The organism is Bradyrhizobium zhanjiangense (assembly GCF_004114935.1).
Taxonomy (GTDB): domain Bacteria; phylum Pseudomonadota; class Alphaproteobacteria; order Rhizobiales; family Xanthobacteraceae; genus Bradyrhizobium; species Bradyrhizobium zhanjiangense.
Genome location: NZ_CP022221.1, coordinates 7639601 through 8555788 on the forward strand (window position 1 = coordinate 7639601; position 916188 = coordinate 8555788).

Consider the following 916188-nt stretch of genomic DNA (forward strand, 5'->3'; position numbering starts at 1 on the left):
CAGCCGCCTTTTTCAACAGAATCGGCCCCTCTGAGACTTTGTGGTTCGGCCAAATGTCCGGTTTGCACCAAGACGGGCTGCACTGACGGTCGCTCGGACTTCGTCGATGTCGGACGACGGCATCGCGCCACATCGCGCACCGCCCTTTGTGTACCGGTTCGCAGGAAATTAAACCCGAAATGCGCGATGGCAAATATCCTCAAGGGGCGCGGTCGCGCGGTCCCCCCGGTTCCTCACGCCCTCAGAAGGACCCCGTAATGTCGGCAGCAAGTACGGTCACTGACCCTGAATTTTGGGGATAACGGCGCATCCATCAGTTGCCAACGCTGCGGTGGCAGGCCCCTATGCGCCTTTTAAAATCGTGCGCGGCAGCACGGCGCAAGAGGGCTGACTTGTGTCTGGGGCTTGGTATTACGCAGACTACAAAGGGCAAATTGGACCGATAACCCTTCAAGAATTGAAAGACACGCTTGCGCGCATGTCCGAACCTGAAAACGTGCTCGTTTGGCGCGATGGCTTTACCGATTGGGTTAGGGCCGGTGATGTACCGGAATTTAGGTCGGAAACGTCAAGGCCTCCACAACTGCCAACGGACCAAATGCCGACTTGGCGCGTGAAGTGGTGGTGGTATCCGATCCCTTTTATCTCGCTCGGTATTGGGAGCCAAGTTGGACGAAAAGTAATGATTTGGAATTCTGCGCAGCGCAGGAAGCTGAATCAAAAAAGAAAGGCGATGCAGGCCTAGAGCTTGGGTAAGGGGGCATTTGTGGGCACCTACCACGACGACTTTAAACAGCGCGGCATCGAAAATGTGAAGTTGCAAATCAAGCACGCCAACTTTGCACCTGAGAAGGACGAGGCTGCGCGCAAGTGGGTGGCAGCGGAAGAACAGAAATGGCCTCGGCGCGGATTTTATCTCGCAATCGTAACAGCGATCATTGCGATTGCCGGGCTCTATCTGAAAAAATGAAGCCGCCAAATGCGCGACACGGAATTCGGAAAGAACCATGAAACTGGCAGACATCGATGTTGATGAGCTTGTGCGCGAGTTGGGGTTGGAGCGCAGTGCTTGGATCAAGGTCGCACGGGAAGAAAAACGCCAATTGACAGACACTGAGCGGACGACGGTGTGCCTGTTAGCTGCGCTGGAGCATGTGTTCACCAAGTTCGCAGGCAGGTAGCGCCGCCTTGCAGCGCGCCTCGCCCATGCGTTATTTCCGCGTCGGCGGCCAAGGCCGAACCATCATCATCACGACGGGCAGGCGGCAGGAGGCCGCAGAAAGGCCGTCCAGCGCGCCGGGGGGCGGCAGGGCCACGGGACACCGGGCGGGCCGCGCAAGAGGCTTCCGGGCATTCCAGAAGCGCTTCGGGACACAACGGTGGACACCGAAAACCTATCCCATTGATTGCGTTAGGTTTTTTTGGCTGATCAGGCTCCCACAAGGGGAGAAGGGAAGACGTCCGCGCTAGACGCGCTCCTGCCTAAAACGGCAGCCCCACATAATTTTCCGCGAGCAGGCGCTGCGCGGTCTCCGACGAGAGCAGATAGTCGAGCTCCGTCTGCTGAAGCCGGTCCTCATATTCGAGCCGGTCGGGGAAGCGGTGCAGCAGCATCGTCATCCACCAGGAGAAGCGTTGCGCCTTCCAGATTCGCGCCAGCGCCTTGGCGGAATAGCCTTTGAGGCCGGAATCGTCGCCGTGGTGATAGTGCGCGAGCATGGCGTGGTAGAGATAGTAGATGTCCGACGCAGCACTGTTCAGTCCGCGCGCGCCGGTCGGCGGCACGATGTGAGCGGCGTCGCCGGCGAGGAACAGGCGTCCATAGCTCATCGGTTCGGCGACGAAGCTGCGCAAGGGCGCGATGCTCTTCTCGATCGACGGACCGGTGATCAGGCGGCCGGCGACCTCGACCGGCAGGCGGCGCTTCAACTCGGCCCAGAACGCATCGTCGCTCCAGTCCTCCACCTTGTTGGTCAAGGGCACCTGGATGTAGTAGCGGCTCAGCACCTGCGAGCGCAGCGAACAGAGCGCGAAGCCGCGCTCGTGCTTCACATAGATCAGCTCCGGCGACACCGGTTTCGTGCGCGACAGCACTCCTAACCAGCCGAACGGATAGACCTTCTCGTATTCGCGCAGCACGTCTTTCGGGATCGACTTGCGGCTGACGCCGTGAAAGCCGTCGGCGCCGACGATGTAGTCGCAATCGATACGAACGGTCTCGCCGTTCGAACGACAGGTCACGTAGGGCCGGTCCGACGTCAGGTCATGTGGCGTCACGTCCTCGGCATTGTGCACGACCTTGCCGCCCAGCTGGTCGCGCGCTTCGTAGAGGTCGCGCGTCAGCTCGGTCTGGCCGTAGACCAGCACAGAATTGCCGCCGGAATGCTTGTGCAGGTCGATCTGGGAGAGCATGCCGTCATGGGCGATCTCGAACCCCCGATGGATCTCGCCCTCGCGGTCCATCCGCTCGCCGCATTGCGCCTCGCGCATCAGTTTTGCAAAACCGTGCTCGAGCACGCCGGCGCGGATGCGGGCCAGCACGTGGTCGCGGCTGTATTTCTCCAGCACGACGGTATCGATGCCCTTCAGATGCAGCAGCTGGGACAACAGCAGCCCGGACGGCCCGCCGCCGATGATACAGACCTGAACTTTCATTTTTGCGTCCTCCCGTCGGCGCTATTTTGCAGATTCAAAGCCGCAAACCGATGGAGGGTTTCGTCTTTGTCTTGTACTATTCGAACATGAGAAGCACAGCCCCTGCCCCGGCGATCCGGGTCTACAATCTCTTTGGCGAGTCCGGTGACCTGCCCGACGTCGTGCATTGCGAGACCATCGCGTCCCGCTCGGTGCTGCACGACTGGACACTGGCCGTGCACCGCCACGCCCGGTTGCACCAGGTGCTCCTGATCGAGCGCGGTGGCGGCGAGGCAACGCTGGACGGGCGCGTGGTATCCTTGAGACCGATGCAGATCGTCAACGTTCCGGTCGGACACGTCCACGGCTTCCGCTTCGTGCCCGATACCCAGGGCTGGGTGCTGACCATCGCGGCGGAGATTCTGGACGAGGCGCTGCTTGCGGCCGAAGGTCTGCGCGGAGCCCTGTCGCAATCGGGCGTGGTGCGCGGCACGCCGCAGATTCGCGCCACCATGAAGCAGATCTTCGCCGAACACGCCGCCCGCGATTTCGGCCGCGCGCATGTGCTGCGCGCATTGTCGTCGGCCATGATCGGGCTCGTGGCGCGCGCGCTCACGAGCGAGAGCGGCGGCAACGGTTCAGCGGAAAGCGGATTGTTCCGCCGCTTCGAGGCGCTGCTGGAGCAGCATCATCTGGAGCGCTGGAGCGTCGCCGACTATGCCAATGCGCTGTCGGTGACGCCGACGCATCTCAACCGGATCACGCGGGCGGCGACCGGCGACACCGCCTCGCATCTGATCCTCAACCGGCTGATCCGCGAGGCGCGGCGCAACCTCGTCTACACCAACCTGCCGGTCTCGACGATTGCGTACGCGCTCGGCTTCGAGGATCCCGCCTATTTCAGCCGCGTCTACGCCGCGGCCACCGGACTATCGCCGCGCGCCTTCCGCGCGCAGCTCCATGGCAGCGAAAGCTGAGGCCCCGGATGCCAAACTTCCAAGCGTCGCATTCTACTCGCGCGCGCTTTCCTGCCTGCCATGGATCGGCTCTTCCTCGGGATGCCTCTTGTCGTAATGGAGGAAGAGATCGAGCGGCGCCAGAAGCACAATGACGATACCGAAGCCGATGCTGAGGTGCATCGCGCGCGTGTGCGGGAAGCCAAGCAACCAGGGCGACACGATGAGCCAAATGCCCATCAGAACGTTGAGCCACTCCTCCCAATCCCGATAGGCGATGATGGCAGCCAGCGACAGGATGCCGATGATCGCGCTCGTTACCCAGAGGTCGATCTTGCCCTGGCTGATCGTCAGTTTGAACAGCCACGGGGATATGAAGAGTACAGCGGCGAGAAACAGATTGTAGACGTCAGGGACCGTTTCGCGCTCTTGCAACCTGCTCATGACACACCTCTCAACGAGGATAGTTGGAGGAAGCATTCGCCAGCGCTTTGGTTCCCGATCAACGCGCTTGGCATAATAGACTTTGGTCGCAGGCCGTGGTTTGAGCCGACCTGCTCAATCCGGCGTCTTCGCAGCCACTTACCTTCGTATATAGGCCCTTTACCTCAGTACAATTGAGTGGGGCATGCGCAGGCTTTAGCGTGGCTGCATTCGGCGCCCTGGCGCTGGTGGCATGGAACCTCCCTGACCTTGGCGCAAGACGGCTACCCCTGTCTGGTCGTCTGCGCCGCCTTTTTCAGCAAGCCATCGGCGCCTTCAGTGTTTTCCGGCTGGCAAAGCGTGACCTGTCGGCTGGACCGGCTTTTTTGCGGAACTGGAGATTTGTGCACAATGTCTTCTCTCGAGAAGATCGCACTCTTTATCGATGGCTCCAATCTCTATGCCACCTCCAAGGCGCTCGGCTTCGACATCGATTTCAGGCGGTTGCTCGGCGAATTTCAAAGCCGAGGCTCACTGTTGCGCGCCTTTTACTACACGACCGTCATCGAGGATCAGGAGTTTTCGTCAATCCGCCCGTTGATCGATTGGCTCGACTATAACGGATACACCGTCGTCACCAAGCTCACCAAGGAGTACGTCGACGCCACCACCGGCCGCCGCAAGGTGAAGGGCAGCATGGATGTCGACCTCGCCGTAAGAGCGATGGAGCTCGCCGAGCACGTTGATCAGATCGTGTTGTTCTCGGGCGACGGGGATTTTCGTTCGCTGGTGGAAGCCCTGCAGCGCCGCGGTGTCCGCGTGACGGTCGTCTCCACGCTCTCCACTCAACCGCCCATGATCGCGGACGACCTGCGCCGACAGACGGACGTATTCATTGATTTGGCAGAGCTGAAGCCAAAAGTGGGGCGTGATCCCGCCGACCGGCCGCGCGAGCTGCGGCAGCCACCGCAATTCCTCACGCGCGGATCGATCAATCGGGGCGACCGGGTGGAATGATCTCGGGACGGCCGCCGCACCTCACACGTCGAAGAACACCGTCTCCTCCGGCCCCTGCAAATTGATCGTGAAGGCATACACGACCTTGCCGGCGCGTTCGCTGCGCGTGGCAACCAGCGTCTTGCGGCGCACCGGCGGCTCGACCAGGTTGAGCACGGGGTCGGCGGCATTGGCGGCCTCTTCATCCGAGAAATAGAGCCGCGTGTTCAAGCCGATGTTGATGCCGCGCGCGACGATCCAGACATTGACATGCGGCGCGCATTTGCGGCCCGCCTTGTCGATGATGGCGCCGGGCTTGATCGTTTCGAAGCTGACGAGGCCGCTGTCGAAGTCGGAGCCGGCGCGGCCCCAACCACGAAACTCCTGCTCCAGCGCACCCGCCGAGCGGTCGGCCGGATGGTTGTAGCGGCCGGCCGCATTGGCCTGCCAGATCTCCAGCAGCACGTCGCGCAGCGGCGTACCGGTACCGTCGAGGACCCTGCCTTCCAGCGTGATGCGTTCGCCCTTGGTGTTCGGCGTCACCAGGACATTCGAAAAGTTCTTCTCGAAGATGTCGAAGCCGGCCATTGCCGGGATCAGACCGATATGAACGTAGGGACCGGCGGTTTGCGAGGCGGTTTCCTTGAGGTAGTTGAGCGGCTGCGGCATTGCTCAGTTTCCTTCGGAGCGATTTTCGAAATAGGTGGAGCGCTGGCCGCGCAGCACGATGTCGAAGCGGTAGGCGAGCGAGTCGAAGGGTGTCGAGGCGTTGAGATCGAGCGGCGCGACGAGGCGGTCGAGCGCGTCCTTGTCCGGGATCGTCGTCAGGATCGGGCAGACCGGGATCAAGGGATCACCCTCGAAATACATCTGCGTGATCAGCCGCTGCGCAAAGCCGGAGCCGAACACCGAGAAGTGGATGTGGGCGGGGCGCCAGCTATTGACGTAGTTGCGCCAGGGATAGGGCCCGGGCTTCACGGTGCGGAAGTAGTAGTAGCCGGTGTCGTCGGTCAGCGCGCGGCCGCAGCCGCCGAAATTGGGATCGATCGGCGCCAGATAGGTGTCCTTCTTGTGCCGGTAGCGGCCTCCGGCATTGGCCTGCCAGAACTCGACCAGCGTGTTCGGCACGCCGCGGCCGGTCTCATCCAACACACGGCCGTGGACGATGATGCGCTCGCCGACGGGATCGCCGTCCTTGGCGTAGTTGCGGATCAAATCATTGTCGAGCGGCCCGAGATCGTTTTGGCCAAACACCGGCCCCGTGATTTCCGAGATCGAGTTCTCCAGCGACAGCAGCGCCTGGCGCGGCGAACGCAGCACCGAGGACTTGTAGCCCGGCGCATGCGCCGGCGGATGGATCGAACGGTCGCGCTGGAAGAAGCCGCCGTCGCGGGGCGTGAACGGCTCGGGGCGGTTGAGGCGGGGATCCTGCAAGGCTGCGAATGGAGCCTGGGCATTCATCGGCGTTGTCTCTCCCTTGGCGCCCCGGGGTCCGGGGGCGCGGCTTATCGGGAGATCAATGAGCCGGTCTATTCCACAGATAAATAGATCGATTATAATATATTGCATGAAAGAAATCGATCATTTGGCCCTCGATGGCCACGCCCTCGAGCTGTTCCTCGCCGTGCTGGAGGAAGGCTCGGTGACGGCGGCCGCCACGCGGCTCGGCCTGACGCAATCCGCCGTCAGCCACGCCCTGAACAAGCTGCGGCGGATCGCGGGCGATCCGCTGTTCGCCAAATCCGGCCGCGGCATCGTCGCCACGGCGCACGCCCAGGCCCTCGCGGCGAAGGCGCGCGCGCTGATCGACGAGATGCGCAGCTTCGCCGGCGGCGTCGCTTTCGCGCCGGCGCAGGCCCAGCTCTCGCTAACGGTCGCCGCCAATGACTTCCAACGCGACCTGCTGCTGCCACGGTTCTTCGATCATGTCGCCGCGCAGGTGAAGAGCCTGAATTTGCGCGTGATCCCCTCGCAGTCGCCTTCGCCTGCGATGCTGCGCGAAAACCGCTGCGATCTGCTGATCACGCCGTTGCCGCCCGCCGGCGTTGACATCGTGCAGAAGCGGCTGCTGAGGGACCATTACGTCTGCTATTACGACGCCAAAGCGCGTGCGGCGCCAAGCGGCCGTAGCGCCTATCTTGCCGCGCGCCACATCACGGTCGTCTACACCGACAACGAGCGGCTCGACTTCGACCGTCGCCTGGCAGCCAATGGTTTCCACCGTGACATCGCCATCTCCGTGCCGAGCTTTTCGGGCGTGCCATCGTTCCTGCGCGGCTCGCAGATGCTCGCGAGCATGCCGAGCCTGCTGGCGCCTGGCGTCATGCTGGGCTTCGCCCACGTGCGAATTCCGCTGGCCTCGCGCACACAGACACTGGCCGAGCTGCCGATGTTCATGGTCTGGCACCAGCGCTACCAGAAGGATCCGGCCCATCGCTGGATCAGGAATCAACTCGAGACTGTCGCGGCGACGGCCACCGCCTGAGCGACGGGCCGCGGCCTGCGAAAACCTGATTCCCGCCAAAGCCACTGGTTGCGCAAAGGGAGCCACGCTAAAATCCCCTCATGACCGTGACCGACATTGCGAGCCGAACCTACAATCACAGCTGGCGGCTGGATCCCATCATCCGCAGCCTGCTTGATACCGATTTCTACAAGCTGTTGATGTTGCAGATGATTCGGGAGGATTACCCGGATCAGCAAGTGACCTTCTCGGTCATCAACCGCTCGCGCCATGTGCGTCTCGCCGAGATCATCGACGAGGGCGAGCTGCGCGCCCAGCTCGACCATGCCCGCACCATCCGTTTCTCCAAGAAGGAGCTGATCTGGCTTGCCGGTAACACCTTCTACGGCAAGACCCACATGTTCTCGGCGGACTTCATCCGCTGGCTGGCCGAATTCCGCTTGCCCGAATACGAGCTGCGCAAGGTCGAAGGCCAGTACGAGCTGCATTTCCACGGCCCCTGGACCCACACCACCATGTGGGAGATTCCGGCACTTGCCATCCTCAACGAGCTGCGCTCGCGCGCAGCAATGAAGGACCGCGGCCGCTTCGAGCTCGACGTGCTCTACGCCCGCGCCAAGGCCAAGCTGTGGACCAAGGTGGAGCGGCTGCGCAAGCTGGAGAATTTGCGGCTGTCCGACTTCGGCACCCGCCGCCGCCACGGCTTCCTCTGGCAGCGCTGGTGCGTGGAGGCGGTGAAGGAAGGCCTCGGCTCGTCCTTCATCGGCACATCCAACGTGCTGCTCGCGATGGACAACGATCTCGAAGCCATCGGCACCAATGCGCATGAACTGCCGATGGTCGCGGCCGCGCTCGCCAGGGACGACGAGGAATTGCGCTGGGCGCCGTATCGCATCCTCGACCAGTGGCGCCAGACCTATGGCGGCAATCTCCTGATCGCACTGCCCGACGCCTTCGGCACGAAAGCCTTTCTGCGCGATGCGCCGGAATGGGTCGCCGACTGGACCGGCTTCCGCCCCGACAGCGCACCGCCGATCCAGGCCGGCGAGGAGATCGTCGCCTGGTGGAAGAAGAAGGGCCGCAATCCCAAGGACAAGCTGCTCGTTTTCTCCGACGCGATGGACGTCGGCTCGATCGAGGAGACCTATCACCACTTCGCCGGCCGTGTGCGGCTCTCGTTCGGCTGGGGCACCAACCTCACCAACGACTTCGTCGGCTGCGCGCCGGACGGCTCGTTCAATCTCGATCCCATCTCGCTGGTCTGCAAGGTGTCGTCGGTCGACGGCCAGCCGGCCGTGAAGCTCTCCGACAATCCGGAGAAGGCGACCGGCCTGCCCTCGGAGATCGAGCGCTACCTGCGCGTGTTCGGCGATGCCGGCCGCGTGCGCAAGCCGGTGCTGGTGTAAAGTGGAATCGCATTAGGTCGAATCCATTGCCTCGGGCTCGCTCACCTCTCCCGCTTGCGGGAGAGGCGTAGGCCGCCTTCGGCGGCCGTCATCTCAAGAGACAACGAGGCAAAGCCTCGGCTATGGCGAAGCGCCGGGTGAGGGCTCTCTCCATTAGGGGATTGTCCCATTGCGGAAGCACCCTCTCCCCAACCCTCTCCTGCTAGCGGGAGAGGGAGCCCACCTTCGCCTTTGCGGCTATCGAGCCTTATCTCATCATGCTCTAGCAGCGGACTGGACTCCTCTCGATCGGGTAAACGGCGCACGATGAATGCGAAGCATTGGTTCGCCGATGCCGCGCCAGTTCCGATTGACCGGTATTTGACGCGATCTGCGCGCATCCACTTCACAGCGCCTTCACCGTGCGGTGCAGTCGCTCGCGTTTTCAGGTCGAGTTAAGCAACATTCTGCTCTACTTCGCGTTGTAGGCCAACGCTCCGCTGGGATCGTTGATCGATTTGGGGAACGCAGGGTGTTTCGCAGAACAGCGACGTCGACGAAGGGACACAGTTTCCTTCACGTCATCAAGCTCGTCTCGCCTTTCGTGATGGTCGTCCTGCTCCAGGCGGCGATCGCGGGATTCAGCCTCGAGGTGATGTCATCGGTCCGCGCCTATGTTGCAGGCGAAGCGTTGTGGTCGCGCTCGCAGAAGAACGCCCTCTATTTCCTCCATCGCTACCTGCATTCGGGCGACGCCAGCCAGTTCGCACAATACCGCGCCGCGCTCGCCGTTCCCATTGGCGACGAGTTCGCGCGCTGGGCGCTCGAGCGCGATCCGGTCGACGTCGAGGTCGCCCGCATCGGCTTCCTGCAAGGCGGCAACCATCCCGATGACGTGCCGGGACTGATCTGGCTGTTTCGCTACTTCAATCGCGTCAGCTTCCTCCAGGAAGCGATTCGCGAATGGGCTGCCACCGATCCCATGCTGCTGGAGCTCAGCGTGTTCGGCGAGGTGATCCGGTCCGAGCTAGAGAACGGCCCCATTCAAGACGACGACCGACTGCAATTCCTGTCGTCGCGCCTCTCGGATCTCAACACCCAATTCACGGTGCACGCCAAGCGGTTCTCCACTGTCCTCGGTGAAGGCTCCCGTGCCATCAAGCTGACGCTGACTTGCATCAACATCGTCACCGCCGCGACGCTGATCCTGCTCCTGATCTGGCATACGCGGCGGTTGGTGCTGCAGCGACAGGCATTCGAGGATGCCTTGCACGCCGAGAAGGAGCGTCTGGCCTGGCAGGCGTCGCACGACTGGCTGACCGGCCTGTCCAACCGCCGCGCCTTCGAGGCGCGTCTGCAAAGCGAGCTGGACGATGCCGCGGCGGGTTCGCTGGGCCTGATCCTGCTCGATCTCGACCAGTTCAAGAGCGTCAACGACAGCTGCGGTCATCTCGCCGGCGACCGCCTGCTGTGCCAGGTGGCGCGCCTTCTGCAACAGGATCGGCATGCGCATGATCAGGTGGCCCGGCTCGGCGGCGACGAATTCGGCCTGATCCTGCCCTGGTGCCCGCCCGCGAAAGCTGTCGATATCGCCGAACGGCTGCGCCGATCGTTCGAACTGTTCAGTTTCGCCTGGGACGACCGTTGCTTTGCGGTGACCGCCAGCATCGGCGTTGCCTGCATCGCCGACCGCAACACCACGCTTGAGGACGCGATGCGGCGTGCGGATGCAGCCTGCTATCGCGCCAGGGAAAAGGGACGTAACCGGGTCCAGGTCGACGGCGGGAGACCGGACGTCGTCGTGACAGCCCGGCCACGCGAAGCTGCGCGCGCTTGACGCTGCCCGCCCCGTCACCGCCGAGGCAAAATGCCGAGGCCGGCGAGATGGGCGTCAACAAATTGTTCGATCTGCTGGCGCAGCATCTGCGGCGGCACGGCCACCATGCGCTCCTCGAGGCCGAGCGAGATGATTCCATGCACCGCGGAAAACAGCGTGCGCGACAACAGCGCGATCTTCACGTCATCCGCATCCGGCAATAGCCGCACCAGGGGTGGATGCATCAACGCGAAGGCATCCATGACCATCTGAAGGATGTCGTCGGGATAAGGACGGTCGTCCTCCATCCGATGCTCGAACAGCGAGCGCAACAGGTTGGCGTGCTCGGCAAAGAAGTCGAGATAGGTCGCGGCAAGTCCATAGAGCTGGCGAACGGGATCCTCGGCAGGAACTCCGCGTAGCCGCGCCGTGAGCGCCTGAACCGTCTCCCGGTTCACGGTCAAGATCACCCCATCGAAGTCGCCGAACTCGTTATAGACGCTGCCGACCGAGCAGCCGGCAGCCTCCGCGACATCCCGAACCTTCAATGATCTCAGCCCCTTAGCGGAAATGATGCCGCGGGCGATCTCCACGATCTGAAGCCGTCGCCGATTTTTTTTCTGCCCGCGCAACGAATCTTCTTGAACATTGTTCATTTTCAAGCTACTCATGTGAACATTGTTCAAATTAACCCGGAGACCTGCAAAATGCAAACCCTCGCTGTTGATATCGCCGCCACCTTCCTCGATGACGCCGCAGCTCTCGTGACCGGCTTTGGCCGGGCCCTGCTGCGGTTCGCCATGGCCCCGATCGATCGCATTGCAAATGCCTGCGACATCGCCGGCGTGCTCACCGAGCGGCGCGCGACCTTCCGGATGTGGCGGAAGAGCCGTGCCCGTGCGCGTCACGAGGGCCGCCGGTTCAGCCTGCTCGGCCGCCTCTCGCCCTTTCGCCACCTCGCCCATCTCACCTGAGACGGACGCAGCCGGCACGTTCCGATCGGTTCGAATGCAATATCCGGTTGCAACAAGGGACTCACCATGTCCCGACATTCGCAACCGACACCGCGGCGCTAGACAATGCGGTTCAGCTTTTCCTCACCGCTGGGCCGATATCCCGACAAGGCGTTTCCGGCCGAACCTGGCCGCGACCAGATATTTGCGAACCTAACAAGACCAGCTGGAGACCAACAGGATCGGAGGGATCGAGGGGACAAAGCAGGCCGGCAACCGTCACCCTGCAATCGTTCGTCCACACCCTTCCGGTCGTGACGCTTCACAGACAACGTAACGAATCTCAGGCTGCCTTTTTCAAAACAGGACTAGTCATGATCAGGGAATTGATGTCGTCACGCCGCTTCGCGCCGCTGTTCTGGGCGCAATTCTTCTCGGCGCTCAATGACAACGTGCTCAAGAACGCACTCGTCATCATCCTGCTTTACAGTGCCGCGACCGGTCACGGCGATGCGCTGGTGACGGTGGCAGGCGCCGTCTTCATCTTCCCCTATTTCATCCTGTCCGGGCTCGGCGGCCAGCTCGCCGACAAATACGTCAAGTCCGTCGTCGCGAGGCGGCTCAAATTCGCCGAGATCTTCGCCGCTTGTTTTGCCGCCGCCGGCTTCTTCCTGCATTCGGTGCCGCTGCTGTTCGCAGCGCTCGCGCTGTTCGGCATCATCGCCGCCCTGTTCGGCCCAGTGAAATATTCCATGCTGCCGGACCAGCTCGAGCTCGGCGAGCTCGCGACCGGCAACGCGCTGGTCGAAGGCGCGACCTTCATGGCCATCCTGCTCGGCACCGTCGCCGGCGGCCAGTTCGTGGCCGGCTCGGCGCATATGGGCTGGGTCGCATCGGCCGTGGTCGTGCTGGCCCTGTTGTCCTGGGCCTTCGCCTCCCGTATTCCCGCGACCACGCCGTCTGCGCCCGAACTGTCTGTCACCGCCAATCCCTGGACCTCGACGCTCAGCCTCCTCAAAACGTTGCATGCCGATCACCGGCTGTGGGACGGCACCGTGATCGTCTCCTGGTTCTGGCTGGTCGGCGCCATCGTGCTGTCGCTGCTGCCGGCGCTGGTGAAGGACGTAGTGGGTGGCACCGAGGGCGTGGTGACGCTGTGTCTTGCGATCTTCGCGATCGGCATCGCCATCGGCTCGCTGTTCGCCGCCAGCCTGAGCCACGTTCGCCCGAACCTCGCACTGGTGCCGATCGGCGCCATCATCATGGGATGTTCTGGCCTCGATCTCGCCTGGGCCATCGCCGTGACCACCAAGGGTCAGGACATCACCGCGGCCGGTTTCGCTACCTCGTTCGCGGGCCTGCGCATGATGATCGACTTCGTCGCCTTTGCATTCGGCGGAGGCTTATTTGTCGTCCCCTCCTTTGCTGCCGTCCAGGCCTGGTCAGCGCCGTTCGAGCGCGCCCGCATCATCGCCGCCGGCAATGTGCTGCAGGCCGCGTTCATGGTGGTCGGCTCGCTGTTCGTCGCGCTGTTGCAGGCGGGCGGCTTGCATGTCGGCTGGATCTTCTTCGGCCTCGGCGTCGCGAGCTTCGGCGCGGTGTGGTTTGTCCTGACGAAGTGGGGCAAGGAAGGTGTGCGCGACTTCGGCGGACTGCTGTTCCGTGCACTGTTCCGCACCGAGGTGCGCGGGCTCGAGAACCTGCCTCCACCAGGCACCCGCATGCTGATCGCGCCCAACCATGTCAGCCTGATCGACGGCCCGCTGCTGCACGCCGTGCTGCCGATCGACGCCAGCTTCGCTGTCGATACCGGCATCTCGAAGGCCTGGTGGGCCAAGCCGTTCCTGCGCGTGGTCAAGCACTACACCATGGATCCGACCAAGCCGCTGGCCGCGCGCGACCTGATCAAGCTCGTCGCCGCCGGCGAGCCGGTGGTCATTTTTCCGGAAGGACGCATCACCGTCTCCGGCTCGCTGATGAAGGTCTATGACGGCACCGCGATGATCGCGGACAAGGCCGACGCCGTGGTCGTGCCGGTCCGCATCGAAGGCGCGCAGCGCTCCCATCTCAGCTATCTCAACAGCAGCCAGATCAAGCGCTCCTGGTTCCCGCGGGTGACGGTCACCATCCTGCCGCCGGTCAAGCTGCCGGTCGACCCATTGCTGAAGGGCAAGGCGCGCCGCAACGCCGCCGGCAGCGCACTCCAGGACGTGATGATCGACGCCCTCGTCAAGAATGCCATGCTCGATCACACCCTGTTCGAAGCGCTCGGGCACGCCTACCGCGATCGCGACACCGGCAAGGTCATCATCGAGGACGCGCTCGGCACCAAGCTGACCTATCGCAAGCTGATCCTCGGCGCGCAGGTGCTTAGCCGCAAGCTCGAGAACGGCACCTCGGCCGGCGAGAATGTCGGCGTGCTGCTGCCGAACTCGGCGGGCGTCGCCGTCGTCTTCATGGCGCTGCAAAACATCGGTCGGGTGCCGGCGATGCTCAACTTCTCGGCGGGCCCGGTCAACGTGACCGCCGCCATGAAGGCCGCGCAGGTCAAGACCATTCTGACCTCGAAGGCCTTCATCGAGAAGGGCAAGCTGGACAAGCTGATGGCGGCGATCTCCGCGGAGGCTCGCGTCGTGTATCTCGAGGATGTGCGCGCCTCGATCAGTGCCGCCGACAAGATCAAGGGTCTGCTCGCCGGCACCGCGCCGCGCGTCACGCGCCAGGCGAACGATCCAGCCGTCGTGCTGTTCACGTCGGGCTCGGAAGGCACGCCCAAAGGCGTGGTGCTGTCTCATCGCAACATCCTCGCCAACGCGGCGCAGGCGCTGGCGCGGGTCGACGCCAATGCCAATGACAAGGTGTTCAACGTGCTGCCGGTGTTCCACTCCTTCGGGCTGACCGGCGGAATGATGATGCCGCTGCTGGCGGGCATTCCGATCTACATGTACCCCTCGCCGCTGCATTACCGGATCGTGCCCGAGCTGATCTATCAGACCGGCGCCACGATCCTGTTCGGCACCGACACGTTCCTCACCGGCTATGCACGCTCGGCACACGCCTACGACTTCCGCACGCTGCGCCTCGTGATCGCCGGTGCCGAAGCGGTCAAGGATCGGACGCGTCAAGTGTTCATGGAGCGCTACGGCATCCGCATCCTCGAAGGCTATGGCGTCACCGAGACGGCGCCGGTGCTGGCGATGAACACGCCGATGGCGAACCGCCCCGGCACCGTCGGCCGCCTGTCGCCGCTGATGGAAAGCCGGCTCGATCCGGTCCCCGGCATCGAGGACGGCGGTCGCCTCTCGGTGCGCGGACCGAACGTGATGCTCGGATATTTGCGGGCCGAAAATCCCGGCGTGCTCGAGCCGCTCGCCGAGGGCTGGCACGACACCGGCGACATCGTGTCGATCGACGCGGCCGGCTTCATCACCATCAAGGGCCGCGCCAAGCGCTTTGCCAAGATCGCGGGCGAAATGGTCTCGCTGTCGGCAGTCGAGAGCATCGCGACGACGCTGTGGCCGCAGGCCGCCTCGGTCGCCGTGTCGATCCCCGACCAGCGCAAAGGCGAGCGCATCGTGCTGCTGACGACGGAGAAGAACGCCGAGCGCAGCGCGATGCAGGCCCAGGCCAAGACGATCGGCGCGTCCGAGCTGACCGTTCCGGCGGCGATCATGGTGGTCGACAAGGTGCCGCTGCTCGGCACCGGCAAGACCGACTATGTCACGGCAACGACGATGGCCCGCGAGCAAGCGTCGGCACCGGAGCGCGAGGTGGCGTAACGAGAGATGCACGGGGCGCCCCAAACGGGCGAGGCGCGCTGCCCGGGAGTGGTTCTGCTTCATGGCATCGCGCGGACCTCTGCTTCTCACCGGATTGCCCCGCCACACTATTGCAATCGAACAAGCGATCGCCTTCCTGCGCGACGGCCGCTTTGAGCCGGGGTAACGGTCACGCCGCCGTCCGCCGCTCCTGCGCGTAACGTACCAGCGCCGCGAAGCGATAGATGCCGTGCACGAACTTGCCATAGGGCATGGTGATGAACAGCGCGAACACTGCGCCGAGATGCAGCGCCAGCAGCGGCCCCATCGCAGAGCTCTCGCGCAGAAGCAGAAGTGCCATTCCTGTGATGCCGGTCAGGAACAGCATGGCGATGAAGCCGACATCCATGCCGTAGCGGCTCTCGTCGAGCAGCGCCGGATCGCGCCGCATCCTGGCCCAGAACAGGCCGATCGGCCCGACGATCAAGCCGATGCCGCCGAGCGTACCGAGCACGACTGGCAGGTCCCACCACGGATACGGCGCCTCGCGGCCGAGCAGATAGTGATACAGCGTGGCGACCGAGGTCGCGGCAAAGCACAGTAGGAAGCCGTAGAAGGTCAGGTGGTGATAGAGCTTGCGCCGATCGGTCGGCTTGTCGTCTTCGTTATAGCAGCCGACGCCGCCGCCATGGAGATACCGCAGTTCGCCGGCATCGCGGATCGCCTGAAAGATCGAGCCGCCGTCGGCGCGGCCGCCAATCGGTGGACCGATGTCACGCCAGAAGGCGCGTACGCTCAGGACGAGAGCCAGGATCGCATAAAGCAAGGCGGCGCTGAACAGCGCGGCCATCGCATTGTGCGGCATCAGCCTGTAGAACGCGCCGGGGCCGGTGTGCACGCCGAACAGTACGCTGCGGTCGTTCAAGGCGGCGAAGCCGAGTATGAAGGCGGCCATGCTGAGCGCGGCGATGATGCTGATGACGAGGCCGTTCCGCGCAAATGTGCCGGATAGCGCCCGCGGCCAGGCATAGGCCGCGTAGGACTCGGCGCGCGCAATTGCCAGCGTCTTCGGAACGTTGACGTTGAATTCATGCGGCGGCGAGAACTGGCAGTCGACATAGCAGGCGCCACAGGCATGGCAGAGATTGGCGAGATAGTTGAGGTCGCCGTCGGAGAAGGCGCGGCGCATTTCCATGGCCGGAAACACCGCGCACAATCCCTCGCAGTAGCGGCAGGAATTGCAGACCGTCATCAGACGGTCAGCTTCGTCCAAAATTCTGGTTCCGTGCATGGCTTTACTTCGTCAGGCCCTTTGCTTCGAGCCACTTCTGGATCAGGCCTGCGACCTCGAGGTTGTTCTTGTCCATCATCACCATATGCGAATTGCCCTTGATGCCCGCCTGCGGGAGGTCGACGACGTCGACGCTGCCGCCGGCCGCCTTGATGGCGTCCGCAAAGGCGATGCCGTTGGCACGGATCTTGGGCCAGCGCGAATCGCGCTCGATATAGTCGCCATAGATGATGAGGGTCGGAATGTTCTTCAGCACATCCGCCTTGGCGGGATCGCCGATGCCGGCCGGCTCGATCGCAATCAGCGCCTTGACCTTGTCAGGCCGGGCTTGCGCGACTTTGAAGCCGAAGCTGCCGGCCTGGCTGTGGAATAGGATCACCGAGGGACCGACGCGATCGATCTCGGCGATATAGGCGGCGATGGCCGCATCATCAGTCGTGGTCCAGCGCGGGACGTTCTGCTTGACGAAATTGTCGTAGCCCTCGACCGGAAACTGGTTGCCCGGCAACAGCTTTCGCTTGGCGGGATCGGGATCGTAGGAGTTTGGCCCATCGCCGATGCGGAAACGCTCGAACGGATTGGCCGTGGTGAGGAAGACTGGCTCGCCCTTGAAGATATCGGGGTATTGCGCCCAGCCTGCGCGCCCGCGCTCCACCGCGTCGGAATTATAGACCGCCCACCCCTTGCGCAGAAAATAATTCAGCCAGCCTTCGCGTCCGTCAGGCGTGGTCTCGTAGGTGACGCCGGTCAGCCCACCGCCATGCCACATCAGCAGCGGATAGGCCCCCTTCTCGTTTGCCGGCAGGAAGTATTGCACATACATCTGCTCGACCTGATAGGTGCCGTTGGGATCGACCTTGGCCGGCACGCCGCCGGGTGTGAACACGACCTCCCTCACCGGCTTGCCGGAGATTTCGACGAGACGCCCACCGACATGGAACGAACCCATGTCGCGCAGGGTGATCGGCTCGGCGGCGCGAGCGTGGCCGACGATCAGCAAAGCCGTGATCAACGCAATGGCAAGGCGCGACATGGTGTCTCCTTAAGTCTTTTCTTCATTCTAGTTCTTCGCATGGCGTGCCGCTTCGCGCCCCGCGATCCGCCCGAACACGCTGCCGATGGTCATGCCCATCCCGGCGGCATAGCCCTTGCCGAGCACGTTGCCGGCCATGATCTCGCCGGCTGCGAACATGTTGGCCGACGGCCTGCCGTCAGCCATCAGCATGCGCGCCTCCTTGCTCACGCGCGTGCCGAGATAGGTGAAGGTAATGCCGGGCCGCACCGGATAGGCGAGATAAGGCGGCGTCTCGATCCGCCGCGCCCAATGGGTCTTCGGCGGCGTGATGCCCTCGGTGCGACAGTCGTCCAGGATCGTGTGATCGAAGGTGCCGGGCCGCACCGCGGCGTTGAACTCGGTGACGGTCCTTTCTAGCGCCGCCGGATCGAGCTCCAGCTTGCCGGCAAGCTCCGCCACCGTCTGGCCGGCGATCGGCGGAAACAGCGTCGGCATGAAACTCGTGACCACGGTCGAGTCGAAGATGATATAGGCGATCTGGTCGGACTGCGCCGCGACCAGCCGGCCCCAGATCGCGTAGCGCTTCGGCCAGATGTCCTCGCCTTCGTCATAGAAGCGCTGCGCATGCTTGTTGACGACGATGCCGAACACGACGGAGTCGTGGCGGGTGATGATGCCGCCGTCGAATTTCGGCGCGCGGGCGTCGATCGCAACCGCATGGCACTGGGTGGGATCGCCGACCTCCTGCACGCCTTTGTCGAGCAGCATCTTCAGGATCGAGCCGCGATTATAGGGCGTACCGCGGATCAGGAAATTGTCGGCGGCCTCGCCCCAATATTGCTTGAGCCATTCGATGTTGGCCTCGAAGCCGCCGGCCGCCGCGACCAGCGAGGTCGCGCGGATCTCGGTCTCGCCGTTAATCGGCCGCTTGAGGCGCGCGGCGAGGAACATGCAGTCCTCGATCACGAGGTCGATGACTTCGGCATCGTATTCGACCTCGACGCCCAGCTGCTCGGCCGTGAGATAAAGCGCATTCAGCATCGCGCGGCCGCCGCCGAGAAAGAACGAGTTGGTGCGGCCGAGGCTCAGCGTGCCGCCGAGCGAGGGCTGCCAGCGCACGCCCTGCTCCACGATCCAGTTCAAAATGTCCTTGGACTCCCGGATCATGTGACGGGCGAGCACCTCGTCAGTCTGCCCGCCGGTGACGCGCAGCAGGTCCTCCCAGAACTCCTCCTCGGTGTAGGGGCCGGTCAGGATTTCCGTGGCGGCGTCATGGGCGCAGCGCATGTTGCGGGTGTGGCGGGTGTTGCCGCCGCGATAGAATTTTGGCGCGCCCTCGAGCACCAGCACCGACGCTCCAGCGCGCCGCGCCGCGATCGCCGCGCACAGCGCGGCATTGCCACCGCCGATCACCAGCACATCGTACTTGCTGCCCATACCGTCTGCCCGCTGGCACGCGAGATTAGAGACATTCTGTCCGTCAGCGACCATGCCCAACCAGGGCGCCGTTGCGTACCTTTGTATACAAATATATACATAGACGACGCAAGCTGCATTTCCGCATAGGCGGATGCGCATCGAGGAACAATGGCCAGACGTCCAGCAAAGACAGGCGGAACGATCTCGCGCGGCGGCGGTGTCGCGCTGGGCGAAGCGGTGTTCCGCTCGCTCTGCGAGGCGCTTCAGGCCGGGAGCTACCGCGCCGGCGACCGCCTGCGCGAGGAAGAGGTCGCGCAGCGGCTGAAGGTCAGCCGCACCCCGGTTCGCGAAGCCTTGGGCCGGCTCGCGGCACGCGGCTTCGTCGAGCCGGCCGGCGGCCGCGGGCTGATCGTGCGCAGCCTCGACATATCCGAGGTGCTCGAGCTCTACGCCATGCGCGAGATCATGGAAGGCGCCGCCGCGCGCCTCGCCGCCGCACACGCCTCCGCCACGGAGATCGACGCACTCCGCGATATCGAGCAAGCCCTTGTCGAGGTATCGGAGAGCGACGCGGCCGAGATGGCGAGGCTCAATCGCGCCTTCCACGAAGCCATCTGCCGCGCCGCGCGCAACCGCTATCTCGACAACGCTTCGCGGGAATTGCAGGACTGGATCGCCCTGCTCGGCCCGACCACCTTTACGGTGACCGGCCGTCCTTCAACCAGCCACGGCGAACATCGGGCCATCATCGACGCCATCGCCGCGCGCGACGGCGACAGGGCCGAGCAGCTTGCGCGTGCACACATCCGTGAAGCGCTGCGCTGCCGGCTGAAACTGCTGCAGAAGCAGTAGCGCGGATCACGCCTCGAAGACGCGCGTCAGCAGCCAGTAGCCGCCGAGCAGGCTGATTGCCGCGGAGACCGCATAGACCAGCCTAGCAGCCCGCACTGGCTTCGTCCGGTCGGCTGCAAACAGCCGATCGACCAGGCCAAGCAGCGGCAGCACGATCGAAACGATCGCGACCTGCCCGATCTCGACGCCAATGTTGAAGGCGGCGAGCGCCGGCACCACCGCGTTCGGCGGCAGGCCGATCTCCTGAAGCGCACCGGCGAAACCAAAGCCGTGGATCAGCCCGAACAGAAAGGTCACGCGCCAGCGCTTGTCGATGTCGCGCGAAAAGAAATTCTCCACGGCAACGAACAGGATCGAGGCGGCGATCGCCGGCTCCACGATCCGGTTCGGAATGACAAGGACGTCCAGCGCGGCCAGGGACAGCGTGAGCGAATGGGCAATGGTGAAGGCGGTGACGATCTTGATGATGGGAATAAGCCGGCGTGCCCACAGCACGACGGCGATCAGGAAGGCGATGTGATCGTAGCCGAGAAAAATGTGCTCGATGCCGGTGAGGAGATAGCGTTGCATCGTCGACCACAGCGGCGGTGCGGGGGCGGACAGCGTGACCGTCGTGTTGCCAGAATCGAGCAGCGCCTGCGCCTCGGTCCCATTCTGCGCGACCAGCACCACCTGACGCGCGGTGGGATCCCTCTCGGTCAGCACGGTGGAGCGATAGACGATGTCACCGGCCACGGCGGCACAATCGAAACTGTTGCGATAGATGATGCCGTCGCCGTCCGCCAGGATCGCGGCAGTCCCGGCCGAGCACGCCGTGCCGTCGGCGCCGGTTACCGCGAGATGTGATCGCAGATAGGTCAGGATCGAGGCCGCGGCCATTTCGACCGCGGCCGGATCGACCGCATCTTGCTTCGCGTCATAGACCTTCGTGCCGACAAGCCGGTCGACGTCGCTACCCTTGAGTGCCGCCTCGATGGTCACGGCGCGAGCGGCGGTCAGTGCCACACGTGCGGTCGACAGATTGACCTGGTGTGCCCATGCCGGCATGCCGATGCCGAGCAGAATCATGCCGAGCAGCGCCAGGCACGGTCGCATCATGATCCGGCTCCAACCGCGCGCAGCAGCTCCGTCAAGCGGCGCATCTCGAACTCGGCCACCGTGACCACGGCTCCCTCGGGCGCGAGCCGTACGTAACGATCGAGACTGTCGGCGGAGGCGCCGAATTCGAGCCTTGCGAGCGGCACCGGCGCGTCGCGCGCGAAGACCAGAACGATCAGGCTCGGCAGATTGAGGCCGTAGCGCGCCAATTGCGACGGATCGGCAGCGCCAATCCGCGTCTCGACCGCAGCGGCATCGAACGCACGCAGCGCTGCATCGATAATGCGGGCCTGCTCGGAATCGGCGACATGGACGACATTACCGGCGGCATGGTTGTGCTGACCGAGATGGCGGAACCAATTGCCGCCGGCATCGCGCTCGAAACGGGTGAGCTTGCCGGCGAAGACGATCTCGAGCGCCCAGACCTGCGCCATCGATACCGGCAGCAACAGGCTCTTGCCGCGGCTCGCCGCATCGGCGCCGGCCGGACCGCGCAGCCGGCGCGTCATGTCGAAGGTGACGCGCCACTCCTCGCCGACATGGCGCGGCATCAGGTATACGGCGGGGCGACCGCTGACCCGGACATAGTGCGACGTGTTCGCCGGATTGAGCGCGCCCACATTCACCGACGTCGCCGTACCGTCGACGGCCTCGATGACCGCGACGGTTGCGGGTGGGTCCAGACCGAAGCCCGCGAAGCTTGCCGGGCTGAGCTCGCCGGCTTGGATTTCGCGCGCCGGCTCGCTCACCGTGGCGAGCCGCAGCGCCGTCTCGAGATGCGTCCTGAGCTCAGCCGGCATGGTGCCATCCAGCCCCTCGATCGCCCATGCGCCTTCCCTGCGAAGCAAGACGACGCTGTCACCATCCGAACGGATCTCCACTCTCCGAACGTCAGCCGGCGTGAGAGCCAGGAGGCCCTTGGGTGCGAATGCGACCTTGCTGCGCAGCGCCGGCCACTCTCCACTGAGGACCAGCAGCCCGAGGAGCGCCACCAGCACCACAGCCAGGAGCGGCATCAGCCATCGGGGCATCCCGCCTCCGGCCGCCCCGGCCCTCACCGCCGCCTCCACCACATCGCAACACCGAACAAGGCCGTGCTCAGCGGCAACAGGACTTCCAGCACAATGAAGGTGTCGCGCATCTGGCTGCTGGTCAACACGATCTCCGGTAGCTTGAAGGTCTGCGGTGCGACACTTGGCGAGTTATCATCCTCGGCGAGCCAGCGTAGCGTTGCGAGCGACAGCTCGCCGTTGGAGACATAGGGGAAATATTCGTTGCTCGCGAACTTGCTGGTCCCGGCTATGACCATGCGGAAGCGCTTGTCTAGCGCGCCGCCCGGCCAGGTCCCCTCGAGAGCAACCGCGAGCGGCTGGGCATTGCGGGGCCGTGTTGCCGCCCCATCGCTCGCAGCGGCGACATTCCTAGGCGAACGCAGGTAGCTGTCCTGGCTGCTGGCCGCGAGCACGATCGTGCTTACGCCGCTTGGCGGCTGCGTCACCGCGAGCGGCCGGACTTGCGGAAACACGGTCAACGCCAGGCGCCGGGTGATCGGATGCGGCGGATAATAGGGGACCGCGACCTTGTCCGCGTCGGTGCGGAAATGGTTGAGGGGGTCGATCACGATCGCCGCCTCGGTCGACAAGCCAACAGGCCTCAGCAGCAGACGCTCGAAATCGCCGTTGACCTCCGACAGCGGATCAATCAGCAGCAGAAGCCGGCCCCCTCCTCTGACATAGTCGCCAAGCAGCGCCGCCTCGTCAGCGGAAAAGGCGGTGCGTGGGCCGACATCGGCCACGACCGAGCAGTCCGACGGGATGCTGGAGGTAGTCGCCGTGACGAGCTCGCGCATCTCGAAACCGATCTGGTTCAACGCGAGCTGGAGACGGTCGAGCGCTTCCGGCGCCGCCTCCAGCACGTCGCCGGCGCCGGGCGTCTCGTGCCCCTTCAGCGTCTCGACATGGCTGAAATGGAAATGCGAAGGCAGCGGCCGAAACGTCTCGCCGTGACCGGTGACGAAGCACACAGTCTCCACCCGCTTGCGCAGCACCCGCAGCGCCGCATAGCCGATGCGAGCGGGATCAATGACGTTCTCGACCAGGACCTTGCGATCCTCGGCCTGGAGCACCGCCGTGTTGTAGGCGCGAACGCCGAGATCGCGGGCAAGGCCTGGCTCCTTGTCGAGATCGATGGCGCGGAACGCGAACAGCGCATGATTGCGCGCCGCGGTCTGAACCAGTTCCTTGACGTTGACTGCATTTGCATCGCCGGCATTGTAGAAATAGGTCAGGGACAGCGGCACGCGCAATTGCGCGATCACGTCGGTGAGCTGCTGCGGCGGCGTGTTGCGCCCTTCGCGGCTGACGTCGAAGTGCAAATCATGACGATAGAGCGCAACGTTGGCGCCGATCACGACGGCGATGGCGGCAAGGACGATCGACGTGTTCGCGAGCCAGGCCGAACCGCCGCTGCGCAACGGCAGCCTGATCGCGACGATGAACAGTGCGAGCAAGGTGAGACCGCAGGCCATGAACAGCAAGGTGTTCGTGGCCGACTCGCCAAGTCCGGCAAAGCCGAGTGCGCCGCAGATGATCGCTCCGGCCGCCAGGACGAGCAGCGCGACGTTCGATCTGGCGGGGCCGGTCATTCGGTTGCCTCTCACCGCCGCGCCAACGCGCGGACCGTCAACAGCAGCATCAGCAGCGTGACGCTGAGGAAGAAGCCCACGTCGGACAGGTAGATCGAGCCGACGGCAAAGGGACGGAAATGGACCGAGAGCGACAGGTTCACCACCAGCGTGTCGAACGGGCTCGGCAGCAGCCAGCCGAAATTGTCGATGATCCAGAGCAGGAGGAACACGCTGAGCGAGATCAGCGCCGCGATCACCTGGTTGGCCGTCAACGCCGAGGCCAACAGCCCCGCGCCGACCAGCGCCGAGCCGAACAGCAAGAGGCCGAAATAGCCGCTGTAGATCGGGCCGAAATCCGGATCGCCGAACCAGGCGAGCGCGGCCGCATAGGCCCCCGACAGCACAAGCATGACCACGATCAGGCTCATCGCGGCGAGAAATTTCGCAAGCACGATGGCGACCTCGGAGACAGGTGCGGTCAGCAGCACCTCCAGCGTCTTGAGCTTCCGCTCCTCCGCGAACAGGCGCATGGTGATCAGCGGCGCGGTCAGCATGAACAGCACGAACATCTGGAAAAAGACGTGCACCATGCTCGGCTGATGGCTGAGGAACAGCGTCAGCGTGAAGCTATAGCCCATGATCAGCAGGAACACGGTCATCAGCACGTAGGCGATCGGCGAAGAGAACAGCGCTGTCGCTTCCTTGCCCAGCAGCACGGCAAAGCTTCTCATGCGGCCGCCTCCGGCTGGCGGGTGAGGTCGAGAAACACCCGCTCGAGGTCGGGCCGCAGCTCGGTCAGCTCACGCACCGCAATTTGCGCGCCGACCAGCGCGGACAGGAGGTCGGCGGCAAGTGCGGGACGCCGATCCGCCGCAACGACAAAGCGCCCACCTTCATCGGCAGCGGCGACGATGTCGCGCACGCCGGCGACAGCATCAGCCGCAGCGCGAATGGATTCGAGCGACGCATCCGCCGACAAGCGAAACCGGAGATCGGGCGCAGCATCCTTCAATGCATCGGATGTCAGCAGCACGCCATCGAGCAGGATCATCACCCGCGAAGCAATCTTCTCGATCTCGGGCAGGATGTGCGAGGCCATGAGCACGGTGTGCCGTCCGGCCAGCGACTGGATCAGGTCGCGTACGGCGATCACCTGATGCGGATCGAGCCCGCTGGTCGGCTCGTCCAGCACCAGAACGTCTGGATTGCCCAAGAGTGCTTGCGCGATCGAGACACGCTGGCGGAAGCCGCGCGATAATTTGCCGGCTGTCAGCTTCATGACGCGCACAAGGTCGAGCCGCTCGGCCGCCTCGTCGACCGCGGCCCTTGCCTTCGCCCCGTGCAGGCCCTTGAGCCCCGCCATAAAATGCAGGAATTCGCCGACCCGCATGTGGTCGTAGAGCGGCGCATCTTCCGGCACGTAGCTGATGGCGCGGCGCACACCGATGGAATCCTCAACCACGTCGTGGCCGGCGACCGCAATGCGCCCGCTCGTCGGAACCAGATAGCCCGTAAGCATGCGGAAGATCGTGCTCTTGCCGGATCCGTTCGGCCCGAGCAGTCCGACGATCTCGCCCGGCGCGATGGAAAACGAGACGTCGGCGACAGCGCGCCGCGGCCCGTACCATTTTGTCACGCGCTCGGCGACAACGACCGGGGAGACAGCCGGAAGCATGAAGACTTTAGACACCCCTCTGGCAGGTACTCCCTCGGAGCACCGAACGGAATCCCGGGCACAGGGACCCGGGATAACGACTTGCGCGAGATGACCCGATGTCGCGACCGATCACTCGTAGAATTCGGGCGAGTGCTTGTGCGCCTTGAACACGTCGGGATCGTGGGCGTAGATGATGTCGGCGCCCTCGGTGTCGCGGACCCGCTTCACCCAGGCATAGGCATCGAGCATGCCGACCGGATCATAGACGCTGCCGATGCTCGGCAGGATGTTCTTATCCAGATTCTCCTGGAGATAGATGGCGTCGCTGGTCAGCACCACTGTTCCGGTCTTCGGCAACCGCACCACCAGGATCTGGCTTCCGGGCGTGTGCGACACGGTGCGATGGATGAAGACGCTGTTGTCCCCGAACAGATCGAGATCGCCGTCGAGCTCGATGGTCTTGTACTTGGCCGGCATGCCGCCGCCGACGCTGTTGCGCAGCATGGCGAAGTCGTCCGAGATGAAGAAGGTTGCATAGCCCGGCGCCGGCCAGAACGCGTTCCTGATCTCGTCACGCTGGAACACGAAGGTCGTGTCCAGGAATTTTCCAATGTTGCCGGCGTGATCGACGTGGAAATGGCCGAGCACGACATATTTGATATCGGAAGGCTTGACGTTGATCTTGGCAAGCTGTGCGTCGATGGCGATGTCGGGCGAACGGCCGGGGTCAAGCGCCTTCACGAACGGGCCCCAATAGTCGGGATCCTTGATGATGCGGTCGTTGTTGCCGCAGTCGAACAGCACGTCGCCCTTCGGATGCCGGATCAGAAAGAAGCCGACCGGGATCTGGACCTTGCCACTACTGCCATTCTGAATGATCGACTTGTCGAGATTGAGCGCCCCCGACGAGAAGACGTAGAGCTTCATCTCCTTCGGCGGCTCCGCGGCCATCACGGCACCGGACATAAAAAAAAGTCCTGCGGCCAGCGAGCCAAGGACCTTCGACGCAATCCCCCGCATGTCGTCCTCCCTGTTTTCGACGCACTTTTTTTCAGCGGATGTCGTACCCTACCATAGTCTAATGACGCTGTGCAGGATCAATGCACGCGAGCATGCAATAAATTCAACCTGCAAGAAGCTGCGTTTGTGCACCGCAACTGATGGCGCGTGCAACGCGCCGGCGTGGTCAGGCAATCACGTCGTCCACGGCTGCCTTGAGGACCTCGCGCGCATCGTCCGGCTTGAGCCGCACCTGTAAGCCGCGCTGGCCCCCGTTGAGATACACCTGTTCCTGCGTCATGGCCCGCCGGTCGATCACAGTGCGCACCGGCTTGCGCTGCCCGAACGGGCTGATGCCGCCGACCTTGTACCCGGTGACACGCTCGGCCTCGAGCGGTTTCATCATCTGCGCCGACTTGCCACCCGCGGCGACGGCGAGCTTCTTCATGGAGACTTCCTGGTCGGACGGCACAACCACGCAGACCGGCTTACCGTCCACCAAGGCCATCAGCGTCTTCAACACGCGCGCCGGGTCTTCACCCAGCGCGGAGGCGGCCTGAAGGCCGATGCTCGCGGCGTCGGGATCGTAGTCGTAAGTGTGGACGGTGAAGGCAACTCCGGCGGCTTCAAGCGCGCGCGTGGCGGGGGTGACCTTGGACATGAGTCACGTTTACCACCGTCATTGCGAGGAGCGAAGCGACGAAGCAATCCAGAATCCCGCCGGAGAGACAGTCTGGATTGCTTCGCTGCGCTCGCAATGACGATGCGGGCACTCTTGCGCGCCATACCCTCGGTGTCATCGCCCGGCTTGACCGGGCGATCCAGTATCCCAGACGCCGGCATTGGAGAACTCGCTCTTACCACATCCGCCGCGGCGTACTGGATGCCCCCGGTCAAGCGGGGGCATGACAGCGATTTCTGTGGCAAGCCTCGTGCGCGATGACGACAGCGGAGTTTGGCGGCGCTACGCCGCCAAACTCCACAGGGAGGAGGTCGCCCCTACTCCGCCGCGTCGCGCATCTCCACGCGCTCCGCCCTGGCCGCGCAGAACTTGAACTCCGGGATCTTGCCGAAGGGATCGAGCGCCGGATTGGTCAACAGGTTCGCCGCCGCCTCTGCGTAGCAGAACGGCATGAACACCATGTTCTCTGGCACGTCGCGGTCGGAGCGCACCTTGACCTCGACGGCGCCGCGGCGGGTCTCCAGGCGAATGAAGTCGCCTGGCGCGAGCCTCTTCTTGCGCATGTCCTTCGGTGACATGAACGCGACGGCCTCGGGCTCGATCTGGTCGAGCACTTGCGCGCGGCGCGTCATCGAGCCGGTGTGCCAGTGCTCGAGCACGCGGCCGGTCGACAGCACCATCGGATATTCGGCGTCGGGCAGCTCGTCCGGCGGAATCACCTTGGCCGGTACGATCTTGCCGCGGCCGCTCGCGGTCGGGAAGCCCGTGGTGAAGATAATCTCGTTGCCGGGCTTATCGGGAGCGTCGGCCGGATAGGTGACCGCGCCTTCGCGCACCAGCCGTTCCCAGCTGATGTTTTTCAGCGACGGCATCAGCTCCGCCATCTCGGTGTAGACGTCGCCGGGGCCGGAATAATTCCACGGCAGCCCCATGCGCTTGCCGATCTCCTGGATGATCCAGAGATCCTGCCGCGCGTCACCGGGCGGCTTGATCACCTGACGTGCGAGCTGCACGCGGCGATCGGTGTTGGTGAAGGAGCCCTCCTTCTCGGCAAAGGCCGAGGCTGGCAGGATCACGTCGGCGTGGAACGCGGTCTCGGTGACGAAGAGATCCTGCACCACGAGATGATCGAGCATGGCGAGCGCTTCGCGGGCATGCTGGAGATCGGGGTCGGACATCGCGGGGTTCTCGCCCTCGATGTACATGCCCTTGATCTCGCCGGCATGGATCGCGTTCATGATCTCGACCACGGTCAGGCCGCGCACCGGATCGAGATCCTGGCCCCACAGCTTCTCGAAAGCGCCGCGCATGTCGTCGCGGCCGACCGGCTGATAGTCCGGCAGGAACATCGGGATCAGGCCGGCATCGGAGGCGCCCTGCACGTTGTTCTGGCCGCGCAGCGGATGCAGGCCGGTGCCGGGACGGCCGACCTGGCCGGTGATCAGCGCCAGCGCAATCAGGCAGCGCGCATTGTCGGTGCCGTGGACGTGCTGGCTGATGCCCATGCCCCAGAAGATCATCGACGATTTCGCGCGCGCATAGGTTCGTGCGACCTCGCGCAGCGTCTGCGCCGGGATGCCGCAGATCGGCTCCATCCTCTCCGGCGTGAATTCCTTGATCTTCCCCTTGAGCTCCTCGAAGCCTTCGGTGTAGCCCGCGATGTACTGGTCGTCGGTCAGGCCTTCGGTGATGATCGTGTTGATCATCGCGTTCAACATCGCAACGTCGGAGCCCGGCTTGAACTGCAGATGCTTGGTCGCGTGACGCGACAGCGACTGCCGGCGCGGATCCATCACGAACAGCTTGGCGCCGTTCTTCGCTGCGTTCTTGATGTAGGTCGCCGCGACCGGGTGGTTCACGGTCGGATTGGCGCCGATCACCCAAATGACCTCGGCATCCATCGCTGCAGCAAACGGCGCCGACACCGCGCCCGAGCTCAGGCCTTCGAAAAGTGCGGCGACTGACGAAGCGTGGCAGAGCCGCGTGCAGTGATCGACGTTATTGGAGCCGAAGCCGGTGCGCACCAGCTTCTGGAACAGATAGGCCTCTTCGTTCGAGCCCTTGGCCGAGCCGAAGCCCGCCAGCGCCTTCGCGCCCTTCTCGTCGCGGATCTTGACCAGGCCCTTGGCCGCGATGTCGAGCGCTTCTTCCCAGCTCGCTTCACGGAAATGGGTGAAGGGATTGGCCGGATCAACCTGGTCGTTGGCGTCCTTCTTCGCATTCGGCAGCCGCACCAGCGGCTTGGTCAGACGATGCGGATGGTGGATGTAGTCGAAGCCGAAGCGGCCCTTGACGCAGAGACGGTTGTGATTGGCGGGGCCGTCGCGGCCCTCCGCATAGATCACCTTCTCGTCCTTGACCTCGTAGGTCACCTGGCAGCCGACGCCGCAGAACGGGCACAGCGAATCCACTTTCTTGTCGGCATAGGTGACGCGGGTCTGCTTGTCGTCGAGCATCACGGCCGGCATCAACGCGCCGGTCGGGCAGGCCTGCACGCATTCGCCGCAGGCGACGCAGGTCGACTCGCCCATGGGATCGTCGAAGTCGAACACGATCTTGGCGCCGGCATTGCGGTAGGCCATGCCGATGACATCGTTGACCTGGACTTCGCGGCAGGCGCGCACGCACAGGCCGCACTGGATGCAGGCATCGAGATTGACGCGCATCGCCGGATGGCTGGCATCCGTCGCCCAGCGCTCGGCGGCGGGGAAGCGGCTCTCGGTGACACCGGTGGTCTCGGCCCAGTGCCAGAACTTCGAATCCGGATCGTGCGAGGTCTCGCGCGCCGGCTGGTCGGCGACGAGCAGCTCCATCACCATTTTCTGCGCGGCGACGGCGCGCGCACTCTCGGTCTTCACCTTCATGCCGACCGATGGCGTGCGCTTGCAGGACGCCGCCAGCACGCGCTCGCCCTCGATCTCGACCATGCAGGCGCGGCAGTTGCCGTCGGGCCGATAATCGGGTGCGGGCGAATAGCAGAGGTGCGGGATCTCGCGGCCCTGGCGCTGGGCCACCTGCCAGATCGTCTCGCCGGGTTTGGCCTCGACCTGCTTGCCGTCAAGCTCGAACGTAATCTTGGTCATTCGGCCGCGTCCTTGAACTCGTCAGGGAAATATTTGATCACGGTGGTCAGCGGATTCGATGCCGCCTGTCCGAGCCCGCAGATCGAGGCATCGCGCATCGCTTGGCTCAATTCTTCCAGCAAGGCCCGGTTCCAGACCGGCTTCTGCATCAGCAGCGCCGCTTTCTGGGTTCCGACGCGGCACGGTGTGCACTGACCGCAGCTCTCGTCCTCGAAGAACTTCATCAGGTTCAACGCCGCTGCGCGCACGCTGTCCTTCTGCGACAGAATCACGATCGCGGCGGAGCCGATGAAGCAGCCGTATTTTTCCAGCGTGCCGAAATCGAGCGGGATGTCGTCCATCGACGCCGGCAGGATGCCGCCGGACGCACCGCCCGGCAGGTACGCGTAGAACTGATGGCCGTCGGCCATGCCGCCGCAATATTCCTCGATCAGCTCACGCACGGTGGTGCCGGCAGGCGCCAGCTTCATGCCGGGATTCTTGACGCGACCCGAGACCGAGAAGCTGCGCAGGCCGTGACGCTCGTGGCGGCCATGACCCTTCCACCAGTCGGCGCCCTTCTCGACGATGTCGCGCACCCACCACAGCGTCTCGATGTTGTTGATCAGCGTCGGCAGGCCGAACAGGCCGACCTGGAACGGGTAAGGCGGCTTGTGCCTGGGCAGGCCGCGCTTGCCCTCGATGCTCTCCAGCAGCGAGGATTCCTCGCCGCAGATATAGGCACCAGCGCCGCGGCGCATATGCAGCGTCGGACCGCCCTGCGGGAGCTTGGCGATCTCGCGTTCGAGGATCTCGCGTGAGGCCGGATATTCGTCGCGCAGATAGATGTAGACGTCGGAGGCCTGCACCACATGCGCGCCGATCAGCATGCCCTCGATGAAGCGATGCGGATCGCTTTCGAGATAGAATCGATCCTTGAACGTGCCGGGCTCGCCCTCGTCGCCGTTGATCGCCATCAGCCGCGGCCCGGGCTCGCCGAGCACCGCGCGCCATTTGCGCCCCGTCGGGAAGCCTGCGCCGCCGAGACCGCGGAGCGAAGCGTCGTCGAGCGCTTTCAAGAGATCGTCCTTCGGCAGCTCGCCGGAGCGGAGGCGGTTGAGTAGCTTGTAGCCGCCGCCGGCGAGGTAGGCCTCGTAATCGATATATTTCGGCAGATGCGCGTGGGTGTCGCCGGCCTTCGCGGCCGCCATGACATTGGCGACGGTGGCGTGGTCGACGAAGTTGTGGCCGACCTCAGCAGCAGGCGCGGTATCGCAACGGCCAACGCAGGGCGCGCGCACGACGCGGATGCCAGGGCCCGACGCGCTCTGCAAATCCTGCAGGAGCTTCTCGCCGCCGAGCATCGCGCAGGTCAGCGAATCACAGACGCGGATCGTCAGCGGCGCGATGTCGGGCTCACCTTCCTTCACCACGTCGAAATGCGCATAGAAAGTCGCCGTCTCGAACACCTCGGCGAAGGCGAGCTTCATCTCGTCGGCGAGCGCGGCCAGATGCGCAGCCGAAATCTGGTGGTACTTGTCCTGGATCAGGTGCAGATATTCGATCAGCAGATCGCGCCGCCGCGGCCTGTCGCCGAGCAACAGCTCGATCTCGTGCGCAGCGGTCGGATCAACCTGGCGCCCTTTGGGGGTGGCCTTGGCGCGTCGGCGTCCCTCGCCGGGATGCTCGAACGGGCGGACCTTGTGCACGTCGTGGCTCATCGATTCGTCTCGATCTCGTTCTTTAGAACGGCTCCAGTTCTAGCCGCTGGCATGCCAGATGCCAAGCAAATTATCATGCTCGCGGAAGCAGTTAAGCGCGGCTCAAAGGGCAACCCCTGGATCGCTGCCCGGACACGGCCTTGCGTTCGTCTAACGCGCCAACTGATAGAACGAAGCCTGAATTGGCCTGGAGATCAATAAAGGCTTCCCATGCTGCGATAGCGAAATCGTATCGCGCTCCCGCTCCGAGGCTACGGCGGGAGCGCGCAAGCTGCGCTCCCGCCCGCGATGAATGTGCGATCAGAAAATCTTGACCGCGCTCTCCAGCGTCTTCCACACACCCCAGGCCAAGGGAACGCCGACGAAGGCCCAGAACAGTGCCGCCTTGGCGTCCAGTCCGCCAAAGCCGATGCCGTACGAGCCGTGCGGCCCCGCGGCTGCGGCGCTGGCGCTCGCCGCCTGCAGCTTGGCGACATCGGCGTCCTTCATGTGCCACTTCGAATCGACCGGCTTGATCAGGTAGTTGCAGATCAGGCCCGCGATCAGCATCGCACACAGGATGTACATAGTGGTGTTGTAGAGCTGGTCACGCGGCACGCCGGCCGCAAGCTGGAACTCGCGGATGTAATTGACCACGACGGGGCCGATGATGCCTGCCGTCGACCATGCCGTCAGCAGCCGGCCGTGGATGGCGCCGACGAACTGGGTGCCGAACATGTCGGCGAGATAGGCCGGCACGGTCGCAAAGCCGCCGCCGTACATCGAGAGGATGATGCCGAAGCCGACCACGAACAGCAGCTTCGAGCCCATCGCCGCGAAGGTCGGCGCCAGCGCGTAGAGCGCGATGCCGAGGACGAAGAACGTATAGTACGTGTTCTTGCGGCCCATGAGATCCGACATCGAGGCCCAGAAGAAGCGGCCGCCGATGTTGAACAGTGACAACAGACCAGCGAAGCCCGCAGCGATCGCTGCGATCGCAGCTTTCTGTTCAACCGAGAGCTGGCTGAAGGTCAGCTCCGGATGCCCGATCAGCTTGCCTGCGAAGATCTCCTGCAGCATGGGCGAAGCCATGCCGATCACGCCGATACCCGCGGAGACGTTCAAGCAGAGCACCCACCAGATCAGCCAGAATTGCGGCGTCTTGTGCGCGTTGTTGAGGTGCACATGGTGCTCGGTGATCATCGACTTCTTTTCGCTCGGCGGCGTCCAGCCCTCGGGCTGCCAGCCGGCCGGCGTCACGCGATAGGCGAAGGCGCCGATCATCATGAAGACGAAATAGACCACCCCCATCGTGACGAAGGTCTCCCAGACACCGACGGAGGTCGGCGTCTTGAAGTAGTTGATCAAGAGATTGGCCAGAGGCGCTCCGATCATGGCGCCGCCGCCAAATCCCATGATGGCCATGCCGGTCGCCATGCCGCGACGATCCGGAAACCACTTGATCAAGGTCGACACCGGGGAGATATAGCCGAGGCCGAGACCGACGCCGCCGATCACGCCGCAACCAAGCCACATGATCCAGAGCTGGTGGACGTAGACGCCGAAGGCACCGATCAGAAGACCGCCGCCCCAACAGCAGGCGGCGACGACACCCGCCTTGCGCGGACCGGCGCGCTCGAGCCAGCCGCCCCAGATCGCGGCGGAGACGCCGAGCAAGACAAAGAACAGCGTGTACATCCACCCCAGGCTTGCGACCTTCCAGTCGCAGGTGGTGGTGAAGAGCTCTTGCCACAGCGACATATCCGGACAGGCTTTCGGCGCGGTCAACCCGATCGCGCGCGACAGCGGCAGCCAGAACACCGAGAAGCCATAGGCCATGCCGATGCACAAATGGATGCACAGCGCTGCCGGCGGCACCAGCCAGCGATTGAAGCCGGCGGTCGCGATCGTGCGTTCACGATCGAGAAGGCCGGAAGCACCTACCGGTGCAAGAACGGTATCGGCAGTCGTCATAAGCATTACCTCCCAAGCGCGGCCTTGCCGGCACATCGGTTTGAGACCGGTCGTGCGTGCTCGCAGCCGCGCATGACAGGTCGGACTTCATGCCGAAGCGGAATGGTCTGGTGCGCATCGCCTCATGCGCGCCGAGCAAACGGCTGATCGCGGGTGACGTCCCTTCGCCTCGCGAGCAGCGTTGCAGTGACGGCAATCGCGCCCTCATCCCCCTCAACACCCTGTCTTGAGATGAGCAACGCGCGTGCCAGAAATAGCATCGTGACAATTCAACGACTTCCCGCAGCGCAATGTGCTGCGTCGGACAGAATGTCCCGAGATCCTCGGACAAAATGTCCAATCAGCTCGCTTCCGGCAGCCACACCGTGAATGTACTCCCGGAACCGACGCGGCTTTCGGCCGTGATCTGTCCGCCCTGGCGCTTGATCAGCGTCTGGCTGATCGAGAGGCCGAGCCCGGTGCCTTGCCGCCGTTTCGTGGTGTAGAAGGGGTCGAATATCTTTTCGATCACCTCAGCGCTCATGCCGATGCCGGTGTCGGCGACCTCGATGGCGACGCCTTGATGGCCGTCGCGCTCCGCATCGAAGGAGCGGAGCGTCAGGGTTCCGCCTTCGGGCATGGCGTGGATCGCGTTGACGATGAGATTGACCAGGACCTGCTGCAGCTCGTTGCGGTTCATCAGCACGAGCCGGTTGGCGCGGTCGTCCCTGACCACGGCGATCTCGGTCTTGTTCAGAAGATGCTGCACCAGCGGCAGACAGTCGGAGATGACGCTCGCCGGCGCATGGCGCTCGACATAGCCGGCATATTCCTCCGGCCTTGCAAACTGCAACAGCTTGGTCACGATCTGGCTAATGCGGTGAATCTGCTCGTCGAGCAGACGAAACTCGACCTTCGCCTTGTCGGCATCGGCCCCGAACACGCTGCGGATTACGTCGAGATTGCCCTGCATCACCGCGATCGGATTGTTGATCTCGTGCGCAACGCCGGCGGTGATCTCGCCGATCGCAGCCAGCTTCTCCGACATGATGAGCTGCTTGGTGGTCGCCTCGAGCTTGAGATTGGCGTGCTCGAGGTCGCGCGTGCGCTCCCGCACGCGGACGTTCAGCTCCTCATTCCATTCCCGGAGCTGTCGGTCGCGTTCCTGGATCTGGTCGAGCAGGCTGTCGAGATGAACCGCGACGCGGCCGATCTCGTCACCCAACACCGGCATCTTGGTGCGGGCGGAGAGGTTCCCGCGCTCCACCTCGGTGATCGTCGCCGTGACGCGCTCCAGCGGCATGAAGATGGAGCTCGCCCAGTGCAGGAAGATTGGTACGGTCGCTGCGGTGATCGCGATGAACGCTGCGATGATGATCATCAATGTCTGGTATTTGGCTTCACTGAACGGCTTCTCCAGAAAGCCGACATAGAGCATGCCGACCCGCTTGCCGTAACTGTCGACCAGCGGCTCGTAGGCGGAGATGTACCAGTCATTGACCACGAAAGCGCTGTCGAGCCAGGTCCGCCCCTCGCCCAGCACGGCCGAGCGCACCGCCGCCGACACGCGCGTGCCGAGCGCGCGCCGTCCCTCGAACAGACGGACGTTGGTCGATATCCGCACGTCGTCCAGGAACAGCGTCGCAGTGCCCTGGCTGCCCTCCGGCAGGCTCGCCGCGCGATAGACGAGATCGTTGATCGTGTCGATGAATTCGAGATTCTGGTTGAGCAGCGTGCCGCCGACCAGCGCAGCGGCGCCACCGTCAGGTAGCATCGCCCGGCTCGCCGCATGCACGACCATGCCGCGCGTCTCGGTGCTGCGGTCGGTCGGCACCGCGTTCGGGGTCGGCACGAGGTCCAATCGCGCGCGCTCAGCCAGGGCCGGCGAAATTGCGGCGAGCTCGTCATTGCCGAAAATGTCGACGCCCGTCGCAGGGACCTGGCCCGACAGCGCCGACATGATGATCGGCCAGTCGCTTCTCGGTCGATGCTGCAGCGGCGGCGATGAGGCCAGGACGTCGCCGCGATCGTTGGTCAGATACAGGAAATCGAGACCAATTTCCTTGCGGGTCTCGTCGAGCAGATCCTGCAGGGAGCCGCGCGCATCCGGCGCCAGCACCTCATGGAAACGGGCCGACAGGCTGAGCGCCCGGAGCTGGACGCCGGTCTTTTCCAGGATGCGGGCGAGATATTGGTGGGCGATGGTGAGATCGCCGTTGACCTTGGAGATCAGGGTCGCGTCGAACTTCGCGTTCCAGCGATAGATCGCAACGCCGAGCAGGAGCGGCAGGATGACCAGCATCGGCAGCAGCGCGATGGCGAGCAGCCGGAAGCGGACGGAGCGTCCCCGCACGGGCTCGCCGCTGCGGCCGGCAGCATCAGACATCCCACAACGCGCATTTGCGGTCGATGGTCTTGCGCGAGATACCGAGGCGACGCGCCGCCTCCTCGCGATTGCCATTGACCTCCTTCAGCACGCCGAGAATGTGACGGCGCTCGAGCTCCGCGAGACTGTCGGCAGGCGCCGACTGACCATTGTTGCGGGGACCGGCGAAATCGTCGGGGAAGGCGCCGAGGATCAGCGTGCGCTCGATCAAATTGCGCAGCTCGCGCACATTGCCTGGCCAGTCATAGCTTGCGAGCGCCGCCCGCACCGCGGCGTCGATCGGCACCGGCGGCATGCCGAGCTGAGCCGACAGCTTGCTCATGAAGATGGCGGCAAGCTCCTGCACATCATCGCCGCGATCCTTCAGCAACGGCAGGCGGATTTGCATCACGTTGAGCCGGTAGAACAGATCAGCTCGGAAACGGCCCTTCTCGACCTCCTTCTGAAGCTCGGCATTGGTTGCGAAGATGAAGCGAAGGTCGACCGGAACTTCACGCTCGGAGCCAACCGGACGGACGCGGCGGTCTTCGAGCACGCGGAGCAGCTTGCTCTGCATTGGCAGCGGCAGCTCCCCGATCTCGTCGAGGAACAGCGTGCCGCCATGCGCATACAGGAATAAGCCCTCGCGTCCCGAATCGGCGCCGGTGAACGCGCCCTTGATGTGTCCGAACAGCTCGGCCTCGATCATCTCGGGCGGAATCGCCGCGCAATTCACGGGCACGAAGGGCTTGTCGGCGCGGTCGGACAGCGAGTGGATCGAGCGCGCTGCCACTTCCTTGCCGGTGCCAGATTCGCCGGTGAGGAGAACCGAGGTCGGCAGGCGCGCGACGCGCGCGATGGTCTCGCGTACGCGCAGCGTCGCCGCCGACTGTCCGATCAGATTGTCGCGCAGAAAGGTGCGGTCGGACGAGGCACGTAGAGCATAGCGCAGGACATAGTTCTCGCGCTGGAGGCGGACACGGTCGAGGCATCGTGCCACCGCGTTGAGGATCTGGTTGGAGCGGAACGGCTTGAGCACGAAATCGGCCGCACCGGCGCGCAGGGCCTGGATCGCAGTGTCGAGGTCGGCATAGGCGGTGATCAGGATGGCGTCGGCGAAAAAGCCGACGGCGCGCTGCTCGGCGAGCCAATCGACGCCATTCTTGCCTGGCATGATGTTATCGAGAATGACGACGTCGTAGCGGTTGGAATCGAGCTTGCGCGAGGCCTGGTCGGTATCGGCCGCCTCGTCCACCAGCTTGCAGCGCGGCGCAAGCGTGCGCACCAGGAAATTGCGCATGCCCGGCTCGTCGTCGACGATCAGGATGGAGGCCTGCGCCAGCGCGCCGAACTCCGGCCCTGCAGCCGTCTTGCCGAGCTTGACGGCAGGCTCGCGGCCCACCGCGGGACTCGCGGCTGCGCTTGCCCTCGAAGTTGAGAAAGTCATGCCCGATGTCTTAGGTTTGAGATCCATCCACCGGCCTTTTCGCATTGCAGCGAAGCTCTGGCCGTTTCCCCGCGGGCGCAGCATAGTCAAACGTCACCGCCGTGAACATTCGCCTTTCTACGGGGCGTCGCTCTTTTCGACCAGGAATACGATGCGCGCCTCGTTGCGCTCGGTGATCTCGACCTTGTCGCCGGTCTCGCGAATCAGATTCGGAATGTCAATCACCGACAAGGGATCGGTGCAGTGCACTTCGAGTTGATCGCCAGGCTGCAACGGCTTCAGCGCCTTGCGCGTCTTCAGAGCAGGTAACGGGCATTTCAGCCCGGTTAGATCGAGCGTCGTTCGGGTCATGGGCGCAACATGGCGGGATGAGGCGATGGCGTCAACGCAGCCGCATCAGAGCAGATCGGCGTAGGGTAGGAAACCTACGCTGTGCCCCGGCTCGACATTCGTGATGTCCTCGCCGAGTTCGACCAAGCCGTCGGTCTCGATCAGCGACGACAACAGCCCAGCGCCTTCCCGCGGGAACTTGATGACCTCCAGCGCGCCGTCCTCTCCGCGCCGCAAGGAGACGCGAACATATTCGCGCCGGCCCGCCTTCTTCTTGTAGGTGAACGCGGCGCGCACAGGGATCGGCGTCAGCGGCTCCGGCAGGCTGCCCGCGAGCGCCAGCACCGTCGGCCGCACCACATGGACGAAGGTGACGAAGCTCGCAACGGGATTGCCGGGCAATCCGATCAGCGGCGTGCCGTCGATGATGCCCATTGCGACCGGCCGTCCCGGCTTGATCGCCATCCGCCACAGCACCAGCGAGCCGATGCTCTCGACCGCCGCCTTGACGTGATCCTCCTCCCCGGTCGAGACGCCACCGGTGGTAAGGATAAGGTCGTGTTCGCCTGCGACCTGCTTCAGGCCGTTCGCAAGCGACGTCCGTTCGTCCCGCAAGATGCCGAGATCGCTGACCTCGCAGCCGAGCCGGCGCAGCATCGCCATCAGCATGAAGCGGTTGGAATCGAACAGTTGCGAGGCTGCGCGCGGCTCGCCGGGCGAGGCCAGCTCGTCACCGGTCGAGAACACCGCGACGCGGATGCGCCTGACGACGTCGAGGCTGGTCAGGCCGAAGGCGGCGGCGAGGGCAACGTGCTGCGGCCGCAAGCGCTGGCCGGCGCGCAGCGCGACGTACCCTTCGGGAATGTCCTCGCCCGCAGGGCGAACATTGGCACCCGGCTTCAGTCCCGGCGGCACCACGATCTTGCCGGAATCATCGATGCGGACATCTTCCTGCATGAAGACCGTCTCGGCATCCGGCGGCATCGGCGCACCCGTGAAGATGCGCGCGGTGTGGCCGGGCTTGATCGGCGTCTGTGCAAGGCCGCCGGCCTGGATGCGGCCGTCGAGCGGCAACGCCTGCTCCGTGCCTTGCGGAAGGTCCGCGCTGCGGACGGCGTAACCATCGACGGCGGAGTTGGTGAAGGGCGGCAGCGGCAAAGGCGCGGCGATATCGTGCGCCAGCACGCGCCCATCCGCTTCGACGAGCGCCACGGTTTCGAGATCGGCGATCGCATTGACGCGAGTGGTGATCAGGCCAACAGCCTCGTCCACCGACATCATCGGGCCGCCGAAGGCAAAGCAATCGTCCGATAGTTGCGCCATGGTGCCTCTTCAGCGCATCGCGGCGCTTTTTGCCACCGCTTCCTCGACCGGCATCGCCGCGCGGAGCAACATTGCCGCCGCGGCCGGAATATCGTCGAGATGGACAGTCGGCAGCCGGGTGTCAACCGCGACGTCGGCGACAATACCGGCAATGCCGGGATCGTCTGGAAACAGCAGTGGCTTGCCATTGGCGCCGCGAAACACCTCGATCTTGCGATGTGGCTCGCGCTTGAAGCCCTCGACCACGACCAGATCGACCGCGGACAGCTTGCCCAAGAGTTCCGGCAGCCGCGGCTCCGCCGCGCCGCGCAATTCGTGCATCAAGGCCCAGCGGTTGGACGAAGCAACCAACACCTCGGCCGCGCCGGCCTCGCGATGGCGCCAGGAATCCTTGCCGGGCACGTCGACGTCGAACTGGTGATGCGCGTGCTTGATCACGGAAACGCGCAGGCCCTGCGCGTTGAAATGCGGGATCAGCCGCGTCAACAGCGTGGTCTTGCCCGCCCCACTCCAGCCCGCAAGACCGATGACTTTCATAACCTTCCGATCTCCGCCAACGGCTCGCCAGCCGATGGAACTTCCGGCCTCTCCTCGCCATGCTTATATCGGCTTGACCCGAATGTCATGCTAACGTCGCAACCATGATGAAGATCGACAAGACCCCGGTGCCCCTGATCATCCCTGACACGGACGACCCGCGCCTGACCCAGAGCGTGACCGGGACCGACCAGACCGGCGCCAGGGTCGAGATCAAGGTGCCGATGGAGCGGCCGCTGACGCTCTACCTGAATTCGCAGGAGATCGTCACCATGATGACGATCGGCGACTATCCGGAATATCTGGCGCTCGGCTACCTGCTGAACCAGAACATGCTGAAATATAATGACGCGGTCACCGAGGTCGAATACGACGATGACCTCCAGGTGGTCGTGGTGCGCACCTCGCACCACACCAATTTCGAGGCCAAGCTGAAGAAGCGCACGCAGACCTCGGGCTGCGCGCAGGGCACCGCCTTCGGCGACCTGCTGGAAGCGGTCGAGAGTGTCGCACTGCCGAAGGCGGAGCTGCGCACCTCCTGGCTGTACCAGATGACGCAGACCATCAACACCATGCCTTCGCTTTATCTGGAGGCCGGCGCGATCCATGGCTGCGTGCTGTGCAAGGAGGGCGCCCCGCTCTGCTACACCGAGGACGTCGGCCGCCACAACGCCGTGGACAAGATCGCGGGCTGGATGTACCGCCACGGCGTGGAGCCTGGCGACAAGATCCTCTACACCACGGGACGCCTCACCTCGGAGATGGTGATCAAGACTGTGCGCATGGGCATTCCGATCCTGGTGTCGCGCTCCGGCTTCACCGCCTGGGGCGTCGATCTCGCAAGGCAGGTCGGGCTGACGCTGATCGGCCGCACCCGCGGCAAGCGCTTCATCGCACTCTCGGGCGAGGACCGCATCGTCTACGACCAGAACCTCGCTTACGTCGAGGAGGAATCGGCCAAGCACAAGCGCAAGGGTGAAGGTGGTGACGACTAGCTTTGCGGCCACGCGCATTCCGCCCACTCTTGGCGTGCTGCTCGCCGGCGGTCTTGCCCGCCGCATGGGCGGGGGCGACAAGCCCATGCGCAGCATCGGCGGGCGCACCATCCTGGAGCGTGTGATCGCGCGCCTTTCACCCCAATGCAGCGGGCTGATCCTCAACGCCAATGGCGATCCCGCACGTTTCGCCGCCTTCGGCTTGCAGGTGGTCGCCGACGACGTGCCCGGCTTTCCCGGCCCGCTCGCCGGCATCCTCGCGGCGCTCGACTGGACCGCGACAAACCGGCCGGAGATCGAGTGGGTGCTCAGCGCCGCCGGCGACTGCCCGTTCCTGCCGCGCGATCTGGTCGCCCGCCTACATGAGGCGCGATCGCGCGAGAACGCACAGCTCGCGGTCGCCGCATCAGGCGATCAGTCGCATCCGGTGATCGGGCTGTGGCGCGTGGACCTGCGTGAGGAGCTCCGCCACGCACTCGTCGTCGAGGACCTCCGCAAGATCGACCGCTGGACCGCGCGCTATCCGCTGGCGACGGTGACGTGGCCGACCGAGCCGCTCGACCCGTTCTTCAATGCCAATACCGTCGAGGACATTGCGGAAGCCGAGCGGCTGGCGGCGCTGGATGACGCATCGTAAGGCGGTGTGCTCCGGTTAGCTTGGGTCATTGAGAAGCGCCGCTTCGTCAATCTACGCGGGTCGGAACCCCGCCCGCTCCAGCGCGGCGCGCGCTTCATTCGAGCCGAGTGCATCGAGAAAGGCCTGCACTGCCGGCCGGTCTTTGCGCGCCGTCACCAGCGCGAAGTCATAATGCTCCTCCGCGAGCGGAATGAAACCGAGGCCGACCGCATGGGCGACCGGCGCAATGGTCATGCCCCAGTCGGCGCGGTGCTGCGCCACGGCCGCCGCCACCGCATTGTGCGAGCGCGGCTGGTTCCAATAACCTTCCGGACGCGCCCCGCCGAGCAGCCGGTCGATCAGGATGCGCGTGCCGGCGCCCTGGTTGCGGTTGACCATGATGCAGGCGGGGTCGGCGAGCGCCGCTGCAACGGCGTCCTTCGCATCGAGGTCTTCGAAACGCTTGTCGCCCTTGCGGAAGACGATGCCCTGCATCCGCCGCCAGCCCGGAACGAGCTCGAGCCCCTCGACGAGATAGGGCGTGTTGTAGGTCTCGCTCTTGTCGTCGAACAGATGGATCGGCGCGAGATCGCACTCGCCGCGCTTCGCCGCGGCGAGCCCGCCGAGGCTGCCGACCGCGATCGAGCGTACGGTCAGGCCGGCATGCGCGAGCTGTGCGGTAACGAGATCGAGACCGGTGCAATGGCTGCCGACGATGACGAGATCAGGCACGCGCACATGCGGCGTAAACAGCGTCACCTCGGCCTGCGTGCCGGCCGGCATCTGATCGGCGAGCGCGTCGATGCGCAGAAAGCCATCGGCCTGCGCGAATGACGTGATCGCACCGGATCCTTTGCCGGAGGGATAGGCGATCAGGCCGTCCCGGCCCTCGACCAGCGAGACCATGACGAATTCGGTGCGGCCGAGTTCGGAAGCGATGCGCACCGGCACGGTCGCGCTGACCTTGGCCTCAGAGCGCGGCGGCAGCCCGGCCATCCTGCGCAGCACCGGCACGATCATGTCGTGGAAGGTGAACATCGCCGAGGTCGGAAAGCCCGGCAGGATCAGCACCGGCTTGCCGTCGCAGACCGCAAGGCACAGCGGCTTGCCGGGCTTGAGCGCAACGCCATGCGCGATGATGCCGGGCTGGCCGAGCCGGTCGATGATGCGGTGGGACAGGTCGCCCGCGCCTTTCGACGTGCCGCCCGACAGCACCAGCATGTCGGCATCCGCCAGCGCGCGGCGCATGGCGGCTTCGAGCTTGGCTTCATCGTCGGGAATGGCGCCAAGGAAGACCGCCTTGCCGCCATTCTCGTCGATCGCAGCAGCGACGATCGCACCGTTGGTGTCGTAGATCTCGGCGGGCGCGAGCAGCTCTCCGGGCTGCACCAGTTCGTCGCCGGTGGAGACGACCGCCACAAGCGGCTTGCGCGCGATATTCACCTCGGCGATGCCGCAAGCGGCCAGCATGCCGATCTCGCGCGAGCCGATGATCGTCCCCGCACGCAGCAGCGCTTCGCCGCGCGCGATGTCGGATCCGGCATAGGAGACGAATTGCCCGGGAGACGTGGCGCGACGAACCTCGATCGCATCCGACCCGGCCGGCTGGGTGTGCTCGACCATGACGACAGCGTCGGCGCCGCGCGGCAGCGGACCGCCGGTGGCGATCGCCGTTGCGGATCCAGCCGCCACTTGCAGCGTCGGGGCTGTGCCGCAGTGGATGGTTTCAGCGTTCAGCGCGAGACGAACGGGTGCACCTTCCCCCGCCGCAACGACATCGGCTGAGCGGACCGCAAAGCCGTCGACATTGGAGCGGTCGAACGGCGGAACGTCGATCGGTGCCGTGACGTCTTCGGCGAGCGCCGCACCGAGTGCATCAGCGAGTTTGCACACTGCACTCGGAATCGACCGCGGGAACAGCGCCGCCTCGAAGCGGGCCAGCGCTTCCTCCCGCGACAGGACCTTCAGGAACTGCTCCTGTTCCAGCGCGCTGCGCTCTTGCGACCGCGGAATCATCGTCATGCCGGAACCCATATCATTCCCGCATCAGATAAGCACCGACCGGCGTGCCCGCCGCAAATCCCTCGTGGCTGGCGGGGACGAGCAGCCATGCATCGGCACGGGCGATGGCCTGGAGCGACCATTCGCCCACGGCAAGCGGCATCCACGCATGATGTTCCTCGGCCAAGAGGACGATTTCGGCGATGCCGACGCCGGATGCGATCTTGCGCGCGAGCGGCAAGCTCACCTGTCGGCGTGGCCGGCGCGCCGACAGGTGGTCAATGAGCGGCAGCACGAACGCGAGCCAGGCCGCGAGCGCATGATCGGGCGAGCCGGGCAAGGCGACAACAGGAATCCGCCCGAGCCGGCCGACCGCGGCGGTGCGTCCAGGCTGCAACGCAAGGCCATGGGCAAGCACCTCGCCGCGCCGGGCCAGCGCCGCGACAGCTGCATCCCGGCGACCGACGCCACTGCCGCCCACCGTCAGCAGCAGATCGCAGGAGGAAGCATCGAGCGCCTCGGCAATCGATGCTTCATCGCGCGCGCCGGCCTCAAACGTCTTCACATCCAGTCCCGCTGCGCGCGCGATCCCGGCGATCGTCTGCGCTGTCGTTGTTGCGCCCAGCACATTGACGATGCGCAGCCGCGGCCGCCGCACGAAAAGCTTTTCCAAGCCCGCAACGCGCGCGATCAGCAGATTGGCCGCAGCGATGGGATATCCCTCGGCGCCGGCGGGCGTGCACGCGGCGACGTCGCTTCCGGCGCGCCTGACGCCCTGCCCTGGCACGGCCTCTGCCAGCACCTGGGCCAGCAGACCTGACACCTCGACCGCGCCGGCATCGAGCACGCAGTCACATCCCTCCGGCATCGCGTCACCGGCATCGACCCACGCAGGAGCCATCGCCAGCGGCAGCGGCGCGTATGCCGACGCACCGACGAGATCATTGGCTGAGAGCGCCCAGCCGTCTGCGGCGGCCATGTCGCGCGGAGGATAGGCGGGAAGCAGCGGAGTGCCCACCGCGACGCAACCGATCGCTTCCGCCAGGGGCAACTCCACCGGCGCAACAGCATCGACGCCTCGCAGCAACGCGGCGAGCGCAGTGTCGAGCGGCGTGAGCGAGGACGGCAGGCGTTGGGTCATGCGCCATGATGGACCATGCATCGCCCGGTTTGGCAACCGCCAGCGCCGCGGACGTCAGCCGCCCGACCTGTCCGAATTGGGAAAGAACAGCTGCTGCCCGTCGACCTTGTAGCCGGCGATCACCGTCTGCCCCTCCGGCGAGGTCAGCCAGTCGATGAAGGTCTGCGCGAGATCCTTCTTCACGTTCGGAAACTTCTCGGGGTTCACCAGCATCACGCCGTACTGATTGAGCAGGCGCCTGTCGCCTTCGACGACGATGTCGAGATCGCCGCGATCCCTGAACGAGATCCAGCTGCCGCGGTCCGACAGCACATAGGCGTTCGCGGCGCGCGCGGCGTCGAGGGCTCTCGTCATGCCCGCCCCGGCCTCGCGATACCAGGCGCCCTTGGCGCTTGCGATGTCGATGCCGGCGACGATCCAGAGCGCGAGCTCCGCGGCATGGGTGCCCGAGCGGTCACCGCGCGTCACGAATGGCGCCCCCTTGGCCTCGATCGCCTTCAGCGCGGTCGCGATGTCCTTGCCCTTCACGCCCGCAGGATCGCTCTTCGGCCCGATCAGCACATAATCGTTGTACATCACGTCGAGGCGCTTCACGCCGAAACCATCGGCGACGAATTTCTCCTCCTGCGGTCGCGCATGCATCAGCACGACGTCGACCTCGCCCCTTCGCGCCCCGTCGAGCACTTCATCGGCGCGCCGCGCGATCACCGTCACGTCGATGCCGGTCTTCGCGCGGAAGATCGGCAGCAGATAATCGAGCAGGCCGGACTCCTGGGTCGCCGTCGTCGTGGCGAGGACGATGCCACGCTCCTCCGCGGCTGACGCCGCAACGCCCGCAGCAAGGCCGCAGAGAAGCGCGAATGCAACGGCGAGGCGGCGGACGGCCATGATCGGGTTCCCATTAGCTGTGACGGAATCATGATGATGATCGATTGCGCCGCACTCGTGACGTCATCTGCTCCTCGCGCTCCCCACTCGGGAAATTTCGGCAAAGCGCGAGCGCTTTGGGATCGTTCACCAAAGCAGAAATCGCGCGCGAGGATGTGTTGCAAAGCAGCGAGATGATCGGGCATGGTTCCCGCGGACACGAATTGAAATGCAGAATTCCACCTGCGTCGAACGTCAAAAAGAAGCAAGAATTTGCATAGGAATGCAGGATGGAATTCCTGACGACCAGCGAAGCCGCCGACTATCTTCGGCTCGGCGAACGCAAGCTTTACGAACTCGTCACCACCGGTGCGATCCCCTGCACCAAGGTGACCGGGAAGTGGCTCTTCCCGCGGCACGAGCTCGATCTCTGGGTGCTGTCGGGACTGGCGCGCCCGGCCGGCATGCTGATCGCGGAGCCGCCGCCGGTCGTCGGCGGCAGCCAGGACGAGCTCTTGGCTTGGAGCCTGCGCGAATCCGGCTCTGGGCTCGGATCGATGAGCGAGGGCAGCGCGCGCGGGCTCGAGCGCTTGCAGCGCAACGAGGTGATGGCCGCGGCGGTGCACTTCCATGCCTTGGACGCCGCCGACAATCTCGCCAGCGATGCCAGTGTCGAAGCGCTGCGGGCAGCTCCGGACCTGCACGATGCGGTGCTGGTCGCGTTCGTGCGCCGCGAGCAGGGTCTCGTGCTGCCGCACGGCAATCCCAAGCAGCTGCACGACCTGTCCGACGTGCTCGCACGCGGCGCCAGGATGGCGATGCGACCACAGGGCACGGGCGCCCAGATGCTGCTCGACGGGCTGCTCAAGCGCGCGGGCGCCTCGACGCGGGATTTGCGCCGCATCGAGACGCCGGCTCTGACCGGCCCGGACCTCGTCGATATCGTCCGCGCCGGCCAGGCCGATTGCGGGATCGCGACGCGCGCGGCGGCGCGCTCGGCCGGGCTGGATTTCGTGCCGCTGGTCTGGGAGAATTTTGACCTCGCGATGCGGCAGCGCAGCTATTTCCGCCCCGCCATGCAGGCCCTGCTCCGGCTGCTCGGCGAAAGGCGGCTGCGACAGCGCGCCGAGGAGCTGACCGGCTACGACCCCTCGCCCGCGGGACAGATCCGCTTTGCGGCCTGACATTGACGCCCGCCCCCGAATAGTTGCAAAAGAAACCAATTCAGCTGGGCATACCCGGGCAACACCGGCCAACGAGCCGGATCAGGGGAGGAGAAGCATGAATCCAAACAGATTTGGACTGCCGGTCGCGGCCGCCTTGGCGGCGCTGCTGCCGGGTGTGGCGTCGGCGCAGGTGTCGGACAACGTCGTCAAGATCGGCGTGCTCACCGACATGAACGGCCCGGCCTCGGCACCGACCGGCCAGGGCTCGGTGACGGCGGCGCAGATGGCGATCGACGATTTCGGCGGCACCGTGCTCGGCAAGCCGATCAGCGTCGTGATCGGCGACCACCAGCTCAAGGCCGATGTCGGCGGCGCGATCGCGCGGCGGTGGTACGACGTCGACCAGGTCGATCTGATCGTGGACGTGCCGGTCTCCGCGGTCGGGCTCGCGGTGCAGAACATCGCCAACGAGAAGAAGCGGCTGTTCATCACCCACTCCACCGGCACCGCGGATTTCCACGGCAAATTCTGCTCGCCCTACGCGATCCAATGGGTGTTCGACACCCGCGCGCTCGCGGTCGGCACGGCGGATGCGGTGGTCAAGCGCGGCGGCGACAGCTGGTTCTTCATCACCGACGACTACGCCTTCGGCCATTCACTGGAGCGCGACGCCTCCGCCGTCGTCACCGCCAATGGCGGCAAGGTGCTGGGCTCGGTGCGGCCGCCGCTGGCAACGCCCGACCTCTCCTCCTTCGTGCTGCAGGCGCAGGCCTCCAAGGCCAAGATCATCGGCATTGCAGCCGGTCCGCCCAACAACATGAACGAGATCAAGACCGGCTCGGAGTTCGGCGTGTTCAAGGGCGGCCAGCAGATGGCGGCGCTGCTGGCGCTGATCACCGACATCCACGGTCTCGGCTTGCAGGCGGCCCAAGGCCTGCTCCTGACCACGTCGTTCTATTGGGACATGGACGACAAGACCCGCGAATGGTCGAAGCGCTATTTCGCCAAGATGAACAAGATGCCGTCGATGTGGCAGGCCGGCGTCTATTCCAGCGTGATGCACTATCTCAACGCCATCAAGGAGACCGGCACCGACGATCCGCTTAAAGTGGCCGCCAAGATGCGCGAGAAGCCGATCGAGGATTTCTTCGCCCGCAACGGCAGACTGCGCGAGGACAATCTGATGGTGCACGACCTCTGGCTGGTTCAGGTGAAGACACCGGAGGAGAGCAAATATCCGTGGGACTATTACAAGATCCTCACGACGATCTCCGGCGACAAGGCGTTCGGGCCGCCGGACCCGGCATGTGCGCTGGTGAAGAAGTGACGGGCAACGCAATCTAGCCGCAAAACGTCGTGGCCGGGCTTGTCCCGGGCATGACGAGCGTGGGGTGTGGTTGCGACCGTCACTTCACAACTCCGATCTCGCGAAAATACTTCATCACGCCCGAATGGATCAGCTCCACCTTTGGCGCTGCCGCGACCGTGTTCGCGGCCGTGGTCTCGCAGGCCTGTGCCAGCTTCTTGCAGAACATCACTTCTGCGCCGTGCAGCGTCTTCGCCAACCGATAGGCGACATCGTCTGGCAAATCCTCGCGCGTCAGGACAAAACTCCACGATCCCAGCGAGGTGATCGGCTCCGTCTGCCTCGGATAGCTATTGGCCGGCACGGTGAGCGGCTTCAGGAACGCATGCCTGGCGCGGATGCGTGTGATCTGTTCTGCGCTGGGCGCGATGAAGCGTGCGCCTGACGCGCTCGATGCGACCGCGGCAAAGCCGGGCCAGCCGATGCCGGCGCCCCACAGCGCGGCAACGCGGCCGTCCTCGACCATCGCGGGGCCATCGCCGGCACGGTCGAGATAGATCGCCTTGAAATCCTCGTCCTGCTTGAGGCCGAGGCCATCGAGCACGTAGCGCGCCAGGATCGGCAGGCCCGAGCCCTTGGCGCCGAACGCGACGGGCTGACCGACCAAATCGCGAATGGCCTTGTAGGGACTGTCCGCCCGCACCACGAACATGCCAGGGTTGGAATAGATCGCGGTGAGGATCTTCAGCGCTACCTTCGCACGGCCGATGCCGGCAAAGGCTTCATAGGCCGGCTCGCCTGCGACAAGGGCGAGATCGAGCTCGCCTTTCTCCAGCAGCGGGATGTTCTCGTTGCTGCCCTTGGTGTTGCGCGGGACGATGCTGATTTGCGGCTCGGCCGCGTTCATCACCTCCGCGAAGGCATTGCCGTAGAGCGGAAAGCCGCCGCCGGGCGTCGCAGTGCCGAGGCTGAGTGTCGTGGTCGGAATGGCGTTGCCTCCGGTTTGAGCCGCGGCGGAGCTGGCGAGCAGCGCCGCGGCGAGCAGAATAGTCGCGAATCTCATGGTCATTTCCGCCGAGCCTGCGTCAACACCGACTTGCGACGATGTAGGCAGCAGCCCGATTTTGTGAAAGCATGCCCCCAACGACAATAGAACAATGGGAGGCGTCATGTTGCGAATTTTGCGTAAGGGTGTTTTCGGGCTCGCAGTTCTTTTAGGTCTTTTCAGCGCCACACCTCCCGCCTCCGCCGCCTATCCCGACCGCCCCGTGCACTGGCTGATCGGCTTTTCCGCCGGCGGCCCGGTCGACATCGTGGCGCGGATCATGGCGCAGTGGCTGTCGGACCGTCTCGGCCAGCAATTCATCGTCGAGAACCGCACCGGCTCCGGCGGCAACATCGCGGCCGCCGCCGCGATCAATTCGCCGCCGGACGGTTACACGCTGCTTTTCGTCGCGCCCAACAACGCGATCTCGACCTCGCTCTACAAGAAGCTGCCGTTCGACTTCCTGCGCGACACCGTGCCGGTCGCCAGCATCATGCAGCTCACCAACATGCTGGTCGTCTCCAACGCGTTCCCGGCGAAGACGGTTCAGGAGTTCATCGACTACTGCAAGGCCAATCCCGGAAAAGTCTCCTTTGCCTCGTCCGGCAACGGCACCTCGGTGCACATGTCGGCCGAGCTGTTCAAGGTGATGACCAAATGCGACATGGTGCACGTGCCCTATCGCGGCTCCGCCATCGCCTTCCCCGACATCATCTCCAACAAGGTGCAGCTGATCTTCGACAACCTGCCCTCCGCGATGGAGCAGGCGAAGGGCGGCAATGTCCGCGCGATTGGGGTGACCTCGCCGCAGCGCTGGTCCAGCGTGCCCGACGTGCCCGCGATCGCCGAGACCGTGCCGGGCTTCGAGTCCGTCGGCTTCTACGGCATCTCCGCGCCGAAGGGCACGCCGCCCGAGGTGATCGAGATCCTCAACAAGGCCGTCGGCGAAGCCCTGAAGGACCCGAAGCTGGTCGCCCGCCTCGCGGAGACCGGCGGCATCCCCAAGCCGATGACCCCGGCCGAGTTCGGCAAGCTGGTCGCCGACGAAACCGAGAAATGGCGCAAGGTGGTGGAGTTCGCTGGGGTTTCGGTGGACTAGGAAGCGGCCCTGCGCCGGGGTGCGTCGCTTGCGGGCAAGAGGGTTGGAGGGGCCGACAGGCCCCTTCAAACCAAAACGTGCGAAAACAACCCCATGCACAGTAGAAGACGTGAGCAATCACAGCGGGTTAGAGAAACGCAAGAGCAGGAACCGGCCGGATGACCGCATGGCCATTTGACTCGTCGGGCAAAACACTGGCAAAATGCGATTATTCCGAATCAAGCGATCATCCGACGAGCAGTGCTTGCCGCGCAGCCCCGGATTTCCGTTGACCAGAGCCGGCATTGCACCCCCGCCTCAGGCCCTGTAAACGAACCGCGCACCGTTGCCGGCCGCGCAAAGCGGCCGCCTCGCGGCGGGGCCTGTAGCTCAATGGTTAGAGCCGGCCGCTCATAACGGTCTGGTTGCAGGTTCGAGTCCTGCCGGGCCCACCAGCCATTCAATGGGGGGTTATCCAGCGCCGGTGGTCCGCAATGGTGTATACCGCGGACCAGGGCGCCGTGTCGGGGTGGCGTGTGCCGTCCAAGTCTTGCGGACCGCACGAAGCTTATGACGGCTCAAGGTAACGAACGCTCAGGATTTACCATGCTTCTGGCCGCCCTTGCGCTCCCCCTTGTGGGCGCCCTTATGGCCGCCACGACCAGGACCGCTTCCAGACTTGTCGCCCTTGGCGAGGATCACCTTGCCTTCCAAGGAGCCTCCTTGGCCGCTTCCGGCGACGTCGCCGGGAGCGATTTGGCGCTTTTGGATGGCAGTCGCAGCAGCTCCCGATTGAGGATCTCCGGCCTGCTCACGGCCGGCCGTCAACGCCATCACTGCCGTCGGCGCCAAAAAAATCACTGTCAATGCCAGAATCGTTCTACGCATGGCACTCCTCCAGTTGGGAAACTTACGGCAACTTCGATATCGGCTCTAAGTTCCCGAGAGCTTTCACCTTAATTCACTTGGTCGCCGCGCGCTCGAAGGCCTGCTTGAAGAGTTAGCGCCTTTAGACGGTGGTGGCATCTCAGGACGCGTCCTGGCGTACGATCGTTCCGACGTGTTCACCTCGCAGCGCCGGTTCAAGCAAATGCGGTTTCAATCCATTGATGATCTGAAAGCATTTCACCTGGCGAGTGCAGGCGAGCAGATCGATCAGCACCCGGTCGAAGGGCAGTGTGGAAATATTGCGCTCCTTCAGCTCGCTGACGGTGATCTCCTTGATGAAATTTGCGTTCGGGTTGGCATTCGGATCAGCATCGTAAAGCCCGTCGACATCCTTGATCAGCGTGTGCGTGGCACATCCGTAACATTCCGCCAGCAGGAATGTGCCCGCATCCGTGCGATGCGGCGGGATACGGCCCAACCGCGGCGGATGCTCCCAGATCGAGAACGGCGGATCGCCGTTGCAGATGACGCCCGGAGCTGACTTGATAAAAAACGGCAGCATGTGTCCGAGGATTTCCGGCGGAATTGCCACGACGCCATAGGGAGCGAGCAGCGTCCCAAGCAAGTGGGCATTGCCTAGCGCGTCGATGATCCGCAACTGCGCGAGCACTCCGGTCGGCAAGCCAAGATCCATTCCGATCGATGTGACGTGCCGGCTGCGAATACCGCCGCCAAGTCCGATCACCAGCTTGAATTTATCAAGCGCGGCAGCGAGCGCATCCACCAGCGGATAAGTCGCCTTGCGGCCGTTATCGATGATGGATCGTCCGCCGACCTTGATAACATGAGCGAATGGCAGCATGCGAACGACCGGCGTTTCGGTCGACGACATCACCTTCTTGTCGAGGAGACTCTCGCGCATCAGCATTGACTTGACGTGATGACGGCCATCGGCCGGAATTTCGGTAAACGACGTGTCTGATGATGACATGGCAAGATCCCCGATCACGCGCTGATAATGGTCCCAACGGGCTCGCCATTGAGCGCGCGGGTAAGATTGCCCTTTTTTAGTCCGTTGATGATCTGCACCGACCGGCGGTGTTTTGCGGTCTTCATCAATTCGAAAACGGATCGCTCCAGCACGACATCGGCGAGATCGAGCTGTTCGAGCTCCTCAACAGTGATCTTCGGGATAAAGCGCGCGTTGCGATCCTTCTTGGGATCGGCGGTGTAAAGGCCATCCTCGTCCTTTACGAATATCATGGAGCGCGCGCCGAGCACTTCGCTGATCAGATAGCAGCCGGTGTCGGTGCGATGAGGCGGGATGCGCCCGATCGCCGGATTGGGCTGCCAATACGCATAAGGAGGCATGCCGACGGAAACGCAGGCTTGGCGCTCTGCCAGGTATAGCGGCAATTGCGCGAATTGCGCCGGCTCGATTGACGGAATGCCGTGTTTGGCCAGAAGGTAATGAATCATCTTGGCGTTTTGAATGCTCACGAAGAAGCCGAGCACGCTCAACACGCCCGTTGGCATACCGAGGTCCAGGCCGACGCTGTAAGCGTGGCGCGCCCGTGTACCGGCGCCGGTACCAATGATCATCTTATGGCGGGGAAGATTCTCGACGATCTCCTCAATGAGCGGAAACACCGCGGCCCGCCCGCGGTCAATGAAGCTCTGACCGCCGACCTTGACGACGTTGGCATCGGGGAGGATTTGCACGACCGGCTGATTGTCGAGACTCGCCATCATTTCGTCGTCGGTGGGACTCGCGCCCATCAGCGCCATCGTCATTCGGTCCAAGATTTCCTTGTCCATCTCGTCCTCCATTCAACCGGAGCGCCCAGTCGCGCCGCCGAGACGATCGCTTCATTCAATGTCCTCGTCCCATTGAGGTTTGGCACCCCGCGGACAGCTGCTCCTTGTGTTTACGCAGACACTGCCCGACATGCTCTTCACCGAGGCACAATCTATCGATTTCCCCCTTGCAGGCGGAACGCATAGCTCCGCGGCTACCAGCTTCGTTCTGCGTCACTTCATCGTATTTGGATATTTGCTCAGAGACACGCGCGGTCGGCTCCTTAGGCACGCTCCAAAGCTTCGCGCTACGATCCATACCTGCGGTCGCGACCCACGTACCGGCATGCGAGAATGTTACAAAATGAATCCGTCGTTCGTGTCCGGTGAGCGCGGCAACCTGACTACGCGTGGCGACGTCCCAGAACCTCACGACGTTGTCTAGCCCGACAGAGACCAGCATTTTGCCGTCAGGCGAGAAAGCACAAGAGCGGACCCAGCGCGTATGGCCCTTGAAAGGCTCGAGCTCTTCGTGGGTCGCGACGTTCCAGAGCTGCACATCGTTGCTGGCGCCTGCCGACGCCAGAAGCTTGCCGTCGGGAGAGAATGCCACCGAGTGCACCGGCCCGGTATGCACGTCGATCGTTGCGATCTCGCTCCAGGTAGCAAGATCCCAGAGCTTGACGCTGCCATCGATGCTGCCCGATGCGAGAATGCGACTATCGGGAGAGTAAGCCAGCGCCTTAATACCACCAGTATGGCCGACGACTGTGGTGAGCTCCTTTGCGGCCGTGACGTCCCAAATCTTGATCTTTTGATCATATCCTCCGGATGCGATCGTCTTGCCGTCCGGTGCGTAGGCCACAGCGCGAATGATGTTGGTGTGGCCGCGCAAGGTCGCAAGTTCTTTGCCGCTCGCCATATCCCAGAGTTTGACCGTCCGGTCATAGGAGCCAGTGGCCAGAATCTTCCCATCAGGTGAGAGCACAAGCGTGACGATCGCGCCGGTGTGACCTTTGAGGATGGCGAGTTCCTTGCCGGTCCTGACATCCCACAGCCGAGCCGTGTGGTCGTGGCTGCCGGATATGAGGATCTTGTCGTCCGGCGTGAATGCCACAGCGGTCACGTAGCCGGTATGTCCCGCAAAGGATTCCTGCCCCTCATCCTTCACCATTCCCGCGGGCGCCTGAATTCGGCGCTTGAGGACCTCTTCGACGTCCCACAGCCTGGCCAGCGTATCCATTGTGGCGGTCGCCAGCGTCTTGCCGTCGGGAGAGAACGCGACTCCGCGCACACGGTCACCCGCATCCGGGATGCTCGCCAATTCCTGTCCACTCGCTGCGTCCCAAATCTTGAGGGTATCGTCCTGGCCGCCCGCGGCAACAAGTTTGCCGTCTGGCGAGTACGCCACGGAGAGCACCTCGTTCTCTGACCCCTCGAGGATCATGCGCTCGGCGCGAGTGGCGACATCCCAGAGCCGCACTGTTGTGTCCATACTGCCGGTGACCAGCGTCCTGTCGTCGGGCGAAAACGCGATGCCCCGCACGCCATGCCCGTGCCCCGTCAGGGTAGCTTCCTCGGCGCCAGTCGCGACATCCCAGATCTTGACGGTGTAGTCGTTACTGCCCGATGCCAAATGCTTGCTGTCGTGACTGAACGCCAGCGATCGAACTGCGCCTTTGTGATGGAGCTGCGCCAGCTCCGTGCCGGTCGCAACGTCCCACAGCTTGATCGTGTTGTCGTGGCTGCCTGAAGCGACGGTCTTGCCATCAGGTGAGAACGCCAGCGAGCGGATCATGTTTGTATGGCCGCGAAATGTAGCGAGCTCCTTTCCGGCAGCCCAATCCCAAAGTTTGACAGTCGAGTCATAGCTGCCTGTCGCCAGGATTCTGCCGTCCGACGAGAAGGCCACAGCTTCGACCGCGGCTTCGTGTCCAATGAGGGTGACCAGCTCTTTGCCGCTTGTCGCATCCCACACCTTCGCAGTGCGATCATAGCTGCCCGTGGCTATGTATTTTCCCTCGGGCGAGTAGGCCACGGAGGCGAGCGCGAGGGTGTGCCCTCCCAGCGTAGCACGCACCTGCGCTTGCCCCGGCGATGCTGTCACGAGCGCGAGCAGGAGTATCGCGACGGCAACCATCACGTATCGCTGCGCCGGCACAGATCGCACTCCAAAAGAACCAACTCGCGACATGGCTCCTCCTCGTTCAAGCTTCGATGCAAGCTCCGCCATTCACGAGCGGTCATTGTTTCCTGGCTCAATCCCGCGCAATCAGGCGAATGGCGGGCGCTTTGACCAAAGCAGTTACTTCCATCCCATCGCACAGTCCCATGTCCTCGTAAGCCTGGTGCGTGACCAACGCCTTGAGAAGAAAGCCGCATTCGATGCCAACGCGCACCATCGGACCTTCACGGTCCAGCGACCGGATGCGACCGACGAGGTGGTTGCGTGCGCTGCTCTGCGGGGCCACGGCGCCTCTTTCCAGCATGACGTCCTCCGCACGAATACAAACGCATACCTGGCTGCCGACGCAGGCTGCCGACAGCGCGAGCAACTCGCTTGAGCCGATTTGTATGGTCGCCAATCCATTCACCTTCCGAATGACTTTGCCACCTTCGATATTGTCGACACCGACGATCCGGGCCACGGCCGGATCGATCGGCGCGGAAAAGACATCCTGCGGCGGGCCGCATTGGCGAACGCAGCCGTGGTCCATCACGATGACATGGTCGCCCAATCCCAAGGCCTCGACACGGTCGTGAGTCACCATTACGGCTGGTACTGCCAACTTCGTCAGCCAACGGCGCAGGTCACGTCGAAGTTGCTCGCGGGTTGGCTGATCCAGCGCGCAGAGCGGCTCATCCAGCAATAACAGGCGCGGCCGGCACACCAATGCGCGGGCGAGCGCGACGCGTTGCTGCTGTCCCCCCGACAGCTGGTCAGGGTAGCGGCCCTCCAAGCCTGCGAAACCAAGCAGATCGCTCAGTTCAGCGATCCGCTTACGCCGCTCTGCATCACCGATGCGACGAATTCCGTAAGCGATGTTGCGCGCGACAGTGAGGTGCGGAAACAAAGCATATTCTTGAGACAGATAACCGATTTGGCGGCGCTGCGGCTGAACCAGGATGCCGCGACTTGCATCAAACCAAATCTCATCGCCGAAGCGAATGTAGCCGTGCTGCGGTCGATCGAGCCCGGCCAGGCATCGCAGAGCAGTTGTTTTTCCCGAGCCCGACGGACCGAACAAGACGGTGAGCGAAAAATGGCCGAGCGGGCGATGCAGCCGGACCTTTATCGGAGGACCGTCTGGGAACTTCTTCTCGAACTCCGCTACGAGCTCAGGCTCCATGTCCTCCCTTCCGATTGAGGAGATGCGTCACCGAGAGCGCAATGAAAGACGATGCCAACAAAACGAGGGAGGCCATCGCAGCTCCTCTATAGTTGACCGCTTGAACCTCGTCGTAGATCGCGATCGATATCGTGCGCGTGACACCAGGAATGTTGCCTCCCACCATGAGCACGACGCCGAATTCACCGAGCGTGTGCGCGAAGCTAAGGACGAGGCCTGTAACAATGCCCGCCCACGAGAGCGGACATGCGACTTGCAGGAAAGTACGAATTCGCGAGACGCCGAGACACCACGACGCCTCGATCAGTCGCCGGTCAACGCTGGCGAAAGCGGCGGCGAACGGCCGGACCGCAAAGGGCATGCTATAGAGGATCGACGCGAGCAACAGGCCTTGGAACGAGAACGCAAGGGCATGTCCCGTCATGTGTTCGTAGGCCCGGCCCAACGGGCTCATCGGCCCAATGGCAACCAGAACATAAAATCCAAGGACGGTCGGAGGTAGAATCATCGGCAGAACGACCAGCGACTCAAGCAGGAACTTCAGGCGCCAGCGCGTCACGGACAGCCAATAGGCGAAAGGCAGCCCCAGGAGGAACAGGATCAGGGTGGTGAACGCCGCGAGTTCGACGCTGACCCATATCGCCTCGATATCCATTTACTCCTCCGGACTCTCGAACCCGAAGCGTCTCAAGATCGTTCGGCCTTCCTCGCCCATTATGAAATCGCGCAAGGCCGCGGCCGCGGAACGGCTTTGCGCCCACGACAGGATCACGCCTCCCTGCACACGGCGAGGATAGGCGTCCAACGGCACTTCCCAAAACCTTCCTTTGTCCCGCAGCGAGGGGGCAAGCGCATGAGAGCGACTGATGATGCCAATGTCGGCGCTGCCGCTCTCGACGAATTGGCCCGCCTGCAGCACGGTGTCACCGAGCACCAGCCGGTCTTTCACTTGTTTGTAGACCCCCATGCTCTGCATCGCGGCTTCCGCCGCCCGGCCATACGGGGCGTGGCGCGGATTGGCGATCGCAATCTTGCGGACGTCGGGGCTCAGCAGAGACTGCATGCCGAGCTTTTCGACGTCGATAGACGAGGACCGCGGGACCCAAATTACGATCCGTCCCACACCGTAGACGAACTCGTCGCCCTCCGACGCAAGACCGTCCCGAACAAGGCGGTGTGGGTAGTCAACATCAGCAGAGAGGAAGACATCGAAGGGAGCATGGTTGGACAGTTGGGCGTAGAAATTTCCCGAGGAGCCATAGGTGATCTGGAGCTTGATGTTCGGATGCCGAGCGCGGAAGAGGTCCGCGGCCTCGTCCAAGGCAAATTTCAAGTCAGCGGCCGCAGCCACGCGCACGTCGCTCGGCTCGGCGGCTAACGCCGCATCCGGATACCACAGCCCGGCGAGTATCGCGGACATAGTGGCGAAGAACAGGAGCCGGCGCCGCACGGGACAACTCCTTCGCGACACGTCAGACGGGCTTCGCCGGGTTCCCGGGCGCAGCCGCGCTTATTAACTCTCGTTTGCACCTTCAGTTCATTTTGGGCGCATCCGCATGGCCCGCGAGGAGATTTTGGTGCGTGGGGGATCTCTCTCACGCGGAAGGCAGCGAGATAAGTCAAAAACTGGGCGAGTTCTGTGGTAAAGCGCGAAATCGAAATAATGCGTACTTTCTGACAGATAAGTCGGCTCTGGACACGCGCGCAATCAGTGTCGCGGATGATCCTGGACTGTTGGCTCGCGCGAGAAGACGCGCAACACGAACACTGTCACGAAACCGCTCAAAAATCCCGCCAGCAGGTTCGGCACCAGTTTAGCCGCGGGAAAAAGATATATTTCCGCCCGCGCGCCCAGAAGAAAAACCAGAGCCAGCTCCGTACTCGTCCTGGCGACAGCGGCGAGGAGTCCGAGCAGGCAGTAGCCGAGCGCCCACACGGGCAACCGGCGTACAAGCGGATCTGCAAGGTCGATCACGAGGCCCGGCGCGATATGCTTTAGGATCTCGAGCACGCCAAATCTCCCGTCTCCCTGCAGAAAGCCGATCACGCCCATGATCGCGCCGGCGGTTGTGCCACCCCAGCGCGAATAGGTGAGGCGGGCGGCAAGCACATACAGCGGGAACAGGAGAACAGCCTTATGCCCCGAGGCAAAGGGCAAACCGGGAAGGAATTTCAGCATCTTGAAGGATGCCATGCAGAGCGCGATGCCGCTCACGATGGCGACATCGTGAGCGAGTCTGGCTTCGAGCTTGGGCTTATCGCCTCCTTCGGATTGGCTGCCCGCAAGCTCCACATTCGCCTTTATCGACAGCACGAAGCCCCCAATATTGCCGCGCAGCAAGTGCTTGAGCGCCGTCAAGGCCCCGTGTTGCGCCCCCTCACCGACTTCACGGGCCTGGCGCCGGCTTCGCTCGTCGGAACCGCTGAGCAGCGAGAGCGTGCGGTCGAACGAGTGAACGAACAAGTCGGGCAACCCTAGCCGCAGCAGCCCATGGACCAAGTCGTCCTGGCTCCCCGTCAGTCGAACCACGGCTGAGGTGAGCAGCACGGTCAGAATCTGCAGGCACATCACCGCGGCGCGATCCAGGCCGGTTAGATTAAAAGGAAACACCCATCCGAGGCCGGGAACTCGCCAGTGCAGCAGGAGATCCGCTGCGGAATGCTCCGGCGGAAGCAGCGTGTAAGAGCCGATCAGGAACAGGAACAACCATTTGAGCCGCCAACCCGGACGCAGGACCTGACTAGTCGGAACGCGGCAGATGAGCAGCGCTAGCACCTGAACGGCGAGCAAGACCAAGACAAAAAACCAGCGGAGGGAATGGGTTGCAGACAGGGCCGGGAGCACAAATGTGGCCGCAGTTACGACCAGCAGGTAACTGACTTTCAGCACTGCTGCCCGACTGCCTTGATCGTACTGCGAAGAGGTCACGTCGCTGCTCAAAGCTCGCTTCGTTGTACCTACTAGCGGCCAGTTCCCGCGCACTTGGTCTCGACCACCCAGCCATACTCTTCCTTGCGTTGTCCTGCACCCCCTCACTGCCCGCCAGACGGAAGGAAGCACCGCGGTTCGGGTGCTGTAGCTACGCACCAGATTCGCACCAGAAACAACCTGATCAAAACGCAACGAGCGCGATCAAAATCAAACGAAAACGCAGCAAGATCAACGAACCCGACCATTATCCCGCCGCTCATAACGGTCTGGTTGCAGGTTCGAGTCCTGCCGGGCCCACCATTCCGCAGCATCATCGCCCTTGAAAAGTATTCCACTTTTCGTTCCGCTGTCACACCCGGCCCACTAGGGTGTGACAACGGTTCGCGCGGTGTTCGCTGGCGCGTTTTGGAAACGTTCGCATGTCTCGATTAAGCCGTAGCCGGTACAGGCGTCGCCCGTGTCGGCTCACTCCGGGTTGTCCAACTTATCAATCTCGGCCCTTGCCAGCGCCGTGGCTTTCTCGGTGGCCTGCTCTTTCGTGAGGGTGCTGCTGCTCAATCGGCGTGCGACAAGGTTATCCCAATAGAACCGGATCGACTTCCGTCCGTCCGCAAACCCCACCTCAAGGCTCTCGCAATCGTCGTCTACGCCACGGTGAGGGATGATGCGGATGGGTCGCCTTCGGCCATGGGGCTATTGCTAGCATTCCGGAAGGACGTGGACAACGACGGTCCCTGCGCACAGTCGTGGCGGACCGTGCATGCTATGATCAACGCATGATGCGTCGGCAGAGCCACCACGAAGTGCTAAATATACGGCGCGCAGGACGTTGCCGCAGCCCAACTATTTGACTTGGCTCCGCATCCGAGTGGGATTGATGCCCAAGGAAGACGACTACAAAAATTGGCTCCGAGGTTTTCAACCGAAGCCTACGAGATGGCAAAGGTTTTTAGCTTTCTTCAATTCCAAAGCCGAGACGAAGTAGTCGAACGACATGTGCAATCTCTACAGCATCACGACGAACCAAGCGGCCATCATCGTCCTGTTCCGCGTGACGCTACGTCGGCAACCTGCCGCCGATGCCCAGCGCATTCTCCGACTACCCTGCCCCAGTGGTCCGCAACACCGAGGCCGGCCGCGAGTTGGCAATGATCCGCTGGGGCAATGCCGCCACCGCCGCGCACGGGCAGCCCGCCCGGCGCCGTGGGGGCGTGGGACGAGCGTAGGACAGTCCTGCCTCGATATGAGATGTCGGCTCGAAGAGGAGGACCGTCGCGCGAGGGGCCGGGGGAAGTTCCGGCGTCGGTCCCTCGGATTTTTTCTGCATTTGTCGAAGTCCTCATTAAGCTGCAGATTGAGATTGAGTCCAACTAAGGGGGCAGCCTGATGTCGGAGATCGACCCGCATACGCTGGAGGGCCATCTCTCGAAGCTAGTAGAGGACTGCGAGTCCTTGACGATTGTGTTCGGCGTGCAGAATGCATGCACCATGTACCCGCCCTACATCGTGGGGAGGGATTTCATCGCTGGGAGCGATCATACGGATCACGCAAAAGCTAGGCCTCTCGTGGCGCCGTTCAACAGCATCCAACAGATCATCTGTCACCCGACGAAGAGCTAGGACGCCGTCGGCGATGTCCGCTTCGCTCCGATGCCGACCGCATTTGTGCAACCGCAGCAAATGTCGCGATGGGCCGACGCTCTTCCAACCGCGGCTCCACGCCCAAGGATGTTGATCAACTCGTTCTTGGCACTACGAACGCTCCATACCGCCGGACAATCAATTCGACGGATCTCGCGGCTCGCCTCACGTCGAGAGATTGGCAGAACTGGATCGCGCATGTCGTCACATTCTTCACTGAGGTGCGACCTGGCCGCCGACGCAAATGGACCCTGCGTCTCATCGGTCATGGAGATGCTTCTATTCTTGAGTCAAACTTGCGCTTCCTCGTCCGCCACAGCATTTATCGTGCAAGTGGTTTGGTCCCGAGGCTCCAACGAGAGATAGGGCCTTTATCGCACACAGCGACTTTGTCCGAGTTCAAATCCAGCCTTTCGGAGAGCCTATCTTCGTCGTACCATGACTTCCCCCGAAAAATCGGGTGAACGCGAGACGGCGCGAATTCCTCCGGGCGCAACGGCGGCCTGTTCGTCTCCACTGGTGCTGAGGCGAGGGATGGACCGCAAGTCGGCCAGATGTTCCTCCAGCGCACGCGTCGCCTCTTTAAATTAAAAGTCAGTCATAGTGAACGACCCAATTGCCTAGTCCAGGACGATGTCCGATCGACGATCATTAGTTTCCAACATGGATTCATACCGCAGCGTCAGCTACGTCGGCGGTCTGGTCGTGATTGGAGTGATCTATTTCGCCTCGGCAAAGGGTGGCCTTGCCCTCGCCTCCATTCATCCCAGCGCAACGCCAATTTGGCCGCCGACAGGCGTTGCGCTGGCGGCGGTGCTGTTGCGGGGATATCGAACTTGGCCCGCAATTTTTGCGGCGGCGCTGATCGCCAATGCGACGACGGCAGGCTCCGTTGCCACTGCAACTGCGATTGCAACCGGGAACTCTCTTGAAGCGATTGCCGGCGCGTATCTCATTAATCAGTGGTCAGGCGGGTGTGAAACGTTCTCAACGCCAAATTCCGTCGCAAAGTTCACCCTGATCTGCGTCGTGATCGCGACACCGATCAGCGCCAGCATTGGACTGACCAGCCTGGCACTCTTCGGGTACATCGAGCCGGAGAATTTCGCGGACGCGTGGATCACCTGGTGGCTGGGCGACGTGACCGGCGCACTAGGCATTGCCCCCGTGATCGTGCTGTGGGCATCAAACCACCATCATGCCTTCAACCGGCACGATTTTGTGGAGACGGCAGCGGTCCTCGCGACAGCGGCGGCTGTTGGCCTCATTGCTTTCAGCCCCCTGATCGAGCAGACGCCCGGCCGAGATCCACTCGGCTTTCTGGTGATCCTGCCCATGTTATGGGCGGCGCTGCGTCGCGGTCCACGCGATACCGCAACGGTTGCCCTCGTGCTTGCGGGCATCACGATTTGGGGAACGCACACGGGCGGCGGCCCCTTCGCGACGCCAGATCCCAATGCGTCATTCCTTCTCGTGTTGATGTTCTTGATCAGCATTACCGTTCCAAGCTTGCTGTTGAGCGCGGATGTCGAGGTCCGCAAGATTGCTGAAGGAAGCCTGCGCCGCGCGCACCTCGAACTCGAGCAGAAGGTCGCAGAGCGCACGCAGGAGCTGCAGCTCGCCAACGCAGCGAAATCGCGCTTTCTCGCCATGGCAAGCCATGATTTGCGGCAACCGTTACATGCGTTGGGGTTGTTCGTCGCCCAGCTGCGCACGCCGCTCAACCCGGATGAAAGGACAAAGACGATCGAACGGATCGACGCAACCCGCAAGGAAATGGATGAAATGTTCAATTCGCTCCTGGACATGTCCAGGCTGGATGCCGGGATACTCACGCCCAAAATGACCGAGTTCCCGATCGGGCGCCTGTTGCAGAAAATCGAGATGGCGTTTGACCAGGCGACGCAAAAAAAGGGTCTGCGGCTACGCGTCAGGCCAAGTGATGTCTGGGTGCGAAGCGACGCGATGCTGCTCGAACGCATCATGCTGAATCTTGTATCAAATGCGGTGCGCTATACGTTGCAGGGCGGTATCCTAGTCGGATGTCGTCGTCGCGGTGAAATGTTGCGCATCGAAGTATGCGATACCGGTCCTGGCATTCCCGACGATCAAAAGCACAATATCTTTGGCGAGTTTTTTCAAGTTCCCACCTCAGAACAGAACCGGTCGGGCGGACTGGGCCTCGGCCTCGCCATCGTCGACAAGCTTCGCCTGCTTCTCAACCATCAAATCGACCTGGCCTCGACTGTGGGCCGAGGTTCGCGATTTGCGATCCTGGTTCCGAAAGTCGATCAATGCGTCGGGTCCGCGGCGCCCGCCGATTTACCATACCCAGGCGCCTTCGCGGTCGACGGCAAGGCAATTCTCGTTATTGCCGATACTCCGATCGTGCAGGAGGGAACGGGCGAATTGCTCAGCAAATGGGGATACTCGGTTCTTGCCACCGGATCCGACGAAGCTGCACTCGTCCGACTTGCCGAGCGCGAACAGCGCCCAGATCTCATCATCTCGGACTATCATCTCGCAAGCGGGAAGACCGGAATCCGGGCAATTGAACAAATCAATGCGGCGTTTGGCTCGTCAATTCCCGCCATTCTCGTCAGCGGCGATACCGGAGCTGAACCTCTGCGGGACGCGAGGGACAGAGGATACATCTTGCTGCACAAGCCCGTCGACCCGATGCAGCTCCGCGCTGTCATGCATGAGCTCCTTAGGGATCATGATGGTGGAAGAGGCACCGGGGCAGTTTCATGATTCAGATTTCGGCGGCCATTCCCAGCCCATTTTTCCGACCTTTATGACGGCCTCAGTGCGCGTCGCTACGCCGAGCGCCTTGAGAACGACCGTGATGTGATTCTTCACCGTCGGCACTGCCATATTGAGCGTCCTGGCAATGACCTTGTTGCTTTTTCCCTTCATCAGCAGCGCAAGTACGTCGATCTGACGATCGGTCAATCCGCGCCCCTTGAGCGAGTCGCGAGCTGATGGTTTATCTGCAAGCCGCGGACCCGCCGTTTCCTCCAGAATCTCCGAGGGAATGTAAACTCCGCCGGAGAACACCAACTCAATAGCGTTGAGCATCACGTCACGTTCCGTGGTTTTCGGGATGAAACCCAGCGCGCCAAGTTTGAAAGCGCGCCTGACCGTGTCCTGATCATCGGAGGACGAGAGAATGATGATAGCAATCGTCGCATAGCGATGGCGCAGTTCGCAAAGGACAGAGAAGCCGTCGCGGTCAGGCAAATTGATATCGAGCAAAATGAGGCTGATATCGGGATGCTGCTCGACGATGTGCATGGCCTCTCGACTGCTCGAAGCTTCGAATATCACGGCCTCTCGCTTCAATTGCTTCAGGACGCCGTGCAACGCCTCGCGGATCAATGTGTGATCGTCAACAACAAGAACCTTCATAAAAATGCTCTCCGTTCTCTGAGCGCCCGGAGATCAATGAAATCATACACCCACCTTCGAAACCGTCCACCTTCTATCTCTGGTCCAGTGGTTCCGCCGTCAGGCACTCAAAGTAGGAGTCGAGCGCTGCTGTGTGCAATGGTTGCAATCGGCACACAATCGTAGTGAGCGCGGACGACGTGAAGCGCGGTACTCGCTGGCCTCTCCGTCCACGCGAGCGATGAATTACTCATCACGTGTCTAAAGGGTATCAAATAGATACCGCGGCCCGGACGATACCTTGGTCATAGGACCTAGGCACCTCTCTGGACCGACCTGCGGCCGATTTACAGACTGCGCCACTTGAACGATGATGTGGACAGTCCGCCTCTCCACCAGCGTTTTACTCGGCGCGGCCATATGATCATTGTCGCAATTGCTGTCGTGGCCAGGTCGATGTGAAGCAACCCTGAACTGCGGCGCTGTCACGACCCGCAGGGCCGCGCTTTTTTTCAAATTCGATCCGTCTCGATCGTTCCTCTTTAAGCGTGCGCGCACGCTGGACGAGGCAAGCCAATGCATGATCGAACCGCCACCCCGAAGCCATCAGCGGACGCGCTGCCGGAGCTGAAAGCCAACGGCCGCGACCTGCGCATTGACGCCTGCCGCGGCATCGCACTCTGGTGCATCTTTCTTGATCATGTCCCCAATAACATTGGAAGTTGGCTGACGCTGCGAAACTACGGCTTCAGCGATGCCGCGGAAGTGTTCATGTTCGTCTCGGGCGTCACCTGCGCACTGGCCTACGGAAAGGTATGGAGGTGCGAGGGATGGACCAGCGTGATCCGTCGGACGCTGCGGCGAAGCCGGGACATTTATGTCGCATTTCTGCTGCTCACGCTCGCCTGCGCCCTCCTGGTCCACATCGCTGGCGTGGAACGCCTTGCTGACGAGAGCAATACGCGCATTCTGCTGGACCAGCCGGGCGCGACGCTCGCGCATGCGGCGATTCTGCAGTACCGCCCGGTCAATACCGACGTGTTGCCGATCTTCGTGCTTCTCCACCTCTTGTTCGCGCCGTTGCTGTGGTTGCTGCTCCGACTGCCGAACGTGACGCTTGGCGCCTCGCTGGCGCTTTATACGCTCGTGCATATGTTCGGCTGGTCCTTGCCGGCGTGGCCGAACGGCCACTGGGCGTTCAATCCACTGGCCTGGCAGCTGCTAGTGGTGCTTGGCGCGTGGATGATAATCGAGGGCGAAAGAGTGCGCCCCTGGTTGACGTCACGCATGGCGCTTACGCCTGCCGTTCTGTATCTGGTCTTCAGCCTCGTCATCGCATTGAGCTGGAGAATCAAGCCGCTGGAAGCGTTGATCCCGCAGGGGCTGACGAAGTTGGCTTACTCGATGGACAAATCGAATCTCGATCCGTTGCGTCTATTGCATTTCCTGGCTCTTGCAGTTGTAGCGGTATGGTTCGTGCCACCCAATCGACAAGCATTGACGACTGCGGTGATGCGCGGCGCCATCCTCTGTGGCAGGCACTCGTTGCCAATCTTCTGCCTCGGCGTTCTGCTTACGCTCGTGAGCCTCCTGGCGCTGCTCGACATATCTGAGGGGCTTGCGATGCAGATCACGCTCAGCGTTGGTGGCGTCCTGACGATGATCGTGGCGGCGACGCTGCTGAACTTGATCAAGATCAGACGCAGGCCGCAGCCGATCATTGCACGGCCGATGGGTGTGCGCGCCCCGCAGGACGCCTGGGGCACCGTTGGCTGGCGCACCCTGGAGGCGTTTCGCCGAGGACTGCGCGAGGTCGGATGGGCCGGCGGCCAGAAGCGCCTCATCGATTGCCGGTTCGCGGAGCGGCAAGCCCACCAGGGTCCTCGCCTCGCAGGCGAATTGGCGCGGCTCAAGGCGGATGCCATCGCGGCCTCGTCATGCCCACCAAGTCAGTCCTCTTCCGTATCCGTCTGACCTGACTTCTATCACTCGAGCAGAAGGTCTGTTCCCTCCGCGACGGGCTCGGCGAAAAGGCCAGCAGGATCGTCGCGGAGTCGAGGCGGCCGCGCGGATCAGATCTTGGGGATCTTCGCCCGCTCAACCACGCCCGACCACTTCGCGATTTCGGACTGGATCAGCTTCTGCATCTCGTCGGGAGAGCTGCCACGGACTTCGCCTCCGACGGCCGTTTCCAGCCGCTGCCTGATCTCGGGATTCTTGAGGATGTCGAGTGTCGCTGAGTTGAGTGCGGCGACGACGGCAGGCGGGGTGCCCTTGGGAGCTAGAAGGCCGGCCCAGGTCCGCACGTCATATCCCTTGACGCCGGCTTCCTCGACCGTTGGAACATCCGGCAATAGCGCGGTCCGCGTCGGCGAAGTGACTGCCAAGCCCCGAATGGCCCCACTCTGGATTTGCGGTGCAAGCAGGACGGGCGTGCCGACGATCACGGGCACTTCTCCGCCGAGAAGCGCGGTGACCGATTGAGAGTCCCCGCGATAAGGCACATGCACCATGTCGATGCCGGCCATCGCGTCGAGCAACTCTCCCGCAAGATGATGCGTGCTGCCGAAACCGACCGAGCCGAAGCTGAGCGCGCCGGGCTTCTGCTTTGCCGCCGCGATCAATTCGCCAAGCGATTTGGCCGGGTAGTCGTTACGCACCGCAATGACCAGCGCGTAGTAGACCAGCGTCGAGATCATGTCGAAACTATCGGCCGGCTGGTAGCTCAGACTCTTGTACGTCGCGGCCGATATGGCGTGGGCGCCCGTGACGAGTCCGATCGTGTAGCCGTCAGGCTCAGCCTTGGCGATCGCGTCCGCCGCAATGTTACCGCCGGCGCCGGGCTTGGCCTCGACGACGATCGGTTGCCCGAGCTTCTTGGACAGCCCGTCGGCGATGATGCGCGACAGCGTATCGGCCGCACCGCCGGCGGCAAAGCCGTGAATCAAGCGTATCGGGCGCGACGGATAGTTGTCCGCCGACTGGGCCGGGCCGGCCGCCACAAAGCTGCCAAGCAGAAATCCGGTCGCAGCAAGTCGATTCATCCACCGCATGGATGCATCCTCCCTTTGACTGTTGTTTATGCTCTAACGGGCGAACTCGACGCATTCCGGTGATGGCGGCAGACCCCAGACGTCGCGCGGCAGTCCGACCCAGACCTTCGGGCGCTGCGGACGATCGCGATGCCAGGGACGCGGATCGAAATAGCCGAGCTCCTCATCGATCATGCGGTCGAGATCGTGGAACAGCTCGACCAGATGGCCATCGGGGTTGCGGTGATAGACCGCTGTGTTGTGGCCGGGGCCGTGACGGACCGGGCCCCAAAGGATGGGGAGCTTGTTGCGGGCAAGGTGATCGCAGGCCTGCTGCATATGGGAAGGGTCGCGCAATTCGAACGCAAGATGATGCAGGCTGCGCACGGGAGCACGGGCGAAGTTCAGCGTGTGATGTTCGTAGCCGCTGCGCATGAAGACGAAGCGGTCCTCGACCCAGTCGGAAACCCGCAAACCCATGACGTTCGCATAGAACTCCGAGGCCGCAAGCGGATCGGGCGTACGTAGCGCGACATGGCCGAGCTTGGTGACAGCGAGCGCGCCGATCCGCTCCTGCGCCGGCGTAGGCGTCCAACCCTGGATCAATTCGAACTGCGTTCCTTCGGGATCGATGAACGACAGCAGCCTGGAGACGCCGGGCAGAGGATCACTCCGCAGTTCAGGACGCAAATCCGCGCGTTTCAGGGCGGCGCTCAGCGCCTCGATCTCGACATTCGGAGAAATCTCGAAAGCGATGCTCTTCAACGCCGCCTCGCCGGGCTCGATCACCAGTGAAAGCTGCTCGGAATCGCTGGCGAGAAAAATGCGATGTCCATCGCGGCCGACCAGGCCGAGGCCAATCACTCCGCGGTAATAGTCGAGCAGTCGCTCGCAATCCGGCGAGGCGAAAGCGGCGTGTCTCAGCCGTGTGAATCGGGCAATGGGCGCTTGGGTCGTCATTGTGTTGGTTCACTCTCTCATGGCGTCATGATGATCTTGCCGAGCGCGGAGCCCTGCTCGAGCAGTGTGTGAGCTTGCCTGACCTGGTCGAGCTTCAGTGTCGCCGAGATGGCCGGCTTGATCGCGTTGCGGCTCAGGGCCTCGATCACGTTGCGCATCAGGGCGCGACGTCCTTCGCGGTCGTGGTCATAGATGTGGAAGGAGAAGCAACGCACCGCCGGACAGATGTCGAGATGATTGCGCATCGCCGCCATCAGATTCTCTTCCGGCAACCCGGCGAAGGCGTTGTACGACAGCAGCGTGCCCCATTTGCCGAGCGCGCCAAGATAGGAGGTGAACTCGGGTCCGCAGACGTGATCGAGCACGAGACCGACGCCCTCGCCATTTGTCGCTTCGCGGGTCCGCGCCACCACATCCTCGCTTCGATAGAAGATGGTGTGATCGGCGCCGTTGCTTCGCGCGAACGCGGCCTTCTCCTCGGTCGAGACCGTGCCGATGACGGTCATCTGCGCCAGCTTGGCCAGTTGCACCAGCGCGGTGCCGACACCACCGGCCGCGCCAATCACCAGCACGCTTTTCGGCGCGCGCGGATGGCGGCACTCGTGCAGCAGTGCGTAGGCGACCTGGTAGTTCGACAGGCACACCGCTGCTTGCAGATCGACATGGTCGGGAAGTGCATGAACGGCGTCTGCCGGTGCGACGACGTATTCGGCATAACAGCCGCCGCGCTGCGACAGATCACGCGCGCTCAGCAGGACCTTCTGGCCCACCTGCAAGCCTTCAACGCCTGACCCGAGCGCGGCAATACGGCCGGCAACATCATTGCCGGGATTGGCCGGCAGCGGCGGCATCCATTTGTAGACGCCGCGGCGGATCAGCACGTCGGGCTGCCCCACCCCGAACGCCTCAGCACGGATCTGAACTTGTCCGGCGGCGGGCGCTGGCACCGGCGCCTCGACCAGCTCGAGGGCATCCGGCCCGCCCGGCTGACGTACCAGAACCGCTCTCATGAGCTCATCTCCCCTCCCTTGAAGCCACATTTTCGAAAATAGTAGCGGTTACGAAAATTATTGCAAGATGGTCGTTGGCGCGGCATCTTGGGCCATCGATTCATCGGCAGGACCATGCCTGACAGCGCCATTCGCCCCCGCAAGGAATTCGGCAAGACGATCGCCGCCGACATCACCCACCGGCTGCGCGAGGAGATCGTGACCTGCGCTCTGGCCCCCGGCGAGCCGCTGCGCTTCGACGTGTTGCGCGAGCGCTTCGGCGCGAGCTTCACCACTTTGCGCGAGGCGCTGACCGCCCTTGCCGCCGAGGGCCTGGTCGACGCCCAGGAGCAGCGCGGATTTCGCGTGGCACCGGTCAGCCGCCAGGATCTTGTCGAAGTCACCGATGCCCGGGTTCTGATCGAAGTGGAGTTGATCCGCCGCTCGATTGAGCGGGGCGACGACGACTGGGAAATCGCCGTCATCTCGACGCTGCACAGGCTGAAGCGCATCGAGCAGCGCGATCCCGAGCATCCGCTGCGCGATCCCGAATGGAAGATCGCTCACCGGCAATTCCACCAGGCGCTGGTCTCCGCCTGCGGCTCTGCGACCCTGCTCGCGATCCGCGCCGAGCTGTTCGATCGTGCTGAGCGTTACCGGCATCTGTCGGCCAATTTCCGGCCGCGCCCTCGCGACAAGGCCGGCGAGCACCAGGCGATCATGCAGGCGGCCATATCGCGCAATGCCGATCTCGCCGTGCAACTGATCGAGACCCATATCCGCACCACCGCGGACAACGTCGCGAAATACGCCGGACACCTGCTCGACGCCGAATAGGCGCTGCGGCCTTTTTGGGTCCCGCGGGCTTGCGTCTCACGTAATTTTCGAAAATAATACATATCATCGAAAAATGCTAACGCGCGGGTCGTAATCATGAAGCTGCTGTCGTTCTTGGATGGAAATCGGGAAAGCTGGGGCGCCGTTGTCGAAAACGGGGTCGTGGATCTGGGCCGTGCCCTGCCCCGGTATCCGACGCTCGCGGACTTCGTCGGCAGCGACGACTACGCGCGGCGCGATGCCATCGTCGCCGAGCACAAGCCGGCCCTGGCGCTGAGTGCCATCAGATATCTGCCGGTGATCCCGCGCCCGGAGAAGATCGTCTGCGCCGTGCGTAATTATCTCGACCACCACAATGAAGCGGTCGCCTTCGGCATGAAGCGCGAGATCACCGAATTCCCGCCGATCTTCCTGCGGGTCTGGCGCTCCCAGGTCGGCCACAACGCACCCGTGGTCCGGCCGAAGGTCTCGGACAATTTCGACTGGGAGGGCGAGCTCGCCGTCGTCATCGGCAAGGGCGGCCGTCACATCAGCCAGGCCGATGCCTGGAATCACGTCGCCGGCTACTCGATCTACAACGACGTCAGTGTGCGCGACTGGCAGCGGCATGCGCAGCAGATCGCCTCCGGCAAGAACTTCGTCGGCACGGGTCCGTTCGGACCGTGGCTGGTCACGCCGGATGAGATCGGTGATCCCGCCAAGCTGAAGCTCGAGACGCGCGTCAACGGCGCGACGGTGCAGTCGTCCGACACCTCGATGCTGATCTTCTCGATCCCGCGGCTGATCGAATATTGCTCGACCATTTTCGACCTCGTCCCCGGCGATGTCATCGCCACCGGCACGCCGGCCGGTGTCGGCTTCACCCGCGAGCCGCCGATCTTCCTCAAGCCCGGCGACGTGGTCGAGGTCGAGATCGAGAACATCGGCGTGCTCAGTAATCCGGTCGTGGACGAGGCATAGCTTCGCATGTCGTCCTATGACATTCGCAAGACCGCGCTCAGTGTCGAGACGGTCTGGCACGAGCGCGGCCCCCGGCTGGAAAAGCCGCTCCTGGTCGGGACGGCCGTTGCCGTCGTCGCCAATCCCTTCGCGGGCCGCTACGAGCCGAACCTGATGCCGTTTCAAGCGTCGTTGCGTGAGCTCGGGCGCGCGCTCGCGAGCACGCTGATCGCGCAACTCGGCGGCACGTCGCATATCGAAGCCTACGGCAAGGGCATCATCGTCGGCGAGGACGGCGAGCTCGAGCACGGCGCCGTCTGGCATGAGGCTGGCGGCCAGGGCATGCGCGAAGTGCTTGGGCAACCCAAGGCGATCGTTCCGGCGGCGAAGACCATCGGCGGTCCCGGCACGCGCCTGATGGTCCCGCTTGGGCACATCCATGCGTGTTATGTGCGCAGTCATTTCGGGACGGCTGAGATGACGCTCTGGGATGCGCCCAGGCGTGACGAGATCGCCTTCGGCCTTGTGATGGCGACCGGTGGCAGGCCGCATGCGCGGATCGGCGGGCTCGCCGCATCGGATATCTCGGTGCACGATGGGCAGCGCTGAGAGTCTCGGCATCGCTGCTCAGCGCTCGCGGCGAAACCTGTACCTGGGCGTGGACCGGTTTACCAACTCAAGCCTTTCTGGATTGCTTGGATTGTGGATGAGCGTTGCCTCGGGATCCCGAATGGCCCGCAGGATGAGCCTTGCTCTTATCAGCAGGCATCAGATGCCCGAGCGGCAATTGGGAGGTTTGCTTCAACCGATTGAGAACGATGGACGAGCGCACGTGCGCAACGCTGTCGTGCGGCAGGAATACGTCGTTCAGCAGGCGTGACAGCGCCCTCAGGTCCGTGATCGTTGCCTTGATGAGGTAATCGGCTTCGCCCGTGAGCGCATACGCCTCCTGCACTTCCTCCAGGCTCTCGATGAGCTTGAGGAAGCGTCTCGAATTGTCCGGCGAGTGCGTTGCGAGCGTCACCTGTACGAAGACGACGATGCCCAGCCCGAGCGATTCGCGATCGAGATGAGCATGGTAGCTTGCGATCGTGCCGGCATTTTCGAGCGCCGCGCGACGGCGCGAACATTGAGATGCCGACAAGCCGACAACATCGGCCAGTTCAAAATTCGACAAGCGTCCATCGGACTGGAGCGCTTGCAGCAATTTCACGTCAAATTGGTCCATGCGTGATCCTTGCACGATAATGGCTATGTGCGCATGTTTCACGCATAATCTGATTTTGTCGAGCAGATTATGCGAAGATCGTGCAACGGAGCCGCGGTATTTTGATCTAAATCAAATACTATTCCAGGAGCGCGATATGGGCCCCTTCCCTCACGATGCCCCACCCGCCACGATTTCGGCAGCCAATCCGGCCGGCACCGACGGCTTCGAGTTCGTCGAGTTCGCCCATCCGGAGCCGCAGAAGCTCGCCAAGCTCTTCGAGCAAATGGGCTACACCGAGGTCGCCCGGCACAAGACCAAGGACATCTCCGTTTGGCGCCAGGGAAAGATCAATTACGTCCTGAACCGCGAGCCGAACTCCCATGCCGCCCGCTTTGTCGCACAACACGGACCTTGCGCGCCGGCGATGGCCTGGCGCGTCGTCGATGCCAAACACGCCCTGAAGCGCGTCCTCGAACTCGGCGGAACGGAATACACCGGCAACGATAAGTCGCTCGACGTGCCGGCCGTCATCGGCATCGGCGGATCCCTGCTGTATCTGGTCGAGACCTATGGCGCGAAGGGTTCGCCCTATGCAGCCGAATATGACTGGACCGGCGAAGTCGATCCGACACCGAAAGGCGTCGGGTTCTACTATCTCGATCACCTCACGCACAACGTCATGCGCGGCAACATGGACACCTGGTACAAGTTCTACAGCCAGACGTTCAATTTCCGCGAGATCCGCTACTTCGACATTTCCGGCAAACTGACCGGCCTGACCTCGCGCGCTCTGACATCCCCCTGCGGCAAGATTCGGATCCCGATCAACGAAAGCGCCGACGACAAGAGCCAGATCGAGGAATATCTGCGCCAGTACAAGGGCGAGGGCATCCAGCACATCGCAGTCGGCACCGACGACATCTATGCGGCGACCGACGCTATCGCCGGTCGCGGGCTCGAATTCATGCCGGGGCCGCCCTCGATCTACTACGACAAGTCGTTTGACCGCGTGAAGGGCCACACCGAGCCGCTCGATCGCATGCGCAAGCACGGAATCCTCATCGACGGCGAAGGTGTCGTCAATGGCGGACTGACCCGCATTTTGCTTCAGATCTTCTCAAAGACCGTGATCGGCCCGATCTTCTTCGAGTTCATCCAGAGGAAGGGAGATGACGGCTTCGGCGAGGGCAACTTCAAGGCCCTGTTCGAGAGTATCGAGGCCGATCAGATTGAGCGCGGCGTCCTCAAGGCATCCTGATGGAGGCAGCCACCATACCTGACGCATGGAAGAGCTATCGCGGCGCGCCGGCCGAAGGAACCATCCTGTGCGACGCCCATGACGTTGGCGAAACGAGCCTCAAGTCCATCAAGTTCGGTCCCGCAGATTTTCCGATCCTGATCGTCAGGTCGGCGGGCACTCTCGCAGCCTATGTCAATGCATGTCCGCATCAGTACCTGCCCCTCGATCATCGCGGCGAGAACGTGCTGAGCGCGGACGGCACGGTTCTTCGGTGCACCAACCACAGTGCCGGATTTCGCGTTCAAGATGGCACCGGCATCGAGGGACTGGGCCTGAATTGCGCCCTCGATGCCATTCCGATCGTCGTGGATGACGACGGTCGGATTCGCGTGCATGCCGCATCAGCAGCCTGAGCAATCCAAAGTCCTCTGCCCGACCTTGGCAGTCGACAAGGATCATGCCTCATCTGCGATCGTGTTGCGCAGGATACCGATGCCCTCTGCTTCCACCTCGACGACGTCGCCGGGCTTCAGCCAGATGGGCGGCTCGAAGCGCGCGCCGGCACCCGTCGGCGTACCGGTCACGATGACATCGCCAGGAACCAGCGTCGTGAAGGTCGAGATATAGTTGATGATCTTGCGGAAGGAAAAGATCATCCGGCTCGTGCGGTCCTGCTGGCGGACCTCGCCGTTGACCCGGGTTTCCAGCTTCACGTCGCCAAGCTGGCTCTCATCGGTATAGGGGATGAGCCAAGGCCCAATCGAACCGGTGCGATCGAAGTTTTTCCCCTGCGTCACATTGAATTTGGCGTGCCGCACCCAATCGCGGATCGTGCCTTCGTTGCACAGCGATATTGCGGCGATATGGTCGAGCGCTTCGCTCTGTGGAATCCGGCGACCGCCCTTGCCGATCACAATGACGATTTCGCCTTCATAGTCGAGCTGCGGGCTCTCCGGGGGACGCAGCAGAGCCTGTTCATGGCCCGTGAACGAGCGCGGAAAACGGATGAAGAGCGAGGGATTTGAGGGGGCTGCCTGCCCGTCCTTGTATTCCTCATTTCGGTCCGGAAAGTTCACGCCGACGCAGATGATTTTTTCCGGTGCCGGAATCGGAATCTCGTAGCGGATATCAGTGACCGGAAAATCCGCCGGCAACGCTGCGCTCTCGTCGGCCAGCGACACCAGCGCGCCGGCTTCGATCACCTCACGCAACGTACGCCAACGCTTGCCATGGCGGCCGGACAGGTCGACGACGCCCTGATCGCCCAGGAGACCGTAGCCGGGTGTGCCGTTGCGGGTGAAGCTGACGAACCTCGGACGAGACATGTGGCGTCTTTCCCTTGTTTCAGGCGATATGCGAATGCCGGTCACGGGGCGATGATCGGCTGGGCAGCCAGATCGGCGTCACGCGGTTCAGCTCCGGCAAAGAGGCTGCCATGCTCGAACCAGGATTTCGGCGCGGGCGCTCCCCAAAGCGTCTGACGTTGCGGATCCTTCAGGTCCCATTTGATCGGCTCGAGATCGGGATCGACCGTCTGGTAATCGGAGCAATAGATCTCGATCCGATGACCATCCGGATCAAGGATATAGAGGAAGAAGGCATTCGAGATGCCATGGCGGCCGGGACCGCGTTCGATGTTTGACACCCATCCGGTGGTGGCCATGAGGTCGAGCAGATCGATGATGTTGAGCGGGGTCGGCACCCAGAATGCGGTGTGGTGCAGGCGCGGGCCGCGGCCATTGGTGAAGGCCAGATCGTGAACGCCGCCCTTGCGGTGAGTCCAGGCAGCCCACAGCCGCCCGGTCCCCTCATCCGCCGTGTACTCCGTCACGCGAAAGCCGATCTCGTTGTAGAAGGCGACGGATTCATCGACGTTCGGCGAGAAGCAATTGAAGTGATCGATGCGGAGCGGCTTCACGCCCTTGTAGAGCGCGTATTTCTGATGAATCGGCGGCAGCCGGTCCATCTTGGAATAGAACTCGAGGGGAATGCCATGGGGATCGCGGGTGCGGAACGTGCGGGACTGATAGGGACGCTCGACCCATTCAACCGGCAGATCCATGCTCTTGAAGAACTGGGCCGCCTTGTCGAGGTCCTCCTCGCTGAACACCTTGAAGCCGAGGTCACGGGCTTCGATCTTCTCGGACTTCCTCAGCACGATGCAATGATGGCCGCGCTCTTCCATCGCCCGAAGATAGATCGCCTCCGAGCTCTCGTCCGTCACCTGCAAACCAAGCGGGTCGACATAGAAGGCCCGTGACCTCGCAAGATCGCTCACGCCGAGTTCGACATGACTGAGACGCACGATGTTGAATGGTGGATAAAGATTGGGCTTGGGCAATGCCATGATTTCCTCCGTTGGTCTGCTGCGGACCGCTTAGCCGCCCAATTTTTGGATGTTGTGCGCGGTGGTGGCGAACGCGACGTTCTTTGTCTCCATATAGAAATCGAACGACCAATCTCCGCCGTCGCGTCCGATGCCAGAGTTCTTCACACCGCCAAAGGGCGTCGGCAGGTGACGAACATTCTCCGAATTGACCCAGATCATGCCGGCTTGCAGCCGGTCGGTGAAGCGGAAGGCACGGGTGACGTCGGCAGTCCAGAGATATCCGGTGAGGCCATACTGAACGTCGTTGGCGAGTGCGAGGGCATCGGCCTCATCCTTGAAAGGAATCGCCGTCAGCACCGGCCCGAAGATCTCTTCCTGCGCGATGCGCATTTGGTTGTTGGCGCCGGTAAAGAGTGTCGGCGCAACGTAGCAACCGCCGCCGGGACCGTCGATCTTGCGGCCGCCGGTCGCAATCTTGGCGCCCTCCGTTCTACCAATCTCGACGTATTCGAGCACCTTCTTCTCGTGAACCGGATGGATCAACGGACCGATGACGGTCTCGGGATCGAGCGGATGCCCCACTTTGATCCGGCTGGCCTTCTCCGCAACCATCGCCGTGAATTTATCATAGATGCTCGCCTCGACGAGAAGACGCGAGGACGAGGTGCAGCGTTCGCCGTTGAGAGAGTAGATCATGAACACGGCCGCGTCCGCGGCGCGCTCGAGGTCGGCATCCGCGAATACGATCACCGGATTCTTGCCGCCCAGTTCGAAATGAACACGCTTCAGCGTATCGGCGCCCTGTTTCATGATCATCGATCCGGTGCGGCTTTCGCCAACGAAGCCGATCGCCTTGATGAGCGGGTGCTCGGTCAGCGCCTTGCCGGCGTCCTCGCCAAGACCGTTGACGAGATTCCAGACGCCCTTGGGCAGCCCGGCCTCCTCCGCAATCTCGATCAGCAGACGTGCAGTCAACGGCGAGAATTCGGCGGGCTTGTGGACGATGGTGCAGCCGGCCGCGAGCGCCGGCGCGATCTTCCACGTCGACAGCATGAAGGGCGTATTCCAGGGCGTGATGATGCCCACCGGACCGATCGGCACGCGGGTGGTCATGTTCACCTGACCGGCGGTGCGAAGCGACTTGCCGTCGCGCGCCTCGGGCGCGCGGTCGGCGAAGAAGCGGAAATTCTCCGCTCCCCGCAGCGCGGCCTTGGCCATGAACTTCAACGACTGTCCCGTATCCATGCATTCGACGAATGCAATCTCTTCAGCGCGGGCGACGATGGCGTCAGCGACCTTGTGCAACAGCTCCTTTCGCGCATCGCCGGATGTTTCGGCCCATTGCGGAAAGGCCGCCTGCGCCGCCCTCGCGGCGCGATCGATGTCCGCGGCCTTGCCATGCGATACCTTGGCGAGCGGCTTCAGGTCGACCGGAGAGATCGTTTCAAAAGTCGCATTGTCCGCAGCCGGGACATCTTCACCGCCGATGCGGTTGAGCACGCCCGTCTCTCTGAAGCGGGCAAGGTGGCGCTCGGCCTTGACGATATTTTCCTGCAGCTTGGACATGACGGTTCACTCCCTTTTTGCAGCGCCGCACGCGGGCAGCGACCCTCCACCTTTTTTCCGCGAATCCAGTGACGAATGGCATCGCTCTTCCGATGGCCTCAATCATCCCGGGTACTAGTGGATATACTTAACATGTTAAGTATTTCGTGGGCTGTCAAGCGTTTTCGCAGCCCACCTCACGGCGAAACGCCCCGACCGGTTTGACACAGGATACGAGACGCGAGCCCATGCCGGGAATATTCGCCTCGGCCAAGCCATGGTCGAATCCATGGTTCCATAGATCGCGTTGAAGAAATCGACGGCGCCGGCTTGCTTTCAGGATCAGCGCGTGCGCGTGCTCCGATGGCTGCCGTTGCAACCGGAGGCGCGACGTTCGGAACTAAAATACCAGCAACAGTCCCGAAACCAGCAAGATGCTGAGAATAATCCGCCGGAACAGCGCGTCATTGACGCAGCGAAAAACATAAATACCGAGCGCCGTTCCTGCGAGGAGCGCCGGGATGGTGATGGCGAAGTCAACCAGGACCTTTGTCGAGAGATCTCTTCGGATCAGCATAAGAACAAGGGCGAATATCTGCATGGCGGCGATGAAGGGTTGAACCATTCCGCGCTGCTCGGTTTTTGGCACCCCATGGATGTCACACCATATGGTCGGTATTGCACCCGGCATTGCCGTCAACCCGCCGATAAAGCCTCCGCCGAAACCGATTAATGCATTGCGTCCCGCATTCATCTGCAAGCGATGAGAAAGCACCGGCCGGAATAACGTGTAGGCCGCATAGCAGGCGACCGCGAGACCAAAGCTCTCCCTGAAGATCCGCGCGTCTGCAGCTTGCAGCAACCACACAGCGATCGGGACGCCAAGCAACCCGCCAACGACGAGAACTGAGCTCTGTTTCCAGCGGATGCTTTTTCTCAAGGCCCAAAGACCCGTGGCCTGCACGGTGATGCTGCAGGCCATCATCAGCGGGACCGCCTCCAGTGGCGGGAGAACGTGAAGGAGAATCGCGCCGGCCACCGCCGAAAAGGCAAAGCCCGCGAGGCCCGAGACGAACGCGCCGCAAAACACTGCGATACTGAGCAGGCAAAACGACGCAATGTCGCCCATGAGCTAACCTTTCATCCTGGAATGGCGACCTTGCGATTAGTCCTCCGACGACAGCCCGGGCAGCTCGGGCGCTGCTCCGGCATCGCTCTGGCCGGTCGACGTCAACATCGTGGCTGCAAGGATGTGCAAAATGACAAAGCAGATGGCGATCGTTGCAAGCAGCGCATTCTCGCTCAATGCCGAAATCAGAAGCTTGCGTTCGAACGGCTCGTCACTGGCCGACATTGTCACCTCCGCCAACATCTGACCGCGAGGCAAACTGGTGCCACGTACTGTCGATCAGACGACGGTACTGTCGAAGGGTTGACCCTGCCTGCAGCCGCCGCGAGTGGTGGAGCGTTTGAAGGAGGCGCCCAAACCGGTCTTCTTTTCGGGAAGAACTCGTGGAGGCGACAAACGAATTCGCCGAAAATGGCGCATCGCTTCTGGTTGAAGCTCTGCTGTTAAATAGTGCTACGGAGGGTGCCGCGATCGACTGAAACACCTTGTGAAGCAACGCCTCATAGAACACGCGAGTGAGACGCGGCGCTCTTTCTTCCAAGCGCATGACACGAACACCTTGTGTGAGTGGCTGGATACGGCTGGAAGTATCGAACGGGACGCCGCGCCGCGCTTTAAGGCGAGCTTAATTTGTTCTTATCGTTTCCTTGATTTTGCAGGGTGTGCTTGATTTCGACCCCGTGTACCGGTTGAATATCCGCCTCGCGCGCACCTCCGAAGGCATTGTTTTGCTGTATCTATTTGACGAATTTGTTCTCGACACCGACCAGCGGGAATTGCGCCGCGACGGACGTGCGATTCCGTTGCAGCCTCAGGTTTTCGACCTCCTCGAATATCTGATCCGCCACCGCGCCCGGGTGGTGACCAAGGACGATCTGATCAGTGCAATTTGGGGCGGCCGCATCATCTCGGAGTCAGCGCTCACCACCCGCATCAACGCAGCTCGTACGGGAATAGGCGATTCCGGCGAGGCGCAACGGCTGATCAAGACTTTACCGCGCAAAGGCGTCCGCTTTATCGGCACGGTGCGGGAAGCCCCTAGAGAGGTCGAGAGCGCAGTCGCCCCTCTGAAGCTCGAAACCTCCAACCTGGTGGTCGGCCGGGCAGGCCCCCTCGGGATGATCGACCAGATGACCCGGCACGTATCGTCCGGCAAACGGCAGATGGCTTTTGTCACGGGAGAAGCCGGAATTGGCAAGACGGCGTTCATCGCCAAAGCCATCGAGCGGCTGACGGAACAGGGCTTCGATCTGCTTTATGGGCGCTGTACCGAACGGTTCGGAACAGACGAGGTGTTTCTGCCGCTCATCGATGCCCTGGTGAACAGGTACCGAACGAACGGTCCCGAGCTGATTTCGGCCGTTCGCATCCACGCGCCCACGTGGCTTCTGCAATTGCCAGGCGCCATCGACGCATCGGAACGCGCGGCTTTCCAGAATGAAGTGTTCGGCGCGACGCGTGAGCGGATGCTGCGCGAGTTTTGCGATCTCCTCGAAGCGCTGAGCGCCGGCCGCCCCTGGGTGATTGTTCTCGAAGACCTGCATTGGAGCGACTTCGCGACACTCGACGTGCTGTCTCGTTTCGCGCGCGGGAACGGTGAGGCACGCGTGCTGGTCCTCTGCTCTTATCGGCCCGCCGACAGCGCCATCGGTGGGCATCCGATCCGCCGCCTGCACCAGGATCTCGAGATTCATGGGTGCTGCAGCGAATTGCACCTCGATCGATTGTCGCCCCAGGAGGTCGGGCACTATCTCGCATTGCGTTTCAATGACGCCGAATTGGCCTCGGCCCTATCAAAGCCGGTATTCGAGCGAACGTTGGGGCACCCGCTGTTCGTTGCGTCACTGCTCAAGCATCTGATCGACCAGGAATGGATCGTCGAGGTGGACGGCAGATGGCGCCTGTCGTCACAAAACGCATTTGCTCGAGACGGCATTCCGGACAGCCTCTTGAAGATGATCGGCCATGAACTCGAACGCCTTACCGATAACGAACGGCGCCTGCTCGATGTCGCCAGCGTTGCCGGCGAAGAATTTTCTGCAGCTCTCGTTGCAGCCGGCCTATCCGATGACGCCATCGACGTTGAACGCGACATCGAAGCGTTGATCCGGAAGGATCATATCCTTGTTCGTTCAGGTGTTTCCGAATGGCCCGATGGAACTTATTCGGGCGCTTACGCCTTCCGTCACATTCTCTATCAGAACGTCATTTATCAGAATCTGCCGCCTGGACATCGCGCGCAGACACACAAGCGCTTGGGCAAAAGACTGCAGGAGGCCTATGCGGGCCGCACCGGCGAAATAGCGCCAGAGCTTGCACTTCATTTCGAGCAGGGTCGCGACTTCCCGAGCGCGTTGCGCTATCTCGGAGAAGCGGCACAGAGCTCGATGAAGCGCCTCGGCCATGCCGAGGCCGCGAGCTATCTCACCCGCGCGCTTGGCATACTCGACCGCTTCGATGCTGCCGACAAACTCTCCACCCGCATCGCGCTTCTGCGGCAACGAAGCTTGGCTCTCCGTTCGGGAGGCGACCTCGTCGGCTCGATCCGCGATCTCCAGGATGTGATTGCGTGCGCCGAACAGGTCGGCGAAATCAAGCAGCAGCTCAACGGTCTCATGGCCGTGAGCTCTTTATGGCTGCGGGTCGATCGCCACGCCTGCCTCGAGGCAGCCGACGATGTATTGGCGCGAAGCCAGGCGCTTGCGGACGACACATTCAAGGCCCTGGCCCAGGGCAGCAGCGCCAGCATCAACCTGTTCCTCAACGGCTGGAGGGATCAGGACGCCACGCTCTGCGACAGGGCGATCGAGTTGAGTGCCAGCGCGACCAATTATGGCATCCTCATCCGGCGTCATGGAATATCGGGGATCGTTGACTGCTGGAGATCGCGGTACCAGCAGTGCCGCCGCGCCGGCACGGAGGGAAAGCGGCTGGCGCGCATGGTTGGCGACGTTTACACGTTCGTCCTGTTCAATGTCCTCGAGTCGATCGCGCTCATTCATCTCGGCGAGTGGCGCGAATTACAGCGCGAAATCACGGCCGGCCTCGAACTGGCGGTCAGGAACGCGAACGATCCCAGCAGCGCATTGTGCCGGCTGACGCTTGCGTGGTTGCATGTCGAAGCGATGGATTTCGAGGGAGCCCGGGAGCTCTGCGAAAGCGTCGACGACAGTCTACTGGTGGGCGATCAGTCCACATACTTCCACAAGCGGGCCGTCCTTGCGAAGGCGTTTGTCGGCCTGAATGATCCGTTGGGAGCTCGCAAGCAATTCGATGATATTGAGCGCCGCAGGCGTGAAGAAGGCATCGACATCGAATTTACTGCCGCAACGCAGGTGTATCATTGTCTCGGCGAATATTGCCTGCTGATCGGCGACTTTACCCAGGCTCGCAGATGGGCACGCCAGCTGCACGACTATGTCGCATCGGCGCCCGATCTCAATCATCTGGCCAAGGCCCACGAGCTGCTCGCGCGCATCGCATTTGGCCTGGGCGATTCGGGGGACGCTCTACCGCACCTCTCCCGCGCGCTGGAGATCGTTGACGACGCCGATTTCCCGATTGCTTCGTGGCGGGTGTACGGCACTGCCGCCGAGATTTTCGCGAAGCACGGAGACGTCGACAGGGCGGCGACTTATCGCTTGCGATTTGTCGAGACCGTCCGAAGGCTCGCGCGAAATTTCGAACCCGAGGATCGGCTGCACAAGAGCTTGCTCGCTGGGTTAGCAACGCGAACAGCGCAACTGGAAGCGATGACCTCGCTGCCTCTGCGGCCCTCTTAGCCGACGGGCTTGCCGAACGCGTTTGAGAACTCACCCCTCGACCCGCCACAGCCGCCACCGCTCCGGCACGCCCTTCAGCTGATGCACGCCGTGATCCCTGAAACGGATCTCGGGCTGCGAAACCAGCTCCTTGACCGCGCTCGACACCAAAACCTCCCCCGCCCGCGCCTTCGCGGCAACGCGGGTGCCGATGTGGAAGGCGAGACCGACCATTTCGCCGCCGCTGATCGTGTATTCGCCGGCGTGCAGGCCTACCCTGATCTCAAGCCCGAGCGTGCGCACGGCCTTCTGGATCGCGGTCGCGCAATTGATGCCGGCGGCGGGCTTCTTGAAGGTCGCCAGCACGCCGTCGCCGGTGGTCACGACTTCCTTGCCGCGCGAGCTCTTCAGCTCCTTGCGGACGGCTGCGTAATAATGGCCCATCACCTTGGTCCAGCGCGCATCGCCGAGCTTCGCAGCCTTCGCGGTGGAGCCGACAATATCGACGATCAGGATGGTGGCGAGCGCCTGCTTGAGCTCGGTGCTGTGCTCGGCGGATCGGCGCCGCAGCGCGATCGGTCCGGTCAGCGGCTCGTAGCGATGGTTGCGCCGCCGCGCGATCGCCGCCGTTGCGTAATCGATGGCACGTTGCGCCGTGCCGCAACGAACGGTCTTCTCCTGCGGCGATCGCGACCAATAGACTTTGCGCCCGTCGCCGGCGCCCTGCACTTCGACGGCCCCCCACTTCAGGAAGACCGCCGAGCCGACGCGCCTGACACACCACGCCTTCGACGTGTATCCGGAAACGTTAGACTGATGGACTCCGATGCGAAGGAATTTTGGCATGAACGGGCGGGCCAAAGACCGTTTGGGCGGACCTTCGGCAAAACGTAGCCCTACAATCCAACGTTGGCAACAGCACTTCCAACCCGCCCCTCCTCTCTCCTAGGCCCGCATCCTAGGCTCCGCTGCCGCCGCAGATCGCGGGGTCCGAATTTTCGTTCGATCTCGGAAACGCAACGACCAGGCAGGCGCGATCGCGGCCATGGCCGTTGCGGGGGCGCCATTCAAGCCAGCCCGCACCCGAAAGGACATGGACATCTATGACGACGACGTCGCCGGTCTTCCGCGCGCCGTTACCCCTGATACGCAAACAGTTCGATGGGGTCGCTGAAGCCGCGCACCTCGTGTTGGCCGACGTGCTCCAGCTCGAACTCCCGCTCCACCAGCTCGGCGAAGGCGCGCGACAGCAGCACCGTTCGTCCCAGCTGCTTGGTCAGAGCCTCGAGGCGGGAAGCCATGTTGACGGCGGGGCCGATGACGGTGAAATCGAGCCGGCTGGTCGAGCCGATATTGCCGTACATGACGTCGCCGACATGGACGCCGATGCCGTAATTCAGCGGCGCGCGGCCGGTCCCGTTGTTGCGCTCGTTCAGCGCGGCCATGGCCTTGCGGGCTTCGGTCACTGCATGCAGCAGGTTGGCGCAGGCATCGGGCTGGCTGAGCGGGAAGATGGCGAGCAGGCCGTCGCCGATGAATTTGAGGATCTCGCCGCCATGTCGCGCGATCGGCTCGGACATCGCATCGAAATAGTCGTTGAGCAGATCGATGACGTCGTCGCGCGGCCAGTTGTCGGAGATTTTCGTGAAATCCCTGAGATCGCATATCATGATCGCGGCGCGGACCGTCGTGCCGGTGCCACGCCTGGTGGCGCCGGCCAGGATCAGCTCGCCGGCATGGGAGCCGACATAGGTTTCGAGCAGCGTGCGCGCCAGCCGGTTCTTGACGCGGATCTCGCTGACCAGCGCCAGCACCGGCAGCAGCTTCTTCAGGCCGGCGATGTGCGCATCGTCGAATCCGCCGGGCCGGTCGGTCGCGAAGGTGACGATATGGCGCTTGCCGAGCGTGTGGTAAAGCGGCCAGGCCACATAGTCGGTCAGGCCTCGCGCCCGCATCTCGTCATAGAGGGCGTGCTTGCGGCCGAGCGAGGAATCCTGCTCGAGCCGCTCGCGCACCTCGGCGGCGCCGTCATGGATTTCGTTGGCGGCGCTGCCGATATATTCGGATCGCTCACGCACGTCATAGTCGACGCGCGCAATCTCCGCTTCGCGCATCCCATCTGACCACATCATGCGGGCCCCCAGCCATTGTGGGTGATGGATCAGGATGTGAAGCGTCGATCGCTTGAGCGGGATGCCCGCCTGCTGGAGGCGGATGCACATCTGCGCGAAGATAATGTCGAGGAAGCGCTCGTCGCGCGTGCCGTTGGTCAGCCAGTCGACGACGCTGTCGGCTTGCGTGGGGGCGTGGTTGTCTGGCGGCGCGTTCATATCCTGCCCCTTTGAGCGGCGGTCTGCATCGAGCAGATATCGTGCTCCGACGCGGCGGCGTCAACCTGGCCAATTGCCCGGTTTGTGCGCAGCGGCTTGGCGGGACAGTCGCCGTCTAGCCGACGATCCGAATCGATCCCAGCACCGCCAGACCCGATGCGAGCGCAAGGCGCGATGGCTCGGTGAGCTCGATCTTCAGCGTGCCGCCGCCAGGAATGGCAAAATGCGCGTCGCCAAGACGGATGCTGCAATCGTCCCGAACCGCGTAAACCAGATGCGTGCCGGCAAACAACGCTCGATCGCCGGGCTCCCTGAGCGCTTCGAGCTCGATCTCCGCCGCACCCCGCCGCGCCATCAGGTTCACGACCTCGACGGGACCCGCCTCGAGCTCGGTGACGATTGCGAGCTCGCCGGCAAAACGCACCGTGGTGAACGGCTCGCGCTCGTCGAATTCCTGCGTGGGCGACTTCAGCACCAGCCCGCGCCCGCCTACGATCATCTGGAGCCGGTCGATGCCGGGCATATGGGAGAACGGACCCGGCGCCACAATCGGCGTCGAGGCGAAGCGCCATAGCAGGCTGTCCCAATCCTTCACGGGCGCGCCAGCGCGATGGGCACCCGCGATATCGGTGAAAATGCCGCCGCCATTCTTCCAGGGCGAGCGGGTGTAGTGTTCGGATTTGAGCAGCGTTGTTTTCATGTTCGCATCATGCCCGTGATGGGCCGACTTTGCCAACTGGTTTGGCGAATGACGCGCGCCGATGCCGCGCGCCTGCCATCAGACCTTCGCGTCGGAGCCCGCCGGTCAGCTCGTTGAGCAACGCATTTGCTACTTCGTCGTCAACGCTGCGACCGGACGCCAGGAGTCATCGGGTGCAGCGGCGGACAATTTCCGACAGCGCTCGCGCATCAGCTCGGCTGGACCATCGCGGCCGCGCTCAGACAGCACGGCTTCGAAATCGGCGAGCGCGGCTGTAAACCGGCGTGCGCGGTAATGGGCAAGTCCCTGCGCGTAGCTACCGACCCAAGCGGGAGGTTCGTTGCCGATGCCATCCTCCCCGACGAGCCCGATCAGCTCGTAGACCGAAAATCCCTCCTCGCGTCCGTACACGGCAATGCTGTCGATCTCGCGCGTGATGATGGCGCCGCGGGCCAGACGTTCGGTTGCCTCGCCGATCAGGATTTGCGTGCCGTAGGATTTGTTGGCGCCCTCGAGACGGCTGGCAACGTTCACCGCATCGCCAATCACGGTATAGTTCAGGCGCAGCTCCGAACCGATATTGCCGACCAGCATACGGCCGGAATTGATGCCGATCCGGATCTGGAGCGGCTGGCCGAGATCGTCGGCAAGGCCAGAGGCGTCGATTGCTCTCCGGCAGCCGAGTGCCGCGCGGCAGCATCGCAGCGCGTGGTCGGACTGCGGCTGCGGCGCGCCCCAGAATGCCATCACGGCATCGCCGATGAACTTGTCGATGGTGCCGCCATTGGCGACGATGACCTCGGAGGCGAGGTCGAGATAGCGCGACAACAGCGGCACCACGCGGTCGCCGAGCCGCTCCGACAATCCGGTGAAACCGGCGATGTCGATGAACATCACACTGAGCACCTGAATGCTGCCGCCGGGTTTGGCCTCGACGCCCTGACGCAGCAGCGAACGGACGAGATCGGCCGGGATGAACTTGCGGAACGCGGAGAGGCCGGCTGCCATTTCGGCGATCGCGCCCGACAGGCTCGCGATCTCTTTGAGACGCGACGGATGGCGGCGGACCTGCTCAAGCGCGAAAGCCTCGACGTGGCGGAGCTCGCCCACGACACGCGACAGCGGCGCAGCAATGACGGAGCGCGCCAACATTGCCGATGCCAGCGCCGCCAGCACGGCGCCGATTGCGAGGCCGAGGATCAGGCGCCGCAGCGTCGCCTCGACCGGCCCGAGAAACTCGGCCTCCGGGATCACCGTGGCGAGCGACCAGCCGTGAAAAGGCAGCGGCGCGAGCGCGACTTCATAGGCCGCGCCAACGGACGTCAGCCGGCTGCGCGAGGCCCGCTTGCGGCCCTCGTCGCCTGCCGCCGCGAGCGCCAGCCGCGCCAATGGGAGCAGCTTGGTATCGCCCTTGGCGGGATGCAGCTCGTCGGCGTCCTTATCCGGTGCGGCGACCAGCTCACCGCTATCATCGATGATGAAGGCCGTTCCCGTCCGACCGACCTCGAGCTGCGACAGGAAGCGCGCGAGCCGCGTATATTCGATCATGATCGCGAGCACGCCCTGCCGCTCCTGATAGACGTCGATCGGTCCTGCGAAGGCAATCGACGGCCGCTCGCCGGTGGGATGGTCCATCACCCTGAACCATTGCGGCTCCTCGGCCGCGAGCCCAGCCTTGAACCAGGTGCGGTCGGCGACGCGAAACTCGGTCGGCTCGAAACGGCGATTGGCGAACTCGATATCGCCGGGCACCACGTCATACTCGTCAACGCGCCGCTGGCCCGCATGGTCGGTCAGCGATATCTCCATCATCTCCAGACGGCGATCGCCGAGCTTATGCGCGGAGAAGAAGGAGCCGTCCGGCCAGCCGAAGGCGACCCAGGAGATCGTCGCCTGCGACTGCAACTGCGAGAGGAACACGAATTCGCGCTTGTCGGCCTCGCGGGTGTCGAGCACGTTCTGGAGGAACAGGGTGCGGATTGCCGTGTGCGCGGCGCGCGCCTCGTCGACGATGGCCGAGACCTCCTTGCGGACCGCCGCGACGATCTGCTCGTTGATAGTCGAAGCAAGCTGCCGGCTGGTCGCCTCCGCCGTTCGCCACCACAACAGGCTCGACAGCGCCGCGGTCAGCAGGATCGCGGCCAGGACCAGGGCCGAGACGGCCAGGCGAATGCTGACCGTCAGCCTGGCGATCGCGCGAAGCTGCCGTCCGGGATCGACGTTCATGGTTGTTTCCGCCTTCGGCCGGGCACGGCTCCTATCATTGCTCTACGCAGGCTTCCGCCGTTCATTACCTCTGGCAGGCCCAATCGATCGCAGCCAATGCTCTCCCGCTAATGTCTCGATAGCGCCAAGGCATTGGATTTGAACGGCCGCATGCCCGCTAATCCTGACCCAAGCGCACCTGTGGTGCGCCAGATCCAAACGGTCTCACGGATTCGTGAGCAGCTTCGCGGTAACGCGGGCTGCGCGCGGAGCGAAGCAGACCATGCGCCTTCGCCTGCCCGGGCGATGCTATCTCGAACAGGAGAAACTCCGATGTCTGCCAAGCATGTCGTCACGTCGATCGTTCTCGCCGGCGCGGTATCAACCGCCCTCGCCACCCTTGCCGCCGCCGGCCCGCTGACCAAGGCGGAGGGCGATGCCGCCATCGCCGCCAAGAAGGAAAAATGCTTCGGCGTCGCGCTGAAGGGCCAGAACGATTGCGCGGCGGGGCCGGGCACGACTTGCCAGGGCACCTCGACCGTCGACTTCCAGGGCAACGCCTGGAAGTTCGTGCAGGGCGGCACCTGCTCCAGCATCGAGCTGCCGAACGGCAAGAAGGGTTCGCTCAAGCCGGTCTAACGCGCGGCGTCGCGCCCACGACAATATGGAAAAGCGGAGGAGACCATGACCACGGCAATCGTGCCCGACGTGTCGGCGGTGCCACTCCGCTACTCCGCTCCCATCGGCGGCGTTGCCGGGACGAGCTTCAAGCCCGAGCACCTCGAGGCCATCCTGAGCGCGGACCGGCAACGCGGATTCTTCGAGGTGCACGCCGAAAACTACATGGGCGCGGGCGGCGCGCCCCATCGCGCGCTGGAGGCGATCCGCCGCGACCATCCGCTGTCGCTGCACGGCGTGTGCATGTCGATCGGTTCACCCCAGCCGCTCGACAAGGCGCATCTGGCCCGCTTCCGAGGCTTGGTAGCTCGCTACCAGCCGGCGCTGGTCTCCGAGCATCTTGCCTGGTCGACGCATGACACCAGCTTCTTCAACGATCTTCTGCCACTGCCTTACACCGAAGCGACGCTGGCTTGCGTCTGCGACCACATCGACCAGGTGCAGAACGCGATCCGCCGTCCGCTGCTATTGGAAAACCCGTCGACCTATGTCGCCTTTCGCGAATCGTCGATGAGCGAGACCGATTTCATCCGCGCCATGGCCGAACGCACCGGCTGCGGGCTGCTGCTCGACATCAACAACGTCTTCGTATCCGCGACCAATCACGGATTTTCCGCGCTTGAGTATCTCGCGGAGTTTCCGCTGTCGCGCGTCGGAGAGATCCACCTCGCCGGCCATGCTGAGCAGGCCGACGACGAAGGCAACCTGCTGCTGATCGACAGCCATGACGGCCCGGTCGCGGATGCCGTATGGAAGCTCTACGAGATCGTCATCCGGCGCCGCGGCGGCGTGCCGACGCTGATCGAATGGGACAGCATGATTCCGGACTGGCCGGTCCTGCAGGCGGAAGCCACCGCAGCACAAGCGATTCTGGATCGTTACGGCCCAGCCGCGCTGGTGGGAGACCGTCATGCCGCCTGAGCAGGATCTATCCTTTGCCGCCGCCTTTGCGCTGGGCCTGCTGGACCCCGCGCGGTCGGCGCCTGCGATCGTGGCGGGTCCCAACGGCAAGGCCGCCGGCAAGCGCTACGCCGTCTACCGCAACAATGTCACGGTGAGCCTGATCAGCGCGCTCGCTGCGATTTATCCAGCGGTGCAGCGCATCACCGGTCCTGATTTCTTCCGTGCCATGGCGCGCTTCCACATCCGCAGCAGCCCGCCAACTTCGCCGCTGCTGTTCGAATATGGCCGCGAGTTTGCCGACTTCATCGCACGATATGAGTACGCCCAGACAATGCCCTGGCTTGCGGATGTCGCCCGCATCGAGCGGGCGTGGCTCGATGCCTACCATGCGCGAGACGCCGCACCGCTGTCGCCCGCCGGGCTCGCAGCCGTCGCCACGGAGCGACTGGCCGATCTCGTCTTCATCCCGCATCCGGCGCTGCGAATCGTACGCTCGTCATTCTCGGCGGTGACGGTCTTTGCCGCCAACCGCGACAGCGCGCCCGTCGCACGCATCGACGCGTCCACGCCGGAAGACGCACTGATCACCCGGCCCGAACTCGACGTCATGGTGCGGCGCCTTCCGCCCGGCGGCGCAGTGTTTGCCGAACGTCTGGCGTCGGGCGAGCCACTCGGCGGGGCCGCTGCGTCGGCGCTGGATGCATGCCCCGATTTCGATCTCACTTTCAACATCACCGGCCTGATCGAGGCTGGCGCGTTCACTTCGCTTGTTCTCGGAGACGCACGATGATCACCGACCAACGCATGACCGCAGGAAGCGGCCTGCCGTCACTCGGACTGCTGCTCGACAAGGCCAACGATCTGATACGGACGATTGCCGCGCCCTCGCTCGTTCAGCTCGTGCTGCGCGCGGCGCTTGCCGTTCCGTTCTGGCGCTCGGGCATCCTCAAGTGGGACGGCTTCCTCAGACTCAACGACACCGCGGTGGCGCTGTTCAGCGACGAGTTCATGCTGCATCTGCCCGGCGGGCCCTATCACTTTCCTGCGCCGGCGGTGCTGGCCTTTCTGTCGGGATGTGGCGAGATCATGTTTCCGATCCTGCTGGTGCTGGGTCTCGGCACACGGTTCGCCGCGCTCGGATTATTGTTCATGACCGTCATCGTCGAGCTCACCGTGCCCGACGGCTGGCCGCTTCACCTCACCTGGGCGGCCATGGCACTCGCTCTCATGGCTTACGGACCCGGGCATATCTCGCTCGACCATCTCATCTGTCGCGCGCGATCGCACGCGCGATAAGACGCTGCCGGCCTCACATCCCGCTCAGGCCGCTGTCGACCGCGAGCGTCTGCGCGGTGACGTAGACGCTTTCGTCCGACAGGAAGAACAGCACCGCATAGGCGATGCAGCAGCCGGCCCGGGTCACGTCTTTGCTGGCGCGGCGACGTGGCGATCCGTGCTAGCTTGAATCCCGTGTCCAGACCTTCAGCGAGGCAAGCATGTCCGACACTGACAAGGTTTTCGCCGGCTCGGTCCCAAAGCTCTACGACGAATATCTCGTCCCGATGATCTTCGCCGAGTATGCCGACGACATCGCAAGACGCGTCGCCGCGCTCTCTCCCTCCGTGTTGCTCGAAATCGCGGTGGGCACCGGCGCGGTGACGCGCGCCGTGGCAGCGGCGCTGCCACGCGGCGTCCGCTATGTTGCGACTGACCTCAACGAGCCGATGCTCGCGGTCGCAGCGCAGCGTCAGGCGGACGATGCTCGCATCACCTGGCGTCAGGCGGATGCAACCGCCCTGCCCTTCGGCGACGCCGAGTTCGACGTGGTCTGCTGCCAGTTCGGCGCCATGTTCTTTCCGGACCGCGTCAAGGGCTATTCAGAAGCAAGGCGCGTCTTGAAGCCGAGCGGCACGTTCCTCTTCAACGTCTGGGACCGCATCGAGGAGAACGTGTTCGCCCACGATGCAACGATGGCGCTCGGCAAGTTGTTTCCCGATGATCCGCCTCGTTTCATGGCCCGGACACCGCACGGCTATTTCGACCAGACGATCATCCGAGCCGATCTCGAACGCGCAGGTTTTGGCAACATCTCGATCGAAACGCGAGCCGCAATCAGCCGCGCGCCAACGGCGGAACACGTGGCGATCGCATACTGTCAGGGAACGCCGCTACGTGGCGAGATCGAAGCCCGGGATGCGAGCAGGCTTCAGGCTGCGACCGACGCCGTTGCCGAGGCGATCCGAATCCGCCACGGGTCAGGGCCGGTCGAAGCCAAGATCCAAGCGCTGGTGATCACGGCGCGCCGCATCTGATGACTTCGGCGTCCATCACGTACGGCCCCGGCGCGGTGGCGCGCCCGCTTACCACCAATTCCGCTGCATCGGCTGCGTCGACTGATAGTACTGGTACTGGCCACGCTGCCGACGCGGATTGACCGGTTGCACATACGGGTCGCGCTGCTGGAAGAAGAAGAAGCCGTTGCCGCCATTGTCCCAGCCGTCATCGCTCGCGATCATGGCCGGCGCGGTCGGCTTGCGCGTGATGAAGCCGCCCTGCGGCTGGTTGCTCAGCACCGCGACGAATTCGGTGCGGTAATTGGTCTCGCTGCTCAACGGTTCGTCCGAGATGATGATTGACGAGCGCGGCAACGCGGTCGGCGCGATGCGGTCGAGCACCTCCTGCGGGATGGTGATCCGGTCGAGCGCGTTCCTCGCCCCGTCGCCGTTTTCAATCGTGACCACGCTCCAGCGCAGACCCGTATCGGTCTTCGCCATCGCCGTGAAGATGTGCGTGCCGAGCGGCAGGTCGGGATTGCGGATCGTGACGGGGACCTCGATACTGGTGTCGAACACCTCGCCGCCGCCGTCGGGCGCCGGCTTGTGGGTATTTCGCCGCACATACAGCTTCTGCGTCGCGCGGCTGATGTAGACCGAGACCGGCTCGAGCGCGAGCTTTGCGTCGGTCGCAGCCTTCACGACGTCGGCCTTCCTGGTCGCCGCCGCCTTGGCGGCCTCCTTGGTGGCGGCGGCGGCGTCGCGCTTCGGCTGCGCGGCGGCCTTGGCGGCATCGAGCTGCGTCGCTGCATCCGCAGCCTTGGTGGCGGCCTTCTGCTTCAGCTCCTCGGCCTTGGCGCGGGCCTGATCGGTCTTTGCATTCGCGAGCGACTTGTCGGCGAAGGCGAGCTCGGCGTCAGCGCGGGCTTTCTGCTGGTCCAGCTTGCGCAGCGCCGCCGGGAGCGAGGCGGCTTCTTTCGCCGCTGCCGATGCGGCCTTCTTGGCCTCGTCGGCGGCCCTCGTGGCCTCCTCGGCCTCGACGGAGAGCTTGTCGGCACGGCTCGGCGCCGCCGCCATGGCCTCCCGCTTCGGCATGAATAGCGAGGGGTGAGAGAACTCGGTCGGGACCGCATCGTCCGGCGAGATGATCACCCGCATCCCGATATACGTCTTTTCGAACAAATTCTCGGCAAAGCCGAACGGCATCCGCACGCAGCCATGCGAGGCGGCATAGCCGGGCAGCGGCCCGCCATGCAGCGCGATGCCATTCCAGGTGATGCGCTGCATGTTCGGCATCCAGGCATCGTCATACATGGTCGAATGATGGTCCTTGTCCTTCTCGATGACGGCGAAGACGCCGGCCGGCGTCTCGCGTCCCGTGGTGCCGGTCGATACCGGCGCGCGCAGGATCCAGCCGTCGGCGTCGTAGAAGGTGACCTGCTGGCTCTTGATCGACACGATCGCCATGATTGGCTCGCCGGCCACGCGCGGCGCCACCGCCTCGGCCGCCTGGCGGGGCTGCTTGGCCGCGGTCGCCGGGGCCACCGCCGCAAACGTGGCCACTGCCGCAAGCGCGATGATCCCGGCAGGCCCCCGACGCCGCATCGCCCTGGTGGATTGCGCCGTCGTCGATCGGTTTTTCATGCCATCCTCGGTCGAACTGCCAGTCTGCCGGTGTCGCTCAAATGTCAAATTGCGCTCTTTGACTTAAGAATTCGCAGCCGCCTTACGTTCCCTCTGTGGCGAGATTCGGCACGTTCCGGCGACAATCTCTCATATATGACGGTTCGCACAGGCGGAAGGCGGCCTCCGGCCGAAGCTGGCCCGAAGCTGGCCTCGATCGCTGCGGCAGAATGTCCGGATCGGGCGCCCGGGGCCGGCGTCTGGCGCCGACCGCGCCCACTGCGCAACTAGACGCCCAGCGCCTTCCGGTTGAACGTTCGCAGGAGGCGCAGTGACAACGTTCGCACGTTCGCAACGTTCATCAGCCACGCCGCGGCAGCGTAAGCGAGGCCACCGGCGAGGCTCACGACGATGAGCGACCCGAGACCGGTGCCGCCCGTTTGCGATCGCGCCATCAGGATCGCGGCCGCCATCGCCGCAGCGGAAGCGGCAACAGTGGCGAGGCGGTTGAGGTCGAACGGGACCGGGTGGGCGCGATGCATCAGGACGACGGCAACGAGGAAGCCGATCGCCTCGGTCGCGAAGGTTGCCAGCGCCGCACCGTAGAGCCCGTAGCCAGCGACCAGCGCGAACATCAAGACGACGCTGACGACCAGCGTGAGGAAGGACTGTGCCGCCAGCATGAAGGGCCGTTCGGCGAGCTGGAAGCTGATCTGGACATAGAACTGATTGGCAATGCCGAAGAAGCGCGCGAGCACCAGGGTCGGCAGCAGCGCGGACACACCGGCGCGGAAGTCGACGCCGACCAGCGTGCCGGCGACCTGGTCTGCCGCCAGCGCGAGCCAGACCGCGACCGGCGCGACGACGACGAGCAGCAGCTCGAGGCTCTCGGTCAGCCGCTCCCGCGTCACCACATCGTTCTTCTCGGACAACGAGCGGAACACCAGCGGCACTGTGGCCGCAGCGACGCTGGAGGCGATCATGACCATGAACTGGCGCGGCAGGTCCGCGGCCACGCCAAAAATGCCGGCGGCATCCTTGCCTAGCAAATAGGCGACGATGAGGCGGTCGCAGGCTGAGTAGACCGCAACGGAAAGCCCGGCCAGCGTCAATGGCAGGCCATAGCGTGCGAGCTGCATGAACTGGCTGCGCTGGAAGCGCGCGATCTTGGTGCGGTCACCGACCAGATTCAGGATGATGCCGGTGAGCGAGCCCAGGCCGAATGCCGCGAGCAGCCCCAATCCGCCCCAGCCGAGCCAGATGCCGGCGAGGCCAAAGCCGACGCTCGACACGCTGCGCACGATCGAGATCGCCGCGAAGCGGTAGGGGCGCAGCTTGGCACGCTCGAATTCCTGGCCGACATCGACCGCATTGGCCATGATCGCGACGAACATGCTGGCGAGCAACAGCTCGACGCTGACGTCGCTGCGGAACAGGAAGACCAGCGGAGTGGTGGCGCACAGAACCGCGGCGGTCAGCGCAAAGGCGACCATGGCCGTACCGCGAAAATCCACCTCCGCAGACATCGCCTGATAGCGCGATACCGACAGCTTGATCCAGGCGAAGAAGATCGCGCCCAAGATTCCGGCAAGGCTGATGCCGACGACATAGACGCCGTACTCCGCCGGCGTCAGCAGCCGCGTGTAGGCCGTGACCGCGAAGAACCCCACCGCCGCCGGCAGGATGTAGGCGACGAGATAGATGGAGAAATGGCGATTCAGCATGCGGACTGGGACCGGTTGCGGCCGTGAGGATTAACGAAGCGTTAAAACACTTGGACTTTGCTGGAACAATCGGACTGCAGCGCTGGCATCGGCAAGATAGCCGCATAAGCCTGCAAATCGGACCGCGAATGAAGCGTTCGCGCGGTTATCGCGCGTTAGCGTTAAATTTGCCCTGTCCTTGAAGGGGCCGGCGGGATCACAGAAAAGAAGCAATGATAGCGAAACGTCGCCCGACTCCTCCGATGCGCTGATGTGACTGACATGGACGTTGCCGAACGAACACGGGCGAAGCCGACCTCTCGGCCGCATCGCGGCGCTGACGCGCCGCTGGTTCCGGCAACCCCAGGCATGACTGGCGGCGACAGGATGGTCCTCAACCTCTTCTTCGAGGAACGGGACGATCGCTGGTTTCCCGGTGACCGCCACCTCCGGCCGCTGCTGCGGCGCTTGCTGCTGGGCAAGTCCTACGTCAGCGGCCAGCGGCGCGTGCTCCTCAATCTGTGCGCGGGCCTCGATCGGCTCGGCATCCGCTATCGCGTCAACGACTATCGCTACATCCAGAAGCATCCCGAAGAACTGGCCTGCATCATCGGCCGGCCGTTCGTGCTCGACTGGTTCAAGTGGAAGAACCCGCTGCTGCTCGGCGTCGCCATGTACGACCACCCGATCGATGCGCCGGAGAGTCTGAAGGACCTCGACGTAAAGCGCGTGCTGGTGCCATGCACCTGGTACGCCGACATGTTCCGTCCGCACTGGCCCCATGTCGGCGCCTGGCCCGTCGGCATCGAGACCGATTTGTGGACACCAGCGCCAACCGAGCAGAAGAGCGTCGACGTGCTGCTCTATGACAAGGTCCGCTGGGATTACGAGCGGTACGAGGCGGAGCTGATCGAGCCGGTCCGCAGGTATCTCGAAGCGAGCGGCCGCTCCGTCGAGGTGATCCGCTACGGCCACTACAAGGAAGACGACTACAAAGCGGCGCTAGCGCGTTGCCGCAGCATGGTCTTCCTCTGCGAGCACGAGAGCCAGGGCATCGCCTGCCAGCAGGCGCTGTCGAGCGGTGTCCCTGTCTTTGCCTGGGATCGCGGCGGGCCGTGGCAGGATCCGAAATATTTCCCGAACAAAGTGAGGTTCGAGGGCGGCGTATCCTCGGTGCCTTATTTCGATGCGCGCTGTGGCATGACCTTCACCGATGCTGACGGCTTCAGATCCGGCTGGAACGGCTTCTGGTCGCAGGCTAGCGTCGGCGACTTCGCGCCGCGCGACTATGTGCTGGACAATCTGACGCTCGAGAAGGGCGCGCTTCAGTATTACGAGATCGCCGAAGCGGCAATGCAGAACCACGCGTGACGAGGCTCGACAGACGCGAATTCCTGCTCGGTTGCGCTGCAACGCTCGCAGCGGGCGCATCCGCGTCAGCAGTGCCGGCCTCGAAACGTGGCCAGCGCCGCCCGGGCTATGGCGCTGCGGCCACGCTCTGGGACCTGCAAGCCGATCCGCGGCTTGGGGACGCCATCAGCACCTATTGCACGCAGGTCGTGCCGGTGCTCGAGCTGAAATGGCCGATGCTGCGGCCGGACGCGCACACCTTCGCCTTCGAGCGCGCCGACGCGATCCTGGATTTCGCGCGAGACAACGATCTGACGATGCGCGGCCACACGCTCGCCTGGTATCACGACATTCCCGACTGGACCAAGCAGATCAAGGACGGCAAGGGCGTCGAGCGCGCCTTCGTCGATCACATCGGCACCGTCGTCTCCTATTACAAGGACAAGCTGACGTCTTGGGACGTCGTCAATGAGCCGATCCCGGACAATCCGAAGAAGATCACTGACCGGCGCGATACGTTCTGGACACAGCATCTCGGCGAGCGCTGGATTCCGCTGGCCTTCCGTACCGCCGCCGCGGCCGACCCCTTCGTCAAGCTCGCGATCAACGAATACGACATCGAATCGGCCAAGGACTCCTTCACCGCCAAGCGCGCAGCGTACCGTAACCTGATCATGGATTTGCTCGACCAGGGCGTTCCGCTCCACGCCGTGGGCTTGCAATCGCATCTGCATGCCGAGCTCGAGATCGACACGCACGGGCTCGCCGAATTCGTCACCGAGCTGCGTTCCTGGGGGCTCGAGGTGCTCGTCACCGAGCTCGACGTCGACGACCAGAAGCTGACGGGAAGCCCGGCGGAGCGCGACGCCATCGTCGCCAAGCGCGTCGACGATCTGCTGACGGCCATTTCAACCAGCGGACCGGTGCGCTCGATCCTGACTTGGGGCATCTCGGATCGCTACAGCTGGATCAACGGCACCTTCGCCCGCAAGGACAAGCAGCCGAACCGTCCCCTGCCGCTCGACGGCGAGTTCAAGCCGAAGCCGTTCATGGACGTGATCAGCAAGTTCACGAAGGATGCTTGAGCGCGTCGGCGTCTAGCGTGTCTTCGGCACCTCGAATGCGGCCACCTCTCCCATATGGTCGGGCGACAGGCTCGGCGCGCGCCGGTCGCGCGAATTCAACCGGAACACGTCGCGGATGTCGTCGATCGAGGTCGAGGAATAGGACTGGATGCAGAGCGCGACCTGTTCGGGCGAGGCGGCGCGCATCATCGCTTCGATGGCCGGACGGTCGAGGCGCGTGTCGTCCCAGTGCGAGACCGCGATGCTGTCTTCCGTGACCTGGTGAGTGGCCAGGTGCGCGGGCGAGCTCGCGACGAAATGGCCATAGAGCAGGTACTCGGAAAACTTCTTCTTGCGGCACAGCGCCAGGGCCCAGTTCAGCCCCGTCGCCGCCTTGATGGCGCCGGTCATCGCGCGCGCGGTGTCCCTGTCCCACACCAGCGCGTTGCCGACATAGTCGTCCGCGGGGAAGGACCGGTCCTTCACGCCGAGGAGCTGATCGACGGTGCGCAGCCACAGGGCGTGCAGCGGCGCATCGGCAGCGATAGCCTTCGGCGTGACGAAGAGCGGCGTCTTCTCACCGCCGGCGTATTGGCCGACGTCGAATTCGCGGAAGAACAGATTGTCTGAGTCCAGGATGCAGACGCGCTGCTCCGGCGCGTTGAGGACGCCGGCGATCTTCAGGATCTGCTGGATGTGCCAGCCGTGCACCGGTGACGAGAGCAGCGAAAGCCAGACGCGCCGGCTGCTGATGAACTGGAGGGCCGGCGGCAGCGCGAAGAGCCATTTCGGCAGGTAACGCGAGGCCGGGACGATGACGCGCTTGTCGGAACCGAACCGCTCGAACAGCGGCACGTCCTCATCGTTAACGAGAACATAATGCCGCGTGTACCCCGAGAGCCAGGTGTCGATGCTCTCGCTGAGCAGCGAAAAGCGCTCGATATCCTTGGCGTAGCTGGCGGTCAGCAGGGCAACGGAATGCATGGGCGCGCTCGAATGGCAGTCAGGCCGCAGTCATAGCCGCGTCAGGGCGCGTTGGATACGTCCATTCGCAATCAAGGTAAAATGAAACGAAGTATTAGCCATCCGCCGGCAGCCCCTGCTCGAGCCTGCGAAAGCGCAGCGGCGCCAATGCGGAGGCGCGCTGCCACCAATCGGCGACGCGGTCGTCGAGCGCGGACACACCTCGGCCCTGGCCGGGAAAGATCCGGATCTGCTGCACCGCCTCGGCCTCAAAACCCCTGCCCTTGCGCGTGATCTTGAGGGCGGCACCTTCGCGGTCGCGCTGCGTCAGCGGCACCAGGAGCCGCCCGCGCGGACGGAGCTGCTCGAGCCAGAGTGGGTGCGGGTGCGTGAAACCAGCGTGCACGATGATGACGTCGGCGGGTTCGCTGATCTTCTCGCATCCATCGCCATGGACCACCTCGACATTGCGATAAGCGCGGAGGTGACCCGCAGCGCGTTTCGCAAACCGCTCGTCGCATTCGATTGCAAGCACCCTGCCCTTTGGGCCGACGATCTTCGACAGCACCGCGGAAAAATAGCCGAGCCCACAGCCGATCTGGACCACCCGGTCCTTCTCCCCGACCTCGAGCACGTCGATGAAGTGCGCCCACAGGCTCGGCAGCCCGGTATCAAGCCTGCGGCGCGCGTCGATCGCGACCAGCACATTGTCGTAGAGATGTACGGGATCGGCGTCCGGCGTCAGCCGATAGCTGCGCGACGTCGCGCTCTTGATGCGCCAGGGTCCCCTTGGCAGAAAACCCTCGCGCGGGACGGTGGCGAGCGCTTCGAGCAGGCGCTTTGAGGCAATCCGCTCGCGCTTTGCGATTGTCTCGGCGTAACGCGCACGCGCTGCGGCAAGATCGCTCATGTCAAGGGTCGACCTGCTCGCGGACGAGCGCGTCCGCACCGAGCTCGTCGACCAGCTGCATCGCCTGCTTCAGGTCCGGCGTGTAGAAACCTTCGCTGAACTTGCCGACGATGGGCACGAGCAGGAGCCTTGCGTGCTCGCGCCTGCCGGCCTGGTGCGACAGCCGCGCGAGGCTGACCGCGGTACGAAGCTCCCAGGACAATGCACCCTGCTTGCGCGCGGTCTCCAGCGACAGGGCGAACATATCCTCGGCCTCCCGCACTGATGCCGGGTCGCCGTCCGACAGCGTGATCTCGCCTTGCAGGCGATAGACTTCGGCGAGGTAGGAGTGATCGCCGGTTCGTCTTGCGGTCGCGAGCGCACCATCCAACGCGCGCAAGGCGGCATCTCGCATCCCGACCTTGGCATAGGCCTCCGCGAGCAGGCAGCGGAACCAGCAGCCGGCGAGCCAGGAATCCATCGCCTCATACTCGTCGAGGCCGAAGCGCATCTGGCTGAGGCCTTCGTCGGCTTCGCCGAGCTGAGCCAGCGCCCAGCCGCGCAGGATCGCCGCCTGCTGCTTCCAGTGCAGGAAATTGTGCTCGGTGGCGATGATCATGGCGCGGTTGGCGTGATCACGCGTGCCCTCGACGTCGCGCAGATGCTGGCAGAGATAGGCGCCGAACATGAGCGCGAAGGCGAGGGTGAAGGGATGGCGGATCTTCTCGGCGTTCGCGATCGCCTGCTCGCTGTGCTGGCGCGCCGCGTCGGGACGGCCGAGGAACCAGAGGAGATAACCGAGATAGGAGAGCGAGACGACGCCGGGATCAATGCCGTGGCGCTCCATCAGATCGGAGTGCAGATCGGGGCGGTAGAGGTTGATGCAGCGGTGCAGGTGATGCTGGGCGGCAGCAAAGCGGCCGCGATAGAGCATGGTCATCGCGATCGCGCGGTGCGCCTCGATCAGATAACCGGTTTGCTGCGACGGCTGCGCCCGCTGGTTCAGCCGCTCGCGCTTGGCGAATCTCAACAATTCGACGCTGAGATCGTGCGCGCGCGTGAGATCGGCGCGGATGAAATGGCACACCCAGAGCCCGCGCGTGGCGGCGAAAGTCTTTTCGTCGTCGTCGAGCTGCTGGCCGAGCTCGAGCGCGCGGATGTAGTTCTCCTCGACCTCCTGCACGGCATAGCCCTTGGCGGCGATCAGCGCGTTGCCAAGTGCGATCCGCAGCTCGAGCTCCATATCGTCGGCGCCCTGCATGCGCGCATTGGCCTGCACGACGCTGAGGCCGCGCCGCAAATGACCGATCGCTTCCAGATTGGCGCCGCTCTTGGCCGCCTGCTTGCCGGCCTTGAGCCAGAAGCTCGCGGCGCCCTCGCTCTGGCCGGATTCGGTCAGGTGATGAGCGAGCAGCTCCGGTTCGCGCTCGGTCTTCTCCGGATACATCTCGGCGAGCACCTGGGCGATCCGGGAATGCAGCTTGCGGCGCTCGCTGTGCAGCAAGCTCGCATGCGCGGCGTTCTGGATCATCACGTGCTTGAAGGAGTAGAGCGCGTCCGGCGGATGGCCGCGGCGCATGATCAGGCCCGCCTGCTCCAGATGATTGAGCGCGGCTTCGATCTGCTCGGCGGGCGTGTTGGCGACTGTGTGCAGCGTCTCGTAGGAAAACTCGCGGCCGATCGTGGCGCCGATCTGTGCGATCCGCTTGAACGGTCCCATCCGGTCCAGACGCGCCATCAGCGAGTCCGTCAGGGTCGCCGGGATCGCGAGCTGCCGCCACGGGCCCGACAGCACGTAGCGCCCATGCCGCTCGGTCAGGAGGTTGGATTCCAGAACCGTCTTGGTCAGCTCTTCCAGGAACAGCGGCACGCCGTCGGTCTTGACGATGATCTCCTCGACGACTTCCTTAGGCAGCTCTCGTCCGGCGACGCGCTCGACCAGAGTCGTGCGCAGCTGCCGGCTCAGACGGTTCAGCACCAGGGTCGTGACATGCGAATGCGCGTTCCAGCTCGGCTGGAATTCGGATCGCGCGGTGATGATGACCAGCATCGGCCGGTTCTGCACCCGGTCGACCAGGAGATCGATCACCTCGCGCGAGGTCGGGTCGATCCAATGCAGGTCCTCGAACACAATCACCAGCGGCATCTCGCGGGCAAGGCCCAGGAAGTGATTGACCAGCGCCGCGACGGTCGCATCCTTCTGCTGCTGCGGCGAAAGGTCGAGCCGCGGATAGCGGTCGCCGGTCGGTATCGACAGCAGCGCGGCAAACAGCGGCGCGACCTGCTCGACGTCGCCATGCGCGGCGGCGATCGCGGTTTCCAGGCTCGCCAGCGACTGCGCGGACGCATCCTCGCGGTCGAGACCGAGAGAGAATTTGAGCTGCTCGACGAACGGATGGAACGCCGTGGAGGTGTAGTAAGGCGAGCACTGAAGCGAGACTTGTCCATGGCGATCGCCGGATATCCGTTCGAAGATTTCCTGGATGATGCGCGACTTGCCGATGCCGGGCTCGCCGAACTTGACGACGACCTGGCCGTCGCCGTCCTTGACCTGCTGCCAGCGCCCCATCAATAGCGCGATCTCCTCCTCGCGGTTGACGAGCGGCGTCAGCCGCGTGCCCATGGCGGCGGCAAACCGGGTCTCCACCCGCGAGGCGCGCATCACGTGCCAGGCTTGCGTCTTCTCGGAGATGCCCTTCAGGTCATGGACGCCGAGATTGCGGTAGTCGAACTTCCCCTTCAGCAGCGCTTGGGTCGAGGCGGAGATCACGACGCCGTTGGGCGGCGCCAGGCCTTGCAGGCGCGCGGCGAGATTGACGGTTTCTCCGACCGCGGAATCGCGCTCCTCGGTGCCCTGCCCAACCAGATCGCCGACCACGACGAGACCGGTCGCGATCCCGATGCGGACGGCGGGCGAGTGGCTGAGCGCACCGCGCGGCTCGGTCGCGCGCGCGCTCGACAGCACTCGCACGATCTCGAGCCCGGCGCGCACCGCGCGCTCGGCGTCGTCCTCATGAGCGGTCGGATAACCGAAATAGACCAGGATACCGTCGCCGACGAAACGGGCGGCAAAGCCCTCGTAATGCTTGACCACGCGGACACAGGTTTCGCGGAAGCCTGCGATCATGTCGCGCACGTCTTCCGGATCGAATTGAACCGAGAGCGAGGTGGAATCCACCATGTCGCAGAACATGGTGGTGAGCTGACGCCGTTCCGCGCCAACCTCCGCCCGCGCTTGCGCAGGCGCCACTGCCGCCGACGGCTCCGCCGTTTCAGCCTGGAATAGCGCCGACATGGCTCGCTGAAGCCGCTTGCGATCACCGAGCGGCAATCCGAGCTCGACTAGATCCGACTCGGTCAGGTCCGCCACGACGTCGAGATCGAGACGGTGCTGCGCGAACAGATCAGTGTAGTGGCCGAGACCGATACCCTCGAGCCAGCGCTTCAGCCCGCCCTCCGTTCCCGTACCCGGCTCGTTCTCCAGCATGGTGATTTCTGACCGACCATCACTCCGTCCTAGGGCTTTGGACCCCTCAACCACAGATTTTGGGGCCCGAACTTCACCTCAGACTGGACGCGTTCCCTAACTCCTGGAAAGAATAGCTCAATCAGATCAAAAGGGAATGGCGTTGTCGGACATTGCATCCGGAGCGAAACGGGAATCGGAAGGCATAGGCGCCGAAACCAGGTCCTTTGCCCATATCGGCGGCGTCCTCGACTTCCATGCGCGGAAGATGCCGGCGGCACCCGGCCTCCTCGCCCCGGGCCGGCCGGCCCTCAGCTACGGCGCACTGGGCGAATTGATCCAGCAACTTGTCCGTACCTTACGTGGGCTCGGCATCGGTCCCGCAGACCGCATCGCCGTCGCGCTGCCGCGCGGCGCCGACAGCGCACTGGCATTGATCGCGGTCGCCTCGAGCGGTGCCTGCGTCCCCATCAATCCCGATCTGACCGCGGACGAGCTGCAGCGCTATTTCAGCGAACTGAAGCTGACGGCTCTCGTGACTCGAGCCGACATGAACTCGGCGAGCCGCGACGTCGCCAAGGCGCTCGACATCGCGGTGATCGATTTCGTGCCAGGGCCGGTGAACGATCTCGCCGGCTGCAAGTTCATCGGGCCGACGATCGGGCCGGCAAATGCCAGCGGCACCTCGCGCGGCGACGACGATGCATTCATCCTGCTGACGTCAGGTACGGCGGCGCGGCCGAAAATGGTGCCGCTGACGCATCGCAATGTGTGCCTATCCGCCCACAATGCGGGCCGCGTGCTGTCGCTCACGTCGCACGATCGTCTGCTCAACGTCCTGCCGCTGTTTCACGCCCATGGTCTGATTTCCGGCCTGCTGACAGCGCTGACCGCAGGCTCCAGCGTGATCTGCACCGACGGTTTCGACGCCTCGTCCTTCTTCAGTTGGATGCGGGAGCTGCAGCCAACCTGGTACACGGCGGTGCCGACCATTCATCGCGCGCTGCTGACGGCGGCGGAAGCTGATCCGGACCGCGTCCGGCCGTCGTCCTTGCGCGTGATCCGTTCGGCCTCCGCCTCGCTGGCGCTGGCGATCCTCGAAGGGCTGGAGGCGACGTTCGGCGTTCCCGTGCTCGAGACCTACGGCATGACCGAGGCGGCCTCGCAGATCGCGGCCAACCCGTTCGAGCTACGCAAGGTCGGATCGGTCGGCCGCGCCGCGGGCCCGGAGATCGCGATTATGGACGAGACGGGCCGCGCTGTCGCGAGCGGCACGCATGGCGAGATCATGCTGCGCGGCCCCAACATGAGCCGCGGCTACTATAATGACGCGGCGGCGACAGAGGCCGCGTTCCGCAACGGCTGGTTCCGGACCGGAGATCTCGGCTATCTCGACGCCGACGGCTACCTCTTCATCGTTGGCCGCATCAAGGACGTCATCAACCGCGGCGGGCAGAAGATCTCGCCGCTGGAGGTGGAAGAGGTCCTGCTCAGCCATCCGGCGGTGCTGGAGGCGGGCGTGTTCGCCGTCCCGCACGAGAAGCTCGGTGAGAACGTTGCGGCCGTCGTGGTGCTGCGACCGAATTCCGAGGCGAGCTCGGAGCAGTTGCGCCAGTTCGCGCGAAAGCGGCTCGCGGCCTACAAGGTGCCGAGCCTGATCCGCAGCGTCACCGCGCTGCCGAAAGGCGCCAGCGGCAAGGTCAAGCGCAATGCGCTGGCCGATCTGATCGCAACAGTAGAGGGCGGCGACGAGGCCCGGCTGCCGCGCAACGCGCTGGAGACCCAGCTCGCCGCGATCTGGGCCGGTCTACTGGAGCTGCCGCAGGTCGGCGCCGATCAGGACGTCTTCGCGCTCGGCGCGGATTCGCTCGCGGTGACGCAGATGCGCTCGCGCCTGCGCGAACGCTTCAACGTCGATTTCTCCTTCGAGGACATTTTCGACTGCGCCACGGTCACAGCTCTTGCGGCCCGGCTCGAGACCGCCGCAAGCCACCGCGAGGCGGCGCCGCCGGCATGGCGCAAGGCCATAGACGCGAACGCGCCGCTGTCGTTCCAGCAGCAGCGGATGTATTTGCTCTCGCGGCTCGATCCGACCAACTACAATTACAATGTCGCCGAAGTCGCGCTTCTCAAGGGCCCGGTCGACGTCGCGGCGCTTTCTGCGGGCCTCGCGGCGATCTGCGTGCGCCACGAGGCGCTGCGCTCGGTTTTCATCGAACGGCAGGGCGAGCCGGCGCAGCTTGTGCTGCAATCGCCACTGCAGTTCGAGCGGATCAAGCTCAAGCCGTGCCCTGCGGACAAGCGGACCGCAGTGATCCGGCGCGAGGCGCTCAAGCTCGCGCAACATCCGTTCGATCTTTCGCACGAACCGCCGCTCAAGGTGACGCTGCTGTCATTCGACAAGACGAGCCACGCGCTGGTGGTCAACGTCCATCACCTCGTCACCGACGGCTGGTCGCAACGGCTGTTCTGGGAAGAGCTTGCCGCCCATTATGCGGCCGCGCACAAGAGGAGCGCCGCCGCGCTGCCGCCACCCGCCTTCCAATATCGCGACTTTGCGCTGTGGCAGCAGAGCTGGGCGCAGACGCCGGCGGCAAAGGAACAGCTCGACTATTGGCGAACGCAGCTCGACGGCGTCACCATGCTGCCACTGCGAACCGACCGGCCGAGGCCGGAGATCTGGAGCGGCCACGGCGCCCGTCACTACCTCGAATTCTCAAAGACTCTGTCGGCCGATCTGCGCACGCTGAGCCAGAACCAGGGCGTCACGCCGTTCATGACGCTGCTCGCCGCGTTCCAATGCCTGCTGTTCCGCCACACCTCGCATGAGGATGTCGCGACGGGATCGCTGATCGCCAATCGCAACCAGATCGAAAGCGAGCGCCTGATCGGGCTGTTCGCCAACACTCTGATCCTGCGTAACGATTTCAGCGGCGATCCGAGCTTCGGCGAGATGTTGCGGCGGGTGCGACAGGTCACGTTGGACGCCTACCGCAACCAGGATCTTCCGATCGAGGAGGTGTTGCGCGCGCTCCAGGTCGCGCGCCGCAGCGACGGCAATCCGCTGTTCCGGATCATGTTCATCCTCCAGAACGCCTCGATCGAGGCGGCGCGCTTCCCGGGCCTCTCGACGCGGCGGCTGGAAGTCGATCCCAAGGTGGCGCGCTTCGACATCACGCTCGAACTCGTCGAGGCCGACGGCCGTTTCACTGGCTTCTTCGAATACGCCACCGATCTGTTCGACGCGGCGACGATCGACGGCATGGCCGCCCAGTTCAAGACCCTGCTCAAGGCGGCCATCGCCAATCCGGAGCAGCGCATCTCGCGCCTGCCGCTGCTGACCGAAGCCGAACGCCGCCAATTGCTGGCGAAAAGCCGGGGCGTGCCGGCCAATTTCACCGTGCGCGGCAATTTGAGCGAACGCTTCGATCGTCAGGTCAGGACGACACCGAACGCTATTGCGGTGTCGGACGGCCGCACGTCCCTGAGCTATCGCGAGCTTGGGCGCCGCAGTCAGGCGGTCGCGCGCTGGCTGGCCCGCGAAGGCGTTGGTGCCGAGAGCGTGGTCGCCTTGCTGGCGGAGCGCGGGCCCGACCTGCTCGCCGCGATGATCGCGGTGCAGCGCGTGGGCGCGGCCTTCCTCAATCTCGATCCCGACCAGCCGACGGCACGGCTCGCGACCATCCTCGGATCGAGCTGCGCCCGCGTGCTGCTGACCGGGCGGGCCCAGTCCGCCATGGTCGAGACGCTGCTCGATCCGCTGGTCGAGCGCATCCATGTGGCCGAGGTCGAAGACGTGATCGCGTTAGAGGCGACCAAGCCGGCCCGCGCCGCACCGCGCGCCGCCGCGAGCCTCGCTTATCTCGTCTATACCTCCGGGTCCTCCGGCACGCCGAAGGGCGTCATGATCGAGCAGCGCGGCCTGTCGAACCATCTGGCCTCGCTCATCTCCGAGCTCGGGCTCACGGCCAGGGACGTGATCGCGCAGACCGCGCCACAGAGTTTCGTCATTTCAGTCTGGCAGTTCCTCGCCGGTCCCATGGTCGGCGCCCGCGTGCATATCTGCGGCAACGCGACCGTGCGGGACCCGATCCTGCTGGCGCAGGAGATCGAGCGCGAAGGCGTCACGGTGCTCGAGATCGTTCCCTCGCTGTTGCGGGTCGTCGTCGAACGGATGAACGAGGCGCAGGTCCAACGCGCCTTTTCCAAGTTGCGGCTGCTGATCTCGACCGGAGAGCCGCTGCCCGTCGATCTCTGCCACGCCTGGTTCGCCCGCTGCCCGAAAGTGCCGCTGATCAACGCCTATGGCGCGTCGGAATGTTCTGACGACGTCTCCCTGCATCGCCTGACCAAGGCGCCGGCAATCGCGACCGGCAACGTTCCGGTCGGCGCGCCGCTGCCGAACACCCAGCTCTACGTGCTCGATGCAAACCTCCAGCCGCAGCCGGTCGGCGTGACCGGCGAGCTCTGCATCGGCGGCGCCGGCGTCGGCCGTGGCTACATCAACGATCCCGCCCAGAGCCGGCAGCGTTTCATGCCCGATCCGTTCACGCGCCGGGCGGGCGCGCGGCTTTACCGGACCGGCGACCTCGCCCGCCGCCGCGCTGATGGCACGATCGAATGCCTCGGCCGCGCCGACCATCAGGTCAAGATCCGTGGCTACCGGATCGAGCTCAAGGAGATCGAGAACGTACTTGCCGAGCATCCGAGTGTGCACGCCGGCATCGTCGAGCCGCGTCGCGAGGCGAGCGGCGATATCAGGCTGGTCGCTCATATCGTCGCAAGGCCCGGCAGCACGAGCAGCGCCAGCGAGCTGCGCGAATTCCTGAAGGGCCGGCTGCCGGGCCATGCCATACCGTCCGCATTCCTGTTCCTCGATCAGGTGCCGCTCAATGCCCACGGCAAGCTCGACCGGTCTGCGCTGCTGGCGCCGGCGCAGCAGGACGTGTCCGGACCGGATGCGGCCGTACCGCCGCGGCGCTTCACCGAAAAGGCGCTCTCCGACATCTGGATCGACCTATTGAAGGTCGAGAGCATCAGTGTGACCGACAATTTCTTCGATCTCGGCGGCCATTCGCTGCTCGCGGGACAGGTGATGGCGCGCGTCGCACGTGCGCTCGGCGTGTCGCTGCCGATCAAGACCATCTTCGAGGCCCCGACGATCGAAGAGCTGGCCCGGCAGGTCGACGCGGCCGTAGCGGCGAAGCCGCGCAAGCCTGCCGCAAGCGGGATAAGGCAAACTGAAACGAGGCTGGCCGACCGCAGTCCTCCGACGCTCTCGATCGCGCAGGATCAGATGCTGCGGATCGAGCAGAACCTGCCGGGGCTGCCGCTGTTCAACCTGCCATTCGCCTTCCGCCTCAACGGCCCACTCGATCGGGACGCTCTGGCGCAGGCGATCGATGATATCGTCCGCCGGCACGAAGCGCTTCGAACCACGTTCAGCTGGAACGGCGAGGGGCCCGTCAGCCACATCGTCGCGCCCGGCACCCTCGGCCGCGTCCTGACCAATGAGGTCATCGGTGATGGTCTTCCCCACAACAACAAGCGACGCAGGGCCCTGGAGCTCAGGAAGATCGATCTCCTGATCGAGCAGGAAACCTATACTCCGATCGACACCACGCGCGCGCCGCTGTTGCGCGCCCGGTTGTTGCGACTCCACGACAACGATCACGTGCTGCTGCTGACGCTGCATCACGCCATCGTCGACGGCTGGTCGATCGGCGTGCTGTTCGAGGAATTGTCGAATCGCTATTCGGCGCTGGCCGGATATCCGTCGGTGCCGCTGCCGAAACGAGTGCCAGCCTTTTCGGACGTCGCGCGCTGGCAGCGCTGGTGGTGCGGCACCGACGCCGCCCGCCGCCAGGCCGCCGACTGGACGGAGAATTTGCGTGGCGCGGCCCCGCTCTTCGATGGCGAATCAAGACCGGGTGCATCCACCGGGCATCATCCGGTGAGCCTCGAGCGTGAGCTGATCGGCCGGCTCACGGCGTTCGCCGGCCGGCATAACGCTACGCTGTTCATGTGCCTTCTCACCGGCCTCAAGGCGCTGCTGCTGTCGCGGACGAGCCGCACCGACATCTCGGTCGCCACCGCCATGGCCAATCGCGCCCAGCCGGACACTGACCGAATCGTCGGCCCGTTCGAGAACACGGTGATCGTCCGCACCAAAATCACGCCGGAGCTGTCGTTCGTGCAAGCCTTGGCGCGGGTGCGCCAGAGCGTGCTGGACGCGCATGCCCGGCAGGAGCTGCCGTTCAACATCCTGGCCGACCATCTCGAGCAGGAAGGGGTAGATCCGGCCTCGCTGCTCCAGGTCTACTTCACCTTGCAAAATCCACTGCGCCAGCCGCTCGATCTGCCTGATCTCGCGACAGAATCGATCGGCAACATCGCTCGCGAGGGCCAGCCGGTGCTGCCGATCGACCAGACCTGGCTGTCACTGATGCTCAAGGAACGCCCGACCGGAATCACTGGTTCATGCAATTACAAGCGGGAGCTGTTAGACGGCCGCATGGTCGGCGCCTGGATGGAGGATCTCGTCGCGTTGCTGGCGGCGGCGATCGCGGAGCCCAGCGTGCCTCTCGGCAAATTGCTCGACCGCAGAGCAGCCTGATTTCAAGCCGGAGGAAAACGCCGGCTCGTCGAAGCTGTGAATGATCCAGTTGCATCTTGATTATTTGGCGCCACCGCGCAAGATTGTTCGCGGGCTTTGATTTGCACGATTATTTTCAACCGGGGAAATGTTATGGGTTTCATCAAATTTACGAAGAAGACCTCGCTCAGCGAGGAGGACCGCAAGGCACTGCGAGAGCTGCTCAACTTCGAGAAAGACAAGCTCAAGGTCGCGCTGAAGGATGTCGACGACAGCCTTAAGGCTCTGCGCGGGGCCAAGAAGAAATCCAGGAAGAAGAAAAAGTAAGCGTCGGCCGGGGACGCCGCGCGATTGTTTAAAAATCGACCGCTCGCCTGTCGAGTTGGGGTCTCGCACAAGCTTGCGTCTGTAAACCGGCCAGCAATCGACAAGGATTCGCCCGAGTGGACCGCTAGAAGCGGTCTGCTCAATTGATTCTTGCGTCCCGCGCCGGGGGATTCCCTCCCGCCTGACGCCAAAGGCCTCATTGATGGCAGACGACGGAATTGAACTGTTTGTCGGACTGATCGAGACCATCGACACGCCAGGTGCGATCGATGCGTGCCGACGCCTGCTTTCGGCCGACGAGCGGATCCGCGCCGACCGTTTCATGTTCGAGCGGCATCGCCGGCAATATATTTTCGCGCACGCCATGCTGCGCATGGCGCTGTCGCAGGTCGCCTCCAACGTTGCGCCCTCCGACTGGTCCTTTGCGGCCGGCCGCTATGGGCGGCCGTTTGTCGCAGCGCCCAAGACCTCGACCGCGCTGCATTTCAGCCTGTCACATGCCGACGGCTGCGTCGCCTGCGTCGTGTCGCGGCATGAGGCCGTCGGCGTCGACGTCGAAACCGTATCCCGGCGCGTCGCGCCGTTATCCACCGCGCTTCGCTTCTTTGCCCCGGAGGAAGTCGAAGTCTTGCGCGGACTGCCCGAGCCCGACGCGATCGAGCGCTTCTTCGACTATTGGACGCTCAAGGAAGCCTACCTGAAGGCCAGGGGTTTTGGGCTCAATCTGCCGCTCGATGCATTCGCAATGCAGGTGTCACGCGCGGGCATCGAGATCAGCTTCAAGCCCGATATCGCCGACGATCCGCATGGATGGCGCTTCTCGCTGTGCTCGCCATCGCCCTCACATCGCCTCGCGATCGCCGACGGCTCCCGTGCGGACGGCGGCCTTCCCATCAGCCGCAATGCCTGGCCGCTCCAGGAAGCGGCTGAATGACGACCTCGCGGCTGCGCGTCTGTCGATGCAATGACGCGTTTTCCGGCCTCTACCCGCATCCGCCTTCGCCAAGGCTTCTGGCAAGGGCGGCAAGAGGCGGAGATCACCGCGCCTCTTCGAACCCTGCCAGCACCGAGGTCAGGTTCGCGCCCAAAATATCCGAGAGGTAGCCGCCCTCCTGCACGAATACGGTTGGCAGGCCCATTTTCGCGATGGCCTGGCCGATGCGGCGGAAGCCCGGCGTGGTGACGGCCAGTCCCTTCAGCGGGTCGTGCTCGGAGGCATCGAGACCGAGCGCGATGACGAGGGCGCCAGGCGCAAAGGACTCGATCGCCTTGCGCGCGACGTCCAGCGCCTGGATGTAGCCGTCATCGCCGGTGCCGATGGCCAAGGGAATGTTGAGATTGGTGCCGAGGCCGGGGCCCTCGCCACGCTCATGAGCATAGCCCCACACGAACGGATAATACGCAATCGGATCGGCATGGATCGAGATCGTGTAGACGTCCGGTCGCGCATAGAAGATGCCCTGCGTGCCGTTGCCGTGATGGACGTCGACGTCGAGGATCACGACTCGCTCGTGCTTCTGCCGCAGATGAGCCGCCGCGATCGCGCTGTTGTTGAGGAAGCAGAAGCCGCCCGCCATGTCGCGATAGGCGTGATGGCCCGGCGGACGGCAGAGCGCATAGGTCGCATCCTCGCCGTCCATCACCATCTGCGCCGCCGTGACTGCGACGTCGGTCGCGGCACAGGTGGCCGCCCACGTGCCTGGCCCGATCGGCGCGGCGGTGTCGGCGGTGTGCCAGCCGAGCTTGCCGACGATGTGGGTGGGATAGGTCGCGGCGTGGCGCACCGGATGGATGTTGCCGATCATCTCCGGGCCGGAATCGCCGAGCGCCGTCCAGGCATCCCAGGCTTCGCTCAGGAACGACAGATATTCCGGGCTGTGGATGCGCGCGCGGGGGCCCTGCCCGAATTTCGTCGGCTCGACCAGTTGATGCTTGCCATCCTTCAATCCCTTGAGCAGACGGTCGGCGCGCTCGGGCTGTTCGGTGGTGCGCTTGACGACACCGCGAACCAGGAAGAATTGCGGATCATGGCTGCGATGAAGTTCGGTATGAACGGCTTTCACTCAAACACTCCGTGGGTCGCATGCTCTTTGATGTGCCGCAGAGTCTTGATCTCCGCGGCGGCCAGATGCAAGCAAGAAGAATGCCGCCCCTGTCGCGTTGCCCTGCGCTGAAGGCAGATCGCACGTGATGCTCAGCAACGCCCGCGCTGAAGACAGTGCTCGCGGCCCTGCTGGTCGGTCCGGAAGGCCTCGATGAAGCCGCCCTGGCGCTGCGTGACGAAGACGGTCTTGCCGTCGCCACCGCCGAAGGCGAGATTGGTCGGCTCCTTGGCCCTCAGCGCGATCTCGCGCTCGACCGCGCCGTTGGGCTTCATCAACGCGATCGTGCCCTTGAGAATGCGCGCCACATACAGCCGACCGGTGACATCGGTGCGCAGGCCGTCGATGGTGTCGGGCTGGAACGACTTGACGAGCTTGGCGTCGAGGAGGTCGTTGCCCCGGATGCCATAGGACCAGATCTGGCCGCTGCTGGATTCGCCGACATAGAGCGTCTTGCCGTCAGGACTGAGATCGATGCCGTTGGTAGTGCCCATCGCGCGCGGCGCCGCCATGACCTGGCCCTGCACCGATCCGTCCGCTGCCTTCGCGATGCGCCAGATGTGCCCCTCGCGGCCCTTCCAGTTCGGATCGCTCGCATAGATCGTGCCGTCGCGCGCGATCGTGATGTCGTTGGGCTGGTTCATCTCGTCGGAGTGAAACCAGAGGGACGGCTCTGTCGCTCCCTTCGGAATCGTGAAGACGTTGTGCTTCTTGTAGTCGGCAATGAACATGGTGCCGTTCCGATCGAAACGGATGGCATTGCCGACGCTGCCTTCGGGCAGCATCGTGAACGGCTCCGACGCTGCCCCGCCGGCTGGCAGCCTGCCGATGGTGCCTTGCTTGCCGAGATTGACCACGAAGAGGTTGCCGTCGAGGTCGGCGGCAGGCCCCTCGATGCCGAAGGTGTATTCGCCCGTCGGCGTCACCTGCGCGCTTTCAAACAGCTTGGTCTCGGCAGCGGCCGGCAGCGTCGCGACGAGCAAAATGCTACTGCACAGGCACCAGAAATTCCTGCCGGATGTAATAGCCATCGTCGTCGGTGCACTCGCCGTTCAGATAGGGATCGGCCGGCCGGAAGAATCGGCTGAAGCCGGGTTTGTCTACAGCGCTCCTTTGTGTCACGACCACGACCTTGGCGGCCGGTATTTCGCCGCATTCCTTGTTGGTCTTGCCAAAGAACTTGCGCTGCGGCGGACCGGGCTTGATCCGCATCCGCGTGCCCGGAACCATTTTCGCAACGAGCAGGTCCGCGATGTCGAGCAGCCGCGTGTAACCCGGCTCGCTCTTCGGCAGGCCCTCGCCGCCCGGCGGCATCAGCTTCTCCGCACCGAGACCGCGCAGCCGCGTGCGCAGCTTGCCGGCGTCGGGATCGCCCGGATAGATCCAGCCGTCCTGTGACAGCATGAAACGGAGCACGGCTCCGTCCTTGTCCGCATCCGATTGTCCCGGCTTCAGGCCGAAATCCGAGTGGCATCCGACGCAATGCTTCTCGACGAGGCCCTTGCGCAGCGTCGTGAGCCGGACGCTGTTCTGTGCGTCTCTCACCACGAATGCCGCGAGCTGGTCGATCATCGCCTGGCTGCGGATGTCGCAGGGTAGCGGCGCCGGCGCGTCGCCTGTGGCGCGATCGATGCGGATCACGGTCTTGTTCTTGTCCTCGACCAGCCAGATCGCGCCGTCTTCCGCCACCGTCATGCCGACCGGGGCGCCGTGCGGCCGCGCGCCGTTGACGCGGTGCCAGCCTGAAATCAGCTCCTCGAACGGCGCGGCGGCGACTTCGCCGGCATCGGTCAGGAAGCTGAGGGTCGGGTCCGCGGCGCAACTGACGTGATAGTGCACCGGCGCCGGGACAGGCTTTGGGAAGCCGTGGTCGTCGACGTCATAGATGAGGACGCGGCTGCCGGTCGGGCGATAGCCGTGCAGACTGACCAGCAGCTTGCCCTCCAGCTCCGGGAATTTTGTGCCGTGATAATAGAGCATCGCGAGCGGCGCACCGTGCGGCGGCATCAGCGAGAGCGGCGGCTTGTAAAGCGCATTCGCGGTGCAGAGCGATTTGTAGACCCCGGACTGCAGGACGCCCCTGAATTCCGGGCTCGGCGTCGACACATCGTAACAATAGGGCCAGCCATAATGCCTGCCTTGCTCGATCGCGTTGATCTCCTCGTTTGGCTTGAAGATGTCTGGCAGGTCGCGGCCGTTCTCGCCTTGCAGGAAGGCGTAGCCGGTATCGGGAAAGTTCGGATGCAGCGCCAGCGCCATCGAGTTGCGCAAGCCCCGCGCATAGACGGTGTGCGGCGGATCGGGATCGTTCGGCTGCAGCGCCGGGAAGACGCCACCCGCAGGCGGCGTGTACAGCCAGATCGATGCCATCGCGGACGCGCCCTCGGCGGCCGCGCAAGGCTTCGTGATCGGTGCCGGCGTGATGCAGTCGTCGCTATGTGAGCCGATATTGACGAACAGCCGCCCGCTCCTGTCAAAGACAAACTGCTTGAGCGGATGCGCGCTTTCGTCGAGCCTGGTGCCGTCGGGCAGACTGATCCGTCGGCCGGGCATGCGACGGATGATGGTCTCGACCGTGCCGCGCGGATTGTCCGCAAGCGGATCGAACCGGAAGATCGTCTCTGCGGTCGAGGCATAGAGCTTCCTGTCGGGGCCGATCACCAGGCCGAACGGATACTCGACGCCGGTCAGCAATTCCCTCAACCGCTGGCCTTGGGGCGCGCGCGGGTCGAGCAGCAGCAGCCGTCCGTCGGTATGGCCCCAGCCGCCCATGTCGGCCACCACGAACAGGTCACGGCCCGGCACTTGGATGATCGCGCGCGGGAATTTCAGGCGGTCGTCCTCGCTGGCGACGAGGCCGGCGCAAAAGCCTGCCTTCATGTCGATCTGGATCCTGGGAAAAGCGAGATCGCCGCTGCCGCAGTTGTCCGTGCCGATCGCATAGCCGCCTCTCCTGGCGAACTCGGACGATGCCCCGGGGGCAAGACCAAGCAGGAGCGCGACGAAGGCGGCTGCACACACGCGCAGGCTCCGGCGCTCCACGCAGATTGTCAGATGTTTCACTGCCGCCTCCCCCGACTTTCGTCGGAGGTTGTTCCATGCCGCCGAAGCGCGGTCCAGCTGATCATCACCCGCCTGTGATTAAACCTGTAACGACCTCGGAGGCGACCAATCTCCGTAAATTCCCTTACCGGGTTCGACCCGAATGTTTCGCGAATGCCTCGGGTGGTATCAGTTTGCCATCCCAATCGCTCCCTACAGGAGGCGTATATGGTCCAGGTCTATTTTCACTGCTCCAATACCGAGGGCACACTGATCGATCGCTACGGCGCCGCCGTCTCCAATCTCACCGAGGCCCGCGACCGCGCCGCCCAGATCATGCGGTCGATGATCTTGACGCCGAGCAACGAGGATTGGCGCGACTGGGTGATCCATGTCAGCGACGACGATGGCGAGGAGATTTTCGATCTCCCCTTCACGGCCATGCTCGGCAAGCCGCATTGAGGTGATGCCATGCTGCTCGCTCCCTTGACCCTGCTCCGCCACCCCCTGAGCTTCGTCGCCACCAAATGGCAGACCTTGATGAGGGTCGCAGGCGATCCTTACCGCCCCGAGCTTCATTACATGCGCGGCCCTGGCCCGAAATGGCGCGCCAAATATCAGGCGAGCCGGCTGACCCGCCCACTCTGAGCGCTCCGGCTCGTCGCTTTCCCATTGATCTGCGTCGTCATGGCCGGGCCTGTCCCGGCCATCCACGTTTTTGGAGCACCCGCGGAAGATATGGATGCCGGGGACTAGCCTGGTCGCGACGAACCAGTATCCTCCCATCCCGCGCCTGTTTCACACCAGCCATGTCGTGCCCGCTTTCGATGTTCTCGTTGGCGGCAATGTGCCATTGTCCGCGGGCTTCGCCAATTGCGGAGCCTCGACGTCAACGCAGCAAAGCCACGACAAACATCAAGACGACATCATGCCTCACCAGTTCAGCCGCGCTCAACAGATCCGCAAACCCGCAGTCAGAACCAAGAGCGGCATCGTCGCCGCGCAATCGCGCCGGGCCGCCGAGGTTGGCGCAGAGGTGCTGGCGGCGGGCGGTGACTGCGTCGACGCCATCGTCGCGACGACGTTTGCGCTGAACGTGCTGGAGCCCTGGATGAGCGGCATGGGCGGCGGCGGCGCGATGGTGCTCTACCGCGCCAAGGACAATCGCTACGAGGTGATCGACTACGGCATGTGCGCGCCGCAGAGCCTGCGCGTAACCGATTATCCGATCACGGGCGAAGGCGCGGCCTCCGACCTGTTCCCCTGGCCGCGGGTGAAGGATGATCGCAACATTCACGGGCCTGGCTCGATCGCGGTGCCCGGCGTCGTCGCCGGCATGGAGGAAGCGCATCGCCGCCACGCCAGGATGACTTGGAAAGATCTGGTCGTGCCCGCCGCGACAATCGCGGACGAAGGCCTGCTGGTCGATTGGTGGACGACGCTGATGATCGCGAGCACGGCCGCCGACCTCAGGCGCTATCCCGCCAGCGCGGAGATATTCCTGAAGGATGGCCTGCCGCCGAATGCGCCCTGGGGCATCAAGGCCGAGACGCGGCTGCCGCAGGACAAGCTGAAGGCGACGCTGGCCCATCTCGCCGCGGCCGGCCCCCGCGATTTCTATGAGGGCGATCTCGCCAAGAGCATCGCTTCCGACATCAAGGCCGATGGCGGTTCGCTGTCGGTGGAGGATCTCGCCGCGTTCCGCAGCCACCTGCGCGAGCCGCTCGCGATCCCCTATCGCGGCGGCAAGGTGTTTGCGACGCCGGAGCTGACGGCAGGGCCGACGATGGCGCATGCGCTACGCCTGTTGCAGCAGAACCTGAAGCCGGGCACCGCGCCGGATGCGGCCGCCTACGCTGAATACGCGCTCGCTTTGCAATCGGCCTACCGCCAGCGGCTGGGCGACATGGGCGATGCCGACGGCAAGCGCTCGCTCGGGGCGGAATATCTGGCGCCGGCCTGCACCACGCATTTCTCTGTGGTCGACCGTCACGGCAACATGGCCGCGGTGACCCAGACGCTGCTCTCCACCTTCGGCTCGAAATACGTGACGCCGCACTCCGGCATCCCCATGAACAACGGCATCATGTGGTTCGATCCGACGCCTGCTACCACCAACTCGCTCGCCCCTGGCAAGCGTTGTCTCACCAACTACACGCCCGTCATCGCCGAGACGAAGGACGGCAGGCGCCTCGCGGTCGGCGCCTCCGGCGGCCGCCGTATCCTGCCGGCGGTGATGCAGCTCGTGTCCTTTGCGATGGATTTCGGCATGGACCTCGATGCCGCCATCCACCAGCCGCGCATCGACGCCAGCGAAGGCGCGGTCGTGATCGGCGATGCCCGCCTGCCCGCGGACGCGCGCAAGACGCTGGCGGCGCGGTTCGACTATGAGGAGACGCAGGTGCAGGCACTGCCGATGAAGTTCGCCTGCCCGAGCGTGGTGATGCGCCAGGGCGACACGAATTCGGGCGCGGTCGAGATTTTCCAACCGTGGGCCGAAGCGGTGGTGGAAGGCTGAGCGCACGGATCGATGCGAGCTTGTGCCAGCGCTCGTTGAGCCGTCGCGCGATTGCGAATCTCCGCGAGCGTCATGACTCCCCCACATTCGCAGGGAACTTACCCACCCGCCGTTCGTTCAGTGAACGGACAAGTGCGCTCGCCCCAGTGGAGGACATGATGAAGAAACTTGCGCTCGCCGCGTCGCTGATGGTTGCGGCCGGCCTCACATTTGCCGGCCCTGCGCTGGCCAAGGGTGGGCATGGACATGGGCACGGCTACGGTCGTGGCCACGCGATGGGCTATCATTACCATGGCACGCCGCCGGGATGGTACCACGGGCGCAAGGTTGGCTGGCGCGGCATGGGCTGTCCGCCCGGCCTGTGGAAACAGGGCCGCTGCTGAACATTGGATCGAGCAAGGCGCTGCCTCGGCAGCGCCCTTTCTATATCCCTAACCGATCTCTCACCCGACCCGCGATCACCGCTGTAGTCACCCCGATCGGCCAGAACGCGTGCATCGGCATCGGCTTGATGCCCATGATCGGCATATCGATCTCCACCTTCGGCCCGCCGATCAGCCGGCGCGCCAGCTGCGCCCCCATCGCGGTGGAGAGCGCAACGCCGCGGCCGTTGCAGCCGAGCGAGATCAGCATGTTCTCCGCGGGCTCATGCACATGCGGATAATGATCCCCGGTGATCGCGAGCCGGCTGTTCCAGCCATGCGTCCAGGCGATGCCCTTGAGCTGCGGCCATAGCCGCTCGGCGTAACGCATGAGGTAGGCGACGTCGTTGGGCGACTTGATCCAGCGCATCGGGCCGCGGCCGCCCATCAACAGGCGGTTCTGCTGATCGATGCGGTAATAGACCGTGATGTGGCCGCTCTCGTAGAGCACGGGACGCGTCGGCATGATCGCGCGCGCGATAGCGTCCGAGAGCGGCGCGGTGGCGGCGATCGAGGAAAACACCGGAACGATGGTGCGGCGAAGTGCGGGCCAGAGATCGTCGGTGAAGCCATTGGTGGCGAGCAGGACTTTTTCGGCATGCACGATCGCGCGCGGCGTCTCGATGCGCCAACGTGTGCCCTCGCGGCGCAGCGACAGCGCCGGCGTCTCGCCAAAAACCTTCGCACCGGCGGAGATCGCGGCGCGCGCGAGGCCACGGGCGTAGCTGAGGGGATGCAGATCGCCACCACGCGTGTCCAGCATGGCGCCAATATAGCGGTCGGTGCCGGTCATCTCGCGCACCTGCTCGCGATTCAAGAATGACACCGGCATGCCGCGGCGGATGCATTGCTGCGCGGTGTTTTCGATCGCGGCGCCGCTAGCCTCGTTATAGGCCGCGCGCAGCGTGCCGTTCTGCCGCGCCTCGCAGGGAATCTGGTAACGGCGGATCAGTTCGTGGGTGAAGTTGGTGCTGCCGTAGGAGAACTCGATCATGCGGCGGCCGAGATCTGCGCCGAAATCGGCCTCGATCTGATCGGGATCGTGCTTCAGTCCGGGATTGGTGTGGCCACCATTGTTGCCGGACGCGCCCCAGCCGGGCTCCTGCGCCTCCAGCACCAGCGCCTCGACGCCCTGCTCGGCCAGGTGCAACGCCGTGGACAGGCCGGTGTAGCCGCCGCCGACGATCGCGACGGAGACGGTCTTGTCGACGTCGAGCGGCGGCGTGGCGACCGGCGCGACGGCGGTGTCGGCGTAGAGCGAGGGCGGCAGAGGCAGGCGCGTGGTCATGGCAAAGACCGATCAGAGCGGATGCAGCACACGGCGCAGAAAGTCCTGGGTGCGCGGATGCTGGGGTTGGTTGAGCAGCGCCTTGGCCGGCCCCTGCTCGACGATGACGCCGCCGTCGATGAACAGCACGCGATCGGCGACGTCGCGGGCAAAGCCCATCTCGTGGGTGACGACGACCATGGTCATACCATCATCGGCAAGCTTGCGCATGACGCCGAGGACGTCGCCGACGAGCTCGGGATCGAGCGCCGAGGTCGGCTCGTCGAACAGGATGGCCTTGGGCTGCATCGCGAGCGCACGCGCGATGGCGACGCGCTGCTGCTGGCCGCCCGAGAGTTGCGGCGGATGCGCGTCGGCTTTCTCGGCGAGCCCGACCTGGGCGAGCAGCGCGCGGCCGCGCTCCAGCGCCTGCGCACGCGGCTCCTTCTTCACATAGAGCGGTCCCTCGACCACGTTCTCGAGCGCCGTGCGATGCGGGAACAGGTTGAAGCGCTGGAACACCATCGAGACCTGGGTGCGGATCGCCACGATCGACGGTGCATCGCGATCGACCTTCAGACCTTCGACACTGATCTCGCCGCGGTCGTAGCTCTCCAGCCCGTTGATGCAGCGCAGGATTGTGGACTTGCCCGAGCCGGACGGGCCGATGATGCAAACCACCTCGCCTTTTTGCACCGACGCATTGATGCCCTTGAGCACCTCGACCTTGCCAAAGCTCTTGTGGACGTCGTTCAGCTCGATCATCGCTTGCCGGCCCGCTTCTCGAAGTGACGGACCAGCAGGATCAGCGGGATGCTCATGGTGAGGTACATCAGCGCAACAAGGGTGAACACGCTGGTGTTCTTGAAGGTCGAGGACGCGATCAATTTGCCTTGCAGCGCGAGCTCGGCGACCGTGATGGTGGAGGCCTGCGACGAATCCTTCAGCATCATGATCATGACGTTGCCGTAAGGAGGCAGCACGATGCGAACGGCCTGCGGCAGCACCACGCGGCGCATGGTGAGCCACCAGCCCATGCCGATCGTCTGCGCCGCCTCGATCTGGCCCTTGTCGATCGCCTCGATGCCGGCACGGAAATTTTCCGCCTGATAGGCCGAATAGGCGATGCCGAGACCGAGGATCGCGGCCTGCAACGCCGACAGCGTGACGCCGAGATCGGGCATCACGAAATAGAGATAGAACAACAACACGATGATCGGGATGCCCCGGATCACGTTGATCAGGCTGGCGCTGAGCATCGACAGCACCTTGATGCCGGAGACCCGCATCATCGCCCAGACGAGGCCGAGCACCGTCGAGAGCAGCAGCGAGCCGACCGTGACGATGATCGTCAGCGCGACGCCGTTCGACAGGATCGGGAAGAACTCGACGGCGTCGCGCCAGAAGCCTTTCATCGGGCAGCCTTCATCGATCAGCCTCCTCTAATGCTCAGCCTTGTGCCTTCAGGCCCCATTTATCGAGGATCTTGGCGATGGTGCCATTGGCCTTGAGCTTCGCCAGCGAGGCATTGATCTTGCCGAGCAGCGCGGTCTCGCCCTTGCGAACGCCGATGCCGACCGAGCCGACAGTGACGGGCTTGTAGCCGTCGACGAGGCGCACCTCGGGGAAGCCGCCCTGCTTCAGATTGTAGGCGAGGATCGGATAGTCGGCGTAGCCAGCCTTGAGGCGGCCGGTGTTCACGTCGCGCAATATGTCGGGGATGGTGTCGTAGGCCTTGACCTCGGCGAACAGGCCGGACTTCTTCAGCGCATCGACGAAGGCGGTGCCGACCTGGGCACCGACCGTCTCGCCCTTCAGGTCGTCCTGCGTGGCATAGGCCTTGGTGTCGCTCTTCGGCACGACGAGGCCTTCGCCGTAAGTGTAGATCGGGTCGGAGAAGTCGACGACTTCCTTCCGCGGCGGCGTGATGAACATCGCGGCGGCGATGATGTCGATCTTGCTCGAGGTCAGCGACGGGATCAGCGCCGAGAACTGCATCGGCTCGATCTGCACGTTGAAGCCGGCGTCCTTGCCGATCTCGGTGACGAGATCGACCATGATGCCCTGGATGGCGTTGGTCTTGGTGTCGAGGAAGGTGAAGGGAATGCCCGTCGGTGTCGAGCCGACTTTCAGCACCTGTTGCGCCGAAGCCGGCACCACGGCTGCAATTGCGAGTGCCGCGATCGCGGCCAGACCAAAACGCTTCATCGCATCCCCCTTTGGGTCTGGCCGATGGCGGCGCTGGCGCGTGTCATGGGATCAGACGTTGCGGGCCAGACCGTTTCGGCCTATTTTCACCAATATGAAAATTTGGTCACACTTTCGCCGATCGCGCAAGCGGTTTTCATGCACATGAAGGAAGCGATCTGACGTGAGCGGTGGCAAAAGAATGCGCAAACCGGCCGCGAGGCCGGCGAAGAAGCTGAAGGCCAAAGCCAGGACCAAGGCTGTCACCAAACCCGCAGAGCCCGCGATGGACGTCGCGGTCGGCCGCCGCATCAGGGATCTCCGGCGCGTCAGGCAGTTTTCGCTGGAAACGGTCGCGGCGCGTACCTCTCTGTCGATCGGGTTCCTCAGCCAGATCGAGCGCGGCCTGTCATCACCCTCGCTGCGTGTGCTGGCGACGCTGGCCGACGTGTTCGGCGTCGGCATCGCCGCGCTGTTCGGCGCGAGCCCGAGCGCTGACGGCGGATCCGACCAGGTCGTGACCCGTGGGCTTGAGCGCCCCGAGCTGAAGCTCTGGCGCACCGGCGTATCAAAGCAATTGCTGAGCCCGGCGAGCGCCGACAACAAGCTCAATCTGTTCCTGGTGCATCTGGAGCCCGGCGGCTCCACCGGCGACGAACTCTACACCCATGACGGCGAAGAGGCCGGCCTCGTGCTCGAAGGCGAGATGATGCTGACGGTGGACAGCGAAACATGGTCGCTGAAGAGCGGTGACAGTTTTAGGTTTGCGAGCCGGCGGCCGCACCGGTTTTCCAATCCGGCGCAGGATGCCAAGACGGTGGTGCTGTGGGTGAATTGCGTGACGGGGGCGTAAGCTTCCCTCCTTCCACGCGCACATTCTCAGCTCCGTCATCCTGAGGCGCGAGTGGCGCGATGCAATAGCATCGCGCCGGGAGCCTCGAAGGATGCACGGCCCAGATGCAGCCGGGCCGTCGCCCTTCGAGGCTCGCTCAGCGGCGCTGTTGCGCCGCCGCGCTCACGCCGCAGGGTGACGATGATAGATTAAGGACGCGCTGCCTCCACGCCGTCATTGCGATGAGCCCTTGCGACGAAGCAATCCAGACGGTTTCCGCGGACGGATACTGGATTGCTTCGCTGCGCTCGCAATGACGGGCCGATAGAGTCTTACCCGAACCGATGTTTGTACCGGTCCACCACCAGCGCGCTCACGTCGATGTCGGGCTTCTTGCCCGACAGCATGTCCGCGAGCACGCGCGCTGAACCGCAGGACATGGTCCAGCCGAGCGTGCCGTGGCCGGTGTTGAGGTGGAGATTGGCGTATTGCGTCGGGCCGATCACGGGCGGACCGTCCGGCGTCATCGGACGCAGGCCGCTCCAGAACGTCGCCTTGGCGAGATCGCCGCCGCGCGGGAACAGGTCGGTCAGCGAATGGTCCAGCGTGGCACGGCGCGCATCATAGAGCTTGTCCGAGTAGCCGGAGATTTCCGCCGTGCCGCCGACGCGGATGCGATTGCCGAGGCGGGTGATCGCGACCTTGTAGCTCTCGTCCATCACGGTCGATTCCGGCGCGCCGGAGGCATCCTTGATCGGCACCGTGATCGAATAGCCCTTCACCGGATAGACCGGCAGCGAGATGCCAAGCGGCGCAACGAGCCGTGACGACCAGCTTCCGAGCGCGAGGACGTAAGCGTCTGCCTGTAACAGGCCGGCACTGGTCGCGACGCCGCTGACACGCGCGCCGTCGGTGACGATGCGGTCGATGCCTGTGTTGAATATGAAGCGCACGCCGAGCGCCTGGGCATGCTTGGCCAGCGCCTGCGTGAACATGTGGCAGTCGCCGGTCTCATCCTGCGGCAGGCGAAGCCCGCCGACGAACTTCTCCTTCACGCCGCCGAGCGCCGGCTCGACAGCGATGCAGCCCTCGCGGCTCAGCACCTCGAAAGGCACGCCGTACTGCTTGAGCACGGCGATGTCCTCGGCCGTACCGTCGAGCTGCGCCTGGTAGCGGAACAGCTGCAGCGTTCCTTTCGAGCGCTCGTCATACTGAATGCCGATGTCGCGGCGCAGATCGCGCAAGGAATCGCGGCTGTATTCCGCGATCGGGATCATCCGGCTCTTGTTGACCGCGTAGCGCGCGCTGGTGCAGTTGCGCAGCATCTTCAGCAGCCAGACCCACATGACTGGATCGAGCTTCGGCCGGATCACCAGCGGGCCGTGCTTCATCAACAGCCATTTGATCGCCTTTACCGGCACGCCGGGGCCGGCCCAGGGCGAGGAATAGCCCGGCGACACTTCGCCGGCGTTGGCAAACGAGGTTTCCAGCGCAGGCTCGGGCTGGCGGTCGATGACCGTCACCTCATGGCCGGCACGCGCGAGGTAGTAGGCAGAGGTGACACCGATGACACCGCTGCCGAGGATCAAGACTTTCACGCTTCGTCAAACTCCCGCGGCATCACGCGCCGCTGCAAGAAGAAACTCCGTGAACCGCGGGAGCAATTATCAGGCCACCTTCTTGATGGCGTCGCCGAGGATCGAGACCATCTGGTCGATGTGGCTCTTCTCGACGATGAGCGGAGGCGACATCGCGAAGCTGTCGCCGCTCATGCGCAGGTAGAGGCCGGTGTTGAAGCAATCGACCATGACGTCGTAGCCGCGGGCACCGACCGCACCGCCGCGCGGCGCCAGTTCCACCGCACCCATCAGGCCGCAATTGCGGATGTCGACGACGTTCGGCAGGCCCTTCAGCGAATGCAGCGCATCGCGCCAATATTCGGCGATCGACGCACCGCGCGTGAGCAGGCCTTCATCCTTGTAGATGTCGAGCGTCGCGATGCCCGCGGCGCAGGCGGTCGGATGCGCCGAATAGGTGTAGCCGTGGAACAGCTCCATCTGGTTCTCGGGGCCGACCATCAGGCCGTCATGCACCTTGCGGCTCGCAAACACCGCGCCGCAGGGAATGGTGCCGTTGGTGATGCCCTTGGCCGTCGTCATCAGATCCGGCGTGACGCCGAAGAAGTTGGCGGCGAACGGCGTGCCGAGGCGGCCGAAACCGGTGATGACCTCGTCGAAGATGAGGAGGATGCCGTGCTTGTCGCAGATCTCGCGCAGGCGCTGCAGATAGCCCTTCGGCGGCGGCAGCACCGCGGTCGAGCCCGGCACCGGCTCGACGATGACGGCGGCGATGGTCTCGGCACCGTGCAGGCCGACCAGGCGCTCGAGATCATCGGCGAGCTCGGCGCCGTGCTCAGGCTGGTCCTTGGCGAAGGCGTTGCGGGTGAGATCGTGGGTGTGGCGGATGTGGTCGACGCCCGGCAGCAGGGTGGCGAAGGCGCGGCGATTGGCGACCATGCCGCCGACCGAGGTGCCGCCGAAGCCGACGCCGTGATAGCCGCGCTCACGGCCGATCAGGCGGGTGCGGCTGGCCTGGCCGTTGGCGCGGTGATAGGCGAGCGCGATCTTCAGCGCGGTATCGACCGATTCGGAGCCGGAATTGGTGAAGAAGACGCGATCGAGGCCCTTCGGCGCGATCTCGGCGAGCCGCTCGGCGAAGTCGAACGCCAGCGGATGGCCCATCTGGAACGACGGTGCGAAGTCCAGCGTCATGAGCTGCCGCTCGACCGCAGCAGCAATCTGCTTGCGGCCGTGACCGGCATTGACGCACCACAGGCCCGCGGAGCCGTCGATCACCTTGCGGCCGTCGACGGTGGTGTAGTGCATCCCCTCGGCGGAGGAGAACAGGCGCGGCGCCTTCTTGAACTGCCGGTTGGCCGTGAACGGCATCCAGAACGAGTCGGTCTTGATAGTGTTCGGAATCTGATGAAGGGTCACGGCCGCGCTCCTTTGCTGACCTGCTACCAGAGCCACGGCTCATAAGGCGCAACAAGTCCTTTTCTGATCAGCTGCAAACCATTGATTTCACTAGGGCTGTCGGTCCATATTTGCGCGATCCGCAACACCTGCAACACGAGACCAAGGCATGAGCGTCGACATCGGTGGACGGCTGCGATTCATCCGGGCGCGCCACAAGCTGTCGCAGCGTGAGCTGGCAAAGCGAGCCGGCGTCACCAATTCGACGATCTCGCTGATCGAATCCAACCAGATGAACCCGTCGGTCGGCGCGCTCAAGCGCATCCTCGACGGCATCCCGATGGGGCTCGCCGAGTTCTTCGCGCTGGAGCCGGAGAGCCGGCGCAAGATCTTCTACCGCGCGGAGGAGCTGACCGAGGTCGGCAAGAAGCCGATCTCCTACCAACAAGTCGGCGACAATCTGTTCGGCCGCAGCCTGCAGATCCTGAAGGAGCGTTACGAGCCCGGCAGCGATACCGGGCGCGTCCACCTCGTCCATGACGGCGAGGAAGGCGGCATCGTGATTTCGGGCAAGCTCGAAGTGACAGTCGAGGACGAGCGGCGGATCCTCAATCCGGGCGATGCCTATTATTTCGAGAGCCGCCGCCCGCATCGCTTCCGCTGCGTCGGCGGCAAGCCATGCGAAGTGATCTCGGCCTGCACGCCGCCGACGTTCTGAAGCGAGCCCGCGTCGGCCCGCCAGCCTTCTTGCGCTAACTCAAGGAATTCGGTCCCGCTCGAATTCTCAGCGCGCTTGAGCCACCTCAATGTCCGCTGGCCGAACCTGGGCTAACTGTCATCATGTAGCCGAGCAGCCTCGCGCAAAAGGTGCTGAGGTTATGGCCCCGGACTCCTAGGCACTCCGGGGCCGCTTTGTTCCGGGACGGCAGCTAGAGCTGCGCCAACAACTCCTCGATCCTGATCGGAAAGCGGCGGACACGCACGCCGGTCGCATGCCAGACCGCGTTGGCGACTGCGCCGGCGCTGCCGGTGATGCCGATCTCGCCGACGCCCTTGATGCCGAGCGCATTGACGTGCGGATCGTGCTCCTCGACCGTGATCACGTCGAGCGGCGGCACGTCGGCATTTACGGGGATGTGGTACTCGCCGAGATTGGCGTTCATGATCCGGCCGCTGCGGCGGTCGGTGATGGCCTCCTCGTGCAGCGCGAAGGACAGACCCCAGATCATGCCGCCGAACAGCTGGCTCTGCACCATCCGCGGATTGACGATGCGTCCCGCCGCGAAGGCGCCAACCATGCGGGTGACCCGAACCTGGCCGAGCTCGGGATCGACCTTCACCTCCGCGAACACCGCGCCGTGGGCGTGCATCGCGTATTCCTCCATCGCCGCAGGGTTCGGCGCGCCGGTGCCGCGCGCCTCGACTTCGGAGACGCCAGCGCGTGCCAGGATCTCGGCATAGCTCTCGCCGCGGCTCAGGTCGTCGCGCCGAAACAGCTTTCCGTCGCGCGCGACCACGCCGGCATTGCCGGCACCGAACAGCGGCGAGCGCTCGTCATTGGTTGCGAGATCGGCGAGCTTTGCGATCACGGCCGCGCCGGCGCTGTGGATCGCCGCGCCGGCGGTCGCGGTGTGCGCCGAGCCGCCGGCGATGCCGGCATCGGGCAGGTCGGACGTGCCGGCCTTGAACGTGATGCGGTCCATATCGAGACCAACGGCATCGGCGGCAATCTGCGCCAATGCCGTCCAGGCGCCCTGCCCCATATCATGCGCGCCGATCTCCATCACGCCCGAGCCATCGCGACGGATCACCGCGCGGGCCTCGGCCTGGAACATCAGCGCCGGGAAGGTCGCGGTGCCCATGCCCCAGCCGACCAGCAGGCCGGCATCGTCGCGCATCTGCCGTGGCTGGAGCGAGCGCATCGCCCAGCCGAAGCGCGCCGCGCCCTGCTCGTAGCAGGCGCGCAACGCTTTCGAGGAGAAGGGCTTGCCGGTGATCGGCTCCACCTCGGCGTAGTTCTTGAGGCGAAAGGCCAGCGGATCCATGCCGCAAGCCCAGGCCATCTCGTCGATCGCACTTTCGAGCGCGATCGATCCTGTCGCCTCGCCGGGCGCGCGCATGAACAACGGCGTGCCGGTGTTGACACGCACGGCGTCATGCGAGGTGCGGATTGCAGGGGCTGCATAGAGCGAGTGCGAGGCGCCGGCCGCGGGCTCGTAGAAATCATCGAACGTGCTCGATACGGTGCTGGCGTGATGATCGAGCGCCGTCAGACGCCCCTCACCGTCGGCGCCGATGCGCAGCCGCTGGCGCGTCGGCGCGCGATGGCCGACCGGGCCGTACATCTGCTCACGGCGCAACACGAGCTTGACCGGCCTGCCGACCAGCTTGGCCGCCATGATACCGAGCGTCGGCGGGCCGGCCATCAGCCCCTTGGAGCCGAAGCCGCCGCCGAGGAACGGGCTGCGGATGTGGATCTTGTCGTGCGCGATGCCGAACAATTCGGCGATACGCGCCAGCGACATTGTCAAACCCTGGGTCGGCATGTCGACCGACAGTTTGTCGCCGTTCCAGCTGGCGACGATCGCATGCGGCTCCATCGCGTTGTGATATTGCGGCGGCGTCTCGTAAACCGCGTCGATCTGCTTCTCGGCCGAGGCCAGGCCCGCCTCGACATCGCCGTGGTGATGCTCCGCGGGATTGCCGACGCCGACGACCGGCGGCACGAAGCTTTCGCCGGCATCGAGACCGATCAGCGCGGGCAGCGTCTCGTAACGCGGCGCCAGCAGCGCCGCGCCTTCCGTTGCGGCCTCCAGCGTCTCGGCGATCACGACGGCGATCGGCTGATTGGCGTAGCGGACCTCATTGCTCTGCAGCACTTCCATCCGGAACACGAATGGATTGGTCTTGATCTCCGGGTCGACCGCGAGCTGCGGCTTGTGGTCCGGCGTCATGACGTCGACGATGCCGGGATGGCGCTTGGCAGCGGCGACATCGAGCGAGGTCACACGGCCGCGCGAAATGCTGGCGACGGCCATCGCCGCAAACAGCATGCCGGGCGGATGATTGTCGGCGGCATAGATCGCCTGCCCCTTGACCTTGAGGATGCCGTCACGGCGGGTCAGCGGCTGGCCGATGTTCGAGCCGTGGCGCAGATGGGCGGGCGCACTGGTCAGGTTGAGCTCAGGCATGGATGGCTCCGGAGGTCGAGGCAAAGGGAGAGGCCGGCAGCGCCGGCAGGCGCGCGGGCGTACCGGCTGCGGCCAGCGTCAACGCGCGCACGAGAATGCGGCGCGCGAGCTCGATCTTGAAGGCGTTGTCACCGGACGGCTTTGCATCGGTGAGCGCGCGGCTGGCGGCTTCCCGGAAGGCGTCGGCCGTGGGCGCGACGTTCCTGAGAACATCCTCCGCGGCGCGCGCACGCCAGGGCTTTGCCGCGACGCCGCCAAGCGCGAGCCGCGCCTCCACGATCTTGCCGCTCTCGATCCGCAATGCGGCCGCAGCCGATACCACGGCAAAGGCATAGGACGTACGTTCGCGAACCTTGAGGTAGCGCGCATGCGCGGCAAAGCCGCGCGCCGCAGGCGGCAGGCGCACCGCCGTGATGAGGTCGCCGGGCTCGAGCGCCGACTCGCGCTCCGGGGTATTGCCGGGCAGGCGGTGCAGCTCGTCGAGCGCGATCTCGCGCCGGCCGTTCCTGCCCTCGATCTCGACGACGGCGTCGAGTGCGACCAGCGGCACGCAGAAATCGGACGGATGCGTGGCGATGCAGTTCTCGCTCCAGCCGAGCACGGCATGGCTGCGGTTCTCGCCCTCACGCGCATCGCAACCGCTGCCGGCCTCGCGCTTGTTGCAGCGGCTGGCGGTGTCGTAGAAATATGCGCAGCGCGTCCGTTGCAGGAGATTGCCGCCGACCGTCGCGGCGTTGCGCAGTTGCGCGGATGCACCCGAGAGCAGCGCCTCGGCGACCGCGGGATACGATCTGGCGAACTCGGTGTCATGAGCGAGATCGGCGTTGCTCACGAGCGCGCCGATCCGCAACGAACCGTCGGCGAGGCGCTCGATCCCGTCGAGCCCATCGAGATGCGTGACGTCGACGAGACGATCCGGACGGCTGACGCCCCCCTTCATCAGATCGAGCAGGTTGGTGCCGGCGGCGAGATAGACGGCGCCCGGCTGGGCCGCGGCGGCAACCGCCTCGGTGACCGTGGCGGGCCTGACATAATCGAACGGTTTCATGCGGAGCGCCTCTGATTGGATTCGTCCATGCGTCCTTGCGCGTCGAGCACGGCATCGACGATGCCGGCATAGGCGCCGCAGCGGCACAGATTGCCGCTCATGCATTCGCGGATGCGCTCGGGATCGTTGCCTGCCTGCGCCTCGCTCATCATGCCGATGGCGCTCATGATCTGGCCGGGGGTGCAGAAGCCGCACTGAAAGCCGTCATGGGCGATGAAGGCGGCCTGCACCGGATGAAGCTGGTCGCCGCGCGCAATGCCTTCGATGGTGAGGATGTCGGCACCGTCGTGGCTGATGGCCAGCGCAAGACAGGAGTTGATGCGCTTGCCGTCGACGAGAATGGTGCAGGCGCCGCACTGGCCGCGGTCGCATCCCTTCTTGGTTCCGGTCAGATGAAGGCGCTCACGCAGGAGATCGAGCAGCGTGACGCGCGGATCGTCGAGGACGAATTCGCGCCGCGCACCGTTCACGGTGAGGCTGATGGAGTGGTTCATACAAGGCTCCGATCAGATATGGACATGACTAGTCGTACAGCGCGCCACCGCCGTGGCCGCCGTCGAGACCGCGCCGCCCGGACATGATGCGGCCGACGCTCAAGCGAAGATACGGAGGCACCCTCCGTTTAACAAGAGCCGCTCGGAAATATTTGGAATTCGTCAAAAGCCCATGCGCGTACAACGCGATGCGGCTCGCCAAGGGTTCAAGAAGTGTTCAATCTAACCAATTCGTGATCTACATTGCCTGATATGGACGACCACACCGACCAGACCCGAAAGCCCCGCGCCGACGCCGTGCGCAATCGCGAGCGCGTGCTCGAAGCGGCGAAGCTGGTGTTCAGCGCGGGCGGCCCCGAAGCGAGCCTGGAAGCGGTCGCCAAACGCGCCGGCGTCGGCATCGGCACGCTCTACCGCCATTTTCCCACGCGCGAGGATCTGTTCGAGGCGGTGTACCGGCGCGAGGTTGAGCAGCTCAGCGAACTCGCCGAACAGCTGAAGAACGCCAAGGACCCCGTCGATGCGCTCAGGCGCTGGCTGCGCTCAGGTGTCGAATTCGTCGCCACCAAGAAGGGGATGATGGCAGCCCTGGCGCTCGCGGTGCAGAGCGGGTCCGAGTTGCACGCCTTCTCGTTCGATCGGCTGACGAAGGCGACCGGCTCGCTGCTCGACCGCGCAGTCGCGGCCGGCGAGATGCGCGCCGACATCAGTGCCGAGGACTTGCTGCGCGCGTTCTTCGGCATGTGCTACATCCACGACCAGCCCGGCTGGCAGGCAACGGCGCTGCGGCTCCTTGACGTGTTCATCGACGGCTTGCGCGTGCAACCAGAGAAGGCCAAGGCGCGCGCAGCCAGGCCAGCGAAATCGGCGCCGAGGCGGAAGCGGTAGGCGCGGAGATGTGCTAGCATCGCCACCGCCGGGATATCGACGCGGAGCCTGTCATGCGCATCGCAGCCTTGGTCGTCGCCCTCACGATTGCCCTTAGTCCCCTCGCCGCACGCGCCGGCGATGTCACGGCGGCGCAAAGCGTCATCCGCGCCCAGGAGCAGGCTTTCGTTCACGACGATGCGACGGCGGCCTATTCCTATGCGGCACCGGCGATCAAGGAGATCTTTCCCGCACCCGACATCTTCATGTCCATGGTGCAGAACGGCTACGCGCCGGTCTATCGTCACAAGAGTTTCGAATTTGGCGAGAGCAAAACCGACGGCGATTGGATCGCCCAGCGCGTCCATATCATCGATGCCAATGGCGAGGCCTGGGAGGCGCTCTACACGCTCGAGCAACAGCCGGATGGCAGCTACAAGATCACCGGCTGCTCGCTGCTGAAGGCGGGACAGTCCGTTTAGGTGGCAAAACCCGGGCCGGTGTTGACCGAGCCCATCCGCGAGCGGATCAGCAGCAATACGACGATGCCGATGTTCAGCGCGTTCCACGCCACGCCGTTGGCGAACGCCGCGGCATACGAGCCGGTGGCATCGAAGATGACGCCCGACACCCAACCGCCGAAGGACATGCCGAACACGGACGCAAAGATCACGGTGCCGACGCGCGTTGCGGCTTCGCTCGCCGGCATCGCCTCGCGCACGATGATGGCATAGCTCGGCACGATGCCGCCCTGGAACAGACCGAACATCGCCGAGATCAGATAAAGCGAGGTGAGGCTGTCGAAGAACAAATAGAACACCAGCGCAAAGCCCTGCGCCAGCGATCCCACCAGCAGCGTGCGGATGCCGCCGATCTTGTCGGCGAGATAGCCCGAGCCGATCCGGCTTACGATGCCGCAGCCCATCATCAAGGACAGCATCTCGGCGCCACGCGCCACGCCATAACCGAGATCGCCGCAATAGGCGACGATATGCACCTGCGGCATCGCCATGGCAACGCAGCAGGAGATGCTGGCGATCGAGAGCAGCACCGTCAGCGTGTTGGTCGACAGATTGAGATCGACCCGCGGCGGCGGCGCATTGGCATGATCGCGGATATGGTCGTTGCCCATCTGCGCGCGCAGGACGAGGACCAGAAGTGCCATCGTGCTCGCGCAGACGAGGCCGATGCCGATATGGGTGTAGCGCCAGCCGGCGGTCTGCATGCCCCAGCTCACGATCGGCGGCCACATCGTGCCGGCGACATAATTGCCGCTGGCGACGATGGTCACGGCAAGTCCGCGATAGCGCTCGAACCAATGCGAGGCCTCCGCCATCAGCGGCGCGAAAGTCGCGGAGGTGCCGAGCCCGATCAGGAAATACGCCGCCACGAACTGCCAGAGCTGCGTCGACAGCCCCGCGAGCACGTTGGCGATGCCGAGAAAGGCGATGCTGATCGCCATCGCCGGCACGATGCCGAACCGGTCGGTGATCTTGCCGGCGATCACGCCGCCCAGCCCAAAACCGAACATCATCAGCGTGAAAGCCAGCGACACCGCGCCGCGTGTGGCACCGAATTCGGTCTGCACCACGGGAATCACGACCACGACCGCCCACATGCCGACGGCGCCGATCGAGCCGATCAGGAGCGCAATGACCAGGCGCATCCAGGCCTGACGCGAATCAGGGGTGAATGAAGCCGGGGTTTGTCCTGGATGATTTGGCGCGTGCACGGAACGGACCATGTTCGTTGATTGCCACATGGTCAAGCATCGCGGCGCGATATTGGGCATGCGCGGTGCACAGCGGTAAGAAGGAGCTTGGCGAACGCGGGTTTTGCCACTAGTTTGCAATCAGCGTGTGCAACATTGCCGCGCGGGGAACATGTCGGCGGAATGCTGTTGCGATTGACACGATCGATGCGGATCAGGGTGGGGCGCCTCGTTGCCCTCGCCTATCTGTTCTGCGTGCTCGCGCCCGCAGCCGCGCTCGCCTGGGGCAGCGGTCCGGCACCGTGTCTTGCGGACGAGGCCCCGCTCGCCGATCTCGCGCCGGCGCACCACCAGATGCAGGCAAGCCATCAGCATGGCGCTCCCTCGCATGACCACGCGGGAGCGCATGCGCATCACCAGACCGCTGCGCAGGACGCGCCCGCTCCGCATCATCATGGCGGCAAGGGCACGACCGGACCGTGCTGCGGGATGATGTGCGTGAGTGCGCTGCCGACCGATCTGCCCAGCGTCGCCAAGCCGCTTCAGCCCATCTCCGCCTGCGCGCCCGAGATCGTGGCCAGCCTGCACAGCGCGACGCCGCCCCTGCACTACCGCCCTCCCATCGCCTGATCTGACGCGACGACGTCAGGCCGAGCGCGCGTCTGCGCGCGCGAACCTGTGGTCTTTACGGACAGATCAGGGATGAATCATGTTGACGCTTTCCGGGGCGAAGTCCGCCGCCGCATCCGCGGCGCGTGGACGACATTTTCTATTTAGTTGGTCGCTGCTGACCGTGATTGCGCTGGCGTTGGCCGGCTGCACGCCCACAACGACACACATCGCCGCCGCGGATCCTGCCGATCCCGCGGCCAAGGTGGCGCCCGCCCTCTATCGTTCCACGATCGCGCCCTACAGCAGCCTGCGGCCGGCGACGCCGGCACCATGGCGCGAGCGCAACGAGAATGTCGCGCCGCAGCCGAAGCAAGACCGGTAGGAGCGCGCCATGGCACATCATTTCGCGCGAAGCCTGCTCGTTCTCGCTGCGCTCAGTCTGTCCGGCTGCGCCGCGTTCTCGCCCGACAGCGGCATGACGACAGTCTCGGAGCTGACGAGCCAGAGCATCAGCAAGGACGTCGCCTTCGTGCGAACAAGCGAGGGAGAGCGCGCAGTTGACGGGCGCATGCGCCAGCTGCTGTCGCGGACATTGACCGCAGACACTGCCGTGCAGATCGCGCTGCTCAACAACAAGGGGCTGCAAGCGGCCTACAACGAGCTGGCGCTGGCCGAGACCGATCTGGTCGAGCAGAGCCTGCCGCCCAATCCGGTGTTCTCGATCTCGCGGATCTCAGGCAATAGCGCCAGCGAGATCGAGCGCCAGGTGGTGGGTGACATCCTCGCGCTCGCCACCCTGCCGTTCCGCTCCGACATCGCCCGCGACCGTTTTCGCCAGGCCCAATTGCGCGCGGCACTGGCAACATTGCGGCTCGCCGCCGACGTCCGGCGCGCTTATTGGCGCGCCGTTGCCGGCAACGAGATGGTGGTGCTGCTGACGGACGCGAAGGCGACGGCGGAATCGACCGCACAGCTCGCGGTCAAGCTCGGCGAAACCGGCTCGCTCAACAAGCTCGACCAGGCGCGCGAGCAGGTGTTTTACGCCGAGACCACCGCCGACCTCGCCACCGCACGGCAGACGGCAGCGAGCGCACGCGAAAGGCTCGCACGCCTGATGGGACTGTGGGACGGCGGCCTCGACTTCCGCCTGCCGAACGCGTTGCCGCCGCTGCCGCGCCGACCGCTGGCCTTACCCTCGATCGAAACCGACGCGGTGGCCCATCGCATTGACCTGCAGATCGCGCGGCTGGAGCTGACGGCGCTGGCGAAATCGCTGAATCTCACCGAGGCGACGCGATTCGTCACCCTGCTCGATCTCGCCGGCATCTCCCGCCGCACCCAGGATCCGGAAGGTGCGCCGTTCCGCGAGCGCGGCTTCGACGTTCAGTTCCAGATCCCGATCTTCGACGGCGGCGAGGTCCGCGTGCGCCAGGCGGCGGAAACCTACAATCTCGCCTTCAACCGCCTGACCGAGCGCGCCGTCAACGTCCGTTCGGAAGCACGCGACGCTTATCGCAGCTATCGCTCCAGCTACGACATCGCCAGCCACTACCAGCGCGAGATCATCCCCTTGCGAAAGATCATCACAGAGGAGATGCAGCTGCGCTTCTCCAGCATGCAGGTCGACATTTTTGCGCTGCTCACCGAGGCAAGGCAGCGCCTGGCGTCGCTGCGCGGCGCCATCGATGCAAAGCAAAGGTTCTTCCTCGCCCAATCCGACCTGCAGACCGTCGTCAACGGCGGCGGCTCGCCTGCGGCCGGCAGCGACAATCCAACCACCATCGCCGCGGCAGCGCCTGCCGATGGCGGCCACTGACATGGAGGCCGACATGTTTTCCCGCCGAGGATTTTTGGGCACAGCCGCGCTTGCCAGCGCCTCAGCCATCAGCGGCCGCGTCCAGGCCGCGTCGATTCCGGAGGCCCCGCACATGGACAAGGTTGTGATGCAGCCGCCGCTGCATCCGATCAGCGGTCCGGACTACCGCCCCGTGGTCACGCTGAACGGCTGGTCGCTGCCGTTCCGCATGAACGGCGACTGGAAGGAATTCCATCTCGTCGCCGAGCCCGTGGTGCGCGAGTTCGCGGAAGGCATGAAGGTGAATCTGTGGGGCTATAACGGCCAGTCACCGGGCCCGACCATCGAGGCGGTGGAGGGCGACAAGGTCCGCATCTTCGTCACGAACAGACTGCCGGAATACACCACCGTGCACTGGCACGGCATGATCATTCCGAGCGGCATGGACGGCGTCGGCGGGCTGACCCAGCCGCACATCCAGCCGGGAAAGACCTTCGTCTACGAGTTCGAGATGAAGAAGAGCGGGACCTTCATGTACCACCCGCATTCCGACGAGATGGTGCAGATGGCGATGGGCATGATGGGCATGGTCGTCGTGCATCCGCGCGATCCGAATTTCCGCCCCGTCGACCGCGACTTCGTCTTCGTGATGAGCACCTATCGCGTCGACCCCGGCACCTATCTGCCGCATGTCAACGAGATGACCGATTTCAACATGTGGACCTGGAATGCGCGGGTATTTCCCGGGATCGATCCACTGCCGGTCAGGCTCGGCGACAAGGTGCGCGTGCGCATGGGTAACCTCAGCATGACCAATCATCCGATCCATCTGCATGGCCACAGCTTTGCGGTCACCTGCACCGACGGCGGCTGGGCTCCGGAGAGCGCGCAATATCCGGAGACGACGACGGACGTTCCGGTCGGCGCGGTGCGCGTGTTCGACGTGCTCGCCGACAATCCCGGCGACTGGGCTTTCCACTGCCACAAGTCGCACCACACCATGAATGCGATGGGACACGATGTGCGCAACCTCATCGGCGTATCACGCAAGGATCTCGCCAAGGCCGTCGGCAAGCTCGCGCCTGACAGCATGGCGATGGGCTCGACCGGCATGGCGATGGGCAACATGGAGATGCCCGCGCCCGACAACACGCTGCCAATGATGACCGGCACCGGCCAGTTTGGGCCGATCGAGATGGGCGGCATGTTCACGGTGATGAAGATCCGCGAGGACCTCGCCCGCGACGACTATCGCGATCCCGGGCCCTACCAATTCCCGAAAGGCACCGTCGCCTACGAGGTCACGGCGCCAACCACAGAGCCGGCACGGCAAAAACCAGGCAGCCCCCGATGAAGCACATGAAGATGTGAGCGTTTCGATGAACCACCAACTGGAGACTACAATGAAGAAGACCGTCACATTCGTCCTCGCGCTGGCAGCGCTCTCGATCTCGTCCGCCGGTGCGCACGAAAATCACGGCCATACGTCCTTTTCAGCGGGCGAGCCCGGCGATCCCAAAAAGCCGGCGCGCACCATCGAGATCGCGCTGAGCGAGATGTCGTACGAGCCGTCGAACATCAACGTGAAGCGCGGCGAGCAGATCCGCTTCGTGCTGCGCAATGTCGGCAAGGAGGATCACGAGTTTCTGCTCGCCACACCTAAGGAGAATCTCGCGCATGCCGAGGTGATGAAGAAGCATCCGCACATGGAGCATGACGATCCGAACGGAGTGCGACTTGCCCCGAACAAGACAGCGGAGATTCTCTGGAAGTTCAGCAAGGCCGGCACGTTCGAATTTTCGTGCCTGATTCCCGACCACCGCGACTACGGCATGGTCGGCCACGTCACCGTGAAGTAAGCAATGGAGACCCCCATGAACCGCATCATCCGTATCACTGCAGCGCTGGCGCTGACGTTAGGCGTTGCCACTGGAGCCCTGGCAGCCGGGGCTGCCTCTATCAGTGGCGAGGTCAAGAAGATCGACGAGGGCGCCGGCAAGATCACGCTCAAGCACGGGCCGGCCAAGAGCCTCGGCATGGAAGAACCCATGACCATGGTCTACCGCGTCAAGGACACAGCGATGCTCAAGCAGGTGAAGGTCGGCGACAAGGTGACCTTCGAGGCCGAGGAGGCGGCATCGGGGTACACGGTGACGAAGATGGAGAAGGCGAAGTAAGGGCCCTCGGCATTCCGTTGTGGTCATTCCGGGGCGCGCCCTCTTGGCGCGAACCCGGAATCCATGTCTCCACGTCACTTACCGCAGGATGGATTCCGGGTTCGCGCTACGCGCGCTCCGGAATGACGGGGCAAAAACACCCGCCCCGCACTCCTGTCGCGCCCTCCGTTAACCCTTTGCTAACCATACACCGGGCAAAAATTGCCGGGTGAAGTCGAGTGTCGTCAGCCGGGTAGAACGGGAGATCCCCCGTGGACGCCAGTGCGGTGCCTCACTTTCGGAGCGGCGGCCCCTCGGCCGCCGCGCAGACGTTTGGGGCGCGCGGACGGCAGTCGCGCGGGGAGGCAGCTACCATGGTCGACGTCACCGCAGGACAGGGCGTAGGCGCAGCAAGGCCCTCGATTCCCTCCCTCAACGAGATCGTCACGATCCTCAAGCGCGGCGACATCGCGCTGGCGCTCGGCATCCTCACCATCCTGGTGGTGCTGATCCTCCCCCTGCCCGCGATCGTGCTGGATCTGTTCCTGGCGATCTCGATCACACTCTCGATCCTGATCCTGATGACGTCGCTGTTCATTCAGGCGCCGCTGGAATTCTCCGCCTTCCCGACCATTCTCCTGATCTCCACCATGCTGCGCCTGTCGCTCAACATGGCCTCGACCCGGCTGATCCTGTCGCACGGGCACGAGGGCACGGCTGCCGCCGGTCACGTTATCGAAGCGTTCGGTAGCTTCGTGATGGGCGGCAATTTCGTCATCGGTATCATCGTCTTCGCCATCCTGATCATCGTCAACTTTGTCGTCATCACCAAGGGTTCGGGCCGTATCGCTGAAGTTGCCGCCCGCTTCCACCTCGACGCCATGCCCGGCAAGCAGATGGCGATCGACGCCGATCTCTCTGCCGGTCTGATCGACGAGAAGGTCGCCAAGGAGCGGCGCAAGGAGCTCGAGGACGAGAGCGGCTTCTTCGGCGCCATGGACGGTGCCTCCAAGTTCGTCCGCGGCGATGCCATCGCCGGCCTGCTGATCGTCTTCATCAACGTCGTCGGCGGCATGATCATCGGCGTGGCGCAGCAGGGCATGTCCTTTGCCGACGCCGGCCGCAGCTACACGCTGCTGACCGTCGGTGACGGCCTCGTCACCCAGGTGCCGGCGCTGATCGTCTCGACCGCGGCCGGCCTGCTCGTCTCCAAGGCCGGCGTCTCCGGCGCCGCCGACAAGGCGCTGATGAAGCAGTTCTCCGGCTATCCGCAGGCCCTCGCCATGTCCTCGGCGGTTATGCTGGTGCTGGCGGCCCTGCCCGGCATTCCGACCATCCCCTTCCTCGTGCTCGGCGCCGGCGCCGGCGCGCTGGCCTGGCACGCCCGCAACCACAAGAAGACCGCCGTCAAGGAGGAAGCCGCCAAGGCCGCGCCTGCTCCGGGCATGCCGGGTGCGCCGGGCGCGGCTGCAGCCGAAGAGCCGATCTCGGCGGCGCTCAAGATCGACGACCTGAAGATCGAGCTCGGCTATGCCCTGCTGCCGCTGGTCAACGGCCCCGATGGCACCGACCGCCTCACCGAGCAGATCAAGGCGCTGCGCCGTTCGCTCGCAATCGAGATGGGATTCGTGATGCCGGCGGTGCGCATCCTCGACAACGTCCAGCTCGAGGCCAACACCTACATCATCAAGATCAAGGAGGTCGACGCCGGCTCCGGCAAGATCTGGCCGAACCAGTTCATGGTCATGGACCCCGGCGGCAGCCAGGTGCAGGTGCCCGGCATCCACACCACCGAGCCGACCTTCGGCCTGCCCGCGACCTGGGTCGACGCCAGCCTCAAGGAAGAGGCCTCGCTCAAAGGCTACACCGTGGTTGACGCCGCGACCGTGCTCTCGACCCACCTCACCGAGCTGCTCAAGGCCAACATGTCGGACCTGCTCTCCTATGGCGAGGTGCAGAAGCTGCTCAAGGAGCTGCCGAAGGAGCAGAGCGAGCTGGTCAAGGACATCGTGCCGGGACAGGTCACGGTCTCCGGCATCCAGCGCGTGCTGCAGCTCCTGCTCGCCGAGCGCATCTCGATCCGCGACCTCTCGACCATCCTCGAAGGCATCGCCGATTCGCTCGCCTTCTCGCGCAATCCCGCGACCATGGTCGAGCATGTCCGCGCCCGCCTAGCGCGCCAGATCTGCGCGCAGAACACCTCCTACAACGGCTATCTGCCGCTGATCGCGCTGTCGGCGCGCTGGGAACAGGCCTTTGCCGAATCCATCATCGGCCAGGGCGAGGAGCGCAGCCTCGCGATGCAACCCTCGAAACTGTCGGAGTTCATGACCGCCGTGCGCGAGGCCTTCGAGCGTGCCGCCCGTGAAGGCGAGGCGCCGGTGCTGGTCACCTCTGCCGCAATTCGTCCGTTCGTGCGTTCCCTGGTGGAACGGTTCCGGGCCCAGACCACCGTGCTGTCGCAGGCCGAAATCCACCCTAGGGCGAGGTTGAAAACGGTCGGAAGCATCTGATTTGCCTTAAGAAGCCGTGTGTTTTTCGGCCACAGGCAAATGGTTTTTCAGCTCCTGGCGCCTTGTGGACCAAGCATCGAAAAGGCAACCCGCGGGCACATTACATCTTTGAAATAATTATATAATCGAACGATCCAGGGGCGTTTTTGATCGCGACGTTTCACGTTCTTTCACGCCCTTGTGATGGCCTCTTGGGAACGAATCCTCCCAATACTAGGTTGTTGGGCACCGGAAGCATGAACCGGCCTGAAAGGGCTGGCGACTACTTCGGGTAGATGGCGGCAGGAGGCTTCCATGAACCACTCGATCTACAGCGCTGATCGCGCGACCCATTTGAAGATTGTGGTCGTCGCCCTCGTCGCAGGGATCGCGGTGGCGGGCCTCGGCATTACGGCACGCACGGGTTCGGATGAAGGTCTGACCCAGACCGCCCGCGTCATCAAGGCCGACAAGCCGGTCGTTATCACCAGTTCGAACGCGTCCCTCGTTCGCTAAGGAGATCTGACGAGTTTTGTGAATTCACGCGGCTCTTTACCAGCCCCCCAAAGTCGCCACGTGGATATGTAGACGACCCCAACCCCAAGTCGACTACAGAAAGCGCCCGCCCCCCACGGGCGCTTTCTCACGTCTGGGGTACCCGTCATTGCGAGCGCACGCTCGTCCAGCTCGTCATTGCGAGCGCAGCGAAGCAATCCAGACTCCCTCCACGAAGATAGTCTGGATTGCTTCGTCGCAAGAGCTCCTCGCAATGACGGAGTGTGGGACGACATGGCCGCTTCATCAAGCGCATCTTCATTGCAGACACACCTTCGCAGCCTCGCGGCGCATTTCGCCCGAGCTTTGCTTTATCTCTTCACCCTCAAATGAAAGAGGGCGCAGGGAAGACCGGGAGCCCGCTGGCACCCGCGGTCCACTGTGCGAAATTGCAGTGAGAAAATCTGCACAGCGGCATACAGGTGTAGCCAGGACATCCCGGCCTTCCCTGCGCAGTGGTTGGAACGGCGTATGTCGTGCTCTCCCCGGGGAGCGATGCACTATTGCCCCCGTCGCCTTGCAGATGGCTGATGCACGTGCCCGGTTGGGCCGCCACATCACCACAAGACTTGGCGCACAGACCCCGGGCGCCAGGACGACACGATTTGGCCGTACGCCGATCACACCGGTCGTATGCGCGAGGCCTTTGCTCACGGTTACCCGCCCTGCAAAACTCTTCGCGCCGATGTGACCCGCGTCCACCGCCGCCCGGCCCGCCTTCGTGACGATCGCGATACGACCCCTCTTCCTTGGGCCCGGGTTGCGGCGACACATACGCCGTTTCCGAATTTCGGTAAAGTGAAATATTTTTGGTGGTGCTGATTGCCCTTGGCCTGGGGTGTTTTGCCCGTCAGGCAACGCAACGGCTTGTAACTGGGCCCACTCGGGTTGGTCTCAATCAGTAGCCTCTGTGTCAAATTTCTGGAATTGGAATCCATAAGCAGAAGTGAACCCGATTACAGCGAGGCCAACGACCGGCGTGCCATCGAAAACAGGCCTATAGACCAGCAGACCGGGCATCCTCGAAAGGCCATTAATGATACTAGCCCCAGAATGACGGAACCTAGTACTGCAGGCCAACCTGCGTCTGTCCCGATCCACACCGCCGTTGAGAGAGCTCCAATTCCGACAAGACCTCGGATAAGGTGCTCGGTGAGTGAACTGCTGGCGAACATTTTGACTCCTCAGCGCATTATATATTCACGCACGAGCGCTCGACCGCGATGCAGTCGAGCCTTCACAGTTTCTCGGGTTAGCTCCAGCGATTGCGCTATTTCGCTGATCGTCATTTCGTCCACATCCCGCAAAATGAGCACCTGCCGGTAGTGGCTCGGCAGCGACTGGATCGCGGCAGCTATATCGATGCGAAGTTCTGATTCTGGCCTCTCCGAACGCTGCAGGTCATTTTCCAACGAAGAGACGTCATCGGGAAGGCCTATATGCTGCTTTGCCAATCTTAAGCAGGTTCGATGAACTATCTGAAAAAGTCAGAGGGAAAAGGCTCCGGCACGTTGGAGACGACCAATGCGACGGTACACGATCCATAACGTTTCCTGAACCGCGTCTTCCACATCGCTTGTCGTGCGGCAGGTTCTTCGCGCGTACCGGCGTATGTCGGGCTGCGACGTTTTGAGCAGCGTCAGGATGGCGTCAGCGTCCCCGCCTATTGCCGCTTCCAACGTGCTCGGCGATGAAAAAGGTGGGCTCATGGTTCGGCGCGCAGCTTCCGACCTCTTACTGCGCATGCCGGGCAGTATCCGAAAACGCCTGTAAGCGCGGTCAGGACCCCGACACCGGCGATCAGGTATCCAACGGGCATACCTTTAAGGCCTAGTAGCCCACAAGCGATCATAATTGCCCCAGCCAAGAGCCGGACCCAACTTTCCCAGCCAGCCACGTTCTTCTTGTACAGCATAGCAACCTCCTGCCTTTGTAGCGTCGTTTCTGACGCCCTAGAGACTTAGAGGCTTAAAAAATGAGAAACGGTTCGCGGCTCCGAAAAATAGTCTAAGTTCGGCTGGCGTCAAAAGCCGGCGGTCGGCGGGCTGCGTGAAAAGGTCTGCTCCGGGTCACGAGCGTCGCCATCTGCAACACTCGGCTGTACGTCGACTTCCGCTATGCCCCGTTCGCGACCGAGGTCTGGTGGCGGTGCAAATGTCGCGAAGGGCCAATAACCGACATCAGCCTGGGAGGGCATCCCGTCACGGCGCGCTTGGCATTGCCGCCTGGTCCGTCATACAGTGTGCTGTGGGTTGGATTGCGTGCCATGGCAGAAGAACGGCCGTTCCGGGTGGAGCGCAGGCTGTCGGCGATATTGGCCGCCGATGTGGCTGGCTATTCGCGGCTCATGCACCATGACGAAGAGGCTACGCATTCCAAACTGACAGCGCTGCTCGCGGACAGTGTCATGCCCGCGATCTCCGAACACGGCGGTCGCATCGTGAAGAATACGGGCGACGGGTTCTTGGCGGAGTTTCCAAGCGCGGTGGAAGCGGTCCGCGCTGCTGTGCAATTTCAGAACCGCATCAAGGAACTTACAGGCGCTGAGGTGGAGGATAGGCGTATTGCTTTCCGGGTCGGTGTCAACATTGGCGACGTAATCGTCGAGCCGAATGACATCTTTGGAGACGGCGTCAATATTGCAGCGAGGCTCGAGAGCATCGCAGAACCTGGCGGCATCTGCATCTCATCTTCTGCCTACGATCAGGTCCGAGGCAAGGTCGGGGTTGAGTTCGTCGATCTGGGCGAACAGAACCTCAAAAACATCGCTCGCCCGATCCGGACCTATGCCATGGTCCGGGATGAGCTTGGCCCGGCGATGAGGGGCGGCAGCATGCCGGCGGGCGCCCTTTCAGCACCGCGTCTGTCCATGGTGGTGCTACCGTTCGCGAACATCGGAGGCGATCCTGAGCAAGACTATTTCGTTGATGGCGTGACCGAGAGCCTGACCACGGATCTATCGCGCATCAGCAGTTCGTTCGTCATCGCCCGCAACACGGCCTTCACCTTCAAGGGCAAAGCCGTAGACGTCAAGAAAATCGGGCGCGAGTTGAACGTCCGCTACGTGCTCGAAGGCTCGGTGCAGCGTGGCGGCAACCGACTTCGAGTAAACGTGCAGCTGATCGACGCCGAAACAGGCAATCACCTTTGGGCCGAACGCTTCGACAAGCCTGTCGCCGACCTGTTCGATATGCAGGACGAAATCGTATCACGGCTCGCCAATACGCTGGATGCCCAGCTAGTCGCGGCCGAGGCGCGGCGCGCGGAACGTTCGCTGCATCCCGATGCGATGAACTTGTATTTCCAGGGCACCGCTTGCTTACATAAGGGGCTGTCCAACGAACACTTGGCGCGAGCGCGCGGCTTTTTCGAACGTGCCTTGGCGCTCGATCCAGGCAGTATCGAAGCACTGGTTGGCACGGCAATAGTTGACTTTAATCGGGGCGCTAACTTTTCTATTGACGACCGGGCCATGCCCCTCGCGGCGGCCGAGGTGACCTTGATCAAGGTTTTGTCTCTAGCTCCGCAATATGCGCCGGCCCACCTGTATCTGGGCGCGGTGTATATTTTTACGGGCCGCGCGGCCCAAGGTATTGCTGAATGCGAGCAGGCGCTGGCACTGGACAGAAATTTAGCTAACGCTCATGGTTGGATCGGTCTTGCCAAGCATATTCTTGATCGCCCCGGGGAGACCGAGGGCCACGTCCACGAAGCGCTGCGCCTCTCTCCCCGCGATGTCTTCGCCCACCGATGGATGATGTGGGCAGGCCTCGCGAGCGTTCATCTGAACGCCAACGCCGAGGCGGTCGCGTGGCTACGCCGGAGCATCGAGGCTAACCGCAATTTCCCACTCGCGCATTTCCATTTCGCTGCGGCGCTGGCACTGCTTGGGTCGCTGGACGAGGCACGGGCGGTTGCGCAGGCGGGGCTTGCACTCAATTCAGGGTTCACCATCCACCGGTTCCAACGCCAGACACCGAGCAACAATCCGACGTACCTCGTCAAACGCGAGCGCATCCTAGAGGGTATGCGCATGGCCGGGGTGCCAGAGGGGTGATGTCGGAGTTGGGTCACGAGCGGAGATTTGGGCCCGTGCCGATGACGTCGGGATCACCTCTGACAGCCGACATCGAGCAAGTTTCGTGGGCGGTCGAGAAGAGCCAGAAGCTGACATCGACCACCGCGTCTGCAGCGGTCAAAAGGATCGCTGATGCGAAGTCCGGACCGCCCTCAACGGCACGTTGCGTGATGTCCGTTGTTGCTCGAACGTAGCGCATCCCAACGCAGCTAGCGCCGGCCTCCTTTGCAACGCGGAACTTCCCAAACCCTTGGGATATTCCTGTTATGCACAGCACTCCTCACATATACCTTCGTTTGTGTTGACAATCTCAAAAAAAGTTTGGGCGAGAGTCGCAAACCGAACCGACAGTCCCGTTTTCTCTTAGCACAAAGTCGTATGGGTCGGGGCTAACTCAAGGCTCATCCAAAATCTGATCGAACACAGAGCGTGAGCTCTCGTGACGCAAGCGAGCGTTGCGAGGAATGCTTTCGCTTGAGAAAGGGAATGTTGCGTGAGTGAAAGCGAAATGAAATTGACGCCGAACGGAACGAATGTTTTCGGGATGCCATGGTTGGATTTCTCGAAGGCCGCCTTGCCGGGCGTGGGGCGCGAGCTTGCCGAGCAAGGCCTCGCCCGCGCACGGGAAGGCTGCGAGAAGATCAAGGCCGCCTCGGAAGAGATGGCGGAGGCGCTGCGCGAGACCTATTCGAGCAATGCGAGATGCACGACCGACTACGGGCTCAAGGTGCTCGAAATCTCAAACGCCAATGCCGCTTCTGCGCTCGATTTCTTCGTCCATCTGTTCGGCAGCAAGTCAGCGACCGATGTCTATACCTTGTCGGCGGCGCAAGCGCGCAAGGCGTTCGACACCGCCTCCGACCAGAACAAGGAATTGTGGGCGCTTGCCCAGAAGCTCGCGACGGAAACGGGTGAGCCGATCAGGAAGCACTTCACCAGGGTTCTCCACCAAGGCGCCGGCTAAAAAAGCGCGCTCAATTTCACATCCAGATTCGTTTGAGGAGGGATCCGGCCGGTTGGAGCACGCCGAGCTGAGCGAGCACGCCCCCCACTGCCCCATGCTCGATCAACAAGTTGCGCGATGCCCCCCTAGTACCGCGCACCGACAAGAGGCGCATTCCAACCGGCCGGCGCTTTTCTGCAAACTACAACAAAGACAAAGCGCAAGGGAAGGGCAACATGGGAATGGTCATGGTCAAATGTCCGCAAACCGGACACGCGATTCCCACCGGTATCCAGACTGATCGCGAGAACTTTGGGCGCCGCGCGGTGTTTTTCTCGCGCACCCGTTGTCCAATCTGCCGCACCGATCACGCGTGGTTTGCGCGGGAAGCCTGGGTCGACGAGCCGGGCATCCGGATCGCGCCGTCATAGCGGCGGCTCCCGAAAGTACCCCAACTGTTGACCTTGTCTCGGTCCCGGCGGTCTTCAGACGCAAGCTGCATGACCGGCTCATGGATTTCGGCCGGGACAAGGTGCGAGACATTCATGAACCCGCTATCGGCGAGCGACGTGTTCTTTACGGTCGCCATCATGAGCGTCACTTTCCTGGCCGAGGTTGGGCTCTTTATTTTGATTGGAATGCTTTGAAAGGAGCGCGCGATCTGGGCAGCGCGCCGCCGATGCGAGGCCTAGGACTCCGCAAGCTTCAACAGCGGGGGAAATGCAGACATCACCCGAGGTCGCAGAAGGGGCATCTTCGACCAGAATCAGCGGGTCTTATCTGCTAGTTAATGTCCGCTTAGTGCCCGAAAGCAGCCTAGCTAGGTGAAAGCGACAAGCGTAGGTGCGCTGAGTTAGCCAGAGCCGTTGGCTTAAGGATTGATCGCCTAGCGCGGGCGGCCATGCAGCCGGCTTTACCGCGGGCGCTACTCGCCGCGCTAGCAGTGATCTTGCGCCGGGCCGGCGGCGCCTAAGCTTTCAAAGGTACTTTGGGCCTGCCCTCGCGACGCGGGTACGCGGGACCGCGCGCCTTTTGCGTATTTCGGGACCCCGTTTTCGGGCTTTGGTTCCTCGAAAAATGCAAATCGATCGCCCGTTCGCTATGGCGCAGCCCTTCACCCAGCCACCGTTCGCGGCCGCAAGTGCTAGGATTGCGTGTGTCCTTCTTGCTCAGGCAGCGAAGATGAAGCGTGTACCCGTGTAGGAGCGCAGGAGCTTGCTCGGCATCTCGGCCTTTGCCATTTCGTAGAACGGCTCACCAGTGCAGTGCAGTGGAACGACGTAGTCGATGTCGATACCCTTCAGCGCTGTGATCGTGTCGCGCACATAGTCCTCTTTATAGGGCGCGAGGTGGAAGCCGCCGATCACCGCATGAACCTTGCTGATGCCCGACGCCGCTTGCGCTTGTTTGATCGCGTTGACTACCCCGCGATGGCTGCAAGAGGTTAACACGATCAACCCGCGGCCTTTTAGATTGAATGCGGTGGCGATCTCGTGCCGGAACTGGTCCGGGATGACAGCCTTCGTCCGTTCGTCCTCGGGAAGCTTGTCGGCATAGCATCCAATGCCGCCGTCCACGCCGATCTTCATGGCGCTGGGGGACAGCAGCTTCTCAAAGCTCGTCTGGCCGATGTGACCCGTGGTGAAGCCGTGATCGGCGACGAGTGCCGGTCCTGCTGCATAGGTCACCGCAACATCGGCGCCTTCCAGCGCCTTGCGATCCAGGGCCCCGAAATCGCCGCGCACCGGCGGAGCCGTCCATTCGCGGGAGCAGAATGCCTCCTCGCCACCGACGTAAATCGGTAGCTTGGCTTTGAGCTTGCCGTTGTTTTCCTTTAGGAAGCCGGCGAGACCGCCAAAATGATCGTAGTGACCATGGCTCAAGACAAGGGCGTCGAGCGCGGCCGGATCGATGCCGACGAGATTGGCGTTGTTGACCAGCGCGTCCGGTGTGAAGCCGAAGTCGACCAGGACATGTCGTGTTTCGGTGCCGCGCCGCGACTCAACGTGCATCGACAGGCCGAACTCACTGATCAGTGTCTTACCCGGCGGCTTGCCACCGCCGATGCCCCAGCCGAAGTGTTCAATCTCAATATCGGAAACCTTCCGGCTTGGCGCGACAGCGAATTGATAGCTGTCGATCACGACGCGCACTGCCACACGGTCGATCTCCGGAACCTTACCGGCGATAGTTTCTGCGCGTACCGGCTTCCCACTACCGATCAGCGTCGCCACAATGGCGCTGAACAGGGCCGCACCGCCGCCGCATACCACATCGCGTCGATGAATTGCGTTGCATTGGCAAGTCAACATGGTGAAATCCTCCCCTTGCGTGGCCTTTCCTGCCACAAGGCATCACGCGGAAACGCGCTCCAGGGCGGAGGCGCTGGGGTGCCAAGCACGCCAGCGTCTGGCAGCCCGCACATTGAGGATCAAAGGCATCCTATCCCGGGCTGGACCCAGTAGCGAGTGTCATTCGGCACGGGCGAGACGGAGCCAAGTGTCGACGGCAAGAGTGCGCTCGTCTCATCTGATCTACGATCGGAGTGCTCAATCTAGCTCCGGGCCATAAACCACCCTTCAGGCAGCAAATCATGGATGCACTGGCGAGCAAGCCGGCTGTGGAAACATGGCCGATTGAGCGTTTGCGGCCCTATGAGCGCAATTCGCGTCGGCATTCGGCCGAGCAGATCGAGCAAATCGCCGCGTCAATCCGGCAATGGGGCTGGACCATGCCAATCCTCGCGGCCGATGACGGCATGGTTCTCGCCGGCCATGGGCGCCTTGCCGCCGGCAAGCTGCTGGGATTTAGCGAGGTCCCGGTCATCGTGGCGCGCGGATGGACCGATCAGCAAAAGCGCGCTTATGTCATCGCCGATAATCGGCTGACCGATGCGAGCGATTGGGACGACGAGATGCTGCGGCTCGAATTGGCCGACCTCGTCGAGGGCGGTTTCGAGATCTCACTGACCGGCATTACCGAGGACGAGCTATCGCGGCTGTCCGTCGGCGTCGGCGAGCTTGAGCAAATGCCGGAATTGCCGGACGGTGATCGGTCGCCATTCCGCGACATGACGTTCATTCTGTACGGCGATCAATTCGGGATCGTCGAGCGCGCGATAGCCAAGGCGACCAAGCCGCGCGATCCGGACAATCCCAATCGATCGCCGCAAGGCAATGCGCTCGCCGCGATCTGCGCCGAATATCTAGGACGCGTCTCATAAGTCGAGATTGATTGGTGCGGCTCGATGTCCGCTATGCCCCGATACCGACCAAAGACCGCAGCGCAGCGAAATGACGCCAAGAGCCGACAACTCGTCGGTGGCGGGTGGCATTGATGGAGTCAATTCCAGTCAACAAAATCTGAGACTTGGTACCCGCCGATTGCGGCCCGTCTCGACCCAAAGCGGCCCTTTGCCGCAATCGGGCACGCGCCGGACAAGTTGCGTATCGGCTTTCGGGGGCGCAGACTTAACAGCGTATGGTCGAGTTTGGGGATGGCGACCAGTCCACCAACCGGGGGAGGAACTCAAGAGGAGGCGGACTATGAAAGCGATCCTCGTGAGATTGGGGCTTGGCCTAGCTCTGTCCGCCGCGCCGCTCACAACGTGGACGCAAGCTGATGATGCGCCGCCCGCTTGGGCGTTTCCGGTAAACCCGCCGGATTTCAAAGTGCAGCCCGACGATGGGGCGCCGCGGCATGTTCCCGACAGCACTGCCGCGTTCACGCTCACGCAGGCACGAGATCTATTCTTCGCCCTCGATTGGCATCCTTCGGACCACCCGCCGCTGCCGGATATCGTCGCTCATGGCCGCAAGCCGGACGTAATGGCGTGCGGCGTGTGTCACCGGGCGGATGGGCCGGGCGGGCCGGAAAATAGCGGCATTGCCGGCCTTTCCGCACAGTACATCGTTCAGCAGATGGCCGACTTCAAAAGCGGCGCGCGGACGACCTCCGTCCCGCAACGAATCCCGCCGCAGCTGATGATCAAGACTGCAAGGGGCATTACCGATACGGAAATCGAACAGGCAGCGGCCTATTTCTCCGGGTTGAAGCCGCGGGCAGTGATCAAGGTGGTGGAGACCGCCACCGTACCGAAGACCCGTGTCGCCGGGTGGTTTCTCGCGGCCTTACCGGGCGGCGAGATGGAGCCGATCGCCGGTCGCATCATCGAGGTTCCGGAGGATCTGGAGCACTTCGAGATGCGCGACGCGCGATCGCACTTCATCGCCTACGTGCCGCCTGGGAGCGTCGAACAGGGCCGACAACTCGCTACCACCGGCGGCAACGGAAAGAGCGCGCCATGCACGATCTGCCATGGGCCCGAACTGAGCGGAGTGGGACCGATCCCCGGCCTCGCTGGACGCTCGCCGAGCTACCTCGTGCGGCAACTCTACGATTTTCAGCACGGCACGCGGGCCGGTCCATGGAGCCCGCTGATGGCGGCCAATGTGAGCAAGCTGACGCTCGACGACATGGTGGCGCTAGCCGCCTACGCGGCGTCCCTTCAGCCCTGAGTCGACGGGCCGATGCCGGATTACCTGCGCGAAGTCGCCAAGGCGAAAGCCGAGCTGGCCGTGATCGACCTAAAGGGTGGCTCACCGCCCACGCGAGCCGACCTGTGAACCGGGTACCAAGTGCGAGATTGTGACCACTAGGGGCCATGCAGTTCGAGAAGAGAGCTGACCGCGCGGCAGTGCCGCACTCTCGCGTCGATCGCTGCGCCTCTGCGCGATGAGCGCGGATTGCAGAGCTTGTCGCCGGTAGGGGGGCGCTGCTCTCGACGAGAGCCGGCAGTGCCCAATGGGTGGCGCGATGAGTCATCAAATGGGGCTTCGGCGAGCGGTGGCACGAGCCCCATATCAGTTTCGCGGACAGCGCTCGTTACTCGTTCACGCACAACTCGCCGCGAGCGTGCGAATCAAATCCGCCGCCTTGGCGACCAATGCCTGTGAGTAAAATGAGCCGGCCGGTGGAGTTGCCGAAACGATCGGTTCCCTTGACGATCTTATCCAGTTGGCTGAAGGCCTGGGACTCGGTATCGTACATGCCGGCAGTGGTGGTCGTGAACGTTCCCCCTTTTGCCGTGACTACCACCGTTCCCGCGTAAGATTGCAGTGTCTTGGGCAACGAAGGCAGTCCTGCTGTCTCGGCCATTCCGTGCGCAGTGAAAAACCACATTGCGCCGCTTAGAGCGGGCTCGTTGCTCATGACTGTTCCGACGGTGCAAAGGTCGATCTGACTTAAGCAACCTTCTTTGGTCATCTGTAGCGCAATTGTCGCCTCAAAGCTTCGGCACTGCGCGGGCTGTTGTGCGAAGGTGGCGCTCGTCGAAAGTGCAAGGATCAGTGCTGAAAGAAAGGTGGTTTTCATCATGCCCTCCCTCTCTACTGGATGTGCACTCTACGCTCGATGGAAGGGGCAAACTAGAGTGTGCAAGCGCACCCGAATACCGAGTTAACGCTGGGAGGTCGAAAGTCCCTTATGGGGGTCAATTGCCGACCTCTCGGCAGCTAGCGGCAAGGTCGGCTTAGGGCCCCGGAGCGGACGAAGGCCGGCAGCCGCCGCGCTGGAGCTGTTCGCCCCAGGCGCTGCCGACTACAAGCTCCAACATGTCCGATGATGCTCTGGTTTGAACGCTTGCGCTCATCTACGCGAGGCTGTTGCAAAGCGGGTCTCTTCCGTGGTCGTGGCGATTTCGACCGTGCGAGTCCGTCGCCTACGTTTCGTTTCGACTGGCTGAAGGGCGCACGAGCAGCTCAACGACGCGGCGCCCCATAAGTCGGCGGCGGCGCCTGCACCGTCGGCGCGGCGGCAGCGAAGAGTTCGTCCTTGCTGCCTGTGAGCGGTGGATAGATTCGCCTGCGGTTGATCGTCTCCTTGGTTACCTTCGCAGCCGCGCCGGTGGCGCGCACCTCGCGATCCCAGCCTTCGGTATAGAGCGCGCCCCAGGCACCGAGATCGAGTACGGTCACGTACCAGTCGATCCGCAGCGGCAACATCGGCAGGCCGGCGAGATCGGCCACCACGTTGTGGCCGGCGAAGCGACCCATGGGCCGCGCGAACTGACAGGACATCACGGTCGGATGCAGCCCGTCGATCACGCTCGAGGCAACGTCGCCGGCCGCGAACACGCCGCCGACATCCGCAACCCGCATGAAGGGATCGACCAGAATGCGTCCGAAGCGATCGCGCGCGTCCGGAAGGCTCGCCGTCAAGGGGCTTGCACGCATTCCGGCGCACCAGATCACCGTCTGCGCCGCAATGAACTCGCCCGAACTCAGGTGCATGCCGCCGGCCTCGACCGAGACGACGCGCACACCGAGCCGCATCTCGACATCGAGCGAGGCCAAGGCCGTCTCGATCACGGGACGCGCCTGCGCGCCGATGGTGGCGCCGACCGCCGGATTGGGATCGACCAGGATGATGCGGCGGCTGCCGCTGATGCCCGCACGCGTCAGCCTGGCCGGCATCTCGGCCGCGACCTCGATGCCGGTGAAGCCGGCGCCGACCACCACGACCGTCGCACGCCCCGGCGACGGGGCGCTGCGTCCGAGCGAGACGAGATGATCCTCGAGGCGAAGTGCCGCAGCATAGGTGTCGACGTCGAAGGCGTGCTCGGCAAGGCCTGGAATGTCGGGACGCATCACCTCGCTGCCGAGCGCCAGCACGAGGCGGTCATAGTGCAACGTCTCCTCGCCGCCGCTGGTGACCAGCGAGATTTCGCGATGTGCCGGATCGATGGCTTCAACCTCGCCGAGACCATGGCTGACGCCGATCGGATCGAGCAGTTGGGGCAGCGGTAGCGCAACCTCGCCGAGGTCGACCTCGTAATTTCGCACGCGGATGTTGTGATAGGGATTGCGGTCAATGAGGCGGATCTCGATGTCCTGCCCGCTCGCGCCGATCTCGTCGCGCTTGCGCGCAGCACCGATGGCCGCCCACAGGCCTGCAAACCCGGCGCCGAGCACGACGATGCGCGCCATGTCCGCCTACACTACCTTCCAAAGCAATCCCGCGGTCTGCCCGCGCAGGTAGATATAGCTCAACAGCCCGCATCCACCAACTACGGCAGCGCCGCACCGCTGCACAAAATCGCGACTTACGCCTCGCGCAGCTCCGACGGCGTCGCGCCAAAACGCTTGCGGAAGGCGCGATTGAAATAGGACAGATCGGCGAAGCCCGAGGCGTGCGCGATGTCGCTGATCTTGCGCGCCCTGGCGCGGGGATCGCCGAGCAGCTTGCGGGCCTGTAGCAGGCGCTGCTCCAACACGAATTCGGTGAAGGTCGTGCCGGCCTGCTCGAACAGGCGCTGCGCCTGCCGCGGGCTGAGGCCCGAGCGCGTCGCGATCTCGGACAGGCAGAGATCGTTACGGCCGAGCGCGGCCATCACGTCGGCGCGCATGAGATCGAGACGAGCCGCGGCATGCCCGCGTCCGCGCGCAAGTCCGGCATGCTCGGCGTCGGTCCCGAGCAGGAGGCCGACGAGATCGACCATGTGCTGCGCGGTTAGGCGCTGGCCGACGGCATCGAGATGCGGCGCCTGATTGGCGGCGAGCGCATGGTAGCGGAAGATGGTCTCGGCGACCGCGCCGTCGGAGAGCACCTGTGACAGCTTGTCCTCCGCGCGCGGATTGATGTCGAGCAGCGCGCGGCGCGGCATGCGGATGGTGGTGAAGCGCTCCTCGTCGGTGTGGCCGACGGTGCCGGTGATGCTCATGTCGACGAGCACCATCTGCGCCGGCGCGAGCTCGACGGTGTGGCCGTTCTGCCCGACGCGGACGAGGCCCGCATGTGCTGCAATCAGCACAAGATCGTCGCTGCCGTCGGCAAGGTGGCTCTGCGTGCGTGAATATTGTGCGGAAGCGCCTTCGGGAATGGCGAGCGCAATGTTGTCGACGACGCTGACCTGGATCCGGCAGTCGATGCTCTCGCCCTGGCTCGGGCCGATATCGAGGCCGCAGGACCCGAAGGCCCGCTCGCGCCAATGCTCGAACGCCGCACCCTGCGGCAGGCCTGCATATTGGTGAACGAAGATGCCTGGCGTTCTCGCTGCATCCATCTGATTTCTAGCCCCTCTCCGGCACCATGATCGGCGGCGCCGACTGCAAATTCCGGGGATTTGACGCCGCCAAGTGCAGGCAGGTTCAAATCGCGGTCGGAATCGGCGGGACTTGTCGGAATGCGACGGCGGGGTGGACCGTGACGACAATTTTTGCTCGTAGCCCGCATGGAGCAGAGCGGAATGCGGGACGGTGGACCCGGATTGCGCTGCGCTCCATCCGGGCTACGACACCTACTTCTTCGCTGGCGCCGGCGGCTGCGTGGGCGGCACGGTCTCGATCAGCTTGCCGGAAAACACCGGCGCCGAAGTCGGCTGGCCATTGGGCGAACCGCCGGCCTGCTCGACGGTGACGGCGTAGGTCGCGCCGTTGACGACGTCGGAATCATAGGAAGCGAGCAGCGGGCGCGCGGTGAAATCGCTCGCACCGATTACGCCGAGCGAACGCGGCCGCGGCAGCTTGTCGGAGATCAGCCAGAGCTCGAAGCTCTTGCCGGGCTCCGGGGTCGCGCCGACCTTCCGTACCGTGAAATTGCGCGTCGCACCGTCGACGGTGAGGATGAAGGCGGGGCCGCCACCCTGGCCCTGCAGCAGAGCAACATATTGCGCCGAGGCGGTGAGCGGCGCGGCCGGTGTCTTCACTTCCACCGTCTGGATGCGTGGCGCAGGACGCAAGGCGCCCGGCAGCGCATCGGGCAGGAGGATCTGAAGCGACAGCGTCACGAGCAGCGCGGCCGCAAGCGCGCCGACGGCGGATGCGATGTTGCGCCAGCGCTTCGCGCGCCCTTCGAGACGGATCACGTTGTCATCGTCGACGACCGGCGCCTGCGGCGCACGGACGACGTTGAGATCGGGGGCATGGACCTGCGGGATGAACTGCGGCGCGATGTCCGGGATGGCGTCGGGCTCGGGACGCGACGGCTCCGGCTGCTCCGCTTCGGGTTGCTGCGGCTCAGGGGACTGCACGCCCTCCGTCGCGGATTCCGGTGGCGCAGTCTCCGGCGAGGGCAATTCCGGTATGGGCGGAGGTGGCAGCGGCGAAGCCTCAGCAAGCGCAGGTGGCTCCTGCGCAAGGGCCGTGCGCGCGATCTCGGACCTGATGTTCTCCCACACGATCGGACGCGGCTCGACCGAGCCGACCATCTGGTTGAGGACGCCGAGCCGATGGGCCCAGGCCTGCACGATTTCGGCGAACGCCTCGTCCACCGCCATCATGGTCTCGACCTGCGCGCGCTCGTCGGCGTCGAGCGTACCGAGCGCATATTCCGCGGCGAGCGCGATATGGTCCTCCGTGTAGGCCATCACTGTCCTTCACCCCTCCCCAACGGGGAGAGGTGGAATGTCGTCGTTGCCGCGCTTGTTCCTGCCACTCTCATCATCTTCTAAAGTCCGAGGCACTCGCGGATATCCAGCATGCTGCGCCTTAGCCACGTCTTCACCGTGTTGACGGGCGCGGCGAATTTCTCCGCCAATTGCTCGCGGCTCCAGCCGTTGTAATAGGCGAGAAGCACGAGCCGCTGGCGGTCCGGCTCGAGCCGGCCGATACATTCCAGGAGCCGCTTCAACTCCTCGGTCATCTCCCTCCGCGCCAGCGGATCAGGACTGTCGGCCGCCACCTCCATCGCTTGAGGCTCTTCCTCGATTGAGACTTCGGACTTCTTGCGCACGATGTCGATCGCGCGGTTGCGCGCGATCGACGCCATCCACGTGATCGGCGAGGACATGGCCGGATTGAACTGGCCGGCGTTGTTCCAGATCTTGACGTAGGTCTCTTGAATGACCTCCTCTGCGAGATCCTGCCGGCGCAAGATACGGAGCACGACGCCATAAAGTTTCGCGCGCGTGGCGACGTAGAGCCGCTCGAACGCGGCCTGATCGCCCTTCGCCACCGCCTCAATCAGCCCAACCAGCTCTGCTGGCGTCAGCATTCAGCCCCCCGACACGCGGCCCCGTTGCTCCTCTCCCTCTCCCCGCCTGCGGGGAGAGGGCCGGGGTCAGGGGGAGTCTCCACGAAGGAGGTAACAGACGGACTCGCGGAGAGTCCCCCTCACCCGGATCGCATCTGGCGATGCGATCCGACCTCTCCCCGCAAGCGGGGCGAGGTGAGCCGAGCCAGCGGACCGGCCCTATACCTAAAATCATCCTTACCATAGCGCGCGACAAAGCCGACCACCAAGGGGCGCAGCGCCACACTGTGGACAGCACATACGAAAACCCGGACCTTGCGGGTCCGGGTTTTGCAGATTTCTCGGCGATCTGGCGGCTGGCGCCGTTAGGCGACGGCGCCGATGCGGGCGCGCATCAGGCCGATGCTGTCGAGGTCGGCTTGCTCGCGGGCGTTCTCTTCGGCGCGTTCGCGGGCCTGGTCCCGCTCGTCCAGCAGCTCGACCTTCTTCAGCTCCTCGAAGGCCTCGGCTAGCGCAGCCTTGGCTTCGTCGAGCTGGCCCTTGAGCTCGTCGGCCGAGCGGGTCAGGTTCTCGCGGCGCTGGATCGCGGCCTTGGCATAGGTCGGGTAGGCGAAGTGCGAGGGATCGTTGATCCCGGCGCGCTCCTGCTCGGTCTGGATCTCGCGCTCGAGATCGACCGACATCCGCTGGAAGTCGGCGATCATGGTCTCGATCTGGGTGACCCGGCGGCGCTTCTCGTCGACCTGAAACTTCTTCAGGCGGATGAGGGTATCACGTGACTTCATCGACTCGTACTCCCCAGAAGTCCCCTCGCTGCACGTGGGACGGCACCGGTCTGCCCACAGGCCCGATTGCGGCCAAGACCGGCTCTGCTACTCTGTGGGATCGGATGATGAACCGACAAAGTTAGCGTTCCGTTTCCAAATCACCGAGGATTTGCGCCAACTGGCGATAGCCGTCCGCGAGTGGTGCATTTTCGTCCTTGCGCTGGCGCAGGAAGGCCTCGAGCGGCTCGTGCAGGCGGATCGCCTCGTCGACCTCGGGGCTGGAGCCGGCCCGGTAGGCGCCGAGCCGGATCAATTCCTCCATGTCGGCATAGGTCGCCATCACCTGCCGTGCCCGCTGGATGGTTGGCCAGAATTGCGGATCGGCCGATTTCGGCATGGTGCGGGAGACGGATTTGAGGATGTTGATGGCGGGGTAGCGGCCGCGCTCGGCGATCGAGCGCTGCATCACGATATGACCGTCGAGGATGCCACGGACGGCATCCGCAATCGGCTCGTTATGGTCATCGCCGTCGACCAGCACGGTGAAGATCGCGGTGATGGCGCCCTCCCCCAGGCCCGGTCCGGCGCGCTCCAAAAGCTTCGGCAGTTCGGTGAACACCGTCGGCGTGTAGCCCTTGGCGGTCGGCGGCTCGCCGGCGGACAGGCCGATCTCGCGCTGGGCCATGGCAAAGCGCGTCACCGAGTCCATCAGGCACAGCACGTCCTTGTCCTCGTCGCGAAAATACTCGGCGACCGCGAGCGTCAGATACGCGGCCTGACGGCGCATCAGCGCCGGCTCGTCCGAGGTCGCGACCACCACGACGGACCGCGCCAGGCCCTCCTCGCCGAGGTCGTCCTGCAAGAATTCCTGCACCTCGCGGCCGCGTTCGCCAATCAGCCCGATGACGCTGACCGCCGCATCGACGTTGCGCGCCAGCATCGACAGCAGCACCGACTTGCCGACACCGGAGCCCGCAAAGATACCCATGCGCTGGCCGCGGCAGCAGGTGAGAAAGGTGTTCATCGCGCGCACGCCGAGATCGAGCGGGGCGCCGACGCGCTTGCGCGAATGCGCGGGCGGCGGCGTATTGCGGAACGGCATCGGCGAGGCACCTTGCGGCAACGGCCCCTTGCCGTCGATCGGCTCGCCCAGCGCATTGACGACACGGCCGAGCCAGGCCGCTGACGGTCGCACTTGATTGGCAGCATTGGCGATGACCGCCTTGCAGCCGCGGCGCACGCCATCGAGACCGGCGAACGGCATCACGACGGCATTGTTGCCGGAGAAGCCGATCACCTCGCAGGGGATGGAGCGGTTGGCGCCGGTCTCGATCACCAGCCGCGCGCCGACCGACATGGCGTGAATGGGACCGGCCACCTCGACCATCAGGCCGCGCACGCCGATCACGCGGCCGTAAATATTAATGCCGTCGATGTCGCCGATCTGTTCGGCCAAAGCCTTCATCGGTGGGCCTTCATAAGGTGCGCACCTTCGTCATCCGGGACTTCACGGTGAAACTCTTAAGTTTCGCCATATTTCTGAACGGCGCTTAACTTCGTGTTTACCCGCATCATTAATCATTGCGTCACTGTCTTTGAGACTGAGCGTGACTTCCCTTCAGAAGAAGGCTGAGTCGCGGGAGTCGGTTAGGCCCGTCTCTTAAAGTGGAGCTTGAACGGAATCGGGTGACGAAAGCTGCTTCGTGCGCAAGACCTTAGGGCGATTCGACAAAAATTGCACCGGGGGGACTTGCGTTCCAGAATCAGAGTTTGTTAACCATCTGTTGTCAGGATCCGAATCAGTTGTTCAAAGGCGTTTTGTTGAGTGCCGCGAATGCGGCCGACCTGACGCCCAGGAGCGGCGACTATGGGGAACTGGCATGCGCGTTTTGCTGATTGAAGATGACAGCGCCGTCGCGCAGTCGATCGAGCTGATGTTGAAGTCGGAAAGCTTCAACGTCTACACGACCGATTTGGGGGAAGAAGGCGTCGATCTCGGTAAACTATACGATTACGACATTATTCTCCTCGACCTCAACCTGCCCGACATGTCCGGCTACGACGTGCTCAAGCAGCTCCGGGTCTCCAAGATCAAGACACCTATCCTGATCCTCTCCGGCCTCGCCGGCATCGAGGACAAGGTCAAGGGTCTCGGCGTCGGCGCCGACGACTACATGACCAAGCCCTTCCACAAGGACGAGCTGGTGGCCCGCATCCACGCGATCGTGCGCCGCTCCAAGGGCCATGCCCAGTCGGTCATCCAGACCGGCGACCTCGTCGTCAACCTCGACACCAAGACGGTGGAAGTCGGCGGCCAGCGCGTGCATCTGACCGGCAAGGAATATCAGATGCTGGAGCTCCTCAGCTTGCGCAAAGGCACGACCCTCACCAAGGAAATGTTCCTCAACCATCTCTATGGCGGCATGGACGAGCCGGAGCTGAAGATCATCGACGTCTTCATCTGCAAGCTCCGCAAGAAGCTCGCCAACGCTTCCGAGGGACGCAACTTCATCGAGACCGTGTGGGGCCGCGGCTACGTGCTGCGCGAGCCGCATGAGGCCGACGAGCGCATCCCCGCCTGATCCTGGGTTTACGTCGCGAGCCCCTCGGGGCTCGCTCCTCCCAGCCTGGACCCCGCCGCAAATGGCGGGGTTTTGTTTTTGGGGCCGCTTCGTACGAAGCTTAACGTTTGAACCGCTACCCTCCGCCAGCCGACGAATGGTCGCTGCACGATGGGGGAACGATGATCCTGCAATCACTCGCCGGCCTGCCCGCTTTCCTGGTCTATTTCTGCACCGGGCTGATCGCGATCGTGGCCTATCTGTTCGTCTACACCCGCATCACGGCGCATAACGAATTCCAGCTCATTCGCGACAACGAGCCGGCCGCGGTGATCGCGCTCGGCCTCAGCCTGCTCGGCTTCGTCGCACCGCTGGTCAGCGCCATCGCGCATTCGGCCAACGTGCTCGACTGCCTGATCTGGGCGACGATCGCACTGATCGTGCAGGTAATCGTGTTCTTCCTCGTGAAGGTCCCGGTGCCGAACCTGTCGGCGCGGATCTCTGCCGGCGAGCTTGCCCCGTCGATCTGGCTCGGCCTGTCCTCGCTCGCCGCGGGCCTGCTGAACGCCGCCTGCATGATCTACTGACATGGCCGACAAATCCTCCAAAAAGGAGTTCGGCAAGCGCCGGCCGGTGACCGAGCCACCGCCTCCGCGGCCGCCGGTGAAGCGCTCCGGCCATGTTGCGCTGCTGGTGATGGGCACGCTCGCGGTCGGCACCACCGCCTACACGATGATGCCGCGGCAGACCTGCGAGCCGCCTCTTGCCGGGGCGACAGTTTCCGGAACGGAGACGCCGGCACAGGTGAGCACTACGTGCAGCAGCAGAAGCAGCTCCTCCAGTGGGAGCAGCTCGCGCTGGTCGTCGCGATCGAGCTTCTTCAGCAGCGATTCCTCGAGCCATTCTTCGTCGGGAACGTCGTCTGACTCGGGCTCCCACAGCGTGAGCCGCGGCGGCTTCGGTTCGTTTGGCCATGGCTTCTCGGGCGGCGGCTAGCGCATGATCCGGAAAAGTGGCCACCGGTTTTCCGGCAAGATCATGCGCAGGAAATAACATGCAACGCATCGTTTGTCTCGAGCGCGACGACTGGCGAGAGACCGCAGCGCAATGCGGCTTCGTCTTCCACACCATCGACGGGGAACGCTATTGGGACGAGCGCGCCTATTACGGCTTCACCCTCGACGAGATCGAGCGCGGCATCGAGACGCCGACCGGCGAGATCGACGCCATGTGCCTGGAGCCGGCCGCGTCATCGGCGATGAGCGCTACTTGCGCCGTTTGAAGATTCCGGAAGCATTCTGGAGCTTGATCGCCGAGAGCTGGAAGCGCAACGACCGCAGCCTCTATGGCCGGCTCGACCTGAAATTCGACGGCAATGGCCCGGCAAAACTGCTCGAATACAATGCGGACACGCCGACCTCGATCTTCGAGGCTGCGGTGTTTCAATGGACCTGGCTCGAACAGGCGATCGAACGCCGCATGATCCCGGCGCGTGCCGATCAGTTCAACTCGATCCATGAGCGGCTAATCGCAGCGTGGAAGCAGATTGCAGCAGGTCGCCACGTCCATCTCACCGGCATCACCGGCAACGAGGAAGACGCCGGCACGCTCGCTTATCTCGAAGACACCGCACGCCAGGCGGGGCTTTCGACCAGGCTGCTCGACATCGAACAGGTCGGCTGGCGCGATGAAGATGGCGGGTTCGTCGATCTCGACGATTGTGACATCGCGCTCGCCTTCAAGCTCTATCCCTGGGAGTGGATGTTCCACGACACCTTCGGCGCAAAGCTCAAGGACGCACCGACGCGCTGGGTCGAGCCGCCGTGGAAAGCCGTGCTCTCGAACAAGGGCATCCTGCCGCTGCTGTGGGAGATGTTTCCAAACCATCCCAATCTGCTGCCGGCCTTCTTCGAGGACGACCTGCGCGCAGCCGAGTTCGGCACGTCCTATGTGCGCAAGCCGCTGCTGTCGCGCGAGGGCGCCAACGTCACGCTGGTGTCGGACGGCATGCCGCTCGACGAGCAGGCGGGTCCGTACGGTGCCGAAGGTTTCGTGCGACAGGCTCTAGCTCCGCTGCCGAATTTTTCGGGCTTCTATCCGGTGATCGGAAGCTGGCTGGTGAACCATGAGCCCTGCGGCCTGTCGATCCGCGAGGACGAGAGCCCGATCACGGGCAACCGCTCGCGCTTTCTGCCGCATGCGATTTTGTGAGAGATGCATCTCTTCCCCTCTCCCCTTGTGGGAGAGGGCTATCGCATATGCATTTCGCGGGGACCACCCGCGAGTTTGCTCCGCCTCTCCCGCTTGCGGGAGAGGCCGACGCGTCCCGGGCGATGCGAAGCATCGTCCCGAGCGCGGCGGGTGAGGGCTCTCACCGCACTGCGATCGCCTCCGCAATTCTCGACAATCCCGACGCGGAGGCACCCCCACCCCAGCCCTCCCCCGCAAGCGGGAGAGGGAGCCCACTGCCGATGCCGAAGCATTATTCACGCCATATGCGATAGCCCTACCTTGTGGGAGAAGGTGCGCGAAGCGCCGGATGAGGGGTTCTCTCCACTCGCAAGATCGTTCGTGAGGATAGAGATCCCTCACCTGGCTTCGCTGCCGCGAAGCCACCCTCTCCCGCAAGGGGAGAGGGTGAAGAGGCACCTCACCGCGCCGCGGCGATCTTCAGCGACGGCGGCATCAGCCCGCCCATCGGGCGGCCGGAGCGCGCGGGGTTGAGCTGGTAGAGACCGCGGCGCTCAGTGATGGGGCGGAACGCGTCGGTGATGCCGACGACGGATTCGGCGGCGCCAAGCAGCAGCGTGCCGTCGGCTTCCAGTCCTTTCGCCATCCGCTCGAAGATCACCGCCTTGGTGTCCTGGTCGAAATAGATGAGCACGTTGCGGCAGAAGATCACGTCGAACGTGCCGAGATGGGAGAAGTCCTGCAACAGATTGAGCTGGCGGAACTGCACCATCGCGCGAATGTCGGCATTGAGCTGCCAGACTTCGCCGACTTGCGTGAAGTACTTCATCAAGTGCTGGATCGGCAAGCCGCGCTGCACCTCGAACTGGCTGTAGACGCCGGCCTTGGATTTCTCCAGCACCTCCTGCGACAGGTCGGTGGCGACAATCTCGATGCGCCAGCCCGCGAACGCCGCGCCCATCTCCTTCACGCACATCGCGATCGAATAGGGCTCCTGGCCCGTCGACGACGCGGCCGACCAGATGCGCAGCGATTTGCGCGCCGCGCGTGCCTGGATCAGGCCGGGCAGGATGGTGTCGCGCAGATGATCGAACGGGATCTTGTCGCGGTAGAAGAAGGTCTCGTTGGTGGTCATCGCTTCGACCACGTCGGTCGCGAGCCGGCCGTCGCCGTTCCTGATCCTCAGCACGAGATCGGGAATGCCAGATAGGCTCGCCTTGCGAGCGAGCGGCAGCAGCCGGCTCTCGACCAGATATTGCTTGTCGGCGGACAGGTCGAGACCGGAGCGCTCTTTCAGGAACTTGCGCAAATAGTCGTAGTCGACCGGCGTCACGAGCGGTCTCCCGCGAACAGGCGATTGACCTTGGCGCCGATCTGGTTGAGCGGCAGGATCGCCGCGCAGATGCCGGCATTGGCGGCCGCGCCCGGCATGCCCCAGACCACGCTGGAAGCTTCGTCCTGCGCGATGACACTGCCACCGGCGGCGACGATGTCCTTGCCGCCGCGCATGCCGTCGGAGCCCATGCCCGTCAGGATCACGGAGAGGATGCCGCCGTGCCAGATGTCGATGGCGGAGGTGAAGAGCGGATCGACCGCGGGCTTGCAGAAATTGACGGCGGGACCGTCGTCGAGCGCGATCACGGTATCGGCGCCGCTGCGCACCACGCGCATGTGCTTGCCGCCGGGCGCCAGATAAATCCGTCCCGGCTTCACCGGCTCGCCATCGATCGCCTCGGCTGCCGGCTTGCGGCTCGAGCGCGCCAGATGCTCGGCAAGAATGGTGGTGAAGGTCGGCGGCATGTGCTGAGTGATCAGCACCGGGACGCGGTCGATCACCGGGCCGAGCTCGGTGACGAGTGCCATCAGCGCCTGGGGACCGCCGGTCGAGGAGCCGATCAGCAACACCTTCGGCGTCTGGGTCGAGAACGGGCGCATCGCCAGCGCTCCCAACGACGGCGCGGCCGGGACCGGCGCAGGCGCGGCGGACCGCGCGACGGCTGGTGCACGTACGGCCGGAGCGGGGCTCGCGGGCGCCAGCGGCGGGCTCGCAATCGCGGGCTTCCTGCGCAGACGCGCGCCGAGGTGACGGATCTTCTGGATCAAATCGTGGTGGAAGGTGTCCGCCGCGGAAGCCTCGCGCGTCGACTCCGGCTTCGGAATGTAGTCAGCGGCACCAAGCGACAGCGCCTTGAAGCTGATCTCCGCGTTACGGCGGGTCAGCGTCGAGGCCATGATGATGACGAGATCGCGCTTCTTCGCCAGCAGTTGCGGCAGCGCCGAGAGGCCGTCGAGTTCGGGCATTTCGATGTCGAGCACGGCGACATCGGGATTGATGCGTTCGATCTGGTTGACCGCCTCGAGCCCGGTGCGCAGCGAGGCCGCGACCTCCATGTCGTGCTCGGCGCCGATCCAGCGCGAGATCAGACCGCGGATGACGACGGAGTCGTCGACGATCATCACCCGCAGCGGCCCCGCTTCGCGCGACGAACCCGTGGTCGAACTACCTGCGAACGCAGTACTCATTACTCACCAACTCAGACTGAAACGGTTCAGTTGAAAACAAGCGCCGAAGGATCCGTTCAGCCTCCGGGCGATCGGTCAGATAAGGCCGACTTCCTGGAATTTCGCCGTCACGATGTCCTTGTCGAAGGGCTTCATGATGTACTCGTTGGCGCCGGCGTGCAGCGCGCGCGCGATGTGCGCGACGTCGTTCTCGGTGGTGCAGAACACCACCTTGGGCTGGTCGCCGCCGGGCATGCGCCTGAGATGGCCGAGGAACTCGTAGCCATCCATCACGGGCATGTTCCAGTCGAGCAGCACCGCGTCGGGCAAGCCGCGCTTGCAGGCCTCCAGCGCCTTCTCACCGTCTTCGGCTTCGAGGATCTGGAAGTCGAGGCCCTCCAGGATCCGGCGCGCAACCTTGCGGATGACGCTGGAATCATCAACGACGAGACAAGTTCGCATGTGAACCTCTGCTTCCTCCCCTTTGCCGGGGCACTTCCAGTTCGGGCCCGATGATGGCGATGCCGCCGTATCAGGCCGCCATCATCTCGGGCGCGAGCTCGAGGACGCGATCGACGTCGAGGACGACCATGAGCTGGCCGTCGAGGCGGTGGACGCCGCCGGCGAGCTTGGCCATGCGCGGATCGAGGTTGACGGGGTTTTCCTCCTTGCCGTCCTCGGGCAGGCGCAGCACCTCGCCGATCTGATCGATCAGGAGGCCATAGGATTCACCGCGCAGGTCGACGCCGACCGCCATCGGCACCTTGCCGTCTTCGGCCTTGGGCAGGCCGAGCCGGGCGCGCATGTCGACCACGGTGACGATGCGGCCACGCAGGTTCAGGACGCCGGCGATCTCGCGCGAGGACAGCGGCACGCGGGTGACGCGCTCGGGCATGAACACGTCCTGGACGCGGGAGATCGGCAGGCCGAACAGCTGGCCGCCGATCATCGCGGTGACGTATTCGACCATGGCGCCCTCGGTGGACTGGGTCTTGCGGCTCATCGATCTATCTCCTTGTCGCCCTTACGCCGCTGCCCGGCTCAGCTCGGAGGCGCCGGCGGCGCCCGCGGTCTGCTCCTTCAGCGCCGCGATCAGACCGGGACGGTCGAACTTGGCGACATAGTCGTGGAAGCCGGCCTGACGGCCGCGCTCGATCGCCGCCGGCGACACCAGCGCGGAGAGGCCGATGATCGGCATCGACCCCAGATTGTTGTCGGAGCGGATCAGTTCGGCGAACTCGAACCCGTTCATGTCGGGCATCTCGATGTCGGTCAGGACCACGTCAAAGCTCTGCGCGCGCAGCGCGGCGAGGCCCTCCTGCGCGGTCGGCGCGGTGCGGACGCGGTAGCCCGCCGCTTTCAGCACCGGCGCCAGCATGTTGCGGAAGAAGGCGCTGTCGTCGACCAGCAGCACCGACTGCGCGTGCAGCGACGGCTTCATCTCCTTGCGGGTGAACCAGTCGGCGAACGCCATCGGCAGGAAGTGGCCGACGTCGATCACCTCGGTGGCCTGGCCCTTGATCACGGCCGAGCCCAGAATGCCCGAACCGGAGCCGCCGACCTCGATGTTGAGCCGCTCCTCGACGATGTCGATGATCTCGTCGACGACGAGGCCCATGGAGCGGCCGTCATCGGCGAACACCAGGATCGGCTGGGCGCCCTGGCTGGCGATGGTGACGCCCTCCATCGCGACCAGCGGCATCAGCTGCTCGCGGTACTGCACCATGTAGCGGCCGTTACTGAACTCGATCTTGTCGGCCGGCAGCTCCTCCAGGCGGGTGACGAGCCCGAGCGGGACCGCCTTGGGCTGGGACGAGCCGGCGCGGAACACCAGCAGCGAGGTGGTCTGCTCGCCACTGCCGATGTGATGCGCCGCATTCTCGTCGGCCATGTCATGGGCCGAGGAGCCGGCGGCGCCGAGCGCCTTGGCAATGCCGTTGGGATCGATGATCATGATGACGGCGCCATCGCCCAAAATGGTGTTGCCGGAGAACATGTCGATGTGACGCAGCTTGGTCGACATCGGCTTGACCACGATCTCTTCGGTGTGAAACACGCCGTCGACGACGATGCCAAAGGTCTGACTGCCGACCTGGGTCACCACGATAAAGCCGTTCTCGGGATCGGACGCGGCGCCATCGTCGATCTTCAAGAGCTTCTTCAGATGGATCAGCGGCAGCAGCTTGTTGCGCAGGCGCAAGACCGCGGTGTCCTTGATGCGCTCGATGCGGTGCTCGCTGTTGGCGCGGGCGCGCACCAGCTCGACCACCGAGAGCTGCGGGATCGCAAAGCGGTCGCCGGCGGCTTCGACGATCAGGGCCGAGACGATCGCCAAGGTCAGCGGGATCTTGATGGTGACCGAGCTTCCCTCGCCGGCCACGCTCTTGATGTCGATGGTGCCGCCGATCTGGTCGATATTGGTGCGGACCACGTCCATGCCGACGCCGCGGCCCGAGACCGAGGTGATGGCGGCCGCGGTCGAGAAGCCCGGCGCGAAGATGAACTTGTGGATCTGGGCCTCGCTCATCTTCTCCAGCTCAGCCTCGGTGACCAACCCTGAGGAGAGCGCCTTGGCCTTGATCTTCTCGGTGTTGAGGCCGCGGCCGTTGTCGGCGATGCAGATGATGATGTGGCCGCCCTCGTGATAGGCGGACAGCCGAATGGTGCCCTGCTCGCCCTTGCCGGCCGCCAAGCGCTCGGCGGGGGTCTCCAGGCCATGATCGGCGGAGTTGCGCACCATGTGGGTGAGCGGGTCCTTGATCAGGTCGAGCACCTGGCGGTCGAGCTCGGTGTCGGCGCCGTGCATCTCCAGCTCGATCTGCTTGCCGAGTTCGCTCGAGAGATCGCGGACGATGCGGGGCAGCTTCTGCCAGGCGTTGCCGATCGGCTGCATGCGCGTCTTCATGACGCCCTCCTGCAGCTCGGCGGTGACGTTGGACAGCCGCTGCAGCGGCACCTTGAACTCGGTGTCCTCGTTGCGGCGGGAGATCTCCAACAGCTGGTTGCGGGTCAGCACCAGCTCGGAGACCATGGTCATCAGGTGCTCCAGCGTATCCACGTTGACGCGGATCGACTGGTTGGCGATGCGGTCGCCTTCGCCGGCACTTTCGTCGGCCATCGACTTCTTCGGCGCGGGCTTTTGCTTGGCGGCTTCCTTCGCAGCCGGGGCTTCAGCCGCCGGCGCGGGCTCGGCCTTGGCTTCAGCCTTGGCAACGGGCGCCGCAGGCACCGGCGCTTCGATCGCGGTCTCGCGGAAGGCGCGCTCGAGCTCGTCGAGCGAGACTTCGCCGGGACGCAACGGGCGCTCCAGCGTCTGTTCGATCAGCGTGCCCGTGGTCATCTCCTTGGTGGGCGCAGCGGCGGGGCTTCCGGCGCCAGCGGCGGCGCGTCGGCGACGGGAGCGGCATGATCTGCTGCCATCGCCGCCATGCCCTGCTCGACCATCGCCTCCAGCTTGTCGATGAGGTCGCGGTCGTTGCCTTCCGGCTCGGCTTCGGTCGCCTCCAGGCCAGCCAAAATCTCCTTGATGCGGTCGATCGAGGACAGGATCACCGTCACCGCCTGCCCGGTCACCGGCATGCCGTCGCGGAATTTGCCCATCAGCGTCTCGCCGGCATGCGCCAGCGCTTCCAGCCGCGGCAGGCCGAGGAAGCCGCAGGTGCCCTTGATGGTGTGGACCAGGCGGAAGATGTTATCCAGGATCTTGGCGTTGTTCGGCTCCTGCTCGAACTTCACCAGCTGATTGTCGACGGTGTCCAGGCTCTCGCTGGTCTCCGTCAAAAACTCCCGCAACAGATCATCCATGAAAACAGGCCTTCATACAGGAAGGGCGCGCACGAGGCGTGATGCGCCATTTCGGAATGGGGCCAGCTTCACCGCAAAGCGTTTAATATTGGTTGAGTAAGTGCAAAAGAACGGAACCAACAAAGAGATAAGGCGCTCCGGACAAACCGAAGCGCCTCGTGAAGATTGGATTAAGACTTCGAGAGCGAAGGGCGCGTTTACGAAGCGGTAACGGTGATGGCTTCGCCTTCCGGTGCGAGCCTCACGGTGAGCCCGCAGGCCTGCGCCAACAGCCGCGTATAATAAGGCTGGATCGCATGCGCATCTGCGGCAGGTCCGCGCTCGCCGCTCAGGAGTTCGGAGATGTTCTGCGGCAGGCGCGCATTGTGTCCGGTCGCGGTGATGCGGAAGCTCATCGTCTCGCCCTCGCCGATCGGATCGATCGTCAGCATGCCGCCGCGCGGGATCGTGTGCTGGGCAACCACCAGCATGTTGAGCAGCAGCTTGACGCGATTCTTCGGCAGCAGGAGCCGCGGCAGATTCCAGGTGATCGAGCACTTGCCGTCCTCGATGTGGCCGCGCGCCATGGTCTGGGCATCGCCGAGATCGATCTGGGCGCCCGAGGAGCCAGCGGCGCCGAAAGCAAGGCGGCAGAACTGGAGCCGGGCCGAGGCCGTCTTGGCACTCTTGCGAATGAGGTCGAGCGCGAACTCGCGGTCCTCGGGCTTGGGATCGTCGTCGAGCACTTCGAGCCCATTGACGATGGCGCCGACGGGGCTGATGAGATCGTGGCAGACCCGCGAGCACAAGAGCGCAGCGAGTTCGAGCATATCGGGAGCAGTAACGGTCGCGGGCGACGAGGCGTCAGACATATAATGGGGTCCTGGAGGGTTCCTGGAATTGCACGGCGCTGGACGCCGCGAATCACGCATGCTTGACGGATGCTGCGGGTTCTAACATTCGCAAGCCTGCGGCAGCTAGCTTGCGATCACTTCGAGGCGGCCATAAGCCCCCAATCGGATCAATCCTGGCGAATCAGTCGAGGAGGAACGAAATTGCCGATGAATGAGGCATCCAAGTGAAGCGGATCATCGACGGCGCGGCCGCATCCGGCCTGATGGAGCCGCTCACCGCGCTGGTGGTCAAGGCGGGCGAAGCGATCCTTGCCGTCAACCGCGCGGCGATGCGGGTGGACGGCAAGCAGGACGGCTCGCCGGTGACCGAGGCGGATCTTGCCGCCGACCGCATCATCGCGGAGGGTCTCGCGCAGCTTGCGGCCGACGTGCCGACGCTGTCGGAAGAGCGGAGCCAGCTCGCCTCGCCGCCGTTTCGCGAAAGCTTCTTCCTGATCGATCCGCTCGACGGCACCAAGGAATTCGTTGCCGGCCGCGACGAGTTCACCGTCAACCTCGCCCTGGTGACTGAAGGCGTGCCGCTGCTCGGCATCGTCTCCGCGCCCGCGCTCGGGCTGCTCTGGCGCGGCATTGTCGGCCGCGGCGCCGAGCGCGTGAGCTTTGACGGCGCAACCATCGGCGCGGCCGAGCCGATCCATACCCGCAAGCTTCCGGCGCCGGGCGAGCCCTGGATCGCGGCGGTGAGCCGCTCTCACGGCGATCCCAAAAGCGAGGCGTTCATCGATGGCAGGCCCAATGCGGTCAGGCGGACGGTCGGCTCGGCCGTGAAATTCGGCCGGATCGCGGAAGGCAGCGCCGACATCTATCCCCGCTTCGGACCGACCTCGGAATGGGACGTCGGGGCCGGCTCTGCGGTCGTGACCGCGGCCGGCGGCAGGGTGACCGACGGCCAGGGCGGCGAGCTCCGCTTCGGCCAGCGCAGCGGCAATGGTTTCATCATCCCGGAGTTCGTCGCCTGGGGCGACCCGCAGGCGGTCGACCGCTACTGACCGAGCTGGTCCTGGAGGGCCGGCCAGCGCTTGCCGACCTCATAGAGGAAACGCTCCGGGTCGGCAGCGAAGGCGTCGCGGTTGGCTTCCCGGCTGAACAGATAGAGCCGCTGCGCCACGAGCGCGAAGAAGCGAGGATTGCCGGCGATGACGACACCGCGGGCGATATCGGCCGGATCATAGCCGCCGAATTGCGGCCCGTAGATCTCGGGATGGGACAGGAAGGAGGCCCGGTTGCCCTCGTTGCGGAAGCGCCAGACTGCGCCCCAGAGGTTCGCCTCGAACTGCGCCTTCCCTCGCACGGCCGCGCCATCGACGAAATAGGCGACGGGATCGAAGCCCTCGATGGCGACGCCACTGAACCGGTTGACGACGATCCGCTCGGTGGTGGCAGCCCTTGCCGGCAACCCTGCGCAGATGATCCAAATGCCCGTCAGCAGGCAGACGAGGCAAACGCGGCGGCCGATCAAGGCAATTCCGGGGCGCAAAGGGCTATCTTCCTGCCGTTGTGCCGTCATAGTTGCTGCGGATAACATCCGAGTCGAGGGGACATCCGGTGCAACCTAGAACCGTGCCTGTTGGCATCAGGTTAAGGAAGCGATCGGTTTCGATATCAGGGGTTCTTTTATGACTTTCGCATCACGCCTTGCTGCGCTCGCGCTCGCCGCGATGGTCGGCTGGATCGTGCCGGCCTCCGCCCAGCAGGCGCCGCCGCCCAACCTGCCGCCGCCGCAGCGGACCCCGACGCCCAACACCTATGGGCCGGACGAGCTCGTGACCGCCGGTCATCGCTTCTTCGGCAACGTCTCGCGCGGGCTCGCCTCGATCATCGAGAAGGCGGTCAGCCAATGGGGTCTGCCCAACGGCTACATCCTAGGTGAGGAAGGTTCCGGCGCCTTCGTCGCCGGCCTGCGCTACGGTGAAGGCACGCTCTACACCAAGAACGCCGGCGACCTGCGCGTCTATTGGCAGGGCCCCTCGCTCGGCTTCGACTGGGGCGGCGACGGCGCCCGCACCATGACGCTGGTCTATAACCTGCCCGCGACCAACGCGATCTACCAGCGCTTCGCCGGCCTCGACGGCTCGGCCTATATCATCGGCGGCTTCGGCATGACGGCGCTGACCGCCAACAACATCGTGCTGGTGCCGATTCGCTCCGGCCTCGGCCTGCGGCTGGGCGCCAATATCGGCTATCTCAAATACACGCCGCGTGCGACCTGGAACCCGTTCTAGGTCTCGTCTCCCAGCTGGGTACGGATCAAGGTTAACGACAGAGCGGGGCTGGCTTTTTGCCGGCCCGCCATGGCATTGTCGTTGGTAAATTTTTCCTTAGCTCTGGGAGTTTTGGCCCATGGTCGAACCGATCATGTACCTGGCGATCGGTTTCCTGCTCTCGATGCTGTGCGGGCTTGCCCTCGTGCCGCTGGTGCATAACCGCGCGGTGCGCCTGACCACGCGCCGGCTCGAGGCGGCCACCCCGCTGTCGATGGCCGAGATCCAGGCCGACAAGGACCAGCTTCGCGCCGAATTCGCCATGTCGGCGCGGCGGCTGGAGATGAGCGTCGAGCAGCTCAAGAACAAGACCACGAGCCAGCTCGCCGAGCTCGGCAAGAAGAGCGACGCCATCAACCGCATGAAGATCGAACTGGGCGAGAAGAACGCCACGATCTTCGCACTCGAGGCGCGCGAGAAAGCGGTGAAGGAGCAGCTCCGCGCCACCGAGGAGGAGTTCAACGCCAAGACCGAGGCGCTGCACGCCGCCGAGCTGGCGCTGAGCGACAAGCAGGCCGAGCTCGCCAAGATCAACTCCGAACTGTCCGACCGTTCGATCATGGCGGAGAGCCGCCAGGTCGAGCTCGTCGTCGTCCGCGCGCAGATCGAGGAATTGAAGAACCGCGTCGGCGATGCCGAGAAGGAGTTTGCCGCGACGCAAGCGCGCCTTGCGCACGAGCGGACCGAATCTGAGACCGCCTCGCGCGAACTCGGCGAGGCGCGCGGCCGCGTCGAGAATTTGAGCCAGCGCGTCACCGAGCTGGATCGCCAGCTCATCGTGCAGGTGAAGGAGGCCGAGATGCTGTCGGGCCGCGTCGCCGACCTCGAGGGACGCCTCGCCACGCAGGGCAAGTTGCTCGCCGAGCGCGACTATGAGAACAACCAGCTCCGCCAGGCCAATGAAAGTGCCGAACGCACCGTCAAGGAGCTCCGCGTCGAGATCGCCGCCTTGAGCGGCGGCAAGTCGTCGGCCGCGTTCGAAGCGCTGCGCGCGGAGAAGACCGCGCTGGAAGAGCAGCTCCGTACCGCGCGCGACGAGCGCGCAAAGCTCCAGCGCGACATCAACGCGATCCAGCAGCAGGCGGAGAGCTCCTGGGCGACCGAGCGCATGGAGAACGCGCTGCTGCGCGAGCGCATCAACGACATCGCCGCCGAGGTCGCCAAGCTCGCGATGCAGCTCGAAGGCCCGAACTCGCCGATCGAGGCGCTGCTCGCGGCCGAGGCGGGCCAGCCGCCGAAGCCGGCGCCGCGCCCGGCCAACGATGCCGCGAGCAACGGCGCGGCCGGTAGCACCCTGCCCGAAGGCGGCGGAACGCTCGCCGAGCGCATCCGTGCGCTCCAGGCCCACGCCTCGCGTGCCCGCCAACAGGGCGCGTAATTGGGCCGAAACCGGGCTTCACCAGCGAATTGCCTGGCTTGCAGCAGGTTTTCCGCCCCCGCGGCGCATGGAAACTTGACACCTTGGGCCCGCACTTCTAAATCGCGGGCTCCGATGTGCCGGCCGGCCGAAAGTCCGGCCGCCTGCATGATGGTCCCGGGCGCATAGCTCAGCGGGAGAGCGTTCCCTTCACACGGGAGAGGTCCAAGGTTCGATCCCTTGTGCGCCCACCATTTAGCCTTTTAGAACCAGGTAGTTAGGGATCTTATTCCCTTGATGTGTGCCCCGAAAAAGCTGGGGCACAGCAGGGGCACGATGGGCTTTGACAAAAATTGCTCCACCCGGAGCTAACCCTCGCAGGCACCCATCGACAATGCCCGCGCCTGACCGGTTGCGAGATACTTTAGCGCAGACCGCTAAGCTTATGGTCAGGTACGAAGGTTACGCGCCCCCCTCGCACGCCCTCACCGTTGAGGCTCCTTTTGAGAGGGCGGCATCGCGCTATGAAGGCGCGCATGACGCTCATGCCCGGCGCGGCGTACAGGGACGTGCGCAGTTGTCCTATCCCTGAGCGCCGTAGCAGCACCACCATCCCCTCGATGGCTTCAAGGAAGGAAACTCCGCCACGCCGTCTCCAACCGCATGAGCGCCTCCGTCGTCGGAGGCAGCCGGGCGCGATCGAGTTCGGACAGCTTGAGTTTTGCCGCCGACTGAATTTGCGCAATCGAGCGGCTAATCGACGGGTGCGCGGTGTTGAGTTTGTTTGCGGCCGCGATCTCGTGCGGTGAGTATGAACGCGCGAAAAGCCTCGATCTGACGAAAATTCAGGCGCTGCGCCACACGCGAGCCCCGACTATGGCGATGCGTCAGGCATCAACGGCGCGGGACGATATGGCAACCAGGTACAGGGATGTCACAACGACCGCGGATATCCATCTGCGAAGCCCATTCATGCGGGTGCATTGGCCATGAGATAGGTGGCGAAGCTGACGTATTTGTTCAGTTTAGGACAGTCGAGAAGGCGGGCTACACCGCTCTTGCTGAGGGGGCCCGGGTCAGCTTCGAGCGCAAGACGGGCAGCTAGGGCAAAGTGTAGCACCACGATAAGCGTCCTCATTGCCTCCGGTTTCCTGCGACGCCCGAACCTCGTTTATCGAGTCAGACGGACTGCCGGCGAGCTCCGCGATTGCGGACGTCGAAGCCATGCGCAGTCAGATAGTGGCGTGCCCGCGCGTTTCCTTCGGGCAAACTTTCGATGAGGCGCTCCGCGGCGGTGGTGTAGACTTCCTCGACGGGGTCGGCGGCGACCGGCAGACCCTCGCGCGTGACGGGCGTCCATTTCCTCTCGGTCAGAACGGAAAGCCGTCCGGCGGACCCTTCTCTGACGCGGACGAAGCGCAGTTTCTTCCACAACGAGGGAGGCGCGGCGGCGACGTCCTCGAGATAGATGTCCGAAGAGATGTTCTCGTGGGAAAGCCAGGACCACAGCGACCGGGCGGAGGTGGAATCCACCAGCACCAGCGCGTTGGCATCTTCGGCCGCAAACTCGTCCACCACGCGCCGCACGAAGGACAGGAAGTTTTCGCGCCTCTCGGGCTGCTTCTCTCCGAGCGATGTGATTCCGGCCGACGCGACCGCGGTCAGCGTCTTCGAGAGAGCTTCGAACTTACCGGTATCCACCGCGCCGTTGCGCAGAAATCCGAGCCTCCCCGATATGCGGCCTGTGGCGACATCGGTCTTCATCGCCACCGCGATCGTCGCTCCTCGGGGCGGCCGGTGCGGGAGCCGGCCTGCGACACGATCGAGATGCCGACGATGGCGCGAGGCCCGGGGAGCATCGACGAACGCAGCTTCCACGATGGGCGCCGGTACCGGTCCGAGCCCCGCATGACCGAAAAGCAGGTCGTAGAGTGCCGCCTGGATGCGATGCATATTCGGCGGCATGGCCAGCCGTCGGCGGGAGGAGATACTGGACGTTGCTGCCGGCGACCGTAGCCAGCGTGTTCCGGCCTACGCTCTTGTTGACCTCGTCTTCGTCCTTGCCGTCGTATTTGAGCGCGGCTTGGACGATGACGGGCGCTCCGGAAAACCCGGTCCGGATCCGCTCGGCGAGCGGCAGCCAAGCTTCCCTCCGGGCGGCGGCCCTCTTGAGCCTGCTATTCATAACGTCGCCGTCCAATTGCTGGCGGGTGCCGTGCACGCCGTCGGGCATCGCGTGGCGGACTACGTTCACCCGATCTCCAAAGATCAATGAGACGACGGAAGCGAACAGACGCCCCTCCTCCTCGCGCCGGCAAACGAACATCAAATTGATAGGGATGCCCTCGCCGAAGGCCTTGTCGAGACGCTCCCGGTTGGCCTGTACCAATGGTTCGAGCGGTACGGCCTTGACGGAGCTTCGCGGCCTCGCCTCTTCTTCTCAGGCGCGCCGAACAACTCCTCGACCCGCGCCGGCACATCCTGCTCTTCCACCCGCCCGAAATGATGGTTGATCAGGTTGTGCAGGGTCGCCTGGTCATGGGATTCCTTGGGCCGCTTGATCATCGCGTCGACTTCCCTAAGCCGGGGCTCCTGAAAACCGAAGCCGCCGATCGGCCTTCTTCGTTTCGACGGCATTGCGCGCAATGCGCTTGAGAACATCCCTCGTGGTCGAGGTCCAACCGAAGCGCAATGGCGGCACCGGCGATGGAGTCGACGGAGGTAGTCCCCGCCAGACAAAACGCGCTCTCGAGGATGCTCTGATCCCCATACGATCGGACGAACAGCGTCTCTTCGTCAGTCATTCGGGATCCATTTCCGGGAAGATCACGTTGGCGCAGTTCCGCAGCGGATGCAGGAAAGGCTCGTAGAGGAGCCGGTAGACCTCGCGTTCGACCGCATCGGCGGAGGAGAGAAGCTCCTGCAGAACGTCGCGCATCGCCACGATCATGCTTGAGCGTTACAGAGAAGGATTGATACAGCCATAGTATAAGACCGCCTTAATGCGCTAAATATACACGGCACCGAAGACATACTTTGCCCGCATCGCGCCCTCCGCCGCTGGGCGTTGTAGATGCTTCTTGAACGAGCTCCTTGGCACGCGAGCTGCGAAGAGAGGTGGTCGCCCAACTGCGTCGACACCGGCGGCGATGGCGGGACTATTTTCTTCAATTGATGTAATTCTTGCTGCAAGCGTCGTATAGATGTTTGATTTGCTCCGGTGTAACTTTCGGGAGCGAGAATGATGGCCAACGCGCTCGATATCTATAAGGCTCATCCGGTACGATCGCAGCTCGGCATGAGAGCGGCACAATATGTCCGCATGTCGACACAACGGCAGCAATACTCGATTCAGAATCAGGCTGCTGTGATTGCAGCATACGCGCACCCCATAGCCTGACCATTGTACGAACCTATCGCGACGAGGGAGAGAGCGGCCTGCTCATCAAGAACAGGGCCGGTCTTATACAGCTCATCAAGGATGTCCAAACAGGAGAAGCCGATTTCGGTCATATTCTGGTCTATGACGTAAGCCGGTGGGGCCGCTTTCAGGACGTCGATGAGAGCGCATATTACGAATTCGTATGCAAACAGGCAGGCATCAACATCGTGTATTGTGCTGAGCAGTTTGACAATGACGGCAGCGTGCTCTCCAGCATCATCAAAAACATCAAGCGCGTAATGGCAGCCGAGTACAGTCGTGAGCTTTCGGCGAAGGTCCACGCTGCGCAGTGCCGGTTCGCCCGACTTGGCTTCAAGCTCGGAGGTCGCCCTGGTTATGCTCTCTTGCGAGAACTTGTCGACCAGAGTCAGCGGTCGCGAGGCGTGCTGAAGAACGGTGACCAAAAGTACCTCATGACTGATCACGTCCGAGTGCGACCCGGCATTCCCGAGGAAGTAGCCGTGGTGAAGTGGATCTTCGAGCGCTTTCTGCAGGTAAAGTCGGAAGCGACTATCGCCCGGGAGCTAAACCGGAGGGCCATACTCACAAGCACGGGAGTTCGGTGGACGCGCGCAGCGGTTAACACGGTGCTTAGAAACGAGAACTACATTGGAAACCTGACCTTCAACCGCCGATCACGCAAGCTGCGGCGGAACTGCACCTGCAATCCTCCCGAGCTTTGGATCACCAGCGAGAGATGTATCGAGCCGATCATCGAACGCGAAGTCTTCCTGAAAGTAAACAAGATCATTGAGGAACGGCGTGTCGATCTCACTGAAGAGGAGATGCTTGCCCGTCTACGCAAAACGCTGCTCAAGGAAGGGCGCCTGAGCTCTGCTATCATAGCCAGCACGGTCGGCCTTCCCTGCGCTTCCACCTATCAAACTCACTTCGGCAGCATGATGAACGTGTATCGGTTAATCGGCTACACTCCCAAGCGAAACTATGCATTTCTTGAGTCTCGTCCGCGCTGGGCGGAGCAAGAGGCCAAGCTGGGCTCTCACATCGCCATGGCCATCAGGAAAGCTGGTGGTCGCATCACCTCTAGCAACCGGACCGATTACTTGCGCGTGCGTGGATCGGTCAACATCTCAATTCGATCAGCCCTCTGCTGCGGAAGGCAAAATCGAGCGCCGTATTGGTCGATCAAGCGCAGGGCACGCCTGCCTCAGGGCTGGATCGCCGCCATCAGGCTGTCTGAGCATAACGAGTCAGTGCTCGATTACGTACTGCTGTCGGCCGACGGGAAAGTAAAACGAACCATAAACTTTTCTGAGAGGGCTCGCGTTCGTCGTGGAATCGCTCGCTTCGATACCCCTGACGCTTTGGCTCGAGCGATCGCCAAGCTAGTAACACTTAAAGACCGTTGTGCACCAGCACCACAGGACAAGCGATCGAGACCAAAGCAACTCCACACCAAGAACGCCCGCGCGCGGCGCTGATCAGACGCAGGCACGAAACTCCGCAAAGCAGTGCTTTATAATCTTTTGGAAGCTTGTCCAGATTTCGAGCGCCTTCACTCTTGCCGCGTGCCGCATCATGTTCCACAAGCCAAGTCCGTGATCATGCGCGCATACTGACCCATTTCCACGCCTGGCTGGCCGAACATACGACAGCCGATCCCACACTCTTTGTTCGGCCGCATTTTCGGGTTTGATCGAAATCCGGCGCCATTCAGAGCAGTGGAGCACAGGGTGGCGGAGCCGCGTGGCATCTCGAAAAAACAAGCTGCGGCTTACGCTGGCTGCGAGTCGCTTTCGGCGTTCAACGAATGGGTTCGACGCGGAATCATGCCTAAACCGATTCCCGGAACACGCAAATGGGATAGAAAAGCTATTGACGCGGCCCTTGACCGGCTATCTGGTTTACAGCCTAAGATTGAAGCTCAACTAACACCATACGACGCATGGAAGGCTTCCCAGAATGCGAGTGCGGCTGAAAGGGATCAACTGGTCCATAAAAAAGCTCGCTGACGGTACATCGAAGACCTACTGGTACGCTTGGAAAGGAGGTCCGCGCATTGACGCGGAACCCGGCACACCGGAGTTTATGCGCCTCTACAACGAAGCAGTGTCGCCGTACACAACGAAGACTGCCGAGACGTTTAGCTCGCTCATTGACTACTTCAAGGACTGTTGCGAGTACAAAGATCTCGGCGACAAGAGTAAGCGCGCTTACGATGGATATCTCAAGCTCGTCGATACCAAGTTTGGATCGATGCCAATCGGCGCTCTCGAAGACAAGCGCGCGAGGGGTGACTTCAAAGAGTTTCGTGATTCATTCTCCGATACGCCGCGCAAGGCGGACTACGTTTGGACAACGATTGCTCGTGTTCTGTCGGTTGCGAAGGATCGCGGCAAGATCACAGTGAACGTTTGCGAGCGCGGCGGGCGGCTTTATGACTCTGATCGATCGGAGATCGTGTGGAGCGCCGAGGACATCCGGGCCTTCTGCAGCGTTGCGTCCGTTGAGCTGCAGGCGGCTCTACTGCTTGCACTGTGGACGGGCCAGCGCCAAGGGGACCTGCTGCGCCTAACTTGGAAGGACTACGATGGCACGTACATCCGGATGCGTCAGTCTAAGGGACGCGGCAGCAAGGGCAGGCGCCGTGTAACCATACCGGTGGGGCCGCCGCTAAAGGCAGCGCTTGATGCTGCGCTCAAGGAAAAGCGCTCTGCAGTGACCATTTTGGTCAATTCGTTCGGACGGCCGTGGACGGAGGACGGCTTCAGGACGAGCTGGGACAAGGCCTTTAAGAAAACGTCCTTGAAGGACCTGCACTTCCATGATTTGCGCGGCACTGCTGTTACGCGTCTCGCGCTATCGAACTGCTCGGTGCCAGAGATCGCCTCGATCACCGGCCACTCGATGAAGACCGTGCAGGAGATCCTGGACACGCACTACCTGGGTGGCCGGCTCGAACTCGCGGAGTCAGCGATCAAAAAGCTGAGCGAAGTGTACGGGTAGGAACAACAGATTGGGATGTGGATCGATTCCAGGTGAAGGCGTCCTCGGTCGCCAAGGCTTCTGCGTGAGAGAGTGCTCCACGGCGCCGCGGAAACGAGCTAGTCTAGACGTTGCGGTAACGCGCAGCCATCCCGCCATCGGCGTACGGACAATGAACAGATTTCTCAAACCGGACGTCAAACCGAATGGTCCGTTCTGACGCGCACTGCTGTAAGTGCTTGATTTGCTTGGTGGGCGCACCAGGGCTCGAACCTGGGACCCGCTGATTAAGAGTCAGCTGCTCTACCAACTGAGCTATGCGCCCGAAAGGCGGTTAAGGCCTTGCGAGGCCGGTCGTTTAGCAAAGCGATCCGGGTATGGCAAGCGATGGGACGCAAGTTTTCCAAGGCTTCGTCCACACGTCCAAAAAAGCGAAAAGCCGCCGGATTCCAGCGGCTTCGCCAGGGTTAATCCGGGGACAATCCGGCCCCCCTTAGAGCCGGCCTTCGCCGTCCCGGTCCGGACCGCCGTCGCGGTCGAAACGGTCACGGTGGAAGTGCTCCATGCCGCGCTCCATCATGCGGTCCATGCCGCGTTCCATGAAGTGGCGGGGCGGGCTGTCCTCGCCGCCGCCGAATGGGCCGCGCTGGCGGGTCAGCACCGCGAGGCGCCGCTTCTGGCCCTCGTCCAGCGTCTTGTAGAGCGGATCGGCGGCATCGGCGATCTTCTTCAGGGCCGCGGAACTGGCGCCCATGTCCTCGGCGCGCTGGCGCAGGCGCGCAATCGGATCCTCCGGCTTGTCGGTATCGCCCGGGCCGGCATTCATCCGCGCATTGGCGCGGTCGATGCGCAGCTTGGCGAAATCGCGCACGGCGGCCTCGACCGGCGGCCACAGCTTCTCCTGATCGGCATTGAGCTTCAGGCCGGCATGGACGGCGGCGATCCGCGCGTCGACGAAGGCGGCGCGGTCCTCGGGGTTCATGCGGATGTGATGGAAGCGCTCCATCCACGGGCGATGATATTGAGCATAGACCACGCCCGAGCCGGCGATGCTGAGCACGGCGATGGCAGCGATGGTGAACTTCCTCATACGGACCTCCTCTGGAAGGATGCCCTGAGGATGAGCGCGGTGCGGCTGACGCGCAACTTACAACTTGGACAGGAAGCGGCGCTCTTACGACGACGTGACGCCTGATTTTACCGCCAGCCACAATTGGAAATCATTCGCAACAAAAGGCTTCCGTGCAGCTCGCACGGAAGCCCCCTTCATCGTCTTTCCAGATCAGTTGGTCGTGCTCTTGGCTTCCTTCAGGAATTCGTCGATCAGCGGCTGGCCGACGCGGCTTGCGGCGTCCTTGTAGACCGGCTCCATCGCCTTGCGCATCGCCTCGTCCTGCTCGCCCGTGAGCTTGATGATCTCGCTCTTGCCGCTCTTCTTGATCTCGGCGAGCGCGTCGTCGTTCTCCTTCTGCGACTGCGCGTTGCTGAAGGCGGTTGCCTCCTTCATCGCCTTCGAAAGCTGGTCGCGGATGTCGGCCGGCAAATCGTCCCAGAACTTCTTGTTCACGATCACGACGTAGCCGATGTAACCGTGATTGGTCTCGGTGATGTACTTCTGCACCTCGTGCATCTTCTGGGTATAGATGTTCGACCAGGTGTTCTCCTGTCCGTCGACGACGCCGGTCTGGAGTGCCTGGTAGACTTCCGAGAACGCCATCACCTGCGGCAGCGAGCCGAGCGCCTTGAACTGGGCCTGGAGCACGCGCGAGGACTGGATGCGGAATTTCACGCCCTGATAGTCGGCAGGCGCGATCAGCTTCTTGTTGGCGCTCATCTGCTTGAAGCCGTTGTCCCAATAGGCAAGTCCCGTGATGCCCTTGGCGTCCAGCAGCTTAAGCAGCTTTGCGCCGAGCGGGCCTTCCGTCACCTTCCGCAGCGTCTTCAGGTCGGGAAGGATGTAGGGCAGATCGAACACCTCGAACTCGCGGATGCCGAGCGGACCGAATTTCGAGTTGGACGGCGCCAGCATCTGCACGCTGCCGAGCTGGAGCGCCTCGAGTTCTTCCTTGTCCTTGTAGAGCGTCGAGTTCGGATAGACTTCGACCTTGACCTTGCCGCCGGTGTACTTCTCGGCGAGCTCCTTGAATTTCTCCGCCCCCTTGCCCTTCGGCGTGTCGGTGGCGACGACGTGGCTGAATTTGATGATGATCGGGTCAGCGCTGGCGGGGCCGACAAGGCCCAAGGCCAAAGCCGCGACGGAGGCCGCGATCGCAAAGGTGCGCATAATCTCTCCCTGGTGTTATTGGGCCGCTCGGCATGCCGAGCGGCCTATCCTCATGCCGACAGCATCAATACAGGCCGGCAGCCTGCACGGCTATTGGCCGTTAGCAGGGCAGGTATTCATGGTGAATGCCGCGAACATCGCTGCGCCCTCTCCCGCTTGCGGGAGAGGGTTGGGGAGAGCGCGGGGACATTCCCTGTGAGAACGGAGTCTTCACCCGCCGCGCTCCGTCGCGCAAGTGCGCTGCCGAGCGCGTCGGCCTCTCCCGCAAGCGGGAGAGGCGAAGTCAGCTGCGTCAGCTCGCCGCTGCCGCCGTCACCGTATCGCGCTGGCGCTTCATGACGATCTTGTTGAGCGCGCCGAGATAGGCCTTTGCGGAGGCCACCAGCGTATCCGGGTCCGCCGCACGCGCCGTCATCGAACGGCCGTCCTGCGACAGCCGCACCGAGACCTCGGCCTGTGCGTCGGTGCCTTCGGTCACCGCGTGAACCTGGTACAGCTCGAGCTTGGCCTCGTGCGGCACCAGGCGCTTGATGCAGTTGAACACCGCGTCGACCGGACCGTTGCCCTCGGCCTCCTCGATCTTGATCTGGCCGTCGACGTCGAGCTTCATGGTCGCGCGCTGCGGGCCGTGGGTGCCGGCGATCACGGTCAGCGAGGTCAGCTTGATGCGGTCGTGCGAGGCCGCCATCTCCTCGTCGACCAGCGCCTCGATGTCCTCGTCGTAGATGTCCTTCTTGCGGTCGGCCAGCGCCTTCATCCGCGTGAACGCATCTTCCAGCTGGTTCGGGCCGAGCTTGTAGCCCATTTCCTCCAGCTTGTGCACGAAGGCATGACGGCCGGAATGCTTGCCCAGCACCAGCGAGGACTGCTTCAGGCCGACCATCTCGGGGCGCATGATCTCGTAGGTGGAGGCGTCCTTCAGCACGCCGTCCTGGTGGATGCCGCTCTCATGCGCGAACGCGTTCCGGCCGACGATGGCTTTGTTGTACTGCACCGGGAACGAGGTCGCCGCCGATACCATCTTCGAGGCGCGGGTGAGCTGCGTGGTGTCGATCTTGTTCCAGTACGGGAATTTGTCGTTGCGCACGTTGATCGCCATCACGATCTCTTCGAGCGCCGCGTTACCGGCGCGCTCGCCGATGCCGTTGATGGTGCACTCGACCTGGCGCGCGCCGCCGACCACGCCGGCCAGCGAGTTCGCCACCGCCATGCCGAGGTCGTTATGGCAGTGCACGGAGAACACCGCCTTGTCCGAGTTCGGCACGCGCTCGATCAGCGTCTTCATGAAGTGGGTGTATTCCTCCGGCACCGTGTAGCCGACGGTGTCGGGGATGTTCACCGTGGTGGCGCCGGCTTTGATCACGGCCTCTACGATGCGGCACAGAAAGTCCATCTCGCTGCGGGTGCCGTCCTCGGCCGACCATTCGACGTCGTCGATCTGGTTGCGGGCGCGCGCGACCATGGCGACCGAGGTCTCGATCACCTGCTCCGGGGTCTTGTTCAGCTTCACCCGCATGTGCAGCGGCGAGGTCGCAATCACGGTGTGGACGCGACCGCGCTTGGCGAACTTCACCGCCTCGGCGCAGCGGTCGATGTCGGCCGGGTGCGCGCGCGACAGGCCGGCGATCACCGAATTCTTGGAGCGGCGGGCGATCTCGCTGACCGCCTGAAAGTCGCCTTCGGAGGTGATCGGGAAGCCGGCCTCGATGACGTCGACGCCCATGTCGTCCAGGAGCTCGGCGACCTCGAGCTTCTCCTCGAAGGTCATGGTAGCGCCGGGGCATTGCTCGCCGTCGCGCAGCGTGGTGTCGAAAATGATGACGCGGTCCTTGTCGGACTTGTTCACGGTGGCCATTCCAAATTTCCTTTTGAGCTTTTGCGCCGTTCAGTCTGCTGGGCGCTTGAGGTGTCTGGTGATCTCGACCAACCCCTGAGCGCCCAGGCGCGTGGCGCCCAGCCGGCCCTCAGGGGCAGCTAAGAAGAAGCCCGCCAAGGAGGAGGGTGGGCAGCAGCGCGGCCGGGATCGTGGCGGCGGCCACAGCCACCTCCCCCGAAATCCCATCGATTTGGCCGCGAATCAGCATTGCCAGACCCTTTTTGAGCCCACAATCCTCGGTCAAAACCGTTGACGGTTGGTTGCCGGGGGCTCGATGCGCCCGTTTCTAGACGAGAAACGGCCGCAACTGCAACGCCAAAAGATGGTCAGGAGAACTGACCTAGTAGGAGGATTGTCGGCTAGCGCGCAAACGCCGGCTATGCGGATCCGGTGCGACGAGCGCGGGCCCTGCTTTCCCAGCGGTTCAGCATCTGGCCAAGCTCGCCGGTGGTAACCACGGCGGCGCCGGCGTTCGTGATCTCGTTGGTGTTTGCCGGCGCGTGGGCGGAGAGCCAATCCGGCTCGATGTACTCGCGCCAGCGGCGTGCCTCCGCCCGCCTTTTGCGAGAGACGTAGTCGCGCGTGAAGTAGCCGGCCGCAAATGCGATCGCGAGCAGAATGACCAGGACGACAATTTGCACAATGAGCTCCGGCTTTATCCCCGTCAGCCTGCAATCCAAACGCAGTTGAAGGTGACGAAATTGCGACCCGCCTCGCGCAGCGGTTTCGATTCCACCCCTCGCAACCGGCTGCGGACCGCATTAACCTCCGCCCGTTCGGCCGGATCAACCGGCCAGCGAACATGATCGGGAGGACGCGATGACACGCCAAGAGGCTCGTGACGGAGAGCAGCGTGACCACGATGGTGCGCTTTCACGACGAACACTCGTCCAAGGAGTTGTACAAGGACTTGCACTCGGCGCCGCCGCCACAATGGCCGGAGCCGGCTCCGCGCTGGCGCAGACCGGCCCCGCCGCACCGCCAACGACGATCACCACCCCGCCGCGCGACTTCGGCCCCCGTGGCGCGCCGACCACTTATTTCTGGGACCCCGACATCATCGCCGTCGATCCGTCCTTCAACGATCTCGCGCAACCCAACACCGCGATCAAGCGGCTCTACACCGGTGTGCTCTGGGCCGAGGGCCCGGCCTGGAGCGCGCAAGGACGTTATCTGCTGTGGAGCGACATTCCCAACAACCGTCAGATGCGCTGGAGCGAGGACGACGGTCGCGTCAGCGTGTTTCGTGCGCCGTCCAACAATTCCAACGGCAACTCATTCGACTTCCAGGGCCGCCAGCTTTCCTGCGAACACCTGACGCGTCGGGTGACGCGCTATGAGCATGACGGCACCGCCACCGTGCTCGCGGACTCCTATCAGGGCAAGAAGCTGAACTCGCCGAACGACATCGCCGCGCATCCCGACGGCAGCTACTGGTTCACCGATCCGCCCTATGGCGGCCAGCTCTACGAAGGCGAGCCCGACGTCGCAGGCGACCCGAGCAATGCAGGCGGCAAGCTCAATCCGCGGATCGGACAACCCGCCGGCTTCGTGGCAGGCAAGCGCGAGTTGCCGACCAACTGCTATCGCATCGACCCTTCGGGCCGCATCGACCTCGTCGTCACCGAAGACCAGGTGCCAGATCCGAACGGCCTCTGCTTCTCACCCGATTACAAGAAGCTCTACATCGCCTCGACCGGCAAGGGACCGGGCGACACCGGAGCGGGCGGCAAGGGCGAGATCTTCGTGTTCGACGTCGGCAGCGACAACAAGCTCTCTAACCCCAGGAAGTTCAGCGATTGCGTGATCGACGGCGTGAAGTGCGGGCCGGATGGCCTGCGCTGTGACGTCAACGGCAATGTCTGGGCCTCCAGCAATGCCGGCCGCGCCGTCGGCTACAACGGCGTGACGGTGTGGTCACCGGACGGCAAGCTGCTCGGCCGCATCCGCCTGCCGGAAGTGTGCGGCAACGTCTGCTTCGGTGGCCCCAAGCGCAACCGCCTGTTCATGGCCGCGAGCCAGTCGCTCTACGCGGTCTACACGGCAACGCAAGGCGCCGGCCCGGGCTGAGCGATGCAAGCTCCATTGCGAAGCGGCGCCGGCGCTCCTCGCCGGCGCCGAATTGTTTTTGATAATCCTTCGGCGCGCGAGTGCACTTCAAGGAGAAAACCATGCGTGTAGTGATCTGCGGCGGCGGCGTGATCGGCGCATGCACTGCTTGGTTTCTGCGGCGCGGCGGCATCGACGTCATTGTGGTGGAGCGGACAGAGGTCGCGGCCGCAGCCTCCGGCAAGGCTGGTGGCTTCCTGGCGGGCGACTGGTGCGCCGGCACGCCGCTCGATGCGCTGGCGCGGCGTAGCTTTGCGCTTCACGGACAACTGCCGGAGCAGATCGCGGGCGATTGGGGCTATCGCGCGATGTCCGCATATAGCGGATTCGTTGCAGCCGATAGTGATCCTCGCCGGGACTCACCATCCGCGCTCGGCTGGCTGAGTGACGGCGTCATCATCGCACAGCGCATCGGCACGCCAAAAACCACTGCGATTGTCCATCCCGGAAAATTCACGTCGGCCACGATGAATGGGGCACTCGCGCTAGGTGCGGAGCTTCGCCTCGGCCGCGTCACCGGCATCGTGCGCGACGCAGATGAAATAGCCGCAAAGGGCGTCGAGGTCGAGGGCAGCGTGATCGAGGCGGACGCCGTCGTCATCGCCATGGGACCATGGTCGCTGCTGGCCGCACAATGGATGAGCCTGCCTGCGGTCTACGGCCAGCGCAGCCCGAGCATCGTGTACGACACCGGCGCGGACGTGCCGGCCGATGCGCTGTTCCTCGAGCATGAGGACGGCGGCAACGCCGTGTCGATCGAGGTTTTCCCGCGCGCCGATGGTAGCACGCATATCACGGCACTCTCCGACGTCGCGCCGCTGCCGCTCGATCCCGCAGCCGTGACGCCCGACCAGGACGCGATCGCGCGCCTGCAGGCGATGAGCGAGCGGCTGTCGCCGCTGTTCCGGCCCGAGAAGATCATCGCGCGGCAGGCCTGCTTCCGCCCGGTGACGCAGGACGGCTTGCCGTTGATCGGCAAGGTGCCGCAGAGCGAGGGTCTCTACGTTGCGACCGGACACAATGTCTGGGGCATTCTCAACGCACCCGCCACCGGTGAGGCGTTGGCGCAGCTGATCGCCGAGGGGACAACGCAGATCGACCTCTCACCATTCGATCCCGCTCGCCTCGGCCCGCTCGATCCGTCGCTGCTGCAAACGCACTGAACCGAGCGAAGGCATGCTGGCAGCGTACATGCATAGGCGTCGACGAAATCTGCATGCCTGCGCTGCTCTCTATTTGCGCGACGCTAGACTTTAGTCCGCCTCTCACAATCCTGAATGCAGTTTCACTTGCCGAGAATGCCCTCGCCGGTATAGTCGCGCCCCAATAGCTCACAAGAGGCTTGCTCAAGGGAGAAAAACAACATGAAGAAAAGACTCTCTGTTGCGTTGCGAATTCGCTCGACGCCGCCGTGACCGGCGCACCGGAGGACGTCGTCAGGACTGACGTCAGTCTCCAGAGCTCCATCAAGCCCACCGCAAATTGAACGGAACGGCATCCGGGCCTTGCCCGGAAAGCATTCCGCATGCGGTGCACGCAGCAGCTTTTCCTCCAAGCGGCAGCCAAGCTGCCCGGCCAATTCTCAATGCGAGCATTCCAGATTTTGATCGATGGCTTTGCCATCAGCGCTCTTTACGCTCTCGGTGCAACCGGCTTCACGCTGATCTTCGGCGTCTCGGGCGTGCTCAACCTCTCTCACGGTGCCATCATGGTGGCCGCAGCGGTGGCGGCCTGGGCCGCCGCCAGCATCCTCAATGTCGGCACCTATGCCGGCGCGCTGATCGGCGTCGGCGTCGCGCTTCTCACCGCCTTCACTACCTATTTCGCGGTGGTGAAGCCGATCCAGGATTCGCGGCGCATCCCGAACGAGGAAAAGGAGATCTTCGTCCTCACCGGCACCCTGCTGTGGGGCATCATGATCCAGGAGCTGATCGCCTATTTCTTCACCAACAACGCCAAGACCGTGCTGCCGATCGTCGACGGCGTGGTCGAGATCCTCGGCGTCCGCACGCCGCGCAACGAGATTTTCACGGCGATCGTCTGCTGCCTGGTCATCGCGCTGCTGTGGCTCCTGGTGAACCGCACCCGCACCGGCAAGGCCGTGCTGGCGGCGTCGATGAACCCGCGCGGTGTCACCCTGCTCGGGCTCGAGCTCACCAACATCTACATCGTGGTCTGGGCGATCTATGGCATTTTGGCCGGCATTGCCGGTGTGCTGCTCGGCATGTTCCTAGGAGTCAGCTCCTACAGCGTCGGTCCGCTGACCGCGAGCGCGTTCTCGATCGTCGTGCTCGGCGGGCTCGGCAGCGTCTCCGGCTCGCTGATCGCGGCCTTCGTGGTCGGCTATCTCGAAACCCTGACGGCTTACCTGCTCTCGCCGGCCTACCGCACCATCCCGGCGCTGCTGCTGCTCGTCTTCGTGATGTACATCCGGCCCCAGGGCCTTCTGGGGAGGCGCTGAGATGTCCAGCTTCTTCACCTCGCGCCTGTTCTTCATCTCGCTCGCGCTCGTCATCATCGCGGCAACGCTGCCGCTCTACGTCTCCGGCTACGTGCTCGGCCTGCTCACCGTCGCGTTCTATTTCGGCGTGTTCGCGATGGCCTGGGACCTCTTGTTCGGCTTTGCCGGCGAAGTCAATTTCGGGCCGACCTTCCTGATCGGCGTCGGCGCCTACGCCGCCGGCATCCTCAATGCCCAGTTCGGCTGGTCGGTTTATCTCTGCATCGTCCTCGGCGCCCTCGCCTCCGTCGTCGCCGGTCTTGTGCTGGCGCTGCCGGCCTTGCGGGTGCGCGGGCCCTATTTCGGCCTGACCACGCTGGTTGCGGTGCTGATGCTGCAGAATTTCATCGTGGTGTTCGCCGACCTCACCGGCGGCGAGATCGGGCTCACCATCCCCGATGTCATCTCCATCAATGCCGGCACGAACTACTGGATCGCGCTCGGCTTCATGACGATCTCGGCGGCGATCCTCTACGGCCTGTCGCAATCGCCTGTTGGACTCGTGCTGCAGGCCAGCGGCCAGGATCCGGTGCAGGCTGGCGCGCTCGGCTTCAACATCGTCAAGCACAAGCTCGCCGCCTTCATCGTCAGCGCGTTCTTCTCGGGGCTGTCGGGCGCGCTGCTGGTGTTCTACTTCGGCACCGCCTCGGTCGGCACCGTCGTCGACGTCGCGGTCGGCGTCAACGTCATCGTCTCCGCCGTGCTCGGCGGCCGCCGCACCGTGCTTGGCGCGGCGTTGGGCGCGATCTTCCTGATCGTCGCCGGCGAATTCTTGCGGCCGACCGGTGAGCTCGCGACCTTCATCGTCTCGGCGGTCGCGCTCCTCGTCGTGCTGTTCTTCCCCGGCGGCTTCCTCGGAGCGGCCCTCTCGCGCGAGGCGCGCTCGTGATGGATATGAGGCTTTCAAACCGGGCCGTGCTCGAAGTTCGCGGCCTGACCAAACGCTTCGGTGGCTTAACCGCGGTGAAGAACCTCGGCTTCGAGGTCAACGCCGGCGAGATCTTTGGCCTGATCGGGCCGAACGGCTCGGGCAAGTCGACCGCGATGAAGAGCGTGATGGGCATCGAGCGCCCGACATCAGGTGAAGTCGTCTTCGAGGGCGAGGACGTCGCCGGCCTGCCCGCGCACAAGATCGCGCGCAAAGGCTTTGGCATGGTGTTCCAGCACTCGCGGCCGCTGAACCGGCAAACAGTGCTGGAAAACATCATGGTGGCGCTGCTGCCGGACAGCCTGTTCATGCTGTTTCCGGACAAGGCGCTGGTCGAGCGCGCCAAATGGATCGCCGAGCGCGTCGGGCTCGGCGCAGTCATGAACCGCCGCCCGCCGACGCTGCCGTTTGCCGATCTGCGCCGGCTCGAGCTTGCCAAGGCGATCGCGCGTGACCCCAAGGTCGTATTGGTCGACGAGCCCTTCGCCGGCCTGACGCGGGCCGAGGTCGACATCTTCTCCGACCTGATCCGCAGCTTTCGCGACGAGGGCCGCGCGGTGATGCTGGTCGACCACAACGTCAAGAGCGTCGCCGCCCTCGTCGACCGCGTGCTCGCGATGTATCTCGGCGAGGAGATCGTCACCGGCAGGGCCGACGACGTGATGAGGAACGAGACCGTGCGTCGCGTCTATCTCGGCGGCGCCATCGAGACCCATGCGCGGCCCGAGACCAGCTTCAAGGACAAGGTGCCGCTGCTCCAGGTCGAGAATGTCAGCGTGTTCTACGGCAAGGCCCAGGCGCTGGAGAACGTCTCGATCCACGTCCATGAGGGCGAGTTCGTCTCGGTCGTTGGCCTCAACGGCGCCGGCAAGACCACGCTGTTCAACACCATCTCCGGCTTCCTGCCCTATAGTGGCGAGATCGTCCGTGGCGGCGAGAAGCTGCGCGGCATCAGCCCAGCCAGGATCGCGCGCAGCGGCCTCGTGCAGTGCCCGGAATCGCGCGAGCTGTTCGGCGAGATGAGCGTGCGGGAAAACCTCGATCTCGGTGGCCAGCACCTTTCCGATGACAAGCGCGCGGCACAGCTCGCCTGGCTGTTCGAGCTGTTCCCGATCCTGAAAGAGCGCCAGGGGCAATTGGCACAGACGCTCTCCGGCGGCGAGCAGCAGATGCTGGCGATCGGCCGCGCATTGATGATGCAGCCGCAGATCCTGATCCTGGACGAGCCGACGCTGGGCCTTGCCCCCGTCATCCTCGAGCAACTGTCCAAGGCGCTGACCAAGTTGCGGCAAACCACGTCGATCACGGTGTTGCTCGGCGAGCAGAACGTGACCTTCGCGCTGCCGCATGCCGACCGGGTCTATGTGCTGGAGCATGCAAGGATCGTCTGGGAAGGCGATCCCGGCCGCTTCGCGAGCGAGGCCGGCGCCGATTTTCTTTGAGTCCGTCAACATCAACAAAAAACGTGGAAAAGGAAACGACCATGCGACCATTAGTTCTCAACAGCAGCCTGCTCGCCTCCGCGCTGGCGCTGTGCCTCGCGGCACCCGCCTACGCGCAGTCGACCGATCCGATCAAGATCGGCGTCATCGCCGAGGTGCAGTCGATCGCCGGTGCGGCGACGCCGGGCGGCGCGCAGATCGCTGCCGACGAGATCAACGCCAAGGGCGGCGTGCTCGGCCGCAAGATCGAGATCGTCACCTACGACAACAAGAGCTCGTCCGCGGATTCCGTGCGCGCCTTCCAGCGCGCGGTCAGCGAGGACAAGGTCTCCGCGGTGATCGCGAGCTATATCAGCGAGGTCGTTCTGGCGCTGGAGCCCTGGGCGGCGCGCCTGAAGATGCCGCTGATCACGCCAGGGGCCGCCTCGAACGAGATCACCAAGGCGATCCACAACGACTACGAGAAGAACAAGTACACCTTTCATGGCTACTTGACTTCGGCAGCCCAAGCCCAGCTCGTCTGCGACGCCGCCAAGGATCTGCTCGTCGACAAGCTCAAGTTCAAGACCGTCGCGATCATGAGCGAGGACGCCGCCTGGACCAAGCCGCTCGACGTCGGCTACGAGGCATGCCTGCCGAAGGCCGGCCTCAAGGTGGTCGAGCACGTCCGCTTCTCGCCTGACACCACCGACTTCACGCCGATCTTCAACAACATCGAAGGCAAGAAGCCCGACGTGATCGTTACCGGCATCTCCCATGTCGGCGTGCAGCCGACGGTGCAGTGGAAGAACCAGCAGGTGCCGATCCCGATGTTCGGCATCAGCGCGCAGGCGCTGAGCCCGACCTTCTGGAAGGACACCAATGGCGCGGCCGACGGCATACCGTCGCTGGCGGTGGCCACGCCCGACGTCGCCGTCACTCCCAAGACGAAGCCGTTCGCGGCCGCCTTCAAGGCCAAGTTCGGCACGCCGCCGGCCTATACCGGCTACACCGCCTATGACGAGGTCTACTTCATCACGGAAGCCATCAAGCGCGCCGGTTCGACCGATCCCGACAAGATGGTCGCCGAGCTCGAGAAGACCGATTACGAGGGCACGATCGGCCGCATCCAGTTCTACGGCAAGAACGACGAGTTCACCCACGGCATCAAGTCAGGCCCCGGCGCTGTCACCGGCCTCGTCTTCCAGTGGCAGGACTCCAAGCAGGTCGTGGTCTGGCCCGAGAAGATCGCGGAAGGCAAGATGAAGTTTCCGACCTTCGTCAAGCTGTCGCAGTAACCAGTCGCATCGACAGGAAGCCCATCGCTCCGCGCGGAGTGATGGGCTTTTTGCTGCCTTTCGCAGATGCGTTCTACGCCGCCGCCTGCCCTATCGACCTTGGGCGATGTTGACTTTCGCCATCCCGCTCCCAATACTTCGCAAAAATAACAGCCAAATATCCAAATTAATTGAGGGAGGATAGGATGCCGACTTCACGCAGGCAACTGCTGAAGACCTCGGCGGCTGCCGCCGCCGTACTCAGCCTCGATTGGACACGGGCCCAGGCCCAAGCCGAGAATTTGCGAATTGGCGTCATCTACGATCTGACCGGCCCGTTCGCCGCAGGCGGTTCGGTCGCCTCTTCGATCGGTGCGCAGATTGCCATCGATCTCGTCAACGAGAAGGGCGGGATCGGAGGCAAGACCAAGATCGTGCCTGTTGCCGCCGACTCCCAGAGCAAGCCGGACGTCGCCATCAACGAGGCCGAACGCCTGATCAACCAGGAGAAGGTCGATATCCTCAACGGCGTCTATGCGAGCTCGCATGCCGTGCCGCTCGCCGCCAGGGTCGAGCAGCAGAAGAAGATCCTCTGGATCACGACCGCGGTCTCGACCGCCGTGTTCAAGGACAAGAATCTGCAATACGTCTTCCGCGCGCAGATTCATTCCGACCAGTATGGGCAGGCCTTTGCAAGCTTCATCAACGAGCATGCGAAAGCCAAGCTCGGCATCGACCCCAAGGAGGTCAAGGTCGCATTGATCCACGAGGACGGCCCCTATGGCGTCGGCGTTGCCTCCGCCGACGAGGCCTACGCCAAGCAGGCCGGCATCCAGGTGGTGCTGCGCGAGGGATATTCGGCCTCGGCGCCCGATCTCTCGGTGCTGGTCACCAAGATCAAGCGCGCCAAGGCCGACGTGATCTCGCACGCAGGCTACAACCCCGACATCACCCTGTTCCTGCGCCAGGCCCGCGAGAGCGGCTTGCGTTTCAAGATGCTGTTCGGGGCCGGCGCCGGCTACAGCCAGCTCGACAAGCTGCGCGCGACTTTCGGTGCCGACATCGACAATTTCTGCAACATCGATCCGGTGCCGGCGCAGCTGCTCGATCCCGCCAAGCTCGCGCCGGGCATGGGCGATCTGATCAAGACCATGGTCTCGCGCTACCAGGCCAAGACCGGCGCGACCGACGTGCCGCCACACTGCTCGATGGGTTTTAACCAGACCTGGGTGCTGCTCAACAATGTGCTGCCGATCGCCAAGGAGAAGTACGGTAGCTTCGAGCCCGAGGCCGTTCGCAAAGCAGCGCTCGACGTCGACATCCCCGCCGGTGGCACCATCCAGGGCTATGGCGTGAAATTCTTCCCGCCGGGCACGCCGCTCTCCGGCCAGAACGAGCGTTCGACCCCGGTCGTGATGCAGAATGCCGGCGAGCACATCTCGGTTGTGTGGCCGACGAATATCCGGACGCGGGAGCCGGTCTTCCCGCTGCCGAAGGGCTCGACCTACGGGGCGTGAGGCGCGGCGCGAGCGGTCCACCCTCCCCCTCCAGGGGAGGGTAAAGAGCAGCACTCCCTACAACACCACCCTTCTTCCCTCCTCCGCCGCCCAATACCCGGCGTAGTTCACCTTGATCGTCTCGTACGCCAGCGCGAGGTCCGAGAGCGGCGGCCGACCCGTCGCGGCGCATTCCATGAAGTCCTGGATCTCCTGCAAATATCCGCGCGTCCATTCCTCCTCGAGGCAGACATATTGCCAGCCGGTTTTGCGGTCGACCTTTTCCGTGATGTAGACGCTGGCGAGCTTCTCCTCGCTGGTCTGGTAGCTCATCAGATGCGTGTTCGGGGTGATGTTGGCGAACAGCGAGCCGCCGGACGTGTAGGTCTCGATCAGGTTGCGCACGCCGCCCATGATCATGTCGCCGGAGAACACCGTCGCCTTGGTGCCGTCGGAGAAGGTCACCGTCAGCGCGCCCCAATCCTCGACATCGACCGGATTGGCCTTGATGTAGGTGCGTTCTTCGCTCTTGAGGCCAGCGGTAACGTTGCCGACATCGCAAGTGACGCTGGCGACGCCGATGGTCTCGCCACGCGCCTTGGCCTCGACCTGCTTCAGATAAAGCACGGCCGAGAGCGGGTGACAGCCCATGCGGATCAGCGAGCCGCCGCCCGTCATCGCCCATTGCGCGGCATGCGCGGCGTGCGAGCCGGAATGGCTCTCCTCGCCTTTCATGAACAGGATCTTGTCTTTCGTCGCCTTGATGATCTCGGCGGTCTTGGTCACCGCGGGCGCGTAGATCCAGTCCTCGGCATACATGAACAATTTTCCGCTACGCTCGATCGCGGCCCGCGTCGCGTCCATCTCCTCCAGCACGCGCTCGTACATCAGCGCCTTCGGCACATGCTTGCCGATCGGCCGCGCATCGCCCTCGCGGCCGAAATAGCCCGCAAACGGCTTTTCGCAGATGACGTGCTTGCCCGCCTGTATGCCGGCGACGATCATCTCGGCATGAAGGTTGGGCGGGGTGCAGATGTCGATGACATCGAGCTCGCGGTCCGCGATCACTTCCGCGAAGCTGCGATAGACGCGCGGGATGTTGTGGCGGGTCGCGAACTCGACCACGTGATCGCCGCGCGCAGCCACTGCCGCAACCTCGACGTCCACGCCATAGACGCGCCGGAACGCATACATGTGCAGCTCCGACACGAAGCCGCAGCCGACGAGTCCCACTCTGATCCTGGCCATAGCGCCCTCACCCCTTGCTTTGGGTGGCACTATAGCCCGCTTGCCGGCCTAATCCACCGAGACCCGCACCACGCCGGCGCTCATCATGCCCAGTGCGCGGGCGGCGGGCACCGAGAGATCGACGATGCGGCCGCGGATGAACGGGCCACGATCGTTGACGCGGCACTGAATCGTTCGTCCGCTGAAGGATACCCTCAGCACGGTGCCGAAAGGACGCGTCCGGTGCGCGCATGTCAGCTCGCCACCTTTACCTGCCTTTCCATATCCGTAGTACGAAGCAAGCCCGCTTTCGGCGCGGGCAACGGAAAAGGCAAAAAGCAAAAAGCTGGCAAGAGATATCAATAGCGTCGTCTGCGCTTGCACGGCACCCTCCCGGTTACCCCTGCCCGGCGCTGCCAACGTCGCTTTGTTCCCCAAGGTTCCCAAAAGACTGCCGGGCGGTGCCCGGCAGTGCCATCACACTTTGTTACCGATTGTGAAACACCAACGTGCGCACCTCGATGCTCTCGCGCGGGGCGGCATCTCGCGGTGAGGTCGGATCGACGAAGGCCGTGTGCGGCCCGAACCGCGTGCGGCCGTCGGTTGCGGAGTCATAACACTTGAGCAGCAGCGCCTCGTCCGGCGTCATCTCGGGGAAATAGAACCAGCGGTGGTTCGGATTGTACTTCACCGAATAGGTCTCGCCGCGGCGATTGGGATAGATCAAATCGGAGGCCACGAGATCATCGGGCGCAACCGTCGTGCCGTCGGCCATCGCCAACGGTGAATCGCGCAAGGGGCCGCGGATCGGCCGCCACAGATTGATCACCTGCACGCGCCCCTTCAGCAACTCTTCGGCTTCGTCAGGCAAGTGCTCGCGCACGCGATTGGCGCCGGAGACGCCGGTCTGGTCGACATGCACGCGCGTCGCCGGCTGGCGCGGGCCGCCACCACGAATGTCGGCGGCGCCTTCGACGCGCTTGCGCACGGTATGATCGAAGATGACGACACGATCGGCCTTCAGCATCGCCCGCAGGAACGCCTCGACGGCGGGATAGTGGACGGCGCGAATTTCCTCGTCGTTGTAAAAATCCTTCACCTGCGTCGGATGGCGCACCAGCGCAAAGCCTTCGCGATCGAGCGAGAAGTTCTGCGCAATCAGCCGCGCGTCAAAGATCGGGACCTGATGCGGCTCGGCAAGCGCCGTGCTCTTGGGCTCGCCCGGGGGCGGATCGAAGGCGTAGGTACGCGGTTTGGCTGATGTCGGTGCGAGATAGTTGAGTTCGGCAGTGACGAAGGGAAGCGATTCGATTTTTGTTTCTTGCAGGCCCATGGCCGGTCTCCCGATGTGGTCGTCGGATTGATTTTTGCCGCGGAGCCGCGGGGTGCAAGGGAGCAGGTGCAAATAGCAATGACGATGTTGTCAGACGTGAAGAACGAAGAAGGAAAACGTCGAGGAATGCGAGTACCATGGAAGCAGTGTCTCGACTCACGGATGCTTGAGAACTTCGTGAGGTTTCGTGCCCCGGACGCAGCGCAGCGCTTCTTCAGCGATGCGCTGCTGAGCCGGGGCCTATCCAACCGAGAGAGCATTCTGTGCGGCATGGGTCCCGGCTCTGCGGAGCAGCGTTTCACGCTGCGCCGCGTCCGGGACACGAGAGGCTGCGCTACAATCCCGCCTTCGCGATTGCTTCGGCGAACGAACGGTCCACGATCTCCGCGGCATCCAGCTTCTGCTTGATCAGGCCCCAGCGGAAGTAGAGGTCGATCGTGCTCTGCTCGTCCGCGACCACGCCATCGTCGATCGGCGCGATGCGGATCTTTGCGCGCGAGAGCCAGTTCTGTGGCACGGCGGTTGGAATGCCTTCGGACTGCGCCGCGAGCTCGCTCAACCTCTCCCGCTTGCGGGAGAGGTCGGCGCAGCGCGCCGGGTGAGGGCTTTCTCCTCTGGGGGTTCTCGTCCGTGGAGACACCCCCACCCCGACCCCCCCCCGCAAGCGGGAGAGGGAGCGCACTGTGTTCGCGGCAATAGGCAAATCCAGCAAGGCAAAGGGCGGCGAGATGCGCGGCCTTCGCCTAAGCCAGGCCCGCTGCATCTCGCCGCGATCGTGCTCGCGCATCTGGCCTGCATGAGCCTGATCGTGTGGCTTTCGCTTTAGCCGCGTGAAATCACCAATAGGCACGGTAGTACGGACGCGGATACGGCCGATAGCCATAATAAGGCCGATAGTACCGGCGATAGCCATAGTACCGCGGATAGGCGTAGGCCGGCCCGTAGCCGTAATAGGCCGGCGCATAACCATAGCCGTATCCCGGATATCCATAGCCGCCGTAATATGGGCCGCCATAATAGCCATAGCCGTACGGCGCGCCGCTGGCGATGGCGCCGCCGATGATCGCGCCAGCCGCGAGGCCACCGAGGCCCCATCCCCAGCCGCCGCGCCAATGCACCTGCGCGACATCATCACCGGCCGCGGCCTTCATGGTCGCGACGTTGGTCGGCATCGGACCCGCCGCAGCCTGCTCGATTTGGCCGGCCATGACCACGCCGGCCAGCGAACAGGCAATTGCCGTTTTCCAGATCCTCATCGTCCTACTCCCTGTCTGACGTTTCGCTTGAAAAAGGATCGCAACACCATGATCGGACATCCTTGCGCCAAGTCAAAGCGCCAAGTCAAAGCCCGGACTTTGCGTGCGGCGCACAAGTCCCGTTCACACCCAGCTGCGAAATGGTCGCCGGCACGTGAGGCCCAACGATCTGCTCCGCCCGATGTGACAGCGGCGCGACGCTGTAGCACTTCGGCCACGGCAAAGACATCAAGGCAAAGCATTAAGCTTCCCGTTGCGCGCAACCAACAACCCACTTCCCGATTTACTATTCGTACCGTTACTATCGGTTCCAATGAGCGCGGGACCGCGGGGCTTCTCGCGACAAAAAGCCCGGCATGCCAGAGTGTGGGAGGATGACATGAGTGCCGTCGGTAATGAACCGCTTGCCCGCCAAGCGTTGGCGTTCGTCCTCGCCGGTGGACGCGGCAGCCGGCTTTTGGAGCTGACCGACCGGCGCGCCAAGCCGGCGGTCTATTTTGGCGGCAAGTCCCGCATCATCGACTTCGCGCTGTCGAACGCGGTGAACTCGGGCATCCGCCGTATCGCGGTCGCGACCCAATACAAAGCGCACAGCCTGATCCGGCACCTTCAGATGGGCTGGAACTTCTTCCGCCCGGAGCGAAACGAGAGTTTTGACATTCTCCCGGCCAGCCAGCGCGTCTCCGAGAACATGTGGTATGTCGGCACGGCGGACGCCGTCTACCAGAACATCGACATCATCGAATCCCACGCCTGCCGCTTCATCGTGGTGCTGGCCGGCGACCACATCTATAAGATGGACTACGAGGTGATGCTGCGCGAGCATGTCGAGAGCGGCGCCGACGTCACGGTGGGTTGCCTCGAGATGCCGCGCGCGGAATCTTCGGGCTTTGGCATCATGCATATCGACGAGAAAGGCTGGATCCATTCGTTCCTGGAGAAGCCGAAAGATCCGCCGCCGATGCCCGGCAAGCCGGACGTCTCGCTCGCCAGCATGGGCATCTACGTCTTCAACGCGAAATTCCTGTTCGACCAGCTCAAGCGCGACGCCGAGGACCCGAACTCGAACCACGATTTCGGCAGAGACATCATTCCATACCTCGTCAAGAACGGCCGCGCGTTCGCGCACCAGTTCTCGACTTCGTGCGTGCGCTCCAGCAGCCACAACGGCGCCTATTGGCGCGACGTCGGCACCGTCGACGCCTATTGGTCCGCCAATATCGATCTCACCGATGTCGTGCCGGAACTCGATCTGTTTGACCGCGCCTGGCCGATCTGGTCCTATGCGGAGATCACGCCGCCGGCCAAATTCGTCCACGACGAGGAGAGCCGGCGCGGTCAGGCCGTGAGCTCGCTGGTCTCGGGCGGCTGCATCATCTCCGGCGCCGCACTGCGCCGCGCGCTGCTGTTCACCGGCGTGCGGGTCAACTCCTACGCCAATGTCGAGAACGCCGTGATCATGCCCTATGTCAATGTCGGCCGCGGCGCTCGCCTGAAGAACGTCGTGATCGACCGCGGCGTCGACATCCCCGAGGGCCTCGTCGTCGGCGAAGATCCCGAGTTCGACGCCAAGCGCTTCCGCACCACCGAGCAGGGCATCTCGCTGATCACCCAGCCGATGATCGACAAGCTGAATACATGACACCTGTTCGCGTCCTCGCGGTCGCTTCTGAAGTCTATCCCATCGTCAAGACCGGCGGCCTCGCGGATGTCGCCGGCGCGCTGCCGGTTGCACTGAAGGCGCATGGCGTCGAGATGCGCACCCTGATGCCCGGTTATTCCGACGTGACACGGATGCTCGCCGGCGCGGAGGAAATCCGGCGCTGGCCGGATTATTTCGGCGGGCCGGGCCGGCTGCTCGCGGGCTCGCACGACGGCCTCGATCTGTTCGTGCTCGACGTGCCGCATCTCTACGCGCGGCCCGGTAACCCCTACGTCACCAGCGAGGGTGTCGACTGGCCGGACAATGGCGTGCGCTTCGCCGCGCTTTCGCGCGTCGCCGCCGATATCGGTCACGGCCTCGTGCCTGCCTTCGTGCCCGACATCGTGCACGCCCACGATTGGCAGGCGGGGCTCGCGCCGGCCTATCTGCACTATGATAACCGGCCGCGGCCCGGCACCGTGATGACCATTCACAACATGGCCTATCAGGGTAAGTTTGCCCCTGAGCTGATCGGTGCGATCGGCCTGCCCTGGCACTCCCTCAACGTCAACGAAATCGAATATTTCGGCGGCATCAGCTTTTTAAAGGCGGGCCTGCAATTCGCCGATCGCATTACCACGGTGTCGCCGACCTACGCGCGGGAGATCCAGAGCGACGAAGGCGGCATGGGGCTCGGCGGCTTGCTACGTGCACGCGCGGGCGTGCTCAGCGGCATCCTCAACGGCATCGACATTTCCGTGTGGAATCCGCAAACCGATCCGCACATCGCCTACCGCTTCGGCGCGGAAGACCTCACCTTTCGGGCCGCGAACAAGGCGGCGCTTCAACAGCAGTTCAATCTCGATTCCTCGGACGAGGCGCCATTGCTCGGCGTCATCAGCCGCCTGTCCTGGCAGAAGGGGCTCGATCTCCTGCTCGAAGCCATTCCGACCATTTTGGACCAAGGCATGCAGCTCGCGCTGCTCGGCAGCGGCGATCGCGATCTCCAGGACGGTTACCAGGCCGCCGCACGCGCCAATCGCGGCCGGATCGGAGTCGTGATCGGCTATGACGAGATCTTGGCGCATCTGATCCAGGCCGGCTCGGACGCGCTGATCGTGCCGTCGCGCTTCGAGCCATGCGGCCTGACCCAGCTCTGCGCGCTGCGCTATGGCGCTGTCCCAATCGTGTCACGTGTCGGCGGCCTCGAGGATACCATCGTCGACATCGGCGAGGCCGACGCGTCCGGCCACGATGCCACCGGCTTCAAGTTCGGCCCCGTGACGGCGGACGCCCTCGCCGGCACGCTGCGCAAGGCCAATACCACCTTCCACGACAAGCTGACCTGGCGCCGGCTGCAACGAAGCGGCCTTGCGACCGACGTCTCCTGGCGCAACCGCGCCGGCGACTACGCCGCGCTCTACCGCAACCTCATGGCGGCGCGCCGCACGTAGAGCGTTTTCGAGCGAAGTGGATGCCGGTTCGCGTGAAGAAAACGCGTCAAAACTAGAATCTAGAGTCCCGTTCCGATTTCATCGGAACGGGACTCTAGGCATGGCCATTGTCGAATCCATGCTATAGAGCCCGGCATGGACCCCTTCGTGATCAAGCTGCTCGGCTTTGCCGCCGCCACCTGCACCACCGTCGCCTACGCGCCGCAATTCATCAAGGTCTGGAAAACCCGCTCGGCGCGCGACATCTCACTCGGCATGTTCCTGGTCATGGTGCTGGGCTTGGCGCTCTGGCTGCTCTACGGCCTGCTCTCTGGCGACGCCCCGTTGGTCGCCGCCAACGCCATCACCATGCTGCTCGCCGGCGGCATCCTGTTCATGAAGCTGAAATACGGATGAGCTGCCCTTCACCTCTCCCAGCTTGCGGGGAGAGGTCGGAATTCGCGCGCAGCGCGGATTCCGGGTGAGAGGGACTCTCCACGAATCCAACTCTCACCTCGCTCGCGGAGACTCCCCCTCACCCCGACCCTCTCCCCGCAAGCGGGGTGGGGGAGAAAAGTCACGCACCAAACACATACGACGCCATCGCCACGCCCGCGACCTCGTCGACGAAGACGCGGCGGCCGAAATCGCTGCCGGCGGCACCGGCTGCGACCATCAGCGGCAGCAGATGGTCCTCGCGCGGATGCGCAAGGCGCGCGCTCGGTGCGTTCTCCCAGTCGACCAGCATGGCATTGCGGCACGCCGCATCCGGTGTGCTGATGGCCTCGTTCAGATAGGCCTCGAAATCGTACGAGACCGGCTTCGACTCCGGTCGATTGAAGCCGCGCATGTTGTGATAGGTCAGCCCGCTGCCGACGATCAGAATGCCTTGGTCGCGCAAGGGCGCGATCGCCTCCCCCACTTTGACGTGCTCGGCCGCGTCATAGCTCGACTTCAGCGACAACAGCACGATCGGCATGTCCGCGTTCGGATACATCAGGCCGATCGGCACGAAGGTGCCGTGGTCAAAACCCTGATTGGGATCCTCCCGACAATCGAGGCCGGCGCGCGCGAGCAGCGCCTTCACCTCTGCGGCAAGCGCGGGCTGGCCCGGCGCCGGATATTTGAGGTGATAGGTATGCTCGGGGGAACCGTAATAGTCGTACACCATCGGCGGATGCGCCGAGGTCGACACGGTGAAGGCGTCGGCCTCCCAATGTCCGGTGATGACGAGCACAGCCTTCGGCCTTTCGGGGAGCAGCTGCGGCAGCCGGCCGAACTCCGCGGCGGTCTTCGCATATTGCACCCGCCTGTCCTCCATGAACGGCCAGGGGCCGCCACCATGCGACAGGAACAAGGTCGGAAGTCGCGTCATAGGCTCGTGTCTCGTTGGCAACAGGCGCGTGCGAGCTGCCCGCGCGATCGGCGGCGAGCATAGGCAAACTGGCATGGTTAGCAAGCCGTTAACGATTTGGCTTCCAAAATCTCCGGCGTGGCCGAAGCAGTCGGCCAGAAGACGAGGACGGAAGATGAGGAAGTTTGCGCTGGGGGACGTCGTCAACAGTGACAAGGGCCGCCGCGGCGTCGTTCGCGCCGCCTTCAAGTCGCGGGAAGGCCAGCAGTTCTACGCCGTCGAAAAGGACGGCGCGATCGACTATCTGGAAGAAGACCGGCTGAGCCCGGCGCCGCGCGTCGAGCTCGCGGCATAATCCAACTCATTTCCTGCCCTCACCTGCCATCCGATCGAGACGCTCCGTGAAGGGGTCGTCTCCGCTCGCGATGCGGTCGTCGGTGATCAGCAGTAGGCGATCACGCTCTGCGGCCGCGTCCCAATGGGGCAAACCGGGACCATTGGGATCGCCGCTTCTTGCAAAGTTGATCCAGTAGCCGCGCATGCGGCTCGCGACCTCGCGATCGCCTCGCGAGAAGATTCCTGCACCGGGCACGCCTTCCGCACCGAAAATGAACTGCAACTCGCGTCCGTGCCCACGATCGGGATTTGCGCGCCGCGCCTCGGGCACATAGCCAAAGCGATAGCGAAAGGTCGGCGCGCCCGTGGCCGCGTGAAGACGGGCCAGCAGTCTGACCGGCTCGGAGAAGACCTTGTCGGTATAGAACCGAGCTTTCAGCTCCGAAGGTTTCAAAAGGTTGGGATAGAGCTCGCGCAGCCCATCGATCGTGCGGCCCGATGATGCAAGATCGTCTTGGTCGTCGAGTTCATCGCCGAAACCCGTCTCGTCGTCATTCGAGCCGATGATGAGGGGAATGCGGCTCTCGTGCCCCGCCGTGAATCCCGCAGCGATGTTCTCCGTCACCAGGCTCCCATCCATGACCGGCACAAAGGCGCGCGCGAACTTCGCCAGCAGGCGATCTTCGGCAGCCAGCAATCGTGCCGGCGGGACCGCCCGCAAATCCGGCTCGGAAGCGAGGCCAGCGGCGAAATACGCGCTCACGACCTCCGCCTCCTGCGGCGAGTGCAGAGCTGCGCGGCCGGGCACCGATTGCAAAATGGCTTTCTGGAATAAACCGCGCGCCTGCCGGCACAGCATCAGCAGTGCGATCGATGTCGCGCCTGCGCCGTTGCCGAACAGAGTGACGTTGTTTGGATCGCCGCCGAATGCCGCGATATTGTCCTGCACCCAATGCAGCGCCGCAATCTGGTCCATCAGGCCGTAATTGCCGGAGCCGCCCTCCGACAGCGCCGGGTGAGTGAGCCAGCCGAGCACACCGAGGCGATAATTCACGGTGACGACGATGAGGCCGGCCTGTGCCAGCCTGGCGCCGTCGAACACCGCATCGTTCGCGGTGCCCGTGACGAAGGCGCCGCCATGGATGAACATCATCACCGGCAACGGACCATCGACCCCGAAGGGACGAAACACGTTCAGCGTGAGGCAATCCTCGCGCGCGGCCGGCAGCGACGGTTGAAGGCACGGCGCGCCGTAGTCGTAGGCGGTGTGCATCTCCGAACTCTCGGCCGTCGGCTGCGGCGGGCGCCAGCGCAGCGCACCGACCGGCGGCGCCGCGTAAGCCAGCCCCTTGAAGGAGGCCACCTCGCCTTCGACGGCGCCAAGCATCTGTCCTTCACGCGTCAGCGCAAATGGAAACTGTCCGACCGGCTGTGCCACGGCCGAGCCGACGCCACACAGGACAATGGAAGCCGCAACAAGCGCGAGCACGGATCGCATCTTCGGAGTATCTCGATGCGCGGAACGGTTCCAGCAGGTTACGTCCGCGGCCGCCAGCGAGGCAAGCTAGGTCTTACCTCCCAGCGCGAGCGAAGCTCGTCGCGGCCCCGTAAGCGCGGGGCGAGGGAGCGCACCTTCGATGCGGCCAGACGCTTGGCTCAATCGCGCCTGCGACCTAACCACTCTTGGCGAGGAGCTCCGCCAGCGCGCGGCGCGCGATGATGCCGAGCTCACCGAGCGTGGAGTGCCCTGACTGTGCCGCCTCGATCAGGCGCTCGGCGATGAATCTGCGGCTGTCGTGATCGCCGCCATGTGGCAATTGGCGGCACGTCTCCTCCAGGACGACGTCCATGTTCGCTTTGGTTCGCTCGCTCAACTCTGTCATGACGCCCGGTCGGTACGCGTGGCTTGTAAGCGCAAGCATACACAGAAGGATGTGGTCTGATTAGCCCGGACAATCCCGGCGATTGTGCATCGCGGTGCGTGTATCGCCATAACCTTCCCGCGGCCACGATGCCGCCGCAAACGACTACCGAAGATTGCACTTGTCCTGATGACAAGCCGAACCTGCAGCGATAGCCTGCCGGCAAAACAAATACACGGGAGGAATGCCATGCCTGACGCAATGGTCGCCGCACGTGAATCCCAAGCGGCGGGCGGGACAGCCCAGCAGGTCGACGTCGCCGTGGTGGGCGCCGGATTTGCCGGGCTCTATCTCCTGCATCGCCTGCGCAAGGCCGGCTTCAAGGCGATCGCCCTCGATGAGGCCGGCGACGTCGGCGGCACCTGGTACTGGAACCGCTATCCCGGCGCGCGCTGCGACATCCAGACCATCGATTACAGCTACACCTTCGATCCGGATCTCGAGACCGCCTGGACCTGGTCGGAGAAATACGCGACCCAGCCCGAAATCCTTCGCTATCTCGGCTTCGTCGCCGATCGCTATGACCTCAGGCGCGACATCCGCTTCAAGACCAAGGTGACCGAAGCCAAATGGGACGAGGCGACGGAGCGCTGGCAGCTCACGACCGATAACGGCGCGCCGGTCTCCTGCCGCCACTACATCATGGCCACCGGCTGCCTCTCCGCGCCAAAGCCGCCGGAGATCGACGGCGTCAAGGACTTCAAGGGGGAGATCTATTTCACCGGACGCTGGCCGCATGACGGCGTCAATCTCGCGGGAAAACGCGTCGCTGTGATCGGCACGGGCTCGTCGGCCATCCAGTCGATCCCGCTGATCGCCGAGCAGGCCGCGCATCTGACTGTGTTCCAGCGCACGCCGAATTTCGCGCTGCCTGCACACAATGGTCCGGCGCCAGCAGACCGCATGAGCCTGCTGCAAGGCGATCGCGCGGCCTATCGCGAGCAGGCGCGCCAGTCGATGGCCGGCGTCCCCTACCCGCAGCAGACCGTCGTGAGCTGGCAATTGAGCGATGCCGAGCGTCGCGAGCGGTTCGAACGCGCCTGGGCAGCCGGCGACCTCGTCCACATCCTGACGCAGCTCTGGGCCGACCAGGCCGTCGATGTCGACGGCAACAAGATCGTCCAGGACCTGATCCGCGAGAAGATCCGCGCCGCCGTCAACGACCCCGAAACCGCTGCGGCGCTGACGCCGCACGATCATCCCTTCGGCGCCAAGCGTCCCTGCCTCGATACCAACTACTACGCCACCTACAACCGGCCGAACGTCACGCTGGTCAATCTGCGCGAGGAGCCGATCAAGGCGATCACCGCGAGCGGCATCTCCACGAACGGCCGCAGCTTCGATCTCGACATCATCGTGTTCGCGACCGGTTTCGACGCCATGACCGGCGCGATCCGTGCCGTGTATCCGATCACCGGGCGGGGCGGCAGGTCGCTCTCCGACGTCTGGGCGCAGGGACCGCAGACCTATCTCGGCCTCACGGTCGAAGGCTTCCCGAACTTCTTCATGATCACCGGCCCCGGCAGCCCGTCGGTGCTGTCGAACATGGCGGTGTCGATCGAGCAGCATGTCGACTGGGTCGTCGATCGCCTTGCCGCGCTGCGCGATGCCGGTTTCAACACGATCGAGCCGACCGAGACGGCGCAGGCCGCATGGGGCCGGCACATGGCCGACTGTTCGATGCTGACGCTGCACCGGCTCGCCAACACCTGGTACACGGGCGCCAACGTGCCCGGCAAGGTCCAGGGCTTGATGCCCTATACCGGCGGCGTCGGCCCCTATCGCAGCATCTGCGACGAGGTGGTCAGCCGCGGCATGCTCGGCTTCAGGCTCACCGGCCCCAACAGCGCCGCGCAATGCAATGACGGCGAAGTGGTGCGCCTGCAGCCGGACGTGCGGCTGGTGCTGAACCTGCTCGTGTCGCTGAACCTGCCGCCGATCGAGTCGATGGGCGCGCTCGGCGCACGTGCCTTCGTCAACGAGTTCAACAAGGGCCGGCCTGCGGGGCGGCCGATCGGCGACATCGTCGACGGCACTCTGCCAGTTACCGACGGCGACCTGCCTTACCGCGTCTACAAGCCCGCAACAGCAGGACCGCATCCGATCGTGGTCTATTTCCACGGCGGCGGCTGGGTGCTCGGTGACGAGCAGTCGGACGAGCCGTTCTGCCGCGACATGGTGCGGCGGACCGGCATGATCTTCGTCAGCGTCGGCTATCGCCATGCGCCGGAGCACCGCTTCCCCACCGCGGCCGAGGACGGTTATGCGGCGACGCGCTGGATCGCCGAGCACGCCGCCGAGCTCGGCGGCACGCCGGGCCCGGTGCTGGTCGCAGGCTGGAGCGCCGGCGGCAACATCGCCGCCGTCACCTGCCAGCTTGCGCGCGACCGCGGCGGGCCTGACATCGCCGGCCAGCTCCTGGTCTGCCCGGTCACCGACTGCACCTTCGATCGTCCGTCCTACAACGACAATGCGACCGGCTACTTCCTGACGCGCTCGCTGATGTATTGGTTCTGGGACCTGTACTGCTCGCCGGCCGACCGCACCGACCCGCGCGTCTCGCCACTCCGCGGCAAGGTCGCCGGCCTGCCGCCGGCCTTTGTCGTCACCTGCGAGTTCGATCCGTTACGCGACGAGGGCGCCGCCTATGCCGAGGCGATGGCCGCCGCCGGCGTCCCGGTCGAGCAGCTCCGTGCGCGCGGCCATTTCCACTCGTCCTTTGCGATGGTGGACGTGGTGATCACCGGCGTGCCAGGCCGGGCGCAGATGGCCGGGGCTTTGCGGCGCTTCGCGGGGCTGCCGGAGGTCAGCCGCGGCGACGAGGGCAGCAAGGGCCATGACAGCCCGGAGCACAGAATCGCGGCCGCCGCGAGCTGAAGCGGCACAACGCCGCCGGGAACCTTTTCCCGGCTGCCGCGTTGAGTTTTCGTGGCATTGAGATGCAGCGACAGGTGTGTAGACCCCGGCACGCGAACCCGTGTGCTGGGGTCGTTTTTTGTGTGAGGCAGGATGATGGGGGACGTGGCCGGAGATTCAAAAGTCGATTTCGGCGCGCTTGCGGTGCTGCATAAATGGCCATCGCTGGCAAACCAGCGAAGGCCGGACAGAGACTCCTATCAAGTGAGTGAAGGCACGCTCGACGAGTGTATCTCGGCCTTCATGCAGAAGCCTGCGGCAACCCGGCACCTCTACGAGATCCGCACCGTGGCGCAGCCACCGCTCGTCACCGAAATCCTCTCGCCCGAGCACGTCATCGAGCTATCACGCTTAAGAGAATTTCTCTGACGGCCTTCACAAGCACGCGAGCAGGAACCTTCTTCCGGCTTTTCCCGTTGTTAGGGATCGGAAGCAAAGACGTGAGCGCCTCAGATGTTTGACGCCGACGTATCATCACCGATCGTACCCTACGGCGCAGACGAGACCCTCTTCGTGGTGATCGATCGCCGCGACGAGGCGACCGAAATCCGCATTGAGCGTAGCGATCTCGAAGCCACCATCGGCGAGCTTGTCGCCGGATGCTTCAACGACCCGATCAAGGTGATTTCGTTCAATACGCTTGAGCATTGGATGAAGGACATCTCGACCGACGTCGCCGGCGAGATTCGTGCGCGCTGCGAGATTTACGGCATCGAGCTGCCCGATTATCTCAGCGACTTCGTCGAGACCCACCGCTGAGCGGGCGTTGTCTCAATTGCGCAGATAGGGAAGCAAGAGCGGATGCGCTTAGCGCGTGGTTCGCAGAGTTAGGCGCGCCGGTGCTTGCCGGCGATGACCTCGATCTCGCGGCGGCGCTCGCCGGCGAAGGTCAGCAGCTTTTCGATCGTCAGCGTATCCGTGATCCGTTTGGCCAGCCGCTCGGCGCGCGCGGCCTGATCTTCGAGATACTGGATCGTGTTCAAGCGCCGCCTCCCCCAAAGCCCCGAATTGTTGGACAGCCATGGTGCGACAGAGCAGCTAACAGCCGGTTAAGCGCTGCGATGGGCTTGAGGCTCATTGCACGACGTCGAGCCGGACATTGGTGATGCCCTTGTCGACCATGCCGAGCGCCTCGGCCGCGGAAGGGGAGATATCGACCACGCGCCCGCGAACATAGGGCCCGCGATCGTTGACCCTGACGGTGACGAAGCGGCCCGAGGAGGTATCGGTGACGCGCAGCTTGGTGCCGAACGGCAGGGTGGGATGGGCCGCGGTCAATTCGTTCTTGTCGAACTTCTCGCCGCTCGCGGTCTCCGTGTCCGAGTAGAAGCTGGCAACGCCACGCGAAGCTGCCTGTTTTGCGTCACCGCCAGAGGCGCGCGGCCGGCTGATCGGCCGTGGATGCAGCGCCGCCACCCGGTGCGGGCGTTCCACCGCGGCCTGCCGGCCGGTCGCGGCGAGATCGGCCTTCTGACGGCCGACCGGCGATTGCGCGCAGGCGGCGAGCGAGGCGGCGCCGGCAATGGTGAGCAGCAGCCGGCACGAGGTTGCGAGGGAAATCCGGGCAGTTTCGGCACGTGCAATGCGAGACATGGTACGCCCCTCCGAACGGCCGGATTTTCGGTGGGGAATGAGGGCAGAACCTTGTCGGAACAAAAGCGGACCTGGGGCCGCGGCCGTTTCACGCCAGCTGTGACGATTCCACCACAGTGCCTGTCCTGAATCGGGACAGAGACTGCCTCCCAGAGGCGGCGGCCCAGCTCAGGCCGGAGGCGGGATCGCGCGCAACACGTCCCGGAATACGCCGAATTGCAATCGAAACGCTTGCGGGCTGTAGTCCTGATAGTAACCCGCGGTCACCGCGACGACGAGATCGAGCTCCGGGACGATGCGGATCGACTGCCCGCCGCGACCAAGCGCGCCGATCCAGTTGACCTTCCCGTGATTGAGCCGCGCTTGGCCACGCCACCACAGATATCCGTAGGATTGATCGTCCGTCCCTTTGATCTTCTCTGCCGTCGAGGCGTCGATCCATGCCTTGGAAACGATCTGGCGGTCGTTCCAGCGACCGCCCGCAAGAACCAGCTGGCCGATCTTGGCCATATCGCGCGGTCGCAAGCGCAATCCCCCTCCGGCATCGGTATCTCCCCTGTACCGACCCCACGCTGTGCTGGTGATCCCCAGAGGCTCGAACAACGTCTCATGCGCAAACTCGTCGAGGGGACGTCCGGTCGCCTTGCGGATGATAGCCGACACCAGCGTGAGCGCGCCGGTGTTATAGAAGAACTCCTGCCCCGCCGCGGCGGTCACTGGAAGACCGAGAACGTAACGGCACGGATCCCATGCCATATGCATGCGCGCCTCGTCGTTGTCGTAGTCCCCCGCTGCCGGCGTCGCTTCGACCCACTTCAGACCCATCGACATGGTCAGCACGTGCGCCAGCCGGATGCGGTCCTTTTCAGGGGAGCGCAGGTCGGCCAGCTCGGGGAAGAAGCTCCAGATCGGTTCGTCGACGCTGCGTATCAACCCGCGATCGATCGCGATTCCGACTGCGAGGGACGCGACGCTCTTCGAAACTGACTTCATGTCATGCAGCGTGTCAGCATCAAAGGCGACGGTTTCCACCAGGCGGCCGTAAATATGGCCGGGTACCTCTTCGGCTCCCTTGAAGTACCGCTCGAACGCCAGCTTGCCGTTGCGGACGACCAGCACGGCATGAATATTGGCATCGCTTGATGCGAGCCGATCAGCCATCTCGCACAGCGCGTCCCGATTGACGAGCCCATCGTCATTGACGGGACCGACCGGCCAGCCATCGTCTCGCGCAAGCGGAACGCCGCGGGCGCCCGATGGGTCCGCATACACTGGCAGCGCGGAGAGAGGCGCCAATGCGGCTCCCCCGAGAAGTGAAATGAACCGGCGCCGTCTCATCCGAGCTGCTCGTTCACACTCTTTGCGAGACGGGCAAAAGCCGGCGCGGGCCTCGCTGGACTCCGCACCCTCCCTGAGAATACGCGCGAACTCACGCCAATAGGCCTTTGCAGAATTGCTCATGGCGCACGCCCAATTCTTTCGAGCCTGCCGAGGCAGGCCGGCTCGAAGCTACGAATTGTAATGCTACAAATAGTAGCATTCGAGGGTATGAGCGGGCAATCGGAGAATGAGACCCCGCACTCAAGAAATCGGAGCCGTCCCTAGAAATTCGGCCCCAACGCGATCTTGGTGATCGTGCCGTTCCTGACGCCGATGCGCCATTCCGCCGACCCATTGGCGAACTGCGCGACATAGATGTCGCTGTCGAGCGCTGTGACGCCGCGGAAGGAGACGGCACGCAGCGCGCCGAGCCGCGCCAGGATCGCCTGATCGAACGGAAGCTGCTGACGCGTGATGTCGGCCACCTCCGACGTCATGCGGTCGTAGTCTGGCTGTCCCTTGCCGACGCCCTCGATGTAGCGGCGCAGCATCTCCTCGCCATTGGCAATCGGAACGGCGCGGCGCGCGGCGCGCCCCGGACGCGCACCGAGGCTCATCGCTTCGACATTGTGGAAGCGCGTCTGCCGGCCCGGCACCAGGATCTCCAGGCATCGTCCGGACTTGTCGGCAATCACCCAGGGATTGTTCACGGAGGTCGTGGAAGCCCAGGACATATTGGGCCTGACCACGCTCTGCGTCCTGCGATTGCCGTCGGCGTCGAGATTGGAGATCTGGATGTCATCACCCATCTCGTTATAGACCATGATCCTGATCGGCGAAGTGCCGGCGCGTCCGCGCACGCTCGCCTCGTCCGCGCAGGAGACGATACCGCCGAGTTCGTCATTGCCGTCGGCCCGGAACAGCACGTCGCCGACCTTGCCGTCGGGCTCGAGCAGCAGGCGGAATTCCGCCGAGCCGTTCTCGAATTTCGCGCCATAGATGTCGTAGCCGCCGGGGCCGACGCCGCGAAAGAAGATCGACTCGAGGGCGCCGAGCGCCACGAAAGTCGCCTGCGTCTCGTTGAGCTGACGGTGGATCTTCGCAGCCAGCGGCGCGCTCATGCGATCATAGTTCGGCGTGCCCCGGCGCAGATCTTCGATCCCGCGCAGGATCATCTCCTTGCCGCCCGCAACGGGGACCTGCTCGCGGAAACGGTCCGGCACCTCCGCAACACGGCGTGCGAAGTCCGCCTCGATCGCCTGCGCCACGGCCGCATCGATCCGCGGCGCGAGACGGGCACCAAACACCGCATTCTGGACCAGCACGCGCGAGACCCTGGCTTGTTCGTCGCGCAGGAAGATCAGGAGGTTGTCGCCATGGATCGAGAAGACGTCGGCGCCTTCCGCGAGAAGTGCCGTCCGGCCCTGCACGGTTTCCTGCACCTGAAGCCGATCGCCGTCGCGGCGCACGGTGAGAACGCGGTTCGGTGCAACCCTGTACCAGCCGACATATTGATCGAGCGGCGCGGGTCCAGTTGCCGATGCCGGCATCTCGGCGACGCGAAGCGCGCGCACGTCGCGACCGTTCATGCGCAGCATCAGCTCGGAGGAACGACGCTCCGCGTCGATCGGGAAGCTGATCTCGCCGGATGAAGCCGGGTACGACGCCGTGCCATCACCGCCGATCGTCAGACGCAATCTGCGCTGCCCGGTGAGCTGGCCGTAGAGCTCGTCGCCCTCGCGGAAGATGGCGAAGACCGAGGCCGGGCCCATGGCATAGAAATTGACGAAGGGGCGGTAATGCTGGGCCGGGACATCGCCGAGATCGGCGGTGACGGGCGCGACGTCCGGCGTGCGATAGGCGATCATGCCGGCGGACACGACCACGGCGGGGACGATCGCGGCCGCGATCGACAACCGTTTGCGCCAGCCGACCGCCACCGGCATCGCGGCGGCCGCGATGATGCGCTCGACGCGAGCGCGCACCGTCGAGGCCCGCGCCATCGCGAGCTCGACCGAGCGCGGTCTTACGGTGCTGGCAAAATCGAGCAGGATCTCCGCATAGGACAGCCGGTCTTCGATCACCTCGATCGCCCGGGCGTCGCTGATGATCTCGGCGAGCTCGGCGAGGCGCGCAAGCTGCCACCACGAGAACGGGCTGAACCAGAACACCGCGCGATTGAGCGAGGCCAGCAGCAGGACGTAGAAATCGCGATTGGCGGCATGCGCGCCTTCATGCGCGAGCACGGCGAGGCGCTTCTTCGCATCCCAGCCGGCGAATTGCGGCGGCACTAGAATGGTCGAGCCGAAGGTGACGGGACCGCCGACGTCACGGCTGATGCGGACGTCGGCAGCGATCAGCTGCGTACCCTTCATCGGCGCCGCCGCCCGTGCCATGCGCCAGGTCAGGCAGAGGCCGATCATCAGCCGCAACAGCAGGCAAGCGGTGACGCCGGCATAGATGATGGTGGCCACCAGCCACCAATTGATCGAGAGCCCGCTTCCGGCCGGCGGAACGATCGCCCCGCCTGATGCGACCGGCAGCGACGGCTGCGGCAGCTCCAGCATCGAAAGGTCAGCCGGCAGAAAATCGTCCGGCGCCGGCATCGGCACAGGCGGCCGGGTGATCGTGAGCGTCGGCCAATGCATCACGAAGGGCATCGCCAGCGACGCCAGCAGCACGACGACCCACGCCGTCATGTGGACGTGCGGATTGCGCACGCGAAACAGGGTGAGACCGAACCAGACGATGCCTCCCAGCACGAAGGAGCGCAGCGCCGCCTCAGCCAGAGTTGCGATCATCTTTCTTCACTCCCCTCGCCTTCTTCGCCTTGGCCACCGTGTCGGCCAGCGTGCGCAGCTGCTGCTGGTCGAGCATCTTGTTGTCCACCATGCCGACGAGAACTTCTTCAATTGAACCGTTGCAGAACCAGTCGACGATGCGCTGCACTGCCTTGGCCGCCACACGCGCACGTGGTTCGGCGGCGTGGTAGACGTAAGTGCGGCCGTCCACGGTGTGGTTGGCATAGCCCTTTTCTTCCAGCCGGCGCAGCACCGTGCGGACCGTGGATTCCTTCAGACGCCGCGGCAGACGCTCACGCACGATTTCGGCCGTGACGGGACCATGGGCCCAAACCAATTGCATGACCTCGCGCTCGAGGTCCCCCAGTTCGGGCAAACGATCGTCCATGGCACTTACCTTGCGGATAGAGTTTTCTTGTAACGCTACAGATCGTCGCATATGCGGCCGCGCCGCGCAACGGCGATTCCACCTGAAATGGTATCGCGAGACCGTCATGCCCGGGCTTATCCCGGGCATCCACGTTCTTCGTTCTGCGGGGCAACACGTGGATGGCCGGGACAAGCCCGGCCATGACGATGTTGAGACGTCAGCGCAATAACCGCGCCGCTCTAGGCGCGCAGCGGCCTCAATAATGCGGCTCGTACATCTGCGACTGGACCAGGGTCTTCACGTCGTTGGGCGCGGGTCCGTCGGCGAGGCCGCGCTGAAAGGCGACGTCTGCGACGGCGGCGGCGATGCGGACCGAGACCTCGCGGATGCGCGGCAGCGCCGGATAGAGGCTGCCCTGCGCGAGGTCCTCCTTGCCGACGCAATCGGCGAGCGTGTGGGCAGCCGCCATGAACATTTCGTCCGTGACGAGGCGCGAGCGGCTGGCGATGACGCCCAGGCCGACGCCGGGGAAGATGTAGGAATTGTTGCCCTGGCGCGGCACGAAGGTGCGGCCGCTGAGCGTCACCGGATCATATGGACTGCCGCAGGCGAACAGCGCGCGGCCCTCGGTGTAGCGGTAGGCATCCTCCGCCGAGCACTCGGCCTTCGAGGTCGGATTGGAGAGCGCGAATACGATCGGCTGCTCGTTGAGCTCGGCCATCGCCTTGAGCACCTCGGGTGTGAAGGCGCCGCCGACCGCGGCAACGCCGATGATCGCCGTCGGCTTCAGCGTCTTGATCGCGGTGAGGAAATCAGCGATCGGCGCCTGGTCCGTGTGGGCATAGCGCAGCTTGTGGCCGGACAGGCCATCGCGGCCGCCGACGACGAGGCCACGGGAATCCACCAGCCAGTTGCGCCGGAGCGCTTCGTCCTCCGCCAGCCCCTCCGCCATCATGGCGGAGACCACGAGATCGGCGATGCCGGTCGCCGCCTCGCCCGCGCCGAGGAACAGGATGCGCTGATCCCTGAGCTTGCCGCCGGAGACGCGCAGAGCCGAGAACAGGCCGGCGAGCGCCACCGCCGCGGTGCCCTGGATGTCGTCGTTGAAGACGCAGGCTTCATCCCGGTATTTGTGCAGCAGCTTGAACGCCGAATGGTTGGCGAAATCCTCGAACTGGATCAGCACGCCCGGAAAGGTCTTGCGCGCGGCCTGCATGAATTCGTCGACGAAGCTGTCATAGGCCTCGCCCGTCAGCCGCCGCTCGCGCAGGCCGAGATAATAGGGATCGTTCAAGAGCTCTTCGTTGTTGGTGCCGACGTCGAGCACGATCGGCAAGCACAGCTCGGGATGCACGCCGGCGCAGGCCGAATAGAGCGAGAGCTTGCCGACCGGAATCCCCATGCCGTTGGCGCCGAGATCGCCAAGGCCGAGGATGCGCTCGCCGTCGGTCACGACGATCAGCTTGGCCGGATAAGGCCAGTTCTTCAGGATCTCGGCGATCTGGCCGCGATCGCGCGAGGAGATGAACATGCCGCGCGGCCGCTGGAAGATCAGGCCGTATTTCTGGCAGGCGAGCCCGACGGTCGGGGTGTAGATGATCGGCTGGATCTCGTCGATATTGTCGACGACGACGCGGAAGAACAGCGCTTCGTTGCGGTCATGCAGCGCGTTCAGCGCGACGTATTTTTCCAGATCCGTCGGCAGCGTGCGCAGATTGGTGAGCACGCGCTGGGCTTGCGTCTCCATCGTCAGCACGCAGGGCGGCAGCAGGCCGCGCAGGCCCAGCGCCTCGCGCTCGGATTCCGTGAAGGCGGTGCCCTTATTGAGCAGAGGATCGCGCAGCAGCGTCATGCCTTGCGATTGATCGGATGATGTCGCTTGGGCAGCGACACGGGCAGGTCTATTCACGAATTCCCCCAAGGAGTTTCTTATTGAACCGCGGTCATTGTCGGCCAGCGCTCCCCGGAGATCAAGGACGTTGGGACTGAGGCATCGATTGTGATCTCGCACCGCAGCGAGATTGTCGCCCGAGATCGCAGGTCGCGCGCGACGCAAAGGTTAACGCCGCAAAGCTCTTGAGAGCCTGCTCTCTCCTCTCGTCATTCCGGGGCGCGCGTCAGCGCGAGCCCGGAATCCATGGCGCGGCCGTCTCTGCGGCCCGATGGACTCCCAGGTGCGCAATTTCGCACCATAGCTCGCGACTTCGTCGCGCCCCGGAATGACGAGAAAACCCCACGATCTGTCAAGATGAGGAAGTGTTGTGAGGCGGCAGCACTACTCAACCTTGATGTCGGCGGCCTTCACGACCGGCCACCATTTCTCGGTCTCGGCCTTCTGGAAGGCCGCGAGCGCTGCGGGCGTTTGCTGCTCCCTCGGCGGAATCTCCTGCCCCAGCGCGATATCGAGCCGCTATCCGGCCGCCCGCCTTGGCGTCAGATTGGCGGCGCCGTCGGCCGGTGGCGCGATCTGCATCAAGATGGTCTGGGTGGCGGAGGCGACCTCGATGCCGCTCTGCTGGAAGCGCAGTTTCATGCGGCGGTTAAATTCGCGCTGGACCGGCCAGCGGCCGGCCTCGGTGCAGCGGATCTGGCCGACGATCGACACCATTGCGCCATCGACCTTATCGATACCCCAGAGCTCGAGGTCACCGCGGATCAATGCACGGAATTCCGGTTCGCGGCGCATCTCCTCCACGATGTCCTTGAGGATCTGCCCGGCGCGATCGGTGTCTTCCTTGTAGGCGACGTTGACGCTGACGGAGGCGTTGCCGGCGCCGCGGCTGGCATTGGTGATGGTCGTGACCGCGCTGAACGGCACGATGTGCACGGCGCCATCGCCGGCGCGCAGGCGGATGGTGCGGATCGAGACGTTCTCCACCACGCCTGACAACCCTGAGACGCTGACATTGTCGCCGACCTGCACCGTGTTCTCCAGGAGCAGGAACAGACCCGTGATGAGGTCCTGCACCAGCTTCTGCGAACCGAAGCCGATGGCAATGCCGACGATGCCGGCGCCCGCGAGCAGCGGGGCGACATTGACGCCGATCTCGCTCAGCGCGGTAAGGCCGACGACGGTGGCGATCAGGCAGAGCAGCGCCGTCCGCAGCATCGGTTGGAAGGTGCGTAAGCGAGCGGCGCGGGCATAATGGCCGTCCCGGGACAGCGCATTGATCTGGCGGTCCAGCAGCGCGTTGCTGGCTTCCCAGATCGCGGCCGCGATGAACACGGCGAGCCCGATCGTCACCAAGGCCGAGATCAGCCGGCTGCCAATCTGACCGCCATAGAACCAGACGATCGCGTCCACGCCCCAGACTTCTAGCACCGCCACGAAGCCGATGAAGGCGATCACGCCAGATACGATCTTGCGCAGCAGCGGCAGATAGCGGTTGGCGCGGATCTCGAGACCGGGAAAGCGCTGGAGGATCTCCGGCTTGATGCGGAAGCCGCGGTCGATCAGGCTCAGCGTCAGCATGATGGCGACGCGCGTGATCAGCACCACCACGACCGTCCCGACGAAATACTGCAAGAGCAGCGAATAGCCGTTGCGGATGTTGAGCGCCCACACGGCCCACAGCGCGAGATCGAGCGCGATGGCAAGATAGTGCCAGCCGCCGGCGATGCGGTTGCGCAGACGAGCCGCGATGCCCTGCCGATCGGCCGGCGCGCGGATGGCTTCGGCGACCTGGCGGCGGCATTGCAAGATGATGACGACGATGAAGAGGTGCACGATCAGCATCACCATGCGCAGCAGCGCAGCGTAACCGGCGCGATGCAGGCCGAGCAGCAGCGCCACATTGGCGAAGGCGATGCCGGATACACCGACGCCGACGATGCGGCGCGCCCAGATCTCGATATAGGCTGCGGTCTCGGCCCGAACCGGAAACAGGCCGAACGGTCCCGCCAGCGCCCGGATCACGCAGATGAGTCCGCGGGAGAACGCATAGGCGTTGATGACAGCGAGGATCACGAGGCGAACGGTCGTGGGCTCGCCGATCTCGGTCCCGAGCAGCGCCGTGGCGATCCCCACCAAGACGACCACCGGCAGCAGTTCGAGCACGAGGCGTCCCAGCACGAAGGGCAGCCGCAGCAGGACCTGCCAGACCCTTACCAGACTGTGGTGGCGCTTGTTCAGTTCGGGCGCGGAGGTGACATCGGCTACCGATGACGGCGGATCGGCGATCGGCAGGGCCTGTGCCGGCAAGCGCGCAGTCTGCGGCACGCGCCCTTCCAGGAAGGCGACCGGCCGCCGGATCAGGCGGAACATGACCCATTCGGCCGAAAGGGCGCAACCGAGCACCAGCGCCAGCTTCCAGGCGATCTCGATCAGAAGATTGTAGGCGACGGGATCGTTCGCGGTCCGCATGATCCAGTAATAGAACGTCGGAAAATGCGTGAGCGTCCGCGCCATGCTGGCGATCTCGCTCGAGATCGCACCGATCTCCTCCGACACCGTGAGCAGGAGCTGCGCACCGAGGCCGTCGGCCGAGAGCGGGATCGGCGATTTCTGCTCCGGCGCAGCGGGTGCAGGCTGCTGCTGACCGGACACATTCGCGATCACGCGCAGCGTATCGATCATCTGCGCACGCTTCTTGTCGTCCTGCAGCGTCTCCAGCGCACGCTTGGCCTCGTCAGGCGACAGCGCGGCCACACTGCTCGCGGCCGGCGTCTCGGCGCGGGCGCCGCAGAGAGATGAGATCGCGAGGAAGAGAGCGGCGAGGAGCGCCGGGGCAAGCTTATGCGACACGCGGATTCCCTGAAAAAAATGAATGCGCTGGCGGTGCCGGGACCGTCACCACCGAAGCACATGCGTCATGTCGGATGACCGTTATTCGCCTCGGACCTGTGTCGGAAGTTGGCCTTTGAGGCGACATTCTCTTGGCATTTGGCCATGCAGGATTGGAGACGGCATAGGCTCAGCGCAGCGAGACGGCTTAAGAACGCTGAGCGCGCTCCCGCCGTTCCGCAGAGCAGTTGCTTTTGAGGGCGGTTTCCCTGTGGCCATCCTTCGAGACGCCTGCTTTATGCGGCCACCTCAGGATGAGGACTGAATGCGCGGCAACAGTTTCAACGAGCACCGCTGCCGCTTAGCCTCATCCTGAGGAGCTTGCGGAGCAAGCGTCTCGAAGGACGAGGCGCGCGCAGGCCGCCTAAAGTGCCACGAGCGATAGCCCAGCGTCATTCCGGGCGTCGGCCCGGAATGACGGCAAGGAGGGAGGAGGGACAAGGCAGAACTTTAATGCGTTCGTCGTGGCGGCCTCGGCGCGGTCAGCCATTGATCGACGTGATGCAAATTACAGCGCCGGGAAGGTAGGGGCTTTGCCTCACTGATGTAGCCCGCTAAACCTTGACCCGGCGTGCCGTTCGCGGTTTTCGCCGCTATGCGATAGTCCGAACGAGCTCCATCGCACTTAGCGGCTGGATTTGCGGAGGTGGTGTCATAGACCTCCCCTTGCTCATGAGGTGAACGTTGCGCGTCGCTTGTTTGCGACCTCTGCGATGCTCCTCCCGAGACACAAAACTGTCAAGCAGGATCGATGACCTGAAGGATCACATTTGAACGCGCGAGTTCCCTGGACGGGGCATGGTGACATTATGCGCCTGTTTTGCCCGACGCGTCAAGCGAATTTCGTAAAATCCGCATAAGCACGACATGGCCGGCAAGCCATTGATTCCGCTATCCCCGGCTACTGTGCATGGGGTTGTTTTCGCAATTATTGTCCATGGCCGGCTCGCGCCGCCTAGAGAAACATGTCTGTCAGGTCGACCGTCGAGGACTTTCCGACCCGGTCGAAGTTTCGCGCCAGCCAGCTTCGCGCCGCCTCGCGGCCCTCGTCGCGCAGGCGACACAACAGGCTCCATTCGGGATGGAATTGCGTGGCCGTACCGAGCTGCGACATCAGCTGATCGTTGCCGATCCAGTGCATGTACATGCGGCTGTGCCTGTCGCTGTCGAGCTCGCCGTCGTCGATCAGCCGTGTGGCGAAGGCGATCGCGCGCATCTCGCGCATCAAGGACGAATTGAAGCTGATCTCGTTGATGCGGTGGAGGACATCGGCCGCGCTGGTCGGCAGCTCATCGCGCCGGATCGCCGTGACCTGCACGATGATGACGTCGTGACTGCCCTTGCGGTAGATCAGCGGAAAGATCGCGGGATTGCCGAGATAGCCGCCATCCCAATAATGCTCGCCGTCGATCTCGACGGCCTGAAAATAGGGCGGCAGGCAAGCCGAGGCGAGCACGGTTTCCGCGCTGAGAAACGGGCTCTGGAACACCTTGATCTTGCCGGTGCGGACGTTGGTGGCGTTGAGAAACAGCTCTGGCGCCTCGGGCGAGGAGTTGAGCCGGTCGAAATCGATCACGCGCTGCAGCAGCGCGCGGAGCGGATTGAAGTTGAAGGGATTGAGCAGGTTCGGCGGCAGCGTGTGCGTCAGCGTGTGGATGAAGGCATGGACCGGATGATATTCCGGCGGCAGCTTCAGGGCCTGGATCCACTGGTTTAGCGGCGAGAGCAAATCGTACGCCAAGTCCATGCGCGACACTTCGTACCAGAATGCGTGCAGGCTCTGCCGCGCCGCCTCCGCGCCTCCGTTCGCCATGCCGGAGGCCATCGCCACCGCATTCATCGCGCCGGCACTGGTGGCGCTGATCGCCTCGATCGCGAGCCGGCCATCCTCGAGCACCTGGTCGAGCACGCCCCAGACGAAGGCGCCGTGCGCGCCGCCGCCCTGCAGCGCGAAGTTGACGTTCTTGCGGTTCGCGGTCCCGTTGGCTGTCACTTTGCCCGCTTCCTGCCTCCTGTCCCTTCTTTCTCCAGCGCCATGCGCACTTGCTCGAATTCCTGCAGCGAGGCCCTGTCGGCACGCGGAAAGCGCAGGTCCAGCTTTTCGAGCGCTGCATTGATCACCGAGCCGATCACGACGCGGGCGAACCATTTATGGTCGGCAGGCACGACGTACCACGGCGCATGTGGTGTCGACGTGTGGCGGACGATGTCCTGATAGACCGCCTGGTAGCGCGGCCACAGCGCGCGCTCCTTGATGTCATCCATCGAGAACTTCCACTGCTTGGCCGGCTCTTCCAGCCGGTCGAGGAAGCGCTGGCGCTGCTCCTCCCTGGAGACGTTGAGGAAGAACTTCAGCACCACGGTGCCGTTGCGGCCGAGATAGCGCTCGAAGGCGGAGATGTCCTCGAACCGCTCCTTCCAGATGTTCTTGGTGACGAGCTTTGCCGGCAGCTTCTCCTTGGCGAGGATCTCCGGATGCACCCGCGTCACCAGGCATTCCTCGTAATGGGAGCGGTTGAAGATGCCGATATGGCCGCGCTCCGGCAGCGCGACCACGTGGCGCCAGAGGAAGTCGTGGTCGAGCTCCTTGCTGTTCGGCGCCTTGAAGGCACGGACCTCGCAGCCCTGCGGATTGATGCCCTCGAAGATCGCCTTGATCGCACTGTCCTTGCCGCCGGCGTCCATAGCCTGGAATACGATCAGGAGCGACCAGCGGTCCTGGGCGTAGAGCTTCTCCTGAAACGCGATCAGCCGCTTCTTGTTGGCATCGAGGATCTCCTGCGCCGTCTCCTTGTCGAGATCGCCCTTCTCGTCGGTCTTGTGGTCCTTGAGGTGAAACTTGCCGGATCCGTCGTAACGGAACGGCGTGATGTAACGGTCGAGCTGGTCGGCGATCGATTTGGACGGCTTCTTGCTCATGAGTTCGGGGACACCTTGCGTTGCGGCTTCAGTCGGTCGAGCACGCTACCAAGGATGCCCTTGGGAAGAAATATGATGAAAAGCACGAGCAGCACGCCATAGACGAGATTGTCCCAGCCGACCGCCTTGGTGCCGAAGCCGATACGCAAGCTCTCCGCGAGCAGGATGGTGATGATGGCGCCGACGGTCGGGCCGAGCGAGACGAACAGGCCGCCGACGATGGCCGCGAACACCATCTGCAGCGACACCGCGATGCCGCTGACGGTGTCGGGCGTGATGAACATCTGGTACTGGCAGTAGATCGCGCCGGCGAGCGCCGTCATCAGCGCGCTGAGCAGCGTGATCTTCAGCTTCTCCGCGGTGACGTCGACACCGGCCGCAGCCGCGGCGTCCTCGTCCTCCGAGATCGCCTCCAGCGCATGGCGAGCCATGCTGCGGTCGACCCAGTGCCAGACCACGATGCCGAACAGCCAAATCGCAAGTGCGATCAGATACCAGGTGGTCTTGTCGTCGAATTGCAGCGCCAGCAGCTTGTTGCCGGACGCACGGTTCGGCGTGTAGCCGAGCGAGCCGCCGGTATAGTCGCGCGTCGCGGTGATGACCTGGAGCACGATGCCTGATAGCGCCAGCGTCACCAGCACGAAATAGTGCCCGGTGATGCGGAAACGAAAGCAGGGATAGCCGACGATCAGCGCCAGTGCGCCGGCCGCGACCATGCTGACGGGAATGCCGATCCATGGCGAGAGGCCGAGGTGATTCCACAAAAGCGCGGTGACGTAGGCGCCGATCCCCATGAAGCCGCCGTGCCCGAGCGAGACCAGGCCGAACCGTCCCATCATCGACCAGGATGTATAGGCGAACGACCAGATCAGGATCAGCACCAGGATGTGCAGGTGATAAGGATCGCGATAGACGAAGGGCAGCGCGATCAGCGCCGCCAGCCCTATCCCCCAGGCTGCAAGCCGCCCCTGCCCCATCATCGGCGCCTCGCCAGGAGCCCTGCGGGCCGGATGAACATCATGACGATGAAGAAGGCGAAGGCGAGCACATAGCCCCATTCGAGATCAGAGAACAGGCCGCCGAGCGAGATGATCTCGGCGAACAGGAACGAGGCGATGAAGCCGCCGATGAAATTGCCTAAGCCCCCGAGCACGCAGATCAGGAAGGTGATCGGTCCGAAGGAGAGGCCGACGAAGGGATGCACGTCATACTGCAGCACCAGGAGGCAGGCCGCCAGCCCGGCCAGCGCACCGCCGAGCGCGGACGTGATGAGATAGATCCGCTTGGCGTCGACGCCCATCAGCGCCATGATCTGTCGGTCCTGCGAAATGGCGCGGATCGCGGTGCCGGTGAAGGTTCGCGTCATGAACAGATAGACCGCGACCATGCCGACCAGTGCCGCCACGAAGGACAGCAGCCGTGCGTAGCTGAAATTCATGTCGCCGAAGGCGAGCACCGGCAGGCGGATGCCGAGGTTGCGGAAGTCGATGCCGAAGGCGACGGTGGCAAAGCTCTGCAGCACGAACAGCACGCCGCCGGTCGCGAGCAACTGATTGATCGGCGGTGCCGTGAGCAGCGGCGCGATCACGAGGTAGTGCAGCGCCGCCCCGAGGAGCGCGACCAGCAGGACGGTAAAGGGAGCGGCGATGAAATAGCTGACCCCGTAATACTGCACCATAAAGTACATGGCGTACATGCCGATCATCACGAGCTCGGCATAGCAGATCCAGGTCACGTCAATGACGCCGAAGATCAGGTTGAGACCGAGCGCAAGCAACGCCAGCACGCCGCCGAGCAGGATGCCGTTGATCACGGCCTCCAGCAGATAAATGTCGAAGACGTCCAGAAATGCCTGCATGCCCCCTCACACCCCGAGATACGCTTCCTTGACCGTGTCGCTCGCCAGCATCTCGGCCGAGGTGCCGGAGGCGCGGATCGTGCCCGCCTCGATCAGATAGGCGCGATCGACCACTTTCAGCACCTGCTGCACGTTCTGCTCGACGATCAGCACGGTCAGGCCGCTGGCACGGATTCGCTTCACCAGCTCGAACACCTGCTGCACCACGACCGGCGCGAGGCCTGCCGACGGCTCGTCGAGCAGCAGGAGTTTCGGATTGGACATCATCGCGCGGCCGATCGCGCACATCTGCTGCTCGCCGCCCGACATGGTGCCGGCCATCTGGTGGCGTCGCTCCTTCAGGCGCGGAAACAGATCGAACACGACGTCGAGCCGCTCGGCATAGCGGGCGCGCGCCTCCTTCATGAAGGCGCCCATCTTGAGATTATCGTCGACCGAAAGCCGCGGAAACAGCCGGCGGTTCTCCGGCACATGCGCAATGCCGAGGCTGACGATCTTGTGCGACGGCGTCGCCACGACGTCGATGCCCTCCATTTTGATCGAGCCTCGCGACGGCCGGATCAGGCCGGAGATGATGCGCATCAAGGTGGTCTTGCCGGCGCCGTTGGGCCCGATGACGCCGACGGCCTCGCCGGCCTTGACGTCGAGATTGACATCGAACAGCGCCTGGAACGTGCCATAGCCGGCATTGACGCCGCGGAGTTCCAGCATCGGCTAACCTCCCGCGCGGCGGCGCGCCTCGGCGGCCGCGGCCTGCGTGGTCTCGGCATCGGTGCCGAGATAGACCTCGATCACCCGCGGGTCTCCGGCAACCGCGCTGGGCAGTCCCTCCGAGATCTTCTCGCCGTGATCGAGCACCATGACGCGATCGACGACGCGCATCAGCACGCCCATGATGTGCTCGACCCAGATGATGGTGATACCGAGCTCGTCGCGGATGTTGCGCAGCATGTCGGCGGCCTGATCCATCTCGGCCTCGTCGAGGCCGCCGAGGCTTTCGTCGGCGAGCAACAGCTTCGGCGCGGTGGCGAGCGCCTTCGCAAGCTCGAGCTTCTTCAAGCCGGCAGCGCCGAGGCCATCGACACTGGCATGGCGATCGGTCGGCAGGCCGACCATCGCCAGCGACCGCTCGGCCGCTTCCTCGGCCTTGACGCGACTGTGGCGTCCCTGGCCGTAGAAGCCGGCCAGCGCGACATTCTCGAAGATGGTCAGGCGGCGGAAGGGTCGCGGAATCTGGAAGGTGCGGCCGATGCCGCGGTTGATGATCCGGTGCGGTGCAAGGCCTGCGATCTCATGCCCGGCGAACAGGATCGATCCGGAGCTCGGCACCAGCGTGCCGGAGAGCATGTTGAAGATCGTGCTCTTGCCGGAACCGTTGGGTCCGATCAGGCCGAGGATCTCGCCCTGGTCGACCCTGAACGAGACGTTGTTGACGGCCGTGAAGCCGCCAAACCGCTTCACCAGCCCGCTGACTTCCAACACCGAAGCACTCCGCCGCTACTGGTTGCTGTAGGTGGTGCCTTTCGGCAGCGGCAGCACCGCCTCGCGCTGCGCCTGGCTCTTGGGCCACACCACAGAGGACTTGTCGTCGATGTACTGGATCACGACGGGAAAGGAGCGTTCGTTCTGCCCGGCCATCGGCGTGCCCTCACCGTAGAACTTCACGCCGAAGCCGAGCATGGTTCCGCCCTCGGGAATGTCGGTGTCGAGCGCCGCCTTGCGCAGCGCGTCGGGATCGACACCGCCATACTTCTTGATCGCGCGCGGCAGCACGTCGCTCATGAATAAATACGTGTTGGACGCGCCGATGCCGACATGGGCCGAGCGGATCGCGACTCCGGGCTTGATCCTGTCGAACTCCTCGCCGACCATCTTGATCACGGGCGGCAGCTTCGGATCCATGGTCTTCTGGTTGGCGAGCCAGATCGAGATCGGGTCGGCGTTGAAGATGTAGGCGGCGTCTGCGCCCATGCCTTCCTTCAGCTTCTCGTAGACGCCGTAGCCGGCGCCATGTCCCATCAGCGCGCCGAACTTCAATCCCTGCTCGCGGGCCTGGCGCAGCAACAGCGTGATGTCGGGGTTGTAGCCGGTGTGGAAGATGACGTCGGGCTTGGCGCGCTTCAGCTTGGTCACCAGCGCGGAGAGATCAGGCGCGGTTGCCGAGTAACCTTCCTTCAGCACGACATTGAAGCCGGCCTTCTTCGCACCGGCCTCATTGCCCTTGGAGACGTCGACGCCATAGGCGCCGTCCTCGTGGATGATGGCGACGCGCAGGTCCTTCGGCTCCTTGCCGAACTTCTCCTTGGCGTTCTGCGCGATGAAATCCATCGTCATCATGCCGAACTGGTCACCGCTCGCTTGCGGGCGGAACACGTATTTGTAGCCCTTCTCGTTGAACACGGCCGACGAGATGCAGGTCGTGATCCACATGAATTTCTTGAGCTGCTCGACACGGGCCGCGACCGGCACGCATTGCGCCGAGGAGAAGAAGCCGAGCACCATGTCGACCTTCTCCTGCTCGAGCAGGCGGACGGATTCGTTGATGGCGATGTCAGGCTTGCTTTGCGCGTCGGCGTAGACGGCCTCGATCTTGTAACCCTCGACACCGGTCTTGGCGAAATGATCGAGGATGATCTTTGCGCCGACGTAGTTCAGCTCGGACCCGCCGCCGGCGAGGGGTCCGGTCAAATCAAAGACGACGCCGATCTTGATCTTTTTCTCTAAGGCTTGATCTTGGGCCTGGGCGGACACCGCCAAGCCGGTCGCTGCAATCGCGACCAACAGCCCACGTATCAAACGGGCAGCCATGCGCAGGCGCATCAAAACCTCCCTGGACGATTGTGCATCGCATTCTTGTTGATCTTGCTTTTTCGCCCATCACATGGGGTGAGCGAAGCGATGTCAAGCCTCGCGCGTCAGCGAGAGGCGAACTGCTGCGCAATAAAGGCCGTGACAAATCGCGGCATGGTCGGCGTGAGATCATCCATCCCGCGCACGAGATGAATGGCCGACAGTTCGGGCTCGACCTCGCGCGCCAGATTGGCTTCGATCCGGGAGCGGGCCACCTCGCCCGGCATATCCAGGTTGAGGACCTGAATCATCGCAATCGCACGGCCCGAGACCACGCAGTGCCAGTCTGCCTCCGCGGCATAGTCGGCCACGGTGAGGCCGGTCTCCTCCGCGATCTCGCGGACGACGCTGCCGGGGATGTCGAGGGTACCAGCCCTGATGTCGTCGAGGTCGGGCGTTCCCGACGGGAAATAGACCCGGCCGGCATTGGCGGTGTGCTGCGCCATTTCGCCCATCACGAAGGCGCCGTCGGAGGTACGCAGCGCGCCCATGCCAAAGCCGTTGAACACGGCCGGATCAGGAAAGCCCCAGTCGCGCCAGGCGAGGAAGCTGGCGAAATCGGTCTCGAAATAAGTCGCGGCGAGATGGCCGTCCGTGAACACGGCATCGCGCCCGAGCAGGACGCGGCCGTTCCAGATCTTCGGCCGCTCGCGCTGCATCTCGGCGAAATGCGCCGCAATCTCGGCGCGGCGCTCCTCCGCGAACGGCCACACGATCGGCCGCACCGCAAGATCAAGCGTCGCAACGCGATGAATGACCGGTGACGTCATGACGCCTGACTACTTCGCCTTCGCGTCAGCTATTTGGCATTCCCCGTCGTCTTCTTGGCCTGATCGACGAATTTGTTGGTGAAGGTCTTGCTGACGTCGATCTTGGCGTTCGCTACCTCGGGCGAACCGACGCTGAACACCGCAAGCACGGCGTCGGCGCCCTTCGGGTCCATCTTGCCGGTTTCGGAGAACATCGGGATCGTGTTCTTCAGCGCGGCGAGATAGAGGTCCCTATTCTTGCCGACCGCTTCATCCGGCATCTTCGCCATGATCTCCTCGGGCGAGTGCGAGTGGATCCAGGTCAGCGTCGCCAGGATCGCATTGGTGAGCGCCTGCGTTTCCTTCTCGTGACCGTTGACCCAGGCCGCCGTCGAGTACAGCGCGCCGCCCGGATATTCGCCGCCGAACGTCTCGAGCGTGTCCTTCTGGGTGCGGGTGTCCGAAAGGATGCGCAGATCCTTGTGGCTGCCCTGGAGCACGGTGACGGAAGGATCGAGCATCACGGCCGCGTCGATCTGGCCCTGCTCCATGGCGGCGACCGCGGTGGCGCCGAGGCCGACGCCGATCACGGCGGCACTGGTGGGATCGAGCCCGTTCTTCTTGAGCATATATTTGAGGAAGAAGTCGGTGGAGGAGCCGGGGGCACTCACGCCGACCTTCTTGCCGGCAAGGTCCTTCACCGACTTGATGTCGTTGGTCCGAGAAGGCGCGACCACCAGCACGAGGCCGGGATAGCGGTCATAGACCACGAAGGCCTGAAGCTCCTGCTTCTTGGCAGCGAGATTGACGCAATGATCGAAATAGCCGGAAACGACGTCGGCACTGCCGCCGAGCACGGCCTTCAGCGCGTCAGAGCCGCCCTTGAGGTCGACCAGCTCGACATTGACGCCGGCCTTCTCGTACTCGCCGAGCTGCTTGGCCAGCACGGTGGGGAGATAGCACAGGCAAGAGCCGCCGCCGACCGCGATGGTGACCTTGCTTTGCGCCGCGGCAAGCGAGGTGGTGAGCGTCAGCGCGAGCAGCGCGCCGGCGAGCCTGGCAATCGTGTTCTTCATTGGTTTCCTCCGTTCGGCCGGCGGCACCATAGAGCAGCGGGGCTGGCTTGAGAAGCACCGCCTATGTGGGCTGGCCATCGGCCTTTCGGCGCAATAGCATGCCCAAACAAGAACAATTCCTGATGGGGAGGATCATCCATGAATCGCCTTGCTGCCGGGCTGTCGATCGCCGCCGCCTTTGCCGCCGGATGCGGCGCCACCCATCTGCTCCGGCCGGCGCTCGCCGCTGAAAACATCACCGCGCAGATCATCCATACCGGCGAGATGGAAGGCGACGCGCTCGGGTCCGCCAACGCCGTCGGCTACCGTTCCAAGATGTTCGCGAGCGCGGACGGTGCCACCATCTCGATCCAGGTCGGCAACGTCCCCAAGCATCTGCATCCCAACACCAATGAGATCCAGTACATCCTGGACGGCACGGGGACGATCTGGCTCGGCGACAAGGAGGTGACGGTGAAGCCCGGAGACCTCGTGATCATCCCGAAGGGGACGCCGCATGGCGGCACCAAGCCGATCAGTGGCCAGGTCAAGGCGATCGCGATCAAGACGCCGCCGCAGGCGCCCGACGACACCAAGCTGCTGGATTGATGACGGTGGGCTCCCTCTCCCGCTTGCGGGAGAGGGCTGGGGAGAGGGTGTCTCCACACGCGAGAACCCCCGAGAGGAAAGAGCCCTCACCCGCCGCTACGCGCCGACCTCTCCCGCAAGCGGGAGAGGTGAACTCCTGCAGCGGCGCGCACCAAACCAAATGAATTTGCGCCCTAGCCCCGCCCATCCGACGCAGTTGGCCGCCACACCAACAGACGGCGCTCCACCAGCGTCACGCCGAAGTCGATCAGGATGACGAAGGCCGACAGCACGAACATGCCGGCGAACACGCCGGCGACGTCGAAGATGCCTTCGGCCTGCTGAATGAGATAACCGAGCCCAGCCGCCGATCCCAGATATTCGCCGACGACCGCACCGACCACGGCGAAGCCGACCGAGGTGTGCAGCGAGGAGAACATCCAGGACAGCGCCGAGGGCCAATAGACGTGCTGCATCAGCTGCCGCTCACTCATGCCGAGCATGCGGCCGTTGTCGAGCACGGTGCGGCTGACTTCCTTCACGCCCTGATAGACGTTGAAGAACACGATGAAGAACACCAGCGTCACGCCGAGCGCGACCTTGGACCAGATGCCAAGGCCGAGCCACAGCGCGAAGATCGGCGCCAGCACAACGCGCGGCAGCGCGTTAACCATCTTGACGTAAGGGTCGAACACGGCTGCGACCAGGGGCTGGCGCGCAAACCAGAAGCCGACCAGCACGCCGCCGAGCGATCCGATCACGAACGCCAGGATCGATTCCGCGAGCGTGATGGCGAGATGCTTCCAGATCACGCCGGATGCGAACCACTTCACGATCTGGCTGAACACGTCGAATGGGTTGGAGAAGAAGAACGGCGGCAGCAGGATCTTGCCGAATACGGGGACGGTCGACAGCACTTGCCACAGCACAATGCAGACGACCGCGACCAGGACTTGCAGCGCAAGCAGCGTCGGGCGCGACATCAGACCGTCTCCTTCGCGTGAGTGGACTGCTCGTAACCCTTCATCACCTCGTCCTTCAGCACGCTCCAGATCTCGCGATGCAGTGAGTGAAACTCTTTGTCGAGCCGCACCTCAAAAATATCGCGCGGGCGCGGCAAGCCGACGCGCCAGTCGCCGATGATGCGCGAGGATGGCCCTGCCGACATGATCACGACGCGGTCGGCGAGCGCGATCGCCTCTTCGAGGTCGTGGGTGACGAACAGCACCGCCTTGCGGTCGGCATTCCAGAGGTCGAGCAGCAGATTGCCCATGACCTGCCGCGTCTGCGCATCGAGCGGCCCGAACGGCTCGTCCATCAGCAGGATCTTTGGGTCGCGGATCAGCACCTGTGCCAGCGCCACGCGCTTGCGCTGGCCGCCGGAGAGCATGTGCGGATAGCGGTTCGCGAAGGCGCCGAGGCCGACGGAGGTCAGCCATTGCTGCGCCCGCGGCAACGCTTCGGAACGCGGCGTGCCCTTGATCTCGAGCCCGATGGCGACATTGTCGAGCGCGGTCTTCCACGGGAACAGCGCGTCGGCCTGGAACAGGTAGCCGGCATCCCGGTTCAGCCCCGCGAGCGGCTGGTCGAATATCCTGACGCTGCCGGCCGCGGGCTTGAGCAGCCCGGCGGCAACGTTGAGCAGCGTGGATTTCCCGCAGCCGGTCGGGCCGACAATGGCGACGAACTCGCCCTGCGCCACCGCGAGATGGGCTTTCTCAACCGCCGTATAGACCCGGCCGTCCCCGAGGCGGAACGCGACCTTGGCATCTTCCAGCGCCACCGCCGTGGGCGTCGTCATGTGCTTCCTCCAAACCTGGACCGATGCCTTAGCCGCTCGCGCAGCCAAGTTCAATCAAGGCGCCAAGCGTGCTACGCATGGGGTGCCGGGGCGCTCTTACCCTCCCCTGGAGGGGGAGGGTCGCTGGGCATGTAGCGAAGCGAAATGCACAGCGGGGTGGGGTGACGGTCTTTCCACGTCCAACACTACCTGTGTTGAGAGATCACCCCACCCCGCCCGCGCTTCGCGCGAGCGACCCTCCCCCTCCAGGGGAGGGTAAGGAAGAATGAGCCGCGTCGGATGTCTCCCAAGCCAGCAATCAGCTATGCGCATGTCACCAAGAGCTTCGGCCCGCTCAAGGCCGTCGACGATGTATCGCTCGACATCGCCGAAGGCGAATTTGTGGCCGTCGTCGGCGGCTCGGGCTCCGGCAAGACCACCCTGCTGCGGCTCGCCAACCGGCTGATCGAGGCGGATGGCGGCACGATCACGGTCGAGGGCGAGGACGTGCAAAACGTCGATCCGGTCGCGCTGCGGCGGCGGATCGGCTACGTGTTCCAGGCCGGCGGGCTGTTTCCGCATTTGAGCGTTGCGGACAATATCGGGATCACGCCAAGACTGCAGGGCGTGTCGGCTACGGATATCGCCGCACGTGTCGACGAACTGCTGGAGCTCGTGCAGCTCGATCGTGCCGCGCATCGCGACCGGCTGCCGGAAGCGCTCTCGGGCGGCCAACGCCAGCGCGTCGGCGTGGCGCGGGCGCTCGCGGCAAAGCCCCGCATCATGCTGATGGACGAGCCGTTCGGCGCGCTCGATCCCCTCACCCGCGATGCGCTCGGCGAGGATTTTCGCGACCTGCACCGCAAGCTCGGCCTGACCACCGTGATGATCACGCATGACATGACGGAGGCGATTTTGCTGGCCGACCGCATCGCCGTGATGCGCGCTGGAACGCTGCTGGCCCAGGGCACGCCGGCAGAGCTGTCGAAGAGCGGCGACGCCTATGTGCTGGAGCTGTTGCGCACGCCCCGGCGCCAAGTCGAGCGATTGAACGCGCTGTTGCCGCAGGGCGGTGGGGCATGAGCTTCTTCACCGACCCGCGCTGGGGCGAGGCGCTGTCGCATTTGCCCGACTATCTCGGCAACCATGTGCGGGTGAGCCTTGCCGCGCTCGCGCTCGGTCTCGCCGTCAGCCTGCCACTGGCCATCCTGACGCGCAATCGCCCGGCGCCGCGCGGCATGCTGCTCGCGTTCGCCAGCATCGTGCAGACCGTGCCTGGGCTGGCGCTGCTTGCGCTGTTCTATCCGTTGCTGCTGCTGGCGGCTTCCGTCACGCTCGCCTGGTTCGGCGTTTCCTTCTCCGCTTTCGGCTTCCTCCCGGCGATGCTGGCGCTCGCGCTCTATTCGATGTTGCCGGTGCTGCGCAATGACATCACCGGTCTCAACGGCATCGATCCGGCGCTGCTCGAAGCGGCCAAGGGTGTCGGAATGACCGCACGACAGTCGCTTCTCATGGTCGAACTCCCGCTGGCGCTGCCGGTGATGATGGCGGGCATCCGCACCGCCGCGGTGTGGGTGATCGGCACGGCGACGCTGTCGACGCCGATCGGGCAGACCAGCCTCGGCAATTACATTTTCGCCGGGCTTCAGACCCAGAACTGGGTGTTCGTGCTGTTCGGCTGCCTGGCCTCGGCCCTGCTCGCGCTTGCGGTCGATGAGTTGCTCGGCCTGATTGAGACAGGCCTGCGCCAACGCAGGCGCCTACGCGCCGGACTCGGCGCGATCGGGATCGCCGCACTTGTCGCTGCCACGCTGGTGCCGACGCTGGGACGCTCGTCGCAGAGCTATGTGGTCGGCGCCAAAACCTTCGCCGAGCAATATGTGCTCTCGGCGCTGCTCAGGGACCGCCTCCAGGCGGCCGGGCTTTCCGCCACCGCGCGATCCGGCCTCGGCTCCAGCGTGATCTTCGAGGCACTGAAGGCCGGGGACATCGATCTCTATGTCGACTATTCCGGTACGCTCTGGGCCAACCAGTTGCATCGCACCGACATCAAGCCGCGCGCGGAGCTGCTTGCAGAGCTGAAGACAGCCCTCGCGAAAGAGAACATCACCTTGCTCGGCGAGCTCGGATTCGAGAATGCCTATGCGTTGGTGATGCCGAGAAGGCGCGCCGAGGCGCTAGGCATCCGCAGCATCGCCGATCTCGCCGCGCACACATCGACGATGTCGATCGCCGGCGACTACGAGTTCTTCTCGCGCCCCGAATGGGCCGCGCTGCAAAAGGCCTACGGCCTTTCCTTCCGCGCCCAACGCCAGATGCAGCCGGACTTCATGTATGCCACGGTCGCCAGCGGCGAGGTCGACGTGATCGCCGGCTACACCAGCGACGGCCTGATCGCGAAATACGATCTCGTTGCGCTCAACGATCCCAGGCATGCGATCCCGCCCTACGACGCGATCCTGTTGCTCGCACCGAAGCGAGCCGGTGACGAGCGGCTACAGGCGGCATTCAAGCCGCTGCTCGGCAAGATCGACATCGCGACCATGCGCGAAGCCAATTTGCGCGCCAGCGGCAACGATGCGAATTCATCACCCGATGCGGTGGCGAAGTGGCTGTGGGGAAAAATTAATCCGTAGGCACGCAGACGACCCGTCATCCTGAGGCGCGAGCCGTGCGCTGCAAAGCAGCGCGCGGGGAGCCTCGAAGGATGAGCGGCCCCGATGCAGCCGGGCCGTCGCCCTTCGAGGCTCACCCAGCGGCGCCTTTGCGCCGCAGGGCTCGCACCTCAGGGTGACGGTCAATGAGTAGCGCTTGGGGGTACAGCAAGACAGCTACAGCCCCCGGATCATCCCCGCTTCGATCAGAAGCCGGTTCAGCCGCCGCGCCTCGGCGCCGTCCTTGCAGCCGTAGAAGATGCCCTTGCAGCGGAGCATGATCGCCTTCTGCTCGGCGAAGGATGGATCGAGCGGGATGCCGGCGGCCTCCTGGATCACCAGCGGCAGATACGGGCCGTCGATCGTGTCCATCACGGCGTCGCTCTTCACCGGTTCGAAATTGACGGCGTCGATCGCGTAATAGGTTGCGTAGAGACGCGGATCGTAAGCGTCGAGCTTCTTGCCGAGAGCGCCCTCGTCGAGTCCGGGCTCGAGCAGGTTCGGCGCAAATTCCGGCTGGTGATCTCCGTAGCGCACGATCAAGAAAGGCTCGCCGGGAAAATTCTTCTTCAGGCCGGCGACGAAAGTCCTGTACTGCTCGGCGCTCATCGCCTGGCGGCGCAGATATTCGTCGATCGACGGCACGTTGCCCGGCGCGCGCCAGTTCGGCAGCAGGTCAGGACGGAACCGCGTCTCCCAGGGGAAATGATTGGCACCGAGATAGATGAAGGTGAACAGCGGCTTGTTCGGCGGCTGTTGCCCCATCAGCTGAAGCGCCTTGTCGTAGAAGAAGGAGTCCGGTTCGACGTCCTTGGCGCCGAGATCCTTCGAGTCGAGGAAGCGTTCGATGCCGGTCGTCATCTGGAAGCTGCGCGCGCCCATGAAGCCGCCATGGGCAGGATAGAGCGACATTGTGTCGTAGCCGCAACGACGCAGCGCCAACGGCAGGCCGCGTTCGACGCGGTTCGAGGCGATGCGCGTCACGAAATAGGCGAAGCGGCCGAACGAACGCGAGGAGAGCCCCGCAAGCACGTTGTATTCGGTGAACCAGCTCGGCCCGCCATTGCTCTCGGCCAGGAACGCGCGCTGCTTGCCGTCCCAGGACTTGAAGTGGTCGCCATAGCGCGGCGGCACCTTGATGCCCTGCGCGGCGCGGATGTCGAAGCTCGATTCGTCGTGGATCATGATGATGTTGGGCCGGCGACCCGCAGGGTGGCACTCATCGACCAGCGGCACGTTGAGCCGCTCGTTGGTCGCGGCGGCGGATTCCATGAAACCGTACTGCACGAAATCGGCGACCGCGGTGACGCCGGAGCGGAAGAATTTCGAGAGATAGCCGTCGTCGTAATAGCCGCGCCAGGCTTCATCAGGATGATAGAGCGAATAGCCCACCAGCGCAGCAAGGCAGGCGAGCTTGCAGGCGAACGCCGGCAGACGGCGGATGCGGAACGGATCGAGCCACCACAGCGCGTACATCAGCGGCAGCGTGACGAGGCCGGCCAGGATCACCGACCAGCGCAGATTCGGGAAGATCGTGAACAGGAATGCGACGGTGTCGCGGTCGATCATCATCAGATCGATGAAGTTGACCGTCATCTGCACGACGTCGTGCTTGAGCCGGGACAGCAGCACCAGCACGACGACCATGGTCAGCGACAGCGCACCCGACAGCGCCGGCCGCCGCAGCAGCGTGATCCAGAAGAAGTTGAGGATGCCCCAGGCCAGCGCGAAGGAGAGGCGCGAGCCGAAATCGGTCTCGGTCTCGTACATCAGCGCGATCGCTGCGAAATGTGGCGCTGTGACCGCGAGCAGCCGCCAGATGCCGAGCGCGGCGACGCTCGCCAGGACGGCGGTGGTGGCAGAAGGACCTGGATTGGGCGCGGACGCCATCGACGACACGCAACTTCCGATCCGGCGCGGTGATGCCAAGCCGTCTGGCCGGCCTCGAGGCAGCTAGCGGCGTCCGGCGCAGCCGGAAGTCTGCACCGTGTCATAAAACTGTAACGGAACAGTCACGGTCAGGCAACGCGTCCGGCGATCCGACTTTCGCTTATTGTTAGCGGGAGACGTGGGCCGCAGGCCCGGCAGGCCGCTGCTCGCAACGTCAGGGCTTGGCGATAGGATGGACGGCCGAGGCGAACTGAACGTCGGTCACCCCCGCGGCAGCAGCCCGAGGCGCTTGGCGATGATGCGGTCCAGCGTCCGTTTCGGCAGCACGGCGCCGATCAGATGGCGGAGCGGATCCGGCGTGATCTGGTAGCGCACCTTTGGGCTTGCCGCCGTCAGCGCCTCGAACACCACTTCGGCGATACGCTCGGCAGGCAGGCCCTTGGCGCCGATGTCCATCATGAACGCCATCGCCTTGTTTAGTGCCGGCAGATAGGGCGAGTTCTGGTAGACGGAGAGGTCGATCTCTTCGGCCTTGCTCCAGATCGGGGTCTTCACCGCGCCGGGGGCGACGATGATGACGTCGATGCCGAACAGCATCAGCTCGCGGCGCAGGCTCTCCGACAGGCCCTCGATGGCGTGCTTGGAGGTGCTGTAAGGTGCCGACAGCGGATTGCCGTTCTTGCCGGCGACCGAGCTGATCATCACGATCCGGCCCTTCGGCCCCTTCAGCGCGGGGTCTGCGCCCAGCAGCGGCCCGAACGCCTGCGTCGCGATGACGGGACCGATGACGTTGACGTCCATCTGGCGGCGGAAATCGTCGACCGACAATTCGAGCACGGGGCCGGCGACCGCGATGCCTGCATTGTTGACGAGCCCCGCGAGCGTCTCGCCGCCCAGCGCATCGCGAACTTTTCGCGCAGCAGCGAGGACTGCTGCCTCGTCGGTGACGTCGAACAGCAATGGCGTGAAATTGGTGCCGAACTCACTCTTGAGCCGGTCGGCGTCGGCCTGCTTGCGGACACTGCCGAACACGCGATAGCCACGCCCGATCAGATATTTCGCAACGGCCCAGCGGATGCCGGTGGACGCACCGGTAACGACGACAGATCGCATGGTCCCCTCCCCTCGAGTTCCCGCGATCATGTAGGAGGAAGGTGCCCGTGCGCAATGCCGCCCAGCCCGCAAGTCCGCGCAGCAGGTGTCGGTTCTTGAGATGAAGCGGCGCGCGAGCGTTGCGACATGACGTCGAAAGGCGCGTTAAAAAGGCGGATGAAGAGCCGAATCCTTGGCTTTCACGACGCAGCACTTTTGACGATCAGGAAGTTCTAAGAAGCCTTGAAAAACGACGCGAGACCAAGAATGTGGTTTAAGCGTCAGTTCTTGGCGCTCAAGCAGCCCGTCAACTCGCGAAGAATTTGAATGAAGCAACTATGCTTCGCGCGAGAAGGAACGAGCGAGACCGCTGTCTGCGATCTTGCTCGAGCCTATTCGCGAAGGTTTAAGATTTGGTGTGACGAGCGAAGCTCGTGTTCGCTCGTATCCCGGACAAGCGCAGCGAAGCGGAGCCCAGCCGGGACCCAGAGGCCGCATTGGCCCCCGGATCAGCAGCGCATCACCAGAGTGCTGCGCTGCGTCCGGGGCAGAACGGCTTAGTTCTTGCTCTTATCGACCAGCGCGCCCTTCTTGATCCAGGGCATCATGTCGCGCAGCTTCGCGCCGACTTCCTCGATCGGGTGTGCCGCGAGCTTGGCGCGGGTCGCCTTGAACGAGGTCTGGTTGACCTTGTTCTCGAGCATCCAGTCGCGGGCGAACTTGCCGCCCTGGATGTCGGCGAGAACCTTCCGCATCTCCTTCTTGGTCTCGTCGGTGATGATGCGCGGACCGGTGACATACTCGCCGTACTCGGCGGTGTTGGAGATGGAGTAGTTCATGTTGGCGATGCCGCCTTCATAGATCAGGTCGACGATCAGCTTCACTTCGTGCAGGCACTCGAAATAGGCCATCTCCGGGGCGTAGCCGGCTTCGACCAGGGTCTCGTAGCCGCCCTTGATCAACTCGACCAGGCCGCCGCAGAGCACCACCTGCTCGCCGAACAGGTCGGTCTCGCATTCTTCCTTGAAGGTGGTCTCGATGATGCCGGCACGGCCGCCGCCGATGGCGGACGCATAGGACAGGCCGAGGTCGTGGGCATTGCCCGAGACGTCCTTGGCGATCGCGATCAGGCAGGGCACGCCGCCGCCGCGCTGATACTCCGAGCGCACGGTGTGGCCGGGGCCCTTCGGCGCGATCATCAGCACGTCGAGGTCGGCGCGCGGGTCGAGCAGGTTGAAGTGGACGTTGAGGCCGTGCGCGAACACGAGGGCGGCGCCCTTCTTCATGTTGTCGTGCAGGTGCTCGCGGTAGATGTCGCCCTGGAGCTCGTCCGGGGTCAGCATCATGACGACGTCGGCCCATTTGGCGGCTTCGGCGACTTCCATGACCTTGAAGCCGGCAGCTTCCGCCTTCTTGGCCGAGGCCGATCCCTTGCGCAGCGCAATGGCGACTTCCTTGACGCCGGAGTCCTTCAGGTTGAGCGCATGGGCGTGGCCCTGGCTGCCATAGCCGACGATGGCGACCTTCTTGCCCTTGATCAGGTTCAGGTCGGCGTCGCGATCGTAATAAACACGCATAGTTCGTTTCCTCGTTCGGGGCCGGAATCGGCCGATGGTCAGGTCTTTCGAAGGTGAATTGACGGATTTCGGGGGCTGTCTAGAGCATTTTAGGGCCCCTGGGAAACCCGTTTCTGCATGGAAATCTGCGGCATCATGCATCCATGAAGACGGGGTAGAGGGAAGCGAGCAGCAGCACCGCCATCAGGATATTGAAGGCGCGGACCAGCCGCTCCGAGGTCAGGACCGGCCGCAATGCGGAGCCGAACAGAGCCCAGACCACGGTCGAGACCGTGCCGACGAGCAGGCTGATCAGGGTCTGGATTGCGATGTTGAGCGGGAATCGGGCGATCGCCGCGTAGGCGGTGATGGTGCCGATCACGATCACCCAGCCTTTGGCGTTGATCCATTGGAACATCGCCGCGCCCCAGAAGGTCATCGGGCCGCGGCCGCCCCCCTCGCCCGGCTTGGTCGGGCCGGACATGGCGATCGCGGCGGCGAGATAGATCAGGTAGGCCGCACCGGCATATTTCAAGATGGTCTGGAGGATCGGATAGGCCAGGAACACGGTGCCGAGCCCGAGGCCGACCGCGGCCACCATGAAGGCAAAGCCGATGACGATCCCGACGATGTGGGGAATGGTGCGCCGGAAGCCGTAGGTCAGCCCGGAGGACAGCAGCATGATGTTGTTAGGCCCAGGCGTGAAGTACATCACGACCATGAAGATGAGAAAGGCATAGAACAGCGATTGGGACATGCTCACCTCACGCGACTTTGGGCAGCGGCTCTTCAGGCAGCGCCTTGGGTCGCTTCGCGAGCACCATCACCGCGATACCGCCGATCACGGTCAGCATGCCGGCGAGCCTTAGGGGTCCGAACCGCTCGCCGAACACGACGCTGGAGGCCGCCGATCCCACGAATGGCACCAGCAGCGCGAACGGCACCACCTGGGCGGCTGGATAGTCGCGCAGCAACCGACCCCACAGCCAATAGGCGATGCTTGTCGAGACGCCGCCAAGCGCCAGCATGCAGAGCGCCGACGTCAGCGAGATGTGGGTCAGCGATGTCCAGGTCGACACCGGGCCGTTAGCGATAAGCGCCAGCGCGAACAGCGGTATCGCCGAGGCGAGACACAACCACGCGAACAGGTCGAACATGGGCACGCCGCGGGCGCCACGCAGCAAGAGATTGCCGACGGCAAAGCTGACTGGCGAGATCATCAGCACCGCAAACGCAGCAACGCTGAAATCATAGCCGACAGTGCCGCAGATCATCAGAAGACCGATCGCAGCAATGCCGGTGCCGAGTGCCTGCATCGGCGTCGGCCGCTCGCCGAATGCGAGCGCGGCAAAGCCGATGGTGAACAGCGCCTGGCTCTGCACGACGACACTGGTCAGCCCCACCGGCACGCCATGGGCGATGCCATAGGCCTGGGACAGGAACTGGCCGAGAAACAGCGTGAAGCTGATCGCGATCAGGAGCGACCAGGCAATCTTCGGCTTGCGAATGAACAGGCATGGGACCGCAGCGATGGTGAAGCGTAGCGCCGTCATCAACTCCGGTGACAGTTCGTCGAGCGCGATCCGGCTCGCCACGAAGGCAAGCCCCCAGATGATCGCCACCAGGATGGCGATGAGGATGTCAGCCGGCTTCATTGTTGTTCCCGGTTCTGCACTATCGTGCAGCCCTGTTACTTTTTCTGTCTAGCCTTGCTCGCCGGCTTTCGGTTTCCGCAGCAGATAAGTGCCGTGCATGGGGGCGTGATAATCGGCCGAGATCAGCGTGAAGCCGACGTCGGTCAGCATCCGCTCCATCACCCAGCCGAAGGTGGAATATTCGTCACGCATGTGCGTGACGACGCCTTCGCGCGAAAAGTCGTGGTTCTTGATCTGGAAGTCCGCCCATTGCTCGACATCGCGCTCGATCGCATCCGGCATCGAAGCGTAGACGATGTCGCGCAGGTAGAAGCTCGCGCCCGGCTTCAGCGCGCGATAGATCCGCGATATCGCCACCGCCTTCCAGAAGTCCGGCAGATGATGCAGCGTGAACTCGCTGACGATCAAATCGTAGGATTCCGGCCGGTAGGAGAAGCTCAGCAGGCCCGCCGATTGGGTGCGGACAGGCGCCTTGCGGTCACGCGCATAGATTTCGGCGAGCGCCAGCATCGCGGGCGAGATGTCGATGGCATCGACCTCGGCGCCCATCAGCGCTGCTTCAGTCGCCAGCACACCGTTGCCGCAGCCGATGTCGGCGATGCGCCAGCCGCGCTGGACTCCGAGCATTTTCAGCGCGGCGCGCGCTCGCAGATCGGCATCGTCATGGCTGTCGTAGATCGAGGCCACCGCGGGCTCGATCCCCATCCGGTTCCGCTCGTTATAGTACCAGTCGCGCGCCAGCATGGTTCACATCCCTTCAGGCCCGCGACCAATCGCGGCAACGCCGGTGCGCGACACCTCGACGAGGCCGAGCGGACGCATCAGGTCGATAAACTGGTTGATTTTGTCCGTATTGCCTGTGATCTCGAACACAAAGCTCTCGGTGGTGGCGTCGATCACGCGGGCGCGGAACGCGTCCGCCAGCCTGAGCGCCTCGACCCGGTGCTCGCCCTGCCCGCGCACCTTCACCATGGCGAGTTCGCGCTCGATCGAGCGCTTGGTCTGGGTCATGTCGACGACGCGGTAGACCGGGATCATGCGATCGAGCTGATGCTTGATCTGCTCGATCACCATCGGCGTGCCGGTGGTGACGATGGTGATGCGCGACAGATGCTTCTGGGCCTCGGTCTCCGAGACCGTGAGACTCTCGATGTTGTAGCCGCGGCCCGAGAACAAGCCGATGACGCGTGCGAGCACGCCCGGCTCGTTCTGCACGAGCACCGCGAGCGTGTGCGTCTCGTTGGGATCGTGGCGGTCCTCGATGAAGTAGGCAGATGCCGGCTGGTTCATTGTCGTCCCCTCAAATGTCTCTCGTCATGACCTGCGAGATCTTCACACAGGCCGCGGCGTACTGGATCGCCCGATCAAGCCGGGCGATGACAGCGAGTTTGTGTATGTCGCGCTCACACCAGCGCCTTACCGGCAGCGAATGCCTTCGCGGTGGCCTCGTCGTTGGCCTGCTCAGGCAACAGCATCTCGTTATGCGCCTTGCCGGAGGGGATCATCGGGAAGCAGTTTTCCAGCGCGGCGACGCGGCAGTCGAACAGCACCGGGCGCTTGACCGCGATCATCTCCTTGATGGCGCCCTCGAGATCGGCGGGCTTGTGCACCTGGAGGCCGACGCCGCCATAGGCTTCGGCGAGCTTGACGAAATCCGGCAGCGCCTCCGAATAGGAATGCGACAGGCGGTTACCGTGCAGCAGCTGCTGCCACTGCCGCACCATGCCCATATACTGGTTGTTCAGGATGAAGATCTTGATCGGCAGCTCGTACTGCACTGCCGTCGACATCTCCTGCATCGTCATCTGCACCGAGGCATCACCCGCGATGTCGATGACGAGGCTATCCGGGTGGGCCACCTGCACACCGATCGCCGCCGGCAGGCCGTAGCCCATGGTGCCGAGGCCGCCCGACGTCATCCAGCGATGCGGCTCCTCGAAGCCGTAGAACTGCGCCGCCCACATCTGATGCTGGCCGACCTCGGTCGTGATGTAGGTATCCTTGCCACGCGTCAGTTCGAACAGGCTCTGGATCGCGTGTTGCGGCAGGATGACGTCGTTGCTCTTCTTGTAGTAGAGCGAGTTGCGGGCACGCCACTGCGCGATCTGCTGCCACCACGACTTGATGTCGGGCTTCTTCGCCTCTGCCTTGAACACCTGGAGGATGTCGCCGAGGATGTTGCCGCAATCGCCGATGATCGGCACGTCGACGCGGATGTTCTTGTTGATCGAGGACGGGTCGATATCGATGTGGATCTTCTTCGAGCTAGGGGAGAACGCATCGACGCGGCCGGTGATGCGGTCGTCGAAGCGCGCGCCGACGCACAGCATGACGTCGCAATCATGCATGGTCATGTTGGCTTCGTAAGTGCCGTGCATGCCGAGCATGCCGAGCCAGTTCTTGCCCGACGCCGGATAGGCTCCGAGGCCCATCAGCGTGGAGGTGATCGGGAAGCCGGTGACCTCGACCAGTTCGCGCAACAGCTTGGTCGCCTCGGGGCCGGAATTGATGACACCGCCGCCGCTGTAGATCACCGGGCGCTTGGCGTTGGCGAGCAGCGCAACGGCCTTGCGGATCTGCGTCGCATCGCCCTTCACGCGCGGCGCATAGGAGCGGTGCACGTCGGACTTGCGCGGCGGATGATAGGTGCCGGTCGCGAATTGCACGTCCTTGGGAACGTCGACCAGCACCGGACCCGGCCGGCCGGAGGTCGCAACGTAGAACGCCTCGTGCAGCACCTTGGCGAGATCGTTGACGTCACGGACCAGCCAGTTGTGCTTGGTGCAGGGGCGCGTGATGCCGACGGTGTCGCATTCCTGGAAGGCGTCGTTGCCGATCAGATGCGTCGGCACCTGGCCGGAGATGCAGACCAGCGGGATCGAGTCCATCAATGCGTCGGTCAGCGGCGTCACCATGTTGGTGGCGCCGGGGCCGGAAGTCACCAGGGCGACGCCCGGCTTGCCGGTCGAGCGCGCATAACCCTCGGCGGCGTGGCCCGCACCCTGCTCATGGCGGACCAGGATGTGCTGGACCTCGCTCTGCTGGAAGATCTCGTCATAGATCGGAAGCACCGCACCGCCGGGATAGCCGAAAATGTCGGTCACGCCGTGATCGATGAGCGCGCGGACGATCATCGCGGCGCCGGTCATCTGGTTCGGATCGTGGCTCTTGTCGCTCATAGGCTTGCTCCGGATGCGCTGTTGTCAGCGGCTTCGTTCGTGTCGGGTTCGGGAAATAAAAAAGGCCCCGAAGAGGGCCCACGCACACCGCCTGTCTTGTGGATGGCAGCTAGCCACCCCCGGCGGTGTGCCTGGGTACGACGGCGATAAGGAGGTTGGTAATAATGTTACGCATGGCAGGCGCCCGGCTTCCCAAAGGTTGCGCGAAACATAGCGGCCAAAGCCCGGATGTCAAGGCAATGCGGCCGTTCCCGCGCGATTTTGGCAGTGTAGCGGTGTTCCCGGGGTTCGGCGAGAGGTAAATTCGGGAACCGGGCACAAAAGCACGTCAGTCCGAGTCCGCAGTCGCCGCCGCGAGCCATCCCCTCGCCTCCTCCGGCTTGACCCATTCGAACTCCGGCAATTGGTGCCGGAACCAGGTGAACTGGCGCTTGGCGTAATGGCGGGTGTCGGCACGGCCGATTGTGGCTGCTTCGTCCAGGCTGAGCTCACCGCGCAGATGCCGGATCAGCGCCGGCACGCCATGGGCCTTCATGGCCGGCAGCAGTGGATCGAGATGTCGGGCGGCGAGCCGCTCGACCTCCCCCAGCGCGCCGGCGCCTAGCATGGCATCGAAGCGGGCATCGATGCGGGCATAGAGCTCGTCGCGCTCGGGGGCGAGAAACACCGCGCGAAAACTACCCTTCGACAGCAACGGCGGCTGGCCCTCGCCGTGCCAGTCGAGCAGCGAACGGCCGGTCGCCTCGACCACTTCGAGCGCGCGCGCGATCCGGGTGCGGTCGCGCAGATTCAATCGTTCGGCCGCGCGCGGATCGCGGTGTGCGAGTTCCGCGTGCAGCGCCTCGACGCCGTTCCGTTCCAGCCGCGCGCGCACGTCCCCGCGCACCTCGGCGGGAATTTGCGGCACCACGGAAAGGCCCGCCGTCAGTGCCTTGAAATAGAGCCCGGTGCCGCCGATGAAGATCGGCAGGCGGCCTTCGGCCGTCGCCGCTTCCAGCACCCTCGCCGCGTCGCGCACCCAGGCACCGGCCGAGAAATTCACGGCCGCATCGACGTGGCCATAGAGACGATGCGGCGCGAGCGCCTCATCCGCCCCTGTCGGCCGTGCCGTGATGGTGCGCAGGTCGCGGTAGACCTGCATGGAATCGGCGTTGATGACGACACCGCCGGTGGCGAGCGCAAGCTCGAGCGCCAGCGCCGACTTGCCGCTGGCGGTCGGGCCTGCGATAAGCACGGCCTTGCCAACATGCCCTCTGCTGACTTGCCCCTCGCTCACGAAAACCTCAAATGTCCCTCGTCGCCACGCTGATCTGCAATCCTGACAATCCTGCGCTCGACTCTACCATCGTCGACGGCGCCCGCGCCGTGCTGCCAAAGGCAGCTCCCGCGCATTGGCTGTTCGACGGGGTTGCGGTCGACATTCCCTTCGGCGCCGACAGTAACCTCGAAGGCGACCGCCACGCCATCGAGCAGCGGCTCCGCGAGCTTCGCGGCGACCTGCCCATCGACATCGTCGTGCAGCCAGTCGGCTTCCGGCGCAAGAAGCTTTTTCTCGCCGACATGGATTCCACCATGATCGGCCAGGAATGCGTCGACGAGCTCGCCGACTTCGTCGGGGTGAAGGCGCATGTGGCCGCCATCACCGAACGCGCGATGCGCGGCGAGATCGAGTTCGAGCCGGCGCTGCGCGAGCGCGTTGCGCTGCTCAAGGATCTGCCCGCCAGCGCGGTCGACGAGGTGCTGGCCAAGCGCATCACGATGACCCCCGGCGGCCGTGAGCTGGTCGCGACCATGCGCGCGCACGGCGCTTACACCTGTCTCGTCTCGGGCGGTTTCACGCTGTTCACGACCGCGGTCGCCGCCAAGCTCGGCTTTCAGGAAAACCGCGCCAACGAGCTCGTGGTACGCGACGGCAAGTTCACGGGCGAGGTGAAGCAACCGATCTTGGGCCGCGCCGCGAAACTCGCGACGTTGGTGGATCTGATGGAATCGTTCGATCTCGACGACCTCGAGTCGGTCGTGGTCGGCGACGGCGCCAATGACCTTGGGATGATCCAGGCGGCCGGGCTGGGCGTGGCGTATCATGCCAAGCCGGCGGTGGCTGCTGCGGCGGCGGCGCGGATCGATCACGGCGATCTCACCGCGCTGCTCTATGCGCAGGGATATCGGCGCGAGGAGTTCGTGGAGGCTTAGAGCCTCCTCTCCGCTGTCATCACCCGCGAAAGCGGGTGATCCAGTATTCCAGAGACCATGCGAGGAGGATACGGAGAGGCCGTGGCGTACTGGATGCCCCGCCTTCGCGGGGCATGACAGTGAGTGCTAAGCGTCTCCTACTGCACGCTCAGCGCCACGAAGCGCAGCTCGCCGTCGGCATTGGAGACGAGCAGCAGCACCGACTTCTTGCCGTCCTTCTTGAGCTGGTCGACCCGCTTCTGGATCTCGGCGCCGCTAGACACCGCCTCCTGCGCCACCTCGACGATGACGTCGCCGGCGGACAGCCGCTTCTCGGCAGCGTCGGAATTGGCGTCGACACTGGTGACGACCACGCCCTTGACGGTGTCCTTGATCTTGTAGCGCGTGCGCAGATCCTTGCTCAGCGTTGCCAGATCGAGACCGAGCGCCTTCTGCGTCACAGGCTTCTCGGGCGCGGGTTCGTCGGTCTTCACCGCGGCCTGAACCTTCTCGGGATCCTGGAGGCGGCCGAGCGTGACCTTCTTGGTCTGCTCCTGGCCCTTGCGGATGATGATCACGTCGACCTCCTTGCCGACCGCCGTGTCGGCGACGACGCGGGACAGGTCCTTCGGGTCCTTGACGTCCTTGCCGTCGAACTTGACGACGACGTCGCCGGGCTCGATGCCGGCGGGCTTGGCCGGGCCCTTGTCGTCGACGCCGGCGATCAGCGCGCCACGCGCGGGCTTGATGCTGAGGCTCTCGGCGATCTCGTCGGTGACGCTCTGGATGCGCACCCCTAACCAGCCGCGGCGCAGCTCGCCGAACTGCCGGAGCTGGTCGACGACGCCCACGACGGTCTTCGACGGCACGGCGAAGCCGATGCCGATGGAGCCGCCGGAGGGCGAGATGATCAGCGTGTTGACGCCGATGACGTCACCGTCGAGGTTGAACAGCGGGCCGCCGGAATTGCCGCGGTTGATGGAGGCGTCGGTCTGGATGTAGCTGTCATATGGCCCTGAGGAGATGTCGCGGTTCTTGGCCGAGACGATACCGGCCGTGACCGTGCCACCGAGACTGAAGGGGTTGCCGATCGCGACCACCCAGTCGCCGAGGCGCAGCTTGTCGGAGTCGCCGAACTTCACCGCGACCAACGGCTTCGGCGGCTTGATCTTGAGCACGGCGAGGTCGGTCTTCTTGTCGACGCCGACCAGTTCGGCCTTGATCTTGGTTCCATCGTTGAGAATGACGTGGATCTCGTCGGCATCAGCAATGACGTGGTTGTTGGTGACGACCACGCCTGATGTGTCGATGATGAAACCGGAGCCGAGCGAATTGGTCTTGCGCGGCGGATTGTTGTCACCGCCTTTGCTGCCACCGCCGGGACCCCTGCGGTTCTTGAAGAAGTCGTCGAAGAACTCCTCGAAGGGCGAGCCGGGCGGCAGTTGCGGCATGGTGTTGCTGCCGCCGCCCTTGGCATCGACGGTCTGCGACGTGGAGATGTTGACGACCGCGTCGATCACCTTCTCGGCGACGTCGGCGATGCCGTCCGGTCCACGCGCATGAGCCGGCGTGCCGAACGCGCCGAAAGCACCGATGGCGAGCGCGGCCAGCCCAGTTCGCACCCAATGGCGCAAGCGGGACGGGGCAATGGTGGCAGCGGTCATTGTGATCTCCAGAGAATAGGGGGTTCGGCGCCAGACTGCGCTCGAACGGGGGGACGGCGCAAGCGCAGAGCTTAACGGGTCTCAACACCCCGATAATACGGCGAAAACCAGTCGTTCGCCTTCACTTTGGCGTTGGCATGACGCCTAAACCGGGCGCCGCATCACCCAGATCAGGATCAGGCCGGCCACGGCCGAACCGATCCCGACCGCCCGCAGGATGTTGTCCGGCGTGGCGATGGCGCTCTTCATGGCCTTGCGCATCCAGTTGGGACTTGCCGCGAACATCAAGCCTTCGAGCACGAACAGGATGCCTAGGCCGATGAGGAAGTCGGCGAACGCAATGGACCTCATCGGAATGGAACCTCCCGTTATGCTGTTCTTGTCTGGACAAAGGGCGGCCAGACCGGCCGCCCTTGTCTAGCTTACGGCTTCGCCGGCGTCTCGGTCGCCGTCTTGCCGGACGGGCTACCGAAGTACCGGAAGAAATCCGAGTCCGGCCGCAACAGGAAGCGGGTGTCGTTCGAACGCAACCCGTTCTCATAGGCCGTCATCGACCGGTAGAAGGCGAAGAAGTCGGCGTCCTTGCTGTAGGCTTCCGCAAACAGGCGGTTGCGCTCGGCATCGCCCGCACCGCGGGTCTGCTCAGCCTGCGAATTGGCTTCTGCGACGATGACGGTCGCCTCGCGGTCGGCCTTGGACTTGATCTCCTGAGCCTTCTGGCCACCCTGTGCACGGAACTCGGCGGCCTCGCGCTCACGCTCGGTCTTCATGCGCTGGTAGACCGCCTGGCTGTTCTGCTCCGGCAGGTCGGCGCGGCGGATCCGGACGTCGACGACCTGAATGCCGTAGCCATCGGCCTCGCGGTCGAGCTGGTCGCGGATGCGCAGCATCAGCTTTTCGCGGTCGTCGCGCACCACGTTGATGAAGGTGACTTCGCCGAGCACGCGGCGCAGCGCCGCGTTCAAGAGCGTGGTCAGCTGAATGTTGGCAGCCTGGATCGAGCCGACACTCTGATAGAAGCGCAGCGCGTCCTTGATGCGGTAGCGCGCGAAGGCGTCGACCACCAGCCGCTTCTGGTCGGAGGCGATCGCTTCCTGCGACGGGTTCTCCAGGTCGAGGATCCGCTTGTCGATGTTGATCACCGAATTCCACGGCGCCTTGAAATGCAGGCCGGGCACGGTGACGACGTCGACAGGCTTGCCGAACTGGAGCACGATGGTCTGCTCAGTCTGCTGCACCGTGAACAGCGACATGTAGGCCACGATCAGGATCAGAAGCAGCCCGAGCAGCGAGACGAAACCTGTAACCGGAGACCTCATCGGCTGCCTCCGCTCGACTGCGGACCGGTCATAGGTGCCCGCTTGGGCGCCAGTTCGGGAAGCGGCAGATAGGGCACGACGCCTTGGCCCGAGGGGCCACCGTCATAGACGAGCTTGTCGGCACCGCCGAGCACGCGCTCCATCGTCTCCAGATAAATCCGTTCTCGCGTCACGTCGGGCGCCTTCTTGTATTCGTCGTACACTTTCAGGAAGCGCGCGCTCTGGCCCTTGGCCTCGGCGACCGCCTGCTCCTTGTAGCCTTCGGCGTCCTGGAGGATCTTGGCCGCCCGTCCGCGCGCCTGCGGGACCACCTGGTTGGCGTAGGTCTGCGCCTCGTTTTGCAGCTGCTCGAGATTGGCGCGTGCAGCCTGCACGTCGCGGAAGGCGTCGATCACCTGCGCCGGCGGATCGACCTTCTGCATCTGCACCTGGGTGATGAGAATGCCCGCGCCATAGCTGTCGAGGGTCTTCTGGATCAGCTCCTGCACGCCCTGTTCGGTGACATTGCGCGCCCCGGTCAGGATCGGCTGGATCTGCGAGCGACCAATCACCTCGCGCATCGCGCTCTCGGCGACTGCCTTCACGGTGCCTTCGGGATTCTGGATGTTGAAGAGGAAGTCGCCGACGCCATCCGGCTTGATGCGCCAGAGCACGGTGAAGTCGACGTCAACGATGTTTTCGTCGCCGGTCAGCATCAGGCTCTCTTCCGGGACGTCACGTATGGAGCGGCCGCGCCGCGCCGGATCGTCGATCAGCGTCATGCCGATGGAGATGGTGTTGACGCGTAGCGCCTTGGGCAGCAGTACTGTCTCGATCGGATAGGGCAGATGGTAATTCAGGCCCGGCTGCACCGTACGGACATGCTTGCCGAAGCGCAGCACGACGCCGAGCTCTTCGGACTGCACGCGGAAGAAGCCCGACAGCAGCCAGAACGCGACGATGAGCAGGATGATCAGCGTGATGCCCACGCCGGAGAAATAGCCGCCGGGCATGATCTGCTGGAGGCGGTCCTGGCCGCGTCGCAGAAGGTCTTCCAGATCCGGCGGCCTCGGCCCGACCGGTTGCGGGCCTGAGCCCCATGGTCCCTTTGGACCCGAGCCCCACGGGCCACCGCCCTGATTCTTCCACGGCATACGACGCTCTCCTCGGCAGGGTGGAAATGCCCCCCGCCCGCTTGTCCGGTCCGGCTTTATAGGGGACGGGCAGGTCCCTTACAACGCAGCCCTGACTGTCTTCCGAGCTATGCTCGGGCACGAAAAAGTCAATGTAAACATTGGCGAATGCGGTTAATGGGCCGCCCGCCGACGATATGTCACATAGGAGAAGTCGGCGCTGTCGTCGGGGCCGGCAGGATGCCGGATGCGTGCCACCTCATCCCACTCCGCCTTGTCGATGTCGAAATGCGTGTCGCCTTCGGGCCGCGCATGCACTTCAGTGATTTCGAGGCGATCGGCGCGATCGAGCAACTGCCGATAGATCTCGGCGCCGCCGATCACCGCGATCTCGGCGACCGAACGCCGCAGGGCGTCGCCCCGCGCAACCTCGTTTGCATCCGCCACCGATGTTGTGACGATGGCCCCGATGGCGCGATACCCCGCATCGCGCGTGATCACGATGTTGGTGCGGCCCGGCAGCGGCCGGCGCAGAGATTCGAAGGTCTTGCGCCCCATGATCACGGGCTTGCCGATCGTGAGCGCCTTGAAGCGCGCCATGTCGGATTTCAAGCGCCACGGGATCGCGTTGCCTGCGCCAATGACCCCGTTCTCGGCGATCGCGACGACGAAAACGATCTCCATCAGGTCGCGCTCCCGGCAAGTCGTGTCAGCGCTGGCCCGGTGACGCGACACAGCGTCCAGTCGTCCATCATGACGGCACCGAGCGATTTGTAGAACGCGATCGACGGCGCGTTCCAGTCGAGCACCGCCCATTGCAGGCGCGACCAGCCGTTATCGATGCATTCCTTCGCGAGATAGACCAGCAGCGCCTTGCCGAGGCCCCTGCCCCGATGCGACGGCCGCACATAGAGGTCTTCGAGATAGATGCCGTGCCGGCCGCTGAAGGTGGAGAAATTCGCAAACCACACCGCAAAACCGACCGCCTCGCCGTTCCATTCGGCGATCGCGCAATAGAGTTGCGGCCTGTCGCCGAACAGCGCGTCCGCGATGTCAGCCTCGGTCGCCTCGACCTCGTGTGAAAGCTTCTCGTATTCGGCGAGTTCACGGATGAAGGAAAGAACGAGCCCGGCTTCTCCGGGCTGTGCGCGACGGATGTTGAGCGACATAGGACGCTAGACCGCGACTTCCGCCTTGATGTGCGGATGCGGATCGTAGCCGACGAGCTCGAAATCCTCGAAGCGGAAGGAGAAGATGTCCTTCACCTCGGGGTTGATCCGCATCACCGGCAACGCGCGCGGCGCGCGGGTGAGCTGGAGCTTCGCCTGCTCCAGATGGTTGGAATAGAGATGCGTATCGCCGAACGAATGCACGAAATCGCCCGGCTTGAGGCCGGTGACCTGCGCGACCATCATCGTCAGCAGTGAATAGGAGGCGATGTTGAAGGGCACGCCGAGGAACACGTCGGCCGAGCGCTGATAAAGCTGGCACGACAGCCTGCCATTGGCGACGTAGAACTGGAACAGGCAGTGGCACGGCGGCAGCGCCATCTTGTCGACCTCGGCCGGATTCCAGGCCGAGACGATCAGGCGGCGCGAGTCCGGATTGCGCTTGATCATGTCGATAACGTTCGCGATCTGGTCGATGCTGCGGCCATCAGGCGCGGGCCAGGAGCGCCACTGATGGCCGTAGACCGGGCCAAGATCGCCATTGGCATCGGCCCATTCGTCCCAGATGGTGACGCCGTTGTCGCGCAGATATTTGATGTTGGTGTCGCCCTTCAGAAACCAGAGCAGCTCGTGCACGATCGCTTTCAGCGGCAGCCGCTTGGTGGTCAGCATCGGAAAGCCGGCGGACAGATCGAAGCGCATCTGGTGGCCGAACACCGACAGCGTGCCGGTGCCGGTCCGGTCCGTCTTCTCGGCGCCGTCTGAAAGAATCCGCTCGAGCAGGTCCTGATACTGGTGCATGTGTCGTGAGCCTTTGGGAGGCGGGAAACTTAACGGCCGCCTCTGCGCTGCGACAGCGGCGATTCGCTGCCCGCACCGATTATACCCGGAAAAGTGAGCGTTCCCGGCGCAAACGACAAGGGGCGGAACTCGGCATTCCGCCCCTCACCTATCAGCTTGATCCTGCTGGCTAAGTTGCCGGCTTGAGCACCGGGCTCCACTTCGCGATCTCGTTCTTGACGAGGGTCGCCAGCGCCTCCGGCGTACGGTCCTTAGGCCCCGGAATGACGCTGCCGAGCTCGAGCAGGCGCTTGCGCACGGTCTCGTCGTCGAGCGCCTTGATGGCGGCGGCGTTCAGGCTCGCCACGATCGCCGGCGAGGTTCCCTTCGGTGCGAACATCGCATTCCAGGCCTGGGCCTGGAATGCCGGCAGGCCGGCTTCCGCCGTCGTCGGCACGCTCGGCAGCGACGGATTGCGCTCCGCCGTTGCGATCGCATAGGCCTTGATGGTGCCGGCATTGATCTGCGGGACGGCGTTGACGATCTGGTCGCACATGTAGTCGACCTGTCCCGCCACCAGCGCGTTCATCGCGGGACCCGTGCCATTGAAGGGCACACCGACCGGTTTGATGTCGAGGATGGAGTGCAGAAGCTCGCATGAGGCGTGCGAGACCGAGCCGACGCCGGCATGCGCGGCATTCACCTTCTCGGCATTCGCCTTCACATAGGTGACGAACTCCTTGAGGTCCCTCGGCGGAAAATCCTTGCGCGCCAGGATCAGGATCGGCGTGCCCGCGAGCAGCGCGACCGGCTCGAAGTCCTTCTCGGGATGATAGGCGAGTTTCGGATAGAGCGGCACGGAGGCGGCATGCGTGCCCATATGTCCGGTGATGAGCGTATAGCCGTCATTGGCCGCACGCGCGGCGCGCGTTGTGGCGGTGGTGCCGCCGGCGCCGACCACGTTCTCGATGATGATGCTCTGCCCCAGCGTCTGCGCCATGTGTGCGGTGACGATGCGCGCGACGACGTCGGTCGGTCCGCCGGCCGCAAACGGCACGATCATGGTGATGCTGCGCGTCGGATAGGTCTGCGCCTCAGCCGGTGCGGCAAGGACGCACAACGATGCGAACGCCGCGGCACATGCGCCCGCAAGCGCGCGAATGACAGTCATCTCGATCTCCGGGAAACAAACAAAAATGCCGGCCACAAGGCCGGCATTTTCATTTCACGAAGCCGTCACACAAGTCGATTCGACTTCCGAATGCGGCGCGCCGACGCAGGGCGCGGCGCCGACGCAGGGCGGCGCCTCAGTTCTCGGACTCGGTGAACACCTCATCGCGCTTGGCGCGCAAGACCGGCAGCACCGTAAGGACAAGAAGAGTCGCCGCCACCGCGAGCAGCACTGCCGACAACGGACGCGTCAGGAACACGCTCCAGTCGCCGCGCGAGATCAGCAGCGCACGGCGCAGGTTCTCTTCCATCAGCGGTCCCAGCACCATGCCGAGCAGCAGGGGCGCCGGCTCGAAATCGTGCTTGATCAGCCAGTAACCGACGAGGCCGAACACACCCGCGAGGATGACGTCGACCGGCGCGTTGTTCACCGAATAGATGCCGATCGCGCAGAAGATCACGATCGAGGGAAACATCAGCCGGTACGGCACGCGCAGCAGCCGGACCCAGATTCCGACCAGCGGCAGATTGATGATGATCAGCATCAGATTGCCGATCCACATCGAGGCGATCATGCCCCAGACGAGATCCGGCTGCTTCTGCATCACCTGCGGACCCGGCACGATGCCGTGGATGGTCATCGCGCCCACCATCAGCGCCATCACCGCGTTCGGCGGGATGCCGAGGGTGAGCAGCGGGATGAAGGAGGTCTGCGCCGCGGCGTTGTTGGCACTCTCCGGCCCGGCCACGCCTTCAATCGCGCCGCGGCCGAACCGCGACGGGTTCTTGGCGAGCTTCTTCTCGAGCGTATAAGCCCCGAATGATGCGATGGTCGCACCGCCGCCGGGCAAGATGCCGAGGATCGAGCCGAGTACGGTGCCGCGCAGGATGGCGGGCGTCGAGTCGACCAGATCCTTCCTGGTCGGCATCAGACCTGTAATCTTCTGCTGCACGAGATCGCGGCTCATCTCGGCGCCAGCGTCGAGATTGCGGATGATCTCGGCAAAACCGAATACGCCCATCGCCACCGTCGCAAAGCCGAGGCCGTCGGCGAGTTCCGGAATGTTGAAGGCCATGCGCGAGGCGCCGGTCTCGATGTCCGAGCCGACCATCGAGAGCAACAGACCGAATACGATCATGGCGATCGCCTTCAGCACCGAGCCCTTGGCCAGCACCACCGCGAAGATCAGGCCGAGCACCATCAGCGAGAAATATTCGGCCGGGCCGAACGCCAGCGCGAGTTTCGTGAGCGGCGCGCCGAGGACGGCAATCAAGACGGTCGCGACGCAGCCGGCGAAGAACGAGCCGATCGCGGCGATCGCCAGCGCCGGGCCGGCGCGGCCTTGCCTCGCCATCTGGTGGCCGTCGATGGCGGTGACGACCGATGTCGCCTCACCGGGTATGTTGACCAGGATCGACGTGGTCGAGCCGCCGTACTGGGCGCCGTAATAGATGCCGGCGAGCATGATCAGCGCGCCGACTGGCGGCAATCCAAAGGTGATCGGCAGCAGCATCGCGACCGTTGCGATGGTGCCGATGCCCGGGAGCACGCCGACCAGCGTCCCGACCAGGGCGCCGATCAGGCACATCAGAAGGTTGATCGGGGAGAACGCGACGGCGAAGCCGTGAGCGAGGTTGGCAAAGATATCCATCACGCCCTCACTGGATCAGGAAACGCGGAAACATCGGCATCGGCAGCCCGAGCACGTATGGAAACAGGATCGCGCAACCAACCGTCAGGCAGGCGCCGACGATCGCCGCTTCAAGCCAGCGCGTCTCATTCGATCCGGTCGCCGCGATCATGAAGCTTAGGAAGGCCGTGACCACGAGGCCGAGGGGCCGGATCGCCAGCGCAAAGAAGAGGATCGCCGCCACCACAAACAGCGGTCCCCGCCAGGAGTAATGGGAAAGCGGGGCTCCCTCCGTCAGGAGGCCCGTCAAGGCGATGCCGGCGGACAAGGCGACCAGCAGGCCGCCGAACATGCGCGGCGCGGTCCCCGCGCCGAAGGAGAAGCCGCGCATGCCCTGCAAATCACTCGACGCCCATAGCGCGAACAGGGCGACCGCCATCAGGACGATGCCGCCGACATAGTCCTGCGCCGACCGGATCGTCATGAACAGCGTGAGGATCGCCACCACAAATAGCGGATAGGAATAGATCAGTGCCAGCAGCACCTCGGTCGACACCTTCTTGGCACCGCCACCGAGCGACCCGAAGATCGCGCTGGGCGCTCCGGCGAGCAGCGCCGTCGCGTGGCTGGTGACGACCGTTGCCGGGCCGCGGCCGGTGCCCCAGCCGAAGATCGTCCCGATCGACCAGATCAATTCGAAAATCTGCGGCGCAATCGCCAGCAGACAAAAACCGAGCGCCAGCTTTGTGTTTCGAGTGGCTGTCGCTGAGTGGCCCATCGTGTCGGCCATGCCTGTCTCCTCCGCGACCCGTAAGTCACGAGCACTGTTGTTCTAAATCGGCTGGAACTGGATCCCCCGCCCGGATCATTGCCTAGCGATTTTCATCACACAATGCCAGCAAAACCCAACAACCCCCAGCATGCAGGAACCAGAGTGGATTGATGCGCGAAACCGATGCGATCACCGCAACCATCGCGGTCAGGAGCAGTGCAGCAATTGTGCGATCGGTCGCAGGGCGCTCGCCGCCGTAGCCCATTAACGTCACGATAAGCACGTTCGCACCGGACGAGAGGTGCACGATCGCATAGGCGTCAGTGAACGGCTGTCGCTCATCCAGTGATGCACCTCGACCGCGATACGGTGCATCTCCGGCGCCGCCGCCGCGGTCTTGGACGGCCAGTGCTGAATCCGGGGACATGTCAGACGCTTAGGAACGAGGATCGCGCCACGGCCAAGACGGGCCCGAACTATCCAAAGGAACCGCAGCCAATTCGCTCGAAACCCCTGTTTTTCGAAAGCTTTGCGCCCTATATTGGGGATGCCGGTTCGCCGGCTATGGAAATAAACGGTCGTCGCAATAAACCATTCGGACCCGGGGGCGGTACCCGGCGCCTCCACCAAAGCCCACCCACGGGCAGGCCTAGAAGCGGGCTTTGGCGGGGGCGAAATAGGATCGACGAGGGCGTAAAGGGCGTACTTTTTCCCGGTATTGTTCCGCCGTTATCGGGCTACTGCAATAGTTGCCAACGACAACTTTGCTCCGGTTGCTCAGGCTGCGTAACGCAGTTTGAAAGACCACTCTAAAGTCCTAGCGGGTTAAGCTCCGCTAGGCGGGGTTCGGAGGCACCTGGCAACAGAAGCCTCCACTTTGCTTTTTGATTTCTTCCACGGCGGGGACTCCTGCTGACCCGTCAGGCGCGATACTATTGCGGCTTGGCGAGTCGGACCGGCAGGGTCCGGCTTCGGGGATGCAACAGGACCACCATGGCGACCGATCATATCCGATACGATGTGCTGGCCCGCGACGCGCTGCGCGGTGTGCTGCGCAAGGTGCTGACCGATGCCGCGGCCCATGGCCTGCCGGGTGAGCACCATTTCTTCATCACCTTCGTGTCGAAGGCCGAGGGCGTGAAGCTGTCGTCGCGGTTGCTCGCGCAATATCCGGAAGAGATGACGATCATCCTCCAGCACCAGTTCTGGGATCTGACCGTGCTCGAGGACCGGTTCGAGGTCGGCCTGTCCTTCGGCGGCATTCCAGAGCGACTGGTGGTGCCGTTCAGCGCCATCAAGAGCTTCCTCGATCCGTCCGTGAAATTCGGACTCCAGTTCGACACCTCCGACGTCGCCGAGGTGGCGCCCGAGAGTTTGCCGGCAGCACCCGCACCGTCGGCCGTCGCGGTCCCCGCGTCTGCCGCTGAGCCGGCGGAAAGCGCGGAGGAGCCGGCGGCCCCAAACCAGGGCGGCGCCGAAGTCGTGCGGCTCGATCGTTTCCGCAAGAAATGATCTAGGTTGGGCCCGCCCCCGTCGCACACGGCCAGACTCCCTATATAGAAGAGCATATCAAGAGGCCCGCGCGGCATTTCGCGCGGCGGAATGGATGTGCTCATGGCCAAAACTGCCCGCTCGAAGACTGCTCGCCCCGCCACCCGCACCGAGACCGACAGTTTTGGTCCGATCGAGGTCGCCGCCGACCGCTATTGGGGGGCGCAGACCGAGCGCTCGCGGCAGAATTTCCGCATCGGGACGGATCGCATGCCGATCTCGCTCGTGCATGCCCTCGGCATCGTCAAGCTCGCCGCAGCACAGTCCAACCGCGAGCTCGGCCTGCTCGACCAGCGCCGCGCCAATGCCATCATCCGTGCCGCGCGCGAGGTGATCGACGGCAGCCTCGACGATCATTTCCCGCTGGTGGTGTGGCAGACCGGCTCGGGCACCCAGACCAACATGAACCTCAACGAGGTCATCGCCAACCGTGCCAACGAGCTGCTCGGCGGCGAGCTCGGCACCAAGAAGCCGGTGCATCCCAACGATCACGTCAACATGAGCCAGTCGTCGAACGACTCTTTTCCCACGGCGATGCATATCGCGGCGGCGAGCCGCATCACTGCGGATCTCGTTCCTGCGCTCGGTGAGCTGCTCCGCGCGCTGCGCAAGAAAGAGAAGGAGTTCGCCAAAATCGTGAAGATCGGCCGGACCCACACCCAGGACGCGACGCCGCTGACGCTCGGCCAGGAGTTTTCCGGCTATGCCGCGCAGGTCGAGAGCGGCATCACCCGCCTCAAGGGCGCGGTGAAGGAGCTTTATCCGCTGGCGCAGGGCGGCACCGCCGTCGGCACCGGCCTCAACTCGAAGCCGCGCTTTGCAAAACTGTTCGCTAAGCACGTTGCCGGGATCACGAAGCTCCCCTTCACCAGCGCCGCCAACAAATTCGAGGCGCTGGCCTCGAACGATGCCTATGTGCTGGCGCACGGCGCCATCAATTCGCTGGCGACGGGCCTGTTCAAGATCGCCAACGACATCCGCCTGCTCGGATCCGGCCCGCGCTCAGGGCTAGGCGAACTGATCCTGCCGGAGAATGAGCCGGGCTCCTCGATCATGCCGGGCAAGGTCAATCCGACCCAGTGCGAGGCGATGACCATGGTCTGCTGCCAGGTGTTCGGCAATCACACCGCGATCACCGTCGCCGGCAGCCAGGGCCATTTCGAGCTCAACGTCTTCAAGCCCGTGCTGGCCTACAACATGCTGCACTCGATCCGCCTGATGGCGGACGCTGCGCGCTCCTTCACCGAACATTGCGTCAGCGGCATCCGCGCCGACGAGAAGCGCATCAAGGAGCTGATGCAGCGCTCGCTGATGCTGGTGACGGCGCTCGCGCCCAAAATCGGCTACGACAATGCGGCCAAGGTGGCCAAGACGGCGCATGCCAACGGAACCACGCTGAAGGAAGAGGCGCTGCGACTCGGCTTCGTCTCGGCGGATGAATTCGACCGCCTGGTACGCCCCGAGAAGATGACCAGCCCGGGATAAAATTCCGAATTCCGATAGCCATCCGTAGTGATACGGACGCCGGACCCGCAGAAATATAGGGCTTTGAGCGCGGGATTTGATTACCGTCAATGTTGCGGCGGGGCGGCGTGTTACGCAGCCCCTCTGCCCTTGACGGGGCTAATTCATCGTTTGATGGCCCGAGGGGCCGATTACGAGGACGAGCTAATGGCGATCAAGTCTTTTGGGGCGCAATGCGGCGCCCTGTTTCTGAATGTTTCATCCGGCGCAGAGAGGATCGGGTGATGGAGACACGGCATGGGGAACGTCATCAACCTGAATCGTTTCAGGAAGCGCGCCGAGCGGGAAGCCTCGGCGAAGCAGGCGGACGCCAACCGGGCGAAGTTCGGTCGCACGAAGGCGGAGCGGTCGGCGGCGGAGAAGCGGGCGGACCAGGCGAAGGAGCATCTGGACCAGCACCGGATCGATCGCGAGGAGCAGCCATGAAGTCGCCCGTCGTGAAACGATCGATCGTCGTCGCCGGCCACAAGACCAGCGTCAGCCTGGAAGAGGCGTTCTGGAACGGCATGAAGGAGATCTCGGGCCTGCGCAACATGACGCTGTCCGAGCTCGTCGGCGAGATCGACGGCGCCCGCCAGCAGGGCAATTTGTCCTCGGCGATCCGCCTGTTCGTTCTGGACTACTTCAAGAGCCGCGCCATGGCCGTCCAGCCGGAAAAGGTCCCGGCCCAGTAGCCGCCGGAGCGCTTTCCCGGAGCGCCCCGCGATCTGCACTTTAAAATCACTCTAAGGTGCAGCTTCGGCGGGCGAGCGCGCTTGACCTCAATGCCCTGCATTGAAAATACAGGGCATGACCGACACCAATGACATACGCCCGCACATGCCGCTGGGTCTGGCCCAGCGTGGCTATACCGGCGTCATCCAGCATCTGTCCGCCCGCGAGGCAGGCTCGGCGCTCTCGGACATCGAGCTCGAGAGCCGGCTGATCGAGCTCGGCTTCGTCGAGGGCGCCCAGGTCGAGGTCCTGCATGAGGGGCTGGTCGGACGCGACCCGATCGCCGTGCGGGTCGACAACATCACCATCGCGGTCCGTCGTCGCGAAGCCATGGCCATCATCGTCGCTTAGGTAGCGGCCGGATATTTTCTCCCATGGAATTACCCCTGCTGCATCTCGCCTTGGTGGGCACGCCAAACAGCGGCAAGACCTCGCTGTTCAATGCCCTGACCGGCAGCCGGCAGAAGGTCGCGAACTATCCGGGCGTCACGGTCGAGCGCAAGGAAGGCTTCTTCGTCACCCCGCTCGGCCGCCAGGTCTCCGTGGTCGACCTGCCCGGCACGTATTCGCTGCGCGGCCGCAGCCCGGACGAGGAGATCACCCGCGACTTCGTGCTCGGCAAGGCCTCCGGCGAGACAGTGCCCGATCTCGTGCTGTGCGTGGCCGACTCGACCAATCTGCGCCTGACCATCCGCCTGCTGCTCGAGCTCAAGCGCACGGGACGGCCGATGATCCTCGTGCTCAACATGTTCGACATCGCGACGCGTCGCGGCATCGATGTAGACGTGGAGCGGCTCGCCAAGGAGCTCGGCGTGCCCGTGGTCACCTCGATCGCGGTGCGCAAGGGCGGCACGGCCGATCTGCTGGCTCTGACCGACGAGATTGCGGCAAAACTCGCCGCCGAGCCCCAGGAGAACAGCTGGCGCGCGCTCAGCGTCAGCGAATTGCGCGCGACCCAGCGCGAGGCCGACCGCATCATCGCCGACTGCGTCAGCCTGCCTGCGAGCCCCGACACCTGGACCGCGCGGATCGACGCCGTCGTGCTGCATCCGGTCGCCGGCCTCATCGTGCTCGCGCTGATCCTGTTCGTGATGTTCCAGGCGGTGTTCGCCTGGGCGAAGCCGCTGATGGAGCTGCTGCAGTCCGGCTTCGATGTACTCGGCGGGTTCGTCCACGCCACCCTCCCCGACGGTCTGTTGCAGAGCTTCCTTCAGAACGGCGTGATCGCGGGCGTCGGCAGCGTCATCGTGTTCCTGCCGCAGATCATCATCATCTTCCTGTTCATCCTGCTCCTGGAAGATTTCGGCTACATGGCGCGCGCCGCGTTCCTGATGGACCGCATCATGGGCGGCGCCGGCCTGCACGGCCGTGCCTTCATTCCGCTGTTGTCGAGCTTTGCCTGCGCCATTCCCGGCATCATGGCAACGCGCGTCATCGACAACAAGCGCGACCGACTGACCACGATCCTGATCGCGCCGCTGATGACCTGCTCGGCGCGTATTCCGGTCTACACGCTGATCATCTCCGCCTTCATCCCGGCCAGGGACGTCTGGAGCTTCATCAACCTGCAAGGCCTCGTGATGTTCGGCCTCTATGCGGCCGGCATCACCAGCGCGCTTGTGGTCTCGTTCCTGATCAAATTCTTCATGCTGCGCGACTATGCGCCGGCGCCGTTCATGCTGGAGCTGCCGGACTACAAGATGCCGCGGCTGAAATCGATCGCGATCGGCATCTACACGCGCGCCAAGATGTTCTTGCAGCGTGCCGGCACCACGATCTTCTCGATGATGGTGCTGATCTGGTTCCTGGCCTCGTTTCCGCAGCCGCCGGTGGGCGCCACCGAGCCGGCGATCGACTTCAGCCTGGCTGCGATGATCGGCAAGGCGCTCGCGCCACTGCTCGCGCCCGTCGGCTTCAACTGGCAGATCGCGGTCGCCCTGATCCCCGGCATGGCGGCGCGCGAGGTCGCGGTCGCAGCGCTCGGCACCGTCTATGCGATCGAGGGCGGCAAGGAGGCGGCCGAGCAGATCGGCCAGGTGCTGGCGACGAAATGGTCGCTCGCGACCGCCCTGTCGATGCTGGCCTGGTACATCTTCGCCCCGCAATGCGCCTCCACCCTCGCCGTGATCCGGCGCGAGACCGGAAGCTGGGCCTGGATGGCCGTGACCTTCACCTACATGCTGGTGCTGGCCTATGCGGCGAGCCTCGTCACCTACAATGCCGCGGTCGCGCTAGGCGCGGGCTAAAGCCCGTTCCAAAACAAAAACTGCGAAAACAACCCCATGCACAGTAGACGGGGGTCGTGAAATCAATGGCTTACGCATGTGCGAACGTCATCCGACCGTCGATGGGGCAACTGGGCCAAAATTCGGAAAATCAGTTGACCCGTCGGGCAAAACACCGGCATGATGGCATCGTGGAAAGAAAGGCAAGATGCGCCCTCGGCGCGATGCTTGCGATCCCCTCGAACTACGACCGCATTGATTTCGGTCAATGGTCCACCTCACCGGCCTGTCACGCTTTCTCGTCGTCCTGCAAAGGGAGAGAGCACATGACTGGACATGCCAAGCTGATCGGACTGTTCGTCGCCGCCGCGCTGTTCACGGCAGCGCCTCTGTCGTTCCGCACCTCGCCGGTGGATGCGCTCGCCGTGTCCGTTGACACCGCCGAGGCCCGCGTCGGACGCCCGCTCACGCCCGGAAGCGTTGCTGGCGTCAATCGCAGGGTCCATCGGCGCGCCTACTATGGTGCAGCAGCGGCCGGAGCTGCAGCCTATGGTGCCTATGGCTATCGCCGGGCTTGTGGATATTACCCCTATCCGCCCTGCTATTGAGACGCGTGCGAGGCTCGTCGGATCGACGAACCTCGCGCCGGTTCGAGGGCCCGCAGGTCGTTGAGCCAGATCAATACCGGACCCATCTGCGGCGGCAGCGTCAGGCCTGACCGCGAAGGACGGACCATGCATTCGCTGCTCAAGGAAATCCGGCACAGCCCGCTTCTGTGGATGCTGGTCGTCGTGCCGGTGGTGATCGCGCTCGAGCACATCATGCCGGACGCGCATACGCTGCTGTTCGTGCTGGCCGTGATTGCCATCGTGCCGCTCGCGAGCCTGCTCAGCCACGCAACGGAGGCCGTGGCCGAGAAGACCGGTGATGCAGTCGGCGGGTTGTTGAATGCCACGCTTGGCAATCTCACGGAGCTCATCATCGCCGTCACGGCGTTGCAGGCCGGTCAATACATGCTGGTCAAAGCCTCGATCGCGGGTGCGATCGTGACCAACTCGCTCTTCATGCTGGGCGCATCGCTGTTTCTGGGCGGACTGAGGCATCGCGTGCAGGAGTACAACCGGGCGGGTGGCAGGCTCCATTCCGCGCTGCTGCTGATGGCCACGATCGCTCTGCTATCCCCTTCGGCCGTGGCCGACCTCAACTTTCCCGGACACGAGGCGACGGTGCAGCGCTTGAGCGTCGCCTTGGCGGTCCTGCTGATTGCGGCCTACGGTCTCAGCCTGCTGTTCTCGCTGAAGACGCACAAGGAGCTGTTTGCGAGCAGCGACCATGGCGAGAGCGGCGGACCGGCGCTACCGGTTGCGGTCGCCGTTCCGACACTGGGGATTGTCACGGTGCTGGTTGCGCTCGTGAGCGAGATTTTCGTCGAGTCGGTGCAGAAGGCTGCGGAAACGCTCGGCATGACCCCCGCATTCGTCGGATTCATCGTGGTTGCCCTGGTCGGCGCTGCGGCCGAAATGGCCGTGGCGTTTTCCGCGGCACGCCGGAACCGGCTCGACATGAGCGTGAGCATCGCGCTCGGAAGCGCATCCCAGATCGCCTTGTTCGTCGCACCCGTTCTCGTGTTGCTGAGCTATTTCGTCGGCCCGCAGCCCATGGACCTTCAATTCTGGCCGGGAGCCGTGACCATGGTCATGATCGCCGCCGTGGTGACTAGCTTCATCACCAACGGCGGACAATCTGCCTGGTTCGTCGGAGCGCTCCTGCTCTGCATCTACGCGATCTTCGCGATGACGCTCTACATGGTCCCACCCGGCTCGCACGGCCCGGTCTAGGCTATGGCCGCTTCCACCCATCATTGCGAGGAGTCCTTGCAACGAAGCAATGAAGACCATCTCCGCGGAAACAGCGTGGCAACGGAGTGTAGGACGCCGTCATCGCCCCCTGGCGAGCGGAATTGGAGCACACCGTAAATCCGGCGCGCCTACGTGTGTGTGAAGCACTTCACACGCTCCGGGAGTTTTCGTGCCCCGCTGGCGTGGTGACATCCGGTGCAAAATGCAGCTATCTGTCTGCAATGGATCACTTCAGCACCGACAGACTGACCGCCGAGAGGTTGAACGAAGATCACCTCGCCGACCTCGTCGCGCTGCATCTCGATGCCGAGGTGTCCCGCTATCTCGGCGGGGTGCGGGCGCCCGAGGTCACGAAGACCTATCTCGTCACCAACATGGCGCATTGGGACGAGCATGGCTTCGGGCTGTGGACGCTGCGATCGAAAGACGGGGCATTCGCCGGGCGGGCGGGAATCCGGCACATCCTCGTCGACGACGTCGACGAGATCGAGATTGCCTACGCGTTCAAGCGGGAATTCTGGGGCCAGGGATTTGCGAGCGAGATCGCGAGCGCGTTGACGGACATCGGGCTGTCACAGCTCGCACTGTCATCCCTCATCGGCGTCGTCTATGTCGGGAATGGCGCATCGCGCCGCGTGTTGGAGAAGTCGCACTATCTGCTGGAGCGGAACACGAACCGTCACGGCGAGGACGTCGTGATCTACCGCATCCGGCGGTGAGCAGGGACAACCACCGTCATTGCGAGCCAACGGGTCCGCGCGCAGCGCAGCCCGATGACGGGCTCCGCGAAGCAATCGAGACTGCCTGCTGCGGAAAGATTCTGGATTGCTTCGCTGCGCTCGCAATGACGGCGTGGAAGCAGCCGCTACCGACGCGACGGTCGAGCCTTACCTGAAATAGCCCAGCACGAGATCGACATCCGCGCTGCGTGCCACCGTGCCGTTCAGCTCAGCGTCGATGACGCGGCGGCAGGCTTCGATCGCGGCGTGGTCGCCGAGGTCGTTGGCGGCTTCCAGCACGAGCCAGGCGACGTCGACCGACGCCTTGTCCGGCGCACCGCCGCCGAGATCGGCGGCCGGCGACTTGTTGATCTTCTTGCGAACCGCGGTGCCGAATTGAGGCAACATTGCAGATACTCCCTTATCCTCAGTGTACCTGTCAGTGAACTTGGAGCTCGGGCTGACGGCCCGCATCGGCACCCGCGCTGTTCTTGCGCGACTGGTAGAACTTCAAGATGCTGCGCGAGGTCTCGATCTTGAGGCGGCCGTACTCACGCTCATTGTCCTGGAGCTCGCGCGCCGTGATCAGATGATCCTTGGCACCGAGGAACAGCAGCGACATGGTCGTGTCCCAGGAGAAATCGAGCGCCTTGCACAGCACCAGGATCATCTCGCGGTTGCGGTCCATCAGCGCGCGCTCGATCACGTCCACCGGCAGCGCCGACAGCAGCGACAGGCCGATCTGCACCTCGTCGAAGCGGTGCTGGCGCGCATAGTTCGAGATCGAATCCTGGTTGAGGTTGCCCTGGCGGTACTGCGTCGTCACCACGCGCTTGGCGACGAAATAGCTGCGTGAGGACGGACCGAACTTGGACTGAAGGTCGCCGGTGACCTCGGTCACCGAGCTCTGGATCTGCGCCATCATCTCGGGCCGCTCGGTCTCGAGGCGGCGGCGGACGTCTTCCGACGCCTTTGCGATCAGCTGCTGGAAGATGTGGCGCGGCACGTCCTTGCGCAGGCCGAGCTGCTCGGCGAGGATCGAGTCGCCCTCGGCGCGGCGCACCATGTGCAACAGGCCCGAGCCGGAGAAGCGCGCGCCCTCGTTTTTCGCAACCGACGTCACGACCTCCTGGTTGCCGCGCTTGACCAGCACGTCGGTCACGGCCTCGCCGATCGACTGGCGCTGGGCGATCGCGAGCAGATGCGCCTGGCCTTTGGTCATGGCGCTCTCGACCAGCATCTTCTCGTCGATACGCGTGGAGTCGCGCAGAACGGGGCCGGCGACCTCGATCTCGTCGTCGAGCGCGAGCTTTGCGATGACGTTGAACGGGGCGTGGTCGCACGCCGACATCACTTCCGAGAGCTGCACCCGCGCAGCAACCTCGATTTCGTCGGCGAGCCGCCCGATGACCTCGCCGAACGTGCTGATCTCGTCATCGCTGTAGCGGCCGGTGATCAGGATGTCGGTCGCATGCCACAACGCCTTCGCCCGGCTTTCGTCGGTGCCGCGCGCGATCGCGTCGTCCAGATCCTGTAGAAGCGTCTTCGCCCCGTTCATCTCGATAACCCCAGTTCTTGGTAGCGCTTCGGGAGCTGTCCCGCCGCTCGTGGCAGGACACCGAATTCCTCAGGAACCGACGCTAGAGATCAAACGCGAGAATTCAGTAAAATCGGCAAATCAGTTTTGCCGACCAAAATTCATTCAAATGCGAGGGAATGGGTTAACCGGCAGGCAACAAAGCAGATGCGCTCCCTATCCCGCTTGCGGGAGAGGCTGGGGAGAGGGTGCTTCCCCACCGGGATATTCCCCGTAGGAAAGAGCCCTCACCCGCCGCGCTCTTTGAGCGCGTCGACCTCTCCCGCAAGCGGGAGAGGTGGGCGAGTTCGCGGCCCAATCCGCGCAAACTGATCTGGCTACGGATTCTGCGGCGTCAGCACCAGCGGCGGTTTTGGCTTGGGCTTGGCGGGCGGCGGGCCCGGAGCCGGCTTCACGTCGATCGGCGGCGGCAGCGGCGCAAGCTGCTGGCTTGCGAGCGGTGGGCTCGGCGCGGCGGGGGCGGCGTGCGGGGCTTTCGGCGTCGGTGGTCCCTTTGACTTGGCCGGCGCGCGGCGCGGATCCGGCCCCGGCAGCGGCACATTGGCCGGCGCCGGCTCGGGCGCGGCATCGGGAGCGACCAGCGTCGGCAGCGCGGCGGTGGCGGGCGGCGGCTCGCCACGCTCGATCGCATCGAGCCGGCGGGTCTCGCGATCGATCGTGCGCACCGCGAGCCACGAGGACAGCGGCGCGAGATCGACGGTGCGGCTCAGCTTGTCGGGCGGGCCTGCCGCGAACAGCTGAATCTCCGGCGGAGCGCCGGAGAGCCCGGTCATGATCGGCGTCAGGCTGGCGCGGATGTCGGCCTGGTCGGCGGGAATGTCGTAGCCGCCGGAGACGATGGCGCGGGCGTTCTTCGCTTCCAGCGGCGTCGCGCCGACGCGCAGCCGCCCATCGCGGATCGTGAACGGGATCTGCGCCGAGGCCACCGCGATCGGGCCTGCCGACAGCGCAGGCTCGACCAGCTGCCGCAGCCTGTTGTCGTCGCTGACCTGGCCGCCGTCGCTGGCGCGGATGGCGATCTCGAACGCGCGGGGATTGAGGCCGGCAATCTCGGCGGAGTCGAGCGTCACCGTGCCGTTGCCGGCGAGCGCACCGGTCAGCGCCGCGACGCTGCGGCCTTGGCTCGTCAGCGCCATCTGCATCGAGGCGCGTCCCTTGGGCAGCGCGAGGTCGCGGTAGCGCAGCGTCGCTGCATCGACATTGCTGAGATCGATGCGCGCATTCAACGCCAGGCCATTGGCGCCGTTGCGCGCATCGAGACTTGCCGACATCTCGCCGCCGCCGATGCCGCCCTTGAGCGCATCGAGCGCGAGCGACTGGCCGTCGCCGCGGATCGTGCCCGCGAAGGGGCGCAGCTCGATGCCGCCGGGCAGCGTTCCGCGCAGCGCCTGGAAGGCGATGCGGCCGCGCCAGCCACCGATGAGCCCCGCATTCAGCGGCTCGCCGGCATCATGTCCGGCCGCGCCGATCGCCATCGCGAGCGTCGGCGCAACATCGAGCGAATCGAGGCCCACCTCGCCATCGACACTCCGTTCCTGATCCAGCGTCACCGCAAGATGACCGCGCAGATGCGAGCCTGAAACGGTGCTGTCGAGATCGTCGAAGATCAGCCGATTGCCGGACAGGCCAACGCGCGCGGACAGGTTGACGCTCTGCGCTGATTTGCCGGCGGAGCTGGTTCCGAACAGCGGCGCCAGATTGGCGTTGCGCACGCGCAGGTTCGCACTGCCCTTGGATGCCGACCAGTCAAAATTGCCTTGCGCATCCGCGTCCAGCCCGCCGCCGCTGAGTTTTGCACTCAATTGCAGCGGCTTCTGCCAGGTGCCAGTCAGCTTGCCTTCGAACTGCGAAGCGCCCTCACCTGCGGCCACGATGCGATCCAGACCGAGCAGCGCCACCAGTGCGCCGGCCTGCGGCGTCGATACTTTCGAATCGAGCGTGAAGTCGCTGTTGCGCAGGCGGTCGATGTCGATGCCGCTGACGGCGGCCACCGGCGTCTGCGCGGCCAGCGTCGCGGTCGCCTTGAGCTGCGGCGCGTCAAGATCGAACACAACGCGGGCGTTGCTGCGATCGGCATGCTCGGCGTTCTTGTCGAGGCTGAGGTCGAGCTTCAGGCGCGTCGCACCTGGCAATGCCGGCATGGCATCGAAGCGCGCATGCACCGCGGGCGCAAACGGCTCGATCAGCGCGGTCAGCTCGCGCAGCGAATTCGCTGACGACTTCAAGGCGAGCTTGCCGGTGGCATTCGTGCGATCAAAACTGCCGTTCGCCTCCGTGGTCACGCCGCTGGCCTGGCCGAACCGCAACTGTTCCAGCGACAGCGACGCCGGGCCGTAGCCGAGCTTTGCCATGAAGGGCCGCAGCTCCTGTCCTGCGGAGATGGCGCGGCCGATATTGAGCGAGAGCTTTGCCTCCTCCGGCCATTCGCCCTGCGGCCCGGCGAGCGCGCGCACAAAACTTGCAGCGGCGTCGAGGTCGAGACGGTCGGCCTTGAGTTCGGCATCGATCCGCGAGCCCTTGCTGGCGCCGGTCTGGACGAAGGCGATACGGCCTTCGACCGCGCCGCCCTCGATCTCGGCCTTCAGCCTGTCGATGGCGAGATGGTTGGCGGCAATCGTCACGTCGCCCGCAAGGCGCAGCGGCCGCGTGCTGCGGCGGTTGACCTCGCTGCGGCCCTGAAGCCAGGCCACCAGCGTGTCAGGATCGGACGACTCGACGTTGAGGCGGCCGCTAAAGCTGTCGGCGCCGGGAGCTGCGCCGTTGAGCGAGAGCTGCGTCATGCCCGGCGCACGCAGCTCGAGCCGCTGGAAGGTCCAGGACCGTCCGTCAGTCTGAAGCTCGGCGCTGATGTTCTGGAGCGGACGGCCACCGAGCATGATCTGGTCGGAGTTGAATTCGAACTGCGCCGGGATCGGCGCCTGCGGGATCGCGGCCAGCCCTGCGCGCAGCGCCGGTAGGACGCGCTGCGGATCGGCATCGTCCTTGGCAGCATCCTTGGCAGCATCCTTGGCCGTCAGCTTGTCGGCATCGACCTGCCGCGCCGAGAGCACCGCGCGCAGCAGCGGCGAGGCGCCGAATTTGAGGTCGCCGACACCGCCGAGCTTCAGCGCGGCGTCCTCGACGCCGTAGCTGGCCTCTATCTGGTCGAATTTGGCGCCGGCCGGATCGGCCTTGAGCTTGGTCGTGAGCTTCCAGGGCATCGGCCCAGCCTCGCCTGCTTTCTTTGTCGCGGGCACGGCGAGCGTCAGCGCGCCGTCGAATTTCGGCAAGCGGTTCTCGAAGGCGAGCACGCCTTCGAGATCGGCGAGGATGGCACGCTCGCCCGGATCGATGTTGAGATGGAGGCGGGTGGCGTTGCCGTCGGCGGTCGGGCCGGAGGAGATGCGGAAGGGATAGCGCACCCCATTGGCGGTGAAGCGGCCGTCCCCGCGCACCGAGCCCGCGAGCGAGCGCACGTCGCCGGAAAAGGCGATATCGCTCAGCTCCAGCGTCGAGCGGCTGGCGGCATCGTGCAGGGCGATGCGGCCGGTGAGATTGAGCCGCTCGATGGCGAGTGAGCCGAGATTGAAGGCGCCGCTCGCAGTGGACGGCAGATCGACCCGCCCGCGCGCGTCCAGGCCGAGATCGACCGCCATGCCGCCGACCGAAAGCTCCGTTGCACGCCATTCACCGCGCATGAGCGGGCCCAGGCTGAACTCGACGTCGAGCTTGTCGGCGCGCAGCCGGCCGAGATCGTTGTTGCCGCCGAAGGTGACCGAACGCAGCCGCAGCGTCGGCGCCGGCAACAGCCGTGCATCGAGCGCGCCCGCCACCCGCACCGGCACGCCGATGATCCGGCTGGCCTCCGCCTCGAACTGGGGCCTGAACTGGTTCCAGTCGATGAAGTAAGGCCCGATCAGCGCGGCCAAAAGCGCAATGATGAAGGCAATCGCCAATCCGAGCAGCGTCGTCTGCACGGGTCTCCCCTCGGCCAAAACGGCGCCCGGACCAGACCTTGCCCTGGGAAGGCTTCAGGCGGGCCGGAACAGCCCCTTATATAGGGGCAAGTGTGGCGAAGTCACAGCGACTGTTGCGCGCGGAGGTTAACGCTGAGCGCCCTCACCAGCTCGCCGGCAGCCGCGTCAGGCCGCGCAGCACGAAGGTCGGCCGCCACTGCGGGTTTACGACGTCGTCGATGCGCAAATCCGGCAGCCGGCGGAGCAGCGTCGCGATGGCGATCTCGGCCTCGATGCGCGCCAATTGGGCCCCCAGGCAGAAATGGATGCCGCCGCCGAACGACAGCGGCTTCACATTCTGGCGGGTGACGTCCAGCCGGTCGGGCCGGTCAGGATAGACCGCCGGATCGCGGTTGGCCGAGCCGAGCAGGCAGAGCACGGTCTCGCCCTTGGGGATCTTCACGCCGCCGAGATCGTCGATGTCCTCCAGCGCGACGCGCCCGGTCATCTGCACCGAGGAATCGTAGCGCAAAAATTCCTCGATCGCGCCCACCATCAACTCCGGTCGCGCCTTCAGGAGCGCGAGCTGGTCCGGATTGCGGTGGAGTGCCAAGAGGCCGTTGCCAATCAAATTGACGGTGGTCTCGTGGCCGGCACCGAACAAGAGGATGATGTTGGCGGTCAATTCCTCGTTGGTGAGCTTGTTGCCGTCCTCCTCGGCCTGCACGAGCTGGGTGATGAGATCGTCGCCGGGACTGCGGCGGCGCAGCTCGAACAGCTGCTGGAAATACATCTGCGCCATCAGGTTGCCGGCGTTGCCTTGGCTGATCTCCTCCGGCGAGAGCGGCACCGGGTCGAGCAGCCGCCCGCCGTCGCGCGAGCTCTTGTAGAAGGTTTCGCGGTGCTCCTCGGGGATGCCGAGCATGTCGCAGATGATGGTGACGGGCAGGCGGAAGGCGAAATCCTCGATCAGGTCCATGTGGCCGCGATCGATCACGGCGTCGATGGTCTGGTCGACGATTTCCTGGATGCGCGGGCGCATGTCCTCGACGCGGCGGGCGGTGAAGGCCTTCACGACCAGGCCCCGCAAGCGGGTGTGGTCAGGCGGATCGGCCTGCAGCATCCAGTGGCTCATGCTGCGGAACACGTCCATGATCTTTTCGCTATAGCGGCGCTTCGAGCGCTCGACGAAATCCTTGCCGAAACGCCTGTCGCGCAGCACGAGGCTGACCTCGGCGTGGCGGCTGGTGACGAACTGGCCGAACGGCGTCACATGGATCGGATCCATCGTGCGCAACCGGTCGTAATGCGGATAGGGATCGCGGATGAAGTCCGGCGACAGCGGGTTGAACAACGGATCGCCGTTCGCGCCTTGCACTTGCTCGTTCATGGTGACCTCAATCGGTTGCCGCATGATACGAATACGCAAGGCTGCCCCACAGCCCGGCGTAACCATCCCTTGGAATTATCAACTCGATACATTGTTGTATCGAGTTGCATTCTGCCCTAAGCTGCCGGGATGTCAAGGGTGAGAACCAGGCCGACCAGGGACGATACGCGCGACAGGCTGTTCGAGGCGGCCGCGCGCGTGTTCGAGGAAGACGGCATCGGCGGCGCCAGCATCGAGGCGATCGCGGCCGCGGCGGGCTTCACCCGCGGGGCGTTCTATTCCAACTTCAAGAGCAAGGACGAATTGATCATCGCCATGCTCGAGGACCATGTCGAGCAGTCGATCCGCCGCAACCTCGACATCCTCGCGCAGCACGACAATCTCGACGATTTCATCGCGGCACTGAAGACGATGGATCGCAGCAAGCAGGATCCGCTCGGCCGCTCGCCGCTGCTGCACATGGAGATGATCCTGTTCGTCGCGCGCGCCGAGAAGCGCCGCCCGGAGCTTGCCAAGCGCCTGCGCGCGCGGCGCAAGCTGATCGCCGACATCGTCGAGGCGACGTTGAAGAGCAACGGCCGCAATGACAGTCTGAACCCGCCCTGGATGGCCTCCGTCGTGCTCGCGCTCGAAGACGGTTTTCGCCTGCACCGGCTGATCGATCCCGAGACCACGCCGGCCGACAGCTTTCTGCGCGCGATCACGGATTTGCGGCGGAGGACGGGGTTGGCGTCGGGCTGAAAGCGGCTGGAGAGTTGTAGTGCCATTTTCGTCGCTGGCGTGCAGTCGAGCACTGCCAAGCGCGATTCCAGGCTCTGCTCTCTATTTTCCCGCCCGCGAAACGGCTCTGGATTCACCACTCGCTCCGTCGGAGGCGACGAAGGCGCTTTGCCGGAACGGCGGATGGGCAGGCTGCGGCACCGACAATTCCTGGCAATACATTCGATCGATGTTGTGCTGCATGAGCGCATAACAATCGCATGCGAGCTTCTCGAGCCGAGCGCGATCGATCTTGATGAGCCCGCGCCGGTCGTATGGGACGGCGCCGGCCTCGCGTAGCTTGTTCATCGTCAGAGTCACGGTCGTGCGCCGCACCCCGAGCAATTGCGCGAGCGCCTCCTGCGTCACCGGAAGAGGGTCGTCGGGAACGCGGTCGTGAAGCTGCAGCAGCCACCGTGCCAGGCGGCCATCCACCCGGTGCAGCGCGTTGCAAGCGGCGACGTGCTGGAGCTGCAATAACAGCGCGCGGGCGTGGACCTGCACGACATTCCTGATGGCCGCGCTTTGTGCATAGGCAGCCCTGAATTTGGCGGCGGAGATCAGCGACGCCGTGCCGGCCATGCGAGCAATCGCGGTCACGGATGAAAGCGACGGGCCGAGCACGGAAAACGATGCCAAAGCCCCTTCCCGTCCCATCAAGGTGGTTGCGACCGATTGCCCGTCCGGCATATCGAGCATGAAGGCGATTGCGCCGCTATGGGGAAAATAAACCGGGTCGAGCTCGTCGCCCGACCGCACCAGGACGGCATCGGCTTCGAACGAGACCTTCTGGAAGTAAGGCGTCAGCAGAGCGAGATCCGCAGGCGGCAACGCCGCCAGCAGCCGATTGCCGATGCCAGTGCGGTGGACGGTCGCGATGCTTTCCCGCGAACGAGCATCCATTGACCGACGGTATCCGTTGATTTCATCCACCATGATTATCCGAAATGCGATTGCCCCGACAAACTCATCCAAACAGAGCCATCAGGCGAGATCAAGCGCGGATAATTGCGGAGAGCTGACTGCATTCCTCGCCGCGAAATAGCGTCTTGCATACATCATACTATTTACGATCTTCGCCACCAGCGAGGTGCCCGCGAAGTAGGCTTCAGCTCGCGGCCGCCGCGTGCGCCGCCTTGCGCTAGCGGTCGCGCTTGCTCTTGTTCGTCGGCAACGGGCAATTGGTGCACACCCTGTCGTCGCACCTGCGGCAGATCGTGAAGCGGTCCATCTCGGAGGTGTCCTGCCTTGCCAGCAGGTCATGGATCAGCGTTCCCAGCCGTTTGGTTTCGGCCGGCGACAACACATCCAGGAGCGACGCAACGGCCGAAATCCGGGATGCCATCAGGTCATTCCGGGCCGCCGCGCCCGTGGCCGTCAGGTACAAGGCAATCTCGCGGCCGTCCTTTCCCGGCCTGCGTTCGACCAGCCGATCCGAAACCAGACGGTCGACCAGACGAACGGTTCCGGAATGCGACAGGCCAAGGATCCGCCGGAGCTTGTCGTTGGTCATGCCCTGGCCGTAGCCGATCACGACGAGTGCCGCGGGCGTCTCACCGCCGCGGCCTATGACCTCGCGCGCGCCCTGCTCGATACGATCCATGACGGCGAGCGAAAGCGCTCCCAGTAAATTCGCGATTCCGGTTTCCATGAATCGAACAATATGTGCGCTGCGCACAAAAAACAACTTGACCAAACATGTGCGCTACGCACATATTTGGTCAAGCGCAGACGATGACATGGAGAATGGCGATGAATGCCCGAGCCACCGCAGCTGCAAAGCCGAACACCGGCAGTGAACCCGTCCTGAAACACGTGCACGCCAATGGCCTGCGGTTCGCCTATCTCGAACAGGGGAGCGGACCGCTCGTCATGTTCTTGCATGGCTTTCCTGACAACGCCTGGTCCTATCGGAAGCAATTGCAGGTCTTCGCGGATGCTGGCTATCGGGCCGTCTCGCCGTTCTTGCGGGGCTATGCGCCGACCGAGATCCCGGCCGACGGAGTGTTCGATCCCATCGCACTCGGCCAGGATCTCGAAGCGCTCATCGCGGCGCTGAGCGACGACGGACAAGCACGGGTCGTCGGCATGGATTGGGGCGGCACTTCGACCTTTCAGGCCCTGGCCACGGCGCCGTCGGCGATCAAAGCCGCCGTGGTCATGAACACCGCACATCCGATCACATTTTCAAGCATCAGGAGGGATCCGGACCTCGTCCGATCCGTCTTTCATGTCTATTTTTTTCAGATGCCCGGCGCCGAGTCGGCGGTGAACATCGAGGGACTCCCCTTCGTCGACTACCTCTGGAAGCTGTGGTCACCGACATTCGACGATGTCGAGCATCTCCGTTCGATCAAGCAGACGCTCAGCTCTCCCGGCACCATGGCGGCGGCGCTCAAATACTACGGGGGCCTGACCGATGCAGGACATGCCGGCCGGCTGCCGATCAACGAGATGCATACGCCGACGCTGACGATCTATGGCAGCAACGATCCGACAGCGAGGTACTCGCTGAAGGAGGAGCCGCTCTTCAAGGGGCCGCACCAGCGGATTGTCCTGCCCGATGTCGGCCACTTCCCGCACCTTGAGCGGGAGGCCGAAGTCACCGGCCTGATCATGGACTGGTTCAGGACGCACGCACCCGACTGAATGCACATTTTCATTGGAGTGAGCACGAAGGACGCCAAGACACAGCAGCAATACGCCGAGACGTTTCGCGGGCTTCACAGGAAGGGGGATCCGCTCGTTCTGTTCAACGCCTGGGACGCCGCCACCGCCAAAACGATTGCAAAGACCTCTCCGGCCATAGCGACCAGCAGCGGGGCGGTCGCGTCTGCGCTCGGGTATGCGGACGGAGAAAATGTCCCGCTCGACATGGTCACAGGTCTGGTGTCGCGGATCACCGCGTCCGTGTCGGTTCCGGTCTCGATCGATCTGGAGGCAGGATATGGCGACACCCCGGAGGCCGCTGCGAAGTCGGCGAGCGAGGTGTTGAAAGCCGGCGCGGTCGGCATCAACATCGAAGACGGGCTATCGGGCGGAAAGCGGCAACTCGTCGGTCCCGAACGGCATGCAGCGAAGATCAAGGCGGTGCGGGATACTGCGCAAGAATTGGGAGTTCATCTCTTCATCAACGCGAGAACCGACCCGTTCCTGCAGAAAATTGGATCGCCGGATGAATGCCTGAATGAAGCGGCCAAGCGCGCGAAGGTCTATGCCGAGGCCGGCGCTGACGGGATTTTCGTGCCCGGCCTCAACGACCTCGCCTACATCGAGAAGCTCGTCCAACTCACGCCCTTGCCGGTCAACATCATGGTGACGCAAGGTGTTCCCGAAATCCGGGATCTTGCTCGCGTCGGCGTTCGGCGGGTGAGCCTTGGGCCGTGGCCCATGATGGCGGCGATGCGCATCATTGGACAGGCCGCGGCCTCGGTCGCCGCGAGCAGGCAATACGGCACGTTCCTGCAACCGAATGCCTGAGCCCGGACATTACCGGCCCAAAGCAACGCTCTATGCCGACCGCTTCGCCGCGCCGCGGTCCACTGACGCGATGTCGAATCGACCCAGCATCGCCCTCGCCTGCCCGGCGCAGTGCTCGATCACCCAGCGCTCGAAGGCGACGGGGGGAAGCGCGGAGGCGTAGAGGAAGCCTTGCACTACGTCGCAGCCGAGCTCGGCAAGCGTCCTGCGCTGGCCCTCGGTCTCGACGCCTTCGGCGACGACGGTCATGCCGAGGCCTTGGCCTACGCGCACCACCGCGGTGGCGATGGCGAGCGCGCCAGCGTCGTTCTCGATGTCGCGCATGAAACTGCGGTCGATCTTCAATTCGCGGATCGGCAGATGCACGAGCCGGCTGAGGCTGGAATGGCCGGTGCCGAAATCATCGACCGCGAGCCCGACGCCGAGCTCGCGGATCGCATTCATCGTCTCGAGCGCAGCAGCGCCGTCCTGCATGAACGCACCTTCGGTGATCTCGAGCATCAAGGCATTCGGCGGCAGCTCGTGTTCGGCGAGGATGTCCTTGAGCCGCGCAGCCAGCGTGACGTTGCGGAAATTGATCGGCGACAGGTTCACCGACACACTGGGAACGCTGAGTCCGGCGCGGCGCCAGTCCGCCAGCTGCCGACAGGCCTCGCGCACCGACCACAGGCCGATCTGCTCGATCAGGCCGCACTCCTCGGCAAGCGGAATGAACTTCGCCGGCGAGATGTCGCCGAGCACGGCATCGTGCCAGCGCGCCAGCGCCTCGACGCCGTGGATGGCGCCGTCGGAGCTGCGGATCTGCGGCTGGTAGCTGAGGCTCAGCGCGCCCTCGGCGATGGCGCGGCGCAGCGCTGCGATCAGCGCCAGCCGCTGCTCGGCAAGTAGGTTCATCTCGGCGCTGAACAGGCGATGGGTCGAGCGCCCGGCCTCCTTGGCCATGTACATGGCGGCATCAGCCTGCTGCATCAAAGTATCGATGTCGGTGGCAAGATCGGGATAGAGGCTGATGCCGATGCTGGCCGACATCGGCATCAGCTTCGATCCAAGCTTTAAGGGCGCGGCGAGCGCTTCGGTGATGCCGGCCGCGACGCGCTCGGCGCTCTCGGCATTGCGTTGCGGCAGCAGGATGACAAATTCGTCGCCGCCGAGCCGCCCCAACATATCTTCGGGCCCGATCTGCTCGCGCAGCCGCTGCGCGAGCTGGACCAGAAGCTCGTCGCCGGCGGCATGACCCAGCGTGTCGTTGACATCCTTGAAATGATCGACGTCGAGGAAGGCGAGCGCGACATGGCTGCCGGTCGGGCAGGCGTCGATCGCGGTGGTGATCAGGTGCCGCAGCTGCGCGCGGTTCGGCAGCCCGGTGAGGATGTCGTGATAGGCGAGCCGCGCGATCTCGGCGCGCGCCTCCTTGCGCTCGATCGCGAAGGCGCCGAGATTGACGCAGGCCTCGACGATGCGCCGGTGCCAGTTGCTCGGCGCGCGCGGCTCCCGATAGTAGAAGGCGAAGGTCGCAATGACGCGGCCGTCCTTGGCCTTGACCGGCGTCGACCAGCAGGCACGCAGCCCGATCGCGAGCGGCATCGCCTTGTAGCGCTGCCAGCGCGGATCGGTGTCGAGGTCGGTCGCCAGCACCGGCTCGCCGTGAAAGGCGGCGCTTCCGCAGGAGCCGACGTCGGGGCCGATGGCCACGCCGTCTAGCGCGCGGGAATAATCGTCGGGCAGGCTTGGGCCGCCGAGCGGATGGATCAGGCCGGCGGCATCGACGTGAAGCAGCGAACAGACGACGTCGGGCGCAATCTGCTCGACGCGGCGGCAGAGCCGGTCGGCGATCTCGCCGATCGGCACCTCGTCGGCGAGCGCGCCCATGATGAGTTGCTGGAGCGAGCGCAGCTGCTTGGTCTCGGTGATGTCCTCGAGCAGCGCGAAGATGTGCTTGACCCGGCCCTTCCTGTCGCGAAAGGCGTCAATCCGGGCGGCGACCCAGATCTCCTCGCCGTCCCTGGTGTAGATCAGGACCTCGGCTTCACCGCCCGGACCGCCCCTGATGAGGCGCCGTCCGATCCTCGTCAGCGCCTTGCGGTTGGTGTGACGGCCGGCCAGCAGGTCGGTTGCGCGCCGCCCCTCAGCTTCCGCGGCTGAATAGCCGAACAACGACGTGAACGCCGCATTGGTGTAGCGGATGTCGAGCTCGGTGTCGGTAATGAGCACGGCGCGGTTGGTCTGGTCCGAGACGGTGTCGAGCAGCGCGATGCGCGCGCGGCGTTCCGCTTCAGTGGTGACGTCGCGCGCGAACACGACGTGATGAGTCACGCCGCCGTTTGCAACGGACGAAAGCGAGATGGCGGTCCTGATCCGGCTGCCGTCATGCCGCGTGAGGCTGATCTCGTCGCGGAACTCCGCGATCGGGTCGGCGTGCAGGCATTTGAGAGTGAGGAGTTCGGCGTCGCGGCCGAGCACCTCAGCGCGCGCAAGCTTCCAGATCCGCTCCGCACCGGCGTTGAAATGCGTGATGCGACGCGCGCTGTCGACGATGATGATGGCATCGTCGGCGCGTTCGAGCGCAGCCAATAGTACGTCCGGCATTTCGGTCACTAGGCAATCGGAGGCAGACATCGTTGGAACCGGAGGGTATCGGAAGGAGCGGCAATCAACCGACGCTAACGCTCCGGTGGTGTGCAATATCTTTTTTGCATCCGGTCGCGTCCCACCAAGACGCGACGTGCTTAACGTTCCGCCAAGGAGACGACGGCAATGCGGTGCATGAGGAACCTGTCACGCACCTGTTTCGCTCTGAAGCTCGTGCAGCCGGCCGGCCACGGCCCGCACCTTGCGCGGCGCGGCCTGCCAGATCGAAAGCGCCGACAATCCGCTCACGATCATGGCGATTCCGAAGGCGAGCGTGTAGTCGCCGGCGCGATCGTAGAGAAAGCCGGTCACCCACGGACCGGCGGCACCGCCCGCCAGCGCGGCCAGCATGATCGTGCCAAAAATGCTGCCCTGGTGCCTTCCCTGAAAAATCTCGAACACCACGGCGCCCATGATCGAGGTGAGGCCGTAGCCGAGCGCGCCTTGCGTGAACACCATGATGTAGACCAGCCACAATGACGGCTGGAACTTCAGCGCCATCAGCGCCGCGAAGCAAATTGCAAAACCCGCACAGCTGATCGCCCACACCCATTCCCGCCCGATCCGGTCGGAGACATGGCCGAGCAGAATCTGGCCGGGAATGCCGAGCAGGCTGACGATGCCGAGCGCCCACACCGCGACGCCAGGGCTGAAACCGATGTCGAGCAGGAATTTGGTCTGGTGCACCTGCACCGCGTACCAGATGTACAGGCCGCAGAAATAGCCGAGCGCGATCCACCAGAATCGTGCAGTTGCGACGGCGCGCTTCAGCGTCCACTCGGTGTGGGCCCAGACGGGATCGACGACGTTGGAGACGGGCTTTGCCGCTCCCGCGGCCGGAGCAGCATCGCCGTCCGGCTGAAGGCCGACGTCCTCGGGGCGCTTGCGCAGCAGCAGATTGATCGGCGCCAGCACGATCACGACGAGCAGTCCCATCGCGGTGCAGGCGGTGCGCCAGCCGGTCTGCTCGATCATGTGCTGCACCCATGGCAGCAACGTCACCGAGCCAATGCCGACGCCGGCAAACGCGATGCCGATGGCGAAGCCGCGTTTGCGGATGAACCAGTTCGGCAAAAACAGCGACTGGCCGGAATAGCCGAGACACACCGAGCCGGCGCCGACCATGACGCCGATGGTGACATAGAGATGCCAGGGCGAGCTCGTGAGCGGTGCGAGCAGCAGGCCTCCACCCATCAGCACCACACCGAGCTCCATCACGGCGCGCGGGCCGGCGCGGTCCATCAACCGGCCGATCAGCGGGCTGACCACGCCCGACGCCACGAAGCCGAACGAGAAGGCGCCCGCGGTGATGCCGCGCTCCCAGCCGAATTCGGAGATGATGGGCGGAAAGAACAATGAAAAGGCGGTGCGTGCGTTGACGCCAATGGCCATGGTGACGAAGGTCACGGCGACCACGACCCAGCCGTAGAAGAATGGAAGCCGCATGTTATTTTGTTTCATCCCTGGACGGTCCTTGGGACCATCTCGGGAAATCCGGGTCAAGCGCTTTTCATGCATGCCCGCTGAGCGACAGCGCGGTCGCATTTGAGAGCGGCCCTGCGTCCATCCTTCGAGGCGCGCGCTCAGGCGGCGTCGCGCCGTGAGCGCTTGGCGGGCGCGTCCAACAGGATCCGCTCGATCGGCTGCGGACGGCCGAACAGATAGCCTTGCGCAAAATTGACGCCGAGCGCCTTCAGCCGCTCGAACTCCTCGCGGGTCTCGACGCCTTCCGCGGTGACCGACATGTCCAGCCCGCGCGCCAGCGTGACGATCGAGGAGATGATGGCGGAGCTGCGCGGCTGATGCGTGAGGTTGCGAATGAACGACTTGTCGATCTTGATCTTGTCGAACGGGAACGCAGTCAGATAGCTGAGCGAGGAATAGCCGGTGCCGAAATCGTCGAGCGCGAGCTCGATGCCGAGATGCTTCAGCCGCTCCATGAAGGCGTGGTTCTCGGTGCCGCGCTCCAGCAGCACGGATTCCGTGATCTCGATCTCCAGCCGCTGCGGCGGCAGACCGGAATCTGCGAGCGCCGCCGAGATCATCTCGAACAGCTCCGCCTCCTTGAACTGGATCGGCGACAGGTTCACGGCAACCATCAGATCGGGCGGCCAGTTGGCGGCGTCAGCGCAGGCGCGGCGCAGCACGAATTCGCCGAGCGGCACGATCAGTCCGGTCTCCTCGGCGAGCGAAATGAACTGGTCCGGCGGGATCAGTCCGCGCGTCGGATGCCGCCAGCGCACCAGCGCCTCGAAGCCGCGCCGCGCGCCGCTGAGAGCATCGACGAACGGCTGGTAGTGCACCTCGAGCTGACACTGCGCGATGGCGTCGCGCAAGTCGCCTTCCAGCGTGTTGCGCGCCTCGAGCTCGGCCGACATCGCCTCGTCATAGATGGTAAAGCAGTTGCGGCCCGCCGATTTCGAGCGATAGAGCGCGAGGTCCGCTTTCTTCAACAGCTGTTCCTGATCGCTACCGTGATCGGGCGCGATCGCGATGCCGATGCTGGTGCCGATCTCGACGCGATGCCCGGGCAGCAGGAAGGGTTCGGCCACCAGCTTGGCGATCCGTCCCGCCAATTCGGTCGAGCAGGCGCGCTGATCCTGACACCGCTCCTGGATGACGGCGAATTCGTCGCCGCCGAGCCGCGCCAGCACGTCGCTCGCCCGCACCGCGGATTTCAGCCGCTGCGCCACCTGGCGCAGCAGTGCATCGCCGGCACCGTGACCGAGGGAATCGTTGACGTTCTTGAAGCGGTCGAGGTCGAGCATCAGAATGGAGAAGGTCGGGCCATCGTCCTTCAATCGGCCATTGAGCTCGTCGAGCCGGGCGAGGAAGAAGGCGCGGTTCGGCAGGCCGGTCAGAATGTCGGTCTGGGCGAGCTCGAGCACCCGCCGGTTCGCAACCGACAGCCGGCGTGAATTGCGGCTGGCGAGCATGAGATAGGTCGACAGCGACAACGTCAGCAGCATGCCGACGATGAGGACTGCGGCGGCGCGATCGTAGGACGTCTCCAGTGAACCGCCCGCTGACGGCATGGCGCGCACCTGCCAATCGGTATCCCCGATCTTGAGAGTGCCCGACCAGTGCAGGGTGCGTGCGACATCGCGCATCGACTGCGGCGCCTTTGCAGCCGACGAATAATCTGGCTGCGTTTGCTCCAGGCTGACGATCTGCCCCGTGAAGGGCGGATAGACATTCACGCTGATGGCGGGGCTTGCTCCGGTCGTCACGCGAATGGTCTGGATCAGCAGCGGCAGATCGAAGATGCCGACGACGAAGCCGGCGAGATTGCGGCGGCGGTCCGCGACCGTCTCGCGCGAGGTTCCCTTGGCGTAGACGGGAATGGCGACGAGGACGTCGGGCAGCTGGCCGCCCTCCTTCGGCTCATAGAGGCGGGTGCGAATGGCAGCCAACCGATCGTTGTCGCGCGCGCGTTCCAGGACTGCGCGGCGCTCCGGCACCGTCGAATAATCCATGCCGTAGACCGAAGACGTCTTCGGCTGTGTCGAGTAGAACACCGGAAAATACTCGTCGCTCTGCGGTGCGGTCACAAAGCCTTTGTCCTGGAGCGCCTTGATGCGATAGCCGGACACGCCGTCGGTGATCGCCGCGGCCTCGTAGTCGGCGCGCTCCTTGCGGTTCACGCGCGGCAGCCAGGCGATGCGCAGCATGCCGGGATGGCGCTCGAACAGCCGGGCGCTGAAGGTCTCGAACTCGCTGCGGGTGATTTCCTCGTTGGTGGACTCGAACAGCGTGCGCAGCGCGACGAGCCTGGAGATGTACTCGTTCATGCCGTTCTGCATGACGATCGCTTCGGTTTCGGCCGCGTTCTCGAACTCGATCTTGTTGACGCGGTCCTCCCATCGCGCCACGGCGGCCGCGCCGACCAGCGAGAACAAGACACCGACGCCGACCGCGACGAGCGCAGGACGATACAGCCCGAGCTGCGCCGCGGCACGCCACCGTCCGGTCATGCGTTTCCGATCCTGATCGTTCTGATCGCGGTCGCCCATCCTGAAACCGCCCCCGTCCCCTCTTCGCGACGCACCGAACCTCTGGTTGAGGTGCCGGAACCACTATCGGAACAAGGACGCGGTTAAGAACTGCACAATTTCGGAACCGGGCCGTTGTGCATTGCGTGGCTTAGTTAATGAAGTGCGCCAATGGCGCGGCATTGTGGAAGTAACTTGCCGGTTTTACCCGGAGTACTACGGTCCGCCGGTGCATCGCCCAATTAGCGAGCTATTCAGGCTGCCGGGATATGCTTCGCGGAGCTTCTCCGTTCATCCGGCAAGACCTCCCCGATGTATCGATTTCGATCGGCGCCATGCGTCGTCCTGGCCATCGCGCTCTTGGCCGCAACCATGCTCGCGGCCAAAGCCGACGAGGCCGGCGTCAGCTCGGATGCGATCCTGTTCGGCCAGGCCGCGGCGCTCGAGGGTCCCTCTTCCGCGCTCGGACAGCGCATGCGGCAGGGCATCGTCGCGGCGTTCACCGAGATCAACGCCAAAGGCGGCGTGCACGGTCGCAAGCTGCAACTCATCAGCCGCGACGACGGCTACGACCCCGACCGCTCGGTGGCGCAGACACTGCGGCTGATCGAGGACGACAAGGTGTTCGCGCTGATCGGCGCGGTGGGCACGCCGACTGCGATGGCGACGATTCCCATCACCAGCGCCAGGAACGTGCCCTTCATCGGCCCGTTCACCGGCGCCGAATTCCTGCGCGATCTCGAACTTGCAAACGTCGTCAACATCCGCGCGAGCTACGGCGCGGAAGCCGAAGCCTGGATCAAGCACCTCACCGAGGATCGCAAGTTCACCCGCATTGGCATCTTCTATCAGGATGATTCCTTCGGCCGTGACGGTCTGACCGGCGTGAAGCGCGCGCTCGCCAGGCGCGGCCTCGAGCTCGCTGCCGAAGGCACCTTCGAGCGCAACACCCGCGCGGTTGCTCAGGCCTGGCGCATGATCAAGCGTGCCGACCCCGAAGCCATCGTCATGGTCGGGACCTATGGTCCCTGTGCCGAGTTCATCAAGCTCGCTCACCGCAGCGGCGCTCGTCCGACCTTCGTCAACATCTCCTTCGTCGGCGCCAATGCGCTCGCGAAGGAGCTCGGCCCCGAGGGCGAAGGCGTCATCGTCTCGCAGGTCGTGCCGTCTCCCTGGGATCGCTCCTTGCGGCTCGTCGCCGACTACCAGGCGGCCCAGACAGCATTCGACCCCGCGCTGACGCCCGATTTCGTGTCGCTCGAAGGCTATCTCTCCGGCCGCCTCGCGGCCGCCGCGCTGGAGAAGGCCGGACCGAACCCGACGCGCGCGAGCCTGTTGCGCGCCATCAACGACGTCGGCCGCTTCGATATCAGCGGCAGCATCGTCACCGTCGGCACGCGCATGATCGACGCGCCGCCAAAGGTGTATTTGACGGTGATCCAGAAGGACGGGTCGTTCAAGGCCGTGGATCGGCTTTAGCGCGGATCAAGGCCGCCGCGTCCAGCGGTCGGCGTTGACGGCGCCTTGCGGGACCTCGCCTTTGACGATCGCCTCGACCTGACGCACCGTTTCCAGCGACTGATATTCGATCGCCTGCGGGGTCAAGCCGCCGACATGCGGCGTGGCTATCACGTTCGGCAGCTTTGCGAGCTCCGGTGTCGGCATCTGGTCGGGCGCGCGGCCGACATCCATGGCCGCGCCGGCGATACGATGCTCGAGCAATGCCCGAGCGAGTGCCGCCTCGTCGACAAGATTGCCGCGCGAGAGATTGATGAAGACGGCGTGCTTCAGCATCCGGGCCAGTGCCGCTTCCCCAATCAGGTTCTCGGTCTGCTCGTTGGCGATGGCGAGGCAGACGACGTAGTCCGATGCGGCGAGGAGCTCGTCGAGAGAGAGATGCCGGATCGCGGCGTCGCTGACGGTCGCGTAGGGATCGGCGACCAGCACCTCCATGCGCAGCACCTTTGCCACCTCGGCGAGATAGCGCCCGATGCTGCCATAGCCGATGATGCCGATCCGGCTGCCGGCGAGCTGGCGGCCCATCCGCGCCTCCGGCTTGCGGCCGGCCTGGTAGTCGACTGTGGTCCGCGAGACGCCGCGGGAGAGATCGACCATGAAGCCGAGCGCGAGCTCGGCCACGGCTTGAACGAAGCCGGGGCCGGCACGAGTCACGAGCACGCCGGCCTCTGAGGCCGCATCGACATTGACGTTGCGAATGTCGACGGCGCAGCGAACGAAGGCACGCAGGCGCGGCAGCTGCGCAAAGATCCCGCCGCGTCCCTCCGTTATGCGGTCGGCGACGATGATGTCGGCATCCTTGGCCGCACGCACGAGGCCGGCTGCGTCCAGCGGCTCGTCGCCTTCGTGCAGGATCACCTCGGCGGCCGCGCGCAGGCCGTTCAGGCTGCGATCGCCATAATAGTTCCGCCGCATCTCCGGCGTGTGGGCCAGCAGGACTTTCAAGGGCAAGACTCCTTCAATAGCCAAACGCGCGCGGCAGCGCGGTCGAGAACCACGGCACGAAGGCGATGACGAGCAGGCATAGCATCAACCGGCCCAGATAACCCGCGCAACAAAAAGAGCCGCGGGATCGTGATCCCGCAGCTCCCGCGTTTCAACGATGGCCGATGTCAGCGCGAATGCGCGCCGCTCAGCTGTCCGCTCACCGCTTCGACGTCACGCGAGGGACGCAGCGCGTAGGCGCCGTCACCGAGCAGGGCCTGTGCCGCGAGCGCGATCGCCCAGAAGGCGGGGAATTCCCAGCCGCCCTTCGGATTGGTGAAGAAGAAGCCGGCCGCGCCGTGCACCGAGAAGATCGCGCCGAGCAGGATCGGGATTCCGGCCAGCGCCGCATAGCGGGTCCGGACGCCGAGGATCAACGCGACGCCGCTGAGGACTTCCACGGTCATGATGAGATAGGCGAGCTCGGGCGGGAAGCCGAGGCTGCCGAAGAACTTTGCGGTGCCAGCCGGGGTGAAGACAAAGAGCTTCAGGCTGGCATGGGCGAGGAACAGGGCGCCCAGGGTCACGCGCAGCACCAGCGCGGCATAAGGGGCGGTACGGGATTCGATCATGGCAGGTCTCCTTTGCGGCGCAACATGATCTATTCTCATATCGACGATAATCTGCTATTTTCGAAATATACCTCACACTGACAGAGTGAGATAGGTTTTGCTCGACCGCCTGACCAGTCTGGAGATCTTCGCCAAGGTCGCCGCAGTCGGCAGCCTCTCCGGCGCGGCCCGGGCCATGGGCCTGTCGCAGACCATGGTGACCAAGCATGTCGCCTCGCTGGAGGCGCGGCTCGGCGCAAAACTGTTCCACCGCACCACGCGGCGGCTCTCCATCACCGAGGCCGGACGGAGCTATCTTGAATCTGCCGAGCGCATTCTCGCCGACATGGAGGCCGCCGACGCCGCGATCGCACGCGAACGCGTCGAGCCGCGCGGGCTGCTGCGCGTCAACGTCCCCGTCGTGTTCGGCACAAGGCAGATTGCGCCGCTGATCGCGGAGTTTTCGGCAGCCCATACCGAGGTCACCGTCGAGCTCGGTCTCAACGACCGCCTCGTCGACCTCGCCGAGGAAGGTTGGGACCTCGCGATCCGCATCGGCAGCTTGCGCGACTCCAGCATGGTGGCCCGAAAGCTCGCGCCGAACCGCCTCGTGGTCTGTGCCGCACCTTCCTATCTTGCCAAGCACGGCACGCCGCGCACCGTCGCCGACCTCGCCGGACATAATTGCCTCGGCTACACGCTCTCGCAGCAGGCGAGCGCGGCGGAATGGCTGTTCGGCGTCGAGGGCGAGATCCGCGTCCAGGTCAGCGGCACCTTGCGTGCCAACAACGGCGATGCGCTGCGCGCGGCGACGCTGGCCGGCCTTGGCCTCGCGCGACAACCCACCTTCATCATCGCCGACGATCTTCGCAGCGGCGCGCTCGTCGCACTCGCGCTCGACCAGCCGGAGATCCAGACTTCCGCAGTGCATGCGGTCTACCTGCCCGACCGCCGCCCGCCGGCCAAGGTGCGCGCCTTCATCGACTTTCTCGCCGCGCGCTTTGCGCCTGTGACACCCTGGGATCGCGGACTGCCATGACGGCGCACGGCCGGACGCGCCAGCTCCGGCAGACCCACTGCCCGATTTGTCGCACGCCCAACGTGAGCCAGCGCACATACAGTGTCATGGCAGGGACTTAGAAAAGGTGCCATCATCGTGCGCATTGCCGATGGAGGTGACACCATGCGCCGTCCAGCCTTTTCCAATTTGCTGCTTGCATCCGGTTTTCTTGCGCTCGCACAGGTGATGACGCCGAGCGACGCCGCCGCCGAAGCGCGGCTCGCGCTCGTGATCGGCCAATCCGCCTATCGCACAGTACCGGAACTGCCCAACGCCGCCAACGACGCCAAGGGCATGACGGAGCTGCTCGGCAATGCCGGCTTCACCGTCACCACGGCGGCCAATCTGGCGCAGAACGAGATGCGCGCGGCGATCTCGGATTTCGCCGGCAAGGTCGGCGCCAGCGGTGCCGATACCGTCGCTTTGGTATTCTATGCCGGCCATGGCCTGCAGATCGACGGCGAGAACTATCTCGTGCCCGTCGATCTCGATCCCAAGCGCGAGGCCGACATTCCGCTCCAGGGCGTGCGGCTGAACGACCTGCTCAACACGCTCGGCGCCCTGCCGACGCGGGCGCGCATCTTCATGCTCGATGCCTGCCGCAACAATCCGTTCCCCGCGCTCAGCGGCGCCGGCCACGGGCTTGCGATCGTCGACACCAAGGCCGGCGCGCCCGGCTCCTTCATTTCCTATTCGACGTCGCCCGGTGCCGAAGCCGAGGACGGCAACGGCATCGACAGCCCCTACACCACGGCCGCGCTGACCATCGCCAAGCAGCCCAATCTGCCGATCGAGGAGGTGTTCAAGCGCATCCGCGTCGCGGTGGCGCAATCGACTGACGGGCGGCAGATCCCCTGGGAAAGCTCGTCGCTCACCACCGATTTCAAGTTCTTCGGCGAAAGCAGCCAGCCGTCGTCCCTTCCAGGCGCAGATTCGATGGCGCTCGCCAGTGCCACGCGCAGCGTCGAGGATTGGCGCAAGGATTTGCAGGGCAAGCCTGCCAAGGTCGCCTATGAGCTCGTGATCACCGAGGACACGGTGCCGGCCTATCAGGCCTATATCGAGCTCTACGCACAGGACGCCCGCACGCCGCGCCTGCGCACGGTGCTGGAGCGGCGGCGGCAGATGCTGGCCTGGGAACGCGCGGTCTCGATCAACACCCGCGCCTCGTTCGAAGCTTATCTTGCGAACTGGGACAACAGCGATCTCGCCGCGACCGCGCGCAGGCTGCTGCTCCGCGTCCAGAACCGCAACTATGGCCTGCCCGTTGCCGCCGCTGCGACGCCAGCCCCGGTCGCCGTCGCGATGGCGCCTACCTGCCCCTGCTCGACGCCATCGGCACCGGCAACGCCGGTCAATCCGAGCGTTGCGCCCATCATCAAGAAGCGCGTCGACGACACGCCGCCGAAACGCAAGGTGGTCGAGGCGCCGCCGAAGCGCCGGCCCGCCCCTCCGCCCGAGGAAGTGGTCTACGAGCGCGCGCCGCCCCCCGGGCCGCCGCCCGGCGCCGTGATGCAGGGCATCGGCATCGGAATCGGGATCGGCATGGGAATGGGCGGCCGCGGCGGAGATCACTATCGCGGCGACGACCGCAGATATTAAGCCGGTCCGGCACAAACAGAAATCCGGCTCGCCAATGGCGCGAGCCGGATCTACTGCGACAGCACCGGATAATCCTGCTGCACGGCCTCCCGGATCCAGCCAGCTTGGATCGCGCGCGAGAGTATCTGCGCAGTCTTGATGTCGTCGGCTTTCATGCAGAGATCGACAATGCGGCGGACAGCGTCGTCGCGCATCAGGTCGTCGGAGATCTTCATCGCGATTTCCATCGCGACGCGGGCCGCGCGTTCATAGCGCCCGCGCGTGCTGGTCGGCGCTGAACTTCCGGCGGCTTCGGCGATCGCCCGCGCAGCCTGGCAGATATTGCGAATGCGGTCGGCTGCTTCGATGTCGCCGATCGGTCCCTGGATCGGCTCGTCCCAGATGTCAGCCGGTGCCGGCCTTGCGAACCACTTCATTGCCCCGCCCCTGGTCTTCGATTGCTTGCGGCGTTCACGACATGCGGCGCGGGCCGATCGCCTCGAACTGCGCCTTCTGCTCGTCATTCAGCGTCGCGTAGAAATCATCGAGCGCCGCGCGCACCGACTTGATGCCATCCAGCATCACGTCGAGGCGCTTGCGGATTGCGGCCATGCGTGCCGGCGGTGTCATCACGTCATTGGGCTCGCAGGCCGCCTTGAGCGATGCACTGACTTTGGCGCTGGTATCCTGGAGCACCTGGAGCGCCGCACGCTGGGTATCGTTCGGATGAATCCTCTCCTCGATCGTGGCGCCGGGCCAATCGAACGCGGCGGACGCGCTGCAATTCTGTACCGGGGATCCGCTCGCATTGTTCGATGCGGTTGCACGACGCTGATCGTCAGCCAGCGCATTGAAACGTGCCTTCTGCTCGTCGTTAAGCGAACCATAGAACGTCTCGAGCGCGGGCTGGACCAGATCGACCCCCTTCTCCATCGCCTCGACACGCTGCTGCATCGCCGCGAGCCGGCCCGGCGCCGTCGCTGCGGCCTGGGTCGGACAGGACGCGCGGATCAGCGCTGCCGCGTCGATCGAGGCGTTGCCGAGCGCATCGAGAGCGGCGCCTTGCGCATCGCTCGGCTGCACCGCGGCCGCAATCTGATCGATCGGCAGACCGACGATTGCACGGCGGTCGCTGCCGCAGAGCTGATCGAGCGGCGCGCCGCGCGCCCGCCGTCGTCCCTGCGGTTGCTGCGGCAGATAGGCGGACAACCGATCATAACCGTAGGGTCCGAAAATGCCGGCATAGATGTCCGGATAGCCGTAGCCCCAGAAGCCGAGGCCGTCGCCCCAGATCGTGTAGTCGTAGAGATCATTGTAGGCGAACGGCCAGAACAGCGGTCCGACCCAGCCATAGCCGCCACCCGCATGTTGCCACCATCCGCTGCTTGCGCCGCTCCAGCCCGCGAGTGCGGCTGCGGCGGCGAGCTGCGCACGCGCCGCCGGATTGCTGATCAGCCGGCCGCTCCGGAATGCGCTGGAGTTCAGGGCATTGCGGAAGTTCGCCGGCCGTATCGCCGCATTGCGGATCTGACCGAAATTCGGGCCGCCATGCCGGGCGCCGGTGGTGAACCGCATCCCGCGATGATGCCCGCCGCCGTGCGCGTGCCCACCGCCATGGCCGCGGAAATGGCCGCCACCGTGATGACCACCGCCGTGCCCGCCTCCATGGCCACCGCCGTGACCGCCGCCATGTCCGCCCTTGGCCAGAGCCGCGCCTGCCAGCATGCAGGCAAACGCCACCGCGGCAATTCCGACGACCCGTCGCATCATCACACCCTCCCGCGCAAAGCCCTGCCATTGAGGCATCGGAACTTGGCGGGAATTGGAACCGGCAACGCTGCCGAAAGTTCCCGGTCCCCGGCTGCGCAGGCCCTAGGCCTCCGGCACGATCTTGCCGGGGTTGAAGATATTGAGCGGATCGAGCGCCTTTTTCAGCGCCCGCATCGCATCCAGCGCTTCGGGGCCGAGCTCGGCCTTGAGATATTTCTGCTTGCCCTGGCCGATGCCGTGCTCGCCGGTGCAGGTGCCGTCCATCGCCTGCGCGCGCTCGACCAGGCGATGCATGAACTCCTCGCCGCGCGCCATCTCGCCGGGATCATTGACGTCGCAGACCAGCGAGCAGTGGAAATTGCCGTCGCCGACATGGCCGACGATCGGCGACAACAGGTTGAGGCGCTTGAGATCCTCCTCGGTCTCGCTCACGCAGTCGGCGAGACGCGAGATCGGCACGCAGACGTCGGTTGCGACCACGCCGATGCTGTCGCCGGGGCGTAGCGCCTTCACCGACCAATAGGCGTCGTGCCGGGCCTGCCATAGTTTGGTGCGGTCCTCCGGCTTGGTGGTCCAGGAGAACTCGCCGCCGCCGCATTCTCTCGCGATCTCGCCGAAAGCCTTGGACTGCTCGCCAACCTCGATCTCGCTGCCGTGGAATTCCATCAGCAGCAGCGGCGTCTCCGGCAGCGTCAGCTTGGAATAGGCGTTGCAGGCCTTGACCTGCGCAGCATTGAGTAGCTCGATGCGCGCCACGGGAATGCCGGTCTGGATCGCCAGGATCACCGCCTGACAGGCGCCGTGCACGGTTTCGAATGACACCGCGCCGGCCGCTATGGTCTCGGGGATGCCGCGCAGGCGGATCGTCAGTTCCGAGATGATGCCGAGCGTGCCTTCGGAGCCGACGAACAGATGCGTCAGGTCGTAGCCGGCGGACGACTTTTTCGCGCGCGTGCCTGTGGTGATGATCTCGCCGTCGCCGCGCACGACCTTCAGCGCCAGCACACTCTCGCGCATGGTGCCGTAGCGCACCGCATTGGTGCCGGAAGCGCGGGTCGAAGCCATGCCGCCGAGCGAAGCGTCCGCGCCGGGATCGATCGGGAAGAACAGGCCCTGGTCGCGCAGATGCTCGTTGAGCGCCTTGCGGGTGACGCCGGGCTCGATCACGCAGTCGAGGTCCTCGGCATGCACCGCGAGCACCTTGTTCATGTCGCGCAGGTCGACCGAGATGCCGCCCGCGGGCGCGTTGACCTGGCCCTCGAGCGAGGTGCCGGTGCCGAAGGGAATGACGGGGACGCGATTGTTGGCACAGATCCGCACCACGTCCTGGATGTCGGCGGTCTCCTGCGCCATCACCACGCCGTCGGGCGGCTGGTTGACGATCCATGTCGTGGTATGGCCGTGCTGCTCGCGAACGGCCTGCGAGGTGATGAGGCGGTTGCCGAAGCGTGCGGCAAGCTGTTCCAGCGCACTTGCGAGGGCTTTCGGCTCCGGCCGCGGCGGATTATTGGTGATGGTCGTGCCCACGGACATTCCTCCCGAGAGAAGAACCGTGGCAAAGGACATAAAACCGGTCAAGTCAAGGGACCGGACGCATGGCTAGGGAAGGACATATGCCGGAGACTACCGCCTCAGCGCCCCAAGCGCAGCCATTCCGCGCCTCGATCATGCAGATCGAGCCGCAATGGATCGACTACAACGGCCATCTCAACATGGCCTATTACAACGTGATGTTCGACCGGGCGATCGACCAGCTCTGGCTCGAGTTCGGGATGGGGCCGGCCTACATGAAGGAGCGAGGCGGCTCGAGCTTCACCGCCGAATGCCATGTGCGCTATTTGCGCGAGATCCATCTCGGCGATCCCGTGCAGATCTTCGTCTGGCTGCTGGAGGCCGACGACAAGCGGCTGCACACCTTCGAGGAGATGCGTCACGCGACCGAGGGCTGGTTGTCGGCCACGTCCGAGAACATGTCGCTGCACATGGACATGAATGCGCGGCGCGTTGCGCCGTTTCCGCCTGATATCCGCGAGCGCATCGCTGTGGTCACAAAGGCCCACAGCGCGGTAGCCCGACCCGAGGGCATCGGCCGGAACGTGGCGATGCCCTCGAAGCGGTAGCCGCGCTATACCCTGTTGCGCCCGCGCGCCAAGCCGACCACGGCCGAGACCAGGAACAGGACGACCGCGATGAAGAAGATGATCTTGGCGATCTCGATCGAGGCGCCGGCGATGCCGCCGAAGCCCAGGATACCGGCGATCAGTGCGATAACCAAAAACGTCACAACCCAGCCAAGCATGGTCAAACCCTCGTCTTGATGTCTGTCTGCGTCCAGCGCGGCTGCCGCGCCACCTGCCCAGACAATCTCGACGCGAGAATGATGGTTCCGGCCCACGCAGGAGCGAAATTCGCAGCCTTTGCAGGAACAAATCGGCCTGCCGCGCACGTGGAAAACCCTGTCCCGGCGCCCCATATAAGGACCAATCCCTGTTAAGAAGGCTCCCTTCCGTCACCCCGCGGTGCCATCGTGGGGCCAATGATTCGCATGACCGAGCCGAGCAAGATCACAGGCGTTCCCGATCACCAGCCCGCAGCCGGCGGCATCGCCGCGCGTGCGCGCGCCTCAGTGGGCCCGAAATATCTCTCCGGGCTCAATCCGGAGCAGCGCGAGGCGGTGGAGACGCTGGACGGTCCGGTCCTGGTGCTGGCCGGTGCCGGCACCGGCAAGACGCGTGTCCTGACCACGCGCATCGCCCACATCCTGAGCCAGGGTCGCGCCCGCCCCGCCGAGATCCTGTCGGTGACCTTCACCAACAAGGCCGCGCGCGAGATGAAGCAGCGGCTCGGCCAGATGCTCGGCCATGCCGTCGAGGGCATGCCGTGGCTCGGCACCTTCCACTCCATCGGCGGCCGCATCCTGCGCGTCCATGCCGAACTGGCGCAGCTCAAGTCGAACTTCACCGTGCTCGATGTCGACGACCAGGTCCGGCTGCTCAAGCAGCTGCTGCAGGCCGAGAACATCGACGACAAGCGCTGGCCGGCACGCATGCTGGCCGGGCTGATCGACGGTTGGAAGAACCGCGGCCTGATGCCGTCGCAGGTGCCGTCGGGCGAGGCCGCGATGTTCGCCAACGGCAAGGGCGGCAAGCTCTATGCGAGCTACCAGGAGCGGCTGAAGATATTGAACGCCGCCGATTTCGGCGATCTGCTGCTGGAGAACATTCGCATCTTCCGCGAGCATCCGGACATCCTCAGGCAATACCAGCAGCGCTTCAAATTCATCCTGGTCGACGAGTACCAAGACACCAACGTCGCGCAATATCTGTGGCTGCGGCTGCTGTCGCAGGCGCCGTCGTCCACCTCTCCCCGCGTGCGGGGAGAGGTCGCATCGCGAAGCGATGCGGGTGAGGGGGATTCTCCGAGCACCGCGCTCTTGGAGACAGCCCCTCACCCCAGCCCTCTCCCCGTGAAGGACGAGGAAAGGGAGCAGAAGGGCCCCACCAAAAACATCTGCTGCGTCGGCGACGACGACCAGTCGATCTATGGCTGGCGCGGCGCCGAGGTCGACAACATCCTGCGCTTCGAGCACGATTTTCCGGGCGCCAAGGTGATCCGCCTCGAGCGCAATTACCGCTCGACCGGCCACATCCTCGCCGCCGCCTCGCATTTGATCGCACATAACGAAGGTCGGCTCGGCAAGACGCTGCGCACCGAGGACCAGGACGGCGAGAAGGTCACGGTGACGGGCTCGTGGGATTCCGAAGAGGAAGCGCGCGGCATTGGCGAGGAGATCGAGCAGCTCCAGCGCCAGGGCGAGAAGCTCGATGAGATCGCGATCCTGGTGCGCGCCTCCTACCAGATGCGCGAGTTCGAAGACCGCTTCGTCACGCTTGGCCTGCCCTATCGCGTCATCGGCGGCCCGCGCTTCTATGAGCGCGCCGAGATCCGCGACGCGCTCGCCTATCTGCGCGTCATCAACTCGCCGGCCGACGATCTCGCCTTCGAGCGCATCGTCAATACGCCCAAGCGCGGGCTTGGCGACGCCACCGTGCAGATGCTGCACGACCACGCGCGCAAGCGCCGCATCCCGCTGTTCGAAGCGGCACGCGCGGTGGTCGAGACCGACGAGCTGAAGCCGAAGGCGCGCGGCTCGCTTCGCGATCTCATCACGCAGTTCGACCGCTGGCGTGCCCAGCGCGAGGTCACCGCGCATACCGACCTCGCCCAGATCGTGCTCGACGAGAGCGGCTACACCGAGATGTGGCAGAAGGACCGTTCGGCCGACGCCGCGGGCCGGCTGGAGAACCTGAAAGAACTCGTGCGCTCGATGGAGGAGTTCGAGAACCTGCAGGGATTCCTCGAGCACATCTCGCTGGTGATGGACCGCGACGGCGGCGCTGAGGACGACGCGGTGTCGCTGATGACGCTGCATTCGGCCAAGGGACTCGAATTCGACAACGTGTTCTTGCCCGGCTGGGAGGAAGGCCTGTTCCCGAGCCAGCGCACGCTGGATGAGCAAGGCCGCGCCGGGCTGGAAGAAGAGCGCCGGCTCGGCCATGTCGGTCTCACGCGCGCCCGACGCCGCGCGAAAATCTATTTTGCGACCAACCGCCGGATCCATGGCACCTGGTCGACCACGATCCCGTCGCGCTTTCTCGACGAATTGCCGGCGGCCAATGTCGAGATCACGGAATCCAAGGGCGGCTCGGCCTGGGGCGGCACCGGCGGCTACGGCGCCTCCCGCTTCGACGACATGGAGGCGTTCGGCTCCAGCTATTCGACGCCGGGCTGGCAGCGCGCCCAGGCCAACCGCAACCGCGGCGGCCAAGGCGGCCGCGGCGGTTTCGAGGAAGAGGCCGCCTCGTTCTCCTCCGCATCGTCCTCACCCGATTTCGGCAGCTTCTCATCGCGCCGCCGCGGTCCCCTCACCATCGAGGGCGAGCTGGTCGCCAAATCGACCGGCACGACCTCGGAATTCTCGCTGGAAGACCGCGTCTTCCACCAGAAATTCGGCTACGGCCGCGTCACCAAGATCGACGGCAACAAGCTCACCATCGCCTTCGACAAGGCCGGCGAGAAGAAGGTCGTGGACAGCTTTGTGCAGCGGGCGTGAGGCCATGCCTCACTACATCGCCATCATCGAGGATGCCGGCCCGGACGATGCCGTCGGCGTCTGGTTTCCGGACCTGCCCGGCTGCATCTCCGGCGGCGACGACGTCGACGAGGCCCTTGAGAATGCGCCCGAGGCGCTCGCTCTCTATGCGCAGGACCTGATCGAGGACGGCCGGCAGCTTCCCCCGCCGCGGACGCTGGCCGAGCTCGAAGCCGATCCGGAATTTGCCGACGATCTCAGGAACCACATGGTCGCCCAGATCGAATGGCCACCCCGCGCCGACGCCACCGAGTGAGGACTGTTCGCCGCACTGGCCGGACTCTCGACAGTTCTGGTCCGAACAGCTCTTGACCATCGCGAACTTCCCCGTATCAGATGCAACCCATGGTCCGGGGCTCCATCACACTGATCGTGCTTGTATTGGGGATGCCGTCGCTCGCGGCGGCGGAGACCATGAGCTTTGGCGATTCGATCGGAAAGCTGGCGGCAAGCTGCGGTGCGGAAATCGTCGCCAATTGCCGCGGCGTCAATCCGGATTCGACCCGGCTGAAGGAGTGCTTGTCGCGCAACCGCGACGTGCTGTCCCCGCAATGCCAGAGCGACTATCTCGGCGTCTTCGACGCCATCCAGAAGCGCGTCGCTGCGCGCGTCACGGTGGCGAACGCCTGCCAGCGCGAAATCGTCAAGGTCTGCGGCGGCTCGACCAAGGAGACCAGCAAATCGATCCCCTGCCTGGTCTCGACGCCCAAAGGCATCAGCAACAACTGCCTGAAGGCCGTCGACGACGCGGGGTATCGCTGATGCGCGCGAAGGGGCTCTCCACCGCCGGACTAGGCATCGCGCTGGGCTTCGCCCTGCTCGCGGGCGCCGCCCGCGCGCAGACGGCGGCGCCGACCCGCGACGACATCGTCGGCAAGCTCAACCATTTCGAGGAAGCCGCCGAGGTCGACCTTCCCGCGCTGAAGCAGCAGGTGATGGAGCGCGCCAAGGCCAGGATCAAGAACGATCCCGGTCCGGTGAACCGGCCGCTGATCGCGCCTGACCTCGCCAAGCTGCCCGCCTTCAACGCACAGATCCAGTTCGACGCCGACACGCCGATCATCCAGCCGGCATCCTACCAGACCGTCGGCCGCATTGCGGATGCGCTGGTGCATTCCTCGCTGCTGCCCTACACCTTCCTGATCGTCGGCCATGTCGAGTCCAACTCGAAGACGCGCGAGGCCAATGCGATCCTGAGTCAGCGCCGGGCTGATGCGATCCGCGACGTGCTGGTGAACACCTTCAAGATCTCGACCAAGCGGCTGCATCCGATCGGCCTCGGCGAGGAGCAGTTTCTCGACCGGGCCAAGCCGACCTCGGCCGTCAACGGCCAGTTGCAGATCCTGACCTATGCCAAGCTGCCGGAGGAGCCTGCGCGTCCGGCTGCGGCACCTGCGCCTGCGGCGAAAAAGCCCGCCAAGAAACACTGAGCGAACGCGGCTTCGCGCTGACGGAACCCTTTGAAGTTCTGGCCATTTTGTGATCTGTCTCACAGCGCAACAGCGCGGTCTCGCGCGACAATAGCGCCGGTTTGTGCACCGCCCTATCAGGTGCTATAGCCTCTATTCGCCCCTTCCCCCGACCCCGTGCTGCATGAGACCGAAATGGGTGGCTTTTTTCAGCGCCAACTTGCCGTCTACGTCGAGTACCATCGCGATCCCCGGAACACGGCGATGCATGTGGTCGGCATCCTACTGCTGTTCACCGGCGCCGTCATGCCGTTGACACTGGTCAGGCTGCCGCTGTTCGGATTCGATGTCAGCCTCGCGGTAATCCTAGCGCTGCCGGTTCTGATTTACTGGCTGCTGCTCGATCTGGGGCTCGGGCTCGGCATTCTGGCCGTCTCCATTGTGCTGTTTTCGATTGCGACCGCCATCGCGGCGCAAGTCGGCACGGTGGCGATGTGGGCGATTTTCGCCACGCTGGTCGTGCTCGGCCTCGCCGCGCAGACCATCGGCCACAAGGTTTTTGAGGGGCGCGAGGCCTCGTTGTTCACTTTTCCCTCGCATCTTTTGCTTGGACCGATGTTCGTGATGGCAAAATTATTCATTGCACTGGGCTTCCGTCGCGACCTTGCCGCGATTCTGGGGCCTCTTCCGACCAATTCCCTTTCGACTCGATAACTTCCAGAAGCGAAACAGCAAACCGTCTTCATGGCTCTCGTACTGGTTACCGGTGGCAGCGGCTTCATCGGACATCATCTCGTAGAAGCGCTCCGCGCCCGTGGGCAGCGGGTGCGTGTTCTCGATGTCCGCGCTCCGGCCGCGGCGAACGCGGACGTTGAATATGCCCATGGCTCGGTGCTGGACCGCGATGTGGTCGATGCCGCGCTGGCCGGCGTCGATCAGGTCTATCACCTCGCCGGCCTGCCCGGCATGTGGGCCGCCAACAAACAGGACTTTCACGAGGTCAATTGCCGCGGCACCGAGATCGTGCTCGCGGCCGCGATGAAGCGCGGCGTGTCGCGCTTCCTGCATTGCTCGACCGAATCGATCCTGTTCCCCTATTCCGACCTCAACGGCGTTCCCGCCGAAGAGGCGCTGCAGCCGGCCAATGCGATGCCCGGTGCCTATACGCGCTCGAAGGCGCTCGCCGAGCATTGCGCCGCGAAGGCTGCCGCCGCTGGCTTTCCGCTCGTGATCGGCACGCCGACCATGCCGATCGGCGCAGCCGACCACAATCTGACGCCGCCGACCGCGATGCTGTGGTACTTCCTCCAGAAGAAGGTGCAGCCGCATCTCAACTTCCTCGTCAACCTCGTCGATGTCCGCGACGTCGCCATGGGCCTCGTGCTGACCATGGAGCGTGGCCGCCTCGGCCACCGCTACATTCTCGGCGGCGACTGCGTCCCGCTCGGCAACATCCTGCGTATGATGTCGGCGATGAGCGGCCGGCGGCAGTTTCCGGTCGTCGTGCCCGGCAGGATCGCCGAGCTCTCCGCGATCATGCTCGAATCCATCGCTGATCACATCACGCGCCGGCCGCCGAACGGCACCGCCGAGGGCGTGCGCATTGCACTCGCCGCGAGCGATCTCTCGATCGGCAAGGCCCGCACCGAGCTCGGCTATTCGCCGCGTCCGATCGAGCCCGTCCTGCGCGAAACCATCACCCACCTTCTCGCCCGCGGCGGCCTGCCCGCCTCCGGCGCCATCGAGCATCACGCGCTCTCCTCGCGCGCGAGCTGAGCGCTCCGCCCAACGCAAAGAACCTTCATGTCCTTCGATTTCAGCAAGCTTCTCTCTATCGCCTGGGGTGGTTGGACCACGACCTGGCCGACGCAACTGCTCGCCCTGATCTGGCTCGCCTGGCTCGCCAGCTGGGTCGGCGCCTCGTTCTGGCAGGGCCGCACCCAGAAGCAGGTGATGACGCTGGAGTCCGGCCGCTATCGGATCCCGATCCTGGTCGGCGGCATCCTGTTCACGCCGTGGACGGCCGAAGTGCTGAACGAGAAGCCGCTCTGGGTGTTCAGCAATACCGGCGTCTACATCACGGCCCTGATCGTGCTCGCCGGCATCTCCTTCACCTGGTGGGGACGGCTGCATCTCGGAAAATTCTGGTCCAACACCATCACTCACAAGGAAGACCATCGCGTCATCGACACGGGTCCCTATGGCATCGTGCGCCACCCGATCTACACCGGCCTGATCGCGGGCATGCTGGCGACCGGCATCGCGGTCGGCACGGTGACCGCGATGCTCGGTGCCATCCTGATCTCGCTCGGCATGTGGCAGAAGGGCCGGATGGAAGAAGTGTTCTTGTCCAAGGAACTCGGCGAGGACGCCTACGGCGCCTATTGCCGCCGCGTGCCGATGATCATCCCGTTCCTGTCGCCGCGGTGACGAAGGCCGCCACACTCTCCGACGTCGTCCTGGCGAAAGCCAGGACCCATTAGCCCAGGGAGGAGTTTGGGGAGAGTCGCCGTCCGGTACTCCCACCGCGCCACAACCGATAGATTCCGCGGTATGGGTTCTGGCTTTCGCCAGGACGACGCTGTGGAGGCAGTACGCCTCGCCGGGAACCGCCGCTCCCTGCCCCCGTTAGCCCTCGACGCATGCAACCACCCGCAGAGCATCGAGCCATGGCGGACGCCTACGATTATTTTCGCGAGCACGCGATTGCCGCCGTCCGCAAGGCGCGGGTGTTGCCGCCCGGGTGGCCGAAGCGGAAGCAGCGCACGGTGGCGCGGGTCTATCACCTCCTGTCCAAGGAGGCCGCGCTCAGACCGAACATCCGTCACCTCGATGATGTCCGCGCGACACGGCGGCTCGAGCGGCAAATCGGCCGCTGATCTCCGCGCACAGCCCGTCGGTGCTCGTCCCATGCAAATTCGATCGGCTGCCATTCCAAGGGAATAGACCCCGGCGGCATGCCGCACAGGTTGACGTCTGTCCCGTCAACCAGTTGGATGCGCGCGCACACAGGGGCTTCTCATGACGTTTTCAAGCATCTTTGCGCAGTTCGTTGCGCTCCTCGGCGGCATCGCGCTGCAATGGCGGAAGCTGTCGGGCACCGAGCCCGCACCCGCCTGGGGAGAGACGCCTGCGATCCCCGAGGCGAAGCCGCAAGGCGCGATCCCGACGCTGAAGATGCCGACCGCGCGTGGCTGGAGCGAGGGCCAAAAGCCGACCGTCGCGCCCGGGCTCAAGGTCAATGCGTTCGCGACCGGGCTCGATCATCCGCGCTGGATCGAGGTGCTGCCCAATGGCGACGTGCTGATCGCGGAAGCGACGCAGATCGCAGGCCCCCCGCGCACCGTGTTTCACTATGCGATGCAGGCGACGATGCGGCGCGCCGCCGCGCTCGGCGTTTCCGCCAACCGCATCACGCTGTTGCGCGACAAGGACGGTGACGGCGTTGCGGAGGTTCGCGGTGCCTTCATGGAAAACCTCAGCCAGCCATTCGGCATGGCGCTGGTCGGCGACACCTTCTATGTCGGCAACACCGACGGCGTGATGGCGTTTCCTTACGTCGCCAATGCCGACCGCATCACCGCGCCGGGCAAGCGGCTCACGACGTTCAAGCCGGGCGGCCACTGGACCCGCAGCCTGCTCGCGAGCCCCGACGGCAAGAAGCTCTATGCCGGCGTCGGCTCCCTCAGCAACATCGCCGAGATGGGCATGGAGGTCGAGGAGGGCCGCGCCGCGGTCTACGAGCTCGACCTCGTCGCCGGCACGCATCGCATTTTTGGTGCTGGCCTGCGCAATCCGGTGGGACTCGCTTGGGAGCCAACGACGGGCGTGCTCTGGACCGTCGTCAACGAGCGCGACGGCCTCGGCGACGAAACGCCGCCGGACTATCTCACCTCGGTGCGCGACGGCGGCTTCTACGGCTGGCCCTATTGCTACTGGGGCAAGACGGTGGACGACCGCGTGCCGCAGGATCCGGCGATGGTCACAAAGGCGCTTCAACCGGACTACGCACTCGGCGGCCACACCGCCTCGCTCGGCCTGTGCTGGATGCCCGCCGGCACGCTGCCCGGCTTCCCCGACGGCATGGTGATCGGCCAGCACGGCTCGTGGAATCGCAGCAAGCTGTCGGGCTACAAGCTGGTGTTCATTCCGTTCGAGAACGGCAAGCCGTCCGGCCTCAGTAGCGACATCCTGTCGGGCTTTCTGTCCCCCGACGAGAAGGAATCCTACGGCCGTCCGGTTGGCGTCGTGATTGGCCCCGACAAGAAGTCGCTGCTGATGGCCGACGACGTAGGCAACGTGATCTGGCGCGTGACGGGGGCCTAAGCGTTAGGTTCCGACGCAGAGTGTGGCGCGCTGCTTGCGCAGCAGCGCGATCACCGACAGTGCGGTGATCAGGCCCGTCTTGGGATTTTCGGACGGGACGTTCTCGATCGACATCGAGAACCGCGCCGAATCCGCCTCGACCTCGATGCGATGAACGTTGCGCGTCACGGTCGGGTCGGCCCAGATCTGGACCTGGGTGCGGTCGGGCCCGACGCCCGCAAGCGACAGCGCCACCGCGACGTTGAGATTGGCCGGAAACCCCTTTGCGGCCTCGCGCGCGGTGCCTTCGAACAGCTTGAGCGGCTCGCGCAGCTTGTCGATGTCGATGTTGTTCTCGACGATGAACGGCGCGCCCTTCAAGCCGTCGATCGGCTTGCGCGTCACCATCTTCACGGAATGAATGGTGCCGATCGCGGCAGCGTTGACGGCGTCGAGCCCGATCAGCGCGCCGGTCGGCACGATGATGCGGCCGCCATTGCCACGGGCAAGATCGACGAGATCGAAATTGTCGAGCAGCCCGCCGACGCTGACCACGACCGCGGTCTTGCCACGCCTGACCGCGGGCTCGACGATCTCGCGCAGATGCCGGCTTGGCGCGCATTCCACCACGATGTCAGCGACTTCGCCGAGCTGGTCGATCGGCAAGACCCGCGGCGGGCGGCGCAGGCCACCGAGAAACGCCTGATGCTTGGCGGGATCGCGCGCGGCCACCGCCGACAGCGTCAGGCCTTCGATGCCTTGATCCAACGCAGCTGCGATCTTGGTGCCGATCGAGCCCAGCCCCGCAATGGCAACCCGCAACTCGCTCGACACTCTCTGTTCAGACATCGCACTCACCTTTGATCCGAGCTTCCGTCATAGCGTCTCAGGCCTCCCGCGCATAGCTGCGCAGGCGCGCTTCCAGCACCGCCAGCATGGCGTCGCGGGCCGGATCGCGCGAGCCGCGCAGCCATGCGGCGGCGAGCGGCAGCCGACCGACCGGGCCGACCTGCTTCGGCCGGAGCGGCACGAAGCGTACGCCCGTCACCGCCATCCTCGCGGTCCAGCGCGGCACGATCGCAACGCCGAGCCGGGTTGCGACCAAGTTGATGATGGTCTGCTTCTCATCGGCGACCTGCACGATGCGTGGTGTCAGGCCGGCCTGCTCGAACAGCTTCATCGTGAGGTCGTGGCTGTGCGGCCGCGAGCGGCGGTCGGGCACCAGCATCGCCTCGTCGGCGATGTCAGCCAGCCTGATCGACGTCCTTTTGGCCAGCAGATGCCGCTGCGGGAACGCCACGATGCCGTCTCCTGGAGCAGATCGCGGAATTCGAGCCGTTTGTCGGCGCGGTCGGGAGGGCGAACGAAGGCGAGATCGAGCGCGCCGGTCAGGATCTTCGGCAGCAGCCGGATCGTCTTGTCTTCGAGGAGCTGCACCGCGATGTCAGGATGCTTGTCGCGGAAATCGCGCAGCAGCGGCGGCAGCAATCCCGCGGCCGCGCTGTCGATGGCGCCGACGCGGAGCCGCCGCGCGCCTGCGCGTGAGCGGTTGCGCAAATTGCTCTCGACCGCCTCGACTCGGGCCAGGATGGCGCGAGCATCGCGCAGCAGCGTCGCGCCGTCCTCGGTGAGCGACACCGCGCGCGTCGTCCGCGCGAACAGCCGCGTGCCCAGATCCTCCTCCAGTAGCCTGATCTGGCGGCCGAGCGCGGAGGGCAGCATCTGGAGCTGCTGCGCCGCGCGGCCGAAATGCAGCTGTTCAGCCGCCGCCACGAAGCAGCGAAGCTGATGCAATTCCATTCGCCGGTCCTCTGATCCTCCTCATGATTATATCATTTTTTTGTATAAACCAGCGCCAATTGAGTCTGCTGCGTGCCCCCGCCTAGGCTCGTCGCCGGCATGGGCCCTCCGGCCCGCCGACACAACGATAAACCGGGATTGCAGGAGGCCAGGGTGGCGAGCGAGATTCAGACGCGCGTGCTGCGCAAGATCACCTTGCGCATCGTTCCCTTCATCATGTTGCTGTACTTCGTGGCCTTCATCGACCGCGTCAATATCGGCTTCGCGTCGCTGACGATGAACAAGGACATCGGCCTGTCGCCCGCGGTCTATGGCTTCGGTGCCGGCATCTTCTTCTGGGGCTATTTCCTGTTCGAGGTGCCCTCCAACATCATCCTGCACAAGATCGGCGCGCGGATCTGGATCGCGCGGGTCATGATCACCTGGGGCATCGTCTCGGCCGCGATGGCGTTCGTGCAAGGGCCGACCAGCTTCTACGTGCTGCGCTTCCTGCTTGGCGTTGCCGAAGCCGGCTTCTTTCCCGGCATCATCCTTTATCTGTCCTACTGGTTCCCGGCGCGCCAGCGCGCCGCGGTGACGGCTCTGTTCATGGCGGCCGCGCCGCTCTCGACCGTGCTGGGCTCGCCGATCTCAGGTGCACTGCTGGAGATGGACGGAATGCTCGGCTTCAAGGGCTGGCAATGGCTGTTCGTGCTGGAGGCGCTGCCGGCCGTGCTGCTCGGCTTCGTCGTGCTGGGCTTTCTGACCGACCGCCCCGAGAAGGCGAAATGGCTTGCCGAAGACGAGCGGCGCTGGCTGGTCGAGACCATGAACGTCGAGACCACCAGCAAGGTCGCGACTGCGAGCCACAGCATCTGGCGCGGGCTCGCCGATCCCCGTGTGCTGGCGTTGTCGCTGATCTATTTCGGCACTTCGGCCGGCCTCTATACGCTCGGCGTCTGGGCGCCGCAGATCATCAAGCAGTTTGGCCTATCCTCGCTTCAGGTCGGCTTTCTCAATGCGCTGCCGGCAACGGCCGCCGTCATCGCCATGATCCTGTGGGCGCGGCATTCGGACCGCACCGGCGAGCGCACCTGGCACGTCGTGTGGGCCTGCCTGATCGCCGCTGTGGGACTTGCCTATGCCGGCCTTGCGGCCGGCGTTGTCGCCGTGCTGGTCGCGCTGACGCTGGTCAATATCGGCATCTCCTCGGCAAAACCGCCGCTCTGGAGCATGCCGACGCTGTTCCTGTCCGGACCCGCGGCCGCGGCCGGCATCGCCACCATCAACTCGATCGGTAATCTCGGCGGCTTCGTCGGTCCCGCCATGATCGGCTGGATCAAGAATCAGACCGGCAGTTTTGTCGGCGGGCTTTACTTCGTCGCCGGCCTGCTCGTTCTCTCTGCGGTCCTCACCCTGCTATTGTCGCGCGCGCAACCCGCGCCCGTCGAACCCGTCCCGCAATCCCACTGATCTCTCAACGGAGCATTCTCATGCGCACCCATTCGATCGCAGCCATTCCCGCCGACGGGATCGGTCCCGAGGTCATCTCGGCCGGAATCCGCGTGCTGGAGGCGCTGGCAAAACGCAGCGGCGATCTCGCCTTCAACGTCAAAACGTTCGACTGGGGCTCGGACTATTACAAAAAGCACGGCGTGATGATGCCGGCCGATGGGCTCACCGAGCTGAAGAAATTCGACGCGATCTATTTCGGCGCGGTCGGCGCGCCCGAAGTGCCCGACCACATCACGCTGTGGGGACTGCGCCTACCGATCTGCCAGGGCTTTGACCAATACGCCAACGTGCGGCCGACCAAAATTTTGCCGGGCGTCGCCTCGCCGCTGCGCAATGTCGGCGTCGGCGATCTCGACTGGGTGATCGTGCGCGAGAATTCGGAAGGCGAATATGCCGGCATGGGCGGCCGCGCCCACAAGGGCCTGCCGGAAGAAGTCGGCACGGAAGTCGCGGTCTTCACCCGCGTCGGCGTCGGCCGCATCATGCGCTATGCGTTCCAGCTCGCGCAGTCGCGTCCGCGCAAGCTGCTCACGGTCGTGACCAAGTCGAACGCGCAGCGCCACGGCATGGTGATGTGGGACGAGATCGCCGCCGAGGTCGCCGCTGATTTTCCCGACGTCAGCTGGGACAAGATGCTGGTCGACGCCATGACGGTGCGCATGACGCTGCATCCGAAGAGCCTCGACACCATCGTGGCGACCAATCTGCACGCCGACATCCTCTCCGATCTCGCCGGCGCGCTCGCCGGGAGTCTCGGCGTCGCGCCGACCGGCAACATCGATCCGCAGCGCCGCTTCCCCTCGATGTTCGAGCCGATCCACGGCTCGGCTTTCGACATCACCGGCAAAGGCATCGCCAACCCGGTCGCGACGTTCTGGACCGGCGCGCAGATGCTCGAGCATCTCGGCGAGAAGGACGCTGCCTCGCGGCTGATGGCGGCCGTCGAGCGCGTCTGCGCGGCCGGCGTTCTGACGCCTGATGTTGGTGGCAAGGCGACGACGAAGGAAGTGACCGACGCCGTGATCGACGCGATTCACGGGTCGAATGTGTGAGGTCGTTGCCGCTATTGAGACTAGTCTTGCCGCTGGCTCCCTGCACCTCTCCCGCTTGCGGGAGAGGTCGCGCCGAAGGCGCGGGTGAGGGCTCTCTCCTCTCGGGGTTCTCGCTTGCGGAGACACCCTCTCCCCACCCCTCCCCCGCAAGCGGCGGAGGGAGCGCACCGACTACGATTAGAATCCCTACCTCCGCCCGGCCGGCGGCGGCATCGCCATCGCTGCGGCCGGCTCCGGCGGTGTCAGATGACGCGGGACGATGATGGTCTGGCCGGGGGTGAGCTGCGCATCCTCTGCAAGCGAATTGCTCTGCGCGAGCGACCACAGCGGCACGCGGTTAGCGGCGGCGATGCTCTCCATGGTGTCGCCGCGACGAACCGGCAGCCGAACGCCGCTGTCCCACAATTCGACCAGCGTATCTGCGGGCACGAGATAGCGCAGCGGCACGGCATCGGCCTTGGTCTGCGGTGGGATGCGCGGCAACTGCGTCACCATCTCGACGATTTGGCGATGGATGTCGTCGGACTTCTCGATGTTGATGTGCGAGACGCGCGCATTTTCCTTCAGATCATAGCTGGCATAATGGCCGCGAAAACCGGGCACGGCGACGACGTCGCCGCCGCCGAGCACGCTGTCGGACAGGAAGATGTTGATGAAGCGCTCGACATTGAGCGGCACGTCGCCGGTCGCATGCGCGGGATCGATGGCGATAACGAGGCTGATCGGGATGTTCTCCTTGGCCGCCATCTCCGAGATGACGATCGAGCACAGCCCGCCCATGGAGTGCCCGATCAGCACGATCGGTGCCGCCTTCTCCTTGTAGCTGGCGATGACGCGGTTGCCGATCAGCCGGCACAGGGTGAATTCGTAGACGTCGGCGGAGAAGCCGGCCTGCGTCAGCTTCTCGCCGAGCCGATCCATGCCGGTCGAGAAGATCGGCCCCATGGCGCCGCGGAACAGATAAACCTTCGGCGGCGGCAATGGCTCGAACGGCGGAGGCGGCGGCGCGGCGGGGACGGCCGCAGTGGTCTTGGACTTGGCCGGTGAGGCCGCGGCCATGCCGCTGCTCAAGGCGAGCAGCGCAACCGCTGCCAGCACGACTAGTCGCCTCACATAAATCATCCGTCCAGCAGTCCCGCCACGGGGAGGCAGTGGCCTCCCCCGCGGGGCTTAGTGACCACCGATTGGGTGGATTTTGGGGCACGGAACCGGCTGCAGCCCCTCGGAAACCCGTCGAGCTGCCGCGCCTTGGCGGGAGATGACAGCTTTGCGACGATCGGCCTCAGATCGTCCCAGAAGGGCTAGAGCGGCAGAATCCGGTTCAAGAGGTCAAGCAGCATGCGCTGCTCGGCCTCGCTGAGCGGCGCCAACATTCTTTCATTGTAGGGCTGCGTCAGCCTTGCCCCCTCGGCAATGAGCTTTGCGCCCTTTGGCGTCAGCATCAGCTCGACGGCGCGGCGATCGGACTTCGAGCGGTTGCGCTTGATGAAGCCGGACGATTCGAGCTCGTTCAGAATCTTGATCAGGTTCGGCAGGCGCAGGCGGAGCACGCTGGCAAGGCTGCTGGGGGGAACCCCCGGATTGTCGCGAATGACGACGAAGATCGCATAGGTCGCGGGCGTCAAGCCCAATGCGGCAAACTCCTCGTAGAAGCCTTCGAAGAACTTCAGCTGGGCTAGGCGCAGCATGAAGCCGGGCGTCCGCTGAAGCGCGCGCAAATCGAGCGATGTCTCCGATTGCTGAGCGGACTTCGCTCCGGGTCGTAACGCTTTCGAGCTCATGATCCTCAATCCGCCGCGGCCGGCCATAAGCCAGCCGAATTGACACTCTCAAAAATAGCTATAAAATATAACTATTATTCAGCGGCACCAAGACCGCGCATGGGAGGGAGACAATGAACAGCAAATTCCTGCATAAATTATGCATGTTGGCCGCGATGCTGACGGCCGCACCGGCATTCGCCCAGGACGTCGTGAAGATCGGCATCCTGAACGACCAATCGGGTCCGTTCGCGAGCTATCAGGGCATCGGCTCGGTCATCGCCGCCAAGATGGCGGTCGAGGACTATGGCGGAAAGGCCGGCGGCAAGCCTATCGAGGTCGTCGCGGCCGACCATCAGAACAAGACCGACATCGGCATCGGCATCGCCAGGCGCTGGTACGAGAACGAAGGCGTCGATGCGATCTTCGACATTCCGAACTCGTCGATCGCTCTCGCTGTCGCCGGCATGAGCGCCGAAAAGAACAAGGTCTTCGTCGGATCAGGGGCCGGAACGGTGCTCCTGACCGGCGAGAAATGCACACCGAACACCGTGCACTGGACCTACGACACCTATGCCTATGGGCGCGGCCTCGGCAAGGCGATCGTGCAGCAGGGCGGCAAGAAGTGGTTCTTCATCACCGCCGACTATGCCTTCGGTCATGATCTGGAGAAGCAGGCGGCGGAGGCCGTGAAAGCGTCCGGCGGCGAGGTGCTCGGCAGCGTGCGGCATCCGCTCGGAACGGCCGACTACGCCTCCTTCCTGCTCCAGGCCCAGGCGTCGGGCGCGAACGTCATCGGCTTTGCCAATGCCGGGGACGACACCATCACGTCGATGAAGCAAGCTGCCGAATTCGGGCTGACCAAGGACCACAAGCTGGCCGGACTGATCCTCGGCATGAACGGCCTGCCCGCGCTCGGACTGAAATTTGCGCAGGGCGCGCAGATCATGAACCCGTTCTACTGGGATCTGAACGACGGCACGCGTGCTTTCGCGAAACGTTTCGCCGAACGCATTCCCTCGAAGGCCTATCCGAATGACATGCAGGCCGGCGTCTATGCCTCGGTCATTCACTATCTCAAAGCGGTCGACAAGGCCGGCGGCGCCAAGGACGGCAAGGCGGTGGTAGCGGCGATGAAGCAGATGCCGACCGACGATCCGCTGTTCGGCAAGGGCTACATCCGCAAGGACGGACGCAAGATCCATCCGCTCTACCTCTTGCAGGTCAAGGCTCCCGACGAGTCGACCTCCGCCTGGGATCTGTTGAAGGTGGTCGCCACGGTCAAGGGCGAGAACGCGTTCCGCTCCGAGAGCGAAGCCCAGTGCCCGCTGACGAAACAATAGCCGTTGGGAGCTGACCATGAGCGGCATTGCATCGAGTCCGGTTGACCCGTTTGCGCCTGACTTCCTGATCGACCCCTATCCTGCCTATGAGGCGCTGCGCGCGCTCGGGCCTGCGTTCGCGCTGAAGCGCTACGGCGTGTGGGCCATGGCAGGCTATGCCGAGGTCGAGCCGGCCCTGAAGGACTGGAAGGCGTTCATCAGTGGCGAGGGCGTCGGGCTCCACGGCATGAACCCGGCACTGCCAAAGCCGCTGACGCTCCAGATCGATCCGCCCGACCACGACAAAGGCCGGCGGGTTCTCGGCCGCACCCTGTCTCCGGGCGTCGCAAGGAAGCTGCGCGAGACGTTTCAGCGGGAAGCGGAGAAGAAGGTGTCGGAGCTGATCGACAGAGGCTCATTCGATGCCGTCACCGATCTCGCCGAAGCCTATCCGATGAAGGTGTTTCCGGATGCGATCGGCATCCGGCCGGACGGCCGTGAGAAGCTGCTGGCCTGGAGCACGTTCGTGTTCGACAGCTTTGGCCCTGAGAACGAGATGCTAGCCGCATCGCGCAAGGCAGGTCTCGCGGCCCAGGGCTGGATCATGGAATGTTGCGCACGAGATGCGCTACGGCCCGACGGGCTCGGCATGATGATCTACCAGGCGGCCGACGAGGGTGAGATCACCGAGCATGAGGCGACGCATCTGGTGCGGCCGTTCCTCACCGCGGGGATCGACACCACCGTCAACGGCATCGGCAACACCCTGCTCGCGCTCGCCACACATCCGGATGAATACCGCAAGCTCCACCACAGGCCGGAGCTGGCGCGCAACGCCTTCGAGGAAGGCCTGCGCTACGATTCGCCGGTGCAGACGTTCTTTCGCACCACCTCGCGCGACGTCGAGATCGGCGGCGGCGTGATCCCGGCGCATCGCAAGGTGCTGCTGTTCATGGCCTCCGCCAACCGCGATCCCGCACGGTGGGACAAGCCGGACCGTTTCGAGGTGGAACGGGTTGCGACCGGACATGTCGGCTTCGGCGCCGGCATTCACGCCTGCGTCGGCCAGATGATCGCGCGTCTGGAAGGCGAATTGATCTTCAGCGAGCTCGCAAGGCGCGTGAAGACCATCGAGCTCACGGCGGAGCCGAAGCGCAGGCTCAACAATTCCCTGCGCGGCCTTGCGAGTATGCAGGTTCGCGTCGCGGCGGCCTGACTGCGTCGCATGTAGCGCCGCGATCGATCACTGCCGGCTCTTGAGCCGGCTGCGGTGTGCGGCCTGCTTGGCCCGGTTGCCGCAGATCGCCATTGTGCACCATCGCCGCGCGCGCCTCCGGGTATGGTCGGCGAACAGCATCGTGCAGTTATGACCCTCGCATGCCTTCACGTCGGAAAAATCCTCCTCACAGACGAATTTCGCCAAGGCTTCCCCGATCGGCAGCAGCAGGGATTCGGGTGATCGCCAGCGCCGCATCCTCAGCAGCGCAAGACCGTCACCCTGCTCACCGCTGCGCGGCACGATCTGCCTGAACGCCTCATCGCGCTCCAGGACGTCGTTCAGCGGGCCAAGCTCATGCAACGCCTTCGCAGTGAGCGGCCGGCCGGCATGTGCCTGAACGAAACCGCGAAACCACTCGCGCAAGGCACGGGCCTGACCGGCGACATTGTCGAGCTCGCCCGGCATCGCGCGCGCCTTCAGCGCACCCAGCTCATCCGCCGGCACCAGCTTCGCCTGTGCCAGCCAGTCGACCAGACCTTCGCCATCGTCGAGCCAATCGACCGGCGTATCGACCGGTGTCGCCACCGAGTTGAGGAAATCAAGGCCGAGCGAGTCGGCGATGAACATGGCGGGCGGTCTGTCCATGAGCGGTCCCTGTCCGGTCCGAAAGCTGCGATTTAGGTAACCTCTAAAAAGGCTATTGACAAGTTACGTCGCAGGTTAATAACCTCTAAAAATCGCTTTGATTGGTTACGAACAGCAATGGAGATCGGCCATGACCCCGACCACCTACCGCACCGCAGACGTCGACGGCTTCAAGGTGTTCTATCGCGAGGCCGGCACCGCCGGCGCGCCGAAGCTCCTCCTGCTGCACGGCTTCCCGAGCGCGGGACACATGTTCCGCGACCTCATCCCGCAGCTTGCAGACCGGTTTCACATCGTGGCGCCGGACCTTCCCGGTTTCGGCCAGTCCGACATGCCCGCACGCGACACCTTCCGCTACACCTTCGACAACGTCGCGCGCGTGATCGAGCGCTTCACCGAAGTGATCGGCTTCGATCGCTTCGCAATCTATGTGTTCGACTATGGCGCGCCGACGGGCTTTCGGCTGGCACTCAGCCATCCCGAGCGGATCGCGGCCATCATTTCGCAGAACGGCAATGCCTATGAGGAGGGCCTCAGCGAAGGCTGGACTCCGATCAAGGCCTATTGGCAAGACCCTTCACCGGCTAATCGCGAGGCGCTGCGTACCTTGCTCACGCCGGAGGCCACGCGCTGGCAGTACACACATGGCGTTCCCGATCCGGCCGTGGTGTCGCCGGACGGCCAGAACCTCGACAATTTCTATCTCGCGCGCCCCGGCGCCGACGACGTGCAGCTCGATCTATTCGGCGACTACAAGAGCAACGTCGCGCTCTATCCGTCATTCCAAAGCTATTTCCGTACCCACAAGCCGCCGTTCCTCGCGGCCTGGGGCAAGAACGATCCCTTCTTCATCCCGCCCGGCGCCGAGGCATTCAAGCGCGACAATCCCAATGCGGTGGTGCAATTCTTCAACACTGGTCACTTTGCGCTGGAAACCCATGCGAAGGAGATCGCGGAAAGCATTCGCGCGTTCTTGAAATAACGGAAGCTGTCGCCATGGCCCATGCGAGACGATCTCCGGAACGGCTCAGCGCATTTTCGGACGGCGTGTTCGCGGTCCTGATTACGGTGCTCGTGCTGGAGCTTCGTCCGCCGGAAATCCCGACCTTTGCGGCATTGCTGGCGTTATGGCCGACGTGGCTCTCTTATGCCGTGAGCTACGTGTTCATCGCGATCGTCTGGGCCAACCATCATCATCTGTTGCGCTATGCGAGCGAAGCGACGCCGCGACTGATCTGGTTCAACTTCGCGCATTTGTTCTCGGTGTCGCTGCTGCCGCTCTCCACCGCCTGGATGGCGGTGAGCGAGCTCGCACCGCAGCCGGTCGCGTTCTACGCCGCGGTGTTCTTCCTGGTGAACGCGACCTATGTCGCGCTGATCTGGGATCTCGTCGGACGAGCGCCGGACAGCGAGGTCGCGCCGCGGGAGCGCAAGATTATGCGCGTCCGCTCGATCGTGACCCTCGGCGTCTTCGCCCTCGCGGCCGCGGTCGCCCTGCGCTTCCCCGTCGCCGGGCTTGCGATGTGTTGCTGCTGCCTGATCGTCTATCTGAGGCCGGAGGCGCCGGGTGCCGAGGACGGCCGCCCGGTCGACTCTCGGTGAACCAGCACCGCGGCAGAAGTCGCTAGTTCCGCGCCGGAGCCGCTGCGGCCGCCGAGCGCGCCGGCCTGGCTGTGCCGGGTTGGGCGACTGGAGCTGTCGGGGCGCGCGAGCGCATGATCGCGGCGTCGATCTCGGCGATGACGCGACGCTGGATCGCCTCGTTCTTGTCGATCGAGATATGGCCGACGCCGGTACCGCGCACGTCGACATTGTCGAGCTTGCCGCGCAGGCCAGCGGCAGCCCGCACCGGCTCGCCGGGACCGTCGCCGATATAGATGTTGATGTAACGCTCGGCGCCGGTCGACAGCTTGGTCTTGAACACGGAGTCGAGGCCGATCGCGAGCTTTACGGGAACGCCGAGCTGGTTGAGCTTGGCGATCATGTCCGGCAGCGCTGTCGCGCCCGAGGAATGGCCGACCAAGATGATGGTCTTGAGGCGGCCGGCCTTGTAGGCGGTCGCGGCTTCATCGGCGAGCGAGGACCAGGAGACGAAATTGGCGACGGTCACCGGGATGCCCTGCGCCTGGAGCCGGGCGCCGATCGTGTCGAGCCCAAGCGAGAAGATGTTGAGCACGCCCCGGAGCAGGTAGACATGCGTGGTTGCTGTCGCGGCCTGGCTCGGCGCGGCCTTGGCGCCGGTCGGGCTGATGGCAACAACTGACAGCAGGAGCAGGGCCATCGCCCACACACGGAGGGCGGACAACTGGCTCGCGCCAGCGGTGTGACGGCCGTTCGGTCTCATCGGTGTTTTCCCTGGGGACAATACGCTTCGCGATTGGCCGGAATCGTAGCCACGGCCTGCTCGCAGACGCAACAAAGAGCCGCGTGAGCGACAATCTTAGCCGCACGCCGTGACCATCGCGCAACACTTGCCTGAAACCAGCCACCGAATGGCCGGTTTTGAGATCATTTTTCTCCGAGGAATTGCGGCCCGGTAAGGGCGTTCCTATCTCAGGGCTCCGCTGACCCGCCCTTCCCGGCAGGTTCCAGCCTCCCTCCCCCAGCCTTTGCTCTTAGCCTTGCGGCCATCATGTCCTTCATCATTTCCGTCGCCAATCTGTCGAAGACCTATGGGTCCGGCTTCAAGGCGCTCAAGAACGTCAATCTCGACATCAAGCGCGGCGAGATTTTTGCGCTGCTCGGGCCGAACGGCGCGGGCAAGACCACACTGATCTCCATCATCTGCGGCATCGCCAATCCGAGCGAGGGCCGCGTCCTCGTCGGCGGCGAAGACATCCAGACCTCCTACCGCAAGGCGCGCTCGCTGATCGGCCTCGTGCCACAGGAATTGCACACCGACGCCTTCGAGAGCGTGTGGGCGACGGTGAGCTTCTCCCGCGGCCTGTTCGGCAAGCCGAAGAATCCTGCGCACATCGAGAAGGTCCTGAAGGACCTCTCGCTCTGGGACAAGAAGGACAACAAGATCATCACGCTGTCCGGCGGCATGAAGCGCCGCGTGATGATCGCAAAAGCACTGTCGCACGAGCCGCAGATCCTGTTCCTGGACGAGCCCACCGCCGGCGTCGATGTCGAGCTGCGCAAGGGCATGTGGGAGGTGGTGCGCACCCTCCAGCAGTCCGGCGTCACCATCATCCTGACCACGCACTACATCGAGGAAGCCGAGGAGATGGCCGATCGCATCGGCGTCATCAACAAGGGCGAGATCGTGCTGGTCGAGGACAAGACGACCTTGATGCAGAAGCTCGGCAAGAAGCGGCTGACGCTGCATTTGCAAGGCAAGCTCGATGCGCTGCCGGACAGCCTGAAGCACTACAAGCTCGACCTCTGCGATAGCGGCGCGACGCTGGTCTACGATTACGACACCAAGGGCGAGCGCACCGGCATCACCAGCCTGCTCGGCGATCTCCGCACCGCCGGCATCCGCTTCAGCGATCTCGACACGACGCAATCGTCGCTCGAGGACATCTTCGTCGACCTCGTGAGGACGTCATGAATCACCGCGCCATCCGCGCCATCTATCTGTTCGAAATGGCACGCACCTGGCGCACGCTGCTGCAAAGCATCGTCTCGCCTGTGGTCTCGACCTCGCTCTATTTCGTGGTGTTCGGCGCCGCGATCGGCTCGCGCATCAGCCAGGTCGAGGGCGTCAGCTACGGCACCTTCATCGTGCCAGGCCTGATCATGCTTTCGGTGCTGACGCAGAGCATCGCGAACGCCTCGTTCGGCATCTACTTCCCGAAATTCACCGGCACGATCTACGAGATCCTGTCGGCGCCGATCTCCTATTTCGAGATCGTGCTCGGCTATGTCGGCGCGGCCGCGACCAAGTCGATCATCCTCGGCCTGATCATCCTCGCCACCGCCGGGCTGTTCGTGCCGTTGCACATCCATCATCCGGTCTGGATGCTGGCCTTCCTGGTGCTGACGGCGGTGACCTTCAGCCTGTTCGGCTTCATCATCGGTATCTGGGCCGACGGCTTCGAGAAGCTGCAGATGATCCCGATGCTGGTGGTGACGCCGCTGACCTTCCTCGGCGGCAGCTTCTATTCCATCGACATGCTGCCGGCCGGCTGGCGCACGGTGGCGCTGCTCAACCCGGTCGTCTATCTGATCTCCGGCTTCCGCTGGAGCTTCTATGAGATCGCCGACGTGAGCGTGTCCGTCAGCATCGGCATGACGCTGGCGTTCCTGGTGGCCTGCCTGGTCGTGATCTGGTGGATTTTCCGCACGGGGTATCGGCTGAAGAATTGACGGAGATACGTAGCCCGGATGGAGCGTCGGCGTAATCCGGGACCGTCGTAGCCTCATGCGACAGCAGCCCCGGATTGCGCTGCGCTCCATCCGGGCTACGACGACATCACCGATAGCAATGGAAGCGGTGATAGCCGTCATAGTAGCCGTGGCACCGGTGGCGGTAGTGACGGTGGGGAATGCCGAGCACGCCCTCGACCGCGCCAACGGCGCCGCCGACACCGGCACCAACGACACCGCCGACCGCGCCGCCGACGGGGCCGGCAATCCGGTTACCTTCATAAGAGCCTTCCTGGGCGCCGCGCACGATGCCCTGGGCGTGGCCGGCTTGCGGTAGCGACAACAGCGCGAGCAGGATGGCGGCGGCTGCGAACAGCAGGCGGACGGGCAAACCGGCCGGCAATTGCGCGGCGGCGATACGGGCTTTGTTCATCTTCGGTCCCAAAGGATGAATGGCAGCGAGCGCTGCCCTGTGAAGGGTGGCGATGAACAACGCACCGAGCGGCCAAATGGTTGCGCCTTTGTGACGAATTGTCGGCGTTGTGAACGCAAATCCGGCTCGCGAAAATGTCAGCGCCGCCGCGAGCCACGCGGCACAAAGCGGCCTTGCTTACGCCCTGCATCGCGTTAACGATGGACGGCTAGGCCGCTGGAACGAAAGCCGGATTGCAGGCATAGTGCACGACGGGGGACGGAGAGCCGCGGCGCCTAGCATGAACAGGCCGGAGGCCAGAAGTCCGATGCGTTCGTTTTTGATTGCTTTCAGCTCCCTGATGCTTTTGAGCGCGGGCGCCGCGCAGGCCAAGGTCGACATCACCATCGACAAGGACAATCAGCAGATGACCGTCGCGGTCGATGGCGTCGCGCGCTATCACTGGCCGGTGTCGACCGGCATCCCCTCCCGCGAGACGCCGAACGGCGCGTTTCGCGCCTTCCGCATGGAAGAGGATCACTACTCCAAGGAATTCGACGACGCGCCGATGCCGCACGCGATCTTCTTCACCAAGATCGGGCATGCCATCCACGGCACCGACTTCGTCGGCCGGCTCGGCTCGCCGGCCTCGCATGGCTGCGTGCGGCTGTCGCGCCAGAATGCCTCGACGCTCTATGCGCTGGTGCAGCAGCAGGGCGTGCTCAACACCACGGTGACGCTGACCGGCTCGGCGCAGGTGGCGCTGGCGCGCAATCCCCGCAGCCGCAACGCCAATGCGGTTGCCCGCGCGCCGCAGCCGGCCGAAGAACAGTACAGCACTGCCGGCGATCCCGTGAACCTGACGCCGCCGGCGCAGCCCGCCCGCCGCTACATGCCGCAGGACGACAATTACATCTATCCGGCTGACGGCAGCGACACCGGCGCGCGCTATCCGGCGCCGCGCTCGGCCGGCCGCCCGCTCTATGACGCGCAGGTCTATCAGCAGCAGCAGCCGCGCCCCTATTACGACCAGGGCTATGGCCAGCAGGGCTCCTACTATCAGCCACAGCCCCGGCCGGTTTATCAGCCGCGCGGCTATTACTACCAGAACTGAGGCAGCCGTCTTCGTCACCGCCTTCGGCGGTCGGCACGAACAATAGATTGCTATTCGAGGCACCATGCCAACACGTGCCACGACCGCACTAGCTGCGCTCTGGGTTTTGATGGCGGGAGAGGCCATGGGATTCGACCTCGAGGCACATCGCGGCGGGCGGGCGCTGCTGCCGGAAAACACCCTGCCGGCCTTCGCCAATGCGCTGTCGATGGGCGTGGACACGCTGGAGCTCGACGTCGGTGTGACCGCGGACGGCGAAGTCGTCGTCTCGCATGAACGCGGGCTCAATCCGGATCTCGCGCGCGGCCCCGACGGGGCCTACATCACTGCGCCCGGCACCCCGTTCGTGAAACTGCGGCTCGACGAGGTCAGGACCTATGACGTCGGCCAGATCCGACCGGACAGCGCCTACGCGAGACAATTTCCCGATCAGCGCGCTGTGCCGGGAACACGCATTCCCACCTTGAGCGAACTGTTCGCACTGGTACGCAAGTCCGGCAACACCCGCGTTGGCTTCAACATCGAGACCAAGATCGATCCGAACCATCCGGACCAATCTCTCGACCCGCAAGCTTTCGTCACCAGGCTCCTCCGCCTGATCGAGGCCGAAAAGTTTTCCGACCGTGTCATGATCCAGTCGTTCGATTGGAGAACGTTGCAGCTCGTGCAACAGCAAGCACCGAAGATACCGACGGTGTACCTCACGCTCGAGCGCGGCTCAGGCCAGACCGTGGCGCTCGACAAAGCCACCAACTGGACCGCGGGCTTCAATCCGGCCGATCACAGCGGCTCGCTGCCGCGGACGATCAAGGCCGCGGGCGGCGCGGTCTGGTCGCCTTATTTTGGCGATGTGACCGCGGCGCTCATCTCGGAGGCCCGCGGACTTGGATTGGGCGTCGTGGTGTGGACGGTCAACAAGCCCGACGACATGGCGCGCATGATCGAGCTTGGCGTCGACGGCATCATCTCCGATAGGCCGGACCTGTTGCGGCAGATCGCCGGCGAGAAAGGAATTGCGTTGCCGGCGGGCACGCCAGTGGAGCCTTAGAACCGACCCGCCTTGTAGCCCGGATGGAGCGAAGCGCAATCCGGGAGCAGTACCCGTCACGCCCAAGCGGCCCCGGATTGCGCTTCGCTCCATCCGGGCTACGAAAAGGTCCCTATTCCCCGTCCCTTAAGCGCCGATACAGCGCGCCCAGAATATTGGAATAGTCGTCGCTCCAGACCCGCACCCTGTCGTCAGCTTCGGTCTGCTCCCATGACTTCGAGGAGGCGAGCTTGCCGATGTCGGCCTCCTCCCGCGCGGAGATGACGACGTCGGTCGAGAAGATGTAATCGGAATCGCGCCCGGAATCCTCGTTGAAGACCCAGCTCGTGAGATCGTTGGCATCCGCAATGCCGACCACGACGGTCTCCAGATCGAGATGCCGATTGGAGACGTGCATCACCACAGCGCCGTGCGGGGCGAGCTTGTCCTTGTAGATCTTCATCGCCTCCTTGGTCGCAAGATGAATCGGGATCGCATCGGACGAATAGGCATCGACGATGATGAGGTCGTAGGCGCCGTCGGGCTCCTTGGCAAAGGTGAGCCGCGCATCACCGATCACCGGCTTCAGATCCGGCAGGCAGCTCGAGATGTAGCGGAAATTTTTGGGGTCACGCGCCGCGTCGACCATGGACTGGTCGATCTCGAAGAATTTCCAACTCTCCCCTCGCTCGGCAGCACAGGCAAGCGTGCCCGAGCCGACACCGATCGCGGCGACCTTCAGCGGCGCGCCCTTGCGCTCGCGGATCGCGCTGACGGCCTGACCGATGCCGCCGTCCTTGTGATAGTAAGTGATCGGCTCGGGCCGGCCGGTGACCGGCGTGCCGTCATTGTTGCGGAAGCGCTCCGCGCCGTGGATCGTGGTGCCGTGCATCAGTACGTGGAAATAGCCGCCGGGCGTCTCCACGATCTTGTGCACGCCGAAGAAGCTGCGCACCGTGGTGACGCGCCCCTCGTCCGCGGGATAAACCCGGATCAACGCCAGCGCGAGTACAACGGTCGCAAAAATCTTCCAGCGGTCGGCATTGAACGTCAACGCCAGCAGCGCGGCGAGCACGCCGACGGCGCCGGCCACCCAGACGCGGTGGTCCTCGAACCAGATCGAGAGCCCGCCTGTCGCATAGGACGGCACAACGAGCGCCGCCGCGAGCGCGGCGAGCGCCAGCCAATACCATCGAACGAGGCCGGCGAGGCGCTCGTTAGCAGGCGGTCGGCACAGCGCGGCGAGCGCAATCAGGATCGGATATTCGGCGATCCACGAGAAGGTGAACGGCGCGACGAGCCCTGCGAACAGGCCGCCAACCATGCCGCCGAACGACAGCGCGACATAGAAGCCGGTGAGATATTTGGCCGCCGGCCGCGTCCGCGCCAGCTCGCCGTGGCAGGCCATGGCGATGACGAAGAAGCACAATTGATGACCGCCGAGTGTGAGCAGCAGATTCTGCTCCCCGCCGAAAGCCAGCAGGACAACCACGCCTGCGATCGCAACCGGCTGGAGCATCAGCATCCATTTGTGCGGCAGCAGCGGACGCGACTGGAACACGACGACCCAGGTGAGCAGATACAGCGACAGCGGCAGCACCCACAAAAGCGGCGCCGCCGCGACGTCGGTGGAGATGTGCGCGGTCACCGCGATGAGCAGGCCCGACGGCACCGCGGCCAGGAAGATCCAGCGCAGCCGCGTCACCAGACCAGGCGCCGGCGCATTCACCTCCTCCGTTCGCGCATCCGCCACCGTCAGCTGCGGCGAGCGCAACAGCAGCGTGCCGCAGGCCGCGATCAGCAGGATCAAGAGGCCATAGCCGGCGGTCCAGAACCGGTTCTGCGCGTGCAGCGTGAACATCGGCTCCAGCAGGAACGGATAGGACAGCAGCGCGAGGAAGCTGCCGATGTTGGAGGAGGCATAAAGGAAATACGGATCGTGCCCGGCGGGATGGCCGGTGCGGACGAACCAGGCTTGCAACAGCGGATTGTTGGCGGCGAGCGCGAAGAACGGCAATCCGATCGAGACCACGAACAGGCCGAGCAGCCAGACCGCATAGCCCGAAGCGGGCGGCTCGCCGTAGGCGGAGGCGATTCCGAGCGGCAGCGTCGCGAAGGCCGCAATCAGCAGCACCAGATGCACTGCGACCGGAACGATGCGGTTTTTGACCTGCATCAACAGATGCGCATAGGCGTAACCCGCCAGCAGCAGCGACTGGAAGAAGACCATCGCCACCGACCACACCGCCGGCGAGCCGCCGAGCCGCGGCAGCACCATCTTGGTAAACAGCGGCTGCACCGAGAACAGCAAGAGCGCGCTGACGAAGATCGCGGCGGTGTAGACCGTCAGCAGCAGCCGGTTGCGCGAGGCAGACAATTGCTCCGTGGCGGCGGGTTGCACGATCGAATCCATGGGAGCTCCGGCAAAAGCGTTTTCCAGCGAAGTGGGCACCGGTTCGCGCGAGAAAACGCGTCGGACATTGCCCCCGGCGGACGACGGACGGGCGCAATGGAGCACAAGGCGCCTGAACGGGCAATAAAGAGGCGCGTGATGTTGCAGCGAGGAATGCTTAATATACAGATGTCATTTCTGGGGCCGGTCCTTCGGGCCTTCCCAAAACGACCGTGGAACATTTGAACCCTCATGAGCGAAACCGACGTCGTCATCATCGGCGCTGGCCATAACGGCCTCACCTGCGCTGCCTATCTCGCGATGGCGGGCCTGCGCGTGCGCGTGGTCGAGCGCCGCAAGGTGGTCGGCGGTGCGGCGGTCACAGAGGAGTTTCACCCCGGATTCCGGAATTCGGTCGCAGCCTACACCGTGAGCCTGCTCAATCCGCAGGTGATCCGCGACTTGAATCTTGCGGAACAAGGCCTGCGCATCGTCGAACGGCGCGCGCAGAATTTTCTGCCCGCGCCGGACGGCAGCTATCTCCTCACCGGCGAGGGGCGGACGAAAGATTCCGTCGCGCGGCTGAGCGCGCATGACGCCGATGCGCTCGACGGTTTCACGCGCGAGCTGGAAGAGATCGCCGACGTGCTCAGGCAATTCGTGCTGCGCGCGCCGCCGAACCTGGTTGACGGCTTTGGCACGCGCGCGATCCGTGAGGCCATGAATGCGTTAAAGACGGCCAACATCCTGCGCGGTCTCACGCTGGAGCAGAGCCGCAGCCTGCTCGACCTCTTCACCCGCTCCGCCGGCGAGATGCTGGACGAGCGTTTCGAGCACGATCTCGTAAAAGCGCTGTTCGGCTTCGATGCTATCGTCGGCAATTATGCCAGCCCCTACGCGGCAGGTTCGGCCTATGTGATGCTGCATCACGCCTTCGGCGAGGTGAATGGCAAGAAGGGTGTCTGGGGCCACGCCATCGGCGGCATGGGTGCGATCACGCAGGCGATGGCGCGCACCGCGCAGGGCCGCGGCGTCGTGATCGAGACGGATGCAGGCGTGCGCGAGATCATCGTCGAGCGCAACCGCGCGGTCGGCGTCGTGCTGGAGAACGGCACGGCCATCCGCGCCAAATATGTCGCAGCCAACGTCAATCCGAAGCTGCTCTATACGCGGCTGATCGCGGCCGACGCCCTGCCCCACGAGTTCCTCGCGCGCATCCGGCACTGGAAGAACGGTTCCGGCACCTTCCGCATGAACGTGGCGCTGGACCGCCTGCCCTCCTTCACGGCGCTGCCCGGTGACGGCGATCATCTCACCTCGGGCATCATCCTGGCACCGAGCCTCGGCTACATGGACCGCGCGTATCTCGATGCGCGCGCGCAGGGCTGGAGCCGAGAGCCCGTCGTCGAAATGCTGATCCCCTCGACGCTCGACGACACGCTGGCGCCCGAAGGCAAACACGTCGCGAGCTTGTTCTGCCAGCACGTCGCGCCGGAGCTTCCCAATGGAAAGTCGTGGGACGACCATCGCGAGGAGGTCGCCGATCTCATGATCGCGACGGTGGACAAATATGCCCCGGGCTTTGCGGCGAGCGTGCTCGGCCGCCAGATCCTCTCACCGCTCGATCTCGAACGGCAGTTCGGCCTTTTGGGTGGAGATATCTTCCACGGCGCGCTGACGCTGAACCAGCTGTTCTCCGCGCGGCCGATGCTGGGCCATGCCGACTATCGCGGCCCGCTGAAGGGTCTCTACCATTGCGGCTCCGGCGCCCATCCCGGCGGCGGCGTCACCGGTGCTCCGGGCCACAACGCCGCACAGGCGATTCTGAGGGATCACCGATCGCTGTTCGGAAGCCGTGGGTAGATCTGTGGATGAGCTGTGGACAGGCTATCGAGAGATATGTGGTCAGGAAGAGGATGCCCACGGACGGGCGAGCGGGACAAGCCTGGGGAAAGGCAGTGGAGAACCAAGGGGGCAATCGCGGGAAGAGTCCGTGGATAGCCGTCGTACAAGCTGCGGACAACCTGTGGAGACCGCTTGAGAACCACACATACCCAAAATGACCTCGCCCCGTCGCGGGCGATGGGTCAAAGCTTATGAAGAAAAGTAGCCCGCGGTGGGAGATGGGAGGCGGAAATTACTTCAAAGAGGTGCTAATCGAACCGAACTTCTCGTTCATCGTGCTGCCTAGGCTGTTCACCACGGTGATGATCGCGAGCGCGATACCGGCTGCGATCAGACCGTATTCGATCGCAGTTGCACCGGACTCGTCCGACCAGGATCTGCGAGCCGCGACTTATGCTGAAAATTGGGAACAAAAGTTCCAAAAATTGAACCCGACGGAACCCTAGGATGCAGCCCTCCCCTACCCATCGCGCCAGCTTCTCGATCGGCAGCGAGGCCGCCGCCAGGCGTGTCGTCGACGTGCTCACCGAGGTGTTTTTCGAGGGGGATGCGGCGGTCGCCGCCTTCGAGCGGCCGGACGGCCAATGGGACGTCACGCTGCATTTTGCCGCCGCGCCGGACCAGGCATGGCTGCGCGAACTCGTTGCAACTTCAGCAGGAAATGAGATCGCGGAGACGCTCGCCTTCGATATCGTCGAGGCCAAGGACTGGGTCAAAGCGAGCCTGGAAGACCTCGTGCCGGTCCCGGCCGGCCGTTTCGTGGTGCACGGCAGCCATGACCGCGACCGGGTGGCGGCGAACAAGCTCAAGATCGAGATCGAGGCGGCGCTTGCCTTCGGCACCGGCCACCACGGCACCACCCGCGGCTGTTTACTGCTGCTTGACCATGTCCTGAAAAGCGCGCGGCCGCGGCGCGTGCTCGACCTCGGCACCGGGACCGGCGTGCTGGCGATCGCCGCAGCCAAGGCGCTGCATCGCGCAGTGCTTGCCTCCGACATCGATCCGCCCTCGGTGCGGGTGGCGACCGAGAACGCCGCGCTGAATGACGTTGGTGACCATGTGCGGGTGATCCGTGCCACCGGCTTCGCCGCACCGGATTTTGGCAAATGCGGTCCGTTCGACCTGGTGTTGGCCAACATCCTTGCCAATCCATTGCGGCAATTGGCGAGCCCGATGGCGCGGCATCTCGCGCCCGGCGGGCGCCTCATCCTCTCCGGCCTGTTGACGCATCAGGCCCCCGCCGTGATCGCCGCCTACCGCGCGCGCGGCCTCGTGCCGCTGCGGCATCTGCGGATCGAGGGATGGAGCAGTTTGTTGCTGCGGAAGATGGGGTGAGTGCACCCGCGATGGCGCTGCGCTCCCTCGCCCCGCTTGCGGGGAGAGGGTTGGGGTGAGGGGGAGTCTCCGCGGGGGCGGTGAGAGTTGGACTCGCGGAGAGTCCCCCTCACCCGGATCGCATCTCTGATGCGATCCGACCTCTCCCCGCAAGCGGGGCGAGGTGAAGTCGAGCGTTCGCCGCGCTACTCCGCCGGCTTCTCGTCCTTGCGCATCGTGCGCTCATCCCGCAACGTCCGCCTCGCGCGGCGCTCGGCGAAACGATCGATCATCTGGCTGATGAGGCCGCGCGGCTTCTTCGGTGTCGCCACAGTCGGGGCGCGACGCACCGGCGGCGAAATCTTCTCAAATGTGAACGATGCCATCGTGTGTCCCCTCGCCGTTGAGATGAACCACTTGCTCGAATTTCCCTGTTGTCCGGACGAAGCGCAACTGCCGCACCCTTTACTCCACTCCATTCGAATGGAACTATCTCAAGCACAGTCCATGCCAGATGCGACGCAAATGCGTCTAGATTGCGGACTGATCCCCATGATCCTAAAGTGATCCACCATGTTCGAAGCGCACTTCCAGACATTCGAGGAGCCCGAGGCTGGCGTCGCATTGGCGGCGCGCCTTGCTGCACTCCGCGAAGAACTCGCCCGCCGCAAGCTGACCGGATTCGTGATCCCCCGCGCCGACCAGCAGCAGAATGAGTATGTGCCGCCGTCGGAAGAGCGGCTCGCCTGGCTGACCGGCTTCACTGGATCGGCTGGATTGGCGGTGGTCCTGACCCAGGAGGCCGCGATCTTCGTCGACGGCCGCTACACGCTGCAGGCTGCCAAGCAGGTCGATGTGAAGGCTTGGGCAGTGGAATCGCTGATCGATCCGCCGCCGGAGAGCTGGGTGTCGGCGCACTTGAAGCCCGGCGACCGCCTCGGATTTGATCCGTGGCTGCACACTTCTTCAGCAGCCGAGCGCTTGTCCGCCGCCTGCGCCAAGGCCGGCGCTGAACTGGTTGCGGTCGACAGCAATCCGGTCGACGCGATTTGGCACGATCGACCGCAGCCTCCCCTCGCGCCGGTGACCGTGCACGGAATGCAACATGCCGGCCTCACTGAAGCCGACAAGCTGACACAGATCAGAGGCGAAATCGCCAAGCTCGGCGTCGATGCGCTGGTGGTGTCGGACAGCCATGCCGTGGCCTGGACCTTCAACATCCGTGGCGCCGACGTCGCGCATACGCCGTTGCCGCTGTCCTATGCGCTGGTGCCGAAGGACGGACGGCCGACGATCTTCATCGACCACCGCAAGCTCTCCAACCTCACGCGCGACCATCTCGAACAGTCCGCCGATGTGCGCGAGCCAGATGCGATGGCGCCGACGCTGATGGCACTGGCCAAGAGCGGCGCCGCAATCGCGCTCGACAATGCCACGGCGGCCGACGCGCTCAGCCGGCTGATTGCAGGCGCTGGCGGCAAGCCGGTGCGCGGCAGCGACCCGATTGCGCTGCTCAAGGCGGTGAAGAACGCGACCGAGATCAAGGGCACGAAGACCGCACATGTGCGCGACGCCGTGGCGCTGGCGCGCTTCCTCGCATGGATCGATCGCGAGGCGGGAAGCGGCAAGCTCACCGAGATCGACGCGGTCGAGGCGCTGGAGACGTTCCGCCGCGACACCGGCGCGCTGAAGGACGTGTCGTTTCCGACCATCTCGGGCACAGGCCCGAACGGCGCCATCGTGCACTACCGCGTCACCCGCAAGAGCAACCGGCGGATCGCACCCGGCGACCTGCTGCTGATCGATTCCGGCGCGCAATATGAAGACGGCACCACCGACGTCACCCGCACCATGGCCGTGGGCGAGCCGACGGAGGAGATGCGCGACCGCTTCACCCGCGTGCTGCGCGGCCATATCGCGATTGCGCGCGCGGTCTTCCCCGACGGCACCACCGGCGCGCAGCTCGACACGCTGGCGCGGCAATATCTCTGGGCCGCCGGCGTCGATTTCGAGCACGGCACCGGCCACGGCGTCGGCAGCTATCTCTCGGTGCATGAGGGGCCGGCGCGGATCTCGAAGCTCGGCACCACGCCGCTCAAGCGCGGCATGATCCTGTCCAACGAGCCCGGCTACTACAAGACCGATGGCTTCGGCATCCGCATCGAGAACCTCGAGCTGGTGGTCGCCCTCGACATCAACGGTGCCGAGAAGCCGATGAATGCGTTCGAGACGCTGACGCTGGCACCGATCGACCGCCGGCTGATCGATGTGGCGATGCTGAGCCGCGATGAGCTCGACTGGCTCAATGCGTATCATGCGCGAGTCAGGGCCGAGGTGCGGCCGGCGCTTGATGAAGCGACGAAGGCCTGGCTCGATCAGGCAACGGCGGAGCTGAAGCCGTAAGTTCGGTGCGCATGGCGCTAGGCGATTTGCGCAACGCTGCCTGCTCCACTACAGCCGTTCCCCCGCGAAGGCGGGCATCCAGTACGCCGTAGCTTCTCCGCATACGACATCTGCCTCTGGAATACTGGATTCCCCGCCTTCGCGGGGAATGACAGCGGAGGCCGGGGCGGTCATCACGCCATCATCGTAACCATCCCGGAATCCGTATAGCCGCATTCCGAAACGCCGATATCCGTCTTGCACGAGCGCGCTACAGTCGATTCGAATTCGAAAGACGGATACGCATGCACGGCATGATCAGCAAGCCGCCGGGAGCGGCGACAAACCTCGCGACGTCGCGCTTGGTGCTCCTGCTCTTGGTGGTCATGACCGGGATCGCGCCGATCTCGCTTTACATGCTGGTTCCGGCGCTGCCGGTGCTGGCGACCAATTTCGGCAGCGACATCTCGATCGCGCAGATGACGGTGTCGCTCTACATGGTCGGCATCGCGCTGTCGCAGCTCATCATGGGGCCGCTATCGGACCGGTTCGGCCGGCGCCCGGTGCTGCTTGGAGGGCTGACGCTGATGATCGCGGCCAGCGTCGCCTGCATCTTCGCGCAAAACCTGCCGCAGCTGATCGCCGCGCGCTTTTTCCAGGCACTGGGGGGAGCCGCCGGCATGGTGGTGAGCCGCGCCATCATCCGCGACATCTACGAGCGCGATCGCGTCGCCTCGATGATCAGCCTCGTGGTCGCCGCCCTGATGATCGGACAGATGGTCTCCCCGCTCACCGGCGGTCTGATCGAGACCGCGTTCGGCTGGCGCGCGATCTTCTACGCCATCACAATCGCCGCGATCATCGTCGCCGTCGGCATCGCTGTGGCGCTGCCGGAGACACGCCGCAGCCGCGCCGCCGGCAGCGGCTTTCGCGGCGACGTCGGCATCCTGATCCGCAACCGCGCCTTCGTCGGTTACGTGATGTGCCAGGTGCTGGCCTCGCAGATCATCTTCACTTTCGCCGGTGGCGGTCCCTACATCGTGGTGACGCAGATGGGCCGCAGCAGCGCCGAATATGGCGCATGGTTCGCGACCTCGGGCTTTGCGTTCCTCGTCGGCAATCTGCTCTGCGTGCGCTTTGCGCCGCGGCACTCGCTGGAGAACCTGATCTGGTTCGGGCTTGCCCTCCAGCTCTGCGGCAGCCTGCTCAACCTGATATGGAGCTTCGCCGGCTGGAACGAGGCGCCCGGCTGGCTGTTCGGCACGCAGATGATCGTGATGGCTGGCAATGCCTTCGTGATGGCGAATTCAGCCGCCGGCGCCATCAGCATCCGTCCCGAAGCCGCCGGCACCGCGTCGGGCGCAATGGGCTTCCTGCAACAGGGCATCGGCGCACTGATGTCGCAATTCGGCGCCTATCTCGGCGGCCACTCCACCACCACGCTGCCGCTGACCTCCGCGGTCCTCGCGATCTCGCTGCTCTGCGCCTGCACGATGATGTTCGTTGTCCCGCGCCGCGAGGTCATGGTCAGCGAGGAGCTGATCGAGCAGGCGGAGGAGGAAGAGACGGGGATGATGTGAGGGGGCGGTGCGCTGCATCCCCGTCATTGCGAGCGAAGCGAAGCAATCCAGACCGCCACCGCGGAGGGACTCTGGATTGCTTCGCTTCGCTCGCAATGACGAAAAATCTCACTCCCCAATCAGCTTCAGCCACTCGTCCTCGGTCAGTACCTTCACGCCGTGCTTGTTGGCTTCGGCGAGTTTCGAGCCGGCGCCGGGGCCGGCCACGACGAGATCGGTCTTCTTCGACACCGATCCCGACACCTTTGCACCCAGCCGCTCCGCGGTTGCCTTGGCCTCGTCCCGCGTCATCTTCTCCAGCGAGCCGGTGAACACCACGGTCTTGCCGGCGACGGCCGAATTTCTCTTCGGCTTCTCGGCGTCGACGATCTCGACTTCCTTGGTCAACCGCTCGACGATGCCGCGATTGTGGCTCTCGCCGAAATAGTCGGCGATGCTCTTGATGACGGTGTCGCCAATTTGGTCGAGCGCGTCCATGTCCGCCATCGCCTCCTCGTCGCCCTTGGCAACCTTGAGGCAGGCATCGTGAAAGGCATCCCACGAGCCGTAGCCGCGTGCGAGGGCCAGCGCCGTGGTCTCGCCGACATGGCGCATGCCGAGCGCATAGACGAAGCGCTCCAGCGCGATTTTCCGCCGGCTCTCGATGGCGCCGAAGAGATTTCGCACCGACGTTGCGCCGTAGCCCTCGATCTGTTCGAGCTTGAGTTTTGAGTTGCGCTTCTCCAGCGTGAAGATGTCGGCAGGCTCCCTAACCCACCCCTCATCGAAGAAATACTGGAGCTGCTTCTCCCCCAATCCGTCGATGTCGAAGGCGCGGCGCGAGACGAACAGCTTGAGATGCTCGATCTTCTGATAGGGGCAGGCGAACTCGCCGGTGCAGCGGGCGCGCGAGCCCTCCTCGCCGGTCGCCGTCTCCTCACGCGTGACGTCGGTGTGCAGCGGACACGGGCACTTCTTCGGAAAGTGAAATTCCTTGGCGGTCTTCGGCCGCTTGTCGAGGACGACGTCGACCACCTGCGGGATGACGTCGCCGGCGCGCTGAATCACCACCGTGTCGCCGATGCGGATGTCGCGGCCCTCGCGCAGCACCTCGCCCTTGTTGCCGATGCCCTTGATGTAGTCCTCATTGTGCAGCGTGACGTTCTGCACGATCACGCCGCCGACGCCGACCGGTTCGAGCTTGCCGACCGGCGTGAACGAGCCGGTGCGGCCGACCTGGATTTCGATGTCGCGCAGCACCGTCATGGCGCGCTCGGCCGGGAATTTGTGCGCGATCCCCCAGCGCGGCGTGCGCGAGACGAAGCCGAGCCGCTCCTGCCAGTCGATCCGGTCGACCTTGTAGACGACGCCATCGATGTCGTAGTCGAGCCTTGCGCGCTGCTCTTCGATCGAGTGATGGAACGCGAGCAGCTCCTCGATCGAGTGACACAGCTTGGTCAGCGGATTGGTCTTGAAGCCGCAACGTTCGAACCAGCCGATCATGCCGCTCTGCGTGCCCTCGGGCATCGCGCTCATCTCGCCCCAGGCATAGGCGAAGAAACCGAGGGGACGCGAGGCGGTGATGGTCGGATCCTTCTGCCGCAAAGAGCCTGCAGCCGAGTTGCGCGGATTGGCGAAGATGGTGCCGCCTTCGGCTTTCTGTCGCTCGTTCAGCGCCAGGAACGCCTTCTTGGTCATGTAGACCTCGCCGCGCACCTCGCAGATATCGGGGACGTTGCGGCCCTTCAGCTTCTGCGGCACGTCTTCGAGCGTGCGGATGTTGGCGGTGACATCCTCGCCCACCGCGCCGTCGCCGCGCGTCGCGGCCGTGATGAGTTCACCGCCCTCATAGCGCAGCGACATCGACAGGCCGTCGATCTTGGGTTCGGCGGAGAAATTGACCTGATCGTCGCCGAGCTTCAGGAAGCGCGCGATGCGGCCGACGAAGTCGCGCACGTCCCCTTCGGCAAAGGCGTTGTCGAGCGACAGCATCGGGAGGGCGTGCCGGACCTTCCTGAAGCGGCCCGACGGCGCCGCGCCGACCTTCTGCGACGGCGACTCCGCGCTGACGAACTCCGGGAAACGCTTTTCGATGGCGTTGAGGCGCTGCCGCAACGCATCATATTCGGCGTCGGTGATGGTGGGCGCGTCCTCTTGATAGTAGCGCTCGTTGTGCCCCTCGATCTCGAGCGCCAGCCGCTTGTGCTCGACCTTAGCCTGCGCCTGAGTGAGATCGGCGACGTCGCGAGGCGGTGTTGCTTTGGATTTTGCTGCTCTGGCCATGGTGCTTGGATACGACGGAGCGGGCGGGAGGGTAAAGGTGGTTACGATTGCGTGCCCCGGACGCAGCGCAGCGCTTCTTCGGCGGTGCGCTACAGAGCCGGGGCCCATGCGCGGCATTCTGTTGGGTCCCAGCTCTTCGGCCGGGACAAGAGAGCGTCAAGCCGTCGCCGCCTTGAGCAGCCGTTCTGCGGCCGCTCTCGCTTCCGCCGTGATCTCGGCACCCGCCAGCATCCGCGCGATCTCCTCGCGGCGGTGGTCGGCGGCCAGTGCATTGACGCGGGTGGCGACACGCTTGCCCTTGTCAAGGGCGTCCTTGGAGATCAAGAGGTGCTGGTCGGCGCGGGCGGCGACCTGCGGGGCGTGGGTCACGGCCATCACCTGCACCTTGCCGGCGAGCCGCGCCAGGCGCCCGCCGATGGCATCGGCGACCGCACCGCCGACGCCGGTGTCGATCTCGTCGAACACCAGAGTCGGCGCCGAGCCGCGGTCGGACAGCACGACCTTGAGGGCCAGCAGGAAGCGTGAGAGCTCGCCGCCGGAGGCGACCTTCATCATGGGCCCCGGCTTGGTACCCGGGTTGGTCTGCACCCAGAACTCGACGCGATCGAAACCCTGCGGCCCCGGCGCGGCCTCGTCTGTCTCGACCTGGGTCATGAATTTTGCGCGTTCGAGCTTGAGCGGGGCGAGCTCGGCGTTGACGGCCTTGTTGAGCTTCTCCGCCGATTTCTGCCGCGCCAGCGACAATTTCTTGGCGGCGGCCGCATAGCGGCTATCTGCCTCGATCGCGGCCTGCTCCAGCTTCTTCAGCCGCGAGGCGCCGGCATCGATCAGCACGACGTCGGCGGCATATTTGGCGGCAAGCGCGGCGAGGCCATCCACCGGCGTCGAATATTTGCGAGACGCCGCACGCAAAGCAAAAAGCCGCTCCTCGATGCGTTCGAGCTCGGCGGGATCGAAATCGGTTGCGGCCAGGGCCGCCTGGAGATGCTGGTCGGCTTCCTCCAGCGCGTTGATCGCGGCGTCGATCGCCTTCACCGCCGGCTCGACCAGCGCCGGCGAGTTGACGCCGCGCCGTTCCAGCCGGCGCACTGCGGCCGACAGCGCCGCGACCGGCGAATGATTGCCGCCAACCGCCTCCTGCGCCTCGCGCAAATCGGAAGCGATCTTCTCGCCCTGCATCATGGTGGTGCGGCGCGAAGCCAGCGAGGTCTCTTCGCCGTCCTTGGGCGCGAGCTGCTTCAGCTCGTCGGAGGCATGACGCAGATAATCGGCCTCGCGCGCGGCGCGCTCCATGCCGGCGCGATGCTCCTCAAGCTCGGTATTGGCGGTGCGGCGGGCGTCCCAGAGCGCTTCCACGGCGGCGACGTCCTTTTCGAGGCCGGCAAAGGCGTCGAGCAGGCGGCGGTGGGTGGCGGCATCGACCAGCGCGCGCTCATCGTGCTGACCATGGATCTCGACCAGGGCGGCGCCGACCGCCTTCAGCGTCTGCACGCTGATCGACTGGTCGTTGATGAAGGCGCGGGTGCGGCCGTCGGCGAGCTGCACGCGGCGGAGAATCATCTCACCGGTGTCGTCCAGGCCGTTCTCGGCCAGGATCTTCGTCGCGGGGTGATTTTTGGGGACATCGAACATGGCGGTGACCTGCCCCTGCTCCGCGCCGTGGCGCACGAGGCCGGCATCGCCGCGGCCGCCGAGCGCCAGCGCAAAGGCATCGAGCAGGATGGATTTGCCCGCACCGGTCTCGCCGGTCAAAACCGCAAGGCCGGTGGCGAATTCGATATCGAGCCGTTCGATCAGGACGATGTCACGGATCGACAGACGCGCCAGCATGGAACCAAATTTCCTAGCCGAGACCCATCTTCTTGAAGGTCCGGCTGATCCAAGACCCCTGATTCTCGCTCGGTTCGAGACCGCCCGATTTTACAAGATTATAGGCGTCCTTGTACCAGCGGCTGTCAGGAAAATTGTGCCCGAGCACGGCCGCCGCGGTCTGCGCTTCGCCGACGATACCGATCGCCATATAGGCCTCGGTGAGCCGGAACAGCGCTTCCTCGACATGGCGGGTGGTCTGGTACTGCGTGACGACGGTCTTGTAGCGGTTGATCGCCGCCGTGTAGTCGCGCTTCTGCGCGTAGTAGCGGCCGACATTCATTTCCTTGCCGGCGAGCTGATCGCGCGCGCCCTCGATCTTGGCCTTGGCCGAGGTGGCATATTCCGAGTTCGGATATTTGCGCACCACCTCGTCCAGCGCGGCGATCGCCTTCTCGGTGCGGGCCTGGTCGCGGCTGGTGTCCGGTATCTGGTCGTAATGCGAGGCAGCGATCAGGTATTGCGCATAGGCCGCATCCGGGCTGCCGGGATGCAGCGTGACATAGCGAGTGGCGGCGCCGATGCAGCCGTCATAGTCGCCGCCCTGGTAGGACGCATAGGCAGACATCAGCAGCGATTTGCGGGCCCAGTCGGAATAAGGATGCTGGCGGTCGACCTCTTCGAACTTCTTGTTCGCCGCCTTCATGTCCTTCTTCTCGTTCATGAGGTACAGGCCCTCATTGTAGATCTTGTCGGCGGGCTCCTCGACGAAGGTGTCGTCCTTGGCGGTGAACTTGTCCCAGAGCGAGCCGGTGCCACAGCCGGCTAGCGGCAGCGCGAGCAGGATGAAGGTGACGGCGTGAAGCAGACCGCGGGCTCGAGACGAGATTGGGAGATATCCGCGCGTCATACGCTGTGCCGACATGAGTTTTGCCTTGACGCCCTGTGATGCGGTGCCCGCCAGCCCATGAACCCCGTCATGGGCGCGAAATGTGACCGTGGTGCCTGCCATGCGACCACGCCGGCCTATCCGAAAAACGATCTTTAACGAACCGGATAGGCAGGCATTTCGCCCGGATTAAGGCGAAACTGCCGCAATGCTAGTCGATCATGGTTACCAGGAATTTCCCGGGGTCAGTTGCAACCCGTACCTGCGACAACAGGTCCGTCAGGACACGTCCGGCCCGTAGGCCGCAGCGATCCGGCCACCGACGATGCCGCGACCAACGTCGCCCTGGGGACGCGTGGTGCGGCGGGCCGCTTCGCCCTCGACCACCCGCCAAGCGGTACGGTCGGCCAGCAGCGCGGTCAGGACGGCGTGGTTGAGCTTGTGGCCGCCACGCACCGAGCGGTAAGCGCCAAGCAGCGGCAGGCCGGCCAGCGCGAGGTCGCCGATCACGTCCAGCACCTTGTGGCGGGCACATTCGTCGGCGTAGCGCAGGCCCTCAGTGTTGAGCAGCCGCTCGTCGTCGAACACGACGGTGTTGTCGAAGGAGGCCCCGAGGGCATAACCCGCGCTCCAGAGCCGCGCGACATCGCCCATCAGGCCGAAAGTCCGGGCGCGGCCGACTTCGCGGCGGAAACGCTCGGCGCTGAGGTCGAAGGCGTAGCTCTGCTGGCCGATGACGGGGTTGGTGAAGTCGATTTCGACCTCAGCGCGGAACCCATTGGCGTAGGGCCTGATCTCGCCGAAGGAATCGCCGATCTTGACCGAGATCGGCTTCAAAACCTGAATGAAGCGGCGTTGGGCCGATTGGGTGACGATGCCGGCCTGGTCGATCGCCGCAATGAAGGCGGCGGCGCTGCCGTCCATGATCGGCACTTCGGGCCCGTCGATCTCGATCGTGGCGTTGTCGACACCCATGCCCCGCAGTGCAGCGAGCACGTGCTCGGCGGTGGAGACCAGCGGGCCGTCGCGATCGCCGAGGACGGTGGCGAAGTCGGTCGCAATCACCTGCTCGGCGGTAGCCTGAACTTCGCGGTCACTTCCCTCGAGCCCGGTGCGGACAAAAATAAAACCTGCGTCGACAGGCGCAGGCCCAAGCGTGAGAGTGACGGGAAGACCGGAATGAACGCCTACGCCTGCCACGGAGGCTTGCGCACGAAGCGTTGTTTGCCGGCTAAATTTCATCAGGAACCGCCCCACTACGACCACTGCGACTTATACGAGACCCGCCTGGCCGGTCAGTGCCGACGTCCCGCGAATCCGTATCCCCAAGTCACGGCAAACCATAGTGACTGCCCCAAACAGCGCCAACTCACGCTTTTTTACCGATTGTTACCCCAAACCTGCCGTATTCGCGCCAAGGCTTAACCAAATTGCGCCGAGGTTTGGGGTCGTCATCGGCAGTTTTACTGAACCACCGAATGCGTAATTAATGATTTAAAATCAGTTGCTTGGCTATGCAATCCGGATATGCACGGGACCAAAGGAAAGGTCCCGGCAAGCTTATTGCCGGGACCTTTTTTCGCCTGCCTTATTGTAACAATCCTCAGGTCGCCTGCCGCCGTAGGAAGGCCGGGATATCAAGATGGTCGTCTCCCTGTGGCGCCGGCGCAACAGGCGCGGGGCGGCCATGCATGTCCAGGCCCTGCGGCGCGGGCCGGCGGGCATACTCCGATACCGGCTCGCTGGGCGCGATCTGCTGCGCCACGGTCTTCTGCGGCCGGCGATCGGGCAGCGGCGGCATCGCGGGACCGGCGGTGCGGGCGGCGATCGGCGCTTCGCTCTCCTCGTCGCGACGGCCGAGGCCGACATTGGCGAGACGCTGGAGCAGCGACAGGCGGGTCTTCTGCGGGGTCTCTTCCTCGACCTCGCCGCGGGCCTGGCGAAGCTCGGCCTGGGCCGGCATCGGCAGTTCCTCGATGCGTGGCATCCGCGGCGCACGGACCGGTGCACGCTCGGCCTGCGGCGGGATGAAGGTTTCCGGCGTCATCGGCTCCTGCATGGCGAGCGGGGCCTGCTCGGGCTCCGGGAACAGGGTCGGCTTCTGCGCGATCGGGCGCACGGTGACGTCGCCGTAGGTCTGCATCGGCGCGGGCGCCTGCGGGACGTCCGCGACGGCGGCGGCGATGGCGGCGAGCGCAGCACGCTCGACATTCGGACGGGGCGCGGCAGCGGCCGGAGCCGGCGCGGCCGCCGGGACCTGCCCCTCCAGCTTCTGGGCGCGTTCGGCCAGACGCTGATTGTCGGCACGGAGCCGCGCGGTCAGGTCGGCGAGACGGCTCTCGGCAGCAGCGGCCGGAGCGGCAGCCTGCTGCGCCTGCGGTGCCGGGTTCGCGACGGGAGCGGAGGTCGCCTGGCTGTTGCGGGCGATCGCGGCCTGCTCGATGCCGGTGGCAACGACCGAGACGCGGATCAGGCCGTCGAGGGCTTCGTCGAAGGTCGCGCCGACGATGATGTTGGCGTCCTGGTCGACTTCCTCGCGGATGCGGGTCGCGGCTTCGTCGACCTCGAACAAAGTGAGGTCCTTGCCGCCGGTGATGGAAATGAGGAGGCCCTTGGCGCCCTTCATCGAGCTATCGTCGATCAGCGGATTGGCGATCGCGGCTTCCGCGGCGGTCAGCGCGCGCTTGTCGCCGGAGGCTTCGCCGGTGCCCATCATCGCCTTGCCCATCTCACGCATGACGGCGCGGACGTCGGCGAAGTCGAGATTGATCAGGCCTTCCTTGACCATCAGGTCGGTGATGCAGGCAACGCCCGAATAGAGCACCTGGTCGGCCATCGCGAAGGCGTCGGCGAAGGTGGTCTTCTCGTTGGCGACCCGGAACAGGTTCTGGTTCGGGATGATCAGGAGGGTGTCGACCACCTTGTGAAGCTCGTTGATGCCGGCTTCAGCGGTGCGCATGCGCCGGCCGCCCTCGAAGTGGAACGGCTTGGTGACGACGCCGACGGTGAGGATGCCCATGTCGCGCGCCGTCTTGGCGATGACGGGTGCAGCGCCGGTGCCGGTGCCGCCGCCCATGCCGGCGGTGACGAACACCATGTTGGCGCCGGAGAGATGGTCGCGCAGCTCGTCGATCACCTCTTCCGCCGCCGCGGCGCCGACATTCGGCTGCGAGCCGGCGCCGAGGCCTTGGGTGACCGCCGTGCCCATCTGCACGATGCGCTGCGCCTTCGACATCGTCAGCGCCTGCGCGTCGGTGTTGGCGACCACGAAGTCGACGCCCTGGAGGCCCGCCGTGATCATGTTGTTGACGGCGTTGCCGCCGGCGCCGCCGACGCCGAACACGGTGATGCGGGGCTTCAGTTCGTGAATATCAGGAACATTGATGCTGATGGTCATGGTTGCTGCCTCTCGATCACGCGCGCGTGGGTTCGCCCCGGCCGGCGGCCGCGGGAGTTGGTGAAAATCGACAATTGCGGAAAGCGGTCATCAGAAGCCCTCGCGTAGCCATCGTCCGACCCTTCCAAAATATCCGCCGGTCCCTGTCTTGACCTGCTGCCGCGTATGCCGCGGTTCGACATGTTCGAGGTGAACATATTGCGGGTAGACGAGAAGTCCGGCCGGCACCGCGAACGCGGCGTTCTTCGCCTCGTTGGGCAGCCGGCCGAAACCGAGCGGACGTCCGACCCGCACGGGCCGGCCGAGAATCTGGGTGCCGAGCTCGACGAGGCCGGTCAGCTGCGAGGCGCCACCCGAGAGCACGACGCGGCCGTTGGGCTCTGAGGCGAAGGGCGAATCCTTCAGCTTGTCCCGAACCATTTCGAAGACTTCCTCGGCACGGTGCTTGACGATGTTCGCGATAGTGGCGCGGGAGACGATCTGCGGCAGATCCTGCTCGTCACCGGCTGTCGGCACAGACATCAGCTCACGCGAGTCCGATCCGCCGGTGATGACGGTCCCATATAAAGTCTTGATTCGCTCGGCATCGGCAATGGTCGCGGAGAGTCCGCGCGCGAGATCCATCGTGATGTGTTGCCCGCCGACCGCAAAACCGGCCGCATGCACGAAACGGCCGCCGGAATAGACCGCGATCGTGGTGGTGCCGGCACCCATCTCGACGACGGCGGCGCCGAGATCGGCCTCGTCGTCGGTCAGCACCGACAGGCCGGCCACATAGGGGCTCGCGGCCATCGCTTCGACATTGATGTGGCAGCGTTCCACCGCCAGCATCAGGTTCCGTGCCACGGTGGCGTCGCAGGTGACGACGTTCATGTCGACGCCGAACTGGTGCGCAACCATGCCGCGGGGATCGCGGATGCCTTTGACGCCATCGAGCGTGTAGCCGACCGGCAGGGCGTGCAGCACAGTGCGGCCTTCGCCGGTGGCATGGCGCATGCCGGTGGAGGTGACGCGGCTGACGTCCGCCTGAGTCACGGCGCCGCCGCGGATGTCGGCGGCGGCCTCGACCAGCTGGCCGGCGGGCCGGCCACCGGACACGGACAGCAGCACGGACTCGACCCGCACCTTGGCCATCTTCTCCGCGAGCCCGACGGCCTGGCGCACCGCCTGCTCACATTCGGTAAGATCGATCACCGCGCCGGCTTTCATGCCGCGCGACTGGATCTGGCTGTATCCGATCAATTCCACCGCGTGGGTGCGGCCGCGCAGCGCATCGCTCGGCGGCGACGGCTTCAGCCGCGCGATCATGCAGGCGATCTTGCTGGTGCCGATATCGAGGCAGGCGACGATGCCGCCGCGCTTGTGCGGCATCGGGCGTGTCTTCGGCGTCTGGGTGCGATCGAGACCGGTCATGCGGAATCCCCGGCCTTCTTTTTCTTCTTATCCTTGAACTGCTCCTCGCGCGCCTTGGCGGCGTCGTCGGACAGCTGCACCACCAGACGATCGGGCAGGCGCATGTCGACGGCGACGATGTCGCGGGAGAACAGCCTATCGTCCTTGTCGAGCTTGGACAGCATCGCAAGGGCGTTGCCGACATCCTGCTCGGGCAGGCGGATGTCGAGGCCGTCCTTGAGCCTCAGGTTCCAGCGCCGCTCGCCGACGAAGATCGCGGCCTTCGTCACCGAATTGACCTGCGGGTAACGCGCCAGCAGGGCGAGGAAATCGCGGGCCTGGGTGTCGGCGCCCTTGCCGACCACGAGCGGCAACGACAGGAAGCGGCGGGAGACATAGGGTTCGAGCACGGCACCGTCATCGGCGATGACGGAGAGCCGGCCGGCCTCCTGCCACAGCGCGAATGCCTTGCGCTCGGTGAGCTCGATCATAAGCTGGCCCGGATAGAGCTTCAGCACGGTCGCGTCCGCAATCCAGGGATTGGCCTTGAGCTTGTCGCGCACCGCGTCGGCGTCGAGGAACAGCAGCGAGGAGCGGCCGCTGACGCCGCCGATCGCGAGGATCTCGTCCTGGGTGAGCTGCTTGCGGCCGTTGATCACGACGGAGGTGATGCGGAAGCCGGCGGAATTGGCCAGCGCATTGCGGGCGTCGTTGACCGCGGTGATGAAATCCTGGAGATGGCCGCCCTTGACGATGCCGAAGCCGCAGCTTCCGATCAGGAGCAGCACGGTCATGCTGATCCCGACCCGGCGCGGCAGATAGCGCTCGACCAGCGCGACCATGCGCGGCGGTGGTTCGCGCTCGACGACGGCCCTGGCCTTGGTCTTGGCCTTGTCCTTGGCGGCGGCGCGCGCCTCGGCGCGCTTGTCCTGCACCCACTCGCGCAGAAGCACGACCGCTCCGATAGCGGCCGCCTTCAGGTCAGCTTGGGGCCTCAGCGATCTCAGAAACGACCGGGTGAGGCTTCCTGCACCATCCATTGCACGAGCTCGTCAACAAGTTTGGCCGCGACATCGCGCGGGTCCTGGCGAACATGACGTCTCGGACTTGCCGGGCCGGGTGCTGGTCTTCAGCAGAAGAAAACCTCTCCCCTTCAAAGCGTTCGCTGGAGGTGACATCACCGCAAACAGCTCACGCGCCGGCAGCCAAAGCGCCATATGCGCCGCCAGCGTTAACCTTCGGACGTCCTGGTAAACAAAAGGTAAAATTCGTTAACGCGGGATGCTTTTTGCCCCGCGATATCTGGCACTTATGCCGCGATATCCGGCATTTTACCGGTTTTGGACCCGAAATCGGGCCGTTTCGGCCTTTCGGCCGTTAACCAGTCCTAATTATTTCCGGGCCCGCTGCTCGGCGAGCTCGATCAGGCCACGCAGGAAGTCGACGAACGCGATGCCCTCGGCCTTCAGCGCCTTGGGGTAGAGCGAAGAGTTCGTCAGCCCGGGGAGCGTGTTGGTTTCGAGATAAATGAGGCCCCTGTCCGAGACGATGAAGTCCGAGCGGGAATAGCCGACACAGGACATCGCCCGATGCGCCGCCATCGCCTGCTCCTTCAGCGCGGCGGTGATCTCGGGTGCGAAACGGCCGGGGCAGATCTCCTGGGTCGACTTCAAAAGATATTTTGCGGCGTAGTCGAAATTGCCCTCGCCCGGAATGATCTCGATCGGCGGCAGCGCGATGATCGAGCCATCGGTGCGCTCCAGCACGCCGCAGGTCGCCTCGACGCCGGCGACGTAGGGCTCGATGACGTACTCCTCGTGCTTCGCCGCGTTGCGGACGGCGACGAGATCCTGCTTGGCGTTGACGAAGATAAGGCCGTAGCTTGATCCGTCCCGCGCCGGCTTTGCGATCAGCCGACCATATTCGGCGAAAGCCTCGTCAATGTTGTCGAGCGCGACGTTTGCCGGCGGCGTCACGCCGCCGAGCGCAGCGAAGTGCTTGGCCGCGATCTTGTCAAAGGCGAGATGCGAGGAGGCCGAGCCCGATCCGGTGAAGGCCACGCCGCGCGCCTCGCACATCACCTGCAATTCGCCGTTCTCGGCGCGCCCGCCATGCAGGCCGAGCACCAGCACCCGGCCTTCCGCCTTGGCCTGGTCGAGCGCCTGCGCCAGCGGAATGCCACGCGTGCCGGGCTTGAACTCGTCCTCGAACGGACGGGCATGTTCGAGCAGTTGTTTCGACTGCACGACATGCACCTTGTCCTCGACGTCCCACCACCACAGATCGGCCTCGGGCAGCGCCTGATGCAGCGCCTGGGCTGAGGCGACCGAAACCAGACGTTCGCGGTTGGAGCCGCCGAAGAGGATGGTGATGCGCATGTTCATAGTTCGCAATCTCTCCAGTTCGTCATTCCGGGGCGCGACGAAGTCGCGAGCCCGGAATCCATTCATCCACGAACACCGCCGCCCGATGGATTCTCCGATGCGCAATTGCGCATCGTAGCTCTCGCTTCGCGAGCCCAGGAATGACGGTGTTCATGAAACCCCGATCCGCTTGATTTCCCAGTGTAGCTCAATTCCGGAATTGGCTTTCACGCGTTCGCGCACCGTCTCGCCCAGCGTCTCGATATCGTGCGCGGTGGCCTCGCCCGTGTTGATCAGGAAATTGCAGTGCATCTCCGAGACCTGCGCGCCGCCGACGCGCAGGCCGCGGCAGCCGGCAGCATCAATCAGCTTCCAGGCGGAATGGCCGGGCGGGTTCTTGAAGGTCGAGCCGCCGGTCTTCTCGCGGATCGGCTGCGCGGTCTCGCGATGGGTTTGCACCTCTGCCATGCGCGCGCGGATCGCATCACTATCCCTGATCTCGCCGCGAAAGCGCGCGGAGGTGAAGATGATGGAGGGATCGACGCCGCTGTTGCGGTAGACGAACTTCATGTCGGCGTTGGAGAACACGTGCTTGCCGCCGTCGCGCCCGACGCCCCTCGCCTCGATCAGGACGTCCTTGGTCTCCCCGCCATTGGCGCCCGCATTCATGCGCAGCGCGCCGCCGATCGTGCCGGGAATGCCGAAATAGAATTCGAGCCCGCCGATATTGGCGGACACCGCAACTTCCGCCGCGCGCTTGTCGAGCGCCGCCGCGCCCGCGGTGACGACATCGCCGCTCGCGCTCGTCTCGCCGAAGGCGCGCGGTGCGAGACGAATCACCACGCCCGCAATGCCGCCGTCGCGCACGATGAGGTTGGAGCCGACGCCGACGACATAGACGGGAATGTCGGGCGCGAGATGCGCGAGGAAGTAGGCGAGGTCGTCTTCGTCAGCCGGGGTGAACAGCACCTGTGCCGGACCGCCGACGCGAAACCAGGTGAGCTCGGCGAGCGACTGGTTGGCGAGCAGCCGACCGCGAAGATCAGGCATCGCGGCTTTGAGCGAAGGGATGATGTCGGGGAAGCTCACCGCCCTACCCCAGCGCCTTCAATTCGTCCGGCAACGCGTACGCCCATTGCGTGATGTTGCCGGCCCCCAGGCACACGACGAGATCACCTGGCTTCGCCAATCCCTTGACGATGCCCGCGAGCGCCGAAGCCGCCGGCAGCGGGATCACCTCGCGATGGCCGTGGGCGCGCAGGCCCGCGACGAAATGATCGCGATCGACGCCCGCGATCGGCACTTCGCCGGCGGCATAGACTTCGGCGACTACAACCGCGTCCGCATCGTTGAAGCAGGTGCAGAATTCCTCGAACAACGATTGCAGGCGCGTGTAGCGATGCGGCTGCACCACGGCGATCACCTTGCCGGTGTAGGAATCGCGCGCCGCTTTCAGCACGGCCGCGATCTCGACGGGGTGGTGGCCGTAATCGTCGATGATGGTCACGCCGTTCCACTCGCCGGTCTTGGTGAAGCGCCGCTTGACGCCGCCGAAGCCTGCGATGGCGCCGCGGATCTTGTCGTCGGAAACACCGAGCGTGTGCGCAACTGCGATCGCTGCCGTCGCATTCGAGGCGTTGTGCCGGCCCGGCATCGGCAGCGCGAGGTCGGCGATCTCGTGCACAGCCCCACTCTTGCGATCGCGGATGACGACCTTGAACTTCGAGCCACCGCCGCCCGCCGTGAGGTCGACCAGCCGCGCGTCCGCCTGCGGATTCTCGCCGTAAGTGATGATGCGACGATCCTCGATCTTGCCGACGAGGCTCTGCACCACGGGATGATCGATGCACATCACGGCGAAGCCGTAGAAGGGCAGATTCTCGACGAAATGGCGGAACGCATCCTGCACGGCATCGAAGGTCTTGAAATGATCGAGATGCTCGGGGTCGACATTGGTGACGATCGCGACATCGGTCGGCAGCTTCAGGAACGTACCGTCACTCTCGTCGGCTTCCACCACCATCCAGTCGCCGGCGCCGAGCCGCGCGTTGGAGCCGTAGGCGTTGATGATGCCGCCGTTGATCACGGTCGGATCGAGCCCGCCGGCATCGAGCAACGTTGCGACCATCGTGGTCGTCGTGGTCTTGCCGTGGGTGCCGGCAATCGCGACGCAGCTCTTCAGCCGCATCAGCTCGGCCAGCATCTCGGCGCGACGCACCACGGGAATGCGCCGTTCGCGCGCCGCCATCAATTCCGGATTGTCGCGCTTGATCGCGGTAGAGACCACAACGACCTCGGCGCCGTCGACGTTCTCCGCCTTGTGGCCGACCGAGACCTTCGCGCCCTTCTTGCGCAGCCGGTCGAGATTGTAATTGTCGGCGGCGTCGGAGCCCTGCACGGCATAGCCGAGATTGACCAGCACCTCAGCGATACCGCTCATGCCGATTCCGCCGATTCCGACGAAGTGGATGGGTCCGATCTCGCGCGGCAGTCTCATACTCTGTTCCCTGACCTCGCCGCCCCGAAGGCGGCATCTGGCGAAGGTCACGGCCAAATCAGCCGCGCGCCTTTCCTACTGGATGCCCCGCTTTAGAAGGCGATGACAAGGGCTTTTTCGCGTCAGATTCCCGCGACTTTGACCACGAGATCCGCCAGCCGCTCGGCCGCGTCGAGCCGGCCGGCGCCGCGGGCGGCTTCGGCCATGGCGGCAAGACGCGCCGGCTCGGCGGCGAAGGTGGAGATTTCGGCGGCAAGGCGGTCCGAGCTGAACTCGGTCTGCGGGATGCGGATGGCGCCATCGACCTTGACCAGCACGCCGGCATTGGCGAACTGATCCTGGTCGATCGAGCCCGGCAGCGGCACCAGGATCGAGGGCCGCCCGATCGCGGCAAGCTCGGCGACCGTGCCCGCGCCGGAACGCGACACCACCAGATGGTTGGAAGCAAGCCGCGCCGGCAAATCCGTGAAGAAGGGTGCGAGCTCGACCCTGATCTTGAGCTTGTCGTAGACCGCGCGCACGCGGCTCATGTCCTCTTCGCGCACCTGCTGGGTCAGGACGAGGCGGCTCCACAGCGCAGGCTCGAGCCGCTCGATCGCGCCCGGCACGATATCGGCCATGATGCGCGCGCCCTGACTGCCGCCGACGACGAGCAAGCGGAGCGGACCGTTCACTTCAGGCGTGATATATTTTACCGCAGCGGCCGCGAGGATCGCCGGCCGCATCGGCGTGCCGACGGTCGTGGTCTTAGCCGATAGCGCCGGATCGCGGTCGAGCACGCCGGGCAAGGACGTCGCGATGGCGCGGACACGACTCGACAGGAACCGGTTGGCGCGGCCGAGCACGGCGTTGGCATCGTGGATGATCCCTGGCACGCCGGCGAATTTCGCCGCGACCAGCGGCGGCAGCGTCGGATAGCCGCCGAAACCGACGACAGCGACAGGCTTCAATCGCTTGATCAGAGCGTAGGCAGAGAGCGTGCCGACGGCGAGCGTGAGGCCGGCATAGGCAAGCTGGAACGGATTGCGGCCGCGCGCAGTCTCGCTCGAGACGACGTCGATCATGTCCTTGCTGAACAGCCCGCTATAGCGCAGCGCGCGCTCGTCGGTGACGAGGCGGACGCGAAAGCCGCGCCGGATCAATTCGACGCCGAGCGCCTCGGCCGGGAACAGATGGCCGCCGGTGCCGCCCGCGGCGAGAAGAATCAGGGGGGACGTGTCCATGACGGAGGCTTTTACAAGGTCTTTCTCGTCATTGCGAGCGAAGCGAACCAATCCAGACTACCTCCGCGGAGACAGTCTGGATTGCTTCGTCGCAAGAGCTCCTCGCAATGACGACGAATTACGCGTAACTCCGCATCGCCTCGGCGCGGCCGCTCGCCTCGACCTCGGTGCGCGGACGCAGCCGCGTCAGCGCCAGCATCATGCCGACGCCATAGGCGAGCGACACGATCGAGGAGCCGCCATAGGAGATGAACGGCAGCGTCATGCCCTTGGCGGGGATGAGCTGGAGGTTGACCGACATGTTGATCGCCGCCTGCACGCCGAACAGGATCGCAAGGCCCGAGGCCGCAAAGCGCGAGAACATGTCCTCATTGGCATAGGCGCGCGACAGCGTGCGGATGACGACGAAGGCGAACAGCGCCAGCATCGCCAGGCACAGGATGATTCCGAACTCTTCGGCAGCAACAGCGAACACGAAATCGGTGTGGCTGTCCGGCAGGCTGCGCTTGGCGATGCCCTCGCCCGGTCCGAGGCCGAACCAGCCGCCATTGTAGAAGGCTTCCATGGCGGTATCGACCTGGAAGGTGTCGCCGGAGGCCGGGTTCATGAAGCGCCTGATGCGGCCCGCTACGTGGGGAACAAAAAGGTAGGCACTGAACAGGCCGGCCGCGGCGGCGCCCGCAAGGCCGAACACCCAGATCATGCGCATCCCTGCGATGAAGAACAGCGAGCCCCACACCATCAGGATCAGCATGGTCTGGCCGAAGTCCGGCTCCATCACCAGCAGCGCGACCAACATCAAGAGCAGCACCAGCGCCATCGAGGTCGCCGGCATCTCCGGCCGCTTGGTCGATTCCGCGAACAGCCAGGCCGCGATGACGACGAACGACGGCTTTGCGATCTCGGAGGCCTGGATGTTGACGCCGAGCAGCGTGATCCAGCGCCGCGAGCCCTTCACCTCAGGACCGATCGCGAGCGTCACCACGATCAGGATGATGCTGACCGTGAAGATGATCAGCGCGCTGCGGCGGATCGCGCGCGGCGAGAGGAACGAGACGCCAAGCAGCACCAGGCAGGACGGGAGGAGGAACATCACGTGCCGGCTGAAGAAATGGAAGGGATCGAGCCCGATACGGGTCGCAACCGGCGGGCTCGCCGCCAGCGACAGGATCACCCCGGTCAGCATCAGCGCCAGGATGGCGCCCATCAGCGGCTTGTCGACGGTCCACCACCACTCGGAAAAGGGGGTGCGTTCTTCACGGGAGAGCATGGGCGGCCGCTTTCAGACAGAGGTCCGTCCATTGGTCGCCGAGGTTGGTTACCGGGGGGTTAAGGAAGTGGGGGCGTTTGGAGATGATCTTCGCTGCCGCCACAAAACACATTGTCATGCCCCGCGAAGGCGGGGCATCCAGTACGCCGCGGCACCTCGGCTAAAGCACCGTCTCTGGGATACTGGGTCGCCCGGTCAAGCCGGGCGACGACAGCGGAGTGTGACGCACGCGTGTTCCCTACACCACCGGCTTCACACCCGGCAGCGCCTGCACCAGCTCGCGGAACTTGGTGCCGCGGATCTCGAAGTTGCGGTACTGATCGAAGGAGGCGCAGGCAGGCGACAGCAGCACGACGGCGTCGGTGAGGCCTGATGCTTCCGCATCGCGGGCCGCGTGCTCGACCGCGACGTCCAGCGTCTGGCTGATCTCGTGCGGCACGTGCGTGCCCAACGTCCCCGAAAACTCCTGCGCGGCCTCACCGATCAGATAGGCTTTGCGGATGCGCGGGAAGAAGCCCGTGAGGCCAGTGATGCCGCCCGCCTTCGCCTTGCCACCGGCGATCCAGAAGATGTCGGCAAAGGACGACAACGCATGCGCGGTCGCATCCGCGTTGGTGCCCTTGGAATCGTTGACGAACAGCACGTTGCCGCGGCGGCCGACCTGCTCCATGCGGTGCGCGAGGCCCGGAAAGCTGCGCAGGCCGTTCTGCAGCACGTCGCGGCCGATGCCCATCGCAAGCGCGGCAGCGGCGGCGCAGGCCGCGTTCTGCGCATTGTGCTGGCCGCGCAGCGAGCCGATGCCGCCGAGCGCGGCAATCTCGCTGCGCGCACCGCCCGAGGCGCGCACGATGTTGCCGTGCTCGACGTAAATCCCGGTGGCCAGCGGATTCTTGACGGAGATGCGCACCACGTTCTTGCCGGCGCGGTCGAGCCGGTCGGCGATGTCACGGCAAAAACCGTCGTCGACGCCAACGATCGAGGTGCCGCCGTCCTGCACGCCCGCAACGAGACGCTCCTTCACCGCGGCGTAATGCGCAACCGTGCCGTGGCGATCGATGTGGTCCTCGCTGACGTTGAGCAGAATGCCGACGGAGGGATCGAGCGAGGGCGTGAGGTCGATCTGGTAGGACGACATCTCGATGACGTGGACGCGACCCATGCGCGGCGGCTCCAGCGACAGGATCGCGGTGCCAATATTGCCGCCCATCTGGGTGTCGTAGCCGGCGACTTTCGTCAGATGCGCAATCAGTGCCGTCGTGGTCGACTTGCCGTTGGTGCCGGTGATGGCAACGAACGGCGCGTTCGGCGCATGCCGGCGCCGTTCGCGGCAGAACAGCTCGATATCGCCGATCACCTCGACCCCGGCTTCGCGGGCCTTCAGCACGCTCCAGTGCGGCACCGGATGGGTCAGCGGCACGCCGGGCGCCAGCACGAGCGCGGCAAAATTCGCCCAGGAGATGTTGCGCAAATCCGCGGTGACGAAACCGGCCTGCGCCGCCTTGGCGACGTTCTCGGCATTGTCGTCGGCGGCGATCACCTCGGCGCCACCGGCTTTCAACGCATGGCAGGAGGCGAGCCCCGAACCGCCGAGGCCGAACACAGCAACAGTCTTGCCGGAAAAGGACGTGACCGGGATCATCGATCGATCACCGCAGCTTCAGTGTCGACAGGCCGGCGAGCGCCAGCATCACCGAGATGATCCAGAAGCGGATCACGATCTGCGGCTCGGTCCAGCCGAGCTGCTCGAAATGATGATGGATCGGCGCCATGCGGAAGATGCGCTTTCCGGTGAGCTTGAACGACACCACCTGCACGATGACGGAGACCGCCTCCAGCACGAATAGGCCGCCGATCACCGCGAGCACGATCTCGTGCTTCACCGCGACCGCGATCGCGCCCAGCATGCCGCCGAGCGCGAGCGAGCCGGTGTCGCCCATGAAGATCGAGGCCGGCGGCGCGTTGAACCAGAGGAAGCCGAGGCCGGCGCCCAATAGCGCGCCGCAGAGCACGGCGAGTTCGCCGGTGCCCGCGACATATTTGATCTGGAGATATTCGGCGAACACGGCGTTGCCGGCGAGATAGGCGATCATCGCAAAGCTCGCGGTCGCAATCATCACCGGCACGATGGCGAGGCCGTCGAGACCGTCGGTGAGGTTCACCGCGTTGCCGGAGCCGACGATGACGAAGGCGCCGAAGATGACGAAGAACCAGCCGAAATGCAGCACCGTGTCCTTCAGGAACGGAATCGTCAGCGCCGTGGACGCGGGATCGCGGTTCAGCCGCACTAGCGCGTAGCAGGCGACCAGCGCGATCGCCGCCTCGATCAGCAGGCGAAGCTTGCTGCCGAATCCGGTCGTGGTCTGCTTGGTGACCTTGAGGTAATCGTCATAGAAGCCGACGAAGCCGAAGCCGAGCGTCACCGCCAGCACGATCCAGACATAGGGGTTGAGCGGGTTGGCCCACAGCACCGTACCGACGGTGAGACCGGACAGGATCATCAGCCCACCCATGGTGGGCGTGCCCTTCTTGGCGAGATGCGATTGCGGACCGTCGGTGCGGATCGGCTGGCCCTTGCCTTGACGGATGCGCAAATGATCGATGATCCAGGGTCCGAACAGGAACACGAACAGCGCGCCGGTGACGACGGCGCCGCCGGTGCGGAAGGTGATGTAGCGGAAGACGTTCAGGACCGTGCGGATTGCACCGAAGCCCGGAAATGTGTTGGAGAGCTCGATCAGCCAGTAAAACATTCAGACGGTCCTATGGCGCCTTTGCACGCGCAGCCTTGGCCTTGTTCTCGGCCTTTATCTTGGCCTCAACGTGCCTCACGCGCATTCGCTGGTCTTCATCATCGGGTCGGAGGCGACCTCAGGGGAAACGGACGGCTTCGTGCCGCAAAAGAGGGATTCGGGAACAGCGCCTTCCAAGCAGTTTACGCCTTTGCCTGCAAGGCGGCCACCAGGCCCGGCACAAACTTGTTGACCCAGAACATCTTCTTGCTGCCCTTGACAACCACGACGTCGCCTGCCTTCAGCAGGCGCGCAACCTCGCTCGGCTTCAGCGTGGCGGGATCGTCGTGCCAGCCGAGCCCCTTGCTTGACGGCAGCACATCGAAGAGGTGGCGCATCAGAGGCCCGACGCAATAGACGCCGTCGATACCTTCGAGATGCTTGGCAAGGCCGGTATGGTAGCTTGGTGCGTCAGCACCCAGCTCCAGCATGTCGCCGAGCACCGCAATGCGGCGCCCGCCAGACATGTTGCGCGCCTGAAGGCTTTGCAGCGCAGCAGCGACGCTGGCCGGATTGCCGTTGAAACTGTCGTCGATCACGGTGATGCCGCCGACCGCCTGCTCGACGCCGCGGCCGGTCATGATGCCGACCCGGTCGAGCTTGATCGCGAGCGTTGCCGCATCGAGGTTCGCCGCACGGATCGCGGCGAGCGCGGCCAGCGCATTCTGTACGCGGTGCGGCGCGCCCGGCGTGAGGCTGAAGGCGATCTCCTTCTTGCCGAGCTTGGCCACGACCTGCCAGCTCTCGCCATGCGGGGCGTGCGCGATCTCGTGCACCTCGGCATGCTCGCCGAAGCGCACCACCGTGCCTTTCCAATCCGGCGCCTTGATCCCGGCGGGCAGCACCAGCACGCCGTCCTCGGGCAGGCCGAGCGCGATCGATACTTTCTCGCGCCTGATAGCTTCGAGTGAGCCGAGCTTTTCCAGATGCACCGGCTGGACGTTGACGACGAGCGCGACGGTCGGCCGCGTCAACTCGCTGAGCCGCGCGATTTCGCCGGGCTGGTTCATGCCCATCTCGACGACCCAGAGGCTGGCGTCCGGCCTGGCGTTGCACAGCGTCAGCGGCACGCCCCAGAAATTGTTGAAGCTCGACGGGCTGGCATAGGCGTTGGGGTAAGCGGCCAGAAACTCCTTGGTGCTGGTCTTGCCGGCGCTGCCGGTGAGCCCGATCACCGGACCGCCAAAGCGCGCGCGCGCGGCGCGCGCGAGGCCCCACAGGCCGTCGATCAGTGTGTCCTTCACGACGATCTGGGGAATGCGGATGCCCGCGATCTCGTGCGGCACGATCATCGCGACCGCTCCGGAGGCCTCCGCCTTGTCCGCGAACTCCCAGCCGTCACGCGCGCTGGCGAAGGCGGAGACGAAGCCACCGCTTGGCGTGCCGCTCAGCGCGACGAACAGGCTGCCCGGTTTCACCAGGCGGCTGTCCTGGGTGACGAAATCGATCGGCGTATCCGGGAATGATCCGCCGACACCCAGCGCGCGCGCCACCTCGGCAACCGTCCATATCGGCGCGCTCATGCAACCCCCGATGCTAGTGCGGCGGCGACCGCCTCGTGATCACTGAAGGGCAAGATCTCGCCGCCGACGATCTGCCCGGTCTCGTGGCCCTTGCCAGCGATGAGCAGCGCATCGCCCTCCTGCAAGTCCTCGATCGCCGCGCGGATCGCAGCAGTGCGGTCGCCGATTTCGCGAGCGCCCTTCGCGGTGGCGAGGATCGCCGCGCGGATCGCTTCCGGCTTCTCGCTGCGCGGATTGTCGTCGGTGACGATGACGCCGTCGGCATTCTCGGCCGCGATCTCGCCCATGATCGGCCGCTTGCCGGCATCGCGATCGCCACCGGCGCCGAACACGACGACCAGCCTGCGCCTGGCGTAGGGACGGAGCGCCTGCAAAGCCTTCGCCAGCGCATCGGGTTTATGCGCGTAGTCGACGAAGATCGGCGCGCCGTTGCGCTCGCCGACGCGCTCGAGCCGGCCCTTGGCGCCTTCGAGATGTTCGAGGCTCGCGAACACGTTTGCCGCATCGCTGCCGGTGCCGATGGCAAGGCCGGCCGACACCAGCGCGTTCTCGATCTGAAACTCGCCGACCAGCGGGAGACGGACCGCGTAACGCTTGCCGCGATGCTCGAGCGCGAGCGCTTGCGAAAAGCCCTCGACCTCGGCATCGGCGAGACGAATGCCCTCGCCTGCGCCGTCGCCGTTGCGGCCGACCACCATCACGCGCAGACCGCGCGCCTTCGCCGCGTCGATGACGTCCACTGAACAATCATGATCGGCCGAGATCACCGCTGCTCCGTCAGGCGGGACCAGCTCGCGGAACAGACGGATCTTGGCCGCGAGATAGTGTGCGACGGTCGGATGATAGTCCATGTGGTCGCGCGAGAGATTGGTGAAGCCGCCGGCGCAGACGCGCACGCCGTCGAGGCGGTACTGGTCGAGCCCGTGCGAGGACGCCTCGAAGGCGAGATGCGTCACGCCGTCGCGCGCGATCTCGTCGATCTGCCGGTGCAGTGCGATCGGATCCGGCGTCGTCAACGAACCGTAGACCGTGCGCTTGGGCGAGACGAGGCCGATGGTGCCGATGCTGGCGGACGCATGCCCCAGCCGCTCCCAGATCTGGCGCGTGAAGGCTGCGACCGAGGTCTTGCCGCTGGTGCCGGTCACCGCGGCAATCGTCGCGGGCTGTGCAGGAAAGAATCTTGCCGCGGCCAGCGCCAGCGCACGGCGTGGATTGGCGACCGTGACGAACGGCACCTTGCTGCCGTCAGGCGCATGGTCGCCGACGACGGCCACCGCACCTGCGCCGACCGCAGCATCGATGAAGCGCGTGCCGTCGGTCTTGCTGCCCGCAAGTGCGAAGAAGAGATCGCCCGGCCCGACCTGCCGGCTGTCGAGCGCAAGACCGCTCACATCGAGCGCCGCGGCAGTGGGCTCGATTGCGGCATCATTGCCTAGCAGTTCGCGCAGCTTCATGGTGTTCCAGTCGACATGCCGTGCCGGAAAGCCGAATCTTCGGAAAAGTCCCGACTCAGCAGCGGCAACGGCCTACCCGGTTGATTACTGGGTTGTCCTGGATGCTGCAAGAATAAGGCGGTCGGACGGCGGCAGGTCGAACCGCGGCTCGACGCCCAGAAGCGGCGCGATTCGCTCGATCACCTTGCCGCCCGTCGGCACCGCGTTCCAGCCGGACGTGATGAAACCCTTGGTTTCAGGAATCGCCTGCGGCTCGTCCAGCATGATCAGGATGTGATATTTCGGATCGTCGCAGGGCATGACCGCGGTGAAGGAGTTGAGCACCCGCTTCTTGGCATAGCGGCCGTTGATGACCTTCTCGGACGTGCCGGTCTTGCCGCCGACGTAGTAGCCCTTGATGTCGGCGGTCTTGGCGGTACCGATCTCGGCATTGAGCCGCATCAGATACCGCATCTTGTCGCTGGTATCCTGCTTGATCACGCGCTTGGCCAGCGCCGCTGCTTCCGCTTCGCTGCGCTTCATGAAGGTCGGCGGAATCAAATAGCCGCCGTTCACCAGCGCGTTGATGCCCATCACCGCCTGGAGCGGCGCCACCGATAGGCCCTGGCCGAACGCTGCCGTGACCGTGTTTAGCTCGCTCCAGCGGCGCGGGATCAGCGGCGCCGCGCTCTCTGGCAGCTCGGTGCGCAGCCGCGTCAACTGGCCCATCTTGGCGAGGAACGCCTTGTGCGCCTCGACCCCCTGGCTGAGCGCGATCCGCGCCGCGCCGATGTTGGACGAGTAGGTGAACACTTCCTTGGTGTTGATGAAACGCCCGAGCGGGTGGCTGTCGTGGATGGTGAACTTGCCGTAGTGCAGATTTCCGCGCGCATCCCACGACGAATTCAGGTTGATCTTGCCGGAATCGAGCGCCATCGCCAGCGTGAACGCTTTGAAGGTCGAGCCCATCTCATAGACGCCCGTGGTCAGACGGTTGATGCGGTCGGGGTCGTGCGCTTCCTTCGGATTGTTGGGATCGAAGTCCGGCAGCGAGACCATCGCGACGATCTCGCCGGTCTTGACGTTGGAGACGATGCCGGAGGCGGCCTTGGCGTGGAACTTGTCCTTGGCCTTCAACAGCTCGTCGCGGAGCGCGTGCTCGACGCGCAGATCGACCGAGAGCTCGATCGGCTTTTGCAACCGATCGGTGGCAAAGCCGGCGCGGTGGAGATCGGCGAGCCCTTGATTATCGAGCCACTTCTCCAGGCCGGCGATGCCCTGGTTGTCGATATTGACGAGGCCGATGAGGTGGGCGACTTCGTTGCCGGTCGGATAGACGCGCTTGTTCTCGCGCAGGAAGCCGATGCCGGGAATGCCGAGCTTGTGGATGTCCTGCTGCTGCTTCGGCGTGACCTCGCGCTTGAGCCAGACAAAACCCTTGCGCGTCTTCAGGCGCTCGCGCACCTCGGCCTCGTCGAGGTCGGGCACGGTGGCGGTCAAAAGCTCGATCGCCTCGTCCTTGTCGATGATGCGGCGCGGCTCGCCGAACAGGCTCGCCGCCTTGACGTCGGTTGCCAGGATCGCACCGTTGCGGTCGACGATGTCAGGCCGCGCGGTCGCGACCACTTCCTGCGCCGCGGCGCGGCGGGCACCGTGGGCGTCGGCGCCGATCGCGAACATCACGAGGCGGCCGCCGATCAGGGCATAGACCGAGGCGAAGGCGAGCATTGCGAGGCCAACGCGCGCGCGCGCCTTTGCGGCACGATCGACATTGCGCCCATAGAGCAGGCTGCGGATCAGCCGCTGCCGCCAAGGCTCGGTCGGCTTTTCCATGGGTTTTGCCGGGATCGGAGCGCTCATTGATTGTCCTCCGGCTGAGGCACGGAGCCCGTCACGGTCTCGGGATCGCTCGCGGCTTCGATGGTGTTGAGCATCGCTCCGATCGGGTCGGGCTCGCCCGGCCTGAACATCCGCGGCGGGCGCTCCGGCAGGTTCTTCAGCGAGTCATATTGCGTGCCGTTGACCGGCTTCAGCGACAGATGCCGGTCGGACAGTCCTTGCAGGCGCAAGGGCGCATCGAGCTTGGCCCATTCGGCGCGCAGCGAGGCGATCGCATCGCGCTGCTCCCGGATTTCCGCATGCAGCCGCAGCACCTTCTCGGTGCGCGCGGTGGAGTCCATCTTGATCCGGTAGACATGGGCCGCCGCGAAGATCAGCGCGCCGATGACAAGGAGGTGGATGAAGCGCATGCGCTAGCCACCCCTCATGACGTCGGAGAGCCTTGGCCAGGACGATGGCTCGCCATCGTCATGCGCGGGCGCCGAGGTGCGCTCGGCGGCGCGCAGCTTTGCGGAGCGCGCACGCGGGTTATGCGCCACTTCGTCCTCACCGGCGACGACCGGCCGCCGCGTCAGCAGCTGGAAGCTCGGCGCGGCCTGCGCGACTTCCGGCAGATGCCGCGAGCCGCCGCCGCTCTTGGAACGTGAGGCGAGAAAATTCTTGACGATGCGGTCTTCCAGCGAATGGAACGAGACCACGACGAGGCGGCCGCCGGGCTTGAGCACGCGTTCGGCCGCAGCGAGCGCCGTCTGGAGTTCCTCGAGCTCTTCGTTGACGAAGATGCGCAGCGCCTGGAACGTCCGCGTCGCCGGGTGAATGTCGCCGGGCTTCGAGCGCACGACCCTGCCGACGAGATCGGCGAGTGCGCGCGTGGTCGTGAACGGCCTCTCCTGCCGATCTGCAACGATGGCACGGGCGATGCGCCGCGAATGCCGCTCCTCGCCGAAGAGATAGATGATGTCGGCGAGATCGCCTTCGGAGGCACGCGCGACGACGTCCGCCGCGGTCGGGCCCGCCTGCCCCATCCGCATGTCGAGCGGACCGTCGAGACGGAAGGAGAAGCCGCGGCCGGCCTGATCGAGCTGCATCGAGGACACGCCGACATCCATCACGATGCCATCGACGGTGTCGACGCCCTGCGCCGCGCAGACTTCCGCGAGGTTGGAGAAGCGGTCTTCGACCAGCGTGAGCCGACCGGCGGAGCGTTCGACGAGCTCGGCACCGCCAGCGATCGCAGTACGGTCGCGGTCAATCGCAATGAGCCGGGTTCCCGGCATGTCGAGAATGGCGCGGCTGTAGCCGCCGGCGCCGAAAGTGGCATCGACATAGATGCCACCTTCGCGCGGGGCGAGATGGTCGATGGCCTCGCGGCCGAGAACCGGAATGTGCGGAGCCGAGCTCATGCGCCACGCCTGCCGAACGCCCAGCCTGACGTCGATGCCAGATCGGGAACGAAACAGCCCATGACGCCTCGAATGATTTTGCGTCGCGGCGGTTCCACGACAAGGCCCTCGTCCTACATGATTACCGAGTCCGGTCGTCCTGGGCGGCAAACCCAGTGTTCCCAGCGAATTTTGTCGGGCAGCCATGGGATTTCGAGCCAAAATACGCTTTGGCCGCCTCCGGACGCGGGTCGGCACTTCATCTCTCAGTAACGGCCCTTAGCGTTAAGAAAGCGTTGATCGCCTCGCGACAAGTCGAAATGGTGACGCTGTGGTGATGCTTCATCCACACACATGCGCCAAAATGCATTCGTTAACCGCGCCGCGCGATTGCGCGCGGCCGAGGGTAAAGGAATAGTAAAGAGAAGGGCTTGGCCCACACTCTCCGTCCAACTCGAGCTGTCCATGCCGTCCGGTTCGTCCACGCCGTCTGGATCTGATTCGAAGCGTCAACGCGTTCTGCCGGTTCCCAAGGCCGCGGCGGGCATGCGGACGTTCGATCCGGATTCCTCGATCGTCTCCGATATCATCCCTTCGCCGAACCATGGCGAGCGCGCCAAGGGACGGCAGCCGGACATGATCGTGCTGCACTACACCGGCATGCCCGATGTCGAGGGCGCGCTGGCGCGGCTGTGCACGGCGGGGACTGACGTGTCGGCGCATTACGTCGTGCTGGAGGACGGCCGCATCGTGCAATGCGTGCCCGAGGCCAGGCGCGCCTGGCACGCCGGCGTCTCGTCCTGGGCCGGCGAGGACGACATCAACTCCTGCTCGATCGGCATCGAGATCATCAATCGCGGGCATGACTGGGGCTATCCGGAGTATCCGCTGCGCCAGATCGCCGCCGTGATCGCGCTGTGCCGCGGCATCATGCTTCGCCGCAAGGTGCCGCCGCACCGGGTGCTCGGCCATTCCGACGTCGCGCCCGCGCGCAAGAAGGATCCCGGCGAAAAATTTCCGTGGCATTCGCTTGCCAATTCCGGCGTCGGCCACTGGGTGACGCCCGCCCCGGTCGTGCGCGGCGAGACCTTGATGCTCGGCACCATCAGCGACGCCGTGCTGAGCATGCAGCAGGCGCTCGCCAGATACGGCTACGGCGTGCCGCTGACCGGCAAATACGATGCCGCGACCATGGAAGTCATCACCGCCTTCCAGCGCCACTTCCGCCCGGCGCGGCTGGATGGCGTCGCCGATCATTCGACGCTGTCGACATTGCAGGCGTTGCTGGCGAGCCTTCCGCAAGAGGGGACGCCTGTCGCGTCGAAGTGACGACGACGGCCACATACTTCGTCATTGCGAGGAGCTTTTGCGACGAAGCAATCCAGACTGTTCCGGCGGAGAGACGCTGGATTGCTTCGCGGAGCCTGTCATCGGGCCGCGCTTCGCGCGGACCCGTTGGCTCACAATGACGGAGCTCGTGGCGACTATCCCATCTCCCTCACCCGTCGCGCATACAGCCGCCGCAACGGCTCCAGCTGCGTCGCCTCCGTCGCCGCCCGATACGCCTCGCGCGCCTCGTCCTTGCGGCCGAGCCGCCGCAACAGATCCGCGCGCACCGCGGGCAACAGCTCGTAGCCATCAAGCCCGCCGCGCGCGGTGATCGCGTCGACAAGAGCGAGCGCACGTGAAGGTCCATCGACCATCGACACCGCCGCGGCATGATTCAGCTCGATCACCGGCGAGGGACTGATGCGCAGCAAAACCTCATAGAGCCCCGCAATCTGCCGCCAATCGGTCTCCTCAAAGCTGATCTCGCGCGCATGCAGCGCCGCGATCGCGGCTTGCACGGCATAGGGTTGCGGCCGGCCCGGCAGGCGCAGCGCGTCCTCCACCAGGAGCAGGCCCTCCTCGATCTGCGCGCGATCCCACAGCGAGCGATCCTGTTCCTCTAGCAGCACGATATCGCCGGCCGGTGTCTCGCGCCCGCCGCGGCGCGCATCGTGCAGCAGCATCAACGCCAGCAGGCCCTTGATGCCGGCACGATCGGGCATCAACCGGTCCAGCAGGCGGCCGAGCCGGATCGCCTCGACGGCGAAATCGGGCCGCATCAGGCCCGTCCCCGAGGTCGCCACGTAGCCTTCGGTGAAGACGAGATAGATCACGGCGAGCACGCCGTCGAGCCGCAGCGCCAGCGCGTCGCGCTCCGGCACTTCGTAAGGAATACCGGCGAGGCGGATCTTCTGCTTGGCGCGAACGAGGCGCTGCGCCATCGCCTCCTCGCTGACGAGAAAGGCGCGCGCGACCTGCGCGGTAGACAGCCCGCACACGGTGCGCAGCGTCAGCGCGACCTGGACTTCGGCTGCGAACGCGGGATGGCAGCAGGTGAAGATCAACCTGAGCATGTCGTCGTCGAGCATCGCCGGCGGCTCGTCAGGCGCTTGCGCGTTCAGCTCGAGCTCGTGCACCAGCGCTTGCTGCTTGCCGCGAAAGATGGCCCGGCGGCGAATGCGGTCGATCGCCTTGTTGCGCGCGACATTGACCAGCCAGGCGCGCGGATTGTCGGGGACCTCGCAGGCCGGCCAGCGTTCCAGCGCGACGGCGAAGGCGTCCTGAAGCGAATCCTCGGCGAGATCGAAATCACCGACGAGGCGGATCAGCGTGGCCAGCGCCCGCCCCGCCTCGTCACGGAAGATGGCTTCGATCTCGGAAGGGGTCATGTCACACGACCACTCTCCTCCCGTCATTCCCGGGCGCGGCAAGGCCACGAGCCCGGAATGACGAAGGTGAGAGTTGTCACTTCTCATACACCCAGATCGGCCGCACCTCGATCGACCCGATGCGCGCGCTGGGAATCCGCGCCGCAATCTCGATCGCGGCGTCGAGATCCTTGGCCTCGATCAGATAGTAGCCGCCGAGCTGCTCGCGCGTTTCCGCGAACGGGCCGTCGGTCGTCAGCGTCTTGCCGTCGCGCACGCGCACCGTGGTCGCGGTCGTGGTCGGCCGGAGCCGATCGCCGGCCTTGAAATTGCCGTTCCGGATGATGGATTGCGTGAAGGCCTCATATTCCGCCGACATCTTCTGAGTGGTTCCCGTGTCAATCTTCGCGTACTCGGCCTCGTTCTGGTAGATCATCAGCAGATACTGCATCGCTTCACTCCTGTTGTTCGGCTCTCTCGCCGGCATCCAGTCGAACGGGGCACGCTCCAAACGACATCTTCAGGATAAATTATTTCGGGCCAAGCGTGCGCGGCGATATCGGCTTGACGGAACCGTCACAAATGCTCCATGCGTAGACCGTCAGTCGGCCGGACGGCCGCTCCGGCAGGGGCCGAAAGGCCGCCGGGGAGGAAAGTCCGGGCTCCCTTGACATGCGGTGCCGGATAACGTCCGGCGGGGGTAACCCCAGGGAAAGTGCCACAGAAAACGAACCGCCCGCCTTCGCCCCTTCGGGGCTATGGCGTGACAAGCCCGCGAGGCTCGCCACGCCGAAGCAGCGCAAGCTGCATAGGCGGGTAAGGGTGAAAAGGTGCGGTAAGAGCGCACCGCGGATCCGGCAACGGAGCCGGCATGGTAAACCCCACCGGGAGCAAAACCGAATAGGGACGGCGCAGCGGGCTGTTCGCGCAAGCGATAACGCCGCGGGGCGATGTCAGGCCCGCCGTCCGGGTAGGTTGCCCGAGGCCATGTGCAAACATGACCCCAGAGGAATGGCCGTCACGTACCGTTCGCGCAAGCGGACGGTGCCCTACAGAACCCGGCTTACAGGCCGGCTGATATTCTAAAGCGTTTTCGAGCGAAGTGGGTTTCCGGTTCGCGTGAAGAAAACGCGTCTTGCTAAGCAAGCAACGAGGGGTTCGGCGTGAATGCGCCGGGCCCCTCACCATTTTAGGGGCAAGCGCAGCCATTTAAATGGTGTCATTCCGGGGCGCGAAGCGAGAGCCCGGAATCCATCGGACGGCACAGTTGGTGGAGGAATGGATTCCGGGTTCGTGCTGCGCACGCCCCGGAATGACGATGTAGCGGCCGGCCGCGCGATGTAGACTCTGTCGCCGCGTCAGGCCGCGCGCGTATTCGCCTTCACGAGGACGGGTGCAAGCTCGCCGGCCTCGCGCCGCAGCTTGCTCGCCTCGAAACCGTGCATGCCAAGCTGCCATTGCAGCCCGACGATGGCGCCCTTGGTCGGTTGCAGTAATGCGAGCGACGCGAACAGGGTCACCGGCAGCCACACCGCGAGTTGCAGCCACTCCGGCGGCGCGTAGGCCGTCTCGACCGCGAGGATGGCCGGCACCACGAGATGGCCGACGATGACCATCACGAGGTAAGCCGGAAAATCATCGGCGCGTTGGTGGAACAGCTCCTCGCCGCAGTGGTCGCAAGCGTGAGCCACTTTCAGGAAGCGGCCGAACAGGTGCCCTTCCCCGCAATTCGGACATTTGCCGCCGAAACCGCGCCACATCGCCTTTGCCAGAGAGACCGTCGCCATGACCACACCTCTTCCTTTTCAACGGTCCATACAATAATATATTGCATCCATACATTCAAAGGATGTGAGCCTATATTGCATGGATTGGACCCCTACAATCTCGGAGCTCTCGGGCCCGCGCTACCAGCGCATCGTCGAAGCCATGGAGGCCGACATTGCCGCAGGGAGGCTGGTGCGCGGCCAGCAATTGCCGACGCAGCGGGCACTCGCAAAAGCACTCGGCATCGATCTCACCACGGTGACGCGCGCCTACACCGAAGCCCGGCGCCGCGGCATCATGGAAGCCCGGGTCGGACAGGGCTCGTTCGTGTCGGAGACCAGCGCGCGCCGTGCGGTCGACATGCCGCATCCCGTCGCGATTGATCTCTCGATGAATGTGCCGCCGCATCCGCTGGAGGCGCAGCTCGACGAGCGCATCATCGCCGGAATGGAGTCCATCCGCGCGCAATCGGGCCTGACGGCGCATCTCAACTATCAACCGCCCGGCGGCAGCGCGCATGAGCGCGAGATCGCAGCGCGCTGGATGCGCGCACGCGTTCCGCATGCACATGCCGACAGGCTCGTGATCTTTCCGGGCGCGCAAACGATCCTGTTCAACGTGCTCGCCCATCTCGCGCGGCCCCGCGAAATCGTGCTGACGGAAGCGCTCACCTTTCCCGGCATCAAGGCCGCCGCCGCACGGCTCGGCGTCAAGCTCGTCGGTGTCGCCATGGATGACGGCGGCATCCTGCCCGACGCGCTGGCGAAGGCCTGCCGCGCGCACAGCCCGAAGGCCGTCTATCTCATTCCGACGCTGCACAATCCGACCACGGCGACATTGTCCGCCGAGCGGCGGAATGCGATCGCAAAGATCATCAGCGATGCCGGTACGACGCTGATCGAGGACGACGCCTACGGGCTGCTCGATCGCTCGGCATCGCCGATCGCGAACCTCATTCCGGAGCGGACTTATCTCGCGACCACGCTGTCAAAATGCATCGCGCCGGCGCTGCGCGTCGCCTATCTGTTGGCGCCCGACAACGACGCGCAGCAGACGATGCGCAGCCATCTGCAGGCCACCGTGCAGATGCCGGCGCCGCTGATGGTCGCGCTGGTGACGCATTGGATCGAGACCGGCATTGCCGACCGCATCATCACCGCCATCCGCAACGAGGCAGTCGGCCGCCAACAGCTCGCGCAGCGGGCGCTGAAGGGGTTTCAGTTCCTGGCCAAGCCGGCCGCTCATCATCTCTGGCTACGGCTGCCGGAGGCCCGGTCCGATGTCGTGGGGCATCTCTTGCGGAATGGACTCGCGGTGGTCGACGGCGAAACCTTCACCGTGGACGGAACACCGCCTCATGCGGCGCGCCTCTCGCTGGGCGCAGCGCGCAACCGGGCGGAATTGACCGAGGCGCTGCACATCCTGGTCAGCGCGCTGCAAAAGCGCACCGACACCAGGCAGATCGTCTAGACTCTTTATTGATGATGACGACGGTGGCGTGGGCGAACCACCGGCGCAACGGCTGCAGGATAAGCCGCATAGGCCTCGCTCGGGGCCACCGCCTCGCCGCGGGCTGCGCGCCCCGCGGGCGTGAGCTGGCCGCCATTGAGCACATCGCGGTCGGGATGCGCGGCCTGATAGGCTGCAGGCTCGGAAAACTGCGCCTGCGCCAATGTCGGCGTCAGGGCGGCGGCCGATAACAGCGCGGCCGCAACGGCAATGTTCATGCGGGTCATGATCATGCTCCATCACTCATCAGGGACGGTGCGGCGTGACGCCCGGCAGGCCCCAAGATTAAAGTACGAGCGTCATGTAGGCACGTCTTCCGCGAACGCCCGCCGCTGGGGATCACGCTTGCGTGCGGTTTTGAAATTGACCTTCGCGGCCGCATCTGTGCTATGCGCCAGATGACGATCAAAAGCGGGATCGCGTTCGGCATCGCCGCTAACGACAGGAAATGATTGGTGGAAACGTCCACTTACGCGCTGCTGCTGTTCGGCGCGCTGGCCGGCGGCTTCGTCTCGGGACTGGCCGGCTTCGGCACGGCACTGATGGCGCTCGGCATCTGGCTCTATGTGCTGCCGCCATCGCTCGCGGTGCCGCTGGTGCTGATCTGCTCGGTGATCGCGCAGACCTCGACGCTGCCGTCGATGTGGAAGAGTTTCGATCTCTCGCTGGTCTGGCCGTTCCTGATCGGCGGACTGATCGGCGTGCCACTGGGAACGATGATGGTCGCCTCGGCCGATCCAAAAGTGTTCAAGCTGAGCGTCGGCGTGCTGCTCCTGATCTTCTCGAGCGCGCTGTACCTGAATAAGAGGCCGCTCGCGATCAAGTTCGGCGGCCGGATCGCCGACGGCGCGATCGGCTTTGCCGGCGGCATTCTTGGCGGCCTCGCCGGACTGTCGGGGCCACTGCCGATCCTGTGGGCCAACATCCGCGGCTGGAACAAGCACGAGCGGCGCGGCATCTTCCAGCTCTTCAATTTCACGGTGCTCGCGACCGCGCTCGCGTTGCAGACCGCGTCGGGCCTTGTCGAACTCAAAGTGGTCTGGCTCGCGCTGGTCGCGTTTCCGGGCACACTGATCGGCGCATGGGCAGGCGCGCGGGTCTATCACGCCCTGAGCGACAAGCATTTTGGCGATGTCGTGCTCGGCCTCCTATTTCTGTCGGGCCTCGGCCTCGTCTGGAATAGTGTTGGCACGCACTAAAGCATGATCCGGAAAAGTGCGTAGCGGTTTTCCGAAAGGATCATGCTCAAACAACAACCTAAAGCGCGATGACGATTCATCCTAATCTCATCGCGCTTTAGGCGGGCACGCGTGCGGGAGGCGCGACTGGCTCGGCCCCCGCCTGCTCTATGGGTTGCTCCGGACGGGGCGATACCAGTCGCTTCATGAATTCGCGGCGCAACAACCACAAGCTCAGCGCAGCCTGGAGCGTCGTCGCAGCGATCGACAAGTACCACACGTGCTCCATGCGGAAGCCCGGTCGCGTCGACAGCCAGATCGCCGGCAGCGAATAAGTGAACACGCGCGTCGCCGAGCTCAACAGCACCGGCTTGGTGTTACCGAGGCCCTGGAACATGCTCGAGCAGGTGAAGATCAGGCCCTGCGCCACCATGTTGAGCGAGATGATCCGCAGGAACAGGAAGGCGATCTCCATCGTCTCCCTGTCGTTCGAGAATCCGGCGAGCAGCAGTTCCGGCTTCAGCTGCGCAAGAATCATGAAGCCGATCATCACGACGGTGGTGATCAGCGCCGCCTTGACGAAGGTTTCGCGCACGCGCGCGCCGTTTGCAGCGCCGACGTTCTGGCCGGCGATCGGCCCGGCCGCCAGCGCGACCGCGAGCGCCGGCATCTGGATCAGGCCGAGCACGCGCTGTCCGATGCCGAATCCCGCCTGCGCCGCCGCGCCGAAATCGCGCAGCACGTAGTAGACCACCGCCATGAGGATGAACATCATCGCGAATTCGCCGCCGGCGGGCAGCCCGACATTGAGGATGCGCTTCAAATGGCGCGGCTGCGGGCGCCACTGCGTCGCGTCGAACGCGACGTAGCGCTCGACCTTGCGGAAGTACGCCAGCAGCATCAGGACGCCGATCACCACCGCGATCGAGCTTGCCAGCCCCGCGCCGGCAACGCCGAGTGCGTAGCCCGTGCCCCAGCCCGCGATCAGCACCGGCGCCAACGCAATGTTGATGACGACCGCGAGCGCCTGCATCAGCATGGCGGGACGCACGATGCCGGTCGCGCGCAGCGCAGACGCCATCACCTGTGTGGCGAATTGCAACGCGAGCGCCGGCATGAACCACAACAGATAGATGGTCCCCGCCTCGATCGTCGCCTGGTCCGCGGCAATCGAACGCATGTAGAGGCGCGACAATGCTGCTCCCATGGCCAGAGTCAGCAAGCCGAACAGCACCGACAGCGCGATCGCCTGGTTGAAGATCAAATTGGCGTCCTGCCGATCCTTGCGTCCCACCGCATGTGCGATCAGCGCAACGGTGCCAACGCCGAGCACCTGCATCAGCGCGTTGACGAGAAATCCGGCGTTGCCGGCCGCGGCGACGCCCGCGACCGCCGCATCGCCCAGTCCCGAGACGAAGTAGAGATCGACCAGCTGGCAGACCATGATCGTGACCATGCCGACCATGATCGGCGGCGCCATGTGCAGGATGTGGCTCACGATGGAGCCGTTTGTCAGGTCTTTCATGTCAGTCCATCCTTGGCGCCGTAACATCGGGACGTTCGCCCCTGCCGCGCGCCTCATTCCGCTGCTGCGATATGTCCGAGCTCCACCACCTGGCGCTCGAACAGGCCGCGATAGATGCCGCCGGGCTTGGCCGCGAGCACCGCATGCGTGCCCTGCTCGACGATCTCGCCGCGGTCGAACACCAGGATGCGATCGAGGCTGCGCACCGTTGACAGGCGGTGCGCGATCACGATCGAGGTGCGGCCCTTCATCAGCCGCTCCATCGCCTGCTGGATCAGCGCCTCAGATTCCGAATCGAGGCTCGAGGTCGCCTCGTCCAGGATCAGCACCGGCGCATCCGCCAGGAAGGCGCGCGCCAGCGCGACGCGTTGCCGCTCGCCGCCCGACAGCTTCACACCGCGCTCGCCGACCAGCGTGCCGTAGCCCTTGGGCAGGCGCAGGATGAAGTCGTGCGCATTCGCAAGCCGCGCCGCCTGCTCGATCGCCTGCAGGCTGGCACCCGGACGGCCATAGGCGATGTTCTCGGCGAGCGAGCGGTGGAACAGGATCGGCTCCTGCTGCACGATCGCGATCTGGCTGCGCAGCGATTGCTGCGTGGCCAGCGCGATGTCTTGGCCGTCGATCAGCACGCGGCCGCCGGAGACGTCGTAAAGCCGCTGCACCAGCTTGACGAAGGTCGTCTTGCCGGAGCCGGAGCGGCCGACGAGACCGACCCGCTCGCCGGCGCGGATCCTGACCGACAGGCCGTCGTACAGCGGCGCGCGATGGCCGCCATAATGGAACGTGACGTCGTCGAACACGATCTCGCCGCCCTCGATCGCGATCGGCCGCGCGTCGGAAGCATCCGCAATGCCGATCGGCTCGTCGTGGATCGCCACCAGCTCGTCCATGTCGTTGACCGAGCGCTGAAGGTTGTTGATGTGCATGCCGACGTCGCGCAAGTAGGCGTGGATGACGTAGTAGCTCGTCAGCACATAGGTGACGTCGCCGGGCGAGGCGTGACCTGACATCCACAGCAGCACCGATCCGCCGATCACGGACGCGCGCAGGCACAGCAGCAAGGAAAGCTGCGACATGGCCGTGTAATTGTAGCGCAGCCAGGTCCGCCGCACGCGCACGCGCCAACGGCCAACGACGCGGGCGAGCCGCGCATCCTCGCGCGCTTCGGCACCGAACGACTTCACCACGGCGTTGCAGGTCAGCGCATCCGCCAGCGTGCCTCCGACCTTGGTGTCCCAGGCATTGGAGACGCGGGCCGCCGGCGCGATGTAGCGGGTCGAGAACACCACCGTGATCGTGACGTAGAAGATCGCCCCGAGCGCGATCACCAGGCCGAGCGAGGCCCAGTGCACGCCGATCAGGACCATCGAGCCGATCAGCACCAGCAGCGACGGCGCCAGCGCCAGCAGGATGGTGTCGTTGAGCAGGTCGAGCGCCCACATGCCGCGCGTGATCTTGCGCACCGTCGAGCCTGCAAAGGAGTTCGCGTGCCAATCGGTCGAGAAGCGCTGCACGCGCGTGAATGCATCCTGCGCGACATCGGACATGATCTTCAGCGTGAACGGCACGATCGCCTGGAGGCCGACGAGCCGCAGCACCATCGAGGCCGCGCCCAGCGCCACGATGGCGCCGAACGCCATGAGCGCCGCGTGGCGCGCGTCCGGATCGGACGGGCCGCGCGTCAGTGCATCGATCAGATGCCCGGAGAATACCGGCATGAACAGGTCGGCGATGGTTGCGCCCAAGAGGCCGCCGGCCACGATGAGGCCGCGCCCGGGCTGCTTCAGCCAGTGCCGGAACACGAAGGGCAGCACCACGCGAATCGCGGCGGGCTTTTTGGACAGAGCGGTCATGACATCATCCGGCCGCACGCGCGGGCCGGCTCCATCGATGGACGCAGGCCGGCCGCGAGGGCCGAAACGGCGTCACTCAAAACTGACTTTGACTTGGGAAGCGGAGCGATCGGGGCGCTTGGCCGAAACCTTGGCCCAATCGAAGCTGGCGGAAAGGGCCCCTACGAGGCCGAGCACATACCGAGCCAGAACATCGAGCGCGGGCGTGCGATCTGCGAATGCGACGAAATCATGCAAATCTCTCCCCGGTTCGATTGAATGAGGTGCGCTTTATAGATGTGTCGTTCGCGATTTGCAACGGGGCTCGCGCGAGATCACGGATGAGTGTTGCAATTTGGTGCGGCTTTGGTGCGCATCAACGCCGTCATGCCCCGCGGAGGCGGGGCATCCAGTATTCCAGAGGCGGTAGTGTTTCAATCGATAAGCCGCGGCGTACTGGATCGCCCGCCTTCGCGGGCGATAACATCGAGAGTGCCGCGTCAATGCGCGTCGCCGCCGCCGGTCATCGCGGCCGGCTTGTTCAGCAACCCGACCAGCAGGCTGAGGCCGAGATAGAACAGCGTCAGCATGAAGAAGGCATCGCCGAAGCTCATCACCACGGCCTGGCGGTGCACGAGCTGGGAGAGCTGTTTCATCGCCATCAGCGTGGAATCGCCGAGCCCCTGGAATTTCTGCATGAACATGGTCAGGGTTTCGGTCGCGGTCGCGTTGCCCCACATCACGCGCTCCTGCAGGCGCGTGATGTGCAGATCGGTGCGATCGTTGAGCACGGTGTTGATGATGGCGAGCCCGACCGCGCCGCCGAGATTGCGCATCAAATTGAACAGGCCGCTCGCGTTCTTCACCCGATCAGGCGCCAGCGTGCCGAGCGCGATGTTGTTGGTCGGCACCATCGCGAACATCATGCCGATGCCGCGCAGGATCTGCGGCACCAGCAGCTCGTAGAAATCATAGTCGCGGGTGATCCAGGTCATCTGGTAGGAGCCGATCGCGAACACGACGAGGCCGAACGCGATCATGTAGCGCATGTCGAACTTCACCATGAGACGGCCGACCAGCGGCGCGACCAGGAACATGGTGATGCCGGAGACGAACATGGTCTCGCCGATCATCAGCGCGCTGTAGCCGCGCACTTCGGCGAGATAGCGCGGATAGATATAGGTCAGGCCATAGAGGCCGATACCGATGCAGAACTGCAGGAGGCAGCCGATCGCGAAGTTGCGGTTGGAGAAGGTGCGCAAATTGACGATCGGCTCGGCTGCCGTGAAGACGCGCCAGAAGAAGGCGATCGCCGAGATCGCGCAGATCCAGGCGCAGATCGCCACGGAAGTGTCCTGCAGCCATTCATATTGCGGACCTTCCTCCAGCACATATTCGAGCGTGCCGAGAAAGCCGGCCATGAACAGCAGGCCCCACCAGTCGAAGCGGTCGAGCAGCTCGAAATGCGGCTCGTCGAAATCGACCAGCGCCAGCACGCCCAAGGTGATGCTGATGCCGGGCACGACGTTGATGAAGAACAGCCAGTTCCACGACATCAGGTCGGTGATGTAGCCGCCGACGGTCGGCCCGATGGTCGGGGCCAGCGTCGCGACGAGACCGATGATGGGACCGACGATGTGGAATTTCGTGCGCGGGAAGACGGTATAGGCCGAGGCGAACACCGTCGGAATCATGCCGGCGCCGAGGAAGCCTTGCAGCGCGCGCCAGAGGATCATCTCCTCGATCGTGGAGGCGAAGCCGCAGAGCAGGCTCGAGAAGGTGAAGCCGGCGGCCGAGATCGCGAACAGCAGCCGCGTGCCGAAAGCGCGCGACAGAAATCCCGACAGCGGGATCGCGATCACTTCAGCGATCAGATAGGCAGTCTGGACCCAGGAGACTTCGCTGGAGCTCGCCGACAGGCCGGCCTGGATCTCACTCAGGGAGGCCGAGACGATCTGGATGTCCAGGATCGACATGAACATCCCGAACACCATGATGATGAAGGCAAACAGCCGCTTCGGCGCGATGCGCTCCGAAGCGGGATCCGCCATCATGGCAGGTGAAGCGGTGGTGGCGTTAGCCATGGTGTCAGTTCGGGCTCGAGCAGGGTGCAAGGTCGGTGAACGTCTCCCGCTTGCGGGAGAGGTCGCGCCGAAGGCGCGGGTGAGGGTTTTCTCCTCTAGGAGATTGTCCCGTTGCGGAGGCACCCTCTCCCCTGCCCTCTCCCGCAAGCGGGAGAGGGAGCGCAGCTGCACTCGGAGCCAGAGTATCGCGACTCATGAGTGATCAATCCTACTGCGGGTGGATCGCGGTGGGATCGTCGAGATCGACCTCGCTGTCGGCGTCGGCCGCACCCTTGTTGGTGTCGACGGTGGCGTAGACCGACATGCCGGCGCGGAGCAGGTTCTGCTTCGCCACTGACTTCGGCACGCGGATGCGCACCGGCACGCGCTGCACGATCTTGGTGAAATTGCCGGTGGCATTGTCAGGCGGCAGCAGCGTGAACACCGAGCCTGCGCCCGCCGCGATGCTGTCGACGACGCCCGAGAACTTGCGCATGCCGTAGGCATCGACCTTGATCGTCACCGGCTGGCCGGGACGGATGCGCTTGAGCTGCGTTTCCTTGAAATTGGCGTCGATATAGACGGCATCGAGCGGCACGACGTTGCCGAGGCGCTGGCCGACCGCGACGAAATCGCCGGCGCTGACCAGGCGATTGGAGAACGTGCCGTCGACCGGTGCGCGCACGGCGGTGAAGCTGAGGTCGCGCTCGGCCTTGGCGAGCGTGGTCTTGAGCTCGGCGAGCTGCGCCTGCGCTTCGGCCTGCTGCGCCTTGGCGACGTCGACATTGCTGACCGCGACGTCGTAGGCGGCCTGCGCAGCCTTGACCGCGGCGGCGCCCTGATCGCGTCCGGCTTCCGAGCTCTCGAAGGTGGCGCGCGAGGCAAAGCCCTTGTTGCTCAGCGCCTGCTGACGCTCATAATCGAGATCGGCGCGCTTGAGGCCCGCCTCAGCCGAGACGAGCTGCGCCTTGGCCTGCGCGACCTGGCTGTCGAGCGCGGCAACCTGGCGGCCGATGCGATCGATCGTGGCCTGCTGGGTCGCGATCTTGGTCGCGGCGGCATCGACCGCAATCTTGTAGTCGCCGTCGTCGATGCGGAAGACGACGTCGCCGGCGCGAACCGGCGCGTTGTCGCCGGCGAGGATCGAGGAGATGTGACCGGCGACGCGCGCGCCGAGCATGGTGTTGTTGGCGCGGACATAGGCGTCGTCGGTGGAGATGTAGAAGCGGCCGACCAGCGTGTAGTAGCCGGCATAGCTCGCGACCGCGAGCGCCAGCAGCAAGCCGACGCCCATCAGGACGAATTTGCGCTTGCCGGATTTGGGCACGCCGGCAGCAGCGCTATCGGCAGGTACAGCCGGGGCCGCCCTGTCGGTGGCGGGCTTCTCGGCCACCTCGGTGGTGCGGCGCTTGGTTTCCTCGGCCACATGAGCGCGCAATTGCTCGGCCAGGACGGCGGGTTTCTCGGTCGCAGCGTCACCGCCGGTCTGCTCGTCCACCGCTTCCTGGCGAAGGACGCGCGCAGCCTGGTCTCTCGATACGGCCATAAAGGCCTCCCAAAAAAAGCGCGATCAAGGGCAGGCCGTCGTGCGGCCAGTTCCCTCTCGCTCATCTCAAATATCATTGACCGAACCGTTCGGTCAATCTACATAATGTTCCTGTCCCGGGACCTAAGGGCTCGAATCCTTTATTTGCGCTTCATGGCGTCAGACCCGATCCAGAAACCTTCCGAGACCCTAAACCAATGGTTGTAGCTGCCAGCGAACATCTGCACGTCGTCCATGAGGAGGACAGCTCCAAGCGCCGCCAGATCCTGGACGGTGCCCGCAAGGTGTTCATGGCGCTCGGTTTCGACGGGGCCAGCATGGGCGAGATCGCGCGCGCCGCGCAGGTCTCAAAGGGCACGCTCTATGTCTACTTCGCCGACAAATGCGCGCTGTTCGAAGCCATCCTCGAAGAGGAGGCGCTCCAGCACGGCCAGGTCGTGTTCAATTTCGATCCCGCGCGCGATGCCGAAACCACGCTGAAGGAGTTCGGCCGGGCCTACATCCATCTGCTCTGCCGCCCCGGCGGCGGATCGGCGATCCGCACCGTGATGGCGATCGCCGAGCGCATGCCCGATGTCGGCCGCCGCTACTATGGGCGGGTGTTGGACAAGACCATCAACCGCCTCTCCGAGTATCTCAGAGCCCATGTCGCCTCCGGTGATCTCGAGATCGACGATTGCGATCTTGCTGCCTCGCAATTCATGGAACTCTGCAAGGCCTCACTGTTCCTGCCCTTCGTCTTCCAGGCCGCACCTGCGCCATCGGAACAACGGATGACCGAGGTGGTCGACAGCGCGACGCGGATGTTCCTGGCGGCGTACCGGAAGTGACGGCAAGCAGGCGGCGCGTTGCGCAGGCCGGCGCCGCGGCCCTATATTGCGGCCATGTCTCGTGATCTTCGCCCGCCGGTCGATATCCTCCATTATGAGATCGTTCAGGAACAGGCCTCGGCGCTCGGACGGATGGGCCGCGCGCTCGAACAGACGCTGACGCGCCTGCGCGAGTTCGACGCCGCCCACGCGCTCTCGGACACACCGGCCTCGTTGCAACCGGCGAGGCGCAAGCTGGTCGCGGAAGCCGGCCAGGCGCTCTGGATGTTCGTGGTGCAACGGGAGGCGTCCGGCTTGCGCGACGGCCGCCACATCATGCGGACCTACAACGTCCCCGGCGAGGTGCAGCGGTGCATGGGGCTGGTCCCCGTGCTGTCGAAGCCGACTTCGAAATGATCTGCTAATTAGGTCGAACTACGCCCATCGTAGCCCGCATGGAGCGAAGCGGAATGCGGGGATACCTGTCCCGGATTGCGCGTCATCCGGCTACAGGGTTTTGCAAGCCTCAATCGTCGGCGTACTCGTCCTCTTCGCGCTTGTGCGCGGTGCTCTTGCGGCCGAGCGAACCGGTCACGGAAGGATCGCGCGCGTTCGCATACGGACTACGTGACTGCGCACGCGCGGCGACCTCTTCGCCGGAGACGGCGGCGGGCTGGCAGATCAGGCGACGGCTGGCGCGGCGCATCAGGTCGACGTGGATGTGATCGTAGTGATAGACGTTGGAGCCCGGTGCGAGCACCGTGGTGAAATGCGCGCAGGCGCCGGACTGCACGTCGCGCAAAAACCCCTGCTCTTCCGGCATGCCGCGCCAGCCGTCCTTCACCGTGACGCGGCGGCCGTCGGCGAGCACGAAGGCGGATATGTCGAGCGCATTGCCGAAGGCGTGCTCGGAGATGTGGGCGCGCGAGTTGCCGTTCATGCCGCGGCAGGAATAGGCGGAGATCTGCTTGATCTCGGCGACGCGGACGCCGAACCAGCGCATGGCCGAGGGCTGTACGGTGTCGGCGAGCCAGCGGTCGAGCTCGGACACGATCGGACAGGCCAGCGTCGCAGTCGGCTTGATCGCAACAGGACCGACGGCGGTGACGGGATTGCCCTGCGCCGGGCCAAGACGCGGCAACGGCTGCTGCGCGGGCGCCTGCGAGTAAGGTGCCGGACCGGCGGGCCGCGCCGGATAGCTCGGCGCATTCATGTAGCGCGCAGCACCCGCGGCATCAGTGCCCTCGGGCGGCAGGTCGATCTCGTCTTCCTGCGGCGCCACGCCGGGCGCGTTCAGCGACATCGGACCGGTTGAGCTGCCATAGCCGGAAGGCTGTTGCACCGCGCTCTCGGGGTAATTCGACCGCTGCGGATAGGAGGGTGCCGGATAATTCTGGCTCTGCGGATAGTTCGATCGCGGCTGCGTCACCGGCCAGCGCGGCTGGTTGCCGATATTCCCCGGCGGACGTAGTTCCTCGTCGGCAAAGCCGTAGCTGCTGGAGGCTTCGCCGATGGCGCCGACCTTGAGCGGAAATTCGGCGCCGCACTGGCCGGGGCCGGAGATCGGATCGATGCGGACGATGTCCGCACTCTCCTTGACCGCTCCCGATTTCAGGCACGCCGCTTCCGCCTCGGCCCGCCACGGTTCGCGTTCGGCCTGAAAGAAGCCGCGTCCGCAACCCGCTAGCGAAACAAGGACGATGGAGCCGACGAGATACAAACGAACTCCGCGCGTCATGAACGCACGTTCGGCGAATTTACTTAAAGACTCTTCAACGTGTCGATTTCAGCCTTCCTTAACCATGCCGGCCCACGCGCGCCGAAATGCTGCAAGGACTGAGCGACAGCAAGACTGCCTTTTTCGGCAAGAGACTTTCTGTTAACCATAAAGCACTCGCGCAAAGCGGCGCGACTGCGGGAGCGATCTCATGACGTTCGCCGGCAGATTGAGCGTTATCGCCGCGTACCTTGCCATAGCCTTCGTCGGCGCCATCGTGCTCGGCATGATTTAGAGACTCATCAACCGCACTCGCAGCCCCCTCTCCCGCAAGAGGGGAGGGATAACGGCATACCGCGAAGAGCTACGACCGCTCACTCCACTGCCGCGACGTCGTGATCAGTTGCTCCTGCCGCTCCTCAACACGCGTCCAGTCGTTGCCGGAGCAGAAGAAGCGGCCGAGCGCACAGGCTTCGATGTGCAGCTTGCCGGAGCTCTTCAGCGTCATCGTCGCGTAATAGGTGTTGCCGCTGGAGCGGCTATAGATGCTGCCGCTCCAGACGTCGTGCGATTTCGGCTTCATGTTGACGAGAACGCTCTCGCCTCGGTTTGAGGCCTCGGTCAGCGCGTAACCGCACAATGCCAGTCCGCAGCGCTCGATGCGGACGGTGCCGTTGGCGCCGGCGCTCTCCCATTCGCCGAGCGGCGTATAGCCCTCGTCGTCGCTGCGCTTTGCGAGTGTTGCGGTCTGCTTGATCTCGGGCCTCGGAACGATGACCGGCGGCTCGATGCGCGGCGGATCGAGCGCAACGATCTTCGGCAGATCTTCGCGCTGGAGATCGACCCGCGGCGTATGAGTGCTCGACGCCTCGAGTTTCGGCGCCGGCGGCAACACAACGGGCTGCGACGTCGTCGCGGCAAGGACGGGAGGCGCTGGTGGCGGCACGACCGCAGTCGCTTGTGGCGGCCGGACCGGCGCCGCCGGACAAACCGGTTGCGGTGCCTGGACCATCGGCGCGGACGCCGGCCGCGAGGCCGGTGTTGTGCTGAGGTCTTCTGTCGGCCGGAGGCTGCGACTGGACACCGAAACACAGGAAGCAGATCGGCAATTGCGCGGTGCCTCGACATGAAACCGGTGGCCGCCGATGGAGAACGAATAGGAACCGGCCTGGGCGGCGGGCGCAATCGCCATCAAGGCGATCAATGTGCCAAGCGAAGTCGCAAGCCGCTGCATCGACGCCTCCCTCTGTGTCGCGGCGAGGTTACCCGGATGAAGGATGGCCGAATGTGCGCCGGCTCACGCAGGCGGCCGCAAGCCGGCGTGACGTTTGTCACGGAAGAAGGGACGGCCCCGGCGTAGGGTCGAACCACGCTCAGTCACCAGCGACATCAGTCCATACCGGGACCAGGCCATTTTCGGAGGTTGTCATGAACAAGCTGGCCATCGCCGCCACCGCGCTCTTCCTTGCTTCGACCGCCGCCGCGCATGCCGGCAATTCGATCTCGTTCCAGTTCGAAGGCCAGCACATCCGCATCGAGACGCCGCGCAACTGCGCCTCGCTCAATTGCGTGACCATCGTCGCGCCGGGCCTGTCGGACAAGCCGATCAAGCTGAACAACATCAACCTCAAGGGCCTTGGCGGCTCCACCGACGATGAGGTCGACACCACGCCGGCTCCGGCGACCACGACTGCGCAGCCCACGCCGGCTCCGGTGCAGCAGCAGCCCGTGCCGCTGGCGCCGGCCCAGGCGGCTGCGCCCGCCGTTGCCGCCCCCACAGCCCCCGCCGCGAGCGTTGCCGCCGCTCCGTCCGTCGGCGTCGACAATACGCAGCCTGCGCCTGTTGCGGCGCCGGCTCCCGTTGCCGCGCCCGCTCCCGTCGCTGCTGCTCCCGCGCCGGCCCCGGCTCCGGCTGCCGCAGCGCCTGTGGCGGCACCGAACTCGCCGATCGGCGTGTGGGCGACCGAAGGGAACAAAGGCAATGTTCGTGTCGAGCAGTGCGGTCCCAATCTCTGTGGTTACGCCGAAAAGACCAACGCGCGCATCCTGATCAACATGAAGCCCGAAGGCTCGAAGTGGAGCGGCCGCATCCACGATCCCGATTCCGGCCGCAATTACGACTCGACCATCGCGATGAAGGGCCCGAATGCAATGCGCGTGCAGGGCTGCGCCTTCGGCGGCATGTTCTGCGGCGGGCAGACCTGGAAGCGCGTGAGCTGACACTGAAGGCGTCACATCGACAGGCAAGCACAAGTCATCGTCATGCCCGGGCTTGTCCCGGGCATCCACGTTCTTCGAACCGCGCGCCAACACGTGGATGGCCGGGACAAGCCCGGGCATGACGATGAGGAGATGCCGGAGCCCATAACACTGGCATGACTGGCGAATGGTCTCGTGGACGCGCCGTTTGCACATTCGCCCCCTCCCCTGCCACATGTTCATCCGCCATTCAGCTGTCCCCGGCTGAAATCCGCAGCTCTCGCCTCGCGTTCTCACCGGGATCTCCTCGTGACTTCATTGGCAGCCTGGCGCCGCTTCGTGTTTGCGCTCGCCCTGCTGGCCTTGCCGCTGGCCGGCGCGGGCGCGGCATTCGCATCCGATGCGATGGAGTTTGCGCAGGCGCAGCCGCAAGCACAGCCGATCCCCACACCCTCCCCGACACCGTCGGCCTCGCCTAGCCCCGCGACAGACGCGCAGCCCGCCGCCGTCGAGCCGATCGGCAACGTCGCGACGGTGACGGGCATCGCGACCGTGATCCGCGACAAGAACTCGTATCCGCTGCGCGTGCGCGACGACATCTATCTCAACGACGTCGTGCAGACTTCGTCGAACTCCTCGCTCGGCATCACCTTCAACGACGCCACCACGTTCAACCTCTCGGCCAGCGCCAGGATCACGATCGACAATTACGTCTATGAGGACGGCGGCAAGCAGAACGCCGCGATCTTCGACGTCGGCAAGGGCACGGTCGCTTTCGTTGCCGCAGCGGTGGCGAAGACCGGCGACATGAAGATCACGACGCCGACCGCGACGCTCGGCATCCGCGGCACCACTGGCGTCGTCGACGTGCCGGAAGGCGCGGCGGCGAACAGGGCGAGCAACGTCAACATCAAGCTCTATCCCGACGCCGACGGCCGGGTCGGGCACATCGACGTCGACGACCGCAGCAGCGGCGCGCGGCTCGGCGCGCTGACGCAAGCAGCAAGCGGTTTTGCGATCCGGCCGGGTGCAGGCGGCGCCGGCGGCGTCATGCGCTTTGCCGCGGTGCCGATCACGATTCCACCGCAGCAGATCGCGCGCGACCGCGGCTTCGTCAGCCAGGTGCATCTGGCGCAGACCACGGGCCGGCAGATCGTCACCGAGCAGCGCGACTTCCGCCGCGCCAATCCCGGCGCGCTCAGCCGCATTCCGCGACCGCTCCAGCCGCAACAGCAGCAATTGCGGCCGAATACAGCGCCGGTCCAGCAGCCGCAGCGGCCGAACGGCCAGCCCCGCCAGAACAATCGTCCGGATCAGCAGCAGCCGGGCACACCGGGCCGGCAAGGCGCGCAGCCGCCGCGGCGGCAGGGCCAGGGCGGCGCGGTACAGCCGGGCGGCCAGCGCGCGGGTCAGGGGCAACAGCAGCGACAAGGCGAGCAGCAACAGAGACCGCTACATCAAGACCAGCAAGGCGCGGGTCGGCGGCAAGAAGCGCCACGCACCGAGCAAGGCATGCAGCCCGGTGGCGTACAGCAGCCGCAGCAGCAAGCACCGCGCACGGGATTGCGGCCTGGCCAGCCAGCACAGCCACCTGCGGCCCAACAGCCGGGCGGCATCCAGCGTCAAGGCGGCTTCCAGCAGCGCCTCCCTGGTGCGCAACGCCCCGCAGTCCCGCGCAAACCGGAGCCGAAGCAGAAGGAGCGACGGTGACTCTTCCTTCTCCCCTTCGTGTGCGCGAAGCTGCATCGTCAGCGCGGCGGCGGTTCTGAGGAAATCGTGCGAAAGAAGCCCGCTCCGCCGCCTCCCCGTCATTGCGAGGAGCCCTTGCGACGAAGCAATCCAGAATCTTTCCGCGGAGAGATTCTGGATTGCTTCGCTGCGCTCGCAATGACGACTTGGAACGAGCTGGCGTTACCGCAACCACCCTAACTTGCAGATACCGTTTTGCCCAGCACGCGGCGCGCTCATGCGTCGCCGCGGAGCCACGCCTTCACTTTCTGCAACAAACCATGCCGCAATTCATCGACCGACGCGGCCTCGACAGGTGTCAGCTTCTGCAGGGCCGCATCGATACCGTCGGGCACAGGCGGCGTCGGCTCGGGAGCGGCCGCCAGCCCCGCAGTCGCGAGGGCGATCGGACCAACGTGTGTCAGGAACGCGCGCTCATACTCGCGCGAGAGGCGGGCGATCGCATCGTCCAGCGTCAGCCAGTCGACCGCCTTGATGTCATTCATCAGCTTGCGGACCGGGCCGCCGTCAGCCTCCATCCGCCAGAAATGCACGACCTTGGAGCGCACGCCGGACTGATAAACGAGCGTGCCCAGAAATTCGTGCACGGCGACATCGTGGCCGGTCTCCTCCAGCACCTCGCGATGCGCGGCCTCCTTGGGCGTCTCGCCGTCGTCGAGCTTGCCCTTGGGCAAGACCCATTCATTGCGCTTGCGCTGGCGCACGACTGCAATCAGCGGTGTCGAACCACGCCGCAGCACGATACCACCCGCCGCCATCACCGGCGCCCGCGCCATCGCTCGTATCCAGTATCGTTATCCCCGCGGACGATATAGGCGGCGGGCGCGGCGGATTGAAGGCTACTTTCTGTTCAGCAGCGCCTGGCCTGCGCGAATGCGCGTGCCCTCGGTGATACCGTCGCAGAACGTGAAATCGCCGGGCGCCAGGATGATGATGGTCGAGCCATGCTCGAACCAGCCGAGCTCTTCGCCCTTGCTCACCTTGACGTCGCAAGGGAAATTGACCGGACCGCGGGTCTGCGCGTTCAGCACCATGTCGAGGAAGTGCAGGCGGATGCTCGCGACCAGGATGGCGGCGACCGGCACCAGCGTCACGGCTTCGCCGGTCGACAAATGCGTGCGGATCACCGCGCGCTCGTTCTTGCAGAACAGACGCTCGACCCGCTTCAGCGCGATCGGGTTGACGTTCCAGACATCGCCATGGATCAGCGTGACGCGTTCGATATGCGCATCGTAAGGCGCGTGGAAGCGGTGATACATGCTCGAGGTCAGCCGCAGCGTGACGAAGGAGCCGTTGCGGTGCTGGTCGACCAGAGCGGAATCACCGACGAGGTCGAGCAGCGAATATGGTGCACCCTTGACCTGAAACAGTTCGGTGTCGGCGATCCGTCCATGGGCGCCGACAATGCCGTCCGAGGGGCTGGCAACGATCGCCGGGTCCGGATCGAACGGCCGCAGGCCCGGCTTGAGCTCCCGGGTGAAGCAGTCGTGCAAGCTTTGGAAATGCGTCTTGCGCGCCTCCGACAGATCGAGATCGGAGAACAGCTTCCACAGCGCGATCGAGACGTCCCGCACCAGCGGGTTCTCGACCTTAGAGAACCAGCCCATGAAGCGGGTCAGCGCTGCCCGGGGGATACGGTTGGTCAACAGGAAGTTGAGGTCTTCCTGCTGGGTGAAAGAGGCGATGAGGGCTTTGACTGTCATGAATCTGTCAGCTCGCAGTATTAGCGCTTGTTGTCATGGAAACGACACTCCCGATTCTCTCGATGTCCGTGGCCGCCGCAGCTTCTGCTGCCGCCGTCCTCCCGAAGATCAAGGCGCGGGTCGAACTCTCCCGCGCCAAGCACCGCTCGCTCGCGGGGCATTCCAAGATGTCGCGCCGCGTGGCGCGGCTGCTCCCGTTCTACGAGTTCGAGGGCGACAAGTACTTCGGCTGCGACGGCGCGCCCGCGAACATCGTGGCCCAGCGCCTGGACGCCTTCTTCCGCCTCGCCAGGCTTTACGCCGAGCGCTACCCCAAGGGCCGCGCGATGACGAAGGAAGCGGCGGAGACCATCTCCGACTTGAACTTCACCGAGAGCTATCGCGTGCCGTTCCAGTTCTCGCGCCTCGTCCGCGAGCACCTGGGTACCTCGACCTTCATGGAATCCTCGCGCGGCGTCACTGTCACCGATGTCGACGGCAACACGTCCTACGACCTCACGGGGTCCTACGGCGTCAACATTTTTGGCAATGACTTCTACAAGGAGTGCATCGAGGGCGCCGAGAAGCGGGCGCATGCGCTCGGACCGGTGCTCGGCCCCTACCATCCCGTCATCCTCGAGAACGTGACCCGGCTCCGCCAGATCTCCGGCCTCGACGAGGTCTCGTTCCACATGTCCGGCACCGAAGCCGTGATGCAGGCGGTGCGGCTCGCGCGCTATCACACCAGGCGCACGCATCTCGTTCGCTTCGCCGGCGCCTATCACGGCTGGTGGGGCGACGTGCAGCCCGGCGTCGGCAATCCGATTCCCGCGCACGAGACCTACACCCTCGCCGAGATGTCGGAGAAGACCTTGCACGTGCTGCGCACCCGCAAGGACATCGCCTGCGTGCTGGTCAATCCGCTCCAGGGCCTGCATCCGAACGCGAATGCGCCCGGCGATTCCTCGCTGGTCGATTCCTCCCGCGGCGGCAACTTTAGCCGCGCAGCGTATACGGAGTGGCTGAAGAAGTTGCGCGAGGTCTGCAGCGAGCGCGGCATCGTGCTGATCTTCGATGAGGTATTCGTCGGCTTCCGCCTCGCCGCCGGCGGCGCCCAGGAATATTTCGGCGTGCGCGCTGACATGGTGACCTATGGCAAGAGCCTCGCCGGCGGCCTGCCGGTCGGCGTCGTCTGCGGCAAACACGAGTTGATGCGCCGCTTCCGCGACGATCGTCCCGCCGATATCTGCTTTGCCCGTGGCACCTTCAACTCGCATCCCTACGTGATGACGGCGATGGACGAGTTCTTGAGCCGCCTCGCCAGCCCCAACTTCCGCGCCATCTATGACGGGCTGGAGGAAACCTGGAACGGCCGCGTTCAGAAGCTCAACCGGATGATGACCGATGCCGACCTGCCGGTGCGGTTCGCCAACTTCTCGTCGATCTGGACGGTGAAATACACCACGCCGTCCCGCTACAACTGGATGCTGCAATACTACCTGCGTGCGGAGGGCCTGGCGCTGAGCTGGGTCGGCACCGGCCGGCTGATCTTCAGCCTGAACTACACCGACGCCGATTTCACCGAAGTCGCCGAACGCTTCGTCCGCGCGGCCGAAAAGATGAAGGCCGACGGCTTCTGGTGGCACGACGGCGTGCTCACCAACAAGAACATCAAACGGCAGATCCTGAAAGAGATGCTGGCCAAGCGCTTCGGGCGCTGAGGCCAACACGCCAAGCACATTCTCCGTCATTCCAGGGCGAGCTCTCTCCTCCCCCTCTCCCCGCTTGCGGGGAGAGGGTCGGGGTGGGGGGGGCTCTCCGCGAGTGCGGTGAAAGTTGGCGGATAAACCTCTGGCAGCGTCCCCGCGGAGATTCACCCTCACCCGGATCACATCTGCGATGCGCTCCGGCCTCTCCCCGCGCGCGGGGAGAGGCGTAGAAGCCCCCAAGACATGGATGCCCGGGACGAGCCCGGGCATGACGCAACCAATCGACATCGCAGTATTGGATATGCGCAGCGCGCTCAGGCGTGCTGCTCTTCGAGCGTGGGCTCGCCGATGAGGCCCAGCGTGTGCTCGGGGTTGAGGTGCAGGCCGGGGTCCATCAGCTCGCCGCGCATCAGCGCCAGCGGGGCTTTGTGATAGAGCATCAGATCGTGGAAGGGGTCGGTCAGGATCTTGGTCATCCAGACGAGGCCGGTCTCGACGTCGCGGATGAAGAACAGGTGCACGGTGCGGAACAAGAGGCCGCCGCCGCCGACCACGAGCCAGATCTTGGCGACCTGCCGCATGAAATCGGTCGCGCTCGCCCAAGGTGTAAACAGGCCGAACAGCGTGGGATCGGCGACCAGCACCAGCGGCGAGAGCGCCCAGATCGCCATCAGCACCACCTTGCGCTGAAGGTTGTAGCCGACCTTGATCTCTTCCTTGTACTCGTGCGTCGCCTGGTTGATGTGGTCGTAATCATGCGGCTCGAAGAAGAAGTGACCAGCCTGGCGCGAGGTCATCGAGACCAGCCAGCCGACCAGCCCGGAGACCACGGGATCGATGAACAGCCAGACATAGGCAAAGAGAAAGCTCAGCGCGCTGACGAAGTGCAGGCTCTGATTGATGCGGCTGTGGTGATAGTAGCGATGGTCGTCCCAGCGCTGGATGCGCAGTTGCTCGAGATAATTCTTGATCATGCTCTTCCCCAAAATGCTTTCGGGTACGGGATTTAAAGGGATTCGATGTACGCCGTGTGACATCATCATTTTGTCATGTGACGATGTGCAGTGGCGCGATGACGCACGCGGTCGCGTAAGCTCACGCCGCCTTGGCGACCTCGACCTTGCGGAAGCGTACCAGCGAGAAGTGCCCGAGCGGCGGGATCAGACGGCGCTCGGCGAGCTCGATGCCGTGGGCGCCGGCCAGCCACTTCGCATAGCGCGACCAGGCGAACTCGGCGGTGCGGAAGCCGAGCGGACGCACCACCGGCTGGAGCTTCTGCTCGATGAAGCGACGCATGCCGGTGTCGGCGCTGACGCGGGTGAGGATGATCAGCTCGCCGCCCGGGCGCAGCACGCGGGCGAATTCGTCGAGCGCCTTCTCCGGGTTCGGCACGGCGGTGACGACATATTGCGCCATCACCACGTCGAAGGAATTGTCGGGGAATTCGAGCTTCTCGGCGTCCATCACCGCGAGGCCCTCGACGTTCTTCAGCTTCTGCTCTTTCACGCGGCGCCGCGCCTTGTCCAGCATCGCTTCGGAAATGTCGGTGCCGAAGATGCGCAGGTTCGGCGCGTAGAGCGGCAGCGAGATGCCGGTGCCGACGCCGACCTCGAGCACCTGGCCGCCGATCTTGTTGGTGGCCGCAATCGCGGCCTGCCGGCCCTTGGCGAACACGCCGCCGAACACGAGGTCGTAGACCGGCGCCCAACGGTCATAGGCCTGCTCGACCGTGCCGCGGGTGAGGTCGAGCTGCTGGGTGCCGTCAAGGTTCATGATCTTAGCCATCGGTGAGGTTCTCGCTGTGGTTCAAATGGACGATCAACCGCGCACCGGTCGCCGCGCCATGCGAGGCGAGGCGCGCAAGACGCGACTGGGCTGAAGTGAGGTGAGATTGCCGACGAACTGCCGCGCGCTGTTCTCCCAGGAGCGCTCCAGCGCGAAGTTGCGGCAGGTCTCGCGCGACATGGTGAGCGCGCGCAGGCACGCAGAGCGCAGATTGTGGTCGATCGCGCCGATCGGATGATCGGCGATGACGTCCTTCGGGCCCGTCACCGGAAAGGCCGCAACCGGCGTGCCGCAGGCGAGCGCCTCCAGTTGCACCACGCCGAAAGTGTCAGTCAGGCTCGGAAACACGAAGACGTCGGCCGCGGCGAGATGCGCGGTGAGATCCGCCCCCTTCTTCTCGCCGAGGAAGACGGCGCCGGGATATTTCTTTTCGAGCGCGGCCTTCTGCGGGCCGTCGCCGACAACGACCTTGGTGCCGGGCAGGTCGAGCGAAAGGAAGGCTTCGAGATTCTTCTCCACCGCCACGCGCCCCATCGTCATGAAGATCGGGCGCGGCAGGTCGAGAGCTGCCGGGCTGTCGGGATGGAACAGCTCGGTGTTGACGCCGCGCGTCCAGAAGCCCAGGCGCTTGAAGCCGCGTTCGGACAGCTCCTGCCGCAGCGAGGGCGTCGCCACCATGGTCATGGCGGCGGCATCGTGGAAGTGGCGCAGCACGGCATAACCGATGCTCGCGGGGATGCCGGTCCGCACCGAGACATATTCGGGAAAGCGCGTCGTATAGGAGGTGGTGAAGGCGAGCCGGTTGCGCCGGCAATAGGCCCGTGCGGCCCAGCCGATCGGGCCTTCGGTCGCAATGTGCAGCGCTTCCGGCGCGGCCTTCTCGATCCGCCGCGCGATCTCCTTACCCGTAGGCAGCGCGATGCGCAGGCCTGGATAGGTCGGCAGCGGCCATGACGGAAAGCCGTCCGGGGTCAGGAAGTCGATCTCGACATCGAGAGCCTTGGCCGCGTTCGCCAGCGAGGTCAGCGTCCGTACCACACCGTTGACCTGCGGATGCCAGGCGTCGGTCGCGATTAATACCCGCATGGGGAAATCCCGAGAGTTTGATGATTCTCGGTTTCCGACCATCAACGAAGGATATTTCAGGCGTATGACGTCACAGAAGTGTCGGCCCACTGTTTTGTTCGTTAACGGGTCCGCGCGGCCACGAAACTGTCATGAAACAATCCTTGTCGCCGTGAAACCGTTTTCGGTTTTCCGCGCAAATGTCCCGAAACGTTTTGTCGTTAAGTGATCTACCCAACGGAGCACCGAAACGGTGCCGCGGTGAGCAAAAACACCGAGCAAACAGGGGCGATCAAAATGTTCAATCTGGACAGGTTCAAGAATTATTCGCGCGCCGTTGCTTTTGGCGCAGTGGCGATCTCCGCATTCGCGTTCGCAGGTGCAGCCAACGCCGCGCCGGTGCAGCTCTTCCCCTTCTTCCAGCCGCTGCCGCCGATGACCGCGCCGCAGCCGCTTCAGCCCTATCAGCCCTACCAGGCGGCGCCCTCTCAGGCCGCGCCGTCGGAAGATCAGGACACCGTCGAGATGCCGGCCCGCTTCCGCCGCCAGACGGTCTCCTACTCAACGCGCGAGGCGCCGGGCACCATCATCATCGATACGCCCAACACCTATCTCTATTACGTGCTCGGCAACGGCCAGGCGCTGCGCTACGGCATCGGCGTCGGCCGCGACGGCTTCACCTGGTCCGGCATCCAGTCGGTGAGCAAGAAGGCCGAGTGGCCGGATTGGACCCCGCCGCCGGAGATGATCGCCCGCCAGCCCTATCTGCCGCGCCACATGGCCGGCGGCCCCGGCAACCCGCTCGGCGCCCGCGCGATGTATCTCGGCGGCACCATCTACCGCATCCACGGCACCAACGCGCCCGAGACCATCGGCAAGCACGTCTCCTCCGGCTGCATCCGCATGACCAACGACGACGTCACCGACCTCTACGCCCGCGTCAACGTCGGCACCAAGGTGATCGTGCTGCCGATGACGGAGCGGCGAGCGGAACTCGGAGCTGCGACGCGCTGAGCGACAGGACATTGTGACGCAAACGGCCCCGGAACCCACCGGGGCCGTTTTCGTTTGCCCTCGACATCCCGAAGCGCGCTTGCTGCGGCGCGATCCCCGATGGAGGCGCAGATGCGAGCACGCCTGCAACGTTCGTCAAGCGCCTGGCTGCGCGCGATCAGCACCGTGGCGCTGGCGCTGCTCTTGTCACCACTCCTCTCGTTCGCGCAGCAGCCGGCGAGCGACGAAGCCCAGCAGGCCTTCAACAATTCCTGCCGCACCTGCCACTCCGTGAAAGAAGGCGACAATCGCCTCGGTCCCAACCTCTACAAGATCGTCGGACGCAAGGCCGGCTCGCTGCCGAACTACAATTACTCGTCGTCAATGAAGGAAGCCGGCTTCGTCTGGGACCAGGACAAGCTCACCCGCTTCATGGTCAAGCCGGACGAGGTCGTGTCCGGCCACAAGATGCAGCCCTATGGCGGCATCTCGGCGGAGGAAGCGGCCAAGGTGGTTGCCTATCTGCAGGCGGCGGGCGGCTCGCAATAAGAGGCCGGACACACCGCGCCATTTTGGTGTGGCGCATCCTTCGAGACGCTCGCCGTTGGCCGGCGCCTTCAGGATGGCTCGCCCCCGCGCCTTCGCTCCGCAATCAACCGCAGCCACGCCGCGGAATGAAACGCGCTCATCAACAGATACATCGGCACCATGCCGGCGAGCACGGATCCATGTCCGGCGGAGCAGAGCATGTCCGCCGGACCGCCGCCGAACACGGCGGTCAGCAGGGCCATGATCGCGAAGGTCGGCGTGGCCGCCAGCCCCAGCCATCTGGCGAGGTGACGCGCGGCCGCGACGCGGTCGCGGTTGACGCTGGCGGCCGCGCTGACGGGAGAGGTCATTTCCTTTCTCCCGCGGCCTCCTCGCGAAATGCTTTCTCGCCGGCGTCCGAGATCTCGACCCATTTCTTGTCGGGCGCCGCGCCTTCGGTGTAGCTGTCATGCCAATTCCACCATTTGTAGGTCGGCGTCTGCGGATAGCCCTTCGGCGAATCCTCCCAGACCTCCTGCCGGCCGAGCGGCGTGATGTCGAGATAGTTCCAGGTACCGCCCATCTGCTCGTCGCCCCGGCTCTTGACGAAATAGGTGCGGAAGACACGGTCGCCGTCACGGTAGAACACGTTGGTCCCGTGCCATTCGTCGACGCCGAAATCGGCATCGAAGCTGTCGGTGATGGTGACCCAGGGCATGGTCCAGCCCATCCGCTTCTTGAGCCGCGCGATATCGGCCTGCGGCGCGCGCGATGCGAAGACGAGGGTGGTGTCGCGGGCATTGAGGTGCGCGACATGGGCGACCTGGTCGGCGACCATGGAGCAACCCCGGCAGGCATGATCGGGCCAGCCGAACACCCCCGGCTCGAAGAAGGCCCGGTAGACGATCAATTGCCGCCGGCCCTGGAATAGGTCGACCAGACTGACCTTGCCGCCGGGGCCCTCGAACGCATAGGTTTTGTCCACTGCCATCCACGGCATGCGCCGCCGCTCGGCGGCCAGGGCATCGCGGGCACGGGTATGCGCCTTTTCCTTCACGAGCAGTTGCAGACGAGCTGCCTCCCAGTCCTGCGGCGATACCACTGGCGGTGTTTGCATGGCGGAATGTCCGTTATTCCCTGCGTTTTCAACTGATGTCATCATGGCTCTCCAAACCTCTTGCCTGGGCGATCATTCCGCGTCGCGTTGTGACAGACGCGGAACAGTTCGCCCCTCACCGCACATCGTCGGTCGTAAACTGTTTCTGGCACCGGACGGTTGCGCGGTGGGAGTAACAAGTGTGGCGGGATTTGCATGGAGTCGCTGATCACGGCCGCGGCGCGCGCGCTCGAAGCGGGCGATCCGCTCGGTGCGCTGAACCGCGTTGCGCTGCGTAATGATGCACCGTCGCTGGCGCTGCGCGGCATCGCGATGGCGCAGCTCGGCGATCTCGCCAAGGCCAAGACGCTGCTGCGGAGCGCCGCACGTGCTTTCGGTCCGAGAGAGGCGGTGGCGCGCGCAAGGTGCATCGTGGCCGAGGCCGAGATCGCGCTCGTCTCGCGCGACCTGAATTGGCCGGTGAAAACGCTCGCGGCCGCGCGGGCGACACTCGCAAAGCATGGCGATCTCGGCAATGCCGCCCATGCCGGTCACATCGAGGCCCGTCGCCTTCTTCTGGTCGGGCGCCTCGACGAGGCCGAGCGCACGCTGGCGGAGCTCGGCGCATCACCACTCCCGCCTGCATCTCTGGTCATCCGCGAACTCGTGGTCGCCGGCATCGCAATCAGGCGGCTCAAGACCAAGGATGCGCGCGCGGCACTCGACCGCGCTGCCGACGCGGCGCGATTAGCCGGGATTCCAGCGCTCACGGCCGAAGTCGAAAGTGCGAAGCTCGTGCTCGATACGCCCGCGGCGCGCCTGATCGAGCGCGGCAAGGAGCATCCGCTGTTGCTTGGACAGATCGAAGCGCTGGCGGCATCCCAAGCGCTCGTCGTGGACACGTTCCATCACACCATTCGCAAGGGAGGGATCGTCGTGTCACTCGGGACCCGGCCGGTGCTGTTCGCGCTCGCCCGCCCCCTGGCACAGGCGTGGCCCGCGGACGTGTCCCGAGAGGCACTGATGACCGCGGCATTTCAGGCGAAGCACGTCGATGAATCGCATCGTGCCCGGCTGCGGGTCGAGATCGGGCGGCTCCGCGCGAAGCTCAAGCCTCTTGCCGATGTGAGCGCGACCAAGCACGGCTTTGCACTGACACCGCGCAAGACGCGACAGGTTCTTGTGCTGGCGCGGCCGGTCGAGGAGAAGCACGCCGCGGTGCTCGCCTTCCTTTCCGACGGCGAACCCTGGTCGAGCTCGGCGCTCGCGCTGGCGCTTGGAACGAGCGCGCGCACCGTGCAGCGCGCACTCGAAGAGCTCGCGCGATCGCACAAGGTGCAATCCTTCGGACACGGAAGGGCGCGGCGCTGGATGACCCCGCCCGTCCCGGGTTTCCCGACAGGCTTGTTACTCCCCACGCCGCTCCTGAAGACGTAAGGTGAGGTCACATCACAGGGATCGAGCACATGAAGCGTTCAGCCGCCGAGATCATCAAGGAGTATGGGCCTTTCGCGGGCGTCGAAGCCGTGCATGGCGTCACCTATGACGGCACGCATGTCTGGTTCGCATCCGGCGACAAGCTGAACGCGGTCGATCCGGCCGACGGCAAGATCGCGCGCTCCATCGATGTCGCTGCGCATGCGGGCACGGCGTTCGACGGCCGGCATCTGTTCCAGATCGCCGAGGATCGCATCCAGAAGATCGACGCCGCCACCGGCAAGGTGCTCAGCACGATCCCTTCACCGGGCGCTGGCGGCGATTCCGGATTGGCCTGGGCCGAAGGCTCGCTCTGGGTCGGGCAATATCGCGAGCGCAAGATCCATCAGGTCGATCCCGAAACAGGCAAGGTCCTCCGCACCATCGAGAGCAAGCGCTTCGTCACCGGCGTGACCTGGGTCGATGGCGAGCTCTGGCATGGCACCTGGGAGAACGAAGAGAGCGACGTGCGGCGGATCGACCCAGATACGGGCAAGGTGCTCGAGCAGCTCGACCTGCCCGCCGGGACGATGGTTTCGGGTTTGGAGTCCGATGGCGGCGAACGCTTCTTCTGCGGCGGCGGTGGTCGCGGCAATGTGAGAGCGGTCCGCCGTCCCCGGCGCAGCTAGCCTCGCGATCACGGTTTGAATGCGCGGCAACGACGGTTTCGCATCTGTTAACCTGTTCGCCCCAATTCCACCCCATCCTTGCGCTCTAGCGCCCTTCTCGCCTGCCCTATAGACTTCTGCTCGGGGCGGCCTGGGGGATTGATGGGACTGACGCTGAACTTGAAGACTATCCTGATCGCCGTCGTGGTGCTCGCGGCGTCGTTCTTCATCAGCCTGAAGGCGATGGATTTGCTGTCGCCGCAGCCGACCAATTCGGCGCCGCCGGTCGCGCAACTGCCGCCGCTGCCGCCGGTCTCGAAGAGCTCGATCGTGATCGCGCCGGTCGCGATCGCGCTGTCGGCGATCCGCGAGCAGGCGGAGAAGGCCTCGCCGCGCAATTTCGCAGGGAAGGCCGACAACCCGATCTCGCAGATCCTGGAGAACGCCGACATCGGCTGGTCCGCAGCCCGCGGTCCGATGGCGGCGAACGGCGACAAGGACGTGCTGACGCTGTCGACGCCGCTCACCGGCAAGCTCAACGTGACGGGCTCGCTGTCCTCGAAAGCCACAGGCGCCCTTGGCGACGCACTCGGCAGCGTGCTCGGCGGTGATGCGGCGAAACGGATCGGCGCCGTCAACATCAAGAACCTGAATGCCAGCGCCGAGATCAAGGGCAACGTCGTCGTCACCTCGCGGCCGAAGCTCGCGGCGAACTGGCATCTCGAGCCCAATCTCGGCGCTCAGGTCAATCTCGGCGATACCAACCTCAACGTCTCCGGCGCCAAGGTCAACGTGCCGGCGCAGGTGAAGCCGCTGATCGACAAGAATGTCGGCGAGCAGATCAACGCCGTCTCCGAACGCATCCGCAACGATCCTTCGCTGCGGGAGAACGCCAGGGTGCAATGGGCCAAGGCGTGCCGCTCGATCCCTCTGCAAGGCTCGAGTTCATCGGCCACACTGCCGCCGCTCTGGCTCGAGATGAAGCCGGTGCGTGCGATCGCGGCGCAACCGCGGGTCGATGCGCAAGCGGTGACGCTGCTCCTCGGCCTCGAGGCCGAGACACGCGTGACCTCGGCCCCGACCAAGCCGGAGTGTCCGTTTCCCGACAAGATCTCGATCGTGCCGCCGACCGGCACCGGCGTGAACATCGGCGTGCCGATTGACGTGCCCTTCACCGAGATCAACAAGCTGATCGCGGCGCAGATGGTCGGCCATACCTATCCCGAGGACGGCTCCGGTCCGGTCGACGTCACCGTCAAGACCGTCAACGTGATACCCTCGGGTGACCGCCTGCTGATCTCGCTGCTGGTGCGCGCCAAGGAGAAGAAAAGCTGGTTCGGCCTCGGCGCCGAGGCGACCGTGCACATCTGGGGCCGGCCGATGCTCGACCAGGCGCAGCAGACGCTGCGGCTCGCCGACATCCAGCTTGCTGTGGAATCCGAGGCCGCGTTCGGCCTGTTAGGCGCAGCGGCGCGCGCCGTGGTGCCGCACATGCAGCAGGCCCTGCTGCAGAAGGCAACGCTCGACCTGAAGCCGATCGCCGCCAATGCCCGCGAGAAGATTGCCGCCGCGATCGCCGACTACCAGAAGAGCGAGGACGGCCTCAAGGTCGAAGCCAAGATCGACAGCCTGACGCTTGCCGACATCGCCTTCGATTCCAAGACCCTGCGCGTGGTCGCCGAAGCCGGCGGCTCGCTGAACGTCTATGTGACGAAGCTGTCGGGGATGTAGCGCGCTTTCACTCACCGGCTTCGTGCGCGCCTTCGTCGCTTGCACCGCTGGCATTCTCGTCGGAGGATGCTAATCTCGGCACTGTAGGGGACAACGCGAGGACGACATGGAAGCCGGCATGGTCACACCTGCGCCGGCACTGGTGCGCTTTTCCGGCATTCAGAAGGCCTACGATGGTGAGCACCTCGTGGTGAAGAACCTCGACCTCGAAATCAGGAAGGGCGAGTTCATCACCCTGCTCGGCCCGTCGGGCTCGGGCAAGACGACCACGCTGATGATGCTGGCTGGCTTCGAGGTTCCGACCCATGGCGAGATCTACCTCGGTGGCCGGCCGATCAAGAACGTGCCGCCACATAGGCGCGACATTGGCATGGTGTTCCAGAACTATGCCTTGTTTCCGCATCTGACGATCGCCGAGAATATCGCCTTCCCGCTATCCGTTCGCAAAATCAACAAGGCGGAAGCGCAGGAGCGCGTGAGGGCGGCGTTGCGCATGATCAAGATGGAAGCCCTGGCGCACCGGCGGCCCGGGCAGCTGTCCGGCGGTCAGCAGCAGCGCGTCGCGCTGGCGCGCGCGCTGGTCTTCAACCCGCAACTCGTGCTGATGGACGAGCCCTTGGGCGCCCTGGACAAGCGCCTGCGGGAGCAGATGCAACTGGAGATCAAGCAACTGCACGAGACGATGGGCATCACCGTCGTCTACGTCACCCACGATCAGAGTGAAGCGCTCACCATGTCGGACCGCATCGCCGTGTTCAATGACGGCATCGTGCAGCAGATCGACAAACCCGACGCGCTGTATGAGCATCCGGTGAACAGCTTCGTCGCCCACTTCATCGGCGAGAACAATGTGCTGGCCGGCACCGTCGAAACGGTCGACAACGATTATTGCCGCGTCGCGCTGGCTGGTGGCGGTGCCGTGACCGCGCGGGCGGTCAACGTATCAGGCGGCGGCGCATCGACCTCCCTGTCGGTGCGGCCGGAGCGGATCGCCATTGTCCCGGATGGCACCTCCAGCGAGGGACCGAACCGCCTGCCGGCCAAGGTGCAGAACACCATCTATCTCGGCGACCACGCGCTTGCCGTGCTCGACGTCGCCGGCAACGGGGAGTTCATGGTCAAGCTTCAGCCGGGGGCATATGACAGCCTGAGACATGGCGACAGCGTGTTCATCACCTTCCGCCCCGAGGACTGCCTGGCGCTTGATCCCGTGTGATCCAATCCTGCAGCATGTCTTTGGCGCAAGCAGACCGGCATCGATCAACCTCAACGCAACGCACATGAAGAAGGAACAAGGACCATGCTGAAGCGCAACATTGGCAAGATTGCTCTGGGTTTCGCCGCGGCGTTCACCGCCAGCGCTGCGCTGGCCACGGTCGCGCAGGCGCGTGACCTCACCGTCGTGTCGTGGGGCGGGGCGTATCAGGATGCCCAGAAGAAGGTCTATTTCGAGCCGTTCAAGAAGGCGGCCGGAGTTCCGATGAACGACGAGTCCTGGGACGGCGGCGTCGGGGTGCTGCGCGCCAAGGTGCAGGGTGGCGCCGCAACCTGGGACGTCGTCCAGGTCGAGAGCGACGAACTCGCGGTCGGCTGCGAGGAGGGCCTGTTCGAGAAGATGGACTATTCCAAAATCGGCGGCGAGGCCGCCTATATCCCGCCGTCAGTCAATCCCTGCGGTGTCGGCGCCATCCTCTACGATTTCGTTCTCGGCTACGACAAGGACAAGCTGAAGCAGGCCCCGGGCGGCTGGGCCGACTTCTTCGACACCAAGAAGATTCCGGGCAAGCGCGGCCTGCGTCAGGGCCCGAAGACCACGCTGGAGATCGCTCTCATGGCTGACGGCGTCGCACCGAAGGACGTCTACAAAGTGCTAGCGACCGACGAGGGCATCGATCGCGCCTTCAAGAAGCTGGACACCATCAAGGGCGACATCGTCTGGTGGAAGGCCGGCGCCCAGCCGCCGCAATTGCTCGCTTCCGGCGAGGTGGCGATGACCTCGGTCTACAACGGCCGCATCGACACCGCGAACAAGAACGAGAAGAAGAACTTTGGCATGGTGTGGGATGGAGCGCTGTTCACCCTCGACAGTTGGGTCATCCTGAAGGGGAGCCCGAACAAGGACGCGGCCTACAAGTTCCTGGACTTCGTCGGCAAGGCGGAGAACCAGTCCAAGCTATCGGAGAACATCGCTTATGGCACCTCGAACAAGGACGCAGCCGCCCGGCTGCAGCCCGCCGTTCTGAAGGACCTGCCGACAGCACCTGATAACATCAAGAACGCGGTCGAGATCAACGTTGGCTTCTGGCTCGAGAACATCGACCGCTTGACCGAGCGCTTCAACAAATGGGCAGCAAAATAGCGTGCTGTCGAACCGGCGTGCGGCGCAGGTAGAGGGTGCGTCGCGGACAACGTGCCCGTGACGTATCCTTCGAGACGCCCGCCTACGGCGGGCCCTCAGGATGAGGACGGAGTGTGCAGCAGCAGTGTCACAGCAGGCGCCGATGTCGATGAGCCTCATCCCGAGGAGACCGCGAAGCGGTCGTCTCGAAGGACGAGGCGCTTCTCAGGCCGATCGACAAGGCCACATGCGATTGCCCGGCCTGAAGTGGCGAAGGATGTGCAGTCAAAGAGGCTCGCAGCATGACAGCAACACCCGCGATCGGCGCAGATGCCCAGACCGAGGTGCCCCTCAAGCGCCGATTGAGACGTGCAGAGCGGGCGCGCCAGGTCAAGGCATTGGCACTGGTTCTGCCGCTTCTTTTGTTTCTGCTCTTCACCTTCGCAGGCCCGATCGCCGGCATGCTGTGGCGCTCGGTCGACGATCGGGAGGTACGCCAGATCCTGCCCCAAACCGCAGCTGCTCTCGCCGACTGGGATGGCAAGGACCTGCCGGACGAAAAGGCCTTTGCTGCGCTGGCAAGCGATATCCTGGCGGCGCGCGCCTCCGGCACCATGGCCATTGCGGCCAAGCGGCTGAACTACGCACTGAACGGCTTCCGCACCATCCTGACCAGCACGGCACGCAATCTGAAGGCGGTGCCGGAGCGAGGGACGGCCAAGGAGACGCTGGGCAAGATCAATCCGGCCTGGCGCGAACGCGCCACCTGGACGACGATCAAGGACGCCAGTGGCCCATTGACCAGCTTCTACCTGCTGGCGGCGCTCGACCTCACCCGGAACATGGACGGCGCGATCGTCGCGGCCCCGCCGGATCAGGCCATTTACCGCAACGTATTCACCCGTACCTTCGTGATCAGTCTCAGCGTCACGGCACTCTGCCTGATCCTCGGCTTCCCGGTCGCCTACCTGCTGGCGACGCTGCCGCCCGGCCGGTCGAACCTGCTGATGATCTTCGTCCTGCTGCCGTTCTGGACGTCGCTTCTGGTCCGCACCTGCGCCTGGATCGTACTGTTGCAGAGCAAGGGCGTCGTGAATGACAGCCTGCACTGGCTTGGCATCATCGACGAGCCGTTGCGCCTGATCTACAACCGCTTCGGTGTCTGCGTGGCGATGACCCACGTTCTCCTGCCGTTCATGATCCTGCCGCTCTACAGCAGCATGAAGGCGATCTCGCCAGCTTACATGCGTGCCGCAGCCTCGCTCGGTGCGCCGCCGGTCACCGCCTTCCTGCGGATCTACCTGCCGCAAACGCTGCCCGGTATCGGTGCCGGAAGCCTGCTCGTCTTCATCCTGGCGCTCGGCTACTACATCACGCCGGCACTCGTCGGCGGCGCCGCCGATCAAATGATCAGCTACTTCATCGCGCTCTACACGACCGAGACGGCCAACTGGGGCCTTGCCTCGGCGTTGGGTGCGGTGCTGCTGCTCGCCACTCTACTGCTCGCTCTCCTCTACGGAAAACTGGTGCAGGGACAGCAGGTCACGGGAGGGATGAAGAATTGAGCGATGATCGTTCCCTCCGCACGCCCAGCCAGCGTGCCGCGTGGACTGCAACCATCGTCATCTCCACGCTGGTGTTCATCTTCCTGATCGCGCCAATCCTGGCGATCATGCCGCTGTCCTTCAGCTCCGGCTCGTACTTGACCTATCCGCTGCCCGGCCTCTCCTTGCGCTGGTACGATGATTTCATCAATTCGCCGCGCTGGATGAATTCGCTGAAGAACAGCATGATCATAGGCGTCGCCTCGACCCTGCTGTCCATGGTGCTCGGCACATTGGCCGCGCTGGGGCTGGCGCAGTGGAAGAGCCGGTTCAAACCGCTCGTGCTGGCCTTCGTGCTGTCGCCGGTCGTCGTGCCCGGCGTCATCACCGCGGTCGGTCTGTATTTCTTCTTCGCCCCGATCGGACTGACCGGCAGCTATCTCGGCTTGATCCTGGCCCACACCGCGCTGGCGACGCCCTTTGTGGTGATCACGGTCGGCGCGACGCTGCAAAGCTTCGACACCAATCTGGCGCGCGCCGCCGCCTCACTCGGCGCCTCGCCACTCTACGCGTTTCGCCGCGTGATCCTGCCGCTGATCCTGCCCGGCCTCGCGTCGGGTGCGCTGTTCGCCTTCGCGACCAGCTTCGATGAGGTGGTGATCGTGCTGTTCATGGCAGGTCCCGAGCAGCGCACCCTGCCGCGCGAGATGTTCGCCGGCATCCGCGAGAACATCAGCCCGACGATCACGGCCGCGGCGGTGATGCTGACGACGGTATCGATCATCCTGCTTGCAACCATGGAAGGCTTGCGCCGACGGAACGAACGGCTCAAGGGCAGCACCGCCTAGGCGACGTTCGTTTTCCCGCGAGCGTCGTTGCCCTCTCCCGCAAGGGGAGCAGCAATGCGCCATCGTGACGTTGCGATATTCCTCCTCCCGGGAACACCACCCGCCCTTTCTTTTTTGCATTCTGCTATGGCGCGGATCGCTTAGCTGCGCCTGCAGATAGCCGTTAAAACTCATCCCGCAACAAAACCCAAACAACAACACACAGGGAGAAACAACATGCAAAAACTCAGTGTCGCGATCGCAGCTGGCCTAGCTCTGGCCGCAACATCCGGCGCCGCGCAGGCGCAGATTTCCGACGACATCGTCAAAATCGGCGTGCTCACGGACATGTCGAGCCTCTATGCGGACGCGACCGGCAAGGGCTCGCTCGCCGCCGTCGAGATGGCGGTCGCCGACTACGGCGGCAAGGTCGCGGGCAAGCCGGTCGCGGTCGTCGCCGCCGATCACCAGAACAAGTCCGATGTCGGCGTCAACATCGCCCGCAACTGGTACGACAACGACAAAGTCGACGCGATCTTCGACGTTCCGACCTCCTCGGTGGCGCTGCCGGTCTCGGCGCTGACGCGCGAGAAGAACAGAATCAACATCAATTCCGGCGGAGGCTCGTCCGACATCACCGGCACCGCCTGCTCGCCCAACACGGTGCACTGGACCTACGACACCTATGCGCTGTCGAACGTCGCCGGCAGGGCGATGGTCAAGCGCGGCGAGGACAGCTGGTTCTTCGTCACCGCCGACTACGCTTTCGGCATGGCGCTCCAGCGCGACGCCGCCAACGTGGTCAAGGAGAGCGGCGGCAAGGTGCTCGGCGAGGTTCGCCATCCGCTCAACTCGTCGGACTTCTCCTCCTTCCTGCTCCAGGCCCAGGCCTCCAAGGCTAAGGTGGTCGCGCTGGCGAATGCCGGCGGCGACACCACCAATGCGTTGAAGCAGGCTTCCGAGTTCGGCCTGACCCAGGGCGGCCAGAAGATGATCGCGCTGCTGCAGGAGATCACCGACACGCATTCGCTCGGCATCAAGGCGACGCAAGGCCTGATCGTCACCGACGCCTTCTACTGGGACATGAACGAGGAGACGCGGGCCTTTTCGAAGCGCTTCAACGAGAAGGTCGGGCATATGCCGACCATGATCCAGGCCGGCCTCTATTCGGCGACCATGCACTATCTGAAGGCGATCGACGCCATCAAGACCGACGAGGCGCCGAAGGTGATGGAAGAGATGCGCAAGACACCTATCAACGACTTCTTCGCCAGGAACGGCAAGATCCGCATCGACGGCCGCATGGTCCACGACATGTATCTGTTCGAGGTCAAGAAGCCCGAGGAATCCAAGGGCGAGTGGGACCTTTACAAGCTGATCGCCACCGTGCCCGGCGACGAGGCGTTCCGTCCGCTCGACAAGGGCGGCTGCCCGATAGTGACGGGGCATTGAACTGCGCTCGTCGTCATTGCGAGCTACGCAATTTTGTCGCGAGCTCCTCGCAATGACGGGACGAAAAGACACGACAGCGCGCCCAGTGAAAACCGGGCGCGCTTCGTCTAGGCAGTTACGCGAGCCGCATTACTCCGAGTACTTGAACTCGGGCATGTTCTTCAGCTCGTCCTTGCTGGCGTTGAACACGGCATGATCCGGATACCATTTCGACGCGGACGAGGTCGTCGCGGTCTTGTCGGTTCCGGTCGCTGCGCCAGTCGTCGTGGTCGAGGCCGGCCGGCCGGGCGGGCTGGTGGCTGGGGCGCTGTAGGCGATGGCCTCGTTGGTGAACTTCAGCTTCTCGTAGGGCACCGCGACCAGATGCTCGCCCATGCCGAGGAAGCCGCCGACGCCGATCACGGCGATCTTGATGTTACCGTTCTTGTCCATCAAGAGGTCGTTGATCGAGCCGATGTTCTCGTTGGCCTCGTTATAGACCTTGACGCCCGACATTTTCGACACGCGCCACTGGTCGGACGCGCTCGTCGTCGTGGCGGTGGCCGCGGTCGGCGCCTTGTCGGTGGTGGCGGTCGGCGCTTGCGCGAACGCCACGGTCGCAAGCAGTGCTGTGCCGGCGAGGCCGGCAACAATCGTCTTCATCATGTTGTCCTCTCCTTCAGAAACCTCGTGCGGAGAAAACAGCGCTGATCACGCGCGGTTCCGTGCGGGCGGCAATTTCGTCGCGCAATGCGCGAGCCGAAAATGACGGCAAGGCACGTTCCTGCGTCACCCAGGAACATGTTGCGGCGCACGGTTCCCCGCCGACGATCTTGCGCCCTGGGTGAAGCATGATCGCGGCGGGGAACGCGCCGACCCAGCGTCGCCAGGTCAGCTCTTGTAGTCGATCAGCAGCGCGGAGAAGCTCGAGCCGCTCGACGCGCTGCCATTGGCACCGTAGGACGACGCCGACGATTGCGATTGCTGCAGCGCCTGGAGGAATTGCTGGAGGATTTCCGCGGTCGTTGCGTCAGCCGACGTGCTGTTGGTCGAATCCGCGGTCGTCGACGAATCCGAATTAGCATCATCCGGCGGCGGGCCGGGCGGCGGTCCGCCTGCCCCACCGGGGCCACCCGCCCCGCCCGGACCATTGGCGAAGGCGGACTGAAACACGCTCTTCAGCTCCTCGGCCTGATCCGAGGTCAGCGTCCCGCTCGACACCTCGTTCGAGATGAGGTCGTCGATCTTCGACTGCATCTCGTCCTTGGAAGGACGCGTGCCGCTCGATTGGTCGCTCGACCGGCTCTGCTGGAGCGCGGTGTCGATGTCGGTGAGCGCCGTCGACAGCGCGGACTGGTCCGACGACGAGATCGTGCCGGCGGAGACTTGCGATTGCAATTCCTGCTGCAGCCGCTGCAGCGGCGACTGATAGCTGCTGGCGGAGGCCGCCGAAATCGAGGTCATGATGGCTCCGTGGATCTTGCGGGGTTTCGTGGCGAACGGCACCACGGTATGGTTAACGGCCTTAACGAGATCTTGCCGCTCCACTGCCCGGTCATGTCCCGGCATTGCGACGGGGCTGATGGAAACACTCCGAAACAAAAATCTTCGCCATTTGGCCCGAATCTTGGACAAACAAAGCGCATGGCCATTCCCAATCCCAACATCCTGGTCGTCGAGGACGACCGCGAAAGCCGGACGTTGATTGCGAAGTACCTGCGCAACAACGCCTGCAACGTCACCGCCGTGAGCGACGGCCGCGAGATGTCGCGCGCCATGGCCGACCATCGCGTCGACCTGATCATTCTCGACGTCATGCTGCCGGGCGAGGACGGCCTCAGCCTGTGCCGCAAGGTGCGCGCGGAGGCGCAGACGCCGATCATCATGCTGACCGCGCGCGGCGAGGACGTCGACCGCATCGTCGGCCTCGAGATGGGCGCGGACGATTATCTGCCGAAACCGTTCAACCCGCGCGAGCTGCTCGCCCGCATCAACGCGGTGCTGCGCCGCCAGGCCGCAGCGCAGGCGGCGAGCTCGATCGAGGGCGCCTCCACGCTCGCATTCGAGGGCTGGCGTATCGACCTGCGCCTGCGCGAATTGCGCAATCCGGAAGGCGCGCGCGTCGCGGTGACCAGTGCCGAATTCGATCTGCTGAGGACGTTCTGCGAGCGGCCCGGCCGCGTGCTGTCGCGCGACAGCTTGCTCGACCTCACGCAGGGCCGCAACACCGGCTCGTTCGAACGCTCCATCGACGTGCTGGTCAGCCGCATCCGCCGCAAGATCGAACCCAATCCGGCCGATCCCACCATCATCAAGACGGTGCGCTCCGGCGGCTATCTGTTCACGCCGAGGACGGAAGCGGTGACCGCGCCCCTGAGCAGCTGAAGGGCGCGCCGACGATGAAGCCGTTCGGGTTCTTCCACCTCAAGGGGATCGGCGGGCAGATCGCCGCGCTGGTGCTGGCTTCGACCGTCGCGCTGCATCTCGTCGTCACCACCGCCTTCCTGATCAGCCGGCCGGACCGCCCGGACGCCCCGCCGGACGGCGCCCATCAATTGACCGATGCTGCGCTGCTGCTCGGCGCGGCCGATACCAGCGAGCGAGCGCGCCTCGTCGCCGACCTCGCACGCGCCTTCCCCAGGCTCGGCATCGAGATGCTCGCCTCCGGGTCGGTGATCGAGTCAGGCGACGGCGCCCACCTGTTCGGGATGCGCCGTCATCTCGGGCGCGGCTACAAGGTGATGCAGCTCGCCGAGGGTCGCGCACACCGCGTCGCCGTCGAATTGCCCGACGGCACCGTGATCGCCGGCCGCGTCGACGGCGGCCCGCGGCCGTGGTTCTGGGGCGCACCATGGCTGGTGACGCTGATGACCGCCTTCATCTGTATCACCGTGCTCGGCCTGTGGGCGGCGCGTGCGCTGGCCGCGCCGCTGTCGTCCTTCGCCAAGGCCGCGGAGAATTTCAGCCTGGACGGCACCGCCGAGCCGCTGCCCGAGCGCGGCCCGGAGGAGATCCGTTCGGTCGCGCGCGCGCTCAACCGCATGCACGAGCGGATCGCGCGGCTGATGTCGGATCGCACGCGGATGCTGGCCGCGATCAGCCACGATCTGCGCACGCCGATCACACGCTTGAGACTGCGCGCCGAATTCATCGAGGACGAAGGCAACCGCAAGCGCATGCTGATCGACCTCGACCAGATGCGCTCGATGCTGGAATCCGTGCTGTCGCTGCTGCGCAACGACCGCAAGATCGAGGCGGTGACGCTGGTCGACATCGCCAGCACGCTGCAGCTCGTCGCCGACCAGTTCGGCGACATGGGCCATGTCGTGCATTATGACGGGCCGGCGTCCGCGACCGCCGCCGCGCGGCCCGACGATCTGCATCGCGGCGTCACCAACCTCGTCGAGAACGCGGTGCGCTTCGGCGCCGAGGTGACGATCCGCCTCGGCGTCTCGGGCACGACACTCGTCATCGACGTCGAGGACGACGGCCCCGGCATCTCGGATGCGCGCAAGCAGGAGATGCTGGAGCCGTTCGTGCGCGGCGACGATGCGCGGACCATGGACGAGTCCACCGGCTTCGGGCTCGGCCTGTCGATCGCGCGCGCGATTGCGCTCGCCCATGGTGGCGAGCTGTCGCTGCACGACCGCGAGCCGCATGGCTTGATCGTGCGGATGCAATTGCCGATCTGGCAGGAGCCGCGGCTGGCGGCCTAGCTCAAGCCGCGAGCGGCGGGTGCTCGACAGCCTCACGCTCGAAGATCGCCACCGCCTCGAAGCGGTAGCCGCAGGCGTGGCAGGTCCAGAGATAGGAAACGCGGCCTTCGCCCGGCTCGATCCAGTCCGGGAACGGAATTGGCGTGCCGCACTGTGCACAGGGGTTCTGTGTGGGAATGTCGTCGATGTCTGCCGGGGTCATGGACGTCCTCCCGCATGCTGTTTTGACGAGCGATTTTTGGGCGGAGACACGAATGGCCAGACCAGCTGTCGCGTAAGGCGCCCCGCCAACTGCAAACCTAACCTAGGTTTGAGTCGTAAAAGCGACGGCCCGACGAAAATCGCCGGAGGCGGCGTTTCGCCACATCATCGCCGTGTTCCCACGGCCTAACCCGCACGGGTGCAGGTCCGTTCTGCCAAGGAATATTTCGATGAAGATTTTACGCGTTGCCGCGCTGCTCGCGGCCGGATTGACATTGCCGCAGGCCGCATTCGCCGGCGAAGCCGAATATGCCGAGATGGTCGCGGCCCATGCCCGCGCCAATGGCGTGCCGGAGGCGCTGGTGCACCGCGTGATCATGCGCGAGAGCCGTTATCAGCCCGGCCTCGTCGGCCGCGGCGGCACCATCGGGTTGATGCAGATCAAGCTCGCGACCGCCCGCGGGGTCGGCTACACCGGCGATGCCGCCGGCCTGCGCGATCCCAACACCAATCTCACTTATGCGGTCAAATATCTCGCCGGCGCCTATCGCGCCGCCAATGGCGACCACGCCCGAGCCGTGCGTTATTTCGCGGGCGGCTATTACTACGTTGCAAAGCGGCAGCGCCAGGAGGCCGTGCAGGTCGCCACTATGGGCGAGACCAATATGGGCGCGACCTGGCTCGAGCCGAACGGCAACCCGCAGCCGATGTTTGGCACCGCCCCGCACAGGAAGCTCGCCCAGCGTGTCCGCAACGCCCGGGCGCAGGCCTTGAAGTAACTCCGCGTGTCCCGGACGCGCTGCAGCGTGCCAAGAGCGCGTTCACGCGCGTCTTCGAAGCGCCACGAACGGCCCGGTTCCCGCCTGACGCGTTGACACCAGCTCCCACTGGCATACATTAGAGCCGTTCCGAGGGGTGCTCCGAGGAGGAGCTGAGATACCGCTAAATGGGCAATACCGCCCAGGACCGCGGTGACCCTTTGAACCTGATCCGGGTCATGCCGGCGAAGGGACAGGGATGTACCAGACCACCAAGCGACCGGACTCACCGGTATCCATCATCGGCGCAGGCATCGCAGGGGCTTGGCAGGCCTTGCTGTTCGCGCAGGCCGGCCATGCCGTGACGTTACACGAGCGTGGTGACGCCGCCATGACCGACGCCACCAGCCATTGGGCCGGCGGCATGCTCGCGCCCTATTGCGAGGCGGAGGTCGCCGAACCCATCATCAGCCGCCTCGGCCTGCGCTCCCTCGACATCTGGCGCCGCGAATTGCCGGAAACGCCGTTCAACGGCTCGCTCGTCGTCGCCCATCCCCGCGAGCGCAACGATTTCGAGCGCTTCGCCCGGATGACCGAGGGCCACGAGCGGCTCGATGCCGCCGGCCTCGCCGCGCTGGAGCCGTCGCTGGAGGGCCGCTTCCGCGAGGCCCTGTTCTTCCCGAGCGAGGGCCATGTCGAGCCGCGCCGCGTGCTGCCCAAGCTGCACGAGCGCATCCGCGCCGCCGGCGGCACCATCAAATTCTCCAGCGACGTTTCAGCCAAAGACCTCGACGGCATCGTGATCGACTGCCGCGGCCTTTCCGCGCGCGACGAGCAGCCTGACTTACGCGGCGTCAAGGGCGAGATGATCCTGATCGAGACAGACGAGGTGCAGCTTGCGCGTCCGGTGCGGCTGATCCATCCGCGCTGGCCGCTCTACGTGATCCCGCGCGAGGACAATCTGTTCATGTTGGGCGCGACCTCGATCGAGGCCGAGGACACCGGCGTCAGCGTGCGCTCGGCGCTGGAGCTGTTAGGGGCCGCCTATGCCGTGCATCCTGCCTTCGGCGAAGCCCGCATCGTCGAATTCGGCTCCGGCCTGCGCCCCGCTTTTCCCGACAATTTGCCACGCATCGGCATTCGCGACGGCAAGATCAGCGTCAACGGGCTCTACCGTCACGGCTTCCTGCTCGCGCCGGCGCTCGCCGAGCTGACACTTGCCTACGTCCAGCGCGGCCAGATCGACAACGAGGTGATGCAGTGCGGGTGATCGTCAACGGCGAGCAGCGCGAGGTGAGCTCAGCCAGCGTCGACGCGCTGCTCACCGAGCTCGACTACCAGGGCACCCATTTCGCCATCGCGCTCAATTACGACGTCGTGCCGAAAAGCCGCTGGGCTGAGACAGCGCTGAAAGCCGGCGACGAGATCGAGATCATCACGCCGCGGCAGGGAGGGTGAGGAGATGGTGAATGCGGTCGCCGCCTTCCTTCGCCTCTCCCCGCTTGCGGGGAGAGGCCGGAATTTGCAAAGCAAATTCCGGGTGAGGGGGGCTCTCCGCGAGTCCAGCTCTCACCGTCCCCGCGGAGGCTCCCCCTCACCCCGACCCTCTCCCCGCAAGCGGGGCGAGGGAGCGCACTGCATTTGAGGAGACACCTTCATGGTGACCTTCTACGGCAAGACCTTCGCTTCGCGCCTCCTGATCGGCAGTGCGCTCTATCCCTCGCCTGCGATCATGCAGGCGGCGATCCGCGCCTCCCGCTCCAACATCGTCACGGTGTCGCTGCGCCGCGAATCCGCCGGCGGCAAGACCGGGGACGCGTTCTGGAAGCTGATCCGCGAGCTCGACGTCACCGTGCTGCCGAACACCGCGGGCTGCCGCAGCGTGCGCGAGGCGGTGACGACCGCAAAACTCGCGCGCGAATTGTTCGGCACGAGCTGGATCAAGCTGGAAGTCATCGCCGACAACGACACGCTGCAGCCCGACGTCGTCGGCCTGGTCGAGGCCGCCAGCATCCTGATCAAGGACGGCTTTGAGGTCTTCCCCTATTGCACCGAGGATCTCTCGGTGGCCAACCGCCTGGTCGATGCCGGCTGTAAGGTGGTGATGCCGTGGGCGGCGCCAATCGGTAGCGCAAAGGGGATCATCAATCGCGATGCGCTCAAGCTGCTGCGCGAGCGACTGCCCGACATCACGCTAGTGGTCGACGCCGGCTTAGGGGCGCCGAGCCACGCCGCGCACGCGCTCGAGCTCGGCTACGACGCCGTGCTGCTCAACACCGCCATCGCCAAAGCCGCCGATCCCGTCGCCATGGCCAACGCCTTCCGCCTCGGTGTCGAGGCCGGCCGCACCGCCTACGAAGCCGGACTGATGAACGCCCGCGACTTCGCCTCCCCTTCCACCCCTGTCGTTGGGACCCCGTTCTGGCATGCCGTATCCTGATCGCCACGCGTATCCTGATCGTTTCTATCCCGTTGTCGACAGCCTTAAATGGGTCGAGCGCCTGACGAAACTCGGCGTCGGCACCATTCAGCTGCGCGCCAAAGAGCTGAACGACGCCGACGCGCTGCAGATCGTCACGGATGCGCTGGCGATCACCAAGGACACGCAGGCCAAGCTGGTCGTGAACGACTATTGGCGCGCGGCGGTCGTCGCCGGCGCAAAATATCTGCATCTCGGCCAGGAGGATCTCGCCGACGCCGACCTCAAGGCGATCCGCGAGGCCGGGCTGTCGCTCGGCATCTCCACCCATGACGACGCCGAGCTTGCGACGGCGCTCAAAGCCAAGCCCGATTACGTCGCGCTCGGCCCGATCTTCTTCACCACGCTGAAATCGATGCGCTTCGAGCCGCAGGGCATTCCAAAAATCACGGAATGGAAGCAGCGCATCGGCAACATTCCGCTGGTCGCGATCGGCGGCATCAAGTTCGAGCACGCCGCGGAGATCTTTGCGGCGGGCGCGGATTCCATCGCCGTCGTGTCCGACGTCACCCAAAACGCCGATCCCGATGCCCGCGTGCGGCAGTGGCTCGGCCTAACGGTGGAGGCTGCGTGATGCATGTCCCGCTCTCTCCACCCGTCATTGCGATGAGCCCTTGCGACGAAGCAATCCAGACTGCTTCCGCGGAAACATTTCTGGATTGCTTCGCTGCGCTCGCAATGACGGAGAACTTCGTCGCCAGCGTTGCCCAAACGCACGCACAACAGAATTAAACGGAGGCCCCCATGAACATCCGCTCCAACCCCGAAAAGACCATCCCCGCCGTCACCACCGGCCCGCTTCCCTCCTCGCGAAAAATCTTCGCATCCCCTGACGCCGCGCCCGACCTGCGCGTGCCCTTGCGCGAAATCATCCTCTCCGAAGGCGCAGGCGAGCCGAACCTGCCGGTCTATGACACTTCGGGCCCCTATACCGACCCGAGCGTGACCATCGACGTCAACGCCGGCCTTGCGCGCAACCGCAAGCAATGGGTGCTGGAGCGCGGCGGCGTCGAGGAATATGAGGGCCGGCAGATCAAGCCGGAGGACAATGGCAGCGTCTCCACCGACAAGGCCGCGCGCGCCTTCTCGGCCTATCACAAGCCCTTACGCGGCCTCGACGGCCACAAGGTGACGCAGCTCGAATTCGCCCGCGCCGGCATCATCACCAAGGAGATGATCTACGTCGCCGCCCGCGAGAACCTCGGCCGGAAGGCACAGCTCGAACGCGCCGAAGCGGCCCTCGCCGACGGCGAAAGCTTTGGCGCCTCCGTGCCCGCCTTCATCACGCCGGAATTCGTGCGCGACGAGATCGCGCGCGGCCGCGCCATCATCCCCTCCAACATCAACCACAGCGAACTCGAGCCGATGATCATCGGCCGCAACTTCCTGACCAAGATCAACGCCAATATCGGCAACTCGGCAGTGACGTCGTCGGTCGAGGAAGAGGTCGAGAAGATGGTGTGGGCGATCCGCTGGGGCGCCGACACCGTGATGGACCTCTCCACGGGGCGCAACATCCACACCACGCGCGAATGGATCTTGCGCAACTCGCCGGTGCCGATCGGCACCGTGCCGATCTACCAGGCGCTGGAGAAGTGCAACGGCGATCCGGTAGCGCTGACCTGGGAGCTCTACAAGGACACCCTGATCGAGCAGTGCGAGCAGGGCGTCGACTACTTCACCATCCACGCCGGCGTGCGCCTGCAATACATCCACCTCACGGCGAACCGCGTCACCGGCATCGTCAGCCGTGGCGGCTCGATCATGGCGAAGTGGTGCCTGGCGCATCACAAGGAAAGCTTCCTCTATACGCATTTCGACGAGATCTGCGACCTCATGCGCAAGTATGACGTCTCGTTCTCGCTCGGCGACGGCCTGCGTCCGGGCTCGATCGCCGACGCCAACGACCGCGCGCAGTTCGCCGAGTTGGAGACCCTCGGCGAATTGACAAAAATCGCGTGGGACAAGGGCTGCCAGGTCATGATCGAAGGCCCCGGCCACGTGCCGATGCACAAGATCAAGATCAACATGGACAAGCAGCTCAAGGAGTGCGGCGAAGCGCCGTTCTACACGCTTGGACCGCTGACCACCGACATCGCGCCGGGCTATGACCACATCACCTCAGGCATCGGTGCCGCCATGATCGGCTGGTTCGGCTGCGCCATGCTCTGCTACGTCACACCGAAGGAGCATCTCGGTCTGCCCGATCGCAACGACGTCAAGACCGGCGTCATCACCTACAAGATCGCGGCGCACGCCTCCGATCTCGCCAAGGGCCACCCTGCCGCGCAACTGCGCGACGACGCGCTCTCGCGCGCCCGCTTCGACTTCCGCTGGACCGACCAGTTCAACCTCGGCCTCGATCCGGATACCGCCAAGAACTTCCACGACGAGACCCTGCCGAAGGAAGCCCACAAGGTCGCCCATTTCTGCTCGATGTGCGGGCCAAAATTCTGCTCGATGAAGATCACGCAGGACGTGCGGGACTACGCCGCGACGCTGAACGATCCGAACTCGGTGGGGATGTCGATGGCCGGCACCGTCGAGGACGGAATGGCCAAGATGAGCGCGAAGTTCAAGGAGATGGGGAGCAACGTTTATCTGGATGCGGAGAAGGTGAAGGAGAGCAATCGGGTGTTGTGAGGGGCGTCGACGCAACGACCGATGCAATCGAGAACTGATGCGAGGGGAGGGCCCAACGGGCCCCCTCCCAACGGCAACCACAACCTGTTTGCCTTCCCTTTGTGAATCGCTATTCTAAGTCGCAGCTTGGGGGAGATTGCTATGGGGCTTTCGGACATCTACTATATAACCGTATCTATTTCCGCAGTTGCAGCGACCGCCGCCTTCATTATCTCTGTAATTGATCAAATCCGCGAGCGACGCGAGCTGGCAGTACAAAAGTGGCGCCGCGCTGTTATCCAGCAAATGTTTCAGGGATCGAGTCGGGTACTCCTTCGATGAGATTGCTCAGCGGTACCGGAATGAAGCTGTTGGTTATGCCAGCTACAATCTCAAAGCAGATGAACTATCACCTCAATCCTTGCGGCTAGTTCTCTTGGAGATGATCCATCAACTTATCCTCGAGCAGAGAAAGGAGGATAAATATAGCCTCAGATCATTCGACAGCGGCGTCGAGAGTTACAAGGAGGCTCAAGCCGAACTTATGAGTTCCCACAGTACGGCGATGGCTGCCCTTCAGGATTCGAATGCGGCAAGAATGATCTCGGAAATGGGCAACCAGCTGCAAACTCACATTGCCTTTGTCGGTCGAATATCGAATGAAGTATTCAACCTCATAGGGGATGAACCGTTTCGGTACACCATCTCAGATCTTTCGATAAAGGTATCTCAAAAATTGAACGCCCCAATTGAAGTGGTCCGCGGCCAAATTGTGCAATTGGTTGCTCGAAAGATGCTGCAGGCTGATGAGCGTGGAAGAGTCGGTTTGGGGGCCAATGTAGACAGATCAGCCATATCGGACTTTGAGCCGGACGATTAAGGGCTACCATTCCCGGCTAGCGTTGCCCGCATGAGCGGAGCGACATTCGCAGTCCTTACAGTCGCATATCACACCGCTCATGCGAGCTACAGCCGCGGATGATTCGCTTGCCCGTAGCCATCCTCCACCGCCTCCCCGACCAGCTCCGTCCCGACCTCCGCCTCGTCTTCGTCGGCACCGCCGCCTCGACGCGCTCGGCCGAGCTCGGGCACTACTACGCCCATCCCGGCAACCGCTTCTGGCGCGCGATCCATGAGGCCGGGATCACGCCGCGGCGCTATCAGCCGGGCGAGTTCGCTTCGCTGATCGCGCTCGGGATCGGCTTCACAGACCTCTGCAAAACGGGCGCCGGCATGGATCACCAGATCGCGTCGGAGACGATCGACGTACCTAGCTTCAGGGCCAAGATCGAAAAGTATCGGCCGCGGACGATTGCGTTCACGAGCAAGAAGGCGGCGAGCTTGTTTTACGGCAGGCCGTCGCGGGGGATTGTCCTGGGGCGGCAGGCGCGCGATGAGTGTCCAGGGGAGGTATTCGTGCTGCCGTCGCCATCGGGAGCAGCGTCCGGGCATTGGACGCTGGAGCCGTGGCGCGAGCTGGCGGCGTGGATCAAGTCGTAGCGCGGGCAAAGGCGCTTTTGCGCCGTGCCCACCATCTCTCCACGCAATCCGGTAGAACGTAGGGCTATCGCATATGCATTTCGCGGGGGCCACCCGCGAGTTTGCTCCGCCTCTCCCGCTTGCGGGAGAGGCCGACGCGTCCCGGGCGATGCGAAGCATCGTCCCGAGCGCGGCGGGTGAGGGCTCTCACCGCACTGGGATCGCCTCCGCAATTCTCGATAATCCCGACGCGGAGGCACCCCCACCCCAGCCCTCCCCCGCAAGCGGGAGAGGGAGCCCACTGCCGATGCCGAAGCATTATTCACGCCATATGCGATAGCCCTACGGTAGAACGGTGGGCACGGCGCGCGAGGAACGCGCCTTTGCTCACCCTACGAGACCGTTTGCGAGGCGGGCAGCTCACCCCGCACGCCCACTCGTCGTCCTGGCGAAAGCCAGGACCCATTACCCCAGGGAAAAGTTTGGCGAAGACTCGTGGTCCAGTACTGCAATCGTGCGCAATCGATAGATTCCGCGGTATGGGTCCTGGCTTTCGCCAGGACGACACCGGTGGATTGGCTGGCAACTCGTAGCCCGGATGAGCGAAGCGATATCCGGGGTCGGCGGTTGACCCGCATGTCGTTCGCTCATGCGGGCTACAGGTTCTATGAAGTACCCTGTCGGAATCCGCCCCACCCGTTCGTCCTCTGGATACATCACGCCCGGAGCGCCCCGATGCCCACCATTACCGCCTTCGAAAACTCGCCCGACCGCGGCCGCGGGCAGGCCCGAGACATGCGGGTCCGCTGGGCGCTGGAGGAAGTCGGCCAGCCCTACGACGTCCGCCTCCTCTCGTTCGAGCAAATGAAGCAGCCGGCGCACCGCGCACTGCATCCGTTCGGGCAGATTCCGACCTTTGAGGACGGCGATCTCGCCTTGTTCGAGTCCGGCGCGATCGTGCTCCATATCGCCGAACATCATGCCGGACTGCTGCCAGTCGAGCCGAATGCGAGGAGCCGCGCGATCGCGTGGATGTTCGCCGCGCTCAGCACGCTGGAGCCGCCGATCATCGAGCTCGCGATGGCGATGCTGTTCGAGCGCGACAAGAGCTGGTACGCCGAGCGCCTGCCCATGCTTCAAGATCGCGTCCGTATCAGGCTCGGCGAACTGTCCCGCCACCTCGGCGAGGCCGACTGGCTCGATGGCGCGTTCAGCGCCGGCGATCTCCTGATGGTGACGGTGCTGCGGAGGTTGAACACGTCGGGCCTGCTGGGTGAATATCCTGAAATCGCCGCCTATGTCGCCCGCGGTGAGGCGCGGCCGGCTTTCAAGCGGGCGTTCGATGCGCAATTGGCGGTGTTCACCGCGGCGTCGCGTTCGTAGGGGGCGCCGCTCCGCGTTCAGCCGTCGTCCTGGCGAAAGCCAGGACCCATTACCCCAGCGCAAAGTTTGGCGAAGACTGGTGGTCCGGTACTACGACTGTTCGCAACCGATAGATTCCGCGGTATGGGTCCTGGCTTTCGCCAGGACGACAGCGCGGGTTTGACAAATCCCGTCCACCCATTGCGTCTGCCACGGCGCCCCTGCATGCTGGCCTCCGCCAACACAGAGGAGCCGCCGCCCATGCTGACCCTCTACTCCTACCCAGAGCTGTTCGGCGTCGCCGACAACAACGGCTACGGCCTCAAGGTCTATGCCTTCCTTAAGCTCGCGGGCGTGCCGTTCGTGCACGAGCACGTCTTCGATGCCTCCGCCGCGCCGCGCGGGCAGCTGCCTTACATCGTCGACGACGGCGAGACCATCGGCGACAGCGAGACCATCATCGCGCATGCGATCGCGAAATATCTCCTCACCATCGATGCCTTGCTCGCACCGGAACAGCGGCGCACCAATCATCTCGTCACGCGCATGCTGGACGATCTCTACTGGGTGATGTCGTATTCGCGCTGGAAGGACGAGCGCTTCTATCCGGCGTTCCGCGATGCCTTCATCGCGCAGCATCCGCAGATCGACGCGGCCGGCTTCGAGAAGGCCAAGGCCTACAACGCGCAGCGCTATCATTTCCAGGGCATCGGCCGCTACACGCCCGAGCAGGCTTACGCGCGGGGGCTTGCCGATCTCAAGGTGCTGGCCGAGATCGTGCCGGCTGCCGGCTACATGCATGGCGCGGCGCCCACCAGCATCGATGCCGGCATCTACGGCTTCATCGCCAACATCCACTACTTTCCGATCCCGACGCCGCTGAAGGCCTTCGTCGATGCGCACGCAAACCTCGTCGCGCATTGCGAGCGGATTCATGCGGCAGTGAGCAGGACGTAGACTATTCCGTCATTGCGAGCGCAGCGAAGCAATCCAGAATCTCGCCGCGGGGACGGACTGGATTGCTTCGCATCGCTCGCAATGACGGCGTTGAAGCGGCGTGCCCTACCGCATCGTGATCGCAAGCCCGCTGAGATCCGCATTCGCCATCAACCCGACCTGCCGGCCGGTCAATTCCAGCACGGCGCCCTTCTGGTTGGTCAGCACGATGGCGCGGGCGCCGGCGCCGACGGCAAGGCCGGCACCGGCGGCGCCGTAGACGCCGGCGACATCCGAGGGGCGATTGATGTTGGAGACGCGGCCGCGCAGCACGGTTTTCGAGCCGCCGAACACGAGGCCGTAGTCGAGCCCGCCCGTGGAGAGCCCATAGGTGCGACCGCGGAAATTGAGCACGCCGCTCCCGCCCGAGCCGCCGATGATCCAGCCAGCCTTGTAGATCGTCAGCGTCACGAAACCGCTGTCGGCCCGTGCCGCCGTCGAGAGGCCAGCCAGGGCGGCGATGGCGACCAGCGCGGCGCGGAAGGTGGATGCGAGCTTCATGGGGATCTCCGGGGGCTACTTTTCAAGGCAGGAATCGAATCAGACGCGACAAATCTATCCGATCGATCGCGGCGGCAACATGATTGCGGCGCGTGAGGAGTGAGGCGTGAGGCACGAGGCGTGAGGCGTGAAATGCGGCAACGCATTCAACCGTCATCGCCCGCGCAGGCGGGCGATCCAGTATTCCGAGACGGTTGTGGCTGAACCGAGAGGCCGCGGCGTACTGGATGCCCCGCCTGCGCGGGGCATGACGACGGAGTTTGGAGCAGCAAGCCGGCACTGCGCCATGATGCAATTCATGCCAGTGTTTTGCCCGACGAGTCAACTTTTATTTCGGACTTTTCGAAAACGCTGATAAGCTTGGCCTTTTCTACTGTGCATGGGGTTGTTTTCGCATTTTTTGTTTTGAGCGCCCCTCGCCTGCCGGTACGCTCATGCGTCTATCGACCGTCCCCGAGGTGATCCCATGCCGATCCAGCATTTCGCGCCCCCGCCGCATGTCAAGGCGCCGCCGCTGTCTTTTGCCACCCGCGTTGGCAATCTCCTGTTCGTCTCCGGCATTCCCGGCTTCGACGCCAATGGCGCGCTGCCCGATGGGTTCGAGTCGCAGTTCGCCAACGTCGTCGTCAACATCAAGCGGGTGCTGGTCGATGCGGGCGCGAGCATGCACGACCTCGTCAAGGTCAACGTGCTCTTGACCCGCGCCTCGGACGTGGCCGCCATGAACGCGCTCTATGCCGGCGCCTTCGGCCCGCCGCCCTACCCCGCGCGCACGACTTGCGTGGTGCAGGCGCTGCCCGATCCGAAGATGCTGATCGAGATCGAGGCGGTGGCGTCGCTTTCGAAGTGAGCAACGCTTAAGCACGTGTGACTTGTCGGGCACGCGGCCAAACCAAATGCGCGGCAGCAACTGACATGTCCGTGAACGGCCGCTCCCCGGCTTGCAAAGACCCTGCTTTTCCCGCACGAATTTTCGGATCCCACTTCCCCCACAAGGAGATATTTCATGCGTCGCGCGCTCGCGCTCTGTGCCGTTGCCGGCATCGCTTCGTCCGTGTTCGCCGTGCCCGCCTCGGCGAAGGTCGGCTATTACGTGATCCGCTGGGACAACACCGGCATCTGCCAGGTCTGGAACGAGGATCTGCAGTACAAGCCGTTCCAGTGGGGGGTGTCGACCTATAAGATCATCAGCAAGCCGCTCCCGACTTTCCAGGAGGCGTCGGACCTCCAGATCAAGATGCGGTCGGAGCGACGCTGCACGCTCTGAGCTGACGCAACGGATCGAATTTGAAGGGCGGGTCGCGCGAGCGATCCGCCCTTTCCGTTTTGCACGCGCATTTTCCCGCGCGCCCGCTTTGAACCTGACCGGCTGGCGGAACTACTCACATCTTGTCCGGGGCGCAGGCCCAAAAGCGTCCCGCACCGGCCTTCCCATCATTGTCGGGAGGCGCATCCCACCTTTCATTTTGAGGAGCTGATCATGCGTCGTATTTCCGTGCTCTGCGCTGCCGTCGGTCTTGCCGTCACCGCGTTCGTCGCTGCGAGCCCTGCCGAAGCCAGCTATCACCTGATCCGTTGGCAGGACACCGGCTTCTGCCAGATCTGGGACGAGAGCATCCCGACCACGCCGTGGCCGTCCGACTACTCCCGCGTCAGTGCGACCGTGCCGACCTTCGGCGATGCGCTGATGTTGAAGGATCAGGCGCTCATGAACGGCCACTGCACCTGGTAACAATTCGATCGACGGACGAAGAGCCGGGCAAGGACCTCGCGTCCTTGCCCGCGCTTTTTTTCGAGCTGCGTGAACAGAGATCGTAGGGCGGGCAAAGCGGAAGCTTGCCCACCGATTCCATCCGTGAAGAAAATGGTGGGCACGGCGCTTTGCGCCTTTGCCCACCCCTACGAGATATCGCCAGGCGCTCTCACGCGTCCTTGTGCGCGCCGGGATGGATCAGGATGTCGCGCGCGGCGGCGAGGTCGATGAAGGCTTGCGCGCTGCCGCCATGGTCGGGATGCATGCCCTTGGCGGCGCGGCGATAGGCCTGATTGATATCCTCGCACGTGAGCTGCACAGCGAGCGGCAGGCCGAGCACCTTGCGGGCGCGATCCTCGCTCGACAGCTTCTTCGGCATGGCATTGCGGCGACCGAAGCGCGGCGCGGTCAGATCATGAATGACCTCGAGCACCACGCTGATGCGGCGCTGAGCTGCCAGTGCGACGCTGTGATCGTCATTGTCGACGGCCTGGCGCAGTACTGGTAGCGCCTGCTCCGCCGCCTGGCGCAGCGTGACGTCAGTGCTCATCCGCGCGATCTCGGCCACGAGCCGGCCGGCCTCGGCCCAATCGGCAGATTGCGCCGACCGCAGGCGTTCGAGTGCGAGTTTCCAGGATTCAAGCCGTTCCATCATGCGCGCAACGTTTAGCAATGAAGATCAGTATGCCAAGGCCGCCGTTTCCGACCCCTTAATTTCGAGTTAGCTTTTCGTGAAACTTCGAAACGAAAACGGGAGGAAACTGTCATGGCATTGCTCGCAAACCACATCGCCGTCGTCACCGGCGCCGGTTCCGGCATCGGCCGGGCGATCGCAGCCGGCTATGCGCGGGAAGGCGCGCAAGTGGTGCTGCTCGACGTCAATGCCGACACGGTGGCGGAGGCCGCCCAGGAGATCCGCAAGGCTGGCGGCAAGGCCGAGAGCTTTGCGCTGGACGTGACCAGGCGTGACGATTGCTTCGCACTGGCAAAGCAAGTCGCGGACAAGGTCGGGCAGGTCTCGATCCTCGTCAACAATGCCGGCATCACCCGCCGCAACGCCTTCACCGCCGAGACCGAGACGGTGGCGAAGGACTGGAGCGACATCATCTCGCTCAACCTCAACGGCGTCTTCAACATGACGCAGGCGTTCCTCGCGCCCCTGCGCGCAAGCAAGGGGCGCATCGTCAATATCGGCTCGATCCAGTCCTTCGTGCATCTGCGCACGCCGAGCTCGGCGGCCTATACGACCTCGAAGCACGGCGTGCTCGGCTTCACCAAGGCGCTCGCGGTCGAGCTCGGCAAGGAAGGCGTACGCGTCAATGCGATCGGGCCCGGCTTCATCGAGACCAACATCAACGCCAATGTGCGCGCGACCAATCCGGCGCTGGTGCAGGCCTTCGTCGATCACACTCCGCTGGCGCGCACCGGCAAGCCCGAGGACATCGTCGGCCCCGCGATCTTCCTGGCTTCGGATCTGTCGGCCTATGTCACCGGAACGATCGTGATGGTGGACGGCGGATATCGGACGGTGTGAGCGAGCGCGGAAGCTCTTACCACTGGCTCAGTGTCATCGTCCGCGCAGGCGGACGATCCACTATCCCAGAGACCGTTGTGGGATACGGAAGGGCCGCGGCGTACTGGATGCCCCGCCTCCGCGGGGCATGACAGCGGAGGATGTGGCAGCGCGGGGCATGACAGCTGCGTCGCGCAAGATAGGCCCGCATCACCATGCATCCCGCGCCAATCGCGGCGGCTTCGCGGCATTCCTGAGGTCAATTGGTGCGATCGCCCGCGGTTAACTTTTCATTAACCAAACCGGACCACCGTAGATTCACGGCTTGGGGGTCGTTTGTTCTCGATCCGCTTCCAACGGTGGAAGCGGGCGTTGATCGGGGAGTGTATTGATGACCACTGTTCACGTCGCTGCGTCCGAGCCGGGCGCGCAATTCCTTGCACCGAACCAGATCGTTCCGCTGCTGATCGGCGCCACCGTCGACGAGGTCGAGCGCGAGCTCGTGCTTCAGACGCTGGCGCGCTGCGACGGCAACCGCACGCGCGCCTCGCGCGTGCTCGGCCTGTCGGTGCGCACGCTGCGCAACAAGATCCGGCTCTATGCCGCCTCCGGAATCGAAGTGCCCGCCTATCAGGATTAGCGCGCGGTGCCGATCGATGTTGAGCGATCCCGTGCGATGGGCGGGCGGAATTGCTGCTGTCGTCAAACGCCGCTAAGTAGCTTGCTTCCGTGAAAGGGGAGCAGTGGCGTGGCGGACGATCAGGGACGACGGCAGGGACCTCAGGGACCGCGCGGGCGGCAGGGCGAACCGGGACGGCCGGGACCGCAGGGTCATCCGGGCCGGCGCGGCCCCGACGGCGCGCGCGGCAAGCCGGGTCCACAAGGCAAGCCGGGACCGATCGGAAAGGCCGGACCGCCAGGCAAGCCCGGTCCGCAAGGTAAGCAAGGCGAAGCCGGTCCGCGCGGACCGGCCGGCGCGCAGGGGCCTGTCGGACCGCAGGGGCCCGCAGGGCCGCAAGGCCCGCGTGGCGAGGCCGGGCCGCCCGGTCAATTGCCGTCGATCGAACAGGTGCTGCCATGGCTCGAGCAGCTGTTCGACGCCTGGGATGAACGCCGCCGCCAGCGCGAGCGTGAAGCCGCCGAGCGCGAGGCGCTGGAGGCCGCCGTGCAGGAGACTGACGAACCGATCGCCGATGATGGGAGCGACGAAGGCGAAGGCGACGATCTCAGGAAGAAGAAGAAGAAAAAGAAGAAGCGCGGCAACAAGGGCTAGCAGACGAGCCTATTCCTCGTGTTCGCGTCGCGGGAGCATGCCCATGCGCTCGAACTGCCAACGCATGGCCCGATACCAGAGATAGCCGACCGCGGCGCCGCACAGGGCGAGGATGATCGTGTTCACGCTCGAGAAGGAGCCGCTCCACCACATCATCCAAGCGGTCCACAGTACCGTGAGGGTGACGGCACCTGCTTTCAAGGGAAGAAGGGGGCGGCTCATGATCATGCTCCGGGTTATCAAAACCCCGGCGGACATCATCGCGCAGTAAGTGGGCCCTCTTCCGTGAGCCAGATCACGGAACGGGCTCTCTGGGATCGCTAACCGAACCGCAGCCGCGAGCGCTCCTTGGCCTTTTCCGCCTCGACCTCGCGGTCGCGCGCCGGCGCATGGGTGTGCAGCGAGCTCAACAGCCGCCGCGCGGCCTCCGACACCTCCGCCACTGCGCGCTCGAACACCTCCTCATTGGCCTGTGACGGCTTGTTGAAGCCGGACAGCTTTCGCACGAACTGGAGCGCGCTGGCGTGGATCTCGTCCTCCGTCGCCGGTGGTTCGAAGTTGAACAGCGTCTTGATGTTACGGCACATGCAGTCTCTCCGGATATGTCCAAGGACGATCGGCGGCGACGAAATCCTACATCCTTCCCCGCACTTCTGTTAAGTTCCGCGGCAACGCGGCCGCCGAATACGAGCCGCACGGGGAGAGGAACATGAGAACTTCTTGCGCGGCCTTGTCGGCCGTTCTGCTATCCATCTCGACGTCGATATGGGCAGCCGACTATCCGGCGCCAAAGCAGGGCGACTGGATCGCCAAGGATTTCAAGTTCCACACCGGCGAGACCATGCCCGAACTGCGGCTGCACTACACCACCGTCGGCGAGCCGAGCGGCCAGGCTGTGCTGGTGCTGCACGGAACAGGCGGCTCGGGCGCGAGCATGCTGTCGCCTGCTTTTGCCGGCGAGCTGTTCGGCGCCGGGCAACCACTCGACGCCTCCAAATATTACATCATCATTCCGGACAGCATTGGCCACGGCAAATCGTCAAAACCGTCCGACGGCATGAAGACGAGCTTCCCGAAATACGACTACGACGACATGGTCGAGGCGCAATATCGCCTGGTGACGGAAGGCATCGGCGTCAAGCATCTGCGGCTCGTCATCGGCAATTCGATGGGCGGCATGCACACTTGGCTGTGGGGCGAGAAATATCCGAAAGCAATGGACGCGCTGATCCCGATGGCCTCGCAGCCAACCGAGATGGCCTCGCGCAACTGGATGCTGCGGCGGATCATGCTCGACACCATCCGCAACGATCCCGACTACAATGGCGGCAATTACACCAGCCAGCCGCGCATGATGAAATACGCCATCACGGCCTATGGCATCGCCAGCATCGGCGGCACGCTGGCCTATCAATCGCAGGCGCCGACGGCAGCGAAGGCCGACAAGATCGTCGACGATCGGCTCGCGACGCCGATCACGGCGGATGCCAACGACTTCGTCTATCAGTGGGAGTCCTCGCACGACTACAATGCCGGCGAGAAGCTGGAGCAGATCGAAGCGTCGCTGTTGCTGATCAATTCCGCCGATGACGAGCGCAATCCGCCCGAGACCGGCATCACGGACGCTGCAATGAAGCGGGTCAAGAACGGCCGCCTCTTCCTGATCCCCGCAAGCGCCGAGACGCGCGGCCACGGCACCACCGGCAATGCGAAATTCTACAGCGAGCAGGTTCGGCAATTGCTGAAGACCGCGCCGCAGCGGACCATGTAGGAGCACCACGCGCGCCATCTCGCAACGCATCATATGCAGCGCTCGACGCCGCATATTATTTGAGCATGCATTGCGCTGACGGCTCGGGCTTAATCGCGCCAACGAAACGAATCGATGCGCGGGACAATCGCGCGCCATTGGTACACACGCGATGAGGAGGATCGCATGCACAGGCTCGCACTGTGCGTTTGGCTGGCCGCGCTGACGAGCGCCGCGCTCGCGTTCGACAACGGGCAATATGACCACGTCTCGCCCGACATCCGCGCCTGGTTCAAGAGCGTGATCGCGCCGAACGGCGTGCCCTGCTGCGACATTTCCGATGGCCATCGCACCGAATACGACGTACGCGGCGGCGCCTATTGGGTGCCGATCGAAGGACAATGGATGGAGGTGCCCGAGCGCGCCATCATCCGCGACCGAGGCAATCCGGTCGGTCAGGCCGTGGTGTGGTACGTCCACCACCGCGGCGCCATCATCATCAGCTGCTTCGTGCCGGCCGATGCGGTGTAGCGCGCTGGATTTCGTTGGCTGCAGGCGCCCGATCGGTTAGCTTGAGGCCAAGCCGAAAGCGGAGGCACGCCGTTGACCGATCTTAGCGCCGAAGACCTCGCCACCATCTATGCCAAACCGTCGCCGCGCGTCATTGCGAAAGCGCGCCCGGCGATCGATGCCCATGCGAAGAAATTCATCGAGATGTCGCCGTTCTGCGTGCTCGCGACATCGGGAGTGGACGGCAGCGTCGACGCATCGCCGCGCGGCGGCGGCATCGGCTTCGTCCACGTGGCCGGTCCCAACCAGCTGTTGATGCCCGACCGCTCCGGCAACAACCGGATCGACAGTTTTCGCAACGTCGTCGAAGGCTCGGGCTTCGTGCATCTACTGTTCTTCGTGCCAGGGATCGACGAGACACTGCGCGTCGGCGGACGCGGCACGCTGTCGGCCGATCCGGATCTGCTCGCCGCGATGGTGGAATTCGGCAAGCCGCCGCGCGCGGTGCTGAATGTCGCCGTCAGCGAGGTCTATTTCCATTGCGGCAAGGCGCTGATGCGCTCGAAGCTATGGTCGTCCGAGAAGGTGCAGCGCTCGGTGATGCCGAGCATCATCGAGGTCATTCACGACCAGACGGGCTTGGGTGAACCGCAGAGTCAGGAGAGCGTGGAAGAGCTCTACAAGACGCAGTTGTAGGCGGTGCGACAACCACAGTGTCGTCCCGGACAAGCGCAGCGCAGATCCGGGATCCATAGCCATAGGGAGTGGTTTGGCGAAGACTCGGAGTTACCAGTTGCGCGCTACGACCACTTCCTGTGGTTATGGGTCCCGGCGTTCGCCGGGACGACAAGGGAGTATGCGGCCAGTGCCAGGGCTCAGTGCCCCTCGCCTTCGAGACCGCCGACGTGCTTCTGGGTGTAGAGCTCGAGGCCGATACGGCCGATCAGGTCAAGCTGGGTTTCGAGGAAGTCGATGTGGTGCTCCTCGTCGCTCATCAGCTTCTCGAACAGGTCACGCGTGACGTAGTCCTTGGCGCCATGGCAGTAGGTCGCCGCTTCCTGGTAGAGCGCCCGCGCGCTCATCTCGGCGGCGAGGTCGCATTCGATGATCTCTTTGACGTTCTGGCCGATGCGCAGGGGATCGAGCACCTGCATGTTCGGGAAGCCATCGAGGAACAGGATGCGCGCGGTGAGCTTGTCGGCGTGCTCCATCTCCTCAATGGACTCCTTGCGCCAGACCTTGGCCATGTCCAGGAGGCCCCAGTTATCGAGGAAACGGTAGTGCAGCCAGTACTGGTTGATCGCAGTCAGCTCATGACGCAGCGCCTTGTTGAGATAGTCGATGACTTTTGGGTCGGCCTGCATGGTTCACTCCAGCTCTTGCAATCCAAATCGGCCCCAAACCGAATTTAGAATGCTTCTAAATGAATTTGCGGACGACGGCAACCGGCTGGGGGAACGCAGCCGGGGGAAAGCTCAGCCAGCGTTGAGGAAGTTTTCAGCAGGCCGCGAGCGCGAACTGGGCCGGTTCGGCCGTCTCGTCGTTGGCGGCCACGGCGAGGCTGTGCGGACAGCCGGCACAGCAGGATTGGGCGCAGGGGCCAAGCGCTTCGTCGATGATGGTCTTGATGGTCCGGGCACAGCGGCCGCATTCGGCGCTACAACCGAGACATCCATAAACCTGCTTGGCATGGCGCACGGCGTCGTCGGACTCGGCGACGGCGGCGCGGATGTCGTCATCGCTCAGCACGTTACAGGAACAAACGATCATGGAAGCGGCAGGCCCTTCGGTGATGCACCATCATCGATATTTAAGGGGCCGGCCGGATGCAAAAGGAAAAACCGGTATTTGAAGCTATTCCAAACTGGCCCGCAAACAACCTAGAACGACTCTAAAATAGAGCGTTGCGCTGGATCAAGATTGCGGCGGACCTAGTCGCCACCACCGCCTCCCCCGCCATCACCGCCGCCCCCGCAATCCCCGCCGCTGCTGCCGCTATCGCTGCTGGAACAGCTGCCGCCATCAGTCGAACGCCCCGAACTGTCACTGGAAAACCAGCTTCCCAGCGAGAAGCCATCGCTCGTCCCCGAATAGCTGTCGCCGCCGCTACTCCCTCCGTCATTGCCGGCCGCGGCGCGGGAGCGCCGACCGCGGTTCTGGAGGTGTGTGATCCAGCCGTAGCCAATCGCGAAAACGATCCCGGCAGCAATCAATGCATTAATCATCGCGTTGCCCATCATCGTCTCCTGGGTGGAGCTGCGGTCCATACCAATCTGTCGTAGCCGGCAAGGGTGCCGTTCATTGATCATTCAAGCGAAGTATGGAACTCTGCTGCCAAAGAGTTCCCGCGTGTTTGTGTGAAAGGTCAACAATGAAGAAGTCGCTCCTGGCAATTGCTGCCATCGTCACTCTGGCCCTGACGGCCGGAACACCGGCCAATGCGCAGCGCGGCGTCGCTGCAGGCGTGGCGGCCGGGATCATCGGCGGCGCCATTGTCGGTGGCGCGCTGGCTTCTCCGTACTATTACGGACCCGGCCCCGGCTATTACGAACCCGGCTACTATCCGCCCCGCTATTACGCCCCTGGCCCGGGCTATGTTGTCGACGACTATTACGGCGGCGGCTGCGTCTGGCAGAAGCAGCGCTTCTGGGACGGCTACGCCTGGCGCGTCCGCCGCGTCAGAGTCTGCGGCTGAGTCGCCCTTGAAACCGGTTCACTACGGATGCGGCGTTCATCTCTGGGCCTGAAAAAGACCGCTTTTTCTCGTCACAGCTCCGTGTGCGTTTACCGTGGATTGACCATTTGCGCGCTTGCTAGCCCAACGGCCAATTCCATCAGAGTGTGCGTGAACTTTTGAAACCCGGGCACCTCTAACAAGGGGAGCCCATCTCCCAGGAGAGCCCTGAGCATGAAGAAGACTTTAGTTGCCGCCCTCACGGTTGCGACGGTCGCCGGTTCGCTGGTGACCGCCACTCCGCCCGCCAAAGCCGGTGACGGCGTCGGCGCCGGCATCGCAGCCGGCCTGATCGGCGGCGCGATCGTCGGCGGCGCCATCGCGTCGAGCCGCCCCGCCTATGGCGGCCCCGTTTACGTGGCCGAGCCCCCGCCGCCGGCGCCCTGCTACTGGCGTCGTGAGCGGTATTGGGACGGCTACGGCTGGGTCAGCCGGCCGGTTCGCGTCTGCTACTGATCTGATCGTTACGCGCGCATGCGCGCCGCGATCGAAGCCCGGCCGAGCATCTCGGCCGGGCTTTTTCTTTTGGCCGAAGTCGAGAACAGTTATCGCGCAGCCTGGATCGAGCGCAGCACCTCTTCACTCGGCCAGCAATCGACCTTGAGGCCCGCCGACTTCTGATAGGCACCGAGCGCGGCGCGGGTCTGCATGCCCGCCTTACCGTCGATCTTGTCCTTGTAAAGTCCGGCGCGCGTGAGCCCGCGCTGCATGGTCTCGACGTCTTTCGTGCGCAACTGCTTCGAAGCCGACCAGGGCGTTGCGAACGGCAGCGGACTCATCATGCGGTCGCTGAGATGGCCGACGAACAGCACGTAAAGATCGGAGAAATTGTACTCCTTGATGACGAAGTAGTTCTTCGTGGTCAGGAACGACGGCCCGTAGATGCCCTCCGGCTGCAGCAGCGAAGCGGGCTGCGCCTGTTCGGCGGCGCTGAGCTTCTGCCCACGCACCGGCACAAAACCCTCGCGCAGCCACTGGCCGATCGGCTTCGTCACCTCGGGCACACCGGCGGTGCAATCGACCTTGGCCGGCGCCTGCACCTCGTAGGCCCAGCGCACGCCGCTTTGCCAGCCCTTGTTGACGAGCTGCTGCGCAGCGGACGCCAGCGCATCCGGCACCGAATGCCAGATGTCGATGCGACCGTCGCCGTCGAAGTCGACGCCGTGCTTGTAATATTCGGAAGGCAGGAATTGCGTGAGACCAGTCGCGCCGGCCCAGGACGAGCGCATGTCCTTGCGCGTGACCACACCCTCGCCGAGGATCTTGAGCGCGAGAATGAACTCGTTGCGGTACTGATCCTTGCGGCGTCCGACATAGGCCTGCGTCGCCAACACGCGGACGAGATCGTAAGGCAGCGTGTAGCGGCCATAGTCTGTCTCGCGGCCCCAGATTGCGAGCATGACGGTCGCAGGTACGCCTGAGCTCCTCTCGATCTCAGTGAGCGCGGTGCGATATTTTTGCAGCAGCCGCTGCCCCTCGCCTGCAAGCCGCGCGATCGAGCCTTCCTTGACGTAGTCGGCGGGCACCTGCACGAACTCGGCCTGCGACGGTGCGCCGGTCGCGGGCCGCCCCGGCAGGATCAGATCGGGCAGCTTGTAGTCCGGCTCGAGCCCGCGCGTCTGTTCGTCGAACGTCGCGCGCGACACGCCTTCGGCCTGCGCCTCCGGCCAGAGCGAGGCGATGAACTGCGTGAACGCGGCGTCAGCGGCGCGGGCGGGCGACAGGGCACAGGTGATCGCGATCACCGCGGCGATGAGCGCCCGCCACATCATGCCGAAATCACCGCGTCAGCTTCTTGTACTTCACGCGGTGCGGAATGATGCTGTCCTGGCCGAGACGGCGCATCTTGTCCTTCTCGTAATCCTGGAAGTTGCCCTCGAACCATTCGACGTGGCTGTCGCCTTCGAAGGCCAGAATGTGGGTCGCGATGCGGTCGAGGAACCAGCGATCGTGGCTGATGATGACGGCGCAGCCGGCAAAATCCTCCAGCGCCTCTTCCAGCGCACGCAGCGTGTCGACGTCGAGGTCGTTGGTCGGTTCGTCGAGCAGCAGCACATTGGCGCCGGACTTCAGCATCTTGGCGAGATGGACGCGGTTGCGTTCACCACCGGAGAGCGCACCGACCTTCTTCTGCTGGTCGGCGCCCTTGAAGTTGAACGAGGAGCAATAGCCGCGCGAATTGACTTCCTTCTTGCCGAGCAGGATCAGCTCGTTGCCGCCGGAGATCTCCTCCCAGACGGTCTTCTTGCCGTCGAGCGCGTCGCGCGATTGGTCGACATAGCCGAGATGCACGGTCTCGCCGACCGTGATCGTGCCCTTGTCCGGCGTTTCCTGCTCGGTGATCATCTTGAACAGCGTGGTCTTGCCGGCGCCGTTGGCACCGATCACGCCGACGATGCCGCCGGGCGGCAGCTTGAAGGTGAGATCGTCGATCAAGAGGCGATCGCCATAGCCTTTGCTGAGGCCTTCGAAATCGACCACGTTGGCGCCGAGGCGCTCGGCGACCGGGATGATGATCTGCGCGGTCTGGGTCTGCTTCTCGCTCGCCTGCTTGAGCAGCTCCTCATAGCGCTGGTAGCGCGCTTTTGATTTGGCCTGGCGTGCCTTTGGCGAGGACGCCACCCATTCCTGCTCGCGGGCCAGCGTTTTCTGGTGCGCGGCTTCTTCGCGGCCTTCCTGCTCCAGGCGCTTCTGCTTCTGCACCAGCCAGGACGAATAGTTGCCCTCGTAGGGAATGCCGCGGCCGCGATCGAGCTCGAGGATCCAGCCCGTGACATTGTCGAGGAAGTAGCGGTCGTGGGTGACGATCAGGATCGCACCGGGATAGTTGCGCAAATGGCCTTCGAGCCAGGATACCGATTCTGCGTCGAGATGGTTGGTCGGCTCGTCCAGCAGCAAGAGCTCGGGCTGGTCAAGCAGCAGGCGGCACAGCGCGACGCGGCGGCGCTCACCGCCCGAGAGTTTCGTCACGTCGGCATCGTCGGGCGGGCAGCGCAGTGCGTCCATGGCCTGGTCGACCTTGCTGTCGAGATCCCAGAGGCCCTGCGCCTCGATCTCGTCCTGCAGCTTGGTCATCTCGTCGGCAGTCTCGTCCGAGTAGTTGACGGCGAGCTCGTTGTAGCGGTCGAGGATCGCCTTCTGCTTGGCGACGCCCTGCATGACGTTCTCGCGCACGGAAAGCTTGGGATCGAGATGCGGCTCCTGCTCGAGATAACCGACGCGGGCGCCTTCGGCGACCCAGGCCTCTCCGGTGTATTCCTTGTCGAGGCCGGCCATGATCTTGAGCAGGGTCGACTTGCCCGAGCCATTGACGCCGAGCACGCCGATCTTGGCGTCCGGATAGAAGCTCAAATGGATGTTATCGAGCACCTTCCGGGTCGGGTAGCTCTTGGTCAGGCCCTGCATGAAATAGATGAACTGGCGCGCCATCGGTCCCGTGAAACCTTCGATTTGAGGAAATTTGCTTGCCGCCGATGTAGCGATCCCGCCCCCAAAGGGCAATGTTTTCCGTCCGTTCACCACGGATGAATACGGTTCGGACACCATCCGGACTCAGATCCGGACAATTGAAACCATCTTTTAATAAATCAGGCCAAAGCTCGGTTTCGCGCGGAAACAGCGCCACCCGCTCAGAACGAACGGGAGCACAGCGAGGCCGCATCATGGCTCTGATCGAGACCAACTCTTTTCATGTTCCGGCAGAAGCCGGCCGCGTCTCCGGATTCGTCTCCGAGATCCAGAGCTTCTGGAAACGCTTCTTCGCCACCGCCTTCAACCCGTACCGGCCCGAATTGCACTACATGCGCGGCCCCGGCCCGGCCTGGCGCGCCAAGCACGGCATGGACGCACCGTTCCGCCTGAAGCCCCGCGACCTCTGAGCCCGCCCCTATCGGATTTTTGAAGACGCAGGCTGCTTGCGCGCGAGGCTGATTGCGCGCAACCATGGCCCGGTTCCGACGAGGGCGCCCCCGCTCGCGCCGTCACCTCTCGCCATGGATGAACGCTGATGACGCGCCTGCGCTGTGCAATTCTCGACGACTATTTCAACCTCGCCCTCGACGTCGCCGACTGGCCAAAGCTCTCCGACCGCATCGACGTCACCGTGTTCAGCCACCCATTTGCTTCCGAGCAGGCCGCGGCGAGCGCGCTGGCCGATTTCGAGATCATCTGCGCGATGCGCGAGCGCACGGCATTCCCCAAGGGCCTGTTCGACAAGCTGCCGAAGCTGAAGCTGCTGCTCACGTCTGGCATGCGCAACGCCTCCATCGACATGGAGGCCGCGAAGGCGCGTGGCGTCGCCATCGGCGGCACGCAATATTCGCGCGATCCGACAGCGCCGCTCACCATGGGCCTGATCCTGGAGCTGACCCGCGGCATCGGCCGCGAGAATGCGCGCATGCATGCCGGCGAGCCCTGGCAGACCTTTGCCGGCGTCGAGATCGAAGGACTGACGCTCGGCATCGTCGGGCTCGGCAAGCTCGGCAGCAAGATGGCGGGGATTGCCAAGGCATTCGGCATGAACGTGATCGCCTGGAGCCCGAACCTCACGCCGGAGAAGTGCAAGGAGGCCGGCGTCGGCTACGCCAGCAAGGAGGGGCTGTTCGCCAAGGCTGACATCGTCACCATCCACGTGGTGCTGAGCGAGCGCTCGCGCGGGCTGGTCGGCCGCGCCGATCTCGCGCGGATGAAGCCGACCGCCTTCCTCGTCAACACTGCACGCGGACCGATCGTGGACGAGCAGGCGCTGCTCGAGGCCTTGCAGCAAAGGAGGATCGCAGGTGCAGGCCTGGATGTGTTCTCGGTCGAGCCGCTGCCGGTCGACCATCCCTTCCGCAAGCTCGACAATCTCGTGCTGACGCCGCATCTCGGCTACGCCACTGCGGACGGACTGCGCATCCATTACGGCCAGATGGTCGAGGCAATTGACGCCTTTACCAAAGGCAGCGAGCTGCCGCGGAAGCTGGCCTGAAACGACACTGGCCTGAAACGACGATGGCCTGAAACGACAATGGGCGTGCCAAGGCACGCCCATTGCAATTCGAATGCTCGCGAAGCGCTTAGCGCACGGTGACCGGCGCGGGCAACGGCGGCACCACCGTCGGCTGCGTGCCCGGGACCGGGCCAGCCTGGGCGGCCATCGGAGCTGGACCAGCAGCACCGGGCGCAGCAGCTCCCGGTGTCGGCGCGGCGGAGGCGGTCGCCGTTCCCGGCTGCGGGCCGCCCGGCAGCACCACCACACGGGTGCCGACCTTGACGCGGTCGAACAGGTCGGAGACGTCCTCGTTCAGCATGCCGATACAGCCGGAGGAGACGAACTTGCCGATCGTCGAGGGCTGGTTGGTGCCGTGGATGCGGTAGACGGTCGAGCCGAGATACATCGCGCGAGCGCCGAGCGGATTGCCGGGGCCGCCGGCCATGAAGCGCGGCAGATAGGGCTGGCGCTCGATCATCTCGGTCGGCGGATGCCAATCCGGCCACTCGGCCTTGCGGGTAATCTTCTGCACGCCGGTCCAGGTGAAGCCGTCGCGGCCGACGCGGACGCCGTAGCGGATCGCACGGCCGTTGCCGAGCACGTAGTAGAGGTAGGTGTTGGGCGTATCGACCACGAGCGTGCCAGCCGGCTCCTTGGTCTGGAACGCGACTTCCTGGCGGCGCAGGTTCTGCGGCAACTGCGCCGGCGCAGCATCAGGCTGCTCCTCGGGCGGCAGCGACGCGACCGTCATCGGCCGACCGTCTGCGCCGACGGGCGGCTGCCCGGCCTGGACCGTACCGGTCGCGGCGGGACCACCGACGGCCTCCGGCGGACGCAGGCCGTCATTGGCCGGTGCCTGGCCCTGGGCCGGACGATCGGCATAGATCACCGGGGGCGGACCGGCGGGCCGGCCGTAGCGGGGATCGTCGGGCGACATCACGGGGCCTTGCGGCGCCGCGGCCGAATAGGCCGGAGCGCCGGCCGGACGGCCATAACGCGGATCATCCGGTGACATCACCGGCCCCTGCGGCGGGGCCGCCGAATAGACCGGAGGCGCGCCGGCCGGGCGGCCGTAGCGCGGATCGTCCGCCGGGCCGGGCGCCGGCAGCGAGGTCTGGGGCATCGCGTCGTCGTCTTCGTCCAGCGCGTCGAAATTCGGCGTGCGGTCGCCTGGGCGATATTCAGCCGGGGCGCCATAGCTCGGCGCCTGCTGGACCGGATAGCTCTGAGCCTGCGCGAGCGAGGTTCCCGCCGCAGCGACTGTCGCGGCAGCGCATATCGTCAGAAAATGTTTGATCATCATCGCTCTTGTATAGTCCCCAAAGCCCGACCGGACCGTTAACGGCCAGATGACCGAAGATAGCGGCACATTCAAGACATATCAGGCGTATTTGCGCCGGATTTGCCGATTTGTGATCCGCAAGACTACCGTTGCCCCATTGCATCACGGGGCAGAAATCGCATCGCGCCGTCAATTGCCGGAGTCCTCGGGCCCGAATTTTAGGGAACGGCGGAGAGGCGTTGCGATATGGTCGAATCAGCCTGATTCGTCACCGCTTTGAGCTCCGATCCCGGCGTGGCGAACGCGGCAATCAGTACCGTCACCGCGTTCAGATGGCTCATGGGCCCTGGCCCCAACCCGGGGCGGAAATTCGTAACCCGACCGATGCTTCCCGGCTTTCGCTTCCTGTTTGCCGCGATCCTGCTGTCAACCTCCATCCTGGTGTTCGGCCTAGGCGCCGCCGCGCTGCTCCGGGCGAGCCATGAGCAGTATGCCAGCAACCCCGCCTGGCGGAACGGCCCGCAGGAGCAGGTGTTTGCGCAGGCTCCCGAGCCGGCTCAGCCGGTGCTCGCGGTATTACAGCCGGAGCCGGAAGTGACCGCCGAGCCCACGCCGTCGCTGCGTGACCAGATACCGACCATCGGCTTGCCGGCGAACGGGCCCGAGCAAGCCGCCACGCCGACGACCGAGACCGAAGTTCAGCCTCAGGTCACTGAAGCCGTGTCTGAAGCCCAGGCTCCGACCACCGAACCGGCCACACCCGAGCCGACGACGGAAGCCGCAGCGCCAACGGCCACCGACACGCTCACCCCGGCCGACACCACGGCATCGATTCCCGAGACGCAGCCTGCTGCCGCCGCGACCGCCAGCGAGCCGGCGCCGGCTGATTCCAGTGTTGCCCCTGATGCCAGTGTTGCCCTGGCCTCCTCGGCGCTCGATGCCGCCGCGGCCAAGATGGCCGCGCTGAACGATCCGGCGGCGACGAAGGACACACCGACGAAAGCCAAGGCGGACATCAAGGCGGACAGCAAGGCGACCAAGCGCAAGGCGAAGGCCAAGAAACGGCACCGCGTGGTGCAGCGTCCGCCGCCTCAGCAATTGCAGCAACAGCTCAATCCGTTCGGACAGCAGCAGCCGGCCTTCGCCACAACGACCGCACGCACGCGCTGACGCTCCTTCTTCGCCTCTCCCCGCAAGCGGGGCGAGGGAGTGAACCGTCGCTGCGGCGACGAGGTTACGCCGGCCCGGTCGCGATCGGCGGGCCGCCGGCCTGGCCCCATTCCGACCACGAGCCGTCATAGAGCGCGGTGTCGGTGATGCCGAGGCGATAGAGCGCCAGCGTCAGCACGCCGGCCGAGACGCCCGAGCCGCAACTCGTCACGATCGGCTCGTCTAACTTGACGCCGGCGCCGGTGAAGGCTGCGCGGAGATCGTCGAGCGGCTTCATCGTGCCGGTCGCGGCATCGAACAGGAGATTGTAGGGCACGTTGCGGGCGCCGGGGATGTGGCCGGAGCGGATGCCCGGCCGCGGCTCCGGCGCGCGGCCCTCGAAACGATCGGCGGCGCGTGCGTCGATTACCTGCTCGGCGTGACTTGCGACGTTGGCGATCAGCTGCTGCATGCTGCGCACGCGTTTTGAATCGTAGCTCGCCTTGAACGTCGCGGGCTTCGGCTTCACCTCGCCGCTCTCGACGGGGCGGCCCTCAGCGCGCCACTTCTTCAGGCCGCCATTGAGGATGCGCACATTGCCGTGGCCATAGGACAGGAACATCCACCATGCACGCGGCGCCGCGACCCAGCCGCCGGCATCGTAGATCACGACCGTGTCGGCATTGGAAATGCCGAGATTGCCGATGTCACGGCCGAACTGCTCGGCGCTCGGAAACATGTGCGGCAACGGATTGGAATGATCCGACACCGCATCGACGTCGAAGAACACGGCGCCGGGCAGACGCGCGGCGAGATAGTCGTCCTTCGGCAGCGGCAGCACGCCGGGGAGCTTGAAGCTGGCGTCGAGCACCTTGACGTTGGCCTCGCCAATGTGCGCTGCGAGCCATTCGGTAGAGACGAGGGGGTCGGTGGGGGTGGTCATGCGATGTCTTCCTTGTCATTCCGGGGCGTGCGCAGCACGAGCTCTGATGCGCAATTGCGCATCAGAGAATCCATCGTGCGACAGCGTTGGTGGATGAATGGATTCCGGGCTCGCGACTTCGTCGCGCCCCGGAATGACGGATGAGAGAGTGGTGTGCGCCCTCACCCCTTCTTCTTCGGCTCCCACTGCTCGGTCGGCCCGCCGGCATCGCGCCAGGCGGCGTAGCCGCCGGCGATGTGGGCGACGGGCTTGAGGCCCATGTCCTGCGCGGTCTTGGCGGCGAGCGCGGAGCGCAGGCCGCCGGCGCAGTGGAAGACGAACTTCTTGTCCTCCTGGAAGATCGGTTTCGCGTAGGGGCTCTGCGGATCGATCCAGAATTCGAGCATGCCGCGGGTGCAGGCGAACGCGCCCGGGATGCGGCCCTCGCGCTCGATCTCGCGGGGGTCGCGGATGTCGACGATGACGACGTCACCGTTCTTGGAGATCTCGATGGCGTCCTTGGCGCTGAGCGTCTCGATCTCGGCATTGGCCTCGTCGATCAGCGCCTTGATGCCGCGGGTGATGGTCTGGGCCATATGGTTCTCCCTCTTGTTACGTCGTCACCCCAAGCGATCTGCCGGAGGTGGAGGTCACCTCTCCCGCTTGCGGGAGAGGTCGACGCGCCCCGGGCGATGCGAAGCATCGTCCCGAGCGCGGCGGGTGAGGGCTCTCTCCTCTTGGGGAAGCCTCGCTCGTGGAGAGACCCTCTCCCCAGCCCTCCCCCGCAAGCGGGGGAGGGAGCGCAGTCCCGTCGCCGATCGAGCCGGACTAACTATGCATCAGTGCGTCAATTCCTTCATCGCACCTTCCAGACCTTCGATCGTGATCGGATACATGCGGTTGGCGAAGATGCGTTTGATGATGGTGGTCGATTCCGAATAGTCCCAATGCTTCTGCTGCACCGGGTTCAGCCACACCGCATGCGGATAGGTGCGGATGATGCGATCGAGCCAGACCGAGCCGGGCTCCTCGTTGACGTGCTCGACCGAGCCGCCCGGCACCATGATCTCGTAAGGGCTCATCGAGGCGTCGCCGACGAACACGACCTTGTAGTCGTGCGGGTATTTGTGCAGCACGTCCCAGGTCGGCGTGCGGTCAGTGAAGCGGCGCTTGTTCTGCTTCCACACGCCTTCATAGAGGCAGTTGTGGAAGTAGAAGTATTCCATGTGCTTGAACTCGCTCTTCGCCGCCGAGAACAGCTCCTCGACCTGCTCGATATGCGCGTCCATCGAGCCGCCGATGTCGAAGAACACAAGCAGCTTCACCGCGTTGCGCCGCTCGGGGCGCATGTGCACGTCGAGATAGCCGTGATTGGCGGTCTCGCGGATCGTGGTGTCGAGATCGAGTTCGTCAGGCGCACCGGTGCGCGCGAACTTGCGCAGGCGGCGCAGCGCCACCTTGATGTTGCGGATGCCGAGCTCGACATTGCCGTCCAAGTCCTTGAACTCGCGCTTGTCCCATACCTTCACGGCGCGGTTGTTGCGGTTCTTCTCCTGGCCGATGCGCACGCCTTCAGGGTTGTAGCCGTGCGCGCCGAACGGCGAGGTGCCGGCGGTGCCGATCCACTTCGAGCCGCCCTGGTGCCGGCCCTTCTGCTCCTCGAGCCGCTTCTTCAACGTCTCCATGAGCTTGTCCCAGCCCATGGCCTCGATCTGCTTCTTCTCTTCCTCGGTGAGGTATTTCTCGGCGAGCTTCTTCAGCCACTCCTCGGGGATCTCCGCCTTCTCCATGGCATCGAGCAGGCTTTCCAGCCCCTTGAACACCGTGCTGAAGACGCGATCGAACTTGTCGAGGTTGCGCTCGTCCTTCACCAGCGAGGCGCGCGACAGATAGTAGAAATTCTCGACCGTGTAGTCCGCGAGGTCAGCGTCGAGCGCCTCCATCAGCGTGAGGTATTCGCGCAGCGTCACAGGGACCTGCGCGTCGCGCAGAGAGGTGAAGAATTGCAGGAACATGGATGACAGATTGCCCGTCGGGTGGCGAACGTCAAGGGGCGGAGGCCACTGCTCCGCGCTGGACCGGGAGGCTTTTTGCTCTAGAATTGGTGGCCATACGGGGCTGTTTTGGGGGACGTTTGCAATGGGAATTGTCGCAGCGCTCATCATCGGCGCAATCGCCGGCTGGCTGGCGGGCAAGATTGTCCACGGGGCGGGATTTGGGCTGATCGGCAACATGGTCGTCGGCATCATCGGCGCGCTGGTGGCGAGTTGGGTGCTGCCGCAGCTGCATATCGCGCTCGCCACCGGCACGGTCGGCGCCATCGTGGACGCCACAATCGGCGCGGTGATTGTGCTGGTCATCCTTTCGCTGATAAGACGGGTCTGAAAGCCTGACCGAACCAGGAACGGCCGCCACGCGCGGCCGTTCCCTTGTCGCGACCGGGGCCTGCGCCTCACGCCGACGATACCCAAGGACACGCAATGAAATTTACGGGCACCAAGGACTATGTTGCGACCGACGATCTCAAGGTCGCCGTCAACGCCTCGATCGTGCTGGAGCGCCCGCTCCTGGTGAAGGGCGAGCCGGGCACCGGCAAGACCGTGCTGGCCGAGGAAGTGGCGAAGGCGCTGAACGCGCCGCTTTTGACTTGGCACATCAAGTCCACCACCAAGGCGCAGCAGGGCCTCTACGAATACGACGCGGTGTCGCGCCTGCGCGACAGCCAGCTCGGCGATGCCCGCGTCTCCGACATCAAGAACTACATCAAGCGCGGCAAGCTCTGGGAAGCCTTCACCAGCGAGCAGCGCCCGGTGCTGCTGATCGACGAGATCGACAAGGCCGACATCGAGTTTCCGAACGACCTGCTGCTCGAGCTCGACCGCATGGAATTCCATGTCTACGAGACCGGCGAGACGATCAAGGCCAAGCAGCGCCCGATCATGATGATCACCTCCAACAACGAGAAGGAGCTTCCGGACGCTTTCCTGCGCCGCTGCTTCTTCCACTACATCAAGTTCCCCGATGCCGACACCATGGGCCGCATCGTCGACGTCCACTTCCCCGGCATCAAGAAGCGCCTGGTCGAGGAGGCGCTGCGCATCTTCTTCGAAGTGCGCGAGGTGCCGGGCCTGAAGAAGAAGCCGTCGACGTCGGAGCTTTTGGATTGGCTCAAGCTGCTGCTCAACGAGGACATGAGCGTCGAGCAACTGCGCGAGCGCGACCCGCGCAAACTGATCCCGCCCCTGCACGGCGCCTTGCTCAAGAACGAGCAGGACGTGCACCTGTTCGAGCGGCTGGCGTTTTTGAGCCGAAGGGAGGTGTAGACCTCGCTGCCGACCACACTCTCGGTGTCGTCCTGGCGAAAGCCAGGACCCATACCGCGTGATCTATCGATTGCGGATAGTCGGCGTACCGAACGACCAGTCTTCGTCAAACCGCTCCCTGGGTAATGGGTCCTGGCTTTCGCCAGGACGCCGTCGCAGAAGCATTCGCGTTCTCTCCCCTTCGTCATTGCGAGCGTAGCGACTTGTCCGCCGAAGCCTTGGCGTAGGCGGAAGCAATCCAGAATCCCTCCGCGGAACGATTCTGGATTGCTTCGTCGCAAGGGCTCCTCGCAATGACGGAGCGAGGGGCAACGGCGTCGTTCTCCACTTCACATCTGCGTTGCAGACACGGCTTCGCATCCTCGCGGCGCATTTCGCCCGAGCTTTGCTCTCTCCATCGCCCCCAAAGAAAGAGGGCGCAGGGAAGGCCGGGTGCCGGCTGGCACCCACGGTCCGCTGTGCGAAGGCACACGCAGAAAAACTGCACAGCGGCATACAGGTGAAGCCGAACACACGGCCTTCCCTGCGCAGTGGTCGGACGGCTTATGCCGCGCTCTCCCGGGAGCCGAGTTCCTTCTGGCCTCCCTCACCCCAGCGAAAGTCGCCGGCATCGCGCCGGTTGACGCCAATGCCGCATCCGCCAAGGCTTGACCGTAGCAACGACGGCCAGGACCACACGGTTTTGCCGTACGCACGGTTCGCTATGCGCCGCAGTTTTTCCAACCCTGTCGACGGAGCCGGAAACTTGCTGGCGAGACGAACCTGACAGCGCCGCTCGTCCGCACGAAAGCCTCGGGCTCACGGAGAGCAATCCGCCCTACCCGCACATCTCGTGCACGACGCTGCCGCGTCCACCGCAACCCGGCCCGCGTTTCGAACGACCTCGCGAACCGCCCCTCTTCCTCGGGGCCGGGCTGTTTCGACTTATGCCGCAATTCCGAATTTCGGTAAAGTGGAATATTCTTATGCGGAGGGGTTGACGAACGAGCGACACAGCAAAATTCGTAGGGTGGGTTAGCGTCAGCGTAACCCACCTCTTTCGTTTCCACACTGACAGAAATGGTGGGTTACGCCAGCGGACTGCGCTTTGCGCAGCCGCCCGCTAACCCACCCTACGCTGCTGTGCCCACCGCAGTCTCCGGAATCCTTGCCGCTTCCATCGGCTGCTTGCCGCGGATCAGGTCCGAGGCGCGGTCGGCGATCATCATGGTGGACGCATTCAGGTTCGCCGAGATCATGCGGGGCATGACGGAGGCGTCGATGACGCGGAGGCCCTCCAACCCGTGGACGCGGAGCTGGTCATCGACGACGGCCCACGTGCTCTCCGCCGGGCCCATCCGGCAGGTGCAGCCGGGGTGGAAGGTTGTGGTGCCGCGCTGGGTGGCGGCGTGCAAAAATTCGTCGTCGGTGTTGACGTTCGGGCCGGGGAAATCCTCGTAGGCGTAGTAGGGCGACAACGGCGCGGACTTCAAAAGGCGCCGTGCGAGCTTCATGCCGCCGACGATGACGCGGCGGTCGAGCTCGGCATCGAGATAGTTGGTCTGGATGATCGGCGGCGCGAACGGATCATTGGAGCGGATGCGGACATAACCGCGGCTCTCCGGGCGCTGCTGCCAGGAGGCCACCGTCATGCCGGGCTCGTCCTCGAGCTGGCCCTGCACGCCTTCCTTGTAGCTCGCCGGCGTGAAGGTGAGCTGGAGATCGGAGCTCTCCGCGCTCTCGCCGGAGTGCCAGAAGCAATAGACCATGGTCGGCGACAGCGAGAGCAGGCCGCGGCGCGCGGTCGCCCATTTCAGTGCCTCGATCCACAGAGAGAAGCCGCGGCGAAGCTCGTTGATGGTCTTGATGTCCTTCACCCGCGCCACCGTGCGCGGCGCGTAATGGTCCTGCAGGCCCTCGCCGACCGGCAGCGCGTGGCGCACCTGGATGCCGTGGGCCTGCAACAGATCGGGCGAGCCGACGCCGGAGAGCTGCAAGAGCTGCGGCGAATTATAGGTGCCGCCAGACAGGATCACTTCCTTGTTGGCGCGCACCTCGACGGGATGACCGCCGCGGCCGCCCTTCATGTAGCGCACGCCGACGGCGCGCTTGCCCTCGAAGATGATCTCGGTCGCATGCGCGTGGGTGTGCACATGGACGTTGGGGCGCTTCATCGCGGGCCTGAGGAAGGCGGTGGCGCCGGAGACGCGCAGGCCGTTGTTGATGGTGCGCTGGCAGTAGGAGACGCCTTCCTGGGTCTTGCCGTTGTAATCGGGGTTGCGGGGGATGCCGAGCGAGACCGCGCCTTCCATGAAGGCCTCGCAGAGCGGATCGCGCCACTCCATCGTGGTGACGGTGAGGCTGCCCTCGCGGCCGCGATAGAGCGCCTCGCCCTCGCCGACGCGCTTCTCCAGCCGACGGAAATAGGGCAGCACGTCGGCATAGCCCCAGCCGCGATTGCCCATCTGCGCCCAGGTGTCGAAATCCATGCGCTGGCCGCGATTGTAGATGTGGCCGTTGATCGAGGACGAGCCGCCGAGCGTCTTGCCGCGCGGCGCATAGATGCTGCGGCCGCCGGTCCAGGGCCCCGGCTCCTGCTGGTAGGCCCAGTTGATGCTCTTCATGTGGAAGGTCTTGATGAAGCCCGCCGGCAGGTGGATGTAGGGATGCCAGTCGGAAGGGCCTGCCTCCAGCACGCAGACGCTCGTGTTGGGGTCTTCGCTGAGCCGGCTGGCGAGCACGCAACCGGCAGAGCCCGCGCCGACGATCACATAATCAAATCTGTCCATGGTGGCAGCGTCCTTGGCGCGCAATGAGTCTCAATTGAATCGGTGCCGGAAGCGGGCGCTCTTCACCTCTCCCCATGGGAGAGGTGACTGAGCAAACAGCAAATCTGGAGCACATTATAGCTAGCGCGGCTTGTCGTTGAGTTGAAATTCGAGATGCGCCTGTACCGTCGGCCATTCGGCGGCGGTGATGCTGTAGACCACGGTGTCGCGCAGCGTGCCGTTCGGCCCGACCTGGTGGCTGCGCAGGATGCCGTCCTGCTTGGCGCCGAGGCGCTCGATGGCGCGGCGGCTCTGGTGGTTGAAGAAATGCGTGCGGAACTCGACCGCGATGCAGTTCAGGGTTTCGAAGGCGTGCCGCAGCAGCAGGAGCTTGCACTGCGTGTTGAGCGGGCCGCGCTGCGCGCTCTTGCCGTACCAGGTTGAGCCGATCTCGACGCGGCGGTTGGCGGCATCGATGTTCATGTAGGTGGTCATGCCGACGATCCTGCCGCCGGCATCGAACACGGTGAACGGCAGCATCGAGCCTGCGGCCTGAAGGCCGAGGCGACGGTCGATCTCCTTGCCCATGTTCTCCGGCAGTGGGATCGCCGTGTACCAGAGTTTCGACAGCTCGCCGTCCTTGACGGCCTCGACCAGCCCCTCCCGATGCTGATGCGACAGCGGCTCGAGACGGGCGTGCTGTCCGCGCAGGGTGATGGGGTCGGGCCAGGGCATTGAAAGTCTCTCCTTGTGTCATTGCGAGCGAAGCGAAGCAATCCAGAGTCTTACGGCGGAGGCAGCCTGGATTGCTTCGTCGCCAGGGCAAAATTGCTTCGCAATTTTGTCGCGGGCTCCTCGCAATGACGACTTGTCTCACTTGTTCAAGAAATTCAACGGCAAACCGCTGCGCGGCCAGTCCATGGCGATCAGCTCGCCCTTGCCCGACAGGGTGATGTAGGCGGTCTTCAGCTCGGGGCCGCCGAAGGCAATGTTGGTGGTGACGCGGTCGCCGGTCGGCACCTGTTCCACCAGCGTGCCGTCGGGCGCGATCACCGAGATGCAGCCGGAGACGAGGGTGGCGACGCAGACATTGCCGTTGGCCTCCACCGCGAGCGAGTCGAACATCTGGTAGCCGCCGAGGCCGCAGATCGGCTTGCCCCGCTCGCCGCGATAGATCACCTCGCGCGGCTTCAGCGTGCCCGGCGCGGAGAGCTCATAGGCCCAGAGCCGGCCCGTCGGCGTCTCTGCGATATAGACCGTGTTCTCGTCCGGCGAGAGCCCGATGCCGTTCGCGGGCAGCACGCCATGCACGATCTCGACGATCTCTTTCATGCCGGGCTTGAGATAGTATATGCCGCCAACGTCCATTTCGCGCGCGCGGCGTTTGCCGAGGTCGGAGAACCAGAGGCCGCCCTGCTTGTCGAACACCAGATCATTGGGGCCGCGCAGATCGTGCTCGCCGCATTTGGTCACGACGGTCTCGACCTTGCCGGATTGCAGATCGACGCGCTGGATCGAGCCGCCGCGGTAATCGTCCGGTTGCGGGCCCGGCATGATCATCTTGCCGGCCGGAAGCCAGGAGAAGCCGCCATTGTTGCAGATGTAGATCTTGCCGTCGGGCCCGAGCGCGGCGCCATTGGGGCCACCCGGCACCTTCGCGACGATCTCCTTGCGGCCGTCGGGATGAACGCGGGTCAGGCGCTGGCCGCGGATCTCCACCAGCACGACCGAACCGTCCGGCATCACGACCGGCCCTTCTGGAAATTCGAGGTCGGTGGCGAGAACGCGGACGTTGGACATGTTGGGACCCTCCCGGCTGCTTGTTATGACTTGCACGGGATGTCCGGCACGGGCCCACACGCAAGATTTGCCTGCGGTTATGACAAAGTCGCCGGGGCTTGCCAAGCAAGCGGGACGGTATGCCAGCGTTGCGGAAGCCCCCTACTCCCTCACCGGCATCCAGATCTCGAAGCCGCCATTTCCGGTTGCTGGATCGAACTTCTCGTCATAGCGCTCGAAGTTCGGTGCGTCCGCGGCTTTGAGGCCGGAGGCCGGCAGCCACTGATTCCAGATCGTGTTGACCGTGCGGCGGATCGAGGCGACGTGATCGGTGTGGGTAAAGACGGCGTAGCGCTGCTCGGGGATGCGGATGCGGCCGAAGCGACGCGGCAGGTCCGAGAAATCGGCGACCTCGACGCCGGCGATGTAGTCGAAATTGCCGGCATCATCGCCATTGCAGCAAACGCCGTAGGCGACGTTACCGACGCGGGCGGGAATGTCGGCGACCTCCTGGTGAAAGCGGTGCCATAGACCGGGGATCATGGCGCCATTGTCGCAGGAGATGCGCTCGGCGGGACCGGCGACCAGGAAGGCCTTTGCGGTTTCGAAACGCGGCGGGGCAAGATGGTCGAGCATGGTGGAGTCCATGAGGATCGGCTCCTGAAGCTTGAGGTGGCTGGCGCATGTCGCGGCCCGCACTGCTTCGGGCGTGGTGCCGAACTGGTCGCGGAACGCGCGGGTGAATGCTTCGTGCGAGCCGTAATCCGCCTCCAGCGCCAGTGACAGGATGTCAGGCGCACCGTTCGCAAGACTGCGCGCGGCTTCCGTCAGCCGCCGCGCGCGCACGTAGCGCATCACCGGAAGACCGGTGGCTGCGGCAAACGCGCGCACGATGTGGAACCGCGACACGCCTGAGATCGCTGCGATCTCGTCAAGCGTCATCGGCTCGGCCAGATGGCTCTCTATATACCAGAGCGCGCGCTGGGCTGGGTTCACGGTGGTCGTCCTCGTTCGAAGCGCGGTCATGATGCGCAGCAATGCCGCCGGCCCGCTTGATCGGCATTGCGGTCCTGGCACGAGGATAGCCGGGCAACGGCTACTGGCAACATCCGGGCATCCGTGGCTACACTCCCGGGGTCGCTGAAACCGCTCACCAGAAAGCACGGAGGAACCGCGTCATGGAAATTACAGATGTGCGGGCGCACCATATCCGCATCCCCTATGACGCCGGTGTCGCCAGCTTTCGCCAGGGCGCTTCCGCAATTACCGCGCTCGACATGGTGCTGGTCGAGGTCAGGACCGATGCCGGGCTGACCGGCTGGGGCGATGCCTTCGCCTATGTCTGCCCCCGCACCACGCGCAGCGCCGTCGAGGAGATGATCGCGCCGCAGGCGCGTGGGCTGAAGGTACCTGATGCGGCCGGCATCCCAGGGGTCATGGAGCAGATCCAGCGCAATCTGCATCTGTTCGGCCGCTACGGCATCACCATGTTCGCGATCTCTGGACTCGACATCGCGCTGTGGGACCTTGCCGCCAAGGTGGAGGGCGTGCCCGTGCATCGCCTGCTCGGCGAGACCAGGCGCACGGCCATTCCCGCTTACGCGAGCCTGCTGCGGATCGGCTCGCCCGACAACATCGCCGCCGAATGCAGGAAGGCGCTCGCGCTCGGCTATGGCGCCATCAAGCTGCACGAGACCACGACACCTGCGGTGTTCGCTGCACGCGAGGCGATCGGGCCAACCATTCCGCTGATGGTCGACATGAACTGTCCTCTCACCGCCGAGCAGGCGATCGCGTTTGCGAAGACATGTGCGGACGCGAAACCGATGTTCCTGGAGGAGCCGGTCTGGCCGCCGGAGGATTTTTCTGCGCTCGCCGACGTCCGCAGCACGGGCGGGCTCGACATTGCCGCCGGCGAGAATGCTTGCACGGAATATCAATTTCGCCAGATGATGAATGCGGGCGCGGTGAGCCATGCCCAGCCCTCAGTGATCAAGATCGGCGGCATCACGGAGTTCCTGAAGGTCGCGGCGCTGGCCGATCAGTTCGGCGTCAAGATCGTGCCGCACTCTCCCTATTTCGGTCCGGGCCTGCTGGCGACGCTGCATCTGTTGGCACTGCGCGAGGACGGGCTCGTCGAGATGTTCTATTTGAAACGCGAGGCCTGCCTCTGGGGCGGCCGCGCCGATGTCGATGCGACCGGCCATGTCGCAGTGCCGAATGACCCTGGACTTGGCTACGAGCCCGATCGCGGCGTGATGGAGCGATATCGCGTCGCGTGATCGCCGCGCTTATTTCGCAGCGTCCTTCGCCGCCGCCGGCGCGTCCTGCTTCTTCTTCGCATCGTCGGCCGGCTTCGCTTGCGCGGCCTGGAGATCGGCGAGCGTCTTCTGCAAGCCGGCGAGACTCGTCTTCAGCGTGTCGATCTGGCGATTGGCCGCGTCCAGCTTCTGCTGATGATCGAGCGTGAGCTTGGTGATAGTCTTCTGCAGGAAGTCGACATTGCTCTGGAGGCAGCTCGTGCGCCGCTCCATGGTCTTCTCGACGGTGCAGATCTCGATGCCGGGCACGTCCTGCGCGCGGAGCGATAGCGGCGCCAGCGCTGCGAGCAGCAACATTGCGAAACAGACGCCGGCGCTTCGGATCAGCATGAAAGGTTCCTCGTCAATCGATCACATCAATGTGCGCTTTTTGCGCGCAAGCGCGTGAGGCTACCACACTCGTACCGCATTCTCGCGTGAGCTTGCGCCTGTTCCCTGGGACGGGGAACGATGATCGGCACGCGGAAAGAAGTGGGCGTTCTTTCCGCGGCTTTGTTTAGGGGAGATTTTTGGAATGGCAACGCGGGATAGACGTCTGGCGGAATTCGATGGCACCGGAGAACCACCACCCGGCCTTGCGGTCGAAGTGTTGTGCGAGGACCACAGCGGAACGTATCAGCTGCCGTTCGCCTGCCGTTATGTGGAGGGACGCTGGCGCAACCACGAGGCCGGCATCGCGGTCGAAGCCACCGTCATCGGCTGGCGTCTGCCGCGCGTGAAGCAGCGCGGCGCCGCCTGACGGCGATCTGTGTTTCAAAATGCGACGGAGCCGCGCTTCCGCTTTAACCTTCGGAACGCGGCCCGAACAAATCACGTCCGAATCGGCCGTAGGGCTTCGTACGCATCTGTTCACGGCTAGATGTCGCCAGCCGGCCGCCCGCGCGCACAATATCTGCGCAGCGCCGGATTGGATTTGGGCCGCGTATTGGCGGCAAAAGTTAACCGCATCAAGGGCATGGCGGGGGCACGCCATGTGCCTGCCGGGCGACGGCTCCAGCCCTCGAAACGCGCAGGACAGCGCGAGACCTGCCTAATATTCCACCTCGAGCTCCTCGATCTCGGCCGGCTCTTCCCGCGCCGCCGCGATCCATTCCTGCATCTCGGTCATCGCCATAATGGTGTCGGCATAGGCCTTCAGCGGCGGCGCAAGCTTGACGTCATAGGTGACGAAGCGCGTCACCACCGGGGCGTACATCGCATCCGCCATGGTGCGCCGCTCGCCGAACAGGAACGGGCCGCCCGATTTCTCCAGGCAGTCGCGCCAGATCAACCAGACACGGTCAATGTCGGCCTGCGCGCGCGACCAGATCTTGAAGCCGGGAAAGTGTCCCTTCAGGTTGACCGGCAGCGAGGCGCGCAGCGTGGTGAAGCCGGAATGGATTTCGCCCGAGATCGAGCGGCAATGCGCGCGCTGAATGCGGTCATCAGGCAGCAGCCCGGCGTCCGGCATCACCTCGTTGAGATATTCGGCGATCGCCAGCGTATCCCAGACCACGGCGCCCTCGTGCCGCAGGCACGGCACCAGGATCGAGGACGACAGCAGCAGGATTTCGGCGCGCGCCGAGGGATCATCCGGCGCTGTGACGATCTCCTCGAAATCGAGCCCGGAAAATTTCGTCAGCAGCCAGCCACGCAGCGACCAGGACGAGTAGTTCTTGCTGCTGATGGTCAGTGTCGCCTTCGCCATTTGGCCCTTCCCTGCGTCTGATCTCGACACCCGCTCGCCCCGCGGGCGTGCCCATGAGCTGTGCTTCCCGCAAGATGAGGAGCAAGCGATGTGCCAGTTTCGAGGGCGGTCCGCTCCCGTCTGGCTTCGATATTGCATAATCGCCGGGGACAAGTGGGCGTTTCAGTATGATGTCGATGTATTATCAGGCCTTCCAGAACCATATGGACCTGACCGCGCCATGGCGGGCGGGGGCCTCGTCCGCGCTCAAATTCCTCAACCTAGTACCGCAGGGCGTCTCGCATCAGGTGGTCGGCCGGCTCTCGGCAGCGCTTGAACTGATCTCGCGCTCCACCCTCACCTATGATCGTCCCGCCTACGGCATCGAGAGCGTGATGGTGGGCAACCGGGAAATCGCCATCACCGAGGAGATCGCCTACGCGACGCCGTTCGGCTCGCTGCTGCACTTTCGCAAGGACGGCGTGGGCGAGCAGCCGCGCATGCTGCTGGTGGCGCCGATGTCGGGCCATTTCGCAACACTGCTGCGCGGGACCGTGAAGACGCTGCTCCAGGACCACGACGTCTACATCACCGACTGGCACAATCCGCGGGACATTCCCCGCAGCGAGGGCCGCTTCGGGCTCGACGACTACACCGAGCATCTCATCGATTTCCTCGGACAGCTCGGCCCGCGCCCGCACATGGTGGCGATCTGCCAGCCATCGGTCTCCGCGCTCGCGGCCGCCGCGATCATGTGCGAGGACAACCACCCCTCGCGGCCGGCGACGCTGACGCTGATGGCCGGGCCGATCGACACCCGCATCCAGCCGACCAAGGTCAACGACTTCGCCAAGAGCAAACCGATCGAATGGTTCGAGCGCAACCTGATCAACTACGTGCCGATGCAGTGCCGCGGCGCCTTGCGCAAAGTCTATCCCGGCTTCGTGCAGCTCACCGCCTTCGTCTCGATGAATCTCGAGCGCCACATCAAGCAGCATCTCGACCTCGCCAACCACATCGCCAAGGGCGAGAAGGACAAGGCCGCCAGCATCAAGACCTTCTACGATGAATATTTCGCGGTGATGGACCTGCCGGCGGAGTTCTACATCGAGACCGTGCGCGACGTGTTCCAGGAGCACCTGTTGCCGCAGGGTCGGCTGATGCATCGGGGACGCCCGGTGAACACCAAGGCCGTCAGCCGCATGGGGCTGATGACGGTCGAGGGCGAGAAGGACGACATCTGCTCGATCGGCCAGACCCTCGCCGCACAGGACCTCTGCACGGGCGTGCGCGCCTATCGCCGCGTCCATCACATGCAGGCCGGCGTCGGCCATTACGGCGTGTTCTCGGGCAAGCGCTGGAACAACGAGATTTATCCGCTGCTGCGGGATTTCGTGCACGTCAATTCATGACCATCATTGCCTGGCCCCCAAGGCGCCAGCCGGGTCACGGCACGTGCTCTAATGCTCTTGCTTGAGCAGCTCTTTCGCTTCTGTGATTTCGGGAAGATTTCGCTCCACATCGAATTCGGCGAGCACAGGAACGAGCAGTTCGGATGCCGCGCCCGCTCGACCATTCCTCTTGTGCAGACGCGCAAGTCCAAGGGCGCTGCGCAGCTCGAAAGTCTTCGCCTGCTGGCCTCGTGCGATGTCCAGCGCTCGCGTGAGGGCATTCTCGGCACCGGAATCGTCGGGAGGGTCACGGCGCAACAAAAGCTCGCCGTGGACGCGGTGCAGCTCGGCATCGAGCCAACACTGACCGGATTGTTCCACCCATGCAATCAGCTCATTCAAGATTTCGAGCCCGGTTTCGACTTGGCCCACCTCTGCGTCCGCCATGGCGACATGCATTCCCCAAAACGGTTCACAGAGGTAACAGTCATTCTCGTGCAGCAAGGTCCAGCCGCGACGCATTTCTGCCAATCCGGCCATTCGCTCGCCAGCACGCCACTTGGCGAGGCCATTCAGGTAGGTGCCGGCGGCCACATAGAGCGGCATCGTGTGGTCGCGCGCGAGACCGAGCGCCAGGATCGTCTCTGTTTGCTGCAACAAGCCCCCGCACAGTCCGTCGAACACAGCGCGATGAACAAGCGCATTGGCCTGGGAAAGCGCCCGTTGTTCTCCGGAAGCGCGCACCGCTTCGGCGGCGAGCTGGCGTGCGCGGCCGATGCTGCCCAGCGGCCAGAGTACCAAGGCAAGAAACCTCTCGATCACGAACGGAAGATCCAGCGCCGAAGCCCTGAACATCGCCGGATCCGGCTCGGCACCATAGATATCCAGTGCTTGCTCGAGATGCCCCCGCGCATTCAAGTAATCACCGCCGAACCAGCAGGTAACCCCGCCCGTCCAATGGGCAACGATGGCGGCCACCGGTGAGTTCGGCCGTCGTTCAGCGGCGCTCATGATGGCATCCGCCAGCTCCCGCATCGGAGCGAGCTCGCCGTGTGTCAGGCAAGCATTGAAGAGGCCCGAATGGACCGGCGCAAGTTCAACGGGATCATTGATGTCGGCAGCGAACTGTCGGGCGCGCGTCCATGCGGCGACCGTTTCGGGGGCGCTGTGCCCGAGGCTGCCCCGCAATGCACGGCCATATGCGATTTGAAGATGCAGCCTGCTCATCACCCGGCGGGGCTCATCGGGCAGTTGATCCGCCGTCGCAACCGCCTTGCCGAGATGCGCGATCGCCTCGGAATAGGCCGAGCGTTTTAGCGCCTGCTGGCCCGCCTTGCGCCACCATTCGAGCGCGACCTCGCTCAGCCCCGCCTCGGTGAAGTGATGCGCCAGAACTTCCGGCTCAGTCTCGGCCACGATCGGAAACTTCTCGCGCAGGACATCACCGATGCGCTTGTGAAGCAGCTGCCGTTTGCTCCTGAGCAGGCCCTCATAGGCTGCTTCCTGAACGAGAGCGTGCCTGAAGCTGTAGTTTGCTTCGGGCGGAGCCCCGTGACGCACCAGCAGTTCCGCCTCTTCGAGCTGCGCTAGCGCGGCGGTCAGCGTCAGATCATCGCGTCCTGCCACATATCTCAGCAGCGCATATGAAAAGTCGCGGCCGATCGCGGCGCCGATTTGCGCCACCTCCTTGACTGGAGCCAGCCGGTCGAGCCGCGCCATCAGCGAATCCTGCAGGGTCGCGGGAATAGCGAGCGGCGGGAGCGGACTATCGAGGCGATAACGCCCGGCGTCTTCGACGAGCAATCCGGATTCCAGCACCATCTTGGTGAGTTCCTCGACAAAAAGCGGGACGCCATCCGTCTTGTCGATGATCTGCTTCATCATCTCCCGTGGCAGCTGGCGGCCGACGGTCACCTGCTCGACCAGCGCACGCGTGTCCTGCGGGTCTAGTCGGTCGAGCCGCAACAGACTGACGTTGGCAAGGCCCGACCATGAGGGCTCGAACTCTGGCCGGGATGTCGTGAGCACGAGTATCGGCAGTCCCCTGATCCGATCAACCGCAAGATCGAGCAGTTCAAGTGTCGTGGCATCGGCCCAATGCATATCCTCGCAGATGATCAACAGCGGCTGCTCGCGCGCCAGCCCCTCAAGCTGATCGAGCAGGGCGGCAAATGTCTGTCGCCGCTGCTGCGCCGGGCTTAAGCCAAGCGGCGGACAATGTTCGCCGGTCGGAATCGAAAGGAGGGCTGCAATCAGCGGTGTCGCTCGGGCGACCTGCTGCGTTCCAAGCGCCAGCATGGCCTCGAGCTTGTCGAGCTTTTGCCCGGGCGTGTCGTCCGAGCGGATGCCGGCGGCGCGCTCGAGCTGCGCGACAAAGGGATGAAGCGCACTGTTGGTGTGGTAGGGCGAACACTGATATCGCACCCGGCGGTGCGTCCCCAACGCGGGGCTTTCCGACAGCGTTGCGACCATGCGCGACTTGCCGATGCCCGCTTCGCCCGAAATCAGGACCATCTGGCCTCGGCCCTGCCATGCCAGTTGCTGGCGTGAGAGCGCGAATTCGATCTCCTGCTTGCGGCCGACAAAGCCGATCGAGCGCGCAGCACGAACCGCCTCGAAGCGACTCTCCGATGCGGTCGTTCCCTCGACCGCCCAGACCGCAATGGGTTCGGCTATCCCCTTGACCTCGCGGCGGCCGAGATTACGAAGCGCGAAGAGATCGCCCAGCAGCCGGCGCGTCGACGAGGCAACGACGACCGCTCCCGGCTCCGCCAGGCTCTGGAGCCGGGCAGCGAGGTTCGGTGTATCGCCGATCGTTCCATGCTCCTCTGACGCATCTCCGCTGACGAGGTCGCCGACCACAACAAGTCCGGTCGCGATTGCGATCCGCAGTTCGACCCTTTCGTCCGCGCCTGTTTTGAGTTGCCCGACCGCAGAGATGATGTCGAGGCCCGCTCGCACTGCCCGCTCCGCATCATCCTCGTGGGCGCGAGGATAGCCGAAATAGACGAGTATTCCGTCACCAACGAACCTGGCTATCCTGCCGTCGTAAGCAGCGATGACGCTCGCGCAGGCGGCGCGGTAGGCGCGGATCACTTCCCACATATCCTCGGGATCGAGCCGCGCCGAGAGCGCAGTCGAACCGACCAGATCGCAAAACATAACGGTGAGATGACGCCGCTCGGCGTCTTGAGGAGGAGCGGGCGATGCGATCAGCGCGGCTGGATCGAGGTCGGCAATAGCACGGAGCATTTTGCGGCGATGGCCGAGCAGCACTCCGAGCTTCTCGAAATCGTCATCCATCAGTTCGGGAAGGACACCCATGTCGATCCCATTTTGGACAAAACGCTCTGCGTATTGCCCAAGCCCCAGCTTCTCGAGCCACTCCGCAATCTGCATTGGCTCCACCGATCGTGTGGTTGGCGGTTAGCAGAATTTTGGACCACGGCACGCAGGGACAATATCCCAACGCCACCATGATGACACGTCTTGTTTGTTGCGCGACAAGTTAGGCTGCGCAGGACCGATACGCGTCCAAGCAGGAAAGTCGTTCGATGCGAACGTTTGCGCTACTAAAAATCGTCTGCACGTAGCGTCGAACGACAGAGGTTGCGATCGTCAATGACTCCTTCAGATCTGAAGCCGAATCCGGCACCCGGGCTTTTGCCCACGCCAAGATGCCCGGCATGCGCTTTTTCCGTGAGGACAGTCGTCTTCACTCCTTGTCCATGGTCACTTCGTAGCTGCGCGCCATCGCTCCTGCCGCAACTTGAAGCGAAGAACCGACGATCCAACAGGCCGCAACAAAGACAATCAGGCCATCGGGAAGGCTTTGATCAAGGACAAGGATGCTGACGGACAGAGCTGCTGCAATCGCCGCGCTGAACGTCCCGGCCGCACTCATGATCTCAACCGCCTCGGACCCATTGTATTGCTCCGAGGTGCTCGAAATCGACTTCCGAGCGAACGTACGAGACAAATCAATTCCAATATAGAAGCTGACAGCTCCGTAGATCATCATGAGCAGCACGATCCAGCCGCTTTCAAACAGTCCGCCTTTCTGACGTAACACGGTCGCACCCACATAGAGGCCGCAAGTGGCCCCAACGGCTGCGAGCCCAATTCTTTCAAGAAGATGGGCCGCCTTGATAAGGCTCGAACGGGCGATCCGATAATTGCCGGCGTGTCTTGTCGGCGAAAATGCACTGGAAACTTCGTTGCTGATCTTCATTGGGGGCTCCTTGGTAAGTAGCAGCCTACCGGCCGACCCCGAACAGAAGCTGCGTAAACACGTTTCGCGATGCCCTGATTCCAATTTTTGAAAAGATCTGTGCTGAGTGTTGGGACTGGCTTGCTCGTGACCAAGACGAGAGCCAATCCAAAGCTGCGAGCATCCGGCTTCGCAGGCATTGCATCTCACCCGTGTCTGTCAGTTAGCTCCGGGTGTGGCAATTTCTTGCGGGAGTAATAGCTCGAAAAGAAACTGATGGAATATGAGACGGTTCACATGCCGCAGTTCCCTGTCGCTCCATCCAGTCACGATTTCAGGAGCCTGTATCATCGCGCACTCGGCAGCAGGAGCAGGAGCTGAAAGGTGCCCTCGATCAGGCCAACCATTCCTCGCCCCAGACCTGGACGACGTGGCCAGGCGACAATTCGCGATATTGCCGGCGAGGCGGCTGGTAGTCCGGCGCGCGCACCGGGCTTCTGATCTCGTCGTTGGAAGCCTCGCGCCTGGTGCCGCGGCGCGATGGATCGGGCACCGGCACGGCAGCCATCAGCTTCTTCGTGTAGGGATGCTGCGGATTGCCGAACACTGCCGCGCGCGGACCGATCTCGACGATCTCGCCGAGATACATCACCGCGACGCGGTGGCTCATGCGCTCGACCACCGCGATGTCGTGGGAAATGAAGAGATAGGCAAGGCCCATGCTGGCCTGAAGGTCGAGCATCAGGTTCACGACCTGCGCCTTGACCGAGACGTCGAGCGCCGAGACCGCCTCGTCCGCGACGATCAGCTTCGGCCCCAGCGCAAGCGCACGCGCGATGCAGATGCGCTGGCGCTGGCCGCCGGAGAATTCATGCGGGAAGCGCGCGGCCATGTCGGCAGTCAGGCCGACGCGCACGAGCAGATCGGCGACCTTGTCGCGCGCCTGCGACGCCGACGCGAGCCCGTTGGCGAGCAATGGAGCCGCGATCGCCGTTCCCACCGACATGCGCGGATTGAGGCTCGCGAACGGATCCTGGAACACGATCTGCATGTGCTTGCGGAAATCGCGTAAAGCTCGGCCGTTCATGGTGAGCACGTCCTGGCCGTCAATCAGGACGGTGCCACTGTCCGGCTCGAGCAGCCTGAGAATCGAGCGGCCTGTCGTCGACTTGCCGCAACCGGATTCGCCGACCAGCGCCAGCGTCTCGCCGGCGCGCAGGGTGAAGGAGATGTTCTCGACCGCGTGGACACGGCCCGAGACCTTTCCGAACAGGCCCGAGCGGATCGGAAAGCGCGTGGTGAGATTGGCGACTTCGAGCAACGGACGCTCGGCGGTCGAGACCGTGTCGGGCGTCTCCATCGGCTGATCCGAGGTGCCCGTGACCTTGTCGACGATGGGAAAACGCATCGGCCGCTCACGTCCGTCCATCGAGCCGAGGCGCGGCACGGCGGCGAGCAGTGCGCGGGTGTAGGGATGCGACGGAGCGGCGAAGATGCGCGACGTCGCGTCGGTTTCGACCGCCTGCCCGCCATACATCACCACGGTACGATCAGCGATCTCGGCGACCACGCCCATGTCGTGGGTGATGAAGAGGATCGACATCCCCTCCTCCTGCTGAAGCTCCTTCAGCAGTTCCAGGATCTGGGCCTGGATGGTGACGTCGAGCGCGGTGGTCGGCTCGTCCGCGATCAAAAGCTTCGGCTTGCAGGCCAGCGCCATCGCGATCATCACGCGCTGACGCATGCCGCCGGAGAAGCGATGCGGATGCTCGTGGAAGCGCGATGTCGCCGCGGGAATGCGGACGCGATCGAGCAGGCGGATGGTCTCGGCCTCCGCCGCCGCGCGCGACAGGCCGCGATGCTGGATCAAGGCCTCGGCGATCTGGAAGCCGATGGTGAGCACCGGATTGAGGCTCGTCATCGGCTCCTGGAAGATCATCGCGACGTCGTTGCCGCGAATGTCCTTCATGCCCGCTTCGGGCAGCGCGAGGAGATCGCGGCCGGCCAGCATGATGCGGCCCTCGACGCGACCAATCTCCTGCGGAATGAGCCGCATGATCGAGAGCGCGGTGACGCTCTTGCCCGAACCGGACTCGCCAACGATCGCGACGGTTTCCTTGGGGGCGATCTCGAACGACACGTTGCGGACGACGGGAATCCACTGCCGCTCGAGCATGAAGGACGTGGTGAGGCCGGCAACCGACAGCACCGGCGCCTGCGCTTCGGCAACGAGTTGATCAGGTGCGTTTGCGGTGCTCATGCGAAGCACCAGGAGCTTTGCGAGATGAGACTGGATCGTGCCGCAAGGAAGGTGCGCTCCCTCCCCCGCTTGCGGGGGAGGGCTGGGGAGAGGGTGCTTCCACAATGAAAGACCCCCAAGAGGAGAGACCCCTCACCCGGCGCTTCGCGCCGACCTCTCCCGCAAGCGGGAGAGGTAAACTGAGCTCGTGGCTGCGCCGATGTTCCCATCACCATCTCAACCTCAATAACCGCGGCTACGGTCAACGAGTCCCGGCAATTCTTCGCCGCGGCGGTGGCGTGCGATGACGTCGAGCACGAAATCGACGGCCGTATCCGGCGTGGTCATGCTGGCATTGTGCGGCGTCAGCAGGATGCGCGGATGGCTCCAGAACGGATGGCCCGCGGACAGCGGCTCCGGCTCGGCGACGTCGAGAACGGCGCCTGCGAGCGCGCCGCTGTCGAGCGCGGCGAGGAAATCGGCTTCGACGAGATGCGCGCCACGGCCGACATTGACGAGAGAGGCACCGCGCGGCAGACGCGCGAACAGGTCCGCGTTCAAGATACAGCGGGTCTCGTCGGTCAGCGGCAGCAGGCAGACGAGGATGTCAGTCTGCGACAGAAAGTCCGGCAGCGAGCCCGCGCCCGCATAGCAGGTTACGCCCTCGATCTCGCGCGGCGAGCGATTCCAGCCGAGCAGCGGAAAGCCGAACGCCTTGAGCCGATCGAGCACGGCCTGGCCGAGTTGGCCGAGCCCCATCACGCCGACACGCCGCCGCTTCGCCGGCGTGATCCGGATCTCGCGCCAGACCTGCTCCCTCTGCTGGGCGATGAAATGGAGGAGATCACGATGCAGGCCGAGTACCGCCATGGTGACGTATTCCACCATGGTCTCGGCGATGCCGGGCTCCAGCATGCGGACGAGAGGAATATGCGCGGGAAGCTTTGTGGCGTCGAATTGATCGACACCCGCGCCGACCGAGAAGACCAGTTCGAGATTCGGGAACGTCGTGGCGATATCCTCCGGCGGCACCCACGCCACCAGATACCTGATATCAGCGGGGTTGCCGATGTCGGGCCAGAGCCGAAACGGCAGATCGGGTGCGCGCTCCGCAAAGAAGCGCGCCCACTCGGCGCCGCGAACCATATTGGCCTTGTAGAGAACCGTCATGCCGCCTCAAAACGGGCTGACCGGCGCGAGCCGCCGGCCGTCGATCATGCGCTTGTGGCTGTAAGCCACCGGGTCGACCAGTGGTGTCGAGCCGGTCACGATATCGGCGGCGAGCTTGCCGGCCGCGGGACCAATGCCGAAGCCGTGACCGGAGAAGCCGGTGGCGAGGAAGAAGCCGGGCAAGGCATCAACCGGCGAGATCACGGGGATGGTATCAGGCGTGCAGTCGATGGTGCCGCCCCAGGCTTCCGCGATCTCGATGTCCTTCAATTCCGGATTCGAACGGATCAGCGACGCCAGCGCCGCATTGACCAGTGACATGTCGGGGGCCGGATCGCGCACGCGTTCGGCTTCGAACGGCGACGGATTATCAAAGCTCCAGCTGGTGCCGCGTACGATCTGGTCGAAGAACGACTTGCCGAATGACAATTTCAGCCCGTTCTTGCGATGCTGATAGGTCGGCCAGAAGGTGCGGGCGTAGCGGAACAGGTCGGGCGACAGCTCGACCGTGCCGCGGTTGCGCAGCGCCAGCGTAAAGCCGCCGTCGAGACGGCGGCGGATGCAATAGAAATCGGTGCCGAGCGCGCCGGAGGTGATCTCCGGTCCGGGGGTGGTCCGGCATGCCGTGGCGTTAACGAGACCGATCGGCAGCTCGATGCCGTGACGGCGGCAGAACAGCGACGACCAGGCACCGCCCGACAGCAGCGCGGATTGCGTGCGAATGGTGCCCTTCTCGGTGACGACGGCGCTAACCCGGCCTCCCAGAGTCTCCAGTCCGCGCGCGGCGCAGCCCTGATGGATGGTGACGCCGTGCTTTCGCGCGGCCGTGGCGAGCGCGGGCACGGCCATCGACGGCTCGGCGCGGCCGTCGCTCGGCGTGTGCAGGCCGCCGACCCATTTGTCGGCATTGCCAGGCATGCGTTCGGCGATCTCGGCCGGCGTCAGGATGGTGGAGTGGACCTGCTGCTCGCGCGCGACCGCGGCCCAACGTTCCCAGCTCGCAAGCTCGTCCTTGCTCTTGGTCAGGAACAGCACGCCGGTGCGGCGGAAGCCGGCATCGACGCCGGCGTCGTTCTGCATGTCCTCCCACAGCCGCAGCGCCTCACGTGCCAGCGGAATCTCCTCGCGCGCGCGGCCCTGTTGGCGGCACCAGCCCCAATTGCGGCTCGACTGTTCGCCGCCGACATGCCCCTTCTCGACCAGCGCGACGGAAAGACCCTTCTTCGCCAGATGATAGGCCGCAGACACGCCGATCACGCCGCCGCCGATGACGACGACATCCGCCTGTGCCGGCAGGCGTTCATCGCTGTTTATACGGTTGAGCGGCGGGGACATGGGGCACTCCTGGACTTCAGTTCGAACGGACCTGGGCTCGTCATGGGATGTTCATTCGCGGATCGAGCGCATCGCGCAGGCCGTCACCGAGGAAGTTGAAGCTGGTGACCGCCAGCGTGATGGCGACGCCCGGCGCGATCGCGAGCCAGGGCGCGCTGGTGAGATAGATCTGGGCGTTGTTGAGCATGTTGCCCCAGCTCGCGGCCGGCGGCTGGATGCCGTAGCCGAGATAGCTGACATAGGATTCGAGCAGGATCGCCTTGGCGACGTTCAGCGTCGCCGCGACCACGATCGGCGCGATCGCGTTGGGCACGAGCTCGCGGAACATGATCCGCAGGTTCGAGGAGCCGAAGGCGAGCGCGGCGACCGCAAACTCACGCTCCCGCAGCGATCGCACCTGCGCCTCGACGACGCGGGCAACGGCCATCCATGCAGTTGCCGCAATCAGCACGGTGGTGGTGATGAGACCAGGCTCGGTGAGCGCCGCCAGCGCAAGCAGCAGGAAGATGGTCGGGAAGCACAGCACGGCGTCGACGAGCCGCATCAGCACCGCGCCGGCCACGCCGCCATGGAAACCGGCGAAGGCGCCGACGACGATGCCGACCGCCATCGCGATCACCATCGCCACAATGCCGATCGAGAGCGAGACGCGGCCGCCCATCATCAAGCGCGCGAGCACGTCGCGGCCGAGTTCGTCGGTGCCGAGGATATGCGCACCCGACAGCGGCGGCGCGAACCGCTTCATGATGTCGATATAGGTGTCATCGAATGGCAACAGATAAGGACCGAACGCCGAGCCGAGCACGAGCACCAGAATGATCACGGCACCCGCGAGTGCGAGGCGGTGCCGGCGGAAGCGCCGCCAGGCGGCCTGGCCGGGGGCGGGCTGGACTGTGGAAAGGGTCGCCGTCGCCATCGCCTAGCCCACCCGGATGCGCGGATCGACGACGGCGTAGAAGATGTCGGCGAGCAACGAGCCGATCAGCACCATGGTCGCCGAGAACATCAAGATGCCCATCACCACGGGATAGTCGCGATAGCCGATGGAATCGAGGAACAGCCGGCCCATGCCGGGCCAGGTGAAGACGGTCTCGGCCACCAGCGCGCCGCCGAGCAGCGTCGGAAACTGCAGACCGGCCACAGTGATCATCGGCAGCAGCGCGTTCCGCAGCGCGTGCACGGTGAGGATGCGCCACTCCGGCATGCCCTTGGCGCGGGCGGTGCGGATGTAGTCCTGGTCGATGACTTCCAGCATGGAGGAACGCATGAAGCGGCCCCACATCGCAGTCTCGACCAGCGCCAGCACCATCGCCGGCGCAATCAGATGATGCACCAGGTCGAGGAATGAGCCATCGCCGACGGTCTCGCGGTTGCCGGCCGGCAGCCAGCCGAGCTTCACCGAGAAGACATAGATGGTGACGAGCCCGAACCAGAAGGTCGGGATCGACAGTGCGATCATGGCGCCGACGGTTGCGAGCGTGTCGAACAGCGAATAGCGGCGCAGCGCACCCAGCACGCCGATCCAGCAGCCGAGCAGCACGGCGATGATCGTCGCCGTCGCCATCAATTCGAGGGTTGCGCCGAGATGCGAAGAGATCACCGACAGCACCGCCTCGCCGTCGCGATAGGAGCGGCCCCAATCGCCGCGCACCATGCGACCGAACCAGTCGAGATACTGGATCGGCAGCGGGCGATCGAGCCCGAGCTGCTTGGTGACGCGGTCGAGATCCTCCTGCGTCATCTGCGCGGAGGCCGCGAATTGCGAGAGCGGACCGCCGGGCGCCAGGTGCAGGATGGAAAAGCCGATTCCCGAGACGATCACCAGCAGCATGATCGCCTGGGCCAGGCGGTTGACGACGTAACGGGCCATCTCAGGCTGCCCTGCACACCTGATAGATCAGGCCCAGTACCATTCGCGGATGTTCCAGCAGTTGATGGAGGTGTTGATGTTGGGACGGAAGCCTTGCAGCCCCTCCTTGACGCCCTCGGCAATGAACCCCTGAAACAGCGGCAGGATGGCGAGATCGTTACGGATCAGCTTCTGCAGCTCGCCATAGGTCGCCTTGCGCTGTGACAGATCGAACTGCTTGGCGCCTTCGGCGAGCAGCCGATCGGCCTCCGCGCTCTGGTACTGATAGGTGTTGTAGCCGCGGCCGCCTTTGGCGGGAATGGAGCCCGAGCCGAAGCGCGGCGTCACGTCGGGGTCGCTGCCCAACATGAAATTCACGCCCACGATCACCGAGTTGAACTTCGACTGCTGCCAGAAGTCGCCCCAGATCACGGCCGCCGGCATGTTGTTGACGCGCATCGCAGCGCCGATCGCACGCCAGTCCTGGATCAGAAGCTGCTGGGTCTGCTCGCGCACCGCGTTGCCTGACGTCGTGGAGTTGGCGAATTCGAGCTTGACGCCGCCCTTCTCGCGAATGCCTCCGGAGCCGCGAACCCATCCGGCGGCATCGAGCAGCGCGTTGGCCTTGGCCGGATCGTATTTATGCTGCGGCAGTCCCTGTTGGAACGACCAGGCCTGCTGCGGCACGAAGCTCTCGGTCTGCTTGGGCAATCCGTAATTGAGCGCATCGATGATCGCTTGCTTGTTGATGGCGAGATAGAGCGCTTCGCGCACCGCGCGGTCGGCGAAGGGACCGAACTCCAGATTGGGCGCGATGTGCTCCACAGAGGACGTCGAGGAGACAACGATCTTGCGCCCCTTCAGCGTCTTCGCCTCCTGCACGAAATTCGGCAAGATGCCCTGCAGGCCGGTGTAGTCGACCTGGCCGGTGCGGAACTGGGTGTAGAGAACGGTGAGATCAGGAATGTATTTGAAGACCACGCGTTCGACGTACGGTCCCTTGCCGTGATAGCCGGTGTGGGCATTGAGCAGGATGTGGTCGCCGGGCACGCGCTCGCCCCAGCGGAACGGCCCGGTGCCGACAGGCGCATTGTGGAATGGTGAGGCGTTCGGATCGGAGACCTTCTCCAGGATGTGCTTGGGCACGATGAAGGTCAGCGATCCCAGGATCGACATGTAGGGCGAATAAGGCGCTTCCATTCGCCAGTGGATCTCGTCGGGCGCGACGACCTTGATGTCCTTGACCAGGCTATGGCCGACGCGGCTGCGGGCGCGAAAATCGGGATTGTTGATCAGCTCGAGCGAGAACTTGACGTCATCGGCCGTGAACGGCGTGCCGTCATGCCACTTCACGTCGCTGCGCAGCTTGATCTTCCAGGTCAGACCGTCGGCCGACAGACCGCCATTCTCGATGGTCGGGACTTCGCGCGCGAGGTCGGGAACGAAATTGCCGGCGGGATCGATGAACCAGAGCAGAGAGAACACCTGCCACCAGACGCCCTGATCGACCTCGATGCCGGGCATCAAGGGATGAAAGACGGTCGGCTCCTGCGACAGCGCTGCGATCACCTGCCCGCGCGGCTTGTCCGGCGGATTGGTCGGGCGTTCGACCTGCGCGAAGGCGTTGCCTGCAAGTGTCCATCCTGCCGCGGCGCCGGCCCCAAGCTGGAAGAATTGACGGCGATTCGGAATGCCGAGATGCACTGCTCCAACGCCGAACTTGCCGGTGCCGTCTGCCATGGCCACTCTCCGTTGTCGCACGCGGCACCGTCCCCCGCGCCCCGAGACCCCGGCGAAGGGACAGGAGTGGGCTTTAGTGCTTCTAAATTTTTCAGCCAAAATTTCATCACGACTAAATACAGCTGTCAATCGCATTGCTAGAATGCGCGACCTTTTCACTCCGACTAAAGCCAGGGCCTAGTGGTCCGAGGCTGAGATGATGCATGGGAGAGCGACATGGATGGTCGCGGCGATACGAAGGATCCGAAGGACGCCCCGGCGATCGAGGCCGACGATGCGGTCGACCAGCGCCTCGGCGAGACCGTGCGGCTGCTGCGTCAGCGCGCCAGCCTCTCGATCCAAGACGTCGCCAACAAGACCGGCCTCTCCACCGGCATGATCAGCCAGCTCGAACGCGCGCGTGCCATGCCGTCGATCCGCACGCTGCGCCTGCTCAGCATCGCGCTCGACGTTCCCATCTCCTATTTCTTCGAGAGCAGCGATCCCGCCGACGTGCAGCGCTACATCGTGCGCAAGAATAACCGGCGGCTGCTGCGGCTCACCGCCAGCGGCGTGGTCAAGGAAGCGCTCACGCCTGACGGCAAAGGCCAGCTCGAGCTCTACGAGCTCACGCTCAATCCCGGAGCCTCCTCCGGCACCGACTTCCTGCAGCACACCGGCGAGAAGGCGGGCTACATCCTCTCGGGCAGCCTGCGGCTGTGGCTCGACAACCAGGCTCATGTACTGGAGGCCGGCGACAGCTTTCGCTTTCCGAGCATCGTGCCGCACATGTTCGACAACCCGACCCAGCAGGTGGCGCGCGTGATCTGGGTGACGACGCTGCGCCAGACCGATCCGCCGGCGGGATGATACGGTACTCCCTCTCCTGAGGGGCCCCGCCGCCCGCTACCACCGTAAATTGCCCCTCGACGGAGCCACGCGGAGTCTGTAGCTCACATCAAGCCGGACGAAGCGGCCGGGCGGTCCGCGGTTGGCGTCTTTGGTGTGAGACCATGAAACTCAGGGGGCTTCTGACACTTGCGATGGCCGCCCAGGTCATCGTGACCGCTGCGGCCCTTCTCGCCTCCTATGCTGTGACTGGCAGCGCAGGGTTCGGCACGGCCCAACTCATTGCCCTGCTGGTGAGCGCCGCCGTTGCAGCGCTGCTCGCGCGGCTCTGCACGCGGGCCATCGAAACATCAGAAGCAAAACGCGCCGCCGCGCAATCAGCCGCACTGTCGCAAGCGCGCAGCGACAGTGCGCAGATGACGCAAGCCGTCATCAGGACCGCACTCGATGCCTTCATTCAGATCGACGACAGCGGTGTCGTGCTGGAGTGGAGCCTTCAGGCCGAGGCCCTGACCGGATGGACGCGCGAAGAGGCTCTCGGCGCCGATGTCGTCGATCTCATCGTCGCCGAGCCGCTCCGCGCCGCCTTCAGGCAACGCATGGCGCGACTCGTTCCGGAATTGTCGGCCGCACCAAGCGGCATGCGCTTCGAGGTCAGCCTGATCGACAGGAACGGCGACCACATCCTGACCGAGGCGTCCAGCACGGTGTTACGGGTAGGAGAGCGCTCCATCATCAACACCTTCGTCAGGGACATCACCCATAAGCGCGCTGCCGAGGAGCAATTGATCCAGGCCCAGAAGATGGAGGCGGTCGGCCAGCTCACCGGCGGCATCGCGCACGAATTCAACAACATGCTCACCGTGATCACCGGTACGATCGAGATCCTCGCCGACGCCGTCAAGGACAACCCGCCGCTTGCGACCATCACCAAGCTGATCAGCGAAGCCGCCGACCGCGGCGCCGCGCTGACATCGAGCCTGCTGTCCTTTGCACGCAAGCAGGCGCTCCAGCCGGCCGAGATCGATGTCAACGAGCTGATCGAGGAGCTGGCAAAGCTGCTGGCGACCTTCGACAAGAAGGTCGAGATCGTGACCAGGCTTGGCGGCAACGTCTGGCTCGCCTACGCCGACCGCGGCCAACTGAGCTCGGCGCTGCTCAACCTCGCAATCAACGCTCGCGATGCGATGCTGGACGACGGCAAGCTGACGCTGACGACGCGCAACGTCGTGTTTGGCGTCCGCGAGGCGGTGGCGGTCGGCGCCGGCTATGCCGGCGACTATGTCGAGATCGAGATCGCCGATACCGGCACCGGCATTCCGCGGGCCATCCTCGAGCGCATCTTCGATCCGTTCTTCTCGACCAAGGAGGTCGGCAAAGGCACGGGGCTCGGGCTCAGCATGGTGTTCGGTTTCGTCAAGCAGTCCGGCGGCGGCATCAAGGTCGCGTCCGAAGAAGGAAGCGGCACGGTTTTCACGATCTACCTGCCGAAGGCGGAGACGAGCGCGCTTCGCCCGACCGGCTATGACGACCGCAAGATCGTCGGGGGTAAGGAAACCGTCCTTTGCGTCGAGGACGACCGCGACGTCCGCCGCTACGTCACCGTCCAGCTCGAGAGCCTCGGCTACAAGGTCATCTCCGCCGCCAATGCGGCCGAAGCGCTGGCCGTTTCGGCCGAAGGCACCGCGTTCGACCTGCTCTTTACCGACATCGTGATGGCCGGCGGCATGAACGGACGGGAGCTCGCCGAGCAAATGGTGGCCGCGCGGCCGTCCCTGCGGGTGCTGTTCACATCCGGATATGCCTATGATTCGCTGCACACGCAGGGACGCGCCACGATGGCGCCGCTGCTGAGAAAGCCCTATCGCAAGGCGGAGCTCGCACGCATGCTGCGCCGCTGTCTCGACACCGCGGTCGATTCCGCCGGCGATGCGATCCCGACGCCCTACTCCGTGCAGGCTGACGTCGAGGCTTTTCTGCGCAGGCAGGCGGCCGAAGACAACGGCACGACGCGGCCGCGGAGATAGGCGTCTCGCTTCAGCTCATCCTTCGCCGCAACGTCGCCGAGGGCGTCTCGCCGAATTTTTCGCGGTAGGCCCCCGCCATGCGGCCGAGATGGGTGAAGCCGAGATCGAAAGCGATCTCGGTGATGGAGGCATCGGGCGAAGCCTGCGCGAGGCGGGCGTTCAGACCGGCGAGGCGCATGTCGAGCAGCATCTTCGAGATCGACAGGCCGAAGTGACGGCGGAAGCCGAGCTGGAGCGCGCGAATGCCGATGCCGGAGGCGCAGGCGAGCTGCGCGAGGTCGAGCGGCTCGCCGGCATTGTCCGCAAGATGATCCCGCGCGGCGCGGAGCGCGCGCGGCAGACGCTCGGCCCGGCCCGAAAACGTCCTGATCGCATCCGACAGGTCATGCCGCTGGCCATTCAGGAGGTGATCCAGCAGAACCTCGCGCCAATCGGCCATCGCGACCGGTGACAGTCTGCCGGCGGGACCGAGACGTTCGGCAAGCGTCATCAGCTGGGCAAGGCTGGCCCGAAACGCCCGCCCCGACGGCGCGTCCAGGTCGATCACAGGATCGAACTCGACCGTGCCGGCCGCCCTGCCCGACAGCGCCGCGACGCGCTGCTCGACCATGCGACGATCGAGCAGCAGGATCGCTTGCGCGCAGTCGGCCCAGGTCATGCGCGTCGGGATCGTCGGCGACAGCAGTGACGCCGTCCGGTCCGGCACGGCATCGAGCTCGCAGGCGCCGGCACGAATGCGGGCGGTGCCCGTGAGCGGGACTTGGACCAGGAAAAAGCGTTCGAGGCAGCCGGGATCAATGCTGACCGATCCGCCATAGGCGACATAGTTGATGGAAAAGCCTGCGAATGCCGCGCAATTGTGCCGGGCGGAGAAGCCGGCGGCACGCGCACGCGTCGGCTTGAGATCGTGCGGACAGAAGATGCGTCCGATCTGCTCGGCTGCTTCGTCGACATCGTCAGTGGTGACGCGGGCGAAATCCGCAAGCCGTTCGGCTGCGGTTGGTCTCGCGCTCATTTCCAGCACGGCTGCGGACATCGTCGACCACGCTTCGCGTCACGAAATTACTTTAAGCCTATAATAGTTCCGTGACAGCGAAAAGGGCCGCATCCACAAAATCGTCGTGCTGCATGGCAACAGCCGTTGCGGATTCGTTTAGCGGATAGACAGGCGGGCCACGACTGGCCGATGCTCCATCCCCGCCGGAATCCATGAGGAGGCGAGCATGACTGCACTCGAAAAGGGCATTACTGCAAACGGCACGGGCTATGGCGGCAAGAGCTGGAACATCCTGGGCCAGGTCTATTTCCCCAAGGCCGTGACCGACTCCACCTTCGCGTTCGAGACCAACAGCGATCCCGGCCAGTTCGTGCCGGTGCATATCCATCCGACCCAGGACGAGTTCATCCTGGTGCAGGAGGGCACGCTCGACCTCAAGCTCGACGGAAAATGGGTCAAGGCCCATGCCGGCGACCTCGTGCGCATGCCGCGCGGCATCCCGCACGGCTATTTCAACAAGTCCGACAAGCCGTGCCGCGCGCTGTTCTGGGTCTCGCCGATGCAGAAGCTGGAGGCGCTGTTCAACCAGCTGCACAACCTGACCGACCCTGCCGAAGTCGTACGCATCTCGGCGCTGCACGAGGTCGACTTCCTGCCACCAGAGGCGAACGACTAGGCAGCCCGCCTCCTCGTCACTTTCATCTGCTTGCAGCTCCGCCGGCCGCGCCTTGCGGCCGAACGTGGCCGCTTGCGCGCGAAACACCACTGATTGCGAGCAAACCCATGATCACTCCGAAGCATGTCTGCGTGATCGGCGCCGGCGTCTCCGGCCTTGCCGCCGCAAAAGCGTTCTCCATCCGCGGTCACCGCGTCACCATCATCGAGCGCAGCGGCGATCTCGGCGGCGTCTGGGAGCCGGCGCGCTCCTATCCCGAAGTGCAGACCCAGAGCCCGAAGGAGCTCTACCGCTACACCGACCGCGCCATGCCGGACGCCTATCCGGAATGGCCGACCGGGCCGCAGGTCCACGCCTATCTCGCCGACTACGCGAAGAGTTTTGGCCTCGACCGCATGCTGCGCCTCAACACCGAGATCGCCGGGATGGCGCGGCGCGCCGACGACAAACCGGGCTGGGCGCTGGGGCTGCGCGGCAAGGACGGTGCGACGTCGCAGGAAGACTTCGATTTCGTCGCGGTCTGCACCGGTCAATTCAACGAACCGCGCGAGCTGCATTGCCCGGGCGAGGACGGCTTTGTGGCAAACGGCGGCCAGATCCTGCATTCGTCGAAATACAATGATGCCGCCCTGGCAAAGGGACGCCGCGTCGTCGTGCTCGGCGGCTCGAAATCCGCGACCGATATCGCCGTGAACGCAGTCAAGGCAGGCGCGCGCGAGGTCACCATCGTGATGCGCGAGCCGGTCTGGCGCATCCCCTATTTCATCGGCGGGCTCGTGAACTTCAAGCGCATCCTCTACATCCGCGCGCAGGAGGAGATGTTTCCGGGCTGGGGCATCAGCACGATGGCCCGGCTCGCGCACCGCCTCGCCGCGCCGCTGGTTTGGGCGAACTGGCGCGGGCTGGAGAGCCTGTTGAAGGCGCAGCTCAAGCTCAACCGGTGCAACATGGTCCCGAAGGAGCGGATCGAGGACGGCGTCAACTGCTCGGTGCCGATCGCAACGCCGGGCTTCTATCCCATGGTCGCCGACGGCCGCATCAAGGCCGTGTTCGGCACGTTCGATCATTATGACGGCGACAGCATCGTGATGAGCGGCGGCGAGCGCATCGGTGCCGACATCGCGGTGCTCGCGATCGGCTACAAGCTCGGCGTGCCGTTCCTGCCCGCGGCCTACCAGCAAAAGCTGGTCGATGCCGATGGGCAGTACCGGCTCTATCGCCTGATCGCCAACCCTGATCTGCCCGAGCTCGGCTTCGTCGGCTTCAATTCATCGTTCTGCACCGTGCTCTGCGCCGATCTCGCCGCGAACTGGCTGGTGCGCTATGCCGATGGCCAGCTCGTCAACCAACCGACGGCGCAAGCCATGCGCGACAACATCGAGATGATGCTGCACTTCAAGCGCGTCGAACGGCCGGCCGCGGGCGTCTATGGCGGCCTGTGCGTCGCGCCGTATCACTACCGCCATTTCGACGAGCTGATGGCCGATATCGGCGCGAAGAACCAGAAGCGCGGCGGGCTCGCCGGGCGCTTCTCGCCGCCGGATGCGGATGCCTATGCCAAATTCTTGGCCACGGCGCCGGACTATCGCGCGGCGTAAGGCGTGTCGGACATCGGCAGCACCGTCTCGAGATCCGAATCGATCACATCCGCCGTGCGCTGATAGTGCTGCTGCAGCAGCGCGACGGCATCGTCGGTCTTCCGGTCGAGCACGGCCTGGAGGATCTGTGCATGCTCGGTCCCGATCTTCCGGACCGGGTAGGCCTTCGCGATCGACATCATGCGATAGCGGTAGAGCCGGTCGGCAAGCTGCTCGCAGAAGCCGAGCAGCGGGCGCGAGCCGCACAGGCCAATCAGCGTCGCGTGAAACGCGCGGTGCGCCTTTTCCCACTCGGGATTGTCCGCGAACTTTTCCGGATCGAGCGAACGCGGCGTGCGGTCGAGGCGGTGATGCGTCACCAGAAGCGCCTCCTCCCATTCTTGCGTCGCGTTCTGCATGGATTCGCGCAAGGCCAGCCCTTCGACCCAGCAGCGCGTCTTGGTCAATTCCCGGAGCTCGTCCTTGCTGACCGGCTTCACGTAGAAGCCGCGCTGCTCCATGCCGACGACGAACTCCTCGGTGGTGAGACGGTTGAGCGCCTCGCGGAGCGGGGTCTGCCCGACATTGTAGTGCTCCATCAGAAAGCGCGACTGGAGCTTGCGTCCGGGCGCAAGGCGCGTGGTCAGGATGTCGGCCTTGAGGCGGGCATAGATGCTCGTCGCCAGCGTCGCCGGCGCGTCGGTCTTCGGGCTCGACAGGTCTGAGCTCATGGCGTCCCACTGATTCGTCGAGATTTTTTGTACATCAGGCGGCTAGCGCCAAATAATTTATAAATTTCGCCTTTACGGATAGATTTATATAGATTAGTCGTTCGCCAACAACAACCGGCTTGGTGGGCGATCCGCGGCTATTCGGGTGCGGCCCTCTGCCTTGACGAGGAAGCCCGATGTCCGATTTTCCGGTGGTCGCGTTGCGCAGCGTCGAGATTGCGACGCCGCGCCTTGGCGTCTCCGCCGACTTCTATACGAAGGTCTGGGGCCTCGATGTCGCGGCCGAAGCCGAGGGCACGGTCTATCTCGCCGCGACGGGCGCGGATTTCCACGTTCTCGAGCTCTCGCAGGGCGAGCGGACTGCGCTCTGCAAAGTCACTTTTCGCGTCCGCTCGCGCGACGATCTCGACCGCCTGTTCGCGCGCGCACGCGAGGCGGATTGCGAGATCATCACGCCGCCCGGGCCATCGCACGCGCCATCGGGCGGCACGCACTTCGCGATCCGAGAGCCGCAGGGCTGCTGCATGGAGTTCGTCCACGGCGATCGCACCAAGACGGCGCGCATCGTGGCTGACCGCCCCGAGCGGCTCGCCCACGTCAACATCAACAGCGCCGACATCGAAAAGCTCTCGACGTTCTACCAGCAGGTGCTCGGCTTTCGCCTGACCGACCGCTCGAAGCTGATGGCATTCCTGTGCTGCAACAGCGATCACCACGCCGTCGTGCTCGCGGAAGCACCAAGCAACGGTCTCAACCACGTCGCCTTCTTGATGCCGGATCTGGAGTCGGTGATGCGCGGCTCCGGCCGCATGATTGATCACGGCTTTCCGATCGGCTGGGGAGTCGGCCGGCACGGGCCCGGCGACAACGTGTTCGCCTATTTCATCGATCCGGACGGGGTCGTCATCGAATACACCGCCGAAGTCCTCCAGGTCAACGACAGCTATCGCGCGAAGGGGCCCGCGGAATGGGTCTGGCCGCCGGGACGCACCGACCAATGGGGCATTGCGCCGCCCAAGAGCGAGGCCTGCAAGACCGCGCAACTCTCCGTGCTCTTCGATAGGGATCGCCGCGCATGATGATGTCCGCCGCCACCGCGGATTACGATGTGCTCGTCGTCGGCTTCGGACCGACCGGCGCCGTCGCGGCCGGACTGCTCGGCCGTCTCGGCCATCGCACGCTCGTCGTCGATCGCCTCACCGACATCTACGACAAGCCACGTGCGATCGCGCTCGACCACGAGATCTTTCGTCACTTCGACAATATGGGATTGGCCGATGCGATCGCGCCCCATGTCGAGCCCTTCACCGCCTCCGAGCATTTTGGCGTCGACGGTCAATTGATCCGGCGCGTCCACATGGTCGAAAAGCCCTACCCGCTCGGCTACACGCCCAGCATGGTGTTCAGCCAGCCGCCGGTCGAGGCCGAGCTGCGCCGCCACGCCTTGAGCTTTTCCTGTGTCCGCGCCGAGCTCGGCGTCGAGCTGGTCGATCTCGTGCAGCGGACAGACCGCGTCGGGGCGACGTTGAAGGATGCGGCAGGACAATCGCGGACGGTGACGGCGCGTTACGTCCTCGGCTGCGATGGTGCCTCGAGCACGGTGCGACAGATCGCCGGCATCGTGCTCGAAGACCTGATCTTCGATGAGCCCTGGCTCGTGGTCGACGTCCGGGTCAATCAGGCCGCGCTCGCAAAGCTGCCGCAGAACTCCGCGCAGTTCTGCAATCCGGCGCGCCCCGTCAGCTTCCTGATCGGCCCTAACAACCATCGTCGCTGGGAGATCATGCTGCTGCCGGGCGAAGACCCCAGGCAGACGGCGCGGCCGGAAAATGTATGGAAGCTGCTCGCACCGTGGCTCGCGCCAGAGGATGGCGAATTGTGGCGCGCGGCATCCTATCGTTTCCACGCCCTGGTGGCCGCTGATTGGCGCAACGATCGCATCATCATCGCCGGCGATGCCGCGCATCAACAGCCACCCTTCATCGGCCAGGGCATGTGCCAGGGCCTGCGCGATGCGACCAATCTCGTCTGGAAGCTCGATTCCGTGCTGAGGGGCGCCTCGCCCGACATCCTGCTCGACAGCTACACGGCCGAGCGCAAGCAGCACGTGATCGAGCTGACCGGAAAGATCAAGGCGATCGGCCAGTCGATCTGCGAGCGTGATCCGGCCGCCGCGCGACGCCGCGATGCGCAGATCCTGATTGCAGGCGGCGGCAAGCCGCTCGAAATCACGCGGCAGGAGATCATCCCGCCGCTCCGTACGGGCTTCCTGGCCGATCAGGATGGAGCCGCGCGCGGCAGCCTGTTTCCGCAGCCTCAGGTCCTGCACGATGGCGCGCCTTGCCTGCTCGACAAGATCACCGGGCCCCGCTTGCGCGTGCTCATCGACGGCCGCCGCAGCGAGGCCCCCTCCCTCATGGCGCTCTGCGCCGCGCATCCGCAGTTGATCGCGACGGCAATCGCGCCTGCCGGCGCCGGTGCATCCGGCGTGCTGGAAGAGACCGACGGCGTGCTGGCCGGCTGGTTCGACCGCCACGGCGTCGTGGCCGCGATCGTACGGCCCGATCATTACGTGTTCGGGGCGGCGCGCAACGCGGCCGAGCTCGGCAGTCTCTTGCGCGAGATCAGCTCACGCCTGCACGGCCATCCCGATCCGGATTTCAAAATGGAGAAGACAGCATGAAACTCGCGACCGCTGCGATCGACGGACGGACGACCTGGGGCCTTGTCGAGGGCAGCAATTTCCTCGATGTCGGCGCCGTGCTCGCCACCCGCTATGCCGATCTCAGGGCTGCCATCGCAGGTACCCTCGCAGGCGTCGCGGACGCGAAGCCCAAGGCGGCCGCCACGCCGCTTGCGGGGCTCAGCTGGCTGCCGGTCGTTCCGAACCCGGACAAGATCCTGTGCGTCGGCCTGAACTACGAGACGCACCGGAAGGAAACCGGCCGCCCCGAGGTCGAGCACCCCACCATCTTCTCGCGCTATTCCAACAGTCAGACCGGGCATCTGAAGCCCATCATCCGGCCGCGCGTCTCGACCCATCTCGACTTCGAGGGCGAGCTCGCGGTCATCATCGGCAAGGGCGGACGATACATCTCCCGCAGCGAAGCGATGGGTCACGTTGCCGGCTACTCCTGCTACAACGACGGCAGCATCCGCGATTTCCAGCGCCACACCCACCAGTTCACGCCGGGCAAGAATTTTCCCGATACCGGCGCGTTCGGCCCGTGGATGATGACGCCGGACGAGCTCGGCGAGCTTGGCGAGCTCAAGCTCATCACACGTCTCAACGGGCAGGTCGTGCAGGAAGCGCAGATCAAGCACATGATCTTCGATATCCCGTGCCAGATCGAATATTGCTCGACCTTCACCCGGCTCGAGCCCGGCGACGTCATCGTCAGCGGCACGCCCGGCGGTGTCGGCGCCAAGCGCACCCCGCCGCTCTGGATGAAGCCCGGCGACGTCGTCGAGGTCGAGGTCGAGAAGCTCGCAATCCTGCGCAATCCCGTCGTCGACGAGGCGCGGTGAGCGATCCATTCCCTGGCGGCGGCGAGGCCTGCCTCGTTCCGCCGCCAGCCCGGCGCGCCCGATGTGAGACGACATAAGCAAAAGCAGAGAGGGGAAACGTATGAGCAACACTGCCGAGGTCATAACCGGGGCGACCAGTCGCGCCGAGGCGGCGCCAATCACGCCGGCGTTCCGTAAGCTCGTGATCGCATCCTCGCTCGGATCGGTAATCGAACACTACGATTTCTTCATCTACGCTTTCACCGCTCCCATCGTGTTCGACCGCTTCTTCTTTCCAAAGATGGATTCGACGGCGAGCATGCTGGCGGTCTATGCGACGTTTGCAGTCGGCTTCATCGCCCGCCCGCTCGGCGGCATGGTGTTCGGCCATTACGGCGACCAGCTCGGCCGCAAGGCGATGCTGACGATCACCTTCGTGCTGATGGGTCTCGCGAGCTTCCTGATCGGCTGCCTGCCGAGCTACGATTCGATCGGGCTCCTGGCGCCGATCGCGCTGGTCGCCTTGCGCTTCGTGCAGGGGTTTGCCTTCGGCGGCGAATACATGAACGCGGTGTCGCTGACGCTGGAGAATGCGCCGTCGGCAAGACGCGGTTTCTTCGCTTCCTTTGTCAACGCGTCCGGTCCGATCGGCGTGATCCTGGCCTCCGGCTTCATCGCCTTGCTCGGCTTCGTCTCGACCCCGCAGGATTTTGCGCAATGGGTCTGGCGCGTGCCCTTCGTGCTCAGCCTCGTCCTCGTGGTGCTCGGCACCTACATCCGCCTCCAGGTCGACGAGTCGACCCTTTTCAGGGCGGTCCAGGCCTCAGCCGCGCGGCCGAAGGCACCGCTGCTCGACGTGGCGCGGTCGTGGAAGAAATCGGTGCTGTTCGGCTGCCTCGCCAATATGGCGCACAGCACGTTCCAGTACATGAGCACGGTCTTCGTGCTCGGCTACGCCGTCAAGACGCTCGGCATGGCGCAATCCAGCGTCACTTTCGGGACCATGGTCGCCAACGTCCTGGAAATGTGCATGGTGCCGCTGATCGCGGCCTATTCGGACCGCTTCGGCCGCCGTCCGTTCATCGCGATCGGCATCCTGCTGGCGGCGGCGTGGTACCCGATCTACTTCCAGCTCGTCGCGACCAAGGACCCGACACTGCTCGTCATGGGCCTGGTCGTCTCGATCGGAATCATTCACGCCATGATGTTTGCGCCGGAAGCAGCCTTCACGGCGGAGCAGTTTCCGACAGAGGTTCGCGTCAGCGGCTCCTCGCTCGGCAAGCAGCTCGGCATCATCCTGGGCGGCGGCATCGCGCCCCTGGTCGGCACCGCCCTGATGGGATCGAGCGGCAGCTTCACCCCTGTGATCCTCTACTTCGAGGCGATCGCGGCCTGCGCCTTCATCGGCATCCTGCTCGCCCCGGAAAGTTCGAAGCGCGCGCTATAGGTGGAGAGGGCAGCCGTCGGCTCGGGAGAGATTGCATCTCGCCAGCCTCCGCGTCTGATGCTTACGTTCCGTGGCGACGATTCGACAGCTGCCGGGGAACCGCATGGGACCGAGATATCTTGTTGCCGCTGCCTTGACGGCGCTCGCCCTCTTGACGGCACCCACCGTCGGACAGCAGGGCACGCTCACGGCAAAACAATCCGAGGCGCTCGCCGCCTACGAGCGGGCGCTCGCCGACTTCAAGTCGGTCCTGGCCGAGCGGCGGCGCCAGATCGAGGCGAAGCAGCCGCTGCCGAACCTGCCGGGACAGGCGCTGTATCTGGCGCGCGTCGCCGTCATCAGCACCTACAAGGATCTCACTGACGCCATTCCCGCTAGAATCGGAAAGCCCAATAAGTTCGAGATTCCTCCAGCCTATTTCGACGCCGACATCGAACCTTTGATCGACGAATATTCGAAACTGTTCGACATCATGGAGGCGCCGCCCGCCAATGCGCAGAACTCGCCGACGCCGTTCAAGGACGTCGTCGATCTCGCCACGGCGATCGCGCGTGCCAAGGGACTTGCACCTGGCCACGCGGACGCTGCGGGGCGCATCAGCCTCGGGCTGTTCTTTGCAGAAACCAACGGCAAGCAGAATGTTCGCAACGGACGCTCGAACACCTATATGGGCAGCTTCCAGACCGGCCCGTCCGAGGACCGCAACGGCCGCAGGAAATGGGAAGCCATCAAGAGCGAGATCGCAGCGATCGATCCAGGGCTGAGCACGCGCGACGACAAGGAGGAAGCGCGGGCCCGCGGCACCGACCACCGCTTCAACCACTGGACCAACGTGCGCGACGGCCTGATGAACGCGCATGCCGATCTGTTCCGGGAGATCCCGGGAATCGTGAAGACGCTGCCCGACCCGATCGACCAGATGAAGCTATTCGAGCTGATCCAGATCGTGCCCACCCCGACCAGATCCGCGCTCAAGTCGGGCGATCTCCTGAACTACAGGGTGTCGAGCCCCACGATCATGAAGCACTTGCGCAATAACAGCATCTTTGCTTTCGGGCAGGCTGACCGGGCGCGAGCTTCGGCAAGCTTCCGCGAGATCCTTGCCGCGATGTGGCTGTTCAACCGAAAATTCGAGCGCGCGATGGCGAAGTACGCGGAGATCAAGGGGCGCTGACAGATCGGCGCGCCGCAACGTGGGTCATGCTACTCCGTCCGGATCGGCGAATCCTTCAGCCCGTTGTTGTCGTAGGCCTTGCGCAGCGTGCCGTTCGTCGTGGCCTCCGTCATGAATTTGGTGACCAACGCCAATGCCTGGCTGTGGCCGGGCGGGACGGCGACAGCGGTCACGGTCTTCTTGAAGGTCTCGTTGAGCACCTTTGTCCCCGGAATCTTCTGCGCCATCTTGCTGAGCTGGTCGCGCGACAGCGCGAAGGCATCGATCTCGCCGCTCTTCAGCAGGCCGAAGATCTCGTCATAGGTCTGATAGCCCGTGACCTTCGCGTTCTTCAGATGCGCGATGGCGCCGCGCATGGTGGTGGTGGCGTTGACGGCCGCGACCTTGACGCCCGCCTGGTCGAGCGTGGCGAAATTGGTGATGTTCGAACCGGGTTTGACGATATAGGTGGCGTCGGCGACCTCGTAGATCGGGCCGAACATCATCTTGGTCTCGCGCTCGGGATCCTTGGGAAGCCAGGTGACGTCCCATGTGCCTTTCGACCCGGCATCGGTGATCTGGCCGGAATTCTGGTGCACCACATATTCGACGGGCACGCCGAGTTGCGCCGCCAACTCCTTGCCGAGATCGACGGGAACGCCGGCATAGCCGGCCTCGGTCTTGGTCGACCAGAACGCACCGCCCGCCGGGCTGATCGCGATCGCAACCCGCAGCTTGCCGGTCGGTGCGATCTCGTCCTTCAGGCCATCAGCTAGCGCGAGCATGACGACCGCCGCTGCGAGAACGAGGCTGGCAAGGGCCGACTGGAGCGACGTGGGCATGTCATGGTCTCCTCACCTTTTCTTCTTCTGAATGCATCACGTCGGTCACATGGCCTTTGACACAATTCTGGTCGATCGTGCGCTCAGTGAAAAGCCATTTGTCATGACAAACCTGTCAAAGGCCACGCCGCCGTTTGCAGTGCAAGGCCGCTGACTGCCATGGCTATGGTGTTCCACGGACGGGCATTTGTTGGTAGCCTGCCGCACCGACAGACAGCAACCCGGGGGCCACCGAATGACGCGCGCGAATCCCGCATTTCCGGCACGATGTAAGGAAGCGTGGAGACATGTCGGGCGGGCCTTGGCAACGGCAACCGCCGTGATCGCGCTCGCCGGCTGCGAGGACAAGAACACCTTCGTGGCACCGCCGCCGCCCAAGGTGGACGTGGCAAAGCCGGTGCAGCGCGCCGTGACGCGCTATGTCGAGGCCACCGGCAACACCGCGCCGATCAAGAGCGTCGATCTCGTCGCGCGCGTGCAAGGTTTTCTGCAATCGATCGACTATCAGGACGGCAGCTTCGTCAAGCAGGGCACCCAGCTCTTCACCATCGAGCCGGAGACCTACAAGCTCAAGGTCGAGCAGGCGAAGGCCGCGGAGGTCGGCGCGCAGGCCACCGTCAAGCAGGCCGAAGCCGATTACAAGCGCCAGGTCGAGCTCGTGCAGCGCCAGGCGGTCTCGCAATCCACCCTCGACACGTCGACATCCACCCGCGACAACGCGCAGGCCAGTCTGCAGCAGGCCCAGGTCAACACCAGGCTCGCCGAGGTCAATTACAGCTATACCAAGGTGACGGCGCCGTTCGACGGCATCGTCAGCGCGCACTTGGTCTCGATCGGCGAGCTCGTCGGCGTCTCCTCTCCGACCCAGCTCGCGCAGATCGTCGCGCTGGACCCGATCTGGGTGAACTTCACGGTCAACGAGCAGGATGTGCTGCGCATCCGCGCCGAAGCGGCCCGCCGCGGGCTGACCGTCGCCGACCTCAAACAGTTGCCGATCCAAGTGGGCCTCCAGACCGAGACCGGCTATCCGCATGAAGGCCACCTCGACTACGTCTCGCCGACCCTCAATACATCGACGGGCACGCTCGCGGTGCGCGGCGTCGTGCCCAACGACAAGCGGGTGTTGCTGCCCGGCTACTTCGTCCGCGTCCGCGTGCCCTTCGACCAGGAGAAGGGCGCCCTGCTCGTCCCCGACACCGCGCTCGGCAGCGACCAGGGCGGCCGCTATCTGCTGGTGGTCAACAGCGACAACGTCGTCGAGCAGCGCAAGGTGCAGATCGGCCCCGTCGACAACGGCTTGCGCGTGATCGAGAGCGGTCTGAAGCCGGACGACCGCGTGGTGATTGCGGGATTGCTGCGGGTGATCCCGGGCCAGAAGATCGACCCGCAAGTGACGAAGATCGAGCAGCCGCAGGCCTCTGCCAAGTAGGAGCGCCGGCCATGATTTCAAAATTCTTCATCGAGCGGCCGGTCCTCTCGAACGTCATCGCGCTCCTGATGATCCTGATCGGCGGCGTCGCGCTGTTCAATCTCGCGATCGCGCAATATCCCGATGTGGTGCCGCCGACCGTGCAGGTCACCACGCGCTATCCCGGCGCCAGCGCCAAGACCGTGATCGACACCGTGGCGCTGCCGATCGAGCAGCAGGTCAACGGCGTCGAGGACATGCTCTACATGCAGTCCTACAGCGGCTCCGACGGCACCTATACGCTGACCGTGACCTTCAAGATCGGAACCGACCTCAACTTCGCGCAGGTGCTGGTGCAGAACCGCGTCTCCAGCGCGCTGGCGCAATTACCGCAGGCGGTGCAGAACCAGGGCGTCACCGTGCAGAAGCGGTCAACCTCGATCCTCTTGTTCGTGACGCTGACCTCGCCCGACGCGAAGTACGACAGCCTGTATCTGAGCAACTACGCCACCATCAACATCCGCGACGAGCTCTCGCGCCTGCCCGGCGTCGGCAACGTCACGGTGTTCGGCGCCGGCCAGTATTCGATGCGGGTCTGGCTCGATCCCAACAAGCTGCAAGTCCGTGGCCTGGTGCCGCAGGACGTCATCAACGCGATCCAGCAGCAGAGCCAGCAGGTCTCCGCCGGCCAGGTCGGTGCGCCACCGACGCCGCCGGGCCAGTCGTTTCAGTACACGCTCAACGTCAACGGACGGCTCGACGACACCAGCCAGTTCGAGAACATCATCGTCAAATCGGGCACCAGCGGCGACGTCACGCGGGTGCGCGACGTCGGCTGGGTCGAGCTCGGCGCGCAGACCTATAGCCAGATCTTCTCGCTCAACAAGCAGCCCGCGACCGGCATCGGCGTATTCCAGTCGCCCGGCGCCAATGCGCTCCAGGTCGAGCAGGCGGTCGAGAAGAAGATGGCGGAACTCGCCAAGCACTTCCCCGAAGGCATCAAATACGACACGCCGTTCGACACCACCAAGTTCGTGGAGGCCTCGGTGCACGAGGTCTACATGACGCTGATCGAGGCCGGCCTGTTGGTGCTGGTCGTGATCCTTGTTTTCTTGCAGGATTGGCGCGCCATGCTGGTGCCGGCAACCACCGTGCCGGTGACCATCATCGGCGCCTTCGCCGCGATGGCGGCGCTTGGCTTCACCATCAACATGTCGACGCTGTTCGCGATCGTGCTGGCGATCGGCATCGTGGTCGACGACGCCATCGTGGTGGTCGAAGGCGCAGCCCACAACATCGAGCAGGGCATGAACGGCCACGACGCCGCGATCAGGGCGATGGACCAGCTGTTCGCGCCGATCGTCGGCATCACCCTGGTGCTGATCTCGGTGTTTCTGCCGGCCTCGTTCCTCGCAGGACTGACCGGGCGCATCTATTCGCAATTCGCGCTGGTGATCGCCGCGACTGCGCTTCTCTCCGCCATCAACGCGGCGACCTTGAAACCGACGCAGTGTGCGCTCTGGCTGCGGCCGGCGGTGCCGCCGGAGCAGCGCAATTTCTTCTACCGCGGCTTCAACGCCGTCTATAACCGGCTCGAGCGCGGTTACACCCGCCTGATCGGCTTCCTGGTCCGGCACGCCACCGTCTCGGTCGCGGTGGCGCTGGTCCTGATCGGGATCGGCGGCTACGGCCTGTCGCGGGTACCGACCGGTTTCCTGCCGATCGAGGACCAGGGCTATCTGATCGCTGCCGTGCAGCTGCCCGACGGCGCCGCGCTGGAGCGAACCCAGACGGTGCTCGACAGAGCGAGCGAGCTGATCAAGGACACTCCAGGCGTCCAGCAGGTCATCACCATCGCCGGCATCTCCGCGCTCGACAACAGCGCCAGCCTTGCCAATGCAGGCGTCGCCTACATCATCCTGAAGGACTGGGAAGCCCGCAAAGGGCCCGGCGAGGATCTGCGCTCGCTGGTGTACGGGCTCAACGACAAACTCGCGACCATCATGGAGGCGCGCACCATCGTGCTACCGCCGCCGCCGATCCAGGGCATCGGCAACGCCGCGGGATTTTCGATGCAGGTCGAGCTGCGCGACGGCAACAGCGATTTCGCCAAGCTGCAGGCCATCACCGGGGCGATGGTCAGTAACGGCCAGAGCCAGAGCGCGCTGCAGCGCGTGCAATCCTCGTTCCGCTCGTCAGTGCCGCAATTCAACGTCGAGATCGATCGCGTCAAGACCCAGACGCTGCACGTCACCACCGATCAGGTGTTCTCGGCGCTATCGACCTACCTGGGCTCATCCTACGTCAACCAGTTCAACAAGTTCGGCCGCGTGTTCCAGGTCTACACCCAGGCTGATCCGGCCTTCCGCGTCACCGAGCGCGACATCGCCAACATGCAGGTGCGCAACTCGAACGGCGACATGATCCCGATCGGCACCGTCGCCAAGATCACGCCGGCCACCGGCCCGTCGCTGATCAGCCTCTACAACCTCTATCCATCGTCGACCGTCATCGGCCTGCCGGCGCAGGGTTATTCCTCCGGCCAGTCGCTGAAGCTGATGGAAGAGATCGCGGACAAGACGCTGCCGCCGGGCACCGGCTATGAATGGACCGCGATGTCCTATCAGGAGAAGGCGGTCTCCAACCAGATCTACTGGGTGTTCGGCCTCGCCATGCTGCTGGTCTATCTCGTGCTCGCCGGCCAGTATGAGAGCTGGTACGCGCCGATCTCGGTGATCCTCGCGGTGCCGCTGTCGCTGCTCGGGCCGATGCTGATCCTCAGCGGCCTCAAGATCGACAACAACCTCTATTGCCAGATCGGCTTGATCCTGCTCATCGCGCTGTCGGCCAAGAACGCGATCCTGATCGTCGAGGTCGGGCTCGAGCTGCACGGCCGCGAGGGCAAGCCGCTCCTGGATTCCGCGATCGAGGCGGCGCGCGCCCGCTTCCGTCCGATCCTGATGACTTCGTTCGCCTTCATCCTCGGCGTGGTGCCCCTGGTGCTCGCCACCGGCGCCGGCGCCAGCGCGCGAAAGTCGATCGGCATCACCGTGTTTTCGGGCATGCTGGCCTCGACCTGCCTCGCAGTGCTGTTCGTGCCGGCCTTCTTCGTGGTGGTGCAGCGCTTCGAGAATTGGCGCGCGTCGAAGAAAGCGCCGAAGGCGAAGGTGGTCGCGGAGGTGAAGACCTGAGAGTGTCGGTAGGATCAGCGGCGCGGCGTTCTCGGTGTAACCGCTCCCGCTTGCGGGAGAGGGAGCGCACCGTCTTCTACGCCTTCTCCGCCGGTGCCTGTCGCGCCTCGCCGCTCGAGACCAGCAGCACGGACACCTTCGACTGCCTCAACACAGCGGCGGCGACGCTGCCGAAGGAGAGATGCTCGGCCTGGATCCGGTCGACGCCCATGACCACGAGGTCGACGTCGGTGGTATCGATCTCGCGCAGGATCGCCGTCTCCGGCGCGCGGTTCACGCGTAGCGTCGTGGTGATGTCGACGTCGTAACGGGCGGCGAGATCGCTGGTGTCCTTGAGGATGCCCGTCTCCTGGCTCAGTCCGCGAGAGGTGCCGCGCTGCGCGCCCCTGTCGCGCGTCGTCGTCACATAGATCACCCGTAGCGAGCCTGAGCCGGCCTGCGCCAGCGCCACCGCGACCTCGGCGCCGCGCTTGGAGACGCCGCTGCCGGAGACCGGAACGAGGATGTTGAGCGCGTCGGGCACCGGCTGCTTCAGGTGCCTGCCCTTGGCCACCACGATCGCGAGCGGCCCCTCGAACTCGGCGGCGATGGCCTCGATCTTCCGGTCGAAGCGATCCTTGGCGGCAGCGACCTTGTCGATGCCGACGACGAGAAGGTCGAAGCCCTTGCGCGCTTCGTCGGCAATGGTCTCGCCGAGCTCCGCGCGCCTGGTCCGGGTGACGACATCGACGCTGCCGGCTTCGCCGTCACCATTGGCGGAGACGGTTGCGGCCGCCTTCTTCACCACGGCTTCGTGGCTCTCGCCCTCGCCCTTGTCCTGCTCCCTGGCGCGCTCGCCGATGTGCAGCACGGTGATCGGCAGGCCGCGCATGCCGGCGATCACGCCCGCGACATGCGCGGCGAAGGTGGCGTTGGCGCTCTCGTCCACCGCGAGCAAGGGACGTTCGAGATTGGCGATGAAGCCGCGCTTCTCGAATTCTTCCCGCTCCAGCCGTTCCTTCTCCTCCTCGTTCACCGGCAGCTTTGCCAGCGCCGCGCGCAGCATCGGCGGCATCGCCATCGTGGTCAGGATCGCCATGGTCACGATCATGGTGAACAGGTTCTGGCTGAGCACGCCGATGGAGAGGCCGATGGTGGCGATGATGACCTCGGTCGAGCCGCGCGCGTTCATGCCGCTGGCGAGCGCCAGCGATTCCCTCGCATTCAGCCCGCCCAGGGTGCCGCCGACGAACGCGCCGCCGAACTTGCCGACGCTGGCGATCACGACCAAGAGGCCGGTGAGCATCAGGAGATTGGGATCGCGCAGCACCGAAAGGTCGGCGCTGAGCCCGGCGAGGCCGAAGAACACCGGCATGAAGAAGCTCGAGATCAGGCCGCGCAGGCGCTCGTCGATCTGCCGGGTCAGGATCGGAGACTCCCCGACCAGGATGCCAGCGACGAAGGCACCTAGCACGGTGTGGACGCCGATCAGATGCGTGATCATTGCCATGACGCTCATTAGCAGCAGGATCACCGTGATGACGGCCGCCGCGCTGACGAGATTGTCGTTGGCCCAGCGGATCAGCTGGAACACCAGGCGGCGGCCAATGGTGAAGCTGACGGCCAGGAAGGCGAACGTTCCCAGCATGGCCTTGGCCACGGAGGCGATATCGAGCGTGCCGTGCGAGGCCAGGCTGAAGATGACGGCGATGATGATCCAGCCGATGGTGTCGTCGATGACGGCGGTCGCGACGATGATCTGCCCGACATTGCGGCGCATGAAGTTCATCTCGCGCACGACCACGGCGACGATCTTGACCGAGGAGATCGACAGTGCCGTGCCCATGAACAGCGAGGCCACGAGGCGCGCGTGCGGATCGGGCAGCAGCGCATCCGGCAGGAACTCGCCGAGCGCAAAGCCGAAGGCGAAGGGCACGAGGATGCCGGCAATCGAGATCGCGATCGCCGCCCTGCCGACCCTCCGGACCAGCTTGAGGTCCGTCTCCATGCCGGTCAGCAGCAGCAGCAGCAGAATGCCGAACTGGGCGATGCCGTCGATCATCGCCTTCTGCTCGGGCGTCTTCGGGAAGATCGCGTGCTGCGCCTCGGGCCAGATCCAGCCGAACAGCGACGGCCCCAGGATGATGCCGGCGAGCAGTTCGCCCATCACCGAGGGCTGGCCGATGCGCTGCATGATCTCGCCGAGACCGCGGCCGACCCCGATCAGCAAGACGATCTGCGCCACCAAGAGGAATTCGGACGGGCCGGCCGATTTGCCGCCCTCAGCACTCGCCGCAATGGTGGTGAGGACAAGCGCCGCGGGGACAAGGCCGACCGGTCGGAGCAGGCTCCACTGCATGCGGGTGTCATTCCCCCTTCATCTGCCCGGCGAAGCGCCGGCGCAACAGGAATAGAACCCGCCGGAGGCGGAGGGAGTTCCGGCCTTCCGCTGCCGGGCCTTGGGGGTGCTTCAACAAAAAATGCGAAAACAACCCCATGCACAGTAGAACGGCGTTGTTGGCGTTAAGGTTTTCCGGCGGCAACCGGCGTTTGACACGTCGGGCAAAACACCGGCAGAATGGCATCATCGGCAGGCCGTGCCGCCACATCCCCCATCATTGCGACTGTTCTCTGTCATTGCGAGGAGCTCTTGCGACGAAGCAATCCAGAGTCCCTCCACGGAAAGATTCTGGATTGCTTCGCTGCGCTCGCAATGACGGTGTGGCGTGAGCAGTGCACCTCACGATGGCGCTTCACGCCGCCTGAGGCGCCCGGATCTCGCGCGGCAGGATCAATGCGGCGGCGATCGCGAGCAGGCAGAGGGCGGCGAAGGCGTGCAGCATGGTGACGAAGCCGCCCTGCTCGTAGAGCCAGGCGACCAGGCCGACCGAGGCACCGGCCGCGGTAAAGCCGACGAAATAGCGCACGGCATAAGCGCGCGAGCGCCATTCTTCCGTGGTGTACTTGCCGACCATGGCGTCGTTCACCGTGACCTGCCCGAACGCGCCCATGACGATGCCGATCGAAACCACGATCAGCGGCAGATTGGACAGGCTTGCGGCCAAATACAGGAACGGCGCCAGCATGAAGGATAGCGGCAGCGCCACCGTCTTCAGCGAGTAACGGTCGAGTAGCCGTCCGATCGTGTACTGCGTCATCGCGCCGAACACGTAGACACCGGCCGCGATGACGCCGAGCAGCGCCGGGCTCTTGGTCAGGTCCGCGAGCCGCTCGGCGAACAGTTTCGGCAGCGCCACGGTGACGGCGTTGAAGGTCGTCGAGATCGCGACCACGACGATCAGCAGCGACAACACCACGCGCCACATGTCCTGCTTGGCGACGCGCGCCTGCGCCGCCGCCTGCTTGGAGCCCTTGCGGTCCTCGTGCACGACCGTCAGCGCAAACGCGATGCCGATCAGGATGGTGACGATGCCGGGAACGATGAAAGCAAACCGCCAGCCGAGATATTGGCCGATCACGCCGGTGACCAGCGCCGAGGAGGCAACACCGAGATTGCCCCAGACGCCGTTGAGCCCCATCTCGCGGCCGAGCTTGTCGGCATAGGACACGATCATCGCGGTGCCGACGGGATGATAGATCGAGGCAAACATGCCGATCGCGAGCAGCGCCGCGCCGAGCTGCGCCGGGGTCTGCACGAAGCCGACCGCGATCATGGAGGCGCCGATGCCGACGAAGAAGATCAGCATCATGTGGCGGCGGCTCCAGCGGTCCCCGAGCCAGCCGGTGAGCAGCGAGCCCGCGCCGAAGGCGACGAAGCCCGGCGTCGCGTAAGGCAAGAGTTCCGAATAGGCCATGCCGAGCGCCGGCCCCATGATGATGACGGCGGCGGCAAAGATCAGCATCGAATAATGGTCGATGAAATGGCCGGCATTGACGAAACTGATGACCCGGCTGGGGCTGTTCATACGAATCCTCTCCTGCTCCGAAATGAGTTATATGTCCTGGGCATGACGGGATGCTGCCAATGACTGTCGTCGAAACGCCAATCCTCCGGGAGGTCCGGGGCAACCACCGCTCGACCGCGGGCGTGCACCTGGTCGCGCGCGACTATCCCAAGGGGTTGCGGATCGACCCGCACTTGCACCGCGAGGCGCAGCTGATCTATGCCGCCAAGGGCACCATGCAGGTGACGACGCCCGGAGGGCGCTGGCTGGTGCCGCCGGACCGCGCGGTCTGGGTGCCCGCCGGGCTCGAGCACGCTATCGACCTGCTCGCCGACATCGAGATGCGCACGCTGTATTTCGATCTGCCCTGGCTGAAGCGCGAGCAGCAATATGAGGGACTGACCAGGGAGTTCGTGGTCCGGGTGTCGCCGCTGCTGCACCAGGCGATCCTGGCGCTGTTCGATGCGGGCAATACCGAGGCGCGGACCGAGCTGCTGGTTCGTCTCGTGATGCTGGAATTGCACCAGGCCGAGGATTCCACGACCTTCGTGCCGCTGCCGCGCGAAGTGCGCTGCCGCCGCGCCGCGATGATCGTGCTCGACGATCCCACCGGCCTGCACGACATCGACACGCTGGCACGCGAGGTCGGAACCTCCGCACGCACGCTGTCGCGGCTGTTCTCCACGGAAACGCAGCTGAGCTTCAAGAGCTGGTGCCAGCGCGCAAGGATTGCGGCGGCGATCCAGCGGCTATCGACGGATTCGAACGTGTCGGTAAAGCAGCTTGCGACATCGCTGGGTTATGCCAGCGTGCCGGCGTTCTCGGCGGCGTTCCGGCAGGTGACGGGGCGGACGCCGACGGAATTTGCGGGGAAGTAGGCTGCTATTCCAAATTCGGCGTCATTGCCCGCGAAGGCGGGCAATCCAGTATCCAGAGACGGCGCGGCTTGAACCGAGAAGCCACGGCGTACTGGATGCCCCGGTCAAGCCGGGGCATGACAGCGCGTTTGCGTGGCGTCACACAACCCTCGCGGGGCATGACAGCATTCTCGAAACGCACAGCCCAACTAAAGATGCCGCATTCCCCTGCTTGATTGTCATCGGCTTCCGCCTAAATCCCATGTAAGCTTCCGCATCGCACAAACCGGAATCGAAAAGTCCAGATGGCCAACGCCTTCTTCTCCGACCTGCTCGCCACCATCTCCGAGCGCGGCCGCACGCTGCTTCGCCGCGGCGACGGCTCGGATACCAAACCAGACGCCGCCGGGCTGATGGCGCTTTGCGACGCGCTGCTCTCGGGCCGGGGCGAAGCCTCGGGCACGGCGATGGCGCGCGAGGTGCTCGATCTCTACCAGGAGCTGGATGCGGCCGGACGCCGCGCTTTCTTCGAGGCGCTGGTGCGCGATTTCGGCCCCGATCGGGAGCGGCTGTCCAAGGCGATCGAGAAATGGCGCGCCCAGCCCACCGACGAGGACGCGAGCTCGCTGCATTTCGCTTCCGAGCCGCGACGGCAGGAGCTGATCCGCCGCCTCAACCGCGCGCCGGGCGGCACCGGCGACCTCGTCAGCATGCGGGCCGATTTGCTCGGCATGATGAACGGGCACACCGATCTCGCTGCGCTCGATCGCGACGTTTCACATCTTCTCTCTTCGTGGTTCAACAGGGGGTTTCTCGTGCTGCGCAGGATCGACTGGTCGACCCCGGCCAACATCCTCGAAAAGATCATCCGTTACGAAGCCGTGCATGAGATCTCCGACTGGGACGATCTGCGCCGCCGCATCGATCCGGTCGACCGCCGCTGCTACGCCTTCTTCCACCCTGCGATGGTCGACGAGCCCCTGATCTTCGTCGAGGTGGCGCTGACCGAGACCATCCCCGGTGCGATTGCGCCGCTGCTCGCGGTGGACCGCCAACATCTGCCGATCGAGCGCGCGCGCACTGCCGTGTTCTATTCGATCTCCAACACCCAGCGTGGCCTTGGCGGCATCTCGTTCGGCAGCTTCCTGATCAAGCAGGTGGTCGAGGAGCTGCGCCGCGAGCTGCCGAAGCTCGACACCTTCGTGACGCTCTCGCCGGTTCCGGGCTTCATGCAATGGGTGAAGCAGGACAAGGACCTGCCGCTGTCGGACGAGGACTGCGAGACGCTGAAGCGTCTCGACGATCCCAAATGGTTCGAGCATCCCGAGACGACGGCGCTGCTCCGCAGCTTGCTGGAGCCGCTCGCGGCGTACTATTTCCTGAGGGCACGTACGCCGAAGGGCAAGCTGATCGACTCCGTCGCCCGCTTCCATCTCGGCAACGGCGCCCGGCTCGAGCGCATCAACTGGCTAGGGGACCTCTCACCGAAGGGCATGCGCGAGTCCGCCGGTGTCATGGTCAACTACCTCTACCGCCTCGACGACATCGAGAAGAACCACGAAGCCTACGCCAACGACGGCGAGGTCGTGGCATCCAGCGCGGTGAAGAAGCTGCTGAAGGGCGAAGGACGGCGGCTCTTGGATATGCGCTTGTCGTAAGGGGCGCTTGCTCGCGCCACCGTCATTGCGAGGAGCACGCGACAAAATTGCGCAGCAATTTTGCGCTGATGCGACGAAGCAATCCAGACTGCCTCCGCAGAAAGCCTCTGGATTGCTTCGCTGCGCTCACAATGACGGAGTGTGTGGCGACCAGGCGGGCTACTCCGCCAGCGCCTTCATTTCCTTGTAGAGATCGGATTTGCCCTCGAAGCCGATGCCTGCCAGCTCCGGCATGGTGATGTGGCCGTTCTCGACGCGGACGCCGTCCGGGAAGCCGCCATAGGGCTGGAACAGGTCGGGGTAGCTTTCGTTGCCGCCGAGGCCCAAGCCGGCTGCAATGTTGAGCGACATCTGGTGGCCGCCATGCGGGATGCAGCGGCTGGGGGACCAGCCATAGGTCTTCAGCACCTCCAGCGTGCGCTGATATTCGCAGAGGCCGTAGGACAGTGCGCAGTCGAATTGCAGCCAATCGCGATCGGGGCGCATGCCGCCGTAGCGGATCAGGTTGCGGGCGTCCTGGTGGCTGAACAGGTTTTCGCCGGTTGCCATTGGGCCCGGATAGAACTCGGCGAGCGCGGCTTGCAGCGCGTAATCGAGGGGATCGCCGACCTCCTCGTACCAGAACAAGGGATAATCGCGCAGCATTTTTGCGTAGGCGATGCCGGTCTCGAGGTTGAAGCGGCCATTGGCGTCGACGGCGAGCTGTGCGTCCTTGCCGATCTCCTTCAGCACCGCCTCGATGCGGGTGCGGTCCTCCTCGATCGGCGCACCGCCGATCTTCATCTTCACGACGTTGTAGCCGCGGTCGAGATAGCCGCGCATCTCGCCGCGCAGCATCGAGAGGTCCTTGCCGGGATAGTAATAGCCGCCGGCGGCATAGACGAACACGCGCGGATTGGCGGTCACGCCGTGACGCTCGGCAAGCAGGCGGAACAGCGGCTTGCCCGCGATCTTCGCCACCGCGTCCCACACCGCCATATCGATGGTGCCGACCGCGACCGAGCGCTCGCCATGGCCGCCCGGCTTCTCGTTGGTCATCATCGCGGCCCAGACCTTGTCGGGGTCGAGATTGTCGCCGGCGGCATCGAGCAGCGAGTTCGGATCAGCTTCGAGAATGCGCGCGGCAAAGCGCTCGCGGATCAGACCGCCCTGCCCGTAACGGCCGTTGGAGTTGAAGCCGTAGCCGACGACACGCTTGCCGTCGCGCACCACGTCGGTGACGACGGCAACCAGGCTCGTCGTCATCTTGGTGAAGTCGATATAGGCGTTGCGGATCGGCGAGGAGATCGGTTTGGTGATTTCGCGGACGTCGACGATGCGGACGGACATGGGGGTTGGCCTTTCACTTTCGTCATTGCGAGCGAAGCGAAGCAATCCAGGCTGCTACCCGCGGAAGGACTCTGGATTGCTTCGTCGCAAGGGCTCCTCGCAATGACGAGGAGAGAGCGGCGCGCGCTCAGCTCAAACTATTTCTTTCCCCTGAAATACGGCTCGACGGGACCATGCACCTTGATGGTCAGCGGGTTGCCGTAGCGATCCTTGGCGTTGCCGGCGGTGACGCGGACCCAGCCTTCGCTGATGCAGTATTCCTCGACATTGGTCTTCTCGATGCCCTTGAAGCGGATGCCGACGTCGCGCGCCAGGATGTCCGCGTTGTAATAGGGGCTGTTCGGATCGACCGACAGGCGGTCCGGAAATTCGTCGCTCATGATTGTCTCGCTCACAGCAGTGTTTCGATTTGATTGCGCAATCCTTCGGGCCGCGCGGTCGGCGCGTAGCGCGCGACCACCTTGCCGGCACGGTCCACCAGGAATTTGGTGAAATTCCATTTGATGGAGGCGCCCAAGAGTCCGGATTGCTGCCGTTTCAGGTACTCATACAGAGGGTGTGCGTTGGCGCCGTTGACGTCGATCTTCTCGAACAGCGGAAAGGTGACGTCGTAATTGGTCGAACAGAACGCCTGGATCTCGTCCGCCTGTCCCGGCTCCTGCGCGCCGAACTGGTTGCAGGGAAAGCCGAGCACCGAGAAGCCGCGCGGCGACAGATCGCGATAGAGATTCTCCAACCCGCGATATTGCGGCGTGAAGCCGCATTTGCTCGCGGTGTTGACGATCAGCAGCACCTGTCCCTCGAAACGGCGCATCGGCACCTCGTCGCCGGCGAGCGAGTTGGCCTTGAAGTCGTAGATGGCGGTCATCGCTAGCCCACGGGATCGATCGGCGACGGCGGCACGCCGCCGGCCTCGATCGCTTCGCCTGCGAGCAAGCACAGATCCTCCCGGTAGCGGCCGGAGACGATGTGCACGCCGACCGGCGCCTTGCCGACGAGACCGGTGGAGACCACGAGCCCCGGCAAGCCCATGAAGGGAATCGCAATCTGCGGCAGCTGCGCTTCCCAGACGCGCTTGAAGGACTCGTCATCCTTGAGGTCGAGATGATCGGGGAACGGCAGCTCGCCGGAGACCGGCGTCAGCAGCACGGCATATTTTTCGAAGAACAGCATCCATTCGCGGGTTAGCGTCGCGCGGCGGGTCAGCGCCTTCGCGTAATTCGCCTGGTCCATCGGTGTGACCCTGCTGCGGTTGCCGCGTAGGCACGCCAGCGCGCCGGGATCGCCCTCGCGCTCGGCCGCCTCTAGCTGCGCCTCGTAGCCGTCGCCGAGCCACAGCTTGATCTGCCACTCGACCGCCTCGCGCGTCGGCGGCGTATCCTCGATGATGTCGACGGTCCAGCCAGCGCGCTCCAGCCGCTTGCCGGCATCGCTCACCGCCGCCTTCACCTCCGGCGTGGTGGCAAGGCCGCCCGGATTGAGACAGAGCGCGGCACGCTTCGGCCGTGCGGGGCCTTCCAGCGGCACCGGCACGAACCAGGGATCGCGGATGTCGCGGGCCGACATCGCGGCGAGCGAGATGCGCAAGTCGTTGACGGTGCGCGCCAGCGGGCCAGAGACCGCCATGATCTGCGGCCCGATCGGGCGCTCCGGCAGCGCGGGATTGAAAGCGGGAATACGGCCGAGCGTCGGGCGCAGGCCGTGCACGCCGCAGGCATAGGCGGGATAGCGGATCGAGCCGGCGATGTCGGTGCCGTGGGCGATGTGGCCGATGCCGGCCGCGACCGCCGAGCCGGCGCCGCCGGAGGAGCCGCCGGGAGTCAGCGAAGCATCGCGGGGGTTCTTGGTGTCGCCATGGATCAGATTGGTGGTGAACCAGCGGTAGGAGAAGGCCGGACAATTGGTGCGGCCGAGCAGGATGGCGCCGGCTTTGCGGAAATTGGCGACCACCGGGTTGTCCTCGCGCGCGATCGCGTCGCGCTGGAGTTTCAGGCCGTTGGTGGTGGCAAAGCCTTCCTGGTCGACATTCGCCTTGATGGTGACGGGCACGCCGGCGAGCACGCCGGGGTCCTCGCCCCGCGCGATGGCGGCGTCGACGGCGTCAGCCTGTTTGAGCACGTCGTCCGGCCGGTGGTCGATCACCGCGTTGAGCGCGGGATTGACGGCGTCCAGGCGGGCGAGACCGGCCTTGGCGGCCTCCCTGGCGGATACCTTTTTGGACTTGACGAGGGTGGCGAGGTCGGCGGCCGACAGGCGCCAGAGATCTTGCATGGCTTGCTCCGTATGACCGGCGTCTTTTAGCGCCGGGACCGCGGCAAAGCCATGCGGATTTCGCAGGGGCGAAGGGCGGGTTTGGTGCCGGAGTGGTGCCTCATTCTCCGTCATTTTCTCCGTCATTGCGAGGAGCCCTTGCGACGAAGCAATCCAGAGTCTTGCCGCGGAGGGATTCTGGATTGCTTCGCTACGCTCGCAATGACGTGGAGGGAGCCGCGCGCCCCTTACCCGTCCGCGGGCCTCAATGCCTTGTCGCGGACTGGTCCGGCATGTCCAGCAGCGCCTCGGTGAAGGGAAACTCCAGCACGATCTCCCCGTCATCGTCGGTCACCTCGATGACGGCCTCGAGCAGGGCCGGCTGGGCACCCTCCGACTTCACCACCTCCAGGATCATCTGGCGGGCGACCTCCCACGCGCGATCGGGGTTGCGCAGATCCTCGCCGTCAGGATCCACGATCAGTTCGTCGCCGATACGGGTGTTGAAGAAATATCTTGGCATGCCTGATCCAATGGGGTCGCCTGCGGCCGATTGGAAGCCGTTCTATACTCACAACTGCTTTATCCCGACAGGGATCACGACCTATCGGCGTTTTTTTGCGTCCGTCAGTAGCTGATCTTACGGCCACAATATGCTCTCTTTGCAGCGCAACAATTCCCGGCCTACTACCTTGGTCGGGAAAATTTCACTGGCGAACTTCTCCGCCCGCATTAACTTGAGCGCGGGCGGATACGTCCGGTTTCGCGAAAATGGAGAGCCAAATGGCCTGGAAAGCCCCGAAGATCGTCGAAGTGCCCTGCGGCATGGAAATCAACATGTATGTGAGCGCCACCCGCAAGTAAGCGGCGGGCGATTTCGCGTTCTGCGCCGGTGGATCTTTCAGTCACGACGCGTTGCCGAAAGAAAGAATCTGTGTCGGCATTTGCGTCGGCCTGAGATCCACCGGGTATGTTCCCTCCAGGAGACGGATCATGCTTCGCGTCGTCGTCCTGGGCGCCGCAGCCGGCGGCGGAGTGCCGCAATGGAATTGCGGCTGCGAGGGCTGCCGAGCAGCCCGTGCCAGCGGCCATGACCTCTTGCGAACCCAGGCGTCGGTCGCCTTCAGCGGCGACGGCGAGCACTGGTTCCTGATCAACGCCTCCCCCGACCTTCGCCAGCAATTGAACGCCACGCCGCAGTTGCACCCGAAGGCTGGCGCGCTGCGCCACACGCCGATTGCGGGCGTGATCCTGACCAACGGCGAAGTCGACGCGGTCGCAGGCCTGCTGTCGATGCGCGAGGGCTCGCCCTTCACGATTTACGCGCATGAGAAGGTGCTGGCTATCCTGAAGAGCAACAGCATCTTCAACGTGCTGAACGAGAAGAACGTACGGCGCCAGCCGACCGACATCGGCGAGCCGTTCGAGCCGCGACTGCCGGACGGCGCGCGTTCAGGGATCGAGGTGCTGCCGTTCGCGGTGCCGGGCAAGTCGGCCTGGTATCTGGAAGGCAAGGCCCATCCTGGCGGAGAGACCGGCGACGGCGATACGCTGGGCCTGAAGATCACCGACAAGACAAGCGGCAAGTGCTTCTATTTCATCGCCGCGTGCGCCGAGGTCACCGATGCGCTCAAGGCCGAGATCGACGGCGCGGCGCTGGTGTTCTTCGACGGCACGGTCTGGCGCGACGACGAGATGATCAGGGCCGGGCTCGGCCACAAGACCGGCAAGAGCATGGGCCATGTCGCGATGTCCGGCGCCGACGGCGCGATCGCGCGGCTGGCTGACCTCACTATCGACAGGAAGATTTTTCTGCATATCAATAACTCGAATCCGGCACTGCTGCCCGCTTCACCCGAGCGGAAAGCGACTGAAGAGGCGAGCTGGCAGATACCCGCGGATGGAACGGAGATTGTGCTGTGAATGCCGCGTCACTGACAGGAATGACCGCGCTCTCGATCGGCAAGGACATCAAGCTCACTAGCGCCGAGGAACTCGAGGCGTCGCTGCGCCATATCGGGGCGACGCGCTATCACAGCCTGCATCCGTTCCATAAGCTGCTGCATGGTGGCAAGCTGAACAAGGGTCAGGTGCAGGCCTGGGCGCTGAACCGCTACTATTACCAGAGCACGATCCCGATCAAGGACGCGGTCGTCATCTCGCGCTTCCGCGACCGCGCCACGCGCCTGGAATGGCGCCACCGCATCGAGGACCATGACGGCGACGTCGGCAGCGAGGGCGGCATCGAGCGCTGGCTCAAGCTGACCGAAGGCCTCGGCCTCGACACGGCTTACGTGGAATCGACCGAAGGCATCCTGCCGGCGACGCGCTTTGCGGTCGAAGCCTATGTCCATTACTGCCGCGAGAAGAGCCCGCTGGAGGCGATCGCCTCCTCGCTCACCGAGTTGTTCGCGCCGAACCTGCACGAAGAGCGCATCTCCGGCATGCTGGCGCATTACGACTTCGTCAACCCCGACATCATGAGCTACTTCAAGCGACGCCTGACTCAGGCGCCGCGCGATGCGGGCTTTGCGCTCGACTATGTCAAGGCGCATGCCACGACGCCGGAGCAGCGCGCGCAGGTGTGCAACGCGCTGATCTTCAAGACCAACGTGCTGTGGGTGCAGCTGGACGCACTCCAACACGCCTATGTCGAGGGTCACATTCCGCCGGGCGCCTTCGTGCCCAAGGAAAACTAAGAAGGCGAGCTAACGAGGAACAGCAATGGCCGAGCCGCGGAACATCAGCGTCAGCGAGGCAAGCCGCCCCGTGCTGCCGCGGCATGCCAAGCTGAAGTATGATGAGACGCGACAAGTCTGGGTGATCCTGGCGCCAGAACGGGTGCTGGCCCCGGACGAGATCGCGGTCGAGGTCTTGCAGCTCTGCGACGGCCAGCGCAATGTCGGCGACGTCGCCGATCAGCTGGCGGCGAAATACGCCGCGCCGCGCGAGGCGATCCTCGCCGACGTCATCGTCATGCTGCAGGACCTAGCCGACAAGGGCTTTCTCACGGAGGCCCGGGAGAAGACGTCATGAGCGATGTGCTCGGCAATCCCACCATCCCGCCAGATGTCAGCGACAGCCTCGCGGTCCTGGAGAAGCAGCGCTCGACGGCGGAGACCTTCGGCATTCCGCTCGCCGTGCTGCTCGAAATCACCCATCGCTGCCCGCTGCAGTGCCCCTATTGCTCCAACCCGGTCGAGCTCGACCGCTCGAGCAAGGAGCTCACGACAGAGGAATGGAAGAAGGTGCTGAGCGAGCTCGCCGAGATCGGCGTGCTCCAGGTGCATTTCTCCGGCGGCGAGCCGACGGCGCGGAAGGACCTGGTCGAGTTGGTCAAGCACGCCAGCGACGCCGGCCTCTATACCAACCTGATCACCTCGGCCGTGCTGCTGACGCGCGACAAGCTCAGCGATCTTGCGGATGCCGGGCTCTGCCACGTCCAGATCAGCTTCCAGGGCGTCGAAGAGGGCCTTGCCGATCGCGTCGCCGGTTACAAAAACGGTCACCGCAAGAAGCTCGAAGTCGCCAGATGGACGCGCGAGCTCGATTTGCCGCTCACCGTGAACGCGGTGATGCACCGGCAGAACCTGCACCAGCTTCCCGACATCATCCAGATGGCGGTCGATCTCGATGCCGACCGGCTCGAGGTCGCCAATGTGCAATATTACGGCTGGGCGCTGAAGAACCGCGCCGCGCTGATGCCGACCGTGGCGCAGCTCGACGAATGCACCTGCCTCGTCGAGGAGGCGCGCGAACGCCTGAAGGGCACACTCGCGATCGACTACGTCGTTCCCGACTATTACGCGCTGCGGCCGAAGAAATGCATGGGCGGCTGGGGCCGGCAGTTCTTCAACATCTCGCCCGCCGGCAAGGTGCTGCCCTGCCACGCCGCCGAGAGCATTACCGGGCTCGAGTTCGAATCCGTGCGCTCCAATCACTCGATTGCCTGGATCTGGCAGAACTCCGACGCCTTCAACCGCTATCGCGGCACCGGGTGGATGAAGGAGCCGTGCAAGTCTTGCGAATTCCGCGAGATCGATTTCGGCGGCTGCCGCTGCCAGGCCTTCGCGCTGACGGGCGATGCCGCCAACACCGATCCGGCCTGCGCGCTGTCGCCGCTGCACGAGACCATCTTCAAGCAGGCCGAGCGCGAGGCCGAGGGCGAGACTAACCGCTTCCTCTATCGCAACTTCGCCGGCGGCACTCTGGAATCCGAGAATGGGACCTGACGCCGACGCGGCCAGCTCGATCAGGCGGGCCGATCCGTTTGCGCCGCTGACCTCCGACATGCTCGATGTCGGCGACGGCTTTGAGCTCTATGTCGAGAGCATCGGCCGCGCCGACGGCATCCCCGCGATCTATCTGCATGGCGGGCCTGGCAGCGGCTGCCAGCCCGACCATCGCCGCCTGTTCGATCCTGACCGCTTCTGTGCCGTGTTGTTCGACCAGCGCGGCTGCGGCCGCAGCCGTCCGAAGGGATCGCGCGAGCACAACACCACGGCGCACCTCATCGCGGACATGGAGAAGATCCGCGACAAGTTTGGCTTCCAGCGCTGGATGGTGGTCGGTGGCTCCTGGGGCGCGACGCTGGCGCTGGCTTATGCAGAGGCGCATCCCGAGCGCGTCTCCGGCATCGCGCTGCGCGCGACGTTTCTCGGCACGCGGGCGGAGGTCGAGACGGCGTTCACCTCGCGCCTGTCACAATTCTATCCCGCGCTGTACGAGGATTTTCTCAGCGTGCTGCCGCTCGAAGAGCGCGCGCGGCCCGTGGAGGCCTATTGGCGCCGCATCCTCGATGCCGATCCTGCCGTGCACGGTCCCACCGCGCGGGCCTGGCACGACACCGAGCGCACCTTGTCCGAGCACAAGCCCGCCAAGACGCGGCTGGACCTGGCCTCGCTGAACGTCTGGCGCACGCTGCCTGCGACACCGTTCATGGAGGCGCACTATTTCGTCAACGACAGCTTCATGACCGAGAACCAGCTGTTGCGCAATGCAGGGCGGCTCGCCGGCATCCCCGGCATCATCGTCCAGGGCCGCTACGATCTGTTGTGCCCGCCCGAGACGTCGCAGGCACTCGCGAAGGTTTGGCCGAATTCCGAGCTTCGCGTCGTGGAAGAAGCCGGACATTCGCTCTATGATGCCGGCGTGCGGGACGCGGTCATGAAGTCGATCGCGGACCTCGCATCGAAGACCGCGCGATAACAGGATAAGAAGAATGCCGCTCGCCGGGAAAGGCATGCTGCTGACGTCGATGAACATCGACGCGGCCGATGAGGCCGATTTCAACCGCTGGTACGATCGCGAGCATCTGGAAGAACGCGTCGCGATCGACGGATTCCTGGAGGCGCGGCGCTATGTCGCGCATGCCGCCAATCCCAAATATCTCTGCCTGTATTCGACCGCCACGCTCGACGTGCTCGACAGCCCCGCCTACCGCGCGCGGCTCGCGAGCCCGACCGACTGGTCGCGGCAATGCATGGCACGTTTCAAGGACATGCTCCGCGTCGTCGCGCGCATCACCATCAGCAACGGTACCGGGCGTGGCGCCGCGCTCGGCGTGGTGCGGCTGCGGCCGACACCCGACAACGCGGCGCGATGGCGCGATGCTCTGCATGACAAGCTGGCGCCGGACCAGCGCGACGGTATCATCTCCATGCATCTTCTGGAGAGCGAGCCCGAATTGTCGGGTGCAACGGCGGACATTCCGGCGGTACGCAATGAAGGCGCGCACGACTGGTTCGTGCTGATCGACGGCACGCATGTCGGCGCGGTCTCGGCCGTCATCGCCGAACGCTTCACCGGCCCCGCCGCCGCGCCCTTGCCGCTTCCCATCTCCGTCGGCACCTATTGCCTGATGTGGGATTTGGCCAAGAGCGACATCCCGCGCGGCTAGCGCGCTCACACACGCACCGCAATATGCTGCACCGCACGCACATCGTGCGCGGCGTTAATGCTGTGCGCGCGTAGCTCCCATGAAAGGCGGTGATCGCGCAAGTTTGCCGTTGTACTTCGGAGCCGTTCTAATAAGCTAACCCAATGACGTCATTCAGAAACCAGATCGAAGCGCATTAAGCGCTCGCCAAGCTCAAGAAAAGGCCGCGGGGTCTTTGGGGCCTGCGCGGACAGGGTAGGAATGAAACCGACCGATATTGCGGCCCCCGACTACTTTCACAAAGTGGTCGATTGCCAGTGGGCCTGTCCTGCGCACACCCCGGTTCCCGAATACATCCGACTGATCGCCCAAGGCCGCTACAGCGACGCCTACATGATCAATTGGAAATCGAACGTGTTCCCTGGAATTTTGGGACGCACCTGCGATCGTCCATGCGAGCCGGCGTGCCGCCGCGGACGCGTCGAGGACAATCCGGTCGCGATCTGCCGCCTCAAGCGCGTCGCGGCCGACTTCAAGGACGACATCAGGCAGCGCCTGCCGCGCCCCGCCGCGAAGAACGGAAAGCGCGTTGCGCTGGTCGGCGGCGGTCCCGCCTCGCTGACGGTGGCGCGCGATCTCGCGCCGCTCGGCTATCACTGCACCGTGTTCGACGCCGATCCCGAAGCCGGCGGCATGATGCGCTCGCAGATCCCGAAATTCCGCCTGCCCAATTCGGTGATCGACGAAGAGACCGGCTACATCCTGGGTCTCGGCGTCGAATTCAAAGGCGGCCACCGCATCGACAGCATGAAGGCGCTGCTCGCGGAGAAATACGACGCGATCTTCGTCGGCTCCGGCGCGCCGCGCGGCCGCGAGCTCGACATTCCCGGCCGCAAGGAAGCCACCGCGAACATCCATATCGGCATCGAATGGCTGGCCTCGGTGTCGTTCGGCCATACCGACAGAATAGGCAAGCGCGTGATCGTGCTCGGCGGCGGCAACACCGCGATGGATTGCTGCCGCACCGCGCGCCGCCTCGGCGGCGAAGACGTCAAGGTCGTCGTGCGCTCCGGCTTCGAGGAGATGAAGGCCTCGCCCTGGGAAAAGGAAGACGCGATCCACGAGGATATCCCGATCCTCAACTTCCTCGTCCCCGTCGCCTTCATCCACGACAATGGCAAGCTCACCGGCATCACCTTCCAGAAGGTGAAGGCCGAATACGACGCCAAGGGCCGCCGCAACCTCGTTCCATCAGGTGAGCCGGACCAGACCTTCGAATGCGACGACGTGCTGGTCGCGGTCGGCCAGGAGAACGCCTTCCCCTGGATCGAGCAGGATTGCGGCATCGAGTTCGACAAATGGCATATGCCCAAGGTCGATCCGAACACCTTCGTCTCGACCAATCCAAAGGTGTTCTTCGGCGGTGACGCTGCGTTCGGCCCCAAGAACATCATCTGGGCGGTCGCGCACGGCCATGACGCCGCGCTGTCGATCCACAAACTGCTCTCGGGCGAAGATGTCAGCGAACGCCCGCTGCCGGAGGTGCAAATCTCCTCGCAGAAGATGGGCATCCACGAATGGAGCTATGACAACGACATCTCGATCGACAAGCGCTTCAAGGTGCCGCATCGCGACAAGGTCGTCGCGCTGAAGGACATCCGCGCCGAGGTCGAGCTCGGCTACGACGTCAAGCTCGCGCTCGGCGAGGCGCATCGCTGCCTGAACTGCGATGTCCAGACCGTGTTCTCGACCTCGCTCTGCATCGAGTGCGATGCCTGCGCCGACATCTGCCCGATGGATTGCATCACCTTCACCGATAACGGCGAGGAGAGCGACCTGCGCCAGCGGCTGAAGGCGCCCGCGCCGCATGTGGACCAGGATCTCTACGTCTCCTCGGATCTCAAGACCGGGCGCGTGATGGTGAAGGACGAGGACGTCTGCCTGCATTGCGGGCTGTGCGCGGAGCGTTGTCCGACCGGCGCCTGGGACATGCAGAAATATTTCATCGAGATGACCCACGCAGGTTCGACATGCCCGACAAAAACCCGCTCAGCAGCGTAAACGACTTCGTCGTCCGCTTCGCCAACGTCAACGGCTCGGGCTCGGCCAGCGCCAACGAGATGTTCGCGCGCGCGATCCTGCGCCATGGCGTCCCCGTGAGCCCGCGCAACATCTTCCCCTCCAACATCCAGGGCCTGCCGACTTGGTACGAGGTGCGGGTGACGGAGGCCGGTCATCTCGGCGCCCGCGGCGGCGTCGACATGATGGTGGCGATGAACCCGCAGACCTGGGACAAGGACGTCGCCGGCATCGAGCCCGGCGGCTATTTGTTCTACGATTCCACCAAGCCGATGCCGTCGACCAAGTTCCGCGACGACATCACCGTGATCGGCGTGCCGCTCACCGCGATCACCAACTCGACCTATACCGATCCGCGCCAGCGCCAGCTGTTCAAGAACATCATCTATCTAGGTAGCCTCAGTGCACTGCTCGACATGGACCCGAAGCTGATCGAGCAACTGATCGGCGAGCAGTACAAGGGCAAGGAGAAGCTGCTCTCCTCCAACGTCCACGCGCTGCATCTCGGCCGTGACTGGGCGCTGCAGAATTTGAAATGCCCGATCGGGCTCAGGGTCAAGAAGTCCGACAAGGTCGGCGACCGCATCTTCATCGAGGGCAATAGCGCCGCCGCGCTCGGCGCGGTCTATGGCGGTGCCACCGTGTGCGCCTGGTATCCGATCACGCCGTCCTCGTCGGTGGCGGAGGCCTTCACCGCCCACTGCAAGAAGTACCGCCACGATCCCGAGACCGGCAAGGCGAAATACGCCATCGTGCAGGGCGAGGACGAACTCGCTTCGATTGGCATCGTCATCGGTGCCTCCTGGAACGGCGCCCGCGCCTTCACCGCGACCTCGGGCCCCGGCATCTCCTTGATGACCGAGTTCATCGGCCTCTCCTATTTCGCCGAGATCCCGGCCGTGATCATGAACATCCAGCGCGCCGGCCCCTCGACGGGCATGCCGACGCGCACCCAGCAATGCGACATCATCGCCTGCGCCTATGCTTCGCACGGCGACACCAAGCATGTGCTGCTGTTCCCCGAAGATCCCGCCGAGGCGTTCGAATTCGCCGCTGCCGCGTTCGATCTCGCCGAGCGGTTGCAAACCACCATCTTCCTGATGCTCGACCTCGACATCGGCATGAACCACCGGCTCTGCCGTCCGTTGAAGTGGGACGATGCGCGGCAATATGACCGCGGCAAGATCATGACGGCGGAGATGCTGGAGGAAGGCCGCGACTTCGGCCGCTATCTCGACGTCGACGGTGACGGCATCCCCTACCGCACCTATCCCGGCACGCATCCGACCAAGGGCTCCTACTTCACCCGCGGCACCTCGCGCGACCGTTATGCGCGCTACTCCGAGGAAGGCACGGTCTATGCCGACAACATGCAGCGCCTGGTGCGCAAGTTCGAGACCGCGCAGGACCTCGTACCGCGGCCGCTGCAGGCCAACGCGGAACGGCCGACCAAATATGGCGTGATCTATTTCGGCTCGACCTCACCGGCGATGGACGAAGCGGTCGGCCTGTTGGAAGCGCGCGGGCATCAGCTCGACCGTCTGCGCATCCGCGCCTTCCCGTTCCACTCCAGCGTCGCGAGCTTCCTCGCCGAGCACGACTTCGTCTATGTGGTCGAGCAGAACCGCGACAGCCAACTCCGCCAGCTCATCGTCAACGAGAACGGCATCGATCCCGTCCGCCTCGTGCCGATCGTGCATTACGACGGCACCCCGATCACCGCCCGTTTCATCGCAAAAGCCATTGGCGACCATCAGGATCACCTCAAGGTGACCCCGCTCCGCAAGGCCGTGTCATGATGATAGAGCGCAGGAATTGGATGCAATCACCTCTCCCCGCGTGCGGGGAGAGGTCGGATTGCGCAGCAATCCGGGTGAGGGGGACTCTCCACGAGTCGAACTCGTCGAAAGAGCCCCTCACCCCTACCCTCTCCCCGCGAAGAGCGGGGAGAGGGAGCAGAGAGAGACTGTCATGACCTACATCGCAAAACCGAAATTCCATCATCCGGGCCTGAAGAAGAACGAGCTCGGCTATACCCGCCGCGATTACGAAGGCAAGATCTCGACGCTGTGCGCCGGCTGCGGCCACGATTCGATCACGGCCTCGATCATCGAGGCCTGCTATGAGCTCTCGATCGAGCCGCATCGGGTGGCAAAAATCTCCGGCATCGGCTGCTCGTCGAAGACGCCGGACTATTTCCTCGGCAACTCACACGGCTTCAACTCGGTGCATGGCCGCATGCCCAGCGTGCTGACAGGCGCCAACCTCGCCAACCGCGATTTGATCTATCTGGGCGTCTCCGGCGACGGCGATTCCGCCTCGATCGGCTTCGGCCAGTTCGCCCATTCGATCCGGCGCGCCGTCAACATGACCTATATCGTCGAGAACAATGGCGTCTACGGCCTGACCAAGGGTCAGTTCTCGGCCACCGCTGACCGCGGCTCGAAGAGCAAGAAGGGCGTCACCAACACCGACAACGCCATCGACCTCGTCGCGATCGCGCTGCAACTCGGTGCCACCTTCGTCGCGCGCAGCTTCTCCGGCGACAAGACCCAGCTCGTGCCGCTGATTGCGGCGGCGATCCGCCACAAGGGCGCGTCGTTCATCGACGTCATCAGCCCCTGCATCGCCTTCAACAATCACGCCGGCTCGACCAAGAGCTTCGACTATGTCCGCGAGCACAATGACGCGGTGAACCGGCTCGACGTGCTGGTCGGCCGCGATCCTATCGCGGTGGACTATGCGCCGGGCACGGTGCAGGTGGTGGAGCAGCACGACGGCAGCAAGGTCGCGCTGCGCAAGATCGACGCCGACTACGATCCGCATGACCGTTTGGGCGCGATGACCTTCCTGCAAAAGCACGCCGCCAAGGGGCAGATCGTCACCGGCCTGCTCTATGTCGACCCCGACGCGGAAGACCTGCACGAGCATCTCAACACGGTCGAGACGCCGCTCAACACGCTGGAGGCGGATGCGCTCTGCCCGGGCTCGGCGGTGCTGGACAAGATCAACGCCAGCCTGCGGTGATCATTTACTCCGCGCTGAAGCAGTCGGCCTGACGCGGATCGTGATCTTCTCCGACACGACCGGCGGAACGAACGGATAGTGCTTGGCGTCACCGAGCACCAGCTGCAGCGTGTGGGTGCCCGGCAGAAGGTCCAACATGGTTTCGGTTTGCCCTGCGCCGAAATGCAGGTGCGACTTGTCTTGCGGGATCGGCTCCTTGGGATCGATGGGATCATTGACGTCGACCAGCAGATGGTGATGACCGGCGTTCTGGTAGTCATCACCGGCATGCGTCACACCCATGTTGCGTAAGCCGAACCGGACCCAGACTCCACCGCGAACTTTCTGCCCGTCATGCGGCGTGATGAAATAGAGCTTGGCGTCCTTGTGCGCGCTCTTGCCCTGCGAGTAGGCCGCGCCCGGGAGCAATGCGATCGCGGCCGCCAGGGCGGCGCAGGAAATGATCTTCATCAAATCTACTCCAGCACTTATGGACTGAGCGCGACACGGAATCCATGCGTGGGGTAACGGACATTGGTGTCGTAACCATCGCGGTTTGACGGCCGGACATATCTTGAATCGTTCTTCCAGGAGCCCGACCGCAGGACATGAGAGCTGCAGTCCGCGCTGCTCCACGCCGAGCCGTCGCTCGGCGCGCCCTGATAGGTCCTGTGCCAGCAGTCCTCGACCCACTGATCGATGCCGCCGCCCATGTCGTAGAGCCCGAATGGATTGGGTTTGAAGCTGCCGACCTTGGCCGGCTGCTCGGCCGCAAGATCACCGCAATCCTTGCACCCGGCCATGCCCGGCTGGAGCTTGTCGCCCCACCAATATTTGGTCTGCGTTCCGCCGCGGGCGGCATATTCCCATTCGGCTTCGCTCGGAAGCCGGTAGGCCTTCTTCGTCGCCTGCGCGAGCCAGGCGGCATATTGCTGCGCGTCGGTCCAGCTCACATTGCCGACCGGGGAATCGTCCTTGCCGGTGGCGGTGAATCCGCACGCCTTGGCGGCGGCGCATTCGTTCCATTCCTGCACCGTCACCGGATATTTTGCGATCGAGAACGGCTTGATCGAGACCTGGTGAACAGGCCGTTCGGTCGGATCGTCATTGCTTCCCATCGCGAAGCTGCCGCCGCGAATGCCGATCATCTCGGGTTCGCGAGGTGGCGTCGCCGATGGGCTGGGCACCGGTGACGGCGACGGAGGGGCCGAAGCCAATGACGGAGATGGTTGCGGCGTCTGCGTCGCCGCCTCGCGCGGCGACGGCTGCGGGATCGGTGACGCGGCCGGGGAAGCGGTTGGCGTAGCGGCCTGCTCGCCCATCCTGCCGGGCTGCGTCAGCACGTACCAAAGCACGTAGCCGGCCATCACCAGCAATGCCGTGATCAGAAGAAATAGCAGGACGCTCTCGCGCCGGCTTCGCGTCCTGCCGACCGCATCGGCATCCGGCAGCACGCGATAGATGCGCACCGGATCGGTGATATTCTTGACCTTGCGATCCCCGAGCGACTCATAGCCGCACACCACCTTGTGCTTGATCTGCTCGTAGATCGCGCCCGAGATATAGACCTGGCCGGGCTCGGCAATGCCCTCAATGCGGGTGGCGATGTTGACGCCGTCGCCGTAGACGTCGTCCGGCTCTACGATCACATCGCCGAGATTGACGCCAATCCGGTATTCGAGGCGCGAATGTTTCGGAAGCGAGGCGTTGCGGCCGATGAGGTTCTGCTGGATGACGATACTGCAGCGAACGGCCTCAACAGGGCTATCGAAAATGGCGATGAAGCCATCGCCCGTCGTCTTCACCAGACTTCCATGGTGCTCGATGATGGTGGGCTGGATGATATCGCGCTCGATGCGCTTGACGCGGACATGCGTCCCCTCCTCGTCGGCCTGCATGATGCGGCTGTAGGAAGCGATGTCACCGACGATGATCGCCGCAAGACGGCGAGGCATGGGCCCGTGTGGAGGCGGCTCATCCTGGTTGCCGGATCTGAAGTTGCGAATTTCGCCCATGCGGGGGACTCCACAAGCTTACAAGGCAGTCCCAGCTTACGACCGCCAAAGGCGGTCGTCTGTGAAAGCTATCACATTGACGAACCAAGACAATGTCGCGGCAATCGCCGGCATCGGGTTCCGAAGCATCAAGGCGCTGCACCGCTTGAACCTTCTTGATCCCATCAATGACTAAGGCCCGGCGCGAACCCACTGGCCCAAATCGGCGCCGCGATGGTCGCACGAAGCGACTTCTGAAGCTTGAACGCGATGCACCTCGCCTCCGTCTAACGGACAGGAGTTCTGTCCTGCTGCGGCAAGGTTGTTACGCGCTCGAGGTTGTCATGAAGCTTTCCATCTTTGTTGCCCTCGCTTTGGCTGCGCTAACCAGCGTCGCCCTCGCCGATGAGGACAAGGTCCGCGAGACCACAAAGGCCGAAGCCGACGCCTTCAATGCGCGGCTCTATGCGGGAGCGCCTGCGGACAAGGCCTATGCCTGCTTCGTCCGCCGCTACGATGCCGAGCATCTGGCGCGGCATCCCAAGCAGAAGGTCGCTTCCATGAAGCTGCTGATCTCGGCGGAAACCGACAAGGAGGACAAGCAGCTGCACAATTCCTTCCGCCTCGGTTTTCGCTATCGCCATCGCTCGGGCGACTTCGACTCCAGCGGCTCGTGCGGCAGTCATGCGGTGCTTCTCAGTCAGGGGGACGAGGTCCGCATGGGCTGCGGCGTCGACTGCGAGGGCGGCGGGATCGAGGTGGCGCTCTCCAAGGACAACAAGTCCGCGATCATCCGGCTCGAGCAGGTCAGGGTCTGGCAGAACAACAAGCCGGATGACGAGGCGGAGCGATCGCTGGTCGCCGGCGCCGACGACAAGATCTTCCGCCTCGACCGCACCGACACCAGCGAGTGCGCATTGCTCGTAACCGACCGCAAGGAACTCGCCGCGCTGCGCCACAAATGAACAAATGATATGTGTCCGGCAAAGTCTTGGTCGAGGGAGAGCGCCATGAATCGCCGGAACATGTTGTGGAGCGCCGTCTCCGCTTTGGGCGCGGCGTTTGGCGTCTCGCGTGCACGAGCCGCCACGGAGGCAAGCGCGGGCAACAAGCTCAAGGTGGCCTATCACCTCAGCGACGCCGAGAAGGTCAATTTCGTGCTCGGCAACATCCAGAACCACATCGACGGCGTCGGTGGTCCCGACCATGTCACGATCGCGCTGGTGATCCACGGACCGGCGCTGAAGGCGTTTCACGCGGCGCAGGCCAACCCCGACGTCAGCAAGCGTGTCGGTGACTTCTCCAAGGACGGCGTCGAGCTCGCCGCCTGCGGCAACACGATGAAGGCGCAAAACGTCTCACTGAAGGAGTTGTTGCCGGGCTTCGTCAGCGCGGAGAAAGGCGGCGTGGTCCGCCTCGCCGAGCTTCAAGCGCAGGGGTATTTGTACTTGCGGCCTTAGACGCGAATGAGATGCGCTCCCTCCCCCGCTTGCGGGGGAGGGCTGGGGAAAGGGTGTCTCCGCAGTGGGACTCCCCGAGAGGAGAGAACCCTCACCCGACGCCTCGCGCCGACCTCTCCCGCAAGCGGGAGAGGTAAGGGGAGTTTGTGGCCGCCCTTCCCGATTCATTCGCATCGCGCTTGACTCATCCATAACTTCCCGGTTATGAGTTGATCCATAACCTATGAGTTATGGATCTTGCATGTCCGCCACTCACGACCTCCTGTTCAGGACACTCGCCGATCCGACCCGGCGAGCGATCTTCGAACGGCTGTGCCGGGAGGGCGAGCAGACGGTCGGGGCACTGACGGCGCGGTCGGGCGTGTCCCAGCCGGCGGTCTCAAAGCATCTCGGCGCCTTGAAGCAGGCCGGCCTCGTGCGCGACCGCCATGAAGGACGCCAGACTCATTACAGCGCGCTGCCCGGTGCGCTCAATCTACTGATCGACTGGACCAGCCAGATGGCCGGCTTCTGGCAGAACCGGCTCGATGCGCTCGACGATCTCCTGAAGAGGATGGACCAATGAGTGAAACACGCTCCGTAATCGTTGAGCGCGAATTTGCCTTTCCGGCGGAGCGGCTGTGGCGCGCGCTGACGCAGCCGCATCTGATCGAGGAATGGCTGATGAAGAACGACTTCAAGCCGGTCGTCGGCCATCGCTTCAACCTGCGCGGCGAATGGGGCGGCGTGCTGGATTGCGAGGTGCTCACCATCGAGCCGCAGAAGACGCTCGCCTACACCTGGAATTTCTCGCATGAGGATGCGGCGTTCGACCTGAAAAGCGTCGTGACCTTCACGCTGACGCCGACCGGCGTCGGCACGCATCTGCGCGTCGAGCAAGCGGGCTTCAGCCCGACGCAGAAGCAGGCCTATGGCGGCGCGCATGCCGGCTGGAAGCAGTTTTTTGCCAAGCTCGATGAGTTGCTGGCGCGGACAGGCTAGCTCCGCCGGCGCCGATTCCGATCCATTTTAAAAGGAGGTCCCAATGAGCACGCAGATGTGGATTCGGCAGATTCATCGCTGGCTGTCGATGGCTTTCACGCTCGCCGTCATCGCGAACATCGTGGCGATGATCATGCAGGTCCCGGCCGTGTGGATCGGCTTCCTGGCGCTCATCCCACTCATTCCGTTGCTCGCGACCGGGTTATATCTGTTCGCGCGGCCCTATGTCAGCCGCAGCAACGCGTAACGAGGCGAGATGATGAAGAAGGCTGTGACGACGAAGAAGGCTGGAGCGAAGGAAGCGAATGGGGCTTCCCCCTCCAAGCTGATCGACGGCAGGATCAAGGAGCTCGGCGACTGGCGCGGTGAGATGCTGGGGCGGATCCGTGGCCTGATCAAGGAAGCCGACCCTGATGTCGTCGAGGAATGGAAATGGCGCGGCGTTCCCGTGTGGGAGCACGACGGCATCATCTGCACCGGCGAGACCTACAAGGAAGTGGTGAAGATGACCTTTGCCAAGGGCGCGGCGCTGGAGGATCCCGCGGGGCTATTCAACTCCAGCCTCGACGGCAACGTGCGCCGCGCGATCGATATTCGCGAGGGCGAGAAGATCAACGAGAAGGCGTTGAAGGCGCTGATCCGTGCGGCGGTGGAGTTGAATGCGTCCAAAGCCAAGAAGAAGCCGGCCAAGAACCGATCGACCTAGGTTGATGTAAATTCTTGGCGACGGCCAAAGCAACCGCCTGGTCCTTCGAGACGACCGCGCCGCGGTCTCCTCAGGATGAGGCTAATCGGCATCCGTGCCCGTTGAAAGTGCTGCCGCGCATTCCGTCCTCATCCTGAGGGCCCGCCAAAGGCGGGCGTCTCGAAGGATGAGCCGCGGGCTGGCTTCAACCTCTCCCGCTTGTGGGAGAGGTCGCGCCGAAGGCGCGGGTAAGGGCTCTCTCCTCTGGGGGAGTCCCACTGCGGAGATACCCTCTCCCCAGCCCTCCCCCCGCAAGCGTAGGGCTATCGCATATGCATTTCGCGGGGACCACCCGCGAGTTTGCTCCGCCTCTCCCGCTTGCGGGAGAGGCCGACGCGTCCCGGGCGATGCGAAGCATCGTCCCGAGCGCGGCGGGTGAGGGCTCTCACCGCACCGGGATCGCCTCCGCAATTCTCGACAATCCCGACGCGGAGGCACCCCCACCCCAGCCCTCCCCCGCAAGCGGGAGAGGGAGCCCACTGCCGATGCCGAAGCATTATTCACGCCATATGCGATAGCCCTACCCGCAAGCGGGGGAGGGAGCGCATCTGCCTCGCGGTAATCACAAGGGCCAGTTTCATCGTGCTCTAGGAGCTAGCGGCTGGCCTCCTTACGCCACTGCCGCCGGGATCGGGCGCGGGCTTACGACGTATTCGCGCAGGACCTTGTCGTTGGCGTCGACCTCGATCAACGAGACGTCGTAGGTCCAGAGATCGGCCAGGTGCTGAAGCACGCGCTTGGCGTCGGTCTCGTTGAGCTGCGAGCCCTTGATGACGTGGTGATGCAAGATCAGCCGGCGGTCGCCGGAGAGATCGACATCGACCACCTCGATATTGGCGTCGATGAAGCCGACGTCATGCTGCCGGGCCAGCTCGCGGCGGACGCGGCGGAAGCCGCGTTCGTCGTGGATGGCGTCGACCCGGATTCCCGCGCGCTCCTCGGGATCGTCATGCAGGTGGAACATGCGGAAGTGCCGCATCAGCCTGGGGCTTAGGAACTGGCCGATAAAACTTTCATCGCGGTAATTGGCCCAGACGTCGCGCAGCACGCCCATCACGTCGCCCCTGCCGGCAATGTCCGGGAACCATTCGCGGTCCTCGTCTTCCGGTTTGGTGACGATGCGCTCGATGTCCTGCATCACGGCAAAACCGAGCGCATAGGGATTGAAGCCGGAGAAGCGTGGATCGTCGAACTCGGGCTGGAACACCACGTTGGTGTGCGATCCCAGGAATTCGAGGAAGTTGCCGTCGGTGATGCGGCCTCGCTCGTGCAGCATGGTCATGATGCGGTAGTGGACGTAGGTCGCCGTCCCCTCGTTCATGACCTTGGTCTGGCTCTGCGGATAGAAATATTGCGCGATGTGGCGCACGATGCGCAGCAGCTCGCGCTGCCAGGGCGCCAGCCGCGGCGCGCTCTTCTCCAGGAAATAGAGCAAATTCTCCTGCGGCAGGCCGAGCAGCTTGCGGCGACGTTCGATGCTGAGCGCGGACCGGCTCTTGGCGGCGCCCTTCGGGACTGTACGCCAGAGGTCGTTGAAGACCTCCTCCTCATGCTGGCGGCGCCGCCCTGCCCGCTTCTCTTCGGCGCGCAAATCGAGCTTCTTCTTGCCGGGATAGCGGTCGATGCCGTGCGACATCAGCGCGTGTGCAGCGTCGAGCGTGCGCTCGACCTCGATGCGGCCGTAGCGCTCTTCGCAGCTCGCGACATAATTCTTGGCGAAGTCGAGATAATCCAGGATGCCGTCGGCATCGGTCCACTGCTTGAACAGATAGTTGTTCTTGAAGAAGTGGTTGTGGCCGAAGGCGGCATGCGCGATCACCAGCGTCTGCATCGTCGCCGTGTTCTCCTCCATGAGGTAGGAGATGCAGGGCGAGGAGTTGATCACGATCTCATAGGCAAGGCCCATCAGTCCCTTGCGATAGGACGCCTCGTGAAACGCAAAATGCTTGCCGAACGACCAGTGCTTGTAGAACAAGGGCATGCCGACCGACGAGTACGCGTCCAGCATCTGCTCGGCGGTGATGACCTCGATCTGGTTCGGATAGACGTCGAGACCGAGATCCTTCAACGCGATCTCCTCGCAGGCATCGGTGATGCGCTGCAAGGTGCGAAAATCCCAATCCGCGCCTTCGAACAAGCGTTCCGTCATGGAGCGGCCTTCTCCTGGCTGGTTTCGCGGCGCTGGAACAGGTCGTGGAACACCGGAAAGATCTCGCTGCGCTCCGAGACCTTGCGCATCGAGAGCGGTGCGCCGCTGCTGCGCAGGCGCTCATAGAGGGTCCAGAGCGAGGAGTCGGAAAGATCGAAGGCGCTGCCGCCGGACTCGCCGACCTCGAGATAGGCAAAGAACTGGCAGACCGGCAGGATCTTGTCGGTCAGCAGCAGGCCCGTGAGCTCGCCGTCGGAATAGGAATTGTCGCCGTCGGAGGCTTGCGCGGCGTAGATGTTCCAGTCCGCCGGATTGAAGCGCTCGCGCACGATCTCGTGCATCGCCTGGAGCGCGCTGGACACCAGCGTGCCGCCCGAGGCCGGGCCGTAGAAGAAGGTCTGCTCGTCGACCTCCTCGGCGCGGTCGGTGTGGCGGATGAAGACGATCTCGACATGCTTGTAGCGGCGCTTCAGGAACACGTAGAGCAGCATGTAGAAGCGCTTGGCCAGATCCTTCATGTGCTCGGACATCGAGCCCGAGACGTCCATCAGGCAGAACATCACGGCCTGCGCCACCGGCCGCGGCACGGTCTCGAAGCGGCGATAGCGGATGTCGAGCGGGTCGATGAACGGGATGCGCTTGGATTTCGCCTTGAGCTTTTCGAGCTTGGCCAGCAGCTCGGCGCGCACGTCCTCGTCGGTGCAGGCGGCAATCTCGGCTTCCAGCTCATCGATCTCGCTCTTGCGGGGACGGCGGAGCGCGATGCGGCGGGCGAGCGCGAGCTGCACCGTCCGGCTCACCGAGATGTTGGCGGGCGAACCCGAGGTGGTGTAGCCGGCGCGCTGGATTCCCTCGCTCTCGGTCTGCGCGATCTTGCGCTTGGCAAGATCCGGCAGCTCGAGGTCGTCGAGGAAGAGGTCGACGAATTCGTCGCGGCTCAGCACGAAGCGGAACGCGTCCTCGCTGTCGCCCTCGCCGGGACCGGAATCCTTGGCGCTGCCCTGGCCGGAGCGCTGGAGATAGTCGCCCTCGATGAACTTCTTGTTTCCGGGCAGCACCATGTCGCGCGTGCCGCCCTCGCGGCGGAAACGCGGCTCGTGCATGCCGTCGAGCGGGATCGTGACCTCACCACCCTCCAGGACATCCTTGATGTCGCGTTCCTGCGAGGTCTTCTTGACGGCGCCCTGCACCAGGGATTTGGCCCGACGCAAGAACCGCTGCCGGTTCTCAAGACTCTTGCCGCCTGGATTCAGGCGCCTGTCAATAATGTGAATGGCCACTGTCCCATCCGCCTTAACCGGCCTGCTTCACGCGCATGTACCATTCGACGAGCCGGCGAACCTGACGCTCGGTGTAGCCGCGCTCCACCATGCGTGCGACGAACTCGCCGTGCTTCTTCTCCGTCTCGCCGTCCTTCTTCGACCCGAAGGAGATGACCGGAAGCAGGTCCTCGACCTGGGAGAATATCCGCTTTTCGATCACGTCGCGAATCTTCTCGTAGGAGGTCCAGGTCGGATTCTTGCCAGCGTTCTGGGCCCGCGAGCGTAACGAGAATTTGACGACCTCGTTGCGGAAGTCCTTCGGGTTGGCAATGCCCGCCGGTTTCTCGATTTTCGTCAGTTCCTGGTTCAACAACTCGCGATCCAGCAGCTGGCCGGTGTCGGGATCCTTGAAGTCCTGATCCTCGATCCAAGCGTCGGCATAGTCGACGTAGCGGTCGAACAGATTCTGGCCGTAATCGGAGTAGGATTCGAGATAGGCCTTCTGGATCTCGTTGCCGATGAACTCGGCATAGCGCGGCGCGAGTTCCGCCTTGATGAATTCGAGATAACGTTTCTCGGTTTCCTCCGGAAGCTGCTCGCGGCGGATCGCCTGCTCCAGCGCGTACATCAGGTGCACGGCGTCGGCGGCGACCTCCTGCGGATCGTGGTTGAAGGTCGCGGCCAGAACCTTGAACGCGAAGCGGGTGGAGGCACCGTCCATGCCCTCGTCGACGCCGGCGGCATCGCGATATTCCTGGACGCTGCGCGCCTTCGGATCGGACTCTTTCAGGCTCTCGCCGTCATAGACCCGCATCTTGCCGAACAGGGTGGAGTTCTCGTGCTTGCGCAGGCGCGACATCACCGAGAACCGCGCCAGCGTCTCCAGCGTCGAAGGCGCACAAGGAGCCGAGGCGAGCTCGGAACCCTGGATCAGCTTCTCGTAGATCTTCTGCTCTTCGGTGACCCTGAGGCAGTACGGCACCTTGATGACGCAGATGCGGTCGATGAACGCCTCGTTGTTCTTGTTGGCCTTGAAGCTCGACCACTCGGCTTCGTTGGAGTGCGCGAGGATGATGCCGGTGAAGGGGATCGCGCCGATATTCTCGGTGCCGATGTAGTTGCCTTCCTGCGTCGCGGTCAGCAACGGATGCAGCATCTTGATCGGCGCCTTGAACATCTCGACGAATTCGAGGATGCCCTGGTTGGCGCGGTTGAGGCCGCCGGAATAGCTGTAGGCGTCGGGATCGTTCTGCGCGTAGGTCTCGAGCTTGCGGATGTCGACCTTGCCGACCAGCGAGGAGATGTCCTGATTGTTCTCATCACCGGGCTCGGTCTTGGCGACCGCGATCTGGCGCAGCCGCGACGGCTGGATCTTGGCAACGCGGAATTGCGAGATGTCGCCGCCGAAGGATTCCAGCCGCTTGTAGCACCACGGGCTCATCAGGCCGGTGAGGCGGCGGCGCGGAATGCCGTACTTCTCCTCCAGCATCGGCCCGAGCTGATCGGGATCGAACAGGCTGAGCGGGCTCTCGAACACGGGCGAGAGCTCGTCGCCGGCCTTCAGCACGTAGATCGGTTGCACTTCCATCAGCGACTTCAACCGCTCGGCGAGCGATGATTTACCGCCACCGACCGGACCGAGCAAATAGAGGATCTGCTTGCGCTCTTCGAGGCCTTGCGCCGCGTGACGGAAGAAGCCGACGATGCGCTCGATGGTTTCTTCCATGCCGTAGAAGCCGGCGAAGGCCGGATAGGTGCGGATCGTGCGGTTCAAAAAAATGCGGCCAAGGCGTGGGTCCTTGGCCGTGTCAATCGTCTGAGGCTCACCGATCGCCGCTAGTAGTCGTTCGGCCGCATTCGCGTATTTCATGGGATCGCTTCGACACGATTCCAGATATTCCGCCATCGACATGTCGTGCTGGCTTCTCGCCTCGAACGACCGAGCGAAAGCGTTGAATAGAGAATCGTTGTACATGATCCCTCTCCGCGTGAGTTCCGCTACAAGCTGAAACGAAAGCAGTTACCGGACCGTTCCTCAGGCCGTTTCGAATCAGCGTGAGCACATGACGATCATTGGACACCCGGGTGACGACTCGACGCAATGCACAACGTAGGCACTCGTTGAGTTACGAACAGGCACATGCCTGTAATTTGAGCGAATCTACATCCATATTGGCTCATTTCCAGGAAATGTCACTTGGTCGCAACATCCGGGCATTACCGGGGATTGGACCATCCGGCGCTGCAGCATAGCGATCTGCCAGCGGCGATCTTATGACGCTTGTAGGGCGAAGCCTTGAGCGCCGCGTTCATCTCCTGCTGCAATGCAGTGCATGGACCGTCGGCTGCGTGCACCGTCGCGGCAAGCGCATCAGTATACCAAAATCGGCCGCAAGGCCGGCGTCGGCGTCAGCACGATCATCTTGTGGTCGCGACATTCTTCAGCAGAGATCTCTGCAATCAAATCCGACGGCAGAAATTCATTGCCGATGCGGAGGACTGTCAGTGACAGCGAGCACCACCATGCTGTGCGTGCATGCTTCCCCCCGCATGGCCGTTCGCGACAAATCCACCGACGCCCCGGAATCTGTCGATCGCACGCCACACAACCCTGACCGGCGAGACGAGCCGGCTGACATTACGCAACTAAACCGCCGGCCCCCAGCCAACGCCCTTTACGCAACACACCTACGGCCGCCTGGATCGCCATGATCGCGACGGAGTTACGCCCGAGGGTATGACGCTTATCCTCTTGATTGGTTCCCTCCCGGGAGCATGTAGGCTAGAGGATAGCGCGTCAGGACCGGCGCGGAACCCCCTCGCCCGTAGGCTTGGAGATAAATAAACATCATGAATCCCGTCAAAGAACTGGAAAAGCACGGACAAGCCGTCTGGCTGGACTTCCTGGCCCGTGGCTTCATCGCCAAGGGCGACCTGAAGCGACTGATCGACACCGACGGCGTCAAGGGCGTCACCTCCAATCCCTCGATTTTCGAGAAGGCGATCGGCAGCTCCGACGAATATGACGCCTCGATCGGCAAGGCGCTGAAGCGCGGCGACCGGACCGTGGCCGACCTGTTCGAGGCCGTCGCGGTCGAGGACATCCAGAACGCCGCCGACGTGCTGCGCCCGGTCTACGACCGGCTCGAGGGAGGCGACGGCTATGTCAGCCTGGAGGTCTCGCCCTATCTGGCGATGGATACGGCCGGCACGGTCGCCGAGGCGCGACGGCTCTGGAAGGACGTCGATCGCAAGAACCTGATGGTGAAGGTACCTGCGACGCCGGAGGGCCTGCCAGCGATCGAACAGCTCATTGGCGACGGGATCAGCATCAACATCACGCTGCTGTTCTCCAAGGAGGTCTATCTTGATGTCGCCGAGGCCTACCTCGCCGGCCTGGAAAAATACGTCGCGGGCGGCGGCGATCCGTCGCATGTGGCGAGCGTCGCGAGCTTCTTCGTCAGCCGGATCGACACCTTGGTCGACAAGCAGCTCGACGAGAAGATCGCCCGCGCCAACGACCCCAGCGAAAAGGAGCGCCTCGCAGCGCTGAAGGGCAAGGTCGCGATCGCCAATGCCAAGCTCGCCTATCAGGACTACAAGCGCCTGTTCTCCGGCCCGCGCTGGGAGAAGCTCGCCGCCAAGGGCGCCAAGCCGCAGCGCATGCTGTGGGCGTCTACTGGCACCAAGAACAAGGACTACAGCGACGTCCTCTATGTCGAGGAGCTGATCGGCCCCGCCACCATCAACACGATGCCGCCGGCGACGCTGGAGGCGTTCCGCGACCATGGCAAGCTGCGCGACACCCTGGAGGAGAATGTCGACGACGCAAGGCGCGTGCTGGAGGAGCTGGAACGCTCCGGCATCTCGCTCGATGCCATCACAGAGGAACTCGTCAAGGACGGCGTCAAGCTGTTCGCCGACGCCGCCGACAAGCTCTATGGCGCCGTCGCCCATAAGCGCGCCGTGGTGCTCGGGCCCGCACTCGACCGCCAGCTCCTCTCGCTCGGTGATGGGCTCGGCAAGGCCGTGGCCAAGAGCACCGAGGAATGGCGCGCATCCGCCAAGATCCGCAGGCTATGGCAGCGCGACAAGTCGGTCTGGACCGGCACCGATGAGGACAAATGGCTCGGTTGGCTCGACAGCGCGGCCAAGGCCGACATCGCCGACTACGAGGACTATGCGGGCCGCGTGAAGGGCCAGCAATTCTCGGACGCCGTCGTGCTCGGCATGGGCGGATCGAGCCTCGGGCCGGAGGTGCTGGCCGAGACCTTTGGGAAAAAGCCCGGCTTCCCGAAACTGCATGTGCTGGATTCCACCGATCCGGCGGAGGTGCGGGCGATGGAGGCGAAGATCGACATCGCCAACACCGTCTTCATCGTCTCCAGCAAGTCCGGCGGCACCACCGAGCCGAACGCGATGAAGGACTATTTCCATGAGCAGGTTGCCAAGGCGGTCGGACCGAAGGTGAAGACCGGCCATCGCTTCATCGCGGTGACCGATCCCGGCTCGTCGCTGGAGAAGGCGGCGAAGAAGCTGAACTACGCCCGCATCTTCCACGGCGAGCCCACGATCGGCGGCCGCTATTCGGTGCTCTCGCCGTTCGGCCTGGTGCCGGCGGCAACCGCGGGCATCGACGTCAAAACCTTCGTCAAGCATACGCTCGCGATGGCCCGCTCCTGCGGGCCGGACGTGCCGCCATCCGAGAACCCGGGCGTGCAGCTCGGCCTTGCCATGGGCCTCGCCGGCCTCGAAGGCCGCGACAAGGTGACGATCCTGTCATCGAAGAAGATCGCCGATTTCGGCGCCTGGGCCGAGCAGCTCATCGCGGAATCGACCGGCAAGGAGGGCAAGGGCCTGATCCCGATCGAGGGCGAGCCGCTGGGCGAACCCGCAATTTACGGCAACGACCGGTTCTTCATCGACATCCGCATCGACGGCGAGGCGGACGCCGCCCATGATTCCAAGCTTGCCGCGATCGAGGCAGCCGGCCATCCCGTGGTGCGCATCGTCATGAAGTCGATCGACCATCTCGGCCAGGAGTTCTTCCGCTTCGAGATGGCGACGGCCGTGGCCGGCAGCATTCTCGGCATCAACCCGTTCGACCAGCCGGACGTGGAAGCGGCCAAGATCAAGACCCGCGAGCTCACTTCAGAGTTCGAGAAGACCGGCGCGCTGCCGGCCGAGGAGCCGGTGGTCAGCACCGATGAAGCCGATCTCTACACCGATGAGGCTAACGCCACGGCGCTGCGTGCCGCCGGCGCAAATGGCGATCTCTCCTCCTGGCTGAAGGCGCATCTGTCGCGCTCGGGCCATGGCGATTATGTCGCCCTGCTCGGCTACATCGCGCGGGACAAGGCGACCATCGACGCACTCCAGACCATGCGGCTCGAAGTGCGCGAGAAGCGGCATGTCGCGACCTGCGCCGAGTTCGGACCGCGCTTCCTGCACTCCACCGGTCAGGCCTACAAGGGCGGACCGGACAGCGGCGTGTTCCTCCAGATCACGGCAGACGATGCCAAGGATCTACCGGTGCCGGGCCAGAAGGCGAGTTTTGGTGTGATCAAGGCAGCCCAGGCGCGCGGCGATTTCGACGTGCTTACCGAACGCGGCCGGCGCGCGCTGCGCGTCCACCTCAAGGGCGGGCTCAAGAAAGGTCTCGTGGCGCTCAATGCGGCGCTTAACGATGCACTGAACTAAAGGAAGCTCTCACATGCAACTCGGCATGATCGGCCTCGGCCGGATGGGCGGCAACATCGTTCGCCGCCTGATGCGTCACGGCCATTCGACCGTGGTCTACGACAAGGACGCCAAGGCCGTCGCCGGCCTGGCCGCAGACGGCGCAGTCGGTTCCGCGACGCTCCAGGAATTCATCTCGAAACTGGAGCGGCCGCGCACGGCCTGGGTGATGCTGCCGGCGGGGCGCATCACCGAGACCACGATCGACACGATCGCGGGCGTGATGCAGGCCGGCGACGTCATCATCGACGGCGGCAACACCTTCTGGCAGGACGACGTCCGCCGCGGCAAGGCGCTGAAGGAGCGCGGCATCCACTATGTCGACGTCGGCACGTCAGGCGGCGTCTGGGGGCTCGACCGCGGCTATTGCATGATGATCGGCGGCGAGAAACCGGTGGTCGACCGGCTCGATCCGATCTTCGCCGCGCTCGCGCCCGGTACCGGCGACATTCCGCGCACGCCGGGGCGCGATGGCCGCGATCCCCGCATCGAGCAGGGCTACATCCATGCAGGCCCCGTCGGGGCCGGCCATTTCGTCAAGATGATCCATAACGGCATCGAATACGGCCTGATGCAGGCCTATGCCGAAGGTTTTGACATCCTCAAGAACGCCAATATCGAGGCGCTGCCGGCGGACCATCGCTACGATTTCGATCTCGCCGACATTGCCGAGGTGTGGCGGCGCGGCAGCGTGATCCCGTCCTGGCTGCTCGACCTCACCTCGACGGCGCTCGCCGACAGCCCGGCACTGTCGGAATATTCCGGCTTCGTCGAGGATTCCGGCGAAGGACGCTGGACCGTGAATGCGGCGATCGACGAGGCGGTGCCCGCCGAGGTCCTGACCGCGGCACTCTACACACGTTTCCGTTCCCGCAAGGAACACACCTTTGCCGAGAAAATTCTCTCCGCGATGCGCGCAGGGTTCGGCGGCCACAAGGAGCCCAAGCAGCCCGGCGCGCCGAAGCCGAAGTAAAACCTACTCAAGCGAAGGCCACAATTCGTGACAAAAGACCCGCAGCCAAAGCGCAAGCCGGAAAATTGCGCCTTCGTCATCTTTGGCGTGACCGGCGACCTGACCCATCGGCTGGTGATGCCATCGCTCTACAATCTCGCCGCCGAAGACCTTTTGCCGGAGAAATTCTGCGTCGTCGGCGTGGGCCGCAAGGCTCAGTCGGATGGCGAGCTGCGTGACAGCCTGATGAAGGGCCTGCGCGAGTTTGCAACCCGCCCGGTCGACGACGACGTCGCAAAACAGCTGCTGCAATGCGTGACTTTCGTCGAGGCCGATGCGAAGGATCCGCCCTCCTTCGATCGCTTGGGCGAGCATCTGGATTCGCTGGAATGCGCGCGAGGCACCGGCGGCAACCGGCTGTTCTACCTCGCGACCCCGCCCGCGGCTTTCGCGCCGACGGCGCGCGAGCTCGGACGCACCGGCTTGACGAAGCAGAACGGCGCCTGGCGGCGGCTGGTGATCGAGAAGCCGTTCGGCACGGACCTCGCCTCGGCGCGCGCGCTGAATGCCGAGCTGCTGAAGATCATGGACGAGCACCAGATCTATCGGATCGATCATTATCTCGGCAAGGAAACGGTGCAGAACATCCTGGTTCTGCGCTTCGCCAACGGCATGTTCGAGCCGATCTGGAATCGCAACCATATCGACCACGTCCAGATCACGGTGGAGGAGAAGCTCGGCGTCGGCCACCGCGGGGGCTTCTACGATGCCACTGGTGCGCTTCGCGACATGGTGCCGAACCATCTGTTCCAGCTGATGTCGCTGGTCGCGATGGAGCCGCCGAGCCGTTTCGACGCGCATTCGGTCCGCTCCGAGAAGGCCGAAGTGCTCACCGCGATCCAGCGGCCGAGCGAAGAAGAAGCGCTGAAGAGCTCGGTGCGCGCGCAGTATCTCGCGGGTCGCATCGGCGACGAGGAGATTCCGGACTATCGCACCACGGCGGACGTCAAGCCCGGCAGCACCACCGAGACCTTTGTCGCGCTGAAGCTGATGATCGACAATTGGCGCTGGGCCGGCGTGCCCTTCTATTTGCGCACCGGCAAGGCGCTGGGCCACAAGCGCACGGAGGTCGCGATCAAGTTCAAGCAGGCGCCGCTGTCGATGTTCTCAGGCACGACAGTCGACCGCCTGTCGCAGAACTTCCTCACCATCGGCATCGCGCCGACCGAGACCATCGAGCTCCAGTTCAACGCCAAGATCCCGGGACCGAGCGTCACCATCGACGGCGTCGAAATGAAGTTCCGCTATGGTGACTATTTCCGCGCCGATCCCTCGACCGGCTACGAGACGCTGCTCTACGACTGCATGATCGGCGACAACATCCTGTTCCAGCGCGCCGACGGTATCGAGGCCGGATGGCAGGCGGTGCAGCCGTTCCTGGACGCCTGGAAAAGTGCGGGCACCAACGGCATCGAGACCTATCAAGCCGGCAGCGACGGCCCGGCCTGCGCGGACGAACTGCTCCGGCGCGACGGACGAAGCTGGCGGAAGTACTCGTGATGGCGGCCGAGCAGCCGAAGCTGATCGTCGCGGCCGACGCCGAGGCGCTGGCGCAGACCGCGGCCGAACGGGTGATGGCGCGGATCGCCGCCAACCCCTCGCGCATCGCAATCTGCCTCACCGGCGGCTCCAGCCCGAAGAAGCTCTATCAATTGCTCGGCAGCGATGCCTGGCGTGAAAAAATTCCGTGGGAGCGCGTGCACTGGTTCATCGGCGACGAGCGTTTCGTGCCGGAAAGCGATCCCCTCAACAACATGGCAGTGGCCCGCGCGACATTTCTTGATCGCAGTGCCCCCTCGGGCCATATCCACCCGATCCCGACCACGACCGAAAATCCCGATCGCGCCGCCGAGGCCTATGCGCGCGAGCTGCAAGCCTTCTACGGCGCGGACCGGCTCGATCCGGCGCGGCCGCTGTTCGACATGGTCCTGATGGGCGCGGGGCCGGACGGCCACACCGCTTCGCTGTTTCCCGGCTATCCCGAAATCGAGGAGACCGAGCGCTGGGTCACCGGGGTGCCCAAAGCCAATGTCGCGCCTTTCGTGCCGCGGGTCTCGCTCACCTTGCCCGTTCTGGCATCCTGCCGCGAAATGCTGTTCGAGATTGCCGGGCACGACAAGCAGGCGATCTTGACGCGCCTCCTCAATGGCGAGACTCTGCCGGCGTTACGCGCGCGCTCGAATCGTGAGACCGTCTGGCTGGTCGACCAGGCCGCGCTTCCGGAGGGAATTCGTGGCGGGCGTTGAAGCACCTTGTGCATTGATCGTGATGGGCGTGTCTGGCTCGGGCAAGAGCACGATCGCGGAAGCGCTCGGCCAGCGCCTTGGCTGGCGCTTCGAGGACGGCGACAGCTTTCATCCCGCCAGCAATGTCGAGAAGATGAAGGCGGGCCATCCGCTCACCGACGAAGACCGCTGGCCCTGGCTCAACGCCATCGCCGACGAGATCGCACGGGTCTGCGGGCGCGGCGAGCACGTCATCATCGCCTGCTCGGCGCTGAAACACGCCTATCGTGACGTGCTGCTGCGTGGTCGCGACGACGTCCGCTTCGTCTTCCTGAAGGGCACCAAGGAGCTGATCGCCGAGCGGCTCGCGCACCGCAAGGGCCATTTCATGCCGCCCGAGCTGCTGACCAGCCAGTTCAACACGCTGGAGCCGCCGGAAGCCGGCGAGCACGCCATCACCGTCTCGATCGACGAATCCGTCGAGGCGATCGTGGACGGCGTGGTGCGGCAATTGAGGTTGGGTGGGGCCAGGCGCTGAGGCCAGGAAGCTGAACCTTCAAGAAACCTGAACCTTAAGGTCATGCCATGACGAAGATCTCACTGGTCGTCTCCGACGTCGACGGCACGCTGCTGACCAAGGACAAGACGCTGACGGAGCATGCGAGGTCTGCCGTGCAGCGGCTGCACCAGGCGGGCATCGGCTTCACCATCACCTCCAGCCGGCCCGCGATCGGCATGCGCTTCCTGATCGAACCGTTGGCTCTCTGGCTGCCGGTCGGGCCGTTCAACGGCTCCTCGATCGTCGATCCCGAGATGAGGCCGGTCGAGCAGCACCTCATCCCGGCGGGCGCGGCCGAGCGGTCGTTGCGAATCCTGCGCGAATTCGGCGCCGACGCGTGGCTCTTCACCACCGACAAATGGCTGATCGACAATCCCGAGGGCAGCTATGTCGCGCATGAGCAGCGCACGATCCGCGCCGATCCGACCATCGTGACGGATTTTTCGCCGTACCTTGCGAGCGCCTGTAAGATCGTCGGCGCCAGTGCCGATGCCGCCGGTCTCGAGCGTTGCGAGAAGGCGATGCAGGAGGCGCTCGGCAGCGAGGCCACCGCGGTGCGCTCGCAAACCTACTATCTCGACATCACCCCGCCCGGATTCAACAAGGGCACCTTCGTGCAGGCCATGGCCAAGCGCGTGGGCATTGCGACCGAGGCCGTCGCCACCATCGGCGACATGCAGAACGACCTCGCGATGTTCCGTGTCAGCGGCGTCTCGATTGCCATGGGCAATGCCACCGACAACGTCAAGGACCACGCCACCCACGTCACCGCGACCAACGAGCAGAATGGCTTTGCCGAGGCGATGGAGATGATCTTGAAGCTGAACGGGGTTGGTTAAGGGGGCTGCCGCTCGTTCACCTCTCCCGCTTGCGGGAGAGGTCGCCGCGTAGCGGCGGGTGAGGGCTTTCTCCTCTTGGGGATTGTCCCATTGTGGAAGCACCCTCTCCCCAACCCTCTCCCGCAAGCGGGAGAGGGGGCGCACCTCCGCCCTGGCAGCGATCAAGCCGCATTTCACCGCACTTGGCACTGTTACGCGCTCACCTTACTGCGACCGCTGCACGGCCGGCTTCTCGCTCTCCCGTCTGGCCGCCGACAGATTATGCGCGGTGTTGATCAGCGCGATGTGGGTCAGCGCCTGCGGGAAGTTGCCGGTCTGGCGCCGCGCCACGGAATCGTATTCCTCCGCCAGCAGCCCGACATCGTTCGCAATCCGCACCACGCGATCGAACAAGACTTGCGCCTTGTCGAGATTGCCCGACAGCACATGAGCATCAGCCAGCCATAGGCTACAGGCCAGGAAGGCGCCTTCGAGCGGCGGCTGACCCGCAGGCAGCTCGCGCGGATCGTGCCGCAGCACGAAGCCATCGCGCATCAGGCACTTCTCGACAGCAGCGATGGTGCCGCAGATGCGCGGATCGGCCGCCGGCAGGAAACCGACCGCCGGCAGCAGTAGCACGCTGGCATCGAGCAGCTTCGTGCCGTAGGACTCGACGAACGTGTTTTGGTCGGCGTCGAAACCGTTGTTGCAGACGTCGCGATGAATGGCCTCGCGCAAGGCCTGCCAGTGCAGCACCGGCGCCTTGAAGCCAAACGTCTCCGCACTCTTGATGCCGCGATCGAAGGCGACCCAGGTCATGACTTTGGAGAAGACGTAGTGTTTGGGCTGGCCGCGGCGCTCCCAGATGCCGTGATCGGGCCGGTCCCAGACCTCGGCGAGATGATTGAGCACTGCGCATTCCAGCGCCCAGCTCTGCTCGTCGAGCTTGAGCTTCACCATGCGCGACTGGTGGAAAACGTCAATCAGCTCGCCATAGACGTCGAGCTGAAGCTGCGCATGCGCGGCATTGCCGACGCGCACCGGCCGGGCGCCCTCATAGCCGTCGAGCCAGCCCGCCTCCCATTCCAAGAGTCGCCGATGGCCCCAGATGCCGTACATGATCTGCATGTTCGAGGGCGAGCCGGCGGCGGCGCGCAAGAGCCAATTGTGCCAGGCCAAGGCTTCGTCGGTATAGCCCGAGTTCATCAGCGCAAGCAGCGTGAAGGTGGCATCGCGCAGCCAGCAGAAGCGATAGTCCCAGTTCCTGCTGCCCCCGAGCTTTTCCGGCAATGAGGTGGTGGGTGCCGCCACGATGCCGCCGGTGGGGGCGAAGGTCAGCGCTTTCAGCGTGATCAGCGAGCGTACGATGAGATCGTGATAGCCGCCGTCGCGGGTGCAATGGCTGCACCAGTCGTGCCAGAATCTTTCGGTCTCCTGTAGCGCGATCTCCGGGTCGATCGGCGCCGGCGGCTCGATATGCGAGGGCCCGTAGGTCAGCACGAAGGGTATGGTCTGGCCGGCCGTCACCTCGAAGTCGGAAACCGTGGTCAGATCCTCGCCGCGGGTCTCGACAGGCGTGCGCAGCACAATCATGTCCGGGCCGGCGATTGCCATCAGAGAATGGTCGATCCGCCGCACCCAGGGAATATCGGCGCCGAAGCCGAAGCGGATGACGAGCTGCATCCGCATCTTCACCGCGCCGCTGATACCGCGGACGAGCCTCACGATGTCGGATGCCTTGCCGCGTGGCGGCATGAAGTCGATCAGCGCGACGGTGCCGCTCTTCGTCTCGATGCGGGTTTCGAGGATGAGTGAATGACCAAGATAACGGCGCGACGTAGCCGTGACATCCTCGCTGGGTGCGATCAGCCAGCGGCCGTTCTTGTGCGTGCCGAGGATCGCGGCAAAGCAGGCGTCGGAATCGAAGGCCGGCCAGCACAGCCAGTCGATCGAGCCGTTGCGCCCGACCAGCGCCGCGGTCTCGCAGTCGCCTATCAGCGCATAGTCCTCGATCCTCTGAGACAATGTCGTTCGAGCCTGAGAAACCCCGGCTGTTCAACTCCCGCCGGTCAATGAACGTTCCCGCGTCGCGGCCTTCAAAGCCGCGAGATCGACCTTGGAGGCGATCTTGTCGAGTGTAACAGGAAGCCGCTGGCGCCAGTTCGGATGCTCGTCGATCGTGCCGGGGATGTTGGGCTGATCGATCACGCCGAGCAGATCCTCCAGCGACACCGCGAGCAGCCGCGACGGCGTGCGCGACAGGAAGGCGAGTACGGAATAGAGATCGTTGGCGTTGATGCCGTTCTGGCGCAAAATCTCGTCGAGCCTGCCGAGCGCGTCCCAGCGCGCCTGCTCGCTTTCGCCGGGATCGATCCCGAGCGAAAGCTTCATCTTGAGGTCGCTGAAGGAGCGCCAGCCGGCATAGGTCGACAGGTCGTGCGTATTCAGCGTGACGAGTGCGTTGGGCCGGTAGTGGTCGACATTGCGGAAGTGGCCGGCATCGTCGCGCTCGAACATCATGACGAGGTAGGACCAGATGCCGAAATCCTGCATGGTCTCGCGGAAGCCTTCCGGCACGGTGCCGAGGTCCTCGCCGATCACGATGCATTTATGAGCCGCACTCTCGCACGCCACCGCCGCCAGCAGCGCCTCGAACGGCATCTGCACATAGGCACCGTTGTCGGGCTTGAAACCGCGCGGCACCAGATAAAGTCGCTTCAAGCCAAGCACGTGATCGAGCCTGATGGCACCTGCATGGCGCATCGAGGCCGCGAGCATGTCGGCGAACGGCACGAAGGATTGGGCCTCCAGGCCGCCGGCGTTGAAGCCGGCGAGGCCCCAGTCCTGGCCGACGGTATTGAGCACATCGGGCGGCGCGCCGACGGCGAGATGGCGCGAAATCGCCATCTGCTCGTTCCAGGCATCGAAGCCGTTGGATTGCACGCCGACGGCAACGTCGAGATAGAGCCCGACCGGCATGCCGAGCTGGCTGGCCAGCTCCTTGGCCGCATGCAACTGGCTGTCAGCCGTCCATTGCACGAATTCGACGAACTCGACATCGCGCTTGTCGGACCCATTGCGCAGCGCAGCGCATGTCGCATCGTCGGGCTTTTGCCATTCCACCGGCCATTCCCACCATGGCGCGGTGAAACGATGGCGCAGCACTTCGAAGCAGGCAAAGCGGGACAACAGCGGACCGCGGGCGGCGCGGAAGGCGTCAAACTCCCGGCGGCGTGCTTCGCTCGCGCTCGTCACGAAACTGTTGAAGGCAGCGCGCAGGCCCAGCCATTTCAACGCCGCCATGTCCGCGTATGGCACACGATCGCCCTCGCGCAGCCGTGCTGCGGTCGCGGCGGCATCCGGCACGAGGTCGGGCGCAAATTCCGGGATCGCCGCGACGTCGATATAGAGCGGATTGAGAAACAGCCGGCTGTTCGGCGAATAGGGGCTGCAATCGGCGGGGTGGTCATCGAACAGCACATGCAACGGATTGAGCCCAACGCCGTCGGCCCCCAATTGCTTGGCGAGCCGGACGAGATCGGCCAGGTCCGTGAAGTCACCGATACCCCAATTGCGGTTGGAGCGGACGCTGTAGAGCTGCACGGCAAGCAACCAGCCGCGGTCGAAATCGCCGCCGAAGGCGCGCTCGGGCGCCACGATCATCGGCACCTCTTCCGTCACACCTTCGGCATCGGTCAGCGTCAAACGGTGATAGCCGAGCGGCAGACCGGCCGGCCAGGCGATCACTGGCTCGCGCGTCTCGCCTTGCGCAATCGATTTGCCGTTTGCGGCCAATTTCCATTGCAGCGGTGGCGCACCGATGGCCGCCAATTCAGTCCGCGGATGCCCCAAGGCGCGCACCACCACCGGCCCGCCAACGAAGCGGTAAACCCGCTTCTCGGGCAGGGCGTCGAGGATGGATTTGAGGGCCACGGGGTCGGTGACCCGCAGCTTACCCAGGGCATCGATGAATTCGGACTGGACGCCCTTGATCCGGGCTTGAGTTATGAGATCCATTCGGCACGCAGCTTGCAGGCCACCCTTTTGCCGGGGGCATCGATTTAACGAGGCAGCGAAAGACGTTGGTCGGGCTTAACTCACAAACCGCGCCTGCCGTTCCCCGCCGGAACTAATGACACACAAGCGGCTTTTTATATAGGTATCAAGCGTAGGTTCCCGACAAGGGAAACGGGCCCTGCTTTCTTGTCAATGGCATCACCGTGAACAAGACAATTCAAACTGTCGAAAGTGCCGCAGCCGGCAGCGCTTTCCTCATCGAAGACGTCTATCCCTTGATCGATGGCGGCCGCTTCGCCGTGAAGCGGATCGCGGGCGACCGGGTCGAGGTCTGGGCCGACATCTATCGCGATGGCGATGCCGTGATCGGCGCCGCGCTGCTGTGGCGCCGCGAGCAGGACCGCGAATGGCAGCGTGAGCCGATGAGCCATCATGGCAATGACCGCTGGTCGGGCGCCTTCGTCCCGACCACGGCCGGTCAATACATCTACGCCATCGAAGCCTGGACCGACGAGTTCGCCACCTGGTCCCACGGCGTCGCGCGCAAACAACGCGCCGGTGCGGACGTCACTCTCGACGCGATCGAGGGCGCCGGCCTCTTGACCAAGGCGCATGGCGCACGGCAAGACGCAGCAGTGGTCATCATCAGGCAATGCGAGGACTATCTGCAGAGCGGCGAGGTCGGCCCGCTGCTCGCAACCGAGCTCGGCGAAGCCATGGCCGAGAGCCAGTCGCGGCCCGACCTCACTCGCTCGGCCCTCTTTCCGCTGATCATCGACCGCGACAAGGCGCGCTTTGGCGCCTGGTACCAGATGATGCCGCGCAGCCAGAGCCGGATCCCCGGCCAGCACGGCACGCTTCGCGACTGCATCGCCCGCGTACCCGACATCGCCGCGATGGGTTTTGACGTGCTCTACTTCACGCCGATCCACCCGATCGGCCACACCCGCCGCAAGGGCCGCAACAATGCGCAGGTGGCGAGTGCAGGCGATCCCGGCTCGCCCTATGCGATCGGGACGATGGAAGGCGGCCACGATGCGCTGCATCCCGAACTCGGCACGATCGAGGATTTCCGCGCATTGGTTGCGACCTGCCTGGAATACGGCCTCGAGCTCGCGCTCGACTTCGCCGTGCAATGCTCGCCGGACCATCCCTGGCTGACGCAGCATCCGGAATGGTTCAAGTGGCGGCCGGATCGCTCGGTACGGACGGCGGATGGCCCCTATTCGGACATCGTCATCCCAGATTTCAACTCCGTAGACAGGCCTGGACTGTGGAACGCGTTTCGTGATGCCATGCTGTTGTGGATCGACCATGGCGTGACCATCTTCGCCATCGACAATCACGACACCGCGCCGCTTCCGTTCTGGGAATGGCTGATCCGCGACATCCGCCGCCGCCATCCCGAGGTGATCCTGTTCTCCAAGACCTTTGCGCGGCCGAAGCTGATGAAGGGCCTCGCCAAGCTCGGCTTTGCGCAGTCCTTCACCCATTTCCCCTGGCGCACCTCGCGGTGGGAGCTGGAGCAATATCTCGGCGAGCTGACGCGCTATCCCGAACGCGACTTCTATCGACCGAACCTGTTCGTCAACACAGCGGACCTGCTGCCCTATCACCTCCAGAGCGGCGAAGCATGGGCGTTCAAGTCGCGCCTCGCGCTGGCCGCGACGCTGTCGGGCAATTACGGCATCTTTGGCGGATTCGAGCTCTTGGAGCACGAGGCGATTCCCGGCCGTGAAGAATATCTGGATTCCGAAAAATACCAGATCAAGCAGCGCGACTGGGACAGGCCCGGCAACATCAAGCCCTACATCACCGCGCTCAATCGTGTCCGCAACGAGAATGCGGCGCTCCGGCAGACGGCCAATTTGCGCTTCCTCGGCGTCGAGGATGGCGAATCCATTGCCTTCGCCAAGGAGGCAGCCGAGCCCGCCAACACCGTCATCGTCGTGATCGCGCTGTCGCGCCATGTGCGCGAATTCTGGCTGCCGCTCGGTGACGTCACCGTTGACGTCGGCGGGCAGCGACAACATGTGACGGCACTCGAAAACCTCCTCACCGGCGAACAGTCCCGCATCGAATGGGGCGGGGTCAGGCTGCGTATCGATCCCGAGCGCGATCCGGCGCTCTTGTTCCGCGGCCTGGCGTAAGGGTTCATGCCATGAATGTTCTGTCTTCCGTCGACACCAAGAAAGCCGAGGCTGCCGAGATCGTGGACGAGCTCTGGTACAAGGACGCCATCATCTACCAGCTCCACGTCAAGGCGTTTGCCGACAGCAACAATGACGGCATCGGCGACTTCGCCGGGCTGACGGAGAAGCTGCCCTATCTCCAGGAACTCGGCGTCACCGCGCTGTGGCTGCTGCCGTTCTACCCCTCGCCTGGCCGCGACGACGGTTACGACATCGCCGATTACGGCGCGGTCAATCCCGATTTCGGGACGATGAAGGATTTCAAGCGCTTCATCCAGGAGGCGCAGAAGCGGGGCCTGCGCGTCATCACCGAGCTGGTCGTCAATCACACCTCGGACCAGCACAAATGGTTCAAGCGCGCGCGCCGCAGCCATCCGGGCTCGAGCGCCCGCAACTGGTATGTCTGGAGCGACACCGATCAGAAATACCAGGGCACGCGCATCATCTTCACCGACACGGAGAAGTCGAACTGGACCTGGGACCCCGAGGCCGGCGCGTTCTACTGGCACCGCTTCTTCTCGCACCAGCCGGACCTCAATTTCGACAATCCGCGCGTGGTGAGCGCGCTCATCCAGGTGATGAAGCGCTGGCTCGATGCCGGTGTCGACGGCTTCCGGTTGGATGCCATTCCCTATCTGTGCGAGCGCGAGGGCACCTCGAACGAGAACCTGCCCGAGACGCATGCGATCATCAAGCGCTTGCGCCAGGAGCTCGACGCCTACTCCAAGGGCAAGCTGCTGCTGGCCGAGGCCAATCAATGGCCGGAGGACGTGCAGGAATATTTCGGCCGTGGCGACGAGTGCCACATGGCCTATCATTTCCCGCTGATGCCGCGGATCTACATGGCGATCGCGCAGGAGGACCGTTTCCCGATCACCGACATCCTGCGCCAGACCCCGGACATTCCGGCGAGCTGCCAATGGGCGCTGTTCCTGCGCAACCATGACGAATTGACGCTGGAGATGGTCACCGACGTCGAGCGCGACTATCTCTGGACCACCTACGCCAACGACCCACGCGCGCGCATCAATGTCGGCATCCGCCGGCGCCTTGCGCCGCTGATGGACAATGACCGCCGCAAGATCGAGCTGATGAACTCGCTGCTGCTGTCCTTCCCCGGCACGCCGATCGTCTATTACGGCGACGAGATTGGCATGGGCGACAACATCTATCTCGGCGACCGCAACGGCGTGCGCACGCCGATGCAGTGGAGCCCGGACCGCAACGGCGGCTTCTCACGCTGCGACCCGGCCCGCCTCTACGCGCCGCTGATCATGGACCCGGTCTACGGCTACGAGTCGGTGAACGTGGAGGCGCAGTCGCGCAGCCTGTCCTCGCTGCTCAGCGCCACCAAGCGGCTGATCTCGGTGCGCAAGTCGACGCTTGCCTTCGGCCGCGGCACCATGACCTTCATCCGCCCGGCCAACCGCGCCGTGCTGGCTTACGTCCGGCAATATCGCGACGAGGTGATCCTCTGCGTCGCCAATTTGTCGCGCGCCGCGCAGGCGACCGAGCTTGACCTGTCGCCTTGGAAGGACCGCATCCCGCAGGAAATGCTCGGCCGCACGCGCTTCCCCGCGATCGGCGAGCTGCCCTACATGATCACGCTGGGGCCCTACGGCTTCTACTGGTTCCAGCTTCAGGAGCGCGACAAGTCCGAGCCGGTGACGCCGCGCGCGGTGCCGGAGTTCGAGACGCTGGTGGTGCCGGTGAACTCGAACTGGGTGTCGCTCGCCCGCGAGCGCGGCGTGTTCGAGCGCGACGTGCTGCCGGGATTCCTGTCGCGGACGCGATGGTATCCCGAGCACAATGCCAAGCACATCAAGACCACGCTGACCTCGGCGGCGCCGTTCTGCGACATCGGCGACAACCGGCCCTGGATCGCGTTCTTCGAGACCAAGCAGGGGAACGAGACGACACGCTACGTGCTGCCGTTGCAGATCGAGTGGGTGCGCTTCGATCGCGAACGCTTCAACCCGAAGGCGCTCGCCGCAGTGCGTCAGGGCGCGCGCGAAGGCACGCTGCTCGATGTCGCGACCGAGCAGATCTTCATCGGCCTGTTCCTGCGCAATTTGTCGCAGAACCTGGCAGTGGAAGAGAACAATCTGCGGCTGGAATTCAAGGCGACCAGCCGGTTTGCCGATTACATCATCAAGGAACCCGAACGCATCCGCGCGATCGAGCAGTCGAACAGCACCGCGCTGATCGACAATCAATACGTCGCCAAGATCTATCGTCGGCTCGAAAGCGGCATCAGTCCCGAGATCGAGATCGGCCACTATCTCACAGAGGTCGCCCGCTTTGCCAACACGCCGGCCCTGCTGGGTAGCGTCGAGCTGGTCGAGGGCGAGCAGCGCAGCGCGCTCGGCGTGCTGCATGCCTATGTCGAGAACCAGGGCGACGGCTGGACTGTGACCACGGGCTATCTCGATCGCTATATCGACGAGCAGCGCGTATTGCCGGCGGGCGAAACGCTCCGCGAAACCCAGGAGCAGGCGCCTTATCTGCACTTCATCGCGCAGATCGGCCGGCGGCTCGGCGAGCTGCATGTCGCGCTGGCCGCGGCAAAGCCGGACGAGCTCGCTCCGGAGCCGATCGGCTCCTCGTACATCACGCGCCTCGTCTCCGACCTCAAGGCGCGCGCCGAGCGGGTCTTCGAACGGCTGGCCGACAGCCGCGACGGCCTGCGGGAGGCGGACCGGCCGCTGATCGATCAGCTCACGGAGGCGCGCGCGACCCTGCCCGACCGGCTGAATGCGCTATTGCCTTCCGGGATCGGCGGGTTGAACATCCGTCATCATGGCGACTTCCGTCTCGGGCAAACTCTGATCGTGAAGGACGATATCTTCATCATCGACTTCGACGGCGATCCGCGTGTGCCATTGGCCGACAAGCGGCGCAAGGCGCCGGCCGCGCGCGACGTCGCGGGCCTGATCCACTCGATTGATGTTTCGGTCAACGCGGCCCTCAGTCGCGCGCTCACGGGCGCTTCCGATGAGCAGGGCCGGCTCGCGGCTGCGCTCGACGAATGGCGCGAGCGCGCTACCGCAACCTTCTTGTCCGCCTATCGCGAAACCATGACCGATCGGCGGCTGTGGCCGCAAGATCCGCAGTCCGCGGACGGCCTGATAAGTTTCTTCCTGCTTGATCAAGCGTTCAACGAAGTAGAGTACGAGCTGTCCCACCGGCCTGAGGGGCTCAATGCGCCGCTGACCGGACTGCTTCGCATTCTGTCCAGTGCCGAGAGCGAAGCCCATGCCTAAACTGCCCGCTGAGGCCTACGCGATCATCGAAGGCCGCCACTCCGATCCCTTCCACTATCTCGGGCTGCATCCCGAGGGCGGTAGAAGCGTGGTGCGCGCCTTTCTCCCCGAAGCCTCCAATGTCGAGGCGGTCGGCGAGCATGGCGAAGTCGCCCCGCTCGACCGTGTGCACGATTCCGGCTTGTTCATCGGGGCCCTGCCCAACGGCTCGAAGCATTACCAGTTGCGCGCAAAGTTCGGCGGCAACGTCGTCGAGTTCGAGGACGCCTACCGCTTTCCGCCGATCCTGACCGATTTCGACCTTTATCTGCTCGGCGAAGGCACCCACCAGCGCCTCTACGACAAGCTCGGCGCCCATCCGATGCGGCACGAAGGTGTCGACGGTATCGGCTTCGTGGTGCTGGCGCCGAATGCGCGGCGGGTGTCCGTGGTCGGCGATTTCAATTTCTGGGACGGGCGACGCCATCCCATGCGGGTACGCGGCAGCGGCTATTGGGAGCTGTTCATCCCGCATGCGAAGATTGGCGATCACTACAAGTTCGAAGTCATAGGCCCGCATGGCCATATGCTTCCGTTGAAATCCGATCCGCTGGCCTTTGCGAGCGAGGTGCGGCCCAAGACAGCGTCGATCGTGTTCGACGAGGCGCGTCTGCCGCGGCCGCGGCCGGCGCCCGACGGCATCAACGCGCTGTCGGCGCCGATGTCGATCTACGAGGTCCATCTCGGCTCGTGGCGGCGCAAGAACGGCAATGAATGGCTGACCTATCGCGAACTGGCCGAGCAGCTGCCGGCCTATGCCCGCGACATGGGCTTCACCCATCTCGAATTCCTCCCGGTGAGCGAGCATCCGTTCGACGGCTCCTGGGGCTACCAGCCGACCGGCCTCTATGCCCCGACCAGCCGCTTCGGCACGCCGGAGGATTTTGCCGTTCTCGTCGATGCCTGCCACCGCGAAGGCGTCGGCGTGCTGCTCGACTGGGTGCCCGGCCACTTCCCGGACGATCCGCACGGGCTAGGTCATTTCGACGGTACCTCGCTCTACGAGCACGCCAACCCGCTCCAGGGGCGCCACCTCGACTGGGGCACGCTGATCTACAATTACGGCCGCACCGAAGTGACGAACTTCCTGGTGTCGAACGCGCTGTTCTGGCTGGAGCGCTACGCGATCGACGGCCTGCGCGTCGATGCCGTGGCATCGATGCTCTATCTCGATTACAGCCGGCCGCCCGGCGCGTGGATTCCGAACCAGTATGGCGGGCGGGAGAACATCGAGGCGATCAACTTCCTGCGCCGTTTCAACACGGAAGTCTTCGCCCGTTTCCCGCAGGCGACCACGGCGGCCGAGGAGTCCACCGCCTGGCCTCAGGTCTCACGCCCGGTCGAATTCGGCGGGCTCGGCTTTGGCTACAAGTGGAACATGGGCTGGATGCACGACACGCTGAGCTACATCAGCAAGGATCCGATCTACCGCAAGCACCACCACGGCGAGATCCTGTTCGGCCTGCACTACGCGTTCTCGGAAAACTTCATCCTGCCGCTGTCGCATGACGAGGTCGTGCACGGCAAGCGCTCGATCCTCGGCCGGATGCCTGGCGACGAGTGGCAGCGCTTCGCGAACTTGCGCGCCTATTACAGCTTCATGTTCGGCCATCCCGGCAAGAAGCTGTTGTTCATGGGCGCGGAGATCGCGCAGAGCCGCGAATGGAACCATGACCAGTCGCTCGACTGGCACCTGCTCGAATACAAGTACCACTCCGGCATCCAGGCGCTGATCCGCGACCTCAACCGGCTCTATCGCGCGGTGCCGGCGCTGCACCAGATGGATTGCGACCAGGCCGGCTTCGAATGGCTGGTCACCGACGACGCCAACCGCAACGTGTTCGCCTGGCTGCGCAGGGGCTTCGACGAGCAAGCGCGGTGCCTGGTGATCGTCAACTTCTCGCCGAACGTCTACCAGAACTATCGCGTTCGCGTGCCCTTTGGCGGCAAGTGGAAGGAAGTGCTCAACTCGGATTCCGCCCACTATGGCGGCAGCAACGTCGGCAACATCGGCGAAGTCCATGCCGAGGGCGGCGAGCTCCGCCTCACCATTCCGCCACTTGCCGCGATCTTCCTCGTTCCGGAAAGCTGACACATGCGCTTGACTGCTGGATCGCCCGCACGCCTCGGCGCAAGCTGGGACGGACGCGGCACCAATTTCGCGCTGTTCTCCGCCAACGCGCAGAAGGTCGAGCTCTGCCTGTTCGACACGCAAGGCCGCCGCGAGCTCGAACGCATCGAATTGCCGGAGAGGACCGAGGACGTCTGGCACGGCTATCTCAACGACGTCTCGCCCGGCCAGCTCTACGGCTATCGTGTGCACGGCCCCTACGAGCCCGAGCACGGCCACCGCTTCAACGCCAACAAGCTGCTACTCGATCCCTATGCCAAGCGGCTGGCCGGACGGCTGGTCTGGAGCGATGCGCATTTCGCCTACCGCACCGGCTCGCCGCGCGAGGACCTGTCGTTCGACCGGCGCGACAATGCGCGCGGCATGCCGAAGGCCGTCGTCGTCGACGAGACCTTCAACTGGGGCCGGCGCGAGATCCGTCCCAACATCCCCTGGGAAGACACCATCATCTACGAGGCCCACGTCAAGGGCCTGACGCAGAAGCGCGACGACGTGCCGCCGAATCTGCGCGGCACCTATGGTGGCCTGTCATCGCCGGCGATGATCGAGCATCTGAAGAGGCTCGGCGTCACCACGATCGAGCTTCTCCCGATCCACAGCTTCGTCGACGACCGCATCCTGGTGGAGAAGAAGCTCGCCAATTACTGGGGTTACAACACGTTGTCCTTCTTCGCGCCCGAGCCGCGCTACGCCCAGGACAACGCGCTGGATTCCTTCCGCACCACGGTCGCGCGGCTGCACGATGCCGGCATCGAGGTGATGCTGGACGTTGTCTACAACCACACCGCCGAGGGCAATCACCTCGGCCCGACGCTGTGCTATCGCGGCATCGACAACGCCTCCTACTACTGGCTGAACCGCGAGAACCCGCGCTATTACGACGATTTCACCGGTTGCGGCTCGTCGGTGAACCTCACCCATCCGCGCGTGCTCCAGATGGTGATGGATTCGCTTCGCTACTGGGTCGAGGTCTGCCATGTCGACGGCTTCCGTTTTGACCTCGCCACCACGCTGGCGCGCGGCCCGAACGGCTTTGATCGCGGCATCTCGTTCCTGACTGCCGTCCGGCAGGATCCGGTGCTGGCGACCGTCAAGCTCGTCGCCGAACCGTGGGATCTCGGGCTCGGCGGCTATCAGGTCGGCGCCTTCCCCTCGCAATGGTCGGAGTGGAACGATCGCTATCGCAGCGCCATGCGCCGCTACTGGAGCGGCGAAGGCAGCCTGATCGGCGACATCTCCAGCCGCATGACGGCGTCATCAGACCTGTTCAACCATGACGGAAGGCGGCCGCGCGCTGGCATCAACCACATCACCGTGCATGACGGCTTCACGCTCGCCGACCTCTTCAGCTACAACGAGAAGCACAACGAGGCCAACGGCGAGGACAATCGCGACGGCTCCAACGACAACCACAGCAACAATTGCGGCGTCGAGGGCCCGACCGACGATCCCCAAATCCTCGGCCTGCGTCGGCAGCTTCGCAAGAACGTGCTGGCCTGCCTGATGCTGGCGCAAGGCGTTCCGCTGATCCTCGCCGGCGACGAGGTCGGCAATTCCCAATCCGGCAACAACAACGCCTATTGCCAGGACAACGAGATCGGCTGGGTCGGCTGGGACAATCTCGGCAAGGAGGGCGACGACATGGTCGATTTCGTCGCCCACCTCGCCGACATCCGCCGCCGGTTCTCGCAACTCCGCAGCCATCGCTGGCTCGACGGCCGCACCAAGGACGGCATCTCCTACGGCGCGCTGTGGCTGACGCCCGCCGGGGACGAGATGACGGAGAACGACTGGAAATTCCCGGAAGGGCGGTTTCTCTCCTATGTGATGGGGCCGATGGAACCGGGCAGCGCCGCGATCTTTATCGTTCTGAACGCCGCTCCCGAAGAGATCGCATTCAAATTGCCCAAAATGACCGAATACAAGAGCTGGCAGCAGATCCTCAACACGACCGAGGCCAGGCTGAACTCGATCGACTTCCTGCCCGGAAGCGACAGCAAGGCGCCGCCGCGATCCGTGCTCGCCTTCGCGGGGGCGCTATGAGGCCATCCTTCGGGGCGAGGCCGACCAAGGACGGCGCGTCGTTCCGGCTGTGGGCGCCCGGCGCGCGCCGCGTCGATCTCCTGCTCGACAGAAGGCACGCGATGCAGCGCCGGCAGGATGGCTGGTACGTGGCCGACATTGCCGGCCTGCGCGCCGGTAGCAATTACAAATTCCGGATCGACGACGAGATCGACGTGCCCGATCCCGCCTCGGCATTCCAGCCCGAGGATGTGTTCGGCCCGAGCGAGGTGATCGATCACGACGCCTTTGTGTGGCGCGCGCGCGATTGGCGCGGCCGTCCCTGGGAAGAGACGGTGCTGATCGAGACCCATGTCGGCACCTTCACGCCAGAGGGCACCTACCGCGCCATGATCGACAAGCTCGATCATCTCACAGCGAGCGGCATCACCGCACTGGAATTGATGCCGTTGGCCGATTTCGCCGGCCGCCGCGGCTGGGGCTATGACGGCGTGCTGTGGTATGCGCCCGACAGCGCCTATGGCCGCCCTGAAGATCTGAAGGCGCTGATCGACGAGGCGCATTTGCGCGGGCTCATGGTGTTCCTCGACGTCGTCTACAATCATTTCGGCCCCGAGGGGAATTACCTCGGCCGCTATGCGCCGACCTTCTTTACCGACGCGCACACGCCATGGGGCAGCACAATCGATTATCGCGTGCCGCAGGTGCGCGCGTTCGCGGTCGAGAACGCGCTGTGCTGGCTCAGCGACTACCGCTTCGATGGCCTCAGGCTCGACGCCGCCAATCACATCATGGCTGTCCCGGGCGAGCAGTCCATGCTGCAGGACCTCAGCGTTGCCGCCGGCGAGCTCGCCAAGGCCACGGGACGCCACATCCACCTCGTGCTGGAGAACGGCGACAACCGCGCCAGCCTGCTCGACGCTGCGCAGGACCCGCCGAACGGCAAATATCGCGGCCAATGGAACGACGATTATCATCACGTCTGGCACGTGATGCTGACCGGCGAGCATGCCGGCTATTATGGCGATTACCAGACGCCGCGCATGGATCTTGCGCGCGCGCTCGCCTCCGGCTTCGTCTACCAGGGCGAGATCTCGGAATTCTGGGGCAAGAAGCCGCGCGGCGAGCCGAGCGGCGAGCTGCCGCCGGCGACCTTCGTCAACTTTCTCCAGAACCACGACCAGATCGGCAACCGCCCGCTCGGCGACCGGCTCGAGAGCCTGGCATCGCCAAAACAGATCGAGGCCGCGCTCGCGGTCACCCTGCTCGCGCCGATGGTGCCGATGCTGTTTCAGGGCGAGGAATGGGGCTCCACGGTGCCCTTCCCATTCTTCTGCGACTTCCACGACGGATTGGCCGATGCCGTGCGCAAGGGGCGCAAGCAGGAATATGCCTGGGCCTATGAGAAATACGGCGATGAGGTGCCTGATCCGCTCGATCCGGCAACGCTGCAATTGGCCGTGCTCGACTGGAACGGCCGCACGCCCGAGCAGGACGCGCGGCTTGCGCTGGTGCGCGAGCTGCTCGCGCTCCGGCGCAAGGAGATCATGCCGCGGCTGAAAGGAGCGAGGTTCGGCGATGCCGAGGCAGCAGATACCGGCTTGCTCACGGCACATTGGCGCATGGGGGACGGCGCGACGCTCCGCCTGACCGCGAATCTCTCGGACAAGGATGTCGCGTATTCCAACAGCAATGCGGGCACGCCGATCTGGGGCGGCGAGGCCGGCGAGCGGCTTCCGCCCTGGTCGGTGGTTTGGCATCTCGGAGGTTAGCATGCCTCCCGCCATTCCGCTCGCGACTTACAGGCTCCAGCTCACCGCGGATTTCGATTTCGACAAGGCCGCCGCGGTCGTGCCCTATCTCAAGGCGCTGGGGATCACGCATCTCTATGCCTCGCCGGTGATGAAGGCGCGCAAGGGCTCGACCCACGGCTACGACACCGTCGATCACAGCCAGCTCAGTCCCGAACTCGGCGGCGAGGCCGGCTTCGCACGGCTGAGCGAGACGCTTCAGCAGCACGATCTCGGCCTCATCATCGACTTCGTGCCCAATCATGTCGGCGTGCATTTCGCCGACAATCCCTGGTGGCTCGACGTGCTGGAGTGGGGCCAGGCTTCACCGCATGCGGTCTCCTTCGACATCGACTGGGATCAACTGGCCTTCCGCGCCCGCGGCGGCGTGCTGCTGCCGATTCTCGGCGTGTCCTATGGCGAGGCGCTGGAGCGGGGCGAGATCGAGCTGCGCTACGATCCGGATGAGGGAAGTCTTTCCGCCTGGTATTTCGAGCATCGCTTACCTGTCGCGCCGGAGCGCTATGGCGAAGTGCTGCGGATGATCGTCAAGGAAGCGGACGCGGCAGAAACGGAGCCCGGCAAGCGCCTGCTCGCGCTCGCGGCGCGCTACACCGGACTGCGCCGTCCCAACCGCAAGGAAGCTCCCACCTTTAAGGCAGAACTCAAGGGCATTGCGGGTGCTGCCGACATCATCGCGCGAGGTCTTGCCGCCTATCGCGCCGCCAAAGACCGTCCCGCGCACACGCTGGCGCTGCATCATCTGCTCGAGCGCCAGCACTACAAGCTCGGGCATTGGCGGCTCGCCTCCAGTGACATCAACTATCGCCGCTTCTTCGACGTCAACGGCCTTGCGGGCTTGCGCGTCGAGGATCCCGGCACGTTTGCCGCCACGCATCGGCTGGTCAAGCAACTCATCGCCGACGGCAGATTGCAAGGCATCCGCCTCGATCACATCGACGGCCTGCGCGATCCCGCGCAATATTGCCAGCGGCTGCGCCGGCTGGTTCGCGATGCACAGGGTACGACGAAGCCCTTTTATACCCTGATCGAGAAGATCCTGTGCGAGCACGAACGCCTGCCGCACTTCGCCGGCGTCCAGGGCACCACCGGCTATGAATGGATGAACGTCATCACCCAGGTCCTGGTCGACGGCAAGGGGCTGGCGGCGCTGGACGAGACCTGGCGGCAGATCAGCAACCGGCCGCCCCGGCTTGCGCCTTACGTCAAGGACGCCAAGCGGCGGGTGCTGGAGACGCTGCTGACCAGCGAGTTCACCGTGCTGACGCGGCTTTTGGCGCGCATCGCCAACGGGCATTACTCGACGCGCGATTTCTCCGCCGACAGCCTGCGCCAGGCGCTCGAACTCTATGTGCTGCATTTCCCGGTCTACCGCACCTACCTCACGACGAGCGCGCCGACCGCGCACGATCGCAAGCTGATCGAGGAGACCATCGCGCGGGCGCGCGCAGAATGGTTCGCCGCAGATGACGGCATTTTCGACTTCCTGCGCGACGCCCTGACCATGGACCTGCTCAAGCCCGGCCGTCCCCCGCACAGCGCCCCGCGCGTGCGCCGCTTCGCGCTGAAGGTGCAGCAATTCACCGGACCGATGATGGCGAAGTCGCTGGAGGACACCGCGTTCTATCAATTCCACCGGCTGCTCGCGCTGAACGAGGTCGGCGGCGATCCCGCGAGCATCGGCCTCACCCTTCCCGCTTTCCATCAGGCGATGCAGGCGCGCGCCAAGGAATGGCCGCACGGCATGACCGCGACGGCCACCCACGACACCAAGCGCGGCGAGGATGCCCGCGCGCGTATTGCTGCGCTCAGCGAGATTCCCGGCGAATGGACCAGCGCGGTGGCGCGCTGGAAGGTGTTGAACGCGCCGCATCTCACACACCACGGCAGTTTCCGCGCGCCGTCGGCGACCTTCGAGTACATGCTCTACCAGACCCTGCTGGGGGCCTGGCCGCTCCAGGGACCGGATGCCGGCTTCATCGAGCGCATCCAGGCCTATGCCCTCAAGGCCGCGCGTGAAGGCAAGGAGGAGACGAGCTGGCTCAATCCGCACGAAGCGTATGAAAACGGCGTCAAGAGCTTCATCGGCAAGATCCTCGACCCCGCTCAGTCCGCAGAATTCCTGGAGGCGCTGCAGACCCTGGCCCGCCGCGTTGCACTGCTCGGCATGTTGAACTCGCTGAGCCAGCTCACGCTCAAGGCGACACTGCCGGGCGTGCCGGACTTCTACCAAGGCACCGAATTCTGGGACCTGTCGCTGGTCGACCCCGACAACCGTCGTCCTGTGGACTTTGTCGCCTGCCGTGCAGCGCTGAACTCACTGGACCAGCCGGATTGGCGTGGCCTGATCAAGGCCTGGCCGGACGGCCAGCTCAAGCTGGCCTGGACGCGTCATCTTCTCGAGCTGCGCAACCGGCTTCCCGACATCTTCGTGCGGGGCGACTATCAGCCGCTCGAGGTGAGCGGCTTGCATGCTGACCACGTCATCGCCTTCGCCCGCCGCCACGGCCGCGCGGCCGCGATCGTCGTGGTCGGGCGTCACTTCGCGCCGTTCACGCAAGCGGGCCGGGAATGGCCCGCGCTGGAGGGCTTCGATGCCACCGTCGACATCACCGGCTATGCCGCGACGGATCTTGCGAGCAACGAACTGCCGCTTGCGCAGGCTCTGCGCGATCTTCCCGCGACAATCATCGAGGCGCGCACCGCCAGTGCAGCAAAGCCGATACGGCAGCGCGTGCGCGCCTGAGGCTACTTGCCCCCGTCCTTGGTCAGCAGCAACTGTCCGCGCTTCCTGATTGCGATCTGGGCCATCTCGGCAAAGCGCTGCAACAGCCAGGGCAGCACCACCTCGACCCGGACGTGATCTTCGGTGACGTCGACCTGGCCGGTCGCGATCTGCCCGAGCGCGCGGATGCGGAAATTCATGCTGTCGCCGCTCCAGCGCTCCTCTTCGACTTGCAACACGGGAATGCTTGCTGCGGCGCGGCCAAGCCCCGTCTTGAGCCGGCGCACCGCCTCATCGCGGCCGAGACGATGTGGAATTGAGACGACGAGCGGTTCTGACATGGCCGTGACCCTGCTGACTGCCCTCACGTGATCATGCCGCATGAAACGGCAAAAGTTCCATGCATGCCGGAGCTGGGACCCATTTGCGAACGCGGAACTTTAAAACCTGCGGCAAGTTGCCCCCGCACGACGGGACAGGTGCAACGACCCTTTCAAGAAAGGGCTGGAGGAGACTCGCATGTCTATCGGCACGATCATTCTGATCATCTTGGTCATCGCCCTGCTCGGCGGCTTCAGCGGCATTGGCGGCGGGCCGTTCTACGGCACCGGCTATTACGGCGGCGGCGGCCTCGGACTCGTCATCGTCATCCTGCTAATCCTGCTCCTGATGGGACGGATATAGGCACGCTTGTAGGGTGGGTTAGCGAAGCGTAACCCACCACGCTTCCTGCGAATATAGAACGAAGTTGGTGGGTTACGCCTTCGGCTAACCCATCCTACTTTTTCGACGCCAGCTTCTTCATGGCCGCCTTGATTGAGGCGGCGGCATCATCATAACCTTCCCACGCTTTCGATCGCGCCAGCAGGCCCGGCACGGTGCGCATCGTATAGCGCTTCGGATCGAGATCGCTCTTCACCTGCGCCCAAGTCAGCGGCATCGACACCGTGGCACCGGCGCGCGCGCGCGGCGACAGCGGGGCAATCGCCGTCGACATACGGTCGTTGCGCAAATAGTCCAGGAAGATCTTTCCCTTGCGCAATTTCTTGGACATGTTGAGCAGATAGCGTTCGGGATCGTCATTGGCCATCCACTGGCAAACGCCTTGCGCAAACGCCTTGGCCTCCTTCCAGCTCACCTTGTCGCGCGCGCCGTGGAGCAGCGGCACCACCACATGGATGCCCTTGCCGCCAGTGGTCTTGCAGAAGCTGTCCATGCCGATATCGGCGAGCCGCTGCCGCATCTCCTTGGCCGCCTCGACGACGTCGGCGAAGTCGACGTCGGGCGCAGGGTCGAGATCGAACACCAGCCGTCCCGGCGTGTCATAGGCATAAGGCGCGCAATTCCATGGATGCAGCTCGACGCCGCCGACCTGCGCCACTGCAGCGAGCCCTTCGATCCGATCGATCTGCAGGTACGGCTTGCGGTCGCCGGAGACCCTTGCGAGCTCCAGAAGGTTCGACGTGCCCTGCATGGCATGGCGCTGAAAGAAGCATTCGCCCTTGATGCCGTCAGGAGCGCGGATCAGCGAGCAAGGCCGGCCCTTCAGGTGCACGATCATCCATTCGCCGACGGCTTCGAGATAGCGGGCAAGGTCCAGCTTGGTGACGGGATCGCCATGTCCGTCGTCGGGCCAGAGCTCCTTGTCCGGCTTGGAGATGACGACGCCCATGACCTCGGCGTTGCTGCCGCTGGGGGCCGATCGCGCGCCTGGCTTCGCTTTTGCGCGCTTCACTCCTTTGGCTGAGGGTTTGGCGAGCTCGGTGTCGACTGGCGTTTCGGCCTCGACCTCCTCGGCAGGCTTGTCCTGCCGCAGGCCTTTGAAAGCTGCTTGGCGGACATTGCCGTCGGCGGTGAAGCCGGCGAACTCGATCTCGGCGACGAGCTCCGGCTTCAGCCAGTGCATCTCGCGGGTCTTCTTCGGCGCATTCTTGCCGCCGAAGGGACTTTCCTTGGTCGCCATGGCCTTCAACGACGGCATGATGCGCTTGACCTTGTCCGCGCCAAAGCCGGTGCCGACCATGCCGACGAAGGCGAGATGATCGCCGCGCTGCACGCCGGCCATCAGTGAGCGGAACTTGCCATTCGTGGTCTTGTAGCCGCCGATCACCACCTCGTGGCCGGCGCGGCATTTCGACTTGACCCAGCTCTCGGTGCGGCCGGAACGATACGGGGCATCCAGCTTCTTCGATACCACCCCCTCGAGCTCGAGCTTGCACGCCGATTGCAGCACGGCATCGCCCCCGCTCTCGAAATGCTCGACATATCGGATCTGGCTCGCCTTCCGCTTGCGCGATTCCAGGAGCTCCTTCAGCCGGGCCTTGCGTTCGCCGAGCGGCAGTCGGCGGTAATCCTGGTTCTCGGCGAACAGGAGGTCGAAGGCAAAGAAGATCAGCTCGTCGGTCTTGCCATCGGACAACGCAGCCTGAAGCGAGGAGAAGTTCGGCGCGCCGTTGTGATCGAGCGCGACGATCTCGCCGTCGATCATCACGTCCGGCAGCACGCCCGCATCCTTGGCAATGGAGGCGAACTTGCCGGTCCAGTCGAGGCCTTTGCGGGTCTTGAGCGTTGCTTCGCCGTCCTCGACCCGGAGCTGGACGCGATAGCCGTCGAACTTGATCTCGTGACACCAGCCCCGGTCGGCCGGCGGCCGATCGACCAGCGTACAGAGCTGCGGCGCCACGAAATCCGGTATCTCTGAAACCTTCTTCGTGTTTGCTGCTGTCGTCGCCTTCTTCCTTGCCGTCGTTCCGGCCTTCAACGCCGTGCGCGGCGCCGGCTTCACCGTGCGCCCTTTCGCCTCCTCGGCGCGGTTGGACTGCCAGACCGCATTGGCCTTGCCCTTGGGACCCCTAAGACCCTTGGCCAGCATGAAAGGTTTGGGCGCGCGGCCCTTCCCTTCGGCGATCTGCTCCATCGCGCGGCCGGAGGCGACGGACTTGTCCTGGTCGAGGATGTCGTTGTCGGCGCCTTCGCGGACATGTTCGTCGCGGTGCTTGATCAGCAGCCAGTTGGTCCGCTTTTCGCCGCCGCGGTTGCGCATGCGCACCAGCACCCAGCTTCCGTGCAGCTTGTCGCCATGCAGGGTGAATTTGAGATCGCCCTTCTTGAAGCCGGCTTCCGGATCTTCCGATTCCCAAGTGCCTCGATCCCACAGCATCACGGTGCCGCCGCCGTACTGCCCTTCTGGAATCGTACCTTCGAAATCACCATAGTCGAGCGGATGGTCCTCGACCTCGACCGCCAGCCGCTTGTCGCGCGGATCGAGCGAGGGCCCCTTCGTCACCGCCCAGGACTTGAAGACGCCGTCCAACTCGAGCCGGAAGTCGTAATGCAGCCGACTGGCATCATGCTTCTGGATCACGAAGCGCCGCTGCTTCGAGGGCGCGACAGGGGTCTTGCCTGATGGCTCGGGCGTCTTCTCGAAGTCACGCTTCTGTCGGTAAGTGGAGAGTTTTTGCAGCACGACTGGTCCCGCTTCTCTTTCGGCATTCAAGCCTATCACGGCGAAAGTCCCACCCGGAACCAAAACCCCACGGAGGGGTTGGGGTTCCAAAACGCCTTGAAAACGCTGGAGAATGGAATGGCCCCGCGTGCCTATTGGAAGGGAACGTTGAAGCTCTCGCTGGTCAGCTGTCCGGTCATGCTCTATCCGGCTGCGACCGCCGCGGAGAAGACTCGGTTTCATCTCATCAACCGCGAGACCGGGAACCGGCTCAAGCAGCAGATGATCGATTCCGAGACCGGCGACGTCGTCGAGAGCGATCAGAAGGGGCGCGGCTACGAGCTGAGCAAGGGCAAATATGTCGAGGTCGAACCGGAGGAGCTCGAGGCGGTCCAGATCGAGAGCAACCACACCATCGACATCGAGAGCTTCGTGCCGAGCGAGGAAATCGACCAGCGCTACCTCAACCACCCCTATTACATCGCCCCCGATGGCAAAGCCGCAGTCGACGCCTTCGCGGTGATCCGCGACGCCATGAAAGATCAGGACCGCGTGGCACTCGCAAAAATCGTGCTTACCAATCGCGAGCACGTGATGGCGATCGAGCCGCTCGGAAAGGGCCTGCTCGGCACCACGCTGCGCTACCCTTACGAGCTGCGGGACGAGGACCAGTTCTTCGAGGACATCAAGAGCCCGAAAATCACCAAGGACATGGTCGAGCTCGCCGGCCACATCCTGCACTCCAAGGCCGCGCATTTCGATCCTAGCGAATTCAAGGACGAGTACGAGAACGCGCTGAAGGCGCTGGTGAAGCGCAAGGCCAGCGGCAAGAAGATCGAGCTGCCGGAGCCCGAAGAACGGCCGAGCAACGTCGTCAGCCTCATGGATGCGCTGAAGCAAAGCCTGAAGGGACGCGGAAGAGGAAAAAAGACTGCGGCGAAGTCCCATGCGCGGCGTGCGCAGGGGCGGCACCGAGCCGCTAGGAAGGCGCACCGGTCGCCAGCGCGGCATCGCAAGGCGGGTTGACTGTCATTCCGGGGCGATGCGAAGCATCGAGCCCGGGAATCCATCGTGCCAAGCGCAACTGGCGGAGAAATGGATTCCGGGCTCGCGCTGACGCGCGCCCCGGAATGACGGCTGACCTAATCCCCGACCTTCAGCCTGTATCCGATCCCCGTCTCCGTCAGGACATATTGCGGCCGTTCCGGGTCGGCTTCGATCTTCTGGCGGAGCTGACGGACATAGACGCGCAGATATTGCGCATCCGTCAGCTCGTCCCAGAGCTCCTTGAGCAGGAAGCGATGGGTGAGCACCTTGCCGGCGTGCTGCACCAGCACGCGAAGAAGATCGTATTCCTTTGGCGACAGCTTCACGTCGCGCTCGCCGACCTTGACGATGCGGCGCACGAGATCGACGGAGAGGTCGCCAGTGCGGAACACAGGGCGCTCGCCTTTAACCTGAAGTTGGTGGCGCAGCGCGGCACGCAAGCGGGCCAGTAGCTCGTCCATGCCGAACGGCTTGGTCAGGTAATCGTCCGCGCCAAGGTCGAGCGCCTGCACCTTGCCGGCCTCATCGCCGCGGCTCGACAGCACCACGATCGGCACGCCCTCGTTGCGCGCGCGGATGGTGCGCAGCAGCTCGTGGCCCTGGATGTCGGGCAGGCCGAGATCGAGGATGATCAGCGCCGGCTCTTCGGCAAGCTTGTCCAGCGCGGTCTTGCCGTTCGACGCCTCCAGGATTTCATAGCCCTGCGTCGTCAGCCCCATCCGCAGCAATTTTCGGATCGGTGGCTCGTCATCGATGACCAGAACCTTGATCAGGGCAGCACTCATGCAGCGGTATCCAATGCGTGGGTCTGCACTGGGACGGGCAGACGGATGGTGAGGATCGCGCCGCTGCGGTCGCTGCGGTTGGCGGCCGAGATCGTGCCCCGCATCGCCTCGACGAAGCCTCGGGAGATGGCAAGGCCGAGCCCGGTGCCGGGACGGACATGGTCCCCCTTCTGCACGCGATAGAACTTGTCGAACACGCTCTCAAGCTCGTCGGATGGGATGCCGCCGCCCTCATCGGCGATCTGGAGAACGACGTGATCGCGCTCGCGCTGACTGCGGATCGCAATCGTGGTGTCGGCCGGCGAATATTTCGCGGCGTTGTCGAGCAGGTTGAACAGCACTTGCTCGAACAGCACGGCATCGAGCTCGAGCATGGGCAGATCGGCCGCCAGCACGAGCTCGACCTTGTGGGCAGCGAGGATCTTGGCCGCCCGCCGCAGCGCGCTACCGACGATCTCGCCGAGATCGTGCAGCGCCGTGTTGGGCACGATGGCGCCGGATTCGAGCTTGGTCATGTCGAGCAGATTGGCGATGAAGCGGTTGAGCCGCTCGGATTCGTCGATCACGGTCGCGAGCAGGTCGCGCTTCTCGGTGTCCGAGAGCGCGCCGGCGAGGTCGCGCATGGTGGAGGCCGCCCCGAGCACCGAGGCCAGCGGCGTCTTCAGATCGTGCGAGATCGAAGTCAGGAGCGCCGAGCGCAGCCGCTCGGATTCGACGGTGCGCTTGACGCGGTCCATGTCCTCGACCAGCAGCACGCGCTCGATCGCGAGTGCGCCCTGGTCGACCAGCGCGTCGAGCAACCGGCGCTGGTCCGGGGTCAATAGCGGGCCGGTGCGGTCGTTGTCGATGCCGATGACGCCGATCGGCCCGCGCCCGGTGCGCATCGGCAGGAACAGCCGTTTCGCACCCGGCAGCGTGTCCGAGCCGCGGCCTGCGGGGCGGTCGTTGCTCCAGGCCCAGTTGGCGGCGGCGAAGTCGGCCTGATCGAGCTCATCCTCCGGCGGATAGCCGGATTTCACCGTGAGCAGGCCCTCCTCCGGCAGCAGCAACACGACGCGGACCTTCAGCATCAGCGCGATCTGGTAGGCGGTTGCCCACAAGACGTCGTCGAGCGTGGCGGTGCCGGCGAGCTTGCGGCTGAAGGCATGGAGCTGCTCGGTCATCCGGATCCGGCCGATCGCGGTGTCGGCCTGGATGCGCACGCGCGCCGCGACATTGGAGACGATCATCGCCACCACCATGAACAGCACGAAGGCGGCAACGTTGGTCGGGTCGGTGATCGTGAAGGTGTAGATCGGCGGAATGAAGAAGAAGTTGTAGCAAAGCGACGCCGCCACTGTTGCCATCAGGGACGGCCACAAGCCATAGCGGACGGCAACCGCGACGACCGAGGTCAGCAGCACGAGATCGACGTTCTCGAGGCCGAAATAGGGCTGGATCAGCTCGGCGGCGCCGAGGCCGATCAGCACGATGCCGAGCGCCTTCAGATAGGGCCGCGGGTTGAACGGCTCCGAGCGAGCAGCGGTCTGCACCGCGGTCTTGGGCACGGCCTCGCCGGGCAGCTCGTCACCGGCGATAACATGGACCGTGATGTTGCCGGCGCGGCGCACCAGGTCATGCACGACTGAGCCGCGCGTCATCTCAAACCAGCGCGAGCGCGTCGACTTGCCGATCACGATCTGGGTGACGTTGTTGCCTTGCGCGAAGTTGACGACGTCGTCGGCGATGCGGCGGCCGACGGCGGGAATCGTCAGCGCCTCGCCGCCGAGCGATTCGGCCAGCCGCAGCGTATCGGCCAGCCGGTCGCGCTCATCGTCGGACAATTGCAGGGATCGCCGCGTCTCGATCGAGAGCGCGGTGAACGGTGCGTGCAGCCGATCGGCCAACCGCTTGGTATAGCGCACGAGGCCAGCCGCGCGCGGATCCTCGCTGACGCAGACGAGGATGCGCTCGCCCGCAGCCCACGGACCGGCGATGGCGTTCGCCTGCATATGGGTGAGCAGTTGCTCGTCGACCCGCTCGGCCGTGCGCCGCAGCGCGAGCTCGCGCAACGCGGTCAGGTTGCCTGGCGAGAAATAATGCTCCAGCGCCCGCTCAGCCTGCTTGGGCACATAGACCTTGCCCTCCTTCAGCCGCTGGATCAGATCATCAGGCGTGAGGTCGATCAGCTCGATCGCATCGGCCCGGTCGAACACCGAATCCGGCACGGTCTCGCGCACCCGCACATGGGTGATCTGGGCGACGACGTCGTTCAGGCTCTCGATGTGCTGGATGTTGACGGCGGTATAGACGTCGATGCCGTGGGAGAGCAGCTCCTCGACGTCGAGATAGCGCTTGGGGTGGCGGCTGCCCGCCGCGTTGGTGTGGGCGAGCTCGTCGACCAATGCAATCTGCGGCCGGCGCGCGATCACGGCGTCGAGGTCCATCTCCTCGACCACCTGGCCGCGGTAATCGAGCCGCTTGCGCGGGACCACCTCGAGCCCGCGCACCAGCACCTCGGTCTCAGCGCGGCCGTGGGTCTCGACGAAGCCGACCACGACGTCGACACCCGCCTTGCGCTTGGCGTGAGCGCTTTGCAGCATCTCGTAGGTCTTGCCGACGCCGGGGGCGGCGCCGACGAAGATCTTCAGCCTGCCGCTCGCGCTCTCCTCCCGCCGCGCTGCTTCCAGCAGCGCCTCGGGCGACGGACGTTGTTCGGGATCACGGCGCTGTTGAACCATCAGGCCAATATAATCACCCCCGCGTGCCGAGCCTAGACTACTTCGCGGCGCGGTCGAGCGCGAGATTCAGCGCCAGCACGTTGACGCGGGGCTCGCCGATCAGGCCGAGCAAACGGCCTTCGGTGTTGGCAGCCACGAGTTGCTCGACTTGATCCTCCGGCATCTTCCGCGCCTTCGCCACGCGCGGCACCTGGAATTGCGCCGCCTCCGGCGAGATATCAGGGTCGAGGCCGCTGGCCGACGTCGTGACCAGATCGACCGGCACGGCCGCATTCGGGTTCTCAGCCTTCAGCTTGTCCACATCTTCCTTGAGCCGGTCGGCCAGCGTCTTGCTGGTCGGGCCGAGATTGGAGCCGCCCGAATTGGCGGCGTTGTAGGGCGCCGGCACCGTTTTGGTTGAATCATTAGGGTCCGGCGCAACCGTCGCCGAAGGGCGGCCGTGAAAGTATTTGTCCTCCTTGAACTCCTGCCCGATCAGGGCGGAGCCGACCACCTTGCCGTCCCTCTCGATCAGGCTGCCCTGCGCCTGCACGGGAAACAACGTGCCGGCGATGGCAGTCATTGCGAGCGGATAGGCAAGGCCCGTGATGGCGGTGAGCGCCAGCAACAGCACGATGGCGGGGCGAATTTCTCTGAGCATGTTTGTCTCCTGTTTCTTCCGTCATTGCGAGCGAAGCGAAGCAATCCAGGGTCTTTCCATGGAGGCAGCCTGGATTACTTCGTCGCAATGGCGGGGCTATGCCAAATGCAAGGCGGTGACGACGAGGTCGATCGCCTTGATGCCGACAAAGGGAATGACGATGCCGCCGAGGCCGTAGATCAAGAGGTTGCGTTGGAGCAGCGCGCCGGCGCCGACGGCGCGGTAGGCAACGCCTTTCAGCGCCAGTGGGATCAGCGCGATGATGATGAGCGCGTTGAAGATGATCGCCGACAGGATGGCGCTCTGCGGACTCGACAGGTTCATGACGTTGAGCACGCTGAGTTGGGGGTAGAACGCCAGGAACATCGCCGGGATGATCGCAAAATACTTGGCGACGTCGTTGGCGATCGAGAACGTGGTCAGCGCACCGCGCGTCATCAAGAGCTGCTTGCCGATCTCGACCACCTCGATCAGCTTGGTCGGATTGGAATCGAGGTCGACCATGTTGCCGGCCTCGCGGGCGGCCTGGGTGCCGGTGTTCATGGCGACACCGACGTCGGCCTGCGCGAGCGCCGGCGCATCGTTGGTGCCGTCGCCGCACATGGCGACCAGCTTGCCCTTGGCCTGCTCGTCGCGGATCAGCTTGAGCTTGTCCTCCGGCGTTGCCTGCGCCAGAAAGTCGTCGACGCCGGCCTCCGCGGCGATCGCAGCCGCCGTCATCGGATTGTCGCCGGTGATCATGATGGTGCGGATGCCCATGCGCCGAAGCTCGGCAAAGCGCTCGCGGATGCCGCCCTTGACGATGTCCTTGAGCTGGATGACGCCGAGCAGCTTGCCGTCCCTGGCGACGGCCAGCGGCGTACCGCCGGCCTTCGAGATATCATCGGCAATGGCCTGGATCTCGCGACCGAGATCCGACAGCGCGGCCGGCTGGATTGCCCGCGCCGCGTTACCGGAGGCAACGGCCAGCGGCGCGCCGCCGCCGACATAATTCAGCATGGCATCGACCGCGCCCTTGCGTACCGACGAGCCGCCGGCATCGACGCCGCTCATGCGGGTCTGCGCGGTGAACGGGATGAAAGTGGCGCCAAGCTCGGCCATGTCGCGGCCACGGATGCCGTATTTCTCCTTCGCCAGCACGACGATGGAGCGGCCCTCCGGTGTCTCATCAGCGAGCGAGGCGAGTTGGGCCGCGTCCGCCAGTTCCTGCTCGGTGACACCGCGCACAGGACGGAAGGCCGTCGCCTGCCGGTTGCCGAGCGTGATGGTGCCGGTCTTGTCGAGCAGCAGCGTGTCGACGTCGCCGGCGGCTTCGACCGCGCGGCCGGACATGGCGAGCACGTTGAAGCGCACCAGGCGGTCCATGCCGGCGATGCCGATCGCCGACAACAGCGCGCCGATCGTGGTCGGGATCAGCGTCACGAACAGGGCGACCAGCACGATCACCGAGATCGAGCCGCCGGCATAGGCCGCATAGCTCGGGATGGTGACGGTGGCGAACACGAAGATGATGGTGAGACCGGCGAGCAGGATGTTAAGCGCGATCTCGTTCGGGGTCTTCTGCCGCTCGGCGCCCTCGACCAGCTTGATCATGCGATCGATGAAAGTCGAGCCCTGGGCTGCGGTGATGCGGACGCGGATCCAGTCCGACAGCACCTGCGTGCCACCGGTGACCGCAGAGCGGTCGCCGCCGGATTCGCGGATCACGGGTGCGGATTCGCCGGTGATGGCGGCCTCGTTGACGGAGGCGACGCCCTCGATCACCTCGCCGTCGGAAGGAATGGTGTCACCTGCCTCGACCAGCACGATGTCGCCGACCTTGAGGCTCGTGCCAGGCACGAGCTTGAAGGGCTGCTCGGCACCGGTCAGGAGCTTGGCCTGGCTTTCGGTGCGGGTCTTGCGCAGCGATTCGGCCTGCGCCTTGCCGCGGCCTTCGGCCACCGCTTCGGCGAAATTGGCGAACAGCACCGTGAACCAGAGCCAGACGATGATCTGGAAGGTGAAGCCGAGGCTGGCACCGCCGGTGACGACGTCACGCAGGAAGATCACCGTGGTGAGCGCAGCCACGACCTCGACCACGAACATGACAGGGTTCCTCACCATCAGCCGCGGATCGAGCTTGGTGAAGGAGGCGCTGATCGCGGGCATCACGATTCCGGGATCGAGCATTGCCGACATCGGCGCACGTTTTTGCAGTTTCAACGTATCCATGGAGGCCACTCCAACAATCAGAACAGGTTGCCGGCGTTCATCGCCAGATGTTCGACGATCGGGCCGAGCGCGAGCGCCGGAAAGAAGGTCAGACCGCCCATGATCAGGATGACGCCGACGACGAGGCCGACGAACAGGGCGCCGGTGGTCGGGAACGTGCCCATGGACGGTGGAATCGACTTTTTCTCCGCAAGCGATCCCGCGATCGCCATGGCCGGGACGATCATGAAGAAGCGGCCGACGAACATCGCGCTTGCCAGCGTCAGGTTGTAGAAGAACGTGTTGCCGGTGAGCCCGGCGAAAGCCGAGCCGTTGTTGCCGGCCGCCGATGTGAAGGCGTAGAGCACTTCGGTGAAGCCGTGCGGTCCGGCATTTGCCATGGAGGCGACTGCCGCCGGATAGACCACGCCGACGGCGGTCCAGCCGAGGATCATCAGCGGCAGCACCAGGATGGCCAGCATCGCCATCTTGACCTCGCGCGCCTCGATCTTCTTGCCGACATATTCCGGGGTGCGGCCAACCATCAGTCCTGCGACGAAGATCGCGAGAATGACGAACAGCAGCATGCCGTACATGCCGGCGCCGACGCCACCGACGATGATTTCGCCGAGCTCGATGTTGATCAGCGGGATCATGCCGCCGAGGGCGGTAAAACTGTCATGCATCGCATTGACCGCACCGCAGGAGGCGGCGGTGGTGACGACGGCGAACAACGAGGAGGCAACAATGCCAAAGCGGACCTCCTTGCCCTCCATGTTGCCGCCGGTCAGACCCAGCGGATGGAGCGTCGCGGTGCCGTGCGCCTCCGCCCAATAGGTGATGGCCACGCCGGCCAGAAACAGCACGCCCATCACGGAGAGGATCGCCCAACCCTGCCGCTGGTTGCCGACCATGCGGCCGAATACGTTGGTGAGCGCGGCGCCGAGCGCGAAGATCGAGAGCATCTGCACGAAGTTCGACAGCGCGGTCGGATTCTCGAAGGGGTGCGCGGCGTTGGCGTTGAAGAATCCGCCGCCATTGGTGCCGAGCATCTTGATCGCAACCTGCGAGGCGACCGGCCCGACCGCGATGGTCTGCTTGGCGCCTTCGAGCGTGGTCGCCTCGATATACGGCCCGAGCGTCTGCGGCATGCCCTGCCAGACCAGGAACAGCGCATAGACGATGCAGATCGGCAGCAGCACGTAGAGCGTACACCTGACGACGTCGACCCAGAAATTGCCGACCGTGCGCATCGAGGCGCGCGAGAAGCCGCGGATCAGGGCCATCGCCAGCGCGATGCCGGTCGCGGCCGACAGGAAGTTCTGGTGCGTCAGGCCGAGCATCTGCACGAGATAGGACAGCGTGCTCTCGCCGCCGTAGTTCTGCCAGTTGGTGTTGGTGATGAAGGAGACCGCGGTGTTGAAGGAGAGATCCTCGGCGACCACGCTCTGCCCGGCCGGATTGAAGGGCAGCACGGCCTGAAGCCGCATCACGCCGTAGATGATGAGGAAGCCGCCGACATGGAACAGCAACATGGCGACCGTGTAGGTCAGCCCGTGCTGCTCGCGCTTCTCGTCGACGCCCGATACCCAGTAGATTCCGACCTCGATCGGACGCAACACCGGCGACAGGAACGTCCGCTCGCCGTTGAACACGCGCGTCATGTGCCAGCCGAGCGGCTTGGTCAGCGCAACGATAATGGCGCAAAACAGAATGATCTGGAGCCAACCGATCACAGTCATGGAGAGAGCCTTTGTGGAATCGCGTTTGAGCGGCGCCCGCTCAGAACCGTTCGGGCCGCAGCAGCGCGTAGGTGAGATACATCAGAAGGCCGAACGAGACGGCGCCGGCGAGCGCATAATCGAAGATCATGATCCGCTCCGTCACAGCCGCTCGCAGGCGTAGGTGTAGCCGACCGCGAGCGCGAAGAAGGCAAAGCCCAGCGCCAGCATCAGAATGTCCATCATGGAGATGATCCTCGTCTGTCCTATGCCCGGCAATTATTCTCGGCCTGCCGGCAGCACGACGCTGACGTGCCACTGCGGACATAGGTTTTCGAGACGGAGGCCGCGGCGAAGTTATAGGAATCTCATAAAGGCCTGCGAGCTGGCTTGCCGTGTTTGGTCAGGCAAGCGCATCCGCGCCTTTATGAAATCCTTATATCTTCAGCCCCTTTCTCACCTCGTTTTCAAATGCCGTTCCAGCCATCTTGGACACGCCGGCCGACTGACCGACGCAGATGTCCACGAGGCCTAAGTGACCGCCGCTCTCGAACGCCGTGATCTGCTCTTGCTGGGTGAACGCATTCGCGCCGCGAGTGCAGTGACTCGGCCGTTGATGATCGAGATCATCGATACGGCGTGCCGACGCTTCCCCTCGCTCAGGCAAAGCGCAGGCACCGCGCGCGTCATGAGCCTGATCGATGTCGAGGCTTGGGCCGATGCCGCGCTCGCATTGATGGAGCTCGAGCTGCCGCTTTGGCAAGTCCGCCGTATCGCCTATGACGATGGGGAGTGGCATTGCGCCCTGTCGCGCCAACGCGAACTGCCGGACTGGCTGGACTCGGCGGTCGAGGCCCGCCATGCCGACCTTGCGCTCTCTCTGATGTCGGCCTTTGCCGAGGTGCAGGTGCGGACCGCGGAGGCAGCCCGGCCGAGCGTTCCCTCTGTTCGTCCGGCCCGCGATCCGCTCTACGAGCCGATCGGCTGCGACAATGTCGGTTAAACGCGCATGCAGACCGGCAGGCGAAATCTGGAGCGGGTGGTCACCGTTATCGTCTTGACGATGACGCTGAGCATGATCTGGGGCGCCGTGCTGACGCTCGTGATCGCGCTGGCAGCACGCGGCCTGGGCGTTTAGGGTCGCGCCGCCGCGCTCGGCAACTGCACGCGAGCTGGCCATGGCTGCCTTTGAAGCGAGCAACCGCGCGCGCAGCGCGGTCGCAATGCCCGGTTGAGGCCAGCTATCCCGCAGAAAGGGCCTGCCCGATCTGGCGCAATTTCACGGAACCGTGTAGAGCGGTTTCATGAGCACAAGCAGCGTCAATGTCGTCGCCCACCCCCTGGTCCAGCACAAGCTCTCCTTGATGCGGGAGAAGGACCGCTCGACCAAGAGCTTTCGCGAGATCCTGAACGAGATCGGGATGCTGCTCGGCTACGAGGTGACGCGTGACCTGCCGCTGGAGCTGGTCGAGATCGAGACGCCGATCGCGCCGATGCAGGCGCCGAAGATCGCCGGCAAGAAGCTCACGCTGGCGCCGATCCTGCGCGCGGGCGTCGGCTTCCTCGACGGCATGCTGGCGCTGATGCCCTCGGCGCGCATCGCCCATATCGGGCTCTACCGCGACCCCGAGACGTTGCAGGCCGTGGAATATTACTTCAAGGCGCCGCAGGATCTGTCCGATCGCACCGTGATCCTGATGGACCCGATGCTGGCCACCGGCAATTCGGCCTGCGCCGGCGCCTCGCTGCTCAAGGCGCGCGGCGCCCGCGACATCCGCTTCGTCTGCCTCTTGGCCGCGCCCGAGGGCATCGCGAAGTTCCAGAACGAGCATCCCGACGTGCCGGTCTGGACCGCCGCGATCGACGAGCGGCTCAACGACCACGGCTACATCGTGCCGGGCCTGGGCGATGCCGGCGACCGGATGTTCGGCACCAAGTAGACAGCTTTGCGCGATCGGGTTACTCCGATTGCCATGCCGACCGACAGATTTTCGCTGCCATCGCTGATCCGGACCGAGGCCGCCAGTCCCGTCTTCGTGTTCGACGGCAAGCCGGTCACGCCCGCAGAGTTCTCAGAAAGGATCGAGCAGACCGCCGCCTGGCTCGCCGCGCACGGAATCGGCAGGGGCGACGTCGTCGCGGTCTGGCTGGTCAACCGGATCGAATGGCTCGCACTGCTGTTCGCCGCCGCCCGCCTGGGCGCGGTCGTTGCCACCGTCAATACGCGCTATCGCAGCGCGGAAGTCGCGCATCTGCTTCGGGTATCCGGTGCCAAGCTGATGGTGCTCGAAGCCGCGTTCCGCTCGATCGACTTTGCCGCCATTCTCGCCGATATCGCCAAGGACGAGGTGCCCGCACTGCGACAGCTCGCGGTGGTCGGCGCGGATGCCATCCCGGCGCACTGGCCTTGTGTGCGGTTCGATGCCTTCGAGCGGCCCTATCCGCCCGCCCCGCCGGCTCAGGACGACATCGACCTGCCGGTACTGCTCTACACGACATCGGGCACGACCAAGGGCCCGAAGCTCGTCGCCCATTCGCAGCGGACGCTGGCGACGCACGCCGCTTCCGTTGGCAAGGCACTCAAGCTTGATCCACAGCGCCACTCGCTGCTCGCGATGCTGCCGTTCTGCGGCACGTTTGGCATGACGAGCCTGCTCGGCTTCATCGCAGCGGGCGCGACCATTCATGTGCTCGACGCCTTCGAAGCGGCGCCGGCGGCGAAGATCCTCAGCGCGTGCAGGATCACGCACTCCTTCGGCTCGGACGAGATGTTCCGCCGCATCCTCGCGCTCACCGATGCACCACGTCCGTTTCCGCATCTCGAAATCTGCGGCTTCGCCGCGTTCCAGCCCGGCTGGCGCGAGCTGGCCGCGGAGGCCGAGGCGCGCGGCATGTCGCTGTTCGGCCTCTACGGATCGAGCGAGGTGCAGGCGCTGTTCTCGATCGGCCGCGGCAGCGATGCCTTCGCCAACCGCATCGAAGGCGGCGGCTGGCCGATGTCGCCGGACGCGAAAGTCCGCGTCCGCGATGTCGAGAGCGGCGAGCTTGCGGCCCAGGGCGTTTCTGGCGAGATCGAGATCAGCGCGCCGTCGCGCTTCCTCGGCTACTTCAACAATCCCGAGGCGACGCGCGAAGCGATCACCGCCGACGGGTTCTTCCGCACCGGCGACATCGGCCACCTGCGCGGCGATGGCTCCTTCGTCTACGAGACGCGCGCAGGCGATGCGATGCGGCTCGGCGGCTTCCTGGTCGCGCCCGGCGAAATCGAAGACGAGCTCAAGTCGTGCGCTGGGGTGGCCGACGCTCAGGTGGTTGCGGTCGATCTCAAGGGCCAGGCACGCTGCGTCGCCTTCGTGATCCCGGCTGGAGAGCCACCGCGACAGGACGCGCTGACTGCCCATCTGCGCGAGCGGCTCGCCGGCTACAAGGTGCCGGCGCGGATCTATGTCGTGGACGCCTTCCCCGTCACCGACAGTGCCAATGGCGTCAAGATCCAGCGCGCCAGGCTTCGTGCCATGGCCATGGAACGCATCGCCGCCGAATAGGCCAGCCTGTTTGGTTGCGCCACAAGACTCGTTCAGTAGGACTTCGCGAGCCCCAGCACCTTTTCTGCGATGAAGCTTAGCGCAAGCTGCGGACTGACCGGCGCGATGCGCGGGATCAGCACCTCGCGCAAATAGCGTTCGACGTGGAATTCCTTGGCGTAACCAAAGCCGCCATGGGTCATCACCGCCTGTTCGCAGGCCGAGAAGCCGGCTTCGCCCGCGAGATACTTTGCCGCATTGGCTGCGGCGCCGCAGGGCATGCCCTTGTCGTATTGCCAGGCCGCCGACATCACCATCAACCAGGCCGCCTCGAGCTCGACCCAGTTCACCGCCAGCGGATGCTGGATGCCCTGGTTCTTGCCGATCGGGCGGTTGAACACCACGCGCGTCTTGGCGTACTCGGTCGCGCGCGACAGCGCGAGCTTGCCGAGCCCCACGGCCTCCGCCGCGATCAGGATACGCTCCGGGTTCATGCCTTCGAGGATGTACTGGAAGCCTTTGCCTTCCTCGCCGATCCGATCCTCCATCGGAATTTCAAAGTCCTCGAAGAACAGCTCGTTGGAATCGACGATCTTGCGGCCCATTTTCTCGATCTCGTGCACCTTGATCCTGTTGCGGTCGAAATCGGTGTAGAACAGGCTGAGGCCGTGGGTCGGCGAGCGCACCTCTTCCAGCGGCGTGGTGCGCGCCAGCAGCAGGATCTTGTGCGCGACCTGCGCGGTCGAGATCCACACCTTCTGACCGTTGACGATGTAGCGGTCGTTCTTGGCGACCGCGCGGGTCTTGAGCTGGGTGGTGTTGAGGCCAGTGTTGGGCTCGGTGACGGCGAAGCACGCCTTCTCGCGGCCCTCGACCATCGGCGGCAGCATGCGCTTGCGCTGCGCCTCGGTGCCGAACACGACGACGGGGTTGAGTCCGAACACGTTGATGTGCACCGCAGAGGCGCCGGACATGCCGGCGCCGGATTCGGCGATGGTGCGCATCATGATCGCGGCTTCCGTGATGCCGAGCCCGGAGCCGCCGTACTCCTCCGGCACGCAGATGCCGAGCCAGCCAGCGTCGGCCAGCGCCTTGTGGAAGTCGTGCGGGAAGCCGCCGTCGTGGTCCTTCTTCAGCCAATAGGCATCGGGGAAGCCTTCGCAGATCTTGGCGATGGCGTCGCGAATGGCTTCCTGCTGATCGGTGAGCGCGAAATCCATGTTCTTGATCTCCTTATTGGGAGCAGCGGCGACTCACGGGCCCGATCTTGAGGCGAGTTGGAAAATGACCGTGCCAGCCGCGACCGCGCGCAATCTCTCTTCTCTTCGCGTGCCCCACCCAAAAGGCCATGGCCGATTGCTGCGCCGGACGTTCCCTCGGTTGCGTTCTTTAGCTGGAAAAACTGAATACAGATACGTGAATTTGTCTGCCAACTGTGTGTACCATGCATAGGGTCATGCGGCGCGACTGTGCGAGCGCGCTGTTATTTCGCAGGGAGGGAAACCGCGATGGCCGGACTTTATTACGAGGATTTTTCCGTGGGCCAGGAGTTCAGGCATCCGCTGACCCGGACCGTCACGGAGATGGACAACACCATGTTCAGCCTGCTGACACTCAACCCCCAGCCGCTGCACATCGACGCGCATTTCTCCGAAAAGACCGAATTCGGCCAGCGCATTTTCAACAGCCTTTACACCCTCGGCATCATGATCGGCATGACAGTCTATGATACGACCCTGGGGACTACCGTTGCCAATCTCGGCATGACCGACGTCACTTTTCCAAAGCCTGTCTTCCATGGCGATACGTTACGGGCAACGACGAAGGTGCTTTCGTTGCGGGAATCGAAATCGCGCCCCAGGGCGGGCATCGTCGAGTTCGAGCACCACGCTCTTAACCAGAACGATGAGATCGTCGGCAAATGCCGGCGCATGGCGATGATGCACAAGAGGCCGGTCTGATGCGTTCGATGCTGTTCGTGCCGGGTGATTCCCCGCGCAAATTCGAGAAGGCGAGCGAAGGCAAGGCCGACGCGCTGATCATCGATCTCGAGGACTCCGTCGTCACCGAGAAGAAGGACGAAGCACGCGGGTTGACGCTCGCGATGCTCATGGGCTCTCGCGGCCCGCACCAGCTCTATGTCCGCGTCAACGCGCTCGACACCGGCATGACGCTCGCCGATCTCACCGCGGTGATGCCCGGCAAGCCCGACGGCATCGTGCTGCCGAAATCGCAAGGCGGCGACGATGTGCGGCAGGTGGCAACTTGGCTCGAAGCGTTCGAGGCGGCGTCTGGCATCAGGGTCGGCACGACGCGTATCGTCTGCGTCGCGACCGAGACCGCCGGCTCGATCTTCGGCCTCGGCAGCTACAAGGGATGCTCCCCGCGCCTCGCCGGGCTGATGTGGGGCGCGGAAGACCTCTCGGCCTCGCTCGGCGCCACCGAGAAAGCCTCGGGCGGCGTGTTCCACAGCCCCTATCGGCTCGCGCGCGATCTCTGCCTGATGGCGGCGGCGGCGGCCGAGGTCGCACCGATCGATACCGTCTATACCGACATCGACAATCTCGCCGGCCTCGAAGCCGAAACGCGCGCGGCACGGCGCGACGGTTTTTCGGCCAAGGCACTGATCCATCCCAAGCATGTCGATATCGTCAACGCGGCCTTCGAGCCGACCGACGCCGAGCGCACATGGGCTACGAGGGTGATCGCCGCGTTCGCGAGCAATCCCAATTCCGGCACGCTGCGGCTCGACGGCCAGATGATCGACAAGCCGCATCTTCGCGCCGCGAAGAAGATCCTCGGCCAAGCCTAGATCAGGACGCAAGCCTCGCCATGATCGTGCGCCAAGCCGCGCTGATTGCGCGGACTATCGATCGGCCTCAGTCGAATCCCTGAACGGGCGGCGTCGAGGTTTGCGGCGGCACGGCGGGCGCGGCTTGAACCGGCGGCGTCGGATTGCCGGCAGCTCTCATCTGGCCGTTGGCAGCCATCGCCTCGCGCGCGGGCGGTGGGACGCGGGTCGCGGCCGCGCGACGCGGCGGCTGGCGGTGCCTTGCCGACTGCGAACCTCTCAATCCCCAGGATCGAGCAATCGAAGGTCCGGCGGTGTAGCCGACCAAAGCTCCCGCGACGGCTCCGACCGGGCCCAGCACGACCGCACCGGATAAGGCGCCGAGCGCTGCATCTCCCGCGCGCTCCTGCGCAACTGCGCTCGCGGGCACGCAAGCCAGCATTGCAATGGCGGTGATCAGAGCCTTGTTCATCGGAATGTCTCCCTCGCGGGAGATCACTCCTGCTCAAATATGGCCGTACGAAGTTCGCTTGCCGGCCAACAAAGGGCAATCGACCATGGAACTCGCCGTTCCCAGCTTGCACCCTCAACCGGGGTTGTAAGCCGGCCAGTCAGCGCAACTGCTACACGATCTTGATCGACATGTCCGGCAAGCCCTCGAGCTTGCACACGAGCACGTCGTCCTTCACCACCGGGCCGACATTCTCCGGCGTGCCGGAATAGATGATGTCGCCGGCCTTGAGCTCGAACGCTTCCGACAGCTTTGCGATCTGCTCGGCGACGCTCCAGATCATCTTGCTGAGATCGGAGTTCTGCCGGACGGTGCCGTTCACCGTCAGCGAGATCGCACCCTTCTCGAAATGGCCGGTCTTGCTTGCCGGATGAATCGGACCGAGCACGGCAGCATGATCAAAACTCTTGCCGATCTCCCAGGGCTTCTTCTCGGCGGCCATGCCGTTCTGGAGATCGCGTCGGGTCATGTCGAGCCCGAGCGCATAGCCGTAGACATGGTCGAGCGCCTTCTCGACGGGAATGTTGGTGCCGCCGGATTTCAGCGCCGCGACCAACTCGACCTCATGATGATAGTTCTTGGTCAGCGACGGATAGGGATGATCGGCGACCTCGCCGACCGCGACGTTCTGGATCGCATCGGTCGGCTTCTGGAAGAAGAACGGCGGCTCGCGGTTCGGATCCGAGCCGCGCTCGATCGCGTGCGCCGCGTAATTGCGCCCGATGCAGTAGATGCGGCGCACCTGGAACACTTGGGTCTCGCCGACGATCGGGATCGTCACCATCGACACCGGGAAGATCGGCTTGGGCCCGGCTTGCGCGGCGGCCGGTGCGACGTCCGCCATGGTGGCCGCGGTCACGACCGCGGCGGTTGCGAGCAGATCGCGTCGCGTGGGTGAGGTCCTCTTCATCTCAGGTGCTCCCTTCGCCTTCTTGGGCGGCGTCATGCGCGCCGATCTGGCTGATAATCGATATTTGGTATGCCAGCAACACTGATCGGCGCGGCGACTGGTTGCCGATCGCAAGCACGAAATCCCCGACTTCGAGCGCGTCGCTGTCGCCGAAGGAAAGCGCCTTGAGCCCGGCCGGGTTCTGGATCTGGAGACCGCGACATCCGTCGGCGGATCACGGCCGATGACTTTGGCGGAAAACTGCCGGCCGTCCTTGGTGGTGATCTGAACGGCGGAGGTACCTTCGACCACGTGATTGTTGGTCAGTACGTAGCCGCGCTGGGCATCGACGATGACCCGGAGCCGGTCGCGTTGACCTCCTTCTCGATCTGCCTGGGGACGTCGAAGAATTCGCGGAAGAGCGGGTCGCGATAGAGCGGATTGTCCTCGCGCACGCGTCCATGCACGGAGATGTTGACGACGGCCGGCGTTACTTGGCGCACCAGCGGCGCCAGGGTCGGCACCGACCCACCCGTCTTCAGGTCTGGGATTTGGCCAGTGGCCGGCTGCGACGCCGTGAGCGCCAGCACCAGCAACGCCAGAGAAAGCAAACGCACAGCATTCAGCTTCGTCACCTGCCGCTTAGCCTGGGATTGCATGGAAGAGCTTTGTGGCCTCAGTCACGCGGCGCAGCGATGAGACCGGTCATGGCCAGAAACGGAACGGCCAAGGCCACCGAGGCTTGGCCGAGCAGCACGAGCGCCAGAACGGTGTGCGTGAGCATCATGCTGCTCGCCGCTCAGCGGCGGCCCAGGGCCGTCGCAGCCGCATCGGGACGCCGCCGCCGCGCGGCGGGTCGTCATTGTCATTGTCGCCGTCGAGCCGGCGCAACGCCGTCAGAATATCGGCGGGTCGGACGATCTGGCTCGTGCCCGGCATCTCGCGCAGAGCGGGACAGGATTCGACCGCGTATATGTCGGACGCCCAGGACGAGAGGATGATCCGTTTCTCCGGTGTGGAGAGCTCCTCAGCATTCAGGACGTCGGCAGGTGAGTCGTAATGGGCAGCGGGATGAAACAGCGGGTTGAAAGTGCCGGCATTGGTATTCACGTTGGTCATCGGTCGTGCCTCCCCTCATGCTCCTTTCCAAGGGACGGGGTTTGTTGATGATGGACGGCGGCACCCACCGCCGCCGCCCGTGGTTGCTAATGCGTATTGATTGCGATGCGCTTGACGCCTTCGCGTGCCTTCTCCGACTTCGGCAGCGATACGGTCAGGACCCCGTCCTTAAACGATGCCTCTGCCTTGTCTTCATCGACGTCCTCAAGCGGAATCTGCCGCTCGAAGGCGCCGTAGTAGCGCTCGGTGAAGTATTTGCCTTCGTGCTTGCGCTCATCCTTCTTCTCGCCGCGGATCGTCAGGACGCCCCTGGCGATTTCGATCTGGACGTCCTTCTCCGTCATCCCGGGCAGCTCCGCCGAGATCGTCAGCGTCTTGTCGGTGTCGCTGAGCTCGATCTTGGGCCAGCCGAAGCGCCCCTCCATGAGCGGCGACAGGCCGGGTCCGCCAAAGCCCCGGAACATATCGTCGAACAGACGGTTCATCTCGCGATGCAGCGTCATGAACGGATCGTAGTTGCCGCGCAACTGCACAAGTTCCTGGTTTCTCGACCAGGGAATAAGATCGCGAATAGCCATGGTGTTCTCCTTCATTCAACGGTCTCGGGAGCGCGGAGGCCACATGCCGTCCACGCTCCAAGACAACGCTTTGGACGAGCCTAAGCTGCTTTCTGCTGCTCGATCTGCGACGTAGGAGATGTGCAGCTCGCGATCTCTATCCGGCGCGGCTTCATGGCCTCCGGAACCTCGCGGACGAGATCGATGATCAGGAGCCCGTCCTGGAACGAGGCCTGCTTCACCTGAACATAGTCGGCGAGATTGAACACGCGCCTGAAGGGGCGGGCGGCAATGCCCTGGTACAGGTATTCGCGCGCAGCAGTCTCGGGCTTCTTGCCCTCGATGGTGAGCGCGTTCTGTTCGGCCGTCACCGCGATGTCGCTAACGCCGAACCCCGCCACGGCAAGGCTGATCCGGTAGTGGTCTTCACCGGAACGCTCGATGTTGTAGGGGGGATAGTTGTCCTCGGTCGCCTGGCGCAGCGTGCTGTCGACGAGGTCGGCCAGGTGGTCGAAGCCGATGGTGGAGCGCCACAAAGGCGCGAAATCAAAATTGGTCCTCATAACCAAGTCCTCCAAAGAGCAAGATGGATACGAAGGAGCGCAAGGCGGGGGTTTCAGACGGGTCCGAAAAGACCAGCCCGGCGCCCGTGCCGGACCCGATTCTGGCATCCGGCACACCGCTCTCGCGGCGAAAGACGACTTAGAAAAACGGATATCGATTTCAAGGGGGCTGCCAGAAATTTTTTCGCCCTACCCGCGTTGATCGTCGGCTGTCGGGCTCGTCCCAACAGGCCCTCGCAACGGGTTCTCCAGGCGCCCCGGCGCGGATGCCCCGGAAGCTCTCGGCGGCGACGGCAAAGGAAGATAGAAATGTCGATTTAGGCAAGGGCGGGGGGGCTTTATGCATGTGGACCCGCAGCGGGCATGAAGAAATATCATGCATGATCGACAAGGCTCCCGAACGCGCCGGACCACTTGCGCAGCAGCAGGGGCGATGACGATTGCGCTCGCGGCCGCAACGTTGTGCGCGGCGCGCGCCGACGACAGCACCGTCGCGGCAGCGCAGTTGAAGGCGGTCGCAACGATCGATACGCGCTTTCAGTCCTACAACATCGAGATGGTGGAGGTGACCGGCGGACGGTTCTGGAAGCCCTATCCGCGAACGGCACGAGGCTTCGACCAGCTGGATCGTTACAGCGCAAGACCGCCGATCGATCTGGCCAATGCACGCCTGCGCCTGCTCGCGGCCGCCTTGTCGCCGTTCTATCTGCGCGTCAGCGGAACCTGGGCCAATGCGACGTTCTTTGCCGACGCGCCGGGAAAGCCGCCGCCGGGATTCAACTCCGTGCTCAGCCGTGCGCAGTGGCGCGGCGTCGTCGAGTTCGCGCGCGCGGTCGATGCGGAGATCGTCACCTCTTTTGCGATCAGTCCCGGCAGCCGCGATACCGATGGCGTGTGGAAACCGGACCAGGCGCAGCAGGTGGTCGACACCACACGCGCGCTGGGCGGCCGCATCGCCGCCGCCGAATTCATGAACGAGCCGACGCTCGCAGCGACCAACGGTGCACCGGCCGGCTATGACGCGACCGCCTATGGCCGCGACTTCAAGGTCTTCCGCGACTGGATGCGACGCGCCGTGCCGGAGACGCTGATCCTCGGCCCAGGCTCGGCCGGCGACGCACCATCGCCATCCGGCGCGGCCATCACAACGCGCGACCTGCTCGCCGCATCCGGACCCGGCGTCGATCGCTTCTCCTATCATCACTACAACACGATCTCGCCACGCTGCGGCGGGCACGATGATCCGGCGCAGGCGCTCTCGGAGGAATGGCTGGCGCGCACGGATGCGACACTCAAGATCTACCAAGCCCTGCGCGACGCCTTCGAACCGGGCAAGCCGATCTGGCTGACCGAGACGGCTGATGCGGCCTGCGGCGGCGGCCGATGGGACCAGACCTTTCTCGACACCTTCCGCTATCTCGACCAGCTCGGACGCCTGGCGAAGGCCGGCGTCCAGGTGGTGATGCACAATACGCTGGCCGCCAGCGATTACGGTCTGCTCGACGAAGCAACGTTCCGGCCGCGGCCGAGTTACTGGGCTGCGCTGCTCTGGCGCGGGCTGATGGGAACGATCGTGCTCGACGCAGGCAAGGCCGCTTCGTCCGATCTTCATCTCTACGCGCATTGCCACCCGGCCATGGCGGGCGCGGTGTCGCTGCTCGCCATCAACGCCTCGCGCAGCGCAACGCACCCGCTGACGCTCTCGGATTCTGCCGAGCGGTACACACTGCACGCGGTGCGGCTCCAGGGCCCGACCGTGCAGTTGAACGGCAAGACGCTCACGCTGACTGCCGATGGCATGCTGCCCAGGCTCGAGGCGCAGGCAACACCGGCGGGAGCAATCCGGCTTGCGCCAGCGACCATCACCTTCCTGGTGATTCCGAACGCGGCAAATCCCGCCTGCTTGCCGCGACGCTCAGAACTTCAGTGACTCCCGCGCCGTCTCCGGTGCCATCAGCGTTGCGATGATCGTGACGATCGACAGCGCGACGATGTAGACCGACACCGCCCAGTACGAGCCGGCCCATGCCAGCAGCGCGGCCGCAATCAACGGCGAGAAGCCGCCGCTCAATGCCGCCGCGACGTTGGCGCCGAGCGAGGCGCCGCTGTAGCGCACCTGGGTGCGGAACAGCTCCGGCATGAACGCGGCCTTTGGCCCGAACAGCAGCGCATGGGTCAGCGTCATGGTGACGACGAGCGCCAGCGTGATCAGCGCCGGCTCCCTGGTGTCGAGGAACCAGAACAGCGGGAACGCCAGCGCCACCGAGAACACGCCGCCGGCGAGATACAGCGCCTTGCGGCCGAAAAGGTCGGAGAGCCAGCCGGCGAGCGGCAGCGTCGCGAACTCGACGATGGCGGCACAGACGACCGCGTCCAGGATCACCTGCCGCGGCAGTCCGAGCTTCGTCGTGGCATAGACCACGGTGAAGACGGTGAGGAGATAAGCGAGCCCGACCTCCGATATCGTGATGCCGATCGCCAGCAGAAAGCTGCGCCAGTCGCGGCGCAGCACCTCGAGCACCGGCTGCGCCAGCACCTCCTTGCGCTCGACCACCTCCTTGAAATGCGGCGTTTCCGCCAGCTTGAGCCGCACGATGAAGCCGATACCGACGAGCAGAATGCTGATCAGGAACGGCACGCGCCAGCCCCAGCTCAGGAAGTCGGCCTCGGGCAGCTTCGTCATCAGGCCGAAGATGCCGGTCGAGGCGGCGACGCCAACGGGAAAGCCGACCTGCACCAGGCTGCCGTAAAAGCCGCGGCGATTGCCGGCGTGCTCGATCACCATCACGACCGCTCCGCTCCATTCGCCCCCGAGGCCGATGCCCTGGACGAAGCGCAGGCAGACGAGCAGGATCGGCGCCCAGACGCCGATCTGGCTGTAGGTCGGCAGGCAGCCGATCAGGAAGGTGCCGAGCCCCATCGCGATCATGGTCGCGACCAGCATGGTCTTGCGGCCGAGCCGGTCGCCGTAATGCCCGATGATTGCGCCGCCGATCGGCCGCGCCACAAAGCCGACCGCATAGGTCGAGAACGCCACGAGCGTGCCGACGAAGGGATCGAAGCTCGGGAAGAACAGCTTGTTGAAGACGAGCGCCGCGGCAGTGCCGTAGATCAGGAAGTCGTACCATTCGATCGCGGTGCCGAGCGCGCTCGCCCACACTACATGCGCCGTCGTCGATTTCTCCGCCGAAGCGGAGAGCCCCGTTGCTGCCGGCATGCCCTGCCCCCAAAGATTCCGGACGGCATCATGAATAATCGCGCCGACGCTTGCAACCTGCCCGCGCATTCAATTGCTCTCGTGCCCCGGACGCTGCGCAGCACGAAGTGATGCGCTGCAGAGCCGGGGCCCATGCGGCCTCGCGCAATCCGTGTCGTATGGGTCCTGGCTCTGCGCTGCAATGCTAAGGGGCGTTGCATCGCGTCCGGGACACGAGAGTGTCGGGTACCGCTGCTTCGACAACCGTCATTGCGAGGAGCCCTTGCGACGAAGCAATCCAGACTGCGTCCACGGAGGGATTCTGGATTGCTTCGCTGCGCTCGTGGTGACAGTTGCGGGCACATTTCCGCTCGGTCGTCGCGGCCGTCATGGAACCCGGCCCTGCGCTTTTATTCGCCATTGACAAACTAATTCGCCAATATCTAATTAGTCACCAGAATAACCCGCCGCGTTAAGCGGCCCATAGAGAGGGAACCACGATGAAAGGGCTTCTGGCCTGCGCCATGCTCGCGGCCATGACTTCAGCTGCCATGACCACAGCGGCCACTGCGCAAGTCTCCGACGACGTGGTGCGGATCGGCGTGCTGACGGATCTGTCGAGCTGGGGCCGCGACAATAGCGGACCGGGCTCGGTCGAAGCGGCGAAGATGGCGGTGGAGGAATTCGGCCCGACCGTGCTCGGCAAGCCGATCGAGATCATCAGCGCCGACCACCAGATGAAGACCGATGTCGGCGTGCAGATCGTGCGCGGCTGGTTCGACAACGGCAAGGTCGATGCCGTCGTCGACATTCCCAATTCCGGCATCGCGATCGCCGTGCACAACATGGTGCGCGAGCGGGGCAAGGTCGCCCTGCTCTCGGGCCCCGGCGCGAGCTCGCTGACCGACGAGCTGTGCAGCCCCAACACCGTGCACTTCACTTACGACACCTATGCCCTGTCGAAGGTGACGGCCTCCGCCGTGATCAAGGAGGGCGGCAAGTCCTGGTACTTCATCACAGCCGACTACGCCTTCGGCCAGCAGCTCGAGAGGGACGCAACCCGCTTCATCAATGACATGGGCGGCAAGGTGCTCGGCGGCGTCAAGCATCCGACCAACACCGCCGATTTCTCCTCCTTCGCGCTCCAGGCCCAGAGCTCGAAATCCGATGTGGTCGCCTTCGCCAATGCCGGCCAGGACACCGACAACGCCATCAAGCAATCCGGCGAATTCGGCCTCGTCCAGGGCGGTCAGAAGCTGGTCGGCCTGTTGATGTTCGACACCGACGTGCACGCGATCGGCCTCAAGGCCGCGCAGGGCACCTACATGACCACGGCCTCCTACTGGGCCATGGACGAGGCGACCCGCGCTTGGTCGAAGAAATTCTACGAGCGCACCAAGGTGATGCCGACCATGATCCAGACCGGCGTCTACGGCTCGGTGCTGCATTATCTCAAGGCCATCAAGGCCGCCGGAACCGACGATTCCGCCAAGGTGATGGCCAAGATGCGCGAGCTGCCGATCGAGGATACATTCGTCCATGGCGGCAAGTTGCGCGAGGACGGACGCGTCATCCGCGACATGTATCTCGCCAAGGTGAAAAAGCCCGAGCAGTCCAAGGAGCCGTGGGAATATCTGGACATCGTCAAGACCGTGAAGGGCGAGGACGCCTTCCGCCCGGTCTCCGAGTCCAAATGTCCACTCTTGAAGAAGTGAGGCCCGCATGACCGGTAACGAGCGCAGCGCAATTGAGACTTACGAGTGCGATGTGCTCGTGGCCGGATCAGGCGCCTCCGGCATGTCGGCGGCAATCACGGCGCGTTCTCGCGGCCTCGACGTGCTCATTGTCGAGAAGGAATCGCGCTTCGGCGGCACCACCGCCCGCTCCGGCGGCTGGCTCTGGATCCCCGGCACCTCCCTTGCCAAGGCCTATGGCATCGAGGAAACACCGGAGCAGGCCCGCACCTATCTGCGGCACGAGGCCGGCAACAATTACGACGCCGCACGGGTCGATGCATTCCTGAGCGCGGGACCCGAGGCGGTCGATTTCTTCATCACCAAGACCGCGCTACGCTTCGACATGCCGCTGGTGTTTCCCGACTACCACGCCGAAGCACCCGGCGGCGCGCAGGGCGGCCGCTCCATGGTGACGCGCCCGTTCGACGGCCGCGAGCTCGGCGATCACATCAAGACGCTGGGCATGCCGCTGCCCGAGCTGACCGTGTTCGGCATGATGTTAGGCTCCGGCAAGGAGATCATCCACTTCATGCGCGTGACGAAGTCGCTGGCCTCCGCGGTCTATGTCGCCAAGCGCCTGTCGCGGCATTTCATGGACGTGCTGCGCTACGGCCGCGGCATGACCTTGACCAACGGCAATGCGCTGGCCGGACGGCTGGCAAAATCCGCGCTCGATCTGAGGATTCCGATGTGGCTGTCCTCGCCGGTGCGCGAGCTGACGGTCGAGAATCGCGCCGTCACCGGCGCGATCGTTTCGCGTGAGGGACGCGATGTGCGCGTCCTTGCGCGCCAGGGCGTCGTGCTCGCCTGCGGCGGCTTCCCGCACGATGTCGAGCGGCGCAGAAAGATGTTTCCACATGCGCCGACCGGCACTGAGCACTATTCGCCGGGACCGACTGGCAACACCGGTGACGGCCTCCGCCTTGCGGAAAGCGCCGGCGGGCATGTCGAGGATCGCCTGCCGAACGCGGCCGCCTGGGTCCCGGTGTCGCTGACCACGCGCAAGGACGGCTCAAAGGGCGTGATGCCGCATTTCATCGACCGCGCCAAGCCCGGCGTGATCGCGGTGATGCGCGACGGCAGGCGCTTTGCCAATGAAGGCAATTCCTATCACGACTTCGTCCAGGCCATGATGAAGGCCGCCAAGCCCGGCGAGGAGATTGCCGCCTTCCTCGTCTGCGATCACAAGACGCTGCGCAAATATGGCCTCGGCTGCGTGCCGCCATTCCCGATGCCGCTTGGCCATCATTTGCGGACCGGCTACCTCATGCGTGGCGACACGCTGGAGGCACTGGCGGCGAAGGCCGGCATCGATGCCAAGGCGTTCACCGAGACCGTCAAGCAGTTCAATGCGACCGCGCCGCAAGGCCACGATGCCGCCTTTGGCAAGGGCTCGAAGGCCTATAATCGCTACCAGGGCGATGCCCTGCACGGCCCGAACCCCTGCGTCGCACCGATCGAGAACGGGCCGTTCTACGCCATCAAGATGGTGGTCGGCGATCTCGGCACCTATGCCGGCATCCTCACCGACGAGAACGCGCGCGCGCTCGACGCCGAAGGCCGGGTGATTCCCGGGCTCTATGCCGCCGGAAACGACATGGCGAGCATCATGGGCGGCAACTATCCCGGCGCCGGCATCACGCTTGGGCCGGCGCTGACCTTCGGCTACATTGCCGGACGACACCTGGCCGACAGCGCCGCCAAGCGCAAGGCGGCCTAAGCGGACGCACGCCAGGAGGCGCATGAAGAGGGAAAGTCGCGGCATCCAGTCGATCGAGGTCGGCGGAGAACTGCTCCGTGCGCTTGCAAGGAGCGGCGAGCCGATGATGCTGCGCGATCTCGCCCGCGAGGCTGGCATGACGCCGGCCAAGGCGCATCCCTATCTCGCCAGCTTTTCGCGGATCGGGCTGATCGAGCAGGACGAGACCACCGGCCGCTACGAGATCGGCGCGCTGGCGCTGGAGCTCGGCCTGATCAGCCTGCGCCGCCTCTCCGGCGTGCGCATCGCGCGTCCCAAGATCGCGGCGCTCGCGAGCCAGATCGGCCACGCGGTCTCGCTCGCGGTCTGGGGCACGCACGGTCCGACCGTGGTGCAACTGGAAGAGCCGGCCCAGCCCGTCCACATCGTGATGCGGGCCGGCTCGGTGATGGCGCTGCTGGAGACCGCAACCGGCCGCGCCTTCGCCGCCTTCCTGCCGGAGAAGACCATCAATGCCGCGCTCGAAAGCGGCCTCGACCGCCACGGCGTCGGCTACAATCCCAAACGCGCGGTGAAAGGCGCGAAGGTCGCCGAGATGCTCGCTGAAGTCCGCAAGCATGGCCTCGCCCGCGCGCTCGGCGATCCCCTGCCCGGCGTCAATGCGTTCTCAGCACCGGTGTTCGATCATTCCGGCCATGTCGCGCTGGTCATCACCGCGATGGGACCGGAAGGCACCTTCGATGCGCGCTGGGACAGCCCGATCGCCCATGCACTGCGCGACTGCGCCGGCGCCATCTCGAAGCGGCTCGGCCACGGCATGACGGTCGCGGCGGAGTGAAGGATAGTTCTCTGCGTCGTCCTAGCGAAAGCCAGGACCCATTGCCCCAAGCAGCTGTTGTCGCCCAAGATGGCTATTGCAAGTCTTCGCCAAATTACGTCTGGTGGTAATGGGTCCTGGCTTTCGCCAGGACGACATCAAAGTGTGACGATTACGTCGCTTCTGCCCGACTTTCGGTGCCCCTACTTTTCCTTCACCGGCACCGTGTAATTCAGGATCAGCCGGCCGCCATCCGGATAGATGGTCTGCCCGGTGATGTAGGACGCATCGTCGCTGGCAAGGAACGCCACGACGGAGGCCACCTCGCTCGGCTCGCCGCCGCGGCCCGCCGGCGTGCGCGACATCACGGTCTTGCGGGCCTCCTCCGAAGTGTAGATGGACGACGCCACCATATCGGTCAGGATCGTACCCGGACCGACCGCGACGACGCGGATGTTGTGCGGAGCGAGCGCGACAGCGGCCACCGACGTCAGTTGCTTCATGCCACCCTTGGAGATGGCGTAGGTTGCAAGCGTCGGAATCGCCAGCAGCGCGTTCACCGAGGACATGTTGATGATGACGCCCCCTCCGCCCTGCGCGATCATCTGCTTCGCGGCGGCCTGCACGCCGAAGAACGCACCTTTCAGATTGATGCCGATGACCTCGTCGAAATCCTGCTCGGAGATGTCGAGAATGTCCTGGTTGCGGGCCACGCCCGCGTTGTTGACCATGATGTCGAGCCGGCCGAACTCCCGGACTGCTGTGGCGACCGCGCGATCGACGTCCGCGCGCCGCGCGACGTGGCACGGCAGGGCATACAGCTCCTTGGGCTTGCCCAGCTCGTTGACCGTCTTCTCGAGCGCATCCGTGTCGACGTCGGAGATGACCACCTTGACGCCGTCGTCCAAGAATCTCTTCGCGCAGGCCTTGCCGATGCCGCGCGCCGCGCCGGTGATGACGGCGACCTTGCCGGATAGTTTCATGGGTTCGCTCCAGGACTTGTGACGATCTTACGAACGCGTTCACGCAAAGACGCGCGGGCGCAGTCCAGCATGAAACCAGGTGATCATGGAATAGATGTCGTAAACCGGCAATCCGACCTCGGCCTGAAGCGCGGCCGCATAGGGCGGCATGTTGGTACATTCGAGCACGATGGCGCCGACATCCGGGTTCCCAGCGACGAGCGCCTTGCCGGCCTCGACAACGTCGCGCTCGGCCTGCACGACATCCATGTCGTCCTTCTCGGCCTTGATCAGGACGCGGAAGAATTCCTTGCCGTTCTCGGTGCCGACCAGCGGCGTATCGAGCGGCACGCCGGCACCTTCGAGATGGGCGGGCGAGAGCGTCGAGCCCGACACGGTGACGAGGCCGACGCGCTTGCCCGGCGGCAAGGTCGCCTGCACCCACGGCACCTGCATCAGCGAGGAGGTCGCAACCGGCACGCCGACGGCGGCCGCGATCTCCTTCTGGAACAGCGACAGGAAGCCGCAATTGGTGGTGATCGCTTCGGCGCCGAGCCGCACCAGGTCCTTCGCCGCGTCGATGAAATCAGGCAGCAGGCCGGCCGCGCCGTTCAGCACCACCTTCTCCGGCGAGGCGCCGCTCACCACGCGATACAGCACGGGGAACGGCCAGGTCGTGCCGTTGCCCATGTCGCCGGGAATGCGGGGAAAGCGCGCTTCCAGCATCAAGATGCCCAGCGGCGCGCCATAGATGGCCTTGCCGCCACGGGCGATTCGGGAGGACGAATTGGCTGGATGGGTCATGGTGCGTTCTCAGAGGAAACGATCGGGTGCGAACGGCGCGAGCGGGATCTCAGGCTGCTTGCCGCTGAGGAGCTGCGCGACGAGCCGGCCGGTACGCGCCGAGCCGACCAGGCCGACATGGCCATGGCCGAAGGCATAGACGATGTCGCGCGAGGCCCGCGCATAGCCGATGCAGGGCCGTCCATCCGGCATGCTCGGCCGATGACCGAACCAGGTTTTGATGCGCGAGGCTGGAATGTCCTTCGGCAGTTTTGGGAACATGCTGAAGAGGTGGTTGCGCAGAATCTCGGCACGCTTCCAGTTCGGCGCGGCCTCTAAGCCGGCGATCTCGACCGTGCCGGCGGCACGCAGGCCCTTGTCGGTCCAGTTCACCACCATCTTCGCATCTGACGCCATCATCGAGCTGCGCGGCCCCGATTCCGGGTTCTCGATCATGACGTGATAGCCACGCTCGGTCTCGAGCGGCAGCGGATCGCCGACCGACGCAGTCAATTGCTTCGAGCGGGCGCCCGCCGCCACCACGGCGGCATCGCAAGGGATCTCGCCGGTCTCGGTGACGACGGCGACGAGCGTGTTGCCGGAGAGCTTGAGACCCGTTGCCTTGGCCCGGACGTGCTTCGCACCGCTTGCCATCGCATGTTGCGCGAGGGCCGCGACATAAGCGCCGGGATTGCGGCAGCGGCCGGCCTCCTCCACCACCACACCAAACGTGTAGCGCGGATGCAGGTCCGGCTCCCGCTGGCGCATCTCATCGGCGTTGAGCTCGAGCCATTCGACACCGACCTTCTTGCGTAGATGCCAGCCGAGATCGTTGTCGAAATTGCCGCGCGACGGGAACACATGCATCACGCCGTTACGCTCGATCAATTCAGGCACGCCCGCCTCCTCCGCGAGCTTTTTGTGCAGAAGCGGTGCGTCCTTCAACAGATCGCGCAGCGCGAACGCCGTCTTCTCGACCCGCGCCTCCGTCCAACCCGAGAGCAGATATTTGATCAGCCAGGGCAGCACCTTCGGCAGATACGACCAGCGGATCGCGAGTGGGCCGAGCGGGTCTATCAGATAACCCGGCACCTTCTTCCAGACGCCCGGCTCGGCCGGCGGGATCACCGAATGCGACGACAGCCAGCCGGCATTACCGTAGCTGGCCGCCTGCTCGCCACCGGGCTCGCCCGGATCGATCAGCGTGACGCGATGGCCCTCGCGCAGCGCTTCGATGGCGCTGATCACGCCGACCGCGCCGGCGCCGATGATGGCGACGTGGCGGCCGGTCGCCATCGCTTAAGCCTTCACCGCTGGCACAAAATCCTTGCCGACCGAGATCGCGCGCGGATCGATGATGCAGTGGAGGATGGACGGCTTGCCCGAGGCGAGCGCGCGCTCGAACGCGGGTGCGAACTCCTCGGTGCGCTCGACGCGCTCGCCATGGCCGCCGAACGCCTTCGCGTACAGCGCGAAATCGGGGTTCTTGAGCTGGGTGCCGACGACGCGGCCGGGATAGTCGCGCTCCTGGTGCATACGGATGGTGCCGTATTGCGAATTGTCGACGACGATCACGATCAGCGGCGCATCGTACTGCACGGCGGTCGCGAACTCCTGGCCGTTCATCAGGAAGCAGCCGTCACCGGCAAAGGCGATGACGACGCGATCCGGATATTGCCGTTTTGCCAGCACGCCCGCCGGCACGCCATAGCCCATCGAGCCCGAGGTCGGCGCAAGCTGCGCGGCAAAGCTGTGGAAGCGGTGATGACGATGGATCCAGCCGGCATAATTGCCTGCGCCGTTGCAGACGATCGCGTCCTTCGGCAGGCGGTCGCGCAGCCAGGTCATGACCTCGCCGTACTGGAACCTGCCCGGCAGCTCGCGCGCCTTCTCGGTCCAGGCAAGATAATCGGCATGTGCTTTCGCCGCTTCGCCCTTCCAGGCCACCGCACCGGAAGGCTTCAGCGTTTCGACCGCGGCGGCGAATGCGGCGGGCGTCGCCTGGATCGCAAGGGCCGGCTGATAGACGCGGCCGAGCTCTTCCGAGCCCGGATGCACGTGGATCAGCTTCTGCTGCGGGGTCGGAATGTCGAGCAGCGTGTAGGACGAGGACGGCATCTCCGACATGCGGCCGCCGATGAGCAGAATGACGTCGGCGCCCTCGATGCGCGCCTTCAGCCCCGGGCTCGGCCCGATGCCGAGATCGCCGGCGTAATGCGAATGGTCGGCGTCGATCAGCGAGGCCCGGCGGAACGAGGTCGCAACCGGCAGGTCGAACCGCTCGGCGAATCGCGCGATGCTCCTGGTCGCCTCGTCGGTCCAGCGCGAGCCGCCAAGGATGACGAGCGGCGCCTTGGCGGTGGCGAGCATGGCGCCGAGCTTTTCGATGTCGGCCGGCGCCGGCCAGCTCACCGCAGGCTCGATCCGCATGGCGTCCGCAACCGCCGCGGTCTCGGTCAGCATGTTCTCGGGCAGCGAGATCACCACGGGACCCGGGCGGCCCTGCATGGCGACGCGGAACGCGCGCGCCACCAGCTCCGGAATGCGATCGGGGCGATCGATCTCGACCGCCCATTTCGCCATGGTGCCGAACACCGCCTTGTAGTCGAGCTCCTGGAACGCCTCGCGGTCGCGCATGCCGGTGTCGACCTGGCCGACGAACAGGATCATCGGCGTCGAATCCTGCATCGCGATGTGGACGCCGTGGCTGGCATTGGTCGCGCCGGGTCCGCGGGTGACGAAGCAGATTCCGGGGCGGCCAGTGAGCTTGCCATAGGCCTCCGCCATCATCGCGGCGCCGCCTTCGGCGCGGCAGATCACGACGTCGATCGGGCTGTCATGCAGCGCATCGAGCGCCGCCAGATAGCTCTCGCCCGGCACGCAGGTAACGCGCTCGACCCCTTGCGCGACCAGCTGGTCGATCAGGATCTGGCCCCCGGTGCGGGTGTTGCGAATGGTCATGACGGCTCCCTCAAGGCTTTGGCGATGCGCCCGAGCGCCTCGCCATTATGTGCGGAATTGGCGTAGGACAGGCCGACAGGACGCGCAAGATCGAAAGGCTTCTCGCCGCCTGCGCAGGCGTCATGCCCGCCCTTGCCGTTTGCACTGATCGGGCTTTGAGGCCACGTCCGCGTCCGCGCAATCCCGGCGTCCGCCATGGGCCACACGTCAACCCGTCTATTTCCCCATCACGATGGCGAGCTTCGTCGTCTTCGTCTACGATCCGGCCGGACCAAATCGTCTGGAGCATGGGAATGCAAACCATCGGCCTGATTGGAGGCATGAGCTGGGAGAGCACCGCACTCTACTATAAGCTCATCAATGAGCGGGTCCGCGACCGCAAGGGCAAGCTGCATTCGGCGCCGCTGCTGATGTATTCCTACGATTTTCAACAGATCAAGGAAATGCAGTACGCCGATCGCTGGAGCGAGGCGGCGGCCAGCCTGGCGGAAGTCGCACGGCGGCTCGAAAGCGCCGGGGCCCGTGCGATCGTGTTGTGCACGAACACGATGCACAAACTGGCACCCGACATCATGTCGAGCTTGACCGTTCCATTCATTCACATCGGGGACGCAACGGCCCAGCGAATCCGGGCCAAAGGGTACCGGCGGCTCGGGCTGCTCGGCACGAAATTCACGATGGAGCAGGACTTTTACATCGACCGGCTGCGCGCGCATGATCTCGACGTCCTGGTTCCTCCCGCCGACGCCCGCGCCGACGTGAACCGCATCATCTACGATGAGCTGTGCCTTGGAACTGTCACCGCTCCCTCGCGCCGGCGCTATCAGGAGGTGATGGCAGCGCTCGTCACGGCCGGCGCGGAGTGCATCATCCTCGGCTGTACCGAGATCACGATGCTGGTCGGCCCGAACGACACCTCAGTCGAGACGTTCGACACGACGGCAATTCATGCCGAGACGGCGGCCGATTTCGCCATGGGATGATGCTCGAACGCATGCCGCCCCCATTAAAGCGCACCAACGACCCCGAGCGCACCAAGCGCGACATCCTCGAAGTGGCGATGACCGAATTCGCCCGCGAGGGCTATTCCGGCGCGCGGGTCGACGCCATCGCCGCACGGACGCGCACGTCGAAGCGGATGATCTACTATTATTTTGGCGGCAAGGAGCAGCTCTACCTCGCGGTGCTCGAAGAGGCCTATCGCAGAATCCGCGCGCTGGAGGACCAGCTCGACATCGAAAGCTGCGACGCTCGCGAGGGATTGCGCCGCCTGATCGAGGCCACCTTCGACCATGACGAACGCAATCCGGACTTCATCCGCCTCGTCAGCATCGAGAATATCCACCATGGCAAGCATCTGAAGCAGAACCCGCAGCTGCGCCAGCTCAACGCCAGCGTGATCGCGACGCTCGACGGTATCCTGAAGCGTGGCCGCGACGAAGGCGTCTTCCGCGACGACGTCGACGCCATCGACCTGCACCTCGCCATCTCCTCCTACTGCTTCTTCCGCGTCGCCAACCGCGACACGTTTGGTGCGCTGTTCGACCGCGACCTCAGCGAACCCGGGGTGTTGGCGAAGAGCCGCACCCAGATCGTGGAGATGATTTTGGCCTGGCTGGGGGCGAAGGGGTGAGGGTGCGGCGCGCCGCAAACTCAGCTGTCGTCCTGGCGAGGCCAGGATCCATACCGCGAGGTCTGTCGGTTGCGGATGGTACTAATCCCGAACGACCAATCTTCGCCAAAACACTCCCTGGGGGTAATGGGTCCTGGCCTTCGCCAGGACGACAATAACTCTCCTCACCCGCTCCTCTTCTGCCGCGTGCTCGCCAGTAGCACCAGCATGAAGGAGGCCGCCGTCATCAGCGTCGAGATCGCAGCGATGGTCGGGTCGATCTCGTCGCGGAGCGCGGTGAACATGCGCTTGGTCAGCGGCTGGAACTGGCCGCCGGAGATGAACAGCGCGACGATGGTCTCGTCCATCGCCGAGATGAAAGCGAAGATGCCGCCGGCGAGCACGCTGGACTTGATCTGTGGCAGCGTCACCGCGAAGAAGCTGCGCAGGCGGTTCATGCCGAGGCTGCGCGCCACCATCTCCTGCGCGGGGTCGAAGCTCTGCAGGCCCGCGAGCACCGAGATGACGACATAGGGCAATCCCAACATCACGTTCGCGAGCACGAGGCCGGGCATGGTCGCGACCAGGCCGACCTTGGCATAGACGAAGAAGATGCCGACCGCGGTGATGATGATCGGCACCACCAGCGGCAGCAGCAGCGCCATGTGAATGATGCGCATGATGCGCAGCTTCGACTGGCTGATGGCATAGGCGGCGGCCACGCCGAGCGGGGTCGCGATCACGACGGTCAACAGCGCGACCGTCAGCGTCACCCGCGTCGCCTGCATCCAGGCGGAGTTGGCGAAATATTGCTGGTACCAGCGCAGCGAGAACGACGGCGGCGGGAAGGTCAGGAAGCGCGCGCTCGAGAACGAGATCGGCGCGATGATCAGCACGGGAAGGATCAGATAGACCAGCACCAGCGCGCTGATCACGTAGAGCGCAATCCGTGCGGGCGAGGCGCGCATCATTTCTGCCCCAACACACGATCGAGCGAGATGAAGCGGCTGACGACGAAGAAGATCAGGAGCACGCTCAGGAGCAGCACCACCGCGACCGCGCTGGCCGCCCCGAACTGGTTGTAGAGCTCGACATTGCGGCTCACCAGCATCGACACCATCACGGTGCGGCCGCCGCCGAGCAGCTCCGGCGTGATGTAGAAGCCGAGGCAGAGCACGAATACCATGGTGCAGCCAGCGAGCACGCCCGGCAGCGACAGCGGCAGGAACACGCGGAAGAACGTCAACGACGGGCTCGCACCCAGGCTGGCGCCGGCCTGCATGAGATCGCCGGGGATTTTCTGCATGGTGGCATAGAGCGGCAGCACCATGAACGGCAGCAGGATGTGGACGGTCGCAACCACCGTGCCGAACGTGTTGTGGACCAGCGCGAGCGGCTCGGAGATCACGTCCAGATAGCGCAGGAACTGGTTGATCACGCCGGTGCGCTGCAGCAGCGCCAGCCACGCATAGGCCCGGACCAGCACGCTGGTCCAGAACGGCAGCACGACCAGCGACAGGACGAGGATGCTCCACGCTTTCGGCAACGAGTTGGCGAGATAGGCCACGGGATAGCCGAGCAGCAGCGCAATCAATGTGACCGCGAGACTGATCTCGAAGGTCAGCGCAAAGCTGCGCCAATAGACATCTTCGGTGAACACGCGGCGATAATTCTCCAGCGTAAAGCCGTCGTGGTAGACCGACTGCCAGGCGAGCCAACCGACCGGCAGCACGATCAGAGCCAAGATCACCAGCAGTGCCGGCGACACCAGCGCCAGCATCAGGCCGTGCTCGCGGCGCTGATGCTTCTGCGATGGATCGGACACGGATGTCGTCAAGGCTGCCTCGCTCACTTCTGCATGAACGACGCCCAGCGCTTCTCGGCCGCTTCGCCCGCGGGCGAGGACCACCAGGCATACGACATCAGCGCCTGCTTGGCCGCGTTGGCCGGCTCGCTCGGCAATTGCGCGGCGCGCTCGGGCTTGATCACATTGGTCTCGAACGCCTTCGGATTACCGGGGCCGTAGTCGATGTGGAGCGGCAGGTTGGCCTGGTGCACGGGATCGACGGCCTCGTTGAGGAACTTCACCGCCGTCTCGTGATTCGGCGCGCCCTTGAGGATGCAGAGCGAAGTGCTCTGCAGGATGCCCTGGTTGTAGGTGAAGGCCACCTTGGCGCCTTCCTTGGCGACCGCGCTGACGCGGCCGTTCCAGGCCATCTCCATGTCGACCTCACCGTCATTGAGCAGCTGCGCCGACTGCGCGCCCGAGGTCCACCACACCGTGATGTGCGGCTTGATCTCTTCCAGCTTCTTGAAGGCGCGGTCGACGTCGAGCGGATAGAGCTTGTCGGGCGAAACGCCGTCCGCCATCAGCGCCGCCTCGAGCGTGGCGATCGGATGGTTGCGCAGCGCCCGGCGGCCGGGGAATTTCTTGACGTCCCAGAAATCGGCCCAGCTGTTCGGCGCATCCTTCGGGAACGTCTTCTGGCTGTAGGCCAGCACGCTGGAATAGAATTCGTAGGACACCGAATAGGGACTGCGATAGGCCTCAGGCATCGCCGCTGCGTTCGGGATCTTGGAGAAGTCGAGCTTCTCGATCAGCCCCTGCTCGCCGCCGCGCAGGCAATAGCCGGTCGGGGTGTCGACAACATCCCAGATCGGCTTGCCGCTGCCGACCTGGGTCTTGATCGCGGGCCAGGCGTCGGGAATGGAGTCCTGGTTGATGGTGATGCCGAGCTTCTTGGCGGAGGGATCGAGGATCGCCACCGTCTGCGCCTGCTGATAGGCGCCGCCCTGCGAGACGAAGGTGATCTGCTCGGCGGCACTGGCAGCCGTGGTGGTCAATCCGATTGCACCAAGCAATGCGCAGCCAAATCCAAACTTCTGCTTCGTCGTCATCCTCACCTCCTCCAAATAGATCTCACTGACCGATCGCATCGAGAAACTGGTACCAGCCGGCGACCAAGCGCACGGCGGGCTCGCGCAGCGGATAGAACGGAATCGCTTTCATGCGCCTGATATCGAGCAGGCCGACCTCGGGTGTCTCGCCGCGCACGAAGGCGGCGAGATAGCGGCCCATCAGGCTCGACATTGCGACTCCGGCGCCATTGTAGCCCATCGAGACCAGCGTGCGGTCGTCGAGCCGGCCGATATGCGGCACCTGGTCCAGCGTCATCGCGACAAGGCCCGACCATTTATAGGCGAGCGGGATATCGGCGAGATCGGGGAAGATGCCGACCATCGCCTTGCGCAACGCATCAAACGCCGGTTCGGAATCCTGCTTGCCGAAGGCGCCACGGCCGCCGAAGATCACGCGATTGTCGACCATCCGGAACCAGCGCATCATGCGCTTGGTCTCGGTATAGGTGCGCCCCGTCGGCATCAGCTTGCCGGCGAGATTGCGCGGCAGCCTGTCGGTGGCAATGATGGCGCTGCGGAACGGGATCAGCGTGCGCTGCATCTGCGCGGTGGCATCGGTCAGATCCGAATAGCTGTTGGTGGCGATGATCGCCTGCTTCGCCCGCACCGCGCCTTTCGGCGTCTCGGCGACGATGCCGCCATTCTCCCGCCGGAGTTTGAGCACCGGCGACTCCTGGAAGATGGCAACGCCGCGGCGCGCGACGCCGTCGGCAAGGCCGCGCAGATAATTCAGCGGATGAATGCCGCCCGAGCCGGAATTGAGCACACCGCCGACAAAGACGTCCGAGCCGGTCTCCTCGCGCACGCCGCGCTTGTCGAGGATGCGGACCTCCGCATCGCCCATCTCGCGCGTCATCCAGTTGGCTTCGTCGATCGCGGCCTTCAGCGTCGTCTCGTTATGCGCCGCCTTGACCTGGCCGGTGCGGGTGAGGTTTGCGCTGGTGATGCCGAACTCGGAGACGAGTTCTTCGACCATGTCGGTCGATTCATGCGCGATCTCGTACATGCGCCGCGCCATGGCGCGGCCGTGCACGGCATCGATCTCGCGGAACGAGAGGCGGAATTTCGCGGTGATCACCCCACCATTGCGGCCGCTCGCGCCCCAGCCGGGGCGGTTGGCCTCCAGCACGACCGGTGCGAGCCCGCTTCTGGCGATGTGGTGCGCAGCGGAGAGGCCGGTATAGCCCGCACCGATGATCACCACATCCGCCTGTCGCTCGCCCGACAGAACCGGAAACTCGCGCGCCGGCTCGGCCGTGGCGGCCCACAGCGAATTGGCTGACGGCAGCGCGCTCCAGTCCCGTGTCATGCCTGCGCTCACGGACTCAGGCCGCCGGGCCGATAGCGGCGTCGGCGAGCGCCTTCAGCGTCGGATAATGGAAATCCGGCTTGGTCAGCGTCTCCACCGCCGGCGTGCCGCCGAAGCCGGCAATGCCCTGGCGGCGCTCGATCCAGCACACCTTGTAGCCGAGCTTCCGCGCGATCCCGATGTCGTGGTACTGGCTCTGCGCGACGTGCAGGATGTCGGACTGCTTGTAGCCGAAGGCGGACTGGCGACCCTTGTTGTAGGCGAAGAATTCCGGGTTCGGCTTGGCCACGCCGGTGTCGTCGGCGCAGACCGTGTCGTCGAAGGGATTGCCGAGCGCATGCGCGTAACAGGAGAGCGCAACGCGATCGGCATTGGTCATCGCGACCAGCCGGAATTTGGTGCGCAGGCGCTTGAGCGCCTCGACCGAGTCCGGGAACGGCCCCCAGCGCAGCACGGCGAGCTGGAACACGTCGCAGGACGCATCGTCGGCCGGCAGCCCGAGCTCCTTGGCGAGATAGCGGTAGACGTGGAACATCACCTCGCTCGAGCGCTCGTAATGCTTGTCACGACCGCGCTTGTAGGATTCGAAGATCTGGTCGTCGCTGAGCTCGGCTGGCGTCTTGCCCGAGATCCTGCGCACCGCGGCGAGCACACCGGTCTCGAAATCGATCAAGGTGCCGACGACGTCGAAGGTGAGAACCTTGAAATTGCTGAACGCGGCTTGGGTCGACATGTTCGTTTCTTCTCTCAGGTTGCAACAAGGCTTCAGTCCACCCGGGGCACCACGATGGTGTCCTCGGGGTGAAGGGTGACGGTGAGACTGCCGCCGAGCGGCGGAATGCGGCTGTAGGCCTGATGGTAGCTCGGCTGGCGCAGGCTCAGCGCGATGCCGCCTTCCAGCGCCAGGAAGACACGTAGGCTCTCGCCCTGATAGACGATGTCGGTGACCGTGCCCGTCAGCCGGTTACAGGCGGCATCCTGCACGCCGTCGTCGATCAGCAGTTTTTCGCTATGCACGGCGAGCATCAACGCATCGCCATCCGGAATGGCACGGGCGCTGCGCAGCAGCGCGTTGCCGAGCGCGACGCTGGCCGCATCGACACGGCGAACGGGCAGCATCGTCGCTTCCCCGATGAAACTCGCGACAAAGGAATTTGCGGGATGATCGTGCAACCGCTCGGGCACGTCGATCTGGATCAGCCTGCCGTCCTTCATCACGGCGACCCGATCGCTCATGGTCAGCGCCTCACGCTGATCATGGGTGACGTAGATGATGGTGGCGCCGATGCGCTTGTGCAGCGCGCGCAGCTCGATCTGCATGGATTCGCGCAGCTGCTTGTCGAGCGCGGAGAGCGGCTCGTCCATCAGGATCAGCCGCGGCTCGAAGATCATGGCGCGGGCCAGCGCCACGCGCTGGCGCTGGCCGCCGGAGAGCTGCGCGATGCCGCGCGCCTCATAGCCGGCGAGGCCGACCATCGCGAGCGCTGCGCGCACCTTGTCAGGCCAGCTCGCTTTCGGCAGCCGGCGCGCGCGCAAGGGAAAGGCGACATTCTCGCCGACGCTCATATGCGGGAACAGCGCGTAGTTCTGGAACACGACGCCGAGATCGCGCTTGTGCGGCGGCATCCAGGTGACGTCGCGGCCGCCGAAGAGAATTGCTCCGCTAGATGGCAGGATGAAGCCGCCCAAAATGCCGAGCAGCGTGGTCTTGCCGGAACCGGACGGGCCGAGCAGCGAGACGAACTCGCCGGCGCCGACATTGAGGGACACGTCATCGAGGGCGCGAACCGCGCCGTACGTCTTGCTCGCGGACTTGATCTCGACGCTTTCCGCTCGCTTGTCCAACGATCGACCCTCGCCACGTCCGTGTGATGGCGTGCCTCACTGCGCGCCATAAGCCTGCTTTATAGACAGGGATTCCGAGCACTCACGGACGAAGCGTGCACCGCACCAAATCTTCCTCCGCAGGCCCTGTCTTTTGGGCTGTCATGCCAATGACACCAGACTTGGCAAAACTCGGCAATTGCCAAATTCTCACGCGGCTCATAACATGAGGTTATGCCCGAGTTGCGCCGCATGCTGCCGTCCAGCAACGCCCTGTTCGTCTTCGACGCGGCGGCGCGCAATGGCAGCTTCACCGCGGCGGCCGCAGAATTGAACGTCACGCAGCCGGCGGTGAGCCGGATGCTCGGCCAACTCGAGGAGCATCTCGGCGTTCGCCTGTTCGATCGCACGGCCGGACGCGCGGTGCTCACCGAAGAAGGCGAACTGCTGTATCGCCGCGTGCTCGAAGGCTTCCGCAGCATCGAGAGCGGCCTCGTGGAAATCGAACGGCGGCGCAAGGGCACCGAGACGGTGACGCTGTCGGTCTCCTCCGCCTTCACCACGCATTGGCTGATGCCGCGCATCGACAAGCTCCAGAAGCAGTTTCCGCAAGTCGATCTGCGCTTCCAGCTGATCTCCGGCGCGCTGCGGGGGCCGGTGGACAATGTCGATCTCGGCATGCGCTTTCGCGATCGCGACGAGCCGTCGTCCGGCGGCACGCTGATCATGAAGGAAGTCATGCTGCCGATGTGCAGCCCCGGCTATCTTGGCGAGACCGATCCCACTGAAGGCAACACCATCATCCGCCTCGCCGAGACGCCGGGCGACTGGGCCGCCGATTACGCATCGCTCCTCACCGGGCGCCGCGGCGCGGCCAAGGCGCTGAGCTTCACCGACTATGCCGTGGTGGTGCAGGCCGCGCTGCTCGGCCAGGGCATCGCGCTCGGCTGGCTGACGGTGGCCTCGCACTGGCTTCTCACCGGCGCGCTAGTGCCGGCCTCCGATACCCTCACCACCACGCGCCGCGTCTGCGAATTCCTGCCGCCGCGCAACCGACCGATGCGCCCCATCGCCGTCGAGATCCGCGACTGGATCATCGCCCAGATGAAAAGCGAGATCGCCGCGATTGACCGGCTCTATCCGAAACTCGGCGCGATGGCGGCGTGTTATTGAGGACGCGTTGGGGTGCGGCACCTCTCCGCCCACGTCATTGCGAGCGCAGCTAAGCAATCCAGAGTCTTTCCGCGGAGGGATTGCTTCGCTACGCTCGCAATGACGATGTGGGTGGGGCTTTCGTATAGCGGTTATCTGACTCGCGGCGACTCACCCGGAATCCGCGCTTTCAGCGCGCATTCCGGCCTCTCCCCGCAAGCGGGGAGAGGCGAAGAGTTCACCGATGCTCGATCGCCCTGATCGCGCCGCGGAGTTCGGCGAGGCCGCGCAGGCGGCCGATCGCGGTGTAGCCGGGATTGGTGCGCTTGGTGGCGGCGAGGTCGTCGAGCATGCGGTGGCCGTGATCGGGACGGAACACGATTCTCTTGTCTCGGGAACGCCGCGCATTCTCCTTTAGCAGCGCCTTAAGCACTGCGACCATGTCGACGTCGCCGTCGAGATGATCGGACTCGTAGAACGACAGGCCGTCCGCCTCGCGCTTGGTCGCGCGCAGATGGGCAAAAGCGATGCGAGGGCCAAAGCGCTCCGCCATTTCAGGCAGATTGTTCTCAGGCCGCACGCCGAGCGATCCCGTGCACAGGCAGATGCCGTTGGCCTTCGACGGCACGGCGTCGAACAGCGCCTGATAGTCGTCGGCGCTGGATGCGATCCGCGGCAGGCCGAACAGCGGCCGCGGCGGATCGTCCGGATGCAGCGTCAGCGACACCCCTAATTGCTCGGCGACCGGCGCGACACGGCCCAGGAATTCGGCGAGATGCCGCCGCAGGATCTTCGGCGTGATGTCGCGGTACGTTTCCAGCCGGTCGCGGAATTGCGGGATGGTCATCGGCTCGGTGGTCGAGCCCGGCAGCGCGCTGGCAATGACCATGATGAGATAGTCGATATCGGCCTGGCTCATCTGGTCGAACAGCTGTTTCGCGCGCGCCTGCTGCTCCGGCGAATACTCCTGCACGGCGGCAGGTCGCTTGAGGATATGCAGCTCGAAGGCTGCAAAGCGGTCCTGGTCGAAGCGCATGGCACGGGCGCCGTTCGGCAGCTCCCATTCCAGATCGGTGCGGCACCAGTCGACGACAGGCATGAAATTGTAGCAGATGATCTTGATGCCGGAAGCGGCCACGGCTTCAAGACTTGCGATCCACGCCTCGATCGACTTCGTCGCCTTGCCCCCGAGCCGCTTGACGTCGTCGGGGATCGGAATCGATTCCACCACCGACCAGGTCAGTTGCGAGCGGCCGGGCTGGCCGTTCTCGATGAAATTCTTGCGCTCCTCGACCGCCTTGCGCGTCCAGGCTTCCCCGATCGGTACCTGATGCAGCGCGGAGACAATGTCGGTCGCGCCGGCCTGCCTGACATCGTCGAGCGAGACCGGATCGTCCGGCCCGTACCAGCGCCATCCTTCCAGCATCATGCCAGTTCTCCAATCAGTTCGCGGTCAGCACGACTTTGACGCTCTGCGAGCGGTCGAGTGCCAGCCTGAGCGCATCGGGCGCGGTCGACAGCGGCCGTTCGGCGGTGACCAGCGACAGCACATCGACACTACCGGCCGCGATCAGTTCCACCGCCGTCATGAACTCGAAGCCAAAGCGGAACGAGCCGCGCAGGTCGATCTCCTTGGCCATCACCGCGTTCGACGGGGTCGGGATCTGCCCGCCCGGCAGATTGCCGATCTGCACCACGTCGCCGCCGCGCCGCACGATGCCGATCGCGCTCGCAAGCCCCGCGGCCGTGCCGGAGACCTCGAACGCGACGTCATAGGGTCGCGAAGCGGCCTGCGCCTTCAGACCCTCCTCCCCGCCCGAGACGTTCTCGACATGCGAGGCGCCGAGCCGGCTTGCGAAAGCCAGTGGCGCCGGCGCGATGTCGGCCACCGTGACATCAGTCATGCCGGCGCGGTGTGCGGCGAGCATGGTCAGAAGCCCGATCGGGCCGGCGCCGAAGATAATGCCGCGCTTGCCCTCGATGTTGCCGGCGCGCGCGACCGCGTGCAGGCAGACCGCGAGCGGTTCGGCCAGCGCCGCAGCCTGATAGGACACGTGATCCGGGATCTTCACGCACTGCGCCGGGATCGCATCGAAGAAATTGGCGAAGCCGCCCTGCATGTGCGGCGTCTTCGAGGCCGAGCCCATGAAGTAGATGTTCTCGCAGAGGTTCGGCCGGCCTTCGCGGCAGGCGACGCAATGGCCGCACCAGCGCGACGGATTGACCGCGACGCGGTCACCGACCTTCAGGTTCGCCGTGGCGCCAGAGATCTCCACGACCTCACCGGAGATCTCGTGGCCGAGCACCAGCGGTGACTTCACCACGAAATCGCCGGTGCGGGCGTGACGGAAATAATGCATGTCCGAACCGCAGATGCCGCCGGCGCCGAAGCGGATGCGCACCATGCCGTCACTGAGTTTGTCGAGCGGATGCTCGATCATGCGCAGGTCTTCTGGTCCGAACAGGGTTGCGGCGAGAGCAGTGGAGGTCATTTGGAGAGTCCCATGTATTTTGGCAGCCAGAGGGTCAGGTCGGGAATGTAGGTGATCGCGATCAGCGCGAGCATCAGCGGCACCAGCCAGGGCAGGATCGCCACCGTCGTGCGCTCGACCGAGAGCTTTGCCACGCGGGCAAGCACGAACAGCACCATGCCGAGCGGCGGGTGCAGCAGGCCGATCATCAGGTTCAGCGTCATGATCAGGCCGAAATGAATGGGATCGATGCCGAGCTTGAGCACGATCGGCAGCAGGATCGGCACCAAAATGGTGATCGCCGCCGTGGTGTCGATGAAGCAGCCGACGAACAGGATCAGGACGTTGGCGAGTGCCAGGAACACCCATTTGTTGTGGGTGACGCTGAGCATCCAGTCCGACAACGTCTGCGCGGCCTGTGACACCGTCAGCAGCCAGGCGAAGATCGAGGCTGCCGTGACGATAAACAGCACCGAGGCCGTGGTCTCGATGGTGTCGAAGGTCGCCTTCGCCACCGTTTGCAGCGTCATGGTGCGGTAGCGGATGAGGCCGAGGAACAGCGACCAGATCACGGCGGCGACCGCGGCTTCCGTCGGCGTGAACCAGCCGAGCGTCATGCCGCCGATCAGGATCACCGGCGCCATCAGCGCCATCACCGCCGAGAAGTCGAAATACCAGTCGATCACCAGCAGCGTGCCGAGACCGATGACCACCGCCATGTTGACCGAAAGACCGGCCAGCACCATCAGCCAGATCGCGAGGGGAAACGAGAGCACGATGACGATCTCGAGCCCGGCCGAGCCGAGCTGCGGCCAGGAGAACGGCGTATCGCTGCCCCATTTGTTCTTGTGCGCGAAATAGGTGACGGTGGCCATCATGAACAGGGTCAGGACGATGCCGGGAATGACGCCGCCGAGAAACAGCGCGCCGATCGAGACGTTCGCCATCATGCCGTAGATCACGAAGGGCAGCGACGGCGGGATGATCGGCCCGAGCGTCGCCGAGGCTGCGGTGACGCCGACCGAGAACTCAGTAGAGTAGCCGTGGTCCTTCATCGCCTTGATCTCTATGGTGCCGAGACCGGCGGCGTCCGCGATCGCGGTGCCGGACATGCCGGAGAAGATCACCGAGCCGATGATGTTGACGTGACCGAGGCCGCCGCGCATCCACCCGACCAGCGCGACGGCGAATTTGTAAATGCGCCCGGTGACGCCGGCAATGTTCATGAGGTTGCCGGCCAGGATGAAGAACGGCACGGCAAGCAGCGGAAAGCTCTCGACGCCGGCGATCATGCGCTGCGCCAGCGTGACGTCGGGCGTCACGCCGCTGACCAGGATGTAGAGCAGCGACGACGCGGCCATGGCAATCGCCACGGGAACGCCGAGCAGCATCAGGATGAGAAAGCCTCCGAGCAACAGCAGCATGATGTTATATCTCCGATCCGTCGTAGGCACCGGGACGTTCGAGGACCGAATAACCCTGCCGCCAGTGTTGCAGCGCCGCCTGCACCGAGCGAAGGAACATCAGCACGAAACCGAGCAGCACGGCGTAATAGACATAGTTCTTGGGGAAGTTGATCGTGGTCATCTGCTCGTCGCCGATGATCTGGATGTAGACCCAGACCAGCTTGGTGGCGTAGCCGAAGAAGGTGATCCGGATCAGGTCGATCACCGTCGACAGCGCACGGCCCACGGGCCGCGGCAGATAGCGATAGACGAGATCGACCTGGATGTGCCGCGACAGCCGCACGCACATCGCGGCGCCGATGAAGACCACGCCGATCAGGCAATAGGTCGCGATCTCCTCGGTCCAGGCGTAGCTGTCGTTGAGCACGTAGCGGGTGAAGAACTGGAGGAAGACGGCGAGCGCCATCACCCAGAAGATCGCCAGCGCCACCCAATCCTCGAACGCGTAGATGCCGAGATCGACCTCCGGCGTCGCCTCCTCCTCGAAGGTGTGGGCGATCTCGTCCGCGGTGATCTGCCGGTGTATTTCGGCGGTCGACATGGGGTTGCTCCTCAAACGTCTCAATCGTCATTCCGGGCGGCTCGAAGAGCCGAACCCGGAATCTCGAGGTTTCCGGATTCGACGCTTACGCGTCGCTCCGGAACGACGGGCATCGGTTACTTGACCGCCTGAATCCGCTCCCAGTCGGCCTTGCGATAACCAAAGGTCTCGAACGCAACGTTCTTCAGCACGGTGTCGCGGAACTCGTTCTTGTCGACCTCGGTCACGCTCAAGCCCTTCTCCTTGAAGAAGGCGACCAGCTTGGCCTCGTTCTGCTTGATCTCTCCGGTGGCCTTGGCGGCGGCTTCCTGCGCCACGTCGGTGAAGATCTTCTTGTCCTCGTCGGAGAGCTTCTTCCACAGCGCGCCGGCGACCACGGTGTTGAGGTGATCGACGATATGGCCAGTCAGCACGATGTGCTTCTGCACCTCGTAGAACTTCTTGGCCTCGATCGTGGTCAGCGGATTCTCCTGCGCCTCGACGGTGCCGTTCTGGAGCGCGAGATAGACTTCGGCGAAGGCGATCGGCGCGGTGTTGGCGCCGCAGGCGCGCGGCATCGCCAGATAGGCCGGCACGTCGGGCACGCGAATCTTCAAGCCCTTCATGTCGGCGCAGGTCTTGATCGGCTTGTTCGACGAGGTCTGGCGCACGCCGTAATAGGTCACCGCGACGATGTGGTGGCCGTTCTTGTCCTCATAGCCCTTGGCGAGCTCCTTGAAGATGTCGCTCTTGGTGTAGGCGAGCAGATGGTCGGCATCACGGAAGGTGTAGGGATAATAGGTCACGCCGATCGGCGGGAAGCTCTTGGCCGCGAAGCTCGAGCCGGAGATGATAATGTCGACCGAGCCGAGCGACAGGCCCTGGTTGATGTCGGCCTCCTTGCCGAGCTGGGAGGCCGGATAGACCTCGATCTGATAGCGCCCGTTGGTGCGCTTGCCGATCTCCTGCGCGGCCCAGACAGAGGCGGTGTGGAACGGCTCCGACGTCTCGTAGACATGAGCCCATTTGAGCTTGGTCTGCGCCATGCCCGCATTGGTCGCAGCCAGCAGCGCAGCGGCGGAGATCGCCGCGGCAATCGTCATCTTCTTCAACATCGACTTTTCCTCCATCGTTCAAGTCTGCTTCTTGTTCGCCCGCCCCGACAAGGATGCGGACCGCCCAATCTCATCGCCGCCGCGGGTGGCTGCTCGCAGCCCGCTTCTTCGGCGCATGTTTTGGTTTTGACGGTTTTGACGCAGGTCGCACCGTGCTGCCGCGTCCGGACGACGATCCCGCCGCGTTCTCGGCGCCAAAATTCTGCGCAAAGCGTTCCTGGGAGCGCGCCAGATGAACGCGCATGGCATCGCGCGCGGCGTCCGGATCATGCGCCACGATCGCGTCGCGCACCGCGCGATGCTCGTCGAGCGCCGTGCGCCACGTGCCCGGGCTCTCGAAATAATGCGCAAGCTGCGCGAAATAGGGATTGAGGCGCTGGTCGAACAGCTCGCCGACCACGCGCACCAGGACGGCGTTGCCAAGGCTGCCGGCGATTGCGACGTGAAACGCGCGGTCGTGGACCATGGAGGCTTCGCCGGGATGCTCGACATTCTCCATCGCGACAAGGGACGCATCGATGCGGGCGATATCGTCCTTGGTTGCCACGCGCGCGGCCTGTTCGGCGATGGCGCTTTCCAGGAATTCGCGGGCGCGCAGCAGCTCGAACGGGCCTTCGATGACGGAAGCGGGTGCCGGTGCCGCAATGGCAGCGGGCTCGATCACGTAGATGCCGGACCCGACGCGGATGCGGAGGCGGCCTTCGACCTCGAGCGCGATCAGGGCTTCGCGCACCGTCGGCCGCGACACCTTGAGCTGCTCGGCGAGCTCGCGCTCGGTCGGCAAGCGGCTGCCGACCGCGTACTCGCCGCTGTCGATCAGGCTTCGCAATTGATCGGCGACCTGGCGATAGAGCCGTCTCGCCTCCACAGCCTCCAGCGGCACGCTGGTCCTCCCGAAAGGATCGCGCGACGCACCTCAAGCACTCCGCGACCGGCCAATTTTGGAAAATTGGTCTTACCAATTGACCGGAGCATTGACCGAGGACGGGCGCCATGTCAAGCAGCGGCAAAGCAAAGGGGAGACGTCCATGCGCCTTAATTCGACGCGCCTTGGCCGCGCCAATCTCGACCGGCTGCCACCTCGCATCCGCCGCCCGGCCTATGACCGCTCGCGCGTCACGCCCGGAATCGTGCATCTTGGTCTCGGCGCATTTCATCGCGCGCATCAGGCCGTCGTCATCGACGATTGCCTTGCGGCAGGCAGCGCGTCTTGGGGCATCGTCGGCGCGAGCCTGCGCAGCCCGGATACGCGCGATGCCCTCGCCCCACAGGACCACCTCTACACCGTTGCCATACGGTCGGCCGAAGGCACCGAGCACCGCGTCATCGGCGCGCTGCTCGACAGTGTCGTCGCGCGCGAAAATCCTTCGCGGCTGGTCGGGCGGATGGGCGATCCCGCCATTCGCATCGTCTCCCTGACCGTCACCGAGAAGGGCTATTGCCACACACCGCAGACCGGCGATCTCGACGAGCGGCATCCCGATATCGTGCACGATCTCAACAATTGCGACGCACCGCGCTCGGCGCCCGGCTTCATCGTGGCAGCGCTGGCGCGCCGCCGCGCACAGGGCCTTCCGCCCTTCACTGTGCTGTGCTGCGACAACCTCGCCGCCAACGGCCATACCGTGCAGCGGATCGTGACGCAGTTCGCCGCGCTGCGGTCGAAGGAGCTCGGCAAGTGGATCGCGGATGCGGTCGCCTTCCCCTCGACCATGGTCGACCGCATCGTGCCGGAAACCACGGATGCCGACCGGGAAGCGGTGTCATCCGCGCTGGGCATGCGCGATGCATGGCCCGTGATGACCGAGCCGTTCACGCAATGGGTGGTCGAGGACCGCTTCACGGCGGGCCGGCCCGATCTCGCCGCCGCAGGCGTCGAGCTCGTCAGCGACGTCAAGCCGTTCGAGCTGATGAAGCTGCGGCTGCTCAATGCCAGCCATTCGGCGCTCGCCTATCTCGGCTATCTCTCAGGCTACGAGACCATCGCCGACACCATGCAGGACCCGCATTTCGCGCGCCTCGCCGCGCAGGTGATGGAAGAAGCCGCGGTGACGCTAACAATGCCTTCAGGTACCGACCTTGCCGCCTATCGCGCCTCGCTGCTCGAGCGCTTCGCCAATCCTGCACTACACCACCGCACCTGGCAGATCGCAATGGACGGCTCGCAGAAGCTGCCGCAGCGCCTGCTCGGCGCGATGCAGGATCGCCTGCGCAAGGATTTGCCGATCGCAACCCATGCGCTCGCGGTGGCCGGCTGGATGCGCTACGTCACCGGCCTCGACGAGCAGGGCCGCGTCATCGACGTGCGCGATCCGCTCGCCGGCGAATTCGCCGCATTGGCGCGCGAGGCAGGTCCCGTCGCCGAACGGCTTGCGCCCGCATTGCTTGCCGTCGCAAAGGTGTTCGGACCCCTTGGCGCCGAGCCGCGCCTGCGCGAGGCGGTGACCGCGGCGCTCGGCCGTCTCTACAAGGATGGCGCACGGCGGGCAGTGGCAACGCACGTCTCGGCGTGACCGCGAAACGGGCCATGCTGCACTGCGGTCAAAATTGACGGAAGTCGCGCTTGATTTTTGCCAGTCATTGCCGCACCCGAGAGGCATGGCAAAGGACAGCAAGGTCATCGCCGCGAACGCGGCCTTCTACGCCGCCTTTTCGACCGGCAATTTCGACGAAATGGAGCGGATGTGGGCGGATGATGACGCCATTTCCTGCATCCATCCCGGCTGGCCGGCCATTATCGGGCGGGCCACCGTGATCGGAAGCTGGCGCGACATCCTGCAAAACCCGGAGCGGCCGCAGATCGCCTGCGCCGAGCCGCAGGCGATCATCGACGGCGACAGCGCGCGGGTGCTCTGCATCGAGATCGTCGACGGCACCGCCTTGGCCGCATCGAACCATTTCCGCCGCGTCGGCGACGGCTGGCGCCTGGTGCATCACCAGTCGAGCCCGATCGCGCAGATTGTCGAGCAGGCAGAAGAGGATAGCCCGAGCCACCGGGTCCACTGAAGACGGCGATCACGCCGGCGTGATCTACTGTGCATGGGGTTGTTTTGCGACTTTTTGTTTGGCGCCTCATTCAAGCCCCGACAAATCGTCCAGCACGACCCGCGCATCGCTGAAATCATCGTCCCGGAAGAACATGCTGCGCGTGATCAGAACCGGTATGCCGGCACGTGAGGCCGCGATCAGGCCGTTGGCGGAATCTTCGATCGCGACGCAGTCGTGCGCATTCAGCTTCAGTCGCGCCAGGACTTCTAAATAGACGTCCGGCCCCGGCTTCTTATGCCGCACGTCATCGCCGGCAACGATCGCGTCGAAATCGCCGGCCCAGCCCGTCCCCAGCGCCTGCGAGAGCAAGGCGTCGATATTGCCGTGAGAAGTGGTGGTCGCGATCGCGAGCCGCTGGCCGCGCTCCCTCGCCACGGCGAGCAGCTCCGCCACGCCGGGCCGTAATGGGCAGCAGCCGGTCTCGACCAGCTCGGCATAGTGGGCGGTCTTGATGCGGTGAAGCTCCGCGATGTCCGCGTCCGCCAATGGCCGGGCGATCCGTAGCATTGCGTGGTAGGCGCGCATGCGTTCCTTGCCCCCAGTCACCCGCAGCAGGTCTTTGTAGACGGCGCGGTCCCACTCCCAGCCAAGCCCGTGGCACGAGAAGGCATGATTGAAGGCCTGCCGATGCAGCTCCTCGGTTTCGGCAAGCGTGCCGTCGACATCGAAGATCAGCGCGGCGGCGCGCCGGATCAGGTCGGCGGCCTCGCATGCTAACGCGGCGGGTGCTTCTGCCTGCATGATCGATGATCTCCCCTGACGCACGGGTGACCATCGCCCGAGGCCGCAGGTGAGACAAATCGCAATATCTTTTGCCGGCCCCAAAAATCTCTTATGAGCGGGGACGCGCGTAGCGGCGCGACGGGAACTCCGACCAGCACGGCAGATGCATGCGGCTCTTCATTCTTGGCTTCGGCTATAGCGCCAGGCACTTGGTCCGCAGGTTCGGCGGCGCCTTCTCGCACGTCGCCGGCACCGTGCGCGATCCCACCCAGCGGCATGATCTCGCCGGCATCGAGCTGCATCCCTTCTCCGGGCGTGATCCAGATCGCAGGGCGGTCGAACGCATCAGCGACGCCGACGTCCTTCTCATCTCGATCCCGCCCGGCAGCGCCGGCGATCCCGCGCTGGCGGCGTTCGGCAACGTGCTGGCGGCAGGTCGTCGCAAAGTCGTTTATCTCTCGACCATCGGCGTGTATGGCGATCACGGCGGCGGATGGGTCGACGAGAGCACGCCGGCACAGACGGTCCTCGACCGCACGCGCGTGCGGCTCGCCGCGGAGCGGGCCTGGACCGACACCGCACGCGGCGATGTCGCGATCCTGCGACTTGCCGGCATCTACGGTCCCGGCCGCAACGCGCTCGCGACGCTACGGGCAGGAACGGCCCGGCGCATCATCAAGCCGGGACAGGTCTTCAACCGCATCCACGTCGACGACATCGCGACCGCGATCATGGCCGCGATTCACCACCAGGGCGGCGGCACCTGGAACGTGTGCGACGACGAGCCTGCGCCGCCACAGGACGTGATCGCCTACGCCGCGCAGCTGATGGGCGTTGCACCGCCGCCGGAAGAAGCGTTCGCGACCGCCGAGATGTCGGCGATGGCCCGCAGCTTCTATGCCAGCAGCGCCCGGGTCTCCAACGCAAAACTGAAGCGCGAGCTCGGCGTCACCCTCGCCTGCCCGACCTATCGGCACGGCCTCGATGCGCTGTGGCGCGCAGGCGAAGGACGATAGGGCTCCTGAGCGACGGGAATCCCGGTATCGGCTCGCCAGGTTTTTCCGGATCTGATCGTGTGCCGGATTTAACTGCTTGGCCGCGTTGCGGCGCGATATCCATTAACCGAAAACTGCGGTTCTTCCGCCGCACTCCATCCGGGAGAAGCCGCCAACGATCCGCGCCCCCGCGCAAATCGACGCGCGCCGTTGCAACAAATGGGCGTCATCAGGGCCGGAGCGACACATCATATTGCTCAGTCATCGCACATCACCGTCAATCCGGGCGCGAGCCGCCGTGATTTGATTGAAATTTTCAGAAGAGTTGAGCCGAGCGATTTACTCGAACTTTCTTTGTGACGCCCTAGTTCCACGGCCGGAAGTTCCATCTCCGGAAAACCGGAGAAGGTCTTCCCCGGCGCGAACTGCCGTCCGGCCAGGACGAAGGAGCGCCCGAGTGCATCATCTCGTCCACCCAGATTGCGCTTACTCAGGGCTCAATTGAATAAAGCTTTATCCGACCTGGAATTGAAATGAATTTGGCTCGCGAATCGATTGAACTGTTGGAGCAGGTCGCGCGAATCCTGTGGTTCGAAGGCACCAAGCACGGGCTGCGCGACCGCGAGTGGATGGCGCTGCGCTTCCTCTCTCGCGCCAACCCGTTCTCCCGGACGCCTTCGGCGCTGGCAAGTTACGTCGGCACCACGCGCGGCACCGCCTCATTCATCATCGGCGAGCTTGAGCGGCTCGGCTATCTCGAGCGGAAGCGCTCGGCCAAGGACAAGCGCTCGGTGATGCTGAGCGTGACGCAGCAGGGCAAGAAGTTCCTGGTGCGCGACCCCGTCACCGTTCTCGTCGAGGCGATTGCCGTCCTCGACGACGACGTCAAGATCCGCTTTCGCGACACGTTGCGGCACGTGCTGGATCAGTCGGACGCAGCCGAGCAGCGGCACCACACCGACATTTGCAGGCGATGCATCTTCCTCCGAGAAGATCGCACCGCCACGGACAGCAAGACGACGGTGGAGTTCAGCTGTCGCCTGTTTCGCGCGCCGATCGCGGAGGCGGAAGTCGATCTGCTATGCACCAGCTTCGAGCATCACCGCCAATAGAAGACTCCATCGATCAGGGCGTTGCCTTGCGCGACGAATAGACGACGCCTCCGCTGGACTCCACCACCAGACGCCCGTTCTCGTTCCTGATGTCCTCGATACGGCCGAGCCCGGGTACCTGCTGTCCCAGCACGGCCTCGATGACGCCGTTCGGGCTTTGCAGGATCGCAATTCCCTCATAGGCCTGGCGGACCGACCAGCCCTTGATCACCTTGCGCGGCGCCGACGGAGCAAGCGAGCCTGTGACCTCGGGCGCAGCGACCGAGGCCATCATCGGCATTGCCTGCGATGACGGCGGCTGCGATGCCACAGTTGCCGGCGCCGGAGCCTGGGCCTGTACCTGCGCCTGTCCTTGGGCGAGCTTGTCGAGCTTCACTGTGGAGGACGAGCTCACCCGCTCGATGCGGTCCAGGTTCTCGGCAAACCTGCCGAAGCGGTCATTGGTCGCCTTGCTCGATTGATCGACCGCGGTACGCAGGCCGTCGAGATTTTCGGACACGCCCGACACCTGCTTGCGCAGTTGCGCGACCGTCTCGCGCAGATTCCTGATCTCCGTATTGGCCGCAACGTTGTTCTGGACGGGCTGCGTGGTGGTGAGATAGGCGATCACGCCGGTGCAGGCGCAGACAACCAGAATAGCGGCGACCGCCAGTGTTGCGAGCGGCGCGACCCATGTCGGGCGCGGCGGCGGCGGCTTGGCCACGATCACAGCCGGCTTGATCACGGCCGGCGCAGGTTTCGGTATCGCCATCTTGTCGAGGCGCGCCTTGGCGCGAATGCGCTTCAGCCCCTCGAGCGCTTCTTTCGCCAGAGCTTCATCGCTCGCCGCAGCGGAAACACGCTTTGCGCTCGCTGCGGGCTTGGTCGCTCGTGCCGCATTGTCCTTTGTATCGCGCGCCTCTGGCGCCGGCTTCGCCGCCGCGGAAACATCAGTGGTCGCGTTGGGACGAGCTTGTCCATCGGACAACATTTTGGAAATGCTCCGTTCGGTTCGATCTGTCGAACGGCAACGTTATGTGTCGAAGCTTGCCTGAACCGTGCGCACCGAAAAACTTTTCATGGCGCGCGATGCGACGTCAGATGAGTCGAACACGTCATGCACGTGGCAAGAGTGCGACTCGAAAGACACACCCTCGCCAAGATTTCGCCAAGCTGGAGTCTCGCCGCTGTACATGAGTCGAATTGTCGCATGTGGAAACAGGGTCATGAGGGTCAATCCCGGGTTGAAAACCCCTCAATTTGCATGACGAGCAGCACCACCCAAAACGGCTGTAATTATACGGGGATGCGGAACTTTAGGAATGCCACGGCGCAGAACTAGTTCAAGATCCAAATCAACTGATGCGTTTGAATATACCAAGAAACAACTCGAAACGAACCAACAGCATCAAGCACACGTAGCAATCGCTTTGTGGCGCACGCTTGATCGGAAATGGGCAACCGTTACGGTCCTAGTCAAGTGATTCTCGTCAGTTGGCGAGGAGATCGACACAGTTCAGTAGTGTTCGGACGCGATGAGCAACTTGGCGCAACTGTTCTAGGTCGTTTCTCAATCCGCTCCGCGAGGTGATCCGTAAGACACCCGCCGGGCCTCACGCAGTAAGCGTTCAGTATCGAGTCGAAGTAGCAGGCCTGCGAGACGCAGGCACTGAATGCGTAGGGCTGCCCGCGAATATCGGAACCATAACAACGATACGCGGGATGGAATGTCGTCAAACAGCATCGTTGCCGAGCCGGGGCATCACAATAACCAACCGGGCGCGCAACAAGTGCGAAACAGGGGCGAAAGACTGATGTATATTATCGTTGATGATCGCGAGAGCGTCGCGAACAGCTACGTCGGAGGGCTCGTTCGCGAAGGTGTATCGTCGATCGGCTTCTCCTCCGGAGAATTCTGGGACTGGCTGCAATCTGCGAGTGAATCGGATCTGGCGGCGGTGGACGCCTTCCTGCTCGGGGACTGCGATGCCCGCGGAAGCCTGCCGCGGGCGATGCGCAAGCGTTCCTCGGCTCCCATCATCGCCATGAGCGGCCAGAAGGTGCTCAAGAACACGCTGGAGCTGTTCGAGTCCGGCGTCGACGACGTCGTGCACGTGCCGATCCACCTGCGCGAAATCCTCGCCCGAACGGCGGCGATCGCGCGCCGCCGGGTTGGCGAGCTGCCAAGGCCCTGCGAGACCAGGATCCAGGTCTTCTTCAACGGGCGTGACCCCGAGATCGCAGGCCACGCCCTCACCCTGCCCCGCCGCGAACTGCGCATTCTCGAATATATGGTGAGCAACCACGGCAAGTGGATCACCAAGACGCAGATCTTCAACGCGGTCTATGGCATCTTCGAGTCGACCTTCGACGAGAGCGTGATCGAGAGCCACGTCAGCAAGCTGCGCAAGAAGCTCCGCGACCGCCTCGGCTTCGACGCGATCGTGGCCCGGCGCTACGTCGGGTATCGCCTCAACATCCCGGCCGGCGAGACGATCGACGTACCGATGCAGGAGCTCGACGAGGTCGGCATCCTCCTGAACAGGGCGCACGCCGCCCCGGCAGCGTATTCGGCAGGTAACTAGCGCGGCAAGACAGCGATACGAAGGCGGCCTTCGCGGAGATATCCCCGCGGAGGCCGGAGTGTTCTGAAGGCTGACGGAAGCGGCAGGAATGCCGCCGCAGCGCAGCAGCGAAGAGCGAGCTACGGCTTCTGCTGGAATTCTTCCTTCGACACGTAGTTGAAGTCCTCAACCAGGACGTCCTGGACCACGTCGGCCTGCATCCGCTCGTTGACGCGCTGCTTGATGGCCGTCGTGAGGACGGAGAGGTCGTAGCGGGCGAGCTTCCTGAAATCGAGCCGATCGTCGGCATAGATCCTGCGGAAGGCCTCGTCGACGACGAACGGCTCCGGCGGAACGCTGAGCTGGTGCATGGTCCGCGCCTCAACCGTGTAGACGAAGCGCGCGACGATGTAGCCCTGCACGTTGCCGTTCTCGACCATGGGCACGCTCAGCGCCCGCGTCTTCTGATATTGCAGCCCATCGAGATATTCGTCTTTCGCCGGCAGCAGGCTGCCGTTTTCCTTCCAATAGGCCACGGCATAGCTCGTGCCTGCGGTGAGGATGCATACCCAGAGCCCGGCCAGCACCAGTCTGATCATTTTCCATCCTGTGTTGCGCGACCGGTATAGGTGCCGTCCGACTCGGCATCCTTGATCGCCTTGACGATGACGGTCGCGACCTCGCGCACCGCGTCGTAATGCATTTCGAGGACGGAGCGATTCCGCTCCAGCTTCTCGCGCAACCGCTGGATCTCCTCGGTGATCTCGATCTCGCCGCCGAGATGCATCCGTGCCCGCATCAGGCGGACGAATTCGAGCATGCTCCGGCTCTTGCGGGCGCTGAAATCGTCGAAATCGATCTTCTTTCCGGCCGCGAGCGCAGCCGTCTCCTCCTCGACGATGCTTTCGAGCCGGCGGATCGCCGCCAGCAGGCCGCGCATCTCGTCCGAACTCGCCGCGTCGGTGCGCTCGATCGCCGCGTCCCCGCCGGGGCCTGGCCGGAGCACGGGCAGCAGTGCATCGCCTGCTGCTGTTTCCGTCGTCGCCTCGATGTCCGCTACCGGCTGTTCCATCACCAGGGCCGCCGCGCCTTGTTGTGCCTGCATAGGAAAATCACCCTTCAACTTTTGTCACCCATTCCCGGATCGTCATCCGGCCTTCCCCGTAACGTCCGGTCCTGCCGGATGCGCGGCGGCGAGCTGCCTGGCGATGCCAATGCCCTTGCCCTTGGCCAGCTGGCTACCGAGCTGCTCCGCCAGCATCGACTTCCAAACGCCGCCGGCCGTGCCCTTGCCGAAGACCTCCTCCGACTCCTTCGGCAACATCGTCTCGACGAAGGTCTGGAGGATGAAGGCCTCGAACTTCCGGTACACCTCGCCGGAGGCCGGCGCCTTGATCACCTGCACCGGAGCGCCGTTCACTGCGCCCGACTGTGCTTCGGAAATCTTCGTCGCGGATTGATCGGCAGCAGCAGCCTTGGCCTTGCCGACCTCCGCCTCCATCGTGGCGGCGAAATCGGCGTCCGATGATTTCAGCGCATCGAGCTTCGCGGTGGCCGCGCGCTGCGCCACGGGGTCGGCGGCTTCGAGGACGTCGAGAACGAGGTCGGGTGTCGCTGTCACGATCATGTCTTGTTCCGGCTGGCTGGCCACGGCGTCCACTCGCGCACGGCTGGGCTTGTGCCCGTCATTTCCTCGAGCGATCGCTTCTCCGCGTCGCGAAGTTTGTCGGCGAGCGCCGCTTTCGCAACCTGCTCGAGCTGTTTCACACGGCGGCTCTCCGAGCGAACCAGGTCGAGCTGCTGCGATGCCTGCGCCTGAACCGTGCGGGCGCCGACGCTCGTCCTGTTGAGGCGCCGCGCGATCGATTCGCTTGATGATCCCGCCGGCGGCTTCCCCTCGTTCAGGGCCTCGACCAGCCATTCCTGCTCGTCCTGCAGGCTGCGCTCCTGCTGGCGCAATTGCGCAAGCTGCCATTCGGACAGCCGGAGCTGGAGCTTCACCAGCGAGACCATCCGACCGAGCTTGTCCGCGCGCGACGTCATGACCATCACTCCGCCAGCCATGACGAGACGCCGAGCATGAACTGCGTCAGCAGCTCGTCGCTGGTGAGATAGAGCAGCAGGAAGCCGCCGAACAGCACGAAGGGCACCGAGATGAAATAGACCGGTATGGCCGGCGTCAGCTTGTTGATCAGGCCGACCGCCAGGTTGACGATGACCGAATAGACGATGAAGGGGCTGGTGATGCGCAGCGTCAGCACGAACGCTTCCGAGAGGCGGCCGACGAGCTGGTCGAGCGCCATGCTGCCGCCGAGCCTGTTCCCGGGATGCCAGACGTCGTAGGAGTTCATCAGCCCGCGCAGCACCTGCCAATGCTGGTCGGTCATGAAGAACAGCGTAGTGACGGCCGCCATGATCAGCGGCACCAGGGCCGGCGCCGGATCGGTATCGCCGACCGGCGTGCCCGGGATGTTGCTCAGTCCGATCGCGCTCGCCATCACGGTCGCCATGGTCTGGAGCGCGAGGAAGAACACACGCCCGCCGAGACCGATGACGCTGCCGACCACGAGCTCGGAGCAGATCAGGAGCGCGAGCGTCACCGGCGCCGCGTTGTCCGTGAGCGGCTTCAGGACCGCGATCAGGATCGGCGCCAGCGCGAACGTCGTGACAAGCGCGACGAACAGGCGGACCTGGGCCGGAACGTTGATGCTGGAATAGCCGGGCACCAGCATCAGGCAGGCGCCGATGCGGCAGAACACGATGAACGTCGCCAGCACGCTGTCGGCGAGGCCGCTGATCACGATACGGCTCCGAGCGCCCTGATCTCGGCGCTGCGCGCGACTTCGACATGCGACAGGATCGGCAAGGTCGGGAACACCCGTTCCAGGATCATCCGGACATAGGGACGGGCTTCGGGGGTCACCGCCAGCACCACGCTAGTGCCGTTCTCGGTGAACTTGCGGATCGCGGCGCTGGCTTCGGTCGCGAACTGCTCGATCAGGCGTGGATCGGCGTCGAACTCGACGACATCGCCCTTGCCGTCGCGCTTCAGGCTCTGATGGAACGCCAGGTCCCAACGATTGCCGAGGCGGACCACGTTCAGCACGCCGTTGTCGGAGAGGTCGCCGCAGATCTGCTGGGCTAGACGCGTCCGCACATGCTCTGCGACCTGCTCGGAGCGCCGAACATGCGGCGCGATCTCGGCGATCGCCTCGAGGATGAGGTGAAGGTTGCGGATCGACACGCGCTCGGCCAGCAGAATCTTCAGGATCGCCAGCAGTCCCGAATAGGAGATCTGCGACGGACAGAGATCCTCGACCAGGCGCTTGTATTCCGGATCGAGCCGGTCGAGCAGGGCGCGCATGTCCTTGTAGGACAGGAGCTGGGCGAGATTCGTCCGGATCACCTCGCTGAGATGCGTGAGCAGCACCGACAGATTGTCGACCGGCTTGCAGCCCTGCCGCTTGACTTCGTCGGTGAAGGCCTCCGTCACCCACAGCGCCTTCATGCCGAAGGCGGGCTCGATCACCTCTTCGCCGGGGACATCGGGCTTTCCGTCCTTGTCGACCAGCACCAGCACCTCGCCGAGCCTGAGCTCGCCATGGGCGACGCGCGTGTCGTGGATCCGGATCTGATACCCCTTGGGATCGATCGACAGATTGTCGCTGAGCTTGATCTCCGGAATCACGAAGCCGTACTGCTTGGCGAACTTCTTGCGGATCTTGGCGACGCGGTGCGCAAGCTCGGTGCGCGAGCCCAGGAGATGGACCGAAAGATGGCCGCCGAGCGCCAGCTCAATCTCCGCGGTCTTGAGCTGCTCCTTGACGGATTCCTTGGCATCGGCCTGGGCACGTTCGTCGGCCTTGCGCGCATCTTCCTTCTGCTTCAGCGCCGCCTGCCGCTTCGGCAGCGAATAGCCGACGAAGGCCATGACGCCGCCGAGCAGCACGAACGGCGCCATCGGCAGCCCCGGCATCAAGGCGAGCACGAACATCATCAGCGCGGCGGCGGATACCGCGCGCGGATAGCTGCCGAGCTGCCGCAGCACGGCCTGCTCCGCCGACCCCCTGGTGCCGCCCTTGGAGACCAGGAGGCCTGCCGACAGCGACACGATCAGTGCCGGCATCTGCGACACCAAGCCGTCGCCGACGGACAGTTTCGTGTAAACGTCGGCGGCACGCGACAGCGTCAGCCCGTGATGGGTGACGCCGATGATGATGCCGCCGAAGATGTTGATCGCGGTGATGATCAGGCCGGCGATGGCGTCGCCACGGACGAATTTCGAGGCGCCGTCCATGGCGCCGAAGAACGCGCTCTCCTCTTCGAGCTCCCGGCGCCGGCGCTGGGCTTCCTTGTCGTCGATCAGGCCCGCCGACAAATCCGCGTCGATCGCCATCTGCTTGCCGGGGATGGCGTCCAGGGTGAAGCGGGCACCGACTTCGGCGATACGCGTCGCGCCCTTGGTGATCACGACGAAGTTCACCGTCACCAGGATCGCGAAGATGATCAGGCCGATGACGAAGTCGCCACCCATGACGAACTTCGAGAATCCGGCGACGACGTAGCCCGCGGCCTGTTCGCCCTCCCCGCCCCGCGACAGGATCAGGCGCGTCGTAGCGACGTTCAGTGCGAGGCGCAGGATCGTCGCGATCAGCAGCACGGTCGGGAAGGCCGAGAAGTCGAGCGGCCGCTGGATCCACAGGGCGACCATCAGGATCAGCGCCGAGAGCGCGATGGAGAAAGCGAGGCCGAGATCGATCAGGATCGGCGGTATGGGCAGGAACAGGATCGTGAGCATGGTCACGATACCGCCCGCGAAGAAGGCGTCCGCCCCGAGGCGACGCGGGCTTGGCAGGCTAGCAGCTAACGTATCGGCCATGGGTCACCGGCAGAGGATCCGCCCGGTAATCTGCCGTGCAAAGCTTACGCGAGGGTGGTGGCCTCGGAGATCAGAAGCCGTGCTCGATCCGCGAATAGACCATCTCGGTGAAGGTGGAGAGATGCGCCCCGATGAACGAGCCGGAGACGGCGACAACCAGGAGAATGACGATGATCTTCGGGACGAAAGTCAGCGTCACCTCCTGGATCTGGGTCAGGGCCTGGATCAGGGCAATGACGGTGCCGACGAGCATTGCGGCACCGACCGCGGGCCCGGAGGCGACGATGATGGTCCAGATCGCGGCCTGGACGATGTCGAGGGCGTCCCGCTCGTTCATGATTGGCTGATGGTGAGCCCGGGCCCGACGGCAACCTTCGTGCCGTTCTCGAGGGTGGCGATGGAGCCGTCGCTGTTGATGGAGACCGAAGCGACCTTGCCGCTGAAGCTGGCGCCGGTCGAGTCGGTGAAGCTGACGGTCTTTCCGATCAGCCCGTTGGCCTGCGACAACGACTGCGAGGACAGCAGCGCATCCAGCTTCGTATTGGTCTGCATGGCCTGCTCGACCGTCGAGAGCTGCGCGAACTGGCTCATGTATTGCGAGGTGTCCATCGGATTGGTCGGATCCTGATTCTTCATCTCGGCGACGAGCAGCTGAAGGAAGGTGTTGTAGTCGACGCTGTTGCTCGACGTGGCCGTGGTGGAGCTGGTCGAACTGGAAGACTTGCCGGTCGTGTCGGTCGCGCTGGTGACGTTCATCTAGCTTCTCCGCTGTCAGGCAGCCTCGAATGGGGAATGGGTGGTGGCGCCGGCCAGGATCGCCTGCTCCACCGGGAACAGCGCCCGGATCCGCTTGAGCGCCTCGAAGTAACGGGTCGTCTCGACCAGCTCGTCGACCGCGGCAAGTCCGTCGAGCATCTCGCGGTTCTCGCACACCGCAAGCAGGGCCGCGTGATGCTGCGCGTAGAGCGCCGACGCATCCCGGACGTCGGTCGGGTTCATCAGCATGAGTTGCACGATGAAATAAAGCTGCCGCATCGCCGTGGTGGCGTCGGACGCCTGCATGACCTGCCCTTCGAGCAGAAACATCACGTCGTTGACGAGCTCGACGGAGACCTTGCGGTCCACGCGCAGCACCGCGCCGTTGATGTAGATCCGTTCGCCCGCCCGCAAGGAGATCTTCATCAAAGAGCGTCTCGGATCAGGCGGTTGATTTCGATGAGCTGCATCACGTCGTTCGATTTCTCTTCGCGAAGGCGATCGGCTTCCTTGACGACCCACAGGCCGATCGAGATGATGTCGGCCCGCAGCTTGTCCGGCAATCCGTTCTCCGGATGCGAGAGATCCTCGATGAAGATCGTCCACAGCCGCCGGACATAGAGCAGGCTCTCGACCAGATCCTCGAGGCGGAATCCGCCTCGCTGAATCCGCTCGAGCCGGTCGATGCCGAGGCTGAGTGCCTGCCGCTCGCGGCCCCGCGCCTCATGGCCACTCTCGTCGACGACCGCTTCATAGGCTTCAAACGTCATCAGAACCACTCTGCACGGGAGACTGAATAACAGGACAAGGATGCGAGCCTTACCAGCGAGCTTTGGCTCAGAGATAGTTGATGAGGCTGATCTTCTGGAGCTGCGAGGTGAGCGCGAGCGCCGTCTGGATCTGGGTCTGCAAGGTGTTGACCCGGACCGAGGCCTCGGTCGGGTCGACCGCCTCCATCTTGACGATCTGGTCGTTGAGGATGTCCTTCTGGATCTTCAGCTTCTCGGTCGCGCCGGTGACGCGTTGCTGGATCGAGCCGACGGTGCCCCCGAGCACGGCGAGATCGTTGATGGCACCGCTGACGAGGCTGATGGCCTTGTCGACGACGACCTGGAACGTATCCTTGCTCAGGCTCGTGTTTCCGAGATCGGTGAGCATGGTGTAGGCCTCGGCCAGCTTGCGGAAGCCGGGCTGGTTGGCGCTGACGGAACTGTCGACGACCTCGGTCGTGGAGATGCGGCTCGACAGCGTCTGGTCTGTCGCCGGCGACCAGTTGGTGTTCCAGGCCGGGCTCGCGAACTCGGTGTCGAGGGTGTTGTCGAGGAAGTTCTGCATCTGCGCCGGAGTGATGGTGCTCACGCTGGCCGAGGACTGCGCGAAGCCGAAGCTCGCGAGGAAGTCCGCATCGACCTGGTTCTTGCTGGCCGAGCCGGCGGTGTAATTCGTGACCGGCTGGGTCTGCGTATTGATGCCGCCGAACAGGTACGAGCCATTATAGGAGACGTTGAGCGCGCCGATGAGATCCTGGAGATTGGCGGATGCGCTCGGCAGGATGATCCGCGCACCGCTATCGGCATCGCGGGCGGCGATCAGGTTCTTGAGGAAGTCCGACGCGGTCGAGCCGAGCTGGGTGATCCGGTTCTGCGTCACGTCAAGCCGACCCGCGACGAGCTCGTTGGTATCGACGAGCTGGTCGGCGAAGTTGAATTCGGCGCGCAAGCTCACGTCGCGACCCGTCCCCGTGCCGAGCTCGAGGCCGACGTCCGCGAAGCGACCCGTGGTCGCCTCCTTCGAAGCCTTGCTCAGCGCGCTCTGATTGTTGGTGATCGATGACCTCAAGGACGAAGACAGCATCAAGGTCGAGATGTAGTTCGCGCTCATCATGACTTAATTCCCCACGGCAGCCAGCAGGCTTTGCAACATCTCATCGACGGTGGAAATGATCTTCGACGATGCCGAATAGGTGCGCTCGACCTGGAGCATCAGCGACATCTCGTCGTCCATGTTGACGCCGTTGACGTTGGACAGCGCCGCGGTGCTGCGGTCTAGCAACGTGTTCTGGTACTGGACGCTGTCGTCCGCGGCCTTGCGCTGGCTTTCGATCCAGCTCGCCGAGGAGGACGCGAATTCGATCACGCTGCCGCTCGGCTTGCCCTGCGCCGTGGTATCGAACGGCTGCGGCGCGTCCATCTCGTTGATGAGCTGCTGGAGCCGCGCCGAGAAGCCGGCGTTGCCGGTCGTGTTGTAATTATAGGCGGCGTTGCCGCTGATCGCGCCGTCGCGCAGCAGGTTCGGGTTGCCGCCCGAGGCCGGATCGACCGACGCGGCAACACTGATCGTGCCTGCAAGGCCGACCGAAATGGTGGCGCTCGCGGGCATCGCGGGCGCGCCGGGATAGGTGAAGAGGCCGGGCACATCGGGCAGCGCGGCGCCGGACTGGTCGACCTCCTTGAAGGCGTCGATCAGACCGCGCGCGATTTCGTCGAGCTGGCTCTGATAGGTGACCGTGGCGTTATCGCGCAATTCGGCGAGCCCCGCGAGCTTGCCTGTCTTGAGCGGCATCACGGAATTGGCACCGGTGACCGGGACGCCATCGATATAGACCGCATTGCCCGTGGTGCCCGGCGTATAGACGTTGGTCGCCGTGAAGCTCACCGTTCGCGCCGTCTTGTCGAACAGCACGACGCCGCTGTCGGTGTAGAGCGCCGCATCACCGTTGGCGCGGAGCGACATCGAGACGCCGACCTCCTGCGACAGCTTCGAGACGATGCTGTCGCGCTGGTCGAGATAGTCGGTGACGTCGTCACCGGAGATCGTCCCCCTCACGATCGCGGTGTTGACCTTGTCGAACTGGGTGAGGAGCTGATTGATATTGGCGACCGATGTCGCCATGTCGGCGTCCGCGCCTTCGCGGACCGACTGCACGGTCTTGGTGGCCTGGTTGAGCGCGGTCGCCATGTCCTTGGCGGAGGTCACCGCGGCCTGCGCCAACGTCGCGTTGTCCGTCGAGTTCGCGTATTGCTGGAGCGCCTGCTTCAGCTTGGTGAGCTGGGCGGTCGGCGACTGCTCGAGCTCGGGATCGTCCACCGTCGAGGTCGCGATCTTCTGGAGACCGTCATAGATCGCGCTCTGCTTGGCGGACGCCGACGTCGCGGTCAGGACGTTGGTGAACAGGCCGCCGCTGGCGGCTCGCTGGATCGCCGCGACATAAACACCGGCATTGGGAAGATTATCCAGCACGGCGATCTTGCGCGAATAGCCGGCTGTGCTGGCACCGGCGATGTTGCGCGAGATCGTCGACGACTGGATACCCGACGCCATGAGCGAAGCGCGAGCGGAGTCGAGAGCGGCGGTAAGGGACATGATTTGCTCTTGCCCGGGATGAGCGCTCGAGGATTCAGCGCTTCAGGTTGACGACGACGTCGAGCAGGTCGGCGCCGGTCTGGAACGATTTCGAGTTCGCTGTGAAGCCGCGCTGCGCCTCGATCATCCCGGTGAGCTCGTCCGCGAGATCGACGTTGGAGTCTTCCAAAGCGCCGGACTGGATCGTGCCGAGCCCGCCAGTGCCGGCATTTCCGGCCTGCGCGTTGCCGGAGTTCATGTTGGTCGAATAGACGTTACCGGGCTCAGGCGTCAGATTGTCGGGGCTCGCGACGTCGGCAAGCATGATCGTGTAAAGCGTCAGCTGCTGGCCGTTCTTGAGGACCGCCGTCACATGGCCTGCCTCGTCGACGTTGACCTTGTCGATGGCCGAAGGGGCACTGCCATTGACGGTCGCCTTGAAGCTGAAGTCCGTGCCGGCTTGCGTCATGTTCGACAGATCCATAGTCAGCGCCGCACCGCCCGGGACAGTCACGGTGAGACCCGTCGGACTTGCCGCAGCCAGGGCGCCCTTGCCGACCGCGGTGGTGTCGAAGGTAAAGGTGGTGGCGGGGGCGAGCGAGGTACCGGTCGCGGAATCGTAGACCTGGATCTGCCAGGTGTCCGAGCCGGCCGCCGTCGCGGTGTGAGACATATAGACGTCAAGCGTGACGGGCTGGCCGATATTGTTGTAGGCCACGATCGAGCTTTTCGATGAATATGACGCCGGGCCAGGCGGACCGGCAATAACAGCCGCGTTCGGATCCAGATTACCGGCCGTCAGCGTTCCCGCCGTCGACGGCACGGGCACCTGCGAGACCTGGGAGATATTCACGATCTGCATGCCGGCCAGGCTGTTCTGCGAGAAATTGGTCACGAGACCAGGCTGCCCGAGGAGATAGTAACCGGCCGCGTTGACCAGGTTGCCCTGGCTGTCCGGCACGAACGAGCCTGCTCGCGTCAGGAACTGTTGCGTGTTGGTGGCGTTCGACACCACGAAGAAGCCATTGCCTTGAACGGCAAGGTCCGTCGTCGACGTTGTGAACTGGGTATGCCCGGCGTCGCTGATGGCGTAGCGGACGGTAGTCTCGACGGCGCCGGAGTCGTAATTGCCCGAGCCGCTCTTCAGGATCAGCGAGGAGAATTCGGTCGAAGCCCGCTTGTAACCGGTGGTGTTGACGTTCGCGATGTTGTCCGAGACCGTCGACAGCTTGTTGGACTGCGCGCTCATCCCGGAAACGCCGGTGCGCATAACGCCGTAGAGGCTCATGGATTGGGCTCCTGTGGTAGGTTGAAGTTACAATGAGGGCTCTTGCTTGCGCGGGGCTGATGGTGGGGAACCGTGCACAACTTGATGTCGTCAGGTCGTTTTCGGCTGACAGAACGAGCGCGCCTTGTCGGTCCACGCGCCAAAGCCGCTGGAGACGAGATGGGCAACGATGTGACAGACGTAGCGCTTCTGCGCCGGCTGATTGTTGGGCCCCGCATTGTAGCGGGCGATCGCCATGGTCCAGCTGCCCTCGCGCTGCTTCAGCTCTTTCAGGAAGAGCGCGGCATATTCGACGTTCTTGGCCGGATCAAACATCGCGCGCACCGAGGCGAACTTGTCGCCGTGATAATAGTGATTGATCTGCATGCAGCCGAGGTCGATCAGCTTGATGCCCTTGCTTCGCATGGTTTCGAAATTCGCGATCGCATCGTTCATGTCCTTGGCGAACACGGTCTGGCCGTCGGCGCCGAGCGCGTAGGGATGGAGCGCGCCGCGCCGCCCGGTCTCGGTAAGGCCGACCGCATAGAGAATGCCGAGCGGAATCCCGTGCTGCCGGGCCGCACGCGCCATCTCGCGCTCGCAGGAGCGCGCATTGTCGGCAGCCGCATACGCGGCTCCCGCGTTACAGATAAACAGGGCCGCGACGAATCTGCGGCGCCACGTCCTGGTCATGACGCGTCTCCTGATTGGGCTGGCGCTCCTGCCGGGCCTGCTTCGCGTCGCCGTCGGACTGCCCCGACGACGTGCTGGCGCCACCAAACGAGCCTTGCGACTGCGATGGCGGCTGCTGCTGGCTCGAAAGCTGTGACTGCGACTGGCCGTAGCTGCTCTGAAATCCGTCCAGCGAGCCGTGCTGGACCGGCGCGACGTCGGCGACATAGCCCGCCGACTGCATGAGATCGCGGATCGAGCCGCGCTGCTGGTCCAGCATCTGGCTGGTATCCTTGCGTTCGGCCGCGAGGTGGACGGACACTTCGGCGCCGACGAGACGCAGGCGCACGGTGACGTTGCCGAGCGCCGGCGGCTCCAGATTGATGGTCAGGATCTTGAGCGGCTGGTCCGGCGCGTTGGTCTGGGACGCTGCGGGATCGGCGGCCGCAGAGGTCGTCGCGGATTCCTTCAGCTCGGCGACGACGGCGTTGGCGACCTGTTGCGGCGCGTTGAACTGCGCCGGTGGCAAATGGGTCTCCTGCTGCACCACGGTGACCTTGGTCGTCTCCGGCAATGCATCCCGCGCCGAGGCTTTGACGGCGCGCTCCACATTGGCCGTGACCGCCTCGAAACCAGGCGCCGGCATTGCCTTCGGCGATGTCTCGCTGCCTTGCTGTGCGGCCGGGAGCGCCGCATCCTGAGAACGCGTGCCAGCCGAAGCGAGAGCGGACGGCGCGGACTCGGTTGTAGCGATCTTCGCCGTGCCGGCGGCACGCTTCGTGGACATGCGCTCGTCGCGTGCGGACGCGTCTTGCTTGTCAACCGCCGCCGGCTGCGACTTCGCGGCCGGCACGGCGGCGAGCTCCTGTCCGACGATCGTGGGGATGCCCAGCCGATTCGAAACGTCCGCCGCTGCGGTCGGGTCGACCGGATCTGCCGTCTCCGACGATTCGCCCGTCTTCCGGTCGCCGGTCTTGTGACTGGACTTGGGCTCGTCAGCCGCTGAGATGCGGTCGGACGTCGCCTCGTCCTTCGCCGTGTCTTTCCCGATCGGGTGCGCCAGATGCGTGCGCAGTGTTCCGGCTTTCGCGCTCGTGTCGCTGCCCTGATCGTCGAGCGCGCGCTTGGCGAGATTGGAGACGGTGTGGAGCAGATCGTTGAACGACGAGTCTGCCGACGATTTCGCCCCTGCGCTCTTGCCGGAGCGCGACGTGCTGCGCATGTTGAGGCTTTCGGCGAGGCCCGAGAATGGCTGTCCGGAGGTTCCGCTGAGCTTGGTCATGGACGGCGATCCCTGGTGAGAAGTTCAAGTTCGCCGAGCTGCTTCTGCGCACGCGCGATGGTCGCGGTCGATGACGCAAGGTCGAGACGTGCCGGCGTTGCCGGAGGCTTGTCGGCTGCGGCCGCGGATCCGCCGGCGAACGGCTTGCGGACGTCGAGCGCGAGCTGCACCGTCGCATTTAGAAGGGGAACGTCGCGCTCGGGCAGCTTCGAGCGGTCGAGTGCCTTCAGCTCGGCGAGACCGCCGTCATACTCGTCGGTGAGCGTCCGCGAGGTGCCACGGAAGAAATGCGCACGCTCGCGATCCGCTGACGCATCGGCGCTGAGCGTCAGCGCACGCTCGCCGGCGAGCCGGGTCACGGCCAGCTGTCCGCGCAGCATCGCCGCGCGCGCGATCACGAGATAGAGCTTGAGGCGGCTCGCGCGATCGATCTGCTCCAGCAGGGTTGTGATCCGCGCAAAGCGGCGGTCGTCGAGCGCGAGGCTTGATTGCGTCAGGCCCGTGGAGAAGCGCTGCCAGAAATCGCCGGCATAGATCGAGTTGCGGTAATGGCGGATATAGGCCAGCGTCAGGAACTCGAACTTGTCGAATTCCTCGGCCTGCCCAACCAGCAGGATCTCGCGCCGCAGCGCCGCCTCCTCTACGAGCGTACCGGGCAGGAGCAGGCGCGCGTCGTCAAGGCGCTCGATCGCGAGCGAGGCCTCAGCACGTGCGAACAGCGCGCCCTGAACCAGCGCGACCTGCCCGCCCAGACCCGACGGAAGCGTGCGCGGCTTGACGACCTTGAGCAGCTCGCGCGCTTCGTCCTGGCGGCCCTCGACATAGGCCAGCGCACCATTGAACAGTCGCTCGTCGACATTCAGCTTGTCGCGCGGCAGCTTGCGCACAACCTGCGGCGCGCCGCCGCTGAGCAGATAGATGACGACAGCCTGGCCGTTCCGCGGATTGCTCCACACGTCCGCGTCGGCGGCGAGAAATTTCTCGCCGACCTGCCGGATCAGCGCGATGTGGCTGCCATGCGCCGCGGTGTCACCATTGGCGATGCCGTCCTGCACAGCTTGCAATGCGCGCACGAGTTCATACGGCTCCCCCGATACCGGGGCCGGCGCCGGCTCGGCCAATGCGCCTGCCATCGTGAACGGCAGCAGCAGCAAGACGGTGCGGAGGAGCGGCCAGATCAAGGGCGCTTCTCCCGGATCAGGATCTCGATCCGGCGATTCTGCGCGGCCGCCGGATCGTTCGGCAGTTTCGGCCGCCGGTCGGCGTAACCTTCGACGTGCTCGATCCGCTGCGCATCGACGCCGGAGCGGACCAGCATGTAATAGGCCATCTGCGCACGGGCGGTCGACAGCCGCCAATTGTCGTAGGTCTCCGACTTGTACGGCCGATTGTCGGTGTGACCGCGGACGATGATCATGCCGGGCCGCTTCGTCAGCAGCGGGCCGATCTTGTCGATCACGCGAACGAGTTCGGGCCGCGGCTCCGCCGAGCCGACCGCGAACATGCCGAAACTCGCATCGTCAGTCAGGCTGATCAGTAGGCCTTCCTCGACCTGACGAACCTCGGCCGCAGGTCCCGCGCCGGCCTTGACGTCCGACAGCGCGTCCGCGATCGCAGACTGAAGCTGCTTGACGGTCGGCTGCTGCGTTTGCGCCGCATCGCGCGGCTCGGAGTCCTTCGTCGTATCGTTGGGCCGCGCCTGCGCGGCAGCATTGGCCTGAGCGGTCGCTTGGGCGCTGCCCTCGCGCGAGGATTGCGACGGCGCAGGCCCAGGCGGCAACAGGGGCGACAGGCTTGCGGACGAGCTATCCGCGTTCGGCGCCACGCTTCCGCCGGCATCATCCACCTTGGCGCGGCGCGCCTGCGGTTCGCCCTGACCCGTGCCGGACGCATCGCCCGCGGAGACATTCGGCTTCGGCTCGTTCTCGATGATGCGATCCGCGTCCTTCGACACCTGCGGCGCCAGCTTCCAATAACCGGGATCGAAGGGATCGCGGTAAGCGTCGCCGCCCTTGAGGCCGTCCTCTTCGGCCGATGTCAGGGCGCCGGCGCGCCGCTGGCCCGAAGCCTGGTTCGCACTGTTGGCGATCTCGGCAAGCGTCGCATAGGGATCGCGGAACAGGACCTTCTCTTCATAGAAGGGCGGCTTCTCCGCCGTCGGCGAGTCGCCGCGACGTTCTTCGTTCGGCCCCGCCGGCTTACGCCTGCCGTCCTGGCCTTCAAATGACGACGGCTCCTTCCTGGAGAGGTCCTTCAGACCCTTCGGAGCAGGTGCATTTTCCGCGAGCTTGATCGGATTGAAATAGCTCGCGACCACCTGCTTCTGATCCTGGTTGAGTGCATTGAGCAGCCACATGACCAGGAAGAACGCCATCATCGCGGTCATGAAGTCCGCATAGGCGATCTTCCAGACGCCACCGTGCGGCTTCTCGTCGTCGAAGGCGCTGCGCCGGCGGATGATCACGAGCTCTGGTTTGACCTCATTCATGGCGGACTACCGGCGCGCCTCCTTGAGGCGTTCGCTCCAGGCCGAGATCTGAGTCTCGATCACGGTCTGGTCGGCGACGACGCGGACCTCGAAGGTGTCGGCCGCCTCATAGGCGATGCCTGTCCGCCGGGCCTTCTCGAGCTGCGCCTTCACCAGGTCCAGCAACTCGCTCGGGCCGGTGACCTTGAACGCCGGCACCGGCGAATTGCCGGTCAACGCCGCGATCTGCTCGACCAGCGACTCGATCGCCTTGTCGCGGACCGCCTCCGTGAGAAACGGCAGCAATATCCGCGCAACGGAGCTCGCGATATTGGTCTCAATCTCGCGGCAAGCCGTCTCGAAGCCGTTGACGATGGTGGCCGCCTGCTGGTCGGACCACTTGGCCCGCTCCTCGCCGAGCCGGATCGCGCTGCGGACGCGTTCCTCCGCAAGCCTGGCCTCGCCTTCCGCGACGCCGGCCGCATGACCGCGACGATAGGCATCGTCGAGAAGGTTGACCGGCGGAGCTTCCGCTGCCGGGGACGGCGGCTGAAGCTGCTGCTGCGAATGGGTCTGTGGCTGCGGCTGAGGCTGAGGTTGCGGCTCGCGCCGAACCTCCCTCGGCCTTGTCAGCACGTCCTGGATCTTGGGCGGCGGCGGAGGCGGCGGCGACTTGGCCCGGCCGTTCGCATCGAACTGCGTCAGGAGCTCTCCGATTGCTGCGTTCATGCCGCCTCCTCGCGTCGCATCCAGTCTTTAAGGATCGCGGCCGCCTGCATCTGATCGAGCCGGACGATCTGCTCCAGCCGCTTTTGCGGCGTTCGCTGCATCTTGCCTTCGAGATCTTCGACGAGGTTGAGCTCGGCCTCCTCGCTGTCAGGCAATGCAAGGGCCGCGGCCTCGAGGGCGGCAGCCTCTGCTGCCTCGGTCTGCTCCTGTTCGGCGCGATGGGTGAGAATACCGTTGACCGCCGGCCGAAGACCGAACCAGACCAGCATCGAGGCAACGGCGAGGATGGTCACCGCGTTGATGACGCTGCCGAGCTGCTTGTTGATCATCTCGACGAAACTGATCGGCGGCACCGGCGCCAGCTCGCGCGAGCCCTCAATGAAGTCGACGGCCGTCACCTGGATCTGGTCGCCACGCTGCTTGTCCAGTCCGCCGGCGGTGGCCGCGAGCTGGCTGATCTCGGCGAGCTTGCTGTCGATGATGGCCTGGTTGCTCTTGTCGCCGAGATCGGCGACGAGGCGCGCGCGGTTGACCAGGACCGCGATGAAGAGTTTCTTGACCGAATAGCCGTCGCTCACCGTCGTCGTGGTCTTGGACGACACCTCGAAATTGGTGACGTCCTCGCGGCGGGTCTTGTCCTCGCTGGAGTTCTTGCTTCCGCCGGCGTTCACCTGCTGATCGGGGAGGTTCTGCTGCACAGTTGTCGGCGTCGACCGATCCGCGTTCTGCGAAGACTCCTTCTCGCGCACGTTCCGCACCGAACGCTCGGCGCGGCTCTCGGGATCGTAGACGGTTTCATTGATCTGCCGCTTATCGGTGGAGAGCTGCGGTGCGACGCTCACCTCGAAATTGTCGAGACCCAGATAAGGCGTCAGCGCCTTGCGGATGTTCTCCTGCACCATGCCGCCGACCGTCTTCTGGAGGCTTGCCATCTTGGTCGGCGCGGCGCTGGTCTCATCCTCTTCGGCGAGCAGCATCGAGCCGTCGGCGTCCAGCACCGTCACCTTGTCGCGGCTCATGCCGGGAATGGCGGCCGCGACGAGATGACGGATCGACTGCGCCGTGCGCGCCTCGATTGCGCCGTCGGTGCGCAGCACGACCGATGCCGAGGGTGGCTGCTGCGTTGCACGGAACGAGCCGCGTACGGGCATGACGATATGCACCCGCGCGGCCTTCACGCCCTTCATCAGCTGCACCGTGCGCGCAATCTCGCCTTCCAGCGCCCGCAGCTTGGTGACCTCCTGCATGAACGAGGTCAGACCGAGCGAGCCGATCTTGTCGAACAGCTCGTAGCCGGAATTAGCACTGGTCGGCAGGCCCTTTTCGGCAAGCAGCATCCGCGCCTGCATGGTCTGGCTCGGGCGCACCGAGACGGCGTCTCCGGCCGTATTGACGTCGAAGGCGATGTTCTGCTCGCGCAGCGCGGCGCCCATGCGCGTCACGTCTTCGCGGGTGAGGCCGGTATAGAGCGTCTCGAACTCCGGCCGGCTCAGATAGTAGGCACCGCCGACGACGGTAACGAGAACGGCAAAGCCGATCAGCCCCAAGGCCATCAGGCGTCGTGGCCCAAGCTCCAGCAGATTGTTGAGCAGTTGCTGTACCTGCGCACGACTGAGCAGCATATGACCTCGTAGCAATGCGAACGTATGAGACACTCCGCTGCCAACCTTGTCTGAAGGTTGCGCGCGGGCGCGAATGTGTCGGTTCGCTGGCGAGGCGTTGCAATCTTACAAATTCGGTAGCGCAATCGACATCGGCAACGGACGGCCGGACGCATTGCCGCCGGGCGGCTGCGACATGTCGCATAAGATCTGACGTCGGAAGGTCGATCTCGGGCACGTCTTGTGCCGTCACGTCCGCCGATCTCGGCGGGGACCGTGCTCCGCGGGGAGCACGGTCGTTTTCGAAAGCGCCGCTTAGCTGCGGAACAGCGACAGGATGCTCTGGCTGTTCTGGTTGGCGATCGAGAGCGCTTGAACGCCGAGCTGCTGCTGGGTCTGGAGCGCCTGAAGGCGGGTCGATTCCGCGTTCATGTCGGCGTCGACGAGCTGGCCGATACCGCGATCCACCGAGTCCATCAGCGACTTCACGAACTCCGTGTTGTTCGAGATGCGGTTCTTGATGGCGCCGAGGTTCGCGGCGGACTGGCTGACGGTGTTGATCGCGGCGGTGACCTGCGCGATGTAGCCATCGAGCGTGGTCTGGTCGGTCGCCGAGTCGGTCAGCGCAGCGATGCTGATCGTGTCGACCGATGCGGTGCCGCTCACCGTGTCCAGGATGCCGGCCGTGGTCGAGGTGTAGAGCGAGTAGTTGGCAACCGTCACCGTGATGGTGTTGATCGTGGGCGTGCCGCCGACGCGCGAGAACGACGAGACCAGGTTCACCGTCGCCGGGGTGGTGGCGGTGGTGCTCAGCCAGTTCACGCCGTTGAACGTCGCCGCGTTGGCCACGTTCTTCATGTCCTGCTGGATCTGGGTGATTTCGGCCTGGATCTTGGTGCGGTCGATGCCGGCGGTCTTGGCTTCGACCAGCAGCGCCTGGAGCTTGGTGAGGCCGGAGTTGCTGTCGCCGATGACCTTGTTCAGAGCGGTGTATTCGGTGTCGACGGTCGCAGCCGACAGACCGAGCGAGTCGGAGACGGCGGAGAGCGCAGCGTTGTCGGCGCGCATCGAAGTCGCGATCGACCAATAGGCCGAGTTGTCCGAAGCGGTCGCGACCCGCTGGCCGGTCGAGATCCGGTTTTCGGTCGTCTGCAGGCTGGCGCTGACATTCCGGAGGGTCTGGAGCGCAGTCATTGCAGCGGAGTTGGTAAGCAGGCTGGAAGCCATCTTTGATGTCCCTTTGAAAGCAGATTGGATTTTGGGGACATACCGGGCTTGCACCGGTACGACAGGGCGGCATCATGCCTTTGGGATGCGGAAATGCGCGTGAACCCAACCCGTCGTAGCGGCGAGACTAGCCAGCGAAGCTTGTGCGAGGCTTGTGGCCCTGTGATCGGACCGCAACAGGGCGGCCGAAATCATGGCGTGCACAGCGCCACGCAAACGAAAGGGCCGCGCTTCGCGAGAAGCGCGGCCCTCCCCTGACCGTCTTGACGCTTAGCGGAACAGCGACAGGATGCTCTGGCTGTTGTTGTTGGCGATCGAGAGCGCCTGAACGCCGAGCTGCTGCTGGACCTGGAGGGCCGCCAGGCGGGTGGACTCCTGGTTCATGTCGGCGTCGACGAGCTGGCCGATACCGCGATCAACCGAATCCATCAGCGACTTCACGAACTCCGAGTTGTTCGAGATGCGGTTCTTGATGGCGCCGAGGTTGGCGGCACCCGAGGAGACCGTGCCGATCGCAGCGGTGACCTGCGCGATGTAGCCATCGAGCGTGGTCTGGTCAGCCGCCGAGTCGGTCAGTGCACCGATGTTGATGGTGTCCACCGACGCACTGCCGCTCACCGTGTCCAAGATGCCGCTCGTGGTCGAGGTGTAGAGCGAGTAGTTCGCGACGGTGACGGTGATCGAGCCGGTGGTCGGCGTGGCGCCGACGCGCGAGAACGACGACACGAGATTGACCGTCGCCGGCGTGGTGGCGGTGGTGCTCAGCCAGTTGACGCCGTTGAACGTCGCCGCGCTGGCCACGTTCTTCATGTCCTGCTGGATCTGGGTGATTTCCGACTGGATCTTGCTGCGATCGATACCAGCAGTCTTGGCTTCGACCAGCAGCGACTGGAGCTTGGTCAGGCCCGAGTTGCTGTCACCGAGAACCTTGTTCAGAGCGGTATATTCGGTATCGACGGTCGCGGCCGACAGACCGAGCGAGTCGGAGACGGCGGAGAGCGCGGCGTTGTCGGCGCGCATCGAGGTCGCGATCGACCAGTAGGCGGCGTTGTCGGAGGCGGTGGCCACGCGCTGGCCGGTGGAGATCCGGGTCTGCGTCGTGGAGAGTTGCGAGCTGACAGACCGCAGGGTCTGGAGCGCGGTCATGGCGGACGAGTTCGTGAGCAGGCTTGACATTGCGAATGTCCCTTTATGTACGCGTTACATTTTCACTTGGGGACATACCGGGCTTTCACCGGTACGGAGGGGCGGCATCATGCCTTTGGACTGATGTGGGTGGGGTCCAACCCGCCGTGACGCCTTGCTAGCACGCCGAATCTTGCCGCCGGATTAAAATCGCCTTGAATATCATCGCTGTAGCGGCTGTATCGCAGTTACCATCCGCTAACCATGATGACGCGGTCCGAGCCGCGCTCTTTCAGGAGAACGACCGCACCAGTCCGGAGGCGAGCAGGTTCCAGCCGTCGATCAGCACGAAGAACAGCATCTTGAACGGCAGCGCGAGGATCGTCGGCGGCATCATCATCATGCCCATCGACATGGTCAGCGTCGCCACGATCATGTCGATGACGAGGAACGGCAGGATAATGAGGAATCCGATCTCGAACGAACGCCTGAGCTCGGAGATCATGAAGGCCGGAATGATGACGCGCATGTCGATGCGCTTGTCGTCGAACTTCTTGCGAAAGCTTTCCGCAGCGAGCGCCTCGAAGGTCTGGAGATCCTTGTCGCGAACGTGGGCCAGCATGAACTCGCGGAACGGATCGGTGATCTTCAGATAGGCCTCTTCCTCCGAGATCTCGTTCTTCATCAGCGGCTGGACGCCGGTCTCCCAGGCGCGGTCGAATGTCGGCGCCATCACGTAGAAGGTCATGAACAGCGCGAGGCTGATCAGCACCAGGTTGGCCGGCGTGGTCTGAAGGCCGAGACCGGCGCGCAGGAACGACAGCGCGACCGCAAATCGCGTGAAGCTCGTCACCATGATGAGCAGGCCCGGCGCCACCGACAGCACCGTGATCAGCGCCATCAGCTGGATGATGCGGCCGCTGGTCGAGCCGTTGCCGGGCGGCAGCAGCGAGTTGAGGTCCGGAATCTGGGCCAGCGCCACTTCGGGCAGCACGACCAGGATCAACGCGAGCAGCAGGATTCTCACTCTCACTGGATCACCAATGTCTCAATGATCAATTCGCGGACCTTGCCCGACGAGCGGATATTGGCGCGCTCGGTCAGGTCGTCGCGCAGGTGCTGGAGCCCGCGCGATCCCTCGAACTGGCCAACCGACGCCGACCGCAGATAGGTGATGATGTCCTCGCTGATGTGGGCGGCCAGGATGCCGGCATCCTCGTCGCTCATGCTCTCGGTCACCATGGAGGCCTCGACGCGGGCCCAATTGTTGGCAGGGGCAGCGAGATTGGTCACGATCGGGGACAGTTTTCGAAGCCGCGCGCTGCCGGCGTAGCTCGAAGCAATCGGCGGCGGCGTGGCGCTGTTCTTCGCATCGGCGACGCGCTCGGCGGCCGCAAACAGATGCAGGCCGGCAAGCGCGCCCGCACCGATCGCGACAAGGGTCAGCACGACAATGGCCGCAATCAGGCGCATCACGTCCCCTGCCCTCGCGACGCGGCTCGGCCGGTGCGGATATCAGAATGGTGCCACGGCGTCATAGATCCGGTGTCCCCATCCAGGCTGCTGCACGTCAGACAGATTGCCGCGGCCACCATAGGACACGCGCGCCTCAGCGATCTTGTCGTAGGAGATCGTGTTGGCTCGCGAGATGTCGCGCGGACGCACGATGCCGCCGACATTGAGCACGCGCATCTCGGTGTTGACGCGGAATTCCTGCGAGCCGCTGATCATCATATTGCCGTTCGGCAGCACGTCGGTGACGATGGCGGCGATCGAGAGCTTGATATCCTCGGTGCGGTCGATCTGGCCGTTACCCTTGATCTGGGTGTTGGTGCTGAGATTGGCGTTGGTCTGGCCCTTGTCGCTCCATCCTGCGACGTCCATCAGCCAGTCGAGTCCGAACTTGACCTGCGAATCGCGCGAGCGGCCGGTCTTGTTGTCGAGCTTGGCCTTGTCCTGCATCGAGATGATCACCGTCACGACGTCGCCGGTACGCCGGGCGCGGGGATCGCGGTAGAGATCGGTGCCGTCGTCCCAGGTCGATCGATAGCTGACGGGCGTATGCATGCGCGGCGTCACCGGGATCGGATCGGCCTGGGTCCTCAAGCCGCTGCCGACCGGCGACATTTGCGGGCCGGTCAGAACCTCGGCCGGATCATGGAAGCATCCGGCCAGGAAGACGGACGCCAGTACGAGTTGGAGGATGAGGATCGGCTTCTTCATCTATTTGGTCTTTCCGTCATCCACACGGCGCATCCCGCCGAGCAGGTCGGCGAGGTGCGCCGCGCGCGCCGTATCCATCTCGTTGAAGATTGCGCTCGAGCTCCTCGGGCTGAGCTTGGCGAGCACGGCGGCGGCGGTCTCGTCGGCCATGCCGGCAATCTGGGTCGCCGCAGCCTCCGGCTTCATGCGCGAATAGATCTCGACGACGCTGGCTTCGGCTTTCTTCAGGAAATCGTCGCGCAGCGCCATCCACTTCTCGTATTCGGCACGCTTGGCCTCGACCTCGGCGATCCGTTCGCGCAGCAGGTTCTCGGCCTTCTCCAGCTCCTTGAGCTGCCAGGCCAGCCTTGCATCGACGGCGGGGTCGGCCACGTTGCTGCAGAACAGCGCGACGTCATTGTCGACGGACACGGCGGCCTGTGGCGGTGTGGGCTTCGGCGGCGCCGTGACGCTGCCGGGTTTGGCTGCACGTACAGGTGCCGGCGCCGGCGTCTCGGAAGCCGGCACGGCGCCGGTGATAGCCGGACCTGAATCTTCCGCCGCCCACGCCGTCGCATGGACGGAGGCGCTTCCGCCCGGATTCGGGGTGGACGGCGTGCCCGGCTTCTGCGGTCCGGACGCGCGGGCACGCGCGAAGGAGAGCAGGTTGAGCGGCCTCGATGGCTTCGCCTCGTCCAGCGCCAGCACGGGCGAAGCGCCCGCAAGCGTCCACACCGCGACGAGGAGGAGTTTGGCTTTGTGATCCAGATTCAGCATCGGGCCGCGTGCGATTCTCGGTCGAGACCAGAGCATTGAGCGACCAAGCTTGCACGACGCTTGTGCATCATTGCACGATGACATCGGCCTGGAGCGCGCCGGCCGTCTTGATCGCCTGGAGGATGGCGATGATGCCTGATGGTTTCAGTCCGATCTGATTCAGCCCGCGTACTAGGCGCTGGAGATCGACGCCGCTCAGGATCGCCACCTGCGCGCCGGCCTCGTTGGCCTCGACCACGGTCTGCGGAACGACCACCGTCTGACCTCGCGAGAAGGGCGCCGGCTGCGAGACCACGGGAAGCTCGGTGACGCGCACCGTCAGATTGCCGTGCGTCACGGCAACGGTCGATATCCGTACGTCGCGTCCGATCACCACCGTGCCGGTGCGCTCGTTGATCACCACCCGTGCGGGCGTGTCCGGCTCGACCGTTAGCTCGCCGATTTCGGCCAGGAATCGGACCGGGCCGATGTTGCGCGGCTTCGACAGCACGATCGTGCGATAGTCGCGCTCGAAGGCGATCTGCGCGCGATAGCGGCCGCCGGCGTAGCGGTTGATGGCGTCGAGAATGCGCGTTGCGGTAACGAAGTCCGGGTTCTTGAGCTCCAGCACCAGGAATTCCATTTCATGGAGGCTTCCCTGCACTTCGCGCTCGACCAGCGCGCCGTTCGGGATGCGCCCCGCGGTCGGCGTGCCCTGGCTGACGTTCTGCGCCTGGCCGCCGACGCTGTAGCCGGCGACCGTGATCGCGCCTTGCGCGACCGCATAGACCGCACCATCCGCCGCCCGCAGCGACGTCATCACCAGCGTGCCGCCGAGCAGCGAGGTCGCATCGCCGAGCGACGACACGGTCACGTCCATCCGCTCGCCGGCTCCGATCGAGGGCGGCAGGTCCGCGGTCACCATCACGGCCGCGACGTTGCGTGTGCGCAGCGTCGTCGGACGCGTGGGATTGTTGGTGCTCGTGGTCTCGTTCCTGACATTGATGCCCATGTTCTCGAGCATCGACTGCAGGGACTGTTCCGTGAACGGCGCATTGCGGAGCGTGTCGCCGGTGCCGTTCAGGCCGATGACGAGGCCATAGCCGACGATCTGGTTCTCGCGCAGTCCCTTGATGTCCGCGATGTCCTTGATGCGGACCGCGGCCTGGGCGCTGGCGGTAGCGAGGAGGAGGACGAGCGCAAGCAGGACTCTGGTCATGACCCATCCACGACCTTGACCGTGCCGTCCGGCTGGACGATGCCCCTGATGATCACGCCGGTGTCGGTGTTTCGCACCGGGATGAGCGCGCCGGCCGCGCCCGATTGCATCGCCGAGCCGTAGGTGACGATGGACAGGCCGCTGTCCTCCACCACGACCTTGACCATGGCACCGCGGGCAACCGTCCAGGGATCCTCCACCGAATTGGTCGGGATCGGCTGGCCCGGCAGCAGCGTGCGCCGCGCCATGCGACCGACCAGGACCTGGCGTCCTTCGATGAACATGGCAACGCCGAGCAGGCTCGGCGCGAAGGCGCGCTCGGTGATCATGTCGTCCCGGATCAGCTCGCCCGCGCGGATCGAGACGGCCGGCACGGGAAGCCGCTTCTCCTCGGCCGCCGCCAGGCGCGCCGAGGCGAGAACCAGCAGCACGGCGGCCAACCCGCGCATGATCAGGCCCACCCTGTTCAACATCGAGCCACCCGAACTAGCGCATGCCCTTCGAGACAGTCGAGGCCATTTCATCCGAGGCCTGGATGACCTTGGCGTTCATTTCGTAGGCACGCTGCGCCGAGATCAACTCGGTGATTTCCTTGACGGGATCGACGTTCGAGGCTTCGAGATATTTCTGGTTGATCTTGCCGTAGCCGGAATCGCCCGGCAGCCCGACGACCGGCGTACCGGACGCGGTCGTCTCGCGGTAGAGATTGCTGCCGAGCGGCTCGAGCCCCGCCTCGTTGGCGAAATTGGCGAGATTGAGCTGGCCGATCTGCCGCGGATTTATTTCCGTGTCCAGCTTGGCGAACACCTGTCCGGTCTGGTTGACCGTGACCTCGACCGTTCCCTGCGGCACCGTGATCGCGGGGTCCAGCAGATAGCCGTCGATCGTGACGAGCTGGCCGTTGGCATTCGTATTGAACGAGCCGGCGCGGGTGTATTGCACCTCGTTGTTGGGGCCCAGTACCTGAAACCAGCCGCGGCCATTGATGGCGAGGTCGTAGGGATTGCCGGTCTGCGTCAGCGCGCCCTGGATGTGCAGCTTGCGGATCGCCGCCGACTTGACGCCGAGGCCGAGATTGGCACCCTCCGGAATCGGCGAGGAGCCGTTGACATTGGCGACACCCTGCATCCGGTCCATCTGATAGAACAGATCGGTGAATTCCGCGCGCGCCCGCTTGTACGACGTCGAGTTGATGTTGGCGATGTTGTTGGCGATGACCTCGATGTTGGTCTGCTGGGCGTTCATGCCAGTGGCCGCAATAGCGAGCGATTTCACGATCGTCACTCCCTCAGATCAAATCGACATCCGAACGACTTCTTGGTAGGCCTGCACGACCTTGTCGCGAACCGCGACCGCCGTCTGCAAGGCCTGCTCGGCCGACATCAGCGCCTCCACGACGCGCCGCGTCGATTCCTTGCCCTGTATCGCCGAGATCGACGCCGCCTCGCCCGCCTTCAGCGTTCCGATCGCGTCCGTCGTCACCTGCTTCATCACCGATTCGAAGCCGACATCGTCACTGGCCTGGATCGCGGTCGTCGCCCCCGGCGAGATGGCCTGCGTCTCGGTCGCGCGGCTCGCGACTTGCCCAGCAGAGATCGCCGTGGATGAAATCGCCTCAAGCATTGTCAGCTCCTCAAGAGGTCGATGGTCATTCCCAGCATCGACCGCACTTGTTTCACGACCTGGAGATTGGCCTCATAGGACCGGTTGACCTCACGCATGTCGGCCATCTCGATCATCATGTTGACGTTCGGCAGCTTGACGTAGCCGGCCTTGTCGGCGGCGGGATGCCCCGGGTCGTACTCGACGCGGTACGGCGTGGTGTCGACCCCGATCTCCTTGACTTTCGCAAGCTGTGCACCCGAGGCACGGTCCATGGCGGCATCGAAGGTGATGGTCTTGCGCTGATACGGATCAGCCCCGGCGGTGCGCCCGGTCGACGTCGCGTTGGCGAGGTTCTCCGAGACGATGCGCATGCGCGTCGATTGCGCCTCGAGCCCGGAGCTTGCGACGGTCAATGACGACTGCAGAGAGTCCAGCATGTCAATTCACCTCAAGCCTTTGCGCTCGACAGGACCATGCGGTGAAACGACCGCACGATCGCCGAGTTCATCGAATAGTCGCGATTGACGTCGTTGCCCTTGATCATCTCCTGCTCCAGACTGACCGAATTGCCGGAGTGAACCACTTCCCAGCTGTCCTTCTTGGCGATCTTGCGCGTGTCGATCTCGGCGGCGGACAACTGCATGTGCGAGGGCGACGTCGTCGCGAGCCTGACCGGCATGCCGTCGAGCACCTTGTTGAAGGGCTCGACGTCGCGCGCCTTGAAGCCCGGCGTGTTGGCGTTGGCGACGTTGGTGGCGATGGTCGACTGGCGGAGTTCGAGGTAGCGCGCCTGCGACGATGCGAGTTCGAAGAGATAAAGCGGTCCCACGATAGCCCCGTTCTGGTCCATTCGGGAAAACCCTAGGGCGTTAAGCTTTCGTCAAGCTGTTGCGCGAAGCACCATCCTCGGAAATCTACTGGACCTTCTCGGGCCGTGCGGTCTGCTTGGACTGGAGGAAGTAGATGATCTCGGCGACGGGGCGGAAGAATTCCGCCGGAATCACCTGGTCGACCTGCACCGCCTCGTAGAGCGCGCGCGCCAGCGCCTTGTTCTCGATCACGGGAATCCGATTCTGCTCGGCAACTTCGCGGATCTTCAGCGCGATCACGTCCATGCCCTTGGCGACCACCAGCGGCGCCGCATTCTCCTCGCGTTTGTAGCGCAGCGCGATGGCGAAATGCGTCGGGTTCGCGATCACCAGCGTCGCGCGCGCGGCGGAGGCGATCATGCGCTGGCGCGAGCGGTCGCGCGCCAGCGAGCGCAGGCGCGCCTTGATCAGCGGATCGCCCTCGGCCTGCTTGTGCTCGTCCTTGATCTCCTGCTTGGTCATGCGCAGCTCGCGCCGCCAGTGGAAGCGCGACCAGGCGAGATCGATCGCGACCAGGACGATGGTCGCGATGCAGATCGCCGAGACGATCCGCATCGCGATGTTGAGGATCATTTCGGGCAGCGCCACCGGATCGGCGTACATCGCCTCGAACGCCTTCGCCTCGGACGAGCGCAGCACGAAGGCGACGACAGCGGTCACCGAGGCGAGCTTGAACAGCGACTTGGCGAACTCGACGAATCCCTGCGTGCCGAACAGGCGGTTCCAGCCGCTGACCGGGGAGATGCGCGACACGTCCGGCTTGATGCGCTCCAGCACCAGGCGCGGCGCATTTTGCAGCAGCGAGGCGGCGAGGCCGAATACCATCATGATGACGACCAGCGGCACCAGGAATCGCAGCGAATGAAGTCCCACCACGGTGAGCAGGTTCTGTGCGTCGGCCGCTGTGCTGAGCGGGAAGCCTTCGGGATCGTCGAGAAAGCTCTTCAGCGTCGGGGTCAATTGCTGCACGCCCTGGCCGATCAGGAAGGCCTGGATCACCATCAGCGCGGCCATCGAGGCGAAGATGGAAGCCTCCCGAGAGACCGGGATTTTGCCCTGTTCGAGCGCATCGCGGACTTTCTTCTCGGTCGGCTCTTCTGTCTTGCTCTCCTGATCGGATGTTTCTGCCATGCCCGTTCAGCGGTCAGCGGAAGACCAGCTCATCCTCCTGCTCGGGGTTGAGCTCGATTTCACCCTTCTCCGCGAGTTCGAGCGCGAGGTCGGTGATCACGCGCCGCGCCTCAAGCACATCGCGCTGGTTCGACGGCTCGCCGATGGCGAGCTCGTGTTCGACGACGCGGCGGACGCGCGAGGCGACCGAGGACAGGATCAGCTCGCGGAAGCTCTTGTCGGTCCCCTTCAGCGCGACGACGATGCGATCGGTCGGCACCTGGTCGAAGATCATGGTGCGCGCCTTCGGCGTCAGGTTGATGACGTCGTCGAACGTGAAAAGCAGCTCCTTCAGCACTTCGGCCGACTTCGGTCGCTTCTCCGACAGGCTCTTCAGCATGTCCTCGATATGGCCGCGCTCCATCTTGTTGATGATGTCGGCGACGCGGGCGTAGGTGTCGGCGCCGAGGTTGCGGGCGAAGTTGAGCGTCAGGTCCTCGTGCAGCGTCTTCTCGATGATGCGCATGGCGTCGTCGACGATCGGCTTGAGGCTCAGCACGCGCCGCATCAGCTCGTTGCGCAGGCTGGATGGCAGCTGGCTCATCACCTTGGCGGCGCAGGCCGGCTTCACCTTGGACAGGATCAGCGCCGCGGTCTGCGGGTGCTCCTTGGAGAGATAGCTCGCGAGCGAGTTCTCCGACACCGAGGAGACGCGATCCCAGACCGAGCGGCTCGAATTGCCGAGCAGGTCCGACATGATCTGCGAGACCTGGTCGGCCGGCAGCACGTCACCGAGCACGGCCTCCAGACCGCCGAGCGTGCCGAGGATGTTGGCGCCCATCGAGAATTGCTGGGCGAACTCCTCGACGATTCCCTCGAGCTCCTGCGCCGTGATCGGCCGCAGCTCCGCCGCGGCCTTGGTGACGATGCGGATCTCCTGCGGCTCGAACTGCTGAAGCACGCTCGCGGCCGCCTGCCGGCCCATGGCCAGGAGGAGGGCCGCGACCTTTTCCGTTCCGCCCAGCGTGGCGACGCCTCGCTGCTTGACGGGAGCGATACCGACCTGTGCCGCCATGGTCAGGTATCACCCTGCCCCAGCGGACCGACGATCTCCGTCAGCGAGACGCCGAAGCGGGAATTGTCTTCTTCGACCACGACCACCTCGCCGCGGGCGACGATGCGGCCGTTGACGACGACATCGACAGGTTCGCCGACCCGATGATCGAGCGGCACCACGGCGCCGCGCCCGAGCTTCATCAGGTTCGCCACCGGAATGGTCGCCGATCCCAGTACCACCTGCATGGTGACGGGAATGCGCAGGATGGCATCGACGTTGGCGAACTTGCCGGTCTCCTCCGCCGTGCGCGCGGCAATCTCCGCCAGCCGCTCCAGTGGAGATGCATCGGTGTGCCCCTCGTCGGATGCCGATGCGCGAGTGGCAGACTCATAGTCGAAGGATTGCGCCATTTGGTATCGCCTCTTGGTATTTCCGCTCCCGGAGCGCCGCCGCGCTCCGACCGTATCGTTTTCGCCGGCTCCGGCTTCAATGCTTGTTCACGTCGGCGCCGCCTGCAGTCGCGACGGGCGCGAGCCCGGTCCTTGCATCGAGCGCCGCGATCGCTTCGTGGGCCTGATCGATCTTCGTGCTCAGCACGTTGGCGAGCCGTCCGAGATTTGCGGTGGAATCGTGCGCCGCGTTGATGACCGTGTCGAAGGCGCCCGCCGTCTCGTGGACGATGGTCGAGAATTCACCCTGGTAGCTGCGCAGTCGCGCCAGTTCACGGTGCATCCGGGTCACCCGCATGCTGGTGAAGGCGAGCGCAATCAGCAGCACGGCATCAACGAGATAGGATATCATCGACGAACTCCCGTTTCTGATCGACGGGATCTGCCACCTGCATGGCGTAATAGCCATCAAGCTGGCCGATCTGACACCAGAACAGCACCTGGTTGTTGCTTTCGAGCCGGGCGAGCGTGCGCGGCGTGGCTTCGAGCTCGAGCACCTGCCCGACCTGGAACTTCACGACGTCGCCGAGCGATATCATCTTCTCGTCGAGCACCGCGCTCAGCGTCACCTCGGTGCGGTGAACCTCGCTCTCCATCTGCTCGCGCCAGCGCGGATCGGCCGCGCGGCCGTCGCTGACGACGACATGCGCGAGCTTCTGCCTGAGCGGGTTGAGCGCGGAGTGCGGAATGATGAGGAACATCTGGCCGCCGCGATAGAGCGCCTGCAACATGATGTTCGCGCAGATGGACATGTTGCCGCTGCGTCCGATCGCCAGCGAGGCCATAGCGGTCTCGACCCGTTCCACGCGGAAGGTGACGTTCGAGGTGCCGGCAAAGGCGGATTGCAGCGCCTTGGCGAACCGCTCGAACAGCGCCTGGACCAGGCGGATCTCGATGTTCGAGAACGCACGCTCGACGTCGAGCGGCGGTTCGGCGCCGTCGGAGCCGAACATCGCCTCGACCATCGTGAACACGAAATCGCGGTCGAGCATGATGATGACACGGGAGTCCCACTGCTCGGCATAGAGCACCGCCGCGACCGCGTTGGCCTCATAGTCCTTGATGATGTCGCCGACGCGGTCATTGGTGATGCCGTTGACCGAGAAATAGCACGGCGTTCCGGCCATCGGCTGCAGGCTGTCCGTGCACGATGCCGCCATGCGATCGAAGATCACATTGAGCATCGGCATGCGTTCGATCGATATGCCGGCGGCGTCCAGCAGGTAGTTTGGCAGCTGCTTGCGCTGATCGACGTCGACGTCTTCCATCATCATGCGCGGGCAGCCTTCGGTTCAACCTCGGTGACGACGGCCTTGGGTCCTGCAATCGTCTCGTTCTCGACGACGTCGATCGACGGCCGCTCGGTGCTGGCGATCATCTTGCGGCCATGCTCGACGGCGATCTGCGGCATGGCGCCGTTCATGAACGCCAGCAACGTCTGCTTGACGATGATATAGGGCCGGCACTTCTTCTCGCGCGTCATCTTGATCTTCAGCGCGAAGGGCGAAATGATGCCGTAGGACAGGAAGATGCCGGCGAAGGTGCCGACGAGGGCCGCGCCGATGAAGCCGCCCAGCAGCTTCGGCGACTGGTCGAGGGCCCCCATGGCCTTGATGACGCCGAGCACCGCGGCGACGATGCCGAGCGCCGGCAGCGCCTCGGACACCACCACCAGCGCATGGTATGGCGTCAGCTTGCTCTTCACGATGGTGTGGATCTCCTCGTCCATCAACGCCTCGATCTCGTGCGTGCGCGCATTCCCCATGATGATCAGGCGGACATAGTCGCAGATAAACTGGAGCAGCGCGGGGTCGGAGAGCACGCTCGGAAACGCCTTGAAGATCTCCGATGAGGAGGGATCGTCGATGTGCGCCTCGACCTCGTTGCGACCCTTGCCCCGCAGCTCGCGCATCAGGGCATGGAGCGCGCCGAGCAGATCGAGATAATAGCGCTCACTGGGGACAGCGCCGGTGATGGCCTGCATGCAGGCAACGCCGGTGTCCACGACCGTCTTCCACGGATTGGCCACGATGAAGGTGCCGACGGCGGTGCCCATGATGATCACGAACTCCCACGGCTGCATGAGCACGGCCAGGTGCCCGCCCATGGCGGCAAATCCGCCGAGCAGTGCCGCCACCGTGATGAAAATCCCCACGAAACTGCCCAACGCGCCGCTCCATCGCCGATCCCAGCGGGAATATCTAGTCGGCGACGCTTGCGCGAAGCTGGCTTCGGGATCGCCAGCCTCGCGCAAGCAATTCGCGGCAGCTTGAGACGTGTCGCAAGAGCGGCCAGAGGGACGCGTGTCATGCTATCCACCATCGCGGATTACACCAGACTGACCAAGGATATGGGTAAGTCGCTGACACAGGTCGCGAAACAGCCGGACGTCAGCCGCGAGACCGATTATTTCCTCAGCCATATCGGCAACGTGAAGACCATCGACGATTTCCTGAAGGACTACCGGCTCTACTCCTATGCAATGAAGGCCTATGGCCTCAGCGACATGACCTACGCCAAAGCGTTCATGCGCAAGGTGCTGACCGAAGGTGTCGCCAACAAGAACACCTTCGCCAACAAGCTCACCGACGTCCGCTATCGTGAATTCGCCACGGCGTTCAACTTCGCCGCCCTCGGCAGCAACGCCACCCAGACCACCCAGGCCACGACCGGGACGGCGACCCAATATGTCAGGCAGACGATGGAGCAGAAGGCCGGCGACCAGAACGAGGGCCTGCGGCTGGCGCTGTATTTCACCCGCAAGGCCTCCACCGTCACCACCGCCTACCAGATCCTCGCCGACAAGGCGCTGACGCAGGTGGTTCAGACCGCGCTCGGCCTGCCGTCGACGATCAGCTCGGCCGACATCGACGCCCAGGCCAAGATGATCACGGACAAGATCAAGCTCACCGATTTCCAGGACCCGGCCAAGGTCACCAAATTCGTGCAGCGCTTTGCCGCGATGTGGGATGCGGCCCAGGCCCAGAGCGACAACTCGACCAACCCCGCGCTGGTCCTGATCGGCGGCGCGTCGTCGATGGCCAGCATGGATACCGACATGCTCTCGAAACTTCAGTCCATCCGCTTCGGAAAGTAAGTCATGCAATCGGCTCTCTATGTGGGATTGTCGGCGCAGGTCGCCCTCGAAAAGCGCCTTCAGACGATCGCCAACAACGTCGCCAACGTCAACACCGCAGCGTTCCGCACCGACGTGGTGAAGTTCGAGACCGTGCTGTCCAAGGCGGGCGCGAACCCGGTCGCCTTCTCCTCGCCCGGCGACAACATCATCTCCCGCGAGATGGGCAACATCACCGAGAGCGGCAATCCGCTCGACGTCGCCGTGGTCGGACAGGGCTGGATCGCCTTCGCCGGTCCGAACGGCACGGTCTATACCCGTGACGGCCGCCTCCAGATCGCCCCCAACGGCGACCTTCAGACCGTGTCCGGTTTTCCCGTGATCGATTCCGGCGGCGCGCAGATCACGCTCGATCCCAACGGCGGACCGATCTCGATCGCGCGCAGCGGCGCCATCACCCAGGACAACAACGAGATCGGCACCATCGGCCTGTTCAGCATTCCCGCTGACGCCAATCTCGAGCGCTATGGCAATTCCGGCGTCACGCCCGATCGTCCCGCGACCGCGATCGCCGATTTCTCCCGCGACGGCTTCAAGCAAGGCTACGTCGAAGGCTCTGGCGCCAATCCGATGATGGAATTGACGAAGCTGATCGCAGCCTCGCGCGCCTTCGACGGCACCAATTCGATGATCGAGGGCACCGAGAGCTCGCTCCAGAATGCAATCCGGACGCTGGGCGAACCCGGCAAATAGGCTGCGCCTCGCGCGCAATGAGGTTGGACGGTTTCCTTGAACGCTCTTCGGCAACTCGAGTGGGCGCTGCTGGAGCTTCAGCAGAGCACTCCCCTGGCAAGCGTCAGCGGCGCGATCTCCGAGATCGCGCCGACGCATTTCCGCGTCTCCGGCCTGTCGCGCTTCGTCAGGCTCGGCGAGCTCATCGGCGTCAATGCGGCCGCCAGGCCCCAGATCGGCGAGGTGGTGCGGATCGACAGCGAGGGCATCATCGCCAAGCCGTTCGATCGCCAATTCGCAGGCGGGCTGGGCTCGGTCGCATACCGGATGCCGCCGCTGTCCTTTGCGCCCGATCCGAGCTGGAAGGGCCGCGTCATCAATGCGCTCGGCGCACCGCTGGACGGCCAGGGGCCCCTCACGCCGGGATCGCGTGCGGTCTCGGCGGAAGCCGAGGCACCTTCGGCCATGAAGCGCGCACGCGTGCACAAGCCGCTGCGCACCGGCGTGCGCGTCATCGACCTGTTCTCGCCGATCTGCGCCGGCCAGCGCGTCGGCATCTTTGCCGGCTCCGGCGTCGGCAAATCGACGCTGCTGGCGATGCTCGCCCGCAGCCAGGGTTTTGACACGGTCGTGCTGGCGCTGGTCGGCGAGCGCGGCCGCGAGGTGCGCGAGTTCATCGAGGACGTGCTGGGCACCGACCGTCACCGCGCCGTCACCATCGTGTCGACGGGAGACGAGAGCCCGATGATGCGGCGGCTGGCGCCGAAGACGGCGATGGCGGTCGCCGAATATTTCCGCGACCGCGGCGAATCGGTGCTGCTGATGGTCGATTCGATCACCCGCTTCGCCCACGCCGCCCGCGAGGTTGCACTCGCCGCAGGCGAGCCCGCGGTCGCGCGCGGCTACGCGCCGACGGTCTTCACCGATCTGCCGCGGCTTCTGGAGCGCGCCGGCCCAGGCGAGGAGGGATCCGGCACGATCACTGGGATTTTCTCCGTGCTGGTCGACGGCGACGATCACAACGAGCCGATCGCCGACACCATCCGCAGCACGCTCGATGGACACATCGTGCTCTCCAGGCACATCGCCGACCAGGCGCGCTATCCGGCCGTGGACGTTCTCGCCTCGGTCTCCCGCCTCGCCCATAACGTCTGGGACCCCGAAGAGCGCGAATTGGTGAGCAAGCTGCGCGCCATGATCGCCAAATACGAGGACACGCGCGACCTTCGCCTGATGGGCGGATATCAATCGGGACGTGATTCGGGTCTTGACCAGGCGGTCGACATGGTTCCGAGAATCTACAGCGCGATGCGGCAGGACGCGTCGGCCCCACCGAGCGCCGATCCATTCCGCGAACTCCGGGACATGCTCAGGGGCGAGTAGCAGGTTGCGCGGTGAGATGGCGCGCGACGCCGTCGTGCCCTGCCCGTTGTTTTCGACAGCCGATTGCGCATGCGGCCACGCTTCCAGCGCATGCGCACGCGCAGCCATGACCGGCTTGCGTCGCGGGAACGTCAGTCGATTGGACGAGAGGAATCGAGCAGAAGCGACGAACGGGCCATTCCTGCGACCGCGACCGCAACAACCGCCGCGTGCAATTCCTGTGAGTTCCCTCAGGTGATTCCCCGACGGTCGTACAAGTTGTGGATGACATGCCGACGCACATCGTCGTCATGCACAAGCTTCGATCAACTTGCATCAACGACAGACAGCAACGTGGCGTGCACAAACCGACGTATAGTTGCGTGCATGCTGCTCATCGGGCAGCGTATTGCGTTCACTATCATGTGTGCCGACGAGCGAGATTGTCTTGAACGTTACATTCGCCCGCAACGACATCCAGTCTTAGAGAGCGTCTGTACTTGATTTTGTTGAGAAGCTCATTCATCGTTTCGATGGATACAAGAAACGTCTGCTTGCGACTTGAACTTTTAGGGGCCTCGGTTGAACTACTCCGATCCATCGTCTGCTGGCGACGGCAACTCGGGCTCCCGTGCGACGACGACGCTATTGGTATGCCCTCAGCGACGCAGGCTTGCGCTTCGAACGACGCGGCGCCCATCAGTCCGGGTCGGTCGCGTTGCAGTCCCTGCCTTCGAGCGAGAATTGGACACGACGTGCTCGTCGGGCACCTCCAGCGGTCTGACGCCTCACGACGGATTCGCAAGCCAGGGCGCGAGGCGGCTTCGGAACGCCGCACACGAAGTTCCGGGGACGAGGTAGATTCATGCCATTGGCGCGAGAAGCCGTCGAGCTGCTGGTTCAGGCGGCGAGGGCTTGGTATTTCGAAGGCAATCAGCATGGATTGCGCGATCGCGAATGGATGGCGCTGCGCTTTCTCGGCCGCGCCAACAGGTTCTCGCGCACGCCGTCCGCGCTTGCCGGCTTCATCGGCGCCACCAGGGCCACGGCATCGCAGATCGTGAAGACGCTCGAGGGCAAGTCCTTCCTGGTGCGAAAGCCGTCGCACGAGGACAAGCGTTCGGTCGTGCTTCACGTCACCGCGCAAGGCGAGAAATGCCTGAGCCAGCACGACCCGATCAATCACGTGCTGAACGCAGTCACCTCGCTCGGCACTGACGAGTGCATCAGATTGCGTGACTCGCTGCGGGAGATCCTCAATCATCTCGACGCGGCCCATCAGCGCCTCGACGCCAGCATCTGCCGGGACTGCATGTTTCTCGCCGAACGCGGCCCGGGCACCGGCAAGGGACGCGCGACCGCCGAGTTCATGTGCCGGCTGTATCGCGCCCCTGTTTCGCTCGAGGAGACCGAGCTGCTCTGCACCAGCTTCGAGCGCACCCGCGACCGCCCGAAGATCGAGGCACATCTCGACCGCGCGCGGGTGGCAAGCCAGGGGTGAGGCGCGCACTGTCGTCCTGGCGAAAGCCAGGACCCATTACCCCAAATGCACATTGTTGCGGCAAGTCGATTGCCACACGATGCTTTCACCTCAGAGTTCAGTGATAATTGGTCCTGGCTTTCGCCAGGACGACGTTGGGGGGGCATGTGTGCAACTGCCTCCACATCGTCATTGCGAGCGCAGCGAAGCAATCCAGAGTCTTTCCGAGGCGGGATTCTGGATTGCTTCGTCGCAAGGGCTCCTCGCAATGACGGAGCAAGGGGCACCGCCGTCGTCCTCCAATTCGCTGTCATTCCCCGTCACCGGGTCTCGCCTTCGGCGAGCCCGATGACAGGCTCCGGCGGGGAATCCAATACGCCGCGGCCTCTCGATTGAACCTCAACCGTCTGGAATACTGGATCGCCCGGTCGAGCCGGGCGATGACAGCGAGTTTGTGGCGTGCGCGTGCCACAGGCTCGTCATTGCGAGCGCAAGCGAAGCAATCCAGAATCCCTCCGCGGCAAGCTTCTGGATTGCTTCGTCGCAAGGGCTCCTCGCAATGACGGAGCCAGGGCAATGGCGTCGTTCTCAAATTCGCATCTGCGTTGCAGACACGCCTTCGCCTTCTCGCGGCGCGTTTGGCTTCGTCGCTCCACCCTCTCGATGCAAGAGGGCGCAGGGAAGGCCAGGTGCCGGCTGGCACCCACGGTCCGCTGTGCGCGTGTAGCGCAAAAGAAATTGCACAGCGGCATACAGGTGAAGCCGTACACACGGCCTTCCCTGCGCAGTGGTCGGACGGCTTATGCCGCGCTCTCCCGGGAGCCGAGTTCCTTCTGGCCTCCCTCACCCCGCGAATTGACGATGCCGTCCGCCCGGTCGGGCTCGCGCGCATCTTCGAAGGGCTTGACCGTAGCAACGACGGCCAGGACCACACGGTTTTGCCGTACGCGCAGCTCGCATGTTCGCCGCAGAGTTTTCCCGCGCTGTCGACGTCACGGGAAAATGCTGGCGAGACGAGCCTTTCAGCGCCGCTCGTCCGCACGCGGCTGCGAGCTCACAGGGACTACCCGCCCTGCCCGCACCCTTCGTGCCGACGCTGCCGCGTCCACCGCAACCCGGCTCGCGACACGTGACGACACAAGATCGCCCCTCAAGAGTGAGCCGGGATGGCCGACACATACGACAAATCCGAATTTCTGTAAAGTCGAATCTTTTGGCGAGGACGGATTGACAACGCCGCATGTGGAAACATCCAGGTGTTTTGCCCGTCGGGCGCCGTAGCCCGGATGGAGCGTTGTCCGGGATCGCACCCCCAATTCTACAGCGCCCGGGATTACGCTTCCGCTCCGTACGAGGGGTCGGATATGCGCACAAAAAAACACCCGGCGGTTTCCCGCCGGGTGTTCGTTCCACTGGTTGGAAAGATCTTACCAGTTGCGCTGGGCGCGCAGGATCATGGCGATCGAGTCCTGGTCCTTCAGCTCGTACACAGCGGTCGGCTTGGCAGTGTTGGCAGCCGGGCTGAGGACGGCCGTGCCCGAATACTTCTGGTCGAGGTGCGTCCAGGAGAGGTCGGCCGAGAACGTCAGGTTCTTGATCGGGGTCCAGCGGGTGACGATACCGAGCTGGCCGATAGCGAAGTCGGGGTTGCAGCTCGTCACACCGGCGAGGCCGCCGAACACGCCACCTGTACCGCCAGCGCCACAGAGCGTGGTCTTGGCAAGCGTGCCGAACTGGGCCTGAGCGTAGGCACCGTAGAGCGCGGAGTTCCAGTTGGGATTCCAGTTGTGGGTGTAAGCGCCACGGAAGCCCCAGGTCTTGACCGTCTCCTGCTGCGAGCCGGTGACGAACACCGTGTCAGGAGCATTGGCGAAGCCGACGCTCTGATAGGCAATGCCCGAGCTGCCGAACAGCGAATACGTGCTGCCCGACAGGTTCTGGAAGTTGTAGCGGGTCGCACCGTCGGTGTAGACGCCCTGGATGTTGATCGTGTCACCCGCGCCGGTCGGGATGTTCTTGATCGACAGAGCGAGCTGAACTGCCCAACCCCACTTGTCGTCGGGGTGGCCGGTCGGCTCGGTCGCGCCGTAGTAGGCGACGTGGTTGTCATGCGCGGCAACCGACGCCTGGAACAGGCCCCAGGCCTGGTCGACGCGCACCTGAGCAACGAGGTTCGGCGAACGCGAGCCGCCGATGGCGTTGGAGCCGTACGAACCGCCAACCATGGTAGCCGCAGTCGCGCCGGACATGTTGAGGTTGCCGGCCTGATAATAGGCCGTCGCGTCTTCCGCCGAGAACGCCGCCGTCACGCCCTGACCGAAGTCAGCGGTATAGGTGAACTGGTTGACACCAGTGACCGTGCCGCTGCCGCCGACGAGATTGTCGGTGATGTTGCCCGGATAGTTGGTCCAGGGCGCATCGAACTGCGACACGGCCTTACCCATGGTGAAGCCGGCGAACTGGATGAAGGCGTAATACACGCCGAGCGCACCGCCCGAGGTGCCGCCGTCCGACGGGTTGATGGTGGTGGTGCCAGCCGTCGTGGCGGTGTAGCCAGTCGTGCCCGTAGCGGAGCCCGTGCCGGCGTAGCCACCGGTGGTCCAAGTGAAGACCGCGTCGAAATAGGTGCGGACCACGCCGTACTCGGTCGCGGTGCGCGTGTCGATGTTCAGGTCTTCACGAGCACGGAAGGTGTAGTAGTTCGCGAGGCGGTTGCGGGCGCCGGCAAAACCGCTCTGGTTCGGGCTGAAGTCCGAGTTGGTGTTGAAGTTCGCGTCGGCGCGCAGATAGCCGCCCAGCTTGATGCAGGTGTCGGTGCCCGGGATGTAGTAGAAACCGGCGCCGTACAGCGAGCAGATCTTGACGTATTCGACCGCCTTGGCCTTCACCGGCAGATCGGCTGCGAACGCCCCGGAGACGGCCATCAGGCCGGCTGCCGAGCCGAGAAACAGCGTCTTCGTTAACTTCATTCGTAAACCTCCAGGTCGCTTCAGGGGGCTCGGCTCCTCGGAGGACGCCGCTTCACCCACTTTGATTTCCGTTCAATTCAGGTCCGCACTGAAGGTCCGGACTGAAACGACAGCGAGGTGCCCCCCCTCCGTCGTTCCTTTCGTATAGTTTATAAAAACAATCACCTCAATTTGTTGATTTAGTAAATCGCTGTTTCCGGCGCGGATGTGGCCCAAAGGCAACAGAGCGTTTGCAGGCCATAAATAAACGGAAAAGCCCTCAGGGGGCATCCTGAGGGCTTTTTTGAAGGTCTCACGTCGCCGGCCGTGACAAGGTCAAGAGCCACAGAGAGAGTGGTCGAGACGTAATTTAATCAATTGATTTTTGCAAGCACTAAACTGTCCGTCGCTTTCAGAGTGCAACATCTGCGCCATCTTCGTGCGCGACAGGCGAGACGCCTGCTCAATATCCCGTTACTATCCGCAAAAAGGGATCAAAGGAATCGAACGAGGGAAGCCAGGGTGCTCGAGAAGAAGCTCGACAGGGCGATTACGGAATTCATTTGGAACGTCGTCGAAATCCACTCCCAGCTGGAGGACATCCACACCAGCTGGGCCGGACTGCTGGGCATCACCCAGCCGCAATGGCTCATCCTGATGGCCATCACCGAACTCGATAAGGGGCGAGGCGTCGCCGGCATCGACATCGCGAATAAGTTGCGGGTCCACCCCGCGTTCGTCACCAACCAAACCAAGACGCTCGAAAGGCGCGGATTTCTGTCGCGACGAGCGGCCCCGGACGATGCCCGCTTCGTTCTGATGTCGCTCACCGCAAAGGCGACCACGGAAATCGAAAAGCTGGCCAAGCGAAAGCTCGCCTTTAACTCGACCATGTTCAATGAACTCGACGAAAAGACCTTGGCCGAGTTGAACGCCACGCTCGCGACGATCGCCAAGAACGCCCGGTTGGCGGCACGATTGCTGGCGATCGAGGCTTCATGATCCGCCTGGCCCCGGGCGCTTCACAGGTCCACGTGATGCGCTAGAGGTAAGTCACGGGATCGAATTGACGAGCCACTCCAAACTTGCTGTCGAGCCATTGGACAATGAAATTGTCGGCGGCGATGAAATTCTCGACCTCACCCAGCGGGTGCGGGATGCGGTTCGGCACGACGACCGAGCAATCGGCTCCGGCCCGCCGATAGGTGGCCTGCAACTCGAGAGCCTCTCGCTCCCGCAGCATCGAGCGGCTGCCGACCACCATGAGAAGCGGGCAAGCGATCCGACGCGACGGCGGCAACGCGCCATTCGAGGCTCTCTCATCGACGCCGGTCATCCAATGCACTGATGCGCGACGCGCGACCGAGGTCAATAGTCCGGCGTCGCACACCGCGGCGGCTATCCGGCAGTCCGAAACGGCGAGGCGGGAGGCACGACTGGCACCCGTCCCTTCGCCATAGACCGCGATCTGCTGCGCGTCGACATCCTGACGCGCTTCCAGATAGTCCAGCCAGCACTGAAGCATTTGCGGCTCCACGCCGCGGCTACCGGGTGAGGCGCCGGCACCGAGGAAGAGGAGTGACGTGGTCCCGCCGCGTGTGGCCGGCAACAGCCGGCTCATCATCGAGTCCAGCGTGATGTCCTCGTCACCAATGCAGATAATTGCGGGTGCGCAAGGTCCGCCACGCGACGCCGGCACGAAGAAGCCGGACAGCGGGCCCTGATCGAGGCCATCGATCTCGACGCGCTCGATCGCCGGACCGAACCCGTCCATGAAAGCTTTCAGGTTGGCTCCGACCCTGCCTGCGAGGCCGGCCAGCGCCGGATCCTCCGGACAGGACAAGCTTCGCGCGACTTCGAGGGCCGTGAGCGAACACAGCCCCGCTTCCGACGCAACCCGGGCCGAACCATCTCTGCGCGCGGACTCGGCGAACAGCCGGTAGTCGTCTGCGACCCGCAGCCAATCCGCGACCCACAGATGTCTGTGCGTCTCACGCGCAAGCTCTGCACCGGTGAGGCTTTCGAAGAATTCGGACACGCGATTGCGCAAGCCCGTCAGATCGCGACCGGCACCGTCGCGCGAGCCGTGAGGCCAATGATCACCTTCCATGTCCCCCCCGAATGGCGCCGTCAGCGGCTGCCCGGACATGGATGGCGAGAACGCAATGCAGTCTCCGCACCGCGTGCGCCCGCTTGCGCCTTTTGCGCGATACGATTCATCCTGACGATCGCTCCGCCTTCGCTTCGCGCAGCGAAGTTGCCGGCGCTCCATCGTTCAAACGAGCCGGTCCCGATACGACGTCCCCGCCGGCTCAACTCAGTCGTCACAGCTCAGCTCCCTTGCTGACACTTGGTCTGCGCCCCGCGCCATTCTGGCATTTTTGCGGTCCCCGGTTTGTAGTTTTTTGTTGTGACGGGCGCCTAAAATATAGAGGGGCTTGATGACAGAGGAGGCAATCGCGATTTCAGCGGCAGATCCGGCGGATTGTCATCTGATCGTCGCAAACCGCCGCGCGACGCGCCGCTCCAGCTGTTTGCCTCTCCCGCGAGCCGGAAGAGCGATACGATTTTGCCGAATTCTTTAAATCGAGATTCTCGGCGTTGTGACCGAAGCGGCCGTGCCTTGCCGTCCTGACGTTTGCGAGCCTTGCCGCGGCACGATCCTGTTGAGCTCCTCGTCAAAATGCGAACGAAGCGGGAATATCAGCCGCCTTTGTATGCATTATCCCAGTTGCCATCCTCGCGCACTTCGCTTTACATGCGGCCAACCCGCCCTCGGACCACGGCCGAGGCCCAAAATCACATGACCGCACTGAGGGACGAAACATGGCGCGTAACATTTTGATTCTTGGGGCTTCCTACGGCTCGCTGCTGGGCACGAAGCTGCTGATGGCGGGTCATAACGTGACCCTGGTCTGCCGCGCCAAGACCGCGGAGCTGATCAACCGGGACGGTACCGAGGTGCGCATCAAGTTGCGCGACGAGGCAGTGCACCGCGCGATCTTCTCGCGCGACCTGCCCGGCAAGCTCGACGCCGTGACACCGGCCAATGTCGACCTCTCCCGTTACGACCTGGTTGGCCTGGCGATGCAGGAGCCGCAATACACCAACCACACGGTGCGCGTTCTCATGGTCAAGATCGCCGCGGCGAAGCTGCCGTGCCTGTCGATCATGAACATGCCGCCGCTGCCCTATCTGAAGCGGATTCCGGCGCTCGCGGACATGGATCTCGAGGAGGCCTACACCAATGCGCAGGTGTGGGAGCGATTCGAGCCGGGGCTGGTGACGCTGTGCTCGCCCGACCCGCAGGCGTTCCGTCCGCCGGAAGAGGCGGCGAACGTGCTCCATGTCGGCCTGCCCACAAACTTCAAGGCATCGGTGTTCGCAGACGAGAAGCACAACAAGCTGCTGCGCGAGCTCGAAGCCGACATCGACGCGGTGACACTCGACGGCCACGACGTGCCAGTGAAGCTGAAGGTGTTCGACTCGTTGTTCGTGCCACTGGCGAAATGGTCGATGCTGCTGACCGGCAATTACCGCTGCATCACGCCCAATGAGCCGCAGTCGATCCGCGACGCGGTGCACGGCGATCTCAAGCGCTCGCAGACGATCTACGACCATGTCGACGCGATCGCCCGCCGCCTCGGCGCCGATCCGCAGGATCAGGTGCCGTTCGCGAAATATGCCAAGGCCGCCGAAAGCCTGCTCAAGCCGTCATCGGCCGCCCGTGCGGTCGCGAGCGGAGCGCCCTTCATCGAGCGCGTCGACCTATTGGTGAAGCTGATCTCGCATCAGCTCGGTGTGCCCAATGCCGAGATCGACCGCACCGTCGACACCGTCGACCAGAAGCTGAACGAGAAGATCGTGCAGGGCGGAGCGGGCGCGCAGTAGCGCGCCGTTTCCAGCAACGTCAGCCCTCACGCGCTCCAGAGCGATTGAATCCGGATCACGCCGGTCATGGCGACCAGCGTGACTGCACCGGTGCGCGTGACCAGGTCGAAATGTCCGAGACGGCGGGCGCCGGCGCCGAGCGTTGCGCCCAACGTCACCATGCCGCGCCGCCGTGACGATCTGAACCAGCGCTCACTGCAGATTCGGCGTACCGCACTGTTCCCAGTGTGGCGCAAACTCAACGACGGTCGTCGCACATCGGACGCACGGCCGGGTCGTCGCCCTCGCATCGCACCTACGCGCGGTCCACTGATATCACGACTGCGTGAGACCACGGCATGCCGCCCGTCATATCCCGGCGCTTCGCGAGCAAAGCGAGCCGATTCGACGCGAACGGGCTTCCCTCACGTGCAGGCCCTTCATTCGCGCAAACGTTGCATGCGCGCAGAACGGGTCCGACTGCTTGCCCAGCCGGCAGAGAGGTGAGCAACATATCTTTTTAGGTCAGGTGTCTATGACCTGTTTGCCGGTCCGTTGTTCCGGCATGATCGCAATGCACGGCCAAGAGAACAAGAACAACAACAATGGATCAGGCGATGCTGAGCGTCGTCCGCGCGGTCGAGGCAGGCGCGACGACGATGAAGAGCGTGATCGACGCCACCGGACTGTCCCGTCTCAAGATCGAGCGCGCGTTGACCGCACTGGAGAAGCAGAAGCTGCTGGTGCGCGACGGCCAGGGCTTTCGCGCGACCGGCCTGCCGAAGGCGGCGCGCCCGGTTCGGCAATGCGGCTCGTGCAACGCCTGCTGCGATATCCTCGAAGTGGCCGGCGTCGACAAGCCGGTGAACCAGCTCTGCAAACATTGGCAGGCGGGCACGGGATGCACCATCTACGATCGCCGCCCGCAAATGTGCCGGTCGTTCGTCTGTGCCTGGCTGCAGGGCCATCTCGATGACGACTGGTTTCCGGCGACGTCGGGCATCGTGGTGCATTTCAGCCAGGACGCCGTCAACGTCACGGTCGACGATGATTGTCCCGATCGCTGGCGCGAGGAGCCTTATTTCAGCAAGCTTGCCGAATGGTCGCTGAACGGGATCAGGCGGATCGGAAACCGCGGCTATGCGACCCTCGTCGTGTCCGGCACCGCGCGGTTCCTGCTGCTGGGACGCACCGTCGTTCCCGATCCGACGCTGTTCGGCACCGCATTCCTGCCGCTCACCGCCGACACCTTCCGGTTCTGGCGGGCGACGTCGCCCGAGCATTTGCAGCGGCTGCATGAGCGCATAGCCGAGATCGAACGGATCAGGCAGGAATTCGGATCCTGCGTCATTCCTGAGAACGAGGACGACGATCCGCAACCGCCCTATCGGCCTGTGCTTCTACAGCTGTCGCATCACGCCTGAACTCCGCCGTGGGCAACACGGCCTGATTCGCGCGGTAGCGCTCGACGCGCCCCGGCCGGGTTGATAAGCCCCTGTCCGCGAATGACGGGACTTGAGTCGGGGACATGACGGTTGCGATCGAGATGGGGCAGACCACGGCGGGTGCCGCGGCGGCCATGGACCTCGAGGAACTGCTGGCGACCCGCCTCCTGGTGCAGGGCAATTCGGGCTCCGGCAAATCGCATCTCTTGCGACGGCTCCTGGAACAGAGCGCGCCCTGGGTGCAGCAGGCCATCATCGACCCCGAAGGTGACTTTGTCACGCTGGCCGAGCGCTTCGGCCATCTGGTGATCGAAGCCGAGGATCACACCGAGCGCGGCCTTCAGGTCGCCGGCGAGCGCGCGCGGCTGCATCGCGTCTCCACCGTGCTTAATCTCGAAGGGCTCGACGCCGAGAACCAGATGCGGCGCGCCGCGGCGTTCCTCGGCGGGATGTTCGACGTCGACCGCGATCATTGGTACCCGATGCTGGTGGTCGTCGACGAGGCGCAGCTGTTTGCGCCGGCGGTTGCGGGCGAAGTCTCGGACGAGGCGCGAAAACTGTCGCTCGGCGCCATGACCAATCTGATGTGCCGCGGCCGCAAGCGCGGGCTCGCCGGCATCATCGCAACCCAGCGTTTGGCGAAGCTCGCCAAGAATGTCGCAGCGGAAGCCTCCAACTTCCTGATGGGCCGGACCTTTCTCGACATCGACATGGCGCGCGCCGCCGACCTGCTCGGCATGGAGCGGCGGCAGGCCGAAGCTTTTCGCGATCTCGAGCGCGGACAGTTCATGGCACTGGGACCTGCGCTGTCGCGCCGCCCCCTGCGCTTGAACATCGGCCCGACCGACACGAGCCCGCGCAATTCCACACCGCGGCTGATGCCGCTGCCGGAAGCGACGCTGGAAGATGCGCGCGCCGTGATCCTGGCGGCGCCGCCGCCCGATGCCAGCCGCCCGCAGCGCCGGCCCGCGCCGGATCTGCTCGAGCAGCTGCGCGCCGCAAAGGCGGCCGCCGCGCCCGAAGCGCGCGCGGAACCGATCGAGCTGCCGGTCAGCGCCGAAGAGCTCGCTGAGCGGCGCGAGCGCGTGGATCGTACCCTTCGTGCCGTGCTGGCCGAGCCCGACGCCGGCTTCCGCGCCATCGGCGTGCTCTATCAGGAGTTCGTGGTCCGCTGCCGCATCGAGGGGCTCGGCGCGGCCGTGCCTGATCTCAACGAATTCCGCCGCATGCTGACGCATGCGCGGGCCGGGCTCGGCACTGATCTCGCCGACGATGACGCCTGGCAGGACGTCTCGCTGCGCGCCTCGATCCTGCCCGACGACATGCAGGGCGTGTTCATGATGATCGCGCGCGCGGCGAAGGAGGGCTGGCCGTGTCCCGGCGATGCCGCGATCGCCCGCGCCTATGGCTCGCACTCGCTGCGCCGCGCGCAGCGGCTGCTCAGCTATATGGAGGAGCAGGGCCTGATCGTCTGCCAGCTCGACGGCGGCGGCCGCCGGATCGTGACGCTGGTGGAGCTGGCCTGGGCGACGGCGCCGGGCGATCCCAATGGCGATGATTTGCCGATGGAGCCCGCGCAGAGCGCGGCCGCGCTCTGAGCCCGCGGATTCAGGGGCGTCTCCTCACCTACGCCGCCTCGGTCGCATCGAAGCCGCGGGCCGCACCCGGCGCATCATCCGCGAACATGCGGCGATAGAGTATGACCGAGACGAGCCAGGCGACCGCGAACAGCGCGATCACGACGAAGCCGACATTGGCCAGCGACTCGTTGAGGCCCTCGACCACCGCCCACACGCCGCCGGAGAGATCGAGCCGATCGCTGATCAGGCCGAGCGCCTCGATGCCGCCGATGAAGAGCGCCACCGCGACCGAGGCCCCGGTGATCGTGAGGTTGTACCAGAGTTTTCGCAGGGGATCGACGAAGGCCCAGCGATAGGCGCTCACCATCAATGCGGAGTCTGCGGTGTCGACGAGCGCCATGCCTGATGCAAACAGCGCCGGAAAGACCAGGACATCGGCGAGCGACGAACCGCGCGCGGCTTCACTGGCGGAAATGCTGAGCAGGCCGATCTCGGTCGCGGTATCGAAACCAAGCCCGAACAGGAACCCGAGCGGGTACATATGCCCCGGCTTTGTCACCAGGCGGAACATCGGCCCGAGCAGGCGCGCCAGGACGCCGTGATTGGCGAGCGGCGCATCGAGGCCTGCGGCGTCGTGAACGCCGTGCTCTCGCGCCGCGCGAAACGTCCGCCACAGGCCGGCGAAGATGGCGAGGTTGATGGCCGCGATTACCAGCAGGAACAGCGCCGACACTGACGTGCCGATCAAGCCGCCGATCTCCTTGAGCAGGCTGTCGCCGCCAAGGCTCACCACGCCGAGCGCGAGCAGCATGGTCGCGACCACGACGACGGTGGAATGGCCTAGCGCGAAATAGAGGCCGACGCTGCGCGGCGCGCCGCCCGCCTGCATCAGCTTGCGGACGACGTTGTCGATGGCGGCGATGTGGTCGGCATCGACGGCGTGGCGGAGGCCGAAGACCCAGGCCAGCAGCGCGGTCGCCATCACCGTCGGCCGGTCGCCGAAACGCGCAAAGGCCCACGCCCACGCGGCGATGTTGGCGGCAATGAGCGCGCCGAACAACAGCGCCGCTCCGGGCTCGACCGCCCGCAAAGACCATCTCGTCACGACAATCATTCCGTCCGTTGCACGCCCCGTCGCGCCAGCGGTATGATTTTTTCATAAGATGGTCATACTGACCAGTGCAATCCCGGAGGGGCGGCACGGATTTGCAGCGGTGCTTGCGGCCATCGTTCGAGACGCCCGCTCGCGCGGGCCCTCAGGATGAGGTCTTATTTTGCGACAAAGCCGTGGACCCTCATGGTGAGGAGCCCGCAATAGCGGGCGTCTCGAACCATGAGATCAAGCTCGCCCTACGCAGCTTCCGAGCCGCCGAGATAGGCGTCGCGGATGCGGGGATCGTCTTTCAGTGTCCGCGCCGGGCCGGAGAGCACGATCCTGCCGGTCTGGAGCACATAGGCTTCATGCGCGATCTCGAGCGCGAGGCTGGCATTCTGCTCGACCATGAACACCGAGACGCCGTCCTGATTGATGGTGCGGATCAGCTCCAGCACGCGGTCGACATAGAGCGGCGACAGGCCCATGGTCGGCTCGTCCATCACGATCAAGCGGGGACGGCTCATCAGCGCGCGCGCCATCGCCACCATCTGCTGCTCGCCGCCGGAGAGCGAGCCGGCGCGCTGCGACAGCCGCTGGCCGAGCTTTGGGAACAGCGTGAGCATCCTGTCGAGATCCTGGGCCACGACATCGCGATCATTGCGCACGAAGGCGCCCATCAAGATGTTCTCGCGGACGCTCATGTCCGCGAACAGCCGCCGCGCCTCCGGCACCGAGGCGATGCCGCGGCGGACGATCTGCGGCGTGGTCAGCCCGATCAGCGATGCACCGTCGAACGTCACCTCGCCCGAGCGCGGTTTCACCAGGCCAAGGATGATCTTCATCGTCGTCGACTTGCCGCTGGCATTGCCGCCGAGCAGGCAGACGATGTGGCCGCGCGCGACCGATATCGACAGGTCGAAATGCACCTGGGCCTGGCCATAGAAGGTGTTGACATCAGACAGCGCCAGCAGCGGTGCGGGAGAAAGGTTCGTCATGCCGCACTCTCCTGCTCCGCCGCTCCTGAGAGGCCGTGGCCGAGATAGGCCTCGATCACCTTGGGATCGCTCCGCACCACCTCGCCCGGCCCTTCCGCGATCTTCTTGCCCTCGTCCATGACGATGACGCGGTCGGACAGCCGCATCACCATTTCCAGCTTGTGCTCGATCAGGAGGATGGTCAGCCCCTCCGCCTTCAGCTCGGCAACGAGGGCCTGCATCTCCGCGGTCTCGGTCGGGTTCATGCCGGCGGTCGGCTCGTCCAGCAGCAACAGGCGCGGCTTCAGCGCCAGCGCACGTGCAATCTCGACGCGGCGGCGGTTGGCGTAGGAGAGGCTATAGGCGGGCTGGTCGATCCGCGGCAGCAGCCGTTCGCCGAAGCGGGCGAGAATGGCTTTCACCTCTTCGCGCAGCCGCTCCTCCTCGTCTCTGACACTCGCAGGACGCAGCAGCGCCAGCCCCAATTCCAGCAGCGGGCCGATCACCGGCACGGCCGGCTTCACTGCGCGCAACCGCGTGTGCGCGCCGATCAGGACGTTGTCCATGACGCTGAGATTGCCGAAGACGCGGCCGAGCTGGAAGGTGCGCGCAATGCCCTGGCCTGCGAGCCGTTCCGGCGACAGACCCGTGATGTCCTGCCTTGCGAAGCTGACAGTACCGGCATCGGGCCGGTCGAGACCGGTCACGAGATTGAACAGCGTCGTCTTGCCGGCGCCGTTCGGGCCGATGATGCTGATCAGCTCGCCCCTGGCGAGGTCGAGATCGATGGCATCGACCGCGGTGAGACCGCCGAAGCGGCGCGTCAGCCCGCGCAGGGACAACATGGGGATGTGCTGCTCGGACATCAGATCGTCCCCAACAGGCCCTGCGGCCTGAACCGCACGAGCAGCAAGAGCACGATGCCGTAGATCAGGATGCGATACTCCGCCGCGATCCGGAAGACTTCCGGCAGGCCGACCAGCGCCACCGATCCGAGAATTGCGCCGACGACGTTGCCGAGGCCGCCGAGGATGACGACGGTCAGCGCCAGGATCGACTGCTGCGTGTTGAAGGTCTCGTGGTTGATGTAGGAATAGAGATGCGCGGCGATGCCGCCGCTGACACCGGCAGCGAACCCGCCGAAGATGAAGGCCAGCGACTTGTAACGGTTGAGGCTGAGGCCATAGGCACGCCCGGCGATGTCGTCGTCGCGGATGGCACGAAAACTGCGGCCGAGATGCGAGGCAAGCAGGCGGCCCTGAAGCAGCGCCAGCACGACCATCACCGCAAGGCTGAACCAGTAGACCGACGCCGGGCTGATCAGGTCGTAGCCGAACAGCGACAGCGGCGGGATGCCGGAGATGCCGATCGGGCCGCGCGTGACGCTCTCCCAGTTCAGGATCACCAGCGACACGATCTCGCCGATGGCAAGCGTTGCGATCGACACGTAATGCCCGCGCAAACGGAACGACGGCGAGATCAGGAGCGTGCCGAGCGCTGCGCTCATCAGGCCGCCGCCGATGATGGCGAGGCCGACCGGAACGGAGAAAGCCAGCGACAGCAGCGCGGCGGTGTAGGCGCCGATCGCCAGCAGCGCGGCATGGCCGAGCGAGACCTGGCCCACTGTGCCCGCAACCAGCGTGAGGCTGAGCGCGAGCATGCCGAGGAGCCAGGCGTTGATCAGGGTCTGGAGCACGTAGAAGGACACCGGGAACAGCGGCAGGATCGCGAACCCACCGACGGCGACCAGCAAGGCCCAGCGCGGAATGCGCACCGGGCGGCTCGGCGCGATGAAAGTGCCGGTGAGCGGCTCCGGCGGCGCCTGCCGGGCACTCGCAAACAGGCCGTTCGGCCGCAGCACGAGCACGACGACCAGCAGCAGAAAGGCGAACAGGTTGCGGTAGCTGGTGCCGAACACGGCGACGCCGTAGCTTTCGACCAATCCGAGCAGCAGGCTGCCGACCACCGCGCCCGGCACGTTGCCGGCGCCGCCGACGACTTCGGCAACGACGCCCTTGAGCGTGGCCTGAAGGCTCATCGCGGTGTCGATCTGGTTGTAGTACATGCCGACCAGCATGCCGGAGACACCGCCGAGCGCTGCCGCAATGCCGAACACGGCCTGATTGACCCGGTTGACGTCGACGCCCATCTGCATCGCGGCGTCACGGTCCTGCGCGGTGGCACGCACCGCCCAGCCGAGCTTGGTATAGCGCAGGAACACGAACAGCAGCAGCGCGCTGGCGATGCCAACGCTGGCAATGAGCAGATCAAGCGGCCCGATCGTGCCGTTGCCGACCTGGAAGCGGACGTCCGGCAATTGGCTCGGCAACGCGCGCGGATTGGGCGAGAAGGTCAGCATCACCAGCTGATCGAGCACGAAACTGATGCCGATCGTCGCCAAGAGCGGCGCGATACGCACCGAGTTCTGCAGCGGACGGAGGCCGAACCGCTCGATGATCAACCCGACGATCGCGGCGGCGACCGCGACCACGATGATGGTGAGCAGCAGCGGTGTATGCAGCTGCACCACCGCGACCCAGCCGATATAGGCGCCGACGAGATAGATCGAGCCCTGGGCAAAGTTGATCAACCGGCTGACGCCGAAGATCAGCGCGAGCCCGACCGCAACGAGGGCATAGACATTGCCGACGATCAGTCCGTTGATCGTGTAGTCGAGCCAGGAAGCCACGCGAAGGTCCCAAGTTGAGAGAAGCGGCCGGAGCGGATGCTCCGGCCATCGTGTCAGGTCGGCTTGCCGTCCCAGAGCGCGAACTGACCCTTGCGCACGACGAGCTCGGCGTTCATGGCGCCTTTGACGCGACGGCTCTCGACGTCGAACGTCGCCGAGCCGAAGATGACGCTGGAGACGTCCTTGACCTTGGCGAAAGCGTCGCGGATGGCGCGGCGGTCGGTGCCGCCGATCTTGAGGACGGCAGCGGCCATGTTCATCGCGTCATAGGAATAGGCGTTGAAGGCGTCAGGCTCCTGCCCACCATATTTCGCCTTGAAGCCCGTGATGAATTTCTTCACCTCGGGCCGCGGGTCTTGGGGGAAATAGCGCGTGCCGAGATGAACGTCCTCGACCGCCTCGCCGCCGAGCTCCAGGAATTTCGGCGAGTAGACCGAGCTCGCCGCGCAGATGGTCTGCTTCAGGCCGACCTGGCGCGCCTGACGGGCGATCAGCGCGCCGTCGGAATAATAGGAGATCAGGATCAGCCCGTCCGGATTGGCATCGCGCACGCGCACCAGGGTGGAGCGAAAATCGCGCTCCTCCGCGATGTAGCCTTCGGTCACCGCGATCTCGGCGCCGTATTCCTTGGCCGCCTTGACGAAATGGTCACGGCTGGTGCGGCCCCAATCGGTGTTGAGGTGCAGCACCGCGAGCTTCTTCAGGCCGAGGCGCCTGACGGCGTAGGACGCCAGGAGCGGCTGCTCGTCGGCCTGGCTCACGGACGTGCTCCACATGAAGTCGCCGCCCTTGGTGAAATCGGGGTGCGAATTGGTGAAGCCGAACTGAACGAGGCCGCCGCGCTGATAGATCGGCGAGGCCGCCATCGAGGCGGGACTCGAGAAGTCGCCGAGCTCCATGACGATGCGGGCATCGGAGACGAACTTCTGGGCGATCGCCACCGACTGGCGCGGATCGCTCTGGCTGTCCTCGAATTGGTAGGCGAGCTTGCGGCCGTTGATGCCGCCGGCAGCCATGATCTCGTCGAGCGCGAGATCAAAGCCCTGCTTCCACTGCGCGCCATATTGCGCGTTCGGGCCGGTCAAGGGACCGCTGACGCCGAGCAGGATCGGCTCGGAAGATTGCGCGAAGGCCGCGCGCGAGAAGGCGGCTCCTGCCATCATGGCGGCGAGCGAGCCCTTGACCAGGGACCGACGATCGATGTTGCTCATGCACGGCTCCATCCATTCAGTGTTGAAACAAGCAGCAATTTCTATGCCGCTGCGACTGCCTATTTCGAGGGCTCGCCGAGCGACAGCATCAGCCGGTTGGCCCAGTTGAAGAACGACGCGCCATTGATGACGTCGACGATCTCGGCATCGTCGAGACCGGCGCGGCGCAGCTCCTCGACATTATCGGGGCCGAACGCGATCGGCGTTGCGGCCAGCGCCACCGACGCCTTGACGACGGCATTCCAGCGCTCGCCGAGATCGGCCTTGACGCCTTCGTCGAGCAGACGCTGCACGTCGTCGCGACGCTTGGAGTAAGTGCTGGCGAAGCGCGCATGCACGGAGGCGCAATAGATGCAGCCGTTGTAGCGCGAGGTTGCTGCCGCCGCGAGCTCTCGCTCGGCGCGCGGCAGGCCGTCGGCGACGTTGTAGAAGATGTCCTTGTCGGTCTTGGTGCGGGCTTCCAGCACCTCGGGATCGCGCACCAGCAGGCGGAAATATTCCGACTTGGCGCGGGCGCGATCGACGAGGCCGGCGAAATGCCGCTCGGTCAATTCGGCCTCGGGCAGCGGATCGATCCACGACACCCAGCCGAGCTCGTCCTGGGTAAAGACGACGGGCGGATTGACATTGTTTGCAGCACTCATGATGCGATCTCCTTACGCGCCGGCCGCGGTGCGCCCGAGCGAAGCGCCGAGCACGCGCAGACCAGTGACGACGCGCACCTGGAACGACAGGAACGCAACGAGCTGGGAGAAGGTGACGATGCCAGTGCTCGACCAGCCGGCGGCGAGCAGCGCCTTCATGTCGGCGGAGGCGGCATCGCGGGGACGGAATACCAGGAGATGCGCATGCTCGAACGCCGCAACAAGCCGGGTGCCGAGATCACGCTTACGCTCCGCGCTCACGCGGTAGATCAGGCCGGCCTTGTTCTCGATCGACAACGGGCCAGCCGGAAAGGCGCCATACGGGCCCGAGGTCTGGCCGCGCTCGATCTCCAGCTGGATCGCCGCGACGAGCGCCGCTCCATCCGCATTCGCCGCAAGCTTCTCGCGATAGAAGGCAGCGACGGGAGACTCGCCATGGAGCCCGGTCACGAAAGCCGCGATCGCGGCTCGCTCTACAAGCGAGAACTCGCTCGCGTCGATCGGCTCGAATAGTGAAAGATAGCTCTTCTGGGCATTCTCGCGCGCCTGAAGGCGGCGTGCGCGGATGGCATCCAGGGCCGATCCCGGTTCGATCCCGGCGAGCGTGTCGATGATATCTTTTGTTGCCATCATTCAGCCTCGTGCAACGCCATCCTGTTCGTTCGGGTTAGCCCGCCAATGCCACCCCAGGCGCCGTCCGAGTCCAGCCCAGCGCCGGCGCGACCTTGTCCGCGACCAGCTCGATCGAGCGTAGGATATAGGGATGCGGCGCATCGACCGAATGCGCCTGGAACACCAGATCGGTCACCCGTTCCAACGTGGCATCGGTGCGGAGCGAGGTGATGACGTCGTCGGCCGCGCCGACATGGGTGTCGAACGCGGTGATCATCTCCTCCAGCGTCTCGCCGGGCTTGGCGTGGCCGCCCTTGAGGAATTGCGGCAGCGCGCGCCGCAGTCCGATGTCGGCAAGGCGCATCGCCTCAGTGCGGTCGTCGGCGACAAAGACGCTGCGCGAGGCCATGATGCGCGGCTCGCGTCCTGGTGGCAGAGCTTCCAGATAGGCGTCGATGATCGGATTCTGGATCTCAGACAGTGTTGCACGCGGCGCCTCCTTGGTCCGCGGCTGGGTGCGCGACAGCAGCAAGCCATCGCCGGCCTTGCCGGCACGGGCACCGCCCGCGACCGAGAATGTCGCCTGCCAGATGCGCTTGTCCAATTCCGGTCGCTGCGGATAGAGCGTGTCGCCACCATCAAGCGGCTTGCCGGCCAGCGCGGTGCGGACGACGTCGAGATTCCGGGCAAAGATCTCGTTGCGCTGCGCGCTATCGAGACCGAAGGCGGCGAAGGCCGACGGGTTGCCGCCAGTGCCGACGCCGAGCTCGAAACGGCCATTGCAGAGCAGATCGAGCACCGCGGCATCCTCCGCCACTCTCACGGCGCTCTCGAGCGGTAAGGTGACGATGCCGGTGCCGAGGCGGATGCGCGAGGTCTGCGCGGCGACGTAGCCGAGGAAGGCGAAGGGCGACGGCAGGCCGCCTTCGCGCTCGTGGAAATGATGCTGCGCGATCCAGGCGGAATCGAGCCCCGCCTTTTCCGCGCGCACGATCTGCTCGGCCGCGAAGCGATATCGCTCGGCCGGGGGAGCCTCGTCGAGCAGCCGCGTGAAAAATCCCAGTCGTTTCAGGTTTGCAAAGCGTTTCATACGACCCCTGCCGGGCGAGGATGGGCCCCGATGATGTCGGTTGCCGCGGCTCCAGACAAGCGGGCATTGCGCAGGGCTGCCCGTCGGCATCGCCCCTGCGCTGAAGCCTGGGCAGACTGCCTACCAGCTCGGCAGCACCGCGCCCTTGAACTTGGTCAGGACGAACTCCTTGACCTCGGGGGTGTGGTAGCTGTCGATGAGGGTCTTGACCCAGGGCTTGTCCTTGTCCGCGCTGCGAACGGCGATCAGGTTGACATAGGGCCCCTTCGGGTCCTCGCGCAGGATCGGATCCTTGACGGGATCGAGTCCCGCCTGAGTTGCATAATTGGTGTTGATCGCGGCAGCGTCGACATCGTCGAGCGCGCGCGGCGCCTGCGCCGCATCGACCTCGATGAATTTCAGCTTCTTGGGATTCTCGGTGATATCGAGCACCGTCGGCTTGAAGCCGGTGCCCTCCTTCAGCTTGATCACGCCCTTGTCGCGCAGCAGCAGCAGCACGCGACCACCGTTGGTCGGATCGTTGGGGATCGAGACCTTGCCGCCGTCGGGAATCTCGGCGAAGGCCTTGTGCTTCTTCGAATACACGCCGATCGGGAAGTTCACGGTGAGCGCGACGGCCTCGATCTTGTAGCCGCGGTCGGCCTTCTGGTTGTCCAGGTAAGGCTGGTTCTGGAATGAATTGGCCTGAATCTCGCCGGCATCGAGCGCCGCGTTCGGCACGACATAGTCGGAGAACTCGATCAGCTGGATGTCGAGGCCCTGCTTGGCGGCGATCGGCTTCACCGCTTCCAGGATCTGCGCGTGCGGTCCCGGCGTCACGCCGATCTTGATGGTCTCGGCGGTGGCTGCGGCCGACCAAGCGGCAAGCACGGTCGCGAGGATCAGGGGAAGGCGAAACGACATCTTGGTCTCCGTAGGTCTTCGGCAATGATGGAACCGTATTCGCTTCTCTGCCGCGCGAAATCAATGAAATTGAAATCCATATTGGCAGGTCGTGGCGGGCGCACTTTCTCCATTCGGCACCAAACAGGAAACGAAATCACGGCGACGGCGCCTTCCGCAGAGGCGCGTCACGGTGCTGGCGATTGGTGTTGTCAGCATCCGCTAAGGCCAGCGCTCCAGGGGTCATGTGTGGCAATTTCCTGGCGGCTGCAATGAATCTCCGACTGGGGCAACATCACGAAACTTGATGCGCCAGCAGTGACCGGGTTAGCGTTTCGGCGCGGCCTTAGAACTTCCCCAAGTTCACGTAAGTTCGCACTGGATCGCCGCCTGCTCTCGGGCGGCGATCCGGGTCGTCGCCCGCAGGGGTGCTCCACATCGTCATTTCGTCGCAGGGCCTTGCGGCCTTGCCGGCATTGCCGCCTTGTGCATGATGCAACATGATGGCTGCTGGCGACGATTTGTCTTCGAGGTGGAGGTCATCCGATGAACGAGAACGAAATCCGCAATCTGGTCGCGGAAGTGAAGCAAGGCACGCTGTCGCGACGCTCGTTCATCCAAAAGGTGGCTGCGATCGGAATCGCAGCGCCGATCGCGAGCCAGATCCTGGTCTGGAACGATGTGGCGATGGCGGACGCCACGTTGCCGTACAAGCCGGCCAAGGCCGGCGGCGGCGGTCCGCTCAGGCTCCTGTTCTGGCAGGCCCCGACCCTGCTCAACCCACATTTCGCGATCGGCACCAAGGACCAGATGGCCTCGCGCGTCTTCTTCGAGCCGCTCGCCGGCTGGGACAAGGAGGGCAATTTGATCCCCTGCCTCGCCGCCGAGGTCCCGACCAAGGCGAACGGCAGCCTTGCGGCCGACGGCACGAGCGTGATCTGGAAGCTGAAGCAGGGCGTCAAATGGCACGACGGCAAGCCCTTCACCGCCGACGACGTCGTCTTCACCTGGCAGTACGCCGCGGATCTCGCAACTGCGGCCTACACCACGGGATCCTACAAGGACATCAAGGTCGAGAAGATCGACGACCACACCGTCAAGGTGATCTTCAAGGCGCCGACGCCGTTCTGGGCCGATCCCTTCGTCGGCTCGGTCGGCCAGATCCTGCCGAAGCATCATTTCGGCGACTATACCGGCGCCAAGTCGCGCGAGGCACCGGCCAATCTGAAGCCGGTCGGCACCGGCCCATACAAATTCGTCGAGTTCAAGCCCGGCGACCTGATCCGCGCCGAACGCAACCTCGACTATCACGTCAAGAACCAGCCGCATTTCGACACGCTCGAGATCAAGGGTGGCGGCGATGCGGTGTCGGCGGCGCGCGCGGTGCTGCAGACCGGCGAGTATGACTTCGCCTGGAACATGCAGGTGGAGGAGGAGGTCCTCAAGCGCATGGAGGCGAGCGGCAAGGGCAAGCTCGACATCACGCCGTCCGGCAATGTCGAGTTCATCATCCTCAACACAACCGACCCGTGGACCGAGGTCGACGGCGAGCGTTCGAACGCCAAGACCAAGCATCCGACGCTGTCCGATCCGGCCGTGCGCCGCGCGATCAACCTCCTGCTCGACCGCGATTCGATCCAGAAATTCATCTACGGCCGCGGCGGTGTCGCCACCGCGAGCTTCGTCAACGCGCCCAAGCAGTTCAAGTCGCCCAAGCTCAAATACGAGTTCAGCATCGACAAGGCCAACAAGATCCTCGACGAGGCCGGCTGGAAGAAGGGCGCGGACGGCATCCGCGAGAAGGACGGCAAGAAGCTCAAATACGTCTTCCAGACCTCGACCAACGCCCCGCGCCAGAAGACGCAGGCCATCATCAAGCAGGCCTGCGAGAAGGCCGGCATCGAGATCGAGATCAAAGCGGTCACTGCATCGGTGTTCTTCTCCTCGGATGTGGGCAATCCCGACACCTACTCGAAATTCTACGCCGACATGGAGATGTACAACACCACGCAGCCGCAGCCCGATCCGGAGCGGTTCTTGAACCAGTGCGTCTCCTGGGAGATCGCCAGCAAGGACAACAAATGGCTCGGCCGCAACATCTCCCGCTATTCCGATCCCGAAGCCGACAAGGCCTACAAGGCCGCGCAGAACGAGCTCGACCCGGTCAAGCGCGCCGCACTGCTGATCAAGGTCGACGAGACCTTTTGCGAGGCCAACGTCTTCCTGCCGCTGCTCTCCCGCAACGTCGTCAACGCCAACGTCAACAACCTCATGGTCGACATCTCGGGCTGGGACGTCACGACGTGGAACTTAGCGAGCTGGTATCGCACCTGACGCCGCAGCACGATCACGGGGAGCGTGCTCTCCACGACTGTTCACGCGATCATTGACGCTGCGGGTCAGATAAACGGCTTGCCGCCGGTGACGGCGAGGGTCCGCCCCTGATATGTAGCTCGAGAGCGGATCGGCGAGCATGACATAGGCGCTGGCGAGCTCGGCCGGCTCAATGGTCCATCGCAGGCCCTTATGAACACCCCTGCACCGGACCCCATTATCCCTCCACTGTGTGATTCACGTCACAGCAGAATCATCCGCCCTCGCCTACAACAACCGGGCATGGCCGCAAACAAGGTAACGGCGGTACGCACGAGGCTGGGGAGGCGATCAACAGCTACGGACTTTCGAAGCCGCCAGGGTGAAGACCTCGGCGGCTTTTTTCTATGGCAGGGCGGCCGGCGCAAGCGCCTTGCGGCCAGTGCCGCCGGCGGCGATCGTCGTTATTTCGGTCAAAAGCCTTTCCTTTGTTCGCGCTCTTCTTCCACCTGCCGCTCAGCCTCCAGCCAAAAGTCCAAGTCGCGGTTGGCCGGACGGCCGGCCTGCTCCCAGAGCTCGTAGGCGCGAGCCCGCACCTTGCCGCGGCGCATCATGCGGAGGAGCTTCTGCGTCAGCTCCTCGGCAAAGCTCCTGAATCGCGTGACAGTGGTTTCGTCCTTGGCGAGCACCGCCGCTCGCGTTGCGAGCTCGATCTGGTGCTCTATCTTTTGCTGCTCGTCCACGGTGAACACCGCGCCCTGCGAACGGACCCGCACCACAGCTCATGCTGCTTAGAGCCTCAATTCATTCTCAAGAGTTCCGTTCCGCGTGCAGCGCAGACGCAGACCACCATTTCGAAATGAGCCGGCCGTGACGGTTCTCAAGCGCGATGAGATTTGGATGAATCGTCATCGCGCTTCAGGTTTCTGTTTATGCATGATCTTTCCGGAAAACCGCTTCGCACTTTTCCGGATCATGCTTTAATGCCACGTCGTATCCGCCTCGACGATCACTGCCCTTGTTTCGGGATCTTCGGTCGTGTTGCAGGTGCAGGGCATCCCCTCACCACACCGGCAGCCGCCCAACTTCTCACTCCAAGGCCGGAGCGGATGGTTTTCGCAGACCCATCCCAGACCGTGGCAGAAGGGGCATTTCTTGCGGGTCACAGCGTATCCGGCGTCCGCGTGGTGTTCGACTTATCCTCGTTGCGCAACTGCTGCTCGGCCGCGCGCCAAAACTCGTCCTCACGACCTTCGGGCTTGCCAGCTTGCTCCCACAGTCGGTGCGCGCGCTCTCTGATCTCCTGCTCGGTCGGCTCAGGCATGGGCACCTCCTGCTCTAAAGCACGGCCCCATCCTTGGGGAGTATGGGGGCTTGGAGGCGGGGCCGTGCAGACCAGCAATCGGCGGCGACGCTGGCCCGCGGATTCAAGCCTCGATCATGCGCAAGAGTTCCTTTCCTCCCGCGAGCTCGGCTACGCGGCGCGGACTTGGCCAGACGTCGATCGATGATGCGCTTTGAAGTCGTCGGTAGCGGGGGAGGGATCCGCCATCACATTCCAAAAAGGAAATCCCCTAGTAACTCCAGAAGCTTGTCTGGATCTTGGGTGCGGGTCGGAGCGTGATACATCTCTCCCGGCTGTACACCTTCGCCGCCCCTTCAAGACCGACACGGGTCGTGCCGCGTACCTCTTACCTCAGCCGGCGAATTTGTGACGCCGGTCTGGACTAGCCGAGACCAGCAAGGCGCTGAGCTTCGGTTGCATGGGCAGCCAAGCTGCGCGGGCTGGCTTGAATATTTGAGATGAGTTCCAGATCAACCTGGCCTGACGAGAATGCAAACGGGACTTCCAACATGGATGGCCTGCTCTGTATCAACGAGGCCGCCGCTGGTGTGGTCGCGCTTGAGCAGCTTGATCGTGTCAGTGTCCTCGTTCGCCACGAACAGGAATTTGTCCGACAGTGCCAGCGCAAAGAACCGAGGCGTCTTGCCGCCAGTCGCCGTCCAGCCAATGGGCGATAGCCTTCCGCTCGCCGGCTCGATCGCGAACGTTGCGATGCTGTCGTCGCCGCGATTTGACGCATAGACAAAACGTCCGTCTGCCGACACCGCGATCTCTGCCGCCCGGCTATTTCCCGTGTAGGCATCAGGCACCGCCGACACGATCTGAAACGGCGCAAGCGTGCCGGTTGCAGGATCGAAATGATAGGACGTAACGGTCGAGTCGAGCTCGTTGACGACATAGGCGAGTCGGCCGCCGGGATGAAACGCCACGTGACGCGGGCCTGCCCCTTCACGCGCCCGCGCCGGCTTGCCGACGAGCACGAGCTTTCCTTGTTCGGCGTCGATCCTATAGGTGAAGACGAGGTCGAGCCCCTTGTCGGGCACCACGATGAACTTTCCCGACGGATCGAACTCGACTTGGTGCGGCTTGGCGAAGGGCTGCTCAACACGATGTGGCCCGATCTTGCCCTCCAGCTTGACCAGATCGATCACGGCGCCGAGCGCCCCATCCTCGTGCCGGGACAGCAGAGCAAGCGTGGAGGTGATGTGGTTGGCGACCACCACAAACCGGTTGCTCGGGTCGATCGCGAGGTGGACCGGGTTCTTTCCTTCCGTGCTCTGGCGGTTGATGACGGCAAGCTTGCCGCTTGCACGATCGATCGCCATCGCCGTGATGTCGCTGAGATCGCCATGCACCGTGCAGAGGAAGCGGCGTGTCCGATCGAAGGCGAGGAAACCGGCTCTGACACAGACCCTTTCATCAAATCATGATGGGGAACGCTGGATGAGGCTGGTATTCGGGATGCTCGTCGCAGGACTGGCGATCGGCGCAAGCGCGCCTGCTTGCGCACAGATCTCCGACGACGTCGTCAAGATCGGCGTGTTGACCGACATGTCGGGCATCGTCTCCGATGCCACGGGCGAAGGCTCGGTCGTCGCGGCGCAACTGGCTGCGGAGGAATTCGGCAACCGCGTCGCCGGCAAGCCCATCCAGATCGTGTTCGCGGACCATCAGCTCAAGCCCGACGTCGGCGCCAGCATCGCCCGCAAATGGTTCAAGCAGGAGGGCGTCGACGCCATCGCCGACGTTCCGAACTCGGCCGTCGCGCTGGCAGTTCAGGAGGCCGCCCGGACACGGTCGCGCGTCATGCTGTTCTCGTCGCCCGGAACGACCGCGCTCACCAACCAGTTCTGCGCGCCGACCAGCGTGGCCTGGACCTTCGATACCTATGCCCTCGCCCGCGGCACGGCCAAGACCGTGGTCGAGGGCGGCGGCAAGAGCTGGTACTTCGTGACCGCGGACTACGCTTTCGGTCATCAGCTCCAGAAGGACGCCAGCGCCGTCGTTGATGCCAATGGCGGCAAGGTGCTGGGAGCCTCGGCGCACCCGCAAGGCACCACCGATTTCGCGTCCTTTCTTTGAAGGCGCAGGCTTCCAAGGCTGACATCGTGGGGCTCGCAAATGCCGCCGGCGACACGGTCGCAACCATCAAGCAGGCCGAGGAGTTCGGCCTGACCGCCGGCGGGCAGAAGATGGCCGCGATGCTGCTGCTGCTCACCGACGTCCACTCGCTTGGCCTCCAGGCGACGCAAGGCACGTTCCTCACGACGCCGTTCTACTGGGATCTCAACGAACAGACCCGCGCTTGGTCGGAGAAGTTCGCAGGCCGGCGCAAGGGCCAGCGGCCGACCTTCATGCAGATCGGCGTTTATGAGGCCGTCCGTCATTATCTGCAGGCGATCGAGGCAACCGGATCGGACGACGCAAACAACGTGATCGCGAAGATGCGCGCAACGCCGATCGAGAGCGCCTTCACCCACGGCGCCACGATCCGCCAGGACGGCCGCGTCGTTCGCGACATGTATCTCGCCGAGGTCAAGGCTCCCAAGGAGTCCAAGGGGGAGTGGGACATCTACAAGATTCTGCGCACGATCCCGGCTCGAGACCTGACCATTCCGCCGACTGAAGCACTGACGCGATATCAAACATCCGACTGCAACATCCGAGGACAACAATGACGACGCCCGAAAACGAATGGAAGTACCCCTACGGCACCAAGCAGCGCTACCACCTCCAGCACGTGCATCTGTTTGCATCCAACGTCGATGCCACCATCGACTTCTACAGGACATGGTTCGATGCAAAAGTGACGTGGGATGGCGATGTCGCGGGTGCGCGGAACGTCTTCATCAAGGTCGGTATTGGCGCCATCCACCTCTACGACCAGCTTCCGCGCGGCGGAGGCAAGAACGCCGTCCACCATCTCGGCATGCAGGTCGTCGGTATCGACGAGCTGTACGAACGCATGAAGGCCGCGAGCCTGCATATTCCCAATCCGATCCGCCGCCTGGGCGGAGGTGGCGGCTATTTCATGCTCGGCGCGCCCGATGGCGTCGTCATCGAGGTCTTCGAGCCGGGCAAGCTGCGCGAGCCGGCGGTGCGCGACTACTACGGCTTCGGGGGATGAGCCCGTGGACACCGCTCTCCCGCGCGACACAATCGCTGACCTCGTTGCCGCTCACGCTGCGGCACTCCAGCCAGGGGACATCGATTTGCCAAGCAGCTTCGATTTTCCAACAGCAGACGCGCCTTCGCGTTCTCGCGGCACGACAGATGATCGCCCCTCTCGGATGAGCCGGGTTGGGTCGAAGAATCGCTTTTGCGTTACCATTCGAATCGCGTGCCGACCCCGACGGATGTCGAGCCCTTCGCATCGACATCCGACTCGACGCGGATGTGGCGCGTCACGTCGACATTGGCCGACACACCTGACTGGCTGGGGCTCGCGCCCGTCCGCACACCCACGCTCAGCCTGTCGCCGATCGCGCGCGAGGCGCCGACCATCGGACCGCCCGCCCCGGCACCCACGTCCAGATTGTCGACCCCAAGCGAGCGGCGCATGCGGTCCACCGTTCCCTCGCCACCGCTTGCAAACTGAGCCGCGGCCCCTGCGAGCTGTACGGCCTGCGAGGTCGTCAGGCTGGCCGAGGCCTTCTGAAAGAGAATGCGAGACAGGATCTCATCCTGCGGCAACTCGGGCTGCGAATGGAAGGCGAAGACCGGCGCGGCCGCCGGTCCCGAGATTCCGACCTGTGCGGTGATGTCGGAAGCCTGTATCTCTGCCGCGAAATCGAGCTCGGGCGCGAGATCTCCGTTGAAGGAGAGATTACCCTTGGTGAAGGTCAACGTCTTTCCGAGCACCACCAGCTTGCCCTGGAACAGCGAGAAGGCGCCCTTCGGCACCGGACCGTTGGTCGTGCCACCCACGTGAATGGAGCCGCCGAGCTCCGCAGTCGCCCCGCGGCCGTGGATGAAGACGTGGTTCGGCGCCGAGACCGTCACGTCGAGCGACGCGTTGAAGAGCGCCGGGCGTGCCTTGCTGCCTTTCAGCGTCTCCGCCTTGCGCTCCGCCGCAAGGCGTGCGGCGGCCTGGCCCGAGGCGTTCACATGGTTGATGCCGTCGATCGGCTTGAGCGTCGAAGGCAGGCGGTCCGGAATATCGATACTGACGCGGGTCAGGTCGATGCGACCGGCAATCCGTGGATCGCGCGCCAGGGCGCCCGTGACGTCGAGGGCGAGATTGGCCTGAGCGGTCGCCAGCGCGCTGGCGGCGAGGGTCGCCTGCTGGCCACGGATCGAGACCGTGCCCGGGAAGCCTGCATCCGGGGCGACCCTCACCTGGCCGGAGCCTGACAACGTGCCGCCGTTGGGCGTCACCGCGGCCAGGCGCTCCACGACGATCCGCTCTCCTTCGGCGGTGATTTTCGCCTCGATGGCATCGAGGCGCGTGCCGAGCATGCTGTCACGGAAGGTGCCTCCGCTCATGGTGGCGACACCGCCGATCTGAGGCTTCGAGCGCGTGCCGCCGACACGGGCATCGAGCGCGACGCTACCGGACACGGTGCGGCCGGAGGCGGAGAGCATCGCATTGGCGACGGCGGCATCGAGGCGGCCCTTCGCGGTCAGCGCAATCGGGCCCGTGGCGTCGAGCGGCAGCGTGCCCGACGCCGTGAACGTGCCGGCTTTTCCCGCGACAACTGTAGTGTTCAAGCTCGCGCGGCTTTCATCGAGCCGCCCATTCGCGGCAATGTCGATCGGCGGCAAGCCCGCGCTCCTGGTCGGCGGCGCCGCGAGCTGCTTGACGGCCACGCTGTACTGACCCATCGGCGCGCTCGCGGAGCCGGCGATCGCGGCTGAAGCGTCAAGCGTCCCGGCGAGCCTCAAACCAGGCATCGCGACATCGGCCGCGCCGAGCGGGATTGCGCTTGCCACGGCCTTGAGGTCGAGCGCCTTGCCGGCCTTGCCATCGACAGTGAAGCGGCCAGTCCCAATTCCGAGGGCCAGATGCTCGATCAGCACCGTGCCGTCGTCGAGCGTGAAGCCTGCGGGCCCCTGCAGCACGATCGCGTTGGCGCCACGCCGTGCGGTGAAACGATTGAGGTCGAACCGCGTCCGCTGCCTGGACGTCAACGCACCCGCGGCATCGAGATCGAAGCCGGCAGCCTTGGCGGAGAGACCGATCGCGCTCGTATCGGCATTGCCCCTGGCCGTCAGCGCGATGCTCGAGACGGTCTGACCGCCGAACGCGACATCGTTGACCCGGGTATCCGCATTGAGCACCGGATGGCTGTAGAGATCGGCGCCATCGGCGCGCAGATCGAAACTGCGGATGGCCGCACCGGCGGCGCGGATTCCCGCGCCCTTGCCAACGAGACGGACGGACTGCCGGCCGCCATCGGCCGAAGCGGCAAGCTCGAGTGAGACCGAACCGGCGAGTTCTGTGAGAACAAGCGGTGAGAGGTCGGCGAGCGCCCCAGCTGCGAAGCGAATCTGCCCGCTCGCGAATCTCTGCGCGTCGACCGTTCCTGCGCCCTTCAGCGACACCGAGCCGATCGCGATGTCGAGGGTCTTTGCGTGCCATCCGGCAAAGGCGGGAGCTCCGCGATCGTCACGCTCCGATGATCGGCGGCTCACCTGAACAATCCCGTGCGCGGGGTTGCCGTCGACGGAGCCGCTGAGCTTGGCGTCGACGGCACAGAGCCCGTTGATGTCGTTGACCGTCGCAGCGAGCTCCAGATGCGGAATGCGGCGCTGCATCGCGGTGGCGCGATCCACGGAGGCCCCGAACGAAACGCCGGGATGCGCGAGCCCGCCGGTCATGCCGACGTCGAGAGCTCCCGCACCGGTGAGGCGCGCATCGGCCGCCGAGAGATCCGGCAAGTCCACATGGGCCGACAGGTCGCTCGAGTCGCGCGTCACCGTTCCCTTGACGCGAACCGCGACATTGGCTCCGTCGAGCGACGCGCCGCGGACCGTGTAGGTGTCGCGGCCATCGGCAGAGAGATCGGCTGCGAGTGCGAGCCGCGCCCCCGCGAGCCCATCGAGCGCCGCAAGTCCCGTCGCAAGCTTCTCGCCAGTGCCTGACATTCGGGCGTCAAAGCTGCCACGCTGGAGGTCCGCGTCGAGATCGAGGCCGAACGCCGCCGAGCCCTTGAGCTTCAGCCCGGCAAGGTCGGCAAAGTGCCCGAGGTCGGGCACGGTTCCGGCAGCACGGCCATGCAGGCGATCGGCGCTGACATCACCTGTATAGGTCGCCTGAACCGTGGAGGTGCCGATCTCGAGACGCTCGATCCTGGCGCGGCCACCCAGGTCCGTATCGCCGTGGAGCACGAGCGATGCGGTGTTGCCGATCGCGGCCGCCAGACTCGCGTCGCGTGCCGCAATGCCGGAGGCGCGCAGGTTCGCGTCAAGGATAATACGCGTTGCGGGATCGCTGGCTTCGGCGCGAGGGAGGGCCGTGACGGAAGCGTCAAGCGTCTCGACATCTCCGTCCGGCAGATGAGCACCCGACAGCGCGAGCTTGACCGATGCTGTGGGAGCCTTGATCGTGCCGGTGACGCGGCTATCGAAGACGAGGCTGCGGATCGAGCCGTGGTCGGTTTCGGTCACGTCGCCGTTGCTTGGCAGGGCGCGGATGGAAGCCGCGAAATCCATCATCTTGTCGGCTCCGAGCAAGCCCTTCGCGTCGAGCCGGGCGAGATGACTCGTGAGCGTCAGCCCGTCCAGTACGACGCTGCCGTCGTCACCAATACGCGTCGTGCTGTCGAGCTTGGTTTCACCGGCAAAGACCGGCGCGGCAATTGCCGGCAACAACGGCCCGAGATGGCTAGTAAGGCGCGTTGCAAGCACTCGGCCCGCACCGTTTCGGTCAAGCGTAATCGTGCCGGTCGCATCGATCGTGGGGCCGGCCTGCAACTTCAGGGCACCGCGAAAGCTGTCGAGCTTGCCCTGGCCGCCCAGTGCGAATGTGACGGGCGGCTCGCCCGGCAAATGACCGAGCTTCGACATGAGTCCATGGGCCGGCTCGTCAAGCGTGACGTTGAGGGTCAGCGCATTTCCCTGCGGAACGTAGGCGAGAGCGGCCTTGAAGCGGCCCGGAAAATCCTTGCGGATGGCGTCGAGATTGAAGACGAGCCCTTCGGCGGGCGAGCCGAGCTCGGTATTGCCGGTCGCCGCGACACTGAGGGCTTCACCCAGAATGGACTGCCCAAGCGTCAGGGCTCGCAGGTCGAAAGCCTTCACCTGCACCTTCACCGGAAGGTCGGGCAGGATCGGCTGGTCGGACTCGGCGACAGGTTGGTCGGATGGCAGAGGCTTTCGCCTGATCTCAAGCGTGCCGATCTCGAGACGGTCGATCTCCAGTCGCCCCAGCAGCAGTGCGCTGCGTCGCCAGACGAGGCGCGCCTTGTCGAGCGTCAGCCAGACTCCGTCCTTGTCGGTGATGCTGACGTCGCGGACCGTGGCATCCGAGGACAACACGCCATCGACGGCGCCGACATGGACCTGGGTCGCCGGTGTCGAGAGCGTCCGCGAGACAAGACTGGCCAGCACATCCTGCTGGTTCTCGCCGCTCCCGCCCACCATTCCGTAGACTACGATGCCGAGCAACGCGACGCAGACGAGTCCGAGGGCGGCGACGGCGGAACAAACGATGAGCGGTCGTCGGATGCGCATCAGAATGCTTGCCCAATGCTGACATAGATTGCGTAGCGGCTGTCGCCGGGGCGTGGATTCAGCGGCGTCGCAACATCAAGGCGGATCGGGCCGACCGGCGTGAGATAACGCAAGCCAAGTCCCGCCCCATAGCCCACATAGTCGTCGAAGCCTGGCACGGATGATCGGGAGGCGGTGCCAAAGTCGAAGAATGGCACGAGGCCGATGGTGGGCGTGATCCTCACCCGCACCTCGGCGGAGCCCTCGATCAGGCTGCGACCACCGGTGATTTGGCCGAACATCATCGGCGAAATGGTATTGAACCCGTAACCGCGCACGGATCCGCCGCCGCCAGCGAAGAAGCGATGCGCATCCGGGATCTCGGCGAGCGGCGCTCCCGCAAGCGAGCCTGCAGCCAACCGGCCCGCCAGAACGTAATTGGCCTGCTCGTCGAGCGCATAGTAAGCCGAGCCCGCGATCCGCCCTTCGAACAGATCGATGGTGGAGCCCATCAGCTTCGGATAGGCATTGACGGTCGCCGACAGGCGCACACCGCGCGTGGGGTCGAGCGGATTGTCGGTGGTGTCGTAGCGGCCGGTCGCGGTGAAGCCGATCAGCGTCGCGTCGACCCGCCCCAGCACGTCCAGCGATTTCGATTGCTCGACCTGAAGACCGGCCTGCAGCGAAGCCGCCTCCGAAAAGCGGTGGATCACGCCGAATGTGCCGCGCACCGTATCGTCGGCGTAACCGCCGAGGTCGTTGTTGCCGACACGCTCGCGGAACGCAGTGGCCTCGACCAGAAGATCGTTGGCCGTACCGAACATGCCCGGCTTGATGAAGGTAGCGGTCAGTCGCGCGCCGAAATCCGAGGCGTGGAGATTATTGAAGCCGTTGAAGGACGTGCCGTCGACCCGTTGCAGAAGCGAGGCGGACGCTTCGAGCCTCAGGCGCTCGCCGCCGCCAAATATGTTCCGATCCTCGTAATAGCCCGCAATGCCGGGACCATCGACGGTGGAATATTTCGCCGAGAGACCCACCGCGTGCCTCGGCCTTTCTGTCAAATCGATGAAGACCGGCAGGTTGCCATTGGCATCGAGCTTGTCGGCCTCGCGGATGCGAATTCCTCCGATGGCTGGGATCCTAGCGATCGAGGTCTTCGTCAAGGCAAGCCGCTCGGGCGAATAAGGCTCGCCTTCCCTCAGGTGGACATGCGTGGCCACCACCCTCGGGTCGACATCTCCGCCCGAGATCGTGACGGCGCCGATGCCGGCTTCGGGGCCCGCTTCGACGCGCATCCGAAAGTCCATTGCGGCGGCCGCATGATCGACGGTGGCCTTGACGTCGGCGATCTTCGCAAGCGGATGTCCGTTGCTGCGGAACCAGTCCACGAGCTTCACCTGCGCGGCGCGCAGGTCGGCCGAGATCGCGCGATCGCCGGACTTCAGCGCAAAGGCGCGGCGCGGCAATCCACGCGGCGCTTGCTCGCGCGCATAGTCCACTTCGACGGTGCGCAGCTTGAACAAGGGACCGAGCCGTGCGGTGACCTTGATTGGAACGACCGACCGATTGCGAAAGGTGTCGGCCCGACGCGCCGCGGCGGCGAGCCCGGTCTCGTCGGGGGATACGGGAACTCCGTCCACCGTTACATCGATCTGGGCATTATAGCGGCCAAGCCCCCAAAGGGCATCGAGCAGCGGATTGATATCGGCCTGAAGCCGGCGCATGAGACCTTCGCCATCCGGCGGTGGTTCCTGTCGGAGTCGATAGGTGCCGGAGGCATCGCGCAACACCTGCTCGGCGTCACTATCATTCTTGCCATCCAGCGTCTTGGCCTCAATCTCCAGCCGATAGGACAGCGTCGTGGCGCTGACCGGCGGCGGATCGTCGGAACCGAAAAGGCCAAAGAAATCGAGCGCGTGAGCCTGCTCGCACAGCGACCAACCGACGACGGCGACACACCCCGAACGTAGGATGCGTCGCGCCGCAGCGACAAAATATCCTCGCCTTGCCCGCCGCAGCGGCCGGCATCGTCGCAACACGATTTGCTTGATTGTTCCGCTCCGTACTCGCCTGTTGACAACTCGAGCCTCTGCAACTCAGGCCCGGCGATCCCCTGTCTCCGCATTCAACAGGCACCACACGCGAAATTGATAGACATCATGATGGACAATGTAGGGCACAGAAAAAATCGTCTTCGTGATCTTCTATTGATTGAACAAAGACCACGACGTTCAAGAAAGCTCCACTGTTCAGGTACGCTCCACGAAAAAATGCTCTAGAAACTGTGTGCCCATCCGAAGAGTTCCGCGCGCGACTCTTTGCCATTATTGTTTTTGGGCGGCATTCCGGTAACGAGTCCTCACTGAATTTCTTGCAACGGGGAACATCCACATCGGACTCATGATCGGCAAATTTCAAAGGCGTGATTCCAGCGCGCCCTTGCGTAGCTGCGGAGCAGCCGTGGCAAGTTCAAGCGCCTCTATCCGCGCTGCACTTCCCCAAAGGCGTCCCGGCTATCGCCACCGGCGATGCGCGAGCTATTTCGATCATGACAAGTTCAAGTTCTTCACGCTCGTCTCACACCATCGACGTCGCTGGGATGATCCAAACAAAGATCCTGAGTGCGTTTGGATTGGGGAAGCGATCGATGAAAAAAGTGCCCGCTTCGCCATGAACTGCCGCTAGACATGCGTAGGCTCCTCGCCCCGCCAGGGCGCGTTTGACGTGGAGATCAAAGGCCGCTTGCGACCGGGCTCTCGACGGTTGCGGCCTAGGGTCAACAACCAGAAGAGTCCTGTCGATTGGGTGAAACCGGATGGCGGCGCATCGTGCTGCCTTCGATTGAACCCGGACGCGTTTGATGTCGCAGGAGAGTTGGGCGCTTCTGGTCGCATTCCCGAAGTCGGAGCTTCAAATCGGTGACGGCGCTTGGTTTGGAGATTTATTCGCCGTTCTACGCCTCGGCTTTAACGATCTGCCGATCAATGTTCTTCCGGCCGCCTTGGATACGCGTTCGGAGACGGTAGAAGCAGCGGCGCGGCCTTGTTATCAATCGACGCGTCAGCTCGCCTCAACCGCCATTGATCCGGCGCTGGCGACCACCCATGTCGCCGGCCCAAAGGCTACCATCGAGCACATGGTGTCGCGGAAAATCGTAGCTTGGCGGAGAAACGCGTACGATTGGTAGCGGGGGTCCGTTACATCGCGAAACCCACTATTTCGCCAGTACTGTTCTCGTATCGCCGGACGCCCGTCACCCCTACGTGAAGTCACCAGGTTTCAAACCGAGTGCCTGACGGCAACTTCCGGAAGTGGTCCCCACGCTTCAACTCTTTCATTCGGGGCCATGATGGCCGCAATGACGGCTGCCGCCTTGGCCGGATCTCCTTCGGTCACGAAGAAAGACCGAGCGAACCGGTGGGCCGCCGCCCGGAGGCTCAGTCGTTACCAGGACGACTGACCATTTGCCATGATCTCCTATCTCCTATACCGCCATCGCTGCGTCGCTTCCACGATCGTGTGGATCGATCCCGGCAACCTGCAGTGCAGCAATAACCGGGTGCGCATCAGCGGAACCCGCCGTAGTCTCTTGCATCGTCTCGTCACAATCACCAACTGAGCAAGTTACAGAGGCCAAAATCGCTCCGGGAGTGAGCGCGTGGCCAGCCGCAGGTTAAATCAAGATCTGCCCGTCATCGCGCGTTTTGAGGTGCGCCATCGCAACTACCTCGCGCCAAACGGCTCGATAAACCGGCCGCTCCCTGCCTTCGCCTCCGACGCCGACCTGCTCATCTCGCTCTACCGGGCCATGGTGCTGCTGCGCCTGTTTGACCAGAAGGCTGTTGCATTGCAGCGCACCGGCCGGCTTGGGACTTACGCCGTTTCACTCGGCCAGGAGGCGGTGTCGGTTGGCATGGCCAGTGCGATGCGGGAAGAAGACGTGTTGTTACCCTCCTATCGCGACAATGGCGCGCTGATTTGGCGCGGGGTCAAGCTTGAAGAGATCCTGCTGTTTTGGGGCGGGGATGAACGCGGCAATTGTTTCTCCGGGCCGGTCCACGATTTTCCGTTCTGCGTTCCCGTAGGATCTCAGGCGCCTCATGCCGCCGGCGTCGCCTATGCTTTGAAGCTGCGCAAGGAGCCGCGTGTCGCCGTGTGCCTGTTCGGCGATGGCGCCACCTCGAAAGGCGACGTCTACGAAGCGATGAATTTTGCCGGTGTGCACAAATTGCCCATCGTGTTCGTCGTCGCCAACAATCAATGGGCGATTTCGGTACCGTTGCGGCTGCAGACCAGTTGCGAAACGCTGGCGCAGAAGGCCATCGCCGCGGGATTCACCGGCGAGCAGGTCGATGGCAGTGACGTGGTGGCGATGCGCGCCGCCGCAGAAGAGGCCGTCGCTGCGGCGCGCAACGGTAAAGGCCCCCGTTTCATCGAGGCGGTCACCTACCGCCTCGGCGACCATACAACCTCCGATGACGCTTCTCGTTATCGTTCGGCTGACGAAGTCCAGGCGCGTTGGAAGGAAGAGCCGATTGCCCGCTTGAGGGCTTATCTCGTTGCTCAAAAGATGTGGGGCAAGGCGGATGAGGAGCGCCTCGCCTCCGAGTGCCATGAGCGCATCGAGGCAGCGGTTGAGCGTTACCTGGCAACGGCACCGCGCCGGCCGGAAACCATGTTCGATCACCTCTACGCCGATTTACCAGAGGTCTATGCGGCCCAGCGCGGTGAGCTCGCGGGAAAGCACGATGCCTGAGGTAACGCTGGTGGAAGCCATCAATCTGGCGCTGGGACGCGCATTGGAGGACGATCCCGACGTCGTCGTGCTGGGTGAAGACGTTGGCGTCAACGGAGGCGTCTTCCGCGCAACTGCAGGATTGCAGAAACGCTTTGGCGCTGAGCGCGTGCTTGATACGCCGCTTGCTGAACTCCTGATCAGCGGGCTCTGCGTGGGCATGGCGGCGCAGGGGCTGAAGCCTGTCGGCGAGATCCAGTTTATGGGATTTATCTATCCCTGTCTGGATCAGCTGGTGAACCATGCGTCCCGAATTCGCAACCGCACCCAAGGACGGCTCACCTGTCCAATGGTCCTGCGTGCACCGCATGGGGCGGGCATTCGCGCGCCCGAGCATCATTCCGAAAGCACCGAGGCGATGCTCGCCCATATTCCCGGCTTGCGCGTTGTCATGCCCTCTTCGCCGGAGCGCGCCTATCGACTTCTCCTCGCCGCGATCCGCGATCCCGATCCGGTGGTGTTTCTGGAGCCAACACGCTTATACCGTACGGCAAGAGGCGAGTTGCAGGATGACGGTGCAGCCTTGCCGCTGGATCATGCCTTTGTCCTGCGGAAAGGTCGCGACCTCACGCTGATCAGTTGGGGAGCTGCGGTGAAAGAGACCATGGCCGCAGCCGATGCACTCTCTGCCGAAGGCATTGCTGCCGAGGTCATCGATCTTGCCACGCTCAAGCCTTATGATGAAAGCACCGTGCTCGGCTCGATTGCAAAGACCGGGCGTTGCGTCATCGTGCACGAGGCGGCTCGCACCGGAGGATTCGGAGCCGAGATCGCAGCCCTTATCGCCGAACTCGGTCTTTCCTCGCTGCTCGCTCCCGTGATCCGCATCACCGGCTACGACACCGTCATCCCGATGGCACGCCTCGAGCAGTTCTATATGCCCTCGGTCGAACGCATCGTCATCGGGGCGCGCAAGGTGTGCCAGTTCAGCTAGTTCTCGACGGACTTCGTCCTATGCGCCAGTTCATGCTGCCCGATCTGGGAGAGGGTCTCGAAGAGGCGGAAATCGTCGCCTGGTACGTCAACGAAGGCGATCACGTCGTCACCGATCAGCCGCTTGTTTCCGTCGAAACGGACAAGGCAGTCGTTGAAATACCGTCGCCGTCGAGCGGACGCATTGCGCACGTATTTGGCGCCAAGGGCGACATCGTGAAGGTCGGAACGCCGCTCGTCGAATTTGCCGAAGGCGCCGAGCCGGACACCGGCACAATTGTCGGCGAACTCGGCAGCACTGAACATCCGCTCGCGGCAGGGCCCTCCTCCGAGCGGCCGGCCGGACAGCAGCCTCAGGTGTTTCCGGCTGTGCGCTCACTCGCGCGCAAGCTCGATATTGATCTTGAGAGCGTCGTGGCCACCGGACCCGGCGGCACCATCACACGGGCCGATGTCGAACGGGCCGCAAAGAGCGTGTCCCAAACCGGCCGCCCCGAGCCCCTGCGAGGCATGCGGCGCGCGATGGCCCAACGCATGATGGCAGCCCACGCGGAAGTCGTCCCCGCTACCGTAACTGATGAAGCCGATATCGACGATTGGCCGACGGGTGAGGACGTGACGATCCGCCTGGTGCGAGCGATCGCCATCGCCTGCAAGGCAGAACCTGCTCTCAATGCCTGGTACAATTCCAGCACGGGAGAACGGCGCCTGATCGCGCGCATCGATTTAGGCATCGCCGTTGACACCGAGGGCGGCCTCATCGTTCCCGTGTTGCGCAATGTCGCTGAGCGCAGCGTCGCGGACTTGCGGGCCGGCCTCGACCGCTTGCGGGCCGACTCAATCGCGCGCTCGATACCCCCCGAAGAGCTGCGCGGCGCGACCATTACGCTGTCGAATTTCGGGATGATTGGCGGCCGGTTTGCCAATCTGGTGATCGTCCCGCCACAGGTGGCCATTATCGGAGCAGGGCGGATTTCGCAGCGGGCAGTCGCTTATCGGGGCCAGCCAGCGGTGAGGCGCATGCTGCCATTGTCGCTCACCTTCGACCATCGCATCGTGACCGGCGGCGAGGCCGCTCGCTTCCTGGTCGCGCTCAAGTCGCAGCTTGAGCTTACGCCGTGAATCACCGTTTGCGCGTGCTTCTGAGACGTGTCTTCTGAGACGTGTCTTCTGAGACGTGTCTTCCAGCCCAAGCCTGTCATCGCACAACAGCCTGCAGGAACCCGTGCCCCCTGTCTGCGGGCGCATTGAGGATCCTTCAATGATCCGCCGCCGGCTTGAATTCTCCCATGAGGCCGACCGCTACCACTGTGGATGCGAAATCGTAGAAGATCGTAGTTTGGCGTACAAAATCGCAGGATTGGTAGCGGGGGAGCGCTACCTACGTTCCCCCCGACAGTTCTCAGCCGAGTTTTTGGTATCCGTGGCCTGAAACCGTGCTGACCGTTTCCGGGGGGCGTGCTCGTCTGGGCTAGCCCTGAAACCGGGAATGCAACTTAACTAACCGCGGCCTTCCACCGCGGAACCTGCATGCACCGCTACGGCGAGCTGGACACCTACGGCCTGACGCGCACCGGTCGATGGAAGGACCCGGATTCGCCGGATCGATACAAGCACACCATGGCGAGCGCAGAGGCGCGACGCGCTGACTTGCTGCCGGTGCCCCGGCAAGCAGCTCGGCGCAAGCGGGCGTAGCAATCAGTGCTCGGCCTTCCGATTTACGATGTCGGTCAAAAAATAAAGCGACCAGAGCACAGTCACAGTCAGCGAGCTGAGCAAGAAGGCAAGAACAATAACGCCGCCGGCACGCACCGGCTCGATCAACGCCGGCCGTGTGGATAGCCAGCCCATGACTTGGTCGTGGACGATAGTCGCGCCGACAGAAAGCAACAACACAACCAAGCTCAGGAAAACTTAAGTATCCGAGCAAATAGCAGACGAACTGACGTAACGACAGAACTTCACCGTCTAACACCAATTCCGCGCCGACCGGCCGCCTATCCATGTGAGTCCCAGGCGACCCCATTGCGACGGAAGCCAGCGCACCGATCATGAACGGGACGGCCATAATAAGTAAGTCGCGCGCAATTTAAGGACGCCAGCCAACTTGGAATTTGCGATGGCATCAGGAGTCAACGGGAGCAACGCCAAGGCGTTCATCCCCGACGGGCCTCCAGCATCATTTATCACCACGCGGCAGCTTCGCGACAGCTCGACGGAGCTTGATTTCGATTCACCGAGCGCAGATCAGCTCGCCGTCCCCGGCCGGTGGCGCAAGAACGGTTAGCTCTTCTGGCGCGAACTGTTCTTCGCAGTGATCGCGTTTGCCGATCAGGCGATGGTGCACCGCTTCAGGAAGGTACTTTAGCCGAACTGAAGGGGCTCACAATCCTCCTCGCTGCCGGTCGGCGCGGACAAGCTTGACCTAGCTGCGCAAGCCGCGCGCCGAACAACTGCCACCCACTCTCGGGAACGCGTCACGCTCGAACAGTGCGCAGGAAATTCGCGACCTCGTCGCTGAGTCTAGTCGAATTGCGCGACAACAGCCCGGCGGATGACAGGAGCTGAGCCGACGCGCTGCCCGTTTCGGCTGCGCCCCGTTGCACGTCGGCGACGCCGGAACTGACCTCGCCGGTGCCTTGGGCCGCCTGCTGAATGTTTCGAGCAATCTCGTGCGTCGCCGCGCCCTGCTGCTCCACCGCAACCGCGACCGCCGTGGCGATTTCGGACATTCTGGCAATGGTGCCGCTGATATCCGTGATGGCCGCGACAGATTTTCCTGTAGCGTCCTGCATGCTCCCGACCTGCTGGCTGATCTCTTCCGTCGCCTTGGCGGTCTGTTCGGCCAACGCCTTGACCTCGCTCGCGACCACGGCGAAGCCGCGACCGGCATCACCTGCGCGCGCCGCCTCGATCGTGGCGTTGAGCGCCAGGAGATTGGTTTGGCCGGCAATGCTGTTGATGAGATCGATGACATCCCCAATTCGCGCCGCTGCCTGCGCCAAACGCGTGATCTGTTCATTCGTTATTCCGGCCTGTCGGACCGCCTCGCTTGCGATGCGCGAGGACTCCTGCACCTGCCGGCCGACTTCTCCCACCGAGGCTGCTAACTCTTCTGAGGCAGACGCGACCGACTGGACGTTGGTTGTCGCTTCATTGGAAGCCGCGGCGACGCCAGTCGCCACGCTCTGCGTGCGTTCGGCCGTCGACCTCAGCGCGCTTGCAGATGATTCAAGCTGGCTCGAAGCTGAGGAGACCGTCTGAACGATTTCGCCCACCGCAGTCTCAAATGCGTCGGCAAGTCGATCCATCTCGCGCCGCTGGAGCTTGGCCTGCTGCCGCTCCTGCTCGGCCCTGCCTTCCTCTGCCTCCTTCTTGGCGATCAGTGCCTCCTTGAACACCTGCAATGCATCGGCCATTTGCCCGATCTCGGTGCGCTCGCCCTGATGCGTTACCTCAGCCGACAGATCGCCAGCACTGAGCGCTTTCATCGGCGAGACGATCGCGGCAATGCCTCGCGAGACGTTTCTCACCAAGAAGAAGGCGACGAGGGCGCCGACGAGGCCGGCGGTCGTCGCGATCGCCACAACAGTATTGAAGGTATAGTTGTAGGCGGCCGCGGCCTCCGCTCCCGCCTCGTCCGCGCCTTTGTTGTTCAGGTCGATGGCATTCGTCAGGACCTTGTCGGCCTTCAGGCCGACGGGATTGACGGTTTTGCTGTTCAGCTCGTTGGCCTCTTCGGGGAAACGGCCAACCGCGGCGCGCGACAGACGCAGCACCTCCTGCGAGCCCTTCATGTATTCGTTCCAGAGACCGCGCCATTCGTCGTAGAGCGCACGCTCCCGCGCACTGGAGATGAGCTTCTCGTAACCCGCGATATTCTGCGCCATCCTTTCGGCGACCTGCTCGATCCGCTTGTCAAAGTCCACCTTGTCCTCTGCACGGTCGTTCAGCAGGTGTTGCCGCACCGCATTGCGGTAAGTGATCGTGGTTGCGCGCAGCTCGCCGAGCACGCGGATGCTTGGGAGCCAGTTGGTCTGCATGTCGATGACCGCGGCGTTGATCACCTGCATCTTCCAGATTGCAAACGCGCTGGTGGCGAGTAGTGCCAGCAAGAGGCCGACGACGACAGCGGAGATTTTGGTGCGGATGGGCATCTTCGCAAACATGGCATTCTCCCCAAAAGGACTAAATTTGTGATGCCCTCCCGTCGCAATACCATCTGACAGGTGGCCGTCTCTCCCCTGGACCGGACCAGTTGTAAACGCCCGATGCTAGTAGAAGTTGTAACGATCTTGCTTTAAGCAATTCTTACCATTGATCGTCGGACAAATCCCACTGAACGAGACAGCCAGAACGACTCTACTGGCTCAGTCGGCGCGGATCGATCTGCTGATTGCAGAGACGCGCAGAGAGGCGACCTGTTTTTTTGAACCAACTGATTTGAAATCGTGGATTGCAGATGACCGAGGACAATCGAAAGGCGCACCGCGTTCGGTTTGAACACAAGCACATCGTGAGCATCATGGGTGTTGATGGCACGTGGCGAAGAAGCTGCATTCTCATCGATGCCTCTGCAAGCGGTGCCAAGCTTGAGGTCGAGGGCTCAACGGACCCCCTCAAGGCACAGGAGTTCTTCCTAGTTCTGTCGTCCACTGGACTGGCATTTCGGCGCTGCGAGCTGATTTGGGTGGATGGGTCTCACGTCGGAGTCCAATTCGTCACCGCAAAGACGAAGGCGAAGGCAAGTCCACAGAAACGTCTTGTTGGCTCATAATGAGACGAGTTCGGCACCAAATGAGCGCTCAGCAACCTGACAAGCTTGTTGTCGGCAGTCGCTTCATGATGAGCGAGCTGGGGATCGTTCAGCTCCCAGAGTTCGCCCATAAGACCGGCACCATTGTCGAAACCAGTAGTCGCACCCCTGGCGTGACGGTGCTGTTCGACGGCGCGGTCAGACCGACCGTCTTAGACCGAAGCTACATATCTGCTCTCTCCAAGTGACGATCCTTTTTGCAGGTCGCGCTCACCATGAAAACACAGAAGCCAAAGCAATGGGCCGACCAAGAGGTCCGACGATTAGTCAGGCTCGCCCGGCAGGGAGTTGGCACATCGAGGATAGCCGCCGAACTCGGCCGCCACGCTGGATCGGTGAGGCGTATGGCGCGAACCATGGGACTGCTGTTGAAGAAGTAATCCCCGAGCGATCTTGAGCGCGGCGCAGGGGACCTACAGCCCAAAGCCTCGGCCAATCTCCCGCGCAAGCTTGAGCGCGGCGTCGGTATGGCGGCCATAGAAGAACGCTCGATCAAGCTGCGAAAAGATGCCCATTCCAAATAGCGCGATGGCAATGCCTCTAAACATGGTTATGGACCGGGTTGAACGATGCAGCGAAAGTTCAAAACGGCCCCAGCCGCAGGTTGGGAGAAACAGCCGGGACCGGCATTCCCATTCCAATGTGCCGCAATCGGCGGTAATCGGCACGCTTGTTAGCTAGCCACATGAAAGCTAACGGACTGTTTCGAAGGACCCGAATTCGAATGAAGGTGCTTTGGACACCCCGCTCACATTGCGGCCGAAGCGCGCCGTAGGCCCTCTCTCGTGACTTGCTACGTCATACGCACATGAAAGCGCGGCGGCGTCATGCTGAGCGCCAGGTAGACATCCAACTGAGATTCGGTGCCTTACCCTGGTTGACGCCGCCCAAGAGCCAACTCACCCGCGCGCGGCCGCCCGCCCATTTGATGAAGTGATCGACGCCAGAAGGCCGCGTCAGATTGCAGCCGTCATAGCGGTGATGAATCACAAGCGTAGGCGGCAGTGCCAGGATTGATTCAACATTCCTTCGAGGCCGGACCCGACTCCGGACTGAGGTACCCGAGGTCAAGACCAGCGCGTCCGGCGTCGCGACGCGCACCCCGGTGAGACGGAGCGCATCGTGGCCGTTATGGCTTGCTATAATTGGCTTGACTGCATCAACGTGAGGGAAGGCCGCCGGGGCTGGCGAGCTGGCGGGCCTTCACCCCATCGGGGTGTTGACCTTGACCCATTGCTTCTGCCGGCCGCCACGGATACGTCCATAGCGATCGTTTAAGCTGCATCGATTTCAAATTCAGTCCGCAGCGAAAGTTGTCTTCGACGAACAGTCAGACTTGCTGACTCGGATCGTTGCCAGCAATTAATCCCTATCTTTGTCAACACCATTTACGGTATTTCTCCGGGCTTGAAACTCGATGTGTTGGGGAGCTTTGCTACTACTTCCGAGCAGGCACATTAGTTTCCCTTCCTTACATCCAGCGGTGGTGAACCGTAGGCTTAGGTGAAACACGCGCACCGCGTCACTGCCCTGGCAGATGGCATCAACGACGATAGCGATCTGCCCTGTCGCTAGCGAATTCCGTCGAGCCAGACTCGCGATTAGCTGCGGATTGATCGCGTTGCTGTGCTCTCATACGGAGAGATCACATGGCGAATGATCCGCTTGTCTTTTACTCCTTCGATGAAACTAGCGGTTCCGTCGCGCACGATCAGCAAGACGGGTACGATGGTACAATCTTTGGCGCCACTCATGTACCCGGCGTCACCGGCAACGCCCTTCAATTTAACGGATCGTCGGATTATGTAAGCGTGGCCGATTCACCTGACTGGAACTTCGGATCCGGGGATTTCACGCTTGAGTTCTGGGCCAATTTCAATTCAATCCCTAGCGGCAGCGCAGGACAGCCCGGAGATGTGCTTATAGGGCAAGATGAAGGGGGCGGAACGACAAACAAATGGTTTTTCGAAGCCTTTGACGGAAGCATAGGCTTTCACGTTAACACCGTGGACTCCGGATACTTCTTTATCGACGCTCCTTTCGAGCCGATCACCGGACAGTGGTACTCGTTCGATCTCGTCAAGTCTGGATCGTCATACCAGTTTTATGTTGATGGACAACTTGTCGGATCCGCCGCCGAGTCATTAGTCCTCCCAGACGTCAACGCGCCACTGACAATCGGCCATGCCGAGGCATTCGGCTTCGATGGTCTGCTCGATGGTGTGGCAATCTATAACCGCGCATTGTCGCAGGCCGAAGTATAACAGTCGTATCGGGACGGCGCCGGTGTGCCGGGCGGCGGCCCGGTTATCACCTCCGATGGAGGCGGGGGCACGGCCGCTGTTTCAATTCCAGAGGACACAACTGCGGTCACGACTGTCGTAGCAACTGACGCAGATGGTCGGGCCTTCATGCTTCTAAGTTGTTTGATGAAGCGCCGTTACGCGCTCCGCTGGTGACATCTCCGCCATCACTAGTCTGCACGCGAACGACTTCTTCTTTGTGTGACGGCGACGCTTCTTTGTGTGACGGCGAAGCGTGAGCGACTGCGAAGATGGTGAGTAAAAATCCGCACAGGACCGACTTTTGGGACGCGAAAGACGACAACCTTCGAGAGGAGAATGTTCCATGCGCATTACTTTAGCATCAACATTAATGGCTTTTCTGCTCACCGCCGCTCCGGCGATATCGCTCGCGGCGGACGCCAAGACGGACGTGGAGAAAGCCTACGCCACCTTTGACGCCGCATTTAACAAGCAGGACGCGAAGGCAGTCGCTGCCAACTATGTCCCGACAGCCAAGGTGCTGCCGCCGACCCACGAAGTCACATCCGGCCCAGCGGAGATTGAAAAGTTTTTTGCCGGGTTCTTCGCAAATGGTGTGACCAATCATAAGCTGGAGGTCATCGACGCTGGCGGAGACGACAAGGTCGTGATTGGCACGGCCAAGTGGAGCGCTACAGGTAAGGACAAGGATGGCAAGCCGGCGGCATTCAGTGGACTTGCAATGCACGTTTTCGAACGCCAAGCAGATGGTTCGTTAAAGCTGAGGTTTCATACCTTCAACTGAGTTGGCGGATGGTCCTGAAAACAAAAAATCCCGGCGGCATAAAGGCGCGGGCGTCAGCTTCTGACGCCCAAGCAGAGATTCAGGATCGGTGCGAGTGACCCCGATGGGACATTCCGCCGATTAAGAATTGCGCTGCTGCCCAAACGGCGCTTGAACAAATCAGCAGACCTGTTCGTTCGTCATTGCTATTGGACGGGTAGGCGCTATCGTATGCGAGCGGCCAACCCGCGAGTTTCATCCATTAAATTGCAATTTTGGGAGACTCACATGAAGTTCATAGTCGCTTGGACTGTACCTCAAGGCACATTCAACACAGCAGTCGCACGGTTCTTAGAAACCGGTGGCGCACCACCCGAGGGCGTCAAGATGTTGGGGCGTTGGCATGGCATGAACGGTCAGGGATTTGCCATCTCCGAATCGACTGATCCAAAGGCCATGTATCGTTGGGTCTCTCAATGGGCTGACCTACTCCCGTTGACCGTCACTCCTTGCCTTGAAGACGGGGACGCGGGCGAGGTGATGGCGTCGCTACCGAAGCGTTGACCTCAATCGGATCAAAGCCATCGCCGCCGGCTTGGACGGCGATGGCATGCCGAGCAGGCTCGTCGAAGCCGCCCTCAAGAACCGGATCAAGCATTTTGTCCTCGATGGCGAAGCAAGTCGTGCTCGGCGTCGATGGCATCTCCGATTTCAACGCGCTTCACTCGCGCAAGCACGATCACGAGGTGCAGTTCTGCGCCTTCGATATTCTTACTGAAGGCAGTGACGACTTGCGCATGCTCCCGCTGTCGATGCGGAAGACGAACTTGGAGCGCCTATTGGCGCGGCGTCCTGAAGGCGTGTTCGTCAATCCGTTTGAGCGTGGCGAGCTTGGGCCTGATCTGTTTCGAGCTGTAGGACTTGAAGGGCTGGTATCCAAGCGGCGTGACCGGCCGTATCAGGGCGGTAGGACCAAGCACTGGATCAAGGTGAAGAACCGCAAACACCCGGCGATGGAGCGCGAGCTGTGAGCAGAGCGGCAGGTCCGTTCTGCAACTAACAGCGGACCTCAACGATCGATCGCTCCACTTCGCCTTGGGGCCCACCTGCGGACGTAGTCAGTTTGAAGCGAAGGCTATGCCGATATATACCTCCTGTTGGAAGGAGAACCGGCCGCCATTCCGCTCAAGAAACCGTCCGCAACATTGGCGTCATCGTCGGCGAAGAACCGTGTTGTATCTCACCGATGATCCTGAAGCCGTGGCGCTCATAAAGGGAAATGTTTCGCGGATTCGAACTTTCAAGGTAGGCGGCGATGCCCTCCTCGTCACATCGTCGAAGAGCGTGTTTCATCAGCAATGTGCCGAGGCCTTGGCCGATCCAGTTCGGATCGACGGCAATGAGGGGCAGATACCAATGTGGCTCGTGGGGATGATGTTCGGCCATTCCCTGAAGCAGGTGTGGAATATCGTCGGCGATCTCCGGACGAAGAGACTGCGCCATGATTGCGCCCATGGCCGCTTCATCAGGCTCGACGCCGGGCGGCAGCCACAGGGCGGCCGCGCGAGCCCCTTCCGTGATGTAAGCCGTGCCATGCTCGAATGCCCGTCCGCCAAATGCGTTAACGAACTCAGGCATAATCCTGAGATATTCGGATGAGTCGGACCAAACCCAACGGGCCATTGGATCGGCTGCAAAGCCGAGCACAATGGTGCTGATCGTGCTTGCCTGAATGTTCGCGCCCGCAGATTTGACTTCCGACGCAGCTGTCATCATGCCGTCTCCCAGTCGATGGCGTCGGCCAAATTTATCAGATGCCTGTTTCCAAACAGAGCAGAACGGCTGTACCAACGAGCCTTCGCGGCTGCGACCCAATGTCCATTCCGGGTCATGAGCGTTGTTTTGAAGGTCGGCTTGTTATTTCCGGTCTGCCGTCAACTTCAGACATGTCCCTGCGCTGGCCGACGTTATGTGCCAACAACTGACCTTCGTTTTGATTTGCGTTAGCTTACGCAAGTCCCGCGATGATCTTGTCAACGTCCGCTTCCGCGAACACCTTGACCGAAGCCGTTCGTACGTTCCCGATGGCGGCCAGCGACAAGAGAAACTTGGCCATGGCCTCATCGTCGGTGGCCTCGGCGTGGATGATGAGGTCATATGTTCCCATGGCGAGATAGCCGGCCTTGATGTCAACGCCAAACTTTTTGCCCAACTCCCTGGCGGCCGCTCGACGCTGCGGCATGTCCTTGATGGTCCGAACACCTTGCTCGGTGAAATTGCAGAGAAGCATGTACGTGGACATGGCGATTCTCCTTTGACAAAGAAGCAATGGACTTAACGGGTCCACGTCGTGGATTATGCCACACTGCCTGCCCCCGCCCAACCACCAAGATCCCCTCAGGGCGGCTCGAAGCGGCTAGGGTCATTCTCGACCGAATTGGGCTATCCGCGTGGCGTCCGGTTTAGCGCCGTTAGCAGCCAAAGTGCGGACTACCCTCAACTTCGGAAATATTCAGGCGTCGCGCAAACCGTCGTTAAGGGTCGATTCCGTTGAAAAAGTCCCATGTGACGCGCACGCCTATTTTCTAAGGTGCTACCGGTGCGGTCGACGCCGTTAGACACCGGGGACCACGTCAATCTACACTGGATCGCTCTGCGGTCTTCCTAGCTTTGCCGTGAAGGCTCTTCTTTCGGAGGTCGCCCTGAGCTGATTTCAGCAAGATTTTTGCGCTGGTACTATTTTCGACTTTTTCAGCAGTATCGGCCACTTCCGGACTCCGGACTCAATAGACTGTCGAACGCGGCTGCCAAACCGGTATGGGCAGGATCGTCACCCGATGATCTCGTCGGCGCGGGCCGACACCATTGGTGATATTTCAAGCCCGGGCACTTTCGCGGTCTTGAGGTTATGACAAACTCGAATTTGACCGATCTGATCGTCGGCAGGTCTGCCGGGCTTCGACGAGCAGTTCGATTACCCGGGCTCGAACGGACCCGGCTCGAAGAAGCCCTCGATCGATTCGACCTTTACGTAGTTCTCGGCGATGCTTTCGGGTGTTAGATGTGGATCGTAGAAGCCAGGTCCCATGGATTACTCTTGCGGCCAGTAGCAGAGCAACGCCCCGATAGCAGGTACAACGATCCACGCGGTCTCATTCTTCATGGGACCAGAATTTACGAGAGGCTGGACCCGTTTGGCGAGGAGCATCTTTCCCGAGTGAGGTTTGGCTCTCACCAAATGCTCGGGACGAGCCGCCATCGGACCCGCGCGGCGTAGTCCGAATAGCCCGCAAGCTCTACGTGAAGAATTCGATCCTCGGTGATGGTGCGATGGAGCAGAAACGGCAGGCTGAAGATCACAACGAGCGCGGCCGCGAGCCACGATTCGAGTGCGGGTCCGCTTGCCGCTATAATCAGTATCCCGGCGGTGTATCCAGGATGGCGAACGAAGGCGTAAGGCCCCGTGGTAACGACGTACTGGCCGCGGTCGGACTGGATGCGAATGACCGAGGAGAAGAACCGGTTCACGTGCATCGCCCATAGTGCCAGGGCGTAACCGGACCCGACCGTGAACAGACAAATGCCTTGCAGCCAGCCGGGCACGTCGTCGCTCCAATGGAAACGCCCACGGTCGAGCCCGGCAACGATCCAATGCATAAACAGAACCAGCGAGAAGACTTTCAGCGCGAGTGGCGGCTTCATGCCGCCCGGCCGCATACGTTCGCGCAAGAGGTCTGGATCGAGCATCGCGAACGAAACGATCATGACGACGGCAAAGATTGCGAGATACGCCCAAAAGCCCGGGATGGCGACCGTGCCAGCTGCGACGAACAATGCGGCGGCCGCGGCGACCACGAACAAGCCTGCGTTGAGGTAAGCCGAGGCTGGCATCCGCTGCTAACCATTTCAGAGGAAGCGAAGAGGTGCCACACATGAGCCTAGATCGTGCGGTCCGTCACTTCAGGAATAGCCCGGCAACAATCATCAGGATGCCGGTCGTCGGGATGTTCCACACGAGCGAACGAGCTAACGGCAGGTCCGCCATATACAGGATTGCGTAGAGGATGCGACCCCAAAAGTAGAAGTGGGCTCCCCAGACGGTCAGCCAGCTGTGGGTGTTTGTCACGGTGACGGCAAGAATTGCAGCGGAGAAGAATGGAAAGATCTCAAGATGGTTTCGAAGTGCTCGTTCAGCCCTTCCGGCAATGCCGGTGAGCGGCGCAACGCTGTGTTCCCTTGAGCTGGCAGTCCACCAATAGCCTCGTTGCCGGCTCTGCAGGTGCGACACGATAATGATGTGCACGATGCCGAGGACTACGCTTGCGGCGAGCAGGACGAGTTCGATGGTCATACAGGACAGTATACCCGCAGCCGCGTGGATGTCTGTTGTGGGTCATGAGCGCAGTTTGGAAGGTCGGCCGGTTGCTTCTGGTCTACCTCGATCAGCCGACAACTGAGGACGCCGCCCGAACTTCGCATTCTCGCAGGTCTCTAACGAGTTTTGGAAGCAATCTTCCGGCTATCGAGCCAGACGGCACGAAACCGCAGTCTTCTGCACCCATCCGTCTATAGAAGGGCGGGGCCTGCGGGTCGCCCTCGATCATAAGCTTGTCTGCGCCCATAGCTGCTGCCCTACCGCAGGCCCAAACAAATAGAGCCCTGCCTACACCACCTCTCAGCACGGTAGGCTCAACGAAGAGCTTGAGCAAGTCGGCTTCCTTTCCAACCACCTTGACCTGCGCGACGCCAACGATTCTCCCGTGCTCTTCCGCAACAACGATCGAGGTTGACTGCAATTCAAGCGGATCAAACGAGAGTTCACGACGGCACGCCTCCATGAAGTCGTTGTCGTAATCCCATACTGCTTTCGACCGAAAACATAACGCTGAGAGCGCGGGCAGCTCTTCTACCGCGGGAGTTCGCATGAGGTACGGCATGATAGTGCCTTATTGGCTACGTTTGGCTGAAGCATAGCACTTTGGGTGCCCGAAGTCTGCTTCGCGACACAATGCGAAGAACTCGGGGTGAGCAAATCTAGTCCGCCATGCCCCAATGAGCGGACCTCCGTCAGACGAGGCGTTACTTCGCTGATGGGCCAGCAGCGACGTTACCGGAGCGGCAGCGTTCGGCGCAAGCGGACGTTCATCGCCCGACGTGCACAAATTCGCAGCCCAAAGGAAGCCGTGAACGACGAACAGAGGTCACCCCGTCAGGCGACCTTTTCGTAGCAGCAAATAGCCGATCAACAGTCCCTCTAAAACTGCTCCTCTTATGCGAGCAGAAGATCTCCGAAATGAGCTTCGAACACGTGCAACGCGCCATGCAAGCTGCGGGATTCGTTGCCTGGCGTTTCGGCGAGTCCAGTCTCAAAGTTTTGTATTGCCGCAGTAGCCAGCAACAGCTCCTCGGACTGAGAAAGAGTCGAGTGGAGATATTCACTTTCGCCCGGCGTAGTTTCAATCTTGCCGAGAATGCCGATGGTGGCGAACCCCTCATAGAGAAGTGCTTCAGGGTCGTTGGCGAACAGCGCAGGTTCTGACTGCGTTAGCGCGTACATGCCCTCCAGCAGCTTGGCATCCGCATCGAAGGTCTGCTGTGGGGTTGCAGTGCCATCCCTCAAATGCTGATAGACCAGATCGTGTGCATAAAAGAGCTGATCGAGATCGTCCTTTGGAGGATGAGCCAGATAGTCGGCTGTTCCGAACTCAGGAGTTCTCCCACCTTCTTCGCCAGCAGAATAGTTTGGGCCACCATAGTTTCCGTAACTCGGAACAGGAATGCCATGCTGTGTGGAAGGCAGGACCGAGCTCGGGTCAAAGCGTATCGTTACGTCCCAATTGATGTACATCGATACCTCCCTTTTGTGGGCCACTTTGCCCCGCCGATCTAGCCTGACCGCATGTCGAAAACATGGAGCGGCCGCCGCTGCCTGCTCGATCGCGTCAATTCCAGCCTCGCGCAGGGTATAACGAGGTGCCGATCAGCAACGCGGTACCCAAGAGCTGCGGACAAAAATACCAGCTGGTTAGCCGGGAGGCTGTAGCCGCTCGAACAGCCGCTGGGTGTCAACACAACAGGTGCGGTCGGCGACCATGCGGCCCAAGTCCGCTCTTCCCCTGACACCGGACCCGGGAAGCTTTTCGTTCTTCTTCGCGTGTGGCCACGAGCCGACATGTCGAGTGCTACTTGACAAATCGCGCTGCCGCGCGCGACGGAGCGCGTCTCACTCTGGCAGGCCGGCGTCACGGAGAGCTCTAGCGAAGATCGCGAAGTCCTCCGTCCGGCGAAATGGTGCCAAATCTCTTAGATTGGAGGCGTGCAAATCGGGATTGAATTCGAGCGCGCGTAACATGGCTCTTTGCGCTTGCTCAAGCCGTCCGGCGAGCGCATTGCTGGCTGCGGAAATGCAGATTGACAGCAGAAAACTCGGATTGTCGCGCATTGCCTTTTCGGCGGATGACAACGCAAGATCGTAGCGGCTCGCCAGAAAATGAGCATATGCCATGGCTCCGTGCGTGGTGTAGTACATGGACGGATCGCGCGGGCTTAGGCGCATGGCATGCGCAGAGTGCTCAAGTGCGAGGTCCGGCTCGCCTCTCCAAACTCTCAACCAGGCACTGAGCATCCAAGCTCTGGCTAAGTTTGGATTGACGGCCAGTGCCCGATCCATGAAAGCCGCAGCGTCATCGAACTCATGGGCTACAAAGGCGAGAGCGTATCCACCCATACATAGCGCGAATGGATCATCTGCCCCCAGATCCACTGCCTTCCGGCCCAGCCGTGTGGCTTCCGCACTTTCCTGCACTTGATCGTTCATGCAACCAAGCGCTTTGCGTCGAACATAGCACCAAGCGGCCATGCCATAGGCACAGGCCAGACGAGTGTCCAGCTCGATCGCCTTGTAAAAGAGCTGGAGCGCCTCGTTGTTCGCGTCCTCGGACCAACGAGCTTTCGCCAGCCCCCGCAGGTAATAGTCGTACGCATCCAAATCTTCGGTTGGTTTGCGCCTAGCCCGCTTGATCTCCTCATGCTGCAGCTTCGGGGCGATTGCTCCCACGACGCTGGAAGTCACATGGTCCTGTAGATCGAACATATCCTCGATCGGCCCCTCAAAGCGGTCCGCCCAGAGATGTGCTCCAGTTTCGGTATCGATAAGCTGACCCGCGATACGAACGCGGTTTCCGGCTTTGCGCACGCTACCTTCGAGTACGTAGCGCACTCCAAGCTCGTGGCCGACCTGCTTCACGTCCACGGTCCGGCCTTTGTACGTGAAGCTGGAATTGCGTGCGATCACAAACAGCCAACGAAAGAGAGAGAGGGCCATCGTGATATCCTCGACGACGCCATCTGCGAAATACTCCTGCTCCGGATCGGAGCTCAGGTTCGCGAACGGAAGTACCGCAATCGAGGGTTTATCCGGCAGTGTGAGGACGGATGTCGGCGGCGCCACCGACTTGTCGGCCACTGCCGCGCCTCCGGGCACTTGCACTTCCCGCACTGGCCCGACGAAGCGGAAACCCCTTCGTGGCAGTGTCTTGATGAGGCGCTGTTCCTCGCCGGTGTCGCCAATCGCGCTCCGGGCGACATTCAGGCGGGTCGTCAATGCTGCATCCGACACGCTGCGCCCATTCCAAATGGCGTTGATGAGGTCGTCTTTGCCGACGACGCGATCGCGGTTGCGGATCAAGTAGTTCAGCAGATCAAATACCTGTGGCGCCACGGAGACGACATCCGCGCCGCGATATAGCTCGCGACGCTCCGGGTCTAATGCGTAGTCCTCAAACAGATAGCGCAACGAAATCCCTTGCATGAGGAGCCCCCGATCACCGGCTAGCGCTTTGGCCCCGCTAGAAAATGCAAGAATAAGCTGCCGATGAGGAAAATGTAAGCTGCCGGTCAAGCTTTCAATTACCCATAACTTTGGCCACCGGGCTGATCCGCTGATCGGCGAAATCTTGAATCGAAAGAATCACTTGTGATTCCTTGCTGAGCACCTGATTCGCGAGGGGGTGCTCTATGGGGCTGACATTAAGGGATCGATCGGCAAAAGGCTGTTTGCGGTCCTTGGAAGGTGAATGTTGGATTGATCGAGAGAGTAGTGGATGCGAGTTTAGGGATGCGCGGCTCGGCGACAGATTCCGCAAACTGCTCATGCAGATTGGAAGCGCCATGGGACAAAGCATTCCGCTCGTCTGCCAGGATTGGGCGAATACCAAGGCAGCCTACCGCTTCTTCTCTAATGACCGGGTCAGCGAAGCGGACATTCTGGCCGGCCATTTCCAATCGACACATGATCGTGCCGCCGGCACTGAAGGTCTCGTTCTGGTGCTGCACGATACAACCGAGTTCAGCTATCAACGCGAGAAGTCAGAAGCGATTGGCATCACCAAGAGCATAAACAGTGGACGGGATAAGGCGGGTCGCCTCAGATCGCACACGGTTTGCGGCATCCTGATGCATTCGAGCCTCGCAGTTACAATCGAAGGGGTGCCGCTGGGGTTGGCTGCCGTTAAGTTCTGGACCCGGAAGAAATTCAAGGGGACGGCAGCGCTTAAAAAGAAGATCAATCCGACCCGGATTCCCATCGAGAAAAAGGAAAGCGTCCGGTGGTTGGAAAATCTCAAGCAGTCTACGCAACTCTTGGATCATCCGGGACGATGCATCCATGTTGGTGATCGCGAGAGTGACATCTACGAGCTTTTCTGCGCAGCACAGGAGATCGGCACTCATTTCCTGATCAGGACCTGCGTCGACCGCTTGGCTGGAGAGGGGGATCGCACGATCGCCGACGAAATGGACGAGGTCGCCGTCAAAGGGCTCCATCGCATCGAAGTCAGAGACAGTAACGGCGATCCCGACCAGGCCGTTCTTGAGATCAGGTATCGCAAGATACGCGTCCTGCCGCCGATCGGAAAGCAGAAGCGCTATCCTGCTCTGACCTTGACGGTGATCCATGCCGAAGAGCGCGGGACGCCGAAAAACAGAAAGAAGATCGATTGGAAGCTGATCACCGACCTGCCTGTTAGTTCCCGCACCGACGCCATTGAGAAGCTCGAATGGTATGCTTTGAGATGGAAGATCGAGGTGTTCCACAAGATCCTCAAATCGGGCTGCAAAGCCGAGGAGTCGAAGCTCAGGACAGCCCAGCGTCTGACCAATCTGATCTCGCTCTTTTGCATCCTGAGTTGGCGGGTCTTCTGGATGACGATGCTCAACCGTTCCGCCCCAGACGCGCCGCCAACCCTCGCGTTGACTGCGACTGAAATCGGCGTGCTCGATCGGCTCGTCAACGACAAATCAAAAGCAAGACAGAAAACGCTCTCGCACTATCTGATCAAGATCGCCCGGCTCGGCGGTTATCTCGCCCGCGCCAGCGACCCGCCGCCCGGCAATACCGTCATGTGGCGTGGGCTGTCACGCCTCACCGACATCGCGCTGGGCGCCATGGTCGGACGAGAATTTGTGGGTAATTGAAAGCCGGTCAAGCGCGCCCACCGATCTCCTGGCACCCTAGAGAGCATTCCGAGGGAGACACCGCAATGAGCACGACCTACAGCACAACGTGGCTGGAACGGACATCCGCATCGACACGGTACGCGTCTGGCCTCATCTGGAAATACTGGGATGCCTTTCAAGAGCGGCGCGAACGGCAGAAATTGCGCGCGGCGTTGTGCGACCTAAGTGACAGGGAACTGATGGATATCGGCACTTCCCGCGGTGAGATCGACCACGTTGCCTCGAATCGAGGCATCGACCCGCGAGGTATCCGGAGTGGGATTCGCTAATCTGGCGCCGACAGGGCGGCCAGAACTGGAGGCGACCAGAGGCACCAATCCGAGCGGAGCCCGACTCAACGCAGCGATCGCCGTGATCGGCATCGATATCGGCAAGAACTCGTTCCATGTCGTAGGGCAGGATCACCGTGGTGCGATCGTGCTGCGGCAGAAATGGTCGCGTGGCCAGGTCGAGGCGCGACTTGCCAATCTGCCGCCGTGCTTGATCGGTATGGAAGCCTGCGTCGGCGCCCATCATCTCAGCCGCAAGCTCCAAATGCTTGGCCACGACGCCCGCCTGATGCCGGCGAAATACGTGCGCCCGTATTCGAAGGGACAGAAGAATGACTTCCGAGATGCGGAGGCCATCGCCGAGGCTGTCCAACGCCCGACCATGAAGTTCGTCGCGACCAAGACCGCCGATCAGCTCGATCTTCAGGCACTGCACCGCGTCCGCGATCGATTGGTCGGTCAGCGTACCGGCGCCATCAATCAGATCCGTGCGTTCCTGCTGGAGCGGGGCATCGCCGTGCGGCAAGGCCTGCATTCCCTGCGGTTCGAGTTGCCGGGTATCTTGGCAACTCGCACTGATGTGCTCTCGCCTCGCATGTTGCGCATCATCGAGGCTCTGGCGGACGATTGGCGCCGGCTGGATGAGCGTATCGAGGGTCTCTCGAACGAGATCGAAACACTCGCCCGTCAAGATCAGGCCTGCCAGCGACTGATGACGGTGCCTGGGATTGGCCCGATCATCTCGAGCGCGATGGTGGCCGCGATCGGCACTGGAGACGTGTTCTCGAAAGGCCGCGACTTCGGCGCCTGGCTTGGACTGGTGCCGAAACAGATATCGACCGGCGACCGCACGATCCTCGGCAGTATATCACGGCACGGCAATCGCTACCTGCGCGCGCTGTTCGTGCAAGCCGCGTGGGTTGTGCTGGTCAAGGTCAAGTGCTGGGAGCGCTATGGCCTCGACTCCTGGATCAAAGCCGCCAAAAAGCGATTACACCACAACGTGCTGGCGATTGCGCTCGCCAACAAGCTCGCCCGGATCGCCTGGGCGGTCCTCAACAAGGGACGCGCCTCGCGTCAGCACGGAGGAGACGGCGTCCCGACCGGCCTGATCCTCGCGCCGTGCGCAGGTGAGGAGCGATCGATGACGTAACAACACCCTTACCCGCCGAGGCCTGCGAGAGGATGAGACGACGATGGAGAATCGGTCTTCCCGGCGCATGCGAACCCTGGTGACCCAAATGGCCCGGTCGAGGCCTGTCCGCTAACCAGATCACATGCGTGCTGATAACCATGATGGCCCGGAGCACTGTGCTCCAAGCAGAGGCCGGATACATTGATGCAAGACCGCATCTACCGGATCGTCGAAATCTTCTTGCACCGCACGGCCGGACCATACATTGGGTCAATCGCGTCGCTTTTGGCCGGTTTACCGGATGTCTGCTTCTCCCCTGACAGCGGCGAATAGCGGAATCCCCTAACCGCTGCTTGGGGCCAACAGCCGACATATCTCCGCTTTTTTGGGACGCGACCAGCCGTAACTCGCTACACGGCTGAACGCACATCGGAACATCAGATGGAGAAATTGATCTTCCTCCGCGCCCGCAATTCCGAAGGCAGCAGGCAGTCATAGATAAATTGATTGGCGGGCGTCGGCACGGCAACCTCACGCCCGAGGCGGACGATGGCCCCGTTCCAGTAGTCCAGTTCGCTCTGCTTTCCGACTGCAATGTCGCGCTGCAACGACGTAGTAGCGTTCGTGGGTAAAGCGTCATAGAATTTCATCGTATCTGCGACGGCAGTGTCTGCCATCGGTACGTTGCGAGCCTTCGCTACCGTTAGGGCTTCCTGCAGGCACTGCTCCAACAGCCTTCTGGTCTCGGGGATGGCACGCGTCACCCCGATAGGCGCTCTCGTGATTGAACCCACGCCACCAAATGAGGTCACCATCAAGAACTTGTCCCACAATGCCTTGACGATATTGGCGGGCACCTCCACAGAAACTTTCGCATGCGCGAAGCATTGCCGCAGTCGTTCGACGCGTTCGGTTCGTCTGTTGTCTATCTCACCAAACTTGATGAAGTTCTGACCTCCGACGCTCCGGATATGGCCTGGTCCTACGATAAAGCTCAATGTACCGCACATGCCACCGAGCGTGTTGGACGCGAATACGGCCATCAGTTCGCTGGCGGCTTCAACGCCGTTCTGCAAGGGCACGATAACAGTGTCGGGACCTACCAGTGGACGGATAGCATTAGCTGCGTCGATCACCTGCCAAGCCTTTACGCCAACAAGAACAGCCCCCACATTACGTGCTTCGGCCGGATTGTCGGTTGCCCGTGCCCGCACAAGGGTCTCGCCTGAAGGCGTTTCAAGGCGAAGACCATTAGCCCTTATGGCGCGGAGGTGATCACCCCGAGCGATAAAAACAACATCCTCTCCGGCGAGCGCGAGTTGCGCACCAAAGTATCCGCCAGCACCACCTGTTCCGAAGACTGCGATCCGCATGCCGCCCCTCGGTGAATGTTTCATGAGACTAGCGCAAGATGATCGACCAGCAAAATCATATCCGGAACTGAGCCGGTGTCATCACCGGTTTGACGAATGGATGCCTGTGTCGGTGACGGATCAATTGCGTCGATCTAGCTGCGGCTAGGTCAGGTCGGGTGTTACCCCCGTCAGCCGACAGCCGGACGAATGCCGGATTCCGTCGGAAAGGGCCGGCAGCTGTCATGCGTCGGCTTGTTCAGGATCACTATATTGGCTGACGTCGATGGACTGTCGGAGCCTTCCCATACTAAGAGTCTGGCTTTGCTAATGGTTGGGATCACAAATGAAAGGCATCAACCATCTCGTGCTCGCGGGTCACGACTTGGAAGCGATGCGCGCGAAATATCAGGAGTTGGGATTTACGATTATGGCGCCCGGTCAGCATCCTTTCGGAACGGGCAACTCTATCATTCAACTACACGGCACGTATCTCGAACTACTTTCAGTTACGAGGCCACAGGACGTTCCCGAGCACCGCACTGATAACTTTTCATTTGCCGCTTTCAATCGCGACTATCTTGCGCGACACGAGGGGTTTTCGATGATGGTGCTCGACACCTCGGATGCCCGCTCCAGACTTATGGAATTATCAGGCCTGCGTCAATCCGGAACCCAATCCGTTGGTCGGAGGCTGATGGGATTATTTCGAATATCTCGTCCCGTCTCATGCGCGTCCATTCACGTTTGTTGATTTTGGTGCTTGAATTTCTGTGGGGCGCAGGAGCCTCAGCCAACGTCCGGACACGCAAGTGTTGATATCGCTGGTGGGCCCCGGCAGGACTCGGCCGGTGTTCGTCGCCGACGCCTCAGCGGATCACATAGTCTGCCGTTCCGCTCCGTCTCGCCTGGGCGCCACTTCGACTGCCGAAGCCAAAAGGCTCGGCTGGAGCAAGACAGCGAACTCTTCGAGCGATAGCGGCGGAGAAAAAATATAACCTTGCGCCATGGTCGCGCCGTTTTCGGCCGCGAACCGAAGATCTTCGGCTGTTTCGACGCCTTCTACGACCGTCTCGAACCCCAATTCGTCCGCCAGTCCGAGCGCCAGGCGAAGGATCGTCTGCTTTTCGCGGTCTTCCGCGACACCTGCCACGAGCGTGCGATCGAGCTTCACGGCATCGAAGGGGAGTCTCGCCATCGTCGAAAGATTCGAATAGCCGGCTCCGAAATCGTCCATCGCGAAGCGTATGCCCAATTGCCTGAGCAAGCTTATTCTCTCGCGCACGACATCAGGATTGCGCATCGCGACCGACTCGGTGACCTCGATCTCGAGGTGTGGCGGCGGGAAGTCGGCCTCGCGAACGGTCGTGACGATAGCCTTGATGAACAGCGGGTCCTCGATTTCCGTCGCCGCCACATTCACGGCGAGCACGAGGTTCGAGCCGGCCCGGATCAAGCCCCCGATTTCGGCGAGCGCGCGCCTGAGCACGAAGCGGTCGATCTCCATGATGAGGCCGATCTCCTCCGCGATCTTGATGAAGCGCTGAGGGGGAATGTCGCCCTCCTTCGGGTGATGCCAGCGCGCCAGCGCCTCTACCCCGAGGATGCGGCCATCCACGCAGGACACTTTGGGCTGGTAATGGACGACGAGCTCTTCATTGCGGATCGCCAAGGCGAGATCGGTTTCGAGCGCATGGCGTGCACGTGCAGCCTCTGCGAGATCCGGAGTGTAGAACGCGTAGGTATTTCGCCCCGAGCTCTTCGCGACGTACATCGCAAGGTCGGCGCGGATCAGGAGATCGTCATAGGTCGTGCCGTGGATGGGACAGATCGCAATGCCGATGCTGACGCCGATGGTCGCATGATTGCTCTGGAGCTTGAAGGAAACCTGCAGCGTCTCGATCATCTCGCGGGCTCTGAGGCTCGCGGCCTCGACCGTCTTCACCCCTGCGATGATGGCGACGAACTCGTCGCCCCCGACCCGGGCGAGCAGACATTTGCCGGCAGTGCCTTTGGACGTCAGCAAATCGCTCAAGCGCTCGGCCACCATCCTGAGCAACTCGTCGCCAGCCTTGTGCCCGAAAGTGTCGTTGATGGATTTGAAGCCATCGAGGTCGAGGAAGAACAGCGCTGCGCCCTCTTCCGTGCCGATGAGCGCTGGCGCATCGATGCGTATCTTCTCCCGATTGGGAATGCGGCTCACCGTGTCGTAGAAAGCGAGCTGACGAATTTTTCGAGTGCTGGCCCGCAAATGCGTCAGCATTCGCTCGAATGCGAGGCCGAGGCTGCGGACCTCGCCAATGCCAGTTGCGCGGAACGGAGCGTCGAGATTGCCACCCGCGATTTCCTGGGCGGTCTTGGCGAGCGCCGAAAGTCCTTTCGTGAGGTGCCTTACGGCGGCCAATAGCGCGACGACCAAGGCACCGAGCGCCAGTGCCGCGGATGCGAGGAACTCCCACATCAGCGAACGCGTATGGGCTGCGCCGATCTGGAACATCTGATCGCGTGTCGTCGTCACGAGCGATGCGCTCGCGAACGTACACACCTTGAGCGTCGCCTCATAATCGACACAGCGCGCGACGTAGTTACCGTCATCCGAGCGCTGCAGCCCGGCCAAAGGCGTCCTGGTGCTGCTGAATCTCACCCCTTCAGGCCCCGCGGAAGACACGATCTCGTTGTCACCCGTGATGATGACCACGCCAGCATTAGCCAGCGAAGTGAAGTTCTCGAGAGTCCGCTCCGTGCGCCCGAGCGGTCGGATGGCGACAAGCGCGCCGATGAGGTCGCCGAAGTCGTCGAACACGGGCTCGATCGCGGTGTGCGCTATGGTGCGGCGCTGCGGCAGGCCGAGCGCTGACAATTCACGCAATTTGAGCTCATCTATGTCTTCCTCACCCTGCGGGTGCGAGCGGCTATTGTCCTTGAGGATCGCCCTGAGATTGACAGAGAGGGCGGTCCACTCGAGCGCCCCGTTCAGAGCAAGGAGGTCGAGGGGCGTATTGGCGCCGATCACGCGACCGGTTTCGTCAAAGGCGATCAGCCTTTCGAAGCCGGAGGTCGAAGCAACGATGCTGAGCAGCTCGCGGATAGTCACATCGTTGTTCGAGGCGATCGTCTTGGCGACATCGGCGCGCTGAGCGATCTGACGCAGGCGAGATGCGGTTTCCGCGCCCAGGACCTCGATTCGCGCTCGCGCCAATTGCGCCTCGCCGTCGAGGCGATGAGCGAGCTGGTCTTCGGAGAGTTCACCCAGTGCCGCAGCCTGCTGCCTCAGTTGCTGCTGGAGGCGTAGCGCCGTCAAGCCGCCGATGAGGCCGAGCCCGAGGACGCCGGTCGCGAGCACGACGGCAACAAGGCGCATGGCGATAGACGAGGGGAAACTCGGAACGCCGGACGGAACGGCCCAACGACGCCAGCGGGGCGGCGCCCTCGATGCCTTCGCCATATCCGTGTCAGTCGCCACCACTGCCAGCACCCTGAACTTGCGGGGGCCGGTCAATGTCGCTCACTGAGGCCCCCAACTGAGCGTCTTCAGGCGCCGACTTTAGGCGAGTGAACCACCCAAAATCGTCAATTTAACTCCTATTTGTGGCTGGCTAATTAGCAGGTGGTTTTTCGAAACCGTCAAATTTTCTGCTTTTCCTTTCTGTCCACCGCACCTGATGATTCCATCGGCGACACTGATGATTCAAAAGGCACGGCGTTGCGACAACAGATGGTTTAGGTTTCTTTGCCAAATTGTGCATCTCGTGGCTCGAGGGGGTTTGCAATGGCATTTTCGAGGATATTGGCGGCGTTCTTGGGCCTCTGCCTTGCGGGGGTGAATACCGCTAGCGCCGAAACACGCAGGCTCGACATCGTAGGAACGGGAGACGGCATCGATGTCCTGCGCGCCATTGCCGCAAGCTTCATGCAGCAGGGAGGATCGGCACGGGTCGAGGTACCGCCGAGCATCGGCTCTGGCGGAGGCATCGCGGCCGTGGGGTCCGGCAAGGCGATCTTAGGGCGCGTCGCACGCCGCCTGACTGACGCCGAAGCGGCTTCCGGCATCGTCTACAAGGCGATCGCCCGCCTGCCCTCGGCTTTCATCGTCCATCCCGGCTGTGGAGTGAATGCCGTCACGAGCGATCAGCTCGTTGCGATCTATTCGGGCCGCGTTGCGAATTGGAAGGAGCTGGGCGGCGCCGATTTGCGCATCCGCGTCGTGCGGCGCGAGGACCAGGATAGTACTCTCACCGTGCTACGGGCCAGCATGCCCGGCTGGCACGATCTCGAGATCACCGAGAAATCGAAGACGGCAACGACCACACAGGAAGCGATCGAGACGGTTCGCGATGTTCAAGGCGCGATCGGCTTCGGTCCCTTCTCGCGGCCGTTGGAACAGGGGCTCACTGTGCTTCGCGTGGACGGCCACTACCCGACCGACGCGGATTATCCCTCGAGCGTGGTGCTGGCGCTGATCTATCTAAACACGTTGCAGGATCCGGACGCATTGGCCTTTCTACGCTTTGCCGATGCACGGAAGGCGGCCGACGTCATCACCAGCCTCGGTAGTCTGCCCGTCAAGCCGTGAGCCGCCGGGCTGGGCGGCCGCCGCCGCGGCTGAGCTAGAGCTTTTTCCGTTCCGATGGAATCTGAAACGGAAGCTCTAGATTTTTGTTTTGACGCGTTTTCTTGACGCGAACCGGTGGCCACTTCGCTGGAAAACGCTCTAGGCATCGGCTCACAGACCGGGGCGATGAGGCTGCTCCCGGCTTCGCCATAGACGGGTGATCTTGTCCATCAGCGATGGGGTTTGAGAGCTCGGCAGGAAAGGATCGGCGTAGCATTGCGCATTGGCCGAGCGCGCCTTGTTCTTCACGATCTCGACGAGACCAACGGGGCCGGCGACATAGACCGTATCCTCCAGCCCTAGTAGGGGCAGGTAGTGCGATGGGCGCCCGGGCCTGATCGGCAGGGTAGACCCGACCTCCGTCGTCGCAATGACGTCGCGGACACCGTCGTCGATCAGCCACTGCAACGAGGGAAGCATATAGAGATTATCGGCATCCCGGCTGCCGGCGACGACCACCATCTCGCGGTTGCGCTGGGTCGAGCGCGCCGAGCGGGCGAGCGCCCAGATCGGGGCCCAGCCTGCTCCACCGGCGACCAGCACCAGCGGCCCCTGGCCCTGTCGTAGATAGGCTTGTCCGAAGGGGCCTTGCACATGCGCCGCATGGCCGGGCCTGATGGCCTTGCCGAGCTGCCCCGACACGGTGCCCTCGGGCACACGCCGGATGTGGAAGACGAGTTCGACTTGCCTGAAGGAACCATCGAGCCTGAAGGTCGGGCTGAACTCGCGCGCAGGATAGCCGGAAAACTTGACGCGCATATATTGGCCCGGCCGAAACTCGAGCGGCGCTGAGGTCGTCAGCACGACTTCGGCGATCTCCGGCGAGAGCTCGTTGATCTCGGTGACGGCGCCCGCCCGCTTCATCGGCAGCGGCAATTCTTCGAATTCGATCTCCGCATCGCCTGCGACCGCGGCCTGGCAGGCGAGCACAGTGCGGCCGTGGCCCGAGCCGCCGTCATCGACCGAGCCCGAAACGACTGTCACCCGGCAGCACTGACATTGTCCCGATCTGCAGTCGTGTGGAATGAGGATCGAGCCGCCGAGCGCCGCGTCGATCAGGCTTTCGCCGGCGCGGGCTTCGACGAGCTTACCGTTGATGACGAGCCGACAATGCCTCTTCATCGCGAGGCCTCTGGGCGCTGCGAATTTCGGCGAGGCCGCTGCGCGCCGAGCCAGAATGCGATGCGCGGATGAGGGCGAAGCCATGCTTTGGCGCAGCCGCGCCGCAGTCGCCTGCGGTCGAGCACGTCGCCCCCCATGAGACGCCTATTTCTGCGACACGATCCGCACCGGGCGGTTATGGCTCGCATGCCGCGTCTGCGCATGGTCGAAGACAGCGACCCACATGTAGAGATCGTGGCCTGGCACGAAGGCTTTGTCATATCTGCCATCGCTTTTCATGTTGCGCGTCAGCTCGAGCGTCCAATGTCCGTTGCTCCATTTTGAAACCCCGGTGACATTGGCTCGCTCTCCTTCGTTGTCGCCGGCAATAATCACGCCAGGCAGGATCGTGCCAACGGGAATCCTCGCGTCGGCCTCTGGAGTGTAGGGTTCGCTCTCCCGGTCGAACATGTACCAGCGGCCGTTCTCGTCGTCGCTGCTGTTGGGATTAAGATCGAATTTGCCGAGGGCTGCCACCTGCGCATTCCAGTCCTTGGGAAGCCGCAGAACCGTGACGGGCCCTTTGTCGTTCTTGTGGATGAACTTGAAGTTATACGAATAAAGAGCGCGACCAGGCTTATTCCAATAGCCGCCTTGGTAGCGGGCATCGTAATTTTGCTCGTCCAAGGTCGGGGCGTAGGGCGGGCCGATATATTGGCTGTCGACACGCCCGAGCATGCCCCCGCGCGACGCCTTCCACTGCCACATGTCTATGTAGCTGCCATCCGTCGTGTAGTGGAAGCCCCGGCCGTTGATCGGCATCGGCTTACCGGGCAGCGGGTTGGCGCCGAGACCCGTCGCGCCTGCGCCGCCGAGCGATGGATCATCCGAGAAAATGACCGCCAGTTTATCCTCGTAGAAGTCGGCGGCGTCTTGCAGGCCCGCATGCTCGTCGAGGACGTGCCAGCCATCCTCTTTTTTGATGATCGGAATGCGGCGCAGGGAGCGCGTGGGATCCTCCCAGCGGAAGGCGAAATAGATCTTCTGCCCGTCGTGCAGGGCGCGCACCTCCACGAGCGATTCGCCCGATCCGCCGAGATTGGCACCCTGCTGCGTGCGGATGAAGACGGGGGGCGCGCGCGACCAGGCGAGATCGCCCATGGCGCCGTCCAGCTTGGGCGCGTCGCTCACCCGCGCGACGACGAGCGTATCGCGCGTCGCCCAGTCGAGCCCGGCGACGCCAAACGCGACTGCCACCCCGATTGCAGCGGCGATGAGAAGAGGCCTCGGCCGCACGGCCTTCGTGATCGCGAGCGGCGTCGGCCGAAACACGCGGAAAATCTGCAGCCAGCCGCCATAGAGATAATGCGCGGTGACATGCACGAAGATATAGAGGAGCGCGACGAAGGCGGCGGTCGAGTGGAGATAAGCCCACCAACCGCCATGGCCGAGATACATTATGACGCCCGTCCCCGTGAGGAAGATCACGAGCGCATAGACGAACCAGTGCAGGATGATGTTGACGGCTCCCCACTTGAGGCGAGCCGGAGCCCGCATCGCGAGGATCCGCGTCTTCTTGGGGCTGTTGCGCTCGACGAGGCCGCTGCGCGCGAGGTAGGCGACGTAGGCCGACCCGCAGAAGAAGACGGCGAGCCCCGCGAGGAAATGCCAGGAAAAGATCTCGCCCTGCGGCAGGACCGGAGCGAGCCACTTCGAGAAGGGGGCGTGCAGCGCGTCCGCTGCGATGCGTATGCCGGTAACAAGGCTTACGACGAACGCGAGCGCGGTCGCCCAATGGAGCGTTATCGTCCCGACATCCGTGCGTGGCGGGCTTTCTCGAGTCTTTGTTTGATTGAGGCTTCTCTCGGTCAAGGCGTCGGCGTTCGTTCGAGCGGTGACATCGTTCATTGCATAAAGCTTCACGGTAAACCAGCAGAGCTACAGCGTCCGCTTTTCGCTTCTCCCAGAAAAGTGGACAGCTTGCGAACCAGCTACCTCGCAATATCATAAGCAAGTTATCAAGTCTGGCGAGATTGCTCGTTTCGCGACAACTCGTCCCCGGTCGGCCGGCGCGAGCATCACGAGGTTTCTGTGGGATTTCTGGTGGGCAGTTCTGCTTTCCCTTGGTGACACCCGCTGCTCGGAGGCGATCAGGCGTCTGTTGGCGATGGCAACGCGGCGGGTGTAGCGCGACAGATAGGCGAGCACGGCCTCGGGCCCACCGAACGGCCGCTTTGCGTAGACGACCTACTCCGCCTTGCGCAGTGGCGCTAGAAAGGCCGCGAAGCATTGGGGATTTGGCGAGATGGGCGTGGTCGCCGAAGAAGCTAAGGCGGCCGGCAACGATCACTATCCCAATCGAAGCGGTCGGCCAACGAGCCGCCCTTGGGGCATACCCCAGTCTCGAAGTCTGGTCTCTAACCAGGTTAGCTCTGGCGCTGGGCAATTCAGAGCGTGGCCGTTGCGCGGGTCGCTAAACCACATCCAACATAAACTGGGCGGAAAACCGTTGGGGGGACGTAGGTAGCCTTCGGTGAGCCGATCATCCCCGGTAACTTGAATTTATATAACAACTTCAATTATATATGACCGCGCCGAAAGTATTAAGTGCAGATGGAGTAAGGCGAGAGAGCTGGGAGCACGCCGTGCTTCCTATCCGATCGAGCACGTCATGAAGACGCTGGAGCTCACGGACGAGCAGCGCGCCGGCATCCTGGGCAACAACGCAGCCAAGCTACCCAAGAACAGCCTCAGCTGACGCTGCCCCAGCGCGACGACGCTGGCGCCCAGTAGCTCCGGCGTCGTACCCTCAGACGGCCGCCGTCTCACCGAGCTGCACCGGCGAGAGCGTGGACCATCCTTGAGCTATTTCGCAGCTGCCAGCTGCCTGCGACTCCGTGGCCGTTCGCCGAGCGGAACAGTTCGGCATCGGAGACGTTTGTTTGCACTGAAGAAACGCCATTGGCGGGCACGCATGTGCTGATGCGAAACGACCGAGCTGCGCTTACGATTAAGTGTCCCGCGTGCAGTCGGGCGACGCCGCATCGGCTTCTTTACGTCAAGAACAGTTGCAACATCCTCCAATGTCGTGACTGCGGACTGGGACGCACCGAGGTATCGAGCTTCGATCCCCTCGCCTATTATGACGAGGGCTACTTTTCCGGCCGTCAGACCGACGGCTACGCCGACTATCGCGGTGCCGAACCCGTGCTACGGCGCGAGTTCGCCGGTACGGTCGAGTTCATCCAGCGTCGCAAGCCACGGGGCTGCCTGCTCGAGATCGGTTGCGCCTACGGCTTCTTTCTCGATGAAGCCCGCCGCACCGGATTTGAGGTGAGCGGCATCGAGCCGGCGGAGGCGGCTGCTGCCCATGCTAGCGATCTCGGCTTGAACGTCGTCTGCGGCCTGCTGAACGAAGCGACTCTCAACTCGTTTGGCACGCTGGACGTCATCGTCCTCCTCGACGTCATCGAGCATCTGCCCGACCCGCAGGAAGCTCTCGCGCTGCTCGCGGACCATCTCCGGCCCGACGGAATCATCGTGCTGACGACCGGAGACTTCGGTTCCTTGGCGGCGCGGTCGACCGGCGCGCACTGGCGCCTGATGACGCCGCCGCAGCACCTGTGGTTCTTCAACCGCGACAGCATCGCGTCTCTGGCCCATTCGGTCGGCCTTCGCGTCGAGAGTTCCGATCACCCCTGGAAATTCGTGCCGTTGTCGCTGATCGCCTTCCAGGCCGGTCGCATGCTCGGCCGCAAGATCGCGGCTAACCCGGCCGGCAACCGTTTGGCCATTCCGGTGAACCTGTTCGACGCGATGCGCGTAGTCTTGAGCAAGGCGCCCCCATGTCCGGAAACGAGCCACCCATGACAGAGCGCCTCAACGTAGGCCAGATCGCGTTGCTCGTCGTCTACGCGACCGGCATGACGGCGGGCCAGCTCCTGTTCAAGGCCGCCGCGCTGCGTGTCGACGACGGCCATCCCTTGTCCAAGCGTGCGCTGCTACTGTTGCAGGATGCACCGTTTATCGGCGCCATCGCGCTCTATTCGGCGCTATCCGTCCTGTGGGTCTGGCTTTTGACGTTCACGCCGCTGTCGCGCGCGTATCCGTTCGTAGCGATTGCGTTTGCGCTGACGCCCGTCCTCGGCGCGCTGGTGTTCGCCGAGCCGCTGTCGGCGCGTCTCCTGGTCGGAATCGCGGTGATCGCCTGCGGTCTTGTGCTTGTTGTGGGTTGATGAGACATGAACAGCCGGATTCGCAATCCCTGGGTCGTTGTCGCGGCGTACAATGAAGCGCCGGTGGTCGGCAGCGTCGTGTCCGACATTCGCCGCGCGGGATACGCCGTCGTCGTAGTCGATGACGGCTCCAGCGACCGCACCGGCGACCTCGCGTTGCTCGCAGGCGCGGTCGTCGTCCGGCATCCGATCAACCTCGGACAAGGCGCTGCGCTGCAGACCGGCATCGACTACGCCCTCGAGCAGCGTGCGGATGCGCTCGTCACGTTCGACGCCGACGGCCAGCATTCAACCGCGGCCATCGCAGCGCTGCTCGCGGCGATCGAGCAGTCCGGCATCGATTTCGCGCTCGGCAGCCGCTTTCTCATCGGTGCGACCGCAAATCTGCCGATGTCGCGCCGCATCCTGCTCAGCGCCGCGCTCTGGTTCACGCGCGCGAGCACCGGACTGCCGGTCACCGATACCCACAATGGCCTTCGGGCGATGACAGCGCGCGGCGCCCGCGCGATCTCCCTGCGACAGAACCGAATGGCGCACGCGTCCGAGATCCTGCACCAGATCGCGCAGAGCCGCCTGCGCTTTGTCGAGGTGCCGGTGAACATCGAGTACAGCGCCTATTCGCTGGGCAAGGGTCAACGCATTACCGATGCGCTGGCCATCGTGATCGATCTGTTTGCGCGGAGGCTCTACCGATGATCGCGCAGCTGTTGCTAACGGCCCTTCTGGCCTTGGTTCTTATCTACGCCTGGTCGGTGCATCGAACGGTGCCGATCATCGGCCTGCTCGCGAGCAACGCTGCGCTCGCCGGCCTCTACTTCGTCTGGGTGCCGGAGCATGCCAACGCGCTTGCGGCCTTTGTGGGAATCGGCCGCGGCTCCGACCTCATCGTCTACACCTGGGTCGTGATCAGCCTGCTCATCATGCTCAACTTGCATCTAAAGCTGCGGCTCCAGCTCGACATGATCACGCGGCTTGCGCGCGCCGTGGCGATCAATCGCGCCAAGGACCGGCTTGAGACAGGCCCGCCGCGAAAACGTCGCCCGGCCATGTTGGGCAGAATGGCCGAGGCTTCCCCGATCGAATTGCAGGCGAAGAAGTAGATGCCATTGCCAAGCCGCGCCGGAACTTGGCGTCACTCACCGAGCCCGCGATGATTGGCGTAGATCCTGGCGAACGGGCGGCCAAATCGCGTGACCTCGTCAACCAGTACGGCCGTCGTGCCGTCGGCACAAGGCCAGCGCTCGGTGGCGATCAGGTAGTCGGCCTCTTCCACATGTGTTTCAGCAATCCAGTTGCGTCGGAACATCACGCCTGCGAGTTGCTCGCGCCAGGCCAGGCAGAGGAGCACGCGCGGTGGATCGCCCGCGAACCGGCCTTCGGCGTCAATTCGATCCTCGAGGCGGCGCAGCGCCTCGGGAGCCGCCATGCTCCAATAGTCGAGGTCGAAACGGCCGTAAGCGCCGGCGATGCCGCCTGCCAGACTGTTCATCGCGATATATTCGAGCGGGTGCAGGATGACGAGCGTCACCACGAGGGCGGCCGCGTGCGCGCCCCCGAGGGCCACGGGCACAATCGGAAGGCGTCGCAAGAAGGGCAAGAGGCTCGTGAGCCCGCGCGCGGCCACGACGGCGAGCATTGGGATCACGAACAATACATGGCGGACACCGTCATAGAGCGTCGAGCCCTGCAGGATGAGCACCGCGATAGGCCCGAACGCCGCCACACTGACGACCAGCACCGCGCGCGATCCTGCGAGCTCGGCCGCGACTGGTCGCAGCCCCACGAAGCCGGACCGGCGCAGGGCGCCGAGGGTGGCGCGGGTCCACGACGCTGCAGCACCGATCCAGACCGCCATGCCGAGCAACAGCAACGCCAAAAAGCCCTCAGGCAGACGCGCCAGGAGCTGTCCGGGGATGTACCAGGCGGGCACGTTATCGGTGAACGTGAGCCGGCCCCAATTCTGGAATTCAAACGAGGTGTCGAGCGTACCAAAGTGCCGATAGGCCTCGAGGAATTGTATGAGCGGATTTCCAATCTGCAACCACGGCCAGAGCGCAATCGCCGTCAGCCAGGCGATGAGGATGACGAGCAACGTATGCAAGGCGATTTGGCGCAATTGGCCATAGCCCGCGCGGCCATGGCGCAGCAGCGCCTCGAGCGCGCACAGGCTCATGCCGCCGACGAGGTAGGCGTGCGTGATCACCCCGCCGGTGCGCGTCGCGATGGCGAGGCCAGTGGCAAGGCCCGTTGCGAGGGTCAGAGGCCAGCTCGGCACCTCCTGCCGCACCATCAGGACGATCGCGAGCGTCGACCAGCTCATGGCGAACAGGAACGGCACGTCGATCGGGGCGAAGAACAGGTTGCCGTACAGGTAGCCGGTCAGCAGGCACAGGGTGAGCGCCATCAACCCAGCCCAGCGCCCGACGGTGAGCCATGCCATCGGCACGACAGCGGCGAGCCCAGCGAGGCCAAACAGGAAGGTCGTCGCGTGCCGGACCGTGATCGGGCTCGCGAGATCAAGCGACTGCACGGCCGCGACGAGCACCTGAAACCACGGTCCATACATCCACAGATACTCTTCGACCGTCTCGAACTGAGACCGGTCCGCAAAAGCGCTCGTGTACCAGCCAAGTGCCTTGGGACCGTACTCGTCGGTGTTGAATTCGTCGGTGGACAGCCCGTAATCCGCGGCGGTCACAAGCCCGATGACCAAGGCCACGCCCAGCACAAGGAGCACAAGCAACGTCTCGGCATGGCGAGCAGCAATTGCGAGGCCGAGTTTCGGCCTCACAAACCCAGAGCCGTCGTCATCCACGCGTTCAAGCGCCATGCATTGCCTCGCGATCGAGCGGCTGCACGAGGAATTCGAGCGGCGGATCAAGATGCAGACGGCCATCGGCCGACACTGTCGCCCGCATCACATCAGGCGACATCCCGCTCACTCGCTTAATCGCGACCGAACCGCAGCGCACCTCAGGTGTTATCCTTCGCTGGGCTTTCATAACACGCCTTAGGGAACTTTGTTCCGAACCGTCAATCAGGTCGCCCAGGGTGGATTAGCGATGGCGATCCTTATCACCGGAGGTGCCGGATACATTGGGAGCCATATGGCACACGAACTCGCTGATCGTGGCGAACAAACCATCGTAATCGATGATTTCTCATCGGGCCTCAAATGGGCAATACCCTCCGGAGTTCCCGTTTTCCTTGGAGACATCGGCGATCAGCGGCGAGTTGCTCCGCTGATCGCGAAGTATGGAATTTCGGACATCATTCATTTTGCGGCGTCGGCAGTTGTTGCGGAGTCGGTTGCCGATCCGCTTCGATACTATCGCAACAACACCGTAAATTCCCGAAACCTGATCGAGGTCGCAATCAGGAGTGGGGTACAGCGCTTCATCCTCTCGTCTACGGCTGCGGTGTACGGGAATCCGCCGGAAAATCCTGTCACTGAAGAAACCCCCGTTGCGCCCGTATCACCTTACGGCTCATCCAAATTGATGGCCGAAACAATGCTGCGTGATGCTGCGCGCGCTCATGGCCTACGCTACGTCATCTTGAGGTATTTCAACGTAGCAGGCGCCGATCCTGCTCTGCGCACTGGACAGACAACGCGGGGGGCAACGCATCTTATCAAGGTTGCAGCTGAAACCGCCGTGGGTCTGCGAGAGAAGATGCAGGTGTTCGGCACCGATTATCCCACGCCCGACCGCACCTGCATTCGCGACTATATCCACGTGAGCGACCTCGTAAACGCCCATTGTCATGCGCTTTCATATCTGCGCGGTGGTGGAGAATCCCTGACGCTAAATTGCGGCTATGGCCGCGGTTTTTCGGTTTTGCAGGTGATCGACGCCATGCGGCACGAATCCGGAAACGACTTTCCCGTCGAACTTGCCGCCCGCCGGCCTGGCGATCCGGCAGAGATCGTGGCCTCAGCGGAACGGATGCGCAGACTGCTTGGCTGGCGGCCTCAATGGGATGATCTTTCCCTGATCGTCCGTCACGCGCTCGCTTGGGAACGCAAACTATTGGCACAAGGTAACGCAAGGCTCCCTCCAGAGAATTTCAGCCAGTCCCGTTCCGTCCGATTGTCGGCGAGGTGAGATGTGGGACAAGCGACTGCGCGCGGAAGAACACTCATTCATCCAAGAACAGAACACGCGCCGGCGATGAGCCTGGTGATGGAAATCGTGCCATGGCGCGCACGTTTTCCGCCTGCCGGGTGCGGGACTAGCGACGAGATCGGCGAGAAGGTGGGCCATGCGCAGAGGAGTCCTTGTTTGTCTAGCTGGCGACAGCCGCGACTCAAGAACCCCCTTTACCGGCCGCCACAAGCCGGACTCGGCCTTCCCTACGAGCGCATATTCTGTAACCGCTCATTATGCGAATTGAGCCGACAAGTCGCAAAACTTCGCTGATGCAGTCGGCTGTGAGTCAGTCAGGGAGTCTAACGGGGGGCGGCATCGTAGAATGTCGCAGAACATCGCCGAATATCGTCAACGGCGCTCCCTAGCGAAGTGGCAGGGTCGAGCAAGATTAGGCACTTGGCTGCGCAAACATCGGTAAAGGTCGCTTAAACCGGCCATTGATCCGATACGGCTTTTTCCATATTGCGCAAACGCATCGGCAGGATTTCGCCACGCGAGTGTCACATTTTTTCGGCCCCGCAAGGCAAGGTCACGCGGTACCCGCATTGAACCGCGTGAGCACGGGTTTTTACCCGCGACTCTGTCTCCCTACCTTGTCAGCGACAGCTATTGCCTACCGCCTCCATCTTTTGCCGCAGCTCAGCGAGCGCACGCGCATCGGGCTCCGTCCTCAGTTGTCTGTAGGTCGTTCCGTCGGCCGCCTTTCCGCTGACGCATGTACAGTAGCCCTGAACTTGTGCTTCTGTCGCAGTTTGACTGATCGAGCGTTGTTTTCGAACACAAGAAGATTGAACGCCCGCGACAAACGTTTTTCGGATCTCTCCACTGATTACGTCGTCGCTCGCGAAGAAAATCTCTCCATAGACAAAGAGAGCTAACCACACTCCCACGAGAAGCGCCGCGAATGTGGCCGCCCAAGCAACAGCACTGGCGCTCGACTTTGATTGTCGCCTGTTGAATAGATTTCGCACTAAGGCGATCAAGACAAAGATGAGCGGCGCTGCCAGAGTTTGACCGACTAGATAGCTGATCGTCCCAGCGCTGCGAGCGTGTGCATAGTTCGCAAGTTCAAAACCTCGGCCGTTTGCAACCTGAATTACTAGGGTGAAGGCACCCACGAGAAGTCCGATACTGGCACTTTTCCAGAGGCTCCACTTTTGGCCGACGATTGCTTTGTCTGGTGTACGGAGCGGGTCAGTCAAAGGGGTCGGCTGAGCAGGCGCTTTTACCCCGGCGGTCATTCGCGGTGGAGGCTGCCAGAATTCGTCGATTTCGCTAACTGACTTCCAGTCAGGGAGACCGGGACGCCAGATTAGGTCGCGCCCGGTCAGCGTGCCGACTCTGAGGATTCCTGAACTAGGCAGTTATCGCGATAAACGCTGGCGGTTCATGAAGATTTCCTGCCCGCATTCGCCACGGCCTACCCTCGCCTTGAGGCGCTGACCGAGATCGAAGATGGCTGCCGGGTGTCCCCCAGACTAAATCAAGCAGTCCAGGCTGCGCTGGCTCCTCGCCCGTTGCGAACAGGGTGACGTCGTGTCCGAGCTCGATCAGTCCATCGACCAGCCAGGCGACCACCCGCTCCGTGCCGCCGTAAAGCTTCGGGGACGCTCTCGGCCAACGGAGCAAGCTGGGCGATCCGCATCGGCTAGGCCCCGATCACAACCGCAGGGCAATCACGATGACCGCGGAAATAAGGTATGAAATCGCGAGCAGCGTCCAACCGGGCCTTGTGCTCTCGCGAACCACGCGCGCGACGAGCATCTTCATGCCCGTCAACATTCGTCCTCGGGAAGCTGGTGCAGGTAGGCTATCCGAAGCTGGCGAGTTCTTCGGCATCGCTCTCTCGCTCTTCCCGTCTCCTTTGCAGATAGCGCTCAAGCAGGCAGCGGCGGCTGTCCTGAACGTCGACGTCAGGGTGCGCCGCCCGGTATACGGTCCAGGCCGTCTCTGCCGCCGTTCTCACCGTGACTTCGTCGACCATCCTCCCGCTCCAAGCGATCGCACCCAGTCGCTGCCAACTCAACGCGATGGCGAGAGTTTCCGGTGTTTCCCGAAGCTTCGATACCTTTGGCGGAGAAGCGCTCGGTAGGTCTATCAGGTTGCTTTCGCCCGCGCGCGCTCGCGAGCGGCTCGGCGGCGTTAGGCTCGACCAAGCCGTGCTGAGTCCTGAAGGCGAGCCGCATCAAGAGGCTGGATCGTCCTGATGTCACGCGCCGAAGGCGCACGAACTGCGATCTGAAGTACAAAGGCCTGCGCTGGCGAACCGGGGCGTGCCTCCAATTGCTGACTCGCGTTGCCCCCCGCTTTGCCAATGAGTAAGCCGACCGGATATTCATGTCCCGGATAGAACCGCGACTGAACGGCTTAGTTGGGCGTCGCCCGCCCCCTGTGGAGGCTCCGCTTGTGCTGGTCTACCCCTACCGCGCAGCCTGACGCCAGCGCGGGGCGGCCGATCTAGGTAGGGACATCCGCCGTCGCGTAGAACGGGCTCTCGTTTTCGCGATCCGTATCCGCCTTCTCGGACCGCCGGCATTGGCCAGCGTATTCAGTGGAACTGGTCTCGTCTCGCTCTAGAGGCAGGCTGAATTGAAAAACGGCACCCCGAGTTTCATTGGCGCCCGCCCATATGCGTCCCCCGTGCGCTTCCACGATTGAACGGCAAATTGATAATCCCATGCCCATGCCACTGGGCTTGGTCGTGTAGAATGGATCGAAGACGTGCTCAAGGCTCGCCGGATCCAGTCCCGGCCCCGAATCTCGCAAGCTGACGAGCACGCCATTCAGGGCATCTCTGTCGGTGCTGATCAGCAACTCACGCGGCTCCTCGCGGACGGCGCTCATCGCTTCGACGGCGTTGATGATCAAGTTGAGGACCACTTGTTGCAGTTGGACCCGATCTACTCGAATGAGCGGCAAGCCCTCCGCGAGGTGCGTCCGCACCGAGACGCCGTTCTTCACCACTTCGCCATGGGTCAGAGCTATGACCTCAAGCACTGCCGCGTTGATCTCCATTTCCTCTCGCCGCGGAGGTGCCTTCTTGATAAGCCCTTGGATCCGACCGATGATCTCGCCGGCTCGCAGGCTATCAGTTATTATCCAACCAAGCGTCTGGCGAATCCGATTCAGTTCTGGCGGTTGAGCATCAAGCCAGTTCAACCCAGCCTCTGCGTTGGCGACAACCGCCCCGATCGGCTGCTTCATTTCGTGTGAAATCGAAGCCGTCAGTTGGCCCATTGTCGTGACGCGATTGACGTGCGCGAGCTCCATCAGCGCTTCGCGGTAGCGCCGCTCGTTTTCGCGGGCTTCCGCTTCCGCCCGCTTGCGCTCGGTCAGATCGAGCACGAACGCGACGCCTTGGTCTCGCTGTTCATCGAACGCCGCCGAGCCGATCAGCACGGGCACGCGGCTGCCGTCCTTGCGAAGGTACTCCTTCTCAAAGGGTTGCACCGCGCCAGTCCTCTTTAATTCTTCCTGGGCGCGTGCGGTGCGATCTCGCCATTCCAGCGGCGTGAGGTCCGTCCAGCGCACACGACCCGAGATAAGATCCTCGCGATCGTATCCCACCAGACGCAGGAACGTATCATTGGCCTCAAGGAGCCGACCATCGAGCTCCCAGATGTAGATTCCGATGATGTTGGCATCGACCAGACGCCGGATCTTCGTCTCACGTTCTTCGAGCTGTCTGTGCTGTGCCGCTAACCTTTGCAAATCAATCTGCACCGCGTCGCGCAACTGATGCAGGAGTCTGAGGTAGGGCTTGCTGTACTCGTTGCTTTTGTTGTCGAGAACGCAAATCGTTCCGAATACCTCGCCATCGGGCCAACTGATCGGTACCCCAAGGTAGGAAATCATCCCCAGCTTGATGTCAGGGTTTGATTTCCACGCTTCGTCGCGAAGGGCGTCTGGAACGAGCAGAGGTTGGCACGTCTTCATCACGGTTTCGCAATAAAGCCCCGTGTTAAGGGGTGCGAGTTCATTCGGTTCGTAGGGGTTCCCTTTGGACTCGCTGGATACGAAAACTTTGATGTTGGGCGGCTCTACTCGCATGATCAAAGCAGAAGGAACGTGCATGATCTCGGCAAGCACATCCACGACCTCTTGCCATTTATGGATGATTTCAGAAGGTACTTGGATAGAGTTGTAGAGCAACGGTTGACCTCACCGAGTGGCCCGCCGCGGACAGCGGCCAGGATAGCCTTTCGCTTGCCATCGGCGCGCCCGGCGCCATTTCGGGCAAAAGTCTCGCTCGACATGCCCGCTGGACCTGGAAGCCACTATCGCTATCAGCGCCGAGCCGAAAAGGCGGGCCAAATTGCTGGACTCCGCCGTCAGGCAAGCCACTGAGAAGGACGCTGATCTTCGTCCGGCCCGGCCAAGGCGCGCTGAAAAGCAGCTTATCACAGCCTCGACCAGGATGTCCCGCAGAAAGGGCGGTGCGAGGCTGGGTTGAGCTTGAGGGCTTTGATCCCGAGCAGGTTCCAATGCTCAACGTCGAGACCCGTCTTGAGAAGCTCGGCAGACCGGGACGCCTGTTTATTCCGAGGTCATCGCGCGCGACGTTGAACCCAACCACCACAGCCTGATTCTCCGAGCCGTCACCGAAAATGCGGTGACGCCCCTGACCCTTGTAGGCAACGTCTGCACTTGATGCTGTGGACGGCTCCTCCACAGGCACGAGAGTGCCAAGGAGTGGGCGCCGTTTGAGGCCCCCACGATTCGGAGGAGCAAGCTATGCAGTCAATTTCGACAATTGGTCTGGATATCGCGAAGAACCACATCGAGCCGACAGACTTGGGTGCTGAACTTATCACCGTCCAAAAGGACAGTTCTCAACACCGCGCCTCATTCGGCAAGTGGTCTCCGGCGGACGGATACGGCGAGATCGAAGCGTTGTCCGTCCGTTGTCGTCATGCCCGCCGCAGCACTTCGGGGACGATCGGCAATTTGCGAAGCCGCTTGCCAGTCGCCGCGAAGATTGCGTTGGCGACGGCGGGAGCGATGCCGGAGGTGCCAGGCTCACCGATGCCGCCAGCCTCGTCGTTACTCTGGATGATGTGAATCTCGACGGCCGGTGCCTCGTCGATGCGCAGCATCTGGTAACTGTCGAAATTGCTCTGCTCTACCCGTCGAAACGCTTCGCAATCAGATAAGATTCCCGGATCGCCAGTGGTCGCCCGGTTGCCTAGCGAAGACGTGATGCACACCTAAGCTGCCACCAAGGACCGGCCGGGCTGACGAACCCTAGGGCAGCAAACGGATCGTGGTTCGGCACGCATTCGCGGCATCGGCTCGATCGTTCTTGAGCTCCGGACAAGTCACCCAACCCCGGCTCACGGTCGGCGCGCTGCAGCGAGGACAGCGGTGTAATGCGCGCCCGTCATCCATTTGATCGAGCAACCATTCGCTCTTGATGAAGTCAGGGAGTTTCTGCTGCAGGCCGCTCGCCGTTGTCTATTGGGTCTTCACTGGTGCACCCGGAAGCACGGCTGCCACACCTTCCGGATTGATGTTGAAGGCCAGGAATATCAACGGCTCATCGCCTGGGTTTCCCCATTGGTGCACGAGGTCGTGCGGTTCATAGATCAAGGACCGCGGTCCCCTTGCTTCTGTTTTGCCGTCGACCGTGTTGGCCCCGGTGCCGGAGAGTATGAAGTATAGAGCTGCGCCTGACCGATGGTGGGGCGGGTTGGAAGGCATCTGCGCCGGAAATGTGACCCGCGTGAGATTGAGATCATAATTACCTGGCTTCAGGTCGGGGATCGGGCTCGCCGTGCGGTACAATTCTCTTACGACGGCAGGTGCCGTCTCGGTAGGACGACCCAATTCTCCAGCGGGGACGAGAAAGAAGTGGAGAAATATTGACGGCGCCCCACTGCCTGCCGTCAGCGCGGCGGCCTTTCCGCCGGCGATGAACAGCCCCTCTCCGGCATTGAGCACTTTGACCTCGCCACCGAGCGCGACCTCGGTCGATCCTGACATCTGGTAGAGGATGCCGCTGGCTGCCGAAACGCTGCTCCTCTCGCCCGGCTGAAGGGTAACGCTCACCGCTTTGAAATGGACCGGCGCGTCGGTGACGGTCGGCAGTTTGGTTGCGGCGATCACTGTTCGTGTAATTGCCGGAGGAGCCGCGGGGGTTTGCGCGGTCCCGGAGGCGGGAAGCGCCATCGCGCCGAGCAACAATAGTCCGGTTGTCCTGAATTGCATGATTGCCTCCCAGGTTCAGCGGATCATCGGAGCATGATACGCTCTCCCAGCGCCACTTGGAATGGCAGGGCACTTGGCCGGAGACCGCGAGCAACGCCGCGAAACGGAATTCGTGCGGTCGGGGATCATTGAAGTGGAGGAAACTGCAGCGGGCAGTCTTAGAAGATGGACTTTGCCTCTATCTCGAGCTCTCTGATCCGTTTGATCCAGGTCCATGGACCCTGGATCATTTCCGTGGTCGTTGCGCTGGAAAGCGCCGGCGTGCCCCTCCCCGGGGAGACCATCCTTGTTGCCGCCGCACTCCTGGCCGCCGCCACCAATCAGATCGATATCGGTATTGTGGTCGCCGCGGCCGCCGCAGGTGCAATCATCGGAGACGGGATCGGATACACGGTCGGGCGCCGCTTCGGAATGCCGCTACTTCGCAAATACGGGCACTACATTCGCCTGGATGAAAACCGGTTGCTGATCGGTCGATACCTGTTTTTTCGATACGGCAACGCAGTCGTGTTTTTTGGTCGCTTTATCGCGGTGCTGCGCATGTTTGCGGCTTTGCTTGCCGGCGCAAACGGCATGCCGGCGGGTCGCTTTTTCCTCTTCAACATCACCGGGGGCATCTGCTGGGCGTGTGTCTTCGGCTTCGGTGCCCACGCTGTCGGAACCGAAATCTACAAGATTTCTGAAACGCTGAGCCTCGTGTCACTGGGATTGTTTATTGGCGCGGGATCTGCGCTTTCGATCATCGTGCGGCGATATGAAATTGTGCTTCTTCGTCAGGCCCAGCGGGCACTGCCGGATGGCTAGTGCAAATCGAAACGGACATCCATTTTTGGTGGCTAAGTGGACATGATCAATTTGTCGGTGCGCGCCCCAGCGCTGGTTGGATCGGCAGGCGATTTTAGGCAAGTCGCACGCTTGTGTCGAAACAGCCGAACGCGATCGAGCTGTACCTCCGTTCCGTACCACTTGATGATCCGCTGCGGTTCCTTTGGCGCAGCCCTAAACCACCGCATCCTCTCGCCTTTGCGCGAGAGGATGCCTATGTCGTGGAGTACCTGCGGCGGCGCCAAATAATGGGAGGCATGCATGGACGCGCCTGGCAAGGAATTTGCGCTGGCGGGCAGCCTTGAGGAGCTGAAGATCAAGAGGCGGCTCGTTGTGCACGGTGGCCATCGTCCGATCCTCGTCATCTACGACCGCGGGCGCATCTTCGCCCTCGACAATCGGTGCCCGCACATGGGCTTCCCGCTCGAGCGCGGCAGCCTCGAGGACGGCATCTTGACCTGTCACTGGCATCACGCTCGCTTCGATCTCGAAAGCGGCTGCACCTTCGACCTGTGGGCGGACGACGTGCCGATCTGCCCGGTCGAGGTGCGTAATGGTGACGTCTGGGTGAAGACCGCGTTCACGCAGGCCGATCCCGCCGGGCACTGGCGTCAGCGGCTTGCGAACGGCCTCGCCCACGACCTCGGCCTCGTCATTGCCAAGGCCGTGCATGGTCAACTCGCGGCCGGCGTACCGCAGGGCGAAATCGTCCGGCAGGTGGCGCTATTCGGGGCGCAAAACCGCGATGGCTGGGGCATCGGTCTTACGATTCTTACGGCACTCGCCAATCTCCTGCCTGTGCTGCCCGAGGAGGAAGGCTATCTCGCTCTCTTCCACGGCGCACGCCGCGTGGCCGCGGACTGCGACGGCGAGGCGCCGCGGCGGGAACGCGCGCCGCTTGGCAGCCGGCCGGATGCGGCTGCGCTCAAACGCTGGCTGCGGCGTTGGACAAACGTGCGCCATCGCGAGGCCGCCGAGCGCACCCTGCTCACGGCAATTGCCGCCGGCTTCTCCCCGGCTGAGCTCGCTGATTCCCTGTTCGCTGCCGCGACCGATAGGGCGTTCGCCGACACCGGGCACTCGCTCGACTTCATCAACAAGGCGTTCGAGTGCCTCGACCTGGTCGGCTGGCAACACGCGGCGGCTCTGCTGCCGACTGTCGTCGGTCAGATGGTCGGGGCCCGTGGCGCCGAAGAATCGACTACCTGGCGCCAGCCCGTTGACCTTGTTGCATTGTGTGAGGAATCAACCAGCCAACTCGCGGACCTGTTCGCTGCCGGACGCGGCGCGCGTGACTGGTCGGGCCACGCCGCACTCGCTCAAGAGCTACTCGGTGACGATCCGGCCGGAATCGTTGACGTGCTCAAGGAGGCGATCTGCGCCGGTTCCGCTCCTGTTGATCTGGGCCAATCCCTCGCGTATGCAGCAGCGCTCAGGGTGGCGCGCTTCGGCACTGCCAACGAGCACGCCGATTGGGAGTCGGCACATCACGTCTTCACCTACGCCAACGCGGTCCACCAGATGCTGACGCGCATCGGGACCACCAACATCGACGCGCACGGCGCGGCCGTCCGGAGCGTCTTGCACGGCGCGATGGCGCTCTACCTTGCTCGCTATCTCAATGTGCCGCCGGCACGCATCCCTGGCGACGGCGGCGAGCAGCTCGATGATCTGCCCGCGGAGCCAGAGACGATCCGCGCCGCCTTGCTCGACGCCTTCGACCGGCAGCGACAGGTCGATCTTGCCGCGCGCCTGGTAGCACGGCACCTCACGCTCGGCCATTCGCCGCAGGCGCTGATCGCCACGCTCGCGCATGCGGTGCTGCGCGAAGATGCAGGCTTCCATACATATCAGATGCTGGAGGCGGGGGTCCGGCAGTTCGGGGCGTGGGGCAACACGGACGAGGGCCGGCACATCCTCATCGCGGTTGCCCGCTATCTGGCGGCCCATTCACCGACCGAACGCGCGTCACACCAGACAGCCGACATCGCCCGCCGCTTGATGCGGGGTGCCGAGCTACATCAAGAGGCTGGATCGTTCTGAACATCGCGCGCCGAGGGCGATCTGAAGCAACAAAGGCCTGCGTCCGACACGCGCTTCCAGTTACCATTTTAGCGAGCACCAGTACGACGCCCGGATCATGTCCCGGACAGAACCGCTACAGCACGGCTCAGTTGGAGGTCATCTGATCCGGCAGAGACCGCGCCTGCCGGGACCTCGATCGTCGGCGTCACGCCCACGCCCTCCAGGCGCTCGCCATCGACCCGAACATCTTCGACTGCGAGCAGCAGCAAGCCGCCTCCGATGAGGAATGCGGTGGCGGCAAGGACCGCGCCCTCTGTCCGGGTGCCGATGAGCTCGCCCAACCGGTACTTCTTGAAGCCATATGCAAGCACCTCCTTGCCGCTGCGCGTGTCGCCGTTGATGAGCATGGCAACGGGCTTGCGCCACTTCACATTCACGAGTTCGCTAGTGCCGCCTCGGTCGGTGACCTGCATCGTTGGCGCCCGGGCGTTGAACAGGTCGAGATATTCGGGTTGTGCGCCGCCCCAGCCATCCCGCAAATCCCAGATCAGCGCGTCCGCGTCTTTTAGCGCCCCTTGCCACAGCAAGCGTTCAAGAGCGCGTTGGTAGATGGAGCCAGCGTAGCACCAGACATGGACATAGCCGATGCGTCGTCCGTTGGATTCGATGATGCGCGCGCTCGACTCCAACCCACGAAGAAACATTTTCGTGGGCTCGAGGTCGACCGGCCCGACCGCAATTTGCAGCACCGCGGCACCCCGCTGCACCTCCAAGATAACCGGTTTGTCTACCTTCCCACGGAAGGACCTGACCGGTTCAAATGCCGTGCCGTCAGCCGCGATTATTTCGTCACCGACGCGGAGGCCCGCCTGCTGAGCCGGCGTTCCATCGATCACGCCAGTGATCGTGTTACGACCAGCCGCCTCGGAACGTGAAATGACACCAATGCCAGGGTACGAAACGCGGCCGTCCGGAAATGCGCGCTGTAGTCCCCGCCGTCGCAACGCGCCGACAAAGATGTCTGCAAGCTGATAATATTCAGGCTCATCTGGCGTATAAAAGTGCGTGTGCGAAGCGTGCAACTCAGACAGCATGGCGTTGATGACGCGCGCCAGCGAGTTCTGGGATGTTGCCCGCTGGACGTCGGAGAGATATCTCTCCCGAACCGCCGTCCAGTCCAGTCCGCTGTGACGCGGATCGAAAAAGCGATCACGCACGGTCTGCCAAACGCTCTCGAAGGTCGCGACGCCATCAGCGGGAACATAGGTGTCGTTGGCCTCTCCCTTGAGAGGCTCCGCGGCACTCGGGGCCTTCGCAGCCACGGCACATGCCGTAACCATGGCTGCGAGTCGCAACACTTGGCGACGCGAAGGCGATGTATCGACAACCTCTTTCATCATCTGAACTCGCGGTGGAGCGTCTGCCGCGGCGCGTTCGGCGGCCATTCGATCCCGGCACGTTACCGAATGCTTGCGCTCCATTGGCGAACAGAGGCGTCGTTGAGAAGGCAGATTCGAACAGATGTTGAGGCCACTGGTCTGCGCCGCTCGGAATGGAGAAGGCGGCCGATGCCTCACCAGGCAGTGACGCGTCCCGGCGGAAGTGGTAACCGGCTTCTGGCCGCACTGCTGCCACCGGAATTTCGCTCTGGCGCGTCCGGAGCGATTAGATCTGAGCGACGCGGGCACATAGAGATCGACCGACTGAAGCTTGCGGCAGCGGCGTGCGATGCCACGGCACCATGCGTCGCGAAGTTGAGGACAGCTTCTCGATGAAGGCGGCCCGTCCTTCCGTCGCGGTGCCGTCGATTGGATCAGGTGAGAGGATTAGCAACTTGGAGAGCACTGAGCTTCCGCGAGACTGCTTATCTTAGGTCGCGATCAGAAGGGTTGAATTGTTCGATCTGCTGCACCGGACAGCTTCCGGCGTAACAAAGACGCACTCCATGCCAAACGGCGGAGCCGCACTTTGTTTTGCGGCGGGCCGACTGAGACTGCCGCGCGGCTTGCTACTACCAGTACTTTCCACCGGCCCTCGTCTTGGTGTCTCGCTACGCCGCTTCGCGCTTGCATCATGGATCGATTTCTTCAACTCCAGCAGCATATCTTTGACCTAGTCCATCGACGTCTCCAGCGCCGTAAATCTACCGTTCGCGTACCAAGTACCGCAAGGCGGCTTTTTCAGGATCCCAAGGCTCGGCCGGGAGTGGAGCCAAGAACTGGAAGCGGATGAAATCGGGCAGAAGCTCGGCGCAGCTGCCAAGACTCAAGATGAATCGGGTTTGACGCAGAATGCCATCTTTGGTGCTATCGCGGCTTATGCGCCGGCACTGCTTCTGCAGATCGCAAATGTCCTCGACGACGCGATCTTTTGCGGAGCAAGGGCACGGTCAGGAAGATTCGGACAACGATCGCGCGCTGCTCACGAGCCAGATTTCAGCGCTTCGCGATTACGGAAAAAAGATAATTGTGAGCGATGACTTCGCGGAGATACTTGAATGTCGTCAGGATGGACATCCGCCGGCCTGGCTTCGCGCGGAGCTTGCGTTGCGCCGCGCAGACCGGAAGTTCGTAGTTGCTCCAAGTCGACCCACACCCGAGGTTAGCTTGGTACGAGCGCTCGTGACGAATTCACTTTTGCTTTCCCCGCTGGCTGCACCCGATATCAAGCGCCAACTATCACAATAGCCGGATGTCGGTGACAGCACGAATAGATGGGATGCAAGCGTTCATCCTACCGCGTCGAGATCAATCCGCGAGGCGTAGCAACTATCCAGCGGTTGCCCCAACGCACGATAGAATCAACTCGTCCGATGCCGGGGACCACGTCGCCCCGTGCTGCCATTCGAATTCCATCGGGCCCTTCGAGCACCGCCGTTCCGCCGCGAACATCAAGGACTGCCCAACCCACAATAGTCGTTGGCCTTGTCTCGGGGACCGACAAGAGCGGCCCCGCAGGCTCGAGTGAGCCGGTCACAGACATGTCCGCCTCGACAACCGAAGAAGCTGGGTTCGAAGCTTCCGCCGATTGCGCCCCACTCGACGCTTTGGCCAGAGGCTTCGGAGCAAGGCTCGCGCTGGCTGTGGAGGGCTGACCTAAACCGGGCGGTGCTCGCGAGCCTGATGCTGATGTTATCTTTCGCGCGCTTTCGGCCTTACGACCTGACTTTGTGTCCGGCATGCGGCGCGAAGCTGTTTCTATGTGAGCAATTGGATTGAGAGCCGAGATAGTTGCGGGACCATACCAAGCCCCAGCCCATCCCAATCCAAAGCCTCCAGCCAATGCGACTGCGACGAGCCAAATGGTGCGTTTTGGATGGCCGCTTGGCGCCAATAGCGCCAGGACCTCATCTCGATTGGAGGTCAAGAAATTTGATTGGTCGAGAGTGATGGGCCACGTCGCGACCTCGCCACTGCCCTGATCCGCGACCTTCTCGATGATTTCCAAGGTATTGGCATGGTACAATTGCATGCTCGGGTCCCTTGTGGTCCCCAATGATCATGCCGGGAACTAAACCAACCCTTAACGGCCGATGCACCTCAGCACGAATAAGACAGCAGTGGATCGCGCAAGAAACCAAAGGCGTGATCTCTGCCGGTCGCCCGGGAGCTCGACCACATGACGGCGGGACTGCCTTTTGCAACCGCGAGCTGCTGGACCGGACTTGCATTCGGGCCCGGATCTCACGTCAGGAGCACAATGAATCCATCGCACCGACAGATTTGAGCCGCATGGCCGCCTATGTCGGTGCGAAGGGTCATGCCGGGCGGGGCGCAACACCGGGAGTCTTCGATGTCCGGTTATTTGCGATTTTGCTTCGCTGGTTTGGTTTTTGTTGGAACTCTTTCGTCGGCGCCTGCGTCCTCCAATCCTCTTGCGGATATCTTCAATACTGCTGCGCCCCAACCTGCGGTAACCTCTCCGCCGCAAGCGGAATGCTTGGGACGTCCCGGCAACTCGACCCCCGACGGGCAGCATTGGGTCTATCGAATGGACGGGCACCGCAAATGCTGGTTCCTGACCGAGGGTACCGCGAAGGTGAAGAAGACGGTTCGTCGGCGCGTGGCCAAAGATAGCACCGCCAGTTTGGACGAGAACGGGGCCGCGCGGCCCAGGCAGAGCGGAGTCGTTGATGCACGCGCGGAGTTGCTGCGCTCCGCGCCGGCCGAGCCGTCTCACCCCGAGGTCAAGGTAGCTGATGCTGCCGACGATCTCGGCACGGGCAGCGCTCTGATGTCGGCGGCCCCCATCGCTGAGCACGGCCGCCGGCCGACGCCCGCGCACTCCGTGCTCAGCCAAGTCGATGTTGAGCAGCTTCTCGCAACCGCACCGACGGTCAACGATGCGGTGACTTCGTTCGGACCTCCTGCTGTCCCGACCGGCGTGGGTATCGCGGAAGCTCGCAACGAGGCGCCGAGCCAGACGGCAACTTGGCTAGGCGCACTGCTGATGATGCTGGGGATGTTCTCCATCTTAAGCTCGAGCCGCTCGCTTCGGCACGCAGTGAGAATTCGCCACTAAACCGCACTTCGCAGGGTCAGAATCGCCAGTCCTCGTCGGAAGGCGCACCTCAGATGGGCGGCGCGCCGTGCTATTCGATCGTCAATCGTCTAATCAAGGTCGACGGCCTTGCCCTACTGAGCAGGGGCAATAACCAGCAAGAAGATGACCCCTATTTCAAGAGCGTTTGGAGCGGTCAGCTTAATCAGTTCGAAGGTCGGCGAGCGTCACTCGAGGGGCAACGAAGCGTCATTCGCGAGAAGATCAACCAGCTTGGGTCGCAGATCGTGGGCGCGGAGGCTCAGGTCAAGGCTTTCACCGACCAGATAAACTCTGTCCGCAACGAGGCACAGGATATAGCCCCGCTTGTTGAACGAGGCCTGATTGCCCGCCCGCGAATTCTTCAGCTGGAGCGAACGGCGTACGGTTTGGAAGGCCAGATCGCCCACACAAAAGCCAGCATCGCGAAGGCGCGCCAGGCGATCGCCGAACAGGGGCAGCAGGTCGCCCAACTCGACAATGATCGGATGACAGAGGTCACCAAGGATTTGCGCGACACGCAGGCCAGATTGCTCGAGGTCATTCCGAAGGCGCTGAGTGCAAAATCGATACTTAGTCGCATGGAAATTCGGGCGTATAACGCCGAGCGCAAGCGGTTGAAGAAAGAGGCGAGCATCTTTTGGCCCGTTTGAGCCATGCCAACCAGCTCGGAAACTGTCCGCTTATCGAAGTAGACCGGAAGTGGCTCGGCCGCGGTCAAAAACGGTGGGTTCGATCCCAACCGGACCTTGCACGCCCCAACGCAGGAACTGTGGTATCCTCCGTCAAATGCGACGGGAACGGTTCGATGAGGCGGCCCCTCAACTGTGGCACTTACCGCTAGTGCTGCGCGTCCTCGTATCCCCGCGCTACTCGATACGCGCCGAGGAGGTGATCGAATGAGTGCGCTAGGCTAGCTGGTGCGGTCCAGCCGGCGGAAGACCGGTCCGAGTAAAGGGTAGCGCTCTCCCGGGTTCGAGGAGGACCAACGTCATGAAGCGGGACTTCGACCTCATCGTCTATGGCGCGACCGGTTACACCGGCCGTCTCATCGCCGAATATCTGGCGACGTCCTATCGCGGCGACGAGGCTCCGTCCTGGGCGATCGCGGGACGCGCGACCGACAAGCTCCAGAAGGTGCGTGCCGACATCGGCGCACCAGACGATTTGCCTTTGGTGAAGGCGGATGCCGCCGAGCCGGCCAGCCTACGTTCGATGTGCGAGCGTGCGGCCGTGATCATCACGACGGTCGGGCCTTATCAGCTCTACGGTCCCGAGCTTGTGGCAGCCTGCGCGGCCACGGGCACTGGCTATGTCGATCTGTGCGGCGAACCGGCTTGGATGCGGCGCATGATCGACGCCCATCACGAAGAGGCGAAACGGACCGGCGCGCGCATCGTCTTCTCCTGCGGCTTCGATTCCATCCCGTTCGATCTCGGCGTGCTCACGTTGCAGGAGAAGGCGCGCGAGAAATTCGGACGCCCGGCGCGGCGGATCAAAGCCCGCCTGCGCAAGGTGAAAGGCGGCATGTCGGGCGGCACTGCGGCGAGCGCTCAGGCGACGTTGGGCGCCGCCGCGCGCGACCCGGCCCTGATCCGGCTGCTGAGCGATCCCTTCGCGTTGACGCCGGGGTTCACCGGGCCGTCTCAGCCGTCGGGCCTCATCCCCGAATACGACCCGAGCATGAACGTGTGGCTCGTGCCGTTCCCCATGGCGCCGATCAATACCAAGAACGTGCACCGCACGAATTTCCTGTTGGATCATCCCTACGGCACGGACTTCGTTTACGACGAGATGATGGTCGCGCCGGGATTTGGGGAAATCGGTCGCGTGACGACGGAGACCTTCGCCACCATATTTTCCCTGCTCGGGACCGGCGGTCTCAAAGCCGGTGCAGGCCCGACTCGGGAAGAGCGCGAGAAGGGCTTCTACGACATTCTCTTCCTGGGCGAACTGCCGGATGGCGGACGGGTTGAGACGGTCGTCACGGGCGACCGCGATCCGGGCTACGGCTCGACCAGCAAGATGATCGCCGAAAGCGCTCTCTGCCTCGTGCGCGACGTGCAGGGCGAGGGCGGCATCTGGACGCCGGGCGCGCTGATGGGGCCGGCGTTGCGCAAGCGTCTGAAGGAGCGCGCCGGCCTCACCTTCGCCGCGCGTTGAGATATCGCCCAGAACTGCATCGGCGTGCTTGAGGCATCTCCTCTGGCTCTGGAACTGCGCGATTATCGGGATAGCGACGAATTCCATCGCAAGGTTGCACGATGAATAAGTTAATCAACTCAGCACTCTCGCGCCGCCACTTTTTGCGGCTAACATCCATGGCCACGGCATCAGCTCTAACTCCAACGGTGTTGTGGGCCGAGCAGCAAGAAGCAGCGGATTCGGCCACATCCCAAGCCGTGCCCGCACGCATCGCCACGTTCGATGAGGTATGGCGGACCGTGCGAGACCGGTTCTACGATCCGCACCTCCACGGCCTCGATTGGTCGGCGGTCCGGGAACGTTACTTGCCGGACGCCACGCGGGCGAGTTCCGAAGAGGCGCTGGCCGGCGTCATTAATGGCATGCTCTCTGAGCTGCATGCTTCGCACACCCGCTATTACACACCGTACGAACCAGAGTACTACCAGCTTTCCGATATCTTTGCTGGTGCGTTAAGGCGGCGCGGACTGGAACGTGTTTTTCCGAGTGGCCGTATCTCCTATCCCGGCGTTGGCGTCCTCTCGCGTCTCGACACGCAGGGCCGCAGCATGATTACCGGTGTTGTAGACGGCACGCCGGCCCAACAGGCCGGTCTGCTGGCTGGCGATCTGATCGTCTTCGCCGATGGTGCACCGTTTCAGCCGGTCCAGTCATTCCGTGGCAGGGTTGGCAAGGAAGTTGTGCTGCGGCTGCGTCGTGCCGGCGCATTTACGCAAATATCGGTTACCCCGGTCGAAATTGAGCCCAACAAGCTGTTCTTGGACGGCCTGAAAGCCAGCGCCCGTATAATACCGGCCAACGGCCGAAGCATCGGCTATGTTCGTGTCTGGTGCTACGCTGGCTCGGTCTATCAGCGGACGCTCGAGCATCTTCTATCGCAGAGTCCCCTGAACGGCGCCGACGCGCTGATCTGGGACTTGCGCGATGGCTGGGGCGGCGCGATCCCCGGGTATCTTGATTTGTTCAACACGCGAGCGCCGACGATCCAGGTCACTGATCGCAATGGCGCCAACGAACTCGAGAACGTGAAGTGGCGCAAGCCTGTCGCCATGCTTGTCAACGGTGGCACCCGCAGCGGCAAGGAGATCCTTGCCTATGGCTTTAAGAAATATCGGCTTGGCGAGGTCATCGGTAGCCGGACCGAGGGAGCTGTCCTCGCTGCGACGGCATTTCTCATTGACGGCGGCTTGCTGTTGCTCGCGGTCGGGGACGTGCAGGTCGATGGCGAGCGGCTGGAAGGTGTTGGCGTCGCACCCACGATCGAGGTCCAAGCTGACCCGGCCTCAATGGGTCTAGGTGATCCTCAACTCAATCGTGCAATCGCAGTTCTATCCGTGGCCTGATCCTCGGGAGGCCGCCCTGCCAGCTCTGGCCCTGATCCGCGAAGACCGGACGCCACAAGCGAAATGCTGCGTTTCTTGCTTGAGCATTCGCCCCCACGGCAGCCAGGTTGGAGTTAATCCGCTCGTGATGCTGTGGACGGCTCCTCCACCGGCACGAGAGTGCCAAGGTATGGGCGCCGTTTTTGAGGCTCCCACGATTCGGAGGAGCAGCCTATGCAGTCAATTTCGACGATCGGTCTGGATATTGCGAAGTCGGTCTTTCAAGTGCATGGCGTCGATGCAGCCGGGCAAGTGGTCATACGGCGTCAACTCAAGCGCCGTTTCGTGCTGTCCTTCTTTGAGAAGTTGCCACTGTGCCTGGTGGGGATCGAGGCTTGCGCATCATCCCATTATTGGTCCCGTGAGTTGCAGGCGTTGGGACATACGGTGCGATTGTGCCTCCGGCCTATGTGAAGCCGTACGTCAAGCGGCAAAAGAACGACACCACCGACGCGGAGGCGATTTGCGAGGCGGTCACGAGACCCAACATGCGGTTCGTGCCGACCAAGACGGTCGAGCAACAGAGCTGTCTGATGCTTCATCGAGCGCGCCACCTCTTCATCCGCCAGCAGACTGCCGTCATCAATTCAATCCGCGCCTATCTTGCCGAGCTCGGGATTGTCGCCCCGGTCGGGCGCCGGGGCGTCGATCAGTTGCTGGAAGTCGTCGCCGATACAGCTGACCGCCGGTTCCCGGAGGTGGCCCGCGCATGTCTTGCTGTTCTCGGCAGTCAATTGCGGGCGCTGAAGGTGCAAATCCTGGAGTTCGACAGGCGTATTGTCGCCTGGCATCGATCGAGCGCGACGAGCAAGCGACTGGACGCGATCCCTGGTGTTGGTCCGGCGCTGGCAACGGCGCTGGTCGCGAGCGTTGCTGATGCCAAGGCGTTCCGATCGGGGCGAGACTTCTCGGCCTGGGTTGGGCTCGTGCCGAAGCAGAACTCGAACGGAGGCAAGGACAAGCTTGGCAGTATCAGCAAGCAGGGCGATCGCTATTTGCGCAGCCTGTTCACGGCCGGCGCACTCGCCGTGATCCGCTATGCCAAAATCCATGGAACGGGGCGTCGACCCTGGCTCTCCGCATTGCTGGCGCGGCGAGCAACTAAGGTCGCTGCCATCGCGCTCGCCAACAAACTCGCCAGGATAGCCTGGGCGATGATGGCGAGGAACGAACGCTACAAGGAACCCGCCGCTCTCATGGCGTAAACGAGATTACGCCGGACATGCCGGTGTGACGTAACGGTTGGAAGGGCGAACAGCACTTAATGCAGCGCCGGTCGATCCGGCGATCAGGACAACCCACATCGGCCACGGCATCTCCGAATGCGTGCTTTTGATCGGGACCTGATCCGCGGAGGGCATTATGGCCAGCGGTCACGTGAACCGCGCAAACAGGCCGAACACATGGCCGCTCCGACCAACGCCGCAAAGTGAAGATTCTCCTTGCCAACCCGGAGCCGTCCACACATGGCCCCTCTGAGACGTTCGGGGCCAGCCGAATGTCCGGTTTGCGCGGCTGGTTCAACGGATCGCCCGCAACACATTCTGCGAACTTCTCAGCAAGCCAGCTTGCAACGCTTCAGACGCCGCGCCCGATCCCAGGCGGCCTGATCTGACCCGGCAGCCCGGCGAAAATGTCGTGATGAAGGGAAACGCTTGCAGAGGCGTTGACGGTGCTCTTTGTGGAATCAGGCACCGCACCACCCGCGCCGGGCGCTGCCATAGAAACCCCCGGGTGCCGGCACCACGGCGAGACAAGCACAGGAGGCGGTCGACCGCTTCAACCGCGCCATGGAGAAGTTGAAAGCCGGGGATTGAGCGGGCTTCGGCAAGCACACCGATGCGATGCGCGGCCTCTTGGAAGACATGAACCGGCAATCAAGCGGGCGTTAGCCGTTCACCCGTGCGTGAAGTCGCCCGGCTTCAATCCGAGCGCTTTCACAGCGGCCTCCGGAAGCGGTCCCCACGCTTCCACCTTTTCGTTCGGAGCCATCATCGCAGCGATAATCGCCGCGGCGGTTTCCGGATCCCTTTCCGCCACGAAATAGACCGAGCGAACAGGTGGCCCGCCGCCTAACGGCTGAGTTGTTACCAGGACAACCTGACCATTTGCCATGCTTCGATATACCACCGCCGCAGTGCCGCTTCCATGATCGCGTAACCCCGCGGGGCGGCAATGGCGCACGCCAAGGCAACCGCGCCATGGTCTTGCATCTTCCTGGGTCACCATAAAATGGCCCAGTCATGGGGGGCACAATGGCTCGAGGAGTAAGAACGTAGCCAGCAAAACAATGCCAACCCAGGGTCTCCGGTGATCACCCCTTCGAGGTATGCCACCGCAATTACCTCGCGCCAGACGGCTCCATCAACCGCCCGCTCCCTGCCTTAGCCTCCGATGCCAACCTGCTTGTAGCGCTTTACCGGTCGACGGTGCTCCTGCGCCTGTTCGACCGGAAGGTTGTTGCATTGCAGCGCACCGGGCCGTCGGAACCTATGCCGTTTCGCTCGGCCAGGAGGCGGTATCGGTCGGAATAGCCAGTGCGATGCGAGATGACGACGTACTGCTGCCCTCCTATCGCGACAACGGCGGGCTGCTTTGGCGTGGCGTCAGACTGAAGGAGATCATGATGTTCTGAGGCGACGACGAACTTCACCGCACCCGATATTTGTTCGCGTAGTGCTTGGCCAGAAGCTTCCGGGTCTGTTCCGCCAGGAGGAAGGAAACAAGCCCCCGGACGGAAAAAGAGGGGTTCAAAGGAGGATATCAACATGGCGAGCATTGCACGCAATCTACTGTTACTGGCGGCCGTCCTGTCTGGCGCGGTGGCCAGCGCACCGGCCGCAGCGCAAAACGAGCAGTTCATCCCTATTCTGTCCTACCGGACCGGACCGTATGCTGTGAACGGCGCGCCCTACGCAAACGGCGTTGTGGACTATTACAACCTGATCAATGAGCGTGACGGCGGCATCAACGGCGTCAAGATTCTGACGGAAGAATGCGAGACGAGTTACGCGACCGACAAGGGCGTTGAGTGCTACGAGCGCCTAAAGAGCAAGGGACCGACCGGCGCGGCCTTCATCAATCCGCTGAGGCCACCGGCTACAAGTCGCTGATGCTTCAACATGGCGCCGGCAAGTTTCCCATGCATACCGACATAGAGAAGTACGTCTACGCAAGGGGCAAAGGTTCAACGGAGCCCGGCAAGATCGGTGAAGTTCTCTACAACCGCGGCATGGTGAATGCCATGCTCGGCGTGGAGGCGATCCGGAAGGCGCAGGAAAAGTTCGGCAAGAAACCGCTAACGGGCGAGCAGGTCCGTTGGGGGCTTGAGAACCTCATCCTCACCGGTGCACGCATCAAGGAACTCGGCTTTGAGGGGATGTTGAAGCCGGTCAGCATTTCCTGCTCCGACCACGAGGGCGCGCGCTACGGGCGCGTACAGCAGTGGGATGGCAAGGCCTGGAAAGTCATCTCCGACTGGTACACGGCTGACGAATCGCTCATCGAACCGCTCGTCGCAGACGTGTCCGCGAAGTATGCCGCGGACAAGAAGATTCAGCCGCGCGACTGCGCGAAAGAAACCTGAACGTATCTCAGCAATCCGGGAGGTGGATTTGCCTCCTCTCGGATCCTCTGGGAGCTGCAACCTTTGGAGAGCTGCGTGTCAATTCCCAAGGCCGCTGCGGCGACAGGAGCAGCGGCAGTTCCCTCGGTCAATAATATCGAGGTTGTCTACGATCACGTCATCCTCGTGTTGAAAGGCGTATCGTTGGATGTCCCGCGGGGCGGCATTGTCGCGCTTCTCGGCGCTAATGGTGCCGGAAAGACGACGACGCTGAAGGCGGTCTCCAATCTGCTGCATGCAGAACGCGGCGAAGTCACCAAAGGCTCGATCCTGTTCTATGGCGTAGAAGTGCAGTCCCTGTCGCCAAACGATCTGGTGCGCCGCGTGTGCATTCAGGTGATGGAGGGGCGGCGTTGCTTCGCTCACCTCACGGTCGAAGAGAATCTTTTGACCGGCGGCTTCACCCGCAGGGATGGCAGGTCCGCGATCGCGCAGGATTTGGAGCGAGTCTATGCCTATTTCCCCCGTCTCAGGGAGCGGCGGCGTTCGACCGCCGGCTATACGTCGGGCGGCGAACAGCAGATGTGTGTGATCGGGCGTGCACTGATGTCGCGACCCAAGATGATCCTGCTCGATGAGCCTTCGATGGGCCTCGCGCCGCAGATCGTCGAAGAGATCTTCGAGATCGTGAAGGATCTCAACATCAAGGAAGGTGTCTCGTTTCTTCTCGCCGAGCAGAACACCAACATGGCGCTCAGATACGCGAGCCACGGCTATGTCCTCGAAAATGGCCGTGTGGTGATGGACGGTGAGGCGCGGGCGCTCGCCGCAAACGAGGACGTCAAGGAATTCTACCTTGGCATCGCCGGAGACAAGCGAAAATCGTTCCGCGATGTGAAGCACTACAAGCGGCGCAAACGTTGGCTCGCTTAGCCGATGACGCTGAGTGATCCGTGCTGGGGATAGATGTAAGCCGGCATCCGCCAGCAGGTTCGGCCCCGGGTGCCTGTGCGCTAGTGGCGGAGGCCGCCGATGCTGCGGCTGTGGTGCCAAGCTGCACCATCACAGAGCGCTTGCATCCGGACAGGCTAAGTCGCAGCAGCCGCATGAGGTCGAGGTCGGGCCGTAGAGCGTGACCGAGCAGATCGTTTGCGGCGATTAGAGCCGCTACTGGATACCTCAGGCATCCTCGTGCTGACTGCAAGCGACGCGCCGGGCGATCTTCAAGGGATGCGGCCCATGTGGCGCGCATCTCGGCGAAAAAGATCCCTAATAAGGTTTCTAGGTCCGCCGCGGTTTGGACAAGCGATAGCGCAAGTCACCGCAATCGATCGAGCAAAGCCTTCGCTTCCTTCAGATCGTTCGTTTCAAAGCCCTCGGCATACCAAGCGTAGATGGGCGCGAGCAGTTCGAGCGCTTCCTTGCGTCTGCCCTGGTCCATCCATAAGGTTGCAAGGTCCATTGCAGCTCGAAGTTCGAGGGCTTTAGCGTGTTGGCTTCTTGCCGTGGTCAATGCTTGATCGAGCTGTGATTGCGCCTCGGTGCTGGCTTCCAGCGCGCCGCGGACGAGCAGCGCGCGCGCTTTCAGCCGATACAATTCGGCCTCAAATACCCGCTCGCTATTATGGCTGCTTGTAGCAAGGCCTTGCTCGATCACCTCCACCGCAGCCTCCCATTGATTGCTCAACAACAAGGCCGGACACAGGAGCACATACAGTGCCGTGATGCCTAGCTGATACCCTGCGCCACGATATTCGTTCATCGCAGTCCGGATTTCCTCGAGTGCGCTGGATGAAGGGTCAAGAGAGGTCATACATATCCCCCGGACGGCGAGCGCCAATCCTCGCCATTGCCGGAATCCGTGTTCCTCCGACAAGGTGAGACAGCGTTCGGCATAGCGGCGCGCGGTCAATAGCTCGCCACGAAGAGCGTGGAGAACAGACGCATAATAGCAAGCGTAAGCCTGCGAATGTGGATGACTGATGTCGTCTGCCCGCTGAATGGCGGCGTCCATTCGTGTAATTGCCGTGTCGACATTGCCGAGCAGCCAGAGAACCCAAGACATCAGGGCAAGGTCCGCCACTCCGGCATCCTGGCCGGCGGCACGGGCCGCCAGTCTCTCGTCCTCGGTGCTTGCGTCAAACGCCTCAACGGCCCGTTCGATCGCTTCGCGGGCACCGGTGAGATGTCCCATGAAAAGGCGAATCATGGCTTGCCCGCGCATTGCGTTGAGCAACGCTGGTCGATTGCCGCGCGTCTCGGCGAGATGAAGGAGGACCGCGACCATTTCCTCGGCAACCGGCAACTCACCGCGAATGACGCTCGCAGTGGCCAACCAAAACATGATCTGTAGCTGCTCGGGGGGATCTCCGAGGCGCTCGCACAACTCGCGAGCACGCGTGAAGGTCGCCACCGCCTTGTTCGAGGCAGGCCCCTGGGTAGCGATCAGACAGGGTCCCAGAGCGAACTGGAAATCAAGCTCCAGCCTGTCCTTCCGTGCGCCGTCGGCCAAATGGACCGAAGCCTCGATACCTCGCTGCAGGTGGGCGATGGCTTCAACGTTGGCGGAGCGCATCGCGGCGTTCTTGCCGGCCTGTAGCCAATATCCTCCCGCCTTTTCAAACAGTCCCGACACCGTGAGATGATGCGCGAGAGTTTCGGGTTGAGCCTCCACAATTTCTGGGAACCGCTGCTCGAACGCGGTTGCGATGCTGGCATGCAGCGCTGCGCGTCGGCCCTTCAAAAGTCCCGAGTAGGCAGCGTCCCGCACCAGCGCGTGTTTGAAGGTGTAAACCGCGTGTGGAACTTCACCCCGGCAGAACAGCAGTTCCGAACGCACCAATTGGTCGAGCGCCTCGTCCAATCTCTGCTTCGGCAGCCCTGCGACGGCACTCACAAGTTCGTAATGGAATTCGCGACCCGCGACGGCACCGATTTGGGCGACGTCCCGCACCGGTGACAACCGGTCAAGGCGAGCCATCAACGAAGCTTGCAACGTGGTTGGGATCGCCAACGATGGTAGAGGCGCTTCGAGAACATATTCCCCATCCCGTTCTCGTAACAAACCGCCTTCCAGCACCATCTTCGTCAATTCCTCGACGAAGAGCGGCACCCCATCGGTGTGTGCGAGAATGTGCTCCATTACTTCCTTGGGTAGTGTTTTGCCCCCCGTCACCCGCAGGACCAACGCTGTGCCGTCGCGTCGGCCAAGGCGGGTGAGCGGGATCGTTGTGGTGTGGGGATAGCTCGGCCAGGGCGAAGTGAATTCGGGTCTGGCCGTGATCAGCACCAGTGCCCGAAGCTGCGGCACGTGCTCCACAATAGCTGCGAGAAGCTCAAGCGAGGTTGGGTCAATCCAGTGTACATCTTCGAAAATGAGTAAAGCCGGCTGCTGCGCCGCTAACCCGTCGAGCTGGGCCAGCAATGCCGCAAAGGTCTTCTCCTTGCGCTTTTGTGGAGTGAGGTCCTGCAGTCGGTAGCGGTCATCGGTCGGCAGCGCCAATAAGTTGGCCAGAACTGCCAGGTGTTCGGGATCGCCTGTGGATTGCGCCAGCAGAGCCTCGAGCTTCGATAGCTTCTCCTGAGGTGAGTCGCTGTGCCTGAACCCGGCAGCACGTTCGAGCTGGCTGATGAATGGGAACAATGCGCTGTGGGTATGATGCTCAGAACAGAAATAGCGTAGCGTTATGTGTGATTCACCGTGGAGCCGCTCATTAAGCGCCAACGCAATGTGTGATTTGCCAATCCCCGGCTCTCCCGCAAGCGCCACCACCCGGCCTTCTTCCTGGGTAGCTTGTCGCCAGCGGCGTAACAGCAGCTCTATTTCCTCCTCACGCCCGAACAACGGCGGCAGCCTAGTGGTGTGCATGGCCTCGAAGTGGCTCTCTACACCGCTCATTCCCAGCACCTGATAGACCCGGAGCGGCTCTGTCCAGCCTTTCAGCGCGACGGGACCGAGGTCGCGGTAGTGGAACTCTCCCCCGGTGAGCCGGCGCGTGCCAGCGGAGATCAACACAGTCCCAGGCTCCGCCATCGTTTGCAGGCGCGCGGCGAGGTTCGGCGTCTCACCAACAACGGCTTGCTCCGCCAGACTTTTCTCAATCAGAAGTTCGGTGACGACCACAGTCCCCGTCGCAATGCCAACGCGAATCTGCAGCGCCTCGGCGACATTCCGGATACTCGCTACGGCACCAACGAGTGTGAGCGCAGCGCGCACAGCCTGTTCGGCATCATCCTCATGGGCGTGCGGATAGCCGAAATAGACCAACGCACCGTCGCCCATATAGCGAGCAATTCTTCCCTGATAGCGGCCTATGACTTCTGCGATGCAGCTGTGATACGCGCCAATCAGCGTCCGCATGTCCTCCGGGTCCAACCGCGCCGAAAGGGCTGTCGAGCCAACCAAGTCACAAAACATCACGGTAAGGTGGCGCCGCTCTCCTTCATCCCGCCCCTTCAGTTCGGTCGCTGTTTTCGCCGACTTTGATCTAGCTGCGTCATCAAGGTCTGCGATGGCACGCAATAGCTTGCGGCGATGACCTAGCAGGACGCCGAGCTCCTTTAGGTCCTGATCTGTCAGGTCGCACAAGACCGAAAGGTCAATGCCGTTTTCGGCGAAGCGCTGGGCGTACTCTGACAAGCCGATCGACTCGAGCCACTCGGTGACGCCTCTCATGACAATTCGGCACCTCCCTCGGCTCAGTTCTCAGTTCCGGCAGGTATCGCTTCCAAAGCGCAATCGCTCCGCCCTGTACCGAGGCCAGCCGGATCTCGGTTATCTCTCCGAAAGGTACGGTGGTGAGGGTGCGGCAACCGCCAACTCACTTGTTCCGGACTGAATCAGCAGAAAAGCGACCGCCGCATGCGACCGTACTGCAACCGGGGAGAGACCAATCGTGTCTTCGACGCCGCTCGACATGGCGAGCGGTGAATTTGCGCCTAGAGATTGGTCGTCGCGGCAAAAAAATGGTTCACTGAAGAAGGGCTAGTTCGAATGGGGTTGTCGCCTTTGAAGCGCCTCTGAAAAGAGTGAGCTTCCTATTTTTTAGAGAGGACTTCTTCCCTGAGAACCAGGGAGCTGGCTCCGGAGACCGCTCGACCTCTTTTGGACTAGGCCTCTCGCGAAAGGAGCTGTTTCGGCTCTTCCAGCCGACGCGCCAGCTCCATGGCCGCTGGCACGAGAGCTGCACGGGTTCCCTTCTGGCCCTTCTGAGACCTGCGGATCTGGGACGAACGTCCGCTTTCCGCTAAAGCCTACCCTCCCCGCCAAGTCGCCCAGAGCGGACATGCTGCGCTCAACATGCACTGCGCGATTGCGCGTCATCCCGCCTGAATTCTCCATCGACATCGCAGCTTGATGATCTCGCGGCATCGGAAGCCATATGCGCTGGGCGCAGCACGGAAACGGCCGACTATTTGACCGCGCCACCTGTGATGCCGCTGATGAAGCGGTCCAAAAAGAGATTATAGGCAATCGCCACTGGAACGCTGGAAATAAGCGCCGCGCCCATCAATTCGCCCCAATAAAAAATGTCTCCGCGGATCAAATCCGTCGCGACTCCCAAAGTAACGGGCTTCTCACTGGAAGAGGAGATGAAGGTCAGCGCATACACGAACTCCTGCACCGTTAGCGTGAACGCAAAGATCACTACGGTCAGAATGCCAGGAACTGAAAGAGGAAGGACAGTTTTCACGAATGCCCCCACGACAGTACAGCCGTCGATGATTGCAGCCTCCTCGATCTCACGCGGCACCGACTTGAAGAAGCCCATAAGCAGCCAGGTGCAGAACGGGATGGTGAAAGTGGGGTAGACGACGACAAGAGCCCACATGCTGTCCTGCAATCCGAGCAACGTAACGACTCGAGCGAGCGGCAGGAACAGAAGCGTCGGCGGCACCAGATAGGTCAGGAAGATGCCGATGCTGAGATTTTCGCCACTGCGGCCCGGCATGCGCGCCAGCCCATAGCCGGCCGGCAGAGCCACGAGAAGAGTGATAGCCACGACACAAAGCCCAATAAGGGCGCTATTGGACAGCCACTGCACGAACAGCGTGTCTTCAAACAAATACTTGAGATGTTCGAGCGTAGGCGGCGCGTTGAACCAATAGGGGATGGACTTGAGATTATAGAGGTCGCCGTCCGTCTTGAAGGTGGTGATCAGCATCCAGTAGAAGGGAAACGCGGCGAATACAACCAGCGTAACCACCGCGCCATAAAACGAACTCTGGCCAACTACTTTTCCGGCAAGGCGCGGCATGTCAAATCTCCCGCCGCCGCAGCGACCGCAAGAGCAGGATCACCGCAACCAAGAGGAAGGGGAACAGGAACAGACAAATGGCCGCTCCGTGAGCGACATCGCCCGAGAGGATGCCCACCTGAAACGCCAGCGTGCCGAGCACCTGCGTGCTGTTGATCGGTCCACCCTTCGTCAGCAAATAGACGACGCTGAGATCCGTAAAGGTGAACACCGTGCCGAAGATCAGAGCGATCATGATGATCGGGGCGATGATTGGCAGGATGATTTGATAGTTGCGGCGCCAGAAGCCTGCACCGTCGATCGTGGCGGCATCGAGCACATCCTGTGGCACCGACGTGAATCCGGCAAGGAAGATCACGACGCCGAAAGGAAACAGGCGCCACGCATGCACGGTCGCCACGGCAATCATCGCCAAATCCTCTTGCCCCAGCCATTGGGGCCGGTGTGCCGGATCGATCAATCCTGCCGCGAGCAGCGTCCAGTTGATAACGCTATAGAGCGAGTCGAACATCCACACCCAGGCCAGCGTCGCCAGTGACACCGGTACTGCCCAGGGCAGAACGATAAGCGCGCGGGCCAGCCGGCGCCCCGGGAACTCCTGCATGAGGAGCATGGCGCCGATCTTGCCCAGCAGCAGGCCGATGATTTGGGCACTGATCGTGAAGATGAGGGTGTTGGCCAGTGTCCGCCGGAAGATCTCGCTGTCGATGACCTCGCGGAAGTTCTTCAGCCCGACAAACGTCCAGCTCGGATTGAAGATGCTGTAGGCGCTGACGCTGTAATACAGTGCAAGCAGGAATGGCAGCCCGACGAGCACGACGACATAGAGGATCGCGGGGATGATGAACAGCGGCCCGAGCACCTCGAGCCGATCGAACGCAGTAAACCGCGATCGTGCAGTTCGACGGGGCGCACCTGCCTCGGCGATCGCGCTCATCGAGCTTGCTCCCTGGGGCTGACGATACGCCGACCATCCCGATCGAAATAGCGCAGCTCCGTGTTCCGAACCGCAAATTTGTGCCATTCACCGGCGCGGATGCCAGACAGTGGAACGTGGGCAGGCAGCTTCGCCGTGACTTCGCGCTTCGCCCGGAAGCCATCCAACGCACCGTACAAGATGCGCTCCGATCCGAGATACTCCATGCGATCGATGCGGAAGGGAAGCTCGGAGAGTGCGGCTCCGTCGAGCATCTCCCGCGGCAGGAAATGCTCCGGCCGAAAACCCAAGAGTCCACCGCTATGCTCGACCAGGTTCATGGGCGGGGTCCCGAGGAAACTCGCGACAAAATCGTCGGCGGGGTGGTCGTAAATCTCGCTTGGAGTTCCGACTTGTCGGAGCTTGCCATGGTCGATAACGGCGATGCGATCGCCCATGCCCATGGCTTCGACCTGATCGTGCGTGACGTAAATGGTGGTCGTTGCCACCTTCTGCTGGAACTGCTTCAGCTCACTGCGCGCACTTGCTCGCAGCTTCGCGTCCAGATTGGACAGCGGTTCGTCCAGCAGGAATACGGTTGGATTGCGTACGAGCGCGCGGGCCAGCGCCACACGCTGGCGCTCGCCTCCCGAAAGCTGGCGGGGACGCCGGTGAAGCAGGTGGTCGATCCCGAGCAGGCCGGCAGCCCAATCGACCTTGCGCTTGATCTCAGGCCGTGGCGTACCCTGCGTCCTCAGCGGAAATGCAATGTTGTTGGAGACAGTCAGGTGCGGATAGAGCCCATAGCTCTGAAATACCATGGCGACGCCACGCGCGCGCGGCGTGATGTCATTGACGATTTCCTCGTTGATCAGGACGTCGCCGGACGTTTGCCGCTCGAGACCGGCAATGATCCTCAGGAAGGTCGTCTTGCCGCAGCCCGATGGACCGAGCAGCACCAGAAACTCACCGTCGCGGACCGATAAGCTGACACCATCGAGGGCAGCGACGTCACCGAAAACCTTTCTGAGGTCTTTGACAACAACCGCGGCCATCTGGACTCCCTCTGTACCTTGAGCAAGGAACGCCTAAGGCTGCCCTCCGCGCCTGGCAGGCTCCAGTGCCTTGCCCGATCGGTATCGACGTTCTACGAGGCGAGCAGCTCGATGTACCTGCCCCGCTGTTGGCATCGGTTTATAATACCTCCGACCACTTCTTGTAGATCAGCTCGATCTCTTTCTGCGCCCAGGCGACCGCTTCCTCTGGCGTCGCTTTGTCGGTCGCGGCCTTGGCCATCATGTCGACGATGATGAAATTGTCCGCGACCTCGTCCGATGCCGGTCCGGCCGGTCCCGGATAGCCATAAGTCGCGTGCCACTCATCAGCCGTCTCCAGCACCTGCAGCTTATCAGCCGGGTGCGAGGTCGGGTCGTTCGACAAGATCGGCATGGGCTTGGGCACGAGGTTCTCGAACAGCGGATGATTGTAGCCCGTGCTCGCCTCGAAGACGGCGACCCAATTGTCGGTCCAGTAGCGCAGGAACTCGATTGCCGTGTCCTTGCTGCGCGCGAAACGCCAGACTCCGTAGGAGTTGGGCGATCCACATGCCAACCGACGCACAGGTCCGGCCGGCGTCTTCCAGACGGAAATCTTGTCGGCTAATTCGGGGTTGGCCTTCTGTATCGACCGATATGCGGAGATCGGGTTGTGAATCCATGATCCCCGACCGGATGCCAATAACCGGTTATTGCTGGCATCGTCCCAGGACAGGACTTCCGGTTCCATGGCGTCCTTATAAATGGCGCGAACGAGCTTCACGACCTCAAGCGTCTCTTTGGAGTTGAGGGTGACGCGCTTGCCCGTCTCATCGCATTCAGAGGCGCCATAGCTCCACAGCATGCTGCGGTACGAGAGGTTCGGGTCGACGGAGTGCCCAAGCGAGATACCAATCGGGGTGCCCTTCGCTTTCAGCTTGGCGCCACCGACACGGATATCTTCCCAAGTATCGGGTTTCACACCGGTCTCGTCCCACAGATCCTTCCGGTAAAGGCCGGGGAACGAGATGTAGTAGGCCGGAAGCGCGCTCCAGACCTTCGTATCCTCGTTGTACCCGATCTGGCGACCAATCTGATGAACCTTGCCGTGCTTCTTCTCCACTTCGCTGACGAGACTGCTGAGATCGACGACATGTTTTTCGTACAAATGCGGGCCGCCCGATCCACTGAAGGCAAAAATGTCATGTCCGGCTCCCGCAGACACCTCGGCTGCGGCGCGCGCCGGTAATTCCAGATGCGGGATGTGATCAACGGTTACAGTAACACCGTTCTTCTTGCCCCACGCCGTTGCAAAACTATCGAACCATTTGTCGTACTGAGGCACGAAATGGCTCCACTGGAGGACCTTTAGCGTCTTGGTCTGTGCAAGAGCTGTAGACACAAATGGCGACGAAAGCGCCGGCGCCAGACCCGCAGTTCCAGCCGCGGCGCCCACCTGTTTCAAGAACCCGCGTCGTGTGACGGATGATGTGGAAATTTCTCGTTCTGACCGCATGTTTGTCTCCTCCTGACAAGTCGTCCTGGCAGCCACATTGCAACGTGGTGGCCGCTCGTGCAGGCTGCGCCAACAATGCCTTAGCCTGCTTGCTCGACTGCGGTGGGCGCCCATGTAAAAGCCTCGCCTCCCAGGTCGGCAGGCGCGCTCCAAAACTGGCATCCTGGTTGGTCCGGCCCCAGCTTGTCCAAAGACGGTTATTCGAGCTGCGATAGAATACGTCAATACCCGGGGCACACCCGTCATGGGCCAGCTCTGACCATAGCTCAACCGGGCCTGTGTCAGTCGGCGCGCTCCACCTTGGGCGCGAGCCAAGCCGAGGCTAGGGATAGGTAACTAGCGATGGGAGCTACAGCACCTGCGTAACCCATCGTTTGCCCCTAACAGCGGCAGGACGAGGTCACCCGGCAGTGCAAGTCGAAGTTATGGTACTCCTTCTTCCGCTCGGCCACAAATATTCCTCGTTCAGCACGGCCATCGAAGAGAATGGCGGACCTGCAAGGACACGCGCCGGACGAGATTGCTGCACCGCAGCCAACCCGTACGTGGCTTTGAAGTGACCGTGGCAGGAACGCCGAGGCCCGCGATCTCCTCGCTCCGATCTGCGGCGGGTCCACCGAGGGCTTCGGCATGCCCGACTTGAGGGAGACCAAAATCCTGCTCGACGCTGGCGCCACAAGCAGACTTGTGGTCGCGAGGCGCGGTAAGGAATGTCGGCTCCTGGTACTTCGGGACACGTCCGGGTGCTCGGAAAATGTCCGTTGGAGGAGACAGGAAAATATCGGCCCCGTCTCAATCGCTGTCATTTGACCTTACCGGATATCTGGCCCGATTAGCACTTGAGGCAGGATGTGAGCCATTTCTCACGCGTCTGGCAGTCGAAAAGTGCTAGTCTTGGGAGACAGCGCAAGGCCGGTTCTTACGGGACACATGCGACGACGGAAATTCGTCAGGCTGTTGGAAGGAGCGGTGACTGTTTAGCCGCTCGCTGCCTGCAGTCGGAGGAATAACGATGCAATTGCGAGCCTTTGGGCGTACGGGAATGCGGCTCTCGGTGCTGGGCTTCGGCTGCGGCGCAGTGGGCGGACTTATGGTACGCGGCGATCCTGCCGAGCAGGAGCGTACCATCGCGCGCGCGATCGCCGCTGGCGTGAACTACTTCGACACCGCGGTGCTGTACGGCAATGGAGAATCAGAAAAGAACCTTGGCCGCGTCTTGCAAAAGCTGAAACCTGCTAACGTGGCCGTCGGCACCAAGGTCCGGTTGCCGCCCAGCGAATTCGGTCGCATTGCCGACGCCGTAACGATGTCGCTCGAAGGTAGTCTGGAGCGACTACGTCTTGACCGGGTCGACATCTTTCACTTGCACAATCCGATTACCGAGAGAGGAGGTGGATTGGCGCTGAGCGTCCGACAAGTGCTCGGAGACGTGGTACCCGCCTTCGAGCGCCTGCGTCAGCAGGGAAAGACACGTTTCCTTGGGACTACCGCAGTAGGCGACACCGCGGCACTGCATCAAGTGACTGATTCGCGCGCCTTCGACAGCGCTCAAGTCGTCTACAACATGATCAACCCATCTGCCGCCGAGGAATTGCCGACGAACTATCCGGCCCAAGACTACGGACGACTATTCGACCACACCAAGGCGGCCGGCGTTGGAGTAGTGGGCATCCGCGTGCTGGCCGGCGGCGCACTATCGGGTTCAGCTGAGCGTCATCCGATCGCGGGTCCGGCGCCCGAGCCGATTGGTTCGGCTATGACTTACGATGCCGATGTCGTTCGCGCACGCCGTCTAATGCCGCTGGTAAATGAGGGGTTCGCCGCCACCTTGACCGAAGCCGCCACGCGTTTTGCGCTGTCTCACCCGGCGATGGGCACTATCTTGATCGGTATGGCGACGCCGCAACAGTTCGAGGAGGCACTCGCCGCGGTTCAAAAAGGTCCACTACCGCGAGCTGCATTCGACCGGCTGTGGGCACTATGGCAGGAATTCTCTGGTGAACCACGATGATCGCCCAGGTTGCCCACGCACGATTGCAGCTAGAAATCGGCAGCCTGCCGCCTCCAATCTAAGAAACGATGACTTCCGAGTTTGGCACGCTTGAGACATGCCGACGGACTCTGACAATGTGAGCTTATCGGGGAAGACCGGAATTGATCGGCACACGAGCAAATCGACACGAATGCCCCTACCAGGCCCCCGCGTGCGCCGCCTCTCGCACAACCTGCAATCAGCTTTCCGCGCCGGCCAATTTCTGCGCCGACGTGGGGTACTCGGCCCTTAAAGAGCAATCTGATTGCTGACGACTTTAGGTGCGATGAGTAGACCTGAATAATTGCTACGAGGAACTTTTGGTCTCCCTGGACGTCGTAAGTGACGCCACGAAGGCTTGGCACAGGAGGTGCCATGTCGAAGTTCGGTGTTGCAGTTGTTGCTGTCGCGTTGGTGACCGCTCTGTCGAGTGCCGCGGAAGCGCGCAGGCACCTTGGTCTCGGCCCACTTGGCGCGTTCACCAGCTTGTTTCCAGGCGGGTTTCTTGCTCGCCATCACGTGCATCACCGCCATGTGCGCGTGCATCAGATTGGGAAGCCTCCCGTCGAAAATGCGCCAGTTGCTTCGCAAAACGTCCCCGCTGCGACGAATGAGCGCTCTGGCGAGGAAAGGTTGGATATTGGCAGGCTGTTCACCGCCCCCGAGGCACGCCGGCAGGTCGCCACGAACGCCGCACTTGCGCTCTGGCATGGCGACCGTGATGCCACGGTCGGGTGGTGGTCTCACGGCCATGGCGGATATGGCTGGGTCGGGCCGCTGTTCTGGCCATTCGCCGACAATGATGTTTACGGCTACGTTGTCTTTGGTGATGGCATGGGCTTCTGGGACTACGGCTATCCCGACATCTATGCCGGACTCTTTGGGCCTTACAGCAGCGACGAACTGACGACCTATATCGCTCCGGACTCTCCTCGCCGAAGAGAAAGAAAGGTCCCGCCGCTGCAGCAGTTCTGCGGTGATGTCGCGCAGGAAATTGCTGGTCTCGCAATTGATCAGATAAATCGGGCAGTTCAGCCGACCGAGGGGCAACGTGCAGCGCTGGATCGCTTTGCCGTTGCGTCCAAGTCAGTTGCCCGGATCATTCAGGCATCTTGTCCGAAGCAGGTCGCATCGACGGCGCCGGCTCGATTGGCCTCGATGCAGCAACGCATTGCGGCCATCCTCCAGGGCGTGATATCGCTGGAACCGCCACTGCAGGATCTTTACGACCTGCTGAATGACGACCAGAAAAGACGGCTCAACGCACTCGCCAATGAGCAGTTCGAGGTGGCGTCCGCAAACGGCACCATCAGGGCATCAGCAAAGGTCTGCGACGCCTCTCCGCCGTTCGCGTTGCAATGGCCGACTGACGAGATTGACGCCAAGCTACATCCGAACGATGCCCAGCGCGAGGCACTTTGGAGGCTGCAGCGTGCGAGTGCCGAGGCTGTCGAAATCCTGAGCTATGAATGTCAGCCGAGAGATGCGATGACGCCATCGGATCGCCTTGCCGCAGTGGATCGTCGGCTTGATGCCTTGCAAAAAGCCATCAATCTGGTGAGCCTCACGATGGATGAATTCCACGCCACGCTTGACGATAAGCAGAAGTCTCAGTTCGAACTGATCGGGTCACAGCGAGCGTCGTGATGCCGTATTCCGAATTGCAGAACGCTCCCGACGAACGCGCTCATGTGAGCGCAGACCGCACCTCTGCAACGAACTGTCCGATATGTGCAATGGCTTGACGCGCTTCAGGTAACATCGGGACGAAGAGAAGACATGCGGCATGCGCGGCCAGATCTCCAGCCGGCTCTCCGCGTTCTGTATCTTCAACTTCTCCGCCATGCGCACGGCGTCGTCGCGAAGAATCTCGTCACTACCGACCTGGATCAGCACGGGGGGTAGTCCGGAAACGTCGCCGTAGAGGGGCGACGCATAGGGATTTTGCGGATCGGCGCCGGCGAGATAGCAATACACGAGGCTCGGAAGATCTCGGGCGTTGAGCATGGGATCCGACGGTGCATTCTCCGTCAGCGAAGCGCCGGTCAAGGCTAGATCTGTCCAGGGCGACATGGCAACAGCGGCGCACGGCAATGGAGTGCCCGCATCGCGCAGTCTTAACAACAGACAGAGAACAAGCCCTGCCCCCGCGGAATCTCCCATAACGAACAGTTCACGGGTCGCAGCCTTGCTGGCGAGCCAATCGTATGCAGTGACCGCATCATCGAGTGCCGCCGGAAAGGGATTTTCCGGTGCCAGCCGATATTCGAGAGCCCAAACATGCGCTTTCGTGGCGCTCGCGATGCGCCAGGTGAAATGCCGATAGATGCTACCGTTTCGCTACGGGAAGGCTTCGCGAATTTTCGGCTGCGCCTTTCAGCCCAGCTAACACGCTGATAAAACAACCGAATCATGGTAGCGGGGGTCCGCTACATCGCTAAACCCACTATTTCGGAGGCCCTGTTCTCTTACTGGAGAGCAGCCTAACTGGCTCAGCGGCGCTTTGATAGTCCGCCAAATGCCGCCCTTTGTGCGCGATCCAACTACGCCTTCGAAAGCTGCCGAGCAGGTTCAAAGCCTGATCAGCCAATGCCCATGATCGTCAACAACCCCATCAAGCGACTAGCCATTGGTCCCTGCATCGGCTCACGGGGCAGCGGGAGTGGATTGCGAGAGTCAAAGTGCCGCCACGATTGCAAAGCCGTGCTCCGCTGCCTCGAGAGCAACGGCGATGTCGGCCTCGGTATGGGCGGCGCAGAGGAACATGTTGTGCTTGGGATGGAAGTAGACGCCCCTTGCAAGCATCGCGCTGCAGAAGGCCGAACCTTTCCGGTAGTCTGGGTCCCCTTCAAACAAAAGGGTTGGCATTTGCACAGGCCCCGATTGACGGATTGAAAGACCGAACTGACGGGAACGCGTCTCGAGGCCATCACGCAGCGTTTGCCCGAGCTGCGCGAGGCGGCTCGGAATATCGTCCCTGCGCACGATCTTCAACGTCGCGACGGCAGCAGCCATGGCGACGGCGCCAGCCCAGAATGACCCCGTGACAAAGACCTGGGACGCGGCACGGCGCAGCCAATCGGCTCCGGTAACAGCCGCCAGGGCATGACCATTGGCGATCGCCTTGCTCCAGGCGGACAAGTCGGGCCGAACACCAAGCCCTTCCCAGCTACCCGCGGCATTCAGGCGGAAGCCGGCGCGAACTTCGTCGATGAGCAGCGCGGCCCCCTTGCTGTCACAGATGCGACGCGCCGCACGCGCGAACTCCACGGTGGGCAGTTCCTGGTCGAACCCGAGATCGTGGCGGAACGCCGAAATCAAAATCCCGGCAAGATCATCGCCCGCCGCCTTGGCCGCCGCCTCAAGACTCTCGACGTCGTTGAAAGTGAAGTATGCGAGATGGGCGCGATCCTCCGCGGTCACACCGAGAAGCGACGGTGAGCACCACGGCACGGCACCATGATAGGCCCCCTTGGCGACGAGGATCTTTCGTCGACCTGTTGCAGCCCTTGCGATCGTGACGCAAGTCGTCGTCGCGTCGGTGCCGTTCTTCTGAAACTGCGTCCAATCGGCATGGCCCACCATATCAACGACGAGCTCGGCCAACTCGACCATGACTTCGGCTGGACCATTGAGGCAGTCGCCGTCGCGCCGTTGACGCTCGGCGGCTTCCTCCACCTCGGGATGATGATGGCCAAGCAGATTAGGACCCCAGCTGCACATGAAGTCCACGTACCGGTGACCATCGACATCCCAGAGGACGCCGCCCTCGCCGCGGCTGAAGAATTGCGGATACGTATCCGGCAATCTGGCCGCGTGGAGATGACCCCACATCCCGCCTGGCACAACCTTTTCGGCCCGCGCGCGCAGGGCAGCATCCCTTGTCCTGATCAATCCCGGCATGCCTTCTTCCCTAGTTTGATATATCATATATTATGTTCTCGGTTACAAGGGAATTGTTGCTTTGCCGGCCCGGAGCCGTAGACCTCCTATCGAGGGCTGCGGTTCTTCCGAGCTGACGAATTTGGGTTTCGGGACGCGGTGTGAGCGGGCGGCGCGAACCTTCAAAGGCTCTGTCGCTGCACGAAGCGTGGGCGGTCAGCGCGCAAAGACATCCTATATTATATATAAAATGGATTCGAACCCGTATCGGCGAGGATTGCCGAAACGGCCCAGACCTTTCGGGGACCGAGAATGGCTGACGTTGAACAGAGGCATGGTGAGGGCGGTGTGGGCCCGGTCGCTCGCGACAGCCTGACAAGCCTGGTCTACAACAATCTGCGCCAGGCGCTGATGGAAGGCCGGTTTTGGCCGGGCCATCGCTTCAAGATTCGCGACCTTGCTGCGACCATGAACGTGTCGGAGACGCCCATTCGCGAAGCCCTGATGCAGCTCGTGCGCGGTCGTGCGCTCGAGATGCAGGCGGGACGCTCGATCATGGTCGCCCACATGACGGCCAAGCAGTATATCGAGCTCAGGACTGTCAGGCTGTTTCTCGAGGGACTTGCCGCCGAGCACGCAACCACGCGCATCTCGGAAGCCGAGATCGACAAGATGGAGGCCACTCACCGCGAGCTGATCAGCGCGGAGAAGGAAAACAGATGGTCCGACGCGGTTCGCGCCAACTGGCAATTCCACCGCGGTCTGTATGATAGATCGGGTCTTCCCGAAGTGCTCGCCATCCTTGACGATATCTGGATGCGCAACGGACCCTTGTTGAATTTCCATTACCCGCACGCCCCCCCGACGTATCCAAACGAACATCAGCACCTGTCCGTTCTTAAAAATCTGCGGCAGCGCCGACCGGATAAGGTTCGCGAGTCGATACAGGCGGACATGATGGAGGGCGGCCAGAATCTCGTCCGGTTGCTGGAGAAGCATGGCGGCACGCGCTTCATGACTCCAGAGGCGGCCATTGACGAAGACGTCGAGATTGAAGCGACGCAGACGCGTGCCGCACCACCTGCCAGAGCAGCACGCGCGAAATCTAAGCGTCGCTGAAAGTCGCTCACGCGGAGCGGGGCGCGGTGAAGCGATCGAGGATGTTGCGGGTGATCCGCTGTGTGAACGGATCGCCGCGCTTCAGCCCCATTACCCATTCGCAGGTCGCGGCTGTCAGCACCTCGCCCTTGCCGCGGGTCATGTGCACCATCATGCCGGAGCCGTATTTGTAGCGGGCCAGCCCCTCGGGCGTGACCTCGCCGGTGATGCATTCCACCAGGCCTTCGTGGTCGCTGCTGCGTACGTAGTAGCGGAAGCCCTCACCCTGCGGCTCGTCTTCGGCCAGGACGGCCGGCGCCATCGCCAGGATCTGAATGGTCTCGGGCTGCCCCTCGGCCGGGACCGGAAAAGGAAGACCATTGCGGAACGTGTAGTCCAGCCCGTCAACCTCGTAGGCGAAGATGTGCTGCTTGTCGCCGAAGATATCGGCATAGTGCAGCCCTGTGCCGGCAAACACCCAATGCTCGGGACGATAGACCGTAAAGCCTCTTTGGCCGTTCGGCGCGAAGCCGCCCCAGGACGCGTAGAGGCCGTGCGCACCGTTCACCCCCACCGTCGAGGCGCCGGGCCAACGGACGTTGCGATCTTCCCAGGCGGACGTCATCAGGCGCGCTCGGTCCGTGCCGACGATCGGATCCTTGTGGATGGCCTTGAACTTGTAGCAGACTTGGCGCTTGCCATTCTCCTCAAGCCGGATCTGCCACAGGAAGTTGGCGCCGAAGCGCGCGAGCCGCCCGCCGCCTTCCACATAGCGCTCGATCGCCTCGCGCATCTCCCATGTCCAGTACTCGTCATGGCCGATGATGGTTACACAAGGGTAGGCGTCGAGCAGCTCGGGCCGGTAGTGAAGATCGGTCTGAGTGATCATGTCGAGGGCGTAGCCTTCCTTCTGCGCCCAGAGCACGAAATGCCGGTCGAACTGGGCCCAGCCCGCTGCCGCGTAATACTGACCAAAGCCATTGGCGAAAGCCCACTCCTTCATCGGATAGCGCGGCGCGTCACCCATCTCGGGTGCAGGATCGGCGCAGATGCGCGGCGCGCCGGGGGGCAGCCAGACCACGCCGCGCGTCCATGGTCGCTGCAGCGACAACACCGGCGAGGGCCCGTCCCGGTTCGGACCTTCGACGCCGAAATAATGATTGGCACCGCCGAAATCATTGTAGGCGGTCCAGGTGCCCGTCGGCAGTATCATCAGAATCTTCGCGCGCCGCGTCTTCTCGGTGGGGCGAACGACGAAGAAATGATGCTGGACGAAGCGGGCCCCGTTCGCTCGCTCGCACGACGACACCACGCGATAGAAGCCCGAGCGCAGATCCGGCGGCAACTTCCAGCGATAAGCGACGGGCCAGTTGCAGCCATTGCGATAAGCATCGGACGGCGTGGCCGCGAATACGCCGTCAAGCGCGTCTATCTCATGCACCATCTCGGGCTCGAGATCATCGCGATAGATCTGCAACCGCCAGGCCTTTGCTGTTGCGGAGGAGCGAAAGACGACTTCGTCTCCCGGGTCGTAAGACACCGCGTCGGTATAGGTGTAGACCTCCGCCATGGCGGGATCGCCGCGCGGAGCTTCGTACCAGGGCTGGCTGCCCCAGTGCTCGTCCGCATGCATCGGGCGCGTCTTGCGGGGAGCGACGTTGAGGGATCCCAATTCCGGGGGTTGAAACTCGCGCTTGTCCGACATGACAGCCTCCCTGGTTCGAGAAAACCATCTCTGGCTGGCGACGAGATGGCTATTCGTGTTGGGCCGAAGTCCAGGCAGCCTGCTAGACTTTGGCGGGCATGACGAAAGGCCGTGGATCGAGAAACCGGTTCACGACGTTCAACGTGATAGTGCTGATGTTGTTGTCGTAGTTGTTGTGGCCTAACGACATGCCGTAGGTGATCGATCCCGTCGCAAAGACGGCGCCACCATTGGCGGTCTCGAAGAACACCATGTCGGCGCGCACCAGCGCGTTCTGCGTGCCGTCGAGTCCGTCGACCACGGTGCGAAACTCCTCCGGCGTGGGCAGCGCGCCCGCGCCCAATCCTTCGGACGTCGCGATCCGCAACGCATGCCGCGGAGTTCCGAGCTCGAGATCGTACCGGTCGATCTCACTGCCGACGGCACCGTTGTAGCGAAATCCAAAATCACCGAACCTCTCGTGACGGCCTGTGCCCTCGAAGATGAACGCGACGCGCGCATCCTCGCTTTCGGCGGTGCGCAAATAGTAGCCGCAGGTATCGTTGATCATGGCCGAGAACCCGACCCCGACAAGCTTTTGCGGCGCAAAGCCCGAATGCCGCCACAGCGAACCCGGCTCGCCGGTGCCGGCAAGATGCACTTCGCCCGGCTCCGATTCCCAGGTGCGCGTTCCGGCCATGCCGCGGCGGACCTCCAGCGCGGCGGGCGCGGCCGGATGAAAGCCGCAGCGCCAGTAGAATGCATTGCCTCCCATCGAGATGTGCCGCCCCCCGGCGTTCTGATGCGCCATGATCGCGTTCATCATGTTGAAGCTATAATACTCGGGATGGGTCGGCGTCATCATGACCCGGTAAGGGGCAAGCGCACGCGCGCCTTCCCGATCGAGCTCGACATCCGTGATCAGATCGTAGGCGATCCCCTTCTCCTCGAGCCAGTCGAGGATGTGGGTGTCGTTGACCAAATTGAACCAATAGCCGCGCGGACGCATGTTCAGGACCGGACGCAGCCAGGAGCTATACGCTCGCCCCGAGCCGTCGACATGGCAATCATAGGTCGACTGGCCGATCTCCGGGTTCTCCTGCATGAAGACGTCATCCTGCGGCAACCACAGAACGTGCTCCATCAGCGTCTCGAAGTGAACCTGATAGAGGCGCAACGCGCTGTTGGCATAAGCCAGGTATGTCGCGACCGAAGCGACCACGACGAGATCCACGCGCAGTGACGCCTTGCCAGGCGTCACGAAGAAGGTGACGTAGCTTTCGCAGTCGCGGTCAGGATTGTTGCGACCCGGGGTCAGCCGGAGCGCGTAGACGCCTGACCGCCAATGAGCCGGCACATCGAGCGTGCAGGTGGTCTGCCATTCGCAATCGTAGATATCGTCGCTGTGGAAATGAATCGCCGCATATTCCTGCGGCGACAGCCGCCAGTCGTGGACGGATCCAGACCAGTGAAAGCCGGTGACGCCCCTGCGGGGCAGCTGGCGGAGGACGCCATGCAGGCCGTTCGGCGAAAGATCCTTGATCGACGTTGATGAGATTCCATTCGAGAAATCCCAGAAGGCGACAAGCCCGGCATCGCTTGCGCCCGTCCGCTGCCGGCCGTCGAAGACACGCAACGCCTCCGCGTCCAACGGACGGGAAAAGACACGCGGCGCTTCGATCTTGCCGTCAAAGTGCGAGGTATATTGGCAATCGCCATTCAGATGATGGGCCGCGATCAGGAACGGCAGGCCGGAATCGAGCGCGGGCGCTTGTGGCAGAGCGAACGATTTCGAACAGGCAGCGGCCGGCCGAACGCCGTCAGCCGGAACGATCAGTGACAGCGACGCCGATCCCTGCGCAAGGTCAAGCGCGCACGATACGAACGCCCAGACGCGCGGGCGCAGCTTGACGTCGAGGGCAAAGCGGGCTGGCCTACCGCTCGCCTGGCCCAGCACCAGGACCAGATGCCCCTCCTCGTCGAGCTCTAGCGCAAAGCCGCGCGCAGAGCGCTCGCACCAATTTCCCATCACGGCCTTGGCATTATCAGCGATCCGCGTCGGATACACGTAGGCTCCGAAACACCAATGCCCGCCGGTCGGGACCAGTGCACCGTCGTGGTCAATGACGGCGTTGGATCCCGGGCGTATCGGTTGGTCGAGGCAGGCATGCTCACCGTCAATGGGGCTCGTCATCACCTCATATTTGAAGCCCGGGCCGTTGGTATCGACATCGCCGCAGCGCAGCCTGAGCACCTCGACCTTCACGCTTGGCCGCTTGCTGCTGAGCTGGAATCTGACGGACTCGCCTGCCGGGACGCTGATGCGATCCGGATAGCCGAGATACTCGTTGGTCCTATAGATCACCGGAAACCTCCGCAGGCAGCAGCGTTCCCGTCATTTCCTGCCAGCGCAGCTTGAAGACATGCCACTCCGCTTCAACGAGAGAGGTGAAGACGCGATCATCGACAAAAAGCATCGGATCGCCCCGACGCTTGGGGATACGTGACAGCCGCCAGGCCTTGCCGGGTTCGAGTACGATCAGGACCAGCCGCCCTTCCGGCCTGCCCCATCGCATCCGCGCCAGCAGCTTGCGCAGTTCCGGACTATGCACGCCGAGCGGACTTGCCCGGAACTCCTCCACGAGATCGAGCCTTTTGGGATCGATCACGTAGCGCAGCGCAGCAGGGTCACTGGTGTGATCCATGGTCGATCCTCTTGCAAGGGCGAATGGCGGGAGGGGTTGCCGCGGTTCAGCGGGTCAGCCAGGCCATCCACCGCTCACGCAGCTCGTTACGATGTTCGCCGATCCAGGCGAAATCGGGCTTGACCAGCTTTTCATAGTTCTCCGGCGAGGTCGCGTAGAGATTGCGCTCCTCCGGCTTCAACAGCTCGATCGCCGACTTGCTGGCCGTCGCATAGTTGACAGCGCGCATGAACGGCACATGCGCATCGGAGCTTGCATAGAAGAAGTCGAGATAGGCCATGGCGGCATTGAGGTCAGGAGCACCCTTGAGAACAGCCATGTAACCGGTGTCGCGAATGGCCTGGTCCCAGGACATGGCAGCCGGTACGCCCTCCTTCACGACGGCGAGCGCGCGGCCTGAGTAGCTCATGGCTATGACGACCTCGCGGCTGCGCATGATCTGCTGCACCTGGTCGCCGGTCTTCCACCACACCGCGACATTGGGACGGATCTCGTCCAGCTTCTTGTAGGCGCGATTGATGTCCAGCGGGAAAAGCTGCTCCGGCTTGACGCCATCGGCGAGAAGCGCGGCGACCGGCACCCACCAATCGCTGTCGCCGGTATCGGGCAGCCCTCGCGGCCCCGGAAACTGCTTGACGTCCCAGAAGTCCGCCCATGTCTTGGGCGCCTTGTCCTTGAACGTCTCGGTATTGTAGGTGATCAGCATCCCGCCGGTCGTGCGTGCAACACCATAGGGCTGACAGGCATCGGAGACACCGAACTTCTGGACGCTCGGCAGTTTCGCACAGTCGATCTTCTCGAGCATGTCGGTGCGTCCGACCAGATCGGGACCCGTTGCCGTGACGATGTCGAACTCGACCTTGCCGGTTCGTTGCATCGCCTTGGCGCGCGCCCACTGGTCGGGGACCTCGATTGCGACCGGGACGATTTCGACATTCTTGGCCTTGTTGAAGGGATCGTAGAAATATTTCGCGAGGGTGTTGCCCATCAGGCCACCGGTCGTTGCAATCACCAATTGGTCTTCCAGTTTTTCAGCGGCAGCCGGTAACGCTCCACAAAGAAGCGAAGCAAGCACGACAGCAGCCGAGTTCCACATCCAACCTGTTTTCAGCATCGACAATCTCCTCTCTCTGGCTTCTCACTGGCTCGCTACTGGGTGACGCTGCGGGATCGGAGGACATGGGCCCCCAGCAGAATCAAAATGGACAAGACGATCAGCAGTGTCGCGATCGCCGGAATCACCGGCGTCAGGTTCTGCTCGATGTCCTCGAACATTCGGCGCGGCAGCGTCTTCTGGCGCACACCGGACAGAAAGAACGACACCACCGGCTCGTCGAAGGAGATGATGAAGGCGAACAGCGCACTGCTGGCAAGACTCGGCAGGACGAGCGGCAGCGTGACCAGGCGAAAGGCCTGGAAGCGCGTCGCGCCGCAGCTCATGGCCGCCGCCTCCAGATTGGCATCAACCCTTCCCAGGGCGGCGGCCATCGTGAAAACGACGAACGGCAAGGTGAGCACCGTATGCGCCAGCACGAAGCCGGGAATGGTCCCGGAGAGACCGATCGTCTGAAAAAACAGATAGAGGCCGACAGCGAGCGCGATATGCGGCACAATGATCGGCCCGATCAGGAGAATCTGGAAAGCGGTGACCAACCGGCTGCGGCCGCGGATCATTGCATAGGTCGCGGCCGTGCCGATGACCGACGCGAAGAGAGCGGTCAGCAAGGCCACCTGCACGCTGAGCCAGGTGGCTGCACGCCATTGCCTGCTGTCAAAATATTCCGCGTACCATTTCAGGGTGAAGCCGGACGGCGGAAATGCCAGATAGTCGTTCTGGCTGAACGACATTGGAATGACGATGACCAACGGAACGATGATGAAGGCCAGCACGGCATAGACATAGGCCCCCAGCGCGAGCGATCCGCGGTCGGTCGGCGGTTTCATGAGGCGTTCCCCATCAGCCGGTCGAAACGGAGCGTCTTGCTGAAGATGATCGCCAGCAACGTCACGAATACGGTCAGCACCCCGACCAGCGCCGCAGCGAAGGGCCAATCGAGGACCTCACGTATCTGCTTCGAGACGAGCGTCGAGATCATCATCTCCTGCGGCGAGCCAAGCAGCGCGGGCGTAATAAAGAAGCCGAGCGCTGTGAGGAACACGAGCAGCGAACCGGAGACGACGCCCGGCAGGCTCAAGGGAAGGATCACCTCCAGAAAGGTCCGCAGGCGCGTTGCGCCGAGCACAGCGGCCGCACGCTCATAATCGTTCGGAATGCTGCGCAATGCGCCGTAGATCGGCAGGATCATGAACGGCAAAAGCACGTGGGTCATGGCGATGACCACAGCGCTCTGGGCGTAAAGCAGCTTGAACGGCTGAGAGGTCAGACCGAGCCCCATCAACGCCGAATTGATCAGCCCGTTGCGCTGGAACAGAAAGGACCAGGCGGCGGTGCGGACCAGGACGCTCGACCAGAGCGGCAGGATGACACAGACCGCGACAAGGGCGGCGACTGTCCCCTTCGCCCGGCTCATATAATAGGCTACCGGGAAGCCGAGGATCACCGACAAGGCCGTCACCAGCGTAGCCGTCCACAGCGTGCGCATCAGGACGCGCATGTGAACCGGATTTTCGACGACGCGCGCGTAGTTGTCCAAGGTCGGATGCGGCTCGAGGATGCTGATCACCAGGAGCTGCAGGATCGGATAGACGAAGACGAAGGCGATGATGGCAAAGAATGGCAGGAGCAGCAGCAGCGTCGACAGGCCGCTCAGCCGGCGGCCGTCGGAATGCCAGAAATGCGATCGCCCCGCCTCGATCATTGCCGCTTCCCTCGGTAGAGCAGCATCGCCTCCGTGGGGATAGTGAAGGACGCGACGTCGCCTGGCGCCAAAGAGCTGAGCTGCGAGGCACCGGGGATGCGCGCGCGCATCTCGGTGCCGTCAGGCAGACGTCCGATCAGAAGCAGGGCTGCCCCGGCATAGACAATGTCGCTCAGCGTCACCGTCATGACTTGCCCGGCGGGACTGACGCCGAGTTGCAGCCGCTCGGGCCTCACGGCCAGCACCGCCGCCTCGCCGGCTGCAAGGGGCTCAACCGCCGCCGTGGCCGGCAGGCGCCATGTTTCACCCCATGGCAGCGCCACAGAGGTGTCGTCGCCGACGCTTTGGACGGCGACGTCGACGAAATTCATCTCGCCGATGAAGCCGGCGGTGAAGAGATTCGCGGGCCTTTCGTAAAGCTGGCGCGCCGGCCCGATCTGCTGGATCTTGCCGTCCCTCAGGACGGCGATCCGGTCGGCCATGGTCAGCGCCTCGCTTTGGTCGTGGGTGACGAAGATGACGGTGATGCCAAGCTCGGCATGCAATCGCTTGATCTCGAGTTGCATGTCTTCGCGCAGATTTTTGTCGAGCGCACTTAGCGGCTCATCCATCAAGAGGACACGCGGCTGATAGACGATCGCACGCGCGAGCGCCACGCGCTGCTGCTGACCGCCGGAAAGCTCATTCGGACGACGGTGGCCATAGCCTGCCAGGCGCACGGTCGCGAGCGCGGCTTCGGCGCGCGCATGACGTTCAGCCGTCCGGAGACCGCGCATCTTCAAGGGAAAGGCGACATTGTCGAGAATCGACATATGCGGGAACAGCGTATAATTCTGGAACACCATTCCCAGATTGCGTCTGTTCGAAGGAACGTAGGTCAGGTCTTCGGAATCGACGTGAATGGTGCCGCTGGTCGGGAATTCGAATCCTGCAACACTCATCAGAATCGTTGTCTTTCCCGAGCCGCTGGGTCCGAGCAGGGCGACAAACTCACCGGCAGCAATATCGATATCGACGCCATCGACGGCGGACACGGCACCGAAGCGCTTCTCCAAGCGACTGATGCGGATCGATGCGCCCGACGCCGATTGCCTGGCCGATGCAATATTCACGGAGTCTCGCTTCCCTTCCGTTTGCCGTCGATGCGGGGACCGCCCTCGCACCAATCCAAAGCCACCGCCGGTCCGATATAATATTTGATATATCAGGCTATCGCGCGATGAACCGCGCGACAAGGGCCATCTGCGCATCAAGCATCGGCTGTCCGCCGATAGCCTTTGCGCCCTGCGCGGCCGCCCTTGCGAGGAGCTGCGTGACTGCAGGATTGACGATGATGTCGCTGACGGTGGCGCCCGGACCGACACCTTCGATGTCCAGTGGAAGCGGATCATCCACCTTCATGCCGAGCGACGTCGTATTGACGATGAGATCGAATGCGCGCGGCTCCGCGCGGCCGGCGCTGACCTTCGTGGCGGGATAATGCGCGGCCACGGCAGCGGCAAGCGCGCGGGCTTTCTGGTCGTCCCGGTTCATGATCGTGAGTTCGCGCGCGCCGGCCTCCGCCAGACCGAATGCGGTGGCGCGCCCCGCGCCACCAGCACCGACCTGGAGCACCTTCCGATCGCGAACCGCAATGTCATGCTGAGCGAGGCTGGCGATGAATCCCCGCGCATCCAGATTGTCGCCGACGAGGCGCCCTTCCGCCGTCCGCTTGACAAAATTGACCGCGCCAATGAGCTGTGCCGTCGGCGTGATCTCATCCAGATGCTCGATCACGCAGGTCTTGTGCGGGATCGTGACGCCGAAGCCGAAGACGTTGCGCATGAGCCTGATGCTTGCAACGACATGGCCGAGATCGCCGGGCATGACATGGATCGGCGACACCGCCAGATCGTCGCCGATCGATCCGAAATAGGCATTCATGACCGCACTCGCCCGCACATGATCGATCGGATCGGCGAGCACGAACATGATCTTGGTCTTCCCGGTGATCTCCATGGGGCTGTCCTTCTCAGGCCGGCAGAGCAGCGCGGCCATAGCTGCCATAGCGCTCGACCACCCGCGCCATTTCGTCGTCGGCAAGGATCGCGGGCGCGCCGGCCTGACAGGCGAGCAGATACTGCCGGGCAAGGGTTTCGAGCTTCACGGTGAGGTCGAAAGCCGCCTGCAGCCCTTTGCCGACGGCAATCATCCCGTGGTTCGCGAGCAGGCAGGCCTTGCGCTGTTTCAGCGCTGCGACGGCGCCGTCGGCGAGAGCCCTGGTGCCGAACGTGGCGTAGGGTGCACAAGGCACATCGTTTCCGCCAAAACTGGCGACCATATAGTGGAATGCCGGAATTGGTTTTGCGAGGCAGGACAGCGCGACGCAGCAGTCGGCATGGGTGTGCACCACCGCGTTGACATGCGGATAGGCGTTGAGAATCGCCAGATGCATGTGCCATTCACTGGAGGGCAAGCCGTCCCCAACCACCGTTCCGTCGCACTTCAAATGGACGAGTTCGTCAATCGTCGTGTTGCTGCTATTGCCGCCCGTCGGCGTGATAAGAACGTCTTCTCCGATGCGACAGCTGACATTTCCGCTGCTGCCGTGATTGAAGCCCCTGACCTCCAGGCGCCCCACAATATCCAGCACAGATTGTCTAAGTTCGCGTTCGTTCAATTGACTCCCTCCGGATTCAACATCGCTTCGAGCGTCGTCGTAAACAGGTCGACGGGGCCCAGCTTGCCGGACTTGAGACAGAGGGCCACCGGATCCTCGTCTTCGGTCACCGCGGTGCCGATGCCGGGTCCACCATAGGGACCGACCCGCAAACGTCGAACGCCGAGGTGCTCGACGATCGCACCAGACGTCTCGCCACCGGCCACGACGAAGCGCCGCACGCCGATACTGCGAAGGGAGACAGCGAGCCGACCAAGAATGGTTTCGGCGAGTTGCGCCGCGCCTTCACGGCCATATCGCTCCTGAGCCATCTTGACGGCCTCGGGCGCGCCCGAAGTGGCGAAACCGACAGGACCACCGTGCAGCCGTGGCCGCGCCCAGTCGAGCGCGTCGCCAACCGTCGCCGCCACATCTTCAGCATTCAGAAGATTGATGCGAAGCACGGGATGAATCTTCTCGAATTCAGCGAGTTGCTCCAATGTCCGCCCAGCGCAACTCCCGGCGAGAACCGCGCCGCCGCCGCCAACCGCGCGCAAGCCGGGTGGTCTCCTGGTCGTGGGGATGAGCCCCCGCGCCTTCCAGATGTCCGGGTAGTGCTGCACGATCGTCGCATTGCCCGTCATCAGCTTCCAATCAGAGGTGAGCATGGCAAGCGTATCGAGATCCCGATCGTAGATCGCGTCCGCAATGAAGTAGCGGATACCCCGGGCCGCCGCTTCTGCGATGGCGCGTCTGGCCGAGTCCGAGCCGGCGTTGACCAGCGAATGCGCCAGAAGGCCTACCTTGGCCCGCGTTTGGCGCTGCAGAACCCGGACCAGATCGGGATCGGTCATCGGCGTCAGCGGATCATTGCGTTTCGGCGAGTCCGAGATCAGCTCGGTCCCGAGAAAGAGATGGCCGTTGTAGACGGTTCTTCGAAGGGCGGGAGAAGCCGGGCAAAAGGCGGTGTATCCGGCGCCAGTCAGTTGCATCAGCAGGTCGGAGACGGGGCCGATATTCCCCTGGTCGGTGGAATCGAACGTCGCACAATACTTAAAGAAGATTTGCCTGGCGTCCCGCGCAAGCAGCGCCCGTGCCGCCTTTGCCGTCATGCTGACGGCTTCGCTCGCGGGGATTACCCGCGTCTTCTGCGCGATGACGATAGCCGGCACATCGCCGCAGCTGCCGACGAGATCGGGGTCGCTGACAAATCCGCATTCGATCCCGGCAGCGACCAGCATGGCGGCCGTTTCCATGCCGCCCGTCAGATCGTCCGCCACCACTCCGAAGATAAGCTTCGTCATGCGCCTCGCAGATCTTCATGCAGTTGCTGGCTATTTTGATACATGATATATCAAATATTTGCAATACCGGCCGGGCATGCAGAGATCGCCGAACTTTCGGGGGAATCGCCGACAGCTTGCACATGGTGGGTCCGCCGCATCGCCGAGCCTGCTTCCCGGCCGCACACGCTTTGCTGACGCGACGGAACGTGCCCCATGGTGAGGCGGCGCCCCAAACGGCGCGGAATGCCTCGGCGACGAAAAGGAACAGGAGGGGCGTCGAATATTGCACCATGTGCCAGACGACGCCGGCGTAGGAATCGACATTGACCAGAGACGCCTCGGAGCCAGACGTCCACCGCCAAACGAGATTGATCACACCGACCGACGGGTTGCCGAGCACATGACCCGGGCCATCGCTGTCAGAATGGGCGGAACGAAGAACGGCAGCGTAATCAAAACATCGGGCGCGCCGCGCACCGGCGTGTCGGTACGCGAAATGATCCAGGCGAACAAAACGACCAGCAGAAGCGAGAAGATCGTCTTGAGGAAAGAGATACCGTGCCGGCGAACAGCATGGCAGTCGGCCAGGTCACCTGCGAGCTCGCGCGGCGCGGCGTGCCCTCTTTAGGCTGCAGGCCGTTCACCAAGGAAACCGTCGACAGCACTGAAGACCTGCCAGCGATTTTTCTCCATGAGCGGCGCCAGCCGTGACGCAAGCGGGGAGCGGGCGGCTTCTGGCGCAAGGGCAGCCACCAGCAGCGTCGCCAATGGCGAATTTAGCGGCCGGGCAAGGCAACTGCGCGTTCCTCTCCCGCGCCGTGGCCTTCAGGGGAGGGCAAATGGCGCTCGACCTTCTTTCCGTTCAGATACGGCCGATAGATCGCTACGTACGTTCACCCACTCACCCTAAATCCACCACGCACTCGGCAGCATCGATAACGTACGCCGCGTGACGAAAATCCCTGATGGTGGCGAGCTTGTCGTCGGACCACTTCAGCAGCATGAAATATTTCGGCCGCCCGTTCGGCTCATTCGGATCGAACACCAGGATTGCGGGACGTCCGTCGACCTGCCCCGTCACCAGGTGCCAGTCGCTGATCTTCGAATAGTTGCCGAAATAGCGCGTCACCTCGGCCTTGCCTTTCAGCCTGGTGCGGTTGACGAGCTCAAGCCTGACGTCATCGGCGATCATGGCGCGGATGGCGTCGAAGTCGCGGGCATTGAAATGGCCGACATAGGCGTTGAGCCTCGTGCGATCGGCTTCCGAGAGGCCCGGCTGCGGCACATCGTCCGGCTCCTCGGCGAACTCACGCAGCTGCGTGCGCCCTCGATGCAGCGCGGCCTTCACCGCCGGCAGGCTGAAATCCATGATGTCGCAGACCTCGGCAAGCGAGCAGCCGAGCACGTCCATCAGGATCACGCTGGACCGCTGCGCCACTGGCAGCCGCATGAAGGTACGCAGGCTGGTCGCAGCGATCTGGCGGCTTTCCACATCATCGAGCTGGTCGGCAATCATCTCCACCTCCTCAGCCGAATGCAGCGCCTCCTGCCGGTTGCGGCGGCGCAGGAAATCCAGCGCGGTGTTGTGCGCGATGCGGAACAGCCAGCCCTCCGGATTGACGACTGGCGTGACCGATTGCAGCGCTTCCATCGCCTTGATCAGCGCATCCTGCAGCACATCCTCACCGTCGATGACCGAGCCGACCATGCGCGCGCAGTAGCGATGCAGCTTCGGTCGCATCGTTGCCAGCAAGGCCTCGATATCGATGGTGGCCAGTGGGGCTGGCGCCATTGCTCCTCCGCCTCGCCTGTTCAGGACTCGTCCAGCATACGGTAGTTGCCGACGATGCTCACATCACGAACCAGCGGCGGCTCGGCGCAGCGGTCGCGGATGCCGTCCTGGAACGCCTGAAACGCCTTGAGCTTCGGAATTGGGCTCGAGCCGTCCTCGGCCGCGGTCTCGACGAAATGGATGAAGGTGTCGTCCTCCAGCCGTAGCGTCAGATAGCGTACGCCGTCCGGCCTGGCCGCCTTCAATTCCGCAAACACCGCCGAAACCAGCTCGGCGTTCTTGTCGGCCAGCTCCGGCTTGGCCTTGTACCTGATCAACGTCCTTCTCATCGCGCGCTCCTTGTTCATGTCGCGACCTAGGCCGCGTTGCAACGCTCCATCTTGCTATTTCCCGAGAGATCGGTGCCCCACTCTTCCGGATCAAGCTTCGAGCAGATGGCCGCGTCAGCCCCTAGGACGTTTGCCGGCCGCCGAAGGATGCGGCCCGCAAAAGATTATTTTCGGGCGCATCCTTTGCCGCTCCGGCCTCGTCTAGCCCGCAGAACGCGCTGCGACAGGGTGGCGCGACACACGGAGAGAGGGCGATGCAGACCCCGACCAATCGCGCCGAGCAGAACTGGGTGCTTGGCGTCACTGCGCTGGCATCCTTCATGATGGCGCTGGACGCCATGATCATTACGACGGCATTCGCGGCCATCCGCTCCGAATTCGGCAGCCCGGTCGAGACGCTGCAATGGACCGTCAACGCCTTTAACCTGACGTTCGCTGTGCTGCTCCTGACCGGCGCCGCGCTCGGTGACCGCTTCGGGCGCCGCCGCATGTTCGCGGCCGGGATCGCCCTGTTCGTCGTTGCATCGGCGGCCTGCGCGCTCGCAGGCAACGCCACCGCACTGATCGCCGCCCGCGCGCTACAGGGCGCCGGCGCCGCGCTGGTGATGCCGCTCGCGATGGCGATCCTGAGCGGCACGTTCGGCCGAGAGGAGCGCGCCCGCGCGCTCGGCATTTTCAGCAGCATCACCGGATGCGCGCTGATCATAGGCCCCGGCATCGGCGGCTTTATCACCGAACACCTCGGCTGGCGCTGGGTCTTCTGGATCAACCTGCCGATCGGCCTGATCGCGATCGGGCTGGTGCTGGCGCGGTTGCGCGAAAGCTTCGGACCTGCCGCCGCATTGGACATCCCCGGACTAACGCTCGTCGCCCTCGCGGCGCTGGCGCTGGTCTGGAGCCTGTTGCGCGGCAACGCTGTGGGGTGGGCGAGCGCCGAGGTAACGGGCACGCTGATGTCAGGCCTGGCGTTCACAGCCGGCTTCGTATTCTGGGAATTGCGCGCGGCCGCACCGATGGTGCCGATGCGGCTGTTTGCATCGCGCGCCCTCGCCTCCGGGATGTCCGCAAGCGTGCTGTTCTACGCCGCGATGTACGGCGTATTGTTCCTGCTGCCGCAGTTCCTGCAGACTGCGCTGGGCTTCGACGCCTTCAGCGCCGGACTTCGCCTGCTGCCCTGGACAGCGACGCTGTTCATCACCGCCCCGGTGGCCGGCGCAGTCATCAACAGGTTCGGCGAGCGGCCGCTGGTGATCACGGGATTGCTGATGCAGGCGATCGGCCTTGGCTGGATCGCCGAGATCGTAAGCCCCGCGGTTCCCTACTCCGCTCTGGTCGCGCCGCTGGTGCTGGCCGGCGTCGGCGTCTCGATGGCGATGCCAGCAGCGCAAAACGCCATTCTGAGCTCGGTCGCTGTGGCCGAAATGGGCAAGGCGTCCGGCGTCTTCAACATGGGCCGCTTTCTCGGCGGCATGTTCGGTATCGCCGCGCTGGTGGCGACTTTCTCGGCCAACGGTGCGGTCGATTCGGCCGCGCATTTCGAGAGCGGATTTGCTGCGGCAATGAGCCTCGCCGCAACGCTGTCGTTGGCCGGCGCGATTGCCGGATTTTTCCTGCCGGCACGGCGACGCATCGCCAGCGCAGCCGCGCCGCAAGATGCGTGACGCTCATAACGATAGAGGTTCGTTATCGGCCGATCGGCCCATTCGCCTTGGAACAGGAGCGCAACAAATACATAATCGGCCCGGGCGCCGTTTCGAAGCCGAGCCCGTGATCGCTTAACAGAAGCGCCGACCAAACCTCATCGCGTGGTGATCGTCGGCGCCGGATTCCGGCGGATTGGAAGCCGCATTCGGCCATGCCGGCGCGCCGGTCGAGATCACGCTGATCGACCGCCGCAACCACCATTCCAACCGCGCTCTACCAGGCCGCGACGGCGTCTCTTGCGACCAGCGATATCGCCTGGCCAATCCGCCATCTCCTGCGCGACGGTCCCGAGGTCACGCCATGCGTCGCCAGTTAGACCGTTACGACAATCTTGCCAATGAGCTGTTACTCGTCGACCTTGGCGCCCATCGCCAAGCATTGCGCTGGCCGTCCCTTCCGGTTTTGGGGACTACCCAAGCGACCATCTCCGGAACCGGCTTGGCCTTTCCGCGGGCTAGGGGGCTATGCTGTGGGCCGGATTCACATGGAGGGATCTGAGAGGGGCGAATGGGAGAAAAGGATTCGTCCGTAAGGTGGCGTCCCAAATCTGGGTGAGCGGATGGGCAAGATTCATCACACGCCGGCTGTTGAGCGTGACACCAAGTGGTCTGACGGAATATCCAGTATGCGCCCGCCGATACTCAGATCATCTGCCCCGCTCGGCCAACGCCGTTCGGGCGTAGCCCGCCAATCGCTACCATCAGGAGTACGAAATCGTGGAAGATCGTAGTTTGGCGTAGAAAATCGCACGATTGGTAGCGGGGGTCCGCTACATCGCGAAACCCACTATTTCGGAGGCCCTGTTTTCTTACTGGAGGGCAGCCTAACTCGGAACGTCGCCTCTCGATAGTCCGCCAAAAGCCGCTGTCCGTGCGCGATCCGTCGTTCTTTGAAATGGTCGACGAGTAGGTTCAAATCAGGGAGACGCAACCATCGATACCGAATTCAGTCGGGTTGCGATCTAACCGACGGCTTTTCCATTTTCGAGTCCGACGTCGAGCGGCTCGAGCTTTCTGGGTCATGTTCCTGAACACGAAATCCGTCCTCCGACCCAACGTTCCGAAGCCACGGTTTGCGCGGTGACTACGGGTGACATCACGGAACTAACCGCGACAGCCGTTGTCGCGCTATATTTTTATGCTTTGCTGTCGCTTCGAACGGCTCGATACAGTGGAGAAGCAGTGCGGCGGAGAGAGTGTCAGTTAATCCCCATTGAAAGATAAAGCATTTTCGAGTTTCGTAGACCAAAACCCACAATTTTGGCTACGCGCGAAGATGGAATTCCTTGTACGCGAACTCGCCCCGAGCGAACTTACCCCGTTGCTGGCTTCTCGATAGTTCGCCCCTTCGGTTTCACACTGATCGCGGCTCACCCAAACTCTGACTTAGTCCTCCAATTTCCGTCGGCGGTCGCCCCTTCTAGACAATTTGGCTGGCATGGCCTCAAGCGTTGACGATCTGTAGGCCCGAACACATCTGTAAGGCGAACTTTGCGGTTGTCGAACCGCCGATAGACCTAGCATGCACGATTGGCTCTGAGCCGCCGCCTCAATGAAAATCTCGCAGCAATCTTTCGCCCCGGATCCCTCGCGCACAACCTGCGTTATTTCGGAGCGATCCAGAGCCGCAAGGCGAGCGAAATCAGCGCTACCGTGCCGACCCCACCGAGCCAGAGTGCTACGAACCACAACAGGCGTTGCGCGAGCGGACGCGGATTCCGATCGGGTGGCATCAATGATACCCGCGTTCTGGCCGTACCTTGCCACGAAACACCCAATAGGCCCACCCGGTGTAACCGAGGATCAGCGGGATCAGCACGGAGACGCCGAACAGCAAGAAGGTCTGGCTGTTCTCCGGCGCGGCCGCCTGCCAGATCGTGATGCTCTGCGGCACGATGAAGGGATACATGCTGATGCCAAGCCCGGCATAGGACAGCGCGAACAGTGCAAGCGACAGGAAGAACGGCTGGTAGTCGTATTTGTTCGTGAGCGCGCGGAGCAGCAGTGCGGTGACAGCGGCGACCGCGATCGGTACCGGCGCGGTGAAGATGATATTCGGCCAGGCGAACCAGCGCTGCGTGTACTGCACATGCAGGAACGGCGTTGCGATGCTGACCGCAACGATCGCCCCTAACATCCCGATCAACAATAGCCAGCTCAGACGATAGGCGCGGTCGCGCAAGCTCCCTTCGGTCTTCATGACGAGCCAGGTCGCGCCGAGCAGCGCATAGCCGATCACGAGCGACACGCCGGTGAGGACCGAGAACGGCGTCAGCCAATCCCACCAGCCGCCGGCATAATGCCGCGCCTCGACTTGCACGCCCTGCAGGATGGCACCGAGCGCAATGCCCTGCGCCAGCGCCGCAAGCCATGAGCCGCCGGCAAAGGCAAGGTCCCAAGGGTTGCGCTCTCGTTGCGCGCGCCAGCGGAATTCGAAGGCGACGCCGCGGAAGACGAGCGCGATCAGCATCGCGATCATGGGCGTATAGAGCGCGGGCAGCAGCACGGCGTAGGCGAGCGGAAATGCCGCCATCACGCCGCCGCCGCCGAGCACGAGCCAGGTCTCATTGCCGTCCCACACCGGCGCCACGCTGTTCATGATCACGTCGCGGTCGGCCTTCGCCGGAAACCACGGAAACAGGATGCCGAGCCCGAGGTCAAAGCCGTCCATCATCACATAGACGAACACGGCAAAGGCGATGATGAGCGCCCAAATCGTTGCGAGGTCGATGGCGAGGCTCATTGGGTCACCCCTTCGATCGCGGGCGTGATGCCGGCCGTACGTATCGGCACCTCGTGGGACGGTCCGGCTTCACCGGGATGCGGAGGCTGCGCCATCAGCCGCAACAGATAGGTCACGCCGGCGGCATACACGACGAAGTAGACAATGACAAAGGCGAGCAGTGAGGAGCCGACGGCAGGGGCCGCCAGAGGTGAGGCAGATTCAGCGGTCCGTAGCAGATTGTACACCGTGAATGGTTGCCGTCCGGTCTCGGTGGTGATCCAGCCCGCGAGCACCGCGATGAAGCCGGCCGGTCCCATCAGAACCGCAAAGACATGCAACAGCCGCGAGGCGAACAACGTTCCACGCCAGCGGCACCAGAGGCTGAACAGGCCGAGGCCGAACATCAGGAAGCCCATGCCGACCATGATGCGGAACGACCAGAAGGTGACCGGCACCGGCGGCCAGTTTTCACGTGGCACGGTGTCGAGGCCGGGCATCGGCGCATTCGGCGAATGTTTCAAGATCAGCGAGCCCATCTTGGGAATTTCGAGGGCGTATTTGACCTTGCCTTCCTGCTGGTCGGGCAGGCCGAACAGGATCAGCGGCGCGCCATCGGGATGGCTTTGGTAATGGCCTTCCATACCCATGATCTTCACGGGCTGGTGCTCAAGCGTGTTGAGGCCGTGCTGGTCGCCAGCGAGAATCTGGATCGGCGCCACCAGGGCGGCCATCCACATTGCCATGGAGAACATCACGCGGGGGCCGGCGATATGTGGGTCGCGCAGAAGATGAAACGCGCCGACGGCGCCGACCACCAGCGCCGTGGTGAGGTAGGCCGCCAGCACCATATGCACGAGGCGATATGGAAACGACGGATTGAAGATCACCTCGAGCCAATCCGCCGCAACGAACTGGCCGTCGGCGTTCACCGCATAGCCAGTTGGGGTCTGCATCCAGGAGTTGGACGAGAGAATCCAGAACGCCGAGATCAGCGTGCCGATCGCGACCATCAGCGTCGCCAGGAAATGCAGCCGGGGGCCGACGAGCTTGAGGCCGAACAGCATCACGCCGAGGAAGCCGGCCTCGAGGAAGAACGCGGTGAGCACCTCGTAGGCCATCAGCGGCCCGATCACAGGACCGGTCTTGTCGGCGAAAACCGACCAGTTGGTCCCGAACTGATAGGCCATCACGATGCCCGACACCACGCCCATACCGAAGGCGACCGCAAAGATTTTGAGCCAGTAGTTGAACAGGTTGAGGAAGACCTCGCGTCCGGTCAAAAGCCACCGCGCTTCCAGCACCGCGAGGTAGCTTGCGAGCCCGATCGAGAACGCGGGGAACACGATGTGGAACGACATCGTGAAAGCAAATTGTGCGCGGGCGAGCGCGACCGCATCCCATCCTTCGAACATGACGCACCTCTATCCTTCTACCCTGCGCGATCAATTTTCCTTCGAGATCTCTTCTTATGCAATGCCGATAAGGTATCCCTGTGAAATGTGTGCTCAAGGCCGACCACGGCCGCACTGCAATCCATTAGCGCTGGATCAGTTGCCACCCGAAGTTGCTGCATGGACGCTGCCAGCCTGAGCAAACATGTTCGGTGACGAGATTCGTCAATCGCAATTCTTCCCCGGACTGCTGTCCAGCGAGCGATAGCGAAGTCACTCATTGCAGGGCTCCGCTAGGATGGCGCTATCTGCCGGAATCAGCCAACGCGTGCTGCGGGTTACGTGGTGCGGCAGCGTGCGAGCCTTTAGTGCGCAGCTCGATGAGGCCGAGCAAAATCTCGTCCCGCTCCGCCTCCAACTCGTCGATGGTGCGCGATCCGACCTCGGCATGAACGCTGTCGACGAGCTTCTTTTGCAGCTCCGTCGTAAGCACTGGCGAGCCGAGACTCTTCCACGAGGTCGTCATCGGGCCGGCAAACTGGTGAAGGAAATGCTCGATGCCGCCCGGGCCGCCGCCGAGATGATTGAGCATCATGTTGCCCATGATGCCCCAGCGCAGACCTGGACCCCAGGACAAGGCGTCGTCGACGTCGGCAGCGCTCAGCACATCCTCGGCAATGAGGTAGTAGACTTCCCGCGCCAAAGCACCCTGCAGGCGGTTGGCGACATGGCCCGGCATTTCCTTGTTGAGCCGTACGGCCTTCTTGCCAATCGACTTGTAGAACGCGATCGCGCACTGGATCGTCTGTTCCGAGGTCTTTGTCCCCCCGACCACCTCTACCAGAGGAATCAGGTGCGGCGGATTGAAGGGGTGACCGATCACACAACGCTCCGGATGCAATGCAGCGCCCGACTGAATGTCGCTCATCTTGATTCCGGACGAGCTCGACGCGATGATCACGTCCGGCGGCAGCAGCTCGTCGAGCTGCTTGTACAGCTTCTGCTTGAAGTCCAGCCGTTCCGGCCCGTTCTCCTGGACGAGGTCGACACCGACAACAGCTTCGGCAAGGTCGGCGGTGAACTTCAGGTTCGCCAGCGATGCGCCAGGCGACAGACCCAGCCGTTCGAGAGCCGGCCAGGCCGACTTCACGAACTTCCGCAGCGCGGCTTCCGCGTCAGGCGCGATGTCCGTCGCGACGACTTCAAGTCCCTTGGCGAGGTACTGCGCGGCCCAGCTCGCGCCAATCACGCCGGTGCCGATGATTGCGACACGGCGAATGGGTTTGCTATTGGTCATGGGGATGCTCCGATGCGTTTGTCAGACTTCGACGTAAGCGATGCCGGTGAGATTGCCCTGGGCGGCGAGAAGCATTCGCTTGTCCGTCCCGACGAGCTTCGCCGCATAAAGCGAACCGGCGAGATCGGTCACGAACATGCGGTTGCCGGGAACATCCAGAGCGATGCCGATACCTTCCATCAGGTCCGAGACCACGATCTGCGGCACATTTTCTGCGGGCTTCGCGTCGATGGGTGCGCGGTTCACCGTGTTGCCGCGTGGGGGATTGCCGCGGTCGGTCCAGTAAAGGATGCGATGTTCTAGATCGATTTCGAGATCGATCGGCTCGGGAAGCCCGTTGAAGAAGACTTCGATGTCGCTGCGATCAGCCGCCGTCTCGCCCTTCGGGATCTCGATCCCGGCGCGCAAAATGCGTCCGACTTCGGCGTTGTCGCCGCCTTTTTGCGTCCAGTAGATCTGCCCCCGTTCGGAATCGACGGCGATCCCAACGCACCATCTGGACTGATCGCGGCGGTCATTTTCGCCCGTTCCGGTCTGGACAAGGGTTTCGATCTGCGATCCGTCAAGATTCGAACGCATGACGCGCATCCCCTCGCGATCGGACCAGTAGAGTTTGCCGTTCGCCTTATCGAGATGGAGCTGCTTCGGCGTGAATGTGCCGCCGGGTGCAACGATGAACCTGCGATTGCTTCCATCGAGGTCGGCGCGCTCGATGGAGCCGTCGTTCCGGTTCGGAATGGCTCCCATGTTGGTCCAGTAGACGTGCCCCGCTTCCACGTCGACGACGATCCCGTCGGGATGAGGACAGTCGGCCGCGATGACGTGGGCATGCGAGCCGTCCGGATCCATCGACAGGACGCGCCCGCCGCTCAAGTCGAGTAGAAACAACCGGCCGGAGCGGCTCGCGCCCGATGCGGCTTTTGTCTGCGTGGCATGGAGTACGGTCATGGGTCTGTCCTTTCGTGGCGCTTCGCTGGCATCGGACTATTCGGCGGCGAGCGGCTTCGGCAGGTTGGTGAAATTGGGCGGCCGCTTCTCGCGGAACGCGGTGAAGGCTTCGATGGCTTCCGCGGAGCGCAGCCGTTCGCTGAACTCCCGGCTCTCGGATTTCGCAGCCTTCCTGAGCTGGCCGATCGAAGCCTGCTTGATGAGGCGCTTGGAGGCGCGCAATGCGCCGGCCGGCTTTGCCGCGAGCCTCTGCGCCGTCGCAGTGGCTGTCGTGAGCAGATCGCGATCGGGCAGCACACGGGTCACGAGGCCGAGTTCTGCCGCCCGCGCGGCTGTGAAGGGTTCGCCGAGCAAGAACATTTCCGCCGCCCGGAGATGCCCGACGCTTGCCGGTATCGAAAAGCTCGAACCGAATTCCGGCACCAGGCCGAGATCAATGAAGGGGAGCTTGAACTTGGCGTTCTCTCCGGCGTAGACGAAATCGCAGTGCGTCAGCATGGTGGTTCCGCCGCCGATCGCAACGCCTTGCACCGCCGCAACAATTGGCTTTTCGAACGCGATGAACGCGTTGATCAGGGCGGATTGCGGGGATTCGCCGGGCCCGGGCGGATTCTTGAGGAAGTCGACGATGTCATTGCCGGCGCAGAACGCGTCGCCAGCGCCGTGCCAGAGTACGACACGAACCGCTTCGTCCATGTCAGCTTCCCCGAAGATGCCGGCAAGGTTCGTGTACATGCCCGCCGTCATCGCATTCTTCTGGGCCGGGCGATTGAGCTCGACCCGCAGGATGCCGCCGGAAATTTCCGTAATGATGTCGCTCATTGCGTGCTTCCTTGTTCGATGGTTTCTGCGCGGTCAGGCCGCATGTTCCCTTGCTTTCGGCACGGCGCCGCTTTCGCGCAGGCTCTCGATGTCCTTTGCGTCGAAGCCGAGCTCGCCGAGAATCTCCTCGGTGTGCTCACCGAGTTCGGCCGCACGCCGGGCCGGTTCCTTGGCGACGCCGTGCACCTGGATCGGGCTTGAGATCGTCGAGGTCAGCTTGGCGCCGGCGCCCTCGAGCGGAACGATGATCTCGTTTTCCCTCAGCTGCGGATCGTTGATCACCTCCTGCGGTCCGCGGACTTCGCCAAAAGTGACGTTCAAGCCGGCGAAGACCGAATGCCAATGCGCCATGGGTTGGGCGCTGAAAAGCTCGTCGAAGATGGCCGTGAGCGGCGTCATGTTCGCCATGATCTGCGCCGGACTGGAGAAGCGCGGATCGGTCAGCAAATCCGCGCGGCCGATCGCCTTCACGACGGTCACGAACTTGTCGGGGGTGATGATGAGGACGAACCAGGTTTCGTCGGATGACCGATACACGTTCATCGCCGCATTGGCGGGATGTGTGCGGTCGTGCCGCGGAGGAAATTTGGCGCCGGCGAGTGCTGCCTGGATCGAAACGCTGGCCGACCACACACCCTGGGCCAGCAGCGACGTCGTGACATGCGAGCCCTTGCCGGTGCGCTCGCGCCTGTACAGGGCAGTGACGATCGCCGAATAGAGGCCGACCGCCGTGGCATTGTCGCCGCTGCCGCCCACGGGCCAGGTCGGCGGCACGCCCGCATCGCGAGTCATCGACAAGAGACCGCTGCGCGCCCAATACGCCGTAACGTCGAAGCCGGGTAGGTCGGCGTCAGGACCGTTCTCGCCGAAGCCGGTCAGATCGGCGTAGATCAGGCGCGGATTCCATCCCGCGATGTCTTCATATTCGAGCTTCAGCTTCTTCCGTGCATGGTGCGGCGTGTTGACGATGAACACATCGGCCCAGTTGGCAAGCTCGAAGATGACCTGCTGCGCGCCCGGTGACTTGAGATCCAACGCGATGCTGCGCTTGTTGCGGTTGGCGAGATGCCACTGATAGGCATCTTCGGATTGCGGTTGGACCGGGGTGCGGTGCCCTTGCCGCCACATGTCGCCTTGCGGCGGCTCGACCTTGATGACATCGGCGCCGAAGTCGGAGAGGATCACGGCCGCGCCGGGCGCAGCGACGAAGCTGGACAGGTCGACAACCTTCAAGCCGGAAAAGATGTTTTCGTTTGCCATTGTTGGCTCCTGAGTTCGATCGGATGGTTGACTGCAATCTCAGCGACCGAGAAACCGCGGCGCGCGCTTCTCGAGGAAGGCCGAAGTGCCTTCCTTCTTGTCCTCCGTGCCGGCGCACAGCCCGAAGTAAGAAGCTTCGAGGGCGAGGCCTTCGCTCTGGCTGGTTTCCATTCCCTTGTTGGTGGCATCCAGCGCGAACTTGACAGCGATCGGCGCATTGGCGGCAATCTCGTTCAGGATCGCTTCCGCGCGCGGGATCAGGTCGGACGCGGGGACGATCTCGTTGACCAGCCCGATGCGGTACGCCTCCTGCGCGCTGATCAGTCCGCCTGACAGAATGAGCTGGAGAGCACGGCCCTTGCCGACGAGGCGCGGCAGCCGCTGCGTGCCGCCACCACCGGGAAGCAATCCGAGCTTCACCTCCGGCTGGCCATACTTCGCGTGCTCTACCGTAATGCGGATGGTGCAAGCCATCGCGGTCTCGCAGCCGCCGCCGAGCGCAAAGCCGTTGATCGCCGCGACCACCGGCTTGCCGAGATTCTCGATGAGATCGAGGACTTGCTGTCCGAAGCGGCTGGACCGTTCAGCGTCAATGGCAGTCGCTTGCGCCATGGCGCTGATGTCGGCACCGGCGATAAAGGCTTTGTCGCCCGCTCCCGTCAGAATGACGCCGCGGATGGTCGGGTCGCTTTTCGCATCCTCGAATGCGGTCGACAGGTCCTGCCAGGTTGCTGCGTCAAGAGCGTTGAGCACCTTGGGCCGGTTGACCGTTACATAGGCGATTGCGCCCCGTGTCTCGTAGAGGACATTCGCAAGCGGTGGCGACGTAATTGCTGATGTTGACATGTTGATTGATCCTGGCTGAGGGATGGGCCGGCAGCCGAGTGCCGGCCCATTCGTGACATCAGACGAAGGCACTGAACCCGGTGATCGCCTTGCCGACGATCAGGTTCTGCATCTGGTAGGTGCCTTCGTAGGAGTAGATCGCCTCGGCATCGGCAAAGAAGCGCGCCACGTTGTAATCGACCAGAATTCCGTTGCCGCCCATCAGCTCGCGGGCCCAGGCGACGGTTTCCCGTGCCTTGGACGTGCAGAATGCCTTGACGATCGCTGCCTGCGTATCCGTCAGCTTGCCTTCGGTTTCCAACTGCATCGCGCGGACCAGCATGCTTTGACAGGCCACGATGTTGGCCAGCATCCTCGCCAGAAGATCCTGAATGAGCTGGAACGACCCGATCGGCTTGCCAAACTGCAAGCGCTCCTGCGCGTATTTGAGGGCATTTTCGTAGGCACCCATCTGGGCGCCGGTGATTTCCCAGCCAACGCCGTGCCGGGTGCCGCGCAGCACCAGCGCAGGATCGCGAAACGTCCCTTTGCCTCCCTGGAGACGGTTCGCATCGGGCACGCGGCAGTCGGTCATCGTGATCTGGCCGTTCTGCACGACCTTCAGCGCGATCTTGTTCTGCATCTTCTCGACGCTGAACCCGGGCGTCGTCTTGTTCTCGACGATGAACCCCTTCACCTGGTTATCGGCCACGTCGCGCGCCCAGACGATCGAGATGTCGCACCACGGCGCGTTGCCGATCCAGCGCTTCTGTCCGTTGAGGACCCAGGTGTCGCCTTCGCGCTGCGCCGTGGTCGTGAGACCAGCACCGGTTCCCGAGCCCACCAGCGGCTCGGTCAGCGCGAAGCAGCCGACCTTTTCCATGCGCGCCATCGGGGGCAGCCACTTCTGCTTCTGCTCCTCCGTGCCCGCGAGGTAGATGGAATTCATCGCAAGACCGGTGTGGACGCCGTGGAAAGTACAGAACGAAACATCCGTACGCGCGATCTCCAGGGCGACCAGGCCGACCAGCAAGGGGCTTCCACCGGGGCAACCGTAACCGTGCATGCCGAGGCCGGCGATGTTCAGTTCCTTGTAAGACGGGAGTAGCTCGAACGGGAATGAGTCCTCGACCCAGTGTTTGTTGATGATGGGAGCGACCTTCGTCTCCATGTAGGCGCGCACCTTCTTGACGATCGCCCTCTCCTCGTCGCCCAGCGAGTCAGCGAATTGAAAGAAGTCGGCGTTCGGCGGAGGAAGCTGTTTCGGTCCCGAAGGTTTCTGTGCAGCAGCGGTGGCCATTTCGATCTCCATTTCGATGCGGGGCCTGCGACTGCAGCAGGCGTCTCGTTCCAACTCATCGAACCTAGTGAAGCGACCGCCCGAAGGCTTTGCGCGGCTTGCTCTGGTTTTGTCATTTGTTGCGGGCGATCGGCTGCCGATGCAAATGCGGGGATACAGGCCGCGGCATACTCAGGACTGTCTGAGGTGTTGGCCGGGCTGTGAAAATGCCGAACGTGTGATGCGATCAAGTGCGCATTCGACGTATTCAGATCAGGTCGAGGCCAAAACGGAAGAGCTCGCCTCAGTGACCGTCCTGTTGCGATCCGAATAACTGACGAAACTGACCGGGCGCCTGCCCTGTTGCTTGCCTGAATGCGCGTGTGAAACTGGCTTGATCAGAAAAGCTGAGCGCCAGCGCAATATCCACCAACGATCGATCACCTTGCGTCAACAAGGCTTTCGCGCGGTCAAGGCGCCTCGCGCTAACGTAGCGATGAGGGGGTTGCCCGACGGCTTGCTTGAAGGCACGGGCAAAGTGGTATCGGCTCAGGCAAGCAATCGATGCCATGAGATCAAGGTTGAGATCGCTTTCCAGGTTCGCTTCGATGTATTCCAGCACACGCTGGAGTCTGCGCCGATCGAGCGCTCCTCTTGCGAGAGAAACAATGGACTGGCCGATCGATGCCCCGGTGTATTTTTGAACCAACCTCGCTGCGAGACACGATGCGAGGCCTTCAATGAGCAGACTGCCGGCGGAGGTCTGGGTCTGTAGCTCCGATGCGATTGCACATCCGATCTCGGCCAGCAGCGGATCGTCGAAAGCACTTTCGTAGCTCAACGAGCCGATTGCGGACTTATCGACTTTGATATCGGAATTGCCCAGCGAGAAGTGGCTGAGTGGAAGATAGATATGCAAAACTCCGCTCATATCTTCGGCTATATCAACCGAACCGTCCTGCAAACCAGGAGGGGATAGCCACGCGACACCTCGCCTTACGACTATCCGACTTTCAATGCCTGGAGCGCGCCGCGCGATGAACGAATTATTGCCGCGGACATCGATACAAATTCTGATTTCGGATTGTGGGGTCCTCCAAGGGACCACCGCTTTGCTGACATTGCACAATTGGGCCGACAGGCCGGACCAGCCTCGATTCGTGGAAGTCGATAGCAAATTCACGGGGCCATGCTTCCCCCAAAAATCGTAGTACGGCCACCGCGCATTGCGAGGCGCACCAGCCGGTTGCTCCTGCCGAACTTCCATGACGCGCTCCTTCAGAGTTGACCTCACCGTTGCTCGCCGGAATTATGGGGCGGAGAGCCTCTGCTTCACTAGACGGCGGAATTGAAAGGAACCTTTCCGAACGGTGGAAGGCACGGACGACCTCGGTCCTCGACGCTCGCGGTCGGAAGTCGCGCGTGCGAGTGCCGGTGCCGCCCAGAGCAAGGATTGCGAGGGTCCAAGCCCCGTCACACTGATGAACCTCTCGCGTCAGACGACGATGCCGAAGGAGGCAAGCACGCTTTGGCGGCCAGAACGATTTTAGCAGCTCCCCAGTTAGCGCTACCTGCTACTCTTGCCCAGGCGGGGTCATCGCCGTCCTCACGCCGCCCGTGCGGCTCATAGCTTCAGCCGACTTGACAGGTTTTGCCGGCTCCGGAGAGGTCGCATCCGCGCTGCTTACGAAGCGACCCTGCACCGGCTTCGGCATCAGTTCGACCATCGCTGCATTGGGGATGCCTGCCTGAGCAACCATATCGGTGGTGACGAGATTGGTCAGTCGCAATTCATCCCGAGACAGTTCATGCAGATCTTCCCACGGTGGCACGTTCAGCGACAGCGACAACAGATCGCCCGCGCCGCCCATCTCGAAGGTGTATTTGGCGAGACGCCCGATGTCGCGTTCCACGATCACCAGATCATCTGCGCTGTAGGTTGCGGCCTTGGCGTCATTGGCGCGGTCGCCGAGCCAGATCTGATGCACCCGGACATGGGCAGTCTCGGGCACATAACGCGTCTTGCCCGACAGCAGAAGGAACACGCACATCGATTCGCAATAGGCTACGGGCGCCATATTGGCAGAAGTACCCTGGACGGTATTGGTCTGCACGCTGACGCCGACGGTGGTCAGTGCCCCAAGCTCGCGGAAACGCCTTCCAAGCGCGATCGAGGCGTTGACCGAACCGCCGCTGGAATCCAGCACGATGGTCGCGCCGCCGAGTTGTCGCCCACGGGCGAATTCATCAAAATCCCTTGGACTGTCGGCAGTCACGATCCCGGCCGCGCTGACCCAGCCCCGGCAATTCGGCTGGCAGTCGACCCAAGTGAACTTCATCGGCAGTTTGCGCTCTTCGAGGGCGACGCCGGCATGCACCGAACCGCTCAGCACAGCCATCAATGCGATGCAAAGGCCTGCGCCAACGAACAGCATCCATCCTCGGGTTTCCGCCCAACGCGCGCGATCTGAGGCGCGATCCGAGCGGCGGATGCGCTCCGAGGATTCGACTCTCGAGATTGTCGCCATGTTGATCAAGAGCGAAACGGCAAGCAGGTACACTGGTATCACGAACATGATTGCGTAACCTCGACGGACTGTCAGATGGGGTCGGCCGTGCCGCGCTGGTGTACATACACCGGCGACAGTTGATGGGGCCCGGCTGACGGTACAGCTTCAGAACTGGCACTTTGCCTGGGTTGATGCTTGGCCCGCCATTTTGGGCCGGGGCCGCGCATGTAGTGCAGTTCGGGCCGGTAGCTGTCGCGTATGTCCATGATCAGGTTGTGAACGACGTTGCCGAAGTGGGATGCTGACTCAGCCGTCTTGCGAGCAAAACCTGACAACGCGCTTGCATCTATGATTCTCATCACGGAGCTCCTCAGCTGTATTGCCGTTCGAACGCTAAGCAATCGCTGGTGCCCAACAGCGACGGTCCTTGTGCCTTGCTTCGTCGCAATCGATAGTGAAGGCACCGGCCGAATTCTTTGCTTCGCATGCTGTCGTTTTGTCATTTGTTGCTGGCGAGATGAACGATGCCGATGCGGGATAATGGCCGCGCGTGTTTGAGATTGATGATGCCGCGAGCGACGATTCACGCCAGCATCGGAAGAGCCTGCCTGATAGCAGCCGGTGGTGAATCGTGTTGTCGCGATCCAAACTCGCGGCGGTATTGGCCGGGCGCCCGGCCTGTTGCTTGCCTGAATGCGCGTGTGAAGCTTGCTTGGTCGGAAAAGCTGAGCGCCAACGCAACATCCACCAACGATCGATCACCTTGCATCAACAAGGCTTTCGCGCGGTCAAGGCGCCTGGCGCTAACGTAGCGATGAGGAGATTGTCCGACGGCTTGCTTGAAGGCGCGGGCAAAGTGGTATCGGCTCAGGCAAGCAATGGATGCCATCAGGTCGAGGCTGAGATCGCCTTCCAGGTTCGTTTCAATGTAATCCAGCACACGCTGAAGCCTGCGTCGATCCAGAGCTCCACTTGCGCGAGGAGCCATGGACTGGCCGGCCGATGTCCCGATGCACTTTTGGACCAACCTCGCCGCTAGGCTGGATGCAAGGCCTTCAATGAGCAGACTGCCGGTGGAGGTTTCGGTCTGCAATTCCGATGCGATTGCACATCCGATTTCAGCCAGCAGCGGATCTTCGAAAGCGCTTTCGTAGCTAAGCCCGTGGACCGCGGCCAGATCGATATTGATATCGAAATTACCGGACGAGAAATGGCTGAGTGGAAGATAAATATGCAGAATTCCCGTCATATCTTCGGCGATGTCAACCGAACCTTCCTGCAAACCAGGAGGAGAGAGCCAAACTGTGCCTCGCCTTGCGATTATCCGGCTCTCGACGCCTGGGGCCCGTCGCGTAACCAGCGATTCATTGCCGCGAGTATCTACGAAAATCCTGATATCGGATTGTGGGGTTCTCCATGGGATTACCCCTTTGCGAACGGTCACACAGTTGGGCCGACAGGCCGGACCAACCTCGATCCGCTGAAGATGAGAGAATTCCCTCGAAACCATAGTGCTCCAATCCATATCGAGTCGCAGCGGCCGGTTGATCATGTCGGATTTCCAAGACACGCTCCTACAGAGTGAGAGCTTCAACGTTGTTGATGGTCGGTTTTGCAAACCAAGTCTCCTCACGCCGCGACTTTTCGCAGAACAACAAGCTTGGCCTTCTGAACCAGAACAACGTCGCCACGTTGGTTTATGGTCCGGCTCAGAAGGACTATCGTTCCGCGCTCGGGTCGGGAGCGTGATGGTGTGACTTCAACTACTTCGCTCTCAACATGGAGCACGTCGCCCGGACGGGCCGGTGCCGGCCAGCTCACCTCGCCGCCGGCGCCGACGAAACCGCCGGCGAGTGGCGGACCACTCTCGACATTCAGGCGCATTGTGATCGCGGCGGTGTGCCAACCGCTCGCCGCCAAACCCTTGAAGAATGTCCGCTCAGCCGCGTGCTCGTCCGTATGAAAGGGTTGCGGATCGAACTGAAGACCGAATGACTTGATCTGCGCTTCGTCGAGCCTGTACGTTCCAGTGGTAAAGCGTTGTCCGACGTGAAGATCGTCAAGATACAATTGATCTGATTGGGCTGTAATTGCGACTTCGTCGCTCATTTGAATCCCAGTCATATCTTCCTCCTCAGGCTGAACTTGGTGAAAGCGAGTTCCGGCTGGCTTCGCTCGCTATTCCACTCCTCAGGCGGCGATGCTGGAATAACTTGCGCCCTCACGCTCAGCTTTGCCGTTCCGGGCTTCGATGGCCTTGACGGAGTTTTCAAACGCCTTGTCCAGAACCCGCCTGCCGATCGTCCCGAGCACGAAGCCGAGCAGCCGCCCCGTCAGGTTCTTGCCGTCGCGTGTGACGACCACATCGATGTCTGTCGTGCCGTCGGGCCGACGCGCGAAGGTGTAGATGTGACCCGACGCACCACCCCAGACGTTGGAGTCGGTCGTCGTGAGGACGACGCGGGCAGGATCGGACCAGTCGTAGTGCAGGCGCTCCCAGATCCCGCCCGAGCCTTCAGTGACGTCGGCATGCGAGCCGCTCCGATGATGCACCTTGAGATACGCATCGCTGCTGTTGCCAAAGACCTTCGAGCGGCCGGGCCCGAAATCGGTCAGGCCGGCGACGTACTGCTCGGGCGTCGCCGTGGTCCTGCGATGAAGATGGATGGTGGACATGTGCAGTCTCCCTGGCTGCGTTCCGCTTAGCGAGCGCAACCGTTCAAGTCGAAGTTCAGTTCGAGGCTGTGCTCGGTTTGCGAACCAGCACGCTGTCACCTTCCCGGCTGATCTCGATCACGCCCGCTGGCTGCGGTGTCGAGAGAAGCAGGCGCTGACCAGGTGTGAGAAGAGATACGACGCGGAACGGTGTTCCTGTCTCGCCCTGCGCCAGGGTGGCGACCACGCGAAATCCATCGCGCTCGACAGTGTAGTAGGCGACCCCCGATATCCCGCCGAGGTCGATGCTCTTGGCCTCAATTGGACGCAGCCCCTCTGCGTGGGCGGCCGTCAGGGAAGCGATACCGAATACAGTGGCGAATAGCGTGTTGCGGATTGACATGACGATTTCTCCTAATGATTGACGATCGAGCATCGCGAAGTCGTTGATCACGACAACGGTTCGCCGCCCCGATGAATCCAGGTTCCGTTAGTGACGTTGTCGGGCTGCTTGTCGATCGAGTTGGCCGGCGGGAAGACGCTGTCGTAGATCGCGCGGGCTTCTCGTATCAGCCGGAGCCGTTCGCGCTCGGCCTTCGGGATAAATTGGATGACTTCACCCATGTTTGCCTCCAGTTCGTAACGCCGTTTTCCGGCGGGTCATGACTGGGAGGTGGGGCAAAAGGCCTGGGTCAACAGGCCGGGAAATCGGGAGTCATCCTTCCAGATTTTGGAAGCCCGACAGCGGAGCTCGCACCGTCAGGGTCTACTCCGCGAAGACTCGCTTCAGCCGCGGTGCTGCAAAGTCCAGGAACGCTCTTACTTTGATCGGCAGAAACCGGTTGGCCGTATAGACGAGATTAACCGGCATTGACGGTGGCTGGAATTCATCCAGCACGGTCGTCAATGCTCCCGCTTCCGGACCGGCCTCGAGTTGGTAAGCAAAGGCGATGGAAATTCCCACGCCTGCGCGGGCTGCCGTACAAGCCGCTTCCGCGCTGCCGACGGTGAGCCGCGTATGCACCGGCGCTGCGATGGTCGCCTTGCCTTTGACGAATGTCCAGACGTCGGGGGGCGCGAAGCCGGGATAGCTGATGCAATCATGCCCGGCCAGATCTTCCGGTGTGCGCGGCGTTCCGCGAGCCGCCAGATAAGCGGGACTGGCGCACACCACCCGGCGCGTCCTGCCAAGCCGTAGCGCGACCAGGCTCGAATCCGGCAACTCGCCGATGCGCACCGCGACATCGATTTGCTCCTGGGCCAGGCTCAGCTTCTGATCGGTGGGGATCATCTTGACCTTGATGTCCGGATAGGACTTGAGGAAGTCCGCGATGATCGGCATCAGGATGATGCGCCCAAGGCCCAGTGGGGTCGTCACCGCCAGCTCGCCTGTCGGCGTGGTATACTCGCCGGAGGCGGTACGCTCCGCCTCGAGCACATCGGTGAGGATGCGCTTGCAAGCCGCAACGTAGGACGTGCCCGCATCCGTCAGCACCAGCTGCCGGCTCGATCGGTTGAAGAGCTTCGTCCGCAGGTGAGCCTCGAGCTCGGATACGTTGCGACTGACTGTTGTGAGCGGCGTTTTCAATTGCCGCGCCGCCGCGGACAAGCTGCCCTGCTCGACCACGGTCAGAAAGGTCGACATCGCTTCCAGGCGATCCATCGAATCCCCTTCCATAATTCGGGAGGATACCTTCCGATTTTGCCATATCGCCCCGGACTTCGGAAGACGACATCGCTTGGGAGGACCGGTTTGCCCATATCGAGCGAACCTTCCGCTGCCTGGAAGGACCCTTTCCGCGTACGGCCCTTTCTCAGGCGGGCTCTCCAATCGATCTCCTTGGATGATGGCGTGAGAAACGCCGTCCTCAACACTGACAAGGAGAGTTCAATGACAAGGCATCTCGAATCCTATCGTTACGAAATCCAGTACAGCGACGACGCCGACTTCGTCACGTATCAGCGCAAGTCGAGCGATGGTGTGTGGCAGACGGTTTCGGCGTGGATGATTCCAAATTCGGCGGATGACTGAGTGTCGGCTGGCCATTGCGCGGCCCGCCGGACTTTCGTGTCGGCCGGCTTCGACAATCCGACCTGAACCGAGAATTGTATCGGATCAATCTGCTCATCCGAGAAGCTCATATCGAGAGGCCGGCGTTCAGAGTCATTTCACGAGCAACTACCAGCGCCAGCCATGAATGTCCGCTCCTCGGAGCATTGAAATCCCACCTCGGAGCATTGGAGACCAAAATGCTTGCGATAGTCTCGACGATCGTCCTGCCTGCTGCCATCAAGGGGTCCGGGATCGCGTCTCGGCTGCTTGCCGGCGCTTGCGAGAGATTCGCGGGCTATCTCGGCCGGCGGACCGCCATTGCCTGCCTTCACAATCTCGACGACCGCGCTCTGCGGGACATCGGCATCCGCCGTTTTCAGATCGAGGCGGCCGTCGACGGTCTCATCACATTCCCTGCTCAAGCGGACGAAGAGATGGTGACCCCCGCGGCGGTAGCGATTTCACGCGCGGGCCAACCTTGGAGTCGGCGCCATGGAGCTGACCGTCGCCACGATAGTGGTCACCTTTGCCGGCGTATTCCTCATCTGTTTCATGAAGGGCGCGTTTGGAGGCGGATTCTCAATTGTGGGCATTCCGCTATTGTCGCTCGTGATGGATCCGGTCACCGCCGGCGGGCTTCTCGCGCCATTGTTCATCGCGATGGACTTGTTCGCCCTACGCTACTGGAAGCCTTCGACATGGTCGAAGCCAGATCTTCTACTGCTGTTACCGGGTCTCGTGACCGGGATCGGACTGGGCTATCTGCTGTTCCGTTTCCTCGACCACCGCGCCATCGCGATCGCGATGGCCGCGACCACGTTGATCTTCGTGGCACTGTGGCTTGCTGCAGGCGCGGAGGTGACGGCAAGTCCACGCTCAACACCGAAGGCGATCACCGCCGGCCTCGCCTCGGGCGTGACGACCATGGTCGCGCACTCGGGCGGACCACCGCTTGCAATGTACCTGCTGCCGCTCGGCCTCAGCAAGGAGGTCTACGCGGGCACGACCAGCCTGTTCTTCACCGTCGGCAACGCGACCAAGGCCGTGCCCTGGCTCCTGCTGGTCAAGCCGACAGGAGACGTCTGGACATTGATGGCGCTTAGCGTGCTCGCCATTCCTGCTGGCGTGTGGGCGGGTTGGCGGCTTCACGGAAGTTTGGACCAACGCCAGATCTATCGGGTCTGCTACGGATTGCTGGTCGTGACGGCGCTGAAACTGCTGTGGGACGGGATCTCCGGCTATCTCGTATGAGCCGATTGTTGGCGATGTGTGAGACTCGCAAACCCTAACAGCCCCTAACAACCGATAACGAGCAAATTGCGCCGCTCTTCCCTAGCTAGTGTCGTACCGATGATGAACGCGGTCCGGAGCGCCGCATGCAGATTCAATCAGAGCAGCCGGCCACAGGCCGCTATGAACGGTGGCCGCATCGCGGCGCTTGGGAGCGGGACTGTCCAGGACAGCTCCTGCTATCTTCGGCGGACCGGAACTGGTCCGGCCTGTCGGCAGAATTGTGCACGGCTAGAAAAGGGGTGATTCCTTGGAGGACCCCACGTGCCGACATCAGGATCTGCGTCGCTACCCGTAGCAGCCAGACGGTGGTCACCCGGCAAGCGCCAGGCATCGAAAGTCAGATAGTCGCCGGGCACGGTACTGTCTGGCTCTCTCCTCCTGGTTTGCGGACCGGTTTGGTCGATTTCGATCAGAATCTGCCGGAATTCCTGCACATCCATCTTCCAGTCAACCACTTCTCATCGAGCAATTCCGACACCGAGACCGACAAATCCGCAGGTGGCGATCGGTCCCTGGTGGACATCGCGCTTTCGCTCAGCTTTTCCAGCCAGGCCAATTTTACGCGGGCCTTCAAGCAGGCGACGGGCCAGGCGCCCGGTCGTTATCGTCAAGCGGCCGCACGCATCCACTCGCAGTCGCTCTGAGGAATCTCCGGCAATCGCTTCCGGCTCCGGCTTGAAATTGCATTTCACGCTTTGGCGGTCAGCAATAAAGGACAAGCCGGCAGCACGCGATGCAAAGCCCGCGGGCTGTCCCACGACTATCTTCGCCGTGGTAAGCCACTGAGAGACCGCTTGCCATGCCGATACGTCAGTACTTCGTGTGGGTGGGAAGCGTCCTGCTCCTGTCGCTGTTTGCGGCCGATTGGTTGCTTCCAGCGCCCCCTGCTCATTCGCATTCCACGATCGCTCCGAGCGAACGGGCCAATCTGCGCATTCGTTCGGACCAAAAATGGCCAGAACGGGTCGTATTCGACACCGCTCATGCGCCAGTGACGCGCACCGCTGAGTCTGGCCCTGCGCCGGACCTTGTCCACGAAGACTATGCCCAGGCCGCGCGGCGCAGCCCACTCGATGCGTTCGCGGCGGTGGAAGAGGCTCCGGCTGCCGCTCCGACAGCAAGAAATGAAAATGCATCGGCAACCCCGGCCAAGCCGCGGCAGTCCAGAACCCGTATGACGAGTGCAGTCAAAACCCATTGATCGGGGACCGACATGAAAGACGTTCTGTGCCTCGCCGTGTTCGCCGGCAAGATCCTGTGCCTCATGGTGTTCGTGACGGTTCTGAAACCGGACGTCATCGGCGTCGTCGAGACGTCGGCGACTCCCATCAACTGCGGGATGGAGCGCTCAGGACTGCAGGAATGCGTTTCGAACGCATTTGCAACAGCTTCGCTGGCCGACGCGAAGTCATGCATCGCACATAGAAACTCCGCTCACTGCTGACGCAACGGTCCTCCGACGCCGCAATCGCCATGACCCAAGCTGCATCATTCCGGTATCGACATGCCGCCCTCATCTTCGCGCTGCGGACGTTTGCGGCGGCGATGCTGGCGTTCTCGATCGCGCTGCTGCTGGACATGCCGCGTCCCTACTGGGCCATGGCGTCGGTCTACATCACCTCGAACCTGTTCACGGGCGCGACCAACTCCAAGGCGTTCTACCGCATTGTGGGCACGCTGATTGGCGGGGCAGGAACGATCGTGCTGATCCCGAACCTCGTCAATGCGCCGGAGTTGCTCAGCCTCTGCATCGCGCTGTGGGTCGGCGTCTTTCTATATCTCTCGCTGATCGACGGCACGCCGCGCAGCTACGTCTTCATGCTGGCCGGCTACACCGTGGCGCTGCTCGGATTTCCCATCGTCTCGACGCCCCAGTCGGCCTTCGACATCGTGGTTTCCCGCGTGCAGGAGATCATGCTCGGAATCGTCTGCGCGAGCGTCGTCGCGATGCTCGTGCTGCCGCGCAGCGTGGCCTCCGCAGTCACCGCACAAACCGATGCATGGCTCGCCGGTGCGCGCCGGCTCGCCGCGGACGTCCTGACGGGCCGTGGCAGCGATCAGGAGCGTGATAGCGAACGCATGCGTCTTGCCGCTGCGGCCTCCGAAATCGACCAGTTCGGGCGCCATCTCGGCTATGAGGCGATCGCTTCTGCAAATATCGGGCGAGCGCTGCAGCGCCTCCGGCAGCATATGCTGTCGCTGCTGCCGCTGCTCGGATCGATCGAAGACCGCAAGCTGCCTCTCAGCTCGCATGAAGAGGCGGCTGCGCGGGTCGCCCGCATGTGCACAAGGATAGCGGCATGGCTCGAAGCGGGCGGGCGCGATGGACAGGAAGCGAGCGCGTTGCGCGCAGCACTTGATGAAGTACGACCAACGCTGAGCGTGGATGCTGACTGGATCGAGATCACGATTTTTGGTCTCGTTGCGCGGCTCCGCAACCTTATCGACGTTATGCAGGATTGCCAGCTTCTGCGCGAGGCCATCTCCGAGGGGCGCAATCCCGAATCGCTTCCTCTCGTCTTCTCTGATGGCGCCGCGGCTGTTGCCGTCCCGCATCGCGACTACTGGTCTGCGCTCCTGGCGGCCGGGTCCGTGGCCCTTGCGGTGCTGTCCTGCAGTTGCTTCTCCATTGCAACCGGCTGGTCGGACGGGGTTGCCGCACCGCTTTTCGCAGCTGTCGTCGGCAGCTTTCTGGCGGGCGTGGACGATCCGCTTCCGGCGTTCCGCAATTTCTACGGACTTTTCCTCGTCGTTATCGCCGTGCATGGCATCTACCTGTTTGGTGTGTTGCCGCGGATTACGACTCTCGAGGTGCTCATTGTCGCATTGATGCCGATTTTCCTTCTATTCGGCTGGATGGCTGCCCGGGCCGCGACCGCGCGTATCGGCTCCATACTTGCCATCTACCTCTCGGTGCAACTAGCGTTGACCGAGACCTATTCGGCCGACTTTATCACCTATGCCAACTCCAGCATTGCGCTGATGCTGGGTGTGGCGCTGACCGGCGTGACCTGCGGCATCGTTCGCATGGTCAGAGCTGACTGGATCGCAAACCGATTGCTACGAAGCAATTGGACCACGCTTGCATCAGTCGCCGAGCGCACGTCGGGCCAAGATCCCTTTGCGCTTGCCAGTCTCATGCAGCATCGCCTCGCCCTACTTGCTGCGCGCATCACCGCCGTTCCTGCCGATGCAAGGAGCGGCGCCGCCAACCTTCGCCAACTTCGGACGGCGCTCAACATTGTCGGCGTGAGGCGCGCGAGCTTGGGCCTGTCACGCGGCACAAGAGCTGCAGTCGAAGCGTTCTTCGCTCGTCTTGCCCCGATTTGCAGGACCCACACGGCAGGGCCGCTCCCCGATGACCTGGTGGGACAGCTCGACGGCACCATCGCATTGACGTTGCGGGAACCCACGAGCGAAGCCCGCGATCACGTGCTGGTCGGTCTCGCCGGCGTTCGTTCCGGGCTCTTTCCGGAGTCGCCGGCCTATCAACCGCAGCAAATCGAACCTGGGACGATCGCCGCATGAAATACCAACTTGACCTATTCGGCGTGCTCGTTCCGACGCTCCTGCTCTGGAGCGTGGTTGCCTACGTGCTCGCGCGCCTCGTCAGCAAGCTGATTGCTCGTATCGGCCTCTATCGATGGATCTGGCATCCCGCACTATTCGATTTCGCGCTTTTCATCTGCCTGGTCACCGGCCTGATCTTCGGCTCCACGGAGGTATTCTCATGATAGCACCCGTTTCGCTTCAGAAAGCCTTATGGCGCGGGTTCACGATGAAGTGCCCGAACTGCGGTCAAGGCCGTCTGTTCGGCCGCTTTCTCAAGGTGGTCGGCAACTGCGACGTTTGCGGCGAAGATTACACGCCGCAGCGCGCAGACGACCTTCCAGCCTATCTTGTGATCGCTGTCGTTGGCCACTTGGTCGTCCCTGCGCTTCTTGCCGTCGAGATAGCCTATTCACCTCCCGCCTGGCTTCAATTGCTGATCTGGCTACCCGTCACCGGGCTTTCGGCGTTCTTTCTGCTGCAGCCCCTGAAGGGGACAATTGTTGGCCTGCAATGGCAGACCGGTATGCACGGCTTCGAGGCCGGCAGACGCCGCCGGGATGGAGAGGACCCCGATGGCGTCACGCCCCTTCCTCACCTCGCCTCCAAGGAGTTGGTGTCATGAAAGCCGTCGTGAATTCGCTGCGTCGTTTCGCGCTGACCGGTCTCATCGTGCTGGTCGCGCTTTGGGCCGGTTACAAGCTGTGGGATTACTACTTTGATGCACCCTGGACCCGTGACGGACATGTGCGAGCCGACGTGGTGCCCGTGGCTCCCGATGTTTCCGGCTTTGTGAGCGAGGTTCTGGTTCGGGACAATCAGCAAGTACAAAAGGGCGACGTGCTCTTCCGGATCGACCGGGCGCGCTATGAAATCGCGCTCAAGCAGGCAGAGGCGGTACAGGAAGGCAAGCGCGCCACGCTCGACAATGCCAATGCCGATCTGAAGCGGTACAGTGCGCTGACGCCCGGCGTCGTGGTTTCCACGCAGCGGATGGACCAGGTCGTCGCCATCCAGGGCTCGGCCCAGGCGGCCTATGACCAAGCCGTCGCGGATGTTGCCCTTGCGAAGCTCAACATCGATCGCAGCGAGGTGCGGGCCTCGGTCAGCGGCATTGTCACCAACAATGAGCTGCGGCCGGGCGCCTACCTCACCCCCGGAAAGGGCGTGATGGCGCTGCTCGATACCGACACCCTGCACGTCCAGGGCTACTTCGAGGAAACCAAGCTGCAGCGCATCCATGTCGGCGATCCCGTCAAGGTGTGGCTGATGGGAAGCAGATATTTGTTGCAGGGGAAGGTGGAGAGTGTTGCGGCCGGCATCGAGGACCGCGATCGCAGCAACGGCTCAACCCTTCTTGCCAACGTCAACCCGACCTTCAACTGGGTACGCCTGGCCCAACGTGTTCCGGTCCGAATCGCGCTGGATCGTGCCGCCGAACGTGACGAACTCGTTGCCGGTGCTACCGCAACGGTCGAGGTGGTCGGATCGCCGCCGAGCAGCGGCGGTCGCGTGGCGCAGGACCGGCCAACCGCGTCACGGCACTTCGGATGCCGGACGGTGCGAACCTCATTTGGATCCTCGCCTTCCTGCAGCTGAAGCTAACATTACCGAAGCACAAGAGGTTCAGCGATGCACTTTGATCCAGTCATGTTATCGCGCATCGAGTTCGCCTGGATCATCGCTTGGCACATCCTGATGCCTCGTTCACCGTCGGAGCTGCGTCCTACATTGCACTCGGTCGAGGGTATGAGCCTTGCGACGGGACGCAAAGTCGATGTCCGCATCTCACATTCTGGACCAAGATCTTCGCCATCGCATTTGGCATGGGCGTCGTAACGGGTCTTATCATGCCGTTCCAGTTCGGCGCCAACTGGAGCCGCTACACGTCGGCGCTGCCGGACGAAACGCGAAAACCGGTGGTGGAGGAACCGGGCTCACTACCATCGAGAGTGTGAAATCGCACAAAGTCGTAGTTTGGCGTGGACAATCGTACGATTGGTAGCGGGGGAGCGCTACCTACGTTCCCCCCGACAGTTCTCAGCCGAGTTTTTGGTATCCGTGGCCTGAAACCGTGCTGACCATTTCCGGGGGGCGTGCTCGTCTGGGCTAGCCCTGAAACCGGGAATGCAACTTAACTAACCGCGGCCTTCCACCGCGGAACCTGCATGCACCGCTACGGCGAGCTGGACACCTACGGCCTGACGCGCACCGGTCGATGGAAGGACCCGGATTCGCCGGATCGATACAAGCACACCATGGCGAGCGCAGAGGCGCGACGCGCTGACTTGCTGCCGGTGCCCCAGCAAGCAGCTCGGCGCAAGCGGGCGTAGCAATCAGTGCTCGGCCTTCCGATTTACGATGTCGGTCAAAAAATAAAGCGACCAGAGCACAGTCACAGTCAGCGAGCTGAGCAAGAAGGCAAGAACAATAACGCCGCCGGCACGCACCGGCTCGATCAACGCCGGCCGTGTGGATATGACTTGGTCGTGGACGATAGTCGCGCCGACAGAAAGCAACAACACAACCAAGCTCAGGAAAACTTAAGTATCCGAGCAAATAGCAGACGAACTGACGTAACGACAGAACTTCACCGTCTAACACCAATTCCGCGCCGACCGGCCGCCTATCCATGTGAGTCCCAGGCGACCCCATTGCGACGGAAGCCAGCGCACCGATCATGAACGGGACGGCCATAATAAGTAAGTCGCGCGCAAATTTAAGGACGCCAGCCAACTTGGAATTTGCGATGGCATCGGGAGTCAACGGGAGCAACGCCAAGGCGTTCATCCCCGACGGGCCTCCAGCATCATTTATCACCACGCGGCAGCTTCGCGACAGCTCGACGGAGCTTGATTTCGATTCACCGAGCGCAGATCAGCTCGCCGTCCCCGGCCGGTGGCGCAAGAACGGTTAGCTCTTCTGGCGCGAACTGTTCTTCGCAGTGATTGTGTTTGCCGATCAGGCGATGGTGCACCGCTTCAGGAAGGTACTTTAGCCGAACTGAAGGGGCTCACAATCCTCCTCGCTGCCGGTCGGCGCGGACAAGCTTGACCTAGCTGCGCAAGCCGCGCGCCGAACAACTGCCACCCACTCTCGGGAACGCGTCACGCTCGAACAGTGCGCAGGAAATTCGCGACCTCGTCGCTGAGTCTAGTCGAATTGCGCGACAACAGCCCGGCGGATGACAGGAGCTGAGCCGACGCGCTGCCCGTTTCGGCTGCGCCCCGTTGCACGTCGGCGACGCCGGAACTGACCTCGCCGGTGCCTTGGGCCGCCTGCTGAATGTTTCGAGCAATCTCGTGCGTCGCCGCACCCTGCTGCTCCACCGCAACCGCGACCGCCGTGGCGATTTCGGACATTCTGGCAATGGTGCCGCTGATATCCGTGATGGCCGCGACAGATTTTCCTGTAGCGTCCTGCATGCTCCCGACCTGCTGGCTGATCTCTTCCGTCGCCTTGGCGGTCTGTTCGGCCAACGCCTTGACCTCGCTCGCGACCACGGCGAAGCCGCGACCGGCATCACCTGCGCGCGCCGCCTCGATCGTGGCGTTGAGCGCCAGGAGATTGGTTTGGCCGGCAATGCTGTTGATGAGATCGATGACATCCCCAATTCGCGCCGCGGCCTGCGCCAAACGCGTGATCTGTTCATTCGTTATTCCGGCCTGTCGGACCGCCTCGCTTGCGATGCGCGAGGACTCCTGCACCTGCCGGCCGACTTCTCCCACCGAGGCTGCTAACTCTTCTGAGGCAGACGCGACCGACTGGACGTTGGTTGTCGCTTCATTGGAAGCCGCGGCGACGCCAGTCGCCACGCTCTGCGTGCGTTCGGCCGTCGACCTCAGCGCGCTTGCAGATGATTCAAGCTGGCTCGAAGCTGAGGAGACCGTCTGAACGATTTCGCCCACCGCAGTCTCAAATGCGTCGGCAAGTCGATCCATCTCGCGCCGCTGGAGCTTGGCCTGCTGCCGCTCCTGCTCGGCCCTGCCTTCCTCTGCCTCCTTCTTGGCGATCAGTGCCTCCTTGAACACCTGCAATGCATCGGCCATTTGCCCGATCTCGGTGCGCTCGCCCTGATGCGTTACCTCAGCCGACAGATCACCAGCACTGAGCGCTTTCATCGGCGAGACGATCGCGGCAATGCCTCGCGAGACGTTTCTCACCAAGAAGAAGGCGACGAGGGCGCCGACGAGGCCGGCGGTCGTCGCGATCGCCACAACAGTATTGAAGGTATAGTTGTAGGCGGCCGCGGCCTCCGCTCCCGCCTCGTCCGCGCCTTTGTTGTTCAGGTCGATGGCATTCGTCAGGACCTTGTCGGCCTTCAGGCCGACGGGATTGACGGTTTTGCTGTTCAGCTCGTTGGCCTCTTCGGGGAAACGGCCAACCGCGGCGCGCGACAGACGCAGCACCTCCTGCGAGCCCTTCATGTATTCGTTCCAGAGACCGCGCCATTCGTCGTAGAGCGCACGCTCCCGCGCACTGGAGATGAGCTTCTCGTAACCCGCGATATTCTGCGCCATCCTTTCGGCGACCTGCTCGATCCGCTTGTCAAAGTCCACCTTGTCCTCTGCACGGTCGTTCAGCAGGTGTTGCCGCACCGCATTGCGGTAAGTGATCGTGGTTGCGCGCAGCTCGCCGAGCACGCGGATGCTTGGGAGCCAGTTGGTCTGCATGTCGATGACCGCGGCGTTGATCACCTGCATCTTCCAGATTGCAAACGCGCTGGTGGCGAGTAGTGCCAGCAAGAGGCCGACGACGACAGCGGAGATTTTGGTGCGGATGGGCATCTTCGCAAACATGGCATTCTCCCCAAAAGGACTAAATTTGTGATGCCCTCCCGTCGCAATACCATCTGACAGGTGGCCGTCTCTCCCCTGGACCGGACCAGTTGTAAACGCCCGATGCTAGTAGAAGTTGTAACGATCTTTGCTTTAAGCAATTCTTATCATTAAGGCTGATTAATTCCTGGCGAACAGCTTTTGCACGAATTTGGAAAATTCGTCTCTTGCTGCCTGGGCTAGCGAGCAAATTCTGATTTGCCGGCTCCGGTGCCTATTCGGCGAAGCTGTTGAACGGCACGAGGCACCGGTTCTCAGGCTTCAGCCAGCCGCGCCAATGCGGCGGTGACGTGTTGCGGATGTTGGACCCGCGGCCCGCCAGTGCGCAGCGGCGGCGTCATGCCCCCAGCGCATCAGAGTCATTTCACTTCCGGCTTCCGTTTGCGGATCACGGGAGCTGGATAGTCCGGGAAGTCGCCGGCCATCGGCTGCAAGTTGCCGACGTAGCGGTTGACCACGCGGAATAGCGCGAGGATGGCGGCTTGGTTGGCGGTGATGCTGTAAAGATTGCACATGGAGAGAAGCCGCCGGCCCGCTCGACCTAGAGCATCCGGTCCTTGGTGACCCGCAAGCTGCGAACGTAATAGCCCTGTCTTTGAACGGCTGACTTGATCTCATCGCTGACTTTGAGAACTCGTTTTCTGCTCTTGCGCCACTTATTCTGAGAGTAAACTGCGGGTATCGCAGAGCCTGTGCTTAGAACGAGAAAATCGCGCTTCTCATTGCGATAGACATCAAACACTTTTCGCCCCCGCTAATCGTATTGAAGGAAGCACGAAATATGTTTCAGTCATTCTGATCCCTCAGCTTACCACCTCGCACGGCTGTGCGGGTTGCAAACGTGCAACGCTCAGCGACTTCTGCTTCACCGCGCACGGCTAGCCCGGAGTATTCGATCATTGTGTCCGCCGAATTTCGATGCTCTCGATGCAACCTGCGTACTACGATACCGGTTGCTCGCAACTTGCTAACTTTTTTTCAACCGCTTTGACTTAAAAATTTGAACACGGACTTCGACGGTCGGTCGGCGTGGCCGTTCTTACGACCGCAATGCTTGCCCGAGTGGGCCTGTCTTTGTACTCGCGTATACCTGTATTTTCATTGCGATACCTTTCGGCACTGCCGCCGAACCAAATAGAGATTGCGACGATGTCGTCGGTGCTTAAATTTCGCCAGCCGCACAACGCGAACTCCAAGACGTCCCCCTCGCGCCAGAAACTGCCTGACATTCTCGCCAACATCGCCGCTCTGTTGTCGCGAGTTCAAGCTCTCGAAATTCAGACAATAGATGACGCTCGTCAGGCGATCTTCATTCTTGAACTCGCGAATGGCTGCATCCGGGTGATCGTCGGACAAATCCCACTGAACGAGACAGCCAGAACGACTCTACTGGCTCAGTCGGGGCGGATCGATCTGCTGATTGCAGAGACGCGCAGAGAGGCGACCTGTTTGTTTGAACCAACTGATTTGAAATCGTGGATTGCAGATGACCGAGGACAATCGAAAGGCGCACCGCGTTCGGTTTGAACACAAGCACATCGTGAGCATCATGGGTGTTGATGGCACGTGGCGAAGAAGCTGCATTCTCATCGATGCCTCTGCAAGCGGTGCCAAGCTTGAGGTCGAGGGCTCAACGGACCCCCTCAAGGCACAGGAGTTCTTCCTAGTTCTGTCGTCCACTGGACTGGCATTTCGGCGCTGCGAGCTGATTTGGGTGGATGGGTCTCACGTCGGAGTCCAATTCGTCACCGCAAAGACGAAGGCGACGGCAAGTCCACAGAAACGTCTTGTCGGCTCACAATGAGACGAGTTCGGCACCAAATGAGCGCTCAGCAACCTGACAAGCTTGTTGTCGGCAGTCGCTTCATGATGAGCGAGCTGGGGATCGTTCAGCTCCCACAGTTCGCCCATAAGACCGGCACCATTGTCGAAACCAGTAGTCGCACCCCTGGCGTGACGGTGCTGTTCGACGGCGCGGTCAGACCGACCGTCTTAGACCGAAGCTACATAGCTGCTCTCTCCAAGTGACGATCCTTTTTGCAGGTCGCGCTCACCATGAAAACACAGAAGCCAAAGCAATGGGCCGACCAAGAGGTCCGACGATTAGTCAGGCTCGCCCGGCAGGGAGTTGGCACATCGAGGATAGCCGCCGAACTCGGCCGCCACGCCGGATCGGTTAGGCGAATGGCGCGAACCGTGGGAATACTGTTGAAGAAGTAGCCGTTGGGAGCGCCGAAAACTACCGGACCGTTGAGCCTTTTAGTCTAGCCGTTGCAAGCGAAAGTGGCCGAGCAGCAGCTCCCCGCCGTGACGGCCATGGCTCGCAAGCAATTCCATCCCCGTCGCGATCGTGGTGCTTCCAATAGCCGGGCTCCCCCCGTCTCGCAGATGCCAAGCCGACTAAGCGGGCAAACTCACAGTTGGGCGCAGACGCGATATGTCTGAGCGTTGTCATGATCGGCCAAGAACTCGAAACAAGGGCCGGATAGTCGAGGCGTCGGCGGATCCTAGCCAACTCACCGTTGGCTTATCGAGGCCCAGCCTGCCGAGGAAAACCGTAGAAATGTGCGCCTCTCCTGATTGATCCATCCATCACGCTACCTTGCGCTACCCGCCCTCGGGCGGGTTTTTTTTGCATCGCGGATCAATGCGATGCGCAATGAGGACATGTGCCGTCTGCGGCTTCACTGAGCTGTCGTCCAATTTCTTCCCAAAGGTCTTTCGGCTCCCAATTCGTGCCATCGCTCCTGACGATCCTCTTGGCGCGCAAGGCATGGCTTCGGCCTGACCTGCCACTGCGTATTTCCTCCAGAAGGAGTTAGAGTCCGGCCCGAAGAAGGACGGACAGATGAAGCGAGCAAGGTTCACGGAAGAGCAGATTATCGCGGTATTGAAGGAGCATGAGGCTGGGGCGAAGACAGCCGACCTGGCTCGCAAGCACGGTGTTTCCGAGGCGACGATCTACAATTGGAAGGCCAAATTCGGCGGCATGGACGTTTCCGAAGCGAAGCGGCTGAGGGCCTTGGAAGAGGAGAACGCGAAGCTGAAGAAGCTTCTGGCCGAGCAGATGCTCGATGCGGCCGCACTTCGCGAGCTCCTTTCAAAAAAATGGTAGGGCCCGCCGCCAAGCGCGCTGCGGTCGCGCATCTGCAGGCCGTCATGAGCCTGTCGGAACGGCGGGCCTGCTCGATCGTGGAGGCGGATCGGAAGATGATCCGCTATCGCTCCAGCCGCCCGCCGGACGCAGTTCTGCGTGGCCGATTGCACGATCTCGCCAACGAGCGGCGGCGTTTCGGCTATCGCCGGTTGTTCGTCCTGCTGCGGCGGGAGGGCGAGCCCTCGGGGATCAACCGGATCTACCGGCTTTATCGCGAGGAAGGGCTCACCGTCCGCAAGCGGCGGGCTCGCCGCAAGGCCGTGGGGACCCGCGCCCCGATCCTGGTCGAGGCGAGGCCCAACGCGCGCTGGTCGCTGGACTTCGTCCACGACCAGTTCGCCAATGGCCGACGCTTCCGCATCCTCAACATCGTCGACGACGTCACCAAAGAATGCCTGGGCGCCATTCCGGAGACGTCGATCTCGGGGCAGCGCGTGGCCCGCGAACTGACGGCAATCGTCGAGCGACGCGGCAAGCCAGGAATGATTGTGTCCGACCATGGCACCGAGTTCACCTGCAACGCCATGCTCGCCTGGTGCAAGGACGCAGCCATCGATTGGCACTTCATCGCACCGGGAAAGCCGATGCAGAACGGCTTCGTCGAGAGTTTCAATGGCCGGATGCGCGATGAGCTACTCAACGAGACCCTGTTCTTTGATCTCGATGACGCCCGCGCCAAGATCGCCAACTGGGTCGCCGACTACAATCTCCAGCGTCCCCACTCGTCGCTGAAATACCTGACCCCCGCGGCCTACGCCGCCCACCTCACCGCAACGGACGATCGGCTGCGCAACCCCGACCAGCTCCGCCGATCGTCCGTTGCTCCATCCGCGCCACTTGGCGTACAAAACCTCAAGACTCTAACTGCCGCTGGATGAAAATGCAGTGGCAGGTCAGGCCGCATCATCACCGATGCGGATGGTTACATCAGAATGGAAGGGGGCAGACCTTGATTGCACGCGTAGTCTCTAGTGCATAGCGCACCGTGGCGCTGAGATCGTCGGCGAAATTCTTGGTGGACATGTCGAGAGCCTGGCGAGGACCAGCACGCAGTCAAGTAAGGCGCTACGCGGATCAGCAGTTAAGGCGAGGCCCGGTGTACCTAGGAGCCCGGGCCTCATAACCTCAGCAGCCTGACAAGAGGTTTTTCGGCTAAATGCGCAACCTACCGGCGATCGGAGCGAAGCGCTTTGATGTCGCCCAAAAAAACTGCCTCGCAGCGCAACATTGACGGAGCCGTCCGTAGTTGTAGGGCCGAGAGGGCAAGCTCTTGGCGTTACGTGTAATCGATCTTTGGCGTCTACTTCACATTGTATTTCGTGGATTTTCAGAAGGCTCCATGAGCGTCAAAGCCGTAATGGCGACGATCCTCCACAACCAACTAACATCGCGCGGTGTGCATTCGCTGACGCCGTCCGATTACGAGGAGATAGTCGAAGAGTTGGTCGAACAGCTCAAAGAGCTGGAGCTTAGCTTGGCCGCGCGAGAAATAACCGAGAAGTCCGAGCGGTAATAGTCAGAGACACAATCGCGAAGCACTCGCCCCACAGACTGCTCATAAATCGCGACCGTTCGGCCACTTTGGTTGACCGTGAGCGACAAACCCAGGGTCTCAGCCGGCCATCCGTTATGTCATGCTGCCGGGCATGAAGCAGCGGATGTCGATCCGCACCGGACCGCCCATCGGGCTTATGTAGACCGGCCACACCATCGTCCGGCCAACTCGATTCGGTTCTTTGATCACGGCGTCATCCGGAACGTCCCACCATTGGCCTTCGATGCGGACGCGATAATGCCCGCCTTTTGCTTCCCAATCGACGTCTGCCAACGCCGTCCCGTCAGCGTCGGAACAACAGGGGCCTTTGCCTGAGCGGAGGCTGTCGAACCAGCCTTTGAGAGGAGAGTTCGCGTATCGGCCATCGAGATCCCGGGCGGCCGCTTTGTGAAGTGTTAAAGTGGGGGCAGCGAGAACGAGTGGCAGGATAGAGGCGACAAAAATCATCCAGTCTCGTATTCCTGATTCTTCAGGCGCGGTCATTGCTTTATGCCTCTCGAAAATGCCGAGGAGGATGACGGCAGCACCAACGCAGCGGCTTCGCGTGAAAGCCCGCTATCTGGACTACATGAACGAGCCGTCATCAAGGTCGACGTTTGTCCTTTGCAATTCCCCTCTGCAAAACTAATGCCAAACCAAAATGGAGCCGGCGTTAAGAAAAACGAGCGACTAGTTGGCGTCACGGCCGCAAGAATGGTGACGACTGAGATCTGACCGGCGCGAGACCTGCGCAAAACCTAAGAGCCGCCCCGGCGGGAGCGGCTCTCTTTCTAAGATTGGCTGGGTTATCGCTGGCCTTACGGCTTCATAGAGCCCTGCACACTGGTGTAGACGGCATAGAGCGACGTCGAGCCACAGATGTACAGCCGGTTTCGTTGCTGACCGCCGAAGCACAGATTGGCGACAGTTTCGGGTATGTGGATCTTGCCGAGCAGTTCGCCGGCGGGAGTATAGCAACGCACGCCGTCCTCATTCGGGTCGCCCCAACCGACGGAAAGCCAAACTCGACCGTCGGTGTCAGTGCGCACGCCATCCGTAATGCTCGGCTTCGGCATGTCCGCAAAGACCTTGCTGTTCGAGACCTTTCCGGCGCTCACATCCAGGTCGAAGGAGCGGATCTGCGACGGATTGTTGGGCCCATCGGTGAAGCCGGTGTCGATGACATAGAGCTTCTTCTCGTCAGGCGAGAGCGCAATGCCGTTGGGCTCAACGAAGTCATCGACCACAACCTTGATATCACCAGACTTCGGATCGACCCGGTAGACGTTGCGCTTTTCCTGCTCCGGCTCGGCTTTGACGCCCTCGTAATAACCGCCGATCCCGTAGACCGGATCGGTGAACCAGATCGCACCGTCCGAAGTGACGACTGCGTCGTTCGGTGAGTTCAGCCTCTTGCCATTGTATTTGTCGGCGATGATCGTGATGGATCCGTCGAGTTCGGTCCGGGTCACCCGTCGCCCGCTGTGTTCGCAAGTAATCAGGCGTCCTTCCCGATCAATGGTGTTGCCGTTCGAATTCATCGAAGGCTGGCGATAGACGCTGACGTGTCCGTCATCCTCGGAAAACCGCATGATGCGGTTGTTGGGAATGTCACTGAACAGCACGTAACGCCCGGCCGCGAAGTAGACCGGGCCCTCGGCCCAACGGAATCCGGTCGCGACGCGCTCAACCGCCATAGTGCCGGCGAAGGCCGGGAAATCGGGGGGCCCGAACGATGGTGGCCCCTTCTTGGCAGATTCCAGATGGGAGTCCGGATAGCGGCCGCCGGGCAGCGGCCCCAAGGGCAACGGCTCGCTCGCCGTTGTTGGAGCGCCCGTTTGGCCGAGCGGCGGCGCGGTCGCCGCGGAGGCCGCCTTCACGCTCACGGCGGTTGTGGCGAGCGCTGCCGCACCCTTGATGATGCTGCGGCGATTGAGGGTTTGCGTGTAGGGAATGGACAGTGGAGTTGTCATGGTTTCCTCCCATCGATGGGAGGATCAAACAACCCCGGAAAGACCGAGTTCCAAAACTAGATCGCCTCAGCTCGGGGCGCCGTGCCGACGCCCTAACACAGGAAACGCGCATCGCTCGCCAGCACACACCGACCTTTAGCGAATGTCAGCTCGGGGAATTCGGCTGCGCGTCCGAGGGCAGACAAAACAAAGGCCCCGACGATGTTGCACGTCGGGGCCCTTCAAGATCATCGGGCCGGTTACATCCGCCGCGCCTTCTGATCGTTGATGTCGCCGATTACCGCATTCGATCTGGTGCAGAACATGGCAATGCTGCGGCATCAGCATGATCACATGCGGCACGAAAGCGCTCGGCCGCCAGCTCGCCCTTGCGCCACTCGGCGCGGCGTTTACGCTCCTTCGCCAACACCTTACGCGCCTCCACGTCCCAGATAATCTTGTCATCTCAGTCCAGCGTGCGCTTGATACGCAGCACGATGGACCGCACCATCAGAACGTCGCCATACGGCATCAGCAGGTCGCGCGCCGCGATATCGCAATGCGCGATGAAGCTCTCGACGGCATCCTCACTCTTGCAGAAGAGCAGCGCCAGTTCGCGGGCCTGACGCAGATCATCGACGGCAGACTGGCTATCGTCATCGCCCAACAGCATACGCTCAGCAGCCCGACCGGCTGCCAGCTCGATACAATGGCCGTACACGCTCGCAAAGACATCCGAAACCGAACCGATATCCTCGCCGGGCTTCGGCATTACAGGATGCGATGGCCTCCCGAATATCCGAGGCATCGCCACGACCTTCCGCAAGTGCCTCCTCGTGGCCCTCGCCCCATACGCGGCCCTCAAATCCGGTGCCGTGATCAACGGTCGCCCCATTGACCTGAAAACCGCTTCCGGCCGTCGAAGTCGCGATAATGCGAGCTGCGCAGCATAAACACGGTCATCGTGGGCGGGGGCTCGGTCGCCGACGCGACCGACGCAGGGGCGGGCTCACCCGGGATCGCCTGCCGATGCTCCCGGATCGCCTCGGGCATTGCCTTCAGCTCCGCCAGTGCGAAGTTGGCGGCAACCTCGATTTGACCCATGGTGTTCTGAACGAAGCTCGCCATTTCGCGGCTCTCGAAATGCCGGTGGCCGATCTCGGACAAGGCGGCGGCGAGCATGCGCGACTGGTCGAGATAACCCGCCAACGCCGCCTCAATGGCGCTCACCTGCTTGGCGAGTTTGTCCCGCGACGAGGCGCGCATGATGCGCTCGCGTTCGGCGGCGAGCTGGCGCTCGGCTTCCGCCTTGTCCTGTGCCAGGACAGCGAGAGCATCGTCGAGGGCCGCCAGCGAGGACATTGCTTTGTACACGACACGCTGCAAGTCGTCGAGGGAACGTTGATCGTGAAGATCGCCCGCCGGCGTGGACTGCGTTTGAGGAGGCAGCGAACCTCCAGAATGGACTGCCAGCCCAGTGCCAGCGGCAAGAACAGCTATTGCTATCGCAGCGAGATATTGAGTCCTCATGGCGATGGTCCTGTCATCACCCCATAACTAGCCGGACAGTCTCAGAAATGGTTCCCGAGCCGCCTAGAGGCCCTCAAGCATGGCTTTGCTTGCGCAGCTTAATCAGTGGCTGGTACTCAGGTTAGTTGTGCCAAGCGGCCAGTGAGTGCTGGTCAGGAAATTCGATGACGACGACGCGCTGCGGCTCCCAATGGCCGCCTTCCGGGAACTGATGCGCGTTACCCTTTGTCAGATACCGCCCACCGTATTTGTCGATCATAGGTCCAACCTTGATCCGATATTCTTCAAATATAGCGGGCTCCGTGATGATGTGATGTGTTCAGCGACAGGTAAGCCTTTGGCAGAGGCCAGTCTCCGCTTTGATTCGCATGCCGGAAAATTATCACGCCCACCAGCCCACCAGCGGCAGGGTCAGCGCCCGGTATTGCGCGATACAAAATGTCGTTGCGGGGACGCGCGACTGCCCGCCTGACAATATCTTACGACCTTGTTTCCCAATCTTGCCTCGCGCAAGCGACCGCCGGCGAGTTCGCTGGACATGGGGCTAATCCGGAGTGAGCGGCTTGCGTAATGGTCAATATTTCGGCCGTAATTGGCCAAGCTCCCAAAATGATTTCATTCCATAGGGGATCTCCGCGCGCAGGCAGCGAGGTTCACTAGCCGCGGTCGCCCACCGCTCCACTCACTCGCTGCGCGTTCGCTCTTTCTTCGTGTGTGATACCTTTGTGTAGTGTACGATTGTTCGGACATCGAGAGCGAGCGCCAGGCCATGAGAGGCGTCACGGAGTGGCTCGAGTCAATCGGCTTATCGGAGTACGCCCAGCGCTTCGCCGAAAACGGCATTGACCTCTCGGTCGTCCGCGACCTGACAGAACAGGATCTAAAGGAGCTGGGCGTCCTGCTAGGTCATCGGCGCAAGCTGGTTCGCGCCATCGCAGAGCTTGATGACGAAGTTAGGCCTCCGGCTAAAGCAGAGCTTTACCTGAGCCGACCGGATGAGGGCGAGCGGCGTTATCTTACAGTTATGTTTTGTGACTTGGTTGGCTCCACTGCCCTTGCGGCGCGATTGGACCCGGAGGATATGCGAACGCTGATTGGCGCGTATCACAGCTGCATCACCGAAGTCATAAGCCGCTATCAGGGAAAGATAGCCCGTTACATGGGCGACGGGGTGCTGATCTATTTCGGCTATCCGAAAGCGCATGAGGATGATGCCGAACAGGCTGTGCGCGCCGCCCTTGCAATCATTGATGCCGTAGCGAGCGTCCGGAATGTCGCCGCTGCCCTGGAGGTTCGCGTCGGCATTGCGACAGGCACTGTGGTGGTCACCGAGCTTCTGATTGGGAGTGTTCCGGCGGAGCAAGCAGTTGTTGGTGAGACGCCGAACCTCGCCGCGCGACTACAAACGATGGCCGAGCCAGGATCTGTGTTGATCTGCGCGAGGACGCGCCGGCTCGCCGGGGGGGAGTTCGAGTACTGCGAGCTAGATCCCGTCGTGCTGAAAGGCTGGGCGGAGCCGGTCCGGGCCTATCAGGTGCTGCGGACTAGCGGTGTCGAGAGCCGATTCGAGGCGATGCACACCACCAAGCTGCCACCGTTGTTCGGGCGTGACGAGGAGATGGAGCTGTTGTTACGCCGCTGGCGACAAGCTGTACAGGAAGAAGGTCGGGTGGTGACACTTACCGGCGAGCCAGGTATCGGCAAGTCCCACATTGCGTCGGCGCTTAACGAGCGGCTTCAGGGTGAATCCCACGCCACCCTGCGCTATTTCTGCTCCGAGCATCATACCCACAGCGCATTGTTCCCGTTCATCAGCCAACTCGAACGTGCTGCCGGATTTAAGCACAGCGACTCGCCTCAGGAGAAGCTATCCAAGCTGGACGCTCTGTTGGCGCAATCCACACGTAATCCCGAACACTTGGCAGTCTTGGCAAAGTTGTTGGTGCTGCCGGCGGATGATCACCACCGGCTGCAGGACCTCACTCCACAAAAACGTAAAGAGAAGACCTTCGCAGCACTATTGGCCCAGCTTGATGGATTAGCGGCGAGGCAGCCGGTCTTACTCATTTTCGAAGATGTACATTGGATTGATCCAACCTCGCTTGAGCTGCTCGCAGCTACGGTGGAGCATGTGCCGCAGCTTAGGGCACTGGTGCTGATCACGGCGAGAGCCGAATTCACTCCCCCCTGGCCGAGTTATCCTCACACCACCATCATCCCGCTCACCCGACTTAGCCGATATAACGGTACAGCGTTGGTCCTGCAGGTGACCGGAGGCAAAACCCTCCCCAAGGAGATAATGGAGCATATTCTCGCACACACCGATGGCGTGCCCCTATTTGTCGAGGAATTAACGAAGATGGTGTTGGAAGGCGGGCTTTTGCGAGAGCGTGACGGGGAATATGTTCTTGAGGGGCCTCTGCCGTCATTCGCAATCCCAACCACCTTGCAGGCTTCGCTGATGGCCCGCCTTGATCGGTTGTCACCGGTGCGGGATGTGGCTCAAATCGGTGCTGTCGCGGGGAGAGAATTTCACTACGAGCTTGTGAGCGCCGTCGCCGGGCTGCCGAAGCAGAGGTTGGACGAAGCTCTTGATCAGTTGGTCCGTTCGGAACTGATGTTCTGCAGGGGTGAAAATCCACACGCGGTATACACTTTCAAGCACGCTTTGGTGCGAGACGCCGCATATGCTGGGCTCCTGAAGAGCCGCCGCGTGCATCTGCACGCCGCTATCGCGAAGGCGCTCGAGCAGAAATTCCCCGAAGCTGTACGAACGCAGCCCGAGATTATTGCATACCACTATACTCAGGCGAAGAATCACGATCGGGCCTTACACTACTGGTACGAAGCAGGCAAACAGTCAGCGGCTCGCTCGGCGCACAATGAAGCGGTCCGTCACCTGAAGCAAGGGTTGGATCAGATTCCGCAGATCGACGACCCGATGCTACGCAACAAGTCGGAGTTGCTGCTTCAGATAACACTCGGCAACGCTCTCCGGGCAACTAAGGGTTGGAGCACTGACAGCGTGAAGCATGCGTACACGCGAGCGCTTCAACTCTGCAAAGAGAGTGGGCTTGACGAACATGTCTTGCCTGCGATCTTTGGTTTATGGACGTGGAACTTCGTTCACGCATCGCTTGGTGAAGCTCAAGCCCTTGCAGAACATTTGCTGGTTAGTGCCGAGAGGGCGGATAACTCGGTTTTCAGGGTTCTTGCCCACGAGGCTGTAGGGTTTACCTTGTTTGCACAGGGGAAATTTGCCGATGCTCACGCGGAGCTAGAACGTAGTCTTAGCCTCTGTGAGGACAGTAAGGCTGCGGAATATCTTGACCTGTCAGCGCAAGACCCCCGAGTTCATGTCCGGGTATACGACGGCATGACACTCTGCTTGCTCGGTCTTCCGGATCGAGCCTTGCGAACGTGCACCGAAGCTCGCCGATACGTAGATGCATCTCAACATCCCTTCAGTGAGGCAATCGTACGAACGATAAGCCTTCGGGTGCATCAGCTTCGCGGCGATGCCGCCGCTGTTGCAGGTGAGGCGAACGCCGCCGTTGCATTCTGCAAAGAACATGAGTTCGCGCACTATCTGGCTATGGCCCTTATTTTGCGCGGATGGGCAAGCGCTTACCAAGGCAACTTTGAGAAAGGTCTCGCCGAAATTCAGGAAGGCTTGGAACAAGAACGCGCCACTGGCGCGCTATTATTTGAGTCTTACGCTTTGGGCCTATCGGCGGATGCATGCATAGAGCACGGACACTATGCGAAAGCGCTCGGCTTTTTGAGACAGGCGCAATTGAGGCTTACTGAGGAGAGTTCCGAACGCTTCTACGCGGCTGAGATATATCGTTTGTTCGCCGAAGCCTACCTGCGATCGAACCAGGACTTGGATCAGGCGGAGTACTATTTTTCTAAAGGCCTTGATGTTGCGCGCGAACAGAAAGCGAAGTCCCTGGAACTTAGACTTTGTTTGAGCATGTGTGACCTGAGCGAACTGAGACACAACGCAGACAAGTGTCGCTTACAACTCGGCGAGATTTACGGATCGTTTAGCGAAGGTTTTGAAACTCCGGACCTTGTCAGAGCCAAGGCAAGATTAGAAAGCGCTTGGTAATGATCAGCTTTGGACTTCTTTGGATCGAAATGCGAGCGGGAGAGGGCTTCTGGCGCAAAGCGGGCATCCTGCGGACACGCCACTTCTGCTGTGGGTCTTGGCCGTGTAAAAACGGCCTTACAGGACCATCAGTCTTGAAGCCAAAACTGGTCCGGTCTCAGGCCGCGATCGCGGCGATCAGCGGCCTGATCCCGAGGATATTCATTGCTCGGGTCAGATTGTAGGCCAGAACCGAGAGGGCCATCTCGGCGGCTACCTTTGGGAGGGTTTTGGTCAGGAAGTGCGTTGCTCCCATGCGTGCCTTCATCGTGCCGAACGGGTGCTCGACAGTCTCGCGACGAAGGCGCATAGCGAGCGGGTTCGCATCGAGCCGCTGCTGCACGGTGTCGAGCAGATCCTCGTGCTCCCATCGCGTGATCCATCGCTCTGACCCGGGCGTACACTGGGGTTTGATCGAGCAATTCTTACAGGCGCTGGTCCAGTATCGCCGCAGCATCTTGTCGGCTTCTTCGTTTGTATAGCGATACGGCAATCGCTCCCCGGCCGGACAACGATAGGCGTCTTCCTCCGGCAAATAGACAAAGTCCTGCTTACCGAAGCGTCCGTCCGACTTGGCGCCCGAAGTCATCGGCTTAGGCAGAGTTACCGTGATGCCGGCCTCGTGGCAGGCGAGGATCTCCGGGCTGCTGAAGTAGCCGCGATCGGCAACGGCCTCGAGCGTCTCAGCCTTCAGAACAGCCTTCGCCTGCCTGGCCATATTGGCAAGTTGTGCCCGATCTGAGCCGCTGTTCGTCACCTCATGCGTGATGATCAGGTGATTGTCGGTATCGACGGCGACTTGGACATTGTAGCCGACAACGCCGGATCCGCGGCCACTGGTTGCCATCGAACGGCTATCCGGATCGGTCAGGGAGATTTGCTGATCCGGCGAAGCAAGCATCTGCTTCTCATAGGCAGCAAGCTTGCCCATCTCCCCCTTCAGCTTCGTCAGCTTCTCGGTAAGCCTCGTCACCTTCGCCGCCAGCGCCTCGCTCGGCTGCTGTCGGTCGGCCGTGTCAAGTTGGCTCAAATAGCGCGCGACGCTCTCCTCCAACTGAGCACGCCGCCGCTCCACCTTCGCGCGCGTGAAGTTCCTGTCCCGGTTGTTCACGGCCTTGAACTTGCTCCCATCGATGGCGACGCTCGCCGTCGTGAGAAGACCCATCCCGCGGCAGAGCTCGACAAAACGCGCACAGACCTTACGCAGCCCGACGCTGTTGTCCTTGCGGAAGTCCGCGATCGTCTTGTGATCAGGAGCAAGCCAGCCACATCACCTCGATGTTCCGTCCAGCCTCTCGTTCCAGCCGCCGGCTTGACTGTACCCGGTTCAGATAGCCGTAGATGTAAAGCTTCAGGAGAACCGAGGGGTGATATGACGGCCGGCCGGTCGCCGCCGGCGCAACTCCGCCGAAGCACATCTCGGCCAGATCAAGCGCATCGACAAACTCGTCGATCGCGCGAACAGGGTTGTTCTCGTCAATGAAATCATCGAGGCATTCAGGCAACAGCGTCCGCTGCCCACGATCCGCCTCTTCAACGAAGCGCCTCATCGATTCCCCCAAAGATCACAGGAGAATCATAACAGCAGCCCAGCGTTTTCACACAGCCAGGGTCATAAGCCGTCGATGACGGCGCCTTTGAGAAGGAACCAAAATTGATCTTGATAAGAGGGGTTAAGAGTTCTTGATTGGACGTTGAAGTTCTAGTGAGCCCAAACAATACCAGGTCGATGAATACGCACACGCGAAATGACGCGAAGGGCCATTTCCAGACTCATGCACGGCAGCATAGATCAGACGCTATTCGATCACCTCGTCGGCGCGGGCGAGCAGTGACGGTGGCGCGGTCAGCCCGAGCGCCTTCGCCGTCTTCAAGTTGAGAACCAGCTGGAATTTCGTCGGCTGCTGAACCGGCAGGTCGCCCGGGTTGGCGCCTTTGAGAATCCGGTCGACGTAGGCCGCCGCCCGGTGGAAGATATCGGCCGTATCGGGCCCGTAGGAGATCAGGCCGCCTTCCGCGGCGAACTGCCGGAATTGATAGATCGCCGGCAGCCGGTAGCGCTCCGCCAAGCCTATGATCAAGCTGCGGTTGGCGACCGTGAACACATCCGCCGCAGTAATCAGCCCTACGCCCGGGTCGCGTGCGAGCGCAGCCATCGTCGCTTCGATCTCGGCCCGGTCGTGCACCGGCGCGGGCTCCAGCTCGATTGAGGCTACAGACACGGCCGCGATATCTCGCAGCCAAACCGCGAAGAAGGGCCCCATCACGGGATTGAACAGGAGCTTCGCCCGGCTAGTCCGTGGCGCCATCTCCTTCAGCAGCTCAAGCCATTTCCCGACGATCTCGAACTCAATGAGGGTAAAGCCCGTGATATTGCCTCCCGGACGAGCGAGGCTCGCGACGAAGCCCTGACTCACCGGATCATTGACGATGGCAAAGACGATCGGGATCGTGCCGGTGGCTTGCTTCAACTCGGCGATGACCGGAGAACTGTTGGCGACGATCAGATCCGGAGCCGACTTCACCAACTCCGTCACGTAGGTGCGGATACGATCGGCATCACCCCCGGCAAAACGATAGTCGATGCGTATGGTGCGCCCATCGATCCAGCCAAGCTCTTCAAGCCTGTGGCGAAAAGCTGAAAGGCGGGCCTCCGACTCCGGATCATGCTCGGTGGTCGCCCCCAGCAAGACCCCGATCCGTTTGGTGCGGTCGTGCTGCTGCGCGCGTGCCGCGAGCGGCCAAGTCGCCGTACCGCCGAGGAGAGAAATGAAATCTCTTCGCCGCATGCGCCCTCCCCCTCAGAGGACCACGCCTTTGAAATGAAGAGCTTAACAGATTGGTGGCGCGCGGCTAAGGATTAGTTTGGAGACCGCCGAACAGCGGATTTCGATCGCAAGCTCGGACGAAACCAATTCCGCCGCCACGAAGCCGTCCCGAAGCACAAAGCGTGCTCTCATCGAGCCGAGGCCACAGCGCGGTCATGTTGGGCATCTGGTCGAGCCAATCTATCATCTCTTGTGTCGGGAGCGACTCGTTGAGGTGCACAGGCATCCGGGGGAGCTGACAACCTCTTATCAACACCAATGGCCGCGATTTCCTCTCCCGATGGCAGGAACCGCGATTAGATCTGGCCGACGATGGAGCCTTCAGAGTACCGGCGGGAGCTCAGCTGCACGCACAACCGTGAAGCGGATCATAGGCAAAGACTAGCCTTCGCCGATCTCCGTTCAGCGCAACGATTGGTAGAGATCAGTGCTTGCGTCGACTTAGCATTTCAGCCTCTCCTGCGCTGCAGCATGAGGACAAACTTGGGTATTGCTGCTAGACTTCAGTAATGAGCATCTCCGTCCACCCGGGTACGTCGCAGGGTCGGACGCTAGCGGGATCGCCGCTGGCGAGCACTGGGTCGGGGCCGGCTTCATCGACGGCGAGAACGCGGAGCCGACTGTTCACCAAATACGTTGCGCTGTTTGTTGCCGTCGTCGGCATCGCGCTGTTATCCAACGGCATCTTCGAGGTATTTTTCTATTATCGTGAGCACAAGGCGTCGCTGATCCGGATTCAGCATGAACAGGCGGAGGCCGCAGCGGCCAAGATCAGCCAGTTCATCAAAGAAATCGAGAGCCAGCTCGGCTGGACCACCCAACTGCCGTGGTCGGCGGGCTCGATCGAACAGCGACGCTTTGATGCCTTGCGATTGCTGCATCAGGTGCCAGCGCTCATGGAGCTCGCGCAGGTCGACTCGAGCGGCCGGGACCGGCTGCGCGTCTCCAAACTGGCCATGGACACAATCGACAGCGGACCTGATCTTTCCAAGGAGCCGAAATTCACCGAGGCCGTCGCCCACAAAGTTTATTACGGGCCGGTCTATTTTCGCCGGGAGTCCGAACCGTACATGACGTTAGCGGTGGCTGGCACGCGGAAGGATGCCGGTGTCAGTATCGGCGAGGTCAATCTGAAGCTGATCTGGGACGTGGTCTCGCAAATCAAGGTCGGCGAACACGGTCACGCCTATGTCGTGGGCGCGCAAGGGCGGCTGATCGCACATCCCGATATCAGCCTGGTCTTGCGCAATACCGATATGTCCAAGCTCGTCCAGGTGCGGGCAGCGCAGGCCGGCCACAGCGACGGCACGGCCGAGGCGCTGCAGGGCGCGCTGAATATCCAGGGGCAAGAGGTGCTGACGGCATCCGCGCCGATCTCTCCGCTGGGTTGGACCATGTTCGTGGAACTGCCGGTTGAGGAAGCCTATGCCCCGCTCTACGCCGCCTTGCAGCGGCTCGCGATCCTGCTCCTTGCGGCATCCCTGTTCGCAGTACTTGCAGGAATTTTGTTGGCGCGACGCATGGTCGGCCCCATACAGGCGCTGCGTGCCGGTGCCGCGCGCATCGGCGCCGGCGATCTCGCCCAGCGCATCTCAATCAAGACCGGCGACGAATTGGAGGGCCTAGCCGACCAGTTCAACGAGATGGGCGCGCGCCTGCAGGACTCTTACGCGGATTTGGAAAAGAAGGTCGAGTCCCGAACAACTGAACTAAGGGAGTCGCTCGAACAGCAAACGGCGACCGCGGAGGTGTTGCAGGTCATTAGCTCTTCTCCGGGCGAATTGGAGCCGGTTTTTCAGGCCATGCTGGCGAATGCGACTCGGCTGTGCGAAGCGAGCTATGGAGTGATGTGGCTTCGCGAAGGTGGCGCGTTCCGCAGCGCGGCGATCCACGGTGCACTGGCCGCTGCCTACGTCGAGCAATGGCGGAGCGGAACCCTCTATCATCCCAGCCCGCACGCCCCGCTGACCCTCGTCATGCAAACGCGAAGAGCGGTGCAGATACCCGATATGCGCGAAAGTCGCTCGTATCTTGACGGCGATCCGCTGCCTGTGGCGGCCGTTGAAGTGGCCGGCATTCGCACGCTACTCCTGGTTCCGATGTTCAAGGATGACGATTTGGTCGGCGCGATTGCGATCTACCGCCGGGAAGTGCGGCCTTTTACCAACAAGCAGACTGACCTCGTCACAAACTTCGCCAAGCAGGCGGTCATCGCGATTGAGAACACGCGGCTGCTCAGGGAGCTGCGTCAACGCACTGGCGACTTGACCGAGTCGCTGGAGCAACAGACAGCGACTTCCGAAGTCCTAGAAATTATCAGTTCGTCGGCCGGAGAGTTGGAGCCGATCTTCCAAAAAATGCTGGAAAATGCGACGCGGATCTGCGGCGCCAAGTTCGGCACCATGACCCTTTACGAGGAAGGCGGCTTTCGTACGGTCTCGCTATACAACGCGCCGCAGGCCTATATAGACACTCAGCTCTATCAGCTCATCCGCCCGCATCCGGAGAGCGGGCTCGGAATTGTCGAGAGAACCCATCAAACTGTTCACATCGACGACATCAGGACACAGCCGCCTTATCTCCAAGGCAATCCGAACGTTCGCGCCCTGGCCGATCTTGCCGGAGCTCGGACGGTCGTCATCGTGCCCATGCTGAAGGTGGACGAGTTGATCGGCACGATCACGATTTTCCGCCAGGAGGTGAAGCCATTCACTGAGAAGCAGACGGAGCTCGTTGCCAATTTCGCCAACCAGGCCGTAATCGCAATCGAAAATGCGACCCTGCTGAATGAACTGCGTGAACGCACGAGAGAGCTGTCGCAATCGCTGAACGATTTGCGTGCCGCGCAAGACCGCTTGATCCAGACGGAGAAACTTGCGTCCCTTGGTCAGCTCACTGCCGGTATCGCTCACGAAATCAAGAACCCGCTCAACTTCGTCAACAATTTCTCGGCGCTGTCTTCGGAATTGATCGACGAGCTCAACGACATGCTCAAATCAGATACGGCGCGTGAGGAGATCGAAGAACTTACGGCAACGCTGAAGAGAAATCTTGAAAGAATCGTGGAACATGGTAAGCGCGCCGACTCCATCGTCAAGAACATGTTGTTGCATTCCCGCGAGGGATCCGGCGAGCGCCGTCCTGCCGATATCAACGCGATCGTCGAGGAGAGCCTCAATCTAGCCTATCACGGCGCGCGCGCCGAGAGATCTGGCTTCAACATCACGCTCAAGCGCGACCTTGATCCCAACGCGGGCATGGTCGACATCTACCCCCAGGAAATCACGCGGGTGTTCCTCAATCTGATCTCGAATGGCTTCTACGCCGCGTCCAAGCGCAAGGAATCGGCCGACGAAGCATTCGAACCGACGCTTGTCGCGAGCACCAAGGCCCTCGGCGACGAGGTGGAAATCCGGATTCGCGACAACGGGACCGGTATCCCACCCGAGGTGAAAGAGAAGATATTCAATCCCTTCTTCACCACCAAACCCGTAGGCGAAGGAACCGGGCTTGGCCTCTCGATGAGCCACGACATCATCGTGAAGCAGCACGGCGGCAAAATCGACGTCGAGACCGAGCCAGGCGTTTTCACTGAGTTCATTATTACGCTGCCATGTACTGCGGCCGCAAAAGTGCAGAATGGAGGCAAAATTGACCGTCTATATTCTGGTCGTCGATGATGAGCCTGATGTCGAAGCCCTGTTCCGTCAGCAGTTCCGGCGCGACTTGCGCGCTGGCCGCTTCCTCATCGAGTTCGCCCCCTCGGCATCCGTGGCGCTGCAACGCGCCGTCGAGATCCGGGATGCCACGCTCATCCTGATCCTGTCGGACATCAACATGCCCGGCATGAGCGGGCTGGAGATGCTGCCGATGGTGCGTGCAGCGCGACCGGACGTTCCCGTGATCATGATCACTGCCTATGGCGACCAAGACACACGCCGAAAAGCGATCGAGCGTGGTGCAATTGGTCTTGTGACGAAACCGATCGATTTCACGCTGCTGCGGCAGGAAATCGACACGAGGCTCGAGCAGGCTGCATGAGGGCGACCATCCTTGTTGTCGATGACGAGCCCGACCTGGAGGCGCTGGTCCTGCAGAAATTCCGCAGGCAGATCCGCGAGGGCACGGTGCACTTCATGTTTGCCCGTGACGGCATTGAGGCGCTGCAATTGCTCGAACAGAACCCGCATGTCGATTTGGTGGTGTCGGATGTCAAAATGCCGAGAATGGATGGGCTGTCGCTCCTGCAGAAGCTCCAGGAGGCGGAAGACAAGAAGTGGACGATCATCGTCTCCGCCTACGGGGACATGAGCAACATCCGCACGGCCATGAATCGCGGCGCCTTTGACTTCCTTACCAAGCCCATCGATTTCACCGATTTTGAGAGGACCATTGACAAGACGCTCCGCCACGTTGAAATGATGCGCGAGTTTCGCCGGCGTCAGATCCAGGCCGAACGCGCGCATGCATCGTTATCGCGCTATTTCTCGCCACAGCTCGCAAGCCGGCTTGCTGCCGATGTCGAAGGCACCGGCATGGAGGTCTGCCGCCGCGACGTTGCGGCGATGTTCACGGATGTCACCGGCTTCACCGCGACGGCGGAACGCATTGCACCAGAAGTATTAGGTACATTGCTCAACGAATATATGGCGGGCATGACCGACATCGTCTTTGTGCACGAAGGCACCGTGGCGAAGGTGATGGGCGATGCCATTCACATTCTGTTTAATGCCCCAGAAGACCAGCCGGACCACGCAACACGCGCGATTGCTTGCGCCCACGACCTCGACGAGTGGGCCAGCGACTTTCGACAGCGCTGGAAGATGAGAGGCGTAAATTTCGGCATCACTCGCATCGGGGCGCATGCCGGCCCCGCGCTGGTTGGCAATTTCGGCGGTAGCCGCTTTTTCGACTACACCGCCCACGGCGATACCATCAATACTGCGGCGCGGCTTGAGGCCGCGAACAAGTTTCTGGGCACGCGCATTTGCGTCAGCGCAGCCATCGCCGAGCGTGCCGAAGACTTTCAGGGTCGCCCGATCGGCGATCTTGTCCTGCGGGGACGCAGCGAGCCGCTGCGCGCGTACGAGCCATTGAGGCCAGCCGCGTTCAAGGCGCCGGCGACGGCGGAATATGCGGAGGCTTTCGCAAGACTCGAGGCCGGCGATACCGCGGCCATACCGGCTTTTGCCGCGCTGGTCGGCATGCATGCGGAAGATCCGCTGGCCGGCTTTCATCTGAAACGTCTACTCAACGGTGCCAGGGGCGTCCGAATGCAATTGGAATAGGCCCGCATGCCTGATCGCCACGAACTATCGGTGTGCAGGGATCGGCGAGTGGGTCGGATTGCATTCATCGGTGCTGCATTGTGTTTCATTCGTGACCATCCGCCCAAAGCTTCTAACCAGGGGGCGTCACCGGATGCTTACCTATTCTTCGTGATTTCGCCTCCGGCTGTCTGTCAACTTCCGCTATGCTTCGTTAGCGACCAAGATCGCGCGGCGGTGCAATATGTCGCGAAGGGCCAACAACGGTCTATCGCACTTGCAGCATGAAGTTAGTCGATTACCTCGTCGGCGCGGGCAATCAATGTAGGAGGCACGATCACACCGAGCGCCTTGGCGGTTTTTAGGTTGATGAGCAGCTCAAATCTGGTGGGTTGCTCCACGGGCATTTCGGCGGGCTTTTCACCCTTCAAAATCCGATCAACGTAAACCGCCGCACGGCGAGCCATCGCACGCTGGTCAACTCCATAGGAGATAAGACCTCCAGCCTCAAGAAGCTCTCTTACGTAGCCGCAGCTCGGCAGATTACGCGCAAGGGCGAGATCCGCGATCACTTTCCTGGCCTGAAAGATCAAGCTTTCGCCGTTGGCGACCACCCCTTGCATGCCAACCTTTACCATCGCGTCAAATGCGGGCTCGAAGTCGCTGAGCGAGCGCACCTCGAAACTTTGGGTATCGATGCCGAGCTTGCTCCCAGCCTCCGTTGCCTCTTGAACATACAGGCTCGATATTTTGACATTTGGGTTGATTAGCAATCCAATGCGCGTAACCGTCGGGACAATCTCTTTGAGATACTGCAACCGCTTCGCACTTAGCTGGACGGAAAAATTCGATAATCCCGTAACATTCCCACCGGGTCGTGCAAAGTTTTCCACTAAGCCGGCTCCGATAGGGTCAAAACCGAACATGAATACTATTGGAATTGTTTTTGTCGCCATCTTTAAGTGCGGTCCAGCTGCCCCGGCGCCAACCAATACATCACACTTTAAAGATACGAGTTCGGCTGCCATCCTGCCGAAAACGTCGGGCACTTCATTAGGAAAGCGATGTTCTAGCGTTATGTTCTGTCCGTCGACATAGCCCAGCTTTCTGAAACCCTCAACCAGTGACTGATAGTACGGAGTTTCTTCTTCGATGTTCGCGGCATGCCAGAGGACGCCAACTTTGGGGATACGACCCTGCCGTTGTGCGCGCGCTAGGCGTGGCCACATCGCAGCCGTGCTGCCGAATAATGTGATGAATTCGCGTCGTCTCATGTGCGACCCCAGCCAGAGACCGCTCGCGAGTATAGCAGCTTTTGGGTCTTCTCTGTACGGCGCTGTAGTGCTATGAGCGCGGTAATGTCGGCTCAGGGTCATGAGCGCCGTTCCGAAGGTCGGCCGGTTGCTTCCGGTCGACCTCATGAGCCGACAACCGGAGACGCCGTCCGGACTTCGCATTCGGGCCACAAGGCGACATAACGACATAACCTCACTATTCAATCAGCTCGTCCGCGCGGGCAAGGATGCTCGCCGGGAACTCAAGCCCGAGCGCCTTGGCCGTCTTGAGGTTGATGACCAGCTCGAACTTGGTTGGCTGCTGAACTGGAAGATCCGCTGGCTTGACGCCCTTGAGGATCTTGTCGACGTAGCCGGCGGCACGGCGAAACAAGTCAGCGAAATTTGCCCCGTAGGACATGAGGCCGCCCGCTGAAACACTCTCTCTATATCCAAAAAGCGACGGCAATCGGTCGATGGCGGCGAAGTCTGCAATACGTTTTTGATTTGAACCGGTGAGAGGGTCTTCGACCGTGATCAACGCGTTGGGGTGGTGCTGTCTCACCGTTTCGAAGGCACTATCGAAGTCGTCCGGGCTGCGCACCTCCAGCGATTGAACCTCGATCCCAAGCGTCCGACCCGCGGCCTGGGTCTGTTCGTACAGGAGTGCCGCATAGGGGTTGGTCGCATTCCAAAGCACTGCCACGCGACCGAGTCGAGGAACTAGCTCTTTGAGGAATTCCAGGCGCTTACCACCAAGCTCCGGTGCCATGAGACTCATTCCCGTGACGTTACCGCCAGGTCGCGCCAAGCTTTCAACGAGCCCGCTCCCCAAGGGGTCGCCGGCGACGGCCATGACGATTGGAATTGCTGAGGTCGCCCGCTTGGCGGCGAGCGGCGCGAGAGTTCCCTCTGTGACTATGACGTCGACGTTAAGGTGAACAAGCTCTGCCGCAAACTCAGCGAGCCGTTCGGGCTGATTTTCCGCGAAGCGGCGTTCGAAGGCGACGTTTTTTCCTTCGATCCATCCCAACTCACGCAAAGCGTCGGTGAAAGCTGCGATCGCCTCCACGAGAACGAGCGAACCTGCGCCGAGATAGCCTATCGTGTATCTCTTCCCGACCGGCTGCGCGCGCGCCGCGAGTGGCCACGTCGCCGCGCCGACGAGGAGCGTGACAAATTTCCGTCGTCGCACGTCGAACAAGGGGCTCCTCACCTCCTCGGTAGGCGGCAACAATAGCACACGACGCTGCAGCACGAGACTACTGCACCACGGAATTTCGAAGGGGTGGATGTCGCCTAAGGGTCTTGGCCGTGTAAAAACGGCCTTACAGGACCATCAGTCTTGAAGCCAAAACTGGTCCGGTCTCAGGCCGCGATCGCGGCGATCAGCGGCCTGATCCCGAGGATATTCATTGCTCGGGTCAGATTGTAGGCCAGAACCGAGAGGGCCATCTCGGCGGCTACCTTTGGGAGGGTTTTGGTCAGGAAGTGCGTTGCTCCCATGCGTGCCTTCATCGTGCCGAACGGGTGCTCGACAGTCTCGCGACGAAGGCGCATAGCGAGCGGGTTCGCATCGAGCCGCTGCTGCACGGCGTCGAGCAGATCCTCGTGCTCCCATCGCGTGATCCGTCGCTCTGACCCGGGCGTACACTGGGGTTTGATCGAGCAATTCTTACAGGCGCTGGTCCAGTATCACCGCAGCATCTTGTCGGCTTCTTCGTTTGTATAGCGATACGGCAATCGCTCCCCGGCCGGACAACGATAGGCGTCTTCCTCCGGCAAATAGACAAAGTCCTGCTTACCGAAGCGTCCGTCCGACTTGGCGCCCGAAGTCATCGGCTTAGGCAGAGTTACCGTGATGCCGGCCTCGTGGCAGGCGAGGATCTCCGGGCTGCTGAAGTAGCCGCGATCGGCAACGGCCTCGAGCGTCTCAGCCTTCAGAACAGCCTTCGCCTGCCTGGCCATATTGGCAAGTTGTGCCCGATCTGAGCCGCTGTTCGTCACCTCATGCGCGATGATCAGGTGATTGTCGGTATCGACGGCGACTTGGACATTGTAGCCGACAACGCCGGATCCACGGCCACTGGTTGCCATCGAACGGCTATCCGGATCGGTCAGGGAGATTTGCTGATCCGGCGAAGCAAGCATCTGCTTCTCATAGGCAGCAAGCTTGCCCATCTCCCCCTTCAGCTTCGTCAGCTTCTCGGTAAGCCTCGTCACCTTCGCCGCCAGCGCCTCGCTCGGCTGCTGTCGGTCGGCCGTGTCAAGTTGGCTCAAATAGCGCGCGACGCTCTCCTCCAACTGAGCACGCCGCCACTCCACCTTCGCGCGCGTGAAGTTCCTGTCCCGGTTGTTCACGGCCTTGAACTTGCTCCCATCGATGGCGACGCTCGCCGTCGTGAGAAGACCCATCCCGCGGCAGAGCTCGACAAAACGCGCACAGACCTTACGCAGCCCGACGCTGTTGTCCTTGCGGAAGTCCGCGATCGTCTTGTGATCAGGAGCAAGCCGACCCAGCAGCCACATCACCTCGATGTTCCGTCCAGCCTCTCGTTCCAGCCGCCGGCTTGACTGTACCCGGTTCAGATAGCCGTAGATGTAAAGCTTCAGGAGAACCGAGGGGTGATACGACGGCCGGCCAGTCGCCGCCGGCGCAACTCCGCCGAAGCACATCTCGGCCAGATCAAGCGCATCGACAAACTCGTCGATCGCGCGAACAGGGTTGTTCTCGTCAATGAAATCATCGAGGCATTCAGGCAACAGCGTCCGCTGCCCACGATCCGCCTCTTCAACGAAGCGCCTCATCGATTCCCCCAAAGAATCACAGGAGAATCATAACAGCAGCCCAGCGTTTTCACACAGCCAGGGTCAAAAACGGCGGTGAAGGTCCAGCAATGTCCGCTTTATCGCTGACAGCCGACGAATGCAGGTGCAAAATTCCAGCCCGCAAACAAGGCTTGGAGGCGACATGAGACATTGGATCGCAACGTTCGCCGCAATCTTGCTGCCGAGCTTTGCGAATGTCGCGTGGGCGCGTAGTTGCGAAGCGGTACCGGCTGGACCGGCGCGCACCGATTGCTACCTCGGGCTAAGTCAGTTCTGTTGGGCACAATCCGATCTTGCCGCTGCCAAGGCGCGCGTTCAGTCAGACGCCGCGTGGTATCGGGCAATTGCCGGAACAGCCCCTCCAAAACATAAATCGCATCGGCGATGATAAAGATTTGGAAATTTGTTGCACGAAAACAAGGAAGTCCAATGCGGTTGTCTAAGGTCGCTGTCTTCGCGCTTATCGTTGGAGCAACAAGCTCAGTGTCCGTGTCTCTAGCGCTGGCCGCTTCTGACTGTCCAAAATTGGTAGGACTGGCGGATTGGGGGGAGAACTCGACTGCCGACATTACCGTCACATCAGGAGGAAGTTGTCTGTTTTCGATCCCCATGCGGGGCACCGTGAGTAGTTCCGAGATTTTGCAGAAGCCGGCACACGGCAAACTGAAGAAGCTCAATCCGACCACTTACGAGTACAAGCCCAAGGTTAGATACAAGGGAAGCGATACATTCGTTATCAAGGCTACGGGGCAGAGTCCGAAGGCTTCCGGCGCATCGGTAATTAATGTGAGCGCGACGATCAACTAGATGCCGTAATGGGCCCTGCTCCGAGCAAGGGGTCATGATGGTGGCTGTCCCCCGATAGATGATGAAACGGGGTCACGACTTGAGTCGGCCCCAAGCATCTAGAGACGGAGGACAGCCGTGGAGAACTATGCCGGAATCGACGTGTCATTGGAACTGTCGAGCGTGTGTGTTGTGGATGCCCAGGGTAAGGTCCTGAGGGAGGCGAAGGTCGCAAGCGAACCCGACGCCTTAGTTGAGTTTTTTGAGACGCTCGGCTTTGCAGTGAAGCGGATCGGGCTGGAGGCTGGGCCGCTGTCTCAATGGCTGCATGCGGGGCTGAGAGAGGCAGGATTCGAAACGGTTCTACTGGAAACGCGGCACGTAAAGGCCGCATTATCGGCGATGACGGTCAAGACGGATCGCAAGGATGCCCGCGGGATCGCCCAGTTGATTCGGATGGGCTGGTTCCAGCCGGTACACGCAAAGTCGGTCGGTGCGCAGGAGATCCGGGCACTCCTGATCGCACGCAAACAGCTTCTTTGGGCGACTCATCGATGTGGAATTAAGCATCCGAGGGATTTTGCGCGGCTTCGGGCTGAAGGTTGGCCCGGTGACGCGGAGGAATTTCGAAGCGCGGATCCGAGAGTTGGTGGCTGGGCAGGCGACATTAGAGCGCATTGCCGGTGCGATGCTTTCGGCGCGATCTGCCTTGAAGGCGGAGTACGGAAGGCTACACAAAGCTGTGCTGGCAACTGTGCGTGACGATGCGGTCTGTAGCCGGCTGATGACAGTGCCAGGCGTTGGTCCCTTGGTGGCCATTACCTACAAATCGGCGATTGATGACCCTCGTCGCATCGCGAAATCGAAGGCGGCAGGCGCGCTGTTCGGGCTCACGCCAAAGAAATACCAATCAGGAGAAAAGGACATCACGGGCGGAATCACGCTGGCCGGAGACGAGATGGTGCGCACAGTGTTGTATGAGGCCGCCAACGTTCTGCTATCGCGCATCACGCGATTCTCAAAACTTAAGCGCTGGGGGATGGACGTCGCCAAGCGGCGAGGCTCGAAGCGCGCAAAAGTCGCCTTGGCACGTAAGCTCGCAGTGATCCTGCATCGAATCTGGGTCGACGGCACAACTTACCGATGGACAGACGCGGGCCCGATCGCAGCATAGAACACGAGGAGAAGAGTTGGAATGCAACCGGGCTGAACTGAGCCCGGTGCCCGAAGTCCCGTCGCCGGGACGGTGGATCCGGTGAAGCCGTTACACGCCCAGTGGCCGTCATCTGACGGACCACGCGCATCTAGATAGGCTCACCGCTCCCTCTGACAGCATGATGTGGCGGCTAGGCGTTGACCACGGACAGAAGCATGAGCTCGGCGGCGTGACGTTCACTCGGGAGGCTTGACATCATCGGGCCCATTACAGAAGGCCGTGTACTCATCTGTGGACGCCCCGCCAGATGCAAGCGGTATTTTGAAGAAGATTGGGACGTAGTCGGATGCTGCCATCTGTCCGGCGTCGCGTTTCTTGCAGCCTTCGCAAATGGCGCGCTCGGCTATGGGTTTTCCTCGCTCAACGTGCCGGTTGGCTCTCGTTTTCTATGCAAACCGCATCCTGAATCCCGCCGTCGTCCTGGTCGAGGTGGCCACCAACTTCTACGTTCTATTCATCAATCCGAACGGCGTTGCAGCTGTATGGAAGAGGGTGTTTCCAATCATCACCGGGCTCCTGCCCGGCATCGGAATCGGAGCCTTGGTTCTCGCTACGCTTCAGCCAGGCTGGATCAAACTCGGGACCTACGCACTCATTCTGCCCTCATCCTGGTTCAGGCCGCCGGTTGGCGGAGACCAATTCGGCAGACATGGTGGGTCGGTCTTCCCTTTGGAACTGCGCTGGGCATCCTGTATTCGGTCACCACCATCTCGGGACCGCCGCTGGCGATCCTGTTCAACAACCAAGGTCTGGTCAAAACCGAGTTTCGGGCCGGTCTCGCATTGGTTCGCGTGACCGAGTCGAGCGTGACCGCCATCGTCTATTACCAGCTTGGCCTGTTTACGGCTGAAAGCCAGAACATCTTATGGGTGTTTGTTCCTGCGTTGCGATCGGGGTACCGCTCGGCGCCTATGTCATCCGCCATCTCGATGCGGAGACGTTTCGCCGGATATGCATGAGCTTTGATGCGTGGGTCGTGGGATTCGGTTTCTCCCGGGTATTGATCGAGCTGAATTTGGTGCAAAGTCCCTGGGCCTATGTCGTCCGGGATGGAGGAGTTCCGGGCTTAACGCGTTTCGTTACGCCGGCGTCTACACCGGCCGCGTTCTCAAGGGCGAGAAGCTGGACGACCTACCAGTGATGCTGACCGCCAAAGCGCTCGCCCTCGCCATCGCGGCGGGCCTGCTCGACATTGCCGACGAGGTGATCGAATAGGGAATCTACCAAACGCAAAGGACCGCCGAGGGCCGCTCTGGGTCAAAACGCGGAACACTCGAACCGAGCAAATGTTTTCCGCTTTACCCCCGAACACGGACATTGCTCAGAGCGTTTAGCATGTCTCAAAGGGGCCAGGAGCAGTCATCGCCATCCGGGCCGTGACTACACGAGGGTGATGCGGGTTCCCGCCTTTGCCTCGTCTAGCGGACCGGTCTTGCCGCTGCTCGTCTTAAGGGCGATCCCGTAGGGGGAAGGACCGCGCGCCTTGAGCCAGGCGTCGATTGGGCTCGACGCGCTTCTCGGTCCAACGAAGTCGAGCGCATGCGTGCCCGCAATGAAGCGCACCCCGGCCGCATCGATTTCGTCACGCTGAATGTCGGCGCCGGGCTGGTGCAGCACCGGGCTCCACCAGCCACGCACCCGCGCCACGTCGTCCGTCGCGACTGTAATGCTGGCAATGCCAGCGACACCGTTAGCATGGTTCTTCTGCTTCGGGATGCGCTCCTCGCGGGGCGTGTGATCCTGGATGAAGAACGGCACCTGGAACATGAAAGGTTTCGGCGCAGAGGCAGTTACCCACGAAAGCTTAACGCCGTCGGTACGCACACGGCCGCCAGGAACGGGATCGTTGACCTTCGCTCCCGCATCGCGGAAGGCTCGAATGTCCGCTGCGACATCGTCGCTGACCACGCAAAAATCAATGAAGCCGCCGCCGGCCTGGGCCACATCCCACCAGCGATGTTGGTCATTTGGCCGCTTGAAGGCGATCAGCTCGAGTTCGGAGCCGTCTGCGAAAGCGATCAAGGCATTGTGCGTGCCCGCGGGGTGCTCACCGCCTGGCACTACCGTGAAGCCGAGATCGCGATATGCCGCGATAGCGGGCTCCAATTCCTTGAACATGATAACCAAATGATCGATGCCCTGCACCGCAGCATGGGCGGGGGTTGGCCCGCGGAGCACGGCAAGCGTGGCGCCGCCAGTCGTTGCGAGAAACGTGCGTCGCGAAATCGTCATGGCTGGTAGCCTCCGGCGTGTGGGTATCGCTCGCATCCCCCCTCGCAGCCATCACGGTCGTTCGCATTTTGTCACAGGGGTTCGTGCGCCACAATGAGCTTTTCATGGCGACGACAGCTTCGGGTCAAAAGCGCCTCCCTCTGCGATAGATAGCCACCCGTCGATTTCCGCTATGCCCCGTTTGCGACCGAGTTGGCGTCGCGGTGCAATATGTCGCGAAGGGCACAGAAGCTGACTATCACTGGCTGGCCGCTATTGGCGGATACTGTTGAAAAACTTGTTTCACGCCGGTGAGTAGAATTTTAGAGGGATGCTACGATCGCCGCGCCAGACCACCCTCGCTCGGCCAATCGATAATGCTCGGGGCGTCAGCCGCGCTGAACCAAGGCGTAGCACTCGAGAAAGATATCATCGGCCGTATGGCAGGTAGCGGATCAACGCCTCGCCTCCCTCTGTTCGCCGGCGAGGAGCGTGCTGAGACGAGCTTTCAGCCGAACATCCTTGTCCCTGGTGTCAACACGCCGTTCGGATCGTACTCCTTTTTTGCTTTGGCGAATCTCTGCCAGACGTCCGGCCCGAAATGCTCCACCCACTCAGACTGTGGAATGATCATTGAATATGGGAGGTAGCGCTTCCCGCCGACCGCGGTCATCCGGGCCAGCAGCGCCCGGTTGCTCTCCAGTAGGGCCGATAGTGCCGCTTGCTGGCCGGGCGCGACGCTCCGGAACAGCCACATCGTGAAGGCCACGTCCTCGCTTGGCACCTTGAACAACGGGCGCCTGAACCGCTTCGTGTTGATCGTCCCGAACGGGAAGAAGGACAGCGCGGACTGCTCCGGCGGTAACGCGAGGAAAGATGCGGCGAACTCTTTCGTGGCCGAAGCTGGGATCCACATCGCAATGTTCGGACTCAAGCGACCTGCCTTCCAGTCCTTCTCAAAGGCGGCGTTCCGCTCGGTGTTGCGGTGCTGATAATCCCGTTGTGCCAAATGCACGGGAGCCTTTCGGGATGTTGGCCGCAGGTCTCGTGTCATTGCGGCGAGGTCAGGCTCCTCTGGTGGCGTATAGACGCCCCCGACCACGAGAGTGAAGGTCCACTTGCCGTCGTTACTCCGGACTGCGGCCCCGGATTGGTGGTCGAAGCGCCCGTCCACCGCCAGCCGGTGCTGGTCCGCCAGGTAGGCGTCGAGGTCCTCGTAGACCAGGCTCTGCAGCACCACGTGGCTGCGCACGGGCATGAGCGTCAGCCTCGCACGCACGATGATCCCGCACTGGCCCATCCCGGCCAGCGTCATATCGAACAGATCACTCTCGCGCGTGGGTGAGCAGACCAGCAGGCGTCCGTCGCCAGTCACCACCTCCAACTCGGCGACGTTGTCGACCTGTGCCCCGAAGTGCTGACTCGTGGTGCCCAACCCACCGACGCTCAGGGTCCCACCGACACTTAAGGTCATCGTGTCCGGCATGACAGGCGGGATCAGGCCATCCGCCAGGCTGATCTCGGCGACATCGCCCCAGAACGCGCCTGCCTGCGCATCAATGCTTCGATCGATGGGACGCTCCACGCGGTTCAGCGTACTCGAATCAATGACAATGCCCGCTTCCGCCTGGGTCTGGCCGTAGCGCGAATGGCCCTGGCCCTTCATTACCACCTTGAGCGCATGGTGGTTCGCGAAGCGCACCATCGCGACAACATCCTGCACCGAGCCCGGTTTGAGCACGGCTGTCGGTACATGGTGGAACATGTTGCCCCGGTCGACGGCGCTCGCCTGGCGCGACGCCTCGTCCTGGAGCAGGCTGCCGTCGAGCTTCGGCAGGTCCTCCCATCGCCCAGTGTCGGCCCGCGCACGTGTGATCCAGGATCGCGCGCTCGGGTCGAAGCCGATGACAACGACTGGAGATGCGGTCGCCGCAAGTCGAATGAAGCTGCGGCGGGACAGATGCTCACCCATTTCATCCCTCCAATCCGACTTACCACCGGGCACGGGATTCTGAGTGTGCTCGCAAGAAAGGTTAGCTCCCTCCCCGGGAGCACGCAAGGCTTCTGAGTAGTCGCGGCCGCAGCGGCTCCGCTCCGAGCGCAACCGGGCGGCCTGTCATCGTGCGCTCGCGATACGTAGTGCCCACCTCATCGACCGTGGTGCGTATGAAGCATTTCGACCACTACCGCCCGGAGTCCGCCTCGGGCATTTGCGTCGATTTAGTATACCTGCAATCACGTCTGGTCTCCCCCAAACAGCCGACGCCCAAGTGAGGGGCTTGGTTCGACGCTTAGGCCAAGAGCCGACCTTCGGAAAAGTAGCGGTTTTCTGGCAGAGACCTGCAACCACAGACTGGCTGTAGGTTGTCACGCAGCAAGGAATTGTTTCACTTCGGCCAACGTCTCATCCGGCACCTCTTCGGCCAGCCAGTGGCTAGACGCCAAACCCTTGCCCGATACTTGTGTCGCTCGCTCTCGCCATATTGCGAGCACATCGTATTTTCGGCCGACGAGGCCCTTCGCGCCCCAAAGCACCAAAACCGGGCACGCGATCGTTTTGTCCATGTCGGCTTCGTCGTGGACTAGATCTATCGAGGCCGCCGCCCGATAGTCCTCGCAAGAAGCGTGAATGGCGGCCGGATCACTAAAGCATCGGCGATATTCAGCATAAGCCTCCGGCTCAATGTATTTTGGCATTGCTGATCCCATGAAGAGCTTTAGTACCGTATCGACGTTATTCCCGATGAGGGTTTCAGGAAACGGAGCGGGAAGGATGAGGAAGAACCAGTGGAAGTAAGCGGACGCGAATTGCCGATCCGTCGTCTTGTACATGTAATGGGTGGGGATGATGTCCATCATAACCAGTTTGGTGAGCCTGTCCGGATGGTCGAGTGCCAAGCGATGGCCTACGCGCGCCCCTCGATCATGGCTAACCATCGCGAATTGTTTGAAACCAAGCTGTTCCATTACTTCGACTTGGTCCAAAGCCATGGCGCGCTTTGAATAATTGATGTGATTGTCACCGTCTTCTGGCTTGCCGCTGTCGCCGTAGCCCCGGAGATCTGGAATGACCACCGTGTAGTTTGTCGAAAGCTGAGGAGCGATCTTACGCCATTCAACGTGAGTTTGTGGATAGCCATGCAGAAGCAAGATCGGTGAGCCATTGCCTCCGACAAGCACATTGATGGTCGCTCCACTAGTTTGGATTGTGTGGCGTCGGAAGCCCGGGAAGAAGTTGGACGGGACGTCGGTCGGCGTCTGCGCAAGGGCAGGCAAGGCCTGTGCAGCAAATCCCGCAGCCATGGCTCCCACGGAAGCTTCAAGAAAAGAACGACGCGCCAACGGAGATGAATTGAGGTCGAACATGACATTTCCTCCCTCTAACCTAATCGCGTGCGCAAATATGCAGAGTAGCGCCATCAGCCGCCTAAAACCCAAAATACGGGCGTGGTCTGCGACTGAGGGACGACGGCAGCCGACCGTCGCAACCTGGATCACGAGCTAACTCATGCATCGCAACGCCGAGCAGCCTAACCCTACTACACCGCTGACACTAATGGGACGTTGTGCGTTGCAGTGATTCTGGTAGCCGACTTCCGCAAGGGGTCAAAATGCGAAGAACTCAACGTGAGCACATTTAGTCCGCTATATCCCGCTGTCCGGACCTCGACGAGTTGTGCGGACACTTCGCAGATGGGCCAGAAGCGGTCAGGCGCTCTCTTGCCCCGAGAACAGCATCGAGCTTATGTTTGAGGACAAACGCTTTCGGCAGGCTCGGTGGTCAAGCGACATGGCCTGAAGAGCGGAAGTCGTCTACCGGCGAGGCTACGGGAAAAGTCCGCCACCTGCGGTTAGGCAAGACCTTGAGGAAATATTGCTGCGCTGCTCGGTGATGGGGGCATCTGGTCGGCCATTCGTTTGGTGCCTTGGGCGCGCTTTTGGCAGCTGCGTTTCGCCCAGCAGCCGTGCGTTCCCTAACTGCAAATGAACCGCCAGCATTCAGCGTGGCTAACGGTGATCCAAATTTAGACACTACGGCGGTATCGGGAGAGCACAATGCAGATACGCCTTTCGCTTGGTGCCCTTGTTGCCGGGGTCTTGATCACCTCTGCGGCCATGGGACCGGCCGCATACTCGGAGCCAGGCGCCGATGTAGCACCGCAAGGAAAGCTCCGCGTCGCCTTCCTGCTGGGGCCCATCTACGCAACCAAGGATCGCTCCACAGGCGAGCTGAAGGGTGTTGCAATCGACCTTGGTCAGGCGTTGGCGGGGCAGATCGGTGTGCCGTTCGAGCCGATCACCTACGCCACATTGCCCGAGGTGTTGGCCGCTGCGAGCACGGGGGCCTGGGATATTGCCCTGATGGGGATCAATCGTGAGCGCGCGGCGCTGCTGGACTTTTCGCCGCCGTACATGGAAGTCGAGCAGGGATACCTCGTGCGTGCCGATATCCAGGTGACGAGTGGGGCCGACGTCGACAAAGATGGAGTTCGGATCGGGGTGCTTGAAAAGGCCGGGGCCGACGTTCTGCTTAGCCGGACGCTCAAGAAGGCGACGCTGGTCCGTGCCGCGAATGTGTCCGAGCTCTTCGCCCTGTTGGATGCGGGCAAGGTGGATGTAATCGCCGCAACAAAAACTGCTCTCTTCGCCGGGGCGGGAAGCCGGCAAGGCTCCCGCGTTCTCGACGGCAGCATCCTTGTGGAGCCCATCGGCATCGGAGTTCCAAAGGGCCGAAGCGCCGCAGCAGCCTACGTCGAAAAGTTCGTTAAGGACGCGAAGGCAGAGGGGCTCGTCAAATCAGCAATCGAGCGGGCCGGGCTGCGGGGCGTGGTGGTCGGACCCAACTAGGCGCCGCGAGCTATAGGACGGCTTGATGGATTGGATTCCACAAGTCTAAGGCTTGCGTCGCGACCGCCCTTCCGTCTCGACGTCAGAAATGGGTCACGAGCGTCGTCCTCTACGATAGGCGGCGGCCTGTCGATTTCCGCTATGCCCCGTTAGCGACCGAGGATGCGTGGCGGTGCAATGTGTCGCGAAGGGCCAGAAACGGACATGCGCCAACTACTCAACCACCTGATCGGCGATGGCGAGTAGCCCGGGCGGGAAGGTGAAGCCGAGTGTCTTCGCGGTCTTAAGGTTGACGACGAACTGGAAACTGGTCGGCTGCTGAATCGGCAGATCGGACGGTTTGGCGCCCTTCAATATCCTATCGACATAGGTGGCGGCGCGTCGATAAAGATCAGCGATGCTTGTGTCATAGGCCATCAAGCCACCGGCCTCGACGACTTGGGCCGTAAACGGGTATATCGCGGGTAGTCGGTAGCGACCTGCGAGTTCTGCAACTCGCCCGCCGTAGACAACGAACAGACTCTCCGCTCCGGTGAGGACCCCTTCAGCACGCTCCTTGGCCGCAGCCTCGAACGCAGCGGGCAGGTCATCCCCAGTCCGAACGTCGCGGATTTGCAGTGTCAACCCCAGCGAAGCGGCCGCGTCCCTCAACGCCTTCACCTGCAACGGCCCGATTGGGTCGGCGAGGTAGGACAGCACGAGCACCCGCGCAATTCCAGGCACCGCCTCCTTCAACAAGGCAAGACGCTTCGCCGCAGCCTCTGGGACCATCAGTGACAGCCCGGTGATATTCCCGCCGGGTTGGGCGAGACTGTCTACGAGACCAGCTCCCACGGGGTCGCCGACGGCAATCATCACAATTGGAATCGTGCGGGTTGCGTTCTTTGCGGCCTGAGCGGCCGGAGTGGTGCTGACGGCTATGATGTCCGCGTTGAGGCCGACACATTGGGTAGCAAGAGCGGGAAACCGTTCGCCCTGTCTGTCCGCCGAAAGATAGTCGATCGCGATGGTCCGACCATCCACGTATCCGAGATCGCGCAGGCCGTCAAAGAACGGATCGAACCGTGGCGACCGCGAGTGCAAGGTGCCGGGGTCGAATGTAAGGAAGCATAGCCGCGGAATTCTTTTGGGCTGCTGGGCGTGCGCCCTAAGCGGCCACACAGCTGCCGCGCCACCGAGCAGGAAGAGAAACTCGCGCCGTCTCATGGCCGCTGCCTCGCTCAGCGGCTAGCAGCTTAAGCCTCTAACAGACCGTTGGGTAGTGGCTTGAACAACAGTGCAGTGGCTTGAACAATCATATCGTAATCCAAGTTCCATAGAGCTGCGGATGTCGCAAAAGGGTCAAAAGCGACGTTCGAGGACCGCGCGGCCTAAGTCCGGTATACCCGTGATACCGGATCATCCGGGAAGCATTTCGATCTTCTTCGCTTTCGGCCCTGGCTGTGTACACAGCCAAGGCCAATACCTGACTCATGTTAAGGACGGCAGCGCTCCCCGGAACTCGGACTTGTGCTAATCTGCGTCTATGCCGAGCCGGAAGTGGTCGAGCACGATCAGGCGACGAGACTTCCTGACGCTTGTCGGTGGCGCAGCCGCCGGGTGGCCGTTTACAGTGCGCGCACAGCAGCCGACGTTGCCGGTGATCGGGTATTTGAGCAGCACGTCGTCCGGCCCTTACGCGCCCTTCGTGGCCGCATTCCAGCAGGGCCTGAAAGAAACTGGCTTTGTCGCAGACCAGAACGTAACGATCGAGTACCGCTGGGCGGAGGGTCAATTTGATCGGTTGCCAGCGCTAGCGGCCGATCTTGTTCGCCGTCAAGTAGCCATTATCGCCGTTGGCGGCGGCGGGGTCACCGCACTCGCCGCAAAGGACGCGACCTCAACTATTCCGATCGTGTTCGCGTTCGGGAGCGACCCGGTAAAGCTCGGCCTCGTCGCTAGTCTCAACCGTCCGGGCGGCAACATCACCGGCGTGAGTACCATTGCAGTGGAGCTTGGGCAAAAGCGCCTGGAATTGCTGCGCGACTTGTTGCCCAAGGCGGTTGCGGTCGGCTTTCTCATGAACCCCGGCAGTCCGAATGCTGCGTTCGATTTGACTGACATGCAGCTAGCAGCGAGCAAGCTCGGACAGCAGCTAATTATCGTTTACGCACGCGATGAACGCGAAATCGATACGGCTTTTTCAGACCTCGTACAGCAGCACGCCGCTGCACTCGTTGTTCAACCCGAACCATTCTTGTTCAGCCGGCGCAATCAACTAGTCGCGCTAGCCGCGCGCTATGCCATTCCCACGCTTTACTTTGAGCGTGCATTCGTGACAGCCGGTGGGCTAATGAGCTATGGACCCGACTTCAGGGAGGTGAATCGCCAGGCAGGCATCTACACGGGCCGCATTCTCAAGGGTGCCAAGCCTGCCGACCTGCCGGTGATCCAGTCGACCAAAATCGAGCTGGTGATCAATCTCAGGGCCGCCAAGGCGCTCGGCCTCGAGCTGCCGGCGACACTCCTCACATTCGCAAACGAGGTAATCGAATGACGGGTCGCTCCACGACCGCTTCGGGTCAGTTGCGTCGTTTTGACCAGTCATCGGCTGCTTCCGGTCCTCCCCGATAAGCGGACTTTTTCGGAGTCGGCAGGTCTAGGGGCCAATGAGCGACATTGCCAAGCCGAGGCATCAACTGAACCGTGGGCATCAAACCGGGCGGTACCGCAGGGCGCGCCGCACGCTGATATGTGTTAAGCTTTTCTGGCCGGTTAGGCATCGGGAGAGGATTGACGCGACGCGAGTTCATCGCGCTCGTCAGCAGCGCGGCGGCAATCCGACCGCTCGGCGCGCGTGCAGAGCGCCCGCCAGAACGTGTGCTTTACTTCACATACTCGGCCGGCTATCGGCACGACGTCATACCGCTTTCCGAGGCAATCCTGATGCAGCTTGGAAGGAATTCCGGCGCCTTTGAAATCATCGCATCGGAAGACTTGTCTGAATTTTCGATCGGAAATCTTGAGCGGTACGCCGCTGTGATGTTCTACACAACCGGTGAAATTCCGATGAGCGGCGTCCAAAAGATGGCACTTCTCAACTTTGTGCGCTCGGGCCGCGGCTTCCTCGGCGTTCACTCGGCCACGGACACATTCTACACTTGGCCAGACTATCTCGATCTGATTGGCGGCTACTTCAATGGTCATCCTTGGCATCAGGGTGTGACTATCGAGGTGGCTGATGCGGCAGATCCACTGGTGGCGTTTCTCGGGAGTTCATTGCAGTTGAACGATGAAATCTACCAGATCAGCGACTTCGACCATCGCGGATCACGCGTGCTCCTGCGTCTCGACCAAAGCTCGGTGGACCTCAGCAAGGCCGGTGTGCATAAACGCTTCTATGGTTGGCCGCTCGCCTGGAAACGAGTTTTCGGCGAAGGACGAGTATTCTATTCGGCACTCGGCCACGAGGTGTCAGTCTGGCAGGACCCGCGCTACCAGACAATCCTCACTAACGCTATCCTCTGGTCTACAAGAAGGTCGGCCTAGTGCCACCAGATTGCTCTACGGCTTATGGCTTCTCGAAACGCGACCTACGGGCAACCATTGTGGCGGCTATCGACAATGCCGCTCGCCTTGATCGAGATTGGCTGTCGCCCGGCATGTGGGATTCTCGGAAGTATCCGAGCCGATGCGCGACGCTAGAAGGAACTAAAAGCCAAGGACATCATTGGGCTACTGCCCGCCTAATGCTGGTTATCACTTCCGTTAAGGGTCAAAATGCGAAGAACTCAACGTGAGCAGATCCAGCCCGCTATGCCCCATTGAACGGACCTCAATGAGGCGTGCCGCCACTTCGCTGATGGGCCATGTGTGGACGGCTCCGGGTTGGCAAGGAGAATCTTCACTTTGCGGCGTTGGTCGGAGCGGCCATGTGTTCGGCCTGTTTGCGCGGTTCACGTGACCGCTGGCCATAATGCCCTCCGCGGATCAGGTCCCGATCAAAAGCACGCATTCGGAGATGCCGTGGCCCATGTGGGTTGTCCTGATCGCCGGATCGACCGGCGCTGCATTAAGTGCTGTTCGCCCTTCCAACCGTTACGTCACACCGGCATGTCCGGCGTAATCTCGTTTACGCCATGAGAGCGGCGGGTTCCTTGTAGCGTTCGTTCCTCGCCATCATCGCCCAGGCTATCCTGGCGAGTTTGTTGGCGAGCGCGATGGCAGCGACCTTAGTTGCTCGCCGCGCCAGCAATGCGGAGAGCCAGGGTCGACGCCCCGTTCCATGGATTTTGGCATAGCGGATCACGGCGAGTGCGCCGGCCGTGAACAGGCTGCGCAAATAGCGATCGCCCTGCTTGCTGATACTGCCAAGCTTGTCCTTGCCTCCGTTCGAGTTCTGCTTCGGCACGAGCCCAACCCAGGCCGAGAAGTCTCGACCCGATCGGAACGCCTTGGCATCAGCAACGCTCGCGACCAGCGCCGTTGCCAGCGCCGGACCAACACCAGGGATCGCGTCCAGTCGCTTGCTCGTCGCGCTCGATCGATGCCAGGCGACAATACGCCTGTCGAACTCCAGGATTTGCACCTTCAGCGCCCGCAATTGACTGCCGAGAACAGCAAGACATGCGCGGGCCACCTCCGGGAGCCGGCGGTCAGCTGTATCGGCGACGACTTCCAGCAACTGATCGACGCCCCGGCGCCCGACCGGGGCGACAATCCCGAACTCGGCAAGATAGGCGCGGATTGAATTGATGACGGCAGTCTGCTGGCGGATGAAGAGGTGGCGCGCTCGATGAAGCATCAGACAGCTCTGTTGCTCGACCGTCTTGGTCGGCACGAACCGCATGCTGGGTCTCGTGACCGCCTCGCAAATCGCCTCCGCGTCGGTGGTGTCGTTCTTTTGCCGCTTGACGTACGGCTTCACATAGGCCGGAGGCATCAATCGCACCGTATGTCCCAACGCCTGCAACTCACGGGACCAATAATGGGATGATGCGCAAGCCTCGATCCCCACCAGGCACGACGGCAACTTCTCAAAGAAGGACAGCACGAAACGGCGCTTGAGTTGACGCCGTATGACCACTTGCCCGGCTGCATCGACGCCATGCACTTGAAAGACCGACTTCGCAATATCCAGACCGATCGTCGAAATTGACTGCATAGGCTGCTCCTCCGAATCGTGGGAGCCTCAAAAACGGCGCCCATACCTTGGCACTCTCGTGCCGGTGGAGGAGCCGTCCACAGCATCACGAGCGGAAGCGGATCGCCTGCGGGTCAGTAAATCAGCGAACGCCTATGAGGTTTCCCTCGCACTTGCTTAGTTCTAGTATTTGAACTTTCAAAGGAGGCTTCTATGCGAAAGGTTTTATCAGCAGTCATGTTAGTCGCCTCGGTCTCCTTAGCTCATGGGGGGCCAAAGGAGGATGCTTACCAAGTCGTAGCGAAATGGGGCAAAGAATTCACCGATGCCGACGTGGATGCAATTGCCAAACTCTACGCGCCCGATGCATTGATGATTGGGACATTGGGAAAGGTCGTATTGACGAAGCCGGAACAGATCCGCAAATATTTCGATGTTGCGCTAAATACCGGCAAGCCTCGTACCGCCACCCTCGACAGTTCTGAAAGCCTCGTGGTGGATGACAACACGGTCGTCATTACTGGCTTTGACACGCTCACGGGCACGAAGGACGGGCGGCAAACGATTGGTAAGGGCCGCGTAACTTTCGTAGTTGCTAAGCGCGGGTCGGATTGGATGATTGTCCACCTTCACCGGTCTCCATTGCCCGCTACATAGCGACAAGAAGTCGTTCACATGCCGTGGGCATGGATCACTTCAGTGACGCCGTCGTGAAGAACCCTGCCGTCGGCCAAAAATCCAAGAACCCGCAACTGCGGGAATGGCACACCAAGAACCTGACAAGATTACCGGGCCTCAAGTTCAGGACAGGAGGACGACATGCCTGACAGCGTCTACAAGGTCATAGAACTGGTCGGTACCAGCAGCGACTCATGGGAGAAGGCGGCTGCCAATGCGGTCGAGCAAGCTGCAAAATCTCTCCGGGATCTTCGCATCGCAGAGGTCGTCAAGCTCGATATGCAACTGGATGACAAAGGAAAGGTTGAGGCCTATCGCGCCAAGCTCAACGTATCGTTCAAGTTCGAGGGCTCCTGAGCCTCAGCACCTCGCCCCTTGCGGGGCGAGGTGGGCTATTAGAATCGATGCGGTGACAGGCGCGCACATCTGGGCCGACGGGAGCGCGACCTGACGGACGTGTTCGCCCTCTAGGACGAAGTCGCCGTTGCTGTCGTCTCGGCCATTGAGCCGAAATTGCTTCAAACGGAAATTGCGTTGGCGACGCGACGGCGGCCGAACAACCTTACGGCCTATGATTTCTATCTTCAGGCTTTGCCTGTCCGCATCGAGACAAACCCTCGCGCCGGTTCGACTTGGGCTGAACCTGCTCGCCAATTACCGCGCCGCCCTTCGCGAAAGACACGAACGCCGATGGCTAAAGGCCAACTTGTCCCGACTGGGCGACATGGCGCTCCACGATATCGGTATCTCGCGCGGCGAGATCGGCTGCGTCGCCGCGAACCGAGACGTCGATCCACGAGGCGTCCGATCCGCAGGATGATCCCACAACTGATAACGGTGGATGGCTGGCATTGGAGACGCCGGGCCTGTCGTTACCCTGACGCCAACTTCCGGATCGGGGCATGAGCGTCGGTTTGAGCGTTAGCGGGTGACTTCTGGTCTCACCTCGACTTCGGACGTTTCCCCGTGCCGCGCGATTGGTCGCGAAGGCCAGATCCGGACCCATGCTGCGAATTTCAAGAAGGTGCGGCGGATCGGCGAGGTATCCACGCTTACTCACACGGCATAACGCCGGTAGAGCACGACGATTACAGCGAGTGCCGTCCCGGCATAAATGATCCGCGCTGCGTGATCCAAAATAATAGCGGCGCGCTTTCGGCCGGCGTCTCGAAGTTTTTCATGTTTGTAGCCCGCCAATATCGTCATCAGGCATAGTATGAAGAAAATGTAGAACATCTCTTCGACTACCACCGTGTATCCGACATCGCCCACCTGACTGGCGACCGTCACGAGCAGCACCGCGCTCGCCAGGATCGAGGTCACTGGAATCGTCACGCGTTCACGAAACATGGTTTCGGGAAAGAACAGCGTCGCGAACACGACGAGCACGAGCAGAAACAGCGGCAGCAGGTTCTTCAGCATGTAGATGGCGGAGCTGCGGCGCAGCATGATGGTCGCATCGAAGCCTGCGAATTCCGTCATTGCCTCGGCACCAAACAAAGACGCCTTTCCGAGCGTCGATCCGCTGGACTGAGATTCGACAAAATAGTTCAGTCCGAGAAATCGCCAGAGCTGAAGTCCGGAATAGGCCCCGTCCTCGGCCCGCGAGCTTCCATCATCGGCGAGGCGCAAGCCGAACCGATCGATGACGTAGGTGATGAGTTCCCGACGCTGTTCCGTGTTCTGGAGATGCAGGCGCAGTTGCTGCGTGTCGAATGGATAATCATGGAGATCGAAACGACCCTTGAAATCGCCGCTGATGCGATAGAGCCGATAGCTCAGGCCGTCTTCTCGTCCAGCCTGAATTGGCCGAGCCGGATCGAACGCCCCGCGATCCGCCAAGGCCGGAAATTCGACATGCGTCTGCGCCTCATCGTCGCCGGCGAACCGCATCCAAAGATAGAAGTCGACGCTGAACGAATTCAGTTTCACGTCGATCCGGTTGACGCGAATAATGTCGATGCCGGTATAAACGACGCGCTGTATCCAGTAGTGTCGGTCGCCGAACGTGACGACATGGCCCTCCTCTCGTTCCGCGGCGAGATCGATTCCTTTGGGCTGATCGATGCGCACGAGTTGCAGCGGCGCAGTGACGAACAAACCGTAACGGAAGAAACCCAATCGAATCGGGCGCGGAATGTCGCGGTTCGCGTTGAAATAGAGCCGCCCAGTCAGCCCGACGACCGCCGATTTCGGATCGTCGATCGCGGCGAGCGCGACGCGCACACGGTCGCGATCTGCAACCTTGCTGTCGGATCGTTTCTGAATCCCCTGCCTCATAAACCGGGGATGTACGGCAGCTCGTTTTAGCGCATCGATCATCAGGCGCGCAGCGTCATACGAGCCGCCGGCAACCCAGCTTGGCAAGGTTCCCGCTTTCGCTTTGTAGTCGGCGGCAAAGACCTGCGCTGCCACGCCGGCACTGTCGAACATCAGCGAGGAAGCAGCATACAGATTCTCGCTGAAGAAACCCGGCTGCGCGTTTTCCTCGGGCTCATTGGCGAAATTCTGCAAATAGCTTTCGCGGGCCGCGGCTTGGGATGCAATGATCATTCCCTTGATGCCGCGGCGGCGGAGCGCCTTGACGATGTCTGCGCTAAAATCGGTTGCCGCGCCGACGACAATAACACCGGGCCCGGGCTCCTGCGCGGCAGCGTCCAGCGCCTCATCCGTCGATCCGATCTGACCGGCTGCGACGTCCAGTCCGAACACACGCAACTGCTCCGCCGGATAGGCCGTCGCAAATCCACGCTCAAAACTCTTGCCGTAGGAATCGCGCGTGTGAACGAGACGGACTTTTGGCTCCCTCATCACGGCGCGCAGATGTTCCGCGATCGAGCGCGCCTGCACGGAGACCGGCGACAGCGCGCGAAAATAATATTCACTGTTGTTTGTCAGATCGTCGGCAGCCGAGCTTCCCGTGAGCGCCGGTATCCGCGCATCCTTATATATCGGCGCCGCCGCGAGCGACGCGGAGCTGAGATAATGTCCGAGCACAGCGACGCACGGGCTGTCGGCAATCGCCTGCGCATTCGCGCGCGCCACGGCTGGGTTGCTTGCGTCGTCGAACAGAACGAGCTCAATCAGCCGTCCGTTGACACCCCCCTTGGCATTCACCTCGTCGATTGCAAGCTGCGTCGCGACCAGGCTTTCCGCCCCGGCCGGGGCGGACGGGCCAGAGAGCGAATTGGCGAATGCGATGCGAATAGGCTCTGGGCGCGTCCAGAGGATGGCGGCCCAGGCGACAGCAAGCACCAGGACCACGCCCGCAACAATGGCAAGCCACACTGTCGGCCGCTGCTTCATCGTCGATCCTCGTATCGGTCGGCATAAGCCGAGATTCGTCAGATCGAAGCCTCAATCAGGCCGAGATTGCCGCCGCTGACAGCGTTTTTCAAGCCCGCCCCATCGCCACCGGCAGAATCAAGACCACTCAAGGCGGATGAAGGAAAGTGCGTGGTGCCGAAGGTCAGAGCTGTCGGCCGTGGCCTTGTCCACCCTGATGAGCCGACGAGGAGCGGCTTGGCCCGGACTTCGCGTTCGGGCCAAAACCGGACTCGCGGGGCCATGCACATGCGCCGCGCGTCGCCTATTGCTGTGATCTGCTTTCTAGCAGCCGGTCGCGGATCTCCTCCGATACAAAGCGCTCCGCCCGCTGCCATGCTTCGTCATTGTCACCGCGGAACTGGAAGTACTTTCTGAACATGACGCGCTGGGCTGTTGTATCGATGGCGGCAATCCGCGCAATCTGCACCAGCGTGCTTAACTTTTGAACGATGCCGATAATCAGGATCTGCGCGCCGGCCTGTGACGCCGCGCGCAGCCGATCGCGCAACGCCCGTCCGTCGGTCGGACAATTTGGTGCGCAGGAGGACGGCACGAGCTCAAAACGGCGGTCTGCCGTGACATCGTCCCGCAGCGCGGTCACGAAAGCCCGCAATCGCTTTTCATGCACGGCCGTCTGATCGGTGGGCTCGCTCGACGTGTCTCTATATTTGAAATCGTCGACGGAGACAGTCAAAGCGTGGTCGGCGGTCGCGGCGGATGCATCTGAGATGAGGCTGAATCCCAAGAATAGACCGGCTGTGGTAACAGCGTGCAAGAGGGAGCCGTGGCGCATGGCGATCACTCGATCTCCCCCTTACTGAGGCCATCTTAGAAGATCGATTCTTTCCGCCTCCTATCGAAGAAATTAATCCTTGGTAATGCTACGCCGCCGCCTATGGCAGCGCAGCGCTAATGTCTGCTAATGGGATGGTCCGGCCATGCTCCGGCCCTGCCAGCAGCGAATGCTGGCAGGGGGCACCGAAGACAAGGAGCACGCCATGTCTCAGAAACTCAACGCAGCGATCGCCGTGATCGGCATCGATATCGGCAAGAACTCGTTCCACATCGTGGGTCATGATCACCGCGGTGCCATCGTGCTGCCGGCAGAAGTGGTCACGCGGCCAGGTGGAAACGCGGCTCGCCAACCTCCCGCCGTGCTTGATCGGTATGGAGGCCTGCGTCGGCGCCCATCATCTCAGCCGCAAGCTCCAGATGCTTGGCCACGACGCCCGCCTGATGCCGGCGAAATACGTGCGCCCGTATTCGAAGGGACAGAAGAATGACTTCCGAGATGCGGAAGCCATCGCCGAGGCGGTCCAACGCCCGACCATGAAGTTCGTCGCGACCAAGAGCGCCGATCAGCTCGACCTACAGGCACTGCACCGCGTCCGCGATCGATTGGTCGGTCAGCGTACTGGCGTCATCAATCAAATCCGTGCGTTCCTGCTGGAGCGGGGCATCGCCGTGCAGCAAGGCCCGCGTTCCCTGCGATCCGAGTTGCCGGGTATCCTCGCGACCCGCACCGATGTGCTCTCGCCTCGCATGTTGCGCATCATCGAGGGGCTGGCGGACGACTGGCGCCGGCTGGATGAGCGTATCGAGGGTCTCTCGAGCGAGATCGAAACACTCGCCCGTCAAGATGAGGCCTGCCAGCGCCTGATGACGGTGCCTGGCATTGGCCCGATCATCTCGAGCGCAATGGTGGCCGCGATCGGCACTGGAGAGGTGTTCTCGAAAGGCCGCGACTTCGGCGCCTGGCTCGGACTGGTGCCGAAGCAGATATCGACCGGCGACCGTACGATCACGGCGCGGCAATCGCTACCTGCGCGCGCTGTTCGTGCAAGCCGCGTGGGTTGTGCTGGTCAAGGTCAAGTGCTGGGAGCGCTATGGCCTCAACTTGTGGATCGAAGCCGCCAAGAAGCGATTGCACCACAACGTGCTGGCGATTGCGCTCGCCAACAAGCTCGCCCGGATCGCCTGGGCGGTTCTCAATAAGGGACGCGCCTTCGAATGCGTCACGACGGAGGAGACGGCGTCCCGACCGGCCTGATCCTCGCGCCGTGCGCGGGGCCGTCAAGGCGCAGCCTGGCAGCAGCAGAGCAAGACGTCAGGACAGCACGACGGCCGGCCTTGACGGCCCCTTGCGCGCGGCGCGTCTGCGCGCGCAGGCCGGGACGAAGGAGCGACCGCCAGGCACGAACAAAGGAACAGCGCGAAGTGAGGAGCGATCGATGACGTAACAACACCCTTACCCGCCGAGGTCTGCGAGAGGATGAGACGACGATGGAGAACCGGTCTTCCCGGCGCATGCGAACACTGGTGACCCAAATGGCCCGTCTGAGGCCTGTCCGCTAACCAGATCCCATGCGCGCTGATATCCATGATGGCCCGGAGCACTGCGCTCCAAGCCGAGGCCGGATACATTGATGCAAGACCGCATCTACCGGATCGTCGAAATCTTCTTGCACCGCGCGGCCGGACCATACAAGTGGGTCAGTAGCTGCCTTTGTCGCCCGGCTCAAATTAGTTCTGCTTGTGTCTCGAAGCCGACATTGCGGCCAGGAACGGACATACTTAGGCAGACGCAGCCGCAAGACTTCTCGTTCGAAATGTAAAGGCCCCGCTCGGCTTCGGCCGCAGCGGGGCCAGTCTAGATGCTCTCATGCTGGTGGTGCCAAATGTTCATTTGGTCGGATCAGGTCGCGAACTTCCGACGGTAGCCGAAATTTTGTACTCGCCGCGGAGTTCATCCCACAAGGCCGTGTCGCTGACCAGCACGACGTGGTACTCACCACGGCCCGTGATCCCGGTATATTTTCCCGTGCCGCCAGTGAACTCGAAGGTGCCGCGGAACTCTTTCGGCTTCGCGTCTTTCAGGACGTACTTGGCAAAGACCTTGGATCCGTCGGCCTCTGTGAAGGTCTTATGGCCGCCGCTGGAATTGCCAGCATCCGTCAGATCAACAACCTGATAGCGAGCTTTGTCAAGGAAGGGCTTGCCATCGGCATTGAACACGGCGCCGTCGTATTCGGTGACCGACACCGTATGGTCAGCCCTATCTTCCAGCTTCACGCTCTTACTGGACAGGGTGACCAGAACGGCTCGACCGAACCATTGGCCCGCTTCTTCTGCCAAGGCCGGGACAGTGGCCGCCGGGACTGCCAAAGCAAGCACAACACAACCGCACATCCACGATGAATTGAGATGATACCTCATGGTTTCCTCCCAGAGGGGTTGCGGGTTACAAATTTGGTCGGAGCAAGTATCTCCATCATCAATTTCCACGATGGCAATCATACTCTGCTTCGAAGGAGGAGTTGCGCAGAACGATGTATGGATGATGCGTCTATTAGACGCGTAGTCTTGCACGTTTCCGTTCAGATCGCGGCGCTGCCAAGAGATGCGCGACTCACGCGCTGCCAGCATATCTATTCGATCACCTCATCGGGGGGACACGGAGTAGTTGGTTGCGCCGCCCTTGGCGCTCTTTTTACTTCTTGCGCGGGTCGTCGGCCGGGTTAATGAACTCGATGCCCCCTGGCCCGGTGAACACAATTTGGACGATCGTCTCCTCGTTTGTCGTCCAAACATAATGGGGATGCTTCGCTGTCAGCGCGAATACGGAACCCGCCTTCAACAGCTCCCCTTGCGATGGGTCGAACTTTTCACCCATGGCATTCCCGAAGCTGCCACTCATCACGGTGACGACCTCGGCGTAAGGATGTATGTGCGGGGCAACTTTATAGTTCGGGGGGGATTTCACGCGTTGGACGATTGTCTCGGCTTTGGTCGGGTCGCCGATCAAGATCACGGTTTGCACGCCCTTGAAGACCGGATGCTCCGTCCATGTTAACCCATCGGGCTTGACCACTTTCATCGCGTTTTGGGCCATCGCAGGACCTGCGAACAGGATCAATGTCGCTACGACAAAAGACTTTTTCATCCTAACCTCCCAATTAGCGAAGCTGGACAGCGTAAATTTTACGGCAAAATACAGAATCAGGCACTAAGCCATTAGGGGGTAGCGTTGAACGGTCCATCGCCTAACCCGCCAATAGCCGATATCACAATAGGCTCAGCCTTGTTCGGCTAGGGCCAGGAGACGACATTGGCGAGCGGATGATGTGAAAGAGGCCGCCAATGCGGACGGCCTCTTGTTCGATTAGTGAGGAGAAACTTCGATTAGCGAGGAGAAACCATTGCGGCCACACTGAACGCCACCACGCAGGCGGCGGCAAGCGACCAGAGCACTATTGCGATCTCTCTAGGCATAGAGCTTCAACACCGCTTGGTGTTCCGGGTTCCTTTAGGGGCGCGGCGGAAGCGTTTGCCGTGGCGGCGCTTCATGCCTAGTTGGCGCCGGCGTTCTCGTTGCAACAGTAGGACGCGTCGGCTCCTCGATTCTGTTTCCACGCACCATCCAAGCAGCAAGGCGCTGCAGGCTACGACGCCACGCGCTGAAAGACGGTTCGGCAACATCATCGTCCATCCCACAACTATTAGCTGCGGCAGGGTTTACGATCAGTTGCAATTTGGGAAAGATCGGCAAAAAAGTTGTTGTGCTGCTTCGAGCAGGCGATGAATGCTGTCTCGTCGCAAATTTAAGTTCCTCTCCGGCCGGGAAAAAATGGTAAGTTCCTCGGGCTGGGGACGCCTTGATGGCAACCTATTACGCATACCTTTTGGACGAGACCGGCCATGTGGCCAGCCGGATCGATCTGGAATGCGCCGACGATGAGGCAGCTAAAGAACGCGCGCAGTACCTGCCGCATGAAAACGGCGCGGAACTGTGGCTGCTAGATCGGCTCATCGCTGTCCTCGGGCCAACCGTCCAGGCTCAGCATCCCATGGACGTCGCCGATAAGCTGGAAAAGCTTTTGACCGACGCCGAGGATTGCGCGCTGCTCAGCAAGCTTGCCGCTGATCCCGCCAAGCGCGAACGCTTCGCTCGGCTTGCCAAAAGATTTCGGCAGATGGCCAGAAAGTTGGACACCGCGATCAAGGCCAGTGCCGATCCCGATGATCCCATAGCTCCGGGCTAGAGTGCCCGACACAGCCAGTCCTCTCTCGACTGGCGGCCGATCTCGTGTTTTCGAGACTTCCCGGTCTTTTGAGTCTCAATTTGCCTGCATATCGGGGACGCACCCCCTGTACATGCCATGCAACTGTTTGCCTTCGAGGAAAATGGTTCGGGAAGTTAGACCTCCGCGACTGTCAAGCCACCGTTGGACTGGCGAGGGATACATCGAGTAAAGCATCCGAGTCGCGCCCTGATGTGTGAAGGTCCGTCCACTCCTGCCGAACTCCCACGCAGCATGAAAGGCCAATTTCGCTCTTGAGGTTACGCAAATGTTGTCCGCAGCGATGGTCGCTAAGACAATCGTGCAGGCTGAGGCGCAAAGCCCGTCTATTACGACGGATTGATGCGAAGCGCGCATCTTCTCGTATCTCTCTATGTAGTAGGCGATTGGTCCGCCGCGATCATTGACAATGCGTATTGCGGAATGGCCTGGACTTGCGCCAGCCAGTAAGAGGTTTCCTGCCAAGAACGTTGCTATCGGTCCTCTCATATGGCTCGCTCCACGATGTAAGATGCCGGATGCGGCAGTGATTACGTGATGTCGTAGCTTGGTAATCTTCGCTTCGGGCTTTGACTCAAGAGAAGTGCGCATAGCGAGACACAGAGATGCCACCGCCCTCCGTTCCGATGGGAGCGGCGCCTGACAGCTTGCACCACTTGCTAAGGCGTTAGCCCTGCCTTCTTGAGCCCGAGGGGAAGGGACGGCATGAAGAACTGGCTCGCGTCGTCCCAGGTGCTCGTCTCAATACCGATAGTATGGGTACTGGCCGGGACACACCCAATTTCCGTAAGTGTCGTAGGTGCAATTGTTGTAACCGCCGTAGTAGCCGTAGGCGCCGGCTGCCGCGGCTCCTACCGCCGCTGCACCTAGACCATACGCCGCACCCCTATATGCTCCGCGGTAGGCCGCATTGCGGTAGGCCCCTCGGGCGACCGCTGCGCGCGCCACAGGTCGGCCTTGTACTGGTCGGTATCCGTAACCACGCCCAGCGACGCCATACCGGCCGCCGCCTCGCACATGCGCAACGCGCGCGCCGCCGTGGACCGCCCCAGCGCGCATGCCGCCGCCATGAAATCCACCGCCGCCACGGAACCCACCTCCGCCGCCACGGCGGGCGTATGCATCGTCAGGAATAAGGCTGACCGTGACGAGAACCAGAGCAGCCAAAAGAGTGAGCAGGCATCGAAGCATGGCATTCCTCCATTGCTTGCAGGGGTGCCGTGAACTTGCGAGGCGATGCCGCTCGCACATCGGCACGCAACGGAAGCCTTTGCTCCGGTTCAAGTGGACGTTTGATTTACATCAAGTGCCTGCAGTTTTGATCTCAGCCCTTCCTTTCTGAAGGTCTCCGGCGCTGTAGCGCGAAGCCGTCTGCTCGGAGGCCGGCGGTTCTTGTCTCAGAACGATAGGATAACGAGCGCCAAGCGTTCAGCAAAGCGAACGAGGCATACCCGGCTTCAAAACCGTCCTACGCACGATTGGCCTCCCTGCTCAACGGCACCGTGTTCCGCCTAGCATGTGCTTTTTGATGGCGATAAGAGGTACTTACCTAGTTCGGCGGGGTAAGATTGATGACCGAGCAAAATCTAAGCCCGCGGGAAAAGCAGCTCTTAAGGCGTCTCGCCGCAGGGAAAACCGACAGACAGATTGCTGCCAAGCTCGGTGGGACAATTGATCAAATCTCCGACCAAAGGAAGCGTCTGCTTAAAAAGCTACGGATCACTTCCCAAGTCTAGATGGCTGACGCAGCCGCTCGCCTAGCGGAATGGCGGACCTATCGAGGCATCACTTAAGTTCACGCGAGCGTGGCTATGAAGGCGGCTATGGGTCCAGTAGCTGCCTTTGTCGCCCGGCTCAAATTAGTTCTGCTTGTGTCTCGGAAAGCGCGAGAGCGGTCCCCGCCCCTCCACCTGCGCAAAGCAAATCTGCAGCAGCTATTAGCGCTCAGGCCGGATCAGCGTGGCACCGTTCGAGCGCGGGGAGATTGGACCTGACCTATTTCTGGCGGCTTGCCGAATGGGACTTGAGGGCCTGGTCTCCAAGCATCGCGATCGACCCTATCATGGCGGTCGGCAGAAGCACTGGATCAGCGTGAAGAACCGGAGCCACCCGGCGATCGGAAGGGAGTTATGAACTCCGTGTGCCCGGGAGAACTCGCACCATCAAATTAATCTGGATGAAGATCATCTGGGACGCTGCCCCTGCGATTTTGGCGATACGATATCAGCCGGCGCGCTGCGTAAGTGGTGCGTCGGGCGGCCCCCGTGCGTCCGCAGCCAGCCCAGGCACGCCCGGGGTTGGCAGGCGAATACTTTCTTGATCGCTCGTTTTTGCTCTTCTCCAAAAGAAGTGCTGCAAGCGATTCGAGAAAACCTGCAATTCCACGGAGAATAGTCCATGGATTTGGGTTGGATCGAGTGCAGTCCAGCATGATGGCCGTCCCATCCAGATGGAGACCGTCACGGTAGTCGAATGTCCGTCTCAGGCAGTGCCAAACTAAGTCCAGACGGGCGGAACCTTTGTACGTGTGGCAAGCCGTGGAGATAGACCACCCCGTTCCAACGACTGTTCTTTGGTATTGGCAACATAGGTGCCGCAAATGAATTAAAAGCCTTGCCCGGGCGTTTCTTCACTCGTTCAAAAATGCGGTCGAAGTTCGTTGTCACTAGGCGGACAGCGCCGTCACGACAGCGAGCGAGCTCTAGCAAAGCTGCGTGCGTATCCGTTGCACCCTTCCGGTGCCATTTTGGCTTCAGGACTTCAGGCAGCTTGTGCCGCACAGCAAGACGTTGTCCCGGCATTCGATGCTCTAGCAGGTCGAGCGTGGCATCGAACTGACTTCGGCCGTAAGCCTGCTCCTCAATGGCAGTGCGTTTCGTGCCGAGGCGGTTGTAGATGTCGTCTACCAGCCCAGCAAATCCTGGCAACCCTGCCGGATACGAAATTCCAGCGCCGCAAAAGAAGATAACGCGACCTTCCTCATGCGCCTCCAAGAGATGATCGGGGATATCAGGGCCGTTTGCGACAAATTGCATAGTAAAATCGAAGGGCTGCGGGAAAATGACTGATCGGTTGTGGTAGTGAGTCGATCAGTACCGGGACAACCGGCTACCCGCAATGGCGACTTTAGGTCGAGCCACGCCCCGCCCGTCGATTCGCGGCTTCGAGCTGCTGCACATTCGCTGCCTGTCTCGAACGCCGAGGAGCGGGCGGGACGGTCTTGATCCACTCGTCCGCCCGCTGCGCTCGTTGTTTCAATGCAGCCCGATTGGCCGCCCACCGCGCTATACGGAGCGGGACGCGCAACGACCATATTTTAGACGTCCAGCCGACTTGGAATTTGCGATGGCATCGGGAGGCAACGGAAGCAACGCCAAGGCGTTCATCCCCAACGGGTCTCCAGCGTCAGTTATCACCACGCGGCAGCTTCGCGACAGCTCGACGGAGCTTGATTTCGGATGCACCGAGCACAGATCAGCTCGCCGTCGCCGGCCGGTGGCGCGAGAAGGGTTAGCTCTTGTTGCGCGAACTCTTCCTCGCAGTGATCGCAGCGGCGTGGGATTTCGAGCATCCGCGCATTTGCTCACGTAGTTGTGGTGGAATTCGACAAAGGCGGCCGGAATGAACCCAAGAACCGCTGGTCAGTTGGTGGTCTGGAAACACAAAAAGGTCGCGCCGACAGGAATCGGCGCGACCTTTCTAGAATTAGCCAAAGACGCTCGGGAATGATGTCCTCGACTATTTCTCTTTGATGACAGTCGTGCTGCTGCTACTGCCGACTGTTCCTTCCTCGCAGACTTTGGTCTGCTTGATGCGGTCTTCAGCTTCCACGCGGGTCTTGAAGGCCATCGGACCGATCTGCGTTACGACTTCCTTGTCCGCCGGACGTGTGGTGGTAATCGTACATTGATGGCTCGGACCTTGTACGACGTAGTACTCATCAGCTAGTGCTGGGGCGGCGCATCCAATGATTAATACGCCCGCAAGCAGAAGTGGTGCTTTCATTGTCGCCTCTCTTTTCAAGTCCTGCCGAACAAAGGACGAGCGCGATCAAGAAAGATGCCGCGTGCCGCTACTGCGCACACGACCGCTCATCCTTCTATCTTCTCGGCGGTTCTGTAACTCGTCGGAGACTTCAGAGTTCCCCGATTTCTAGTGCATGCAAGCTGCACCAAACCGGCTGAGAGGTTGGTTGCGATGTTCTGAGGCGCAAACAAATGCCGCTCCGAAAGAGCGGCGAGTGCTAAATCTGCTTGTGAGTGAACTCACTTCTTCATGGCGTCTGCTGCGTCCCTCGCCGCATCCTTAACATCACCTGCGGCATTGTGCACCGAGCCCTTGGCCTTGTCGGCTTTGCCTTCCCTTTGCAGGTCCTTGTCGCCACTCAGCTTGCCAGCACCTTCCTTAATCCTGCCCTTGGTCTTGTCGGCGACACCCTTCACGTGCTCGCGATCCATAACGTGCTCCTTTAATGTGGGTTGACGCCCCAACGCACGAGAAAGTTCAGCGTTCCGAATAGCGCTATTGAGCAAAGCCTCGGCTGAGTGGCCTCTTATGCGGCAGCACAATTGACCAAAAAAGTATCTCGGTCCTCGGTGGCTACTGATGGGGCGTGGCACCCGAGGTGCGCAATCCAAGCCAACGTTTCCACCGCATCTTTGCTCGTGTGGCACCGTCAAGCAGAAGTCGCGGAGCGTTGCACATTTACAACCCACACAGCCATTCGAGGTAGTAAGCTGGTCGGTCAGAATGACTGAAACATATTTCGTGTTTACTTCGAAAGATCAGCGGGGGCGAAAAGTGTTTGATGTCTATCGCAACGACAAATGCGACTTGCTTGTCCTAAGCAAAGGCTCTGCGATGCCCGCGCCCGCAACACGGAAGCCGGGACCGAGATGACGCTGATGCACCGGGACATGCCCCACCGCTCGCACAGGCGGGACTGTATCAGCGCGATCCAGCCTGTCACGGACAACCAAGGTAAGCGCCACGGTAAGCCCATCAGTCTTTCAGCATGAATTGTTTGCGAAGTTCGGCGGCGATGGTCTCGACACGATCCTGAATGGCTTTGGCATGCTTTGGCGCGGTAACGACCGTAGCCCGCCAGCCGAGGATCGAGTCTTGGCGAACTGATACGTACACGCCGCCCATCAGCAGCCTCTGATGGATCAGATCTGCAAGTTCAGCACTAGTCTTTAACTGCCTTGCCACGGAGTCCGCCGCGAATTGATGATCTGCCCCTGCCCAAACGGCCAAGTCAGCTCATCACCTGCATGCCCAAGTGTTGGTCTTCGGCCCACCTTGATAGGTGCAGAGCTTCAAATCCCAAGTCGGGTATTGGTCGGCGACCAGCGGCCCATAGTAGGCCCGAACATCCGGCACCCTTTGCTCCGCCAGCCGAGCCGTTTTTTGCCAATGGCCATAGCTCTGGGCGGCAGAGGCAACGCTAGACATTGTCACGGATGGCAACAATAGGATGACAGCGAGAAGATATTTGCTCCTCATGGCTTCTACTCCCGATCAACGATGAAGCGCGTGTGCGCCCCTCGCCGGGAAAAGCGCCTCGCCCGCTCGCCGGGGTTCAGGGTTGAGCAGGCGTGGACGCTGTTCTGCGGCGAGTAGTTCGGCAGCCGCAGATAACTTTCGATAGGACCGCGTGTCGATGCAACACGTAGGTCCCCACGCAAACACGCTGCATTCCGCATAGTTTATTGCAAGCGCGCAGCCGCGTACAGCGCTGCTGCAACGCAATAATTTGGGCTTGGGACGAGTCGTAGGACAGTCCTGCCTCGATATGAGATGTCGGCTCGAGAGGACCATCACGCGAGGGCGCCCGGGAGAATTTTCCGGCGCCGGTCTATCGATGGTCCCTCGGATTTTTTCTGCATTTATCCGTGAGCCCCATTAATCTGCAGATTGGAGTTCCACTAAGGGGGCAACCTGATGTCGGAGATCGACCCGCATACGCTGGAAAGCCATCTCTCTAAGCTAGGAGAGGACTGCGAGTCCTTGACGATTGTGTTCGGCGTGCAGAACGCACGTACCATGTACCCGCCCTACACCGTGGGGAGGGAGTTCATCGCTGGGAGCGAATCATACGGACCACGCAAAGGCTAGGCCCCTCGTGGCGCCGTTCAACAGCATCCAACAGATCATCTGTCACCCGAGGAAGACCTAGGTGATCAATGAGACAAGGGTGCTACAACGGCCGTTGCCGGATGACGTGCTCAAGATCGTGATGCGCGGGGCCGGAGAAGGAAGACAGGGCAGCAGCGTAGATGTTCCTATGACCAACATTCAGACGTTCATCGTGGGACCCAATACGCCGGAGTTGGCTATCTGCGCGCGATGGCGCGCCAATGCTTTTTCGGTACTCCAAGGATCCCTCGAAGAAGAATTGACATCGCTGGAGTTGTTTACTTCCGACCAGAGCCATGGTGTGGCGCTTGTCGCGAAGTCCGATGGCGAGCCGATCGGCACATGCCTTCTCGTCGAGTCTGAGATCGAGCCTAACCATGATGTGTCGCCATGGCTTGCAGGCTTGTGCTGATTCCGCTCGATGTCGCCCACCATTCCGGAATGATCTCGCCCACCGTTCCGATTTGATCTCGCCCGCCATTCCGAGATGATCTCGCCCACCATTCCGGGATGATGTCGCCCGGGGTGACGAGGCCTCTTCTGGCTCCGATACGGTCCCGCCTTTCGGCTTTGCGAAGGGGGACCTGGATGCCGACGGAGAGGCTTGCGATGCGCCACGTGCGCGATGTGATCAGATTGAAGTCGGCGGGAATGTCGACCCGTGAGATTGCGCGGCGGGTGGGGACGGCCCCATCGACGGTGCGGTTGACGATCCGCCGGTTCGAGGCGGCGGGGCTGAGCTGGCCGTTGACCGACGACATCACCGACACGGAGCTGGAGGCCCGGCTGTTCGCCAGCGCGGGAGCCGGGCCCGGCACGCGGCGGGGCCATCGCCGGCAGGCGGAGCCGGATTGGGCGGCGGTGCACCGCGAACTCCGGCGCAAGCACGTGACGCTGGCGATCCTGTGGGAGGAGTACATCGCGGGCGAACCCGGCGGGTATCGCTATTCGCGTTATGTTGCCGCCAGATTTATGTTGTCGCTGCTGGAGCGAGCCAAGGATTGCGCCAATTTCCTCGGCTCGCTCCGCAACATAAGAGTGTGACCTTTCGACCTACAGGGCCTTCAGGAATGCCATCAACGACGGGAGAGAGGGTTGCCGAGGCGGCGGCCTCAGACTGCTGATGTCGACCCTGGCTAACGCCTCTGCTTTCATTTCCAGGTCGACTTCAGCATAGATGTGCGTGGTGTCTAATGACACGTGGCCCAGCCAAGCACGGATCGTGTTGATGTCGACGCCGGCGCGCAGCAGGTGCACCGCCGTTGTGTGCCGAACCGTATGTGGGCTTACGCGCTTCGTCGCCAACGTCGGCACCGTTTCGCCCGCCATGGCGGCATATTGCGTCACGAGACGGTGTATTCCGAAGCGCGTCAAAGGCTGGTTCGTCCGCCCGAGAAAGACCGCTTCACTTTTGTTCCGGTCGGCCACAAGACGAGTCAACGAGGTTGCGGTCGTTGACCACAATGGACAGATTCTAACCTTGTTGCCCTTACCGTGAAGTCGCACTGACGGAGACGCACCCAGTTGGAGATTGCCGACCGTCAATTTTGCTGCCTCATCGGCGCGAGCACCGCTGTTGTATAGGAAAAGCAGCAGAACATGGTCCCGCACCCCAAGACTCGTGCGTCTGTCAGGTTGATTTAGCAACGCGTCCATCTCGGCCTTTTCGAGGTATCCGATCGCGGTCTTGGCCGTCTTCTTGAACGGCACTGCCCGTATCTCGGAACACCAGGCCAGGTGGATCGGCGAACGCGTCCCGATAAAGCGCGCCAGTGAATGGATGGTCGCCAGCCGTTGGTTGCGGGTAACCTCGCTGCACCGGCGATCGCGCTCCAGGTGGTCCAGGAACTTGCGGACGACTTCCGGCGTCAGCTCTTCCACGGTCATGCGATCGATGGCGCAGCCTCCCTGCTTGCTGGCGAACGGCAGCAACAATGTCAGCGTGTCGCGGTAGCTGGCTTGGGTGTTGCGGGAAAGATTGCGCTCGGCGACCAGATGTTCCAGCAAGAACCGCCGGATCCACGGACCAAGCAGGCTCTTATCCTTCATGGTCGGCCTCCATCGCGTACAGGGCAAAGCGCTCGCTGGCCGCCTGGAGGAGATCTGGCGTCATCTGCAAATAGCGCTGGGTTGAACGGATATCGATGTGGCCAAGGTAGGTGGCGAGTTGCGGAAGCAGTCGCTGCACCTCCTGGCCGGAGCGATACCATGCAATTACCCGGTGCACCGCGGCTGTGTGGCGAATATCGTGCAGCCGTGGAGGTCGAGGCTCGCCGACAGGGCAACTGATTCCGGCGGCCCGGCGGACATGCTGAAACCAGGAGATGACCCGCACATAGTGCCACGGTCGACTGCCGCGCGTAGTGAATAATGGAGATTCTTGCCCGCGCGGCAGAGGGAGCCGGCGACGGCGCTCGACGTACTCGACCAATTCCTGGTTGAGCTTTGGTCCGATAGGCACGAGGCGCGTTTTGAAGAACTTCGTGTCACGGACGGTGATGACCTGATCAGTCAGATCCACGTCTTGCAGGACCAAACGAAGCGCCTCGCCAATGCGCATGCCGCTTCCGTACAGCAATAAGAGGAGCGTACGGTACATAGCTGGCACATGAGGGCGATGCCCAACCTCCAGGATCGAGGTCGCGTCCAACAGGCGGCGCAGTTCTTCCGTGGAATAAACATAGGGCGTTTGTTGCGGCAGCAGCTTTGGAAACGATGTCGGCAGTGGGGAGGATGCTGCGTACCCGCGACTGATGGCGAATCGATAAAGGCCGCTCAAAACCCTATATCGCAGCATCCAGGTGGCACTGAGCGATCCTTTGCCTTGGAGGAACTCGGCTACCGCCTCTGGGGTGACTTCGCCGATATCTCGATTGCCCATCGCTCGGCAGAACCTACGGAGCAGAACCTCAGCCGACTCGAAACGCGCCCCCAGTGAGCGCTGCTTGGCCAGATAGGCGTCGACAACATGGGTCAGCCTCATTGGAGGCCTCCCAGGTCGAACGCTCCGACCTCGCGAAGCGCCTGCATGTTCACCTTGGCGTAGATGCTGGTTGACGCCGCGCTGCGATGTCCCAAATGGTCCCCGATCTCCTTTATCGACAGACCTTCGGCGAGAAGCCGGGAGGCGCAGGCGTGGCGCAACGCATGGCCACCGCGGTGGGCAGCGTCGATTCCAAGTGCAACAAATCTGCGGTTGGCGACATCATAAATGCTCCCTGCCTTCAACGGTCGACGGGGCGCGTGCATGCAGAGGAACACTTCCGGGCACGATGATAGCGGCCGCACCGTGTCGATGTAGCGGGCGAGCGCCTCAGCCGCAGAGGGAACCAGGGGATAGATCTGCGGCTGCCGGCGCTTCAGGCGGAAAAGCCGTAGCGTCCTACCGGCCCAGTCAATCTGATCAAGGCGCAATGCCGCCGCTTCGCCGCTGCGCATCCCGTAGACCGCGAGCAACAGCAGGATCGCACGATCGCGGATGTCCCGGGGGTTGTCAGTCTCGGCGTCGGCCAACATGCGCTGCACGTCGAACCAATCTGGGGCATACGGCAGCGACTCCTGACGATAAAGCCGAGGCCGGCAAATCGAGGCCGCTAAGCGGTCCGTACACATTCCCCGCTTTGCCGCGTAGCGCAGAAATCCCCGCAAGGCAGAGGCTGTGTTGGCCACCGAAACGCGGGACCATCGTCCCGTCGCCTGGGCGACAAAATAGGCGTCAACGTCTTCAGGCTGAAGGTCCCTGAGTTGCCGGTTGGTTTTGTCGCACCAGCGCAGGAACCTGCCGATTATCCGGCTCCATTGCTCCACCGTCGATGGCGAGAATCCGCGCTCATTGCGCATCCATGTCACATACTGGTCGAGTTGGCTCTGGTACTGAAACACGACGGTTGGTTCACGCCACCAACCGAGAAATCGAAGCCAAGGCCGTCCGATGTCGACCACTCTTCGTGCTGCGGTGGCAGCCCCCGTCAGGCGCAGACGCTCGGTCGCGATCCGTTGGAGTGCCTCGATATCGATGCCCTGCGAAGCATCTGGACCGAGACGTGCGGCAATCCGCAACAGCTCGTTGCGCTTGATCTTGAGAGAAGCTGCGGTCGCACCGGCTTCTGCACAGTGGCGAAGGTACCGGTACCGCTCGTCGGTGAATGGCGCGTCATCACGGTGGGGTACGGTCAAGGGAATGGAATATATCGTCTGATCCATAGCGAGCCTCCATTGGACAAAAGGTTCGCTACCCAGACGTCGAATTATGTTGCGTGAACAATGCCCGCAGAGCTCAGGCTCCCCGCAATTATCGCTCCTTGCACAACATAAATCTGGCCGCAACATAACGCGAAATATGTGATCGTGAACATATTTCGCGCTTCTGCGAGCTTTACCGCGCCTGGGAAGGCCGCCTGTCGGTGACGATGCGCCAGTCGCATGCGGCCGGCGACAAGCTGTTCGTCGACTATGCCGGCGACGGCGTGCCGGTGGTGATCGACCGGTTCACCGGCGAGCGGCGCGCCGCGCAGATCTTCGTCGCGGTGCTCGGCGCATCGAGCTTCACCTACGCGCAGGCGACCTGGACGCAGGGGCTCGCCGACTGGATCAGCGGCCACGTCGGCGCCTTCGAGGCGATCGGCGGCGTGCCGGCGCTCTTGGTGCCGGACAACACCAAAGTCGCGGTGATCAAGGCCTGCCTCTACGATCCTAGGATCAATCGCAGCTACGCCGACATGGCGGCACATTACGGCACCGCCATTCTGCCGGCCAGGCCGCGACGGCCGCGGGACAAGGCCAAAGTCGAGCAGGCGGTCCTGATGGTCGAACGCTGGCTGCTCGGGCGGCTGCGCCACCGCACCTTCCACAGCCTCGCCGACGTCAACGCGGCGATCGCCGAGTTGATGATCCGGCTCAACGAGGAGCGACCGATCCGGCGGCTCGGTGTCACCCGCCGCAAGCTATTGGAGGAGATCGACCGGCCGGCGCTCAAGGCCTTGCCGGAGAGCCCTTACGTGTTCGCCGAGTGGCGGATCTGCCGGGTCAGCATCGACTATCACGTCGAGGTCGAGGCGCATTACTACAGCGTCCCGCATCGCTTCGCCCGCGCCGAGGTCGAGGTCCGCTTCACCGCCCGCACCGTGGAGATATTCCACAAGGGTGAGCGGATCGCCGCGCATCAGCGCATGAGCGGCAACCACAAGCACACGACCGTGCCGGAGCACATGGCGTCCAGTCATCGGCGCCACGCCGGCTGGACCATCGAGCGCATCCGCAAGGACGCCGCCTCGATCGGACCGGCCACCGCGGCGCTGTGCGACCTGATCCTCGATGAACGCACGCACCCCGAGCAGGGCTTTCGCGCCTGTCTCGGCATCATCCGGCTCGCCCGATCCTACGGGCACGAGCGGCTCGATGCCGCCGCCATGCGGGCGATCGACATCGGCGCGCGCACCTACGGCTCGGTCAAATCGATCCTCGCCAACAATCTCGATCGGCGGCCTTCACCCAAGCGTCCCGCGGACGACGCGCCGATCCTCCATCCCAACATCCGCGGGCCGCGCTACTACAACTAGGAGATCATGCCTTGCTCACGCATCCGACCCTCGATCAACTCCATCAACTCGGCCTTCACGGCATGGCCAAGGCCTTCGCCGACATCGAAGCCGGCGGCGAGGCTGCCAGCCTCGGCCACGCCGAATGGCTCGCGCTCCTGCTCGAACGCGAAGCCTCACTGCGACGCGACAAGCGGCTCTCGAAGCGGCTGCAATACGCCAAGCTGCGCCAGCAGGCCTGCGTCGAGGACATCGACTATCGCACCCCGCGTGGCCTCGACCGCAGCCTGCTGACGATGCTGGTCGAATGCCAATGGATCGATGACCACGCCAACCTTTTGATCTGCGGGCCATCCGGCGTCGGCAAGAGCTGGCTCGCCTCCGCGCTCGGCAACAAGGCCTGCCGCGACAACCGTTCCGTGCTCTATCAGCGCGTCCCGCGGCTGTTCACCGATCTCGCTCTGGCGCGCGGAGACGGCCGCCACCCCCGTCTGTTGCGTGCCCTCGGCCGCGTCGATCTTCTCATCCTCGACGACTGGGGCCTCGAGCCGCTCGATGCCACGGCCCGTCACGACCTCCTGGAGATCCTCGAGGACCGCTATGGCCGCCGCTCCACCATCGTCACCAGCCAACTCCCCGTTGATCAATGGCACGCGCTGATCGGCGACCCCACCTACGCCGACGCCGTTCTCGATCGCCTGGTCCATAACGCCCACCGGATCGACCTCAACGGCGAGAGCATGCGGCGAACCCGCAAACCCGGCCGGAAGGCCTGAGCCCGTGGCGCTGTGGACATGCCGCTGCACTTGGACAACGCGAAGGGCGTTGCCCACATGCCCACAGCAGGAGCAGCAGAAAACAACCCCTTCGAGCCGCGATTCAAGATTGACCACGCGGCTCCGCCGATGCCAGAAACCAGACTGCCAGAACGCCTCCCGCCCCGGGCGACATCAAATCGGAAAGGTGGGCGAGATCATCTCGGAATACTGGAGGGTTCAAATAGGTCCCGCGTCACAGATCTCGCCGCAAGTCCAGCGCGGGACCTATTTGAAGCTGGATTGAACGAAGCCGCGTCTTGTGAGCGCGGACCTATGGGGGTTCGATCTAGGCGCCGGTAGGCGCGATTGACCCGATGTCGGGCCCGCGAGCGAGTGTGGCCGCAGATTGTCGCTGATGTTGGCAGCAAAGGATGCCGCCGTCGATAGCGTCGAACGGCGCGTCAAGCCCAGGCGGCTGACTATCGCCCGTTCGGCGGGCGTTGTGAGCGTGCTTGATCGTTCCGACGGAGAACGTCGGCAGGGCAGCGCGTGCAGTGGGAGCGGACAAGTCGAGGTCGTCGGTCATGATGTATCGCAGCGAGGTGCTGCGCGTCGCTGCGCTGGCGCACGCGGCACAGGTCCAATCTCGACCATGCGGCCTCCGCAGATGGGGCACAAGTCGAGGCGGTGACCAAGGAGGATGGCGCAGCGCTCACGATAGTTGACAGCTTCGGCAGGCGGAGGTGGCTGCGGCGCGTCAAGCGCCGCTCGGATGCGCGCGAGTTTGGCGGCGCGGCAGGCGTTCGCCAGGAAACCAAAATGACGGATGCGGCGGAACCCCTTCGGCAATATGTGGAGCAGAAAGCGACGAAGGAACTCCTCAGTGTCGAGTGTCATCACTTTGGATTTGTTGCCAGCGCGATAATCCTTCCACCGGAAGCGGACGTGGCCCTGGTCACAGCTAAGGAGCCGGCCGTTGGCGATCGCAACGCGATGGGTGTAGCGCCCAAGATAGGCCAGAACCTGTTCTGGTCCGCCGAAGGGACGCTTGGCGTAGACGACCCACTCGACCTTGCGGAGGGCGTTTAGATGGCTGGCGAATGCCGCTGGCTCGACGAGGTGCGCGAGATGGCCGAAGAATTGGAGCTTGGTGCCATCGAACGCCGCCTGCAGGCGCTCCAGGAATAGCCGACGATACAATCGTGACAGGACGCGAACGGGAAGGAAGAAGCCGGGGCGACAATGAACCCAGCTTCCATCAGGGCGATCCCGCCGCCTGGCACGAGGCAATGGGCATGTGGATGATGCGTCAGGGTCTGGCCCCAGGTATGGAGAATGGCGATCATCCCGGTCTCGGCACCGAGATGCTTCGGGTCGGCGCTGATGAGACGGATCGTCTCGGCTGCTGCCTTGAGCAGGATGTCGTAGACCACCGCCTTGTTCTGCAGCGCGATGGCGGCCACGGGCGCCGGCACGGTGAAGACGACATGGAAATAGGGGACCGGCAGCAGGTCGGCCTGGCGCTCGACGAGCCATTGGGCGCGCGCGAGCGCTTGGCACTTTGGACAGTGCCGATCGCGACAGCTGTTATAGGCGACGCGGACCAGGCCGCAGTCGTCGCACCGCTCGACGTGGCCGCCGAGCGTCGCTGTGCGACACGCCTCGATGGCCGCCATCGCACGGCGCTGATCGGAGGACAGCCGAGGACCCTGCGCGGCACGGAACGCGCCGCCGTGGCGGCGGAGGATGTCCGCCACCTCGAGCACGGGGCGCATATGCGCAGCTCAGTCGGGTGGGATCACCCTGACGGAGAGTCCATCGAATGGGCTGGTCGTGCGGGCGAGCAGATTGGTCGCGACCTGAGCGTAGCGCGCGGTCGATCCCAGCTCGGCATGTCCGAGCAGAACTTGAATGATGCGAATGTCGATCCCGCTTTCCAGGAGATGGGTCGCAAACGAGTGCCGGAGCGTATGGACAGTAATCGGCTTGGCAAGCCGAGCGCGGCGGCGGGCGGCGCGGCAGGCCGCCTGGACGCAGCGGACGCTGACATGTTCACTGGGGTCTTGGCCTGGAAATAGCCATAGCCCCGGTCGGGCTCGCATCCAGTACGTGCGCAGAATCTCCAGCAGTCGCGGAGAAAGCATCGCGTAACGATCCCTGCCGCCCTTGCCGTTCTCGATGTGGATCAACATTCGTTTGCTGTCGATCGAGCTCACCTTCAGGCGGACGACTTCACTAGCCCGTAAGCCAGCCGCATAAGCCGTCGCCAGCACGACGCGATTGCGCACCCCTGTAACCGCGTCCAGGAAGCGCTCGATCTCTTCGGCACTAAGCACGAGCGGGAGCTTGTCAGGCTTCTGGCCACCGATGATCCGCTCGAATGCCTCCGTCTGCCCGAGTGTGACGCCGTAGAAGAACCGCAGCGCGCAGGCCACCTGATTGATGTGGGACCACGAACGCTTTTGGCCGATGAGATGCAGTTGATAGGCGCGGACCTGCTCGAAACTCAACCGGTCCGGGGCGTAGCCGAAATGGCGGCTAAACTTTGCGATCGCATAGATATAGGATTGTTGAGTCGACGGCGACAGATTGCGGACCGTCATGTCCTCGATCATGCGCTGCCGAAGAGGGCTCATGGTAGCCATCTGGGTCTCCTGTCTTGAGAGGGGTGGTGCGAAGACCAACATCCTCTCAGACAGGACACCTCAGTTCACCAGGCTTGCCCCCACTCCCGCGTAGCGGGTTCGTTCAATCCTGGGCGAGATCAAATCGGAATACCCGGGCGAGATCATCGGAATCGGCACGCTTGTTCGTCGTCCCTGAGTATCGGCGAAAAGGAGCAGGCGCCGCATTGGTCGCCGCGATCGAGGATCAAGCGCGACAGCGAGAGTTTTCGCGGCTCTACCTCTACACCACAGATGCCGCCGGGTTCTATGCGAGGCTCGGTTGGGCGGTCCTTGATCGCACCAATTGGAAGGGCTTCGACACGGCTCTAATGGTTCGCAATCTGTGAGGTCCCGAAGGGACAAAAGCGAAGGCGCTGCAATTGCCATTGCCGGATAATGCGCTCAAGATCGCGATGCGCGACGCCGAGAGAGGAAAATCGGGCGCTCATGATTTGTCCGCTTGCCCTTAAGAAGCAGACCAAGGACGGACGGCTGAGTACGGACGCGATGGGCCATGTGTGGACGGCTCCGGGTTGGCAAGGAGAATCTTCACTTTGCGGCGTTGGTCGGAGCGGCCATGTGTTCGGCCTGTTTGCGCGGTTCACGTGACCGCTGGCCATAATGCCCTCCGCGGATCAGGTCCCGATCAAAAGCACGCATTCGGAGATGCCGTGGCCGATGTGGGTTGTCCTGATCGCCGGATCGACCGGCGCTGCATTAAGTGCTGTTCGCCCTTCCAACCGTTACGTCACACCGGCATGTCCGGCGTAATCTCGTTTACGCCATGAGAGCGGCGGGTTCCTTGTAGCGTTCGTTCCTCGCCATCATCGCCCAGGCTATCCTGGCGAGTTTGTTGGCGAGCGCGATGGCAGCGACCTTAGTTGCTCGCCGCGCCAGCAATGCGGAGAGCCAGGGTCGACGCCCCGTTCCATGGATTTTGGCATAGCGGATCACGGCGAGTGCGCCGGCCGTGAACAGGCTGCGCAAATAGCGATCGCCCTGCTTGCTGATACTGCCAAGCTTGTCCTTGCCTCCGTTCGAGTTCTGCTTCGGCACGAGCCCAACCCAGGCCGAGAAGTCTCGACCCGATCGGAACGCCTTGGCATCAGCAACGCTCGCGACCAGCGCCGTTGCCAGCGCCGGACCAACACCAGGGATCGCGTCCAGTCGCTTGCTCGTCGCGCTCGATCGATGCCAGGCGACAATACGCCTGTCGAACTCCAGGATTTGCACCTTCAGCGCCCGCAATTGACTGCCGAGAACAGCAAGACATGCGCGGGCCACCTCCGGGAGCCGGCGGTCAGCTGTATCGGCGACGACTTCCAGCAACTGATCGACGCCCCGGCGCCCGACCGGGGCGACAATCCCGAACTCGGCAAGATAGGCGCGGATTGAATTGATGACGGCAGTCTGCTGGCGGATGAAGAGGTGGCGCGCTCGATGAAGCATCAGACAGCTCTGTTGCTCGACCGTCTTGGTCGGCACGAACCGCATGTTGGGTCTCGTGACCGCCTCGCAAATCGCCTCCGCGTCGGTGGTGTCGTTCTTTTGCCGCTTGACGTACGGCTTCACATAGGCCGGAGGCATCAATCGCACCGTATGTCCCAACGCCTGCAACTCACGGGACCAATAATGGGATGATGCGCAAGCCTCGATCCCCACCAGGCACGACGGCAACTTCTCAAAGAAGGACAGCACGAAACGGCGCTTGAGTTGACGCCGTATGACCACTTGCCCGGCTGCATCGACGCCATGCACTTGAAAGACCGACTTCGCAATATCCAGACGATCGTCGAAATTGACTGCATAGGCTGCTCCTCCGAATCGTGGGAGCCTCAAAAACGGCGCCCATACCTTGGCACTCTCGTGCCGGTGGAGGAGCCGTCCACAGCATCAATTCCGGAAGTTAGTCGTTCGATAAAATAGTCAGATCGGCCGCCCTCATTAGTGTGGCCGATCTCCGTCGACGACTGCGCAGGCGCTATTCGCTCATTCGGTTATTCCGCCCTACCATCTGCACCTTCTTAACTTCCTCTGCCGACCCACGCCGGCCCCCGTCGCCGGCCGCCGAAACCAACAAATGCAACGCGGCCCCGTGGGATCGAAATAAACAGCCAGCAGCTGTATGAGAGATTTAAAGTTCGCTTGGATCAAATGCCAATGGGGGTAGGCGTTTGATGAGCACCAAAAGCAATCGGCGCTAAATTCCAGCAAACGCAAGCCCTTGCGTGACGCTCATTCAACCTTCAAGCGCTCATTCAATATTTTGCCCATTTTTTCTGGGTTTAAATTAAACATTTAATATGATATTTTAATGACATTTATTTGATTCGGGGGTGAGATTGGATCGGCACCCAGATTTTGACGAACTCGTTTTGGTGGCAAAGGGCCCGATTGACAATCGATTTGCGCTCTGCGGTTGTGACCCCCTTACTCGGAGAAAAATTATGGAGCAGAAAGGTTCTCATTCGACACGCATCCCAAAGTCAGGCTCAATCAGCTTCGGCCGTTCGAAAGCAGATTGCGTGATTCGCAGCATCTCCGCATACGGTGCCGCCCTGGATATTGTTGGAGATGGAAAGATTCCCGACGACTTCGCGCTGACCGTCATTCCGGACGGTGACCTGCGCCGGTGTGCAGTGGTCTGGCGTAAAGAAAAGCGTATCGCCGTCGCATTCTATTGACACGCCACCAGCTCATGCGGATGCAGGTGGAAGTTCTTAGGGCCATAGTCGCCGGCGACGAACAGGGGCTGGTGCACAGAAACCCGGCTTTAACATAACCAATCAACCCTACCTGCCGACGCGCGTGTCACCAACCGCATGCGGTGAGGTGTTGTTTTTTTGGAAGCTACCCAAAACGGCTCTGGTCAGGCCTGTCAGGAGGAAAGACTTATGACCGAGAAGTGGATGGAGCAGCCCATCTGGGATCCGATTGCCCTTGCAGCGCAACTGCGTGACATCACGAAACAAACCCAAGTAGTGATGCGGCACTTCACGCCTCATGAGGCTGACGCGATTAAGTTCGGCGTGGGCGAATGGTCAATGCTTGGGTTTGATTTTTTCGAGTTCATGACGAGGATGATGACCGACCCGGCGGTGGTCGCACGCGCGCAGATCGGCCTATTCCACAACATGGTAGGTATCTGGCAGAAAACCGCGGTACGCCTACTCATGCTGCGTGCACGCGAGGCCGATACCCCAAAAGATAAACGGTTCAAGCATCCGGAATGGAGCGAGAATGCTGTCTTTAGCTTTGTGAAAGACAGTTATCTTGTTGCAGCAGCGTCGGTTCTTTCTGCAATCCGCGAAGTCAAAGGCATGGACGAGGCCTCTGCCCGCAAGGTCGACTTCTATACCCGCCAGCTGGTTGATGCCCTGTCCCCTTCCAATTTCGTCGCTACCAATCCGGAGGTCCTCACCGCAACCTTGGCGTCGGGCGGACAGAACCTGCTGCGCGGTTTGGAGAACCTTCTTGCCGATCTGGAGCGCGGCAAAGGCCGTCTTGCGATCACGATGACCGACATGAAGGCTTTCCGCCTCGGCGAAAACATCGCAATAACTCCCGGAAAAGTGATCTATCAAAACGAGCTCATGCAACTAATCCAATATACGCCGTCGACACAAGAGGTCCGCAGGCGGCCACTCCTCATCGTGCCGCCGTGGATCAACAAGTTCTATGTTCTCGATCTGCAGCCGAAAAACTCTTTCATAAAATGGGCCGTCGATCAGGGACATACTGTTCTCGTCATCTCCTGGGTAAATCCCGACAAGCAGCACGCTGAAAAGACCTTTGAAAACTACATGCTCGAGGGCCCCTTGGCGGCCCTCGATGCTATCGAGTCTGCGACCGGAGAGCATAGCGTCAACGCGATCGGCTATTGCCTCGGCGGAACACTGCTAGCCTCGACGCTGGCATATTTGGTCGCGAAGGGCGAGGACCGGATTACAAGCGTCACCTATTTCGCGACGCTCGTCGATTTTACCGAAGTTGGGGATATGGCCGTCTTCATAGACGAAGAGCAATTGGCATATCTCGAAAGACGGATGCGCCAGCATGGATATCTGGAAGCGCATCAAATGGCGACGACGTTCAACATGTTGCGCGCCAATGACCTGATCTGGTCGTTTGTCGTTAGCAATTATCTGCTCGGCAAGAAGCAAATGCCCGGTGATCTTTTGTTTTGGAACTCCGATTCGACCCGCATGCCCGCGGCGATGCATTCGTTCTACTTGCGCAGGATGTATCACGAAAATCTCCTGGCAAAACCCGGTGGGATCACGTTGGCGGATACGCCGATAGATCTGTCGAAAGTCAGGACTCCGAGTTTCATTCTGGCAACCCGCGAAGACCACATCGCGCCGTGGAAATCGACCTATGCGGCGACACGCTTGTACTCCGGACCGGTCAAGTTCGTGTTATCCGATGCTGGCCATATGGCTGGCGTCATCAGCCCACCAGGCACCAAATACGGGCATTGGGTGAACGACGATTTGCCGCCCAGTCCAGACGAATGGTTCGTCAACGCTGCGCCTTGTCAACGGTCGTGGTGGCTGCTTTGGGACGAATGGGTAACCCAATTTGACGAAGGCCGCGTTCCGGCTCGCGACCCCGGCAGCGGTGGGTTGCCGATTATCGAAAACGCGCCCGGTTCCTACGTCCGCGTGAGATCGATGGCCTTGTAGGTTGCGGCGGAGGTGATCTGTCGCTTCGCGCAAATCAGAATTACGGAACGTAGATGTCCGCTCTGGTCTCAGCAGCTAATATCCCTGCGGAGCGATCCGGATGCCCTTGCCTGTCCGCTTTCAAAGAACGAAGCGTAGAAAATAGAGCTTGATCCCGGTCTCAGTATGCAAGTTCGGCATTTCCGGTATGGGTCAAAATACGAAGACCTCAGAGGGAGCAAATCCGGTCCGCTCCGCCCTAGGAAGCGGACCTTCATGACTTGTGCCGCGACTTCGCTGATGGCCCAGAAGCGGGCATCGCCTACGCACGACGCACCACGGCTATTCGGGTAGCCCTGCTTTGCGGAGCCCTTCGATCGCCAGCTTCGCGTTTGATTGACCGCCCCTAGCAATCCACGCGGATATTGTGAAAGCGGGATCGAGCTCAAGCAAACGTGCCGCCGCCTCTCGCGCCTCGGCGCCACGTCCGAGATGGGCGAAAGCGGACGCGAGACACCAGTAAGTCGCCGAGAAAGAAGGGTTATGACGAAGGGCTTTCTTACCTGCGGCGATGGCCTCGTCAAAGCGAGAAAGCTCGATAAGGGCCATCCCCATTCCAACGCACAACCGATCTAGCATCGGGTCGAGCGGGCTCATTCGCATGGCAAGTTCAAAGCTCCGGATCGCTTCCTCCGGCACGCCTGCAGTGTGATAGACCCAGCCTCTGTCGAGCCATACCCAGTGCGAATTTGGATTGAGCGCGACCGCCCGGTCAATCATTTCGATGCTACTTTCATAATCGCCAACCATGAACGCCGAGACCATGGCGGTCGTCGCAAGCGTTTGCGGATCACCATCATCGACGCTTGAGGCCCAACGAAGAAATCGAATTGCCTCCTTCCTGTCGAATTGAGGATCAGTAGCAAAGCCTAAGACGACTTTGACCATGTGAAAGAGACTTGCCAGAGCCGCGACAAAGCCGAACCGTGGATCTAACTCCAACGCGCGATTAGCCAGCCTGATCGCCTCGGCCAATCCTTTGCGAGTCGCCAGGGAATACTGATACATGGCCCGGAGCTGAAGATCATAGGCGGTGAGGTTCTGCGGTCGCCGCCGCGTTGCCGTTACAATTTGTGCTCGAAGCATTTTTGGCAGGATAGCGCCGACAACGGCGGTCGTTATCTCATCCTGAAGCAGGAAAATGTCGCTCAGGTCTCGTTCAAATGTATCCGCCCAGACATGCGCGTCCGTCACCGCGTCGATCAATTGCCCTGCGATACGAACTTTCCCCGACGCCTTGCGCACAGACCCCTCGAGGACATAGCGGACGCCGAGTCTGCGTCCGACCTCCTTGATATCGATCGCCTTACCTTTGAAGGTGAAACTCGAATTGCGAGCGATCACGAACAGCCATTTGAACCGCGAAAGGGCGGTAGTAATTTCCTCAACCATTCCGTCCGCAAAATACTCCTGCTCTGGATCGCCGGACATGTTCTGGAACGGTAGAACCGCAATGGAAAGCTTATCTGGGAATGCTGGGGCCACGCCTATCCTCTCGGTCAGCGGGCTATGCGCTCCCGAGCGTACAGCGTAAGCCCGAACCGGCCTGGCGATGTTCTTGAGCTGTTGCTCACCACGATCCTCGAACCCGACGTCCAGCTTACCTTCGACTTCGTTCAACACCTTCTCGGAAATCAGGATGCCAGCCTGGTCGGCGAGACCCTCTAGCCGGACCGCAATATTGATCCCGTCTCCAAAGAGCTCGCCGTCGGTCCCAACGATTACATCACCCAAATTGATCCCGATGCGCATCTTGAAGCCATGGCGGCCCGAAACAAGACCGTCCTGTATCTCAACCGCGCATCTCACGGCGGCTAATGGACTGGCGAACTCGGCGAGCGCTCCATCGCCCGTTGTCTTGATAAGCCGGCCTTCATGGCGGGAGAGGCTTGGCTCGATCAAATCTCGCTTGAGTCGCTCGAATCCAGCGTAGGTGGCTTCTTCGGCTCGTTCCATCAGCGCGGAATAGCCGACCACGTCTGCGGCTAGGATTGCCGCTAATCGCCTATGAACCCGCTGCTCCGTCACGCGCCCTCCGAACGACCAGAGTAACCACGCCGGTGGGACAAGTAGAAGTCTAGCACTCTTCTGCGTACCTGTAAGCGGCAATCCCGCGAGAGCCGTATTTACGTCAATACGGGGCTGCCCAGCTTCCGTTGCGGAGTGCAAAGCAAAGCGGCCCAGCCAAATCAGTTCACACGCGGCCGAACGCTGGTTTCGTCGGTATCGGCCGGACATGAGCCTTGATTGATGATATCGTCAATGTCTGAGATGCTTCTGATCATCGGGTCTATTTTGCTAGTTGAGGGCGCCATGATCCGTCCCTTGCTGCTCGCGTTCCTTTCAATGCTTGTTTTCGAGGCTGTTGTTTTCGCGGAATCGGGTCCGGTATTCTCCGACACGGGTCCCGAGGCGGAGGAGTATGGCGCCTCTCGGGGATATCCGGTGCCCCCCTTTGAATACCCGCCGGGCCGCGGGCAGGATTTCATGGTCGGGACCTACAGTCATTTCGACAAGGTGCGCCCGGTGCGCCCGGTCGAAAAACCGGCGACGCCGTCGGTTTTGAAGCGCGCGGCTGAGGAGATCGCTCCGGTGTATCATTACGATGGCCGGCAGAAGGCGATCGGCGACTATCTCGATGCACACCCTGTCACCGGCCTGCTAATCGCGCGCGGTGACACCATCCTGTTAGAGCACTATCAATATGCCAGAACGGACAAGGATCGCTTCCTCTCGCAGTCGATGGTGAAGACCCTTACCGGCTTGTTGGTCGGCATCGCTGTATCTGAAGGCGCAATTCATTCGATCGACGATACGGCAGCAACCTATGTGCCGGAATTGGAGGGAACTGCATACGGCGCTACGCCGTTGCGCGCTCTACTTCACATGTCGTCAGGCGTCGCTTTTGCCGAAAGAACCTACCAGTCAGACGATGATATTTTTAGATTGCATCTGGGGCTGCTGGGAAACAATGCAGTGGGTGCGGTTGCGGCACTTCGACAATTCAACAGGCGTGACGCGCAGCCGAATACACGGTTTGCTTATGCCAGTTCGGAGACAGAGGTGCTCGGCCTCGTCGTCAGCCGCGCGGTCCACATGCCCCTTTCCGACTATCTTGCAACGCGGATCTGGCAAAAGCTCGGTGCCGAGTCCGACGCCGCCTGGGCTATCGATCCGACAGGGCAGGAAGTGGCTTACTGCTGCTTCATAGCCACGCTACGCGACTGGGCGCGCCTGGGCTTGATGTTGGCAAATGACGGCGCTTGGAACGGCCAACAGATTATCCCCCGGCAGTGGCTTCTCGATGCAACAACGGTGGCACCGGATAGTTACCTGCGCAACACCATTGCGCAGTCCTGGGGGTACGGCTATCAAGTGTGGATCCTGCCGGGAGAGCGGCGAATGTTTCTTCTATTGGGCATTCATGGACAGGGCCTGTTCGTCGATCCCGAGTCGAAGCTGATCATGGTGCAGACGGCGGTTCGTAAATTGCCGGTCGGGAATCCCAAATCGCCCGAAGCTATGGCCCTGTGGTATGCGGTCGTAGCGCAGTTCGGGCATCGCTAGTCCCCAAAGGCAAATCGACCGCTCCGGGTCTTGGCCGTGTAAAAACGGCCTTACAGGACCATCAGTCTTGAAGCCAAAACTGGTCCGGTCTCAGGCCGCGATCGCGGCGATCAGCGGCTTGATCCCGAGGATATTCATTGCTCGGGTCAGATTGTAGGCCAGAACCGAGAGGGCCATCTCGGCGGCTACCTTTGGGAGGGTTTTGGTCAGGAAGTGCGTTGCTCCCATGCGTGCCTTCATCGTGCCGAACGGGTGCTCGACAGTCTCGCGACGAAGGCGCATAGCGAGCGGGTTCGCATCGAGCCGCTGCTGCACGGCGTCGAGCAGATCCTCGTGCTCCCATCGCGTGATCCATCGCTCTGACCCGGGCGTACACTGGGGTTTGATCGAGCAATTCTTACAGGCGCTGGTCCAGTATCGCCGCAGCATCTTGTCGGCTTCTTCGTTTGTATAGCGATACGGCAATCGCTCCCCGGCCGGACAACGATAGGCGTCTTCCTCCGGCAAATAGACAAAGTCCTGCTTACCGAAGCGTCCGTCCGACTTGGCGCCCGAAGTCATCGGCTTAGGCAGCGTTACCGTGATGCCGGCCTCGTGGCAGGCGAGGATCTCCGGGCTGCTGAAGTAGCCGCGATCGGCAACGGCCTCGAGCGTCTCAGCCTTCAGAACAGCCTTCGCCTGCCTGGCCATATTGGCAAGTTGTGCCCGATCTGAGCCGCTGTTCGTCACCTCATGCGCGATGATCAGGTGATTGTCGGTATCGACGGCGACTTGGACATTGTAACCGACCACGCCGGATCCGCGGCCACTGGTTGCCATCGAACGGCTATCCGGATCGGTCAGGGAGATTTGCTGATCCGGCGAAGCAAGCATCTGCTTCTCATAGGCAGCAAGCTTGCCCATCTCCCCCTTCAGCTTCGTCAGCTTCTCGGTAAGCCTCGTCACCTTCGCCGCCAGCGCCTCGCTCGGCTGCTGTCGGTCGGCCGTGTCAAGTTGGCTCAAATAGCGCGCGACGCTCTCCTCCAACTGAGCACGCCGCCGCTCCACCTTCGCACGCGTGAAGTTCCTGTCCCGGTTGTTCACGGCCTTGAACTTGCTTCCATCGATGGCGACGCTCGCCGTCGTGAGAAGACCCATCCCGCGGCAGAGCTCGACAAAACGCGCACAGACCTTACGCAGCCCGACGCTGTTGTCCTTGCGGAAGTCCGCGATCGTCTTGTGATCAGGAGCAAGCCGACCCAGGAGCCACATCACCTCGATGTTCCGTCCAGTCTCTCGTTCCAGCCGCCGGCTTGACTGCACCCGGTTCAGATAGCCGTAGATGTAAAGCTTCAGGAGAACCGAGGGGTGATACAACGGCCGGCCAGTCGCCGCCGGCGTAACTCCGCCAAAGCACATCTCGGCCAGATCAAGCGCATCGACAAACTCGTCGATCGCGCGAACAGGGTTGTTCTCGTCAATGAAATCATCGAGGCATTCAGGCAACAGCGTCCGCTGCCCACGATCCGCCTCTTCAACGAAGCGCCTCATCGATTCCGGGTCATTAGCGGAAGTAGTGGCGCCGGGCTGAGGGACGGCGCATCCGGTTGTCGGGCCTCCAGTGGAGGAGGTGCGTTGGAATGATCCGGGGTACGAATCTTTCTTAAACCACTGATAGGCCCGGCAAGGTTCCAGCCTGCAAACAGACGGCTAGAGGTGATAAGATAAAAGTCGGTCGCCTCGCGGGCGACCATTGCCCGTATGGGAGCCAACGATGCCTCCTCTTGATACTGCGGTGATCATTCTCGCTGGCATCGCGTTTCTTGCAGCCTTCGTAAATGGCGCGCTCGGCTATGGGTTTTCCTCGCTCACCGTACCGGTGGCTCTCGTTTTCTATGCAAACCGCATCCTGAATCCCGCCGTCGTCCTGGTCGAGGTGGCCACCAATTTCTACGTTCTATTCATCAATCTGACCGGCGTTGCAGCTGTATGGAAGAAGGTGTTGCCAATCATCACCGGGCTCCTGCCCGGCATCGGAATCGGAGCCTTGGTTCTCGCGACGCTTCAGCCGGGCTGGATCAAACTCGGGACCTACGCCCTCATTCTGCCCCTCATCCTGGTTCAGGCGGCCGGTTGGCGGAGACCAATTCGGCAGACATGGTGGGTTGGTCTTCCCTTTGGAACTGCGCTGGGCATCCTGTATTCTGTCACCACCATCTCGGGGCCACCGTTGGCGATCCTGTTCAACAACCAAGGTCTGGTCAAAACCGAGTTTCGGGCCGGTCTCGCATTGGTTCGCGTGGCCGAGTCGAGCGTGACCGCCATCGTCTATTACGAGCTTGGCCTGTTTACGGCTGAAAGCCAGAACATCTTATGGGTGTTCGTTCCTTGCGTTGCGATTGGGGTACCGCTCGGCGCCTATGTCATCCGCCATCTGGATGCGGAGACGTTTCGCCGGATATGCATGAGCTTTGATGCGTGGGTCGTGGGATTCGGTTTCTCCCGGGTATTGATCGAGCTGAATTTGGCGGAAAGCCCATGGGCTTATGTCGTCCTGGTCCTCACATTTTTGATCGACGGCTATTTGCTGTACATGTTTTTCACGCGGAGAGCGGCTAGGCGATCGGAAAGAGCTTTGCTTACGCCCGGCGCGCCGAATGGGCCGGATAATCGCATCGCTTCGGGGATGACCGAACCTCCCTACGACCCGCTTGCTCGGCTTAACACCGACCTCGGTTACGTTGTGGCGATCCTTGCTATCGCCATGCTGGTCTTTGCAGTTTTGCCTCCAAGTCGCTTGCCATAGCGCGCGGCATAGTTAGGAACGTGGTTGCCCCTCGGGGTTGACCCGGCCGCTTAGGTTAAGACAGCGGGCACACACTGTTTCTGCCGTTGGATCAGCAAAGGGTCAGGCGGCATCCGCACCAGAACAGCCTTTGCGACCGCTCTCGCGGAAGCTAGTGGCCAATGGCCGACATGACCCAAAGGAGCTTCTAATGGACGAGCGAACCCGGCTACCGACGATCCTACCGACGATAGTGGTGGGCCGGAGCATGACGTCCGATCCCCCGACCGACGGAGACCCCAAAGTCACATTTGAGCTTGAGGCCGAAACTGGTCAGATTTTTGAGGTCGCTTTTTCTCTCCGTGGACTTTTGAGCACAGTTGTGATGGCTCACTGCTGGCCTCCTTTGAAGGAGGAACTTGCTCAGCTGGAGATCAGAGTCTAGGCGCAATGTCCGTTGAGGGTCACGAGCGGCGGTCGAGGATCACGAGACACACGTCCGGTCTACCCTGACGGTGGACCGGCGCGGCCGTACACGAGCGGACCCGAGGTCTCGGTTGATCGCATCACTTGGTGGCGCGTCATTTCGCGACGAGAGATTGGCGGTCCTAACCTTTCCACCCCGCTTCCCTGGCTTTGCGAGCTGGTTGAGGTCGCGGGGGGCGTTTGGGGTGGCTAGTCATTGCAGTCTTTCCGTCTGGACGCTTGACCAGTTCGAATGTGGCAACGTGGGTGCTTTCCGCCCAAGCCTCCAATACAGCCCCGCAGACTTCACAGGATACGTGGCCGCTATGCGGCATTAAGCACGTCGGTTCGATGCGCTTGTATTCAGCGCCGCACTCGCATCGGACAAGTGTTGTTTCCATTCTCGAAAACGCCCGAGGAAGAGGGCAAAGACCCGGCGGCGGTGGACCTAACCCGCGGAAGGGATTTGCCTCGCTCCTCAAACGCGCGTAGACCAACAGCGTTCCTTTGTCAGGGATGTGCCCGCGGCCAAACGTCCACGTCGGTTCGGGTCATTCGCGTCGATTTGGCGGCGTCCCCACCACGTCTGGTCTGGCCTCGGCTGCTGACGTGCCGGATGCCTCCGCGATCCTCGTCTTCGGGCCAGCAACCGACACCAATCCTGATCGCATCTAGGCGCGTCTGGCACTGCCGTCTCATTCGTCGTAGACTATGCTGTGGGTTGGATTGCGTGCCATGGCACATGAGCGGCCAGTCCGGATCGAGCGGAGGTTGTCGGCGATTTTGGCGGCCGATGTGGCTGGCTATTCGCGGCTCATGCACCTTCACGAAGAGGCCACCCACGCCAAGCTGACGGCGCTCCTAGCCGATGCTGTCAATCCAGCGATTGCGGAACACCGCGGCCGCATCGTGAAGAACACCGGCGACGGGTTCTTGGCGGAGTTTCCCAGCGCGGTCGAAGCGGTTCGCGCTGCTGTGCAGTTCCAGACCCGCATCAAGGAACTTACTATCGGTGAGGAACACAGGCGGATTACCTTCCGCGTGGGCATCAATATCGGCGACGTAATCGTCGAGCCCCATGATGTCTTTGGAGACGGCGTTAACATTGCGGCGCGGCTTGAGAGCATCGCAGAACCAGGCGGCATCTGCATCTCGGCTTCTGCTTACGACCAAGTCCGAGGCAAGGTTGGGGCTGAGTTTGCCGATATGGGCGAGCAAAACCTCAAACACATCGCCTCCCCGATCCGAGCCTATGCCATGCTCGGGGACGGATCGAACCTGACAATACAGGGGGCGCGCGCCAAGCCGAACCTGCTCTCACCGCCTCGCCTCTCGATAGTTGTTCTACCTTTTCTCAACCTCAGCGATAATTCCGAGCAAGACTACTTCGTCGATGGTGTGACCGAGAGCCTTACGACCGACTTGTCGCGCATCTCAGGCTCATTCGTGATCGGCCGACACACCGCATTCACGTACAAAGGCAAAGCGGTCGACCTCAAACAGATCGGCCGCGAGTTGAACGTCCGCTACGTGCTGGAGGGATCGGTGCAGCGAGGCGGCAACCGGCTGCGGGTGAATGTGCAACTGATCGACGCAGAGACCGGCAATTACCTTTGGGCCGAACGCTTCGACGAACTCGTCGCTGATCTTTTCGATATGCAAGACGAAATCGTATCGAGATTGGCCAACACATTGAATACTCAACTTATTGAGGCTGAGGCCCGGAGAGCCGAGCGTTCGCTCAACCCGGACGCATTGGATTTGTTTTTTCAGGGGGAGGCTTGTCTCAACAAGGGGATGACGTCCGAGTATATGATGCAAGGACGGCGGTTTTACGAGCGTGCCTTGGCGCTTGAGCCCGCCAATGTTGATGCGCTGGTCGGAACAGGAAGGGTCGACGTGACTTGTGCTTCGACCTCCATGGCTGATAATCGCGACGCTCTCCTCGCAGCGGCCGAGGCTGCACTGACCAAGGCCTTGTCGATGGCCCCGAGGCATGCTCTGGCCCATCTGTTTCTGGGCGTCGTCCAAATGGTTACGAACCGTCCAGCTCAGGGCATTCGCGAATGTGAACAAGCATTGACGCTTGATCGCAATTTGGCCGAAGCTCACGCCTGCATCGGCTTGGGGAAATATTTTCTTGGTCTTGGCGCGGAAACCGAGGCGCACGTCAACGAAGCATTCCGCCTTTCTCCTCGTGATACCGGCGCCTTTCGCTGGATGCAGTTTATTGGCATCGCCAAGTTGCAGATCGGTGCCGATGCGGAAGCAATCGCTTGGCTGCAGCGGTGTCTGGAGGCAAATCGAAATCACGCCCTTGCTCATTTTCAGCTGGCTGCAGCGCTCGCGCTGCTCGGCAAGCGAGATCAGGCACAGGCCGCCGTGAATGCTGGACTCGCGCTCAACCCGACTTTCACTATTCGCCGCTTGCGCACCACCGCCTCAAACGACAATGCGGCATATCTCGCTGGACGCGAGCGCATCTGCGAAGGCATGCGTATGGCTGGGGTGCCTGAGGCATGAGCGGCGGTCGGAGCAAGCGCGGCCCCGCCTCCGGTCTACCGCCGATAGCCGACATCACAATAGGCTCAGCCTTGTTCGGCTAGGGGCCGATTCTGTTGAAAAAGGCGGCTGTTGCGACGCAGAGATATCAGTGATTCAGTCTGTCTAATTGGCAGGGCTGAAGATCATGATGGGGCATCGGCAAGTCGAACAGGCCACTTGTTCTATGAGTTCTCGCTCGAAAGACATATCCCGACTGATCACTTGCTGCGGTTGATTGACAGGTTTGTCGATCTTGAACAGGTCCGGCGGGACCTGGCGCCTTTCTACAGCAGCATCGGTCGACCTTCGATCGATCCCGAGCTGATGATCCGGATGCTCCTGATCGGTTACTGCTTTGGTAGCAATGGCTATCGATTACACCTCAGCTCCAATCGCGCTATCACAAGGAGGTCCTCAGGCGGCTCGGCCGCAGTTCTTCTGCGACGAGGTTGGGCGGCGAGAATTTGTCTGCGGCGGAGGCGCAAGTGTCTTAAGCGTGATACTTGCCACACTCCTCGGTGGCTCGAAGCCGGTCAGGGCGGAGGCCGTTACTGGATCATTGCCGGAGCTTGACCGCGTGGCAGTCCGGATAGTGATCGATAGCTATCAGTTCGCTGTCGCCCCGAGCAGAAAGCTACCCAACCTCGACGTCCAGAACTTTGGCTGGGGCCTCAGCGACAAGCCGCCGCGCAGAACGTTAGTCAGCGAATTCGGCCTTGCGATGCAGGTCGAGTCGCGACGCGGCGACGAGACGCGCAATATCCTGGTTGATTTCGGGTTCACGCCGGAGGCCCTTCTCAACAACGCGAACCTGCTTGGCATTGATCCTGCGGCCATCGACGCACTTGTGCTCAGCCATGGGCACCAGGACCACTTTGGCGGCCTCGTCGGCTTCTTGCAGGAGCATAGTGGCAAGCTAAAGCCCAAACTACCGTTGTTTGTCGGCGGCGAAGGATGCTTCTGCGCACGCGAGTGGACTGCGCCTCCGGTGTGGAAAGATTTCATGTGGTGATCGGGGGCTTTCATCTCGCGCCCTATCAAGAGGACTACGTCCGGGGTACCGTCAAGGCACTGCAGGAAATCAATCCGACTTACGTGATTCCCTGCATTGTACGGGCGAACCCTTTTACGAAATCGCACGGGCTGCGATGCCGACGAAGCTCTTACGCACGTACACGGGAACTCGCTTGGTTTTCGAGCCGTGAGCATAGCCTGACCAAGGAATGTCAGTTCGTAACAATCCTGCGGCGCACATGTCTCAGTTGGGTCAAGGGCCGCCCACGGCCAAGTCAACGATGACGTCCGCTCACTCTCGAAAGCGGACACCGCGAGGCAAGAACGGAAGTCAGCCACGGGCCAGATTCGGACTCACAGCTAGCAGCAGTTAATTCGCTTGCTTAGTGATCGCCGCCAGCATCCCTCTCGAGAACCCAGTTGCAGTCAAACATCGTGGGGTCGAACCTCTTGCGCCCCTGTGTCACTGGCATATGTGAGGGCGGTTAGCACTCGCTCATTGCGACTGCCAACGCAAGAATATTCAAAAAAATCAAGGAGGATTGCATGAAATTCCGTCCGCTTCACGACCGCGTCGTGGTCAAGCGCATCGAAGCTGAGGAGAAGTCCGCTGGCGGCATCATCATTCCCGACACCGCCAAGGAAAAGCCCTCCCAGGGCGAAGTCGTCGCCGTCGGCCCTGGCGGCCGCGATGAGAACGGCAAGCTGATCCCGATCGACGTGCAGATCGGCGACCGCGTGCTGTTCGGCAAGTGGTCGGGCACCGAGATCAAGATCGACGGCCAGGAGCTGGTGACCATGAAGGAGAGCGACATCATGGGCGTTCTCACCGACACCTCATCCAAGAAGAAGGCAGCCTAATCCACCGCTCGCACCGAGGAGCGCCAGCGGGCGTCGCCTCAAAGGTAAGAGCGGCTCAACTCAGGGAAATCCAGATATGTCAGCCAAAGAAGTCAAATTCGGCGTCGACTCTCGCGACCGCATGCTGCGCGGCGTCGACATCCTCGCCAATGCGGTGAGGGTCACGCTCGGCCCGAAAGGCCGCAACGTCGTGCTCGACAAGTCGTTCGGCGCTCCCCGCATCACCAAGGACGGCGTCGCCGTCGCCAAGGAGATCGAGCTCGAGGACAAGTTCGAGAACATGGGGGCGCAGATGGTGCGCGAGGTCGCCTCCAAGTCCGCTGACGCGGCCGGCGACGGCACCACCACCGCGACCGTGCTCGCAGCCGCGATCGTGCGCGAGGGCGCCAAGGCGGTTGCCGCCGGCATGAACCCGATGGACCTCAAGCGCGGCATCGACCTCGCCGTCGAGGCCGTCGTCGCGGACCTCGAGAAGAACTCCAAGAAGGTCACCTCGAACGAGGAGATCGCCCAGGTCGGCACCATTTCGGCCAACGGCGACGCCGAGATCGGCAAGTTCCTCGCCGACGCCATGAAGAAGGTCGGCAACGAGGGTGTCATCACCGTCGAGGAAGCCAAGTCGCTGGAGACCGAGCTCGACGTCGTTGAGGGCATGCAGTTCGACCGCGGCTACATCTCGCCCTACTTCGTCACCAACGCCGACAAGATGCGCGCTGAGATGGAGGACGCTTACATCCTGATATACGAGAAGAAGCTCTCCTCATTGAACGAGCTACTGCCGCTGCTGGAAGCCATCGTGCAAACCGGCAAGCCGCTAGTGATCATCGCCGAGGACGTCGAGGGCGAGGCGCTCGCGACCCTGGTCGTGAACCGCCTGCGCGGCGGCCTGAAGGTCGCGGCGGTCAAGGCTCCGGGCTTCGGCGATCGCCGCAAGGCCATGCTGCAGGACATCGCGATCCTGACCGGCGGCCAGGCGATCTCGGAAGATCTCGGCATCAAGCTCGAGAACGTCACGCTCAACATGCTCGGTCGCGCCAAGAAGGTGATGATCGACAAGGAGAACACCACGATCGTCAACGGCGCCGGCAAGAAGGTCGACATCGAGGCGCGCGTCGCGCAGATCAAGGCGCAGATCGAGGAGACCACCTCAGACTACGACCGTGAGAAGCTGCAGGAGCGTCAGGCCAAGCTCGCAGGCGGCGTCGCGGTGATCCGTGTCGGCGGCGCGACCGAGGTCGAGGTGAAGGAGCGCAAGGATCGCGTTGATGACGCGATGCATGCGACCCGCGCCGCTGTCGAGGAAGGCATTCTGCCGGGCGGCGGCGTCGCCCTGCTCCGTGCCTCCGAGCATCTCAAGGGCATCCGCACCAAAAACGACGACCAGAAGACCGGCGTCGAGATCGTGCGCAAGGCGCTGTCGGCTCCCGCTCGCCAGATCGCAATCAATGCCGGTGAGGACGGCTCCGTCATCGTCGGAAAGGTGCTGGAGAAGGATCAGTACGGCTTCGGCTTCGACGCGCAGACCGGCGAATACGGCAACCTGGTCTCCAAGGGCATCATCGACCCGACCAAGGTCGTGCGCGTGGCGATCCAGAACGCCTCCTCCGTGGCGGCACTCTTGATCACCACCGAAGCCATGGTCGCCGAGCTGCCGAAGAAGGCCGCTTCCGGCCCCGCGATGCCCCCGGGCGGTGGCATGGGTGGTATGGACTTCTAATCCCGACTATTGAGCGCTTCGAAAGAAGAAAGGCCCGGTAGCGATACCGGACCTTTCTGCATAAACTACGTCTCTTCTCGGCGACGATCGCTTCCACAAAAGCCGACCTACGGCAGGCTAAAAAAGCTCAACCCGATTGCTCACGAATACAAGGCGAAGACAGAGGGGAGTGATGATTTTGACCGGCGCTGGGCTATAGTCCCCAAAGTCAGCTTATGCAGTCCTTTCGTCAGCCCGTGCGTAGAGGATTTGACCAATGACCAGCGGATATTTTGAAGACGTCGAGGTCGGTGACAGCCAGAAGGCTTGACCCTATTCTGTCTCCAAGGAAGAAATCATTCAGTTCGCCAAGCGGTTTGAGGAGGTCCTTCCATATCGATGAGGCAGCCGCTGCTCGTTCCGTTTTTGGAGGACTGTCGGCATCTGCTGCACACACGTTCGCGATCTTCATCTCGCTAACTAACGAATTACAGCCTCAAGTCCGTGCCATTGCCGGGTTGGACTATGATGAGCTGCGGCTACCCAACGCAGTACGTCCCGGCGACGACTTCTATCTCGAAGCGACCACGTTGCAAAAGCGCGAGTCGAAGTCGAGGCCCGATAGTGGAATCGTTCGCGCCAGTTCCGTTTGCGCAACCAAAAGGCGAAACGGTGCTGCAGTGCGTCGGCAACGGTCTCGTTGAGAGGCGACCGGATGCGAAAGCATCAACGTAAGCCAAGATCAAAGGCTGCCTTGCTCGACCGTCTTGGTCGGCACGAACCGCATGTTGGGTCTCGTGACCGCCTCGCAAATCGCCTCCGCGTCGGTGGTGTCGTTCTTTTGCCGCTTGACGTACGGCTTCACATAGGCCGGAGGCATCAGTCGCACCGTATGTCCCAACGCCTGCAACTCACGGGACCAATAATGGGATGATGCGCAAGCCTCGATCCCCACCAGGCACGGCGGCAACTTCTCAAAGAAGGACAGCACGAAACCACCCTCAATCCCCTCGCCTTTGCGACGTGCTCCTGGCGACACGACGACGCTGCCCCGCGGAGAGCCCAACCGCGGTGAGGACAGGGCCGCCTCGGACAAATCCCGATGAGGGGCCCACGCCAATCGGTCAACGGAACAGGTGGACAAGCTGAAGCCCTGCCGATTGCGAATCCCTGCCACGTGCTAACCGCCCGGAACGAGCGAAGGGGCGGAAGGATTCGTCCCGGCAGGAGTGATCTCTATGCTGATGACGAAGGAGAGATGACCGGCAATACGGACCCTGGGTGGCTGGGCCATTTTGGCGCTGAGCGACGCCGGCGCCATCCGCGAATGCGAGGAGCACGGTTGGATGGCCGCCGAACTCCGGCCACTGATCGACAAAGTCTGGCGCCACTGCGAGAGCACCGGCAACCGGGGACGGACCGTGACGCTCAAAGTCAAGTTCTCCGATTTCGAGATCATCACGCGGAGCCGGTCGGTCGCGACGGTCGTGTCGAGCCGGGACGACTTGGAGAGCTTGGCGATCGCCCTGCTGCAGGCCGATATGCCCTTCCCGAAGTCGGTGCGCCTGCTGGGCGTGTCACTGTCCTCGTTGCAAGCGCTGGGGAACGACGATGTCGAACCTCAGCTCGATCTGCCCATCTGACGCTGCCCATGGATGCGGCTTATAGCTTGGCGGCCAAGATGGCGCCGAAAGCTTCGCCTGCCCGGACGTGCGCGGCGCGGCCTATCCGACTTCAAGATCGTGGATGATCGGTTTCAGTCCGACGGGCGTGACTTCGAGGCTCGCAAGCGTGATCGGCAGCTGGAAGCGCCGGCGCCCGGCACTGCCGGGATTCACGTAGAGCAAGCCGTCTACGGTGTTGATCTTCGGCACGTGGGAGTGGCCGGAAACAATGACATCGATACCCTCGGCTCCGGGATCGATCTGCAGGGTGTTGAGGTCGTGCAGAACGTAGAACAGCCGTCCCGCGAGCCGCACGAACTCGGTTTCGGCAAATTCGGTGGCCCACTCGCCCGTGTCCACGTTCCCTCTGATCGCCGTGACGGGGGCAATTCTCCGCAGCGCGGTGACGATCTCGGGATCGCCGATGTCGCCGCCGTGAATGATGTGGTCGACTTGGGCCAGCAAGCGAAGAGCCTCCGGCCTAAGCAGGCCGTGCGTATCCGAGATGATGCCGATCGTGAAGGTCATCGCGGCGTCCGGTCGAACCACCCTATCGCGCGCTGGGCCGCAGCAGTCAGAGCCTGCGGACAGGTGACCGGGGAGAGCCTCAAAAAGCCTTTCCAGTTGGCGCGCGGGGCCATGGTACGCAGAACTCCGGTTTAGGCGGCTCGGATTCAAGGCGAACGACCGCGACCAGTTCCGACAGACGGCCAGGCGGACGGAAGCATTTTTCTGAGAAGCAGACTCGACCTTTTGTTCTTGTTATGTTCTATTCTGGCCATGACCAACCGACCCGCTAGTTGGCGCTTTCCGACCATGAAACAGATCCAGAAGCTGGCCAATGCCCCTGCCGTCGGCAAAAAAACCCCTTCCACGCCGGCCGTCGGTCCAGCCGACGACTTGCCGGCTGCGTACTGGGCATCGCTCCTCGGGGACGCGCGCGGCGGTGCCGTTCGCGCCGAAAAGCCGATCCAGGCGCACAAGCTGTCTGAGATCAGCCGTCACGTGTGCGGATCGTGGAAATTCAGAAGGCAGACGCCACTCGCTTCTACGGGGCAGACGCAATCTGGCGAGAGGTCGGCCAGCGTCTATTGAACAACACCTGCACGGAGCGCACCGGCCTCCATGAGGAAGACGGTTGCTGGCCTTCGTTCGAGTAGCTGCGCCGGCGCCGTCTGACGCTAGGTTATACAGATGGCTCCTCGCTATCATCCAACGCCTCTCTCCGGAGGAGACCGCAAGGCTCTCGCGAAAGAGCTGTCGAAGTCGCGAGCGATGACGACGGTCTTGGCGCGAAGCTCCGAAGAGCGCCGGGCAGAAGGCGAGGCGCCGATCCGCGAGGCCGACAAGTTGCTCTGCGAGTCTTGGAACGAGAAGATCTGGGCCGACGGAGGCCCGATCGATCCGTCCCCCACGATCGACCAAGCCGTGAACAGTGGCTACTCATGCATCGAGATCGAATGCTCGCGCTGCAAGACTCGACGGGACGTCGACTTGGCGGCGCTGCGCCATCCGCCAACCACTGCCGTACACGACCTAGCAGGGCGGCTTCGCTGCAGCAAGTGTGCTAAGGCAGGACGCCGCCCGGCCGCTACCCTCCTGCAACTCACACCTCGCCCCCGCCAGGCTACGGAAACCTGAGATGTGCAACCTACAGCATGACCAAGAACGTCGACGCGATCCGCAGGCTGTTCGGCGCGCTGAACAGCCACGTCGGCAATCTGGCGTCGATGCCCGGCATCTTCCCGGACTATCCGGCACCGATCGTTCGGAACGCGGCCGACGAGCGCGAGGTCGTCATGGCGCGGTGGGGCATGCCGTCCTCATCCAGGGCGCTGATGGATGCAGCGAAGAAGCGGGCCGAGAAACTCGAAGCGAAGGGCAAGCCGGTAGACTTCAAGGAATTGCTTCGGATGGAGCCGGACAGCGGGACGACGAACATCCGGAACACCAGCAGCAGCCATTGGAGATGGCTAGGGCCGGACAATCGCTGCCTTGTGCCACTTACGTCGTTCTCGGAGTACGACACGATCGGCGGCAAGAAGGTGCCGGTGTGGTTCGCACTCGATGAGTCTCGCCCCCTCGCTGCTTTCGCCGGCATCTGGACAAACTGGACCAGCGTGCGAAAGGCGAAGGAAGGCGAGATCACCGCCGACGTCTTCGGCTTCCTGACCTGCGAGCCCAACGCCGAGGTCCGCCGCATCCATCCAAAGGCGATGCCGGTGATCCTGACGACGACGGAGGAGTACGACGCCTGGATGCGCGCCCCCTGGGACGAGGCAAAGGCGCTGCAGCGGCCGCTTCCGGACGGGGCGCTCAACATCGTCGCGTCGGGCGAGAAGGAAGACCCCGCGCTGGCAGCGTAGGTCCCGATCCATTGTGCAACAGCCTGTTGCACAACACGTGGAAAAGCACGAGACCTCGCGATTTCGAATCTCTGCCCTGTGCTAACCGCTGGAACGACGCTGGCGGCAGACGGATTTGGCCTGGCAGGAGCGAACGCGATGCTGATGACGAAGGAAAGGCGGCCCGCGATCCGGACGCTGCGCGGCTGGGCAATCTCCGTGCTGCAGGAGGCCGGCGCCATCCGCGAATGCGAGGAGCACGGCTGGATGCAGGATCGTGGCGACCCGCACGCCCGCGAGCGGGCCTTCGACATCGTCCGTCAGGATCCGCGGCTCGGCGCATCTTTGGAGGAAGCGACTGCGGAGATCGGCGATGTGCTGGACTCGATCGGCGATACCTGTCCGGAGTGCCCGCCCGATTGAGGACGCGCCCTATCGGTTCGCCAGCCACAGGATCACGCTTAGCACCACGGAGATGACGAGCGAGGTCGTCAGCGGAAGGTAGAAGGCAAAATTCGGCCGCTCGACATAAATATCGCCGGGTAGCCGGCCAAGCCCGAACTTGCCAAGGACAGGCCAAAGCAGCCCAGCGGCGACCAGCACAAGTCCGAAGATGATGAGCGTGCGCGACATCTCGCACCTCCATCGGCCCTGCGGCCCTTATAGTGACATCGCGAGACTTCGCTGCGTCAGCACTGCGAAGAACATCCCGGCACCTGCGGCGACGCAAGAAAAGCCGGCGGCACGCGCGATCCACCGTCCGAACGGGGCCAGCTTTTCCAGAAAAACAAGCAGCGCCAGCAACGCGATCCAAAGTACGTTCATAACCCGCCAACGAACAATAGCGCCATCATCACGTCATCGGTCCAGCGGACGGATTGCAGTTCACTGAGATACGGTCATGAGTTCGAGCACATGGCCATCAGGGTCGCGAAAATAGACGCCGCGGCCGCCGTTCCAGTCATTGAGCTTGCCGTCCTCGAGGCTCCACGGTGCGCTGCCATAGGCGAGCTTCGTCTCGCGAATGCGGCCGAGGATGGCATCGAACTCGGCATCGCTGACGTGGAAGGCGTAGTGGTGGCTCTCGAACTCCTCCTCGTCGTCGAAAAGGAGCGTGAGCGTGTCGTTGATGCGTACCGGCGCGAAATGGCCGTCTTTCGGATCGGGATGGAGGCCAAAAATGCGCGCAAAAAATTGCGCCGCTGCCTTCTTGTCGCGGGCAGGGACGATGGTGTGGTTGAGGGTGATGGTCATCGGAAGACCTCTCGCTAACGACTGTCGCAGACTTATCGGCTCGAGATCAGGACCAGCAATGCTCCGGTCAAACGCAGATTTCTGCCTAACCTCAGGGGTCGGCATCCTGCGCCTTCCAACACGCCCTAAGCCGACTTCCGCTGCGACCTGGCCGCCGGCTTCTTCGCCGCCGCTTCCTTCGCAGGCCTCTTACCGGCGATCGGCATCAGCATCTCCTTCTGGCCGGCCGCCGCCTTGCGCGGCTTCTTCGTCGGCTTGGCCGCCTTCGCCGGTGCGGCTTCCTGACCCACGCTCCGCCGCAGCGCCTCCATCAGGTCGACGACGTTTCTCGCAGCGGGCTTCTCCTTTGGCGTGATCGGCTTGCCGGCGCGCTTCTGGTTGATGAGGTCGATCAGCGCGGTCTCGTAGTGATCCTCGAACTTCTCCGGCTCGAACCGAGCCGCCTTCTGGTTCACGATGTGCTTGGCGAGGTCGAGCATGTCCTTGGTCACTTTGACCTCCTGGATCTCTTCGAAATACTCCTGCTCACTGCGCACCTCGTAGGGGTAGCGGATCAGCGTGCCGACGAGCCCTTTGTCGAGCGGCTCGAGCGCGATGATGTGCTCGCGGTTGGTCAGCACCACGCGGCCGTTCGCGACCTTGCCCATCTCGCGAATGGTCTCGCGGATCACGGCGAAAGCGTCGTGGCCGACCTTGCCGTCGGGACGCAGGTAGTAGGGGCGGATCAGATAGCGCGGGTCGATGTCGGACTTGTCGACGAACTCGTCGATCTCGATGGTGCGCGTGGATTCCAGCGCGACCTCCTCGAGCTCCTCCTTGGTCACCTCGATGAAGGTATCCTTCTCCAAGGCGTAGCCCTTGACGATGTCCTCGTTGGGCACCTCTTCGCCGGTGTCGGCGTCGACCTTGAGGTATCTGATGCGGTGACCGGTCGCCCGGTTGAGCTGGTTGAACGAGATCTTCTCGGACTCGGAGGTGGCCGGGTAGAGCGCCACCGGACAGGTGACTAGGGACAGACGCAGGAAGCCTTTCCAGTTGGCACGCGGGGCCATGTACGCAGAACTCCGTTGGAGCGGCCTGGATTCAAGACGAACGGCAGGCGGCAGTTCCGACAGGCGGCCTGCCATCCGCGGAGATTCATCCGACGTCGACCACTGCGCCATGGGGAATTGGGGGAGTCTCTTGACTCCTCTGAACGAAACAGGAACGTAATCGGATGAACGCTACTTCCGAGCAGACCGCATCGGCCCCTGACGATCTTGAGGCCGCCGCCGACCAGGCGATCGCGGCCTGCGGAGGCGACGCAAGGGAAGCGGTCAAGGCCCTGATCGTGGCCAACGACTTCCTGGAGATCCAGCTCGAAGAGCGAAGGTGTCGACCGGCTACGCCCGTGGACGGCTCCCAGGAGCGCGAGAACGCAAGGATGAGGCAGATGGCTGATGTGACCTACTATGTCCCTCTACCGTTCGTTTTCTCCGACGACGGCATGGCCGCCGGCGAGGCGACGGAGTGCCTGAGCGCCAATGCCGCGGTGATGCGGGCCGAGGCGCTGTCCAGAAAGCCCGGCCACGCGGGCGCCATTGCGTTTTCGCGGACCGGAGACCCGTCGAGCGGCGACTTCGGCGACGCCAAGGTCATCTGGAAGTTCGGCGAGGTGCCGAACGATCCCAGCGCGCTGTGACCGACGAGGATCACACGTCGCTCTGGCCGGCGCCATCTTCCGGCGCGAGCAAGCTCAGCGCGGTCTCGATCTGCGCGAGCAATCTTTCGATCTCCTCGCGCTCGTTCGGCCCGGGATCACTATCGAGCTGCGCCAGAAGCCGTTCCTTCCGCGCCAGCAACTTCGCGACGGTCGACATCGCACCTCACGTTCCCAGCAGCACCTCCCGAGGATTTGGTGGGCTGGCGCCGATCTCGCCAGCGCTGTCCCGGCAACGGACGGCCCACCGCGGCTTGCACGCGCCCTTAGGCATGGACGTTGGACGGGAGACGGGCGCTCTTTCGGGCGCTACTTCGCCGGCGGGCGCAACGGACTGTCCACCCACGTCCGGGCGGCGGGATCGTGCAGCGGATCATCGTCGCAGGCGGGACAGACGTATCGGTCGCCGCCGCGCGCCGTCCGGTCCGGGACGAGCTTCATCGCCCTCCCGCAGACCGGGCACAACTTCCACACCTGGTGCGATACCGACATCCAATTTCCCCGCCGCACCCAGCTTAGTTCCGCTCAAGAAAATTCGCCAGGCGCGCGAACCAACGCGGTTCGACGATGACCGAGCAGTTATCGCGGAAGGCGGCCCCGGCCGCATCAAGCGGTATGACCGGGGTCGATGTGCTTAGGCGTGTTCTTCTCGACTTTCGGCACCATGCGGGCAGGATTGGGAGCGCCAGGAACGCCGCGCGGGCCGAGCTGCTCGCGCGCAATGTCGTCCTCGGTTTTGTCAGGCGCTACGCCGTCGATCGGGCGCGGACGCATGGTCTCCTTCCCCGGGCGCATCGGCGGTCAATCGCCCGACGCACCGAGCGCCGCTCCAAACTTCTATGACCGGATGTGCTTCGAGGAGTTTCGCGGCCCGGCACCTTGCGTCGTCGGCGCCGCATTCCAGCTCATAACCGCATGGACGACGCCGCATAGATCGACTGCATAGGCCACATAACGCATGGCGGTGCACAAAAGCGCGATGTTCAGCACACCCGAACGACTCCGACGCCAGGCGGTTTGTTCCTGCGAATTCGGAATGTCGTCAGTCCGGCCGCTCCTCAAGCGACCGGCCCATGTTGCCCCTCGGCGCTCTGGATGCGTCCGACCACTTGACGCGAAGCGCGCTCCGCACTGAAATCCGATTTTCAGTGATGTTGCGGGGGTGGCGTCGTGGAAGAGTTCTACAGGGGCTTCGCGCAGCGGGCGCGCGATCTTGCGGAGAAGGCGGATCCATTCACCAAGCGGCGGCTGCTCGATTTGGCCAAGCGGTACGATCTCAAGAGCACCGGCTCGAGCTACGGGCGGGCGCCGGCGCCACGAGCCACGCCGCCAAACGTGCTGTTCTCCGGCTCCGGCGAAGCCTAATACTGAGCCTACTCTCGGGCGCGGCGCAGAGCGTCTTTCAGTTTCTCCCTCTGCTTGTCCAGCGCCTCTCCTCGGTCTCGGTGCGTTCGTCCAACGCCGCGCGCTCGGCTTCGATCGCGGCCGTCCTTTCCTCATGCTCGCCCCTGGCCTTATCGAGGGCCGCCTGCACTTTGGCTGTCGCCTTCTCCCGCCGGTCGCGCTCCTTCGCTCGGGCCGCCTCCTCCTTGCGGCGCTCGGCGTCGCGCCGCCTCTGCTCCCTCTCGAACTCCAGCGCAGCCTTGCGGGCCTCCTTGTCGCTGATCTTTGGAGCAGCCCGCTTCTTCGTCTTCGGCCGCCTTCGCTCACCATTGCGTGCGCCCTCGCCGCGGCCGAGATCGGTCGGCAAGCCGAAATGCTCGGCGAAACGGCCATTCGATCCCGCAGGGCGCCTGAGCACGACGCCGGGCTTCGCCATCGTCGCGGCCACCACATCGGCGTCGTCGGTCTCCTTCGCGACGCCCTGGTGAAAGAGGTTGCTGTCGGCGCCCCAGGCCTCCAGCGCCGCCTTCATCGACGGTGCCGCGATCGCAAGATCGTAGAACCCGAGCGAGGTCTGGTAGGTCTTAAGTTTCCTCGGCATGAGACCCCTTGAAGGCCCTCCAGTCATGCTCTTCGGCCGCACCACCCGTCGGGAACGACCGCGCGCTTGGGCCGTTCGACGGGTGTAACGAATACTATCCCATATGAGCCGCCGGTGAGCGTACTTCTCGTCGAGGACGACCCTTTGATCCGCGAATTCGTCGTCGAAGCGCTGCGCGAGGCGGGCTATCATGTGATCCACGCGAGCACCGGTGAAGAGGCGCTGGCCTGGTGCAAGCGCCACGTCGCGGACGTGCTGGTGACAGACGTCAAGCTGCCCGGGCAAGTCGATGGGTGGCAGATCGCGGAGCGCTGCCGAGAGCAGGATCCGGACCTGCCGGTCATCTACGCGACGGGCTTCTCGCCCGCCACACCACGCCCCGTCCCCGGCAGCCGCATCGTGAAGAAGCCCTTCCATCCAGAGGAGATCGTCCGCACGATCAGGGAGCTCGGCGAGGAAAAAGGGACGCCGTCGGGTTAGCTGCTCTACTCGTGGCCGAGCCTTTCACGCGCTCGCCGTAACCTGCACCCGCCGTCGGATCCGTCGCTTCGGTGCACCACCACTTCCCGCGGAAATCATCCTTTCGGCAGGCCCAATTCCTCCACGGCCAGACCGCAGATCTCAGCTGGGTCCTTGAGGCCAGTTTGACCGATCTCGATGATCTTCTTGGCGATCAGTTCGGTGAGAGGGTCGTTCCGATCCTGTACGCCAATCCTGCGCAGCGCCTGTTCGTAGGCTTTCGAAAGCCGCGTGATCTCTTCAGGCCCAAGAGGCGAGTTTTGAAGTATTCGGTAGATGGCCATTGTTGTCCCCAGCAGGGGCGCAGCGTAGCACCGATCCGCTGAGGGAGCATTGCATCTTAGCAGCCAATTTTAGCTTTCGCAGACTACCCCCTGCTTGCGTCCTGGAGCGTGGAGGCTGCGGGCGGCGAAGAAACCCATGGGCGCAGGGGGCGCGAGGCTGGCCGATATACGGTAGGCGCGGCCCGCAGCGCCTGATGATCCAGGCGGCGGCCGGTGGTCGCGTTTCGATGGTCCGGATGCAAAATGGCCGCAGACTGACAGCCTGCGGCCCACCGGCAAAAATATGAGCACGAATGAAATACGCCAGCCCCGGTGCTGCGGGATAGATAGCCCGTCGGCGGCGCGTTTTGGATTCCGTGAGTCTACGGACAGGGCGGCCTCAAGAACGAGGTGCGAGACCGCAATCACATCGGACCGGGTTCCCGCGATCAACCTTGCTTCAGCGCGTCCTTGACCTCGCGCACCGGCCAGCTTTCGCCGGCCGGTATGACGCGGACCTTCACGCCGCCGCCGACCGGCGCGTGCGAGGCCACGTCATCGTCCGCCGCGGCGACCGTCAGATCAGTCTCGGGCTTCCAGGCGAGCGTGAGATCCAGATCGCCTGGAAACACCTGCCATTGCGATCCGTCTTCGAGTTCGACGATGTGGCTTTCGGAATGGGACCGGATCTTCATCAGGCCGCATCCAGACTCCGCGGCGGGTCGTGCTGCACGAATGGGCGCCGCAGCCGGCCCGCCTCGTCACCGTGGCAGCTTGGACACCTGAACCGGACAACCGGCCGCGCGGATGACGTCCGCTGCAGGTTCGCGGCCATGGGCCAGGCGCCACAGCACGGGCAATCATCGCGACGGCTCCTTCAAGGCCAGCCCCTGTGATTCGAACGGCCTGGACATTTGCGGGTTCCCGCTCGGAGGCGGTCTCGAGGCGGTCCTCGTCGACCCGGCAGGTACATGCGTGAACCAACAATCGCTCTTGCCGTTGTGCCGCATCGGGACCGCTCTCGACCGCGTGCACCATGAGGACCGACCCACACCAGCATCTCGATTCAGCCGGCGCCTGGGACCGGACCTACCTCGAGTCGCTGATCCGCGAGGATTTCGAGCGATGCCATCCCGACGACACCCTGGCCGACCTCAAGCGGCGCGCGTCTTTTTCGAAGGAGGACAGAGGCCTGCTGCGGGATTGGATGGCGGTAGCGGCGGCTCGCGCTGCGGCCACATGCACGGCCAAGGCATCGCCGCCACGCTGACGATCCGCTGATCCGAGAAGGATCGCAGTCTCACAACGATCCGGATCAACACGTCGCGGCCCGCTATCGAGTAGCTGCGAGACGGCGGCAGCCAATTGCGCCGGCGCAAAGGGCTTCTCGATGAGGAGGCTGCCATCGACGCCCTGCGCTTTCCAGTCCGGCGCGCTGGCGCTCGTCATGTAGAGCACGGGAAAGACAGGCGTGATTTCCTGATCTGCCGCGCCAGCTTCCTTCCGCTGATGCCATCATCACCCAGGTTCACGCCGGTGAGCAGCGCCCGACACCCCTCGCGGCCGTCGCGAAAGGTAGTCCGCAAGGCGCATCTCCGGGCCTCACATGCCGCCAAACTTGGACGGATCATTGGATCCAGGCATCTCGTCGTAACGGATCGGAGGGCGAGGCGCTGCGTAGGCCCGGCCCGGAACGGCGTGACGTAATGTCAAGCCTTGGCTGGGCCGAACGATAAGATGTCGCGGCTTAGAGTGATGCGCCGTTGCAGCGTCAGCAGAAGCACACAGGGCAATCAACAGGCCCAAGGACAAAACAGAACGCATCGCTTTTGCTCCAATCGCCTACCGCCGTTCTTATCTGATGCGCGGCCAACACCGCTGCAATCTGTAGCGACTTCCCTTCCCGGCCTGATCCGCGGGATCAGAGGGCATGCCTGTCCCTGCACGTTCGGAGAAATTGCGCGTCGCCGGCTATTAGCCACCGGAGTCGTGCAAGAACGGATCCACGGACCCAGCTAGCCGGGCCGCCAATAGCGGGGGCGGCAGATCCGGTAGCTCGGCGGGTGTCAGTAGGCTCACCCGCACGGCCTCCGGGTCAGCGTGACCCATGGCGCTATAAAACGCCTGACATGGAGCGAAGAACGCGGTGACTGACGCTGCCCATGGTTGCGGGCAAAAGTCTGATTGGCTTCTCATGGAATAGACCGCCGTCCCAGCAGCGGCTGCAAAAGCGGCTAGTACGATCGCACTGAGATATTCGGTTCTCATGGCGATGGGCCTCCATCGCTCCCCACAAGACAATTGTGTTCGCCGAAAATTGGTTCCGCTGCGGGCGCTTTGTCGGGCTGCAACGAGGGCTAAGGCTGGATCTGCACGCCTGCGGTGGGGCCGGCGCGCCCTGCGTGCTGCAACGCGCCAGCCTGATGGTTAGGCGCAGCCGGCATTCGATGTACTTTGCCGAAGGCGGCGACGATCTACGCAAGCTGCCGTTGCACCTGCGCAAGACCGAGCTTGAGCGGTTGCGCCCAGCCGGAAAGGGTCTTCATCAATCCGTTCGACGGCGGCGAGATTGGCCCTGAGGTATGTCGCGCCGCCTGCCGAATGGGTCTCGAGGGTTTGGTGTCAAAGCACCTGGAGCGACCACACGTCGGTGCCGCTGCAAGCACTGGGTCCAGGTCAAGAACCGGAAACATCCCGCGGTGCGGCGGGAATTCTGAGGCCCATTATTGCGTGCTTCGCCGCAATTAAGCTCCCTTCCCGTCGGAAAAAATGGAAAACTGGGCCTTGCTGGCGTCGATCGTCGCTACCTGCAAGCTCAACGGCGTCAACCCGGGCACGCGAGGCCGTCGAGCAACAGATTGTGGACCTTGACCGCAAGGTGCTGCGGCTGGCTCGCAACAATGCTCAGGTGCGACGGTTCATGACGGCTCCTGGCATCGGCCCGGTCACGGCCCTTTGCTTCCTTGCGACGATCGATGACCCCGCTCGCTTCAAGAGATCACGAAGCGTCGGAGCCTACGCAGGACTAACGACCCGCCGATACGCATCCGGCGAAATTGACTGGACGGGCCGAATCTCGAAATGCGGCGATAAGATGCTGCGAAGTTACCTCTACGAGGCGGCCAATATGCTGCTCACACGCGTAGCAAAATGGTCAGCACTCAAAGGATGGGGCATTCGGCTTGCGAAACGAAGCGGGCTACGCAAAGCCAAGGTTGCGGTTGCCCGAAAACTTGCTGTCATTCTGCATCGGATGTGGATCGATGGTACCGAATTTAAATGGTCATCAAAGGATGCTGCTGATCAGCCTGTATAAAGGATAACGAGTTCCCGCCGAGCAGCGGGAGCGAACGTCCCTGCCGGGACGCTGGCGTTGGTGAGATCGCCCCTGGCTTTGCGGTGCTCGAAAGGGCAAAGCGCGCTTCACACATTGATCCGCCAGCGTCATCTTACGCCATCATGTGGAGGGCACGCCCCTACCGCGGAGAGAACCATGGACCCGGCAAGGATGTTCAAGGAGAGCTTGACCTCACGCCCGGAATTAGAGAACAGCCAGGGTCACAAGCGGCGGTCAGGACAAGCGCGGCCCCGCGCCCGGTCTACCCCCGGTAGCTGACATCACAATGGCATCAGCCTTGTTCGGCTAAGCGCCAGAAGCGGACATCAACCCTGGGAAGTGCGCGTCCGTTCGGGCCACGCGCCTGTAAGCTCCTCTTCAACCCCGAGCTGACGCGTGAGCAGGTCAGGAGGGTCAGCTCGATAACTATAGGGCCTCGTCGATTTGGACCTGAGCTCAGGGCTCGTCGAAGCTTTAACTAGTGGTACCTGTGCGGTGCAAGGTCGCGCACGCGAGTTGTGCCCTCCTAGAGGGAGGTCACGTGAACAATGTGTCCTTGGCGAACCGCGTGGTGGTGTGATCCGGAAGGACGAGGCTCAACAGCTCCCCTCTATCCTGAATCAGGAGGCCCCCTTCCAAGAGTGCCGCAAGGCGGCCGGGGTCTGCCACACCACGCACAGACTCTAAGACTGAATATCTTCGCAGGCTTCAAGCAATCGTATTGACTCGGCATCCAGCGGCAGTTCGCTCCCGCTTGAGTCAAATCGCGAGTCCACCTTCGGGACGCCACCACTCGACGTAGATTACTGTATTGCTTCTCCGTGCAACGCGAGGTCGAGACCTTCGCGCTCCATCTCCTCCGACACCCGCAAGCCGACGAACAGCTTGACCCCGTACAGGATGATCAGGCTGACGACGGCGTCATACACAAAGACCGTGGCGACGCCGATGCACTGATTGATGAACTGTCCCGGATTTCCTTCCAGAGCACCCGCGGTGCCGCCATACTGCTCGACGGCAAATATGCCGGTGAGCAGTGCGCCGACGATGCCGCCGACGGCGTGGACGCCGAAACAATCGAGAGCGTCGTCATAGTTGAATATACCCTTGAGCCCGGTGCATCCCCAGTAGCAGAAGACACCGGCCGCGATGCCGATCACGAAGGCGCCGATCGGGCCGACGAAACCGGACGCAGGCGTGATGGCGACGAGGCCTGCGACCGCACCCGAGCAGATGCCTACGACCGTCGGCTTGCCCTTCAGCGACCACTCGACCAGCATCCAGGTGAAGCTGGCGACCGCCGTTGCGATCTGCGTCACCAGCATCGCCATGCCGGCCTGCATGCCTGCCGTCACCGCGGATCCCGCGTTGAAGCCGAACCAGCCGACCCAGAGCAGCGAGGCGCCGATGAAGGTCAGCACCATGTTATGGGCCGGTCCCGTCTCCTTGCGTTTGCCAAGCATAATGGCACACATCAGGCCTGCCACGCCGGCATTGATATGCACGACGGTCCCGCCAGCGAAATCCAACACCTTGACCCAGGCGGCGTCGTTGCCGGAGGCGAAGATACCGTCAGGTCCCCACACCCAATGCGCGATCGGCGCATAGACGAAGATCGCCCACAGGCCGATGAACCAGAGCATCGCGGAAAATTTCATCCGCTCGGCGAAGGCCCCTGCGATCAGCGCCGGCGTGATGATCGCAAACGTCATCTGGAAGCAGATGTAGACGCTTTCGGGAATCGTCGCCGCGAGCGGGTTGGGATTGCCGATCCCGCCTTTGCCGATGTCGCTTAGGATGTCCTTCAGGAATATGCGGTCCAGCCCGCCGACGAACGGCGTGCCGGCCCGGAAGGCCAAGCTGTAGGTCAGGATGGCGAACAGGATCGTGATCAGGCACGTCACGGCAAAGCTGGTCATTACCGTGTCGCCAGCGTTTTTCTTGCGCACCAAGCCGCCATAAAACAGCCCAAGCCCCGGGATCGTCATCATCAATACGAGCGCAACAGACGTGAGCATCCACGCGGTGTCGCCGGAATTGGGAGTGCATTTTTCCAAAACCTTGCCGCCGCAGGCTGCCGAGGCCGCGTCTTGTGCGAGCGCGACGTCACCGAATGCAAGATAGAGAAGCGCAGTCCCCAAGAGAGCCGTCACAAATAGCACGAGTCTTTGGCGCGCGTTTGCCATTGTCTCCCTCCTGGTCGCAAGAGGTGTCGGTGAAGCCTTATACAGCCGCTTCGTCCGTCTCTCCGGTGCGAATGCGAACGGCGCGCTCGACTGGCGAAACGAAGATCTTGCCGTCGCCCACCTCTCCGGTTCTTGCGGCATTTTGTATCGCCGCAACAACCCTGTCCGCCTGCTCAGAGGTGACCACAAGATCAATCCTCGCCTTCGGCACAAAGTTCACGGCATACTCGGCGCCGCGATAAATCTCCTTGTGGCCCTTTTGTCGGCCGAATCCCTTGATCTCGGTCACGGTCATGCCTTGCACGCCGAGAACCGTCAGCGCGCCCTGCACCGCGTCGAGCTTGAATGGTTTGATAATGGCGGTGACTAGCTTCATGGCTTACCTGCCTTTCCCTGATGCCAGGGTTGGACAACGCCAATGACAATTTCCGCATCCACTTTAGTTAAGTTTTAAACAAGATTCATGCCATTGGCGACCCGCGGGTAACCCACTGAAACACGGTCGATTCCAACCCACCAGCTCGGAACGGTCTGGTGCTTTTGCCATTTCTGATGGCAACCCGCGCCCATAAAACGGGCAGGGCCTGCAGCGATCGAGCCTAGCGCCGTCCTTCCGCTCCGGGCACGAACGACAAAACTCAACGTGAGTATAACGCGTCCGCTTTCGGGCGCATCGCAACCAAAGCGCTCCTTGGCCGGGCATGTTGAGCCTACCTGCCGACGATGATTCAAGCTCCCTAAATCAAGGGCCGAATCATGCGCTACGAACTCACCGACAATGAGTGGTCTGCCATCACGCCGATGCTGCCGAATAAGCCGCGCGGCGTGCCACGAGTGAATGGCCGTAGCTCCAGGCCCGTCTTCCCGTTCGCGTATGCATTCTTATGGAATGATTCAGGAAACGTCCGCTTCGATGCACTCAGCGGACCTCCACATTCGACGACCGCTTTGGTTGGGCCAGGAACGGACATCCATGAGGGCGAATAGCCCCCCGGATAAGCTGAAAGCAAGCCCCACCGGCTGCCCTGGGAATTCGCGCTGATCCAACCCATTGTCGCTTGGGTGTGCCTCCGACCCATTGTGCCTTCGAGGGCTGGTCGCCCGAACGCGTTTTGCCGAAAGCCTCTGAGTTCGGAAGCTCGCTATTTCTTCGGCGCCGAGCCGTCCTTTAAGGAAGCATTGTAGTCGACCTGCGAACTGTTCATGTTGGATCGATCGTTGGACGTGCTGCTTCCGCGTGTAGTCCCCGTCGTGTTGGTTGGCTCTCCTGCTGAATGAGAAGCCGCGCCAGGTCTGTCCTGGTTGGTAACATAGCCCGATTCACCGGAATTGCGGGTCTTGATGCCCTTGTCGGCTGCAGTTTTTAAGACGGGATACGTAATGGCATCCGCACGGCCGACACCCGCCAGGGCGCCGCCCTCGTGTAGGAACAGGGCGTGAAATACGAACCCTTAGTGAGTAGGACTCGTTGGCTCGCCGTACGGTTACGGGCAGACGCCGGAGGAGCGACCGGCAATCGTCGGCTTAGGCCGTTCAGAAGTCTTGATGTGCAAGACCGGCGGTTCTGCGCTGGTGTCAGGTCCTGCTACTTCTTCTTTGCAGGTCCGAAATCCGGCTGCCAAGCGGCTTCCTTGCGGCTCGGCGCCGCAGCGATCACCTGCGCCTTTTGCTTCTTCGGCTTCTTGGCTTCGCGATTGCCGCGTTGCTGGCCCTTCGCCATGTCGCTCTCCTTTGGTGGTTTGAGTTCGTCGAGTTCGTTCGACTGCAGCACCCGTCCGCGCGGAGTGCAAACCCTGACGTCCATGTAGCCTTCGCGCAGCAGCTTTCGCGCGAGCCGCAGCGCGACCATTGCACTGCCGCGGCCGAGATTGGAGCTTCCGTATTCGTTGGTCCCACTGACCAGATACGGCACGCGAGTTGCCCTAGCCATTGAGGATGGCAGCTCCACACACGAGAAGCAGTAAAAACAATGGAACGATCACCGGCGGCACGATCCATTCCGAGATACGAACACGCGGCATCGAATGCTCTTGGGAGGCCTTCGGCGGGAGCACACGTGACCCTCCGTCACCGGTCGAAGCCGTTGAGATTTGCGGTGATGGCGGCGAGCCTACGCCCGCGCCGAGCCAATAGCGAGCGTTAAATGCCGCGCGGGCGACGGCTCCGCTGTGACATCCTAGTTTGCCGGCGGGTCACGATAGTGCTGGCTATTGCAGCGCGAAGGGTGCATGATCGCGAGAGCCAGCATCGGTTGGGCTTCACTTGCGAAAGGCAGGCGTGCATGACCATCCGCTCGCGGCGAGAAACCCTCAACTTCAAGCATCCGTTCCGCATCCGTGGCATCGAGCGCGTCTTGCTAGCGGGTGCCTGTGAGGTCGTCACCGACGAGGAGACGATCGACGGCCTGATCTTCTCGGCCTATCGCCGCGTTGCCACAATGATCACCGTGCCCGCCGAAGGCGCTTGCGGCGCCACGGAGATGCTGTCGATCGGCTCGATCGATCTTGCGAACGCGCAAGCCGCGGACGCGAGCATCGCCCATGACTGACCAGCCGGTCGATCTCGACAAGCATCGCGGCATGGCCGCGCAGAAGGCCACCGACCTGCGCCGCGCACTGGCTGACGTCGAGGCCAATCTCCGCGAGCTGCGCGAGCGCGAAGCCGACCTCGAAAACCGCATGATGACGGTGCCTGCCGCGTCCTGGCCGGAGGCGGCAGTGAAGGCGCGTCATCTGCTCAACCTCTATGCTGCGAGTCTGCCTGCCGAGGATACGCGCCATCGCGCGCTGGTGGCAGCACTGTTCGACGATTTCGCCCGGCTGTCGGGGGAGGGCTGAGGCGAACGAGGGCCGCCTGGATTCGCGACACGGGGCCATGCTCGGCGCGACCTCGAAGCGGGCGGCCCGTCGCGGGCGACGATTGGAGCACGTGCCGGGCCGCAATCAGGTAAGAGCAAGCCATGACATTGACCAGCGGCCGCTTTATCAGCCACGAATACGACCGGATGATCGTCCGGTTCTCGATGCATGACGGTGCCAGGGAGGTTCCTTGCGCGATCTCCACTTCTGCGATGGACTATCTCGAGCGCGGGCCGCAAGTCAGACCCGAGCAGCGGGAAGCTCAGTTCACCCGCCTGCGGGATCGCATCGAAGCTCGAGCGGCCAGCAAATATCGTGCGACAGAGTTCGAAGGCACGCCGCCGGGCATCGTGCTGCGAAGCATCGATTTCAGACCATAGCTCGACGGCATGCTTCGCAATGACGGCGCTCTCTATTCCGCCCGTGCCTTGATCTCCGGCAAGGGTGGCTTGCGTTCAAACGGTTTCTTTTTCGGCGGCGCTGGCAGCAAGCCCTCTCGGATCGCCTGCTTCCGAGCGAGCTTGCGGGCCCGGCGAATGGCTTCAGATTTCTCGCGGGTCTTTCTCTCGGACGGCTTTTCGTAGGAACGCCGCTGCTTCATCTCCCGGAAGACGCCCTCGCGTTGCATCTTCTTCTTGAGAACACGAAGTGCCTGCTCGACGTTGTTGTCTCTGACAAGTACGTGCAATTGATCCTCCTCGCTCAGGGCTGCGAATGCGACACGTCCTGCTGGCAGCCAATTGCGCAGGAGCTTCATGCGACTTTTGAGGATAGTGGCGGCGACACTCGTCGCGGCTTCGGACGAGCCGATCTGCTTGTCACAAGCGATACAGCTTGGTGGCATCAACGTGACCACTCTCGTGCAGCGCTGTCAATCGATAACGTCTTGCTTGCAGCTCGACAGAGACACGGGAAGCGCTTGGATCGGAGCACCAGAGCCGGCTCGCAGAAACAAATCGGCTTGCCTCCTTGCGAATTTGCGAATGCAATGTATATTGAGCTCGTTCGATTAGCCGCTGTGCCTTGTTGAATGCGCCTGCGGGCTCTTTTTCCAAAGACATCGACGAAGTTGAAGATGACCGTGTGATTGTCGCGCGGAATGCGTTCGCACGCTTTGGAGAAGAAAATGACGACGGGTACTGTAAAGTGGTTCAACGGCCAAAAGGGCTTCGGTTTCATTCAGCCGAGCGATGGTAGCAACGATGTGTTCGTTCATATCAGCGCCGTCGAACGCGCTGGCCTGGCGGGTCTCGCTGAGGGCCAAAAGGTCAATTTCGAGATTAAGACCGACAAGGTGCGAGGCAAAGTCAGCGCCGAGAACCTCTCGCTGGCTTGATATCGTGGCGCCGTTTCACGGATGTACTGAAACGGTTCCCCTGCCCGCTCGATCTTCGGATTGAGCGGGTCTTGTCGGTTGTGGAGACGGAGCGATGAGCGCCAAGAAGCCGGCAGAACCGTCCGTCGAAAGTATCGCCCGTTCCGAGCGGAAGCGCTTGGCCGCTGAAGAAGGAATGCGAGCATTGGCGGACGTCGAAAGGCAGGCCATCGAGGTTCGTAAGAACATGGCGCGGCTCCGCGAGGTGCGCGAGGCCAAGGAAGCGGCCGATGAAGCTCTTCGAATAGCGTTGCCACCGCCCAAGAAGCGTTCACGGAAGCCGGCGCGGTAGTCGCCTTCAACGCCATCACCCCTAACGGAGGGCCGATCACATGCCGGAGAGCGCAGGTCGTGCCTAGAATCAAGCCAGACCACGGAACTATTACTTTCTTTCTCGCATCCGGCGCGAATCGGCAGATGTGCCGGCTCGCGACGACATTCAACACGCAAAAGCAGGCCTTCAGCTATCTCCAGAAGCATCGAACGGAGTTCGAGCGCATGGCGCGGGCGCGCCTTGCTTCGGGGGAGCTCGAAGACGGAATTGTCGTGCTTTCAATGCTTTGATATCATCAGCTACGGCGGTATTTTTTCGGCTCAGTTGACCGGGTCTGCATGCGATTGAGAATGCTGTCTTATAGCGTGTGATCCGGGATGACCGAATTGTTGCTCTCCCAGCTCGGACTTGGATTGGCTTGAACCGATCAATTCGAAAACGGTCGAACTCTTCGGGCCCCTCGAGCAAATTGCGTTTACGGCTTGCCCGACCATCTACTGTCGCGAATGTATCGCCGATGTCGTCGATCGTATCGCCGGCCATTTTCCTGGCGCGAGGCCGCCAACTGAGGTGGCTCTTCTTACGGTTGTCTAATTTCAAAGCGCAAAATTGCCTGCATCACAGGTTTGCCTTGGTCGTCTCGGACCCGGATTGCCATTTCGCGCCACTTTGCGCTCGGCACTATATCTCTTGCAAAATCGGCGAGCCCAGCCGCTGCTTGAGCGCGCACAGATTGAAAGCTGTCGCATTCAATTCCCACGTCATCGCGAACAAGCTTACCATTATGAGTATCGAAGTAATAGCGCGCCATGATGACCTTACTTCGGTGATAGTCGTTTAGAGGAATTGGCCCACTCCTCTAGGTGAGCCGCTGTATCTGCCTGACTGACTTTGCGCAGCATGTTGTCGCGCTCGATGCCCGGCGGAAGCTTTTCAGCTTCGTCGCGTGCGTCTTGTGCGAACGCGGCAAGGCGAGCTTGGAATGATTGTGGTTGCTCGAAACGGCGCCGGTTCATCATGGCGCTTCTCCCTGTTTGAGTGGGCGGGAGCGCAATCAGCGTTCTCATCACCGATAGGAGCCTAGGTCGCGCGGTGATGCAGGAGCAATGTGCGAAAGAAAGGCCGGTTCCTAATTAGACGCCGAGCGCGATTTCCCGGTCGGAGAACGACCGGCCTGCAGGTATGGTCACGTAAGCGACTGGAACTTGCCTAGTTCTGGGAGCATAGTGAGTTATGGCAAACACTGAAGGCATTCATCTAGTTAAAGTGACCACCGACGATCGGGAACATCAGCTTTGGGTGGCTGCGACCCCGCGCGACGAAGCGGTCACTGAAGTCTTGAATGCCATTCCAGAAGGGTGGACAGCCTCGCTGTTAACCAGCCAGCTCACGCTTGAAGAGGCTGAAGTCTTGAAGCTCCAACCGGGCGAAGTTCGAGAGGTCACCTCAAGAACAAATTAGGCCAGGATTGAACTTCCAACTTATCGGCCCGGCCGCCGTCAGAGCTCTCCCCACGGACCGCTAAGGGTCAAAATGCGAAGAACTCAACCTGAGCAAATCTAGTCCGCTATGCCCCACTGAGTGGACCTCAACGAGGCGTGCGGACACTTCGCAGAAGCGCGAGTAGCCGATATCGCGGGGGTGGCCCATATGAACGAGGCCGCCAACTGAGGCGGCCTTCGCGATGACGCGTGCGCGAGGCAGTGCCGAGCGATGCCGGACCACTCCACCATCCTGAAAATTGACGAGACCTTTACAGGCGCCCCCTACAAGTCTCGCGATACCTGCGGCAATTTCCTGCGCCTTGTTCGCCCAGCTCGTTCTTGTAGAGGCAGGCCTGTCTCAATTCGGCGCACACATCCCTGCGTACTGGTCTTTGGCAGGTCTCCCGGTATCTGCGGCAATTTCCTTCGCCCCGTTCCCCTAGCGCGTCCTTGTTTTCGCAGGCAAGCCGCAATTGCTCGCATTGCCCGCCTCCTCGACCGTCGTACCCTCGGACGCCTCCCGGTCCAATCTCAAAGGATTGGGAAAAGGCGGAGATCGGGATTACAAAAAGCGCAGTTGCCGCTGTGGCGCCGAATGCATACTTGCACATTCCTTTCAACATGGCTGATCCTCCAGTTAGTATGTTCCGGTGAATAGAGGGAGGCCACTTCGGCGGCCTCTCTCTTGTCGATGGGAGCGGACGGAGCGGGAGTTATCGCTTCTCACCACCCCTCCCTTAGTGCGCGCAAACCTTGATGGTCTTCATCCCGGTCTCAGCTTCAGTGCGTGTCTTGAACACCTTGCCGTCGCCAACAATGACGGTGGTTGTGGTGGTCGGCTTCTTGTCCACGATGGTGCATTTCTTCGTGGAGGTGTCTTGCACTACATAAAATTCCGTCTGGGCGTAGGCAGCGCCGGTCATGATTGCAGCGGCAGCAGCCGAAATGAGAAGCTTCTTCATTGTGTCTCCTCCATTGTGAGTAGTCCCTGCGCAAATTATCGAGCGCGTGGATTCGGTTCCACGGCTGGAAACTACGGCTCGGGTTCACTACTGTGTGGAAATCCTAAAGGGATGATATGAACGCCGGCCGAACGGGCAGTTCAGAGATCGTTTATCTCGACGTTACCGATCTTCGCCTCCACAAGCGCACCTTAAAATGCCGGCCACTTCCGCTTCGCCCCGAAATGAACCCTCCAACTCACACGCCCGATCACTCCGGACCGATTTGGTCAAAATGCGAAGAACTCGGGGGAAGCCGCTATGGCTCACCGACCGGACCTCAAGCCGAACAGGCCTCACTTCGCTGATGGGCCAGATCCGGACTCGCCGCAGGCTGCGGCTTCCAATTTGCTCGCGGTCGTTCGTGGATAGCCAAAAGACCTATGACAACCCTTTTTCGAATTTTTCCGCATCGACGGCTGGACCATGTCGGCATGGACGGGTCTCGGTCGTCCTTGGGTGGACACTTCACGCAAGGGCTGTAGATGGACCCAGCACACGAGAGGTGATGTTGTCACCTCAAGCCTGTGAAATTGAACTGGAGCAAGACCCATGAGAATCACCGTCGAAGCCAACGTAGCGGCCCCGATCGATCAGGTCTGGCGCGCGTATACTACGCCGGCCGACATCGTGAAGTGGAACGCTGCGTCCGACGACTGACATACGACCAAGGCTACGGTCGACCTGCGGGACGGTGGCGCCTTCTCGTCTCGCATGGAGGCCAAGGACGGCAGCATGGGGTTCGATTTCGCCGGCACCTACACCAAGGTCGTCCAACACAAGCGGATCGAATACGCGTTCGGCGATCGAAAGGCCGAAGTCGAGTTCCTGCCCGGCCCCAAAGGCATTGTCGTCCGTATTGTCTTCGATAGCGAACCGACCCACTCAGTCGAGCAGCAGCAGGGCGGTTGGCAAGCAATCCTCGACAATTTCGCGCGATACGTGGAGGCGAATGAGAAGCCGTGAGGGTGTGTAAGAGCTAGAGATGAAAGTAACCTGACGGGCGTCTTCGGCTTCCGCGGCTCACGGATGGGCCAGAAGGCGACATCAATCGATCACCTTCTCGGCGCGGACTAGCAATGTCGGGGACAGCTCGATTCCCATAGCGCGAGCGGTATGGAGATTGATGTTGAGCGCGAATTTTGTGGGGCGTTCGAAGGGTAGGTCACGTGGCTTTTCGCCTTTCAACACGCGATCAAGCTGCAAGATCATGTGCCGACCAACCTCGGCAAGGTCGGGCCCGAAAGACAACAAACCCCCGCTTTCGGCCCAATCGGACGAAGGAAAGACTGCAGGCTTGTTGCTTAAACCGATCAACTTGACAACCTCGGCCTTGTGACCGGACAGCACGACATCCGGCGGAAACATGAACGCGTCGAACCTACTCAGGACTTCCGGGCTCAGTGCGGTCGCAAGATCGGCCGGATCGGCAATCTTGATTATTTCGACATCAAAGCCCAGCTTGCGACCGGTGTCCTGAACCGCACCAAGGCTCAGATTGCCACCGCCGGTTATGGCCGTAACGGCGGCGAGACGGACGGCGCGGGGTGCAATCTCGCGCAGCAACTCAACGAGCTTTATGTCCGTTTCCTCGGCAAAAATCGCAATTCCCGTGACGTTGTGGCCGGGATGAGCGAGGCTTTCAGCCAAACCCGATGCGACAGGATCAATCCCAACAATGGCAACAATCGGAATAGTTTGCGTGGCTCTGTATGCCGCGATCGCTGCAGGAAAGCTCTGCGCGAGGATTGCGTCGATGCCGCCTTCCCGCACGACCGCCTCGGCAAGCTCGGGAAGACGATCAATTTGTCCTCCGGCGCTTCGCACATCCAATCGGATATTGCGACCTTCGACATAACCAAGGTCCTGCAGGTTTTTGCGAAGGCCAGCCAACCCCGACGGGTCAACTGGCGACAGCAATACAACATGAACTGATCTCGCCAGAGTTTGGCCGCTTGCAGCGAGTGGCCACGCTGCAGCGGCACCAAGTGCCGTGATGAACGCCCGCCGCTTCATGTCCGTCCCCAAGGCTCGGGAGCACATAGTACAGGTTCCACTCAGTTAGGCAATTAATGCGGATTTCCAAGAAGAGCGCCAATAGCGCAGTCCACCTTCGCGCTGTTCGACCGGGTCGAGGCCGAGTTTTCGGAATAGAACGCCCGCCCGATCCAGGTCCTTGGCTGGAAGACGGCCGGCCACCTTCGCTTTCCCTAGCATCCTTCTCTCCTTCTGAGTTCAATAGGGGTCGGACGCGTCGTACCCTCAGTCAAGCCGAAGACCGCTACGGGTCATTCGCGTCGGGTTGGCCGCGTCTTCGCGATCTGGCCCCAACTGCCGACGCGTGCCGGAGGGTCATTGCGATCTTCGCCTGCGGGCCAGAGGCAGACATCCACATTTAGTGCTTCGCGTGTTCGGAGTAATGTATGCCCGCTTTGGGGAGCCCATAGGAGTTGAGACCTTGCCACCGACGTTCGTATATTTTGTAGCTTGTCGGTCTGGATACCCCTTGCGTGAGTCTGGTTTCGAACTTGGCCCGGGTGATGGCAATCAATGCGGGAAGGCGAGCAGCGTCGGGAGAGGATGGTGACGCGACGAGAGTTCATCGCACTCATCAGTAGCACGTTGGCAATCCGACGAGCTAATGCGCATGCAGAGCGCTCCGCAGAAAAAGTCCTCTATTTCACATATTCCGCCGGCTATCGGCACGAAGTGATACCGCTTTCCAGTGCGACACTTATGCAACTCGGGAGGAATTCCGGCGCCTTCGAAGTCATCGCAACGGACGACACGTCAGAATTTTCGACCGAAAACCTCGACCGGTACGCCGCGGTGATATTCTACACAACCGGCGAAATTCCCATGGACGACGCGCAAAAGACGGCACTTCTCGACTTCATTCGCGGGGGCCGTGGCTTCGTCGGCATTCATTCGGCGACGGACACATTCTACACTTGGCCGGATTATCTCGATCTGATCGGCGGCTACTTCGACGGTCATCCCTGGCATCAGGCCGCGACAATCGAGGTGCTTGATCCCAGCAATCCCCTGGTGGCTTTTCTCGGGACTTCGTTGCAAGTCGAGGATGAGATCTACCAAATCAGCGAATTCGACCACCGTGGATCACACGTCCTCCTGCGCCTCGACCCCAGCTCGGTGGACCTTAGCAAGGCCGGTGTGCATCAACGATTCTATGGTTGGCCTCTCGCATGGACCCGACGCTACGGCAATGGGCGAGTATTCTACACGGCGCTAGGCCACGAGCCGGCAGTTTGGCAGGACGCTCGCTACCAGCGAATCCTCACGAACGCTATCGTCTGGTCCATGCAAAGGTAGTCCCAGCAAATTGCATTTGCGCTACCCCGAACTTGCAGGCTGGTGCCCGTCCCGGAGGTTCGGACCGCCTTGCCCTGCGACTTCCGTTTAGGGTCTTGGCTGTGTGAAAAGGCGGAGCCGCTTGATCGCGATAGAACAACTTACTCGTCCAAGATCGATGTAGCACTCAAGCTCGCAAGAGGTTTCAACATAGATGACGAGCTGAAGAATTCGCGTCTTTACACAGCTAGGGTCACAAACGGAAGTGCGCAACGCGGGCCTCGCAGGTCGGCGTATCCTCCGGTACGAGATACGACAATCTTCAAAACGGCGTCGACAAGCTCGCTATTACCAGGCTCAGCTTTGATTTCCTCCCATAGAAGTTGGTGGATCGGGACCTTGATTTGCATTATTTTTTGACGCCCAGTGGGACGACCACGTCGCACGACCTCTTCATTGACCGAAAGTTCGAGATCCCTAGCTGCTCGTACAAATCTTTCTCAGCTGCGGCACGACAATTTTTCGCGTAACACCCTAGGATCTCGGATATTCGCACCGCAATCACTACGAGCCTATCTGTGAACCTCCTCCGAATGAGTGGACACCTGTAGTAGGCTCATTGAGCCCGGAGGTGTCGAATGGAACGTCAACGTCGGTCATTTACCGAAGAGTACAAGCGCCAGGCCGTTGAGCTGGTGGTGTCGAGCGGTCGCTCGATCACGTCGGTAGGCAAGGAACTCGGGCTGCGCGACTCGGTGCTGCGGCGCTGGGTGGATAAGGCCGGGCAGCAGCCGGCATCGGCGGCGTGGCGCCCCACCACGCAGGCGACGCCGATGTCGGCGGACCAGGCTTCGGAGATCGCCCGGTTGCGCCAGGGATTAAGCTCATAGGCTCGGAACACGAGGGCCATGCCCATGTCTAGTTCATATAGTACGGCGGCAATTGCCTGCCCGACCCTCACGAGTACAGTTGGATCATCGTTGTCGAGCTCAATAGCGCGGGTTGCCAATCGTCGGGTGTCGTTCAGTTCTTGATCCGCGTTGATCGTCCAGCCGAAAACCTTTCGTTGCAAGTAGCAATAAGCACCAAGCGCGTATGCTGCGGCCAATCCGGGATCGATGTCGAAGGCAAGGCGGGTCAATCTGAGAGCTTCAATGTTTTGTTCGCGGGTGAATTGATAGAAGCTTGAGAGTGCACGAAGATAGTAATCGTAGGCCTGAAGATTTTCAGTTGGTTTGCGTTTTGCGCGCTCAATCTCGGCCCGTTCCAATTGAGGAAAGAGTGCGCCAATCACGCTGCTCGTGACTTGGTCCTGCAGATCGAAGATGTCCTTGAGTTGGCTGTCGAAGCGGTCGGCCCAAAGGTGGGCACCAGTCGTGGCCTCGATCAACTGCCCCGAAATTCGAACTCGGTCGCCTGACTTGCGCACACTGCCTTCGAGCACATACCGAACGCCTAGTTCGCGCCCGACTTGCCTAACGTCGATGGCCTTGCTTCTGTAAGTGAAAGTGGATTGTCGCGCGATGACGAACAGCGATTTGGACCGTGAAAGGCCGGTGATGATGTCCTCAACCATCCCGTCGGCGAAATACTCCTGCTCGGGATCGGAGCTCAGGTTGGTGAATGGGAGAACCGCGAGCGACGGCTTGTCGGGAAGCGGAAGGTCAGGTTTAGCCGCCGTCCTTTCGCTGTCGGTTGCTGCCACCGTCGGAGCGCTGTGGGATTCCTGCACTGTACCGATGAACCGATAGCCCTTCCTCGGCAGCGTCTTGATCAGACGCTGGTTCTCCCCGGAATCGCCAACTGCGGATCGAGCAGCATTTAGCCGGGTCGTCAGCGCAGCATCCGATACGCACCGCCCCTTCCAAATGGCCGTGATGAGTTCGTCCTTACTAACTACGCGCTCGCGATTACGGATGAGATAGTCGAGCAGATCAAAGGCCTGTGGTGCCAGGGCGACAACGCTTGTGTCGCGGTATAGCTCGCGGCGGCTGGAATCCAGTTCGTACTCTTCGAAGAGATAGCGCAAGACGCGAAATCCCTTAGGCGACCTCCGGCTCGACCCGGCCACGCTTGAAAAGCAAAGAATAAGCCGCCCGAAAGGAAAATGTAAGCAGCACGTAAAGCGTGCTGGGCCGGATTTTGGCAGCTTGTTTCGGTGGGAACAAGGTACCCGAGGACGCTGCAATGAGCACGATTTTTCAAACAACGGGCTTGGTCCAGACGACCGTACCGCAGCGGCGTAATATCAGCCCCTTCAAGAATTGGTGGTTCGCTTTTCAGGAGTGGCGGACATGGGAGCGGCTCCGACGCGATCTTTGCAAACTGAGTGATCAAGAGCTGATGGATATTGGGATTACGTATGGTGAGATCGACTACGTGGTCTCGAACCGAAATACCGACCCCCGAGGTATACGATCGGCCGAATGATGTCGGCTGTAGGCAGCGATGCATGGTCCGTCGGAATTGACTAACGCGATCCGCGTCGTGGTCCAGATATCGACTTCCGGTTGGGTCAAAGGCTGCCCTGAGCATTATGCATCAGGCTGCTCTGCAAGTATTGCAGCCGACCGCAGAGATCAGCGGTTTGGGCATCCCGAACGGCAGCTGCCCGCACATGATCAGCGTGCTAAGTCGATCATCATTAATACTCGGGACGCCCTCAGCTTGAATGGGAGCTGCCGAGGATCCGCAATTTACGCCATTTCCTCACCGGATCTATGTGATCCATTTCACACCCGAGCGCCAGTTGCAGGCGTAATAGTTATTTTGTAGCTTCAACAAAGAGTGGCTTCTGATGGAGCGTCTGACGACGATGCTCGCCATCAGGACTTTTCAGGCGCTGATCACGCAAGACATCATTTAAAGCGTTTTTTATCCGCTCGCGCTGAGCGCGGATACCGGAAGCAGAACATGAATGGGTACCATTCTCTGCTTGATGATTTTCTTCCACTGAAGCTGCTCGATCGGCTCTACGGCAGCGAAGGTCGCCGGCCAGTGGCACTACGGTTTCCCGCAGCCGTGATGTTCGTCGATGTATCGCGATACACGGCGCTCGTAGAACAACTCGCGCATCGCGGGCGAGAGGGGCTTGAAGAACTTCCGCGACTTCTGAGCAACTCATACGGTCGATGCGCCGAGCACGTCGTAGAACTCGGAGGCGAAGTCCTGTACTTCGCCGGAGACTCGTTGCTGGCGTACTGGGATGCTGAAGCAGACCATCTTGACGCTGCTGTCGGAAGAGCGATCGAGTGCGCCACTATTATCTGCCGGAGCGGCAACGATACGAGGCGAGGCGGCGTCAGGGAAATTACTCCAGCTCTTCATATCGGGATAGGCGCCGGTGGACTTTGGGCTGCCGCTCTGGGTGGTCAGTCCGATTGGAAGCTGATAGCGGGCGGGCAAGCCGTTGCCCAAGCTGCTGCGTGCCAAGGCATCGCTCGTAGTTGGAGTTACGAACTCTCTGATGACGCGAAGGGCGCGTTGAAGGCAGGCTCAGTCCCTGCACTGAAACTCTCTGCCATGGAAACCCCGCGTGTGCACAGGGCCCCGACCGACTGGCTAACCGCATTTCTACCATCGCAACTGAGAGAGCGCCTGCAACCTTCGAGACCAGTCCACATCCACGGACCGCTGGCGCTCGACTCCGATGCCCTCGGCCAGATCAATGATGATCTGTCGATGCTAGACGAAATAAGACCCGTCTCCGCGATTTTCACACGCATAATTGGCCTCAACTGCTTAGATCGCTCGGCGCTGTCGCAACATCAAGCTCTATGTGTAGCATTGCAGGAGATTGCGAGATCTCGAGGTGGTCCGCTAGGAGAGTTCTTTTATGATGATAAGGGGCTTGTCTTTTCTACTGCATTTGGAGCCCGCGGCAATTTCCACCGAGATGATCCGCGTCGTGCCGTCGATGCCGCCCATGCCATTAGTCAGACTGTAGACCGGCTTGGGTTTGCCTCATCGACGGGTGTTGCCACCGGCGACGCATTTTTGGGAATTGTTGGAAGCGCGCGCCGCCGCCAGCTCATGTGGCACGGCGCGCCAATCAATCGTGCCGCACGACTAATGGTGGCAAGCGAAAGAAGCGTTCTCTGCGACGCACCGACAGAGCGGTCCAGCCGAACTGCATTCAAGTTTGCACCGCAAGGCACGCTTCAATTAGCTGGACTCGGCAATATGGCGGCGGTTTTTCGCCCCATGGAGCCGCACCAAGCTAATTCTGTGTTCGCGTCTCTGGTTGGTCGACGCAACGAAATGGAGGCTTTGGCGCGTACATTCGAAGAGGTACGGAATGGCGGCAAGAGGCTCTTGGTCATTCAAGGCGAAGCTGGCATCGGGAAATCCACGTTGGTCGCGTGGTTCGCTGAAGAGCTCCGATCTGCAGGAGCAATGGTGTCTGTGGCACGAGCCGAGCGCGATGATCGTAGGACCTCCCTTCTACCATGGCGGCGGTTATTGACATCTCTTTTGGATTTACCTTCGGACACAGAGGGCCGCACCGTCCTGGATGCGATCAGATCTTCCGTGAAGGAGGATTTGGCAATTTTGGAACGGCTACCATTGCTGGGCGGGGTGTTAGACGTTGCGATTGCTGAGAACGATAATACGCGCCACCTACAGGCAGCCCACCGGGGCGATGCAACGATGCGGCTCGTCGGTGATTTACTGGCCGCGATTGGCCGTCACCCGCTGATTTTGATTCTCGAGGATAGCCAGTGGCTTGACTCTGCCTCTTGGAGGCTAGTCGAGTGGGTCCTCGCGACCCGATCGTCTATCCTCATTTTGCTGTGCGTGCGATCCGAGGAGGCGCCCGAAGAGCTCCGGGCCATACAGCGACGTGCCGATGCGGCGAGAGCAACCGCGTCAGGAACTGATTTGGAGGATCCAAGTCGCTTCTGCCGTTTCATGACAATCGAAGAGCTTAATGATGCTGAAATTCGCGAGCTTGCCGCGCGTGTACTTGGCACAGTCCCTCCGGAGCGCGAATTGGCGGATAGGATATCTGCGCTAGCTTGTGGTAATCCTCTATTCGCTGAGGAGATCACACTGACTCTAAAGACTGAGGGGTTGGTAGCTGTTCGCGACGGCTGCTGGCGCTCGCTTCGGCCACTGGACGAGCTTCGGTACTTCGAAGGAGTCGAGCGGGTTATTCGAGAGCGAATAGATCGAGTTGAGCCCAATATCTTGGAGGTGTTAAAAGCCGCAGCTGTCATCGGGCGATCGTTTTCGTTGAACTCTCTCAAGGTCCTGCTGAAGCATGCATCTGAAGAGGCTATTCGCTCTGATCTCGAACTCCTTGTCGCGGCACAGTTCATCCGGAGCAGCGGAAGCGATGGAGAATACGAGTTTCGACATGATCAAATCAGGGATGTTGTCTATGGCTCAATTCCCGCAGACCTGCGCCAACGATTCCATGGGACCCTAGCTGATTGTCTAGAACAAACAGAAGCCGCAGCTGTTGGCGGCGACATAGCAGCTCTTGTCCAGCACTTCGAAGCCGCAGGCCAGAACGACAAGGCTGTCACCTACGCCGAGATCGCCGCTGCCAAAGCGTTGCAAGTCGGCGCATTCCGAGAGGTCGAGGCCTTTCTCAGCATATGTTTCAGCCATGAATCCCGCCAACCCGTTTTGACTAAGGAGCAAAAGCTGAAAGCGGTGCGGCGGCGGATACAGCTAGCCGAAGCTCAGTACTGTCGGGGCGATATTCATGCTCAGGGCGTCGCAGTTCGTCGAGCGCTTACCCTAGCTGGAGAGTCGGTCCGGAGTTCCTCCGTCAGCGGATTAAGTCGTCTTATCGCAAGCGCGGCAAGGCTTCTCCTCCAGCAGCTATTTCCGCCACGGACCTTTAAATACTCTGATCATGCGCTGGCTTGGGAGCGAGAGATGGCTCGATGCCATAGCCAAGCGGCAATGGTCGACTATTTCGAACTTCGCTTTATCGAAAGCATGCGACACCTTATCGAGGCTGTCGTTCATGCTGAGCGGACCGGAGTCACAACGGAACTGGCCATAGCATCTTCGCAAGTCGCATCCGGCTTTGGGCTAGTCGGTCTTCGTCGCACCTGCGAATATTTCATCAGGAAGGCCGAACACGCGGCCGTAAGCCTGGGTGACCCGGCGATCCATTCACACGTGTGCTACTTGGATGCTCTCTGGCAGGTTGGCCACTGCAATTGGCCGGCGGTTGACTGTCGCATCAAGCAGTCACAAGAGCTTAGTTTGCAGGCAGGCGATCAATTGCGATGGTCTAATGCGCAGGTAATTCGATTCTGGTCTCTTTTTTATAGAGGTGATTGGACCAGTTTGGAGGAGACAGCGAACGCACTCTTATCGCGCGCTCAGAGTAGCGGAAACATCCAGCAAGAGATATGGGCGTTGCGATGCAAATCCCTGTGTGCACTCCAGGCCGACAGACCTCGCGAAGCGATCGATCTGTTAAAGCTTATTACCTCAGCGATGTTCGGATCCGCTGACCTTGCAGCGTTTGTGTCATCGAAGGGATCCTTAGCCTTAGCGTTATCGCGGGTCGGATCCAATGACGAGAGCCTCCAGGCCGTCGATGAGACGCTTCGGCTATTGCGCGCGATGCATCGCCCGACCTCGCATAGTATACTTGTGGGAATATCTGGCGTTTGTGAAGTCCTCCTTCGTGGCCGCGAGACTGGCCTGGCGCGAGAATACGACCAGTGGCGTGAGTGGGAGACTCAAGCTCTCTATGATCTTAAGCGATATAGCCTCGCCTTTCCCGTTGGGAGAGCACAATACCGTCTATGGAAAGGCGTCTCTAATTGGTTGGACGGTGAGAAGGATCATGCGTTGACCACATGGAATCAGGCTTTGTTAGCCGCGGAGGAGCTCTCGCTGCGGCAAGACAGAGCGATGATCTCCGCTGAAATGAGGCGCCGCCAAGATCGAATTTAACATTGTCGGCATGGTCTTTTTACGGTTCCAGCCGGACCACACGTGTTTGGGCGCGGGACATTCCAAGTTTATTCGATTGAGGATCTCATGCTATGTGCCCGACAGATTCACCTCGTGAGCTCCCTTCCGCACTTGGCAAGCAAACAACGTGGCTGTCTTGTGGGCTTGAGTCGCTGGTTGATGAGTATTGACCTGCCACTGCGTATTTCCTCCAGAAGGAGTTAGAGTCCGGCCCGAAGAAGGACGGACAGATGAAGCGAGCAAGGTTCACGGAAGAGCAGATTATCGCGGTATTGAAGGAGCATGAGGCTGGGGCGAAGACAGCCGACCTGGCTCGCAAGCACGGTGTTTCCGAGGCGACGATCTACAATTGGAAGGCCAAATTCGGCGGCATGGACGTTTCCGAAGCGAAGCGGCTGAGGGCCTTGGAAGAGGAGAACGCGAAGCTGAAGAAGCTTCTGGCCGAGCAGATGCTCGATGCGGCCGCACTTCGCGAGCTCCTTTCAAAAAAATGGTAGGGCCCGCCGCCAAGCGCGCTGCGGTCGCGCATCTGCAGGCCGTCATGAGCCTGTCGGAACGGCGGGCCTGCTCGATCGTGGAGGCGGATCGGAAGATGATCCGCTATCGCTCCAGCCGCCCGCCGGACGCAGTTCTGCGTGGCCGATTGCACGATCTCGCCAACGAGCGGCGGCGTTTCGGCTATCGCCGGTTGTTCGTCCTGCTGCGGCGGGAGGGCGAGCCCTCGGGGATCAACCGGATCTACCGGCTTTATCGCGAGGAAGGGCTCACCGTCCGCAAGCGGCGGGCTCGCCGCAAGGCCGTGGGGACCCGCGCCCCGATCCTGGTCGAGGCGAGGCCCAACGCGCGCTGGTCGCTGGACTTCGTCCACGACCAGTTCGCCAATGGCCGACGCTTCCGCATCCTCAACATCGTCGACGACGTCACCAAAGAATGCCTGGGCGCCATTCCGGAGACGTCGATCTCGGGGCAGCGCGTGGCCCGCGAACTGACGGCAATCGTCGAGCGACGCGGCAAGCCAGGAATGATTGTGTCCGACCATGGCACCGAGTTCACCTGCAACGCCATGCTCGCCTGGTGCAAGGACGCAGCCATCGATTGGCACTTCATCGCACCGGGAAAGCCGATGCAGAACGGCTTCGTCGAGAGTTTCAATGGCCGGATGCGCGATGAGCTACTCAACGAGACCCTGTTCTTTGATCTCGATGACGCCCGCGCCAAGATCGCCAACTGGGTCGCCGACTACAATCTCCAGCGTCCCCACTCGTCGCTGAAATACCTGACCCCCGCGGCCTACGCCGCCCACCTCACCGCAACGGACGATCGGCTGCGCAACCCCGACCAGCTCCGCCGATCGTCCGTTGCTCCATCCGCGCCACTTGGCGTACAAAACCTCAAGACTCTAACTGCCGCTGGATGAAAATGCAGTGGCAGGTCAGTATCCGCGGATAGCGAACGCAACGTTACAACGAGACGGTGAGTATGACTTTGATGTTGTAATTGTGGGGAGCGGGTATGGCGGGGCAATTGCTGCTGCAGAGCTGAGCGCCTGTACCGACGAGACGGGCCAACCGCTACGTTTATGCATTCTCGAGCGCGGACAAGAATACTTATCTGGCGCATTTCCGTCTCGCCAGGCCGATTTAGCGGGTCATGTCCGGTTCATGACCCCCGATGCAAGACGTCAAATGGGAGCTCATGACGGCCTCTATGACGTCCGCTCGAGCGAAGATGCCGTTACGGTTGTTGCCTCGGGACTTGGCGGCGGCTCACTTATTAATGCTGGCGTTATGGAGATGCCGAGAAATGAGGTGTTCCGTGAAGGGCGCTGGCCTCATGCTATTCGTGTCGACGAGACGCTTTTCGAGCTGGCGGGCCTACTCCGTCACTCTGTAGGAGCACGCCCCCTTCCCGCGGCGCATGTCGGGCTTCTTAAAAAAACTGGTCAGCTCAACAGGCTTGCGACGACAACGTTGCTGCCAATAACGGTTTCCACGTCCAGCGGACCAAACAGCGCAGGAGTGTTGCTTAATGAATGCGCGATGTGCGGAGATTGTGCAACCGGTTGCAACCACGGCGCAAAGAACTCCCTAGATCTAAATTTGCTGTTCTTGGCTAACCAGAGCGGTGCCCGCCTCGTGACGGGAGCCACCGTCCTTCGTTTTGCTCCATGCACCGACGCCGGATGGGTTGTCCATGTCAATCACACCGATAACCACCTCCGTGACCGACAATCGACACCTTTCCAAGTTCGTACGAAGCGTTTGATTCTGTCGGCAGGTACCTTGGGATCGACCGAAATATTGCTGCGCTCGCAGGGTGCGCTTCGGTTCTCGGCTCAACTGGGCCGCAAGTTTTCGGCAAATGGAGATATGCTCGTCACCGCCTACGGCTTGGATGAAGTTGTCAATGCCGTAGCCGACGAAACGGAGCCTCCGGCAGCCGCAGCGCAGAAGGGATCTGGACCCCGGGCGATCGGACCGACGATCACGGCGATGATTGATCTGAGGACTGGAAACCCCGAATCCGATCTGGTGATTCAAGATTTGGCGGTCCCTGGCCCCCTGCGGCGCCTATTCGAGGAAGCCATCACATCCTTCGATGTCCTTAATCAACTAGGCCAAAGGCCGTGGAGACGGTACGAGCGTGATTGTCCAAAGCATGATGATGCAGCCGTCAATCGTGATGCAGTGAAACACTCCCTCGTGCTCGCGATGATTGCTCGTGATGATGCGGACGGTGAGCTCACGCTTGGCGACAAAGCTTTGTGCGACGATGCAGACGGGCTGCTCACGGTGCACTGGCCAGCGCTTCGAATGGACCGCCGCTTCGATGAACATCATCGGCGGCTCAAAGAATTGATGGCGAAGTCAAGGATCGGCGGGCGAGTAGTTAATAATCTCCTCTGGCGACCCTTCGCAGAGGAGCTGGAGCGTCTGTTCGGCAGACAGCGAGGACCGCTCGTTACCGTGCATCCCTCGGGGGGTGCGCGATGGGCAATGACGTCCGCCAGGGGGTCACTGACCATTGCGGGCGCGTCTTCGACGCGGGTGGTTCAGGCGCGACTTCTGTGCATCCCGGCTTGGTCGTTCTAGATGGCTCAATTATCCCTACATCTCTGGGGATCAATCCCGCACTTACAATCTCGGTTCTCTCTCTTCGTGCCATTACGCAGCTCAAAGCGGAGTGGCGCTTAACTGGTGGTCGGCTAAGGATTACGAACGAGCCCACGATGCCTCCAACGGAGAGGCCGATGTATGCCCTCCCTTCGAACATCACCAATCCGAAATCGACGCTTATTGAGCTCACGGAACAAGTACGAGGGCGCTTAAGACTTAAGACGCGTGACGGGCGTCGTTTGGACAGCCAAGTACAACTAACGCTCACGAGCGAGCCAGCGGCGATCTCTGATTTGACAGCATATCGCCCGAACAAGCTACGCGGGTTTCAGATTAACTCCAGCAAAGCAAGGCTTCAGATACTCAAGCCGGACAAAAACTACGATCCGGTGTCTGATAAAGCCGACCCTAGAGATGTCGCGCTAGAGGCGGAGGTCTCTGGCGAGCTGCGCTTGTTTTCGACTGAACGCTCGATTCCTTATCTTTCTACTGCGCGAGCTGTGTATGCCTGGTTCGTTAATCGGGGACTGCGAGATGGGGTCCACTGGGGAGTGCAGCGCATTCAAGAGCATCTTCATTTACGACCTGAGCTAGATCGACCTAGGCCTATGCCGTCCTTCTATAGGCGGGCCAAAGACTTTATCGCCGGATTGCTGTCCTTGTGCTCACGCGCGGGAATCGTCCGCCTTATTGAATACGATTTGACGGTTGGCAAGGTAATTCACTCTTCTGAGTTTGACGTTAGTGCGTTGAGTGGAAGCCGTATTCGTGCAGTCAAGCGGCTAACCTATGCTCGAGCATCTAGTCCTTTCACGCAGTTGCTGGAGATGTCGATCGAGGTGTTTCCCAAATTATGCAGGCCGATATTTGGCAAGCGGCCTACCTTGCGACTGAATAAGCGATATCTTGCGAGCCAACAGATTCCCTTGTTGCGTGTGGTGCAACAGCAAGATGGCGTGTCGTCGCTGATCGATTTGCTATCCTTCGTGCTTTATCTGTTTCGCGTCTCGATGCAAAGCCATGCCCTGAGCTTTCGCCGACCAGACCCTCCACCGGATCGGGTGCCCGAACGCCTGCCTGGACGACTGCCCGATCTGCCTCCACCCGAGGTGGATTGGCTAACGGTAGATGGCTTAGCTTCGCCCCCCGCGCGCATACGGCTGACCCGCTACAATGGCTCGCTACGACGCGCCGCCAACGTCGAGATCACAAGACCAGTTCTCCTCATCCATGGATACAGCGCCAGCGGCACGACATTCGCTCATCCCGACGTGCCGGGTAACTTAGCCCAAACTCTGTACGATGCAGGTCGTGATGTATGGGTGTTGGACATGCGCTGTAGCGCTGGGCTCCCATCTGTCACGGGCGACTGGCCGTTTGAGGTCATGGCGGATCACGACATCCCTATCGCCATCGAACACATCGCTGCTGCACAGGGGAGCCAGCCCTCGGGCGACGTCAAAGTCGATGTGGTTGCTCACTGTATGGGAGCAGCCATGTTCAGCATGGCTGTGCTTGGGGATGGGCAGCGGCAAAGGCGCTTACACCAAAGGATCGGTCGGGTGGTTTTGTCCCAGGTCGGACCCGTAATGATACTGAGCCGAACCAACGTCCTTGCAGCCTATATCATGCGGTATGCTAGGCGACTCGTATCATCAGATACCTACGCCTTCAGTCCTCAGGAGACAGCTTCGCTTGGTGGACAGCTTCTCGATCGGGCATTGGCTGCCATGTCCCTCCCTCGACACGAATTCAGACGTGAGAATCCATTCTGGCTACCTCGCGCTACTCCGTGGGCCGGGACCCGGCACCGAATGGACGCCCTGTACGGTCGAACCTTTTCGCTGAGAAACATCTCAAAACGTGTGCTTGCAAAACTGGATGATTTCTTCGGTCCGATCAGTCTTGAGACTGTCTCTCAGGTCATTCATTTTGCGACTTTCAACACCGTCACTGATCGCCGGGGAGTGAATCATTACGTGACGCCTAGCCGCATCTCCGAGCGATTCGATTTCCCGCTGATGTCGATTCATGGAGAGGAAAACGGTTTGGTCGATGTAGCGACGCTGAGTATGATGCGAAACCTTCTTGGGGAGGCTGGCGTACTCTATCTCAATGAAGCGTTCAGAGTCGATCCAGCGTCCGACAACAAACGCCTGTTGAACTCTTTTGGGATGCTCTCCCATTCTGTTGCTTCGTGGCTTTCGAAATGTTTTGGACTGGCGTTGGGTGACTTCACAGAACAGGCCGCGAACGGCTGCCAGACCACCACGTCGCAAACGGCGGAGCAAATCGAGCGCTTGATTGACCAAAGCAGCCAATGCCTGGCGGCGGGAAACCCTTCATACTTGACGTGGCGAATAAGCGGACATGGCCATCAAGACTGCCTCATTGGGAAGCACGCACAGACCGTATCCCGGGTGATAGCGAAGTATCTGGCGGTCCCCGATCAGACACCCGCTCGTGACGCAGACGCCCCAACACTGGCAACGCTCCCCATTCCAAGGGCCTACCGAGCGTTTGCGCCGGCGTATGGCGTTAGAACGCAGATCCTTGAGAAAGCCGGCATGATCCGAATACAGGCATGCGACGGCGCTGGCCGCGGATCTCCTCTCAAGGCTCTTGTCCTCCCGGTGCGGCAAGTCGGTGAGCATTTCCGCATTCTGCAACCCGATGGACAAGTCGGGATACCTGAGAACGACGCAAGTCTCCTGCAGGCAGGCGCTTGCATGCTCGAACCGATCACCAAACCGCGGCAACAGATCGGAGTGCCACGCTTTTTTGAAGTGCCGAAAGCGAAATGGCCCCACCATGCCCACGAAGTCCTGATCCTGCTGCTCTATGAGCAGGCAGAAGGGATAGGGGGCAGCGCCCGCGGGCCGGGTCTGATGAAGGCGCACGAGGTAAACTCCTCAAACTTTCCCATTGCTCGAGCGGTAGCAGAAGCTCTCGTCTGCGACACCATCGGAGACTTGCGGGGCGGCCTGTTGCGTGGCGCGATCACGGATAAACTATCCCAAGGGGACGTGACGTTCGCTGTCGCTAGCTGTCTTTATCCAAGCGATATTTTAAACCGCATGCCGGCTGCCGAGCAGTTCCCGCGAGGTCCAGCCGACGCATCGCTGTTGACCCTCAGCGATATGCTGGGAAAACCTGATTCTCCCAGCCTGCTACTGCTTGCTGGAGATCAGATCTATGTCGATGCCACAGCAGGGCTGTTCGATCCAAAAGTACTTGATGAGCGGTTCCGCATTCCGCACGAGCGTCGCGGCGAAGGCCGTGGCTCAAAAGCTGTCATGCAGCGCATGGACCTCGAAGTGCAGATGATGCTTGATGACCACGAGATCAACGATAACTGGGCTCCGAACGATCCGGACCTCGAAGCAACTCGTACTGGTCAAAGTGTGCTTGAACGTGGACTGTCCGCCTACTTCTTATACGAACGCGGGGCCCCGAAACCCCAGCCCCATGTCTGGCACAAACTGTATCATCGGGGAATACCGTTCTTTCTTGCTGACGCCCGAACTGAGCGCGAGGCGCGAACTGCTGTTGCCTGGCGGACGCAAAGAATTATGGGGTCAAGACAATTTGGAGCGCTGTGTAGCTGGTTAGTTGCTCCCAAGCGCAAAAACCGTCCTAAGTTTGTCATGACAGCATCCGCATTGTTGCCGCGACGTTTGGTCATGAAGCAGCCCGCCAGTGCCTTGCAATCAGATGCTTGGGACGGCTATCCGCACTCGCTTCATTCACTGCTTAGATTTATTTGCGATCACGAGGTTGAAGGTTTGGTATTCTTGTCAGGTGATGAGCACATCAGCAGCCTCGTCACGGCGCGCGTGACCTGTCTCGACACAGGCAAGCAGTGCGGCTTCCACTCCATTCACAGCTCTAGTCTCTTTGCGCCTTACACGTTCGCGAATAGCGTTCCGGATGATTTCATCACGAACGACCGTTTTGACTTTTCTTTTCCATTGCCGAGTGGGCAAGCGCAGCAGTATCGATGCGAGGCAAAGGCGCAGTTCTTTCCGGGCGATGGCTTTGCCGTTCTTACCGCGAGCCAGAATGCCACCGCCAATTGGACTCTCCGCACCAGATTTTACGGCGCTTCCGGCTTAAAGCCCGACGGTGACATTTCTCTTTTTCTGTTCAACCCCTCTATGCCGGCCTCGTAGCTCAAAAGTTGTAGCAATTTGTCTTTACCAAGTGCTGCGCATATCCGACGTTATGGAATTCTGGTCACGCTTCGCCAGTCGCATGCTTTTTGTTCTCTCTTTTCTTCGTCTGAGGTGAGCCATTTCACACTGGCATTGCGTGCGTTTGGGTTAAGCTTACGTACCGAACTATCGCAGTTCTCTTACGTCACCTGATTTCGCGGAACGCGCACCGCTCCTTGCAATCGCGATTCTATCTGCCCACTCTTGCGATGGAGACATCCGATGATTGGATGGTCTTTTCCTATCAGTGAACAGATTGCGGCTGGTTGTTTTGCCTTTGACGAGCCGAATAACACAGTTTGGTTTGCTACAGGTGCTGGTGAGATACGGGCACTTCGGCTCATGGATGGTCGCGAAGTTCTGGCTGGCATCGGCTATCAATCGCCGGTCGGGTTGGTGTTGGACGCTAACGGTCTCGGGCTGACCGTGGTCGAAGCGGCAGGGCTCGTGTGGGAGGCGGCTCGGGCGAACGCAAGTCGAGCCTCAGCAGTCCAAAAAGCGGACTTGCGCCGAGCGATTGTTGGCGCAGCGCCGTCCACCCACTCAACGGACCTGACAATACTTACCACGGGCGGCGAACTGTTGACTTTGGACAAGCAGAGTGGCGCCCTTGAGATCTTGATGGACAGTTTCAGTCAGCCGCTCGCTCTGTGTTTCGATGCGGCTTCCAACAAATCAGTTGTGTTGCAGGATGGTGCGCCGAATCGAAGCATCATCGCAGTAAGCATGGAAGATCTTGAGACAAGTGGTCCTATAGACGTGCCGGATGATACTTCTGCCATCCTGGCAGCCCCCCTGAGCGGCTCGCCTGCGGTGTTGACGTCTCACGGCTTCGGCCAGCTCACGCTTCTAGACATAAGCACCGGCACAACTATTGGGAGCCAATCGCTACCGCGCGCGGCACTCGCCCTGGCTCACTGGCATTCTCTCGTGTTGGCTGTCACCGCTGATCACGTCGAGGCAATCGAGTGGGGTCTGGATCCTGGAACGCTACAAATCTCGATGTCGGCCGCTCCCCTATTTGTAAACGGCTACGCCCGAATTGAGGTCGACCTACTTAGTCATGGATTGGCAAAGACTGATGTCGAGTTCGTGATCGATGAGGGGCCAGACGCGGGTTTTGTCTCGGCTGGGATCGAGCCGGATGCTGACAACGGCGCTGCACGCATCGTTTTGGGAGCTGGCCCGCGCCCAGGTGAATATCATCTCACCGCGAGGCTTGTCGCAAATGCCAGCACGCTAGGGCGGGCTCGTTTTCGTGTTACCGCTCACTGGCCGGACGACGAGATCGGCCCGCCGATAGCGGTTACGGGAAAACAGCGAATTTTCACCCGCGGCTCTTGGGGCGGCGGCCCCATCGGTCCGCAGAATATAAACGTACTTGCCGCACCTGAGTCCTGGAATGTCTTATTCGTATTAATTGACCTGAAGGAGAGTCGCTTTAGCGATGCGGACGCTCCCGCGTTGCAGGCGCTGTGGACCTCCCACCTGTTAGGCCCAGGACAGTGTGTAAAGCAGTTCTATGAGGAGATGTCGCTATTCGATACGGCGGGTCCACTACGGCCGCGCGGCACCACCATCTCGGAAGCCACTAACGGCGCGATTGGCCCAGTGCATCTCGATCTGAGTTGGGGCGATGCGTTCGAACCAAATTCGTCGGGTGATGACTGGGGCGGCTGGAATCCGAAGGCCACAACCTGGCAAGCCTGCGCAACAGCCTTGTGTAGCTTCCTGGCCGATAACGGCGAAGGGCCAAGCCTCCTACCGCGGACGGATGCGGTGGTGTTTATCGTAAAGACGGCTTCGAAGGGGCCAATTGACGTCGGGCCAATCACCTTGCCGGCGACATTCGCTTGGCCACAGGCCAGTGGTGCCACTTTCTTCTGGAAGTCGCAATTCTCGACCACGTTCGAAAACAAGCCAATCGTCTTAATCAACGATGTCATGCCATCGGCAAGTCCAGCCGATAAAGCGCTGCCTTCTACGACGGTGCTTTGCCATGAACTTGGCCATACTCTCGGGCTCGAGGACCTATATCAACGTGGCGATTTCCCTGCCGAGATAGACGCACGCGCTATTGGAGAATTGGACTTCATGGGGTCCGAATTCACGTTGCCGCAGGCGTCGATCGCTAACAAGATGCGGCTCGGTTGGATAGATCCATCGTGGATTGAAACCTTCGATTTCGGCAAGAACCCCAGCGGCCGTGCTGTGACGTTGCACGCGGTGGAAGCGCTAGCACGCGGCGGGCCGCCTGCAGGGCGCAAGGCTGCCATCGAGGTCCGCGTGGCAGACGGTTGGAATTACTATTTCGAGTACCGCCGGACACAGGGCGGCGAGATGACGGATCAACAGCTCAACACCACGGCGGGGGCTGCGCAGATTGTGCTGGGGACGGATGTGCGAGCGGACGGCGCCGCGAAACCCGCGCGACCGGTGATCCTGCGTCTAGGCGTGGACGCCGACGGCAACGGACCCATTCTCAAAGCAAGTGGAGAAGACTACGAAGAGACAGACGTGACCAATCCGGCGCGGCAGCATGACTTCCGTTTGGTGCTCGATCAAATTGATCCAGCGGATCCCAACGCTGCGCGTGTCAATGTCGAATATATCGCCGCGCATAGGCCTGAGTTGCAGATCAGACCAGCACCAGGTCGCGGCGACTGGAAGAGCCCTGACATCGATCTTCAAGGGCCTGGCGGCCAAAACAAGCTTGTCAAAGGACGGCGGCATCAGATCATTGTGCGGGTGAATAACGCCGGCTCGCTCGCGGCGAAGAATGTCCGGTTAGGCTTGTCCTGGCTGCCATTTACGACTAGCCCGGGCACCTGGAACGAGCTGCCGGATCCCGCGCGGCAGGATATTCCCGGGCTCAGCACTGTGACCTTCACCCAGGACTGGGATGTTCCCGCAGATCTAAAGATCGATGGTGTTGGAGTGGAGCACTTTTGTGTACGAGCGAGCGTTGACGCTTACGTTGACCCGAGCGACCCCAGTAATAACGAGATCGTCGTTTTCAATAATTGGGCACAATCGAACTTCGATACTACAACCGTCAGCGAAAGCTCTCCGTCGGAGCGACGCTGGACCGGAATTAGTATAACAAACGCGCTGCCGAGCCGCGCGACTTATCTGACTCTGGCGGAGCAGAACAACGACCTTTTTCGTCTCTATATCGGCAACGCCTGGGTAAGTTTGCCAGCGGGTGCAAGCCGCGCGATGCCGATCGGCTACGAATCGCTAGCTGGCGATGCTCAGAAGGGGTCCGAGTTCGAGCGCATTTACGGCCGCGGCATGGAAGCACCGAACAAAGTCTCATTCAATTCTTTCGTCGCGCGCGAAAACCCAAACCACTGCTCTTCAAAGGAATTAGTGTGGGGTGCTGGCCTTCACTTGCGCACCGGCCACAAGACTTGGATCGCAGACATGGCCCTAACTGGCGAGGCGTTCCGAGGACATGTTCGCGGGCGCCACAACAGCACTGAGCAGGTCGTGACGTCTGGCGTAGTTAACGTCGTACTCTGGGTTGCATCGCGGCCGGACACCGAGTTGATAGTGCAAGGTCATTACGATGCATCTGGCAGCTTCATCGCGATCGTGCCCGGAAACATTCTCCAACACATAGGACACAGGCCGATTTTGGCCGAGGTGATCTATCAAGGAACCACCGTGTGGGCGCCCTGCCGATCTGGCGAGAGACACGTTGCCTAGAAGGCACACCCATAGCTTCGCGCCTATCAGTTGTTATGGCATAAGCCGGCCATTGGCCGACGTTGTCAGCTGAGTACTATTCGCTCTACCTTCGAAAGCAGACCCCGTCCGCACACAGGCAAAGGTCAGCTCCGGGGCTACAAACGGACATCGGGGTGTCAACTCAGTCTTGTCCGCTCCGGCCAGTTTGGATTCAGGTGTCTTAGTTTTTCGGCACAATGTTTGAGCCTGCCTACCTGAATTCTTGCCCATATTTGAGAGCAATCGCGTTGATCTGCTCCCGCGTGAATTGCTTTCGCGGTTCACCGGGTCGGCTGCAGGTTTCGCGAAAGAGAAGCCATCGAGGCCGGGCGGCACCATGATCCACAGCAGAACCATTTCTTGGTCTGGACTACTGAAGCCATGCCACGTGTTCTTAGGTATGAAGATTGTTCCACCTCTTTCGCAGGGGTGAGGCGCATCGTTGAGTGTGACTATGCCAGCGCCTTCCAGAACATAGAACGCTTCATCCTGTCCGAGGTGCCGGTGAACCGGAATGCCCGAGCCCTTGGGTAGCTGCTGTGTGCCCAAGCCGAAATTATTGGACCCGCTTAGGGGGTCGACCTTGATGAAGATGGTGCCGCCATCACGATAGTGGATGAGGCGCTCACCCTGTCCGGCGCCAAGTATATAGCCGTGCGGCACCGAGCCTTGCGATCTCGTCTCGATCTCATCGTTATTTGGCATCACCTGCTCCATTGGCCCAGACTTAGCAACAATTAGATGCCGTAATGGGCCCTGCTCCGAGCAAGGGGTCATGATGGTGGCTGTCCCCCGATAGATGATGAAACGGGGTCACGACTTGAGTCGGCCCCAAGCATCTAGAGACGGAGGACAGCCATGGAGAACTATGCCGGAATCGACGTGTCATTGGAACTGTCGAGCGTGTGTGTTGTGGATGCCCAGGGTAAGGTCCTGAGGGAGGCGAAGGTCGCAAGCGAACCCGACGCCTTAGTTGAGTTTTTTGAGACGCTCGGCTTTGCAGTGAAGCAGATCGGGCTGGAGGCTGGGCCGCTGTCTCAATGGCTGCATGCGGGGCTGAGAGAAGCAGGATTCGAAACGGTTCTACTGGAAACGCGGCACGTAAAGGCCGCATTATCGGCGATGACGGTCAAGACGGATCGCAAGGATGCCCGCGGGATCGCCCAGTTGATTCGGATGGGCTGGTTCCAGCCGGTACACGCAAAGTCGGTCGGTGCGCAGGAGATCCGGGCACTCCTGATCGCACGCAAACAGCTTCTTGGGCGACTCATCGATGTGGAATTGAGCATCCGAGGGATTTTGCGCGGCTTCGGGCTGAAGGTTGGCCCGGTGACGCGGAGGAATTTCGAAGCGCGGATCCGAGAGTTGGTGGCTGGGCAGGCGACATTAGAGCGCATTGCCGGTGCGATGCTTTCGGCGCGATCTGCCTTGAAGGCGGAGTACGGAAGGCTACACAAAGCTGTGCTGGCAACTGTGCGTGACGATGCGGTCTGTAGCCGGCTGATGACAGTGCCAGGCGTTGGTCCCTTGGTGGCCATTACCTACAAATCGGCGATTGATGACCCTCGTCGCATCGCGAAATCGAAGGCGGCAGGCGCGCTGTTCGGGCTCACGCCAAAGAAATACCAATCAGGAGAAAAGGACATCACGGGCGGAATCACGCTGGCCGGAGACGAGATGGTGCGCACAGTGTTGTATGAGGCCGCCAACGTTCTGCTATCGCGCATCACGCGATTCTCAAAACTTAAGCGCTGGGGGATGGACGTCGCCAAGCGGCGAGGCTCGAAGCGCGCAAAAGTCGCCTTGGCACGTAAGCTCGCAGTGATCCTGCATCGAATCTGGGTCGACGGCACAACTTACCGATGGACTGACGCGGGCCCGATCGCAGCATAGAACACGAGGAGAAGAGTTGGAATGCAACCGGGCTGAACTGAGCCCGGTGCCCGAAGTCCCGTCGCCGGGACGGTGGATCCGGTGAAGCCGTTACACGCCCAGTGGCCGTCATCTGACGGACCACGCGCATCTAGATAGGCTCACCGCTCCCTCTGACAGCAAATGGTGTGGCGGCTAGGCGTTGACCACGGACAGAAGCATGAGCTCGGCGGCGTGACGTTCACTCGGGAGGCTTGACATCATCGGGCCCATTACAGAAGGGCGCGTACTCATAAGTCGTCGGCGCTGTCCGCTTCGACGGCCTTTGTGCAACTCCAGCAAATGTCGCGGCGATGGGCCAATAGGCGACATCAAGCTTTTATGACGGCGCCAAAGGCCCCGCGCGCTGCACCGGAAGCGTGCCGGCCTTCAGGGGAAGCGGCTGGTCGCCAAGCAGCACCTTGATCACCACGTCACGCGCATTGCTGGGATCAAGCGAGTGCTTTTCGATCAGGTTGCGACAGTCAGCGACAATCTGGTCGGCGTCCTGCATGATCTTGAGCTCCTTGTAGCGATCGTGTCGATGCAGCCCCATGCTTTCGCCAACCACTTCGAGGATATTAATGATGCGGAATGGCCAGTCGCGCTCGTGCGCGCACAGTTCGCGATGATCGGAGTGATATACCGCAACCAGGGCATCGACGCCTGCATCGCGCGCCGCCTCAAGTTCCATGAGCTGCAATTCGCGCTTGAGCTTTGGAAGTACGCCGACATTCACGCTCTGCAAGCCCACCGCGGGCTGGTTCAGATCGACCAGTTCGATACCGGGGACCATCTTCAGGATTTCAGCGGCGGCTTCCACGACGCCGGCCACGCCGGGATGCTTGTGGAGCGCGACCCGCATTTCGACCCTGCGCTGAAGGTGCGGCTTTAGCTGCGCCAGCCGGTCACCGAGAAAGCGCATGAACGGGCTCATCTCGAACGGGCGGGAGCCACGCTGTCGTTCCACGGTTGGCAGGATGGTTTCCGTGTACTGGACGTAGCACGACGGGCACCAGGAGATCACCTGCCCCGAGTTGGAGTGCGACAGCTTTTCCATAGTACTCGAGCCCATACGACCGGCCATCTCTGCGTCCCCAGACTTGAGTTGGAGGATGCCGCAACAATGGCTCGGTCCGCCCATCACCTGGTAACTGATGCCGAGCGCATCCATGATATCGAGCGCAAGCAAGACAATGTGCGGGGTCTTGAGCACATTGCAGCCGGTGTAAAACACGAAGTCCGGCGCCTCGACGGGCGCGGAAACCGATGCCGATTTTTGCCCCAGTCGTTCGAGCACGTCCGTATCGAGCTGAAGGCGCGAAAGCACGGTCACTCCGTGACTACCGTCGCGGTACCTCTCCACGCCCTGCCGGCGTCGTGCGGCAAGTTCATTGTCCGACTTGGCGATGCCTAGCCGCGCCATGGAAAGCAAGAAACGCGGATTGACGCCATAGTCGCACGCCTTGATGCATGCCCCGCTTTGCATGCAGGACTGCGCCCATTTGCGCGACGCTTCCGGACCGTTGCCGGTACTTACGAGTTCGAGGATGCCGCCGATGATGTCTTCGGACTTTGTCCCCAAGATACCGGCCGGCTCGACACTCGGACAAGCCTCAACGCATTTCCCGCATCGCGTACAGGAGTCGAGCATTTCCTCGACATATTCAGCCAGGGTCGTCTCGAATGGGACCTCGTTCATCGGCTGCATGACCAGCTCCAGACCTGCTGACGGATCAGCTACGTGCGGCACATGACGAGTTTGGAACCTAACCTACAAATGGCGAGCTGTACACGAGCTGGCCGCAATCGGGATTTGTCGCCTCTGGGTCAAAAGCGCCGGTTTGAATGGTGCCGTGTCACTTCCGGTCCGCCCGATCAGCAGACCATATCTGAGCCAAACCGAACTTCGCTAGTTTCACCCACCCGGGAGCTAAGGGGCGCTCGCGCGCGACCTCGCGCCTCCATAAGGTACTTTTCGATTGTTAGGTCGGCGAGCCTGCATTGAGAAGCTGCGATACGGCCGTGACCAATTGCGCCGGGGCAAAGGGCTTTTTCAGCAGAATGCTGTTCGGCACGCCCTCCGTTGTCTATGACTGGAGCTGCTGCCGAGGAGTGGGCTCGGAAGTTGCGCGCTTGGTCAGGCAAATCGATGATGGGCAAATCTGGCAGCTCCCCCTCCGCGTAATCGGTTGAAACGAAACGGTTCCGTCGAACTCCGTAACGCGATCCGGGCGGAAAGTTCAATTAGTCGGGGAACGATCGAGCAGTCCCGTCCTTTGTACTGTGGCAGTCCTTCTTCCACGGGGGCGTGCCATGAGTGATTGCGACAACAAGCTAAACGGTTGCCGTGTTCTCATCGTCGAGGACGAGTATTTTCTGGCGAACGATCTGGAAGTAGCGCTCAAATCCCACGGCGCGAGTATCATTGGACCCTTTGGTGACTTTGATGCAGCGTACCGCCGAGCCGCACGCGATCACTTCGACGTCGCCATCATCGACATCAATCTCCACAATAGGGCGGCTTATCCCATCGCAGACGAACTGATCCGGCAGGGCGTACCCTTTGTCTTCTATACTGGATACGGCGGCGAAATCATCCCGGAGCGCTTTGCGGGGGTGAAACTGTGGCAGAAGCCTTTCGATCCGTTAGAACTCGTTGAGGATATCGGGCGGCTGTGTGGGCGATGATCGTTCAGGCCGAGTGCGGTGTCGCATCAGCGCGGTCGTCGTCTGTCCGACTTGGGTCAAAATCGGCGGTCCAGACCGCTGCAATCAGTTTCCGCTCCACGCCCGACAGCCGACACCCCAACGACCATTCCGCTGGGCGATGATGGGCCAACAGGAGACATTCGCAGTAAGAGGCCGCCAGCTGAGGCGGCCTTACTTCTTTCGGGATCGCTCCAGTATCTCAAGGACCTTGCCGGATCGGTCCAAGACCAGCGTGCTTTTTGCCAGCGTCATGTAACTGTCCGCCAGCATCTGAAGCTGGTAACGAGAATGCGAGTCAGAAGCCTCTTCGGCCGCTCTGCTGTAATGGGCCGCTAGTTGCGCAAATTCGTCCGGCGTCATCATGGCCGGGCGTGAAGGAAACGGTCAGCGGGCGCGCCGACGCCATCAATTTGAAGACGCTCCTGCTTGCGCAAGTCATTGACTAGACGTTCGAGGTAGGGCGGCAGAGGCGAGGCTTCGAGAAATAAGTCCTCTTGCAACCTGTTACCCGCCTCGTCGCCAATCGACTGGAGACGGTCGATGTGGTCCGATGCTCGACTGGTCGGTTCCATATCGCGACCTTTCGATTTAGGCCCCACGATTCACTTAAGTTGCAGGGTTGAAGAATGTTTCGCGTAGGCTTCGAAGGATGCCGATGGTTCCAACGGAACGAAAGCTCAATCCAAATCGAAACCTGGCGCAGCCTTTATAGAGCAGCATTCCGTAGGGACGTGCCTTCGCGATGTGCGTCAGGCTTGTTGCCATCGTCAGCGCTGGTGCCAGCACCCCGCCGAGTTAGTGAAGCTCTAGGCGCGCGACTTTCAACACGTTCAGAATGTCTGTTCCGGGTCCAATTGCGCCGGTTTACGGATCGCTCGGCTGCTTCCGGTTAGCCCCGCTCAGCGGACAGTATCAGGACCGGCCCTTGGTATCAGGGCCAAGAGTGAAATGCTCAGCGCCCTGCACTGGGAGTTTTCAGACAACCGCCCGTCGACAGTATCTAGGCACCTTACCGACAATGTCAGATTGCTGGAGGGGGCCATTTCGCGCTACCGTCAGACGTCACTTGAGGGTCTCCAATGCTTTCGTTTCCTCGCGAACAGCAGTACCCGGTTCTTTCCGCCGCGCTACCGAGCACCGAGTGCGAAGCATTTTTGGTCGCCCGCGACCACAGCATCGCGACGCTCGCTGCCACCGAATTGCGGGCTGCCATCAATAGCGGCCGTGCGCTGCTCTCGCGACTACCGCTACGCTCGCAGCGGACGCAGACGCAGAAAAAGGCTGGGGAGGCCATCGTTCATCTGACGGCCGACGCTGTGTGGCGATTTTTCCGTCGTCATGCCGTGCAGACGTATCGCGAACTCACAAGCGAAGGCACACAATCCCTTCGCGTTGATGCGCTTCTTTGGGCGGCTGCTGCACGCTGGCCCGACATTCTGCCTTCTCAGGCTGAGCTGGCGACCGAGAGTGAGCGCATGCAGGCCGACAAGGATGGTCTCGAGATTCACCAAGGTCTGTTCGTTAGCCAAATCATGGCCGATGCGCAAACGGGGCATCACTTAATACGTTCGATGTTGCGTCCCCGAGCCGAATCGCTTGCGCTTCTGCCCGAGTTTATCGCCACTGGCCACGTCGATTTGGGCACCGCTCGTGTCGAGGTACGAGGCGAAGCGGGCCATGTGACCATTCAACGAAAGATACCTCAACTCCGAGGACGATACGGTGGTTGGTCCCTTGGAGATCGCGACCGACCTGACGTTGCTGCATCCAGACGTCAAGATCGGCGTGCTGCGGGGGAGCCCGGTCAATCATCCGAAGTACCAAGGCCAGCGCGTGTTTTCATCGGGGATCAACCTGACGCGCATCTACCAGGGAAAGCAGAGCTATCTGTCTTTCCTTTTCAGAAGCATGGGATTGCACAACAAACTTTACCGCGGCGTGCTAGTCGAGGATGAACCTGATCACCTCGGTATACCGATCGAGGAGCCTGAACGGACCTGGGAGAAATTGTGGATCGCGGCCGTCGATAAGTTCGCTATCGGCGGCGGCTGCCAGCTTCTGCTGGTAGTCGATTATGTTATTGCCGAAGCGGGGTCCTACTTCAATTTGCCCGCGCGCAAGGAAGGGTTCTTGCCCGGTGCCGCGAACATGCGCTTACCGCGTTTTGTCGGTGAGCGGCTGGCACGCGAGGCAATGCTATTTGATCGGATGTTCTACGCTGACACACCGGAGGGTCGGCTGATTGCCAACGAAGTGGTGGCGGCCGACGAAATGGACTTGGCTGTCTCACGGTGCATCGGGCGCGCAGTCGGATCGGGAATGGTGAGCCCTGGCGCAAATCGGAAAGCCATCCGGCAGCAAACCGAACCGCTAGAAGCATTGCGCAAGTATCTGACGACCTACGCCTTCGAGCAGGCTTTCCTGCATCTTAGCGATCAGCTGATCGTCAATCTTGAAAGGCACTGGAACGCACGGCAACGAAAGCTGTGAGCCTCACGCCTCAATATGACCGCTTCGGGTGTCACTAGCCGACAGCCAAACTGCACCGACAGCGCGTCCGCTTTCTCGCCTCCTACCGACGTGTTCGGATATGAGATCTTATGGAAAGAGTCGGCTAATGGCCGATGTCCACTTGCCAGGAAGAGACTCATGCACTGCACAAATTGCAGTTGAATGACAGTGCCCCCGCTCATGGCACTCACATACTGGTGGTCCGTTCACAGGATGAAACCTGACACCGACCTATGACCTGTTGGATCGCTTCGTTTCAAAACGGGTCTTCAGCATGGAAAGCAAACTTCGAAACAAGTGCCAGACAGCACGTTGCCATTCTTCCCGTCCTCGGTGCCATCGGCGGGTTTAGAAGGAAATTTCGGTTGCCGAAAGCTGCCTCGGGTATTGGGGTGTTTTCGCTTCGGCGAGCTACTTCTCTCCCCGACTCTTGTTTTAGGCTCATGTACGTGATGAACCGTATTAGGTGAGCGTCAGGTGCGACGTAAATGGTGCAAGGTTATTTCCGGCGGGCAATTGAGGCGCACGGGAACGACGCTCGAGCCCGCACCAACGGAAGTATAGCCGGTCATATCGCCGTACTGCCAAGGCCCCGCCCCCATCCGTCTTGGCAGCACCGCCTCGAGCTTGATTGGAATGGATCCGGGGAGACAAATCTGACCGCCGTGGGTGTGTCCGCTCAGCATGAGATCAAAATTGGCATGGGCAGCCTGGCGATAAACCTCCGGTGTGTGAGACAACAAGATCGAGAATTGACCGCGGGGTATCGAGAGAGCGGCTTTTTCGATGTTATCCACTCTGTAGAAATGTGCATCATCGATCCCCGCCAGATAGATCCGTTGGTCCTTACGAACGATTGTTTCGCATTCATTGAGCAGCACGCGAATGCCCATGGCTTCGAGCCCCGGAACCATCTGAATCGTGTCGTGGTTGCCGAGCACGGCGTAGATTGGCTGTTTCAGATGATTTCCCAATCGCGCGACACCATCCAGCGCGGGCTGGAAGGGCCCAAAAGTCCGACCCCGATAATCGCCAGTCAGGACACACACATCGTACTGCATGCTGCCAACGAGCTCGATGAGTCTGTTCATGGCAACTTCATTCATATCCACGTGAAGGTCGCTAATGTGGAGAATGGTGAAGCCCTCAAAGAGGGGCGGTAATTTCTCGAACCTCAAGTCATTCCGCCTGACAAGAATGCGTTCTGCATTCTGGCGTGCACGCCAATAAAGCCCCGTTGTCCGCAGAACATTTCGAATGATCCACTCGGCCCAGGATGAGTTTTCAAGGTGAAAGAATGTGAGGCCCTGGCCAAACACCTGCGCTTCATGATCTCGCTCAATCCCCAATCGCTGCCGGGCGTGGAGCGGCCCGAGACGGATCTCGAGTTTGCGCAGAATGTCTTCGTCCACCAGCTAGCCCCCTTGATCGGCCTTCGGGTAGATATAGCGTATTCCCATGAGGCCAGAATCAGCCCGACCCTGGCGGATGCAACTATAAGCTAAGTTGAAGAAATGCAACTTGTGCATATTCTGCAATTGTTGGTTTTAATGACGTTGGCGAACGGCACACCGATCGTTGCGAAGAAGATTTTTGGCTCACGTTTTTCCTTTCCGCTGGATGCCGGCACCATATTTTTTGATGGGCGGCCGTTGTTTGGGCCATCGAAGACCATCCGCGGTATCTTGATTTCTTTCCTCGTCACGACAGCAAGCGCCCCACTTATTGGTCTGGATCTGACGATTGGTGCAATCGTGGCGGTTGCGGCTATGGCGGGCGATTTGTTCTCCAGTTTCGTGAAGCGCCGCCTAAACTCTCCGCCTAGCAGTCAGGTACTCGGGCTCGATCAGATTCCCGAATCCGTATTCCCGATGCTGGCATGCCGCGGCGCACTTTCATTGACGATCGCAGACGTCGCGCTTGGCGTCGGGATCTTTTTTATTGGCGCGGTAATTCTGTCTCGTTTTCTATTCCGGGTCCACCTGCGCGACGAACCATATTAGCCCGCCGTTAGCCCGAACGAAGGCAGTGCAGGGTGATTTCTGGTGGACAGTTGAGGCGAACAGGAACGACGCTCGATCCAGCACCGACAGAGGTGTAGCCGGCCATGTCATGATACCGCCAAGCTCCTGCCCCCATCCGTCGAGGCAATACTGCATCAAGTATGATCGGAATAGATCCTGGCAGACAGATCTGCCCGCCGTGCGTATGCCCGCTCAGCAACAAATTAAAACCGGCATGAGCCGCCGGATGATAGATCTCCGGTGTGTGTGACAGTAAGATGGAGAACTCGCCAAACGGTATCTGCAACGCAGCCTTTTCGATATCGTCGGCCTTGAAGCAATGAGCGTCATCGATTCCAGCTAAATAGATTTGCTGATCGCCGCGCACGATCACCTCGCTCTCGTTAAGCAGTATATGTATTCCCATGGCTTCCAGCCCCGGAACCATTTGGATGGTATCGTGGTCGCCTAGAACCCCATAAACGGGCTCCTTTAGATGAGCTCGCACTCGTGCAACGCCGTTCAAGGTAGCCTCAAACGGTCCAAGATTCTTCCCCCGATAGTCCCCGGTTAGAACACATAGATCGTAGCGCATGTCGCCGACGAGTTCGATAAGGCGCTGCATGGCAGCTTCATTCATATCCACGTGCATGTCGCTAAGGTGGAGTATGGTGAAGCCGTCGAACAGCTGTGGCAGCTCCTTGAACACAACATCATTCCGTTTGACGAGAATGCTTTCTGTATTTCGGCGTCCGCGCCAGTAGAGACCGGTCAGCTTGAGTGCATTTCGGACGACAGAATGGACCGGATACCAGTTCTCTATGTGAAAGGAGAGAAGGCCGTGGCCGAAGATCTGTGCCTCACGAACCGTCTCGATAGCCAATCGCTGTCTCGCATGGAGCGGTCCGAGGCGCCCCTCCAATTTGTGTAGGATATCCTCGTCCATGGAACGAATTCCTCCGACTGGCTCAACCTTCCATGGGAGCACCAGCGCTTGCCAACTCTTCAGGATATTCCTTTCGGCTGGCTGCTTGGCAGCACAAAGTCCAGGAAGATCTTCCGGCTCTCGCGCCGAGATGGCCAAGATTTAGATGGCCTGACGCATAGGCCTCGCTAGGACAGCGCAAAAGCGATGTCCCCGGATTCTTACGGTCCCCAAATGCTTGCGCCGGTCGTCGCTCCCCGCGCAACCTCGTGCAGGAATTTCTCGATGTCTGAGTGTCCACTTCGGGGATCTTTCGCGCGCCGAGTATCGGTTTGATATGAGCCTCGATCCGGCTCTTGTCCGTTTTAAGCGCGCTATTCTTCTTGTTATGTCCGCGCGTGTCAGGACCGTCAATGAACACTCCTTGCGAGCCTTCAGTGACTGTCGGCTTCTCAGTGTAGACCTGGCAGCCATCATCGTCCTCCCCGGCCGCAATTTCAGGAAGTTCACTAACCCTTCCCATTGAGCCAGCCCGAGCTGAGCGAGAGTAACTTCCAATCCTGCGGGCCTGCCGCGAACGGCAAACCGAACTAGAAATTCCCAGATTCCTATTTTGGTTGAGCGAGGCGGATTCAAACCGCCGCGCAGCCAAGCCGTTGATTTTCTGAGAAATGCCGTACTAGACCGACTTTGCGGGTTCAAAGATTCGGAGAAAATTCGGTTCTCCGGCTTCATTCAGGCCTTTGCTGGATGACCGCTGGGAATTCTCCGCCCGCGAAAAAGCAGGAAAACGACCGAGTTTCTGGCCTGTCTGCAGCTCCAAGTACGAGATCATTTTTGCCGGGTGGCGGAGCGAGAAGGATTCAAACTCAACGTACGCTGGGCATCGAGCCCCGACAATATGTCCCTCCAGATACCTCGGACGAGCATGCGCAACTGGCTAGGTTTGTAGTAGCGGCCTGCTCAACGGCTCAGCGTTGGCCCCATGAGACCTAGCCGCCTCCATGAATCCTTGAAGAGCGGCATTCAGCAACGCCTGCAGGATTTTCGAATGCAATCTGCGTAGCAAGGATTCGTTTGGCGCTGACTCGGCGCAGATGCGCTACCGATGTGCTACGGGGTCAGTAGTCAGCGAGGACGATCTCAGTAACCAGCTGATACCGCGATGGAATCTTGGTAGCGGGGGAGGGACTCGAACCCCCGACCCCAGGATTATGATTCCCGTGCTCTAACCAGCTGAGCTACCCCGCCACAGGGCTCGCGGTGGCCGAAACGGCCGATCTCGCGAACGCGCGGCATATAAGGAAGGGGGCGGCGGGAAGTCAAGCAAAGCCCGGTCGATTAGCTGAGTGAATTCAGCGACGGACCGGCCCATTCCGACACCAGACCTGTGGAGAGTCCCCCTCACCCGGAATCCGCGCTTTTGCGCGGAATTCCAGCCTCTCCCCGCGGGCGGGGAGAGGCGAAGAAAGGGGGCGAAGAATCAGCCTATTTCGGCCGCACGTTCGGATCGCCGCCGGGGCTGCCCGGGGGTGGGATCACCGGGGTGTTGGCGCCGGTGTCGGGCGCGGGCGCGTGCATCTCGGGGTCGATGCCGGCGGGCGGGCAGAGCACGCCCTCGGATTTGGCCAACTTGTCGCCGAGCGGTTCCCGGGCCTGGCCGGTGGTGGTGCCGTCAGGCTGGCGGTTCAGACGGTCCTGGGCTGTGCAATTGGTCGGATGTTGCGGAGACGGTGGCGCGGTCTGTTGCGGCGGCGTCGCCGGGGCGGGCGGGGCCTGCGCGATCGCGCTGCCGGAGGCGGCGATCAGGAGGCCCGCTAGGATGATGTTTGATGTCGTGCGCATGGGAAGGAAACGCGCTGGGCGTGGGGCCCGTTCCCGGGCCAAGCGCGATGTGATCGGGCGATCCCTGAAGTATTCCCCCGTCATTGCGAGCGCAGCGAAGCAATCCAGGGTTTTTCCGCGGAGACAGTCTGGATTGCTTCGCGGAGCCTGTCATCGGGCCGCGCTTCGCGCGGATCCGTTGGCTCGCAATGACGGGGTGGTGAAAGCTTTACCCGCGCGAGAGATATCGCTGGTGGAGAGAGCCCTCTCCCCTACCCTCTCCCGCAAGCGGGAGAGGGGGCGCACTGCCGGCCTGGCTGGCTGCGCGCCAGTCCAATCACGATCACGATTTGCGGTAGCGGATCAGCGAAAAATGCCCCATCGGCGGCATCGGTCGGCGCTCGGCTAGCGTGACGCCGCCGTGTTTTGCGGCCCAATTGGCGAGGCGGGCCCACGGGAATTCCGGGCGCCAGCCGAGGCGGCGGGCTATGGGTGCGAAGGCGAGCTCGAACAGTTTTCGCGGGCCCGCCTCGGCGCCGATGTGATTGACGAGGATCAGCTCACCGCCGTGCTTGAGCACGCGCACGAACTCGTCGAGCGTGCCTTCGGGATCGGGCACCGCGGTGATGACATATTGCGCGACCACCGCGTCGAAGAAGTTTTCGGGGAAGGCGAGGTTTTTCGCGTCCATCACCGAGAGCACTTCGACATTGGAGAGCCGCAGCGCGCGCACGCGCGCCTGTGCCTTGCGCAACATCGGCTCGGAGATGTCGACGCCGCAGATTTTCGTGGTGCGCGCATAGTCCGAGAGCGATAGCCCGGTGCCGACGCCGACGTCGAGGATACGGCCGCCGATGCGGTCGGCCTCCGCGATGGTCGACTGCCGTCCGGCGTCGAACACCTTGCCGAACACGAGATCATAGACCGGCGCCCAGCGGCCATAGGCCTTCTCGACCCCGGCCCGCGAGATGTCTGCTGCCATGCCCCCTGCCCTTGCGCGCTTCTAGTGTGTGATGCGTGTTGGTGGATTCAAAAGTCGCCCCGCGCGCGGTCTGAGCCTCTCCCGCTTGCGGGAGAGGTCGGCGCGTAGCGCCGGGTGAGGGTTCTATCCGCCCGCGAGATATCGCGTGTGGAGAGAGCCCTCTTCCCAACCCTCTCCCGCAAGCGGGAGAGGGGGCGCACTTCCGGTGCCGCGGCAGTGCGATCCAATTTCGTCATGATTAGCCGCGCACGGCTTCCGCGAGCGGCCGCAATGAGGCCGTACCGACCTTCGCTGCGGCGCTCTGAATGAAGCCGCCGCCGAGCACGCGCGCCTGGCCGCCAGGCGCGTCGTAGAACACGCAGGCCTGGCCCGGCGAGACGCCCTCTTCGCCGGCGACGAGCTCGATCTCGTAATGACCATTGCCGCCGCGCAGCCACGCGGGCTGGGGGCTACGGGTCGAGCGCACCCGCACGAACATTTCGAGACCGCCGCCGATGGCGCGGTCGATGTCGCCGTCGCCGATCCAGTTGACGTCGCGCAGCACGATGCGGTGCATCTTCAGGGCATCGCGCGGACCGACCACGACGCGGCGATTGGCGGCTTCAAGGCGCACTACGAACAGCGGCGCGGTCGCCGCAATGCCGAGGCCGCGGCGCTGGCCGACGGTGAAATTGGCGATGCCGTTGTGCTGGCCGAGCACGCGTCCGTCGAGATCGACGATGTCGCCGGGATCCATCGCGTTCGGCCGCAGGCGAGTGATGACGTCGGTGTAGCGTCCCGTCGGCACGAAGCAGATGTCCTGGCTGTCGTGCTTGTCGGCGACCGCGAGCCCAAAGCGGCGCGCGAGCTCGCGCGTCTGCGGCTTGGTCATGTCGCCCAAGGGAAAGCGCAGGAAGTCGAGCTGCTCGCGCGTGGTCGCGAACAGGAAATAGCTCTGATCACGATCGGCGTCGGCGGCGCACACCAGCGCGCGCGAGCCGTCATTCAGGCGACGCGAGGCGACGTAATGGCCGGTGGCGAGCGCGGTGGCGCCGAGCTCGCGCGCGGTCTTCAGGAGATCGCGGAACTTGACCGAACGGTTGCACTCGATGCACGGCACCGGCGTCTCACCGAGCGCGTAAGAGTCGGCAAAGTTGTCGATGACGGACTCGCGAAAACGGTCCTCGTAGTCGAGCACGTAATGGGGAATGCCGAGCTTGGCCGCGACGTCGCGGGCGTCGTGGATATCCTGGCCGGCGCAGCAGGCGCCCTTGCGATGGGTCGCCGCACCATGATCGTAGAGCTGGAGCGTGATGCCGACGACCTCGTAGCCCTCAGCCTTGAGCAGCGCAGCCGTCGTCGAGGAATCGACGCCGCCCGACATGGCAACGACGACCCTGGTGTCCTCAGGACGGCCTTCGAGATCCAGACTGTTGAGCATGGGCCTTAAAGCGTTGTGACGGCGGCGTGGTGATCCGCATTTCCTGTGCTTCCGGCGGGATATCGGGCGATCCCCGGGAACCCTGGTTCCCCCGGGGGGCACGACTGCCCGGTCGAAAGCGGCTGAGAGTGACCTCTTTAATATAGGCGGCATTCCGGTGAAGCAATCACGCGGGCGGCCAGCTTAGGGCAATTCTTGCCGGGGCGGCAGAAATGACGGGGTCGCGGCAGACCTCATGGCGGCCGCGCCGATTTCGCAAGATTTTGATTTTGCTGTTGAAATGGACATGAAGGGGCGCTGGCCCGCTCCTTGCTCCCTTCCTGCCGAAGATGTTTCCAAGGGGTCGCCTGTGGTCGGTCGGACGTCAGATGTCGTGGCAAGCGTGCAAGTCCAAAGCGCACAGCAAAGGTCTGCCCGGTCGCAAGCGGCGAAGGATAATTCCGCGGCCGATTCCTTCGGCTCGCTGGTCGACAGCAACACCCAGGCGATCAGCAACAACGCAGCCTCGCAGGCGCAGGACACTGCGCCGCGCCGGAGCGATGCTTCGTCTTCGTCGTCCTCCTCGGACAGAGCTGCGCGCAACACGTCGTCCACGGATCAGTCCTCGCAGAGCAAGGCGAGCGACGACACCGACACGTCCGCGCCGACCAAGAACGATGAGACGAGCGACACGACGACCGATCCGGCCAAGGACGCCGGCAAGACCAAGGCCAAGGTCGAGGCCTCCGACGCCAAATCGGCCGACAAATCCGACGAGACCAAGGGTGACAAGACCGACGGCACCGACACCGTCGTGGCCGCCGTCGATGCGGCGGCCGCAGTGGCGACCGATGCGACGCAACTCGCCGTGCCCGATCCGAACGCGATCGTCGTTGCCGCACCGGTCGTGCCGGTCGATCCGAATGCGGCTGCGAACCAGGCCACCGGCTCCGCCTCACCGCTGACGATCACCGCCGCCGGCCTCGCCGCCAGCGCTTCCACCGCGGCGCAGATCCAGGGCGCCAAGACCGATACCGCCACCGCGGGCGACAAGAGCGCCAAGACTGCGAGCGCCGAGGTCGATGCGGACACCACGACCACGCTCGGCGAGACCGCGACCGGCACGGGCGAGGCCACCGCGACCGATGCGAAAGCCAATGGCGGCCTGATCGCCGCCGTGGACCAGGGCACGCCAAAGACCTCATTCAAGGCCGCGGCCACGGCGCAGGCCCAGACCGACATCTCCAATATCGGCCAGGATACCGGCAAGGCGAACGCCGCCACGCCGCAAGCAGCGGGCGCAGCGCCCCTTAACGCCGCCGCGCATCCCCAGGCCGCCAGGCCGCAGGCAGATGGCGGAGCGGCTGACGCGAAGGCGGCTGGCACTGAGCGTACCGCCGATGCGGCCCCTGGCGTATCCGCCGCGCACGTTCATGCGGGACCGCAGGCGGCTGTCGCCGCGACGGATACCAGCGCACAAGCCGCCTCCGCCGTGCAGGCGCCGCTGACCAATACGACCTCGACCGCCACTGCATCGACCGCGACGCTCACCGCAACCGCGGCAACTAACACGGCGGTGCCGATCAGCGGCATACCGATCGAGATCGCGGCCGCCGTGCGCGCCGGCAAGTCCCGCTTCGACATCAGCCTCGATCCGGTCGAGCTCGGCCGCATCGACGTCCGCATCAATGTCGACCGCAACGGCCAGGTCACCTCGCATCTCACCGTGGAGAAGCCGGAAACGCTGCAAATGCTGCGTCAGGACGCGCCGCAATTGCAGCGCGCGCTCGACGATGCCGGTTTCAAGACCGGCAGCAACGGGTTGTCCTTCAGCCTGCGCGACCAGAATTCCTCGGGCCAAAACTCCGGCCAGAACAACGACAATGGCGGCAATGCCCGCCGGCTGATCATCAGCGAGGACGAAACCGTTGCAGCGGCGCCCGTCGGGCGCGGCTACGGCCGCATGTATGGGCCGAGCAGCGGCGTCGACATCAGAGTGTAAGGAGTATTCGACATGGCCACCACGAATGCCGCCACCGCACCTTCCGTCGTCTCCGGGACGACCGACATCCCGAAATCCTCCTCGTCGAACTCGCTGAGCTCGACCACGGGATCGACGCTCGCCGGCAATTTCCAGACCTTCCTGACGCTGCTGACGACGCAGCTGCAGAACCAGAATCCGCTGGATCCGCTCGATACCAACCAATTCACCCAGCAGCTGGTGCAGTTCGCCGGCGTCGAGCAGCAGCTCAAGACCAACGATTCGCTGTCCCAGCTCGTCACCCTGCAGCAGACCACGCAGGCGACCCAGGCGCTGGGCTTCGTCGGCAAGACCGCCCTGGTCGACGGCTCGACCGCGACCATGACGAAATCGTCGGCGACCTGGCATCTCAATGTGCCGACCGACTCGACCGTCGACATCACCGTCGCCAATGCCAGCGGCCAGACTGTGTTCACCGGCAAATATACCGCCGCCGCCGGCACCGACATCCCCTTCACCTGGAACGGCATGGGCAATGACGGCACGCAATGGCCTGACGGCAAGTACACGATCTCGGCCACGGGCAAGGATGTGGCGAACAACACCGTCGGCATCGCCGCGCAGGTACAGGGCACGGTGTCATCGGTCGACCTGACCCAGTCGCCGCCGCTGCTCACCATCGACGGCGCCAGCTACACCCTGAGCCAGGTCAAGAGCATCATCGCCACCGGCAGCAATTGAGGGCTGGCGGGCCGTTACATATACGGTGTCATCCCGGCGAAGGCCGGGATCCATACCGCGTGATCTATCGATGAACCGCTGGTAGCAGTACCAAGAAAGACTTCCGAACTACGGGTCTTCGCCAAACTCCTCCCTGTGATTATGGGTCCCGGCCCCCCGTGCGCAATTGCGCACTAGGCCGGGACGACGCCCGAAAGAGCGCGCGCAGGCCTCGTTCGTTAGTAAAGTATTTACGAAGTCCCCCTCGACTGGCCTGGACGCACCCGTCCCGCCGGCCGAGACGAGCGCGTTCCAGCCAGTTTCAACGAGAATTGTATTGAAGCCTTAGGCTTAGCGGATTTTTAAGCCGCGGGGCGTAGGGTTACGGCGTGAGTTCAGTGGTTGAGAGTTTGTGAGTACGCCATGACAGAACCCCATCGCCCGAGGGTAAAATACGTCATCGGGCCGGACGGCAGTCCGTTGACGATCGCGGATCTGCCTGCACCCGGCACCAAACGCTGGGTCATCCGCCGCAAGGCCGAAGTTGTCGCCGCTGTGCGCGGTGGACTTCTCTCCCTTGAGGAGGCCTGCAGCCGGTATACCCTGACGGTCGACGAATTCCTCTCCTGGCAGTTTTCCATCGACCAGCACGGTCTGGCGGGTCTTCGCACCACCCGCATCCAGCAATATCGCCAGTAAGCGATCCGGAAATCTGCAGCTTTTGACGAAAATCGGCCTCGCCCTGCGAGGCCGATTTTTCATGGTGTTAACTTTTGTCCGACCTCTTAACCGTCGTTAACCATATCGAAACCATCACCTAGGCAATAATTGCCCACTCGGCCTTTCCAGTGAAAGCGGCCGAAGCTGTTGGGGCGGTTGCTTGCAAGGTCTGGTCGACTTCCTGAAAGGTATCGGGGCCGCCCGATTCGGGGCGATGATCGCGGTTACCGCCGCGCTCATCGGCTTCTTCGCGTTCGTCATCATGCGCGTCACCACGCCGCAGATGACGACGCTGTTCACGGACCTCAGCGTCGAGGATTCCTCGGGCATCATCAAGGACCTGGAACGCCAGGGCATCCAGTTCGAGATCCGTAACGAGGGCTCCATCATCATGGTGCCCAAGGACAAGGTCACGCGCCTGCGGATGAAGCTTGCCGAGGGCGGCCTGCCCAAGGGCGGCGGCGTCGGCTACGAGGTGTTCGACAAGTCGGACGCGCTCGGCACCACCTCCTTCGTCCAGAACATCAATCACCTCCGCGCGCTCGAAGGCGAGCTCGCCCGCACCATCCGCGCCATCGACCGCATCCAGGCTGCCCGCGTCCATCTGGTGCTGCCGGAGCGCCCGCTGTTCGCGCGCGAGGCGCCGGAGCCGTCGGCCTCGATCGTGGTCCGCGTCCGCGGCTCGCTGGAAGCCCAGCAGATCCGCGCCATCCGCCATCTCGTCGCCTCCGCCGTCAACGGGCTGAAGCCGCAGCGGGTCTCGATCGTCGACGAAGCCGGCCAGCTGCTGGCCGACGGCGCCGCGACCGATCCGGAGCAGGCGGTCGGCGACGAGCGCCGCATCGCCTTCGAGAAGCGGATGCGCAAGCAGGTCGAGGACATCGTCTCCTCCGTGGTCGGCTCCGGCCGCGCCCGCGTGCAGCTCTCCGCCGATTTCGACTTCAACAAGGTCACCCAGACCTCGGACAAGTTCGACCCCGAAGGCCGCGTGCTGCGCTCGAGCCAGACCCGCGAAGAGCAGAGCATGACCGCCGACAACAACGGTCAGGTCACCGTCAACAACGAGCTGCCCGGCAACCAGCAGAACAACGGCGTCGCGGCCAAGGACCAGAGCAAGAAGACCGAAGAGACCAACAATTACGAGATCTCCCGCACCACCAAGACCGAAGTGACCGAGGCCGGCCGGGTCAACCGCATCTCGGTCGCGGTGCTGGTCGACGGCATCTATTCCAAGAACGACAAGGGCGAGCTGGCCTATCAGGACCGCACCAAGGAGCAGCTCGATCGCATCGCCGCGCTGGTGCGCTCGGCGATCGGCTTCGACCAGAAGCGCGGCGACCAGGTCGAGGTCGTTAACCTCCGCTTTGCCGATGCGCCCTCCACCGCTCCGATCGGCGAACCCTCGGGCTTCCTCGGCATGCTCCAGTTCACCAAGGACGACGTCATGTACTTCGTCGAACTCGGCGTGATGATGCTGCTCGGCCTGGTCGTGCTGTTCCTGGTGATCCGCCCGCTGGTCAAGCGCATCCTCGCCTCCGACGAAGTCGCCGCCGCCATCTCCGGCGTGCTGACGGGCCCCTCCGCTTCGGAAGAGGCCGCACCCGCCACCGGCCAGCCGCTGCTGCCGGGCGGCGCCGCCAGCGCCATCGACGTCGCCACCATTCAGGGCCAGGTTCACGCCCAGTCCGTTCATCGCGTCGGCGAGCTCGCCGAGCGCAACCCCAACGAAACCGTCGCCATCATCCGCCAATGGCTGACCGAACCCGCGAAATAACCAAGCCAAGTAACTTTGCCAAGTGAATCAAGAAGTGATCTGACATGGCCGCCAATCTGCAGAACGCCAACTCCAACGACATCACCAGCGTGATCTCCACGCTCGGTCAGCGCGCCGGCAACCGCGCGGGCGGCGCCAAGACCGCCGCGTTGGGCGGGCCGAAGCGTGCCGCGATCCTGATGCTGGCGCTGGGTGAGCAATATGGCGGCAAGATCTGGTCGCTGCTCGACGACGACGAGGTGCGCCAGCTCTCGCTGGAGATGTCGACACTCGGTACCGTCGAGGTCGACACCGTCGAGGACATGCTGCTCGAATTCGTCTCGCGCATGTCGGCCTCGGGCGCGCTGATGGGCAATTTCGACGCCACCGAGCGACTGCTCCAGCAATACCTTCCGCCGGAGCGCGTCAACGGCATTATGGACGAGATCCGCGGCCCCGCCGGCCGCAACATGTGGGAGAAGCTCTCCAACGTGCAGGAAGAGGTGCTCGCGAACTATCTCAAGAACGAATATCCGCAAACCATCGCGGTGGTGCTGTCGAAGCTGAAGCCGGAGCACGCCGCCCGCGTGCTCGGCATCTTCCCGGAGGAGCTCGCGCTCGACGTCGTCAACCGCATGCTGAAGATGGAAGCCGTGCAGAAGGAGGTGATCGAGAGCGTGGAGAAGACGCTGCGCACCGAGTTCATGTCCAACCTGTCGCAGACCCGCCGTCGCGACGCCCACGAGGTGATGGCGGAAATCTTCAACAATTTCGATCGCCAGACCGAGACCCGCTTCATCACCTCGCTGGAAGAGGAGAACCGGGAATCGGCCGAGCGCATCAAGGCCCTGATGTTCACCTTCGACGACCTCGTCAAGCTGGACTCCGGCTCGGCCCAGACCCTGATGCGCAACGTCGACAAGGACAAGCTCGGTGTCGCGCTCAAGAGCGCCAACGAGGACGTCCGCAGCTTCTTCTTCGGCAACATGTCCTCGCGCGCGGCCAAGATGCTCCAGGACGACATGGCGGCGATGGGCCCGGTGCGCCTGCGCGACGTCGACGAGGCCCAGGCGCTGCTCGTCAACCTCGCCAAGGACCTCGCCGCCAAGGGCGAGATCATGCTGACCAAGAATCGCGCCGACGACGAGCTGGTGTACTGATGGGCGCTCCGGCAAAATTCCTGTTCGATACCGACTTCGCCGCGCCCGAGCGCTCGACGCGCGAGAAGGCCGCGACGGCGGCCGAGATCGCCCAGAAGGTCGCGGAAGCCGAGGCACGCGCCTATCAGGACGGCTTTGCCGCCGGGCAGCGCGAGGCCAAGGCCGAGAGCGACCGCCGCGTTGCGCTCGCCATGGAGGAGATCAACATCGCGATCCGGGGCATCGCCTCTGGCATCGGCAACATCGAGTCCAAGATGGAGACCGAGGCGGTCGACGTCGCGGTCGCGGTGGCGCGCAAGCTGTGCGCCGATCTGGTCGCCGCCGAGCCGCTCGGCGAGATCGTCGCACTGGTCAAGGACTGCTTCTCGCATCTGGTGGCGACGCCGCATCTCGTCGTCCGCATCAACGACGCGCTCTACGACGCTGCGCGCGACAAGTTCGAGCGGCTCGCCAAGCAGAGCGGCTTCGAAGGCCGGCTGGTGATCCTGGCCGAGCCGGAGATTGCCACCGGCGACTGCCGGATCGAATGGGCCGATGGCGGCGTCGTGCTGGAGCGCGGCGCCATCGCAGCCAAGATCGACGACATGGTTGGACGCTATATCGCGTCCCGCAGGGGGAATTAAGCCATGAGCGACACCGACGGACAGGTCCCGCTGCCCGATCTCAACGGCCCGATGCCGCCCGCCGGCACCGACGTCGGCTACAACGAGGACGAATATGCGGCGCGCGTCGCCGCCGACCTCGAAGCCGTGTTCGACGTGCCGGTGCAGGTCTCGGCCGTGCTCGGCCGCTCCAAGATGGATGTCGGCGAGCTGTTGAAGCTCGGGCCCGGCACCGTGCTCGAGCTCGACCGCCGCGTCGGCGAGGCCATCGACATCTACGTCAACAACCGTCTCGTCGCCCGCGGCGAGGTGGTGCTGGTCGAGGACAAGCTCGGCGTGACCATGACCGAAATCATCAAGACCGAACGCGGTTAGCGAATACACGGGAATGACGCGCGGCAGCGCGACCAGACGGACAGGAGACTGACATGCGGCTTCTCATCGTTGGCACATTGAAGGGCCAGCTCACCACCGCCACCAAGATCGCGATGGAGAACGGCGCCACCGTGACCCATGCCGAGGATCACGAGCAGGCGATGCGCGTCTTGCGCGGCGGCAAGGGTGCCGACCTCCTGCTGGTCGACGTCGCGCTCGACATCCGCGACCTCGTGATGCGGCTGGAGGCCGAGCATATTCACGCCCCGATCGTCGCCTGCGGCATCACCAACGATGCCCGCGCCGCGGTCGCCGCGATCCATGCCGGCGCCAAGGAATACATCCCGCTGCCGCCGGATCCGGAGCTGATCGCCGCGGTGCTGGCTGCCGTTGCCAACGATTCCCGCGAGCTGGTCTATCGCGACGAGGCGATGGCCAGGGTGATCAAGCTCGCCCAGCAGATCGCGGGCTCCGACGCCTCGGTGATGATCACCGGCGAGTCCGGCACCGGCAAGGAAGTGCTGGCCCGCTACGTCCACACCCGCTCGGCACGCGCCAAGCGTCCGTTCATCTCGATCAACTGCGCCGCGATCCCCGAGCATCTGCTGGAATCCGAACTGTTCGGCCACGAGAAGGGCGCCTTCACCGGTGCGATCGCCCGCCGCATCGGCAAGTTCGAAGAGGCGAGCGGCGGCACGCTCCTGCTCGACGAAATCTCGGAGATGGACGTCCGCCTGCAATCCAAGCTCTTGCGCGCCATCCAGGAACGCGTGATCGACCGCGTCGGCGGCACCAAGCCTGTCGCCGTCGACATCCGCATCATCGCGACCTCGAACCGCAACCTCGCTGAAGCCGTGCGCGAAGGCACGTTTCGCGAGGATCTGCTGTTCCGCCTCAACGTCGTGAATTTGAAGATCCCGCCGCTGCGCGAGCGCCCCGCCGACATCCTCGAGCTCGCCCAGCACTTCGTGAAGAAATATGCCGAGGCCAACGGCGTGCCGCTGCGCCCGATCTCGGCGGAGGCGCGCCGCGTGCTCTCCAGCAACCGCTGGCAGGGCAACGTTCGCGAGCTCGAAAACACCATGCATCGCGCCGTGCTGATGGCGCAGGGCGACGAGATCGGCCCCGACGCGATCATCACGCCCGACGGCGACCGCCTCGACCTCGCCAAGACCGCACCGGCGGTGGCGCATGCCACCATGGCCGCCGAGCAGGTGACGCGCGCGCTTGTGGGGCGCACGGTCGCCGATGTCGAGCGCGACCTGATCCTGGAGACGCTGAAGCACTGTCTCGGCAACCGCACCCATGCCGCCAACATCTTGGGGATTTCGATCCGCACGCTGCGCAACAAGCTCAACGAATACGCCGACGGCGGCATCCCGATCCCGCCAGCGGGCACGCCGGGTGAATATCCGCGCGTGCCGATCGGGGCGTGAGGCGACCACGCTGATCGAGAATGCAGATGCCCGGGCTTGGCCTAGGCATTTTGTTTTCAAGGCACTCTGCGCGCCGCACTCGCAGTGTCGTCCTGGTGAAAGCCAGGACCCATTACCCCAGGGAGAGGTTTGGCGAGGATTAGTCGTCCGGTACACCTACCGCCCATACTCGAGAGATTCCGCGGTATGGGTCCTGGCTTTCGCCAGGACGACACTGAGGAGGCACTACGCGTCCCAGTCCACAGCAGCAACATGGCCGCACCGCATCCGGCGACTAGGTCGCGCCAGCGCGAGGCTCTATAACCCCCGTGAGAACCACACGGGGATAAACATGTCTGAAGCTCAAATCACGGATTGGCTGGCGGCGCAGCGGCAGGCGATGATCGATCTGCTCCGCGAGGTCGTGAACATCGATTCCGGATCCTACGACAAGGAAGGCGTCGATGCGGTCGGTGCGCGGTTCGAGCGGCATTTTGCCGAGCATGGCATTCCGTACCGGCGCGAGGAAAACGACCGCTTCGGCGATGCGATTCATGCCGAGGTGGCCAAGCCCGGTAGCAACGAGAAGCCGGTGTTGTTGATGGGACATCGCGACACTGTGTTCGGCAAGGGCGAGGCCGGACGGCGTCCATTCACGATTCGAGATGGCCGCGCCTATGGACCCGGCGTTGCCGACATGAAGTCCGGGCTCGTCATGAACGTGTTCGTGGCGACCGCCTTCCACAAATTCGGCGGCAATCCACATCCGATCAAGCTGCTGATCACCTCGGACGAGGAGATCGGCTCACCCTCCTCGCGGCCGGTGATCGAGCGCGAAGGACGCGCCGCGCGCGCCGTGTTCAATTCCGAGCCGGGCCGCCCCACCGGGAACGTCGTCACGGGGCGCAAGGGCGGCATCTTCATGCATGTCGCCATCACCGGCAAAGCCGCGCATTCCGGCGCCAATTTCGCCGCCGGCGTCAGCGCGATCGGCGAGCTCGCGCACAAGATCGTGCAGATCCACGCGCTGACCAATCTCGACAAGGGCATCACGCTCAATGTCGGCCTGGTCTCGGGCGGGCAATCCGTCAACACCACGGCGCCTTACGCGGAAGGCCAGATCGACCTGCGCTATGTCGATCCCGCAGACCGCGCGACGGTGATGGCCGCGATCGAGCAGATCGTCGCGACGTCCTACGTGCCGGGTACCAGCGCGACGCTGACGATCAAGGGCGAGTTCGTGCCGGTGGTGCAGAGCGCGGAGTCGAAGGCGCTGTTTGAAGGCTATCAGGCCGCCGCAAAGCAAGTCGGCCTTACCACGCTCCAGGGCGAGTTCTCCGGCGGCTGCGCTGATTCCGGTTTCACCGCCGCCGTGGGCACGCCGACCATCTGCGGCCTCGGGCCGGTCGGCGGGCTCGCGCACACGCCGGAGGAATATCTCGAGCTCGACAGCATCGTGCCGCGCGCACAGGCGCTGGCGTTGGCGATTTTAGGGGGGTGAACGCAGGTGTCGTAGCAGGTGCCGTAGGGTGGACAAAGGCGCACTTGCGCCGTGCCCACCATTTGTCTTCGCTGGATAGAAGTGGTGGGCACGCTTCGCTTTGCCCACCCTACGAGACCTAAGAGGTCCTACGAATAACTCGGCGCGTCGGGCTTGCGGAAGATGTGGATGGGATCGCCCGGCACGATCGGCTGGCCGCTGAACATCGCATAGGCATAGAGCGCGAGATAGGCGATCGCGAGCGCGCCGATAGCGTAGAAGGCCCAGGTCGCGACGCGCTTCATCGATCCGCTCCATTGCCGTCCCGGCGGGAAGGCTGAGGGCGCTTCTAGAGCGATGACGGGAAAAAGGCCAGCCTGTGGGCCGCCGGCCAGCGGCGATCAAATGCCGCGCCGGGCGCGCGCGGGAACGCTGACGTCGGCGAGCCTGGCCGCATCTTCGTCCCGGTCGACTGCCACATATTGCCCATGCCAATAGGCCAGCGCGGCGGTGCGGGTCGAGCTCCTGATATCCCTGACACGGCCGATGACGATGCCGTGCGAGTGACGCTCGATGATCTCCTCGACCTCGCAGTCGAACGCCGAGAGCGCGCCCACCAGCAGCGGAACACCCGAAACTGATGTCACCCATTGGGCGCCTGCAAAGCGGTCGGCGCCCTTCAGTCCGCCCTTGCCGGCAAAACGTTCGGCGACATCGAGCTGGTCGGCATTGAGGATGTTCACGCCGAAGGCACTGTGGCGGCGGATCAACGGAAAGGACGAGGCGTCCCTGTTGATGCTGACCAGCAGTGTCGGCGGTTCGACTGATAGCGAGGTCACCGAGGTCACCGTCATGCCGGTGATGTCCCTGCCCCGCCCGGCGGTGATGACGCTGACGCCGCCGGTGAGGTGGCGCATAGCGCCGCGGAAATCGGCGGACGAGACAGGGATTTCGGTCATGAGATCGCGGGGCACTACATTCATGGCGTTGCTCCCCGAAATGGGGGTTCCCTGTATTTAGGTACGATCGTCCGCCGATAACAGGTGACTCAGGATCGAGCCTTCGAGCCCCGCAAGCTCGGCCGAACCGCGCTGGCGAGGCCGGGCCGCGTTAACCGTGACGTCATGGGCGATCCGGCCCTCCTCGATCACCAGCACCCGGTCGGCCAAGGCGACCGCTTCGGCGACGTCATGGGTCACCAGGATCGCGGTAAAGCCCTGGTCGCGCCAAACGCGCTCCAAGAGACGCTGCATCGAGATTCGGGTCAAAGCGTCCAGCGCGCCGAGCGGCTCGTCGAAGGCGAGCACGCGCGGGCGGGAGACCAGCGCGCGGCCAAGCGCGACGCGCTGCTTCTGGCCACCCGACAGCACCGAGGGCCACTGATCGCGCTTGTCGGCAAGGCCAACTTCGGTCAGCGCCTTCTCGGCGCGCGCATGCGCATCGCCCGAGGCGCGGTCGCGGCCAAGGCCGACCTCGACATTGGCGAGCACGCGCGCCCAGGGCAGCAGCCGCGGCTCCTGGAACATGACGCGGATGTCCTCGGGCTGGATATCCTGGCCGAAGCTGATGCTGCCGGCGTCGATCTTCTCCAGGCCGGCGATGAGCCGCAGCAGTGTGCTCTTGCCACAACCGCTCTTGCCGACGATGGCGACGAACTGGCCGGCGGGGATGTGCAGATCGATGCCGCGCAGCACCTCGTTGTCGCCGAAGGATTTGCGCAAGCCACGGATGCTGAGCGGCAGGCCGGCGGTCGTCGTCGGGCGCTCCTCGCGCACCACACGGGCGTGCGGCGCGAAATTGGCGCGGCTGGCGAGCTCGGTTTCCGGAAGGGAGGTACGAAGCGCTGTCTGCATGGGATTCCCAGTATTTCTGCTCAACGTTTCTGGAAGGCGGGGTGCCAGGCGAGCGTCAGGCGCTCCAGCACGCGGGAGGCGCTGTCGGCGAGCTTGCCGAGCAGGGCGTAGATCAGGATCGAGAGCACGACGACGTCGATCAGCATGAACTCGCGCGCCTGCATCGCCATGTAGCCGAGGCCCGAGGAGGCCGCGATGGTCTCGGCGACGATCAGCGTCAGCCACATGATGCCGAGCGCGAAGCGGATGCCGACGAAGATCGAGGGCAGCGCGCCCGGGAAGATCACCCGGCGAAACAATTCGCCATCGGTCATGCCGTAGATGCGGCCCATCTCGATCAACTGCGGATCGACCGTGCGGATGCCGTGCAGCGTGTTGAGGTAGATCGGGAAGAATACGCCCAGCGCCACCAGGAACAGCTTTGCGCTCTCGTCGATGCCGAACCAGAGGATGACCAGCGGGATCAGCGCCAGATGCGGCACGTTGCGCACCATCTGGAGCGTGGTGTCGGTCAGCTTTGCCGAGAGCTGCGACAGGCCGTTGGCGAGCCCGAACGCGAAACCGATGCTGCCGCCGATCAGAAAGCCGATCGAGGCGCGCCAGAACGAGACCCAGATGTTGCGAACGAGCTCGCCGGAGAGCAGCAGCTTCCAACCTGCGAGCACGACGTCGCTCGGCGCAGGCAGCACCCGCGTCGGCACGAAGCCGGTGACGCTCGCGACCTGCCAGATCGCAATGATGGCAAGCGGCACGATCCACTGGATCAGGCCGTCGACCCGCGGCAAACGAATGCTGCGCGGGAGCGAAACGCTGTCGATCAGGCTCATGACTGCGGCACCCGGTGCTGCGGACGGAAATCGCCGCCGACCGTTTCGCCGAAAGGACCGCCGTTGAAGTGCAGCTTCGTCACGTTTGAGGGTTGCTCCAGCGAGAGCAGCGGGAATACCAGCTCGGCGAAGCGATAGGCTTCTTCCAGATGCGGGTAGCCCGACATGATGAAGGTATCGATGCCGAGATCCTGATACTCCCTGATGCGCGCCGCGACGGTCTGGGCGTCGCCGACCAGCGCGGTGCCGGCGCCGCCGCGCACGAGGCCGACACCGGCCCACAGGTTCGGCGCGATCTCGAGCTGGTCGCGTTTGCCGCCATGAAGCTGCGCCATGCGCTGCTGGCCGACGGAGTCCATGCGGGCAAAGTTCTTCTGCGCCAGCGCGATGGTGTCGTCGCTGACATGCTTGATCAGCTCGTTCGCGGCGCGCCAGGCCGCTTCATTGGTTTCGCGGACGATCACGTGAAGGCGGATGCCGAAGGAGAGTTTTCGCCCGCGCGCTGCGGCGACATCCCTCACCTTCGCGATCTTCTCGGCCACCAGCGCCGGCGGCTCTCCCCAGGTGAGATATTTGTCGACGGTATCGACGGCGACGTCGATGCCGGCATCGGACGAGCCGCCGAAATAGAGCGGCGGACGCGGCGACTGCACGGGAGGAAACAACAACTTGCCGCCCTCGATATGGATGTGCTTGCCCTCGACATTGACCGTCTTTCCGGCGAGCAGGTCGCTATAGACGCTGAGGAACTCGCGGGTGACCTCGTAGCGCTCGTCATGGCCGAGGAAGATGCCGTCGCCCTTGTTCTCGACGGGATCACCGCCGGTGACGACATTGACGAGAAGCCGGCCGTTCGAGATGCGATCGAGCGTCGCCGTCATGCGCGCCGCCACGCTCGGCGATTGCAGGCCGGGCCGGACGGCGACGAGATAGCGCAGCCGCTCGGTGAATGGCGCGACGCTGGAGGCGACGATCCAGGAATCCTCGCAAGATCGCCCGGTCGGCAGCAGCACGCCGAAATAGCCGAGCTGATCGGCGGCCTGTGCGATCTGGCGCAGATAGTTGAAGTTGACCTCGCGGCCGCCGACGCCGGTGCCGAGATAACGGCCGTCGCCGTGGGTCGGCAGGAACCAG

At 63.2% G+C, this 916188-nt stretch carries 806 protein-coding genes, 4 tRNA genes, 2 other RNA genes, 39 pseudogenes and 1 riboswitch (1 of these 852 running past the window's edge); of the genes and pseudogenes, 378 read left to right on the plus strand and 473 right to left on the minus strand.

The features are described from left to right. Positions 1–394 precede the first annotated feature (394 nt). From XH85_RS48170 to XH85_RS45560, 3 genes are read left to right on the plus strand one after another with little or no spacing between them, the layout of a single operon-like run. Positions 395–745 (plus strand): DUF4339 domain-containing protein, encoded by a 351-nt coding sequence (locus XH85_RS48170; protein ID WP_128935789.1) that lies wholly within the window; start codon positions 395–397, stop codon positions 743–745. A 21-nt stretch (positions 746–766) separates the two neighbouring features. Then, on the plus strand, positions 767–970 hold the full coding sequence (locus XH85_RS36565) for a hypothetical protein (protein ID WP_128935790.1): 204 nt from the start codon (positions 767–769) through the stop codon (positions 968–970). A gap of 37 nt (positions 971–1007) precedes the next feature. Beyond that, the gene (locus tag XH85_RS45560; RefSeq protein WP_164939338.1) at positions 1008–1181 is read left to right on the plus strand and encodes a hypothetical protein; all 174 of its coding nucleotides are present in this window, start codon (positions 1008–1010) and stop codon (positions 1179–1181) included. A gap of 301 nt (positions 1182–1482) precedes the next feature. On the opposite strand, the gene pobA is transcribed toward XH85_RS45560, so the two are convergent. Then, the gene (pobA, locus tag XH85_RS36570; protein WP_128935791.1) at positions 1483–2655 is read right to left on the minus strand and encodes a 4-hydroxybenzoate 3-monooxygenase; all 1173 of its coding nucleotides are present in this window, start codon (positions 2653–2655) and stop codon (positions 1483–1485) included. Positions 2656–2705: 50 nt separating this feature from the next. Here pobA and XH85_RS36575 point away from each other — a divergent pair, with 50 nt between their 5' ends. Next, on the plus strand, positions 2706–3611 hold the full coding sequence (locus XH85_RS36575; protein WP_128935792.1) for a helix-turn-helix domain-containing protein: 906 nt from the start codon (positions 2706–2708) through the stop codon (positions 3609–3611). Positions 3612–3644: 33 nt separating this feature from the next. Here the strand turns inward: XH85_RS36575 and XH85_RS36580 are convergent, their stop codons facing one another. Next, positions 3645–4034, minus strand: a complete 390-nt coding sequence (locus tag XH85_RS36580) for an SPW repeat protein (protein WP_128935793.1) — start codon at positions 4032–4034, stop codon at positions 3645–3647. Between the two features lie 390 nt (positions 4035–4424). Here XH85_RS36580 and XH85_RS36585 point away from each other — a divergent pair, with 390 nt between their 5' ends. Further along, the gene (locus XH85_RS36585; RefSeq protein WP_128937555.1) at positions 4425–5030 is read left to right on the plus strand and encodes a LabA-like NYN domain-containing protein; all 606 of its coding nucleotides are present in this window, start codon (positions 4425–4427) and stop codon (positions 5028–5030) included. Between the two features lie 21 nt (positions 5031–5051). Here XH85_RS36585 and pcaG read toward each other — a convergent pair whose 3' ends face one another. Together pcaG and pcaH are read right to left on the minus strand one after the other, a co-directional pair. After that, positions 5052–5678, minus strand: a complete 627-nt coding sequence (gene pcaG, locus XH85_RS36590; protein ID WP_128935794.1) for a protocatechuate 3,4-dioxygenase subunit alpha — start codon at positions 5676–5678, stop codon at positions 5052–5054. Positions 5679–5681: 3 nt separating this feature from the next. Then, complete coding sequence (pcaH, locus tag XH85_RS36595) at positions 5682–6470, minus strand: protocatechuate 3,4-dioxygenase subunit beta (RefSeq protein ID WP_128935795.1); 789 nt, start codon at positions 6468–6470, stop codon at positions 5682–5684. Between the two features lie 106 nt (positions 6471–6576). Between pcaH and XH85_RS36600 the strand changes: the two genes are divergently transcribed. The 3 genes from XH85_RS36600 to XH85_RS36615 all read left to right on the plus strand — a co-directional run bounded on the left by XH85_RS36600 (position 6577) and on the right by XH85_RS36615 (position 10695). Beyond that, positions 6577–7494: a LysR family transcriptional regulator gene (locus XH85_RS36600; RefSeq protein WP_164939337.1), complete on the plus strand. Its 918-nt coding sequence runs from the start codon at positions 6577–6579 to the stop codon at positions 7492–7494. An 80-nt stretch (positions 7495–7574) separates the two neighbouring features. Then, positions 7575–8879 carry a nicotinate phosphoribosyltransferase gene (gene pncB / locus XH85_RS36605; RefSeq protein WP_128935797.1) on the plus strand — a complete coding sequence of 435 codons (1305 nt, stop codon included), beginning with the start codon at positions 7575–7577 and terminating at the stop codon, positions 8877–8879. Between the two features lie 511 nt (positions 8880–9390). Next, the gene (locus XH85_RS36615; protein WP_128935799.1) at positions 9391–10695 is read left to right on the plus strand and encodes a GGDEF domain-containing protein; all 1305 of its coding nucleotides are present in this window, start codon (positions 9391–9393) and stop codon (positions 10693–10695) included. A 14-nt stretch (positions 10696–10709) separates the two neighbouring features. Here XH85_RS36615 and XH85_RS45565 read toward each other — a convergent pair whose 3' ends face one another. Next, positions 10710–11330 (minus strand): TetR/AcrR family transcriptional regulator, encoded by a 621-nt coding sequence (locus XH85_RS45565; protein WP_206734314.1) that lies wholly within the window; start codon positions 11328–11330, stop codon positions 10710–10712. 671 nt (positions 11331–12001) lie between these two features. Between XH85_RS45565 and XH85_RS36625 the strand changes: the two genes are divergently transcribed. After that, positions 12002–15406, plus strand: a complete 3405-nt coding sequence (locus XH85_RS36625) for an acyl-[ACP]--phospholipid O-acyltransferase (RefSeq protein WP_128935801.1) — start codon at positions 12002–12004, stop codon at positions 15404–15406. A 169-nt stretch (positions 15407–15575) separates the two neighbouring features. Here XH85_RS36625 and tcuB read toward each other — a convergent pair whose 3' ends face one another. From tcuB to tcuA, 3 genes are read right to left on the minus strand one after another with little or no spacing between them, the layout of a single operon-like run. After that, entirely contained in the window at positions 15576–16676 is a 1101-nt protein-coding gene (tcuB, locus tag XH85_RS36635; RefSeq protein WP_128935802.1) for a tricarballylate utilization 4Fe-4S protein TcuB, read from the minus strand. 4 nt (positions 16677–16680) lie between these two features. Further along, entirely contained in the window at positions 16681–17709 is a 1029-nt protein-coding gene (locus tag XH85_RS36640; protein WP_128935803.1) for an alpha/beta hydrolase, read from the minus strand. A gap of 27 nt (positions 17710–17736) precedes the next feature. Further along, entirely contained in the window at positions 17737–19128 is a 1392-nt protein-coding gene (gene tcuA / locus XH85_RS36645) for an FAD-dependent tricarballylate dehydrogenase TcuA (RefSeq protein ID WP_128935804.1), read from the minus strand. Between the two features lie 150 nt (positions 19129–19278). Between tcuA and XH85_RS36650 the strand changes: the two genes are divergently transcribed. Then, positions 19279–19962, plus strand: a complete 684-nt coding sequence (locus tag XH85_RS36650) for a GntR family transcriptional regulator (protein WP_128935805.1) — start codon at positions 19279–19281, stop codon at positions 19960–19962. 6 nt (positions 19963–19968) lie between these two features. On the opposite strand, the gene XH85_RS36655 is transcribed toward XH85_RS36650, so the two are convergent. From XH85_RS36655 to mobB, 15 genes are all read right to left on the minus strand, one after another. Then, positions 19969–21060 (minus strand): HupE/UreJ family protein, encoded by a 1092-nt coding sequence (locus tag XH85_RS36655; RefSeq protein WP_128935806.1) that lies wholly within the window; start codon positions 21058–21060, stop codon positions 19969–19971. Continuing rightward, on the minus strand, positions 21057–22091 hold the full coding sequence (locus XH85_RS36660) for a DUF4340 domain-containing protein (RefSeq protein ID WP_128935807.1): 1035 nt from the start codon (positions 22089–22091) through the stop codon (positions 21057–21059). The genes XH85_RS36655 and XH85_RS36660 overlap by 4 nt, the downstream gene beginning before the upstream one ends. Positions 22092–22114: 23 nt before the next feature. Beyond that, the gene (locus XH85_RS36665; RefSeq protein WP_128935808.1) at positions 22115–23704 is read right to left on the minus strand and encodes a Gldg family protein; all 1590 of its coding nucleotides are present in this window, start codon (positions 23702–23704) and stop codon (positions 22115–22117) included. Positions 23705–23715: 11 nt separating this feature from the next. After that, positions 23716–24417: an ABC transporter permease gene (locus XH85_RS36670; protein WP_128935809.1), complete on the minus strand. Its 702-nt coding sequence runs from the start codon at positions 24415–24417 to the stop codon at positions 23716–23718. Beyond that, positions 24414–25361 carry an ABC transporter ATP-binding protein gene (locus XH85_RS36675; protein ID WP_128935810.1) on the minus strand — a complete coding sequence of 316 codons (948 nt, stop codon included), beginning with the start codon at positions 25359–25361 and terminating at the stop codon, positions 24414–24416. Before XH85_RS36675 ends, XH85_RS36670 begins: the two co-directional genes overlap by 4 nt. 111 nt (positions 25362–25472) lie before the next feature. Next, the gene (locus XH85_RS36680) at positions 25473–26309 is read right to left on the minus strand and encodes an N-acyl homoserine lactonase family protein (protein ID WP_164939335.1); all 837 of its coding nucleotides are present in this window, start codon (positions 26307–26309) and stop codon (positions 25473–25475) included. Between the two features lie 220 nt (positions 26310–26529). Next, positions 26530–27003 carry a Cys-tRNA(Pro) deacylase gene (gene ybaK, locus XH85_RS36685; protein ID WP_128935812.1) on the minus strand — a complete coding sequence of 158 codons (474 nt, stop codon included), beginning with the start codon at positions 27001–27003 and terminating at the stop codon, positions 26530–26532. Positions 27004–27341: 338 nt separating this feature from the next. Further along, positions 27342–30107 carry a formate dehydrogenase subunit alpha gene (gene fdhF / locus XH85_RS36690; protein WP_128935813.1) on the minus strand — a complete coding sequence of 922 codons (2766 nt, stop codon included), beginning with the start codon at positions 30105–30107 and terminating at the stop codon, positions 27342–27344. Continuing rightward, positions 30104–31807: an NADH-ubiquinone oxidoreductase-F iron-sulfur binding region domain-containing protein gene (locus XH85_RS36695; protein WP_128935814.1), complete on the minus strand. Its 1704-nt coding sequence runs from the start codon at positions 31805–31807 to the stop codon at positions 30104–30106. The genes fdhF and XH85_RS36695 overlap by 4 nt, the downstream gene beginning before the upstream one ends. Before the next feature lie 300 nt (positions 31808–32107). Beyond that, complete coding sequence (locus tag XH85_RS36700) at positions 32108–33760, minus strand: OFA family MFS transporter (protein WP_128935815.1); 1653 nt, start codon at positions 33758–33760, stop codon at positions 32108–32110. A 340-nt stretch (positions 33761–34100) separates the two neighbouring features. Then, complete coding sequence (locus tag XH85_RS36705) at positions 34101–36125, minus strand: sensor histidine kinase (protein ID WP_128935816.1); 2025 nt, start codon at positions 36123–36125, stop codon at positions 34101–34103. Beyond that, positions 36118–37551 carry a sigma-54-dependent transcriptional regulator gene (locus XH85_RS36710; RefSeq protein WP_128935817.1) on the minus strand — a complete coding sequence of 478 codons (1434 nt, stop codon included), beginning with the start codon at positions 37549–37551 and terminating at the stop codon, positions 36118–36120. The genes XH85_RS36705 and XH85_RS36710 overlap by 8 nt, the downstream gene beginning before the upstream one ends. A gap of 117 nt (positions 37552–37668) precedes the next feature. Then, positions 37669–37902, minus strand: a complete 234-nt coding sequence (locus XH85_RS36715; RefSeq protein WP_028142272.1) for a sulfurtransferase TusA family protein — start codon at positions 37900–37902, stop codon at positions 37669–37671. Positions 37903–37947: 45 nt separating this feature from the next. Beyond that, entirely contained in the window at positions 37948–39204 is a 1257-nt protein-coding gene (locus XH85_RS36720) for a molybdopterin molybdotransferase MoeA (RefSeq protein WP_128935818.1), read from the minus strand. Between the two features lie 9 nt (positions 39205–39213). Continuing rightward, on the minus strand, positions 39214–39741 hold the full coding sequence (gene mobB / locus XH85_RS36725) for a molybdopterin-guanine dinucleotide biosynthesis protein B (protein ID WP_128935819.1): 528 nt from the start codon (positions 39739–39741) through the stop codon (positions 39214–39216). A gap of 104 nt (positions 39742–39845) precedes the next feature. Between mobB and XH85_RS36730 the strand changes: the two genes are divergently transcribed. Together XH85_RS36730 and mobA are read left to right on the plus strand one after the other, a co-directional pair. Beyond that, positions 39846–40736, plus strand: coding sequence for a formate dehydrogenase accessory sulfurtransferase FdhD (locus XH85_RS36730; RefSeq protein ID WP_128935820.1), 891 nt, complete (start codon positions 39846–39848; stop codon positions 40734–40736). Next, entirely contained in the window at positions 40717–41373 is a 657-nt protein-coding gene (gene mobA, locus XH85_RS36735; RefSeq protein ID WP_420837857.1) for a molybdenum cofactor guanylyltransferase MobA, read from the plus strand. The genes XH85_RS36730 and mobA overlap by 20 nt, the downstream gene beginning before the upstream one ends. A 51-nt stretch (positions 41374–41424) precedes the next feature. Here mobA and XH85_RS36740 read toward each other — a convergent pair whose 3' ends face one another. Genes XH85_RS36740 through XH85_RS36750 form a run of 3 tightly spaced genes read right to left on the minus strand, consistent with a single transcriptional unit; the run spans position 41425 to position 45382 of the window. Further along, the gene (locus XH85_RS36740; protein WP_164940884.1) at positions 41425–43374 is read right to left on the minus strand and encodes a molybdopterin biosynthesis protein; all 1950 of its coding nucleotides are present in this window, start codon (positions 43372–43374) and stop codon (positions 41425–41427) included. 13 nt (positions 43375–43387) lie between these two features. Beyond that, a complete protein-coding gene (locus tag XH85_RS36745) occupies positions 43388–44494 on the minus strand; it encodes a molybdopterin-binding protein (RefSeq protein WP_128935823.1) in 1107 nt (368 codons plus the stop codon). A 54-nt stretch (positions 44495–44548) separates the two neighbouring features. Continuing rightward, the gene (locus tag XH85_RS36750) at positions 44549–45382 is read right to left on the minus strand and encodes an ABC transporter substrate-binding protein (protein ID WP_128935824.1); all 834 of its coding nucleotides are present in this window, start codon (positions 45380–45382) and stop codon (positions 44549–44551) included. Positions 45383–45651: 269 nt separating this feature from the next. Here XH85_RS36750 and XH85_RS36755 point away from each other — a divergent pair, with 269 nt between their 5' ends. Both XH85_RS36755 and XH85_RS36760 read left to right on the plus strand, forming a co-directional pair. After that, a complete protein-coding gene (locus XH85_RS36755; protein ID WP_128935825.1) occupies positions 45652–46545 on the plus strand; it encodes a helix-turn-helix transcriptional regulator in 894 nt (297 codons plus the stop codon). A gap of 97 nt (positions 46546–46642) precedes the next feature. Continuing rightward, on the plus strand, positions 46643–47854 hold the full coding sequence (locus XH85_RS36760; RefSeq protein ID WP_091884229.1) for an ABC transporter substrate-binding protein: 1212 nt from the start codon (positions 46643–46645) through the stop codon (positions 47852–47854). A gap of 79 nt (positions 47855–47933) precedes the next feature. On the opposite strand, the gene XH85_RS36765 is transcribed toward XH85_RS36760, so the two are convergent. Next, complete coding sequence (locus XH85_RS36765; RefSeq protein ID WP_128935826.1) at positions 47934–48896, minus strand: TAXI family TRAP transporter solute-binding subunit; 963 nt, start codon at positions 48894–48896, stop codon at positions 47934–47936. Between the two features lie 106 nt (positions 48897–49002). On the opposite strand from XH85_RS36765, the gene XH85_RS36770 reads away from it, so the two are divergent. Continuing rightward, a complete protein-coding gene (locus tag XH85_RS36770) occupies positions 49003–49977 on the plus strand; it encodes a Bug family tripartite tricarboxylate transporter substrate binding protein (RefSeq protein WP_128935827.1) in 975 nt (324 codons plus the stop codon). A gap of 358 nt (positions 49978–50335) precedes the next feature. Then, positions 50336–50411: transfer RNA gene (locus tag XH85_RS36775), tRNA-Ile, on the plus strand. A 139-nt stretch (positions 50412–50550) separates the two neighbouring features. Here XH85_RS36775 and XH85_RS36780 read toward each other — a convergent pair. The 8 genes from XH85_RS36780 to XH85_RS36815 all read right to left on the minus strand — a co-directional run bounded on the left by XH85_RS36780 (position 50551) and on the right by XH85_RS36815 (position 58932). Further along, positions 50551–50844 carry a hypothetical protein gene (locus XH85_RS36780; RefSeq protein ID WP_128935828.1) on the minus strand — a complete coding sequence of 98 codons (294 nt, stop codon included), beginning with the start codon at positions 50842–50844 and terminating at the stop codon, positions 50551–50553. 139 nt (positions 50845–50983) lie between these two features. After that, on the minus strand, positions 50984–51628 hold the full coding sequence (locus XH85_RS36785) for an amino acid kinase family protein (RefSeq protein WP_208758077.1): 645 nt from the start codon (positions 51626–51628) through the stop codon (positions 50984–50986). A 221-nt stretch (positions 51629–51849) separates the two neighbouring features. After that, positions 51850–52662 carry an amino acid kinase family protein gene (locus XH85_RS36790; RefSeq protein WP_128935830.1) on the minus strand — a complete coding sequence of 271 codons (813 nt, stop codon included), beginning with the start codon at positions 52660–52662 and terminating at the stop codon, positions 51850–51852. A gap of 55 nt (positions 52663–52717) precedes the next feature. Continuing rightward, positions 52718–54781, minus strand: a complete 2064-nt coding sequence (locus XH85_RS36795; RefSeq protein ID WP_164939333.1) for a WD40 repeat domain-containing protein — start codon at positions 54779–54781, stop codon at positions 52718–52720. A 118-nt stretch (positions 54782–54899) separates the two neighbouring features. Continuing rightward, positions 54900–55991, minus strand: coding sequence for an ABC transporter ATP-binding protein (locus XH85_RS36800; protein ID WP_128935832.1), 1092 nt, complete (start codon positions 55989–55991; stop codon positions 54900–54902). Further along, positions 55981–56646, minus strand: coding sequence for a molybdate ABC transporter permease subunit (gene modB / locus XH85_RS36805; RefSeq protein ID WP_128935833.1), 666 nt, complete (start codon positions 56644–56646; stop codon positions 55981–55983). The genes XH85_RS36800 and modB overlap by 11 nt, the downstream gene beginning before the upstream one ends. After that, on the minus strand, positions 56647–57441 hold the full coding sequence (gene modA, locus XH85_RS36810; RefSeq protein ID WP_128935834.1) for a molybdate ABC transporter substrate-binding protein: 795 nt from the start codon (positions 57439–57441) through the stop codon (positions 56647–56649). A gap of 258 nt (positions 57442–57699) precedes the next feature. Further along, entirely contained in the window at positions 57700–58932 is a 1233-nt protein-coding gene (locus XH85_RS36815; RefSeq protein WP_128935835.1) for an energy-coupling factor transporter transmembrane component T family protein, read from the minus strand. A 985-nt stretch (positions 58933–59917) separates the two neighbouring features. Between XH85_RS36815 and XH85_RS47070 the strand changes: the two are divergent. The 3 genes and pseudogenes from XH85_RS47070 to XH85_RS36830 all read left to right on the plus strand — a co-directional run. Beyond that, positions 59918–60086, plus strand: a pseudogene (locus tag XH85_RS47070) (SOS response-associated peptidase); the annotation flags it as partial. A gap of 223 nt (positions 60087–60309) precedes the next feature. Continuing rightward, positions 60310–60543, plus strand: a complete 234-nt coding sequence (locus XH85_RS36825; RefSeq protein WP_128935836.1) for a hypothetical protein — start codon at positions 60310–60312, stop codon at positions 60541–60543. Positions 60544–61227: 684 nt separating this feature from the next. Then, on the plus strand, positions 61228–63318 hold the full coding sequence (locus XH85_RS36830) for an MASE1 domain-containing protein (RefSeq protein WP_164939332.1): 2091 nt from the start codon (positions 61228–61230) through the stop codon (positions 63316–63318). Here the strand turns inward: XH85_RS36830 and XH85_RS36835 are convergent. Next, a complete protein-coding gene (locus tag XH85_RS36835) occupies positions 63313–63975 on the minus strand; it encodes a response regulator (protein WP_128935837.1) in 663 nt (220 codons plus the stop codon). The genes XH85_RS36830 and XH85_RS36835 overlap by 6 nt on opposite strands. Before the next feature lie 555 nt (positions 63976–64530). Between XH85_RS36835 and XH85_RS36840 the strand changes: the two genes are divergently transcribed. Then, the gene (locus XH85_RS36840; protein WP_128935838.1) at positions 64531–65928 is read left to right on the plus strand and encodes an OpgC domain-containing protein; all 1398 of its coding nucleotides are present in this window, start codon (positions 64531–64533) and stop codon (positions 65926–65928) included. A gap of 98 nt (positions 65929–66026) precedes the next feature. Here the strand turns inward: XH85_RS36840 and XH85_RS36845 are convergent, their stop codons facing one another. Genes XH85_RS36845 through XH85_RS36855 form a run of 3 tightly spaced genes read right to left on the minus strand, consistent with a single transcriptional unit; the run spans position 66027 to position 68956 of the window. Further along, on the minus strand, positions 66027–67007 hold the full coding sequence (locus XH85_RS36845; protein WP_128935839.1) for a tripartite tricarboxylate transporter substrate binding protein: 981 nt from the start codon (positions 67005–67007) through the stop codon (positions 66027–66029). A 33-nt stretch (positions 67008–67040) separates the two neighbouring features. Further along, positions 67041–67946 carry a VOC family protein gene (locus XH85_RS36850; RefSeq protein ID WP_128935840.1) on the minus strand — a complete coding sequence of 302 codons (906 nt, stop codon included), beginning with the start codon at positions 67944–67946 and terminating at the stop codon, positions 67041–67043. Positions 67947–67963: 17 nt separating this feature from the next. After that, the gene (locus XH85_RS36855) at positions 67964–68956 is read right to left on the minus strand and encodes a zinc-dependent alcohol dehydrogenase family protein (protein ID WP_128935841.1); all 993 of its coding nucleotides are present in this window, start codon (positions 68954–68956) and stop codon (positions 67964–67966) included. 114 nt (positions 68957–69070) lie between these two features. Between XH85_RS36855 and XH85_RS36860 the strand changes: the two genes are divergently transcribed. The 3 genes from XH85_RS36860 (at position 69071) to XH85_RS36870 (ending at position 71320) form a co-directional block, all read left to right on the plus strand. Then, a complete protein-coding gene (locus tag XH85_RS36860) occupies positions 69071–69772 on the plus strand; it encodes a GntR family transcriptional regulator (RefSeq protein WP_128937556.1) in 702 nt (233 codons plus the stop codon). Positions 69773–69868: 96 nt separating this feature from the next. After that, positions 69869–70732 (plus strand): fumarylacetoacetate hydrolase family protein, encoded by an 864-nt coding sequence (locus XH85_RS36865; protein WP_128935842.1) that lies wholly within the window; start codon positions 69869–69871, stop codon positions 70730–70732. 6 nt (positions 70733–70738) lie between these two features. After that, positions 70739–71320: an amino acid synthesis family protein gene (locus tag XH85_RS36870; RefSeq protein WP_128935843.1), complete on the plus strand. Its 582-nt coding sequence runs from the start codon at positions 70739–70741 to the stop codon at positions 71318–71320. A 160-nt stretch (positions 71321–71480) separates the two neighbouring features. Here XH85_RS36870 and XH85_RS36875 read toward each other — a convergent pair. Beyond that, positions 71481–71939, minus strand: a pseudogene (locus XH85_RS36875) (Lrp/AsnC family transcriptional regulator); the annotation flags it as partial. Between the two features lie 136 nt (positions 71940–72075). On the opposite strand from XH85_RS36875, the gene hppD reads away from it, so the two are divergent. After that, positions 72076–73179, plus strand: a complete 1104-nt coding sequence (gene hppD / locus XH85_RS36880) for a 4-hydroxyphenylpyruvate dioxygenase (protein WP_128935845.1) — start codon at positions 72076–72078, stop codon at positions 73177–73179. Further along, entirely contained in the window at positions 73179–73574 is a 396-nt protein-coding gene (locus XH85_RS36885) for a Rieske (2Fe-2S) protein (RefSeq protein WP_206734312.1), read from the plus strand. Before hppD ends, XH85_RS36885 begins: the two co-directional genes overlap by 1 nt. Before the next feature lie 42 nt (positions 73575–73616). Here the strand turns inward: XH85_RS36885 and XH85_RS36890 are convergent, their stop codons facing one another. From XH85_RS36890 to XH85_RS36910, 5 genes are all read right to left on the minus strand, one after another. Further along, positions 73617–74486 (minus strand): fumarylacetoacetate hydrolase family protein, encoded by an 870-nt coding sequence (locus tag XH85_RS36890; protein ID WP_128937558.1) that lies wholly within the window; start codon positions 74484–74486, stop codon positions 73617–73619. Positions 74487–74527: 41 nt separating this feature from the next. Continuing rightward, on the minus strand, positions 74528–75508 hold the full coding sequence (gene hpaD, locus XH85_RS36895) for a 3,4-dihydroxyphenylacetate 2,3-dioxygenase (RefSeq protein WP_128935846.1): 981 nt from the start codon (positions 75506–75508) through the stop codon (positions 74528–74530). 30 nt (positions 75509–75538) lie between these two features. Then, complete coding sequence (hpaE, locus tag XH85_RS36900; RefSeq protein ID WP_128935847.1) at positions 75539–77056, minus strand: 5-carboxymethyl-2-hydroxymuconate semialdehyde dehydrogenase; 1518 nt, start codon at positions 77054–77056, stop codon at positions 75539–75541. A 379-nt stretch (positions 77057–77435) separates the two neighbouring features. After that, the gene (locus tag XH85_RS36905) at positions 77436–78164 is read right to left on the minus strand and encodes a sulfite exporter TauE/SafE family protein (protein ID WP_128935848.1); all 729 of its coding nucleotides are present in this window, start codon (positions 78162–78164) and stop codon (positions 77436–77438) included. A gap of 36 nt (positions 78165–78200) precedes the next feature. Continuing rightward, a complete protein-coding gene (locus tag XH85_RS36910) occupies positions 78201–78389 on the minus strand; it encodes a hypothetical protein (RefSeq protein WP_128935849.1) in 189 nt (62 codons plus the stop codon). 437 nt (positions 78390–78826) lie between these two features. On the opposite strand from XH85_RS36910, the gene XH85_RS36915 reads away from it, so the two are divergent. After that, on the plus strand, positions 78827–81946 hold the full coding sequence (locus tag XH85_RS36915; RefSeq protein ID WP_128935850.1) for an ATP-binding protein: 3120 nt from the start codon (positions 78827–78829) through the stop codon (positions 81944–81946). 30 nt (positions 81947–81976) lie between these two features. Here XH85_RS36915 and XH85_RS36920 read toward each other — a convergent pair whose 3' ends face one another. The 4 genes from XH85_RS36920 to XH85_RS36935 all read right to left on the minus strand — a co-directional run bounded on the left by XH85_RS36920 (position 81977) and on the right by XH85_RS36935 (position 87181). Next, entirely contained in the window at positions 81977–82771 is a 795-nt protein-coding gene (locus XH85_RS36920) for an adenylate/guanylate cyclase domain-containing protein (RefSeq protein WP_128935851.1), read from the minus strand. A 290-nt stretch (positions 82772–83061) separates the two neighbouring features. Next, complete coding sequence (locus tag XH85_RS36925) at positions 83062–84255, minus strand: adenylate/guanylate cyclase domain-containing protein (RefSeq protein ID WP_128935852.1); 1194 nt, start codon at positions 84253–84255, stop codon at positions 83062–83064. 115 nt (positions 84256–84370) lie between these two features. Further along, on the minus strand, positions 84371–84955 hold the full coding sequence (locus XH85_RS36930) for a HutD/Ves family protein (RefSeq protein ID WP_128935853.1): 585 nt from the start codon (positions 84953–84955) through the stop codon (positions 84371–84373). Positions 84956–85084: 129 nt separating this feature from the next. Beyond that, the gene (locus tag XH85_RS36935) at positions 85085–87181 is read right to left on the minus strand and encodes an adenylate/guanylate cyclase domain-containing protein (RefSeq protein ID WP_128935854.1); all 2097 of its coding nucleotides are present in this window, start codon (positions 87179–87181) and stop codon (positions 85085–85087) included. A 312-nt stretch (positions 87182–87493) separates the two neighbouring features. Between XH85_RS36935 and XH85_RS36940 the strand changes: the two genes are divergently transcribed. From XH85_RS36940 to XH85_RS36955, 4 genes are read left to right on the plus strand one after another with little or no spacing between them, the layout of a single operon-like run. Beyond that, the gene (locus XH85_RS36940) at positions 87494–87799 is read left to right on the plus strand and encodes a BufA1 family periplasmic bufferin-type metallophore (protein WP_091884118.1); all 306 of its coding nucleotides are present in this window, start codon (positions 87494–87496) and stop codon (positions 87797–87799) included. 45 nt (positions 87800–87844) lie between these two features. Further along, positions 87845–88759: an MNIO family bufferin maturase gene (gene bufB / locus XH85_RS36945; RefSeq protein WP_128935855.1), complete on the plus strand. Its 915-nt coding sequence runs from the start codon at positions 87845–87847 to the stop codon at positions 88757–88759. Further along, on the plus strand, positions 88749–89531 hold the full coding sequence (locus tag XH85_RS36950; protein ID WP_128935856.1) for an HvfC/BufC N-terminal domain-containing protein: 783 nt from the start codon (positions 88749–88751) through the stop codon (positions 89529–89531). Before bufB ends, XH85_RS36950 begins: the two co-directional genes overlap by 11 nt. Then, positions 89528–90037 (plus strand): DoxX family protein, encoded by a 510-nt coding sequence (locus XH85_RS36955; RefSeq protein WP_128935857.1) that lies wholly within the window; start codon positions 89528–89530, stop codon positions 90035–90037. The genes XH85_RS36950 and XH85_RS36955 overlap by 4 nt, the downstream gene beginning before the upstream one ends. A 13-nt stretch (positions 90038–90050) precedes the next feature. Here XH85_RS36955 and XH85_RS36960 read toward each other — a convergent pair. Then, positions 90051–90143 (minus strand): annotated as a pseudogene (locus XH85_RS36960) (oxidoreductase); the annotation flags it as partial. A 94-nt stretch (positions 90144–90237) separates the two neighbouring features. On the opposite strand from XH85_RS36960, the gene XH85_RS36965 reads away from it, so the two are divergent. Next, positions 90238–91053, plus strand: coding sequence for a class I SAM-dependent methyltransferase (locus XH85_RS36965; protein WP_128935858.1), 816 nt, complete (start codon positions 90238–90240; stop codon positions 91051–91053). Positions 91054–91101: 48 nt separating this feature from the next. Here XH85_RS36965 and XH85_RS36970 read toward each other — a convergent pair whose 3' ends face one another. Together XH85_RS36970 and XH85_RS36975 are read right to left on the minus strand one after the other, a co-directional pair. Beyond that, positions 91102–92658: a L,D-transpeptidase gene (locus XH85_RS36970; protein WP_128935859.1), complete on the minus strand. Its 1557-nt coding sequence runs from the start codon at positions 92656–92658 to the stop codon at positions 91102–91104. A 266-nt stretch (positions 92659–92924) separates the two neighbouring features. Further along, entirely contained in the window at positions 92925–94361 is a 1437-nt protein-coding gene (locus tag XH85_RS36975) for an oligosaccharide flippase family protein (protein ID WP_128935860.1), read from the minus strand. Positions 94362–94622: 261 nt separating this feature from the next. Here XH85_RS36975 and XH85_RS36980 point away from each other — a divergent pair, with 261 nt between their 5' ends. Then, a complete protein-coding gene (locus tag XH85_RS36980; protein ID WP_128935861.1) occupies positions 94623–95711 on the plus strand; it encodes a glycosyltransferase in 1089 nt (362 codons plus the stop codon). Then, entirely contained in the window at positions 95708–96775 is a 1068-nt protein-coding gene (locus XH85_RS36985) for an endo-1,4-beta-xylanase (RefSeq protein ID WP_128935862.1), read from the plus strand. The genes XH85_RS36980 and XH85_RS36985 overlap by 4 nt, the downstream gene beginning before the upstream one ends. Before the next feature lie 12 nt (positions 96776–96787). On the opposite strand, the gene XH85_RS36990 is transcribed toward XH85_RS36985, so the two are convergent. The 3 genes from XH85_RS36990 to XH85_RS37000 all read right to left on the minus strand — a co-directional run bounded on the left by XH85_RS36990 (position 96788) and on the right by XH85_RS37000 (position 102093). Next, positions 96788–97738, minus strand: a complete 951-nt coding sequence (locus tag XH85_RS36990) for a DUF6492 family protein (protein ID WP_128935863.1) — start codon at positions 97736–97738, stop codon at positions 96788–96790. Between the two features lie 94 nt (positions 97739–97832). Beyond that, positions 97833–98627, minus strand: coding sequence for a protein-L-isoaspartate O-methyltransferase family protein (locus XH85_RS36995; protein WP_128935864.1), 795 nt, complete (start codon positions 98625–98627; stop codon positions 97833–97835). A gap of 1 nt (position 98628) precedes the next feature. Beyond that, positions 98629–102093, minus strand: coding sequence for an ATP-binding protein (locus XH85_RS37000; protein ID WP_128935865.1), 3465 nt, complete (start codon positions 102091–102093; stop codon positions 98629–98631). A 136-nt stretch (positions 102094–102229) separates the two neighbouring features. Between XH85_RS37000 and XH85_RS37005 the strand changes: the two genes are divergently transcribed. From XH85_RS37005 to XH85_RS37010, 3 genes are all read left to right on the plus strand, one after another. Then, positions 102230–108688, plus strand: coding sequence for a non-ribosomal peptide synthetase (locus XH85_RS37005; protein ID WP_128935866.1), 6459 nt, complete (start codon positions 102230–102232; stop codon positions 108686–108688). Between the two features lie 132 nt (positions 108689–108820). Continuing rightward, a complete protein-coding gene (locus tag XH85_RS45575) occupies positions 108821–108994 on the plus strand; it encodes a hypothetical protein (protein ID WP_164934413.1) in 174 nt (57 codons plus the stop codon). Between the two features lie 202 nt (positions 108995–109196). Next, on the plus strand, positions 109197–109928 hold the full coding sequence (locus tag XH85_RS37010; RefSeq protein WP_128935867.1) for a 4'-phosphopantetheinyl transferase family protein: 732 nt from the start codon (positions 109197–109199) through the stop codon (positions 109926–109928). 103 nt (positions 109929–110031) lie between these two features. Here XH85_RS37010 and XH85_RS37015 read toward each other — a convergent pair whose 3' ends face one another. The 3 genes from XH85_RS37015 to XH85_RS37025 form a co-directional block, all read right to left on the minus strand. Beyond that, positions 110032–111057 (minus strand): histone deacetylase family protein, encoded by a 1026-nt coding sequence (locus XH85_RS37015; RefSeq protein WP_128935868.1) that lies wholly within the window; start codon positions 111055–111057, stop codon positions 110032–110034. Between the two features lie 131 nt (positions 111058–111188). Further along, a complete protein-coding gene (locus tag XH85_RS37020; RefSeq protein ID WP_128935869.1) occupies positions 111189–112127 on the minus strand; it encodes an SMP-30/gluconolactonase/LRE family protein in 939 nt (312 codons plus the stop codon). Beyond that, positions 112084–114159: a PQQ-dependent sugar dehydrogenase gene (locus XH85_RS37025; protein WP_128935870.1), complete on the minus strand. Its 2076-nt coding sequence runs from the start codon at positions 114157–114159 to the stop codon at positions 112084–112086. Before XH85_RS37025 ends, XH85_RS37020 begins: the two co-directional genes overlap by 44 nt. 207 nt (positions 114160–114366) lie before the next feature. Between XH85_RS37025 and XH85_RS37030 the strand changes: the two genes are divergently transcribed. The 4 genes from XH85_RS37030 to XH85_RS45585 all read left to right on the plus strand — a co-directional run bounded on the left by XH85_RS37030 (position 114367) and on the right by XH85_RS45585 (position 117039). Beyond that, entirely contained in the window at positions 114367–114600 is a 234-nt protein-coding gene (locus XH85_RS37030) for a DUF6894 family protein (protein WP_091884042.1), read from the plus strand. Positions 114601–114609: 9 nt separating this feature from the next. Next, positions 114610–114786 carry a hypothetical protein gene (locus XH85_RS45580; protein ID WP_164934414.1) on the plus strand — a complete coding sequence of 59 codons (177 nt, stop codon included), beginning with the start codon at positions 114610–114612 and terminating at the stop codon, positions 114784–114786. Positions 114787–115066: 280 nt separating this feature from the next. Further along, entirely contained in the window at positions 115067–116656 is a 1590-nt protein-coding gene (locus tag XH85_RS37035; protein WP_128937559.1) for a gamma-glutamyltransferase, read from the plus strand. Positions 116657–116811: 155 nt separating this feature from the next. Then, complete coding sequence (locus XH85_RS45585) at positions 116812–117039, plus strand: hypothetical protein (RefSeq protein WP_164939331.1); 228 nt, start codon at positions 116812–116814, stop codon at positions 117037–117039. A 40-nt stretch (positions 117040–117079) separates the two neighbouring features. On the opposite strand, the gene XH85_RS37045 is transcribed toward XH85_RS45585, so the two are convergent. Genes XH85_RS37045 through XH85_RS37060 form a run of 4 tightly spaced genes read right to left on the minus strand, consistent with a single transcriptional unit; the run spans position 117080 to position 120553 of the window. Next, positions 117080–118366 carry an NAD(P)/FAD-dependent oxidoreductase gene (locus tag XH85_RS37045; protein WP_128935872.1) on the minus strand — a complete coding sequence of 429 codons (1287 nt, stop codon included), beginning with the start codon at positions 118364–118366 and terminating at the stop codon, positions 117080–117082. Between the two features lie 12 nt (positions 118367–118378). Beyond that, complete coding sequence (locus tag XH85_RS37050; protein ID WP_128935873.1) at positions 118379–119110, minus strand: amino acid ABC transporter ATP-binding protein; 732 nt, start codon at positions 119108–119110, stop codon at positions 118379–118381. Continuing rightward, complete coding sequence (locus tag XH85_RS37055; protein WP_128935874.1) at positions 119107–119760, minus strand: amino acid ABC transporter permease; 654 nt, start codon at positions 119758–119760, stop codon at positions 119107–119109. Before XH85_RS37055 ends, XH85_RS37050 begins: the two co-directional genes overlap by 4 nt. Before the next feature lie 34 nt (positions 119761–119794). Then, the gene (locus tag XH85_RS37060; RefSeq protein ID WP_128935875.1) at positions 119795–120553 is read right to left on the minus strand and encodes an ABC transporter substrate-binding protein; all 759 of its coding nucleotides are present in this window, start codon (positions 120551–120553) and stop codon (positions 119795–119797) included. Between the two features lie 24 nt (positions 120554–120577). On the opposite strand from XH85_RS37060, the gene XH85_RS45590 reads away from it, so the two are divergent. After that, positions 120578–120715, plus strand: coding sequence for a hypothetical protein (locus tag XH85_RS45590; RefSeq protein ID WP_164939330.1), 138 nt, complete (start codon positions 120578–120580; stop codon positions 120713–120715). A 19-nt stretch (positions 120716–120734) separates the two neighbouring features. Beyond that, positions 120735–121385, plus strand: a complete 651-nt coding sequence (locus XH85_RS37065) for a helix-turn-helix domain-containing protein (RefSeq protein ID WP_164939329.1) — start codon at positions 120735–120737, stop codon at positions 121383–121385. Between the two features lie 311 nt (positions 121386–121696). Here the strand turns inward: XH85_RS37065 and XH85_RS37070 are convergent, their stop codons facing one another. Both XH85_RS37070 and aptA read right to left on the minus strand, forming a co-directional pair. Beyond that, the gene (locus XH85_RS37070) at positions 121697–122962 is read right to left on the minus strand and encodes a D-amino acid dehydrogenase (protein ID WP_128935877.1); all 1266 of its coding nucleotides are present in this window, start codon (positions 122960–122962) and stop codon (positions 121697–121699) included. 69 nt (positions 122963–123031) lie between these two features. After that, on the minus strand, positions 123032–124360 hold the full coding sequence (gene aptA, locus XH85_RS37075) for an omega-aminotransferase AptA (protein ID WP_164939328.1): 1329 nt from the start codon (positions 124358–124360) through the stop codon (positions 123032–123034). Between the two features lie 148 nt (positions 124361–124508). Between aptA and XH85_RS37080 the strand changes: the two genes are divergently transcribed. Further along, a complete protein-coding gene (locus XH85_RS37080) occupies positions 124509–125057 on the plus strand; it encodes a cupin domain-containing protein (protein ID WP_038972074.1) in 549 nt (182 codons plus the stop codon). A 211-nt stretch (positions 125058–125268) separates the two neighbouring features. On the opposite strand, the gene XH85_RS37085 is transcribed toward XH85_RS37080, so the two are convergent. The 3 genes from XH85_RS37085 to XH85_RS37095 are packed head-to-tail and all read right to left on the minus strand — an operon-like array spanning position 125269 to position 129072. Beyond that, positions 125269–127530: a xanthine dehydrogenase family protein molybdopterin-binding subunit gene (locus XH85_RS37085; RefSeq protein ID WP_128935879.1), complete on the minus strand. Its 2262-nt coding sequence runs from the start codon at positions 127528–127530 to the stop codon at positions 125269–125271. After that, the gene (locus tag XH85_RS37090; protein WP_128935880.1) at positions 127523–128578 is read right to left on the minus strand and encodes an FAD binding domain-containing protein; all 1056 of its coding nucleotides are present in this window, start codon (positions 128576–128578) and stop codon (positions 127523–127525) included. The genes XH85_RS37085 and XH85_RS37090 overlap by 8 nt, the downstream gene beginning before the upstream one ends. Then, positions 128575–129072, minus strand: a complete 498-nt coding sequence (locus XH85_RS37095) for a (2Fe-2S)-binding protein (protein ID WP_128935881.1) — start codon at positions 129070–129072, stop codon at positions 128575–128577. Before XH85_RS37095 ends, XH85_RS37090 begins: the two co-directional genes overlap by 4 nt. 252 nt (positions 129073–129324) lie before the next feature. Here XH85_RS37095 and XH85_RS37100 point away from each other — a divergent pair, with 252 nt between their 5' ends. Both XH85_RS37100 and XH85_RS37105 read left to right on the plus strand, forming a co-directional pair. Next, the gene (locus XH85_RS37100; RefSeq protein ID WP_128937560.1) at positions 129325–129960 is read left to right on the plus strand and encodes a TetR/AcrR family transcriptional regulator; all 636 of its coding nucleotides are present in this window, start codon (positions 129325–129327) and stop codon (positions 129958–129960) included. 53 nt (positions 129961–130013) lie between these two features. Continuing rightward, positions 130014–130421 (plus strand): DUF4864 domain-containing protein, encoded by a 408-nt coding sequence (locus tag XH85_RS37105; protein WP_128935882.1) that lies wholly within the window; start codon positions 130014–130016, stop codon positions 130419–130421. Here the strand turns inward: XH85_RS37105 and XH85_RS37110 are convergent. After that, positions 130418–131683 (minus strand): MFS transporter, encoded by a 1266-nt coding sequence (locus XH85_RS37110; protein WP_128937561.1) that lies wholly within the window; start codon positions 131681–131683, stop codon positions 130418–130420. The two genes, XH85_RS37105 and XH85_RS37110, sit on opposite strands and share 4 nt — an antisense overlap. A gap of 174 nt (positions 131684–131857) precedes the next feature. Between XH85_RS37110 and XH85_RS37115 the strand changes: the two genes are divergently transcribed. From XH85_RS37115 to XH85_RS37150, 8 genes are all read left to right on the plus strand, one after another. Continuing rightward, the gene (locus XH85_RS37115; RefSeq protein WP_420809130.1) at positions 131858–132280 is read left to right on the plus strand and encodes a hypothetical protein; all 423 of its coding nucleotides are present in this window, start codon (positions 131858–131860) and stop codon (positions 132278–132280) included. A gap of 79 nt (positions 132281–132359) precedes the next feature. After that, entirely contained in the window at positions 132360–132644 is a 285-nt protein-coding gene (locus XH85_RS37120; protein WP_128935884.1) for a hypothetical protein, read from the plus strand. 9 nt (positions 132645–132653) lie between these two features. Continuing rightward, positions 132654–134078: a TolC family protein gene (locus XH85_RS37125; protein ID WP_128935885.1), complete on the plus strand. Its 1425-nt coding sequence runs from the start codon at positions 132654–132656 to the stop codon at positions 134076–134078. A 13-nt stretch (positions 134079–134091) separates the two neighbouring features. Beyond that, complete coding sequence (locus XH85_RS37130; protein WP_128935886.1) at positions 134092–135411, plus strand: copper oxidase; 1320 nt, start codon at positions 134092–134094, stop codon at positions 135409–135411. 49 nt (positions 135412–135460) lie between these two features. Further along, positions 135461–135916 carry a cupredoxin domain-containing protein gene (locus tag XH85_RS37135; protein WP_164940391.1) on the plus strand — a complete coding sequence of 152 codons (456 nt, stop codon included), beginning with the start codon at positions 135461–135463 and terminating at the stop codon, positions 135914–135916. 15 nt (positions 135917–135931) lie between these two features. Beyond that, a complete protein-coding gene (locus XH85_RS37140; protein ID WP_128935888.1) occupies positions 135932–136234 on the plus strand; it encodes a copper-binding protein in 303 nt (100 codons plus the stop codon). 353 nt (positions 136235–136587) lie between these two features. After that, on the plus strand, positions 136588–138726 hold the full coding sequence (gene flhA, locus XH85_RS37145) for a flagellar biosynthesis protein FlhA (protein WP_164939326.1): 2139 nt from the start codon (positions 136588–136590) through the stop codon (positions 138724–138726). Between the two features lie 294 nt (positions 138727–139020). Then, complete coding sequence (locus XH85_RS37150) at positions 139021–139221, plus strand: hypothetical protein (protein ID WP_128935890.1); 201 nt, start codon at positions 139021–139023, stop codon at positions 139219–139221. Between the two features lie 1223 nt (positions 139222–140444). Here XH85_RS37150 and XH85_RS47075 read toward each other — a convergent pair. The 3 genes from XH85_RS47075 to XH85_RS37170 all read right to left on the minus strand — a co-directional run bounded on the left by XH85_RS47075 (position 140445) and on the right by XH85_RS37170 (position 141175). Further along, a complete protein-coding gene (locus tag XH85_RS47075; RefSeq protein WP_245473849.1) occupies positions 140445–140672 on the minus strand; it encodes a sigma-70 family RNA polymerase sigma factor in 228 nt (75 codons plus the stop codon). Positions 140673–140747: 75 nt separating this feature from the next. Further along, positions 140748–141005: an RNA polymerase sigma factor gene (locus tag XH85_RS47080; RefSeq protein WP_338025584.1), complete on the minus strand. Its 258-nt coding sequence runs from the start codon at positions 141003–141005 to the stop codon at positions 140748–140750. Continuing rightward, complete coding sequence (locus tag XH85_RS37170) at positions 140966–141175, minus strand: YgaP family membrane protein (RefSeq protein ID WP_084299007.1); 210 nt, start codon at positions 141173–141175, stop codon at positions 140966–140968. The genes XH85_RS47080 and XH85_RS37170 overlap by 40 nt, the downstream gene beginning before the upstream one ends. A 351-nt stretch (positions 141176–141526) precedes the next feature. Here XH85_RS37170 and XH85_RS37175 point away from each other — a divergent pair, with 351 nt between their 5' ends. The 3 genes from XH85_RS37175 (at position 141527) to XH85_RS37185 (ending at position 144712) form a co-directional block, all read left to right on the plus strand. Beyond that, the gene (locus tag XH85_RS37175) at positions 141527–143317 is read left to right on the plus strand and encodes an adenylate/guanylate cyclase domain-containing protein (RefSeq protein WP_128935892.1); all 1791 of its coding nucleotides are present in this window, start codon (positions 141527–141529) and stop codon (positions 143315–143317) included. A gap of 574 nt (positions 143318–143891) precedes the next feature. Next, complete coding sequence (locus XH85_RS37180; RefSeq protein ID WP_128935893.1) at positions 143892–144302, plus strand: phasin family protein; 411 nt, start codon at positions 143892–143894, stop codon at positions 144300–144302. A gap of 110 nt (positions 144303–144412) precedes the next feature. Beyond that, positions 144413–144712, plus strand: coding sequence for a hypothetical protein (locus tag XH85_RS37185; RefSeq protein WP_420837858.1), 300 nt, complete (start codon positions 144413–144415; stop codon positions 144710–144712). Positions 144713–145450: 738 nt separating this feature from the next. Here the strand turns inward: XH85_RS37185 and XH85_RS37190 are convergent. Further along, the gene (locus tag XH85_RS37190) at positions 145451–146593 is read right to left on the minus strand and encodes an MBL fold metallo-hydrolase (RefSeq protein WP_128935894.1); all 1143 of its coding nucleotides are present in this window, start codon (positions 146591–146593) and stop codon (positions 145451–145453) included. Positions 146594–146874: 281 nt separating this feature from the next. Between XH85_RS37190 and XH85_RS37195 the strand changes: the two genes are divergently transcribed. Together XH85_RS37195 and XH85_RS37200 are read left to right on the plus strand one after the other, a co-directional pair. Beyond that, on the plus strand, positions 146875–147504 hold the full coding sequence (locus XH85_RS37195) for a ParB/Srx family N-terminal domain-containing protein (protein WP_128935895.1): 630 nt from the start codon (positions 146875–146877) through the stop codon (positions 147502–147504). 322 nt (positions 147505–147826) lie between these two features. Further along, positions 147827–148798, plus strand: a complete 972-nt coding sequence (locus XH85_RS37200) for a c-type cytochrome (protein WP_245473851.1) — start codon at positions 147827–147829, stop codon at positions 148796–148798. A gap of 367 nt (positions 148799–149165) precedes the next feature. On the opposite strand, the gene XH85_RS37205 is transcribed toward XH85_RS37200, so the two are convergent. From XH85_RS37205 to fliI (XH85_RS37235), 7 genes are all read right to left on the minus strand, one after another. Continuing rightward, positions 149166–149657 carry a hypothetical protein gene (locus XH85_RS37205; RefSeq protein ID WP_128935896.1) on the minus strand — a complete coding sequence of 164 codons (492 nt, stop codon included), beginning with the start codon at positions 149655–149657 and terminating at the stop codon, positions 149166–149168. Between the two features lie 383 nt (positions 149658–150040). Continuing rightward, positions 150041–151267: an NAD(P)/FAD-dependent oxidoreductase gene (locus XH85_RS37210; protein WP_128935897.1), complete on the minus strand. Its 1227-nt coding sequence runs from the start codon at positions 151265–151267 to the stop codon at positions 150041–150043. Between the two features lie 116 nt (positions 151268–151383). Next, entirely contained in the window at positions 151384–152343 is a 960-nt protein-coding gene (locus XH85_RS37215; protein ID WP_128935898.1) for a helix-turn-helix transcriptional regulator, read from the minus strand. A 234-nt stretch (positions 152344–152577) separates the two neighbouring features. Further along, positions 152578–153645 carry an anti-sigma factor domain-containing protein gene (locus XH85_RS37220; RefSeq protein ID WP_128935899.1) on the minus strand — a complete coding sequence of 356 codons (1068 nt, stop codon included), beginning with the start codon at positions 153643–153645 and terminating at the stop codon, positions 152578–152580. 80 nt (positions 153646–153725) lie between these two features. After that, on the minus strand, positions 153726–154271 hold the full coding sequence (locus tag XH85_RS37225) for a sigma-70 family RNA polymerase sigma factor (RefSeq protein WP_128935900.1): 546 nt from the start codon (positions 154269–154271) through the stop codon (positions 153726–153728). A 344-nt stretch (positions 154272–154615) separates the two neighbouring features. Further along, positions 154616–155035, minus strand: coding sequence for a flagellar export protein FliJ (fliJ, locus tag XH85_RS37230; protein ID WP_011084990.1), 420 nt, complete (start codon positions 155033–155035; stop codon positions 154616–154618). Between the two features lie 121 nt (positions 155036–155156). After that, complete coding sequence (gene fliI, locus XH85_RS37235) at positions 155157–156482, minus strand: flagellar protein export ATPase FliI (RefSeq protein ID WP_128935901.1); 1326 nt, start codon at positions 156480–156482, stop codon at positions 155157–155159. A gap of 415 nt (positions 156483–156897) precedes the next feature. On the opposite strand from fliI (XH85_RS37235), the gene ctrA reads away from it, so the two are divergent. From ctrA to XH85_RS37255, 4 genes and pseudogenes are all read left to right on the plus strand, one after another. Next, the gene (ctrA, locus tag XH85_RS37240) at positions 156898–157599 is read left to right on the plus strand and encodes a response regulator transcription factor CtrA (protein ID WP_016848562.1); all 702 of its coding nucleotides are present in this window, start codon (positions 156898–156900) and stop codon (positions 157597–157599) included. 161 nt (positions 157600–157760) lie between these two features. Next, positions 157761–158165 carry a DUF350 domain-containing protein gene (locus XH85_RS37245; protein ID WP_128935902.1) on the plus strand — a complete coding sequence of 135 codons (405 nt, stop codon included), beginning with the start codon at positions 157761–157763 and terminating at the stop codon, positions 158163–158165. Between the two features lies 1 nt (position 158166). Further along, positions 158167–158574: a hypothetical protein gene (locus XH85_RS37250; protein ID WP_128935903.1), complete on the plus strand. Its 408-nt coding sequence runs from the start codon at positions 158167–158169 to the stop codon at positions 158572–158574. Between the two features lie 58 nt (positions 158575–158632). Next, a pseudogene (locus tag XH85_RS37255) lies at positions 158633–159789 on the plus strand (glutathionylspermidine synthase family protein). 439 nt (positions 159790–160228) lie between these two features. Here the strand turns inward: XH85_RS37255 and XH85_RS37260 are convergent. From XH85_RS37260 to chpT, 6 genes and pseudogenes are all read right to left on the minus strand, one after another. After that, positions 160229–161101 (minus strand): CheR family methyltransferase, encoded by an 873-nt coding sequence (locus XH85_RS37260; RefSeq protein WP_128935904.1) that lies wholly within the window; start codon positions 161099–161101, stop codon positions 160229–160231. Continuing rightward, positions 161098–162291 carry a protein-glutamate methylesterase/protein-glutamine glutaminase gene (locus XH85_RS37265; protein WP_128935905.1) on the minus strand — a complete coding sequence of 398 codons (1194 nt, stop codon included), beginning with the start codon at positions 162289–162291 and terminating at the stop codon, positions 161098–161100. The genes XH85_RS37260 and XH85_RS37265 overlap by 4 nt, the downstream gene beginning before the upstream one ends. A gap of 75 nt (positions 162292–162366) precedes the next feature. After that, positions 162367–162732 (minus strand): response regulator, encoded by a 366-nt coding sequence (locus XH85_RS37270; protein ID WP_007600538.1) that lies wholly within the window; start codon positions 162730–162732, stop codon positions 162367–162369. 70 nt (positions 162733–162802) lie between these two features. Further along, on the minus strand, positions 162803–163273 hold the full coding sequence (locus XH85_RS37275) for a chemotaxis protein CheW (RefSeq protein WP_128935906.1): 471 nt from the start codon (positions 163271–163273) through the stop codon (positions 162803–162805). A gap of 21 nt (positions 163274–163294) precedes the next feature. Then, a pseudogene (locus tag XH85_RS37280) lies at positions 163295–166074 on the minus strand (hybrid sensor histidine kinase/response regulator). A 197-nt stretch (positions 166075–166271) separates the two neighbouring features. Then, positions 166272–166925 carry a histidine phosphotransferase ChpT gene (chpT, locus tag XH85_RS37285; protein WP_164935214.1) on the minus strand — a complete coding sequence of 218 codons (654 nt, stop codon included), beginning with the start codon at positions 166923–166925 and terminating at the stop codon, positions 166272–166274. Positions 166926–167131: 206 nt separating this feature from the next. Between chpT and cysQ the strand changes: the two genes are divergently transcribed. Then, on the plus strand, positions 167132–167956 hold the full coding sequence (cysQ, locus tag XH85_RS37290; protein WP_164940364.1) for a 3'(2'),5'-bisphosphate nucleotidase CysQ: 825 nt from the start codon (positions 167132–167134) through the stop codon (positions 167954–167956). Here cysQ and XH85_RS37295 read toward each other — a convergent pair. Next, entirely contained in the window at positions 167950–168444 is a 495-nt protein-coding gene (locus XH85_RS37295; RefSeq protein ID WP_128935908.1) for a YHS domain-containing (seleno)protein, read from the minus strand. The two genes, cysQ and XH85_RS37295, sit on opposite strands and share 7 nt — an antisense overlap. 139 nt (positions 168445–168583) lie before the next feature. Here XH85_RS37295 and XH85_RS37300 point away from each other — a divergent pair, with 139 nt between their 5' ends. From XH85_RS37300 to XH85_RS37315, 4 genes are all read left to right on the plus strand, one after another. Beyond that, the gene (locus tag XH85_RS37300) at positions 168584–169189 is read left to right on the plus strand and encodes a DUF1134 domain-containing protein (protein ID WP_128923791.1); all 606 of its coding nucleotides are present in this window, start codon (positions 168584–168586) and stop codon (positions 169187–169189) included. A 118-nt stretch (positions 169190–169307) separates the two neighbouring features. Next, positions 169308–170606: a coiled-coil domain-containing protein gene (locus XH85_RS37305; RefSeq protein ID WP_128935909.1), complete on the plus strand. Its 1299-nt coding sequence runs from the start codon at positions 169308–169310 to the stop codon at positions 170604–170606. 158 nt (positions 170607–170764) lie between these two features. Then, positions 170765–170839 (plus strand) — tRNA-Val (locus XH85_RS37310). Positions 170840–171516: 677 nt separating this feature from the next. Then, positions 171517–171690, plus strand: coding sequence for a cold-shock protein (locus XH85_RS37315; RefSeq protein ID WP_128935910.1), 174 nt, complete (start codon positions 171517–171519; stop codon positions 171688–171690). Between the two features lie 74 nt (positions 171691–171764). Here the strand turns inward: XH85_RS37315 and XH85_RS37320 are convergent, their stop codons facing one another. Further along, positions 171765–172349 carry an RNaseH domain-containing protein gene (locus tag XH85_RS37320; protein WP_164935216.1) on the minus strand — a complete coding sequence of 195 codons (585 nt, stop codon included), beginning with the start codon at positions 172347–172349 and terminating at the stop codon, positions 171765–171767. A gap of 199 nt (positions 172350–172548) precedes the next feature. Here XH85_RS37320 and XH85_RS47085 point away from each other — a divergent pair, with 199 nt between their 5' ends. After that, on the plus strand, positions 172549–172860 hold the full coding sequence (locus tag XH85_RS47085; RefSeq protein ID WP_128935912.1) for a hypothetical protein: 312 nt from the start codon (positions 172549–172551) through the stop codon (positions 172858–172860). A gap of 525 nt (positions 172861–173385) precedes the next feature. Here the strand turns inward: XH85_RS47085 and XH85_RS45600 are convergent. Beyond that, positions 173386–173523, minus strand: coding sequence for a hypothetical protein (locus XH85_RS45600; RefSeq protein WP_164935218.1), 138 nt, complete (start codon positions 173521–173523; stop codon positions 173386–173388). A gap of 506 nt (positions 173524–174029) precedes the next feature. On the opposite strand from XH85_RS45600, the pseudogene XH85_RS48300 reads away from it, so the two are divergent. From XH85_RS48300 to XH85_RS37340, 3 genes and pseudogenes are all read left to right on the plus strand, one after another. Then, positions 174030–174254, plus strand: a pseudogene (locus tag XH85_RS48300) (recombinase family protein); the annotation flags it as partial. 186 nt (positions 174255–174440) lie between these two features. Further along, a complete protein-coding gene (locus XH85_RS47095; RefSeq protein ID WP_245473852.1) occupies positions 174441–175469 on the plus strand; it encodes a recombinase family protein in 1029 nt (342 codons plus the stop codon). Between the two features lie 481 nt (positions 175470–175950). Continuing rightward, complete coding sequence (locus XH85_RS37340) at positions 175951–176994, plus strand: tyrosine-type recombinase/integrase (RefSeq protein WP_128935914.1); 1044 nt, start codon at positions 175951–175953, stop codon at positions 176992–176994. A 228-nt stretch (positions 176995–177222) separates the two neighbouring features. Here the strand turns inward: XH85_RS37340 and XH85_RS37345 are convergent. From XH85_RS37345 to XH85_RS37365, 5 genes are all read right to left on the minus strand, one after another. Further along, positions 177223–177298 (minus strand) — tRNA-Lys (locus XH85_RS37345). Positions 177299–177466: 168 nt separating this feature from the next. Continuing rightward, positions 177467–178063 (minus strand): Spy/CpxP family protein refolding chaperone, encoded by a 597-nt coding sequence (locus XH85_RS37350; protein ID WP_128935915.1) that lies wholly within the window; start codon positions 178061–178063, stop codon positions 177467–177469. Between the two features lie 192 nt (positions 178064–178255). Then, a complete protein-coding gene (locus XH85_RS37355; protein ID WP_128935916.1) occupies positions 178256–179257 on the minus strand; it encodes a TRAP transporter substrate-binding protein in 1002 nt (333 codons plus the stop codon). 292 nt (positions 179258–179549) lie between these two features. Beyond that, entirely contained in the window at positions 179550–181112 is a 1563-nt protein-coding gene (locus XH85_RS37360; protein WP_091878849.1) for a 2-isopropylmalate synthase, read from the minus strand. 398 nt (positions 181113–181510) lie between these two features. Continuing rightward, the gene (locus XH85_RS37365) at positions 181511–181777 is read right to left on the minus strand and encodes a hypothetical protein (RefSeq protein WP_128937564.1); all 267 of its coding nucleotides are present in this window, start codon (positions 181775–181777) and stop codon (positions 181511–181513) included. 175 nt (positions 181778–181952) lie between these two features. Here XH85_RS37365 and XH85_RS37370 point away from each other — a divergent pair, with 175 nt between their 5' ends. Next, positions 181953–183203: an SMP-30/gluconolactonase/LRE family protein gene (locus XH85_RS37370; protein ID WP_128935917.1), complete on the plus strand. Its 1251-nt coding sequence runs from the start codon at positions 181953–181955 to the stop codon at positions 183201–183203. Positions 183204–183304: 101 nt separating this feature from the next. Continuing rightward, positions 183305–184405: an NAD(P)/FAD-dependent oxidoreductase gene (locus tag XH85_RS37375; RefSeq protein WP_128935918.1), complete on the plus strand. Its 1101-nt coding sequence runs from the start codon at positions 183305–183307 to the stop codon at positions 184403–184405. 122 nt (positions 184406–184527) lie between these two features. On the opposite strand, the gene XH85_RS37380 is transcribed toward XH85_RS37375, so the two are convergent. After that, positions 184528–184797 carry a hypothetical protein gene (locus tag XH85_RS37380; protein WP_128935919.1) on the minus strand — a complete coding sequence of 90 codons (270 nt, stop codon included), beginning with the start codon at positions 184795–184797 and terminating at the stop codon, positions 184528–184530. A 30-nt stretch (positions 184798–184827) separates the two neighbouring features. Here XH85_RS37380 and XH85_RS37385 point away from each other — a divergent pair, with 30 nt between their 5' ends. The 5 genes from XH85_RS37385 to XH85_RS37405 all read left to right on the plus strand — a co-directional run bounded on the left by XH85_RS37385 (position 184828) and on the right by XH85_RS37405 (position 190885). After that, positions 184828–185703, plus strand: a complete 876-nt coding sequence (locus XH85_RS37385; protein ID WP_128935920.1) for a branched-chain amino acid ABC transporter permease — start codon at positions 184828–184830, stop codon at positions 185701–185703. Between the two features lies 1 nt (position 185704). Beyond that, complete coding sequence (locus XH85_RS37390) at positions 185705–186631, plus strand: branched-chain amino acid ABC transporter permease (RefSeq protein ID WP_128935921.1); 927 nt, start codon at positions 185705–185707, stop codon at positions 186629–186631. Beyond that, positions 186631–188112, plus strand: coding sequence for an ATP-binding cassette domain-containing protein (locus tag XH85_RS37395; RefSeq protein WP_164940363.1), 1482 nt, complete (start codon positions 186631–186633; stop codon positions 188110–188112). Before XH85_RS37390 ends, XH85_RS37395 begins: the two co-directional genes overlap by 1 nt. Before the next feature lie 41 nt (positions 188113–188153). After that, complete coding sequence (locus tag XH85_RS37400; RefSeq protein WP_128935923.1) at positions 188154–189389, plus strand: ABC transporter substrate-binding protein; 1236 nt, start codon at positions 188154–188156, stop codon at positions 189387–189389. Positions 189390–189574: 185 nt separating this feature from the next. Then, positions 189575–190885 carry an ABC transporter substrate-binding protein gene (locus XH85_RS37405; protein WP_128935924.1) on the plus strand — a complete coding sequence of 437 codons (1311 nt, stop codon included), beginning with the start codon at positions 189575–189577 and terminating at the stop codon, positions 190883–190885. 57 nt (positions 190886–190942) lie between these two features. Here XH85_RS37405 and XH85_RS37410 read toward each other — a convergent pair whose 3' ends face one another. The 5 genes and pseudogenes from XH85_RS37410 to XH85_RS37435 form a co-directional block, all read right to left on the minus strand. Continuing rightward, positions 190943–192112, minus strand: coding sequence for a Gfo/Idh/MocA family protein (locus XH85_RS37410; protein ID WP_128935925.1), 1170 nt, complete (start codon positions 192110–192112; stop codon positions 190943–190945). Positions 192113–192160: 48 nt separating this feature from the next. Then, on the minus strand, positions 192161–192475 hold the full coding sequence (locus tag XH85_RS37415; RefSeq protein WP_128935926.1) for a septal ring lytic transglycosylase RlpA family protein: 315 nt from the start codon (positions 192473–192475) through the stop codon (positions 192161–192163). Positions 192476–192578: 103 nt separating this feature from the next. After that, a complete protein-coding gene (locus XH85_RS37420; RefSeq protein ID WP_128935927.1) occupies positions 192579–193424 on the minus strand; it encodes a CmcJ/NvfI family oxidoreductase in 846 nt (281 codons plus the stop codon). A 334-nt stretch (positions 193425–193758) separates the two neighbouring features. Next, positions 193759–193953, minus strand: a pseudogene (locus tag XH85_RS37425) (ABC transporter substrate-binding protein); the annotation flags it as partial. Between the two features lie 307 nt (positions 193954–194260). Continuing rightward, a complete protein-coding gene (locus tag XH85_RS37435; protein ID WP_128935928.1) occupies positions 194261–194680 on the minus strand; it encodes a hypothetical protein in 420 nt (139 codons plus the stop codon). Positions 194681–195059: 379 nt separating this feature from the next. Between XH85_RS37435 and glgC the strand changes: the two genes are divergently transcribed. The 3 genes from glgC to XH85_RS37455 all read left to right on the plus strand — a co-directional run bounded on the left by glgC (position 195060) and on the right by XH85_RS37455 (position 198172). Continuing rightward, positions 195060–196322, plus strand: a complete 1263-nt coding sequence (gene glgC, locus XH85_RS37440; protein ID WP_128935929.1) for a glucose-1-phosphate adenylyltransferase — start codon at positions 195060–195062, stop codon at positions 196320–196322. After that, positions 196319–197776 carry a glycogen synthase GlgA gene (gene glgA, locus XH85_RS37445; protein WP_128935930.1) on the plus strand — a complete coding sequence of 486 codons (1458 nt, stop codon included), beginning with the start codon at positions 196319–196321 and terminating at the stop codon, positions 197774–197776. Before glgC ends, glgA begins: the two co-directional genes overlap by 4 nt. A gap of 135 nt (positions 197777–197911) precedes the next feature. Next, positions 197912–198172 carry a SemiSWEET transporter gene (locus XH85_RS37455; RefSeq protein WP_091878893.1) on the plus strand — a complete coding sequence of 87 codons (261 nt, stop codon included), beginning with the start codon at positions 197912–197914 and terminating at the stop codon, positions 198170–198172. 160 nt (positions 198173–198332) lie between these two features. Here XH85_RS37455 and XH85_RS37460 read toward each other — a convergent pair whose 3' ends face one another. Then, positions 198333–199130 (minus strand): DODA-type extradiol aromatic ring-opening family dioxygenase, encoded by a 798-nt coding sequence (locus XH85_RS37460; protein ID WP_128935932.1) that lies wholly within the window; start codon positions 199128–199130, stop codon positions 198333–198335. A gap of 154 nt (positions 199131–199284) precedes the next feature. On the opposite strand from XH85_RS37460, the gene XH85_RS37465 reads away from it, so the two are divergent. Continuing rightward, the gene (locus XH85_RS37465) at positions 199285–199464 is read left to right on the plus strand and encodes a hypothetical protein (protein WP_027572935.1); all 180 of its coding nucleotides are present in this window, start codon (positions 199285–199287) and stop codon (positions 199462–199464) included. A 6-nt stretch (positions 199465–199470) separates the two neighbouring features. On the opposite strand, the gene XH85_RS37470 is transcribed toward XH85_RS37465, so the two are convergent. Beyond that, a complete protein-coding gene (locus XH85_RS37470) occupies positions 199471–200943 on the minus strand; it encodes a carboxylesterase/lipase family protein (protein ID WP_128935933.1) in 1473 nt (490 codons plus the stop codon). Positions 200944–201118: 175 nt separating this feature from the next. After that, positions 201119–201367, minus strand: coding sequence for a hypothetical protein (locus XH85_RS37475; protein WP_128935934.1), 249 nt, complete (start codon positions 201365–201367; stop codon positions 201119–201121). Between the two features lie 189 nt (positions 201368–201556). Here XH85_RS37475 and XH85_RS37480 point away from each other — a divergent pair, with 189 nt between their 5' ends. From XH85_RS37480 to XH85_RS37490, 3 genes are all read left to right on the plus strand, one after another. Continuing rightward, positions 201557–204244 (plus strand): flavin-containing monooxygenase, encoded by a 2688-nt coding sequence (locus XH85_RS37480; protein WP_128935935.1) that lies wholly within the window; start codon positions 201557–201559, stop codon positions 204242–204244. 135 nt (positions 204245–204379) lie between these two features. Continuing rightward, positions 204380–204652, plus strand: a complete 273-nt coding sequence (locus XH85_RS37485; RefSeq protein ID WP_128937565.1) for a hypothetical protein — start codon at positions 204380–204382, stop codon at positions 204650–204652. 84 nt (positions 204653–204736) lie between these two features. Further along, positions 204737–205042 carry a hypothetical protein gene (locus XH85_RS37490; RefSeq protein ID WP_128935936.1) on the plus strand — a complete coding sequence of 102 codons (306 nt, stop codon included), beginning with the start codon at positions 204737–204739 and terminating at the stop codon, positions 205040–205042. Between the two features lie 68 nt (positions 205043–205110). Here the strand turns inward: XH85_RS37490 and XH85_RS45605 are convergent, their stop codons facing one another. The 17 genes and pseudogenes from XH85_RS45605 to XH85_RS37570 form a co-directional block, all read right to left on the minus strand. Beyond that, entirely contained in the window at positions 205111–205266 is a 156-nt protein-coding gene (locus tag XH85_RS45605) for a hypothetical protein (RefSeq protein ID WP_164934324.1), read from the minus strand. Positions 205267–205357: 91 nt separating this feature from the next. After that, positions 205358–205876, minus strand: coding sequence for a septal ring lytic transglycosylase RlpA family protein (locus XH85_RS37495; protein WP_128935937.1), 519 nt, complete (start codon positions 205874–205876; stop codon positions 205358–205360). 168 nt (positions 205877–206044) lie between these two features. After that, a complete protein-coding gene (locus XH85_RS37500; RefSeq protein WP_245473530.1) occupies positions 206045–207337 on the minus strand; it encodes a serine hydrolase domain-containing protein in 1293 nt (430 codons plus the stop codon). 140 nt (positions 207338–207477) lie between these two features. After that, positions 207478–209997 (minus strand): M56 family metallopeptidase, encoded by a 2520-nt coding sequence (locus XH85_RS37505; protein ID WP_128935938.1) that lies wholly within the window; start codon positions 209995–209997, stop codon positions 207478–207480. After that, positions 209978–210385, minus strand: coding sequence for a BlaI/MecI/CopY family transcriptional regulator (locus XH85_RS37510; RefSeq protein WP_128935939.1), 408 nt, complete (start codon positions 210383–210385; stop codon positions 209978–209980). Before XH85_RS37510 ends, XH85_RS37505 begins: the two co-directional genes overlap by 20 nt. Before the next feature lie 238 nt (positions 210386–210623). Then, positions 210624–212276: an NAD-dependent malic enzyme gene (locus XH85_RS37515; RefSeq protein ID WP_276485054.1), complete on the minus strand. Its 1653-nt coding sequence runs from the start codon at positions 212274–212276 to the stop codon at positions 210624–210626. Positions 212277–212642: 366 nt separating this feature from the next. Then, positions 212643–212762, minus strand: a pseudogene (locus XH85_RS47100) (tripartite tricarboxylate transporter substrate binding protein BugD); the annotation flags it as partial. Between the two features lie 15 nt (positions 212763–212777). Further along, the gene (locus tag XH85_RS37525) at positions 212778–215111 is read right to left on the minus strand and encodes a mechanosensitive ion channel domain-containing protein (RefSeq protein ID WP_128935940.1); all 2334 of its coding nucleotides are present in this window, start codon (positions 215109–215111) and stop codon (positions 212778–212780) included. A 994-nt stretch (positions 215112–216105) separates the two neighbouring features. Further along, the gene (locus XH85_RS37530; RefSeq protein WP_128935941.1) at positions 216106–217143 is read right to left on the minus strand and encodes a patatin-like phospholipase family protein; all 1038 of its coding nucleotides are present in this window, start codon (positions 217141–217143) and stop codon (positions 216106–216108) included. Then, positions 217140–218069, minus strand: a complete 930-nt coding sequence (locus XH85_RS37535) for a polyphosphate kinase 2 family protein (protein WP_128935942.1) — start codon at positions 218067–218069, stop codon at positions 217140–217142. The genes XH85_RS37530 and XH85_RS37535 overlap by 4 nt, the downstream gene beginning before the upstream one ends. Further along, positions 218041–219049, minus strand: a pseudogene (locus XH85_RS37540) (branched-chain amino acid ABC transporter permease); the annotation flags it as partial. The gene XH85_RS37535 and the pseudogene XH85_RS37540, both read right to left, overlap by 29 nt. After that, the gene (locus XH85_RS37545; protein ID WP_091878951.1) at positions 219046–219927 is read right to left on the minus strand and encodes a branched-chain amino acid ABC transporter permease; all 882 of its coding nucleotides are present in this window, start codon (positions 219925–219927) and stop codon (positions 219046–219048) included. The gene XH85_RS37545 and the pseudogene XH85_RS37540, both read right to left, overlap by 4 nt. Before the next feature lie 6 nt (positions 219928–219933). Beyond that, a complete protein-coding gene (locus XH85_RS37550) occupies positions 219934–220638 on the minus strand; it encodes an ABC transporter ATP-binding protein (RefSeq protein ID WP_128935944.1) in 705 nt (234 codons plus the stop codon). Between the two features lie 3 nt (positions 220639–220641). After that, positions 220642–221409, minus strand: a complete 768-nt coding sequence (locus XH85_RS37555; protein WP_128935945.1) for an ABC transporter ATP-binding protein — start codon at positions 221407–221409, stop codon at positions 220642–220644. 15 nt (positions 221410–221424) lie between these two features. Then, the gene (locus tag XH85_RS37560) at positions 221425–222747 is read right to left on the minus strand and encodes an ABC transporter substrate-binding protein (RefSeq protein WP_128935946.1); all 1323 of its coding nucleotides are present in this window, start codon (positions 222745–222747) and stop codon (positions 221425–221427) included. Positions 222748–222842: 95 nt separating this feature from the next. Then, positions 222843–223547, minus strand: coding sequence for an NUDIX hydrolase (locus XH85_RS37565; protein ID WP_128935947.1), 705 nt, complete (start codon positions 223545–223547; stop codon positions 222843–222845). A 29-nt stretch (positions 223548–223576) separates the two neighbouring features. Beyond that, complete coding sequence (locus tag XH85_RS37570) at positions 223577–224602, minus strand: ABC transporter substrate-binding protein (RefSeq protein WP_164940362.1); 1026 nt, start codon at positions 224600–224602, stop codon at positions 223577–223579. 138 nt (positions 224603–224740) lie between these two features. Here XH85_RS37570 and XH85_RS37575 point away from each other — a divergent pair, with 138 nt between their 5' ends. Next, positions 224741–225190, plus strand: a complete 450-nt coding sequence (locus XH85_RS37575) for a cupin domain-containing protein (protein WP_128935949.1) — start codon at positions 224741–224743, stop codon at positions 225188–225190. A 173-nt stretch (positions 225191–225363) separates the two neighbouring features. On the opposite strand, the gene XH85_RS37585 is transcribed toward XH85_RS37575, so the two are convergent. Then, positions 225364–226152, minus strand: coding sequence for an ABC transporter permease (locus XH85_RS37585; protein ID WP_128935950.1), 789 nt, complete (start codon positions 226150–226152; stop codon positions 225364–225366). After that, entirely contained in the window at positions 226152–226970 is an 819-nt protein-coding gene (locus tag XH85_RS37590; protein ID WP_128935951.1) for an ABC transporter ATP-binding protein, read from the minus strand. The genes XH85_RS37585 and XH85_RS37590 overlap by 1 nt, the downstream gene beginning before the upstream one ends. Positions 226971–227249: 279 nt before the next feature. On the opposite strand from XH85_RS37590, the gene XH85_RS37595 reads away from it, so the two are divergent. Together XH85_RS37595 and XH85_RS37600 are read left to right on the plus strand one after the other, a co-directional pair. Next, entirely contained in the window at positions 227250–228032 is a 783-nt protein-coding gene (locus XH85_RS37595) for an ATP-binding cassette domain-containing protein (protein ID WP_128935952.1), read from the plus strand. Continuing rightward, positions 228029–229585 carry a glycine betaine ABC transporter substrate-binding protein gene (locus tag XH85_RS37600; RefSeq protein WP_128935953.1) on the plus strand — a complete coding sequence of 519 codons (1557 nt, stop codon included), beginning with the start codon at positions 228029–228031 and terminating at the stop codon, positions 229583–229585. The genes XH85_RS37595 and XH85_RS37600 overlap by 4 nt, the downstream gene beginning before the upstream one ends. A 195-nt stretch (positions 229586–229780) precedes the next feature. On the opposite strand, the gene XH85_RS37605 is transcribed toward XH85_RS37600, so the two are convergent. The 9 genes from XH85_RS37605 to miaA form a co-directional block, all read right to left on the minus strand. After that, positions 229781–231493, minus strand: coding sequence for a sulfatase-like hydrolase/transferase (locus tag XH85_RS37605; RefSeq protein ID WP_128935954.1), 1713 nt, complete (start codon positions 231491–231493; stop codon positions 229781–229783). 261 nt (positions 231494–231754) lie between these two features. After that, complete coding sequence (locus tag XH85_RS37610) at positions 231755–232606, minus strand: SDR family oxidoreductase (protein ID WP_128935955.1); 852 nt, start codon at positions 232604–232606, stop codon at positions 231755–231757. Between the two features lie 536 nt (positions 232607–233142). Continuing rightward, positions 233143–234162: a ketol-acid reductoisomerase gene (ilvC, locus tag XH85_RS37615; RefSeq protein ID WP_128935956.1), complete on the minus strand. Its 1020-nt coding sequence runs from the start codon at positions 234160–234162 to the stop codon at positions 233143–233145. A 133-nt stretch (positions 234163–234295) separates the two neighbouring features. Then, the gene (locus tag XH85_RS37620) at positions 234296–234898 is read right to left on the minus strand and encodes a LysE family translocator (RefSeq protein ID WP_164940361.1); all 603 of its coding nucleotides are present in this window, start codon (positions 234896–234898) and stop codon (positions 234296–234298) included. A 7-nt stretch (positions 234899–234905) separates the two neighbouring features. Next, entirely contained in the window at positions 234906–235796 is an 891-nt protein-coding gene (locus XH85_RS37625; protein WP_128935958.1) for an EamA family transporter, read from the minus strand. 48 nt (positions 235797–235844) lie between these two features. Beyond that, the gene (locus tag XH85_RS37630; protein ID WP_128935959.1) at positions 235845–236540 is read right to left on the minus strand and encodes a class I SAM-dependent methyltransferase; all 696 of its coding nucleotides are present in this window, start codon (positions 236538–236540) and stop codon (positions 235845–235847) included. Positions 236541–236543: 3 nt separating this feature from the next. Beyond that, on the minus strand, positions 236544–237086 hold the full coding sequence (ilvN, locus tag XH85_RS37635; RefSeq protein ID WP_027572493.1) for an acetolactate synthase small subunit: 543 nt from the start codon (positions 237084–237086) through the stop codon (positions 236544–236546). A gap of 113 nt (positions 237087–237199) precedes the next feature. Then, the gene (locus XH85_RS37640) at positions 237200–238975 is read right to left on the minus strand and encodes an acetolactate synthase 3 large subunit (protein ID WP_128935960.1); all 1776 of its coding nucleotides are present in this window, start codon (positions 238973–238975) and stop codon (positions 237200–237202) included. Positions 238976–239303: 328 nt separating this feature from the next. Continuing rightward, positions 239304–240251, minus strand: a complete 948-nt coding sequence (miaA, locus tag XH85_RS37645; RefSeq protein ID WP_128935961.1) for a tRNA (adenosine(37)-N6)-dimethylallyltransferase MiaA — start codon at positions 240249–240251, stop codon at positions 239304–239306. An 11-nt stretch (positions 240252–240262) separates the two neighbouring features. Here miaA and serB point away from each other — a divergent pair, with 11 nt between their 5' ends. Continuing rightward, positions 240263–241168: a phosphoserine phosphatase SerB gene (serB, locus tag XH85_RS37650; protein ID WP_128935962.1), complete on the plus strand. Its 906-nt coding sequence runs from the start codon at positions 240263–240265 to the stop codon at positions 241166–241168. Between the two features lie 137 nt (positions 241169–241305). On the opposite strand, the gene XH85_RS37660 is transcribed toward serB, so the two are convergent. The 11 genes from XH85_RS37660 to XH85_RS37710 all read right to left on the minus strand — a co-directional run bounded on the left by XH85_RS37660 (position 241306) and on the right by XH85_RS37710 (position 251191). Next, positions 241306–242811 (minus strand): Do family serine endopeptidase, encoded by a 1506-nt coding sequence (locus XH85_RS37660; RefSeq protein WP_128935963.1) that lies wholly within the window; start codon positions 242809–242811, stop codon positions 241306–241308. A gap of 144 nt (positions 242812–242955) precedes the next feature. Beyond that, positions 242956–243162, minus strand: a complete 207-nt coding sequence (locus XH85_RS37665) for a DUF2065 domain-containing protein (protein WP_027560516.1) — start codon at positions 243160–243162, stop codon at positions 242956–242958. Positions 243163–243233: 71 nt separating this feature from the next. Continuing rightward, positions 243234–244130: a protease modulator HflC gene (gene hflC / locus XH85_RS37670; protein WP_128935964.1), complete on the minus strand. Its 897-nt coding sequence runs from the start codon at positions 244128–244130 to the stop codon at positions 243234–243236. Continuing rightward, entirely contained in the window at positions 244127–245263 is a 1137-nt protein-coding gene (gene hflK, locus XH85_RS37675; protein WP_128935965.1) for an FtsH protease activity modulator HflK, read from the minus strand. Before hflK ends, hflC begins: the two co-directional genes overlap by 4 nt. Positions 245264–245416: 153 nt before the next feature. Next, the gene (locus tag XH85_RS37680; RefSeq protein ID WP_128935966.1) at positions 245417–245926 is read right to left on the minus strand and encodes a dihydrofolate reductase; all 510 of its coding nucleotides are present in this window, start codon (positions 245924–245926) and stop codon (positions 245417–245419) included. Beyond that, positions 245926–246411, minus strand: coding sequence for a GNAT family N-acetyltransferase (locus tag XH85_RS37685; protein ID WP_128935967.1), 486 nt, complete (start codon positions 246409–246411; stop codon positions 245926–245928). The genes XH85_RS37680 and XH85_RS37685 overlap by 1 nt, the downstream gene beginning before the upstream one ends. A gap of 6 nt (positions 246412–246417) precedes the next feature. After that, positions 246418–247212 (minus strand): thymidylate synthase, encoded by a 795-nt coding sequence (locus tag XH85_RS37690; RefSeq protein WP_128935968.1) that lies wholly within the window; start codon positions 247210–247212, stop codon positions 246418–246420. Between the two features lie 169 nt (positions 247213–247381). Then, complete coding sequence (locus tag XH85_RS37695) at positions 247382–248362, minus strand: tripartite tricarboxylate transporter substrate binding protein BugD (protein WP_128935969.1); 981 nt, start codon at positions 248360–248362, stop codon at positions 247382–247384. 136 nt (positions 248363–248498) lie between these two features. After that, the gene (locus tag XH85_RS37700; RefSeq protein ID WP_164939538.1) at positions 248499–250013 is read right to left on the minus strand and encodes a tripartite tricarboxylate transporter permease; all 1515 of its coding nucleotides are present in this window, start codon (positions 250011–250013) and stop codon (positions 248499–248501) included. A 7-nt stretch (positions 250014–250020) separates the two neighbouring features. Continuing rightward, on the minus strand, positions 250021–250782 hold the full coding sequence (locus XH85_RS37705; RefSeq protein WP_128935971.1) for a tripartite tricarboxylate transporter TctB family protein: 762 nt from the start codon (positions 250780–250782) through the stop codon (positions 250021–250023). 82 nt (positions 250783–250864) lie between these two features. Continuing rightward, on the minus strand, positions 250865–251191 hold the full coding sequence (locus XH85_RS37710; protein ID WP_245473529.1) for a hypothetical protein: 327 nt from the start codon (positions 251189–251191) through the stop codon (positions 250865–250867). An 83-nt stretch (positions 251192–251274) separates the two neighbouring features. Here XH85_RS37710 and ssrA point away from each other — a divergent pair. The 10 genes from ssrA to XH85_RS37760 all read left to right on the plus strand — a co-directional run bounded on the left by ssrA (position 251275) and on the right by XH85_RS37760 (position 259356). Continuing rightward, positions 251275–251641: a transfer-messenger RNA gene (gene ssrA / locus XH85_RS37715) on the plus strand. Between the two features lie 116 nt (positions 251642–251757). Beyond that, entirely contained in the window at positions 251758–252276 is a 519-nt protein-coding gene (locus XH85_RS37720) for an SspB family protein (RefSeq protein ID WP_091879040.1), read from the plus strand. Positions 252277–252366: 90 nt separating this feature from the next. Beyond that, on the plus strand, positions 252367–253800 hold the full coding sequence (gene fumC / locus XH85_RS37725) for a class II fumarate hydratase (RefSeq protein ID WP_128935972.1): 1434 nt from the start codon (positions 252367–252369) through the stop codon (positions 253798–253800). A gap of 276 nt (positions 253801–254076) precedes the next feature. After that, entirely contained in the window at positions 254077–254265 is a 189-nt protein-coding gene (locus XH85_RS37730) for a DUF4169 family protein (RefSeq protein ID WP_091879047.1), read from the plus strand. After that, positions 254262–254513, plus strand: coding sequence for a ribbon-helix-helix domain-containing protein (locus XH85_RS37735; protein WP_084805126.1), 252 nt, complete (start codon positions 254262–254264; stop codon positions 254511–254513). The genes XH85_RS37730 and XH85_RS37735 overlap by 4 nt, the downstream gene beginning before the upstream one ends. A gap of 115 nt (positions 254514–254628) precedes the next feature. Next, positions 254629–254904 carry a FeoA family protein gene (locus tag XH85_RS37740; RefSeq protein WP_128935973.1) on the plus strand — a complete coding sequence of 92 codons (276 nt, stop codon included), beginning with the start codon at positions 254629–254631 and terminating at the stop codon, positions 254902–254904. 23 nt (positions 254905–254927) lie between these two features. After that, on the plus strand, positions 254928–256799 hold the full coding sequence (feoB, locus tag XH85_RS37745; protein WP_128935974.1) for a ferrous iron transporter B: 1872 nt from the start codon (positions 254928–254930) through the stop codon (positions 256797–256799). 305 nt (positions 256800–257104) lie between these two features. Then, complete coding sequence (locus XH85_RS37750) at positions 257105–257386, plus strand: hypothetical protein (protein WP_128935975.1); 282 nt, start codon at positions 257105–257107, stop codon at positions 257384–257386. 126 nt (positions 257387–257512) lie between these two features. Then, positions 257513–258616, plus strand: coding sequence for a calcium/proton exchanger (gene cax, locus XH85_RS37755; RefSeq protein ID WP_128935976.1), 1104 nt, complete (start codon positions 257513–257515; stop codon positions 258614–258616). 242 nt (positions 258617–258858) lie between these two features. Further along, on the plus strand, positions 258859–259356 hold the full coding sequence (locus XH85_RS37760; RefSeq protein ID WP_128935977.1) for a GNAT family N-acetyltransferase: 498 nt from the start codon (positions 258859–258861) through the stop codon (positions 259354–259356). Positions 259357–259524: 168 nt separating this feature from the next. Here the strand turns inward: XH85_RS37760 and XH85_RS37765 are convergent, their stop codons facing one another. The 4 genes from XH85_RS37765 to XH85_RS37780 all read right to left on the minus strand — a co-directional run bounded on the left by XH85_RS37765 (position 259525) and on the right by XH85_RS37780 (position 266278). Then, positions 259525–259764, minus strand: a complete 240-nt coding sequence (locus tag XH85_RS37765; RefSeq protein WP_100234818.1) for a hypothetical protein — start codon at positions 259762–259764, stop codon at positions 259525–259527. A gap of 31 nt (positions 259765–259795) precedes the next feature. Next, on the minus strand, positions 259796–260914 hold the full coding sequence (locus XH85_RS37770) for a DUF2336 domain-containing protein (protein ID WP_128935978.1): 1119 nt from the start codon (positions 260912–260914) through the stop codon (positions 259796–259798). Between the two features lie 356 nt (positions 260915–261270). Beyond that, positions 261271–264909, minus strand: a complete 3639-nt coding sequence (locus XH85_RS37775; RefSeq protein WP_128935979.1) for an AsmA family protein — start codon at positions 264907–264909, stop codon at positions 261271–261273. Between the two features lie 142 nt (positions 264910–265051). Beyond that, complete coding sequence (locus tag XH85_RS37780) at positions 265052–266278, minus strand: cytochrome P450 (protein ID WP_164940308.1); 1227 nt, start codon at positions 266276–266278, stop codon at positions 265052–265054. A 129-nt stretch (positions 266279–266407) separates the two neighbouring features. Here XH85_RS37780 and XH85_RS37785 point away from each other — a divergent pair, with 129 nt between their 5' ends. Continuing rightward, entirely contained in the window at positions 266408–267019 is a 612-nt protein-coding gene (locus tag XH85_RS37785; protein WP_128935981.1) for a TetR/AcrR family transcriptional regulator, read from the plus strand. Positions 267020–267100: 81 nt separating this feature from the next. On the opposite strand, the gene XH85_RS37790 is transcribed toward XH85_RS37785, so the two are convergent. Further along, positions 267101–267940: a Crp/Fnr family transcriptional regulator gene (locus XH85_RS37790; RefSeq protein ID WP_128937568.1), complete on the minus strand. Its 840-nt coding sequence runs from the start codon at positions 267938–267940 to the stop codon at positions 267101–267103. 238 nt (positions 267941–268178) lie between these two features. After that, entirely contained in the window at positions 268179–268733 is a 555-nt protein-coding gene (locus XH85_RS37795) for a MarR family winged helix-turn-helix transcriptional regulator (protein ID WP_245473509.1), read from the minus strand. 56 nt (positions 268734–268789) lie between these two features. Between XH85_RS37795 and XH85_RS37800 the strand changes: the two genes are divergently transcribed. Together XH85_RS37800 and XH85_RS37805 are read left to right on the plus strand one after the other, a co-directional pair. Continuing rightward, complete coding sequence (locus tag XH85_RS37800) at positions 268790–269686, plus strand: alpha/beta fold hydrolase (RefSeq protein ID WP_128935982.1); 897 nt, start codon at positions 268790–268792, stop codon at positions 269684–269686. Beyond that, complete coding sequence (locus tag XH85_RS37805) at positions 269687–270517, plus strand: isocitrate lyase/PEP mutase family protein (RefSeq protein ID WP_128935983.1); 831 nt, start codon at positions 269687–269689, stop codon at positions 270515–270517. A gap of 30 nt (positions 270518–270547) precedes the next feature. Here the strand turns inward: XH85_RS37805 and XH85_RS37810 are convergent, their stop codons facing one another. From XH85_RS37810 to XH85_RS37820, 3 genes are all read right to left on the minus strand, one after another. Beyond that, entirely contained in the window at positions 270548–273133 is a 2586-nt protein-coding gene (locus tag XH85_RS37810; RefSeq protein ID WP_164940885.1) for an EAL domain-containing protein, read from the minus strand. A gap of 159 nt (positions 273134–273292) precedes the next feature. Continuing rightward, complete coding sequence (locus tag XH85_RS37815; RefSeq protein ID WP_128937570.1) at positions 273293–274591, minus strand: MFS transporter; 1299 nt, start codon at positions 274589–274591, stop codon at positions 273293–273295. Between the two features lie 137 nt (positions 274592–274728). Further along, complete coding sequence (locus XH85_RS37820) at positions 274729–277119, minus strand: bifunctional diguanylate cyclase/phosphodiesterase (protein ID WP_128935985.1); 2391 nt, start codon at positions 277117–277119, stop codon at positions 274729–274731. A gap of 330 nt (positions 277120–277449) precedes the next feature. On the opposite strand from XH85_RS37820, the gene XH85_RS37825 reads away from it, so the two are divergent. Next, entirely contained in the window at positions 277450–278616 is a 1167-nt protein-coding gene (locus XH85_RS37825) for an ABC transporter substrate-binding protein (protein WP_128935986.1), read from the plus strand. A 6-nt stretch (positions 278617–278622) separates the two neighbouring features. Here XH85_RS37825 and XH85_RS37830 read toward each other — a convergent pair whose 3' ends face one another. Further along, positions 278623–279600, minus strand: a complete 978-nt coding sequence (locus tag XH85_RS37830) for an NAD(P)-dependent oxidoreductase (RefSeq protein ID WP_128935987.1) — start codon at positions 279598–279600, stop codon at positions 278623–278625. A 167-nt stretch (positions 279601–279767) separates the two neighbouring features. Further along, positions 279768–280211, minus strand: coding sequence for a DoxX family protein (locus XH85_RS37835; protein WP_128935988.1), 444 nt, complete (start codon positions 280209–280211; stop codon positions 279768–279770). Positions 280212–280308: 97 nt separating this feature from the next. Here XH85_RS37835 and XH85_RS37840 point away from each other — a divergent pair, with 97 nt between their 5' ends. Continuing rightward, positions 280309–281229, plus strand: coding sequence for a LysR family transcriptional regulator (locus tag XH85_RS37840; protein WP_128935989.1), 921 nt, complete (start codon positions 280309–280311; stop codon positions 281227–281229). A 144-nt stretch (positions 281230–281373) separates the two neighbouring features. Beyond that, positions 281374–282852 carry a caspase family protein gene (locus tag XH85_RS37845; RefSeq protein ID WP_128935990.1) on the plus strand — a complete coding sequence of 493 codons (1479 nt, stop codon included), beginning with the start codon at positions 281374–281376 and terminating at the stop codon, positions 282850–282852. A 50-nt stretch (positions 282853–282902) separates the two neighbouring features. Here XH85_RS37845 and XH85_RS37850 read toward each other — a convergent pair whose 3' ends face one another. From XH85_RS37850 to XH85_RS37860, 3 genes are all read right to left on the minus strand, one after another. After that, positions 282903–283268, minus strand: a complete 366-nt coding sequence (locus tag XH85_RS37850) for a hypothetical protein (protein ID WP_091879095.1) — start codon at positions 283266–283268, stop codon at positions 282903–282905. A 34-nt stretch (positions 283269–283302) separates the two neighbouring features. Beyond that, the gene (locus XH85_RS37855; RefSeq protein WP_128935991.1) at positions 283303–284601 is read right to left on the minus strand and encodes a Spy/CpxP family protein refolding chaperone; all 1299 of its coding nucleotides are present in this window, start codon (positions 284599–284601) and stop codon (positions 283303–283305) included. 102 nt (positions 284602–284703) lie between these two features. Further along, complete coding sequence (locus XH85_RS37860) at positions 284704–286128, minus strand: FAD-binding oxidoreductase (protein WP_128935992.1); 1425 nt, start codon at positions 286126–286128, stop codon at positions 284704–284706. Positions 286129–286214: 86 nt separating this feature from the next. Between XH85_RS37860 and XH85_RS37865 the strand changes: the two genes are divergently transcribed. Further along, positions 286215–286721: a thioesterase family protein gene (locus XH85_RS37865; protein ID WP_128935993.1), complete on the plus strand. Its 507-nt coding sequence runs from the start codon at positions 286215–286217 to the stop codon at positions 286719–286721. Positions 286722–286726: 5 nt separating this feature from the next. Here XH85_RS37865 and XH85_RS37870 read toward each other — a convergent pair whose 3' ends face one another. Continuing rightward, positions 286727–286900: a DUF1328 domain-containing protein gene (locus tag XH85_RS37870; protein ID WP_018319670.1), complete on the minus strand. Its 174-nt coding sequence runs from the start codon at positions 286898–286900 to the stop codon at positions 286727–286729. Positions 286901–287137: 237 nt separating this feature from the next. Between XH85_RS37870 and XH85_RS37875 the strand changes: the two genes are divergently transcribed. From XH85_RS37875 to XH85_RS37915, 9 genes are all read left to right on the plus strand, one after another. After that, positions 287138–289714, plus strand: a complete 2577-nt coding sequence (locus XH85_RS37875) for an ATP-dependent helicase (RefSeq protein ID WP_128935994.1) — start codon at positions 287138–287140, stop codon at positions 289712–289714. A gap of 4 nt (positions 289715–289718) precedes the next feature. Further along, a complete protein-coding gene (locus XH85_RS37880) occupies positions 289719–290009 on the plus strand; it encodes a type II toxin-antitoxin system HicB family antitoxin (RefSeq protein ID WP_128935995.1) in 291 nt (96 codons plus the stop codon). Between the two features lie 89 nt (positions 290010–290098). Further along, complete coding sequence (locus tag XH85_RS37885; protein WP_091879108.1) at positions 290099–290515, plus strand: hypothetical protein; 417 nt, start codon at positions 290099–290101, stop codon at positions 290513–290515. Beyond that, positions 290515–291183: an OmpA family protein gene (locus tag XH85_RS37890; RefSeq protein ID WP_128935996.1), complete on the plus strand. Its 669-nt coding sequence runs from the start codon at positions 290515–290517 to the stop codon at positions 291181–291183. The genes XH85_RS37885 and XH85_RS37890 overlap by 1 nt, the downstream gene beginning before the upstream one ends. Positions 291184–291357: 174 nt before the next feature. Next, complete coding sequence (locus tag XH85_RS37895) at positions 291358–291876, plus strand: Mpo1 family 2-hydroxy fatty acid dioxygenase (RefSeq protein WP_164940315.1); 519 nt, start codon at positions 291358–291360, stop codon at positions 291874–291876. A 30-nt stretch (positions 291877–291906) separates the two neighbouring features. Then, complete coding sequence (locus tag XH85_RS37900) at positions 291907–292938, plus strand: NAD-dependent epimerase/dehydratase family protein (RefSeq protein ID WP_128935998.1); 1032 nt, start codon at positions 291907–291909, stop codon at positions 292936–292938. 27 nt (positions 292939–292965) lie between these two features. Continuing rightward, on the plus strand, positions 292966–293592 hold the full coding sequence (locus XH85_RS37905) for a methyltransferase family protein (protein ID WP_128935999.1): 627 nt from the start codon (positions 292966–292968) through the stop codon (positions 293590–293592). 239 nt (positions 293593–293831) lie between these two features. Then, complete coding sequence (locus XH85_RS37910) at positions 293832–294041, plus strand: hypothetical protein (RefSeq protein WP_128936000.1); 210 nt, start codon at positions 293832–293834, stop codon at positions 294039–294041. Between the two features lie 142 nt (positions 294042–294183). Next, positions 294184–295488 (plus strand): PQQ-dependent sugar dehydrogenase, encoded by a 1305-nt coding sequence (locus tag XH85_RS37915; RefSeq protein WP_128936001.1) that lies wholly within the window; start codon positions 294184–294186, stop codon positions 295486–295488. A gap of 3 nt (positions 295489–295491) precedes the next feature. Here XH85_RS37915 and XH85_RS37920 read toward each other — a convergent pair whose 3' ends face one another. Continuing rightward, entirely contained in the window at positions 295492–296316 is an 825-nt protein-coding gene (locus XH85_RS37920; protein WP_128936002.1) for an aspartate dehydrogenase, read from the minus strand. A 37-nt stretch (positions 296317–296353) separates the two neighbouring features. After that, positions 296354–297267, minus strand: a pseudogene (locus XH85_RS37925) (LysR family transcriptional regulator). A gap of 153 nt (positions 297268–297420) precedes the next feature. Between XH85_RS37925 and XH85_RS37930 the strand changes: the two are divergent. Then, positions 297421–298719 carry an MFS transporter gene (locus XH85_RS37930; protein WP_128936003.1) on the plus strand — a complete coding sequence of 433 codons (1299 nt, stop codon included), beginning with the start codon at positions 297421–297423 and terminating at the stop codon, positions 298717–298719. A 20-nt stretch (positions 298720–298739) separates the two neighbouring features. Next, complete coding sequence (locus XH85_RS37935; RefSeq protein ID WP_128936004.1) at positions 298740–299813, plus strand: tartrate dehydrogenase; 1074 nt, start codon at positions 298740–298742, stop codon at positions 299811–299813. A 186-nt stretch (positions 299814–299999) separates the two neighbouring features. Here the strand turns inward: XH85_RS37935 and XH85_RS37945 are convergent, their stop codons facing one another. After that, positions 300000–300935 carry a LysM peptidoglycan-binding domain-containing protein gene (locus tag XH85_RS37945; RefSeq protein ID WP_128936005.1) on the minus strand — a complete coding sequence of 312 codons (936 nt, stop codon included), beginning with the start codon at positions 300933–300935 and terminating at the stop codon, positions 300000–300002. 179 nt (positions 300936–301114) lie between these two features. Further along, complete coding sequence (locus tag XH85_RS37950) at positions 301115–301594, minus strand: MarR family winged helix-turn-helix transcriptional regulator (RefSeq protein WP_128936006.1); 480 nt, start codon at positions 301592–301594, stop codon at positions 301115–301117. 113 nt (positions 301595–301707) lie between these two features. On the opposite strand from XH85_RS37950, the gene XH85_RS37955 reads away from it, so the two are divergent. After that, the gene (locus tag XH85_RS37955; protein ID WP_128936007.1) at positions 301708–302916 is read left to right on the plus strand and encodes an ABC transporter substrate-binding protein; all 1209 of its coding nucleotides are present in this window, start codon (positions 301708–301710) and stop codon (positions 302914–302916) included. Positions 302917–302932: 16 nt separating this feature from the next. Further along, entirely contained in the window at positions 302933–304111 is a 1179-nt protein-coding gene (locus XH85_RS37960; protein WP_128936008.1) for a cytochrome P450, read from the plus strand. 27 nt (positions 304112–304138) lie between these two features. Here the strand turns inward: XH85_RS37960 and XH85_RS37965 are convergent, their stop codons facing one another. Next, positions 304139–304759 (minus strand): CGNR zinc finger domain-containing protein, encoded by a 621-nt coding sequence (locus tag XH85_RS37965; protein WP_128936009.1) that lies wholly within the window; start codon positions 304757–304759, stop codon positions 304139–304141. A gap of 130 nt (positions 304760–304889) precedes the next feature. On the opposite strand from XH85_RS37965, the gene XH85_RS37970 reads away from it, so the two are divergent. After that, complete coding sequence (locus XH85_RS37970) at positions 304890–305741, plus strand: alpha/beta fold hydrolase (protein WP_128936010.1); 852 nt, start codon at positions 304890–304892, stop codon at positions 305739–305741. Positions 305742–305755: 14 nt separating this feature from the next. Further along, positions 305756–306361 (plus strand): TMEM175 family protein, encoded by a 606-nt coding sequence (locus XH85_RS37975; protein WP_128936011.1) that lies wholly within the window; start codon positions 305756–305758, stop codon positions 306359–306361. A gap of 22 nt (positions 306362–306383) precedes the next feature. Here XH85_RS37975 and XH85_RS37980 read toward each other — a convergent pair whose 3' ends face one another. After that, complete coding sequence (locus XH85_RS37980) at positions 306384–307103, minus strand: hypothetical protein (RefSeq protein ID WP_128936012.1); 720 nt, start codon at positions 307101–307103, stop codon at positions 306384–306386. Positions 307104–307391: 288 nt separating this feature from the next. Here XH85_RS37980 and XH85_RS37985 point away from each other — a divergent pair, with 288 nt between their 5' ends. Both XH85_RS37985 and XH85_RS37990 read left to right on the plus strand, forming a co-directional pair. Next, a complete protein-coding gene (locus XH85_RS37985) occupies positions 307392–308315 on the plus strand; it encodes an ABC transporter ATP-binding protein (protein ID WP_128936013.1) in 924 nt (307 codons plus the stop codon). Beyond that, the gene (locus XH85_RS37990) at positions 308312–309073 is read left to right on the plus strand and encodes an ABC transporter permease (protein WP_091879164.1); all 762 of its coding nucleotides are present in this window, start codon (positions 308312–308314) and stop codon (positions 309071–309073) included. Before XH85_RS37985 ends, XH85_RS37990 begins: the two co-directional genes overlap by 4 nt. A gap of 106 nt (positions 309074–309179) precedes the next feature. On the opposite strand, the gene XH85_RS37995 is transcribed toward XH85_RS37990, so the two are convergent. Beyond that, the gene (locus XH85_RS37995; protein ID WP_128937571.1) at positions 309180–309506 is read right to left on the minus strand and encodes a hypothetical protein; all 327 of its coding nucleotides are present in this window, start codon (positions 309504–309506) and stop codon (positions 309180–309182) included. 280 nt (positions 309507–309786) lie between these two features. Between XH85_RS37995 and XH85_RS38005 the strand changes: the two genes are divergently transcribed. Both XH85_RS38005 and XH85_RS38010 read left to right on the plus strand, forming a co-directional pair. Beyond that, on the plus strand, positions 309787–310599 hold the full coding sequence (locus tag XH85_RS38005) for a L,D-transpeptidase (RefSeq protein WP_128936014.1): 813 nt from the start codon (positions 309787–309789) through the stop codon (positions 310597–310599). A gap of 64 nt (positions 310600–310663) precedes the next feature. Next, positions 310664–311647, plus strand: a complete 984-nt coding sequence (locus XH85_RS38010) for a glycerophosphodiester phosphodiesterase (RefSeq protein WP_128936015.1) — start codon at positions 310664–310666, stop codon at positions 311645–311647. Between the two features lie 112 nt (positions 311648–311759). Here the strand turns inward: XH85_RS38010 and XH85_RS38015 are convergent, their stop codons facing one another. Continuing rightward, the gene (locus tag XH85_RS38015) at positions 311760–314039 is read right to left on the minus strand and encodes a fused MFS/spermidine synthase (RefSeq protein ID WP_128936016.1); all 2280 of its coding nucleotides are present in this window, start codon (positions 314037–314039) and stop codon (positions 311760–311762) included. Positions 314040–314270: 231 nt separating this feature from the next. On the opposite strand from XH85_RS38015, the gene XH85_RS38020 reads away from it, so the two are divergent. Further along, the gene (locus tag XH85_RS38020) at positions 314271–315881 is read left to right on the plus strand and encodes a phytoene desaturase family protein (RefSeq protein WP_128936017.1); all 1611 of its coding nucleotides are present in this window, start codon (positions 314271–314273) and stop codon (positions 315879–315881) included. Positions 315882–316155: 274 nt separating this feature from the next. Here the strand turns inward: XH85_RS38020 and XH85_RS38025 are convergent. After that, positions 316156–316290 (minus strand): annotated as a pseudogene (locus XH85_RS38025) (Flp family type IVb pilin); the annotation flags it as partial. Between the two features lie 80 nt (positions 316291–316370). Here XH85_RS38025 and XH85_RS38030 point away from each other — a divergent pair. Then, on the plus strand, positions 316371–317258 hold the full coding sequence (locus XH85_RS38030; RefSeq protein WP_128936018.1) for a 50S ribosomal protein L11 methyltransferase: 888 nt from the start codon (positions 316371–316373) through the stop codon (positions 317256–317258). A 185-nt stretch (positions 317259–317443) separates the two neighbouring features. On the opposite strand, the gene XH85_RS38035 is transcribed toward XH85_RS38030, so the two are convergent. Next, positions 317444–317623, minus strand: coding sequence for a hypothetical protein (locus XH85_RS38035; protein WP_128936019.1), 180 nt, complete (start codon positions 317621–317623; stop codon positions 317444–317446). Positions 317624–317810: 187 nt separating this feature from the next. On the opposite strand from XH85_RS38035, the gene XH85_RS38040 reads away from it, so the two are divergent. Beyond that, positions 317811–319640 (plus strand): aminopeptidase P family protein, encoded by a 1830-nt coding sequence (locus tag XH85_RS38040; RefSeq protein WP_128936020.1) that lies wholly within the window; start codon positions 317811–317813, stop codon positions 319638–319640. A gap of 284 nt (positions 319641–319924) precedes the next feature. Beyond that, entirely contained in the window at positions 319925–321199 is a 1275-nt protein-coding gene (locus XH85_RS38045) for a multidrug effflux MFS transporter (protein WP_128936021.1), read from the plus strand. A 108-nt stretch (positions 321200–321307) separates the two neighbouring features. Here the strand turns inward: XH85_RS38045 and ligA are convergent, their stop codons facing one another. The 19 genes from ligA to rsmH form a co-directional block, all read right to left on the minus strand. After that, a complete protein-coding gene (gene ligA, locus XH85_RS38050) occupies positions 321308–323461 on the minus strand; it encodes an NAD-dependent DNA ligase LigA (protein WP_128936022.1) in 2154 nt (717 codons plus the stop codon). 156 nt (positions 323462–323617) lie between these two features. Further along, entirely contained in the window at positions 323618–325291 is a 1674-nt protein-coding gene (gene recN, locus XH85_RS38055) for a DNA repair protein RecN (RefSeq protein ID WP_128936023.1), read from the minus strand. 13 nt (positions 325292–325304) lie between these two features. Then, positions 325305–326195: an outer membrane protein assembly factor BamD gene (locus XH85_RS38060; RefSeq protein ID WP_128937573.1), complete on the minus strand. Its 891-nt coding sequence runs from the start codon at positions 326193–326195 to the stop codon at positions 325305–325307. 243 nt (positions 326196–326438) lie between these two features. After that, positions 326439–327401, minus strand: a complete 963-nt coding sequence (lpxC, locus tag XH85_RS38065; RefSeq protein ID WP_128936024.1) for a UDP-3-O-acyl-N-acetylglucosamine deacetylase — start codon at positions 327399–327401, stop codon at positions 326439–326441. 361 nt (positions 327402–327762) lie between these two features. Continuing rightward, on the minus strand, positions 327763–329556 hold the full coding sequence (gene ftsZ / locus XH85_RS38070; RefSeq protein WP_128936025.1) for a cell division protein FtsZ: 1794 nt from the start codon (positions 329554–329556) through the stop codon (positions 327763–327765). 90 nt (positions 329557–329646) lie between these two features. Beyond that, positions 329647–330969, minus strand: coding sequence for a cell division protein FtsA (gene ftsA, locus XH85_RS38075; protein ID WP_128936026.1), 1323 nt, complete (start codon positions 330967–330969; stop codon positions 329647–329649). Then, complete coding sequence (locus XH85_RS38080; RefSeq protein ID WP_128936027.1) at positions 330966–331988, minus strand: cell division protein FtsQ/DivIB; 1023 nt, start codon at positions 331986–331988, stop codon at positions 330966–330968. The genes ftsA and XH85_RS38080 overlap by 4 nt, the downstream gene beginning before the upstream one ends. A 351-nt stretch (positions 331989–332339) precedes the next feature. Next, positions 332340–333326: a D-alanine--D-alanine ligase family protein gene (locus tag XH85_RS38085; RefSeq protein ID WP_164939348.1), complete on the minus strand. Its 987-nt coding sequence runs from the start codon at positions 333324–333326 to the stop codon at positions 332340–332342. 156 nt (positions 333327–333482) lie between these two features. After that, positions 333483–334400, minus strand: coding sequence for a UDP-N-acetylmuramate dehydrogenase (gene murB, locus XH85_RS38090; RefSeq protein ID WP_128936029.1), 918 nt, complete (start codon positions 334398–334400; stop codon positions 333483–333485). Positions 334401–334404: 4 nt separating this feature from the next. After that, positions 334405–335808, minus strand: a complete 1404-nt coding sequence (gene murC, locus XH85_RS38095) for a UDP-N-acetylmuramate--L-alanine ligase (RefSeq protein WP_128936030.1) — start codon at positions 335806–335808, stop codon at positions 334405–334407. 122 nt (positions 335809–335930) lie between these two features. Then, on the minus strand, positions 335931–337031 hold the full coding sequence (gene murG / locus XH85_RS38100; protein WP_128936031.1) for an undecaprenyldiphospho-muramoylpentapeptide beta-N-acetylglucosaminyltransferase: 1101 nt from the start codon (positions 337029–337031) through the stop codon (positions 335931–335933). Between the two features lie 118 nt (positions 337032–337149). After that, positions 337150–338301 carry a putative lipid II flippase FtsW gene (ftsW, locus tag XH85_RS38105; RefSeq protein WP_128936032.1) on the minus strand — a complete coding sequence of 384 codons (1152 nt, stop codon included), beginning with the start codon at positions 338299–338301 and terminating at the stop codon, positions 337150–337152. Between the two features lie 238 nt (positions 338302–338539). Next, positions 338540–339940, minus strand: coding sequence for a UDP-N-acetylmuramoyl-L-alanine--D-glutamate ligase (gene murD / locus XH85_RS38110; RefSeq protein WP_128936033.1), 1401 nt, complete (start codon positions 339938–339940; stop codon positions 338540–338542). A 7-nt stretch (positions 339941–339947) separates the two neighbouring features. Then, positions 339948–341051 (minus strand): phospho-N-acetylmuramoyl-pentapeptide-transferase, encoded by a 1104-nt coding sequence (mraY, locus tag XH85_RS38115; RefSeq protein ID WP_122401968.1) that lies wholly within the window; start codon positions 341049–341051, stop codon positions 339948–339950. A 182-nt stretch (positions 341052–341233) separates the two neighbouring features. After that, entirely contained in the window at positions 341234–342613 is a 1380-nt protein-coding gene (locus XH85_RS38120) for a UDP-N-acetylmuramoyl-tripeptide--D-alanyl-D-alanine ligase (RefSeq protein WP_128936034.1), read from the minus strand. Next, positions 342610–344067 (minus strand): UDP-N-acetylmuramoyl-L-alanyl-D-glutamate--2,6-diaminopimelate ligase, encoded by a 1458-nt coding sequence (locus XH85_RS38125; RefSeq protein WP_128936035.1) that lies wholly within the window; start codon positions 344065–344067, stop codon positions 342610–342612. The genes XH85_RS38120 and XH85_RS38125 overlap by 4 nt, the downstream gene beginning before the upstream one ends. Positions 344068–344151: 84 nt before the next feature. Continuing rightward, positions 344152–345906, minus strand: a complete 1755-nt coding sequence (locus XH85_RS38130) for a peptidoglycan D,D-transpeptidase FtsI family protein (RefSeq protein ID WP_128936036.1) — start codon at positions 345904–345906, stop codon at positions 344152–344154. After that, the gene (ftsL, locus tag XH85_RS38135; RefSeq protein WP_091879235.1) at positions 345903–346295 is read right to left on the minus strand and encodes a cell division protein FtsL; all 393 of its coding nucleotides are present in this window, start codon (positions 346293–346295) and stop codon (positions 345903–345905) included. The genes XH85_RS38130 and ftsL overlap by 4 nt, the downstream gene beginning before the upstream one ends. 3 nt (positions 346296–346298) lie before the next feature. Then, positions 346299–347288, minus strand: a complete 990-nt coding sequence (gene rsmH, locus XH85_RS38140) for a 16S rRNA (cytosine(1402)-N(4))-methyltransferase RsmH (RefSeq protein ID WP_164940311.1) — start codon at positions 347286–347288, stop codon at positions 346299–346301. A gap of 525 nt (positions 347289–347813) precedes the next feature. Between rsmH and XH85_RS38145 the strand changes: the two genes are divergently transcribed. Then, positions 347814–348596 carry an N-acetylmuramoyl-L-alanine amidase gene (locus XH85_RS38145; protein WP_128936038.1) on the plus strand — a complete coding sequence of 261 codons (783 nt, stop codon included), beginning with the start codon at positions 347814–347816 and terminating at the stop codon, positions 348594–348596. Between the two features lie 155 nt (positions 348597–348751). On the opposite strand, the gene XH85_RS38150 is transcribed toward XH85_RS38145, so the two are convergent. Next, positions 348752–349984 carry an RNA polymerase sigma factor gene (locus XH85_RS38150; protein ID WP_128936039.1) on the minus strand — a complete coding sequence of 411 codons (1233 nt, stop codon included), beginning with the start codon at positions 349982–349984 and terminating at the stop codon, positions 348752–348754. A 76-nt stretch (positions 349985–350060) separates the two neighbouring features. Further along, positions 350061–350414, minus strand: a complete 354-nt coding sequence (locus XH85_RS38155) for a YciI family protein (RefSeq protein ID WP_091879244.1) — start codon at positions 350412–350414, stop codon at positions 350061–350063. Positions 350415–350564: 150 nt separating this feature from the next. Here XH85_RS38155 and rnpB point away from each other — a divergent pair. Continuing rightward, an RNA gene (gene rnpB / locus XH85_RS38160) (RNase P RNA component class A) lies at positions 350565–351045 on the plus strand. 276 nt (positions 351046–351321) lie between these two features. On the opposite strand, the gene XH85_RS38165 is transcribed toward rnpB, so the two are convergent. Further along, on the minus strand, positions 351322–351750 hold the full coding sequence (locus XH85_RS38165) for a DUF983 domain-containing protein (protein ID WP_128936040.1): 429 nt from the start codon (positions 351748–351750) through the stop codon (positions 351322–351324). A gap of 79 nt (positions 351751–351829) precedes the next feature. On the opposite strand from XH85_RS38165, the gene XH85_RS38170 reads away from it, so the two are divergent. Then, the gene (locus XH85_RS38170) at positions 351830–353200 is read left to right on the plus strand and encodes an aminotransferase-like domain-containing protein (protein ID WP_164940312.1); all 1371 of its coding nucleotides are present in this window, start codon (positions 351830–351832) and stop codon (positions 353198–353200) included. A 5-nt stretch (positions 353201–353205) separates the two neighbouring features. On the opposite strand, the gene XH85_RS38175 is transcribed toward XH85_RS38170, so the two are convergent. Continuing rightward, positions 353206–353466 (minus strand): hypothetical protein, encoded by a 261-nt coding sequence (locus tag XH85_RS38175; RefSeq protein ID WP_164934369.1) that lies wholly within the window; start codon positions 353464–353466, stop codon positions 353206–353208. A gap of 228 nt (positions 353467–353694) precedes the next feature. On the opposite strand from XH85_RS38175, the gene XH85_RS38180 reads away from it, so the two are divergent. Beyond that, positions 353695–354438, plus strand: coding sequence for a sulfite exporter TauE/SafE family protein (locus XH85_RS38180; RefSeq protein ID WP_128936043.1), 744 nt, complete (start codon positions 353695–353697; stop codon positions 354436–354438). A 97-nt stretch (positions 354439–354535) separates the two neighbouring features. Here the strand turns inward: XH85_RS38180 and XH85_RS38185 are convergent, their stop codons facing one another. The 5 genes from XH85_RS38185 to XH85_RS38205 all read right to left on the minus strand — a co-directional run bounded on the left by XH85_RS38185 (position 354536) and on the right by XH85_RS38205 (position 361383). Further along, positions 354536–355942, minus strand: a complete 1407-nt coding sequence (locus XH85_RS38185) for an MATE family efflux transporter (RefSeq protein WP_128936044.1) — start codon at positions 355940–355942, stop codon at positions 354536–354538. A gap of 53 nt (positions 355943–355995) precedes the next feature. Next, positions 355996–357795: an ABC transporter ATP-binding protein gene (locus tag XH85_RS38190; protein WP_164940313.1), complete on the minus strand. Its 1800-nt coding sequence runs from the start codon at positions 357793–357795 to the stop codon at positions 355996–355998. Positions 357796–357867: 72 nt separating this feature from the next. Then, positions 357868–358032 carry a hypothetical protein gene (locus tag XH85_RS45610; RefSeq protein WP_164940314.1) on the minus strand — a complete coding sequence of 55 codons (165 nt, stop codon included), beginning with the start codon at positions 358030–358032 and terminating at the stop codon, positions 357868–357870. 242 nt (positions 358033–358274) lie between these two features. Continuing rightward, positions 358275–359858, minus strand: coding sequence for a DHA2 family efflux MFS transporter permease subunit (locus tag XH85_RS38195; RefSeq protein ID WP_128936046.1), 1584 nt, complete (start codon positions 359856–359858; stop codon positions 358275–358277). Between the two features lie 208 nt (positions 359859–360066). Continuing rightward, entirely contained in the window at positions 360067–361383 is a 1317-nt protein-coding gene (locus XH85_RS38205) for an HlyD family secretion protein (RefSeq protein ID WP_128936048.1), read from the minus strand. Positions 361384–361580: 197 nt separating this feature from the next. Here XH85_RS38205 and XH85_RS38210 point away from each other — a divergent pair, with 197 nt between their 5' ends. Both XH85_RS38210 and XH85_RS38215 read left to right on the plus strand, forming a co-directional pair. Next, positions 361581–362213, plus strand: a complete 633-nt coding sequence (locus XH85_RS38210) for a TetR/AcrR family transcriptional regulator (protein ID WP_128936049.1) — start codon at positions 361581–361583, stop codon at positions 362211–362213. A gap of 54 nt (positions 362214–362267) precedes the next feature. Then, positions 362268–362609, plus strand: coding sequence for a DUF6665 family protein (locus tag XH85_RS38215; protein WP_128936050.1), 342 nt, complete (start codon positions 362268–362270; stop codon positions 362607–362609). 109 nt (positions 362610–362718) lie between these two features. On the opposite strand, the gene XH85_RS38220 is transcribed toward XH85_RS38215, so the two are convergent. Then, entirely contained in the window at positions 362719–363930 is a 1212-nt protein-coding gene (locus tag XH85_RS38220) for an extensin-like domain-containing protein (protein WP_128936051.1), read from the minus strand. 343 nt (positions 363931–364273) lie between these two features. Further along, a complete protein-coding gene (locus XH85_RS38225; RefSeq protein ID WP_128936052.1) occupies positions 364274–365143 on the minus strand; it encodes a DUF2147 domain-containing protein in 870 nt (289 codons plus the stop codon). 194 nt (positions 365144–365337) lie between these two features. Between XH85_RS38225 and XH85_RS38230 the strand changes: the two genes are divergently transcribed. Continuing rightward, entirely contained in the window at positions 365338–366129 is a 792-nt protein-coding gene (locus XH85_RS38230; RefSeq protein WP_128936053.1) for a DUF2147 domain-containing protein, read from the plus strand. Positions 366130–366426: 297 nt separating this feature from the next. After that, positions 366427–367818, plus strand: coding sequence for a FecR family protein (locus XH85_RS38235; RefSeq protein WP_164940571.1), 1392 nt, complete (start codon positions 366427–366429; stop codon positions 367816–367818). A gap of 254 nt (positions 367819–368072) precedes the next feature. Here XH85_RS38235 and XH85_RS38240 read toward each other — a convergent pair whose 3' ends face one another. Together XH85_RS38240 and asd are read right to left on the minus strand one after the other, a co-directional pair. Further along, positions 368073–368633: an NUDIX hydrolase gene (locus XH85_RS38240; RefSeq protein ID WP_128936055.1), complete on the minus strand. Its 561-nt coding sequence runs from the start codon at positions 368631–368633 to the stop codon at positions 368073–368075. 63 nt (positions 368634–368696) lie between these two features. Further along, positions 368697–369560, minus strand: coding sequence for an archaetidylserine decarboxylase (asd, locus tag XH85_RS38245; RefSeq protein ID WP_128936056.1), 864 nt, complete (start codon positions 369558–369560; stop codon positions 368697–368699). 35 nt (positions 369561–369595) lie between these two features. On the opposite strand from asd, the gene XH85_RS38250 reads away from it, so the two are divergent. Next, entirely contained in the window at positions 369596–371260 is a 1665-nt protein-coding gene (locus XH85_RS38250; RefSeq protein ID WP_128936057.1) for an aminotransferase class III-fold pyridoxal phosphate-dependent enzyme, read from the plus strand. Positions 371261–371562: 302 nt separating this feature from the next. Here XH85_RS38250 and XH85_RS38260 read toward each other — a convergent pair whose 3' ends face one another. From XH85_RS38260 to XH85_RS38270, 3 genes are all read right to left on the minus strand, one after another. Continuing rightward, on the minus strand, positions 371563–372222 hold the full coding sequence (locus XH85_RS38260; RefSeq protein WP_091879295.1) for a hypothetical protein: 660 nt from the start codon (positions 372220–372222) through the stop codon (positions 371563–371565). 121 nt (positions 372223–372343) lie between these two features. Further along, positions 372344–373033 (minus strand): class I SAM-dependent methyltransferase, encoded by a 690-nt coding sequence (locus XH85_RS38265; protein ID WP_128936059.1) that lies wholly within the window; start codon positions 373031–373033, stop codon positions 372344–372346. 33 nt (positions 373034–373066) lie between these two features. Further along, positions 373067–374119 (minus strand): glycosyltransferase family 4 protein, encoded by a 1053-nt coding sequence (locus tag XH85_RS38270; protein WP_164940569.1) that lies wholly within the window; start codon positions 374117–374119, stop codon positions 373067–373069. 276 nt (positions 374120–374395) lie between these two features. Here XH85_RS38270 and XH85_RS38275 point away from each other — a divergent pair, with 276 nt between their 5' ends. Together XH85_RS38275 and XH85_RS38280 are read left to right on the plus strand one after the other, a co-directional pair. Beyond that, positions 374396–375112 (plus strand): L,D-transpeptidase, encoded by a 717-nt coding sequence (locus XH85_RS38275; protein ID WP_164940568.1) that lies wholly within the window; start codon positions 374396–374398, stop codon positions 375110–375112. 111 nt (positions 375113–375223) lie between these two features. Further along, positions 375224–375640, plus strand: coding sequence for a c-type cytochrome (locus XH85_RS38280; protein ID WP_245473666.1), 417 nt, complete (start codon positions 375224–375226; stop codon positions 375638–375640). A gap of 68 nt (positions 375641–375708) precedes the next feature. Here XH85_RS38280 and XH85_RS38285 read toward each other — a convergent pair whose 3' ends face one another. Further along, the gene (locus tag XH85_RS38285) at positions 375709–375990 is read right to left on the minus strand and encodes a hypothetical protein (protein ID WP_128936063.1); all 282 of its coding nucleotides are present in this window, start codon (positions 375988–375990) and stop codon (positions 375709–375711) included. Continuing rightward, entirely contained in the window at positions 375987–376781 is a 795-nt protein-coding gene (locus tag XH85_RS38290) for a DUF899 domain-containing protein (protein ID WP_128936064.1), read from the minus strand. The genes XH85_RS38285 and XH85_RS38290 overlap by 4 nt, the downstream gene beginning before the upstream one ends. Positions 376782–376931: 150 nt before the next feature. On the opposite strand from XH85_RS38290, the gene XH85_RS38295 reads away from it, so the two are divergent. From XH85_RS38295 to XH85_RS38330, 8 genes are all read left to right on the plus strand, one after another. Beyond that, entirely contained in the window at positions 376932–378152 is a 1221-nt protein-coding gene (locus XH85_RS38295; protein ID WP_128936065.1) for a helix-turn-helix domain-containing protein, read from the plus strand. 29 nt (positions 378153–378181) lie between these two features. Further along, positions 378182–378820 carry a Vgb family protein gene (locus XH85_RS38300; protein WP_128936066.1) on the plus strand — a complete coding sequence of 213 codons (639 nt, stop codon included), beginning with the start codon at positions 378182–378184 and terminating at the stop codon, positions 378818–378820. Positions 378821–378961: 141 nt separating this feature from the next. Continuing rightward, entirely contained in the window at positions 378962–380530 is a 1569-nt protein-coding gene (locus XH85_RS38305) for a DUF4403 family protein (RefSeq protein ID WP_128936067.1), read from the plus strand. A gap of 106 nt (positions 380531–380636) precedes the next feature. Beyond that, positions 380637–381746 (plus strand): ABC transporter ATP-binding protein, encoded by a 1110-nt coding sequence (locus tag XH85_RS38310; RefSeq protein WP_128936068.1) that lies wholly within the window; start codon positions 380637–380639, stop codon positions 381744–381746. An 84-nt stretch (positions 381747–381830) separates the two neighbouring features. Then, positions 381831–382889: an ABC transporter substrate-binding protein gene (locus XH85_RS38315; protein ID WP_128936069.1), complete on the plus strand. Its 1059-nt coding sequence runs from the start codon at positions 381831–381833 to the stop codon at positions 382887–382889. 281 nt (positions 382890–383170) lie between these two features. After that, positions 383171–384433, plus strand: coding sequence for an ABC transporter permease (locus XH85_RS38320; RefSeq protein WP_128936070.1), 1263 nt, complete (start codon positions 383171–383173; stop codon positions 384431–384433). Beyond that, complete coding sequence (locus XH85_RS38325) at positions 384430–385260, plus strand: ABC transporter permease (RefSeq protein ID WP_164939503.1); 831 nt, start codon at positions 384430–384432, stop codon at positions 385258–385260. Before XH85_RS38320 ends, XH85_RS38325 begins: the two co-directional genes overlap by 4 nt. 216 nt (positions 385261–385476) lie before the next feature. Next, the gene (locus tag XH85_RS38330; RefSeq protein ID WP_128936071.1) at positions 385477–386691 is read left to right on the plus strand and encodes an ABC transporter substrate-binding protein; all 1215 of its coding nucleotides are present in this window, start codon (positions 385477–385479) and stop codon (positions 386689–386691) included. Between the two features lie 129 nt (positions 386692–386820). Here XH85_RS38330 and XH85_RS38335 read toward each other — a convergent pair whose 3' ends face one another. Both XH85_RS38335 and XH85_RS38340 read right to left on the minus strand, forming a co-directional pair. Further along, positions 386821–387336, minus strand: coding sequence for a PRC-barrel domain-containing protein (locus XH85_RS38335; RefSeq protein ID WP_128936072.1), 516 nt, complete (start codon positions 387334–387336; stop codon positions 386821–386823). Positions 387337–387561: 225 nt separating this feature from the next. Further along, complete coding sequence (locus XH85_RS38340; protein ID WP_164940567.1) at positions 387562–388134, minus strand: hypothetical protein; 573 nt, start codon at positions 388132–388134, stop codon at positions 387562–387564. 180 nt (positions 388135–388314) lie between these two features. On the opposite strand from XH85_RS38340, the gene XH85_RS38345 reads away from it, so the two are divergent. Both XH85_RS38345 and XH85_RS38350 read left to right on the plus strand, forming a co-directional pair. After that, positions 388315–389055 carry a response regulator gene (locus tag XH85_RS38345; RefSeq protein ID WP_128936074.1) on the plus strand — a complete coding sequence of 247 codons (741 nt, stop codon included), beginning with the start codon at positions 388315–388317 and terminating at the stop codon, positions 389053–389055. A 14-nt stretch (positions 389056–389069) separates the two neighbouring features. Further along, on the plus strand, positions 389070–390386 hold the full coding sequence (locus tag XH85_RS38350) for an ATP-binding protein (RefSeq protein ID WP_128936075.1): 1317 nt from the start codon (positions 389070–389072) through the stop codon (positions 390384–390386). 1 nt (position 390387) lies between these two features. Here XH85_RS38350 and XH85_RS38355 read toward each other — a convergent pair whose 3' ends face one another. Then, complete coding sequence (locus XH85_RS38355; protein WP_128936076.1) at positions 390388–390588, minus strand: hypothetical protein; 201 nt, start codon at positions 390586–390588, stop codon at positions 390388–390390. 229 nt (positions 390589–390817) lie between these two features. Between XH85_RS38355 and XH85_RS38360 the strand changes: the two genes are divergently transcribed. The 10 genes from XH85_RS38360 to XH85_RS38415 all read left to right on the plus strand — a co-directional run bounded on the left by XH85_RS38360 (position 390818) and on the right by XH85_RS38415 (position 400244). After that, positions 390818–391366 (plus strand): lytic transglycosylase domain-containing protein, encoded by a 549-nt coding sequence (locus tag XH85_RS38360; protein WP_128936077.1) that lies wholly within the window; start codon positions 390818–390820, stop codon positions 391364–391366. Between the two features lie 122 nt (positions 391367–391488). After that, positions 391489–391617: riboswitch (TPP riboswitch) on the plus strand. Further along, positions 391605–392615 carry an FAD-dependent oxidoreductase gene (locus XH85_RS38365; RefSeq protein ID WP_128936078.1) on the plus strand — a complete coding sequence of 337 codons (1011 nt, stop codon included), beginning with the start codon at positions 391605–391607 and terminating at the stop codon, positions 392613–392615. It overlaps the preceding riboswitch by 13 nt. Then, complete coding sequence (gene thiS, locus XH85_RS38370; RefSeq protein WP_128936079.1) at positions 392606–392803, plus strand: sulfur carrier protein ThiS; 198 nt, start codon at positions 392606–392608, stop codon at positions 392801–392803. Before XH85_RS38365 ends, thiS begins: the two co-directional genes overlap by 10 nt. A 199-nt stretch (positions 392804–393002) precedes the next feature. Beyond that, a complete protein-coding gene (locus tag XH85_RS38375; RefSeq protein ID WP_128936080.1) occupies positions 393003–393785 on the plus strand; it encodes a thiazole synthase in 783 nt (260 codons plus the stop codon). Next, on the plus strand, positions 393772–394398 hold the full coding sequence (locus tag XH85_RS38380) for a thiamine phosphate synthase (RefSeq protein ID WP_128936081.1): 627 nt from the start codon (positions 393772–393774) through the stop codon (positions 394396–394398). The genes XH85_RS38375 and XH85_RS38380 overlap by 14 nt, the downstream gene beginning before the upstream one ends. 170 nt (positions 394399–394568) lie before the next feature. After that, positions 394569–396467, plus strand: coding sequence for a phosphomethylpyrimidine synthase ThiC (thiC, locus tag XH85_RS38385; RefSeq protein WP_128936082.1), 1899 nt, complete (start codon positions 394569–394571; stop codon positions 396465–396467). Between the two features lie 220 nt (positions 396468–396687). Beyond that, positions 396688–397326: a hypothetical protein gene (locus XH85_RS38390; RefSeq protein ID WP_128936083.1), complete on the plus strand. Its 639-nt coding sequence runs from the start codon at positions 396688–396690 to the stop codon at positions 397324–397326. 98 nt (positions 397327–397424) lie between these two features. Next, on the plus strand, positions 397425–397946 hold the full coding sequence (locus XH85_RS38395; RefSeq protein WP_128936084.1) for a mismatch-specific DNA-glycosylase: 522 nt from the start codon (positions 397425–397427) through the stop codon (positions 397944–397946). 714 nt (positions 397947–398660) lie between these two features. Then, positions 398661–399308: a glutathione S-transferase family protein gene (locus XH85_RS38405; RefSeq protein ID WP_128936085.1), complete on the plus strand. Its 648-nt coding sequence runs from the start codon at positions 398661–398663 to the stop codon at positions 399306–399308. A gap of 240 nt (positions 399309–399548) precedes the next feature. After that, on the plus strand, positions 399549–400244 hold the full coding sequence (locus XH85_RS38415; protein ID WP_164940591.1) for a glutathione S-transferase family protein: 696 nt from the start codon (positions 399549–399551) through the stop codon (positions 400242–400244). 105 nt (positions 400245–400349) lie between these two features. On the opposite strand, the gene XH85_RS38420 is transcribed toward XH85_RS38415, so the two are convergent. Next, positions 400350–400784 carry a hypothetical protein gene (locus tag XH85_RS38420; RefSeq protein ID WP_091879378.1) on the minus strand — a complete coding sequence of 145 codons (435 nt, stop codon included), beginning with the start codon at positions 400782–400784 and terminating at the stop codon, positions 400350–400352. Positions 400785–401250: 466 nt separating this feature from the next. On the opposite strand from XH85_RS38420, the gene XH85_RS38425 reads away from it, so the two are divergent. The 3 genes from XH85_RS38425 (at position 401251) to XH85_RS38435 (ending at position 402516) form a co-directional block, all read left to right on the plus strand. Beyond that, entirely contained in the window at positions 401251–401634 is a 384-nt protein-coding gene (locus XH85_RS38425; protein WP_128936087.1) for a RidA family protein, read from the plus strand. 156 nt (positions 401635–401790) lie between these two features. Next, positions 401791–402051 carry a hypothetical protein gene (locus XH85_RS38430; protein WP_128936088.1) on the plus strand — a complete coding sequence of 87 codons (261 nt, stop codon included), beginning with the start codon at positions 401791–401793 and terminating at the stop codon, positions 402049–402051. A gap of 213 nt (positions 402052–402264) precedes the next feature. Further along, positions 402265–402516: a hypothetical protein gene (locus tag XH85_RS38435; RefSeq protein WP_091879390.1), complete on the plus strand. Its 252-nt coding sequence runs from the start codon at positions 402265–402267 to the stop codon at positions 402514–402516. Between the two features lie 190 nt (positions 402517–402706). On the opposite strand, the gene XH85_RS38440 is transcribed toward XH85_RS38435, so the two are convergent. Then, on the minus strand, positions 402707–403192 hold the full coding sequence (locus tag XH85_RS38440) for a J domain-containing protein (RefSeq protein WP_128936089.1): 486 nt from the start codon (positions 403190–403192) through the stop codon (positions 402707–402709). Between the two features lie 111 nt (positions 403193–403303). Here XH85_RS38440 and XH85_RS38445 point away from each other — a divergent pair, with 111 nt between their 5' ends. The 3 genes from XH85_RS38445 to XH85_RS38455 all read left to right on the plus strand — a co-directional run bounded on the left by XH85_RS38445 (position 403304) and on the right by XH85_RS38455 (position 405323). Continuing rightward, the gene (locus XH85_RS38445; RefSeq protein ID WP_128936090.1) at positions 403304–404071 is read left to right on the plus strand and encodes an SDR family NAD(P)-dependent oxidoreductase; all 768 of its coding nucleotides are present in this window, start codon (positions 403304–403306) and stop codon (positions 404069–404071) included. A 370-nt stretch (positions 404072–404441) separates the two neighbouring features. After that, complete coding sequence (locus XH85_RS38450) at positions 404442–404690, plus strand: helix-turn-helix domain-containing protein (protein ID WP_091879398.1); 249 nt, start codon at positions 404442–404444, stop codon at positions 404688–404690. Between the two features lie 108 nt (positions 404691–404798). Continuing rightward, positions 404799–405323 carry a collagen-like domain-containing protein gene (locus XH85_RS38455; protein WP_128936091.1) on the plus strand — a complete coding sequence of 175 codons (525 nt, stop codon included), beginning with the start codon at positions 404799–404801 and terminating at the stop codon, positions 405321–405323. Positions 405324–405332: 9 nt separating this feature from the next. Here XH85_RS38455 and XH85_RS38460 read toward each other — a convergent pair whose 3' ends face one another. Beyond that, positions 405333–405545, minus strand: a complete 213-nt coding sequence (locus tag XH85_RS38460; RefSeq protein WP_128936092.1) for a hypothetical protein — start codon at positions 405543–405545, stop codon at positions 405333–405335. Between the two features lie 98 nt (positions 405546–405643). Next, positions 405644–405910 (minus strand): DUF2277 domain-containing protein, encoded by a 267-nt coding sequence (locus XH85_RS38465; RefSeq protein ID WP_091879404.1) that lies wholly within the window; start codon positions 405908–405910, stop codon positions 405644–405646. Positions 405911–406032: 122 nt separating this feature from the next. Here XH85_RS38465 and XH85_RS38470 point away from each other — a divergent pair, with 122 nt between their 5' ends. The 3 genes from XH85_RS38470 (at position 406033) to XH85_RS38480 (ending at position 408279) form a co-directional block, all read left to right on the plus strand. Then, entirely contained in the window at positions 406033–407094 is a 1062-nt protein-coding gene (locus tag XH85_RS38470) for an alpha/beta fold hydrolase (protein ID WP_128936093.1), read from the plus strand. Between the two features lie 165 nt (positions 407095–407259). Beyond that, positions 407260–407604: a hypothetical protein gene (locus XH85_RS38475; protein WP_128936094.1), complete on the plus strand. Its 345-nt coding sequence runs from the start codon at positions 407260–407262 to the stop codon at positions 407602–407604. Positions 407605–407676: 72 nt separating this feature from the next. After that, positions 407677–408279, plus strand: a complete 603-nt coding sequence (locus XH85_RS38480) for an MSMEG_1061 family FMN-dependent PPOX-type flavoprotein (protein ID WP_128936095.1) — start codon at positions 407677–407679, stop codon at positions 408277–408279. A 179-nt stretch (positions 408280–408458) separates the two neighbouring features. Here XH85_RS38480 and bfr read toward each other — a convergent pair whose 3' ends face one another. From bfr to XH85_RS38495, 3 genes are all read right to left on the minus strand, one after another. After that, complete coding sequence (gene bfr, locus XH85_RS38485; RefSeq protein ID WP_091879416.1) at positions 408459–408947, minus strand: bacterioferritin; 489 nt, start codon at positions 408945–408947, stop codon at positions 408459–408461. 133 nt (positions 408948–409080) lie between these two features. Continuing rightward, positions 409081–409353, minus strand: a complete 273-nt coding sequence (locus tag XH85_RS38490; RefSeq protein WP_128936096.1) for a (2Fe-2S)-binding protein — start codon at positions 409351–409353, stop codon at positions 409081–409083. A gap of 161 nt (positions 409354–409514) precedes the next feature. After that, positions 409515–409823: a hypothetical protein gene (locus tag XH85_RS38495; protein ID WP_128937575.1), complete on the minus strand. Its 309-nt coding sequence runs from the start codon at positions 409821–409823 to the stop codon at positions 409515–409517. Positions 409824–409954: 131 nt separating this feature from the next. On the opposite strand from XH85_RS38495, the gene XH85_RS38500 reads away from it, so the two are divergent. Next, the gene (locus tag XH85_RS38500; RefSeq protein WP_128936097.1) at positions 409955–410278 is read left to right on the plus strand and encodes a hypothetical protein; all 324 of its coding nucleotides are present in this window, start codon (positions 409955–409957) and stop codon (positions 410276–410278) included. Positions 410279–410491: 213 nt separating this feature from the next. Continuing rightward, positions 410492–410773, plus strand: coding sequence for a hypothetical protein (locus XH85_RS38505; protein WP_091879425.1), 282 nt, complete (start codon positions 410492–410494; stop codon positions 410771–410773). Positions 410774–410862: 89 nt separating this feature from the next. Here the strand turns inward: XH85_RS38505 and XH85_RS38510 are convergent, their stop codons facing one another. Further along, a complete protein-coding gene (locus XH85_RS38510) occupies positions 410863–412089 on the minus strand; it encodes a lytic murein transglycosylase (RefSeq protein WP_128936098.1) in 1227 nt (408 codons plus the stop codon). A 7-nt stretch (positions 412090–412096) separates the two neighbouring features. Continuing rightward, positions 412097–413746 carry an energy-dependent translational throttle protein EttA gene (ettA, locus tag XH85_RS38515; RefSeq protein WP_091879432.1) on the minus strand — a complete coding sequence of 550 codons (1650 nt, stop codon included), beginning with the start codon at positions 413744–413746 and terminating at the stop codon, positions 412097–412099. A 233-nt stretch (positions 413747–413979) separates the two neighbouring features. Between ettA and XH85_RS38520 the strand changes: the two genes are divergently transcribed. Next, complete coding sequence (locus XH85_RS38520) at positions 413980–414195, plus strand: hypothetical protein (RefSeq protein WP_128936099.1); 216 nt, start codon at positions 413980–413982, stop codon at positions 414193–414195. A gap of 128 nt (positions 414196–414323) precedes the next feature. Then, positions 414324–415286, plus strand: a complete 963-nt coding sequence (locus tag XH85_RS38525; protein WP_128936100.1) for a D-2-hydroxyacid dehydrogenase family protein — start codon at positions 414324–414326, stop codon at positions 415284–415286. Positions 415287–415374: 88 nt separating this feature from the next. Here XH85_RS38525 and XH85_RS38530 read toward each other — a convergent pair whose 3' ends face one another. Further along, a complete protein-coding gene (locus XH85_RS38530) occupies positions 415375–416589 on the minus strand; it encodes a L,D-transpeptidase family protein (protein ID WP_164940590.1) in 1215 nt (404 codons plus the stop codon). A 276-nt stretch (positions 416590–416865) separates the two neighbouring features. Between XH85_RS38530 and XH85_RS38535 the strand changes: the two genes are divergently transcribed. Next, positions 416866–417741: a hypothetical protein gene (locus XH85_RS38535; protein ID WP_420837859.1), complete on the plus strand. Its 876-nt coding sequence runs from the start codon at positions 416866–416868 to the stop codon at positions 417739–417741. 64 nt (positions 417742–417805) lie between these two features. On the opposite strand, the gene sseA is transcribed toward XH85_RS38535, so the two are convergent. From sseA to XH85_RS38550, 3 genes are all read right to left on the minus strand, one after another. Continuing rightward, positions 417806–418663 (minus strand): 3-mercaptopyruvate sulfurtransferase, encoded by an 858-nt coding sequence (gene sseA / locus XH85_RS38540; RefSeq protein ID WP_128936102.1) that lies wholly within the window; start codon positions 418661–418663, stop codon positions 417806–417808. 161 nt (positions 418664–418824) lie between these two features. Next, the gene (locus XH85_RS38545; RefSeq protein ID WP_128936103.1) at positions 418825–419238 is read right to left on the minus strand and encodes a rhodanese-like domain-containing protein; all 414 of its coding nucleotides are present in this window, start codon (positions 419236–419238) and stop codon (positions 418825–418827) included. A 243-nt stretch (positions 419239–419481) separates the two neighbouring features. Further along, on the minus strand, positions 419482–420657 hold the full coding sequence (locus XH85_RS38550; RefSeq protein WP_128936104.1) for a vWA domain-containing protein: 1176 nt from the start codon (positions 420655–420657) through the stop codon (positions 419482–419484). Positions 420658–420781: 124 nt separating this feature from the next. Here XH85_RS38550 and XH85_RS38555 point away from each other — a divergent pair, with 124 nt between their 5' ends. Both XH85_RS38555 and XH85_RS38560 read left to right on the plus strand, forming a co-directional pair. Beyond that, the gene (locus XH85_RS38555; RefSeq protein ID WP_091879455.1) at positions 420782–421027 is read left to right on the plus strand and encodes a GlsB/YeaQ/YmgE family stress response membrane protein; all 246 of its coding nucleotides are present in this window, start codon (positions 420782–420784) and stop codon (positions 421025–421027) included. A gap of 95 nt (positions 421028–421122) precedes the next feature. After that, positions 421123–421965, plus strand: coding sequence for an AAA family ATPase (locus XH85_RS38560; protein WP_128936105.1), 843 nt, complete (start codon positions 421123–421125; stop codon positions 421963–421965). 1112 nt (positions 421966–423077) lie between these two features. On the opposite strand, the gene XH85_RS38575 is transcribed toward XH85_RS38560, so the two are convergent. The 4 genes from XH85_RS38575 to XH85_RS38590 all read right to left on the minus strand — a co-directional run bounded on the left by XH85_RS38575 (position 423078) and on the right by XH85_RS38590 (position 427487). Then, positions 423078–424733, minus strand: coding sequence for a GMC family oxidoreductase (locus XH85_RS38575; protein ID WP_128936106.1), 1656 nt, complete (start codon positions 424731–424733; stop codon positions 423078–423080). 120 nt (positions 424734–424853) lie between these two features. Then, entirely contained in the window at positions 424854–425447 is a 594-nt protein-coding gene (locus XH85_RS38580) for a GNAT family N-acetyltransferase (RefSeq protein WP_128936107.1), read from the minus strand. Positions 425448–425585: 138 nt separating this feature from the next. Beyond that, positions 425586–426512, minus strand: a complete 927-nt coding sequence (locus XH85_RS38585) for an SMP-30/gluconolactonase/LRE family protein (RefSeq protein WP_128936108.1) — start codon at positions 426510–426512, stop codon at positions 425586–425588. A gap of 141 nt (positions 426513–426653) precedes the next feature. Further along, complete coding sequence (locus tag XH85_RS38590) at positions 426654–427487, minus strand: AraC family transcriptional regulator (RefSeq protein WP_164934340.1); 834 nt, start codon at positions 427485–427487, stop codon at positions 426654–426656. Between the two features lie 182 nt (positions 427488–427669). Here XH85_RS38590 and XH85_RS38595 point away from each other — a divergent pair, with 182 nt between their 5' ends. Next, on the plus strand, positions 427670–428773 hold the full coding sequence (locus tag XH85_RS38595; protein ID WP_128936110.1) for a mandelate racemase/muconate lactonizing enzyme family protein: 1104 nt from the start codon (positions 427670–427672) through the stop codon (positions 428771–428773). A 9-nt stretch (positions 428774–428782) separates the two neighbouring features. On the opposite strand, the gene XH85_RS38600 is transcribed toward XH85_RS38595, so the two are convergent. Beyond that, entirely contained in the window at positions 428783–429142 is a 360-nt protein-coding gene (locus tag XH85_RS38600; RefSeq protein ID WP_128936111.1) for a hypothetical protein, read from the minus strand. Between the two features lie 184 nt (positions 429143–429326). Here XH85_RS38600 and XH85_RS38605 point away from each other — a divergent pair, with 184 nt between their 5' ends. Continuing rightward, complete coding sequence (locus tag XH85_RS38605; RefSeq protein WP_091879473.1) at positions 429327–429551, plus strand: hypothetical protein; 225 nt, start codon at positions 429327–429329, stop codon at positions 429549–429551. A 291-nt stretch (positions 429552–429842) separates the two neighbouring features. On the opposite strand, the gene XH85_RS38610 is transcribed toward XH85_RS38605, so the two are convergent. Further along, on the minus strand, positions 429843–430499 hold the full coding sequence (locus tag XH85_RS38610; RefSeq protein ID WP_128936112.1) for a glutathione S-transferase family protein: 657 nt from the start codon (positions 430497–430499) through the stop codon (positions 429843–429845). Positions 430500–430666: 167 nt separating this feature from the next. On the opposite strand from XH85_RS38610, the gene XH85_RS38615 reads away from it, so the two are divergent. Next, positions 430667–431890, plus strand: a complete 1224-nt coding sequence (locus tag XH85_RS38615; RefSeq protein WP_128936113.1) for a polyhydroxyalkanoate depolymerase — start codon at positions 430667–430669, stop codon at positions 431888–431890. Between the two features lie 48 nt (positions 431891–431938). Here the strand turns inward: XH85_RS38615 and XH85_RS38620 are convergent, their stop codons facing one another. The 8 genes from XH85_RS38620 to XH85_RS38655 all read right to left on the minus strand — a co-directional run bounded on the left by XH85_RS38620 (position 431939) and on the right by XH85_RS38655 (position 444412). After that, entirely contained in the window at positions 431939–435268 is a 3330-nt protein-coding gene (locus tag XH85_RS38620) for an adenylate/guanylate cyclase domain-containing protein (RefSeq protein WP_164940451.1), read from the minus strand. Between the two features lie 316 nt (positions 435269–435584). Further along, entirely contained in the window at positions 435585–436100 is a 516-nt protein-coding gene (locus XH85_RS38625; RefSeq protein WP_128936115.1) for a hypothetical protein, read from the minus strand. A 373-nt stretch (positions 436101–436473) separates the two neighbouring features. Further along, positions 436474–438339: an ABC transporter ATP-binding protein gene (locus XH85_RS38630; RefSeq protein WP_128936116.1), complete on the minus strand. Its 1866-nt coding sequence runs from the start codon at positions 438337–438339 to the stop codon at positions 436474–436476. Between the two features lie 222 nt (positions 438340–438561). After that, positions 438562–439488 (minus strand): 2-hydroxyacid dehydrogenase, encoded by a 927-nt coding sequence (locus XH85_RS38635; protein WP_128936117.1) that lies wholly within the window; start codon positions 439486–439488, stop codon positions 438562–438564. Positions 439489–439494: 6 nt separating this feature from the next. Beyond that, entirely contained in the window at positions 439495–440823 is a 1329-nt protein-coding gene (locus tag XH85_RS38640) for an NAD(P)/FAD-dependent oxidoreductase (RefSeq protein WP_128936118.1), read from the minus strand. A gap of 40 nt (positions 440824–440863) precedes the next feature. Then, on the minus strand, positions 440864–441739 hold the full coding sequence (locus XH85_RS38645) for an ABC transporter permease (RefSeq protein ID WP_128936119.1): 876 nt from the start codon (positions 441737–441739) through the stop codon (positions 440864–440866). 3 nt (positions 441740–441742) lie between these two features. Further along, positions 441743–442693: an ABC transporter permease gene (locus tag XH85_RS38650; protein WP_128936120.1), complete on the minus strand. Its 951-nt coding sequence runs from the start codon at positions 442691–442693 to the stop codon at positions 441743–441745. Between the two features lie 27 nt (positions 442694–442720). Then, positions 442721–444412 carry a peptide ABC transporter substrate-binding protein gene (locus XH85_RS38655; RefSeq protein ID WP_128936121.1) on the minus strand — a complete coding sequence of 564 codons (1692 nt, stop codon included), beginning with the start codon at positions 444410–444412 and terminating at the stop codon, positions 442721–442723. A gap of 216 nt (positions 444413–444628) precedes the next feature. Here XH85_RS38655 and XH85_RS38660 point away from each other — a divergent pair, with 216 nt between their 5' ends. Both XH85_RS38660 and XH85_RS38665 read left to right on the plus strand, forming a co-directional pair. Further along, positions 444629–445261, plus strand: coding sequence for a cupin domain-containing protein (locus XH85_RS38660; protein ID WP_128936122.1), 633 nt, complete (start codon positions 444629–444631; stop codon positions 445259–445261). Between the two features lie 143 nt (positions 445262–445404). After that, positions 445405–447267, plus strand: coding sequence for an ATP-binding protein (locus XH85_RS38665; protein ID WP_128936123.1), 1863 nt, complete (start codon positions 445405–445407; stop codon positions 447265–447267). A 10-nt stretch (positions 447268–447277) separates the two neighbouring features. Here the strand turns inward: XH85_RS38665 and XH85_RS38670 are convergent, their stop codons facing one another. Continuing rightward, complete coding sequence (locus XH85_RS38670) at positions 447278–448303, minus strand: AraC family transcriptional regulator (protein WP_128936124.1); 1026 nt, start codon at positions 448301–448303, stop codon at positions 447278–447280. Positions 448304–448490: 187 nt separating this feature from the next. On the opposite strand from XH85_RS38670, the gene XH85_RS38675 reads away from it, so the two are divergent. After that, complete coding sequence (locus XH85_RS38675; protein ID WP_027560751.1) at positions 448491–448940, plus strand: cupin domain-containing protein; 450 nt, start codon at positions 448491–448493, stop codon at positions 448938–448940. Between the two features lie 107 nt (positions 448941–449047). Continuing rightward, positions 449048–450538, plus strand: a complete 1491-nt coding sequence (locus tag XH85_RS38680) for a flavin-containing monooxygenase (protein WP_128936125.1) — start codon at positions 449048–449050, stop codon at positions 450536–450538. On the opposite strand, the gene XH85_RS38685 is transcribed toward XH85_RS38680, so the two are convergent. Beyond that, positions 450523–451248, minus strand: coding sequence for a GntR family transcriptional regulator (locus tag XH85_RS38685; RefSeq protein ID WP_128936126.1), 726 nt, complete (start codon positions 451246–451248; stop codon positions 450523–450525). The genes XH85_RS38680 and XH85_RS38685 overlap by 16 nt on opposite strands. Positions 451249–451424: 176 nt before the next feature. Here XH85_RS38685 and XH85_RS38690 point away from each other — a divergent pair, with 176 nt between their 5' ends. The 5 genes from XH85_RS38690 (at position 451425) to XH85_RS38710 (ending at position 457376) form a co-directional block, all read left to right on the plus strand. Next, positions 451425–452327 (plus strand): VOC family protein, encoded by a 903-nt coding sequence (locus XH85_RS38690; protein WP_128936127.1) that lies wholly within the window; start codon positions 451425–451427, stop codon positions 452325–452327. Beyond that, complete coding sequence (locus XH85_RS38695) at positions 452324–453931, plus strand: bifunctional 3-(3-hydroxy-phenyl)propionate/3-hydroxycinnamic acid hydroxylase (RefSeq protein ID WP_420837860.1); 1608 nt, start codon at positions 452324–452326, stop codon at positions 453929–453931. The genes XH85_RS38690 and XH85_RS38695 overlap by 4 nt, the downstream gene beginning before the upstream one ends. After that, on the plus strand, positions 453928–454776 hold the full coding sequence (locus XH85_RS38700; RefSeq protein ID WP_128936128.1) for a fumarylacetoacetate hydrolase family protein: 849 nt from the start codon (positions 453928–453930) through the stop codon (positions 454774–454776). The genes XH85_RS38695 and XH85_RS38700 overlap by 4 nt, the downstream gene beginning before the upstream one ends. A gap of 100 nt (positions 454777–454876) precedes the next feature. Continuing rightward, positions 454877–456202 (plus strand): MFS transporter, encoded by a 1326-nt coding sequence (locus XH85_RS38705; RefSeq protein ID WP_128936129.1) that lies wholly within the window; start codon positions 454877–454879, stop codon positions 456200–456202. A 103-nt stretch (positions 456203–456305) separates the two neighbouring features. Next, positions 456306–457376, plus strand: coding sequence for a hypothetical protein (locus tag XH85_RS38710; RefSeq protein ID WP_128936130.1), 1071 nt, complete (start codon positions 456306–456308; stop codon positions 457374–457376). A 29-nt stretch (positions 457377–457405) separates the two neighbouring features. Here the strand turns inward: XH85_RS38710 and XH85_RS38715 are convergent, their stop codons facing one another. Then, on the minus strand, positions 457406–458197 hold the full coding sequence (locus XH85_RS38715; RefSeq protein WP_128936131.1) for an ABC transporter substrate-binding protein: 792 nt from the start codon (positions 458195–458197) through the stop codon (positions 457406–457408). Positions 458198–458432: 235 nt separating this feature from the next. Between XH85_RS38715 and XH85_RS38720 the strand changes: the two genes are divergently transcribed. Further along, positions 458433–459626: an efflux RND transporter periplasmic adaptor subunit gene (locus tag XH85_RS38720; RefSeq protein ID WP_128936132.1), complete on the plus strand. Its 1194-nt coding sequence runs from the start codon at positions 458433–458435 to the stop codon at positions 459624–459626. 11 nt (positions 459627–459637) lie between these two features. Further along, positions 459638–462796, plus strand: a complete 3159-nt coding sequence (locus XH85_RS38725; protein ID WP_128936133.1) for an efflux RND transporter permease subunit — start codon at positions 459638–459640, stop codon at positions 462794–462796. A 76-nt stretch (positions 462797–462872) separates the two neighbouring features. Here XH85_RS38725 and XH85_RS38730 read toward each other — a convergent pair whose 3' ends face one another. Both XH85_RS38730 and XH85_RS38735 read right to left on the minus strand, forming a co-directional pair. Then, positions 462873–465134, minus strand: a complete 2262-nt coding sequence (locus XH85_RS38730) for a cation:proton antiporter domain-containing protein (protein ID WP_128936134.1) — start codon at positions 465132–465134, stop codon at positions 462873–462875. 394 nt (positions 465135–465528) lie between these two features. Further along, positions 465529–466701: an MFS transporter gene (locus XH85_RS38735; RefSeq protein ID WP_128936135.1), complete on the minus strand. Its 1173-nt coding sequence runs from the start codon at positions 466699–466701 to the stop codon at positions 465529–465531. 59 nt (positions 466702–466760) lie between these two features. Here XH85_RS38735 and XH85_RS38740 point away from each other — a divergent pair, with 59 nt between their 5' ends. Beyond that, on the plus strand, positions 466761–467558 hold the full coding sequence (locus XH85_RS38740) for an AraC family transcriptional regulator (protein WP_164940450.1): 798 nt from the start codon (positions 466761–466763) through the stop codon (positions 467556–467558). 284 nt (positions 467559–467842) lie between these two features. Next, positions 467843–469195 carry a malonyl-CoA decarboxylase gene (locus XH85_RS38745; RefSeq protein WP_128936137.1) on the plus strand — a complete coding sequence of 451 codons (1353 nt, stop codon included), beginning with the start codon at positions 467843–467845 and terminating at the stop codon, positions 469193–469195. Positions 469196–469354: 159 nt separating this feature from the next. On the opposite strand, the gene tarD is transcribed toward XH85_RS38745, so the two are convergent. The 5 genes from tarD to XH85_RS38770 form a co-directional block, all read right to left on the minus strand. Beyond that, positions 469355–470524 carry a D(-)-tartrate dehydratase gene (gene tarD, locus XH85_RS38750; RefSeq protein WP_128936138.1) on the minus strand — a complete coding sequence of 390 codons (1170 nt, stop codon included), beginning with the start codon at positions 470522–470524 and terminating at the stop codon, positions 469355–469357. A 137-nt stretch (positions 470525–470661) separates the two neighbouring features. Then, positions 470662–470904, minus strand: a complete 243-nt coding sequence (locus XH85_RS38755; protein WP_164940449.1) for a DUF3297 family protein — start codon at positions 470902–470904, stop codon at positions 470662–470664. Positions 470905–470915: 11 nt separating this feature from the next. After that, positions 470916–471392 (minus strand): glutathione peroxidase, encoded by a 477-nt coding sequence (locus tag XH85_RS38760; protein WP_128936140.1) that lies wholly within the window; start codon positions 471390–471392, stop codon positions 470916–470918. 2 nt (positions 471393–471394) lie between these two features. Beyond that, complete coding sequence (locus XH85_RS38765) at positions 471395–472795, minus strand: amidase family protein (RefSeq protein ID WP_128936141.1); 1401 nt, start codon at positions 472793–472795, stop codon at positions 471395–471397. A 244-nt stretch (positions 472796–473039) separates the two neighbouring features. After that, on the minus strand, positions 473040–473297 hold the full coding sequence (locus XH85_RS38770; protein WP_124162551.1) for a DUF6894 family protein: 258 nt from the start codon (positions 473295–473297) through the stop codon (positions 473040–473042). 260 nt (positions 473298–473557) lie between these two features. Between XH85_RS38770 and pqqA the strand changes: the two genes are divergently transcribed. From pqqA to XH85_RS38820, 10 genes are all read left to right on the plus strand, one after another. Continuing rightward, positions 473558–473638: a pyrroloquinoline quinone precursor peptide PqqA gene (gene pqqA, locus XH85_RS38775; RefSeq protein ID WP_007595659.1), complete on the plus strand. Its 81-nt coding sequence runs from the start codon at positions 473558–473560 to the stop codon at positions 473636–473638. Positions 473639–473767: 129 nt separating this feature from the next. Further along, on the plus strand, positions 473768–474697 hold the full coding sequence (gene pqqB, locus XH85_RS38780) for a pyrroloquinoline quinone biosynthesis protein PqqB (RefSeq protein ID WP_128936142.1): 930 nt from the start codon (positions 473768–473770) through the stop codon (positions 474695–474697). A 20-nt stretch (positions 474698–474717) separates the two neighbouring features. After that, positions 474718–475473, plus strand: a complete 756-nt coding sequence (gene pqqC, locus XH85_RS38785) for a pyrroloquinoline-quinone synthase PqqC (protein WP_420837924.1) — start codon at positions 474718–474720, stop codon at positions 475471–475473. A gap of 25 nt (positions 475474–475498) precedes the next feature. Beyond that, entirely contained in the window at positions 475499–475810 is a 312-nt protein-coding gene (gene pqqD, locus XH85_RS38790; RefSeq protein ID WP_128936144.1) for a pyrroloquinoline quinone biosynthesis peptide chaperone PqqD, read from the plus strand. Then, positions 475807–477006 (plus strand): pyrroloquinoline quinone biosynthesis protein PqqE, encoded by a 1200-nt coding sequence (gene pqqE / locus XH85_RS38795; RefSeq protein WP_128936145.1) that lies wholly within the window; start codon positions 475807–475809, stop codon positions 477004–477006. The genes pqqD and pqqE overlap by 4 nt, the downstream gene beginning before the upstream one ends. Beyond that, positions 476996–477982: a prolyl aminopeptidase gene (gene pip / locus XH85_RS38800; protein WP_128936146.1), complete on the plus strand. Its 987-nt coding sequence runs from the start codon at positions 476996–476998 to the stop codon at positions 477980–477982. Before pqqE ends, pip begins: the two co-directional genes overlap by 11 nt. 13 nt (positions 477983–477995) lie before the next feature. Further along, entirely contained in the window at positions 477996–478673 is a 678-nt protein-coding gene (locus XH85_RS38805) for a DUF4286 family protein (RefSeq protein ID WP_128936147.1), read from the plus strand. A 240-nt stretch (positions 478674–478913) separates the two neighbouring features. Next, positions 478914–480713: an FAD-dependent oxidoreductase gene (locus XH85_RS38810; protein ID WP_128936148.1), complete on the plus strand. Its 1800-nt coding sequence runs from the start codon at positions 478914–478916 to the stop codon at positions 480711–480713. Continuing rightward, complete coding sequence (locus XH85_RS38815) at positions 480683–482530, plus strand: 2-oxoacid:acceptor oxidoreductase subunit alpha (RefSeq protein ID WP_164940448.1); 1848 nt, start codon at positions 480683–480685, stop codon at positions 482528–482530. The genes XH85_RS38810 and XH85_RS38815 overlap by 31 nt, the downstream gene beginning before the upstream one ends. A gap of 172 nt (positions 482531–482702) precedes the next feature. Further along, positions 482703–483758, plus strand: coding sequence for a 2-oxoacid:ferredoxin oxidoreductase subunit beta (locus XH85_RS38820; RefSeq protein ID WP_128936150.1), 1056 nt, complete (start codon positions 482703–482705; stop codon positions 483756–483758). Here the strand turns inward: XH85_RS38820 and XH85_RS38825 are convergent, their stop codons facing one another. Both XH85_RS38825 and XH85_RS38830 read right to left on the minus strand, forming a co-directional pair. Further along, positions 483759–484208 carry a DUF4399 domain-containing protein gene (locus tag XH85_RS38825; RefSeq protein ID WP_128936151.1) on the minus strand — a complete coding sequence of 150 codons (450 nt, stop codon included), beginning with the start codon at positions 484206–484208 and terminating at the stop codon, positions 483759–483761. 17 nt (positions 484209–484225) lie between these two features. Beyond that, positions 484226–485752 carry an SUMF1/EgtB/PvdO family nonheme iron enzyme gene (locus XH85_RS38830; protein WP_128936152.1) on the minus strand — a complete coding sequence of 509 codons (1527 nt, stop codon included), beginning with the start codon at positions 485750–485752 and terminating at the stop codon, positions 484226–484228. A gap of 323 nt (positions 485753–486075) precedes the next feature. On the opposite strand from XH85_RS38830, the gene XH85_RS38835 reads away from it, so the two are divergent. The 6 genes from XH85_RS38835 (at position 486076) to XH85_RS38860 (ending at position 488878) form a co-directional block, all read left to right on the plus strand. Further along, positions 486076–486696, plus strand: coding sequence for a hypothetical protein (locus XH85_RS38835; RefSeq protein WP_128936153.1), 621 nt, complete (start codon positions 486076–486078; stop codon positions 486694–486696). Between the two features lie 45 nt (positions 486697–486741). Further along, complete coding sequence (locus tag XH85_RS38840; protein ID WP_128936154.1) at positions 486742–487191, plus strand: DsrE family protein; 450 nt, start codon at positions 486742–486744, stop codon at positions 487189–487191. 241 nt (positions 487192–487432) lie between these two features. Then, a complete protein-coding gene (locus XH85_RS38845) occupies positions 487433–487756 on the plus strand; it encodes an ArsR/SmtB family transcription factor (protein ID WP_128936155.1) in 324 nt (107 codons plus the stop codon). Next, complete coding sequence (locus XH85_RS38850) at positions 487753–488172, plus strand: SRPBCC family protein (RefSeq protein ID WP_128936156.1); 420 nt, start codon at positions 487753–487755, stop codon at positions 488170–488172. Before XH85_RS38845 ends, XH85_RS38850 begins: the two co-directional genes overlap by 4 nt. 43 nt (positions 488173–488215) lie before the next feature. Beyond that, positions 488216–488419 carry a hypothetical protein gene (locus XH85_RS38855; protein ID WP_164940447.1) on the plus strand — a complete coding sequence of 68 codons (204 nt, stop codon included), beginning with the start codon at positions 488216–488218 and terminating at the stop codon, positions 488417–488419. A gap of 12 nt (positions 488420–488431) precedes the next feature. Then, positions 488432–488878: a DUF1801 domain-containing protein gene (locus tag XH85_RS38860; RefSeq protein WP_128937579.1), complete on the plus strand. Its 447-nt coding sequence runs from the start codon at positions 488432–488434 to the stop codon at positions 488876–488878. 649 nt (positions 488879–489527) lie between these two features. Here the strand turns inward: XH85_RS38860 and XH85_RS38865 are convergent. From XH85_RS38865 to XH85_RS38875, 3 genes are read right to left on the minus strand one after another with little or no spacing between them, the layout of a single operon-like run. Further along, positions 489528–491066: a SpoVR family protein gene (locus tag XH85_RS38865; RefSeq protein WP_128936157.1), complete on the minus strand. Its 1539-nt coding sequence runs from the start codon at positions 491064–491066 to the stop codon at positions 489528–489530. After that, positions 491063–492340 (minus strand): YeaH/YhbH family protein, encoded by a 1278-nt coding sequence (locus tag XH85_RS38870; RefSeq protein WP_206732717.1) that lies wholly within the window; start codon positions 492338–492340, stop codon positions 491063–491065. The genes XH85_RS38865 and XH85_RS38870 overlap by 4 nt, the downstream gene beginning before the upstream one ends. A 19-nt stretch (positions 492341–492359) precedes the next feature. Further along, on the minus strand, positions 492360–494303 hold the full coding sequence (locus XH85_RS38875) for a PrkA family serine protein kinase (protein ID WP_091879622.1): 1944 nt from the start codon (positions 494301–494303) through the stop codon (positions 492360–492362). Between the two features lie 875 nt (positions 494304–495178). Between XH85_RS38875 and XH85_RS38885 the strand changes: the two genes are divergently transcribed. Genes XH85_RS38885 through XH85_RS38910 form a run of 6 tightly spaced genes read left to right on the plus strand, consistent with a single transcriptional unit; the run spans position 495179 to position 502702 of the window. Continuing rightward, the gene (locus XH85_RS38885; protein WP_128936160.1) at positions 495179–498028 is read left to right on the plus strand and encodes a bifunctional transaldolase/phosoglucose isomerase; all 2850 of its coding nucleotides are present in this window, start codon (positions 495179–495181) and stop codon (positions 498026–498028) included. Positions 498029–498041: 13 nt separating this feature from the next. Then, positions 498042–499040, plus strand: coding sequence for a phosphogluconate dehydrogenase (NAD(+)-dependent, decarboxylating) (gene gnd, locus XH85_RS38890; RefSeq protein ID WP_128936161.1), 999 nt, complete (start codon positions 498042–498044; stop codon positions 499038–499040). A gap of 27 nt (positions 499041–499067) precedes the next feature. Continuing rightward, positions 499068–500579 (plus strand): glucose-6-phosphate dehydrogenase, encoded by a 1512-nt coding sequence (zwf, locus tag XH85_RS38895; protein WP_128936162.1) that lies wholly within the window; start codon positions 499068–499070, stop codon positions 500577–500579. After that, positions 500576–501325 (plus strand): 6-phosphogluconolactonase, encoded by a 750-nt coding sequence (gene pgl / locus XH85_RS38900; protein ID WP_164940160.1) that lies wholly within the window; start codon positions 500576–500578, stop codon positions 501323–501325. Before zwf ends, pgl begins: the two co-directional genes overlap by 4 nt. Continuing rightward, entirely contained in the window at positions 501312–501842 is a 531-nt protein-coding gene (locus XH85_RS38905) for a gluconokinase (RefSeq protein WP_128936164.1), read from the plus strand. Before pgl ends, XH85_RS38905 begins: the two co-directional genes overlap by 14 nt. A gap of 47 nt (positions 501843–501889) precedes the next feature. Continuing rightward, positions 501890–502702 carry an HAD family hydrolase gene (locus XH85_RS38910; protein WP_128936165.1) on the plus strand — a complete coding sequence of 271 codons (813 nt, stop codon included), beginning with the start codon at positions 501890–501892 and terminating at the stop codon, positions 502700–502702. Between the two features lie 204 nt (positions 502703–502906). Here the strand turns inward: XH85_RS38910 and XH85_RS38915 are convergent, their stop codons facing one another. Both XH85_RS38915 and malQ read right to left on the minus strand, forming a co-directional pair. After that, complete coding sequence (locus XH85_RS38915; protein WP_128936166.1) at positions 502907–504706, minus strand: glycoside hydrolase family 15 protein; 1800 nt, start codon at positions 504704–504706, stop codon at positions 502907–502909. Between the two features lie 30 nt (positions 504707–504736). After that, positions 504737–506698 (minus strand): 4-alpha-glucanotransferase, encoded by a 1962-nt coding sequence (malQ, locus tag XH85_RS38920; protein ID WP_128936167.1) that lies wholly within the window; start codon positions 506696–506698, stop codon positions 504737–504739. A gap of 203 nt (positions 506699–506901) precedes the next feature. On the opposite strand from malQ, the gene XH85_RS38925 reads away from it, so the two are divergent. The 6 genes from XH85_RS38925 to treY are packed head-to-tail and all read left to right on the plus strand — an operon-like array spanning position 506902 to position 520902. Further along, on the plus strand, positions 506902–508848 hold the full coding sequence (locus tag XH85_RS38925; RefSeq protein ID WP_128936168.1) for a maltotransferase domain-containing protein: 1947 nt from the start codon (positions 506902–506904) through the stop codon (positions 508846–508848). Between the two features lie 11 nt (positions 508849–508859). Next, positions 508860–512153, plus strand: a complete 3294-nt coding sequence (gene treS / locus XH85_RS38930; RefSeq protein WP_128936169.1) for a maltose alpha-D-glucosyltransferase — start codon at positions 508860–508862, stop codon at positions 512151–512153. Further along, entirely contained in the window at positions 512146–514284 is a 2139-nt protein-coding gene (gene glgB / locus XH85_RS38935) for a 1,4-alpha-glucan branching protein GlgB (protein WP_164939495.1), read from the plus strand. Before treS ends, glgB begins: the two co-directional genes overlap by 8 nt. A 3-nt stretch (positions 514285–514287) precedes the next feature. Further along, entirely contained in the window at positions 514288–516366 is a 2079-nt protein-coding gene (gene glgX, locus XH85_RS38940; protein ID WP_128936171.1) for a glycogen debranching protein GlgX, read from the plus strand. Next, positions 516363–518117: a malto-oligosyltrehalose trehalohydrolase gene (gene treZ / locus XH85_RS38945; RefSeq protein ID WP_128936172.1), complete on the plus strand. Its 1755-nt coding sequence runs from the start codon at positions 516363–516365 to the stop codon at positions 518115–518117. The genes glgX and treZ overlap by 4 nt, the downstream gene beginning before the upstream one ends. Position 518118: 1 nt before the next feature. Further along, the gene (gene treY, locus XH85_RS38950) at positions 518119–520902 is read left to right on the plus strand and encodes a malto-oligosyltrehalose synthase (RefSeq protein WP_128936173.1); all 2784 of its coding nucleotides are present in this window, start codon (positions 518119–518121) and stop codon (positions 520900–520902) included. Between the two features lie 2 nt (positions 520903–520904). On the opposite strand, the gene XH85_RS38955 is transcribed toward treY, so the two are convergent. After that, the gene (locus XH85_RS38955; protein WP_128936174.1) at positions 520905–521222 is read right to left on the minus strand and encodes a polyhydroxyalkanoic acid system family protein; all 318 of its coding nucleotides are present in this window, start codon (positions 521220–521222) and stop codon (positions 520905–520907) included. Positions 521223–521400: 178 nt separating this feature from the next. On the opposite strand from XH85_RS38955, the gene XH85_RS38960 reads away from it, so the two are divergent. Beyond that, positions 521401–521565 (plus strand): DUF3309 family protein, encoded by a 165-nt coding sequence (locus XH85_RS38960; RefSeq protein WP_018318514.1) that lies wholly within the window; start codon positions 521401–521403, stop codon positions 521563–521565. A 94-nt stretch (positions 521566–521659) separates the two neighbouring features. Here XH85_RS38960 and ligD read toward each other — a convergent pair whose 3' ends face one another. Then, positions 521660–524347 (minus strand): DNA ligase D, encoded by a 2688-nt coding sequence (gene ligD, locus XH85_RS38965; RefSeq protein WP_128937580.1) that lies wholly within the window; start codon positions 524345–524347, stop codon positions 521660–521662. 117 nt (positions 524348–524464) lie between these two features. Between ligD and ku (XH85_RS38970) the strand changes: the two genes are divergently transcribed. Beyond that, positions 524465–525352: a non-homologous end joining protein Ku gene (ku, locus tag XH85_RS38970; RefSeq protein WP_128936175.1), complete on the plus strand. Its 888-nt coding sequence runs from the start codon at positions 524465–524467 to the stop codon at positions 525350–525352. A 116-nt stretch (positions 525353–525468) separates the two neighbouring features. On the opposite strand, the gene XH85_RS38975 is transcribed toward ku (XH85_RS38970), so the two are convergent. The 6 genes from XH85_RS38975 to XH85_RS39000 form a co-directional block, all read right to left on the minus strand. After that, a complete protein-coding gene (locus tag XH85_RS38975) occupies positions 525469–526158 on the minus strand; it encodes a response regulator (RefSeq protein ID WP_128936176.1) in 690 nt (229 codons plus the stop codon). Next, positions 526155–528878, minus strand: coding sequence for a sensor histidine kinase (locus XH85_RS38980; protein WP_128936177.1), 2724 nt, complete (start codon positions 528876–528878; stop codon positions 526155–526157). The genes XH85_RS38975 and XH85_RS38980 overlap by 4 nt, the downstream gene beginning before the upstream one ends. A gap of 37 nt (positions 528879–528915) precedes the next feature. After that, the gene (locus XH85_RS38985; RefSeq protein ID WP_128936178.1) at positions 528916–529518 is read right to left on the minus strand and encodes a K(+)-transporting ATPase subunit C; all 603 of its coding nucleotides are present in this window, start codon (positions 529516–529518) and stop codon (positions 528916–528918) included. A 96-nt stretch (positions 529519–529614) separates the two neighbouring features. Then, a complete protein-coding gene (gene kdpB, locus XH85_RS38990; protein ID WP_128936179.1) occupies positions 529615–531729 on the minus strand; it encodes a potassium-transporting ATPase subunit KdpB in 2115 nt (704 codons plus the stop codon). A 17-nt stretch (positions 531730–531746) separates the two neighbouring features. Beyond that, positions 531747–533450, minus strand: coding sequence for a potassium-transporting ATPase subunit KdpA (gene kdpA / locus XH85_RS38995; RefSeq protein ID WP_128936180.1), 1704 nt, complete (start codon positions 533448–533450; stop codon positions 531747–531749). Between the two features lie 40 nt (positions 533451–533490). Continuing rightward, positions 533491–533580 (minus strand): K(+)-transporting ATPase subunit F, encoded by a 90-nt coding sequence (locus tag XH85_RS39000; protein WP_091879689.1) that lies wholly within the window; start codon positions 533578–533580, stop codon positions 533491–533493. A 384-nt stretch (positions 533581–533964) separates the two neighbouring features. Between XH85_RS39000 and XH85_RS39005 the strand changes: the two genes are divergently transcribed. From XH85_RS39005 to XH85_RS39020, 4 genes are all read left to right on the plus strand, one after another. Continuing rightward, the gene (locus tag XH85_RS39005) at positions 533965–534432 is read left to right on the plus strand and encodes a hypothetical protein (protein ID WP_128936181.1); all 468 of its coding nucleotides are present in this window, start codon (positions 533965–533967) and stop codon (positions 534430–534432) included. A gap of 6 nt (positions 534433–534438) precedes the next feature. Next, positions 534439–534567 (plus strand): hypothetical protein, encoded by a 129-nt coding sequence (locus XH85_RS47515; RefSeq protein WP_256477640.1) that lies wholly within the window; start codon positions 534439–534441, stop codon positions 534565–534567. A gap of 166 nt (positions 534568–534733) precedes the next feature. After that, positions 534734–535369, plus strand: a complete 636-nt coding sequence (gene upp / locus XH85_RS39015; protein WP_128936182.1) for a uracil phosphoribosyltransferase — start codon at positions 534734–534736, stop codon at positions 535367–535369. Positions 535370–535402: 33 nt separating this feature from the next. After that, complete coding sequence (locus XH85_RS39020) at positions 535403–536974, plus strand: AMP-binding protein (RefSeq protein ID WP_128936183.1); 1572 nt, start codon at positions 535403–535405, stop codon at positions 536972–536974. A 32-nt stretch (positions 536975–537006) separates the two neighbouring features. On the opposite strand, the gene XH85_RS39025 is transcribed toward XH85_RS39020, so the two are convergent. Continuing rightward, complete coding sequence (locus XH85_RS39025) at positions 537007–538173, minus strand: acyl-CoA dehydrogenase family protein (RefSeq protein WP_128936184.1); 1167 nt, start codon at positions 538171–538173, stop codon at positions 537007–537009. 288 nt (positions 538174–538461) lie between these two features. Here XH85_RS39025 and XH85_RS39030 point away from each other — a divergent pair, with 288 nt between their 5' ends. Continuing rightward, entirely contained in the window at positions 538462–538914 is a 453-nt protein-coding gene (locus tag XH85_RS39030; RefSeq protein ID WP_128936185.1) for a MaoC family dehydratase, read from the plus strand. Next, entirely contained in the window at positions 538914–539765 is an 852-nt protein-coding gene (locus tag XH85_RS39035; RefSeq protein WP_164940886.1) for an HpcH/HpaI aldolase/citrate lyase family protein, read from the plus strand. Before XH85_RS39030 ends, XH85_RS39035 begins: the two co-directional genes overlap by 1 nt. Positions 539766–539832: 67 nt before the next feature. Here XH85_RS39035 and XH85_RS39040 read toward each other — a convergent pair whose 3' ends face one another. The 6 genes and pseudogenes from XH85_RS39040 to XH85_RS39065 all read right to left on the minus strand — a co-directional run bounded on the left by XH85_RS39040 (position 539833) and on the right by XH85_RS39065 (position 543383). Further along, positions 539833–540216 (minus strand): hypothetical protein, encoded by a 384-nt coding sequence (locus XH85_RS39040; RefSeq protein WP_164940158.1) that lies wholly within the window; start codon positions 540214–540216, stop codon positions 539833–539835. 151 nt (positions 540217–540367) lie between these two features. Then, complete coding sequence (locus XH85_RS39045; RefSeq protein WP_245473416.1) at positions 540368–541165, minus strand: fumarylacetoacetate hydrolase family protein; 798 nt, start codon at positions 541163–541165, stop codon at positions 540368–540370. Between the two features lie 40 nt (positions 541166–541205). Next, a pseudogene (locus tag XH85_RS47105) lies at positions 541206–541803 on the minus strand (trypsin-like peptidase domain-containing protein); the annotation flags it as partial. A 124-nt stretch (positions 541804–541927) separates the two neighbouring features. Then, on the minus strand, positions 541928–542263 hold the full coding sequence (locus XH85_RS39055) for a hypothetical protein (protein WP_128936189.1): 336 nt from the start codon (positions 542261–542263) through the stop codon (positions 541928–541930). Between the two features lie 86 nt (positions 542264–542349). Further along, positions 542350–542841, minus strand: a complete 492-nt coding sequence (locus XH85_RS39060) for an Hsp20/alpha crystallin family protein (RefSeq protein ID WP_128936190.1) — start codon at positions 542839–542841, stop codon at positions 542350–542352. 80 nt (positions 542842–542921) lie between these two features. Then, on the minus strand, positions 542922–543383 hold the full coding sequence (locus XH85_RS39065) for an Hsp20 family protein (protein ID WP_128936191.1): 462 nt from the start codon (positions 543381–543383) through the stop codon (positions 542922–542924). A 433-nt stretch (positions 543384–543816) separates the two neighbouring features. On the opposite strand from XH85_RS39065, the gene XH85_RS39070 reads away from it, so the two are divergent. After that, on the plus strand, positions 543817–545313 hold the full coding sequence (locus XH85_RS39070) for a glycosyl hydrolase family 79 N-terminal domain-containing protein (RefSeq protein WP_164940887.1): 1497 nt from the start codon (positions 543817–543819) through the stop codon (positions 545311–545313). Here the strand turns inward: XH85_RS39070 and XH85_RS39075 are convergent. Continuing rightward, the gene (locus XH85_RS39075) at positions 545299–546600 is read right to left on the minus strand and encodes an MFS transporter (protein ID WP_128936193.1); all 1302 of its coding nucleotides are present in this window, start codon (positions 546598–546600) and stop codon (positions 545299–545301) included. The genes XH85_RS39070 and XH85_RS39075 overlap by 15 nt on opposite strands. A gap of 479 nt (positions 546601–547079) precedes the next feature. Here XH85_RS39075 and XH85_RS39085 point away from each other — a divergent pair, with 479 nt between their 5' ends. The 3 genes from XH85_RS39085 to XH85_RS39095 are packed head-to-tail and all read left to right on the plus strand — an operon-like array spanning position 547080 to position 550852. Further along, positions 547080–548294 carry an ABC transporter substrate-binding protein gene (locus XH85_RS39085; protein WP_128936195.1) on the plus strand — a complete coding sequence of 405 codons (1215 nt, stop codon included), beginning with the start codon at positions 547080–547082 and terminating at the stop codon, positions 548292–548294. A gap of 7 nt (positions 548295–548301) precedes the next feature. Further along, entirely contained in the window at positions 548302–550035 is a 1734-nt protein-coding gene (locus XH85_RS39090) for an FAD-dependent oxidoreductase (protein ID WP_128936196.1), read from the plus strand. 22 nt (positions 550036–550057) lie between these two features. After that, positions 550058–550852: an IclR family transcriptional regulator gene (locus XH85_RS39095; protein ID WP_091879759.1), complete on the plus strand. Its 795-nt coding sequence runs from the start codon at positions 550058–550060 to the stop codon at positions 550850–550852. A gap of 182 nt (positions 550853–551034) precedes the next feature. On the opposite strand, the gene XH85_RS39100 is transcribed toward XH85_RS39095, so the two are convergent. Genes XH85_RS39100 through XH85_RS39115 form a run of 4 tightly spaced genes read right to left on the minus strand, consistent with a single transcriptional unit; the run spans position 551035 to position 555537 of the window. After that, positions 551035–551814: an SDR family NAD(P)-dependent oxidoreductase gene (locus XH85_RS39100; protein ID WP_128936197.1), complete on the minus strand. Its 780-nt coding sequence runs from the start codon at positions 551812–551814 to the stop codon at positions 551035–551037. Positions 551815–551853: 39 nt separating this feature from the next. Next, positions 551854–552597: an aspartate/glutamate racemase family protein gene (locus tag XH85_RS39105; RefSeq protein ID WP_128936198.1), complete on the minus strand. Its 744-nt coding sequence runs from the start codon at positions 552595–552597 to the stop codon at positions 551854–551856. 9 nt (positions 552598–552606) lie between these two features. Further along, positions 552607–553872 carry an NAD(P)/FAD-dependent oxidoreductase gene (locus XH85_RS39110; protein WP_128936199.1) on the minus strand — a complete coding sequence of 422 codons (1266 nt, stop codon included), beginning with the start codon at positions 553870–553872 and terminating at the stop codon, positions 552607–552609. 3 nt (positions 553873–553875) lie between these two features. Beyond that, on the minus strand, positions 553876–555537 hold the full coding sequence (locus XH85_RS39115; RefSeq protein WP_128936200.1) for a thiamine pyrophosphate-binding protein: 1662 nt from the start codon (positions 555535–555537) through the stop codon (positions 553876–553878). Between the two features lie 293 nt (positions 555538–555830). Between XH85_RS39115 and XH85_RS39120 the strand changes: the two genes are divergently transcribed. Together XH85_RS39120 and XH85_RS39125 are read left to right on the plus strand one after the other, a co-directional pair. Next, positions 555831–556520, plus strand: coding sequence for an aspartate/glutamate racemase family protein (locus XH85_RS39120; protein ID WP_128936201.1), 690 nt, complete (start codon positions 555831–555833; stop codon positions 556518–556520). After that, entirely contained in the window at positions 556520–557170 is a 651-nt protein-coding gene (locus tag XH85_RS39125; RefSeq protein WP_128937581.1) for a TetR/AcrR family transcriptional regulator, read from the plus strand. Before XH85_RS39120 ends, XH85_RS39125 begins: the two co-directional genes overlap by 1 nt. A 164-nt stretch (positions 557171–557334) precedes the next feature. On the opposite strand, the gene XH85_RS39130 is transcribed toward XH85_RS39125, so the two are convergent. The 6 genes from XH85_RS39130 to XH85_RS39155 all read right to left on the minus strand — a co-directional run bounded on the left by XH85_RS39130 (position 557335) and on the right by XH85_RS39155 (position 563222). Beyond that, on the minus strand, positions 557335–558120 hold the full coding sequence (locus XH85_RS39130) for an ABC transporter permease (protein ID WP_128936202.1): 786 nt from the start codon (positions 558118–558120) through the stop codon (positions 557335–557337). Next, positions 558117–558929, minus strand: a complete 813-nt coding sequence (locus tag XH85_RS39135) for an ABC transporter permease (RefSeq protein ID WP_164934375.1) — start codon at positions 558927–558929, stop codon at positions 558117–558119. Before XH85_RS39135 ends, XH85_RS39130 begins: the two co-directional genes overlap by 4 nt. A 68-nt stretch (positions 558930–558997) precedes the next feature. Further along, positions 558998–560047: an ABC transporter substrate-binding protein gene (locus tag XH85_RS39140; RefSeq protein WP_206734822.1), complete on the minus strand. Its 1050-nt coding sequence runs from the start codon at positions 560045–560047 to the stop codon at positions 558998–559000. Positions 560048–560069: 22 nt separating this feature from the next. After that, complete coding sequence (locus XH85_RS39145; protein WP_164940154.1) at positions 560070–561377, minus strand: NAD(P)/FAD-dependent oxidoreductase; 1308 nt, start codon at positions 561375–561377, stop codon at positions 560070–560072. Between the two features lie 16 nt (positions 561378–561393). Continuing rightward, on the minus strand, positions 561394–562110 hold the full coding sequence (locus XH85_RS39150) for an HAD family hydrolase (RefSeq protein ID WP_128936206.1): 717 nt from the start codon (positions 562108–562110) through the stop codon (positions 561394–561396). Positions 562111–562142: 32 nt separating this feature from the next. Continuing rightward, on the minus strand, positions 562143–563222 hold the full coding sequence (locus XH85_RS39155) for an ABC transporter ATP-binding protein (RefSeq protein ID WP_128936207.1): 1080 nt from the start codon (positions 563220–563222) through the stop codon (positions 562143–562145). Between the two features lie 213 nt (positions 563223–563435). Between XH85_RS39155 and XH85_RS39160 the strand changes: the two genes are divergently transcribed. Then, positions 563436–564374, plus strand: coding sequence for a LysR family transcriptional regulator (locus XH85_RS39160; RefSeq protein ID WP_128936208.1), 939 nt, complete (start codon positions 563436–563438; stop codon positions 564372–564374). 217 nt (positions 564375–564591) lie between these two features. Here XH85_RS39160 and uxuA read toward each other — a convergent pair whose 3' ends face one another. The 6 genes from uxuA to XH85_RS39190 form a co-directional block, all read right to left on the minus strand. Next, a complete protein-coding gene (uxuA, locus tag XH85_RS39165) occupies positions 564592–565782 on the minus strand; it encodes a mannonate dehydratase (protein WP_128936209.1) in 1191 nt (396 codons plus the stop codon). Between the two features lie 13 nt (positions 565783–565795). Then, positions 565796–566845, minus strand: coding sequence for an L-idonate 5-dehydrogenase (locus tag XH85_RS39170; RefSeq protein ID WP_128936210.1), 1050 nt, complete (start codon positions 566843–566845; stop codon positions 565796–565798). Beyond that, positions 566842–568248: a TRAP transporter large permease gene (locus XH85_RS39175; protein ID WP_128936211.1), complete on the minus strand. Its 1407-nt coding sequence runs from the start codon at positions 568246–568248 to the stop codon at positions 566842–566844. The genes XH85_RS39170 and XH85_RS39175 overlap by 4 nt, the downstream gene beginning before the upstream one ends. A 4-nt stretch (positions 568249–568252) precedes the next feature. Next, complete coding sequence (locus tag XH85_RS39180; RefSeq protein ID WP_128936212.1) at positions 568253–568831, minus strand: TRAP transporter small permease; 579 nt, start codon at positions 568829–568831, stop codon at positions 568253–568255. Positions 568832–568947: 116 nt separating this feature from the next. Further along, positions 568948–569925, minus strand: a complete 978-nt coding sequence (locus XH85_RS39185) for a sialic acid TRAP transporter substrate-binding protein SiaP (RefSeq protein WP_164939198.1) — start codon at positions 569923–569925, stop codon at positions 568948–568950. A 70-nt stretch (positions 569926–569995) separates the two neighbouring features. Then, the gene (locus XH85_RS39190) at positions 569996–570808 is read right to left on the minus strand and encodes a FadR/GntR family transcriptional regulator (RefSeq protein WP_128936214.1); all 813 of its coding nucleotides are present in this window, start codon (positions 570806–570808) and stop codon (positions 569996–569998) included. A 145-nt stretch (positions 570809–570953) separates the two neighbouring features. Here XH85_RS39190 and XH85_RS39195 point away from each other — a divergent pair, with 145 nt between their 5' ends. Next, on the plus strand, positions 570954–572438 hold the full coding sequence (locus tag XH85_RS39195; protein ID WP_128936215.1) for a mannitol dehydrogenase family protein: 1485 nt from the start codon (positions 570954–570956) through the stop codon (positions 572436–572438). Between the two features lie 85 nt (positions 572439–572523). Beyond that, positions 572524–572931, plus strand: a complete 408-nt coding sequence (locus XH85_RS39200; protein ID WP_128936216.1) for a nuclear transport factor 2 family protein — start codon at positions 572524–572526, stop codon at positions 572929–572931. A gap of 66 nt (positions 572932–572997) precedes the next feature. Here XH85_RS39200 and XH85_RS39205 read toward each other — a convergent pair whose 3' ends face one another. Then, on the minus strand, positions 572998–573714 hold the full coding sequence (locus tag XH85_RS39205) for an HAD family hydrolase (RefSeq protein WP_128936217.1): 717 nt from the start codon (positions 573712–573714) through the stop codon (positions 572998–573000). A 149-nt stretch (positions 573715–573863) separates the two neighbouring features. Between XH85_RS39205 and XH85_RS39210 the strand changes: the two genes are divergently transcribed. Next, positions 573864–574712: an SDR family oxidoreductase gene (locus XH85_RS39210; protein ID WP_128936218.1), complete on the plus strand. Its 849-nt coding sequence runs from the start codon at positions 573864–573866 to the stop codon at positions 574710–574712. A 512-nt stretch (positions 574713–575224) separates the two neighbouring features. Then, a complete protein-coding gene (locus XH85_RS39215; RefSeq protein ID WP_128936219.1) occupies positions 575225–575803 on the plus strand; it encodes a MarR family winged helix-turn-helix transcriptional regulator in 579 nt (192 codons plus the stop codon). A 13-nt stretch (positions 575804–575816) separates the two neighbouring features. On the opposite strand, the gene XH85_RS39220 is transcribed toward XH85_RS39215, so the two are convergent. Beyond that, a complete protein-coding gene (locus tag XH85_RS39220) occupies positions 575817–576773 on the minus strand; it encodes a hypothetical protein (RefSeq protein WP_128936220.1) in 957 nt (318 codons plus the stop codon). 823 nt (positions 576774–577596) lie between these two features. Here XH85_RS39220 and XH85_RS39230 point away from each other — a divergent pair. After that, complete coding sequence (locus XH85_RS39230) at positions 577597–578367, plus strand: response regulator transcription factor (RefSeq protein WP_164940152.1); 771 nt, start codon at positions 577597–577599, stop codon at positions 578365–578367. A gap of 119 nt (positions 578368–578486) precedes the next feature. Here the strand turns inward: XH85_RS39230 and XH85_RS39235 are convergent, their stop codons facing one another. The 37 genes from XH85_RS39235 to motA form a co-directional block, all read right to left on the minus strand. Then, complete coding sequence (locus tag XH85_RS39235; RefSeq protein ID WP_091879832.1) at positions 578487–578945, minus strand: hypothetical protein; 459 nt, start codon at positions 578943–578945, stop codon at positions 578487–578489. Next, positions 578942–579451: a flagellar biosynthesis protein FlgN gene (locus XH85_RS39240; protein WP_128936222.1), complete on the minus strand. Its 510-nt coding sequence runs from the start codon at positions 579449–579451 to the stop codon at positions 578942–578944. The genes XH85_RS39235 and XH85_RS39240 overlap by 4 nt, the downstream gene beginning before the upstream one ends. A gap of 42 nt (positions 579452–579493) precedes the next feature. Beyond that, positions 579494–579973, minus strand: a complete 480-nt coding sequence (locus XH85_RS39245; RefSeq protein WP_164934355.1) for a rod-binding protein — start codon at positions 579971–579973, stop codon at positions 579494–579496. Continuing rightward, on the minus strand, positions 579970–580389 hold the full coding sequence (locus tag XH85_RS39250) for a hypothetical protein (RefSeq protein WP_128936224.1): 420 nt from the start codon (positions 580387–580389) through the stop codon (positions 579970–579972). Before XH85_RS39250 ends, XH85_RS39245 begins: the two co-directional genes overlap by 4 nt. Positions 580390–580394: 5 nt before the next feature. Next, positions 580395–581147 (minus strand): flagellar biosynthesis protein FliR, encoded by a 753-nt coding sequence (gene fliR, locus XH85_RS39255; RefSeq protein WP_128936225.1) that lies wholly within the window; start codon positions 581145–581147, stop codon positions 580395–580397. Then, positions 581144–583225 (minus strand): flagellar biosynthesis protein FlhA, encoded by a 2082-nt coding sequence (gene flhA / locus XH85_RS39260; RefSeq protein ID WP_128936226.1) that lies wholly within the window; start codon positions 583223–583225, stop codon positions 581144–581146. Before flhA (XH85_RS39260) ends, fliR begins: the two co-directional genes overlap by 4 nt. A 70-nt stretch (positions 583226–583295) precedes the next feature. Then, positions 583296–583562, minus strand: coding sequence for a flagellar biosynthesis protein FliQ (gene fliQ / locus XH85_RS39265; protein ID WP_027572776.1), 267 nt, complete (start codon positions 583560–583562; stop codon positions 583296–583298). Further along, positions 583559–583981, minus strand: a complete 423-nt coding sequence (gene flgD, locus XH85_RS39270; protein ID WP_091879847.1) for a flagellar hook assembly protein FlgD — start codon at positions 583979–583981, stop codon at positions 583559–583561. Before flgD ends, fliQ begins: the two co-directional genes overlap by 4 nt. Positions 583982–583996: 15 nt before the next feature. Next, positions 583997–584407 carry a flagellar biosynthesis repressor FlbT gene (gene flbT, locus XH85_RS39275; protein ID WP_128936227.1) on the minus strand — a complete coding sequence of 137 codons (411 nt, stop codon included), beginning with the start codon at positions 584405–584407 and terminating at the stop codon, positions 583997–583999. Further along, positions 584407–584751, minus strand: a complete 345-nt coding sequence (flaF, locus tag XH85_RS39280; RefSeq protein WP_128956043.1) for a flagellar biosynthesis regulator FlaF — start codon at positions 584749–584751, stop codon at positions 584407–584409. The genes flbT and flaF overlap by 1 nt, the downstream gene beginning before the upstream one ends. Positions 584752–584818: 67 nt before the next feature. Then, the gene (locus XH85_RS39285) at positions 584819–585865 is read right to left on the minus strand and encodes a flagellar hook-associated family protein (protein ID WP_128936228.1); all 1047 of its coding nucleotides are present in this window, start codon (positions 585863–585865) and stop codon (positions 584819–584821) included. 3 nt (positions 585866–585868) lie between these two features. Further along, the gene (flgK, locus tag XH85_RS39290) at positions 585869–587344 is read right to left on the minus strand and encodes a flagellar hook-associated protein FlgK (protein ID WP_128936229.1); all 1476 of its coding nucleotides are present in this window, start codon (positions 587342–587344) and stop codon (positions 585869–585871) included. Positions 587345–587378: 34 nt separating this feature from the next. Next, the gene (locus XH85_RS39295; RefSeq protein WP_091879862.1) at positions 587379–588611 is read right to left on the minus strand and encodes a flagellar hook protein FlgE; all 1233 of its coding nucleotides are present in this window, start codon (positions 588609–588611) and stop codon (positions 587379–587381) included. Between the two features lie 90 nt (positions 588612–588701). Then, entirely contained in the window at positions 588702–589283 is a 582-nt protein-coding gene (locus XH85_RS39300) for a transglycosylase SLT domain-containing protein (protein WP_128936230.1), read from the minus strand. Then, positions 589234–590544: a flagellar hook-length control protein FliK gene (gene fliK, locus XH85_RS39305; RefSeq protein ID WP_128936231.1), complete on the minus strand. Its 1311-nt coding sequence runs from the start codon at positions 590542–590544 to the stop codon at positions 589234–589236. The genes XH85_RS39300 and fliK overlap by 50 nt, the downstream gene beginning before the upstream one ends. Beyond that, positions 590541–591725, minus strand: a complete 1185-nt coding sequence (locus XH85_RS39310; protein WP_128936232.1) for a chemotaxis protein — start codon at positions 591723–591725, stop codon at positions 590541–590543. Before XH85_RS39310 ends, fliK begins: the two co-directional genes overlap by 4 nt. Beyond that, complete coding sequence (locus XH85_RS39315; protein WP_128936233.1) at positions 591722–593032, minus strand: MotB family protein; 1311 nt, start codon at positions 593030–593032, stop codon at positions 591722–591724. Before XH85_RS39315 ends, XH85_RS39310 begins: the two co-directional genes overlap by 4 nt. A 6-nt stretch (positions 593033–593038) precedes the next feature. Continuing rightward, the gene (locus XH85_RS39320; RefSeq protein ID WP_128936234.1) at positions 593039–593740 is read right to left on the minus strand and encodes a hypothetical protein; all 702 of its coding nucleotides are present in this window, start codon (positions 593738–593740) and stop codon (positions 593039–593041) included. After that, a complete protein-coding gene (fliF, locus tag XH85_RS39325) occupies positions 593737–595362 on the minus strand; it encodes a flagellar basal-body MS-ring/collar protein FliF (RefSeq protein WP_164934356.1) in 1626 nt (541 codons plus the stop codon). Before fliF (XH85_RS39325) ends, XH85_RS39320 begins: the two co-directional genes overlap by 4 nt. Positions 595363–595656: 294 nt before the next feature. Further along, positions 595657–596568, minus strand: coding sequence for a flagellin N-terminal helical domain-containing protein (locus XH85_RS39330; protein ID WP_128936236.1), 912 nt, complete (start codon positions 596566–596568; stop codon positions 595657–595659). 270 nt (positions 596569–596838) lie between these two features. Continuing rightward, positions 596839–597744 carry a flagellin N-terminal helical domain-containing protein gene (locus XH85_RS39335; protein ID WP_128936237.1) on the minus strand — a complete coding sequence of 302 codons (906 nt, stop codon included), beginning with the start codon at positions 597742–597744 and terminating at the stop codon, positions 596839–596841. A 241-nt stretch (positions 597745–597985) separates the two neighbouring features. Further along, a complete protein-coding gene (gene fliP, locus XH85_RS39340; RefSeq protein ID WP_128936238.1) occupies positions 597986–598726 on the minus strand; it encodes a flagellar type III secretion system pore protein FliP in 741 nt (246 codons plus the stop codon). After that, positions 598723–599166 carry a flagellar basal body-associated FliL family protein gene (locus XH85_RS39345; RefSeq protein ID WP_164940151.1) on the minus strand — a complete coding sequence of 148 codons (444 nt, stop codon included), beginning with the start codon at positions 599164–599166 and terminating at the stop codon, positions 598723–598725. The genes fliP and XH85_RS39345 overlap by 4 nt, the downstream gene beginning before the upstream one ends. Before the next feature lie 42 nt (positions 599167–599208). Beyond that, entirely contained in the window at positions 599209–599916 is a 708-nt protein-coding gene (flgH, locus tag XH85_RS39350; RefSeq protein ID WP_128936240.1) for a flagellar basal body L-ring protein FlgH, read from the minus strand. After that, positions 599917–600672, minus strand: coding sequence for a MotE family protein (locus XH85_RS39355; protein ID WP_164940150.1), 756 nt, complete (start codon positions 600670–600672; stop codon positions 599917–599919). It lies immediately after the preceding gene. A 67-nt stretch (positions 600673–600739) separates the two neighbouring features. Next, a complete protein-coding gene (gene flgI / locus XH85_RS39360; protein WP_091879897.1) occupies positions 600740–601870 on the minus strand; it encodes a flagellar basal body P-ring protein FlgI in 1131 nt (376 codons plus the stop codon). Further along, positions 601867–602343 carry a flagellar basal body P-ring formation chaperone FlgA gene (gene flgA / locus XH85_RS39365; RefSeq protein ID WP_164940149.1) on the minus strand — a complete coding sequence of 159 codons (477 nt, stop codon included), beginning with the start codon at positions 602341–602343 and terminating at the stop codon, positions 601867–601869. The genes flgI and flgA overlap by 4 nt, the downstream gene beginning before the upstream one ends. 13 nt (positions 602344–602356) lie before the next feature. Beyond that, positions 602357–603145 (minus strand): flagellar basal-body rod protein FlgG, encoded by a 789-nt coding sequence (flgG, locus tag XH85_RS39370; protein WP_128936243.1) that lies wholly within the window; start codon positions 603143–603145, stop codon positions 602357–602359. Between the two features lie 18 nt (positions 603146–603163). Beyond that, positions 603164–603493 (minus strand): flagellar hook-basal body complex protein FliE, encoded by a 330-nt coding sequence (fliE, locus tag XH85_RS39375; RefSeq protein WP_128936244.1) that lies wholly within the window; start codon positions 603491–603493, stop codon positions 603164–603166. A 2-nt stretch (positions 603494–603495) separates the two neighbouring features. Continuing rightward, positions 603496–603912 (minus strand): flagellar basal body rod protein FlgC, encoded by a 417-nt coding sequence (gene flgC / locus XH85_RS39380; protein ID WP_060735083.1) that lies wholly within the window; start codon positions 603910–603912, stop codon positions 603496–603498. An 11-nt stretch (positions 603913–603923) separates the two neighbouring features. Next, complete coding sequence (gene flgB / locus XH85_RS39385; RefSeq protein ID WP_128936245.1) at positions 603924–604325, minus strand: flagellar basal body rod protein FlgB; 402 nt, start codon at positions 604323–604325, stop codon at positions 603924–603926. Between the two features lie 64 nt (positions 604326–604389). Continuing rightward, on the minus strand, positions 604390–605475 hold the full coding sequence (gene flhB, locus XH85_RS39390; RefSeq protein WP_128936246.1) for a flagellar biosynthesis protein FlhB: 1086 nt from the start codon (positions 605473–605475) through the stop codon (positions 604390–604392). A 13-nt stretch (positions 605476–605488) separates the two neighbouring features. Then, complete coding sequence (locus XH85_RS39395; protein WP_091879912.1) at positions 605489–606529, minus strand: flagellar motor switch protein FliG; 1041 nt, start codon at positions 606527–606529, stop codon at positions 605489–605491. A 2-nt stretch (positions 606530–606531) separates the two neighbouring features. Continuing rightward, complete coding sequence (fliN, locus tag XH85_RS39400) at positions 606532–606921, minus strand: flagellar motor switch protein FliN (protein WP_091879914.1); 390 nt, start codon at positions 606919–606921, stop codon at positions 606532–606534. 76 nt (positions 606922–606997) lie between these two features. After that, complete coding sequence (locus XH85_RS39405) at positions 606998–607312, minus strand: hypothetical protein (protein WP_091879917.1); 315 nt, start codon at positions 607310–607312, stop codon at positions 606998–607000. Then, positions 607293–608234 (minus strand): flagellar motor switch protein FliM, encoded by a 942-nt coding sequence (locus XH85_RS39410; RefSeq protein ID WP_091879920.1) that lies wholly within the window; start codon positions 608232–608234, stop codon positions 607293–607295. Before XH85_RS39410 ends, XH85_RS39405 begins: the two co-directional genes overlap by 20 nt. After that, positions 608231–609127 carry a flagellar motor stator protein MotA gene (gene motA, locus XH85_RS39415; protein WP_128936247.1) on the minus strand — a complete coding sequence of 299 codons (897 nt, stop codon included), beginning with the start codon at positions 609125–609127 and terminating at the stop codon, positions 608231–608233. Before motA ends, XH85_RS39410 begins: the two co-directional genes overlap by 4 nt. Before the next feature lie 141 nt (positions 609128–609268). Between motA and XH85_RS39420 the strand changes: the two genes are divergently transcribed. From XH85_RS39420 to XH85_RS39435, 4 genes are all read left to right on the plus strand, one after another. Then, positions 609269–610057, plus strand: a complete 789-nt coding sequence (locus XH85_RS39420; RefSeq protein WP_091880387.1) for a DUF1217 domain-containing protein — start codon at positions 609269–609271, stop codon at positions 610055–610057. Positions 610058–610060: 3 nt separating this feature from the next. Then, positions 610061–610789, plus strand: a complete 729-nt coding sequence (gene flgF / locus XH85_RS39425) for a flagellar basal-body rod protein FlgF (RefSeq protein ID WP_128936248.1) — start codon at positions 610061–610063, stop codon at positions 610787–610789. Between the two features lie 36 nt (positions 610790–610825). Further along, a complete protein-coding gene (gene fliI, locus XH85_RS39430) occupies positions 610826–612151 on the plus strand; it encodes a flagellar protein export ATPase FliI (RefSeq protein WP_128936249.1) in 1326 nt (441 codons plus the stop codon). Positions 612152–612995: 844 nt separating this feature from the next. After that, positions 612996–613631 (plus strand): MarR family winged helix-turn-helix transcriptional regulator, encoded by a 636-nt coding sequence (locus XH85_RS39435; protein WP_091879929.1) that lies wholly within the window; start codon positions 612996–612998, stop codon positions 613629–613631. Positions 613632–615037: 1406 nt separating this feature from the next. On the opposite strand, the gene XH85_RS39450 is transcribed toward XH85_RS39435, so the two are convergent. Then, positions 615038–616579, minus strand: coding sequence for a porin (locus tag XH85_RS39450; protein WP_128936250.1), 1542 nt, complete (start codon positions 616577–616579; stop codon positions 615038–615040). Between the two features lie 501 nt (positions 616580–617080). On the opposite strand from XH85_RS39450, the gene XH85_RS39455 reads away from it, so the two are divergent. Further along, the gene (locus XH85_RS39455) at positions 617081–617560 is read left to right on the plus strand and encodes a MarR family winged helix-turn-helix transcriptional regulator (RefSeq protein ID WP_128936251.1); all 480 of its coding nucleotides are present in this window, start codon (positions 617081–617083) and stop codon (positions 617558–617560) included. Between the two features lie 40 nt (positions 617561–617600). On the opposite strand, the gene XH85_RS39460 is transcribed toward XH85_RS39455, so the two are convergent. Further along, entirely contained in the window at positions 617601–618668 is a 1068-nt protein-coding gene (locus tag XH85_RS39460) for an alpha/beta hydrolase family protein (protein ID WP_128936252.1), read from the minus strand. Positions 618669–619384: 716 nt separating this feature from the next. Between XH85_RS39460 and XH85_RS39465 the strand changes: the two genes are divergently transcribed. Next, complete coding sequence (locus tag XH85_RS39465) at positions 619385–620449, plus strand: ketopantoate reductase family protein (RefSeq protein WP_128936253.1); 1065 nt, start codon at positions 619385–619387, stop codon at positions 620447–620449. A gap of 26 nt (positions 620450–620475) precedes the next feature. Here the strand turns inward: XH85_RS39465 and XH85_RS47520 are convergent, their stop codons facing one another. Then, positions 620476–620610: a hypothetical protein gene (locus tag XH85_RS47520; RefSeq protein ID WP_276485141.1), complete on the minus strand. Its 135-nt coding sequence runs from the start codon at positions 620608–620610 to the stop codon at positions 620476–620478. Between the two features lie 423 nt (positions 620611–621033). On the opposite strand from XH85_RS47520, the gene XH85_RS39470 reads away from it, so the two are divergent. Beyond that, positions 621034–621852, plus strand: coding sequence for a YkgJ family cysteine cluster protein (locus XH85_RS39470; RefSeq protein WP_128936254.1), 819 nt, complete (start codon positions 621034–621036; stop codon positions 621850–621852). A 104-nt stretch (positions 621853–621956) separates the two neighbouring features. Further along, entirely contained in the window at positions 621957–623471 is a 1515-nt protein-coding gene (locus XH85_RS39475) for a helicase HerA domain-containing protein (protein ID WP_128936255.1), read from the plus strand. A 28-nt stretch (positions 623472–623499) separates the two neighbouring features. Here the strand turns inward: XH85_RS39475 and XH85_RS39480 are convergent, their stop codons facing one another. The 9 genes from XH85_RS39480 to XH85_RS39520 all read right to left on the minus strand — a co-directional run bounded on the left by XH85_RS39480 (position 623500) and on the right by XH85_RS39520 (position 632672). Beyond that, complete coding sequence (locus XH85_RS39480) at positions 623500–624567, minus strand: HoxN/HupN/NixA family nickel/cobalt transporter (protein WP_128936256.1); 1068 nt, start codon at positions 624565–624567, stop codon at positions 623500–623502. A 236-nt stretch (positions 624568–624803) separates the two neighbouring features. Next, on the minus strand, positions 624804–625544 hold the full coding sequence (locus tag XH85_RS39485; RefSeq protein ID WP_128936257.1) for an ABC transporter ATP-binding protein: 741 nt from the start codon (positions 625542–625544) through the stop codon (positions 624804–624806). Continuing rightward, a complete protein-coding gene (locus XH85_RS39490) occupies positions 625541–626389 on the minus strand; it encodes an ABC transporter ATP-binding protein (RefSeq protein ID WP_164940148.1) in 849 nt (282 codons plus the stop codon). The genes XH85_RS39485 and XH85_RS39490 overlap by 4 nt, the downstream gene beginning before the upstream one ends. Then, complete coding sequence (locus XH85_RS39495; RefSeq protein WP_128936259.1) at positions 626389–628212, minus strand: ABC transporter permease; 1824 nt, start codon at positions 628210–628212, stop codon at positions 626389–626391. Before XH85_RS39495 ends, XH85_RS39490 begins: the two co-directional genes overlap by 1 nt. A 53-nt stretch (positions 628213–628265) precedes the next feature. Then, positions 628266–629423, minus strand: a complete 1158-nt coding sequence (locus XH85_RS39500) for an ABC transporter substrate-binding protein (RefSeq protein ID WP_128936260.1) — start codon at positions 629421–629423, stop codon at positions 628266–628268. 59 nt (positions 629424–629482) lie between these two features. Continuing rightward, positions 629483–630067, minus strand: coding sequence for an alkylhydroperoxidase domain protein (locus XH85_RS39505; RefSeq protein WP_128936261.1), 585 nt, complete (start codon positions 630065–630067; stop codon positions 629483–629485). Positions 630068–630079: 12 nt separating this feature from the next. Beyond that, a complete protein-coding gene (locus XH85_RS39510) occupies positions 630080–630697 on the minus strand; it encodes a CMD domain protein (protein ID WP_164940162.1) in 618 nt (205 codons plus the stop codon). Between the two features lie 37 nt (positions 630698–630734). Next, complete coding sequence (locus XH85_RS39515; protein WP_128936263.1) at positions 630735–631769, minus strand: putative FMN-dependent luciferase-like monooxygenase; 1035 nt, start codon at positions 631767–631769, stop codon at positions 630735–630737. A gap of 120 nt (positions 631770–631889) precedes the next feature. After that, complete coding sequence (locus XH85_RS39520; protein WP_128936264.1) at positions 631890–632672, minus strand: MetQ/NlpA family ABC transporter substrate-binding protein; 783 nt, start codon at positions 632670–632672, stop codon at positions 631890–631892. A 525-nt stretch (positions 632673–633197) separates the two neighbouring features. Here XH85_RS39520 and XH85_RS39525 point away from each other — a divergent pair. Then, positions 633198–634985, plus strand: a complete 1788-nt coding sequence (locus XH85_RS39525; protein ID WP_128936265.1) for a peptide ABC transporter substrate-binding protein — start codon at positions 633198–633200, stop codon at positions 634983–634985. 65 nt (positions 634986–635050) lie between these two features. Here the strand turns inward: XH85_RS39525 and XH85_RS47110 are convergent. The 4 genes and pseudogenes from XH85_RS47110 to XH85_RS39550 all read right to left on the minus strand — a co-directional run. Next, a pseudogene (locus tag XH85_RS47110) lies at positions 635051–635156 on the minus strand (NAD(P)-dependent oxidoreductase); the annotation flags it as partial. A gap of 281 nt (positions 635157–635437) precedes the next feature. Beyond that, on the minus strand, positions 635438–635716 hold the full coding sequence (locus tag XH85_RS39535; protein WP_245473415.1) for a DUF2934 domain-containing protein: 279 nt from the start codon (positions 635714–635716) through the stop codon (positions 635438–635440). A gap of 410 nt (positions 635717–636126) precedes the next feature. Next, positions 636127–636288, minus strand: coding sequence for a DUF2934 domain-containing protein (locus XH85_RS39545; RefSeq protein WP_128936266.1), 162 nt, complete (start codon positions 636286–636288; stop codon positions 636127–636129). A 491-nt stretch (positions 636289–636779) separates the two neighbouring features. Further along, positions 636780–637697: pseudogene (locus tag XH85_RS39550) on the minus strand (lactonase family protein); the annotation flags it as partial. 55 nt (positions 637698–637752) lie between these two features. On the opposite strand from XH85_RS39550, the pseudogene XH85_RS39555 reads away from it, so the two are divergent. Both XH85_RS39555 and XH85_RS39560 read left to right on the plus strand, forming a co-directional pair. Further along, positions 637753–638987, plus strand: a pseudogene (locus XH85_RS39555) (ABC transporter substrate-binding protein). Further along, complete coding sequence (locus XH85_RS39560; RefSeq protein WP_128936267.1) at positions 638984–639436, plus strand: VOC family protein; 453 nt, start codon at positions 638984–638986, stop codon at positions 639434–639436. The pseudogene XH85_RS39555 and the gene XH85_RS39560 overlap by 4 nt, the downstream one beginning before the upstream one ends. Positions 639437–639633: 197 nt before the next feature. Here the strand turns inward: XH85_RS39560 and XH85_RS39565 are convergent, their stop codons facing one another. Together XH85_RS39565 and XH85_RS39570 are read right to left on the minus strand one after the other, a co-directional pair. Further along, positions 639634–643983, minus strand: a complete 4350-nt coding sequence (locus XH85_RS39565) for a translocation/assembly module TamB domain-containing protein (RefSeq protein WP_128936268.1) — start codon at positions 643981–643983, stop codon at positions 639634–639636. Then, a complete protein-coding gene (locus XH85_RS39570; protein WP_245473413.1) occupies positions 643983–646001 on the minus strand; it encodes an autotransporter assembly complex protein TamA in 2019 nt (672 codons plus the stop codon). The genes XH85_RS39565 and XH85_RS39570 overlap by 1 nt, the downstream gene beginning before the upstream one ends. 821 nt (positions 646002–646822) lie before the next feature. Here XH85_RS39570 and XH85_RS39575 point away from each other — a divergent pair. The 4 genes from XH85_RS39575 to XH85_RS39595 all read left to right on the plus strand — a co-directional run bounded on the left by XH85_RS39575 (position 646823) and on the right by XH85_RS39595 (position 650812). Next, positions 646823–647149, plus strand: coding sequence for a hypothetical protein (locus XH85_RS39575; RefSeq protein WP_128936269.1), 327 nt, complete (start codon positions 646823–646825; stop codon positions 647147–647149). 471 nt (positions 647150–647620) lie between these two features. Further along, positions 647621–648718, plus strand: a complete 1098-nt coding sequence (gene pdhA / locus XH85_RS39585) for a pyruvate dehydrogenase (acetyl-transferring) E1 component subunit alpha (RefSeq protein WP_206734283.1) — start codon at positions 647621–647623, stop codon at positions 648716–648718. Continuing rightward, a complete protein-coding gene (locus XH85_RS39590) occupies positions 648711–649691 on the plus strand; it encodes an alpha-ketoacid dehydrogenase subunit beta (protein ID WP_128937585.1) in 981 nt (326 codons plus the stop codon). Before pdhA ends, XH85_RS39590 begins: the two co-directional genes overlap by 8 nt. 20 nt (positions 649692–649711) lie before the next feature. Continuing rightward, positions 649712–650812, plus strand: coding sequence for a dihydrolipoamide acetyltransferase family protein (locus XH85_RS39595; protein ID WP_128936270.1), 1101 nt, complete (start codon positions 649712–649714; stop codon positions 650810–650812). A 576-nt stretch (positions 650813–651388) separates the two neighbouring features. On the opposite strand, the gene XH85_RS45620 is transcribed toward XH85_RS39595, so the two are convergent. Together XH85_RS45620 and XH85_RS39600 are read right to left on the minus strand one after the other, a co-directional pair. Next, a complete protein-coding gene (locus tag XH85_RS45620) occupies positions 651389–651541 on the minus strand; it encodes a hypothetical protein (RefSeq protein WP_164940648.1) in 153 nt (50 codons plus the stop codon). Between the two features lie 626 nt (positions 651542–652167). After that, the gene (locus XH85_RS39600) at positions 652168–653805 is read right to left on the minus strand and encodes a methyl-accepting chemotaxis protein (RefSeq protein ID WP_245474302.1); all 1638 of its coding nucleotides are present in this window, start codon (positions 653803–653805) and stop codon (positions 652168–652170) included. Between XH85_RS39600 and XH85_RS47115 the strand changes: the two genes are divergently transcribed. The 3 genes from XH85_RS47115 to XH85_RS45625 all read left to right on the plus strand — a co-directional run bounded on the left by XH85_RS47115 (position 653732) and on the right by XH85_RS45625 (position 654694). Next, a complete protein-coding gene (locus XH85_RS47115) occupies positions 653732–653890 on the plus strand; it encodes a hypothetical protein (protein WP_245474317.1) in 159 nt (52 codons plus the stop codon). The two genes, XH85_RS39600 and XH85_RS47115, sit on opposite strands and share 74 nt — an antisense overlap. Positions 653891–654152: 262 nt before the next feature. Then, the gene (locus XH85_RS39605; RefSeq protein WP_128936272.1) at positions 654153–654467 is read left to right on the plus strand and encodes a PilZ domain-containing protein; all 315 of its coding nucleotides are present in this window, start codon (positions 654153–654155) and stop codon (positions 654465–654467) included. Positions 654468–654487: 20 nt separating this feature from the next. Continuing rightward, entirely contained in the window at positions 654488–654694 is a 207-nt protein-coding gene (locus XH85_RS45625; RefSeq protein ID WP_164940888.1) for a hypothetical protein, read from the plus strand. A 225-nt stretch (positions 654695–654919) separates the two neighbouring features. Here XH85_RS45625 and XH85_RS39615 read toward each other — a convergent pair whose 3' ends face one another. Beyond that, positions 654920–655174 (minus strand): hypothetical protein, encoded by a 255-nt coding sequence (locus XH85_RS39615; RefSeq protein ID WP_128936273.1) that lies wholly within the window; start codon positions 655172–655174, stop codon positions 654920–654922. Between the two features lie 981 nt (positions 655175–656155). On the opposite strand from XH85_RS39615, the gene XH85_RS39620 reads away from it, so the two are divergent. From XH85_RS39620 to XH85_RS39630, 3 genes are all read left to right on the plus strand, one after another. Beyond that, a complete protein-coding gene (locus tag XH85_RS39620; protein WP_128936274.1) occupies positions 656156–656770 on the plus strand; it encodes a LamG domain-containing protein in 615 nt (204 codons plus the stop codon). Positions 656771–657134: 364 nt separating this feature from the next. Continuing rightward, the gene (locus XH85_RS39625; protein WP_128936275.1) at positions 657135–657575 is read left to right on the plus strand and encodes a YybH family protein; all 441 of its coding nucleotides are present in this window, start codon (positions 657135–657137) and stop codon (positions 657573–657575) included. A gap of 267 nt (positions 657576–657842) precedes the next feature. Continuing rightward, positions 657843–658118 (plus strand): DUF3303 domain-containing protein, encoded by a 276-nt coding sequence (locus XH85_RS39630; protein WP_128936276.1) that lies wholly within the window; start codon positions 657843–657845, stop codon positions 658116–658118. On the opposite strand, the gene XH85_RS45630 is transcribed toward XH85_RS39630, so the two are convergent. Next, on the minus strand, positions 658057–658212 hold the full coding sequence (locus XH85_RS45630) for a hypothetical protein (RefSeq protein ID WP_164940623.1): 156 nt from the start codon (positions 658210–658212) through the stop codon (positions 658057–658059). The genes XH85_RS39630 and XH85_RS45630 overlap by 62 nt on opposite strands. On the opposite strand from XH85_RS45630, the pseudogene XH85_RS39635 reads away from it, so the two are divergent. After that, positions 658177–658585: pseudogene (locus tag XH85_RS39635) on the plus strand (ATP-dependent DNA ligase); the annotation flags it as partial. The gene XH85_RS45630 and the pseudogene XH85_RS39635 overlap by 36 nt on opposite strands. Before the next feature lie 154 nt (positions 658586–658739). Here the strand turns inward: XH85_RS39635 and XH85_RS39640 are convergent. The 7 genes from XH85_RS39640 to XH85_RS39670 all read right to left on the minus strand — a co-directional run bounded on the left by XH85_RS39640 (position 658740) and on the right by XH85_RS39670 (position 665349). After that, positions 658740–659330 (minus strand): GNAT family N-acetyltransferase, encoded by a 591-nt coding sequence (locus XH85_RS39640; RefSeq protein ID WP_420837861.1) that lies wholly within the window; start codon positions 659328–659330, stop codon positions 658740–658742. Positions 659331–659562: 232 nt separating this feature from the next. Then, positions 659563–659856, minus strand: coding sequence for a GYD domain-containing protein (locus XH85_RS39645; protein ID WP_128936277.1), 294 nt, complete (start codon positions 659854–659856; stop codon positions 659563–659565). Positions 659857–660785: 929 nt separating this feature from the next. Next, positions 660786–661409 (minus strand): methyltransferase family protein, encoded by a 624-nt coding sequence (locus tag XH85_RS39650; RefSeq protein ID WP_206734912.1) that lies wholly within the window; start codon positions 661407–661409, stop codon positions 660786–660788. Positions 661410–661509: 100 nt separating this feature from the next. Continuing rightward, positions 661510–661905, minus strand: coding sequence for an MAPEG family protein (locus XH85_RS39655; RefSeq protein ID WP_128936279.1), 396 nt, complete (start codon positions 661903–661905; stop codon positions 661510–661512). A 91-nt stretch (positions 661906–661996) separates the two neighbouring features. Then, positions 661997–662491: a GNAT family N-acetyltransferase gene (locus XH85_RS39660; RefSeq protein WP_128936280.1), complete on the minus strand. Its 495-nt coding sequence runs from the start codon at positions 662489–662491 to the stop codon at positions 661997–661999. A 332-nt stretch (positions 662492–662823) separates the two neighbouring features. Then, positions 662824–663402, minus strand: coding sequence for a phospholipase A2 family protein (locus XH85_RS39665; RefSeq protein WP_128936281.1), 579 nt, complete (start codon positions 663400–663402; stop codon positions 662824–662826). Between the two features lie 375 nt (positions 663403–663777). Further along, complete coding sequence (locus XH85_RS39670) at positions 663778–665349, minus strand: winged helix-turn-helix domain-containing tetratricopeptide repeat protein (RefSeq protein WP_128937587.1); 1572 nt, start codon at positions 665347–665349, stop codon at positions 663778–663780. Positions 665350–665570: 221 nt separating this feature from the next. On the opposite strand from XH85_RS39670, the gene XH85_RS39675 reads away from it, so the two are divergent. The 3 genes from XH85_RS39675 to XH85_RS39685 all read left to right on the plus strand — a co-directional run bounded on the left by XH85_RS39675 (position 665571) and on the right by XH85_RS39685 (position 668492). Further along, positions 665571–667028, plus strand: a complete 1458-nt coding sequence (locus tag XH85_RS39675; protein WP_128936282.1) for an IS4 family transposase — start codon at positions 665571–665573, stop codon at positions 667026–667028. A 65-nt stretch (positions 667029–667093) separates the two neighbouring features. Continuing rightward, positions 667094–667339 carry a DUF1127 domain-containing protein gene (locus XH85_RS39680; protein ID WP_128936283.1) on the plus strand — a complete coding sequence of 82 codons (246 nt, stop codon included), beginning with the start codon at positions 667094–667096 and terminating at the stop codon, positions 667337–667339. Positions 667340–667364: 25 nt separating this feature from the next. Next, positions 667365–668492, plus strand: coding sequence for an IS110 family RNA-guided transposase (locus tag XH85_RS39685; protein ID WP_245474303.1), 1128 nt, complete (start codon positions 667365–667367; stop codon positions 668490–668492). Positions 668493–668911: 419 nt separating this feature from the next. Here XH85_RS39685 and XH85_RS39690 read toward each other — a convergent pair whose 3' ends face one another. Beyond that, positions 668912–669847: a ketopantoate reductase family protein gene (locus tag XH85_RS39690; RefSeq protein ID WP_128936284.1), complete on the minus strand. Its 936-nt coding sequence runs from the start codon at positions 669845–669847 to the stop codon at positions 668912–668914. Positions 669848–670172: 325 nt separating this feature from the next. Here XH85_RS39690 and XH85_RS39695 point away from each other — a divergent pair, with 325 nt between their 5' ends. Next, positions 670173–670580: a VOC family protein gene (locus XH85_RS39695; protein WP_128936285.1), complete on the plus strand. Its 408-nt coding sequence runs from the start codon at positions 670173–670175 to the stop codon at positions 670578–670580. A gap of 123 nt (positions 670581–670703) precedes the next feature. On the opposite strand, the gene XH85_RS39700 is transcribed toward XH85_RS39695, so the two are convergent. Then, entirely contained in the window at positions 670704–673187 is a 2484-nt protein-coding gene (locus XH85_RS39700; protein WP_245473687.1) for a putative bifunctional diguanylate cyclase/phosphodiesterase, read from the minus strand. Positions 673188–673595: 408 nt separating this feature from the next. On the opposite strand from XH85_RS39700, the gene XH85_RS39705 reads away from it, so the two are divergent. Further along, the gene (locus tag XH85_RS39705; protein WP_128936286.1) at positions 673596–674399 is read left to right on the plus strand and encodes a PstS family phosphate ABC transporter substrate-binding protein; all 804 of its coding nucleotides are present in this window, start codon (positions 673596–673598) and stop codon (positions 674397–674399) included. Positions 674400–674549: 150 nt separating this feature from the next. On the opposite strand, the gene XH85_RS39710 is transcribed toward XH85_RS39705, so the two are convergent. From XH85_RS39710 to XH85_RS39720, 3 genes and pseudogenes are all read right to left on the minus strand, one after another. Beyond that, positions 674550–675560, minus strand: coding sequence for a 2Fe-2S iron-sulfur cluster-binding protein (locus XH85_RS39710; RefSeq protein ID WP_128936287.1), 1011 nt, complete (start codon positions 675558–675560; stop codon positions 674550–674552). Between the two features lie 144 nt (positions 675561–675704). After that, complete coding sequence (locus XH85_RS39715) at positions 675705–677447, minus strand: ethylbenzene dehydrogenase-related protein (protein ID WP_128936288.1); 1743 nt, start codon at positions 677445–677447, stop codon at positions 675705–675707. A gap of 225 nt (positions 677448–677672) precedes the next feature. Beyond that, positions 677673–677877 (minus strand): annotated as a pseudogene (locus tag XH85_RS39720) (transposase); the annotation flags it as partial. A 644-nt stretch (positions 677878–678521) separates the two neighbouring features. Here XH85_RS39720 and XH85_RS39725 point away from each other — a divergent pair. Genes XH85_RS39725 through XH85_RS39740 form a run of 4 tightly spaced genes read left to right on the plus strand, consistent with a single transcriptional unit; the run spans position 678522 to position 680874 of the window. Then, on the plus strand, positions 678522–679409 hold the full coding sequence (locus tag XH85_RS39725) for a class I SAM-dependent methyltransferase (protein ID WP_128936289.1): 888 nt from the start codon (positions 678522–678524) through the stop codon (positions 679407–679409). Further along, positions 679406–679774: a DMT family transporter gene (locus XH85_RS39730; protein ID WP_128936290.1), complete on the plus strand. Its 369-nt coding sequence runs from the start codon at positions 679406–679408 to the stop codon at positions 679772–679774. Before XH85_RS39725 ends, XH85_RS39730 begins: the two co-directional genes overlap by 4 nt. Before the next feature lie 6 nt (positions 679775–679780). Next, positions 679781–680470, plus strand: a complete 690-nt coding sequence (locus tag XH85_RS39735) for a glycosyltransferase family 2 protein (RefSeq protein WP_128936291.1) — start codon at positions 679781–679783, stop codon at positions 680468–680470. Beyond that, positions 680467–680874, plus strand: coding sequence for a DUF2304 domain-containing protein (locus XH85_RS39740; RefSeq protein WP_128936292.1), 408 nt, complete (start codon positions 680467–680469; stop codon positions 680872–680874). Before XH85_RS39735 ends, XH85_RS39740 begins: the two co-directional genes overlap by 4 nt. Positions 680875–680906: 32 nt before the next feature. Here XH85_RS39740 and XH85_RS39745 read toward each other — a convergent pair whose 3' ends face one another. Then, positions 680907–682604 (minus strand): hypothetical protein, encoded by a 1698-nt coding sequence (locus tag XH85_RS39745; RefSeq protein ID WP_128936293.1) that lies wholly within the window; start codon positions 682602–682604, stop codon positions 680907–680909. A gap of 232 nt (positions 682605–682836) precedes the next feature. On the opposite strand from XH85_RS39745, the gene galE reads away from it, so the two are divergent. Then, complete coding sequence (gene galE, locus XH85_RS39750) at positions 682837–683880, plus strand: UDP-glucose 4-epimerase GalE (RefSeq protein ID WP_128936294.1); 1044 nt, start codon at positions 682837–682839, stop codon at positions 683878–683880. 641 nt (positions 683881–684521) lie between these two features. Here galE and XH85_RS39755 read toward each other — a convergent pair. The 6 genes and pseudogenes from XH85_RS39755 to XH85_RS39780 all read right to left on the minus strand — a co-directional run bounded on the left by XH85_RS39755 (position 684522) and on the right by XH85_RS39780 (position 690132). Then, a complete protein-coding gene (locus tag XH85_RS39755) occupies positions 684522–685166 on the minus strand; it encodes a hypothetical protein (RefSeq protein WP_128936295.1) in 645 nt (214 codons plus the stop codon). 232 nt (positions 685167–685398) lie between these two features. Beyond that, positions 685399–685570: pseudogene (locus tag XH85_RS47120) on the minus strand (glycosyltransferase family 4 protein); the annotation flags it as partial. Positions 685571–685735: 165 nt separating this feature from the next. Beyond that, a complete protein-coding gene (locus XH85_RS39765; protein ID WP_245473854.1) occupies positions 685736–685909 on the minus strand; it encodes a hypothetical protein in 174 nt (57 codons plus the stop codon). 473 nt (positions 685910–686382) lie between these two features. Then, positions 686383–688077, minus strand: a complete 1695-nt coding sequence (locus tag XH85_RS39770) for a GAF domain-containing sensor histidine kinase (protein ID WP_420837862.1) — start codon at positions 688075–688077, stop codon at positions 686383–686385. 758 nt (positions 688078–688835) lie between these two features. Next, entirely contained in the window at positions 688836–689021 is a 186-nt protein-coding gene (locus XH85_RS39775; RefSeq protein WP_338025589.1) for a hypothetical protein, read from the minus strand. A 358-nt stretch (positions 689022–689379) separates the two neighbouring features. Beyond that, complete coding sequence (locus tag XH85_RS39780) at positions 689380–690132, minus strand: cupin domain-containing protein (RefSeq protein ID WP_128936296.1); 753 nt, start codon at positions 690130–690132, stop codon at positions 689380–689382. 234 nt (positions 690133–690366) lie between these two features. On the opposite strand from XH85_RS39780, the gene XH85_RS39785 reads away from it, so the two are divergent. Both XH85_RS39785 and XH85_RS39790 read left to right on the plus strand, forming a co-directional pair. Continuing rightward, positions 690367–690936 carry a DedA family protein gene (locus tag XH85_RS39785; RefSeq protein ID WP_245473697.1) on the plus strand — a complete coding sequence of 190 codons (570 nt, stop codon included), beginning with the start codon at positions 690367–690369 and terminating at the stop codon, positions 690934–690936. A gap of 282 nt (positions 690937–691218) precedes the next feature. Further along, entirely contained in the window at positions 691219–693000 is a 1782-nt protein-coding gene (locus tag XH85_RS39790) for a Rieske (2Fe-2S) protein (protein ID WP_128936298.1), read from the plus strand. Positions 693001–693095: 95 nt separating this feature from the next. Here the strand turns inward: XH85_RS39790 and XH85_RS39795 are convergent, their stop codons facing one another. Continuing rightward, positions 693096–694382 carry a S41 family peptidase gene (locus XH85_RS39795; protein WP_164940621.1) on the minus strand — a complete coding sequence of 429 codons (1287 nt, stop codon included), beginning with the start codon at positions 694380–694382 and terminating at the stop codon, positions 693096–693098. Positions 694383–695330: 948 nt separating this feature from the next. Here XH85_RS39795 and XH85_RS39805 point away from each other — a divergent pair. The 6 genes and pseudogenes from XH85_RS39805 (at position 695331) to XH85_RS39830 (ending at position 702313) form a co-directional block, all read left to right on the plus strand. Continuing rightward, the gene (locus tag XH85_RS39805) at positions 695331–695669 is read left to right on the plus strand and encodes a hypothetical protein (protein ID WP_128936300.1); all 339 of its coding nucleotides are present in this window, start codon (positions 695331–695333) and stop codon (positions 695667–695669) included. Between the two features lie 1105 nt (positions 695670–696774). Further along, positions 696775–697503, plus strand: coding sequence for a hypothetical protein (locus XH85_RS39810; RefSeq protein ID WP_128936301.1), 729 nt, complete (start codon positions 696775–696777; stop codon positions 697501–697503). 53 nt (positions 697504–697556) lie between these two features. Then, positions 697557–698174 (plus strand): hypothetical protein, encoded by a 618-nt coding sequence (locus XH85_RS39815; RefSeq protein ID WP_245473696.1) that lies wholly within the window; start codon positions 697557–697559, stop codon positions 698172–698174. A 340-nt stretch (positions 698175–698514) separates the two neighbouring features. Further along, complete coding sequence (locus XH85_RS39820; RefSeq protein WP_128936302.1) at positions 698515–699684, plus strand: saccharopine dehydrogenase family protein; 1170 nt, start codon at positions 698515–698517, stop codon at positions 699682–699684. A 158-nt stretch (positions 699685–699842) separates the two neighbouring features. After that, a complete protein-coding gene (locus tag XH85_RS39825; protein WP_164940889.1) occupies positions 699843–701069 on the plus strand; it encodes a S41 family peptidase in 1227 nt (408 codons plus the stop codon). Positions 701070–701282: 213 nt separating this feature from the next. Beyond that, positions 701283–702313 (plus strand): annotated as a pseudogene (locus XH85_RS39830) (IS110 family RNA-guided transposase). A gap of 691 nt (positions 702314–703004) precedes the next feature. Here the strand turns inward: XH85_RS39830 and XH85_RS39835 are convergent. Then, positions 703005–703223: a hypothetical protein gene (locus XH85_RS39835; RefSeq protein WP_128936304.1), complete on the minus strand. Its 219-nt coding sequence runs from the start codon at positions 703221–703223 to the stop codon at positions 703005–703007. Between the two features lie 214 nt (positions 703224–703437). On the opposite strand from XH85_RS39835, the gene XH85_RS39840 reads away from it, so the two are divergent. The 4 genes from XH85_RS39840 to XH85_RS39850 all read left to right on the plus strand — a co-directional run bounded on the left by XH85_RS39840 (position 703438) and on the right by XH85_RS39850 (position 705606). Continuing rightward, the gene (locus XH85_RS39840; protein WP_245473599.1) at positions 703438–703743 is read left to right on the plus strand and encodes a thiamine pyrophosphate-dependent enzyme; all 306 of its coding nucleotides are present in this window, start codon (positions 703438–703440) and stop codon (positions 703741–703743) included. 133 nt (positions 703744–703876) lie between these two features. Continuing rightward, positions 703877–704221: an ABC transporter substrate-binding protein gene (locus XH85_RS47130; RefSeq protein WP_245473600.1), complete on the plus strand. Its 345-nt coding sequence runs from the start codon at positions 703877–703879 to the stop codon at positions 704219–704221. Between the two features lie 29 nt (positions 704222–704250). Further along, the gene (locus tag XH85_RS47135) at positions 704251–704694 is read left to right on the plus strand and encodes a type 1 periplasmic-binding domain-containing protein (protein ID WP_245473855.1); all 444 of its coding nucleotides are present in this window, start codon (positions 704251–704253) and stop codon (positions 704692–704694) included. A gap of 75 nt (positions 704695–704769) precedes the next feature. Next, the gene (locus tag XH85_RS39850; RefSeq protein WP_245473602.1) at positions 704770–705606 is read left to right on the plus strand and encodes an ABC transporter ATP-binding protein; all 837 of its coding nucleotides are present in this window, start codon (positions 704770–704772) and stop codon (positions 705604–705606) included. A gap of 385 nt (positions 705607–705991) precedes the next feature. Here the strand turns inward: XH85_RS39850 and XH85_RS39855 are convergent, their stop codons facing one another. From XH85_RS39855 to XH85_RS39875, 5 genes are all read right to left on the minus strand, one after another. Beyond that, a complete protein-coding gene (locus XH85_RS39855) occupies positions 705992–709348 on the minus strand; it encodes an adenylate/guanylate cyclase domain-containing protein (RefSeq protein ID WP_128936305.1) in 3357 nt (1118 codons plus the stop codon). A 736-nt stretch (positions 709349–710084) separates the two neighbouring features. Beyond that, positions 710085–710930 carry a carbohydrate ABC transporter permease gene (locus XH85_RS39860; RefSeq protein WP_128936306.1) on the minus strand — a complete coding sequence of 282 codons (846 nt, stop codon included), beginning with the start codon at positions 710928–710930 and terminating at the stop codon, positions 710085–710087. A gap of 1 nt (position 710931) precedes the next feature. Next, entirely contained in the window at positions 710932–711867 is a 936-nt protein-coding gene (locus XH85_RS39865; RefSeq protein ID WP_164940481.1) for a carbohydrate ABC transporter permease, read from the minus strand. Beyond that, positions 711864–712901: an ABC transporter ATP-binding protein gene (locus tag XH85_RS39870; RefSeq protein ID WP_128936308.1), complete on the minus strand. Its 1038-nt coding sequence runs from the start codon at positions 712899–712901 to the stop codon at positions 711864–711866. Before XH85_RS39870 ends, XH85_RS39865 begins: the two co-directional genes overlap by 4 nt. 139 nt (positions 712902–713040) lie before the next feature. Beyond that, a complete protein-coding gene (locus XH85_RS39875) occupies positions 713041–714396 on the minus strand; it encodes an ABC transporter substrate-binding protein (RefSeq protein WP_164940482.1) in 1356 nt (451 codons plus the stop codon). 1012 nt (positions 714397–715408) lie between these two features. Here XH85_RS39875 and XH85_RS39880 point away from each other — a divergent pair. Together XH85_RS39880 and XH85_RS39885 are read left to right on the plus strand one after the other, a co-directional pair. Next, a complete protein-coding gene (locus XH85_RS39880; protein ID WP_128936310.1) occupies positions 715409–716407 on the plus strand; it encodes an aldo/keto reductase in 999 nt (332 codons plus the stop codon). Between the two features lie 396 nt (positions 716408–716803). Next, positions 716804–718075, plus strand: coding sequence for a Spy/CpxP family protein refolding chaperone (locus XH85_RS39885; protein WP_128936311.1), 1272 nt, complete (start codon positions 716804–716806; stop codon positions 718073–718075). On the opposite strand, the gene XH85_RS39890 is transcribed toward XH85_RS39885, so the two are convergent. Next, on the minus strand, positions 718058–718756 hold the full coding sequence (locus XH85_RS39890) for an alpha/beta hydrolase (protein ID WP_128936312.1): 699 nt from the start codon (positions 718754–718756) through the stop codon (positions 718058–718060). The two genes, XH85_RS39885 and XH85_RS39890, sit on opposite strands and share 18 nt — an antisense overlap. Positions 718757–719104: 348 nt before the next feature. After that, positions 719105–720331, minus strand: coding sequence for an aminotransferase class III-fold pyridoxal phosphate-dependent enzyme (locus XH85_RS39895; protein WP_128936313.1), 1227 nt, complete (start codon positions 720329–720331; stop codon positions 719105–719107). Positions 720332–720622: 291 nt separating this feature from the next. On the opposite strand from XH85_RS39895, the pseudogene XH85_RS39900 reads away from it, so the two are divergent. Beyond that, positions 720623–721339: pseudogene (locus tag XH85_RS39900) on the plus strand (GntR family transcriptional regulator); the annotation flags it as partial. Between the two features lie 97 nt (positions 721340–721436). On the opposite strand, the gene XH85_RS39905 reads toward XH85_RS39900, so the two are convergent. From XH85_RS39905 to otnK, 10 genes are all read right to left on the minus strand, one after another. Continuing rightward, a complete protein-coding gene (locus tag XH85_RS39905) occupies positions 721437–723113 on the minus strand; it encodes a N,N-dimethylformamidase beta subunit family domain-containing protein (protein ID WP_128936314.1) in 1677 nt (558 codons plus the stop codon). Positions 723114–723195: 82 nt separating this feature from the next. Beyond that, positions 723196–725457, minus strand: coding sequence for a N,N-dimethylformamidase beta subunit family domain-containing protein (locus XH85_RS39910; protein ID WP_128936315.1), 2262 nt, complete (start codon positions 725455–725457; stop codon positions 723196–723198). Further along, the gene (locus XH85_RS39915) at positions 725447–725797 is read right to left on the minus strand and encodes a N,N-dimethylformamidase alpha subunit family protein (RefSeq protein ID WP_128936316.1); all 351 of its coding nucleotides are present in this window, start codon (positions 725795–725797) and stop codon (positions 725447–725449) included. The genes XH85_RS39910 and XH85_RS39915 overlap by 11 nt, the downstream gene beginning before the upstream one ends. Positions 725798–725843: 46 nt before the next feature. Then, positions 725844–726911 (minus strand): extracellular solute-binding protein, encoded by a 1068-nt coding sequence (locus XH85_RS39920; RefSeq protein ID WP_245473856.1) that lies wholly within the window; start codon positions 726909–726911, stop codon positions 725844–725846. 35 nt (positions 726912–726946) lie between these two features. Then, a complete protein-coding gene (locus XH85_RS39925; protein WP_128936317.1) occupies positions 726947–727741 on the minus strand; it encodes an ABC transporter permease in 795 nt (264 codons plus the stop codon). Beyond that, entirely contained in the window at positions 727738–728616 is an 879-nt protein-coding gene (locus XH85_RS39930; protein ID WP_128936318.1) for an ABC transporter permease, read from the minus strand. Before XH85_RS39930 ends, XH85_RS39925 begins: the two co-directional genes overlap by 4 nt. Then, entirely contained in the window at positions 728613–729722 is a 1110-nt protein-coding gene (locus XH85_RS39935; protein WP_164940488.1) for an ABC transporter ATP-binding protein, read from the minus strand. Before XH85_RS39935 ends, XH85_RS39930 begins: the two co-directional genes overlap by 4 nt. Positions 729723–729825: 103 nt before the next feature. Further along, positions 729826–730614 carry a shikimate dehydrogenase family protein gene (locus XH85_RS39940; RefSeq protein ID WP_128936319.1) on the minus strand — a complete coding sequence of 263 codons (789 nt, stop codon included), beginning with the start codon at positions 730612–730614 and terminating at the stop codon, positions 729826–729828. Between the two features lie 13 nt (positions 730615–730627). Further along, positions 730628–731275 (minus strand): class II aldolase/adducin family protein, encoded by a 648-nt coding sequence (locus tag XH85_RS39945; RefSeq protein WP_128936320.1) that lies wholly within the window; start codon positions 731273–731275, stop codon positions 730628–730630. Continuing rightward, positions 731272–732558: a 3-oxo-tetronate kinase gene (gene otnK, locus XH85_RS39950; protein WP_128936321.1), complete on the minus strand. Its 1287-nt coding sequence runs from the start codon at positions 732556–732558 to the stop codon at positions 731272–731274. The genes XH85_RS39945 and otnK overlap by 4 nt, the downstream gene beginning before the upstream one ends. Positions 732559–733113: 555 nt before the next feature. On the opposite strand from otnK, the gene XH85_RS45635 reads away from it, so the two are divergent. Further along, positions 733114–733251 carry a hypothetical protein gene (locus XH85_RS45635; protein WP_164940483.1) on the plus strand — a complete coding sequence of 46 codons (138 nt, stop codon included), beginning with the start codon at positions 733114–733116 and terminating at the stop codon, positions 733249–733251. 190 nt (positions 733252–733441) lie between these two features. Here XH85_RS45635 and XH85_RS39955 read toward each other — a convergent pair whose 3' ends face one another. Next, positions 733442–734332: a sigma-70 family RNA polymerase sigma factor gene (locus XH85_RS39955; RefSeq protein ID WP_128936322.1), complete on the minus strand. Its 891-nt coding sequence runs from the start codon at positions 734330–734332 to the stop codon at positions 733442–733444. 20 nt (positions 734333–734352) lie between these two features. Further along, the gene (locus tag XH85_RS39960; RefSeq protein ID WP_128936323.1) at positions 734353–734661 is read right to left on the minus strand and encodes a hypothetical protein; all 309 of its coding nucleotides are present in this window, start codon (positions 734659–734661) and stop codon (positions 734353–734355) included. Between the two features lie 254 nt (positions 734662–734915). Between XH85_RS39960 and XH85_RS39965 the strand changes: the two genes are divergently transcribed. Both XH85_RS39965 and XH85_RS47140 read left to right on the plus strand, forming a co-directional pair. Then, positions 734916–736322, plus strand: a complete 1407-nt coding sequence (locus XH85_RS39965) for an MFS transporter (protein ID WP_128936324.1) — start codon at positions 734916–734918, stop codon at positions 736320–736322. Between the two features lie 147 nt (positions 736323–736469). Beyond that, positions 736470–736678: pseudogene (locus XH85_RS47140) on the plus strand (NAD(P)/FAD-dependent oxidoreductase); the annotation flags it as partial. Between the two features lie 1290 nt (positions 736679–737968). Here XH85_RS47140 and XH85_RS47145 read toward each other — a convergent pair. The 18 genes from XH85_RS47145 to XH85_RS40055 all read right to left on the minus strand — a co-directional run bounded on the left by XH85_RS47145 (position 737969) and on the right by XH85_RS40055 (position 753739). Continuing rightward, entirely contained in the window at positions 737969–738097 is a 129-nt protein-coding gene (locus XH85_RS47145; protein ID WP_128936325.1) for a DUF2474 domain-containing protein, read from the minus strand. Next, positions 738097–739107, minus strand: coding sequence for a cytochrome d ubiquinol oxidase subunit II (cydB, locus tag XH85_RS39980; RefSeq protein ID WP_128936326.1), 1011 nt, complete (start codon positions 739105–739107; stop codon positions 738097–738099). The genes XH85_RS47145 and cydB overlap by 1 nt, the downstream gene beginning before the upstream one ends. Then, complete coding sequence (locus tag XH85_RS39985; RefSeq protein WP_128936327.1) at positions 739104–740501, minus strand: cytochrome ubiquinol oxidase subunit I; 1398 nt, start codon at positions 740499–740501, stop codon at positions 739104–739106. The genes cydB and XH85_RS39985 overlap by 4 nt, the downstream gene beginning before the upstream one ends. 283 nt (positions 740502–740784) lie before the next feature. Further along, positions 740785–741777 carry a 3-hydroxyacyl-CoA dehydrogenase NAD-binding domain-containing protein gene (locus tag XH85_RS39990; protein WP_128936328.1) on the minus strand — a complete coding sequence of 331 codons (993 nt, stop codon included), beginning with the start codon at positions 741775–741777 and terminating at the stop codon, positions 740785–740787. Positions 741778–741798: 21 nt separating this feature from the next. Next, positions 741799–742725, minus strand: coding sequence for a 3-hydroxyacyl-CoA dehydrogenase (locus XH85_RS39995; RefSeq protein ID WP_128936329.1), 927 nt, complete (start codon positions 742723–742725; stop codon positions 741799–741801). A gap of 36 nt (positions 742726–742761) precedes the next feature. Further along, positions 742762–743547, minus strand: a complete 786-nt coding sequence (locus XH85_RS40000) for an enoyl-CoA hydratase (protein WP_128936330.1) — start codon at positions 743545–743547, stop codon at positions 742762–742764. A gap of 33 nt (positions 743548–743580) precedes the next feature. After that, positions 743581–744807: a CaiB/BaiF CoA transferase family protein gene (locus XH85_RS40005; protein ID WP_128936331.1), complete on the minus strand. Its 1227-nt coding sequence runs from the start codon at positions 744805–744807 to the stop codon at positions 743581–743583. 39 nt (positions 744808–744846) lie between these two features. Continuing rightward, entirely contained in the window at positions 744847–745653 is an 807-nt protein-coding gene (locus XH85_RS40010; protein WP_128936332.1) for an enoyl-CoA hydratase-related protein, read from the minus strand. A gap of 58 nt (positions 745654–745711) precedes the next feature. Beyond that, the gene (locus XH85_RS40015; RefSeq protein ID WP_128936333.1) at positions 745712–746932 is read right to left on the minus strand and encodes an acyl-CoA dehydrogenase family protein; all 1221 of its coding nucleotides are present in this window, start codon (positions 746930–746932) and stop codon (positions 745712–745714) included. Between the two features lie 283 nt (positions 746933–747215). Further along, a complete protein-coding gene (locus XH85_RS40020) occupies positions 747216–748178 on the minus strand; it encodes a helix-turn-helix domain-containing protein (RefSeq protein WP_245473857.1) in 963 nt (320 codons plus the stop codon). Positions 748179–748485: 307 nt separating this feature from the next. Next, the gene (locus XH85_RS40025; protein WP_420837863.1) at positions 748486–749346 is read right to left on the minus strand and encodes a COG3904 family protein; all 861 of its coding nucleotides are present in this window, start codon (positions 749344–749346) and stop codon (positions 748486–748488) included. 164 nt (positions 749347–749510) lie between these two features. After that, positions 749511–749780: a hypothetical protein gene (locus XH85_RS40030; RefSeq protein ID WP_128936335.1), complete on the minus strand. Its 270-nt coding sequence runs from the start codon at positions 749778–749780 to the stop codon at positions 749511–749513. A gap of 224 nt (positions 749781–750004) precedes the next feature. Then, the gene (locus tag XH85_RS40035; RefSeq protein WP_245473859.1) at positions 750005–750973 is read right to left on the minus strand and encodes a helix-turn-helix domain-containing protein; all 969 of its coding nucleotides are present in this window, start codon (positions 750971–750973) and stop codon (positions 750005–750007) included. Between the two features lie 77 nt (positions 750974–751050). Then, entirely contained in the window at positions 751051–751545 is a 495-nt protein-coding gene (locus XH85_RS40040; RefSeq protein WP_128936336.1) for a MaoC family dehydratase, read from the minus strand. 66 nt (positions 751546–751611) lie between these two features. After that, positions 751612–752097, minus strand: a complete 486-nt coding sequence (locus XH85_RS40045; protein ID WP_128936337.1) for a hypothetical protein — start codon at positions 752095–752097, stop codon at positions 751612–751614. A gap of 55 nt (positions 752098–752152) precedes the next feature. Continuing rightward, positions 752153–752530 (minus strand): hypothetical protein, encoded by a 378-nt coding sequence (locus XH85_RS40050; protein ID WP_245473608.1) that lies wholly within the window; start codon positions 752528–752530, stop codon positions 752153–752155. Next, positions 752527–752700 carry a hypothetical protein gene (locus XH85_RS45640; protein ID WP_164940484.1) on the minus strand — a complete coding sequence of 58 codons (174 nt, stop codon included), beginning with the start codon at positions 752698–752700 and terminating at the stop codon, positions 752527–752529. Before XH85_RS45640 ends, XH85_RS40050 begins: the two co-directional genes overlap by 4 nt. A 142-nt stretch (positions 752701–752842) precedes the next feature. Next, positions 752843–753739 (minus strand): LysR family transcriptional regulator, encoded by an 897-nt coding sequence (locus XH85_RS40055; RefSeq protein WP_128936338.1) that lies wholly within the window; start codon positions 753737–753739, stop codon positions 752843–752845. Between the two features lie 228 nt (positions 753740–753967). On the opposite strand from XH85_RS40055, the gene XH85_RS45645 reads away from it, so the two are divergent. From XH85_RS45645 to XH85_RS40105, 10 genes are all read left to right on the plus strand, one after another. Beyond that, on the plus strand, positions 753968–754108 hold the full coding sequence (locus XH85_RS45645; RefSeq protein ID WP_164940485.1) for a hypothetical protein: 141 nt from the start codon (positions 753968–753970) through the stop codon (positions 754106–754108). Between the two features lie 513 nt (positions 754109–754621). Further along, positions 754622–755380 carry a sulfite exporter TauE/SafE family protein gene (locus tag XH85_RS40065; protein WP_128936339.1) on the plus strand — a complete coding sequence of 253 codons (759 nt, stop codon included), beginning with the start codon at positions 754622–754624 and terminating at the stop codon, positions 755378–755380. Between the two features lie 125 nt (positions 755381–755505). After that, positions 755506–756066, plus strand: a complete 561-nt coding sequence (locus tag XH85_RS40070) for a helix-turn-helix domain-containing protein (RefSeq protein ID WP_128936340.1) — start codon at positions 755506–755508, stop codon at positions 756064–756066. Between the two features lie 155 nt (positions 756067–756221). Beyond that, positions 756222–756623: a hypothetical protein gene (locus tag XH85_RS40075; RefSeq protein WP_128936341.1), complete on the plus strand. Its 402-nt coding sequence runs from the start codon at positions 756222–756224 to the stop codon at positions 756621–756623. Positions 756624–756635: 12 nt separating this feature from the next. Further along, positions 756636–756866 (plus strand): hypothetical protein, encoded by a 231-nt coding sequence (locus tag XH85_RS40080; protein WP_128936342.1) that lies wholly within the window; start codon positions 756636–756638, stop codon positions 756864–756866. 29 nt (positions 756867–756895) lie between these two features. Further along, complete coding sequence (locus tag XH85_RS40085) at positions 756896–758950, plus strand: FUSC family protein (protein ID WP_128936343.1); 2055 nt, start codon at positions 756896–756898, stop codon at positions 758948–758950. Continuing rightward, positions 758947–759156, plus strand: coding sequence for a DUF1656 domain-containing protein (locus tag XH85_RS40090; RefSeq protein ID WP_128936344.1), 210 nt, complete (start codon positions 758947–758949; stop codon positions 759154–759156). Before XH85_RS40085 ends, XH85_RS40090 begins: the two co-directional genes overlap by 4 nt. Continuing rightward, on the plus strand, positions 759153–759596 hold the full coding sequence (locus XH85_RS40095; RefSeq protein WP_128936345.1) for a DUF983 domain-containing protein: 444 nt from the start codon (positions 759153–759155) through the stop codon (positions 759594–759596). The genes XH85_RS40090 and XH85_RS40095 overlap by 4 nt, the downstream gene beginning before the upstream one ends. Continuing rightward, positions 759593–760570 carry an efflux RND transporter periplasmic adaptor subunit gene (locus tag XH85_RS40100; RefSeq protein ID WP_245473611.1) on the plus strand — a complete coding sequence of 326 codons (978 nt, stop codon included), beginning with the start codon at positions 759593–759595 and terminating at the stop codon, positions 760568–760570. Before XH85_RS40095 ends, XH85_RS40100 begins: the two co-directional genes overlap by 4 nt. Positions 760571–760656: 86 nt before the next feature. Next, positions 760657–760929, plus strand: coding sequence for a cytochrome ubiquinol oxidase subunit I (locus XH85_RS40105; protein ID WP_206734878.1), 273 nt, complete (start codon positions 760657–760659; stop codon positions 760927–760929). A gap of 1149 nt (positions 760930–762078) precedes the next feature. Here the strand turns inward: XH85_RS40105 and XH85_RS40110 are convergent. After that, positions 762079–763716 (minus strand): methyl-accepting chemotaxis protein, encoded by a 1638-nt coding sequence (locus XH85_RS40110; protein WP_245474302.1) that lies wholly within the window; start codon positions 763714–763716, stop codon positions 762079–762081. Here XH85_RS40110 and XH85_RS47150 point away from each other — a divergent pair. Further along, positions 763643–763801: a hypothetical protein gene (locus tag XH85_RS47150; RefSeq protein WP_245474317.1), complete on the plus strand. Its 159-nt coding sequence runs from the start codon at positions 763643–763645 to the stop codon at positions 763799–763801. The genes XH85_RS40110 and XH85_RS47150 overlap by 74 nt on opposite strands. Positions 763802–764026: 225 nt before the next feature. Here the strand turns inward: XH85_RS47150 and XH85_RS40115 are convergent. Together XH85_RS40115 and XH85_RS47155 are read right to left on the minus strand one after the other, a co-directional pair. Continuing rightward, a pseudogene (locus XH85_RS40115) lies at positions 764027–764324 on the minus strand (SOS response-associated peptidase family protein); the annotation flags it as partial. Between the two features lie 26 nt (positions 764325–764350). After that, positions 764351–764551 (minus strand): hypothetical protein, encoded by a 201-nt coding sequence (locus XH85_RS47155; RefSeq protein WP_128936346.1) that lies wholly within the window; start codon positions 764549–764551, stop codon positions 764351–764353. A 407-nt stretch (positions 764552–764958) separates the two neighbouring features. Between XH85_RS47155 and XH85_RS40125 the strand changes: the two genes are divergently transcribed. Genes XH85_RS40125 through XH85_RS40135 form a run of 3 tightly spaced genes read left to right on the plus strand, consistent with a single transcriptional unit; the run spans position 764959 to position 765837 of the window. After that, positions 764959–765336, plus strand: a complete 378-nt coding sequence (locus XH85_RS40125) for a hypothetical protein (protein ID WP_164940649.1) — start codon at positions 764959–764961, stop codon at positions 765334–765336. Next, positions 765296–765613 (plus strand): PilZ domain-containing protein, encoded by a 318-nt coding sequence (locus tag XH85_RS40130; RefSeq protein ID WP_128936347.1) that lies wholly within the window; start codon positions 765296–765298, stop codon positions 765611–765613. Before XH85_RS40125 ends, XH85_RS40130 begins: the two co-directional genes overlap by 41 nt. Before the next feature lie 17 nt (positions 765614–765630). Continuing rightward, positions 765631–765837, plus strand: a complete 207-nt coding sequence (locus XH85_RS40135; RefSeq protein WP_128936348.1) for a hypothetical protein — start codon at positions 765631–765633, stop codon at positions 765835–765837. A 211-nt stretch (positions 765838–766048) separates the two neighbouring features. Here XH85_RS40135 and XH85_RS40145 read toward each other — a convergent pair whose 3' ends face one another. Continuing rightward, positions 766049–766264, minus strand: coding sequence for an excalibur calcium-binding domain-containing protein (locus XH85_RS40145; protein ID WP_128936350.1), 216 nt, complete (start codon positions 766262–766264; stop codon positions 766049–766051). A gap of 393 nt (positions 766265–766657) precedes the next feature. Between XH85_RS40145 and XH85_RS40150 the strand changes: the two genes are divergently transcribed. Continuing rightward, positions 766658–767844 (plus strand): IS3 family transposase gene (locus tag XH85_RS40150; RefSeq protein ID WP_128933672.1). Its coding sequence is split into 2 segments (ribosomal slippage): positions 766658–766910 and positions 766910–767844, totalling 1188 coding nucleotides; the frame shifts between segments, so codons are not numbered across the junction. A gap of 461 nt (positions 767845–768305) precedes the next feature. Next, on the plus strand, positions 768306–768479 hold the full coding sequence (locus XH85_RS45650; protein WP_164940637.1) for a hypothetical protein: 174 nt from the start codon (positions 768306–768308) through the stop codon (positions 768477–768479). Between the two features lie 114 nt (positions 768480–768593). Here the strand turns inward: XH85_RS45650 and XH85_RS40155 are convergent, their stop codons facing one another. From XH85_RS40155 to XH85_RS40175, 5 genes are all read right to left on the minus strand, one after another. After that, entirely contained in the window at positions 768594–769004 is a 411-nt protein-coding gene (locus tag XH85_RS40155; RefSeq protein ID WP_245473709.1) for a hypothetical protein, read from the minus strand. Positions 769005–769318: 314 nt separating this feature from the next. Then, a complete protein-coding gene (locus tag XH85_RS40160) occupies positions 769319–770473 on the minus strand; it encodes an SMP-30/gluconolactonase/LRE family protein (RefSeq protein ID WP_128936351.1) in 1155 nt (384 codons plus the stop codon). Positions 770474–770918: 445 nt separating this feature from the next. Further along, on the minus strand, positions 770919–771224 hold the full coding sequence (locus tag XH85_RS45655) for a hypothetical protein (protein ID WP_164940890.1): 306 nt from the start codon (positions 771222–771224) through the stop codon (positions 770919–770921). 107 nt (positions 771225–771331) lie between these two features. Then, positions 771332–771814, minus strand: a complete 483-nt coding sequence (locus XH85_RS40170; RefSeq protein WP_128936352.1) for a hypothetical protein — start codon at positions 771812–771814, stop codon at positions 771332–771334. A gap of 289 nt (positions 771815–772103) precedes the next feature. Beyond that, on the minus strand, positions 772104–772292 hold the full coding sequence (locus XH85_RS40175) for a DUF1330 domain-containing protein (RefSeq protein WP_128936353.1): 189 nt from the start codon (positions 772290–772292) through the stop codon (positions 772104–772106). A gap of 459 nt (positions 772293–772751) precedes the next feature. Between XH85_RS40175 and XH85_RS40180 the strand changes: the two genes are divergently transcribed. Next, on the plus strand, positions 772752–776096 hold the full coding sequence (locus XH85_RS40180) for an adenylate/guanylate cyclase domain-containing protein (protein WP_128936354.1): 3345 nt from the start codon (positions 772752–772754) through the stop codon (positions 776094–776096). A 157-nt stretch (positions 776097–776253) separates the two neighbouring features. Here XH85_RS40180 and XH85_RS40185 read toward each other — a convergent pair. Both XH85_RS40185 and XH85_RS40190 read right to left on the minus strand, forming a co-directional pair. Continuing rightward, positions 776254–777685, minus strand: a pseudogene (locus tag XH85_RS40185) (IS1182 family transposase). Positions 777686–777934: 249 nt separating this feature from the next. Further along, complete coding sequence (locus XH85_RS40190; RefSeq protein WP_128936355.1) at positions 777935–778924, minus strand: ABC transporter substrate-binding protein; 990 nt, start codon at positions 778922–778924, stop codon at positions 777935–777937. 548 nt (positions 778925–779472) lie between these two features. On the opposite strand from XH85_RS40190, the gene XH85_RS40195 reads away from it, so the two are divergent. The 3 genes from XH85_RS40195 to XH85_RS40205 are packed head-to-tail and all read left to right on the plus strand — an operon-like array spanning position 779473 to position 784251. Then, positions 779473–782643: a GAF domain-containing protein gene (locus XH85_RS40195; RefSeq protein ID WP_128936356.1), complete on the plus strand. Its 3171-nt coding sequence runs from the start codon at positions 779473–779475 to the stop codon at positions 782641–782643. Then, positions 782615–783004 carry a response regulator gene (locus XH85_RS40200; RefSeq protein ID WP_128936357.1) on the plus strand — a complete coding sequence of 130 codons (390 nt, stop codon included), beginning with the start codon at positions 782615–782617 and terminating at the stop codon, positions 783002–783004. Before XH85_RS40195 ends, XH85_RS40200 begins: the two co-directional genes overlap by 29 nt. Next, positions 783001–784251, plus strand: coding sequence for an adenylate/guanylate cyclase domain-containing protein (locus tag XH85_RS40205; protein WP_128936358.1), 1251 nt, complete (start codon positions 783001–783003; stop codon positions 784249–784251). Before XH85_RS40200 ends, XH85_RS40205 begins: the two co-directional genes overlap by 4 nt. 269 nt (positions 784252–784520) lie before the next feature. Here the strand turns inward: XH85_RS40205 and XH85_RS40210 are convergent, their stop codons facing one another. The 3 genes and pseudogenes from XH85_RS40210 to XH85_RS40220 form a co-directional block, all read right to left on the minus strand. Next, entirely contained in the window at positions 784521–785504 is a 984-nt protein-coding gene (locus tag XH85_RS40210; RefSeq protein ID WP_164940630.1) for an ABC transporter substrate-binding protein, read from the minus strand. A 217-nt stretch (positions 785505–785721) separates the two neighbouring features. Beyond that, complete coding sequence (locus XH85_RS40215) at positions 785722–786699, minus strand: ABC transporter substrate-binding protein (RefSeq protein ID WP_245473704.1); 978 nt, start codon at positions 786697–786699, stop codon at positions 785722–785724. Between the two features lie 173 nt (positions 786700–786872). After that, positions 786873–788312, minus strand: a pseudogene (locus XH85_RS40220) (IS1182 family transposase). A gap of 450 nt (positions 788313–788762) precedes the next feature. Here XH85_RS40220 and XH85_RS46010 point away from each other — a divergent pair. The 4 genes and pseudogenes from XH85_RS46010 to XH85_RS45660 all read left to right on the plus strand — a co-directional run bounded on the left by XH85_RS46010 (position 788763) and on the right by XH85_RS45660 (position 791550). Next, the gene (locus tag XH85_RS46010) at positions 788763–789140 is read left to right on the plus strand and encodes a hypothetical protein (RefSeq protein WP_128936361.1); all 378 of its coding nucleotides are present in this window, start codon (positions 788763–788765) and stop codon (positions 789138–789140) included. A 117-nt stretch (positions 789141–789257) separates the two neighbouring features. Beyond that, positions 789258–790293 (plus strand): annotated as a pseudogene (locus XH85_RS40230) (IS110 family RNA-guided transposase). A 524-nt stretch (positions 790294–790817) separates the two neighbouring features. Then, a complete protein-coding gene (locus XH85_RS47160; protein WP_245473860.1) occupies positions 790818–791294 on the plus strand; it encodes a hypothetical protein in 477 nt (158 codons plus the stop codon). Between the two features lie 10 nt (positions 791295–791304). Continuing rightward, positions 791305–791550 carry a hypothetical protein gene (locus XH85_RS45660; RefSeq protein ID WP_164940670.1) on the plus strand — a complete coding sequence of 82 codons (246 nt, stop codon included), beginning with the start codon at positions 791305–791307 and terminating at the stop codon, positions 791548–791550. A 165-nt stretch (positions 791551–791715) separates the two neighbouring features. On the opposite strand, the gene XH85_RS40240 is transcribed toward XH85_RS45660, so the two are convergent. From XH85_RS40240 to XH85_RS40250, 3 genes are all read right to left on the minus strand, one after another. Further along, positions 791716–792480 (minus strand): VOC family protein, encoded by a 765-nt coding sequence (locus tag XH85_RS40240; RefSeq protein ID WP_164940891.1) that lies wholly within the window; start codon positions 792478–792480, stop codon positions 791716–791718. A gap of 574 nt (positions 792481–793054) precedes the next feature. Beyond that, a complete protein-coding gene (locus XH85_RS40245; protein WP_128936363.1) occupies positions 793055–794518 on the minus strand; it encodes an FAD-binding protein in 1464 nt (487 codons plus the stop codon). A 395-nt stretch (positions 794519–794913) separates the two neighbouring features. Then, positions 794914–795912: an alpha/beta fold hydrolase gene (locus XH85_RS40250; RefSeq protein WP_245473861.1), complete on the minus strand. Its 999-nt coding sequence runs from the start codon at positions 795910–795912 to the stop codon at positions 794914–794916. A 690-nt stretch (positions 795913–796602) separates the two neighbouring features. On the opposite strand from XH85_RS40250, the gene XH85_RS40260 reads away from it, so the two are divergent. Then, complete coding sequence (locus tag XH85_RS40260; protein WP_128936364.1) at positions 796603–797394, plus strand: transporter substrate-binding domain-containing protein; 792 nt, start codon at positions 796603–796605, stop codon at positions 797392–797394. A 213-nt stretch (positions 797395–797607) separates the two neighbouring features. On the opposite strand, the gene XH85_RS40265 is transcribed toward XH85_RS40260, so the two are convergent. Further along, positions 797608–798600 (minus strand): ABC transporter substrate-binding protein, encoded by a 993-nt coding sequence (locus tag XH85_RS40265; RefSeq protein WP_128936365.1) that lies wholly within the window; start codon positions 798598–798600, stop codon positions 797608–797610. Positions 798601–799033: 433 nt separating this feature from the next. Between XH85_RS40265 and XH85_RS40270 the strand changes: the two genes are divergently transcribed. Together XH85_RS40270 and XH85_RS40275 are read left to right on the plus strand one after the other, a co-directional pair. Continuing rightward, positions 799034–799930 carry an ABC transporter substrate-binding protein gene (locus XH85_RS40270; RefSeq protein ID WP_245474305.1) on the plus strand — a complete coding sequence of 299 codons (897 nt, stop codon included), beginning with the start codon at positions 799034–799036 and terminating at the stop codon, positions 799928–799930. Positions 799931–800166: 236 nt separating this feature from the next. Beyond that, positions 800167–800922 (plus strand): ThuA domain-containing protein, encoded by a 756-nt coding sequence (locus XH85_RS40275; RefSeq protein WP_128936366.1) that lies wholly within the window; start codon positions 800167–800169, stop codon positions 800920–800922. Between the two features lie 583 nt (positions 800923–801505). Here the strand turns inward: XH85_RS40275 and XH85_RS40280 are convergent. Continuing rightward, positions 801506–802537: an IS110 family RNA-guided transposase gene (locus tag XH85_RS40280; protein ID WP_128936367.1), complete on the minus strand. Its 1032-nt coding sequence runs from the start codon at positions 802535–802537 to the stop codon at positions 801506–801508. Positions 802538–802729: 192 nt separating this feature from the next. Between XH85_RS40280 and XH85_RS40285 the strand changes: the two genes are divergently transcribed. The 3 genes from XH85_RS40285 to XH85_RS48180 all read left to right on the plus strand — a co-directional run bounded on the left by XH85_RS40285 (position 802730) and on the right by XH85_RS48180 (position 804014). Further along, on the plus strand, positions 802730–803173 hold the full coding sequence (locus XH85_RS40285; protein ID WP_128936368.1) for an SgcJ/EcaC family oxidoreductase: 444 nt from the start codon (positions 802730–802732) through the stop codon (positions 803171–803173). Positions 803174–803335: 162 nt separating this feature from the next. Further along, positions 803336–803551, plus strand: coding sequence for a dodecin family protein (locus XH85_RS40295; RefSeq protein ID WP_035699963.1), 216 nt, complete (start codon positions 803336–803338; stop codon positions 803549–803551). A 214-nt stretch (positions 803552–803765) separates the two neighbouring features. Continuing rightward, positions 803766–804014, plus strand: coding sequence for a YjiS-like domain-containing protein (locus XH85_RS48180; RefSeq protein WP_128936369.1), 249 nt, complete (start codon positions 803766–803768; stop codon positions 804012–804014). 236 nt (positions 804015–804250) lie between these two features. On the opposite strand, the gene XH85_RS40310 is transcribed toward XH85_RS48180, so the two are convergent. Continuing rightward, on the minus strand, positions 804251–806500 hold the full coding sequence (locus tag XH85_RS40310; protein ID WP_164940892.1) for an ABC transporter substrate-binding protein: 2250 nt from the start codon (positions 806498–806500) through the stop codon (positions 804251–804253). Between the two features lie 283 nt (positions 806501–806783). Further along, positions 806784–807314 (minus strand): DUF2380 domain-containing protein, encoded by a 531-nt coding sequence (locus XH85_RS40315; RefSeq protein ID WP_128937599.1) that lies wholly within the window; start codon positions 807312–807314, stop codon positions 806784–806786. A 205-nt stretch (positions 807315–807519) separates the two neighbouring features. Between XH85_RS40315 and XH85_RS40325 the strand changes: the two are divergent. Continuing rightward, positions 807520–808571: pseudogene (locus XH85_RS40325) on the plus strand (IS110 family RNA-guided transposase). Positions 808572–809203: 632 nt separating this feature from the next. Here the strand turns inward: XH85_RS40325 and XH85_RS40330 are convergent. Further along, positions 809204–809737: a hypothetical protein gene (locus XH85_RS40330; protein ID WP_128936372.1), complete on the minus strand. Its 534-nt coding sequence runs from the start codon at positions 809735–809737 to the stop codon at positions 809204–809206. A gap of 274 nt (positions 809738–810011) precedes the next feature. Further along, a complete protein-coding gene (locus XH85_RS40335; RefSeq protein WP_128936373.1) occupies positions 810012–810464 on the minus strand; it encodes a cupin domain-containing protein in 453 nt (150 codons plus the stop codon). 715 nt (positions 810465–811179) lie between these two features. Between XH85_RS40335 and XH85_RS47165 the strand changes: the two genes are divergently transcribed. The 4 genes and pseudogenes from XH85_RS47165 to XH85_RS48190 all read left to right on the plus strand — a co-directional run. Beyond that, positions 811180–811563: a hypothetical protein gene (locus XH85_RS47165; RefSeq protein ID WP_245473862.1), complete on the plus strand. Its 384-nt coding sequence runs from the start codon at positions 811180–811182 to the stop codon at positions 811561–811563. Positions 811564–812559: 996 nt separating this feature from the next. Next, positions 812560–812826 carry a hypothetical protein gene (locus tag XH85_RS45665; protein WP_164940893.1) on the plus strand — a complete coding sequence of 89 codons (267 nt, stop codon included), beginning with the start codon at positions 812560–812562 and terminating at the stop codon, positions 812824–812826. Between the two features lie 347 nt (positions 812827–813173). Next, positions 813174–813338 (plus strand): LuxR C-terminal-related transcriptional regulator, encoded by a 165-nt coding sequence (locus tag XH85_RS48185; RefSeq protein ID WP_128936376.1) that lies wholly within the window; start codon positions 813174–813176, stop codon positions 813336–813338. A 617-nt stretch (positions 813339–813955) separates the two neighbouring features. Next, positions 813956–814102 (plus strand): annotated as a pseudogene (locus tag XH85_RS48190) (hypothetical protein); the annotation flags it as partial. On the opposite strand, the gene XH85_RS40370 reads toward XH85_RS48190, so the two are convergent. From XH85_RS40370 to XH85_RS40385, 4 genes are all read right to left on the minus strand, one after another. After that, positions 814062–814637, minus strand: a complete 576-nt coding sequence (locus tag XH85_RS40370) for an SIR2 family protein (RefSeq protein WP_208758078.1) — start codon at positions 814635–814637, stop codon at positions 814062–814064. The pseudogene XH85_RS48190 and the gene XH85_RS40370 sit on opposite strands and share 41 nt — an antisense overlap. Before the next feature lie 703 nt (positions 814638–815340). After that, the gene (locus XH85_RS45670) at positions 815341–815607 is read right to left on the minus strand and encodes a hypothetical protein (protein ID WP_164940894.1); all 267 of its coding nucleotides are present in this window, start codon (positions 815605–815607) and stop codon (positions 815341–815343) included. Positions 815608–815867: 260 nt separating this feature from the next. Then, positions 815868–816059, minus strand: coding sequence for a CsbD family protein (locus XH85_RS40380; protein ID WP_128936377.1), 192 nt, complete (start codon positions 816057–816059; stop codon positions 815868–815870). 544 nt (positions 816060–816603) lie between these two features. After that, positions 816604–816858, minus strand: a complete 255-nt coding sequence (locus XH85_RS40385; RefSeq protein WP_128936378.1) for a hypothetical protein — start codon at positions 816856–816858, stop codon at positions 816604–816606. A 922-nt stretch (positions 816859–817780) separates the two neighbouring features. On the opposite strand from XH85_RS40385, the gene XH85_RS40390 reads away from it, so the two are divergent. Both XH85_RS40390 and XH85_RS40400 read left to right on the plus strand, forming a co-directional pair. Beyond that, positions 817781–818152 carry a hypothetical protein gene (locus XH85_RS40390; protein WP_128936379.1) on the plus strand — a complete coding sequence of 124 codons (372 nt, stop codon included), beginning with the start codon at positions 817781–817783 and terminating at the stop codon, positions 818150–818152. 197 nt (positions 818153–818349) lie between these two features. Further along, positions 818350–818697: pseudogene (locus XH85_RS40400) on the plus strand (helix-turn-helix domain-containing protein); the annotation flags it as partial. Positions 818698–818793: 96 nt separating this feature from the next. On the opposite strand, the gene XH85_RS40405 reads toward XH85_RS40400, so the two are convergent. From XH85_RS40405 to XH85_RS40415, 3 genes are read right to left on the minus strand one after another with little or no spacing between them, the layout of a single operon-like run. Continuing rightward, positions 818794–819789 carry a tyrosine-type recombinase/integrase gene (locus XH85_RS40405; RefSeq protein WP_128930216.1) on the minus strand — a complete coding sequence of 332 codons (996 nt, stop codon included), beginning with the start codon at positions 819787–819789 and terminating at the stop codon, positions 818794–818796. Continuing rightward, positions 819779–820723, minus strand: a complete 945-nt coding sequence (locus XH85_RS40410) for a tyrosine-type recombinase/integrase (RefSeq protein WP_128930217.1) — start codon at positions 820721–820723, stop codon at positions 819779–819781. The genes XH85_RS40405 and XH85_RS40410 overlap by 11 nt, the downstream gene beginning before the upstream one ends. Then, on the minus strand, positions 820720–821799 hold the full coding sequence (locus XH85_RS40415; protein ID WP_245473863.1) for a tyrosine-type recombinase/integrase: 1080 nt from the start codon (positions 821797–821799) through the stop codon (positions 820720–820722). Before XH85_RS40415 ends, XH85_RS40410 begins: the two co-directional genes overlap by 4 nt. Before the next feature lie 284 nt (positions 821800–822083). On the opposite strand from XH85_RS40415, the pseudogene istA reads away from it, so the two are divergent. Together istA and istB are read left to right on the plus strand one after the other, a co-directional pair. Continuing rightward, a pseudogene (istA, locus tag XH85_RS40420) lies at positions 822084–823298 on the plus strand (IS21 family transposase); the annotation flags it as partial. Between the two features lie 11 nt (positions 823299–823309). Further along, entirely contained in the window at positions 823310–824053 is a 744-nt protein-coding gene (gene istB / locus XH85_RS40425; RefSeq protein ID WP_128930215.1) for an IS21-like element helper ATPase IstB, read from the plus strand. Between the two features lie 564 nt (positions 824054–824617). On the opposite strand, the pseudogene XH85_RS40430 reads toward istB, so the two are convergent. Further along, positions 824618–825810, minus strand: a pseudogene (locus XH85_RS40430) (IS91 family transposase). Between the two features lie 9 nt (positions 825811–825819). Further along, entirely contained in the window at positions 825820–826680 is an 861-nt protein-coding gene (locus tag XH85_RS40435) for a tyrosine-type recombinase/integrase (RefSeq protein ID WP_164940742.1), read from the minus strand. 26 nt (positions 826681–826706) lie between these two features. On the opposite strand from XH85_RS40435, the gene XH85_RS48195 reads away from it, so the two are divergent. After that, a complete protein-coding gene (locus XH85_RS48195) occupies positions 826707–827048 on the plus strand; it encodes a GNAT family N-acetyltransferase (RefSeq protein ID WP_164940895.1) in 342 nt (113 codons plus the stop codon). 430 nt (positions 827049–827478) lie between these two features. Here the strand turns inward: XH85_RS48195 and XH85_RS40445 are convergent. Next, positions 827479–828509, minus strand: a pseudogene (locus tag XH85_RS40445) (IS110 family RNA-guided transposase). 639 nt (positions 828510–829148) lie between these two features. Here XH85_RS40445 and XH85_RS40450 point away from each other — a divergent pair. Both XH85_RS40450 and XH85_RS40455 read left to right on the plus strand, forming a co-directional pair. Beyond that, positions 829149–829385, plus strand: a complete 237-nt coding sequence (locus XH85_RS40450) for a hypothetical protein (RefSeq protein WP_091898914.1) — start codon at positions 829149–829151, stop codon at positions 829383–829385. 210 nt (positions 829386–829595) lie between these two features. Beyond that, entirely contained in the window at positions 829596–831386 is a 1791-nt protein-coding gene (locus XH85_RS40455) for a PHA/PHB synthase family protein (RefSeq protein ID WP_245473864.1), read from the plus strand. Positions 831387–831707: 321 nt separating this feature from the next. Here the strand turns inward: XH85_RS40455 and XH85_RS40460 are convergent, their stop codons facing one another. After that, entirely contained in the window at positions 831708–833453 is a 1746-nt protein-coding gene (locus tag XH85_RS40460) for an adenylate/guanylate cyclase domain-containing protein (protein WP_128936381.1), read from the minus strand. Positions 833454–833687: 234 nt separating this feature from the next. On the opposite strand from XH85_RS40460, the gene XH85_RS40465 reads away from it, so the two are divergent. Beyond that, positions 833688–834992: a serine hydrolase domain-containing protein gene (locus XH85_RS40465; protein WP_245473865.1), complete on the plus strand. Its 1305-nt coding sequence runs from the start codon at positions 833688–833690 to the stop codon at positions 834990–834992. A gap of 90 nt (positions 834993–835082) precedes the next feature. On the opposite strand, the gene XH85_RS40470 is transcribed toward XH85_RS40465, so the two are convergent. Further along, on the minus strand, positions 835083–836522 hold the full coding sequence (locus tag XH85_RS40470; RefSeq protein WP_128936382.1) for an IS1182 family transposase: 1440 nt from the start codon (positions 836520–836522) through the stop codon (positions 835083–835085). 223 nt (positions 836523–836745) lie between these two features. Between XH85_RS40470 and XH85_RS40475 the strand changes: the two genes are divergently transcribed. The 7 genes and pseudogenes from XH85_RS40475 to XH85_RS48200 all read left to right on the plus strand — a co-directional run bounded on the left by XH85_RS40475 (position 836746) and on the right by XH85_RS48200 (position 845040). Further along, entirely contained in the window at positions 836746–837777 is a 1032-nt protein-coding gene (locus tag XH85_RS40475; protein WP_128936383.1) for a sulfite exporter TauE/SafE family protein, read from the plus strand. Positions 837778–838956: 1179 nt separating this feature from the next. Next, positions 838957–840744: an adenylate/guanylate cyclase domain-containing protein gene (locus XH85_RS40480; RefSeq protein ID WP_164940632.1), complete on the plus strand. Its 1788-nt coding sequence runs from the start codon at positions 838957–838959 to the stop codon at positions 840742–840744. Positions 840745–840910: 166 nt separating this feature from the next. Further along, a pseudogene (locus tag XH85_RS40485) lies at positions 840911–841140 on the plus strand (transposase); the annotation flags it as partial. Between the two features lie 217 nt (positions 841141–841357). Further along, entirely contained in the window at positions 841358–841777 is a 420-nt protein-coding gene (locus XH85_RS47175) for an MBL fold metallo-hydrolase (protein ID WP_245473705.1), read from the plus strand. Positions 841778–842325: 548 nt separating this feature from the next. Beyond that, positions 842326–842640 (plus strand): co-chaperone GroES, encoded by a 315-nt coding sequence (locus XH85_RS40495; RefSeq protein ID WP_128936385.1) that lies wholly within the window; start codon positions 842326–842328, stop codon positions 842638–842640. Between the two features lie 76 nt (positions 842641–842716). Continuing rightward, on the plus strand, positions 842717–844357 hold the full coding sequence (groL, locus tag XH85_RS40500; protein ID WP_128936386.1) for a chaperonin GroEL: 1641 nt from the start codon (positions 842717–842719) through the stop codon (positions 844355–844357). Positions 844358–844647: 290 nt separating this feature from the next. Next, positions 844648–845040 carry a MaoC/PaaZ C-terminal domain-containing protein gene (locus XH85_RS48200; protein ID WP_164940633.1) on the plus strand — a complete coding sequence of 131 codons (393 nt, stop codon included), beginning with the start codon at positions 844648–844650 and terminating at the stop codon, positions 845038–845040. A 50-nt stretch (positions 845041–845090) separates the two neighbouring features. Here XH85_RS48200 and XH85_RS40510 read toward each other — a convergent pair. Beyond that, a pseudogene (locus tag XH85_RS40510) lies at positions 845091–845375 on the minus strand (IS110 family transposase); the annotation flags it as partial. A 307-nt stretch (positions 845376–845682) separates the two neighbouring features. Here XH85_RS40510 and XH85_RS40515 point away from each other — a divergent pair. Further along, a pseudogene (locus tag XH85_RS40515) lies at positions 845683–845979 on the plus strand (DinB/UmuC family translesion DNA polymerase); the annotation flags it as partial. Between the two features lie 81 nt (positions 845980–846060). On the opposite strand, the gene XH85_RS40520 reads toward XH85_RS40515, so the two are convergent. Together XH85_RS40520 and XH85_RS48205 are read right to left on the minus strand one after the other, a co-directional pair. Next, positions 846061–846528 (minus strand): metallophosphoesterase family protein, encoded by a 468-nt coding sequence (locus XH85_RS40520; RefSeq protein WP_128936387.1) that lies wholly within the window; start codon positions 846526–846528, stop codon positions 846061–846063. A gap of 26 nt (positions 846529–846554) precedes the next feature. Beyond that, positions 846555–846641 (minus strand): annotated as a pseudogene (locus XH85_RS48205) (non-homologous end joining protein Ku); the annotation flags it as partial. Between the two features lie 175 nt (positions 846642–846816). Between XH85_RS48205 and XH85_RS40525 the strand changes: the two are divergent. From XH85_RS40525 to XH85_RS40540, 4 genes are all read left to right on the plus strand, one after another. After that, positions 846817–847095 (plus strand): hypothetical protein, encoded by a 279-nt coding sequence (locus XH85_RS40525; RefSeq protein ID WP_338025590.1) that lies wholly within the window; start codon positions 846817–846819, stop codon positions 847093–847095. 99 nt (positions 847096–847194) lie between these two features. Then, positions 847195–847641, plus strand: a complete 447-nt coding sequence (locus tag XH85_RS47180) for a hypothetical protein (RefSeq protein WP_128935456.1) — start codon at positions 847195–847197, stop codon at positions 847639–847641. Further along, the gene (locus tag XH85_RS40535; protein ID WP_276486211.1) at positions 847638–848366 is read left to right on the plus strand and encodes an SOS response-associated peptidase; all 729 of its coding nucleotides are present in this window, start codon (positions 847638–847640) and stop codon (positions 848364–848366) included. The genes XH85_RS47180 and XH85_RS40535 overlap by 4 nt, the downstream gene beginning before the upstream one ends. A gap of 138 nt (positions 848367–848504) precedes the next feature. Further along, positions 848505–848768 carry a hypothetical protein gene (locus XH85_RS40540; protein WP_128935458.1) on the plus strand — a complete coding sequence of 88 codons (264 nt, stop codon included), beginning with the start codon at positions 848505–848507 and terminating at the stop codon, positions 848766–848768. 9 nt (positions 848769–848777) lie between these two features. Here the strand turns inward: XH85_RS40540 and XH85_RS40545 are convergent, their stop codons facing one another. From XH85_RS40545 to ku (XH85_RS40560), 4 genes are all read right to left on the minus strand, one after another. After that, entirely contained in the window at positions 848778–848978 is a 201-nt protein-coding gene (locus XH85_RS40545) for a DUF2905 domain-containing protein (RefSeq protein ID WP_128935459.1), read from the minus strand. A 27-nt stretch (positions 848979–849005) separates the two neighbouring features. Further along, on the minus strand, positions 849006–849170 hold the full coding sequence (locus tag XH85_RS48210; protein WP_245473706.1) for a copper chaperone: 165 nt from the start codon (positions 849168–849170) through the stop codon (positions 849006–849008). 60 nt (positions 849171–849230) lie between these two features. Further along, positions 849231–849599, minus strand: coding sequence for a VOC family protein (locus XH85_RS40555; RefSeq protein WP_128935460.1), 369 nt, complete (start codon positions 849597–849599; stop codon positions 849231–849233). Positions 849600–849724: 125 nt separating this feature from the next. Continuing rightward, positions 849725–850651, minus strand: coding sequence for a non-homologous end joining protein Ku (gene ku / locus XH85_RS40560; protein ID WP_128935461.1), 927 nt, complete (start codon positions 850649–850651; stop codon positions 849725–849727). Between the two features lie 380 nt (positions 850652–851031). On the opposite strand from ku (XH85_RS40560), the gene XH85_RS40570 reads away from it, so the two are divergent. Then, positions 851032–851280: a hypothetical protein gene (locus tag XH85_RS40570; RefSeq protein ID WP_128935462.1), complete on the plus strand. Its 249-nt coding sequence runs from the start codon at positions 851032–851034 to the stop codon at positions 851278–851280. 10 nt (positions 851281–851290) lie between these two features. Here XH85_RS40570 and XH85_RS45675 read toward each other — a convergent pair whose 3' ends face one another. Next, entirely contained in the window at positions 851291–851458 is a 168-nt protein-coding gene (locus XH85_RS45675; protein WP_164940635.1) for a hypothetical protein, read from the minus strand. Positions 851459–851904: 446 nt separating this feature from the next. Continuing rightward, positions 851905–852072: a hypothetical protein gene (locus XH85_RS45680; RefSeq protein ID WP_164940875.1), complete on the minus strand. Its 168-nt coding sequence runs from the start codon at positions 852070–852072 to the stop codon at positions 851905–851907. A gap of 396 nt (positions 852073–852468) precedes the next feature. On the opposite strand from XH85_RS45680, the gene XH85_RS40575 reads away from it, so the two are divergent. Further along, positions 852469–852663 (plus strand): hypothetical protein, encoded by a 195-nt coding sequence (locus XH85_RS40575; RefSeq protein WP_128936389.1) that lies wholly within the window; start codon positions 852469–852471, stop codon positions 852661–852663. A gap of 8 nt (positions 852664–852671) precedes the next feature. Here the strand turns inward: XH85_RS40575 and XH85_RS40580 are convergent. Further along, a pseudogene (locus XH85_RS40580) lies at positions 852672–853282 on the minus strand (cell envelope biogenesis protein TolA). A 114-nt stretch (positions 853283–853396) separates the two neighbouring features. On the opposite strand from XH85_RS40580, the gene XH85_RS40585 reads away from it, so the two are divergent. After that, positions 853397–853762 carry a response regulator transcription factor gene (locus tag XH85_RS40585; RefSeq protein WP_128935463.1) on the plus strand — a complete coding sequence of 122 codons (366 nt, stop codon included), beginning with the start codon at positions 853397–853399 and terminating at the stop codon, positions 853760–853762. A gap of 95 nt (positions 853763–853857) precedes the next feature. On the opposite strand, the gene XH85_RS40590 is transcribed toward XH85_RS40585, so the two are convergent. Then, complete coding sequence (locus XH85_RS40590; RefSeq protein ID WP_128936390.1) at positions 853858–854085, minus strand: hypothetical protein; 228 nt, start codon at positions 854083–854085, stop codon at positions 853858–853860. Between the two features lie 428 nt (positions 854086–854513). Continuing rightward, complete coding sequence (locus XH85_RS40595) at positions 854514–854759, minus strand: hypothetical protein (RefSeq protein ID WP_128935465.1); 246 nt, start codon at positions 854757–854759, stop codon at positions 854514–854516. A gap of 2165 nt (positions 854760–856924) precedes the next feature. Here XH85_RS40595 and XH85_RS40615 point away from each other — a divergent pair. After that, positions 856925–857380 carry a transposase gene (locus tag XH85_RS40615; protein WP_128936393.1) on the plus strand — a complete coding sequence of 152 codons (456 nt, stop codon included), beginning with the start codon at positions 856925–856927 and terminating at the stop codon, positions 857378–857380. A gap of 824 nt (positions 857381–858204) precedes the next feature. On the opposite strand, the gene XH85_RS40620 is transcribed toward XH85_RS40615, so the two are convergent. From XH85_RS40620 to XH85_RS46015, 3 genes are all read right to left on the minus strand, one after another. After that, complete coding sequence (locus XH85_RS40620) at positions 858205–859587, minus strand: ammonium transporter (RefSeq protein ID WP_128936394.1); 1383 nt, start codon at positions 859585–859587, stop codon at positions 858205–858207. Between the two features lie 37 nt (positions 859588–859624). Then, positions 859625–859963 carry a P-II family nitrogen regulator gene (locus XH85_RS40625; RefSeq protein ID WP_128936395.1) on the minus strand — a complete coding sequence of 113 codons (339 nt, stop codon included), beginning with the start codon at positions 859961–859963 and terminating at the stop codon, positions 859625–859627. Positions 859964–861172: 1209 nt separating this feature from the next. Then, positions 861173–861517, minus strand: coding sequence for a hypothetical protein (locus tag XH85_RS46015; RefSeq protein WP_208758160.1), 345 nt, complete (start codon positions 861515–861517; stop codon positions 861173–861175). A 351-nt stretch (positions 861518–861868) separates the two neighbouring features. On the opposite strand from XH85_RS46015, the gene XH85_RS40640 reads away from it, so the two are divergent. From XH85_RS40640 to XH85_RS40650, 3 genes are all read left to right on the plus strand, one after another. Further along, positions 861869–862135 carry a hypothetical protein gene (locus tag XH85_RS40640; RefSeq protein ID WP_128936396.1) on the plus strand — a complete coding sequence of 89 codons (267 nt, stop codon included), beginning with the start codon at positions 861869–861871 and terminating at the stop codon, positions 862133–862135. Then, entirely contained in the window at positions 862128–862424 is a 297-nt protein-coding gene (locus tag XH85_RS40645) for a hypothetical protein (RefSeq protein ID WP_091898391.1), read from the plus strand. The genes XH85_RS40640 and XH85_RS40645 overlap by 8 nt, the downstream gene beginning before the upstream one ends. Positions 862425–862546: 122 nt before the next feature. Then, the gene (locus XH85_RS40650; protein WP_128936397.1) at positions 862547–862825 is read left to right on the plus strand and encodes a DUF1488 family protein; all 279 of its coding nucleotides are present in this window, start codon (positions 862547–862549) and stop codon (positions 862823–862825) included. A 32-nt stretch (positions 862826–862857) separates the two neighbouring features. Here XH85_RS40650 and rpsU read toward each other — a convergent pair whose 3' ends face one another. Then, positions 862858–863133, minus strand: a complete 276-nt coding sequence (rpsU, locus tag XH85_RS40655) for a 30S ribosomal protein S21 (protein WP_027572522.1) — start codon at positions 863131–863133, stop codon at positions 862858–862860. Positions 863134–863571: 438 nt separating this feature from the next. Between rpsU and XH85_RS40660 the strand changes: the two genes are divergently transcribed. The 3 genes from XH85_RS40660 to XH85_RS40670 all read left to right on the plus strand — a co-directional run bounded on the left by XH85_RS40660 (position 863572) and on the right by XH85_RS40670 (position 864384). Next, positions 863572–863781 carry a cold-shock protein gene (locus tag XH85_RS40660; RefSeq protein ID WP_128936398.1) on the plus strand — a complete coding sequence of 70 codons (210 nt, stop codon included), beginning with the start codon at positions 863572–863574 and terminating at the stop codon, positions 863779–863781. Between the two features lie 94 nt (positions 863782–863875). Continuing rightward, positions 863876–864112, plus strand: a complete 237-nt coding sequence (locus XH85_RS40665) for a transcriptional regulator (protein ID WP_128936399.1) — start codon at positions 863876–863878, stop codon at positions 864110–864112. A 59-nt stretch (positions 864113–864171) separates the two neighbouring features. Then, positions 864172–864384 (plus strand): hypothetical protein, encoded by a 213-nt coding sequence (locus XH85_RS40670; RefSeq protein WP_128936400.1) that lies wholly within the window; start codon positions 864172–864174, stop codon positions 864382–864384. A 290-nt stretch (positions 864385–864674) separates the two neighbouring features. On the opposite strand, the gene XH85_RS40675 is transcribed toward XH85_RS40670, so the two are convergent. Together XH85_RS40675 and XH85_RS40680 are read right to left on the minus strand one after the other, a co-directional pair. Continuing rightward, complete coding sequence (locus XH85_RS40675) at positions 864675–864905, minus strand: DUF6894 family protein (RefSeq protein WP_128936401.1); 231 nt, start codon at positions 864903–864905, stop codon at positions 864675–864677. Positions 864906–864912: 7 nt separating this feature from the next. Further along, the gene (locus XH85_RS40680) at positions 864913–865113 is read right to left on the minus strand and encodes a hypothetical protein (protein WP_245473719.1); all 201 of its coding nucleotides are present in this window, start codon (positions 865111–865113) and stop codon (positions 864913–864915) included. Between the two features lie 214 nt (positions 865114–865327). On the opposite strand from XH85_RS40680, the gene XH85_RS40685 reads away from it, so the two are divergent. Then, entirely contained in the window at positions 865328–865555 is a 228-nt protein-coding gene (locus tag XH85_RS40685; protein WP_128936402.1) for a hypothetical protein, read from the plus strand. 760 nt (positions 865556–866315) lie between these two features. Here XH85_RS40685 and XH85_RS40695 read toward each other — a convergent pair. Continuing rightward, the gene (locus XH85_RS40695; RefSeq protein WP_128936403.1) at positions 866316–866540 is read right to left on the minus strand and encodes a hypothetical protein; all 225 of its coding nucleotides are present in this window, start codon (positions 866538–866540) and stop codon (positions 866316–866318) included. 591 nt (positions 866541–867131) lie between these two features. Between XH85_RS40695 and XH85_RS40700 the strand changes: the two are divergent. Continuing rightward, positions 867132–867545: pseudogene (locus tag XH85_RS40700) on the plus strand (SRPBCC family protein). A gap of 81 nt (positions 867546–867626) precedes the next feature. On the opposite strand, the gene XH85_RS40705 reads toward XH85_RS40700, so the two are convergent. Further along, positions 867627–868595, minus strand: coding sequence for an ABC transporter substrate-binding protein (locus tag XH85_RS40705; protein ID WP_164940642.1), 969 nt, complete (start codon positions 868593–868595; stop codon positions 867627–867629). 45 nt (positions 868596–868640) lie between these two features. Then, positions 868641–868796, minus strand: coding sequence for a hypothetical protein (locus XH85_RS45685; RefSeq protein WP_164940897.1), 156 nt, complete (start codon positions 868794–868796; stop codon positions 868641–868643). Positions 868797–869129: 333 nt separating this feature from the next. On the opposite strand from XH85_RS45685, the gene XH85_RS40710 reads away from it, so the two are divergent. Both XH85_RS40710 and XH85_RS40715 read left to right on the plus strand, forming a co-directional pair. Further along, positions 869130–869912, plus strand: a complete 783-nt coding sequence (locus XH85_RS40710; RefSeq protein ID WP_245473718.1) for a ThuA domain-containing protein — start codon at positions 869130–869132, stop codon at positions 869910–869912. A 617-nt stretch (positions 869913–870529) separates the two neighbouring features. Continuing rightward, positions 870530–870781, plus strand: a complete 252-nt coding sequence (locus XH85_RS40715; protein WP_128936405.1) for a transposase — start codon at positions 870530–870532, stop codon at positions 870779–870781. A gap of 863 nt (positions 870782–871644) precedes the next feature. Here the strand turns inward: XH85_RS40715 and XH85_RS47185 are convergent. Beyond that, positions 871645–871962: pseudogene (locus tag XH85_RS47185) on the minus strand (winged helix-turn-helix domain-containing protein); the annotation flags it as partial. A gap of 116 nt (positions 871963–872078) precedes the next feature. On the opposite strand from XH85_RS47185, the gene XH85_RS48215 reads away from it, so the two are divergent. The 6 genes from XH85_RS48215 to XH85_RS40750 all read left to right on the plus strand — a co-directional run bounded on the left by XH85_RS48215 (position 872079) and on the right by XH85_RS40750 (position 887880). After that, a complete protein-coding gene (locus XH85_RS48215) occupies positions 872079–872321 on the plus strand; it encodes a DUF1127 domain-containing protein (RefSeq protein WP_128936406.1) in 243 nt (80 codons plus the stop codon). A gap of 483 nt (positions 872322–872804) precedes the next feature. After that, a complete protein-coding gene (locus tag XH85_RS40730) occupies positions 872805–876818 on the plus strand; it encodes an AAA and adenylate/guanylate cyclase domain-containing protein (protein WP_128936407.1) in 4014 nt (1337 codons plus the stop codon). A gap of 251 nt (positions 876819–877069) precedes the next feature. Next, a protein-coding gene (locus XH85_RS40735) for an IS3 family transposase (protein ID WP_128933672.1) occupies positions 877070–878256 on the plus strand; the annotation gives its coding sequence in 2 pieces (ribosomal slippage) (positions 877070–877322 and positions 877322–878256; 1188 coding nt in all). A gap of 7 nt (positions 878257–878263) precedes the next feature. Then, positions 878264–879931, plus strand: coding sequence for a GMC family oxidoreductase N-terminal domain-containing protein (locus tag XH85_RS40740; RefSeq protein WP_128936408.1), 1668 nt, complete (start codon positions 878264–878266; stop codon positions 879929–879931). After that, positions 879829–884127 carry an alpha/beta fold hydrolase gene (locus tag XH85_RS40745; protein ID WP_128936409.1) on the plus strand — a complete coding sequence of 1433 codons (4299 nt, stop codon included), beginning with the start codon at positions 879829–879831 and terminating at the stop codon, positions 884125–884127. The genes XH85_RS40740 and XH85_RS40745 overlap by 103 nt, the downstream gene beginning before the upstream one ends. Positions 884128–884391: 264 nt before the next feature. Continuing rightward, positions 884392–887880: a metallopeptidase domain-containing protein gene (locus XH85_RS40750; protein ID WP_128936410.1), complete on the plus strand. Its 3489-nt coding sequence runs from the start codon at positions 884392–884394 to the stop codon at positions 887878–887880. A 33-nt stretch (positions 887881–887913) separates the two neighbouring features. Here the strand turns inward: XH85_RS40750 and XH85_RS40755 are convergent, their stop codons facing one another. Beyond that, the gene (locus tag XH85_RS40755) at positions 887914–888606 is read right to left on the minus strand and encodes a cupin domain-containing protein (protein WP_206734903.1); all 693 of its coding nucleotides are present in this window, start codon (positions 888604–888606) and stop codon (positions 887914–887916) included. Positions 888607–888759: 153 nt separating this feature from the next. Here XH85_RS40755 and XH85_RS40760 point away from each other — a divergent pair, with 153 nt between their 5' ends. After that, positions 888760–889794 carry an IS110 family RNA-guided transposase gene (locus XH85_RS40760; RefSeq protein WP_128936411.1) on the plus strand — a complete coding sequence of 345 codons (1035 nt, stop codon included), beginning with the start codon at positions 888760–888762 and terminating at the stop codon, positions 889792–889794. A gap of 358 nt (positions 889795–890152) precedes the next feature. On the opposite strand, the gene XH85_RS40765 is transcribed toward XH85_RS40760, so the two are convergent. Both XH85_RS40765 and XH85_RS47190 read right to left on the minus strand, forming a co-directional pair. Further along, positions 890153–891523, minus strand: coding sequence for a heterodisulfide reductase-related iron-sulfur binding cluster (locus XH85_RS40765; protein WP_128936412.1), 1371 nt, complete (start codon positions 891521–891523; stop codon positions 890153–890155). Positions 891524–891797: 274 nt separating this feature from the next. After that, positions 891798–891899 (minus strand): annotated as a pseudogene (locus tag XH85_RS47190) (response regulator); the annotation flags it as partial. A gap of 229 nt (positions 891900–892128) precedes the next feature. On the opposite strand from XH85_RS47190, the gene XH85_RS40775 reads away from it, so the two are divergent. Further along, on the plus strand, positions 892129–892503 hold the full coding sequence (locus tag XH85_RS40775) for a response regulator (RefSeq protein WP_128936413.1): 375 nt from the start codon (positions 892129–892131) through the stop codon (positions 892501–892503). A gap of 1268 nt (positions 892504–893771) precedes the next feature. Here the strand turns inward: XH85_RS40775 and XH85_RS40785 are convergent. Then, on the minus strand, positions 893772–894071 hold the full coding sequence (locus XH85_RS40785) for a hypothetical protein (protein WP_128936415.1): 300 nt from the start codon (positions 894069–894071) through the stop codon (positions 893772–893774). Between the two features lie 187 nt (positions 894072–894258). Here XH85_RS40785 and XH85_RS40790 point away from each other — a divergent pair, with 187 nt between their 5' ends. Then, the gene (locus XH85_RS40790; protein ID WP_128936416.1) at positions 894259–895014 is read left to right on the plus strand and encodes an enoyl-CoA hydratase/isomerase family protein; all 756 of its coding nucleotides are present in this window, start codon (positions 894259–894261) and stop codon (positions 895012–895014) included. 494 nt (positions 895015–895508) lie between these two features. Here XH85_RS40790 and XH85_RS40795 read toward each other — a convergent pair whose 3' ends face one another. Continuing rightward, positions 895509–896447, minus strand: coding sequence for a metallophosphoesterase (locus tag XH85_RS40795; RefSeq protein ID WP_128936417.1), 939 nt, complete (start codon positions 896445–896447; stop codon positions 895509–895511). A gap of 102 nt (positions 896448–896549) precedes the next feature. On the opposite strand from XH85_RS40795, the gene XH85_RS40800 reads away from it, so the two are divergent. Then, a complete protein-coding gene (locus tag XH85_RS40800) occupies positions 896550–897038 on the plus strand; it encodes a CDP-archaeol synthase (RefSeq protein WP_091897198.1) in 489 nt (162 codons plus the stop codon). 7 nt (positions 897039–897045) lie between these two features. Here XH85_RS40800 and XH85_RS40805 read toward each other — a convergent pair whose 3' ends face one another. The 5 genes from XH85_RS40805 to mnmA form a co-directional block, all read right to left on the minus strand. Continuing rightward, entirely contained in the window at positions 897046–897984 is a 939-nt protein-coding gene (locus XH85_RS40805) for a metallophosphoesterase (protein ID WP_128936418.1), read from the minus strand. A gap of 1153 nt (positions 897985–899137) precedes the next feature. Beyond that, a tRNA-Met gene (locus XH85_RS40810) sits at positions 899138–899214 on the minus strand. Positions 899215–899451: 237 nt separating this feature from the next. Next, positions 899452–899808 carry a hypothetical protein gene (locus XH85_RS40815; protein ID WP_091888379.1) on the minus strand — a complete coding sequence of 119 codons (357 nt, stop codon included), beginning with the start codon at positions 899806–899808 and terminating at the stop codon, positions 899452–899454. A gap of 322 nt (positions 899809–900130) precedes the next feature. Continuing rightward, positions 900131–900769, minus strand: a complete 639-nt coding sequence (locus XH85_RS40820; protein WP_128936419.1) for a class I SAM-dependent methyltransferase — start codon at positions 900767–900769, stop codon at positions 900131–900133. Positions 900770–901007: 238 nt separating this feature from the next. Next, the gene (gene mnmA, locus XH85_RS40825; RefSeq protein ID WP_128936420.1) at positions 901008–902189 is read right to left on the minus strand and encodes a tRNA 2-thiouridine(34) synthase MnmA; all 1182 of its coding nucleotides are present in this window, start codon (positions 902187–902189) and stop codon (positions 901008–901010) included. A gap of 349 nt (positions 902190–902538) precedes the next feature. On the opposite strand from mnmA, the gene XH85_RS40830 reads away from it, so the two are divergent. The 9 genes from XH85_RS40830 (at position 902539) to XH85_RS40875 (ending at position 912395) form a co-directional block, all read left to right on the plus strand. Beyond that, complete coding sequence (locus tag XH85_RS40830; protein WP_128936421.1) at positions 902539–904170, plus strand: flagellar hook-length control protein FliK; 1632 nt, start codon at positions 902539–902541, stop codon at positions 904168–904170. Positions 904171–904182: 12 nt separating this feature from the next. Then, a complete protein-coding gene (locus XH85_RS40835) occupies positions 904183–904890 on the plus strand; it encodes a flagellar hook assembly protein FlgD (protein ID WP_091888371.1) in 708 nt (235 codons plus the stop codon). 402 nt (positions 904891–905292) lie between these two features. Beyond that, positions 905293–905568 carry a CtrA inhibitor SciP gene (gene sciP, locus XH85_RS40840; RefSeq protein WP_002714638.1) on the plus strand — a complete coding sequence of 92 codons (276 nt, stop codon included), beginning with the start codon at positions 905293–905295 and terminating at the stop codon, positions 905566–905568. A gap of 181 nt (positions 905569–905749) precedes the next feature. Beyond that, positions 905750–907363, plus strand: coding sequence for a flagellar basal-body MS-ring/collar protein FliF (fliF, locus tag XH85_RS40845; protein ID WP_128936422.1), 1614 nt, complete (start codon positions 905750–905752; stop codon positions 907361–907363). A gap of 44 nt (positions 907364–907407) precedes the next feature. Beyond that, complete coding sequence (fliG, locus tag XH85_RS40850; protein WP_128936423.1) at positions 907408–908502, plus strand: flagellar motor switch protein FliG; 1095 nt, start codon at positions 907408–907410, stop codon at positions 908500–908502. Then, the gene (locus XH85_RS40855; RefSeq protein ID WP_128936424.1) at positions 908502–909125 is read left to right on the plus strand and encodes a FliH/SctL family protein; all 624 of its coding nucleotides are present in this window, start codon (positions 908502–908504) and stop codon (positions 909123–909125) included. The genes fliG and XH85_RS40855 overlap by 1 nt, the downstream gene beginning before the upstream one ends. 3 nt (positions 909126–909128) lie before the next feature. Next, complete coding sequence (fliN, locus tag XH85_RS40860; protein WP_091888362.1) at positions 909129–909479, plus strand: flagellar motor switch protein FliN; 351 nt, start codon at positions 909129–909131, stop codon at positions 909477–909479. 53 nt (positions 909480–909532) lie between these two features. Continuing rightward, on the plus strand, positions 909533–910915 hold the full coding sequence (gene flbD, locus XH85_RS40865) for a sigma-54-dependent transcriptional regulator FlbD (RefSeq protein ID WP_128936425.1): 1383 nt from the start codon (positions 909533–909535) through the stop codon (positions 910913–910915). Positions 910916–911246: 331 nt separating this feature from the next. Further along, positions 911247–912395, plus strand: coding sequence for a M20 family metallopeptidase (locus tag XH85_RS40875; protein ID WP_128936426.1), 1149 nt, complete (start codon positions 911247–911249; stop codon positions 912393–912395). 128 nt (positions 912396–912523) lie between these two features. Here XH85_RS40875 and XH85_RS45690 read toward each other — a convergent pair whose 3' ends face one another. The 5 genes from XH85_RS45690 to ssuD all read right to left on the minus strand — a co-directional run. Then, a complete protein-coding gene (locus XH85_RS45690; RefSeq protein WP_008131268.1) occupies positions 912524–912679 on the minus strand; it encodes a hypothetical protein in 156 nt (51 codons plus the stop codon). Between the two features lie 96 nt (positions 912680–912775). Beyond that, entirely contained in the window at positions 912776–913357 is a 582-nt protein-coding gene (locus tag XH85_RS40880) for a flavin reductase family protein (RefSeq protein WP_128936427.1), read from the minus strand. A gap of 33 nt (positions 913358–913390) precedes the next feature. Next, positions 913391–914227 carry an ATP-binding cassette domain-containing protein gene (locus tag XH85_RS40885; protein WP_128936428.1) on the minus strand — a complete coding sequence of 279 codons (837 nt, stop codon included), beginning with the start codon at positions 914225–914227 and terminating at the stop codon, positions 913391–913393. Positions 914228–914247: 20 nt separating this feature from the next. Further along, positions 914248–915054, minus strand: coding sequence for an aliphatic sulfonate ABC transporter permease SsuC (gene ssuC, locus XH85_RS40890; RefSeq protein ID WP_128936429.1), 807 nt, complete (start codon positions 915052–915054; stop codon positions 914248–914250). Next, positions 915051–916188: the 3' portion of an FMNH2-dependent alkanesulfonate monooxygenase gene (gene ssuD / locus XH85_RS40895; protein WP_128936430.1), read on the minus strand. It continues 41 nt past the right edge of the window; only the last 1138 of its 1179 coding nucleotides appear in the window; its start codon lies off the right edge, out of view — the gene reads right to left on this strand; the stop codon is at positions 915051–915053. Before ssuD ends, ssuC begins: the two co-directional genes overlap by 4 nt.

Bases quoted from the DNA above. Each gene is read 5' to 3' on its own strand.
- XH85_RS45560 (WP_164939338.1), top strand. From the start codon at position 1,008: ATGAAACTGGCAGACATCGATGTTGATGAGCTTGTGCGCGAGTTGGGG.
- pobA (WP_128935791.1), bottom strand. From the start codon at position 2,655: ATGAAAGTTCAGGTCTGTATCATCGGCGGCGGGCCGTCCGGGCTGCTG.
- XH85_RS36575 (WP_128935792.1), top strand. From the start codon at position 2,706: ATGGAGGGTTTCGTCTTTGTCTTGTACTATTCGAACATGAGAAGCACA.
- XH85_RS36580 (WP_128935793.1), bottom strand. From the start codon at position 4,034: ATGAGCAGGTTGCAAGAGCGCGAAACGGTCCCTGACGTCTACAATCTG.
- XH85_RS36585 (WP_128937555.1), top strand. From the start codon at position 4,425: ATGTCTTCTCTCGAGAAGATCGCACTCTTTATCGATGGCTCCAATCTC.
- pcaG (WP_128935794.1), bottom strand. From the start codon at position 5,678: ATGCCGCAGCCGCTCAACTACCTCAAGGAAACCGCCTCGCAAACCGCC.
- pcaH (WP_128935795.1), bottom strand. From the start codon at position 6,470: ATGAATGCCCAGGCTCCATTCGCAGCCTTGCAGGATCCCCGCCTCAAC.
- XH85_RS36600 (WP_164939337.1), top strand. From the start codon at position 6,577: ATGAAAGAAATCGATCATTTGGCCCTCGATGGCCACGCCCTCGAGCTG.
- pncB (WP_128935797.1), top strand. From the start codon at position 7,575: ATGACCGTGACCGACATTGCGAGCCGAACCTACAATCACAGCTGGCGG.
- XH85_RS45565 (WP_206734314.1), bottom strand. From the start codon at position 11,330: ATGAACAATGTTCAAGAAGATTCGTTGCGCGGGCAGAAAAAAAATCGG.
- XH85_RS36625 (WP_128935801.1), top strand. From the start codon at position 12,002: ATGATCAGGGAATTGATGTCGTCACGCCGCTTCGCGCCGCTGTTCTGG.
- tcuB (WP_128935802.1), bottom strand. From the start codon at position 16,676: ATGCACGGAACCAGAATTTTGGACGAAGCTGACCGTCTGATGACGGTC.
- XH85_RS36640 (WP_128935803.1), bottom strand. From the start codon at position 17,709: ATGTCGCGCCTTGCCATTGCGTTGATCACGGCTTTGCTGATCGTCGGC.
- tcuA (WP_128935804.1), bottom strand. From the start codon at position 19,128: ATGGGCAGCAAGTACGATGTGCTGGTGATCGGCGGTGGCAATGCCGCG.
- XH85_RS36650 (WP_128935805.1), top strand. From the start codon at position 19,279: ATGGCCAGACGTCCAGCAAAGACAGGCGGAACGATCTCGCGCGGCGGC.
- XH85_RS36655 (WP_128935806.1), bottom strand. From the start codon at position 21,060: ATGATGCGACCGTGCCTGGCGCTGCTCGGCATGATTCTGCTCGGCATC.
- XH85_RS36660 (WP_128935807.1), bottom strand. From the start codon at position 22,091: ATGCCCCGATGGCTGATGCCGCTCCTGGCTGTGGTGCTGGTGGCGCTC.
- XH85_RS36665 (WP_128935808.1), bottom strand. From the start codon at position 23,704: ATGACCGGCCCCGCCAGATCGAACGTCGCGCTGCTCGTCCTGGCGGCC.
- XH85_RS36670 (WP_128935809.1), bottom strand. From the start codon at position 24,417: ATGAGAAGCTTTGCCGTGCTGCTGGGCAAGGAAGCGACAGCGCTGTTC.
- XH85_RS36675 (WP_128935810.1), bottom strand. From the start codon at position 25,361: ATGCTTCCGGCTGTCTCCCCGGTCGTTGTCGCCGAGCGCGTGACAAAA.
- XH85_RS36680 (WP_164939335.1), bottom strand. From the start codon at position 26,309: ATGTCCGGTGCCGTGATGGCCGCGGAGCCGCCGAAGGAGATGAAGCTC.
- ybaK (WP_128935812.1), bottom strand. From the start codon at position 27,003: ATGTCCAAGGTCACCCCCGCCACGCGCGCGCTTGAAGCCGCCGGAGTT.
- fdhF (WP_128935813.1), bottom strand. From the start codon at position 30,107: ATGACCAAGATTACGTTCGAGCTTGACGGCAAGCAGGTCGAGGCCAAA.
- XH85_RS36695 (WP_128935814.1), bottom strand. From the start codon at position 31,807: ATGAGCCACGACGTGCACAAGGTCCGCCCGTTCGAGCATCCCGGCGAG.
- XH85_RS36700 (WP_128935815.1), bottom strand. From the start codon at position 33,760: ATGACGACTGCCGATACCGTTCTTGCACCGGTAGGTGCTTCCGGCCTT.
- XH85_RS36705 (WP_128935816.1), bottom strand. From the start codon at position 36,125: ATGTCTGATGCTGCCGGCCGCAGCGGCGAGCCCGTGCGGGGACGCTCC.
- XH85_RS36710 (WP_128935817.1), bottom strand. From the start codon at position 37,551: ATGACTTTCTCAACTTCGAGGGCAAGCGCAGCCGCGAGTCCCGCGGTG.
- XH85_RS36715 (WP_028142272.1), bottom strand. From the start codon at position 37,902: ATGACCCGAACGACGCTCGATCTAACCGGGCTGAAATGCCCGTTACCT.
- XH85_RS36720 (WP_128935818.1), bottom strand. From the start codon at position 39,204: ATGGCGCAACTATCGGACGATTGCTTTGCCTTCGGCGGCCCGATGATG.
- mobB (WP_128935819.1), bottom strand. From the start codon at position 39,741: ATGAAAGTCATCGGTCTTGCGGGCTGGAGTGGGGCGGGCAAGACCACG.
- XH85_RS36730 (WP_128935820.1), top strand. From the start codon at position 39,846: ATGATGAAGATCGACAAGACCCCGGTGCCCCTGATCATCCCTGACACG.
- XH85_RS36740 (WP_164940884.1), bottom strand. From the start codon at position 43,374: ATGACGATGATTCCGCGGTCGCAAGAGCGCAGCGCGCTGGAACAGGAG.
- XH85_RS36745 (WP_128935823.1), bottom strand. From the start codon at position 44,494: ATGACCCAACGCCTGCCGTCCTCGCTCACGCCGCTCGACACTGCGCTC.
- XH85_RS36750 (WP_128935824.1), bottom strand. From the start codon at position 45,382: ATGGCCGTCCGCCGCCTCGCCGTTGCATTCGCGCTTCTCTGCGGCCTT.
- XH85_RS36755 (WP_128935825.1), top strand. From the start codon at position 45,652: ATGGAATTCCTGACGACCAGCGAAGCCGCCGACTATCTTCGGCTCGGC.
- XH85_RS36760 (WP_091884229.1), top strand. From the start codon at position 46,643: ATGAATCCAAACAGATTTGGACTGCCGGTCGCGGCCGCCTTGGCGGCG.
- XH85_RS36765 (WP_128935826.1), bottom strand. From the start codon at position 48,896: ATGAGATTCGCGACTATTCTGCTCGCCGCGGCGCTGCTCGCCAGCTCC.
- XH85_RS36770 (WP_128935827.1), top strand. From the start codon at position 49,003: ATGTTGCGAATTTTGCGTAAGGGTGTTTTCGGGCTCGCAGTTCTTTTA.
- XH85_RS36780 (WP_128935828.1), bottom strand. From the start codon at position 50,844: ATGCGTAGAACGATTCTGGCATTGACAGTGATTTTTTTGGCGCCGACG.
- XH85_RS36790 (WP_128935830.1), bottom strand. From the start codon at position 52,662: ATGGACAAGGAAATCTTGGACCGAATGACGATGGCGCTGATGGGCGCG.
- XH85_RS36795 (WP_164939333.1), bottom strand. From the start codon at position 54,781: ATGGTTGCCGTCGCGATACTCCTGCTCGCGCTCGTGACAGCATCGCCG.
- XH85_RS36800 (WP_128935832.1), bottom strand. From the start codon at position 55,991: ATGGAGCCTGAGCTCGTAGCGGAGTTCGAGAAGAAGTTCCCAGACGGT.
- modB (WP_128935833.1), bottom strand. From the start codon at position 56,646: ATGGATATCGAGGCGATATGGGTCAGCGTCGAACTCGCGGCGTTCACC.
- XH85_RS36825 (WP_128935836.1), top strand. From the start codon at position 60,310: ATGTCGGAGATCGACCCGCATACGCTGGAGGGCCATCTCTCGAAGCTA.
- XH85_RS36830 (WP_164939332.1), top strand. From the start codon at position 61,228: ATGGATTCATACCGCAGCGTCAGCTACGTCGGCGGTCTGGTCGTGATT.
- XH85_RS36835 (WP_128935837.1), bottom strand. From the start codon at position 63,975: ATGAAGGTTCTTGTTGTTGACGATCACACATTGATCCGCGAGGCGTTG.
- XH85_RS36840 (WP_128935838.1), top strand. From the start codon at position 64,531: ATGCATGATCGAACCGCCACCCCGAAGCCATCAGCGGACGCGCTGCCG.
- XH85_RS36845 (WP_128935839.1), bottom strand. From the start codon at position 67,007: ATGCGGTGGATGAATCGACTTGCTGCGACCGGATTTCTGCTTGGCAGC.
- XH85_RS36850 (WP_128935840.1), bottom strand. From the start codon at position 67,946: ATGACGACCCAAGCGCCCATTGCCCGATTCACACGGCTGAGACACGCC.
- XH85_RS36855 (WP_128935841.1), bottom strand. From the start codon at position 68,956: ATGAGAGCGGTTCTGGTACGTCAGCCGGGCGGGCCGGATGCCCTCGAG.
- XH85_RS36860 (WP_128937556.1), top strand. From the start codon at position 69,071: ATGCCTGACAGCGCCATTCGCCCCCGCAAGGAATTCGGCAAGACGATC.
- XH85_RS36865 (WP_128935842.1), top strand. From the start codon at position 69,869: ATGAAGCTGCTGTCGTTCTTGGATGGAAATCGGGAAAGCTGGGGCGCC.
- XH85_RS36870 (WP_128935843.1), top strand. From the start codon at position 70,739: ATGTCGTCCTATGACATTCGCAAGACCGCGCTCAGTGTCGAGACGGTC.
- hppD (WP_128935845.1), top strand. From the start codon at position 72,076: ATGGGCCCCTTCCCTCACGATGCCCCACCCGCCACGATTTCGGCAGCC.
- XH85_RS36885 (WP_206734312.1), top strand. From the start codon at position 73,179: ATGGAGGCAGCCACCATACCTGACGCATGGAAGAGCTATCGCGGCGCG.
- XH85_RS36890 (WP_128937558.1), bottom strand. From the start codon at position 74,486: ATGTCTCGTCCGAGGTTCGTCAGCTTCACCCGCAACGGCACACCCGGC.
- hpaD (WP_128935846.1), bottom strand. From the start codon at position 75,508: ATGGCATTGCCCAAGCCCAATCTTTATCCACCATTCAACATCGTGCGT.
- hpaE (WP_128935847.1), bottom strand. From the start codon at position 77,056: ATGTCCAAGCTGCAGGAAAATATCGTCAAGGCCGAGCGCCACCTTGCC.
- XH85_RS36905 (WP_128935848.1), bottom strand. From the start codon at position 78,164: ATGGGCGACATTGCGTCGTTTTGCCTGCTCAGTATCGCAGTGTTTTGC.
- XH85_RS36910 (WP_128935849.1), bottom strand. From the start codon at position 78,389: ATGTCGGCCAGTGACGAGCCGTTCGAACGCAAGCTTCTGATTTCGGCA.
- XH85_RS36920 (WP_128935851.1), bottom strand. From the start codon at position 82,771: ATGCCAAAATTCCTTCGCATCGGAGTCCATCAGTCTAACGTTTCCGGA.
- XH85_RS36925 (WP_128935852.1), bottom strand. From the start codon at position 84,255: ATGAACGCGCCGCCAGACAACCACGCCCCCACGCAAGCCGACAGCGTC.
- XH85_RS36930 (WP_128935853.1), bottom strand. From the start codon at position 84,955: ATGAAAACAACGCTGCTCAAATCCGAACACTACACCCGCTCGCCCTGG.
- XH85_RS36935 (WP_128935854.1), bottom strand. From the start codon at position 87,181: ATGAACGTCGATCCCGGACGGCAGCTTCGCGCGATCGCCAGGCTGACG.
- XH85_RS36940 (WP_091884118.1), top strand. From the start codon at position 87,494: ATGTCTGCCAAGCATGTCGTCACGTCGATCGTTCTCGCCGGCGCGGTA.
- bufB (WP_128935855.1), top strand. From the start codon at position 87,845: ATGACCACGGCAATCGTGCCCGACGTGTCGGCGGTGCCACTCCGCTAC.
- XH85_RS36950 (WP_128935856.1), top strand. From the start codon at position 88,749: ATGCCGCCTGAGCAGGATCTATCCTTTGCCGCCGCCTTTGCGCTGGGC.
- XH85_RS36955 (WP_128935857.1), top strand. From the start codon at position 89,528: ATGATCACCGACCAACGCATGACCGCAGGAAGCGGCCTGCCGTCACTC.
- XH85_RS36965 (WP_128935858.1), top strand. From the start codon at position 90,238: ATGTCCGACACTGACAAGGTTTTCGCCGGCTCGGTCCCAAAGCTCTAC.
- XH85_RS36970 (WP_128935859.1), bottom strand. From the start codon at position 92,658: ATGAAAAACCGATCGACGACGGCGCAATCCACCAGGGCGATGCGGCGT.
- XH85_RS36975 (WP_128935860.1), bottom strand. From the start codon at position 94,361: ATGCTGAATCGCCATTTCTCCATCTATCTCGTCGCCTACATCCTGCCG.
- XH85_RS36980 (WP_128935861.1), top strand. From the start codon at position 94,623: ATGGACGTTGCCGAACGAACACGGGCGAAGCCGACCTCTCGGCCGCAT.
- XH85_RS36990 (WP_128935863.1), bottom strand. From the start codon at position 97,738: ATGCATTCCGTTGCCCTGCTGACCGCCAGCTACGCCAAGGATATCGAG.
- XH85_RS36995 (WP_128935864.1), bottom strand. From the start codon at position 98,627: ATGAGCGATCTTGCCGCAGCGCGTGCGCGTTACGCCGAGACAATCGCA.
- XH85_RS37000 (WP_128935865.1), bottom strand. From the start codon at position 102,093: ATGCTGGAGAACGAGCCGGGTACGGGAACGGAGGGCGGGCTGAAGCGC.
- XH85_RS37005 (WP_128935866.1), top strand. From the start codon at position 102,230: ATGGCGTTGTCGGACATTGCATCCGGAGCGAAACGGGAATCGGAAGGC.
- XH85_RS45575 (WP_164934413.1), top strand. From the start codon at position 108,821: ATGGGTTTCATCAAATTTACGAAGAAGACCTCGCTCAGCGAGGAGGAC.
- XH85_RS37010 (WP_128935867.1), top strand. From the start codon at position 109,197: ATGGCAGACGACGGAATTGAACTGTTTGTCGGACTGATCGAGACCATC.
- XH85_RS37020 (WP_128935869.1), bottom strand. From the start codon at position 112,127: ATGGCTATTACATCCGGCAGGAATTTCTGGTGCCTGTGCAGTAGCATT.
- XH85_RS37030 (WP_091884042.1), top strand. From the start codon at position 114,367: ATGGTCCAGGTCTATTTTCACTGCTCCAATACCGAGGGCACACTGATC.
- XH85_RS45580 (WP_164934414.1), top strand. From the start codon at position 114,610: ATGCTGCTCGCTCCCTTGACCCTGCTCCGCCACCCCCTGAGCTTCGTC.
- XH85_RS37035 (WP_128937559.1), top strand. From the start codon at position 115,067: ATGCCTCACCAGTTCAGCCGCGCTCAACAGATCCGCAAACCCGCAGTC.
- XH85_RS45585 (WP_164939331.1), top strand. From the start codon at position 116,812: ATGATGAAGAAACTTGCGCTCGCCGCGTCGCTGATGGTTGCGGCCGGC.
- XH85_RS37045 (WP_128935872.1), bottom strand. From the start codon at position 118,366: ATGACCACGCGCCTGCCTCTGCCGCCCTCGCTCTACGCCGACACCGCC.
- XH85_RS37050 (WP_128935873.1), bottom strand. From the start codon at position 119,110: ATGATCGAGCTGAACGACGTCCACAAGAGCTTTGGCAAGGTCGAGGTG.
- XH85_RS37055 (WP_128935874.1), bottom strand. From the start codon at position 119,760: ATGAAAGGCTTCTGGCGCGACGCCGTCGAGTTCTTCCCGATCCTGTCG.
- XH85_RS37060 (WP_128935875.1), bottom strand. From the start codon at position 120,553: ATGAAGCGTTTTGGTCTGGCCGCGATCGCGGCACTCGCAATTGCAGCC.
- XH85_RS45590 (WP_164939330.1), top strand. From the start codon at position 120,578: ATGGCGGCGCTGGCGCGTGTCATGGGATCAGACGTTGCGGGCCAGACC.
- XH85_RS37065 (WP_164939329.1), top strand. From the start codon at position 120,735: ATGCGCAAACCGGCCGCGAGGCCGGCGAAGAAGCTGAAGGCCAAAGCC.
- XH85_RS37080 (WP_038972074.1), top strand. From the start codon at position 124,509: ATGAGCGTCGACATCGGTGGACGGCTGCGATTCATCCGGGCGCGCCAC.
- XH85_RS37085 (WP_128935879.1), bottom strand. From the start codon at position 127,530: ATGCCTGAGCTCAACCTGACCAGTGCGCCCGCCCATCTGCGCCACGGC.
- XH85_RS37090 (WP_128935880.1), bottom strand. From the start codon at position 128,578: ATGAAACCGTTCGATTATGTCAGGCCCGCCACGGTCACCGAGGCGGTT.
- XH85_RS37095 (WP_128935881.1), bottom strand. From the start codon at position 129,072: ATGAACCACTCCATCAGCCTCACCGTGAACGGTGCGCGGCGCGAATTC.
- XH85_RS37100 (WP_128937560.1), top strand. From the start codon at position 129,325: ATGGACGACCACACCGACCAGACCCGAAAGCCCCGCGCCGACGCCGTG.
- XH85_RS37105 (WP_128935882.1), top strand. From the start codon at position 130,014: ATGCGCATCGCAGCCTTGGTCGTCGCCCTCACGATTGCCCTTAGTCCC.
- XH85_RS37110 (WP_128937561.1), bottom strand. From the start codon at position 131,683: ATGGTCCGTTCCGTGCACGCGCCAAATCATCCAGGACAAACCCCGGCT.
- XH85_RS37115 (WP_420809130.1), top strand. From the start codon at position 131,858: ATGCGGATCAGGGTGGGGCGCCTCGTTGCCCTCGCCTATCTGTTCTGC.
- XH85_RS37120 (WP_128935884.1), top strand. From the start codon at position 132,360: ATGTTGACGCTTTCCGGGGCGAAGTCCGCCGCCGCATCCGCGGCGCGT.
- XH85_RS37125 (WP_128935885.1), top strand. From the start codon at position 132,654: ATGGCACATCATTTCGCGCGAAGCCTGCTCGTTCTCGCTGCGCTCAGT.
- XH85_RS37130 (WP_128935886.1), top strand. From the start codon at position 134,092: ATGTTTTCCCGCCGAGGATTTTTGGGCACAGCCGCGCTTGCCAGCGCC.
- XH85_RS37135 (WP_164940391.1), top strand. From the start codon at position 135,461: ATGAAGAAGACCGTCACATTCGTCCTCGCGCTGGCAGCGCTCTCGATC.
- XH85_RS37140 (WP_128935888.1), top strand. From the start codon at position 135,932: ATGAACCGCATCATCCGTATCACTGCAGCGCTGGCGCTGACGTTAGGC.
- flhA (WP_164939326.1), top strand. From the start codon at position 136,588: ATGGTCGACGTCACCGCAGGACAGGGCGTAGGCGCAGCAAGGCCCTCG.
- XH85_RS37150 (WP_128935890.1), top strand. From the start codon at position 139,021: ATGAACCACTCGATCTACAGCGCTGATCGCGCGACCCATTTGAAGATT.
- XH85_RS47080 (WP_338025584.1), bottom strand. From the start codon at position 141,005: ATGCGCAGTAAGAGGTCGGAAGCTGCGCGCCGAACCATGAGCCCACCT.
- XH85_RS37170 (WP_084299007.1), bottom strand. From the start codon at position 141,175: ATGCTGTACAAGAAGAACGTGGCTGGCTGGGAAAGTTGGGTCCGGCTC.
- XH85_RS37175 (WP_128935892.1), top strand. From the start codon at position 141,527: ATGGCAGAAGAACGGCCGTTCCGGGTGGAGCGCAGGCTGTCGGCGATA.
- XH85_RS37190 (WP_128935894.1), bottom strand. From the start codon at position 146,593: ATGTTGACTTGCCAATGCAACGCAATTCATCGACGCGATGTGGTATGC.
- XH85_RS37195 (WP_128935895.1), top strand. From the start codon at position 146,875: ATGGATGCACTGGCGAGCAAGCCGGCTGTGGAAACATGGCCGATTGAG.
- XH85_RS37200 (WP_245473851.1), top strand. From the start codon at position 147,827: ATGAAAGCGATCCTCGTGAGATTGGGGCTTGGCCTAGCTCTGTCCGCC.
- XH85_RS37205 (WP_128935896.1), bottom strand. From the start codon at position 149,657: ATGATGAAAACCACCTTTCTTTCAGCACTGATCCTTGCACTTTCGACG.
- XH85_RS37210 (WP_128935897.1), bottom strand. From the start codon at position 151,267: ATGGCGCGCATCGTCGTGCTCGGCGCCGGGTTTGCAGGCCTGTGGGCG.
- XH85_RS37215 (WP_128935898.1), bottom strand. From the start codon at position 152,343: ATGGATGCAGCGAGAACGCCAGGCATCTTCGTTCACCAATATGCAGGC.
- XH85_RS37220 (WP_128935899.1), bottom strand. From the start codon at position 153,645: ATGGCCTACACGGAGGACCATATCGCGCTCGCCGCGGAATATGCGCTC.
- XH85_RS37225 (WP_128935900.1), bottom strand. From the start codon at position 154,271: ATGCTGACGCCAGCAGAGCTGGTTGGGCTGATTGAGGCGGTGGCGAAG.
- fliJ (WP_011084990.1), bottom strand. From the start codon at position 155,035: ATGAAGTCACGTGATACCCTCATCCGCCTGAAGAAGTTTCAGGTCGAC.
- fliI (WP_128935901.1), bottom strand. From the start codon at position 156,482: ATGAAGGCTTTGGCCGAACAGATCGGCGACATCGACGGCATTAATATT.
- ctrA (WP_016848562.1), top strand. From the start codon at position 156,898: ATGCGCGTTTTGCTGATTGAAGATGACAGCGCCGTCGCGCAGTCGATC.
- XH85_RS37245 (WP_128935902.1), top strand. From the start codon at position 157,761: ATGATCCTGCAATCACTCGCCGGCCTGCCCGCTTTCCTGGTCTATTTC.
- XH85_RS37250 (WP_128935903.1), top strand. From the start codon at position 158,167: ATGGCCGACAAATCCTCCAAAAAGGAGTTCGGCAAGCGCCGGCCGGTG.
- XH85_RS37265 (WP_128935905.1), bottom strand. From the start codon at position 162,291: ATGAGTACTGCGTTCGCAGGTAGTTCGACCACGGGTTCGTCGCGCGAA.
- XH85_RS37270 (WP_007600538.1), bottom strand. From the start codon at position 162,732: ATGCGAACTTGTCTCGTCGTTGATGATTCCAGCGTCATCCGCAAGGTT.
- XH85_RS37275 (WP_128935906.1), bottom strand. From the start codon at position 163,273: ATGAGCCGCAAGACCCAGTCCACCGAGGGCGCCATGGTCGAATACGTC.
- chpT (WP_164935214.1), bottom strand. From the start codon at position 166,925: ATGTCTGACGCCTCGTCGCCCGCGACCGTTACTGCTCCCGATATGCTC.
- XH85_RS37300 (WP_128923791.1), top strand. From the start codon at position 168,584: ATGACTTTCGCATCACGCCTTGCTGCGCTCGCGCTCGCCGCGATGGTC.
- XH85_RS37305 (WP_128935909.1), top strand. From the start codon at position 169,308: ATGGTCGAACCGATCATGTACCTGGCGATCGGTTTCCTGCTCTCGATG.
- XH85_RS37315 (WP_128935910.1), top strand. From the start codon at position 171,517: ATGTCACAACGACCGCGGATATCCATCTGCGAAGCCCATTCATGCGGG.
- XH85_RS37320 (WP_164935216.1), bottom strand. From the start codon at position 172,349: ATGAAGACCGATGTCGCCACAGGCCGCATATCGGGGAGGCTCGGATTT.
- XH85_RS47085 (WP_128935912.1), top strand. From the start codon at position 172,549: ATGGCCAGCCGTCGGCGGGAGGAGATACTGGACGTTGCTGCCGGCGAC.
- XH85_RS45600 (WP_164935218.1), bottom strand. From the start codon at position 173,523: ATGCGCGACGTTCTGCAGGAGCTTCTCTCCTCCGCCGATGCGGTCGAA.
- XH85_RS47095 (WP_245473852.1), top strand. From the start codon at position 174,441: ATGACTGATCACGTCCGAGTGCGACCCGGCATTCCCGAGGAAGTAGCC.
- XH85_RS37340 (WP_128935914.1), top strand. From the start codon at position 175,951: ATGCGAGTGCGGCTGAAAGGGATCAACTGGTCCATAAAAAAGCTCGCT.
- XH85_RS37350 (WP_128935915.1), bottom strand. From the start codon at position 178,063: ATGAGGAAGTTCACCATCGCTGCCATCGCCGTGCTCAGCATCGCCGGC.
- XH85_RS37355 (WP_128935916.1), bottom strand. From the start codon at position 179,257: ATGCGCACCTTTGCGATCGCGGCCTCCGTCGCGGCTTTGGCCTTGGGC.
- XH85_RS37360 (WP_091878849.1), bottom strand. From the start codon at position 181,112: ATGGCCACCGTGAACAAGTCCGACAAGGACCGCGTCATCATTTTCGAC.
- XH85_RS37370 (WP_128935917.1), top strand. From the start codon at position 181,953: ATGACACGCCAAGAGGCTCGTGACGGAGAGCAGCGTGACCACGATGGT.
- XH85_RS37375 (WP_128935918.1), top strand. From the start codon at position 183,305: ATGCGTGTAGTGATCTGCGGCGGCGGCGTGATCGGCGCATGCACTGCT.
- XH85_RS37385 (WP_128935920.1), top strand. From the start codon at position 184,828: ATGCGAGCATTCCAGATTTTGATCGATGGCTTTGCCATCAGCGCTCTT.
- XH85_RS37390 (WP_128935921.1), top strand. From the start codon at position 185,705: ATGTCCAGCTTCTTCACCTCGCGCCTGTTCTTCATCTCGCTCGCGCTC.
- XH85_RS37395 (WP_164940363.1), top strand. From the start codon at position 186,631: ATGGATATGAGGCTTTCAAACCGGGCCGTGCTCGAAGTTCGCGGCCTG.
- XH85_RS37400 (WP_128935923.1), top strand. From the start codon at position 188,154: ATGCGACCATTAGTTCTCAACAGCAGCCTGCTCGCCTCCGCGCTGGCG.
- XH85_RS37405 (WP_128935924.1), top strand. From the start codon at position 189,575: ATGCCGACTTCACGCAGGCAACTGCTGAAGACCTCGGCGGCTGCCGCC.
- XH85_RS37410 (WP_128935925.1), bottom strand. From the start codon at position 192,112: ATGGCCAGGATCAGAGTGGGACTCGTCGGCTGCGGCTTCGTGTCGGAG.
- XH85_RS37420 (WP_128935927.1), bottom strand. From the start codon at position 193,424: ATGGGCCTGCAAGAAACAAAAATCGAATCGCTTCCCTTCGTCACTGCC.
- XH85_RS37435 (WP_128935928.1), bottom strand. From the start codon at position 194,680: ATGAGGATCTGGAAAACGGCAATTGCCTGTTCGCTGGCCGGCGTGGTC.
- glgC (WP_128935929.1), top strand. From the start codon at position 195,060: ATGAGTGCCGTCGGTAATGAACCGCTTGCCCGCCAAGCGTTGGCGTTC.
- glgA (WP_128935930.1), top strand. From the start codon at position 196,319: ATGACACCTGTTCGCGTCCTCGCGGTCGCTTCTGAAGTCTATCCCATC.
- XH85_RS37455 (WP_091878893.1), top strand. From the start codon at position 197,912: ATGGACCCCTTCGTGATCAAGCTGCTCGGCTTTGCCGCCGCCACCTGC.
- XH85_RS37460 (WP_128935932.1), bottom strand. From the start codon at position 199,130: ATGACGCGACTTCCGACCTTGTTCCTGTCGCATGGTGGCGGCCCCTGG.
- XH85_RS37465 (WP_027572935.1), top strand. From the start codon at position 199,285: ATGAGGAAGTTTGCGCTGGGGGACGTCGTCAACAGTGACAAGGGCCGC.
- XH85_RS37470 (WP_128935933.1), bottom strand. From the start codon at position 200,943: ATGCGATCCGTGCTCGCGCTTGTTGCGGCTTCCATTGTCCTGTGTGGC.
- XH85_RS37475 (WP_128935934.1), bottom strand. From the start codon at position 201,367: ATGCTTGCGCTTACAAGCCACGCGTACCGACCGGGCGTCATGACAGAG.
- XH85_RS37480 (WP_128935935.1), top strand. From the start codon at position 201,557: ATGCCTGACGCAATGGTCGCCGCACGTGAATCCCAAGCGGCGGGCGGG.
- XH85_RS37485 (WP_128937565.1), top strand. From the start codon at position 204,380: ATGGGGGACGTGGCCGGAGATTCAAAAGTCGATTTCGGCGCGCTTGCG.
- XH85_RS37490 (WP_128935936.1), top strand. From the start codon at position 204,737: ATGTTTGACGCCGACGTATCATCACCGATCGTACCCTACGGCGCAGAC.
- XH85_RS37495 (WP_128935937.1), bottom strand. From the start codon at position 205,876: ATGTCTCGCATTGCACGTGCCGAAACTGCCCGGATTTCCCTCGCAACC.
- XH85_RS37500 (WP_245473530.1), bottom strand. From the start codon at position 207,337: ATGAGCAATTCTGCAAAGGCCTATTGGCGTGAGTTCGCGCGTATTCTC.
- XH85_RS37505 (WP_128935938.1), bottom strand. From the start codon at position 209,997: ATGATCGCAACTCTGGCTGAGGCGGCGCTGCGCTCCTTCGTGCTGGGA.
- XH85_RS37510 (WP_128935939.1), bottom strand. From the start codon at position 210,385: ATGGACGATCGTTTGCCCGAACTGGGGGACCTCGAGCGCGAGGTCATG.
- XH85_RS37535 (WP_128935942.1), bottom strand. From the start codon at position 218,069: ATGAGCAAGAAGCCGTCCAAATCGATCGCCGACCAGCTCGACCGTTAC.
- XH85_RS37545 (WP_091878951.1), bottom strand. From the start codon at position 219,927: ATGCAGGCATTTCTGGACGTCTTCGACATTTATCTGCTGGAGGCCGTG.
- XH85_RS37550 (WP_128935944.1), bottom strand. From the start codon at position 220,638: ATGCTGGAACTCCGCGGCGTCAATGCCGGCTATGGCACGTTCCAGGCG.
- XH85_RS37560 (WP_128935946.1), bottom strand. From the start codon at position 222,747: ATGCGCCTGCGCATGGCTGCCCGTTTGATACGTGGGCTGTTGGTCGCG.
- XH85_RS37565 (WP_128935947.1), bottom strand. From the start codon at position 223,547: ATGACGTCACCGGTCATTCATCGCGTTGCGACGCTTGATCTTGCGGTG.
- XH85_RS37570 (WP_164940362.1), bottom strand. From the start codon at position 224,602: ATGAAGAACACGATTGCCAGGCTCGCCGGCGCGCTGCTCGCGCTGACG.
- XH85_RS37575 (WP_128935949.1), top strand. From the start codon at position 224,741: ATGAATCGCCTTGCTGCCGGGCTGTCGATCGCCGCCGCCTTTGCCGCC.
- XH85_RS37585 (WP_128935950.1), bottom strand. From the start codon at position 226,152: ATGTCGCGCCCGACGCTGCTTGCGCTGCAAGTCCTGGTCGCGGTCGTC.
- XH85_RS37590 (WP_128935951.1), bottom strand. From the start codon at position 226,970: ATGACGACGCCCACGGCGGTGGCGCTGGAAGATGCCAAGGTCGCGTTC.
- XH85_RS37595 (WP_128935952.1), top strand. From the start codon at position 227,250: ATGTCTCCCAAGCCAGCAATCAGCTATGCGCATGTCACCAAGAGCTTC.
- XH85_RS37600 (WP_128935953.1), top strand. From the start codon at position 228,029: ATGAGCTTCTTCACCGACCCGCGCTGGGGCGAGGCGCTGTCGCATTTG.
- XH85_RS37605 (WP_128935954.1), bottom strand. From the start codon at position 231,493: ATGGCGTCCGCGCCCAATCCAGGTCCTTCTGCCACCACCGCCGTCCTG.
- XH85_RS37610 (WP_128935955.1), bottom strand. From the start codon at position 232,606: ATGCGATCTGTCGTCGTTACCGGTGCGTCCACCGGCATCCGCTGGGCC.
- ilvC (WP_128935956.1), bottom strand. From the start codon at position 234,162: ATGCGTGTTTATTACGATCGCGACGCCGACCTGAACCTGATCAAGGGC.
- XH85_RS37620 (WP_164940361.1), bottom strand. From the start codon at position 234,898: ATGTCCCAATCGCTGTTCTATGCCTTTCTCATCTTCATGGTCGTGATG.
- XH85_RS37625 (WP_128935958.1), bottom strand. From the start codon at position 235,796: ATGAAGCCGGCTGACATCCTCATCGCCATCCTGGTGGCGATCATCTGG.
- XH85_RS37630 (WP_128935959.1), bottom strand. From the start codon at position 236,540: ATGCTGGCGCGCGACTGGTACTATAACGAGCGGAACCGGATGGGGATC.
- ilvN (WP_027572493.1), bottom strand. From the start codon at position 237,086: ATGAACCAGCCGGCATCTGCCTACTTCATCGAGGACCGCCACGATCCC.
- XH85_RS37640 (WP_128935960.1), bottom strand. From the start codon at position 238,975: ATGAGCGACAAGAGCCACGATCCGAACCAGATGACCGGCGCCGCGATG.
- serB (WP_128935962.1), top strand. From the start codon at position 240,263: ATGTCCCTCGTCGCCACGCTGATCTGCAATCCTGACAATCCTGCGCTC.
- XH85_RS37660 (WP_128935963.1), bottom strand. From the start codon at position 242,811: ATGACCGCTGCCACCATTGCCCCGTCCCGCTTGCGCCATTGGGTGCGA.
- XH85_RS37665 (WP_027560516.1), bottom strand. From the start codon at position 243,162: ATGAGGTCCATTGCGTTCGCCGACTTCCTCATCGGCCTAGGCATCCTG.
- hflC (WP_128935964.1), bottom strand. From the start codon at position 244,130: ATGAGGTCTCCGGTTACAGGTTTCGTCTCGCTGCTCGGGCTGCTTCTG.
- hflK (WP_128935965.1), bottom strand. From the start codon at position 245,263: ATGCCGTGGAAGAATCAGGGCGGTGGCCCGTGGGGCTCGGGTCCAAAG.
- XH85_RS37680 (WP_128935966.1), bottom strand. From the start codon at position 245,926: ATGGAGATCGTTTTCGTCGTCGCGATCGCCGAGAACGGGGTCATTGGC.
- XH85_RS37685 (WP_128935967.1), bottom strand. From the start codon at position 246,411: ATGTCGCTCAACATCCGTCGCGCACAGCCCGGAGAAGCCGGGCTCGTT.
- XH85_RS37690 (WP_128935968.1), bottom strand. From the start codon at position 247,212: ATGCACCAGTATCAGGACCTGCTCGAGCGGATTCTTTCAGACGGCGCC.
- XH85_RS37695 (WP_128935969.1), bottom strand. From the start codon at position 248,362: ATGACTGTCATTCGCGCGCTTGCGGGCGCATGTGCCGCGGCGTTCGCA.
- XH85_RS37700 (WP_164939538.1), bottom strand. From the start codon at position 250,013: ATGGATATCTTTGCCAACCTCGCTCACGGCTTCGCCGTCGCGTTCTCC.
- XH85_RS37705 (WP_128935971.1), bottom strand. From the start codon at position 250,782: ATGGCCGACACGATGGGCCACTCAGCGACAGCCACTCGAAACACAAAG.
- XH85_RS37710 (WP_245473529.1), bottom strand. From the start codon at position 251,191: ATGTCCCCGGATTCAGCACTGGCCGTCCAAGACCGCGGCGGCGGCGCC.
- XH85_RS37720 (WP_091879040.1), top strand. From the start codon at position 251,758: ATGGCGACCGATCATATCCGATACGATGTGCTGGCCCGCGACGCGCTG.
- fumC (WP_128935972.1), top strand. From the start codon at position 252,367: ATGGATGTGCTCATGGCCAAAACTGCCCGCTCGAAGACTGCTCGCCCC.
- XH85_RS37730 (WP_091879047.1), top strand. From the start codon at position 254,077: ATGGGGAACGTCATCAACCTGAATCGTTTCAGGAAGCGCGCCGAGCGG.
- XH85_RS37735 (WP_084805126.1), top strand. From the start codon at position 254,262: ATGAAGTCGCCCGTCGTGAAACGATCGATCGTCGTCGCCGGCCACAAG.
- XH85_RS37740 (WP_128935973.1), top strand. From the start codon at position 254,629: ATGACCGACACCAATGACATACGCCCGCACATGCCGCTGGGTCTGGCC.
- feoB (WP_128935974.1), top strand. From the start codon at position 254,928: ATGGAATTACCCCTGCTGCATCTCGCCTTGGTGGGCACGCCAAACAGC.
- XH85_RS37750 (WP_128935975.1), top strand. From the start codon at position 257,105: ATGACTGGACATGCCAAGCTGATCGGACTGTTCGTCGCCGCCGCGCTG.
- cax (WP_128935976.1), top strand. From the start codon at position 257,513: ATGCATTCGCTGCTCAAGGAAATCCGGCACAGCCCGCTTCTGTGGATG.
- XH85_RS37760 (WP_128935977.1), top strand. From the start codon at position 258,859: ATGGATCACTTCAGCACCGACAGACTGACCGCCGAGAGGTTGAACGAA.
- XH85_RS37765 (WP_100234818.1), bottom strand. From the start codon at position 259,764: ATGTTGCCTCAATTCGGCACCGCGGTTCGCAAGAAGATCAACAAGTCG.
- XH85_RS37770 (WP_128935978.1), bottom strand. From the start codon at position 260,914: ATGAACGGGGCGAAGACGCTTCTACAGGATCTGGACGACGCGATCGCG.
- XH85_RS37780 (WP_164940308.1), bottom strand. From the start codon at position 266,278: ATGAACGAGCAAGTGCAAGGCGCGAACGGCGATCCGTTGTTCAACCCG.
- XH85_RS37785 (WP_128935981.1), top strand. From the start codon at position 266,408: ATGTCAAGGGTGAGAACCAGGCCGACCAGGGACGATACGCGCGACAGG.
- XH85_RS37790 (WP_128937568.1), bottom strand. From the start codon at position 267,940: ATGGATGCTCGTTCGCGGGAAAGCATCGCGACCGTCCACCGCACTGGC.
- XH85_RS37800 (WP_128935982.1), top strand. From the start codon at position 268,790: ATGAATGCCCGAGCCACCGCAGCTGCAAAGCCGAACACCGGCAGTGAA.
- XH85_RS37805 (WP_128935983.1), top strand. From the start codon at position 269,687: ATGCACATTTTCATTGGAGTGAGCACGAAGGACGCCAAGACACAGCAG.
- XH85_RS37810 (WP_164940885.1), bottom strand. From the start codon at position 273,133: ATGTCTGCCTCCGATTGCCTAGTGACCGAAATGCCGGACGTACTATTG.
- XH85_RS37815 (WP_128937570.1), bottom strand. From the start codon at position 274,591: ATGCGGCTTCCATTCTTCTACGGCTGGGTCGTGGTCGCCGTGACCTTC.
- XH85_RS37820 (WP_128935985.1), bottom strand. From the start codon at position 277,119: ATGACCGGACGGTGGCGTGCCGCGGCGCAGCTCGGGCTGTATCGTCCT.
- XH85_RS37825 (WP_128935986.1), top strand. From the start codon at position 277,450: ATGTATCGATTTCGATCGGCGCCATGCGTCGTCCTGGCCATCGCGCTC.
- XH85_RS37835 (WP_128935988.1), bottom strand. From the start codon at position 280,211: ATGATCGAATCCCGTACCGCCCCTTATGCCGCGCTGGTGCTGCGCGTG.
- XH85_RS37845 (WP_128935990.1), top strand. From the start codon at position 281,374: ATGCGCCGTCCAGCCTTTTCCAATTTGCTGCTTGCATCCGGTTTTCTT.
- XH85_RS37850 (WP_091879095.1), bottom strand. From the start codon at position 283,268: ATGAAGTGGTTCGCAAGGCCGGCACCGGCTGACATCTGGGACGAGCCG.
- XH85_RS37855 (WP_128935991.1), bottom strand. From the start codon at position 284,601: ATGATGCGACGGGTCGTCGGAATTGCCGCGGTGGCGTTTGCCTGCATG.
- XH85_RS37865 (WP_128935993.1), top strand. From the start codon at position 286,215: ATGCCGGAGACTACCGCCTCAGCGCCCCAAGCGCAGCCATTCCGCGCC.
- XH85_RS37870 (WP_018319670.1), bottom strand. From the start codon at position 286,900: ATGCTTGGCTGGGTTGTGACGTTTTTGGTTATCGCACTGATCGCCGGT.
- XH85_RS37875 (WP_128935994.1), top strand. From the start codon at position 287,138: ATGATTCGCATGACCGAGCCGAGCAAGATCACAGGCGTTCCCGATCAC.
- XH85_RS37880 (WP_128935995.1), top strand. From the start codon at position 289,719: ATGCCTCACTACATCGCCATCATCGAGGATGCCGGCCCGGACGATGCC.
- XH85_RS37885 (WP_091879108.1), top strand. From the start codon at position 290,099: ATGGTCCGGGGCTCCATCACACTGATCGTGCTTGTATTGGGGATGCCG.
- XH85_RS37890 (WP_128935996.1), top strand. From the start codon at position 290,515: ATGCGCGCGAAGGGGCTCTCCACCGCCGGACTAGGCATCGCGCTGGGC.
- XH85_RS37895 (WP_164940315.1), top strand. From the start codon at position 291,358: ATGGGTGGCTTTTTTCAGCGCCAACTTGCCGTCTACGTCGAGTACCAT.
- XH85_RS37900 (WP_128935998.1), top strand. From the start codon at position 291,907: ATGGCTCTCGTACTGGTTACCGGTGGCAGCGGCTTCATCGGACATCAT.
- XH85_RS37905 (WP_128935999.1), top strand. From the start codon at position 292,966: ATGTCCTTCGATTTCAGCAAGCTTCTCTCTATCGCCTGGGGTGGTTGG.
- XH85_RS37910 (WP_128936000.1), top strand. From the start codon at position 293,832: ATGGCGGACGCCTACGATTATTTTCGCGAGCACGCGATTGCCGCCGTC.
- XH85_RS37915 (WP_128936001.1), top strand. From the start codon at position 294,184: ATGACGTTTTCAAGCATCTTTGCGCAGTTCGTTGCGCTCCTCGGCGGC.
- XH85_RS37920 (WP_128936002.1), bottom strand. From the start codon at position 296,316: ATGTCTGAACAGAGAGTGTCGAGCGAGTTGCGGGTTGCCATTGCGGGG.
- XH85_RS37935 (WP_128936004.1), top strand. From the start codon at position 298,740: ATGCGCACCCATTCGATCGCAGCCATTCCCGCCGACGGGATCGGTCCC.
- XH85_RS37945 (WP_128936005.1), bottom strand. From the start codon at position 300,935: ATGATTTATGTGAGGCGACTAGTCGTGCTGGCAGCGGTTGCGCTGCTC.
- XH85_RS37950 (WP_128936006.1), bottom strand. From the start codon at position 301,594: ATGAGCTCGAAAGCGTTACGACCCGGAGCGAAGTCCGCTCAGCAATCG.
- XH85_RS37955 (WP_128936007.1), top strand. From the start codon at position 301,708: ATGAACAGCAAATTCCTGCATAAATTATGCATGTTGGCCGCGATGCTG.
- XH85_RS37960 (WP_128936008.1), top strand. From the start codon at position 302,933: ATGAGCGGCATTGCATCGAGTCCGGTTGACCCGTTTGCGCCTGACTTC.
- XH85_RS37965 (WP_128936009.1), bottom strand. From the start codon at position 304,759: ATGGACAGACCGCCCGCCATGTTCATCGCCGACTCGCTCGGCCTTGAT.
- XH85_RS37970 (WP_128936010.1), top strand. From the start codon at position 304,890: ATGACCCCGACCACCTACCGCACCGCAGACGTCGACGGCTTCAAGGTG.
- XH85_RS37975 (WP_128936011.1), top strand. From the start codon at position 305,756: ATGGCCCATGCGAGACGATCTCCGGAACGGCTCAGCGCATTTTCGGAC.
- XH85_RS37980 (WP_128936012.1), bottom strand. From the start codon at position 307,103: ATGAGACCGAACGGCCGTCACACCGCTGGCGCGAGCCAGTTGTCCGCC.
- XH85_RS37985 (WP_128936013.1), top strand. From the start codon at position 307,392: ATGTCCTTCATCATTTCCGTCGCCAATCTGTCGAAGACCTATGGGTCC.
- XH85_RS37990 (WP_091879164.1), top strand. From the start codon at position 308,312: ATGAATCACCGCGCCATCCGCGCCATCTATCTGTTCGAAATGGCACGC.
- XH85_RS37995 (WP_128937571.1), bottom strand. From the start codon at position 309,506: ATGAACAAAGCCCGTATCGCCGCCGCGCAATTGCCGGCCGGTTTGCCC.
- XH85_RS38005 (WP_128936014.1), top strand. From the start codon at position 309,787: ATGAACAGGCCGGAGGCCAGAAGTCCGATGCGTTCGTTTTTGATTGCT.
- XH85_RS38010 (WP_128936015.1), top strand. From the start codon at position 310,664: ATGCCAACACGTGCCACGACCGCACTAGCTGCGCTCTGGGTTTTGATG.
- XH85_RS38015 (WP_128936016.1), bottom strand. From the start codon at position 314,039: ATGGATTCGATCGTGCAACCCGCCGCCACGGAGCAATTGTCTGCCTCG.
- XH85_RS38020 (WP_128936017.1), top strand. From the start codon at position 314,271: ATGAGCGAAACCGACGTCGTCATCATCGGCGCTGGCCATAACGGCCTC.
- XH85_RS38030 (WP_128936018.1), top strand. From the start codon at position 316,371: ATGCAGCCCTCCCCTACCCATCGCGCCAGCTTCTCGATCGGCAGCGAG.
- XH85_RS38035 (WP_128936019.1), bottom strand. From the start codon at position 317,623: ATGGCATCGTTCACATTTGAGAAGATTTCGCCGCCGGTGCGTCGCGCC.
- XH85_RS38040 (WP_128936020.1), top strand. From the start codon at position 317,811: ATGTTCGAAGCGCACTTCCAGACATTCGAGGAGCCCGAGGCTGGCGTC.
- XH85_RS38045 (WP_128936021.1), top strand. From the start codon at position 319,925: ATGCACGGCATGATCAGCAAGCCGCCGGGAGCGGCGACAAACCTCGCG.
- ligA (WP_128936022.1), bottom strand. From the start codon at position 323,461: ATGGCCAGAGCAGCAAAATCCAAAGCAACACCGCCTCGCGACGTCGCC.
- recN (WP_128936023.1), bottom strand. From the start codon at position 325,291: ATGCTGGCGCGTCTGTCGATCCGTGACATCGTCCTGATCGAACGGCTC.
- XH85_RS38060 (WP_128937573.1), bottom strand. From the start codon at position 326,195: ATGTCGGCACAGCGTATGACGCGCGGATATCTCCCAATCTCGTCTCGA.
- lpxC (WP_128936024.1), bottom strand. From the start codon at position 327,401: ATGAAATTTAGCCGGCAAACAACGCTTCGTGCGCAAGCCTCCGTGGCA.
- ftsZ (WP_128936025.1), bottom strand. From the start codon at position 329,556: ATGACCATCAGCATCAATGTTCCTGATATTCACGAACTGAAGCCCCGC.
- ftsA (WP_128936026.1), bottom strand. From the start codon at position 330,969: ATGACCGGTCTCGATCGCACCCAGACGCCGAAGACACGCCCGATGCCG.
- XH85_RS38080 (WP_128936027.1), bottom strand. From the start codon at position 331,988: ATGGATGGTGCAGGAAGCCTCACCCGGTCGTTTCTGAGATCGCTGAGG.
- XH85_RS38085 (WP_164939348.1), bottom strand. From the start codon at position 333,326: ATGCGCATCACCATCCTCTTCGGCGGCTCCAACCGCGAACGTCTGGTT.
- murC (WP_128936030.1), bottom strand. From the start codon at position 335,808: ATGAGACTGCCGCGCGAGATCGGACCCATCCACTTCGTCGGAATCGGC.
- murG (WP_128936031.1), bottom strand. From the start codon at position 337,031: ATGGACACGTCCCCCCTGATTCTTCTCGCCGCGGGCGGCACCGGCGGC.
- ftsW (WP_128936032.1), bottom strand. From the start codon at position 338,301: ATGCTCTCCCGTGAAGAACGCACCCCCTTTTCCGAGTGGTGGTGGACC.
- murD (WP_128936033.1), bottom strand. From the start codon at position 339,940: ATGATCCCGGTCACGTCCTTTTCCGGCAAGACTGTTGCTGTGTTCGGC.
- mraY (WP_122401968.1), bottom strand. From the start codon at position 341,051: ATGTTTTACTGGCTGATCGAGCTCTCCAACACATTTCCGGGCTTCGGT.
- XH85_RS38120 (WP_128936034.1), bottom strand. From the start codon at position 342,613: ATGAGCGCGCCGATATGGACGGTTGCCGAGGTGGCGCGCGCGCTGGGT.
- XH85_RS38125 (WP_128936035.1), bottom strand. From the start codon at position 344,067: ATGAAGCTGCGCGAACTGCTAGGCAATGATGCCGCAATCGAGCCCACT.
- XH85_RS38130 (WP_128936036.1), bottom strand. From the start codon at position 345,906: ATGAGCGCTCCGATCCCGGCAAAACCCATGGAAAAGCCGACCGAGCCT.
- ftsL (WP_091879235.1), bottom strand. From the start codon at position 346,295: ATGCGCTTCATCCACCTCCTTGTCATCGGCGCGCTGATCTTCGCGGCG.
- rsmH (WP_164940311.1), bottom strand. From the start codon at position 347,288: ATGAGCTCGGCTCCGCACATTCCGGTTCTCGGCCGCGAGGCCATCGAC.
- XH85_RS38145 (WP_128936038.1), top strand. From the start codon at position 347,814: ATGCGGACGTTCGATCCGGATTCCTCGATCGTCTCCGATATCATCCCT.
- XH85_RS38150 (WP_128936039.1), bottom strand. From the start codon at position 349,984: ATGACCCCTTCCGAGATCGAAGCCATCTTCCGTGACGAGGCGGGGCGG.
- XH85_RS38155 (WP_091879244.1), bottom strand. From the start codon at position 350,414: ATGCAGTATCTGCTGATGATCTACCAGAACGAGGCCGAGTACGCGAAG.
- XH85_RS38165 (WP_128936040.1), bottom strand. From the start codon at position 351,750: ATGGCGACGGTCTCTCTGGCAAAGGCGATGTGGCGCGGTTTCGGCGGC.
- XH85_RS38170 (WP_164940312.1), top strand. From the start codon at position 351,830: ATGGATTGGACCCCTACAATCTCGGAGCTCTCGGGCCCGCGCTACCAG.
- XH85_RS38175 (WP_164934369.1), bottom strand. From the start codon at position 353,466: ATGACCCGCATGAACATTGCCGTTGCGGCCGCGCTGTTATCGGCCGCC.
- XH85_RS38185 (WP_128936044.1), bottom strand. From the start codon at position 355,942: ATGAAAGACCTGACAAACGGCTCCATCGTGAGCCACATCCTGCACATG.
- XH85_RS38190 (WP_164940313.1), bottom strand. From the start codon at position 357,795: ATGACCGCTCTGTCCAAAAAGCCCGCCGCGATTCGCGTGGTGCTGCCC.
- XH85_RS38195 (WP_128936046.1), bottom strand. From the start codon at position 359,858: ATGGCTAACGCCACCACCGCTTCACCTGCCATGATGGCGGATCCCGCT.
- XH85_RS38205 (WP_128936048.1), bottom strand. From the start codon at position 361,383: ATGGCCGTATCGAGAGACCAGGCTGCGCGCGTCCTTCGCCAGGAAGCG.
- XH85_RS38210 (WP_128936049.1), top strand. From the start codon at position 361,581: ATGGTTGTAGCTGCCAGCGAACATCTGCACGTCGTCCATGAGGAGGAC.
- XH85_RS38215 (WP_128936050.1), top strand. From the start codon at position 362,268: ATGTCTCGTGATCTTCGCCCGCCGGTCGATATCCTCCATTATGAGATC.
- XH85_RS38220 (WP_128936051.1), bottom strand. From the start codon at position 363,930: ATGACGCGCGGAGTTCGTTTGTATCTCGTCGGCTCCATCGTCCTTGTT.
- XH85_RS38225 (WP_128936052.1), bottom strand. From the start codon at position 365,143: ATGCAGCGGCTTGCGACTTCGCTTGGCACATTGATCGCCTTGATGGCG.
- XH85_RS38230 (WP_128936053.1), top strand. From the start codon at position 365,338: ATGAACAAGCTGGCCATCGCCGCCACCGCGCTCTTCCTTGCTTCGACC.
- XH85_RS38240 (WP_128936055.1), bottom strand. From the start codon at position 368,633: ATGGCGCGGGCGCCGGTGATGGCGGCGGGTGGTATCGTGCTGCGGCGT.
- asd (WP_128936056.1), bottom strand. From the start codon at position 369,560: ATGACAGTCAAAGCCCTCATCGCCTCTTTCACCCAGCAGGAAGACCTC.
- XH85_RS38250 (WP_128936057.1), top strand. From the start codon at position 369,596: ATGGAAACGACACTCCCGATTCTCTCGATGTCCGTGGCCGCCGCAGCT.
- XH85_RS38260 (WP_091879295.1), bottom strand. From the start codon at position 372,222: ATGATCAAGAATTATCTCGAGCAACTGCGCATCCAGCGCTGGGACGAC.
- XH85_RS38265 (WP_128936059.1), bottom strand. From the start codon at position 373,033: ATGGCTAAGATCATGAACCTTGACGGCACCCAGCAGCTCGACCTCACC.
- XH85_RS38270 (WP_164940569.1), bottom strand. From the start codon at position 374,119: ATGCGGGTATTAATCGCGACCGACGCCTGGCATCCGCAGGTCAACGGT.
- XH85_RS38275 (WP_164940568.1), top strand. From the start codon at position 374,396: ATGTTCAATCTGGACAGGTTCAAGAATTATTCGCGCGCCGTTGCTTTT.
- XH85_RS38280 (WP_245473666.1), top strand. From the start codon at position 375,224: ATGCGAGCACGCCTGCAACGTTCGTCAAGCGCCTGGCTGCGCGCGATC.
- XH85_RS38285 (WP_128936063.1), bottom strand. From the start codon at position 375,990: ATGACCTCTCCCGTCAGCGCGGCCGCCAGCGTCAACCGCGACCGCGTC.
- XH85_RS38290 (WP_128936064.1), bottom strand. From the start codon at position 376,781: ATGATGACATCAGTTGAAAACGCAGGGAATAACGGACATTCCGCCATG.
- XH85_RS38295 (WP_128936065.1), top strand. From the start codon at position 376,932: ATGGAGTCGCTGATCACGGCCGCGGCGCGCGCGCTCGAAGCGGGCGAT.
- XH85_RS38300 (WP_128936066.1), top strand. From the start codon at position 378,182: ATGAAGCGTTCAGCCGCCGAGATCATCAAGGAGTATGGGCCTTTCGCG.
- XH85_RS38305 (WP_128936067.1), top strand. From the start codon at position 378,962: ATGGGACTGACGCTGAACTTGAAGACTATCCTGATCGCCGTCGTGGTG.
- XH85_RS38310 (WP_128936068.1), top strand. From the start codon at position 380,637: ATGGAAGCCGGCATGGTCACACCTGCGCCGGCACTGGTGCGCTTTTCC.
- XH85_RS38315 (WP_128936069.1), top strand. From the start codon at position 381,831: ATGCTGAAGCGCAACATTGGCAAGATTGCTCTGGGTTTCGCCGCGGCG.
- XH85_RS38320 (WP_128936070.1), top strand. From the start codon at position 383,171: ATGACAGCAACACCCGCGATCGGCGCAGATGCCCAGACCGAGGTGCCC.
- XH85_RS38330 (WP_128936071.1), top strand. From the start codon at position 385,477: ATGCAAAAACTCAGTGTCGCGATCGCAGCTGGCCTAGCTCTGGCCGCA.
- XH85_RS38335 (WP_128936072.1), bottom strand. From the start codon at position 387,336: ATGATGAAGACGATTGTTGCCGGCCTCGCCGGCACAGCACTGCTTGCG.
- XH85_RS38340 (WP_164940567.1), bottom strand. From the start codon at position 388,134: ATGACCTCGATTTCGGCGGCCTCCGCCAGCAGCTATCAGTCGCCGCTG.
- XH85_RS38345 (WP_128936074.1), top strand. From the start codon at position 388,315: ATGGCCATTCCCAATCCCAACATCCTGGTCGTCGAGGACGACCGCGAA.
- XH85_RS38350 (WP_128936075.1), top strand. From the start codon at position 389,070: ATGAAGCCGTTCGGGTTCTTCCACCTCAAGGGGATCGGCGGGCAGATC.
- XH85_RS38355 (WP_128936076.1), bottom strand. From the start codon at position 390,588: ATGACCCCGGCAGACATCGACGACATTCCCACACAGAACCCCTGTGCA.
- XH85_RS38360 (WP_128936077.1), top strand. From the start codon at position 390,818: ATGAAGATTTTACGCGTTGCCGCGCTGCTCGCGGCCGGATTGACATTG.
- XH85_RS38365 (WP_128936078.1), top strand. From the start codon at position 391,605: ATGTACCAGACCACCAAGCGACCGGACTCACCGGTATCCATCATCGGC.
- XH85_RS38375 (WP_128936080.1), top strand. From the start codon at position 393,003: ATGGTGACCTTCTACGGCAAGACCTTCGCTTCGCGCCTCCTGATCGGC.
- XH85_RS38380 (WP_128936081.1), top strand. From the start codon at position 393,772: ATGCCGTATCCTGATCGCCACGCGTATCCTGATCGTTTCTATCCCGTT.
- thiC (WP_128936082.1), top strand. From the start codon at position 394,569: ATGAACATCCGCTCCAACCCCGAAAAGACCATCCCCGCCGTCACCACC.
- XH85_RS38395 (WP_128936084.1), top strand. From the start codon at position 397,425: ATGATTCGCTTGCCCGTAGCCATCCTCCACCGCCTCCCCGACCAGCTC.
- XH85_RS38405 (WP_128936085.1), top strand. From the start codon at position 398,661: ATGCCCACCATTACCGCCTTCGAAAACTCGCCCGACCGCGGCCGCGGG.
- XH85_RS38415 (WP_164940591.1), top strand. From the start codon at position 399,549: ATGCTGACCCTCTACTCCTACCCAGAGCTGTTCGGCGTCGCCGACAAC.
- XH85_RS38420 (WP_091879378.1), bottom strand. From the start codon at position 400,784: ATGAAGCTCGCATCCACCTTCCGCGCCGCGCTGGTCGCCATCGCCGCC.
- XH85_RS38425 (WP_128936087.1), top strand. From the start codon at position 401,251: ATGCCGATCCAGCATTTCGCGCCCCCGCCGCATGTCAAGGCGCCGCCG.
- XH85_RS38430 (WP_128936088.1), top strand. From the start codon at position 401,791: ATGCGTCGCGCGCTCGCGCTCTGTGCCGTTGCCGGCATCGCTTCGTCC.
- XH85_RS38435 (WP_091879390.1), top strand. From the start codon at position 402,265: ATGCGTCGTATTTCCGTGCTCTGCGCTGCCGTCGGTCTTGCCGTCACC.
- XH85_RS38440 (WP_128936089.1), bottom strand. From the start codon at position 403,192: ATGATGGAACGGCTTGAATCCTGGAAACTCGCACTCGAACGCCTGCGG.
- XH85_RS38445 (WP_128936090.1), top strand. From the start codon at position 403,304: ATGGCATTGCTCGCAAACCACATCGCCGTCGTCACCGGCGCCGGTTCC.
- XH85_RS38450 (WP_091879398.1), top strand. From the start codon at position 404,442: ATGACCACTGTTCACGTCGCTGCGTCCGAGCCGGGCGCGCAATTCCTT.
- XH85_RS38460 (WP_128936092.1), bottom strand. From the start codon at position 405,545: ATGAGCCGCCCCCTTCTTCCCTTGAAAGCAGGTGCCGTCACCCTCACG.
- XH85_RS38465 (WP_091879404.1), bottom strand. From the start codon at position 405,910: ATGTGCCGTAACATCAAGACGCTGTTCAACTTCGAACCACCGGCGACG.
- XH85_RS38470 (WP_128936093.1), top strand. From the start codon at position 406,033: ATGAGAACTTCTTGCGCGGCCTTGTCGGCCGTTCTGCTATCCATCTCG.
- XH85_RS38475 (WP_128936094.1), top strand. From the start codon at position 407,260: ATGCACAGGCTCGCACTGTGCGTTTGGCTGGCCGCGCTGACGAGCGCC.
- bfr (WP_091879416.1), bottom strand. From the start codon at position 408,947: ATGCAGGCCGACCCAAAAGTCATCGACTATCTCAACAAGGCGCTGCGT.
- XH85_RS38490 (WP_128936096.1), bottom strand. From the start codon at position 409,353: ATGATCGTTTGTTCCTGTAACGTGCTGAGCGATGACGACATCCGCGCC.
- XH85_RS38495 (WP_128937575.1), bottom strand. From the start codon at position 409,823: ATGATGGGCAACGCGATGATTAATGCATTGATTGCTGCCGGGATCGTT.
- XH85_RS38500 (WP_128936097.1), top strand. From the start codon at position 409,955: ATGAAGAAGTCGCTCCTGGCAATTGCTGCCATCGTCACTCTGGCCCTG.
- XH85_RS38505 (WP_091879425.1), top strand. From the start codon at position 410,492: ATGAAGAAGACTTTAGTTGCCGCCCTCACGGTTGCGACGGTCGCCGGT.
- XH85_RS38510 (WP_128936098.1), bottom strand. From the start codon at position 412,089: ATGATGTGGCGGGCGCTCATCGCCGCGGTGATCGCGATCACCTGTGCC.
- ettA (WP_091879432.1), bottom strand. From the start codon at position 413,746: ATGGCGCGCCAGTTCATCTATTTCATGCAGGGCCTGACCAAGAGCTAC.
- XH85_RS38520 (WP_128936099.1), top strand. From the start codon at position 413,980: ATGGCTCTGATCGAGACCAACTCTTTTCATGTTCCGGCAGAAGCCGGC.
- XH85_RS38525 (WP_128936100.1), top strand. From the start codon at position 414,324: ATGACGCGCCTGCGCTGTGCAATTCTCGACGACTATTTCAACCTCGCC.
- XH85_RS38530 (WP_164940590.1), bottom strand. From the start codon at position 416,589: ATGATCAAACATTTTCTGACGATATGCGCTGCCGCGACAGTCGCTGCG.
- sseA (WP_128936102.1), bottom strand. From the start codon at position 418,663: ATGACCACCCCCACCGACCCCCTCGTCTCTACCGAATGGCTCGCAGCG.
- XH85_RS38545 (WP_128936103.1), bottom strand. From the start codon at position 419,238: ATGGCCCAGACCATCACCCGCGGCATCAAGGCGCTGATCGACGAGGCC.
- XH85_RS38550 (WP_128936104.1), bottom strand. From the start codon at position 420,657: ATGTTCCTGCAATTCTTCACCTCTCTGCGCGACGCGCAGGTCCCTGTG.
- XH85_RS38555 (WP_091879455.1), top strand. From the start codon at position 420,782: ATGGGAATTGTCGCAGCGCTCATCATCGGCGCAATCGCCGGCTGGCTG.
- XH85_RS38560 (WP_128936105.1), top strand. From the start codon at position 421,123: ATGAAATTTACGGGCACCAAGGACTATGTTGCGACCGACGATCTCAAG.
- XH85_RS38575 (WP_128936106.1), bottom strand. From the start codon at position 424,733: ATGGACAGATTTGATTATGTGATCGTCGGCGCGGGCTCTGCCGGTTGC.
- XH85_RS38580 (WP_128936107.1), bottom strand. From the start codon at position 425,447: ATGCCCTGGCCCGACCCCATCACCCTGCGCGGACAGCACGCCCGTCTC.
- XH85_RS38585 (WP_128936108.1), bottom strand. From the start codon at position 426,512: ATGTCCAACGTCCGCGTTCTCGCCACCGACCTCGAATTTCCAGAAGGG.
- XH85_RS38595 (WP_128936110.1), top strand. From the start codon at position 427,670: ATGGAAATTACAGATGTGCGGGCGCACCATATCCGCATCCCCTATGAC.
- XH85_RS38600 (WP_128936111.1), bottom strand. From the start codon at position 429,142: ATGCTGATCCGAAGCGCCGGCGTCTGTTTCGCAATGTTGCTGCTCGCA.
- XH85_RS38605 (WP_091879473.1), top strand. From the start codon at position 429,327: ATGGCAACGCGGGATAGACGTCTGGCGGAATTCGATGGCACCGGAGAA.
- XH85_RS38610 (WP_128936112.1), bottom strand. From the start codon at position 430,499: ATGGCGAAGGCGACACTGACCATCAGCAGCAAGAACTACTCGTCCTGG.
- XH85_RS38615 (WP_128936113.1), top strand. From the start codon at position 430,667: ATGATGTCGATGTATTATCAGGCCTTCCAGAACCATATGGACCTGACC.
- XH85_RS38620 (WP_164940451.1), bottom strand. From the start codon at position 435,268: ATGCAGATTGCGGAGTGGCTCGAGAAGCTGGGGCTTGGGCAATACGCA.
- XH85_RS38625 (WP_128936115.1), bottom strand. From the start codon at position 436,100: ATGAAGATCAGCAACGAAGTTTCCAGTGCATTTTCGCCGACAAGACAC.
- XH85_RS38630 (WP_128936116.1), bottom strand. From the start codon at position 438,339: ATGAGCACCGCAAACGCACCTGATCAACTCGTTGCCGAAGCGCAGGCG.
- XH85_RS38635 (WP_128936117.1), bottom strand. From the start codon at position 439,488: ATGACGGTTCTCTACAAGGCCAATATGGTTCGCGGCGCCGAGTGGGCG.
- XH85_RS38640 (WP_128936118.1), bottom strand. From the start codon at position 440,823: ATGTCCCCGCCGCTCAACCGTATAAACAGCGATGAACGCCTGCCGGCA.
- XH85_RS38645 (WP_128936119.1), bottom strand. From the start codon at position 441,739: ATGGCGACGGCGACCCTTTCCACAGTCCAGCCCGCCCCCGGCCAGGCC.
- XH85_RS38650 (WP_128936120.1), bottom strand. From the start codon at position 442,693: ATGGCCCGTTACGTCGTCAACCGCCTGGCCCAGGCGATCATGCTGCTG.
- XH85_RS38655 (WP_128936121.1), bottom strand. From the start codon at position 444,412: ATGGCAGACGGCACCGGCAAGTTCGGCGTTGGAGCAGTGCATCTCGGC.
- XH85_RS38660 (WP_128936122.1), top strand. From the start codon at position 444,629: ATGGATGGTCGCGGCGATACGAAGGATCCGAAGGACGCCCCGGCGATC.
- XH85_RS38665 (WP_128936123.1), top strand. From the start codon at position 445,405: ATGAAACTCAGGGGGCTTCTGACACTTGCGATGGCCGCCCAGGTCATC.
- XH85_RS38670 (WP_128936124.1), bottom strand. From the start codon at position 448,303: ATGTCCGCAGCCGTGCTGGAAATGAGCGCGAGACCAACCGCAGCCGAA.
- XH85_RS38675 (WP_027560751.1), top strand. From the start codon at position 448,491: ATGACTGCACTCGAAAAGGGCATTACTGCAAACGGCACGGGCTATGGC.
- XH85_RS38680 (WP_128936125.1), top strand. From the start codon at position 449,048: ATGATCACTCCGAAGCATGTCTGCGTGATCGGCGCCGGCGTCTCCGGC.
- XH85_RS38685 (WP_128936126.1), bottom strand. From the start codon at position 451,248: ATGAGCTCAGACCTGTCGAGCCCGAAGACCGACGCGCCGGCGACGCTG.
- XH85_RS38690 (WP_128936127.1), top strand. From the start codon at position 451,425: ATGTCCGATTTTCCGGTGGTCGCGTTGCGCAGCGTCGAGATTGCGACG.
- XH85_RS38695 (WP_420837860.1), top strand. From the start codon at position 452,324: ATGATGATGTCCGCCGCCACCGCGGATTACGATGTGCTCGTCGTCGGC.
- XH85_RS38700 (WP_128936128.1), top strand. From the start codon at position 453,928: ATGAAACTCGCGACCGCTGCGATCGACGGACGGACGACCTGGGGCCTT.
- XH85_RS38705 (WP_128936129.1), top strand. From the start codon at position 454,877: ATGAGCAACACTGCCGAGGTCATAACCGGGGCGACCAGTCGCGCCGAG.
- XH85_RS38710 (WP_128936130.1), top strand. From the start codon at position 456,306: ATGGGACCGAGATATCTTGTTGCCGCTGCCTTGACGGCGCTCGCCCTC.
- XH85_RS38715 (WP_128936131.1), bottom strand. From the start codon at position 458,197: ATGCCCACGTCGCTCCAGTCGGCCCTTGCCAGCCTCGTTCTCGCAGCG.
- XH85_RS38720 (WP_128936132.1), top strand. From the start codon at position 458,433: ATGACGCGCGCGAATCCCGCATTTCCGGCACGATGTAAGGAAGCGTGG.
- XH85_RS38725 (WP_128936133.1), top strand. From the start codon at position 459,638: ATGATTTCAAAATTCTTCATCGAGCGGCCGGTCCTCTCGAACGTCATC.
- XH85_RS38730 (WP_128936134.1), bottom strand. From the start codon at position 465,134: ATGCAGTGGAGCCTGCTCCGACCGGTCGGCCTTGTCCCCGCGGCGCTT.
- XH85_RS38735 (WP_128936135.1), bottom strand. From the start codon at position 466,701: ATGAACAGCCCCAGCCGGGTCATCAGTTTCGTCAATGCCGGCCATTTC.
- XH85_RS38740 (WP_164940450.1), top strand. From the start codon at position 466,761: ATGACTGTCGTCGAAACGCCAATCCTCCGGGAGGTCCGGGGCAACCAC.
- XH85_RS38745 (WP_128936137.1), top strand. From the start codon at position 467,843: ATGGCCAACGCCTTCTTCTCCGACCTGCTCGCCACCATCTCCGAGCGC.
- tarD (WP_128936138.1), bottom strand. From the start codon at position 470,524: ATGTCCGTCCGCATCGTCGACGTCCGCGAAATCACCAAACCGATCTCC.
- XH85_RS38755 (WP_164940449.1), bottom strand. From the start codon at position 470,904: ATGAGCGACGAATTTCCGGACCGCCTGTCGGTCGATCCGAACAGCCCC.
- XH85_RS38760 (WP_128936140.1), bottom strand. From the start codon at position 471,392: ATGACCGCCATCTACGACTTCAAGGCCAACTCGCTCGCCGGCGACGAG.
- XH85_RS38765 (WP_128936141.1), bottom strand. From the start codon at position 472,795: ATGCAAGATCTCTGGCGCCTGTCGGCCGCCGACCTCGCCACCCTCGTC.
- XH85_RS38770 (WP_124162551.1), bottom strand. From the start codon at position 473,297: ATGCCAAGATATTTCTTCAACACCCGTATCGGCGACGAACTGATCGTG.
- pqqA (WP_007595659.1), top strand. From the start codon at position 473,558: ATGGCCTGGAAAGCCCCGAAGATCGTCGAAGTGCCCTGCGGCATGGAA.
- pqqB (WP_128936142.1), top strand. From the start codon at position 473,768: ATGCTTCGCGTCGTCGTCCTGGGCGCCGCAGCCGGCGGCGGAGTGCCG.
- pqqC (WP_420837924.1), top strand. From the start codon at position 474,718: ATGACCGCGCTCTCGATCGGCAAGGACATCAAGCTCACTAGCGCCGAG.
- pqqD (WP_128936144.1), top strand. From the start codon at position 475,499: ATGGCCGAGCCGCGGAACATCAGCGTCAGCGAGGCAAGCCGCCCCGTG.
- pqqE (WP_128936145.1), top strand. From the start codon at position 475,807: ATGAGCGATGTGCTCGGCAATCCCACCATCCCGCCAGATGTCAGCGAC.
- pip (WP_128936146.1), top strand. From the start codon at position 476,996: ATGGGACCTGACGCCGACGCGGCCAGCTCGATCAGGCGGGCCGATCCG.
- XH85_RS38805 (WP_128936147.1), top strand. From the start codon at position 477,996: ATGCCGCTCGCCGGGAAAGGCATGCTGCTGACGTCGATGAACATCGAC.
- XH85_RS38810 (WP_128936148.1), top strand. From the start codon at position 478,914: ATGAAACCGACCGATATTGCGGCCCCCGACTACTTTCACAAAGTGGTC.
- XH85_RS38815 (WP_164940448.1), top strand. From the start codon at position 480,683: ATGCCCGACAAAAACCCGCTCAGCAGCGTAAACGACTTCGTCGTCCGC.
- XH85_RS38820 (WP_128936150.1), top strand. From the start codon at position 482,703: ATGACCTACATCGCAAAACCGAAATTCCATCATCCGGGCCTGAAGAAG.
- XH85_RS38825 (WP_128936151.1), bottom strand. From the start codon at position 484,208: ATGAAGATCATTTCCTGCGCCGCCCTGGCGGCCGCGATCGCATTGCTC.
- XH85_RS38830 (WP_128936152.1), bottom strand. From the start codon at position 485,752: ATGGGCGAAATTCGCAACTTCAGATCCGGCAACCAGGATGAGCCGCCT.
- XH85_RS38835 (WP_128936153.1), top strand. From the start codon at position 486,076: ATGAAGCTTTCCATCTTTGTTGCCCTCGCTTTGGCTGCGCTAACCAGC.
- XH85_RS38840 (WP_128936154.1), top strand. From the start codon at position 486,742: ATGAATCGCCGGAACATGTTGTGGAGCGCCGTCTCCGCTTTGGGCGCG.
- XH85_RS38845 (WP_128936155.1), top strand. From the start codon at position 487,433: ATGTCCGCCACTCACGACCTCCTGTTCAGGACACTCGCCGATCCGACC.
- XH85_RS38850 (WP_128936156.1), top strand. From the start codon at position 487,753: ATGAGTGAAACACGCTCCGTAATCGTTGAGCGCGAATTTGCCTTTCCG.
- XH85_RS38855 (WP_164940447.1), top strand. From the start codon at position 488,216: ATGAGCACGCAGATGTGGATTCGGCAGATTCATCGCTGGCTGTCGATG.
- XH85_RS38860 (WP_128937579.1), top strand. From the start codon at position 488,432: ATGAAGAAGGCTGTGACGACGAAGAAGGCTGGAGCGAAGGAAGCGAAT.
- XH85_RS38865 (WP_128936157.1), bottom strand. From the start codon at position 491,066: ATGACGGAACGCTTGTTCGAAGGCGCGGATTGGGATTTTCGCACCTTG.
- XH85_RS38875 (WP_091879622.1), bottom strand. From the start codon at position 494,303: ATGTACAACGATTCTCTATTCAACGCTTTCGCTCGGTCGTTCGAGGCG.
- XH85_RS38885 (WP_128936160.1), top strand. From the start codon at position 495,179: ATGAATCCCGTCAAAGAACTGGAAAAGCACGGACAAGCCGTCTGGCTG.
- gnd (WP_128936161.1), top strand. From the start codon at position 498,042: ATGCAACTCGGCATGATCGGCCTCGGCCGGATGGGCGGCAACATCGTT.
- XH85_RS38910 (WP_128936165.1), top strand. From the start codon at position 501,890: ATGACGAAGATCTCACTGGTCGTCTCCGACGTCGACGGCACGCTGCTG.
- malQ (WP_128936167.1), bottom strand. From the start codon at position 506,698: ATGGATCTCATAACTCAAGCCCGGATCAAGGGCGTCCAGTCCGAATTC.
- treS (WP_128936169.1), top strand. From the start codon at position 508,860: ATGAATGTTCTGTCTTCCGTCGACACCAAGAAAGCCGAGGCTGCCGAG.
- glgB (WP_164939495.1), top strand. From the start codon at position 512,146: ATGCCTAAACTGCCCGCTGAGGCCTACGCGATCATCGAAGGCCGCCAC.
- glgX (WP_128936171.1), top strand. From the start codon at position 514,288: ATGCGCTTGACTGCTGGATCGCCCGCACGCCTCGGCGCAAGCTGGGAC.
- treZ (WP_128936172.1), top strand. From the start codon at position 516,363: ATGAGGCCATCCTTCGGGGCGAGGCCGACCAAGGACGGCGCGTCGTTC.
- treY (WP_128936173.1), top strand. From the start codon at position 518,119: ATGCCTCCCGCCATTCCGCTCGCGACTTACAGGCTCCAGCTCACCGCG.
- XH85_RS38955 (WP_128936174.1), bottom strand. From the start codon at position 521,222: ATGTCAGAACCGCTCGTCGTCTCAATTCCACATCGTCTCGGCCGCGAT.
- XH85_RS38960 (WP_018318514.1), top strand. From the start codon at position 521,401: ATGTCTATCGGCACGATCATTCTGATCATCTTGGTCATCGCCCTGCTC.
- ku (WP_128936175.1), top strand. From the start codon at position 524,465: ATGGCCCCGCGTGCCTATTGGAAGGGAACGTTGAAGCTCTCGCTGGTC.
- XH85_RS38975 (WP_128936176.1), bottom strand. From the start codon at position 526,158: ATGAGTGCTGCCCTGATCAAGGTTCTGGTCATCGATGACGAGCCACCG.
- XH85_RS38980 (WP_128936177.1), bottom strand. From the start codon at position 528,878: ATGGTTCAACAGCGCCGTGATCCCGAACAACGTCCGTCGCCCGAGGCG.
- XH85_RS38985 (WP_128936178.1), bottom strand. From the start codon at position 529,518: ATGCTCAGAGAAATTCGCCCCGCCATCGTGCTGTTGCTGGCGCTCACC.
- kdpB (WP_128936179.1), bottom strand. From the start codon at position 531,729: ATGGATACGTTGAAACTGCAAAAACGTGCGCCGATGTCGGCAATGCTC.
- kdpA (WP_128936180.1), bottom strand. From the start codon at position 533,450: ATGACTGTGATCGGTTGGCTCCAGATCATTCTGTTTTGCGCCATTATC.
- XH85_RS39000 (WP_091879689.1), bottom strand. From the start codon at position 533,580: ATGATCTTCGATTATGCGCTCGCCGGCGCCGTCTCGTTCGGCCTTCTG.
- XH85_RS47515 (WP_256477640.1), top strand. From the start codon at position 534,439: ATGCAGACCGGCAGGCGAAATCTGGAGCGGGTGGTCACCGTTATCGTC.
- upp (WP_128936182.1), top strand. From the start codon at position 534,734: ATGAGCACAAGCAGCGTCAATGTCGTCGCCCACCCCCTGGTCCAGCAC.
- XH85_RS39020 (WP_128936183.1), top strand. From the start codon at position 535,403: ATGCCGACCGACAGATTTTCGCTGCCATCGCTGATCCGGACCGAGGCC.
- XH85_RS39025 (WP_128936184.1), bottom strand. From the start codon at position 538,173: ATGGATTTCGCGCTCACCGATCAGCAGGAAGCCATTCGCGACGCCATC.
- XH85_RS39030 (WP_128936185.1), top strand. From the start codon at position 538,462: ATGGCCGGACTTTATTACGAGGATTTTTCCGTGGGCCAGGAGTTCAGG.
- XH85_RS39035 (WP_164940886.1), top strand. From the start codon at position 538,914: ATGCGTTCGATGCTGTTCGTGCCGGGTGATTCCCCGCGCAAATTCGAG.
- XH85_RS39040 (WP_164940158.1), bottom strand. From the start codon at position 540,216: ATGAACAAGGCTCTGATCACCGCCATTGCAATGCTGGCTTGCGTGCCC.
- XH85_RS39045 (WP_245473416.1), bottom strand. From the start codon at position 541,165: ATGAAGAGGACCTCACCCACGCGACGCGATCTGCTCGCAACCGCCGCG.
- XH85_RS39055 (WP_128936189.1), bottom strand. From the start codon at position 542,263: ATGACCAACGTGAATACCAATGCCGGCACTTTCAACCCGCTGTTTCAT.
- XH85_RS39060 (WP_128936190.1), bottom strand. From the start codon at position 542,841: ATGGCTATTCGCGATCTTATTCCCTGGTCGAGAAACCAGGAACTTGTG.
- XH85_RS39065 (WP_128936191.1), bottom strand. From the start codon at position 543,383: ATGAGGACCAATTTTGATTTCGCGCCTTTGTGGCGCTCCACCATCGGC.
- XH85_RS39070 (WP_164940887.1), top strand. From the start codon at position 543,817: ATGACGATTGCGCTCGCGGCCGCAACGTTGTGCGCGGCGCGCGCCGAC.
- XH85_RS39075 (WP_128936193.1), bottom strand. From the start codon at position 546,600: ATGCCGGCAGCAACGGGGCTCTCCGCTTCGGCGGAGAAATCGACGACG.
- XH85_RS39085 (WP_128936195.1), top strand. From the start codon at position 547,080: ATGAAAGGGCTTCTGGCCTGCGCCATGCTCGCGGCCATGACTTCAGCT.
- XH85_RS39090 (WP_128936196.1), top strand. From the start codon at position 548,302: ATGACCGGTAACGAGCGCAGCGCAATTGAGACTTACGAGTGCGATGTG.
- XH85_RS39095 (WP_091879759.1), top strand. From the start codon at position 550,058: ATGAAGAGGGAAAGTCGCGGCATCCAGTCGATCGAGGTCGGCGGAGAA.
- XH85_RS39100 (WP_128936197.1), bottom strand. From the start codon at position 551,814: ATGAAACTATCCGGCAAGGTCGCCGTCATCACCGGCGCGGCGCGCGGC.
- XH85_RS39105 (WP_128936198.1), bottom strand. From the start codon at position 552,597: ATGACCCATCCAGCCAATTCGTCCTCCCGAATCGCCCGTGGCGGCAAG.
- XH85_RS39110 (WP_128936199.1), bottom strand. From the start codon at position 553,872: ATGGCGACCGGCCGCCACGTCGCCATCATCGGCGCCGGCGCGGTCGGC.
- XH85_RS39115 (WP_128936200.1), bottom strand. From the start codon at position 555,537: ATGACCATTCGCAACACCCGCACCGGGGGCCAGATCCTGATCGACCAG.
- XH85_RS39120 (WP_128936201.1), top strand. From the start codon at position 555,831: ATGCAAACCATCGGCCTGATTGGAGGCATGAGCTGGGAGAGCACCGCA.
- XH85_RS39125 (WP_128937581.1), top strand. From the start codon at position 556,520: ATGCTCGAACGCATGCCGCCCCCATTAAAGCGCACCAACGACCCCGAG.
- XH85_RS39130 (WP_128936202.1), bottom strand. From the start codon at position 558,120: ATGATGCGCGCCTCGCCCGCACGGATTGCGCTCTACGTGATCAGCGCG.
- XH85_RS39135 (WP_164934375.1), bottom strand. From the start codon at position 558,929: ATGCTGGCGCTGGTGTCGCCGGCACTGCTGGTGATCTTGGCTCTGATC.
- XH85_RS39140 (WP_206734822.1), bottom strand. From the start codon at position 560,047: ATGACGACGAAGCAGAAGTTTGGATTTGGCTGCGCATTGCTTGGTGCA.
- XH85_RS39145 (WP_164940154.1), bottom strand. From the start codon at position 561,377: ATGACACGGGACTGGAGCGCGCTGCCGTCAGCCAATTCGCTGTGGGCC.
- XH85_RS39150 (WP_128936206.1), bottom strand. From the start codon at position 562,110: ATGTCGACCCAAGCCGCGTTCAGCAATTTCAAGGTTCTCACCTTCGAC.
- XH85_RS39160 (WP_128936208.1), top strand. From the start codon at position 563,436: ATGCCCGAGTTGCGCCGCATGCTGCCGTCCAGCAACGCCCTGTTCGTC.
- uxuA (WP_128936209.1), bottom strand. From the start codon at position 565,782: ATGATGCTGGAAGGATGGCGCTGGTACGGGCCGGACGATCCGGTCTCG.
- XH85_RS39170 (WP_128936210.1), bottom strand. From the start codon at position 566,845: ATGACCTCCACTGCTCTCGCCGCAACCCTGTTCGGACCAGAAGACCTG.
- XH85_RS39175 (WP_128936211.1), bottom strand. From the start codon at position 568,248: ATGCTGCTGTTGCTCGGAGGCTTTCTCATCCTGATGCTGCTCGGCGTT.
- XH85_RS39180 (WP_128936212.1), bottom strand. From the start codon at position 568,831: ATGTCGACCGCCGAAATACACCGGCAGATCACCGCGGACGAGATCGCC.
- XH85_RS39185 (WP_164939198.1), bottom strand. From the start codon at position 569,925: ATGTTGAAGAAGATGACGATTGCCGCGGCGATCTCCGCCGCTGCGCTG.
- XH85_RS39195 (WP_128936215.1), top strand. From the start codon at position 570,954: ATGCGCCTTAATTCGACGCGCCTTGGCCGCGCCAATCTCGACCGGCTG.
- XH85_RS39200 (WP_128936216.1), top strand. From the start codon at position 572,524: ATGGCAAAGGACAGCAAGGTCATCGCCGCGAACGCGGCCTTCTACGCC.
- XH85_RS39205 (WP_128936217.1), bottom strand. From the start codon at position 573,714: ATGCAGGCAGAAGCACCCGCCGCGTTAGCATGCGAGGCCGCCGACCTG.
- XH85_RS39210 (WP_128936218.1), top strand. From the start codon at position 573,864: ATGCGGCTCTTCATTCTTGGCTTCGGCTATAGCGCCAGGCACTTGGTC.
- XH85_RS39215 (WP_128936219.1), top strand. From the start codon at position 575,225: ATGAATTTGGCTCGCGAATCGATTGAACTGTTGGAGCAGGTCGCGCGA.
- XH85_RS39220 (WP_128936220.1), bottom strand. From the start codon at position 576,773: ATGTTGTCCGATGGACAAGCTCGTCCCAACGCGACCACTGATGTTTCC.
- XH85_RS39230 (WP_164940152.1), top strand. From the start codon at position 577,597: ATGTATATTATCGTTGATGATCGCGAGAGCGTCGCGAACAGCTACGTC.
- XH85_RS39235 (WP_091879832.1), bottom strand. From the start codon at position 578,945: ATGATCAGACTGGTGCTGGCCGGGCTCTGGGTATGCATCCTCACCGCA.
- XH85_RS39240 (WP_128936222.1), bottom strand. From the start codon at position 579,451: ATGCAGGCACAACAAGGCGCGGCGGCCCTGGTGATGGAACAGCCGGTA.
- XH85_RS39245 (WP_164934355.1), bottom strand. From the start codon at position 579,973: ATGATCGTGACAGCGACACCCGACCTCGTTCTCGACGTCCTCGAAGCC.
- XH85_RS39250 (WP_128936224.1), bottom strand. From the start codon at position 580,389: ATGACGTCGCGCGCGGACAAGCTCGGTCGGATGGTCTCGCTGGTGAAG.
- flhA (WP_128936226.1), bottom strand. From the start codon at position 583,225: ATGGCCGATACGTTAGCTGCTAGCCTGCCAAGCCCGCGTCGCCTCGGG.
- fliQ (WP_027572776.1), bottom strand. From the start codon at position 583,562: ATGAACGAGCGGGACGCCCTCGACATCGTCCAGGCCGCGATCTGGACC.
- flgD (WP_091879847.1), bottom strand. From the start codon at position 583,981: ATGAACGTCACCAGCGCGACCGACACGACCGGCAAGTCTTCCAGTTCG.
- flbT (WP_128936227.1), bottom strand. From the start codon at position 584,407: ATGAAGATCTCCTTGCGGGCGGGCGAACGGATCTACATCAACGGCGCG.
- flaF (WP_128956043.1), bottom strand. From the start codon at position 584,751: ATGACGTTTGAAGCCTATGAAGCGGTCGTCGACGAGAGTGGCCATGAG.
- XH85_RS39285 (WP_128936228.1), bottom strand. From the start codon at position 585,865: ATGATGAGCGCGAACTACATCTCGACCTTGATGCTGTCTTCGTCCTTG.
- flgK (WP_128936229.1), bottom strand. From the start codon at position 587,344: ATGTCCCTTACCGCCGCTCTCGACTCCGCTCGCGCTTCGCTCATGGCG.
- XH85_RS39295 (WP_091879862.1), bottom strand. From the start codon at position 588,611: ATGAGCCTCTACGGCGTTATGCGCACCGGCGTTTCCGGGATGAGCGCG.
- XH85_RS39300 (WP_128936230.1), bottom strand. From the start codon at position 589,283: ATGACCAGGACGTGGCGCCGCAGATTCGTCGCGGCCCTGTTTATCTGT.
- fliK (WP_128936231.1), bottom strand. From the start codon at position 590,544: ATGACCAAGCTCAGCGGAACCTCCGGACAGCCATTCTCGGGCCTCGCC.
- XH85_RS39315 (WP_128936233.1), bottom strand. From the start codon at position 593,032: ATGAATGAGGTCAAACCAGAGCTCGTGATCATCCGCCGGCGCAGCGCC.
- XH85_RS39320 (WP_128936234.1), bottom strand. From the start codon at position 593,740: ATGAACGCAGCAATCGGAGAGCTCCTGACGCAGTTCGATGCGAACGGC.
- fliF (WP_164934356.1), bottom strand. From the start codon at position 595,362: ATGCTGCTCAGTCGTGCGCAGGTACAGCAACTGCTCAACAATCTGCTG.
- XH85_RS39330 (WP_128936236.1), bottom strand. From the start codon at position 596,568: ATGGCTTCCAGCCTGCTTACCAACTCCGCTGCAATGACTGCGCTCCAG.
- XH85_RS39335 (WP_128936237.1), bottom strand. From the start codon at position 597,744: ATGTCAAGCCTGCTCACGAACTCGTCCGCCATGACCGCGCTCCAGACC.
- XH85_RS39345 (WP_164940151.1), bottom strand. From the start codon at position 599,166: ATGCGCCTGATTGCGGCCATTGTCGTGCTGACCCTTGTCGCGATCGGT.
- flgH (WP_128936240.1), bottom strand. From the start codon at position 599,916: ATGAAGAAGCCGATCCTCATCCTCCAACTCGTACTGGCGTCCGTCTTC.
- XH85_RS39355 (WP_164940150.1), bottom strand. From the start codon at position 600,672: ATGCTGAATCTGGATCACAAAGCCAAACTCCTCCTCGTCGCGGTGTGG.
- flgI (WP_091879897.1), bottom strand. From the start codon at position 601,870: ATGACCAGAGTCCTGCTTGCGCTCGTCCTCCTCCTCGCTACCGCCAGC.
- flgA (WP_164940149.1), bottom strand. From the start codon at position 602,343: ATGTTGAACAGGGTGGGCCTGATCATGCGCGGGTTGGCCGCCGTGCTG.
- fliE (WP_128936244.1), bottom strand. From the start codon at position 603,493: ATGCTTGAGGCGATTTCATCCACGGCGATCTCTGCTGGGCAAGTCGCG.
- flgC (WP_060735083.1), bottom strand. From the start codon at position 603,912: ATGCTGGACTCTCTGCAGTCGTCATTGACCGTCGCAAGCTCCGGGCTC.
- flgB (WP_128936245.1), bottom strand. From the start codon at position 604,325: ATGGACCAGAACGGGGCTATCGTGGGACCGCTTTATCTCTTCGAACTC.
- flhB (WP_128936246.1), bottom strand. From the start codon at position 605,475: ATGGCAGAAACATCCGATCAGGAGAGCAAGACAGAAGAGCCGACCGAG.
- XH85_RS39395 (WP_091879912.1), bottom strand. From the start codon at position 606,529: ATGGCGGCACAGGTCGGTATCGCTCCCGTCAAGCAGCGAGGCGTCGCC.
- fliN (WP_091879914.1), bottom strand. From the start codon at position 606,921: ATGGCGCAATCCTTCGACTATGAGTCTGCCACTCGCGCATCGGCATCC.
- XH85_RS39405 (WP_091879917.1), bottom strand. From the start codon at position 607,312: ATGATATCCTATCTCGTTGATGCCGTGCTGCTGATTGCGCTCGCCTTC.
- XH85_RS39410 (WP_091879920.1), bottom strand. From the start codon at position 608,234: ATGATGATGGAAGACGTCGACGTCGATCAGCGCAAGCAGCTGCCAAAC.
- XH85_RS39420 (WP_091880387.1), top strand. From the start codon at position 609,269: ATGCTATCCACCATCGCGGATTACACCAGACTGACCAAGGATATGGGT.
- flgF (WP_128936248.1), top strand. From the start codon at position 610,061: ATGCAATCGGCTCTCTATGTGGGATTGTCGGCGCAGGTCGCCCTCGAA.
- XH85_RS39435 (WP_091879929.1), top strand. From the start codon at position 612,996: ATGCCATTGGCGCGAGAAGCCGTCGAGCTGCTGGTTCAGGCGGCGAGG.
- XH85_RS39450 (WP_128936250.1), bottom strand. From the start codon at position 616,579: ATGAAGTTAACGAAGACGCTGTTTCTCGGCTCGGCAGCCGGCCTGATG.
- XH85_RS39460 (WP_128936252.1), bottom strand. From the start codon at position 618,668: ATGGAAGGTGATCATTGGCCTCACGGCTCGCGCGACGGTGCCGGTCGC.
- XH85_RS39465 (WP_128936253.1), top strand. From the start codon at position 619,385: ATGGCGCGTAACATTTTGATTCTTGGGGCTTCCTACGGCTCGCTGCTG.
- XH85_RS47520 (WP_276485141.1), bottom strand. From the start codon at position 620,610: ATGGTGACGTTGGGCGCAACGCTCGGCGCCGGCGCCCGCCGTCTCGGA.
- XH85_RS39470 (WP_128936254.1), top strand. From the start codon at position 621,034: ATGGATCAGGCGATGCTGAGCGTCGTCCGCGCGGTCGAGGCAGGCGCG.
- XH85_RS39475 (WP_128936255.1), top strand. From the start codon at position 621,957: ATGACGGTTGCGATCGAGATGGGGCAGACCACGGCGGGTGCCGCGGCG.
- XH85_RS39480 (WP_128936256.1), bottom strand. From the start codon at position 624,567: ATGATTGTCGTGACGAGATGGTCTTTGCGGGCGGTCGAGCCCGGAGCG.
- XH85_RS39485 (WP_128936257.1), bottom strand. From the start codon at position 625,544: ATGACGAACCTTTCTCCCGCACCGCTGCTGGCGCTGTCTGATGTCAAC.
- XH85_RS39490 (WP_164940148.1), bottom strand. From the start codon at position 626,389: ATGTCCGAGCAGCACATCCCCATGTTGTCCCTGCGCGGGCTGACGCGC.
- XH85_RS39500 (WP_128936260.1), bottom strand. From the start codon at position 629,423: ATGAGCAACATCGATCGTCGGTCCCTGGTCAAGGGCTCGCTCGCCGCC.
- XH85_RS39505 (WP_128936261.1), bottom strand. From the start codon at position 630,067: ATGAGTGCTGCAAACAATGTCAATCCGCCCGTCGTCTTTACCCAGGAC.
- XH85_RS39510 (WP_164940162.1), bottom strand. From the start codon at position 630,697: ATGGCAACAAAAGATATCATCGACACGCTCGCCGGGATCGAACCGGGA.
- XH85_RS39515 (WP_128936263.1), bottom strand. From the start codon at position 631,769: ATGAAACGCTTTGCAAACCTGAAACGACTGGGATTTTTCACGCGGCTG.
- XH85_RS39520 (WP_128936264.1), bottom strand. From the start codon at position 632,672: ATGTCGTTTCGCCTTCCCCTGATCCTCGCGACCGTGCTTGCCGCTTGG.
- XH85_RS39525 (WP_128936265.1), top strand. From the start codon at position 633,198: ATGAACGAGAACGAAATCCGCAATCTGGTCGCGGAAGTGAAGCAAGGC.
- XH85_RS39545 (WP_128936266.1), bottom strand. From the start codon at position 636,288: ATGCCTGAGCCGACCGAGCAGGAGATCAGAGAGCGCGCGCACCGACTG.
- XH85_RS39560 (WP_128936267.1), top strand. From the start codon at position 638,984: ATGACGACGCCCGAAAACGAATGGAAGTACCCCTACGGCACCAAGCAG.
- XH85_RS39565 (WP_128936268.1), bottom strand. From the start codon at position 643,983: ATGCGCATCCGACGACCGCTCATCGTTTGTTCCGCCGTCGCCGCCCTC.
- XH85_RS39575 (WP_128936269.1), top strand. From the start codon at position 646,823: ATGTCGCAGGAGAGTTGGGCGCTTCTGGTCGCATTCCCGAAGTCGGAG.
- XH85_RS39590 (WP_128937585.1), top strand. From the start codon at position 648,711: ATGCCTGAGGTAACGCTGGTGGAAGCCATCAATCTGGCGCTGGGACGC.
- XH85_RS39595 (WP_128936270.1), top strand. From the start codon at position 649,712: ATGCGCCAGTTCATGCTGCCCGATCTGGGAGAGGGTCTCGAAGAGGCG.
- XH85_RS45620 (WP_164940648.1), bottom strand. From the start codon at position 651,541: ATGGGCTGGCTATCCACACGGCCGGCGTTGATCGAGCCGGTGCGTGCC.
- XH85_RS47115 (WP_245474317.1), top strand. From the start codon at position 653,732: ATGTCGATGACCGCGGCGTTGATCACCTGCATCTTCCAGATTGCAAAC.
- XH85_RS39605 (WP_128936272.1), top strand. From the start codon at position 654,153: ATGACCGAGGACAATCGAAAGGCGCACCGCGTTCGGTTTGAACACAAG.
- XH85_RS45625 (WP_164940888.1), top strand. From the start codon at position 654,488: ATGAGCGCTCAGCAACCTGACAAGCTTGTTGTCGGCAGTCGCTTCATG.
- XH85_RS39620 (WP_128936274.1), top strand. From the start codon at position 656,156: ATGGCGAATGATCCGCTTGTCTTTTACTCCTTCGATGAAACTAGCGGT.
- XH85_RS39625 (WP_128936275.1), top strand. From the start codon at position 657,135: ATGCGCATTACTTTAGCATCAACATTAATGGCTTTTCTGCTCACCGCC.
- XH85_RS39630 (WP_128936276.1), top strand. From the start codon at position 657,843: ATGAAGTTCATAGTCGCTTGGACTGTACCTCAAGGCACATTCAACACA.
- XH85_RS45630 (WP_164940623.1), bottom strand. From the start codon at position 658,212: ATGCTTGATCCGGTTCTTGAGGGCGGCTTCGACGAGCCTGCTCGGCAT.
- XH85_RS39640 (WP_420837861.1), bottom strand. From the start codon at position 659,330: ATGATGACAGCTGCGTCGGAAGTCAAATCTGCGGGCGCGAACATTCAG.
- XH85_RS39645 (WP_128936277.1), bottom strand. From the start codon at position 659,856: ATGTCCACGTACATGCTTCTCTGCAATTTCACCGAGCAAGGTGTTCGG.
- XH85_RS39655 (WP_128936279.1), bottom strand. From the start codon at position 661,905: ATGACCATCGAACTCGTCCTGCTCGCCGCAAGCGTAGTCCTCGGCATC.
- XH85_RS39660 (WP_128936280.1), bottom strand. From the start codon at position 662,491: ATGCCGTACCTCATGCGAACTCCCGCGGTAGAAGAGCTGCCCGCGCTC.
- XH85_RS39665 (WP_128936281.1), bottom strand. From the start codon at position 663,402: ATGTACATCAATTGGGACGTAACGATACGCTTTGACCCGAGCTCGGTC.
- XH85_RS39675 (WP_128936282.1), top strand. From the start codon at position 665,571: ATGGGGCTGACATTAAGGGATCGATCGGCAAAAGGCTGTTTGCGGTCC.
- XH85_RS39680 (WP_128936283.1), top strand. From the start codon at position 667,094: ATGAGCACGACCTACAGCACAACGTGGCTGGAACGGACATCCGCATCG.
- XH85_RS39690 (WP_128936284.1), bottom strand. From the start codon at position 669,847: ATGCGGATCGCAGTCTTCGGAACAGGTGGTGCTGGCGGATACTTTGGT.
- XH85_RS39695 (WP_128936285.1), top strand. From the start codon at position 670,173: ATGAAAGGCATCAACCATCTCGTGCTCGCGGGTCACGACTTGGAAGCG.
- XH85_RS39700 (WP_245473687.1), bottom strand. From the start codon at position 673,187: ATGCGCCTTGTTGCCGTCGTGCTCGCGACCGGCGTCCTCGGGCTCGGC.
- XH85_RS39705 (WP_128936286.1), top strand. From the start codon at position 673,596: ATGGCATTTTCGAGGATATTGGCGGCGTTCTTGGGCCTCTGCCTTGCG.
- XH85_RS39710 (WP_128936287.1), bottom strand. From the start codon at position 675,560: ATGAAGAGGCATTGTCGGCTCGTCATCAACGGTAAGCTCGTCGAAGCC.
- XH85_RS39715 (WP_128936288.1), bottom strand. From the start codon at position 677,447: ATGAACGATGTCACCGCTCGAACGAACGCCGACGCCTTGACCGAGAGA.
- XH85_RS39725 (WP_128936289.1), top strand. From the start codon at position 678,522: ATGCGAAACGACCGAGCTGCGCTTACGATTAAGTGTCCCGCGTGCAGT.
- XH85_RS39730 (WP_128936290.1), top strand. From the start codon at position 679,406: ATGACAGAGCGCCTCAACGTAGGCCAGATCGCGTTGCTCGTCGTCTAC.
- XH85_RS39735 (WP_128936291.1), top strand. From the start codon at position 679,781: ATGAACAGCCGGATTCGCAATCCCTGGGTCGTTGTCGCGGCGTACAAT.
- XH85_RS39740 (WP_128936292.1), top strand. From the start codon at position 680,467: ATGATCGCGCAGCTGTTGCTAACGGCCCTTCTGGCCTTGGTTCTTATC.
- XH85_RS39745 (WP_128936293.1), bottom strand. From the start codon at position 682,604: ATGGCGCTTGAACGCGTGGATGACGACGGCTCTGGGTTTGTGAGGCCG.
- galE (WP_128936294.1), top strand. From the start codon at position 682,837: ATGGCGATCCTTATCACCGGAGGTGCCGGATACATTGGGAGCCATATG.
- XH85_RS39755 (WP_128936295.1), bottom strand. From the start codon at position 685,166: ATGACCGCCGGGGTAAAAGCGCCTGCTCAGCCGACCCCTTTGACTGAC.
- XH85_RS39765 (WP_245473854.1), bottom strand. From the start codon at position 685,909: ATGGTCGACGAAGTCACGGTGAGAACGGCGGCAGAGACGGCCTGGACC.
- XH85_RS39775 (WP_338025589.1), bottom strand. From the start codon at position 689,021: ATGCTGCGCATCGACGAGGCACCGGCCGTCGAGATTCACATCATCCAG.
- XH85_RS39780 (WP_128936296.1), bottom strand. From the start codon at position 690,132: ATGCAATTCAGGACAACCGGACTATTGTTGCTCGGCGCGATGGCGCTT.
- XH85_RS39790 (WP_128936298.1), top strand. From the start codon at position 691,219: ATGGACGCGCCTGGCAAGGAATTTGCGCTGGCGGGCAGCCTTGAGGAG.
- XH85_RS39795 (WP_164940621.1), bottom strand. From the start codon at position 694,382: ATGATGAAAGAGGTTGTCGATACATCGCCTTCGCGTCGCCAAGTGTTG.
- XH85_RS39805 (WP_128936300.1), top strand. From the start codon at position 695,331: ATGTCCTCGACGACGCGATCTTTTGCGGAGCAAGGGCACGGTCAGGAA.
- XH85_RS39810 (WP_128936301.1), top strand. From the start codon at position 696,775: ATGTCCGGTTATTTGCGATTTTGCTTCGCTGGTTTGGTTTTTGTTGGA.
- XH85_RS39815 (WP_245473696.1), top strand. From the start codon at position 697,557: ATGGGCGGCGCGCCGTGCTATTCGATCGTCAATCGTCTAATCAAGGTC.
- XH85_RS39820 (WP_128936302.1), top strand. From the start codon at position 698,515: ATGAAGCGGGACTTCGACCTCATCGTCTATGGCGCGACCGGTTACACC.
- XH85_RS39825 (WP_164940889.1), top strand. From the start codon at position 699,843: ATGGCCACGGCATCAGCTCTAACTCCAACGGTGTTGTGGGCCGAGCAG.
- XH85_RS39835 (WP_128936304.1), bottom strand. From the start codon at position 703,223: ATGGCAAATGGTCAGGTTGTCCTGGTAACAACTCAGCCGTTAGGCGGC.
- XH85_RS39840 (WP_245473599.1), top strand. From the start codon at position 703,438: ATGCCACCGCAATTACCTCGCGCCAGACGGCTCCATCAACCGCCCGCT.
- XH85_RS47130 (WP_245473600.1), top strand. From the start codon at position 703,877: ATGGCGAGCATTGCACGCAATCTACTGTTACTGGCGGCCGTCCTGTCT.
- XH85_RS47135 (WP_245473855.1), top strand. From the start codon at position 704,251: ATGCATACCGACATAGAGAAGTACGTCTACGCAAGGGGCAAAGGTTCA.
- XH85_RS39855 (WP_128936305.1), bottom strand. From the start codon at position 709,348: ATGAGAGGCGTCACCGAGTGGCTCGAGTCGATCGGCTTGTCAGAGTAC.
- XH85_RS39860 (WP_128936306.1), bottom strand. From the start codon at position 710,930: ATGCCGCGCCTTGCCGGAAAAGTAGTTGGCCAGAGTTCGTTTTATGGC.
- XH85_RS39865 (WP_164940481.1), bottom strand. From the start codon at position 711,867: ATGAGCGCGATCGCCGAGGCAGGTGCGCCCCGTCGAACTGCACGATCG.
- XH85_RS39870 (WP_128936308.1), bottom strand. From the start codon at position 712,901: ATGGCCGCGGTTGTTGTCAAAGACCTCAGAAAGGTTTTCGGTGACGTC.
- XH85_RS39875 (WP_164940482.1), bottom strand. From the start codon at position 714,396: ATGCGGTCAGAACGAGAAATTTCCACATCATCCGTCACACGACGCGGG.
- XH85_RS39880 (WP_128936310.1), top strand. From the start codon at position 715,409: ATGCAATTGCGAGCCTTTGGGCGTACGGGAATGCGGCTCTCGGTGCTG.
- XH85_RS39885 (WP_128936311.1), top strand. From the start codon at position 716,804: ATGTCGAAGTTCGGTGTTGCAGTTGTTGCTGTCGCGTTGGTGACCGCT.
- XH85_RS39895 (WP_128936313.1), bottom strand. From the start codon at position 720,331: ATGCCGGGATTGATCAGGACAAGGGATGCTGCCCTGCGCGCGCGGGCC.
- XH85_RS39905 (WP_128936314.1), bottom strand. From the start codon at position 723,113: ATGTCGGACAAGCGCGAGTTTCAACCCCCGGAATTGGGATCCCTCAAC.
- XH85_RS39915 (WP_128936316.1), bottom strand. From the start codon at position 725,797: ATGGATCACACCAGTGACCCTGCTGCGCTGCGCTACGTGATCGATCCC.
- XH85_RS39920 (WP_245473856.1), bottom strand. From the start codon at position 726,911: ATGCTGAAAACAGGTTGGATGTGGAACTCGGCTGCTGTCGTGCTTGCT.
- XH85_RS39925 (WP_128936317.1), bottom strand. From the start codon at position 727,741: ATGAAACCGCCGACCGACCGCGGATCGCTCGCGCTGGGGGCCTATGTC.
- XH85_RS39930 (WP_128936318.1), bottom strand. From the start codon at position 728,616: ATGATCGAGGCGGGGCGATCGCATTTCTGGCATTCCGACGGCCGCCGG.
- XH85_RS39940 (WP_128936319.1), bottom strand. From the start codon at position 730,614: ATGGAGATCACCGGGAAGACCAAGATCATGTTCGTGCTCGCCGATCCG.
- otnK (WP_128936321.1), bottom strand. From the start codon at position 732,558: ATGACGAAGCTTATCTTCGGAGTGGTGGCGGACGATCTGACGGGCGGC.
- XH85_RS45635 (WP_164940483.1), top strand. From the start codon at position 733,114: ATGGCAGTCGGCCAGGTCACCTGCGAGCTCGCGCGGCGCGGCGTGCCC.
- XH85_RS39955 (WP_128936322.1), bottom strand. From the start codon at position 734,332: ATGGCGCCAGCCCCACTGGCCACCATCGATATCGAGGCCTTGCTGGCA.
- XH85_RS39960 (WP_128936323.1), bottom strand. From the start codon at position 734,661: ATGAGAAGGACGTTGATCAGGTACAAGGCCAAGCCGGAGCTGGCCGAC.
- XH85_RS39965 (WP_128936324.1), top strand. From the start codon at position 734,916: ATGCAGACCCCGACCAATCGCGCCGAGCAGAACTGGGTGCTTGGCGTC.
- XH85_RS47145 (WP_128936325.1), bottom strand. From the start codon at position 738,097: ATGCCACCCGATCGGAATCCGCGTCCGCTCGCGCAACGCCTGTTGTGG.
- cydB (WP_128936326.1), bottom strand. From the start codon at position 739,107: ATGAGCCTCGCCATCGACCTCGCAACGATTTGGGCGCTCATCATCGCC.
- XH85_RS39985 (WP_128936327.1), bottom strand. From the start codon at position 740,501: ATGTTCGAAGGATGGGATGCGGTCGCGCTCGCCCGCGCACAATTTGCT.
- XH85_RS39990 (WP_128936328.1), bottom strand. From the start codon at position 741,777: ATGACCAATAGCAAACCCATTCGCCGTGTCGCAATCATCGGCACCGGC.
- XH85_RS39995 (WP_128936329.1), bottom strand. From the start codon at position 742,725: ATGACCGTACTCCATGCCACGCAGACAAAAGCCGCATCGGGCGCGAGC.
- XH85_RS40000 (WP_128936330.1), bottom strand. From the start codon at position 743,547: ATGAGCGACATCATTACGGAAATTTCCGGCGGCATCCTGCGGGTCGAG.
- XH85_RS40005 (WP_128936331.1), bottom strand. From the start codon at position 744,807: ATGGCAAACGAAAACATCTTTTCCGGCTTGAAGGTTGTCGACCTGTCC.
- XH85_RS40010 (WP_128936332.1), bottom strand. From the start codon at position 745,653: ATGTCAACATCAGCAATTACGTCGCCACCGCTTGCGAATGTCCTCTAC.
- XH85_RS40015 (WP_128936333.1), bottom strand. From the start codon at position 746,932: ATGGCCACCGCTGCTGCACAGAAACCTTCGGGACCGAAACAGCTTCCT.
- XH85_RS40020 (WP_245473857.1), bottom strand. From the start codon at position 748,178: ATGGAAGTTCGGCAGGAGCAACCGGCTGGTGCGCCTCGCAATGCGCGG.
- XH85_RS40025 (WP_420837863.1), bottom strand. From the start codon at position 749,346: ATGCTGTTCGTTGGCGCAGGCCTTTGCATCGCATTGATGGCTGTGCTG.
- XH85_RS40030 (WP_128936335.1), bottom strand. From the start codon at position 749,780: ATGAGAATCATAGATGCAAGCGCGTTGTCAGGTTTTGCTCGCAAGACG.
- XH85_RS40035 (WP_245473859.1), bottom strand. From the start codon at position 750,973: ATGATCAACCGGCCGCTGCGACTCGATATGGATTGGAGCACTATGGTT.
- XH85_RS40040 (WP_128936336.1), bottom strand. From the start codon at position 751,545: ATGACTGGGATTCAAATGAGCGACGAAGTCGCAATTACAGCCCAATCA.
- XH85_RS40045 (WP_128936337.1), bottom strand. From the start codon at position 752,097: ATGTCCACCATCCATCTTCATCGCAGGACCACGGCGACGCCCGAGCAG.
- XH85_RS45640 (WP_164940484.1), bottom strand. From the start codon at position 752,700: ATGGGTGAAGTCATCCAATTTATCCCGAAGGCCGAGCGCGAACGGCTC.
- XH85_RS40055 (WP_128936338.1), bottom strand. From the start codon at position 753,739: ATGGATCGCCTGGAAGCGATGTCGACCTTTCTGACCGTGGTCGAGCAG.
- XH85_RS45645 (WP_164940485.1), top strand. From the start codon at position 753,968: ATGACAAGGCATCTCGAATCCTATCGTTACGAAATCCAGTACAGCGAC.
- XH85_RS40065 (WP_128936339.1), top strand. From the start codon at position 754,622: ATGGAGCTGACCGTCGCCACGATAGTGGTCACCTTTGCCGGCGTATTC.
- XH85_RS40070 (WP_128936340.1), top strand. From the start codon at position 755,506: ATGCAGATTCAATCAGAGCAGCCGGCCACAGGCCGCTATGAACGGTGG.
- XH85_RS40075 (WP_128936341.1), top strand. From the start codon at position 756,222: ATGCCGATACGTCAGTACTTCGTGTGGGTGGGAAGCGTCCTGCTCCTG.
- XH85_RS40080 (WP_128936342.1), top strand. From the start codon at position 756,636: ATGAAAGACGTTCTGTGCCTCGCCGTGTTCGCCGGCAAGATCCTGTGC.
- XH85_RS40085 (WP_128936343.1), top strand. From the start codon at position 756,896: ATGACCCAAGCTGCATCATTCCGGTATCGACATGCCGCCCTCATCTTC.
- XH85_RS40090 (WP_128936344.1), top strand. From the start codon at position 758,947: ATGAAATACCAACTTGACCTATTCGGCGTGCTCGTTCCGACGCTCCTG.
- XH85_RS40095 (WP_128936345.1), top strand. From the start codon at position 759,153: ATGATAGCACCCGTTTCGCTTCAGAAAGCCTTATGGCGCGGGTTCACG.
- XH85_RS40100 (WP_245473611.1), top strand. From the start codon at position 759,593: ATGAAAGCCGTCGTGAATTCGCTGCGTCGTTTCGCGCTGACCGGTCTC.
- XH85_RS47150 (WP_245474317.1), top strand. From the start codon at position 763,643: ATGTCGATGACCGCGGCGTTGATCACCTGCATCTTCCAGATTGCAAAC.
- XH85_RS40125 (WP_164940649.1), top strand. From the start codon at position 764,959: ATGTCGTCGGTGCTTAAATTTCGCCAGCCGCACAACGCGAACTCCAAG.
- XH85_RS40130 (WP_128936347.1), top strand. From the start codon at position 765,296: ATGACCGAGGACAATCGAAAGGCGCACCGCGTTCGGTTTGAACACAAG.
- XH85_RS40135 (WP_128936348.1), top strand. From the start codon at position 765,631: ATGAGCGCTCAGCAACCTGACAAGCTTGTTGTCGGCAGTCGCTTCATG.
- XH85_RS40145 (WP_128936350.1), bottom strand. From the start codon at position 766,264: ATGACAACGCTCAGACATATCGCGTCTGCGCCCAACTGTGAGTTTGCC.
- XH85_RS45650 (WP_164940637.1), top strand. From the start codon at position 768,306: ATGAGCGTCAAAGCCGTAATGGCGACGATCCTCCACAACCAACTAACA.
- XH85_RS40155 (WP_245473709.1), bottom strand. From the start codon at position 769,004: ATGACCGCGCCTGAAGAATCAGGAATACGAGACTGGATGATTTTTGTC.
- XH85_RS40160 (WP_128936351.1), bottom strand. From the start codon at position 770,473: ATGACAACTCCACTGTCCATTCCCTACACGCAAACCCTCAATCGCCGC.
- XH85_RS45655 (WP_164940890.1), bottom strand. From the start codon at position 771,224: ATGCCGAAGCCCGGCGAGGATATCGGTTCGGTTTCGGATGTCTTTGCG.
- XH85_RS40170 (WP_128936352.1), bottom strand. From the start codon at position 771,814: ATGTCCTCGCTGGCGGCCCTCGACGATGCTCTCGCTGTCCTGGCACAG.
- XH85_RS40180 (WP_128936354.1), top strand. From the start codon at position 772,752: ATGAGAGGCGTCACGGAGTGGCTCGAGTCAATCGGCTTATCGGAGTAC.
- XH85_RS40190 (WP_128936355.1), bottom strand. From the start codon at position 778,924: ATGCGGCGAAGAGATTTCATTTCTCTCCTCGGCGGTACGGCGACTTGG.
- XH85_RS40195 (WP_128936356.1), top strand. From the start codon at position 779,473: ATGAGCATCTCCGTCCACCCGGGTACGTCGCAGGGTCGGACGCTAGCG.
- XH85_RS40205 (WP_128936358.1), top strand. From the start codon at position 783,001: ATGAGGGCGACCATCCTTGTTGTCGATGACGAGCCCGACCTGGAGGCG.
- XH85_RS40210 (WP_164940630.1), bottom strand. From the start codon at position 785,504: ATGAGACGACGCGAATTCATCACATTATTCGGCAGCACGGCTGCGATG.
- XH85_RS46010 (WP_128936361.1), top strand. From the start codon at position 788,763: ATGCGGTTGTCTAAGGTCGCTGTCTTCGCGCTTATCGTTGGAGCAACA.
- XH85_RS47160 (WP_245473860.1), top strand. From the start codon at position 790,818: ATGGAAGAGGGTGTTTCCAATCATCACCGGGCTCCTGCCCGGCATCGG.
- XH85_RS40245 (WP_128936363.1), bottom strand. From the start codon at position 794,518: ATGGGTGAGCATCTGTCCCGCCGCAGCTTCATTCGACTTGCGGCGACC.
- XH85_RS40250 (WP_245473861.1), bottom strand. From the start codon at position 795,912: ATGTTCGACCTCAATTCATCTCCGTTGGCGCGTCGTTCTTTTCTTGAA.
- XH85_RS40260 (WP_128936364.1), top strand. From the start codon at position 796,603: ATGCAGATACGCCTTTCGCTTGGTGCCCTTGTTGCCGGGGTCTTGATC.
- XH85_RS40265 (WP_128936365.1), bottom strand. From the start codon at position 798,600: ATGAGACGGCGCGAGTTTCTCTTCCTGCTCGGTGGCGCGGCAGCTGTG.
- XH85_RS40280 (WP_128936367.1), bottom strand. From the start codon at position 802,537: ATGCAGTCAATTTCGACGATCGGTCTGGATATTGCGAAGTCGGTCTTT.
- XH85_RS40285 (WP_128936368.1), top strand. From the start codon at position 802,730: ATGCGAAAGGTTTTATCAGCAGTCATGTTAGTCGCCTCGGTCTCCTTA.
- XH85_RS40295 (WP_035699963.1), top strand. From the start codon at position 803,336: ATGCCTGACAGCGTCTACAAGGTCATAGAACTGGTCGGTACCAGCAGC.
- XH85_RS48180 (WP_128936369.1), top strand. From the start codon at position 803,766: ATGATTTCTATCTTCAGGCTTTGCCTGTCCGCATCGAGACAAACCCTC.
- XH85_RS40310 (WP_164940892.1), bottom strand. From the start codon at position 806,500: ATGAAGCAGCGGCCGACAGTGTGGCTTGCCATTGTTGCGGGCGTGGTC.
- XH85_RS40315 (WP_128937599.1), bottom strand. From the start codon at position 807,314: ATGCGCCACGGCTCCCTCTTGCACGCTGTTACCACAGCCGGTCTATTC.
- XH85_RS40330 (WP_128936372.1), bottom strand. From the start codon at position 809,737: ATGAGGTATCATCTCAATTCATCGTGGATGTGCGGTTGTGTTGTGCTT.
- XH85_RS40335 (WP_128936373.1), bottom strand. From the start codon at position 810,464: ATGAAAAAGTCTTTTGTCGTAGCGACATTGATCCTGTTCGCAGGTCCT.
- XH85_RS47165 (WP_245473862.1), top strand. From the start codon at position 811,180: ATGGCAACCTATTACGCATACCTTTTGGACGAGACCGGCCATGTGGCC.
- XH85_RS48185 (WP_128936376.1), top strand. From the start codon at position 813,174: ATGACCGAGCAAAATCTAAGCCCGCGGGAAAAGCAGCTCTTAAGGCGT.
- XH85_RS40370 (WP_208758078.1), bottom strand. From the start codon at position 814,637: ATGCAATTTGTCGCAAACGGCCCTGATATCCCCGATCATCTCTTGGAG.
- XH85_RS45670 (WP_164940894.1), bottom strand. From the start codon at position 815,607: ATGAAAGCACCACTTCTGCTTGCGGGCGTATTAATCATTGGATGCGCC.
- XH85_RS40380 (WP_128936377.1), bottom strand. From the start codon at position 816,059: ATGGATCGCGAGCACGTGAAGGGTGTCGCCGACAAGACCAAGGGCAGG.
- XH85_RS40405 (WP_128930216.1), bottom strand. From the start codon at position 819,789: ATGAAGGATAAGAGCCTGCTTGGTCCGTGGATCCGGCGGTTCTTGCTG.
- XH85_RS40410 (WP_128930217.1), bottom strand. From the start codon at position 820,723: ATGAGGCTGACCCATGTTGTCGACGCCTATCTGGCCAAGCAGCGCTCA.
- XH85_RS40435 (WP_164940742.1), bottom strand. From the start codon at position 826,680: ATGGCTACCATGAGCCCTCTTCGGCAGCGCATGATCGAGGACATGACG.
- XH85_RS40450 (WP_091898914.1), top strand. From the start codon at position 829,149: ATGGAGCAGAAAGGTTCTCATTCGACACGCATCCCAAAGTCAGGCTCA.
- XH85_RS40455 (WP_245473864.1), top strand. From the start codon at position 829,596: ATGACCGAGAAGTGGATGGAGCAGCCCATCTGGGATCCGATTGCCCTT.
- XH85_RS40465 (WP_245473865.1), top strand. From the start codon at position 833,688: ATGTCTGAGATGCTTCTGATCATCGGGTCTATTTTGCTAGTTGAGGGC.
- XH85_RS40470 (WP_128936382.1), bottom strand. From the start codon at position 836,522: ATGAGGCGCTTCGTTGAAGAGGCGGATCGTGGGCAGCGGACGCTGTTG.
- XH85_RS40475 (WP_128936383.1), top strand. From the start codon at position 836,746: ATGCCTCCTCTTGATACTGCGGTGATCATTCTCGCTGGCATCGCGTTT.
- XH85_RS40480 (WP_164940632.1), top strand. From the start codon at position 838,957: ATGGCACATGAGCGGCCAGTCCGGATCGAGCGGAGGTTGTCGGCGATT.
- XH85_RS40495 (WP_128936385.1), top strand. From the start codon at position 842,326: ATGAAATTCCGTCCGCTTCACGACCGCGTCGTGGTCAAGCGCATCGAA.
- groL (WP_128936386.1), top strand. From the start codon at position 842,717: ATGTCAGCCAAAGAAGTCAAATTCGGCGTCGACTCTCGCGACCGCATG.
- XH85_RS40520 (WP_128936387.1), bottom strand. From the start codon at position 846,528: ATGACCTTCACGATCGGCATCATCTCGGATACGCACGGCCTGCTTAGG.
- XH85_RS40525 (WP_338025590.1), top strand. From the start codon at position 846,817: ATGAAACAGATCCAGAAGCTGGCCAATGCCCCTGCCGTCGGCAAAAAA.
- XH85_RS47180 (WP_128935456.1), top strand. From the start codon at position 847,195: ATGGCTCCTCGCTATCATCCAACGCCTCTCTCCGGAGGAGACCGCAAG.
- XH85_RS40540 (WP_128935458.1), top strand. From the start codon at position 848,505: ATGCTGATGACGAAGGAAAGGCGGCCCGCGATCCGGACGCTGCGCGGC.
- XH85_RS40545 (WP_128935459.1), bottom strand. From the start codon at position 848,978: ATGTCGCGCACGCTCATCATCTTCGGACTTGTGCTGGTCGCCGCTGGG.
- XH85_RS48210 (WP_245473706.1), bottom strand. From the start codon at position 849,170: ATGAACGTACTTTGGATCGCGTTGCTGGCGCTGCTTGTTTTTCTGGAA.
- XH85_RS40555 (WP_128935460.1), bottom strand. From the start codon at position 849,599: ATGACCATCACCCTCAACCACACCATCGTCCCTGCCCGCGACAAGAAG.
- ku (WP_128935461.1), bottom strand. From the start codon at position 850,651: ATGGCCCCGCGTGCCAACTGGAAAGGCTTCCTGCGTCTGTCCCTAGTC.
- XH85_RS40570 (WP_128935462.1), top strand. From the start codon at position 851,032: ATGGCTGATGTGACCTACTATGTCCCTCTACCGTTCGTTTTCTCCGAC.
- XH85_RS45675 (WP_164940635.1), bottom strand. From the start codon at position 851,458: ATGTCGACCGTCGCGAAGTTGCTGGCGCGGAAGGAACGGCTTCTGGCG.
- XH85_RS45680 (WP_164940875.1), bottom strand. From the start codon at position 852,072: ATGCGTCCGCGCCCGATCGACGGCGTAGCGCCTGACAAAACCGAGGAC.
- XH85_RS40590 (WP_128936390.1), bottom strand. From the start codon at position 854,085: ATGGCCATCTACCGAATACTTCAAAACTCGCCTCTTGGGCCTGAAGAG.
- XH85_RS40595 (WP_128935465.1), bottom strand. From the start codon at position 854,759: ATGAAGATCCGGTCCCATTCCGAAAGCCACATCGTCGAACTCGAAGAC.
- XH85_RS40620 (WP_128936394.1), bottom strand. From the start codon at position 859,587: ATGGCAAACGCGCGCCAAAGACTCGTGCTATTTGTGACGGCTCTCTTG.
- XH85_RS40625 (WP_128936395.1), bottom strand. From the start codon at position 859,963: ATGAAGCTAGTCACCGCCATTATCAAACCATTCAAGCTCGACGCGGTG.
- XH85_RS46015 (WP_208758160.1), bottom strand. From the start codon at position 861,517: ATGGCTAGGGCAACTCGCGTGCCGTATCTGGTCAGTGGGACCAACGAA.
- XH85_RS40640 (WP_128936396.1), top strand. From the start codon at position 861,869: ATGACCATCCGCTCGCGGCGAGAAACCCTCAACTTCAAGCATCCGTTC.
- XH85_RS40645 (WP_091898391.1), top strand. From the start codon at position 862,128: ATGACTGACCAGCCGGTCGATCTCGACAAGCATCGCGGCATGGCCGCG.
- XH85_RS40650 (WP_128936397.1), top strand. From the start codon at position 862,547: ATGACATTGACCAGCGGCCGCTTTATCAGCCACGAATACGACCGGATG.
- XH85_RS40660 (WP_128936398.1), top strand. From the start codon at position 863,572: ATGACGACGGGTACTGTAAAGTGGTTCAACGGCCAAAAGGGCTTCGGT.
- XH85_RS40665 (WP_128936399.1), top strand. From the start codon at position 863,876: ATGAGCGCCAAGAAGCCGGCAGAACCGTCCGTCGAAAGTATCGCCCGT.
- XH85_RS40675 (WP_128936401.1), bottom strand. From the start codon at position 864,905: ATGGCGCGCTATTACTTCGATACTCATAATGGTAAGCTTGTTCGCGAT.
- XH85_RS40680 (WP_245473719.1), bottom strand. From the start codon at position 865,113: ATGATGAACCGGCGCCGTTTCGAGCAACCACAATCATTCCAAGCTCGC.
- XH85_RS40685 (WP_128936402.1), top strand. From the start codon at position 865,328: ATGGCAAACACTGAAGGCATTCATCTAGTTAAAGTGACCACCGACGAT.
- XH85_RS40695 (WP_128936403.1), bottom strand. From the start codon at position 866,540: ATGAAGAAGCTTCTCATTTCGGCTGCTGCCGCTGCAATCATGACCGGC.
- XH85_RS40705 (WP_164940642.1), bottom strand. From the start codon at position 868,595: ATGAAGCGGCGGGCGTTCATCACGGCACTTGGTGCCGCTGCAGCGTGG.
- XH85_RS45685 (WP_164940897.1), bottom strand. From the start codon at position 868,796: ATGCTAGGGAAAGCGAAGGTGGCCGGCCGTCTTCCAGCCAAGGACCTG.
- XH85_RS40710 (WP_245473718.1), top strand. From the start codon at position 869,130: ATGCGGGAAGGCGAGCAGCGTCGGGAGAGGATGGTGACGCGACGAGAG.
- XH85_RS40715 (WP_128936405.1), top strand. From the start codon at position 870,530: ATGGAACGTCAACGTCGGTCATTTACCGAAGAGTACAAGCGCCAGGCC.
- XH85_RS48215 (WP_128936406.1), top strand. From the start codon at position 872,079: ATGAGCACGATTTTTCAAACAACGGGCTTGGTCCAGACGACCGTACCG.
- XH85_RS40730 (WP_128936407.1), top strand. From the start codon at position 872,805: ATGAATGGGTACCATTCTCTGCTTGATGATTTTCTTCCACTGAAGCTG.
- XH85_RS40745 (WP_128936409.1), top strand. From the start codon at position 879,829: ATGGGCAATGACGTCCGCCAGGGGGTCACTGACCATTGCGGGCGCGTC.
- XH85_RS40750 (WP_128936410.1), top strand. From the start codon at position 884,392: ATGATTGGATGGTCTTTTCCTATCAGTGAACAGATTGCGGCTGGTTGT.
- XH85_RS40755 (WP_206734903.1), bottom strand. From the start codon at position 888,606: ATGCCAAATAACGATGAGATCGAGACGAGATCGCAAGGCTCGGTGCCG.
- XH85_RS40760 (WP_128936411.1), top strand. From the start codon at position 888,760: ATGGAGAACTATGCCGGAATCGACGTGTCATTGGAACTGTCGAGCGTG.
- XH85_RS40765 (WP_128936412.1), bottom strand. From the start codon at position 891,523: ATGCAGCCGATGAACGAGGTCCCATTCGAGACGACCCTGGCTGAATAT.
- XH85_RS40775 (WP_128936413.1), top strand. From the start codon at position 892,129: ATGAGTGATTGCGACAACAAGCTAAACGGTTGCCGTGTTCTCATCGTC.
- XH85_RS40800 (WP_091897198.1), top strand. From the start codon at position 896,550: ATGCAACTTGTGCATATTCTGCAATTGTTGGTTTTAATGACGTTGGCG.
- XH85_RS40805 (WP_128936418.1), bottom strand. From the start codon at position 897,984: ATGGACGAGGATATCCTACACAAATTGGAGGGGCGCCTCGGACCGCTC.
- XH85_RS40815 (WP_091888379.1), bottom strand. From the start codon at position 899,808: ATGCGCACGACATCAAACATCATCCTAGCGGGCCTCCTGATCGCCGCC.
- XH85_RS40820 (WP_128936419.1), bottom strand. From the start codon at position 900,769: ATGGCAGCAGACATCTCGCGGGCCGGGGTCGAGAAGGCCTATGGCCGC.
- mnmA (WP_128936420.1), bottom strand. From the start codon at position 902,189: ATGCTCAACAGTCTGGATCTCGAAGGCCGTCCTGAGGACACCAGGGTC.
- XH85_RS40835 (WP_091888371.1), top strand. From the start codon at position 904,183: ATGGCCACCACGAATGCCGCCACCGCACCTTCCGTCGTCTCCGGGACG.
- sciP (WP_002714638.1), top strand. From the start codon at position 905,293: ATGACAGAACCCCATCGCCCGAGGGTAAAATACGTCATCGGGCCGGAC.
- fliG (WP_128936423.1), top strand. From the start codon at position 907,408: ATGGCCGCCAATCTGCAGAACGCCAACTCCAACGACATCACCAGCGTG.
- XH85_RS40855 (WP_128936424.1), top strand. From the start codon at position 908,502: ATGGGCGCTCCGGCAAAATTCCTGTTCGATACCGACTTCGCCGCGCCC.
- fliN (WP_091888362.1), top strand. From the start codon at position 909,129: ATGAGCGACACCGACGGACAGGTCCCGCTGCCCGATCTCAACGGCCCG.
- flbD (WP_128936425.1), top strand. From the start codon at position 909,533: ATGCGGCTTCTCATCGTTGGCACATTGAAGGGCCAGCTCACCACCGCC.
- XH85_RS40875 (WP_128936426.1), top strand. From the start codon at position 911,247: ATGTCTGAAGCTCAAATCACGGATTGGCTGGCGGCGCAGCGGCAGGCG.
- XH85_RS45690 (WP_008131268.1), bottom strand. From the start codon at position 912,679: ATGAAGCGCGTCGCGACCTGGGCCTTCTACGCTATCGGCGCGCTCGCG.
- XH85_RS40880 (WP_128936427.1), bottom strand. From the start codon at position 913,357: ATGAATGTAGTGCCCCGCGATCTCATGACCGAAATCCCTGTCTCGTCC.
- XH85_RS40885 (WP_128936428.1), bottom strand. From the start codon at position 914,227: ATGCAGACAGCGCTTCGTACCTCCCTTCCGGAAACCGAGCTCGCCAGC.
- ssuC (WP_128936429.1), bottom strand. From the start codon at position 915,054: ATGAGCCTGATCGACAGCGTTTCGCTCCCGCGCAGCATTCGTTTGCCG.